This window comes from Stenotrophomonas sp. WZN-1 (genome assembly GCF_002192255.1).
Taxonomy (GTDB): domain Bacteria; phylum Pseudomonadota; class Gammaproteobacteria; order Xanthomonadales; family Xanthomonadaceae; genus Stenotrophomonas.
The window spans coordinates 390,001-1,287,818 of record NZ_CP021768.1; the positions used below are offsets into that span (position 1 = coordinate 390,001).

At 66.6% G+C, this 897,818-nt stretch carries 820 protein-coding genes, 20 tRNA genes, 3 rRNA genes, 2 other RNA genes, 6 pseudogenes and 3 riboswitches (2 of these 854 only partly in view); of the genes and pseudogenes, 482 read left to right on the forward strand and 369 right to left on the reverse strand.

The window, feature by feature from the left end; translation table 11 throughout:
- From CCR98_RS01755 to rrf (CCR98_RS01765), 3 genes are all read left to right on the forward strand, one after another.
- Positions 1-1,133 (forward strand): 23S ribosomal RNA (locus CCR98_RS01755) (it extends 1,747 nt beyond the left edge of the window).
- A 125-nt stretch (positions 1,134-1,258) separates the two neighbouring features.
- Positions 1,259-1,373, forward strand: a 5S ribosomal RNA gene (rrf, locus tag CCR98_RS01760).
- A 134-nt stretch (positions 1,374-1,507) separates the two neighbouring features.
- Positions 1,508-1,622: ribosomal RNA gene (rrf, locus tag CCR98_RS01765) — 5S ribosomal RNA — on the forward strand.
- Positions 1,623-1,840: 218 nt separating this feature from the next.
- Here the strand turns inward: rrf (CCR98_RS01765) and CCR98_RS01770 are convergent.
- Together CCR98_RS01770 and CCR98_RS01775 are read right to left on the reverse strand one after the other, a co-directional pair.
- Positions 1,841-3,550, reverse strand: a complete 1,710-nt coding sequence (locus CCR98_RS01770) for a M28 family metallopeptidase (RefSeq protein ID WP_087921275.1) — start codon at positions 3,548-3,550, stop codon at positions 1,841-1,843.
- An 86-nt stretch (positions 3,551-3,636) separates the two neighbouring features.
- The gene (locus CCR98_RS01775) at positions 3,637-4,299 is read right to left on the reverse strand and encodes a hypothetical protein (protein WP_087921276.1); all 663 of its coding nucleotides are present in this window, start codon (positions 4,297-4,299) and stop codon (positions 3,637-3,639) included.
- 95 nt (positions 4,300-4,394) lie between these two features.
- On the opposite strand from CCR98_RS01775, the gene CCR98_RS01780 reads away from it, so the two are divergent.
- Positions 4,395-5,693 (forward strand): peptidoglycan DD-metalloendopeptidase family protein, encoded by a 1,299-nt coding sequence (locus CCR98_RS01780; protein WP_087921277.1) that lies wholly within the window; start codon positions 4,395-4,397, stop codon positions 5,691-5,693.
- A gap of 108 nt (positions 5,694-5,801) precedes the next feature.
- On the forward strand, positions 5,802-7,250 hold the full coding sequence (locus tag CCR98_RS01785) for a S41 family peptidase (RefSeq protein ID WP_087921278.1): 1,449 nt from the start codon (positions 5,802-5,804) through the stop codon (positions 7,248-7,250).
- Positions 7,251-7,356: 106 nt separating this feature from the next.
- Here CCR98_RS01785 and CCR98_RS01790 read toward each other — a convergent pair whose 3' ends face one another.
- Positions 7,357-8,049, reverse strand: a complete 693-nt coding sequence (locus CCR98_RS01790) for a rhomboid family intramembrane serine protease (RefSeq protein ID WP_014035716.1) — start codon at positions 8,047-8,049, stop codon at positions 7,357-7,359.
- A gap of 226 nt (positions 8,050-8,275) precedes the next feature.
- Between CCR98_RS01790 and CCR98_RS01795 the strand changes: the two genes are divergently transcribed.
- The 3 genes from CCR98_RS01795 (at position 8,276) to CCR98_RS01805 (ending at position 11,497) form a co-directional block, all read left to right on the forward strand.
- Complete coding sequence (locus CCR98_RS01795) at positions 8,276-9,703, forward strand: outer membrane protein transport protein (RefSeq protein WP_087921279.1); 1,428 nt, start codon at positions 8,276-8,278, stop codon at positions 9,701-9,703.
- 140 nt (positions 9,704-9,843) lie between these two features.
- On the forward strand, positions 9,844-10,443 hold the full coding sequence (gene pnuC, locus CCR98_RS01800; RefSeq protein ID WP_087921280.1) for a nicotinamide riboside transporter PnuC: 600 nt from the start codon (positions 9,844-9,846) through the stop codon (positions 10,441-10,443).
- Positions 10,430-11,497 carry an AAA family ATPase gene (locus tag CCR98_RS01805; protein ID WP_087921281.1) on the forward strand — a complete coding sequence of 356 codons (1,068 nt, stop codon included), beginning with the start codon at positions 10,430-10,432 and terminating at the stop codon, positions 11,495-11,497. The genes pnuC and CCR98_RS01805 overlap by 14 nt, the downstream gene beginning before the upstream one ends.
- An 88-nt stretch (positions 11,498-11,585) precedes the next feature.
- On the opposite strand, the gene putA is transcribed toward CCR98_RS01805, so the two are convergent.
- Positions 11,586-14,804, reverse strand: a complete 3,219-nt coding sequence (putA, locus tag CCR98_RS01810; RefSeq protein ID WP_087921282.1) for a bifunctional proline dehydrogenase/L-glutamate gamma-semialdehyde dehydrogenase PutA — start codon at positions 14,802-14,804, stop codon at positions 11,586-11,588.
- 274 nt (positions 14,805-15,078) lie between these two features.
- Here putA and CCR98_RS01815 point away from each other — a divergent pair, with 274 nt between their 5' ends.
- The 6 genes from CCR98_RS01815 to CCR98_RS01840 are packed head-to-tail and all read left to right on the forward strand — an operon-like array spanning position 15,079 to position 19,872.
- Positions 15,079-15,555 (forward strand): DUF2244 domain-containing protein, encoded by a 477-nt coding sequence (locus CCR98_RS01815; protein ID WP_087921283.1) that lies wholly within the window; start codon positions 15,079-15,081, stop codon positions 15,553-15,555.
- 11 nt (positions 15,556-15,566) lie between these two features.
- Positions 15,567-16,520: a cytochrome c oxidase subunit II gene (gene coxB, locus CCR98_RS01820; protein WP_087921284.1), complete on the forward strand. Its 954-nt coding sequence runs from the start codon at positions 15,567-15,569 to the stop codon at positions 16,518-16,520.
- 59 nt (positions 16,521-16,579) lie between these two features.
- A complete protein-coding gene (gene ctaD / locus CCR98_RS01825) occupies positions 16,580-18,187 on the forward strand; it encodes a cytochrome c oxidase subunit I (RefSeq protein ID WP_087921285.1) in 1,608 nt (535 codons plus the stop codon).
- Between the two features lie 8 nt (positions 18,188-18,195).
- Positions 18,196-18,396: a hypothetical protein gene (locus CCR98_RS01830; protein WP_087921286.1), complete on the forward strand. Its 201-nt coding sequence runs from the start codon at positions 18,196-18,198 to the stop codon at positions 18,394-18,396.
- The gene (locus CCR98_RS01835) at positions 18,393-18,983 is read left to right on the forward strand and encodes a cytochrome c oxidase assembly protein (protein ID WP_087921287.1); all 591 of its coding nucleotides are present in this window, start codon (positions 18,393-18,395) and stop codon (positions 18,981-18,983) included. The genes CCR98_RS01830 and CCR98_RS01835 overlap by 4 nt, the downstream gene beginning before the upstream one ends.
- 13 nt (positions 18,984-18,996) lie before the next feature.
- Positions 18,997-19,872, forward strand: coding sequence for a cytochrome c oxidase subunit 3 (locus CCR98_RS01840; RefSeq protein ID WP_005407793.1), 876 nt, complete (start codon positions 18,997-18,999; stop codon positions 19,870-19,872).
- Positions 19,873-19,892: 20 nt separating this feature from the next.
- Here CCR98_RS01840 and CCR98_RS01845 read toward each other — a convergent pair whose 3' ends face one another.
- Positions 19,893-20,111, reverse strand: coding sequence for a twin transmembrane helix small protein (locus CCR98_RS01845; RefSeq protein ID WP_005412025.1), 219 nt, complete (start codon positions 20,109-20,111; stop codon positions 19,893-19,895).
- A gap of 57 nt (positions 20,112-20,168) precedes the next feature.
- Between CCR98_RS01845 and CCR98_RS01850 the strand changes: the two genes are divergently transcribed.
- The 5 genes from CCR98_RS01850 (at position 20,169) to CCR98_RS01870 (ending at position 24,585) form a co-directional block, all read left to right on the forward strand.
- The gene (locus CCR98_RS01850; protein ID WP_087921288.1) at positions 20,169-20,885 is read left to right on the forward strand and encodes an SURF1 family protein; all 717 of its coding nucleotides are present in this window, start codon (positions 20,169-20,171) and stop codon (positions 20,883-20,885) included.
- A gap of 108 nt (positions 20,886-20,993) precedes the next feature.
- Positions 20,994-21,563 carry a hypothetical protein gene (locus tag CCR98_RS01855; RefSeq protein ID WP_087921289.1) on the forward strand — a complete coding sequence of 190 codons (570 nt, stop codon included), beginning with the start codon at positions 20,994-20,996 and terminating at the stop codon, positions 21,561-21,563.
- 10 nt (positions 21,564-21,573) lie between these two features.
- Complete coding sequence (locus CCR98_RS01860) at positions 21,574-22,737, forward strand: COX15/CtaA family protein (RefSeq protein ID WP_087921290.1); 1,164 nt, start codon at positions 21,574-21,576, stop codon at positions 22,735-22,737.
- 4 nt (positions 22,738-22,741) lie between these two features.
- Complete coding sequence (gene cyoE / locus CCR98_RS01865; RefSeq protein ID WP_014035731.1) at positions 22,742-23,635, forward strand: heme o synthase; 894 nt, start codon at positions 22,742-22,744, stop codon at positions 23,633-23,635.
- Positions 23,636-23,778: 143 nt separating this feature from the next.
- Positions 23,779-24,585 (forward strand): calcium-binding protein, encoded by an 807-nt coding sequence (locus CCR98_RS01870; protein WP_087921291.1) that lies wholly within the window; start codon positions 23,779-23,781, stop codon positions 24,583-24,585.
- A 116-nt stretch (positions 24,586-24,701) separates the two neighbouring features.
- Here CCR98_RS01870 and CCR98_RS01875 read toward each other — a convergent pair whose 3' ends face one another.
- From CCR98_RS01875 to rpsU, 6 genes are all read right to left on the reverse strand, one after another.
- On the reverse strand, positions 24,702-25,673 hold the full coding sequence (locus CCR98_RS01875; RefSeq protein ID WP_087921292.1) for a bile acid:sodium symporter family protein: 972 nt from the start codon (positions 25,671-25,673) through the stop codon (positions 24,702-24,704).
- Between the two features lie 28 nt (positions 25,674-25,701).
- On the reverse strand, positions 25,702-26,202 hold the full coding sequence (locus CCR98_RS01880) for a sulfur transferase domain-containing protein (RefSeq protein WP_087921293.1): 501 nt from the start codon (positions 26,200-26,202) through the stop codon (positions 25,702-25,704).
- Positions 26,203-26,229: 27 nt separating this feature from the next.
- Entirely contained in the window at positions 26,230-27,969 is a 1,740-nt protein-coding gene (gene dnaG / locus CCR98_RS01885; RefSeq protein ID WP_087924122.1) for a DNA primase, read from the reverse strand.
- A 56-nt stretch (positions 27,970-28,025) separates the two neighbouring features.
- On the reverse strand, positions 28,026-28,949 hold the full coding sequence (locus CCR98_RS01890) for a YihY/virulence factor BrkB family protein (RefSeq protein ID WP_087921294.1): 924 nt from the start codon (positions 28,947-28,949) through the stop codon (positions 28,026-28,028).
- A 96-nt stretch (positions 28,950-29,045) separates the two neighbouring features.
- Positions 29,046-29,489 carry a GatB/YqeY domain-containing protein gene (locus CCR98_RS01895; protein WP_005412032.1) on the reverse strand — a complete coding sequence of 148 codons (444 nt, stop codon included), beginning with the start codon at positions 29,487-29,489 and terminating at the stop codon, positions 29,046-29,048.
- 132 nt (positions 29,490-29,621) lie between these two features.
- A complete protein-coding gene (gene rpsU, locus CCR98_RS01900) occupies positions 29,622-29,837 on the reverse strand; it encodes a 30S ribosomal protein S21 (RefSeq protein ID WP_002808376.1) in 216 nt (71 codons plus the stop codon).
- 166 nt (positions 29,838-30,003) lie between these two features.
- Between rpsU and tsaD the strand changes: the two genes are divergently transcribed.
- The gene (gene tsaD / locus CCR98_RS01905; protein ID WP_021202939.1) at positions 30,004-31,029 is read left to right on the forward strand and encodes a tRNA (adenosine(37)-N6)-threonylcarbamoyltransferase complex transferase subunit TsaD; all 1,026 of its coding nucleotides are present in this window, start codon (positions 30,004-30,006) and stop codon (positions 31,027-31,029) included.
- 33 nt (positions 31,030-31,062) lie between these two features.
- On the opposite strand, the gene CCR98_RS01910 is transcribed toward tsaD, so the two are convergent.
- Positions 31,063-31,728 carry a hypothetical protein gene (locus CCR98_RS01910; protein ID WP_087921295.1) on the reverse strand — a complete coding sequence of 222 codons (666 nt, stop codon included), beginning with the start codon at positions 31,726-31,728 and terminating at the stop codon, positions 31,063-31,065.
- A gap of 359 nt (positions 31,729-32,087) precedes the next feature.
- Between CCR98_RS01910 and folB the strand changes: the two genes are divergently transcribed.
- The 4 genes from folB to CCR98_RS01930 all read left to right on the forward strand — a co-directional run bounded on the left by folB (position 32,088) and on the right by CCR98_RS01930 (position 36,764).
- Positions 32,088-32,441, forward strand: a complete 354-nt coding sequence (gene folB, locus CCR98_RS01915; RefSeq protein ID WP_005407807.1) for a dihydroneopterin aldolase — start codon at positions 32,088-32,090, stop codon at positions 32,439-32,441.
- A gap of 62 nt (positions 32,442-32,503) precedes the next feature.
- On the forward strand, positions 32,504-33,775 hold the full coding sequence (locus CCR98_RS01920; RefSeq protein ID WP_087921296.1) for a mechanosensitive ion channel domain-containing protein: 1,272 nt from the start codon (positions 32,504-32,506) through the stop codon (positions 33,773-33,775).
- Between the two features lie 128 nt (positions 33,776-33,903).
- The gene (locus CCR98_RS01925; RefSeq protein ID WP_087921297.1) at positions 33,904-36,078 is read left to right on the forward strand and encodes a glycoside hydrolase family 3 N-terminal domain-containing protein; all 2,175 of its coding nucleotides are present in this window, start codon (positions 33,904-33,906) and stop codon (positions 36,076-36,078) included.
- Positions 36,079-36,209: 131 nt separating this feature from the next.
- Entirely contained in the window at positions 36,210-36,764 is a 555-nt protein-coding gene (locus CCR98_RS01930; protein WP_087921298.1) for a hypothetical protein, read from the forward strand.
- A gap of 70 nt (positions 36,765-36,834) precedes the next feature.
- Here the strand turns inward: CCR98_RS01930 and CCR98_RS01935 are convergent, their stop codons facing one another.
- Positions 36,835-38,001 (reverse strand): PQQ-dependent sugar dehydrogenase, encoded by a 1,167-nt coding sequence (locus tag CCR98_RS01935; protein WP_087921299.1) that lies wholly within the window; start codon positions 37,999-38,001, stop codon positions 36,835-36,837.
- A gap of 169 nt (positions 38,002-38,170) precedes the next feature.
- On the opposite strand from CCR98_RS01935, the gene yiaA reads away from it, so the two are divergent.
- A complete protein-coding gene (gene yiaA, locus CCR98_RS01940; RefSeq protein WP_087921300.1) occupies positions 38,171-38,623 on the forward strand; it encodes an inner membrane protein YiaA in 453 nt (150 codons plus the stop codon).
- 52 nt (positions 38,624-38,675) lie between these two features.
- Here yiaA and CCR98_RS01945 read toward each other — a convergent pair whose 3' ends face one another.
- The 6 genes from CCR98_RS01945 to CCR98_RS01970 form a co-directional block, all read right to left on the reverse strand.
- Positions 38,676-39,005 (reverse strand): hypothetical protein, encoded by a 330-nt coding sequence (locus CCR98_RS01945; protein WP_087921301.1) that lies wholly within the window; start codon positions 39,003-39,005, stop codon positions 38,676-38,678.
- Positions 39,006-39,115: 110 nt separating this feature from the next.
- Positions 39,116-40,417: an amino acid permease gene (locus CCR98_RS01950; protein ID WP_087921302.1), complete on the reverse strand. Its 1,302-nt coding sequence runs from the start codon at positions 40,415-40,417 to the stop codon at positions 39,116-39,118.
- Entirely contained in the window at positions 40,414-41,175 is a 762-nt protein-coding gene (locus tag CCR98_RS01955) for a L,D-transpeptidase family protein (protein WP_087921303.1), read from the reverse strand. Before CCR98_RS01955 ends, CCR98_RS01950 begins: the two co-directional genes overlap by 4 nt.
- A 15-nt stretch (positions 41,176-41,190) precedes the next feature.
- Entirely contained in the window at positions 41,191-42,039 is an 849-nt protein-coding gene (locus tag CCR98_RS01960) for a MurR/RpiR family transcriptional regulator (protein ID WP_087921304.1), read from the reverse strand.
- Between the two features lie 601 nt (positions 42,040-42,640).
- Positions 42,641-43,735 carry a dipeptide epimerase gene (locus tag CCR98_RS01965; protein ID WP_087921305.1) on the reverse strand — a complete coding sequence of 365 codons (1,095 nt, stop codon included), beginning with the start codon at positions 43,733-43,735 and terminating at the stop codon, positions 42,641-42,643.
- On the reverse strand, positions 43,732-45,171 hold the full coding sequence (locus CCR98_RS01970) for an SH3 domain-containing protein (protein WP_087924123.1): 1,440 nt from the start codon (positions 45,169-45,171) through the stop codon (positions 43,732-43,734). The genes CCR98_RS01965 and CCR98_RS01970 overlap by 4 nt, the downstream gene beginning before the upstream one ends.
- Before the next feature lie 133 nt (positions 45,172-45,304).
- Here CCR98_RS01970 and CCR98_RS01975 point away from each other — a divergent pair, with 133 nt between their 5' ends.
- The 9 genes from CCR98_RS01975 (at position 45,305) to CCR98_RS02015 (ending at position 56,281) form a co-directional block, all read left to right on the forward strand.
- Complete coding sequence (locus tag CCR98_RS01975) at positions 45,305-46,795, forward strand: transglutaminase domain-containing protein (RefSeq protein ID WP_087921306.1); 1,491 nt, start codon at positions 45,305-45,307, stop codon at positions 46,793-46,795.
- A gap of 51 nt (positions 46,796-46,846) precedes the next feature.
- Positions 46,847-49,870, forward strand: a complete 3,024-nt coding sequence (locus tag CCR98_RS01980) for a TonB-dependent receptor (RefSeq protein ID WP_087921307.1) — start codon at positions 46,847-46,849, stop codon at positions 49,868-49,870.
- A gap of 55 nt (positions 49,871-49,925) precedes the next feature.
- Positions 49,926-51,479: a serine hydrolase domain-containing protein gene (locus tag CCR98_RS01985; protein ID WP_087921308.1), complete on the forward strand. Its 1,554-nt coding sequence runs from the start codon at positions 49,926-49,928 to the stop codon at positions 51,477-51,479.
- Entirely contained in the window at positions 51,412-52,125 is a 714-nt protein-coding gene (locus CCR98_RS01990) for a M15 family metallopeptidase (RefSeq protein ID WP_087921309.1), read from the forward strand. Before CCR98_RS01985 ends, CCR98_RS01990 begins: the two co-directional genes overlap by 68 nt.
- Before the next feature lie 210 nt (positions 52,126-52,335).
- A complete protein-coding gene (locus CCR98_RS01995) occupies positions 52,336-52,707 on the forward strand; it encodes a hypothetical protein (RefSeq protein ID WP_087921310.1) in 372 nt (123 codons plus the stop codon).
- Positions 52,708-52,940: 233 nt separating this feature from the next.
- Positions 52,941-53,351: an EF-hand domain-containing protein gene (locus CCR98_RS02000; protein WP_087921311.1), complete on the forward strand. Its 411-nt coding sequence runs from the start codon at positions 52,941-52,943 to the stop codon at positions 53,349-53,351.
- A gap of 95 nt (positions 53,352-53,446) precedes the next feature.
- Entirely contained in the window at positions 53,447-54,199 is a 753-nt protein-coding gene (locus CCR98_RS02005) for an HAD family hydrolase (protein WP_087921312.1), read from the forward strand.
- Positions 54,200-54,230: 31 nt separating this feature from the next.
- Positions 54,231-54,719, forward strand: a complete 489-nt coding sequence (locus CCR98_RS02010) for a hypothetical protein (protein ID WP_087921313.1) — start codon at positions 54,231-54,233, stop codon at positions 54,717-54,719.
- A 200-nt stretch (positions 54,720-54,919) separates the two neighbouring features.
- Positions 54,920-56,281: a VOC family protein gene (locus CCR98_RS02015; protein WP_087921314.1), complete on the forward strand. Its 1,362-nt coding sequence runs from the start codon at positions 54,920-54,922 to the stop codon at positions 56,279-56,281.
- 90 nt (positions 56,282-56,371) lie between these two features.
- On the opposite strand, the gene CCR98_RS02020 is transcribed toward CCR98_RS02015, so the two are convergent.
- Positions 56,372-57,886, reverse strand: a complete 1,515-nt coding sequence (locus CCR98_RS02020; RefSeq protein ID WP_014035763.1) for an acetyl-CoA hydrolase/transferase family protein — start codon at positions 57,884-57,886, stop codon at positions 56,372-56,374.
- Positions 57,887-58,250: 364 nt separating this feature from the next.
- Here CCR98_RS02020 and glnE point away from each other — a divergent pair, with 364 nt between their 5' ends.
- Positions 58,251-61,046, forward strand: coding sequence for a bifunctional [glutamate--ammonia ligase]-adenylyl-L-tyrosine phosphorylase/[glutamate--ammonia-ligase] adenylyltransferase (gene glnE, locus CCR98_RS02025; RefSeq protein WP_087921315.1), 2,796 nt, complete (start codon positions 58,251-58,253; stop codon positions 61,044-61,046).
- Positions 61,047-61,193: 147 nt separating this feature from the next.
- Here glnE and CCR98_RS02030 read toward each other — a convergent pair whose 3' ends face one another.
- The 6 genes from CCR98_RS02030 to CCR98_RS02055 all read right to left on the reverse strand — a co-directional run bounded on the left by CCR98_RS02030 (position 61,194) and on the right by CCR98_RS02055 (position 65,074).
- On the reverse strand, positions 61,194-61,754 hold the full coding sequence (locus tag CCR98_RS02030) for a queuosine precursor transporter (RefSeq protein WP_087921316.1): 561 nt from the start codon (positions 61,752-61,754) through the stop codon (positions 61,194-61,196).
- Between the two features lie 75 nt (positions 61,755-61,829).
- Positions 61,830-62,345, reverse strand: coding sequence for a hypothetical protein (locus tag CCR98_RS02035; RefSeq protein WP_087921317.1), 516 nt, complete (start codon positions 62,343-62,345; stop codon positions 61,830-61,832).
- A 32-nt stretch (positions 62,346-62,377) separates the two neighbouring features.
- Positions 62,378-62,881: a hypothetical protein gene (locus CCR98_RS02040; RefSeq protein ID WP_087924124.1), complete on the reverse strand. Its 504-nt coding sequence runs from the start codon at positions 62,879-62,881 to the stop codon at positions 62,378-62,380.
- A gap of 19 nt (positions 62,882-62,900) precedes the next feature.
- Complete coding sequence (locus CCR98_RS02045; protein WP_087921318.1) at positions 62,901-63,752, reverse strand: DUF2145 domain-containing protein; 852 nt, start codon at positions 63,750-63,752, stop codon at positions 62,901-62,903.
- Positions 63,753-63,800: 48 nt separating this feature from the next.
- A complete protein-coding gene (locus tag CCR98_RS02050; RefSeq protein ID WP_087921319.1) occupies positions 63,801-64,031 on the reverse strand; it encodes a hypothetical protein in 231 nt (76 codons plus the stop codon).
- 83 nt (positions 64,032-64,114) lie between these two features.
- Entirely contained in the window at positions 64,115-65,074 is a 960-nt protein-coding gene (locus CCR98_RS02055; RefSeq protein ID WP_087921320.1) for a mitochondrial fission ELM1 family protein, read from the reverse strand.
- A gap of 126 nt (positions 65,075-65,200) precedes the next feature.
- Between CCR98_RS02055 and CCR98_RS02060 the strand changes: the two genes are divergently transcribed.
- Both CCR98_RS02060 and CCR98_RS02065 read left to right on the forward strand, forming a co-directional pair.
- On the forward strand, positions 65,201-65,791 hold the full coding sequence (locus tag CCR98_RS02060) for a malonic semialdehyde reductase (RefSeq protein WP_049443517.1): 591 nt from the start codon (positions 65,201-65,203) through the stop codon (positions 65,789-65,791).
- Positions 65,792-65,866: 75 nt separating this feature from the next.
- Positions 65,867-66,574, forward strand: a complete 708-nt coding sequence (locus tag CCR98_RS02065) for a YceI family protein (protein ID WP_005407837.1) — start codon at positions 65,867-65,869, stop codon at positions 66,572-66,574.
- Positions 66,575-66,911: 337 nt separating this feature from the next.
- Here the strand turns inward: CCR98_RS02065 and CCR98_RS02070 are convergent, their stop codons facing one another.
- The 3 genes from CCR98_RS02070 to CCR98_RS02080 all read right to left on the reverse strand — a co-directional run bounded on the left by CCR98_RS02070 (position 66,912) and on the right by CCR98_RS02080 (position 69,097).
- A complete protein-coding gene (locus tag CCR98_RS02070; protein WP_087921321.1) occupies positions 66,912-67,313 on the reverse strand; it encodes a hypothetical protein in 402 nt (133 codons plus the stop codon).
- 365 nt (positions 67,314-67,678) lie between these two features.
- Complete coding sequence (locus CCR98_RS02075; protein ID WP_087921322.1) at positions 67,679-68,476, reverse strand: siderophore-interacting protein; 798 nt, start codon at positions 68,474-68,476, stop codon at positions 67,679-67,681.
- A 60-nt stretch (positions 68,477-68,536) separates the two neighbouring features.
- Entirely contained in the window at positions 68,537-69,097 is a 561-nt protein-coding gene (locus CCR98_RS02080) for a PadR family transcriptional regulator (RefSeq protein WP_087921323.1), read from the reverse strand.
- A 545-nt stretch (positions 69,098-69,642) separates the two neighbouring features.
- Between CCR98_RS02080 and aceE the strand changes: the two genes are divergently transcribed.
- Together aceE and CCR98_RS02090 are read left to right on the forward strand one after the other, a co-directional pair.
- Positions 69,643-72,330, forward strand: a complete 2,688-nt coding sequence (aceE, locus tag CCR98_RS02085) for a pyruvate dehydrogenase (acetyl-transferring), homodimeric type (RefSeq protein ID WP_087921324.1) — start codon at positions 69,643-69,645, stop codon at positions 72,328-72,330.
- A gap of 109 nt (positions 72,331-72,439) precedes the next feature.
- Positions 72,440-72,891, forward strand: a pseudogene (locus tag CCR98_RS02090) (IS3 family transposase); the annotation flags it as partial.
- A 616-nt stretch (positions 72,892-73,507) separates the two neighbouring features.
- Here the strand turns inward: CCR98_RS02090 and CCR98_RS02100 are convergent.
- Complete coding sequence (locus tag CCR98_RS02100; RefSeq protein ID WP_087921326.1) at positions 73,508-73,915, reverse strand: hypothetical protein; 408 nt, start codon at positions 73,913-73,915, stop codon at positions 73,508-73,510.
- Between the two features lie 259 nt (positions 73,916-74,174).
- On the opposite strand from CCR98_RS02100, the gene CCR98_RS21005 reads away from it, so the two are divergent.
- The gene (locus tag CCR98_RS21005; RefSeq protein WP_157721488.1) at positions 74,175-74,348 is read left to right on the forward strand and encodes a hypothetical protein; all 174 of its coding nucleotides are present in this window, start codon (positions 74,175-74,177) and stop codon (positions 74,346-74,348) included.
- Between the two features lie 472 nt (positions 74,349-74,820).
- Positions 74,821-75,369 (forward strand): HEPN domain-containing protein, encoded by a 549-nt coding sequence (locus CCR98_RS02105; protein WP_087924125.1) that lies wholly within the window; start codon positions 74,821-74,823, stop codon positions 75,367-75,369.
- 262 nt (positions 75,370-75,631) lie between these two features.
- Here CCR98_RS02105 and CCR98_RS02110 read toward each other — a convergent pair whose 3' ends face one another.
- Positions 75,632-76,390: a DUF3944 domain-containing protein gene (locus tag CCR98_RS02110; RefSeq protein WP_087921327.1), complete on the reverse strand. Its 759-nt coding sequence runs from the start codon at positions 76,388-76,390 to the stop codon at positions 75,632-75,634.
- 844 nt (positions 76,391-77,234) lie between these two features.
- On the opposite strand from CCR98_RS02110, the gene CCR98_RS02115 reads away from it, so the two are divergent.
- The 11 genes from CCR98_RS02115 to CCR98_RS02180 all read left to right on the forward strand — a co-directional run bounded on the left by CCR98_RS02115 (position 77,235) and on the right by CCR98_RS02180 (position 90,637).
- Entirely contained in the window at positions 77,235-78,167 is a 933-nt protein-coding gene (locus CCR98_RS02115; RefSeq protein ID WP_087921328.1) for a DUF4007 family protein, read from the forward strand.
- Complete coding sequence (locus tag CCR98_RS02125) at positions 78,157-81,477, forward strand: ATP-binding protein (RefSeq protein WP_157721489.1); 3,321 nt, start codon at positions 78,157-78,159, stop codon at positions 81,475-81,477. The genes CCR98_RS02115 and CCR98_RS02125 overlap by 11 nt, the downstream gene beginning before the upstream one ends.
- A complete protein-coding gene (locus CCR98_RS02130) occupies positions 81,470-82,309 on the forward strand; it encodes a phosphoadenosine phosphosulfate reductase family protein (protein WP_087921331.1) in 840 nt (279 codons plus the stop codon). Before CCR98_RS02125 ends, CCR98_RS02130 begins: the two co-directional genes overlap by 8 nt.
- Positions 82,310-82,318: 9 nt before the next feature.
- Positions 82,319-82,687 carry an aminotransferase class V-fold PLP-dependent enzyme gene (locus tag CCR98_RS02135; protein WP_087921332.1) on the forward strand — a complete coding sequence of 123 codons (369 nt, stop codon included), beginning with the start codon at positions 82,319-82,321 and terminating at the stop codon, positions 82,685-82,687.
- 924 nt (positions 82,688-83,611) lie between these two features.
- The gene (locus CCR98_RS02145) at positions 83,612-83,788 is read left to right on the forward strand and encodes a hypothetical protein (RefSeq protein WP_198361050.1); all 177 of its coding nucleotides are present in this window, start codon (positions 83,612-83,614) and stop codon (positions 83,786-83,788) included.
- A gap of 1,024 nt (positions 83,789-84,812) precedes the next feature.
- Entirely contained in the window at positions 84,813-85,208 is a 396-nt protein-coding gene (locus tag CCR98_RS21010; protein ID WP_157721492.1) for a hypothetical protein, read from the forward strand.
- Positions 85,209-85,967: 759 nt separating this feature from the next.
- Positions 85,968-86,717: a hypothetical protein gene (locus tag CCR98_RS02165; protein WP_157721493.1), complete on the forward strand. Its 750-nt coding sequence runs from the start codon at positions 85,968-85,970 to the stop codon at positions 86,715-86,717.
- A complete protein-coding gene (locus tag CCR98_RS02170) occupies positions 86,714-87,007 on the forward strand; it encodes a hypothetical protein (protein ID WP_157721494.1) in 294 nt (97 codons plus the stop codon). The genes CCR98_RS02165 and CCR98_RS02170 overlap by 4 nt, the downstream gene beginning before the upstream one ends.
- Positions 87,007-87,861 carry a hypothetical protein gene (locus CCR98_RS02175; RefSeq protein WP_157721495.1) on the forward strand — a complete coding sequence of 285 codons (855 nt, stop codon included), beginning with the start codon at positions 87,007-87,009 and terminating at the stop codon, positions 87,859-87,861. The genes CCR98_RS02170 and CCR98_RS02175 overlap by 1 nt, the downstream gene beginning before the upstream one ends.
- Positions 87,862-88,804: 943 nt before the next feature.
- A complete protein-coding gene (locus tag CCR98_RS21015) occupies positions 88,805-89,275 on the forward strand; it encodes a hypothetical protein (protein ID WP_157721496.1) in 471 nt (156 codons plus the stop codon).
- 597 nt (positions 89,276-89,872) lie between these two features.
- A complete protein-coding gene (locus tag CCR98_RS02180; protein ID WP_087921341.1) occupies positions 89,873-90,637 on the forward strand; it encodes an abortive infection family protein in 765 nt (254 codons plus the stop codon).
- A gap of 521 nt (positions 90,638-91,158) precedes the next feature.
- Here CCR98_RS02180 and CCR98_RS02185 read toward each other — a convergent pair.
- Positions 91,159-91,410: pseudogene (locus CCR98_RS02185) on the reverse strand (ATP-binding protein); the annotation flags it as partial.
- 4 nt (positions 91,411-91,414) lie between these two features.
- Here CCR98_RS02185 and CCR98_RS21260 point away from each other — a divergent pair.
- Positions 91,415-92,091 (forward strand): annotated as a pseudogene (locus CCR98_RS21260) (IS3 family transposase); the annotation flags it as partial.
- Here CCR98_RS21260 and CCR98_RS02195 read toward each other — a convergent pair.
- The 3 genes from CCR98_RS02195 to CCR98_RS02205 form a co-directional block, all read right to left on the reverse strand.
- Complete coding sequence (locus CCR98_RS02195) at positions 92,081-92,989, reverse strand: HNH endonuclease signature motif containing protein (RefSeq protein WP_087921342.1); 909 nt, start codon at positions 92,987-92,989, stop codon at positions 92,081-92,083. The pseudogene CCR98_RS21260 and the gene CCR98_RS02195 overlap by 11 nt on opposite strands.
- 624 nt (positions 92,990-93,613) lie before the next feature.
- Entirely contained in the window at positions 93,614-93,982 is a 369-nt protein-coding gene (locus CCR98_RS02200) for a hypothetical protein (RefSeq protein ID WP_053494870.1), read from the reverse strand.
- A 486-nt stretch (positions 93,983-94,468) separates the two neighbouring features.
- Positions 94,469-94,684, reverse strand: coding sequence for a hypothetical protein (locus tag CCR98_RS02205; RefSeq protein WP_198361052.1), 216 nt, complete (start codon positions 94,682-94,684; stop codon positions 94,469-94,471).
- A 650-nt stretch (positions 94,685-95,334) separates the two neighbouring features.
- On the opposite strand from CCR98_RS02205, the gene CCR98_RS02215 reads away from it, so the two are divergent.
- The 8 genes from CCR98_RS02215 to CCR98_RS02250 all read left to right on the forward strand — a co-directional run bounded on the left by CCR98_RS02215 (position 95,335) and on the right by CCR98_RS02250 (position 102,645).
- The gene (locus CCR98_RS02215; protein ID WP_232463076.1) at positions 95,335-95,802 is read left to right on the forward strand and encodes a hypothetical protein; all 468 of its coding nucleotides are present in this window, start codon (positions 95,335-95,337) and stop codon (positions 95,800-95,802) included.
- 9 nt (positions 95,803-95,811) lie between these two features.
- Entirely contained in the window at positions 95,812-96,750 is a 939-nt protein-coding gene (locus CCR98_RS02220) for an XVIPCD domain-containing protein (RefSeq protein ID WP_087921346.1), read from the forward strand.
- Positions 96,751-96,883: 133 nt separating this feature from the next.
- Positions 96,884-97,810: an XVIPCD domain-containing protein gene (locus tag CCR98_RS02225; protein ID WP_087921347.1), complete on the forward strand. Its 927-nt coding sequence runs from the start codon at positions 96,884-96,886 to the stop codon at positions 97,808-97,810.
- Positions 97,807-98,442, forward strand: coding sequence for a hypothetical protein (locus CCR98_RS02230; protein WP_087921348.1), 636 nt, complete (start codon positions 97,807-97,809; stop codon positions 98,440-98,442). Before CCR98_RS02225 ends, CCR98_RS02230 begins: the two co-directional genes overlap by 4 nt.
- A 2-nt stretch (positions 98,443-98,444) precedes the next feature.
- A complete protein-coding gene (locus CCR98_RS02235) occupies positions 98,445-99,458 on the forward strand; it encodes an XVIPCD domain-containing protein (RefSeq protein ID WP_087921349.1) in 1,014 nt (337 codons plus the stop codon).
- 184 nt (positions 99,459-99,642) lie between these two features.
- Positions 99,643-100,788 carry a YncE family protein gene (locus CCR98_RS02240; RefSeq protein ID WP_087921350.1) on the forward strand — a complete coding sequence of 382 codons (1,146 nt, stop codon included), beginning with the start codon at positions 99,643-99,645 and terminating at the stop codon, positions 100,786-100,788.
- A gap of 143 nt (positions 100,789-100,931) precedes the next feature.
- On the forward strand, positions 100,932-101,507 hold the full coding sequence (locus CCR98_RS02245) for a hypothetical protein (protein ID WP_087921351.1): 576 nt from the start codon (positions 100,932-100,934) through the stop codon (positions 101,505-101,507).
- A 37-nt stretch (positions 101,508-101,544) separates the two neighbouring features.
- Positions 101,545-102,645, forward strand: a complete 1,101-nt coding sequence (locus CCR98_RS02250) for a hypothetical protein (protein WP_087921352.1) — start codon at positions 101,545-101,547, stop codon at positions 102,643-102,645.
- A 46-nt stretch (positions 102,646-102,691) separates the two neighbouring features.
- Here the strand turns inward: CCR98_RS02250 and CCR98_RS02255 are convergent, their stop codons facing one another.
- Complete coding sequence (locus CCR98_RS02255; protein WP_087921353.1) at positions 102,692-103,108, reverse strand: XVIPCD domain-containing protein; 417 nt, start codon at positions 103,106-103,108, stop codon at positions 102,692-102,694.
- Between the two features lie 75 nt (positions 103,109-103,183).
- The gene (locus CCR98_RS02260) at positions 103,184-103,663 is read right to left on the reverse strand and encodes a nuclear transport factor 2 family protein (RefSeq protein ID WP_087921354.1); all 480 of its coding nucleotides are present in this window, start codon (positions 103,661-103,663) and stop codon (positions 103,184-103,186) included.
- A 221-nt stretch (positions 103,664-103,884) separates the two neighbouring features.
- On the opposite strand from CCR98_RS02260, the gene CCR98_RS02265 reads away from it, so the two are divergent.
- Together CCR98_RS02265 and CCR98_RS21180 are read left to right on the forward strand one after the other, a co-directional pair.
- On the forward strand, positions 103,885-104,697 hold the full coding sequence (locus CCR98_RS02265; protein ID WP_087921355.1) for an alpha/beta hydrolase: 813 nt from the start codon (positions 103,885-103,887) through the stop codon (positions 104,695-104,697).
- Between the two features lie 9 nt (positions 104,698-104,706).
- A complete protein-coding gene (locus tag CCR98_RS21180) occupies positions 104,707-104,880 on the forward strand; it encodes a hypothetical protein (RefSeq protein ID WP_087921356.1) in 174 nt (57 codons plus the stop codon).
- A 28-nt stretch (positions 104,881-104,908) separates the two neighbouring features.
- Here the strand turns inward: CCR98_RS21180 and CCR98_RS02275 are convergent, their stop codons facing one another.
- Positions 104,909-105,589, reverse strand: coding sequence for a hypothetical protein (locus tag CCR98_RS02275; protein ID WP_087921357.1), 681 nt, complete (start codon positions 105,587-105,589; stop codon positions 104,909-104,911).
- 134 nt (positions 105,590-105,723) lie between these two features.
- On the opposite strand from CCR98_RS02275, the gene CCR98_RS02280 reads away from it, so the two are divergent.
- The 3 genes from CCR98_RS02280 (at position 105,724) to CCR98_RS02290 (ending at position 108,000) form a co-directional block, all read left to right on the forward strand.
- A complete protein-coding gene (locus CCR98_RS02280) occupies positions 105,724-106,383 on the forward strand; it encodes a hypothetical protein (RefSeq protein ID WP_087924126.1) in 660 nt (219 codons plus the stop codon).
- Between the two features lie 42 nt (positions 106,384-106,425).
- Entirely contained in the window at positions 106,426-106,965 is a 540-nt protein-coding gene (locus CCR98_RS02285; RefSeq protein ID WP_198361053.1) for an RNA 2'-phosphotransferase, read from the forward strand.
- A 66-nt stretch (positions 106,966-107,031) separates the two neighbouring features.
- Complete coding sequence (locus CCR98_RS02290; protein ID WP_087921359.1) at positions 107,032-108,000, forward strand: polysaccharide deacetylase family protein; 969 nt, start codon at positions 107,032-107,034, stop codon at positions 107,998-108,000.
- A gap of 3 nt (positions 108,001-108,003) precedes the next feature.
- Here CCR98_RS02290 and CCR98_RS02295 read toward each other — a convergent pair whose 3' ends face one another.
- The 3 genes from CCR98_RS02295 to CCR98_RS02305 form a co-directional block, all read right to left on the reverse strand.
- On the reverse strand, positions 108,004-108,846 hold the full coding sequence (locus CCR98_RS02295; RefSeq protein ID WP_087921360.1) for an MnmC family methyltransferase: 843 nt from the start codon (positions 108,844-108,846) through the stop codon (positions 108,004-108,006).
- 64 nt (positions 108,847-108,910) lie between these two features.
- Positions 108,911-109,291, reverse strand: a complete 381-nt coding sequence (locus tag CCR98_RS02300; protein ID WP_087921361.1) for a hypothetical protein — start codon at positions 109,289-109,291, stop codon at positions 108,911-108,913.
- A 69-nt stretch (positions 109,292-109,360) separates the two neighbouring features.
- Positions 109,361-109,780, reverse strand: coding sequence for a hypothetical protein (locus CCR98_RS02305; RefSeq protein WP_087921362.1), 420 nt, complete (start codon positions 109,778-109,780; stop codon positions 109,361-109,363).
- Positions 109,781-109,870: 90 nt separating this feature from the next.
- Here CCR98_RS02305 and CCR98_RS02310 point away from each other — a divergent pair, with 90 nt between their 5' ends.
- Positions 109,871-110,155, forward strand: coding sequence for a hypothetical protein (locus CCR98_RS02310; RefSeq protein WP_087921363.1), 285 nt, complete (start codon positions 109,871-109,873; stop codon positions 110,153-110,155).
- A gap of 119 nt (positions 110,156-110,274) precedes the next feature.
- On the opposite strand, the gene dmeF is transcribed toward CCR98_RS02310, so the two are convergent.
- Positions 110,275-111,249 carry a CDF family Co(II)/Ni(II) efflux transporter DmeF gene (dmeF, locus tag CCR98_RS02315; protein WP_087921364.1) on the reverse strand — a complete coding sequence of 325 codons (975 nt, stop codon included), beginning with the start codon at positions 111,247-111,249 and terminating at the stop codon, positions 110,275-110,277.
- A 49-nt stretch (positions 111,250-111,298) separates the two neighbouring features.
- Between dmeF and CCR98_RS02320 the strand changes: the two genes are divergently transcribed.
- Positions 111,299-111,583, forward strand: a complete 285-nt coding sequence (locus CCR98_RS02320; RefSeq protein ID WP_087921365.1) for a metal-sensing transcriptional repressor — start codon at positions 111,299-111,301, stop codon at positions 111,581-111,583.
- Positions 111,584-111,595: 12 nt separating this feature from the next.
- Here the strand turns inward: CCR98_RS02320 and CCR98_RS02325 are convergent, their stop codons facing one another.
- Positions 111,596-111,967: a MerC domain-containing protein gene (locus CCR98_RS02325; RefSeq protein ID WP_087921366.1), complete on the reverse strand. Its 372-nt coding sequence runs from the start codon at positions 111,965-111,967 to the stop codon at positions 111,596-111,598.
- A 69-nt stretch (positions 111,968-112,036) separates the two neighbouring features.
- Between CCR98_RS02325 and CCR98_RS02330 the strand changes: the two genes are divergently transcribed.
- Entirely contained in the window at positions 112,037-113,362 is a 1,326-nt protein-coding gene (locus CCR98_RS02330) for a GTP-binding protein (RefSeq protein ID WP_087921367.1), read from the forward strand.
- Between the two features lie 78 nt (positions 113,363-113,440).
- Here the strand turns inward: CCR98_RS02330 and CCR98_RS02335 are convergent, their stop codons facing one another.
- The gene (locus CCR98_RS02335; protein WP_087921368.1) at positions 113,441-115,048 is read right to left on the reverse strand and encodes an ATP-binding cassette domain-containing protein; all 1,608 of its coding nucleotides are present in this window, start codon (positions 115,046-115,048) and stop codon (positions 113,441-113,443) included.
- A 220-nt stretch (positions 115,049-115,268) separates the two neighbouring features.
- Complete coding sequence (locus CCR98_RS02340) at positions 115,269-116,168, reverse strand: LysR family transcriptional regulator (RefSeq protein WP_087921369.1); 900 nt, start codon at positions 116,166-116,168, stop codon at positions 115,269-115,271.
- 229 nt (positions 116,169-116,397) lie between these two features.
- On the opposite strand from CCR98_RS02340, the gene CCR98_RS02345 reads away from it, so the two are divergent.
- Both CCR98_RS02345 and CCR98_RS02350 read left to right on the forward strand, forming a co-directional pair.
- A complete protein-coding gene (locus CCR98_RS02345) occupies positions 116,398-117,576 on the forward strand; it encodes a serine hydrolase domain-containing protein (RefSeq protein WP_087921370.1) in 1,179 nt (392 codons plus the stop codon).
- Positions 117,573-118,757, forward strand: coding sequence for an MFS transporter (locus CCR98_RS02350; RefSeq protein ID WP_087921371.1), 1,185 nt, complete (start codon positions 117,573-117,575; stop codon positions 118,755-118,757). The genes CCR98_RS02345 and CCR98_RS02350 overlap by 4 nt, the downstream gene beginning before the upstream one ends.
- A 217-nt stretch (positions 118,758-118,974) precedes the next feature.
- Here the strand turns inward: CCR98_RS02350 and CCR98_RS02355 are convergent, their stop codons facing one another.
- On the reverse strand, positions 118,975-120,591 hold the full coding sequence (locus tag CCR98_RS02355) for an EAL domain-containing protein (RefSeq protein ID WP_087921372.1): 1,617 nt from the start codon (positions 120,589-120,591) through the stop codon (positions 118,975-118,977).
- Positions 120,592-120,820: 229 nt separating this feature from the next.
- Between CCR98_RS02355 and cycA the strand changes: the two genes are divergently transcribed.
- Together cycA and CCR98_RS02365 are read left to right on the forward strand one after the other, a co-directional pair.
- Complete coding sequence (gene cycA / locus CCR98_RS02360; RefSeq protein ID WP_087921373.1) at positions 120,821-122,194, forward strand: D-serine/D-alanine/glycine transporter; 1,374 nt, start codon at positions 120,821-120,823, stop codon at positions 122,192-122,194.
- A gap of 233 nt (positions 122,195-122,427) precedes the next feature.
- On the forward strand, positions 122,428-123,204 hold the full coding sequence (locus tag CCR98_RS02365; RefSeq protein ID WP_087921374.1) for a lytic transglycosylase domain-containing protein: 777 nt from the start codon (positions 122,428-122,430) through the stop codon (positions 123,202-123,204).
- A gap of 7 nt (positions 123,205-123,211) precedes the next feature.
- On the opposite strand, the gene CCR98_RS02370 is transcribed toward CCR98_RS02365, so the two are convergent.
- Positions 123,212-124,732, reverse strand: coding sequence for a hypothetical protein (locus CCR98_RS02370; protein WP_087921375.1), 1,521 nt, complete (start codon positions 124,730-124,732; stop codon positions 123,212-123,214).
- 160 nt (positions 124,733-124,892) lie between these two features.
- On the opposite strand from CCR98_RS02370, the gene CCR98_RS02375 reads away from it, so the two are divergent.
- The gene (locus tag CCR98_RS02375; RefSeq protein WP_087921376.1) at positions 124,893-126,974 is read left to right on the forward strand and encodes an NHL repeat-containing protein; all 2,082 of its coding nucleotides are present in this window, start codon (positions 124,893-124,895) and stop codon (positions 126,972-126,974) included.
- Here the strand turns inward: CCR98_RS02375 and CCR98_RS02380 are convergent.
- Positions 126,952-127,359 carry a YciI family protein gene (locus CCR98_RS02380; protein WP_087921377.1) on the reverse strand — a complete coding sequence of 136 codons (408 nt, stop codon included), beginning with the start codon at positions 127,357-127,359 and terminating at the stop codon, positions 126,952-126,954. The two genes, CCR98_RS02375 and CCR98_RS02380, sit on opposite strands and share 23 nt — an antisense overlap.
- A 707-nt stretch (positions 127,360-128,066) precedes the next feature.
- On the opposite strand from CCR98_RS02380, the gene CCR98_RS02385 reads away from it, so the two are divergent.
- The 13 genes from CCR98_RS02385 to CCR98_RS02445 all read left to right on the forward strand — a co-directional run bounded on the left by CCR98_RS02385 (position 128,067) and on the right by CCR98_RS02445 (position 140,656).
- Positions 128,067-128,480: a YciI family protein gene (locus CCR98_RS02385; RefSeq protein ID WP_087921378.1), complete on the forward strand. Its 414-nt coding sequence runs from the start codon at positions 128,067-128,069 to the stop codon at positions 128,478-128,480.
- A gap of 67 nt (positions 128,481-128,547) precedes the next feature.
- On the forward strand, positions 128,548-128,970 hold the full coding sequence (locus CCR98_RS02390; RefSeq protein WP_087921379.1) for a VOC family protein: 423 nt from the start codon (positions 128,548-128,550) through the stop codon (positions 128,968-128,970).
- Between the two features lie 36 nt (positions 128,971-129,006).
- On the forward strand, positions 129,007-129,417 hold the full coding sequence (locus CCR98_RS02395; protein ID WP_087921380.1) for a VOC family protein: 411 nt from the start codon (positions 129,007-129,009) through the stop codon (positions 129,415-129,417).
- Between the two features lie 23 nt (positions 129,418-129,440).
- Complete coding sequence (locus CCR98_RS02400) at positions 129,441-129,797, forward strand: DUF1428 domain-containing protein (RefSeq protein ID WP_087921381.1); 357 nt, start codon at positions 129,441-129,443, stop codon at positions 129,795-129,797.
- A 45-nt stretch (positions 129,798-129,842) separates the two neighbouring features.
- Complete coding sequence (locus tag CCR98_RS02405; RefSeq protein ID WP_087921382.1) at positions 129,843-131,105, forward strand: sigma-70 family RNA polymerase sigma factor; 1,263 nt, start codon at positions 129,843-129,845, stop codon at positions 131,103-131,105.
- A gap of 106 nt (positions 131,106-131,211) precedes the next feature.
- On the forward strand, positions 131,212-132,408 hold the full coding sequence (locus tag CCR98_RS02410; RefSeq protein WP_087921383.1) for a hypothetical protein: 1,197 nt from the start codon (positions 131,212-131,214) through the stop codon (positions 132,406-132,408).
- Positions 132,399-133,499 (forward strand): hypothetical protein, encoded by a 1,101-nt coding sequence (locus CCR98_RS02415; RefSeq protein WP_014035818.1) that lies wholly within the window; start codon positions 132,399-132,401, stop codon positions 133,497-133,499. Before CCR98_RS02410 ends, CCR98_RS02415 begins: the two co-directional genes overlap by 10 nt.
- A gap of 99 nt (positions 133,500-133,598) precedes the next feature.
- Complete coding sequence (locus tag CCR98_RS02420) at positions 133,599-134,285, forward strand: hypothetical protein (RefSeq protein ID WP_014035819.1); 687 nt, start codon at positions 133,599-133,601, stop codon at positions 134,283-134,285.
- A gap of 16 nt (positions 134,286-134,301) precedes the next feature.
- Positions 134,302-135,954 carry a CsgG/HfaB family protein gene (locus tag CCR98_RS02425; protein WP_087921384.1) on the forward strand — a complete coding sequence of 551 codons (1,653 nt, stop codon included), beginning with the start codon at positions 134,302-134,304 and terminating at the stop codon, positions 135,952-135,954.
- A gap of 366 nt (positions 135,955-136,320) precedes the next feature.
- Positions 136,321-137,970 (forward strand): M28 family metallopeptidase, encoded by a 1,650-nt coding sequence (locus CCR98_RS02430; protein ID WP_087921385.1) that lies wholly within the window; start codon positions 136,321-136,323, stop codon positions 137,968-137,970.
- Between the two features lie 286 nt (positions 137,971-138,256).
- On the forward strand, positions 138,257-139,516 hold the full coding sequence (locus CCR98_RS02435; RefSeq protein ID WP_087921386.1) for a histidine kinase: 1,260 nt from the start codon (positions 138,257-138,259) through the stop codon (positions 139,514-139,516).
- The gene (locus tag CCR98_RS02440) at positions 139,506-140,276 is read left to right on the forward strand and encodes a LytTR family DNA-binding domain-containing protein (RefSeq protein ID WP_087921387.1); all 771 of its coding nucleotides are present in this window, start codon (positions 139,506-139,508) and stop codon (positions 140,274-140,276) included. The genes CCR98_RS02435 and CCR98_RS02440 overlap by 11 nt, the downstream gene beginning before the upstream one ends.
- A 35-nt stretch (positions 140,277-140,311) precedes the next feature.
- Positions 140,312-140,656 carry a hypothetical protein gene (locus tag CCR98_RS02445; RefSeq protein ID WP_087921388.1) on the forward strand — a complete coding sequence of 115 codons (345 nt, stop codon included), beginning with the start codon at positions 140,312-140,314 and terminating at the stop codon, positions 140,654-140,656.
- Between the two features lie 39 nt (positions 140,657-140,695).
- Here the strand turns inward: CCR98_RS02445 and CCR98_RS02450 are convergent, their stop codons facing one another.
- Entirely contained in the window at positions 140,696-141,310 is a 615-nt protein-coding gene (locus CCR98_RS02450) for a hypothetical protein (RefSeq protein WP_014035825.1), read from the reverse strand.
- A gap of 310 nt (positions 141,311-141,620) precedes the next feature.
- On the opposite strand from CCR98_RS02450, the gene CCR98_RS02455 reads away from it, so the two are divergent.
- Entirely contained in the window at positions 141,621-142,550 is a 930-nt protein-coding gene (locus CCR98_RS02455) for an oxygenase MpaB family protein (protein ID WP_087921389.1), read from the forward strand.
- Positions 142,551-142,659: 109 nt separating this feature from the next.
- Here CCR98_RS02455 and CCR98_RS02460 read toward each other — a convergent pair whose 3' ends face one another.
- Complete coding sequence (locus CCR98_RS02460; protein ID WP_087921390.1) at positions 142,660-143,247, reverse strand: TetR family transcriptional regulator; 588 nt, start codon at positions 143,245-143,247, stop codon at positions 142,660-142,662.
- Positions 143,248-143,380: 133 nt separating this feature from the next.
- On the opposite strand from CCR98_RS02460, the gene CCR98_RS02465 reads away from it, so the two are divergent.
- Together CCR98_RS02465 and CCR98_RS02470 are read left to right on the forward strand one after the other, a co-directional pair.
- Positions 143,381-144,580: an MFS transporter gene (locus CCR98_RS02465; protein ID WP_087921391.1), complete on the forward strand. Its 1,200-nt coding sequence runs from the start codon at positions 143,381-143,383 to the stop codon at positions 144,578-144,580.
- An 11-nt stretch (positions 144,581-144,591) separates the two neighbouring features.
- The gene (locus CCR98_RS02470) at positions 144,592-145,764 is read left to right on the forward strand and encodes an MFS transporter (protein WP_087921392.1); all 1,173 of its coding nucleotides are present in this window, start codon (positions 144,592-144,594) and stop codon (positions 145,762-145,764) included.
- A gap of 298 nt (positions 145,765-146,062) precedes the next feature.
- On the opposite strand, the gene CCR98_RS02475 is transcribed toward CCR98_RS02470, so the two are convergent.
- Positions 146,063-148,174 (reverse strand): M13 family metallopeptidase, encoded by a 2,112-nt coding sequence (locus tag CCR98_RS02475; protein WP_087921393.1) that lies wholly within the window; start codon positions 148,172-148,174, stop codon positions 146,063-146,065.
- A 176-nt stretch (positions 148,175-148,350) separates the two neighbouring features.
- On the opposite strand from CCR98_RS02475, the gene CCR98_RS02480 reads away from it, so the two are divergent.
- Complete coding sequence (locus CCR98_RS02480; RefSeq protein WP_087921394.1) at positions 148,351-151,413, forward strand: EAL domain-containing protein; 3,063 nt, start codon at positions 148,351-148,353, stop codon at positions 151,411-151,413.
- A 90-nt stretch (positions 151,414-151,503) separates the two neighbouring features.
- Here CCR98_RS02480 and CCR98_RS02485 read toward each other — a convergent pair whose 3' ends face one another.
- On the reverse strand, positions 151,504-152,385 hold the full coding sequence (locus tag CCR98_RS02485; protein WP_087921395.1) for a LysR family transcriptional regulator: 882 nt from the start codon (positions 152,383-152,385) through the stop codon (positions 151,504-151,506).
- A 96-nt stretch (positions 152,386-152,481) separates the two neighbouring features.
- Here CCR98_RS02485 and CCR98_RS02490 point away from each other — a divergent pair, with 96 nt between their 5' ends.
- From CCR98_RS02490 to CCR98_RS02500, 3 genes are all read left to right on the forward strand, one after another.
- Positions 152,482-152,892, forward strand: a complete 411-nt coding sequence (locus CCR98_RS02490) for a DoxX family protein (protein ID WP_075675478.1) — start codon at positions 152,482-152,484, stop codon at positions 152,890-152,892.
- Between the two features lie 31 nt (positions 152,893-152,923).
- Entirely contained in the window at positions 152,924-153,712 is a 789-nt protein-coding gene (locus CCR98_RS02495; RefSeq protein ID WP_087921396.1) for a class III extradiol ring-cleavage dioxygenase, read from the forward strand.
- 117 nt (positions 153,713-153,829) lie between these two features.
- Positions 153,830-155,479, forward strand: coding sequence for a Na+/H+ antiporter (locus tag CCR98_RS02500; protein ID WP_014035832.1), 1,650 nt, complete (start codon positions 153,830-153,832; stop codon positions 155,477-155,479).
- A 48-nt stretch (positions 155,480-155,527) separates the two neighbouring features.
- Here CCR98_RS02500 and CCR98_RS02505 read toward each other — a convergent pair whose 3' ends face one another.
- On the reverse strand, positions 155,528-155,776 hold the full coding sequence (locus tag CCR98_RS02505) for a DUF3297 family protein (protein WP_049456360.1): 249 nt from the start codon (positions 155,774-155,776) through the stop codon (positions 155,528-155,530).
- Positions 155,777-155,866: 90 nt separating this feature from the next.
- Here CCR98_RS02505 and CCR98_RS02510 point away from each other — a divergent pair, with 90 nt between their 5' ends.
- A complete protein-coding gene (locus tag CCR98_RS02510; RefSeq protein ID WP_087921397.1) occupies positions 155,867-156,409 on the forward strand; it encodes a hypothetical protein in 543 nt (180 codons plus the stop codon).
- Between the two features lie 80 nt (positions 156,410-156,489).
- Here CCR98_RS02510 and CCR98_RS02515 read toward each other — a convergent pair whose 3' ends face one another.
- The 5 genes from CCR98_RS02515 to msrB (CCR98_RS02535) form a co-directional block, all read right to left on the reverse strand.
- Entirely contained in the window at positions 156,490-156,765 is a 276-nt protein-coding gene (locus tag CCR98_RS02515) for a DUF4031 domain-containing protein (RefSeq protein ID WP_087921398.1), read from the reverse strand.
- Between the two features lie 13 nt (positions 156,766-156,778).
- The gene (locus tag CCR98_RS02520) at positions 156,779-157,267 is read right to left on the reverse strand and encodes a hypothetical protein (protein ID WP_087921399.1); all 489 of its coding nucleotides are present in this window, start codon (positions 157,265-157,267) and stop codon (positions 156,779-156,781) included.
- Between the two features lie 142 nt (positions 157,268-157,409).
- On the reverse strand, positions 157,410-158,348 hold the full coding sequence (gene motB / locus CCR98_RS02525) for a flagellar motor protein MotB (protein ID WP_087921400.1): 939 nt from the start codon (positions 158,346-158,348) through the stop codon (positions 157,410-157,412).
- Positions 158,349-158,351: 3 nt separating this feature from the next.
- A complete protein-coding gene (gene motA, locus CCR98_RS02530) occupies positions 158,352-159,206 on the reverse strand; it encodes a flagellar motor stator protein MotA (RefSeq protein ID WP_008264562.1) in 855 nt (284 codons plus the stop codon).
- A 91-nt stretch (positions 159,207-159,297) separates the two neighbouring features.
- Entirely contained in the window at positions 159,298-159,765 is a 468-nt protein-coding gene (gene msrB, locus CCR98_RS02535; protein WP_005415117.1) for a peptide-methionine (R)-S-oxide reductase MsrB, read from the reverse strand.
- Between the two features lie 140 nt (positions 159,766-159,905).
- On the opposite strand from msrB (CCR98_RS02535), the gene CCR98_RS02540 reads away from it, so the two are divergent.
- Both CCR98_RS02540 and CCR98_RS02545 read left to right on the forward strand, forming a co-directional pair.
- Positions 159,906-160,280: a classical arabinogalactan protein 4 gene (locus CCR98_RS02540; RefSeq protein WP_087921401.1), complete on the forward strand. Its 375-nt coding sequence runs from the start codon at positions 159,906-159,908 to the stop codon at positions 160,278-160,280.
- 144 nt (positions 160,281-160,424) lie between these two features.
- Positions 160,425-160,610 (forward strand): lana protein, encoded by a 186-nt coding sequence (locus tag CCR98_RS02545; protein WP_087921402.1) that lies wholly within the window; start codon positions 160,425-160,427, stop codon positions 160,608-160,610.
- A 55-nt stretch (positions 160,611-160,665) separates the two neighbouring features.
- Here the strand turns inward: CCR98_RS02545 and CCR98_RS02550 are convergent, their stop codons facing one another.
- The gene (locus tag CCR98_RS02550) at positions 160,666-161,145 is read right to left on the reverse strand and encodes an Lrp/AsnC ligand binding domain-containing protein (RefSeq protein WP_004140558.1); all 480 of its coding nucleotides are present in this window, start codon (positions 161,143-161,145) and stop codon (positions 160,666-160,668) included.
- A gap of 149 nt (positions 161,146-161,294) precedes the next feature.
- Here CCR98_RS02550 and CCR98_RS02555 point away from each other — a divergent pair, with 149 nt between their 5' ends.
- The gene (locus CCR98_RS02555) at positions 161,295-162,599 is read left to right on the forward strand and encodes a D-amino acid dehydrogenase (protein WP_087921403.1); all 1,305 of its coding nucleotides are present in this window, start codon (positions 161,295-161,297) and stop codon (positions 162,597-162,599) included.
- A complete protein-coding gene (gene alr / locus CCR98_RS02560) occupies positions 162,578-163,648 on the forward strand; it encodes an alanine racemase (RefSeq protein ID WP_087921404.1) in 1,071 nt (356 codons plus the stop codon). The genes CCR98_RS02555 and alr overlap by 22 nt, the downstream gene beginning before the upstream one ends.
- Before the next feature lie 105 nt (positions 163,649-163,753).
- Here the strand turns inward: alr and CCR98_RS02565 are convergent, their stop codons facing one another.
- Positions 163,754-164,320, reverse strand: a complete 567-nt coding sequence (locus CCR98_RS02565; protein WP_087921405.1) for a DUF3016 domain-containing protein — start codon at positions 164,318-164,320, stop codon at positions 163,754-163,756.
- Positions 164,321-164,564: 244 nt separating this feature from the next.
- On the opposite strand from CCR98_RS02565, the gene CCR98_RS02570 reads away from it, so the two are divergent.
- Entirely contained in the window at positions 164,565-166,553 is a 1,989-nt protein-coding gene (locus tag CCR98_RS02570; RefSeq protein ID WP_087921406.1) for an ATP-binding protein, read from the forward strand.
- A gap of 43 nt (positions 166,554-166,596) precedes the next feature.
- Positions 166,597-166,890, forward strand: a complete 294-nt coding sequence (locus CCR98_RS02575; RefSeq protein ID WP_087921407.1) for a DUF3247 family protein — start codon at positions 166,597-166,599, stop codon at positions 166,888-166,890.
- A 49-nt stretch (positions 166,891-166,939) separates the two neighbouring features.
- On the opposite strand, the gene CCR98_RS02580 is transcribed toward CCR98_RS02575, so the two are convergent.
- Positions 166,940-167,203, reverse strand: a complete 264-nt coding sequence (locus CCR98_RS02580; protein ID WP_087921408.1) for a hypothetical protein — start codon at positions 167,201-167,203, stop codon at positions 166,940-166,942.
- 157 nt (positions 167,204-167,360) lie between these two features.
- On the opposite strand from CCR98_RS02580, the gene CCR98_RS02585 reads away from it, so the two are divergent.
- Genes CCR98_RS02585 through CCR98_RS02595 form a run of 3 tightly spaced genes read left to right on the forward strand, consistent with a single transcriptional unit; the run spans position 167,361 to position 169,803 of the window.
- On the forward strand, positions 167,361-168,425 hold the full coding sequence (locus CCR98_RS02585) for a class I SAM-dependent methyltransferase (RefSeq protein ID WP_087921409.1): 1,065 nt from the start codon (positions 167,361-167,363) through the stop codon (positions 168,423-168,425).
- Positions 168,422-169,123, forward strand: coding sequence for a pseudouridine synthase (locus CCR98_RS02590; RefSeq protein ID WP_087921410.1), 702 nt, complete (start codon positions 168,422-168,424; stop codon positions 169,121-169,123). Before CCR98_RS02585 ends, CCR98_RS02590 begins: the two co-directional genes overlap by 4 nt.
- On the forward strand, positions 169,120-169,803 hold the full coding sequence (locus CCR98_RS02595) for an HAD family phosphatase (protein ID WP_087921411.1): 684 nt from the start codon (positions 169,120-169,122) through the stop codon (positions 169,801-169,803). The genes CCR98_RS02590 and CCR98_RS02595 overlap by 4 nt, the downstream gene beginning before the upstream one ends.
- A gap of 114 nt (positions 169,804-169,917) precedes the next feature.
- Here CCR98_RS02595 and fabB read toward each other — a convergent pair whose 3' ends face one another.
- Entirely contained in the window at positions 169,918-171,126 is a 1,209-nt protein-coding gene (gene fabB / locus CCR98_RS02600; protein WP_087921412.1) for a beta-ketoacyl-ACP synthase I, read from the reverse strand.
- Positions 171,126-171,641: a 3-hydroxyacyl-[acyl-carrier-protein] dehydratase FabA gene (fabA, locus tag CCR98_RS02605; protein ID WP_005415130.1), complete on the reverse strand. Its 516-nt coding sequence runs from the start codon at positions 171,639-171,641 to the stop codon at positions 171,126-171,128. Before fabA ends, fabB begins: the two co-directional genes overlap by 1 nt.
- A gap of 191 nt (positions 171,642-171,832) precedes the next feature.
- Here fabA and dinB point away from each other — a divergent pair, with 191 nt between their 5' ends.
- Positions 171,833-172,927, forward strand: coding sequence for a DNA polymerase IV (gene dinB, locus CCR98_RS02610; RefSeq protein WP_087921413.1), 1,095 nt, complete (start codon positions 171,833-171,835; stop codon positions 172,925-172,927).
- 311 nt (positions 172,928-173,238) lie between these two features.
- Here dinB and CCR98_RS02615 read toward each other — a convergent pair whose 3' ends face one another.
- Together CCR98_RS02615 and CCR98_RS02620 are read right to left on the reverse strand one after the other, a co-directional pair.
- On the reverse strand, positions 173,239-174,150 hold the full coding sequence (locus tag CCR98_RS02615) for an MBL fold metallo-hydrolase (protein ID WP_087921414.1): 912 nt from the start codon (positions 174,148-174,150) through the stop codon (positions 173,239-173,241).
- Between the two features lie 91 nt (positions 174,151-174,241).
- Positions 174,242-174,880 carry an NAD(P)H-binding protein gene (locus CCR98_RS02620; RefSeq protein ID WP_087921415.1) on the reverse strand — a complete coding sequence of 213 codons (639 nt, stop codon included), beginning with the start codon at positions 174,878-174,880 and terminating at the stop codon, positions 174,242-174,244.
- 109 nt (positions 174,881-174,989) lie between these two features.
- Between CCR98_RS02620 and CCR98_RS02625 the strand changes: the two genes are divergently transcribed.
- The 3 genes from CCR98_RS02625 (at position 174,990) to gph (ending at position 177,452) form a co-directional block, all read left to right on the forward strand.
- Positions 174,990-175,919, forward strand: coding sequence for a LysR family transcriptional regulator (locus CCR98_RS02625; RefSeq protein ID WP_087921416.1), 930 nt, complete (start codon positions 174,990-174,992; stop codon positions 175,917-175,919).
- The gene (locus tag CCR98_RS02630) at positions 175,916-176,707 is read left to right on the forward strand and encodes a class I SAM-dependent methyltransferase (RefSeq protein WP_087921417.1); all 792 of its coding nucleotides are present in this window, start codon (positions 175,916-175,918) and stop codon (positions 176,705-176,707) included. Before CCR98_RS02625 ends, CCR98_RS02630 begins: the two co-directional genes overlap by 4 nt.
- A 76-nt stretch (positions 176,708-176,783) precedes the next feature.
- Positions 176,784-177,452 (forward strand): phosphoglycolate phosphatase, encoded by a 669-nt coding sequence (gene gph, locus CCR98_RS02635; RefSeq protein ID WP_087921418.1) that lies wholly within the window; start codon positions 176,784-176,786, stop codon positions 177,450-177,452.
- Positions 177,453-177,537: 85 nt separating this feature from the next.
- On the opposite strand, the gene btuB is transcribed toward gph, so the two are convergent.
- Positions 177,538-179,379 (reverse strand): TonB-dependent vitamin B12 receptor, encoded by a 1,842-nt coding sequence (gene btuB / locus CCR98_RS02640; RefSeq protein ID WP_087921419.1) that lies wholly within the window; start codon positions 179,377-179,379, stop codon positions 177,538-177,540.
- A gap of 114 nt (positions 179,380-179,493) precedes the next feature.
- Positions 179,494-179,717, reverse strand: a riboswitch (cobalamin riboswitch).
- A 142-nt stretch (positions 179,718-179,859) separates the two neighbouring features.
- Between btuB and CCR98_RS02645 the strand changes: the two genes are divergently transcribed.
- Positions 179,860-180,438: a histidine phosphatase family protein gene (locus CCR98_RS02645; protein WP_087921420.1), complete on the forward strand. Its 579-nt coding sequence runs from the start codon at positions 179,860-179,862 to the stop codon at positions 180,436-180,438.
- Positions 180,439-180,522: 84 nt separating this feature from the next.
- Here CCR98_RS02645 and CCR98_RS02650 read toward each other — a convergent pair whose 3' ends face one another.
- Complete coding sequence (locus tag CCR98_RS02650) at positions 180,523-180,885, reverse strand: TfoX/Sxy family protein (protein WP_014035860.1); 363 nt, start codon at positions 180,883-180,885, stop codon at positions 180,523-180,525.
- Positions 180,882-181,364: a GAF domain-containing protein gene (locus CCR98_RS02655; protein WP_004140850.1), complete on the reverse strand. Its 483-nt coding sequence runs from the start codon at positions 181,362-181,364 to the stop codon at positions 180,882-180,884. Before CCR98_RS02655 ends, CCR98_RS02650 begins: the two co-directional genes overlap by 4 nt.
- 68 nt (positions 181,365-181,432) lie before the next feature.
- Between CCR98_RS02655 and bioD the strand changes: the two genes are divergently transcribed.
- Positions 181,433-182,125, forward strand: coding sequence for a dethiobiotin synthase (bioD, locus tag CCR98_RS02660; RefSeq protein WP_087921421.1), 693 nt, complete (start codon positions 181,433-181,435; stop codon positions 182,123-182,125).
- A 65-nt stretch (positions 182,126-182,190) separates the two neighbouring features.
- Here the strand turns inward: bioD and CCR98_RS02665 are convergent, their stop codons facing one another.
- The 4 genes from CCR98_RS02665 to msrB (CCR98_RS02680) all read right to left on the reverse strand — a co-directional run bounded on the left by CCR98_RS02665 (position 182,191) and on the right by msrB (CCR98_RS02680) (position 186,941).
- Positions 182,191-183,639 (reverse strand): PLP-dependent aminotransferase family protein, encoded by a 1,449-nt coding sequence (locus tag CCR98_RS02665; protein WP_087921422.1) that lies wholly within the window; start codon positions 183,637-183,639, stop codon positions 182,191-182,193.
- Between the two features lie 205 nt (positions 183,640-183,844).
- Positions 183,845-184,582, reverse strand: a complete 738-nt coding sequence (gene msrA / locus CCR98_RS02670; protein ID WP_087921423.1) for a peptide-methionine (S)-S-oxide reductase MsrA — start codon at positions 184,580-184,582, stop codon at positions 183,845-183,847.
- 14 nt (positions 184,583-184,596) lie between these two features.
- Positions 184,597-186,366: a cytochrome c biogenesis protein CcdA gene (locus CCR98_RS02675; protein WP_087921424.1), complete on the reverse strand. Its 1,770-nt coding sequence runs from the start codon at positions 186,364-186,366 to the stop codon at positions 184,597-184,599.
- A gap of 2 nt (positions 186,367-186,368) precedes the next feature.
- Positions 186,369-186,941, reverse strand: a complete 573-nt coding sequence (gene msrB / locus CCR98_RS02680; protein ID WP_087921425.1) for a peptide-methionine (R)-S-oxide reductase MsrB — start codon at positions 186,939-186,941, stop codon at positions 186,369-186,371.
- Positions 186,942-187,085: 144 nt separating this feature from the next.
- Here msrB (CCR98_RS02680) and CCR98_RS02685 point away from each other — a divergent pair, with 144 nt between their 5' ends.
- Both CCR98_RS02685 and CCR98_RS02690 read left to right on the forward strand, forming a co-directional pair.
- Positions 187,086-187,805 (forward strand): response regulator transcription factor, encoded by a 720-nt coding sequence (locus tag CCR98_RS02685; RefSeq protein ID WP_087921426.1) that lies wholly within the window; start codon positions 187,086-187,088, stop codon positions 187,803-187,805.
- Entirely contained in the window at positions 187,802-189,271 is a 1,470-nt protein-coding gene (locus tag CCR98_RS02690; RefSeq protein ID WP_087921427.1) for a HAMP domain-containing sensor histidine kinase, read from the forward strand. Before CCR98_RS02685 ends, CCR98_RS02690 begins: the two co-directional genes overlap by 4 nt.
- On the opposite strand, the gene CCR98_RS02695 is transcribed toward CCR98_RS02690, so the two are convergent.
- Entirely contained in the window at positions 189,268-190,614 is a 1,347-nt protein-coding gene (locus CCR98_RS02695) for an ATP-binding protein (protein ID WP_087921428.1), read from the reverse strand. The genes CCR98_RS02690 and CCR98_RS02695 overlap by 4 nt on opposite strands.
- On the reverse strand, positions 190,611-191,300 hold the full coding sequence (locus tag CCR98_RS02700) for a winged helix-turn-helix domain-containing protein (RefSeq protein WP_010484092.1): 690 nt from the start codon (positions 191,298-191,300) through the stop codon (positions 190,611-190,613). Before CCR98_RS02700 ends, CCR98_RS02695 begins: the two co-directional genes overlap by 4 nt.
- Positions 191,301-191,649: 349 nt before the next feature.
- Between CCR98_RS02700 and asnB the strand changes: the two genes are divergently transcribed.
- On the forward strand, positions 191,650-193,551 hold the full coding sequence (gene asnB / locus CCR98_RS02705; RefSeq protein ID WP_087921429.1) for an asparagine synthase (glutamine-hydrolyzing): 1,902 nt from the start codon (positions 191,650-191,652) through the stop codon (positions 193,549-193,551).
- A gap of 339 nt (positions 193,552-193,890) precedes the next feature.
- Here asnB and CCR98_RS02710 read toward each other — a convergent pair whose 3' ends face one another.
- Both CCR98_RS02710 and queD read right to left on the reverse strand, forming a co-directional pair.
- Entirely contained in the window at positions 193,891-194,238 is a 348-nt protein-coding gene (locus CCR98_RS02710; protein ID WP_014035870.1) for a phasin family protein, read from the reverse strand.
- A 116-nt stretch (positions 194,239-194,354) separates the two neighbouring features.
- Positions 194,355-194,717, reverse strand: a complete 363-nt coding sequence (gene queD / locus CCR98_RS02715; protein ID WP_087921430.1) for a 6-carboxytetrahydropterin synthase QueD — start codon at positions 194,715-194,717, stop codon at positions 194,355-194,357.
- 192 nt (positions 194,718-194,909) lie between these two features.
- On the opposite strand from queD, the gene CCR98_RS02720 reads away from it, so the two are divergent.
- Complete coding sequence (locus CCR98_RS02720; protein ID WP_087921431.1) at positions 194,910-197,549, forward strand: TonB-dependent receptor; 2,640 nt, start codon at positions 194,910-194,912, stop codon at positions 197,547-197,549.
- Between the two features lie 74 nt (positions 197,550-197,623).
- Positions 197,624-200,218, forward strand: a complete 2,595-nt coding sequence (locus tag CCR98_RS02725) for a M14 family metallopeptidase (protein WP_087921432.1) — start codon at positions 197,624-197,626, stop codon at positions 200,216-200,218.
- 599 nt (positions 200,219-200,817) lie between these two features.
- On the opposite strand, the gene CCR98_RS02730 is transcribed toward CCR98_RS02725, so the two are convergent.
- Positions 200,818-202,233, reverse strand: a complete 1,416-nt coding sequence (locus CCR98_RS02730) for a DEAD/DEAH box helicase (protein WP_046428694.1) — start codon at positions 202,231-202,233, stop codon at positions 200,818-200,820.
- Positions 202,234-202,881: 648 nt separating this feature from the next.
- On the opposite strand from CCR98_RS02730, the gene CCR98_RS02735 reads away from it, so the two are divergent.
- Entirely contained in the window at positions 202,882-203,871 is a 990-nt protein-coding gene (locus CCR98_RS02735; RefSeq protein ID WP_087921433.1) for a fumarylacetoacetate hydrolase family protein, read from the forward strand.
- A 14-nt stretch (positions 203,872-203,885) separates the two neighbouring features.
- Positions 203,886-204,554, forward strand: a complete 669-nt coding sequence (maiA, locus tag CCR98_RS02740) for a maleylacetoacetate isomerase (protein ID WP_087921434.1) — start codon at positions 203,886-203,888, stop codon at positions 204,552-204,554.
- A 45-nt stretch (positions 204,555-204,599) separates the two neighbouring features.
- On the opposite strand, the gene CCR98_RS02745 is transcribed toward maiA, so the two are convergent.
- From CCR98_RS02745 to CCR98_RS02755, 3 genes are all read right to left on the reverse strand, one after another.
- Positions 204,600-206,060, reverse strand: coding sequence for a UdgX family uracil-DNA binding protein (locus CCR98_RS02745; protein ID WP_087921435.1), 1,461 nt, complete (start codon positions 206,058-206,060; stop codon positions 204,600-204,602).
- Positions 206,041-207,324, reverse strand: coding sequence for a putative DNA modification/repair radical SAM protein (locus CCR98_RS02750; protein WP_087921436.1), 1,284 nt, complete (start codon positions 207,322-207,324; stop codon positions 206,041-206,043). Before CCR98_RS02750 ends, CCR98_RS02745 begins: the two co-directional genes overlap by 20 nt.
- A 129-nt stretch (positions 207,325-207,453) precedes the next feature.
- Complete coding sequence (locus tag CCR98_RS02755; RefSeq protein ID WP_014645840.1) at positions 207,454-208,581, reverse strand: PilT/PilU family type 4a pilus ATPase; 1,128 nt, start codon at positions 208,579-208,581, stop codon at positions 207,454-207,456.
- Between the two features lie 121 nt (positions 208,582-208,702).
- Here CCR98_RS02755 and CCR98_RS02760 point away from each other — a divergent pair, with 121 nt between their 5' ends.
- From CCR98_RS02760 to CCR98_RS02805, 10 genes are all read left to right on the forward strand, one after another.
- Entirely contained in the window at positions 208,703-209,068 is a 366-nt protein-coding gene (locus CCR98_RS02760) for a DUF4398 domain-containing protein (RefSeq protein WP_005415160.1), read from the forward strand.
- Entirely contained in the window at positions 209,065-209,949 is an 885-nt protein-coding gene (locus CCR98_RS02765) for an OmpA family protein (protein ID WP_087921437.1), read from the forward strand. Before CCR98_RS02760 ends, CCR98_RS02765 begins: the two co-directional genes overlap by 4 nt.
- Before the next feature lie 324 nt (positions 209,950-210,273).
- Positions 210,274-210,510 (forward strand): YdcH family protein, encoded by a 237-nt coding sequence (locus CCR98_RS02770; protein ID WP_005407964.1) that lies wholly within the window; start codon positions 210,274-210,276, stop codon positions 210,508-210,510.
- 301 nt (positions 210,511-210,811) lie between these two features.
- Positions 210,812-212,182: a pyridoxal-phosphate dependent enzyme gene (locus CCR98_RS02775; RefSeq protein WP_087921438.1), complete on the forward strand. Its 1,371-nt coding sequence runs from the start codon at positions 210,812-210,814 to the stop codon at positions 212,180-212,182.
- Positions 212,183-212,305: 123 nt separating this feature from the next.
- Positions 212,306-213,481, forward strand: a complete 1,176-nt coding sequence (locus tag CCR98_RS02780; RefSeq protein ID WP_087921439.1) for a cystathionine gamma-synthase — start codon at positions 212,306-212,308, stop codon at positions 213,479-213,481.
- A gap of 76 nt (positions 213,482-213,557) precedes the next feature.
- Positions 213,558-214,388, forward strand: a complete 831-nt coding sequence (locus CCR98_RS02785) for an ABC transporter permease (protein WP_232463077.1) — start codon at positions 213,558-213,560, stop codon at positions 214,386-214,388.
- Positions 214,378-215,700, forward strand: coding sequence for an ABC transporter ATP-binding protein (locus tag CCR98_RS02790; protein WP_087921440.1), 1,323 nt, complete (start codon positions 214,378-214,380; stop codon positions 215,698-215,700). The genes CCR98_RS02785 and CCR98_RS02790 overlap by 11 nt, the downstream gene beginning before the upstream one ends.
- The gene (locus tag CCR98_RS02795) at positions 215,700-217,841 is read left to right on the forward strand and encodes a glycosyltransferase (RefSeq protein ID WP_087921441.1); all 2,142 of its coding nucleotides are present in this window, start codon (positions 215,700-215,702) and stop codon (positions 217,839-217,841) included. The genes CCR98_RS02790 and CCR98_RS02795 overlap by 1 nt, the downstream gene beginning before the upstream one ends.
- Complete coding sequence (locus CCR98_RS02800; RefSeq protein ID WP_087921442.1) at positions 217,841-219,541, forward strand: hypothetical protein; 1,701 nt, start codon at positions 217,841-217,843, stop codon at positions 219,539-219,541. The genes CCR98_RS02795 and CCR98_RS02800 overlap by 1 nt, the downstream gene beginning before the upstream one ends.
- 399 nt (positions 219,542-219,940) lie before the next feature.
- A complete protein-coding gene (locus CCR98_RS02805; protein ID WP_198361054.1) occupies positions 219,941-220,666 on the forward strand; it encodes a class I SAM-dependent methyltransferase in 726 nt (241 codons plus the stop codon).
- A 30-nt stretch (positions 220,667-220,696) separates the two neighbouring features.
- Here the strand turns inward: CCR98_RS02805 and CCR98_RS02810 are convergent, their stop codons facing one another.
- From CCR98_RS02810 to CCR98_RS02855, 10 genes are all read right to left on the reverse strand, one after another.
- Positions 220,697-221,950: a glycosyltransferase family 4 protein gene (locus CCR98_RS02810; RefSeq protein ID WP_157721498.1), complete on the reverse strand. Its 1,254-nt coding sequence runs from the start codon at positions 221,948-221,950 to the stop codon at positions 220,697-220,699.
- Between the two features lie 197 nt (positions 221,951-222,147).
- The gene (locus CCR98_RS02815) at positions 222,148-222,882 is read right to left on the reverse strand and encodes a glycosyltransferase family A protein (protein WP_087921445.1); all 735 of its coding nucleotides are present in this window, start codon (positions 222,880-222,882) and stop codon (positions 222,148-222,150) included.
- Between the two features lie 7 nt (positions 222,883-222,889).
- A complete protein-coding gene (gene galE / locus CCR98_RS02820; protein WP_087921446.1) occupies positions 222,890-223,900 on the reverse strand; it encodes a UDP-glucose 4-epimerase GalE in 1,011 nt (336 codons plus the stop codon).
- 73 nt (positions 223,901-223,973) lie between these two features.
- Positions 223,974-225,521 (reverse strand): glucosyltransferase domain-containing protein, encoded by a 1,548-nt coding sequence (locus tag CCR98_RS02825; protein WP_087921447.1) that lies wholly within the window; start codon positions 225,519-225,521, stop codon positions 223,974-223,976.
- 2 nt (positions 225,522-225,523) lie between these two features.
- The gene (gene rffA / locus CCR98_RS02830; protein WP_087921448.1) at positions 225,524-226,657 is read right to left on the reverse strand and encodes a dTDP-4-amino-4,6-dideoxygalactose transaminase; all 1,134 of its coding nucleotides are present in this window, start codon (positions 226,655-226,657) and stop codon (positions 225,524-225,526) included.
- Between the two features lie 28 nt (positions 226,658-226,685).
- Positions 226,686-227,069, reverse strand: coding sequence for a hypothetical protein (locus CCR98_RS02835; protein WP_232463078.1), 384 nt, complete (start codon positions 227,067-227,069; stop codon positions 226,686-226,688).
- Entirely contained in the window at positions 227,066-227,821 is a 756-nt protein-coding gene (locus tag CCR98_RS02840; protein ID WP_087921450.1) for a GNAT family N-acetyltransferase, read from the reverse strand. Before CCR98_RS02840 ends, CCR98_RS02835 begins: the two co-directional genes overlap by 4 nt.
- Positions 227,814-228,797: a glycosyltransferase family 2 protein gene (locus CCR98_RS02845; protein ID WP_087921451.1), complete on the reverse strand. Its 984-nt coding sequence runs from the start codon at positions 228,795-228,797 to the stop codon at positions 227,814-227,816. The genes CCR98_RS02840 and CCR98_RS02845 overlap by 8 nt, the downstream gene beginning before the upstream one ends.
- A gap of 114 nt (positions 228,798-228,911) precedes the next feature.
- The gene (locus CCR98_RS02850; protein ID WP_087921452.1) at positions 228,912-229,850 is read right to left on the reverse strand and encodes an electron transfer flavoprotein subunit alpha/FixB family protein; all 939 of its coding nucleotides are present in this window, start codon (positions 229,848-229,850) and stop codon (positions 228,912-228,914) included.
- On the reverse strand, positions 229,850-230,596 hold the full coding sequence (locus tag CCR98_RS02855; protein ID WP_087921453.1) for an electron transfer flavoprotein subunit beta/FixA family protein: 747 nt from the start codon (positions 230,594-230,596) through the stop codon (positions 229,850-229,852). Before CCR98_RS02855 ends, CCR98_RS02850 begins: the two co-directional genes overlap by 1 nt.
- A gap of 258 nt (positions 230,597-230,854) precedes the next feature.
- Here CCR98_RS02855 and rfbB point away from each other — a divergent pair, with 258 nt between their 5' ends.
- Genes rfbB through rfbD form a run of 4 tightly spaced genes read left to right on the forward strand, consistent with a single transcriptional unit; the run spans position 230,855 to position 234,256 of the window.
- Positions 230,855-231,910, forward strand: coding sequence for a dTDP-glucose 4,6-dehydratase (rfbB, locus tag CCR98_RS02860; RefSeq protein WP_087921454.1), 1,056 nt, complete (start codon positions 230,855-230,857; stop codon positions 231,908-231,910).
- Positions 231,911-231,924: 14 nt separating this feature from the next.
- Entirely contained in the window at positions 231,925-232,812 is an 888-nt protein-coding gene (gene rfbA, locus CCR98_RS02865; protein WP_087921455.1) for a glucose-1-phosphate thymidylyltransferase RfbA, read from the forward strand.
- Entirely contained in the window at positions 232,809-233,366 is a 558-nt protein-coding gene (rfbC, locus tag CCR98_RS02870; RefSeq protein WP_087921456.1) for a dTDP-4-dehydrorhamnose 3,5-epimerase, read from the forward strand. The genes rfbA and rfbC overlap by 4 nt, the downstream gene beginning before the upstream one ends.
- Positions 233,363-234,256 (forward strand): dTDP-4-dehydrorhamnose reductase, encoded by an 894-nt coding sequence (gene rfbD / locus CCR98_RS02875; RefSeq protein WP_087921457.1) that lies wholly within the window; start codon positions 233,363-233,365, stop codon positions 234,254-234,256. The genes rfbC and rfbD overlap by 4 nt, the downstream gene beginning before the upstream one ends.
- A gap of 75 nt (positions 234,257-234,331) precedes the next feature.
- Here rfbD and CCR98_RS02880 read toward each other — a convergent pair whose 3' ends face one another.
- Together CCR98_RS02880 and CCR98_RS02885 are read right to left on the reverse strand one after the other, a co-directional pair.
- Positions 234,332-235,735, reverse strand: a complete 1,404-nt coding sequence (locus CCR98_RS02880; protein WP_087921458.1) for a mannose-1-phosphate guanylyltransferase/mannose-6-phosphate isomerase — start codon at positions 235,733-235,735, stop codon at positions 234,332-234,334.
- Positions 235,736-235,746: 11 nt separating this feature from the next.
- Positions 235,747-237,093 carry a phosphomannomutase gene (locus tag CCR98_RS02885; protein WP_087921459.1) on the reverse strand — a complete coding sequence of 449 codons (1,347 nt, stop codon included), beginning with the start codon at positions 237,091-237,093 and terminating at the stop codon, positions 235,747-235,749.
- Between the two features lie 139 nt (positions 237,094-237,232).
- On the opposite strand from CCR98_RS02885, the gene CCR98_RS02890 reads away from it, so the two are divergent.
- The 3 genes from CCR98_RS02890 to CCR98_RS02900 are packed head-to-tail and all read left to right on the forward strand — an operon-like array spanning position 237,233 to position 239,235.
- Complete coding sequence (locus CCR98_RS02890; RefSeq protein ID WP_087921460.1) at positions 237,233-237,967, forward strand: CoA transferase subunit A; 735 nt, start codon at positions 237,233-237,235, stop codon at positions 237,965-237,967.
- A 1-nt stretch (position 237,968) separates the two neighbouring features.
- Positions 237,969-238,601 carry a CoA transferase subunit B gene (locus tag CCR98_RS02895; protein WP_087921461.1) on the forward strand — a complete coding sequence of 211 codons (633 nt, stop codon included), beginning with the start codon at positions 237,969-237,971 and terminating at the stop codon, positions 238,599-238,601.
- A gap of 46 nt (positions 238,602-238,647) precedes the next feature.
- The gene (locus CCR98_RS02900) at positions 238,648-239,235 is read left to right on the forward strand and encodes an alpha-ketoglutarate-dependent dioxygenase AlkB (protein WP_087921462.1); all 588 of its coding nucleotides are present in this window, start codon (positions 238,648-238,650) and stop codon (positions 239,233-239,235) included.
- A 36-nt stretch (positions 239,236-239,271) separates the two neighbouring features.
- Here the strand turns inward: CCR98_RS02900 and CCR98_RS02905 are convergent, their stop codons facing one another.
- Genes CCR98_RS02905 through CCR98_RS02920 form a run of 4 tightly spaced genes read right to left on the reverse strand, consistent with a single transcriptional unit; the run spans position 239,272 to position 242,790 of the window.
- The gene (locus CCR98_RS02905; protein ID WP_087921463.1) at positions 239,272-239,913 is read right to left on the reverse strand and encodes an ABC-type transport auxiliary lipoprotein family protein; all 642 of its coding nucleotides are present in this window, start codon (positions 239,911-239,913) and stop codon (positions 239,272-239,274) included.
- Positions 239,910-240,836, reverse strand: coding sequence for an MlaD family protein (locus CCR98_RS02910; RefSeq protein ID WP_014035909.1), 927 nt, complete (start codon positions 240,834-240,836; stop codon positions 239,910-239,912). Before CCR98_RS02910 ends, CCR98_RS02905 begins: the two co-directional genes overlap by 4 nt.
- A 3-nt stretch (positions 240,837-240,839) precedes the next feature.
- Positions 240,840-241,667: an ABC transporter ATP-binding protein gene (locus CCR98_RS02915; protein ID WP_087921464.1), complete on the reverse strand. Its 828-nt coding sequence runs from the start codon at positions 241,665-241,667 to the stop codon at positions 240,840-240,842.
- Position 241,668: 1 nt separating this feature from the next.
- On the reverse strand, positions 241,669-242,790 hold the full coding sequence (locus CCR98_RS02920; RefSeq protein ID WP_087921465.1) for an ABC transporter permease: 1,122 nt from the start codon (positions 242,788-242,790) through the stop codon (positions 241,669-241,671).
- Positions 242,791-242,882: 92 nt separating this feature from the next.
- Between CCR98_RS02920 and CCR98_RS02925 the strand changes: the two genes are divergently transcribed.
- The gene (locus tag CCR98_RS02925) at positions 242,883-244,142 is read left to right on the forward strand and encodes a threonine/serine exporter family protein (RefSeq protein ID WP_014645868.1); all 1,260 of its coding nucleotides are present in this window, start codon (positions 242,883-242,885) and stop codon (positions 244,140-244,142) included.
- A 91-nt stretch (positions 244,143-244,233) separates the two neighbouring features.
- Here the strand turns inward: CCR98_RS02925 and CCR98_RS02930 are convergent, their stop codons facing one another.
- The 3 genes from CCR98_RS02930 to CCR98_RS02940 all read right to left on the reverse strand — a co-directional run bounded on the left by CCR98_RS02930 (position 244,234) and on the right by CCR98_RS02940 (position 247,479).
- A complete protein-coding gene (locus tag CCR98_RS02930) occupies positions 244,234-244,617 on the reverse strand; it encodes an H-NS histone family protein (protein WP_005415203.1) in 384 nt (127 codons plus the stop codon).
- A gap of 222 nt (positions 244,618-244,839) precedes the next feature.
- Positions 244,840-246,543, reverse strand: a complete 1,704-nt coding sequence (locus CCR98_RS02935; protein ID WP_087921466.1) for a proline--tRNA ligase — start codon at positions 246,541-246,543, stop codon at positions 244,840-244,842.
- 561 nt (positions 246,544-247,104) lie between these two features.
- On the reverse strand, positions 247,105-247,479 hold the full coding sequence (locus tag CCR98_RS02940; protein WP_087924128.1) for a DUF4124 domain-containing protein: 375 nt from the start codon (positions 247,477-247,479) through the stop codon (positions 247,105-247,107).
- 80 nt (positions 247,480-247,559) lie between these two features.
- On the opposite strand from CCR98_RS02940, the gene pssA reads away from it, so the two are divergent.
- The 3 genes from pssA to rimI are packed head-to-tail and all read left to right on the forward strand — an operon-like array spanning position 247,560 to position 249,330.
- A complete protein-coding gene (gene pssA, locus CCR98_RS02945; RefSeq protein ID WP_069118017.1) occupies positions 247,560-248,336 on the forward strand; it encodes a CDP-diacylglycerol--serine O-phosphatidyltransferase in 777 nt (258 codons plus the stop codon).
- Positions 248,333-248,836: a hypothetical protein gene (locus tag CCR98_RS02950; RefSeq protein ID WP_087921467.1), complete on the forward strand. Its 504-nt coding sequence runs from the start codon at positions 248,333-248,335 to the stop codon at positions 248,834-248,836. Before pssA ends, CCR98_RS02950 begins: the two co-directional genes overlap by 4 nt.
- Positions 248,833-249,330, forward strand: coding sequence for a ribosomal protein S18-alanine N-acetyltransferase (rimI, locus tag CCR98_RS02955; protein ID WP_087921468.1), 498 nt, complete (start codon positions 248,833-248,835; stop codon positions 249,328-249,330). Before CCR98_RS02950 ends, rimI begins: the two co-directional genes overlap by 4 nt.
- Positions 249,331-249,434: 104 nt before the next feature.
- Here rimI and CCR98_RS02960 read toward each other — a convergent pair whose 3' ends face one another.
- The 5 genes from CCR98_RS02960 to CCR98_RS02980 form a co-directional block, all read right to left on the reverse strand.
- On the reverse strand, positions 249,435-250,256 hold the full coding sequence (locus CCR98_RS02960) for an EamA family transporter (RefSeq protein ID WP_087921469.1): 822 nt from the start codon (positions 250,254-250,256) through the stop codon (positions 249,435-249,437).
- A gap of 135 nt (positions 250,257-250,391) precedes the next feature.
- On the reverse strand, positions 250,392-253,220 hold the full coding sequence (locus CCR98_RS02965) for a valine--tRNA ligase (protein WP_087921470.1): 2,829 nt from the start codon (positions 253,218-253,220) through the stop codon (positions 250,392-250,394).
- A 33-nt stretch (positions 253,221-253,253) separates the two neighbouring features.
- Positions 253,254-253,445, reverse strand: a complete 192-nt coding sequence (locus tag CCR98_RS02970) for a YqaE/Pmp3 family membrane protein (RefSeq protein ID WP_014035920.1) — start codon at positions 253,443-253,445, stop codon at positions 253,254-253,256.
- Positions 253,446-253,464: 19 nt separating this feature from the next.
- Positions 253,465-253,890: a DNA polymerase III subunit chi gene (locus CCR98_RS02975; RefSeq protein WP_005415211.1), complete on the reverse strand. Its 426-nt coding sequence runs from the start codon at positions 253,888-253,890 to the stop codon at positions 253,465-253,467.
- Between the two features lie 82 nt (positions 253,891-253,972).
- The gene (locus CCR98_RS02980) at positions 253,973-255,451 is read right to left on the reverse strand and encodes a leucyl aminopeptidase (RefSeq protein WP_087921471.1); all 1,479 of its coding nucleotides are present in this window, start codon (positions 255,449-255,451) and stop codon (positions 253,973-253,975) included.
- A gap of 104 nt (positions 255,452-255,555) precedes the next feature.
- Here CCR98_RS02980 and lptF point away from each other — a divergent pair, with 104 nt between their 5' ends.
- Positions 255,556-256,638: an LPS export ABC transporter permease LptF gene (gene lptF, locus CCR98_RS02985; RefSeq protein ID WP_087921472.1), complete on the forward strand. Its 1,083-nt coding sequence runs from the start codon at positions 255,556-255,558 to the stop codon at positions 256,636-256,638.
- Positions 256,635-257,741 carry an LPS export ABC transporter permease LptG gene (gene lptG, locus CCR98_RS02990; RefSeq protein WP_087921473.1) on the forward strand — a complete coding sequence of 369 codons (1,107 nt, stop codon included), beginning with the start codon at positions 256,635-256,637 and terminating at the stop codon, positions 257,739-257,741. The genes lptF and lptG overlap by 4 nt, the downstream gene beginning before the upstream one ends.
- A gap of 82 nt (positions 257,742-257,823) precedes the next feature.
- On the opposite strand, the gene CCR98_RS02995 is transcribed toward lptG, so the two are convergent.
- Positions 257,824-258,315 (reverse strand): RDD family protein, encoded by a 492-nt coding sequence (locus tag CCR98_RS02995; RefSeq protein ID WP_087921474.1) that lies wholly within the window; start codon positions 258,313-258,315, stop codon positions 257,824-257,826.
- Between the two features lie 56 nt (positions 258,316-258,371).
- Between CCR98_RS02995 and xerD the strand changes: the two genes are divergently transcribed.
- Positions 258,372-259,349 (forward strand): site-specific tyrosine recombinase XerD, encoded by a 978-nt coding sequence (xerD, locus tag CCR98_RS03000; protein ID WP_087921475.1) that lies wholly within the window; start codon positions 258,372-258,374, stop codon positions 259,347-259,349.
- 100 nt (positions 259,350-259,449) lie between these two features.
- Positions 259,450-260,232: a thioredoxin fold domain-containing protein gene (locus CCR98_RS03005; protein ID WP_087921476.1), complete on the forward strand. Its 783-nt coding sequence runs from the start codon at positions 259,450-259,452 to the stop codon at positions 260,230-260,232.
- A 121-nt stretch (positions 260,233-260,353) separates the two neighbouring features.
- Here CCR98_RS03005 and CCR98_RS03010 read toward each other — a convergent pair whose 3' ends face one another.
- Positions 260,354-262,453 (reverse strand): glycosyl hydrolase family 18 protein, encoded by a 2,100-nt coding sequence (locus CCR98_RS03010; RefSeq protein ID WP_087921477.1) that lies wholly within the window; start codon positions 262,451-262,453, stop codon positions 260,354-260,356.
- Between the two features lie 508 nt (positions 262,454-262,961).
- Here CCR98_RS03010 and CCR98_RS03015 point away from each other — a divergent pair.
- The 19 genes from CCR98_RS03015 to pncB all read left to right on the forward strand — a co-directional run bounded on the left by CCR98_RS03015 (position 262,962) and on the right by pncB (position 292,487).
- Positions 262,962-263,255 carry a transposase gene (locus tag CCR98_RS03015; RefSeq protein ID WP_087921478.1) on the forward strand — a complete coding sequence of 98 codons (294 nt, stop codon included), beginning with the start codon at positions 262,962-262,964 and terminating at the stop codon, positions 263,253-263,255.
- Positions 263,252-264,112: an IS3 family transposase gene (locus CCR98_RS03020; protein WP_087921479.1), complete on the forward strand. Its 861-nt coding sequence runs from the start codon at positions 263,252-263,254 to the stop codon at positions 264,110-264,112. Before CCR98_RS03015 ends, CCR98_RS03020 begins: the two co-directional genes overlap by 4 nt.
- Before the next feature lie 492 nt (positions 264,113-264,604).
- Positions 264,605-268,489 (forward strand): phosphoribosylformylglycinamidine synthase, encoded by a 3,885-nt coding sequence (gene purL / locus CCR98_RS03025; RefSeq protein WP_087921480.1) that lies wholly within the window; start codon positions 264,605-264,607, stop codon positions 268,487-268,489.
- Between the two features lie 439 nt (positions 268,490-268,928).
- On the forward strand, positions 268,929-276,110 hold the full coding sequence (locus CCR98_RS03030; RefSeq protein WP_087921481.1) for an ESPR-type extended signal peptide-containing protein: 7,182 nt from the start codon (positions 268,929-268,931) through the stop codon (positions 276,108-276,110).
- Between the two features lie 157 nt (positions 276,111-276,267).
- Positions 276,268-278,121 (forward strand): S8 family peptidase, encoded by a 1,854-nt coding sequence (locus CCR98_RS03035; RefSeq protein ID WP_087921482.1) that lies wholly within the window; start codon positions 276,268-276,270, stop codon positions 278,119-278,121.
- Between the two features lie 136 nt (positions 278,122-278,257).
- Entirely contained in the window at positions 278,258-279,979 is a 1,722-nt protein-coding gene (gene gspE / locus CCR98_RS03040) for a type II secretion system ATPase GspE (RefSeq protein ID WP_087921483.1), read from the forward strand.
- 24 nt (positions 279,980-280,003) lie between these two features.
- Complete coding sequence (locus tag CCR98_RS03045; protein WP_014035932.1) at positions 280,004-281,224, forward strand: type II secretion system F family protein; 1,221 nt, start codon at positions 280,004-280,006, stop codon at positions 281,222-281,224.
- A gap of 49 nt (positions 281,225-281,273) precedes the next feature.
- Complete coding sequence (gene gspG / locus CCR98_RS03050) at positions 281,274-281,717, forward strand: type II secretion system major pseudopilin GspG (RefSeq protein ID WP_087921484.1); 444 nt, start codon at positions 281,274-281,276, stop codon at positions 281,715-281,717.
- Between the two features lie 6 nt (positions 281,718-281,723).
- Positions 281,724-282,218, forward strand: a complete 495-nt coding sequence (locus CCR98_RS03055; RefSeq protein ID WP_087921485.1) for a GspH/FimT family pseudopilin — start codon at positions 281,724-281,726, stop codon at positions 282,216-282,218.
- A complete protein-coding gene (locus tag CCR98_RS03060; RefSeq protein ID WP_087921486.1) occupies positions 282,215-282,634 on the forward strand; it encodes a prepilin-type N-terminal cleavage/methylation domain-containing protein in 420 nt (139 codons plus the stop codon). Before CCR98_RS03055 ends, CCR98_RS03060 begins: the two co-directional genes overlap by 4 nt.
- Entirely contained in the window at positions 282,631-283,263 is a 633-nt protein-coding gene (locus CCR98_RS03065; protein WP_087921487.1) for a type II secretion system protein J, read from the forward strand. The genes CCR98_RS03060 and CCR98_RS03065 overlap by 4 nt, the downstream gene beginning before the upstream one ends.
- Positions 283,260-284,123, forward strand: a complete 864-nt coding sequence (locus tag CCR98_RS03070) for a general secretion pathway protein GspK (RefSeq protein WP_087921488.1) — start codon at positions 283,260-283,262, stop codon at positions 284,121-284,123. The genes CCR98_RS03065 and CCR98_RS03070 overlap by 4 nt, the downstream gene beginning before the upstream one ends.
- Entirely contained in the window at positions 284,120-285,265 is a 1,146-nt protein-coding gene (locus CCR98_RS03075; protein WP_087921489.1) for a PilN domain-containing protein, read from the forward strand. The genes CCR98_RS03070 and CCR98_RS03075 overlap by 4 nt, the downstream gene beginning before the upstream one ends.
- Entirely contained in the window at positions 285,246-285,956 is a 711-nt protein-coding gene (gspM, locus tag CCR98_RS03080) for a type II secretion system protein GspM (RefSeq protein WP_232463112.1), read from the forward strand. Before CCR98_RS03075 ends, gspM begins: the two co-directional genes overlap by 20 nt.
- Positions 285,946-286,734, forward strand: a complete 789-nt coding sequence (locus tag CCR98_RS03085; protein ID WP_087921491.1) for a general secretion pathway protein GspN — start codon at positions 285,946-285,948, stop codon at positions 286,732-286,734. The genes gspM and CCR98_RS03085 overlap by 11 nt, the downstream gene beginning before the upstream one ends.
- Before the next feature lie 9 nt (positions 286,735-286,743).
- Complete coding sequence (gene gspD / locus CCR98_RS03090) at positions 286,744-288,951, forward strand: type II secretion system secretin GspD (protein WP_087921492.1); 2,208 nt, start codon at positions 286,744-286,746, stop codon at positions 288,949-288,951.
- A 558-nt stretch (positions 288,952-289,509) separates the two neighbouring features.
- Positions 289,510-290,361 (forward strand): glycosyltransferase, encoded by an 852-nt coding sequence (locus tag CCR98_RS03095; RefSeq protein WP_087921493.1) that lies wholly within the window; start codon positions 289,510-289,512, stop codon positions 290,359-290,361.
- Complete coding sequence (locus CCR98_RS03100) at positions 290,358-291,197, forward strand: glycosyltransferase family 2 protein (protein ID WP_087921494.1); 840 nt, start codon at positions 290,358-290,360, stop codon at positions 291,195-291,197. The genes CCR98_RS03095 and CCR98_RS03100 overlap by 4 nt, the downstream gene beginning before the upstream one ends.
- Positions 291,198-291,305: 108 nt before the next feature.
- On the forward strand, positions 291,306-292,487 hold the full coding sequence (gene pncB / locus CCR98_RS03105; protein ID WP_087921495.1) for a nicotinate phosphoribosyltransferase: 1,182 nt from the start codon (positions 291,306-291,308) through the stop codon (positions 292,485-292,487).
- A 16-nt stretch (positions 292,488-292,503) separates the two neighbouring features.
- Here the strand turns inward: pncB and CCR98_RS03110 are convergent, their stop codons facing one another.
- On the reverse strand, positions 292,504-292,869 hold the full coding sequence (locus CCR98_RS03110; RefSeq protein ID WP_087921496.1) for a hypothetical protein: 366 nt from the start codon (positions 292,867-292,869) through the stop codon (positions 292,504-292,506).
- A 459-nt stretch (positions 292,870-293,328) separates the two neighbouring features.
- Here CCR98_RS03110 and CCR98_RS03115 point away from each other — a divergent pair, with 459 nt between their 5' ends.
- From CCR98_RS03115 to CCR98_RS03150, 8 genes are all read left to right on the forward strand, one after another.
- Positions 293,329-293,868 (forward strand): fimbrial protein, encoded by a 540-nt coding sequence (locus CCR98_RS03115; protein WP_014035945.1) that lies wholly within the window; start codon positions 293,329-293,331, stop codon positions 293,866-293,868.
- Between the two features lie 85 nt (positions 293,869-293,953).
- Complete coding sequence (locus CCR98_RS03120) at positions 293,954-294,682, forward strand: molecular chaperone (protein WP_087921497.1); 729 nt, start codon at positions 293,954-293,956, stop codon at positions 294,680-294,682.
- Positions 294,683-294,774: 92 nt separating this feature from the next.
- Entirely contained in the window at positions 294,775-297,339 is a 2,565-nt protein-coding gene (locus tag CCR98_RS03125) for a fimbria/pilus outer membrane usher protein (protein WP_087921498.1), read from the forward strand.
- Positions 297,330-298,364 carry a fimbrial protein gene (locus tag CCR98_RS03130; RefSeq protein WP_087921499.1) on the forward strand — a complete coding sequence of 345 codons (1,035 nt, stop codon included), beginning with the start codon at positions 297,330-297,332 and terminating at the stop codon, positions 298,362-298,364. Before CCR98_RS03125 ends, CCR98_RS03130 begins: the two co-directional genes overlap by 10 nt.
- Before the next feature lie 266 nt (positions 298,365-298,630).
- Positions 298,631-299,815: a UDP-N-acetylglucosamine 2-epimerase (non-hydrolyzing) gene (wecB, locus tag CCR98_RS03135; protein ID WP_087921500.1), complete on the forward strand. Its 1,185-nt coding sequence runs from the start codon at positions 298,631-298,633 to the stop codon at positions 299,813-299,815.
- Positions 299,812-302,013, forward strand: a complete 2,202-nt coding sequence (locus tag CCR98_RS03140; RefSeq protein WP_087921501.1) for a hypothetical protein — start codon at positions 299,812-299,814, stop codon at positions 302,011-302,013. Before wecB ends, CCR98_RS03140 begins: the two co-directional genes overlap by 4 nt.
- A 6-nt stretch (positions 302,014-302,019) precedes the next feature.
- Entirely contained in the window at positions 302,020-304,167 is a 2,148-nt protein-coding gene (locus CCR98_RS03145) for a glycosyl transferase family protein (RefSeq protein ID WP_087921502.1), read from the forward strand.
- On the forward strand, positions 304,164-306,998 hold the full coding sequence (locus CCR98_RS03150) for a hypothetical protein (protein WP_087921503.1): 2,835 nt from the start codon (positions 304,164-304,166) through the stop codon (positions 306,996-306,998). Before CCR98_RS03145 ends, CCR98_RS03150 begins: the two co-directional genes overlap by 4 nt.
- Here the strand turns inward: CCR98_RS03150 and CCR98_RS03155 are convergent.
- The 3 genes from CCR98_RS03155 to ettA all read right to left on the reverse strand — a co-directional run bounded on the left by CCR98_RS03155 (position 306,992) and on the right by ettA (position 311,162).
- Positions 306,992-307,996, reverse strand: coding sequence for a DUF4434 domain-containing protein (locus tag CCR98_RS03155; protein WP_232463080.1), 1,005 nt, complete (start codon positions 307,994-307,996; stop codon positions 306,992-306,994). The genes CCR98_RS03150 and CCR98_RS03155 overlap by 7 nt on opposite strands.
- 84 nt (positions 307,997-308,080) lie before the next feature.
- Positions 308,081-309,397 carry an NCS2 family permease gene (locus CCR98_RS03160; protein WP_005408048.1) on the reverse strand — a complete coding sequence of 439 codons (1,317 nt, stop codon included), beginning with the start codon at positions 309,395-309,397 and terminating at the stop codon, positions 308,081-308,083.
- A gap of 100 nt (positions 309,398-309,497) precedes the next feature.
- On the reverse strand, positions 309,498-311,162 hold the full coding sequence (ettA, locus tag CCR98_RS03165; protein WP_014035954.1) for an energy-dependent translational throttle protein EttA: 1,665 nt from the start codon (positions 311,160-311,162) through the stop codon (positions 309,498-309,500).
- A 253-nt stretch (positions 311,163-311,415) separates the two neighbouring features.
- Here ettA and CCR98_RS03170 point away from each other — a divergent pair, with 253 nt between their 5' ends.
- The 7 genes from CCR98_RS03170 (at position 311,416) to ribD (ending at position 316,651) form a co-directional block, all read left to right on the forward strand.
- A complete protein-coding gene (locus tag CCR98_RS03170; protein WP_087921504.1) occupies positions 311,416-311,889 on the forward strand; it encodes an RcnB family protein in 474 nt (157 codons plus the stop codon).
- A 185-nt stretch (positions 311,890-312,074) separates the two neighbouring features.
- Entirely contained in the window at positions 312,075-313,328 is a 1,254-nt protein-coding gene (glyA, locus tag CCR98_RS03175; protein WP_010481990.1) for a serine hydroxymethyltransferase, read from the forward strand.
- A 66-nt stretch (positions 313,329-313,394) separates the two neighbouring features.
- Complete coding sequence (locus tag CCR98_RS03180) at positions 313,395-313,868, forward strand: hypothetical protein (RefSeq protein WP_087921505.1); 474 nt, start codon at positions 313,395-313,397, stop codon at positions 313,866-313,868.
- Positions 313,869-313,874: 6 nt separating this feature from the next.
- A complete protein-coding gene (locus CCR98_RS03185; protein ID WP_087921506.1) occupies positions 313,875-314,294 on the forward strand; it encodes a hypothetical protein in 420 nt (139 codons plus the stop codon).
- 27 nt (positions 314,295-314,321) lie between these two features.
- Entirely contained in the window at positions 314,322-314,771 is a 450-nt protein-coding gene (locus CCR98_RS03190; RefSeq protein ID WP_087921507.1) for a hypothetical protein, read from the forward strand.
- A gap of 149 nt (positions 314,772-314,920) precedes the next feature.
- On the forward strand, positions 314,921-315,442 hold the full coding sequence (gene nrdR / locus CCR98_RS03195; protein ID WP_087921508.1) for a transcriptional regulator NrdR: 522 nt from the start codon (positions 314,921-314,923) through the stop codon (positions 315,440-315,442).
- A 123-nt stretch (positions 315,443-315,565) separates the two neighbouring features.
- On the forward strand, positions 315,566-316,651 hold the full coding sequence (gene ribD / locus CCR98_RS03200) for a bifunctional diaminohydroxyphosphoribosylaminopyrimidine deaminase/5-amino-6-(5-phosphoribosylamino)uracil reductase RibD (RefSeq protein ID WP_087921509.1): 1,086 nt from the start codon (positions 315,566-315,568) through the stop codon (positions 316,649-316,651).
- A gap of 35 nt (positions 316,652-316,686) precedes the next feature.
- On the opposite strand, the gene CCR98_RS03205 is transcribed toward ribD, so the two are convergent.
- From CCR98_RS03205 to CCR98_RS03215, 3 genes are all read right to left on the reverse strand, one after another.
- Positions 316,687-317,121, reverse strand: a complete 435-nt coding sequence (locus CCR98_RS03205) for a hypothetical protein (RefSeq protein ID WP_232463081.1) — start codon at positions 317,119-317,121, stop codon at positions 316,687-316,689.
- 94 nt (positions 317,122-317,215) lie between these two features.
- Positions 317,216-318,100 carry a hypothetical protein gene (locus tag CCR98_RS03210; protein ID WP_087921510.1) on the reverse strand — a complete coding sequence of 295 codons (885 nt, stop codon included), beginning with the start codon at positions 318,098-318,100 and terminating at the stop codon, positions 317,216-317,218.
- Positions 318,101-318,248: 148 nt separating this feature from the next.
- Positions 318,249-318,869, reverse strand: coding sequence for a hypothetical protein (locus CCR98_RS03215; protein ID WP_087921511.1), 621 nt, complete (start codon positions 318,867-318,869; stop codon positions 318,249-318,251).
- Positions 318,870-319,055: 186 nt separating this feature from the next.
- Positions 319,056-319,201: riboswitch (FMN riboswitch) on the forward strand.
- Positions 319,202-319,275: 74 nt separating this feature from the next.
- On the opposite strand from CCR98_RS03215, the gene CCR98_RS03220 reads away from it, so the two are divergent.
- The 5 genes from CCR98_RS03220 (at position 319,276) to thiL (ending at position 323,301) form a co-directional block, all read left to right on the forward strand.
- Complete coding sequence (locus CCR98_RS03220; protein ID WP_087921512.1) at positions 319,276-319,878, forward strand: riboflavin synthase; 603 nt, start codon at positions 319,276-319,278, stop codon at positions 319,876-319,878.
- Positions 319,875-320,975: a 3,4-dihydroxy-2-butanone-4-phosphate synthase gene (gene ribB, locus CCR98_RS03225; protein WP_087921513.1), complete on the forward strand. Its 1,101-nt coding sequence runs from the start codon at positions 319,875-319,877 to the stop codon at positions 320,973-320,975. The genes CCR98_RS03220 and ribB overlap by 4 nt, the downstream gene beginning before the upstream one ends.
- Positions 320,976-321,135: 160 nt before the next feature.
- Positions 321,136-321,603: a 6,7-dimethyl-8-ribityllumazine synthase gene (gene ribH / locus CCR98_RS03230; protein ID WP_087921514.1), complete on the forward strand. Its 468-nt coding sequence runs from the start codon at positions 321,136-321,138 to the stop codon at positions 321,601-321,603.
- A complete protein-coding gene (gene nusB / locus CCR98_RS03235) occupies positions 321,600-322,079 on the forward strand; it encodes a transcription antitermination factor NusB (RefSeq protein ID WP_005408062.1) in 480 nt (159 codons plus the stop codon). Before ribH ends, nusB begins: the two co-directional genes overlap by 4 nt.
- 259 nt (positions 322,080-322,338) lie before the next feature.
- Positions 322,339-323,301 (forward strand): thiamine-phosphate kinase, encoded by a 963-nt coding sequence (gene thiL, locus CCR98_RS03240; RefSeq protein WP_087921515.1) that lies wholly within the window; start codon positions 322,339-322,341, stop codon positions 323,299-323,301.
- A 188-nt stretch (positions 323,302-323,489) separates the two neighbouring features.
- Here the strand turns inward: thiL and CCR98_RS03245 are convergent, their stop codons facing one another.
- Positions 323,490-323,900: a hypothetical protein gene (locus tag CCR98_RS03245; protein ID WP_087921516.1), complete on the reverse strand. Its 411-nt coding sequence runs from the start codon at positions 323,898-323,900 to the stop codon at positions 323,490-323,492.
- Between the two features lie 1,006 nt (positions 323,901-324,906).
- Positions 324,907-327,312 carry an autotransporter outer membrane beta-barrel domain-containing protein gene (locus CCR98_RS03255; RefSeq protein WP_087921518.1) on the reverse strand — a complete coding sequence of 802 codons (2,406 nt, stop codon included), beginning with the start codon at positions 327,310-327,312 and terminating at the stop codon, positions 324,907-324,909.
- 378 nt (positions 327,313-327,690) lie between these two features.
- Here CCR98_RS03255 and CCR98_RS03260 point away from each other — a divergent pair, with 378 nt between their 5' ends.
- Entirely contained in the window at positions 327,691-330,882 is a 3,192-nt protein-coding gene (locus tag CCR98_RS03260) for an autotransporter outer membrane beta-barrel domain-containing protein (protein WP_087921519.1), read from the forward strand.
- Between the two features lie 250 nt (positions 330,883-331,132).
- Positions 331,133-333,100 carry an acyltransferase family protein gene (locus CCR98_RS03270; RefSeq protein ID WP_087921521.1) on the forward strand — a complete coding sequence of 656 codons (1,968 nt, stop codon included), beginning with the start codon at positions 331,133-331,135 and terminating at the stop codon, positions 333,098-333,100.
- A 219-nt stretch (positions 333,101-333,319) separates the two neighbouring features.
- Here the strand turns inward: CCR98_RS03270 and CCR98_RS03275 are convergent, their stop codons facing one another.
- The 4 genes from CCR98_RS03275 to CCR98_RS03290 all read right to left on the reverse strand — a co-directional run bounded on the left by CCR98_RS03275 (position 333,320) and on the right by CCR98_RS03290 (position 337,500).
- Positions 333,320-334,705: an FAD-linked oxidase C-terminal domain-containing protein gene (locus tag CCR98_RS03275; protein ID WP_087921522.1), complete on the reverse strand. Its 1,386-nt coding sequence runs from the start codon at positions 334,703-334,705 to the stop codon at positions 333,320-333,322.
- Positions 334,702-335,310 carry a metal-dependent hydrolase gene (locus CCR98_RS03280; protein WP_087921523.1) on the reverse strand — a complete coding sequence of 203 codons (609 nt, stop codon included), beginning with the start codon at positions 335,308-335,310 and terminating at the stop codon, positions 334,702-334,704. Before CCR98_RS03280 ends, CCR98_RS03275 begins: the two co-directional genes overlap by 4 nt.
- A gap of 110 nt (positions 335,311-335,420) precedes the next feature.
- Entirely contained in the window at positions 335,421-335,816 is a 396-nt protein-coding gene (locus CCR98_RS03285) for a YraN family protein (RefSeq protein WP_087921524.1), read from the reverse strand.
- Positions 335,779-337,500, reverse strand: a complete 1,722-nt coding sequence (locus tag CCR98_RS03290) for a penicillin-binding protein activator (protein ID WP_087921525.1) — start codon at positions 337,498-337,500, stop codon at positions 335,779-335,781. Before CCR98_RS03290 ends, CCR98_RS03285 begins: the two co-directional genes overlap by 38 nt.
- A gap of 81 nt (positions 337,501-337,581) precedes the next feature.
- On the opposite strand from CCR98_RS03290, the gene rsmI reads away from it, so the two are divergent.
- Both rsmI and rnpB read left to right on the forward strand, forming a co-directional pair.
- On the forward strand, positions 337,582-338,400 hold the full coding sequence (gene rsmI, locus CCR98_RS03295) for a 16S rRNA (cytidine(1402)-2'-O)-methyltransferase (protein WP_087921526.1): 819 nt from the start codon (positions 337,582-337,584) through the stop codon (positions 338,398-338,400).
- 155 nt (positions 338,401-338,555) lie between these two features.
- Positions 338,556-338,907, forward strand: an RNA gene (gene rnpB, locus CCR98_RS03300) — RNase P RNA component class A.
- A 120-nt stretch (positions 338,908-339,027) separates the two neighbouring features.
- Here rnpB and CCR98_RS03305 read toward each other — a convergent pair.
- Entirely contained in the window at positions 339,028-339,507 is a 480-nt protein-coding gene (locus CCR98_RS03305) for a DM13 domain-containing protein (protein WP_005415283.1), read from the reverse strand.
- A 359-nt stretch (positions 339,508-339,866) separates the two neighbouring features.
- Positions 339,867-340,619 carry an NRDE family protein gene (locus CCR98_RS03310; protein ID WP_087921527.1) on the reverse strand — a complete coding sequence of 251 codons (753 nt, stop codon included), beginning with the start codon at positions 340,617-340,619 and terminating at the stop codon, positions 339,867-339,869.
- A 324-nt stretch (positions 340,620-340,943) separates the two neighbouring features.
- Between CCR98_RS03310 and mraZ the strand changes: the two genes are divergently transcribed.
- From mraZ to lpxC, 15 genes and pseudogenes are all read left to right on the forward strand, one after another.
- The gene (gene mraZ, locus CCR98_RS03315; protein ID WP_004143635.1) at positions 340,944-341,390 is read left to right on the forward strand and encodes a division/cell wall cluster transcriptional repressor MraZ; all 447 of its coding nucleotides are present in this window, start codon (positions 340,944-340,946) and stop codon (positions 341,388-341,390) included.
- 14 nt (positions 341,391-341,404) lie between these two features.
- Complete coding sequence (gene rsmH, locus CCR98_RS03320; RefSeq protein ID WP_049468237.1) at positions 341,405-342,373, forward strand: 16S rRNA (cytosine(1402)-N(4))-methyltransferase RsmH; 969 nt, start codon at positions 341,405-341,407, stop codon at positions 342,371-342,373.
- Positions 342,370-342,633, forward strand: coding sequence for a cell division protein FtsL (gene ftsL / locus CCR98_RS03325; protein WP_087921528.1), 264 nt, complete (start codon positions 342,370-342,372; stop codon positions 342,631-342,633). The genes rsmH and ftsL overlap by 4 nt, the downstream gene beginning before the upstream one ends.
- Complete coding sequence (locus CCR98_RS03330; protein ID WP_087921529.1) at positions 342,630-344,474, forward strand: penicillin-binding protein 2; 1,845 nt, start codon at positions 342,630-342,632, stop codon at positions 344,472-344,474. The genes ftsL and CCR98_RS03330 overlap by 4 nt, the downstream gene beginning before the upstream one ends.
- A complete protein-coding gene (locus CCR98_RS03335) occupies positions 344,471-345,979 on the forward strand; it encodes a UDP-N-acetylmuramoyl-L-alanyl-D-glutamate--2,6-diaminopimelate ligase (protein ID WP_087921530.1) in 1,509 nt (502 codons plus the stop codon). The genes CCR98_RS03330 and CCR98_RS03335 overlap by 4 nt, the downstream gene beginning before the upstream one ends.
- On the forward strand, positions 345,976-347,370 hold the full coding sequence (gene murF / locus CCR98_RS03340) for a UDP-N-acetylmuramoyl-tripeptide--D-alanyl-D-alanine ligase (RefSeq protein WP_087921531.1): 1,395 nt from the start codon (positions 345,976-345,978) through the stop codon (positions 347,368-347,370). Before CCR98_RS03335 ends, murF begins: the two co-directional genes overlap by 4 nt.
- Positions 347,360-348,445, forward strand: coding sequence for a phospho-N-acetylmuramoyl-pentapeptide-transferase (gene mraY, locus CCR98_RS03345; protein ID WP_010481929.1), 1,086 nt, complete (start codon positions 347,360-347,362; stop codon positions 348,443-348,445). Before murF ends, mraY begins: the two co-directional genes overlap by 11 nt.
- Before the next feature lies 1 nt (position 348,446).
- A complete protein-coding gene (ftsW, locus tag CCR98_RS03350) occupies positions 348,447-349,772 on the forward strand; it encodes a putative lipid II flippase FtsW (protein ID WP_087921532.1) in 1,326 nt (441 codons plus the stop codon).
- On the forward strand, positions 349,769-350,857 hold the full coding sequence (murG, locus tag CCR98_RS03355; RefSeq protein WP_087921533.1) for an undecaprenyldiphospho-muramoylpentapeptide beta-N-acetylglucosaminyltransferase: 1,089 nt from the start codon (positions 349,769-349,771) through the stop codon (positions 350,855-350,857). Before ftsW ends, murG begins: the two co-directional genes overlap by 4 nt.
- A 40-nt stretch (positions 350,858-350,897) precedes the next feature.
- Positions 350,898-352,334 carry a UDP-N-acetylmuramate--L-alanine ligase gene (gene murC / locus CCR98_RS03360; protein ID WP_087921534.1) on the forward strand — a complete coding sequence of 479 codons (1,437 nt, stop codon included), beginning with the start codon at positions 350,898-350,900 and terminating at the stop codon, positions 352,332-352,334.
- A complete protein-coding gene (locus CCR98_RS03365; RefSeq protein ID WP_087921535.1) occupies positions 352,331-353,293 on the forward strand; it encodes a D-alanine--D-alanine ligase in 963 nt (320 codons plus the stop codon). Before murC ends, CCR98_RS03365 begins: the two co-directional genes overlap by 4 nt.
- A pseudogene (locus CCR98_RS03370) lies at positions 353,290-353,964 on the forward strand (cell division protein FtsQ/DivIB); the annotation flags it as partial. The gene CCR98_RS03365 and the pseudogene CCR98_RS03370, both read left to right, overlap by 4 nt.
- A gap of 71 nt (positions 353,965-354,035) precedes the next feature.
- The gene (gene ftsA, locus CCR98_RS03375) at positions 354,036-355,271 is read left to right on the forward strand and encodes a cell division protein FtsA (protein ID WP_005408083.1); all 1,236 of its coding nucleotides are present in this window, start codon (positions 354,036-354,038) and stop codon (positions 355,269-355,271) included.
- Between the two features lie 170 nt (positions 355,272-355,441).
- A complete protein-coding gene (ftsZ, locus tag CCR98_RS03380; protein WP_005415297.1) occupies positions 355,442-356,677 on the forward strand; it encodes a cell division protein FtsZ in 1,236 nt (411 codons plus the stop codon).
- 205 nt (positions 356,678-356,882) lie between these two features.
- Complete coding sequence (gene lpxC, locus CCR98_RS03385; protein ID WP_087921536.1) at positions 356,883-357,794, forward strand: UDP-3-O-acyl-N-acetylglucosamine deacetylase; 912 nt, start codon at positions 356,883-356,885, stop codon at positions 357,792-357,794.
- A 281-nt stretch (positions 357,795-358,075) separates the two neighbouring features.
- Here lpxC and CCR98_RS03390 read toward each other — a convergent pair whose 3' ends face one another.
- Positions 358,076-358,525 (reverse strand): DUF721 domain-containing protein, encoded by a 450-nt coding sequence (locus CCR98_RS03390; RefSeq protein ID WP_014035989.1) that lies wholly within the window; start codon positions 358,523-358,525, stop codon positions 358,076-358,078.
- A 12-nt stretch (positions 358,526-358,537) separates the two neighbouring features.
- On the opposite strand from CCR98_RS03390, the gene CCR98_RS03395 reads away from it, so the two are divergent.
- The 3 genes from CCR98_RS03395 (at position 358,538) to CCR98_RS03405 (ending at position 363,517) form a co-directional block, all read left to right on the forward strand.
- Positions 358,538-359,494 (forward strand): M23 family metallopeptidase, encoded by a 957-nt coding sequence (locus tag CCR98_RS03395; RefSeq protein WP_087921537.1) that lies wholly within the window; start codon positions 358,538-358,540, stop codon positions 359,492-359,494.
- Positions 359,495-359,729: 235 nt separating this feature from the next.
- Complete coding sequence (gene secA / locus CCR98_RS03400) at positions 359,730-362,462, forward strand: preprotein translocase subunit SecA (protein ID WP_087921538.1); 2,733 nt, start codon at positions 359,730-359,732, stop codon at positions 362,460-362,462.
- A gap of 101 nt (positions 362,463-362,563) precedes the next feature.
- Positions 362,564-363,517 carry a Nudix family hydrolase gene (locus CCR98_RS03405; RefSeq protein ID WP_087921539.1) on the forward strand — a complete coding sequence of 318 codons (954 nt, stop codon included), beginning with the start codon at positions 362,564-362,566 and terminating at the stop codon, positions 363,515-363,517.
- Between the two features lie 138 nt (positions 363,518-363,655).
- Here CCR98_RS03405 and CCR98_RS03410 read toward each other — a convergent pair whose 3' ends face one another.
- Together CCR98_RS03410 and metF are read right to left on the reverse strand one after the other, a co-directional pair.
- Entirely contained in the window at positions 363,656-364,240 is a 585-nt protein-coding gene (locus CCR98_RS03410; protein WP_087921540.1) for a DUF4124 domain-containing protein, read from the reverse strand.
- Positions 364,241-364,280: 40 nt separating this feature from the next.
- Positions 364,281-365,108, reverse strand: coding sequence for a methylenetetrahydrofolate reductase [NAD(P)H] (metF, locus tag CCR98_RS03415; RefSeq protein ID WP_087921541.1), 828 nt, complete (start codon positions 365,106-365,108; stop codon positions 364,281-364,283).
- A 203-nt stretch (positions 365,109-365,311) separates the two neighbouring features.
- Here metF and CCR98_RS03420 point away from each other — a divergent pair, with 203 nt between their 5' ends.
- The 3 genes from CCR98_RS03420 to CCR98_RS03430 are packed head-to-tail and all read left to right on the forward strand — an operon-like array spanning position 365,312 to position 368,052.
- Entirely contained in the window at positions 365,312-366,238 is a 927-nt protein-coding gene (locus tag CCR98_RS03420; RefSeq protein ID WP_087921542.1) for an alpha/beta hydrolase, read from the forward strand.
- A gap of 36 nt (positions 366,239-366,274) precedes the next feature.
- A complete protein-coding gene (locus CCR98_RS03425) occupies positions 366,275-367,324 on the forward strand; it encodes a histidine kinase (RefSeq protein WP_087921543.1) in 1,050 nt (349 codons plus the stop codon).
- Positions 367,321-368,052 (forward strand): LytTR family DNA-binding domain-containing protein, encoded by a 732-nt coding sequence (locus CCR98_RS03430; protein WP_087921544.1) that lies wholly within the window; start codon positions 367,321-367,323, stop codon positions 368,050-368,052. The genes CCR98_RS03425 and CCR98_RS03430 overlap by 4 nt, the downstream gene beginning before the upstream one ends.
- Positions 368,053-368,058: 6 nt before the next feature.
- Here the strand turns inward: CCR98_RS03430 and CCR98_RS03435 are convergent, their stop codons facing one another.
- Entirely contained in the window at positions 368,059-369,576 is a 1,518-nt protein-coding gene (locus tag CCR98_RS03435; RefSeq protein WP_087921545.1) for an amidohydrolase family protein, read from the reverse strand.
- A gap of 136 nt (positions 369,577-369,712) precedes the next feature.
- Between CCR98_RS03435 and CCR98_RS03440 the strand changes: the two genes are divergently transcribed.
- Both CCR98_RS03440 and CCR98_RS03445 read left to right on the forward strand, forming a co-directional pair.
- On the forward strand, positions 369,713-370,270 hold the full coding sequence (locus tag CCR98_RS03440) for a DUF3228 family protein (RefSeq protein ID WP_087921546.1): 558 nt from the start codon (positions 369,713-369,715) through the stop codon (positions 370,268-370,270).
- A gap of 68 nt (positions 370,271-370,338) precedes the next feature.
- Positions 370,339-370,971, forward strand: a complete 633-nt coding sequence (locus CCR98_RS03445; protein ID WP_157721499.1) for an energy transducer TonB — start codon at positions 370,339-370,341, stop codon at positions 370,969-370,971.
- Here CCR98_RS03445 and CCR98_RS03450 read toward each other — a convergent pair.
- From CCR98_RS03450 to ahcY, 5 genes are all read right to left on the reverse strand, one after another.
- On the reverse strand, positions 370,968-371,471 hold the full coding sequence (locus tag CCR98_RS03450; protein WP_087921548.1) for a hypothetical protein: 504 nt from the start codon (positions 371,469-371,471) through the stop codon (positions 370,968-370,970). The two genes, CCR98_RS03445 and CCR98_RS03450, sit on opposite strands and share 4 nt — an antisense overlap.
- On the reverse strand, positions 371,471-371,944 hold the full coding sequence (gene ybaK / locus CCR98_RS03455) for a Cys-tRNA(Pro) deacylase (protein ID WP_087921549.1): 474 nt from the start codon (positions 371,942-371,944) through the stop codon (positions 371,471-371,473). The genes CCR98_RS03450 and ybaK overlap by 1 nt, the downstream gene beginning before the upstream one ends.
- 109 nt (positions 371,945-372,053) lie before the next feature.
- Positions 372,054-373,397: a peptidoglycan-binding domain-containing protein gene (locus tag CCR98_RS03460; RefSeq protein ID WP_087924131.1), complete on the reverse strand. Its 1,344-nt coding sequence runs from the start codon at positions 373,395-373,397 to the stop codon at positions 372,054-372,056.
- Positions 373,398-373,447: 50 nt separating this feature from the next.
- A complete protein-coding gene (locus CCR98_RS03465) occupies positions 373,448-374,233 on the reverse strand; it encodes a lysozyme inhibitor LprI family protein (protein WP_087921550.1) in 786 nt (261 codons plus the stop codon).
- A 211-nt stretch (positions 374,234-374,444) separates the two neighbouring features.
- A complete protein-coding gene (gene ahcY / locus CCR98_RS03470) occupies positions 374,445-375,890 on the reverse strand; it encodes an adenosylhomocysteinase (RefSeq protein ID WP_075675352.1) in 1,446 nt (481 codons plus the stop codon).
- A gap of 36 nt (positions 375,891-375,926) precedes the next feature.
- Positions 375,927-376,010: riboswitch (S-adenosyl-L-homocysteine riboswitch) on the reverse strand.
- 120 nt (positions 376,011-376,130) lie between these two features.
- On the opposite strand from ahcY, the gene CCR98_RS03475 reads away from it, so the two are divergent.
- Together CCR98_RS03475 and ppc are read left to right on the forward strand one after the other, a co-directional pair.
- The gene (locus tag CCR98_RS03475) at positions 376,131-378,647 is read left to right on the forward strand and encodes a prolyl oligopeptidase family serine peptidase (protein ID WP_087921551.1); all 2,517 of its coding nucleotides are present in this window, start codon (positions 376,131-376,133) and stop codon (positions 378,645-378,647) included.
- 126 nt (positions 378,648-378,773) lie between these two features.
- On the forward strand, positions 378,774-381,485 hold the full coding sequence (gene ppc / locus CCR98_RS03480; RefSeq protein ID WP_087921552.1) for a phosphoenolpyruvate carboxylase: 2,712 nt from the start codon (positions 378,774-378,776) through the stop codon (positions 381,483-381,485).
- A gap of 67 nt (positions 381,486-381,552) precedes the next feature.
- Here the strand turns inward: ppc and CCR98_RS03485 are convergent, their stop codons facing one another.
- Both CCR98_RS03485 and metK read right to left on the reverse strand, forming a co-directional pair.
- The gene (locus CCR98_RS03485; RefSeq protein WP_014036006.1) at positions 381,553-382,059 is read right to left on the reverse strand and encodes an acyl-CoA thioesterase; all 507 of its coding nucleotides are present in this window, start codon (positions 382,057-382,059) and stop codon (positions 381,553-381,555) included.
- A 138-nt stretch (positions 382,060-382,197) separates the two neighbouring features.
- Positions 382,198-383,409, reverse strand: coding sequence for a methionine adenosyltransferase (metK, locus tag CCR98_RS03490; RefSeq protein ID WP_010481882.1), 1,212 nt, complete (start codon positions 383,407-383,409; stop codon positions 382,198-382,200).
- Positions 383,410-383,744: 335 nt separating this feature from the next.
- Here metK and CCR98_RS03495 point away from each other — a divergent pair, with 335 nt between their 5' ends.
- From CCR98_RS03495 to CCR98_RS03505, 3 genes are all read left to right on the forward strand, one after another.
- The gene (locus tag CCR98_RS03495; RefSeq protein WP_087921553.1) at positions 383,745-385,460 is read left to right on the forward strand and encodes a lysophospholipid acyltransferase family protein; all 1,716 of its coding nucleotides are present in this window, start codon (positions 383,745-383,747) and stop codon (positions 385,458-385,460) included.
- On the forward strand, positions 385,457-386,257 hold the full coding sequence (locus tag CCR98_RS03500) for a UDP-2,3-diacylglucosamine diphosphatase (RefSeq protein ID WP_087921554.1): 801 nt from the start codon (positions 385,457-385,459) through the stop codon (positions 386,255-386,257). Before CCR98_RS03495 ends, CCR98_RS03500 begins: the two co-directional genes overlap by 4 nt.
- A 119-nt stretch (positions 386,258-386,376) precedes the next feature.
- Complete coding sequence (locus CCR98_RS03505) at positions 386,377-387,435, forward strand: metal-dependent hydrolase (protein ID WP_087921555.1); 1,059 nt, start codon at positions 386,377-386,379, stop codon at positions 387,433-387,435.
- Between the two features lie 260 nt (positions 387,436-387,695).
- Here CCR98_RS03505 and CCR98_RS03510 read toward each other — a convergent pair whose 3' ends face one another.
- From CCR98_RS03510 to CCR98_RS03530, 5 genes are all read right to left on the reverse strand, one after another.
- Positions 387,696-388,523 (reverse strand): class I SAM-dependent methyltransferase, encoded by an 828-nt coding sequence (locus CCR98_RS03510; RefSeq protein WP_087921556.1) that lies wholly within the window; start codon positions 388,521-388,523, stop codon positions 387,696-387,698.
- 116 nt (positions 388,524-388,639) lie between these two features.
- Complete coding sequence (gene dusB, locus CCR98_RS03515) at positions 388,640-389,635, reverse strand: tRNA dihydrouridine synthase DusB (protein ID WP_087924132.1); 996 nt, start codon at positions 389,633-389,635, stop codon at positions 388,640-388,642.
- Between the two features lie 147 nt (positions 389,636-389,782).
- Positions 389,783-390,214, reverse strand: coding sequence for a hypothetical protein (locus CCR98_RS03520; RefSeq protein ID WP_087921557.1), 432 nt, complete (start codon positions 390,212-390,214; stop codon positions 389,783-389,785).
- Between the two features lie 149 nt (positions 390,215-390,363).
- The gene (locus CCR98_RS03525; protein WP_087921558.1) at positions 390,364-391,329 is read right to left on the reverse strand and encodes a ribokinase; all 966 of its coding nucleotides are present in this window, start codon (positions 391,327-391,329) and stop codon (positions 390,364-390,366) included.
- 25 nt (positions 391,330-391,354) lie between these two features.
- Entirely contained in the window at positions 391,355-392,653 is a 1,299-nt protein-coding gene (locus CCR98_RS03530; protein ID WP_014036013.1) for a nucleoside transporter C-terminal domain-containing protein, read from the reverse strand.
- Positions 392,654-392,847: 194 nt separating this feature from the next.
- Here CCR98_RS03530 and CCR98_RS03535 point away from each other — a divergent pair, with 194 nt between their 5' ends.
- The 5 genes from CCR98_RS03535 (at position 392,848) to CCR98_RS03555 (ending at position 398,192) form a co-directional block, all read left to right on the forward strand.
- Positions 392,848-393,819 (forward strand): aldo/keto reductase, encoded by a 972-nt coding sequence (locus CCR98_RS03535; RefSeq protein ID WP_087921559.1) that lies wholly within the window; start codon positions 392,848-392,850, stop codon positions 393,817-393,819.
- 216 nt (positions 393,820-394,035) lie between these two features.
- The gene (locus CCR98_RS03540) at positions 394,036-394,230 is read left to right on the forward strand and encodes a hemin uptake protein HemP (RefSeq protein WP_087924133.1); all 195 of its coding nucleotides are present in this window, start codon (positions 394,036-394,038) and stop codon (positions 394,228-394,230) included.
- Positions 394,231-394,422: 192 nt separating this feature from the next.
- Positions 394,423-396,579, forward strand: coding sequence for a TonB-dependent hemoglobin/transferrin/lactoferrin family receptor (locus CCR98_RS03545; protein WP_087921560.1), 2,157 nt, complete (start codon positions 394,423-394,425; stop codon positions 396,577-396,579).
- A 4-nt stretch (positions 396,580-396,583) separates the two neighbouring features.
- Positions 396,584-397,183, forward strand: a complete 600-nt coding sequence (locus CCR98_RS03550; RefSeq protein WP_087921561.1) for a Hemin transport protein — start codon at positions 396,584-396,586, stop codon at positions 397,181-397,183.
- 73 nt (positions 397,184-397,256) lie between these two features.
- Positions 397,257-398,192: a DUF6607 family protein gene (locus tag CCR98_RS03555; RefSeq protein WP_087921562.1), complete on the forward strand. Its 936-nt coding sequence runs from the start codon at positions 397,257-397,259 to the stop codon at positions 398,190-398,192.
- A 108-nt stretch (positions 398,193-398,300) separates the two neighbouring features.
- Here the strand turns inward: CCR98_RS03555 and CCR98_RS03560 are convergent, their stop codons facing one another.
- The 4 genes from CCR98_RS03560 to CCR98_RS03575 all read right to left on the reverse strand — a co-directional run bounded on the left by CCR98_RS03560 (position 398,301) and on the right by CCR98_RS03575 (position 402,372).
- Positions 398,301-398,786, reverse strand: coding sequence for a hypothetical protein (locus CCR98_RS03560; protein ID WP_087921563.1), 486 nt, complete (start codon positions 398,784-398,786; stop codon positions 398,301-398,303).
- A gap of 2 nt (positions 398,787-398,788) precedes the next feature.
- Positions 398,789-399,142 (reverse strand): DMT family protein, encoded by a 354-nt coding sequence (locus CCR98_RS03565; RefSeq protein WP_042358506.1) that lies wholly within the window; start codon positions 399,140-399,142, stop codon positions 398,789-398,791.
- A gap of 69 nt (positions 399,143-399,211) precedes the next feature.
- A complete protein-coding gene (locus CCR98_RS03570) occupies positions 399,212-401,728 on the reverse strand; it encodes an FtsX-like permease family protein (protein WP_087921564.1) in 2,517 nt (838 codons plus the stop codon).
- On the reverse strand, positions 401,725-402,372 hold the full coding sequence (locus CCR98_RS03575; protein ID WP_014036021.1) for an ATP-binding cassette domain-containing protein: 648 nt from the start codon (positions 402,370-402,372) through the stop codon (positions 401,725-401,727). The genes CCR98_RS03570 and CCR98_RS03575 overlap by 4 nt, the downstream gene beginning before the upstream one ends.
- 75 nt (positions 402,373-402,447) lie before the next feature.
- On the opposite strand from CCR98_RS03575, the gene CCR98_RS03580 reads away from it, so the two are divergent.
- The 3 genes from CCR98_RS03580 to CCR98_RS03590 all read left to right on the forward strand — a co-directional run bounded on the left by CCR98_RS03580 (position 402,448) and on the right by CCR98_RS03590 (position 405,320).
- Complete coding sequence (locus CCR98_RS03580) at positions 402,448-403,092, forward strand: arylesterase (protein ID WP_087921565.1); 645 nt, start codon at positions 402,448-402,450, stop codon at positions 403,090-403,092.
- Between the two features lie 87 nt (positions 403,093-403,179).
- A complete protein-coding gene (locus tag CCR98_RS03585; RefSeq protein WP_002811889.1) occupies positions 403,180-403,893 on the forward strand; it encodes a response regulator transcription factor in 714 nt (237 codons plus the stop codon).
- Positions 403,894-404,048: 155 nt separating this feature from the next.
- On the forward strand, positions 404,049-405,320 hold the full coding sequence (locus CCR98_RS03590) for a HAMP domain-containing sensor histidine kinase (RefSeq protein ID WP_087921566.1): 1,272 nt from the start codon (positions 404,049-404,051) through the stop codon (positions 405,318-405,320).
- 158 nt (positions 405,321-405,478) lie between these two features.
- Here CCR98_RS03590 and CCR98_RS03595 read toward each other — a convergent pair whose 3' ends face one another.
- Positions 405,479-406,177, reverse strand: a complete 699-nt coding sequence (locus tag CCR98_RS03595) for an SGNH/GDSL hydrolase family protein (protein ID WP_087921567.1) — start codon at positions 406,175-406,177, stop codon at positions 405,479-405,481.
- A gap of 214 nt (positions 406,178-406,391) precedes the next feature.
- Here CCR98_RS03595 and CCR98_RS03600 point away from each other — a divergent pair, with 214 nt between their 5' ends.
- From CCR98_RS03600 to CCR98_RS03645, 10 genes are all read left to right on the forward strand, one after another.
- Complete coding sequence (locus CCR98_RS03600; protein ID WP_087924134.1) at positions 406,392-406,787, forward strand: diacylglycerol kinase; 396 nt, start codon at positions 406,392-406,394, stop codon at positions 406,785-406,787.
- A gap of 33 nt (positions 406,788-406,820) precedes the next feature.
- Positions 406,821-407,570 (forward strand): TerC family protein, encoded by a 750-nt coding sequence (locus CCR98_RS03605; RefSeq protein ID WP_053512148.1) that lies wholly within the window; start codon positions 406,821-406,823, stop codon positions 407,568-407,570.
- Positions 407,571-407,794: 224 nt separating this feature from the next.
- Entirely contained in the window at positions 407,795-408,955 is a 1,161-nt protein-coding gene (locus CCR98_RS03610; protein ID WP_087921568.1) for an MFS transporter, read from the forward strand.
- A gap of 537 nt (positions 408,956-409,492) precedes the next feature.
- Positions 409,493-410,113, forward strand: a complete 621-nt coding sequence (locus CCR98_RS03615; RefSeq protein ID WP_087921569.1) for a LemA family protein — start codon at positions 409,493-409,495, stop codon at positions 410,111-410,113.
- 3 nt (positions 410,114-410,116) lie between these two features.
- On the forward strand, positions 410,117-411,004 hold the full coding sequence (locus CCR98_RS03620; RefSeq protein WP_087921570.1) for a TPM domain-containing protein: 888 nt from the start codon (positions 410,117-410,119) through the stop codon (positions 411,002-411,004).
- Positions 411,004-411,498 (forward strand): TPM domain-containing protein, encoded by a 495-nt coding sequence (locus CCR98_RS03625; protein WP_087921571.1) that lies wholly within the window; start codon positions 411,004-411,006, stop codon positions 411,496-411,498. The genes CCR98_RS03620 and CCR98_RS03625 overlap by 1 nt, the downstream gene beginning before the upstream one ends.
- A gap of 51 nt (positions 411,499-411,549) precedes the next feature.
- On the forward strand, positions 411,550-412,437 hold the full coding sequence (lgt, locus tag CCR98_RS03630; RefSeq protein WP_087921572.1) for a prolipoprotein diacylglyceryl transferase: 888 nt from the start codon (positions 411,550-411,552) through the stop codon (positions 412,435-412,437).
- Positions 412,434-413,228, forward strand: coding sequence for a thymidylate synthase (locus CCR98_RS03635; protein ID WP_087921573.1), 795 nt, complete (start codon positions 412,434-412,436; stop codon positions 413,226-413,228). Before lgt ends, CCR98_RS03635 begins: the two co-directional genes overlap by 4 nt.
- Entirely contained in the window at positions 413,225-413,788 is a 564-nt protein-coding gene (locus tag CCR98_RS03640) for a hypothetical protein (RefSeq protein WP_232463082.1), read from the forward strand. Before CCR98_RS03635 ends, CCR98_RS03640 begins: the two co-directional genes overlap by 4 nt.
- A 13-nt stretch (positions 413,789-413,801) precedes the next feature.
- Positions 413,802-414,293 (forward strand): dihydrofolate reductase, encoded by a 492-nt coding sequence (locus CCR98_RS03645; protein WP_087921574.1) that lies wholly within the window; start codon positions 413,802-413,804, stop codon positions 414,291-414,293.
- Positions 414,294-414,382: 89 nt separating this feature from the next.
- On the opposite strand, the gene CCR98_RS03650 is transcribed toward CCR98_RS03645, so the two are convergent.
- From CCR98_RS03650 to CCR98_RS03695, 10 genes and pseudogenes are all read right to left on the reverse strand, one after another.
- Positions 414,383-415,030, reverse strand: a complete 648-nt coding sequence (locus CCR98_RS03650) for a DUF1287 domain-containing protein (RefSeq protein ID WP_087921575.1) — start codon at positions 415,028-415,030, stop codon at positions 414,383-414,385.
- On the reverse strand, positions 415,027-416,058 hold the full coding sequence (locus tag CCR98_RS03655) for a symmetrical bis(5'-nucleosyl)-tetraphosphatase (RefSeq protein WP_087921576.1): 1,032 nt from the start codon (positions 416,056-416,058) through the stop codon (positions 415,027-415,029). Before CCR98_RS03655 ends, CCR98_RS03650 begins: the two co-directional genes overlap by 4 nt.
- A gap of 15 nt (positions 416,059-416,073) precedes the next feature.
- Positions 416,074-416,457 carry a Co2+/Mg2+ efflux protein ApaG gene (gene apaG, locus CCR98_RS03660; protein ID WP_008268668.1) on the reverse strand — a complete coding sequence of 128 codons (384 nt, stop codon included), beginning with the start codon at positions 416,455-416,457 and terminating at the stop codon, positions 416,074-416,076.
- 13 nt (positions 416,458-416,470) lie between these two features.
- Positions 416,471-417,274, reverse strand: a complete 804-nt coding sequence (rsmA, locus tag CCR98_RS03665) for a 16S rRNA (adenine(1518)-N(6)/adenine(1519)-N(6))-dimethyltransferase RsmA (protein WP_087921577.1) — start codon at positions 417,272-417,274, stop codon at positions 416,471-416,473.
- Complete coding sequence (gene pdxA / locus CCR98_RS03670; protein ID WP_087921578.1) at positions 417,271-418,251, reverse strand: 4-hydroxythreonine-4-phosphate dehydrogenase PdxA; 981 nt, start codon at positions 418,249-418,251, stop codon at positions 417,271-417,273. The genes rsmA and pdxA overlap by 4 nt, the downstream gene beginning before the upstream one ends.
- A gap of 18 nt (positions 418,252-418,269) precedes the next feature.
- A pseudogene (locus CCR98_RS03675) lies at positions 418,270-419,601 on the reverse strand (peptidylprolyl isomerase); the annotation flags it as partial.
- Complete coding sequence (gene lptD / locus CCR98_RS03680) at positions 419,598-422,099, reverse strand: LPS-assembly protein LptD (RefSeq protein ID WP_198361057.1); 2,502 nt, start codon at positions 422,097-422,099, stop codon at positions 419,598-419,600. The gene lptD and the pseudogene CCR98_RS03675, both read right to left, overlap by 4 nt.
- Before the next feature lie 89 nt (positions 422,100-422,188).
- A complete protein-coding gene (locus CCR98_RS03685) occupies positions 422,189-423,127 on the reverse strand; it encodes a histone deacetylase family protein (protein WP_087921581.1) in 939 nt (312 codons plus the stop codon).
- 9 nt (positions 423,128-423,136) lie between these two features.
- Positions 423,137-423,691 (reverse strand): cob(I)yrinic acid a,c-diamide adenosyltransferase, encoded by a 555-nt coding sequence (locus CCR98_RS03690; protein ID WP_087921582.1) that lies wholly within the window; start codon positions 423,689-423,691, stop codon positions 423,137-423,139.
- 8 nt (positions 423,692-423,699) lie between these two features.
- Positions 423,700-424,284 (reverse strand): hypothetical protein, encoded by a 585-nt coding sequence (locus CCR98_RS03695; protein WP_087921583.1) that lies wholly within the window; start codon positions 424,282-424,284, stop codon positions 423,700-423,702.
- Between the two features lie 109 nt (positions 424,285-424,393).
- Here CCR98_RS03695 and ubiH point away from each other — a divergent pair, with 109 nt between their 5' ends.
- Positions 424,394-425,602: a 2-octaprenyl-6-methoxyphenyl hydroxylase gene (ubiH, locus tag CCR98_RS03700; protein WP_087921584.1), complete on the forward strand. Its 1,209-nt coding sequence runs from the start codon at positions 424,394-424,396 to the stop codon at positions 425,600-425,602.
- On the forward strand, positions 425,599-426,780 hold the full coding sequence (locus CCR98_RS03705) for a UbiH/UbiF family hydroxylase (RefSeq protein WP_087921585.1): 1,182 nt from the start codon (positions 425,599-425,601) through the stop codon (positions 426,778-426,780). Before ubiH ends, CCR98_RS03705 begins: the two co-directional genes overlap by 4 nt.
- Positions 426,781-426,896: 116 nt before the next feature.
- Here the strand turns inward: CCR98_RS03705 and CCR98_RS03710 are convergent, their stop codons facing one another.
- From CCR98_RS03710 to CCR98_RS03735, 6 genes are all read right to left on the reverse strand, one after another.
- Positions 426,897-427,295: a hypothetical protein gene (locus CCR98_RS03710; protein WP_087921586.1), complete on the reverse strand. Its 399-nt coding sequence runs from the start codon at positions 427,293-427,295 to the stop codon at positions 426,897-426,899.
- Positions 427,296-427,359: 64 nt separating this feature from the next.
- Complete coding sequence (rlmM, locus tag CCR98_RS03715; protein WP_087921587.1) at positions 427,360-428,427, reverse strand: 23S rRNA (cytidine(2498)-2'-O)-methyltransferase RlmM; 1,068 nt, start codon at positions 428,425-428,427, stop codon at positions 427,360-427,362.
- Positions 428,411-428,971 carry a nucleoside deaminase gene (locus CCR98_RS03720; RefSeq protein WP_004154307.1) on the reverse strand — a complete coding sequence of 187 codons (561 nt, stop codon included), beginning with the start codon at positions 428,969-428,971 and terminating at the stop codon, positions 428,411-428,413. The genes rlmM and CCR98_RS03720 overlap by 17 nt, the downstream gene beginning before the upstream one ends.
- A gap of 97 nt (positions 428,972-429,068) precedes the next feature.
- On the reverse strand, positions 429,069-429,791 hold the full coding sequence (locus CCR98_RS03725) for a DUF6348 family protein (RefSeq protein ID WP_087921588.1): 723 nt from the start codon (positions 429,789-429,791) through the stop codon (positions 429,069-429,071).
- A 48-nt stretch (positions 429,792-429,839) separates the two neighbouring features.
- Positions 429,840-430,493 carry a hypothetical protein gene (locus CCR98_RS03730; protein ID WP_087921589.1) on the reverse strand — a complete coding sequence of 218 codons (654 nt, stop codon included), beginning with the start codon at positions 430,491-430,493 and terminating at the stop codon, positions 429,840-429,842.
- Positions 430,494-430,536: 43 nt separating this feature from the next.
- Entirely contained in the window at positions 430,537-432,285 is a 1,749-nt protein-coding gene (locus CCR98_RS03735) for a glutamine--tRNA ligase/YqeY domain fusion protein (RefSeq protein ID WP_087921590.1), read from the reverse strand.
- A 196-nt stretch (positions 432,286-432,481) separates the two neighbouring features.
- Here CCR98_RS03735 and CCR98_RS03740 point away from each other — a divergent pair, with 196 nt between their 5' ends.
- Positions 432,482-432,745: a DUF2007 domain-containing protein gene (locus CCR98_RS03740; protein ID WP_087921591.1), complete on the forward strand. Its 264-nt coding sequence runs from the start codon at positions 432,482-432,484 to the stop codon at positions 432,743-432,745.
- A gap of 30 nt (positions 432,746-432,775) precedes the next feature.
- Positions 432,776-433,441: a peptide-methionine (S)-S-oxide reductase MsrA gene (msrA, locus tag CCR98_RS03745; RefSeq protein ID WP_087924136.1), complete on the forward strand. Its 666-nt coding sequence runs from the start codon at positions 432,776-432,778 to the stop codon at positions 433,439-433,441.
- A gap of 580 nt (positions 433,442-434,021) precedes the next feature.
- Here the strand turns inward: msrA (CCR98_RS03745) and CCR98_RS03750 are convergent.
- The 5 genes from CCR98_RS03750 to ahpC all read right to left on the reverse strand — a co-directional run bounded on the left by CCR98_RS03750 (position 434,022) and on the right by ahpC (position 438,986).
- Positions 434,022-434,978 (reverse strand): transaldolase, encoded by a 957-nt coding sequence (locus CCR98_RS03750; protein WP_087921592.1) that lies wholly within the window; start codon positions 434,976-434,978, stop codon positions 434,022-434,024.
- A 50-nt stretch (positions 434,979-435,028) separates the two neighbouring features.
- On the reverse strand, positions 435,029-435,433 hold the full coding sequence (gene rnk / locus CCR98_RS03755; protein WP_087921593.1) for a nucleoside diphosphate kinase regulator: 405 nt from the start codon (positions 435,431-435,433) through the stop codon (positions 435,029-435,031).
- A gap of 123 nt (positions 435,434-435,556) precedes the next feature.
- Positions 435,557-436,519 (reverse strand): LysR substrate-binding domain-containing protein, encoded by a 963-nt coding sequence (locus tag CCR98_RS03760; RefSeq protein ID WP_087921594.1) that lies wholly within the window; start codon positions 436,517-436,519, stop codon positions 435,557-435,559.
- An 85-nt stretch (positions 436,520-436,604) separates the two neighbouring features.
- Positions 436,605-438,197 (reverse strand): alkyl hydroperoxide reductase subunit F, encoded by a 1,593-nt coding sequence (ahpF, locus tag CCR98_RS03765; protein ID WP_087921595.1) that lies wholly within the window; start codon positions 438,195-438,197, stop codon positions 436,605-436,607.
- 225 nt (positions 438,198-438,422) lie between these two features.
- On the reverse strand, positions 438,423-438,986 hold the full coding sequence (gene ahpC, locus CCR98_RS03770) for an alkyl hydroperoxide reductase subunit C (protein ID WP_004144811.1): 564 nt from the start codon (positions 438,984-438,986) through the stop codon (positions 438,423-438,425).
- 322 nt (positions 438,987-439,308) lie between these two features.
- On the opposite strand from ahpC, the gene prmC reads away from it, so the two are divergent.
- Together prmC and pip are read left to right on the forward strand one after the other, a co-directional pair.
- On the forward strand, positions 439,309-440,166 hold the full coding sequence (gene prmC / locus CCR98_RS03775; protein WP_087921596.1) for a peptide chain release factor N(5)-glutamine methyltransferase: 858 nt from the start codon (positions 439,309-439,311) through the stop codon (positions 440,164-440,166).
- A 48-nt stretch (positions 440,167-440,214) separates the two neighbouring features.
- Entirely contained in the window at positions 440,215-441,156 is a 942-nt protein-coding gene (gene pip, locus CCR98_RS03780) for a prolyl aminopeptidase (RefSeq protein WP_087921597.1), read from the forward strand.
- A gap of 103 nt (positions 441,157-441,259) precedes the next feature.
- Here pip and CCR98_RS03785 read toward each other — a convergent pair whose 3' ends face one another.
- Positions 441,260-442,144 carry a LysR family transcriptional regulator gene (locus tag CCR98_RS03785; RefSeq protein ID WP_087924137.1) on the reverse strand — a complete coding sequence of 295 codons (885 nt, stop codon included), beginning with the start codon at positions 442,142-442,144 and terminating at the stop codon, positions 441,260-441,262.
- Between the two features lie 105 nt (positions 442,145-442,249).
- Between CCR98_RS03785 and CCR98_RS03790 the strand changes: the two genes are divergently transcribed.
- Positions 442,250-443,668 carry an MFS transporter gene (locus tag CCR98_RS03790; RefSeq protein ID WP_087921598.1) on the forward strand — a complete coding sequence of 473 codons (1,419 nt, stop codon included), beginning with the start codon at positions 442,250-442,252 and terminating at the stop codon, positions 443,666-443,668.
- On the forward strand, positions 443,665-444,336 hold the full coding sequence (locus tag CCR98_RS03795) for a hypothetical protein (protein ID WP_087921599.1): 672 nt from the start codon (positions 443,665-443,667) through the stop codon (positions 444,334-444,336). The genes CCR98_RS03790 and CCR98_RS03795 overlap by 4 nt, the downstream gene beginning before the upstream one ends.
- A 105-nt stretch (positions 444,337-444,441) precedes the next feature.
- Here CCR98_RS03795 and CCR98_RS03800 read toward each other — a convergent pair whose 3' ends face one another.
- From CCR98_RS03800 to CCR98_RS03815, 4 genes are read right to left on the reverse strand one after another with little or no spacing between them, the layout of a single operon-like run.
- Positions 444,442-445,239, reverse strand: coding sequence for an N-formylglutamate amidohydrolase (locus CCR98_RS03800; RefSeq protein WP_087921600.1), 798 nt, complete (start codon positions 445,237-445,239; stop codon positions 444,442-444,444).
- Positions 445,232-445,786 (reverse strand): NUDIX hydrolase, encoded by a 555-nt coding sequence (locus CCR98_RS03805; protein WP_087921601.1) that lies wholly within the window; start codon positions 445,784-445,786, stop codon positions 445,232-445,234. The genes CCR98_RS03800 and CCR98_RS03805 overlap by 8 nt, the downstream gene beginning before the upstream one ends.
- Positions 445,783-446,733, reverse strand: a complete 951-nt coding sequence (locus tag CCR98_RS03810) for a 5'-3' exonuclease H3TH domain-containing protein (RefSeq protein WP_087921602.1) — start codon at positions 446,731-446,733, stop codon at positions 445,783-445,785. Before CCR98_RS03810 ends, CCR98_RS03805 begins: the two co-directional genes overlap by 4 nt.
- Positions 446,730-447,311, reverse strand: a complete 582-nt coding sequence (locus tag CCR98_RS03815) for a nitroreductase (protein WP_087924138.1) — start codon at positions 447,309-447,311, stop codon at positions 446,730-446,732. The genes CCR98_RS03810 and CCR98_RS03815 overlap by 4 nt, the downstream gene beginning before the upstream one ends.
- 331 nt (positions 447,312-447,642) lie before the next feature.
- On the opposite strand from CCR98_RS03815, the gene CCR98_RS03820 reads away from it, so the two are divergent.
- Together CCR98_RS03820 and CCR98_RS03825 are read left to right on the forward strand one after the other, a co-directional pair.
- Positions 447,643-449,964 (forward strand): DUF1631 domain-containing protein, encoded by a 2,322-nt coding sequence (locus CCR98_RS03820; RefSeq protein ID WP_087921603.1) that lies wholly within the window; start codon positions 447,643-447,645, stop codon positions 449,962-449,964.
- 52 nt (positions 449,965-450,016) lie between these two features.
- On the forward strand, positions 450,017-451,096 hold the full coding sequence (locus tag CCR98_RS03825; protein WP_087921604.1) for an NAD(P) transhydrogenase subunit alpha: 1,080 nt from the start codon (positions 450,017-450,019) through the stop codon (positions 451,094-451,096).
- A 100-nt stretch (positions 451,097-451,196) separates the two neighbouring features.
- Here CCR98_RS03825 and CCR98_RS03830 read toward each other — a convergent pair whose 3' ends face one another.
- Genes CCR98_RS03830 through CCR98_RS03840 form a run of 3 tightly spaced genes read right to left on the reverse strand, consistent with a single transcriptional unit; the run spans position 451,197 to position 452,569 of the window.
- Positions 451,197-451,658 carry a DUF3106 domain-containing protein gene (locus CCR98_RS03830; RefSeq protein ID WP_087921605.1) on the reverse strand — a complete coding sequence of 154 codons (462 nt, stop codon included), beginning with the start codon at positions 451,656-451,658 and terminating at the stop codon, positions 451,197-451,199.
- Positions 451,659-451,661: 3 nt separating this feature from the next.
- Positions 451,662-451,988, reverse strand: coding sequence for a hypothetical protein (locus CCR98_RS03835; RefSeq protein WP_014036067.1), 327 nt, complete (start codon positions 451,986-451,988; stop codon positions 451,662-451,664).
- Positions 451,985-452,569: an RNA polymerase sigma factor gene (locus CCR98_RS03840; protein WP_087921606.1), complete on the reverse strand. Its 585-nt coding sequence runs from the start codon at positions 452,567-452,569 to the stop codon at positions 451,985-451,987. The genes CCR98_RS03835 and CCR98_RS03840 overlap by 4 nt, the downstream gene beginning before the upstream one ends.
- Before the next feature lie 98 nt (positions 452,570-452,667).
- On the opposite strand from CCR98_RS03840, the gene CCR98_RS03845 reads away from it, so the two are divergent.
- Both CCR98_RS03845 and CCR98_RS03850 read left to right on the forward strand, forming a co-directional pair.
- Positions 452,668-452,988 (forward strand): NAD(P) transhydrogenase subunit alpha, encoded by a 321-nt coding sequence (locus tag CCR98_RS03845; RefSeq protein WP_087921607.1) that lies wholly within the window; start codon positions 452,668-452,670, stop codon positions 452,986-452,988.
- Positions 452,985-454,445: an NAD(P)(+) transhydrogenase (Re/Si-specific) subunit beta gene (locus tag CCR98_RS03850; RefSeq protein WP_087921608.1), complete on the forward strand. Its 1,461-nt coding sequence runs from the start codon at positions 452,985-452,987 to the stop codon at positions 454,443-454,445. The genes CCR98_RS03845 and CCR98_RS03850 overlap by 4 nt, the downstream gene beginning before the upstream one ends.
- 91 nt (positions 454,446-454,536) lie before the next feature.
- Here the strand turns inward: CCR98_RS03850 and CCR98_RS03855 are convergent, their stop codons facing one another.
- Entirely contained in the window at positions 454,537-454,956 is a 420-nt protein-coding gene (locus CCR98_RS03855; RefSeq protein WP_087921609.1) for a hypothetical protein, read from the reverse strand.
- Positions 454,957-455,078: 122 nt separating this feature from the next.
- Between CCR98_RS03855 and sufT the strand changes: the two genes are divergently transcribed.
- From sufT to CCR98_RS03870, 3 genes are all read left to right on the forward strand, one after another.
- The gene (sufT, locus tag CCR98_RS03860; protein ID WP_005415385.1) at positions 455,079-455,630 is read left to right on the forward strand and encodes a putative Fe-S cluster assembly protein SufT; all 552 of its coding nucleotides are present in this window, start codon (positions 455,079-455,081) and stop codon (positions 455,628-455,630) included.
- A gap of 59 nt (positions 455,631-455,689) precedes the next feature.
- The gene (locus CCR98_RS03865; protein ID WP_087921610.1) at positions 455,690-456,784 is read left to right on the forward strand and encodes a branched-chain amino acid aminotransferase; all 1,095 of its coding nucleotides are present in this window, start codon (positions 455,690-455,692) and stop codon (positions 456,782-456,784) included.
- 446 nt (positions 456,785-457,230) lie between these two features.
- On the forward strand, positions 457,231-458,970 hold the full coding sequence (locus CCR98_RS03870; protein WP_087921611.1) for a S8 family peptidase: 1,740 nt from the start codon (positions 457,231-457,233) through the stop codon (positions 458,968-458,970).
- Positions 458,971-459,058: 88 nt separating this feature from the next.
- Here CCR98_RS03870 and CCR98_RS03875 read toward each other — a convergent pair whose 3' ends face one another.
- The 3 genes from CCR98_RS03875 to wrbA form a co-directional block, all read right to left on the reverse strand.
- Positions 459,059-459,544 (reverse strand): asparaginase domain-containing protein, encoded by a 486-nt coding sequence (locus CCR98_RS03875; RefSeq protein WP_010481766.1) that lies wholly within the window; start codon positions 459,542-459,544, stop codon positions 459,059-459,061.
- A 79-nt stretch (positions 459,545-459,623) separates the two neighbouring features.
- Entirely contained in the window at positions 459,624-459,959 is a 336-nt protein-coding gene (locus CCR98_RS03880; RefSeq protein ID WP_087921612.1) for a DUF2069 domain-containing protein, read from the reverse strand.
- Positions 459,956-460,549, reverse strand: a complete 594-nt coding sequence (wrbA, locus tag CCR98_RS03885) for an NAD(P)H:quinone oxidoreductase (protein WP_012510135.1) — start codon at positions 460,547-460,549, stop codon at positions 459,956-459,958. Before wrbA ends, CCR98_RS03880 begins: the two co-directional genes overlap by 4 nt.
- Before the next feature lie 77 nt (positions 460,550-460,626).
- Between wrbA and CCR98_RS03890 the strand changes: the two genes are divergently transcribed.
- Together CCR98_RS03890 and CCR98_RS03895 are read left to right on the forward strand one after the other, a co-directional pair.
- The gene (locus CCR98_RS03890; protein ID WP_087921613.1) at positions 460,627-461,901 is read left to right on the forward strand and encodes a YihY family inner membrane protein; all 1,275 of its coding nucleotides are present in this window, start codon (positions 460,627-460,629) and stop codon (positions 461,899-461,901) included.
- Entirely contained in the window at positions 461,898-462,473 is a 576-nt protein-coding gene (locus CCR98_RS03895; RefSeq protein ID WP_087921614.1) for a TlpA disulfide reductase family protein, read from the forward strand. The genes CCR98_RS03890 and CCR98_RS03895 overlap by 4 nt, the downstream gene beginning before the upstream one ends.
- Before the next feature lie 515 nt (positions 462,474-462,988).
- On the opposite strand, the gene ppk2 is transcribed toward CCR98_RS03895, so the two are convergent.
- From ppk2 to hemA, 4 genes are read right to left on the reverse strand one after another with little or no spacing between them, the layout of a single operon-like run.
- A complete protein-coding gene (gene ppk2 / locus CCR98_RS03905; RefSeq protein ID WP_087924139.1) occupies positions 462,989-463,771 on the reverse strand; it encodes a polyphosphate kinase 2 in 783 nt (260 codons plus the stop codon).
- Positions 463,772-463,817: 46 nt separating this feature from the next.
- Positions 463,818-465,524: a tetratricopeptide repeat protein gene (locus CCR98_RS03910; protein ID WP_087921616.1), complete on the reverse strand. Its 1,707-nt coding sequence runs from the start codon at positions 465,522-465,524 to the stop codon at positions 463,818-463,820.
- A 5-nt stretch (positions 465,525-465,529) separates the two neighbouring features.
- Positions 465,530-466,612 (reverse strand): peptide chain release factor 1, encoded by a 1,083-nt coding sequence (gene prfA / locus CCR98_RS03915; RefSeq protein ID WP_087921617.1) that lies wholly within the window; start codon positions 466,610-466,612, stop codon positions 465,530-465,532.
- Positions 466,590-467,873, reverse strand: coding sequence for a glutamyl-tRNA reductase (gene hemA / locus CCR98_RS03920; RefSeq protein ID WP_087921618.1), 1,284 nt, complete (start codon positions 467,871-467,873; stop codon positions 466,590-466,592). The genes prfA and hemA overlap by 23 nt, the downstream gene beginning before the upstream one ends.
- 63 nt (positions 467,874-467,936) lie before the next feature.
- On the opposite strand from hemA, the gene CCR98_RS03925 reads away from it, so the two are divergent.
- The 8 genes from CCR98_RS03925 to ychF all read left to right on the forward strand — a co-directional run bounded on the left by CCR98_RS03925 (position 467,937) and on the right by ychF (position 474,920).
- Positions 467,937-469,622, forward strand: coding sequence for a tetratricopeptide repeat protein (locus tag CCR98_RS03925; RefSeq protein ID WP_198361058.1), 1,686 nt, complete (start codon positions 467,937-467,939; stop codon positions 469,620-469,622).
- Positions 469,619-470,278, forward strand: coding sequence for a lipoprotein insertase outer membrane protein LolB (gene lolB, locus CCR98_RS03930; protein WP_087921620.1), 660 nt, complete (start codon positions 469,619-469,621; stop codon positions 470,276-470,278). Before CCR98_RS03925 ends, lolB begins: the two co-directional genes overlap by 4 nt.
- Positions 470,275-471,144, forward strand: coding sequence for a 4-(cytidine 5'-diphospho)-2-C-methyl-D-erythritol kinase (gene ispE / locus CCR98_RS03935; RefSeq protein ID WP_087921621.1), 870 nt, complete (start codon positions 470,275-470,277; stop codon positions 471,142-471,144). The genes lolB and ispE overlap by 4 nt, the downstream gene beginning before the upstream one ends.
- Before the next feature lie 11 nt (positions 471,145-471,155).
- A tRNA-Gln gene (locus CCR98_RS03940) sits at positions 471,156-471,232 on the forward strand.
- A gap of 140 nt (positions 471,233-471,372) precedes the next feature.
- Positions 471,373-472,332, forward strand: a complete 960-nt coding sequence (locus CCR98_RS03945) for a ribose-phosphate diphosphokinase (RefSeq protein ID WP_005415400.1) — start codon at positions 471,373-471,375, stop codon at positions 472,330-472,332.
- A 110-nt stretch (positions 472,333-472,442) separates the two neighbouring features.
- Positions 472,443-473,060, forward strand: coding sequence for a 50S ribosomal protein L25/general stress protein Ctc (locus CCR98_RS03950; RefSeq protein WP_014036085.1), 618 nt, complete (start codon positions 472,443-472,445; stop codon positions 473,058-473,060).
- Between the two features lie 48 nt (positions 473,061-473,108).
- A complete protein-coding gene (gene pth / locus CCR98_RS03955; RefSeq protein ID WP_087921622.1) occupies positions 473,109-473,687 on the forward strand; it encodes an aminoacyl-tRNA hydrolase in 579 nt (192 codons plus the stop codon).
- Between the two features lie 141 nt (positions 473,688-473,828).
- Positions 473,829-474,920 carry a redox-regulated ATPase YchF gene (gene ychF / locus CCR98_RS03960; protein ID WP_087921623.1) on the forward strand — a complete coding sequence of 364 codons (1,092 nt, stop codon included), beginning with the start codon at positions 473,829-473,831 and terminating at the stop codon, positions 474,918-474,920.
- Positions 474,921-475,392: 472 nt separating this feature from the next.
- Here the strand turns inward: ychF and CCR98_RS03965 are convergent, their stop codons facing one another.
- The 6 genes from CCR98_RS03965 to CCR98_RS03990 all read right to left on the reverse strand — a co-directional run bounded on the left by CCR98_RS03965 (position 475,393) and on the right by CCR98_RS03990 (position 489,786).
- Positions 475,393-478,641, reverse strand: coding sequence for an autotransporter outer membrane beta-barrel domain-containing protein (locus CCR98_RS03965; protein WP_087921624.1), 3,249 nt, complete (start codon positions 478,639-478,641; stop codon positions 475,393-475,395).
- A 264-nt stretch (positions 478,642-478,905) separates the two neighbouring features.
- Entirely contained in the window at positions 478,906-479,547 is a 642-nt protein-coding gene (locus CCR98_RS03970; RefSeq protein WP_014036089.1) for a response regulator, read from the reverse strand.
- Entirely contained in the window at positions 479,544-482,771 is a 3,228-nt protein-coding gene (locus CCR98_RS03975) for a hybrid sensor histidine kinase/response regulator (protein WP_087921625.1), read from the reverse strand. The genes CCR98_RS03970 and CCR98_RS03975 overlap by 4 nt, the downstream gene beginning before the upstream one ends.
- A 124-nt stretch (positions 482,772-482,895) precedes the next feature.
- Positions 482,896-484,116, reverse strand: coding sequence for an EAL domain-containing response regulator (locus tag CCR98_RS03980; RefSeq protein WP_087921626.1), 1,221 nt, complete (start codon positions 484,114-484,116; stop codon positions 482,896-482,898).
- Positions 484,113-486,884 (reverse strand): response regulator, encoded by a 2,772-nt coding sequence (locus CCR98_RS03985; protein ID WP_087921627.1) that lies wholly within the window; start codon positions 486,882-486,884, stop codon positions 484,113-484,115. The genes CCR98_RS03980 and CCR98_RS03985 overlap by 4 nt, the downstream gene beginning before the upstream one ends.
- A gap of 163 nt (positions 486,885-487,047) precedes the next feature.
- On the reverse strand, positions 487,048-489,786 hold the full coding sequence (locus CCR98_RS03990) for a TonB-dependent receptor (RefSeq protein ID WP_087921628.1): 2,739 nt from the start codon (positions 489,784-489,786) through the stop codon (positions 487,048-487,050).
- Between the two features lie 169 nt (positions 489,787-489,955).
- Between CCR98_RS03990 and CCR98_RS03995 the strand changes: the two genes are divergently transcribed.
- The 47 genes from CCR98_RS03995 to CCR98_RS04230 all read left to right on the forward strand — a co-directional run bounded on the left by CCR98_RS03995 (position 489,956) and on the right by CCR98_RS04230 (position 526,501).
- Positions 489,956-490,975: a cyanophycinase gene (locus CCR98_RS03995; RefSeq protein ID WP_087921629.1), complete on the forward strand. Its 1,020-nt coding sequence runs from the start codon at positions 489,956-489,958 to the stop codon at positions 490,973-490,975.
- A gap of 88 nt (positions 490,976-491,063) precedes the next feature.
- Complete coding sequence (locus CCR98_RS04000) at positions 491,064-492,080, forward strand: isoaspartyl peptidase/L-asparaginase (protein WP_087921630.1); 1,017 nt, start codon at positions 491,064-491,066, stop codon at positions 492,078-492,080.
- A gap of 137 nt (positions 492,081-492,217) precedes the next feature.
- Positions 492,218-492,303 (forward strand) — tRNA-Tyr (locus CCR98_RS04005).
- 24 nt (positions 492,304-492,327) lie between these two features.
- Positions 492,328-492,401, forward strand: a tRNA-Gly gene (locus CCR98_RS04010).
- Between the two features lie 49 nt (positions 492,402-492,450).
- Positions 492,451-492,526, forward strand: a tRNA-Thr gene (locus CCR98_RS04015).
- A gap of 41 nt (positions 492,527-492,567) precedes the next feature.
- A complete protein-coding gene (gene tuf, locus CCR98_RS04020; RefSeq protein WP_087921631.1) occupies positions 492,568-493,758 on the forward strand; it encodes an elongation factor Tu in 1,191 nt (396 codons plus the stop codon).
- 102 nt (positions 493,759-493,860) lie between these two features.
- Positions 493,861-493,936: transfer RNA gene (locus CCR98_RS04025), tRNA-Trp, on the forward strand.
- 49 nt (positions 493,937-493,985) lie between these two features.
- Positions 493,986-494,399, forward strand: a complete 414-nt coding sequence (gene secE, locus CCR98_RS04030; RefSeq protein ID WP_004154361.1) for a preprotein translocase subunit SecE — start codon at positions 493,986-493,988, stop codon at positions 494,397-494,399.
- Between the two features lie 10 nt (positions 494,400-494,409).
- Complete coding sequence (nusG, locus tag CCR98_RS04035) at positions 494,410-494,970, forward strand: transcription termination/antitermination protein NusG (RefSeq protein ID WP_004154362.1); 561 nt, start codon at positions 494,410-494,412, stop codon at positions 494,968-494,970.
- Between the two features lie 258 nt (positions 494,971-495,228).
- Positions 495,229-495,657 carry a 50S ribosomal protein L11 gene (gene rplK, locus CCR98_RS04040; protein WP_004145248.1) on the forward strand — a complete coding sequence of 143 codons (429 nt, stop codon included), beginning with the start codon at positions 495,229-495,231 and terminating at the stop codon, positions 495,655-495,657.
- 4 nt (positions 495,658-495,661) lie between these two features.
- Positions 495,662-496,360, forward strand: coding sequence for a 50S ribosomal protein L1 (rplA, locus tag CCR98_RS04045; protein WP_004154350.1), 699 nt, complete (start codon positions 495,662-495,664; stop codon positions 496,358-496,360).
- A 387-nt stretch (positions 496,361-496,747) separates the two neighbouring features.
- Positions 496,748-497,284, forward strand: coding sequence for a 50S ribosomal protein L10 (gene rplJ, locus CCR98_RS04050; protein ID WP_005408203.1), 537 nt, complete (start codon positions 496,748-496,750; stop codon positions 497,282-497,284).
- A 63-nt stretch (positions 497,285-497,347) separates the two neighbouring features.
- Positions 497,348-497,716: a 50S ribosomal protein L7/L12 gene (rplL, locus tag CCR98_RS04055; protein ID WP_014036098.1), complete on the forward strand. Its 369-nt coding sequence runs from the start codon at positions 497,348-497,350 to the stop codon at positions 497,714-497,716.
- A gap of 329 nt (positions 497,717-498,045) precedes the next feature.
- Positions 498,046-502,200 (forward strand): DNA-directed RNA polymerase subunit beta, encoded by a 4,155-nt coding sequence (gene rpoB, locus CCR98_RS04060; RefSeq protein WP_087921632.1) that lies wholly within the window; start codon positions 498,046-498,048, stop codon positions 502,198-502,200.
- A gap of 87 nt (positions 502,201-502,287) precedes the next feature.
- The gene (rpoC, locus tag CCR98_RS04065) at positions 502,288-506,511 is read left to right on the forward strand and encodes a DNA-directed RNA polymerase subunit beta' (protein ID WP_087921633.1); all 4,224 of its coding nucleotides are present in this window, start codon (positions 502,288-502,290) and stop codon (positions 506,509-506,511) included.
- Positions 506,512-506,795: 284 nt separating this feature from the next.
- A complete protein-coding gene (rpsL, locus tag CCR98_RS04070) occupies positions 506,796-507,170 on the forward strand; it encodes a 30S ribosomal protein S12 (RefSeq protein WP_004145320.1) in 375 nt (124 codons plus the stop codon).
- Positions 507,171-507,182: 12 nt separating this feature from the next.
- Positions 507,183-507,656: a 30S ribosomal protein S7 gene (rpsG, locus tag CCR98_RS04075; RefSeq protein ID WP_004145321.1), complete on the forward strand. Its 474-nt coding sequence runs from the start codon at positions 507,183-507,185 to the stop codon at positions 507,654-507,656.
- 141 nt (positions 507,657-507,797) lie between these two features.
- Positions 507,798-509,939, forward strand: a complete 2,142-nt coding sequence (gene fusA, locus CCR98_RS04080; protein WP_008267148.1) for an elongation factor G — start codon at positions 507,798-507,800, stop codon at positions 509,937-509,939.
- A gap of 52 nt (positions 509,940-509,991) precedes the next feature.
- The gene (gene tuf / locus CCR98_RS04085) at positions 509,992-511,182 is read left to right on the forward strand and encodes an elongation factor Tu (RefSeq protein WP_087921631.1); all 1,191 of its coding nucleotides are present in this window, start codon (positions 509,992-509,994) and stop codon (positions 511,180-511,182) included.
- Positions 511,183-511,514: 332 nt separating this feature from the next.
- Positions 511,515-511,826: a 30S ribosomal protein S10 gene (gene rpsJ, locus CCR98_RS04090; protein ID WP_005408208.1), complete on the forward strand. Its 312-nt coding sequence runs from the start codon at positions 511,515-511,517 to the stop codon at positions 511,824-511,826.
- Between the two features lie 11 nt (positions 511,827-511,837).
- Positions 511,838-512,488, forward strand: coding sequence for a 50S ribosomal protein L3 (gene rplC, locus CCR98_RS04095; protein ID WP_004145336.1), 651 nt, complete (start codon positions 511,838-511,840; stop codon positions 512,486-512,488).
- A 12-nt stretch (positions 512,489-512,500) separates the two neighbouring features.
- The gene (rplD, locus tag CCR98_RS04100; protein ID WP_004145337.1) at positions 512,501-513,106 is read left to right on the forward strand and encodes a 50S ribosomal protein L4; all 606 of its coding nucleotides are present in this window, start codon (positions 512,501-512,503) and stop codon (positions 513,104-513,106) included.
- Positions 513,103-513,402 carry a 50S ribosomal protein L23 gene (rplW, locus tag CCR98_RS04105; protein ID WP_004145338.1) on the forward strand — a complete coding sequence of 100 codons (300 nt, stop codon included), beginning with the start codon at positions 513,103-513,105 and terminating at the stop codon, positions 513,400-513,402. Before rplD ends, rplW begins: the two co-directional genes overlap by 4 nt.
- A gap of 10 nt (positions 513,403-513,412) precedes the next feature.
- Positions 513,413-514,240: a 50S ribosomal protein L2 gene (rplB, locus tag CCR98_RS04110; protein WP_004145339.1), complete on the forward strand. Its 828-nt coding sequence runs from the start codon at positions 513,413-513,415 to the stop codon at positions 514,238-514,240.
- A gap of 6 nt (positions 514,241-514,246) precedes the next feature.
- Positions 514,247-514,516: a 30S ribosomal protein S19 gene (gene rpsS, locus CCR98_RS04115; RefSeq protein ID WP_004154485.1), complete on the forward strand. Its 270-nt coding sequence runs from the start codon at positions 514,247-514,249 to the stop codon at positions 514,514-514,516.
- 12 nt (positions 514,517-514,528) lie between these two features.
- On the forward strand, positions 514,529-514,864 hold the full coding sequence (gene rplV / locus CCR98_RS04120; RefSeq protein ID WP_004145348.1) for a 50S ribosomal protein L22: 336 nt from the start codon (positions 514,529-514,531) through the stop codon (positions 514,862-514,864).
- A gap of 18 nt (positions 514,865-514,882) precedes the next feature.
- Entirely contained in the window at positions 514,883-515,617 is a 735-nt protein-coding gene (rpsC, locus tag CCR98_RS04125; protein WP_004145350.1) for a 30S ribosomal protein S3, read from the forward strand.
- 5 nt (positions 515,618-515,622) lie between these two features.
- Entirely contained in the window at positions 515,623-516,036 is a 414-nt protein-coding gene (gene rplP / locus CCR98_RS04130) for a 50S ribosomal protein L16 (protein ID WP_004154486.1), read from the forward strand.
- Entirely contained in the window at positions 516,036-516,221 is a 186-nt protein-coding gene (rpmC, locus tag CCR98_RS04135) for a 50S ribosomal protein L29 (RefSeq protein WP_004154487.1), read from the forward strand. The genes rplP and rpmC overlap by 1 nt, the downstream gene beginning before the upstream one ends.
- Positions 516,222-516,232: 11 nt before the next feature.
- Positions 516,233-516,502, forward strand: coding sequence for a 30S ribosomal protein S17 (gene rpsQ / locus CCR98_RS04140; protein WP_004154489.1), 270 nt, complete (start codon positions 516,233-516,235; stop codon positions 516,500-516,502).
- Positions 516,503-516,514: 12 nt separating this feature from the next.
- Positions 516,515-516,883, forward strand: coding sequence for a 50S ribosomal protein L14 (gene rplN, locus CCR98_RS04145; RefSeq protein WP_004145357.1), 369 nt, complete (start codon positions 516,515-516,517; stop codon positions 516,881-516,883).
- A gap of 16 nt (positions 516,884-516,899) precedes the next feature.
- Positions 516,900-517,217 carry a 50S ribosomal protein L24 gene (gene rplX, locus CCR98_RS04150; RefSeq protein WP_004154490.1) on the forward strand — a complete coding sequence of 106 codons (318 nt, stop codon included), beginning with the start codon at positions 516,900-516,902 and terminating at the stop codon, positions 517,215-517,217.
- An 11-nt stretch (positions 517,218-517,228) separates the two neighbouring features.
- Complete coding sequence (rplE, locus tag CCR98_RS04155) at positions 517,229-517,771, forward strand: 50S ribosomal protein L5 (RefSeq protein WP_004154491.1); 543 nt, start codon at positions 517,229-517,231, stop codon at positions 517,769-517,771.
- Positions 517,772-517,789: 18 nt separating this feature from the next.
- The gene (gene rpsN / locus CCR98_RS04160) at positions 517,790-518,095 is read left to right on the forward strand and encodes a 30S ribosomal protein S14 (RefSeq protein ID WP_005408209.1); all 306 of its coding nucleotides are present in this window, start codon (positions 517,790-517,792) and stop codon (positions 518,093-518,095) included.
- Between the two features lie 258 nt (positions 518,096-518,353).
- Positions 518,354-518,752: a 30S ribosomal protein S8 gene (gene rpsH, locus CCR98_RS04170; protein ID WP_005408210.1), complete on the forward strand. Its 399-nt coding sequence runs from the start codon at positions 518,354-518,356 to the stop codon at positions 518,750-518,752.
- An 18-nt stretch (positions 518,753-518,770) separates the two neighbouring features.
- Entirely contained in the window at positions 518,771-519,295 is a 525-nt protein-coding gene (gene rplF / locus CCR98_RS04175) for a 50S ribosomal protein L6 (protein ID WP_075675277.1), read from the forward strand.
- A gap of 80 nt (positions 519,296-519,375) precedes the next feature.
- Positions 519,376-519,735: a 50S ribosomal protein L18 gene (gene rplR / locus CCR98_RS04180; RefSeq protein ID WP_024957318.1), complete on the forward strand. Its 360-nt coding sequence runs from the start codon at positions 519,376-519,378 to the stop codon at positions 519,733-519,735.
- A gap of 161 nt (positions 519,736-519,896) precedes the next feature.
- Complete coding sequence (gene rpsE / locus CCR98_RS04185; RefSeq protein WP_005415419.1) at positions 519,897-520,439, forward strand: 30S ribosomal protein S5; 543 nt, start codon at positions 519,897-519,899, stop codon at positions 520,437-520,439.
- The gene (gene rpmD, locus CCR98_RS04190) at positions 520,432-520,623 is read left to right on the forward strand and encodes a 50S ribosomal protein L30 (protein WP_004154497.1); all 192 of its coding nucleotides are present in this window, start codon (positions 520,432-520,434) and stop codon (positions 520,621-520,623) included. The genes rpsE and rpmD overlap by 8 nt, the downstream gene beginning before the upstream one ends.
- 6 nt (positions 520,624-520,629) lie before the next feature.
- On the forward strand, positions 520,630-521,073 hold the full coding sequence (gene rplO / locus CCR98_RS04195; RefSeq protein ID WP_004154498.1) for a 50S ribosomal protein L15: 444 nt from the start codon (positions 520,630-520,632) through the stop codon (positions 521,071-521,073).
- A gap of 7 nt (positions 521,074-521,080) precedes the next feature.
- Complete coding sequence (secY, locus tag CCR98_RS04200) at positions 521,081-522,448, forward strand: preprotein translocase subunit SecY (RefSeq protein ID WP_087921635.1); 1,368 nt, start codon at positions 521,081-521,083, stop codon at positions 522,446-522,448.
- A 347-nt stretch (positions 522,449-522,795) separates the two neighbouring features.
- Positions 522,796-523,152 carry a 30S ribosomal protein S13 gene (gene rpsM / locus CCR98_RS04205; RefSeq protein ID WP_004154500.1) on the forward strand — a complete coding sequence of 119 codons (357 nt, stop codon included), beginning with the start codon at positions 522,796-522,798 and terminating at the stop codon, positions 523,150-523,152.
- Positions 523,153-523,163: 11 nt separating this feature from the next.
- The gene (gene rpsK / locus CCR98_RS04210) at positions 523,164-523,553 is read left to right on the forward strand and encodes a 30S ribosomal protein S11 (protein WP_004145443.1); all 390 of its coding nucleotides are present in this window, start codon (positions 523,164-523,166) and stop codon (positions 523,551-523,553) included.
- A 15-nt stretch (positions 523,554-523,568) separates the two neighbouring features.
- A complete protein-coding gene (gene rpsD, locus CCR98_RS04215; RefSeq protein WP_004145446.1) occupies positions 523,569-524,198 on the forward strand; it encodes a 30S ribosomal protein S4 in 630 nt (209 codons plus the stop codon).
- A gap of 56 nt (positions 524,199-524,254) precedes the next feature.
- Positions 524,255-525,253: a DNA-directed RNA polymerase subunit alpha gene (rpoA, locus tag CCR98_RS04220; RefSeq protein WP_087921636.1), complete on the forward strand. Its 999-nt coding sequence runs from the start codon at positions 524,255-524,257 to the stop codon at positions 525,251-525,253.
- Between the two features lie 191 nt (positions 525,254-525,444).
- Positions 525,445-525,828 (forward strand): 50S ribosomal protein L17, encoded by a 384-nt coding sequence (gene rplQ / locus CCR98_RS04225; RefSeq protein ID WP_005408217.1) that lies wholly within the window; start codon positions 525,445-525,447, stop codon positions 525,826-525,828.
- Between the two features lie 166 nt (positions 525,829-525,994).
- Positions 525,995-526,501 carry a disulfide bond formation protein B gene (locus tag CCR98_RS04230; RefSeq protein WP_005415421.1) on the forward strand — a complete coding sequence of 169 codons (507 nt, stop codon included), beginning with the start codon at positions 525,995-525,997 and terminating at the stop codon, positions 526,499-526,501.
- A gap of 95 nt (positions 526,502-526,596) precedes the next feature.
- On the opposite strand, the gene CCR98_RS04235 is transcribed toward CCR98_RS04230, so the two are convergent.
- A complete protein-coding gene (locus CCR98_RS04235; protein ID WP_087921637.1) occupies positions 526,597-528,717 on the reverse strand; it encodes a TonB-dependent receptor in 2,121 nt (706 codons plus the stop codon).
- Between the two features lie 217 nt (positions 528,718-528,934).
- On the opposite strand from CCR98_RS04235, the gene CCR98_RS04240 reads away from it, so the two are divergent.
- Positions 528,935-530,326 carry a 3-deoxy-7-phosphoheptulonate synthase class II gene (locus tag CCR98_RS04240; RefSeq protein ID WP_087921638.1) on the forward strand — a complete coding sequence of 464 codons (1,392 nt, stop codon included), beginning with the start codon at positions 528,935-528,937 and terminating at the stop codon, positions 530,324-530,326.
- Positions 530,327-530,964: 638 nt separating this feature from the next.
- Entirely contained in the window at positions 530,965-532,107 is a 1,143-nt protein-coding gene (locus tag CCR98_RS04245) for a mechanosensitive ion channel family protein (protein ID WP_087924140.1), read from the forward strand.
- Positions 532,108-532,162: 55 nt separating this feature from the next.
- On the opposite strand, the gene CCR98_RS04250 is transcribed toward CCR98_RS04245, so the two are convergent.
- The 3 genes from CCR98_RS04250 to typA are packed head-to-tail and all read right to left on the reverse strand — an operon-like array spanning position 532,163 to position 536,153.
- On the reverse strand, positions 532,163-533,785 hold the full coding sequence (locus CCR98_RS04250) for an amidase (RefSeq protein WP_087921639.1): 1,623 nt from the start codon (positions 533,783-533,785) through the stop codon (positions 532,163-532,165).
- A 41-nt stretch (positions 533,786-533,826) separates the two neighbouring features.
- Positions 533,827-534,294: a DUF2127 domain-containing protein gene (locus tag CCR98_RS04255; RefSeq protein WP_005415426.1), complete on the reverse strand. Its 468-nt coding sequence runs from the start codon at positions 534,292-534,294 to the stop codon at positions 533,827-533,829.
- A gap of 11 nt (positions 534,295-534,305) precedes the next feature.
- The gene (typA, locus tag CCR98_RS04260; protein ID WP_087921640.1) at positions 534,306-536,153 is read right to left on the reverse strand and encodes a translational GTPase TypA; all 1,848 of its coding nucleotides are present in this window, start codon (positions 536,151-536,153) and stop codon (positions 534,306-534,308) included.
- Between the two features lie 272 nt (positions 536,154-536,425).
- On the opposite strand from typA, the gene CCR98_RS04265 reads away from it, so the two are divergent.
- The 6 genes from CCR98_RS04265 to CCR98_RS04290 all read left to right on the forward strand — a co-directional run bounded on the left by CCR98_RS04265 (position 536,426) and on the right by CCR98_RS04290 (position 543,088).
- Positions 536,426-536,917 carry a peptidylprolyl isomerase gene (locus CCR98_RS04265; RefSeq protein WP_087921641.1) on the forward strand — a complete coding sequence of 164 codons (492 nt, stop codon included), beginning with the start codon at positions 536,426-536,428 and terminating at the stop codon, positions 536,915-536,917.
- Between the two features lie 117 nt (positions 536,918-537,034).
- Positions 537,035-538,021 (forward strand): malate dehydrogenase, encoded by a 987-nt coding sequence (locus tag CCR98_RS04270; RefSeq protein WP_004153634.1) that lies wholly within the window; start codon positions 537,035-537,037, stop codon positions 538,019-538,021.
- Between the two features lie 122 nt (positions 538,022-538,143).
- A complete protein-coding gene (locus tag CCR98_RS04275; protein WP_087921642.1) occupies positions 538,144-538,758 on the forward strand; it encodes an RluA family pseudouridine synthase in 615 nt (204 codons plus the stop codon).
- A 640-nt stretch (positions 538,759-539,398) separates the two neighbouring features.
- A complete protein-coding gene (gene prpE / locus CCR98_RS04280) occupies positions 539,399-541,279 on the forward strand; it encodes a propionate--CoA ligase (protein ID WP_087921643.1) in 1,881 nt (626 codons plus the stop codon).
- Between the two features lie 215 nt (positions 541,280-541,494).
- Positions 541,495-541,998 carry a hypothetical protein gene (locus CCR98_RS04285; protein WP_087921644.1) on the forward strand — a complete coding sequence of 168 codons (504 nt, stop codon included), beginning with the start codon at positions 541,495-541,497 and terminating at the stop codon, positions 541,996-541,998.
- Positions 541,999-542,044: 46 nt separating this feature from the next.
- Entirely contained in the window at positions 542,045-543,088 is a 1,044-nt protein-coding gene (locus CCR98_RS04290) for a suppressor of fused domain protein (protein WP_087921645.1), read from the forward strand.
- Positions 543,089-543,155: 67 nt separating this feature from the next.
- Here the strand turns inward: CCR98_RS04290 and CCR98_RS04295 are convergent, their stop codons facing one another.
- The 5 genes from CCR98_RS04295 to CCR98_RS04315 form a co-directional block, all read right to left on the reverse strand.
- Positions 543,156-543,767, reverse strand: a complete 612-nt coding sequence (locus CCR98_RS04295) for a glutathione S-transferase N-terminal domain-containing protein (protein WP_087921646.1) — start codon at positions 543,765-543,767, stop codon at positions 543,156-543,158.
- A gap of 84 nt (positions 543,768-543,851) precedes the next feature.
- Complete coding sequence (locus tag CCR98_RS04300) at positions 543,852-544,310, reverse strand: cell wall hydrolase (protein WP_004145661.1); 459 nt, start codon at positions 544,308-544,310, stop codon at positions 543,852-543,854.
- A gap of 296 nt (positions 544,311-544,606) precedes the next feature.
- On the reverse strand, positions 544,607-546,637 hold the full coding sequence (locus CCR98_RS04305; RefSeq protein WP_087921647.1) for an NADPH-dependent 2,4-dienoyl-CoA reductase: 2,031 nt from the start codon (positions 546,635-546,637) through the stop codon (positions 544,607-544,609).
- A gap of 101 nt (positions 546,638-546,738) precedes the next feature.
- Complete coding sequence (locus CCR98_RS04310) at positions 546,739-547,380, reverse strand: hypothetical protein (RefSeq protein WP_087924141.1); 642 nt, start codon at positions 547,378-547,380, stop codon at positions 546,739-546,741.
- Between the two features lie 129 nt (positions 547,381-547,509).
- On the reverse strand, positions 547,510-548,529 hold the full coding sequence (locus CCR98_RS04315) for a zinc-binding alcohol dehydrogenase family protein (protein ID WP_087921648.1): 1,020 nt from the start codon (positions 548,527-548,529) through the stop codon (positions 547,510-547,512).
- 357 nt (positions 548,530-548,886) lie between these two features.
- On the opposite strand from CCR98_RS04315, the gene CCR98_RS04320 reads away from it, so the two are divergent.
- The 4 genes from CCR98_RS04320 to CCR98_RS04335 all read left to right on the forward strand — a co-directional run bounded on the left by CCR98_RS04320 (position 548,887) and on the right by CCR98_RS04335 (position 551,950).
- Positions 548,887-549,978, forward strand: a complete 1,092-nt coding sequence (locus CCR98_RS04320) for an OmpA family protein (RefSeq protein ID WP_049416163.1) — start codon at positions 548,887-548,889, stop codon at positions 549,976-549,978.
- 218 nt (positions 549,979-550,196) lie between these two features.
- A complete protein-coding gene (locus CCR98_RS04325) occupies positions 550,197-550,703 on the forward strand; it encodes a hypothetical protein (protein WP_087921649.1) in 507 nt (168 codons plus the stop codon).
- 20 nt (positions 550,704-550,723) lie between these two features.
- Complete coding sequence (locus tag CCR98_RS04330; protein WP_313415271.1) at positions 550,724-551,530, forward strand: pseudouridine synthase; 807 nt, start codon at positions 550,724-550,726, stop codon at positions 551,528-551,530.
- A gap of 84 nt (positions 551,531-551,614) precedes the next feature.
- Positions 551,615-551,950, forward strand: a complete 336-nt coding sequence (locus tag CCR98_RS04335) for a hypothetical protein (RefSeq protein ID WP_087921651.1) — start codon at positions 551,615-551,617, stop codon at positions 551,948-551,950.
- A gap of 88 nt (positions 551,951-552,038) precedes the next feature.
- Here the strand turns inward: CCR98_RS04335 and kbl are convergent, their stop codons facing one another.
- A complete protein-coding gene (gene kbl / locus CCR98_RS04340) occupies positions 552,039-553,247 on the reverse strand; it encodes a glycine C-acetyltransferase (RefSeq protein WP_087921652.1) in 1,209 nt (402 codons plus the stop codon).
- Between the two features lie 200 nt (positions 553,248-553,447).
- Here kbl and CCR98_RS04345 point away from each other — a divergent pair, with 200 nt between their 5' ends.
- On the forward strand, positions 553,448-554,143 hold the full coding sequence (locus CCR98_RS04345) for a TorF family putative porin (protein WP_087921653.1): 696 nt from the start codon (positions 553,448-553,450) through the stop codon (positions 554,141-554,143).
- A 131-nt stretch (positions 554,144-554,274) separates the two neighbouring features.
- Here the strand turns inward: CCR98_RS04345 and tdh are convergent, their stop codons facing one another.
- Positions 554,275-555,297, reverse strand: a complete 1,023-nt coding sequence (tdh, locus tag CCR98_RS04350; protein WP_032955954.1) for an L-threonine 3-dehydrogenase — start codon at positions 555,295-555,297, stop codon at positions 554,275-554,277.
- Positions 555,298-555,604: 307 nt separating this feature from the next.
- Between tdh and CCR98_RS04355 the strand changes: the two genes are divergently transcribed.
- From CCR98_RS04355 to CCR98_RS04385, 7 genes are all read left to right on the forward strand, one after another.
- A complete protein-coding gene (locus tag CCR98_RS04355; protein ID WP_087921654.1) occupies positions 555,605-557,770 on the forward strand; it encodes a S46 family peptidase in 2,166 nt (721 codons plus the stop codon).
- Positions 557,771-558,019: 249 nt separating this feature from the next.
- Positions 558,020-558,664 (forward strand): histidine phosphatase family protein, encoded by a 645-nt coding sequence (locus CCR98_RS04360; RefSeq protein WP_087921655.1) that lies wholly within the window; start codon positions 558,020-558,022, stop codon positions 558,662-558,664.
- 41 nt (positions 558,665-558,705) lie between these two features.
- Positions 558,706-559,977, forward strand: a complete 1,272-nt coding sequence (gene folC / locus CCR98_RS04365) for a bifunctional tetrahydrofolate synthase/dihydrofolate synthase (protein WP_087921656.1) — start codon at positions 558,706-558,708, stop codon at positions 559,975-559,977.
- An 80-nt stretch (positions 559,978-560,057) separates the two neighbouring features.
- Positions 560,058-561,095: an SPOR domain-containing protein gene (locus tag CCR98_RS04370; RefSeq protein WP_087921657.1), complete on the forward strand. Its 1,038-nt coding sequence runs from the start codon at positions 560,058-560,060 to the stop codon at positions 561,093-561,095.
- Between the two features lie 46 nt (positions 561,096-561,141).
- Entirely contained in the window at positions 561,142-561,921 is a 780-nt protein-coding gene (locus tag CCR98_RS04375) for a CvpA family protein (protein WP_087921658.1), read from the forward strand.
- A gap of 30 nt (positions 561,922-561,951) precedes the next feature.
- Complete coding sequence (gene purF, locus CCR98_RS04380; protein ID WP_005408246.1) at positions 561,952-563,418, forward strand: amidophosphoribosyltransferase; 1,467 nt, start codon at positions 561,952-561,954, stop codon at positions 563,416-563,418.
- Positions 563,419-563,427: 9 nt separating this feature from the next.
- On the forward strand, positions 563,428-564,252 hold the full coding sequence (locus CCR98_RS04385) for a ferritin-like domain-containing protein (RefSeq protein WP_087921659.1): 825 nt from the start codon (positions 563,428-563,430) through the stop codon (positions 564,250-564,252).
- Between the two features lie 68 nt (positions 564,253-564,320).
- Here the strand turns inward: CCR98_RS04385 and CCR98_RS04390 are convergent, their stop codons facing one another.
- Positions 564,321-565,778, reverse strand: coding sequence for a DUF2235 domain-containing protein (locus CCR98_RS04390; protein WP_087921660.1), 1,458 nt, complete (start codon positions 565,776-565,778; stop codon positions 564,321-564,323).
- Positions 565,779-566,003: 225 nt separating this feature from the next.
- On the opposite strand from CCR98_RS04390, the gene CCR98_RS04395 reads away from it, so the two are divergent.
- Complete coding sequence (locus tag CCR98_RS04395; RefSeq protein ID WP_087921661.1) at positions 566,004-567,257, forward strand: zinc-dependent metalloprotease; 1,254 nt, start codon at positions 566,004-566,006, stop codon at positions 567,255-567,257.
- A gap of 87 nt (positions 567,258-567,344) precedes the next feature.
- Here the strand turns inward: CCR98_RS04395 and lpxH are convergent, their stop codons facing one another.
- The 9 genes from lpxH to CCR98_RS04440 all read right to left on the reverse strand — a co-directional run bounded on the left by lpxH (position 567,345) and on the right by CCR98_RS04440 (position 581,171).
- A complete protein-coding gene (gene lpxH / locus CCR98_RS04400; RefSeq protein WP_046429117.1) occupies positions 567,345-568,091 on the reverse strand; it encodes a UDP-2,3-diacylglucosamine diphosphatase in 747 nt (248 codons plus the stop codon).
- A gap of 59 nt (positions 568,092-568,150) precedes the next feature.
- Positions 568,151-568,690 (reverse strand): phosphatase PAP2 family protein, encoded by a 540-nt coding sequence (locus tag CCR98_RS04405; protein ID WP_087921662.1) that lies wholly within the window; start codon positions 568,688-568,690, stop codon positions 568,151-568,153.
- Entirely contained in the window at positions 568,671-569,816 is a 1,146-nt protein-coding gene (locus CCR98_RS04410) for a glycosyltransferase family 1 protein (protein WP_087921663.1), read from the reverse strand. The genes CCR98_RS04405 and CCR98_RS04410 overlap by 20 nt, the downstream gene beginning before the upstream one ends.
- Before the next feature lie 171 nt (positions 569,817-569,987).
- Positions 569,988-572,912 (reverse strand): TonB-dependent receptor, encoded by a 2,925-nt coding sequence (locus CCR98_RS04415; protein WP_087921664.1) that lies wholly within the window; start codon positions 572,910-572,912, stop codon positions 569,988-569,990.
- 317 nt (positions 572,913-573,229) lie between these two features.
- A complete protein-coding gene (gene ppx, locus CCR98_RS04420) occupies positions 573,230-574,756 on the reverse strand; it encodes an exopolyphosphatase (protein WP_049446703.1) in 1,527 nt (508 codons plus the stop codon).
- 378 nt (positions 574,757-575,134) lie between these two features.
- A complete protein-coding gene (ppk1, locus tag CCR98_RS04425; RefSeq protein ID WP_087921665.1) occupies positions 575,135-577,222 on the reverse strand; it encodes a polyphosphate kinase 1 in 2,088 nt (695 codons plus the stop codon).
- Between the two features lie 4 nt (positions 577,223-577,226).
- Entirely contained in the window at positions 577,227-578,558 is a 1,332-nt protein-coding gene (phoR, locus tag CCR98_RS04430) for a phosphate regulon sensor histidine kinase PhoR (RefSeq protein ID WP_087921666.1), read from the reverse strand.
- A 106-nt stretch (positions 578,559-578,664) separates the two neighbouring features.
- Positions 578,665-579,354: a phosphate regulon transcriptional regulator PhoB gene (phoB, locus tag CCR98_RS04435; protein WP_005408258.1), complete on the reverse strand. Its 690-nt coding sequence runs from the start codon at positions 579,352-579,354 to the stop codon at positions 578,665-578,667.
- Positions 579,355-579,470: 116 nt separating this feature from the next.
- A complete protein-coding gene (locus CCR98_RS04440; protein WP_198361059.1) occupies positions 579,471-581,171 on the reverse strand; it encodes a M48 family metalloprotease in 1,701 nt (566 codons plus the stop codon).
- Between the two features lie 88 nt (positions 581,172-581,259).
- On the opposite strand from CCR98_RS04440, the gene grxC reads away from it, so the two are divergent.
- The 6 genes from grxC (at position 581,260) to CCR98_RS04470 (ending at position 586,017) form a co-directional block, all read left to right on the forward strand.
- Positions 581,260-581,550: a glutaredoxin 3 gene (gene grxC / locus CCR98_RS04445; protein WP_004154541.1), complete on the forward strand. Its 291-nt coding sequence runs from the start codon at positions 581,260-581,262 to the stop codon at positions 581,548-581,550.
- Positions 581,547-581,939, forward strand: coding sequence for a carboxymuconolactone decarboxylase family protein (locus tag CCR98_RS04450; RefSeq protein ID WP_032129080.1), 393 nt, complete (start codon positions 581,547-581,549; stop codon positions 581,937-581,939). The genes grxC and CCR98_RS04450 overlap by 4 nt, the downstream gene beginning before the upstream one ends.
- Positions 581,940-582,258: 319 nt before the next feature.
- Positions 582,259-583,263 carry an isocitrate dehydrogenase gene (locus CCR98_RS04455; RefSeq protein WP_014036138.1) on the forward strand — a complete coding sequence of 335 codons (1,005 nt, stop codon included), beginning with the start codon at positions 582,259-582,261 and terminating at the stop codon, positions 583,261-583,263.
- A gap of 249 nt (positions 583,264-583,512) precedes the next feature.
- Positions 583,513-584,247: an isochorismatase family cysteine hydrolase gene (locus tag CCR98_RS04460; RefSeq protein WP_087921667.1), complete on the forward strand. Its 735-nt coding sequence runs from the start codon at positions 583,513-583,515 to the stop codon at positions 584,245-584,247.
- An 83-nt stretch (positions 584,248-584,330) separates the two neighbouring features.
- Entirely contained in the window at positions 584,331-585,239 is a 909-nt protein-coding gene (locus CCR98_RS04465) for a LysR family transcriptional regulator (protein ID WP_087921668.1), read from the forward strand.
- Positions 585,240-585,264: 25 nt separating this feature from the next.
- Positions 585,265-586,017, forward strand: a complete 753-nt coding sequence (locus CCR98_RS04470) for a sulfite exporter TauE/SafE family protein (RefSeq protein WP_087924142.1) — start codon at positions 585,265-585,267, stop codon at positions 586,015-586,017.
- An 11-nt stretch (positions 586,018-586,028) separates the two neighbouring features.
- On the opposite strand, the gene CCR98_RS04475 is transcribed toward CCR98_RS04470, so the two are convergent.
- Positions 586,029-586,649, reverse strand: coding sequence for a flavin reductase family protein (locus CCR98_RS04475; protein WP_087921669.1), 621 nt, complete (start codon positions 586,647-586,649; stop codon positions 586,029-586,031).
- 124 nt (positions 586,650-586,773) lie between these two features.
- Positions 586,774-587,532: a Bax inhibitor-1/YccA family protein gene (locus tag CCR98_RS04480; protein WP_087921670.1), complete on the reverse strand. Its 759-nt coding sequence runs from the start codon at positions 587,530-587,532 to the stop codon at positions 586,774-586,776.
- A gap of 180 nt (positions 587,533-587,712) precedes the next feature.
- Between CCR98_RS04480 and CCR98_RS04485 the strand changes: the two genes are divergently transcribed.
- The 19 genes from CCR98_RS04485 to CCR98_RS04575 all read left to right on the forward strand — a co-directional run bounded on the left by CCR98_RS04485 (position 587,713) and on the right by CCR98_RS04575 (position 600,292).
- Positions 587,713-587,789: transfer RNA gene (locus tag CCR98_RS04485), tRNA-Pro, on the forward strand.
- Between the two features lie 39 nt (positions 587,790-587,828).
- Positions 587,829-587,905: transfer RNA gene (locus CCR98_RS04490), tRNA-Arg, on the forward strand.
- 173 nt (positions 587,906-588,078) lie between these two features.
- Positions 588,079-588,155: transfer RNA gene (locus tag CCR98_RS04495), tRNA-His, on the forward strand.
- Positions 588,156-588,234: 79 nt separating this feature from the next.
- A tRNA-Lys gene (locus tag CCR98_RS04500) sits at positions 588,235-588,310 on the forward strand.
- 196 nt (positions 588,311-588,506) lie between these two features.
- Positions 588,507-588,582, forward strand: a tRNA-Lys gene (locus tag CCR98_RS04505).
- 246 nt (positions 588,583-588,828) lie between these two features.
- Entirely contained in the window at positions 588,829-589,197 is a 369-nt protein-coding gene (locus CCR98_RS04510) for a hypothetical protein (RefSeq protein ID WP_087921671.1), read from the forward strand.
- Positions 589,198-589,337: 140 nt separating this feature from the next.
- Positions 589,338-589,422: transfer RNA gene (locus tag CCR98_RS04515), tRNA-Leu, on the forward strand.
- 191 nt (positions 589,423-589,613) lie between these two features.
- Positions 589,614-590,909 carry a trigger factor gene (gene tig / locus CCR98_RS04520; RefSeq protein ID WP_014036145.1) on the forward strand — a complete coding sequence of 432 codons (1,296 nt, stop codon included), beginning with the start codon at positions 589,614-589,616 and terminating at the stop codon, positions 590,907-590,909.
- Positions 590,910-590,985: 76 nt separating this feature from the next.
- Positions 590,986-591,612, forward strand: a complete 627-nt coding sequence (gene clpP, locus CCR98_RS04525) for an ATP-dependent Clp endopeptidase proteolytic subunit ClpP (protein ID WP_004146318.1) — start codon at positions 590,986-590,988, stop codon at positions 591,610-591,612.
- A gap of 126 nt (positions 591,613-591,738) precedes the next feature.
- Complete coding sequence (gene clpX, locus CCR98_RS04530) at positions 591,739-593,028, forward strand: ATP-dependent Clp protease ATP-binding subunit ClpX (RefSeq protein ID WP_004154600.1); 1,290 nt, start codon at positions 591,739-591,741, stop codon at positions 593,026-593,028.
- 142 nt (positions 593,029-593,170) lie between these two features.
- Positions 593,171-595,621, forward strand: coding sequence for an endopeptidase La (gene lon / locus CCR98_RS04535; RefSeq protein WP_014036146.1), 2,451 nt, complete (start codon positions 593,171-593,173; stop codon positions 595,619-595,621).
- A 219-nt stretch (positions 595,622-595,840) separates the two neighbouring features.
- A complete protein-coding gene (locus CCR98_RS04540; RefSeq protein WP_004146343.1) occupies positions 595,841-596,113 on the forward strand; it encodes an HU family DNA-binding protein in 273 nt (90 codons plus the stop codon).
- 11 nt (positions 596,114-596,124) lie between these two features.
- Positions 596,125-596,199: transfer RNA gene (locus tag CCR98_RS04545), tRNA-Val, on the forward strand.
- A 26-nt stretch (positions 596,200-596,225) separates the two neighbouring features.
- Positions 596,226-596,302 (forward strand) — tRNA-Asp (locus CCR98_RS04550).
- A gap of 83 nt (positions 596,303-596,385) precedes the next feature.
- Positions 596,386-596,462: transfer RNA gene (locus tag CCR98_RS04555), tRNA-Asp, on the forward strand.
- Positions 596,463-596,549: 87 nt separating this feature from the next.
- Positions 596,550-596,626 (forward strand) — tRNA-Asp (locus tag CCR98_RS04560).
- Positions 596,627-596,732: 106 nt separating this feature from the next.
- Positions 596,733-596,809, forward strand: a tRNA-Asp gene (locus CCR98_RS04565).
- A gap of 182 nt (positions 596,810-596,991) precedes the next feature.
- Positions 596,992-598,947, forward strand: coding sequence for a peptidyl-prolyl cis-trans isomerase (locus CCR98_RS04570; protein ID WP_087921672.1), 1,956 nt, complete (start codon positions 596,992-596,994; stop codon positions 598,945-598,947).
- 110 nt (positions 598,948-599,057) lie between these two features.
- Positions 599,058-600,292, forward strand: a protein-coding gene (locus CCR98_RS04575) for an IS3 family transposase (RefSeq protein WP_232463083.1) whose coding sequence is annotated in 2 segments (ribosomal slippage) — positions 599,058-599,409 and positions 599,409-600,292 — 1,236 coding nt in all. Because the reading frame shifts where the segments join, the coding sequence is not laid out codon by codon here.
- 154 nt (positions 600,293-600,446) lie between these two features.
- Here CCR98_RS04575 and CCR98_RS04580 read toward each other — a convergent pair.
- A complete protein-coding gene (locus tag CCR98_RS04580; protein ID WP_087921673.1) occupies positions 600,447-601,649 on the reverse strand; it encodes a lytic transglycosylase domain-containing protein in 1,203 nt (400 codons plus the stop codon).
- Positions 601,646-602,410, reverse strand: coding sequence for a hydroxyacylglutathione hydrolase (gene gloB, locus CCR98_RS04585; RefSeq protein WP_087921674.1), 765 nt, complete (start codon positions 602,408-602,410; stop codon positions 601,646-601,648). Before gloB ends, CCR98_RS04580 begins: the two co-directional genes overlap by 4 nt.
- An 11-nt stretch (positions 602,411-602,421) precedes the next feature.
- Between gloB and CCR98_RS04590 the strand changes: the two genes are divergently transcribed.
- The 3 genes from CCR98_RS04590 to dnaQ are packed head-to-tail and all read left to right on the forward strand — an operon-like array spanning position 602,422 to position 604,267.
- Positions 602,422-603,066: a methyltransferase domain-containing protein gene (locus CCR98_RS04590; RefSeq protein ID WP_087921675.1), complete on the forward strand. Its 645-nt coding sequence runs from the start codon at positions 602,422-602,424 to the stop codon at positions 603,064-603,066.
- Between the two features lie 12 nt (positions 603,067-603,078).
- Positions 603,079-603,531, forward strand: coding sequence for a ribonuclease HI (gene rnhA, locus CCR98_RS04595; RefSeq protein ID WP_087921676.1), 453 nt, complete (start codon positions 603,079-603,081; stop codon positions 603,529-603,531).
- Positions 603,532-603,535: 4 nt separating this feature from the next.
- Entirely contained in the window at positions 603,536-604,267 is a 732-nt protein-coding gene (gene dnaQ, locus CCR98_RS04600; protein WP_087921677.1) for a DNA polymerase III subunit epsilon, read from the forward strand.
- A 111-nt stretch (positions 604,268-604,378) separates the two neighbouring features.
- Here dnaQ and CCR98_RS04605 read toward each other — a convergent pair whose 3' ends face one another.
- On the reverse strand, positions 604,379-605,083 hold the full coding sequence (locus tag CCR98_RS04605) for a PP2C family serine/threonine-protein phosphatase (RefSeq protein WP_014036153.1): 705 nt from the start codon (positions 605,081-605,083) through the stop codon (positions 604,379-604,381).
- 165 nt (positions 605,084-605,248) lie between these two features.
- Here CCR98_RS04605 and CCR98_RS04610 point away from each other — a divergent pair.
- Positions 605,249-605,339, forward strand: a tRNA-Ser gene (locus CCR98_RS04610).
- 276 nt (positions 605,340-605,615) lie between these two features.
- Positions 605,616-606,020, forward strand: a complete 405-nt coding sequence (locus tag CCR98_RS04615; protein ID WP_046982834.1) for a DUF6165 family protein — start codon at positions 605,616-605,618, stop codon at positions 606,018-606,020.
- An 18-nt stretch (positions 606,021-606,038) separates the two neighbouring features.
- Here CCR98_RS04615 and CCR98_RS04620 read toward each other — a convergent pair whose 3' ends face one another.
- Positions 606,039-607,085, reverse strand: coding sequence for a glycosyltransferase family 9 protein (locus CCR98_RS04620; RefSeq protein WP_087921678.1), 1,047 nt, complete (start codon positions 607,083-607,085; stop codon positions 606,039-606,041).
- A gap of 20 nt (positions 607,086-607,105) precedes the next feature.
- Between CCR98_RS04620 and CCR98_RS04625 the strand changes: the two genes are divergently transcribed.
- Positions 607,106-607,855, forward strand: a complete 750-nt coding sequence (locus CCR98_RS04625; protein WP_032958195.1) for a 3-deoxy-D-manno-octulosonic acid kinase — start codon at positions 607,106-607,108, stop codon at positions 607,853-607,855.
- On the forward strand, positions 607,855-608,622 hold the full coding sequence (locus CCR98_RS04630) for an MBL fold metallo-hydrolase (RefSeq protein WP_087921679.1): 768 nt from the start codon (positions 607,855-607,857) through the stop codon (positions 608,620-608,622). Before CCR98_RS04625 ends, CCR98_RS04630 begins: the two co-directional genes overlap by 1 nt.
- Positions 608,623-608,847: 225 nt before the next feature.
- Here the strand turns inward: CCR98_RS04630 and ffs are convergent.
- Positions 608,848-608,944, reverse strand: an RNA gene (gene ffs / locus CCR98_RS04640) — signal recognition particle sRNA small type.
- Between the two features lie 300 nt (positions 608,945-609,244).
- Between ffs and sugE the strand changes: the two genes are divergently transcribed.
- The gene (gene sugE / locus CCR98_RS04645) at positions 609,245-609,562 is read left to right on the forward strand and encodes a quaternary ammonium compound efflux SMR transporter SugE (protein ID WP_087921681.1); all 318 of its coding nucleotides are present in this window, start codon (positions 609,245-609,247) and stop codon (positions 609,560-609,562) included.
- A gap of 357 nt (positions 609,563-609,919) precedes the next feature.
- A complete protein-coding gene (locus CCR98_RS04650; RefSeq protein WP_087921682.1) occupies positions 609,920-620,800 on the forward strand; it encodes an autotransporter-associated beta strand repeat-containing protein in 10,881 nt (3,626 codons plus the stop codon).
- Positions 620,801-620,897: 97 nt separating this feature from the next.
- On the opposite strand, the gene CCR98_RS04655 is transcribed toward CCR98_RS04650, so the two are convergent.
- From CCR98_RS04655 to CCR98_RS04735, 17 genes are all read right to left on the reverse strand, one after another.
- Positions 620,898-621,551 carry a hypothetical protein gene (locus CCR98_RS04655; RefSeq protein ID WP_232463084.1) on the reverse strand — a complete coding sequence of 218 codons (654 nt, stop codon included), beginning with the start codon at positions 621,549-621,551 and terminating at the stop codon, positions 620,898-620,900.
- The gene (locus tag CCR98_RS04660) at positions 621,526-622,212 is read right to left on the reverse strand and encodes a TadE family protein (protein ID WP_198361060.1); all 687 of its coding nucleotides are present in this window, start codon (positions 622,210-622,212) and stop codon (positions 621,526-621,528) included. Before CCR98_RS04660 ends, CCR98_RS04655 begins: the two co-directional genes overlap by 26 nt.
- A complete protein-coding gene (locus CCR98_RS04665; protein WP_087921685.1) occupies positions 622,209-622,592 on the reverse strand; it encodes a DUF192 domain-containing protein in 384 nt (127 codons plus the stop codon). Before CCR98_RS04665 ends, CCR98_RS04660 begins: the two co-directional genes overlap by 4 nt.
- A gap of 10 nt (positions 622,593-622,602) precedes the next feature.
- Positions 622,603-623,493: a type II secretion system F family protein gene (locus tag CCR98_RS04670; RefSeq protein WP_075675208.1), complete on the reverse strand. Its 891-nt coding sequence runs from the start codon at positions 623,491-623,493 to the stop codon at positions 622,603-622,605.
- Positions 623,490-624,344 (reverse strand): type II secretion system F family protein, encoded by an 855-nt coding sequence (locus CCR98_RS04675; RefSeq protein ID WP_087921686.1) that lies wholly within the window; start codon positions 624,342-624,344, stop codon positions 623,490-623,492. The genes CCR98_RS04670 and CCR98_RS04675 overlap by 4 nt, the downstream gene beginning before the upstream one ends.
- Positions 624,337-626,061, reverse strand: coding sequence for an ATPase, T2SS/T4P/T4SS family (locus CCR98_RS04680; protein WP_087921687.1), 1,725 nt, complete (start codon positions 626,059-626,061; stop codon positions 624,337-624,339). Before CCR98_RS04680 ends, CCR98_RS04675 begins: the two co-directional genes overlap by 8 nt.
- A gap of 13 nt (positions 626,062-626,074) precedes the next feature.
- Positions 626,075-627,571: a pilus assembly protein N-terminal domain-containing protein gene (locus CCR98_RS04685; RefSeq protein WP_087921688.1), complete on the reverse strand. Its 1,497-nt coding sequence runs from the start codon at positions 627,569-627,571 to the stop codon at positions 626,075-626,077.
- A complete protein-coding gene (gene cpaB / locus CCR98_RS04690; protein ID WP_014036170.1) occupies positions 627,558-628,352 on the reverse strand; it encodes a Flp pilus assembly protein CpaB in 795 nt (264 codons plus the stop codon). The genes CCR98_RS04685 and cpaB overlap by 14 nt, the downstream gene beginning before the upstream one ends.
- The gene (locus CCR98_RS04695) at positions 628,349-628,534 is read right to left on the reverse strand and encodes a hypothetical protein (RefSeq protein WP_014646171.1); all 186 of its coding nucleotides are present in this window, start codon (positions 628,532-628,534) and stop codon (positions 628,349-628,351) included. The genes cpaB and CCR98_RS04695 overlap by 4 nt, the downstream gene beginning before the upstream one ends.
- A 10-nt stretch (positions 628,535-628,544) precedes the next feature.
- Complete coding sequence (locus tag CCR98_RS04700) at positions 628,545-629,213, reverse strand: hypothetical protein (protein ID WP_087921689.1); 669 nt, start codon at positions 629,211-629,213, stop codon at positions 628,545-628,547.
- Positions 629,197-630,012, reverse strand: a complete 816-nt coding sequence (locus tag CCR98_RS04705; protein ID WP_014036173.1) for a hypothetical protein — start codon at positions 630,010-630,012, stop codon at positions 629,197-629,199. The genes CCR98_RS04700 and CCR98_RS04705 overlap by 17 nt, the downstream gene beginning before the upstream one ends.
- A gap of 15 nt (positions 630,013-630,027) precedes the next feature.
- A complete protein-coding gene (locus tag CCR98_RS04710; RefSeq protein ID WP_087921690.1) occupies positions 630,028-630,813 on the reverse strand; it encodes a hypothetical protein in 786 nt (261 codons plus the stop codon).
- Positions 630,810-632,339 (reverse strand): pilus assembly protein TadG-related protein, encoded by a 1,530-nt coding sequence (locus CCR98_RS04715; protein ID WP_332454984.1) that lies wholly within the window; start codon positions 632,337-632,339, stop codon positions 630,810-630,812. Before CCR98_RS04715 ends, CCR98_RS04710 begins: the two co-directional genes overlap by 4 nt.
- 112 nt (positions 632,340-632,451) lie before the next feature.
- Positions 632,452-632,724 (reverse strand): hypothetical protein, encoded by a 273-nt coding sequence (locus tag CCR98_RS04720; protein WP_014036176.1) that lies wholly within the window; start codon positions 632,722-632,724, stop codon positions 632,452-632,454.
- 536 nt (positions 632,725-633,260) lie between these two features.
- Complete coding sequence (locus CCR98_RS04725; RefSeq protein WP_087921692.1) at positions 633,261-634,316, reverse strand: OmpA family protein; 1,056 nt, start codon at positions 634,314-634,316, stop codon at positions 633,261-633,263.
- Positions 634,313-634,669: a hypothetical protein gene (locus CCR98_RS04730; protein ID WP_157721500.1), complete on the reverse strand. Its 357-nt coding sequence runs from the start codon at positions 634,667-634,669 to the stop codon at positions 634,313-634,315. The genes CCR98_RS04725 and CCR98_RS04730 overlap by 4 nt, the downstream gene beginning before the upstream one ends.
- Before the next feature lie 477 nt (positions 634,670-635,146).
- A tRNA-Ser gene (locus tag CCR98_RS04735) sits at positions 635,147-635,239 on the reverse strand.
- Positions 635,240-635,382: 143 nt separating this feature from the next.
- Between CCR98_RS04735 and dnaX the strand changes: the two genes are divergently transcribed.
- From dnaX to CCR98_RS04755, 4 genes are all read left to right on the forward strand, one after another.
- On the forward strand, positions 635,383-637,437 hold the full coding sequence (dnaX, locus tag CCR98_RS04740) for a DNA polymerase III subunit gamma/tau (protein WP_087921694.1): 2,055 nt from the start codon (positions 635,383-635,385) through the stop codon (positions 637,435-637,437).
- 6 nt (positions 637,438-637,443) lie between these two features.
- Entirely contained in the window at positions 637,444-637,764 is a 321-nt protein-coding gene (locus CCR98_RS04745; RefSeq protein ID WP_004154630.1) for a YbaB/EbfC family nucleoid-associated protein, read from the forward strand.
- 111 nt (positions 637,765-637,875) lie between these two features.
- The gene (gene recR, locus CCR98_RS04750) at positions 637,876-638,475 is read left to right on the forward strand and encodes a recombination mediator RecR (RefSeq protein ID WP_087921695.1); all 600 of its coding nucleotides are present in this window, start codon (positions 637,876-637,878) and stop codon (positions 638,473-638,475) included.
- A gap of 66 nt (positions 638,476-638,541) precedes the next feature.
- A complete protein-coding gene (locus CCR98_RS04755; RefSeq protein ID WP_087921696.1) occupies positions 638,542-638,901 on the forward strand; it encodes a histidine triad nucleotide-binding protein in 360 nt (119 codons plus the stop codon).
- A gap of 104 nt (positions 638,902-639,005) precedes the next feature.
- On the opposite strand, the gene CCR98_RS04760 is transcribed toward CCR98_RS04755, so the two are convergent.
- The 4 genes from CCR98_RS04760 to CCR98_RS04775 are packed head-to-tail and all read right to left on the reverse strand — an operon-like array spanning position 639,006 to position 643,372.
- Positions 639,006-639,533 (reverse strand): Slp family lipoprotein, encoded by a 528-nt coding sequence (locus CCR98_RS04760; RefSeq protein WP_014036182.1) that lies wholly within the window; start codon positions 639,531-639,533, stop codon positions 639,006-639,008.
- Positions 639,530-641,479: a DUF3488 and transglutaminase-like domain-containing protein gene (locus CCR98_RS04765; protein WP_087921697.1), complete on the reverse strand. Its 1,950-nt coding sequence runs from the start codon at positions 641,477-641,479 to the stop codon at positions 639,530-639,532. Before CCR98_RS04765 ends, CCR98_RS04760 begins: the two co-directional genes overlap by 4 nt.
- The gene (locus tag CCR98_RS04770; RefSeq protein ID WP_198361077.1) at positions 641,472-642,395 is read right to left on the reverse strand and encodes a DUF58 domain-containing protein; all 924 of its coding nucleotides are present in this window, start codon (positions 642,393-642,395) and stop codon (positions 641,472-641,474) included. Before CCR98_RS04770 ends, CCR98_RS04765 begins: the two co-directional genes overlap by 8 nt.
- A gap of 23 nt (positions 642,396-642,418) precedes the next feature.
- A complete protein-coding gene (locus CCR98_RS04775) occupies positions 642,419-643,372 on the reverse strand; it encodes a MoxR family ATPase (RefSeq protein ID WP_014036185.1) in 954 nt (317 codons plus the stop codon).
- Between the two features lie 42 nt (positions 643,373-643,414).
- Here CCR98_RS04775 and CCR98_RS04780 point away from each other — a divergent pair, with 42 nt between their 5' ends.
- Positions 643,415-645,250 (forward strand): glycosyltransferase family 39 protein, encoded by a 1,836-nt coding sequence (locus CCR98_RS04780; RefSeq protein ID WP_087921699.1) that lies wholly within the window; start codon positions 643,415-643,417, stop codon positions 645,248-645,250.
- A 43-nt stretch (positions 645,251-645,293) separates the two neighbouring features.
- Here CCR98_RS04780 and CCR98_RS04785 read toward each other — a convergent pair whose 3' ends face one another.
- Positions 645,294-645,863: a Maf family nucleotide pyrophosphatase gene (locus tag CCR98_RS04785; RefSeq protein WP_087921700.1), complete on the reverse strand. Its 570-nt coding sequence runs from the start codon at positions 645,861-645,863 to the stop codon at positions 645,294-645,296.
- A gap of 113 nt (positions 645,864-645,976) precedes the next feature.
- On the opposite strand from CCR98_RS04785, the gene CCR98_RS04790 reads away from it, so the two are divergent.
- From CCR98_RS04790 to CCR98_RS04855, 14 genes are all read left to right on the forward strand, one after another.
- Positions 645,977-646,486: a YceD family protein gene (locus CCR98_RS04790; RefSeq protein ID WP_087921701.1), complete on the forward strand. Its 510-nt coding sequence runs from the start codon at positions 645,977-645,979 to the stop codon at positions 646,484-646,486.
- A gap of 107 nt (positions 646,487-646,593) precedes the next feature.
- A complete protein-coding gene (rpmF, locus tag CCR98_RS04795) occupies positions 646,594-646,788 on the forward strand; it encodes a 50S ribosomal protein L32 (protein WP_004154640.1) in 195 nt (64 codons plus the stop codon).
- Between the two features lie 91 nt (positions 646,789-646,879).
- A complete protein-coding gene (locus CCR98_RS04800) occupies positions 646,880-647,857 on the forward strand; it encodes a beta-ketoacyl-ACP synthase III (protein ID WP_049443384.1) in 978 nt (325 codons plus the stop codon).
- A 77-nt stretch (positions 647,858-647,934) separates the two neighbouring features.
- Entirely contained in the window at positions 647,935-648,717 is a 783-nt protein-coding gene (locus CCR98_RS04805) for a serine/threonine protein phosphatase (RefSeq protein WP_087921702.1), read from the forward strand.
- Between the two features lie 136 nt (positions 648,718-648,853).
- A complete protein-coding gene (fabD, locus tag CCR98_RS04810) occupies positions 648,854-649,798 on the forward strand; it encodes an ACP S-malonyltransferase (protein WP_014036190.1) in 945 nt (314 codons plus the stop codon).
- Between the two features lie 81 nt (positions 649,799-649,879).
- A complete protein-coding gene (gene fabG, locus CCR98_RS04815; protein ID WP_087921703.1) occupies positions 649,880-650,623 on the forward strand; it encodes a 3-oxoacyl-ACP reductase FabG in 744 nt (247 codons plus the stop codon).
- 152 nt (positions 650,624-650,775) lie between these two features.
- On the forward strand, positions 650,776-651,015 hold the full coding sequence (acpP, locus tag CCR98_RS04820; RefSeq protein WP_087921704.1) for an acyl carrier protein: 240 nt from the start codon (positions 650,776-650,778) through the stop codon (positions 651,013-651,015).
- A gap of 143 nt (positions 651,016-651,158) precedes the next feature.
- Complete coding sequence (fabF, locus tag CCR98_RS04825; RefSeq protein WP_087921705.1) at positions 651,159-652,421, forward strand: beta-ketoacyl-ACP synthase II; 1,263 nt, start codon at positions 651,159-651,161, stop codon at positions 652,419-652,421.
- Between the two features lie 92 nt (positions 652,422-652,513).
- Complete coding sequence (locus CCR98_RS04830) at positions 652,514-653,878, forward strand: aminodeoxychorismate synthase component I (protein WP_087921706.1); 1,365 nt, start codon at positions 652,514-652,516, stop codon at positions 653,876-653,878.
- A 245-nt stretch (positions 653,879-654,123) separates the two neighbouring features.
- The gene (gene mltG, locus CCR98_RS04835; protein WP_087921707.1) at positions 654,124-655,185 is read left to right on the forward strand and encodes an endolytic transglycosylase MltG; all 1,062 of its coding nucleotides are present in this window, start codon (positions 654,124-654,126) and stop codon (positions 655,183-655,185) included.
- A complete protein-coding gene (gene tmk, locus CCR98_RS04840; protein WP_087921708.1) occupies positions 655,182-655,847 on the forward strand; it encodes a dTMP kinase in 666 nt (221 codons plus the stop codon). The genes mltG and tmk overlap by 4 nt, the downstream gene beginning before the upstream one ends.
- Entirely contained in the window at positions 655,844-656,800 is a 957-nt protein-coding gene (locus CCR98_RS04845) for a DNA polymerase III subunit delta' (RefSeq protein WP_087921709.1), read from the forward strand. Before tmk ends, CCR98_RS04845 begins: the two co-directional genes overlap by 4 nt.
- The gene (locus tag CCR98_RS04850; RefSeq protein WP_005412452.1) at positions 656,797-657,150 is read left to right on the forward strand and encodes a PilZ domain-containing protein; all 354 of its coding nucleotides are present in this window, start codon (positions 656,797-656,799) and stop codon (positions 657,148-657,150) included. The genes CCR98_RS04845 and CCR98_RS04850 overlap by 4 nt, the downstream gene beginning before the upstream one ends.
- 115 nt (positions 657,151-657,265) lie before the next feature.
- Positions 657,266-657,340 (forward strand) — tRNA-Val (locus CCR98_RS04855).
- A gap of 201 nt (positions 657,341-657,541) precedes the next feature.
- Here the strand turns inward: CCR98_RS04855 and mauJ are convergent.
- Positions 657,542-658,876, reverse strand: coding sequence for a methylamine utilization protein MauJ (gene mauJ, locus CCR98_RS04860; RefSeq protein WP_157721501.1), 1,335 nt, complete (start codon positions 658,874-658,876; stop codon positions 657,542-657,544).
- Between the two features lie 10 nt (positions 658,877-658,886).
- Entirely contained in the window at positions 658,887-660,767 is a 1,881-nt protein-coding gene (locus CCR98_RS04865) for a DUF262 domain-containing protein (RefSeq protein WP_087921711.1), read from the reverse strand.
- Between the two features lie 169 nt (positions 660,768-660,936).
- Between CCR98_RS04865 and CCR98_RS04870 the strand changes: the two genes are divergently transcribed.
- The 4 genes from CCR98_RS04870 to CCR98_RS04885 are packed head-to-tail and all read left to right on the forward strand — an operon-like array spanning position 660,937 to position 663,388.
- Positions 660,937-661,446 (forward strand): hypothetical protein, encoded by a 510-nt coding sequence (locus CCR98_RS04870; RefSeq protein WP_198361061.1) that lies wholly within the window; start codon positions 660,937-660,939, stop codon positions 661,444-661,446.
- A gap of 56 nt (positions 661,447-661,502) precedes the next feature.
- Positions 661,503-661,910 carry a hypothetical protein gene (locus CCR98_RS04875; RefSeq protein WP_087921712.1) on the forward strand — a complete coding sequence of 136 codons (408 nt, stop codon included), beginning with the start codon at positions 661,503-661,505 and terminating at the stop codon, positions 661,908-661,910.
- A gap of 23 nt (positions 661,911-661,933) precedes the next feature.
- Positions 661,934-662,680, forward strand: a complete 747-nt coding sequence (locus CCR98_RS04880) for a hypothetical protein (RefSeq protein ID WP_087921713.1) — start codon at positions 661,934-661,936, stop codon at positions 662,678-662,680.
- 9 nt (positions 662,681-662,689) lie between these two features.
- Positions 662,690-663,388: a hypothetical protein gene (locus CCR98_RS04885; RefSeq protein WP_087921714.1), complete on the forward strand. Its 699-nt coding sequence runs from the start codon at positions 662,690-662,692 to the stop codon at positions 663,386-663,388.
- Positions 663,389-663,397: 9 nt separating this feature from the next.
- Here CCR98_RS04885 and CCR98_RS04890 read toward each other — a convergent pair.
- From CCR98_RS04890 to CCR98_RS04900, 3 genes and pseudogenes are all read right to left on the reverse strand, one after another.
- Positions 663,398-663,616 (reverse strand): annotated as a pseudogene (locus CCR98_RS04890) (GIY-YIG nuclease family protein); the annotation flags it as partial.
- Positions 663,617-663,692: 76 nt separating this feature from the next.
- On the reverse strand, positions 663,693-664,256 hold the full coding sequence (locus tag CCR98_RS04895) for a hypothetical protein (protein ID WP_087921715.1): 564 nt from the start codon (positions 664,254-664,256) through the stop codon (positions 663,693-663,695).
- Positions 664,257-664,308: 52 nt separating this feature from the next.
- Complete coding sequence (locus CCR98_RS04900) at positions 664,309-664,716, reverse strand: hypothetical protein (RefSeq protein ID WP_087921716.1); 408 nt, start codon at positions 664,714-664,716, stop codon at positions 664,309-664,311.
- Positions 664,717-665,280: 564 nt separating this feature from the next.
- On the opposite strand from CCR98_RS04900, the gene CCR98_RS04905 reads away from it, so the two are divergent.
- On the forward strand, positions 665,281-665,661 hold the full coding sequence (locus tag CCR98_RS04905) for a tautomerase family protein (RefSeq protein WP_032127756.1): 381 nt from the start codon (positions 665,281-665,283) through the stop codon (positions 665,659-665,661).
- A 34-nt stretch (positions 665,662-665,695) separates the two neighbouring features.
- On the opposite strand, the gene CCR98_RS04910 is transcribed toward CCR98_RS04905, so the two are convergent.
- Positions 665,696-666,790, reverse strand: a complete 1,095-nt coding sequence (locus CCR98_RS04910) for an XVIPCD domain-containing protein (protein ID WP_087921717.1) — start codon at positions 666,788-666,790, stop codon at positions 665,696-665,698.
- A 40-nt stretch (positions 666,791-666,830) separates the two neighbouring features.
- Positions 666,831-667,406, reverse strand: coding sequence for a hypothetical protein (locus CCR98_RS04915; protein WP_087921718.1), 576 nt, complete (start codon positions 667,404-667,406; stop codon positions 666,831-666,833).
- 241 nt (positions 667,407-667,647) lie between these two features.
- Between CCR98_RS04915 and CCR98_RS04920 the strand changes: the two genes are divergently transcribed.
- From CCR98_RS04920 to CCR98_RS04935, 4 genes are all read left to right on the forward strand, one after another.
- Positions 667,648-668,043, forward strand: coding sequence for a DUF2946 family protein (locus CCR98_RS04920; protein WP_087921719.1), 396 nt, complete (start codon positions 667,648-667,650; stop codon positions 668,041-668,043).
- 129 nt (positions 668,044-668,172) lie between these two features.
- Positions 668,173-670,311, forward strand: coding sequence for a TonB-dependent receptor (locus tag CCR98_RS04925; protein ID WP_198361062.1), 2,139 nt, complete (start codon positions 668,173-668,175; stop codon positions 670,309-670,311).
- Between the two features lie 11 nt (positions 670,312-670,322).
- Complete coding sequence (locus CCR98_RS04930) at positions 670,323-671,828, forward strand: PepSY-associated TM helix domain-containing protein (protein ID WP_087921720.1); 1,506 nt, start codon at positions 670,323-670,325, stop codon at positions 671,826-671,828.
- Positions 671,829-672,133: 305 nt separating this feature from the next.
- Entirely contained in the window at positions 672,134-673,270 is a 1,137-nt protein-coding gene (locus CCR98_RS04935) for a ricin-type beta-trefoil lectin domain protein (protein WP_232463086.1), read from the forward strand.
- A gap of 66 nt (positions 673,271-673,336) precedes the next feature.
- Here the strand turns inward: CCR98_RS04935 and CCR98_RS04940 are convergent, their stop codons facing one another.
- Both CCR98_RS04940 and CCR98_RS04945 read right to left on the reverse strand, forming a co-directional pair.
- Positions 673,337-674,470, reverse strand: coding sequence for an MFS transporter (locus CCR98_RS04940; protein WP_087921722.1), 1,134 nt, complete (start codon positions 674,468-674,470; stop codon positions 673,337-673,339).
- An 11-nt stretch (positions 674,471-674,481) separates the two neighbouring features.
- A complete protein-coding gene (locus CCR98_RS04945) occupies positions 674,482-675,258 on the reverse strand; it encodes a DeoR/GlpR family DNA-binding transcription regulator (RefSeq protein ID WP_087921723.1) in 777 nt (258 codons plus the stop codon).
- A gap of 159 nt (positions 675,259-675,417) precedes the next feature.
- Here CCR98_RS04945 and smqnr point away from each other — a divergent pair, with 159 nt between their 5' ends.
- Positions 675,418-676,065: a SmQnr family pentapeptide repeat protein gene (smqnr, locus tag CCR98_RS04950; RefSeq protein ID WP_087921724.1), complete on the forward strand. Its 648-nt coding sequence runs from the start codon at positions 675,418-675,420 to the stop codon at positions 676,063-676,065.
- A gap of 3 nt (positions 676,066-676,068) precedes the next feature.
- Here the strand turns inward: smqnr and CCR98_RS04955 are convergent, their stop codons facing one another.
- Both CCR98_RS04955 and CCR98_RS04960 read right to left on the reverse strand, forming a co-directional pair.
- The gene (locus tag CCR98_RS04955) at positions 676,069-676,743 is read right to left on the reverse strand and encodes a class I SAM-dependent methyltransferase (RefSeq protein ID WP_087921725.1); all 675 of its coding nucleotides are present in this window, start codon (positions 676,741-676,743) and stop codon (positions 676,069-676,071) included.
- Between the two features lie 98 nt (positions 676,744-676,841).
- On the reverse strand, positions 676,842-678,221 hold the full coding sequence (locus tag CCR98_RS04960; RefSeq protein WP_087921726.1) for a PLP-dependent aminotransferase family protein: 1,380 nt from the start codon (positions 678,219-678,221) through the stop codon (positions 676,842-676,844).
- Between the two features lie 132 nt (positions 678,222-678,353).
- On the opposite strand from CCR98_RS04960, the gene CCR98_RS04965 reads away from it, so the two are divergent.
- The 3 genes from CCR98_RS04965 (at position 678,354) to CCR98_RS04975 (ending at position 681,176) form a co-directional block, all read left to right on the forward strand.
- Positions 678,354-679,217, forward strand: coding sequence for a DMT family transporter (locus CCR98_RS04965; RefSeq protein WP_087921727.1), 864 nt, complete (start codon positions 678,354-678,356; stop codon positions 679,215-679,217).
- Positions 679,218-679,359: 142 nt separating this feature from the next.
- Positions 679,360-680,301: an SDR family oxidoreductase gene (locus tag CCR98_RS04970; RefSeq protein ID WP_232463087.1), complete on the forward strand. Its 942-nt coding sequence runs from the start codon at positions 679,360-679,362 to the stop codon at positions 680,299-680,301.
- A complete protein-coding gene (locus CCR98_RS04975; RefSeq protein WP_087921728.1) occupies positions 680,298-681,176 on the forward strand; it encodes a LysR family transcriptional regulator in 879 nt (292 codons plus the stop codon). The genes CCR98_RS04970 and CCR98_RS04975 overlap by 4 nt, the downstream gene beginning before the upstream one ends.
- Positions 681,177-681,561: 385 nt before the next feature.
- On the opposite strand, the gene CCR98_RS04980 is transcribed toward CCR98_RS04975, so the two are convergent.
- A complete protein-coding gene (locus tag CCR98_RS04980) occupies positions 681,562-681,966 on the reverse strand; it encodes a GFA family protein (RefSeq protein WP_087921729.1) in 405 nt (134 codons plus the stop codon).
- Positions 681,967-682,136: 170 nt separating this feature from the next.
- Here CCR98_RS04980 and CCR98_RS04985 point away from each other — a divergent pair, with 170 nt between their 5' ends.
- On the forward strand, positions 682,137-683,111 hold the full coding sequence (locus tag CCR98_RS04985) for a DUF4105 domain-containing protein (RefSeq protein WP_087921730.1): 975 nt from the start codon (positions 682,137-682,139) through the stop codon (positions 683,109-683,111).
- Complete coding sequence (locus CCR98_RS04990) at positions 683,111-685,135, forward strand: hypothetical protein (protein ID WP_087921731.1); 2,025 nt, start codon at positions 683,111-683,113, stop codon at positions 685,133-685,135. Before CCR98_RS04985 ends, CCR98_RS04990 begins: the two co-directional genes overlap by 1 nt.
- Positions 685,136-685,258: 123 nt before the next feature.
- Here CCR98_RS04990 and CCR98_RS04995 read toward each other — a convergent pair whose 3' ends face one another.
- Positions 685,259-686,680 carry an MFS transporter gene (locus tag CCR98_RS04995; protein ID WP_087921732.1) on the reverse strand — a complete coding sequence of 474 codons (1,422 nt, stop codon included), beginning with the start codon at positions 686,678-686,680 and terminating at the stop codon, positions 685,259-685,261.
- 29 nt (positions 686,681-686,709) lie between these two features.
- Between CCR98_RS04995 and soxR the strand changes: the two genes are divergently transcribed.
- Positions 686,710-687,144, forward strand: a complete 435-nt coding sequence (gene soxR, locus CCR98_RS05000) for a redox-sensitive transcriptional activator SoxR (RefSeq protein ID WP_005415534.1) — start codon at positions 686,710-686,712, stop codon at positions 687,142-687,144.
- A gap of 66 nt (positions 687,145-687,210) precedes the next feature.
- Here the strand turns inward: soxR and CCR98_RS05005 are convergent, their stop codons facing one another.
- A complete protein-coding gene (locus CCR98_RS05005; RefSeq protein WP_087921733.1) occupies positions 687,211-687,813 on the reverse strand; it encodes a short chain dehydrogenase in 603 nt (200 codons plus the stop codon).
- 100 nt (positions 687,814-687,913) lie between these two features.
- Between CCR98_RS05005 and CCR98_RS05010 the strand changes: the two genes are divergently transcribed.
- Positions 687,914-688,789, forward strand: coding sequence for a LysR family transcriptional regulator (locus tag CCR98_RS05010; RefSeq protein WP_087921734.1), 876 nt, complete (start codon positions 687,914-687,916; stop codon positions 688,787-688,789).
- Positions 688,790-688,890: 101 nt separating this feature from the next.
- Here the strand turns inward: CCR98_RS05010 and proC are convergent, their stop codons facing one another.
- Both proC and CCR98_RS05020 read right to left on the reverse strand, forming a co-directional pair.
- Positions 688,891-689,712 (reverse strand): pyrroline-5-carboxylate reductase, encoded by an 822-nt coding sequence (gene proC, locus CCR98_RS05015; RefSeq protein WP_087921735.1) that lies wholly within the window; start codon positions 689,710-689,712, stop codon positions 688,891-688,893.
- A gap of 18 nt (positions 689,713-689,730) precedes the next feature.
- On the reverse strand, positions 689,731-690,408 hold the full coding sequence (locus CCR98_RS05020; protein WP_087921736.1) for a YggS family pyridoxal phosphate-dependent enzyme: 678 nt from the start codon (positions 690,406-690,408) through the stop codon (positions 689,731-689,733).
- Positions 690,409-690,495: 87 nt separating this feature from the next.
- Between CCR98_RS05020 and CCR98_RS05025 the strand changes: the two genes are divergently transcribed.
- The 3 genes from CCR98_RS05025 (at position 690,496) to CCR98_RS05035 (ending at position 693,881) form a co-directional block, all read left to right on the forward strand.
- Positions 690,496-691,533 carry a type IV pilus twitching motility protein PilT gene (locus CCR98_RS05025; protein WP_004147099.1) on the forward strand — a complete coding sequence of 346 codons (1,038 nt, stop codon included), beginning with the start codon at positions 690,496-690,498 and terminating at the stop codon, positions 691,531-691,533.
- A gap of 79 nt (positions 691,534-691,612) precedes the next feature.
- Entirely contained in the window at positions 691,613-692,776 is a 1,164-nt protein-coding gene (locus CCR98_RS05030; protein WP_049400675.1) for a PilT/PilU family type 4a pilus ATPase, read from the forward strand.
- Between the two features lie 121 nt (positions 692,777-692,897).
- A complete protein-coding gene (locus tag CCR98_RS05035) occupies positions 692,898-693,881 on the forward strand; it encodes an aldo/keto reductase (RefSeq protein ID WP_087921737.1) in 984 nt (327 codons plus the stop codon).
- A 73-nt stretch (positions 693,882-693,954) separates the two neighbouring features.
- On the opposite strand, the gene CCR98_RS05040 is transcribed toward CCR98_RS05035, so the two are convergent.
- The gene (locus CCR98_RS05040; RefSeq protein WP_087921738.1) at positions 693,955-694,851 is read right to left on the reverse strand and encodes a LysR family transcriptional regulator; all 897 of its coding nucleotides are present in this window, start codon (positions 694,849-694,851) and stop codon (positions 693,955-693,957) included.
- Between the two features lie 93 nt (positions 694,852-694,944).
- Here CCR98_RS05040 and CCR98_RS05045 point away from each other — a divergent pair, with 93 nt between their 5' ends.
- The 3 genes from CCR98_RS05045 (at position 694,945) to CCR98_RS05055 (ending at position 696,498) form a co-directional block, all read left to right on the forward strand.
- Positions 694,945-695,154 (forward strand): DUF4287 domain-containing protein, encoded by a 210-nt coding sequence (locus CCR98_RS05045; RefSeq protein ID WP_087921739.1) that lies wholly within the window; start codon positions 694,945-694,947, stop codon positions 695,152-695,154.
- 93 nt (positions 695,155-695,247) lie between these two features.
- Complete coding sequence (locus CCR98_RS05050; protein WP_087921740.1) at positions 695,248-695,697, forward strand: GNAT family N-acetyltransferase; 450 nt, start codon at positions 695,248-695,250, stop codon at positions 695,695-695,697.
- Positions 695,698-695,790: 93 nt separating this feature from the next.
- Positions 695,791-696,498 (forward strand): YitT family protein, encoded by a 708-nt coding sequence (locus CCR98_RS05055; protein ID WP_014036228.1) that lies wholly within the window; start codon positions 695,791-695,793, stop codon positions 696,496-696,498.
- 85 nt (positions 696,499-696,583) lie between these two features.
- On the opposite strand, the gene CCR98_RS05060 is transcribed toward CCR98_RS05055, so the two are convergent.
- The gene (locus tag CCR98_RS05060) at positions 696,584-697,129 is read right to left on the reverse strand and encodes a DNA-3-methyladenine glycosylase I (protein WP_087921741.1); all 546 of its coding nucleotides are present in this window, start codon (positions 697,127-697,129) and stop codon (positions 696,584-696,586) included.
- The gene (locus CCR98_RS05065) at positions 697,126-698,913 is read right to left on the reverse strand and encodes a DUF4153 domain-containing protein (RefSeq protein ID WP_087921742.1); all 1,788 of its coding nucleotides are present in this window, start codon (positions 698,911-698,913) and stop codon (positions 697,126-697,128) included. Before CCR98_RS05065 ends, CCR98_RS05060 begins: the two co-directional genes overlap by 4 nt.
- 91 nt (positions 698,914-699,004) lie before the next feature.
- Between CCR98_RS05065 and CCR98_RS05070 the strand changes: the two genes are divergently transcribed.
- The 4 genes from CCR98_RS05070 (at position 699,005) to CCR98_RS05085 (ending at position 701,682) form a co-directional block, all read left to right on the forward strand.
- Complete coding sequence (locus tag CCR98_RS05070) at positions 699,005-699,571, forward strand: YqgE/AlgH family protein (RefSeq protein ID WP_087921743.1); 567 nt, start codon at positions 699,005-699,007, stop codon at positions 699,569-699,571.
- Positions 699,564-700,058, forward strand: coding sequence for a Holliday junction resolvase RuvX (gene ruvX / locus CCR98_RS05075; RefSeq protein WP_087921744.1), 495 nt, complete (start codon positions 699,564-699,566; stop codon positions 700,056-700,058). Before CCR98_RS05070 ends, ruvX begins: the two co-directional genes overlap by 8 nt.
- Positions 700,059-700,074: 16 nt before the next feature.
- On the forward strand, positions 700,075-701,025 hold the full coding sequence (locus CCR98_RS05080) for an aspartate carbamoyltransferase catalytic subunit (protein WP_087921745.1): 951 nt from the start codon (positions 700,075-700,077) through the stop codon (positions 701,023-701,025).
- Positions 701,026-701,190: 165 nt separating this feature from the next.
- Positions 701,191-701,682: a transposase gene (locus CCR98_RS05085; RefSeq protein ID WP_087924146.1), complete on the forward strand. Its 492-nt coding sequence runs from the start codon at positions 701,191-701,193 to the stop codon at positions 701,680-701,682.
- 101 nt (positions 701,683-701,783) lie between these two features.
- On the opposite strand, the gene CCR98_RS05090 is transcribed toward CCR98_RS05085, so the two are convergent.
- The 16 genes from CCR98_RS05090 to CCR98_RS05165 all read right to left on the reverse strand — a co-directional run bounded on the left by CCR98_RS05090 (position 701,784) and on the right by CCR98_RS05165 (position 714,990).
- A complete protein-coding gene (locus tag CCR98_RS05090; protein WP_087921746.1) occupies positions 701,784-702,602 on the reverse strand; it encodes a prolyl oligopeptidase family serine peptidase in 819 nt (272 codons plus the stop codon).
- Between the two features lie 70 nt (positions 702,603-702,672).
- Positions 702,673-702,939 (reverse strand): hypothetical protein, encoded by a 267-nt coding sequence (locus CCR98_RS05095; protein WP_087921747.1) that lies wholly within the window; start codon positions 702,937-702,939, stop codon positions 702,673-702,675.
- Between the two features lie 61 nt (positions 702,940-703,000).
- Positions 703,001-704,362, reverse strand: coding sequence for a magnesium transporter (gene mgtE / locus CCR98_RS05100; protein ID WP_008266103.1), 1,362 nt, complete (start codon positions 704,360-704,362; stop codon positions 703,001-703,003).
- Between the two features lie 147 nt (positions 704,363-704,509).
- Positions 704,510-706,279, reverse strand: a complete 1,770-nt coding sequence (ptsP, locus tag CCR98_RS05105; protein ID WP_087921748.1) for a phosphoenolpyruvate--protein phosphotransferase — start codon at positions 706,277-706,279, stop codon at positions 704,510-704,512.
- Positions 706,280-706,281: 2 nt separating this feature from the next.
- Complete coding sequence (locus tag CCR98_RS05110) at positions 706,282-706,551, reverse strand: HPr family phosphocarrier protein (protein WP_005408385.1); 270 nt, start codon at positions 706,549-706,551, stop codon at positions 706,282-706,284.
- Positions 706,544-706,936 (reverse strand): PTS fructose subfamily transporter subunit IIA, encoded by a 393-nt coding sequence (locus CCR98_RS05115; RefSeq protein WP_014036239.1) that lies wholly within the window; start codon positions 706,934-706,936, stop codon positions 706,544-706,546. The genes CCR98_RS05110 and CCR98_RS05115 overlap by 8 nt, the downstream gene beginning before the upstream one ends.
- A gap of 307 nt (positions 706,937-707,243) precedes the next feature.
- Positions 707,244-708,128, reverse strand: coding sequence for an RNase adapter RapZ (gene rapZ, locus CCR98_RS05120; RefSeq protein ID WP_087921749.1), 885 nt, complete (start codon positions 708,126-708,128; stop codon positions 707,244-707,246).
- A 27-nt stretch (positions 708,129-708,155) separates the two neighbouring features.
- Positions 708,156-709,106: an HPr(Ser) kinase/phosphatase gene (gene hprK, locus CCR98_RS05125; protein WP_005408388.1), complete on the reverse strand. Its 951-nt coding sequence runs from the start codon at positions 709,104-709,106 to the stop codon at positions 708,156-708,158.
- Entirely contained in the window at positions 709,103-709,555 is a 453-nt protein-coding gene (locus CCR98_RS05130) for a PTS sugar transporter subunit IIA (RefSeq protein WP_087921750.1), read from the reverse strand. The genes hprK and CCR98_RS05130 overlap by 4 nt, the downstream gene beginning before the upstream one ends.
- 21 nt (positions 709,556-709,576) lie before the next feature.
- Positions 709,577-709,894 carry a ribosome-associated translation inhibitor RaiA gene (gene raiA, locus CCR98_RS05135; RefSeq protein WP_005415556.1) on the reverse strand — a complete coding sequence of 106 codons (318 nt, stop codon included), beginning with the start codon at positions 709,892-709,894 and terminating at the stop codon, positions 709,577-709,579.
- 58 nt (positions 709,895-709,952) lie between these two features.
- Positions 709,953-711,374 carry an RNA polymerase factor sigma-54 gene (locus tag CCR98_RS05140; RefSeq protein WP_087921751.1) on the reverse strand — a complete coding sequence of 474 codons (1,422 nt, stop codon included), beginning with the start codon at positions 711,372-711,374 and terminating at the stop codon, positions 709,953-709,955.
- Between the two features lie 40 nt (positions 711,375-711,414).
- Positions 711,415-712,134, reverse strand: a complete 720-nt coding sequence (gene lptB / locus CCR98_RS05145) for an LPS export ABC transporter ATP-binding protein (protein WP_005415558.1) — start codon at positions 712,132-712,134, stop codon at positions 711,415-711,417.
- A complete protein-coding gene (gene lptA, locus CCR98_RS05150) occupies positions 712,134-712,700 on the reverse strand; it encodes a lipopolysaccharide transport periplasmic protein LptA (protein ID WP_087921752.1) in 567 nt (188 codons plus the stop codon). The genes lptB and lptA overlap by 1 nt, the downstream gene beginning before the upstream one ends.
- A 101-nt stretch (positions 712,701-712,801) precedes the next feature.
- The gene (gene lptC, locus CCR98_RS05155; protein ID WP_087921753.1) at positions 712,802-713,377 is read right to left on the reverse strand and encodes an LPS export ABC transporter periplasmic protein LptC; all 576 of its coding nucleotides are present in this window, start codon (positions 713,375-713,377) and stop codon (positions 712,802-712,804) included.
- On the reverse strand, positions 713,374-713,922 hold the full coding sequence (locus tag CCR98_RS05160) for an HAD hydrolase family protein (RefSeq protein WP_087921754.1): 549 nt from the start codon (positions 713,920-713,922) through the stop codon (positions 713,374-713,376). Before CCR98_RS05160 ends, lptC begins: the two co-directional genes overlap by 4 nt.
- 66 nt (positions 713,923-713,988) lie before the next feature.
- A complete protein-coding gene (locus CCR98_RS05165) occupies positions 713,989-714,990 on the reverse strand; it encodes a KpsF/GutQ family sugar-phosphate isomerase (RefSeq protein WP_087921755.1) in 1,002 nt (333 codons plus the stop codon).
- A 54-nt stretch (positions 714,991-715,044) separates the two neighbouring features.
- Here CCR98_RS05165 and CCR98_RS05170 point away from each other — a divergent pair, with 54 nt between their 5' ends.
- The 3 genes from CCR98_RS05170 to CCR98_RS05180 are packed head-to-tail and all read left to right on the forward strand — an operon-like array spanning position 715,045 to position 716,891.
- Complete coding sequence (locus CCR98_RS05170; protein ID WP_005408396.1) at positions 715,045-715,275, forward strand: BolA family protein; 231 nt, start codon at positions 715,045-715,047, stop codon at positions 715,273-715,275.
- Between the two features lie 21 nt (positions 715,276-715,296).
- Positions 715,297-716,568, forward strand: coding sequence for a UDP-N-acetylglucosamine 1-carboxyvinyltransferase (gene murA, locus CCR98_RS05175; protein WP_087921756.1), 1,272 nt, complete (start codon positions 715,297-715,299; stop codon positions 716,566-716,568).
- A complete protein-coding gene (locus tag CCR98_RS05180) occupies positions 716,565-716,891 on the forward strand; it encodes a hypothetical protein (RefSeq protein WP_087921757.1) in 327 nt (108 codons plus the stop codon). Before murA ends, CCR98_RS05180 begins: the two co-directional genes overlap by 4 nt.
- A gap of 115 nt (positions 716,892-717,006) precedes the next feature.
- Here the strand turns inward: CCR98_RS05180 and CCR98_RS05185 are convergent, their stop codons facing one another.
- The 7 genes from CCR98_RS05185 to purM form a co-directional block, all read right to left on the reverse strand.
- Entirely contained in the window at positions 717,007-717,690 is a 684-nt protein-coding gene (locus CCR98_RS05185; protein WP_087921758.1) for a DUF3108 domain-containing protein, read from the reverse strand.
- A gap of 2 nt (positions 717,691-717,692) precedes the next feature.
- Complete coding sequence (locus CCR98_RS05190) at positions 717,693-718,517, reverse strand: DUF3108 domain-containing protein (protein ID WP_087921759.1); 825 nt, start codon at positions 718,515-718,517, stop codon at positions 717,693-717,695.
- Positions 718,518-718,584: 67 nt separating this feature from the next.
- Positions 718,585-719,244 carry a phosphoribosylglycinamide formyltransferase gene (gene purN / locus CCR98_RS05195; protein ID WP_087921760.1) on the reverse strand — a complete coding sequence of 220 codons (660 nt, stop codon included), beginning with the start codon at positions 719,242-719,244 and terminating at the stop codon, positions 718,585-718,587.
- Entirely contained in the window at positions 719,241-719,903 is a 663-nt protein-coding gene (locus CCR98_RS05200) for a DUF2238 domain-containing protein (protein WP_087921761.1), read from the reverse strand. The genes purN and CCR98_RS05200 overlap by 4 nt, the downstream gene beginning before the upstream one ends.
- Positions 719,904-719,944: 41 nt before the next feature.
- Positions 719,945-720,367, reverse strand: a complete 423-nt coding sequence (locus CCR98_RS05205; RefSeq protein WP_087921762.1) for a hypothetical protein — start codon at positions 720,365-720,367, stop codon at positions 719,945-719,947.
- Positions 720,364-720,852, reverse strand: coding sequence for a hypothetical protein (locus CCR98_RS05210; RefSeq protein WP_087921763.1), 489 nt, complete (start codon positions 720,850-720,852; stop codon positions 720,364-720,366). The genes CCR98_RS05205 and CCR98_RS05210 overlap by 4 nt, the downstream gene beginning before the upstream one ends.
- A gap of 21 nt (positions 720,853-720,873) precedes the next feature.
- Positions 720,874-721,932 (reverse strand): phosphoribosylformylglycinamidine cyclo-ligase, encoded by a 1,059-nt coding sequence (gene purM / locus CCR98_RS05215; RefSeq protein WP_087921764.1) that lies wholly within the window; start codon positions 721,930-721,932, stop codon positions 720,874-720,876.
- A 99-nt stretch (positions 721,933-722,031) separates the two neighbouring features.
- Between purM and CCR98_RS05220 the strand changes: the two genes are divergently transcribed.
- The 3 genes from CCR98_RS05220 to hda are packed head-to-tail and all read left to right on the forward strand — an operon-like array spanning position 722,032 to position 725,044.
- Entirely contained in the window at positions 722,032-723,171 is a 1,140-nt protein-coding gene (locus CCR98_RS05220) for a DUF2066 domain-containing protein (protein ID WP_087921765.1), read from the forward strand.
- Positions 723,168-724,337, forward strand: a complete 1,170-nt coding sequence (locus CCR98_RS05225) for an AI-2E family transporter (RefSeq protein WP_087921766.1) — start codon at positions 723,168-723,170, stop codon at positions 724,335-724,337. Before CCR98_RS05220 ends, CCR98_RS05225 begins: the two co-directional genes overlap by 4 nt.
- Positions 724,337-725,044 (forward strand): DnaA regulatory inactivator Hda, encoded by a 708-nt coding sequence (hda, locus tag CCR98_RS05230; protein ID WP_087921767.1) that lies wholly within the window; start codon positions 724,337-724,339, stop codon positions 725,042-725,044. The genes CCR98_RS05225 and hda overlap by 1 nt, the downstream gene beginning before the upstream one ends.
- 537 nt (positions 725,045-725,581) lie before the next feature.
- Here hda and murU read toward each other — a convergent pair.
- From murU to CCR98_RS05250, 4 genes are all read right to left on the reverse strand, one after another.
- Positions 725,582-726,292 carry an N-acetylmuramate alpha-1-phosphate uridylyltransferase MurU gene (murU, locus tag CCR98_RS05235; RefSeq protein ID WP_087921768.1) on the reverse strand — a complete coding sequence of 237 codons (711 nt, stop codon included), beginning with the start codon at positions 726,290-726,292 and terminating at the stop codon, positions 725,582-725,584.
- On the reverse strand, positions 726,289-727,314 hold the full coding sequence (locus CCR98_RS05240; protein ID WP_087921769.1) for a phosphotransferase: 1,026 nt from the start codon (positions 727,312-727,314) through the stop codon (positions 726,289-726,291). Before CCR98_RS05240 ends, murU begins: the two co-directional genes overlap by 4 nt.
- Positions 727,315-727,377: 63 nt before the next feature.
- A complete protein-coding gene (locus tag CCR98_RS05245) occupies positions 727,378-727,647 on the reverse strand; it encodes a GlsB/YeaQ/YmgE family stress response membrane protein (RefSeq protein ID WP_005415577.1) in 270 nt (89 codons plus the stop codon).
- Between the two features lie 69 nt (positions 727,648-727,716).
- Positions 727,717-729,210 carry a M20 family metallopeptidase gene (locus CCR98_RS05250; RefSeq protein WP_010483606.1) on the reverse strand — a complete coding sequence of 498 codons (1,494 nt, stop codon included), beginning with the start codon at positions 729,208-729,210 and terminating at the stop codon, positions 727,717-727,719.
- Positions 729,211-729,409: 199 nt separating this feature from the next.
- Here CCR98_RS05250 and CCR98_RS05255 point away from each other — a divergent pair, with 199 nt between their 5' ends.
- From CCR98_RS05255 to CCR98_RS05270, 4 genes are all read left to right on the forward strand, one after another.
- Positions 729,410-729,736, forward strand: coding sequence for a helix-hairpin-helix domain-containing protein (locus tag CCR98_RS05255; RefSeq protein ID WP_014036262.1), 327 nt, complete (start codon positions 729,410-729,412; stop codon positions 729,734-729,736).
- Between the two features lie 351 nt (positions 729,737-730,087).
- On the forward strand, positions 730,088-731,173 hold the full coding sequence (locus tag CCR98_RS05260; RefSeq protein ID WP_087921770.1) for a L,D-transpeptidase: 1,086 nt from the start codon (positions 730,088-730,090) through the stop codon (positions 731,171-731,173).
- A 17-nt stretch (positions 731,174-731,190) separates the two neighbouring features.
- Entirely contained in the window at positions 731,191-731,916 is a 726-nt protein-coding gene (locus CCR98_RS05265) for a murein L,D-transpeptidase catalytic domain family protein (protein WP_087921771.1), read from the forward strand.
- A gap of 34 nt (positions 731,917-731,950) precedes the next feature.
- Positions 731,951-732,559 (forward strand): HutD family protein, encoded by a 609-nt coding sequence (locus CCR98_RS05270; RefSeq protein WP_087921772.1) that lies wholly within the window; start codon positions 731,951-731,953, stop codon positions 732,557-732,559.
- 248 nt (positions 732,560-732,807) lie between these two features.
- Here CCR98_RS05270 and CCR98_RS05275 read toward each other — a convergent pair whose 3' ends face one another.
- The 5 genes from CCR98_RS05275 to CCR98_RS05295 all read right to left on the reverse strand — a co-directional run bounded on the left by CCR98_RS05275 (position 732,808) and on the right by CCR98_RS05295 (position 737,495).
- A complete protein-coding gene (locus CCR98_RS05275) occupies positions 732,808-734,412 on the reverse strand; it encodes a sulfite reductase subunit alpha (protein WP_087921773.1) in 1,605 nt (534 codons plus the stop codon).
- Positions 734,409-735,380 (reverse strand): FAD:protein FMN transferase, encoded by a 972-nt coding sequence (locus CCR98_RS05280; protein WP_087924147.1) that lies wholly within the window; start codon positions 735,378-735,380, stop codon positions 734,409-734,411. The genes CCR98_RS05275 and CCR98_RS05280 overlap by 4 nt, the downstream gene beginning before the upstream one ends.
- 52 nt (positions 735,381-735,432) lie before the next feature.
- Complete coding sequence (locus CCR98_RS05285) at positions 735,433-736,236, reverse strand: DUF4198 domain-containing protein (RefSeq protein ID WP_087921774.1); 804 nt, start codon at positions 736,234-736,236, stop codon at positions 735,433-735,435.
- Positions 736,237-736,311: 75 nt separating this feature from the next.
- Positions 736,312-736,830 carry a DUF2271 domain-containing protein gene (locus CCR98_RS05290; protein WP_087921775.1) on the reverse strand — a complete coding sequence of 173 codons (519 nt, stop codon included), beginning with the start codon at positions 736,828-736,830 and terminating at the stop codon, positions 736,312-736,314.
- Between the two features lie 26 nt (positions 736,831-736,856).
- A complete protein-coding gene (locus tag CCR98_RS05295; protein WP_087921776.1) occupies positions 736,857-737,495 on the reverse strand; it encodes a PepSY-associated TM helix domain-containing protein in 639 nt (212 codons plus the stop codon).
- A gap of 155 nt (positions 737,496-737,650) precedes the next feature.
- Here CCR98_RS05295 and CCR98_RS05300 point away from each other — a divergent pair, with 155 nt between their 5' ends.
- Positions 737,651-737,878 carry a hypothetical protein gene (locus CCR98_RS05300; protein WP_087921777.1) on the forward strand — a complete coding sequence of 76 codons (228 nt, stop codon included), beginning with the start codon at positions 737,651-737,653 and terminating at the stop codon, positions 737,876-737,878.
- A gap of 35 nt (positions 737,879-737,913) precedes the next feature.
- On the opposite strand, the gene CCR98_RS05305 is transcribed toward CCR98_RS05300, so the two are convergent.
- The 9 genes from CCR98_RS05305 to CCR98_RS21265 all read right to left on the reverse strand — a co-directional run bounded on the left by CCR98_RS05305 (position 737,914) and on the right by CCR98_RS21265 (position 746,730).
- Positions 737,914-740,334 (reverse strand): TonB-dependent receptor, encoded by a 2,421-nt coding sequence (locus CCR98_RS05305; protein WP_087921778.1) that lies wholly within the window; start codon positions 740,332-740,334, stop codon positions 737,914-737,916.
- A 145-nt stretch (positions 740,335-740,479) separates the two neighbouring features.
- On the reverse strand, positions 740,480-740,881 hold the full coding sequence (locus tag CCR98_RS05310; protein ID WP_087921779.1) for a hypothetical protein: 402 nt from the start codon (positions 740,879-740,881) through the stop codon (positions 740,480-740,482).
- 163 nt (positions 740,882-741,044) lie between these two features.
- A complete protein-coding gene (locus tag CCR98_RS05315) occupies positions 741,045-741,722 on the reverse strand; it encodes a Fe2+-dependent dioxygenase (protein ID WP_087921780.1) in 678 nt (225 codons plus the stop codon).
- Positions 741,723-741,732: 10 nt separating this feature from the next.
- The gene (locus tag CCR98_RS05320) at positions 741,733-742,452 is read right to left on the reverse strand and encodes a tetratricopeptide repeat protein (protein ID WP_087921781.1); all 720 of its coding nucleotides are present in this window, start codon (positions 742,450-742,452) and stop codon (positions 741,733-741,735) included.
- 68 nt (positions 742,453-742,520) lie between these two features.
- Positions 742,521-744,809 (reverse strand): TonB-dependent siderophore receptor, encoded by a 2,289-nt coding sequence (locus CCR98_RS05325; RefSeq protein ID WP_087921782.1) that lies wholly within the window; start codon positions 744,807-744,809, stop codon positions 742,521-742,523.
- A gap of 148 nt (positions 744,810-744,957) precedes the next feature.
- Positions 744,958-745,371, reverse strand: a complete 414-nt coding sequence (locus tag CCR98_RS05330; RefSeq protein ID WP_087921783.1) for a hypothetical protein — start codon at positions 745,369-745,371, stop codon at positions 744,958-744,960.
- A gap of 191 nt (positions 745,372-745,562) precedes the next feature.
- A complete protein-coding gene (locus CCR98_RS05335) occupies positions 745,563-745,895 on the reverse strand; it encodes a non-heme iron oxygenase ferredoxin subunit (protein ID WP_061479221.1) in 333 nt (110 codons plus the stop codon).
- Positions 745,892-746,431: a GNAT family N-acetyltransferase gene (locus tag CCR98_RS05340; protein WP_087921784.1), complete on the reverse strand. Its 540-nt coding sequence runs from the start codon at positions 746,429-746,431 to the stop codon at positions 745,892-745,894. Before CCR98_RS05340 ends, CCR98_RS05335 begins: the two co-directional genes overlap by 4 nt.
- A gap of 59 nt (positions 746,432-746,490) precedes the next feature.
- Positions 746,491-746,730, reverse strand: coding sequence for a hypothetical protein (locus tag CCR98_RS21265; protein ID WP_232463133.1), 240 nt, complete (start codon positions 746,728-746,730; stop codon positions 746,491-746,493).
- Between CCR98_RS21265 and CCR98_RS05345 the strand changes: the two genes are divergently transcribed.
- Positions 746,620-747,195 (forward strand): transposase, encoded by a 576-nt coding sequence (locus tag CCR98_RS05345; protein WP_332455001.1) that lies wholly within the window; start codon positions 746,620-746,622, stop codon positions 747,193-747,195. The genes CCR98_RS21265 and CCR98_RS05345 overlap by 111 nt on opposite strands.
- Before the next feature lie 15 nt (positions 747,196-747,210).
- Here the strand turns inward: CCR98_RS05345 and CCR98_RS05350 are convergent, their stop codons facing one another.
- The 5 genes from CCR98_RS05350 to CCR98_RS05370 form a co-directional block, all read right to left on the reverse strand.
- Positions 747,211-748,467 (reverse strand): cysteine desulfurase, encoded by a 1,257-nt coding sequence (locus CCR98_RS05350; protein ID WP_087921786.1) that lies wholly within the window; start codon positions 748,465-748,467, stop codon positions 747,211-747,213.
- A complete protein-coding gene (gene sufD, locus CCR98_RS05355) occupies positions 748,464-749,726 on the reverse strand; it encodes a Fe-S cluster assembly protein SufD (RefSeq protein WP_087921787.1) in 1,263 nt (420 codons plus the stop codon). The genes CCR98_RS05350 and sufD overlap by 4 nt, the downstream gene beginning before the upstream one ends.
- Positions 749,726-750,490: a Fe-S cluster assembly ATPase SufC gene (gene sufC / locus CCR98_RS05360; RefSeq protein ID WP_087921788.1), complete on the reverse strand. Its 765-nt coding sequence runs from the start codon at positions 750,488-750,490 to the stop codon at positions 749,726-749,728. Before sufC ends, sufD begins: the two co-directional genes overlap by 1 nt.
- A gap of 72 nt (positions 750,491-750,562) precedes the next feature.
- A complete protein-coding gene (gene sufB, locus CCR98_RS05365; protein WP_014036280.1) occupies positions 750,563-752,038 on the reverse strand; it encodes a Fe-S cluster assembly protein SufB in 1,476 nt (491 codons plus the stop codon).
- A 17-nt stretch (positions 752,039-752,055) separates the two neighbouring features.
- Positions 752,056-752,511 carry an SUF system Fe-S cluster assembly regulator gene (locus CCR98_RS05370; protein ID WP_005408436.1) on the reverse strand — a complete coding sequence of 152 codons (456 nt, stop codon included), beginning with the start codon at positions 752,509-752,511 and terminating at the stop codon, positions 752,056-752,058.
- A 213-nt stretch (positions 752,512-752,724) separates the two neighbouring features.
- Here CCR98_RS05370 and CCR98_RS05375 point away from each other — a divergent pair, with 213 nt between their 5' ends.
- Complete coding sequence (locus tag CCR98_RS05375) at positions 752,725-753,192, forward strand: SET domain-containing protein-lysine N-methyltransferase (protein ID WP_012479369.1); 468 nt, start codon at positions 752,725-752,727, stop codon at positions 753,190-753,192.
- Positions 753,193-753,322: 130 nt separating this feature from the next.
- On the forward strand, positions 753,323-753,865 hold the full coding sequence (locus CCR98_RS05380; protein ID WP_087921789.1) for a type 1 glutamine amidotransferase domain-containing protein: 543 nt from the start codon (positions 753,323-753,325) through the stop codon (positions 753,863-753,865).
- 38 nt (positions 753,866-753,903) lie between these two features.
- Here CCR98_RS05380 and CCR98_RS05385 read toward each other — a convergent pair whose 3' ends face one another.
- The 4 genes from CCR98_RS05385 to CCR98_RS05400 all read right to left on the reverse strand — a co-directional run bounded on the left by CCR98_RS05385 (position 753,904) and on the right by CCR98_RS05400 (position 756,140).
- Complete coding sequence (locus CCR98_RS05385; protein WP_014036282.1) at positions 753,904-754,500, reverse strand: DUF1439 domain-containing protein; 597 nt, start codon at positions 754,498-754,500, stop codon at positions 753,904-753,906.
- Between the two features lie 82 nt (positions 754,501-754,582).
- Complete coding sequence (locus CCR98_RS05390; protein ID WP_087921790.1) at positions 754,583-755,122, reverse strand: hypothetical protein; 540 nt, start codon at positions 755,120-755,122, stop codon at positions 754,583-754,585.
- A gap of 56 nt (positions 755,123-755,178) precedes the next feature.
- Positions 755,179-755,487, reverse strand: coding sequence for a DUF3861 family protein (locus CCR98_RS05395; protein WP_005408441.1), 309 nt, complete (start codon positions 755,485-755,487; stop codon positions 755,179-755,181).
- Positions 755,488-755,741: 254 nt separating this feature from the next.
- Positions 755,742-756,140, reverse strand: coding sequence for an HU family DNA-binding protein (locus CCR98_RS05400; protein ID WP_010483539.1), 399 nt, complete (start codon positions 756,138-756,140; stop codon positions 755,742-755,744).
- 371 nt (positions 756,141-756,511) lie between these two features.
- Here CCR98_RS05400 and CCR98_RS05405 point away from each other — a divergent pair, with 371 nt between their 5' ends.
- Entirely contained in the window at positions 756,512-756,943 is a 432-nt protein-coding gene (locus tag CCR98_RS05405) for an OsmC family protein (RefSeq protein WP_005408443.1), read from the forward strand.
- Positions 756,944-757,047: 104 nt separating this feature from the next.
- Here the strand turns inward: CCR98_RS05405 and CCR98_RS05410 are convergent, their stop codons facing one another.
- A complete protein-coding gene (locus CCR98_RS05410) occupies positions 757,048-757,926 on the reverse strand; it encodes a PhzF family phenazine biosynthesis protein (protein WP_087921791.1) in 879 nt (292 codons plus the stop codon).
- Positions 757,927-758,057: 131 nt separating this feature from the next.
- On the reverse strand, positions 758,058-758,930 hold the full coding sequence (locus tag CCR98_RS05415) for a PhzF family phenazine biosynthesis protein (RefSeq protein ID WP_087921792.1): 873 nt from the start codon (positions 758,928-758,930) through the stop codon (positions 758,058-758,060).
- Positions 758,931-759,005: 75 nt separating this feature from the next.
- Between CCR98_RS05415 and CCR98_RS05420 the strand changes: the two genes are divergently transcribed.
- The 4 genes from CCR98_RS05420 (at position 759,006) to CCR98_RS05435 (ending at position 765,067) form a co-directional block, all read left to right on the forward strand.
- Positions 759,006-761,600, forward strand: coding sequence for a bifunctional aspartate kinase/diaminopimelate decarboxylase (locus tag CCR98_RS05420; RefSeq protein WP_087921793.1), 2,595 nt, complete (start codon positions 759,006-759,008; stop codon positions 761,598-761,600).
- Between the two features lie 76 nt (positions 761,601-761,676).
- A complete protein-coding gene (gene murL / locus CCR98_RS05425) occupies positions 761,677-763,029 on the forward strand; it encodes a UDP-N-acetyl-alpha-D-muramoyl-L-alanyl-L-glutamate epimerase (protein WP_087921794.1) in 1,353 nt (450 codons plus the stop codon).
- Positions 763,010-764,419: a UDP-N-acetylmuramoyl-L-alanine--D-glutamate ligase gene (gene murD / locus CCR98_RS05430; RefSeq protein ID WP_087921795.1), complete on the forward strand. Its 1,410-nt coding sequence runs from the start codon at positions 763,010-763,012 to the stop codon at positions 764,417-764,419. Before murL ends, murD begins: the two co-directional genes overlap by 20 nt.
- Before the next feature lie 114 nt (positions 764,420-764,533).
- Positions 764,534-765,067, forward strand: coding sequence for a hypothetical protein (locus CCR98_RS05435; RefSeq protein WP_087921796.1), 534 nt, complete (start codon positions 764,534-764,536; stop codon positions 765,065-765,067).
- 54 nt (positions 765,068-765,121) lie between these two features.
- Here the strand turns inward: CCR98_RS05435 and CCR98_RS05440 are convergent, their stop codons facing one another.
- A complete protein-coding gene (locus CCR98_RS05440; protein WP_087921797.1) occupies positions 765,122-765,706 on the reverse strand; it encodes an SMI1/KNR4 family protein in 585 nt (194 codons plus the stop codon).
- A 134-nt stretch (positions 765,707-765,840) separates the two neighbouring features.
- Here CCR98_RS05440 and CCR98_RS05445 point away from each other — a divergent pair, with 134 nt between their 5' ends.
- Positions 765,841-766,626, forward strand: coding sequence for a dienelactone hydrolase family protein (locus tag CCR98_RS05445; RefSeq protein WP_087921798.1), 786 nt, complete (start codon positions 765,841-765,843; stop codon positions 766,624-766,626).
- Between the two features lie 112 nt (positions 766,627-766,738).
- Here CCR98_RS05445 and CCR98_RS05450 read toward each other — a convergent pair whose 3' ends face one another.
- Positions 766,739-767,737: a polyprenyl synthetase family protein gene (locus tag CCR98_RS05450; RefSeq protein ID WP_087921799.1), complete on the reverse strand. Its 999-nt coding sequence runs from the start codon at positions 767,735-767,737 to the stop codon at positions 766,739-766,741.
- Positions 767,738-767,951: 214 nt separating this feature from the next.
- Here CCR98_RS05450 and CCR98_RS05455 point away from each other — a divergent pair, with 214 nt between their 5' ends.
- On the forward strand, positions 767,952-769,565 hold the full coding sequence (locus CCR98_RS05455) for an alpha-glucosidase family protein (RefSeq protein WP_087921800.1): 1,614 nt from the start codon (positions 767,952-767,954) through the stop codon (positions 769,563-769,565).
- A 256-nt stretch (positions 769,566-769,821) separates the two neighbouring features.
- On the opposite strand, the gene CCR98_RS05460 is transcribed toward CCR98_RS05455, so the two are convergent.
- Positions 769,822-772,578, reverse strand: coding sequence for a TonB-dependent receptor (locus CCR98_RS05460; RefSeq protein ID WP_087924148.1), 2,757 nt, complete (start codon positions 772,576-772,578; stop codon positions 769,822-769,824).
- 225 nt (positions 772,579-772,803) lie between these two features.
- On the reverse strand, positions 772,804-774,858 hold the full coding sequence (locus tag CCR98_RS05465) for a glycoside hydrolase family 97 protein (RefSeq protein ID WP_087921801.1): 2,055 nt from the start codon (positions 774,856-774,858) through the stop codon (positions 772,804-772,806).
- A 237-nt stretch (positions 774,859-775,095) separates the two neighbouring features.
- Here CCR98_RS05465 and CCR98_RS05470 point away from each other — a divergent pair, with 237 nt between their 5' ends.
- The 6 genes from CCR98_RS05470 to CCR98_RS05495 all read left to right on the forward strand — a co-directional run bounded on the left by CCR98_RS05470 (position 775,096) and on the right by CCR98_RS05495 (position 781,879).
- Positions 775,096-777,288, forward strand: coding sequence for a Six-hairpin glycosidase-like protein (locus CCR98_RS05470; protein ID WP_087921802.1), 2,193 nt, complete (start codon positions 775,096-775,098; stop codon positions 777,286-777,288).
- Positions 777,285-778,772, forward strand: coding sequence for an MFS transporter (locus CCR98_RS05475; protein ID WP_087921803.1), 1,488 nt, complete (start codon positions 777,285-777,287; stop codon positions 778,770-778,772). Before CCR98_RS05470 ends, CCR98_RS05475 begins: the two co-directional genes overlap by 4 nt.
- Positions 778,772-780,487: an alpha-amylase family glycosyl hydrolase gene (locus CCR98_RS05480; protein ID WP_087921804.1), complete on the forward strand. Its 1,716-nt coding sequence runs from the start codon at positions 778,772-778,774 to the stop codon at positions 780,485-780,487. The genes CCR98_RS05475 and CCR98_RS05480 overlap by 1 nt, the downstream gene beginning before the upstream one ends.
- A gap of 141 nt (positions 780,488-780,628) precedes the next feature.
- On the forward strand, positions 780,629-781,015 hold the full coding sequence (locus tag CCR98_RS05485; RefSeq protein ID WP_087921805.1) for an SseB family protein: 387 nt from the start codon (positions 780,629-780,631) through the stop codon (positions 781,013-781,015).
- A gap of 109 nt (positions 781,016-781,124) precedes the next feature.
- Complete coding sequence (locus CCR98_RS05490; protein WP_087921806.1) at positions 781,125-781,589, forward strand: GNAT family N-acetyltransferase; 465 nt, start codon at positions 781,125-781,127, stop codon at positions 781,587-781,589.
- The gene (locus tag CCR98_RS05495) at positions 781,586-781,879 is read left to right on the forward strand and encodes a hypothetical protein (RefSeq protein WP_087921807.1); all 294 of its coding nucleotides are present in this window, start codon (positions 781,586-781,588) and stop codon (positions 781,877-781,879) included. Before CCR98_RS05490 ends, CCR98_RS05495 begins: the two co-directional genes overlap by 4 nt.
- 76 nt (positions 781,880-781,955) lie before the next feature.
- On the opposite strand, the gene CCR98_RS05500 is transcribed toward CCR98_RS05495, so the two are convergent.
- Positions 781,956-785,540, reverse strand: coding sequence for an ABC transporter permease subunit (locus CCR98_RS05500; RefSeq protein ID WP_087921808.1), 3,585 nt, complete (start codon positions 785,538-785,540; stop codon positions 781,956-781,958).
- Positions 785,541-785,552: 12 nt separating this feature from the next.
- The gene (locus CCR98_RS05505) at positions 785,553-786,455 is read right to left on the reverse strand and encodes an ABC transporter ATP-binding protein (RefSeq protein WP_087921809.1); all 903 of its coding nucleotides are present in this window, start codon (positions 786,453-786,455) and stop codon (positions 785,553-785,555) included.
- A gap of 239 nt (positions 786,456-786,694) precedes the next feature.
- On the opposite strand from CCR98_RS05505, the gene CCR98_RS05510 reads away from it, so the two are divergent.
- Positions 786,695-788,191: an ATPase domain-containing protein gene (locus CCR98_RS05510; protein ID WP_087921810.1), complete on the forward strand. Its 1,497-nt coding sequence runs from the start codon at positions 786,695-786,697 to the stop codon at positions 788,189-788,191.
- Positions 788,181-790,250: a PAS domain-containing sensor histidine kinase gene (locus CCR98_RS05515; RefSeq protein ID WP_087921811.1), complete on the forward strand. Its 2,070-nt coding sequence runs from the start codon at positions 788,181-788,183 to the stop codon at positions 790,248-790,250. Before CCR98_RS05510 ends, CCR98_RS05515 begins: the two co-directional genes overlap by 11 nt.
- 96 nt (positions 790,251-790,346) lie before the next feature.
- Here CCR98_RS05515 and CCR98_RS05520 read toward each other — a convergent pair whose 3' ends face one another.
- Positions 790,347-791,378 carry a LacI family DNA-binding transcriptional regulator gene (locus CCR98_RS05520; RefSeq protein WP_087921812.1) on the reverse strand — a complete coding sequence of 344 codons (1,032 nt, stop codon included), beginning with the start codon at positions 791,376-791,378 and terminating at the stop codon, positions 790,347-790,349.
- Between the two features lie 294 nt (positions 791,379-791,672).
- Here CCR98_RS05520 and CCR98_RS05525 point away from each other — a divergent pair, with 294 nt between their 5' ends.
- From CCR98_RS05525 to CCR98_RS05545, 5 genes are all read left to right on the forward strand, one after another.
- Positions 791,673-792,251: a single-stranded DNA-binding protein gene (locus tag CCR98_RS05525; RefSeq protein WP_087921813.1), complete on the forward strand. Its 579-nt coding sequence runs from the start codon at positions 791,673-791,675 to the stop codon at positions 792,249-792,251.
- A 201-nt stretch (positions 792,252-792,452) separates the two neighbouring features.
- Positions 792,453-793,349: a TIM barrel protein gene (locus CCR98_RS05530; protein ID WP_198361063.1), complete on the forward strand. Its 897-nt coding sequence runs from the start codon at positions 792,453-792,455 to the stop codon at positions 793,347-793,349.
- 27 nt (positions 793,350-793,376) lie between these two features.
- Positions 793,377-795,062, forward strand: a complete 1,686-nt coding sequence (locus tag CCR98_RS05535; protein WP_087921815.1) for a GMC family oxidoreductase — start codon at positions 793,377-793,379, stop codon at positions 795,060-795,062.
- On the forward strand, positions 795,062-795,637 hold the full coding sequence (locus CCR98_RS05540; protein ID WP_087921816.1) for a gluconate 2-dehydrogenase subunit 3 family protein: 576 nt from the start codon (positions 795,062-795,064) through the stop codon (positions 795,635-795,637). The genes CCR98_RS05535 and CCR98_RS05540 overlap by 1 nt, the downstream gene beginning before the upstream one ends.
- Before the next feature lie 14 nt (positions 795,638-795,651).
- Complete coding sequence (locus tag CCR98_RS05545) at positions 795,652-796,398, forward strand: DUF1080 domain-containing protein (protein ID WP_232463088.1); 747 nt, start codon at positions 795,652-795,654, stop codon at positions 796,396-796,398.
- A 30-nt stretch (positions 796,399-796,428) separates the two neighbouring features.
- Here the strand turns inward: CCR98_RS05545 and CCR98_RS05550 are convergent, their stop codons facing one another.
- The 5 genes from CCR98_RS05550 to CCR98_RS05570 are packed head-to-tail and all read right to left on the reverse strand — an operon-like array spanning position 796,429 to position 801,061.
- Positions 796,429-796,725, reverse strand: a complete 297-nt coding sequence (locus tag CCR98_RS05550; RefSeq protein WP_087921818.1) for a cytochrome c — start codon at positions 796,723-796,725, stop codon at positions 796,429-796,431.
- Positions 796,726-796,743: 18 nt separating this feature from the next.
- Positions 796,744-797,607: a sugar phosphate isomerase/epimerase gene (locus CCR98_RS05555; protein ID WP_087921819.1), complete on the reverse strand. Its 864-nt coding sequence runs from the start codon at positions 797,605-797,607 to the stop codon at positions 796,744-796,746.
- Between the two features lie 19 nt (positions 797,608-797,626).
- Entirely contained in the window at positions 797,627-798,751 is a 1,125-nt protein-coding gene (locus CCR98_RS05560) for a Gfo/Idh/MocA family oxidoreductase (protein ID WP_087921820.1), read from the reverse strand.
- Positions 798,752-798,763: 12 nt separating this feature from the next.
- Positions 798,764-799,981, reverse strand: coding sequence for a nucleoside permease (locus tag CCR98_RS05565; RefSeq protein ID WP_087921821.1), 1,218 nt, complete (start codon positions 799,979-799,981; stop codon positions 798,764-798,766).
- A gap of 27 nt (positions 799,982-800,008) precedes the next feature.
- The gene (locus CCR98_RS05570; protein WP_087921822.1) at positions 800,009-801,061 is read right to left on the reverse strand and encodes a sugar phosphate isomerase/epimerase family protein; all 1,053 of its coding nucleotides are present in this window, start codon (positions 801,059-801,061) and stop codon (positions 800,009-800,011) included.
- 95 nt (positions 801,062-801,156) lie between these two features.
- On the opposite strand from CCR98_RS05570, the gene CCR98_RS05575 reads away from it, so the two are divergent.
- From CCR98_RS05575 to CCR98_RS05590, 4 genes are all read left to right on the forward strand, one after another.
- Positions 801,157-802,164 carry a LacI family DNA-binding transcriptional regulator gene (locus CCR98_RS05575; protein WP_087921823.1) on the forward strand — a complete coding sequence of 336 codons (1,008 nt, stop codon included), beginning with the start codon at positions 801,157-801,159 and terminating at the stop codon, positions 802,162-802,164.
- A 116-nt stretch (positions 802,165-802,280) separates the two neighbouring features.
- Positions 802,281-803,333, forward strand: a complete 1,053-nt coding sequence (locus CCR98_RS05580) for a sensor domain-containing diguanylate cyclase (protein ID WP_087921824.1) — start codon at positions 802,281-802,283, stop codon at positions 803,331-803,333.
- A 116-nt stretch (positions 803,334-803,449) separates the two neighbouring features.
- The gene (locus CCR98_RS05585; protein ID WP_087921825.1) at positions 803,450-804,475 is read left to right on the forward strand and encodes an AI-2E family transporter; all 1,026 of its coding nucleotides are present in this window, start codon (positions 803,450-803,452) and stop codon (positions 804,473-804,475) included.
- Positions 804,476-804,637: 162 nt separating this feature from the next.
- Positions 804,638-806,380 carry a GGDEF domain-containing protein gene (locus CCR98_RS05590; RefSeq protein ID WP_087924149.1) on the forward strand — a complete coding sequence of 581 codons (1,743 nt, stop codon included), beginning with the start codon at positions 804,638-804,640 and terminating at the stop codon, positions 806,378-806,380.
- Between the two features lie 6 nt (positions 806,381-806,386).
- Here the strand turns inward: CCR98_RS05590 and CCR98_RS05595 are convergent, their stop codons facing one another.
- Entirely contained in the window at positions 806,387-806,893 is a 507-nt protein-coding gene (locus tag CCR98_RS05595) for a PaaI family thioesterase (protein WP_087921826.1), read from the reverse strand.
- Between the two features lie 37 nt (positions 806,894-806,930).
- Positions 806,931-807,365: a hypothetical protein gene (locus CCR98_RS05600; protein WP_087921827.1), complete on the reverse strand. Its 435-nt coding sequence runs from the start codon at positions 807,363-807,365 to the stop codon at positions 806,931-806,933.
- Between the two features lie 265 nt (positions 807,366-807,630).
- Here CCR98_RS05600 and CCR98_RS05605 point away from each other — a divergent pair, with 265 nt between their 5' ends.
- From CCR98_RS05605 to CCR98_RS05640, 8 genes are all read left to right on the forward strand, one after another.
- Positions 807,631-808,068, forward strand: a complete 438-nt coding sequence (locus CCR98_RS05605) for a hypothetical protein (RefSeq protein WP_232463089.1) — start codon at positions 807,631-807,633, stop codon at positions 808,066-808,068.
- A gap of 134 nt (positions 808,069-808,202) precedes the next feature.
- Positions 808,203-808,634, forward strand: coding sequence for a pyridoxamine 5'-phosphate oxidase family protein (locus tag CCR98_RS05610; RefSeq protein ID WP_087921828.1), 432 nt, complete (start codon positions 808,203-808,205; stop codon positions 808,632-808,634).
- A 94-nt stretch (positions 808,635-808,728) separates the two neighbouring features.
- Positions 808,729-809,310: a hypothetical protein gene (locus CCR98_RS05615; protein ID WP_087921829.1), complete on the forward strand. Its 582-nt coding sequence runs from the start codon at positions 808,729-808,731 to the stop codon at positions 809,308-809,310.
- A 185-nt stretch (positions 809,311-809,495) separates the two neighbouring features.
- Positions 809,496-809,963 (forward strand): DUF2975 domain-containing protein, encoded by a 468-nt coding sequence (locus tag CCR98_RS05620; RefSeq protein ID WP_087921830.1) that lies wholly within the window; start codon positions 809,496-809,498, stop codon positions 809,961-809,963.
- On the forward strand, positions 809,963-810,187 hold the full coding sequence (locus CCR98_RS05625; RefSeq protein ID WP_087921831.1) for a helix-turn-helix transcriptional regulator: 225 nt from the start codon (positions 809,963-809,965) through the stop codon (positions 810,185-810,187). Before CCR98_RS05620 ends, CCR98_RS05625 begins: the two co-directional genes overlap by 1 nt.
- Positions 810,188-810,230: 43 nt before the next feature.
- The gene (locus tag CCR98_RS05630; protein ID WP_087921832.1) at positions 810,231-811,772 is read left to right on the forward strand and encodes a TerC family protein; all 1,542 of its coding nucleotides are present in this window, start codon (positions 810,231-810,233) and stop codon (positions 811,770-811,772) included.
- 121 nt (positions 811,773-811,893) lie between these two features.
- Complete coding sequence (locus tag CCR98_RS05635; protein ID WP_087921833.1) at positions 811,894-813,030, forward strand: metallophosphoesterase; 1,137 nt, start codon at positions 811,894-811,896, stop codon at positions 813,028-813,030.
- A gap of 90 nt (positions 813,031-813,120) precedes the next feature.
- Positions 813,121-813,504, forward strand: a complete 384-nt coding sequence (locus CCR98_RS05640) for a hypothetical protein (RefSeq protein ID WP_232463090.1) — start codon at positions 813,121-813,123, stop codon at positions 813,502-813,504.
- A gap of 61 nt (positions 813,505-813,565) precedes the next feature.
- On the opposite strand, the gene CCR98_RS05645 is transcribed toward CCR98_RS05640, so the two are convergent.
- The 5 genes from CCR98_RS05645 to CCR98_RS05665 form a co-directional block, all read right to left on the reverse strand.
- On the reverse strand, positions 813,566-814,204 hold the full coding sequence (locus tag CCR98_RS05645) for a ferric reductase-like transmembrane domain-containing protein (protein ID WP_087921835.1): 639 nt from the start codon (positions 814,202-814,204) through the stop codon (positions 813,566-813,568).
- An 83-nt stretch (positions 814,205-814,287) separates the two neighbouring features.
- The gene (locus CCR98_RS05650; protein WP_087921836.1) at positions 814,288-815,022 is read right to left on the reverse strand and encodes a putative DNA-binding domain-containing protein; all 735 of its coding nucleotides are present in this window, start codon (positions 815,020-815,022) and stop codon (positions 814,288-814,290) included.
- Positions 815,015-815,872, reverse strand: coding sequence for a DUF692 domain-containing protein (locus CCR98_RS05655; RefSeq protein ID WP_087921837.1), 858 nt, complete (start codon positions 815,870-815,872; stop codon positions 815,015-815,017). Before CCR98_RS05655 ends, CCR98_RS05650 begins: the two co-directional genes overlap by 8 nt.
- A 54-nt stretch (positions 815,873-815,926) precedes the next feature.
- Positions 815,927-816,403, reverse strand: coding sequence for an EF-hand domain-containing protein (locus tag CCR98_RS05660; protein WP_087921838.1), 477 nt, complete (start codon positions 816,401-816,403; stop codon positions 815,927-815,929).
- A 100-nt stretch (positions 816,404-816,503) separates the two neighbouring features.
- On the reverse strand, positions 816,504-817,148 hold the full coding sequence (locus CCR98_RS05665; RefSeq protein ID WP_087921839.1) for a DoxX family protein: 645 nt from the start codon (positions 817,146-817,148) through the stop codon (positions 816,504-816,506).
- A gap of 340 nt (positions 817,149-817,488) precedes the next feature.
- On the opposite strand from CCR98_RS05665, the gene CCR98_RS05670 reads away from it, so the two are divergent.
- The 6 genes from CCR98_RS05670 to CCR98_RS05695 all read left to right on the forward strand — a co-directional run bounded on the left by CCR98_RS05670 (position 817,489) and on the right by CCR98_RS05695 (position 823,401).
- Positions 817,489-818,283 carry an alpha/beta hydrolase gene (locus tag CCR98_RS05670; protein WP_087921840.1) on the forward strand — a complete coding sequence of 265 codons (795 nt, stop codon included), beginning with the start codon at positions 817,489-817,491 and terminating at the stop codon, positions 818,281-818,283.
- Between the two features lie 3 nt (positions 818,284-818,286).
- Positions 818,287-818,832 carry a redoxin family protein gene (locus CCR98_RS05675; protein ID WP_087921841.1) on the forward strand — a complete coding sequence of 182 codons (546 nt, stop codon included), beginning with the start codon at positions 818,287-818,289 and terminating at the stop codon, positions 818,830-818,832.
- Between the two features lie 58 nt (positions 818,833-818,890).
- Positions 818,891-819,631 (forward strand): response regulator transcription factor, encoded by a 741-nt coding sequence (locus CCR98_RS05680; protein ID WP_049443785.1) that lies wholly within the window; start codon positions 818,891-818,893, stop codon positions 819,629-819,631.
- The gene (locus CCR98_RS05685; protein WP_087921842.1) at positions 819,628-820,941 is read left to right on the forward strand and encodes a HAMP domain-containing sensor histidine kinase; all 1,314 of its coding nucleotides are present in this window, start codon (positions 819,628-819,630) and stop codon (positions 820,939-820,941) included. The genes CCR98_RS05680 and CCR98_RS05685 overlap by 4 nt, the downstream gene beginning before the upstream one ends.
- Positions 820,942-821,049: 108 nt before the next feature.
- Complete coding sequence (locus tag CCR98_RS05690; RefSeq protein WP_087921843.1) at positions 821,050-822,060, forward strand: hypothetical protein; 1,011 nt, start codon at positions 821,050-821,052, stop codon at positions 822,058-822,060.
- Between the two features lie 81 nt (positions 822,061-822,141).
- Positions 822,142-823,401, forward strand: a complete 1,260-nt coding sequence (locus tag CCR98_RS05695) for an MFS transporter (protein ID WP_087921844.1) — start codon at positions 822,142-822,144, stop codon at positions 823,399-823,401.
- Between the two features lie 4 nt (positions 823,402-823,405).
- Here the strand turns inward: CCR98_RS05695 and CCR98_RS05700 are convergent, their stop codons facing one another.
- Positions 823,406-824,353, reverse strand: a complete 948-nt coding sequence (locus CCR98_RS05700; protein ID WP_087921845.1) for a nucleoside hydrolase — start codon at positions 824,351-824,353, stop codon at positions 823,406-823,408.
- 151 nt (positions 824,354-824,504) lie between these two features.
- On the opposite strand from CCR98_RS05700, the gene CCR98_RS05705 reads away from it, so the two are divergent.
- Positions 824,505-824,825 carry a hypothetical protein gene (locus CCR98_RS05705; RefSeq protein ID WP_087921846.1) on the forward strand — a complete coding sequence of 107 codons (321 nt, stop codon included), beginning with the start codon at positions 824,505-824,507 and terminating at the stop codon, positions 824,823-824,825.
- A 110-nt stretch (positions 824,826-824,935) separates the two neighbouring features.
- Here the strand turns inward: CCR98_RS05705 and CCR98_RS05710 are convergent, their stop codons facing one another.
- From CCR98_RS05710 to CCR98_RS05775, 14 genes are all read right to left on the reverse strand, one after another.
- Complete coding sequence (locus CCR98_RS05710; protein ID WP_012510388.1) at positions 824,936-825,655, reverse strand: GntR family transcriptional regulator; 720 nt, start codon at positions 825,653-825,655, stop codon at positions 824,936-824,938.
- A 105-nt stretch (positions 825,656-825,760) separates the two neighbouring features.
- Positions 825,761-827,128: an SLC13 family permease gene (locus CCR98_RS05715; RefSeq protein WP_087921847.1), complete on the reverse strand. Its 1,368-nt coding sequence runs from the start codon at positions 827,126-827,128 to the stop codon at positions 825,761-825,763.
- A gap of 104 nt (positions 827,129-827,232) precedes the next feature.
- Positions 827,233-828,153, reverse strand: coding sequence for a malonate decarboxylase subunit epsilon (mdcH, locus tag CCR98_RS05720; protein WP_087921848.1), 921 nt, complete (start codon positions 828,151-828,153; stop codon positions 827,233-827,235).
- Entirely contained in the window at positions 828,150-829,007 is an 858-nt protein-coding gene (gene mdcB, locus CCR98_RS05725) for a triphosphoribosyl-dephospho-CoA synthase MdcB (protein ID WP_087921849.1), read from the reverse strand. The genes mdcH and mdcB overlap by 4 nt, the downstream gene beginning before the upstream one ends.
- Positions 829,004-829,645, reverse strand: a complete 642-nt coding sequence (gene mdcG / locus CCR98_RS05730) for a malonate decarboxylase holo-[acyl-carrier-protein] synthase (protein ID WP_087921850.1) — start codon at positions 829,643-829,645, stop codon at positions 829,004-829,006. The genes mdcB and mdcG overlap by 4 nt, the downstream gene beginning before the upstream one ends.
- Complete coding sequence (gene mdcE, locus CCR98_RS05735) at positions 829,638-830,348, reverse strand: biotin-independent malonate decarboxylase subunit gamma (protein WP_087921851.1); 711 nt, start codon at positions 830,346-830,348, stop codon at positions 829,638-829,640. Before mdcE ends, mdcG begins: the two co-directional genes overlap by 8 nt.
- Positions 830,345-831,253: a biotin-independent malonate decarboxylase subunit beta gene (locus tag CCR98_RS05740; RefSeq protein WP_087921852.1), complete on the reverse strand. Its 909-nt coding sequence runs from the start codon at positions 831,251-831,253 to the stop codon at positions 830,345-830,347. Before CCR98_RS05740 ends, mdcE begins: the two co-directional genes overlap by 4 nt.
- The gene (mdcC, locus tag CCR98_RS05745; RefSeq protein ID WP_087921853.1) at positions 831,250-831,570 is read right to left on the reverse strand and encodes a malonate decarboxylase acyl carrier protein; all 321 of its coding nucleotides are present in this window, start codon (positions 831,568-831,570) and stop codon (positions 831,250-831,252) included. Before mdcC ends, CCR98_RS05740 begins: the two co-directional genes overlap by 4 nt.
- A 10-nt stretch (positions 831,571-831,580) precedes the next feature.
- On the reverse strand, positions 831,581-833,224 hold the full coding sequence (gene mdcA / locus CCR98_RS05750) for a malonate decarboxylase subunit alpha (protein WP_087921854.1): 1,644 nt from the start codon (positions 833,222-833,224) through the stop codon (positions 831,581-831,583).
- Positions 833,225-833,413: 189 nt separating this feature from the next.
- Entirely contained in the window at positions 833,414-835,606 is a 2,193-nt protein-coding gene (locus CCR98_RS05755; protein ID WP_087921855.1) for a TonB-dependent siderophore receptor, read from the reverse strand.
- Between the two features lie 327 nt (positions 835,607-835,933).
- Positions 835,934-837,622, reverse strand: a complete 1,689-nt coding sequence (gene mqo, locus CCR98_RS05760) for a malate dehydrogenase (quinone) (RefSeq protein ID WP_087921856.1) — start codon at positions 837,620-837,622, stop codon at positions 835,934-835,936.
- Between the two features lie 182 nt (positions 837,623-837,804).
- Positions 837,805-838,251 carry a GNAT family N-acetyltransferase gene (locus tag CCR98_RS05765; RefSeq protein ID WP_087921857.1) on the reverse strand — a complete coding sequence of 149 codons (447 nt, stop codon included), beginning with the start codon at positions 838,249-838,251 and terminating at the stop codon, positions 837,805-837,807.
- 97 nt (positions 838,252-838,348) lie between these two features.
- Positions 838,349-838,933: a hypothetical protein gene (locus tag CCR98_RS05770; RefSeq protein ID WP_087921858.1), complete on the reverse strand. Its 585-nt coding sequence runs from the start codon at positions 838,931-838,933 to the stop codon at positions 838,349-838,351.
- 170 nt (positions 838,934-839,103) lie between these two features.
- Positions 839,104-840,009, reverse strand: coding sequence for a LysR family transcriptional regulator ArgP (locus CCR98_RS05775; RefSeq protein WP_087921859.1), 906 nt, complete (start codon positions 840,007-840,009; stop codon positions 839,104-839,106).
- 136 nt (positions 840,010-840,145) lie between these two features.
- On the opposite strand from CCR98_RS05775, the gene CCR98_RS05780 reads away from it, so the two are divergent.
- Complete coding sequence (locus CCR98_RS05780) at positions 840,146-840,781, forward strand: LysE family transporter (RefSeq protein WP_005415673.1); 636 nt, start codon at positions 840,146-840,148, stop codon at positions 840,779-840,781.
- A 163-nt stretch (positions 840,782-840,944) separates the two neighbouring features.
- Complete coding sequence (locus CCR98_RS05785) at positions 840,945-842,933, forward strand: prolyl oligopeptidase family serine peptidase (protein WP_087921860.1); 1,989 nt, start codon at positions 840,945-840,947, stop codon at positions 842,931-842,933.
- Positions 842,934-842,988: 55 nt separating this feature from the next.
- On the opposite strand, the gene CCR98_RS05790 is transcribed toward CCR98_RS05785, so the two are convergent.
- Positions 842,989-844,743, reverse strand: a complete 1,755-nt coding sequence (locus CCR98_RS05790) for an oligopeptide:H+ symporter (RefSeq protein ID WP_087921861.1) — start codon at positions 844,741-844,743, stop codon at positions 842,989-842,991.
- A gap of 123 nt (positions 844,744-844,866) precedes the next feature.
- Entirely contained in the window at positions 844,867-846,015 is a 1,149-nt protein-coding gene (locus CCR98_RS05795; RefSeq protein WP_087921862.1) for a heparan-alpha-glucosaminide N-acetyltransferase domain-containing protein, read from the reverse strand.
- 198 nt (positions 846,016-846,213) lie between these two features.
- Between CCR98_RS05795 and CCR98_RS05800 the strand changes: the two genes are divergently transcribed.
- The 3 genes from CCR98_RS05800 (at position 846,214) to CCR98_RS05810 (ending at position 851,869) form a co-directional block, all read left to right on the forward strand.
- Positions 846,214-848,178, forward strand: a complete 1,965-nt coding sequence (locus CCR98_RS05800; RefSeq protein ID WP_087921863.1) for an oligopeptide transporter, OPT family — start codon at positions 846,214-846,216, stop codon at positions 848,176-848,178.
- A gap of 213 nt (positions 848,179-848,391) precedes the next feature.
- The gene (locus CCR98_RS05805) at positions 848,392-850,470 is read left to right on the forward strand and encodes a S9 family peptidase (RefSeq protein WP_087921864.1); all 2,079 of its coding nucleotides are present in this window, start codon (positions 848,392-848,394) and stop codon (positions 850,468-850,470) included.
- A gap of 154 nt (positions 850,471-850,624) precedes the next feature.
- Complete coding sequence (locus CCR98_RS05810; RefSeq protein WP_087921865.1) at positions 850,625-851,869, forward strand: DUF819 family protein; 1,245 nt, start codon at positions 850,625-850,627, stop codon at positions 851,867-851,869.
- Between the two features lie 61 nt (positions 851,870-851,930).
- Here the strand turns inward: CCR98_RS05810 and CCR98_RS05815 are convergent, their stop codons facing one another.
- From CCR98_RS05815 to CCR98_RS05835, 5 genes are read right to left on the reverse strand one after another with little or no spacing between them, the layout of a single operon-like run.
- Complete coding sequence (locus CCR98_RS05815) at positions 851,931-852,410, reverse strand: hypothetical protein (protein WP_014036355.1); 480 nt, start codon at positions 852,408-852,410, stop codon at positions 851,931-851,933.
- Between the two features lie 46 nt (positions 852,411-852,456).
- Positions 852,457-852,717, reverse strand: a complete 261-nt coding sequence (minE, locus tag CCR98_RS05820; protein WP_005408532.1) for a cell division topological specificity factor MinE — start codon at positions 852,715-852,717, stop codon at positions 852,457-852,459.
- A 2-nt stretch (positions 852,718-852,719) separates the two neighbouring features.
- On the reverse strand, positions 852,720-853,529 hold the full coding sequence (gene minD / locus CCR98_RS05825) for a septum site-determining protein MinD (RefSeq protein WP_005415682.1): 810 nt from the start codon (positions 853,527-853,529) through the stop codon (positions 852,720-852,722).
- A 35-nt stretch (positions 853,530-853,564) separates the two neighbouring features.
- On the reverse strand, positions 853,565-854,410 hold the full coding sequence (gene minC / locus CCR98_RS05830) for a septum site-determining protein MinC (RefSeq protein WP_087921866.1): 846 nt from the start codon (positions 854,408-854,410) through the stop codon (positions 853,565-853,567).
- Positions 854,356-854,952 (reverse strand): GNAT family N-acetyltransferase, encoded by a 597-nt coding sequence (locus tag CCR98_RS05835; protein WP_087921867.1) that lies wholly within the window; start codon positions 854,950-854,952, stop codon positions 854,356-854,358. The genes minC and CCR98_RS05835 overlap by 55 nt, the downstream gene beginning before the upstream one ends.
- A gap of 150 nt (positions 854,953-855,102) precedes the next feature.
- On the opposite strand from CCR98_RS05835, the gene CCR98_RS05840 reads away from it, so the two are divergent.
- From CCR98_RS05840 to CCR98_RS05855, 4 genes are all read left to right on the forward strand, one after another.
- Positions 855,103-856,299, forward strand: a complete 1,197-nt coding sequence (locus CCR98_RS05840; RefSeq protein WP_075675059.1) for a sensor histidine kinase — start codon at positions 855,103-855,105, stop codon at positions 856,297-856,299.
- Positions 856,299-856,940: a response regulator transcription factor gene (locus CCR98_RS05845; protein ID WP_006424175.1), complete on the forward strand. Its 642-nt coding sequence runs from the start codon at positions 856,299-856,301 to the stop codon at positions 856,938-856,940. The genes CCR98_RS05840 and CCR98_RS05845 overlap by 1 nt, the downstream gene beginning before the upstream one ends.
- Before the next feature lie 234 nt (positions 856,941-857,174).
- Positions 857,175-858,248: an SRPBCC family protein gene (locus CCR98_RS05850; RefSeq protein ID WP_087921868.1), complete on the forward strand. Its 1,074-nt coding sequence runs from the start codon at positions 857,175-857,177 to the stop codon at positions 858,246-858,248.
- A 104-nt stretch (positions 858,249-858,352) separates the two neighbouring features.
- Positions 858,353-858,724 (forward strand): DUF423 domain-containing protein, encoded by a 372-nt coding sequence (locus tag CCR98_RS05855; protein WP_049443743.1) that lies wholly within the window; start codon positions 858,353-858,355, stop codon positions 858,722-858,724.
- Positions 858,725-859,025: 301 nt separating this feature from the next.
- On the opposite strand, the gene CCR98_RS05860 is transcribed toward CCR98_RS05855, so the two are convergent.
- From CCR98_RS05860 to CCR98_RS05880, 5 genes are read right to left on the reverse strand one after another with little or no spacing between them, the layout of a single operon-like run.
- Complete coding sequence (locus CCR98_RS05860; RefSeq protein ID WP_087921869.1) at positions 859,026-859,835, reverse strand: M15 family metallopeptidase; 810 nt, start codon at positions 859,833-859,835, stop codon at positions 859,026-859,028.
- A 9-nt stretch (positions 859,836-859,844) separates the two neighbouring features.
- A complete protein-coding gene (locus CCR98_RS05865; protein ID WP_087921870.1) occupies positions 859,845-860,438 on the reverse strand; it encodes a PH domain-containing protein in 594 nt (197 codons plus the stop codon).
- 3 nt (positions 860,439-860,441) lie between these two features.
- Positions 860,442-860,621 carry a DUF4177 domain-containing protein gene (locus CCR98_RS05870; protein WP_087921871.1) on the reverse strand — a complete coding sequence of 60 codons (180 nt, stop codon included), beginning with the start codon at positions 860,619-860,621 and terminating at the stop codon, positions 860,442-860,444.
- Entirely contained in the window at positions 860,618-860,797 is a 180-nt protein-coding gene (locus CCR98_RS05875) for a hypothetical protein (RefSeq protein WP_014036364.1), read from the reverse strand. Before CCR98_RS05875 ends, CCR98_RS05870 begins: the two co-directional genes overlap by 4 nt.
- Before the next feature lie 45 nt (positions 860,798-860,842).
- Positions 860,843-861,724, reverse strand: a complete 882-nt coding sequence (locus CCR98_RS05880) for an SPFH domain-containing protein (RefSeq protein ID WP_087921872.1) — start codon at positions 861,722-861,724, stop codon at positions 860,843-860,845.
- 137 nt (positions 861,725-861,861) lie between these two features.
- Here CCR98_RS05880 and purT point away from each other — a divergent pair, with 137 nt between their 5' ends.
- The gene (purT, locus tag CCR98_RS05885; RefSeq protein WP_087921873.1) at positions 861,862-863,049 is read left to right on the forward strand and encodes a formate-dependent phosphoribosylglycinamide formyltransferase; all 1,188 of its coding nucleotides are present in this window, start codon (positions 861,862-861,864) and stop codon (positions 863,047-863,049) included.
- A 143-nt stretch (positions 863,050-863,192) separates the two neighbouring features.
- Here the strand turns inward: purT and CCR98_RS05890 are convergent, their stop codons facing one another.
- Both CCR98_RS05890 and CCR98_RS05895 read right to left on the reverse strand, forming a co-directional pair.
- Positions 863,193-864,398 carry an endonuclease/exonuclease/phosphatase family protein gene (locus tag CCR98_RS05890; protein WP_087921874.1) on the reverse strand — a complete coding sequence of 402 codons (1,206 nt, stop codon included), beginning with the start codon at positions 864,396-864,398 and terminating at the stop codon, positions 863,193-863,195.
- A 38-nt stretch (positions 864,399-864,436) separates the two neighbouring features.
- Positions 864,437-865,192 (reverse strand): arginyltransferase, encoded by a 756-nt coding sequence (locus tag CCR98_RS05895; RefSeq protein ID WP_014036368.1) that lies wholly within the window; start codon positions 865,190-865,192, stop codon positions 864,437-864,439.
- A 156-nt stretch (positions 865,193-865,348) separates the two neighbouring features.
- On the opposite strand from CCR98_RS05895, the gene CCR98_RS05900 reads away from it, so the two are divergent.
- Positions 865,349-865,909 (forward strand): EF-hand domain-containing protein, encoded by a 561-nt coding sequence (locus CCR98_RS05900; RefSeq protein WP_087921875.1) that lies wholly within the window; start codon positions 865,349-865,351, stop codon positions 865,907-865,909.
- A gap of 51 nt (positions 865,910-865,960) precedes the next feature.
- Here CCR98_RS05900 and CCR98_RS05905 read toward each other — a convergent pair whose 3' ends face one another.
- From CCR98_RS05905 to CCR98_RS05920, 4 genes are all read right to left on the reverse strand, one after another.
- On the reverse strand, positions 865,961-867,178 hold the full coding sequence (locus CCR98_RS05905) for a sigma-70 family RNA polymerase sigma factor (RefSeq protein ID WP_087921876.1): 1,218 nt from the start codon (positions 867,176-867,178) through the stop codon (positions 865,961-865,963).
- Positions 867,179-867,351: 173 nt separating this feature from the next.
- Positions 867,352-867,861, reverse strand: coding sequence for a pathogenicity-like protein (locus CCR98_RS05910; RefSeq protein WP_087921877.1), 510 nt, complete (start codon positions 867,859-867,861; stop codon positions 867,352-867,354).
- A 4-nt stretch (positions 867,862-867,865) separates the two neighbouring features.
- Complete coding sequence (tesB, locus tag CCR98_RS05915) at positions 867,866-868,774, reverse strand: acyl-CoA thioesterase II (protein WP_008265305.1); 909 nt, start codon at positions 868,772-868,774, stop codon at positions 867,866-867,868.
- Positions 868,775-868,866: 92 nt separating this feature from the next.
- Complete coding sequence (locus CCR98_RS05920) at positions 868,867-869,643, reverse strand: enoyl-CoA hydratase/isomerase family protein (RefSeq protein ID WP_087921878.1); 777 nt, start codon at positions 869,641-869,643, stop codon at positions 868,867-868,869.
- Between the two features lie 34 nt (positions 869,644-869,677).
- Here CCR98_RS05920 and CCR98_RS05925 point away from each other — a divergent pair, with 34 nt between their 5' ends.
- Complete coding sequence (locus tag CCR98_RS05925) at positions 869,678-870,124, forward strand: copper chaperone PCu(A)C (protein ID WP_087921879.1); 447 nt, start codon at positions 869,678-869,680, stop codon at positions 870,122-870,124.
- A gap of 86 nt (positions 870,125-870,210) precedes the next feature.
- Here the strand turns inward: CCR98_RS05925 and CCR98_RS05930 are convergent, their stop codons facing one another.
- From CCR98_RS05930 to uvrA, 3 genes are all read right to left on the reverse strand, one after another.
- Positions 870,211-870,936, reverse strand: coding sequence for an enolase (locus CCR98_RS05930; RefSeq protein WP_087921880.1), 726 nt, complete (start codon positions 870,934-870,936; stop codon positions 870,211-870,213).
- 85 nt (positions 870,937-871,021) lie between these two features.
- The gene (locus CCR98_RS05935; protein ID WP_087921881.1) at positions 871,022-871,429 is read right to left on the reverse strand and encodes a thioesterase family protein; all 408 of its coding nucleotides are present in this window, start codon (positions 871,427-871,429) and stop codon (positions 871,022-871,024) included.
- The gene (uvrA, locus tag CCR98_RS05940; RefSeq protein WP_087921882.1) at positions 871,429-874,422 is read right to left on the reverse strand and encodes an excinuclease ABC subunit UvrA; all 2,994 of its coding nucleotides are present in this window, start codon (positions 874,420-874,422) and stop codon (positions 871,429-871,431) included. The genes CCR98_RS05935 and uvrA overlap by 1 nt, the downstream gene beginning before the upstream one ends.
- Before the next feature lie 318 nt (positions 874,423-874,740).
- Between uvrA and rplU the strand changes: the two genes are divergently transcribed.
- The 3 genes from rplU (at position 874,741) to cgtA (ending at position 876,561) form a co-directional block, all read left to right on the forward strand.
- Positions 874,741-875,049 (forward strand): 50S ribosomal protein L21, encoded by a 309-nt coding sequence (gene rplU / locus CCR98_RS05945; RefSeq protein WP_005408557.1) that lies wholly within the window; start codon positions 874,741-874,743, stop codon positions 875,047-875,049.
- An 18-nt stretch (positions 875,050-875,067) separates the two neighbouring features.
- Positions 875,068-875,331, forward strand: a complete 264-nt coding sequence (rpmA, locus tag CCR98_RS05950) for a 50S ribosomal protein L27 (protein WP_005415704.1) — start codon at positions 875,068-875,070, stop codon at positions 875,329-875,331.
- A 177-nt stretch (positions 875,332-875,508) separates the two neighbouring features.
- Entirely contained in the window at positions 875,509-876,561 is a 1,053-nt protein-coding gene (cgtA, locus tag CCR98_RS05955) for an Obg family GTPase CgtA (protein ID WP_014036376.1), read from the forward strand.
- Positions 876,562-876,784: 223 nt separating this feature from the next.
- On the opposite strand, the gene rpsT is transcribed toward cgtA, so the two are convergent.
- Positions 876,785-877,054 carry a 30S ribosomal protein S20 gene (gene rpsT, locus CCR98_RS05960; RefSeq protein ID WP_005408560.1) on the reverse strand — a complete coding sequence of 90 codons (270 nt, stop codon included), beginning with the start codon at positions 877,052-877,054 and terminating at the stop codon, positions 876,785-876,787.
- Between the two features lie 117 nt (positions 877,055-877,171).
- On the opposite strand from rpsT, the gene murJ reads away from it, so the two are divergent.
- The 7 genes from murJ to CCR98_RS05995 all read left to right on the forward strand — a co-directional run bounded on the left by murJ (position 877,172) and on the right by CCR98_RS05995 (position 886,876).
- Positions 877,172-878,776: a murein biosynthesis integral membrane protein MurJ gene (murJ, locus tag CCR98_RS05965; protein WP_087921883.1), complete on the forward strand. Its 1,605-nt coding sequence runs from the start codon at positions 877,172-877,174 to the stop codon at positions 878,774-878,776.
- 75 nt (positions 878,777-878,851) lie between these two features.
- Positions 878,852-879,799, forward strand: a complete 948-nt coding sequence (locus CCR98_RS05970) for a bifunctional riboflavin kinase/FAD synthetase (protein WP_087921884.1) — start codon at positions 878,852-878,854, stop codon at positions 879,797-879,799.
- Positions 879,796-882,627 carry an isoleucine--tRNA ligase gene (ileS, locus tag CCR98_RS05975; RefSeq protein WP_087921885.1) on the forward strand — a complete coding sequence of 944 codons (2,832 nt, stop codon included), beginning with the start codon at positions 879,796-879,798 and terminating at the stop codon, positions 882,625-882,627. The genes CCR98_RS05970 and ileS overlap by 4 nt, the downstream gene beginning before the upstream one ends.
- A complete protein-coding gene (gene lspA, locus CCR98_RS05980; RefSeq protein ID WP_075675042.1) occupies positions 882,627-883,151 on the forward strand; it encodes a signal peptidase II in 525 nt (174 codons plus the stop codon). Before ileS ends, lspA begins: the two co-directional genes overlap by 1 nt.
- Before the next feature lie 27 nt (positions 883,152-883,178).
- A complete protein-coding gene (ispH, locus tag CCR98_RS05985; RefSeq protein ID WP_087921886.1) occupies positions 883,179-884,129 on the forward strand; it encodes a 4-hydroxy-3-methylbut-2-enyl diphosphate reductase in 951 nt (316 codons plus the stop codon).
- A 201-nt stretch (positions 884,130-884,330) separates the two neighbouring features.
- Positions 884,331-886,214 carry a M61 family metallopeptidase gene (locus tag CCR98_RS05990; RefSeq protein WP_087921887.1) on the forward strand — a complete coding sequence of 628 codons (1,884 nt, stop codon included), beginning with the start codon at positions 884,331-884,333 and terminating at the stop codon, positions 886,212-886,214.
- Entirely contained in the window at positions 886,211-886,876 is a 666-nt protein-coding gene (locus CCR98_RS05995; RefSeq protein WP_087921888.1) for a lysoplasmalogenase, read from the forward strand. Before CCR98_RS05990 ends, CCR98_RS05995 begins: the two co-directional genes overlap by 4 nt.
- Positions 886,877-886,959: 83 nt before the next feature.
- Here the strand turns inward: CCR98_RS05995 and CCR98_RS06000 are convergent, their stop codons facing one another.
- The 5 genes from CCR98_RS06000 to CCR98_RS06020 are packed head-to-tail and all read right to left on the reverse strand — an operon-like array spanning position 886,960 to position 892,986.
- Entirely contained in the window at positions 886,960-887,679 is a 720-nt protein-coding gene (locus CCR98_RS06000; protein WP_087921889.1) for a hypothetical protein, read from the reverse strand.
- Positions 887,676-888,632, reverse strand: coding sequence for a hypothetical protein (locus CCR98_RS06005; protein WP_087921890.1), 957 nt, complete (start codon positions 888,630-888,632; stop codon positions 887,676-887,678). The genes CCR98_RS06000 and CCR98_RS06005 overlap by 4 nt, the downstream gene beginning before the upstream one ends.
- A 45-nt stretch (positions 888,633-888,677) precedes the next feature.
- The gene (locus tag CCR98_RS06010; RefSeq protein WP_087921891.1) at positions 888,678-891,473 is read right to left on the reverse strand and encodes a TonB-dependent receptor; all 2,796 of its coding nucleotides are present in this window, start codon (positions 891,471-891,473) and stop codon (positions 888,678-888,680) included.
- Between the two features lie 14 nt (positions 891,474-891,487).
- Positions 891,488-892,456, reverse strand: coding sequence for a FecR domain-containing protein (locus tag CCR98_RS06015; RefSeq protein ID WP_087921892.1), 969 nt, complete (start codon positions 892,454-892,456; stop codon positions 891,488-891,490).
- Positions 892,453-892,986 (reverse strand): sigma-70 family RNA polymerase sigma factor, encoded by a 534-nt coding sequence (locus CCR98_RS06020; RefSeq protein ID WP_014036388.1) that lies wholly within the window; start codon positions 892,984-892,986, stop codon positions 892,453-892,455. Before CCR98_RS06020 ends, CCR98_RS06015 begins: the two co-directional genes overlap by 4 nt.
- A 232-nt stretch (positions 892,987-893,218) precedes the next feature.
- Between CCR98_RS06020 and CCR98_RS06025 the strand changes: the two genes are divergently transcribed.
- From CCR98_RS06025 to CCR98_RS06035, 3 genes are all read left to right on the forward strand, one after another.
- Positions 893,219-896,092, forward strand: coding sequence for an autotransporter domain-containing protein (locus tag CCR98_RS06025; RefSeq protein ID WP_087921893.1), 2,874 nt, complete (start codon positions 893,219-893,221; stop codon positions 896,090-896,092).
- Positions 896,093-896,190: 98 nt separating this feature from the next.
- Complete coding sequence (locus CCR98_RS06030; protein WP_087921894.1) at positions 896,191-897,195, forward strand: 2-hydroxyacid dehydrogenase; 1,005 nt, start codon at positions 896,191-896,193, stop codon at positions 897,193-897,195.
- 50 nt (positions 897,196-897,245) lie between these two features.
- Positions 897,246-897,321 (forward strand) — tRNA-Thr (locus tag CCR98_RS06035).
- Positions 897,322-897,385: 64 nt separating this feature from the next.
- Here the strand turns inward: CCR98_RS06035 and CCR98_RS06040 are convergent.
- Positions 897,386-897,718 carry a hypothetical protein gene (locus tag CCR98_RS06040; RefSeq protein WP_087921895.1) on the reverse strand — a complete coding sequence of 111 codons (333 nt, stop codon included), beginning with the start codon at positions 897,716-897,718 and terminating at the stop codon, positions 897,386-897,388.
- Positions 897,719-897,731: 13 nt separating this feature from the next.
- On the reverse strand, positions 897,732-897,818 hold the 3' portion of the coding sequence (locus tag CCR98_RS06045; protein WP_087921896.1) for a GyrI-like domain-containing protein. The gene runs 549 nt beyond the window's last position; only the last 87 of its 636 coding nucleotides appear in the window; the start codon falls outside the window, past its right edge; it ends in the stop codon at positions 897,732-897,734.

Consider the following 897,818-nt stretch of genomic DNA (forward strand, 5'->3'; position numbering starts at 1 on the left):
GACTGTTTATCAAAAACACAGCACTCTGCAAACACGAAAGTGGACGTATAGGGTGTGACGCCTGCCCGGTGCTGGAAGGTTAATTGATGGGGTCAGCCGCAAGGCGAAGCTCTTGATCGAAGCCCCAGTAAACGGCGGCCGTAACTATAACGGTCCTAAGGTAGCGAAATTCCTTGTCGGGTAAGTTCCGACCTGCACGAATGGCGTAACGACAGCGGCGCTGTCTCCACCCGAGACTCAGTGAAATTGAAATCGCTGTGAAGATGCAGCGTTCCCGTGGCAAGACGGAAAGACCCCGTGAACCTTTACTATAGCTTTACACTGAACGTTGAGTTCGTCTGTGTAGGATAGGTGGGAGGCTATGAAACTGTGGCGCTAGCTGCAGCGGAGCCATCCTTGAAATACCACCCTGTCGTGCTTGACGTTCTAACCTGGGCCCATTATCTGGGTCGGGGACCGTGTATGGTGGGTAGTTTGACTGGGGCGGTCTCCTCCTAAAGAGTAACGGAGGAGCTCGAAGGTACGCTCAGCGCGGTCGGACATCGCGCACTGTGTGCAAAGGCATAAGCGTGCTTGACTGCAAGATCGACGGATCAAGCAGGTAGGAAACTAGGACTTAGTGATCCGGTGGTTCTGTATGGAAGGGCCATCGCTCAACGGATAAAAGGTACTCCGGGGATAACAGGCTGATACCGCCCAAGAGTTCATATCGACGGCGGTGTTTGGCACCTCGATGTCGGCTCATCACATCCTGGGGCTGTAGTCGGTCCCAAGGGTATGGCTGTTCGCCATTTAAAGTGGTACGCGAGCTGGGTTCAGAACGTCGTGAGACAGTTCGGTCCCTATCTGCCATGGGCGTTGGAGATTTGAGAGGGGCTGCTCCTAGTACGAGAGGACCGGAGTGGACGAACCTCTGGTGTTCCGGTTGTCACGCCAGTGGCATTGCCGGGTAGCTATGTTCGGAAGCGATAACCGCTGAAAGCATCTAAGCGGGAAGCGCGCCTCAAGATGAGATCTCCCGGGGCACAAGCCCCCTGAAGGAACCATGTAGACTACGTGGTTGATAGGTCAGGTGTGTAAGTACAGCAATGTATTGAGCTAACTGATACTAATGATCCGTGCGGCTTGACCATATAACCTCAAGTTGCCTTGGCTTTACGACAGCGTCGTAAGAGCATCCAAGTGCACGCTACGTCACAAGAACTATGCGAGGCTGGCGCCTTGTCCCCCGGGACGAGTGCGACTCTCCAAAAGCCTCCCTGGTGAAATTAGCGCTGTGGAACCACCCGATCCCATCCCGAACTCGGAAGTGAAACGCAGCTGCGCCGATGGTAGTGTGGCTCAAGCCATGCGAGAGTAGGTCATCGCCAGGGTTTATACCCAAAACCCCGCTGCTCACGCAGCGGGGTTTTTTCTTATTAAGTGAAGGCACTGCATTTTCCGGGTCCCTTCCGCCCCACGGGCAAGATCGCGAAGCTGGCGCTGCAAGCGCTGCTGCAACCGTCTCCCTGGTGAAATTAGCGCTGTGGAACCACCCGATCCCATCCCGAACTCGGAAGTGAAACGCAGCTGCGCCGATGGTAGTGTGGCTCAAGCCATGCGAGAGTAGGTCATCGCCAGGGTTTACACCCAAAACCCCGCTGCTCACGCAGCGGGGTTTTTCTTTGCGTGCAGAAAGTGCGGGTACGGCGTTACATCGCCCGGTAGATCCACGCCATGCGTGGATGCCCTCTGCGAGGAACCATGGCGCCCACCAAGTCAATGGCGGACCGCACAAAAAAAGCGGCGCCCCGTGGGGCGCCGCTCTGCTCTCAACGAAGTTCAGTCGAGCATGGCCGACTTACTTGGCCGGGTCCTTGTCCTTCATCATCGCGTCGCGGGCCGCCTTGAACGGATTACCTGCGTACCAGTTCGGCCAACGATCGCCACCGGCCAGTTCCTTGCCCACGCCGTACATCAGCTGCAGGTCTTCGACAGTGCCGTCCAACTTCCAGGTGGCCGCGTCGAATTCGTCCTTCGGGCCGTGGTAACGGTTGGCGCCGTAATCCGCCGCGGCCTTGCGGCCCGCTTCCACGCCCCCCTCGCGCAGGTCTTCGCCGCCATCGGCGTACAGGGCCGGCACACCGGCCTTGGCGAAGTTGAAGTGATCGGAGCGGAAGTAGAAGCCGCTCTGCACCGAGGTCTCACCGTGCAGGGTGCGGTCCTGGGCGGCGGCCAGCGGCTTGAGGATGTCCTCCAGCTCCGAGCTGCCGAAGCCGGTGACGGTCACGTCCTTGGCACGGCCGGCCACCGACATCGCATCGATGTTGATCACACCGGCGATCTTGTCCAGCGGGAAGGTCGGGTGGGCGACGTAGTACTTCGAACCCAGCAGGCCGGATTCTTCCAGGGTCACGGCCAGGAACACCACCGAGCGCTCCGGCTTCGGCTCCTGATGCGCCATGGCTTCAGCCACCTCAAGGATGCCGGCCACGCCGGTCGCGTTGTCGACCGCACCGTTGTAGATGTTGTCGCCGGTCTCACCCTCATGCTTGCCCAGGTGGTCCCAGTGCGCCATGTACAGCACGGCTTCGTCGGCACGCTTGCTGCCCGGCAGCACGCCGACCACGTTGCGCGACTGCTTCTGTGCGATCTGGCTCTTCAGGTCGACCGCAGCGGTGGCTTTCAGCGGTACCGGCCTGAAGCCGCGCTTGCTGGCGTCCTTGTAGGCCTGGGCAAGGTCCAGGCCGGCACCGGCGAACAGCGCCTTGGCCGCGTCGGCGCTCAGCCAGCCCTGTACCGGGATACGCGCTTCCGGATCATCCTTGGCGGGCAGGTCGTACTGTGGGCCGGCCCAGGAATTCTTCACCACGTCCCAACCGTAGGACGCGCCGGCGGTGTCGTGCACGATCAGTGCGGCAGCAGCGCCCTTGCGGGCGGCTTCTTCGAACTTGTAGGTCCAGCGGCCGTAATAGGTCATGCGCTTGCCGTCGAACAGCTTCGCGTCATCGACGTGGAAGCCCGGGTCGTTGACGAACATCACGACCGTCTTGCCCTTCCAGTCCTGCCCGGCGTAATCGTTCCACTTCTGCTCCGGCGCATCCACGCCGTAGCCGACGAACACCAGGTCGCTGGCATCGACCTTCACCTCGGCCTGGCCGGTACGGGTGCCTACCACCATGTCGGTGCCGAACTTCAGTTCGGTGGTCTTGCCGCCCTGGGTGATCTTCAGCACGGTCGATTCGTCGGCCGTGGTCTCGGTCATCGGCACGTCCTGGAACCAGCTGTCGCCATTGCCGGGCTGCAGGCCGATACGCTGCATCTGGTCGCGGATGTAGTTGACCGTCAGTTCTTCGCCCTTGCTGCCCGGGGCGCGGCCTTCGAACTCATCCGAAGCCAGGGTCTTGACCATCTCGGCGAAGTCCCCGGCGTTGATTTCCGGGGAGAACGGATGGGCGGCCGGCTTCGCGGCAGCGGTATCGGTGGCCGGCGTGGCTGCCGGGGTGTCTTCGCCTTTGCAGGCACTGAGCGCGGCCGCGGCGGCCAGGCACAGGAGGAGTTTGCGGGGCATCGTCGATTCCTGGAGAACAAAGGGCGGTCGCACCTCATGCGCGACCGGTAAACGGGAGTATCACCGAACCAGCAGGTTCGACGGATTCAGTCGGCCGGCGCGGTTTCGGTATCGAACGGGATCGGCTCGGCACCGGTGACCGGGCCGATGCGCGCGGTGCGATGCACGTACAGCACCACCTCGCGCTCGAACTGCAGCGGGCCACTGACCACCGCGTTGGGGCCGATGATCACGCGCGGCTTGCGGCTGGCGGTCAGCGAGACACTGAAGTTCGGCTTGCGCACATGCACGCCGCCGTTGACCTGCGAACCGATGCCTACGGTGATGTCACCGTTGACGGTCTCCACGTCCTTGCCGACGCGGCTTTCAACCAGGCCGATGCCGCCGTTCACGGTCTCGACGCCGCCTTCGATCTGGCTGCCGCGATCGGTGAAGATGCTGCCGTTGACGGTGCTCACGCTGCCGCTGGCGATCACTTCGCGCCCCAGGCGGACACCGCCGTTGACCGTTTCGATCTTGCCGGTGCGCGCACGGTCGGCGACCTTCACCCCGCCGTTGACGGTGTCGATGCTGCCGGTCTCGACGCCTTCGCCGACGCGGATGCCGCCGTTGACGGTGTCCAGCTTGCCGTAGCGCTGGCCCGGTTCGGCGCTGATGCTGCCGTTGACCTTGCTGATGTTCTCCTGGGCGCAGACCGGCCCGGTGACCAGCAGTACGCCCAACAGCAGCGGAATGGAAAGAGTTTTCATGGGGACCTCGATGGATGTGCGGCTGGCAGGCCGCGTGCGGAGATGTCACCATTCCCCGGTACCTCCCGCAACTGCCTGAAGTCACTGGAAAGCCCTTGCGCGACAACGCCTTCCCATCACGCCGACATCACATCGCCGCTGCGCGCGGCGGGCGCTGCCTGCTGCTGGGGCTGGTCCTGGCGCTGGCCCTGCCGCTGCCGGGCGCCGCGCAGACCACCCGCGAGACCGAGCGCAAGCTGCAGAAGCTGCGCACCGAGCTGAAGGGCGTGGCGCAGGAACGACGGCAGATCGAGGGCCAGCGTGGCCAGGCATCCCAACTGCTGCGCGAGGCCGACGAGAAGGTGGCCCGCAGTGGCCGCGCCCTTGCGCAGACCGAGACGGCCCTGCGCGAGCAGAACCAGGCGCTGGCCGAAGCCGAACAGCGCCGCGGCACACTGCAGGCCAATCTTGCCCAGCAGCACCGCGAACTGGCCGGCCTGCTGCGCGCGGCCTACCAGCTGGGCAACCATGCACCGTTGAAGCTGCTGCTGTCGCAGGACACGGTGGCTGACGCCAATCGTGCGCTGGCCTATCACCGCTACCTGCAGCGCGAACGTGCGCAGCGCATCACCACGCTCACCGCCGACCTGAAGGAACTGGAAGCGCTGCAGGCGCAGATCGCCGAGCGCAGGCAGAAGCTGCAGGGGGCGCAGCAGGACCAGAAGCAGCAGGCTGCGACGCTGGCGGCCGACCGCCGTGACCGCGCGCAGACCGTGGCCTCGCTGGAAGAACGCTTCAAGGACCAGCGCGAGAAGGAACAGGCACTGGGCCAGGATGCCAAGGCGCTGGAAACGCTGCTGGCCAATCTGCGCGCCGCTGCTGCCCGGGCCGAAGCCGAGCGTCGTGCGGCGGCACGTCGAGCTGCCGCCGAAAAGGCTGCTGCCGAGCGGGCCGCACGCCAGGCTGCCGCACAGGGCCGGCCGCCGCCGCCAACCAAGGTTCCGCCTGCGGTGGCGTCGGCACCGGCACCGAAAGTCGGTGGCCTGGGCTGGCCGTTGTCCGGCAACCTGCTGGCCCGCTATGGCGGCAAGCTGCCCGATGGCCGTACCAGCAGCGGCGTGCTGATCGGCGCGCCGGCCGGCAGCACGGTTACCGCCGTGGCCGACGGCACCGTGGTGTTCTCCGACTGGATGACCGGCTACGGCATGATCCTGATCGTCGACCACGGCAATGGCTATATGAGCCTGTATGCCCACAACGACACCCTGCTGAAGGATGCCGGCGCACGGGTCAGCCGCGGTGATGCGGTGGCCAAGGTCGGCAATTCCGGTGGCCAGGGCGTCACCGCGCTGTACTTCGAGCTGCGTCGTGGCGGGCAACCGGTCAACCCGGACAGCTGGCTGCAGCGGCGCTGAATCCCGGCTCGCCACGTGCGGGCTGGATTCAACGGGAATTTAGCTGTGCTTCGCGCATAATCGGTGCATGTGCCTTGGGCACCATGCCACCGTCGACAGGAGTGATCCATGCGCGCAGCCCGTACCGCCACCCTCTTGCTGGCCCTGTTGCCAGCGCTGTCCTGGGCGCAGCAGAGCGCGCCCGCCCCGAGCCAGGAAACCAGCGGGCAGGCAGCGAACAGCGAGGAGGCGGTGACTTCGAAGGTGCCGCTGGAAGACATCCGCCGTTTCGTGGCCGTGTACAACGCGGTGCGCGCGGCCTATGTCGACCCGGTCGATGACAAGAAGCTGATGCAGTCGGCCGTGCGTGGCCTGCTGCTCGACCTCGATCCACACAGCACCTACTTCAACAAGGAAGACGCGCAGGCCTTCGACGAGCAGGCCAATGGTGCCTACGAGGGCATCGGCGTGGAGCTGCAGCAGCAGCCGGACAACGCCAGCATGAAGGTGATCTCGCCGATCGACGACACGCCGGCGGCCAAGGCCGGCATCCTCGCCGGTGACCTGATCATCGCCATCGATGGCAAGCCGATCAGTGCGATCGATGCCAGCGAGCCGTTGCGCGGCCCGGCCGGCAGCAAGGTGGTGCTGACCATCGTGCGCGAAGGCAAGCCGAAGCCCTTCGATGTCAGCCTCACCCGGCAGACCATCCGCGTGACCAGCGTGCGCAGCCGCCTGCTGGAGCCCGGCTATGGCTATATCCGCCTGAGCACCTTCCAGGCCGATACCGGTTCGGACTTCCAGAAGCACGTGCAGCAGCTGCAGAAGCAGTCCGGTGGCCAGCTCAAGGGCCTGGTACTGGACCTGCGCAGCAACCCGGGTGGCCTGCTGACCGCCGCCGTACAGGTGGCCGATGATCTGCTCGACAAGGGCAACATCGTCAGCACCCGTGGCCGCATCAGCATCAGTGATGCACGATTCGACGCGACCCCGGGCGACCTGCTGAAGGGCGCACCGGTGGTCGTGCTTGCCGATGCCGGTTCGGCCAGCGCATCGGAAGTACTGGCCGGCGCGCTGCGCGACAACAAGCGCGCACGCGTGGTCGGCAGCCGCACCTTCGGCAAGGGCTCGGTGCAGACCGTGCTGCCGCTGGACAACGGTGATTCGGTGAAGCTGACCACCGCGCGCTATTACACGCCCAGCGGCAAGTCGATCCAGGCCACCGGCATCGTGCCGGACGTTGAACTGAAGCCCGCCGCCACGCCGGCCGAGGATGCACTGCCGGCCAGCCTGAGCGACTACAGCGAAGCGACCCTGCCGGGCCATCTGCGCGGCGACGACGAAGGAACCGAGGGCTACCACGCCGGTGCGGTGCTGCCGGGCGATGGCCCGATCAACGACGCGCTGGCCGAGCTGAAGAACCCGGGTTCGGTGGCTGCACGGTTGAAGGCCGAAGCGGCAAAGGCGGATGCGGCCAAGGCCGCGAAGGCCGGTGCGGCGAAGCCGGAAGCCAAGGTCGAACCGAAGGCGGGGAGCAAGCCGGAAGCAAAGCCCGTACCTGCACCCGCCAAACCCTGACGGTAGCGCCGGGCCGTGCCCGGCGATGAAGCCCCGGTCGATCACGCTCCATGCTACGAACGGGCGGGTGAGCGTGGTGCCGGCCAGCGGCCGGCACTACCCGGGGTCAGAAACCGTGGCGCTTGCGCAGCCGGCGCGCGATAGCCGCGCGCACGTACACGCCATACAGCAGGCCGAACAGGAAGCCGCCGATGTGCGCCCACCAGGCCACCATGCCGAAGCTGGGGCCGATGTGGGCGAACACCACCTGCAGCGCGGCCCAGACGCCGATGAGCAGGTAGGCCGGGGCCCGCACGAACTCCAGGAACAGGCCGAGCGGGATCACCACGCCCAGCCGCGCGCCCGGGAACAGGGCCAGATAGGCGCCGATCAGCGCCGACACCGCGCCACTGGCGCCGATGATGATCTGGTCCGGGCTGCCCATGGTGTAGATCGCTACCAGGTTGGACACCGCACCGCCGACCAGGAACAACAGCAGCAACCGCCATGGCCCGAGCACCCGCTCGGCGGGCAGGCCGAAGATCAGCAGGAACACCAGGTTGCCCAGCAGGTGCGACCAGTCGGCGTGCAGGAACAGCGCGGTGAACAGGCGCAGCACGCTGCCGTCCTGCAGGGTCGCCCACCAGTCCAGCGGGTGGGTCAGGCCGGTGGACAGGGCGCCCCAGTCCAGCCAGAGGCTGCCGCGGGCATCGTCCGGGCGCGAGATCGACCACAGGAATGCCAGCCACAATGACGCGAACAGCACGGGCGTGGCCCAGCGCAGGGCCGCCTTCTTGCGCGACGGGAGGGAGACGAACATGGGCATAAGCCTAGCGTGACGAGGCCTGCGGCGGGGATTGTCCTGTTCAGCTTTTGAGACGAAAAAAGCGCAGGTGCTGTTATTGTTTCATTAACAGCTCTGGGTAATACTCGCATACGGCGTCGTATGTCGGGAGGGGAATCCGGCGCGCTCCGAAGGGCCCCAGGGCCGTCCGGGCGCAGGCGCACTCAGAGCAACATCACCGCTTACCGGAGAGAGAACTACGATGCAAACCGCTTCCACCATCGCCCGTCTGACCCTGCTGGCCGTCGGCGTTGCCGGTGCGCTGGCCGCCGCCGATGCCAACGCCGCCGCCTTCCAGCTGAAGGAAAACAGCGCCAAGGGCCTCGGCCGTGCGTTCGCCGGCTCCACCTCGACCGAAGGCGACGCCTCGGTCATCGCCACCAACCCGGCCTCCATGCGCCTGCTCGACGGCACCATGCTGCAGGGCGACGTCAGCGCCATCAGCTTCGGCGCCAAGTTCCGTGGCCAGGGCAAGTACGCCAACGGCGCTCCGATTTCCGGCGGCAACGGCGGCGACGCCGGCATGATCGCCCCGGTTCCGGCGGCCTACTTCCACCTGCCGTTCGGCGAGAACGACAACATGCACTTCGGCGCATCGCTGACCGTGCCGTTCGGCTTCAAGACCGAATACGACCGTGACTGGGTCGGCCGCTACAACGGCGTCAAGACCGAGCTGCAGGCGATCGACCTGGGCGTCGCGTTCTCCTACGACATCAACCCGTACCTGTCGTTCGGTGCTTCGGTGTTCGCCGAGCGCCTGAACGTCGACCTGACCAGCGCCGTCGATACCGGCACCGCGATCAACGCCAGCGCCCAGCAGAAGGCCGCCGCTGCCGTTCTGGCCGCCGGTGGCACCGCCGCCCAGGCTGCCGCCGCCTCGCGTCAGGCCGCCGTGGCCATGGCCCAGCAGGGCTTTGCTCCGGGCACCGCCGATGGCTACCTGCGCATCAAGGGTGACGAAGTGTCGATGGGCTACACCCTGGGCATGACCGTCAGCCCGGTGGAAGGCACCAACATCGCCTTCAGCTACCGTTCGCAGGTCAAGCACAAGATCAACGACGGCAAGGCCGACTTCACCATTCCGGGCAATGCCGCGACCTTCCTGGCCGCCGCCGCACCGGGCACCTTCATCGACAGCAAGGGTCGTGCCTCGATCACCCTGCCGGCCAGCGCCACCATCGGCTTCACCCACCGCGTGGACGACCAGTGGAAGATCATGGCCGAAGTCACGCGTACCGCCTGGAGCAAGTTCGACCAGGTTACCGTCGACTATGACTCCAACCAGCCGGACAGCGTGCTGCCGTTCCACTACCGCGACACCACCTTCGCGTCGATCGGTACCGAGTACCGCATGAACGAGAAGCTGACCCTGCGCGGCGGTCTCGCCTACGACCAGACCCCGACCACCGATGCCCATCGCGACGTGCGCGTGCCGGACACCACCCGCAAGTGGCTGTCGCTGGGTCTGACCTACGCGGCTTCGGACAAGATGGAATACAGCGTGGGCTACACCCACCTGTTCACCAAGGATCCGAACGTCACCTCGACCTCGGCCACCGGCAACACCGTGACCGGCAAGTACAAGGTCAGCGGCGACGTGCTGGCGGCTTCGATGCAGTACAAGTTCTGATTCGGGCGATTGCCTGAAGCAGTACGAAGGAGGCCCCGCGCGAGCGGGGCCTTTTTTTGTGGGAAGGGTCCGGGCCATCCACGCATGGCGTGGGTCTGCCGGGTTGTCCACGCAGCGCACGGATCCACGACAATAGCGTCATGAACCTGTCCGACCCGAACTTCCAGCTGGAGCTGGCTGCCAACATCGCCGTCGCCGGCTCGATCCTGCTGGCCGGCCGCAACAACGTGCACACCTGGTGGCTGGGCATCGTCGGCTGTGCCTTGTTTGCCGCCGTGTTCGAACGATCGCACCTGTATGCGGACATGGTGCTGCAGTTCTTCTTCATCGCCATCAGTGTGCTGGGCTGGTGGCAGTGGCTGCGCGGCGACCATGGCGCGCCGCTGCCGATCACTTCGTTGCGGCTGCGGGCATGGGCCTGGCTGGCGCCGCTGGCGGTGGTGGTCACGTTCGGCTACGGCTGGATGCTGACCCGATTGACCAACGCCTATGCGCCGTATATCGATTCGGCGGTGCTGGTGCTGAGTGTGATCGCGCAGATCCTGATGATGCGCCGCAAGCTGGAATCGTGGTGGGTGTGGCTGCTGGTGAACACCGTTGCAGTGCCGCTGTACTACAGCCGTGGCCTGCACCTGACTTCGATCCTGTACGTGGGCTTCTGGATCAACGCGCTGGTGGCCCTGCGCCATTGGCGGCACCTGATGCGCAACGAGGCCAGGGCGGCCGATGCCGCTGCCTGAGCGCGCTGCGCGGGGGCTGGTGGTGGGCAAGTTCTGCCCGCTGCACCTCGGCCATGAACGATTGATCGACTTCGCAGCCACGCGCTGCCAGCAGTTGCTGGTGATCGGCTGGTCGCAGCCGGGTTTTACCGGCTACAGCGCGGCACGTCGCGAGCGCTGGCTGCGTGCGCGCTTCCCGCAGGCGACGGTGGTGGTGCTGGATGACGCGCGGCTGGCGGCATTGTGCACGCAGCACGGCTTGCCAGCGCGCGCGCTGCCGCAGGACAGTGATGACGAACAGGTGCAGCGGGATTTCACCGCGTGGCTGTGCCTGAACCTGTTCGGTGGGCCGGTGCAGGCGGTGTACACCGGCGAGGACTATGGAGACGGCTTCGCGCAGGCGTTGGCCACGCACTTCGGCACACCGGTGCGCCATGAGCGGCTGGAGCGCACGCGAGATGTCGGCCAGGCCAGTGGTACCCAGCTGCGAGCCGATCCACATGCGCATCGGCACAGCCTTTCTGCCGAGGTGTATGCGGCCTACGTGCAGCGCGTGGCGTTCATGGGAGGCGAGTCGACTGGGAAGACCACGCTGGCGCGCGTGCTGGCCGAGCGCCTGGGCACGTCGTGGGTGCCGGAGTACGGACGCACGCTGTGGGAAGCGCAGGGGGGCGAACTGCAGCCCGGCGATCTACTTCGCGTCGCAATGACGCAGCCGCGGCATGAAGATGAGGCTGCGCGGCGGGCGCATCGCTGGTTGTTCTGCGATACCACGCCGCTGGTGACGCTGGGTTACAGCGACTGGATGTTTGGTACGGCACCGGAGGCACTGCGGCAGGCTGCACTGCGGCCGTACGACCTGTTGTTCCTGTGTGCGCCGGATATCCCGTTCGACCAGGACGGCACGCGGGTGGGGGAGGCATTCCGGGCCCAGCAGCATGCGTGGTACGTGCACGAGTTGCAGGCGCGGGGAGTCGAGTACGTGCTGCTGGAGGGCGGCCTGGAAACGCGCATCGCGAGGGTGCGGCACGAGCTGGCCAAGCTTACGGACAGCCGGTTCAGTGTGGCGGCATGATCGTCGCCGGGCATGGCCCGGCGCTACCGGCAAAGCACAAAAAACCCCGCCTTCGCGGGGTTTTTCGTTCACTGCCTGACGCGGGCGATCAGTCGCCCAGGGTCAGCAGCGACGCGTTGCCGCCGGCGGCGGTGGTGTTCACCGTCACCGTCTTCTCGGTGGCAAAGCGCAGCAGGTAATGCGGGCCGCCGGCCTTCGGGCCGGTGCCGGACAGGCCCTGGCCGCCGAACGGCTGCACGCCGACCACCGCGCCGATCTGGTTGCGGTTGACGTAGACGTTGCCGACGTGGATGCCGTTGCTGATGCGGTCGACGGTCTCGTCGATGCGCGAATGCACGCCCAGGGTCAGGCCGTAGCCGGTGGCGTTGATCTGGTCGATCACCGCGTCGAGCTGGTCGCCCTTCCAGCGGATCACGTGCAGGACCGGCCCGAAGATCTCCTTGTGCAGCTGGCCCAGGTCCTTCAGTTCATACGCACGCGGTGCGAAGAAGGTGCCATTGGCGGCTTCGGCAGACAGTTCGGCCGCAGCGATCAGGCGCGCTTCGCGGTCCATGCGCTCGGCATGGTCCTGCAGGATTTTCAGCGCGTCGGCGTCGATCACCGGGCCGACGTCGGTGGACAGCAGGCCGGGGTTGCCGACCTTCAGTTCCTTCATCGCGCCGGCCAGCATGGTCATCACCTTGTCGGCGATGTCGTCCTGCACGAACAGCACGCGCGCGGCCGAGCAACGCTGGCCGGCGGAGGTGAAGGCCGAACCGATCGCGTCCTTGACCAACTGTTCCGGCAGCGCCGAGGAGTCTGCGATGAAGGCATTCTGGCCACCGGTCTCGGCGATCAGCACGCCGATGGCGGCGTCACGTGCGGCCATGGTGCGGTTGATCGCGCGGGCGGTGTCGGTGGAACCGGTGAAGGCCACACCGGCCACGCGCGGGTCGGCGGTCAGCGCGGCACCGACGGTGGCGCCGTCGCCCGGCAGGTACTGCACCACCTCGGCCGGCACGCCGGCGTCGTGCAGCAGCTTCACCGCGTAGTAGCCGATCAGGTTGGTCTGCTCGGCCGGCTTGGCGATGACGCTGTTGCCGGCGGCCAGTGCAGCAGCGACCTGGCCCAGGAAGATCGCCAGCGGGAAGTTCCACGGGCTGATGCAGACGAACACGCCGCGGCCATGCAGCTGCAGCTCGTTGGATTCACCGGTCGGGCTCGGCAGCTTCTCGGCGTGGCTGAACTGCTCGCGCGCCTGCTTGGCGTAGTAGCGCAGGAAGTCCACCGCTTCGCGCACTTCGGCGATGCCGTCGGGCAGGCTCTTGCCGGCTTCCTTCACGCACAGCGCCATGAACTCTGGCATGCGCGCTTCCAGCTGGTCGGCGGCGTGCTCGAGGATGGCGGCGCGGCTGGCGGCCGGGGTGCGGTTCCAGGCCGGCTGGGCGGCCACGGCATTGGCCAGCGCCTTCTGCACGGTGGCGGCATCGGCGGCCTGCCACTGGCCGACCACTTCGCCGGTGTCGGCCGGGTTGGTCACCGGCAGCGCGGCGCCGGCCGGGTTCGCACCCGGTACCAGCGGGGCGGCCTGCCACGGCTTCACGGCGGCGTTGAGCTGCTCGGCCAGGGCGCGCAGTTCGTTGTCGTTGGCGAGGTTGGCGCCCATGGAGTTCTTCCTGTCGTGGTTCTGGCTGCGCAGCAGGTCTACTGGCAGCGGGATCTTGGGATGCGGAATCGAAGCGAACGAGGCGACCATCTCGACCGGATCGCGGATCAGGTCGGCGATCGGCACGCGCTCGTCGGTGATGCGGTTGACGAAGCTGGAGTTGGCGCCGTTTTCCAGCAGGCGGCGCACCAGGTACGGCAGCAGGTCTTCATGCGAACCGACCGGGGCGTACACGCGGCAGGGTAGGCCCAGGCGATCGGCCGGCACCACTTCGGCGTACAGGTCGTCGCCCATGCCGTGCAGCTTCTGGTGCTCGTACACGCCACCGTTGGCGATGCTGCGCACGGCCGCGATGGTGTGCGCGTTGTGCGTGGCGAACATCGGGTAGATCGCGTCGGCATGGGTGAACAGGCGCTTCGCGCAGGCCAGATACGACACGTCGGTGTTCTGCTTGCGGGTGAACACCGGGTAGCCCGGATAGCCTTCGATCTGCGCGCGCTTGATCTCGGCATCCCAGTAGGCGCCCTTGACCAGGCGCACCTGCAGGCGGCGACCGGCGCGGCGCGCCATGTCGGCCAGGTGGTCGATCGTGTACGGTGTGCGCTTCTGGTAGGCCTGCACGACCACGCCGAAGCCATCCCAGCCGGCCAGCGAGGCGTCGGAGAACACCTGCTCGATGATGTCCAGCGACAGTTCCAGGCGGTCGGACTCTTCGGCGTCGACGGTGCAGCCGATGCCGTAGCTCTTGGCCAGCTGTGCCAGTTCCAGCACGCCCGGCACCAGGTCCTTCAGCACGCGCTCGCGCTTGGCGTGCTCGTAGCGCGGGTACAGGGCCGACAGCTTGATCGAGATGCCCGGCGCGTTGTTGACGTCGCCCTCCGGGCGGCCGCCGCGTGCCTTGTGATCGCCGCCGATGGCGTGGATCGCACGACGGTAGTCTTCCAGGTAGCGCAGCGCGTCCTTCATGGTCAGCGCGCCTTCGCCGAGCATGTCGAAGGAGTAGCGGTAGTCCGCGTTGTCGCCCTTGTGCGAGCGCGACAGCGCCTCGCTGATGGTGCGGCCCATGACGAACTGGTGGCCCATGATCTTCATCGCCTGGCGCACGGCCAGGCGCACCACCGGCTCACCGACGCGGCCGACCAGGCGCTTGAACGCGCTGGGCGCATCGGCGCGGGTGGCGTCGTTCATCTGCACCAGCTTGCCGGTCAGCATCAGGCCCCAGGTGGAGGCGTTGACCAGCACCGAGTCGCTGCCGCCCAGGTGCTTTTCCCAGTCGGCATCGGCCAGCTTGTCGCGGATCAGCTTGTCGGCGGTGTCCTGGTCCGGAATGCGCAGCAGCGCTTCGGCCACGCACATCAGCAGCACGCCTTCTTCGCTGCCCAGGTCGTACTGGCGCATGAAGGCTTCGATCGCGCCCTGGTCCTTGGCGCGCACGCGCACGCGGCCGACCAGGTCGGCGGCCAGCGCCTGCACCTTGGCCTGTTCCTCGGCGGGCAGGCGGGCCTGCGCGAGCAGCTCGCGGACGTGGCTGGCCTCGTCCTTCAACCAGGCATCGGTGATGGCCTGGCGGAACGGGTTGGGGGGCGCCGGCAGTTCCGGCGAAAGCAGCGCGCCGGGACGCGGGGCGTCATGGGCGGCAGGGGAGGGGGAAGGTGCGTTCATGCCGGTCCGGCCAGTGGAAAACTTGGCGATTTTAATCATTTTTGCCGGTTGCGGAAGTGCCCCGCAGCCACCTTCGTGAAGTGCTGATAGCCCCTAGCGGCAGCGGATTCAGCGTGTTCAGGCAGTGCGCCATTAATTGTGCTGAATTCGTCATCCGTGCCGCCGACCCCATGCTGTGTTGCAGCATGGGAAAAAGTGTGAATGCACCCTTGCTACCGGCGAGAGGGCGGGGCTACCATCGAGACGTTTCCCGCGGCAGGAACGCGGTTGCGACATGATCGAGGTGCTTCCAGCTCCGGATGGGTCAGGTACGCAGCTGCGGCTGCGTCCCCCACGGGCGCTCGATGCCCGGCAGTTCGTCCTGTTGTTCACCGTGTTGTCGGGTGCGATGTGGCTGGTGTCCGCCCTCGGGTGGTTGGCCGGCAATGCATTCGCCCCCCTGTTCGCGCTGCTGTACAGCCTGTTGCTTGCAGCGGCACTGCGTGCCTTGTGGCGCAGTGGTGAACGGCAGGAGGAGATCCGGGTAGTCCCGGCGTACGTGGAGGTCATCCCCGTACCCGGTGGATCGCCGGTGTTCCGGGCCCACCCTCACTGGGTGCGCCTGCTCACCGACGATGAGAGGGTCCGGCTGGCATCCAGCGGCCGGCAGGTGGAGGTGGGGAGTTTCCTCGCGCCGGCCGAACGCCAGACGCTTGCAGAGACACTTGAAAGCTTGCTCGCCGCCAGCGATGGCGGCAACCGACGACGCTAAGGGTCTAGGCAATGAAGCAAAGCAGCAGGTGGGGCACGAAGTGCGTTGCAGCGGTCGCCGCCATGGTGGCCGGGGGACTGGTTCCGGTGTTGGCCTGGGCCCAGGCGGCCGATCCCAAGCCGTGGCAGCTGAACATGGGCAAGGGGGTGACCCAGACCTCGCGCCTGGCCTGGGAATCGAACAACCTGTCGTTGATCATCTGCACGGTGATCGGCGTCATCGTGTTCGGCGCGATGGCCTACGCCATCTTCAAGTTCCGCAAATCCAAGGGCGCGGTCGCCGCCACCTTCAGCCACAACACCAAGGCCGAGATCATCTGGACGGTGATCCCGGTGATCATCCTGATCGTGATGGCGTGGCCGGCCACGGCCAACCTGATCAAGATGTACGACACCCGCGATGCCGAAATGACGGTGAAGGTCACCGGCTACCAGTGGATGTGGAAGTACGAATATCTCGGCGAGAACGTCACCTTCACCAGCCGCCTGGACCGCGAGTCCGACCGCGTGCGGCAGAGCGGCATCGTGCCGACCCGCGAAAGCCACCCACACTACCTGCTGGACGTCGACAACCGCCTGGTGCTGCCGGTCGATACCAAGGTGCGTTTCGTCATCACTTCCGATGACGTGATCCACGCCTGGTGGGTACCGGCGCTGGGCTGGAAGCAGGACGCCATCCCCGGCTTCATCAATGAAGCCTGGACCAGCATCGAGCAGCCCGGTGTCTACCGCGGCCAGTGCGCCGAGCTGTGCGGCAAGGACCACGGCTTCATGCCGATCGTGGTCGAGGCGGTGTCCAAGGAGGAATTCAAGCAGTGGCTGGCGCAGCGCAAGCCCGTGCCGCCTGTTGAGCCGGCGACGCCTGCGGTACCTGCCGAACCGACGGCACCGGCGGGCGAGGCACCGGCTGCGCCTGCTGCTGCAGAAGCGGGCAGCGTACCTGCCACCGCGGCCAGCGGAGCGTGATGTAAAGCCCGCGGCCGTTCGCGGCTGCGGTGACAACCGATTCTGAGAGGTGTTTTGCAATGGCGCACTCGGCAGTTGGGCACGACGATCACCATCACCAGCAGAGTTTCTTCGAGCGTTGGTTCTTCTCGACCAACCACAAGGACATCGGCACGCTGTACCTGGGTTTCAGCTTCATCATGTTCATCATCGGCGCGGCGATGAGCGTGGTGATCCGCGCCGAGCTGGCGCAGCCGGGCCTGCAGTTCGTCAAGCCCGAGTTCTTCAACCAGATGACCACCGTGCATGCGCTGGTGATGATCTTTGGCGGCGTGATGCCGGCCTTCGTCGGCCTCGCCAACTGGATGATCCCGCTGCAGATCGGCGCGCCGGACATGGCGCTGCCGCGCATGAACAACTGGTCGTTCTGGCTGCTGCCGGTGGCCTTCAGCCTGCTGCTGCTGACCCTGTTCCTGCCCGGTGGTGCACCGGCCGGCGGCTGGACGTTGTACCCGCCACTGTCGCTGCAGGGCGGCTACAACGTCGCCTTCAGCGTGTTCGCCATCCACGTGGCCGGCATCAGTTCGATCATGGGCGCGATCAACATCATCGCCACCGTGCTCAACATGCGTGCGCCCGGCATTGATCTGCTGAAGATGCCGATCTTCTGCTGGGCCTGGTTGATCACCGCCTTCCTGCTGATCGCGGTGATGCCGGTGCTGGCCGGCGCGGTGACCATGCTGCTGACCGACAAGTTCTTCGGTACCAGCTTCTTCAACGCCGCCGGTGGCGGTGACCCGGTGATGTACCAGCACATCTTCTGGTTCTTCGGGCACCCCGAGGTCTACATCATGATCCTGCCCGCCTTCGGCGTGGTCAGCGAAATCATCCCGACCTTCAGCCGCAAGCCGTTGTTCGGCTACCAGGCCATGGTGTACGCCACCGCCGCGATCGCGTTCCTGTCGTTCATCGTCTGGGCCCACCACATGTTCACCGTGGGCATGCCGCTGGGCGGCGAGATCTACTTCATGTTCGCCACCATGCTGATCTCGATCCCGACCGGCGTGAAGGTGTTCAACTGGGTCAGCACGATGTGGCGTGGCTCGCTGACGTTCGAGGCGCCGATGCTGTGGTCGGTGGCCTTCGTCATCCTGTTCACCATCGGTGGCTTCTCCGGCCTGATGCTGGCCATCGTGGCGGCGGACTTCCAGTACCACGACACCTACTTCGTGGTCGCGCACTTCCACTACGTGCTGGTGACCGGCGCGGTGTTCGCGCTGATCGCCGCGGTGTACTACTGGTGGCCGAAGTGGACCGGGCGCATGTACAGCGAGAAGTGGGCCAAGGTGCACTTCTGGTGGTCGATCGTGTTCGTCAACCTGCTGTTCTTCCCGCAGCATTTCCTCGGCCTGGCCGGCATGCCGCGCCGTATTCCCGATTACAGCGTGGCCTTCGCCGACTGGAACCTGATCAGCTCGATCGGTGCATTCGGCATGTTCGTGACCCCGTTCATGATGGCGGCGATCCTGCTGTCCTCGCTGCGCAACGGCGAGAAGGCCGACGCCCGTTCCTGGGAGGGTGCGCGCGGCCTGGAGTGGACGCTGCCGTCGCCGGCACCGGCGCACACCTTCACCACGCCGCCGACCATCCGCCCGGGAGATCTGGCGCATGACGACATCACGCATTGAGGTGGGGCATGCATAACGAGAGCCCGCTCCCGATCGGCAGCGTCGAGCCAGGCCCGACTGACGAAAAGCAGCCGACCAGCGTTCGGCTCTACCAGGGCGGAAGCATCGAACAGCAGCGCCAGCGTGCGAAGCGCACGGCGATGTGGGTCGGCGCCATCGCCGTGCTGGTCTACGTCGGCTTCATCCTCAGCGGCGTGATCGGCCGATGAGCGAGGCGCCGGCCAGCACACCGTCCCGCAGCGCCGGGCTGCCGCGCCTGATCGGTGTGGCGGTGGCGGTGTTCCTGCTGACGTTCTCGCTGGTTCCGCTGTACCGCATCGCCTGCGAAAAGGTGTTCGGCGTGCGCCTGGAGCGCGGCCCCGGTGGCGAAGCCAGTGCGGGTGCGGCGTCTGGCAAGCGCACTGTGCGCGTGGAGTTCGATGGCGGTGTCAATTCCCGCCTGCCGTGGTCATTCCACCCCGAGCAGTTGACCATGGACGTGGTGCCCGGCGAACTCAACGAGGCGCTGTACTTCGCCCGCAATGACAGCCAGCAGGCGGTGGTTGGCAGCGCGGTGCCTTCGGTAGCGCCGGCGCGCGCATCGGGCTTCTTCAGCAAGACCGAATGTTTCTGTTTCACCGCGCAGACGCTGCAGGCCGGCGAGAAGCGCGACATGCCGGTGCGCTTCATCGTCGATCCGGACCTGCCGCCGGAAATCAAGACGATCACCTTGTCCTACACCTTCTACCGCAACGACGCGCTGTCCGATCGGCTGGCCCCGGCCGCCACCTCGGAAGGCGCGCACGCTGCTCCCTGACCCGGATACCGACATGGCCCAGACACCGACCGATGCCAACGTGTACTTCGTCCCGGCCCAGAGCAAATGGCCGTTCGTGGGTTCCATCGCGATGATGGTGACCATGGTGGGCGTGGCCAGCTGGCTCAACGATGCCAGCTGGGGACGCTGGACGTTCTACATCGGTATCGCGATGCTGGTGCTCACCCTGTTCTGGTGGTTCAGCGACGTGGTGCGTGAATCGCAGGCGGGCAACTACAACCACCAGGTCGATGGCTCGTTCCGGATGGGGATGATCTGGTTCATCTTCTCCGAAGTGATGTTCTTCGGCGCGTTCTTCGGCGCACTGTTCTACACCCGCAACCTGGGCCTGTCGTGGCTCAGTGGCGAAGGCCGCGGCGTAATGACCAACGAGCTGCTCTGGCAGGGCTATTCCGCCGGATGGCCGACCAATGGCCCGGCCGCGATCGGTGGCGCGTTCCAGACCATCCCGGCCTGGGGCCTGCCGCTGATCAACACCCTGATCCTGCTCACCTCCGGCGTGACCCTGACCATCGCCCACCATGCGCTGAAGGCCGGCAACCGCCGCCAGCTGCTGATCTGGCTGGGCCTGACCGTGGTGCTCGGCCTCGGCTTCCTGACCCTGCAGGCGGAGGAATACATCCACGCCTACAAGGAACTGAACCTGACGCTCGGCTCCGGCATCTACGGCTCGACCTTCTTCATGCTGACCGGCTTCCACGGCGCGCACGTGCTGCTGGGCACGATCATGCTGATCGTGATGTGGCTGCGCTCGGCCAAGGGACACTTCACCCGCGACAACCATTTCGGTTTCGAAGCCGCCGCGTGGTACTGGCACTTCGTCGACGTGGTGTGGCTGATGCTGTTCCTGTTCGTCTACGTGCTCTGACCGCGCACGCATCGGTGGCTTCAGCCGCCGATGCCGTGCGGTTTGATCCAGCCCATGTAGATGCTCACGATCACCAGCAGGATCAATGCCACCGACACCGCGATGCGGCGGGTCAGTGCGTTGACCGTGCGCTTGGTCTGGCCGCGGTCGACCAGCAGGTAATACAGGCCCGCGCCCAGATTCCAGACGATGACGATCAGAAACGCGATTACCAGCAGGGTCTTCAGCGAATCACTCATGCGCGGCTCGAGGGCAGGGTGGATGCGCCTATATGACCGCGTTTGCGCGGACTTGTCATGATGCGCCAGCACACGCGCGTGATCGGATGGCTGCTGGCGATGCTGGCGATGGCCGGTTTCAGCGCATTGGGGCTGTGGCAGCTTCAGCGCATGCATGCCAAACAGGCAATGTTGGATGCGCAGGGGCCAGCTGTAGCGCAGGCGCTGCCGCTGGCGCAGGCCCTGGCGGCGCCCGGCGCGTTGCACGGCGTGGCCGACCACGGCCGCTTCCTGCCAGGCATGGTGCTGCTGGACAACCAGACCCGGCATGGCCGCGCCGGGGTGAAGATCTATCGTCCGTTCCGCAGTGACGATGGCAGCGTCCTGCTGGTCGATCTCGGTTGGCGTGCGTTGCCGCCGGATCGCACGCTGCCGGACATACCGGCGCCGCCTTCGCCGGTGGCCGTACGTGGTCTGCTGGCGCCGCCGCCGTCAGCGGGACTGGCACTGGGCCCGGCGTTCTCCGCCACTGGTGAGGCCGGGCGTTGGCTGGCCAGCCGTTTGCCGGCCGAAGGCCTGGCGCGCGCGCTGGGGCTGCAGACGCTACCCGACCGCGTGCTGCGGCTGGACCCGGCGCTGCCATTCGGCGACGAGCGCGATCTGGACCTGCTGCCGAACACGCTGCCGCCGCAGCGCCACCTGGGCTACGCCGTGCAGTGGTTCGGGCTGGCCCTGACCGTGCTGGTGGTGGCCGTGGTGCTGGAGCGGCGCAGGAGACGCCCCATCGCCCGGTAGTGCCGGCCGCTGGCCGGCATCCCCCGGAATCCTGGATGCCGGCCAGCGCCCGGCACTCCTGGGCCACCACACCCGCAACCCCTACCCAACCATGAGAAAATGCCCCGCATGAACACTGCTACGTCCCCGCAGGCGCGCGGTTCCGGCCGCCGGACCCTGGTGCTGCTGTTTGCCGTGTTCTTCGGGGCGATGGCGCTGGCCGCCGTGCTGCGCTTCTCCGGCTGGCAGCCGACCGGGCACCGCAATACCGGCCAGCTGCTGAAGCCGCCGGTGGACCTGCGCCAGCAGGCGCCAACCCTGGCCAGCGGCCAGCCGTATCCCTGGAACCCCGAGGCCCGTACTTGGCGACTGCTGGTGGCCCCGCCTGGCGCCTGCGACGCGCAGTGCGTCACTTTGTCGCAGGGACTGGGCAAGGTGTGGCAGCTGTTCGGCCATAACGCCGATAATGTCGAGATCCTGTGGCTGGGTACGCCACCGGCGTCGATCGCCTCGCTGCCCGCGCTGCGGCCGCTGGCTCCGTCGCCAGCCCTGCGCGCGGCGTTGCCGGGCGTCGATGATCCGGCGGGACTGCCGGTCTACGTGATCGATCCGAACGGCTTCGTGATCATGCGCCATGCCCCGGGTTCCGACCTCGGTGGCCTGCGCAAGGACATGGCCACGTTGCTGAAACTGAAGTGAGTCCCGTTTGATGAGCCTTTCCGCGCGTCCGGCGCTGCACCGCAATTTCCACCGCCTGGCGTGGTTCGCCATGATCATGACCGCAAGCACGATCATGTTCGGCGCCTTCGTGCGCTTGTCCGATGCCGGCCTGAGCTGCCCGGACTGGCCGACCTGCTATGGCCAGGCCACCTGGCCGCAGCACGTGGAAGAGACCATCGGCCACCCGGCGGCGGAGATCCGCCCGCTGGAGACCCACAAGGCCTGGCGTGAGCAGGTGCACCGCTTCCTGGCGGGCGCGCTGGGCATCGAGATCCTGACCCTGGCCCTGTTGGCCACGCGCAAGCGGCGATTCGGAAGCACGGCGGTGGTGACCGCCTGCGTACTGGTGGCCGCCGGCATACCGCTGTACATGATGGGCTGGCACGGCACCGCCAGTGCCCTGGCGTTGATCGGCGAGGCGATCCTGCTGATCGCCGCGCTGCGCTGGAGCAACATCGATCTCGCACGTGCGGCGCTGCTGACCCTGGCGGTGGTGATCTTCCAGGCCCTGCTGGGCATGTGGACGGTGACCCTGCTGCTCAAGCCCATCGTGGTGATGGGCCATCTGCTCGGCGGCATGCTGATGTTCGGCCTGCTGGTGTGGATGGCCTGGCGTGCGACGCACATGCCGATCACCCTGGCCGAAGCGCCGAAGCTGAAGTGGCTGCTGCGCATCGGCGTGGCGGTGCTGGTCACCCAGATCGCGCTGGGGGGCTGGGTCAGCGCCAACTACGCCGCACTCGCCTGCGGCGGTGGCAGCGCCTCGCTGGACAACTTCCCGCGCTGCGCCAACCAGTGGTGGCCGCAGCACAACTTCGTCGAAGGCTTCACCCTGTGGCGTGGCATCGGCGTGGATTACGAAGGCGGCGTGCTGGATGGCGCCTCGCGCATCGCCATCCAGATGGCACACCGCCTGTTCGCGGTAGTGGTGGCCGTCTACCTGCTGTGGCTGGGCGTGCGCCTGTTCCGGTTGCCGAGCATGCGTGGCTGGGCCAGCGCGCTGATCGCGCTGCTGGTGCTGCAGGTCACCCTCGGCATCCTCAACGTGAAGCTGGCGCTGCCACTGGAAGTGGCGGTGGCCCACAACGGCGTGGCCGTTGCCCTGTTGTTCGTGCTGGTCAGCCTGCTGGCCCGCCTGCGTGCCCCGGACTGATTCCATGTTTTCCAATTACCGCCAGTACTGGGACCTGACCAAGCCCAAGGTCGTTGCCCTCATTGTCTTCACCGCCCTGGTCGGCATGGTCCTGGCCATCCCCGGCGTGCCCAGCTGGGAGCAGGTGCGCGCAGGCGTGCTCGGCTTCCTCGGTATCTGGCTGGCCGCTTCGGCCGCCGCCGCGATCAACCAGCTGCTCGATGCGCACATCGATGCGCAGATGGCCCGCACCTCGTGGCGCCCGCTGGTGGTGGGCAAGGTCAAGCCGTGGCAGGTGCTGGTGTTCGCCGGCGTGCTGATCGTGCTGTCGATGACCATCCTGGTGCTGTGGGTGAACCTGATCACCGCGGTGCTGACCTTCGCCTCGCTGATCGGCTACGCGGTGATCTACACCGTGTACCTCAAGCGTGCGACCTCGCAGAACATCGTCATCGGTGGCCTGGCCGGCGCGATGCCGCCGATGCTGGGCTGGGCCGCGGTGACCGGCATGCAGGGTTCGTCGGACTGGGCGTACTCGTCGCTGCTGGTGCTGATCATCTTCATCTGGACCCCGCCGCACTTCTGGGCGCTGGCGATCTTCCGCCGCGAGGACTACGCCAAGGCGGAGATCCCGATGCTGCCGGTGACCCATGGCGTGGTGCACACCCGCAAGCAGATCATGGTGTATTCGGTGGTGCTGGCGCTGGTCTGCCTGCTGCCCTACCTGGTGGGCATGAGCGGTGCGTTCTACCTGGGCGGCGCGATCGTGCTCAACGCCGTGTTCCTCTGGTACGCCTGGCGCATGCTGGACCCGCCGGACGAGCTGTTCTCGATGAAGATGTTCTATTACTCCATCGTCTACCTGATGGCGCTGTTCGCCTTCCTGCTGGTGGACCACTGGATCCTGCCCTGGTTGTAAGGGGCTGCCCTTTGTGGAGCCGAGCCATGCTCGGCCGAGGGCTGATCGGAGAAGCAGCCGAGCATGGGCTCGGCTCTACACTTGATCTGCGCCAGCTGCGTCGCCATTGCTGTTCCTGACCCCAAGGAAAGGAAGGCGCAGGGATGCATTCGATCTTCCGCTGGACCGCCGTGCTGCTGCTGGCGCTGGGCATGGCCCTCAGTGCGCATGCCGACGACACCGCCGCGCAGATCCGCCAGCACGCCGGCGACCACCGCATGCTCGTGCTGGGCGAATTCCATGGAACTCGCGAGACGCCGCTGCTGGTGCGGCAGCTGGTGGACGACTACAGCCGCACCGGGCCGGTCCTGCTGGCGCTGGAACTGCCACGCGGGGAAACCCCCACGCTGCGCGATTACCTGGCTTCCGATGGCGGGGAGAAGGCACGCCAGCATCTGCGCGGGCGTGCGTTCTGGACCGTGCGCGATGATCAGCATGACGGTCGTCGCAGCCGCGACATGCTGGCGATGATCGAAAGCCTGCGCGTGCTGAAGTCGCAGGGACGTGTGATCGACGTCGTTGGCTATGACGTCAACGCCAGCAAGGGCGGCAACCAGGTACGCGATGACCTCATGGCAGCCGAGTTGCGGCGGCTCTATCGAGGCCTACCGGCCAATGCACGCATGCTGGTGCTGACCGGTAACGTGCACGCCATGCTGCAGAGGCCGCAAGGTATGCCGCCGGAAATGCAGATGCACCCGATGGCGTCGCAGCTGCGGGACCTGGATATCTACAGCGTACGGTTGGGCGCGCAGCGTGGTCAGGCGTGGGGATGCGCGGACCGTTGCATGGCGAGGCCACTGCCAGAGCAGGTGGCCCCGCAGCCGCGGGGCGATACCCATGCGGAACGGCCGTACGACCTGTGGGTGTGGATGCCGCAGCTGAGCGTCGGCACGCTGGTGGATCCGTAGCGTCAGGCAACCCATCCGCGCATGGCGTGGATCTACTGTTGGTTCACGCCATCGGTGGTTTGGAGTAGATCCACGCCATGCGTGGATGGTTTACCGGGAACAACCCGCGTGCCCTGTCAGGGCTTGCGCTTCGCATATCGCTGCGCGATCACGCCGCAGACGATCAGCTGGATCTGGTGGTAGATCATCACCGGCAGCACGATGGCACCGAGACTGCCGCCGGCGAACAGCACCTTGGCGATCGGCACGCCGGTGGCCAGGCTCTTCTTCGAGCCGCAGAACACGATGGCGATCTCGTCCTCGCGGTTGAAGCGCAGGCGACGCGCGATGAAGGTGATCAGCGGCATGGCAATGCCGAGCAGCACGGCGGCCACGACCGCCACGGCCAGCAGCGAGAGCAGCGGCGTCTTGCTCCACAGGCCCTCGGTGACGGCTTCGCCGAATGCCGAGTACACCACCAGCAGGATCGTGCCCTGGTCGGTGTAGCGCAGCAGCGCGCGCTGCTTCTCCACCCAGCCGGCGATCCATGGCCGCAGCAGGTGGCCGGCCACGAACGGAACCAGCAGCTGCAGCATGATGCCGCCGATCGCATGCAGCGGATCATGCACGCCGCCGGAGGTACCGGCCAGCGCGGTCAGCAGTAGCGGGGTCAGGAACACGCCGAGGATGCTCGACAGCGAGGCGCTGCACACCGCTGCGGGTACATTGCCGCGTGCCATCGAGGTGAACGCGATGGACGACTGCACGGTGGACGGCAGGGTGCACAGGAACAGCACGCCCAGGTACAGCTCCGGCGTCAGCAGCCAGCCCGACAGCGGCTTGAACATCAGCCCCAGCAGCGGGAACAGGATGAAGGTGCAGGCGAGGATGGTCAGGTGCAGCCGCCAGTGCAGCATGCCGCCGATGATCGACTCGCGCGGCAGGCGCGCGCCATGCAGGAAGAACAGCGCGGCGATGGCGACGGTGGTGACATCGTCGAGGACGATGGCGGCGGCGCCCTTCATCGGCAGCAGCGAGGCCAGGCCGACGGTGCACAGCAGGGCGAGGGTGAAGTTGTCCGGTCGCAGGCGCGACCACCAGCGGGTCATGGTGGGCAGAGTCCTTGGTGCGGAGGGTTCAGGGCGAACTGACTGGCGTGGCCAGGCGCTGGCGGGTGGCGGCTTCCAGCGACTTCAGGCCGGCACGCTGGCCCAGCTGAAGGGCCTGCTCGGGGCTGGCATGTTCGTAGCGTGCATTGACCAGGCCGAGCACGGCGCCGGCGCGGTTGCCGGACGCACAGTGCAGCAGCACCGGCCCCTGGCTCTGCTGCAGGGCCTGGTGTACAGCACGCACGTTGGCGGCATCGAGCCCCTCGGCACCGGCTACCGGAATGCGCACGTAGCGCAGGCCCAGTGATTCGGCGACGCGGGTTTCATCGAAATCCCGGTCCTCGCCGGGCTGGCGCAGGTCGATCACGGTGCGTACGCCCTGTGCGGCCAAGGCCTGCAGCTGTGCGGCGCTGGGTTGGCCACCGGCATACAGGCCGGGGCGGACTTCGTTGAGGGGCGCGTCTTCGGCCAGGGCCGTCAGCGGCAGGCAGAGCGACAACAACAGCAGGCAGGTCAGGCGCAGCAGCATGGTCTTCTCCGTGAAAACGTCCTGCCGCTACAGGCGCAGTCCGGCGCGGGCCTTCAGCAGCTCGCGCAGTTCGTATTTGTCAGTATCGTCCAGGCCCTGCTGGCGCTGCTTTGCCAACAACTCCTCCAGACGTTGCACCAGCAGCTGTTTCTCCAGCTGGGCCACCGCGTCGTGCAGTTCCTGGGTCCAGCTGGCTTCGGTGCCAGGCAGTGTCTGCGCAGCCAGTGTGTGCAGTGATGCCTGTTCCTCACGCCCGTCGAAGTGTTCCAGCAGGGCGCCGGTGCTGATGTCCGGGCGCTGTTCGACCAGCCCCAGCAGTTCCAGCAGCAGTTCCACGCCGGGCAGGCGCAGGCCCTGGAAGTGATGCCTGCCGCCCAGCGTCAGCGCCAGCGACGGTTGCTGCAGCAGCACGGCGATCGCGCCGCGCACCAGGCTGCGCTTGGCCACGGGCTGAATGTTGCGTGCCGGCTGGCGCTGAGGCATCGGTGCGCGCGCAGACGGGGCGTTGCCGCCGAGCCCGGTCAACTGCGCCAGCTGCTGTTTCATCAGGTCGCCGAAGGCACCGTCGGGAATCTGCGCCAGCATCGGCTTTGCGCGCTCGGCCAGGCGCGCCTTGCCATCGAGCGTGCCCAGGTTGATTTCGCGGGTCAGTTCGTCGAAGAAGAACTGCGACAACGGCGTAGCCTGCTTCAGACGCTCGTTGAACGCCTCGGCGCCTTCCTTGCGCACGATGGTGTCCGGGTCTTCGCCATCGGGCAGGAACAGGAAGAAGGCCTGGCGGCCATCCTTCATGCGCGGCAGCACCGACTCCAGCGCCTTCCAGCCGGCGCGGCGGCCGGCGGCGTCGCCGTCGAAGCAGAAGAACACGTCCGGCGCGTTGCGGAACAGCAGCTCGGCATGGTCCGGCGTGGTCGCGGTACCCAGCGTTGCCACCGCCTGGGTGACGCCGAACTGGAACAGCGAAACCACGTCCATGTAGCCCTCGACCACGATCAGCCGCTCGATCTTCTGGTTGGCCTGGCGCACCTGCCACAGGCCGTACAGTTCGCGGCCCTTGTGGAACAGCGCGGTCTCGGGTGAATTGAGGTACTTGGGGCCGTCATCCTTCTCGAACACACGGCCGCCGAAGGCGATCACCCGGCCACGGCGGTCGAAGATCGGGAACATTACCCGGTCGCGGAACTTGTCGTAGACGTGGCCGCGGTCGTTCTTGGAGAACAGGCCGGCGCGGTCGAGCAGCTTCATGCGCCGCTCGTCCTTGCCCAGCGCATCGCGCAGGCCGCTGTAGCCATCCGGCGCGTAGCCGATCTGGAAGCGCGCGCGGTTCTCTTCATCCACGCCACGGCCATCCAGGTAGCTGCGGGCCTTGTCGCTGCCCTGCAGGTTGTTCTGGAAGAACTTCGTGGCCGCCTCAAGCGCCGAGTACAGCTCGCGGCTGTCGTCCTGCTGCTGCGGGCTGCGCGGGTTCTCGCTGCGCGGCACTTCCATGCCGGCGCGCTTGGCCAGTTCATCCACCGCGTCGAGGAACTCGAGGCGGTCGTAGTTCATCAGGAAGCTGATCGCGGTGCCGTGCGCGCCACAGCCGAAGCAGTGATAGAACTGCTTGGTGGGCGAGACCGTGAACGACGCCGAGCGCTCGTCATGGAACGGGCAGCGGGCGGCGTACTCCTTGCCCTGGCGCTTCAACGGCACGCGGCTGCCCACCACCTCGACGATGTCGGTGCGGGCGAGCAGGTCGTCGATGAAAGCGTCGGGGATACGGGCCATGGGCAACAGGGCAGGGCGCAGCCAGCAGGCCACGCGAGGCGGAACGATCAGTCCGCCTAGTCTACTCCGCCGGGCAGCGGGCTGGCCTGCGCAGGATCGATGCCGGCGGCCGCCAGGTGGGTGCGTGCGCGCAGGCGCTCATCGATCACCGCGGTCATCAGCGCGCCGACAAAGAACACCACGGTGGCGTAGTAGATCCAGACCAGCGAAATGACCAGCGCGCCCATCGAACCATAGGCGCTGCCCGGGGCGACGGTGGCGATGTAGACGCCGATGCCATAGCGGCCCAGTGCGAACAATGCCGAGGTGATGACGCCGCCGATGAAGGCCTGGCGCCACGCCACGCGACGGTCGGGCAGGTAGTGGTACATGAAGGCGAACCCCACCGCGTACAGCAGCAGGCTGGTGACGTACCCCAGCGCGGGCAGGATCGAGGGCAGTTGCGCGAAGGCCACCTGCAGCACCGTGGTGGCGGTCATCGACAGGATCAGCAGGAAGCCCAGCGCCAGCACCACGCCGAAGGAAAACACGCGCTTGCGCAGCCACGCCTTGATCCCGTCCAGGCGCTCGCCGCTGGTACGGAAGATCAGGTTCAGTGCGTTCTGCAGCTGCGCGAACACGGCGGTGGCACCAATGAACAGCAGCAGGGTGCTCCACAGTCCGGCCAGCGAACCAACGTCGGGCTGATTGTCGGCGTTCTTCAGCACGGTCTCGGCCACGGTGGCCGCGCTGCTGCCGGCGGCGGCGCTGATCTGTTCGACCAGGGCCTGCTGCGCGGGCGGGTACAGGGAAGCGGTCAGCCACAGCAGCAGCACCAGCAAGGGGGCCATCGAGAGCAGGGCGTAGAACGAGACCGAGGCGGCCTGGGTAAGGACGTCGATCTCGACGAAGCGCTTGCCGACGGCCATGGGAAAGCTGTCCTGCAGGCGCTGGACGTATTTGCGCAGATTCACGGGAACAGGGGTCGCGGGTTCAACCATGCTGTCGTTGTAGCAGCCGGGAGTCGAAGGCGCGGTGAAGCAGGCAACGCATCGGTGGCGCCGGGCGTTGCCCGGCACCACCGCATCAGCGCCGGCTTACGCCAGCAGCTGCTTGACCAGCTTGGAGACCAGGCCCATGTCGGCCTGGCCAGCGAGCTTGGGCTTCAGTGCGCCCATCAGCTTGCCCATGTCGGCCGGGCCGGAGGCGCCGGTCTCGGCGATGGCGGCCTGGATGGCGGCCACGATCTCGGCTTCGCCCATCTTGGCCGGCAGGTAGGCTTCGATGACCACGATCTCGGCGCGCTCGATCTCGGCCAGGTCTTCGCGGTTGGCCGCTTCGTACTGGCTGACCGAGTCCTTGCGCTGCTTGACCATCTTGTCGAGCACGGCGATCACCGCGGTGTCATCCAGCTCGATGCGCTCGTCCACTTCACGCTGCTTGATGGCGGCGTTGATCAGGCGGATCACGCCCAGCTTGTGCTTCTCGCCCGCCTTCATGGCGGCCTTCATGTCTTCGGTGAGCTGCTGCTTCATGCTCATGAGGAACCTCGTGGTGGTAGGTGGGGCGGGGCGGATGCCCGAACCCGGAAACGCAAAAAGCCGGCAACGCTCGCGCGTGCCGGCTTCGGCTCCATCGCGACGGGCAGGCCGCCGCAATGAAGATGCGTCCGATCAGTACAGGCGCTGACGCTTGGTGACGTCGCGCGACGAGCGGCGCAGCTGACGCTTCACAGCAGCGGCGGCCTTGCGCTTGCGCTCCTGGGTCGGCTTTTCGTAGAACTCGCGCTTGCGGGTTTCGGCCAGCACACCGGCCTTTTCGCAAGTGCGCTTGAAGCGGCGAAGAGCAAACTCGAAGGGCTCGTTCTCGCGGACTTTGACGCTGGGCATGGAATCTCCGGGACACAGTAGAACCGGGTCACGCCCGGCGAGCCGCACATTATAGCGGCGAAACGACAAACTGCAAGCGGCTAACCCTGAATACGGGCCGGGGGTTCGAAAGCAGTGAGATCTGCACGTCCCCCGAGGGGGCGGCAGGGGCGTCATAATAGCAGGCATGCGAGTCCTTGGCATCGAATCCTCCTGTGATGAGACCGGCGTGGCGGTGTATGACACCGACCTGGCCGGCAGCGCGGCCCTGCGCGCCCATGCGGTCTACAGCCAGATCGCCCTGCACGCCGAATACGGTGGTGTGGTGCCCGAGCTGGCCAGCCGCGACCACGTCCGCAAGCTGCTGCCACTGGTACGCCAGACCCTGGCCGACGCCGGCCTGGGCGTGGGCGATATCGATGGCGTGGCCTACACCGCCGGGCCTGGCCTGGTCGGCGCGTTGCTGGTCGGCGCGGGCGTGGCCCGCTCGCTGGCCTGGGCGCTGGAGGTCCCGGCGGTGGGCGTACACCATATGGAAGGCCACCTGCTGGCCCCGCTGATGGAGGACGACCCGCCGGAAGCGCCGTTCGTGGCATTGCTGGTGTCCGGCGGGCATACCCAGCTTGTGGCGGTGGACGCCATCGGCCAGTACCGCCTGCTGGGCGAGACCCTGGACGACGCGGCCGGCGAGGCCTTCGACAAGACCGCCAAGCTGATGGGCCTGCCGTATCCGGGCGGCCCGCAGCTGGCCAGGCTGGCCGAGCAGGGCACGCCAGGGGCATACCGCTTCGCGCGGCCGATGACCGACCGCCCGGGGTTGGATTTCAGCTTCTCCGGCCTGAAGACCCAGGTCCTGATGGCCTGGCGCGACAGTGACCAGAGCGAACAGACCCGTGCCGACATCGCCCGTGGCTTTGAAGATGCCGTGGTCGAGACCCTGTCGATCAAATGCGAGCGCGCGCTGGAAGCGGCGGGCACCAACGTGATCGTGGTGGCCGGCGGCGTCGGTGCCAACAAGCGCCTGCGCGCCCGCCTGCAGCAGATGGCCGAGCGTCTCGGCGGCCGTGCCTGCTTCCCGCGGCCGGCACTGTGCACCGACAACGGCGCGATGATCGCCTTCGCCGGCGCGCTGCGCCTGCAGGCCGGCCAGCACAGCCCGCCGAAGGTGGATGTGACCCCGCGCTGGGACATGGCGACCCTGCCGGCGGTCTGAGCCCGTAGCGCCGGGCCACGCCCGGCGAACGCATTACGGACGCTCTGCCAACGGCGACGCCGCCAACACCGTCGTCGCTCGCTCATGGCGCTGCAGCCAGCCCAGCGTATGCGGGCAGCGGGCGTGGATCAGCCGCCCGATCGCGGCCAGGTCAGCGCCGATGTCGCGCTCGAGGATGGGCTCGTGGTGCGCGATGCGGTTGCGCAGGTGGCGAATGCGTCCGATGTCAGCGTGGATGGCTTTTCTGATGACGCTGGGATGGGCTGAGGGTGCATGCCGCAGAACTCCGTTGAGTGCGGGTATCCACAGCGTGGCGTCGAAGCGACAGGTGAAAAGCTGCTGCCAGAACACCATCGGCAGCTTGGCGACGATTTCGGGTGTATCGGTCGTGCGGCCAGCAACCTGTTCCAGTGCTGCACGTGCGGAAGTACAGGACGAGGTTGGCAGCCTGCGCCGGAAGGCATCATTCCACGGCCAACGCGGGCCATGCTGCCGGGCGAGCACGGTAGCAGCGGCGTTGCGGGTGACCACTTCGCACAGATGGACCGGCATCATCAGCGCACTGCACATCCGCATGTTCCAGAGGTACAGGGATTCGGCTGTGACGTCGGGGCTGCAGGTCGATGCGATTCTCTCGTAAGTAGACAGACGCTCCGCTGACAACGCGCGCCGCAGTACATCGTATGGAGCCATCGTCATGTGCGGTGGTGAAGGAGGAATCGATGTTCGCGAGAGTGGGCGGCGACTACCATCAGGGAACGTCGTTGTCCGCGCGGCTGATTTTCTGCGTTTGGCCTCGGACGACTACCTGACCTGCCCTGTCGGAATTGGCCTTGACCGGCGATCGGGTCCTTGCCTAATCTGCGTGCCTGCGCCACCGGGACTCGCGGCTGTTCAACAGCTCCCCCCGGGGACAAACGGTAGTACCAAAGGGCCCCGCTAGCAGGGCCCTTTGTCTTTTCTGGAGCCGCGCCCCTGCCGGTCACCCACTGCCCGTTCCGGGCAGGCTCACCGTCGTGCCGTTACCATGACCCCCTGTATTCGGGCTGGTAAGCGCAATGGACAAGGTTTTCATCGAGGGGCTGACGATCGACGCCCTGATCGGTATCTACGATTGGGAACGACGGATCCGCCAGGACCTGGTGTTCGACCTGGAAATGGGCTTCGACAACCGTCGCCCTGCGGCCACCGATGACATCGCCCATACCCTGAACTACAAGGCGGTCAGCAAGCGCCTGGAGCAGTTCGTGCGCGAGTCGGAATTCGGCCTGGTCGAGACCCTGGCCGAGCGCTGCGCGCAGATCGTGCTGGACGAATTCGACGTGAAGTGGCTGCGCCTGAAGCTGAGCAAGCCGGGTGCGGTGCGCGGCGCGCGCGCGGTGGGCGTGATCATCGAACGCACGCGGGACTGACCCGGTAGTGCCGGCCGCTGGCCGGCAACCTCAACATCAATGAAGGAAGAAGGAGACAGCTGATGGTGGACGCGGTGGTGGCGGTACAGTGGCTGGAAAAGCTGCAGAACACACTGGAACCCTATCCCGGCGCCTACCTGGCGTTGATGATCTCGGCGCTGCTGATCGCAGCCGGCCTGGCCAACTGGGTAACCAAGCGCATCCTGGTGCGTGGCCTGCGGCGCCTGCTGCAGCGCCTGCCGGGCGCCGAGTCCGGACGTGGCAGCCATCTGATGCGGGTGATTTCGCGCCTGTCCAACGTGGTGCCCAGCCAGGTGATCGCCTCGGGCATCACCCTCATTCCCGACCTGCCGCCTGGCCTGGTCAACGTGATCATCAAGCTGTGCATCGTGTGGGCCGTACTGACGGTGTCGATGGCGTTCTCGCATGCGCTGGACGCGGCCAACAGCCTGTACGAACGCAAGCCCGATGCGCGCAACAAGCCGATCAAGGGCTACCTGCAGGTGGTCAAGATCGTGGTGTTCGTGGCCGCCGGCCTGTCCATCGTCGCCACTCTGCTGGGGGTGAAGCTGGGCCCGCTGGTGACCGGCCTGGGCGCGGCCACGGCGGTGCTGATGCTGATCTTCCAGGACACCATCCTGTCGCTGGTGGCCAGTGTGCAGATCAGTGGCGATGGCCGCGTGCGCATCGGCGACTGGATCGAGATGCCCAGCCAGAACGCCGACGGCGATGTGATCGACATCGCGCTGCACACCATCACCGTGCAGAATTTCGACAAGACCATCACCACCATCCCGACCAAGAAGCTGGTGACCGAGTCGTTCAAGAACTGGCGCGGCATGCAGGAGGCCGGTGGCCGTCGCATCAAGCGCGCGCTGTACCTGGACCAGCACAGCGTGGGCTTCCTGGATGAGGGGGATCTGACCTTCCTCGGCGAGTTCGCGCTGCTGCGTGACTACCTGCAGGCCAAAGAGCAGGAACTGGGGCAGTGGAACGGGCGCCTGCGCGAGCAGGGCGTGGCCGAGGTGAACAGCCGCCGGGTGACCAACCTGGGTACCTTCCGTGCGTATGTGGAACGGTATCTGCGCAGCCACCCGGGCATCCATACCGACATGACCCTGCTGGTACGGCAGCTGCAGCCGACCACCGAGGGCCTGCCGCTGGAGCTGTACTGCTTCACCCGCAGCACCGCCTGGGGCGAGTACGAGGCAGTCCAGTCGGACATCTTCGACCACCTGCTGGCGATCCTGCCGGCCTTCGGCCTGCGGGTGTTCCAGGCCTCCAGCGACGCCATGTTGATGGCCGGGCAGCGCCAGTTGGCCGGCTCGGAGTAAGCTGCGATGCCTCCGGCAGGGCCATACGGACCCCGCTGGTGGCTGAAACTGAATGACGAAACCTCTCGCCAAACGGCTCGGGATCGCTAGAATGCCGGGCTTGTAAACGTTTTCATCAAGGACTGCTGGTGGCCTCCGATCGCATCGAATCCCTCATTGCCCAGATGACCGTCGAGGAAAAGGTCGGCCAGCTGGGTGTCTTCGCGGACATGGTCCGCCCGTTCGCCCCGGACGTGAACCCGGAAGCCAACGTGCGCAATGCCGACCAGGTGCTGCAGCAGGTGCGCGAAGGCAAGGTCGGCTCGCTGTTCAATGGCGTGGGCGCCGAGCTGGGCCGCCGCATCCAGCAGGTCGCCACCGAAGAGAGCCGCCTGGGCATTCCGGTGATCCTGGCCGCCGACGTCATCCACGGCATGCGTACCGTGTTCCCGATCCCGCTGGGCGAGGCCGCCAGCTTCGAGCCGGAGCTGGCCGAGCGCACCGCGCGCGCTACCGCCATCGAAGCGACGGCCGCTGGCCTGCACTGGACCTATGCGCCGGCCGTGGACATCGCCCGCGACCAGCGCTGGGGCCGTGGCGCCGAAGGTGCCGGTGAGGACGTGGTGCTGGGGTGTGCGTTCGCCGCCGCCCGCGTGCGTGGCTTCCAGGGCAGTGACCTGCGCGCCGCCGATTCGCTGCTGGCCACGCCGAAGCACTTCGCCGCCTACGGCGCGGTGATGGCGGGCATGGAATACAACATGGTGGACATCTCGCCGCAGACCCTGCGCGACGTCCACCTGCCGCCGTTCAAGGCGGCCTTCGATGCGGGCGCGATCACCGTGATGTCCTCGTTCAACGACATCAATGGTGTGCCGGCCAGCGCCAATGCCGAGCTGCTGACCGACATCCTGCGCGGTGAGTGGAAGTTCCCGGGCGTGGTGATCTCCGACTACACCGCCGACATGGAACTGGTCGCGCACGGCTATGCCGCCGATGACCGTGATGCCACTGCCAAGGCGTTCACCGCCGGCCTGGACCTGAGCATGCAGAGCGGCTTCTATGCCGAGCACCTGCCGGGCCTGGTCGAGAGCGGCGACGTGCCGATGGCGGTGCTGGATGAAGGCGTGCGCCGCATCCTGTGGCTGAAGGAAACCATCGGCCTGTTCGACGACCCGTACCGTTCGCTGGACCCGGCGCGCGAAGCGGATACTTCGCACAACGGCGCACATGACGCGCTGTCGCGCGATGCCGCGCGCCGTTCGATCGTGCTGCTGAACAACCGTGACAACGTGCTGCCGCTGCAGAAGACCGGGCAGAAGATCGCGCTGATCGGCCCGTTCGTGCAGGACCGCGAGAACATCGAAGGCTGCTGGACGCTGTTCGGTGACAAGCAGCGCTACGTGGACCTGGAAACCGGCGTGCGTGCCGCCATCGGCGATGAAGCGCTGCTGGAGATCGTGCCGGGTTGCGATCTGGAAGCCGCGATTCCGGGCGGCACCGAAGCGGCCGTGGCCGCCGCGCTGCGCGCCGACGTGGTGGTGCTGGCGCTGGGCGAACCGCAGCGCTACAGCGGTGAAGCGCAGTCGCGCGTGGAGATCACCCTGCCGCCGGCACAGCAGGCGCTGGCCGAGGCCGTGGCGATGACCGGCAAGCCGCTGGTGGTGCTGCTGCGCAATGGCCGTGCACTGGCCCTGCAGGGCGCGGTGCGCAATGCACAGGCCGTGGCGGTGACCTGGTACCTGGGCACGCAGACCGGCCATGCCGTGGCCGACGTGCTGTTTGGTGACTACAGTCCGTCCGGCCGCCTGCCGGTCAGCTTCCCGCAGGTGTCCGGCCAGCAGCCGTACTTCTACAACCACCCGCGCACCGGCCGCCCGGAACTGCCGACGATGTCGGAGTTCAAGGCCCGCTGGCGCGAGATTCCGAACGAGCCGCTGTATCCGTTCGGGCATGGCATCGGCTACACCACCTTCGCTTACGGCGTGCCGCAGCTGAGTGCAGCCCAGCTTGGCTGGGACGACACCCTGACCATCACCACCGCGCTGACCAACAGCGGCGACGTGGCCGGCGAGGAAGTGGTGCAGCTGTACATCCACGACCGCGTGGCCAGCCGCGTGCGTCCGGTGCGCGAGCTGAAGGACTTCCGCAAGGTGGCGCTGCAGCCGGGCGAGTCCACCGAGGTGGTGTTCACCCTGACCCGCGAGCAGCTGGCGTTCACCGGCCGCGACGGCGTGCTGCGTGCCGAGCCGGGCCAGTTCGACCTGTGGGTCTGCGCGTCCTCGGCCGCCGGTGAGGCGGTGCAGTTCGAGCTGCTGAAGGCCTGATCGAGAAAAAGGGGACGGAGGGGATTAAGTCGTTTGTGCCACTAACGACTTAATCCCCTCCGTCCCCTTTTTTGTTGTCCTCACTGGCACGGCGCTACCATCGGTGTTCTTGAACCGATGGATGCCCGCGCATGCGCACGATCGCTGTGTTGATTCCCGCCCTGTTGCTGGCGGCCTGTTCGCAGCCGGCACCGCCGGCCGAGCCTGCGGTGGATGCACCGCCACCGATGGAAGCCAGTGCTGCGGCGACGCCTGCGGCTGAACCCGCGATGCCTGCGGCTGAACCCGCTGCAGCTGCACCGGCTACCCCTGCAGCGGACGCGCCTGCTGAAGATGCACGTGCGCGCATCGAGAGCGTGCTCGGTGATGCTGCGCAGTATGAAAAGGTCTTCAACGCGTTCAAGACCGCCGTGGTCGGCGGTGATCGCGCTGCGGTGGTGGAAGAGGTGCGCTTCCCGCTGAATATCGCCGGCGGAAAGAAGATCACCGGCCCCGGTGAGTTCCAGCGCAACTACGAGAAGATCATCACCCCTGCGGTGGTCAAGGCGGTGTCCGGGCAGGACTTCGGCAAGGTGTTCGTCAACCAGCAGGGCGTGATGATCGGTGACGGGCAGGTGTGGTTGAACGGGCAGTGCCTGGACAAGACCTGTGCGCAGACCGAAGTGAAGGTCATCACCATCCAATGAACGCAGACGGCCCCGCGTGCGGGGCCGTTGCGGAGAAGTGTGCCGGCCAGCGGCCGGCACTACCGTGGCATCAAGTCTTCGGGGTGAGCTTCAACAGGCGTGCCTTGCTGCCATCTTCCAGCAGCCACAGCGCGCCATCGGGGCCCTGTTCCACTTCGCGGATACGCTCGCCCATGTTGAAGCGCTCGGCTTCGCGCGCGCTGTCACCATCGAAGGTCACGCGCACCAGCGAGGTGGACGACAGGCCACCGATGAAGCCACTGCCCTTCCACTGCGGGAACAGGGTGCCGCTGTAAATCACGAAGCCGGCCGGCGAGATCACTGGCGTCCAGGTCACCTTCGGGGCGGCGAACTCCGGGCGGGTATCGTGGTCGGGAATCGGGCGGCCGTCGTAGTGGTTGCCGTTGGAGACGATCGGGTAGCCGTAGTTGGCGCCGCGCACGATCAGGTTCAGTTCGTCGCCGCCGGCCGGGCCCATCTCGTGCGCCCACAGCTTGCCGTTGGCATCGAAGGCCATGCCGAGGATGTTGCGGTGGCCCAGCGACCACACCTGCGGGGCAACACCGCCCTGTGAGGCGAACGGGTTGTCGGCGGGCAGGCTGCCATCGTCGTTGAGGCGGATGATTTTGCCGAGATTGCCGCCCATGTCCTGTGCCGGATCGAACTTCTGCCGTTCACTGGAACTGATCCACAGCTTGCCGTCCGGGCCGAAGGCGAGGCGGTGGCCGTAGTGGCCCTCACCGCTGACCTTCGGGCTCTGCCGCCAGATCACCTTCAGGTCCTTCAGCTGGCCGGCGCCGTTGGCGTCCAGCGCCAGCGTGGCCCGGGCCACGGCGGCACCGCGGGTGTCCAGCGTGCCTTCCTCGGCATAGCTGACGTAAATGACGTGGTTGCGGGCGAACTGCGGATGCAGGATCACATCGCCGAAACCACCCTGGCCACCGTAGGCGACCTTGGGAACGCCGGTGATCTCGTGCTTCTGGCCGCTGGCCAGGTCCAGGTGCTGCAGCTTGCCGCGCTTTTCGGTGACCAGCAGGCTGCCGTCGGGCAGGAAGGTCATCGCCCAGGGCTGGTCGAAGCGGCTGACTTCGGTGGCGGTGAACGGGCGCTGGTCGGTGGCGGCAGCGGCCGGTGCGGCGGTCTGCGCGCCGCCGGCAGCCGGATCGGCGGCATCGCAGGCGGAGGTGGCGAGGATCGGCACGAGGCCGAGGGCGAGCAGCAGGGGCGTGCGGGTCATGGGTATCTCCAGGGCGGGGATGCGGATGGCCGGGCTGTCCCTTGTATACCACTGCAGCGGTGACCGTCGTGGCCCGAAGGTCCTGCGCCCCCCTGTGCGTCGGCAGCGGGATCGTCTAGGGTGGGCACGCCCGGGCAAAGCGTGCCCGTCTGCCTGCCAAGGATCTGCAATGAACACTGCCATGCCCCACAAGCCATCCACCGCTTTCATTGCCGCCTCCTGGGTGGCCCTGCTGCTGGGTGCGGCGGCCTACCTGATCGGCCTGTTCAACGCCACGATGGCGCTCAACGAGAAGGGCTACTACCTGACGCTGCTGCTGTTTGGCCTGTTCGCGGCGGTGTCGCTGCAGAAGAGCGTGCGCGACCGCGTCGAGGGCATTCCGGTGAGTGGTTTGTACTACGCACTGTGCTGGTTTGCGCTGCTGTCGGCGCTGATGTTGCTGCTGGTCGGCCTGTGGAATGCCACGCTGGCGCCAAGCGAGAAGGGCTTCTATGGCATGGCCTACGCGCTGTCGCTGTTCGGTGCGGTGGCGGTGCAGAAGAACACCCGAGACCTGATTGCTGCCGGTGGCGGCGAGAGCAAGCGCAGCGCGGTCGTGCCGCCGCTGCCGGAGCAGGACTGATGCAGCAACGGTAGCGCCGGGCCATGCCCGGCGTCGCCGCATATCGGGTCGGTCACGGGCCGCGTGCCAGGCGCGGTTCCACCTGCTGCGCTTCCTCCCAGCCACGGCGCACGGCACTGCGTGCCTGCGCCCACTCCAGGCGGCTGCGGCCGCGTTCGCTGGCCCAGCGCGATTCCAGTTCAGCTTCGACCTGTTCGTAGGCGCGGATCATGTCCTGCGCACGCGCGGCATGGCCGATGCGGTAGGCCGGTTCATAGTCCTCGAAGAACAGCTGGTCGTCGTAGTACGGTTCGGCGGTGTAGCGTTCGCGCCAGTAGTTGCTGACCGCATCGCGCGGCGTGCTGTCGTCCGGTACGCGGCCGGGGATCTGGTACTCGGTCATGGAAGGCTCCGTTGTGGACGAAGCCTGATCCTGCCTGCGTGGCGGTTAACGGCCTGGTCCGGCAGCGTGATCACCAGATCAATCCGCCGGGCATGGCCCGGCGCTACCGGTCATCCGGCGTCGGCATCCTTTCGCGGCAGCTTGTAGATCACCGCGCCGATGGCGAACGCGACCAGAGCAGCAGCGATGTTCTGCCAGCTGGCACTGGCGAACAGCGCCAGGCACAGCAACAGCGCCAGTACCGGAATAAGCGGGCCACCCGGCAACTTCAACGCACCGGGGCGGTCGGCGTAGCGCTTGGCCAGTACCAGTACTGCCGCGGCTGTTCCGATATAGGCGAACAGGCGCGTGGTCATCGACAGCAGGGCCAGCTGCACGAACGAGCCGGACAGGGCCAGGCCGAGTGCGATCAGGCCCTGGCACAGGATCGACGCCGCCGGGGTGTGGAAGCGCGGATGCACCTGCGCCAGGATCTTCGGCCCGTAGCCATCGCGTGCCAGTGCGAACAGGAAACGCGGGCCCATCATCATCGTGTTGCTGTTGGTGCCGAGGATGGAGATGGTGGCGCCGATGGTCAGGATCAGTGCCAGTGCCTCGCCACCGAACCCGGCCGCGGCGTCGGCCAACGGCGTCGCCGAGCTGGACAGGCCGGCCAGCGTGCCCTGCGCCACCACCTGTACCGCGCCGTAGATGACGGTGACGGTGATGATCATGGTGATCAGGGCGAACGGAATATCGCGGCGCGGATTGCGGTACTCGCCCGCAGCAGCCGGGATGTTCTCGAAGCCGGCGTAGGCGTACAGCAGCAGCAACGCGGCTTCGCCCATGCGCTGCAGGTCGTGCGGGTCCGGGCGCTGGCCGGAGAAGGCCAGCTGCGGATCGATGTAGAACGCACCGATGGCCACGAACATCAGCAGCGGCAGCATCTTGCCGATCACCAGCACCACACCGGTCCGCGCAGCCGAACGCACGCCGATGATGTTGACGCCGGTGAGGAAGCCGAGCGACACCACGATCACCGCGATGCGGCCCATGCCGGCGCCGGCCCACGGCCAGAAGCGCGCGACTGCATCGGCCAGCGCGTTGCTGAGTGCGGCCGCCGAGCTGATGCGGGTCAGCCAGATCATCCAGCCGATCTCGAACCCGGCGAATCGCCCGAACGCCTCGCGTGCATACAGGTAGCTGCCACCGGGCTCGTCGAAGTAGCTGGCGGCCTGCGCGTAGCAGAGCACCAGCAGCGCGACGACGATGCCGGCGGCGACCACGCCCCACAGGCTGAAGGGGCCGAGCAGGGCGACGGTGGCGGCCGGCAGCAGGTAGATGCCGCTGCCGATCACATCGTTGATCGACAGCCCGACGATCTGCCAGCGGCTGACCGCGCGCTGCAGCTGCGGTTCGTCCTGCGCGCTCAACGGGCGTCTCCGCTCAGTGCGGGCAGCTGCCACTGGGCCTGCAGGCGCGTGTACTCGGCGCGCGGCAGCAGCACGAAGCGCGGCGTATCCTGCGGCCGCAGCCAGTCCAGTAGTGCCTGCATGCGTGCTTGAGGCATGGCGGTACAGCCGGCGGTGGCCTCACCGGGCGCGCGCCAGAGATGGGCGAAGATGCAGCTGCCCCTGCCGGGCTGGTTGCCAGGGTTGTGGGCGATTACGAAACCTTCCTGGTAGCGCACATCGCCCTTGTTGTGCAGGTCCAGCCGCATCGGCTCGGTGGAGCCCTTGACCGCCGCACTGCCGACCTTCTTTTCATCCACGATGCGGTTGTAGAACGGCGAACCGGGCACGTCCATGCAGTAGCTGCTGTCCAGCATTGGCTGGTAGGGCATCGCGGTGCCGGGGCGGGTGACGGCATAGCCGAATGCACTGCCGAGCGCGAATATGCCGGCCGGGCTGCGGCCATCGCCTTCCTGTTTCTGCGGGCCATCGGCCTGTGCCGGATGCAGGCCCAGGCCCCAGGCGCTGCCGGTGCGGCCGAGCGCCACCGGGAACGCCTGTCCATGCGCATGCCAGCCCTTGCCGTCGCGCACATAGGCCTGCAGCTGCCCCTGCGTGCTGTCCCAGCCTTCGCTGGTGACCACGATCAGCTGGCGTGCGCCGTCCAATGGCGCGGCGTGGGCGGACACCGCCGCGGCAAGCAGCAGTGCGGTGGTGGCAAGGCGGACCAGCGATCTCATCAACGTGCGCTCCGGTCAGGAATCCAGCAGGTGGTCGATCCGCTCCAGGTTCACCGCGAGCTGCTGCTGGCGGTCCGGATTGGCGTGGCAGAGCAGCACGAACAGGAAATCGAGCAGGGCGTGCATGGCACTACGGTACAGCAGCTGCGCGACCTGCGGCGTGCGGTCATGCGCACACACCACCAGTGCGGCATCAGCATGCGCGCGCAGCGGGTTGGCGGTGTGGCGAGTGATGGAAATCACCTTGCCGCCCATGTCCTGGAATTGCCGCGACAACTGTGAAAGCTGGGGCAGGTTGCCGAACTCGGAGAACACCAGCAGTGCATCGCCGGGACGTGCGGCCGAGAGGTTGGCCAGCATCAGGATCGGGTCGGTGTGTGGCACCACCAACAGGCCGAGCAGCGACAGCCGCATGGCGAACTCGCGGGCATACAGGCCGTCGTCACCCAGGCCGTACACGAACAGTTTGGGCGCGCCGTCGAGAAGGTGCACGATGCGCTCGATCTCCTCGCGTGGATTGGCCTGGCGGGTTTCCTCCTCGGCCTGGGCCTTGCTGCGGCGCAGGGCCTCGCCCAGGCGCAGGTAGTCATCGCCGCTGTCGGGTTCGCTGGGGGCCTGTTGTGGATCGGCACCGGCACGGGCGACGTCCTGGCCGATCGAGTACTTCAGGTCCGGGTAGCCCTTGAAGCCGAGTTTCTGGCTGAACTTCACCACGCTGGACTGGCTGATGCCCAGTGCGCTGGCCAGCTGCTGGGACGAGTAGTCGCGCAGCAGGTGGGCATTGTCGAGGATGAAGTCGGCGATGCGGCGCTCGATGGCCGACATCTGCCCGCGCTCGGAGCGGATCTTCAGCAGGGACGGCATGCGGGGAGTCCGGGGGGCTGTAAAGGCGTTGCGGTTGGCCGCTGAGAGCGTGTCATGGGGTGGGTCGGGCAGGTGGGGCTTGCAGGGGACGCCGTGAATCCGTCCATGGAGGCTTGGCCGCGCTTGCTCGTTTGCGCTGTCCTGCGCAAACGGCAAGACCGGGGTTGGGCTTCCTGCCCAACCCGCCCGAGGCATGCCTCGGGCCCATGGCGCGGACACCCCTGCAAGCCCCACCCGCCCGACCCCGGACACATCGCGCGCGTGCCAGCCGCGAAGGGGCTACGGGGTAGGGCAGAAGCAAGAGCAGATGCATCCACGCGTGGCGTGGATTTACTGGGTGCAGCTGTTGCTTTGGACGTTGAGTCCGCCTTCAAGCGAGCCGAGCACCGCAGGTCCGGCGAGGGCGAAGAGGCGCGGGTGTCTGAGCGCAGCGAGTTCCGCGCCGTCCCTCGCCGGACCGAGGAGCACAGGGCACCGACGTGCGCAGCACGTCGGCTCGCGGATGGCGGAACGTTTCTTTTGGTTACTTTTCTTTGCGCGCAAAGAAAAGTAACGCGCGACCCAGGATCAGTTGAGGACCAAGCCAGCCGCAAGGCGCACATCAACCCAGCATCTCCAGCCCGCGCACTTCGGTGATGCCCAGCCCCGGCACGTCGCTGATGCTGATCTCCGATTCGTTGAAATGCACGCCGCCGCTGACCGGGTCGAACTGGCCCAGCGAGGGGCCGTCGAGGTCGACCTTGGTGATCACATCGCTCTTGGCCACCGCCAGGTGCACGGCCGCAGCCACGCTGATGCTGGACTCGATCATGCAGCCGATCATGCACGGCACACCGTAGATACCGGCGATGTCGGCGATGCGGATCGCGTTGGACAGGCCGCCGGTCTTCATCAGCTTGATGTTGATGATGTCGGCCGCCCGCTGCTGGATCAGGTCCATCACCTGGCTCGGGCTGAACACGCTTTCGTCGGCCATCACCGCCGTGTTGACGCGATCGGTGACGTACTTCAGGCCGCTGATGTCAGCCGCCTTCACCGGTTGCTCCAGCAGCTCCAGCACCACGCCGGCCTCTTCCAGCGTACGCATCGCATGCACCGCCTGCTTGGCGGTCCAGCCCTGGTTGGCATCCAGTCGCAGCAGGGCGCGGCCTTCCACCGCCGCGTGGATCGCCTTGACCCGTTCGATGTCCAGGCCGATGTCCTTGCCGACCTTGATCTTCAGCGACTCGAATCCGCGCTCGATCGCCGACAGCGAATCGGCCACCATCTTGTCGATGTAGTCCACGCTGATGGTGATGTCGGTGGTGATCACCGGGTCGCCACCACCGAGCATCTGGTACAGCGGCGCACCGTGCAGCTGCGCCCACAGGTCGTACAGCGCGATCTCCACCGCGGCCTTGGCGCTGGTGTTGCGCTCCATCGCGGTCTGCACCAGCGTGCACAGATGGTTGAGGTTGACCACGTCCTGGCCGATCAGGCGCGGGGCGATGAAGTGGCGGATCGCTTCGATGATCGAGCCGTGGGTATCGCCGGTGATCACTGCAGTGGCCGGGGCTTCACCGTAACCGGTGTTGCCGGTGTCGGTGCGGATCAGCACCACCACGTCTTCCACGGTCTCCACCGTGCGCAGGGCGGTCTTGAACGGCGTCTTCAGCGGCACGCGCAGCATGCCCAGTTCGATGGCGGTGATCTTCATTCAGGAGTCTTGGCGCGCAGGCGCTGGATGTTGGTGATGCGGTCGATGTAGCGGACGGTATCGCTGGCCATCATCGGCTCCAGCGGCGTGACCGAAACACCATTGAGATGGGCCTGCACGCGCGTGCCGTCGGCACCGAACCAGCTGCCGCCCGCGGTATCGTGGATGACCCAGGTACGGCCGTCGACGTGGCCGATGGCCATCATCACGTGGCCGGGGATGTAGACCAGGTCGCCCACCTGCAGGTCGGTGACGGCGCGGTCGCGCACCGCCTTGCCGTCCTTGCCGGTGAACGGCAGCCGATCCAGCGCGGGGCTGACCGCCTGCGCACTGGTATTGCGCGGCAGCAGTACGCCGAAGCTGCGGTAGATCTCGGACACAAAGCCGCTGCAGTCGCGGGTGTCGTAGTCGTGGCCCCAGCCGTAGCGCTCGCCGAGGAACTTGAAGGCCTGCTGCAGCAGCAGGCGTGGGGTCAGCGGCAGGTAGTCGGCGGCGGTGTCCTGCGAACGTGGCAACAGCGCCGGCAACAGCTTCAACCGACCATCGGCTTCGCGTACGGGCAACTGCACCACCCACGACGCATGCGCCTGCTGGCCGTTCACCGGCTCTGACGCAGGCCAGTCGACCAGCACCGGCATGCGCACGCCCATGTCCAGCTGCAGGCGCGAGACGCGCGGTTCTTCCGGGGTGTAGGCGGTCTGCGCGGTGGCACCGGTGACGATCCGGTACGGGCCTTTGGCGCCATAGCCGAGCACGGTGGCCTTGTCGCCGCTGGCGATGGCATCGGCCTCGATCCACGCGCTGTAGCGCTCGCTGTGCACGAACAGCCAGTGGCCGTCGGCGCTGCGATGGACCACGGCAACCTTGTCGCCGGGGAACAGCGCCGATTCCTGGAAGCGGTCGATGTCGGTGTCACCGACGCTGCTGAAGACGCGTTCGCGGGTGGGGAAGGTGCGCAGTGCCGCGCGCTTCACCACCAGCCCATACTGCGGTCCCGTCCGGGCGGGAATCGCATCGAGGCCGAGGTTGGCTTCGATAGTGCTGCGCAGTGACGGCGCGATGGCCTGGCCCTTGTCGTTGTACAGGGTGCGGCTGGGCCAGCTCGACAGCGCGGTGATGCTGGCACGCACCGTCGCCGCATCAAGCTGGGCTGGCAATGCGGCGATGTCCTGGATGTGGCTGTCCTGTGCCCGCATCCGCGCGTTCTGTGCCTCGATCTGGCTGCGGTCCAGGATCGGCACGTCGGCGTTGTCCAGGCGCGCGGCCCAGTACTGCGGGGTGAGGTAAGCCTCGTGCAGGCCGATCACATAGGGCAGCGGTGCGCCGGGATCGGGTGCCGGGGCGGCCTGCGCAAAGGCCGGTGCGGCCAGCAGGCACAGGGCCAGGGTCAAGCGGCGTGGCCAATGCCGATGCCGTTCGCGGGAAGCCAGGATCATGCGCTGCACACCCTCCTTGAATGCCTGTTGGAATATTTATTCCTTTTGGCGTCGAAAGCAAGAATAAATTATTGACCGGCATCCCGGCCCCGTGTTACACAGCCGTTACCACCCGCGCTGGGGAAGTGTCGCTGTGGAGTCTGCCGTTCGCAAACCGCGTCTGTCTGCCGCCGCCGGCCTGTGTGCCGCGCTGCTGCTGTGGGCATGGTCGGCGGGAGCGGAGCCGCCGCCCTCGGCCATCCAGTTTGCGCGGGTCGTGCAGATGATCGACGCGGGAAGGTTCCTTGAAGCTCGCAGCGAACTGAACACCTGGTCGGCCGCCGACGCGGCGGAGCCTGGCGTCAGTTTCGAGGACATCGCGTTCCAGGAAGAACGCATGCGTCGCATCCGCCTGGATTTTTCGCTCGACGAAACCGCCGCCAAGTCTGCCGTGCGCCGCTGGATTCCCGACCTGACCGACGAGGAATTCGCGCGCTGGGACCAGCTTGGCCTGATCGAGCATCTCGATATCGATGGCACGCGTTGGTATTTCAAGCGCGCACCGTCGAACCTGTTCCTGCTCAGCGACGAAGCACGCGCACGCCGCCGCGCGGATGCACCGATGCCGGCGCCGGGTCCAAACGAGGTGCTCAACGCGCACCACGTACGCGTGCTTGCCGCAGCCGAAGAACGTGGCCAGGCGTCGGTGCTGCCGCAACGTATCGAAATCACCCAATCACTTACGGTGAAGGCCGATGCCGTGCCGGCCGGCGAAACCGTGCGTGCCTGGATTCCGTACCCGCGCGAGATCCCGGGACAGCAGGAGCAGGTGCAGTGGCTGGGCAGCAGCCCGGGCAAGGCGCGTGTCGCACCGGCCAGCACCTTGCAGCGCACGGCCTATCTGGAAGCCAAAGCGGTGGCCGGGCAGCCGACACGCTTCGAGATCCGCTACGCGGTGACGATCTTCGCCCGGCATACCGCGATCAACCCGGCCCAGGTGCAGCCAACCCCGGCCGATCCGGCCTTGAAGCCCTATCTGGCCGAGCAGCTGCCCCATGTGCGCTTCACCCCTGCGCTCAAGCTGTTCTCCGACCAGGTACTGCAGGGCGAGACGCGCCCGTATGAAGTGGTGCGCAAGCTGTTTGCTGCGGTCGACCGCATTCCCTGGGCCGGCGCGCGCGAATATTCCACGATCAGCAACATCAGCGATTACGCGCTGCGTGCCGGCCATGCCGACTGCGGCCAACAGACCCTGTTGCTGATCACGTTGCTGCGCATGAACGGCATTCCCGCGCGCTGGCAGTCGGGCATGGTGTTCTCCGACGATGGCAGTGGTTACAACAACCTGCATGACTGGGGCCAGGTCTACCTGGCGCCGTACGGTTGGCTGCCAATGGACGTGACCACCGGGGCGCTGGCCAGCGACGTGCCTGCACTGCGTGATTTCTACCTGGGTGGCCTCGACGGCTATCGCATCGCCTTCAACGATGATTTCGGCCAGCCCTTCGTGCCGGCCAAACAGCATTACCGCTCGGAAACGGTCGACTCGCAGCGTGGCGAGGCCGAGTGGGCAGGCGGCAACCTGTACTTCGACCAATGGAGCTACGACTTCCAGTGGCGGGTACTGCCAGCCAGGCAACGCTAGCGCGACACATCGCACTCCACACCATTCAATTCTTGCAGGAGAGAGCAGGGGATGAAGGCTTACAGCATAAAGCGGGCGGCGTTGTGCGTCGCCCTCGGGGCGTGTCTGGGCGTGATGCTGCCCGGCACCGCAATGGCGCAGAACGTGAGCGGCGCGGTGGCGGGCCGCGCCACCGCTGGTGACCAGGTGACCGTGGTCAGCAACAGCACGGGCCTGACCCGCTCTGTCACGGTCGGTGCCGATGGCAGCTATCGCCTGGGCCAGCTACCGGTGGGCGACTACCAGTTGCAGCTCAGCCGTGATGGCCAGAAGCTGGGTGATCAGGTTGCTGTCAGCGTCGCAATCGGCGGCACCACCACGGTCAATCTGGCAAGCGGCGGCGGCGTCACCAATCTCGATGCACTGCAGGTGGTCGGCACACGCGTGGTCAATCGCGTGGATGTCTATTCCACCGAAACATCCTTCAACATCAATCGACAGGAAATCTCGCGCCTTCCTGTGGCGCAGGACCTGTCTGCGGTCGCACTGATGGCGCCTGGCGTGGTCGGCGGCAACTCGTCGTTTGGTGGCTTGTCCTTCGCCGGCTCGTCGGTGGCTGAAAATGCCGTCTTCATCAATGGCCTGAATGTCACCGACATGTACACCCGTCGCGGCTTCAGTACCGCGCCGTTCGCCTTCTTCAAGGAGTTTCAGGTCAAGACCGGCGGATACTCGGTCGAGTTCGGCCGCTCCACCGGTGGCGTGATCAATGCGGTGACCCGTTCGGGCAGCAACGAGTTCGAAGGCGGCGTGGAAGTCACCGCTGAACCCAGTGCATGGCGCTCCAGCGGCGGCGACCACTTCCATCGTGATGGAACCCCGCATTCGTATGGCAGCCGCGACAACAACTCCTTCCTGAAGACCAACGTGTGGGGATCCGGCCCGATCATCAAGGACAAGCTGTTCCTGTTCGCGATGTACGAAGACCGCAGTGACAAAGGGCACAACACCTCGTCCGATGGCAGTACCTGGTTCAAGAATGATTCCGGCAACGGCTTCTGGGGCACCAAGCTGGACTGGAACATCAACGACAACCACAGCCTGGCGCTGCTGGCGTTCTCCGACGAAGGTGACGTCACCAACGCCTCGTATGGCTACAACTGGAACGCAGACCAGCTCGGTGCATGGGGCGGTGATTCAGTCACCGAGACGGGTGGTCGCAACTGGTCGGCCACCTATACCGGCCACTTCGGCCAGAACTTCACCGCCCGCGCCATGGTCGGCCAGAACAACCAGCGTGCGTTCACCAATTCGTCGCTGGATCAGGCCTGCAGCCCGGTATTCACCGACAGTACCTACGGCCCGCGCCTGGGCAAGCTGCAGGGCCTGCGCGCAGGCTGCCACCCCACCGGCACGGCAGTGGCCGAGCGTGACGATACCCGTGACGTGGCGCGACTGGACTTCGAATGGCAGCTGGGTGATCACCTGCTGCGCTTCGGTGTCGACCGTGAGCTGATGACCACAAAGCAGTCCACCCGCTACCCCGGTCCGACCGAGTTGAGCTACACGGCCTACGTAGCGCGACCTGGCGATGAAGTCTGGGACGGTGCCAATGCCTACGTGCCAGCAGGCGTTACCGAAATGCTGCGTGCGCGCAACCGCAAGTCGGGAGGCACGTTCGAGACTGAAGCCAATGCCTTCTACGTGGAAGACATCTGGAACATCACTCCGAACCTGATGCTCAACCTCGGCGTGCGCTGGGACCGTTTCGAAAACCGCACCGCCGCCGGCAAGGCGTTCATCAAGATGGACGACCTGATCGCGCCGCGTGTGGGCTTCTCGTGGGACATGCGCGGTGATGGCAGCACCAAGCTCTTCGGCAACGCCGGCCGCTACTACCTGCCGGTTACCAACAACATCAACGTGAACTTCGCCGGTGGTCTCACCGACGAATACAGCTATTACGTGCTCAATGGCTGGGAACAGAAGACCTCGCCGACAGGCTCGCCGTACATGGCACCGATCGTCGGCCAGCAGATCGGGCCGACCGACACCCGCATGAACACCGGCGGTGCCGACCTGCGCCAGAGCGTGGACCGCGATCTCAAGGCGGTCTACCAGGACGAGTACATCCTGGGCTTCCAGAACATGATCAACCAGGCGTGGTCCTGGGGCGTCAACGCCACCTATCGACGGATGACCCGTGCGCTGGATGACATCCGCATCAACTACACCCCGTGCGGCCCGACCCCGAGCACGCTGTGGCCGATTGCCAATCCGGGCGAGAGCCTGACAATCTGGGGCGACAAGAGCATCGGCTGCGCCAACGAAGGCTGGATCACCATCGATACCGCCAACAGCGGCTATCGCAAGGGCGGCAGCGGCGAGGTGATCGGTTACTCCAAGCCCAAGCGCACCTACAAGGGGCTGGAGTTCCAGATCGACCGTGCATGGGACGAGAAGTGGATGTTCAACGCGTCCTACCTGTGGTCGAAGAGTGAAGGCAACTTCGAAGGACCAGTGAACTCCGATACCAACTACGGTGATACCGGCATGGTCCAGTTCTGGGACCACCCCGCCACCAACGAGCGCTACGGCGTACTGTTCAACGACTTCCGCCACCAGTTCAAGCTGCGAGCTGCGTACGCACTGAACAAGCAATGGTCCTTCGGCACGACGTTGCAGGTGCAGTCCGGCGGCCCGATCACTGCGTATGGCGTGATGTGGCCAAACGACTCCATCGCCGGTGGCAGTACCTCCAGTGAAGGTAGTGGCGGTGGCACCGGTTGGCTGTGCGTGGCCAACTGCTCCGGCCCATACAACCAGCGACAGTTCGAGTACAGTCCGCGCGGCGCGTTCGGTCGCCTGCCATGGACGTGGACCATGGGCGCCAATGTGACGTGGCGTTTGCCGGTGGAGGGCATCGATCTCAGCGCACGGCTGTCGGTCTACAACCTGTTCAATAATCAGAAGACCATCAACGTGCACCAGCGCTATGAAGCGCAGCCCGGCCAGTACCGCGAGGCGACGTTCGCCACCGGGACGCGCTGGCAGGCTCCGCGCTATACACAGTTGGTGGTGACCTGGAATTTCTGAGGCTGCATCCCGTGCCGTCTGTGTGGGCGGCGCGGGCATTGGAAGGGAAGCGTGCATGCATCATCTGCTGATCCTCGCAGCGGCACTGGCCGCACCCTCCGCATTGGCGATCGACACCGCTTCAATTGATGCCGATGTCGCCGCCGTGGTTCGCGCCGAACATCTCCCCGGGCTTGCGATGGCGGTGGTCGAGAACGGACAGGTGGTCTATCGCCATGCTGAAGGTAAGCGTGGCGATGGCGGCCGCATCGACGAGGACACGCTGTTCAAGATCGCCTCCAACAGCAAGGCGATGACCGCCGCACTGCTGGCGCGGCTGGTGCAGCAGGGCAGGCTGCGCTGGGACGATCCGGTGCAGCGCCATCTGCCGGGCTTCCGCATGCACGATGCATGGGTGGGGCAGCAGATGCAGGTGCGCGACCTGCTGATCCACAACAGCGGTCTCGGTCTGGGCGCCGGTGACCTGATGCTGTGGCCAGAACCGAACACGTTCTCCCGTGCCGACATCATCGCCGGGCTGGCACACCTGAAGCCGGTCAGCAGTTTCCGCAGCCGTTATGCCTACGACAACCTGATGTATGTGGTGGCCGGTGAGGTGGCCGCTGCGGCCGCTGGCAAGCCGTACGACCAGTTGATGCGCGAACAGGTGTTCGAACCACTCGGCATGACGCGCTGCCAGGTAGGGGCGTGGTCGGTGAAGCGCGTGGGCAACGTGGCGCAGCCGCACGCCTGGCGCGGTGATCGCCATGAGGTCGTGAACGCAGACGGTGCGATCAGCCCGGACCTGACCTCGATGGCGGCAGGCGGCATCCGCTGTTCACTGCGCGACATGACGCGCTGGATGCAGGTGCTGCTGGATCCTGCGCTGGTGCCGGACTGGCTGGGCAGCGAGCAGCGGCGCACGCTGTGGACCCTGCACATGCCGATGCCGTTGGATGAACGCCAGCGGCGCTGGGACAACGCGCATTTCTACGGCTATGGCTATGGCTGGCGTGTGTCGGACATGGACGGGCAGTGGAAGGTAGCGCATACCGGCACGCTGTCGGGCATGTACTCGTCGCTGGCGCTGCTGCCCGACCGGAAGGTGGGTGTGGTGATGCTGATCAACGGTGAAGGTGAGGATGCGCGTACCGCGTTGATGCAGGCCGCGCTGAAGCGCTTCACCGCCCCCGACGATGCGCGTCCGGCGATGGCGTACCTGGTCGAACTGCAGGCGGACCAGGCCGCTCGTGCGGCAACCGGGCATCAGCGACCTGTGACTTCGGATGCACAGCGACTCACGGCTTCCGATCTGCAGCGCTCGCGGGGCCGCTACATGGATCCGTGGCTGGGCCCGGCCTCGCTGTGCCCGGGCAAGGACGGCCTGCGTTTCAGCGTGGACAGGTCGCCCCGACTGCAGGGAGCAGTGCTGCAGCTGCAGGGGCGCTGGCTGCTGCGCTGGGATACGCTGGGCGAAGACGCACAGGCCTGGTTGCAGCCGGGTGACGGTGCGCCGCCCACACTGGACCTGCGCGCCATCGACCCGGACATCGACTTCAGCTATGACTTCCAGGACCTGCACTTCACTCGTACTGGCGACTGCCCTGGCAGCGAGCGCCAGCGCCGCTGAGCCGCCGCGCGTTTCGCCGGCGATCGATGCCGCCAGCGCCGGCCTAGTCGAGATCCGTTCGCTGTCGCCACGCATCGAGATGGACATCCGCTACGCCGGCACCAACAACTTCACCGGCGCGCGCGTACCGGGCTACGAGGCGCCCTCGTGCTACCTGCTGGCGCCGGTGGCGAAGGCGCTGGCGCAGGTGGAACAGGACCTGCGTGCGGATGGATTCGGCCTGCGGATCTACGACTGCTACCGGCCGGTGCGCTCGGTGCAGGCCTTCATGGCCTGGGTGAACGACCCGCGCGAGCGCTCGCGCAAGGCATTGCAGTACCCGGATCTGGACAAGCCGCGGCTGCTGGCCGACGGCTACATCGCCGAGCGCTCCGGCCATAGCCGCGGCGCCACGGTGGATCTTGGGCTGCTGGATTGCCGCAGCGGTGCATGTGCGCCGTTGGACATGGGCACAGATTTCGATTTCTTTGGCCCGCGCGCGCATACGCAGACGAGCGGGCTGAGCGATGCGCAGCAGGCGAACCGCCAGCAGCTGGTGCGCGCGATGGCGCGGCGGGGCTTCGCCAACTATCCGCAGGAGTGGTGGCACTACACCCTGCAGCCCGAGCCGGACCCGGGCACCGCATACGACGTCCCCGTGCGGTAGGGATATCGGCAGAGGGTCGCTGCTGTTGGTAGGTGTCGACCTTGGTCGACACGGTAGATCCACGCCATGCGTGGATGCTCTTCGTTCAATCGTCGAGATATTCGATTTCGATGGAGATCCATCCACGCATGGCGTGGATCTACCGTGGCTACCGGATCGGGTCCGGGGCAGATCCCTTACACTGGCCGTCTCTTCATCCCAGCCCGCCCGATGAACCTTCCCCTGCACTTCGGCCTGCTCGGCACCCTCGAAGCTGGCGCCATCGCGCTGCTGGTCGGCCTGCTGGTGTACTTCCTGTGGTCACAGCTGTGCCGGCTTCTGCACTGGACGGTCGGCCACGCCATCGGCTGGTCGTGTGTCATCGCCGTGATCATCTCCGCCGGTATCGATGCATGGAAGCTCTTTTACATGGGCATCGTGCGGCTGGAGTCGCCGCTGTACGCGCGCCTGTTCCTCGCCACCATCCACGATCCGAATGAACTCGGCAGCCGCGTAGTGCTGGAAATCGCCGGCGCGCTCGCCGGTGTCGCCCTGGGATGGGTATTGTTCAGTTCGCGGTCATTGGAAAAAACCGTCGACTGACGCAGGTTTTTCGTTGCCTGCCGGTTAAATCCAGAGGCGCTGAATGCGCATCTTATGAGCCGCTCACTCCCCGCTAACCAGTGCGCTAATGCATGTGCGTGAGCCAGTGGTTAATCGTGCGTGTTGACGCCGGTCGCGGCCCCAAATCGATTCAGAAAGGCGGTGGCAGGGTAGGTGCCGTGCGGAAACAACAGGCCGCGCAACACCACCCAATTAGGTAGGAGACACCCCTGATGACTATTCGCAACCGCAAGCCCCTGATCGCCCTGATCGTCGCCGCCGGCAGCGTGCTGGCCATCCCGGCGATGGCCCAGTCGGCCAAGCAGCAGGCCGCGCAGGCCCAGAATGAGGCCGCGCAGGCGCAGCAGTCGGCGGCACAGGCCGGGCAGGCGGCTGACCAGGCGACCAACGCGGCCGCAGCGGCTTCGGCACAGGCCAATGGCGGTGGCCAGACCTGGGCCAGCATCGATACCGATGGCAACGGCACCATCAGCAAGTCCGAGGCGCAGGTGAACGCTGGCCTCGCCCAGGTGTTCGACCAGGCCGATACCAACAAGGACGGCGAGCTGAGCGCCGATGAGTACAAGGCCTACGTGGCCGCGCAGCAGGCCGGCGCGGGTGCCGGCGCGGCGCAGGGCCGCTGATCCAGACCTGATTCGGGAAGACCGGTGCATGGGGACCCGGGCGGCTGCGGCCGCCCGGGTTTTTCTCGTCATCGCCGCCCCTGTATCCTTGGCCGATGAACACCCCCACGCCTGCGCCGTCGCGCGCCATCGGCCTGGTCGGTTTTGACGGTGACGATACGCTGTGGAAGAGCGAGGACTACTACCGCAAGGCCGAGCAGGATTATCTTGACCTGCTGTCGCGCTACGTCGACGTGCATGACACGCAGACCGCGCGCCACCTGCTGGAGGTGCAGCAGCGCCACCTGGGCACCTTCGGTTACGGCGTGAAGAGCATGACGCTGTCAATGATCGAAGCGGCCATCGACATCACCGGCCAGCGCATCGAGGCCAAGGACATCCAGCGCATCCTGGAGATCGGCCACGACACCCTGCGCCACCCGGTCGAGCTGATCGACGGCGTGCGCGAAGCCGTGGCGGCCATCGCCGAGCACTACCCGGTGGTGTTGATCACCAAGGGCGACCTGTTCCACCAGGAAGCCAAGATCAAGGTCGCCAACCTCGGCGAGCTGTTCCCGCGCATCGAGATCGTCTCGGAGAAAGACCCGGAAACCTACGCCCGCGTGCTGGCCGAATTCGATCTGCCGATGCAGCAGTTCGTGATGGTCGGCAACTCGCTGCGTTCGGATATCGAGCCGGTGGTCACCCTGGGTGGCTGGGGCGTGCATACGCCGTACGCAGTGACCTGGGCCCACGAGACCCAGCACGGCGTGGCCGACGACGAACCGCGCATGGTCACCGCCGATACGGCCCACGACTGGCCGGCGGCACTGGCGGCGATCGAGGCCAAGGCCGCAGCGGCGGCCTGACAGGGCCCGGCGGCTGCGGCAGAATCGGAGCATGAACGTCCGACTGCGCGCACTGTTGTTGTCCCTGATGCTGGTGCCGGCCACCGTGCTGGCCCAGCAGACCGCCGAGCGTTCGGCGGCCTACGCGGTGGAAACCGGTGACAGCTGGGTCGATGCCCAGCTGCAGGACATCAACCACTACGCCGAACGCTACCCCGACGCCTTCCTCGACGAGGTGTCGCGCTACGCCGACGTACCACGCGGGTATGTCAGCGCGCTGTTCACCACCCATGGCTGGCAGGCCGGGGATATCTATTTCGCCTGCTTCTGGGCCAAGGCCAGCGGCCAGACCTGCCGCGATAGCGTGCGCGCCTTCAGCCAGGACCCGGCCGGCGGCTGGGAGGCGGTGGTGAAGCGGATGCCGGCCAAGTCGGAGAACCTGCACTACCGCGCGCTGCGCCACGCCATCGTGGCCAGCTACCAGCACTGGGACCGGCCGATCACCCTGGATGCCACCCTGAAGCGCCAGCTCAAGCGGTAGTGCCGAGCTGCGCCTGGTGGGTGCGAACCTTGGTTCGCACTGATCTGTCAGGGGCCAGTGCAGAAGCAGCGCGAACCAAGGTTCGCACCCACCAGGCCTACCTGGGCCAGGCGTCATGTTGCTGTGCATATCGCCGCCGCGGCGCGCTCCGGCGACAATACGGGTTCGAGCTGTTCCCCGTTCCCGTAATCGAGTGACTGATGAGCGCCTCTTTCGTTTCGCCTGATGTGATCCGCCGCCTGTTCGCGCAGGCCATGTCCCGCATGTACCGCACCGAAGTGCCGCTGTACGGCACGCTGGTGGAACTGGTGGAGCGGATCAACGCGCAGGTGCTGGAGCAGGACCCGGCGCTGGCCGCGCAGCTGCTGCGCAACGACGAGCGTGCGCGCCTGGATGAAGAGCGCCATGGCGCGATCCGCGTCGGCACCGTGCAGGAACTGGCGACGCTGCGCCGCCTGTTCGCGGTGATGGGCATGTTCCCGGTCGGCTACTACGACCTGTCGGTGGCCGGCGTGCCGGTGCACTCCACCGCGTTCCGGCCGCTGACGGGCGCCGCGCTGGCGCAGAACCCGTTCCGCGTGTTCACCTCGCTGCTGCGCCTGGAGCTGATCGAAGACGAAGCGCTGCGTGCCGAATCGGCGCGCATCCTCGAACGCCGCCGCATCTTCACCGACGGCGCGCTGGCGCTGATCGACCAGGCCGAGCGTGATGGCGGGCTGTCGCAGGCCGATGCCGAGCGTTTCGTCGATGAAGCACTGGAAACCTTCCGCTGGCACGGCGATGCCACCGTCGACCTGCCGACCTACCACGCCCTGCACAACGCGCATCGGCTGGTGGCCGACGTGGTCAGCTTCCGTGGCCCGCACATCAACCACCTGACCCCGCGCACGCTGGATATCGACGCAGCGCAGGCGGCGATGATCGAGCATGGCATGGCCGCCAAGGCGGTGATCGAAGGCCCGCCGCGCCGTGCCTGCCCGATCCTGCTGCGGCAGACCAGCTTCAAGGCGCTGGAAGAAGCCGTGCATTTCCCGGACAGCGAGGGTGGCGATGCCGGCACCCATACCGCGCGCTTCGGCGAGATTGAACAACGTGGCCTTGCGCTGACCCCAAAGGGCCGCGCGCTGTACGACCAGCTGCTGGCGCAGGCACGCGATGCCGGTGGCGAAGGCAGCACCGGCGGCGACTACGGCCAGCGCCTGCAGGCGGTGTTCGCCAGCTTCCCGGATGACCATGACACGCTGCGCCAGGAAGGCCTGGGCTATTACCGCTACCAGCTGACCGACGCCGGCCGCGCCGCGCCGGAGCGCGTGGCTGATCTGCCGGCCGAAGTGCTGGTGGCTGCCGGCCTGGCCACCGCCGACCCGATCGTCTACGAGGATTTCCTGCCGGTCAGTGCCGCGGGCATCTTCCAGTCGAACCTGGGCGGTGAAGAGCAGCGCGCCTATGCCGCGCATGCGAACCGCGAGGCCTTCGAGCAGGCCTTGGGCGTGGCGGTGAATGACGAGTTCGAGATCTACGAGCGGCTGCAGGCCGAATCGCTGGCGGCGCTGCGCACCTGATCCAGGACATCCGCCGGGCATGGCCCGGCGCTACCAAGGTGCGCTGCGCGGTAGCGCCGGGCCCTGCCCGGCGAGCGCGTAGCGCGGGCTTCAGCCCTTCATCGTGCCGGTATCCAGCCAGCGCTGGTGCCACGACAGCGCTTCCGGCAGCAGGTGCGGGGTGTGCTTGCCGTAGCTCTCGCGGCTGGCACGGTCGAAGTAGTCCTGCAGCTGCGGACGGAAATCCGGGTGCGCGCAGTTGTCGATCAGCACCTGCGCGCGCTTGCGCGGGGTCAGGCCACGCAGATCAGCCAGGCCCTGCTCGGTCACGATCACCGACACGTCGTGTTCGGTGTGGTCGACATGGCTGGCCATCGGCACGATCGCCGAGATGGTGCCGTTCTTCGCGGTGGACGGGCTGAGGAACGCCGACAGGAAACCGTTGCGGGCGAAGTCACCGGAACCGCCAATACCGTTCATGATCCGCGTGCCCATCACGTGCGTCGAATTGACGTTGCCGTAGATGTCCACCTCGATCATGCCGTTCATGCCGATGCAGCCAAGGCGGCGCACCAGTTCCGGATGGTTGGAGATTTCCTGCGTGCGCATGATGATGCGTTCGCGGTAGAAATCGATGTGTTCCTTGAACGTCTCGTTGGCCTGCGGGCTCAGTGCGAAGCCGGTGCACGAGGCGTAGCTCAGCACGCCGTCGCGCAGCAGGTCGAGCATGCCGTCCTGGATCACCTCGGTGAACGCGGCCAGGTCGCGGAAACCGCTCTTGGCCAGGCCGGCCAGCACCGCGTTCGGGATGTTGCCCACGCCCGATTGCAGCGGCAGCAGGTTCGGCGGCAGGCGGCCCTTCTTCACCTCGTGCTTGAGGAACTCGATCAGGTGCGAGGCGATCTGCTCGCTGGTCGCATCGATCGGGCTGAACGGGCTGTTGCGGTCCGGGCCGTTGGTGCGCACCACGGCCACGATCTTGTCCGGGTCGCAGCGCAGCGCGGTGTCGCCGATGCGGTCGTTGGCGTTCACCAGCGGAATCGGCTTGCGGTGCGGCGGCAGCGCCGTGCCGTAGTAGATGTCATGCATGCCGTCGACGCCGGCCGGCTGCCATTCGTTGACCTCGACGATCACCTTCTTCGCCAGGTCCAGCCAGGTCTTGTTGTTGCCCACCGAGGTGGAGGGCACCAGCGAGCCATCCTCGCGGATGGCCGAGACTTCGATCACGGCGGTATCGATCTCGCCGTAGAAGCCAAACCACACGTGCTGGGCCACGTGGCTGAGGTGGATGTCGATGTAATCCAGCTTGCCCTCGTTGATGCGGTTGCGCGCATCCGGGTCGCTCTGGAACGGCATGCGCATGGCGATGCCATCGGCCTTGGCCAGCGCGCCATCAAGCTCCGGCGCGGTGGAGGCGCCGGTCATCAGCTTGATCTGGAAGGGCTGGCCCTGGGCGTGCACCGCTTCGATGCGGCGCGCCAGTTCCACGGGAACGGCCTTGGGATACCCGGAGCCGGTAAAGCCGCTCATGGCCACGGTTTCACCGGGCTGGATCAGCGCGGCTGCGGCCTCGGCGGAGACCACGCGGTCACGGAGACGCGCGTTGGCGATGCGATCAACAGACATGACGACAGTGTTTCTGGGGGGAAAGCCGATTATCGGCCATCCTCATCCGTACGGGGGGTTCTACCTTCGTGGAATGGCTTTTCCCTGCAGGGGTCACCCATACCCACCGGTTTTGTTTTGCAGTGCAGCGTGCAAAGTGCTTTCGCAGCCCGCACGATGGCCCTGCATCCCGACGTGGGGGAGGGAGCAGAGCCCGCTGGCAGTTCGCTGCAAGCGGGCTTTTTTATTGCCTGTCGCCCAGTATGAATGCGCGGTCCTCATTATCGGTAGTGCCGGCCGCTGGCCGGCAACTGCGGGAGGCTGCGGCGGAATCATCGGATCTGCCGGCCAGCGGCCGGCACGACCGGGTCGATACAATCAGCCCATGACCCTCGCCCCCGCTGACCTGCCCGCCTCCCTGCAGCCCCTTGTCGACCGCGCGCTGGCGCGTCTGGCCCAGGTGCTGCCCGAGCCCGTTCCTGCCGACCTGTTGCCGTTGCTGACCCGGCTGGCGGTGGCCAGCGACTTCGCGCTGGACACCCTCGTGCGGCAACCGGCCTTGCTGGCACAGCTGGCCGCGCCCGGCTGCCCGCCGATCCCGGCGCCGGTGCTCGATCCGCTGCAGCCCAGCGACTGGCCGGCGCAGATCCGGCGCTGGCGCACCGCGATGTCCACGCGGCTGATCTGGCGCGACCTGACCGGCCTGGACGACGTGGCGCAGACCCTGGCCGGCGCCACCGCTTTGGCCGAAGATTGCCTGCGGCTGGCACTGGACGCCCTGCAGCAGGAATTCGCCCAACGCCACGGCGTGGTCCGCGATGGCGAAGGCGCGCCGCAGCAGCTGGTGGTGTTCGGCCTCGGCAAGCTCGGCGGTGGCGAGCTCAACTTCAGTTCCGATGTGGATCTGGTCTACGCCTATCCGCAGGGCGGTGAATCCGATGGACCGCGTCCGTTGGCTGCCGAGGAGTACTTTGCTCGCCTCGGCCAGCGCCTGGCCAAGCTGCTGGACGAAACCACCGTCGATGGCTTCAGCCACCGCGTCGACCTGCGCCTGCGCCCGTTCGGCAGCGCCGGTCGCGTCGCGCTGTCGTTCGCGGCGATGGACCAGTACTTCCAGCGCGAGGGCCGCGACTGGGAACGCTACGCCTGGCTGAAGGCGCGCGCAGTGGCCGGCGACATTGATGCCGGTGAAACGTGGCTGCAGACCCTGCGCCCGTTCGTGTACCGCCGCTACCTGGACTTCACCGCACTCGACGGCCTGCGCGAGATGAAGGCGGCGATCACCGCCGAAGTCGCGCGCCGCGAACTGCACGACGACATCAAGCGCGGCGCCGGTGGCATCCGCGAAATCGAATTCCTGTGCCAGGCGCTGCAGCTGATCCGCGGTGGCCGTGAGCCGGCGCTGCGCGAGCGCCGCCTGCTGGTGGCGCTGGACGCGCTGGTGGCCGGCGGGCAGATCGCGCCCGAGGATGGCAGCGCACTACGCGAGGCCTACCTGTTCCTGCGCCGGTTGGAGAACCGCCTGCAGATGCTGCGCGATGCACAGACCCACGTGCTGCCCGGCGACATGCTGGACCGCGAGCGCATCGCCGTCGGCCTCGGCTACCCGGACTGGGAGGTGCTGCGCGCGGCACTGGCCGTGCAGCAGCAGCGGGTCAGTACCGAATTCGCCGCGCTGCTGGCGCCGCGCAAGGGCCAAGCCGCGCCCGATGCACTGGCCAACTACTGGCGCAGCCTGCCCGAAGGCAGCAATGCGCCGCTGCTGGCCGAAGCCGGTTTCCTCGATGCCAATGGCGCCGACCAGTCGCTGCGCGATTTCGCGCAGGGCACCGGCGTGAAGTCGTTGTCCGATGCCGCGCGTGCGCGGCTGGATCGCGTGCTGCCCGCGTTGCTGCATGCGGCCACGCGTTCGCCGCAGCCCGATGCTGCGCTCAAGCGCGTGCTTGGCCTGCTGCAGGCGGTGCTGCGCCGGACCAGTTATCTCGCGCTGCTGGACGAACAACCGAGCGCATTGGCGCGTCTGGTCGATGTGCTGGCGCGCAGCGCGCTGCTGGCCGAGCGACTGGCCGCGTACCCGCTGCTGCTGGACGAACTGCTGGACGTGCGCGTGTCCGGGCCGATGCCCGATGCCGCCGGCATGCTGGCCGAGTGCCAGCAGGTGCTGGCGGTGGAAGATCCCGAATCCGCACTGCGCTGGCTCAACGAGACGCGGCTGGCACTCAGCTTCCGCATGGCGATGGCCACGCTGGACGGCCGCCAGGGCGCGGTGGACAGCACGCGGCAACTGGCCGAACTGGCGCAGGCGGTGGTGGTCACCGTGCTGGCGATGGCCGAGGCGGACATGCGCGCCGCACACGGCGAGATTCCCGGTGGTCGTTTCGCGATCATCGGCTATGGCAGCCTCGGTGGGCTTGAACTGGGCTTCGGTTCCGACCTGGACCTGGTATTCCTGCACGACAATCCGGCCGGCGTGGATGCCAGCGATGGCGCGCGTCCGCTGGAGCCGGGGCGCTGGTATGCGCGCCTGGCGCAGAAGGTGATGGCGCTGCTTGGTGCGGTCACCGCTGCCGGGCGTCTGTACGACATCGACGTGCGCCTGCGCCCGGATGGCGGCAAGGGTTCGCTGGTGTCTTCGCTGGCCAGTTACACCGAATACCAGCGTGAACGCGCGTGGACCTGGGAACACCAGGCGCTGGTGCGCGCGCGTGGCGTGGCCGGCGATGCCAGCCTGCTGGCCGACTTCGAGCAGGTGCGTGCGCAGACGCTGGGCCGCGAACGCGATGCCGGTGTGCTGTATGCCGACGTGTTGAAGATGCGTGGGCGCATGCGCACCGAACTGGACCGCAGCGATGCCGCGCGGCTGGACCTGAAGCAGGGTGCTGGCGGCGTGGTGGACCTGGAGTTCCTGCTGCAGACCGGTGTGCTTGCGCGCAGTGCGCAGCACGTGGCGTTGCTGCAGCCGCGCGATACGCCATCGTTGATCGATGCGTTGGCGGTTGTTGGTTTCCTGCCGGAAGACACCGCGCAGGCGCTGCATGCAGCGCATGCCACATTGCTGGAGGTAGGCCTGGCCTGCACGCTGGACCGGCGCCCGCGACTGGCCCCGACCACGCCCGCGATTGAAGAGGCGTGTGCGGCGATTACGGCGGCGTGCAGAGTTGCGGAGCTGCCGTTCGCCTGACAGCCAGAACAAAGCATCATCGGAGCAATGATCTGGCCGTTGTCCTGCTGTTGGTAGGTGCCAACCTTTGTTGGCACAACCCATCCGCGTTCATGACCCCGGCACCAGCGTGCCAACCAAGGTTGGCACCCACCAGAGCAACGGCGGTCAGCTGGTGGCGCGCAGTGGCGCCATCTTCCACAGCAGCGCGCGGAACGGGGCCAGCAGGCAGACGCCGATCGCCAGCTTCACCGCCAGGTCGCCGGCGGCCCAGCTCACCCACGGCAGGGTGGAACCGGCAAACGCGATCGACCAGAAAATGGTGGTATCCACCGTCGCACTGCAGGTGGTGGCCACCATCGGTGCGCGCCACCAGCTGCCCCGGCGCAACCGGTCGAACACGGTGATGTCCAGCAGCTGGGCCACGATGAAGGCCGAGCATGAGGCGATGGCGATGCGCGGGGTGGCCACCCAGATCGACAGCAGCACCGCCACCGCGAAACCGATCCACGCCACGCGGCGCGCCGGGCCCGGGCCGAAGCGGCGGTTGATCAGATTGCTGACCAGGAACGCGACCGGATAACTGAAGGCACCCCAGGTCAGCCAATCGTTGATCGGGTACTGCACCAGCACGTTGGACAGCAGCACCACCGCGCCCATCGCCAGCACCGCCAGCACCAGGGCGCGGGCGGTCAGCGGGGCAAACACAGGGGCAGGACGCACGGACATGGCGAGCCAGGGGGACAAAGGGGAACGCCCATTATCCGCCCGGCCCGCGGCAAAGCCAAAACCGGTCGTTCAGCTTTACAGCGCTTCGCTCATCACATCGCCAGCGGCGTAGGCGGTCGGCACATAGGCCAACGCCTGGCCCTGTGCGCTCTTCACGGTCCAACCGGCACCCGCGTCGGTGGGGTCGAAGCGCACCTGCTGGCCGACCACGAAGCCAGCGATCGCGTCATCGCCTGCAGCCGCCGGCCATTGCAGCGTTGCGGTCTGGTCGGCCTTGCCGGGCACCTGCAGGTGCACCTGGCGATCACCGGCTGGCGTGGTGGCGACCTGCTTCACCTCCATCGGCGGCAGCGGAACCGCCGGCGTGCGTGCGGCAACCTTGCCGTTGCGCTCGCTGGCCTTGAACGGTGCCTTCGACAGTTCGGACAGGCCCGCCGATGCAGCGAGGGGGACCGAGACCACGATCAGCGAGGTGATCAGCACGCTCGCCTCACTGCTGTTCAACTGCGGCGCGGCGCCGGCATGGACGGTGGGCACCAGCAGCGCCGAGAGCAGCAGGGCAGAAGCGGGAACGCGCAGGCAACGGAGCATGGAGACCTCCTGGTCAACGTGGGGACGGCGGCTCAGCGCCGGTTATCGAAAATGTCGCGCGGGCCGGTGGCCTCGGGCAGGTATTCCAGTGGGCGGCCCTGGTTGTCCTTCAGCTGCCAGCCCTGGTCGGCGCCGGTCGGTTCGAAGTTCACGGTCTGGCCCACGGTGAACTGCACGGCGGGATCGCCAACGCCGCGCGGGTACTGCATCGAGGCGGTGTTCTGCGGGTTGTTGGCATCACGCAGCAGCACTTCGCGGCGGCCGTCGACGGTGGTGGCGATCCCGCTCACCTCCATCTGTGGCAGCTTGATCTGCTGCGGTCGGGCCAGCGGCTGGCCCGCCTCGGCGGCATCCTGGGCTTCCTCCGCCGCCGCTGCGCGGGCCGAGGCCACCATCTGCGTGGACATCTCCAGGCTCGGCCCCTGCGGGCCCGGGTCGTGGATGATCACGATGCGGCGCTCGGCGTGCGCGGCCGATGACCAGGCCAGCGCGCTGACGATCAGCATCGATACCAGGGAGTTGTGCAGCAGGCGCATGTCGTTCTCCTTGCGGGATTCAGGGCGAGGCTGCGGCGGCACCGGCCACCGGCACGTGGGGGATCACCAGTTCCTGCAGCAGCTGGCTGCGCTGGTGCAGGAAGTCGAACACCGATTCCACCGTCACCACCGAATAGTTGCCGGAGATGCGCTCGCCGGCCGGATGGTCGGTGGTGGTGGCGTTGGCCACGAACAGGCGCGCACCCACGCGCTTGCCGAGGCCGATATGCAGCACGCTGGGCTGGTACTTCTGTTGGCGCAGCCACTGCTGCGCCTGTTCGCGCTTGACGATGGCCGGCGCGCCTTCGGCCTGCGCCATCGCCGCGGCCAGCACCTCCAGCACCCACTGGTTGGAGTTCTGGTAGTCGGTGGCAAACGGGTAGGCGACCACGTTGTACTTGGTTTCGTGCAGCGCCTTGGGCTGGATCGAGGGCGACACCAGCATCGCTTTCAACGCCGCACGCAACGGCGCCGACGGTACACCGATGCGCAGGTCGGTGTGGCCGCCGCTCTCGCCGACGAAGTTGCCCAGGCCCTCGTGGTACAGCTGCGAGCTGTCGGTCTTGCAGCGGTTGAGCAGGTGCATCGCGCGCCAGCGGCCGTCGTCCTCGCGCAGCAGGAAGGCCAGGTGGCTGTGGCGCAGGCCATAGCGGCTCAGGTCCTGGCCACCGCGCGCGGCCACCACCACGTCCACGTCGGGCAGCGCGTCGAGACGCTCGGCGGTGGTCCAGGCCACGTCCAGCATTGCCGCCTGCGACGCCACGCTCGGGTAGCGCTCGCGGCACTCGGTGCTGTTGGCCCAAGCGGGTGCGGTCGCCAGCAGGCTGGCGATCAGCAGCGCGGCGCGGGGCAGGCGGGAAAAACAATCCATGTCGGTACCTTCAACGGCGGGCAGGCCCGCGCGCCGATCATACGCTGCTCAGCGCAGCGGGCGATCCACGCCCTTGCGCTGGAGTTCCCTGTCGCAGGCATCGCTGATCGGGGCGATCGGCAGCGGTGGGCGCTCGCCCGTCTTCGGATCTCGCAGCGCTGGCTGATCGCGGTATGCATCCAGCTGCTGCTGGCACTGGTAAGAAATCGGGTCCAGCTCGGTGGGCGTGGTGGAGCAGGCAGCGAGCAGGGCCAGGGGCAGCAGGAGCAGGGTGCGCATGAAGACGTTCAGCGTGATGGGGGAAGCTGGACTCTAACGGTGCGGGCAGATCGAAATGTTCAGAAATCGCTGCGCGGCCGGCACTACCCCAATGCCAGCCGCGCTTTCACTTCGGCCGCGATCCGCGCGGTCTCGCGCAGTGGCTCGATGCGGTCGTACTGCCAGTCCAGCCAGTGCGCCTGCAATCGCCCGCGCTCGCGCAGCTGTTGCTGGAAGCGCGCCAGCCGCCCCTGCACGGTATCGGCCAGCGCCACCATCACCGGCATGCGAGTGGCACAAGCTTCAGAGAGCAGGTTCACCGAATCGGGCGAGACCACCACGCGGTTGGCCCAGCCGAGCAGGCCGCCATAGGGATTGGTGCCGTCGCCCCCATCGCCCCAGATCACGTGTGGCAGGTCGGCGAACTTCGCGCGCAGGATCTCCGCCAAGGCCGGCGGCGTGCGCCGCGAGGTGGTCGCCAGCAGGCTGCCGCCTTCGCTGCGGATCTGGTCGGCCAGCGCCTGGAACACGCCGACCATCGCCGTCTCATCCCACGGCGCCAGCGGTGTCGGGCCGCCCACCAGCAACGCGGTGCGCGGACCGGGCAGGGTACTGAAGCCAGCGAACGCGGCGCGGCCCCAGGCCAGCCAGTCATCGTCCACCGGGTTGAGGCTGCCGAGCAGGGTCAGCACGTTGCTGCCGCGCAGGGCATCGTGTTCGGGCACCACCACCACATCCCAGTGACGCGCGCCGATGCGCGGGTCGAGGATCTGCACCACCTGGCTGCCACGTGCGCGCAGCACGCGCAGTGCGCCAGCGGCTTGTCGGCCACAACCGATCGCCAGCGCCGGAGCGTCGGCAGCCAGCGTCGCGAAGGCCTCGCCGTAGCCGTTCACATCACCGGGCAGGCGCCGCGGCGACAGCCAGCGCCAGGGCGCGCGTGGCTGCAGCAGCAGCGGCCGATGGGTGCCCTGGCGCAGCGCCGAGGCCAGCGCGACCGCTTGGCGGACATTGCCCGCACGGCCGTCCGTGACCGTCCAGGGCGCGCTCGATCGTTTCACCATTGGCATTAATTCGTTTCAGCCCTGCTGGGTGTTGCAACAGTCGCGACACTCTACACTGCGGCTCGTCGATTCGCCCCGCGCCGCCCGCGGGCACTGACTTCCCTTAGCCGCCCTGGAGATCCACCGATGTCCCACGCGCTCGACGCTGCTGCCCTCGATCAGCTGTTCCGCACTGCCCGTACCCAGAACGCCTTCCTCGACAAGCCGGTCCCGGCCAGCCTGCTGCAGGAACTGTACGACCTGGTGAAGTGGGGCCCGACCGCGGCCAACACCACGCCGGCCCGCTTCGTCTTCGTCACCTCGAAGGAAGCCAAGGACAAGCTGGCCCCGGCCCTGTCCGAAGGCAACCTGGCCAAGACCATGGCCGCCCCGGTCACCGCCATCATCGGCTTCGACCTGGACTTCCACGAGAAGCTGCCGTACCTGTTCCCGCACACCGATGCCAAGGCCTGGTTCGACGGCCCGCAGGAAGGCCGCCACGAAGCCGCCATCCGCAACGGCAGCCTGCAGGGTGCCTACCTGATCCTGGCCGCGCGCGCGCTGGGCCTGGATGCCGGCCCGATGTCCGGCTTCGATGCGGCCAAGGTGGATGAAGCCTTCTTCGCCGGCACCTCCATCAAGTCGAATTTCCTGGTCAACCTGGGTTACGGTGACCCGGCGGGCCTGTTCCCGCGTCTGCCGCGCCTGTCGTTCGACGAAGCGGCGCGCATCGCGTAAGTCGCTGTATCGATTCCGGGCCGCCCCCTTGGCGGTCCCTGCTGTACCCACCCTACGATCCGGAGAGTTCCTGAGATGAGCGCCACCCGTAAACTGCTGCTGCCGCTGGCCCTGACCCTGGCCATCGCCGCCTGCTCCAAGCCGGCCGACACCGCTGCCCCGGCCGCCGATGCTGCCGCCCCGGCCACCACCGAACAGGCTGCCACCCCGGCTGCCGATGCCGCCGCCGCTGCGCCGGCCGCTGAAGCGATCAAGATCGCCTCGGGCACCTACAAGTTGGACCCGACCCACACCGACGTGCTGGCGCAGTGGAGCCACTTCGGCTTCTCCAACCCGAGCGCGCACTTCGGCAACGTCGAAGGCACCCTGGTGTACAACGCCGAAGACGTGACCAAGTCCACCGTGGAAGTGAAGCTGCCGCTGAGCGGCCTGAACAGCTTCACCGCCAAGTTCGACGAGCACCTGAAGAGCGCCGACTTCTTCGACGCCGCCAAGTTCGCCGATGCCACCTTCAAGAGCACCAAGGTGGAAGCCGCTGGCACCAACAAGCTGACCGTTACCGGCGACCTGACCATCAAGGGCATCACCAAGCCGGTCACCCTGGACGTCACCGTCAACGGCGGCGGCGAGCACCCGATGGCCAAGGTTCCGGCCGCCGGCTTCGATGCCACCACCACCCTGAAGCGCAGCGATTTCGGCGTCGGCGCGTATGCTCCGAACGTCAGCGATGAAGTGAAGATCCGCATCACCACCGAAGCCACCGGCGAAAAGCCGGCTGCTTGATGCACCCAACTCACTCGTCGTGAGAAGGCAGAAGGCCCGCTGAAAAGCGGGCCTTCTTTTTGGGTTCGGGGGAACACGCGTTGGTAGATGCCAACCTTGGTTGGCGCACAAGCACTCCGCAGGCCAACCAAGGTTGGCCACTACCGGTTCGTGCAGGGCCGGAGAGTGCTTTGGTAGGTGCCAACCTTGGTTGGCACACGGGCACTCTGCAGGCCAACCAAGGTTGGCCACTACCGGTTCGTGCAGGGCCGGAGAGTGCTTTGGTAGGTGCCAACCTTGGTTGGCGCACGGGCGCTCTGCGGGCCAACCAAGGTTGGCCACTACCGGGTACGCGCGCTCAGCGCAGCGCGCCCAACCAAGCCCCACACGCTTCGCTCGGGCTCTGCTTGGCCTTCACCGCCAGCCCGCTCACGCGCACGAAGGTCTGCGCGGCCTGTGCCACCACCTGGCGTGCGATCAGCGCCGCCTGCTTGGTCGCGGCCTGCTGCTTGCGCAGCTGCACGATGTTGATCGACGGCCGACCGACCGGTGCGTACTTCTGGTCGCGGCGCAGCACGTCGGCCACCTGCGCCACTTCGAATTCGGCCTGCAGGTAACGGTGCTGTGCCTCCACCAGCTCACGCAGCGGTACGCGCAGGGCAGCGGTGTCGGCGAAGGCAGCCAGTGCGGTATCGCAGGCGGCGTCATCGGCAAAGCGGGTACGCAGCGCGTCCACGCTGGCCAGGGTCAGTTTGGCCATGTGGGCCTCGTTGCTGCAGGAAAGGAGCGCGATTGTCGCATTGCTTGCCGGCTGATGCGTTGAACCGGGCGGCGAAATCCCTGTAGAGCCGAGCCCATGCTCGGCTCATCGCGCGCAGCGCGAGGGTTCTCCGATGGCGGAACGAAAAGCAGCCGAGCGTGGGCTCGGCTCTACACGGGCGTGCGGACCAACGGTCCGCACCTACCCAAGATGTTGCATGACCGATGGTGGAACCCCTGTAGAGTCGAGCCATGCTCGACTCATCGCGCGCAGCGCGATGGCGGACCCAAAAGCAGCCGAGCGTGGGCTCGGCTCTACACGGTCAAGGGCGTGCGGACCAACGGTCCGCACCTACCGTCTTTTGCTCAATCGCCGTCGGTTTCGTCCGGGTGGGCCTTCCAGTAGCCGGTCGAGCGGATCCAGTCGCGCGGCACGCCCAGGTGCCCTTCGATGAACTTGCGCATCATCCGCGCGCGGCGCGATTCGGTGGCGATCCAGTAGAAGGCATCGCCGTCCGGTGCTTCGAAGTCGGTCAGCATGTCTTCCAGCAGCGTGCTGCTGGCCGCCGGGAAGCCGTTGCGCTCCAGCCAGTGGATGCGCACGTTCTCGTACTGCGGCAGGTCCTGGCGCTCGGCCTCATCACTCACTTCGATGAAGGCCTGCACCTCGGCGCCGTCCGGCAGCACGTCCAGCCAGCGGGCGATGGCCGGCAGCGCGGTTTCGTCGCCGATCAGCACGTAAGCGTCGTAACTGTCGGCCACCACGAACGAGCCACGCGGGCCGCCGATCACCAGCACGTCGCCGGCCTGCGCCTGCTCGGCCCACGGCCCGGCGATGCCCTGGTCGTGCAGCACGAAGTCGATGGCCAGCTCGCCGGTTTCGTGGTCCCACCAGCGCGGGGTGTAGTCGCGCGACGGCGAGGGCTCCTTGCCGGCCGGGTAGCTGCGGCCTTCAGCGGTCAGCACCGGCAGCACCATCTCGCCGCTGCTGTTGGGGAAGAACAGCTTGATGTGGTCGTCGGCGCCGGGCGAATCGAAACCGGCCAGATCGTCGCCGCCCAGCACCACGCGGCGCATGTGCGGGGTGACTTCTTCGGTGCGCAGCACGGTCAGTTCACGGAAGCGCACATCCAGGCGCAGGCGCGTGTTGTTGTGTTCGGTCATGGGGATACCTGCAAAGGTGTCGCGCGGGGGCGCGCGGCATGGGGGAGGACCTGGCTGGATTCAGTCTGGCTGGGTCGTTGAAAGTGGTGATGCCTCGCTACCGGCGGTACCGTTCAGCAGGGCCGAGGCCCGCGTCAGCAGCGCCGCCACCTCGTCCGCCTCACCCTCGGCCCAGCGGCCGTGGTGGTGCACCAACGCCCGCTTGAACTCGCGCAGGGCCGTGGCCAGCGGCGGCGGCAGCGAGGCCTTGGTGATCTCGCGGGCACGGTCGAAGGCGCGTCGCTGCGCCAAGCGCACCTGGGTGCGCTGCACCTTCAGCTCGAACTCGCCGGCGGTGGTGATGCGGAAGATCCGCTTGCCGTCCACTTCCTCGGCTTCGATCCAGCCAGCCTGCTCGAAGCTGGCCAGCAGCGGGTACATGGTGCCGGCGCTGGGCGTGTAGGCCTGCATGAACTGGTTGCTGATCAGCTGCATCAGCTCGTAGCCATGGCGCGGCTGCTCGCCGATCAGGGCCAGCACCAGCAGGCGCAGGTCGCCGCGGCTCAGCACGCGCGGCTGGCCATTGCGGCGCGGCACCGCCGGATCGGTGGAACGGGCTCTGGGAGAAGCGGTACGGCTCATTTCGATATATCGGTAAACGAGTGTGCAAACGATATATCGATACATCGAAGCCGGCAATCATCGATCCGGCCACAAGCAGTTCCGTTTTGGGCCACGGCGGGACGCGCGCACAGCAAAAGGGGCGCCCCCTGCGAGGCGCCCCGGCGATGCTGTGGAAGGGAGCAGGGCCGCCAGGCCCATCACTCGCGGCCCACGCTGGACCCAGGGTGGGCACCAATCCAGAGGCAGGTGCGACATGTTGTCGCCGGTTCAGTACGCCCGCCCGGGGCACACCTACGCCGGTGCCGGAGTTGCCCTACAACCGTCATCGGCAGCAGTAACACTGCGTCCTGCGCATGGGCGCAGCGGTCCGGAAGCGACACCCTGCGCGGCCGCCAAGCCCCGCCAATGCGCCCTCGCAGGGCCCGGCAAGCCCCTTGCGGACACTGGCCGGTTGCATCCATACGCCTGCGTAGCCAAGTGACGAAAGCCCTTGGTGCGCTACACTTTGCGGTCTAGAAATCTATACAACAGTCGCGCGCGTGCGTGCGGTTATGGGAGCGCTAATGAACTGGTTGAACGAGGTGCTGAACAACGACCCGAATCCTGTGGAAACCCAGGAGTGGATCGAGTCGTTGAAGGCCGTTATTGATGTCGAGGGCTCCGAGCGCGCGCATCAGCTGCTGGAAGGCATGGTGGAGCTTACCCGTCGTTCGGGCGCCTACCTGCCGTTCTCTCCCACCACCGAATACGTCAACACCATCGAACCGCAGTTCGAGGCCAAGAGCCCGGGCAACGCCGAGCTGGAATGGCGCATCCGTTCGATCATCCGCTGGAACGCGATGGCCACCGTGGTGCGCGCCAACCGCAAGCCGGGTGACCTGGGCGGCCACATCGCCTCGTTCGCCTCCGGCGCCACCCTGTACGACGTGGGCTTCAACCACTTCTGGCGCGCCCCGAGCGAAAACCACCCGGGCGACCTGCTGTTCATCCAGGGCCACAGCGCCCCGGGCATCTACGCGCGTTCCTTCCTGGAAGGCCGCATCAGCGAAGAGCAGCTGGACAAGTTCCGCATGGAAGTGGACGGCGGTGGCCTGTCCTCCTACCCGCACCCGTGGCTGATGCCGGACTACTGGCAGACCCCGACCGTGTCGATGGGCCTGGGCCCGCTGGCCGCCATCTACCAGGCGCAGTTCATGCGCTACCTGGAAAACCGTGGCCTGATCGAGAAGTCCGACCGCAAGGTGTGGTGCTTCATCGGCGACGGCGAGAGCGACGAGCCGGAAACCCTGGGTGCCATCGCCCTGGCCGGCCGTGAAGGCCTGGACAACCTGATCTTCGTGGTGAACTGCAACCTGCAGCGCCTGGACGGCCCGGTGCGCGGCAACGGCAAGATCATCCAGGAACTGGAAGGCGTGTTCCGTGGCGGCGGCTGGAACGTGATCAAGCTGCTGTGGGGCGGTTACTGGGATGCCCTGCTGGCCAAGGACAGCGACGGCGTGCTGAAGAAGCTGATGATGGAAACCGTCGACGGCGAATACCAGAACTGCAAGGCCTTCGGCGGCGCGTATACCCGCGAGCATTTCTTCGGCAAGTACCCGGAAACCGCTGCGATGGTGGCCGGCCTGAGCGACGACGACATCTGGCGCCTGAACCGTGGTGGCCACGACCCGCACAAGGTGTACGCCGCCTACCACCAGGCCGTGAACACCAAGGGCATGCCGACCGTCATCCTGGCCAAGACCGTGAAGGGTTACGGCATGGGCAGCGCCGGTGAGGCACTGAACCCGACCCACCAGACCAAGAAGCTGGACGACGAAGCGGTGCGCCACTTCCGCGACCGCTTCAACATTCCGGTGACCGACGCGCAGCTGGCCGACGGCCAGGTGCCGTTCTACCACCCGGGCCCGGATTCGCCGGAAGTGCAGTACCTGCAGGAACGCCGTGCCGCACTGGGCGGTTACCTGCCGCAGCGCCGCCGCAAGGCCGACAAGACCTTCGTGGCGCCGAAGCTGGAAGCCTACGAGCGCCTGCTGAAGAGCAGCGGCGAGCGCAGCTACTCCACCACCATGGCCTTCGTGCAGAGCCTGAACATCACCCTGCGTGACAAGGAACTGGGCCCGCACATCGTGCCGATCGTGGCCGACGAAGCCCGTACCTTCGGCATGGAAGGCCTGTTCCGCCAGATCGGCATCTACGCGCCGTTCGGCCAGAAGTACAAGCCGGTCGACGCCGACCAGCTGATGTTCTACCGCGAAGACCAGAGCGGCCAGGTGCTGCAGCAGGGCATCAGCGAGCCGGGTGCGATCAGCTCGTGGATGGCGGCCGGTACCAGCTACTCGGTCAGCAACGTGCCGATGCTGCCGTTCTACATCTACTACTCGATGTTCGGCTTCCAGCGCGTGGGCGACATCGCCTGGCAGGCCGCCGACATGCGTACCCGCGGCTTCCTGCTGGGCGGCACCGCCGGCCGCACCACGCTGAACGGTGAAGGCCTGCAGCACGAAGATGGCTTCAGCCATCTGGTGGCCGGTGGCATCCCGAACGTACGCAGCTACGACCCGACCTTCGGCTTCGAAGTGACGGTGGTTCTGCAGCACGGCACCAAGCGCATGATGGAAGACCAGGTGGACGAGTATTACTACGTCACCCTGATGAACGAGAACTACACCCACCCGGAAATGCCGGAAGGCGCGGCCGAAGGCATCGTCAAGGGCATGTACCTGCTGACCGACGCCGGCAAGCCGAAGAAGGGCGAGCTGCGCGTGCAGCTGCTGGGTTCGGGCACCATCCTGCGCGAAGCCATTGCCGCGGCCGAGCTGCTGGACAAGGACTTCGGCGTGACCGCCGATATCTGGAGCTGCCCGAGCTTCAACGAACTGCGTCGCGATGGTTTCGACGTGGAACGTGCCAACCGCCTGCATCCGGAAGGTGAGCAGCGCAAGGCCTACGTGACCGAGCTGCTGGAAGGCCGCCAGGGCCCGGCGATTGCCGCCACCGACTACGTGCGCGCGTATGCGGACCAGATCCGTGCGTTCGTGCCGATGAGCTACACGGTGCTGGGTACCGATGGGTTTGGACGTTCGGATACGCGTGCGAACCTGCGCCGGTTCTTTGAGGTGGATCGGTACTACATCGCGCATGCCGCGATTGCGGCGCTGGCGAAGGAAGGGAAGATGACCGCGAAGGATGTGGCCCGGGCGATCAAGCAGTACAAGATTGATCCGGAGAAGGCTAATCCTGTTGGGGTTTGATTGGTCAGTTAGTTGACGCGAAAAGGGCGGCCGTTGGCCGCCCTTTTTTCTAGAAATGACCCGTCCTGAATTGGGTTGACACCTTTTCCCTCTGGAAAAGGAATGCTCAATGAAATCAACAATCAGGCGCAGCCAGCGGGATTACTCGCTGGCCTTCAAGTTGTCGGTGGTAGATCAGGTCGAACGCGGGGAGCTGACCTACAAAAAGGCCCAGGAGCGCTATGGGATTCAAGGTCGTAGCACGGTGCTTACCTGGCTTCGCCGACATGGTCGGCAAGACTGGGCGGCTGGGGCATCATTTCCTCCCATGAGCACTGTCTCCAAAGCCGGAGCGGCCAAGCCGCTTGCCCCGGAGCAACAGATCAAGGCCCTGCAGGTTCAGTTGCGGGAGGCAAACGAGAAGGCGCAGCTCTTCGAGGCCATTGTGGACGTCCTCAAAGAGGATTACGGGGTAAAAATCGTAAAAAAGCCTTCCGGCAAGTTCTCGCGCAAGGGCGCCTCCAAGGCGTAAGCCGTCATTTTGGCATCAGTCGGCAGGAGTACTATCAGGCTGGTCGCAATTACACCTGCCCAGAAAGTCTTGATTGACGCTGCCGACAGCCGTGAGTCACTAGCTGCGCAATGGCTCACCGCCGAGCAGGTTAGTGTCGGACTGAATCTGTGTGCCTGCGGGAGCAGCCAACGAGTAGGTCAGCTGCGCCGCGAGGGGTAGCTCTTGGGTGTCTAGGTAACTAGGCCTGCTCCCAGCTACCGCTACCCGAATTGGCAGTTCGGGCCGGACGGCCAGCCCATAGATCATCTGGCCGACATCCTGAAGGTGTTGTGCGATTTCGGTCCCTCCCAGCGAGAGCTACACGGACTACACCGAACCACCAGATGGGGGGAGGTTGAGTGGTTCCTGTCTCCGCACGTGTTGCTTGATGGCATGACGCCTGCTTCGACATTGCTGGCCGCTCCAGCAAATGTTCTACGTGCTGCTTGCGTTGAGTTTCAGGGCGCTGATTGAGGGGCTACTACAGAGCCTGTCCGCGGGACATGCCTGCGTGAATTGCACCGTAGCTGAGTTTGACCGATACGGAAGCCCTGAATTGCACGGGCTTGCATTCGCGGCACCAGATGGCCTCCAACTCCAGCTCCAAGTCCTGGTGGCATGGGCAGGCGTCAAGAGCTTGAGCTCTCAAGCCAGGTCACCTTCCAAGCTCGCCAGATAGGTTCGGGCGACCCGCGACATGGAGGATCTTTCCAACAGGCTGATCCTCGGTGCCATGCTGTCAAAGAGATTAATGCATTTCCTGAAATCTGATGAACTCTTGCGAAGAAGCGCCAGGCTCAAAATTGCTTGTGTAAGGTCGCAATGCCCCTTAAGGACAAGGTTCTCCAAGTGACGGCAGACAGAGAAGAACGCGGCAAGCCTCTTTGAGCTCGACATGAAGCCAATGCTGGGCATGGAGTTGAGGGCAGCTCTCGCCACCGGCAGGCTTTCGTCGTACATGATGGCTACCTGCAGAAGATCATGAGCCGACGCCCCGGTGACCATCGAGTACTCAGCAAGAAACTCCTTCTTTCCAATCATGCTTTCGCTCACGTTCCACTTCCTTGTTGTGAATCCCGCAAGCGTTGCACATATGCAGTACAACCGCAAAGTGCTATGAAGTAAGTGATCACGCATGGCCTCAAGCTGGACTCCCGACGACGGCGCAAGGCAGTTGCACCGGAGATCGAGGCCATTGAGCGCATCAAGCCTGGCTGCGAGAAATCTGGCGTGCTGGGTGCGCCTCCGCTCACTAGATTTTTTCTAGATTAAATACTCATGTCGAAACTCACCAATTTAAGGAAACGACATGATGAAAAAACTATCCACTCAAGCCCCTCTTCTCTGCACCAACTGCTTCAACGGCAACACCATCACCTTCAGCAGCAGGCACGTCACTATTGCGCTTACTGTCACCATCGCTCTCACCTTCGCCTTCTCGCTGGCGCTGTGCGCAGGTGCCTACGCCCTCTACGTCTTTACCTAAGCGCAACTCGGAGCTCAACCAACGTCGGGAAGTCGGCGTGTTGAGTGGTCAAGGATTCTTGCCGACGCAAGCAATCGGACAGAGGTGCTAAGGTGGACTACTTCTTCCTTTGGTGGCGGATTATGGGATTGGCGTCATCTCACCATGCACTTGGTAACAGACGGAGCAACGGGCCAAGCGCAAATGCCGCCTCGGGGCGTATCAGCCTCGAGGTGGGAGGGGGCGGCCAGATGTCTCAGTCTCGATATTTGGCCACTCAGAGACATCCATCAGCAGCGCCAGGAGGCTATCCAGCCGCCGGCACATATCTCGTATCGGATCGGGCGAACAAAAAGTAGTTCATAGCCACCGTGCGGTACTAGGGCTGCCGGGCGGACAGCATCTGGCAAAGACTGTCTGTTCGCGACGCTCCCCACGTAGCTGGCAGTCGGAAGAGCACCTTCAGGGCGATTCATCCCAAATGGACCTAGCGATGACCTCTCAGGCATTTCAGACGTTCACCCATGTCATCCAGGATGCTGTGGACCTCCTTGCGCACTTCGATGCAATCAATTCCCAACCACCGCCTGAAAATGCTGAGGTGCTAAAGCGTGCGAGCTTGGTCATGGCTCTAGCAGCACTTGAAACCTACATTGAAGATCGTATTTGCGAGGCCGCTGAGCAGGTGGCGGGTAGGGACCGAACGGGCGGTCGAATGAGGGCGTTCTATCTGGCCTCGCTCGAGAATGACTTGAAGTACTTCCACACGCCAACGCCTGATCGAGTGGGAAAGATCTTTGAAAAGTATCTGCAGGTCAATGTAATCGATGGCTGGGTTTGGAACCACTATGATCCGGCTCGAGCCAAAGTCCACTTGAACGCGATTGCAAAGAAGCGGGGTGACATAGCCCATCGATCTCTTCGTCCTATACCCGGTCAGCCTGCGGCGCACGCGGTAACTCGTGAAGACCTCCGAAAGCATATTCGTTTCATTTCTGACCTGGTTGCCGCCACCGACAGGCACATCGCCGCCAACCTGTAGGGCGCTGCGCTCTGGCAGCTGCCTGCGTCAACTCGGAGACTTCCAGGCTCATCGTGTTGACTGTGCTACCAGGCTGGCTGGTGTCAATGTAAGTGCTCTGGCGTCGGAGTGCGCGTGAGACTGATGCGTCCCATGCCGTTGCCCGATGAGGCCATTGCGAGCAGGCGAAAACTGCTGTGTGGTCTCTGCGGGCTTAGCGTAGTGAACCGCGCCTCCTGCTGAGTTGGGGAGCGCAGGTGTCCAGCGTTCCACAGGTTGGAGATCAGTTGTCGAAGCTAACCTCTTGAGCCAGATGCTGGTATAGATGCTTCTGCCGAAGAGCAGCGACCTGAATGACCGCGGGGATGGTGACTCGGTACGCCGCGCCTGCGACATCGATTGCCGTCCACAGTCCGGTGATGACCCATCCAATGGGACCGGTCAGCAGTGCCATCGTCTTGGAAAGCAGGATGTTGCCACCGAAGGAAAGTCCGCGTCCAATGAGTGCTTTCAGGATGGCGTTGACGATGATTGTGGTCAGCTGGTACGACCTGAAGCCACCCATGCGGAACACCGTCTGGAACACGCCGACCATGGTTTCGGCCGTGACGCCATTGGTGTTCTTGACCCCGGTGGACTGTGCCAACTCTCTCAGTTCCTCCGGGGTCATCTTCTCCAGTGCATCCGTAAGGATCTTCATTAGAAGATTGCTTTCAATCTTCTCTACGCTCGCAGTCTTGCTGTAGTTGACCTTCATCTTGTCGCAGACGTCCATCAGCACTTCCTTGTACTGAACGCCCTTGCCGCCTCGGAACATGGTGGCAAAAGTGTTCGCTCCGAAACACTGGACTTCTGCGGCAATCTGTTCCCAGTACTGATGATGATCAGGACTGAAATTCTTGTATCGCTCATGCATGGTCAGCTCCTCCGTGAATCGCGGCGAGCCATCCTTGTCATGCGTAAGGCAATAGACGAGGTCGTTCAGATCTTCTGACTGCAGCTGGCCCAGAAATTCAAGGTCAGCGTCACTGCGGTAAGCCATGTAATTCCCTTATGTGTTGCGATTAAAATGTGCCTGCGGGCGCCGCCGGACAGACCTGTGGCCGCTTTTGGATGGACCCTGAGTGAGCCCGCACCGGTGGGCTGATCAGACGCCCCAGAAGCCCGCGCGCACCTTAGGTGCAGGTCACGGTGCTTTGGACGCATGCGCCGGGCGGGAGAATGGGGTGCTGGTTGGGGGTGATCTGCGCGGCGAGCAGGTAGTCCCGCAGCGATCCCGTTACTGACTGCTGAGAATTACGATGCTCTCAACCTGCATGGCGGATGCGTACTCTCGCTTGCGGATTGTTTCATTACCGCGCTCTCCGTCTTGGCCTGGGCAGAGATGCCGATTGGGCCTACGTTGCGGAGCGAGTAGCCCTTGATCTTGATCTGGTACTTGACCCTGACACTGACTGCCATTGATGTACTCCTTTGCCTCATCCTTGATGTGAAGCGCTTCTGACGCTGTGCGCGCGAAGCCATGTCTCCTATCGGCAGGTTGATGCGCTTCTTTAGTGGCTTTTTGATTTCTTCGAGCGCACGCTGCTCGGCACCTACAGGTCTTGTAGCCCTAAAGCCCTAAAGCCCTAAAGCCCTAAAGCCTCGAGCCCTGGTGTGCCCGCAGTGCTGGCTAGCAATCGCGCCGAAGCATCGATCAGACGTGTTTTCGCGCACCGAGACGAGACCAGAGGAAAGTAGCGTCTGAGGTCCAATCGTCGAAAGTTCCAGGTATATCCATTTGTTTCAATGGGTTAGGTGTATTTTTTGCTGCGGAGGCAGTTGTAGCTGGTGGATGCCACCAGATGTAACTTTGAGCTGGTGGACGCCACCAGTAGACTCTGCCCATGACCTCGATTCCGCTCCCTCCGCTCGTTCAGTTTTCTGGCCACGAAACGTTTCCTCTCCGGCAACTGTGGTTGCGAAAGGCTTACGACGCTGCCGTAGAGGGAGAGGGGCGGCCGGCCAAGGAGGTCTTTGCCCCTGAAGTTGGGATACGCCGCTTTGGTGTGGGCAAGAACATGGTGGCCGCCATTCGCCATTGGGCAATGGCCTGTGACGTCATGACAGAAGCGCGGGATGGACGCATTTCCATCGGCACGACCGGTCATGCCCTCTTTGGTAGTGGTGGCCTAGATCCATTCTTAGAGCGCCCGGCCACCGCGTGGTGGGTTCATTGGCTCCTCGCCGGACGAGCACAACGCTCAACCACGTGGTGGTGGGTCTTCAATCAGGGGGCGCAACACGCATTTGATGTGGAGCGACTGACCGATTCGCTGAAGTCGACGGTCGAGCAGGCCGGTCACAAGACATCCAGAGTGACCCTCAAGCGTGACGTTGAGGTCTGCCTGCGCTGCTATGCAGCCAAGCGCGATGGGCGCGGCGGTGACGAAGCGGTTGAACCTCTTTTGTCTGAGCTTGGGCTGATCAATGAAGGGGCGGGCGGAAGCTTCTCCTTCCTGCGCAGCTCGCAGCGCTCCTTGCCCGACGGAATATTTGCGATGGCGTTGCTCGAGTTCTGGGCAGAGCGTGACCTGCGGCTCGGTACCGGTCAAGCGACACTCTCCTTTGAGGTCATTTCGCACGAGTACGGTTCCCCAGGAAGAGTGTTCAAGCTTGATGAGAGGGGGATCGAAGACCGGTTGTCAGGGCTCGAGTCGCTGACGGATGGTCAGCTCAGATGGACTGATACCGCCGGGGTGAGGCAAGTCAGTCGTCAGATTCGCGGGGCTCACGAAGAGCTTACTGCAGACCTATTCAGGAAGGCTTATGGCAAGTAATGCGCGTCCGTTGGTACAGGTCGCATCGCGCTTTCAGCGCTCGGTGCAGCTCGAATCCGATCTTGCTCGAGAGGATGCGCTCGATGGCTATGTCCTGCATGGCAGTGGCGAGCTCGCTCTTGAGACGACGGCACGCTACGTAGCGTCTTCCCAGCAGCGAGCTTTTACCTGGACCGGACCATACGGTGGTGGCAAGTCAACCCTTGCCCTGGCACTGGCGCAGTTGGCAGGTGGTACGCCGCAGGTGCGCAAGCGCGCCAAGGCTGCGCTTGGTCTCGATGCAGCCAGTGAAGTCACTCGTGCCTTCGGCGGCCGCAAGGCGTGGGCTGTAATTCCCTTGGTCGGTCGACGGCAGTCGCTTGAGGCAGCCTTGAGCCAAGCCATTGATAAGTACGCACCTCTACGTGGCGCTAAGCGCATGCGAGAGGGTGTGCGTGATGTTGTCGGTGAGCTAATCAAGCGCGCCGAAAATCCTGATGTTGGTGGCGTGCTCGTCATCCTTGACGAAATGGGTAAGCTGCTTGAGGCTGCCGCTGCAGCGGGCGAGGACATCTATCTGCTGCAGGAGCTGGCCGAAGCAGCTAGTCGCTGTGAGGGGCGTCTTGTCATCGTCGGCGTACTGCACCAGGCATTTGAGCAGTACGTCGGCAGGTCGCACCGTGGCATTCAAGCCGAATGGGCCAAGGTCCAAGGCCGCTTTGTAGACATCCCTGTTGTTGCTGGCACGGACGAAGTTATTGGTCTCATTGGTGGCGCGATCGAGTCCGAGCAGGCGCATCCCAAATCGCTCAAGGTCAGCCGATCGATTGCGGACCAGATTAGGTTGCGACGCCCTTCTTCGCCCCCTACGCTTGCCGCTGCGCTGGACGCATGCTGGCCACTTCACCCTGTCACCGCAGCTCTGCTGGGGCCGTGTTCACGTCGGCGCTTTGGTCAGAACGAGCGAAGCGTGTTTGGGTTCCTTAGTTCGTCCGAGCCATTGGGGTTCCAGGAGTTCCTGCGAGGTCAGACGGGGGAGATTTCCAGTGTCTATAGCCCGGCACGTTTCTGGGACTACCTGCGCGTCAACTTTGAGCCGGCGATCCTGGCATCGGCCGACGGACACCGTTGGGCGGTCGCGAGTGATGCAATTGAGCGTGTTGAGGCTCGCTTCCATGAACCTCATGTAGCTCTGATAAAGACGATCGCTCTGATTGACATGTTCCGCAACGGCTCTGGCGTTGCGGCGACCAATGAGGTTCTCCAGCAGAGCATTCCTGGCCACAGTTCAAAAGACATCGCAGGCGCTCTCGCGGATCTTGTGACGTCCAGCGTTGCTGTGTATCGAAAGCACCTGTCTGCCTGGGCCGTGTACGCCGGCAGTGACTTTGATATTGAAGCTGCGGTTGAGCAGGCTAAAGGCAAGCGTACTATCTCTATTGACCAACAGTTCCGCCAGGTGGGTACGCTGCCGGCTTTGAGTGCCCGTAAACACTATTTCCTGACCGGGACGCTGCGTTGGTTCGAGCGGGTGGTCGCCACGCCGAAGGCCGCCAGTGACATGCTCGATTCCTCCAGAGAGTCCACTGCAGGACGTTTCATCTTGCTTGTCCCGGATGAAGAGACAACTCCCCAGGCGCTTCGTGATGCAGCTATGGCCTTGGTCAAGCGCTGCGAGGATTCACTCAATGCCATCGGTGTGCCCAAGCTCCACTTGGGCTTGGCTGAACAGGCAACCGAGCTGGCGGCCTTGGAGCAGGTGGCCAAGGCTACGCCTCAGCTTGACGGCGATGCTGTGGCCAGGCGGGAGATTTCCGCAAGGTTGGAACATGCCCGCCACGCGCTGGACGCCGATCTGCGCGAGGCGTTCTCCACGGCTACGTGGCATATTGGGTCAGAGATTCTGACCAGTACTGTCGACGATGGCCTCTCGCCCATCGCCAGTGTCGTATGCGAAAAGGCCTTTGCCAAGGCGCCTCTGGTCTTTAGTGAGCTCGTCAATCGAGACACGTTGTCCTCCAATGCCGCGAAGGCACAACGCCTTCTGATGCACCGCATGCTCTCCCATGCCGATCAGGAAGAGCTCGGCTTTGAGGGTTACCCAGCTGAAGCTGGCCTCTATCACACCATACTGGCGCCGCTCCAGCTCCACGGACTCAACGGGACATCAACGGGCTTCCGAACGCTCGCTCAACTGGAGGAGATGGGGGGATCAAGCATCGTCGCGCTCTGGCAGGACTGGAAGGCGCAGTTGGTCCAGTCGCGGTCAACGGTTCCCCTGTCCGCGCTGTTTGAAACGGCCAGGCAGGCTCCTTATGGCGTGCGTAATGGACTGCTTCCCATATTCGCATTGGCCTTCTTCTTGGCCCATCGAAGCGAGATCACCTTGTACATCGATGGCATGTTCACGCCGGAGATGAGCGACGCGGATTCCGATGCGTGGCTCCAGGATGCAACTCGCATTGGTTGGAAGTGGCTTCACATTGATGAGAGTGCGCGCAAGATGCTGCGGCAGCTTGCTCGCCGCCTTGAGCCTATTGCTGATCGACCTGTGCAGGCCGACCCGTTGGACTCGGCTAGAGCGCTTGTGGCTTGGGCATTCTCGCTTCCTACGTGGACTCGCAAGACTACATCGGTCAGTGAGCCGGCCCGGAATGTGCGATCTGTTCTGCTGCGCGCATCTGATCCGCTCAAGACGATTTTCGTTGACCTTCCTGACGCACTTGGCCTCAAGCCGGGCAAAGAGATCGTTGATGTCATCATCAACGTCGTCAATGAGCTCGACTCCGCCTACAACCAGGTACTAAGTAAGCTCGGGGATCAAATGCTGATTTCTCTGGCGCACACTGGGCCGCTGTCTCGACTTCGGTCGCGAGCGAAAGCCATTGCAGGCAGGACAGGCGACTTCCGAATCGATGCATTTGTCTCGAGACTGGCTGAATACGATGGGCTTTCTACTCAAAATGAGAGTCTGGCCTCACTCGCCACCAACCGTGCTGCCCGCGACTTCACCGATCAGGACGTAGAGCGCGCCGGCATTCAGCTAGCCGACTGGGCGTTTCAGTTCCGGCGACTGGAGCTCCTGGCTTCAGTCCAGGGGCGTCCGTCGGGCCGTCATGCGCTCGCTGTGGCCTTCGGTAGCCAGAGAACCGTCAGTGCCACCATCGATGTGGCAGACGAGGATCGAGAGGTCATCTCTCAGGTTCGCGACGTAATTCTAGCTGCAGCGAAAAGAGACGGCGTGACGAAGGAGCTGTACCTCGCTGCTTTGGCAGAGGCGGGCGCAGCAATGCTTGAGAACGCAATGGAGGCGGAGGTCGGTAATGGCTGAACATCATGTTCTGGGTATCTCTGGGGGCAAGGACAGCGCGGCACTAGCGGTCTACATGCGGCTCAACCATCCTGAGTTGGATCTCAAGTACTTCTTCACTGACACCGGCAAGGAGCTGCCGGAGGTCTACGACTTCCTCGGAAGTCTCGAAGGGTTCCTGGGTAAAGAAATTCTCAGGCTCAACCCTCAGCGCGATTTCGACTTCTGGCTGCGCGAGTACAACAACTTTCTTCCTTCGCCTCGGAGCCGTTGGTGCACCCGTCAGCTCAAGCTGACCCCGTTCCGGAATTGGATCAAGCCTTGGCTCGATGCGGGAGACACGGTCCATAGCTATGTAGCTATTCGTTCGGATGAGAACCATCGCGAAGGATACGACTCTGGCCATCGGAACTTGACCGTACACCTCCCATTCCGAGAAGCAGGCGTCGACCACTCGGGCGTGATGGAGCTACTGGACGGTGCCGGCGTCGGACTGCCCAAGTACTACGAATGGCGGTCTCGCAGTGGTTGCACGTTCTGCTTCTTCCAGCAAAAGATCGAGTGGGTACGGCTCAAGCAGCAGCATCCTGACAGATTTGAAGAGGCCAAGATGTATGAGAAGACTGCCTTGGAACATGGTTCACCATTCACCTGGAGCGACCGTGAATCCCTAACTGAACTGGAGCAGCCCGAGCGCATCGAGGCGATCGAGCGGGACTTTGAGCGACGGAAGGAGAAGTCCGCAAGCCGTGGTCGAATCAATCCACTTCGACAAGGGGTAGAGTTGCCGGCTGGCGTGGAAATGGAAGAGCTATTTGGCGAGACCACCGCCTGTGTTATTTGCCAGAAATAGAGATGCCCGATGAAGTCTCCCGCGCCCATTTATGCCGACTTTGCCTCTTCCGCCCCACCGTTGCCCGAAGTCGTAGATGCAATGATGGAATGGCTAGGCGGCTCGCATGCCAATCCTCACGCTGACCACCTGCCTGGTCATCGCGCGGCAAGAGCTGTTGAGGATGCGCGTCAACAGATCGCTGACCTCATTGAAGCTGACCCGGATGGCGTGGTTTTCACTTCCGGCGCGACCGAATCAAACAACCTGGCCCTGAAAGGACTGGCTGGCTCATGCGGTGAAGGGCTGCTCTTCAGCCCTTTGGACCACAGCTCTATCGTCGAGGTGGCCCGCTATCTTGGCCAGAGCGGCTCCTGCCGCGTCAGACAGCAAGCATGATGCACACGGTAGTGTCTCCGCCAGCGAGGTAGAGAATGCACTAGCGGCTAGTCAGGGGAGGGCGCTGGTCGCGCTGGCGCACGGAAACAATGAAATCGGCACTATTCAGGCGCTGACTGAGATCGGCACTGCTGTTTCAGACCGGGGCCACCTTCTCCATCTGGACGCTTCCAGACGGCGGCGCATATCGGCATATCCGCACGCATGCACGGCTCTGGCTCTCACAAGCTCTACGCCGGCGGGGATCGGGGTGCTCTGGGTAGATCCCAGTCACCAGGCGGACTTGCTTCCAATGTTTCACGGGGGGGGGCAGCAGAGGGGGATTCGATCAGGCACTGTTCCCATATACCTGGCCGTCGGATTGGGGGTGGCCGCTCGGCTTGCTCGGGATCATATGGAACAGGCACGTACTCACCTGCAGGCCATGGCTTCGCAGTTCATTGCGGCCCTCGCCGGCCGCGGTCTAGCGCCTGTTGTCATTGGTCACCCCTCCGATCGCCTGCCTGGGCACCTTAGTGTCCGGTTCCCGGGTGTGGCGGCACCAGACTTGCTGGCCAGGCTATTGCCACTATTGGCAGTGTCCACTGGGGCGGCGTGTTCAGCTGGCGAGCTAAGGGCATCTAGGGTGCTGAGGGAGCTTGTTGGATGAGGAGACGGCTGGTGAGGGGCTCAGGATCAGCTTTGGGCGGACGACTACCGCTAAAGAAGTTGGGCTGCCGAATACATGTCAGATGCCGTCCGTGAAGTCTTAGATTCATTCTAGGGGCGCCTGGAGTGAAATGAGCTCGGCGGGGATGGGAAGTCTTGGCGGAACTAGCAAAGGGATGTGGAAGCCGCAATAAGAAGGCAGTGTCAGTTCGACGGCAGAAGCTGAAGGTGGCTTCGAGTAAAGGCAAGAAGCCGACAGGCCCAAAGTCATTCCGCGTGGCCGCGCGCACCATTCTGCATCTTGGCCGCGAGCTGATCACGTCCGATGAGATCGCGATCAATGAGTTGGTCAAGAACGCCTTTGATGCAGGCTCTCCCAATGCCGACGTCGACGATCGTCTGCCCGGTTCCTCCTTCCGAAGTAGCAAGCCTGATCCAGATGGTCAGGGATAGCACAGAGTCGCTTGCGAACGTTAAGAGCGGTGTCATCGTAGAGTTGAACAATGCGGCAGAGGAGCGTGACCTTAAGAAGATCGCCGCGGATCACTTTGATCTGTGTATCGAAGAGATTGGTCGCGCTCGCAGCGAAGACACTGTTGTGGACATCCTGGAGAGGTTGAATTACCTCGAGGTCTCCGACACAGGTCATGGAATGGCTCCTAGTACGATTGTCCCAGTCTTCCTCACAGTGGGAACTGACAACAAAGTACTGAATCCAAGTAGCCCGACGGCACTGAGCGCTTGGTAATAAAGGGATTGGTCGCCTGGCCATGATGAGTTGGGTGATCGAGCGAAAGTGACGACTTGGACCGTTGGCTCCTCGCGAGCTACGGCTGTCGTTTGACTGGCGCCATTGATACTGCTGATCTACAAGTCATCCCTATCGCCACGAGTACCTCCAAGGTGCCGGAAGGGATCGCTAGCGGCACTTTGGTGCGTGTCTTCCGCTTAGGAATGACTGGACCGAGAACAATGAGCAGCTCGGGGGCTTGAAATCATTCATCAGGCGCCTGCGCAGTCCCCTTTTCGGCGTCAGAAAATTCAAGATTCGTGTGTCAGTGAACGGTTCCAGGCCGATTGCGACACCTCCGCTTCATGACTCGATGCGTGCTCACGCCGACCAGGTACTGAGCTTCGGTCCGATCCCGGGGGGTCTCATCGCTGATTGACCCTCTTCTGTGGATGAAGCTGAGTGGCGAGAGGTGACCAGGCCGAAGAGCAGCCGCGCTCACTAGTGCGGTCCTACGCATCCTGACTGATACCGATGGCGCAAGGAAGAAGGCCAAGAAGCGCGCCGTTGCGGCAAATGAGCAAGCAACACCTATCGATCTTGATACCTTGAAGGCCATTGGGCCATTCAAGCTCCACATCCTTCGTTTCAACCGCCGTCAGCTGCGCGAGAAGGTCAAGCAGGATTGGGACCTGATACGACGAGAGCTCGATATGTGTCTGGGGCCATCTATCTATCGCGGTTTCCGTGTCGGCTTCTGGATCCGAGAAGGATGGCGACTGGCTGGGCCTGGATGCCAAGGCTCTTCGCGGCAGTGGCTATGTGGTCAATCGGATCCAGGTCATGGGTGCTTTAGAGATCACCCATCGTGGCAATCCTAATCTCAGGGATCTGACTAATCGAGAAGGACTGATCTCGACGCCTGAGGTAGAGGCGCTCAAAGAGCTCCTTATTCGCGTTGCAATCAACCCGCTGCGTGCGTTGGTGCAGATGGAGGATCAGAAGACCCGGCAGCAAGATCTTGAGCGCCTGGTTAGCGATGGAACCTCGACCCTCGCAGACCGACTGATACTTGCCAGCAAGACATTGCTTCGCTTCGCATTGCAGCTCCTGAGCCACTCAAGGCGGCCATCGGCTCTCTAGACTCGCATCTGCACTTCATCTCCGCGCAGGTTACGAAATTTGAAAATGCTGTAGAGAAAGCGGGGAAGGACGGGAGGAAATTCTCGAGCTCGCCGGCGTCGGCAACGTGATGCATGGCGTGATGCACGAGCTGACTCGGACCACGGCTCAAACCAGGGAGCTTATAAGGAAGATCTCTGGGCGAACCGACCAAGAGACCCAGGAGCTGCTAGACAAGCTTGAGCAGGAGATCAGCGCAATCAATGTCCGTCTGCGGCAGATGGACCCCCTGATGCCGGCGCGCGCCACGTGAAGCGAGAGATCGACGTGGAGCGCCTGGTCAGGACGATTGTATCTGGCTATCAAACGCGCTTCGCCAGGCACGATATCTCCCTGGCCATCGAAAAGCCAAGCGACTCTGGGAACTTCCTTGTGAACATGGTTCCAGGGTTCCTCAGCCTTGCTCTTGAGAACCTCATCAGCAACTCGGTCTACTGGTTGGGCGAGCGGCATGACAAGTCCGTGCCGGCGAAGATCACAATTGACATCGACCCGCGCTCAAATACCGTATCGGTTACAGACAATGGACCGGGTGTCAGAGTCTCACAGAGAGCGTGTCTTCCATCCCGGGTTCAGCCTGCGAGCCAAGGGCAAGGGGTACGGTCTTTATCTGGCTAGGGAGGTCGCCGAGTATCACCAAGGGAAGCTGTTTCTTGAAGCTTCCGTCGGCGATGGGGGCGGGCTGAACACGTTCGTACTTGAGCTACCAAGGAAGCAATGATGGACATCAAGGAACTGATCCAGGACGCCAGCATTCGACGGGTTCTGTTCGTCGACGACGACCTGCGTGATAGGCCGACTCTCAGAGAAGTCGACCTGGCCTCACATCCTTCACATCTGGTGTCGGACATCTTGCGCGATGCTGACGATGATGACACGGAGGAACTCATTTCCATTGCTAGCGAGCATGGTGCGAAGAGCGGCAATGAGAATGAGCTGTTTGACAGTCTGCACAAGCCGCAAGTGCTGGCGGCAGCGCCGGATTCCATTCGAGTCCCCTATGAGACCGCCAGGGACAAGATCAAGGATGCGGGTGCCCCGGTGCGCAAGATCATTGAGTGGGTGAAGGAGTGGACCGGCCACGATCCCGTCCTGCGCACGGTGCCTAGCGCTACCGTGCAGGCGCCAGCGGATATCTTTGATCTTCTGGTGATTGATTACTATTTGGTAGGGGACAGCGAGGCCGAGACTGCGCCTTACATCAGGAGAATGTTGGACCTTCACGAGAAGGAGGATAAGCCCCTTCTCGTAGTGTTGATGACGTCCAATGGTGGCGGTGTGGTGGCCAACATGCAGACGATTAAGACGGATATTTCCCGATCAAGCGCTCGCTTCCGAATTCTAGAAAAGCCATCGCCCGCACCAGGCAATGGAGGCTTGATCGCCAAGGAGCGGTGGGCGCAGGCCCTGACGCAGCTCGCGACTCAGCGGCGCCTGATCATTCCCATGGAGAACTTCGTCCGCGCTTGAAAGCTAGCCTGGAGCAAGCCGCAAAGGCCATGGAGCTCCGGTTGCTGGATCTAGACGGCAGCGCCTTTGCAGTGCTGGAGGCGACTGCAAAGGAGGACTCCATGGAGATTGAGGAGTATCTGTCAGATCTACTCAGCCGTCGTGTCACCGCTGAGGCTGAAGAGCGCGGTGATGTTCTCAGGAGCGTCAAGGCGCTCCAGTCCGCGATGGACAACGACCGCGACAAGATAATGCCCATCCTTAACAGGGGGTTGAGCTCCGTGATGCTCAGTTTGGCATTCGTAGCCTGATGTCTGATGTGATCTGGCATCGACCTGCTTGGTGGCAGGTTCATGATGTTCCCGCTGTACCTGACACGGAAAGGGGCGAAGCAGAGCCGGTCGTTGAAGTGGCCGGAGACGCCGAAGCGGCTGCGGGAGACAGCGCTGATCTGGCTCATAGGGCTGGCAGGAAGGACGTGGTTAAGCGACTGGAAGAAGTGATTGCGGAGGCTCGTGAGGAGCAGCTCGATGAGCACGCCAAGCGCCTCCAGCGTTCCGCTACCGCTGAGCGCCTCCAGTGGCTGAAACGGCATGTGCGATTTGGCACCGTACTGCAGGAGCGGCGCGCAAACGGCCGCTTCATTCTGAATGTCACCCAAGCATGTGATGTCCAGCACGTGTTGCTCGACCAGGTGACGGACGCCGGATATCTCTTCATCCGTGGCGACTTGGCGCCGGTAGATGTCGGAGTGAAAGGTGGTGGGAAGATGGTCGAGTCCCAGTATTTCCATCGCGATCGCAATGTTGATAGCTTTCAGGCATTTCACTGGAATCTGCGCCAAGCGTACACGCCAAGGATCTCCGACCTGCTGGGTGAGCTGGAGGATTATCAAATTGTTGGGCAGCTTCGTTACGAGAGCGCCTATCGCGTCCTGGCCAAGTTCGCTTCGCAGGCAACGCGCGTTGCCGAAATCCGTATGCCCAAGTTCTACCGGTGGCCAGTGCACATCTTCCAGCTCAATCGAGAGAAGAAGTGGGTGCTTATCAATCGAGAGGTTCCACTCTCGTCCAGCGCTTGGAGCATGACCAAGATGTGCAGAGCTGGCAAATCCAGTTCTCTATTGAAGAGGCTGCTGCTGCGGTGGAGCTTGTTCGCGATTTGATCGCGCCTCACCGTGAGGGTGAGGCTGATGACCCGATGACTGAAGAGAACAAAGGGAGCCTCATGAACGCGCTGTCCAGGGGTGTCACACTTAAAGGCGCTCAGCCAATTGGTGGAAACCTGGCCACAGTTGTCCGAGTGGTTTCAGTCACTGATCAGAGTGAATCGGATCTCGCCGAAGCACTTGAGAAAAAAGTCAGCGCAAGGTCGAAGCCGGTCGGACATGTAGCTTTCGTATTGGTGTCGGGCCACAGGTAAGACGTGCCGCGTCAGTCTCGCAGGGGAGCCAGACCCTTTCCAACGAGCGATCTTCATTGCGGCCTGTGCTGCGAGCGGGATTCAGCAAAGCTGTTCTAGGTTGCTCGCCATGTAGCAAAGCGGTGGACCCGCACGGCGTCCCAAGCCTTTCGCCTGTTTGGTGCAGATCCGTTGCGCTCTCTCGGTCTATCCGCCGGGAGGAGCGCGCAGAGCATGCGTAAGACTAGGCATGCCCTCTACCGAGCGACTCTACGGTCATCTACTGGCCTCTTTCCTTGTGCGTAGAGCAATCTTGGTGTAGTCAACGATCGAACGGATCGACATCCTTCGTATGCGGTGGCCGCAGGTGGCGGCTCGTGCCAGACACAGCGCTGCTAGCGCTGTTATGGCAAGTATCCATTCTGCGCCGCGCGAAATAATAGTTCCTTCCAGCGCTGTAGGGACCAGGAAGCTTCTGCGACACGAAAGGAGGTTCTCAGCACGTGGGTTCCATGAAGAGCCCACCTCGGCATCTTGCTTTGTCCTGAGACAAATGCGTCCGGCTTGGATACACGGTCAACGAATGGCATTCTTTGGTTGCGTGCTTGGTGCTAGCGCCCATAGGTGTTGTCTAAGCCGTTGCGCAGCTGCCAAGGCCTAACCGCCTTTGAGCTGGCTCTAACTCTTTTCATAAGGATATGGTTTAGATGAGCGAAACAAGTCGATTCTTCCGCAAACATCCGCTCGGCAAGTTCACGGATCTGCACGCGACTGCCAAGAGCATCGTCAAGGACCTTCCCATCCTAAGAATGCCACGCAATGCGAATCCCCACGATGACGAAGATGCAACGGCCGAGGAGATTGGGGAGGATGAACGCATAAAGATACCTCCACACGAGATCATCGAGCTCGCTCACTTGTCAAAGGACACTGATATCCCTCGCTTCTATTGCAGCGGGATTTGCAACTGGGCCGACGCCATTGCTGCTGAGCTGCCTCTAGCACGAAATATTACCGCGGAGATCGCCCATGATCCGTTTTGGGCGCTCTACCTGATCCGGGTACATGCGCCTAATTGGCCGAAGCCTGATGAACGAGTGACGCCGATAGTGGCTCGTCCTTCCAATGCAGGCGCTGTGTGGGAGTGCAGCCTTGCGTTTAAGGTCGCAGAGGGATAGTTTGGCAAGTTGCGGATATCCCTAGATACGAAGTCGCAGATGCTGGTCTAACCGCAATGCCGCGGCGGCCTCTAGATCGCTGACCTTGCCAGCGCGATATTTGTCAGCTGTCCTTCCTAGTGACCGGCCGCCAGCGGCTGGGGGTTGGGCGCTCCTGACGTTAAGTGCCTGGTTTTCGACATATCTACACGACTCTGGCGCGATTAGTCGCGCCAGAGTCATCCGATTCATGGCTGCATTGACCGCCGATCGGCGGCGGCGTAGGCACATTCACACTGCCGAGTACTGGCGGGAGTGGTGGCACGGTGACGGTCGGTCAGCCCTCCTTGCCGCCGTGCAGGCCTGCCGCCATAAGGCCTAAAGAGCCCGAAGGCTCCTGCATCTAATTTCGATTGCAGCATGGATGCACTCATCCCATGCTGCTGCCGTAGAGGAGCACTAAATCCCCTCCGTCTGTTGCCGTCGCCCTGATGACCGGGTGGATCGACTAGACCATTCCACCGCCATTGCTGACGCCATCTCCTGGGACGGCCTGTAGTCCATTGGAAACCAGCGATAGGCTGTTTGACGCGGCGGGGAAGGGCTATCGTAGTGACCATGAATCCCCATAACTCTTCCAGTTCGATGCCGATGTCGTATAAGGCGCAGCTCGCCCTCATTGAGGCCTTGGAGGCATGCTTCGTTGCTTTAGATTGGTCCAAGCTAGGTTTGGAGATGGAGTTGCCATACCTGACTCACTCTGAAACTCGCTTGCAAAAGGCACTGCGGTTCAACGATAGCGACTACGGAACCGAGGTCGCCCAGCTTGTGACCTTCATGGCTATGCATAAGCCTGATCTGTTGCACTCTCTCCCCAGGCGACCAGCGCTGAAGGCATGGCTGGAGCAGAATGCTCCTGCTGTTGCACAGGAACTCGGCTTGAGCGTTGTTCACGTGCCGGCACCCTTTCGACGTCTAACTGCTAGCGAAGTTGTTGAGCGAGCGTTGAGGGATGCTGATCAACTGCTGCAGACAAATGGTGCAGTCAGCGCACTAGATCGAGTGCATACGGCGTTACACGGTTACCTGCTCGATGTCTGCGCTGCATCTGGCCTAACGGCAATCCCTACCGCACCGATTGGATCGCTGTTCAAGACAATCAGGAATGAACATCCGAGTCTTGTGGCAATGAATAAGCATGACCCACAGGTAGACGTCGTACTCGCTTCGTTGGCCGGGGCGGTCACCGCGCTTAACACTCTGCGCAACAACGCATCGGTCGCTCACCCCAATCAGGTACTGCTTAGGGAGGGAGAGGCTATGTTGATGGTGAATCTCGTACGCACCCTGTTTAACTATCTCGAAACCCGACTCGATCACTAGTGGGTCGCTCATTTGGACCCGCTATTTGCCAGAGAACCTTTCAGGCTAGGCTGAAGAGCCAACGGGGGGCGGTCAGCTTCGCGCTGCGGTGATGATCCCCAAGGTCAAGCGCGCTTGGGGCGGCTCCTGCCTCGCCGAGTGCGTCGTGCGGTAAGGCCAGGGGATGGTCGGCGTTTCGTTTCTTGACTGTTTTCTAGCCCCTGTTAAGTGACTTTTTCACTGTGCAGCCGCCCCTTGGCAGTGCCCGTGCCAACGCCTCCGTCTATAGAGCTCATATAGGGGTTCGCAACGACTTGAGCCGACAAAGATGGTTCGTCCTAGCCACGACACGCCATGCGGGAATCGCAAATATTGTTGGACGTTGCTCGGCGTCGTCGTGTGGGCGTCGTAGCAACCTCGCGTCTTGCGTTCCGGATGTGGCCCGTATGTGTTTGTTCTATAAGAAGCAATGAAGGCGCTCAAAATCCGCCATCAGTCACATTACTTTGATCGGGTCGCACCAACTCTGAAAATTGTCAGCCCACCAGCGCCTCCGCACTCGCACTGTGGTGCGGTGCTCGGAAGGGGGCGCTGCCGACGGCGGCGCGGGTCCAGCCCCTCACCGCTCACCGAGGCAATCGCGGCCAATTGCAAAGCCTCTGCCTCCTCGGTGTCGGGTAACAGACTGGGCAGGCGCGATGCCAACAGCGTCCTGCCGCATCCAGGGCTGCCGATCAGCAGAAGATGGTGACCACCGCGGCGGCGGCCTCCAACGCGCGCCGTGCATGCGCCTGTGAGCGCGTACTGGTGATGCTGCGCCGGGAGGGCTGGCGGGATAACCACAAGCGTGTGCATCGCACCTACAAGGAAGAGGGCCTGTCTTTACGGCATTGCCGGCTGCGCCGCAGCCGCAGCAACCGTCGCCGGCAAGCGATCAAGGTGGCCACAGCGCCCAACACCCTGTGGGGCATGGACTTTGTCAGTGACGCGCTGTTCGATGGACGTCGCTTACGGTTGCTACCGGTGCTGGATCACTTCACGCACGAGTTCCTGAAGATCGTTGTGGATCATTCGTTGCGTGCAGACGATGTGGCCGAGGTGGTGGCGCGGCTGGTCGCTGGACGGGGCAGGCCGGACGCGATCAAGGTGGACAACGGCAGTGAATTTGCCGGCAAGGTGATGGACCGCTGGACTTATGAGAACGGCGTGGAGCTGGATTTCGCCCGGCGTCGTACGCCGACGGACAATGCGATGGTGGGGAGCTCCAACGGCAAACTGCGGCAGGAGTGCCTGAACGACCATTGGTTCTTGTCGCTGGCCGATGCAAGGAGCAAAATCGAAGCGTGGGGCGCTTCTATATCGAGGAGCGCCCCCACAGTGCATTGGCAAGGAAAACCCCTTCGGAACTCGCCCGAGAACACAGGCCTCAAGCAAATTCTCTGGCGCCAAAAGTGGGCGAAATCTCTACCGGCTGATAGCCCTGCTATTGGGGGTGGCCCTATCAAAAACAACATCTCGGTGGAATTCCAAGAAGCCAAGTTGCTTCGGCGAGAAAATTCCATGTCGAAGCGATGCATCCAACTTGAGACCTAGCCGATCTTGGACGTCAAACGGTAGGCTTCTCGAAACTAGCAAGCGACCGCTCGACGAAAAACTAATCCAGCCGCGGTCAAAAAGAAGATCCGCATGCGGAGCCAGCAGAAGTCCGTTCTCGCCATCAACTCGCTCGCTATGAGTGCTATCCGCCCACGGTTTGATGTGGCTCGCGCGAAGGAACCTCAGGTCCTCAATGCCGGTCAACCGGCAACCCTTTTCAACGCCAATCAGGCGCTCGCGGAACAGGCGTTGCTTCGTCCGCACTTCGGTTTCGCGTCTTGCGCTCGTCGCACCAACGTCATCGAACGCAGCATCGATTTCTGCTTGATCCGACTCACCCGCCGTTAGGCCCAGCGAGGCTTCCAGTGATTTCAAGCGGAACACGATCGCAGATCTTGGCTGCCCTTCTCGATCTGGCGTGCCAGGTTGAACGTAAAAGGAATGGCACACGAATCTACCAAGGTACCGGTAGGGGCGCCCCTTGCCCATCATCTGAAACACTACGAGCATCTTGCCATCTTTGACGTGCTCGCCGATCGCTCGGTTGCCCGCCACATACTTCATGTCTCCGACTTGACCCTCGCCGAAGTAATGAAAGACTTCGTCGTCGTCCCAAAAGTCGTGGTAGCCGTGAGACACGCCGGCCTCGCCAGTGAACGCGATGACTAGCGGATGCTCCTTGGGTGTCGAAATGCCGCCTTGCTGTTGCCCGCCAAGTACACTGTGGATCTGCTTTTGACGGTTGTAAAGCGCGCCCACCTCGAATGGGAGTTCCATCCTAGATCCCTGTCCCAGTAGCTAAGTGCCCAGGATTCTAGCCAGAACCAGGTTCTTTGTGTCATTGGTTGACGGGTTTGGCACTAGGACGGGGTGCAGATGGGGTCTATTGGGACGCAGGTCTAGGGCAGCCGTTCTCAGGTGGGCTCAAGTACCTCCTACGTTCCTCGGGTGAGCCCCATCCATCTTTCCAGCGCTGTAGCTGTATTGCATCGCTTGCAACCGTGGATATGGTGACTATCAGAAGACTTGGCCCAGAGTTGTCCACGAACAGAATGGCATCGCCACGTACGCTCATATCAAAGAAGCGTCTACCGAAATCATGCTTTCCGATGGTGATGCCTTGGCAAGACAACGCTTCGGCAAAGCTCTCGGCGTCGGACCGAAACAGGGCAAATTCCGAGTCGGTGAGTCTTGGGTAGACCTCAAAATTCATCGTGTTGGCCGGCGCATGGGCCCTGCCGATGATCAATCCCAGTAGTGCAGCCGCCGTCAGGGCAAGTAAAGTCCGGCTCGGCATAGTGAGGCCAGTGTTGGAGGCTAAAGGGCTCAGACAGCGGCGAATGCTTAGGGCCGTGCATACGATCCGGCGCATTGCATTCGATGTGCGTAGCGAAGCACGCTCTATTCCCGAACCTGCAACCGCTCAATAGCCTGCGCAGTCAACGCAACACACGCCATCTTCAGCCCCTCCATCACCCGATCCCCCAGGTACTCCTCGGGCGCACCGTTCTGCCGAGTGCGCTCCGCAGCCAACATCAACTCCGCCACCACACGTAGCCCCGCCAGCGCGCAATCCGCATCCGCCAGCTGAAGGCACCGCCCAGGCAGTTGATGCCGCTCCGGCCAAGGCTGGCCATCCGCAGCTGCACCAGATCCGATGCGGCGCAGCGTGGCTACGAAGGCGTTGGGATCGACGGACGGTTCGCGCTCGGGTTCGGCGTTGTCCGGATCGTACTGCGCGTGCAGGGAACGGAAGTCCGATGTGTTCATGGCAATGCTCCGTACAGGACAGATAGCAACGCCACCGATAAAGGCGGCGGACGGTGCGTGGTTCGAAAGCCGGACAGTAACCAAGCCGGTGGGTCCGAAGACCCCCACGCACCGCCCGCCATGGAACGCGAACGGATTGCCAGCCGGCGCCACACAAAGGTGACGCCGGCTGACAAGCGCAAAACACAAGGTTACTGAGCGGGCTTTCGAACCCCGCGCCACCCTTTTCCGGTGGCCCGCCAAGGTGTACTCGCATGGTTGCGAGATGCCAAGAAACCGTAGGCCGCAAGGGCCGCAAATGCTGACGCTTACGGCATTGTTGCATGGGGCGCGCATGGCAGAACCGTTGCGGTGCAGTGGTTTCGGCCGGTGTTAAGTTACAGCCCGAATGCGCATTGAAAAGCACGGTTTGCAGATGATCGGGGTCTCAAAAGCGACAGTCCGCCCGCATGGCTGAGATCCGAAGTTGGCCGATTGCGACACGGCTTAACTTTGCAGCGCCACCCCCGGCCGCGGCCACAGCGCATCGTCGCGCTCCAGGTCGTAGTCGCTGCCGAAGGCGAGCGCCGCCTCGCGCGGCGTGAGGTCTGCATAGCAGCCGAGTAGGTACTCATCCATGCCGGCGTCGCTGTGGTCGATGGCGAACAGGTGGAGGAGCTCCTTGTCGAAGGCTTCCAGCCATGTGAGGTCGATACTGGTCATGGTCATCCTCCAGTGGGAGAACGATGGCGTGGGCAGTCTCAACGGCGGTAACGATGCGCCCCCGCCCAGGGGACACACCGGTGTCGCTTTCGGCTGTGGATCAGCTTGTATGGCAAGCCGCGGAGCAGGTGGCACAGCCATTCGACTGCCGGTACCACCTCTGGGCTTCAGCCACGGCCGTCCTGCAGCCGATGTGCAAGCCGAGGTCCTGCGTGGACTGGGCGCGAGCAAGCCAATAGCATCCCTGTTTATGCACCTCATGGTCTCCATTGGCCTGCGGCGTTCTATTCACAAAGTAGCGGTCCATTTACTACCCCCTATACGTAAGCGCACCATTGCGCGTGGTTGACTTTGATCACCCCCAGTCGCAGGAGCCGCGACGCAGGGAACTTCGTCGTAGAATCTTCTACGGCCGGGGTGTATGAATGCGGGCGAAGGCGCCTTCGACGGCTTCGATGAGCCTTGGAAGAGGAAAAGCGATGTTTCGACAAGGAAGATTGTTGGTCTGCCTGGCCCTGGTACTGTCAGGTTCTCTGCTGAGCGGCTGCCAAGCCAGCTCCGAGGCGATACCTGGGCCGAGCGCTCCGGTAGAGAACGGGACCCTGGTGCCCTTCGTCAGGCCACTGCCGCTGGTAGCGATGACCACACCCATGGTGGTCGAGTTCGCCCTACCGTCCCCAGAGGAAAGCGCCTCGCCAACCTTGTTCCTTGGAATCCGGGTGAGCGGAGAAGACGGGCTGAAATCACTGAATGCGGGCCGCGAGATCCGCAATCTGGGCTTGCCCACCGAGGTGACACTGGAGCGGCTGGAGGCACAGCAGCGCATTCCTGTTCCGTTGGTGAGGGTGGAGTCTGTGGCAGGAACGCCCGCGCGGATAGAGCCCATTGGACCTGCGGGCAGGGTGGCGGGTGGATGGTTGGATGACGTCGATCATCGATCTCTGCAGTCAGCAGGATTGGAAGCGCCCGGCAGTCACCACACACAACTGGCCCTCGCCTGGGCTCAGGAATTGCAATCTGGCCGCTACAGGCTGAGCATCCAGATACTGAAGCCTGATGATCGATTGGCGTCCACTCAAGCCGAGTTGCTGGTGGCCTACGTAAACAAGTCGAAATAGGAACACGTCATGGACGACAAATACACAGTCACCGTCTTCGTTGCCGCTCCCGGCACGCCGCTGCTGGCGGGAGGGACATCCAATGCTGGCCACGTCTACTACAAGGTGGCGCATGGCAAGGACGAGGTGAGCTTTGGCTTTGCACCCATCGAGCATGGCGTCATCACTGGGCCCGGAATGGTCTACAACAATGACGCCGAGCAATACAAAGATCCGTACTACGCACGGACGATGGAGATCAGCAAGCAGCAGTACGACAAGCTGATGGAATTTGGTGCAAAGCCCAGCGAACATGGTTTCAACACCGAGTATCACGGTGTGGAAAACAGCTGTATTGACTACACATGGGGCACCCTGAATCACGCCGGGCTTCATCGAACCAACGTTCTGCTCATGCAGGACAAGAGCTTCGAAGGTGGCCTCAAGCCGCTCAGCAATGTGGAATACATCCGCAGCATCCGCGCGCCCTTTCCGGATAGCGTCTTGAATACTGAGCACTACAACAGAATGCCGGAGAGAACGTTCAAGCAATGGATCATCAGCGATGAGCAACTGCCGCGGGGCGATCGGGATATGCTTGATTCCATCCGCAAGGGCGTGGCGGGCATCGACGAGAGGCATGGCCGCTCCTACGATGGGACCAGCGAGCGGATCTCAGCGGGGTTGTTGGCCACAGCCAAGGAGCGTGGGCTGGAGCATGTCGACCATGTGGTGTTGGGTAATACTCCAAGCGATGGTTCGCCGCAGCGACTCTTCGTCGTGCAGGGGGAGCTCAACGATCCTGCCCATATGCGAGCTTCGATGACGGCGGAGGAGGCTGCGCGAACACCGGTGGAGCAGTCATTCGCCAAGGTCGAGCAGATTTCGCTGGCCCAGCAGGAGCGCGCCTCGTTGGCGCCGCAGGAGCCGGCCCTGGAACAAACCCGGGCGCCGCTGCAGATGGGCTGACTTCCAGCGACTGCACGGAAGATCACAGTTTCGAGCGCCTCGGCCTCGAAACTGCCTCCATCTCCACCTGCCTCCCATCCCACCTATGCCATCATCCGCCCAGGACCGCAGCACCCATCAAGGCTGAACAGGCATGGAGCAGGCAACACGCTACACCGCAACGCTTTATCTGGCCGCCCCCGGCACCCCGCTGAAAAGTGGAGGCATCTCGCCGCGCGGCCATATGTACCTGCAAGTGGCGGCAGGCGACGAGGCCCACAGCTACGGCTTCGCACCACCGCGCCAGGCGCCTGGTGAAACCCGCACCGGCGTGCAATACGCGCAGGTGCGCCACGACGATGCCGACGAGCATCTGCAGCCGTATTACAGCCGCACCCTGGAAATCACCGAGGAGCATTACGGCTGCCTGCGTGACTTCGCCGAGGAACCGGCCGAGTTCGAATTCGATGTGGATCGCCCGGCCACCATCAACCGCTGCAGCGATTTCGTCTGGGCGGCGCTGCATTACGCCGGCCTGCATCCGCTACCGGCGCCGCTGGACGGCGGCAGCAACCTGGGCGAGTTCGCGGTGCTGTTCAACCTGCCGGAAATCCAGTGCATTGCCGCGCCGTTCCCGGGCAGCGATCTGAATGTCGAAACCCACCATGCGATGCCTGAGCGCGAGGCCGAGCACCATCGCCAGGGCGACCGTGCCAGCGATGAGCCGCCGCCGACGCCGATCGAAGTGGCCGGCACGCTGCTGGACCCTTCGCATCCCGACCATCGCCTGTTCTCGCAGCTGATCCAGAAAGTGGCCGAGCTGGACGCCGCGCACGGGCGCCCGTTCGATGCCGCCAGCCAGCGCATCAGCGCCAGCCTGCTGGTGCTGGCCAAGCAGAACAATCTCTCGCGCGTGGACCACGTGCTGCTCAGCCAGCCGACCAAAAACAGCCATGCGGCCGAGAGCATCTTCATCGTGCAGGGCGACCGCAATGACCCGGGGCACCGCCGCGCCAGCATTGCCACCGAGGTGGCGGCCAAGACCGATGTGGCTGATTCGCTGCGGTTGAAGGAGCAATGACGCGGTCAATGCGGCGGGGGCTGGTGGTACTGGCGGTGTTGGGAGCGCTGGCGGCGTGCCGTGCGTCACCAGCGCCTGACACCGCGCCGCCCTTGCTGACGCGCGCGCAGGCTGATGCCCGCACGATTGTGCCGTTCACGCGGGCCGTGCAGTTGCAGAAGGCCGGTCGGATTGCCGAGGTCCCGTTTGATTTGCCGGCACCCCAGAAGCCGGCCATTCCGATTCTGAACATCGGGTTGCGGCTGCAGGATACCGACGCGCGACGGCTGCTGGATGCTTCGGAGAAGATCACTCTCGGACGTTTGCCAACGCGGCTGCGCTTGGAGCGGATTGATGGCAGCGCGCCTCGTCATGTACAGCTTTGGCAGCGTACCCGCGATGGACGCGACTCGCAGAAGATCGCCGATGATGGCGTGGTCACAGACCTGACGACGGGGAGTGTGGACATCAACAGCTTGGCCGAGGCCGGGTTGTACTCTGAAGGCGTGCTCTATCGCACGTTGCAGTTGGCGCAGGTCGGAGGCATTACACCCGGGCGCTACCTTCTGCTGGTGGAGCTTGTAGAGGATCGGCCCCAGCTGGAAGGCCTGAAAGCAGAACTGATCGTTGGTTATCAATCACTAGGAAAGTAGACATGAACAAGGACGATGCCGAGCGCTACAGCGTAACCATCCATCTGGCGGCCCCCGGTACGCCGCGCTACGGCCGTGATGTTGAGGGAAACAGGTTTCTGCTGGAGCCTTCGTTCGCGGGGCACATGTTCCTGTCGCTGCGCCGTTCGGGTGAACCCTTGCCGGAGAGCATTGGTTTCACCCACGCAGGCACCAAGGACGATCCAAACAGGGGCAAAGTCGATGACATGGACGTGTCGGTCTACGACAAGCCCCGCTTCGAGCGCACGATCGAGATCAGCAAAGAGCAGTACGACCGCATCCTCGAATTCTCGGCGGACCCGAAGAAGCACGGTTTCGACATGAACTACGACTTCTTCTCCAACGCCTGCACCGATTTCGCATGGGGTGCCCTGAACCACGCAGGCCTGCGCCCAGTCGGGCTGGCCGGGGAGATCAGCAACTACGAGGGCGCTACCAAGGTTCTGGACAACATCCGCGCCGTCAATGCCATTCCGCAGCAGGTGAAGGGCAGCGAGCTGGACAGGGTGCAGTGGAACCCGATGCCGAAGCAGACCTTCCGCGAGTGGATGTTCACCGAGAACGGCGAGCAGTGGCGCGGCAACAGCACCCTCGCGGCACGCAGCACGCCCGCGGACCCGTCGCACGACGACCATGCCCGCCTCAACCAGATCCACCAGCAGGTGGCCAACCTCGGCGCCTTTGGTGCACGCAACGGTAATGTCAGTGCCAGCCTGCTTGCGCTGTCGAAGGAGCAGCAGTTCTCTCGCGTGGACGAAGTGATACTGGGTGAGCAGCGTGGCGATACTGCGCCGAAGCTGTTCATCGTGCAGGGTGACCGCAGTGACCCGGCACAACAGCGCGCCAGCATGCCGGCGGAGCTGGCGGCGCAAGCCCCGGTTGAGGCCTCGTTCGAGCGGGTCGCGCAGTTGCAGCAGGCCCCGTCGCAGCGCGATATGCAGCGCCTGCAGGAGGAGCAGCAGCTTCAGCAGAGCCACGGCCCACGGATGACATAGCCGGCGGGCAGCACCAAGTTCGAACGTCTGCCATACGCGCGCAGACGCACGCCACGCCCCCCACCTGCTACCATTCCCCCGCAACCCCAGCCAGCCCACCCCGCGCAGACAGATGCGGGGCGGGCCGTCGCAGTACGGCCCAGCGAGCCAGGACACCTTCCCGTGCCCATTCAAGGACGCTCGCATGTTCCGTAATCCTCTCTTCCGCTCGGCCGCCCTGGCCCTTGCTGTGTCGCTCAGCCTCGGCGTGCCTTCTGCATTTGCCGACAACGCGCCCACCGCCAGCGCCACCACCGCCGTGCAGCGCCAGGCCGTGGCCAAGGGCCTGTACGAGCTGGCCTACAGCCCGAAGCAGAACGCCGTGTTCGTGGCCTCGTCCGGTGGCTTCGGCGATGACGCCGGCCCGGCCCAGGTGCTGCGTCTGAACCCGACCACGCTGGCCGTGGAAACCCGTATTCCGCTGGAGCGCAAAGCCTTCGGTGTGGTGCTGGATGACGCCCATAACCGCCTGTACGTGGGCAACACCGTGGACCTGTCGGTGACCGTGGTCGACACCGCGCAGAACAAGGCCGTCGGCACCATCCAGCTGATGGAGAAGAAGACCGGCAAGGACGGCAAGGCCGCCTACACCCACGACCTGCGCGAGCTGGTGGTCGACAGCGCGGCCAACCGCCTGTACGTGACCGGCCACAGCAGCCAGCCGGACGTGAGCAGCGTGCTGTTTGTGATCGATACGAACACGCTGAAGGTGATCAACACCATCGACGGCCTGGGCAATGCCAAGGCGCCGGGCCTGGCGCTGGATGCGGCCAACAAGCGCGTCTACACCAGCAACCTGCTGGCCGACCTGGTGGTGGTCGGGACCGATTCGAACAAGGTGGTGGCGCAGCACAGGATCGCCGCCGAGCAGCCGATGAACATCGCGCTGGACCCGGCCGGCAAGCGCCTGTTCGTGACCGACCAGGGCTCGGAATTCCTGCGTGGCTACCAGGCCAAGAGCAGTGGCCTGGTCAGCAAGCACCCGGGCCAGCGCGTGCTGGTGCTCGACCGCAGCACCGGCAAGGAACTGGCCAGCATCCCGACCGATGCCGGCCCGCTGGGCATCCTGCTAGACGCACCGCGCAAGCGCCTGTACGTGACCAACCGCGAAGCCGGCACGGTGACCGCGTACAACAGTGACAGCTACCAGAAGGTGGCGACCTACACGGTGCCGACCCACCCGAACAGCCTGGCGCTGGATGCGAAGAACAACGTGCTGTTCGTGAGCATCAAGAACGGCGAGAAGGATGACAAGGGCGCTGACGAGAGCGTGGCGCGCATCCAGCTGTGATGCGCTGACGGCGGGCCGCGCCCGGCAGCGTGCCGCGTGAAGAGGGCAGGGTGCAGACCCTGCCTTTTTCTTTGCCCGGTTGCAGTGTCGGAGGCTGCTCGCTAGGGTTGAAGCCCACGGCAGGGAGCCAAAGGGTCTGAATCATGCTGGGTATCCATCGCTGGCTGCGTGCCGGCCTGATCTTCACGCTGGCGAGCGCACTCGGCGCCTGCAACAGCCGCATACCGGACGCGCCGGAGCCGCTGGATCTGGTCAAGCCGATCGATGTGGCCGAACCGGGCCAGGCGGTGCGGTTCGAGTTCGAGACGAATGCCCGCAACTTCCAGCCGGGTCGCACGTATGCGCTGGAGCTGGAGTTGCAGCGCCAAGCGACGCCAAGGCCGGACGAGCCTGACGTGGGCACGATGAGGGTCCCGTTCGATGTGACCCTGCAGCAATGGGGCGCTGATGCCTGGAAGGATGTGCCCACCTACGACAGCTATCAAGCCGGGGTGCTCAATGCAGGTGAGCAGCTTCCGGAATGGCATGCCTCCAGCGAATGGCGGTATACGTCGCCGCACATGGGCAGTGACGGCCAGTACACGCTGAGCCTGGTTGCTCTGCCACTGGAGCGTGATACGCGCTATCGCGTACAGGTTCGCACTGTGCAGGCCACGCCGGAACTGCAGCATTACGTGGCTCAGTTGCGGGTACACGCAGCCCGGCCGCCAGGCAAGTAATCCACCTCACCACCGGAAGGAACGAAGGAATCACCTTATGGACAAGCCACGCTATACCGTAGAGATCGTTATCGCTGCACCCGGCACGCCGCTGATCGACCCCAGGACGCACAAGCAGGCCGTCGACGCGGAGGGCATTCCGCAGACGTCCGCCCCCGGCCATATGTTCTACGTCCTGCATGCCCCCGGCGTGCCTGCGAAGAGCTATGGATTTGCTCCCAAGGAGCACGGAAGCATGAATGGTCCTGGCACCATCATGGAGGACGACGCAACGGTCTATAAGGACCCGCGATATACGCGCACCCTCGAGATCAGTGAAGATCAGTACAAGAAGCTCCAGCAGTTCGGCTCGGACCCGGAGAAATTCGGCTTCAGCAAGCACTATCAGGACGTACGCCACAACTGCGTGGACTTCACCTGGGAAGCGCTGAATCACGCCGGCATCGAGCGGAAAAGAAGTATCGACGTGAACGGGCTGGTCGGTCCTGCCGCGCAGCTTCTTCCGGATGTGCGCATTCCCCTGGGCATGAAAGGCGAAGGCAAGGATGCTTATCGTCCGCTGCGCAACATCCACGGCGTCGACAGCATCGATCCACCGTTCCCCGACAGCGAGCTCAATCGTACGAAAACCAACCCGATGCCCGATCGCACGTGGAAGCAGCACCTGCTGAGCGAGACCGACGACATGGGTGAGCGCAGCGGTGAGCGATTGGCCAACGACGCACGTGTGCCGGGTGACGCGTTGCATCCGCTGGACCAGCGCGTGCGTGCGGCGCTGGGTGAGGCCGCCGATCGGCAGGGGCTGCCGCCGGGACAGCAGCCCGAACTGCTGGCGGGCCACCTGACGCGCTTGGCGGTGCAGGGTGGCTACACCGAACGCGATGCCTTGCAGGTGGCCTTCAGCAGTAGCGGTGCGGCGGATTCGCCGGGCTATGTCTTTCTGCAGCGCACGGGCGAGACTGCATCACCGGATCCGGCGGCGAACCGCCAGCGCCTTTCGCTGGCCGATACCCAGCAGGGCACGGTTGAAGAGGTGTACCAGCTCGCCAGCGTGCAGCATCAGGGCCGCGAGGCCAGCCGCGTTGCGCAGGACGATCAGCTGCAGCAGACGCAGCACGCCCAGCCGCGAATGGGCTGATACAGGGTTTTCCAGAGGCGTCGATGGCATCGACGCCTGGTGGCATTCACCCCAGGCGATGCACGGGATTCTGCTGCGGGTCCTGCGCCTGGGCGTCCAGCGTCTGCTGCTCGGCCTGCGCCGGCGGCTGTACACCCAGCCCCAGCTTCTGCAGCGACTGCTCCACCGGCGTCTGTACCGCCACAGCGGTCGGCATCATCGCGCGCAGGTGCGCCGGATTGGCCGGGTCGCCCTGCACCACGAAGACGTTGTGCCCGGCCGGGTGCTGGGCCGTCGCATTGCTGACCAGCACATGGTCGACCTGCTGCAGGCCCTGCTCGCGGGCGAGCACGGTCAGGCTGGCGGTCAGGCGCTCGCTGGTCTGGTCGAACGGACGGCCATGCTGGGCGTCCAGTGCGGCCACGCCCTGGCGGATCTGCTGGTTGAGGCCGTACTCGGGATGGTTGGGGGTGATCTCTGCCATGGCGATCGAACGGTTGCGGTGGGTCGGGGTGGACCCCGCCAGTATAGATCCGGCCCGTGAAGCACGCCCGATGGGTCAGTCCGCCGGGTGATGGTCGTAGCTGATCACCCGTTCGGCCAGCCAGCGCCCGTCCACGCGGCGCCAGACCTGGATGAAGCGGGCCTGGCCCACCCAGCGCTCCACGCCGTCCTTGCCGCGCTCGTGGAAGCGATGGTCGCCGATTTCCAGCGCCCGTTCATCGTGCAGCGGGAACACCTGCAGCGAGGACTCCACCAGCTCGCGGCGCAGGTGCCAGCCGCCCTTGCGCGCGTTGTCGCACATGCTGGCCACGCTGCGGCGGAAGTCCTCGCGGTTGCTGGCTGACTTGCCGTCCTTGTCATGGAAGAACTCCATGTCTTCGGTGGTCATCGCGGCGGCCTTGTCGGCGTCGCAGGCCTCGAAGGCCACAGCAAAGAGCTGGGTATCGGCCTGGCGGATCTGTTCGCGCAGGTCATCGGCGGGCGACGCTGCGGCAGCGAGGCCGGCAGCCAGCAGGGGCAGGGTGAGCAGCAACATGGCGAAACTCCCGGGAGTGATGCGCGCAGGCTGGCATGCCGGTGACCACGGCGGTACGGCGCTGCGACGAAACCGGGAAGGCGCGGTGCGAAGGCCGGGAATGCCGGTGCGGCGCCGTGCGGAGGCATGTGCAGGCGACGTCACGGGCGGGCGCGATTCCCTCACGGCTGCCACAGGGTGCGGCCGCTAGCCTGCAATCCTCCCCTTCCACAGGAGCTCCCATGCCTGCTTCCCGCGTCCGCCTGCATGTTGAAGACAGTGGTGGCGACGGCCGCCCAGTGATCCTGATCCACGGCTGGCCGCTGTCCGCCGATGCCTGGAAGCCACAGGTGTCGATCCTGCGTGATGCACAGCACCGGGTGGTCAGCTACGACCGGCGCGGCTTCGGGCGCTCCGACAAGCCGGCCGAGGGCTATGACTACGACACGCTGGCGGCGGACCTGGCGGGGTTGATCGAGGAACGTGACCTGCGTGACGTCACCCTGGTCGGTTTCTCGATGGGCGGTGGCGAGGTGGCGCGTTACGTGGCCAACCACGGCCAGGAGCGCCTGCACAGTGTGGTGTTCGCTGCGGCGGTGCCGCCGTTCCTGCTGCGTAGTGACGACAACCCGGAGGGGCCGCTGACGCAGGACAAGGCCGATGAAATGCGCAGTGGGCTGGAGAAGGACCGCGAGGCATTCTTCGATGGCTTCACCCGCGACTTTTTCAGCGCCAACGGCCAGTTGATGGTGACCGAAGAGGCGCGCCAGGCGGCCATCGCGCTGTGCCATCAATCCGACCAGGTGGCGGCGCTGGGCTGCATGAAGGCGTTTGCCACTACCGATTTCCGCGATGACCTGAAGAAGATCACGGTGCCGACCTTGATCCTGCACGGCGACAGTGACGCCATCGTGCCGTTCGAGGGCTCCGGCCAGCGTACCCATGAGGCGATTGCGGGCAGCGAGGTGGTGATCCTGGAAGGCGCGCCGCATGGCTGCAACACCAGCCACGCGGATCACTTCAATCTGGCGCTGCTGAATTTCCTGAAGCGGTAAGCTGCGGCGATGCGCGAGCCGAAGATACCACCGTGGAAGAAGCCCAAGCCCAAGGGGCAGGTGCCGCAGCCGCTGTCGGATGCACAGAAGGCCGCGGCGCGACAGCGGGCGGAGGAGAACGGGCGGCGCTATCCGAACCTGGTGGACAACATGTGGGCGTCGAAGCTGCCGCGTGGAGCGTGATTGAGGGCAGCCGAGCATGGGCTCGGCTCTACAGGAGAGGCAGTGGCTGCCAGCCCGACTCCCGCCATGGCGCCACGTCGCGCTGCTGCACGTGGATCGTCTCGATCGGCAACCCTGCCAGCCGTGCCAGTTCCGCACGCAGCATTTCAGCGTCCACCGGTCGTGCGATGGCCACCTGCATGCGAACCCCCTGCAGCCGTACCTGGACGGGAACGACGGCATGGGCTTCATGCTCGCCACCGGTGCGACCGATCGGGTAGCGCATCGCCGTGGGCCGCCCCAGCTGTGCGAGTGCGGGTTGCCATGCCCGCATCACGACGGGCTGTGCGGCCACGGGAACCTGCGCCTCGATGACGGTTGCCGGATAACCGATGAGATTACCCACCATTACCTGGAAGCGTGCGCCATCGGGCAGGGCGATCACGGTGGCGCTCAGTACCATCAGCGAGAGGATAGCCGCAGCGAAGTGCCAGCTGCGGGGTGCGGTGGCCGCGCGGCTCGCCGTGCGCAGGCCGGGCTTGCGCCGCAGCTTGCGCGCGTAGATGCGTCGATCCTTCCTGCGGGGGCTGCTGCTGTGCTCGGGCAGGTTCAACGGGACGCGTGGCAGCCGGGCGACGCGGGCATTGATCAGGCGCGACAGCAGCCACCACGTGAGCAGGAACGCCAGCAGTGGCAGCAGCGTCCGCACGGCCAGATACAGCATCACCATCGGGATTACCAGGGAAAATTCGGATTCAAGCAACCGTGCCATCGTAACGGTGCTGCGTGATGTGTGTCGCATCCGCCAGCCGACAGGCACGGGGCGCTTGGGTAGGATGGCTCTTTGCTGTCATGGATGAACCGATGAGCCCTGCCACGTCCCGAATTCGTCGTATCTGTGGGCAGGGGCCGATCCTGTTGATGCTTCAGTGGGTCGCGCTGCTGTCTGTGGTGCTGGCCGCCGGCTTCTTCCATTACCGCGTGGAGCTGTTGCTGGAGCCGGTGACGGTGGCCTGTGGGGGCCCGGACGCGCAGGCGCGATTGCAGGTTGCCGAACAGGTGATGGCGCGTGCAGGCGCGTTGGATGACTGGCAACCCCTGGGCTGGATTCCATGGGTAGGCGTGGTGCTGGCGCTGCTGGGGGCCATGGCGGTATGCGCAAGCCGCGCGCTGTGGCTGCGCGATCGGCTGCGCATGGCGAACGTGGCGCTTATGGTGCTGCACGGTGGCGCGCTGGGTTTGGCCGGATGGGTGCTGCACCTGTACGAGAATGCGTGGAGCAACGTGGCGCGGCTGTCACCCACGGCGTGCCTGGTGGAGCTGGCTTCGGAGGGCGATGTACCGCTGGAGCAGGCGCAGCGCGTGGTGTTCCACGTCCTGACGCGGGTGAACGCGCCATTGCTGCGCAATCCGGATGATCTGGCGCTCGTGTTGACGGTGCTGTTGTTGGCCGCGATGGCCGGCGGTGTTGCCCTGTGGCGCGCGATCGCGCGGGCCCGGGCGGCACGATCGGCAGGGGCGTAACTGGCATCCGGCGGTGATCTGCGGCAGCCTATGCCGATGAGTATGGATACTTCACACAAGCACGCCAGCAAGTTCATGAGCCTGGTGTTGCGCCACGAACCAGAGAAGATCGGCCTGCAGCTGGATGCGCAGGGCTGGGCCGATGTCGATGATCTGCTGCAGCGGATGGCCGACCATGGCGTGGCGCTGGACCGGCCCACCCTGCAGGCGGTGGTCGAGACCAATGACAAGCAGCGCTTCGCGCTGAGCGACGACGGTCTGCGCATCCGCGCCAGCCAGGGGCATTCGATCCAGGTGGATCTGGGCCTGGAGGCGCTGCAGCCGCCGGCATGGCTGTACCACGGCACGGTGGCTCGCTTCGTCGGTGCCATCCGTGAGCAGGGCCTGCGGCCTGGCGAGCGCCAGCACGTGCACCTGTCGCTGGACCGCCAGACCGCGCAGCAGGTGGGCGCGCGCCGCGGTGCGCCGGTCATCCTCAGCGTGAATGCAGGGCGCATGCATGCCGATGGCCATGTGTTCCACCGTTCGGCCAATGGCGTGTGGCTGACCGCGCACGTGCCGCCGCAGTACATCGCGGGCTGAGCACACGCTCGGCGGCGCCCGGCAATCGCGCTACAGTCGACGCCTCGCCACTCCAGGGAAGACCCGATGCGATTCTTGCTGCGTGCGTTGCCGCTGTTGCTGTGTTCGCTGGCGGTACATGCCGCCGAGGTGGACCGCCGGATTGCGGTGACCATTGACGATCTGCCATGGGCACGGCTGGACCAGATCATGCCGCCGGACCTGCAGGCACGGCATGAGGCGTTGATGGCCCAGTTGCAGCAGGCGGGCGTGCCGGTGGTCGGCTTCGTCAACGAGAACAAGCTTGAGGTGGACGGGCAGGTGCAGCCGGCGCGGGTGCAGATGCTGCGCGACTGGCGCGATGCGGGCTATGTGCTGGGCAACCACACGTACTCGCATATGGATCTCAATGCCAAGGGTGTGGCGGCGTTCCAGCAGGATTTCCTGCGCGGCGAGACGGTGCTGCGGCCGCTGCTGGCCGAGAGGGGGCAGGCGCCGCAGTGGATGCGCCATCCCTATCTGCGCGCTGGGCGCACCCCGGAAGAGCGTGCGCAGATGGATACGTTCTTCAGGCAGCACGGCTACCGCGTGGCGCCGGTGACAGTGGACAACGGCGAGTGGGTGTGGGCGTTCGCCTATGCCAACGTGATGAACGAGCAGGCGGACTCGCCTGCGCGCGAAGCGACGCTGGCGCAGCTGCGCAAAGGCTATGTGCCGTATATGCTGAACAAGCTGGATTACTACGAGAAGCAGTCGCAGGCGCTGCTGGGGTACGCGCTGCCGCAGGTGTGGCTGATGCACGCCAATGAGCTCAACGCGGCCACGTTCGCCGAACTGGTGGCGGCTACCAAGCGCCGCGGCTATCGCTTCATTCCGCTGGACGAGGCGATGCATGACCCGGCCTACGCACGCGGTGCCGAGGGTTACAACGGCCGCTACGGCCCGAGCTGGCTGCACCGTTGGGCGATGGCGGAGAAGAAGCCGAACGACTTCTACGCCGGCGAACCCGAGGTGCCGGCGTGGGTGATGAAACTGGCCAAGGTCGATTCGGAGTAAGGCTCAGCGCTTGACGGCCAGCACGCCGTCAAGCGCCAGCTCGGCCTTGAAGCCGGCCTTCTCCAGCCGCTTGGCGACTTCACGCGGGACGTCGCGGCCACTGGTCAGCTTGTTCGGCGCACCGGTGTAATGGAACAGGCGGCCACCTTTGCGGATGACGCGGGCGAGGTGGTCGTAGAACACCTGCGAGTACAGCTCGCCGGCGATGCCGAAGCGCGGCGGGTCGTGCAGGATCGCATCGACACTGTTGCTGGCCACCTGTTCGATCTGCTGCGAGACGTCGCCGTGGCTGAACTGCAGGCGGCCACCGGCGGCAGCCGAGTCCGGATCCGGCGACCACGGGTTGAGCGTGCGCAGCCACATCACATCGGCGTTCTTCTCGAACGAGCGGATCTGGCCGACACCGGCCTCCAGCGCGCACGCGGCGAAATAACCCAGGCCGCCGCAGGTATCGAGGATGACCTTGCCGGCGGGAGCGACCAGCTCGACCTTGCGTCGCGCATCCTCGAACGGCGACAGCTTCGAGGTCGGCAGCATCTTGATGCCGTCGATCTCGAAGGTGGGTGCACCCCACTCGGTCGGCACCAGCTTGATCAGGGAACCGCTGTAGCGCGAGATCGGCGCGAACGCCTCGCCATCCCAGTAGTACAGCGTGCGGTCCTTCAGCTTGCCCGGCCACGGGTGGGGCTGGCCACGGAAGTGGAAGCCGTCAGCGTGCAGTACCACGGTGTCCTGGCTGCGGCCGAGGTCGAGCGAGCCCTGCCATTCGGCGGCGCCCTTGTCATGGGCACGGCGCAGGGTGTCGGCGCTGTCGCGGGTCAGCAGGGGGCCGGTGTAATGGGGCACGGCGGGTACCGGGGCGGTTCGGGGGAGGGCATGGTACCGCAGCTGTTGTAGCGCCAAGCCGATGTCACAGTAGATCCACGCCATGCGTGGATGCAGGCAGGGAGGAGTCGAGCGTGGGCCCGACGCTGCCGCTGGTACAGCTGTAGCCGTGCGTGGTGCCTTCTCCTGAGATCATGTTGACGCCACGCGATGGCCGCATGCCCTGCAGCGCGCACGACCGACGGTGGACCTCCTGGGTTTCTGGTGGCTGCTGATCAAAGTCGTAGCGCAGGCTGCCGTCTTCCTGCATCAGCCAATGCACGGTGACGCGCTCATGGCGACCATCACCGAGATCCCAGTCCAGGGTGCGCATGATCAGGGTCTGGCCATCGGGCAGCTGCCGGACTTCGTCATAGGCACCCTGGGTCTTCGGTGCGCTTACCGCAAGCAGCAGAAACAGCAGCATTGGCATCGCTCCTCAAAGAAGACAGGATGTGCCCATATTGCCCTGAGCCGCCATCAGAATCATTGCGTCTTACGGGCACTTGACCGCGTATACGGGCCCAGCCCCGATCAGCATCAACGCCATGTAATCGCTGTCGCTGGCCTTGCCTTTCAACGTGGCGCCTTTGTTGAAGTGGAAGATGCCGAAGCCGCCAGCGATGCGGATCAGGGCGCTGTCGATCTGGTCGGCATCATCACGGAAGTAGCGGCTGATCTCGCTGCGGTTGGCTTTGTGCAGGGCATTGGGCTCGCGCTGCCACTGCTCGCCACGGCTGAAGGAGACGAAGTACTGGCCACCTTCCTTGTCGATGCGGAAGTCGGCGGGTTTGCGCGCGCTGGTGGCGAAGCAGCCCTGCAGCGGGTCGGCGGAGAAGGGAAGCCCGGCGTCACCGCTGCAGGCGGTGGTCAGCAGCAGGAGGGCACCGGGCAGCAGCAGGCGGAGCGTGCGCATGGGATGTCCCTACAGGGCGGGTGCGGCTAGTGTAGGCAGCACGCGGGCGCGGCCCGTACAGAAATTCGGCAAGAACACAGGGGTTTTCGGATGGCGCAGGGCAAGGCACCGTGGTGCGGCGTGGCCAGTTGGCTGGGGATTGCAGTGGGGTGGGGCGCGGGCACCCTGGCGGCGCAGGCGGCCGTCGCTGCGGGTGGCAATGGCATGGCCGCAGGGCTGGGCGTGGGCGTGCTGGGTGCGGCGCTGGTGGGCGGCGGCCTGGCGGTGGCCTCGCGCGTGCGCGGTGAGCGCTGGCCGTGGATCGGCATTGCTGGCGCGGTGCTGAGCGCGCTGCCGCTGCTGATGTACCTGCTGCGGATGATGTTGAAGCTCTAGTTGTAGAGTCGAGCCATGCTCGACTTGTGGGCAACGCAGCCAGGCATGGCCTGGCTCTACTGGTCAGCGGCGGCCGGAACATGCCATGCCGGACAGCGGCCGGCACTACCCGATGTGATTCACGCGCTGCGATGGATCTCCACGGTTACATGCACCAGCTCTTCGTGGATGGCCAGCGCGGTGCGCACGGTATCGGCATCGAGGCTGGCGTCGCTGGTGACCACGCTGGCGCTGACCGCGTACTTGCCGCGGCCGACCTGCCAGACGTGCAGGTCGGCCAGGCGTGCCGGCCACGGGCCCTGTTCGATCACTTCGCGCACTTCGGCCACCACCGGCGCGTCCATCTGCGCGTCGAGCAGGATGCGGCCGCTGTCGCGCAGCAGGCCGATCGCCCAGACCGTCACCAGCACGGCGCCGACCAGGCCCATCACCGGGTCCAGCCAGGTCAGGCCCAGCAGCTTGCCGCCGAGCAGGGCGACGATGGCCAGCACCGAGGTGGCAGCGTCGGCCAGCACGTGCACATACGCCGAGCGCAGGTTGAGGTCGTGGCCGTGTGCGTGACTGTGATCGTGGTGATCGTGGTCATGCCCGTGGTGAGGGCCATGCTCATGCCCGTGGTGGTGATGCGCGTGGCCCGGGCTGTCGTGCAGCCACCAGGCACACAGCAGGTTCACGCCCAGCCCGACCGCAGCGATGGCGATGGCTTCGTTGTAGTGGATCGGTGCCGGTACCCACAGCCGCTCCAGCGATTGCACGGCCATCAGCGCGGCGACGCCGAGCAGGGCGATGGCGCTGGTATAGCCGGCCAGGATCTCGATCTTCCAGGTGCCGAAGGCGAAGCGCGGGTCGTGCGCGTAGCGGCGCGCGCAGCGATAGGCGAACACCGAAAGGCCCAGCGCCAGCGCATGCGAACTCATGTGCCAGCCATCGGCGAGCACGGCCATGGAGTTGAACCACCATCCGCCGACGATCTCCACCAGCATCATGCAGACGGTGAGCCACAGGGCGCGGCGGGTGTTGCGTTCGGCCAGCGGGTTGCCGTCGTCGAAACGGTGTTCGTGGCGACGGGCGGCGGCGAGGGCGTCCAGATGCATGGGGGTCAGAGGGTGGAGTGGATACCCCTATAGGGTATATGATCCGGCCATGGCTCATGTACACAAGCATCGAAAGCAGCTGCTGACCCGGGTGCGCCGCATCGGCGGCCAGGTGGCGGCATTGGAGCAGGCGCTGGACAGGCCGGAGGGTGAGGCCGGCGCCTGTGCGGACGTGCTGGTGCAGGTTGCCGCCGTGCGCGGTGCCGCCCACAGCCTGCTGATGGAGCTGCTGCACGAGCACCTGCAGGAACACGTGGTGGGCGCCGAAGACCCGCAGCAGCGGGCGGACGAGGCCGCGGTGCTGGTGGAGCTGCTGCGCCGCTACGGCAAATAGCAGCGGCCGGCACTACCCGTACCGGTGCCGCGCGTTCCAGATGTGCGTGGCGGCCAGCAGCAGGCTGCCGGTGACCGTCATCGGTGTCTCCCAGTCGTGCGAAGGCAGCGCCAGCGCGCCGGCCAGCAGCAGGCCGAGCCCGGCGCCGGCGGTGGCCCAGGCCAGCACGGGCAATGGGTGACGGCGCTCGGCCCGCCACAGCGCGTAGCCGGTCAATGGCAGGGCGATGGCCACGAACAACAGGTGCACCCATTCCGCTTCGGCCCAGGTGCCAAGCAGTGGCAGCGCGGCGGCAAGCAGGGGCAGGGCCAGGCAGTGCAGCAGGCACAGGCTGGACAGGGCGACCGCGCCGGCATCGAGCAGGGCGGCAGAAGGCGACTTCATCAGGGGAGGTTCCTTGCGCAACAATTGTTATACAGTAACATTTCCGTTCCGCAGCCAACCCGCTCCGACATGAACACTGTTTCCCGCGCCGACCGTCGCCTTCCGGTCACCGTGCTGTCCGGCTTCCTCGGGGCCGGCAAGACCACCCTGCTCAACCAGATCCTGCGCAACCGCGAGGGCCTGCGCGTGGCGGTCATCGTCAACGACATGAGCGAGGTCAACATCGATGCGCAGCTGGTGCGCGAGGGTGGCGCCGAACTGCGCCGCACCGAAGAGACGCTGGTGGAATTCAGCAATGGCTGCATCTGCTGCACGCTGCGCGACGACCTGCTGCAGGAAGTGCGGCGGCTGGCCGATGCAGGGCGCTACGACTACCTGCTGATCGAATCGACCGGAATCGGTGAACCGATGCCGGTGGCGGCCACCTTTGCGGTACGCGACGAGCACGGCTTCAGCCTGAGTGACATCGCGCGCCTGGACACGATGGTGACGGTGGTGGATGGCAGTGCGTTCCTGGCCGACTTCGGTTCGACGCTGCGCCTGGCCGAGCGCGGGCAGCAGGCCGGGCCGGATGATGATCGCGGCGTGGTCGACCTGCTGTGCGAGCAGGTGGAGTTCGCCGATGTGATCGTGGTCAGCAAGATCGACCAGGTGGATGACGAAGTGCTGCAGGACACGCTGGCCGTGCTGCGCGGCTTGAACCGCGACGCGAAGCTGCTGCTGTCCAGCTTCGGTGATGTGCCGCTGGCCGAGCTGCTGGACACCGGCCGCTTCGATTACGAGCGTGCGCAACGTGCGCCGGGTTGGGTGAAGGAACTGCGTGGCGAGCACACGCCGGAAACCGAGGAATACGGCATCGCCAGTTTCGTCTACCGCTCGCGGCGCCCGTTCCATCCTGCGCGCTTCGCGCGCGCGCTGCAGTCGGGCATGCCTGGCGTGATCCGCAGCAAGGGCTGGTTCTGGCTGGCCAACCGCATGGACTGGGTGGGCGAGCTGAACACCGTGGGTGCTGCGACGCGGACGCAGGCGGCGGGGTTCTGGTACGCCGCGCGCGACCGCGTGCGTGCCGGGCTGGAAGACACTGCGCCGCTGCTGCCACCGACGCCACTGCCATACAGCGACCTGGGGTGGGCGCGGCAGCAGGCCGACTGCTGGAGCGCGCCGTTGCCGGGGCTGGAAGAATTCCCGGATGCGGCTGCACATTCGGCGATGCAACGGCTGTGGCACCCGCTGTGGGGGGATCGCCGCCAGGAGCTGGTGGTGATCGGCGTACACATGGATGAGCGTGCGGTGCGCGCGGAACTGGATGCCTGCCTGCTCAACGAACAGGAGCTGCGTGCCGGCCCGCTGCTGTGGCATCAGCTGCCGCAGGCGTTCCCGGTGTGGAAGCGGTGATGGTGCACTGAGGATCCAAGGGTTGCCGGCCATCGGCCGGCACTACCTGTCATGCATCGATCCACGCATGGCGTGGATCTACAGGGCGTCGCGCCACTGCCAGCCATCGGCACCGACCTGCAACACCTGCGTCGGCTGCAACGCCTGCAGCAGGTGCCGGTCGTGGCTGACCATCACCAGTGCGCCCGGCCATGCCGCCAGCAGTTCTTCCAGTGCCTGCAGCGCGCTCAGGTCCAGTGCGTTGCCGGGCTCGTCCAGCAGCAACAGCTGCGGTGCGGGGTCGGCATACAGCACGCTGGCCAGGGCGCCTTTCACCCGTTCGCCATCGCTGAGGCTATGGGCTGCACGCTGGATGCGCTGCGCGTCCAGCCCGAGCAGGGCCAGCCGGGTGCGCAGTTCACCGGTATCAGCCGCCGGGTTGGCGGCCTGCACGGTGTCGAGAATGCTGCGTTCGCCGGACAACCCCAGCAGCTGCTGGTCGAGCAGCGCCAGCGGTGCATGGCGTTGCACGGTGCCACTGCGTGCAGGCAGCTGGCCGGCCAGCACGCGCAGCAGCGTGGACTTGCCACTGCCGTTGTCACCGACTACGGCAATGCGCTGCCCGCGACGAATCTCCAGCTGCAACGGCGCACTGCAGCCATGCGGCAGCACCAGCGAGTCCACCTGCAGCAGGCGCGCGCTGCCACGTTCGCCGTCGCCTGCAAACAGCGCCAGTTCCGGCGCGGTGTGAACCGCCGAGGCTGCAGCGCGCAGGTGATCGGCGCTGGCCTGCAGGCGCTCGGCCTGTACCTGCTGCGCGCGGCCGTGGCTGGCCTCGGCACGCTGTTTCTGCCGGCCGAGCAGGATCGGCGCCTGGTTGGCCTGCTTCGCATCGCGATTGCCGCGTGCCTGGCGTTGCTGCTGGCGCTCGTGCTGTTCGCGTGCGCTGCGTTGCTGCTGCCGGTGCTGGGCGCGCGCATGGTCGAGCTGTGCAGCAGCGGCTTCGCGTTCGGCGGCACGCGCGTCGGCGTAGTGCTGCCACGGCCCGCCATAGCGATGCAGCCCCCGTGCGTCGAGTTCGACGATCTGCTGCATGTGCGCCAGCAGCTCGCGATCGTGGCTGATTGCCAGCAGGCCCCCACGCCACTGCTGCAGGTGTTCGTACAACTGTTGGCGATGACGGGCATCGAGGTGGTTGCTGGGTTCGTCCAGGATCAGCCAATCGGCGCCGCTGGCCCAGGCGCCGGACAGTGCCACCTGCATGGCCTGGCCGCCACTGAGGCGCGCGGCGGGCTGGGCAGGATCGAGATCGCCGGGCAGCCGTAGCGCCTGCCATTGCTGCTGCAGGCGCTCGCGCAGGTCCCAACGTTCACCGACGCAGGCGAAGTCGGTCTCGTCCACGCTGCCGGCTTCGATGCGTTGCAGCGCGGCCAGTTCCGCGCCGACGCCGGCCAGTTCACCGACCGTACCGGTGGGGGGATAGCCGGGCGTCGGCAACAGGAACACGCGGCCGCTGCTGCGTACCTGCCCGCTGTCGGGCATCAGTTGGCCGGCCAGCAGGCGTGCGAGCACGCTCTTGCCGGTGCCGTTGGCACCGACCAGGCCGGTGGCGACCGGTTCGAAGGAAAACGACAGATCGGAAAACAGCGGGCGGCCGTCGGCCAGCCGATACGACACGCGATCGAGCGTGAGTGAATGTATGGTCATGCGACCTCCATGGATGCCGGGTTCTCCCCTGCGCGCAGGGGCGGGAAGAGTCAGGCCGTCTGGTGGAAAGACGGCGGCATCAATGGCGCATTGGTCGCGAGCCTCTGGGAGGAATGAGGGGGCAGTATAGCGGGGCTGGCTGAATGGTTTGATGGCTCGACGCTACAAAGGCATCCACGTATGGCGTGGACCTACTGTGGGCCGGGTGTGGTGGGCGCGCCTAGGGCACGGTTTCCAGACGGGCGCTGACGAAATCGATGAACACCCGCAGCTTCGGCAGTACGTGGCGGCCCGAGGGCCACAGCAGGTGAAAGATGCCGCAGGAATGCACGTGTTCGTCCAGCACGGTGACCAGGCGGCTGTCCGCCAGCGCATCGCGCACCGAGTGCACCGGCACGAAGGCCAGGCCGACGTGGCGCAGCGCCAGCGCCACCCGCGCCTCGATGGTGTTGGCCACCATGTGCACCGGCAGCTCCTGCGGTGTTTCATGGTCGGGCCAATGGATCGGCCAAAGCTCCAGCTTGCCGGTGCTGGGGAAGCGGTAGTGCAGCAGCGTGTGCTGCATCAGCTCCGCCGGCGTGCGCGGAATGCCGCGGCGCTGCAGGTAGGCCGGCGAGGCAACGATGCGCCGTGGAAACACCCCCAGGCGACGTGCGTTCATGCGTGAATCGCTGGGTTCACCAACACGCAGCACCGCATCGAAACCTTCCTCGATGACATCGACCAGCCGGTCGCTGAAATCGAGGTCAAGGCGGATGTCCGGATACGCGGCCATGAATTCGGCCATCAACGGCAGGGTGAGGTCGCCCACCAACGGCAGGCCGATGCGCAGCGTGCCGCTCGGCGCAGCGTGCGGTTGCGCCAGTTCGGTGCGCGCGGCATCGCGCTCGTCGAGGATGCGCCGGCAGCGTGCCAGGAACAGCTGGCCCTCGGCGGTGAGGGTGATGCTGCGCGTGCTGCGATGGAACAGGCGCACGCCCAGTGCATGCTCCAGCCGCGCAACGCACTTGCCGGCGGCCGAGGCGGAGATGCCCTGCAGGCGCCCGGTCTCGACGAAGCTGCGGGTGTCGGCGGCATGCACGAAGGTCTGCAGGTTGGCGAGGTTGTCCAGGACTGACATGGGCGTGCGGGCGATGAAAGCGGCAGGGTAGGGGGGGCGCGATCGCGGCGGGCGGCGCCGCCACCGCAACACTGTGGTGCGGGGCGGGTCGCCGGCCGTTGCGGCCTTGCCGTTCCGGGCATGATGCCGATTGCGGACTGCACGGTCCATGATGCCCGGAGCGGCAACCGGCTTTTTGCGCCGAGCCGTGCTGCCTAACGTGGCGGGCCTCTCCCCACGGATCACCGCGATGAATGCCGCTCTTTCCCTTGAACCCGCACCGACGCTGCCCTCGGTGCAGCGGCTGTTGCAACAGGTGCACCCGCAGCGCCTGGTCGGTGCGGTGGTGCTGGTGCGCGAGCACGGCGTACTGCGCCATGCCAGCGCGACCGGGCTGGCTGATCGCGAGTCGGCCCTGCCGATGCAGCGGGACCAACTGTTCCGGCTGGCATCGGTCAGCAAGCCGCTGTTGACCACGGTGATCCTGCGCCTGGTGGCCGAGGGCGTGCTCGACCTCGATGCGCCGGTGCAGCGTTGGTTGCCGGACTTCCGCCCGACGCTGGCCGATGGCCGCACGCCGCCGGTCAGCCTGCGCCAGCTGCTCAGCCACAGCAGCGGGCTGGGCTACCGCTTCCTGGAAGCCGATGCGGAGGGCCCCTATGCGCGCGCTGGGGTCAGCGATGGCCTGGACGCGAACCCGCTCTCGCTGGCCGAGAACGTACGCCGCATCGCGCAGGCACCGCTGCTGTTCGAGCCGGGCAGCCACTGGCTGTACTCGTTGGGCGTGGATGTGGCCGGTGCGGTGGCCGAAGCCGCGACCGGTGAAACGCTGCAGGCGCTGTTCACGCGGTTGCTGGCCGCCCCCTTGGGCCTGCGTGATACCGCGTTCGCCACGCGCGAGGGTACGCGGCTGGCCGCGCCCTATGTGAGCGACACGCTGCAGCCGCATCGCCTGCGCGAAGGCGAGGTGGTCGCGCCGTTCGAAGGTACGGTCGGCATCGAGTACAGCCTTGCGCGTGCCCTCGATGCCAGCCGTTTCGCTTCCGCCGGCGCCGGCCTGGTGGGTACCGCCGATGAAGTGATGTCGGTGCTGGAGGCGCTGCGTGATGTGCAGCGCTCCGGCCTGCTGCCGCCCGCGCTGGCGGCAGAGATGGCCCGCCCGCAGGTGGGCGAGCAGGGGCCGCCGGAACCGGCTGGCTGGGGCTTCGGGCTGGGCTTTGCGGTGTTGCGCGATGCTGCCGCCAGTGGCACGCCGCAGCGCGAAGGGACCTGGCGCTGGGGCGGCGCCTATAGTCACAGCTGGTTCGTTGACCCGTCGCGTGGGCTGAGCGTGGTGGCACTGACCAACACCCTGTACGAAGGCATGGACGGTGTCTTCGTCGATGAGCTGCGTGATGCGGTGTACGCGGATCTGGAGACCGTGCGATGAGCGGCCATGCCATCGATGCGGCCAGCCCGGCCGGTGAGGCCACGCGCCTGCCATGGGCGGGACTGCTGGCGCTGGCAGGAGGCGGCTTCATCACCCTGCTGACCGAGACCCTGCCGGCCGGTGTACTACGGCCGATGGGCGACAGCCTGGGCGTGAGTGATGCGGCGGTTGGCCAGCTGGTGAGCGTGTATGCGCTGGGCTCGGTGATGGCCGCGCTGCCGATGACCGCGCTGACCCAGCGCCTGCCGCGGCGTCCGCTGTTGTTGGCCGCCATTGCCGGTTTCGTGGTGGTCAACACGCTGACCGCGCTGAGCAGCAGTTACGCGCTGATCCTCGCTGCGCGCTTCCTGGCCGGCGTCAGCGGTGGCCTGCTGTGGTCGCTGGTGGCCGGCTACGCCGCGCGCATGGTGGTGCCGTCGTTGCAGGGGCGGGCCATCGCGGTGGCCATGGTGGGTTCGCCGTTGGCGCTGTCACTGGGGGTGCCGGCCGGCACGCTGCTCGGCCAGCAGATCGGCTGGCGCTGGGCGTTCGCATTGATGAGCGTGCTGGGCGTGGGCCTGCTGGCGTACGCGCGCTGGACACTGCCGGCGCTGCCAGCGGCCGGTGCCGGCCAGCGCACCTCGCTGGGTACGGTCTGGCGGATGCCCGGCGTGCGCAGCACGCTGCTGGTGATGGCGCTGTACGTGCTGGCGCACAACGTGCTGTACACCTACATCGAGCCACTGGCAGTCGATGCGGGTGCTGGTGCGTGGCTGGACCGGCTGCTGCTGGCGTTCGGCGTGGCGGCGATTGCCGGCATCGGGATTGCTGGCTGGGGCGTGGATCGCCACCTGCGTGCGCTGGTGTGGGCGGCGGTGATCGGCTTCATCGTGCCGGTGCTGATGTTGCTGGCATGGCCGGGTGCAGCGACCGCGCTGCTGCTGGCGACGATCCTGTGGGGCGTGGCGTTCGGCGCAGTACCGACGCTGTTCCAGACCGCACTGGCACGCCGTGCGGGTGCCGCCGCGGACCTGGCGCAGTCGATGCTGGTGACCGGCTGGAACCTGGCCATTGCTGCCGGCGGCGTGGCGGGCGGGGTGCTGCTGCAGGCCAGTGGCCCACGCCAGCTGGGATGGCTGCCGTTGCTGTTGCTGGCGGTGGCCGTGGCGTGGCTGCTGGCACGGCCGAAGGCGTGGGCGTAGGCGGCCGATCAGTGTCACGTGGTGCCGGCCAGCGGCCGGCACTACCGTGGTCCGCGCCATCCACGCATGGCGTGGAACTATCGAGCGCAGCGACCCGCGTTTGCTTTTGCTTTCTTCTGTTGATTCCGTGGTGGGACGCAGCCGGAACCCGACCGCCCCGGCCAACTCCGGGATAGCTGTACGCGAACCACCACGAGGGGCTCTGCCGTTGGCCGTCCTACTCGATCCCCTCACGCTCGATCGGCACGCTGCGCGGGTTCTGCATGTGTTCGCGAGCAGCGCCATACTGCTGCTGCCGCTTGTGGTGGAAGGCGACGAACTCATCGCGGGGCAGTGGCCGCGAGAACAGCCAGCCCTGGCCGAATTCCACGTGCCGGCTGTGCAGGTAGGCCAGCTGTGCTTCGGTTTCCACGCCCTCGGCCACCACCCACAGGCCCAGTTCCTTGGCCATGTCGATGATGTGCGGCGTGACCGGGCTGGTCGCGCTTTCGGTACCGATCGCATCGATGAACGACTTGTCGATCTTCAGCGCATCCAGTGGCAGCTGTTCCAGGTACTGCAGGCTGGAGAAGCCGACGCCGAAATCGTCGATGGCAACGCTGTGGCCGGCACGGCGTGCCTGCGCCAGCATCGTGCGTGCGCGGTCCAGGTCGAGGAAGCCGCGCTCGGTGGCCTCCATCCAGATCTGCTGCGGCAGGATGCCGCTGCCGGCCATGTGCCGGGAAATCATCTTCAGGGCACGGCCGCTGCTGATGTCTTCGGCGGCGAGGTTGATTGCGATGTGTGCGCTGCGGTCGGCCACCAGCAGCTCGCGCATGTCGCGCACCACGTTCTCGATCACCAGGTCGGTGACGTCGGCGATCATGCCGGCCTCTTCGGCCAGCGGAATGAACAGGTCGGGTCGCACCTGGGTGCCATCCGGGCGTTGCCAGCGCACCAGCGCTTCGGCGCCGACGCAGATGCCGGTGTCCAGCTCGATGATCGGCTGGTAATGCAGGTACAGCTCGCGGCGGCGGATGGCGGTGGCCAGTTCACCGCGCAGCGACAGGCGGCGCCGCGATAGCCAGATCACCAGGCCGGCACCGGCGGCGGCCAGCAGCAGGCCCACCGGCACGTACAGCCACGCCTGCTGGCGGAACGCTGCGGCCAGCGCGGTGCGTGGCGTCGTGGCGATGGCCAGCCATTCCTCGTTGCGCGAGGTGGCGTACAGCGTGCTGTGATCCAGGCCTTCGCCGGGGTCGCGCAGCAGCGCCTGCAACAGCTCCGGGTCCAGGCCGGGCTGTTGGGCCAGCAGGCGTCCATCCGGGCTGGCCAATGCCAGCCGCACGTTCGGGTCGGCAATGACATCGACGAAGCGGCGCGGGTCCACCAGTGCGTCGTAGGACCCATACAGGATCGCCAGCACCTGGCGCCGCCCGCTGTTTTCAGGTCGCACGTCCACTGTAATGCCGGCGCCATCGCTGGTGACGTGGTCCGGCGAGGGCTGATCCACGTCGGACAGGAACGGTCCCCATGAGGTGCAGCGCAGCTTGCCGCCTTCGAAGTAGCCCATCTGGTCGATCGACGGGGTGGTCATCACCAGGGTCTGCATGCGCCGGACGTGCTCGGCACTGCAGGGCACGTAGGCGCCGGCCTCGGCCGATTTCAGCGCCGCCAGTGCCTCCTGGTAGGACAGGTCGGAGCGGCGCAGGGTGCGGTCGGCGATGTCGCGCAGGCGCTGCTGCTCGACGCTGACCGCGCGGTCCCAGGTGGCGTAGGCCATGACCGCGATCGGCACGGCGGCGGCCAGCAGCGCCAGCGCGGTGCCTCCAATGATGACGCGCAGCCGGCTCATGGCCGGGGCTCCAGCAGGGCGGGCGGGGCAGGGCGCATGGTCGGGCCGGTCCTTGGGCAGATGCGGCTATCTGAGCATGGCATCGGGCCGGGCGGAATGGGATCAATACGGTATTCGGTCACATTGTGGTGAAAGCGGCCAACTTTGACGTAATAGGTTCGTCCGGTGCTGGCGCTCGGCGCCGTGGAGGACTACCGTCGAACGCTTCGCCCGCCCCTTTTGCCCGCCCATGACCGAGCCCGCAACGCCCCCCGAGCACCTGCGCCGCAGCCTGTCCAACCGCCACCTGCAGCTGATCGCCATCGGTGGTGCCATCGGCACCGGCCTGTTCATGGGCTCGGGCAAGACCATCAGCCTGGCAGGCCCGTCCATCGTCTTTGTCTACCTGATCATCGGCGCGATGCTGTTCTTCGTGATGCGCGCGATGGGCGAGCTGCTGCTGTCCAACCTGCAGTACAAGTCCTTCATCGATTTCTCCACCGACCTGCTCGGTCCGTGGGCCGGGTTCTTCTGTGGATGGACGTACTGGTTCTGCTGGATCGTCACCGCCATCGCCGATGTGATCGCCATCGCCGCCTACGCGCAGTTCTGGTTCCCCGGGCTGGATGCGTGGATACCGGCGCTGGCCTGCGTGCTGCTGTTGCTGGCGCTGAACCTGGTGACGGTGAAGCTGTTCGGCGAAATGGAGTTCTGGTTCGCGCTGATCAAGATCGTGGCGATCTGCGCACTGATCATCACCGGCGCTGGGCTGGTGGCATGGGGCTTCACCTCGCCCAGCGGCCACACCGCCTCGCTGTCGAACCTGTGGAATGACGGTGGCATGTTCCCGATGGGGCTGGTCGGCTTCTTCGCCGGTTTCCAGATTGCGGTGTTCGCCTTCGTCGGCATCGAGCTGGTCGGCACCACTGCCGCCGAAACCGCCGACCCCGAGCGCAACCTTCCGAAGGCGATCAATTCGATCCCGGTGCGCATCATCATCTTCTACGTGCTGGCGCTGATCGCGATCATGGCCGTCACCCCGTGGCGCCAGGTGGTGCCGGACAAGAGCCCGTTCGTGCAGCTGTTCGTACTGGCTGGCATTCCCGCCGCCGCCAGCCTGATCAACTTCGTGGTGCTGACCTCGGCGACGTCCTCGGCCAACAGCGGCATCTTCTCCACCAGCCGCATGCTGTACGGCCTGGCCGAAGAGGGCCACGCCCCGCGCGGGTTGTCGAAGCTGTCGCGCGCCGCGGTACCGGCGCGCGGCCTGCTGTTCTCGTGCCTGTGCCTGCTCGGCGGCACGCTGCTGATCTACCTGATTCCCAACCTGGTGACCGCCTTCACCCTGGTGACGACGCTGGCGACGGTGCTGTTCATCTTCGTCTGGTCGCTGATCCTGGTGGCCTACATGGCCTATCGCCGCCGCTACCCGGAGCGCCATGCTGCATCGATCTTCAAGATGCCCGGCGGCGTTACGATGTGCTGGGCCTGCCTGGTGTTCTTCGCCGGCGTGCTGGTGCTGCTGAGCCTGCAGGGCGATACCCGCCAGGCGCTGATCGCCAGCCCCGCGTGGTTCGTGCTGCTGGGTGTGGGGTATTGGGTGCGGCGGAGGGCTGCGAAGTAACCCGGCGTTTTCGTTCCATTGATTGATCCAGAGATCTTTCTGGAGTGGGGTCAGAGCCCGTTGCCCAGCAACGGGATCCGACCCCGGCAGGTCGCGGGCTCGCAGGAAATCGGCCGTTGCCGTTGCTGTTGAGGTTGCCGGCCAGCGGCCGGCACTACCGCAGGTGCAGGGCGCAGCCCTGCCGACCCCCATTCACTCAACATTAGCGGGCGCGGCCGGATCATCCGGCCGCCATGTCCCGTCGCCCCCTCCTGCTCGCGCTGTTGCTGCTGCCCAGCCTGTGGCCCGGGCTGGCCGCCGCGCGCACCGTCTATCGCTGCGTGCAGGGCAACACCGTCAGCCTGGCTACCGCGCCGGAACCCGGCTCGCGCTGCACCGCCAGGGAGATCGACGACAACGCCATCCAGACCCCGAACCTGTGGGGCAACATGGGCGTGTTCAGCGGCGTGCTGTACGAGCGCGAACAGGACGGGGCGCTGGTCTACTCCACGCGCAACCTGCCCGGGTCGCGGGTGTTCCTGAAGTTCACCGTGGCCACGCCACCGGGCGAGCCGGCGCATGAAGGGCTGGGCAAGGTCGGCAAGCCGCAGCTGGCACAGCACGCCAGGCAGTTCAAGGCTGCGGCCAAGGCCACCGGCGTCGATGATGCCTGGTTGCGTGCGATCGCCCACGCCGAAAGCAATTTCGATGCGCTGGCCGTATCCAGCAAGGGCGCGCAGGGCGTGATGCAACTGATGCCCGATACCGCACAGGAATACGGGGTAAGCGATCCGTTCTCGCCGCAGCAGTCGATCGAGGGTGGCGCGCGCTACATGCGCGCGTTGCTGCGCCGCTACAACGGCGACCGCCCGCTGGCGGCGGCCGCCTACAACGCCGGCATCGGGGCGGTCACCCGCTACAAGGGCGTGCCGCCCTACGCTGAAACCCTGGCCTACGTGGACAAGGTGATGGCGCTGTACGCGCGCTACCGTGAAGCGATGGGCATCCGCACCGAGGTACCGGCGCGCTAGCCGGCACTCAGCGCGAGGTGGAGGTGCTGACCAGGTCGTAGCGCTCGATGCGGCCGACGCGTGCCACCTCGGCCTGTACGTCGGCACGCTGCTTGAGTGCACGCCATGCGGCATCGATGCGCACATCGCCCGGCAAAGACGGATAGGTGCGCATGTCCTGCAGGCTGGCCAGGGTTTCACCGCGTTCAACCGGCGAGCGCAGCTGTTCGATCAGCACGGCGGCGGCACCGTCCAGGTTGCCTTCTTCCAGCAGCATTTCGCGATGGAACAGGCGCGCGTCATCGCGCTGGGCCAGGATCACAGCGCGTGCCGCATCGCGCGCCTTGGCATCGCCACGCTCGCGGGCGGCGGCGAACTGCAGCAGCGCCTGCGCGGCCTTGCCGTAGCCGGCGAGGCCCGGCATGTCATTCACTGCCTGCGCAGCGTCCTGCATGCGCCCCAGCGAACTGAACACGAAACCGACATTCATCTGGTGCTCGGCACCATCCGGGCCGAGCGCACCGATGCGTGCGGCCTGCTTCGCGGTGGCCAGTGCCTCATCGGTGCGGCCCAGCCGGCGCAGCGCGGTGAGCCGGCTGTTGAGCAGCCAGGCCACCCATTCCGCTTCCGCGGCGGCGGGCGATTCGCCGTTGCCCGCCGCACCGGCCATGCCCTCGGTCAACGACAGCACTTCCTCGTTGCGGTCCAGCATCAGCAGGGTGGTGCTGAACTCCGCCATGCGCGCATCCAGTGCGCGGTCGAGCAGGCCGGAGACGCGCAGTTGATCGAGGTGGCGCTGTGCCGCCTGCACCGGATCGAAGCGCGCATCGCCGCGATCGACATAGCGGTCGAAGCGTTTGTCGCTGCGCAGGCGGATGATCTCGGCCGGGCTGTCGATGCGCGCCAGCGTGGCTGGGATGTCGTCGCTACGCCCGTTGTCGGCCTGCAGCGTGGCCAGCGCCAGCCACAGCCCGCTGGGTTCCAGGCCGCCGCTCTTCCAGCCGTTGTCGAACAGCGCCTGCAGCAGCTCCATGCGCTTCTGCGGCTGGTCGCGCAGGCGGTACTGCAGGTAGTTGATGGCGTGGTGATCGACCGGCAGTGGCGCGTCAGCATGCTGCAGTGCCTTCACCAGGAATGTGGTGGCTGCGGCCGGCTGGTTGTCCGACAGTTCCACCGACACCTGGGTGAGCAGGACCTGGGCATCCTCCGGCAGGGCCTCCTGCGCCCGCTGCAGGTAGCGGCGGGCCTGGTCCGGCTTCTTCTGCATCAGCGCGGTCCAGCCTGCCACCTGCGCGGCGCGGCCACGATGCTCGGCATCGAAGTCGTCCAGCAGGGGATCCTCCATCAGCCGCTCCATGCTGATCAGTGCGCCCAGCGTATTGCCACTGCGTGCCTGCTGGATCGCGTCGTCCCAGCGTGTGGCGTACGCCGCATGCACCGCATCGGCGGTGGCGGAAGGCTTCTGCGGGGCCACCGTGATCGAGGCGGTGGCCGGTGTGCTGGCCAATGCCGCCAGCAGCAGGGCGGCGAGGGGGATGATGCGGGGCATGGAGGCTCTCCATCCGTGGGAACCGCATTGAACCTGCTGCAGCCAGCGAGAACAAGCGCGACGCATGGAACTCTGGTATCCGGCAGTACGATTGGCCGTGGCGGATTGCACCTTCACCGTCTATTGTCGGTGCCTCTTCAGGCAGGAGTAGCGCAGCACGATGGCACGGTGGCAATGGATGGCGGCAGGAGTGGCGTTGGCAACGGCGGTGGCATTGGCTGCAACCTGGTGGGAGACGCCGCTGCACACGCTGGCCGAACCTGCGGGCCCGGCGCCCACGCCCTTGGCCTGGACCGCACAGATCGAGCCGCTGGCCGGCGACGGCCATCCCGGTGACCGCGACGGTGGATCCGCGCAGGCGCGTTTCGCCGACCCCTACGCGCTGCTGCGCGGTGCCGATGGCAGCATCTACTTCACCGATGCCGGCGACAACAACCGCATCCGTCGCCGGCTGCCCGATGGGCGCATCGAAACGGTGGCCGGGCAGGGCGAGGGACGCGTCGATGGCCCTGCGCTGCAGGCCAGTTTCAATACCCCCTCCGGCATTGCCGCCGATGCGCAGGGCAATCTGTACGTAGCCGACACCGGCAATCACGCGATCCGTCGCATCGGCATCGATGGCCAGGTGACCACGCTGGCCGGTGGCGAACAGGGCCATGCCGATGGCCCCGCCGCGCAGGCGCGTTTCGATGCGCCGATGGGCATTGCGGTAGACGCGCAGGGCCGGGTCTACGTGGCCGACACGTTCAACGATCGCATCCGGGTGATCGATACCGATGGCAACGTGCGCACCCTGGCCGGTGGTGATCGGCCGGGCCTGGCCGATGGCACGGGCGCCGCTGCGCGCTTCGATACGCCGGTGGCATTGGCCTTCGACGCACACGGTGCCCTGCTGGTGGCCGACCTGTTCAACAACGCGGTCCGCCGTGTTGGCGCCGATGGCACGGTCAGCACCGTGGTCGCCGCCGGTGGCGTGATCAATGGGCCGCTGTCACTGGCCACCACCCACGACGGCGTGCTGTACGTGGGCGATCTGGATGGCCGCATCGTGCAGGTGACGCCGCAGGGCCACCAGATCGCGCTGGTCGGCAATGGTCGCCTGCCACGCCTGGCCCGCCCCAGTGGACTGGCGATGGATGCAGATGGCAGCGTGCTGGTGGCCGACGCCGCCAGCTACCGCCTGCATCGCCTGCGCCCGCTGCCGGTGGGCGATCTGCCGGCGCCGGCGCTGGTCGGCCCGGCCGCCGATGCCGCGTTGCCGAAGACCGGGGGCCGTTGGCCGCTGGCACCGCAGGAGGGCTGGCACGAAGTGGTCGGTACGCTGGGCGAAGTGCGTGGCAACTTCAGCGGCGAGAGCCGCCACCACCTGCACGGCGGCTTCGACGTGCGCGGTGACGTGGGCCAGACCGTGCTGGCGATCGCCGATGGCAAGATCAGCAGCCCGGTGGCGGCCTGGAGCCTGGGCGAGCAGGCCGAAGGGCTGTCGGTGGATCGCCTCAAGTACATCCACATGCGGGTCGGCCGCACTCCGCGCGACCAGCCGTTCGATGCGCGCTGGCAGGCGTTGTATGACGAGCAGGGCAAGCTGGAGCGGATGCGCGTGCGCCGCGGCATGCGCATCCACGTCGGCGACCGCCTGGGCAGCATCAACAACCAGGCGCACGTGCATCTGGCGGTGGGCACGGGTGGTTTCGAGACCAATGCGGTGGCGCTGGGCTTCCACAACTATGCCGACCACTTCGCGCCGCGCATCACCGATGTGGCCCTGCTGGACGACAACGATCAGCCGATGGCGGCGGGCAGGGACGGCGTAGTGATGGTGGCGCGCCAGGGCCGCGGCGTGCAGATCGTGATCGAGGCCTGGGACCAGGTCGACAACAACCTGCCGCGCCGTCGCCTGGGCATGTACCAGGTGGGCTACCAGATCCTCGATGCCACTGGGCAGCCGCTGCAGGGTTACGAGCAGCCGCGCTGGAACATCGTGTTCAACCGCATGCCGCCGCAGAAGGAAGCGGTGCGCGTGGCCTACGCACCGGACAGCGGCATCACCGTGCATGGCAGCGCGGTGACCCGTTTCCGTTACCTGGCCACCAACACCGTGCGTGACGGCCTGATGGAGACCGGGCGCTGGCAGCCGGCGGCGTTGCCGCCGGGCGAGTACATCGTGCGTGCCAGCGTGCGCGACTACAGCGGCAACGAAGGCGTCGGCCCGCGCGAGATCAGAGTGCGACTGCTGCCATAGCGGCAGCCGGGGCGCCGCAGCGTTCGCGCTCAGCGTCCATGTCTTCCAGCGGCCGCACCTCGATGCTGCCGAAGCGCGCCCACGGGAAATCGCGGGCGATACGCATGGCTTCGTCGCGGTCGCGCGCGACGATCAGGTTGAAACCGGCCAGCAGTTCGCGGGTTTCAGCGAACGGGCCATCCAGTACGCGGCTGTGGCCATCGCGCACGCGCAGGGTCTGTGCAGTGTCGACCGGCTGCAGCTTCTGCGCGGCCAGCAGCGTGCCTTCGGCCTGCAGTTTGTCGGCGTGGGCGAGGCAGTCGCGCATCAGCGCGTTGAATTCTTCGGTGGGCAGCGCCTGCAGCAGGGCAGGCTCGATGTAGATCAGAAGCAGGTACTGCTGCATGGCACGGTCCTGGCGGGGGCGGGGTGTCCATGATGGCGCAGGATGGCGCGTGGGCATGTTGCAGCGCGGGAGGCGCGCCTTCGGCGGGGATCGGCGAACGACGGAGCCCCTCCGTGGTGGAGCTACAGCGTGATCCTTTGGCTTGGCCGGGTGGGTAGGCGGGTCGGGGGACGCCGTAAACCCATCCATGGGGGCTTGGCCGCGGCATCCATGCCGCGGACACCCCCGCCCCGCCTACCCACCAGGCCCTGGACAGGTTCCTGCGGCGTCCACCACAGAAAATCACAAGCAAGAGCAAAAGCGGGTCGCTTCGCTCGCAAAGCCGAGCCCGCTAGCCAACCGCCGTTGTTGTTGCCTTTGCTTCTGCCTTTTCTCTTGATCTTCCCGTGGTGGGTCAGCCGCAGAGATCTGTCTGGGGCCGGGCGGGTGGGGTTGGCGGGGTATCCGCGGCATGGATGCCGCGGCTAAGCCCCCATGGACGGGTTCACGGCGTCCCCGCCAATCCCACCCGCCCGGCCCACCCACAGGAAACCAGCTTTCAGCGACCAACCCAACCCACCACGGAGGGGCTCCGCCGTTCGCTGACCTCCGCCGAAGGCGCGCTTTCCACGGAAGAAATAATTTTCAAAAGACGTGTCGATTCCCCGCCCCCTGGTTCGTTGTACCCAGTGAAGGGCACGCACCACGCGTCCCCACGGGAGACCGCAATGAAAGTGATGGTGATCGTGAAGGCCAACGCCGACTCCGAAGCCGGCCGCATGCCCAGCGAACAGGAATTGTCCGAAATGGGCGCCTTCAACGAACAACTCGTGGCCGCCGGCATCATGCTGGCCGGTGAAGGCCTGCACGCCACCCAGCGCGGCCGCCGCATTCACTTCGGCAGCGGCGCGCCCAAGGTCGAGGCCGGTCCGTTTGGTCCTGCCAGCGAACAGATCGCCGGCTTCTGGCTGTGGGAGGTGCGCTCGCTGGAGGAGGCCGTCGAGTGGGCCAGCCGTGCGCCGTTTGGCAGTGGCGGCACCCTGGAACTGCGTCCCTTGATCTCCGCTGAAGACTTCGGCGAAGCCTTCACCCCCGAATTACAGGAGCAGGAACAGCGTCTGCGTGCACAGCTGGAAGGTTGACCCGATTCATCTCCCTGCCGGGCACGACCCGGCGCTACCGCTCTGAACCACACCACGGAGTATTGCCATGAAACTGATTCCCTTCCTCGGCTTCAGCGGCCAGGCCCACGAGGCGATGGCGTTCTACGCCAAGGCTCTCGGCGGCCAGGTCACCTCGGAAATGAAGTACCGCGACATGCCGCCGTCCGATGGCTCGCCGGGCTGCAACGAGATGCCGCCGGAAACCCTGGACCACGTCGCGCACAGCCAGCTGGAAATCGGCAGCGCCATCGTGATGGCGGCCGACGGCCCCGGTGGTGGCGAGAGTGGTTCGACCACCATCAATGTCGACGTCGACAGCATCGAAGAAGCTGAACGCGTGTTCGCGGCGCTGGCCGAAGGTGGCCAGGTGCAGATGCCGATCGCCGAAACGTTCTGGGCGCACCGCTGGGGCATGCTGATCGATCGCTACGGCAAGCCATGGATGGTCAACTGCATGAAGCAGCCCTGATTCCTCTCTTTCTTTCATCCACAAGGAGCTTCACCGATGAGTGCACCGCAACCGCAGATGATCTTCGTCAACCTGCCCGTGCAGGATCTGGAAAAATCCAAATCCTTCTTCACCGCGCTGGGCTACACCTTCAATCCAACTTACACCAACGATGACGCGGCGGGCATGGTCATCAGCGAGAGTATCTACGTGATGCTGCTGACCCAACCTTTCTTCCAGCAGTTCACCAACAAGCCGATTGCCGATGCGCATACCCACACGGAAGTAATCAACGCGCTCTCGGCACCCAGTCGCAAGGCAGTTGACGAGCTGGTGGACAAGGCCCTGGCCGCCGGCGCCAGCGAACCGCAGCCGGCGCGCGACCTGGGCTTCATGTACCAGCGTGGCTTCCAGGACCTGGACGGCCATCTCTGGGAAATCGCACACATGGACGGCGAGCCGGGCTGACGGCCGCCGCAGGGGGAATCCTCATGGCTTACGTGGATGCTTACGTGCTGCCGTGCGCGCAGGACAAGGTGGCGGCCTACCGCCGCCTTGCCCGCAAGGCCGGCGCGGTGTGGAAGGACCATGGCGCGCTGCAGTACATGGAATGCGTGGCTGACGATGTGGAACCGGGCAAGAGCACCTCGTTCCCGCGCGCGGTCAAGGCGAAGCCGGGCGAGACGGTGATCGTCGCCTTCGTGGTGTTCCGTTCGCGCGCGGCGCGCGACCGTATCAACGCGAAAGTGATGGCTGACCCGCGGCTGGCATCGCTGGACCCGAGGGACATGCCGTTCGATACCCGGCGCATGTTCTGGGGCGGCTTCAAGCCGATTGTTGAAGCGTGAGCTGCGGCGCTTGTGCGGGCCGGGCGTGCGTGCTGTGATCGGCGCATGCTCGAGCCCGCACTGACGCAGCGTCTGGAAACCCTCTGGCGGATGGAGTCGCCAGTGCTGATCGCGCGCCTGGCGCGGCTGCTCGGTGGCGATGTCGGCCGTGCCGAGGAACTGGCCCAGGACACCTGGCTGGCCGCGCTGGAGCGTTGGCCGGAGCAGGGCATCCCGGACAACCCCGGAGCCTGGCTGATGACCACCGCGCGCAACCGTGCCATCGATGTGCTGCGCCAGCACCAGCGGGTCGCGCAGCAGCACGCGCAATGGGGCGAGGAACTGCATCCGGCGGCGCTGCCGGCACCCGATGACAGCCAGGCGCTGGAGGATGACCTGGGCGATGACCTGCTGCGGCTGATGTTCGTGGCCTGCCATCCCGTGCTGCCGGCCGATGCGCGCGTGGCACTCACCCTGCGCCTGCTCGGTGGCCTGACCACCATCGAGATCGCGCGTGCGTTCCTGCAGCCGGAGCCGACCATCGCCCAGCGCATTGTGCGCGCCAAGCGCACCCTGGCGCAGAAGCAGGTGCCCTATGAAGTGCCGCGCGCGGAGGCGATGCCGGAGCGCCTGGCCTCGGTGCTGGAGGCGATCTATCTGGTGTTCAACGAAGGCTACGCGGCCAGTGCCGGCGACGACTGGATGCGCCCGGCGCTGTGCGAGGAAGCGCTGCGGCTGGGCCGCATCCTGGCGCATCGGTTGCCGGTGCCGCCGGTGCTGGGCCTGCTGGCGTTGATGGAACTGCAGGCCTCGCGCGCAGCGGCGCGCGTGGATGCGCAGGGGGCACCGGTGCTGCTGGACCAGCAGAACCGCGCGCGTTGGGACTGGCTGCAGATCGACCGCGGCCAGCAGGTGCTGGCGCGCGCGTTGGCCCTCGGCGGCGACCAGGACCCCTACGTGCTGCAGGCGCGCATCGCGGCCTGCCATGCGGCTGCGCGTCGCGCTGACGCCACCGATTGGCCGCGCATTGCTGCGCTCTATACACAGCTGCTGCAGGTGCAACCTTCGCCGGTGGTGGCATTGAACCGGGTGGTGGCGATCCTGCGCAGCGACGGGGCCTTCGCCGCATGGGCGCAACTGCAGCCACTGCTGGTCGACCCGCGCCTGCGCGACTACGCGCCGCTGCAGGTGGTGCGCGGCGAGCTGCTGCAGGCACTGGGACGGGCGCAGGACGCGCGCGATGCATTTGCCGAAGCCGCCCGGCTCAGCCAGAACCAGGCCGAGCGCGGACTGCTGCGGCAACGGGCGGGCCTGCCCCCCACGGAATGAACCGACAAAGGCAGCACTTGTCGGCGGGCCCGTGAGCGGCTATGTTTCGCGCCCAGCGGACGCATGAGCGTCCGCGATCCGTGCGTATTGACCGAGGAGCGGTTGGATGTATTCAAGGACGAAGAGCGCATCGCGCGCTTTTGCGCGCCTGCTTGCCTGTGCCCTGTGCCTGGCCGTATGGCCGATGGCCGTGCAGGCCGCGGACAAATCGCAGCAGGCCTATTGGGCCGGTTTTGCCTATACCGCTGACGCCACCGCCGTGCAGGCGACCACCCCGCATGCGCATGCGGTGCTGGAACGGCGTGGCCTGGTCCCGCTGAACCAGACGCTGGCGCAGTCGCTCAAGCGCCGCGCACCGGCCCACCTGGAACTGATCGACCAGCCGGTGGCGATGCTCGACGGCACCACCAGCGCCACGGTGCTGGCCGCTGCGCTGGACCGCGAGCTGGTCTCGGTCGAACCGATCGGCGACCAGTACAAGGTGCTGGTGGAAGTGGCGCTGCAGGCGCTGTTCTTCGATTTCCGCGAGCGCCAGGTGATCGCCTCCTATCCGCTCACCCTGCAGCGCATCGACGTGCAGGACTACCGTCCGGACAACGACGATATCGACGCGATCGTCGCCGATCTGCTGTACGGCGGTGCCGATACCAGCCTGTCGCAGGTGCTGGCGGCCAGCCTGGCGCAGGCCCGGCTGCCCGACGCCGCGGTGCGTCGCCTGCAGGTGGGTGGGGTGACCCTGTCCGACGCGGTGCGCGCCAAGCTGCCCGACCCGAAGTGGGACGCGCCGCTGCGCGCCACCCTGGCCCATGAGCTGTCCAAGACGCTGTCGTCCAACACCGGCGTCGGCCTGCTGCCGCCGGCCTCGGGCCAGGCGATCGGCGGCGCGATGGCCGCCCGCTTTGCCGACGGCAAGGTCTACCAGCTGAAGATTCCCGAACCCGACTACGTCATCAACCTGCAGGTCGATGCACTGAAGAACGGCGTGATCGAGGAAACCCCGGCAATGAAGACGATGCTGTTCGGCGCCTTCTTCACCGCCAAGGTGACCGAGCCGTTCTCGGGCAAGGTCTATTTCGAACAGTCGCTGCGCAAGGGTGCCACCAAGGTGGTACCGGTCACGCAGTGGCAGGTCGACCAGTGGTCGGCCAGCTACGAAACCCTGCTGGCGGGCTTTGATGCCTTCGCCGGCGCCGCCGCCAAGCGCGCCGATTCGCGCGCCTGGCTGGACGAACAGAAGCCGGGCGGCCGCCCGTTGCAGCAGCAGACCCAAGCCCTCCAGGAGTTGATCAAGTCATGTCGTTGATGCGTACCATCCTGCTCATCCTCATCGCGCTGGTGGTGGCCTCGCCGGTCGCTGCGCAGACCGCGAGTTCGCGCGGCACCGGCTCGGCCAGCTACGGCCTGCGCCTGAGTGCCGACACCCGCGCCCAGGCCCTGAACAAGGCCAAGGTCAATGCCCTGGAGGCGTACATCGCCGAAACCGGTGCGGCCAAGCTGCGCCTGTTCGAAGCACGCCGCGCCGAGTTCATCGGCGAGATCGACCGCTACGTGCTCAGCGCCGTGCAGCTGTCGGACACCGAAGACAAGAAGGCCAAGACCTACAGTGTCACCGTCCGCGCCGAGATCAACACCACCCTGCTGCAGACCAAGCTGGACGCCGGTTCGGCCGTGGCCGGCGCCACCGCCGCGCAGCGCTCGCTGCTGACCTTCCTGTTCATGGCACGCTCGCAGGACACCGTGCAGTCGTTCCAGGACAAGGAATATCGCCGGGTCGACGCCAGCAGCAGCTACAGCGAGAACACCCGTGAGGGCGACAGCTTCCGCGGCAACTCGGTCAGCACCAACGGCAGCATCAACCAGAACGGTTCGGTGTCGGTCACCAGCGGCGGCAGCACCACTGCACGCGCCGACAACATCACCTGGAAGGTGGCCAACGCCGCCGAGGTCAACACCGCGATGACCGGTGCCTTCAGTGCCGCCGGCTACGAAGTGGTTGAAGCCGAGTACGTGGAAGGCGAGTCGCGCGGCCTGCTCAGCATCGAGCGCATCCGCAAGGACTTCAGCACCGGCAACGACCTGGCCCCGGCCACCCTGCGCGACACCGCCAACGGCATCCGTGCAGCCAACATTCCGTACATCGCCGTCGGCACCCTCGACGTCGGCATGCGTGACCGCGATCCGGCCAGCGGCAACACCCGCGTGTTCGTCACTGTCACCGGCAAGGTGCTGGACGTGACCGGTCGTTTCCCGCGCACCGTGTCATCGGTCGGCCCGGTGCAGTTCTCCGGTACCGGCCCGAATGAAACCGTGGCCCGTACCAATGCCCTGCAGCTGGCTGCCGAGAAGGCCGCCCAGCAGATGATCAACGAGCTGAACGTCAAGGCGGTCCGCTGATCCGCCATCCCGGTGGATGCCGAGCTCGCTCGGCATCGCCCCGGGGTTACCGATTTCCCACGTGCCGCACTGCGGCCGTCTCTCCCAAAGGACTCTCACATGATCCGCAATACCGCTCTTGTCCTGGCCATCGCGGCCGCCACCCTGTCGATGCCGGCCCACGCTGGCCTGGGCAAGCTGAAGGACCTGACGGGCGCCTCCACCGGCTCCTCCAGCAGCACTTCCAGCGCCGCCGCGCCGAATGAAGCTGCGCAGGAAGCACTGGTGCGTCGTTTCGTCAGCTCGCAGTCGCACTCGCTGCAGGCCCAGACCTCGTTCGCCCGTGCCTTCGGCCTGGCCGAGCAGGTGCAGCTGCTGGAAGCCGAGCGCCAGGCGCTGTCGTCGGGTTCGGTCAGCGTCGATGCGATGAAGAAGTCGGTGTCGGTCAGCGAAGCCGCCCAGGCCGCGATCGACGAGCGCCAGGCCGCGCAGCCGGAGCTGAACGCTGAATCCAAGCAGCACTACGCCGAAGGCCTGGTCTCGCTGCTGTCCTCGGCTGCCGAAGCGCAGAAGCTGGGTGGCGAAGCCAGCAACTTCACCGCCGGCATGAAGAACCTGGGCGCGACCCAGATGGCGACTGTCGGCCGCAAGCTGGCCGCTGGCGCATGGGTGGCCAAGGAATCGCCGGGCTTCATCCAGGGCCTGTACGGTTCGACCAAGTCGGCCGTGACCTTCGCCAAGAAGAGCAAGGTCAAGGTGCCGTCCAACGCCGACTCGATGCTGGGCCAGCTGGACAAGATGAACTGATCCGAGGCGAAACCCCATGCGTACGACCTCCCGTTTGATCGGCCTGGGCCTGGCTGCCGCGCTGCTTGCAGCCTGTGGCAAGCAGGACACCCCGGCCGAAGCGCCTGCACCCGCCAAGGACAAGGCAACCAGCGCACTGGCCAGCAATGCGCCAGTGGAAGCAGCGCCCCTGCGTGGCACGCCGGATTTCGGCGGCACCACCCAGGTCGCGCGCGAGGCCGACGGCATCGGCAGCACCCCGGAACTGGCGGTGCTGGCGGCGCTGCAGTCGGCGGTGGCGCAGGTCAACGGCGTACGCGTGGCCAGCCAGATGCAGAGCCTGCGTGCAGGCCTGCATGTGGATGTGGATGACGAACACGTCGGCGATATCCGCGCCGACGCGTTCACCCAGCAGATGATCGCCGGCTCGCAGGGCGCGGTGCTGGGCTATGAAATCCTGTCGCAGGACGAAGTGCGGCAGCTGGACGAGGAAACCATCGCACGCGTGCGCGCCAGCGATGAAGGCTGGAGCTTCAAGGGTTCGGCGTCTGCCAGCGCTTCCGGCGAAGCCACGGCCAAGGGCGCCGGCGGCTCGGCCAGCGTCAGGGAAAGCTACGACGAGAAGGTCAGCGTCGATGCCAAGCGTGGCGCCAGCTCGTTCGACTCCGACGTGACCCACCGCAGCATGCGCAGCTACTGGAAGGTACGCGTGCGTGCACAGATTGCCCAGTACCGCGCACCGGACGAGCAGGGCAAGCCGAAGATCGTGGTCGCGCTGCCGCGCACCAACTCCGGCAGCTATGCCGTGGGCGATGGCCGCGTGAGCGCCGATGAAGTGGCCGACGCGATCCGCGCGCGCCTGTCGGACACGCTGACCCAGACCCAGCGCTTCATCGTGCTGGACCGCGAGTTCGGCGACGAACTGCAGGCCGAGATCGACCACATCAACAGCGGCAACGTGCGCCTGCAGGACACCGCACGCGTCGGCCAGCAGCTGGCGACCGACCTGATCCTGATCCCGACCATCGAACGCTTCGAGTACCCGCGCAGCGTGCGCAACCTGCGCATGTCCGACCGCCAGGTGACCTCGTATTCCGGTGGCGGCCGCATCACCCTGCGCCTGATCAACGCCACCACCGGCCAGGTGGTGATGTCCGACAGCTTCGATCACCAGCTGGCCTCGACGGGTCCGAGCACCCTGCCGCGCGTGGTCAACGGCCGCAGCATGGCCGCAGCGATGATGGAATCGCTGTCCGGCCAGATCGGTACCACCATCGTCACCACGCTGTTCCCGGTGTCGGTGGTGTCGGTGGACGGTGACCAGGTGGTGCTGAGCCAGGGCGGCGAAACCCTGCAGGCCGGCCAGCGCTGGCAGGCCGTGCGCCTGGGCGAGGAACTGAAGGACCCGCAGACCGGCCGCTCGCTGGGCCGCAGTGAACACCCGTGCTGCACCATCCGCATCGACCGCGTTGCTGCACAGACCTCGTACGGCACCATTGAAGACGGCGTTGACGCGATGCGCGGCGGCTTCCGTCCGGGCCAGATCGAGCTGCGCCAGAAGCTGGGCAGCAAGCCGGCTGCCGCTGCTGCTGGCGCAACGGCCTCGGTTGCACCGGCCGCCGCCGCGCGCCCGGCGGCCAAGCCGAAGCCCAAGGCTGCGGCCGCCCCGGCCGAAGACCCGAACTGGTAACAGGCTCAAGCAACACACTGATGGGGTCAGAGACCTTTCCCGCCGGGAAAGGTCTCTGACCCCTTCTTGTTTTCGTTTCCATACCGTGTCGACCAAGGTCGACACCCACCAACAGCAGCGGGAACCTGTCGAAGGCGGGGTGGGTCCGGTTGCGGGAGTGTCCGCGGCATGGATGCCGCGGCCAAGCCCCCATGGATGGGTTTACGGCGTCTCCCGCAACCGGACCCACCCCGCCATCCCACCGAATGCCTGCTTCTGCTGTTGCTGTTGCTCTGGCTGTTGCTGTTGCCCTGGCTTCGGCAGGTGCAGGGCGCAGCCCTGCCGAACCCCTTACACTCCAGAAGGATTTCCCTGCTGGAGAGAGCAATGAAACGAGTGGTACTGGGCGTGCTGGCCCTGTCGGTGTCGAGCGCACTGATGGCGGCCACCCCGAAATTCGATGGCGCGCGGATCTCCGCCGACGTCAAGGAACTGGCCTCCGACGCCTACGAAGGCCGCTCGCCGGCCACCGCCGGCGAAGAGAAGACCATCGCCTACCTCAGCAAGCAGTTCGCCGACGCCGGCCTGCAGCCGGGCGGCGACCTCAAGGACGGCAAGCGCCTGTGGACCCAGGCCGTGCCGCTGCGCAAGGGCGACATCGTCGGCGCACCCCAGCTGGCACTGCACCAGGGTGGCAAGACCGTTGCGCTGGAGCAGGGCAAGCAGATCGCCGTGCGCGCCGCCATGAACGGCGCCAGCAACGTCGACATCAGCAAGGCCCCGCTGGTATTCCTCGGCTACGGCGTGAAGGCCCCGGAGCGAAACTGGGACGACTTCAAGGGCGTGGACCTGAAGGGCAAGATCGCCGTCGTGCTGATCAACGATCCGGACTTCGAAACCGGCCAGGGTGATTTCGACGGCAAGGGCATGACCTACTACGGCCGTTGGACCTACAAGTACGAAGAAGGCGCCCGCCAGGGTGCGCTGGGCGTGCTGATCGTGCACGAGACCGCGCCGGCGTCGTATGGCTGGGCCACCGTGGCCGGTTCCAATACCAACACCATGTTCGATGTGGTGCGCGACAACCCGGCCGAGAGCCATCCGCTGCTGGAAGGCTGGATCCAGCGCGACCTGGCGGTGGAGCTGTTCCGCTCCGCCGGGCAGGACTTCGAGGCGCTGAAGAAGAAGGCGCAGCAGCGCGACTTCACCCCGGTGCCGCTGACCGGTGCCAGCCTGGACGCGAAGTACGCGGTGAAGACCGAAGTGATCACCTCGCACAACGTGGCCGCGCGCCTGGAAGGCAGCCGCCACCCGGACGAGACGATCATCTACAGCGCGCACTGGGACCACATCGGCGTGGGCGAGCCGGACGCACGCGGCGACCGCATCTTCAACGGCGCACTGGACAATGCCAGTGGTACCGCCTCGCTGATCGAACTGGCCCGTGGCTTCGCCAAGGAAAAGCGCCCGCAGCGCTCGCTGCTGTTCCTGGCGGTCACCGCCGAGGAGAAGGGCCTGCTGGGTTCGGAGTACTACGCCACCCATCCGCTGTATCCGCTGGAAAAGACCGTGGCGGTGATCAACATGGATGGCATGGCGCCGTTCGGCCCGTCGCGTGACTTCGGCATCTACGGTGCCGCGCGCTTCGAGCTGCTGGACCAGCTGAAGGACGTGGCCAAGGGCTGGGATATCCGCTACACGCCGGACCCGAAGCCCGAAGCGGGCCTGTTCTTCCGCTCCGACCATTTCCCGTTCGCCAAGCGTGGCGTGCCGGCGCTGTCCTGGTCGGCCGGCCAGGACTGGGTGGACGGCGGCGTGGCCGCAGGCAAGAAGGCGTCCGAGGACTACACCGCCAAGCGCTACCACCAGCAGGGCGACGAGTGGCAGCCGGACTGGGTGTTCGCCGGTGCCGCCCGCGACCTGGAAGTGCTGTACACGCTGGGCAACCAGCTGGCCAACGCGCGCAGCTGGCCGAACTGGAGCAAGGACGAGTCGTTCCGCGCCGTGCGTGACGCCAGCGCCGACCAGCGCAGGTAAGGGCGTTCGGTAGTGCCGGCCGCTGGCCGGCAACGGCACTCGGTCCGGGCAACCGTCCCCTGAGTCAGGGGGCGGCGCCATAGGCGCGGGGGGTGTGGGTGCTGGTGAGATGGGGCCCACGGCTTGCGTAGGCGAGCCGTGGGAGCGCCAGCGCGAATGCGCAGGCGCGTTCCCGGCGTTTCCATAATGGCTTCCATCCCCACTTTCCCGGCCTTCGTCGCAGCCCGCTTGCTTGCCCGGCGGGCCGCCCTATGCTCGGCTCACCCCCTTCCTCCAAGGCGCCGCCGTGTTTGCCAGCCTCTCTCTCCTGATCCGCCACCTGCTGGCCTGGGCTGCCGCGCTGGTTGTCGCCGGCATGGTCTGGAGCGGCATCTTCAGCGGCATGAACGATGGCCCGGGCTGGGTCTTCGGCCTGCTGGCGATGTTCCTGATGATCTCCGCGCTGGGCAGCGCGATCACCCATGTACGACGGGTCTGGCTGATTGCAGGACGGCTGGATTCGACCACCTTGTCCGGGCGCCAGCGCCGCCAGGTGGAACTGCCGATGGATGCCGGCCAGGCTTACGCCGTGGTGGAAGCGGCAATCGCCGAGCTGCCGCGCGTCGAAGACGTGGAAAGCTCGGCCGGCAGCCTGCAGGTGCGCGCGTATGTTCGCCGGGTGGATCTCTGGAATGGCCGCCAGCCGTCGCGCTGGAACCTGCCGGCACGACTGGCGATCAAGCGCAACAGCGTGCTGGCCACGGTCATGCCGGGGCAGGGCACCAGCACCGTCACCCTGCTGTTCGAACCTGATGCCGGCTGGTGGGCCGACCTGCTGGCGCTGGACGAAGGCAGCAACTTCGAGAACGCCGAGGCAGTCACCCGCGCGATCAGCCGTCGTGTCGCCGACCAGCGCCGCGACGAGCAGGCCGCCGCCGAACAGACCCAGGTCGAAAAGGAGCTGTCGGTGGCGCGGCTGAACCTGCTGCACGCGCAGGTGGAACCGCACTTCCTCTACAACACGCTGGCCAATGCGCAGGTACTGACGCGCACCGACCCGGCGCGTGCCGAACAGATGCTCGGCCACCTCATCCAGTACCTGCGGAGTTCGTTGCCGCAGGTGGACGAATCGGTATCTACGCTGGGCGTGGAGCTGGAGCGCACCCGTGCCTACCTGGAGATCCTGCGCATCCGCATGGGTGCACGGCTGGCGGTGGAAGTGCAGGTGCCGAACGAACTGCACGGCGTGCACCTGCCGGCGATGGCACTGCAGACGCTGGTGGAAAACGCGATCAAGCACGGCCTGGAACCCAAGCCCGGCGGTGGCACGATCTGGATCCTGGCGCGCGGCTTCGATGACCACGTGACCGTGACCGTGGCCGACGATGGGCTCGGCTTCGGCCAGGGTACCAGCGGCACCGGCATCGGCCTGAAGAACCTGCGCGAGCGCCTGCGCCTGACCTGCGGCGAACAGGCCGGCGTGGCGATCGTCGCCAACTTCCCCAGCGGCGTGGCCGCGACCATGACCCTGCCGCAGTCGCACAAGGAGCGCAGCCATGCCGCTTGAAGCCCTGATCGCCGAAGACGAAGAACTGCTGCGGCAGTCACTGGTGGAGCAGCTGGGCCGGCTGTGGCCGGACCTCAAACTGGTGGCCGAGTGCGAGGATGGTGCCAGCGCGCTGGAGCAGCTGGCGGAGAAGCAGCCGGACATCGCCTTCCTCGACATCCGCATGCCTGGCATCAGCGGCATCGAGGTCGCGCGCGCGCTGTCCGAACTGAGCCCGCGCACCCAGGTAGTGTTCGTCACTGCCTACGACCAGTACGCCATCGATGCGTTCGAGCAGGGCGCGATGGATTACCTGTTGAAGCCGGTCAGCGACGAGCGCCTGCTGGCCACCCGCGAGCGCATCCTGTCGCGGCTGCCGTCAACGCGACAGGACGATGCCGTGCTGGAGCGCCTGCTGCAGCGGCTGGGCCCATCGCAGGGTGCAGCGGAGCGTCCACCGCTGGCCTGGATAACCGCCAGCAACGGCCGCGAGACGCAGCTGATCATGCTGGAAGACGTGGCCTACTTCCGCGCCGACAACAAGTACACCACCGTGGTCACCGCCGCCGGCGAAAGCCTGCTGCGCACGCCGTTGCGCGAGCTGCTGGAAGTGCTCGACCCGCAGCACTTCCGCCAGATCCATCGCTCCACCATCGTCAACATGAAGGCGGTGGCGGCAGTGAGCCGCGACGACACCGGCCGCGGCGTGCTGCGCCTGCGCGGGCGCACGGAAACACTGGTGGTCAGCCAGCCGTTCATGAGCCTGTTCCGCGGCATGTAGCCGCAGCAGCATCGCCCTTGCACCGAGGAACGAACATGCCCCGACTGTTGATTGCGTGCGTCGTCGTGCTGGCGCTGGCCAGCTGCGAAAAATCCCGCAACACCTCGATCACCCGCACCCAGGCCAACGGCGTGGATACGCTGTACAGCAAGGGCACCGTCGTTGATGGCGAGGCACGCTTCCAGTGCATTGCCAGCAGCAGTGGCGCCTGCCACTACCTGGTGCTTGATCCGGCCTGCAGCCCCGACGCCGCGTGTGCCACGCCGCCGTTGCGCCGGTTCGCGGTGGCGGTGGGAAAGACCGAGGCCATGCGTGGCCTGCCCAACGGCTTCCGCCAGTGCGTCAGCCAGGACCCGATAGAACAATGCCACCGTGAGTGATCACGATGGCATTGTGGGTCCTCCCGCTTCCCTGAAGGGTCAGTAGGCAGGTTGCAGCGTCAGGTCGTGATGGTGTTCGGTCTCGCCCACATGGTTGAGGCGACCGACCAGTTCGGAGTGCTGCTTCATCCGCCCGATCTCGGTCATGATGCGGATGTCTTCATGGCGCAGTTCGCGCTTGGCGGTAACCGCCTGCTTGTAGTCCAGCACTTCCGGGTAGTGCTCGGCCAGGTCCAGCGCCTCGGCCACGTGCTCGACGCTGTCAGCCTTGGAACTGATGCGGGCGCGGCTGTTGAAGGCCTTCATCCAGCGCTCGAAACCGGCGGTCCGGTCGAACATGTTGGCCATGAACCAGATCACGAACAGGATCGAGATCCACGAACCGAACACCACGACCACGCGGGTGAAGGTGATGTGGTAATCGTCGCGCCACAGGTAGTTGGTGATCAGGCCGAGGATCAGCAACGAGGCCGCCTGCCAGCCGACGATCGAGGCGATCAGCCACTGGCACTTGGCCTGGGCCAGCACAGCCACTTCATCGCGGATCTGCTGCTCGCTGAGGCTGCGCCAGTGCGCGACCTGTTTTTCGAACGGGCTGCTGTAGAGCTCGTTGTCGCGAAGCAGTAGTCCCAAACCCTTGAACAAAGCAATCATGGCTAGGCTCCTTGTGGAACGTGCGTCGATCAGCGTTGGACGGTGTGGCGGGTTCAGTTCTAGCACTTCCAGCGAGCCGTGCAATGGGCGCAATGCCAAGCGGCGCAAGGGTTTTGTCTGAATGGGTGAATCCTGTTGCGGCGCAGCATCGTGGCCGCAGCCTGCGACAGGATGTCGCAGGGTGAAACGTGCTGCGGCCGCACATGAAACCGAGGCTGAGTGCGGGGGCTCGCCGCCGCCGTCGGGATCGCCCAGAATCGGGGGCGACCGCGCAACCTGCGGCCGTTCTTCCGCCTTTCCTGGACCTGTGATGCCGGCTCTGCTGCAGCGACTCTCCCGCCCCGTCACCGCGCCGATCCGGCGCTGGGTACTGGAGGCCTTCCCGCGTGGCCAGAGCGGCATCGACTACGACCATCCGCAGGGTGACCCGGGCTGGTTCGGCCCGGAAAGTGTCACCTGGCGGCTGCATGCCGAATTCCCCTCGATGCTCGCCGGTGGCCTGTGCGCGCTGATGCTGCAGACGCTGCACCCACGCGCGCTGGCCGGGGTCTATGACCACTCAAATTTCCGCCAGGACCTGGTGGGGCGCCTGCGCCGCACCACGGCCTTCGTTGCCGGCACCAGCTATGCACCCACCGGCGAGGTGGAGGCGCTGGTGGCCAAGGTGCGCCGCATCCATGCGCAGATCCGCGGGCAGACCGCGCAGGGCGAGCCCTACGCCGCCGACGATCCGCAGCTGCTGACCTGGGTGCACGTGACCGAAGCGTTCGGGTTCCTGCAGGGCTTCCGCCGCTACGGGCGCGAGGTGCCGGCGCACATCGCCGATCGTTACTACGACGAATACCGCTGCGTGGCCGAGGCACTGGGCGCGGTGGATGTGCCGCGCAGCGAAGCGGAAGTGGCGGCGTACTTCTGTGCGCGGCAGCCGGAGCTGCGCGTCGACGAACGCTCGCGCGAGGTGCTGGAGGTGTTGTCCGGAGTGCGCCTGCCGGTACCGGTGCCGGGGCTGTCGCGCGAAGTGTTCCTGGGTGCGGGCGCGGCACTGCTGCCGGACTGGGCCGAAGGCATGCTTGAACGCAGTGGCCGCCAGCGCGCGCAGGCGGCGGCGTCGGCGAAGCTGATGCAGGGCATGGCGCCACTGTTCCGTCGCGCGCTGCCTGATGGCCTGGCCAGCCGCGCCTGTGCGCGCATGGGCGTGCCGGTGGCGGTGTTGCGCGAGTGGCCCGCGGTTGCCAGGTAGGTGCCAACCTTGGCTGGCACGCATTTCGCGATGCCACAGACGCCCCAACCAGGGGGGGCATCTACCAGAGCGGATTCCGCAGTAGATCCACGCCATGCGTGGATGGGCTTCACCCGGCCACCTTCAACCCACGCAACAGCATCTCCAGCGCCGCCGTCGCCTGCCGCAGGCGCGCGTCGCCATCGTCGCCCTCGGCGATCCAGAACGCGGCCTCGGCCAGGCTTCCGTAGATCAGCGACGCCAATGCCTGGGCATCCACCGGTGCCACCACACCCTGCGCGATCATCTGTTCGATCAGCTGCTGCATCGAGTGCACGCAGTGGCGCTGCGATTCCGGTGAGGCGCCACCGAGCACCGCGCGCGCGTCGCGCAGCACGATGCGCTGGATCTCCGGTTCCAGCGCCAATTCCAGATAGGTGCGGCAGCGTTGCACGAAGCCGTCCCAGGCATCGTCTGTGCCGTCGCTGATCGCCTGCAGGCGCAGGTCGGTCTCGGCGTCCAGCTGGGCGACCACGGCTGCCAACAGGCCCTTCTTGTCGCCAAAGTGGTGGTAGAGCGCACCCCGGGTCAGGCCGGCCTGGGCGGTCAGGTCATCCATCGAGGTGGCGGCATAGCCATGCTCGCTGAACACCCGGCGGGCGGTGGCCAGCAGGCTGGCGCGGGTTTCTTCCATCTCGGCGCGGGTGCGGCGGACCATCCGGAGCTCCTTACATACGCGGTGCATGATTATTTACATACGGTGCGTATGAATGCAGCCTCTTATTCATACGCTCTGTATGTATTGTCGTGGCGCCGCGTGCGCCAGGCAAGCCGCTGCCCTGGAGAATTCGATGGCTACCCCCTACCGCGACCTGTTCGCGGCCCCCGGCACCGCCGGCCTTGCTCTCGCGGGCCTGCTGGCACGCCTGCCGTTGCCGATGACCGGCATCGGCATCATCACCCTGCTGTCGCAGTTGCGCGGCAGCTACGCGTTGGCCGGTGCGGTGTCGGCCACCTTCGTGCTGGCCTACGCGCTGCTGTCGCCGCAGGTATCGCGCAGAGTGGATCGCCACGGGCAGAGCAGGGTGCTGCCGTGGGCTACGGCGGCCAGTGCCACCGGGTTGCTGGCGCTGCTCGCCTGCACAGTGCTGGCTGCGCCGGACTGGATGCTGTTCGCGGCAGCGATGCTGGCCGGTTGCATGCCCAGCGTGTCGGCGATGGTGCGCGCGCGCTGGACCGCGATCCACCGCGGTCGCCCGCAGTTGCAGACCGCGTATTCGCTGGAAACCGTGTTCGACGAGGTCACCTTCATTGCCGGGCCGCCGCTGTCGGTCGGGTTGTCGGTGGCGGTATGGCCGCAGGCCGGCGTGCTGGCGGCCGCCCTGTTGCTGGTGGTGGGCGTGGCTGCGCTGGTGCTGCAGCGTGGCACCGAACCGCCGCTGCAGCCCGGCGAAGGTGCAACGCCCTCGCGCTCACTGCTGCGGCAAGCGGAGATCCGGCTGCTCACGTTGCTGATGCTGGCGATGGGCGTGATCGTCGGCACTGTCGACATCACCAGCGTGGCTTTCGCCGAACAGCGGGGGCAGCCGCTTGCCGCCAGCGCGGTGCTGTCGGCCTACGCGCTGGGCAGCTGCGCAGCGGGCCTGCTGTTCGGTGCGTTGAAGCTGCAGGTGCCGTTGCAGCGCCTGTTGCTGACCGGAGCTGCAGCCACCGCGCTGACCACGTTGCCGCTGCTGTGGGTTGGCAGCCTGCCGGCGCTGGCGGTGGCGGTGCTGCTGGCCGGGTTGTTCTTCGCGCCGACGATGATCGTGGCGATGTCGCTGGTCGAACAACGCGTGCCCGAACCGCGCCTTACCGAAGGCATGACCTGGTTGCTGGCCGGACTGAACATCGGTGTGGCACTGGGTGCTGCGCTGTCCGGGCAGAGCGTCGATGCGGGGGGCGTGCGCAGCGGCTTTGTCGTTGCGCTGGTGGCAGGCGGTGGCGTGCTGCTGTTCGCCGTGCTCGCGCAACGTGCACTGCACCCGTCTGCTGCATCCACATCCTCCTAAGGAATCATCCCGTGAGCGCTTCATCGCCTGCGCATGCCACGCCTGTGCCCCGCCATCCATGGTGGGCGGTATCCGCCGTGGGCCTCGCTACGTTCTCGGTGGTCACCACCGAAATGCTGCCGGTGGGCCTGCTGACCCAAATCGCCAACGATCTCGGCGCCTCCATCGGCACCGCCGGCCTGATGATCTCGCTGCCGGCCCTGCTTGCGGCGCTGTTCGCACCGCTGGTGGTGATCGCGGCCGGTGGCATCGATCGCCGTCGCATCCTGTGCGTGCTGCTGGGCCTGCTGCTGGTCGCCAACATCGCCTCGGCGCTGGCACCGGGCATCGGCTGGCTGCTGGCTGCGCGCGTACTGGTGGGGTTCTGCATGGGCGGCATCTGGGCCATCGCCGGTGGGCTGGCAGCGCGCCTGGTACCTGCGCAGCGCATCGGCCTGGCCACCTCGATCATCTTCGGCGGTGTGGCCGCAGCTTCGGTGCTGGGCGTTCCGTTGGGCGCGCTGATCGGCGATGCATTGGGCTGGCGCAGCGCGTTTGCGGCGATGGCGCTGTTCAGCGCGGCGGTGATGCTGCTGCATCTGCGGGTGGTTCCGGCGTTGCCGGTCACCACGTCGGTGCGGCCAGCGCAGTTCGTGCAGCGGCTCGGACATCGCGGCCTGCAGCGCGGCCTGTGGCTGACCCTGCTGCTGGTGGCCGGGCACTTCATCGCCTTTACCTATGTGCGGCCGTTGCTGACATCCGTTTCTGGCGTGGATGCGTCGTGGATCGGTGCACTGCTGTTCGCCTATGGCCTGGCCGGCATCGCTGGCAACTTCATCGCCGGGCCGATGACTGCGCGGCACCCACGTGGCACGCTGCTGGCGATCGCATCGGGCCTGTTGCTGACGCCGCTGTTGTTCCTGTGGCTGGGCAGCACGCCGACCGGCGGCATTGCGGTGCTGTTGCTGTGGGGCCTGGCCTACGGCGGCGTGTCGGTCGGCCTGATGAGCTGGATGATGAAGGCGGTGCCGCAGGCCGTGGAGATCGCTACGGCGTTGTATGTCGCGGTGTTCAACATCGGCATCGCACTGGGTGCATGGGGCGGCGGCCGCCTGCTCGATGGCGTGGGCCTGCATGCGAATCTGTGGGCAGCGGCCGGGCTCGCCATGGTCGCCACGCTGGTGATTGCCATAACGCGTCGGTAGATCCACGCCGTGCCAACCAAGGTTGGCACCCACCAGAGCGGGGCATGTGCCGACCAAGGTTGGCACCCACCAGAGCGGGGCATGTGCCGACCAAGGTTGGCACCCACCAGAGCGGGGCATGTGCCGACCAAGGTTGGCACCCACCAGAGCGGGGCATGTGCCGACCAAGGTTGGCACCCGCCAGAGCGGGGCATGTGCCGACCAAGGTTGGCACCCACCAGAGCGGGGCATTCGCCAACCAAGGTTGGCAGCTACCAGGAAATGAAACGGGCGCCTTGCGGCGCCCGTTCCGGTTACATCACCACACCTTGACCCGCTTGTCCGGGGCCAGGTACAGCTTCTGGCCTTCCTTCACTTCGAACGCCGGGTACCAGGCGTCGATGTTGCGCACGGTCAGTGCGCGGAACTGGCCCGGTGCATGCACATCGGTCAGCAGCGAATTGCGCAGCGCCTGCTCGCGGCTCTTGCTGCGCCATGCCTGGGCGAAGCCGAGGAAGAAGCGCTGGTCCGGGGTGAAGCCTTCCAGGGTCTGGCCCGGCTTGCCCTGCAGCGACAGCTGGTAAGCGTCGTAGGCGGTACCCAGGCCGGCCACGTCGGCGATGTTCTCGCCCAGGGTCAGCTTGCCGTTCACATGCACGCCCGGGAACGGCTCGTAGCTGCTGAACTGCGCGGCCAGCGCATCACCGGCTGCATTGAACTGCTTCAGGTCTTCGGCGGTCCACCAGTTGTGCAGCTTGCCGGTCTCGTCGAACAGCGCGCCGGCGTTGTCGAAGCCGTGGCTGATCTCGTGGCCGATCACCGCGCCGATCGCACCGTAGTTCACCGCGTCGTCGGCCGCACCGTCGAAGAACGGCGGCTGCAGGATCGCAGCCGGGAACACCAGGCGGTTTTCCAGCGGCACGTTCATCGCATTGATGGTCTGCGGCAGCATCGCCCACTCGCTGTGGTCGACCGGCTTGCCCAGCTTGGCAATGTTGCGCTGGTACTCGAACAGCTCGGCGCGCTGCGCATTGCCCAGCGGGTCATCACGGCGGATCTCAAGGCCGGTATAGTCGCGCCACTTCTCCGGATAGCCCATGCCCACCGTCAGGCCGTTGACCTTGGCCTTGGCATGCGCCTTGGTCTGCGGCGACATCCACGACAGGGCATCGATGCGCTTGGCGAAGGCGGCGATGATGTTCTTCGCCATCTCGTCTGCACGCTCCTTGGTCTTCGCGTCGAAGTGCTTCTCGACATAGCGCTTGCCGATCGCTTCGCCGACCGCATGGTTGGCGTCGTCCACCGCGCGCTTCCAGCGGTCGCTCTGCTGCGGCGTGCCGCTCAGCGCGGTGCCGTGGAAGGCGAAGCGGGCATCGGCGAACTTCTTCGGCAGGTAGGCGGCGGCGCGATCCAGCGCGTGGAAGGCCAGGTAATCCTTCCAGGCGTCCAGCGGCTCGGTGGCGACCAGCCTGGACAGGCCGGCCACGGCCTTGGGCTGCCACACGATGAAGTCCTGCTGGTTGCCCAGCGCGGCCGCATCAAGGAAAGCGTTCCAGTCCATGCCCGGTGCCTTGGCGGCGAAATCGGCCTGGGTCCAGGGGTTGGCACCCTTGGTCACGTCGTTGGTTTCTTCCTGGGTGGCGTGCGCCTGCGCGATCTTGGTTTCCAGCGCGAGGATGCGCTGCGCCTTGCCGGCCGGGTCGGCGACGCCGGCCAGCTGCAGCATCTGCGCGATATAGGCCTGGTACTGCTTGCGCAGTTCGGCCATGCGGCCACCGCCCAGGTAGAAATCACGGTCGGGCATGCCCAGGCCGCCCTGCACCAGGTACGGCGCGGTGCGGTCGGGCTGCAGCATGTCCACCGACACCCACAGGCCGAACAGGCGGTCGGTGTAGAAGTTGGTGGCGTTGAGCAGGTCGACGTCGGCGCGCAGGTCGCCACCCAGGGCACGGGCCAGCCCGGCCTTGTCGGCGATCGCATCGATGGCCTTCAGCTGCGGCTGCACCGGCGCAAGGCCGTGCTGCTCGATGCCGGCCTCGTCCATGTAGGCGGCGTAGTAATCGCCGATCAGCTTGTCGTTACCGCTGGCCTGGGTGTTGCCGGCGGCGCCTTCGAGGATGGCGCGGGTATCGGCCAGGGTCTTCTCGGCGATGACGTTGAAGCTGCCGAAGCGCGAACGGTCGGCCGGAATCTCGGTGTTCTTCACCCAGGTGCCGTTGGCGAAGCCGAAGAAATCATCGCCGGCGGCGATGCTGCGGTCCATGCCGCTGGCATCGAAGCCGAAGCTGCCCAGCATCGGCTTGGCCGCTGCGGGTGCGGCGTCGGCCGGCGCGGCGGTACCGGCGGCCGGTTCGGCCGGGCGGTCGCAGGCGGCCAGGGACAGGCTGGCAACGATGGCCAGCGCCAGGGTGGGACGGCGCAGCTTGGACATGGACTTCTCTTGCAGCGGAAAACCCCAAGTCTAATCCGCCTCGGCGCCACTGGCCGCCCCCCAGCGGCGCGCGCCCTGTGCAGGATCTGGCTGAACGCGCAGACGCGATCTTCACGCCGTCACCGGGGTGGTGCATGCTGGACCCTGGAGCCCTGCGCGGACACGGGGAGGTGTCCATGCAGGACGGGGTCAGGCGTCAAGAATGGCGTCCGCCGGCCGTTGAGGTCGGGGACGTGGAGGATTCGTTCGCGCATGAAGCCAGCCGACTGCACAAGGAAGATCAACCGATGCCCGCGCTGAAACGGGCGTTGGCCCGGCCGCTGCGCGCCATCACCTGGGGCGGCGTGCTGCTGGGCGTGCTGCTGGTGGCCGGCCTGACCACCATGCTGGTCAATGACCACCACCGCCGCCTGGAAGCGGCGCAGCGGCAGAGCCGTGCGCTGGCGGTGGGCAGCGAGCGCCTGCTGGCGCTGGAGCTGCGCAACCTGGAGCGGGCCATGTCCGGCATCGCCGCCGACGCCGCCGAACTGTTCCGCAGCGTGCCGGCACAGGCACCGGCCTTGCTGGATGCCTCCATCGGCGGCGTGCTGCGGCGGCATGCCGAGCTGCACAGCATCGTCGTGCTCGACAGCCATGGCCGATCGCTGACGGCCGGCAAGGGCGACCTGCAGCTGCCGCTGTGGACCGACCTGCAGCGCCGAGGCCAGGGCAGCGCGCTGTATATCGGCCCGCCGCAGCGGGCCAGTGATGGCGGCTGGGTGGTCCCGCTGGCGCTGCCGATGGCTGGTGACCGCTGGCTGCTGGCGCGGCTGCACTGCGGCGAACTGCAGCGCATCGTCGGCGGCCTCGATGTCGGCCCCAACGGACTGGTCTCGATCAGCGATGCCGAGGGCTACATGCTGGCCCGCGTGCCTGATCCGCACGGCACGGTGGGCCGCCGCTACGATCTGCCGCGCCGTGACCTGCTCGGCAAGCAGGCGGTGGTCGAACTGGGCAGCCTGCCCGGTGCCGTCGACGGCGTGCCGCGCATCATCACCATCAGCACGCTGGAACGCAGCCCGCTGGCGGTGCAGGTCGGCTTGGCCGACGAAGACGTACTGGCACCGTGGTGGCCGTACCTGCAGGCATCGATGGCAATCGTACTGGCCTACATCGCGGTGTTGCTGGTGCTGCTGTACGCCGTGCGCCGCAGCACGCGCAGCCAGCAGGCGATGGCCGAGGAGCTGAAAACAGGCCACGCCGAGCTGCGCCTTGCACACCAGGTGGGGCGCGTCTGTACCTGGTACGTGGACGAGGATGCCGCACTGCTGCGCTGGTCGCCGCTGGCGCGCGAGATCTTCGGGGTGCAGACCGATGCCTTGCCGGTTGCCGATTTCTTCGCACGGGTACATCGCGATGATGCTGCGCGCCTGCAGCAGGCCTTCGACCAGGCCTTCGCCGGCAGCGCCGTGCTCGACCAGGTGTTCCGCTTGGTACTGCCCGGGGGCGAAGTGCGCTGGGTGGGGGCGCGCGGGCAGCGGGTGGAAGTGGCCGACAGCGAGCGGCGCATGATCGGTGCGCTGACCGACCTGAGCGAGCGCTACCAGGCGCGCGAGCAGATGAGCGAGGTGGAACGCCGCTTCCGCCTGTTGTTCGACCGCAACCCGGCGCCGTTCTGGGTATTCGACCCGGACACGCTGCGCTTCATTGAGGTCAACGATGCCGCGGTGCGCCAGTACGGCTACAGCCGCGACGAATTCCTGGCGATGAGCATCCTCGACATCCGCCCGCGCGAAGGCTGGGACGAAGTGAAGGGGGCGATCGCCAAGGCCCGCGTCGGCGAGCTGCAGGACGCCACCGTGCGGCTGCACCGGCGCAAGGACGGCAGCGTGTTCGAAGTGCGCGCCCACCTGTCCAGGCTCGATTTCGACGGACAGCCCGCGTGCCTGGTGCTGGCCGAGGATGTCAGCGAACGGTTGGCCTACGAGCGTGACCTGGCCTACCAGGCACGGCACAACCCGGCCACCGGCCTGCTCAATGTGCGCGCCCTGACCGAGCAGCTGGATGAGCAGCAGGAGGACTACACCATCGCCTTCGTGCAGCTGCGCGGCCTGCAGCTGGTGGCCGATACGCTGGGTCGCGAGATCGGCGATGCAGTGCTGCAGTCGATGGCGACCCGGCTCGGTGGCCTGGGCGCGCGCTGTGGCACGCTGGCATTCCAGCCGGCGGAGGACTTCGTGTTCGCCATTGGTGCCGAGCACGATACCCAGCGCGTGCTGGACGACCTGCTGCAGATCGTGTCCGCGCCAATGCGCGGCAAGGATTCGCTGCACCAGTTCGAACCGCGCATCGGCGTGGCTGTGCACATCGCCGGTGACGGCCACAGCGCCGAACAGGTGATCGGCATGGCTGCACAGGCCGCGCATGCCGCGCGCGCCGAAGGCAACGTGGTGGTCTGGTTTGACGCGGCGGTGACCACGCGGTTGGCCGACCGCCTGCGCCTGGCCGGACGCATCCACGCCGCCATCGACAATGAGTTCCAGCTGTATTTCCAGCCGATCCGGCACGCCAGTGATGGCACCCCGGCCGCGCTGGAGGCCCTGCTGCGCTGGCCGCAGGCCGATGGCAGCTTCATCCCGCCCAACGAGTTCATCCAGCTGTGCGAGGACACCGGGCTGATCCTGGCGCTGGGCCGTTGGGTGATCCGCGCCGCGGCGAAGGCGCAGCGCCGACTGGTCGAGGCCGGTTGGGGCGAGTTGCCGATCGCGGTCAATGTATCGGCGGTGCAGTTCTTCAACAGCGACCTGGTGGCCGAGTTCACCCGCGCCCAGCAGGAGTTCGGGCTGGCCCGCGGTGCGCTGCACGTGGAGCTGACCGAGAGCAGCCTGATGCGCAAGCCGGCGCAGGCGATGCAGACCATGCAGCGCCTGCACGAGCAGGGCATCAGTGTGTCGCTGGATGATTTCGGCACCGGCTATTCCAGCATGTCCTATCTGCAGCACCTGCCGCTGGACATCCTGAAGATCGACCGCAGCTTCGTCGCCGACGTGGAAACCAATCCGCGCAATGCCTCGATCTGCCGCGCGCTGCTGTCACTGGGGCACAGCATGGGCCTGACCATCATCGCCGAGGGCGTGGAAACGCCGGGGCAGCTGGACTGGCTGGCTGCGCACGGCTGCGACCAGGTGCAGGGCTATCTGTTGGGGCGGCCGGCGCCGCTGGAACGGATCATTGACGCGCTGGATGAAGTGGCCGCCTAGGCCGCGCTCCGTGTCCGCCGGGCATGGCCCGGCGCTACCGTGTGATGGGTGCGCCCGGGTAGCGCCGGGCCATGCCCGGCGGACGCACCTTTACACCCCGACGTCCACCAGATGGTCGATGAAACTGCGCACTTTCGGTGCCAGGTGGCTGCGGCTGGTATAGACCGCGAAGATGCCGATCGGCGAGGCCTCCCACTCGGGCAGCACGCGCACCAGGCGGCCATCGGCCAGCGCGTCTTCCAGCAGGAAGTCGGGCTGCAGGATCACGCCCATGCCGGCGATCGCCGCTTCGCGCAGCACGTCGCCGTTGTTGGCGTGCAGCAGGCTGCTCACCGACACCTTCACTTCGCCGCCCGGCCCCTGCAGCGGCCAATGGTCGCCGGCGGCCCAGTAGCTGTAGCTCAGGCACGCGTGTGCCTGCAGTTCCTGCGGTGTCTGTGGCGTACCGCGTGCGGCCAGGTAGGCCGGCGCGGCGCACAGGCTCACCCGCGATTCGCCCAGGCGGCGCGCAATCAGGGTGGGTCCAGGCTCGCGGGTGATGCGGATGGCCACGTCGTAGCCTTCCTCGACCATGTCCACCAGGCGGTCGGACAGGGCCAGGTCCAGTTCCACCTGCGGGAAGCGTTCGCGGTAGCTGGCCAGCAGCGGGCCGAGGCGGGCGATGCCCCAGCTGACCGGTGCGTTGATGCGCAGCGTGCCGGAAGGCTCCAGCGCCTGCGCACCGATGCTGGCCTCCAGCGCGTCGAACTCGGCCAGCAGGCGCACGCACTGGGCGTAGTAGGCGGCGCCGGCACTGGTCGGGCTGACCCGCCGCGTGGTGCGGTGGAGCAGGCGGGTGGACAGGCGCTTTTCCAGCGCGGCGACCTGGCGGGTGACGCCGGCAGTGGACAGATCCAGGGCCTGGGCGGCGGCGCTGAAGCCATTGCGCTCGACCACCGCCACGAACACGCGCATCGCCTCGAGGGTGTCCATTGTTGCGCCTTTTGAAATAAATACGGTCAATCCATCGTATTTATTGGTGCGTGAGGGCGCAATAACCTGTGCCTACTCCTTTCAAGGTGTTTCCCCATGCACACCACGACCGCTCCTGTTTCGCCGCTGGCCCCGTACGGCGCCACCCTGCTGCGCCTGGCCCTGGGCGTGCTGTTCCTGGTCCATGCGCTGACCAAGCTGCTGGTATTCACCCCGGCCGGTACGGCGGCGTTCTTCGAGTCGCTGGGCCTGCCCGGCGTGCTCGGCTACCTCACCATCGGCGTCGAGCTGGTGATCACCGTCGCGCTCCTGCTGGGCATCTACGCGCGCTGGGTGGGCCTGGTCGGCGTGCCGTTGCTGCTGGGCACCATCGTCACCGTGCATGGTGCCAACGGCTTCGGTTTCGCCAATGCCGGCGGCGGCTGGGAATACCCGGCGTTCTGGGCACTGGCGCTGGTGGTGCTGTTCCTGGTCGGCGACGGCAAGTGGACCCTGCGTTCGCGCTGATCGCCGCCTGACCCTGCAACTGGAGGATTCCATGTCCCGCCTGCCTTCGCTGTACATCTCCCATGGTTCGCCGATGACCGCCCTGCATCCGGGCCAGGTCGGCGTGCGCCTGGCCGAGCTGGCGCGCGACCTGCCGACGCCGCGCGCCATCGTGATGGCCTCGGCGCACTGGCTGGGCCGGCAGCCGCTGGTCGGCGCGCATCCGCAGCCGCCGACCATCCACGACTTCGGCGGCTTCCCGCGTACGCTGTTCGAACTGCAGTATCCGGCGCCGGGCGATCCGGCGCTGGCCGAAGAGGTGGCCGGCCGCCTCGCCGCCGCTGGCCTGCCGGTGGCACTCGACCCGCAGCGTGGCCTCGACCACGGTGCCTGGGTGCCGCTGCGGCTGCTGCGCCCGCAGGCCGACATCCCGGTGGTGCCGGTGTCGATCCAGCCGCTGCTCGGCCCCGAGCACCAGTTCGCGCTCGGCCGCGCGCTGGCACCGCTGCGCGAGCAGGGCGTGCTGCTGGTCGGCTCGGGCAGCATCACCCACAACCTGCACGACTGGGGCGACTACCAGGACGGCAAGGAAGCGCCGTACGTGCGGCCCTTCATCGAGTGGGTAGAGCAGCGCCTGGCCGCCGATGACCGCCAGGCCCTGCTTGATTACCGCCGGCAGGCGCCCTTCGCCGAACGCGCGCACCCGACCGACGAGCACCTGCTGCCGCTGTTCTTCGCGATGGGCGCGGCCGGTGAGGGCGGATTTGGTGCCCGCCGCATCGACGCCGGCATCGATGCCGGATTCCTTGCCATGGATCTGTACCGCTTCGACGGGGCATGAGCCGGGGCTGACGCGCGACGGCCCCGGCCGTCGCGGCCATGGCCGCATGTGGTAGTTTTTTCCGGGTTTCCGGCGCTGGCCCTCGAGCCTCCCCGCGCGCCGCTTCCTGGAAGAAGCATGCATACCATTGAAGTCGTCCTGGCGATGCTGGTGGCCGTTGTCGCCAGCGGCTACCTGGTTCGCGTCCTCCCGTTCTCGTTGCCGCTGCCGCTGGTGCAGATCGGCCTGGGCGCGGTGATCGCCGGCGTGTTCAACCGCGGCCATGCGCTGGAGCCGGAGGTGTTCTTCCTGTTGTTCCTGCCACCGCTGCTGTTCCTCGATGGCTGGCGCATCCCCAAGCAGGGCCTGTTCCGCGACAAGGGCGCGATCCTCGAACTGGCGTTCGGCCTTGTGGTGTTCACCGTGATTGGTGCCGGCCTGCTGATCCACTGGATGATTCCGGTGATGCCATTGGCGGTGTGCTTCGCGCTGGCGGCCATCGTGTCGCCGACCGACCCGGTGGCGGTCGGGGCGATCGCCTCCAAGGCACCGATCCCCAAGCGACTGATGCACATCCTGGAAGGCGAGTCGCTGCTCAACGATGCGTCCGGCCTGGTCTGCTTCCGTTTCGCGGTGGCGGCGGTGATGACCGGCTCCTTCTCGCTGGCCACGGCCTCGCTGACCTTCCTGTGGGTGGCAGTGGCCGGCCTTGCCGTGGGCGTGGCGGTCACCCTTGGCGTATCCACCTTCCAGCGCTGGTTGTGGCGCCGCTTCGGCGAAGAGCCGGGTGCCGCGATGCTGGTCAACCTGCTGATCCCGTTCGCGGCCTATCTGCTGGCCGAAGAAATCCATGCCTCGGGCATCCTCGCCGCAGTCGCTGCCGGTATCGCGATGAGCTACGTCGAGCTGACCGGCCGTGTCTCCGGCAGCATGCGCGTGCAGCGTGCGGGAGTCTGGAACATGCTGCAGTTCAGCTTCAACGGCATCATGTTCGTGCTGCTGGGCGAGCAGCTGCCGGGCATCGTCGAACGCGCCACCACCACCATGAACGAGTCCGGCCATCAGAGTGCGTGGTGGCTGGTGGTGTACGTGGTGGTGATCAACCTGGCGTTGATCACCTTGCGCCTGCTGTGGGTATGGCTGTCGCTGCGCTGGAACCTGCTGCGCGCGCGCCGCCGTGGCCTGGAGCGGGGCGAGGCGCCGAACTGGCGCATCGTGGTGGCGACCTCGGTGGCCGGCGTGCGCGGTGCGATCACCCTGGCCGGTGTGTTGACCCTGCCGCTGTTCCTGCCCGATGGCAGTGCGTTCCCGGCGCGCGACCTGGTGATCTTCCTGGCCGCGGCGGTGATCCTGTTCTCGCTGATCGGCGCCAGCGTGGCGTTGCCGCAGCTGCTGAAGGGCCTGCAGCTGCCGGCCGATTCGGGCGAGCGCAAGGAAGAGGACCTGGCACGCAAGTTGTCCTCCAAGGCGGCGCTGGCCGGGGTCGAACGCATGCGACAGCAGCTGGTGATGAACCAGAACACCGAGAACGTGCAGCTGTACAACGATGCTGCCTCGCGGGTGAGCCTGCTGTACCAGCGGCACCTGGAGAAGGACAACGACGGGCCCGACGTGGACCCGGAGAAAGTGCGGCGCATGGAGCTGGGTTACCGCCAGCTGCGCAGCGCGGGCCTGAATGCCGAGCGCGAGGAACTGTTCCGGCTGACCCGGCGTGGGGTGATCTCCGACGAGATCTCGCGGCGCCTGATCCGCAACCTGGACCTGCTGGAATCGCGCAAGCGCGAATGACCGTGTACCCCGGGTGGGTGCGGACCTTGGTCCGCACGCCTTTCAGCCTTATTCCGGCTTCGTTTCCAGGAAATACACCTCGACCTTGCCCTTGACCTTGATGGTCATCGGGTTGCCGCGGCGGTCGCGGGCCTTGCCGGCCTGCACCCGGATCCAGCCTTCGCTGACCGAGTATTCCTCGACGTTGTCGCGCTCGACGTCGTTGAAACGCACGCCGACGCCGCGCTCCAGCGCCTGCGCATCATGGAAGGGGCTGGCCGGGTTGATCGCCAGGTGGTCGGGAGGGGTATCGCTCATCGCTTCATTCACAGTGACGGCCACCAAGGCCGGCTTCAGCGGCACAGGATAAACCGTAGAATGCCGGCCTGCCCCAGAGGACGTTCCGCCATGCCCGACAACAGCGACTATTTCGACTTCGAGGAAGACATCCACGACTTCGACGAGGAGGGCTTCGAGGCGCGGGTCTGGAACCTGCTGGTGCTGATCAACCCGGGCGACGAAGAGCTGGCCCTGCAGCAGTTCAACCGCTGGCGCGAGCACCTGGCCGAGGAAGGGCAGCCGCTGGAAGCGGACAGCGACTGGCTGCCGGCGCTGTTCACGGCCATCGCCTGGCAGTCCGGTTTCGAGGTGGAACGTGATGACCTGGAGTCGCTGCAGTCGGCGGTGAACGAGCTGTCGGCGCGCTTCAACCTGCAGCTGGACTGGGGCGGCGACCTGGACGACGAGGACTTCACCGAAGGCCTGGACGGCGTGCAGCTGATGTCCACCGCCTTCGACCGCCTGCGCGAGCACAACTACACGCTGTGGAGCGTGGATGCCGGCAGCGACGGCTTCACCGGCGTGATGGCGCTGACCCGCGATGACGACGCGATGCTGGCACTGTGCTCGCTGCTGAACGTGGAAATCCGGCTGGGCAGCGACCCGTTCTGAGATTGATCGGTAGCGCCGGGCCATGCCCGGCGGCTTTGTACCGCGCTGCGCGCTCGCCGGGCATGGCCCGGCGCTCCCATCTACGGCCGGTACTGCGCCCTGGCGTTGGCGATCACGGCTTTGACCAGCCCGCGGTCGGTGTGACGGGAAATCGCCCGCGCACCGAGCGCGATCGCCTGTGCGCGCAGCTCGGCAGTGACATCGTAGTGGGCGCCGCTGGCCTTGTTCTGGAAGGCCCGCAGGGGAATGCCGAGCTGCGCCGCCATCGCGTGCAGCTCGGCCAGGGTGTCGGCCATCAGGTGCGCCCAGCGCTGTCCGCGCCAGGGATGCACCGCGTCATCGACGTAGACCGTCACCGCCGCGGCCGGTTCAGGCCTGCGGCTTGCTGTCGCTGTCAGCGGCCGGGGTGGCCTCGGCAGCGGCGTCTTCGGCCACGTCGCCCTCGGCGGCATCGCCTTCCTCGCCTTCGGCAGCGTCGACGCCTTCGAACTCGGCGACCAGCTTGTCCAGGTACTCGTCAGCGGTCTGCTCGGATTCGGCGGCCAGGGTGTCCAGCAGCTTCTGCAGCAGTTCGGAGTACTCCAGGTTGACCTTGCGGCCTTCCTTCTCCTGCACGTTGGCCAGGTGCTTGAGCATGGCCAGCATCGGCACCGGGTTCTCGGCGTTGCCCATGGTCTGGCCGCCGATGGCCAGCAGCCACTCACGGCCCTGCAGGCCGATGGCTGCGACAACCTGGCCGTCTTCGCTGGTCAGCACCGCATGGTTCTGCACCTGCTGCTGGGCGTTCAGGCGGAGGAACGGGCGCTTGGCCTGCTGCTTCTTGCGCTTGTCGCGCTTGGCCTTGGAGTTCTGGGACATGGGGTGGGATCACCTGGAAACGGAAAGACCGCCATTGTAGCGGGTGCTGCAGGGTGCGCTCGCCGGGCATGGCCTTGGTGGGTGCGGACCTTGGTCCGCACGCTCTGTGCCCGATGTGCGGACCAAGGTCCGCACCCATCGTTTACTTTGCCGGGCCCTGCGCGGCCTGCACGTCCGGGTCGGCAGTGGGGGCCGACAGCCCCACCTGCGGGCCAGCACCGGCCAGGGCGGCCGCTTCGGCGGCCTGGGTCATCACCACGATGCTGATGCGGCGGTTGATCGGGTTCTGCGGGTCGGCCTTGTCGAACAGCACCGACGAAGACAGGCCGACCACGCGAGTGATCTTGCTGTCCTCCAGGCCACCGTCCACCAGTGCGCGCCGTGCGGCGTTGGCACGATCGGCGCTCAGTTCCCAGTTGCCGTAGCCGCGCGCGGCGGAATAGGCGGTGATGTCGGTGTGGCCGGTCAGGCTGATCCGGTTCGGCACGTGGTTCAGGTAGTTGGCCAGCTCGTGCAGGATCTGCTGCGTATAGGGCTTCAGCGTGGCACTGCCGAGGTCGAACATCGGCCGGTTCTGCTTGTCCACGATCTGGATGCGCAGGCCTTCCGGGGTCAGGTCCAGCAGCAGCTGGTCCTTGAACGGCTCCAGTGCCTGGCTCCTGCTGATCGCTTCCTGCAGTTCCTTCATCAGCGCTTCCAGCTGCTGCTTGTCGCGCTGCTGCTGGTCCACCGGCTGCGGCACTGCTTCCTTCTGGTTCTGGAACGGATCGTTGCTGTTGCCCCGCGAGATGTCGGTGGCGCCACCCAGCTTGATCATCGAGGTGCTGGCGCCGCCCGGGCCGGCCATGCCGGGCGCCGGCGTGGCATTCTGCCCGCTCAGCGGGCTGGGGTTGCGGAAGTACTCGGAAATGGCCGCACGGTCGTTCTTGTTGGTGGTGGCCATCAGCCACAGCACCAGGAAGAACGCCATCATCGCGGTCACGAAGTCGGCATAGGCCACCTTCCACGAACCGCCATGATGGGCGGCGTGGCCGGCCTTCTTGACCCGGCGGACGATGACGGTGGGCTTGGTCTCGGCCATGGCTTACTTGACCGTCTTCAGGTGCTGCTCGAAATCGGAGAAGGCCGGACGCACGTTCGACGGCAGCGTCTTGCGGGCGAATTCCAGCGCGATCTTCGGGTTGTAGCCGCGCAGGCAGGCGAGCAGGGCGGTCTTGACCGATTCGTAGATGCGGCTGTCCTGCTCGGCGCGCGCTTCCATGGCGGCCGCCATCGGGCCGACGAAACCGTAGCCCAGCAGGATGCCCAGGAAGGTGCCGACCAGCGCGCCGGCCACGTGGCCACCGACCTCGACGATGTCGCCGCCGATCGAGCCCATGGTGATGACGATGCCGAGCACCGCCGCGACGATGCCGAAACCGGGCAGTCCGTCGGCGACCTTGGTCAGCACCTGCGACGGTGCCATCGCCTCGGCATGGTGCTTTTCCAGCTCCAGTTCCAGCAGCGGCTCCAGCTCGTGCGGCTCGATGTTGCTGCCGATCATCAGGCGCAGGCAGTCGGTGATGAAGTCGATCAGGTGGTGGTCGGCCTGCACCTTGGGGTAGTTGCCGAACAGCGCGCTCTCGGCCGGCCGCTCCACGTGGTCTTCCAGCGCCATGAAGCCTTCGCGGCGGGCCTTGTTGAGCAGTTCATAGAGCAGGCTGAGGACATCGATGTAGTCCTGCTGCTTGTAGCGCGGGCCCTTGAACACGCCGACCATGGCCTGCAGGGTCTGCTTGACCGTCTTGGCCGGGGTACCGACCAGGAACGCACCCAGTGCGGCACCGCCGATGATGACCAGTTCGTAGGGCTGCCAGAGGGCACCCAGGCGTCCGTGGGCCCCGAGGTAGCCCCCGAGCACGCTGATGATGACGACCAGGAATCCAACGATGATGAGCATGGGGCGACGCAAGGAGAGGGGATATCTCCTTGTCGGCCCGTCGCCCGGTTTTCTGAAGAGGGAATTCTGTGAAATCGGTCAGCGGGGTGTTTCAGCCCGCCACGCCGCTTTCTGCGCCGCCACGCTGCAACGGGTCGGGCCAGGGCTCGCCATTGCCGGTGAACGAAAGTGAGACGGAGTTCAGGCAGTGGCGCTCGTAGGTGGGCGGCGGACCGTCCGGGAACACGTGGCCCAGGTGGCTGCCGCAGCGCGCGCAGGTGATCTCGGTGCGCACCATGCCATGGCTGGTATCGCGGATCTCGCGCACGTGCGCCGGGTCGAACGGCGCGAAGAAGCTGGGCCAGCCGGTGCCGGAATCGAACTTGGTGCTGGAGCGGAACAGCGGCAGCGCGCACAGCCGGCAGCAGTAGACGCCCTCGCGCTTGTTGTCCAGGAACACCCCGCAGAACGGCGCTTCGGTACCGTGCTGCAGCAGCACGCGGCGCTCTTCGCTGCTGAGGCCGGCGATCAGCGCCTCGGTCTGGGTGGCGGTGGGGGGCGTCAGGTCGAAGGCAGTCATGCCGGCTCTCCGTGGGGTCGATGGCCTGGGGATGCCGGAAAACGTGGGGGTGCCGGCGCGCGCTTGCAAGTGTGATGGCCGTTCATGGGCGGCACACAGGTACAGGCGCAAGGTGAATGTCATCCACGCCGGAGCGTGCCATGAAACCGACCCTTCCCCTGCTGTTGATGGCCCTGTTGCCCACGTTGGCGCTGGCCCAGGTGCCTGCCGCCGACCCGACCGCCACGCGCAGTGCGACCACCGTGGCACCGGCGCCGGTGGTACCGCCGCCACAGCCTGCCCGCCCGCAGCCGCAGGTGCTGCCGTCGCCGCAGCCGGCGCAGCCGATCAGGTCCACCGGTCCTGCCCGGATTGCACCCGCCCCGGCGCCGAAGCCGGTCGACAAGGTCTATGACCGCAATGGCCGCATCGTGCCTGGTGTGCGCCCGGCTGGCCCGAACCGCGTGTTCGATTCGCGCACCGGCCGCTATTACGACAGCGTGCCGGCCGGCGATGGCCAGCAGATCAAGCGCTGACCTCGGATGCCAGGCAAGGTTGGCAGCTGCCACACGCTGCACGGCCTGAACGCACGAAAACAACGTCCTGCCGATCACTGCTTTTTCGCCTGCGATTAACCGTTCCGGGACCACCGTAGCCCTGCGCCGGCATTCCGCCGCCGCATGTCCTTCGTCCACTGGATTGCGATCATGAAAAACCAGCAGAACCGTCATCCCGGCAAGGAACCGCAGGGCCGCAACTCGCAACAGCAGCAACAGCAGCAACAGCAACAGATGGAGCCGCAGCAGCCGCACAAGGGTGGCAAGCAGCAGGAGCAGCGCTCGCAGAAGCACCCGCAGCAGCGCTGACGGACTCAGGGGTCGGATCCCGTACCGCGGGCTCCGGCCCCAACCCTTGCAGGCCTCAATCCGGAATCGGCAGGCTCAGCGTCTCCTTCACCTCTTCCATCACGATGTAGCTCTTCGATTCACGCACATGCGGCAGGGTCAGCAGGGTGCTGCCGAGCAGCTTGCGGTAGGAGGCCATCTCGCTGATCCGCGCCTTCAGCAGGTAATCGAAGTCGCCCGAGACCAGGTGGCACTCCAGCACGTTGGGCAGCTTCAGCGCGGCGCGCCGGAACTCCTCGAAGATGTCACCGGACTTGTAGGCCAGGCTGATCTCCACGAATACCAGCAGGCTGGCCTTCACCGCCGCCGGGTCCAGGTGGGCGTGGTAGCCGGTGATCACCGCTTCGCGCTCGAGCCGGCGCACGCGCTCGGTGCACGGGGTGGTCGACAGGCCGACCCGCTCGCCCAGTTCGGTGAAGGAAATACGGCCCTCGGCCTGCAGGATGCGCAGGATCTTGCGGTCGATCTTGTCCAGTTCGCGGGTACGGGTGGCCATGGCCGTCAACCTTGGGGAATGAATTGCAGGAGAACATCCTGCCCGTTGATTTCAAATCAGGCAAATCAACTGGTATTGGCTGTCTATACTTCCCCAATTATGGTCCCGGCACGCTCCAGTGCAGGGAATGATCGGGTTGGAGAAGTCCCATGCGAGTCCTAGTTCTCGGCAGCGGCGTGATCGGCACCACCAGTGCCTGGTACCTGCGACAGGCCGGGTTTGAAGTCACGGTCATCGACCGCCAACCCGGCCCGGCGCTGGAGACCAGCTTCGCCAATGCCGGCCAGCTGTCGTTCGGCTACACCTCGCCGTGGGCAGCCCCGGGCGTGCCGAAGAAGGCCATCGGCTGGCTGTTCGAGAAGCACGCGCCGCTGGCGATCAAGCCGGGCATGGACCTGGCCCAGTACCGCTGGCTGTGGCAGATGCTGCGCAACTGCACCCACGAGCGCTACGCGATCAACAAGGCGCGCATGGTGCGCATGTCCGAGTACAGCCGCGATTGCCTGAACGAGTTGCGTGCGCAGATCGGCATCGAGTTCGAAGGCCGCGACCTGGGTACCACCCAGCTGTTCCGTACCCAGCAGCAGCTGGATGCCTCGGCGCAGGACATCGAGATCCTGGCCCAGTACGGCGTGCCGTACGAAGTGCTGGACCGCGCCGGCATCATCCAGGCCGAACCGGCCCTGGCCCATGTCGATGGCCTGGTCGGCGCGCTGCGCCTGCCGCGTGACCAGACCGGCGACTGCCAGCTGTTCACCCGCCGCCTGGCGCAGATGTGCGTGGATGCCGGCGTCGAATTCCGCTTCGACCAGGACATCACCGGCCTGGTCTCCGATGGCGAGCGCATCACGGGCGTGCACGTCAACGGCGCCCTGGAAACCGCGGACCGCTTCGTGGTCGCGCTCGGCAGCTACTCGCCGGCGCTGGTCGCACCGCTGGGCATGCGCCTGCCGGTGTATCCGCTGAAGGGGTATTCGCTGACCCTGCCGATCACCGACCCGGCGATGGCGCCGACCTCGACCATCCTCGACGAGAGCTACAAGGTGGCGGTGACCCGCTTCGACGACCGCATCCGCGTCGGTGGCATGGCCGAAGTGGCCGGCTTCGACCTGTCGCTGTCGCAGCGCCGTCGCGAGACCCTGGAACTGGTGGTCAGCGACCTCTACCCGAAGGGCGGCGACCTGTCGCGCGCGCAGTTCTGGACCGGCCTGCGCCCGGCCACGCCGGACGGCACGCCGGTGATCGGCGCCACGCCGTTCCGCAACCTGTACCTCAACACCGGCCACGGCACCCTGGGCTGGACCATGGCCTGCGGCTCCGGTCGTTACCTGGCCGACCTGATGAGCGCGCGCCAGCCGCAGATCAGCACCGAAGGCCTGGATATTTTCCGCTACGGCCAGTACGGTCACGCCCCGCAACATGAGAACCGCACATGCGTCCTGCCCGCGCGCTGATCGATCTGGGCGCCCTGCGCAGCAACTACCGGCTCGCCCGTGAACTGGGCGGTGGCAAGGCGCTGGCGATCATCAAGGCCGATGCCTATGGCCATGGCGCGGTGCGTTGTGCACAGGCGCTGGAAGGCGAGGCCGATGGATTCGGCGTGGCCACCATCGAAGAGGCACTGGAGCTGCGCCAGGCCGGCATCCGTGCGCCTATCCTGCTGCTGGAAGGCATCTTCGAACCCAGTGACATGGCGCTGGTGGCCGAACACGATTTCTGGTTCGCGGTGGGCTCGCCGTGGCAGCTGGACGCGCTGGTCGCGTTCGACAGCCCCCGCCCGCTGACGGTGTGGCTGAAGCTGGACAGCGGCATGCATCGCCTCGGCCTGGACGTGGACAGCTTCCGCGCGGCGCATGCACGCCTGTCTGCGCTGCCGCAGGTCGAGCGCATCGTGCTGATGACCCACCTGGCGCGCGCCGACGAGCTGGACAGCGAACGCACGCACGAGCAGGCGGCGACCTTCGCGCGGGCCATCGACGGCCTGCACGGCGAGACCAGCGTGTGCAACTCGCCGGCACTGCTGGGCTGGCCGGATGTGCGCAGCGACTGGGTCCGCCCGGGCCTGATGCTGTACGGCGCCAACCCGCTGCCGGACAACACCGCGTTGACCGAGCGCCTGCGCCCGGTGATGACGATGCAGTCCAGGGTGATCGCCGAGCGCTGGATCGAGGCCGGTGAGCCGGTGGGCTATGGCGCCCGCTTCGTGGCCAAGGCGCGCACCCGCGTGGGCGTGGTCGCGCTCGGCTATGCAGACGGGTATCCGCAGTTCGCGCCGAATGGCACCCCGGTGCTGATCGACGGCCAGCCGGGTGGACTGATCGGGCGCGTGTCGATGGACATGTTGACCGTGGACCTGACCGCGCATGCGCAGGCCGGCATCGGCAGTGTGGTGGAACTGTGGGGTTCTGCGCCGACGCTGTCGGAACTGGCGCCGCGCTGTGGCGTGAGCGCCTACCAGTTGCCGTGCGCGGTCAAGCGCGTGGCACGCGTGTATCAGGATTGACGGAACGTTGGCCGCGCACGGCTCTGGCGGCGGCCGGCCCTGGTCGGTGCTGTGGATGCGTGTCGACCAAGGTCGACACCTACCGGTGGGTCGCGCCGCCCAGGATCAGCGTGCAGCGGTGGCCTGCGTTGTCAGCTGCCGCTTCACCCAGTCGTCGATCAGGCGCTTCTCGTAGCGCAGCGGGTCGCTGTCGCTCTTCAGCCCCAGGTTGTGCAGGTAGCCGGTGTCGCTGAGCTTGGCTTCGCCCTCGCTGAGGATGCGTCCGTCGGCGTCCTTCAACGTGTACTGCAGGCTGATTCGCGGTGGGTAGATGTCGCGCATGATCCGGATGTCGCGGCCGCGCGGACCGTGCCAGGGCTCATAGTCGCCGGCGCGCTTGATGTCGACCAGGGTCACGTCCAGGGTCTGCCCGGGCTGCAGCGGCTTGGCCGCCGTGGTCTGCACGTAGCTGGCCAGCTGCTGCACCCAGTTGCCGCGTTCGGCCTCGAAGCGGTTGGTGCTCTGGCGGATTTCGGTGAATTTGGCCGGATCGTCCCACTTCACGCTGACCGGGCCATTGGCCTGCAGCGCACGGGGCGCATCCGGATCGGTGACGGCGCGCGGCGCGGCGTTCGCGCTGCCCGCCAGGAGGGCGCCTGCCAGCAGCAGGGCAGTGGCCAACGAGCGGTTCATGACGATCTCCTGCGGCCCTTCGATGGGGACGATGCGGTCTACAGATCGAGTGTGATCCCGCTTTCCCGTCGCTGCAACGGCCGATTGCGACGTTGGCAAGCGCGGTTGCCGCCAATTCATTGTCGTCAACCATGACTGACGGCGCTTGACGCTGTGAATACGCCCTTTGGAAGATGCTGTGCCTCCAACCCGGCCTGCACAGACGCCCTTGTCCACACTGCCGCCCCTCGTGGAGCGCCCACCGATGATGGTGCCGGCGCCCGAACCCGACCTGCATCATGGCGTGCTTGAGCGCATCAACGCCGGTTTCTGCGTGATCCAGGTGCTGTTCGAAGGCGATCGTGCGGTCGACTATCGTTTCATCGAGGTCAACGACGCCTTCGAGCGCCACACCGGCCTGAAGGACGCGCGTGGCCAGCGCATGACGGCGCTGGAACCGGGCCACGAGGAAGACTGGTTCCGTATCTACGGCGAGGTTGCACGCAGCGGTCGCCCCGCCCAGTTCGAGATGGAAGCACGTGCGCTGGGCCGCTCGTTCGCGGTGGATGCGGTGCGCGTGGGCCGTCCGGGCGAAGACAAGGTCGGCATCCTGTTCTTCGACATCACCGCGCGCAAGCAGATGGAAGTGGAGCTGGGCGAGAGCGAAGCCCGCTTCAGCGCGCTGGCCGATGGCCTGCCGATGCCGGTGTGGGTGCTCGACGAGCGCGGCCATGCCCGCTTCGTCAACAGCGCCTTCAGCGAGTTCTTCGGCGGTGACGAGACGCGTGTGCCGGAAGACGTCTGGCGTGGCCTGGTGCATCCGGACGATGCGTCGGTATTCGAGTACGAACTGCAGGAAGCGCTGAAGGCGCAGCGCTCGATGCATGCGCTGGTGCGTGCGCGCCGTGCCGATGGCCAGTGGCGTTGGCTGGAGATGAACGCCCGCCCGCGCTTCTCGCGGATGGGGCGCTTCATCGGCCTGGCCGGCAGCAGCCCGGACGTGACCGAACGCCGTGAGATCGAACTGGCGCGCGAGGAGCTGCTGCAGTCCGAGCGTGCCGCGCGCAGTGCTGCGGAAAACATGGCGCGGCTGAAGGATGAGTTCCTGGCCACGCTGTCACACGAGCTGCGCACGCCGCTGACCACCATCCTCGGCTGGAGTGAGCTGCTGCTGCAGCGCGTGGACAACACCAGTCCGCTGTACAAGGGCCTGAACGTGATCGCCAACAGCGCCGGCGCGCAGAAGCGGCTGATCTCGGACATGCTCGACCTCAGCAGCATGCTGCTGGGCAAGGTGCAGCTGGAGGTGGAAGTGCTGGACCTGAGCACGCTGCTGGGCGAGGCCATCGGCGCGCAGGAGCTGGTGGCCGAAGGCAAGGCGCTGGACGTGCACCTGCAGCTGCCCGAACAACCCAGCCTGGTGCTGGGCGATGCCACGCGCCTGCAGCAGGTGTTCTGGAACCTGCTCTCGAACGCGATCAAGTTCACCCCGGCTGAAGGCCGCATCGACCTGCAGCTGCGGGCCGACGGCAACCACTGGGAGATCACCGTGCGCGATACCGGTGATGGCATCGCGCCCGAATTCCTCAATCATCTGTTCAGCCGCTTCCGCCAGGCCGATGGCACCACCACCCGCCGACATGGCGGACTGGGACTGGGCCTGGCGATCGTGCAGCAGCTGGTCGAACTGCATGGCGGTACAGTCGCCGCGGCCAGTGAGGGCCACGGCCATGGCGCTACGTTCACCGTGCGCCTGCCGCAGCACATTCCCGATGCCGAACGGCGGCCGCTGCGCGAAGTGATCAGCGGGCCGATCCTGGAGCCGGTGATCGTCGAGCCGTATCCGCTGCGCGGCATGCACGTGCTGGCGGTGGAAGACCAGCCGGAAGTGCTGGAGTACCTGCGGCGCATGCTGGAAGAGCAGGGCGCCAGCGTGTCCGCAGCCAGTTCGGCCGGCGAGGCACTGGCGTTGCTGGCCGACACCGGCCACCTGCAGTACCACGTGTTGCTGACCGACATCGGCATGCCGGGCATGGATGGTTATGGCCTGGTGCGCACGCTGCGCGAGGACATGGGTGTGGATGCCATGACCCTGCCTGCGGTCGCCGTGACCGCGCTGGCGCGTGCCGATGACCGCCGCCGTGCGCTGGCCTCGGGCTTCCAGGAGCACGTGGCCAAGCCGTACTCGGTGGCGCAGCTGGTGGCCGCCGTGCGCAAGGTGCAGGTGCCACGCGCCGACAGCGCGCTGCACTGAGCATTCACGGCCGATCGGCGACCCTGCATGAAGGAGGTCGCCAATGTCCCGCATAGCTCCCCGCATCCATACCGATCCGGCGCAGATCGCGCGCCTGGAAGCCCTGCTGCCGCAGCTGGAAGGCGAAACGCAGGTGGAACTGACCCTGCACGATGGTCGCCGACTGCTCGGCACCGTCGCGGTGAAACCGACGGTGCAGCAGTACCGCAACGAGGCTGGCGACGAAGGCAGCAACGGCCAGTTGCGCCTGGATGACTACGACACGCCGGTGCAGCAGCACCATGTCTGGCTGGACGAGATCGCCAGCATCCGGCAGTTGCCGCCGAGGACCGCGTAAACCGGTAGCGCCGAGCCATGCCCGGCGACCGGTTGCCGATCCCTCACGCTCAATGCTCGAACAACGTCGGCGTCGCCTCGAACCGGCGCGCGTAGGCGCGTTCTTCAGCGACACGGGCCACTTCGTCATCGGCCAGGTCCGGCGCGCCGTACACCGCATAGGCCACGCTGCCATCGGCGCCATGGCCGACCTGGTGCAGCCGGTAGCGCGAGTGGCCGCCGCCGGTGTCCTCGGGGTAATGCACGGGCGGATGGTTGCCTTCCAGGTCCATTTCACTGTTGTCGACCACGCCACCGACGAACAAGGCTCGCATGCAGGTTCTCCTGGGTTTCCGGGGGAGCCTCTACCCTGAACGTTTCAATGTTGCTGGCAGATCAAGGCCCCGTTCGGGTTTCGCAAAGCGGCCTGCCGGGGCCGGCCCGGCCAAGCCGGTACAATGGACGGCCCTCACGCTTGAAGTACCCGCGCCGATGGCCTCCAGCGACGACGCCCCCCTGCAGACCCTGTTCCTGCCGTTCTCCCAAGGTGCCCTGCGCTGGCCGGAGGGCCCGGTGGCCTTCCTGCGTGCCCGCGATGGCTGGCCGCTGCGCGAAGCGGCCGGCAACCGCGAGGTGCACTGCGAACAGAGCTTTGCCCCGTTCGCGCAGCCGCTGCAGCAGGCCGCCGGCTGGACCGTCAGCGGCCAGCTGGACGATGTGGCCGGCAAGGGCCGTTACCCGCTGGTGCTGGTGCTGCCACCGCGCCAGCGTGAAGAAGCCCGTGCGCTGTTCGCGCGCGCGCTGGCGCTGGTCGCCGAGGGCGGCCGTATCGTTGCCTGCCAGTCCAACAACGAAGGCGCGCGTTCGGGTGAAGGTGACCTCAAGCAGCTGACCGGCCTCGGTGGCTGCCTGACCAAGAACCACTGCCGCGTGTACTGGACCGCCCCGCTGCAGGGCCAGCACGACGCCGACCTGGCCAAGCGCTGGTCGGCGCTGGATGCGGTGCGCCCGATCATGGGCGGCCGCTTCCTCAGCCGCCCGGGCGTGTTCGCCTGGGACCGCATCGACCCGGCATCGGCGCTGCTGGCCGAGCACCTGCCGGCCGACCTGGCCGGACGCGCCGCCGATCTTGGCGCCGGCTACGGCTATCTGTCGCGCGAGCTGCTGGAACGCTGCCCGAAGATCACCGCACTGGACCTGTACGAAGCCGAGCAGCGCGCACTGGCACTGGCCGAGCTCAACTTGGCGCCGCCGCCGCGCGCGCTGCCGCTGCGCTTCCTGTGGCAGGACGTCACCGCCGGCATCGAGCCGGGCTACGACGTCATCATCAGCAACCCGCCGTTCCACACGCCGTCGCGTGCCGACCGCCCGGACATCGGCCAGCGCTTCATCGCCGTGGCCGCGCAGGCGCTGCGCCCGGGCGGGCGCCTGTACGTGGTGGCCAACCGCCACCTGCCGTACGAGCACACCCTCAACGACAGCTTCGGTGCGGTGCGCGTGGTTGCCGAGCGCGACGGTTTCAAGCTGGTTGAAGCAGTGAAGGGGAAGGGCAAGTGAAGCTGGTCAAGCTCATCGCCAACCTGGGCTATGGCAGCCGCAAGCAGGTGCAGTGGATGTTCCGCGAAGGCCGCGTCACCGATGCCGACGGCGAAGTGCTGTACGCCGATGACCAGGTGCCGCACGAGGCGATCCGCGTCGATGGCGAGCCGCTGGACCCGCCGGTGGGGCTGTCGATCGCGCTGCACAAGCCGGCCGGCTACACCTGTTCGACCAAGGACACCGGCCGCCTGATCTACGACCTGCTGCCGCCGCGCTTCCGCGACCGCGACCCGGTGCTGTCCACGGTGGGCCGCCTCGACCGCGAGACCAGTGGCCTGCTGCTGCTGACCGACGATGGCAGCCTGCTGCACCGGATCATCTCGCCGAAGTCGAAGCTGCCGAAGGTCTATGAGGTCGAGTTGAGCGACGACCTGCGCGGCGACGAGGTAGCGCTGTTCGCCAGCGGTACGCTGATGCTGGAGTCCGAGAAGACGCCCCTGCTGCCGGCTGAACTCGAAGTGCTGGAGGCGCGTCGTGCGCGCCTGGTGCTGCATGAAGGCCGCTACCATCAGGTACGCCGCATGTTCGCCGCCACCGGCAACCACGTGCAGGCCCTGCATCGCAGCCGCGTCGGCGGGCTGGACCTGCAGGGGCTGGACGAAGGGCAATGGCGGCAGCTCACTTCCACCGACCTGGATACGCTGTTCGCTCCATGACCACCATCGCCGCGCTGCCGTTCCTGCCCGACGCCGTCATCTTCGACATGGACGGCCTGATGATCGACAGCGAGCGCGTCTCGCTGGCCTGCTGGAGCGAGGCCGCCGACGAATTCGGGCTGGGCCTGGACGAGGCGGTGTTCCTGCGCATGGTCGGCCTCGGCGACCGTGATACGCACGCGCTGCTGCGAGCGCAGGGCATCGAGGACAGCGTGATCGACGCGGTGGCGGCACGTTGCCATGAGCTGTACGAAGCACGCACGCAGACCGGGCTGCCGTTGCGGCCGGGCATCCTGGAGCTGCTGGAGCTGCTGAAGGCGCACGCGGTACCGCGTGCGGTGGCGACCACCACGCGGCAGCCGCGCGCCAACCGCAAGCTGGCGGCCGCAGGCCTGCTGCCGTACTTCGATGCCGTGATCACCAGTGGTGACGTGGCGCGGCCGAAGCCGGCGCCGGACATCTACCTGTTGGCCGCACAGCGGCTGGGCCAGGCGCCCGAGCGCTGCCTGGCGCTGGAAGACTCACCGGCCGGCACGCGCGCCGCACTGGCGGCCGGCATGACCGTGATCCAGGTGCCTGACCTGGTGCATCCGGATGAGGATCTGCGCGCACTGGGCCACCGCATCGTCGGCTCGCTGGTGGACGCGCACGCGCTGCTGCTGCCGCTGCTGCCGAAATAAGGTCGGTGCCGACCGCTGGTCGGCACTCTTTACTGCTTTGGTGGGTGCCAACCTTGGTTGGCACACCCCAATGCCCCGGTGGGTGCCGACCGTTGGTCGGCACACCTGCCCCCATCACACCCGCCCGAACACCAGCGCGGCGTTGGTGCCACCGAAGCCGAAGCTGTTGGACATCACCGTGTCCAGCTTCTGCTCGCGGCTCTCGCGCAGGATCGGGAAATCCACCACCTTCGGGTCCAGCTCGCCGATGTTGGCCGAACCGGCGACGAAGCCATCGCGCATCATCAGCAGGCAGTAGATCGCCTCGTGCACGCTGGCCGCACCCAGTGAATGGCCGGAAAGCGCCTTGGTCGAGGACAGCGGCGGCACGGCATCGCCGAACACTTCGCGGATCGCGTTGAGCTCGGTGACGTCGCCCAGCGGGGTCGAGGTGCCGTGGGTGTTGAGATAGTCCAGCGGACGATCCACGCCCTGCAGCGCCATCTTCATGCAGCGCACCGCGCCTTCGCCGGACGGGGCGACCATGTCGGCGCCATCGGAGGTCACGCCATAGCCGATCAGCTCGGCATGGATGTGCGCGCCGCGTGCGACGGCGTGGTCGTAATCCTCCAGCACCAGCATGCCGCCGCCACCGGCGATGACGAAGCCGTCGCGGTCCTTGTCGTACGGGCGCGAGGCGCTGGCCGGGGTGTCGTTGAAGCTGGTCGACAGCGCGCCCATCGCGTCGAACATCACGCTCATCGACCAGTGCAGGTCTTCGCCACCCCCGGCGAACATGATGTCCTGCGCGCCATGGCGGATCATGTCCGCGGCGGCGCCGATGCAGTGTGCCGAGGTGGCGCAGGCGGCCGACAGCGAGTAGCTGACGCCCTTGATCTGGTAGGCGGTGGCCAGGCAGGCCGAGACCGTCGAGCACATCGTGCGCGGCACCATGTACGGGCCGACCTTGCGCACACCACGTTCGCGCAGCAGGTCGACCGCGCCGATCTGCCATTCGCTGGAGCCGCCGCCGGAACCGGCGATCAGCCCGGTGCGCAGGTTGCTGACCTGCTCGGGGCTGAGCCCGGCATCGGCGATGGCATCGCGCATGGACAGGTAGGCGAAGGCCGCCGCATCGCTCATGAAGCGCTTCTGCTTGCGGTCGATCAGCGCGTCCAGGTCGAGGTCGACGCGACCGCCGACCTGGCTGCGCAGGCCCGCCTCGGCGTGGTCGGCCAGGGCGGTGATGCCCGGGCGCCCTTCGCGCAGCGCAGCCGAAACGGTATCCAGATCATTGCCGAGGCAGGACGTGATGCCCATGCCGGTGATGACGACGCGACGCATCAGAAGCTCCCGGTTTCAGTGAACAGGCCGACGCGCAGATCGCGCGCGCTATAGATTTCGCGGTCATCCACGTACATGCGGGCGTCCGACTGGGCCATCACCAGCTTGCGGTTGATGACCCGGCTGATGTCGATCTCGTAACGCACGAGCTTCGCGTCCGGCAGCACCTGGCCGGTGAACTTCACCTCGCCGCAGCCCAGTGCGCGGCCCTTGCCGGGGGCGCCCAGCCAGGTCAGGAAGAAGCCGGTCAGCTGCCACATGGCATCCAGGCCCAGGCAGCCGGGCATCACCGGGTCACCGATGAAGTGGCAGCCGAAGAACCACAGGTCCGGGCGGATATCCAGCTCGGCGCGTACCATGCCCTTGCCATGCGGTCCGCCGTCCTCGCGGATGTCGGTGATGCGGTCGAACATCAGCATCGGATCGTTGGGCAAACGGCCGGCGGCGGTGCCGAACAGTTCACCGCGTGCGCTGGCCAGCAGCTGTTCGCGGTTGAACGCGTGGAGACGGGTCATGAAGCACAATCCTGGAAGCGGGGAAACGGGAAAACAAGTCCTCGAGGATGCCCGTGGAAACTGTGCCGATCAAACATTTCAACCGTACGCAACCGTAGTGTTTTCAAGGGAATACGCGCATCCTGTTGATGTGCAACGACCATACTTCGGCGTGTGGCCCGTTCGGCACGCCCCCGCCTTTTCCGCCTGACATGACCCGACTGCGCAAGATCATCCACGTTGACATGGACGCGTTCTACGCGTCGGTGGAGCAGCGCGACGATCCGTCACTGCGCGGCAAGCCGGTGGTTGTGGCATGGCGCGGCGCGCGCTCGGTGGTATGCGCGGCCTCGTACGAGGCGCGCGTGTTCGGCGTGCGTTCGGCGATGCCCGCCGTGCGTGCCGAGCGCCTGTGCCCGGATGCGATCTTCGTGCCGCCGGACTTCGCACGTTACAAGGCGGTGTCACAGCAGGTACGCGCGATCTTCCTGCGCCACACCGACCTGGTTGAGCCGTTGTCGCTGGACGAGGCCTACCTGGATGTGACCGAGCCGAAGAGCGGCATCGAACTGGCCACCGACATCGCCCGCACGATCCGCACCCAGATCCGTGAGGAAACCCACCTGACCGCTTCAGCCGGGATCGCGCCGAACAAGTTCCTGGCCAAGATCGCCTCGGACTGGCGCAAGCCCGACGGCCAGTTCGTGATTCCACCGCAGCGGGTGGATGCGTTCCTGCTGCCGCTGCCGGTGAACCGCGTGCCCGGCGTCGGCAAGGTGATGGAAGGCAAGCTGGCCGCGCGCGGCATCGTCACCTGCGGTGACCTGCGGCAGTGGGCGCTGATTGACCTGGAAGAGGCGTTTGGCAGCTTCGGCCGCAGCCTGTACAACCGCGCACGCGGCATCGACGAGCGCCCGGTGGAACCGGACCAGCAGGTGCAGTCGATTTCCTCGGAGGACACCTTCGCCGAGGACCTGCCACTGGAAGACCTGGGCGAGGCGATCGTGCAGCTGGCGGAGAAAACCTGGAACGCTACGCGCAAGACTGAACGTGTCGGCCACACCGTGGTACTGAAACTGAAGACCGCGCAGTTCCGCATCCTCACCCGCAGCTTCACCCCCGAGCGCCCGCCCGAGTCGATGGAAGAACTGCGCGACATCGCCCTGGCCCTGCGCGCCCGCGTCGACCTGCCGGCCGAGACCCGCTATCGGCTGGTGGGTGTCGGGCTTGGTGGGTTCCGCGAAAAGGAGCCGGTGGTGCAGGGCGAGTTGTTCGAGCACGACATGAACAATCCCACAGATACCTAATCATCAAACAGTGGGGTCAGAGCCCGTTGCGAAGCAACGGGCTGTGACCCGTGCCGACCAACGGTCGGCACCCACCATCAGCAGTAGGTTCCGACAGTTAGCGGGAAACTGTCGAAGGCGGGGTGGGTCCGGTTGCGGGGGCGTGAGCCGCATGGATGCGGCGACCGAGCTTACATGGACGTACTTGCAGCGCCCCCCGCAACCGGACCCACCCCGCCCACCCTCAGGAAACCAGCTTCTGCTGTTGCTTCGGCTGTTGCTGTTGCCTCTGCGGGTGCAGGGCGCAGCCCTGCAAAAGAAAACCGCCTACCTCATGGCCACTGCATCTCGCCCTTGGCCACCTTCGCACTCAGTTCCAGCGATGCCACGCCGTCCAGCTTCGGGTAGCGCGCCTGCATCGCCTTCACCAGCGCCGCACTGTCCTTGGCCTTTGCCGTCTCGGCGTCGAATGCACGGATGTAGTCCGCGGTGAAGCGCAGCGCACTGGCATCCAGCGCCGCACCCGGCGCGTAATGCCCCGGCACCACTACCTTCGGCTTCAGTGCCTGCAACCGCTGCAGGGTCTGCAGCCAGTCGGTGTGCGACTTCGGCGTCTGCGTGTCGGCCATCCACACGTGTTCACCGGCCACCACCGGAATGCCACCGACGATCGCGCGCAGCGACGGCACCCACAGCACCGTGCGGTCCGGCGTGGGTCCATCCAGGCCGATCAGCGGCAGGCGCTGGCCTTCCAGCTGCAGGGCATCGCCGTCCAGCACCTGCGGCACCACGATGCGCGCGGGCACGTCGGCACCCATCTTCGGTCCCCAGTAGGCCAGCTTGCCGGCCTGGGTCTGCTGGATGTGGGCGACGGTCTGCGCGGTGGCAACGATGCGTGCCTGCGGGAACGCGTCCTGCACGGTGGCCAGGCCGAAGTAGTAATCCGGATCACCGTGGCTGATGTAGATCGTGGTCAGCTGCTTGCCGCTGGCGCGGATCAGCTCGACCAGCTTGCGCGCGTCACTGGCACCAAACTGCGCATTGACCAGGATCGCGTCGCGGTGGCCTTCGATCAGCACCGAGGACACCGAGAACATCGCCTGCGGGCCGGGATGGAAGGTCTGCAGGTGCAGCTGGGATTTCGTCGCCGTGGTCGGCGCTGCGGTGGCCGGCGCGGCCAGCAGTGGCGCACTGGTGAAGGTGGCGGCCAGGGCGAGGGGAAGCAGCAGGGCAGCGGTACGCATCGGAATTCCTTGTGTAGCGCCGAGCCAATGCCCGGCTGCAGGTTCGCGTAGCGCCGAGCGCAGGCTCGGCGCTACAAGGGACGCACGTGGATCAATACGCCGCGGTGATGATCTGCTTCGGATACGCGTGCGCTTCCAGCTCGGCGACGAACGCCGCGCCGTAGTCGGCGTAGCTGATGCGGCTGTGGCCGCTGGCGTCGGCCAGGAACGCCTTGGGCTGCACGCGGTACTGGCCGCGCTCTTCGCCCGGGCCGATTTCGGCGGCTGGCGAGAAGAAGGTCCAGTCCAGGTCATCCACCGCCTGCAGGCGGTTGAACGCCTCACGGTGGGCCAGTGCATACGGCTTGTAGGCCTCCGGGAAGGTGGGGGTATCGACCAGCTGCACGCCGGGCGCGACTTCCAGGCTGCCGGCGCCACCGACCACCACCAGGCGCGGCACTCCGGCCTTGCGTGCGGCGGCGGCCAGCTGCGCGGCAACCTCGCCCACGCGGCCGATGTCATCGCCCGGGCGCGGGCCGTAGGCGCTGGCCAGTACGTCGTGGCCGGCGATGGCAGCGACCAGGGCGTCCGGGTCATCCAGCGAGGCGATCACCGGATGGGCACCGGCCAGTTCAGCCGGAAGGTCCTGTGCGTTGCGCACGATGGCGGTGAGTTCGTGGCCGCGGGCCAGCGCGTGGCGGGCGATCTGGCGGCCGATGTTGCCGGTGGAACCAACGAGGGCGATCTTCATGGCAGGACTCCGTGGGGCGGTGTGGGGGTGGGAATGGGGCCACTCTAGGCCGCTGCAGTCGCTCGAAAAACAGCGTATAACGCGATTGTTTGTTGCATGGATCGAGCATATGGACCGATTGACCGCCATGACCGTGTTCGTCGAGGTCGCCGAGCGCGGCAGCCTGACCGCGGCCGCCGAGGTGCTGGACATGTCACGGGCGATGGTCAGCCGCTACCTGGCCGAGGTCGAGGGCTGGCTGGGCGCGCGCCTGCTGCACCGGACCACGCGCCGGGTCAGCCTGACCGGCCCGGGCGAGGCGGCGCTGGCGCGCTTCCGGCAGATGCTGGCGATCGGTGAGGAACTGCAGGGCGAGCTGGCCAGCGATGATCCCGAGCCGCACGGCACGCTGCGGGTGACTGCCAGCGTCTCGTTCGGGCAGAGTCACCTGGCGCGGGCGGTGGCCGGCTTTGTTGCGCGCCATCCGGCGGCACGCATCGAGCTGCTGCTGGTCGACCGCACGGTGAACCTGGTGGAGGAGCGGGTGGACCTGGCGGTGCGTATCGCGCGCCAGATCGACCCCAGCCTGATCGCGCGGCGGCTGGCCACGTGCCGCTCGGTGCTGTGCGCGACGCCGTCCTACCTGCAGGCACGCGGCACGCCGACCGCTCCCGAGCACCTGGCCGCGCACAACTGCCTGACCCATCACTACGTCGGCAAGAGCCTGTGGCAGCTGCACCGCGATGGTCGTTCGCTGTCGGTGGCGGTAGGTGGCAACATCAGCGCCAACGAGGCCTCGCTGCTGCTGGAGGCGGTGCGCGCCGGTGCCGGCATCGCCATGCTGCCGATCTACCAGGTGGCGCCGCTGCTGCGCAGTGGCGAGCTGATCAAACTGCTGCCCGGATTCAGTCTGGACGAACTCGGCATTCATGCCGTGTACGCATCACGGCGCCAGCAGCCCGCTATCATGCGCCGATTCCTGGACTACCTGGCCGAGTGTTTCGCCAGCCCGGCCTTCCAGGATCTGGATTGGCGCCCACCGGGCAAGGAGAACACATGAACCATGGACAGGCCTTGATCGACCACAACCGTGCTGCCTGGGACCGCCAGGCCAGTGAAGTGCGCGAATGGTCGCGCCCGGTGGAAAGTTCAACGATTGCCGCCGCGCGCGAAGGCCGCTGGCAGGTACATCTGACCCCACGCGCGCTGCCGCTGGACTGGATGGGCGATGTACGCGGCCGCCGCATCCTGTGCCTGGCCTCTGGCGGTGGCCAGCAGGCGCCGGTGCTGGCGGCGGCCGGCGCAGACGTCACCGTGTTCGACCTGTCCGACGGGCAGCTGGAGCAGGACCGCCGGGTCGCTGCGCGCGATGGCCTGCAGCTGCGCACGGTGCAGGGCGACATGCGCGACCTGCACGTATTCGCCAACGACAGTTTCGACGTGGTGTTCCATCCGATCTCCAACCTGTACGTGCCCGACGTGCGCCCGGTATGGACCGAATGCCGCCGTGTACTGGCGCGCGACGGGATGCTGATGGCCAGCTTCTACAACCCGGTGCTGTTCGTCGGTGCGCGTGATCCGCAGCTCGATGCGCAGGGGTTGATCCGGCCGCAGTACGCCATTCCCTATTCGGACCTGGAAGACCTGGCGCCGGCCGAGCGCGAGGCAAAGCTGGCCCGCGGCGATGCGCTGACCTTCGGCCACAGCCTGACCGAACTGATCGGCGGGCAGCTGGATGCCGGCTTCGTCATTGATCGCTTCATGGAAGACTGGCAACCGCAGCCGCGCTTCCTGATCGACCGCTATCTGCCCACCTTCCTCGCCACCCGCGCACGCAGGATCGGCTGAGGCGCAGCGGCAGAAGGAGCTGCGGAAAAAGCGGCGGCGTACAATGGACGGCCCCATGTTCCATAGGTGCCGCCCCTTGTCGTATCCCTATCCGCTGGTCGTGTTCGACCTCGATGGCACGCTGGTCGACAGCGCGGCTGATATCGCTGAAGCGCTGAACCGCACGCTGGAGGACATCGGCGTGGCACGCGTGCCGGAAGCCACGGTGCTGGGCTGGATCGGCGATGGTGTGCGCCGCCTGGTGGAGCAGGCCGTGCATGCCGCCGGTCGCGAGGTGGACCTGGCCGAAGTGATGCCGGTGTTCATGGTGCACTACCGTGAGTGCCTGCTGCGCAGCCCGCGCCTGTTCGATGGCGTGGCCGACGCGCTGGCGCAGCTGCGTGAACGCAACGTGCCGCTGGCGATCTGCACCAACAAGCCCGAAGCGCTGGTGCCGCCGCTGCTGCAGCACCTGGGCATCGGTGATGCGTTCGCGCTGGTGCTGGGCGGCGACTCGCTGCCACAGCGCAAGCCCAGCGGTGAGCCGCTGCGGCACATCGCCGCGCACTTCGGGCTGCCGGTGGACGCCTGCCTGATGGTGGGCGATTCGTTGACCGACTACCGCGCCGCCGAAGATGCAGGGATGCCGATCGCGCTGGTGCGTTACGGCTACCCGCGCGGCCTGGATCTGGCCACCGCGCATGCGGTGGCGGTGATCGACGACCTGCGTGAACTGCCGGGGTTGGCCACGGGCATTCCGGTGTAGAGCCGAGCCCACGCTCGGCTCACAGTAGATCGACGCCATGCGTCGATGGCGTCAGGATGCGCCGGGCAATGCCCGGCGCATTTCCTCACTTCGGCTGGTAACGCACGCTCAGCTGGTACTCGCGGCCGGGCTGGTTGAACCACGCCACCGTCTCGTAGCGGCGGTCGAACACGTTGGCGGCGCGCGCCAGCAGCGACCACTCCGGCGTCAGTGCGTACTCGGCGCGCAGGTCCAGCGTGCCATAGCCGCCGACCTTCACTGCGTTGGCGGCATCGTCATAACGCTTGCCCGCACCCTGCACGGTCAGGCCGGCGCGGAAACCGCCGAAGCGGCGGTCGATGTCGAGGCGTGCGGTCTGCTGTGCACGGCGCGGCAGCCAGTTGTCGAACTGGGTGCTGCCGTGGGTGCGGTTGCGCGGGTCGGTGTAGCTCAGCTGCGCGTTGATGTCGAAGCCGGCCAACAGCACGCCACCGGTCAGCTCGGCACCACGGATGCGCGCCTTCTCCACCTGATGCATTTTCATTGTGGACGCATCGTAGGTGATCAGGTCATCGATGCGGGTCTCGTAGACGTCCAGGCCCCAATGCCAGCCCTGGCCCTGCTGCGAAACACCGAGGTTGGCGCTCTTCGACTTCTCCGGGTTCAACGTTGGCACGCCGCTCCACGGGTCGTACAGGTCGCTGAAGGTCGGTGCCTTGAAGGCAGTGCCGTAGCTGGCGTTGACGCGCAGGCCGTGGTCCAGCTGCATCGCCCAGCCAACGCTGCCGGTGGCGTGGTTGCCGAACTGCTGGTTGTCGTCGTTGCGTGCGCTGGCCTGCAGCTGGTGGCGGCCGAAGCGGCCCTGGTACTGCACGAACACACCGGTGTTGCGGCGGCTGTCGACGAGGTAGCCCGCGCTGCTGCCATCCAGGTTGTCTTCGCTCCAATCCACGCCGGTGCTCAGCAGCTGGCCTTCGGCCAAGGTGAAGTCACCCTGCAGCGAGGCGCTGTCGCGGTGGGTCTGTGCGCTGCCACGGGCACCGAAGTCGCCGAAGTTGTCCGACTCGTTGTCGCTGCGGCCGACGTTGGCGGTGAACGCCAGGCGCTCGGACGGGGTGTAGCGCACCTTGCCGGCCAGCACCTGCTGGCGGGTTTCCGAGTAGTTGTAATAGCCGTCGTAGTGGTTCTTGCCGTCGGCGCGCAGCGCGCTGCCTTCCACGTTCCACTGGTCGTTGAAGGTGTAGCCGCCACGCAGGCTCTTGGACAGGTTGCGGTAGCCGTCGCGGTCGGGTTCGTCGGCGAAGCAACCGGTGAACAGCGTCGCCGAGCCACGGCAGGCATCGATGCCATCGGAATGCTGGTAGGCGATGTCGGCGCCGAACCAGCCGCGTTCGGTGCCACCACCGATGCCGCCGCTGGCTTCGCGCAGGCCGTTGCTGCCACCGCCGAGCTGGAAGTGCGGGGCGAAATCGCCCTGGTTGCGGCGGGTGAATATCTGGATCACGCCACCGATGGCGTCGGCGCCGTACAGGCTGGACTGCGGGCCGCGCACGATTTCCACGCGCTCGATCTGCGCCAGCGGCAGGTCCTGGTACATCGCCAGGCCGAGGTCGGCACTGTTGATGCGCACGCCGTCGACCAGCACCACGGTGTGGCCCGAGTTGGTGCCGCGCAGGAACAGCGAGCTCTGCTTGCCGAGCCCGCCGGCATTGGTCAGGTTGATGCCGGCACGGCCGCGCAGCAGGTCCTGCAGCGAGGTGGCCTGGCTGGATTCGATCTGCGCACGGTCGATCACCTGGGCCGGCGCGATGCTGTCCTGCAGGGCGATCGGGGTGCGGGTGGCAGTGACCAGGATCTGGTCAAGCGCAGTGGTGTCATCGGCGGCCTGGGCCAGCGCGGGCAGGGCGGCCAGCACGGCCAGGGACAGCATTCGGGACTGCAGCTTCATGGGGGACTCCAGGTGCCACGCACGCCCGCGTGGCGAAGGGGAGGAGCCGCGAAGGCAGGCATGCGCCGACGCCGCAGCGCAGGCTGCGGTCATCCAGCGCCATGCCCACCGCATCGCGACCTGAGGCTTCCGGGCCGGTCTCCGGGCTTGCCGCCGGGTGGCGCGAGGCCACCGTCCAGGCACCTTCCCATGCCTGCGGCACAGTGGCGTTGTTGCCTGGAACTGACGTGCTTACCGTTGCGGGGGCAGCGCCGGCATGGCGTGGAATCACGCGTCACCGGCTTCCCGTTTCAACCTGCCGGCCATGGCCGCAGGTCACCTGGAAGTGCGCGCAGTCTACGGCATCGCAGGCGGCCCGTAGCGTCGAGCCTGCTCGACTGCCTTTGCTGTGCCCTTAGAATGGTCCCTCGATCCCGTGGTGCCGTTGCCGATGTCCGCCCGTTTTCCGCTGTTCCCGCGTTGCCTGCACAGGACGCGCGCATGATCCTCGACCTGGTCCGCCATGCTGGCAACGGTCGCGATGAGTTCCTCGATGGCCGCAGCGATCCACCGCAGCTGGCCCGCCTGCCGCAGGAACTGGTCGACGCCTACGCTGCGCAGCCCTGGGAGCGGGTGATCAGTTCGCCGCGGCTGCGCTCGCTACACACGGCGATGGCCCTGGCTACCCCGCGTGGGCTGGACGTGGACGCGGACGAGGAATGGGAAGAGCTGGATTTCGGCGATTGGGACGGGCAGTCGCTGTTCGACCTGCCGGAGGACGCACTGGCGGCCTTCCATGCCGATCCGCATGCATTCCCCCCGCCCAACGGTGAAAGCTGGGGCCACTTCGAGCGGCGCATCGCGCGCGCGCTGGATCGCCTGCTCGATGATGATGACCCGGTGCCGACGCTGGTGGTCAGCCATGGTGGCCCGCTGCGCATGGTGCTTTCGCAGGTCTGTGGCCTGCCAATGTCGCTGTGCTGGGCATTGCGCATCGACCACGGCACCCGTCTGCGGGTGTGGCTGGAGCGCGGCGAGGTCGGGCTGGTGGGCGAGCTGCTGGAGCTGCAGCAGCCCTGACGAATCCGGTAGCGCCGGGCCATGCCCGGCGAATTCCACATCACCCGCGCTACGCGCTCGCCGGGCATGGCCCGGCGCTACCGGTCAATCCTCGTCGGCGTGCTCGGCCACGCTGTCTTCCGCGTCATCGTCGGCATCGAAGCGCTGCTCATGCACCGGACCCGAAGCGGGGCCAGCCGCCTTCAGCGGGTGCGCGGCGATGCGCGCTTCGTAATCCTGCACCAGCGCCTCGCGCTGCGGCTCGCTCAGTTCCTGCCAGTGGCAGTCCAGCAGTGCGCCTTCCAGCGAGTACAACAGGTTCAGGCTGGGCTTGAAGCCCGCGCGCTTGACTTTGACGAAGGCGCCGACCGCACCGATCGCAACCAGGTCCTCGCGGCTGCGCAGCCCGACCTGGCGCAGCCAGGCTGCACTTTTTGGGCCGATGTTGCGCAGCTTCGGCGCGCTCATCCCAGCGCCTCGACGAACACGCGGGCGATGGCTTCCAGGCCGGCCTGGTCATCGGCATCGAAGCGGCCGACTTTCGGGCTGTCGATGTCGAATACGCCGATCAGTTCATCGCCGCGCAGCAGCGGCACCACCAGTTCCGAACGCGAGGCCGAATCGCAGGCGATGTGGCCGGGGAAGGCATCGACGTCGTCCACGCGCTGGGTCACGCGCTGGCTGGCGGCGGCGCCGCACACGCCCTTGTCCAGCGGGATGCGCACGCAGGCCGGCAGGCCCTGGAACGGGCCGACCACCAGCTCCTTGCCGTCGTACAGGTAGAAGCCCACCCAGTTCAGGTCGGGCAGGGCGTGGTAGACCAGTGCGGAGAGGTTGGCCGCGTTGGCGATGCGGTCGGACTCGGCATAGACCAGGCCACGGGCCTGTTCCAGCAGCTGGGCGTATTGTTCCGGCTTGCTGCCGGTGAGCGAGGCATTGGCGAACATGCCCGCAGTCTAGCAAGCGCGCCGGGCCGGCGATAATGCATGCTCTGTTGCCCCGTCGGAGCCGATCAATGTCGTTGCCCGCTACGCTGCCGCCTGCCCTGTTCGTTACCGGCACCGATACCGAGATCGGCAAGACCGCGGCTAGCACCGCGCTGCTGCATGCGCTGCGCAGGCGCGGCCTGCGCGCGGTGGGCATGAAGCCGGTGGCCAGCGGCAGCGAGGATCTGGGGCAGGGCCTGCGCAACGAGGACGCGCTGGCGCTGCAGGCAGCCAGCTGGCCGGTGCCGGACTATGCCGATCTGAATCCGTATGCGCTGCGGCAGCCGCTGGCACCGGAGCTGGCCGCTGCCGAGGATGGCGTGCGGGTGGAACTGGCGCCGATCGTGGCCGCGTTCGAACGCCTGCGCGCGCAGGCCGATGTCGTGGTGGTGGAGGGCGTTGGCGGTTGGTTGGCGCCGGTCTCGGCCACGCTGGATCAGCTGGACCTGGTGCATGCACTACGGCTGCCGGTGCTGCTGGTGGTGGGCATGCGGCTGGGCTGCGTCAACCATGCGCGGCTGACCGCGCAGTCGTTGCAGGCCAGCGGCGTGAAGTGCCTGGGCTGGATCGGCAACCACATCGACCCGGCGATGCAGCGCCAGGACGAGAACATCGCCACGTTGCAGCAGCGCCTGCCGATGCCGTGCTGGGGACGGCTGCCGCATCTGCCGGGAGCGAGTGGTGAGGCGCTGAGTGCCAATCTGTACGGGGACCTGGGGTAGCGCCGGGCCATGCCCGGCGAGCGCGCAGCGCGGCGACCAGAAAGTCCGCTGGGCATGGCCCGGCGCTACCGATCAATCAGCGCCAGCTCCTTCGCGATCGCACCCAGCCGCTCCACCGCGCCGATGAAGCGCGCGTCCAGCGTCTGGCAGCACGACAGCCGCAGGCAGTGGCGGTAGCGCGCGCCGCGCGAATACACCTGGCCGGGCATGAACACGATGTCCTCCTGCAATGCACGCTCGAACAGCTCGCGCGTATCCACGCCGGGCAGTTCCAGCCACAGCAGGAAGCCGCCCTGTGGTTCGGTGGCGCGGGTGCCGGCCGGGAAGTGTTCGGCCACCAGCTGGCGCAGCCGTCCCACCTGTTCGCGGTACAGCCGGCGCATGCGGTGCAGGTGGTGCTCGTAGCTGCCGGCTTCCAGATACGCCGCCACTGCATCGCCCAGCAGCTGCGGTTCGCCACCGGTGGACTGGAACTTGAGCAGCGCGATGCGCTCGGCGAAACGGCCGCCATCCAGCCAGCCGATGCGGTAGTCCGGTGCCAGTGTCTTGGAGAAACCTCCGACCACCATCACCCAGCCGTCGCGATCGAAGGCCTTCAGCAACGGCGCCGGCGGTTCGCAGAACTGCAGCTCGGCGTACACCGCATCCTCGATCAGCGGCAGTTGCCGTGCGTTGACCAGCTCGGCCAGGCGCTGCTTGGCGTCGGTCGGCATGGTGCAGCCCAGCGGGTTGTGCACGGTCGGCATCACCACCAGTGCGGCCAGCGGCGTGTGTTCCAGCAGTGCATCCAGCGCATCCACATCCAGGCCGTGCTGTGGATGGGTGGGCAGCTCGATGGCCTGCAGGCCGAGGTTGGCCAGCAAGGGGTACAGGTTGAAGTAGGACGGCGCCTCGATGCCCACCGCATCACCGGGCTGGGTGACCGCGCGCAGCGCCAGCTGCAGGGCCTCCATCGCACCATGGGTCAGCAGCAGGCGTTCGCTGTGGGTATGCAGGCCCATGCGTGGCCCACGCCGCACGATCTGCGCCAGCAGCCGTGGCGAGCCGTTGGGGCGCGCGTAGGTCTCCACCGTCTGCTGGCCGTGGCGCAGCACCTGCGCGGTATGCCGGGCCAGCTGCGCGCCCGGATAGAACTGGCGCCCGCGCGGACCGGCGAAGGCCAGGTCGATCACTCCGGGGCGGCGCTGTGCCTCCAGCACGCGAGCCATCAGCACCTGCTGCAGCGGCGCGGTGGGTGCGGAAGGGGTATCACGCAGCGAACGCTCCGGCACCGACAATCGCGGCGCCACCTCGAAGCCGGCTTTGGGCCGCGGAATGACCAGGCCGGCGTCCTCCAGCTGGCGATAGGCGGCAATCACCGTGTTCAGGCTGAGCCTGCGCTGCAAGGCCATCTGCCGCAGCGAAGGCAGGCGGCTGCCGACCGGAAGGCGCCCGCCGTGGATGGCCTCGGCCAGTTCGTCGGACAGCCGCTGGTAGCGGGGTGGGATCATCGCGCTCTGGTCATCTGTATCCATCGAAGTTCCCGCCATCTGGTGCTGTACCCATAATGATGGCGAGCCTAGCATGTCGTTGTCGGCCGGGCCGGATCGGGGCACGGCCGATACTTCCCAAGCGCACGGCTGGATGGCCGTGCGTCTTTTTTTGTGTGTAGGTAGCGCCGGGCCATGCGCGGCGGAATGCATGGGCCCGCCGGGCATGGCCCGGCGCTACCGTACTGGTTCAGCGCATCGGCACCAGCGCCGCGTCACGCCGGTACAGCGCCGGGAACTGCTTGCCCAGCGCGGCCAGCTTCGGTGCATCGTAGTAGCGGATGTAGGCCGCCTGCGGGTAGTTGCTCATGTAGTTCTGGTGGTAGCTCTCGGCCGGATAGAAGCGCTGGCCGCTGACCAGCTGGGTGACGATCGGCGCGCGGTAGCTGCCGGCCTGGCCAAGCTGGGCGATGTAGGCGCGGCTGGCCGCCTGCTGGCGTGCGTCGTCACTGAAGATCGCCGAGCGGTACTGGCTGCCATGGTCCGGGCCCTGTCGATCGAGCTGGGTCGGGTCGTGCACCCCCGAGAAGAACACCTGCATCAGCTGCCCATAGCTGACCTGGCGCGGGTCGTAGTCGATCTTCACGGCTTCGGCATGACCGGTCTGGCCACCGCTGACGTGCTCATAGTGCGCGTTGGCAGCGCTGCCACCGATGTAGCCGGACACCGCATTGCTCACGCCCTTGACGTGCTGGAACACGCCCTGCACGCCCCAGAAGCAACCACCAGCAAACACCACGCTGGCATGGGTGGCGTCATCGCGGAACGCGGCGTCGCCGCTGGGCGCAGGCAGCGCCTTGACCTGCGCGCTGGCCTCGACCGGTGCCGCAATCGCGCCGTGGTCAACCAGCAGCACACCGGCGATGAGTGCCGTGGCCACCAATCCGGCAACGCCAGCGGCGATGCCCTGTTCAAAGGAGAGTTTCATGGTGTCCTCCCGGTTCAACCGAAGGTGAAGGCGTAGGCCTGCACGCCCGCATCGAGGAATTCGATCTCGAAGCGATGCGGGCCGACCACGCCGCGCTGGCGCACCAGCTGGTACAGGCGGTGCTCGTCGACCGCGCCGGTGCCATCGGCACCGACATCGCTGCCGGCATCGGCGGCGGGCAGCGGCTTGCCGTCCAGCCAGACGCGGAAACGCACCGGCGTGCCGTCTCGGGCCGGCGCCAGCACCAGGTGCAGGTCGCGCGCGTGGAACTGGAAGGCGATGCGGCCACCGGCCCGCTGCAGCTGCGCGGCTTCGTCGGTGACGGTCCAGCGCCCGGACAGTCCCCATTGGTTCAACGCCAGGGGGGCCGGCAGCGTGTAGTCGAACGCGGTGTCGCTGCGCTGCCCGCCGGGCGAGGCGAACTGCTCGGCGCGGGCGTGGCCCAGGTAGGTTTCCGGCGAACGCAGGTTGCCCATGTCGGCCTGCACGGCCACGCCCTTCAGATCGGCGGCAGCGGGATCGGCTGGTGGCGGCAGATTCGTCTGCCCGGCTTCAGTCAGCAGGCGGCGGATCATCTGTTCCGAGCGCGCATAGTTGCCCTCGCCGAACTGGTGGCCGCGGATGTTGCCCTGCGCGTCGACGAAGTACTGCGCCGGCCAGTAGCGGTTGTTGAAGGCGCGCCAGATCGTGTACTGGTTATCGAGCGCCACCGGGTACTCGACCTTCAGCTGCTGCACCGCCTTCATCACGTTGCGTGGGTCGCGCTCGAAGGCGAACTCCGGCGTGTGCACGCCGACGACCACCAGGCCGTGGTCGCGGTAGCGTCGCTCCCATTCGTGCACGAATGGCATCGCGCGCAGGCAGTTGATGCAGGAATAGGTCCAGAAATCGACCAGCACCACCTTGCCGCGCAGCTGCTGTGCACTCAGCGGCGGGCTGTTGAGCCAGCCGGTGGCGCCGTCCAGCGCGGGCAGGGTGCCCTCCACCGGCAGCGGTGCATCGGCACCGGCATTGGCGCCGGCCATCATCATCATCGGCGGTGCCGCCGGCTGCGCGCCGGGTACTGCGTCCAGGAGGCTTTGCTCGATACGCGCGGTGCTGACCGTGGACAGGCGGGTCAACAGGCCGGTATCCCAGCCGAGGCCGACCGCCATCACGGCCAGCAGCGCGGCCACACCCAGCACCTTGCGCAGCACATCGCCGAGGCCGAGCCGCGCCTGCATCGCGCGGAACACCCGGCCGCCGATCCACACCGCCAGCGCCAGTGCGGTGATCGCACCCAGTGCATAGGCCAGCAGCAGCGCAGTGGTGCCGACGCTGGCGCCATGCAGGGCGGCGCCGGTCAGCACCAGGCCGAGGATCGGCCCGGCGCACGGTGCCCACAGCAGGCCAGTGGCGATGCCGATCAGCAGCGAGGTCCATGCGCCGCCATGCCCCGCAGCATCAGCGGCATCGGCACGCGCGCTCAGGCGGGCGCCCACGCGCTGGAATGGCGCCAGCAGGTGGTCGGCCAGTCGTGGCCAGAGCAGTGCCACCGCGAACAGTGCCATCAGTGCCAGGGCGACCCAGCGCCCAATCTGGTTGGCCTGCGCCACCCATTGGCTGCCCACCGCAGCCAGGCTGGCGACCACGGTGAAGGTGAGCGCCATGCCCAGCAGCAATGGCAGCGTGCTGCGCAGGAATGGACGGTCGGCACGCGCGAACACGAACGGCAGCACCGGCAGGATGCAGGGGCTGAGCAGGGTCAGCGCACCCCCCAGGTAGGCAAGCAGCAACAGCAGCATGGTCAGGCTCCGGACGCAGTGGAAGAACCGACCGGCACCCGCCAGCCGTCGGCAGTGCCTTCAGGGGCACCGGGAACGAACACCATCGCCGCACCGTTCATGCAGTAGCGCAGCCCGGTCGGGCGCGGGCCATCATTGAACACATGGCCGAGGTGGCCGCCACAGCGGCGGCAGTGCACCTCCACCCGCAGCATCCCGAAGGTGACGTCGCGGTCTTCGCCGATGGCGTTGTGCAGCGGCGCCCAGAAGCTGGGCCAGCCGGTGCCGCTCTCGAACTTGGTGGACGAGGAGAACAGCGGCAGCGCACAGCCGGCGCAGGCGAAGGTGCCCTGCCGGTGTTCCTTGTTGAGCGGGCTGCTCCACGGCCGTTCGGTGGCCTGCTGGCGCAGCACCGCGTACTGCGCCGGCGTCAGGCGCTGGCGCCAGTCGGCATCGCTGCGCATGACCTCGAACTGTCGCGACGGACGCGCTTCGGCGGCGGCCGGGGCGGCGCGGCTGCAGGCCCCCAGGCCGAGCAGTCCGGCAGCGGTGGCAACACCGCCCAGGCCCAGCAGATGGCGGCGGGAGAGGGACATGGCAGACTCCGGGAACGGGCGACGGGGCCATGCTGCGCCCGCCCGGGTCAACGAATCCTCACGCAGGATTCAATTTTTCGTGAGGTATCGGCGGCCATCCCGCGCCACAATGCAGCCAGCCTCCCCACTGGCCCCGAGCTGCCGATGTCCACCAAACGCGTGCTGATCGTTGAAGACGATGCCCACATCGCCGACCTGCTGCGCATGCATCTGGGCGACGAGGGTTACGACGTCGCCCATGCCGCCAGCGGCGATGCCGGCCTGCGCCTGCTCGAGCAGGACGGCCCGTGGGATGCGCTGGTGCTGGACGTGATGCTGCCCGGCGTGGATGGCCTGCAGGTGTGCCAGCGTGCACGCGCGATGGCACGGTACGTGCCGATCATCATCATCAGCGCGCGTGGCAGCGAAACCCAGCGCATCGTTGGCCTGGAACTGGGCGCGGACGACTACCTGGCAAAGCCCTTTTCGATGCCGGAACTGGTGGCACGGGTGCGTGCGCTGCTGCGCCGCGCCGAGGCGATGGCGCAGAGCGCACGCATCGATGCCGGCGCGATCGAGCTGGGTGGGCTGCAGCTCGATCCGGTCGCGCGCACCGCCTCGGTGGATGGCAGCGCGCTGGAGCTGACCCCGCGCGAGTTCGATCTGCTGTTGTTCTTCGCCCGTCATCCGGACCAGGTGTTCGCGCGCATGGAACTGCTCAACCAGGTCTGGGGCTACCAGCACGATGGCTACGAGCATACGGTCAACACCCACATCAACCGCCTGCGCAGCAAGATCGAACCTGACCCGGCCAACCCACGGCGGTTGCTGACGGTGTGGGGCCGCGGCTACAAGCTGGTCGACCCGGCCGGGGCGGCGGCATGATCAAGCCCAACCTGTGGCAGAAGCTGGCGGCGGTGATCGCCGCGCTGATGCTGATGTGCTGCATGGCGCTGCTGGCACTGCAGATGCGTGCCAACACCCGCCACGAGCAGGAGGTGGTGCAGCGGCTGTCGCTGGGCCTGGCCGAGCACATCGCCCAGCGCAGCGAACTGATGGACACCAGCGGCATGCGCGATGCCGCGGTGCGCGCGCTGTTCGGCCAGCTGATGGCGGTCAATCCCAGCGTCGAGGTCTACCTGCTGGACGACCAGGGCCGCATTCTCGGCCACGATGCGCCCAGTGGCCATCTGGTGCGCAACAAGGTGGACGTAGCACCGCTGCGCCGGCTGATGTCGGGTGCGCCACTGCCGATCCTCGGCGATGACCCGCGCAGCGCGGACGGCCGCAAGGTGTTCAGCGCTGCACCGTTGATCGTGCAGGGCCGCCAGGCCGGCTACGTGTACGTGGTGCTGGTCGGCGAACACCGGCAGATGCTCGCCGACGACCTCGCGGCCGGCAGCCAGTGGAACACCACGTGGTGGTCGGTGATGCTGGTCGGAAGCCTCGGCCTGCTGGCCGGGCTGGTGGCGTTCTACTGGGTGACGCGCCCGCTGCGGCGGCTGACCCGGCGCATCCAGGCGTTCGACATCGACGCGCCGACCCCACTGCCGCCGCCAGAGCCACTGCGGCCCGGTGAGCGCGATGAACTGGTGATCCTGGAACACGCGCACGCGCAGATGGCGCAGCGGCTGGGTGAGCAATGGCAGCAGTTGCGTCAGCAGGACCTGCAGCGGCGCGAACTGGTGGCCAACATCTCGCATGACCTGCGCACGCCGTTGTCGTCGCTGCACGGCTACCTGGAAACGCTGGCGCTGAAGGACGCCACGCTGTCGCCGGACGAGCGCCGCCGCTACCTCGGCATTGCGCTGGCGCAGAGCGCCAAGGTCGGTCGCCTGGCACGCGCGCTGTTCGAGCTGGCGCGGCTGGAACATGGCGAAGTGCGCCTGGAGTGGGAAGTGTTCGCGCTGCCGGAACTGCTGCAGGACGTACTGCAGAAGTTCGAGCTGGCCGCGCAGGCGCGTGGCCAACAGCTGCACGCGGCGTTTCCGCCCGGCCTGCCGCTGGTCCGCGCCGACCTGGGCCTGGTCGAGCGGGTGCTGACCAACCTGCTCGACAACGCGCTGCGGCATGCGCCCGACGGTGGCCAGATCGAGGTGCGCCTGCGTGCCACGCCCGACAGCGTGGAGGTCAGCGTGGCCGATGATGGCCCCGGGGTGGCGCCAGCGCTGCGAAACCAGTTGTTCCAGGCGCCGGCCGCGCTGGGCGCGCGGCGCGGCGAGAACGGCGGATTGGGCCTGTTGATCGTGCAGCGCATCGTGCAGTTGCATGGCCGCCGTATCGAACTGCGCGACAGCGAACGAGGTGCGCTGTTCGTGTTTGCCCTGCCGCGCGCGGAACCGGCGGTCTAGCAGGCCGACTCGCCCTCCACGACACCGCCGGTTTCCAGCGGCAGGTGCAGGCGGATGCAGGCGCCGCCCAACTCCGAATCGGTCACCTCGACGTGGCCGCCATGCTTGTCGGCGACCACCTGCACCAGCGCCAGGCCAAGGCCGAAACCGGGGCTGCCCGGGTCCAGCCGCACATAGGGCTGCAGCACCTGGCCGCGAAGTTCCGGTGCGATGCCGGGGCCGTCGTCCTCCACCTGCACGCACAGCCAGCCGTCATTGACCGTGCTGGCAATGCGGACCTGCCGACGCGCGTAACGCAGCGCATTGCCGAGCAGGTTGCGCAGCGCCAGTTCCAGCATGTGCCGGTTGACGTTGACCAGGCCCGCTGGTGACAGCGCCTGCTGTACTGGCATCGGCAACGGTGCGAACTGGGCCACCACGCCGCGCACCAGCGCCGCCAGCTGCAGGCGCTGGCGGGTCAGCTGGTGGCAGCGGCCCAGTGCGGCATATTCGACGCCGGCATCGGTCAGGTGCTGCAGCCGATCCACATCGGTGCGCAGCCCGCCCAGCGCATCGCGCTGCACATCGTCGAGTGCGGTGTCTTCCAGGTCGGCCAGGCCGAAACGCATCCGTGCCAACGGCGTGCGGACTTCGTGTGCCACCGCCTGGGCCAGCACGCGCTGGCTTTCCAGCAGCTGCTGCAGCTGCTCGGCCATGTGGTTGAAGGCGTTGGCCAACGGCCGCACCAGCGCGGTACCGGCGCGCGGCGCGCGGGTATCCAGCTGGCCGTCGCGCATCTGCCGCGCGGCCTGGGCCAATTGCGAGACGTCGCGCCACAGCCGGTAGACCATCACGTACATCGGCAGTGCCACCGCCACCATCAGGATCAGCAGCAGGATTGCCACACCGGATACTTCGCTGTCCTGCCAACCCTCATCCGGCAACGCTTCGTCCAGCGGACCCAGCATCACCGCATAGTCGCTGTCGCCGATCCGCTGCAGGCTGCGCATGTGCTCCAGGTCGATCTGCACACGGCCATTGTTGAACGGCGGGCGCTGGCTGGCCGGCAGCTCCTTCACCGCCTCGGCCAGCGGTACCATGCGCAGCGCGTAGGCGAAATCGGCGTCGAGTTCGCGTGCCAGCACGGGCCACTGCTCGCGCGGCGTTTCGGCGAAGCGATGCTGCAGCAGCGCATGTGTGCCGCGCATCTCGGCCTGCAGCCCGGCTTCGGTGCGGTCTTCCAGCAGCGCGTCCCAGGCCCACAGGCCCAGCACGATCAACAACAGGTGGGCGACCAGGAAACCGATGCCGTAGCGCAGGAAGTGGAAGGCATGGCCGCGCATCGCCGAAGGCGTGCGCTTCATCCCCATGCCGAGCGGCTGAACAGGTAGCCGCGGCCGCGGACGGTCTTGATCCGTTCCGGCTGCTCGGGGTTGTCGCCCAGCTTGCGGCGCAGGCGCGAGATGCGGGCATCGATCGAACGGTCCAGGCCGTCGAAGGCGATGCCACGCAGGCCGCGCAGCAGCGCGTCGCGGTCCAGGATCTGGCCGGCGTTGCTGGCCAGCAGGAACAGCAGGTCGAACTCGGCCGTGGTCAGCTCCAGCAGGCCGCCCTGCAGGTGCACGTTGCGGGTGGACGGGTCGATGTTCAGCTCGCCGAAGCGCAGGCTGCCGTCACGCGGCTCGACGCGGCGGTGGCGGCGCAGATGGGCCCGCAGCCGCGCCAGCAGCACCCGCGGTTCGATCGGTTTGCCGATGTAGTCATCGGCCCCCAGCTCCAGGCCCAGCACCTGGTCGATGTTGTCGGTACGGGCGGTCAGCACGCAGATGATGCCGTCATAATGGGGCCGGATCTGCCGACACACTTCGAAACCATCCTGGTCGGGCAGGCCGACATCGAGCAGCACCAGGGCCGGCTTTTCGGCCAGGATCCGGGCCACTGCGCGCTCGCCGCTGCGCTCGTGGGCCACCTGGTAGCCATGCCGTTGCAGGTAGTCGCTGACCATCGTTCCCAGGCGGGCATCGTCTTCGACCAGTACGATATCCAGCATTTCCAAGGCCTCCGTCGGCGCAAACGTACCGCCACGGTACGAGCGCGGCGATGCTATCCCAGCCTTCGGGCCGCCCGGGTTCCGGGAGCGGGCGCCATTCAGCCGGGGTTGCTGGCGCACGGGCCGGGTCTCAGTCCCGGCAACAACTTGGCGTCCAGCATAGCCTGTTGCTGTTACAAAACGTTACCTTCGTGATACGGCTGGTGACGATCGCTGACAGCAAAGCGACTGACGCCGCGCAGCCCGGGGCCGAGCATGGAGTCTCCTCCGCTCCGCGTGCCGTCCCCATGTCGCCCGCCGCCCCCTGCCTGCCGAACCCGTCCCGCCGCTGCCAGTGCGGAGGCTTGCGATGAGCGGCGTGGTCGGGGCCTGGCTGCCGCCCGCCGAAGACGAGCAGCTGTTGCAGCAGCTGGCCCCGATGCTGCGCGCCCTGCAGCAGCGTGGGCGTGGCCGCATCGGCTACTGGACCGACGCCGAGGCCGGCCTCGCGCTGGGCCATTGCCGGGCGCCGACCGATACGCCGTTGCAGCCGCTGAGCTCGGACTGCGGTCGCTACGTGCTGTGCCTGGACGGCCGCCTGTACAACCGCGCTGACCTGCAGGCGCAGTTGCGCGATCTGCCCCGCAGCTGCAGCGATGCGCGGCTGCTGCTGCAGGCGATCGTCGAATGGGGGGTGCAGCGGGCGTTGTCGCGCATCGAGGGTGCCTTCGGTTTCAGCGTCTGGGACCGGGAGTCGCGCGTGCTGTGGCTGGCCCGTGATCCGGTCGGCGAGCGACCGCTGTATTACGGCTGGTACCAGGGCCAGTTCCTGTTCGCCTCCGAGTTGAAGGCGCTGCAGGCCTTCGCCGGCTTCGCGCCGAGCATCGACCAGGATGCCCTGAGCCTGCTGCTGCGCCATGACTATGTGCCGGCGCCTCACACCATCTACCGCGGCATCCACAAGCTGGTGGCGGGCGCGATGCTGCGCATCGATCTCAGCGACCATGCCGCCGGTTACTCCAGCCAGGCAACGCAGGGAGGCGCGCGCTACTGGTGCGCACGCGATGCGATGCAGAGCGCACTGCAGGAACCGCTGCAGCCGGCGCCGAGCCTGGAGCAGGCCACCGACCAGCTCGAATCTGTGCTGCAGAAGGCGATCGCTTCACGCATGCACTCGCCGCTGGCGTGCGGCGCGTTCCTGTCCGGCGGCACCGACTCCTCGCTGGTGACGGCGATGATGCAGGCACAATCGACCCTGCCGATCGAAGCGTGGACGGTCGGCTTCGACGATCCGGGGCATGACGAGAGCGACTGGGCTTCGCAGGTCGCGCGCCACCTGGGTGTGCAGCACCACCTGCACCGGATGGACGCGCGCCAGGGCCTGGACCTGCTGCAGCGCCTGCCGCAGGTCTGGTGCGAGCCCTTCGCCGACGCTTCGCAGCTGCCGACGTTGCTGGCCAGTGAACTGCTGGGGGCGCGCAAGCCGGTGGCGCTGACCGGTGACGGTGGCGATGAACTGTTCTTCGGCCACCCCAGCTATGGCCGCGCGCTGCGCAATGCACGCCTGTGCGGTGGCCTGCCGGACTGGGTACGCGACCTGGCGCGGCGCAGCGGCAACCGCATGAACGTCGAGCGCGGCCGCCTCGGTGGCTGGCGCGCACTGGTGGCCGAGGTGGCTGCCAACGATGTGGAAGGCCACTACCTGCAGCGCGTGACCCGCTGGCGGCAGCCGGCGCAGGTGGTGCTGGGCGCGCGCGAACCGGTGACGATCTTCCAGCAGCAGGACACGGCGCTGCCGGCCGAGGCGCGCATCCAGCTGTTGGATTTCCGCATGGACCTGGCTGAGGGCATCCTGGCCAAGGTTGATCGCGCGGGCATGGCGGCGGGCGTTGAAACCCGTGCGCCGCTGCTGGACATGGAGGTGGTTCGCCTGGCCTGGCGGCTGCCGCAGCACCTGAAGTACCACGATGGCGAGCACAAGCTGATTCTGAAGCACCTGCTGGCGCGCTACCTGCCGGAACCGCTGGTGTATCGCCCCAAGCGCGGTTTCGGTCCGCCGATGGCGCGTTGGCTGGCGGGCCCGCTGCGCGACTGGGCGGAGGCATTGCTGGATCCGCAGCTGCTGCGCAACCAGGGCTGCTTCGATGTGGCGCGCGTGCGCGGCATCTGGGAGGCGTTCCTGCGAGGCGAGCGCAAGTGGCACACGCACCTGTGGAACGTGCTGATGTTCCAGGCGTGGCACCAGCATTGGCACGGTGGTCGCGGGCGCTGATGTTCCTTCGCGGTGTGTTCTGCAAGGCGCAGGGCGGAGGCCCTTGCGTACGAATGTCCTCCGGCGCCGGCCGTTGGCCGTCACCTCCCCCTTTACTTCGTACGCAAGGGCCTCCGCCCTGCGTACGGAGTTCGTCGGCGCCTCATTGAGAGGCTGCCGCGCGCTGCGCTCCACTCACCGCAAGCCCACCCCGGCGAGGCCCTTCAGCTCGCGGCGAATCTGGACGAAGACGCGCTTCGCAATCCGAACGACAGGCAAAAAAAGACCCGGCAGAGGGAGGGATCTGCCGGGTCCGGATTGCGTGGGGGGAGGGACCCACGCAATGAGCGTTGCGTCGCGTCAGTGGTTGTTCGCGTCCGCCGTCGATTCGTTGTAGCCCTGCACCAGTTCGGACCAGGCCTTGCTGGCCTGCAGGCCGAGACCGACCACGTCCTGTTGGGCCTGGCCCAGCCGCTGCAGGTTGTCCTGCCACAGCTGCGCGCCCTTGGAGAGTGTCCCGGCCGCATCCTCGCCGCGGGCCAGTTCACCGAGCCAGCCACCGGTCGCGGTCAGGTTGCGCTCCATCACCTTCAGCTGCACGCCGAACATGCTTTCCGCGTTCTCCAACGCCAACCGGTTCGCACGCGTTGCCGCGGCGGCGAGCTGGCGGGTGGCATCACTGAAGCGATCGCTGAAGGCGGCGGCCATGGGGCATCAGGGAGTGACTTGATGCAGTGCAGCATACGCCCTTGATGCGGCAATGCAACAAAAATAACAAAGGCGCCCAGGGCGCCTTTGAAACACCTTTCAGATCAATGGGTTGATCAGGCCACCGGGCCGCGGTAACGGCAACCCGACGTGCAGGTTTCGTGCACAGTGATCTCGCTCAGCGCCGGCAGGCTCGGCTTGAGCTCGTTCCAGATCCACACCGCCAGGTTCTCGCTGGTCGGGTTCTCCAGGCCGGGGATGTCATTGAGGTAGTGATGGTCCAGGCGGTCGTAGATCGGCTGGAAGGCCGCCTTCACGTCGCCGAAATCCATGACCCAGCCGGTCTGCGCACCCGGCTCGCCCTCGACCTTCAGTTCCACCCGGAACGAGTGGCCGTGCAGGCGCGCGCACTTGTGCCCCGGCGGCACGTTGGGGAGGCGGTGCGCCGCCTCGAGCATGAAGACTTTGAAGATTTCCATGCCGGGATTGTACGCCGCGGGCGGCCGGGCAGCCTGAGCGGAGGTTGGACTTTCGTGAAGAAAGTCTTTCCATCCGGATGAAGAGATGATAGTTTCTCTTATATCCGTATGAAGAGATGTTATTGGCCGGACCGCGGCCAGGCATGGACTACTGCGGAACTTCGTCGCCCTTATCACCTCCCCCACATCGTCATGCCCAAGCACACCCTGCTCGTGGCGGCCCTGGCCGTCGCTCTGGCCGCGCCTTTGTCCGCCGCCGCCGAAACTTCCGCCGACGCCAATGGCGAAGCCAGCACCCTGGCCGCCGTGCGCGTCACCGGTTCCAACATCAAGCGCACCGATACCGAAGCCTCCAACCCGGTGCAGGTGATCGGCCGCCAACAGCTGGAACAGACCGGCAAGGCCACCGTGGCCGATGTACTGCGTTCGATCTCGGCCAACACCGGCAACGCCAGCAACGAAACCACCAACAACGGTTGGGCCTCTGGCTCGGCCGGCATTGGCCTGCGCGGCCTGTCGCAGAAGAACACGCTGGTGCTGCTCAACGGACGCCGCCTGGCCAACTACGGCTTCCCGGCCGGCGGCCTGTCCGACACCTTCGTCGATCTCAACGCCCTGCCGCTGGTCGCGGTCGAGCGCATCGAAGTGCTCAAGGACGGCGCCTCGGCGGTGTACGGCTCCGACGCCGTGGCCGGCGTGGTCAACATCATCACCCGGCAGAACTTCGAAGGCGCCGAGATCGGCGGCAGCTTCGGCGGTGCCGACCAGGGCGGCCTGCACGAGCAGAACCTGAAGTTCGTCGGCGGCCTCGGTGATCTCGACACCGATGGCTACAACATCCTCTTCAGCCTGCAGGGTTACAACCGCGAGCGCCTCGACCAGGACGAGCGCAACCTGACCAAGAGCGGCATCTACACCGACAAGCCCGGTGGCCGCTGGAACGGCTGGTCGGCCAAGGGCGCGCGCTATCTGGTCAACGGCGTGTCGGTGCCGATGCTCGACGCCAACGGCAACTGCCCGGCCGGTACCACCCGCGTCGCCAGCGCGCCGATCGATGGCCTGGCCGGCGATACCTGCGGTTTCAACCAGGCACCGTTCACCACGCTGATCCCCTCGACCAAGCGCTACCAGGCCTATGCCAACGGTACCTTCCGCCTGAACGACAATGTCGAAGCCTTCGGCGAAGTGCTGTACAGCCAGATCAAGAGTGCCGCGTGGTTCGGCAGCAGCCCGTTCTTCACCCTGGAAAGTGGCCGTTTCGCCTTGAACGCGAACAGCGGCCTGGCCGAGCCGGTGTCATCGCTGCTGCCGGCCAACAATCCGTACAACCCCTACGGCCGCGCGATCCCGATCGAGTACACCTTCTTCGACCTCGGCGGCACGATCAAGACCAACCGCTCCACCGCCTATCGCGGCGTGTTCGGCCTGCGCGGCACCACTGCGAACTGGGACTGGGAAGTGGCCGCATTCGGTGCGCGCAGCAGCGAGCGCGAGAGTGTGTCCGGTGGCTTCGCCAACCGCTGGGCGCTGGCCAACGCACTGGCCACCGGCAGCTACAACCTGCTGGACCCGGCGGCCACGCCCCAGTCGGTGCGTGATTCGATCAACATCGCCACGCTGCGCCCGGCCGAGTCCAAGCTGCAGGGCGTCGACGCGAAGATTTCCGGCAGCCTGGGCCACACCTGGGCCGGCGAGATCGGCTTCGCCGCCGGTGCAGAATGGCGCCACGAGAAGCTCGACTCCAACAACCCGTGGCAGATCGATGCCGGCCTGCAGGTGCGCCCGGCCATTGCCGAAGTGCATGGCCAGCGCCAGGTCAGTGCGGCCTACGCCGAAGTGAACGTTCCGCTGGCCTCGACGCTGGAGCTGTCCGCCGCCGCGCGTGCCGATCACTACGATGATTTCGGCGATGCGTTCTCACCGAAGATCGGCCTGCGCTGGCAGCCGCTGGATTTCCTGCTGGTGCGTGCCTCGGCGTCGAAGGGCTTCCGTGCGCCGTCGCTGTCGGAGAACTCGAACAGCACCAGCATCGCCTACGGCAGTGTGGTCGACCCGCGTGATCCGGATGTGCCGGGCTCGCGCCAGAATCCGACCTTCTTCACCGTTGGCAACAACGAACTGAAGCCCGAGCGCACCAAGAGCGTGAACTTCGGCGTGGTGCTGTCGCCGTGGGCCAACACCAACCTGAGCGTGGATTACTACCGCATCCAGCTGGACAACCTGGTCGGCACCAACAACACCCAGACCCTGGTCAACGACAACGTGGCCGGCGCCGTGCAGCGCGACGAGCGCGGCAAGCTGCAGGCGGTCTACAACCGCTACCAGAACCTGAGTGAGCTGAAGACCTCGGGCATCGATGTCGAGCTGCGCCAGCGCATCCCGACCGCTGCGCTGGGTGACTTCACCGTGTCCTCGGCCTACACCCACGTGCGCGACTACCGTCGCCCGACCGTGGTCGGCGGCCCACTGGTGGACTACGCCGGCAGCAACCTGGGCGCAACCTTGCCCAAGGACAAGGCCACCACCACGCTGGACTGGAAGTACGGCGACTTCAACGCAGCGGTGACCTGGTACTACACCAGCGGCTACCGCCAGGAAGCCAGCACTGCAGCGAAGGCCGTGCAGCAGCGTGTCGGCAGCTACAGCCAGTACGACCTGTACCTGGCCTACACCGGTATCGACAAGCTGACGGTGTACGCCAAGGTGCAGAACCTGGCCGACAAGACGCCGCCGTACGACGCCTCGTACCCGGGCATCCGCGCGCCGTACGACTTCAGCCAGTACGACCTGCGTGGCCGCTACTTCACGCTGGGCTTCGATTACCGCTTCTGATCCATCCGCCGCGGCCGGTCACCTGTAGGGACCGGCCGCGCGACCGTCTGCCGTTGTGTTCCAGGGGAGTCACCGTGTCCTTGCATCGTCGTGCCGTTCTTCCATTGCTGATCGCCGCCGCCACCGCACTGTCCCTACCGCAGCCGGTGCAGGCACAGAGCGCCTACTTCTTTCCGCAGGTGGCCGACGCAGCGGCGTTCGATGCAGCGGTGCCCACGCCGGAGCAGTTTCTCGGCTACCCGATCGGCAGCCGTTACACGCGGCACGACCAGCTGGTGGCGTACTTCCAGGAACTGGCGAAACGCTCGGACAAGATCAGCGTGCGCGAGATCGGTCGCAGCTATGAGGGGCGCCCGCTGCTGATCGCCACCGTCACCGCTGCAGGCAACCACGCGCGGCTGGAGCAGATCCGCCAGCAGCACGCGACCCTGGCCGATCCGGCGCAGCCGCGCAGTGCGGCGGGCAACAGCCCGGTGGTGGTTTGGCTGGGCTACAGCGTGCACGGCAACGAGACCTCCAGTGCCGAAGCGGCGATGCTGACGGCGTACTATCTGGTGGCCAACCGCAGCGCCGAAACACAGCAGTGGCTGCAGCAGGCGGTGGTGCTGTTCGACCCGGCGCAGAACCCGGACGGCCGCGATCGTGCCGCCAACTGGCACAACGCCTGGGCCTCCGAACCGGCCTCGGCCGACCCGGCCGACAAGGAGCACGTCGAGCCGTTCCCGCAGGGCCGCACCAACCACTACTTCACCGATCTCAACCGCGACTGGCTGGCCCTGACCCAGCAGGACTCGCGGCCGAAGGTGGAGGTGTTCCACCAGTGGTACCCGAACGTGCAGATCGACTTCCACGAGATGGGCAAGGACAGCACCTACTACTTTGAACCGTCGCCGAAGAGCATGCACAGCCCGCTGATTCCAGCGGCGTCGTATGAATTCAACAAGACCCTGGCCAAGTACCACGCGCAGGCGTTGGATGCGCTGGGCTCGCTGTACTACACCGGCGAGAACTTCGACAACTTCTCGCCGGTCTACGGCTCCACTTACCCGGACTTCCATGGCGCTGTCGGCGTTACCGTCGAGCAGGCCAGCTCGCGCGGCCGCGTGCAGGAATCGGTGAATGGCCTGCTGACCTTCCCGTTCACCATCCGCAACCAGGTCGCCACCGGGCTGGGCACCGTGCGTGGTGCAGTGACCGAGCGCAGCGGCCTGTTCGACCTGCAGAAGCAGTTCTTCCAGAGCGCACTGAAGCAGGCCGCACAGCAGCCGGTGAAGAGTTTCGTGTTCGGTGATGTGCATGACCCGGCACTGACCCGTCGCCTGCTGGAATTGTTGCTGCTGCATCGCATCGAGGTGCGCGCGCTGGATCGTGCCGTCACTGTCGATGGACAGCGTTTCGATGCCGGCAGTGCTTACGTGGTGCCGGTGCAGCAGGCGCAGTTCCGCCTGGTGCATTCGATCTTTGCCGAGACACCGCCGATCAAGGGCGACGTTTTCTACGGCAGCACCAGTTACGCGATCGCGCCGGCGTATGGTGTGGCCTTCGCGGGCAGCCGCAGCCGAATCGAAGGCGGCGCACGCGTGACCGCGCTGCCGGTAGAGCCGGGCGCAGTGCTGGGCGGTCAGGCCGGATTCGCCTACGGGATCGACTGGCGCGACTACAACGCGGGGCGCGCGTTGGCTGCGCTGCAGGACAAGGGTGTGAATGCACGCGCGGCATTCCAGCCGTTCACCACCGCGACCGCGCAGGGCGAGGTCAGCTTCGCCGCCGGCAGCCTGGTCATTCCGGTCGCCGGGCAGTCGCTGCAGGGCGCGGCGCTGCTTGAAGCAGTGACGTCCGCCGCGCGCGCTGCCGGCGTGCAGGTGCACGCGTTGTCCAGCGGCCGCAGCCGCGAGGGCATCGATCTTGGAAGTGACGGCGTCAAAGCGCTGCGCAAACCCGCGGTTGCGCTGGTGATGGGCGAGGGCGTGGCCGCCACCGAGATCGGCTCGGCCTGGTTCCTGTTGGACCAGCAGCTGCGGTTGCCCGCCAGCAAGCTGGATCCCCAGCAGCTGGGCAAAGTGCCTCTGGATCGCTACACCACTATCGTGCTGTCCGGCGGAACCTACACCGGCATCGATGCCACGGCGGTGGCTGCACTGAAGCGCTGGATACAGGCCGGTGGTTCACTGGTGACCTACGGCAGTGCCTCGAAGTGGGCGATCGAACAGAAGCTGGCCGACGGCGAAAAGCTCGGCAAGGAAGAAGAGGCTGCTGACGAGAGCCGCCGTGCGTTCGGCGACCAGCGCGACATCGCCGCGATCGAGCGGGTCAGCGGCAACATTCTCAGTGCCGACGTGGATACCAGCCATCCGCTGTCGTTTGGCGTGCCACGCCGGCAGCTGGCGATCAACAAGGAAAACACGGTGACGCTGCAGCCGAGCGCGAACCCGTTCTCGACGGTGGTGCGCATCGACACGCCGCCGCGGGTGAATGGCTATCTCTCCGAGCGCAACCGCACGCGGGTGGCGGGCAGCGCATGGCTGCTGGTGTCAGCGCAGGGGCAGGGCAACGTAGTGCTGTTTGCCGATGACCCGGCGCATCGCAAGTATTGGCACGGGACGGATCGGTTGCTGATCAACGCGATCTTCTTCGGGAATCTGGTGAATCCGAGTAAAGCGCGGGGTTGAGGCGTTTGGCGCCGAGTTGTTGCTGGGTTTGGGAGGCAGGGGGCCTCAGCCAGGACACGCCGTAAACCCCGCTCCGCGGTCCGGCCCAGCCGCTGGCGGCTGTGCGTTCGGGCGCTTGCGAAGCGGTGCTTCGCAAGCAAAGCGCCCTCACCCATGGGGGCTCGATGGCGCCATCCATGGCGCCAACGGTCCTGGCTGAGGCCCCCTGCCTCCTATGACAGTTTCCTGCGGGCGCGGACGCATCAAACCCAAGGCGGGAGCAAGGGCAAAAGCAAAAGCAAAAGCAAAAGCATCAGCACTTGCTCTTGATCTTGATCTTGCTTCACCCGGCTACCCGGCGGGAGAAGAAGGCGCAGGCAATGCTTGAAGCGGATGGGCGTTGGGGCCAGCGCAAAACCGTGAGGCGCATGGATGCGCCGACCGAGCCCCCATGGATGGGTTTACGGCGTGTTTTGCGCTGGCCCCACGCCCATCCGCCCTCAGCGCAACGCACCGCCGGCTTCTACTCACGGTAGCCAGTAACAAAAAAGGACGGCGCGTCAGCGCCGTCCCCCGATAGCCTCCCGCGCAGCGGGAAGCACAACAGCTGTCAGCTGTGATCAGCCGGCGCGACCGCCGCCGTTGCCACCCTGGCCGCGGCCACGGCCGCCACCATTGCCGCCACCGCCACGACGCTGGCCCTGACCGGCACCCGCACGCTGCTGGCCATTGCCACCGCCCTCGCGGCGGCCACCGCCGGCCTTCTTCGGGCCGGCATGTGCATGGCGCGGCGCATCGCCGTGCGGACGGCGTGCGTGGCTCTTGCGCGGTGCGCGCTCGCCGGTATCGTGCTCGGCCTTGCCCGGCGCACTGTTGCCCCAGCGGATCGGCGTCTGCAGCTCGAAGCCCGGCACGTCGCGGATGTCCATGTCGCGGCCCAGCAGGCGCACGATCGCGCGCAGCAGCTTCACTTCATCCTGCGCCACCAGCGAAATCGCCTGGCCGGTTGCACCGTTACGGCCGGTACGGCCGATACGGTGCACGTAGTCCTCGGCCACCATCGGCAGGTCGAAGTTGATCACCTTCGGCAGCTCGTTGATGTCGATGCCGCGCGCGGCAATGTCGGTGGCCACCAGCACGGTCACGCGGCCGGCCTTGAAGTCACCCAGCGCACGCAGACGCTGGCCCTGGCTCTTGTTGCCATGGATCGCCGCGGTCTTGATGCCCGACTTTTCCAGGAACGTGGCCAGCTTGTCGCTGCCGTGCTTGGTGCGGGCGAACACCAGGGTCTGCTCGCGGCTGTCCTGCGCCAGCAGGTGCAGCAGCAGGTCGCGCTTGCGGCCGGCATCGACCGGGTGCACACGGTGAGTGATGGTCTCGGCCACGGTGTTCTTCGGCGTCACCTGGATCTGTTCCGGGTTGCGCATGAACTCCAGCGCCAGCTGGCGGATGTTGTCCTCGAAGGTGGCCGAGAACAACAGGGTCTGGCGGTTCTGCTTCGGCAGCTTGGCCAGGATGCGCTTGATCGACGGCAGGAAGCCCATGTCGAGCATGCGGTCGGCTTCGTCCAGGATCAGCACTTCGATGCCGGACAGGTCGACGCTGCGACGCTCAAGGTGGTCGATCAGGCGGCCCGGGCAGGCCACCAGCAGGTCCACACCACGGCGCAGGATGTCCAGCTGGTTGCCCATGCCGACGCCGCCGTAGATGCAGGCGCTGGGGATGCGCAGGTACTTGCTGTAGCCACGCAGGCTGTCATGCACCTGGGTGGCCAGCTCGCGGGTCGGGGCCAGGATCAGCGCACGCGGCTTGCGCGGGCCGGCACGCACTTCCTGCGAGGCGGTGCCCAGATGCTGCAGCAGCGGCAGGCCGAAGGCGGCGGTCTTGCCGGTGCCGGTCTGTGCGCCGGCCAGCAGGTCGCGACCGGCCAGCGCCAGCGGGATCGCCTGCTGCTGGATCGGGGTCGGGTTTTCGTAGCCCTGCTCGGCGAGCGCGCGCAGCAGGAAGGGCGCCAGGCCCAGCGATTCAAAAGACATTGAGTTTGCTCCAAGTACAAGAAACGCCTGTCCGAACGGACAGACGGGGGCAGATCAAACTGATCGGCTGACTCGGAGCGTTCCCGTGAACCGCGCTGCGAGAATTGGGTGCAGCCGGCACGAAGCGCAGGCTGGAATGCGTGACGAACGGCGTCGGAGTGGGGGCGGGCGAAGAGGGCGGACCCTGGTCGCCGGCGGTCCCGGAGGGAAACGGACGGCCGCTGCAGACCGCGCAAGTCTAAACGATATTTGAGACTTCACGCAAAAAGGCCTGTTCAGGTAGGGGGGCTCTCTGCAGGGCTGCGCCCTGCACCCGCAGAGGCTGAAGCAACGGCAAAGGCCGGGTTCCTGTGGGTAGGCGGGGTGGGGCCGGTGGCAGGGGACGCTGCAAGTACGTCCATGTAAGCTCGGTCGCCGCATCCATGCGGCTCACGCCCCTGCCACCGGACCCACACCGCCCCGCCAAACCCGCAGACAACCCAGAGCCGGCTGTTGCTGTTGCTTTGGCTTGCAAAGCAGGTGCAGGGCTGCAAGCCCTGCCGAACCCCCTCCTGCGGTAGGGTGGGCCAATGCCGCGCTGCAGCTTGGCGTCGCCGCAGATTTGATTACACTTGAAACTTGTTTGCCCACGACTCCGGACACCCACCCATGAAGCTTGGTTCTTTGAAGGAAGGCGGCCGCGACGGCACCCTGATCGTCGTCTCGCGTGACCTGCGCCACGGCGTGCGCGCCACCGGCATTGCCGCCACCCTGCAGCAGGCCCTGGAGGACTGGAGCCACATCGCACCGCGCCTGAACGCCCTGTACGAATCGCTCAACGCCGGCGACGCCGATGGCGTGTTCGACCTCGATCCGCAGGCGCTGGCCGCGCCGATGCCGCGTGCCTATGAGTTCGTCGATGGCAGCGCCTACCTGCCGCATGTCGAACGCGTGCGCCGCGCCCGTGGCGCTGAGGTGCCGGAGAGCTTCTACACCGACCCGCTGATGTACCAGGCCACCAGCGCCGGCTTCTACGGTCCGCGCGACGCGGTCAAGGTGGTCAGCGAGGACTACGGCATCGACCTGGAAGCGGAGATCGTGGTGATCACCGACGACGTGCCGATGGCCGCCACTCCGGAACAGGCCGCCGGCCATATCCAGCTGGTCGGCCTGGTCAACGATGTCTCGCTGCGCAACCTGATCCCGGGCGAGCTGGCCAAGGGCTTCGGCTTCCTGCAGTCCAAGCCGCGCTCGGCGCTGTCGCCGGTGTTCGTCACTCCCGATGAGCTGGGCGCCGCGTGGCAAGACAGCAAGGTGCACCTGCCGCTGTTGACCCACATCAACGGTCAGTGGTTCGGTGCGCCGGAAGCGGGCGTGGACATGCAGTTCAACTTCGCCCAGCTGGTCGCACATGCGGCCAAGACCCGTCCGCTGGGCGCCGGCACCATCGTCGGCTCGGGCACCATCGCCAACGAAGACACCAGCAAGGGTGCCTCGTGCTTCGCCGAGCAGCGCGTGGTCGAAACCCTGCGCGACGGCAAGCCGAGCACGCCGTTCATGTCGTTCGGCGATGTAGTCCGCATCGAGATGCTCGATGCCGCCGGCAACAGCATCTTCGGTGCGATCGAGCAGCGCATCGAACAGGCCACCAAGGCCTGAGCAGGGAGGCGGCGATGGAGATCCCGGTCGACGACGGCATCGTGCTGTACACCTACTGGCGATCCAGCGCCGCCTACCGCGTGCGCATCGGCCTGGAGCTGAAGGGCCTGGCCTGGGGCGCGCGGCCGGTGCACCTGGTGCGCGAGGGCGGCGAACAACACCTGGACGCCTATCGTGCGCTCAATCCGCAGCAGCTGGTGCCCACCCTGCTGCATGACGGGCATGCGCTTACCCAGTCGCTGGCGATCCTTGAGTACCTGGACGAGCGCTTCCCGCAGGTGCCGCTGCTGCCGGCCGACGCTGCTGGCCGCGCGCGGGTGCGGGCGCTGGCCCAGCTGGTGGCCTGCGACATCCACCCGATCAACAACCTGCGGGTGATGCAGTACCTGGAGCGCACCCTGCAACTGCCGGCCGACGCCCGCACGCAGTGGACGCTGCATTGGATCGCCGAGGGCTTTGCTGCGATGGAAGCCCTGCTGGCCAGCAGCACGGACACCGGCACCTTCTGCCACGGCGACCGTCCCGGGCTGGCGGACATCTGCCTGCTGCCGCAGCTGTACAACGCGCATCGTTTCGGCCTGGACCTGGCGCCGTACCCGACCCTGCGCCGCATCGAAGCGGCGTGCCAGGCAGTGGACGCCTTCGACCGCGCCCGCCCGGAAAACCAGCCCGACGCCACCTGAAAGTAGAGGGGGCGGAGGGGATTAAGTCGTATATGCACTTACGACTTAATCCCCTCCGTCCCCTTTCTGCCGCAATCGGGCCAGGTCATCGCGGAACAACCGGTAGGCATCCTCGCGGCGGGCATCGTTGGTCTGCCGCAACACCCATGCCGGGTGCACCGTGGCGTAGCCGCGCGTGCCGTCCTCGAGGGTGTGCCAGCGTCCGCGGTCGCGTGAGAGGTCGAAATCACGACCGAATACCGAAGCTGCCGCAGTGGCGCCGAGGCACACGATCACCTGGGGCCGCACACGTGCGATCTCACCCATCAGCCAAGGGCGGCATGCCTGGACGTGGCGGCTCTCCGGCCGCTTGTGCAGCCGCACCTTGCCGCGCCGTTCATGGTGGAAGTGCTTCACCGCGTTGGTGAGGTACAGCTGGGCGCGATCGATTCCCAGTTCCGCCAGTGCGCGGTCCAGCACCTGGCCGGCAGGTCCTGCGAACGGCTGTCCGCGCAGGTCCTCGGTATCGCCAGGCTGTTCTCCGACCAGCATCACCTCGGCGCCTGCCGGCCCTTGCCCGAACACGGTCTGCGTGGCCTGCTCCCAAAGCGGGCACTGGCGGCAGGCACTGGCCTGTCCGCGCAGATTCTCCAGGCTGCTGGAATCGGTCGCCGATGTCGCAGCGTTCGCTCGCAGGGGAATCCGGCGTTGCGGTGCCTGCGCGGGACGGTCATGCATTTCCTGCACGCGGTCGGACGCGTCCCTCACCAGGCGTGGCAGCAATTGTGCTTCAGGCAGGTGGCGCCAGTACTTTGCCGGCATCTCCTGCATCATCATCCGTGTGTTGAGCCGTGCCGGATTGAAGATGCTCGCGTAGTAGGTCTGCCACAGCGACTCGCGTGCGTCCTCGGGCGGGGCGTCCTCGCGCCGTGCGCCGGGGCCGAAGGCAAGCGCCTGCCCATCCCAGGCGACGCTGCGCGAAGGCGTTAGGATCGCCCAGCGCATGCCGGTGAAGCGGCGCGCGAAGAAGGGCGCGACCCGATCGACAATGTGGTGCTGTGGCTCGAACCAGGCGATGAACGCATCAGGCTGGCCAGGCACCTCGCGGAAGCGCACGAACGCCTTCATCTTGTGCGTGTCACGGCGGACCGCCTGGGTCATGGCCATCGCCCGCAGTAGGTCGGCATCGGCGGGGTTTGACAGCACCGAGCGTTCGCCATGGGTGATGCGCCACAGCAACCGGTACAGGAGGGCCATGCGCTGCCCGTCGCGATGACACAGGCAGGTGGCCGCCAGCTCCAGGAAGTCGCGCGGTACGTTCGGTGCGCCAGCATCGGCCTGCACGGGCGCCGAGGTGACCGCGGGCGCATCCAGCAGTGATGCGTCGCTGCTCTCCAGCCAGTCCAGCTGCTCCGGCGCGACGCCGCGCAGCAGGGCTTCACGCGCACCGTTGCGCCAGGCCTCCAGCGACCATGGCGGATCCACCCGCAGCGACCAGCGCTGCGCGTCAGGCCGCGGACGGTGCATCGAACAGCGAACCCTGTCGCGGGGGCGGGGCCAGCTGCGCGCGTAGCGCCGCCGGATCGTCCAGCGCCTTGCGCGGATGATGGTCGGCCAGTTGCACGAAGGGCAGCAACTTGCTCATGGGCGCCTTCAGGCGTGCCACATCGGCTACCCGCAGGCGACCGTGGCGGCGTGCCATCAGCACGCGCTTGACGTTGCGCACGCCGAGGCCGGGCACGCGCAGCAGCATTTCCTTCGGTGCCCGGTTCAGATCGACCGGAAAGCGCTCGGGATGGCGGATCGCCCAGGCCATCTTCGGGTCGATATCCAGATCGAGCATGCCGTCCTGGGTGGTATCGGTAATCTCATCCACGCCGTAGCCGTAGAAGCGCAGCAGCCAGTCAGCCTGGTAAAGGCGATGTTCGCGCTGCAGCGGTGGCGGCTGCAGTGGCAGCTGCCGGCTGGCGTCCGGAATCGGGCTGAACGCGGAGTAGTAGACCCGGCGCATGCGGTAGTTGCCGTACAGGCTGTCGGCGCTGGCCAGGATCTGCTGGTCGTTTGCCCCGTCCGCGCCGACGATCATCTGGGTGCTCTGCCCGGCCGGTGCAAAACGGGGAGGGCGCGGGCGAGCGCTGCGGCTGGCCGTCGGTGCCACCGCTGCAGGGGCATTGCGAGCTTCCTTGGCCTCCTCGATGCGCCAGCGCAGTTCGCCCATCGCGCCACGGATCGAATGCACCGTCTTTTCCGGCGCCAAGGCGCTCAGGCCGGCTTCGGTGGGCAGTTCCACGTTGATGGACAGGCGGTCGGCATAGCGCCCGGCACTGGCCAGCAGTTCCGGCGAGGACTCGGGAATGGTCTTGAGGTGGATGTAGCCGGCGTAGCGGTGTTCTTCGCGCAGCTGCCGGGCCACTTCCACCATCTGTTCCATGGTGTAGTCCGCATTGCGGATGATGCCGCTGGACAGGAACAGGCCCTCGATGTAGTTGCGCTTGTAGAAGTCCAGGGTGAGCGTGACCACCTCCTCCACGCTGAAACGTGCACGGGGCACGTTGCTGGAAACCCGGTTCACGCAATAGGCGCAGTCGTAGATGCAGAAGTTGGTCAGCAGGATCTTCAGCAATGAAACGCAGCGGCCATCGGGCGTGTAGCTGTGGCAGATGCCCATGCCCTCGGTGCTGCCGATACCGCCACTGGCGCGCGAATCGCGCTTGCCCGAGCCGCTGGAGGCGCAGGAGGCGTCGTATTTGGCGGCGTCGGCCAGGATGGCCAGCTTGCGGATGGTTTCCATTGAGGAAACCTACGGATGAGCGGTCTCATTGGATGAGACCGCCCCTGAACGCTTCAGAAGAGGGGGCGGAGGGAGCGACGTCGCAAGTGCATATACGACTTAATCCCCTCCGTCCCCTTTCTCGTGCGGTCAGAAGCCGTGGGTGATGCTGGGTGCGCCCGCCGAGAAATCGGCGTACGGGTCGTGCTCGCCGCTGCTGCCCTCGGACAGGCGGAACTTCAGGGCCAGGCCATCGCGAGAGTCGGCCGCGCGCAGCGCTTCCTCCTGCTCGATGATGCCCGCCTTGGCCAGCCGGAACAGGCACTGGTCGAAGCTCTCCATGCCTTCTTCCAGCGAGCCTTCCATCGCCGCCTTGATCTCGTGCACCTGGCCGCGACGCAGCAGGTCGCGGATCATCGGCGTGTTGATCAGCACCTCGGTGGCCGGCAGGCGACGGCCCTCCTTGTTCTTCACCAGGCGCTGGCTGATCACCGCACGCAGGTTCAGCGCCAGGTTCATCAGCACGTTCTTGTGCGCGCTTTCCGGGAAGAAGTTGAGGATGCGCTCGATGGTCTGGTCGGCGTTGTTGGAGTGCAGGGTGGCCAGGCACAGGTGGCCGGTCTCGGCGAAGGCGATCGCCGCCTCCATCGTTTCCGCATCCAGGATTTCGCCGATCAGGATCACGTCCGGCGCTTCGCGCATCGCGTTCTTCAGTGCGTTGTGGAAGGCATGGGTGTCCAGCCCGACCTCGCGCTGGTTGACGATCGACATCTTGTGCTTGTGCAGGTACTCGATCGGATCCTCGATGGTGAGGATGTGACCGGTGGTGGTGCTGTTGCGGTGGTCGATCATCGACGCCAGCGAGGTGGACTTGCCGGAACCGGTGGACCCCACCACCAGCACCAGCCCGCGCGGGGTCATGATGACGTCCTTCAGCACCTGCGGCAGGTTCAGCTCCTCGATGCTCGGAATCCGGCTGCGGATGGCGCGGATGACCATGCCGACCTCGCCCCGCTGCTTGAACACATTGACGCGGAAGCGCCCGGCATCGGGCAGGGCGATGGCCATGTTGAGCTCCAGCTCGCGCTCGAACTGTGGCACCTGGCCTTCGTCCATCAGCGAGTAGGCGATCTTCTTGACCATGCCCGGTGGCAGGCCGGTGTTGCCCAGCGGATAAAGCTTCCCCTCGATCTTGATGTAGACCGGTGCCCCGGTGGTCAGAAACATGTCCGAAGCGTTCTTTTCGGTCATCAGCTTCAGGAAGTAGCCGATATCCATTGCGAATTTTCCCCAACGAAACGGCCGACGCCCGTTGCCAGCACGGTGTCGGCTTGACGACAATGGCCGTGAACCGACAACCGGTACGGCCTCCCCAATGAAACGACTTAGCTTCGCACGAATGCGCCATGGCCTGTATGTGATGGCGTTTGCATTCGCACTGTCTGCCCCCGCCTGGGCGCAGGACGCTGCCCTGGAACTGGCGCAGGCCCGGCAGGCGGTCGACAAGGCCACCCAGGCCGATGCCGACCAGTACGCCCCGGACCTGATCGGACTGGCCCGGCAGGGGCTGGAGCAGGCCCAGCGTGCCGCCGGCGACCGCCGCGAGCGCAAGAACGCCCCGGCGATGGCCCTGCGCGCCGCCGCCGATGCCGACCTGGCTCGCGTCCGCAGCGAGGAAGCCACCGTCACCGCGCAGCTGCAGCTGCGCCGCAACGAGGTCAACCAGCTGCAACGCCAGCTGTCGACCGGGGAGGACCGCCGGTGAAGCCGATGACCGCCGCAACCCTGGCCGCGCTTCTGGCGCTGCCGCCCCTGGCCGTGGCCGCCGACAACCCGATGGTGGCGCAGTTGAGCCAGCGGCTGATGGCCATTCAGGCCAATCCCGACACCGCTGAGCTGGGTGCCTTCGAGCGCATGCAGGCGCAGCAGGCCATCGCCACCCTGGACAAGGCCAAGCGCCGCGACCAGGAGCTGGCCACCTACCTGGCCGAGCGCCGGGTGGAGATCGCCGAGACTGCCGTGCGTACCGCACTGGCCGCGCGCGAGGTCGACCGCCTGGAGCGCACCCGCAGCGACCTGCTGATCGAGGCCAGCCGCCGCGATGCCGCCCGCGCCCGCCAGGAAGCCGAGCAGCTGAGAATGCAGGCGCAGATGCAGGCCGAGGAGGCGGAGCGCCTGCGCCAGGCCGCCGAGGCCGAAACCCTGGCCCGCCAGGACGCCGAGAACGCCCTGACCAGCGTGGCCGGCAAGCAGCAGCAGCGCCTCAGCGCCGCCCAGCAGAACGCCGCCAAGCTGGCCCGCGAGGAAGCCGAGCTGGTGTCCGGGCAGAAGCTGCCGGGTTCGAAGTTCGATGGCCGAGGCGAAGTCTTCACCTTCAATGGCGACGCATTCGCCGCAGGCGCTTCCAGCCTGTCCGGTGGGGCCCGCAACCAGGCCAAGGCGCTGGCCGAGTACTTGAACATCGGCAAGAAGGGCCGCCTGCGCATCGAGGCCTACGACAGCGCCAACGGGGTCGGTCAGAAGCGCGCCGAAGCGCTGCGCGACGCCCTCGTTGCAGCCGGTGTCGCCAGCAACCGGATCCAGCTCAGTGGCAAGAAGGCTGCGTCTACCCGGGCACGCTCGGCCGAGGTCATCATCGCCCCGTAATTGCTTGATATTGTTTGTTTTTCGTTGCGATGAGCATTCAGCCTGAACCCCGCCCCGGCGGGGTTCGGTCTTTTTGACGCAGGGGTCTTGTACCCCGCCTTGAGCAGGCGTAGGGTCAATCGTCCGGGACGCAATGCTGCGGACCGGACGATGGGAGGGCCGGGCCGATGCAAGCAGGGCGCGAACCGCAGCAGATCGACGTGCGCAGGCCAGTGCCGCAGGTCGTTGCAGGCGTCCAGGTGGCCATCGACCGGCGCTCCTCCATGAACAACGCCCCGTGCCTTGCGGCCGGGGCGTTCGTGTATCTGTCGAAGGAGGTCCATCATGTTTGAAGATCAGCCCCAGAGCGAGATCGACGCCCGTCGCGCGCGTGATCCGGAGTTCAGGGCACTCCATGACCAGCACCGCAAGTTGAACAAGAAGTGCATGGACGCGGAGTTGGGTGTACTCCCGATCGATGATGTCACCCTGGGTCGCATGAAGCGTGAGAAGCTGCTGGCCAAGCAACGACTTCTGCGAATGTACGAAACACCGCTCCCAACGACGTCCCCCACGCTTTGACGCACCCCGTCGCGCCCGGAACGGCGTGACCCGGCCATCGATGGCCCCGCCGGGCGCTCCTGCCCCGGCATCGCGGCACCGCCGATGAGGCGGCCGCGCCAAGGCACCACAGGCGGTGGTGCCTTGGCCTGCAGGCACAACTCACCGATGCGGGCGGTACCGGTCTCCTCGTCGATCCGGGGCCGCCCGCATCCCTTTTGGCGGCAGGTGGGTGGCATGCCCGTACCGACCTGACATTCAGCGCCATCCGTCGGATAATCATCGGTCCGGCCCTGCGTGGCGCGAATCGAAAGTCCTCCGAATGCCCATCCATTCTTCCGTCCTCGAACTCATCGGCCAGACCCCGATCGTCAAGGCCCAGCGCCTGGACACCGGTGTCTGCGAGCTCTACCTGAAGCTGGAGAGTGCCAACCCGGGCGGATCGATCAAGGATCGCATCGGCCTGTCGATGATCGAGGCGGCGGAGCAGCGGGGCGACCTGAAGCCGGGCGCGACCCTGGTCGAGGGCACGGCCGGCAACACCGGCCTGGGCCTGGCGCTGGTGGCCCAGCAGAAGGGCTACCAGCTCATTCTGGTCGTTCCGGACAAGATGAGCCGGGAAAAGATCTTCAACCTGAAGGCGATGGGCGCCGAAGTGCGCCTGACCCGTTCGGACGTCGCCAAGGGCCACCCCGAGTACTACCAGGACCTGGCCAAGACCATCGCCGAGCAGACCCCGGGCGCCTACTTCATCAACCAGTTCGGCAACCCGGACAACCCGGCCGCGCATGAATTCGGCACCGGCCCGGAAATCCTCGAGCAGATGGGCGGCGACCTTGATGCCATCGTGTTCGGCTGCGGCAGCTCCGGCACCATGACCGGCCTGTCACGCGCCTTCGCCAAGCTGTCGCCGAAGACCGAACTGGTGCTGGCCGATCCGGTCGGCTCGATCCTGGCCGAGTACATCAACGACGGCAATCTCAACGACAAGTCGGGCAGCTGGCTGGTGGAAGGCATCGGCGAGGACTTCCTGCCGTCGATTTCCGATTTCAGCCGCGTCAAGAAGGCTTATGCCATCAGCGATGCCGAGAGCTTCCACACCGCGCGCGAGCTGCTGGGCAAGGAAGGCATCCTGGGCGGTTCGTCCACCGGCACACTGCTGGCCGCCGGCCTGAAGTACTGCCGCGAGCAGACCACGCCGAAGAAGGTGCTGGTGCTGGTGCCGGACACTGGCAACAAGTATCTGTCGAAGATGTACAACGACTACTGGATGCTGGACAACGGTTTCCTGCAGCGCCCGCAGCACGGCGACCTGCGCGACCTGATCCTGCGCCCGTATGGCCAGCGCGACACCGTGGTGATCGGCCCGAACGACCTGCTGACCACCGCCTACCAGCGCATGAAGCTGTACGACGTGTCGCAGCTGCCGGTGATGGAGGGTGACCAGCTGGTCGGCATCGTCGACGAAAGCGACGTGCTGCTGCACGTCTATGGCGACGAAGCGCGCTTCCGCGACCCGGTGGCCACCGCGATGGTCAGCAAGCTGGACCGGCTGGACGTGAAGTCGCCGATCGAGGCCCTGCTGCCGGTGTTCGACCGCGGCCAGGTGGCGATCGTGATGGACGGCGACACCTTCCTCGGCCTGATCACCCGCATCGACCTGCTGAATTACCTGCGTCGGCGCGTTCAGTAAGGCGTTTATCGCCGCAGATCGCTGCTGAATCCCGGTTTATCCGCGTCAAAGCTCGTTAAGGCCGCGCTGATAGACTCCCGCTCCTTCGACGGCGCCGGTCATCGGCGCCAATCAGGAAACGACATGTCCAACGCTTCTTCCCCGGACCGCGCGCTGGCCCTGGCCACGCTGGCCATCCATGGCGGCCAGTCGCCCGACCCCAGCACCGGCGCGGTGATGCCGCCGATCTACGCCACCTCGACCTATGCCCAGTCCAGCCCGGGCGAGCACCAGGGCTTCGAGTACTCGCGCACGCACAACCCGACCCGCTTTGCCTATGAGCGCTGCGTGGCGTCGCTGGAAGGCGGCACCCGCGGCTTCGCCTTCGCCTCGGGCATGGCGGCCAGCTCGACCGTGATCGAGCTGCTGGACGCCGGCAGCCACGTGGTGGCGATGGATGACATCTACGGCGGCAGCTTCCGGCTGTTCGAGCGCGTGCGTCGCCGCACCGCCGGGCTGGATTTCAGCTTTGTCGACCTGACCGATCTGGCGGCGTTTGAAGCCTCCATCACGCCGAAGACGAAGATGGTGTGGATCGAGACCCCGACCAACCCGATGCTGAAGATCGTCGACATCGCCGCGGTCGCCGCCATCGCCAAGCGCCATGGCCTGATCGTGGTGGTCGACAACACCTTCGCCTCGCCGATGCTGCAGCGTCCGCTGGAGCTGGGCGCGGACCTGGTCCTGCATTCGGCCACCAAGTACCTCAATGGCCACTCGGACATGGTCGGCGGCATGGTCGTGGTCGGCGACAACGCCGAACTGGCCGAACAGATGGCCTTCCTGCAGAACTCGGTGGGTGGCGTGCAGGGCCCGTTCGACAGCTTCCTGGCCCTGCGTGGCCTGAAGACCCTGCCGCTGCGCATGAAGGCGCACTGCGCCAACGCGCTGGCGCTGGCCCAGTGGCTGGAAAAGCACCCGGCGGTGGAGAAGGTGATCTACCCGGGCCTGGCCTCGCACCCGCAGCATGAGCTGGCCGGCAAGCAGATGGCCGGCTACGGCGGCATCGTCTCGATCGTGCTGAAGGGCGGTTTCGACGCGGCCAAGCGCTTCTGCGAGAAGACCGAGCTGTTTACCCTGGCCGAGTCGCTGGGCGGTGTGGAAAGCCTGGTCAACCACCCGGCGGTGATGACCCATGCTTCGATCCCGGTCGCGCGGCGGGAGCAGCTGGGGATCAGTGATGCACTGGTGCGGCTGAGCGTGGGTGTTGAGGAGCTGAGGGATCTGCAGGTGGATCTGGAAAGGGCACTGGGCGGCTGACCGAGGTCGCGCCCAGCGCTCTATCGACCTGTCCATCAAAAGGGGCAGGCAAAGCATGAACCCAGGAAGTCCAAGCATGTTCAACTCAAATCAAGCGATGAGCATGGCGCCGATCACGGCGCTGCGCTCCATCTTCCACTATCGAACGCTGATCCTGGAGATGGTGAAGCGGGAAGTGATCGGGCGCTATCGTGGATCGGTCATGGGGCTCTTGTGGTCGTTCTTTACCCCAGTGCTCATGCTGGTTGTGTACACCTTTGTCTTCAGCGTCGTGTTTCGTGCGCGTTGGGCTGGGGGGTCTGGCTCGAAAACTGAGTTCGCGGTGGTCCTGTTCGTGGGCATGATGATCTTCGGGCTGTTTTCTGAATGCATCAATCGGGCGCCGTCGCTCATCCTGTCCAATGCGAACTACGTGAAAAAGGTGATCTTTCCCCTGGAGATTCTCCCGGTGGTGTCGTTGGGTGCGGCGCTGTTCCACTTTGCCATCAGCATGGTGGTCTGGGTGTTGTTCTATCTGATCCTGTTTGGTATCCCCTCGGTGCAGGCGCTTTGGTTGCCGATCGTGATGGTGCCGTTGCTGATCCTGTGCGTTGGCGTGTCATGGTTCCTTGCGTCGCTGGGGGTCTACCTGCGTGACGTTGGCCAGGTGATCGTGGTCGTCACGACCGCGCTCATGTTCATGTCGCCCGTGTTCTTCCCGGCAGTTGCGATGCCGGAGGAATTTCGGCCCTATCTGTACATCAGTCCGATCACTTACTTCATTGAACAGTCCCGCGAGCTCCTCATCTGGCACGGCAGTATGCATTGGGGCATGTGGCTGAAGATGATGGGTGTTTCCATTGCGGTCGCGGTACTGGGCTTTGCATGGTTCCAGAAGACCAGAAAGGGTTTCGCCGATGTCATCTGAAAACGCCATTGAGGCGGAGAGCCTCAGCAAGTGCTACCAGATTTACGACAAGCCCCGCGACCGTTTGATGCAGATGCTGCTGGGCAATGACGAGCGGCGTTTCTACCGGGAGTTCTGGGCTCTTCGGGACGTGTCGTTCAAGATTCCCAAGGGGCAGGTGTACGGCATCCTTGGCAAGAACGGCGCGGGCAAATCGACGCTGCTGCAGATCATCTGCGGTACCTTGGCGGCGACGTCTGGCGAGGCTAGGGTCGCTGGTCGCGTCTCGGCTCTGCTGGAGCTCGGCTCGGGGTTCAATCCCGAGTTCACGGGTATCGAAAACATCTACATGAACGCCCAGCTGCTGGGCCTGACCCGCAAGGAAGTTGACGGCAAGCTGGACAAGATCATCAGCTTTGCCGACATCGGCGATCATGTCAGCCAGCCGGTCAAGACCTATTCGAGCGGCATGTTCGCGCGACTGGCATTTTCTGTAGCCATCCATGTCGATCCAGACATCCTCATTGTTGATGAGACGCTCAGCGTTGGTGACGCCTGGTTCCAGCACAAGAGCATGGCGCGAATGCGCAAGCTCATGGAAAGCGGTTGCACCGTGCTCTTCGTCAGTCACTCCATCGACGCAGTGCGGGCACTTTGTGATTACGCCATCTGGATCGATGGTGGTACCCTCAAGATGCAGGGAAATGTCACCGAGGTGACCAATGCCTACATGAATGATGTGTTCGTCGAGCACAACAAGATCATTCTGGAGGCCAACGATGTGACGGTGGATGGTCTGCCGGATCATGCGCCCGCTGCGGAAATTGAACGAATGGCGCAGACATCTCCGGTCGATGCGGATGGCGCGACTTCGTCGGACGAGGAGCTTGCGGATGGCGCTGTGCTGCGCATCGAGCAGGTCGGGCTGGTGGACGCGGACGGCCGTCCGTGCCGGAAGATCGAGCAGGGGGAGGACCTCGCACTGGCCGTGGATGTACGGTTCTACAAGGATTTGAAGAACATCAGTGTGGGTTTCCTGATCAAGGACCAGTTCGGTCAGGACCTTACCGGCGAGAGCATCTTCAATTCGCAGCGCAAAGGTATCGATGTTGTTGCTGGACAATTGTTGAGGGTGCGTTTCACCTCCTGCAATCAGTTGCGTGGTGGCCAGTCCTATTCCATCGCGCTTCGAGTTAATCAGGTCAGCCGCTGGGATCGCAGTGACAATGTGACCATCTATGCGGATGAGTTGGCTGCCGTGTTCGATGTAATGGCGGATGTGGATCAGCCCATGTGGTTCAAGTTCAAGATGCCCTTCAAGGTGAGTTACTGATGATTGATGTGAGCGTGGTGTTGAATATGCACAGGGAAGCGCTCTACCTCGTGCCCACTCTCAAGTCGCTGGTGCAATGTGCAGCCAAGGCCCGGGATGAAGGTGTCATCGTGGAGCTTGTCGCGGTGTTCGACCGCGCCGATGACGCAACCCGGGAGGTTTTCCGGGCGCACGATCTTTCCGTTTTCGTCGCCGTCAAGGAGGTCGACGTCGACGTTGGTTCGCTGGGTCTGGCCCGCAATGCAGGCATCGAGCGTGCTGACGGTGAGTATGTATGGACCTCCGACGCCGACGATCTCGTTTCGTCCAACGCCATTGTGGCGTTGCTCGCGGCGGCGCGCGGGCATGACCGCGCCGAGGTTGCCGTCTTCCTCGAGTACCTGTGCGCGTTCGGTGAGCAGTACCACAATGTGCGCTATGTTGATTCAAAGTTCCTGACTGCAGGCGACTTTGCATTCCAGCACCCCTATGTTTCGCGGATCTTCGTTCGCCGTTCTGCATTCGAGTCGCTGAAGTACGATGATCTGCGCGTCACTACGGGGTTTGCATACGAAGACTGGTACTTCAATTGCCAACTGCGGGCAGCTGGCTACGACATGATCGTAGCGCCAGATACGGTGATCTTCTATCGCCAGCGGCCAGGGAGCCTGCTACGCCAGGCCAATGCGGCGTCGGTCCGGCTGATTCCCCATAGTCGACTGTTCGATCCGGAGGTGTTTCTCGCAGACATGCGGGAGAGTCGTCGCCGGGCCGGTGACTGGAACGCGCTGTTGGCTGATCGGAAGGCGATCTTCGCCCAGGACAACACGCGCCTGTTCATGGAATCGGCGTCTCTGCAGGAATCGCTTTGGGAAGCCATCCAGCTGGAGCCGGAAATTGAACCGCATCGGGTCGAGGCTGCGGGCAGCTACAGCCCGATGCCGTGGAACCCCGAGCATTGGGGAATGCAGCTGGAGCACCTCTACGGGATGATCGGCAGAGGCCGCTTCACGGACATCGTGCTGTTGCCCTGGCTCATCGCTGGTGGTGCGGAGAAGTACATTCTGCAGGTGCTTCATGAGATCGCCGCTCAGCAGCCTGAAGCGCGGATTCTTGTGATTGCCGGTCAGGCCGCGAAGCGCCACGACTGGGTTGCCAAGCTTCCCAAGGGCTCGGTATTCATCGACATCTGCAATGCATTCCCCCACCTGGACAGCACCGATCAGGATGCATTGACCATCAGGATGCTGCTGGCCATTCGTGAGGGGGATGCAAGGCTGCACGTGAAGTCGTCTCCATTTGCCCACCGGCTGCTGGATGCGTATGCGCCGGTGTTGACGCGCCTGTTCCGCATTGTCTACTACCGCTTCAGCGACGCCACGTATCGTTGGCGAGACACGGTTCTGCGAGGCCCTTGGGGCATGGGTGTCCTTCGCAGGCATCTTCCCGGTTTCTGGCGGGTGCTGACCGACTGCGAGGCGATCGTCGCGGCCGATCGCAGTTTTCTCGGGCCGCTGCCTTCCTACAGCCCCATCTACGCACGCTGTGACGTGAGTTCGGCCGCAATTGACGGATCCTCGGGCCGTCTCGGGACGCGCAGAAAGCTGCTGTGGGCGTCGCGGGTGGCTCCGGAAAAGCGCCCCGAGCTGCTATCCGCTATATCGGAGCGGTTGGCAGCTCAAGGCCTGGATGTGAAAATTGACGCTTTTGGCACGGCTGATCCGGGAGTGAACGCCAAGCACGTATTTGGCCAGGGTCAGGGCCGGATCCGGTATCGTGGTGGATTCAGCTCGTTCAGTGAGCTGCCTTTGGGCGAATACGATGCCTTCCTCTACACAAGCTCCTTTGATGGGCTTCCCAATATCCTGCTTGAAATGGCGGGGGCGGGGCTGCCTATCATCGCGCCAGATGTCGGCGGAATCAGCGAAGTAGTAAAGGATGACGTGACTGGGCGCCTGATTCCGTCCATGCATGACGATGCCGCTTTGGCTGACGCCTATGTTCAGGCCGTCCTCTCGCTATACACGGAGGGTACGGATTGGCAGAGGATGTCTGAGGCATGCCGCAGTCTGATTGAGACACGCCATGGCGCCGGTGCTTTTGCCGGTCATGTTCGTGACGTGCTATGTCTGGCCCCTGAGAATAGTAGCAAGGTTGTCTAATGCAACACCTCCACTTCTATGCGGATCCGCACAGTATCGATGTCCTGGCCTCCGGGGAAAGCAAGGCGATCCTGATCGGCAGTGATTTCGGCTATGGCAATTTCGGTGATCTTCTCCAGCACATGGGAAGTATCAATCGGGTCAAGCGGTCTTCCGCACTTTCGGTTGTTTCGGTGCTTTCTCTGGATGCCATCTCACGCCACGTGGGCGTGGGTTCGCTTCGCCAGTCATATGGCGTCGATGCACAGATGTTCGTGTCCTCGGCGCCACTAAATGATGATAGGGCGGCGAAGCTGGGTCTTGCGCGCATCCGGTCGCTGCGCAATGTTGCATGTGTGCAGTTGTACGGCGGCGGGTTCCTCAATGAAATGTGGGGAGGCTTCGTACTGCAGGTGACGGAGTTCTTTCTGCGCAATCTGCCTGGTGTGTCCTACTTTATTTCGGGGCAGCAGATCTCCAAGGGTTTCGCGGAAGTTGTCCAGCAGCATTGCGTTGCATTCCAACCTCAACTTATCGGTGCTCGTGACCGCGACTCGCTGCAGACCATGCAGTCGTTAGGCGTGCAGGCGCGTTACTCGTTCGACGATGCGGTTGAGCCTTTGAATGAATTGTCGCGGGTGCTCACTCCCTCGCGGGCTGACACCGGTGCCTTCCTTCACCTCAATTCTTCCGGTTACACCGGAAACAGTGCCGAGATCGAAGAGATCTCCGCGCACATGGACGTGCTTTCCAGGCGATCCGGTACTCGTGACCTTGTGCTTTTCCAGGCATTCCAAGATGCACGGGAAGAAGTGGTTGACTCGATCGAGACCGTCAAGCGGTTGGAGGGTGGGCTCCCCTTCGTTGATCTGAATACGATCATGTTGGTGTCCTTCATCATGAAGGGGGGCGATGCGATGCCGCCCATGCTGTTGAAGGGTGAGTACGGATATGTCTGTTCCTATCATGTAACCATGTGGCTTCAGCTCAACGGCATTCCCTGCTGGTTACGAAGCAGCAACCCTTATTACGACCAGAAGCGCAAAGCGTTGGGAGTAGAAGGGACCTTCGAAGCCTTCCTTGAGCAGATGCCGACGGTGGACCACACCGGGAATCTGCAGGAACGGGTGGCGTGGGCTAACCTTCTGGAATCCCGTCTGGGTGAACTGCCTCCCGTAGACAACGCCATGCAATGGGATGCGTTGGGCAATGAGACCGAGCATCGTTCATTTTGCTTCAAGGGCGAACCGCGGCTTGAAACCCGCTTGAATGAAAGCTGGGCTGCCGTGCTTGGGCTACAGGAGGACGTTTCGCGTCTTAACGCTGAACTTGGAGATGCGCAGGGAGAGCGGGCTGCCGTGGATGGGGACAGGAAATCCCTCGAAGATCGACTGGCTGTTTACGGCCAGCGCCTTACACATGTCGGTGCGGAGGCTCGGCAGTACAGGCAACAGGCCGAGCATGAGCATGCAAACTGGTTGCGTGCAAACCAAGCGGAGCGGAACGCCACTGCTGTGCTACAGGAGGTCATGCAGAGCCGATCCTGGAAGTGGACGTTGCCTGTTCGCGTGGTCAATCGATTCATGAAGACGCGCCGCTTCGATGCACAGGGAGAAGTGGGGCTATTTGAAGCCGCGCGGCGTGTCGCTGGCAAGTTGCCCATCCCTGCCCCGGTCAGATTGCGGTTGGGCAAGTACCTCCGCGGCTTGCGGAGAGGCTGACACTTCGCCAACGTCCTGCAACCGTGCGTGCTGACGGCCCGGTCGAATGCCTTGCAGGACGGTTGCCTCGCCATGTTCCCGGCTGGCAGCGCGCCGGGAGGAACACGGCAGCTCCAGCCTCCCGGCTGCTCGGGGGGGGGGGGGCGGCAAGGCAGGGCGTTCGGGAACTTGATTCTGGCGGGAAAACTACATCAGTATTGAATACCTCGGCCGAGTGCCGACGCATTCTGTCCCTATGGCTCGGAGAGACATGGCATGAAGCGGTGTATAAGGTGTTCTTTCGCATATGACGCATCGGAGTGGGTTTGTCCTGAATGCAGCTTCGAGCCTCCAATCATCGATGGCTGGCCAGCGTTCGCCTCTGAATACGCCATTTCGACAAGTGGGTACAGGCCGGAAGTGTTTGCAGAGCTCGCCAGTCTGGAATCAGGCAGCTTCTGGTTCCGGGCGCGCAATCAGCTGCTTGTCTGGGCGTTGCGCCGCCATTTTCCGGATCTGCGTAGCTTCCTGGAGATAGGCTGCGGAACCGGCTTCGTTCTCGATGGGATTGCCCAAGCATTTCCCGGAGCGAGGATTGCCGGCAGCGAGATCCTCAGCGCTGGCCTGCCCTTCGCTGCGCGGCGGATGGCATCGGCGGATCTGTTCCAGATGGACGCGCGGCGTGTCCCGTTCGACACTGAATTCGATGTCATCGGTGCATTCGATGTCCTTGAACATATTGAAGAGGATGAGTCTGTCCTCTCTGAAATACATCGTGCGCTGGTGGCTGGGGGCGCCGCTATCTTTACCGTGCCGCAGCATCAGTGGCTGTGGAGCAGTATTGATGAGCACGCCTGTCATGTGCGGCGCTACCGTACCGGTGAGTTGCGGGAGAAGCTGATTCGTTCGGGCTTCCAGGTAGAACTGGAGACGTCTTTTGTCAGTCTGCTGCTGCCGATGATGCTCGCGTCGCGACTCTCCAGGAAGGATGTACCGGAGCAGGACGCCAATGCGGAGATGCGTCTGCCCCGGATCCTCAATCAACTGCTGCTGGGCGTGATGGCCGTGGAGCGGGGCCTGATCAAGTCCGGCATCCGGTTTCCCATTGGTGGAAGCAGGCTGGTGGTTGCACGCAAGATCAGCTGAGTTCGTGATCCGGGTTGGTGCGAAGCGGCGTCAGTGCGCGTAGCCCGGAATCTGCTGCAATGACGCGACGAACCTTTCCCAGGTGAAGCTGCTGACGGCGTTCGACTGTATCTGGATCCACTCCGCCCGGGTAGCGGGATCCATCAGGTTGCGTACTGCTACAGAATAGTCCACCGCGGAAGCGTTGGCCGGGACCAGCATGTCTGTCGGAATCAAGTCGCTGATGCCGCCAATCTGCGGCGCAATCACCGGAATGCCGGATGCCGTTGCTTCGAGCAACACGTTCGGAAGACCATCCCAGCAGCTGGTGTAGATGTACGCCAAGTGCTCCGGACCAACAATGTCCGAGAACCGCTCATAGCTGCCGCGAATGCTCACGTTGCTCAGCGCTTTCAGCCGACGCAGGTTTTCGTCATCCACGGACAGTGCTGCGCCATGGACATCCCAGTGAAACTCCGGCATCGAGGACGCGAGTTCCACAACGAGATCCGGACGTTTCTGGCGTTCAAGGCGGCTGGCCCAGAGCAGACGCTTCGGGTTGATGCTCCGGTTGGGGGGCAATGATGGTACTTCCGGTGCGGGGAAATGAACCACTTGAAACAGCGATGGATCGACGCCGATCGAGTCGCGCCATGCGGTCGGTGACGCAGCGTTGTCGGTGATGACCGCATCCAACCACGGGAGACACGTGGGCAGGAATTGCTGGGCAAGACCGGTACGGCGACCATCCGCTTCGAACTCATCGCAGTACAGGGAGGCGAACACTCGTGTTCTCTGCCGGATAGCCTTGCCAAATCGCTGCAGCATCCGCCACCCGGTATGTGAATTGATGATATGGATCCTGGTGGGGGCCAGCTGGACAAGAAGTCGTGCCAGCACGACCTCAGGCTCACCATGGGGAAGGCTCAGCGTTGCCAGTAAGTGGCCGCATTCCACAAAGGGCGTGGCGTCATCCAGACGGTTGGCCCAGGGAGAGTCGCCGGGCTCAGTCGCAAGTACCAGGACGCGTTGGCCGAATGCCTCGTGCAATGCTCGGGCGTGGTGTAGAGCGCCAAGATCGGCTCCCCCCCGCTTGAGCCATGGAATCAGCAGAACCGTATCAAACTGTCGGTTGCCGATGCTGCGCCGCAACTGTTCATAGGCATGACCCGCCTGCGTCCAGTGCACGGGGGTCAGGAATGCCTGTGGACGTTGATCGAGAACTATCTCCGGGGCGAGCAGGGGGTCGACTGTGACCGAGAGGTCGCGCAGATCCTGAACCGCCCAGCTGGGCAGCATCTGCATATGCTTCTGCGGTGCTCGCAATGTTCGACGAACCAGCAATGACGCCGCAGAGGTTGGCCAGTGTCCTGATGGATGAATCCACCGGGCACATACAAGAAGCCATGAAACCAGGGAGCTTCTCGCGCTTTCCGGCAACCTGGTCAACAACAGCCGGTCCGTGAGGGTGTAGGCGTCCCGGAGAAAATGGCGGATATTGCTCATTGCAGATCGAACAAGCGTGTTGGAGGAATGAGCGCATTCTGGCTGGCATGCGCATTGTTCAACGAGCCAGAGCGCTTTTTCCTGACGTAGTGGACTGTCCGCTCGGCAATGACGTGAGCATGCCCCCGGGCATAGGTCTCGCAGTTCCAGTGCCAGTCTTCGAACCCGAAACCCGACTCGCCTGGACGCGCTTTCGCATAGGGCAGCTCGAGGTAGATCTCGCGGCGCGCGAAACTGCAGGCGTTCCAAGGGTTGACGGTAAGCATGCAGGCTGGATCGAAGTCCACCGCGTCGCTGCCGGTCTGCCACCACAAGCCGGTCTCTGCCTCGAACGTCACGATCAGTTCGGGATGGAGGATGGCTGATCCGGGAAGCGCTTCTGCGCGCTGATGGCAGCGGATGAGGAAATCGGCGGATAGGTAGTCGTCCCCATCGCAGATCAGGATTCGCGCGCCGGACGAGGCGAGCACAGCTTGGTTGCGTGACAGCCCCAGATCTCCGCAATCCAGATGCAGGACGCGGTCCACGCACCCGTTGGCGAGGTGAGAATGGACGATGCGCGTGGTTTCCTCGTCTGCGCGATCCAGGGTCGCGACGACTTCCAGCGAGATGCCTGCGCTGCTTGCAGCCATCCGGCAGCGCTGCAGCGAAAGAAGACTCTTGTGAGCCAACAGCGCCTCGCGATGGAAGGTGATGATTGCTGTTACGTCATGGAGGGTAGTGGGCAGCATCGACCATTCACGCCTTCATGGAGTCGACCCGCATCTGCCATCGCCAAGCGTCGATGCACATCTGGTCAAGGCCCAGCGATGGCGTCCATCCAAGGAGCTCACGGGCAACGGATGGATCGGCAAAACACGAGGCAACATCACCCGTGCGGCGTTCGACGATCCTGAGCGGGATCTGGCGGCCGCTGGCGCGCTCGAAGGCCGCAACCACTTCCAGTACGCTATGACCTTGGCCGGTGCCCAGGTTGACGGTGATGCTGCGTTCGTTGCGCGCGAGGAACTCGAGCGCCTTGACATGCGCCTGCGCGAGGTCGACCACGTGGATGTAATCACGCACGCCCGTGCCATCAACGGTCGCATAGTCGCTGCCGAAGACCCGCAGATACTCGCGCTTCCCGCTTGCGACCTGCGAGATGTAGGGCATCAGGTTGTTGGGAATACCGTGGGGCGCCTCGCCAATCAATCCGGAGGGATGGGCGCCCACCGGGTTGAAGTAGCGCAGTGAGGCAACGCTGAAGCTTGGGGTGGACGTCGCGAGATCTTCGAGCATGTGCTCGCAGATCAGCTTGGATCGCCCGTAGGGGTTGGTGGTGCGGGTATTGGCCGACTCCGGGATGGGACACTGATCTGCCTCGCCGTAGACGGTGGCCGACGAACTGAATACGAACCTGTCTACACCGCAGGCCTGCATGGCCTGAAGAAGCGAGATCGTGCCGGTTACGTTGTTGTCGAAGTAGTCGAGCGGGCGTTCCCAGGATTCACCGACGGACTTCAATGCGGCGAAGTGGATGACCGAGTCGATGGAGTGCTCGCGGATCACACGCTCCAGCAACGCTCGGTCGCGGACGTCTCCCTGGACGAAAGCAGGCACCTTCCTCGAGATGGTTTCGATGCTGGCAAGTACCTCGACACCGCTGTTGACGAGGTTGTCCAGGATTGTCACTTCATGCCCGCATGCCAGCAGCTCCACACTAGTGTGGGAGCCGATGAAGCCGGTTCCTCCAGTAACCAACACGTTCATCTTGAAATACCTATCAGAGTGGATCAGCTTGCATTCAATCGGGGCTTGCACCTGAGTCTGCAGCAGGAGCAGCTCAGTGCATGCATATCACGACCTCGTCTCCCTGCTTGTGCAGGGAGCTGGGTGCAGGATACTTGGCCGAAGTTGAACACAGTCCAGAGAACTCGGGCGCCAGGCGGACGTTCTGGTCGCGGCCGGTCGCTTCGTCGAACAGTGGATCCAGCGCCCAATCAACGCCCAATGCCGAGATGTTCATGTCGCCCTGAGCGATACTTTGGGCGATTTCATGCGACCAGGTCGGACCCACGATTGCCAGCTTCGAAGCCGCCTCAGGATACTTCTCGGTCGCGAGGAGCGCCATTTCCCGTGCCTGCATCTGGTCCCAACGATTGAGTCGTTGCTGATTGAACAGAATCGACTGACTGTGCGCGGAAAAGATGCAGCCGCTGGTGATGAGAAGAATGCCGGCGAGAGTGACGCGGGGATCGCTGGTGGGGATCAGCACTGAAACAGCCGCTGCCAGAGCGAAGGGGACGGCGATCAGGGTACGGGGAACGGGCCACCAGGTCACCGTGACAGCGATCGGAATGAGCGCTGCGACGGTGGCGGCAATCAGAACAACGACTGCCAGCCAGGCTGAACCCTTGGCCATCCCCAGGCGGGCCACCAACAGGACAATGAAGCCGGCGGCTGCGAGTGCTTTTGCGGGCCATGCGGCAACAGTTTCGGATTGTGCCCAGAGAACGGTAAGCAAGTGCGTCAGCTCGGTCCAGCGCTGGGACAGCAGCTCCACGGGAATCAGCTCCGAACGCCCCGTTGCTGGAACACTAGCCGTGACGAGCACCAGCTTGGCCACGAGCATGTTGCAGAGGATCAGCACAATGCCCGCCACTGCGGCGTGGACAGGCGGCGCGAGCCAGCCTTGTCTCCGCAGGAATCCCAGGCCGAGGCCTGGCGGAAGCCCGTGCTGGAGGCGGCGGACGTGCACACACAGCACGGCAATCGACAGGAAGCAGACTGCAAGCTGGTTGAACCCCATGACCAGAGTGGCCACCAGGACACTGGCAATGAGATGGGAGACCCTCACCGTTCCTGCCCCGAGCGCGCCCCGGTACAGCCGGAGTGCCAGCCACATGCCGAGGAAAGTCAGCGACATCGGCAGCGCAGCCTGGCGATAGGAAACGTACTCCGTATAGTAGGGATGGGCGCCCAGTAGGGCGCCGAGGCCGATGGCGATGGTGGCCGTGCCCTTGGGCGGAAGATCAAGCGCATCCCTGAAGAACAAACCGCTGAACACTGCTGTCGCGGCCAGTCCGATGGTGGAGAAGCTCGACATTGTCAGGTTGCAGGCATGCAGGATCACATCCATCAGTGCGCTGCCGTAGCGTCCCTGGGAGATGAAGAATCCGGCAAGGCTATTGTCCCCGGCCGCCCGGACGATCGCATAGTCATCCAAAGAGTAGCCCGGCATGAAACCTACGAGTTTCGATGCCAGGAAAAACGCATAGTAGGCAAGCAGGAACAGCGTCCCTGCCCGCAGTTGGCCAACAACCGGTGGCAGGGTGTGTTGTCCTTCGTCCAGCATCGGGCTGGAGTGCGCAGTGGTGCTCTCGTGCGCCATCGTCAGGTGCCTTGCGCGATCGTGGCATCCGCTGCTGCCAGGACCTGATCCAGCTGCTGCTCCAGGCCAAGCCAGAGCGGCATGCGTACCAGGCGGTTGCTGATGTCGTCGGTTACTTCCATCGTTCCAGCCACGCGACCCAGGCGGTCTCCGGCGGGAGAGGAGTGCAGTGGGATGTAATGGAAGACCGTTTGCACTCCGCGCTCGCGCATTCCTGCGATGAAAGCAGTGCGCGCCTCCAGGCTTGGTAGCAGCAGGTAGTACATGTGTGCGTTGTGCGTGCACTCGGCCGGAATGATCGGGCGACGCAGTTGCCCCGCAGCTTCGTAGGGCTCGGCCCACGCGTCGTAGCGGTCCCAGATGGCAAGCCGGCGGGCAGTGATTTCTTCGGCATCATCCAGCTGGGCATTCAGGAATGCCGCGATGATTTCGCCGGGAAGATAGGATGAGCCCACGTCGACCCACGTGTACTTGTCGACCTGTCCGCGGAAGAAGCGGCTCCGATTGGTACCTTTCTCGCGGATGATCTCCGCACGCTCGCCGAAGGCGGCGTCACGGCACAGTAGAGCGCCGCCTTCGCCGGAAATGACATTCTTCGTTTCGTGGAAACTGAACGCGCCAAGTTGGCCAATCGTCCCCAACGCATGTCCCTTGTAGCTGGACATGATGCCCTGGGCGGCGTCCTCAACAACATTCAGTCCGTGTCGTTGCGCGATCTCAATGATCGTATCCATTTCACACGCCACGCCCGCATAGTGGACTACACAGATGGCGCGGGTACGCGGAGTAATCGCCGCTTCGATCAGGGCCTCGTCGATGTTGAGAGTGTCGCTCCGTATGTCGACGAATACCGGCACCGCACCACGCAGTGCGAAGGCGTTTGCCGTCGACACGAACGTGAAGGAGGGCATGATCACCTCATCACCGGGTTCCAGATCCAACAGAAGAGCGGCCATTTCCAGTGCTGCAGTGCACGAGTGGGTGAGCAGAGCACTCGCAGCGCCCGTGCGTTCCCGCATCCACTGGTGGCATTTCTTTGTAAATGGACCGTCTCCCGAAAGATGGCCATTGGCGTGCGCCTGGCCGATCATGGGAAGTTCCTTGCCGGTCATGAACGGGCGATTGAACGGAATCATGAGGTCTCTTTGGTGTGAGCAGTTGATATCAGCCTTGGCTGATGATGATCAGGCCGGCGACAACGGTCGCCAGGCCGACCGCCTTTGATAGGGTAAAAGCTTCGCCAAACAGCGGAATGGCCGCAACGCAGACGATCAGGAAGTTCAGTGCCATGAATGGATAGGCACGACTAAGTTCCAGTCGCGAAACCGCCAGCATCCAGCAAAGGGATGCAGCGAACGCCGCGACAAAGGCGGAAATCACCCAAGGCTGAAGGAGCAACTGGATGACAGGAGGGAGTTTGCCCAGCCACCCGGCCGTCGTTGCCTGGTACGAACTCGCCTGCCATTTGATGACGAGCTGACCATAGCTGGTCAGCACAATCGTTGCGGCGACCATGAACCAAGGAAAGAAAGGAGTTACGGGGTTCACGGCCTGCTCCGTTGTGCAGCCAGGCGGCGGTCGATATGGAACGTATCGTACGCTCTCGCCAGCAACAGCCCGGCACGCGCCCATTGTCGCTGCACGGTGTAATTCCAGATCTGGGTGGAGATACTCAGGCGCACCAGGCCAGCTTCTGCATAGTGGTGCAGCAGGTGGCGCAGCAGCGTGCCGTAGTGACCTCGTCGCTCGAAAGCGGGGTGGACTGCATTGAGTACGATCTCCACGCCACCGTCCTGGACATCGCAGGTAGCGAAACCAGCGGCATCGTCGCCGTCGAACACCAGCCAGGTATCGCTGGTTGTGTCGGACGGGTCGGCACGGCTTTGGGCCCACTCGATGTATCCGTCCAGAATCTGTGCAGCGGGCAATAGCGGATTGGCCGCATAGTGGGCCCGATAGTTCTGGAAGCCTGCGGAGGCGATGCCGCGAATTGCCTCAAGGTCGCTCAGTTGCGCGCGGCGAACATTGGGAGCCGCGTTTCCCGCAGAAGCTGGCAGCCGCACTTCATAGTAGACAAGGGTGTCAGCGTGGAGCAGTACTTCGCCCTGCTGGATCAGCGCATTGGGGACCTCGTTGCTGCCCGCCGGAAAGCGGGCAATGATGAGGTCGGCCGGGGAGGCGATAATGGCCTCGACCATGGGCGCCGCAGGCGTATCGATCCCGAGGTTCGCGCGCTCGACGTGGATCGCAAATCGATTCGAGTCCAAGGGCGAGTAGTTGAGCAAGGTCTGTTCAGGCATTGTCGTTGCTCCAAGAGTCACGCCAGATCAGGTACTGCGGGCGTCTCTTGGTCTCGTTGTGCATGCGACCGACATAAAGGCCGACCACCCCAATGCTGGCCATGAGGAAGCTTCCCACCAGCCAGACCGAAGCCAGGATACTGGTGAATCCGGCGACTCGAACATCGCCCATGAGGTAGCGGTACACGGCAAATGCTGCAACGCATAGGCCCACGCCAGCGAGTGCGAAAGAAGCGGACATGACCAGTCTCAGCGGCTTGTCCGAGAATGAAAGGGCGATCCGGGTCGCCATCTGCAGCAGCTTGCTCAGCGTGTAGCCGCTCTTGCCCACGGCGCGCTCCCCGTGTACCACGGGGGTACGAACCGTCCGAAAGCCCGTCCATCTGGCAAGCAGAGGAAGGAATCTGTCCGTTTCCGGCATCGCATTCATCGCGTCGATGACTTTGCGGCTGTAGGCGCCGAAGTTGGCGGTGCTTGGATCGTAATTGGTATCGGTCAACCAGCCCAAAGTACGGTAGAAGGTGCGCGAGCCTGCCTGCTTGAACCAGGTGTCCTGACGTTCGATGCGTTGTCCGAGGACGATCTCGACATCTTCCTTAAGCTCGGCCAGAAGCGTGGGAATCTCCTCAGGTATGTCCTGCAGGTCACAGTCCATCACAATCATGGCCCTGCCTCGGGCTCGTGCGATTCCAGCGCTTATCGCGGCGTGTTGCCCAAAGTTCCGTGAAAGCTTGAGCCCTCGTACCTCGGCATGGAGTTGAGACAACTCCAGGATGCGTTCCCATGCCTGGTCCGGGCTGTTGTCGTCGACGAAGATGATTTCGACTGTTCTGCTCTCATTCTTGACCGCAGCCAGGACCCTTTCGGTCAGCTCTTCCAGGCAGCTTGAGCATCCGTAGACCGGAATGACCACGGATACGTCCGGGACGAATGAGAAATCCCGAGACGGTGCCTGATTCAGGACGGTCTTTGACATGGGCTTTGACGGTTGCGGAGACACGCTGGTAAGGGGTCCAATGGCCGGAGCGGGAAGAGCATCGGCCGCACTAGGCGGCCGATGCAGCAAAGCCTACTATTTCACAGCGTAACCTTACAGCGCCTTTTCCAGCTCAGGCAGGATCGCGAACAGATCCCCGACCAGGCCGATATCGGCAATCTCGAAGATCGGCGCATCGCCGTCCTTGTTGATCGCGACGATCATGCCAGCATCCTTGATGCCGGTCAGATGCTGGATCGCACCGCTGATCCCCACCGCCACATACAGCTCCGGGGCGATGATCTTGCCGGTCTGGCCGACCTGCAGGTCGCTGGGCACGTAGCCGGCATCGACCGCGGCACGCGAGGCGCCGACGGCGGCGCCGAGCTTGTCGGCCAGCTGGAAGATGACCTTGAAGTTCTCTTCCGAACCGACGCCGCGGCCACCGGAGACCACGCGCTTGGCGCTCTGCAGGTCCGGGCGGTCGCTGGCACCGGCGGCGAGGCCGACGAAGCGGGTGTGGGTCGGCAGGGCAGCATCTACGCTGGCCGCTTCGATGGCGGCGTTGCCGCCCTGGGCCGCTTCCGGCCACGAGGCGGCACGCACGGTGGCGACCACGATCTGGTTGGCCGGGGCTTCCACGGTGATGATCGCGTTGCCGGCGTAGATCGGGCGCTTGAAGGTGTGGCTGCCTTCAACGCTCATCAGGTCGGAGACCTGGTTGACGCCGAGCAGGGCGGCCACGCACGGCATCAGGTCCTTGCCGAAGGTGGTCGACGGGCCGAATACGTGGGTGTAGCCCTTGGCCAGCTGCGCGATCTGCGGCGCCAGCACCTGGGCGATGGCCTGCGCGTTGGCGGCGTTGGCCACGGTCAGGACCTTGGCGACGCCGGCGATCTTCGCGGCCTCGGCGGCCACGGCGGCCGGGTCGGCGGCCAGTACCACCACGTCGATGCTGGCACCGCTGATGGCAGCGGCGGCGCTGACGGTCTTGGCGGTGGCGGCGTTGAGCTTGCCGTCGTGGTGCTCGGCGATGACGAGAATCCTGCTCATTACAGCAACCCCTTCTGCTTGAGTGCGGCAATCAGTTCGGCCGCGTCCTTGACCATCACACCCTTGCTGCGCTTGGACGGCGCAGCGTACTGGGTGGTCTTGAAGGTATCGGCGGCTTCGACGCCGAGGTCGGCCAGCTGCAGGGTCTCCAGCGGCTTGGCCTTGGCCTTCATGATGTCCGGCAGCTTGATGAAGCGCGGCTCGTTCAGGCGCAGGTCGGTGGTGACCACGGCCGGCAGATCGACTTCCAGCGTTTCCAGGCCGGCGTCGACTTCACGGGTCACCGTGGCCTTGCCGTGGGCAATGTCCAGCTTGCTGGCGAAGGTCGCCTGCGGACGGCCCCACAGCGTGGCCAGCATCTGGCCGGTCTGGTTGGCGTCGTCGTCGATGGCCTGCTTGCCGAGAATCACCAGGTCCGGCTGTTCCTTCTCGATCAGCTTGAGCAGGGTGCGTGCGGCGGTCAGCGGCTGGATGGCCTGGTCGGTGACCACATGGACGGCGCGGTTGGCGCCCATGGCCAGGCCATTGCGCAGGTGCGCCTGGGCATCGGCCGGAGCAATGGTGGCGACCACGACTTCGCTGGCGATGCCCTTGTCGCGCAGGCGCAGGGCTTCTTCCAGGGCGATTTCATCGAACGGATTGGGGGACAGCTTGACGCCGTCGGTGACCACGCCGGAACCGTCCGGCTTGACCTGAATGCGGACGTTGTAGTCCACCACGCGCTTGTACGCGACGAGGATTTTCATCTGGTACGGGGTCCTTCAATAACGGGGAGAACGTCCGGTCCTCGCACAGCAACCGGTTCGGGGGTGGGATCCCGATTCTAGCTGGCTTGAGGGGACCATGCGAATGCGTATGGTTATGCTGCGGTGCGGCAGAAAAATGCCCGCCCCATGCTTCGTTCATGGTGCGAAGGAAGTCGTGAAGGTGGCCCCGATGTATCCTGTTGAGCTGAATCAAGTTGCTGATGCGACCCACATGATTGATCAACAGGAGATCAGGTAGTGCCCACATGGCTTGTCACCGGCGGTGCCGGATTCATTGGCGGTAACTTCGTTCTCGAGGCCGTGGCGCGCGGCGTCAAGGTCGTCAATCTCGACGCCCTGACCTATGCCGGCAACCTGAAGACCCTGTCCAGCCTGGACGGCAACCCGAACCACGTGTTCGTGCAGGGTGACATCGGCGACAGCGCCTTGGTCACCCGCCTGCTGGCCAAACACCAGCCGGACGCGGTGCTCAATTTCGCCGCCGAGAGCCACGTCGACCGTTCCATCGATGGCCCGGGTGCGTTCATCCAGACCAATGTGGTGGGCACCCTGGGCCTGCTGGAAGCGGTGCGCGACTACTGGAAGGCGTTGCCGGCCGAGCAGGGCGCAGCATTCCGCTTCCTGCATGTGTCCACCGACGAGGTGTACGGCACCCTCGGTGAGACCGGGAAGTTCAGCGAAACGACCCAGTACGCCCCCAATTCCCCGTACTCGGCGTCGAAGGCCGCATCGGACCACCTGGTGCGTGCATTCCACCACACCTACGGGCTGCCGGTGCTCACCACCAACTGCTCCAACAACTATGGCCCGTACCATTTCCCCGAAAAGCTGATCCCGCTGGTGATCGCCAAGGCCCTGGCCGGCGAACCGCTGCCGGTCTACGGCGATGGCAAGCAGGTGCGCGACTGGCTGTTCGTGTCCGACCACTGCGAAGCGATCCGCACCGTGCTGGCCAAGGGCCAGGTCGGCGAGACCTACAACGTCGGCGGCAATTCGGAAAAGCAGAACATTGAAGTGGTGCAGGCGATCTGCGCACTGCTGGACCAGCGCCGCCCCCGCGCGGACGGCCAGCCGCGCAGCAGCCAGATCACCTACGTCACCGACCGACCCGGCCATGACCGCCGCTATGCGATCGATGCCTCGAAGCTGAAGAACGACCTGGGCTGGGAACCGGCTTACACGTTCGAGCAGGGCATCGCCTACACCGTCGACTGGTACCTGGACAACCAGGACTGGGTCAATGGCGTGCTCGACGGCAGCTACCGCCTGCAGCGCATCGGCACCACGGCCTGAATCCAGGAGACACCATGACCCAGCGCAAGGGCATCATCCTCGCCGGTGGTTCCGGCACCCGGCTGTATCCGATCACCAAGGGCGTCAGCAAGCAGCTTCTGCCGGTGTACGACAAGCCGATGATCTACTACCCGCTCAGCGTGCTGATGCTGGCGGGTATCCGTGAGGTCCTGATCATCAACACGCCGCATGAGCAGGCGTTGTTCCAGCAGTTGCTGGGCGACGGTTCGCAGTGGGGCATGGACATCCAATACGCAGTGCAGCCGAGTCCGGATGGCCTGGCCCAGGCTTACCTGATCGGCCGCGACTTCGTGGCGGGCAAGCCGAGCTGCCTGGTACTGGGCGACAACATCTTCCACGGCCATGGCCTGCGCGAAGTGCTCAAGCGCGCCGACGAACGCGTGCACGGCTCGACCGTGTTCGGCTACTGGGTCAATGATCCGGAACGTTACGGCGTGGCCGAGTTCGACCAGAGCGGCAAGGTGATCGACCTGGTCGAGAAACCGGAAAAGCCGCGCTCCAATTATGCGGTGACCGGTTTGTACTTCTATGACGGCAACGCCAGCGATTACGCAGCCGAACTGAAGCCGTCGCCGCGGGGCGAACTGGAGATCACTGATCTCAACAAGCGCTACCTGGCCGAAGGCAACCTGCACCTGGAGGCGCTCGGTCGTGGCTATGCGTGGCTGGACACCGGTACCCACCAGTCGCTGCTGGAGGCATCCAACTTCATCGAGACCATCCAGACCCGTCAGGGCCTGCAGGTCTGCTGTCCCGAGGAAATCGCATTCGGCAAGGGCTGGATCAGTGCCGAGCAGCTGGAAGCATTGGCTGCGCCGCTGATCAAGAACGGCTATGGCCAGTACCTGCATACGCTCGCCCAGCGCGGAGTCGTTCCGTGAAGGTGATCGAGACTTCACTGCCGGGGTGCCGGGTGATCGAACCGGCGGTATTCGGTGACGAGCGCGGGTTCTTCTTCGAGACCTGGAATGCCGAGCGCTTTACCGCACTGGGGTTGCCTGATCGCTTCGTGCAGAGCAATGTCTCATCGTCGGCCAAGGGCGTGCTGCGTGGCCTGCATTTCCAGTGGCCGCGGCCGCAGGGCAAGCTGGTCAGCGTGCTGGAAGGCGAGGTCTACGACGTCGCCGTCGACATCCGCCGCGGCTCGCCTACCTTCGGTCGTTGGGAGGCGGTGGTACTGAGTGCTGAAAACAGGAAGCAGTTCTGGATTCCTGAAGGCTTCGCCCATGGATTCGCGGTGCTGTCCGAGCGCGCACTGTTCAGCTACCTGTGCACGGATGTCTACGTCAAGGAAACCGACGCCGGCATCCGCTGGAACGATGCCGACATCGCAATTGACTGGCCGATCAGTGCACCGACCTTGTCGGCGAAAGACGAGAACGCACCGTTCCTGAAGGACATTGCCGAGGACCGCCTGCCGGTCTACACCCCATGACGGTGCTGGTGTTCGGCGGCAACGGCCAGGTCGGCCAGGAGCTGCTGCGCGCGCTGGCCCCGCTGGGGGCAGTGGTTGCCACCACGCGCAGCGGCACGCTGCCGGATGGCAGTGCCTGCGAAACCGCCGACTTCAGCCAGCCTGACAGCCTGCCAGCCCTGCTGGATCGTCTGCAGCCGTCGGTGGTGGTCAATGCGGCCGCTTACACCGCCGTGGACCGTGCCGAGCAGGACGTGGAGGCCGCGTTCGCGGCCAACGCGCAGGCACCGGGCGTGATCGCGCGCTGGTGTGCGGCGCACGGCGTGCCGTTCGTGCATTACTCCACCGATTACGTGTTCGATGGCCAGGGCAGCGCGCCCTACCGCGAAGACGAGCCGACCGCACCGCTGGGCGTGTATGGCACCAGCAAGCGCGACGGTGAAGACGCGGTGCGTGCGGCCGGCGGTCGCCATCTGATCTTCCGCACGGCGTGGGTCTACGCCTCGCACGGCGCCAACTTCCTGCGCACCATGCTGCGGGTGGGCGCGGAGCGCGAGCAGCTGCGCGTGGTGGCCGACCAGATCGGTACACCGACGCCGGCCGCGTTGATCGCCGATGTCACCGCGCAGGCGCTGCAGCATCCGGGCCAGTTGTCTGGTACCTGGCACCTGACGGCCAGTGGCCAGACCAGCTGGCATGGCTTTGCCGAGGCGATCTTCGCCGAGGCGTTGGCCACCGGCGCGTTGGCCAAGGTGCCGACGGTCGAGGCGATTCCCAGTTCCGAGTATCCGACCCCGGCCAAGCGCCCGGCCTGGTCGGTGCTGGACAATCGCAAGCTGCAGCAGGATTTCAGCATCGTGCTGCCGGCCTGGCAGGACGGCCTGAAGCGGGTGATGGCGGAGATTGCCTGACCCGGTAGGCGGCGTGCCGACCAGCGGTCGGCACCCACCCCGATCCGCCGTCGGCAGCCACCAGCGGGCGCTGGGTCAGCTGCGCCCGTAGGTATCCTCGAACCGCACGATGTCATCCTCACCCAGATAGCTGCCGGACTGCACTTCGATCAGTTCCAGCGGCAGTTTGCCGGGGTTGCGCAGGCGATGGGTCACGCCCAGCGGAATGTAGGTGCTCTGGTTCTCGCTGAGCAGGATCACCTCGTCACCACGGGTCACTTCGGCGGTGCCGCTGACCACGATCCAGTGCTCGGCGCGATGGTGATGCATCTGCAGGCTCAGCGTGCCGCCGGGCTTGACCGTGATCCGCTTGACCTGGAAGCGCTCGCCGTTGTCGATCGAATCGTAGGCGCCCCACGGGCGATAGACCTTGCGATGCCAGGTGGCCTCGCTGCGGCCCTCGGCCTTGAGCTGTGCGACCACCGTCTTGACCTCCTGCATGCGGTCGGCCTTGCCGACCAGCACCGCGTCGTCGGTTTCCACCACGATCACATCGTCCAGCCCGACCAGCGCCACCAGGCGCTGTGCGTAGGCATAGGTGTTGCGGCAGTCGATGGCGATCACGTCGCCCTGGTGGGCATTGCCATCGCCGTCCTGCTGCGAGACATCGCGCAGCGCGGTCCACGAGCCGACATCGTTCCAGCCTGCATCCAGTGGAATCACCACGGCATCGGCGGTCTTCTCCATCACCGCATAGTCGATGGAATCGGACGGAACGGCGGTGAAGGCGTCCTTGTCCAGGCGGGTGAAGTCGGCATCGCGACGCGCCTGCTGCCAAGCTTGGCGGCTGCCGACGAGCATGGCGGGCTGGAAGCGTTCCAGCTCCTGCAGGTAGCGCGAGGCCTTGAACAGGAACATGCCACTGTTCCAGTAGTACTGGCCGCTGCTGACGTAGTCGGTGGCGGTGTCCAGGTCGGGCTTCTCGACGAAGCGCTCGACCGCGCGCAGGCCCTGGCCATCGGCGGCCTTGATATAGCCGTAGCCGGTTTCCGGGCCGGTCGGCACGATGCCGAAGGTGACCAGCTTGCCGGCTTCGGCGGCACCGGCGGCGGCCTGAACCGCTGCGCGGAACGCCGCCTCGTCGGTGATCACGTGGTCGGAGGGCAGCACCAGCAGCAGGGCGTCGGCGCCGTCGCGGGTGGCTTCCAGCGCGGCCACCGCGATCGCCGGGGCCGTGTTGCGGCCGACCGGCTCAAGGATGATCGCGGCCGGCTCGGCGCCAACCTGCTGCAGCTGCTCGGCGGCGACGAAACGGTGCTCTTCGTTGGCGATCACCAGCGGCCCACGCGCGGCGATCGGCGCAACGCGCTTCCAGGTGGCCTGCAGCATCGTCAGTTCGCCCGCCAATGGCAGGAACTGCTTCGGATACGCCTCGCGCGAAAGCGGCCACAGGCGGGTACCGGATCCACCGGACAGGATGACGGGCTGGATGCTGCTCATGCGTTCCTCGGTTACTGCTGGATGAGGCGGGAAATGTCGTCGGTGCGCGCCTGCATCAGCGCGGCATCGCCCCGGGCTTCAACATTCAGGCGCAGCAGTGGCTCGGTGTTGGAGCTGCGCAGGTTGAAGCGCCAGTCGCCGAAGTCGGCGCTGATGCCGTCGGTGTGATCCAGCGCCGGCGACTGCGCGGCGAAGTGTTCCATCACGCGCGCGACCGCAGCCTTGGCATCGGCAACCTTGAAGTTGATCTCGCCACTGCACGGGTAGGCGGCCATGCGGTCTTCGACCCAGTCGGCCAGCGAACGCCCGCTTTCGGAAACCAGCTGGGCAATCAGCAGCCACGGGATCATGCCGGAGTCTGCATAGGCGAACTCGCGGAAGTAGTGGTGGGCGCTCATCTCGCCGCCGTACACCGCGTCTTCGGCGCGCATCTTTTCCTTGATGAAGGCGTGGCCGCTCTTGCACTGTACCGGCACACCGCCGGCCTGCTCGACCATGTCCACGGTGTTCCAGACCAGGCGCGGGTCATGCACGACCTTGCCGCCCGGGTTGCGCGCCAGGATCGCCTTGGCCAGCAGGCCGACCAGGTAGTAGCCCTCGATGAAGCGGCCGGTATGGTCGAAGAAGAAGCAACGGTCGAAGTCGCCATCCCAGGCGATGCCGAAATCGGCGCCGTGCTCGCGCACCGCGTCGGCGGTGGCGGCGCGGTTCTCCGGCAGCAGCGGGTTGGGAATGCCGTTGGGGAAGCTGCCGTCCGGTTCGTGGCAGATGCGGATGAACTCGAACGGCAGGTGCGGTGCCAGCAGGTCGACGATGGCACCGGCACCGCCGTTGCCGGCGTTGACCACCAGCTTCAGCGGGCGCAGCTTGGGGGCATCGACGTAGCTCAGCAGATGCTGGATGTACGCGCTCTTGTCATGCTGGGCGCTCTGCCCGGCGCGCGGCGGCTGCGCCTCGGACGTATCGGCGGCGACCGCATCGGAAATCGCGAACAGGCCGGTATCCGAACTGATCGGGCGCGCGTTCTCCTTGACCAGCTTCATGCCGTTGTAGTCCATCGGGTTGTGGCTGGCGGTGACCATCACGCCGCCGGCCGCGCCCAGATGGTCGGTCTGGAAATAGACCTCTTCCGTGCCGCACAGGCCGATGTCGATCACCTCGCGCCCGGTGCCGCGCAGGCCTGCGGCCAAGGCGTCCTGCAGCGCAGGGCTGGTCAGGCGCACGTCGTGGCCCAGTACCACCGGGCCTGGTGCAAGCTGCGCCGCCAGTGCCACGCCGATGCGGCGCGCCAGCTCTTCGTTCAGTTCTTCCGGCACGCGGCCGCGGATGTCATAGGCCTTGAAGGCGGGCAGGGGCATCGATCGGATCCTTGGGGAGCTCAGCCCAAGATTGTAGTCCCAGTCCTGTATGGGAATCGTTTCCATGCCGCAACGCCACGTGACCGGTGGGTGCGCTGGCCTAGAATGGGCGGATTACATCAACGAGGTGAGGGCGTAGATGAGCAACCCGGCAACGACCGGCGGAAAGCGCGGCAAGCGCTTCGCCAGTGCGGCGGAGGCCCTGCAGGGGGTGGTCGCCGATGGCCAGACCCTGGCCGTGGGCGGCTTTGGCCTGTGTGGCATTCCCGAGGCGCTGATCGCTGCGCTGCGCGACAGCGGCGTCAAGGGCCTGACCGTGATCTCCAACAATGCCGGCGTCGATGGCTTCGGCCTCGGCCAGCTGCTGGAAACGCGGCAGATCAAGAAGATGATTTCGTCCTACGTGGGCGAGAACAAGGAATTCGAGCGGCAGTTCCTGGCCGGCGAGCTGGAACTGGAGTTCAACCCGCAGGGCACCCTGGCCGAGCGCCTGCGCGCCGGCGGTGCCGGTATCCCGGCGTTCTTCACCGCCACCGGCTACGGCACGGTGGTGGCCGAGGGCAAGGAAACCCGCGAGTTCGACGGCAAGCACTACGTGATGGAAACCGCACTGCGCGCCGACGTGGCGCTGGTCAAGGCCTGGACGGCCGACGAGGCCGGCAACCTGGTGTTCCGCAAGACCGCACGCAACTTCAACCCGGCCTGTGCGATGGCCGGCAAGGTCTGCATCGTGGAAGTGGAAGAGGTGGTGCCGGTCGGCGCCATCGACCCGGACCAGGTGCACCTGCCGGGTATCTATGTGCACCGCATCGTGCACAACGCGCATCCTGAGAAGCGAATCGAACAGCGCACCATCCGCGCGGAGGGCAACTGACATGGCGTGGACCCGTGACGAGATGGCGGCACGCGCCGCCCAGGAACTGACCGATGGCGCCTACGTGAACCTGGGCATCGGCCTGCCGACGCTGGTGGCCAACCACATTCCCGACGGCGTGGATGTGTGGCTGCAGTCGGAGAACGGCCTGCTCGGCATTGGCCCGTTCCCGACCGACGCCGAGGTCGACGCCGACCTGATCAACGCCGGCAAGCAGACCGTCACCGCACGCGCCGGCGCCAGCTACTTTGGCAGCCACGACAGCTTCGCGATGATCCGCGGTGGTCACGTCAACCTGGCCATCCTCGGCGCCATGCAGGTCACCGACAAGGGCGACCTGGCCAACTGGATGGTGCCCGGCAAGATGGTCAAGGGCATGGGCGGCGCGATGGACCTGGTGGCTGGCGTGCAGCGTGTGGTGGTGCTGATGGAGCACACCGCCAAGAACGGCGAGCACAAGATCCTGCCCGAATGCACGCTGCCGTTGACCGGCGTGGGCGTGGTCGACCGCATCATCACCGATCTGGCGGTGTTCGACGTGACTGACAAGGGCTTGCTGCTGGTGGAGGCCGCGCCGGGTGTCAGCGATGAAGAGCTGAAGGAAAAGACCGGCGTCGCGTTCCAGCGCGGCTGACGGCACGAGGGCGGCCCAAGGCCGCCTCGTTTCCTGAGGGATTGCCATGCTGTTCCCCCACGACCTGCCCGATGCCGATGTCCTGCACCTGCCGGGCTGGCTGGCTGCGGCCGACGCCGACCAGCTCCTGTCCTCGCTGCAGGCCGAAGTGCCCTGGGAATCCCACCGCATCCGCATGTTCGGCAGCTGGGTGGACTCGCCGCGGCTGAGCTGCTGGATCGGCGACCCGCAGGCCCGCTATCGCTATTCCGGTGCCGAGTTCGTGCCGCACCCCTGGCCGCCTGTGTTGCTGGCCGTGCGCGAGCACCTGCGGGCCGAAGGACACGGCCACTTCAACAGCGTGCTGCTGAACCGCTACCGCGGTGGCGGTGACTACATGGGCTGGCACAGCGATGACGAGCCGGAGCTGGGGCCGGCCCCGGTGATCGCTTCGCTGAGCCTGGGCGCGGCGCGCCGATTCCTGCTGCGACGCCGCGACGACCCGGCGCGCAAGGCTGAATTCGTGCTGGGCCATGGCGACCTGCTGCTGATGGCCGGGCAGACCCAGCGCTTCTACCAGCACGCGCTGCCGAAGATGGCGCGGGTGCAGGGCGAACGGATCAACCTGACCTTCCGCTGGATCACGCCACGGTGAGAGTTGTTGCCGGGCACGACCCGGCGAATGCGGCGATCAGCGCGCGACGGTCGGCTGATCGGCCTGGCCGCTCACCAGCGTCCAGCCCACCACGTCCTGGGCCAGCTGCTGCAGGCCACGCTCGAACGCGGCAGTCACCGCCGGTACGTCGGTGCTGCCCACCGGCTGCGCCTGGCGGAAGGTGCGGTCCGCGACCACGCGCTGGTCGGCGACATGGATCAGCTTGGCGTTGACCTCGATCACCACCGTCGGCGTGGCCTGGCCCTGGTAATCCGATTCGAAGCGGCGCACGTCGGTGGACAGCTTGTAATCGGCGCGGATGCCGGCGGTGCTGCGGGCCACGCCGCGGATGCGGCCGGAATCCTCGAAGCCACGTAGCAGGGTGTCCTCGATCATGTCGGTGGCCGGCTGCGCCCAGCTGGCGCCCTTGTAGATCTCCAGCTGCGACGGCGTCGGCCGCACGTTGATGCGCGGGCTGTCGACCAGGCGCGCGGCACTGGGCTTGGCCAGCACCAGCTGCCAGCTGGCTTGCGGCCAGGCTGGGTCCGCCTTGACCTGCACGGCGGGCGAATACAGCGTCACTGCGGTTTTCTCGCTGCTGCCGAGAATGGAGCAGCCGCCCAGCAGGGTGACCATCGAAGCGGCCAGCAGCAGGCGCGGAAGGGTGGTCGGGCTCATTTGGGTTCGAACTCCTTCGGTGCGTCGCGGCCCAGCAGGTAGCGCGCGGGGTTGTTCTCGAGGCGGTCGCTGACCCGGCGCAGGTCGCGGATCAGGCCGCGCAGTTCGGTCAGCGTCGGGCCCAGCTGGCCGAGGCCATCGTTGGCAAAGCTGTTGATTGCGGCGCGGTTCTCGCCAAGGATCGAATCGGCGTTGCCGGCGGCCGAATCGAGCTTGGCCAGGGTGCCGTCGAGCTTGTCGATGATGCCAGGCAGCTGCTGCACCAGGTTCTTGTCCAGGCGCTCGATGGTGCCGTTGGTGGTCTTCAGCGTGGTGTCCAGGCTGCGGGCCGCATCGCGTGCGCTGAGCAGCAGCGCCTGGGTGCCCTGGTCGCGGTCGGCCAGGCCGCCGCTGATGGTTTCCAGATTGGCCAGCGTCGCATTGATCGAGGCCACGTTGCGGTCGCTGAGGATCTGGTCCATGCGCTCGACGATGCGGTTGGCGACGTCGGTGATGTTCTGCAGCGCCGAGGGCGTGGTCGGGATGATCGGTGCCGGGTCCTTGTTGACCGTGGTCAGCGCCGGCGACTGTGGCGTGCCGCCGCTGAGCTGGATGATCGATGGGCCGGTCAGGCTGGTGATCGCCAGCTTGGCGCGGGTATCGGTCTTGACCGGGGTGTTGGAGTTCAGGCGGATGCGCGCGACCACCTGGCGCGGGTCGTCCGGCACCAGGTTCAGTTCGGTGATCGAGCCCACCGCGATGCCGTTGTACTGCACCGGGCTGCCCACCGACAGGCCGGTCACCGCTTCGCGGAACACCACGCGGTACTCCTGCCAGGTACGGTCGGAGGAGTACTTGGCGGCCCACAGGCCGAAGGCCAGCAGGGCCAGACCGGTGATCAGGGTGAACGCGCCGATCAGCACGTAGTTGGCTTTGGTTTCCATGGCTCAGGCACTCTCGATCTGTTCGCCACGCGCGGCGCGCGCGCGGGGTCCGTGGAAGTATTCCTGGATCCACGGATGATCCAGTTTCTCGATGTCAGGCAAGGGTGCGTTGGCCACCACCCTGCGGTCGGCGATCACCGCGACCCGGTCGCAGATCGCGTAAAGCGTGTCCAGGTCGTGAGTGATCAGGAACACGGTCAGCCCCAGTGCTTCCTGCAGGGTCTTGATCAGGCGGTCGAACGCCGCCGCGCCGATCGGGTCGAGGCCGGCAGTGGGTTCGTCCAGGAACAGCAGCGGCGGATCCAGCGCCAGTGCCCGGGCCAGGCCGGCGCGCTTGCGCATGCCGCCTGACAGCTGCGAAGGCAGCTTGTTGATCGCGTCGGCAGGCAGGCCGGCCAGTTTCACCTTCAGCAGCGCCAGTTCGTAGTGCCAGCGTTCGGGCAGTTCGCGATGGTGCTCCTTCAGCGGCACCTGCACGTTCTCGCCCACGGTCAGCGAGGAGAACAGGGCGCCGTCCTGGAACAGCACGCCGGTGTTGCGCTCGATGTGCAGGCGGCTCTCGGCATCGTCGGCACGCGCGTCGCGGCCGAGTACTTCGATCTGCCCGGCATCGGGCACGCGCAGGCCGAGGATCGAGCGCATCAGCACCGATTTGCCGGTGCCGGAGCCGCCGACCACGCCCAGGATTTCGCCGCGGCGCACGTCCAGGTCCAGGTCTTCGTGCACGGTCTGGCTGCCGAAGCGGTTGACCAGTCCACGCACGCGGATGGCCAGTTCGTGGCCCTGGTCGTCGCGCATGTCGATGGGTTCGGGGAGGGCGGATGTGCTCATGTCACCAGTCCATGTGCATGAACCACAACGCCGCGAAGGCGTCGATGATGATCACCAGCGAGATCGTCTGCACCACGCTGGAGGTGGTGCGCTCGCCGACCGACTGCGCGGTGCCTTCGACCTTCAGTCCTTCCAGGCAGCCGATCAGGCCGATCACCAGCGCGAACACGGGTGCCTTCGACAGGCCGACCAGCATGTGCCGCACTTCCATCGTCTCGTGCATGCGCGCGATGTACATCTGCGGCGGGATGTCGAGGTCGAACGCGCCGACGGTGATGCCGCCGGCCAGGCCGGCGACCATCGCGATGAAGGTCAACAGGGGCAGGGTGACCAGCAACGCCAGCAAGCGTGGCAGCACCAGCAGGTCGACCGGGTCCAGGCCCAGGGTGCGCATCGCATCGATTTCCTCGCGTGCCTTCATCGCACCGATCTGCGCGGTGAACGCACTGGCGGTGCGGCCGGCCAGCACGATCGCCGTCAGCAGCACGGCGAATTCGCGCAGGAAGGCGATGTTGACCAGCTCGACCACGTAGATCTCGGCGCCGAAGTCGCGCAGGATGGTCGAGCCGAGGAACGCGATCACCGCGCCGACCAGGTAGGACAGCAGCGCCACCAGCGGTACCGCGTCCAGCCCGACCTGCTCCATCTGGTGCACGGTGGCGGTCAGCCGGAAGCGGCGGGGTTCCTTGACCAGCCGGGCCGCCTTGACCAGGTTCTCGCCGAGGAAGCTGCACAGCGCCTTGATGTTGTGGCCGGTGGTGTGGACGCTGATGCCCAGCCGTTCCAGCGCGGCCAGCACGCCGAAATCGCGCTTGGGCTTGGGCCGGTCGTCGGCCACTTCCTCGATGGTGCACACCAGCGCCTGGTGGTCCGCGCGGAACTGCAGTGCGTCTTCGTGCAGGTCTGCACGGTGGGCCACGCGCAGCACCTGCAGCACGCCGGCCGAATCCAGCTGTTCGATGCCGGTAGCATCGATGCCGGTCAGTTTGTCGGGCACGCCGTGCAGGACCTCGGCCGCGGCCAGCGCGGTCTTCAAGGTCCAGGTGCCGGACAGGCGGATCAGGCCCGGGTCGTGGGCATCCTGTTCGAGCTGGGGGGCGTGGTTCGGGGTCACTTGGGCCATTCGGATCGCAGCATAACCGTTCTGTATCGGGCTTCGCGTCGAACTCGGATGAATTTCTCCGGTGGGGCCCAGCGTAGGTAATACTACGGCGCATGTCCGCAGACGCTCACACGATCCCCACGCCCCAGGCCACCTACGCACAGCGCGTGGCCTTTGTTTCCGAGATCGCCGGACGCCTGCACAGCTATGGCACCACGGCCCAGCGCCTGGAAACGGCGGTGGTGGCGCTGGCCCGCCAGCTCGATCTGGATTGTGAACCGTGGTCGAATCCCACCGGTATCATCCTCAGTTTCAGCGATCCGGCGCAGGCGATCGGCTCCAGCGACATCACCCGCGTGATCCGCCTGGCGCCCGGTGAGAACGACCTGCACAAGCTCAGCGTCGCTGACCACATCGCCGAGGAAGTGTCCAACGGGCGGATGAGCATCGCCCAGGGCCACACCGCGCTGCGCCAGCTGGACAAGGATCCGGGCCGGCGCGGCAAGCTGCGCACCATCCTTTCGTTCACTCTCGGCGCGGCCGGCGTGGCCGGCATGTGGAAGCTGCCGTGGCTGGACATCGCCACCGCCGGTGTCATCGGCTTGATGATCGGCCTGCTCGGCATGGTCACCGACCGTCGCCCGGCCACCCGCGAAGCGGCCGAGGCGCTGGCCGCGCTGCTGGCCGGCATGGTTGCCACCCTGGTGGCGTCCTTCATCGGCGCGCTCAACCTCAATACGGTGATCATCGCGTCGCTGGTGGTGCTGCTGCCCGGCATGTCGCTGACCAATGCGGTCAACGAACTGGCCAGCCAGCACTGGGTATCGGGCACCGCGCGCTTTGCCGGTGCGCTGACCACCATCATGAAGCTCAGCGTCGGCGCGATGATCGCGGTGACCCTGGCCGACGTGCTCGGCCTGGATCCGGTGATCCGCGCCACGCGGCCGCAGGGGCCGTGGGTGGAGTGGGGCTCGCTGCTGACCGCAGCCTTCGCCTTCGCGATGCTGTTCAAGGCCAACCGCCGCGATTACCCGTGGGTGATCGCCGCCTCGGTGGCCGGTTATGCGATCTCCAAGTTCGGCGGCCACGCCTGGGGCGCGCCGGCTGGCATCTTCCTGTCGGCGATGCTGCTGACCGCCGGTGGCAATCTGTTCGGTCGCCTGGTCGGGCGTCCGGGTGCGATCATCCGCCTCCCCGGCATCATCATGATGGTGCCCGGCAGCACCAGCCTGCGTGGCGTGCTGACCCTGGTCCAGCAGCAGGACGTGGGCGCCGGCCAGAGCGTGTTCCTGACCGTGCTCAACGTGGTGATGGCGCTGGTCGCCGGCCTGCTGTTCGGCAACCTGCTGATGCCGGCCCGCAAAACCCTGTGATGATGTCGGTGGGTGTGGACCTCGGTCCACACGCCGGAGAATGAAAAACGCCGGCGTCCGCCGGCGTTTTTCATTCCAACCCGATCCGGCCTCAGGCCTTCTTGATCAGGAAATCTTCCGGCTTCTTGTTGCCCTTGGCGGTCAGCTCAGCCATCCAGCGCGGCTGCTTGCCACGGCCGGTCCAGGTTTCCTTGGGGTTGGCCGGGTTGCGGTACTTCGGGGCAACCTTGCCCAGCTTGCGGCCGGCGGTCTTCGACGGTGCCTTGGCGACCTTGGCCACCTTGCGCGCGCGCGGGGCCGGGGCGTCGCCGAACAGTTCCTCGATGGTGTAACCCTCGGTCTTGGCCAGCTTGGTCAGCTGGGCGCGAACCTTGGTGATCGGCCGGCGCTTGGCGACGATGGTCTGCTGCTTCTTCGCGGTGCGGATCAGGGCGCCCAGTTCGCGCGCCGACAGGCCGGTCAGGTCAATGCTCATTTACGGTTACTCCGGAAACTAATAAGTGGACGGGACGAGCCAGTCCATGGCGTCGGCGGACAGAATAGAGATGAATTAATCCAAGCACAAATGCAGGCAGGACATGCCGTGGCGGCGCGCCGGCGCTGTCGCGGTGATTTTGACCGGATTATGTCCGCTGCAATATCGGCGCGCGCTGGCGCAGGCAAAAAAAAGACCGGGGCAGGCCCCGGTCGTTTCATGTCAGCCCTGCAGTCGCTGCAGCAGGGTCGCCTTGTCCAGGCTCTCCGCGTCGCTGGCGCGGCGCGAGCGGTACTCGTAGGTGCCGGCGGCCAGGCCGCGTTCGCTGACCACCACGCGGTGCGGGATACCGATCAGTTCCATGTCGGCAAACATCGCGCCAGGGCGCAGGCCGCGGTCGTCGAGTGCAGCGTCCAGGCCCGCGTCGCGCAGCTCCTGCAGCAGGCTGGCAGCGGCGTCGGCCACGGCCGCATCGCCCTTCGGGTTGATCACGCATACCACCACCTGCCACGGTGCCATCGCGTCCGGCCAGATGATGCCGGCATCGTCATGGTTCTGTTCAATCGCGGCAGCCACCACGCGCGAGATGCCGATGCCATAGCAGCCCATCGCCATCACCGCCGCCTTGCCGTTTTCATCCAGCACGGTGGCATCCAGTGCTTCGGCGTACTTGCGGCCGAGCTGGAACACGTGGCCGACTTCGATGCCACGGGCGATCTTCAGTTCACCGCCGTCCACGGCACGGTCGCCGGCACGCACGTTGCGGATGTCGGCCACTTCCGGCTCCGGCAGGTCGCGGCCCCAGTTGACGCCGGCCAGGTGGAAGCCGGCCTCGTTGGCGCCGACGACGAAGTCGGCCATTGCCGCTACTTCGCGATCGGCGACCACGCGGATGGCCTTGCCCGCGGCGACCGGGCCGAGGAAGCCCGGCACGCTGCCCAGGTGCTCGGCGATTTCCGCCTCGCTGGCGAAGCGCTGCTCGTCCAGGCCGGCGACCTTGGCCAGCTTGATCTCGTTGACCTCATGGTCGCCGCGTACCAGAACCAGCACGAACTGCTGTGCCTTGCCTTCGCCGGCGATCAGCGCCACCGACTTCACCGTGCGCTGCAGGTCGATGCCGAGCAGGGCCGCGACGTCTTCGCAGGTCTTCTGGGTGGGGGTATCCACCTTGCGCATCGTTTCGGCGGCGGCCGCACGCGGCGCCGGATCGGCGGCAATCGCCGCTTCCATGTTGGCTGCGTAGTCCGAGCCGGTGGAGAACACCAGCGCGTCCTCGCCGGAATCGGCGATGACGTGGAACTCCTGCGACGCATCGCCGCCGATCGCACCGGAGTCCGCCTGCACCATGCGGAAATCCAGGCCGAGGCGGGTGAAGATGCGGCTGTAGGCCGACTTCATGTTCTCGTACTCGCGCACCAGGCACTCATCGTGCAGGTGGAACGAATAGGCGTCCTTCATCAGGAACTCGCGCGAACGCATCACGCCGAAGCGCGGGCGGATCTCGTCGCGGAACTTGGTCTGCACCTGGTAGAAGTTCACCGGCAGCTGCTTGTAGCTGGACAGCTCGCTGCGCGCGAAGTCGCAGGCGGCTTCCTCGGCGGTCGGGCTGTAGCAGAACACCTGGTCCTTGCGGTCCTTGATCTTCAGCAGTTGCGGGCCGAACTTCTGCCAGCGGCCGGTCTGCTCCCACAGTTCCTTCGGCTGGATGGTCGGAATCTGGAATTCCACGGCACCGGCCCGGTCCATTTCCTCGCGCACGATGCGCTCGACCTTGCGCAGCACGCGCAGGCCCAGCGGCGACCAGGTGTACAGGCCCGATGCCAGCTTGCGGATCATGCCCGCGCGCAGCATCAGCCGATGGCTGGTCAGCTCGGCGTCGCTGGGGGTTTCCTTGGTGGTGTGCAGGTGGAACTGGGAGAGGCGCATCGTCGGCTTCGGATAACGGCAGAGACGTCTATTCTGCCAGCCCGGCCGGGGGGAGGGGTATCGGCAGGGCTGCGCCCTGCACCCGCCTGAAGCAACGTCAACAGCAACAGCGGGCTTCCTGTGGGATGGCGGGGTGGGTCCGGTGGCAGGGGACGCCGTAAACCCGTCCATGGGGGCTTGGTCGCGGCATCCATGCCGCTCACACCCCTGCCACCGGACCCACCCCGCCTTCGAGAGTTTCCTGCAAGCTGCCTGCATTTCTGTAGAGCCGAGCCATGCTCGGCTGCTGTTCGATCAATTCTCGAAATATGCGATTTCCATGGAGATTCATTCACGCATGGCGTGGATCTACTGGCCCCCGACCAACTGTCGAAGGCAGGGCACTGTGGGTTTGCGGGGTGTCCGCGGCATGGATGCCGCGGCCAAGCCCCCATGGACGGGTTTACGGCGGCCCCGCAAACCCACAGTGCCCTGCCATCCCCCAGGAAGCCGCTCTGGCATTTGACGTTGCCCTTGCTGTTGCCTCTGCGGGTGCAGGGCTGCAAGCCCTGCCGATAACCCTCACTGTGCCGGGCAGTAGGCCTTGATGGCGGCTTCGGCCAATCCCTTCTGCGCGGTGTGCTGTTCCGGGGTCAACGGGGTATCGGGCTTGCCATCGCCATCGGTGTCCTGCATCACCTGGCCGCCACCGTCCAGCAGGGCCAGGTTGGCCCGGGCCGTGCTGCACTGCTCGGGGACCGGCGCGGCCGGGGTCTCGGTGCTGGCCGCAGCCTGCGGGCTGCGGGCCTGTTCGCGGGTCTCGTACTTCTTGCCCGCCGGTGGGGTCTCCGAGTACTGGGTCACGCCATTGGCGTCCTTCCATTTGTAGACGGGGCCGGCCACGGCGTTGGCACTGGCCAACAGCAGCAGGCATCCAAGGCAGGACAGGGCACGCATGGCAAACTCCACGGAATGGGCGCAGAACGCCGATTGCAGCATTGGCGCCGACCGCTGGCAAGTCGATTAAACTGGATTCCATGGACCCGATCACACCGCCGCCGCGCTCGCGCACGATTTACCTGCTACCCAACCTGTTCACCACCGCCGGCCTGTTCGCCGGTTTCTACGCGATCATCGCCGCGGCCAACGGGGATTTCGTCAATGCCAGCATCGCCGTGTTCGTGGCGGCGGTGATGGATGGCCTGGACGGGCGCGTGGCGCGCCTGACCGGCACCAGCAGTGAATTCGGCGTGCAGTACGACTCGCTGGCCGACCTGGTCAGCTTCGGCATGGCCCCGGCGCTGGTGATGTACCACTGGTCGCTGTCGTGGCTGAAGTTCGACGATCCGCTGCTCGGCCGCGTCGGCTGGGCCGTGGCCTTCCTGTATGCGGCCTGCGCGGCACTGCGCCTGGCCCGCTTCAATACCCAGGTGGCGGTGGTCGACAAGCGCTGGTTCGTCGGCCTGGCCAGCCCGGCCGCAGCGGGCCTGATGATGTCCTTCGTCTGGGCGTTCGCCGATGGCAACCTGGGCTGGGACGGCAACCAGCTGCGCTACGTGGCGCTGGCGGTGACGATCATCGCTGCGCTGCTGATGGTCAGCCGCATCCGCTTCTGGAGCTTCAAGGGCGGCGCTGCCAAGGGCACCCGTTCGGACCGCGTGCCGTTCCTGGTGCTGGCACTGGTGCCGGTGGCCATCGCCATTGCGGTCATCGACCTGCCGCGCGTGCTGTTCGCGGTTGGCATCCTGTACGCCTTGTCCGGCCCGGTGATGTGGGCCGTGCAGCGCCTGCGCAAGAAGTCCGAGGCCGCGTGAGCCAGGACCTGCCCGTGCTGTGGTCACCGGCCCAGCAGGCCTGGCTGCAGGCCATGGGCTACACCGTCTTTCACGATGGCCAGCTGGCTGCCGAGCTGGATGCCGCGCTGCAGTTGAGCGTGGCCGAAGCCGAGGCCAGCGTCGCCCCGCCGGAACCGATGCGGGCCCCCGTGCCATCGCGCGAACAGCATGCCGGGCCGGCGCCCGCAGTCCGCCAGGAACGCCCGGCACCGCCGCGCCGCGAAACCCCGGTCAGCGCCCCGGACACCGTGCCGGCGGCTCAGCGCCCGATGCCCAGCGGCAACGCACGCCAGCCGGTGGTCCGCCTGCCGGATCGCCTGCAGATCGCGTTGCTGCGTGCGTCCGGCTGCAACCCGAACGACCCGGCCACGCAGCGGTTGATGGACAGCTGGCCGCTGGACCAGCTGCGCCACGATCCGGCTGCCAAGCGTGCGCTGTGGCCGCAGCTGCGTGCCCTGCGCAAGCGGGGCACGCCATGAGTGCGGTGAGCCGGCCCGGCCCGGTCAGCCTGCGTGCGCTGCGCGAGAGCGACCTCAATGCCGTGATGGCGATCGAACTGCGGGGCTACCCTTTCCCCTGGACCCGCGGCATCTTCATCGACTGCCTGCGCGCCGGCTATCCCGGCCTGGCGATGGAGCGCGATGGGCTGCTGATCGGCTATGGCGTGCTCAGCATCGCCGCCGATGAAGCGCACGTGCTGAACATCTGCATCGATCCGCTGGCACAGTCGCGCGGGCTGGGTCGCCAGCTGCTGCGCGCGCTGGTGCAGCTGGCCGCCGACCGCGGCGCACAGCGCGTGTTCCTGGAAGTGCGCCCGTCCAACACGCCCGCGCTGGCGCTGTACCACAGCGAAGGATTCAACGAGATCGGTCGCCGCCCGCGCTACTACCCGGCTGCACAGGGCCGGGAGGATGCGGTGGTGATGGCGATCGAACTGGTCGACGGCGACCTGCAGGTGATGCCGCCGCTGTAACGCAGACTGATTGCCGGCCAGCGGCCGGCACTACCAACGGGTCTCCGCTGTGATCGACACATCGCCTGCCGTGGTAGGTGCCAACCTTGGTTGGCACGCTCTCTTCACGCCATCCGCAGCGCAAGCACGCCGCCCACGATGAGCGACGCTGCCAGCCAGCGTGCGCGCGGTATGCGTTCGCGCAGCAGGAACACCGAGATCAGCAGCGCGAACAGGATTGATGATTCGCGCAGCGCCGAGACCATCGCCACCGGCGCCTGGGTCATCGCCCACAGGGCCATCGCATAGGAGGCCGTGGTGCCGACGCCACCGGCCAGCCCCAGTGGCCAATGCTGCCGCGCATAGTCCAGCACCACGCCGCCGCGCGTGTACAACGCCCACAGCGGCAGCGGAATGCCCGACAGCAGGAACAACCACAGCGTGTAGCTGAGCGCGCTGCCTGACTGCCGCGCGCCCTGCGCATCGACCAGGGTGTAGGTGGCGATCATCGCCGCGGTCAGCAGCGGCAGGCGCAGCTGGCCGCCGCGCGCCCCCAGTGCCATGCACAGGATGCCGGTGCTTACCAGCACCACGCCCAGCCACGCTGCGGCGGGCAAGGGCTCACCGAGCAGGGTGCCCGCCATTGCGACCAGGATCGGCGCGCTGCCACGCATCAGCGGGTAGGCCAGGCTCATGTCGACCTGCTGGTAGCAGCGTGCGACCAGCCCGTAATAGGTCACCTGCAACAGCACGGATGCGCCCAGCCAGGGCCAGCTGTGCGCGGCAGGGAAGGGCAGGAAGCGCAAGGCGACGGCCGACAGAAGCGCGGCACTGCCGGTCACCAGTACGGTGCCGAGGAACTTGTCCGGCCCGCGTTTGACGATCGCGTTCCAGCTGGCATGCAGCGCCGCGGCAGCGAGGACGAGCAGGAAGATGGAAAGCGGCATCCGCCGATCATGCCATGCGGGGCAAATGGAAACGCCGGGCATCGCCCGGCGTTTCCGATTCCGCTTGGGTGGGTGCCGACCTTGGTTGGCACATTGCATTGGTGCGGACCAAGGTCCGCACCCACCAGCGCAGCGTTACAGCTTCGCGCGCTGCTCGCGCAGGCCGGCCAGCTGGGTGTTCCAGTCGACCAGGCGCACGCGCTCCTGCTCGACCACCGCCGCTGGCACCTTGTCGGTGAACTTGGCCAGCTTGGCTTCGCTCTTTTCCTTTTCGGCTTCGACGCGTGCGATTTCCTTGTCCAGGCGCACACGCTCGGCATCGAGATCAACCAGGCCTTCCAGTGGCACCAGCAGCTTCAGCTCGCCCACGATCGCGGCGGCGGCCGGCGGTGCGCTTTCGCCCTCGGCCAGCCACTGGACGCTGTCCAGCTTGAGCAGGAACGACAGCGAGGCGCTGAAACGTCCGATGCGCACGCGATCCTGCTCCAGCCCGGCCTGCAGGCGCAGCGGCACCTGCCTGGACGGAGCGACGTTCAGTTCGCTGCGCACGCGACGCACCGCACTGATCACCGCCTTCAGCCATTCCACGTCGGCCTCGGCCTGGGCGAAATCGCCTTCGAACTCGGCGGCGGTCGGGTACGGGCGCAGCGACAGCGTGGTCTCGGCCAGGCCCAGGCGCGGCGCCAGCTGCTGCCACAGCTGTTCGGTGATGAACGGGGTGAGCGGGTGCAGCAGGCGCAGCAGCGCTTCCAGCACGTACAGCAGGGTGTGGCGGGTGCTTTCGGCGTCGGCGGCGTCGGCACCGTTCAGTGCCGGCTTGCTCAGTTCCAGGAACCAGTCGCAGAACGCGTTCCAGGCGAACTCGTACAGGCACTGCGCCAACAGGTCGAAGCGGTAGGCGGCGAAATGGCCCTGTGCCTCGGCGGTGGTGGCGGCCAGGCGCGAGAGGATCCAGCGTTCGGCATCGGTGCGCGGGGTCGGCACGCCGGTGAACGCAGCACCCTCGGTGTTCATCAGGGCGAAGCGGCTGGCGTTCCACAGCTTGTTGCAGAAGTTCTTGTAACCCTCTGCGCGGTTCATGTCGAACTTGATGTCGCGGCCGTGGGTCGCCAGCGCGGCGATGGTGAAACGCAGCGCATCGGCACCGTGGGCAGCAATGCCGTCCGGGAATTCCTTGCGGGTGGCCTTCTCGATCTTCTCCACCATCTTCGGCTGCATCAGGCCGCCGGTGCGCTTGGCGACCAGGTCGTCGATGGTGATGCCGTCGATGATGTCCAGCGGGTCGAGCACGTTGCCCTTGCTCTTGGACATCTTCTGGCCCTGGCCGTCGCGGATCAGGCCGGTGAAGTAGACGTCCTTGAACGGGATCTTCCCGACCAGGTTGTCGGTGGCCATGATCATGCGCGCCACCCAGAAGAAGATGATGTCGAAGCCGGTGATCAGCACCGACGACGGCAGGTAGCGATCGAAGCCACGCTCGGCCATGGCCTGCTCGTTCGGCCAGCCCAGGGTGGAGAACGGCCACAGCTGCGAGGAGAACCAGGTCTCCAGCACATCGCTTTCCTGGTTCAGCACCACGTCGCTGCCCAGGTTGTTCTTTGCCCGCACTTCCTCTTCGCTGCGACCGACGTAGCAGCTGCCGGTGGCGGCATCGAACCATGCCGGAATGCGATGGCCCCACCACAGCTGGCGGCTGATGCACCAGTCCTGGATGTTGTTCATCCAGTGGCGGTAGGTGTTGATCCAGTTCGGCGGCACGAAGGAAATGCTTCCGTCCTCCACCAGTTCCAGGCCACGCTTGGCCAGGTCGTCCATTTTCACGAACCACTGGTCGGTCAGGTACGGCTCGATCACCTGGCCGGTACGGTCGCCGCGCGGCACCTGCAGCTTGTGCGCCTTGGTTTCGACCAGGATGCCCAGGTCTTCCAGCTCGGCCAGCACGGCCTTGCGCGCGGCATAGCGGTCCAGGCCCTGGAAGCGTTCCGGCGCGTTTTCATTCAGCGCCGCCACCGGGGTGAACAGGTTGATCATCGGCAGGCTGTGGCGCACGCCGACTTCGTAGTCGTTGAAATCGTGGGCCGGGGTGACCTTGACCACGCCGGTGCCGAACGCACGGTCCACGTAGTCGTCGGCAATCACCGGCACGCGGCGGCCGGTCAGCGGCAGCACCACGTTCTTGCCGATCAGGTGCGCATAACGCGCGTCTTCCGGGTGCACCATCACCGCGGTATCGCCCAGCAGGGTTTCCGGACGGGTGGTGGCGACAACCAGGTAGTCGCGGGTTTCGCGCAGGGTTTCCACGCCGTCGGCATCGCGCTCGACGTGCTCGTAGCTCAGGCCGTCATCAAGCGTGTAGGCGATCGACCACAGGAAACCGTCTTCCTCGGCGCTCTCCACTTCCAGGTCCGAGATCGCGGTCTTCAGCACCGGGTCCCAGTTGACCAGGCGCTGGCCACGGTAGATCAGGCCCTGCTCGTACCAGCGCACGAACGCTTCGTTGACCGCCGCCGACGGCTGCGGGTCCATGGTGAAGGTGCTGCGCGACCAGTCGGCGGAGGTGCCGAGGCGGCGCATCTGGCGCTCGATGGTGTCGCCGGACTGCTGCTTCCACTCCCAGACCTTGCCGATGAAGCCGTCGCGGCCCAGCGAATCGCGGGTCTCGCCCTTGCCTTCCAGCGCCAGGTTGCGGCTGACCACCATTTCGGTGGCGATGCCGGCGTGGTCGGTACCGACCTGCCACAGCGTGTCGTAGCCGCGCATGCGGTGGTAGCGCACCAGCGCGTCCATCAGGGTCTGCTGGAAGGCGTGGCCCATGTGCAGGGTGCCGGTCACGTTCGGCGGGGGCAGCAGGATGGTGTACGGCTCGCCCGTGCCGGACGGCTTGAAGTGGCCGGCCTTCTCCCAGGCCTCGTAGAGGTCGGTCTCGAAGGACTTCGGGTCGTAGCTGGAGGCGAGTTGGGTCATGCGGGGGAACCGGTAATCAAGGCGGAAGGGAGATCAGCGCGACCCGAGGGCGCGCCGGATCTTCTGGTCGGTGTGGTACTGGCTGACCGCGTAGGCGGCCCAGATGGCGGCGGGCAGCCAGCCGATCAGGGTGATCTGCAGGATCAGGCAGACGATGCCGGCCAGCGGTCGGCCGATGGTGAAGAAGGACAGCCAGGGAAGAATCAGGGCGATCAGCAGGCGCATCAAGGGGTCCTCGCCGGGCTCACATGTCGTGCTTGTTCAGGTCGTAACCGGCGGCCTTGTACTGGCGCCAGCGCTCGCGCAGCGGTTCGCGCGCTTCCGGATCGGCTGGAACCACTTCCAGCACGCGCTCGCACTGGCCCAGCCAGGGCTCGTCGCGCAGGTTGATCACCAGCGGACGCGCCGGTGCCTCGGTGCCGGGCACGGCGATCAGCACCAGGGCCTCTTCCTCGTCCATGTCTTCCCCGGCGATCTGGTGCGGGATGTAGGCATCGTTGTCGAACGCCCACAGCAGCTCGTCCAGTTCCTCGGCCTGAGCCTGGTCACGGGCCAGCACCAGGGTGAACAGCCCGGCGTCGTTGGCCTTGCGCGCCAGTTCGCAGACCAGGCGCAACGGCTCGGTCAGGAAACGGGGCTTGGCGATCAGGTAGAAGTCGGCGCGGGGCATGGCAGGGTCCGGGTCAGGCAGGGGCCCGGCAGTGCCGGGCGAGGCCCTGGCCGGCGGAGGCCGGCCAGGGTCGGGTACGGCATCAGGCGCGGGCGACCTGGTCCAGCAGCCACTGGCTCAGCAGGCCGACCGGGCGGCCGGTGGCCATGCCACGCTTGCCTTCATCGCTGGCGACGCCGGCGATGTCCAGGTGGGCCCAGCGCTGGCCTTCGGCGAAGCGCGACAGGAAGCAGCCGGCGGTGATCGCGCCGGCCCAGCGGCCGCCGATGTTGTAGACGTCGGCGAAGGTCGAATCCAGCATCGGCTGGTATTCGTCCCACAGCGGCAGGCGCCAGGCGCGGTCGAACACGTGCTCGCCGGCGGCCAGCAGCTCGTTGGCCAGGTCGTCGTGCTTGCTCATCAGGCCGGCGGTCTGGTGGCCGAGGGCGACCATGCAGGCACCGGTCAGGGTGGCGACGTCGACCAGCGCGGCCGGCTCGAAGCGCTGCGCGTAGGTCAGCGCGTCGCACAGGATCAGGCGGCCTTCGGCGTCGGTGTTGCCCACTTCGATGGTCTTGCCCGACATCGAGGTGATCACGTCGGACGGACGGTAGGCGTTGCCATCGATGGCGTTCTCCACCGCCGGCACCACTACCACCAGGTTCAGCGGCAGCTTGGCCTTGACCGCGGCGACGAAGGTGCCGATGACGTTGGCGCCACCGCACATGTCGTACTTCATCTCTTCGATGCCGCCCTGGGTCTTCAGGTTGACGCCACCGGTATCGAAGGTGATGCCCTTGCCGACCAGCACGTACGGCTTGGCGTCGCCAGCGCCGGTCCACTTCAGCACGACCAGGCGCGGGCGGTTGGCTGAACCGCGGGCCACGGCCAGCAGCGAGCCCATGCCCAGCGCTTCCATCTGGTGCTCGTCGAGGATCTCGGCTTCGGCACCGTCGTGCTCGCCGGCGAACTTCACGCCGACCTCGGCCAGATGGGCCGGGGTGCAGTAGTTCGGCGGCAGGTTGCCCAGTTCGCGGGCGAACTCGACACCGGCGGCGATGGCCTGGCCCTGGGCCAGCGCCTGGGCGTCGTCACCGGCAACGGCCAGCTGGGCCAGGCCGGCATCGTCGGCCTTCTTCTTGCCCAGGGTGGCGGTGTAGCGGTAAGCAGCGTGATCGGCGGCAATCACCGCCTGGCGGATCGCCCAGGCCGCGTCGCGGTCCTTGATGCCCACTTCGGAGAGGGTGAACAGCGCGCTGCGGGCAGCACCGGCCTTCAGCGCGCGCACGGCGTCGCCGACGGCCTTCAGGTACTGCGGCACGCCGAAACGGGCGACTTCGCCGAGGCCGACCACCAGCACGCGCGGGGCGGTCACGCCCGGCAGATCGTGCAACAGGGTGGTGGCGCCGGTCTTGCCGGACAGGTCGCCGCGCTGGGCCAGGGCGGCCAGGCGGCCACCACTGGCGGCGTCCAGGGCCTGCGCGGCCGGGGTCAGGGTATGGTCGGCATACGCGCCGACCACCAGGCAATCAACGGTGGCGGCGGCCGGAGCAACGTGGTTCAGGGTGAATTCGAGGGCCATTGAGCAGATTCCATTGGCGAGTCCGTACAATCGCAGGCCGTTTACGCCCAGACAGTAGACTGGGCGGCACCGCGAACGAACCCCAGAGTTTAAACCACCGCCCCATGCTGAAGCTCGACCGATACCTGCTGGGCGATTTCGTCCAGAGTTTCCTGGCTACCCTGATCGTCCTGCTGGTGGTCAGCGTGGGCGGCGTGCTGGTGGACATCCTCGGCAACATCGCCGACGGGCGCCTGCCGGCCAAGCTGCTGTTCTCCCAGCTGGGCCTGCAGTTCATCGCCTACCTGCCGCTGATCCTGCCGTTGGCGCTGATGCTGGGCCTGCTGCTGGCCATCGCCCGCCTGTACCGCGACTCGGAGATGGCGGTCATCACCGCCATTGGTGTGGGCCCCAAGCGGTTGCTGCGGCCACTGCTGATGCTGGTGGTGCCGGTGGTGCTGCTGGTCGGCGCATGCTCGTTGTGGCTGGGCCCTTGGGCCGGCCGGGTGGCCGAGCAGATGATCATCGAGGCCAACCGCAGCGTGCTGATGGCCGGCCTGGAGCCAGGCCGGTTCACACCGCTGCCCAATGGCGGCGTGGTGTACCTGTCCTCGATCTCGCCCGACGGCACCCAGCTGGGCAAGGTGTTCCTGCAGCGGCAGAAGGACGACCGCCTGGAAGTGGTGTCGGCCAACAGCGGCCGCATGTACTTCGAGGGCACCCGCCAGCGCTTCCTGGAGCTGGATGACGGCCACCAGGTGGAAGGGCCGGTGGCCGGCGCGCTGGATTACCGGCTGGCGACCTTCGCCCGCAACGACGTGGCCCTGCCCGATGGTGCACAGACCCGCACCGAGGACGACCCGGAACTGATGCCGACCCTGGAGCTGATCGGCGATGCGCGGCCACAGGCACAGGCCCAGCTGCACCGCCGCCTGGCACCGCCGCTGATCGCGCTGGCCTTCGCCCTGCTGACCGTGCCGCTGGGCCGCAGCTCGCCGCGCCAGCAGCGCTACGGGCGCATGATGCTGGCGCTGCTGGCCTACATGGTGGGGACCAACCTGACCTTCATCGGCGCCGGCTGGATCGCCGACGGCAAGATTCCCGGCGCGCTTGGCCTGTGGTGGCTGACCCTGCCGCTGCTGGCATTGGCCATCTGGATGTATGTGCGTGATGGCCGCCTGGCCCGCCCGAAGGGAGCCCGCGCATGAAGCTGCGCCCGATGCGTTTCGACTTCTACCTGGGTCGTGCGGTGTTCACCACCGTGCTGCTCACCTGGGCCGTGCTGACCGGCCTGGACGTGGTGATGGCCTTCTCCGGTGAGTTCAAGGACATCGGCAAGAACGGCTACACGCTGGGGCATGCGGCGGCGTGGGTGCTGTACACCGTGCCCCGCCGTGCCTACACCTTCTTCCCTACCGCGGCAGTGATCGGCGCGCTGATGGGGCTGGGCCAGCTGGCGGCCACCTCCGAGCTGACCGCGCTGCGCGCGCTGGGCCTGTCGCGCAAGCGCCTGAGCGTGTCGGTGGCGATCGCCCTGTCGCTGCTGACTGCGGTGATGGTGCTCAGCGCCGAGACGCTGGGGCCGTGGGGCCAGGACCGCGCCGATGCGCTCAAATCCAGCGCCAAGTGGGGGCGGGATATCTCCACCACCCGCTATTCCGGTCTGTGGGCACGCGAGGGCGATACGTTCCTCAACGCGCAGAGCGGCGAGGAACAGCTGGTCGGTGACAAGGGAACCCGGTTGATCCTGCGCGATGTGCGTCTGTATCGCATCGCCGAGGATGGCCGGATTGCCTCGTTGACCCACGCCGCCACGGTCGAGCACGACAAGGACGGCTGGGCGCTGACCGGGGTGCGTCGCGACACCTTCGGCGAGCGCTCGGCAACCCGCCAGGAAGTGGCGCGTGAACCCTGGAACTCGAAGCTGGATCCTGCCGCGCTGGCGACCGGCATTGCCAAGCCACGAAACCTCAGCGTGGCCGAGCTGAGCACCAGCATTGCCTACCGCGAGCGCAACGGGCTGGATGCGCGTGATTTCGAGGATGTGTACTGGAGTCGCTGGTTCTACCCGGTGAACGTGCTGGCGCTGTGCCTGGCGGCGGTGCCGTTCGCGTTTGGTTCGCTGCGCAGTGGCGGCATGGGCAAGCGCCTGTTCCTGGGCATCCTGTTCGCGCTGGGCTTCTGGCTGCTGCAGCTGTTCTTCGGCCGCATGGCCGGTGCGCTGAAGTTCGATTACCGCATTGCCTATGCGCTGCCGCCGATCGTGATGCTGACGGTGTCCGGCCTGCTGTTCCGGCGCAAGTCGGGCTGACTCTGGTAGCGCCGGGCCATGCCCGGCGGAGGTTTGCGGTAACCCACGTCCGCCGGGCATGGCCCGGCGCTACCAGGGCAATTCACCGCTTCGGCATGCGCACCACGCGGGTGCCACTGGCGCGGTCATGCCAGGTAAGGCGTTGGCGGTCGACCCAGGCCCACCAGAATCCCAGCCCGCCCAGCAGCAGTGACAGCGTGCCGACCGCGAAGCGCAGCCACAGCTGGCCGCGCCGCAGCGGCGTGCCATCGCTCGATTGCAGTTTCAGCCGCCACGGACGCATGCCGAGCGTCTGTCCGCCACGGCGCCAGCTGGCCGTGGCGTACCACCCCGTGATTCCCCAGCACACCGCCCACAGCAGCCACTGCCAGGCACTGAACGGTGCGATGTTCTCGCGCTGCGCGTGGCCGCTGAAGGTGTAGGCGAGGGTGAACAGCGTGCCGGCCAGCATCCACAGCGCCAGTACCGGCAGAGCGTCGTAGATCATCGCCAGCACGCGCCAGGCCAACAAGGCGCGTGGGCGGGGCATTTCGGTAGCGGCCGCAGAGGCCGTGTCGGTGGCAGGGCGGGACATGCGCCGAGCATACGCAAAGCTGGCCGTGCCCGCAGTGGCCCTCGTATCCTGCACGCATGGCCCTTGTATCCACTCCCGCCGAACGCCGCCAGCTGGTCCAGCAACTGCCCGAGCTGCGCGCCGACGACAGCGTGCGCATCCAGCGCTTCCTCGATGCGATCTGGGCCGAGAACGGCCTGGCCCGGGCCACCCTGGACAGCTACCGGCGCGACCTGGAAGGGCTGGCGCGCTGGGTGGATGGGCGCGACGGCGGCCTGGCCGGCATCGAACGTCCCGGGCTGTTCGACTACCTGGCCTGGCGCACCCGGCATGGCTGGTCGCCGCGCAGCAATGCGCGCCTGCTGTCGGCGCTGCGGGCGTTCTTCGCCGATGGCGTGCGCCGGGGTGAACGCAGCGAGGACCCCAGTGCGCTGCTCGACCCGCCGAAGCTGCCACGGCTGTTGCCCAAGGCGCTGGCCGAAAGCCAGATCGATGCGCTGCTGGCGGCGCCGGACATCGACAGCCCGCTGGGCCTGCGCGATCGCGCCATGCTGGAACTGATGTATGCCGCCGGCCTGCGCGTGAGCGAGCTCGTGCTGCTGCCGGCCACGGCGGTCAACCTGCGCCAGGGCGTGTTGCGGGTCACCGGCAAGGGCAGCAAGGAACGGCTGGTGCCGCTGGGCGAGGAATCGCAGCATTGGCTGGAGCGTTACCTGCAGCAGTCGCGCCCTTTGCTGGTCGGCAAGGGCAAGGTGCACGCGCTGGCCGATGGGCAGACGCCGTTGTTCATCGAGCCGACGCTGCATGCGCTGACCCGGCAGGCGTTCTGGCACCTGGTCAAGCGCCACGCGCAGGTGGCCGGCATCGACCCGGCCCGGATCAGCCCGCATGGCCTGCGCCACAGCTTCGCCACCCATCTGCTCAACCGCGGTGCCGACCTGCGCGCGCTGCAGATGCTGCTCGGACACAGTTCGTTGTCGACCACCCAGATCTACACCCTGGTGGCGCGCGAGCATCTGCAGAAGCTGCACGCCCGCCACCATCCGCGCGGCTGAGCGCCGGGCTGAATCGCTGCCCGGGGCCGTGCCGGGCGTCGCGGCCCGGTTCCGGTGGCTGTGTCAGAATCCGGGATCTTCTTCTGTTGCGGATCGCTCCATGCTCCGATTTGCCATCGCCGCCGTGTTCGGTGCGCTCAGCCTGACTGCCTGCGCCCAGCCGGCTCCGCCGGCCGCCAAGGCGCCTGCTGCTGCGGCCAAGGCCAGCCCGGCCGCCAACGCGCCGGCCGACCAGGCGGTACGTGCCGCTCTGACCGCGCTGAATCCCGGCTTCCAGGTGGACTACATCGGTGCTGCACCGTTCCCCGGCTTCCGCGAGGTCGTGGTTTCCGGCCAGTTGCTGTACGTGTCCGATGACGGCCGCTACCTGTTCCAGTCGCAGCCCTACGACACCCGCGCCAAGGGCCCGGCCAACAGTGAAGGCCTGCTCGGCTATCGTCGCGGCCTGCTGGCCAAGGCCAACCACGGCGACCGCATCGTGTTCGCTGCGCCGAACGCGAAGTACACCATCAGCGTGTTCACCGACATCGAATGTGGTTACTGCCGCAAGCTGCACCAGGACATCGCCGAGCTCAACCGCAACGGCATCACCGTGGAGTACCTGGCGTTTCCGCGCATGGGCCTGGGCAGCAAGGACTACACCGACATGATCTCGGTCTGGTGTGCAGCGGATCGTCGCCAGGCCCTGACCAACGCCAAGCGCGGTGGCAGCGTGCCGGCCAGGAACTGCACCAACCCGGTGGCGATGCAGTACGCGCTGGGCCAGCAGCTGGGCGTGAACGGCACGCCGGCGATCTTCGCGCCGGATGGCACCCAGCTGGGCGGTTACCTGCCGCCGGCGCAGCTGCGTGCGGCGCTGGAAAAGCTGTCGGCCAAGCGCTGATCAGAACACCGCCGGGCATGGCCCGGCGCTACCGTGGATTGGCGGGTAGCGCCGGGCCATGCCCGGCGGATGCATCATGCGAGCGAAGCCGGAGATGCCTGTCGCACCCCCGGCTTTTTGCTTATTTCAGGCCATCACTGACTGCCTTGGTCAGCGTGCCCTGCGCATCGTCACCGCTGAACTCCCAGACGAACGCGCCGCCCAGGCCCTGGGTCTTCACGTAACCCATCTTGCGGGTGATGTTGGCCGGGGTGTCGAAGCTCCACAGCGTGCTGCCGTTGTAGATCCAGGTGGCACCGGCGGTGTTGTCGGTGTAGCCCGGCCACGCCAGGTTCTTCAGCACCTTCCAGTCTTCGATACCGGCTTCATACGTGCCCGGGGCGGCGCCGGTCGCGGTCTGGTACAGGCCGTTGTTGGCGTTGGCCACACCGGTCCAGCCACGCCCGTAGTAGCCGATGCCCAGGTTGAGCTTGGCGGCGGGCACGCCACGGCTGATGAAGGCCTCGATGGCGTCGTTGCTGTTGTAGAGCTTCTGGTCGCCGGTGGACGGATCATTCGGCGAATCGAACAGCGCCGACTGGTGATTGGTCTTCGCATCCCACGCGCCGTGGAAGTCGTAGGTCATCACGTTGATGTAGTCCAGGTACGGGTGGTACGCGGCCGGATCGGTGACGCGGATCTTGTCGATGCCGGCACCCACCGCCACCGTCAGCAACAGGCCCGGACGCACCGCATCGAGCTGGCGGCGGAATTCGGCCATCAGCGCGGTGAAGTTGGCGTTGTCCTCCGGCTTGCCGCATTCGATGCCGCAGGCCACCGGGTATTCCCAGTCGATGTCGATGCCGTCGAACACGCCCAGTGCTGCACCGGCGCCACCGGCACCGTCGGTCACCGGCAGGTTGCCCTTGATGTAGGCGTCGATGCAGGAGGCGACGAAGGCCTGGCGGTTCTCCGGGCGCGCCGCGCTGGAGAAGCCACGCGACCAGGTCCAGCCGCCCAGCGAGATCAGTACCTTCATGCCCGGGTACTTGGCCTTGAGCTGCTTGAGCTGGTTCCAGTTGCCGCGCAGCGGCTGGTCCCAGGTATCGGCGCTGCCACTGACACTCTCGGCGGCACTGAAGGCCTTGGTGTAGTCGGCGAAGGCGTCGCCACCGGCACCGCTGTTCGGATCCGACGGCTGGGTGATGCCCACTTCGCAGCGGTTGTTGCGCACGTTGCCGAACGCGTAGTTGATGTGGGTCAGGCGCGCGGCCGAACCGCTGCTGTCGATGTTCTTGACCCGGTAGTTGCGCCCGTAGATGCCCCACTGGGTGAAGTAACCGATGACCCGCTTGCCGGTGGTGCCGCCGTCACCGGCAAGCGTGGTGGCGCTGATCTCGGTGCCCTGTGCCGACGCATTGCCGGCGTTGTCGCGGGCACGTACGCGGTAGCGATAGGTGGTCGACGCGGTCAGCCCGCCATCCACATAGCTGGCACTGGACGGCGAACCGACCAGGCTGCCGTTGCGGTACACGTCGTAGCCAGCCATGCCGCTGCCACCGGTGTTGTCGGTGGAGGGGCTCCAGCTCAGCGCGATGCTGTTGGCGGTGCGGGTGCCCACGGCCAGCCCGCCCGGCACGCTGGGCGCGGTGGTGTCGCCGCTGGCCGCGTTGACGGTGATGCTGATGGTCGCGGTGCTGGCGGTGGCGTTGTTGTTGTCGGTGGCCACCGCACGCAGGGTGTGGCTGCCGGCGCTGGCATTGGCCCAGCTGGCACTGTACGGCGCACTGGTGGCCACGCCGAGCGAGCTGCCGTCGCGGAAGAACTCGACCTTGGCGACGCTGCCGTCCGGGTCACTGGCGTTGGCGGTCACGTTGACCGTGCTGCCGGCGCTGAAGGTGGCGCCGTTGGCCGGCGAGGTCAGGCTGATCGCCGGCGGCTGGTTGCTGCCGCTGCCATCGCAGGCACCGAGGTTGGTGTAGTAGGGCGCACCGGCCGGATGGTCCGGCGGCGCGTTCCAGATGTCCTGGTTCGCCCGATAGAGGACGCCTCCTTTCTGCAGGGTATCGCCGGCCCGGTAGATCTTGGCCTGGTCCCACTGGGCCACGCCGGCACAGCTGGCCGCCTGCGCCAGGCCGGGCAGGGCGGCGGTACCGGCGGCCAGGGCGAGCAGCCAGGCCAGGCGGCGGGGACGACAGCTTCGAGTCGGACGTTCGGCACTGCGCACAATCGGGTCGTACATGGGTAAGTCTCCGATCAAAGGGCGCGCGGGCCCCGATGGCGCCGCGCGTGACGCAGGTCCGGGCGTCGCCCGGGAAGGCGACGGAGGGGGCGGACGGGGTACCTGGGGGGCCGGGGAGAGAGTCCGGCGCCAGGTGGGGACAACGTTGTCATCAATCGCGTGGTCAATCCGTGAGCAAGCGCATGGTTCGGGGATTCGGGGGGAAGGCGGCGCTGCGCGCGGTCGGCGGCCATCGGCGGAGCCCCCCCGTGGCTGGGGCTTTCCGCGAACAGCGGATTTCTGGGGGTTGGCCGGGTGGGTGGGGTCAGGCGGGGACGCCGTGAACCCCCCTCCGGGGTCCGGCCCAGCCGCTGGCGGCTGTGCGTTCGGGCGCTTGCGAAGCAGTGCTTCGCAAGCAAAGCGCCCTCACCCATGGGGGCTTGGCCGCGGCATCCATGCCGCGGACTGATCTGGCTCCCCGTCAGCGGACGCCAAGAAGCGATACTTTGATCGCACTTGGAGGTCCCTTATGTCCCGTATCACCCGTCGTAGCTACACCGATGAGTTCAAGCACCAGGCCGTGGAGCTGGCCGAGTCGCTCGGCCCAGCCGCAGCGGCCCGTCAACTGGAAATGTCCGTCAAGACGCTGGCAAATTGGATTGACGCGGTCCGTGCTGGCCGGTCGTTGACCTCTGAGGCTCGCAGGCCAGCCACCGACCTGGAAAGCGAGATCAGCCGCCTTCGGGCCGAGAACGCCAATCTGAAGATGGAGCGGGAAATCCTAAAAAAAGCGGCGGCGTTCTTTGCCAGAGAGTCCAAGTGAGGTACGCCTTCGTCGCCAGTCAAAGGACTCACTACCCGACCAGGTTGCTGTGTCGGGTTCTTGGGGTTTCTGTCTCCGGATTCCATGACTACCTGCGCCGCCAGTGTGCCCAAACGTGCGATGTCGATTCGGCCCTCCGCACCGAGCTTCGGGCCATCCATGTGGCCAGCAAGCGCAGTTATGGGCGGCGTCGGCTGGTCAGGGCCTTACAAGCCAGGAATCATCCAGTCGGCCACAAACGCGTGGCACGGTTAATGGCCGAGGAGCGAATTCAGGGCAAGACTAAAGGCCGATTCCGGCCCAAATCCTCCGGCGGCTCGTCTCAGCTCGCTCCCAACCTGCTGGATCGGCACTTTGCCCCCGGAACCGGACCGACGGCGTGGGTCGGGGATATCACGTATGTCCCCACCCGCCAGGGATGGCTGCATCTGGCCGTGGTCATCAGCGTCCAGACCCGGCAGGTGCTGGGTTACAGCGTTTCCAAGCGCCTGACTGAAGAACTGGTAGTGAAAGCATTTGCCAATGCCTGGGCTCTGCATCCACAACGACCTGGCCTGATCTTCCATTCCGATCGTGGCGGGCAGTACTGGGGGAACGAGTTTCGCCAGCTGCTGCAGTCCCATGACGTGGTCCAAAGCATGAGCCGGCCTGGCAATTGCTGGGACAACGCCGTGGTCGAGAGCTTCTTTGCGACGCTCAAAACAGAAGAGGCTGCCGAGCCTTACGCCAGTAAGGAACAAGCCAGCCAGTCCATCGCTGCTTACATCCACGGCTTCTACAATCCAGTCCGGCTACACTCGGCGCGGGGCTACCACTCGCCTAACAACTACGCCCGGCAGCTCCGGGCTGCCGCCTGAAACGGCTTCATGGCGTCCGTTTCCAGGGAGCCAGATCAGACACCCCGCCTGACCCCACCCACCCGGCCCCTGACAGGTTCCTGCGCGGCCAGCCACGGAAGACAGAACAGAAAATCAAAAGCAGAAGCCGGTCGCTGCGCTCTTCAATGCCTGATTTCTGAAATTTCCTGTTTGCCGGCCGGTGGCCGGCACTACCGGGGAGCATCCACGCATGGCGTGGATCTACCGCAGATCGCGGAAATCTGTCGGGGGCGGGGTGGTGGGGGCCAGCAGGACCGTTGGCGCCATGGATGGCGCCATCGAGCCCCCATGGATGGGTTTACGGCGTGTCCTGCTGGCCCCCATCACCCCGCCAGCCCAGGGAATGCCTGCTGTTGCCTTGGCTGTTGCCGTTGCCTTGGCCTCGGCGGGTGCCGGGCGCCGCCCGGCCAAAGCCCACCCCCCGCTTCCGGTACAATGTCGGGCCCGTTTCCCAACTACGGTTCCCCGGACATGATGGTCCTCGAGGGCGCGCCCGCCCTGTCGCCGTTCCGCCGCGAACGTCTTGAATCCCGCCTGCAGTCCATCGCTCCCTCCCTGCGCATCAGCGGTGCCTGGCACGTCTACTTCGTGCAGCCCGAAGGCAGCGCCGCCCCTGACCTGACCACCCTGTGCCGCATCCTCGAAGCGGCGCCGCAGGCCGAAGCCCTGGCCGACGGCGCGGTCAGCCGCATCGTGGTGCCGCGCCTGGGCACGCTGTCGCCGTGGTCGAGCAAGGCCACCGAGCTGGTCCGCGGTGCCGGCCAGCCGGTCAACCGGGTCGAGCGTGGCCTGCGCATCGATGTGCAGGGCTGGCCGACCGATGCCGCCGCCCAGCAGGCGCTGGTCAAGGCGCTGCACGACCCGATGACGCAGTCGGTGCTGGAAACCGTGGAACAGGGCCAGGCGCTGTTCTCGGCGCCGGCCCGCGGCGAACTGGAACGCGTGCCGGTGGAGCAGCTGGAGGCCGCCAACCAGCGCCTCGGCCTGGCCATGGCCCAGGACGAGATCGACTACCTGCGCGAACGCTTCACCGCGCTGGGCCGGTCGCCGTCCGACGTCGAACTGATGATGTTCGCGCAGGCCAACTCCGAGCACTGCCGCCACAAGATCTTCAACGCCAGCTGGACCATCGACGGCCAGGAACAGGACCGTTCGCTGTTCCGGATGATCAAGAACACCCACCAGCAGACCCCGCAGCACACGCTCAGCGCATACAGCGACAATGCCGCGGTGATCGAAGGCCATCCGGCCTCGCGCTACCGCCCCGATCCGGCCAGTGGCGAATACCGCCGCGAGCCGCAGGTGCCCAGCGCGTTCCAGATCAAGGTGGAGACGCATAACCATCCGACTGCGATCGCGCCGTTCCCGGGCGCATCGACCGGCAACGGCGGCGAGATCCGCGACGAAGGCGCGACCGGCCGCGGCGGCAAGCCGAAGGCGGGCCTGTCCGGGTTCTCGGTCTCGCACCTGCGCATTCCCGAGCTGCCGCAGCCGTGGGAAGCGCCGCGCGCGCTGAACCCGCGCATGGCACCGGCGCTGGAAATCATGACCGACGGCCCGCTCGGCGGCGCAGCGTTCAACAACGAGTTCGGCCGCCCGAACCTGCTCGGCTACTTCCGCAGCTTCGAGCTGCCGGAAGGCGCCGATCTGGTGCGCGCCTACGACAAGCCGATCATGCTGGCCGGTGGCCTCGGCGCGATCGACCGCGTGCAGGTCGACAAGATCCAGCTGCAGGCCGGTGACGCGGTCATTGTGCTGGGCGGCCCGGCGATGCTGATCGGCCTGGGCGGCGGCGCCGCCAGCTCGGTGGCCTCCGGCGAGAGCGCCGAGGACCTGGACTTCGCCAGCGTGCAGCGCGACAACCCGGAGATGGAGCGTCGCTGCCAGGAGGTCATCGACCGCTGCGTGGCGATGGGGGCCAACAACCCGATCAAGTTCTTCCACGATGTCGGTGCCGGTGGCTTGTCCAATGCCATCCCGGAACTGCTGCACGACTCCAGGGTCGGCGGTGTCATCGACCTGGGCAAGGTGCCCACCGACGATCCGTCGCTGTCGCCGATGCAGCTGTGGTGCAACGAGTCGCAGGAGCGCTACGTGCTGGGCGTGGCGCAGGAGCGCCTGGCCGAGTTCGCTGCGCTGTGTGCCCGCGAGCGCTGCCCGTTCGCTGCGGTTGGCGTGGCCACCGCCGAGGAACACCTGGTGGTGGCCTACGGTGCCGTGCCGGGCCACACCCCGGCCGATGCACCGATCGACCTGCCGATGGACGTGCTGTTCGGCAAGCCGCCGAAGATGCACCGCGACACCGCGCACCCGCCGGCCCCGCGCTGGCCGTCGCTGAAAACCGGTGGCCTGGACCTGCAGGAAGCGGGCCTGCGCGTGCTCGCGCACCCGACCGTCGCCTCGAAGAACTTCCTGGTCACCATCGGTGATCGCAGCGTCGGCGGCCTGACCGCGCGCGAACAGATGGTCGGCCCGTGGCAGCTGCCGGTGGCCGACGTGGCGATCACCCTGGCCGATTTCGATGGCGTGGCCGGCGAAGCGATGTCGATCGGCGAGCGCACCCCGCTGGCCCTGCTCGACGCTGCTGCGTCGGCACGCATGGCGGTGGGCGAAGCGCTGACCAACCTGTGCGCGGCCCCGGTCGATGCGCTGGACGAGATCAAGCTGTCGGCAAACTGGATGGCTGCGGCCGGCCACCCGGGCGAAGACGCGCTGCTGTACGACGCGGTGAAGGCGGTGGGCATGGAACTGTGCCCGCAGCTGGACATCAGCATCCCGGTGGGCAAGGACTCGCTGTCGATGCAGGCGCAGTGGCACGACCAGGGCGAAGCGCACAAGAGTGTGTCGCCGGTGTCGCTGGTGATCTCGGCCTTCGCGCCGGTGGCCGACGTGCGCCAGCAGCTGACCCCGCTGCTCGACCGCGACGTGGACAGCGAGCTGTGGCTGATCGGCCTCGGTGCCGGCAAGCAGCGCCTGGGTGGTTCGATCCTGGCCCAGGTGCACGCCGACCACGGCGACCTGCCTGCGTTCGCCGGTGCCGCTCCGGACCTGGACGACCCGCAGCGCCTGCGTGGCTTCTTCGAGCTGATCCGCGATGCGCGCCAGTCCGGCCTGCTGCTGGCCTACCACGACCGCAGCGACGGTGGCGCCTTCGCCGCCCTGTGCGAAATGGCGTTTACCTCGCGCCTGGGCCTGGACATCACCCTCGATGCCTGGGGCGACGATCCGTTCCGCAGCCTGTTCAACGAAGAACTGGGTGCGGTGGTGCAGATCGCGCGCGAAGACCGCGCTGCGTTCGCCGACCTGGTCGAACGCCACGCACTGACCGAATGCGCACAGCGCATCGCCAAGCCGACCACCGCGCCGGTGGTGCGCGTGTCGCTGGGCGGCGAGAACCTGGCCGAATGGCGTTGGGACGCGCTGTTCGACGCCTGGTGGTCGGTCACCCACGCGATGCAGAAGCGCCGCGACAACCCGGCCAACGCCGATGCCGAGCGCGAAGTTGCCCGTGCCTTCAACGCGCCGGGACTGAAGCCGAAGCTCAGCTTCGACCTCAACGAAGACGTGGCCGCACCCTTCATCAGTACCGGCGCACGTCCGCGCGTGGCCGTGCTGCGCGAGCAGGGCGTCAACGGCCAGATCGAAATGGCCAACGCCTTCGAACGTGCCGGCTTCCGCGCCTTCGACGTGCACATGAGCGACCTGATCGAAGGCCGCGTGGCACTGCAGGACTTCACCGGCCTGGTCGCCTGCGGCGGCTTCAGCTACGGCGACGTGCTCGGTGCCGGCCGTGGCTGGGCCACCTCGATCCTGGAGCGCAGCGCACTGCGTGATGCCTTCGCCGCGTTCTTCGCGCGCGAAGACAGCTTTGCGCTGGGCGTGTGCAACGGCTGCCAGATGATGAGCCAGCTGAAGAACATCATCCCGGGTGCCGAGCACTGGCCGCAGTTCCGTCGCAACGCCAGCGAGCAGTTCGAAGCCCGCACCGCACTGCTGGAAGTGGTGGAATCGCCGTCGATCCTGTTGCGTGGCATGGCCGGTTCGCGCCTGCAGGTGGCGGTGGCGCATGGTGAAGGCCAGGCCGTGTTCGACAGTGCCGTCGACCAGGCTGCCGCCCGTGTCTCGCTGCGCTACATCGATGGCCATGGCAACGTCGCCAGCCAGTACCCGCTGAATCCGAACGGTTCGCCGGACGGCATCACCGGCCTGACCAGCACCGACGGCCGCGTCACCATCATGATGCCGCACCCGGAACGCACCCCGCGCGCGCTCAACCTGAGCTGGGCACCGGCTGAATGGCAGGGTGATTCGCCGTGGATGCGCATGTTCCGCAACGCGCGGGTGTGGTGCGGCTGATCGCATCGTTCCGCGCAGGCCGCAATGCCATTGCGTATGGAGAAACCCGCCGCTGTGTCGGCGGGTTTTTCTTTGTGCGGGGTAAATTCCTGATCTTCCCGCTAGTTACATCCGTTTTCATGCGCCAGCACTTCGTCACGTACACCTAACAAAATGCTTTTATAAACGCGGGAAATAGTGAACTGCTTCACGGCAATAGGATTTGTCGTGTCAAAGTCTTGACGATCTGCAAAGTTACCGTTAACACTTGAACCCCGTTTCAGAATCATTCATTTCGCAGTAACCGGTTGGCGCACGCGCTCGGTTTTCTGTCGCTGCGCGCCGTTCGGCAATACCCCGCAGTAAATCACGCGAATAAACGCCCCCAGGGGACGTTGGGCCGGAAAGCTCAGCGGTGGCGTTGCTTTGCCCAAAACCAGTCCAATCAGGAGCCGTACCGATGAATCGGATTTATCGCAAGGTCTGGAACAAAGCATTGGGTCAGTTGGTGGTGGCCTCGGAACTGGCCTCCTCCGACAGCAGCAGTGGCGGGGTCGTCGACCAGCGCCGCGATGCGACACAGGCCTCGCCGGCGCTGCTGGCGGTGGCACTGGGCCTGGTATTGGGATTGGGCATGAGCGGCAGCGCGACGGCACAGTCGGTGCAGATCGGCGGCAGCGCCACCTGCGTTGCATTCAGCGGCAAGCTGCTGGAAAAGTGCCTGATCGAAGGCACGGCCACGGCCAAGGGCAGCAACGCGGTAGCGATCGGCAGCAACAGCAGCGCCAGCGCCGCCAACAGCGTGGCGCTGGGCGCTGGCTCCAAGGCCACGCGGGCCAACACCGTGTCCGTCGGCGATGCCGGCAGGGAACGGCAGATCACCAACGTGGCCGCTGGCAGCCAGGGCACCGATGCGGTGAACAAGGCGCAGCTGGACGCGCAGGCGCGCGCCACGCAGGCCGCGCTGGCGGATGTCGCCGCAGATGGAAACCGTTATTTCAAGGCCGACGGCGCAGGCGACGACAGCGACGCGGCGAAGATCGAGGGGCAGGGCGCAGTTGCGGCCGGCGCCGGTGCACAGTCGCTGGCCAACGCCACCACCGCCATCGGCACCCAGGCCATTGCCGCTGGCCTGGGCGCAAGCGCGTTCGGCCAGGGTGCCTTGGCAATCGGCGATGCCAGCGTGGTGGTCGGGCAGAGCGCGGCGGCATTCGGTCTCGGCGACACCGCGGTCGGCGCAAGCGCTACCGCAGCCAGCGAGAACGGCGCGGCCACCGCGCTCGGTGCGCTGTCCGAAGCCACCGCTGATGGCGCGACGGCTGTCGGCGGCGGTGCCGTGGCGATGGGCCCGGGCAGCACCGCACTGGGCCGCGGCGCTACCGCCGCCAACGAAGCATCGATCTCGGTGGGAGCGTTCAGCACCGCCGTCGGTGAATACAGCACCGCGCTGGGTTCGAACTCCGCTGCGGTTGCCACCGGCAGCGTGGCGCTGGGTGCCGGCTCGCTGGCCGACCGCGTCGATACCGTCTCTGTCGGCGCGGCCGAATATGGCCTGACGCGGCAGATCACCAGCGTCGCTGCGGGTACCGAAGAGACCGACGCGGTCAACGTCGGCCAGTTGAAGGACGTTGCCGCCGTGGCCGAGGCGACCGCCAAGCGTTTCCAGGCCAACGGCAGCAGCGACAGTGATGCCGGCGCGCTGGCCGAGGGCGACGAGGCGCTTGCGGCCGGTGAGGCCGCCAATGCGATCGGCAAGGGCGCGACGGCCGTGGGCGCCGGTGCTGCGGCCGTCGCGCAGAACGCCACCGCCGTGGGCAACAACGCACTGGCCTCGGGCCAGAACAGTGCAGCGTTCGGTAACAACGCGCAGGCCAATGGCCCGGGCAGCGTTGCCGTGGGTGGCGCTGCGGTGGATGCCGATGGCAACCCGCTGATCACCAGTGGTGGCGTGCCGGTGGAAACCGGCGCCACCAGTGCCGGCGTCGGTGGTACTGCCGTGGGTGCGAGTGCCGAGGCCGGTGGTTTCGCCGCGTCGGCCTATGGCGTTGGTGCATATGCCGCCGGCGCGCAGTCGTCCGCGTTCGGCGCGGTTGCCAATGCCATCGGTGACTACTCCACCGCGCTGGGTACGCAGAGCAACGCCACCGGCACCAGCAGCGTGGCCATCGGTGGCCCGGCCGATCTGATTCCGGGCCTGGGCTTCTTCGTGCAGACCCAGGCCAGCGGCGAAGCGGCCACCGCGGTCGGCGCCGGCGCCATCGCCAGCGGTGATCGCGCGGTGGCCAACGGCAGCCTGACCGAAGCGTCCGGCGCCGAAGCGACTGCGGTCGGCTACTTCGCCTATGCGCCGGGCGAGAACGCCAGCGCGCTCGGCGCGCAGACCTGGGCCAGCGGCGCGCAGAGCACCGCCGTGGGCTACTACGCCACCGCACGCGGTGCCAACAGCGTTGCACTGGGCGCGAATTCCGAAGCCGTCCGCGCCAACAGCGTGGCGGTGGGCAGCGCCGGCAACGAGCGGCAGATCACCAGCGTTGCCGCTGGCAGCGAAGCGACGGATGCAGTGAACAAGGCCCAGCTCGATGCCGTGGCCAGCACCGCCGACAGCACCGCGCGCTTCTTCCAGGCCCAGCCGGAAGCAGGCAGCGATGCCGGTGCATTGGCCGACGGCGAAGGTGCGGTTGCGGCGGGTTCGTCGAGCAATGCGATCGGCGCCGGCGCGGTTGCGTATGGTGCAGCGGCCTCGGCCATCGGTGATGACGCCGTGGCGGTGGGTCGCAACAGCAACGCCACCGGCAATGGCGGTGTTGCCATCGGTGGCCTCGGCCAGGCCTACGACGAATACAACCAGCCGATCATCGGTGACGACGGCACGGCGCAGCAGGTAGGTACCACCGCCGTCGCCGACGCCACGGCGGTCGGCAGCGGTGCGCAGGCGACCGGCGCTGCCAGCAGTGCGTTCGGCAATGCCGCCAGGGCCAGCGGAGACAACAGCTTCGCGGCCGGTGGCAAATCGCGTGCGACCGGCAGCTACGCGGTCGCGGTCGGCGACAGCGCTTTCGCCAGCAGTGACGACAGCACCGCCGTTGGTGGTTACAGCTGGGCCACCGCCAGCGGCGCGAGCGCCTTCGGTTCCGGCGCATGGGCGACGGCCACCAATGCCTCGGCATTCGGCAACGCGGCCTGGGCCAGTGGCAGTGGTGCGACGTCCATCGGTTACAACAGCTGGGCCAACGGCGCCAGTTCCACCGCCGTCGGTCGCGGCGCATTCGGTTATGGCGACAACAGCGTGGCGCTCGGCTTCCAGGCGCTGGGCAACAGTCTCAACAGCATCGCCATCGGCACCAACACGGTGGCCGGCGGTGAAAGCGCGATCGCGCTCGGTGCCGGCAGCAATGCCAGCGCCAGCAACGCCGTCGCACTGGGCGCCGGCTCGGTCGCCAACCGCGCACGCACGATATCGGTGGGCAGCACTGGCAACGAGCGCCAGGTGACCAACGTCGCTGCCGGCACCCAGGCCACCGACGCGGTGAACAAGGCGCAGCTGGATGCGGTGGCGAGCACCGCCACCACCACCAGCCGCTTCTTCCAGGCCAGCGGCAACGGCGACGATGTGGCCGGTGCAGTGGTGGACGGTGACAACGCGCTGGCCGCCGGTGATGCGGCCAACGCCATCGGCAACGGGGCCACCGCACTCGGCAGCGGCGCCAACGCGCTGGCCAACAATGCGCAGGCACTGGGCTTCAATGCCCTGGCCAGCGCCGCCAATGCCAGCGCGGTCGGTGCCAACGCGCAGGCGACCGGTGAATACGCGACCGCGCAGGGTGCGGAAAGCGAGGCCAGTGGCGAGCAGAGCGCGGCGTTCGGTGCGGCCAGCATCGCAAGCGGCGCAGGCAGCACCGCTACCGGCGTGCTGTCCGAAGCCTCCGGCGAGGAGGCCGTGGCGGTGGGTTACTTCAGCAACGCCAGTGGCAGCGGCGCCACGGCGGTCGGCGGCGAAAGCGTCGCCAGTGGCACTGCGTCGGCAGCGTTCGGTATCGGTGCCGAAGCGACGGGTGGCTACAGCACTGCCATCGGTGGCTATGCGCAGGCGTCGGCGTTCAACGCCACCGCCTTCGGCAACTTCGCCAATGCCTCCGGTTCCAACAGCGTGGCGCTGGGCGGTGATTCGCAAGCCTCCGGTGCCTACAGCACCGCCACTGGCCAGGGCAGCCTGGCCACCGGCACCAACAGCGTCGCCGTCGGTGGATCGCTGTTCGGTGTGCTGGCCACCGAAGCATCGGGCAACTACTCCACCGCCGTCGGTGGCGGCGCCTGGTCCGGTGGCATCAACAGCACCGCGCTGGGCAACGCCGCCGAATCGCGCGGTGCCAACAGCGTGGCGCTGGGTGCCGATTCGATCGCGGACCGCGACAACACCGTATCGGTGGGCGGCGGTGGCAACACCCGCCAGATCACCAACGTGGCCGATGGCACGCAGGGCAATGATGCGGTCAACAAGAACCAGCTCGATGCCGTAGCCGCAGCAGCGGAAAAGACCAGCAAGCAGTTCCAGGCCAGCGGCAACGCCGATGGCGAAACGGGGGCGCTGGTCGAGGGGGACAACGCGCTGGCGGCCGGTGATGCGGCCAACGCCATCGGCAACGGTGCCACCGCGCTTGGCAGCGGTGCCAACGCGCTGGCCGCCAATGCCACGGCCGTGGGTATCGATGCACTGGCCACCGGCAACAACGCGGCGGCGCTGGGCAGCACCGCACAGGCCACCGGTGAAGACAGCCTTGCGCTCGGCACTGGCGCCAGCGCCAGTGAACTGGGCGCAAGCGCAGTCGGTGCGCGTGCACAGGCCAGCGGTGCGTACAGCACGGCAGCCGGCACCGAATCCAACGCCAGCGGCACGCAGGCACTGGCCAGTGGCTTCCGCAGTGCCGCCTCCGCCGATGGCACCACCGCCGTCGGTGGCTATGCCGAGGCCAGTGGCCGCCTCGGTACCGCATTGGGCTACGGCTCGGCGGCCAGCGGTGCCAACACGACCGCCGTCGGCTTCGGTGCCGCCGCAGCCGGTACCGGTGCTGTCGCGGTGGGCCAGTCCAGCGAAGCCAGCGGCGAGGAGAGCGTCGCCATCGGTGGCAGCACGTTCTTCGGCCTGATCCCGTCGCGTGCCAGCGGCACCGGCGCCGCAGCCTTTGGTGCGGGTGCGTGGGCCACCGAAGACTACGCCACGGCCATCGGCTGGAATTCGTGGGCGGATGCGGCGGATGCCACCGCGTTGGGTGCCAGCGCCACCGCCAGTGGGTTGAACAGCGTGGCGCTCGGTGCCGGTTCCAAGGCTGAGCGCGACAATTCCGTGGCCGTGGGCACGACGGGCGGTGAGCGCCAGGTGACTCACGTGGCGGCGGGTACCGAAGCGACCGACGCGGTGAACAAGGGCCAGCTGGATGCGGTTGCCAGCGTTGCCGACAAGACCAGCCGCCAGTTCCAGGCCAGCGGCAACGCGGATGGCGAGGCCGGCGCCCTGGTGGACGGTGACAACGCACTGGCCGCCGGCAACGCGGCCAATGCCATCGGCAACGGCGCCACCGCGCTGGGCAGTGGTGCCAACGCGCTGGCTGCCAACGCCACGGCGGTAGGCGTCGATGCCCTGGCGACCGGCAACAACGCGGCGGCTCTGGGCACCAACGCGCAGGCCAGTGGTGTCGACAGTGTGGCCGTGGGCAGCGGTGCCAGCGCCAGCGAACTCGGTTCCAGTGCCAGTGGTGCTGGCGCCCAGGCCAAGGGCGCCTACAGCACCGCCAGCGGTGCGCAGGCCACGGCCAGCGGCACGCAGTCGCAGGCCAGTGGTTTCCGCGCCACTGCCTCGGCCGACGGTGCCTCGGCGCTGGGCAGCTACGCCGAAGCCAGTGGTCGCCTCGGTACTGCGGTGGGCTACGGCAGCAAGGCCACCGGCGCCAATGCCACCGCGGTGGGTGTCAGTGCCAATGCGTCGGCGGCCGGCAGCATCGCACTGGGCGCAGGTTCGGTGGCCGATCGTGCCAACACCGTGTCGGTGGGCAGCGCCAGCAGTGATCGTCAGATCACCCGCGTCGCCGCCGGTACCGAGCGCACCGATGCAGTCAACCGCGGCCAGCTTGATGCGGTTGCCGCAACGGCTGATGGCACGGCGCGCTACATCAAGGCCACCGGCAGTGGTACGGCCAGTGCCAGCGGCAGCGATGCCGCCGCGATCGGTTCGGCAGCCAGTGCCAGCGGCGCACGCAGCAATGCGCTGGGTGCCAACGCGATGGCGATCGGCAATGGTGCGCTTGCACTGGGCAACAGCGCCGGTGCATCCGGTGCGAACTCGGTAGCGCTGGGTGCGGGCTCGCGCGCGCTGGATGCCAACGTGGTGTCGGTGGGCGGTGGCAACGGCACCGATGGCCCGGCCACGCGGCGCATCGTCAATGTGGCCGACGGCCGCATCGCCGCCGGCAGCACCGATGCGATCACCGGCTCCCAGCTCAACGTCACCAACCAGCGCGTGGGCGCAGTGGAAACCCGCGTCGGTGATTTCGACTCGCGCATCGCCACGGTCGAGACCACGGCGGCCAGCGCTGTCGGCTATGACGACGCCAGCCGTGATCGCCTGACCCTGTCCGGTTTCCAGGGCACCACCATCGACAACGTCGGTGCGGGCAGCATCGCCGCCGGCAGCCGCCAGGCGATCAATGGCGGGCAGCTGTTCCAGTCGCTCAGTGATGCCGCCAGCTTCCTCGGCGGTGGTGCCAGCGTCGGCATGCAGGGTGTGTTCGTGGCGCCGAACTACGTGATCCAGGGCGCGACGTACAGCAACGTCGGCGATGCGCTGGGTGCGCTGGACCGCAAGGTCAGCGAGATCGACCGTCGTACCTCAGGTGGCACGCGCGCAGGTGCTTCCAGCCTGCGTGCAATGAGTGCTTCGCTGGATGAAAGCCCGCTGGCCAGCGTGGCCGACGCGCCGGCAACGGCCGATGCTGCACCGGCCAGTACCGCACGCGTGCAGGGCACGCCGACGGTGGCTGCGGCGGGGGCGGGCATTCCGGTCGGCACCCCGGCCACCGGCTTCAACGCCGTGGCCATGGGCGATGGCGCCGTGGCCAGTGGCGCTTCGTCCACGGCCATCGGCCAGGGCGCCAGCGCCACTGCAGCCAATGCCGTGGCACTGGGCCAGGGTTCGGTTGCCGATCGTGCCAACACGGTCTCGGTGGGCAGCGAAGGCAACGAGCGCCAGGTCACCAACGTCGCCGCTGGCACCACCGCTACCGACGCCGTCAACAAGGGCCAGCTTGATCGTGGCATGGCCACCGCCAACAGCTACACAGACAGCCGCGTGCAGGCCGTTGCCGATAGCTTCGATGTGTTCAAGGGCGAGATCGATGGACGCCTGCGCCACATGGACCGCCGCATCGACCGCCAAGGCGCGATGAGTGCCGCGATGCTCAACATGGCCACCAGTGCCGCCGGTATCCGTACCCAGAACCGTGTGGGTGTCGGCATCGGTTTCCAGGGCGGCGAATCGGCGCTGTCGCTGGGTTACCAGCGCGCGATCAGCGATCGCGCCACGGTCACCTTCGGCGGCGCCTTCAGCAGTGACGACAGTTCGGTCGGCGTCGGTGCCGGCTTCGGCTGGTAAACCACTCCATTGCGCCGGCGGCCACCCACGCCGGCGCCACACCTGCAATGAGGGCCTGGGGGGAGGTCACGGCAATCCCGGCTGGGCCGGCCGGGAGTCGTCAAGGAATGATGGCCGCAGTGTTGGTTCGATCCATGACCCAGAAGAGGAATTCGACGTGATCAAGAAGCAGAACCTTCGCATCAATGTGCTTGCCGCCGCCGTGCTGTCGATGACGGCTGTCGGGGCCGTCCACGCCGCCGGCCTGCCGACCCGTGAGCCGGTGCGCCAGGCCAGCACCGCCGAGCCGGGCACCCAGCGCATCATCGTCAAGTACCGTGCCGGCACCGCTGCGGCGGGTGACCGTTCGGCCAAGCTGTCCACCGTGCAGTCGGCGCTGACCCGCGCCAGCCTGTCCGGTGGCACTGCCCGGGCCAGCACGCTCGGCCCGCAGGTCGTGCGCAAGCTCGGCATCGGCGCCGATGTGATCCGCCTGCAGGGCCGCCTGGCCCCGGCTGAACTGCAGCGCGTACTGAAGGAGCTGAAGGCCGACCCTGCCGTGCAGTACGCCGAGGCCGACGTGAAGCTGCGCCGCAGTGAACTGCGCGCGGGCGACGTGCAGCCGGCACTGGCGCCGAACGACCCGTACTACCAGCAGTATCAGTGGCACCTGCACAACGCTACCGGCGGCATCAACGCACCGTCGGCGTGGGACGTGTCGCAGGGCGAAGGCGTAGTGGTGGCGGTGCTCGACACCGGCATCCTGCCCCAGCATCCGGACCTGGTCGGCAACCTGCTGGAAGGCTACGACTTCATCAGCGATGCCGAGACCTCGCGCCGTGCCACCGACGACCGCGTGCCAGGCGCGCAGGATTATGGCGACTGGGTCGAGAACGACAACGAGTGCTACAACGGCTCGCTGGCCGAAGACAGTTCGTGGCACGGTACCCATGTGGCCGGCACCGTTGCCGAGCAGACCAACAATGGCGTTGGCATGGCCGGCGTGGCGCACAAGGCCAAGGTGTTGCCGGTCCGCGTGCTCGGCAAGTGCGGTGGCTACCTGTCCGATATTGCCGATGCCATCACCTGGGCCTCCGGCGGTACGGTGACGGGCGTCCCCGCCAACGCCAATCCGGCCGAGATCATCAACATGAGCCTGGGCGGCAGCGGCAGCTGCGATGGCACCTACCAGGACGCGATCAACGGCGCGATCTCGCGTGGCACCACGGTGGTCGTGGCGGCGGGCAACGAAACCGACAACGCCTCCAAGTACCGCCCGGCGAGCTGCGAGGGCGTGGTGACCGTGGGTGCCACCCGTATCACCGGCGGCATCACCTACTACTCCAACTACGGCACCCGCGTTGACCTGTCCGGGCCAGGCGGTGGTGGCAGTGTCGATGGCAACCCGGGAGGCTATGTGTGGCAGTCCGGGTCCGATGCGGCCACCACCCCGGAGTCAGGCAGCTACAGCTACATGGGGATGGGCGGTACCTCGATGGCTTCGCCGCACGTGGCCGCCGTCGCTGCACTGGTGCAGAGCGCGCTGATCGCCAAGGGCAAGGATCCGCTGGCCCCGGCGGCGATGCGCACCCTGCTGAAGGAAACCGCACGTCCGTTCCCGGTCGCCATTCCGGCGGCCACCCCGATCGGTACCGGTATTCTCGACGCCAAGGCCGCGCTGGCCAAGGCACTGGAAGAACCGTGCACCGAGAACTGTGGGCCGGTGGCGACGCCGCTGACCAACAAGGCCGCGGTCGGTGGCCTCAGCGGCGCTGCCGCCAGCAGCCGCCTGTACAGCTTCGAAGCTGTCGCCGGCAAGCAGCTCAGCGTGATCACCTACGGTGGCACCGGCAACGTCTCGGTCTACATCGCCCAGGGACGCGAGCCGAGCGCCAGCGACAACGACGGCAAGTCGACCCGTCCCGGCACGTCCGAAACGGTACGGGTGAACAAGCCGGTGGCCGGCACGTACTACATCAAGGTGGTGGGCGAAGCCGCCTACAACGGTGTGAGCATTCTCGCCACGCAGTAAGCACCTCGTGTCGTAGTTGAATGGCCGAAGCCCGTCATCCTGTGTGACGGGCTTCGTCTTTTTACGAAAGGTGGCCGCAGGGCGGCGGAAATCACGGCTTAACTGCTAAAGTCGGGCCGATTGACAGGAGAGTCACGTGAACGCGCTCGCTGCAACCGTTACCGACGACGCCGAAGGCCGCATCCTGGATGCGTTGCTGGCGCGCGGCCGGCTCAAGGAAGGAGACCTGGCACGCGCGCGGCCGTTGCACGCCGAGGCCGGTGGCAGCCTGCTGGGCCTGCTGGTGCGCCTGGGCCTGGTGTCTGAACGCGACCAGGCACAGGCCAGCGCCGAGGTGCTGGGCCTGCCGCTGCTGGAAGGCAAGCAGGTGCCGGAGGCCCCGCCGCAGGCGCTGGCCGAGGGGCTGCCGCTGTCGCTGCGCTTCCTGAAGCAGTTCCACGTGTGCCCGCTGGAATTGGATGAACACGGGGTGCGGCTGTGGCTGGCCGATGCCCACGACGCCTATCCACAGCAGGCCGTGCAGCTGGCACTGGGCGTACCGGTGACGCCGGTGCTGGGCATGCGCGCGGAGATCGATGATCTGGTCGAGCGCTGGTTCGGCCAGGGCCGCAGCGCGATGGGCGCGATTGTCGAGACTGCCGACGGTGAAGGTGGTGCGGTGGACGACATCGAACACCTGCGCGACCTCGCCTCGGAAGCGCCGGTGATCCGCCTGGTCAACCTGGTGATCCAGCGAGCGGTCGAGCTGCGCGCTTCGGATATCCATGTCGAGCCGTTCGAGAGCCGGCTGAAGGTCCGTTACCGCGTCGATGGCGTGCTGGTGGAGGGCGAAAGCCCGCCGGCCAACCTCACTGCCGCAGTGATCAGCCGCATCAAGATCATGGCCCGGCTCAACATCGCCGAGCGCCGCTTGCCGCAGGACGGCCGCATCATGCTGCGCGTGCAGGGCAAGGAGCTGGACCTGCGCGTAAGCACCGTGCCTACCGCGCATGGCGAAAGCGTGGTGATGCGCCTGCTGGACCGCGAAACGGTGGTATTCGATTTCCACCGCCTTGGCTTCACCGACGCCTTCCTGCCGCAGTTCCGCAAAGTGCTGGAACAGCCGCACGGCATCCTGCTGGTGACCGGCCCCACCGGCTCGGGCAAGACCACCACGCTGTACACCGCGCTGAGCCAGCTCAACACCGCTGACGTCAAGATCATCACGGTCGAGGACCCGGTCGAATACCAGATCGAGGGCATCAACCAGATCCAGGCCAAGCCGCAGATCGGCCTCGATTTCGCCAACGCCCTGCGCAGCATCGTCCGCCAGGATCCGGACATCATCATGATCGGCGAAATGCGCGACCTGGAAACCGCGCGCATCGCCATCCAGTCGGCGCTGACCGGCCACCTGGTGCTGTCCACCCTGCACACGAACAATGCAGCCGGTGGCATCACCCGACTGCTCGACATGGGCGTGGAAGACTACCTGCTCACCTCCACCATCAACGGCATCCTGGCCCAGCGCCTGGTGCGCCGGCTGGAGCCGACCCACGCCGAGCGCTATGCCGCTTCGCCGGAGGAGATCGAGCGGTTCGAGCTGCGCCGCCTGCAGCCGGAAGGGCCGATCCACCTGTATCGCCCGAAGCCCTCAGCGCTGGCGCCGACCGGCTACCTGGGGCGCACCACCATCATGGAATTCCTGGTGATGAACGATGCGCTGCGCCGTGCGGTGATGCGTCGCGATGGCATGGGCGAGATCGAGCGCATCGCCCGCGAAGCTGGCATGCGCACCATGTACGAAGATGGCCTGTCCAAGGCGTTGAGCGGGCAGACCACCATCGAGGAAGTGCTGCGCGTGACCGAGGAAAGCTGATGCGCGCAGGACGCCGGGGCTGACATGCCGAACTATCGCTACAAGGCGCTCAATCCGCATGGCGAGGTCTTCGACGGGCAGATGGAAGCGGCCAGCGAGGCCGAGCTGATCGCGCGCCTGCAGGACCAGGGCCACCTGCCGATGGAGACGCAGCTGGCCGATGCTGGCGCGATCGGTGGCAGCAGCTGGCGCAACCTGCTGCAGCAGCGCCCGCTGCAGGGTGCCGCATTGCTGCAGTTCACCCAGCAGCTGGCGACCCTGCTCGGTGCCGGCCAGCCGCTGGATCGCGCGCTGTCGATCCTGCTTGGCCTGCCCGAGGACGAACGATCACGCCGCGCGATCACCGACATCCGCGACGTAGTGCGCGGAGGTGCACCGCTGTCCACCGCGCTGGAACGCCAGCATGGGCTGTTCTCGCGCCTGTACGTGAACATGGTGCGTGCCGGCGAGGCCGGTGGCAGCCTGCATGAAACCCTGCAGCGCCTGGCCGACTACCTCGAGCGCAGCCGCGCGCTGCAGGGCAAGGTCATCAACGCACTGGTCTACCCGGCGATCCTGCTGGTGGTGGTCGGTGGTGCACTGTTGTTCCTGCTTGGCTATGTGGTGCCGCAGTTCGCGCAGATGTACGAGAGCCTGGACGTGGCACTGCCGTGGTTCACCAACGCCGTGCTGCAGCTGGGCCTGTTCGTGCGCGACTGGTGGGTGCTGCTGCTGGTGGTGCCGGCGCTGGTGGTGTTGTTCTTCGAGCGCAAGGCGCGGCAACCCGCGTTCCGGCTGGCGCTGGACGGCTGGCTGCTGCAGCGGCGTGGCATCGGCCGCCTCGTCGGCGAGCTGGAAACCGCGCGGCTGGCGCGTACGCTGGGGACGCTGCTGCGCAATGGCGTGCCGCTGCTGGGTGCGCTGGGCATCGCCCGCAACGTGCTGGGCAACCGCGCGCTGGCCGCCGACGTGGAAACGGCTGCCGATGAAGTCAAGAACGGTGCCGGGCTGTCACTGGCACTGTCGCGCGGCAAGCGGTTCCCGCGCCTGGCCCTGCAGATGATCCAGGTCGGCGAGGAATCCGGCGCGCTCGATACCATGCTGCTGAAAGCCGCCGACACGTTCGAACAGGACAGCGCCCGGCGCATCGACCGCATGCTGGCGGCGATGGTGCCGGCGATCACCCTGGTGCTGGCCTCGGTGGTCGGCGCGGTGATCGTGGCCGTGCTGGTGCCGCTGTACGACCTGACCAATGCCATCGGTTGACGATGGCACTCCCTGCAACCCCGACACTCCGCAACTGAAAGGACCGACCATGATTGCCCGTCGCCGACCGATCCGCCTTTCCTTCACCGCCGCGCGCAACCAGTCGGGCATGAGCCTGCTGGAAATCATCATCGTCATCGTGCTGATCGGTGCGGTACTGACCCTGGTCGCCAGCCGCGTGCTGGGCGGCGCCGACCGCGGCAAGGCCAACATCGCCAAGGCGCAGGTGCAGACTGTCGCGTCCAAGATCGACAACTACCAGATCGACACCGGCAAGCTGCCGGGCACGCTCAACGACCTGGTGACGGCACCGGCCGGCGTCGGCGGGTGGCTGGGCCCGTACGCCAAGCCTGCCGACCTGAACGACCCGTGGGGCCATGCGCTCGAATACCGCGCGCCGGGCGAAAGCCAACCCTATGAGCTGGTCAGCCTGGGCAAGGATGGCAAGGCCGGCGGCAGCAGTGTCGACGCTGACATCCGCTACCAGCCGTAACCGCGCATGACGTATTTCCTGCCGCGCCGGTTGCCCCACCCGCGCCTGCACGGCAGGCGCGCGGCCGGACTGTCGCTGCTGGAAATGCTGCTGGTGATCGCACTGATCGCGGCGATCGGCCTGATCACGGCCGCTGGCCTGTCGCGCGGTTTCGCCGGCATGCAGCTGCGCAGCGCCGGCAAGGACATCGCCAACCAGCTGCGCATGGTGCGCGCGCAGGCAATCGCCCGCGGCGAACCGCAGCGCTTCGTGATCGAACCGGCACGGCGCCGCTGGGAAGGGGCCAACCAGCGCCACGGTGAGGTCCCGGCACAGCTGCAGGTGAAGTTCGAAGGTGCCGCCCAGCTGGCCACCGCGCCGGGGCAGGGGGTAATCGAATTCCATCCCGATGGTGGCTCCAGCGGTGGTCGCATCCGGTTGCAGCGCGACGGTGCCGAATGGCGCGTCGACGTCGGCTGGCTGACCGGCGAGGTCCGCTCCGGCCCCTGGCGGGCGCAATGAAGCGGCGCGCGCGTGGCTTCACCCTGCTGGAAGTGATCATCGCCTTCGCCCTGCTGGGCTTGGCGTTGACCCTGCTGCTGGGCAGCCTGTCCGGCGGCGCCAGGCAGGTACGTGATGCCGAGCTGCGCACGCGCGCGGTGCTGCATGCACAATCGTTGCTGGCCGAGGCCGGTGTCGACGCGCCGTTGCAGGTGGGCAGCCAGCAGGGTGACTGGGAACAGGGGCGCTATCACTGGGAACTGCAGGTTCAGCCGTGGGTGGAGCCACGCGCCGGCAACGTCGTGCAGGCAACGTCACCGGGCACCCCATGGCTGGCGGAGCTGCAGTTGCAGGTGCGCTGGGGCGACAGCGAGCGCGAGCAGCTGCGCTGGCGCAGCCTGCGCCTGTTGCCGCCCGACCTGGAGAATGCACGGTGAGGCGCCGCGCCACAGGTTTCACCCTGGTCGAAGTGATGCTGGCCACCGTGCTGCTGGCCGGCGGCCTGGCACTGGCCTTTGCCAGCGTGCGCTCGGCGATGGCGGTCAGCCAGCGCGGCGAGCAGATTGCCGCCGAAAGCGAACGCATGCGCGCGGTCGAGTCGCTGCTGCGCAGGCAGTTGGCGGGCGCACTGCGCATCCCGCTGGAGGTCCCGGACCCCACCCGCGAACCGGTCTTCTTCCAGGGCGAGGAGCAACGCATGTTGTTCGCTGCCGACCTGCCCGGCTACCTCGGCCGTGGCGGCCCCTACCTGCACGCGCTGCAGGTGGACGGACGCGATGGTCGGCAGCGCCTGCTGCTGGACCTGGTACTGCTGCAGGAAGGCGAGCGCATCGCCGAGAATCCGCCGCGCCCGCCCGAGGTGCTGGTGGAGAACCTGAAGTCGGTGCAGCTGCGCTATCGCGGCATCGATGCCAGCACCGGGCAGGTGACCGACTGGCTGCCGCGCTGGGACGACACCCGCCGCCTGCCGATGCTGGTGGAAATCCAGATCGTGCCCTCCCGGGGCGCACCGTGGCCGCCGCTGGTGGTGGCGCCGCGTGCCGGCGGCAGTGGAGGTGCACGATGAGCCGTCAGCGTGGGGCGGCATTGGTGCTGGTGCTGTGGCTGATCGCGTTGATGACGGCGCTGGTCGGCGCGTTCGCGCTGAGCGCACGGGTCGAGCACCTGCAGCAGCGCGTGCTGGATGACGATGCACGCGGGCAGGAACGTGCGCGCGCTGGCCTCGAATATGCCCTGCTGCGTCTGTCAGCCGATCCGCAACGGGCGCCCTGGCGTGCCGATGGCCGTACCTACCGTTGGCAGTTCGACGACGCCAGCATCGAGATCAAGGTGCTGGACGAGAACGGCAAGATCAACCTGAACCTGGCCGATGCGGCGCTGCTGACGGCCTTCCTCAAGGCGCTTGGCGAAGACGATGCCCAGGCCCGGCAGTTGGCCGGGGCCATCATCGACTGGCGCGACGAAGACAGCCTGCTGCAGCCGGGCGGTGGCGCCGAAGCGCAGGACTACGCCGCAGCCGGATTGCCCTACGGCCCGCGCAACAAGCGGTTCGAGACCCTGGGCGAGCTGCAGCGGGTACTGGGCATGCGCGGACCGCTGTACCGGGCGATGCTGCCGCACCTGACCCTGTACAGCCGCCAGGCACGGCCGGATCCGCAGTTCGCCAGCGCGCCGGTGCTGACCGCGCTGGGCCTGGATGCGGACATGGTGATGGCGCAGCGCGCACAGCAGGAGCGTGATGCAGATTCCGCTGGTGGCACGCCAACGCTTGCCAGCAGCAGCGGCACCTATAGTATCGAGTCCGTTGCCATCGACAGCAGTGGACGCAGGTCGGTGTTGCAGGCAGTGGTACGCAGTGGCTCGGGCGGGGTTCCCGGGCGGACCTACACAGTGCTTCGCTGGGAGCAGGGAATGACAGCAAGATGACGGCGTGGCAGGACACTCTGCGGCAGGTGCAGGGCCGGATCGGCCCGGGCGCTGGCCGTTTCCTGCGCTGGTGGCGGCAGTCGCTGCTGGCCTGGGTGCCGGTGCGCTGGCAATGGGCATTGGGCTGGGGCCAGGCACGCCTGCTGCTGCAGCACGAGGGCGACCAGCTGCAGGTCTGGCGTGAAGCCGGCGAACGCCGCGAAGCGGTGGCGCGCCTGCCGTGGCCGCTGTCGCCGGTGGACCTGGACCGCGTGCTGGAGCCTCGCCTGCGCACTCTGCCGCGGGTGTGGCTGTTGCCGGCAGCGGACGTCCTGCGCCGTAGCCTGCGCCTGCCCGCTGCAGCGGCCGACCGCCTGCGTGCCGTGGTCGGTTTCGAGATTGACCGGCAGACCCCGTTTGAATCGTCCCAGGTCAGTTATGACGTGCGTGAACTCGGCGCGGGCGGCGAAGGCCAGCTGCAGGTCGAACTGGTGGCGTGGCCATTGCGGCAGCTGGACGCATGGCGCACCGGTGTGGGCCCATGGGCCGATGCGCTGGCGGGCGTCGATGCCATCGATGCGCAGGGCAACGTGCTGCAGGTGAACCTGCTGCCGCCCGCGCAGCGCCAACTGCGGCCAGACCCGATGCGGCGCTGGAACCTGCTGCTGGCCGTGGCTGCCGTGGTGATGCTGGTACTGGCCGCGGTGCAGCTGCTCGACAACCGCCAGGCCGCCGCCGATGAGCTGCGTGAACAGGTCGAGCGCAGCGCGCGCAGTGCGCGTGGCGTGGCCAGCGAACGCGCGCAACTGCAGGCGCTGATCGATGGCGCCGCGTTCCTGGAGAAGCAGCGCAGCCAGCGCGCCGGTACCGTTGAGATCTGGAACGAACTGACCCGGCGCCTGCCGGAAGGTACCTACCTGGAAAAGCTGGCGATCGAGAACAACAACCTGCAGCTGATCGGCCTGAGCCGCGAGGCATCGCAGCTGGTGCAGCTGCTGCAGGACGCACCGCAGTGGCGAAAGGTCAACCTGACCGGGGTGCTGCAGGCCGATGGCGCGGCCAGTGGCCGCGACCGCTTCACCATGACCGCCGAACTGCAGCCGTTGCCGGCTGCCGCACCGACCCCGGAGGCGGCCGATGCCGATGCCAAGCGCACGCCGTGACCGCTGGCTGGCGCTGGCACTGCTGCTGGCAGTGCTGGGCCTGGCCTATCTGCTGCTGGTGCACCCCTGGTTCACCCAGCCGCTGCGGGCGATCGATGACGATGTCGCCGCCCTGCGCGAACGCGAGTCGCGCGTGCAGGCGCAGCTGCAGCAGCAGCCGCAGATCGAACAGCGCCTTCGCGCTACCCGCGAGGCACTGCAGCAGCGGCCGGGCTTCCTGCGCGAAGCCACTGCCGAAGCCGCCGCCGCTGCATTGGGCGCCCGCCTGCAGGATGCAGTGGCGATGGCCAGCCCGGGCAACCGCAGCTGCACCATCAGCAACCGCACGCCGCTGACCGACAACCGGCGCGATGCCGAGTTCGTGCGCGTCGCCATGCAGGTGCGCCTGCGCTGCGGCGTGGCCGAACTGGCCACCGTGCTGCACAGCCTGGAAACCGGCAGCCCACGCCTGTTCGTCGACAACCTCAACCTGATCGCGCAGCGCTTCCAGCAATCGCCGAACGAATCGGGGCTGGGCCTGGACGTGTCCTTCGAGCTGGCCGGCTATCTGCTGCCAGCTGCCGCCGACGGCACGGTTGCGGCACCCGCTGCGGCACCGGTACCGGCACCACCAGCTTCGCCGGACGAGGCCGCACCCGCGCCCAATCCGGCGGCCCCGTCCGACGGGCAGGAGGTGGCCGATGAAGCTTGAACAGATCAGCCTGCGCACCGGCTTCCTGCTGGCGTTGGCCGGTTGGGCGGCCGCCGTCTGGCTGGCGACCGGCTTCGGGCTGGGCAGCCAGCTGCCAGGTGCGGATGGCGACGCCGATGCAGTGCCTTCGCTGCCGGTGCTGCCGCCGTTGGCCGCCGAACGCATGGCCAGCGCCGACAGCTACAGCGCGATCAGTGAGCGCCCGCTGTTCGCCGAGGATCGCAGGCCGCGGCCGTATCTGCTGGGTGGCAGCGAACCGGCGGCCAGCGCCGCGTTGCGCCTGACCGGCGTGCTGCTGACCGGCGATTTCGGCATGGCCACGTTCACCACTGAACAGAACCGCTCGCTGCGCCTGCGCCTCAACGGCGAAGCCGTGGATGGCTGGCAGCTGGTGGCGCTGCAGCCGCGCCAGGCCACGGTGATCGGCCCTGGTGGCAACCAGGTCCTCGAACTGGCGGTGTTCAACGGCCAGGGCGGTGAGCCGCCGACGGTGCTGCGTGGTGCCAATGGTGCACCGCCTGCAGGTGCGATCGTTGTGCCGCCCCCGGCGGGCGCTCCGCCAGCGCCGCCACCGGCCGCGGCAACCCCGTCGCCGTCGCCCGCTGGCAATGCATCAGCGCCTGCGGCGACAGCTGCAAAAACACCACCGGCCAACAACAACGGTCCCAGCGAAGCGCAGATGCAGGCCATCCGCGAACGCATCCAGGCCCGTCGCCGCCAGCTGCAACAACAGCAGCAACAACCGTCGCCGCCCCCGGGCGATGGCACCAACCGATAGAGTGAATGCATGAGCCTGCGTTTTCTTCCCTGGTCCTTTGCCCTCGCGCTGCTGGTCGGCTGCAGTACGGTGTCCGCGCCGCACGTGCAGCGCAACGGCAACCTGTCGCCCAGCGCCGACGCCGGCCAGGCGGCCGACGTCGCTGCCGATGCCGCGCGTGAAAGCCAAGGGGCACCGCAGGCGGTGATCCGCCGCGGCACCGGCACGATGATCAACCGCGAGGCCGCGCGTGCGCCGGCACCGGCGCTGCATGGCGCCAGCACCGGCGAGGCGACCTTCAACTTCGAAGGCGAATCGCTGCATGCGGTGGTCAAGGCCATCCTTGGTGACATGCTCGGCCAGAACTACGTGATCGCACCAGGCGTGCAGGGCACGGTCACCCTGGCCACGCCCAAGCCGGTCTCGCCGGCGCAGGCACTGAACCTGCTGGAGATGGTGCTGGGCTGGAACAACGCGCGCATGGTCTACAGCGGTGGGCGCTACAACATCGTCGCCGCCGACCAGGCGCTGGCCGGCACCGTCGCGCCGAGCACTGCGCCGGCGGCCAGTGCGCGCGGCTTCGAAGTCCGCGTGGTGCCGCTGCAGTTCATCTCCGCCACCGAGATGAAGAAGGTGCTGGAGCCGTACGCGCGCCCCAACGCCATCGTCAACGTGGACAGCGGCCGCAACGTGATCACCCTTGGTGGTACCCGCGCCGAGCTGGAAAACTACCTGCGCACCGTCGAGATCTTCGACGTCGACTGGTTGTCGGGCATGTCGGTTGGCGTGTTCCCGATCCAGTCGGGCAAGGCCGAGCAGGTCGCGGCCGACCTGGAAAAGGTGTTCGGCGAAGAGAGCAAGACGCCCAGCGCCGGCATGTTCCGTTTCCTGCCGCTGGAGAATGCGAACGCCGTGCTGGTGATCACGCCGCAGGTCCGCTACCTGGACCAGATCCAGCAGTGGCTGGATCGCATCGACACCGCTGGTGGCAGTGCCCGCCTGTTCTCCTACGAGCTGCGCTACATCAAGGCGCGTGACCTGGCCGAGCGTCTCAGCGAGGCCTTCGCCAGCAGTGGCAACCGCAGCGGCTCCAGCCCGGCCTCGCTGGCACCGGGCGCCATTCCGTCGCAGCTGGGCGGCGACGGCGATCGTGGCATGGACAACAGCAGCGGCAACCTGGGTTCGACGCTGGGCGGAACCAGTGGTAGTGGCAGTGGCAGCAGCAATGGCAGCCTGAACCTGCCGCAGCGCCAGCCCGGCAACGTCAGTGTCAGCCTGGAAGTGGAGGGCGACCGCGTCGGCGTGTCGGCAGTGGAGGAAACCAACACGCTGCTGGTGCGCTCGACGCCGCAGGCCTGGCGCTCGATCCGCGAGGTGATCGAGAAGCTGGACGTGATGCCGCTGCAGGTGCACATCGAGGCACAGGTGGCCGAAGTGGCGCTGACCGGTGACCTGAAGTACGGCGTGAACTGGTTCTTCGACAACGCCGTGGCCGGTCGCACACTGACCGGCGCGCTCAGCGGCCTGACCCTGCCGCCGGCCGCTGCGGGTGCCTGGAATACCTTCGCGGGTGGCGTGACCGGCAATGATGGTGTGGGCTGGGCATTCACCGGGCACAATGCCGCCGCCGTGGTCAGCGCGCTGGACAAGGTGACCGACCTGCGCCTGCTGCAGACGCCATCGGTGTTCGTGCGCAACAACGCCGAGGCCACGCTCAACGTCGGCGACAAGGTGCCGATCAACACCACCACGGTGAACACCGGCGTGGGCACCAGCACCTACAGCTCGGTGCAGTACATCGACACCGGCGTGATCCTCAAGGTGCGCCCGCGCGTGACCCGCGACGGCACCGTGTTCCTGGACATCGTGCAGGAAGTCAGCAGCGCCTCGGACGTGCCCGAGGCCTGCAACCCGACCGAGCGCAACTGCAACCCGCGCATCTCGACCAAGAAGCTGTCCACCGAAGCGGCGGTGCAGAGCGGCGACACCATCATGCTGGCGGGCCTGATCACCGATTCGGCCACCGACGGCAGCAGCGGCATCCCGGGGCTGAGCAGGATCCCGGTGGTCGGTGCGTTGTTCGGTCAGAAGACCCGCACCAGCCGTCGTTCGGAAGTGATCGTGCTGCTGACCCCGACCATCGTCCGCAACAGCCAGGAATCGCGCAACCTGACCGACGAGTACAGCAAGCGCTTCCGCGCGATGGAGCCGCTGAACCAGCCGCGCGCGAAGAAGTAAGGGGTTACGGCCGGGCTGCGCCCGGCACCCGCCGAAGCAACGGCCGAAGCAATAGCAACAGCAACAGCAACGGCGGGCATTCCGTGGGATGGCGGGGCGGTGTGGGTTGGCAGGACACGCCGTAAACCCGTCCATGGGGGCTCGATGGCGCCATCCATGGCGCCAACGGTCCTGCCAACCCACACCGCCCCACCTCTGACAGATTCCCGCGGCTGTCGGTAGGTGTCGACCTTGGTCGACACGGTAGATCCACGCCATGCGTGGATGAATGTCTGTCAGATTTCGAAATCAGGAAATGGGGTCAGATCCGTTTTCCTCTGGAAAACGGATCTGACCCCAGCCTTTGCCGGCGGATCGCAGAAATCTGTCGAAGGCGCGACCGAGCCTACAGGGACGTATTTACGGCGTCCCCCGCAACCGGACCCACCCCGCCATCCCCAAGGAACCCGCCTTTGCTTCGGCTGTTGCTGTTGCCTTGGCCTGAAGCAGGCGCCGGGTGCAACCCGGCCGATACCCTCCCGGTGCTACGCTGTGGCCACCGACAACCACGGAGGCGGGATGGGGGCGATCGTGTTGTTGCCGCTGTGCGTGGACGATGCCGCGCTCGACCGCTGCCTGGCCGCACTGGATGCCGGCACGGCGCCAGGGACCGCGGTCTGGTTGGCCGATGACGCACAGACCGGGCCGCGCGCACAGGCGGTGGTGGAACACTGGTTGGCGCATACGCCGCTGCAGGCCGAGTACACCCGGCGCGCGCGGCCATTGGGCGAAGTCGCCCATCTGGACGAGATGCTGCGCGCCTGCGATGGCCTGGACGTAGCCGTGCTGGCGCCTGACAGCGTGCCATCACCCGGCTGGTTGCAGCAGCTGCAGGATGCCTTCGCCCGCGATGCCGCGATTGCCACCGCGACCCCCTGGTGCAATGCCGGCGAGACCGCAGCGTGGCCACGGCTGGGCGAGATCAATCCCGAACCGCAGGACCCGGCCCTGCTGGCGCACACCTGCGCGACGTTGCCGACGCTGCACCCGGAGCTGCCATCGGCGGTCACCCACGCGGTGCTGGTGCGCGGCAACGCGCGCCGTCGTGCCGGTGGCCTGGACGTGGATAGCTATGCGGGCTGGAACGCGGCACTGGTCGACCTCAGCCTGCGCATGGCCGGCCTTGGGTGGCGCAACGTGCTGTGCGAGACCGCCTTTGTCAGCCGGGCAGGGGAGGCGGTCAGCCGCGATGGCGATCTGGAGGCCCTGGCAGCGCGCTGGCCGGCCTGGGTACCGCGGCTGGCCGACTTCCTCATGCACGATCCACTGCACGGGCTGCGCGCCGACCTGCAGCAGCGCATGCGGCAGGCGATAATGCCGAAGGAACAGGGCGACCTGTTCGTCCCGTCCGTGCCGGAGCCACCCGTTTGAATGTTGCCATTGCCGCCATCGTCGTCACCTACCAGAGTGGCAGCACCATCGATGCCTGCCTCTCGCGCCTGCGCCAGGCGCAGGATGTGGCGGAGATCCGGGTGATCGACAATGGTTCGCTGGATGGCACCCTGGACATCGTGCAGCGGCATGCCAGCCACGATCCGCGCGTGCGCTTCGTCGGCAACCCGGACAATCCCGGCTTCGCCGCCGCCAACAACCAGGGCGTGGCCGACTCGCACAGCCCGTGGCTGGCCTTCATCAACCCGGATCTGATGGTCGAGCCGGACACGCTGGCCGAACTGCGCTCCCGCGCCGAAGCGCTGGGCGACTGCCTGCTGGGCGTTGAACAGGTGGACGAGCATGGCCATGCCGACGAGGCGGTGCGCCGCCGCGACCCGGATTTCCTGATGATGCTGCGTTCGCCCGGCAAGGGCTCGAAGCTGGCGGTTCCGCGTGCGCCGCACCAGGCGCTGCAGCGGGTCCCTGCGCTGTCCGGCGCACTGCTGATGATGCCGCGCGCGCTGTTCGACCGTATCGGTGGCTGGGACGCGGGCTATCGCCTGCACGCCGAGGACCTGGACCTGTGCCGGCGTGCACGCGAGGCCGGCGCGGTGGTGGCGATCGCCAACGACCTGCAGGTGACCCATGTGCGCGGTGTCTCCAGCCGCTCACGGCCGTTCTTCGTGGAATGGCACAAGCACAGGGGCCTGTGGCGTTACTTCCAGAAGTTCGAGGCCGGGCAGCGTTCGCTGCCGGTGCGCGCGGCGGTATGGGCTGCGATCTGGGCGCATGCGCTGATGCTGGTGCCACGCCTGCTGCGCAGGTCGCTGTAGCGCCGCAGGAGCATCCACGCATGGCGTGGATCTACCCATGTTGTTCCTCGTGAGCCGGGCGTGGCCGCAGGCACCCCGGTTCACCCTGCCGGGCGCATAATCCGCTCCATGCCTATCATCCAGTCCCTGCTCGACACCGACCTGTACAAGTTCACCATGATGCAGGCGGTGCTCCACCAGCACCCCGGCGCCCAGGTGCAGTACCGGTTCAAGTGCCGTACGCCCGGTATCGACCTGGCAAGCTACATCGACCAGATCGACGAAGAAATCGACCACCTGTGCAGCCTGCGCTTCAGCGACGCGGAGCTGGACTACATGCGTGGCCTGCGCTTCGTGAAGCCGGATTTCGCCGATTTCCTCGGCCTGTTCCATCTCGACCGCAAGTACATCCAGCTGCGCGCATCAAAGGCCGTGCCCGGTGAGATCGAACTGGACATCACCGGCCCGTGGCTGCACACCATCCTGTTCGAAGTGCCGTTGCTGGCGATCATCAACGAAGTCTGGTTCCGCAACACCACCACGGCCGATTTCGCCGAAGGCGAGCGCCGCCTGCAGGCCAAGGCCGCGCTGCTGCGCGATACCCCCGGTTTCGAACAGTGCCGCATCGCCGACTACGGCAGCCGCCGCCGCTACTCGCGGGATTGGCACGCCCGTCTGCTGCCGCTGCTGCGCGACGCGCTCGGTCCGCAGCTGGTCGGTACCAGCAACGTGCACTTCGCGCGCCTTTACGGCATGACGCCGCACGGCACCATGGCCCATGAGTACCTGCAGGCGTTCCAGGCCCTCGGCCCGCGCCTGCGTGATTCGCAGGTGGCGGCACTGGAATCGTGGGCGCGCGAGTATCGCGGCGACCTCGGCATCGCGCTGTCCGACGTGGTCGGCCTGGACGCGTTCCTGCGCGACTTCGACATGTACTTCTGCAAGCTGTTCGACGGCGTGCGCCATGACTCCGGCGATCCGTTCGACTGGGGCGACCGCATGCTGGCGCATTTCCAGCAGCGCCGGGTCGATCCGCGCAGCAAGGTGCTGGTGTTCAGCGATGGGCTCGACATCGCCAAGGTGATGCGCCTGTACGACTACTTCCGCGGTCGCTGCCAGGTCGCGTTCGGCGTCGGCACCCACCTGACCAATGATCTGGGTCCGACGCCGCTCAACATCGTCATCAAGATGGTCCGCTGCAACGGCCAGCCGGTGGCCAAGCTCAGCGATTCGCCGGGCAAGAGCATGTGCGACGACCCGGGTTACCTGGCCTACCTGCGCCAGGTCTTCGAGTTGCCGCAGCCGGAGTAAGACCGGCCTGCAGGGCTTACAGGTAGTCGACGACCACCAGGTAAGCGCCCTGCAGCGGCTGCTGCTTCGAAGCCTGCACGCTGTAGCGCTCGGAGAAGGCGATATCGCCGGCGCGCATCGCGCTGGCCGACACCGACAGCTTCTGGCCCTGGCGCTTGCCATCGCGCAGCGTCGCGGCCTGGCCATCGGCCAGTGCCGTCACGGCCACCGTCGAGCCCTTGGCTGACGGCGGGCAGGCCGCCAGGCTCAGCTCACCCTGGGACAGGTTCGTCGTGCAGCCCGGCTCGGCGATGCGGCCGCTGAAACGAATGTTGCCGCTGCTGGCCTGGGCCAGCGCGCTGACGGACATCAGGGCCACACACAGCAGAATGGAATTCCTCATGACACGTTCTCTGGTTCGGTGTGTCCTAGTTAGCGACAGGTTCGATCCGCCTTTAATAGGACAAATCCGAATCTGCTAGGGCCATCACCAAGAAAGAGTGATGCGCATCAAATAAGCTGATTTCCACCTGAAAAAGGCCGGTTTCCGCGCCTGCCGAACACGCCGCTCAACACGAGATTCACGGTCGTTTATGACCCGGCCGTCCCATCGTCAACACCTCCACGCTCCCCCGGTGCCAATTTCGCCTACCACGTCACATTTGGAGCGTCAATGAATTGGCGTTCAGAAAAATAATGAGACTTTCATCACAGTTGTGCCTATACTTGCGTCACGGATTCAGGGGAAGGTATGTCCGAGTCCGGCCACAGGTGAGACGCAAGGATGGGTCTTGTTAGCCCGGCAGTGCTCCTTGCTTCCTCCTCTACTTCTCATCTCTTCAGTAGGGTTAGGTAAAAGCGAATGCACAAGATCAATCTCATTGCCGCTGTGATGCTGGCCGCCGCTCCGCTGGCCGCCAACGCCGCCGACGGCACCATCACCTTCAATGGCAAGGTGACCGACAAGACCTGCACCATCTCGACCCCGGGCGGCAAGGACTTCGCCGTCAACCTGCCGACCGTGTCCAAGAACACCCTGGCCACCGCCGGTGCCGTTGCGGGCCGTACCCCGTTCGCCATCAACCTGACCAAGTGCAGCGCCGGCAACGTCGCCACCTACTTCGAGCCGGGTTCGACCGTCGACTTCAACAGCGGCCGCCTGGTCAACCAGGCCTCGGCCAACGCTGCCACCAACGTGCAGCTGCAGCTGCTGGGCTCGAACAACCAGTTCCTGCCGATCAAGGCTGCTGGCGCTGGCCTGGCCCAGACCAACTCGCAGTGGGTCACCGTCGGCACCGACGGCTCGGCCGACCTGAACTACTACGCTGAGTACTACGCCACTGCCGCCGCCACCCCGGGCGACGTCACCAGCAGCGTCAAGTACACGATCATCTACAACTGATCGTAGCCGTACCCGCACTGGCCGGCGTACGCGCCGGCCAGTGCTCCGCGGCCCCTGGCCACACCCCTCGAGCGTAGTACTTCCGATGAAAGCACTCTTTCCCCGGGCGCTGCTGCTGGCAGCGTTCACGCTGCCCTTCTGCCAGAACGCACTGGCCGGCGTGGTGGTCAATGGCACGCGAGTGATCTATCCGGCGCAGGCGCGCGAAGTCACCGTGCAGGTCGACAACGTGGGCGATTCGCCGGCGCTGGTGCAGGCCTGGATCGACAGCGGCGACGCCAACCAGACTGCCGATACCAGCGATGCACCGTTCGTGCTGACGCCGCCGATCGCGCGCGTCGAGCCGGGCCGCAGCCAGGCGCTGCGCCTGATCTTCTCCGGCGCACAGCTGCCGACCGATCGCGAGACGGTGTTCTGGCTCAACGTGCTGGACGTGCCGCCGTCGCCGGACAACGCCGACAGTGGCGAACAGAATTACCTGCAGGTCGCGTTCCGTTCGCGCCTGAAGCTTTTCTACCGGCCGCAGGGTCTGAAGGGCGTCGCCAACGACGCACCGGCAGCGCTGCGCTGGACCCGCACGGGCGACCGCCTGCGGGTGGAAAACCCGAGCCCCTTCCACGTCACTCTGGCCGAAGTGCATGCCGTGACCGGCAGCAGTGAAAAGGCCGTCGAGGACAAGGGCGCGATGGTCGCGCCGAAGCAGAGCCTGGAGTTCGCCGCACCGGTGGGCACCGACCAGGTCCGCTTCATCACCATCAACGACTACGGCGGCCGGGTCGAGCACACCATCCGCCTCGGCAGCACCGGGGGCTGAACGCGCCGCGCGGGCCATGGGCCTGCGCATCCCGCCACCGCCGCCGTGCGGCGAATTGAAGGAATGTCAGTGTGATCGGAAACAGATTGACATTGTCGATCCATCAGGCACTTTGCCTGCTGGTTGTTGGTGCAGCCTGCCCAGGATGGGCGCTGGCTGCTCCGGCCAATCTCGGCGAACAGGCGCTGATGGCGCAGAGTGGTGCGGCCAATGCGCGTGCACCGGAATCGGCCCAGTTCAATTCCAGCTTCCTGTCCGGCCAGGCCAAGCAGGTCGACCTGGCGGCCTTCAGCAACGGCAATCCGATGGTGGCCGGCAGCTACCGCGTCGATGTCTACGTCAACGGTGCCTGGCAGGGTCGTCGTGACCTGCAGTTCAAGGCCGATGCACAGGGCCGCGTGGAAGCCTGCCTGCCGCTGCCGATGCTGGAAGAAATGGGCGTGGACAGCGAGGCTGTGCTGCTGCAGCAGGACCCGACGCTGCCGACCGACAAGACCAGCTGCGTGCCGGTGCAACAGCGCATGGCCAATGCCTATGGTGTCTACGACAGCGGCAACCTGCGCTACGACCTCAGCATCCCGCAGGTGTTCCTGCGTCGCGAGGCGCGCGGCTACGTCAACCCGGCGCTGTGGGACCGCGGCATCAATGCCGGCTTCGTCGGCTACAGCTTCAATGCCATCGACAGCGACAGCCGCGTCGAAGGTGGCCAGCGCAACCGCAGTGCCTACCTCGGACTCAACGCCGGCCTGAACCTGGGTGGCTGGCAGTTCCGCCACGATTCCAACCTGACCTGGTCCGAAGGCGACGGCCGCCACTGGCAGAGCATCGCCACCTATGCGCAGCGCGGCATCCCGCAGGTGCGCGGCATGCTCACCATCGGTGAGGCCTACACGACGGGCGAGCTGTTCGACTCGATCGGTTACCGCGGTGCCAGCCTGGCCAGCGACGACCGAATGCTGCCCGATTCGCTGCGCGGTTACGCGCCGGTCGTGCGCGGCATCGCCGAGACCAACGCGCGCATCGAAGTGCGCCAGAACCAGCAGCTGATCTACTCCTCCACCGTGTCGCCGGGCAGCTTCGTCATCGACGATCTGTACCCGACCGGCTACGGCGGCGACCTGGAAGTGAGCGTGATCGAGGCCGATGGCCGCCGCCGCGAATTCAAGGTGCCGTTCGGTTCGGTGCCGCAGATGCTGCGCGAAGGCGTGTCGCGCTACGCGCTGACGGCCGGCCAGGTGCGCAACAAGCTGTTGGCCGACGAGCCGTGGCTGGTGCAGGGCACCTACCAGCGCGGTATCGGCAACCAGCTGACCCTGTACGGTGGCAGCGCGCTGAGCGACGGCTACCTGTCGCTGCTGTACGGCGTCGGCCTGTCCACGCCGGTCGGCGCGTTCGCTGCCGACGTCACCCATGCACGTACCTCGTTCGACCACTACGGCAGCCATACCGGCGCCAGTGTGCGGCTGAGCTACAGCAACATGATCGGCGAGACCGGGACCAACCTGACCCTGGCCGCCTACCGCTACTCGACTGAAGGCTTCTACAGCCTGCAGGACGCACTGTATGGCCGTGATTCGGACAAGCGCGGCATCGACCCGACCACCCGTGGCCGCCAGCGCAGCCAGTTCCAGGTAACGCTGAACCAGCCGCTGGGCCGTCGCGGCGGTGCGCTGTACGTGACCGGTTCGGTGCGTGACTTCTATGACCGTTCCGGCACCTCCAAGCAGTACCAGGTGGGCTACAACAATGCCTGGCGCTCGGTGAACTACGGCTTCTCGGCGCTGCGCACCGAAGAAGGCGTGCTGGGCCGTTCCGACACCCAGTACCTGCTGTCGATGAGCGTGCCGCTGGGCCGTGGCACCCACCCGGTGTCGTTCAGTGCCGATCTGGGCGTGCGCGACCGCGGTGGCTACGACAACAGCCGCGTCGGCATCACCGGTTCGGCCGGCGTCGACAACAACTTCAGCTACGGCGCAGCCCTGTCCGATTCCCGCGAGGGTGGCACCACCGCGATCGCCAATGCCGAATACCGCAGCCGCTACTCCGCATTGAACGCCACCTACAGCCACTCGCGTGATTTCCGCCAGGCCTCGGTCGGCGCCAACGGCAGCGTGGTCGTGCATCCGGGCGGCTTCACCTTCACCCCGCAGCGTGGCGACACCATGGTGCTGGTCGAAGCGCCGGGCGCGCGCGATGCGATCGTCAGCAACGCCCCGGGCCTGCGCGTCGATGGCCGCGGCTACGCGGTGGTGCCGTACGTGTCGCCGTATCGACTCAACACCGTCACCCTCGATCCGCAGGGCATGGCCCACGACGTCGAGCTGGAAAGCACCAGCCAGTCGATCGCACCGTTCGCCGGTGCCATCAGCTACCTGCGCTTCGATACCCGCAAGGGCAACGCGCTGCTGATCCAGGTCCGCAACACCGACGGCCGCAGCATGCCGTTCGGTGCGCAGGTCAAGGATGAGCAGGGCCAGCCGGTGGGCATGGTCAGCCAGGGTGGCCGCCTGTACGTGCGCAGTGAAAAGAACCAGGGCCGCCTGCTGGTGGAGTGGGGTGCCGGTGCCGACCAGCGCTGCACCATCGACTACCAGGTTCCGGCGGGCGCCGATGCGTCCAAGACCGGCTTCATCCCGCTGGAGGCAACATGCCGATGATCTCTTCCCGTGGCCGCAAGGCACTGACAGCCCTTGCACTGCTGGGCGGCGTGCTGCTGGCACAACAGGCCAGCGCGTCGTGCCGCATCCAGTCCAGCTGGTTCACCGCGCAGGACGTGACCATGGACATGGGCCAGATCGTGATCCTGCCCAGCACCCCGGTCGGTGGCGTGATCAAGGAAATCAGCGAATCGATCACCCAGCAGAACAGCGTTGCGCGCTGCGACTGGTCCGGTGGCCGTTCCATCGGTGAGTACGTCAACGCGGCGCAGCGGCGCCCGGTCGCCGGTTTCTCCAATGTGTATGAAACCGACGTCCCGGGCGTGGGCATTCGCCTGTTCCGCGATTCCGGCGCCATCCAGACCTACTATCCGCACTCCATCAACTTTGCCGGCAATGCCACCATCTCGCTGATCGGCGGCACCTTCCGCATCCAGCTGATCAAGACCGCCGCGCAGACCGGCTCGGGCGTGATCGCGCCGAACGGCCGCTTCACCACCTACTACTTCGACGGTGATGGTGCCAGTCGTCCGGTACTGACCTCGACCTTCAAGGGCTCGGGTACCACCGTGGTCAGCCCGACCTGCGAAGTGCAGGCCGGCAGCCGGAACATCGCCGTCGACTTCGGCAGCGTGCCGAACACCACCTTCACCGGTGTCGGTTCGCGCGCGGTCAATCGCGACTTCGAGATCCGGCTGAACTGCCAGGGCAGCAACGTCGCCGCCTACCAGAGCAAGATCGGCATCCGCCTCGATGCCGACCAGGACAGCTCGAACATGCCGGGCGTGCTGAAGCTCAGCGCAGCCAGCAACAGTGCCACCCGCATCGGCATCCAGATGGTCCAGCGCGATGGCACCACCGAGCGTGAAGTGCGCTTCGGCCAGACCATCAATGTCGGCACCACCGCGCCGGGCACCAGCGTCATGGCGCTGCCGCTGCGCGCGCGCTATGTGCAGACCCAGGCCGGTACGGTCGGCGCCGGTGTCGCGAACGGCCAGGCCACGTTCACCATCCAGTACGAGTAAGCCGGCTCCAGGCCGCGCCACTGCTGCGTTCCACCGCAACGTCGCCCGTTCCACGGGCGGCGTTGACTGCGTCTTGATCCTGCAACGATGAAGATCGATGCCACGACGCGCATACAGACGCCTTAGTGTGATGTATGTCGCGAATTTGGAGTTTCCTCATGAGGTGACCGTCTCCTGCCTTCGGGTATTGGACGGCAACGCCGAAAGGATCCAGACGTGGCTACTGCTGTTTGCCCCCTTCCGCGCCGGCCTTCGGGAGCGCTCCGGTGAAGGTCCTGTCGGTATTCGGCACGCGACCGGAAGCCATCAAGATGGGGCCCCTGGTGCGCGCCTTGGCACAGGCTGCGGATATCGAATCGGTGGTCTGCATCACCGGGCAGCACCGCGCGATGCTCGACCAGGTGATGTCGCTGTTCGAGATCACCGCCGACCATGACCTCGATGTGATGGTGCCCAACCAGACCCTCAATGGCCTGTGCTCCAGGCTGTTCGAGCGGCTTGACGCGCTCTACACGCAGGTCCGCCCTGACCGGGTGCTGGTGCACGGCGATACCACCACGGCCATGACCGCCGCGCTGGCCGCGTTCCACCACCGCATCCCGATCGGCCATGTCGAGGCCGGCCTGCGCACCGGCGACATCAACCGGCCGTGGCCGGAAGAGATGAACCGGCGGGTGATCGATGTGGTCGGCCACCAGCTGTACGCGCCCACGCCCGGCTCGCGCGCCAACCTGGCCCGCGAGCATCTGGGCGGGCAGATCCTGGTCACCGGCAACACCGTCATCGATGCCCTGCAGCAGACCGTGCAGCGGCTGGATGCCGATCCGGCACTGCGCGCGCAGGCCGACCAACCCTTCCATATGCTCGACCCCGCGCGCCGCCTGCTGCTGGTCACCGGCCACCGCCGCGAGAGCTTCGGCCAGGGCTTCGAGGACATCTGCCGTGCACTGGCCGAGCTGGCGCGGCGGCCGGACCTGCAGGTGCTGTACCCGGTGCACCTCAACCCGAACGTGCAGGGCCCGGTCAACGCCCACCTCGGCAACCTGGACAACGTGCACCTGGTGCCACCGCAGGATTACCTGCGCTTCGTGCGCCTGATGCAGCGCGCCGACGTCATCCTCACCGACTCCGGTGGCGTGCAGGAAGAAGCACCGGCGCTGGCCAAACCGGTGCTGGTGATGCGCGATGTCACCGAACGACCGGAGGCGGTCGAGGCCGGCGTGGTGACACTGGTCGGTACCACGCCTTCGCGCATCATCGATGCGGTCAACGCGGTACTGGCACACCCCCCGCAGCCGACCCGCTTCGACCCCGATGCCAGCCCCTACGGCGATGGCCGCGCCAGCGCCCGCATCGTCGCCGCCCTGCGCGGTGCGCCCCTTCCCGAATTCTCGCCCGGTCTCCGCAGTGGCGGTGCCGCCCACCTCCATCCGCATGAAGTGACGCCATGACCCAGACCGGCCGCTCTCCCCTGTTTGTTTCCGCCGCCGCGTTCGTCCTGTCGGGCGCGGTCGGCACAGCCCATGCCGCCGACAGCGTCACCGGCCAGTTCGCCGAATGGAGTGGCGACAGCACGGTGAACCGGCAGATGACCCTGCGCGAACTCGGCTTCCGCCAGCCGCTGGTGCTGAGCGGGCAGGAGAGCCAGCGCGAGGTCTACCTGCCGGTACCGGCAGGCGTCGCCACCCGCGATGCGCAACTGCAGCTGGACGGGCGCTATGTGCGCGGCCACGCCGGGCGCACCTCGGGCTTGTGGTCGGTCGATGGTGATCCGATCGTCGCGCGTTCGATTACCGACGCGCAGGGCGATGCCAGCCAGCTGCTGGCCATCGATGGCGAACCTCGCCAGAACGGTTTCGTGCGGGTCGGTGTCGGCTGGTGGTCGATCGTGTCCGACTACCAGTGTGCCGACCAGAGCGCGCCGGCCAACGTGCTGCGGCTGTCGCCGGACTCGCGCTTCAGCTACCGCTTCGATGGGCGTGCCGTGGATACCGTGGCCAAGGCCTGGGGCGCGCTGCCACCGCAGGTGCGTCTGCTGGTGGATGGAAAGGCGTTGCAGGCGCCCGCCTACGACGCGGCCTGGCGCATCGGTACCGCGTTGCAGGCCGGCGGCAAGCAGGTGCAGGTGGTGGCGCTGCCCAAGGTCGGTGACAGCGTCGACCTGGCCGGCATCAGCATCCCGGCCAGCCTGCAGAGCGTGCCGGCCTATGCCGCGCTGGCCGCGGGCGAGCGCGCGCACGCGATCAAGGATCTTGCCGAAGTGGGGGCGCTGCTGTCGTTGCGCGACAGCGGGCCGTTGGCGGCCGATGTGATGATCGGCAGTGACGCACTGCGTGCCGGCGTACGCGCGGCGCTGGATGCGCTGGCTGCCCAGGTCGGCGCCGCGGGTGCCGATGCGGGCACGGCCTTCAGTGCCTGGCGCAGTGCCGACATGGCTGGACTGGAAAAGCCCGCCGCCAACGCCTCGGTCAGCGTGGTCGCCGTTGCCGGGCGTCCGACGCTGGTGGTCGACCCGGCAGCGGCGGGCAAGGTCGCCGGGCTGTTCGCCGAACAGTGGCGCAGCTATGCGCTGGGCCGCAGCCTGCAGGTCAGCGCAGCAGGAACGCCCAGACTGGACGGTGACCAGGTACTGCTGAGCCGGCTCGGCAACATCGCCGGTACCATGGATGTGGTGACCCGCGCCGACCGCAGCGGCAGCTTCGACCTCGGCGCGCTGTCGGCCGATGGCCGCCTGCCCGAGGAGGTGGTGATCGACGTCTCGGCGGCCCCCAACGCGGCCGGGCAGGGCGCGGTGGCGACGATCTACTTCAACGACTATCTGCTGGGCGGCAAGGTGCTGTCGGCCAACGGCCAGCCGCAACGGCTGGTGGCCAAGGTGCCGGCCTACGCCCTGTCAGCGCGCAACGAGATCCGCGTCAGCTTCCTGCGCCAGCCGGCACGCCCCTACTGCCACGATCCGGCGACCGGCTATCCGGTATCGATCCTGCCCAGCAGCCACCTGACCCTGGCCAAGCGTTCGCTGGGCAGTGACTTCGTTGGTGCCAGCAGCCAGCTGTCACGCGGCAACCAGGTATTCGTGCCCGTCACTTGGCTGCAGGATGCGCCGGCCTCGCTGGGCAAGGTCATCGCGGTGGCCAGTGCAGTGGGTGCATCACCGGAGGCGTCGGAACTGAAGGTCGTCGATGCCGGTGCCGCGGTCAGCCCGGGCGCGCCGTGGCTGGCGTTCGGCGTGGCGCCCTCCGGTGTGGATGTGGCCGGCCTGAAGGATGGCCACCTGCTGATCGGCGGCACGCCACAGCCGCTGCTGGATGTCAGCGGCCTGGATCGCGCCGCGGTGGTGCAGGTGGGGTCGTCCGGCGGCCAGCTGGGCGTTCTCTACAGCGACCTCGGTGCGCAGGCACCGTCGTTCGGCGCCCCGTTCCGGCTGCTGCGGGGCGATCTCGCCGTGCTCGACGGCAGTGATGCCGTGCGTGAATTCGACCGCCAGGATCCCTATGGCACGCGTATCGCGCAGGACGGCAATCCGCAATCGAAGTGGGAACGGCACATGGTCTGGTTGCTGCTGCTGGTCGGCGTGATCGTGTTCGCGCTGCTGGCCGCCCGCGTTACCCAGGTGCGCCGCCGCAAGTCCGCCAACACAGGGCACTGATCCACCGTGGACGGTCTGTTCTGGAACATCCAGCTGGCCAACTACTACGCCGCCCTGGAAACCACGGCGGCGGCGGTGGCCGTGCTGATCCTGATCTCCAGCCTCGATGACCTGTTCATCGATGTCTGGTACTGGGTGCGCGAGAGCTGGCGTGCGCTCACCATCAAACGCCGTGATGCGTACCGGCCGCTGACCCAGGACGACCTGCTGCAGCGGCCGGAACAGCCGCTGGCGATCATGGTGCCGGCGTGGATGGAGTATGACGTCATCGCGCAGATGGTGGAGAACATGATCAACGTGCTCGACTACCGCGAGTACGTCGTGTTCGTCGGCACCTATCCCAACGACCAGCAGACCATCGACGAAGTCGAGCGCATGCGCCGCCGCTACAAGCGCCTGCGCCGCGTGGAGGTGCCGCACGACGGGCCGACCAGCAAGGCCGACTGCCTGAACTGGCTGATCCTGGCGATCTTCGAATATGAGAAGCGCCACGACATCGAGTTCGCTGGCGTGATCCTGCACGACAGCGAGGACGTGCTGCACCCGATGGAACTGCGCTTCTACAACTACCTGCTGCCGCGCAAGGACATGATCCAGTTGCCGGTTACCTCGCTGGACCGCGAGTGGTACGAGCTGGTGGCCGGTGTCTACATGGACGAGTTCGCCGAATGGCACGCCAAGGACCTGGTGGTGCGCGAGAGCGTATCCGGCATGGTGCCGTCGGCGGGCGTCGGCACCTGCTTCTCGCGGCGCGCGCTGCTGGCACTGAGCGCGCAGACCGACAACCAGCCCTTCAACACCGACAGCCTCACCGAGGACTACGACGTCGGGGCGCGGCTGGCGGCGATGGGCATGCAGTCCATCTTCGCGCGCTTCCCGGTGCAGTTCCGCGTGCGTCGGCCGTCATGGTTCGGCTGGGGGCCGGTACGCGAGCGCACCCAGCAGATGGCGCTGTGCGTGCGCGAATACTTCCCCGACAACTTCCGCGCCTCGTACCGGCAGAAGGCGCGCTGGGTGCTGGGCATCGGCCTGCAGAGCTGGGAGTCGCTGGGCTGGCGCGGCTCGCTCGCGACCAAATACCTGCTGGCGCGCGACCGCAAGGGCATCATCACCTCGTTCGTCAGCATCATTGCCTACCTCATCTTCCTGCAGCTGCTGCTGTTCTGGGTGCTGAAGATGACCGGGGTATGGACGATGCAGTTCCCCAGCGTGTTCCAGGCCGGTACCTGGCAGATGAATGTCGCGCTGCTGACCACCGCAGCGCTGGCGACCCGGGTCGTGCAGCGCTTCTACTTCGTCAACCGGCTGTACGGCTGGGAACATGCACTGATGTCGATCCCGCGCATGGTGGTCGGCAACATGATCAACTTCATGGCCACCGCGCGCGCGTGGAAGGTGTTCCTGGCCTACCTGCTGTTTGGCAAGCGCATGGTCTGGGACAAGACCATGCACGACTTCCCGGATGCCGCGCAGCTGGTGCAGACCCGCAAGCAGCTGGGCGAGCTGTTGAGCACCTGGCAGGCGGTGGAACCGGAGCGGCTGCAGCAGGCGCTGGACCAGCAGTCTGCCGGCCGTCAGCAGCCGCTGGGCCGCATCCTGCTCACCCAGGGCTGGCTGGATGATGAAACGCTGGCCGAGGCGATCGCCTTCCAGGGCGACCTGCCGCGTGCGGTCATCGACGTCGATTACCTGCGCGCGGGCTCATTCCCGGTCAGCGCCGATGCCTGCGTGCAGTGGCGCATGCTGCCGCTACCGCCGCGGCAGCAGGAGACACTGCGGCTGGCCGTGGCCAGCCCATTGCCCGAAGACGCGCTGGCGTTGCTGAAGCAGGAAACCCGCAGCGCGCACATCGAACAGAGCATCGCCCGCGAAAGCGAGATCAACGCCGGTCTGCGCCTGATCGGTGGCGACCGTCACTGGCAGCTGGACAACGTGCCCTTGCTGGGCGACCTGCTGGTGGAGATGCGCCTGATCGACCACGCGCGCTTCGAGATCGCGCTGGACGCGTACAAACCGCAGCGCGACGGCCGCATTGGCGATTACCTGGTCAAGCAGGGCATCACCACCGAAGGCGCGGTGGCCCAGGCCATGCAGGAGCAGCGCCGGCGTGCGGCCACGCTGCAGCCGCCGCCTCCCGGAGCCTTGCCGGCATGAAAACCACGTTGCTGTCCACCGTCATTGCCATGGCACTGGCCAGCGCTGCGGTGCCGGTGCTGGCACAGGCCGACGCGGCACTGCCGCTGTCCGGTGCGGCCTACCGCGTCGCCGAGCAGGCGTTTGCCGCCTATGAGCGCGGCGACTACCCGGCGGCCTACCAGCAATCCACTGAAGCGATCCGGCTGCGCCCGGACGTGGTGCGGTTGCGCCTGCTGCAGATCTATGCGCTGCAGAAACTGGGGCGGGGTGCCGAGGCGCAGCAGCAGGCGCGTCGTGCACTGGACGCGGGGTTGAAGGACCCGGCGTTGCCGCCGCTGGCGGCTGCCACCGCTGCACGCAGCGCGGCCACGGGCGGCAAGGGTGCGCGCACGGCGTCCCCATCGCGTGCGGTCGGCAGTGGCGTAGACCGCAGCAGGCAGCAGGCCTACGCGCTGGCCACCGAGGCCTACGCCGCCTATGACGCCGGGCGCATGGGAGAGGCGGCCAGCAAGGCCGAGCAGGCCTTCCGCCTGCAGCCGACGCAGGGTGCCTGGGCGATGCTGTGGGTGGCCGCGCTGGAGGCGCAGCAGCAGCCCGAACAGGCCGATGCTGCCATTGCCACCGCGCTGCAGCTGGGCGCGCCGAATGCCGAGGCGCTGCAGGCCCGGCGCGTGGCGCTGGATCGACAGCGCGCGCTGCTGCAGGCCCAGCAGGCGTATCGGTCGTTGTCCACGCAGGATGATGCCGCAGCCGTTGCGCAGGCGCGTGCCGCTGTCGAGCTGGCGCCGGAGGTGGCCACGTACGGGTTGCTGCTGATTACCGCGCAGCTGCAACAGGGGCAGCTGGCCGACGCCGAGCGCAGTGCCGACCAGGCGTTGCAGGCCGATGACCAGGATCTCAATGCACGGGTGATGCGCGGTTACCTGCGCCAGCGCCAGGGCAATACCGCGCTCGCCAATGAGGACTTCGACAGCGCACTCGCTGCGCCAGGGTCAACAACGCAGCAGCGCAACGTGCGCCTGCTGGCGGTGGATGCGGCGCTGGCCAGTGCCGACCGCACGCGCGCTGCGGCGCTGCTGGCACCGCTGCAGTCGGCATTGCCAACGGATGCGGGCGATGCACGCGCGCAGCAGCTGCTGCGGCAGGGCATCGAGCAGCGCGCCAAGGCGGTCCGTTCCAGTCGCGAGCTTCCGCGTATGAGCGCGCAGACTTATCCGGCGCCGCTCCAGCACTGCCAGTCGGGCGACACCGGCACTGTCTGCGAGCTGATGCCGGTCGACCTGCAGGGCGACGGGGGCGCCGCACAGCGCGCCTATGCGGCCTACTCGCGTCAGGACTACGCCGAGGCCATCGATGAGGCGCGGCAGGCCGTGCAGCTCGCACCGGACGACGCGAAGCTGCACGGCCTGCTGACTACCACGCTGGCGTCGGGCAACCGCGCCCAGCAGGACGAAGCACGGCAGCGCCTGGATGCGGCGCTGGCACAGCGCCCTGATGACGCGGGGGCGTTGATGCAACGTGGCTACCTCAACCAGAAGGCGCATGAACCGGCGCAGGCACTGGCGGACTTCCGCGCCGCCGAGGCCACCGGCAAGGCTCCGAAGAGCGTGGTGCTGGACCAGGCATACGCGAGTGCGGCCAACGGCGATCATCCGCAGGCGGTGTCACTGCTGCGCAGTGCCATTGACCGCGCCGACGCCGGTGAGCTGCCACTGGATGCCCATCAGCGCTACAACGTGCGCAATGCCATCGCCAACTATTCGCGCGAGTGGGGCGTGATCGCCTCGGCCGGCTTCCGGGGGGCGCGCCAGGCCGCGACCAATGTCGGTGGTGCGGCGATCAGCACGCCAGGCGATTCGGTGTTCAGTACGCTGGAGGCGTTCTGGCGGCCCCCGGCTTTCAACGACCAGCACGGCACGCTGGAACTCTACGCGCGGCTGCTCAACACCCTGTACGACCAGGGCGGCACCTACGAATCGATCCGCGCGGTGGATCCGTGCACTGGCGAATCGACACCGGATGCACGCGCACGCGCCGAACGTCTCAGCCATTCGCGCTCCACCACCGGCTGGCCGTCCACCATCGCCTCGTTCGGCATGCGCTACGCTTTCGGCCAGACCGGCCTGAGCGCCGGCATCGAGCGCCGCCAGTTCCTCGGCAGCGCCACCCGCACGGGCGATGTCTATCCCGCATCGGCGGCCGTGCAATGCAGCCTGCAGCTGGCCCTGAACCCACCACTGGAAGCCAGCACACTGGCCCGCTACCGCTTGGCCAGCGGTTCCGGCGGCTGGATGTCCTACCTGACCTACGGCTATTACCACGGCACCGACCTGCGCACCGACGTGAGCCAGTGGTGGATGGTCAGCGGCTACGCGCAGGGCGGCTACACCTGGGACGACAACAGCGCCCACTTCACCCTCGACGCGCTCGATGCCAACGGCACACCGGTGCGGCGGATCGGCGATGCCAACGGGCGGTTGCATCGCGAGCAGTGGTTCGCCGCCGGTGAACTGCGTGCTGGGCGCAGCTTCCGTTTCGGCGCCGGGCAGACCCACTGGGTGGTCACGCCGTACGTGGTGGTGGGGGCGGACTGGCTGGACCAGCGCTCGCGCGTGCGCGACCTCCGCTATCCGCTGTTCCCGGCGCAGTCGTTCGCGCTCAACGATACGCAGCGCAGCTGGTCCCTTGGCGCGGGGCCGGGCGTGGGCGTGCGCTACTGGTTCCGCGAGGACCACTACAACACGCCGCGCTCCTACCTGGACCTGACCGTGCAGTACCGCTTCGCGATCGGTGGCGGTGATACGCAGCGCGCCAAGGGCCTGTTCGCCACCGCCATCCTCTACTACTGAGGCAGGCCCCAGCGTCGCCGAAGCGCCGCGGCCTGCGGCGTGTCCTGGGTCAGCCACGGCTCCAGTGCATAGACCAGCACGTGCTGGGCACCGCTGTCGCGTGCCCACGCCAGCTGCCGCTGGATGCGCGCGGCATCGGCGGTTTCGCCCTTGAACGCGCTGCCGTCGGCGGCGCTGCCCGGCAGTTCGCGGAACAGTTCGACGATCGCATCGAAGCCGATGCCGTGCGCGTGGAAATGATCGAGCAGCGGTTGCAGATGCTGCACGTTGCCGGCGCCGGCCACCCCCACGCCATCCTGCACCATGGGCCGCAGCGCGGCCTGTGCCAGCACCGCCTGCCACAGCGTGACCAGGTTGCCATCGGTCTGCAGGCGGCTGAAGTAGCAGGAGACCGCGCAGTCGCCGCCGCGTGCGCTGGCGGCCTGAACCAGGCCGTGCAGCCACTGCGCCAGCCATTGCTGGCGTGCCGGATCGGCCCAGTGGTACTGCTCCAGTTCGTAGGGCAGGTACCAGCCGCCAAAGGCCGGCTGCTGTGCCCAGGGCGCCTGTGCCAACCACTGGCGTGCCTGCGCCAGGCTGTCGGCCAGGAAGGCCTGCAGCGTGGCATCGTCGGCACCAATGGCCTGCCACCAGCGTTGCTGGAAGGGCAGGCCGACGCGGATGCGGATGTCGTTCTCGCTGGCGGCGGCGAACAGTTGCTGCAGGCTGCTGTCCGGCAACGACCAGTCGCCGTCGCTACCACCGACGATGCCGGTCCACTGCAGCACCAGCTGCCGGCAGCCCAGCGTATGCGCGAGCTTCAACGAGCGCTGCCAGTCCGCCAGGCCCCATTGCAGGTGGCTGCGCCAGGGCTGCAGGAAGGTGCCATCCACCTGCACCGGCAGCGAACAGCCGGGCAAGGCGGCGAGCGTACCGGCGAACGTTGCCAGCACTGCCGCGCGCAGCAGCCGCCGGCGCAACGGCGAAGACGGATCCGTGGGAAGGTCGGGCCGAACCATGCCTGCATCATCCCAGAGCGCCGTGCGCGGCAGGTGAACCACCGCCCGGTAGTGCCGGCCGCTGGCCGGCATCACCGTGCGCCTTTATTCCAACGCGTAGCGGAGGGTGAACAGCACCGCCACCAGCCACACCGCCGGATGCACTTCGCGCCAGCGGCCGGTGCCGGCCTTCAGCGCCGCATACGCGATGAAGCCGAACGCCAGGCCGTTGGCAATCGAGTAGGTGAACGGCATCGCCAGCGCACATAGTGCGGCCGGCACCGATTCGGTCAGGTCGCTCCAGTCCACTTCCACCAGTTCGCGCAGCATCAAGCCGGCCACGAACAGCAAGGCGGGTGCGGTGGCATAGCTGGGCACCATCGCAGCCAATGGCGAGAACAGCAGCGCGGCCAGGAACAGCGCCGACACCACCAGCGCGGTCAGGCCGGTACGGCCACCCACCTGCACGCCCGAGGCGCTTTCAGCGAAGGCCGTGGTGCTGCTGGTGCCGAGCATCGAACCGGCCACGATCGCCGTGCTGTCGGCCAGCAACGCACGGCCGAAACGCTTCTGCGCGCCCGGCAGCTTCAGCAGGCCGGCACGGCCGACCACGCCGTACAGGGTGCCGGTGGCATCGAACACTTCCACCAGCACGAACACCAGCACCACCTGCAGCAGCACCGCGATCGGCGCACCGCCGTCATGGTGCAGAAGGCCTGGCAGGTCCAGCTGCAGGAAGGTGGGTGCCAGGCTCGGCGGCAGCGAGACCAGGCCCTGGTACTGCACGTCGCCCAATGCCCAGCCGGCGCCGGTCACCGCCAGGATGCCGATCAGGATCGCGCCACGGATGCGGCGCGCTTCCAGCACCGCGATCAGCAGGAAGCCGGCCAGCGCCAGCAGTGGTGGCGCCGTGTTCAACGGGCCCAGCGCCACCAGTGTGTCTTCATTGCCGACGATCACGCCGGATTTCTGCAGCGCGATGATCGCCAGGAACAGGCCGATGCCGGCCACGATCGCCGAGCGCAGCGACGAAGGAATGCCCGACACCAGCCATGCACGCACGCCAGTCAGTGACAGCACCAGGAACACCAGGCCGGAGATGAACACCGCCCCCAAGGCCTGTTGCCAGGGCAGGCCGGCGGCACCGACCACGGTGAACGCGAAGAATGCGTTCAGGCCCATGCCCGGTGCCATGCCGACCGGGAAGTTGGCGGCCAGCGCCATCACCGCCGAGCCCAGCGCAGCGGCCAGGCAGGTGGCCACGAACACCGCACCCGCATCCATGCCGGTGGTGCCGAGGATCTCGGGGTTCACGAAGACGATGTAGGACATCGTCAGGAAGGTGGTGACACCGGCCAGCAGCTCGGTGCGCACGGTGGTGCCGTGCTGCTGCAGCTGGAACAGGCGCTCGAACAGGGACATGGGATCGCTCATGGGTAGATGCCGGCCGCTGGCCGGCATGCATGGTCGGTACACATTGCAAAAGGAGAAAGGCCGCGCGAGCGCGGCCTTTCCTGTTGCCTTACTTCAGCGCCTTGAAGCGCAGGCGCTTCGGCGCAGCGTCGTCGCCCATGCGGCGGCGCTTGTCTTCTTCGTACTCGCGGTAGTTGCCCTGGAAGAACTCCACGTGCGAGTCGCCTTCGAACGCCAGGATGTGGGTCGCGATGCGATCCAGGAACCAGCGGTCATGCGAGATGACGAAGGTGTTGCCCGGGAACTCCAGCAGCGCATCTTCCAGCGCACGCAGGGTTTCGATGTCCAGGTCGTTGGACGGTTCGTCGAGCAGCAGCACGTTGCCACCCTGCAGCAGGGTCTTGGCCATGTGCAGGCGGCCACGCTCACCACCGGACAGCGAACCGACCATCTTCTGCTGGTCCTGGCCCTTGAAGTTGAAGCGGCCGATGTAGGCGCGCGACTGGATCTCGATGCCGTTGATGTTGAGGATGTCCAGGCCGCCAGCGATTTCCTGGAAGACGTTGTGGTTGCCTTCCAGCGCGTCGCGGCTCTGGTCCACGTAGGACAGCTTCACGGTCGGGCCGACCACGATCTCGCCGGTGTCCGGCTTTTCCTGGCCGGTGATCATCTTGAACAGGGTCGACTTACCGGCACCGTTCGGGCCGATGATGCCGACGATGGCGCCGGCCGGCACCAGGAAGTTCAGGTTGTCGAACAGCAGGCGGTCGCCGAACTTCTTGGAGACGTTCTTGAACTCCATCACCGCATTGCCCAGGCGCTCGCCCGGCGGGATGAAGATTTCATTGGTCTCGTTGCGCTTCTGGTAATCGACCGACTGCAGCTCTTCCAGGCGGGCCAGACGGGCCTTGCCCTTGGTGCGGCCGCCCTTGGCGTTCTGGCGCGACCACTCCAGTTCCTTCTGGATCGCCTTCTGGCGGGCCTTTTCCTGGTTGTCTTCCTGCTTCAGGCGCTCATCCTTCTGGGTCAGCCAGTCGGTGTAGTTGCCCTTCCACGGAATGCCGCGGCCGCGGTCCAGTTCCAGGATCCACTCGGCGGCGTTGTCCAGGAAGTAGCGATCGTGGGTGACCGCCACCACGGTGCCGGTGTAGCGCGCCAGGAACTGTTCCAGCCATTCCACCGACTCGGCATCGAGGTGGTTGGTCGGTTCGTCGAGCAGCAGCATGTCCGGCTTCTGCAGCAGCAGGCGGCACAGTGCCACGCGGCGCTTCTCACCACCGGACAGCTTGCCGACGATGGCATCCCACGGCGGCAGGCGCAGCGCATCGGCGGCCACGTCCAGCTGGTTTTCCAGGGTGTGCGCGTCGCCAGCGGCCAGGATCGCCTCCAGGCGCTCCTGTTCCTTGGCCAGCGCGTCGAAGTCGGCGCCTTCCTCGGCGTAGGCCAGGTACACAGCGTCCAGCGCGGCCTGGGCCTGCAGCACTTCGCCCACGCCTTCCTCGACCGCTTCACGCACGGTCTTGGTCGGGTCCAGTTCCGGTTCCTGTGCCAGGTAGCCGACCTTGATGCCCGGCTGCGGGCGGGCTTCGCCCTCGAAATCGGTGTCCACGCCGGCCATGATCTTCAGCACGGTGGACTTGCCGGCGCCGTTCAGGCCCAGCAGGCCGATCTTCGCGCCCGGGAAGAAGGACAGCGAGATGTCCTTGATGATCTGCCGCTTGGGCGGGACCACCTTGGACACGCGGTTCATGGTGTAGATGTATTGCGAGGACATGCGGTCTCCGTAGGCGCGGTCCTGCACCCGCCCCGTCACGGGAACCTCCCGTTGCGGCAGCGGGCACAGACTGAAATGGAATACCGCCAATTATAGCCGGAACCGGTTCCGGGCCGCGCTTGGAAGGGGCTGCCGGGCTGGCCGCGGCCTGAATACCGCGTCACAGTCCTGCAGCGGGAAGCGTTTCCAGCCGGAAACGGTTCAGATCGGGTGCGCAATATGGGCTCACCACCCACCCAAGCAGAGGTCTGACATGCGCATCAATCGAATAATGGCCGGCGCCGTGGCCTCTGTGCTGGCGCTCGGCGCCGTGGCCCCGGCCTTCGCCGACAACGACCATCGCCGCGGCCATGACCGCCGCGAATGGCGCGAGGATCGCCGCGAGTGGCGCCAGGATCGCCGTGACTGGGAGCGCGACCGCCGCGAGGCCCGGCGCGACTACCGCCATGACCGCCGTGACTGGCACCGCGACCATGACCGCTACTACCGCCCGGCACCGCCGCGCGTGGTCTATCGCCCGGCCTATGGCCCCGGCTACGGCTGGAAGGTCGGCCACCGCTACCGCGACTACTACCGCGGCCCGGTCTACGTGGTGAACGACTACCCGCGCTACCACCTGCGTCGCCCGCCGTATGGCCACCACTGGATCCGCGATGACCGCGGCAACATGCTGCTGGTCGCCATCGCCACCGGTGTGATCGCCCAGTACGTGCTCAGCAACCGCTGAGCCGGCGGCCGTATCCACGCATGGCGTGGATCTACCGGTACGCCGGGGGCAGCTCAATCGAAACCATACGGGGCCGGATTCCTTCGGGGATGCCGGCCCCGTCCATTTCGGCCCCGGCAGCCCGACGCGGGGCTACAATCGGGGGCTGAGCCGTACCCCCTTTTCCCTGCCTGCTGGAGTACCCGATGTTCCCGCGTGACGTCCGCATCGAATCCTACGATCCCGAACTGGCCAAGGCCATCGCCGCTGAGACCCAGCGCCAGGAAGACCACGTCGAGCTGATCGCCAGCGAGAACTACACCAGCCCAGCGGTGATGGAAGCCCAGGGCAGCCAGCTGACCAACAAGTACGCCGAAGGCTACCCGGGCAAGCGCTATTACGGCGGCTGCGAATACGTGGACATCGCCGAGCAGCTGGCGATCGACCGCCTCAAGCAGCTGTTCGGCGCGGACTATGCCAACGTGCAGCCGCACAGCGGCTCGCAGGCCAACCAGGCCGTCTACTTCGCCCTGCTGCAGCCGGGTGACACCATCCTTGGCATGAGCCTGGCGCACGGCGGCCACCTCACCCACGGTGCCAAGGTCAATGCTTCCGGCAAGCTGTTCAACGCCGTGCAGTACGGCGTGAACGACCAGGGCCTGATCGATTACGACGAAGTCGAGCGCCTGGCCCTGGAGCACAAGCCGAAGATGGTCGTGGCCGGCTTCTCGGCCTACTCGCAGGTGATCGACTGGGCGCGCTTCCGCGCCATCGCCGACAAGGTCGGTGCCTACCTGTTCGTGGACATGGCCCATGTTGCCGGCCTGGTCGCCGCTGGCGTCTACCCGAGCCCGCTGGAGCACGCCCACGTGGTCACCTCGACCACCCACAAGACCCTGCGCGGCCCGCGCGGCGGCATCATCGTCGCCAAGGGCGCCGACGAAGACCTGGTCAAGAAGCTGCAGTCGATCGTGTTCCCGGGCATCCAGGGCGGTCCGCTGATGCACGTCATCGCCGGCAAGGCCGTGGCCTTCAAGGAAGCGCTGGAACCGGGCTTCAAGGCCTACCAGCAGCAGGTGGTGAAGAACGCCCAGGCGATGGCCAATACGCTGATCGCGCGCGGCTACAAGATCGTCTCCGGTGGCACCCAGAACCACCTGATGCTGGTCGACATGATCGGCAAGGATGTGTCCGGCAAGGACGCGGAAGCCGCGCTGGGCAAGGCCCACATCACCGTCAACAAGAACTCTGTGCCGAATGACCCGCGTTCGCCGTTCGTCACCTCGGGCCTGCGCCTGGGTACGCCGGCGGTGACCACCCGTGGTTACGTCGAACAGGACTGCGTGGATCTGGCCAACTGGATCGCCGACGTGCTCGACGCACCGAACGATGACGCCGTCATCGCCCGCGTGCGCGATGCGGTCAGCGCGCAGTGCCGCAAGTACCCGGTCTACGGCTGATCGGAGCAGGGGTCGGAGCCCATCCCGCAGGGAAGGGCTCTGACCCCGTCACCAGGACTCCCGCGCATGGATGAGCGCCACCTCAAGTACCTGTACGCGGCGTTGGCGGTATTGTTCGGCCTGCCCAGCCTGTTCTTCGGCGGCGCGGGCGCCTGCATCGCCCTGGTCATGGGCGTGATCGGGCTGGTCTCCCTGGACGCGGACAAACTGTGGTTTGCCGCCGGCATGTTCGCGTGGGGCTCCTGCGCGATCACGGGTCTGGTGGCCTGGGTGGCACTCAGCATCTTCTGGTTGCGCGATGGGGCACGCGGCCTGCGCATGGCATCACGCCGATGGTGGTGGCTGCTGGGCATGGGCGTGCTGGCGGGCCTGCCCATGCTGGCGATGGCGCTGTACTACTTCACCGAGCTTGGCCCTTCCGTGCTGAGCGGACTGTTCGCCGGGCCGTCCCTGTTGGTGCCTGCCGGCATGCTGATGCTTCTGTGGTTGCGCGTTGAAGCCGTGGACCCGCCATCCGCGCCGGCACGGGCGTCGGAGTAACCCCGTATGGATGAGCGCCGCGCCCGTTATCTGTATGCCGCCTTGGCGCTGCTGTTCGGCCTGCCCAGTCTGGTGATGGGCGGTGCGGCGGCGACGATGCTGCTGCTGGTGGGGCTGGGCCAGTTCGGCCATGGCACGCTGACCTCGGTGACCGTGATGCCGCTATGGGGCCTGTCCGGCATTGCCGGCTGCCTGGCCTGGTTGTGGTTGAGCGCGGGTTTTCTGCTGCAGGGACGTGCCGGGCTGCAGGTGCGTCCAGTCTGGTGGTGGATGCTGCTGGCGGGTGGTCTGGCCGCCTTGCCGCCGCTGGGGCTGGCGCTGTGGTGGGGCATCGCCGTGAACGCCGAAGGCGTAGGCTTGTTGCTGTTGGGCCCGTCGATGCTGGTGCCGGCTGCGATGCTGGTGTGGATCAAACGCCGCGCATGACGTGGCCCATGGAAGGAAATCGAACGCATGGATGAGCGTCATCACAAACGCTGGATGGCCGTTGCCGGCCTGCTGGTGGGCCTGCCTACCGCGGCGGCAGGCGGCACAGGGGCCGTGCTGGGGCTGATGGTCGTATGGGATGGCAAGTATCTGGCGGGCGACGAGCACACGCTGTTGCTGCTGTGGTCGTCGGCCGGAATCATCGGCCTGCTGTCGTGCTTGTGGCTGACTGGCCTGTTCCTGTGGCGCGGTGTTGCCGGCCTGCGTCAATCGCCGGTTGTTGCCTGGGTCGGCCTGGCGCTGGGGGTGCTGGCCGCGTTGGGCGTGGTTGCCGCCACGCTGTACTTCACCTTCAAGCACGGCGAGATCTCGACATTGGGCTTCCTCGGGTTTGGCCCACCGCTGCTGGTGATGGCGGGGCATCTGGCGTGGTTGCGCTGGGCACGTGCGGCCACGCTGCCACCCGCACCGGGTTGAGCGGGTAGTCCAGATCCCCCGGGATGCTCTGATTGGCCGGAATGCAGGTGATTGCGCGCAGACGGCATTTGCTGCTGCGCCCCTTCTCAGGTACCTTTGCGACGCTGCCATGACCGTGGCAATAGGTACTTTCCTGAGCCAGGCGTTCCATGCACTGCCCCTTCTGCCAACATGCCGATACCCGGGTCATCGACTCGCGCGTCTCCGAAGACGGCGCGACGATCCGTCGTCGGCGTGAGTGCGAAGCCTGCGGTGAGCGCTTCAGTACCCTGGAAACGGTGGAGCTGAAGCTGCCGGCGATCATCAAGAGCGATGGCACCCGCGAAGCATTCGACCAGCGCAAGGTCCGCGCCGGCTTCGACCGCGCGCTGCAGAAACGTGCAGTGGCCGAAGACAAGATCGAAGCGGCGGTGCGTGCGGTGGTCCACCAGCTGCGCATCAGCGGCGAGCGCGAAGTGCCCTCGATCAAGGTCGGCGAGTTCGTGATGAACGAACTGCGCAAGCTCGATCATGTCGGCTACGTGCGCTTCGCGTCGGTCTACCGCAGCTTCGAGGACGTGGCCGATTTCCGCGAGGAGATCGAGAAGCTCGAGCGCGACCTGCCGTCCAGTACCGAACAGCTGCAGCTGCTGGGCGATGTGATCGCCCTGACCAAGAAGAAGAAGGGCTGACCGCCTCTGCCTTGGTGGCTGCCAACCTTGGTTGGCACAGATATCTGCTTCGGTGGGTGCCAACCTTGGTTGGCACAGAGACCGCATGGGGTGCATCCACACCAACGGCGCTACCATGGCCGCATGACCACCCCGTTCTCCGTCCTCGACCACCTGCACATGGCCAACGCACTGCGCCTGGCCGAGCGTGCCGCCTACACCACCCGCCCCAACCCGATGGTCGGCTGCGTCATTGCCCACGGCGAACGCGTGGTCGGGCAGGGCTGGCACCAGCGTGCCGGTGGTCCGCACGCTGAGGTGTTCGCGCTGCGCGAGGCCGGCAGCGAAGCACGCGGTGCCACCGCCTACGTCACCCTGGAACCCTGTGCGCACTACGGGCGTACGCCGCCGTGCGCGCTGGCCTTGATCGAAGCAGGCGTGTCGCGCGTGGTCGCGGCGATGCGCGATCCGTTCCCGAAGGTCGATGGCGGTGGCTTCGATCTGCTGCGCAATGCCGGCATCAAAGTCGCCGAAGGTCTGATGGCGGTGCAGGCGCGCGAGCTCAACAAGGGCTTCCTGTCGCGCGTGGAGCGCAACCGGCCGTGGTTGCGGGTGAAGCTGGCCGCCAGCCTCGATGGCCGCACCGCGATGGCCGATGGCAGCTCCAAGTGGATCACCGGCCCGGCTGCGCGCGAGGACGTGCAGCACTGGCGGGCACGCGCCGGTGCGATCCTGACCGGCGCCGACACCGTGCTGGCCGACGACCCGATGCTGACCGTGCGCCTGGCCGATACCGAAGTGATGCCACCGCTGCGCGTGGTGCTCGATTCGCGCCTGCGTTCGCTTGAATGCAGCCGCGTGCGCGAGGGCGGGGCACCGACGCTGTACCTGCACGATGCAGCGGTGAGCGCACCGGACGCGGCCGACGCAGAATTTGCCAGCGTACCCAGTGTTGAAGGCCGTCTCGATCTTGGCGCGGTGCTGGCACTGCTGGCCGAACGCGGTATCAACGAGGTGCATACCGAAGCCGGCGCGACGCTGGCCGGTGCCTTGCTGCGCGGTGGCTGGGTAGACGAACTGCTGCTGTATCAGGCGCCTACGCTGCTGGGCGACAACGGTCGCCCGCTGCTGGCTGGCCTTGGCATCGATGCCATGGACCAGCAGCGTCGCCTGCGCGTGGTTGACCAGCGTCAGGTCGGCGAGGACATCAGGCTGCTGCTGCGCCCGTGAGGGAATGACGCATGACAGGGGCGACGCCCGTGTCGTCAGGCATCTTCGTCGTCGTCTTCGCCGACCGGGCACTGGCCCTTCCATTGCTGCTTCCACAGCGCATGCAGGTTGCGGCAGTACGCGCCCAGTGCCTCGCCCGGCAGTTTCTTCGCCTTCAATCGCAACTGGTGACGGGTAAAACCGTCGTCGTACTCATGGGGCAATACCAGCACTGCGCACTGATCGTGATACATCAGGAACGCGTGGCAGTCGTCGTCTTCGCTCATCCACGCATCCAGCTGCCTGTCGCTCAGCAGGGTTGACTCGAAGGCAACCGATGGGATGACCGAGAAGGTCGTGATCCTGGACTTGGGTACTTTGGCTTGCCCGCACGCCGTCAGCGCCAGCAGCGCCAGCAGCATGACCGTGGTCGACGTCGTACGATGTTTCATGCGGCTGCCCCGGTGGAAGAGGGCAACAGCATTGACCATGCAGGCCGCGCAGGGCCATGCAACGGTTCTGAAAGTGCGGATGCAGTCGTCATCCGCGACACGAGCCGAGCGTGGACTCGGCTCTACACGTGCCTCACGCGCACGCGTCGGTCCACATCATCTCGGCGATCGGGCGCAGCGCCTTGCATTCCTGCGTCATCTCATCGGCAGACTGCACCTGGGCCTTGGCCTTCAGTTCCTCGGCCATCGCATCCACGCCGCTGATCTGGTCCGGCGCGATCTTCGCCACGCAGGCGCGGTGCTGCTGCAGCAGCAGGTCGCAGCCCGGTACGCCGGTCACCTTCGGCGCGCTGGCCGCCTGCGCGTCCTGCATCCAGTCCTCGAACGGAGCCAGCGCGCCGGTCACGGTGCCCACCAGGTCGTCGAAGTTGCCGCTGTACCAGTAGCCGTTGTCCTTGGCCGGGTACAGGGTGAAGGTGCCGCTGACCGGCACGCGCATACCGCTCTGCAGCGCCTGGGTGTAGGCGTCGGTGAACTGCTTGCGCGAGGCCGGGCTGGCGTCGGCTGCAAGGCTGGCGGCGAACAGCGGGCGCACCTTGCCCAGGTCGGGCACCTGGCAGCTGAAGGTGATGCGCGCCAGCTTCTGGTCTTCCACGTACTCGTTGTCTTCAATCACGCTCTTGCTGGCGCGGCACTTCGAATCACGCAGCGCCTTGGCATACAGCGCTTCGGTGGCGGCCGCATCGGCCTTTGCGCCGGTGCTGGCAAGCACGACCTGCCACGGTTCGGCCAGCGCCTTGGCCAGCGCACCCGGGTTCGGGGTCACGGCGTCCTGGCCGTCGAACGCCGGCTTCAATGCATCGTTGAGCGTGCGGGTCGCAGCCGCATCATCTTCCAGCAGCACGCGTGCGTACAGGTCGAACGCCTGTTCGGGCGTCAGCGTGGCCGGCGCGGCGCCGGCCAGCAGCGGGGCAGCCAGCAGCGCGCTGGCCAGCAGGGTACGCAAGGGGGTCTTCATGACGGTGTTTCCTGTTCCAGAGGCGCGCAAGCCTAGCGCATCTGCGTGGATTTTCGATGGCGCGATGGGGTCACGTGGCAGTGCGCGCGGGCCAAAAAAAACGGGCCCCTTGCAGGGCCCGTTCGATCGCACGACGAGGATCGGGCAATCAGAAGCTGGCGCGGACGCCGACCGAGTACTGGGTGACGTCGCGGTAGCCGGCGATTTCGCCCACCACACCCCAGGTCTTGGTGAAGTTGATCTGGCCGCCGACGGTGCCGACCCAGGTGCCCTTGTAGTTGTTGCCGCCATCCATGTAGCCGGCCTTGGCCCAGGCTTCGGTCATGCGCGACGGCTTGCCGCGGATACCCATGGTGACGCGGCCCAGGTTGGTGTGGTCCTTGCCGTGGTAACGCACGCCGTCATAGCGCAGGGTCGATTCGGCGTTCTGGCGCACCCAGGAGGCATCGGCGGTGAAGTCGACGCGGTCGGTCCACGGCATGTGGTAGCCGATACCCAGCTCCGGCTGGTTCAGTTCCAGCTTCAGCGAGTCTTCGCCGTAGTGGCGGGTCTTGCTGGTGCGCGACCAGCCACCGAACACGTAGACCTGCTCGGCCAGCGCGACCGAGCCACGCAGGTAGCCACCGTCGACCTTCGGGTCGTCCAGTGCGTTGTCGTCAACCTGGACCTGCGTCCAGCCGCCTTCCACGTAGGTGTAGCTCAGGGCGTCGGCCGAAGCCGAGAACGGGGCGGCGGCCAGCAGGGCAGCCACGATCAGGATCTTGCGCATGGGAATTCCTATGAATTTCAGTCCATTGGCGGGCCTGCCCTCGCGGCTGCCCGTGGCGACCTCATGTCGTCCGCTGCGGATTTTAATGAAAGTTTTACAAAATGCGAGCGACGGACGTCACAGCTGTGGCATCCGACCCCGTTCAGCACGGGCTGGTACACTAGTTGCGCCGGTTCGCCGGTACACAAACGTCTTCAGGGCGGGGTGCAATTCCCCACCGGCGGTAGGTGCGCAAGCACGAGCCCGCGAGCGCCCCGGCCCACGGCCGGGGGTCAGCAGATCCGGTCCAATGCCGGAGCCGACGGTCATAGTCCGGATGAAAGAAGACGGTGCCACAGGGCTCATGCCCTGCGTGCGCCTGTTTGCCTTGCGGCGTTTTTCGCTCACTTTTCGCGGAGAACGTTACTTGTTTACTGGAATCATCGAAGGCGTCGGCCGTCTGGCCGCACGCGAATCCATCGGCGGCGATGTCCGCTTCACCTTCAATGTCGGGAATCTGCCGTTCGACAACGTGCAGATGGGCGAGAGCATTGCCATCAACGGCGTCTGCCTCACCGTCATCGCATTCGACGCCAGCAGCTTCCAGGCCGATGCCTCCACCGAGACCCTGGGCCTGACCACGCTGGGCCAGCTGTCCGAAGGGGCAGTCATCAATCTTGAACGCGCGATGCGCCCGACCGACCGCCTCGGCGGCCATCTGGTCAGCGGCCACGTCGACGGCCTCGGCAAGGTGCTGTCCATCCACGAAGACGCACGAGCCCAGCGCTGGCGTTTCGCCGCGCCGGCCTCGCTGCGCCGCTACATCGCCAAGAAGGGCTCGATCTGCGTGGATGGCGTCAGCCTCACCGTCAACGAGGTGGACGACGAAGGCTTTGAAGTCGCCCTGATCCCGCACACGGTGGCCAACACCGCCTTCTCCGCCGCGGGCGTGGGCAGCGCGGTCAATCTTGAAATCGATCTGGTCGCCCGTTACGTCGAACGCCTGCTGGGCGAAGGAGCACGCGCATGAATTTCGCCCCGATTCCGGAGATCCTGGAAGACATCCGCCTGGGCCGCATGGTCGTCATCGTCGATGACGAAGACCGCGAGAACGAAGGCGACCTGATCATGGCCGCCGAACTGGTCAAGCCGTCGGACATCAACTTCATGGTCACCCACGGCCGCGGCCTGGTGTGCCTGCCGCTGACCCGCACCCGCGCTGCCGACCTCGGCCTGGCGCCGATGGTGCAGGCCAATACCGCGCAGTTCCAGACCAACTTCACGGTCAGCATCGAGGCCGCCGAGGGCGTTACCACCGGCATCTCGGCGCATGACCGCGCCCACACCATCCGCACTGCGGTGAAGCCCAACGCCAAGCCGTCGGACCTGCACCAGCCGGGCCACATCTTCCCGCTGATCGCCCAGCCGGGTGGCGTGCTGACCCGTGCCGGCCATACCGAAGCCGGCGTGGACCTGGCCATGCTGGCCGGGCTGGAACCGGCCGGCGTGCTGGTGGAGATCCTTAACCCGGATGGCAGCATGGCGCGCCGCCCGGAGCTGGAAGTGTTCGCCCGCGAGCACGGCCTGAAGATGGGTTCCATCGCCGACCTGATCGCTTACCGCCTGGCCACCGAAAAGACCGTCGAGCGCGTGGACGAGCGCGAGATCGATACCGAATTCGGCCCGTTCAAGCTGGTGACCTACCGCGACCGCATCGCCCACGACCTGCATTTCGCGCTGGTCCGTGGCAACCCGGATGCCGAAACGCCGACCCTGGTGCGCGTGCAGGTGGAAAACCCGCTGGCCGACCTGCTGCACTGGCGCCGTGACGACTTCGGCGTGGCCGCCACCGATGCCCTGCGTGCGATCGATGCCGAGGGCGCGGGCGTGATGGTGGTGCTGTCGGCCCCGCGCGATGGCGAAGCCCTGCTGGCCCGCCTGCGCCAGCAGCCGGCGCCGGTGGTGCCGGGCAAGGACAAGGACGTGGGCCAGTGGCGCCGCAACGGTGCCGGCGCGCAGATCCTGTCCGACCTGGGCCTGGGCAAGCTGCGCGTGCTGGGCACCCCGCGCCGCCAGATCGGCCTGGCCGGGTACGGCCTGGAAGTGGTGGAGACGGTCACCCTGTAATGGGTAGTGCCGGCCAGCGGCCGGCACTATCGGTGGGTGCCGACCCCGTGCCACCGGTGGGTGCCGACCGTTGGTCGGCACACCCTGCAGGTCCCCATCGGCCACGGCCGGGGCCCATCCACGCTAGAATTACCCCCTTATCGAGTCCCCCAAGCCGCATATGAGCCACTTCGAAGGCGATCTTCGCACTCCCGAATCGGCGCGCTTCGCCATCCTGGCCAGCCGCTGGAACGCCCGCATCACCGACGCGCTGGTCGCAGGCGCCCGCCTGAGCCTGGCCGGCAACGGCATCACCGAAGCCAGCATCGACGTGATCCGCGTGCCGGGAGCCTGGGAACTGCCGCTGGTGGCCGCGCGCCTGGCCGCCGCCCATGAACATGCCGCCATCCTCACCCTGGGCTGTGTGATCCGTGGCGATACCCGCCACTACGAACACGTGGCCGACCGCTGCGCCGAAGGCCTGATGCGCGTGCAGCTGGATTTCGGCGTGCCGGTGCTGAACGGCGTGCTGGCGGTCGAACGCGTTGAAGACGCCGAGGCCCGCGCAGGCGGCAGCCACGGCAACAAGGGCGAGGAAGTCGCACTCGCCGCATTGGAAATGGTCAATCTTCTGGAGCAGCTGCCATGAACAAGAACACCCAGGGCAAGCCCTCCGGTAAACCCGTCCGCCGCGATGGCGTCGATCCGGTGCTGCGCTCGCGCGCCCGCCGTCGTGCCGTGCAGGCCATCTACGCCTGGCAGATTTCCGGCGGCAACGCCCAGTCGCTGATCGCCCAGTTCGCCCACGAGCAGGCCCGTGAAATCGCCGACCTGGCGTACTTCGAAGCGCTGCTGCACGGCGTGCTCGACAACCGCCGCGACATCGACGAAGCGCTCGGCCCGTACCTGGACCGTGGCATCGAGGAAGTGGACGCGATCGAACGCGCGGTGCTGCGCCTGGCCGCCTACGAACTGCGCTACCGCTTGGACGTTCCGTACCGCGTGGTGATCAACGAAGCCATCGAATCGGCCAAGCGCTTCGGTTCTGAACACGGCCACACCTACGTCAACGGCGTGCTGGATCGTGCCGCCGTGGAATGGCGCAAGGTCGAATCGGGTCACTGACCCGGTTTCTGCTCCTGGTAGATGCCAACCTTGGTTGGCATGGCTGGGAACCTGTTCCGGACTCCGAACGGCGTGGAATCCTGCCTTGGTAGAGTCGACTGTTAGTCGACTGCTTTTTGATCGGCGGTCATGATGTTGGACGGGAGAGCAGTCGACTAACAGTCGACTCTACCCGGTCGGTTCCGCCCCGCCGGTTCCACCTCGTCGGCATCATCCGCCCGCGCCCGTCGCCCATCCATGCACCCCGCCGGAACGCCCCATGTCCCTGGCCGAATTCGCCCTCATCGACCGCATCCGCGCCCGCACCCTCGAGCGCGACGACATCCTGCTCGGCATCGGTGACGACGCCGCGCTGCTGCAGCCGCGTGCCAATGAGCAACTGGTGGTCACCGCCGACACGCTCAACAGCGGCGTCCACTTCCCGGTGGAAACACCGGCCTTCGACATCGGCTGGAAGACCCTGGCGGTCAACCTGTCGGACCTCGCCGCGATGGGTGCGCGCCCGGCGTGGTGCACGCTGGCGTTGTCGCTGCCGGAAGCCTCTGAAGACTGGATCGAGGCCTTTGCCGATGGCTTCTTCGCCCTGGCCGACCAACACGACATCGCGCTGATCGGCGGTGACACTACGCGCGGTCCGCTGTCGCTGTCGGTGACTGCGATGGGCCAGGTCGGGCGTGGCCAGGCGCTGCGTCGCGATCGCGCACAGGTGGGCGATGACATCTGGGTGAGCGGCACGCTGGGTGACGCCGCCGGTGCGCTACGCCTGTGGCAGCAGGGCGCGCTGAGCGTAACCACCGCCACGCTGCTGGCCGACTACGAAAGCCTGCGCCTGCGCCTGCTGCGGCCGATGCCGCGCGTGACCCTGGGCCTGCGCCTGCGTGCATTCGCGCATGCCGCGGTGGATGTATCCGACGGCCTGCTGGCCGATCTGGGCCACATTGCCACGCGCAGCAATGTGGCCGCGCACGTCGATGCCGATTCGCTGCCGATCTCGCACGCGCTGCGTGAGCTGCTCGGCCGCGAGGGCGCGCGCGACTGCGCACTGCGCGGTGGCGACGACTACGAACTGTGCTTCACCGCTGCCGCCGACCAGCGCGATGCGCTGCATTACCTGGCCGAATCGCTGGACGTGCCGCTCACCCGCATCGGTCGCATCGCCGAAGGGCAGGGCGTGCACGTGGATGGCGAAGCCGCCGACGGCGGCTACCAGCACTTCGCGTAGCCGCAGCGGTACTGCTCTGGTGGGTGCCAAACTTCGGGGTGGGGTCAGATCCCTTTGCGGCGCAAAGGGATCTGACCCCCAGTGAAGCACCTCGGCATTGCTCTGGTAGGTGCCAACCTTGGTTGGCACGAATGTGTCGACCAAGGTCGACACCTACCGAAGCGCACGCGCATCGGCATCGCCCGGCGTCACGCCGCCCGCAACTGCACATCCACATACTCGGCCAGCCCACGGCAGGCCAGCAGCAGGCCCTCGCGCGCACCATCGCCCATCTGCTGGTCGATATCACCGTCCACGCGTACGCGTTCGGTGGCGTGCAGCAGTTCCAGCAGGAAACTCAGCCCCGCGTTGGCACGATCAATGCGCGCCAATGCCAGGCGCTGCCCGGGCGTGTGGTTGTTGCCGGGCCACGGCTGGCCATCGGCCGCATCGCCCTGGCGGATGTACTGCAGGCAGGCCTGCAGGGTGATGGCCCCGGCGCTGTTGCCGGTCTGCAGCGATACGAACGTGTCTTCCAGTGTGCGCGCCAGGTCATCCGGCAGGCGCATGGCAGCGTCGCCCAGGGTGGCGAAAAGGTGCGGGTAGGGGGAAGCGGTCATGGCGGCGTCCTTGTGCAAGCGGCAAGAGGCCACCCCGCTTAACAGCGAGGGTGGCGGACGGTGCGTGGTTCCAATACCGGAGGTCGATGTAGAAGCGCCGGCGGGCACGAGGCCCCCACGCACCGCCCGCCATAGGTGCGCGGACAGAATGCCTGCCGACGCCACCCAACAAGGAAAGAGCGACGCCGGCAGGCAAGCGTAACCAACACATCAACCTAACGGGATTGGAAGCCCGTGCCACCCGTTGTCGGTGGCGCCACATGATTTGCATGAAGCGCCAATGCTGCCAATGAGAATTGTTGGAAACTTCGAAAGTGTTGGAATTTCGTGGCTGGCAGGCAGCGGAGAGCACCGTCTGCCGAATGCGACATTCTTCGCCGCTCGCATCGTAGAGTCGAGCGCGCTCCACCACTTCGTCGACGTGGCATCGGCTTCAGTGGCCGGCTGGCAGGCGGTCTGCTGGTCCATGTCCCACAAGAATGGCCGGGACGTTCTTCTGCAACTGCATCCCACAGACGACGGACGCCTTGTCCTGATTTACGTAAAGTGACGCTTTCGCCTTCGTCGGGGTGTTTGTCGATACCCAGGCATTCATTGGTCGGGATGCTGGAGCACTGCTGGTTTTCGGGGGCGAATTTTCCAGCGACGAGAACCGATGTTCGCGGTGCTGAGATGTGAAGCGATACCAGCGGGGTGCGGACATCGGGTGGCAGAGCCTGATTTGTTCACCTTGGCCGGATCAGCCCGAATCAGCCCGAATCAGCCCGGATCAGCCCGGATCAGCCCGGATCATCCCAAATCAGCCCAAATCAGCCCAAATCAGCCCAAATCAGCCCGAAAGAGTGGATCGCTGCCGGAAGAAAACACTGACCAGACAGGTCCATGGTTCCTTGCCATTGGCGCCGAGCTTGCTTGGCTGATGCAGAACGTAGCCGAGCGTTGGCCCGGCTCTACAAGAGCAAAGAAAAGCGGCGCCGGATTGCCCCGGCGCCGTTTCAGCTCTTTCTCACCACTTGTAAGCCATGCTCAGATTGGCCCTCGCTTCGCGGTAACCATGGTCACCCCGCATCACGCCGAAGCCACCCCACGCACTCAGCCCGGAACGGAAGTCCACACGCGCACCGGCATTCAATTCGTAGCGGTTGCGCGGCACGCTGGCCTTCAGTGCTTCATCATCAAATGCCATGCCGTTGCTGGCGCCATCGCGGTACCAGTTGGCCACCACATACGGGCTGACCGATGCGCCGGCGGCACTGCGGCCTTCGCCCTGCAGGCGCAGGCCCATGCGACCGGACAGGCCGCTGTCGCCCAGACTGCGCACCACGGTGCCGTTGGCTTCTTCGTGGCGGTCGGTGTTGGCATCGGTGTAGACCAGCTGCAGCTCCGGCTGCAGGCTCAGCGCGGTGTTGCCGATCTGGCCGAGGCCGATGCGGTAGCCGGCTTCCAGCGAGCTCTGCCAGATATCCGAGTCGTAGCGTTCCTCGGCCAGGCCTTCGCCCTGCACGCGGTTGCGGAACTGGCCGCGCTGCACGCTGGCATCCACATACAGTGCATCGCTGCTCCAGTTGCCGTACACGCCCAGCGCACCGCCGTTGACCTTGCCGCGTGCGCTGTAGCCGGTCAGCTGCGAACGCGAGGTGGCATCGGATTTGGCCAGCGTGCCCATCACGCCCACGCGGCCCTGGCCGTTGTCGAACACGCCGATGTCTGCACCCAGCTGCAGGCGCGAGCGGTCCACGCGCAGGTCCAGCTGGTCTTCCACCGCCGACAGCTTGCTCTGCGTGGCATCCACACGGGCCCAGCCACGCACGCCATCAACGGCGGAGGTGCTGCCACCCTGGCGGTCACGCCAGCCATGGCGAAGCAGCTGGTCCATCGCGAACTGGTTGGCCAGGTAGGCGCCGGCTTCCGGGCGCAGCACCGGCGTGGGGTCGATCGGATCGACCGGGTCCACCGGATCGATCGGGGTGCACTCCGGCAGCGTGGGATCCACCAGGCACGGGTCCGGCGCACCGGCCAGTTCCGAGCGCAGGTACCAGCCGCCGTTGGTCGCATCCTTGAACAGGAAGTACTCGTACTGCCCACCCACCGCGCGGCCCTGCAGATCGAACTGCGCGTTGGACACACCGCCCACGCGGATCAACTCGATGCCCTTGTCGGTCTTCGCACCGGCACCGCCAGCGTTAAGCACGCGCACGTTGGCCTGGCCGTTGGCATCGCCATTGATGATCAGCTTGTCGGTAGCCGAGCTGTCGTCGCCCAGCTGGGTGTTGAACAGCAGGGTGCCGCCCGCGCCGTCGAAGCTATCGACGTTGAGGGTATTGAAGGTGGTGCCGTTGCCGAGTGCAACGGTGCCGGTGTTGCCCAGGGCCAGGTGGCCGACGTTGCTGTCGCCGGTCATCAGCCAGGTGCTGTCGCTGTCGATGCTGGCCGAGGTGACGTTGAAGAAGCGGCCATCGATCTGTGCCTTGTTGCGCAGGAAGACGTTGACCTGGGCAGTGGGGGCGCTGGTGGGGTCGGAGGTAACGTTGCCGGCCAGCCGGGCGTTGTCCACATTGAAGTTGACGTCGGTGCGTGTAGTGGCCACGCCGTTGTCGCGGCCAACGAGCAGCAGGTTGCCGTCGCCGCCGAACAGCTGCGCACCATTGGCGACGGTGATGTCGTAGGTGTTGTCATTGGCCGCATTGACCCGGATCGCCGCCCCGCGTCCCGACTTCAGCGTGGAATCATCGATGTTCAGGCGGATGCGTTCGTCCGGGTTTGTCGTCCCCCACAGCGCTGCGCCGATGTTGGACGCTTGGATGTGCGAGCCGTTGACGATATCCATTTGACCGAACTGCATGCGCACGCCAATACCACTGGCGAGGTCGAGGCTGGGATCGGGGGCGTCTTCCACATAAACGGATGTCGCATCCAGGGTTGCGTGGGGACTTGCAGCGCCGTTCCCTGTGGCTGAAGACGAGAGGTCAACGCCGACCGCAAGACGCTCGCTGGGTGCAAGCCCCGCCGTCGTCACTGCGATCGAGCTCTGCCACAGGACTGCCCGAGTGGTTCCTCCCTTCAAGCCAATGCCGCCGAGGACCTGCGTCCTGGCCAGGCCGAGATAGGCCGAGTCGTTCAGTGTGATCGCGCGTTGACTGGCTCCGCTTCGGGTCACAACGGCGTCCCAGATGTCCAGCTCGGAATCGTCATCTGCCACGATCTGAAGCGTCTGGCCACCGCTGACGTGCAGGTAGGATCCATTGACCAGCGTCCAGGCCTCAACCGGGTCACCGGCTTGGACCTCGGCGCTCTGATTGTCCAGATCACCCGCCAGCGCGGGGCCGGCGGCAAGCGTGGTGAGGGCCAGCATCAGGCCGTGTACCAGCGGACGCAGGGGCAGGGGAGCGATTTTGGATAGGGGATGGCTCATGAAATGGTCCTTTGCTGGGGGAATCGGTGGTAACGACATCGATCCTGCCTTGCTGGCCCCTGTTCAGCCGGGTGACGTATACGCCAGGGAGCGGTGAACGCGGGGTGATCAAAGAGGCTTCTACGAAATGATGTGTCTCAATTGGCCTGCAGTCTCCCTCGCAGCCCTCATCCGTCCCATGCAAATAGTTGCAAAGCTCGCTTAGCCCGGCATGCGGTTCATGCGCTGGTTACAACTGCGACCCCAGGTCGCACCTCTCCTGCAAGAGATTCGATATCCGCCCGGAAAACGCGTGTGGAACATGTGTCTCGGATTTTAAGGAGACCTGTCGTGCACCCATTGTTCCCCCCTCGTCGCGCGCTGCCTGTCGCGCTGGCGATGCTTCTTTGCTCGCCCCTTCCTGTGCACGCCCAGCAGGTCGTTGCGGATGGTGACGACCAGACGCCGGCTGCAGGTGACTACCAGACCAGCGAACCGGTAGAGCCTGGCAATCCCGCCGGCTACGCCTTCCATGCACTCAACGGTGGCACGATCGTGCCTGCGGGCGAGGTGAATCTGCGCACCGAGGGCATGCGCGCCGCAGCTGTGCGCGTGGAGGGAGCCAGCAGCCTCGTTGCATTGACCGGTGGCAGCATCATCACCACCGGCTACGGTGCTGCCGGTGTTTCGATTGCCGGTGGCGGCGCCGCAACGTTGACCGGTACGCGTATTGAAACCGAGGGACAGGCCAGCGTCGGCATCGGCGTTGAAGGTGGAACGTTGGAGGCCAGCAATGTCCACATCATTACCCGCAGCGGGCTGGGGCACGGGGTGTCGGTGCGCGGCGGCGATGTGCAGCTTCGCGACAGCGTGGTCGAGACGCACAACAGTGCCAGTGGCCTGGTCGTCAGCGATGGCAGTGCGCTGGTCGAGCAGGTGCGGTTTGAACAGAACACCTCCGGCAGCGCGGTGACGCTGGAGTATGGCGGCAACGCGCGGGCGACCCTGCGCGATGTGCAGATCAATGGAACCGGTGCCGGTGCATCGGGCATTTCCAGTGGCCTGGGCAGCCAGCTGCTGCTGGAGAATGTGGACATCAACCTGGTCCACGAGCGCGCAGGTTCGGGTCTGTCTGTGGCCGGCGATGTGGAGTTCCGTGGTGGGCGTATCCATACGGCGGGTGCCAACGCAAGCGTCATCAGCTTCGCCACCAGCGGTGGTGGATCGCTGCTGCTGGACGACGTGGTAATGGATGGAACCTGGGGTATTGGTCTTCGCAAAGGATCGTATCTGGACATGCGCAACAGCCAGCTCGAGGCCGAGAAGAGCGGTATCGATCTTGGTCTTGCGGATGGTGAGGCCGGGGTCGAGAACTCAAGCATCACCGTGCGCAATGGCGTGGGCGTGTCGGTGCAGGGGAACAGCAAGGCGACTGTGCACGCGTCAGCGATCACTACCGGTGGCGACCACAATCCCGCCGTCGCCGTGTACCAGGGTGACGCCACACTGAGCGAGACCCGGCTGCATACCACGGGCATGAATGCCCATGCGCTGCATACTTTTGGAAACGACATCACCACGCCGGCCATCTCAGCTTGGAACGTCGATGTTCTGACCGAGGGTGAGAGTGCTTATGGTGCCACCGCGCGCAAAGGTGGCAGCGTCCACCTGGTAGGCAGCGTCCTGCGCACGCAAGGGCAGAAAGCCCACGGTGTGCTGGCAGATGGACGGGGCGAGTTGACCCTGGCAAATACTCACGTGATCACTGAGGGTGAAGGTGCCTGGGCAGCGGCGATCGTTGAAGGTGGCAGACTGCAGATCAACGGGGGAAGCCTGGTCAGCGAGAAGCATGGCGGGATCTGGCTGCGCAGCAGTCGTGATCCGGGCCTGACCTTGTCCAACGGCGCGCTGGTATCGGGTGGCAATGGCATCGCGCTGGCGCTGGATGCGGCGGTGGCCGGGCGTTTCGACGTGCTGCTGGAGGGGCACTCGCAGATGGTGGGTGACATCGTCATCACCCCGGAAGACGAGGACGCGGGATTGCTGCCGCAGTCGGACGTGCATGTGCGCCTGGCGGATGGGTCGCTGTGGCAGGGTTCGTCGGATCTGGTGCAGACGATGGCCATTGAAGGCGGCAGCCAATGGACGCTGACCGGCGACGCCCGCGTGGGTGAGCTGCAGGTGCTCAACAGCGGCGTGGCGCTGTCCGATGGCAGTGGCCGCTTCAACACGCTCACCGTGGATGGTGACCTGCACAGCGAGGGGGCGACGTTCCTGTTCGAGGGCGCGCTCGGGGGCGATGACAGCGCCATGGATCGCCTGCACGTGCGCGGTGATACCTCCGGTGATGCGCTGGTGGCGGTGAAGAACATCGGTGGCGTGGGCGCGCCGACGGTGGATGGCATCCAACTGATCGAAATCGAAGGTGCGTCGCTGGCCAGCTACGCGCTGGTGGGCCGCGCGGTGGGGGGGGCGTACGAGTACTTCCTGTTCCAGGGCGGGTTGGCCGATCCCACCGATGGCAACTGGTATCTGCGTTCGCAGTGGTTCGATCGCTGTGCGGAGGATCCGGCGGCCCCTGGCTGTGCGGTCAATCCGGGCCCGGGCCCAGACCCGGGTGAAGGTGGCGAAGGCGGCCCGCTTGATCCAGGGAATCCGGTCATGCCGCCGCCGGTGCTGCGCCCGGAGGTAGGTGCTTATCTCGCCAACCAGTCGGCCGCGGTCAACATGTTCTCCCATCGTTTGAATGATCGAGGCGGGCTGGCAATGCGGGGTGGCGAGCGCCAAGCCTGGGCGCGTGTGGGCCGCAGCAATGCCGACTTCAATGCCGTGGGTGGTCAGCTGTCGGTGGATGGCAATACGTCGCTGCTGCAGATCGGCAGCGATGTGCTTCGGTCGGGCAATGCTGCGTTCGGTGTGATGCTCGGCAGTGGCCGCACCGATAGCAGCGTGGTGTCCGGGCTGACCGGTTACAGCGCCAAGGGCCGCGTGCGTGGTAGCGCCGTGGGTGTATACGGCACCTGGTTGCAGGATGGCGATGGCACGCAGGGTGCGTACATTGATGCGAACCTGCAGCATGGCCGGTTCGACAGCCGCGTGCAGGGCATCGGCCTGGCGCCGGAGCACTACGATTCGCGGATGGCCAGTGCGTCGCTTGAGACCGGCTACACCTTCAACGCGTGGCAGGGCGCCGCCAGCGCGCTGTATGTGCAGCCGCAGCTGCAGCTGTCGTATGTCGATTTCCGCGCCGACCGCCACCTGGAGAGCAACGGCACGGTGATCGACCAGGCCGACGCGGGTGGCCTGAGCGGTCGTGTGGGCGTGCGTGTGTTCGGCCATGGCACTGCGGCCGGCAACACCGTGCAGCCATACCTGGGCGTGAACTGGCTGCGTGGTAGTGGCACCAATACGTTGCAGTTCAACAGTGACACGCTGGGTGCGGACGTGCCGCGCAACCGCTATGAAGTGCAGGCCGGTGCCGAGGTGAAGCTGGGCCAGCGCTGGGGCGCGTGGGGTGGCATGAGCGCGCAGCGCGGTGACCACGGCTACCGCAACGTGGGTGGCCAGCTGGGCCTGCGCATGGCCTGGTAACAAGCGATGGGGATGCGGAAGCGCCGGGTCATGCCCGGCGCTTCCTTGTAGAGTCGAGCCATGCTCGACTTACCGCGCGCAGCGCGGCTTTCTTGCGATCTGAACGAATCGCAGCCGAGCATGGCTCGGCTCTACAACTGCGGCGAGCAGGGACCGGACCTGAACGATGTCTATGTCTGTCGCGATTGTCCATTGAATGACTGCGCCAACGCTGGCGATGCTGCCGGATCGCTTGTAGCCGGTCGCCTGCATGTCTCCTCCCGAACGCTCCCACAACGCCGCCATCGATGGCCTGCGCGCACTGGCGGTATTGGCCGTCATCCTCTTCCACACCAATGCGACATGGCTGCCCGGTGGCTTCACCGGCGTCGACCTGTTCTTCGTGGTGTCCGGCTTCGTGATCAGCCAGTCGCTGGCCTCGCGCACCCATGCGTCGCTGGGCGCCCTGCTGCTCGACTTCTATCGTCGCCGCGTGCTGCGCCTGTTGCCGGCATTGCTGGTGATGTTGATGGCCACCTTCGTGCTGTCGGCGCTGTTCATTCCCCGCGCGTGGCGCAACGAGCAGTTCGACCAGACCGGCTGGGCCGCGCTGGTCGGCTTCAGCAACATCGTGCTGGCCGGCCAGCAGGACGACTACTTCTCGCCCGGCGCGGAACTCAACCCGTTCCTGCACACGTGGACGCTGGGCGTGGAGGAACAGTTCTATCTGGTCTTCCCGCTGCTGTTCTTCGTCTGGCTGCGTGGGCGTGAGCGCTGGCCGTGGTCGCGTTGGCTGTTGCCGGTGCTCACCGTGCTGTCACTGGCGTGGGCGGCCTGGCAGGCAAAGACGGCGCCGGCGGCGGCGTTCTATCTTTTGCCCGCTCGGTTCTGGGAGTTGGCTGCAGGCGCACTGCTGTACCAGTGGATGCGTACGCGCGTGCCCGCCCAGCGGGGGGACGCGGTTGCAGGTGCCGGCCTGGTGCTGCTGGTCGCAGGCGTAGTAATCGCCCCCCAGCTGGCGATGCCGGTGCCGGGCGTACTGGCCACCGTGGCCGGCACGCTGTTGCTGTTGGCAAGCGTGTCGTCGCCGGGCACATCGCCCATCGGCCGCGCGTTGGGGTGCACGCCGCTGGCGTATCTGGGCCGGCTATCCTATTCGTTGTACCTGTGGCACTGGCCGTTGCTGGTGCTGCTGCGCTGGACCTACGGCCTGCACGGCGCCGCGCTGTGGCTGTATCCGTTACTGCTGCTGGCGGTATCCGCCGCGTCCTACCACTTCATCGAACGCCCGCTGCGCAGCGCTGCGCCGCTGCTGCGCCTGGCACCGGCCAAGGTGCTGGCGATGGCGCTGCCGGTGGTGGCGCTGTGCGGTGCGGGTGCATGGGCCACGGTGGAGTACCACGAGCAGATCTCGCTCAGCGTTACCCGCGACGGCTATGCATGGCAGGCGCGTCGCTTCCCGGCGTGGCGCCCGCTGGAGCCGGTGAGTGCACCAGCATTGGAGGGGCGGCGCCTGTTTGTGGTGGGCGATTCGCATGCGGCGGCCTACCGCACGCTGACCAGCATGGTGGCGCGGCAGACCGGCATGGAGGTGCGCCAGCAGGATCGCGGCGGCTGCAGCTTCGTCAACCTGCTGCGGGCCAGCCCGGCTAATTGCCAGGGCTTCATCGAAGACGCGCTGTCGACCATCGAGAGCGAGGCACGCCCAGGTGACATTGTGCTGCTGGCGGCACTGCGCATGCCGGAGCTGCGTGGGTTCGATTGGCAGCAGCAGGATGCAGAGCAGATCTATCAACAACTACTGGCCGAGCGTACGCCGGCCCATGCGCAGGCGGCGGGCGATGAGGCCGATCGTGTTCTTGGGCGTTTGCAGAAGCTGGGTGTACACGTGGTGGTGGATGCACCGCTGCCGTTGTTCAAGGCCGGAGCCTATCGCTGCTCGGACTGGTTCAACCGCCGCAACCCGGCGTGTGCCGGCGGTCTTAGCATGCCGCGTGCGGAGCTGGAAATGCTGCGCGTGCCGCAGATGGCACTGCTGGCAGAGCTGGCTGCGCGCTATCCCGCGTTGACGGTGTGGGACCCGTTGCCGCTACTGTGCGGGCCGCAGACCTGTTCGGCGGTGGAAGAGGGTGAACCGCTGTTCTTCGACAACGATCACCTGAGCGGGCATGGCAACCGTGTGCTGTTGCCCAGCTTCCGGCAGACGCTGATAGATATCGCGAGCGACAAGCCGGTGTAGAGCCGAGCCCACGCTCGGCTTGGCGCGTGCAGCGCAGGCTTCATCGCGATCGGCTCGAAGCGCAGCCGAGCATGGCTCGGCTCTACAGGAGCGCGAAGGTGAACGAAATGTTGTTGTAGAGCCGAGCCCATGCTCGGCTTGGCGCGCGCAGCGCAGGCTTCATTGCGATCGGCTCGAAGCGCAGCCGAGCATGGCTCGGCTCTACAGGTAGTCGCGCGCCTATGCTGGTGGCAGCACCTTGCCCGGGTTGAGGATGCCGTCCGGGTCCAGTGCGGCCTTGATCGCGCGCATCGTCGCCAGCGTTTCCGCAGTGAACGCCTGCGCCATGAAATCGCGCTTGGCCAGGCCAATGCCGTGTTCGCCGGACAGCGTGCCACCCAACGCCAGCGTCAGTTCGAAGATCTTCGGCAGCGCGGCATGCGCGCGTGCGTTCTCGTCGGCATCGTCGGGGTGGTAGAGGATGTTGACGTGCAGGTTGCCGTTACCGGCATGGCCGAAGGTGACGATGGTCAGCGTGTAGTCGCGTGCCAGCGCCTGTACGCCGGCTACCAGTTCCGGAATGCGCGACACCGGCACCACCACGTCTTCGTTGATCTTGCCCGGCGCAACGCTGCGCAGCGCGGGCGAAAGCGCCTTGCGCGCCGCCCACAGCTGGTCACGCGCGCGCCCTTCCATCGCGACGTCCAGTTCGATCATGCCGTCACCCTCGGCGGCGCTGGCCAGTGCCTGCAGCAGGTACGGCAGGGTGTCGTGGTCACCATCGGCCTCGACCAGCAGCATCGCACCGGCCTCGGGTACGTCGGCACCGTTGAGGCGCAGCAGCTCCAGGCTGCGTGCGTCCATGAACTCCAGGCGGGTCGGCACTACCGGCTGCGACATCAATCGCGATACCGCCGCGGCGGCGGCATCGGCATCGAGGTACAGCACGCGCAGGCCGGCCTGGCTGACCGGCAACGGCGTCAGCTTCAAGGTAGCTTCCACGATCAGTGCCAGCGTGCCTTCGCTGCCCACCAGCAGATGCGTGAGATCGTAGCCGGTCGCGTCCTTGGTGTAGGCGCCACCGCAGCGGATCACGTCGCCGGTGCCGGTCACCGCCACCAGGCCCAGTACGTTGTCGCGGCTGGTGCCGTACTTCACCGCGCGCGGACCGCCCGCATTGCAGGCGAGGTTGCCACCGATGCTGCAGATCTCGGCGCTGGAAGGGTCCGGTGCCCAGAACAGGCCATGCGGGGCCAGTGCCTGCTGCAGGGTGCCGTTGAGCACGCCCGGCTGCACCACCGCGCAGCGGTCGCCAGCTCGGATTTCGACGATGCGGTCCATGCGGGTGAACGACAGCACGATACTGCCGGGCAGCGGCACCGCCGCGCCGGTGGTGCCTGTGCCGGCACCACGCGCGACCAACGCCACGCCATGCGCGCGGCAGGCGCGCACCAATGCCTGCACCTGTTCGATGTCGGCCGGCAGCGCCACCGCCGCCGGACGCTGGCGGCGCCATGAATTGTCCTGCGCGTTGGCCTCCAGCGCGCTGTCATCCATGAGCCAGCCCTCCGCGCCCAGCAGGGCGGACAGTTCGGCAACCAGTGCAGCAGGCAGGGCAGGACTCATGACGGATCTCGTGGGGTAACAGGAGCGGGTTGGATCAGTTTCCAGGCGACGACGGCGGTAGCCAGCGGCAGCCACACCCAGCGCAGTTCAGAGAGCAGGGTCGCCACGCCGCGTGCGCTGAAGAACTGCGGCGCGAACGGAGAAACGCGGATGGGTCGCCACGGTGCGAAGAAGCGCTGTTCGCTCCACGGCCAGGCCAGCGCGACGCCGAGGCCGCCGGAGGTCATCGCATCGAGCAGCGGGTGGCTGGCGGCACAGACGAAGACGAATACCGCCGCTTGTACGGTCGATGCCACCGTTGGCCCTGCCTTGGTAGGCGCCAACCTTGGTTGGCGCAGAACCGCCGACCAAGGTCGGCCACTACCAAGGAACGCCAACACCGCGGCCACCGCCGCCAGCACGCAGGCAAACAGCAACGAATGGCTGGCACCGCGGTGGCCGAACGCATCGGCATAGGGAATGTGCAGGGCAAAGGCCAGCACATCGGCATCGGGCAGCATCGCCGCGATCACGCCGGCCGCCAGCAGGCGCGGCGGGATGCGGCCACGATCTGCGGCGCACCACAGCGCCAGCGGCACGGCGGCATGGGTGATGATCGAAGGCATCAGTCATGGACCATGGTAGTGCCGGCCAGGCTGCGCTCTGGTAGGTGCCAACCTTGGTTGGCACAGAAGCGCCGACCAAGGTCGGCCTCTACCAGAGCGGACGGAAACCATCAGCAATCATCCAGCCGGAATGCATCGCGCAGCCAGTTCAACTTCGGCGGTTCACCCGTGGCTTCCACCACATCAAAGCGACAAGGCGCGTCTGCCAGCGCAGGATTGTCCTGCAGGTATAACAACGCGGCATACGCCAGGCGCCGGCATTTGCGCGCATCCACCGATGCGGCGCCGCCACCGAAATCGGAGCGTGCGCGATAGCGCACTTCCACGAACACCACGGTGCCGGCATCGTCCATCACCAGGTCCAGTTCACCGCCGCGATAACGCACGTTGCGCGCGCGCGGTTGCAGTCCGGCCTGTTGCAGATGCTGCTCGGCGGCGGCTTCCACCGCCGAGCCGCGTTGGCTGCGCTCAGCGACCACCGACGATCGGCATCGGCCGGCCGCCATTGAAGGTCGACCATGCCGGCTGGCGCAGGATGTTGCCGTTGCTGTCCAGGAACAGGGTGCCGGTGGCACCGTCCAGGCCGCCTTCGTTGGACAGCTTGTCCAGATAGGCGGTGATCTTCCAGGCGTCGGCACCGAAGGCGAACAGGCGGCCGGCCGCACCGCGTGCGCTCGGCAGGGTGCTGGCCACCTGGCTGGCCGAGGGCAGGCCGGACACGCTGCGCACGTTCCAGGCTTCGTTCGGGTAAACGATGCCGTCCAGGGCCACGTCTTCTTCCACCTTGCCGCTGCCGACGGTCAGCTGCGAGGTGCCGACGCGGGTGGCGCCGCCGGCACCGGCCAGCGCCAGCTGCGGCGCCAGCAGGCGGGCCTGCGGCGCACGCACGGCAAGGAACACCGCATCGACCTGGCCGGCATTGCGCACCTGCGCGCCGACATCGCCCACGGCATCGCTGACGTTGAAGGTAGCCACGACCTGGCCGCCACGCTGGGCAAAACGCTGTGCGAAGGCAGCGGCGGAACGGCGGCCGGTGTCGTCGTTGCTGCTGATCACCAGTGCGCGGTTGCGCTCGCGTCCACGCAGGTACTCGGCGGCGACGATGCCGTCGTCTTCCGGCGCCAGCGAGAAACCGGCGCTGCCGGCCGGCGGTGCGTCCTTGCCGCGGTTCAGGGCCAGCACCGGCACCTGCAGCTGCTGGCGGCCGTAAACGGCGTCCACTTCGTCGCGGCCCAGCGGCCCCACCACGAAGTCGGCGCCGGAGGCGACGGCCTTGTCGTAGGCGGCGAGGGCACCGGCCGCGGTGCCGGCGGTGTCGAAGAAATTGATGTCCGGGCGGCGACGGCTTTCACCGTAGTAGGCGCTCAACAGTCCATCGCGCACCGGCTGTGCGGCGGTGGCCAGGCGGCCGCTGAGCGGCAGCAGCACGGCCAGCTTGGCCGGCGGCCGGTAGCCGTCGCTCATCGCCGGCGGGCGCTTGCTGGTGTCGAACTGGGCCGCGCCATCGCGGTCGAACGGGCGCGGCAGCGGCAGGCCGCGCGCGATCAGCGCACGACCGGCGAAGTTGTACAGCGGGTCGTTGGCCGGCAGCGCGGCGGCACGGCTGCGCAGGGTGGCGTCGTCGAGGGTGCCGAGCAGGCCGGCAATGGCGGCCTGGTTCTCGCTGCGTGCGCTGCCGGTCAGGCTGGCATGGGCACGGGCGCGCTCGGTGGCGGCGCCGAAGGCATCGCCGGTGCCCTGCAGGGCCTGGGCGCGGGCCAGCAGCCAGCGGGTGCGCAGGCCGACCGCAACGCTATCGGCGTGATCCTTCAGCAGGGCCAGCGCCTGCGCCGGCTGCTTGTCGGCCAGGGCCAGCTCGGCACCGGTCAGCTGGTAGCGCTGCAGGCTGGCGCCGGACAGCTGGCGTGCGGTGAGCTGGCCCAGCAGGCTGCGCGCGCGGGCACTGTCGCCGGCCAGGTGCCAGGCCCAGGCCGCGTCGGCCAGTGCGTTGCTGCGCGCGCCGCCGCGCAGGGTGGCGGCCAGGCCTTCCAGCTGCAGGGCGGCGTCGCGCGGCTTGCCCTGTTCGATCAGCGCCAGCGCCTGGCTCTGGGCCGGCGAATCGGGCGTACTGGTCAGGCTGGTGGTGGCACAACCGGCCAGCAACATCAGCGACAACGACAGGGCGGAGATCCGTGCGGCGGGCTTGTTCATGATCGGGTCCATGCGATGAGGGCAGCGGCCTTGGCCGGGTACACGCTACGATTCTACCCTTGCCCCGTGAGTACCGCTGAAATGAGTGTCCCAACCCTGTACGTCGTCGCCACCCCGATCGGCAACCTGGCCGATCTGAGCCCGCGCGCGCAGGAGGTGCTGCGTTCGGTGGCGGCCATCTGTGCCGAGGACACCCGTCGCAGCGGCCAGCTGCTGTCCCATTTCGGTATCCAGCAGCCGCTGGTGGCCCTGCACGAACACAATGAAGAGGCCCTGGCGCAGCGCCTGGTTGCGCGCCTGCAGGCCGGCGAGTCGCTGGCACTGGTCAGCGATGCGGGCACCCCGCTGGTCAGCGATCCCGGTTTCCGCCTGGTGCGCGCCGCGCGTGCGGCGGGCATCAAGGTCAGCCCGGTTCCCGGTGCCTGCGCCGCCATCGCCGCGCTGAGCGTCGCCGGCCTGCCCAGCGACCGTTTCAGTTTCGAGGGTTTCCTGCCGGCCAAGGCCAGCGGCCGCCGCGACCGGCTGCAGGCGCTGGCTGGCGAAGTGCGCACGATGGTGTTCTACGAATCCTCGCATCGCATTGCCGAATCGCTGGCCGACATGGCGGCGATCTTCGGTGGCGAACGCCCGGCGGTGCTCGCCCGCGAGCTGACCAAGCTGTTCGAGACCGTGCTCGATGGCGACCTGGCCGGCTTGCTGACCAGGGTCGAGGCCGATGACAACCAGCGCAAGGGCGAGTTCGTGGTGATGGTGCAGGGCGCGGGTGATGACGAAGAAGCGCAGCTGGCGCATGGCCGGCGTGTGTACGCCAAACTGAGCGAGCACCTCCCGCCGTCGACCGCCGCCAAGCTGGCCGCCGAGTTGACCGGCGCGCCGCGCAAGGCGTTGTACGGCAGTTGATGGATCGTGCGGACCAAGGTCCGCACCCACCAGAGCGGAATCCGCACCCACCAGAGCAGTGGAACCGGTAGATCCACGCCATGCGTGGATGGATGGACCGGATGCCGCGATCAGCACGGCAGGAAAGGCGTGCGTACGCTAGAATACGCGCTGGCGGAGCCGGCCAGACAGTCGCGTCATCCCTTCGGGGGTGCCGAGGAAAGTCCGGGCTCCATAGGGCAAGGTGCCAGGTAACGCCTGGGCGGCGCAAGCCGACGGAAAGTGCAACAGAAAGATACCGCCTACGTCTTCTTCGGAAGGCCGGTAAGGGTGAAATGGTGCGGTAAGAGCGCACCGCGAGTCTGGCAACAGACCGGCACGGCAAACCCCACCTGGAGCAAGACCAAATAGGGATCCTTTGGCGCGGCCCGCGTTGGATCCGGGTAGGTTGCTTGAGCGTTGCGGTGACGTAACGCCTAGAGGAATGACTGTCCACGACAGAACCCGGCTTATCGGCCGGCTCCGCCTCTTTCTTCTATATGTATATGCGTGGTCCGCGCATCGGTGGCGCCGGCCGCTGGCCGGCAGCTTCGTGATTGCGGGGTCGGATCCCTTTCCTCCGGAAACGGATCCGACCCCATGTCCTGATCAGCCCGGCGTGCGGTACTGCCCGGCGGAGATGAACTGCGAGAAGCGCTCGCACCACACCACCACGGTGGTGTAGTCGTCCACGTCCACGTTCGCGGGGACCTCGACCAGGAAGCGGTTGAAGGTCTTCACCTCGCCGATGCGCTGGGCCTGCGCCTTGATCTTCAGGAAGTCGGCCTTGTTGTCGACGAAATCGCGGACCAGATAGACCTTGTAATCCGGGCCCGGTCCCATCTTTCCGTCGAAGGCGACCTGGGTGGCGCTGACGCTGACCTTGCCTTCGGCCCAGTGCACCGCGTCGCTGCCTTTGAGGTCGCGGCGGAAGGTGGTGCGGTAGGTGGCGTCTTTCATGGCGGCCTGCACCTGCGCGACCGGCGGGTCATCGGGGGCGATCAGGATCGGCAGCAGATAGACGCCCAGGCCGAAGCCCAGGCCGAGAGTGAGCAGGTGGGTGGCGAGCAGGATGAGGATGCGACGCATGGGGCCTCCTTGGGGGTTGCGGTCGATTGCGCGGCGCGGTGCCGGGCGCGACCACCCTGGGAGGTCAGGGGCGACAGTTATAGACACAGTGCCGATTGCGAAAAGGGCACAGTCGGCTGGCTGGAGGGCCGGAGCCCCTGTGGCGCGGGCGGATCGCGGTGGTGGTTGGAAGCTGAATGACGTTTCGCGCCCGTTGCGATGACGACTGCCGTCGTGTGGATCGCGACAACGCGATGCCCGGGGGGGGGCGGTTAATGGCCGGCAGCTTCATGGCGCATCCGAAGATCCAGAGGCTGCCGGCCAGCGGCCGGCACTACCCCGCTGACAAGAGAATCCGGCCAGCGGCAGGCACGACCCGGTCAGAAAATGACGTGGCTCTGCCCGCCGGGTGCACCCTGCGGGCCGAAGCGGCGTTCGTGGATCTGGCCGTGGCCGTCGGTGTCGATCAGCAGCACGGTGCTGGCGCGGGTGCCGTAGTCGTCGCCGCGGATGAAGGCCGGGCTCAGCCAGCGCTCGCGTTCCAGGCCAATGCCGGTGTCGGGCAGGTCGCTGTCGGCAGGGCGGTGTTCGTTGGCCAGGGCGGCCCAGAGCGGGGCCAGCCCGTCGTCGCCGGACTGCAGCCACGCCGACAGCGCGGCCATCAACCGCCGGGTCTTCGGCCAGGGCGCGTCCAGTGCGCCGTTGGACATGCCGTGCACGCCCGGGCCGAGGGTCTGCCGTTCGGCGGGGTGATTGCCCAGGTACTCCAGGCTGTCGCCATCGGCCAGCAACAGATTGAACGGGGCGTAGGCGCCAGCCACGGTCGCCAATCGGTCGATATGCACGGCGGCCGGGTCGCGGCCGCGCAGGAAGTCGGCCACCAGCGCGCCCCGCGACGGGCCGGTCTGGGCAGCCAGCGGGTCGCGGACATTGGTGACCACCGCCATCCGGCCCGAGGCGCCGACCCCGGCCCAGCCACCGCCGGAGCGCAGGTCGCGCCCACCGATGACGGACGTCTCATCCTGCCAGCGGGCCAGCGCGGCCGTTGGGCGGGCGTGGAACTCATCACGGTTGCCGGTCATCACCAGCCGCCAGCGCGGATGGTGCATCCAGCCAAGAGCGAGCAGGCACATGGGCTCATTGTGCACGGTTTGCGCAGTCTGGCGCCGCTTCCGGCTCGTTCCGGATGAATGCGCGGTCGATGTTTCACGCCCCGTCCACGCCCCTGAACTTCCGTTCAATCTCAAAAATTGAGACGGATCAGCAACTTGTGGATAAGCCTTGAACAATTCTCTAAAGGTTGTTGCAAGCCATTGATGCGGCTGGCGATTTCCCTGCTGAAAAGTTGTTGACAACCCTCGGCCCGCTGCTAAGGTGGGCATCAGAGGGAAATCCGGGTGTTTTGTGGGTTTTCGTGGTTCAATGTTTCACCGGGCGAAGGACAAGGTGCAGGCGTCGTGTTCCAGGGCGAGACGGCCATCACAGTTGACGACAAAGGGCGCATGGCGGTTCCCACCGCTTACCGCGACCTCGTCGCGCGCGCCAGCAACAACCGTCTCGTGCTGACCTACAACCCGTTCGAAGCTGGCTGCCTGTGGCTGTACGCAGAGTCGGAATGGGAGCGGGTCCGCGACGATGTGATGTCCAAGCCCAACACCCAGCGCGTCGTGCGCCTGTTGCAGCAGAAGCTGGTCGGCTCGGCCGCCCATCTGGAGCTGGACGGCAACGGTCGCATCAGCATCCCCGCCAGCCACCGCGGTGCGGTGGGCATTGAGAAGAAGGCGGTATTGCTCGGTATGGGCGACAAGTTCGAATTGTGGAGCGAGCAGGCGCATCGGGCCCTGATCCAGCAGACGTTGTCTGACGAGGATCTGGGTGATGGGTTGCTCGACCTGAAGTTGTGAGCCGGGGTGCCCGGATGCGCCCAGAAGCGCAGGCCGGTCACCTTCCGGTGTCGCAGTCGCCGGCGGTGCATCTGCCGGTCCTGTACACCCAGGTCCTTGAAGGCCTGAGGGTGATCGAAAACGGACGTTATCTGGATGGCACGTTCGGTCGTGGCGGTCATGCACGTGGCGTGCTTACCCAGCTCGGTCCCGAGGGGCGCCTGCTGGTCATGGACAAGGATCCGGAAGCCATCGCCGTTGCCGAGCGCGATTTCGCGCCGGACCCGCGCGTGTCCATCTTCCGTGGCAGCTTCGCCCAGCTGCTGCAGTGGGATGCGACGGCTGAAGGCCTGGACGGCGTGCTGTTCGACCTCGGCGTGTCCTCGCCGCAGCTGGATGTGGCCGAACGTGGCTTCAGCTTCGGCAAGGACGGCCCGCTGGACATGCGCATGGATCCGGACAGTGGTGAAAGTGCCGCGCAGTGGATCAACCGCGTTGAAGAGCGCGAGATCGCCGATGTGCTGTGGACCTACGGCGAAGAGCGGCAGAGCCGGCGCATCGCCCGCGCCATCGTGGCCCGCCGCGAGAAGCAGCCGTTCTCGCGTACCGCCGAGCTGGCCGAGCTGATCGCCTCGGTGATGCCGCGCGGCAAGGACAAGATCCACCCGGCCACGCGCAGCTTCCAGGCCATCCGCATCCACATCAACCGCGAGCTGGCCGATCTGGAAGCCGGTCTTGATGCGGCGGTGGAACGGCTCAAGCCCGGTGGCCGCCTGGCGGTGATCAGCTTCCATTCGCTGGAAGACCGCATCGTCAAGCAGTACATGAACCGCCTGGCCAAGGCGCCGCCGGCCAACCGCCGCCTGCCCGAAGCCGTTGCGTTCGTGCCGACCTTGGACCTGATCGGGGGCGCCATCAAGGCCACCGACGAGGAGCTGGCGGCCAACCCGCGTGCCCGCAGCGCCGTGCTGCGCGTGGCCCAGAAGCGGGAGGCCGATGCATGAGCCGGCTGCTGCTGATCATCCTGTTGGCCTCGACCGTGGCCTCGGCGATCGGCGTCGTGTTCGTGCGTCACCGTCATCGGCAGACGTTCATCGAGCTGTCGCGCGCTGAGCGCACGCGCGATGACATCAATCTGGAATTCGGCCGCCTGCAGCTGGAGCAGGCGACCCTGGCCGAAGCCAACCGCGTGGACCGCATCGCCCGCGAGAAGCTGGGCATGAAGTTCCCCGAGGCCGCCGACATCGTCGTGGTGCGCCCATGAGCAAGGCCGGTCGCAACCGCCCGCGCAACGCCTTCAACCTGCGCCAGCGCCTGCGCTGGGTGGCGTTGGCGCTCGGCCTGTGCTCGGTGTCGCTGGTGGGGCGTGCGGCATACGTGCAGATCATCAACAGCGATTTCTACCAGCGCCAGGGCGAGGCCCGCTACCTGCGCGAGCTGCCGATCAAGACCTCGCGCGGCATGATCACCGACCGCAACGGCGAGCCGCTGGCGGTGTCCACGCCGGTCGCCTCGATCTGGGTCAACCCGCAGGACCTGCTGCGTTCGCCCGAGCGCATCCCGGAGCTGGCCCAGGCGGTCGGCATGTCGGTGGATGAGCTGAGCAGCCGCCTGTCGCAGAAGTCGGACAAGGAATTCATGTACCTGCGCCGCCGGATCAATCCGGACGAGGCAGAGAAGGTGGTCGCGCTGAAGATCCCGGGCGTGGCCGCGCAGCGCGAGTTCCGCCGCTTCTACCCGCAGGGTGAGGCGATGGCGCACGTGCTGGGCTTCACCAACATCGACGACCGCGGACAGGAAGGCCTGGAGCTGGCGTTCGACGAGTGGCTGCGCGGCAAGGCCGGTGCCAAGCGGGTGATCCGCAACCGCAAGGGCGAGACGGTCGAGAGCGATCTGCTGCGCGCCGCCGAGCCGGGCAAGGACCTGACCCTCAGCATCGACCGCCGCATCCAGTACCTGGCGTTCAAGGAACTGCGCAACGCGCTGGTGGCCAACAAGGCAGCCGGCGGTTCGATGGTGATCATGGACGTGACCACCGGCGAGATCCTGGCCATGGTCAACCTGCCGACCTACAACCCGAATTCGCTGACCGGCGCGCTCCCCGATACGCGCCGCAACCGCGCGGTGACCGACCTGGTCGAGCCGGGTTCGACGATGAAGCCGCTGACCATCGCCACCGCGCTGCAGGCCGGTGCGGTGACCAAGGACACCATCATCGACACCAACCCGGGCTACATGACCCTGGGCCGCTTCACCATCCGCGACGTGCCACGCAACAACGGCGTGCTGAACGTGACCGGCGTGATCACCCGCAGCTCGAACGTGGGTGCAGCCAAGGTCGCGGCCAAGATGCCGGACCAGACCTTCTATGACGGCGTGCGCCGCTTCGGCTATGGCTCGGCGCCGCACAGCGGTTTCCCGGGTGAATCGGCGGGTGTGGTGATGCGCCCGGCACGCTGGTCGGGCACCACCAAGACCACGATGTCCTATGGCTACGGCCTGTCGGTCACGCCGCTGCAGATCGCCACGGCGTACTCGGCGCTGGCCAACGGCGGCAAGTTGATCGCGCCGACCTTCGTCAAGGGCCAGCGCAATGAAGGCCAGCAGATCATCGACGAGAACGTCGCCCGGCAGGTGGTGGCGATGATGGAAACGGTGGTCACCCAGGGCGGCGCCAAGCAGGCGGCGGTGCTGGGTTACCGCGTGGCCGGCAAGACCGGTACCGCGCGCAAGGCCGGCCCGGGCGGCTATGAGCGCGGCCATTACAACGCGCTGTTCGCTGGCGTGGTGCCGGCCACCAACCCGCGTTTCGCCACCGTCATCGTCATCAACGACCCGCAGGCCGGCAAGTTCTACGGTGGCCTGGTGTCGGCGCCGGTCTACCACAACGTGATGGAAGGCACCCTGCGCCTGATGGACGTGCCGCTGGACGACCTGCAGTCGTGGCTGGCCGCACAGCAGTCGGGCAAGGTCGGCCATTCGGCGTCGATCCTGCCGGCGCCGCCGGCCGAAACCGCGCTGCCGGTCGATGCCGCTGCCGAATTCGATGCTGCGCTGCCGAGCGCGCAAGCCCAGACGCCGCCCGCTACGGGAGGCACGCAATGAGTCCTTCGATGTTGCTTTCGCAGTTGCTCCCGGATGTGGCCCTGGCGGGCCACGATCCCGTTCTGACCGGCCTGGTGCTGGACAGCCGCGCCGTGCGCCCAGGCAATGCCTTCGTCGCCATCGCCGGTTTCGGCGCGCATGGCCTGGGCTTTGTCGAGCAGGCCCGTGCGGCCGGCGCCAGCGCCATCCTGTTCGAGCCGCCGGCACCGGCCGACCTGCCGGCACCGGGCGATGCGATCGCCGTGCCGGGCCTGCGCGCACGCATGGGTGCGATGGCCGACCAGTTCCATGGCGCGCCGTCGCGGGCGATGGCGATGGTGGGCGTCACCGGCACCAACGGCAAGACCTCCACCGTGCAGCTGCTGGCCCAGGCCTGGCACCTGCTCGGAACGCCCAGTGGCAGTATCGGCACCTTGGGCGCCGGACTTTATGGTTCGGTCGAGCCGACCGGCTTCACCACGCCGCTGGTGCTGCAGATGCATGCGCTGCTGGCGCAGCTGCGCGATGCCGGTGCGCGCGCGGTGGCGATGGAAGTCAGCTCGCACGCGCTGGACCAGGGCCGCGTGGATGCCGTGCACTACGACGTGGCGGTGTTCACCAACCTCACCCGCGACCATCTGGATTACCACGGCGACATGGCCAGCTATGGCGCGGCCAAGGCGCGGCTGTTCCATCGCCCGGGCCTGAAGGCGGCGGTGATCAATCTTGACGACGCGTTCGGTCGCCAGCTGTTCGCTGGCTTGCCGGCCGGCGTGCAGCCGATCGGCCTGAGCTCGCGCGATGCCAGCGACGCCAGCGTGCGCGCCGAGGCGCTGCAGCTGGACGGCCGTGGCATCGCCTTCGAACTGGTCATCGATGGCCAGCGCGCAGCGGTGCAGTCGCCGCTGCTGGGCCGCTTCAACGTGGACAACCTGCTGGCCGTGGCCGGCACCCTGCACGCGCAGGGCCAGCCGCTGCCGCGCATCGCCGAAGTGCTGTCGGCACTGCAGCCGATCCGTGGCCGCATGAACCGCCTGGGGGGTGAAGACGGCCTGCCGACCGTGGTGGTCGACTACGCGCACACCCCGGACGCGCTGGAACAGGCGCTGGACAGCCTGCATGGCCACCTGCACGGCGCGCTGTTCTGCGTGTTCGGCTGCGGTGGCGAGCGCGATACCGGCAAGCGCCCGCAGATGGCGGCGATCGCCGAGCGCCTTGCCAACCAGGTCATCGTCACCGACGACAACCCGCGTGGCGAGGATGGCGACGTGATCGTGGCCGACATCCTGGCCGGCTTCCAGAACGCCGATGCCGTGACCGTGCAGCGCAGCCGCGCGCGTGCAATCGGCCTGGCGGTGAAGCGTGCCGGCGCCGGCGACATCATCCTGATCGCCGGCAAGGGCCACGAACCGTACCAGGAAGTGAATGGCGTTCGCCATGACTTCGACGACACCGAAGTGGCCGCTGCCGCACTGGCTGCCAAGGCCGGTGTCCTGGCTGCGCAGGCCGGGGAGGGCATCGCATGAAGCGCACCCTGCTTTCGCTGATCGCGCACTGGGCCGGCGGCGAGATCCATGGCGATGATCTGGCCATCGATGCGGTCAGCAATGACACCCGTAACCTGGGCCCGGGCAGCCTGTATGTGGCGCTGCGCGGCGAGCGTTTCGACGGCCATGACTTCGCCGCCGACGCGCAGGCGCGCGGTGCCAGCGCGCTGCTGGTCGAGCGCCTGCTGCCGATCGAACTGCCGCAGGTGCTGGTGGCCGACAGCGAACTGGCGCTGGCGAAGATCGCCACCGGCATGCAGCGCGACCGCGATACCGAGGTGTTCGCGATCACCGGCAGCAATGGCAAGACCAGCGTGAAGAGCCTGCTGCTGTCGATCCTGCAGCAGGTGGCCCAGCACGCGCACAAGGTGGTCTACGCCAACCCAGGCAACCGCAACAACGAGATCGGCCTGCCGCTGGCGGTGATCGATGCCCCGGAAGATGCCGATTACGCCGTCTACGAGATGGGCGCCGGCAAGCCGGGCGACATCGCCTACCTGACCGACATCGCCCGCCCGCGCTATGCACTGGTCAACAATATCGCTCCGGCGCACCTGGAACGCATGGGCAGCCTGCTCGGCGTGGCAGTGACCAAGGGTGCGATCTATGCCGCGCTGCCGGCCGATGGCGTGGCGGTGATCAACGCCGACGACGCCTATGGCCGCTGGTTCGAACAGCATTTCATCAGCACCCCGGCGCGCTGCCGCGTGCTGCGTTATGGCCTGGAACACTCGGCGGACGTGAGCGCGCGCGACATCCGCGCCGGTGCGCAGGGCAGCCAGTTCACCCTGGTCACGCCTGCTGGCGAAGCCCGCGTGGTGCTGGGCCTGCCGGGGCGCCACAACGTCAGCAATGCGCTGGCCGCTGCCAGCCTGGCGCTTGCCGCCGGTATCGACCTGGCGCTGATCGCGGCCGGCCTGGCCGAAGCGCAGCCGGTGCCGGGTCGCCAGATTGCCCATCAGCTGCGCAACGGCGCGGTGCTGGTGGACGACAGCTACAACGCCAACCCGGGTTCGCTGGCGGCCGCCATCGATGCCCTGGCCGCCGCCCCGGAAGAGGGCTGGCTGGTGCTGGGCGACATGCGTGAGCTGGGCCCGGACGCCGAGGCGCTGCATGCGCAGGCCGGTCTCCGCGCACGCGCCGCTGGCCTCAAGCGCCTGTATGCGCTGGGCCCGCTCAGCGCCGCGGCCGCAACCGCCTTCGGTGACGGTGGTCGCCATTTCGCTACCCATGGTGCGCTGTCACAGGCGCTGCAGGACGAGTTGCACGCTGGTGTGCGCTGCCTGGTCAAGGGTTCCCGTGGCAGTGCCATGGACCTGATCGTCAAAGCGCTGCTGGCGCAAGGAGAGGAATCCCCGCATGTTGTATGAACTGGCTCGATGGTTGCAGCAGTTGGAGAGCCTGTTCGGGCTGTTCAACTACCAGACGTTCCGCGCCATCCTTGCCGCGCTGACGGCCCTGTTCCTGTCGCTGTGGCTCGGCCCGGCGATGATCCGCAAGCTTGCCCAGTTCAAGGGCGGCCAGCCGATCCGCAAGGACGGTCCGCAGACCCATTTCTCCAAGGCCGGCACGCCGACCATGGGCGGTTCGCTGATCCTGCTCACCATCACCCTGTCGGTGCTGATGTGGGCCGACCTGCGCAACCGCTACGTATGGCTGGTGCTGGCGGTGATGCTGTGCTTCGGCGCCATCGGCTGGTATGACGACTGGATCAAGATCGTCCGCCGCGACCCGAATGGCCTGAAGTCGCGCTGGAAGTACCTGCTGCAGTCGATCTTCGGCCTGGCCGCGGGCCTGTTCCTGTTCTACACGGCCGACGTGCCGGCAGCGCTGACCTTCTACATCCCGATGTTCAAGTCGATCGCGCTGCCGCTGGCCGGCATCGGCTTCGTTGCCATCGCCTACTTCTGGATCGTCGGTTTCTCCAACGCGGTGAACCTGACCGACGGCCTGGACGGCCTGGCGATCATGCCGACCGTGCTGGTGGCCTGCGCGCTGGGCGTGTTCGCCTATGCCTCGGGCAACGTGGTGTTCGCCAACTACCTGCAGATTCCGCAGATTCCGGGCGCCGGCGAACTGGTCATCATCTGCGCGGCCATCGCCGGTGCGGGCCTCGGTTTCCTGTGGTTCAACACCTATCCGGCCATGGTCTTCATGGGCGACATCGGCGCGCTGGCGCTGGGTGCGGTGCTGGGCACGATCGCGGTGATCACCCGCCAGGAGCTGGTGCTGGTGATCATGGGCGGCGTGTTCGTCATCGAAACGCTGTCGGTGATGATCCAGGTGGCTTCGTTCAAGCTGACCGGCAAGCGCGTGTTCCGCATGGCGCCGATCCACCACCATTTCGAACTTAAGGGCTGGCCGGAGCCGCGCGTCATCGTGCGCTTCTGGATCATCTCCGTCGTGCTCGTGCTGATCGGCCTGGCCACGTTGAAGGTGCGCTGAGATGAACGACCTGTCCCGCCAGGCAACACGCCTTGAAGCCATCGAAGGCAGCTACGACAAGTGGCTGCTGGGCGCGATCATCGCGCTCACTGGTGTCGGCGTGGTGATGGTGGCATCCAGCTCGATCGCACTGATGAGCAGCCCGTTCTACTACCTCAACCGCCACCTGATCTTCCTGGCGGTGGGTATCGTGCTGGCGGTCATCGCTGCCCGCACCGAGCTGAAGTCCATCGAGCAGTACAACCAGATGCTGCTGCTGGGCTGCTTCGTGCTGCTGCTGGCGGTGTTCGCGCCGGGCCTGGGCAGCACGGTCAACGGCGCACGCCGCTGGATCAACCTGGGCATTTCCAAGTTCCAGACGGTCGAGGCGGTGAAGGTGCTGTACATCGTCTGGCTGTCCAGCTACCTGGTGCGCTTCCGCGACGAGGTCAATGCGACCTGGCCGGCGATGCTCAAGCCGCTGGGCGTGGCCGGCGCGCTGGTGGTGCTGCTGCTGCTGCAGCCGGACTTCGGTTCTTCGACCCTGCTGCTGGCGATCACCGCCGGCATGCTGGTGCTGGGCGGGGTGAACATGCCGCGCATGTCGATGCCGGTGATCATCGGCCTGGTCGGCATGAGCGCGCTGGCGATCATCGAGCCCTACCGCATGCGCCGCATCACCTCCTTCCTGGACCCGTGGGCCGACCAGCAGGGTGACGGCTACCAGCTGTCCAACGCGCTGATGGCGGTCGGCCGTGGCGAATGGACCGGCGTCGGCCTGGGCAATTCCGTGCAGAAGCTCTACTACCTGCCGGAAGCGCACACCGACTTCATCTTCTCGGTCACCGCCGAGGAATTCGGCTTCCTGGGTACCTGCGTGATCGTGGCGCTGTACGCGCTGCTGGTCGGCCGCACCTTCTGGCTGGGCATGCGCTGCGTGGAAATGAAGCGCCACTTCTCCGGCTACATCGCCTTTGGCATCGGCCTGTGGATCAGCATGCAGACCTTCGTCTCGATCGGCGTGAACCTGGGCATCCTGCCGACCAAGGGCCTGACCCTCCCGCTGATCTCCTCCGGCGGTTCGTCGGTGCTGATGACCTGCGTGGCGATGGGCCTGCTGCTGCGCGTGTCGTATGAACTCAAGCGCGCCGAGCGCCGCCAGGCCGTGCGCATCGGTGGCGCCGAAGACGCCGCTGCCGAGCCGATGGACGAGCCCGCCGCGCCGGTGGCTGCCAGCGTGCCGATGAGCGCCGAGCCGGTCGCATCCGCGTCCGCCGCAGCGAACACCGCACGTGGCACCAGCCGCCTGCAGTCGCGCATCGAACCGACCTTCGGGAGGCTGTCATGAGTGCAGCCATCGAGAGTGGGCGTCCGGTGATGATCCTGGCCGGTGGTACCGGCGGTCACATCTTCCCCGGCCTGGCGGTGGCCCGCGTGCTGCGCGAACGCGGCGTGCCGGTGGCCTGGATGGGCGCCGACGGCGCGATGGAAACCCGCCTGGTGCCGCAGCACGACATCACCATCGACACGCTGGCCATCACCGGCCTGCGTGGCAAGGGCAAGCTGGCCCTGCTGGCTGCACCGTGGCGGCTGATGCGCGCGCTGCGCGCGGCCGGCATGATCATCCGCAAGCGCCAGCCGCGTGCGGTGGTCGCCTTCGGTGGCTTCGCCTCCGGCCCCGGTGGCATGGCCACGCGCCTGCATGGCCTGCCGCTGATCGTGCATGAGCAGAACCGTGCACCGGGCCTGACCAACCGCATCCTGTCGCGCTATGCGCGCCGCCTGCTGACCGGTTTCCCGGGCACCTTCGCCAAGCGCGAGGAATTCGTCGGCAACCCGGTGCGCGCGGAAATCGCTGCCATCGTGCCGCCGGAACAGCGCTTCGCCGGCCGCCAAGGCCCGCTGCGCGTGCTGGTGGTGGGCGGCAGCCAGGGCGCGCGTGCCCTCAATACCGGCGTGCCGCAGGCGATTGCCGCGCTGGGCGCCGACGTGCCGGTGCAGGTGCGCCACCAGAGCGGCGAGAAGATGCATGCCGAAGCGGTCGAGGCTTACGCCAAGGCCGGTGTGCAGGCTGAAATCACCCCGTTCATCGCCGACATGGCCGAGGCCTTTGCCTGGGCCGACCTGGTCGTATGCCGCTCCGGCGCGTCCACGCTGGCCGAGCTGTGCGCGGTCGGTGTCGGCAGCGTGCTGGTGCCATTCCCTGCCGCCGTCGACGATCACCAGACCCGCAATGCGGAGTACCTGGTCGAGCGCGGCGCGGCGGTTTTGCTGAAGCAGGACGGAACGCTGGCCGACGGCATTGCCGCACTGCTGCGCGATCTGTCCGAAAATCCCGCCCGCCGCATGCAGATGGCGCAAGCCGCGCGTGCCCTGGTCAAGGTCGATGCCGCCGAGCGCATCGCCGATATCATTCTCGAGGAAGCTGTATGAAGAAGGCATGCCACCGCGCCTGCCCTGCGCGAGGCCGCGCATGATCCGTCGCCTGCACGACACCAACGACCTGGTGCGCGCGTTCCCGCGCGTGCATTTCGTCGGCATCGGCGGCACCGGCATGAGCGGTATCGCCGAAGTGATGCTGACGCTGGGCTATGAAGTGTCCGGCTCGGACAATGCCGACAACGTGGCGACCCGCCGCCTGGCCAGCCTGGGTGCGCGCATCATGCGCGGCCACTCCGCGGCCAACGTGCTGGGCACCGACTGCGTGGTGGTCTCCAGTGCCATCCGCGAAGACAACCCGGAACTGATGGAAGCGCGCAGCCAGCGCATTCCGATCATGCCGCGTGCGGCGATGCTGGCCGAGCTGATGCGCTTCCGCCGCGGCATCGCGGTGGCCGGTACCCATGGCAAGACCACCACCACCAGCCTGACCGCTGCGGTGCTGAGCGAAGGTGGCCTGGACCCGACGTTCGTGATCGGTGGCCAGCTGCTGGCTGCTGGTGCCAACGCCAAGCTGGGCGGTGGGCAGTGGCTGGTGGCCGAGGCCGATGAAAGCGATGGCAGCTTCCTGCGCCTGAACCCGTTGATGTCGATCATCACCAACATCGATGCGGATCATCTGGAGAACTACGGCAACGATTTCGCCCGTGTGCAGGCGGCGTTCGCCGAGTTCCTGCAGCGCCTGCCGTTCTACGGCCTGGCGGTGCTGTGCATCGACGATCCGGAAGTGGCGGCACTGGCCGCCAAGACCCCGCGCCACGTGATGAGCTACGGCATGAGCCCGCAGGCCGACGTGCGCGCCGAGAACGTGGTGCAGGAAGGCTCGCGCATGCGCTTCACCCTGCGCCTGCCGCAGGGCACCAGCCAGGAAGTGGTGCTGGCGCTGCCGGGCAAGCACAACGTACTCAACGCGCTGGCCGCCGCTGCGGTGGGCTGGCAGCTGGGCGTGGCACCGGACGCGATCGCACGCGCGCTGGAAGGCTTCGCCGGTGTCGGCCGTCGCTTCAACGATCTGGGCGAGGTGACCACCGCCAGCGGTGCCAAGGTCCGCATCATCGATGACTACGGTCATCACCCGAGCGAGCTGGAGGCCGTATTCGCTGCCGCCCGTGGTGGCTGGGCCGACAAGCGCCTGGTGGTGGCCTTCCAGCCGCATCGCTACAGCCGTACCCGCGACCAGTTCGACAAGTTCGCTGCGGTGCTGTCCAGCGTCGATGCACTGGTGCTGAGCGAGGTTTACCCGGCCGGTGAGGAACCGATTGCCGGCGCCGACTCGCATGCGCTGGCCCGTGCCATCCGTGCACGCGGCCGCAGCGAGCCGGTGGTGGTGGGCAAGGCCGCCGAGCTGGCCAGCGTGCTGCCGGACGTGCTGCAGGACGGTGACCTGCTGCTGATGATGGGTGCCGGCGACATCGGCGCGGTGGCCAGCCACATTGCGGTTGAAGGCTTCAAGGCGGAGGGCGAGGCGTGAGCGCGCTGACCTTCCCGCCGCCGCGCGTGACCGACCCGGCCGAGTTCGGCCGCGTCGCCGTGCTGCTGGGCGGCAGTTCCAGCGAACGCGAGGTGTCGCTGGATTCCGGCCGCAACGTGCTCGAGGCCCTGCAGTCGCGCGGCGTCGATGCGTTCGCGGTGGATGGCATTCCGGCGCTGGCCAGCGCGCTCGCCGCCGGTGGCATCGATCGCGTGTTCAACATCCTGCACGGCCACAACGGTGGCGGTGAGGACGGCATCGTGCAGGGCCTGATGGACGCCTTCGGCGTGCCGTACACCGGCTCGAACGTGCTGGGTTCGGCGCTGAGCATGGACAAGATCCGCACCAAGCAGGTGTGGTTGTCGCTGGGCCTGCCGACCCCGCAGTACCGCAAGGTCACCGCCGAGGACGTGCACGCCAATGCCGCCGAACTCGGCCTGCCGGTGGTGGTGAAGCCGGCCAACGAAGGCTCCAGCGTGGGCATCAGCCGGGTCACCGATGACGCCGGCCTGGATGAAGCGGTGGCCCTGGCCGCGCGCTACGACGGCCAACTGCTGATGGAGCAGATGGTGGTCGGCGACGAACTGACCGTGGCCATCCTCGGCGACGTCGCACTGCCGTCGATCCGGATCGTGCCCAAGGGCCAGTGGTACGACTACAACGCCAAGTACATCGCCGAGGACACCCAGTACCTGTGCCCGGGCCTGGACGGTGACGACGAAGAAGAGATCCGCCGCATCGCGCTGGCCGCGTTCCGCGCCGCCGGCTGCCGCGGCTGGGGCCGCGTGGACGTGATGCGCGATCGCGCCAGCGGCCGTTTCTTCCTGCTGGAAGTGAACACCGCGCCGGGCATGACCAGTCATTCGCTGGTGCCCAAGGCGGCCCGCCAGGCCGGTATCGGTTTCGAGGAACTGGTGTGGCGCGTGCTGGAACAGACCCTGGAGGCCTCGCACGCATGAACGCGGTGCTGCGCATCTTCGTCTGGCTGTTGGCGCTGTCGGTGGTTGCACTGCCGGTGGTGGCCGTGGTCAATGGCTGGGTCGGCGCCGAGCGCTGGCCGCTGGCGAAGCTGCGCGTGCATGGTGAGTTCAAGCGGGTGCCGGCCGAACAGCTGCAGCAGGTGCTGCTGCCGTATGCGCGCGCCGGTTTCTTCGCGGTCAAGCTGCAGGACGCGCAGGACGCCCTGGAAAAGCTGCCGTGGGTGGAAAGCGCGCAGGTCCGCAAGCAGTGGCCCGACGTGCTGGAAGTGACCCTGGTCGAGCACAAGCCATTCGCACGCTGGGGCACCGACCGCCTGGTGTCCGAGCAGGGCAAGCTGTTCCCCACGCCGAAGAAACTGTCCGACCTGGCATTGCCCGAACTGGATGGCCCGGACAGCCAGACCGCAGAAGTGATGAAGCTGTACAGCGACTCGCGTGCATTGTTCGCACCGGCCGGCGTCGATGTGCGCCGGGTGACGATGGATGCACGCGGCAGCTGGTCGCTGGTGCTGAGCAACGGCACCGAAGTGGTGGTCGGCCGCGACGACGCGCGCTCGCGCATGCAGCGCTTCGTCAAGGTACTGCCGCAGCTCAATCGCCAGGACGCGCCGATCGAGCGCGCCGACCTCCGTTACACCAATGGTTTCACGCTGAGCTGGGGTACCCCGGCCACGCCGGCGAAAACGCCGGCGACCCCGGCCAGAAGCACGCAGGAAAGGACATGAATCGCAAGGGTGACAAATCGCTGATCGTTGGCCTGGACATCGGCACCTCCAAGGTGGTGGCGCTGGTGGGCGAGTATTCGCCGGGCAACCCGATCGAAGTGATCGGCATCGGCTCGCACGAATCGCGCGGGCTGAAGCGTGGCGTGGTGGTGGACATCGAATCGACCGTGCAGTCGATCCAGCGCGCGGTGGAAGAAGCCGAGCTGATGGCCGGCTGCGAGATCCGCTCGGTGTACGCCTCGATCTCCGGTAACCACGTGCAGTGCAAGAACTCGCCGGGCATCGTGCCGATCCGCGACGGTGAAGTGACCTGGGGCGACCTGGATCGCGTGCTCGACGCGGCCAAGGCGGTGGCGATCCCGGCCGACCAGAAGATCCTGCACGCGATCCCGCGCGAGTACGTGCTGGACGATTCGCAGGAAGGCATCCGCAATCCGGTTGGCATGACCGGCGTGCGCCTGGAAGTGCATGCGCACCTGGTGGTGTGCGCGCAGTCGGCCGCGGCCAACATCAGCAAGTGCGTGCAGCGCTGCGGCCTGCAGGTGGACGACCTGGTGCTGTCCTCGCTGGCCTCCAGCGTGGCGGTGCTGACCGCCGACGAGCGCGAGCTGGGCGTGGTGCTGGTCGACATGGGCGCCGGCACCACCGACATCGCCGTGTTCGTGCAGGGCGCGATCTGCCACACCGCCTCGCTGCCGATCGCCGGCGACCACGTGACCAACGACATCGCGCACATGCTGCGCACGCCGACCCCGGAAGCCGAGCAGATCAAGGTGCGCTATGCCTGCGCCCTGGCCCAGCTGGCCACGGCCGAGGAAAGCATCCAGGTGCCGTCGGTGGGCGACCGCCCGCCGCGCCGCATGCCGCGCCATTCGCTGGCGCAGGCCGTGCAGGGCCGCTACGAGGAAATCTTCGAGATGGTGCAGGCCGAACTGCGCCGTTCCGGCTTCGAGGAACTGGTGCGCGCCGGCATGGTGCTGACCGGTGGCGCTTCGAAGATGGAAGGCGTGGTCGAACTGGCCGAGGAGATGCTGCAGATGCCGGTGCGCGTGGGTATCCCGCAGCACGTCACCGGCCTGGGCGAAGTGGTCGGCAACCCGGTGCACGCCACCGGCGTGGGCCTGCTGCTGATGGGCAGCCAGATCGAGCACCCGCGGCGGCCGTCGCTGCCGACCGGGCGCGCTGGGAGCATGTTCAAGAAACTCAAGACCTGGTTCCGCGGCGAGTTCTGACGCGGAACCCGTAAACCCGGGCCTCGCCCGGGCGCAATACCCGCAGTACCCGCATCACAACGCAATACCGGCAACACACAACCCACACAGCCGCAACGTCGGCATGCAGCAGGACGGCAGGACGCCTGAATGCCCATGCCAGCCAAAGCGGATACAACGAGGACACGGACATGGCGCATTTTGAACTGATCGAAAAGATGGCACCCAATGCGGTGATCAAGGTGGTTGGCGTGGGCGGCGGCGGCGGCAATGCCGTGGCGCACATGGTCAACTCGGCGGTGGATGGCGTGGAGTTCATCACCGCCAACACCGACTCGCAGGCCATCAAGAATTGTGGTGCCAAGCTGCAGCTGCAGCTGGGTACCAACGTGACCAAGGGCCTGGGCGCAGGCGCGAACCCGGAAGTCGGCCGCCAGGCCGCGCTGGAAGACCGTGAGCGCATCATGGACGCGCTGCAGGGCGCGGACATGGTGTTCATCACCGCCGGCATGGGCGGCGGCACCGGCACCGGCGCTGCGCCGGTGGTGGCGCAGCTGGCCAAGGAAATGGGCATCCTGACCGTGGCCGTGGTCACCAAGCCGTTCCCGTTCGAAGGTCGTCGCCGCATGCAGGTGGCGCTGAAGGGCATCGAGGAACTGAGCCAGCATTGCGACTCGCTGATCACCATCCCGAACGAGAAGCTGATCACCGTGCTGGGTCGCAATGCGACCATGATCCAGGCCTTCCGCGCTGCCAACGACGTGCTGCAGGGCGCCGTGCAGGGCATCGCCGACCTGATCGTGCGTCCGGGCCTGATCAACGTCGACTTCGCCGACGTGCGCACCGTCATGTCCGAGATGGGCCTGGCGATGATGGGTACCGGCACCGCCCGTGGCGATGACCGCGCCCAGGCCGCTGCCGAATCGGCGATCCAGAACCCGCTGCTGGACGATGTGAACCTGGCCGGCGCCAACGGCATCCTGGTCAACATCACCGCCGGTGCCGACTTCACCATGGCCGAGTTCGACGAGATCGGCCGCACCATCGATGGCTTCGCTTCCGAAGACGCCACCGTGGTGGTGGGCACCGTGCTGGATCCGGACATGCAGGACGAAGTGCGCGTGACCGTGGTGGCCACGGGCCTGAACCGCGTCTCGGCCAGCAAGACCCAGCGTCCGGGCGAGCGTGCACCGATCAAGCTGGTCCGCAACGCCACCACCGGCCAGCCGGAGTTCGGCGAGTTCGACAACGGCGGCGATGCGGTGTCCAAGGCGGTGGGCGGCATGGGCCTGGGCCTGCGTCGCGCCAGCAGCGATACCGCGGCGGCCTCCGCACCGTCGGCCCCGGCGGCTTCGGCCCCGGCAGCGGCGGAACTGCCGAACGATTACCTGGACATCCCGGCGTTCCTGCGCCGCCAGGCGGACTAAGCGGGGCGGCCCGGGGTTGTCCTCCCCGGGTTGCGCCACCATGTCCTGAAAACGCGGGCGCCGGGCCAGGATGGGCCCGGCCGCCCTGCTTCACGCGCTTCCCAGCGGCGTGCCGGTGCGTCCTGCCGGTGGCGGCAACTGGCGTTTCAGCCAGGGTAGGGGAGTGCGCGTGTTAATCTAATGTGTCACTTCCGGTCCATCCCCCATGATCCAGCAACGCACCCTCAAGAACACGATCCGCGCCACCGGCGTTGGCCTGCACAGCGGTGACAAGGTCTACATGACCCTGCGCCCGGCACCGGTCAACCATGGCATCGTGTTCCGCCGCGTGGACCTGGACCCGGTCGTGGAAGTGCCGGCCAAGGCGGAACTGGTCACCGAAGTGACGCTGTGCACCGGCCTGACCTGCAACGACGCCAAGATCCAGACCGTCGAACACCTGATGTCGGCGCTGGCCGGCCTGGGTGTGGACAACATCATCGTTGAGCTGTCCTCGGCCGAGCTGCCGATCATGGACGGTTCGGCCGGCCCGTTCGTGTTCCTGCTGCAGTCGGCAGGCATCGTGGAACAGGATGCGCCCAAGCGCTTCATCCGCGTGCTGAAGACCGTGGAAGTGACCGAGGGCGACAAGGTGGCCCGCTTCAGCCCGTACGAGGGCTACAAGCTGGGCTTCACCATCCAGTTCGATCACCCGATGATCCCGGCCAAGCAGTCGCGCCAGGAAATCGAGTTCTCGACGCTGGCCTATACCAAGGAAATCTCCCGCGCGCGTACCTTCGGTTTCATGCGCGACCTGGAATACATGCGCGAGCGCAACCTGGGCCTGGGCGGTTCGATGGACAACGCCATCGTGCTGGACGAGTTCCGCGTGCTCAACGAAGACGGCCTGCGCTACGCCGACGAATTCGTGCGCCACAAGATCCTTGACGCCATCGGCGACCTCTATCTGGCCGGTGGCCAGGTGCTGGGCGCCTACGAAGGGTTCAAGTCCGGCCACGCGCTCAACAACAAGCTGGTGCGGGCCCTGATGGCCGATGCCAGCGCCTGGGAATGGGTCAGCTTCGACTCGCCGGCCACCCCGGATCCGGTCGAATACGCCACCCCGGCCTACGCCTGATCCTGTAGGTTGTTGAATTTAAATATGAAAACGCCGCCTTCCCGGGCGGCGTTGTTGTTTCCGGTGCCGGCGACGCATTCAGCGTGCTTGAAACGCGTCAAGGCCGGTTCAAGGTCACGGTTTTGTGAACCTGTTGGATCGGAAGCCTGAATTTAACGAAGTTTTAACTCCAATCTAACGACAGGCCCCCGGATGGCAGCTAGGATGCGACCCGGCCCCCGAAATGTTTCACGCCGTGGTGACACGTGCGACGGGGAGCGGAGCCGGATGCTCCGTTGTCGTCAGGACCGTTTCTTCGGCTTCGATGGAATGTCCTGCAGGCAAGCCAAGGCGTCGCGTAGCCCTTTGTGCGTGGCGGCTGAAACTGCGTGGGGGCCATTCCGGTTGTCGATCGCTGGGGAGCGTGAGGGAGTGGTGGACGCAGTCTTGATGGTCACCCTGGTGGCCTTCAGCCCGATGGAACGGGCCGCGTCGAGCAACTGGGCTTCGGCAAGCCGCAACTTGGCATGCCAGACCGGGGACTCGACGAGAAAAACGAGGTGTTCCCCGTCCACATTGGCCAGCCGGCAACGGCTGCGCAGAGGTGGCGGCAACTGGGGGCGCAACTGACGGTCCAGCGCGTCGAGCCACAAGGCACGCCGCAGCGGGTTCCCGCTTTTGTCCGCCATCACCGCATCCAGCGCCGGTTTCGGCACTGACGCGGGGCGAACGCTGGATTTCGGCTCAGACATGAAAACTCACTGATGGCATTCAAAAAGATCGTAATCAAAACGCGTGAAGGAAAGGCCAAGGCGTCGCCGATCGCGCGTTTGCGGTTCTATTTCGAGGACCGCCCCCGCGCCCTGCTGGGCAGCGTGCTCGGGGTAGGCTGCATTATCGGCCTTGCCGGCGGCATTGGCGCCAGTGCGCTGAATGATTCGCGCCTGCAGGCCAAGGTCGACCGCCAGGATGCGGAGCTGGCCAAGGTCAAGCGCGATGCGCAGACCCAGGTCAACGCGCTGGCCGCCCGCCTCGGCGAGCTGCAGGCCCAGGCCACCCGCCTGAACGCCCTCGGCGAACGGCTGACCCAGATGGGCAAGCTGGAAGACGGCGAGTTCGACTTCAACGAGACCCCCGGTCTCGGTGACGGCGACGCCGGCGGCCCGACCAGCGACATCCCGGTCAAGGATGTCAACGCCGACTTACAGGTGCTGGAGCAGCGCTTTGCTGCTTCAGGCCGCCAGTTGTCGGTGATGGAATCGCTGATGTTCGACCACCAGCTGCAGCAGAACGCCGTGCCGTCGCGCATGCCGATCCGCAACAGCTACGTGACCTCCGGTTTCGGTACCCGTGCCGACCCGTTCGGCCGCGGTGCCGCCACCCACAAGGGCATGGACTTCCACGCCAGGGTCGGTGACCCGGTGATGGCCGTGGCCGAAGGCGTGGTCAGCTTCGCCGGTGTGAAGGGCGGCTATGGCAACGTCGTCGATGTCGACCACGGCAATGGCTATGTCACCCGCTACGCGCACAATTCGCGCCTGGTGGTGAAGGCCGGTGACCTGGTCCGTGCCGGCCAGGAAGTGGCCAAGGCCGGCTCCACCGGCCGCTCGACCGGTGCCCACGTGCACTTCGAGGTGTGGGAAAACGGCAACGTGGTCAACCCGCGCAAGTTCCTCGGCGACGGCGGCAACACGCCGGTCGGCCGCGTCACCCGCGGCTGATGGCAACGCCGGGCATGGCCCGGCGCTACCGGGACGCCGTCGGACCCCGGCAGTAGCGCGGGGCCATGCCCCGCGAGCGCGAAGCGCGTCCGCCAAAGGGTTGAAACCCCTTGCGGCCGTCCCAAGCTACAATGGGTGTTGCCATCGACAGGGCGCCAGGCGCCCTGTTTCGTTTGCGGCGGACGGATCCCAAGGGGGAGGCCGGGCGTCGTGTTCATCCAACCCGGTTCCTTCAATGATCAACAGCCTGCTTACCCGCGTATTTGGCAGTCGTAACGAACGACAGCTGCGCCAGCTCAACCGCATCGTCGCCAAGATCAATGCGCTGGAGCCGGAGATCGAGAAGCTTTCCGACGAGCAGCTTCAGGCCAAGACGCCGGAGTTCAAGCAGCGCATCGCTGGCGGTGAAGCCCTGGACAAGGTGCTGCCGGAAGCGTTCGCGGTCTGCCGCGAAGCCGGTCGCCGCGTGCTGGGCATGCGCCACTACGACGTGCAGCTGATCGGCGGCATGGTGCTTCACCTGGGCAAGATCGCAGAAATGCGCACCGGTGAAGGCAAGACCCTGGTGGCGACCCTGCCGGTGTACCTCAACGCGCTGGAAGGCAAGGGCGTGCACGTGGTCACCGTGAACGACTACCTGGCCCGCCGCGATGCCGCGCAGATGGGCAAGCTGTACAACTGGCTGGGCCTGAGCGTGGGCGTGGTGTACCCGGGCATGCCGCACAGCGACAAGCGCGAAGCCTACGCGGCCGACATCACCTACGGCACCAACAACGAATTCGGTTTCGACTACCTGCGCGACAACATGGCGCTGTCCAAGGCCGACCGCTACCAGCGCGGCCTGCACTACGCTATCGTCGACGAAGTCGACTCCATCCTGATCGACGAAGCGCGTACCCCGCTGATCATCTCCGGCCCGGCCGATGATTCCCCGGAGCTGTACATCCGCGTCAACCGCGTCGTGCCGCACCTGGTCAAGCAGGAAGCGGAAGACGGCGAAGGCGATTTCTGGGTGGACGAGAAGGGCAAGCAGGTGCACCTGTCCGAAGCGGGCATGGAGCACGCCGAGCAGCTGCTGGTCGACGCCGGCATCCTCGACGGCGAGACCGAAGGCCTGTACGCGGCGCAGAACCTGACCGTGGTCCACCACCTCAACGCCGCCCTGCGCGCACACGCGATCTACCAGCGTGACGTGGACTACATCGTGCGCGACGGCGAAGTGGTCATCGTCGACGAATTCACCGGCCGTACCCTGGCCGGCCGCCGCTGGTCCGACGGCCTGCACCAGGCGGTGGAAGCGAAGGAAGGCGTGCCGGTCCAGCGCGAGAACCAGACGCTGGCGAGCATCACCTTCCAGAACCTGTTCCGCATGTACAAGAAGCTGTCCGGCATGACCGGTACGGCCGATACCGAAGCGTTCGAGTTCCAGAGCATCTACGGCCTGGAAGTGGTGGTGATCCCGACCAACCGCCCGACCATCCGCAAGGACAGCCCGGACCAGGTGTTCCTCAACCGCAAGGGCAAGTTCAATGCGGTGCTGGCCGATATCGAAGAGTGCGCCAAGCGCGGCCAGCCGGTGCTGGTGGGTACCACCTCGATCGAAACCTCGGAAATGCTGTCCGAGCACCTGAGCAAGGCCGGTGTGAAGCACGAAGTGCTCAACGCCAAGCAGCATGACCGCGAAGCGACCATCGTCGCCAATGCCGGCCGTCCGGCCGCCGTGACCATCGCCACCAACATGGCCGGCCGTGGTACCGACATCGTGCTGGGCGGTTCGCTGGAAGCCGAGATCCACGCCTTGGGCGAGGACGCGACCGACGAGCAGAAGGCGGCGGTCAAGGCCGAATGGCAGAAGCGCCACGATGCAGTGAAGGCTGCGGGCGGCCTGCACATCGTCGGCACCGAGCGCCATGAATCGCGCCGTATCGACAACCAGCTGCGTGGCCGTTCGGGCCGCCAGGGTGACCCGGGTTCGTCCCGCTTCTACCTGTCGCTGGAAGACAACCTGATGCGCATCTTCGCCTCCGACTGGGTGCAGAAGGCCATGCGCATGATGGGCATGAAGGAAGACGACGTCATCGAGGACCGCCTGGTCAGCCGCCAGATCGAGAAGGCGCAGCGCAAGGTCGAGGCCCACAACTTCGACATCCGCAAGAACCTGCTGGACTTCGACGACGTCAACAACGACCAGCGCAAGGTGATCTACGCCCAGCGCGACGAGCTGCTGGATGCCGAGTCGGTGAAGGCCAACGTCGATGGCATCCGCGACGACGTGATCTTCGACATCGTTGCGCGCTTCGTGCCGCCGAACTCGATCGACGAGCAGTGGGACCTGCGTGGCCTGGAAGCGACCCTGGAGTCGGACTTCGGCCTGCAGATGTCGCTGACCGACCTGGTCAAGGAACACGAAGAGCTGGACGCCGAGGCCATCGCCACCAAGGTCCAGGAGCGCGTCAACCAGCACTTCGCCGAGAAGGAAGCCGGCCTGGGCGAAGAGACCATGCGCGCGCTGGAGAAGCACGTGATGCTGACCGTGCTGGACCAGAGCTGGAAGGAGCACCTGGCGCGCATGGATTACCTGCGCCAGGGCATCTACCTGCGTGGTTACGCGCAGAAGCAGCCGAAGCAGGAATACAAGAAGGAAGCCTTCGAGCTGTTCTCGGACATGCTGGAGAACGTCAAGCGCGAAGTGGTGACTCTGCTGGCCCGCGTGCGTATCCGCAGCGACGAGGAAGTGCAGGCCCTGGAGGCCGCCGAGCGCCAGCAGGCGCAGGCGCGCCTGAGCCAGTCGCAGTTCCAGCACCAGGATGCGGGCGGCTACAGCGCCGACGAGGAAGCCGCCCAGGTGGAGGCCGCCCAGCAGGGTGTGGCCACGCTGCAGCGCGACGAGCCGAAGATCGGCCGCAATGATCCGTGCCCGTGCGGCAGTGGCAAGAAGTACAAGCACTGCCACGGCCAGCTGAGCTGACCCCGAAGAGCCCCGCGAAAGCGGGGCTTTTCGTTTGTGGCAGGAGAGTTGCACCGGATCCGTGATTGCGCCGGCCGTCCTGTTCTGGGCATGCTTCCCCCATGCCTTCCCCCACCCGATCGATCCATGTCGTGGCCGCCGTCATCACCGACGCCCGTGGCCGCGTGCTGCTCAACCGCCGTACCGAGAACCGCGACATGGCCGGCCTGTGGGAGTTCCCCGGCGGCAAGCGCGAATCCGGCGAGACCTCCGAACAGGCGCTGGTGCGTGAACTGCGCGAAGAGCTGGGCATCGAGGCCGATGTCGGGCCCTGGCTGATGGATGTGCCGCAGCGCTATCCGGACAAGCACCTGACCCTGGAAGTGCGCCACGTGCGCAGCTGGAAGGGCACACCGCGCGGGCGCGAAGGCCAGGCGATCACCTGGGTGGCGCAGGACAAGCTGGGCCGCTATTCGATGCCACCGGCCGACCTGCCGGTGGTGGCCGCACTGCGCCAACCGGACCGCTACCTGATCACGCCGGCACCGGCTGACGACACCGGTGGCGTGCAGCTGTGGCATGAGCAGCTGCAGCAGGCGGTGGCGGCGGGGCAGCAGCGCATCCAGCTGCGCCTGCCGCCGGAACATCCGCAGCGGCAGGCCATGATCGAACAGGCCGTGCGCGCGCATCACCGCGGCGTGCAGTGGCTGCTCAACCGCGATGTCGCGTTGGCACGCGCACTGGGCGTGGGCGTGCACCTGGGCAGCGAGCAATTGCTGGCGCTGCAGGAACGGCCCTTGCCGGAAGGGCAGCTGGTCGCCGCGTCCTGCCACGATCTGGAGCAGCTGCAGGCGGCGCAGCGGCTGGGCTGCGACTTCGCGGTGCTCGGCCCGGTGCAGGCCACGGCCAGCCATCCCGACGCGGCGCCGCTGGGCTGGGAGGCCTTCGCCGCACTGCGCGCGCAGGTGTCGCTGCCGATCTACGCATTGGGCGGGATGGCCGCCGGCCATATCGCCGAAGCCCGTCGCCATGGCGGGCAGGGCATCGCTGCGATCCGCGGGTTGTGGCCGGCGTGATGCCAGGGGCGGGTCCCCGCAACGCGGGGCGCTGACGCGGCCATTCGATTGCGGGACCAGCGCCCTTTCCGTTGGAAAGGGATCCGACCCCTCACCGGATGCAGTAGATCCACGCCATGCGTGGATGAACCCCTGCGATCACAACGTGATCCAGAAGCACCCGTATTGGCGGCGCAGGCCCAGCACGGTCGAGGCGCGCGACGCGCTGCCGGGCAGCGTCTGCTCCAGGCGCAGGCCGACCGGATGCCGTGCCGCTGGCGGCTCAGGGTCGGATCCCTGCGACGCAGGGCTCTGACCCTCCTCCTGCGAGGACGCCAGCCCCTGTGACGGATACACCGGCACCACGTCGACCAGCGGCCGTCGTGCCAGCGATTCCAGCTGGCCGAGGATGCGCTGCGCGCCGGCATCGGAGACCGCACCCCACAGGTACAGCGAGGACAGCCGGTTCACATCGTTGCTGACGATGCCGGTGCGCAGTGCTTCCACCAGCTCGCTCAGGCGCCTTGGGCAGCGCGCACCCAGGGTGTCGCGCGGCAGGGTGCTGCCGGTGGGCGTGGGTGGTGGCAATCGCGACCGGGCGCCGACGCTGTCGCAGGGGCGGTCGGTATACACGCTCTGCCCCTGCGCATCGGTGCAGCGGTTCAAGCGTGTGGACTGCGCATGGACAATGCTCGATGCCGAACACAACGACAGCAGCAACAGCAGGAAGGAAAAACGGTTCATCGGCGCAGGGTAGCGCCGATCGCGGTGGCATGGCGTGCTTTCAGCCGTGCAGCAGCTTCAACACCGACGTGGTCGGCTTGGCCAGGTTCAACGTGTAGAAGTGCAGGCCCGGCGCGCCGCCCTCGATCAGGCGCTGGCACAGTCTGGCCACCACTTCGGTACCGAACGCCCGCACCGATTCGGCATCATCGCCATAGGCCTGCATCCTGCGGCTGATCCAGCGCGGGATTTCAGCACCGCACTGTTCGGAGAAGCGGCGCAGCTGGCTGAAGTTGGCGATCGGCATGATGCCGGGCGTGATCGGTACCTGCACGCCGAGCCGGCGCACGGCATCGACGAAGTGAAAGTACGCATCCGGGTTGTAGAAATACTGGGTGATCGCCGCGTCGGCGCCGGCATCGATCTTGGCCTTGAAGTGCTTGAGGTCGGCCAGTGCATCGGAGGCCTGTGGATGGGTCTCCGGGTAGGCACCGACTTCGATGCGGAAGGCGTCGCCGTGTTCGGCGCGGATGAAGTCGATCAGCTCGGCGGCGTAGCGCATGTCGCCGGGGAACCCCATGCCGGAGGGCAGGTCGCCGCGCAGCGCGACCAGGCGATGGCAACCGATGGCGCGGTACAGCTTGAGCAGTTCGCGGATTTCCTGGCGGGTGCCGCCGACGCAGGACAGGTGCGGTGCAGCCTCGAAGCCATGGTGCTGGTTGAGGTGGCGCACGGTCTCGGAGGTATAGCTCAGGGTCGAGCCACCGGCGCCGAAGGTACAGGAGACGTACTCGGGGCCGTAGCCCTTCAGCCTGGCCGCGGCGCGGTCCAGCTGGCTGCGCTGTTCGTCGGTCTTGGGCGGGTAGAACTCGAAGCTGATGGCAGTCATGGCACGGGCGGCGGCGGCGGGTGCGGATCAGTATATCGCTTCATCAAGATGGATGTTGTCAATTTATGCGGGTGTGCACCGTCCGTCGCCTGCGACCGTTCGCCCGGGCCTCCGGCCGCTGCTCCGGAATCGCAACCTGGCCGTCGTAGCCGGGCGCACGCTGATCCCATCCCGGCACCACCCACCCGATGAAGGAGCACACGATGAAGATCTTCCTGGCACTCTGGTACGCGATGAAGGCCCTGGCCCGGCTGGCGATGATCGGCATGGCGATGGCCGTGCTCGGCTCCGGTTCCGCGCATGCCGCCACCGGCTCGACCGCTGGCAGGGTGCAGGTCGAGGTGGTCGGCAAGGGCCGACCGCTGCTGATGATCCCCGGCCTCAACAGCAGCGCCGAGGTCTGGCGCGAGACCTGCCAGGCCCTGAAGGATGTGCAGTGCCACCTGGTGCAGCTGCCGGGCTTTGCCGGCGCGGCAGCGGCCGAACCGCGCCCGGTCGAATTCCTGCCGGCGATGCGCGGGCAGCTGCTGGCCTACCTGCATGACCAGCACCTGGGGCCGGTGGTGGTGATCGGCCACAGCCTGGGCGGTCTGCTGGGCCTGCAGATGGCGCAGGCCGAGCCGAAGACGGTCAGCGCGCTGGTGGTGGTCGACGCCCTGCCATTCCTGCCGGCTGCGCGTGACCCGAAGGCCACCGCTGACAGCGCGCGGCCGATGGCCGACCAGCTGCGCAAGGGCATGCTGGCCGCCGACGCCGCGCAGTGGCAGGCGCAGTTGAAGGCGGGCCTGCCGGGCATGACCCGCGATCCGCAGCGCCAGGCTGAACTGGGCCGCTGGGGCGAAGGCAGTGACCGCCAGACCACGGCCGATGCCATGCATGCGGTGATGACCACCGACCTGCGCGATAGCATCGCTTCGATCACCGCGCCGACGCTGGTGCTCGGCAGCTGGGCCGGCTACCAGCCGATGGGCGGCACCGAAGACGGCACCCGGGCGGTATTCCAGGCCCAGTACGCGAAACTGCAGAGCGTGCAGATCGCGATGAGCGCGCAGGGTTTCCACTTCCTGATGTGGGATGATCCGCGCTGGTTGCTGGAACAGGTGCAGCGTTTCCTCGCCGCGCATCCCTGACCCTTGTCCGCCCTCCTGCCACCACCGAGAGCCCGCATGGATGCCACCACGCCTTCCCGCCGTTTCTGGACGCTCAACGCGCTGGCATGGGCCGGTTATGCGATGTACGGGCTGTGGGTGGGAATGCGGATCGGTGGCGGCGTGGTGTTCAGCGGCATCGTGCTGATCACCGTCAGCGTGGCGGTCTCACTCTGGTTGTGCAGCGGCGCATTGCGTTCGGTTGCACTGCGCCAGCGCTGGTGGGAGGGGAGCCTGGGCCGCCTGGTGCTGAAACTGGCCGCCGGCGTGGTGGTCGGGGCCAGCGTCGCACAGGCGGTAACGGCTGCGCTACTGCTGCCGGCACTGGCGCTGGGCTGGGTGCAGCTGCCTGGCGGCCATGCCGATTACCAGTGGTCTTCGGTGTTGGTGTATTGGATGAACACCGCGCTGTTCCTGCTGATGTGGACCGGTTTGTGGGCGGGCCTGCACGGCCTGCGGCGGGCGCGCCACAGTGAGCTGGCCCGGCTGCGCGCCGAGGCCGAACGCAGCGCCCTGGAGCGCGATGCGCTGCGTGCGCGGCTCAACCCGCACTTCATGTTCAATGCGCTGAACAACCTGCGTGCGCTGATCCTGGAAGACCCGGAACGGGCCCGCGACATGGTCACCCGCTTGTCGCGCACGCTGCGCCAGGCGCTGGCGCACAGCCGCAGCGAGCAGGTCACGCTGGCCGAGGAACTGGTGGTGGTCGACGATTACCTGGCCATCGAGGCGGTCCATTTCGAACAGCGCCTGCAGGTGCGCCGGCAGATCGATGCCGATGCCACGCAGGCGCAGCTGCCGGCGATGGCGTTGCAGTTGCTGGTGGAGAACGCGATCAAGCACGGTATCGCCAGTCGCCCCGGCGGCGGCGAGGTACAGATCCGCGCCAGGCTGGACAATGATGTGCTGCGCCTGCAGGTGGACAATCCACTTGCAACCGGCAGCGAACCCGCCCATGGCCATGGCGTCGGCCTGGCCTACCTGCGTGCGCAGCTGGGCACGCGTGGCCGATTGGTGCTGCAGCCGGTCGGTGACCGCATGCAGGCCCTGCTGGAGATTCCGCAATGAGTGGCATGCTGCGCGTGTTGATCGTCGATGACGCACGGCTGGCGCGGCAGGAGCTGCGCACGCTGTTGTCGGTGCTGCCGTGGGTGCAGTGCGTGGGCGAGGCCGATGATGTACCGGCCGCACGCGAGGCGATCGCCACGCTGGCACCGGACCTGGTGCTGCTGGATGTGCAGATGCCCTCCGGCAGCGGTTTTGACGTGCTGGACGGCCTGGAGACGGTGCCGGCCGTGGTCTTCGTCACCGCCTACGACACCTACGCGGTGCGCGCGTTCCAGGCCAACGCGCTGGACTACCTGGTGAAGCCGGTGGAGGCGCCGCGGCTGCTGGAAGCGCTCGAGCGGGCGCGCCAGCGCGAGGCGGTGGCGGCCGACGTGCCGGAGTCGCGCGGCACGCTGGGCGCGCAGGACCAGGTGTTCGTGCGCGAGGGCGAACGCTGCTGGTTCGTGGCGGTCGCCGAGATCCGCCGGCTGGTGGTGGATGGCAACTACACGCGGCTGTGGTTCCGCGACCAGAACGCGCTGCTGACCCGCAGCCTGAGCGCGCTGGAAGCACGCCTGCCCCCCGAGCTGTTCTTCCGTGCCAACCGCAACACCCTGGTCAACCTGCACCGCATCCGTGGCGTGACGCCCAGCATTGGTGATGGCTATGACCTGGCGCTGGATGACGGCAGCGAGGTGGAAGTGTCGCGGCGGCAGGCGCGTGAACTGCGCGAGCGGATGGCGTTGTAGCTGCCGCTATAGCTCGGCACTGACCGGGCTGATGAGGAAGCCCCACAGCAGGCGCGCCATCACTGCCGGTGAGCGTGCCTGTGCGCGGGCGTAGGCGAGCAGTGCATCCAGCCGCGAGCGGTCGTAGAGATGGCCGGCCAGCAGCACCGCATGCACGCGGCGGGTATTGGCGGTGTCGTGCAGCGGGTTGCCATCGAGCAGCACCAGATCGGCCACCTTGCCGACCTCGACGCTGCCATGCGATGCCTGCAGCTGCAGATGGCGCGCGGCCTGCAACGTGGCTGCGCGCAGCACGTCGGCCTGGCTCAGGCCGGCTTGCCGCAGCCACTGCAGTTCATCGTGGTAGCGGAAGCCGCCCAGGCCCGTATCGGTGCCGACCAGCACGGTGACGCCGGCGCGATGCGCGGCACCGGTCAGCGCCAGCCCGTGCTCGAAGTAGGCTTTCAGTGCGTCTTCGCCGCGCAGGCCGGGGTAGCGTGCCACGGTGGCCTGCAGGTCATCACGCCACGCCCAGCGTGAGAGTGGATCCAGATAGGCCAGGCGCGGATCGTCGATGAAGGCGGGGTCGCGTGCGCGCGCGTCTTCCTCGCGGGTGACGTGCGTCGGCACGAACGCGGCACCGCTGGCCTGCATTCCGCCGAACGCCTCGTTGCAGAGCGCGGGCTGGTAGCCGCCGACCATGCGTTCGGCCAGCGTGGTTGGATCCTCGCTGTCGAGCGTGCCACCGCGCCACGCCGCCGCGTTGTCGAAGCAGTGGCGCACAAACAGATGGGCATGCTCGAAGCTGCGCTGGCCCGCCTGCACGGCGGCTTCCAGAGGCACGACCCTGGGCAGGTGGCCGACCAACGGACGGCGCAGCTGCTGCGCCTCGGTGGCCAGCCGCTGGTAGGTATCCGCACGCAGCCGGTTGTAGACCTTCAACGCATCAACACCGCGCGCGCTGTACGTGCGTGCACGCGCAGCGGCTGCCTCCGGCGCGAGTGACGGATCTTCGAAGTAGAAACTGGCGATCTGCACGAAGCGCGGTGCAACCTGCTGCCCTGCAATGGCCTGTGCGGTCCAGCGGCGCTTGTCGGCCACGCAGGCGATCAGCGGGTCGGTGGCCTTCGGGCAGTCCATCATGTCGCGGATGCCGGTGATGCCGTTGGCCAGCATCAGCGGGAACTGCAGCTGCGGCGACACCTGCAGTGCATGGGTGTGCATGTCCCAGAAGCCGGGCAGCAGCCAGCGGCCACCGGCATCAAGAACCGGCATTGTTGTGTCCCGTGGCACATCGCCAATGGCGGTGATCGTGCCATTGCGCACTGTCACCGTGGTCGGTTCACTGACGTGGCCGCGCACGACATCCACCACGCGGGCATTGACGATCACGCGGCTGGTGCCCGGCTCGGGCAACGGCGGTGCCGACAGCGGCCAGAGCAGAGCGGCGGCGAACAGCAATGGCGGCGCCAGCAGCAGGATGGCCAGGGCGATCGGCCATCGCCGACGGTGGGCGGAACGGGGCAACGCGCGTGCTGCATCCATGAGCCGGCGATCCTTGCGTTGGGTCGCCCGCAGAATGCTGCAAGCCGGACGGGGGCGCCAGTGACCATCGGCATCGGACCCTGCCTGCCTCCGGGGCGGTTACCCTGTGCGGTGGAACTCCTGACCACGCCATGCCATGTCCATCGTCCTCACCGATTTCGCCCGTCCCCGCCTGTTCCCGCGCGTGCCGCGCGGCAACACCATCCAGGACTGCACTGCCGAGCAGTTCGAGGCACACCTCAATGCGCACGCGCCGCTGAAGGTGCTCGACGGCTATGCGCCGTTCTGCAAATTGTTCGTCTACGAGAACTGGACCAGCACGCGCTGCCTGACGGTGCCGGTCACCGAGGCCAACCGCCACCTGTTGCGCAGCGCTTACGAGGCGCGCAACCGCGAAGAGCTGCCGGTGCTGGTGCGCTGGTTCGAGGGCGTGGAATCGCCGCGTGCGAACTACCTGGTGGTGATCCTGTACAGCGCCGGGCAGCTGGCGAAGGAAGGCTCACCGATCGAGGCCGACTGGGGCATCGTCGGCTGCATCTATACCGCAGAACCGGAAGAAGTGCCGATGGCGCCGATTACCATGATGCGCAATGCGCTGGGCGTGGAGGAGGGCGGTTCCGGCGTGCCACTGGACCGGGAGGCCTACCAGCGCGCGGTGGCGTTCTGGGAGAACAACGCCAACTGGCGGCCGTGATCCAACAGTGTGAACGTGCCGGTTGCGCACCGCGCTACCATGGCAGCACAACGATGCACGGAGCGCGGATGATGCTGGGACGGGTGATGCGATGGAGTGCACTGCTGGTGGTGCTGCTTGCCGGCGGTGGGTGCTCGCCGGGGTACGATGCCGGCGCCGCCTGTGGGAGCCTGGCCGAGCTGGCGCCGGTCCGCGATGCCGGTGTCGAGCAGTTGCGGGCCTCGCAGGACGGTGGACGCTGCACCTTCCGCGCGCAGGGGCGCGATGCGGCAGCGTTGCAGCGCCAGCAGCGCATGCTGGATGCCCTCTCCGTCATCGCGTGTGGCCAGCCTGCGCAGGTACGGCAGGTCGCGGGCGCGGCGGGGTTCGAACTGCAGATGCCGCCGCGTTGCCCGCTCTCGGCCCGCAGCTCGCTGTTCATCCAGGACGACCCACGCTGGACGCTTGATCGTCCGTCGATGCCGGATTACCCGGCGGCCGCGCATGCCGACAAGCAGGAAGGTACTGTTCACCTGCGCCTTCTGTTGGACGACGAGGGGCGCGTCAAGGCGGCCATCGTGGCCACGTCCAGCGGCCACCCGTTGCTTGATGAAGCGGCGGGCAAGGGCGCGTTGAGATGGCGATCGAAGCGGGAGTGGTGGGCGTTCAGCACCACGCGCATGAGCCTGGTGCGGACGACGGTGGCGTTCGCCGCCAACTAGCTGCCAGGCGACGCCGTCAGCGCTGTCCATTCCCACCACGGGTAGTGGTACTCGCGGTCGATGGCCCGCCAATGCTGGCCGCACTGTTCGCAGGTAACGATGTGGCAATCACCCCAGCCGCCCTCGGCCTCCTCCACGGAGAGTAACCGTACCTGCCCCTGTTCGAGCAGGCGACGGGGATCAAAGAACGGGTAGCCGGGATTGAGCGCGCACAGGCAACCCTCGCGCGCGCGCCAGTAATACAGCCGCTGCAGCGCCGCCGTGAGGTGTGCCTGGTTGCTGATCAGCATGCCGCCGAGCGCGACGCCTTGGCAGCGCTGTTCAATCATTTCCGAGTATGCGGCCAATGCATCCAGCAAAGGCGCGCTGAACAGCCGTGCGACCGTGCGTGCGGCATCGGTGATGCGCGTGCCGTCGCGCGAGAGCAGATCCTGCAGCAGCACGTCGGCCTGTGCATCGTCGAGCCGGGATATCGGCGCTGCAGACCACGGCCAGCGCATCAGCGCGCCTTGCCGATGGCAGCGTAGTGGCCGGCAGTCAGCCGCAGCAGGTCGGCCGGTGCCAGTTCCACCTCCAGGCCACGGCGCCCGGCGCTGACATGCAGCGCCGGCAGCGCTTCTGCGCTGGCGTCCAGGAAGGTACGCAGGCGCTTCTTCTGCCCGAGCGGGCTGATGCCACCGACCAGGTAGCCGGTCGCGCGCTGTGCGGCATCGGCGGCGGCCATCTCGCACTTCTTGCAGCCGGCGGCTTCGGCCAGCGCCTTCAGGTCGAGCTGACCGGCGACCGGCACGATCGCCACCAGCAGTTCGTGTGCTTCAGTGCTGGCCAGCAGGGTCTTGAACACCTGGGCCGGGTCGAGGCCGAGCTTGTCGACGGCTTCGCCGCCGTACGATTCGGCGTGGGCGTCGTGCACGTAGCTGCGCACGGTGTGGACGATCTTCTCGCGCTTGAGCAGGTTGATGGCCGGGGTCATGGGCGCATCCTAGCGCGGGGCAACGGTATTGCCTTGACCGAAACTCGCGCATCAACGCAGAACGGGCGCCCGAAGGCACCCGTCCCGGCTGCGATATCGGCATCCAGGATCAGCGCGACATCGACTGCTGCGCCTGTATCTGTTCCTGGGTCTGCCGCTGCGACAGTTCGTTGTCCAGCGCCTGGCTCTGCCGCGTGCTGTCGTGCAGCGTGTGGTTCACCGCCTGCGACAGATCGACGTAAGTGCGGTGCATGGCGGGATCGCCGAGCTGGCCCTGCACTGCGAACACACCCTGGTTGTCCGGCCGCGCCAGCACGGTATCGACCTGGCTCATGCCGGCCAGCTTGGACTCGTAAGCCACTTGGCCTGCGGCGTTCTCGAGCTGGCTGCGGTCTTTGAACAGCGGCGACAGGCCGCCCTGGCGGCGCTGTTCTTCCAGCGTTTCCAGCTTCTCCACGACCTGCTGGTAGCGTGGGTTGTCGGCGTGGCCCGGGGTGGCCATGGTCGGTTCGGTAGCCGGCTGTTGCTGTTGCGCGATGGCCTTGTCGAGCGCACCCAGCGTGGTGGCGCCGACCTTGCCATCGACGGTGAGCTGGTGCTCACGCTGGAACTGCTTGACCGCTTCCAGGGTGCCGGGCCCGAAATCGCTGTCGGCCACCAGCGGTTTGCCGTCCTTGCCCAGATAGCCCAGGTCGGCCAGCTTCTGCTGCATCGCCTGTACCTCATCGCCCCTGGCGCCGCTGACCAGTACGCCGTTGCCGCCGGGCGCACTGGGCGACCCGTGCGAGGGAGCATGAGTGGGGGTGATGCCCAGCTGGGTCATGGCCCGGTCGAAGCGCTCATCGCGGCTGGTCACCGCGGCCGGCGACTGGATGCCGTACTTGGTGGCATCGACGAAGTTCTGCACGTCGCCACGGGTCGGCGGATTGCCGGCCTGGACGGTACCGCCCTGCAGCTTTTCCGCGTTGCCGGCCAGATAGTTGATGAACTGCGGGCCCATGCTGCCGAACTGGTTGTCATAGTCGGCCATGGCCAGCTGCAGTTCGGGGTTGGCCGCGATGGCATCGGCAGCGGCCGGGTTGGTGGCACGCACCTTGGCGATGGCTTCATCGACGCGCCCGATGGCGCTGTCCAGCTTGTCGTTGGTGAGCTGGTCCATCTTCGCCTGCGGAATGGCCTGCAACTTGGCGTCAAGCGCGGCCAGCTGCTGGGTGCTCAATCCGCCCTGCTGGGACAGCAGTTCGATGTCAGCGGCAGTGAAACCGTTGTCGCGCAGGAAGCGCCTGGCCTGCGGATTGCCGCCGACATCGAACTGCACCAGCCCGAACGAGTAGGTGCTGGCGCCTTTCTGCGCGTAGGAGAAGTGGTCCAGGTGGCGGGTGTTGCCGCCCAGCTCCGTGTTGAGGAACAGCGTGGACAGCTGTTCGCGGGTAAGGGTGGAATCCGTTGCCATGGTCATCGTCCTTCAATGAGGGAAAAAGCGCCGGGCGCGCCCAGCGGATGTCAGCCTGCGCAGTGCTGCTGGGTGAAGCCGAGCAGCTGGCGGACGGCCTGGGTGCCGTATGCGGCCGGTGCCGGTTCGAGGGCGAACTGGCCGACCATCTGGTTGCTGCACAGCTGCACGTTGCGCTTGCCGGCGGTGGTTTCCTGGATGCAGTTGGCCGCCAGCACGGCGTTGGGGCCGCCGCCCATGTTGGTGGCGGCCGTGCAGCCCAGCAGGCGGCCCTCCTGGCCGTTTTCTCCCAGCAGCGTGTTGAAGTTCGCCAGCTGGCTGTTGGGGTCGCGCAGCACCAGCAGGTCCACGCACTGCTGCTGGCCATCGGGCACTTCGCAGGCGTCCTGGTCGACCAGGCCGTCGCGCGTGGCCGACAGCACCTTCAGGCGATCGGCGAATACCTGTTGCAGGCAGTGCGCGTCACCGCACAGGTCGCGCGTGTGCTGGATCCAGCGCTGCTGCTCGGCCTGCAGCTTGTCCTTGCCGGCGGCATCGAGGGTGTCGCGTGCGGAGGCTTCGGCCGTGGCCAGCTCGCCTTCCTGCTGCGACAGGGCAGGGTCGTTGCAGATCAGGGTCTGTACCTCCGATGCCCCCTCGGCGCAGGCAGTGCTGCTGCCCGCGGCCGCTGCCGGGGTGCTGGCTGCCTTGCCGTCGGTGCTGGCCTGCCCGCTGGCTGCCGTAGTGGTGGCGCCGGCATCGCTGCCAGGTGGGCTGCAGGCGGCCAGCAGGGCCACCCAGCACAGGGTCATCAGGGGCTTCATCGCCCGGGTCATTCGGTCACGGTTGCGCGGCATGTCCTGTCCTTTGGTGTCTGCGTCCCGGCGCATGGCCTGCAGTTGGCAGTCCATGGGGGCATAGAGACTAGCAAGCGGCGTCTTAGGGCTCTGTGACAGGGCGCGCGGATCTGCTGCCGGGTGCTGCAACGCAGAACGGGCGCCCGAAGGCGCCCGTCCGTGCATTGCATGCCCCGGTAGTGCCGGCCACTGGCCGGCACCCCCGCAGCCATCAGTAGCGGTAGTGGTCCGGCTTGAACGGGCCTTCCACCGGCACGCCGATGTAGTCGGCCTGTTCCTGGCTCAGGGTGGTCAGCTTCACGCCGATCTTCTCCAGGTGCAGGCGTGCCACTTCCTCGTCCAGCTTCTTCGGCAGCAGGTAGACCTTCTTCTCGTAGCTGTCCTTGTTCGCCCACAGGTCGATCTGTGCCAGGGTCTGGTTGGCGAAGCTGTTGGACATCACGAAGCTCGGGTGGCCGGTGGCGCAGCCCAGGTTCACCAGGCGGCCTTCGGCCAGCAGGAAGATCGCGTTGCCGTTCGGGAAGATGTACTTGTCCACCTGCGGCTTGATGTTGACGTGCTTGACGCCGGCGAACGACACCAGTGCATCGACCTGGATCTCGTTGTCGAAGTGGCCGATGTTGCAGACGATGGCCTGGTCCTTCATCGCGCTCAGGTGCTCGATGCGGATGATGTCCTTGTTGCCGGTGGTGGTGACGTACAGGTCGGCACGGCCCAGGGTCGATTCGATGGTGTTGACTTCATAGCCTTCCATCGCCGCCTGCAGGGCACAGATCGGGTCGATCTCGGTGACGATGACGCGCGCGCCGTAGGCACGCAGCGATGCAGCGCAGCCCTTGCCGACGTCGCCGTAGCCGCAGACCACGGCCACCTTGCCGGCCAGCATCACGTCCATCGCGCGCTTCAGGCCGTCGGCCAGCGACTCGCGGCAGCCGTACAGGTTGTCGAACTTGCTCTTGGTGACCGAGTCGTTGACGTTGATCGCCGGGATCAGCAGAGTGCCGGCCTGGGCCAGCTGGTACAGGCGGTGCACGCCGGTGGTGGTCTCTTCGGAGACGCCCTTCCAGTCCTTGACCACGCGGCCCCAGTAACCCGGGCGCTCCTTGGCGACGCGCTTGAGCAGGTTCTTGATGACCTGTTCTTCGTGCGAGGAGGAGGCGGTGTTGACCCAGTCGCTGCCGTTTTCCAGCTCGTAGCCCTTGTGGATCAGCAGGGTCACGTCACCGCCGTCGTCGACCACCAGCTCCGGGCCGGTCAGGGTGCCGTCGGCCAGGGTGAAGGTCAGCGCGTCCAGGGTGCAGTCCCAGTACTCCTCCAGGGTTTCGCCCTTCCAGGCGAACACCGGGGTGCCGGTGGCGGCGATGGCGGCAGCCGCGTGGTCCTGGGTCGAGAAGATGTTGCACGAGGCCCAGCGCACGTCGGCGCCGATGTCCTTCAGGGTCTCGATCAGCACCGCGGTCTGGATGGTCATGTGCAGCGAGCCGGTCACGCGCACGCCCTTCAGCGGCAGCTCGGCCTGGTACTTGCGGCGGATCGACATCAGGCCCGGCATTTCGTGCTCGGCGATGTCCAGTTCCTTGCGGCCCCAGTCGGCCAGCGTGATGTCGCGGATCTTGTAATCACCTTCGGTGGAGAAGGTCTTGGCAACAGCGTTCATTCGTGTGCTCCGGTTGTGGGCGAGCGGGTGCTCGCATCTAGCCGGGCGCCGTTGTTACAAAGCCACCTTACCGAGCCTGGCCGGGCCTCATGGGATCCGGTCGCAGCGCCCCTCGGCAGGGGAGAACCCCCATTATATCGCGGCCCCGGCATGACATCCCGATGACCCAACCATCGGCAGATGGGGGCGCGTGCACGGCCTGTTAAGGTCGGTGTTTTCACGCATCACACAGGTGGAACGATGAGCATGCACGCGCGCCGTACGCGGCGCTGGACCGGCCTGGTCCTGTCGATGGGACTGCTGGCGGTGGCCCCGCTGGCCTGGGCCGCGGCCCCGCAGCCTGCTGCGGCGCAGGCCCCGGGCGTCAACGGCTACGAACTTCCCTCGGCGGCGCTGCAGGCGGTGGTGGACGCACCGCGCGCGCCCTCGCTGTACCTGTCGCCACGCCGCGACGTGGCCGCGTTGATGCAGATGCCCTCGCTGCCGTCGATCCAGGTGGTGGCGCAGCCGGAACTGAAGCTGGCCGGCCTGCGCATCAACCCACGCACGTTCTCCGACAGCCGCTTCAGCTTCGGCGAGAAGCTGTGGCTGATGAACGTGGCCGATGGCAAGGAACGGCAGATCAGCGGCCTGCCGGCCAAGCTGTCGATCGCCAGCGTGATGTGGTCGCCGGACCAGAAGTGGTTGGCGTTCAATCAGGTCGATGCCGCTAGCGGCGCCAATGAACTGTGGCTGGTGGATGTGGCGGGCGGCAGCGCCCGTCGTCTGGTCGCTGGCATGAACACGGTGATCGGCAGCGGCTACCAGTGGCTGCCGGACAGCCGCGGGCTGGTGGTGTTCACCCGCCCGGCCAACCTCGGTGCGGCCCCCGCCGCCGACGGCATCCCGACCGGCCCGGCCGTGCAGCAGACCCGCCAGGGCGAGGGCGTGGTGTCGATCCGGACCTACCAGGACCTGCTGAAGAACGAGGCGGACGCGCGTCAGTTTGATTACTACGCCACCACCCAGCCGGTGGAAGTCAGCCTGGACGGCAATACCCGCGCGATCGGCGCGGCCGGCATTTTCATGGGCTTCGCGGTGTCGCCCGATGGCCGCTTCGTGCTGCGCCAGCCGGTGCAGCGCCCGTACTCGTACGTGGTGCCGGTAAGCAGCTTCCCGCGCCGCATCGAAGTGATCGACCGTGCCAGCGGCAAGCTGGTGCACACCGTGGCGGTGCGACCGCTGGTGGAAGGCCTGCCGACCGGCAACGATGCCGAAGTGACCGGCGTACGCGATATCAGCTGGCGCGGTGACGCCGAGGCCACCCTGGTCTGGGCCGAGGCGCAGGACGGCGGCGACCCGAACAGGGACGCCAAGGTGCGTGACGCGGTGCTGATGCAGGCCGCGCCGTTCGACACGCCGCCGGTCACGTTGGCCCAGCTCGGCAGCCGCCTGGCCGGCATCAGCTGGGGCCGCGGCGACCTGGCCCTGCTGACCGAATCCTGGTGGAAGACCCGCAAGACCAAGACCTGGCTGATCGCCCCGGACAATGCCAGTGCCGAGCCGCGCCTGCTGTGGGATCGCGATGCACAGGACCGCTATGCCGATCCGGGCCGGCCGCTGCTGGCCAGTGACGAGCGGGGCCGTTCGCTGCTGCAGACCAGCCCCGATGGCAGCAGCCTGTACCTGGCCGGTGCCGGTGCATCGCCGGAGGGCGATCGTCCGTTCGTGGACCGCTTCGACATCGCCACGGGTAAAGCCACCCGCCTGTTCCACTCGCAGGCGCCGAGCTATGCACTGCCGGTGGCGTTGCTGGACGACCAGGCCAGCTCGCTGCTGCTGAGCCGCGAGAGCCCGGACGAGCCGGCCAACTTCTACGTGCAATCGCTGGCCGATGCAGGCGCTGCGCCACGTGCGCTGACCCACTTCGCCCATCCGTTGCCGCAGCTGAAGGGCGTGCAGAAGGAGCAGATCCGCTACAAGCGCAAGGATGGCGTCGACCTGACCGCAACCCTGCTGCTGCCGCCGGGCTACGACCCGAAGCGCGATGGCCCGCGCCCGCTGCTGATGTGGGCCTACCCGGGTGAGTTCAAGAGCGCGGCCGCGGCCAGCCAGGTCACCGATTCGCCGTACCGCTTCAACGCGGTCAGCTACTGGGGCCCGCAGGCGTTCCTGGCCAAGGGCTACGTGGTGCTGGCCAGCCCGTCGATGCCGATCATCGGTGAGGGCGACAAGGAGCCGAACGACACCTATATCGAACAGCTGGTGGCCAACGCGCAGGCGGCCGTCGATGAAGTGGTGCGCCGTGGTGTGACCGATCGCGATCACATCGCCATCGGTGGCCATTCCTACGGTGCGTTCATGACCGCCAACCTGCTGGCACACACCCGCCTGTTCAAGGCCGGCATCGCACGCAGCGGCGCCTACAACCGCACGCTCACCCCGTTCGGCTTCCAGGCCGAGGAGCGCAACTACTGGCAGGCGCAGGACGTCTACCAGAAGATGGCGCCGTTCAATTACGCCGACCGGATCAAGGATCCGATCCTGTTCATCCACGGCGTGGACGACAACAACTCCGGCACGTTCCCGATCCAGAGCGAGCGCATGTTCGCTGCGGTAAAGGGCCTGGGTGGCACCGCGCGGCTGGTGATGCTGCCGAACGAGTCGCACGCGTACCGCGCTCGCGAATCGATCATGACCATGCTGGCCGAGAGCGAGCGCTGGCTGGAGCAGACCATCGGCCCGGCCGAGCAGGGCAAGGCGAAGAAGAAGCGCTGACCGGACCCGGTAGTGCCGGCCAACGGCCGGCACTACCAGATGAAACCATTTTTGCATCGCAGCACGACGCCCGTTCTGGTTTAGGCTTGGGGCCTGGATCCGTTGACCGAGGCCTGTGCGTCGCCGATGAACGAGTACCGCAGCAGCATCGAGTTTGCTTCTCCCGATCTTCCGCTTCGCGATGACGTGCGCCGGCTCGGTGCACTGGTCGGCGACCTGCTGGTTGAACAGGTATCGGCGGCCTTCCTCGACGATGTCGAGGATGTGCGCACCCGCGCCATCGCCCGCCGCGAGAACCAGGCGCCGCTGTCGGAGCTGGCCGATGGCCTGGCCGGGCGCACGCCGCAGCAGGCAGAAACCATGGTGCGGGCCTTCAGCACCTACTTCCAGGTGGTCAACATCGCCGAACGCGTGCATCGCATCCGCCGTCGCCGTGACTACCAGCGTGCCGGTACCGCCGGTGCGCAGCCCGATGGCCTGCAGGATGCGCTGCAGCACCTGAAGGCGCAGGGCGTGGGCATGGACGAGCTGGCGCTGTGGCTGCCCCGCATCGACATTGAACCGGTGTTCACCGCGCACCCGACCGAAGCGGTGCGCCGTGCGCTGCTGGAGAAAGAGCAGCTGATGGTGGCCAGCCTGGTCGACAACCTCGACGGCCAGCGCACGCCGGGAGAAGCCGCCGCCGATGCTGCGCGGTTCCGCATGGCGCTCACCGCCTCATGGCAGACCACCGATTCCTCGCCGGTGCGGCCTACCGTGGATGACGAGCGCGAGCACGTCGGCTTCTATCTGGTGCAGGTGCTGTACCGGGTGATCCCGGTGCTGTACGAATCGCTGCAGCAGGCGCTGCGCGATACCTACGGCGAAGAACTGCCACTGCCGCGCCTGCTGCGTTTCGGCACCTGGGTGGGCGGTGACATGGATGGCAACCCGAACGTGGATGCCCATACCATCCGCAATACGCTGGATGCGCAGCGGCAGGCGGTGCTCGGGCGCTACCAGAAGGAGTTGCTGCAGCTGGCCAGCCTGCTCAGCCAGTCCACCGAGCGGGTGGGCGTGAGCGATGCGCTGCAGGCGCGCGTGGTGCAGTACCAACAGTTGCTGCCGCAGGTGCAGTCGCGCCCGCGCCATGCTGACATGCCGTACCGCCTGCTCAACGACCGCATGCGCGCACGCCTGCAGGCGACGCTGGACGATGGCGAGGGTGCTTACGCCGGCCCGGATGAACTGATCGACGACCTGCAGCTGATCCTGGACAGCCTGCGCGCGAACCGCGGCGAGCATGCTGGTGGCTTCGCCGTGCAGCGCCTGCTGTGGCGGGTGAAGACCTTTGGCTTCCACCTGGCGCGGTTGGACGTGCGCCAGGAATCGAGCGTGCACGCGCGCGCGCTGGCCATCGTGCTGGGCGGCGATACAGCGTGGGACGGTCTGGATGCATTGGGTCGCGCGCACCTGCTGGCGCCGCATGCCAGTGGTGACACGCCATTGCCGAAGGGCGACGACGAAGGCAACCGGCGACTGGACGCGGTGTTCGCGGCGCTGGCCGATGCGCGTGCGCGCCATGGTGGCGATGCGCTGGGCAGCTACATCATCTCGATGGCACACGACCGCAGCGACGTGCTGGCCGTGCTGGCGCTGGCGCGCCGCGGCGGCCTGGTGGGAGAGGGCGACACGGTGCCGCTGGATATCGCGCCGCTGTTCGAGACGGTGGATGACCTCAAGCGTGGCACCGCGACCCTGCGCGATCTGTTGGCAGACCCGGTGTACCGCGCGCACCTGCATGCACGCGATGACGTGCAGATGGTGATGCTGGGCTATTCGGACAGCAGCAAGGACGGCGGCATCGCCGCTTCGCGCTGGGGCCTGCAGCGTGCGCAGGTGGAACTGCTGGAGGTGGCGGCCGAGGCCGGCATCCGCCTGACCTTCTTCCATGGCCGTGGTGGTTCGATCAGCCGCGGTGGCGGCAAGACCACGCACGCGGTGGATGCGTCGCCGCGCGGCAGCATCGATGGCCGCCTGCGGGTGACCGAGCAGGGCGAGGTGATCCACCGCAAGTACGGCATCCGTGCGCTGGCCCTGCGCTCGCTGGAACAGGCCACCGGTGCGGTGCTGCGCGCCAGCCTGCGCCCGCGCGCCGCCGAGCCCCGCGAGGATGACTGGCGGCCGGTGATGGATGCGGTCGCCTCTGCCAGCAGCGAGGTGTATCGCGCGTTCGTTGGCCAGGCCGGCTTCATGGACTACTTCCGCACCGCCACGCCGATCGACGTGATCGAACGGATGACGCTGGGCTCGCGGCCGTCGCGCCGGCTCGGCCAGGACGCCGCGCTGGGCAACCTGCGTGCGATTCCGTGGGTGTTCGCCTGGAGCCAGGCGCGTGCGGTGATTCCCGGTTGGTACGGCGTGGGCAGTGGCCTGCAGGCGGCGGTTGATGCTGGTCACGAACAGACCCTGCGCGATATGGCGCGGGACTGGCCGTTCTTCCGTACGTTCCTGGACGACATCGCGATGGTGCTGTCCAAGGGCGATATCACCATTGCCGAGCAGTTCTCGCTGTTGTCGGGTGATCTGCACGAGCGTTTCTTCCCGCAGGTGCAGCGCGAACTGGAACTCACCCGGCACTGGCTGCTGGCGCTGATGGACCAGCAGACGCTGCTCGACCACGATGCGCGGCTGGCGCTGTCGATCCGCCTGCGCAATCCCTACGTCGATCCGATCAGCGTGCTGCAGGTGGACCTGTTGCAGCGCTGGCGAGCCAGCGGACGCGAGGATGACGACCTGCTGCGTGCGCTGGTGGCGTGCGTGAACGGTGTTTCGCAGGGTGTGCAGAACACCGGTTGATCCGCATCCGCCGGGCATGGCCCGGCGCTACCCGCCTCGGTGGGTGCGGGGCTTGCCCCGCACGCCCTCACTCTTCGGGTGACGGCGGGTTCGATGCCAGCAGTTCCAGATGGCGCTGCTCCATTTCCTGGCGCAGCTGGCGGCGGATCAGTGCGGCTGCCTGGCGGCGCTTCTCGTCCGACGTGACCGGCTGCAGGGGCGGCACCGGTGTCGGGCGGCCTTCCTCATCCACGGCCACCATGGTGAAGAAGCAGCTGTTGGCGTGGCGAACGCTGCGCTTGAGGATGTCCTCGGCCACCACCTTGATGCCGATTTCCATCGACGAGGTGCCGGTATGGTTCACCGAGGCCAGGAAGGTGACCAGCTCGCCCACCGCGATCGGCTGGCGGAACATCACCTGGTCCACTGACAGGGTGACCACGTAGCTGCCGGCGTAACGGCTGGCGCAGGCGTAGGCGACCTGGTCGAGCAGGCGCAGGATGGCGCCGCCGTGGACCTTGCCGGAGAAATTGGCCATCTCCGGCGACATCAGCACGGTCATGGACAGCTGGTGGGTTTTCAGTTCGGTCGACATGGGGCGATTGTATCGGCAACGGGTAGTGCCGGCCGCTGGCCGGCAACCACGCGATTGTTTCCGGAGGCCATGAAAAAGCCGGCCAGCGGCCGGCTCTACCAGAAGCAGAAGGGCCGCGTGAGCGGCCCTTCGTGTTTCTTACTTCAGCTTCGCATCGGCGCGCAGGGCGGCGGCGCGGTCGGTCTTCTCCCAGGAGAAGGCCGTGGCGTTGACGGTCTCGCCTTCGCCGTTGAGGTAGCTGAACTCCTTCGGCTTGCGGCCGAAGTGGCCGTAGGCGGCGGTCTGCTGGTACATCGGGTGCACCAGGTCCAGCATCTTGATGATGCCGTACGGGCGCAGGTCGAAGTGCTTGCGGATCAGCTTCTCGATCTTGTCGTCGCTGATCTTGCCGGTGCCGAAGGTGGTGACCGAGATCGAGGTCGGCTCAGCCACGCCGATGGCGTAGGAGACCTGCACTTCGCAACGGTCGGCCAGGCCGGCGGCAACCACGTTCTTGGCGACGTAGCGGGCCGCGTAGGCTGCCGAACGGTCGACCTTGGACGGGTCCTTGCCGGAGAAGGCGCCACCACCGTGACGGGCCCAGCCGCCGTAGGTGTCGACGATGATCTTGCGGCCGGTCAGGCCGCAGTCGCCCACCGGGCCGCCGATCTCGAACTTGCCGGTCGGGTTGATGTGGAACTTGGTGCCCTTGTGCAGCCACTTGGCCGGCAGCACCGGCTTGATGATCTCTTCGCGCACGGCCTCGATGAGGTCCTTCTGTTTGATGCCCGGGGCGTGCTGGGTCGACAGGACCACGGCGTCGATGGCCGAGACCACGCCGTTCTCATAGCGCAGGGTGACCTGGCTCTTGGCGTCCGGACGCAGCCACGACAGCGGCGAATTCTTCTTCTTGCGGATCTTGGCCTGCTGCTCGACCAGGCGGTGCGACAGGTGGATCGCGGCCGGCATGTAGCTGTCGGTCTCGTTGGTGGCATAGCCGAACATCAGGCCCTGGTCGCCAGCGCCCATTTCTTCCGGCTTCTTGCGATCCACGCCCTGGGCGATGTGCGGCGACTGCTTGCCGATCAGGTTCAGCACGCCGCAGGTAGCGCCGTCGAAGCCGACGTCGGAGCTGTCGTAGCCGATGTCCGTGATGACCTTGCGGGTCAGCGCTTCCAGGTCGATCCAGGCGCTGGTGGTGATCTCACCGGCCACGATGGCAACACCGGTCTTGACCATGGTCTCGCAGGCCACGCGGGCGCGCTGGTCCTGGGTCAGGATCGCGTCCAGCACCGCATCGGAGATCTGGTCGGCAACCTTGTCCGGATGGCCTTCGGAGACCGACTCGGAGGTGAAGAGATAGCTGGACATCAGGCGTAATATCCCTTGATTCGGATGGAAAGATGGGCGCGCATGATACACGGGGTGCGCCGCCTGTGCATTGTGAACCTGTACCGGTTGCCGGTGGTTAAGCCCGCGTAGGCCCGGCAGGGGCCGTCCGGCCGGGATTGGGGCCCAGCCTCGAGGCCCAGTGTTCCACCAGCGTGACAACGCAGCGGGCTGCTACCGGCCCCGACTGCGCGGGCCACAACGCCCGCCAGGGAGCGTCCGGCCGTCATCGTTCTGCCCCGGAACCGCCATCTGGCTGCCGCTTGCCGGGCGCAGGCTGTCGGCCAATCCGGCCGCCGGGCATGAGTGGATCCGCCATGCAGGAACTTGAACAGCGTCTCCAGCAACGCTTCCCCGATTGGTTCCATGGCCGCCGCGGCCAACTGGCGCGGCCATTGCTGCGCAGCGTCGGTCGCTGGTCGCGGCTGGACCAGATCGAAGCCTTCCTGCAGCGCAGCTCGGGGCTGCGTGGTTTCGGCTTCGTCGCCGCCGGCCTGGAGTTCATCGACGGCCAGTACCAGGTCGACCCGGCCGCGCTGGCCAGGATCCCGGCCACCGGCCGCCTGTTGATCGTTGCCAACCATCCCTCCGGGGCGCGGGACGCGCTGGCCCTGCTGGACGCGGTCGGCCGTATCCGGCGCGACGTGCGGATCGTGGCCAACGACCTGTTGGGGGCGATCGCGCCACTGCAGGACCTGCTGCTGCCGGTGCGCATCCTCGGTGGCAAGGCCCAGCGCGGCAGCCTGCATGCCGTCGAAGAAGCGCTGGCCGCCGAGCAGTGCGTGATCGTGTTCCCGGCCGGCGAGGTCTCGCGGCTGTCGCTGCGCGGCATCCGTGATGGTCGCTGGCAGCGCGGGTTCGTCCGCTTTGCCCGCGGGGCCGGCGCACCAGTGCTGCCGGTGCGTGTGGAGGCACGCAATTCGGCGCTGTTCTACGGCGCCTCGACCCTGTTCAAGCCGGCCGGCACCGCGCTGCTGGCGCGCGAGATGTTCACCCGTCGTGGCCGCCCGTTGCGGCTGAGCATCGGTGAGCCGATGCAGCTGGGCAAGGGCGGTGACCCGGGCGCACAGCTGCTGGCGGTACGCCGCGCGCTGTATGCGCTGGGCCGCACTGGCGCGGCCGGCAATGCCGCAGCCTGCGCAGGCCCCGAGCCGCTGGCCGCACCGGTGCCGCCCTCGCAGGTCGCCGCGGGGATTGCCGCGGCCACCCAGCTGGGCCAGACCGCCGACGGCAAGCAGATCCTGCTGGCCACCTGTACTGCCGATTCGCCGCTGCTGCTGGAGCTCGGCCGCCTGCGCGAGCTGACCTTCCGCCAGGTGGGCGAGGGCACCGGGCGCAGCCGCGACCTGGACGATTACGATCCGCAGTACGAGCACATCGTGATCTGGGACGCCGCCGCGCAGCGCATCGCCGGTGCCTACCGCATCATGCGCGGTGCGCAGGCACTGGCCCGGCACGGCCTGTCCGGGCTCTACAGCGCGTCGCTGTTCCGCTATTCCGACGATGCGATCACCCACATTGCCGAAGGCCTCGAACTCGGCCGCAGCTTCGTGGTGCCTGATTACTGGGGCAGCCGCAGCCTGGATTACCTGTGGCAGGGCATCGGTGCCTACCTGCAGTGCCGGCCGGGCATCCGCTACCTGTTCGGCGCAGTGTCGATCAGCGCGGCGCTGCCACGCGATGCACGCGAGCAGCTGGTGGCGTACTACCAGCGCTACTACAGCGGTACCGCCGGCCTGGCCGAATCGAACCGCCCCTTCCAGTACTTCGCCGCGCCGCCGAGTTTCGGCGAGCTGGATGCAGGTGCCGCCTTCGATGTGCTCAAGGCCAACCTGGCCGCACTCGGAACCGGGGTGCCGACGCTGTACCGCCAGTACACCGATCTGTGCGAGCCGGGCGGTGCGCGTTTCCTCGCCTTCGGCGTCGACCCTGACTTCAGTGATTCGATCGACGGCCTGATCGAAGTGGACCTGTGCGCGATCCGGCCGAACAAGCGCAAACGCTACCTGCGTGACGCGGGGACGCCGGCATGAGCACGCTGGCGAACCTGTCGCCGCACCGGCGCGCAGTGTTCGTCTCCGACGTGCACCTGGGCTCACGTCATTGCCATGCCACCGAGCTGGCGCGGTTCCTCTCGCAGCTGCGCTGCGAACGGTTGTACCTGGTGGGCGACATCATCGACCTGTGGTGGATGGCGCATCGCCGCGCCAACTGGCGGCAGTCGCACAGCGAAGTCATCCAGGCCCTGCACGCGTTGCGCCGTGCAGGGACCGAGATCATCTACATCCCCGGCAACCATGACGCGTCGCTGCGCCACGTGTGCGGGCTGATGCTCCCAGCGATGCAGGTGCGCCGTCGCGCCATCCATGTGACCGCCGATGGCCGGCGCCTGCTGGTCGCGCATGGGGACGAGTACGACGGCGTGACCCATTTCGGTGGCCTGCAGGAAAAGTTCGGCGACTGGCTGTACTACCGCATCCTGACCGGCAACCAGGCGCTGAACGTGGTGCGGCGGCGGCTGGGCATGCGCTACTGGTCGCTTTCGGAATTCCTGAAGAAGCGCAGCGGGGCCGCCGAACGCTACATCGAGCGTTTCGTGCAGGCTGGACTGGACGACGTGCGCCGTCGCGGACTGGATGGCATCGTCTGTGGTCACATCCATCGCGCTGCGTTGATCGAACGCGATGGCCTGGTCTATGCCAACGACGGCGACTGGGTGGAGAGCCTGACCGCACTGGCCGAAGACCATGATGGTGCACTGCGCCTGCTCGACCACAACGGCCAGACCCTGGTGGAGCTGCCGGGGGCGCGGTTGTCGCAGGTGGCGTAACGCGCGTCCGTCCTCCTGCAGGGCCGAGCCCATGCTTGGCTGACGTGGCGCCGAACGAAGAACAGCCGAGCATGGCTCGGCTGCTACATACACCGCCTGCAAGCCGCTAGCATCGGCCAATGGACTCCCTGACCCAGATCGTGCTCGGTGGCGCCGTCGCCGCTGCCATCGCCCCGCCCGGACATCGCCGTGCGGCCCTGCTGGCCGGTGCCGCGCTTGGCACCTTGCCGGACCTCGACGCCCTGTGGCTCGGTTTCACCGCAGCCGATCCGGTGGCGAACATGATCGAGCACCGCAGCTTCAGCCATTCGCTGCTGGTGCTGCCCTGGGTGGCGGCATTGATCTGGTGGTTGTTCAAGCGCTTCGGCAATGGCCGCGTCGCGCAGTCGCCGGTGCGCTGGTTCTGGGCGATCCAGCTGGCGCTGGTCACCCATCCCGTGCTGGATGCGTTCACTGTGTATGGCACCCAGTTGTGGTGGCCGCTGCGCCCGCATCCAACCATGGGTTCCAGTGTCTTCATCATCGACCCGGGGTATACGGTGTGGCTGCTGCTGGGCTGCGTGCTGGCCTGGTTCGGTCGCGCCCGGCCCTGGGCGGGCAAGGTGCTGGGCGTGGCCCTGCTGTTCAGCAGTGGCTACCTGGGCTGGGGTCTGATCGCAAAGGCACAGGTCGACCGTGCCGCACAGCAGAGCCTGGCCGCGATGGGCCTGGGCGATGCGCCGCGCTTCTCGGTACCGATGCCGTTCAACACCCTGCTGTGGCGGGTGGTGGCGATGACGCCCAATGGCTACGTGGTGGGTGACCGCTCGCTGCTGGCCGACGACGGGCCGATGCGGTTTGAAGGCCATGCGTCCAACGTGCAGGCATTGCGCGAAGCGCAGGCCATCCCGGCGGTGCAGCAACTGCAGTGGTTCAACCGTGGCTTCATGCGTGCGCAGGTGGTGGACGGCCGGTTGCTGCTGAGTGACCTGCGCATGGGCCTGGAACCGGACTACACCTTCAACTTCGTCGTGGCCGAGCAGGCCGGTGGGCAGTGGCGGCCAATCACGCCCGGGCAGGTGCGGGTGGATTACAGCAGTCCCGCCGCGCGCGCTGACGCCGGGCGACGGTTGGCCGCCATGTGGCAGCGGATCTGGCAGCAGCCGGCAGTCTCCGCGACCGGTGCCGCGCATCCGTAGATCCACGCCATGCGTGGATGGCGGGGACGTTGGGGAAGGCAGCCACGCATGGCGTGGCTCTACTGCCTCCATCGGCAGTGCAGTGTCGCATCCCTAGATCCACGCCATGCGTGGATGGCGGGGACGTTGGGGAAGGCAGTCACGCATGGCGTGGCTCTACTGCCTCCATCGGCGGTGCAGTGTCGCATCCGTAGATCCACGCCATGCGTGGATGGCGGGGGCATCGGTGGTGGCAGCCACGCACGGCGTGGCCCACCAAATCAATACACCGTGGCGCGGCCCTGCACGAACGAGTAGAAGAACACCGCATTCGGGTCGTTCTGCACCAGGCGGAATTCGCGACGCATGCCTTCCACGGTGTCCTCGTCCACCGAGCCGGCCTGCAGCAGCTGGTCGGCCGCCGACAGCAGCAGCTGTTCCCAGAACGCGATCATCGTCTTGCGACGGGCCGGTTCGCGGTTGTCCAGGTGGATGGTCTTGATCTCGGTATGCACGTCGCGGAAGCCCCCGGCCAGCAGCAGGTTGCCCAGCTTGGCGCCGACGAACGGATCTCCCCCGTGGTCGTACTGGAAATCGTTGAACGCCATCCAGTAGCGCCAGATATGCGGCGAATACGGGTCGAGCAGGAACGAGGCATTCATCACCTCGGTGATGTACACCGGCGAGCCCGGCGCCAGCACGCGGCGCACTTCGCTCAGTACACGTGCTGGTGAAGGCACGTGCTCCAGCACCCAGCACAGGAACGCCGAGTCGAAGCTGCGTGCCTCGAACGGCAGTTCGCTGGCGTCGGCCTGCTGCAGGGTGTAGCGGTCGCTGCACCACGGTGTGCGCGCCAGGTTCTCGCGCGCGGTGGCCAGCTGCGTTTCGCTCAGGTCCACGCCGGTCACGTGCAGTTCCGGGAAGCGGCGCAGCAGGATCTCGGTCTGTGCGCCGACGCCGCTGCCGACTTCCAGCAGGCGCCGCGCGCCGCTGTAGTCGATCTGGCCGAAGATGCTCGATTCCAGCAGCCGGGCCTGGGTCATCAGGCGCTGCTGCTCGGTGCCGGAAAATCCGTGCAGGTAGGTCGGGGAGGAAATCGGCGGGGTCATGGGGCGGGCTCTTGTAGCGTCGAGCGTGCTCGACGGCTCTGGATATTCAGTCGAGCAAGCTCGACGCTACGGTTTGAGGAATCGAGCAGGCTCGATCCGACGGCGTGGCAGTACGCTCAGGCAGCAGATGACAACACCGGTTCCCCGGCGATCAGGCGGTCGAAGTACTCGGTGGTCAGTGCGATCTGGCTCTGCGGATCTTCGGCGCGGTTGACCACCGCGCGGAAGGCGGCATTCTCCGGCCGGTCCTTCGCGTACCAGCCCAGGTGCTTGCGCGCGATGCGCACGCCCTGCGGTTCGCCGTAGAACGCATGCAGTGCATGCAGGTGGCCGAGCAGGATGTCGCGCACTTCCGCCAGCGACGGCGGCGGCAGCTCCTCGCCGGTGGCCAGGTAGTGCGCCACCTCGCGGAAGATCCACGGCCGGCCCTGCGCAGAGCGACCGATCATCACTGCATCCACGCCGGTTTCCTTCAGGACGTACGCGGCCTTCTGCGGCGAATCGATGTCACCGTTGGCGATCACAGGGATGCGAAGCGCAGCCTTGATCTCGCCGATGGTGCCGTACTCGGCCTGGCCGGTGTAATGCTGGTCGCGGGTGCGCCCATGCACGGCCAGCGCGGCGATGCCGCTGGCCTCGGCGATGCGGGCGATCACCGGGCCATTGCGGTGGTCGCAATCCCAACCGGTGCGGATCTTCAGCGTGACCGGTACGTCCACCGCGTTGACCACGGCTTCGAGGATGCGCGCCACCAGCTGTTCGTCGCGCATCAGTGCCGAGCCGGCCCAGGCGTTGCACACCTTCTTGGCCGGGCAGCCCATGTTGATGTCGATGATCTGCGCGCCGTGGTCGACGTTGTAGCGCGCGGCCTCGGCCAGCTGCTGCGGCTCGGTGCCGGCGATCTGCACGCTGATCGGTGCCGGTTCGCCCTCATGGTCCATGCGATGGATGGACTTGCGCGTGTTCCAGAAGCGCGGGTCGCTGATGGTCATTTCCGAGGCGGCCAGTCCCGCACCCAGCCGTTTGCACAGCAGGCGGAAGGGCTTGTCGGTGACGCCGGCCATGGGCGCCAGCACGACGTTGGGGGCAATGGTGTACGGGCCGATCTGCATGCGCCCATTGTAGGGCGCGGGCGGTGCTACGGCCGTGTCGGGCGCGGTCCGGTTCAGGCCGATCGGCACCGACCTCATGCCGTACCGGCATCAGCAGATGCTTGACGGTTGCTTCCACCGCCCCCAGGGGCGGGCGAAGGTGGGCGGCTAACCCAGGCCCTGCCAGGCCTGGCGGGTCCCGGCGGCGAAGGCCAGCCCCAGGGCCAGGCAGACCAGCGAGCTGACCGCCCAGAAGCGCACGCCGTTGTACCCCGGCCGGAACAACGCCAGCCCGAAACCCATCGCCGCGCGCAGCAGCAGCAAGGCAGCAATGCCGGGCAGGACCAGGCGGCTGCCCGGCAGCGGCGAATGCCAGCCGGCGGCCGCCAGTGCATACAGGGTCCAGGTCACCAGTACGGCGGTGATGCCGGCGGTCATCAGCGGCGGCCACCAGTGCCCGGCCTGTGCCAGCCGCACCATGCGCGGGCCAGCACCGAAGTACCTGTACCACGGTGCGCCGAAGGCGATGCAGCCGATATGCAGCAGGGCCGCGACGGCACTGCCGGCGGCCGCGACCAGCAACCAGGGGAATCCGTCCATGTCCTGCCCGTGAAAGGAAGCTGCGCGGATGGTGGGCGAGGGGCAGGGTGTGGGCAATGCGACAGGCGGCCGCAGGGGCTGGGAAATGGACAAAAGAAAGGCCCGGATGCCTGCGCACCCGGGCCTTCCCATCCACGCAGGGCGTGGATCTACTTGGCTTCAGCGTCGGCCGGGGTGAAGCGCGGCATTGCCGCAGCGGCGCCTTCCTTCTCGGTCGAGCGACCGGCGAACTGGTTGGCGAAGCGCACGTGGCGGGCGAACGGGGCATCGGCCACCTGTGCGAGCGACGCGGCCAGCGCACCGTTGAAGGCATCACCGGCACCGGTGGTGTCGATCGCCTGCACCTGTTCGGCACCCACGCGGTAGTACGGCTGGGTATCGCCGCGCAGGTTCTCATCGGCATGCGACACGAACACACCCACCGAACCCAGGGTCACCACCACGGTACCGTTGCCGACCAGCTTGCGGCACAGCGCATGCAGGCTGGCGCCATCCAGTGCGGCCACGTCGTTGGCTTCCACGCGCTCGCCGACATGGCGGCCGAGCAGGGCGGCGAACTCGGTCTCGTTCGGGGTGATCACATCGGCCAGCTTGAGCAGACCAATGGTCGAGGGGGCGTCGGCCGGTGCGGTGTTGAGCACCGTGGTGACACCGGCTTCGCGGGCTGTGGCCAGCGCCGCTTCGATGGTCGGTACCGGCGATTCCAGCTGCACCAGCACCACCTTGGCGGCCGTCAGCAGGGCCTGCTGCTGTTGCAGGAAGTCGGTGCTCAGCGCGGCATTGGCGCCCGGGCCGATCACGATGGTGTTGCGGCCACGGGCATCGACGTAGATGCCTGCGGTGCCGGTCGGTTCGCTGCTGGCCTCGGCGATCAGCGCGAAGCCATCCTGTGCGGCCAGTTCGCGCGCGGTGGCGCCACCGGCGTCATCGCCCAACGCGCACACGAAGTGCGTGTCGGCGCCCGCGCGGCAGGCCGCCACGGCCTGGTTGAAGCCCTTGCCACCGGGGCCGGTGCTGTAGCGGCCGGCAATGGTCGCACCCGGTGCCGGCAGCGACTCGCACCGCCACACGTGATCGACATTGAAGGAACCGACGACAACGACACTGCTGCTCATAGGGAATCTTTTCTCAACCAAGGGTTCAACTGAAGTGCGTCAGCACGCCGGCGATGGTCGCCGTCATGAAGGTGGCAATGGTACCGCCCAGCACCGCGCGCAGGCCGAACTTGGCCAGATCGTGGCGACGTTCCGGAGCCAGGCCGCCGATACCGCCGATCTGGATCGCGATCGAGCTGAAGTTGGCAAAGCCGCACAGCGCGTAGGTGGCGATCAGGCGGCCTTCCTCGGACAGGCTCACGCCGGCCACCTGGCCGTTCACGATCTGCGACAGCTCGGTGTAGGCCACGAACTCGTTGATCACGACCTTCTGGCCGATCAGCGAACCGACGGTGGTGGCATCAGCCCACGGGGTGCCGATCACCCAGGCGATCGGGGCCAGCACATAACCGAAGATGGTCGACAGGTTGGTCGGCTTGCCGATGGCAGCGGCCAGGCCGGTCACATCGCCGATCCAGGTCAGCGGTGCGTTCAGCAGCGCGATCAGGGCGATGAAGGCCAGCAGCATCGCGCCGATGTTCAGCGCCAGCTTCAGGCCGTCACCGGCACCGGCGGCGGCGGCGTCGATGATGTTGCTGGAGGTCTTTTCGACTTCCATCTTCACCGTGCCGCGGGTCAGCGGGGTGCCGGTTTCCGGGATCAGCAGCTTGGCCACGACCAGGGTGGCCGGTGCGGCCATGATGCTCGCCGCCAGCAGGTGCTTGGCGTAGAACGCCTGCTGCGCCGGGTCGCCACCGCCGAGCATGCCCACGTAGGCGGCCAGCACGCCACCGGCGATGTGGGCCATGCCGCCGATCATCATGGTCAGCAGCTCGGACTGGGTCATCCTGGCGATGTACGGGCGCACGGTCAGCGGCGCCTCGGTCTGGCCGATGAAGACGCTGGCGCAGACGCTGGTGGTTTCCGCACCGGACACGCGCATCACCTTGGTGATCGACCACGCCATCACGCGCACGATCGCCTGCATGACGTTGAGGTGGTACATCACTCCCATCAGCGCCGAGAAGAAGATGATGGTCGGCAGCACCTGGAAGGCGAAGATGAAGCCGTAGTTCTTGGTGTCCATCAACGAGCCGAAGATGAAGCCCGAGCCTTCGTTGACGAAGCTGAGAACCTTGACGAAGCCCTTGCCCAGCGCATCGAATACGTCGCGCCCGCCCGGCACCAGGATCACCAGCGCGGCGAACGCGATCTGCAGGGTGATACCGGTGGCAACCAGCTTCCAGTCAACCGCACGCTTGTTGTTGGAGAACAACCAGGTGATGCCGATCAGCACCGCCAACCCGAACAGGCCGAAGCCGATCCTGCCCAAACCTTCGACCATGTGAGTGACTCCCCTGGGGCGTCGCGAAAAACGGGAAGCCTAGTGCAGGGCAGGGGCCGGGGCAAGAAAAAGCAGCGTGCGCGCACCCATCGGTACCGATCAGGCCAGCAACGGCAAGGGCTTGCGGCCGGCGGCGGCAGGTAGAATGGGGGTTTGATCCCGGCCCGGATGCGGGCCCGCAGCAGGAGATTCGCATGCAATACCGTCGCCTGGGCTCCACCGGCCTGCCGATTTCCGCCCTGTCCTTCGGCGCCTGGGTGACCTTCGGTGACCAGATCCCGCGCGACGAGGCCCGCAACCTGGTGGCTGCCGCCTGGGACCATGGCGTCAACTTCTTCGACAACGCCGAGGGCTATGCCAACGGCCGCGCCGAACAGGTGATGGGTGATGTGATCGCCGACCTGCGCCTGCCGCGCGATGGCATCTGCGTGTCCAGCAAGGTGTTCTTCGGCAGCGCCAAGGACCCGCGGCCGACCCAGCGCGGCCTGTCGCGCAAGCATGTAACCGACGCCTGCCACGCTGCGCTCAAGCGCCTGCGGGTGGACTACCTGGACCTTTATTACTGCCATCGCCCGGATCCGGACGCGCCGGTCGCCGAGACCGTGCATGCCATGGATACCCTGGTGCGGCAGGGCAAGATCCTCTACTGGGGGACCTCGGAGTGGTCGGCGCTGCAGATCCAGCAGGCGCTGGACATCGCCGCGGCGCGCAACCTGCAGGGCCCGTCGATGGAGCAGCCGCAGTACAACCTGCTGCACCGCGAACGGGTCGAGGTCGAGTACGCGCCGCTGTATGCCGGTGCCGGGCTGGGCACCACCATCTTCTCGCCGCTGGCCTCGGGCCTGCTGAGCGGCAAGTACGACCAGGGCATTCCGGCCGACGCGCGGCTGGGCCGCGAGGGCATGGAATGGCTGCAGGCGCTGGTGCTGGGTGACGACGCCGGGGCCCGCCTGGCCCAGGTGCGCCGTTTCAGCGAGGTGGCGCGCGCCCTGGGGCACGCCCCGGCCACGCTGGCCATCGCCTGGTGCCTGCGCAACCCGAACGTCTCCAGCGTGATCCTCGGTGCCAGCCGGGTCAGCCAGCTGCTGCAGAACCTGCAGGCGCTGGACGTGCTGGAGCGGGTCGACGCTGCTGGCTGGGCGCAGGTCGAAGCCGTCTTCGCCTGACAACCCTCTGCAGGGTCGAGCCCTGCTCGACTCGAGAAGTAGAAAAGCAGTCGAGCAGGGCTCGACTCTTCAAAGACGTCACGTCATTTGATTGATGGGATCTATCGGTTTTTCGAATTTGATCATTAATCTCATCAATGAAATTGAGAATGGTTGTTGATTGTCAACTGAGAATCATTATCATTTAACTCGTCCCTCGCACGAGTCCAGATGCTCATGAATGCTCAACCTGTACTGCTGCGCCCCGAAACGCTGACCCTCCGCGATCGTCCGGTCCGTGTCGTTGCGCCGGAAGAGGTCATCGACAGCGAAGCCCTGCTCAAGGGCCGTCGTGAAATCCTGATCCAGCACGGCGACCGCTTCTACCGCCTGCGGCACACCAGCAACGACAAGCTGATCCTGACCAAGTAATCGCGGCCTGGCCGCCCGCCGCCCCCCTCCCTCCTGCCGGCCGCGCCGACAGGGTGGGCGACCCGTCCGCTCCCGCTCTCTCCCCCTCGGTCTACCGCGTGCACCCTCCGGGTGTGCCGGTAACCGGGGGTTCCCCTGCCTGACCGAACGAACCCGATGACCCGCCAAACCGCCCTTTGCCTTGCCGTCTGGATGGCCCTGCCGCTATCCGCCCACGCTGCTGCCGCGGCCACCGCTGCGCCCGACGCGCGTGAATTCGACCGCGTGCAGGTCACCGCCACCCGTACCGATCGGGCGGTCAGCGATGTGGCGGCCACCGTGGACGTCATCGACCGCGAGCAGATGGACCGGTACCTGGTGCAGGACATCAAGGATCTGCTGCGCTACGAGCCGGGCCTGTCGGTCAGCCGCAGCGCCGCGCGCTTCGGCCTCGGCAGCATCCGCATCCGTGGCCTGGACGGCAACCGCGTGCGTGTGCAGACCGATGGCATCGCCATGCCGACCAGCTTCAACATCGGTTCGTTCTCCAACGCCAACCGCAACTTCACCGACCTGGACACGCTCAAGCGCGTAGAGATCGTGCGCGGCCCGGCGAGCTCGCTGTACGGGTCCGATGCGCTCGGTGGCGTGGTCGCCTTCGTCACCAAGGATCCGGCCGATTACCTGAAGGATGGCAAGGACAGCTACGTCGGCCTGAAGTTCGGCTATGACGGCGAGTGGAAGGGCCTGCTCGGCGGCGTCACCAGTGCGTTCGGCGGCGAACACTGGAGCGGCATGGTCAACATCAACCATCGCCAGGGCCAGGAAACCGGCAACAAGGGCGACGTGCGCAGCCTCGACAACACCCGCACCGCGCCCAACCCGCAGGACCGCGATGGCCGCAGTGGCCTGGCCAAGCTGGTCTATGCACCCAGCGAGGACCAGCGCTTCCGGCTGACCGTGGAAGGCAACGAAGACAACACCGATACCAACGTGCTGTCCTCGATCGACCGCACCACCACCACCGGCATGAAGGCGCGCGACACGCAGAACCGCACCCGCGTGTCGTTCGCCCATGAAATGGATGCGCTGGACAAGGGCTTCGCCGACAGCCTGCATTGGCAGCTGTATACCCAACACAGTGAAACCACCCAGATCACCGATGAGGACCGCGCCAACCGCAGCCGCCGCCACCGCGAGTTCAACTTCGACCAGCGCGTGTACGGCCTGCAGGCGCAGTTCAACAAGGCGTTCAGCACCGGCAGCGTCGAGCACGCGTTGACCTATGGCTTTGAAGGTGCGCGCACCGAGATCCGCCAGAAGCGCGATGGCTACCAGGTGCTGGCCAACGGCCAGACCAGCACCACCATCCTGCCCGACGCCTTCCCGGTCCGCGATTTCCCGATCAGCAAGACCACCGAGCTGGGCCTGTACGCACAGGATGAAATGCGCATGGCCAACGGCAAGCTGTCGCTGGTGCCGGGCGTGCGCGTGGACCGCTACGAACTGAAGCCGGAGGTGGACAGCATCTTCGCCGAAGACAATCCCGGCGTTGCGGTGGCCAAGCTGACCAAGACCAGCGTCTCGCCCAAGCTGGGCATGGTCTATCGCTTCACCGACGAATGGTCGCTGTTCGCGGGTTATTCGCATGGTTTCCGCTCGCCGCCGTACAACGACGTCAACCTGGGCTTCACCAACTTCGCCTTCGGTTACACCGCCATTCCCAATCCGGACCTGAAACCGGAAACCAGTGACGGCATGGAGCTGGGCCTGCGCTTCCTGTCGCCGGCGGCCTACGTCAGCCTCAGCGGCTACTACAACGAGTACAAGGACTTCATCGAGTCGCAGTCGCTGGTCGGTACCAACGCACAGGGCCTGATGGTGTTCCAGTCGCGCAACATCGCCGATGCGCGCATCTACGGTGCAGAGATGAAGGCCGGCGTCGATTTCGGCCAGATCAGCCCGGCGCTGCAGGGCTGGGCGCTGCGCAGTTCGGCGGCCTGGTCGCGCGGTGACAACAAGACCGAAGACACCCCGCTGGATTCGGTCGACCCGCTGCGTGGCACCGTCGGCCTGATGTACGACACCGACACCTGGGGCGTCGAACTGGCCGGTACCTTCGTCAAGCGCAAGGACCGCGTCACCGCGGCCACGGTGTACCGCCCGGCCGGCTACGGCGTGGCCGACCTGATGGCGCACTGGAACTTCGCCCCGGGCGCGACCTTCAACGTCGGCGTGTTCAACCTGGGCGACAAGCGCTACATCGACTGGTCCAACGTGGGTTCGACGCTGTCGCCGGCCAGCCGCGTGCTGGACCGCTATACCAGCCCGGGCCGCACCCTCTCCGCAAGCCTTGCCGTTTCCTGGTGACCTCATGAGCCGAGCCTTGTCCGCACGCAGGAACGACGCCATTGCCGCGCAGGGCAGCGCGGCCTGGCCGACGCCGGCACAGCTGGCCACGCTCGGCACCGTGTTGTGCCTGTACCGCGCTGACGGCAACGAGCTCGGCGGCTGGCGCCAGGCGGTACGCGTGCATGCCTGCCAGGGCGTGGACAGCGAGGGCGTGCGCGAAAGCCTGTGCTTCCTCGATGTCCGCGGCCGTTGTGTGTGGCGCCTGTACCTGCTGCCCGACAGCGATTTCCTGGCCTGGGACCGGCTGGTCGCGGCGTTGCCGCCGGGCCCGGAACATGACAGCGACGGCAGTGTCGGCGAACGCCTGTGGCGGCGCCTGGCCGGGCACCTCGGCGGCCAGCGCTGGCGCCTGTGCACGTTGCGCCTGCATGCCGCCGACGATGGCCGCACCCTCGCTGCAAGCCTGTCGACGTTGTCCTCGCTGGGCGCAGCCACTGCGCATCGCATCGCACGGCTGGAAGGCGCCGAGGGCGAGCTGGCCATCGACGACTGCTGCTGTGCCGACGCCGCACGTCGTCCGGCACCACGCATTCGCGGCGACCTGCCGCTGATCCGGCTGTGATCCTTTCCTGATGGAACGCCTGTCGGCCACGGACGGCCTCTCACTACATCTGCAACCCCGAAGGAAGACCCCGATGAAGTTCCAGACAGCCAGCGTCATGCTGCTGCTCGCCGCCAGCGGCGTGGCCAGCGCGCAGCCCTCCGACATCGCCCGCGACCACGACAGCATCCTTGCCATGCAGGGCGAGTACACCGTCGATTTCGCCTTCGATGAGACCGTGCTGCTCAAGCCCGGCTACGAGCGCGCGCCGGCGATGCGCAGCGGCGGCAACGAGCTGGTCATCGTGGTGGAAGACACGCCGAAGCGCATCGTGCTGCAGCACCTGCTGCTGGACGAGAAGAGCGGCCACATCACCAAGCACTGGCGCCAGGACTGGGTCTACGAAGCGCCGAGCCGCTTCGAGTTCAGTGCCGACCAGACCTGGCAGGTACGCAGCATTCCGGCAACCGTGAACAAGGGCGCCTGGACCCAGTGCGTGTACGAAGTGAGCGATGCACCGCGCTACTGCGGCACCGGCACCTGGACCTACACCAACAACGTGCCAACCTGGACCAGCGACCTCAGCTGGCGCCCGTTGCCGCGTCGTGAATACACCAAGCGCAGCGACTACAACGCGCTGGCCGTGGTCAACCGCCACACGCTCACGCCCAATGGCTGGACCCACGAACAGTTCAACACCAAGGTGCAGCGCAACGCCGACGGCAGCCAGGTGGAGATCGCCCGTGAGTTCGGCTTCAACGACTACGTGAAGACCACCGAGATCGACTTCACCCCGGCACGCGACTACTGGAAGGCCACCGCTGGTTACTGGGCCAAGGTGCGCCAGCGCTGGGACGGCTTCCTCGGCCAGGCCCCGGGCGTGCACCTGAAGACCAAGCTCGACGGCATGGCGATGATCATCCCGCTGTTCACCCAGGCTGAAGAGATCCAGTCCGGCAAGAAGGTCAAGGACAAGCAGATCGACGACGTGTTCGCCAAGTACGTTGAGAAGGCGCCGAAGGAAGGCTGATCGCCACGGCGCCGGCGGGTGCCGGGTTTGCCCGGCACCGCATCCATGCATGGCGTGGATCTACCGATCTTTGCCTGTGGTCACGCGCCATGCGCGGATGCGCTGCACTCAGGACGCCGGTCCACCCAGCGTGGTCAGGTCCAGCCCGGCGTCCCGGAACGTACGCAGGGTGGCCTGCAGGCTCGACTCGTCATCGCGCGTGCGGACGCGCATGATGGCGTCGCTGCAGCGCGCGCGGTCCGTGCTGCACGCCTGCGGGTCGGGCAGCAGCAGCGCGGTCTGCCCGACCAGGATCGCCATGTGCGCGACTTCCTTTCTCGGCGTTGGTTGGCCCCGGTAGAACCGGTCGAACTCCGTGCGCAGGTCGGCCAGCACCTCGGCATTGCCACGCGCGTGCGCTGCATCGGTAGGAACCAGATAGGTCTGGCGGCCCTCATGGAAGGCGCGCATCTCATCGGCCAGTACCGTTTCCAGCACGAAGGCCTGCACCGGGTCCGGGACATGGCCCACCGCAGTGCGGGCACATGCGGGCAGCATCGCCAACAGCAGCGGCACGCCGACGAGAAGCGCGCGCAGGCAGAAGCCGTGTCTCATTGCTATTCCTTGAACATCAGGAACGCCGCCACCACGATCAACCCGAACGCGGCGTAGTGGTTCCACTTCAGCGGCTGGCCCAGGTAGAACGCGGAGAACACCGCGAACACCAGCAGCGTGATCACCTCCTGCATGCCCTTCAGCTGCGGCGCCGAGTACACCGCGCTGCCCAGCCGGTTGCCGGGCACCTGCAGGCAGTATTCGAAGAAGGCGATGCCCCAGCTGACCATGATCACCATCATCAACGGCGCGCTCTTGTACTTCAGGTGGCCGTACCAGGCGAAGGTCATGAAGATGTTGCTGCCGAGCAGCAGCAACACCGGGTACAGGTAAGCAGCGAACGACGTGCCGGGCATCCGGGCGATCTCGTGGGGGTGGGGCGCGCAGCATAGCGCTGGCGCCCCCCGATGCGTGTCACGACCGCGTCAGGCCTCGCGCAGCGCCAATGCCGGCGGCGTATGCAGGATCGCCCGCGTACCCCACCAGCCCGCCAGCAGGCTCAACCCGATGCCGGCCACGCCGCCGATCAGCAGGCCCGGCCACGGCGGCAGCAACGGCAGCTCGAACACTTTCTGCGAGACCGCCACGCCGATGGCTGCGGCGGCGCCCACCGCCAGCAACGCCGCCAGCGTGCCCAGCGCGCCGAACTCGACCAGCACCGCGCTGCGCAGCTGGCGCCGGGTCGCGCCCAGCGTGCGCAGCACCGCGCTGTCGTAGCGGCGTTCGCCGGCGGTGGCCTGCAGCGCGGCCAGCAGCACCAGCACGCCCGCCAGCAGGCTGAATACCATCACCAGCTGCACCGCCTGCGCCACCCGTTCCATCACATCGCGCACCTGCGAGATCACCGCGTCCACGTCCAGCAGCGACAGGTTCGGCTGCGCGCGTACCAGCTCGCCCAGTCCCGCCGCCTTGCCGGCCGGCAGATGGAACGCCGACAGCAGGTTGTGCGGGGTGTCACCCACCGCATTCGGGTTCAGCAGGACGAAGAAGTTCGGCCTGAAGGTGTTCCAGTCGGCCTTGCGCACGCTGGTCACGGTGAATTCGCGCTCCTGCTCGCCCACTGCAATGCTGATGCGGTCGCCCGGGTACACGCCGTAGCGCTTGGCCCAGCCGATTTCCACCGACGCCTCTGCCTCCGTGCTGCCGGCCTTCCAGAAGGTGCCGTTGACCAGCGTGTTGGCCGGCGGGAAGGTGCTGCGCCAGCTGAAGTTCAACGGCCGGTTCTCGTCATCGTCGTCGCGCTGGCTTTCGCCCTGTGCCGCTTGTCCGTCCTGCGCGGACGTGCGGTCCACGCGCAGCGGCGGCTTGCCGTTGATCGCGATCAGGCGGCCGGTGGCCATCGGTTCGATGCTGGCATCGCTGGCGCCCAGTCCACGCAGCGTGGCCAACACGCTGTCGCGTTGCTCGGGCTGGATGTTGATCAGGAAGTAGTTGGGCGTATCCGCGGGCAGGCGCTCGCGCCACTGCTGCAGCAGGCCGGGGCCGGTCACCGCCAGCAGCAACAGCGCGCACAGCGACAGCGACAGCCCGACCAGCTGCATTACCGCCAGCATCCGGCGGCGGGTCAGCGCAGCCAGGCCCAGCCGCCAGTTGCCATGCAGGCGGTGCTGCAGGCCGCGCAGCAGCTGCAGCAGCACGAAGCCGGCCCCACCGGCTGCCACCGCCAGCGCGGCCAGGCCGCCGAGCACCCACAGCGCCAGTTTCAGGTCGCCGGTGACCTGCACCGCCAGCAGCAGGCTGGCGGCCAACGCCGCCACATAGGCCAGCAACGAGGCCGGCGGCAGTGCGGCGAAGGAACGGTTGAGCACGCGCATCGGCGGCACCCCGCGCAGGCGCAGCAGCGGCGGCAGGCCGAAGCCGAACAGCAGCAACAGGCCGATGCCAGCGCCGGTCAGGGCCGGCATCGCCTCGGGCAGTGGCAGCCGCTGCGGCACCAGGCTGCCCAGCACCTGTACCAGGCCTTCCTGCGCCGCCATGCCCAGGCCGATACCGAGTGCACAGGCAGGTACCGCCAGCATCAGCAGCTGCAGCGCCAGGCCCAGCAGGATGTCGCGCTGGCGCGCGCCGAGGCAGCGCAGGATCGCCACCTGGTCGATGCGGCGCAGTGCGAAGCGGTTGGCCGCCAGCGCCGTGGCCACCCCCGCCAGCAGCACCGCCAGCAGTGCGCTCAGGCCGAGGAAGCGCCCGGCCAGGTCGAAGGCCTGGCGCACGCCACGCTGGGTGTCGTCCACGCTCAGCAGGCGCAGGCCTTTCACCTGCGGCAGCAGCCACTGGCGCAGCGCCGCGATCGGCTCCGCCGCGCCGGCGAACATCAGCCGGTAGTTGATGCGGCTGCCGGGGCCGAGCAGCCCCGTGCCTTCCACATCGGCGCGATTGACCAGCAGGGTCGGCGAGAGCGTCAGCAGGTCGCCGCCGCTGTCCGGCTCGGCCTCGATGATGCCGGCGATGCGCAGTGTGCCGGCGCCGAATTCGAGGTCATCGCCGGCCTTCAGCCCCAGCCCCTGCAGCAGGCGTGGGTCGGCATAGGCCTGGCCCTTGGGCGGCATGCCGGCATCGGGGATCAGTGCACCGCCGGGCGTGGCCCGTATACGCAGCGTGCCGCGCAGCGGATAGCCCGCCTGCACGGCCTTGATGCTGGCCATCTGGCTGGCATCGCCGTTGAACAGCACGCTGCCGAAGCTGGCGATACGGGTGTAGGCCAGTCCACGCCGCTGTGCTTCTTCGGCGAATGCCTGCGGCGGGTCGTCGCGGCCGGCGATGCCGAGGTCGCCGCCGAGCATTTCAGCTGCGCTGCCGGTCAGCGCCAGGTTGACCCGGTTCACCAGCGTGCCCACCGCGGTCATCACCGCCACGCCCAGCACCAGCGCGGCGAACACGGTCAACAGGTCGCCGGCCAGGGCCTCGCGGCGCAGCGCGCGCCACGCGTGCCGCAGCAGGTTCATGCCTGTGCCCCGCGCTCGACCGGCAGCAGGCGACCGTCGTCGATGCGGTGGATGTACTGGCAGCGCTGGGCCAGGCGCAGGTCGTGGGTGACCAGCACCAGGGTGGTGCCGCTGCCGGCATTGAGCTCGAACAGCAGGTCGCTGATGTGCTGGCCGGTGGCGTGGTCCAGCGAGCCGGTCGGTTCGTCGGCGAAGAGGATGCGCGGGCGGGTGACGAAGGCACGTGCCAACGCCACGCGCTGCTGCTCGCCACCGGACAGCTGGCGCGGGTAGTGGCGGGCGCGGTGGGCCAGGCCGACCTGCGCCAGCACTTCATCGACCCGCGCCCGGTCTTCGCGCCCGGCCAGCTCCAGCGGCAAGGCGACGTTCTCGGCGGCGGTCAGCGCCGGCAGCAGGTGGAAGCTCTGGAACACGAAGCCGACTTCGCGCGCGCGCAGCTGGGCACGCGCCTCTTCATCGAGATCGCCCAGATCCTGGCCGGACAGCGCGATGCGGCCGCGGCTGGGCAGGTCCAGGCCGGCCAGCAGGCCGAGCAGGGTGGTCTTGCCGGAACCGGAGGCGCCGACGATGGCCGCGCTGGTCCCTTCATGGACGGTCAGGGTGATGTTGTCCAGTATGTGGACTTCACCCTCCGGGCCCTGCACGGATTTGCCGACCTGGTCGACGGCGATGGCAACGGACGCGCTGCGGGGGGACAGGCTGTCGATGAGGAGACTCCAATGCACAAGACGGGATGGAGCCGGCGAGCCGGCGCGATGATGGTGCTGCTGCTAGGGTTCCTGCTGCTGCCCGGGCTGGCCTGTGCCAAAGGTCCGGCCGGCACCGTGCTGGTGCTCGGCGACAGCCTCAGTGCCGCCCACAATATCCCTGCCGACGCCGGCTGGGTCAGCCTGCTGCAGCAGCGGGTCAGGCAGCAGTCGAAAACACCGGCGCGCATCGTCAATGCCAGCATGAGCGGGGAAACCACCGCCGGCGCGCTGACCCGCCTGCCGGGCCTGCTGGCGAAGGAGAAGCCGACCGTCGTGGTGATCGCGCTGGGCGGCAATGACGCGCTGCGCGGGCTGACCCCGGCGCAGGTGCAGGGCAACCTGGAAAAGATGGTGCAGGCCAGTCAGAAGGCCGGTGCCAAGGTGCTGCTGCTGGGCATCGACGTACCGCCCAACTATGGGCCGGCCTACCGCCAGCGCCTGGCAGCGGCCTACAAGGCGCTGGCCGCGCAGTACAAGGTGCCGCTGCTGCCGTTCCTGCTGGAAGGCGTGGCCCTGCAGCCGGGCATGATGCAGGCCGATGGCCTGCACCCCACGGCACAGGCGCAGCCCAGGGTGCTGGACAACGTCTGGCCGCTGCTGCGGCCCCTGCTCTGAACGATTTACAACCCTCTTGACGGAACTTCACATCGCGTCCACCGTCGATCCGGCATGTTTCACAAAGCTGAAGTTAGAGGGAATCACATGCGTCAGACGAAGGAGACCTCCGGCTTGGTGCTGGTGGTCGAAGACAACCGCAACATCTCCGAGATGATCGGGGAATACCTGGAAGGTCGCGGCTTCGAAGTCGACTATGCACAGGACGGCCTGGATGGCTACCGCCTCGCGGCGGAGAACAGCTATGACGTCGTGGTGCTCGACCTGATGTTGCCGCGCCTGGATGGCATCGAAGTATGCCGTCGCCTGCGCAACGATGCGCGCAAGTCCACACCGGTGCTGATGCTCACGGCACGCGACACGCTGGACGACAAGCTCACCGGCCTGGGGTTCGGCGCCGATGACTACCTGACCAAGCCGTTCGCGATCCAGGAGCTGGAAGCCCGGCTGCGCGCGTTGATCCGTCGCGAACGCCGCCAGGTCGGTTCGGAGGTGCTGAAGGTGGCCGACCTGGTGCTCGACCCGGTCAGCATGCGCGCCACCCGTGCCGGCACCGAGCTGCAGCTGTCGCCGATCGGCCTGCGCCTGCTGACCATCCTGATGCGCGAATCGCCGCGCGTGGTCACCCGCCAGGAGATCGAACGCGAGATCTGGGGCAATGGCCTGCCGGATTCGGACACCCTGCGCAGCCATCTGTACAACCTGCGCAAGATCATCGACAAGCCGTTCGACCGTCCGCTGTTGCACACCGTGCAGAGCGCCGGCTACCGCATTGCCGATATCGCCCAGCCGATGGCCTGATCAGGGCCCACGCCGGTGCAGTTGCAGGCCCGGCCGGGCAATGACCATGCACGGAGCCGGGGATGACCGGCCGGCGTTGCCGCCGGTCATCACCCGTGCACGACTACGGCGCGGTGCGCTGCCTATAATCGCAGCGCTCTGACCGGGACCCCGCAATGCCGCACGGCCTGCCGCGCAAGATCCGTATCGCCTTCATCCTGCAGGCAGTTCTGGCCAGCCTGGGCATCCTGCTCGGTGCCTGGCTGGTCTCGCTGGTGATCAAGCACAGCCTGGTCGGCGCTGCCCTGCGCGAGGAAGCGGCGTACTACTGGACGCTGCACGAGGCCTCGCCCGTGCAGCCGCCACCCAACACGCAGAACATCCGCGGCTACCTGCTGGAAAGCGGGCAGTCGGCACTGTCGTTGCCGGCCAACCTGCGCAACCTGGAGCCCGGTTTCCACGAACTGCCCAAGGATGACCAGCTGGTGCTGGTCGATGTGCGCCCGGCCGGCCGCCTGTACCTGGTGTTCCTGCGTTCGCGCGCGGAAATGCTGGCCTTCTGGTTCGGCATCGTGCCGGTGCTGCTGACCCTGTTGGCGGTGTATGGCGCCAGCTGGGTCACCTACCGTGCCTCCAAGCGGCTGGTGTCGCCGGTGAACTGGCTGGCGCGGCGCGTCTCGCGCTGGGACCCGGGCCACCCGGAGGCGGCCGACCTGGAGCCGAACAAGCTGCCTGCGGACATGCAGGGCGAGACCCGGCAGCTGGCGGCGGCGCTGCATTCGCTGGCCAACCGGGTCAGCGCGCATGTGGCCCGCGAGCGCAATTTCACCCGTGACGCCAGCCATGAACTGCGCACACCGCTGACCGTCATCCGCGTTGCCAGCGACATGGCGCTGGGCGATGACAGCCTGGAGCCGCGCCTGCGCCGCAGCCTGCAGCGCATCCAGCGTGCAGGCCGTGACATGGAGGCGGTGATCGATGCCTTCCTGATCCTGGCCCGCGAGGCCGATGTCGAGCCGCAGGTCGAGCTGTTCGACGTCAACGACATCGTCCGCTATGAAGTGGACAACGCCAACGAGCTGCTGGGTACGCGCCCGGTGTCGGTGCACCTGCACAGCGAAGGCCCGGTGCAGCTGCACGCACCGCCGCGGGTGCTGCAGGTGGTGGTCAGCAACCTGGTGCGCAACGCCTGCAGCTACACCGACGAAGGGCGCATCGACGTGCACGTGCTCAACGACCGGGTGGTGGTACGCGACACCGGCATCGGCATGTCCGCCGAAGCGCTGTCGCGCGCGTTCGAGCCGTTCTACCGCGCCGAGCCGAGCCGCCCGCAGGGCACCGGCCTGGGCCTGTCGATCGTGCGCCGCCTGTGCGACCGTTTCGGCTGGAAGGTCAGCCTGGGCAGCGAGCCGGGCAAGGGCACGGAAGCCACGGTGATTTTCCGCTGACGCCACGCCGGGCATGGCCCGGCGCTACCCCGGTGCTTGGCGGGGGCGGATCCCGTTGCCACGTAACGGGCTCTGACCCCACGCCAGATCCCGGTAGATCCACGCCATGCGTGGATGGGCGACGGTAGCGCCGGGCCATGCCCGGCGTCGGCAATGGCTCAGTTGCAGTTGACCTTCGGCGCCAGCGCCCTGGTCCAGATCGCATACCCGGCCGGGGTCATGTGCAGCATGTCCTCGCGGAACAGCGTCGCGTCGGGCTGTCCATCGGCACCGAGCATCGGCGTGTAGATGTCGGTGAAGCCGGTATGGGGCAGCTTGGCCAGCGCGGCCTTGATCAGCGTATTGGCTTCGTTGATCGCCGGCAGCAGGTGCGCGCGTGACGGGCTTGGTTTGATCGACAGGTACTCGACCTTGGTCTTCGGCAGGTCGCGATGCACGCGCTGCACGAAGGCAACTACATCGTCGCGCACCTGCATGGCGCTGCGGCCGCTGTTGAGATCGTTGTCGCCGGCGTAGAAGAACACCTTGCACGGCGCATAGGGCACCACGATGCGGTCGGCATACCAGGTGCTGTCGCGCACTTCCGAACCGCCGAAGCCGCGGTTGAACACCGGCTGGCCGGGGAAGTCGGTGGCCAGGCTCTCCCAGAAGCGGATCGAGGAGCTGCCGATGAACTCGATGCCACCGCGCGGCGGCGGGTTGGACTGGTCGGCGCTGGCGAAGCGGGCCATGTCGCCGGCCCAGGCGACGTTGGAGACCTGTTCGGGCACCTGCGGCGGCTTGGCCGGGCTCAGGGCCAGGGCAAGCGGTGCGACAGTCAGCAGGCCCAGCATCAGGCAGGTACGGCGACGGGACATCAGGCGCTCCAGCAGGCAAGGGGGGTCTCCATCATAGGAGCACGGCCCAGCCCGGTGCTTGCCCCTGGCAGGCCGTTCAGCGGGCCGGCGTGGGGTGCGGTTGGCGGCCTTGTGGCAAAATGGCGGCCATCTGCCTATTCCTGTGCACCCATGATTCCCTGCCGTGCGTCTGAGCGGTCGCTGCGCCGCGCCCCTGTTGCTGGATGTTCCATCCGTGGCTGATCAGTTCGGCCACATGCCCCGCGGCCCGCGCCGCATCTTCCAGGCCGCCCGCTGGTCCTGGCAGGGCCTGCGCGCCGCCTGGCTGCACGAGTCCTCGTTCCGGCTGGAGGTGTACCTGCTGGTGATGCTGACTCCGGTCGCGATCTGGCTGGGCCAGACCCCGGTCGAACGCGCGCTGCTGATCGGCTCGATGCTGCTGGTGCTGGCGATGGAGCTGGCCAACTCGGCCATCGAAGCGGTGATCGAACGCTATGGCAGCGAGATCCACGAACTGGCCGGCCGCGCCAAGGACATGGGCTCGGCGGCGGTGTTCGTGCTGATGATGAACGTGCTGCTGTGCTGGGCGCTGGTCGTGGTTCCGCACGCGCTGGCCGGCATTTACGGCTGAAACCCCATTCCCTCACTGCCTTGAAGAGTTTCCATGTCCTTTGAGTTCCTCGCCGACCCCAATGCCTGGGTGACCCTGTTCACCCTCAGCGCGCTGGAAATCGTGCTCGGCATCGACAACCTGGTGTTCATTTCCATCGCCGTCAGCAAGCTGCCGGAAGAGCGTCGCCCGTTCGCGCGCAAGCTCGGCATCGCGGTGGCGTGCATCACGCGTATCGCGTTGCTGGTGTCGCTGGCCTACCTGGCGCACATGGCGGCCAACCTGTTCACCGTGGCCGGCATGGGCATCTCCATCCGCGACCTGGTGCTGATCGTCGGCGGTCTGTTCCTGATCATCAAGGGCTTCATGGAAATCAAGGAACTGATCAGCGGCGGCGAGGATGAAGATCCCAGCACGACCAAGGCGTCGGCCGTGTTCGGCTACGTGATCGCGCAGATCGCGGTGATCGACATCGTGTTCTCGCTGGACTCGGTGATCACCGCCGTTGGCATCGCCGACCACATCCCGGTCATGGTTGCCGCCATCCTGCTGTCGGTGATGGTGATGCTGCTGGCCGCCAACCCGCTGGGCCGCTTCATCGACGCCAACCCGACCGTGAAGATGCTGGCGCTGGCCTTCATCCTGCTGATCGGTGCGGTGCTGATCCTGGATGGCCTGGACGTGCACGTGCCCAAGCCCTACATCTATGCCGCGATGGGCTTCTCGGTGCTGGTGGAGTGGCTGAACCTGCTGATGCGCCGCCGCGCCCGCGAACACAACGTGCCGGGTGCCGGCAACTGGTGAGCGCGCCGCTGGCGTGTGTGTCCCTCAGAACCCCTGGCCTGGCCGGGGGTTCTGCGTTGTGGGGCCCGGCTCTGCAACGGCGCTGCGCTTTTTGCACTTGCAGTGGAGTTCCGGCCTCCACTTGTGAATCAGGATCAACAGTGTTTTCCCGGGGCGAGGCTTAATCCGGTGTGGCAAAGCGCGCAGGCTACGCACTCCCGATTCCCGCCCCCCAGGAAACCCCCATGAATTCCAGAGCCGCCTTGCTGGCGCTTGCCGTCGGCGCCTTCGCCATCGGTACCACCGAGTTTGCCCCGATGGGCCTGCTGCCGGTCATCGCCGACGGCGTGGGGGTCGGCATTCCCACCGCCGGCATGCTGATCACCGCCTACGCCGTGGGCGTGATGCTGGGCGCGCCGGTGATGACCCTGCTGATGGGCCGTTTCGGCAAGCGCACCGCGCTGATGCTGCTGATGTCGATCTTCGTGGTTGGCAATCTGCTGTCGGCGCTGGCCCCGAACTATGGGCTGCTGTTGTTGTCGAGGCTGGTCACCAGCCTCAACCACGGTGCCTTCTTCGGCATCGGCGCGGTGGTCGCCGCCAGCCTGGTGCCAAAGGAAAAGCAGGCCGCGGCCGTGGCCACCATGTTCATGGGCCTGACCATCGCCAACATCGGTGGCGTGCCGCTGGCCACCTGGGTGGGCCAGCAGCTGGGTTGGCGCCTGTCCTTCGCCGGTACGGCGGCGCTGGGCCTGGTCGCGATCACCGCGCTGGGCTTCGCGCTGCCGGCCTCCGCACCGGGGCCGCGCCCGGACGTGCGCCGCGAACTGAAGGCGATCCTGCAGCCGCCGGTGCTGCTGGCGATGGCCACCACGGTGCTCGGCGCCGGTGCCATGTTCACCCTCTACACCTACGTGGCGCCGGTGCTGACCGAACTGACCGGTGCCTCCAACGGCTTCATCGCGATGTCGCTGGCGCTGATCGGTATCGGCTTCACCGTCGGCAACGGCATCGGTGGGCGCATGGCCGACTGGTCGCTGGATGGCGCCACACGGATCCTGCTGGCCGTCCTGGCGGTGCTGATGTTCGTGCTGCCGCTGGCCTTCATGAGCCACGCCACCGCTGCCCTTGGTGTGCTGCTGTTCGGTGCGGCGACCTTCGCCCTCGTGCCGCCGCTGCAGATCCGGGTGATGCAGGCGGCCAGCGAGGCGCCGGGCCTGGCGTCGTCGATCAACGTCGGTGCGTTCAACTTGGGCAATGCCGTGGGTGCGGCGCTGGGTGGCGCGGTGATCAGTTCGGGCCTGGGCTACGCCGCGATTCCGGTGGCCGGTGGCCTGCTGGCGGCATCGGGCCTGCTGCTGGCGTGGCTGGGGCGGACGCGCGCTGCGGTGGCCGAGGCCTGCTGAGGAGTGTTGGATTCCGGCAGGGCTTGCAGCCCTGCACCCGCCGAGGCCACTGCAACAGCAACAGCGTGCATTCCGTGGGATGGCGGGGTGGGTCCGGTGGCGGGGGACGCCGTAAACCCGTCCATGGGGGCTTGGCCGCGGCATCCATGCCGCGGACACCCCCGCCACCGGACCCACCCCGCCTTCGACAGTTTTCCGCGATCTGTCGCAACGGCGTTCTGCTCTGGTAGGTGTCGACCTTGGTCGACACGAATGCCTGAAGAATCGATTTTTGCTTTTGATTTTTCTTTTGATCTTCCCGCGGTGCGCAGGAAACCGTATGAGGCCGGGCGGGTGGGCGTGGCGGGGGTATCCGCGCCATGGATGGCGCGGCTAAGCCTCCAGGGACGGATTCACGGCGTCCCCCGCCATGCCCACCCGCCCGGACTACTCAGGCGATCCGTGGGCATGGCCACCGCGGAGGGGGCGGCGCCCGATGGCCGGTCTTTCACCCGAACCATGGCATGCTCGGCGCCAAGCCCACCCGGAACCTCCGCCATGCGCCTGTTCACCCGTGTCCTGCCCCTGATGCTGCTGGCCTCCCTGCTGTCCGGCTGCGGCTACAACGCCATCCAGCAGAAGGATGAAGCGGTCAAGGCCAGCTGGTCGGAGGTCATCAACCAGTACAAGCGCCGCGCCGACCTGGTGCCCAACTTGGTGCAGACCGTGAAGGGCTTCGCCAGCCAGGAAGAGCGCGTGCTGACCGAAGTGACCAACGCCCGTTCGCGTGTCGGCCAGATCAACGTCAACGCTGACGACGAAGCCTCCCTCAAGCAGTTCCAGCAGGCCCAGGGCGAACTCGGCAGTGCGCTGTCGCGGCTGCTGGTGGTCACCGAGAACTATCCGCAGCTGAAGTCCGACCAGAACTTCCGCGACCTGCAGGCGCAGCTGGAAGGCACCGAGAACCGGGTCACCGTTGCCCGCGGCCGCTACATCCAGCAGGTGCAGGACTACAACACCTACATCCGCTCGTTCCCGCAGGTGATCACCGCCAAGATCTTCGGCTACAAGACCAAGCCGAACTTCACCGTGGACAACGAAGCGCAGATCTCCAACGCGCCGGCGGTCGATTTCGGCAACGCGCCGCAGCAGCAGCCGGCACCGCAGCCGGGCCACTGACCGATGCGCCTGGCCACTGCGCTGCTGGCCCTGCTGCTGTGGCTGCCGCTGGCGTCGCAGGCGCAGCAGCTGGCGCCGATTCCGGCGTTGGATTCGCCGGTGGTCGATACCACCGGCACGCTGGACGCCACGCAGAAGCAGGCGCTGGTGCAGCAGGCGACTGACCTGCAGCAGCGCAAGGGCAGCCAGCTGCAGGTGCTGGTGGTGCCCACCACCCAGCCGGAGGACATCGCGCAGTACACCACGCGGGTCTTCGACCAGTGGCAGATCGGCCGCAAGGGCGTGGATGACGGCGTGCTGCTGGTGGTGGCCAAGGCTGACCGGCGCGTGCGCATCGAGCCGGGTTACGGCCTGGAAGGGGCGATTCCCGATGCCATCGCCAACCGGGTCATCCAGGAATACCTGGTGCCGCGCTTCCGCGGCGGCGACTACGCCGGTGGCATCACCGACGCCACGGCGGTGCTGGTCAGGCTGATCGACGGCGAAACGCTGCCGGCGCCGGTCAGCGGCCATCGCGGGCGTGAGCCCAGTGGTGGCGGTGATACCTGGTTCCTGGCGCTGTTCATCGGTGTGTTCGCCGGCAGCATCCTGCGCGGCGTGTTCTCGCGCGTGCCGCGACCGCTGCGTGGCCTGCTGGGTGGTGCCGGTGCAGCGGTGGCGGCGTTCCTGTTCACCTCCACGCTGCTGGCCAGTGGCCTGGCCGGCATCGTCGGCCTGATCGTGGCCATGCTCTCTGGTCACCCGGGTCGTTTTGCCGGTGGCGGCGGCTGGGGCGGCGGCAGCTGGGGAGGGGGCGGCGGTTTCGGCGGCGGCGGTGGATTCGGCGGAGGTGGTGGCTGGGGCGGCGGTGGTGGCCGTTCCGGCGGCGGCGGTGCTTCGGGAGGCTGGTGATGATCCAACGTCTGTGTCGCCACGTGTTTTCGCCATCGGTGCGGCGCGCGTTTCCACCCGCCACGCTGCAGGCGATCACCGAGGCCATCGCGGCCGGTGAGCAGCGCCATGGCGGGCAGGTGATGTTCGCAGTGGAAGCGGACCTGCCGCTGGGTGCACTGTGGCACAGGGTGACCCCGCGCCAGGCCGCCGAGCATGCCTTTGCGCGCCTGCGCACCTGGGATACCACCCACAACAACGGTGTACTGATCTACCTCCTGCTGGCCGACCACGCCATCGAGATCGTCGCCGACCGTGGCCTGCATGGCCGGGTCAGCCCGGCGCAGTGGCAGCGGGTCTGCACCCACCTGCGCGAGGGCCTGCGTGGTTCCAATCCGGTGGAAGCGCTGCAGGATGCCATCGACGAGGTCTCCAGCCTGATCGAAGGGCACTTTCCGGCCTCGACACGGTCGAACGATGACGGCCTGCCCAACACGCCCCAGCTCCTTGGTTGAGCCGGGGCGGCACTGGCCCGAGAATAGGCGTTCAACCGCAAGGCACCTTCCATGATCTATTTCCACGACATCGACCCCATCGCCCTCTCGCTGGGGCCGATCAAGGTGCACTGGTACGGCATCATGTACCTGCTCGGCTTCACTGCGGCCTGGCTGCTGGGCCGCAAGCGCATCGCCGACGGGCGCCTGCCGGGGGTCGATGCCAACGGCTTCTCCGACCTGCTGTTCTACGCCATGCTCGGCGTGGTGCTGGGTGGGCGCATCGGCTACATGCTGTTCTACGCGCTGGGCGAATTCCTGCACAACCCGCTGCTGCTGTTCAAGGTGTGGGATGGCGGCATGAGCTTCCACGGCGGCCTGCTGGGCGTGCTCGGTGCCTGCTGGTGGTGGTCGCGCAAGCACAGGCTGCACTTCTTCGACACCATGGATTTCATGGCGCCGCTGGTGCCGCTGGGCCTGGGCTTCGGCCGCATCGGCAACTTCATCGGTGCCGAGCTGTGGGGCAAGTACACCGACGGTACGTGGGGTGTGGTGTTCCCGTCCGGCCTGCCGGCCCCGTTGAACCAGCTTGACCACGCGACGCTGCAGGCGCAGTTCGCCACTGGCGCACTGAACCAGTTCGCGCGCCATCCGTCGCAGCTGTATGAAGCGTTCCTGGAAGGCCTGGTGATGTTCGTGGTGCTGTGGACGGTGTCGGCCAAGCCGCGTCATCGCTATCTGGTCGGCGGCCTGTTTGCGCTGATGTACGGCCTGTTCCGCTTCGCCGTCGAGTTCGTGCGCATGCCCGACAACGGCGTCTACGTGGCCTTCGACTGGCTGACCCGTGGCCAGATCCTCAGCCTGCCGCTGATCGCCTTCGGCCTGGTGCTGCTGGTGATGTCACGCCGCGCGCCGGTGCTGCAGCCGCAGCTGCCGGTGGCTGCCGAGGGCAAGGCATGAAGGCCTACCTGGACCTGCTCTCGCACGTGCTGGAACACGGTGCGGAGAAGAGCGATCGCACCGGTACCGGCACCCGCAGCGTGTTCGGCTGGCAGATGCGCTTCGACCTCAACGAAGGCTTCCCGCTGGTCACCACCAAGAAGCTGCACCTGCGCTCGATCATCCACGAGCTGCTGTGGTTCCTGAAGGGCGACACCAACATCGGCTACCTGAAGGACAACCAGGTGCGGATCTGGGACGAGTGGGCCGACGAGAACGGCGACCTCGGCCCGGTCTACGGCAAGCAGTGGCGCAGCTGGGCCACCGCCGACGGCCGGGAAATCGACCAGATGCAGTGGCTGGTGGACGAGATCAAGCGCAATCCTGATTCGCGCCGGCTGGTGGTCAGCGCCTGGAACGTGGGCGAGCTTCCGCAGATGGCGCTGATGCCGTGCCACAACCTGTTCCAGTTCTACGTGGTGGACGGCAAGCTCAGCTGCCAGCTGTACCAGCGCAGCGGCGACATCTTCCTCGGCGTGCCGTTCAACATCGCCAGCTACGCGCTGCTGACCCACATGGTGGCGCAGGCCACCGGCCTGGGCGTGGGCGATTTCGTGCATACGCTGGGTGACGCGCACCTGTACTCGAACCACTTCGAGCAGGCCCGCGAGCAGCTGTCGCGTGAGCCGCGCGCGCTGCCGAAGCTGTGGTTGAACCCGGAGGTGACCGACCTGTTCGGGTTCCAGTTCGACGATATCCGCATCGACGGCTACGACCCGCACCCGGCGATCAAGGCGCCGGTGGCGGTATGAGTACCCGCGTGATTTCCTGGGGCCTGCTGGTGTTGTGCGGCCTGCTGCCGCTGGCCGTCGTGCAGGCCACACCGGCCGATGCGCTGTCGTTGGCCCGGCAGGTCAATGAGCAGATCGTGCACAAGCACATGCGCGAGGAAGTGCAGGCGTTCGCCGGGGCATTCAACGGCAGCACGATGATGCCCCAGGATGTGCCGGCAGGCTGCCGGGCGCAGATGCGAGAGGCGGTAACCGGCATGTACACGGCGATGACCGAGCACCTGAAGGCCGGTATCGAGGATCCGGCCTATCAGCGCACGCTCGAGCAGCAGCTTGCCAACGTCTATTCCAGCGACCAGTTGCGGGCGTTCCTGGCACGTCGTGCCAGCACCGACATCGCTGCGTTGTCCGCAGACATCCTGTCAGGACCGGGCCTGAAGGATATCGAAGAGGCGCAGAAGGAGAAGATCATCAGCGGCCTGGATGAGCAGTCCACGACCAGCCCGGCGCTGGCTGCAGCATTGCGGGCCGCCAGTGCCGCGAACGCGGCCTGCGAACGCCTGCAGATCGACGCCAGCTGAGGAGAGCGCACTGATGAAGCTGTCGATGATCGTGGCGCTGGATCGCAACCGTGGCATCGGCCAGGGCAATGCCATGCCCTGGCACCTGCCGGATGATTTCAAGCACTTCAAGGCGCTCACCCTGGGCAAGCCGATCCTGATGGGGCGCAAGACGGCCGAGTCGATCGGCCGCGTGCTGCCGGGGCGGACCAACCTGGTGCTGACCCGCAGCGGCCAGGTGCCGTTCGAGGGCATGCGCGCGGTGGCGTCGCTGGACGAGGCGAAGGCGATTGCCGAAGGCGAGGGCGCCGGCGAACTGTGCATCATCGGTGGCGGCGAGATCTTCCGCCAGCTGCTGGACCAGGCCAGTGACCTGTACCTGACCTGGGTCGACGCCGAAATGCCCGCCGACACGCATTTCCCCGAAGTGGATGCGCAGGACTGGCAGGAAGTGAGCAGCGAGCCGCACCCGGCCGATGAACGCCACGCGTACGCGTTCCGCTTCGTGCACTACGTGCGCCGCTGATCGCAACGCACCTGTAGAGCCGAGCCATGCTCGGCTGCTTTCCGCGGACACATCCGATAGCCGAGCATGGCCCGGCTCTACAGGATTGCCTACGGCATCCGGTAATGCCCGATGATCGCGTGCTGGAACAGCAGGTTCTCTTCGCGGGTGCCGCGCGCGATGTTGTGCAGCACCAGCGGCGTGCCATCGGCCAGCTGCTGGTCGGAGACGATGCCCACGTGCAGCAGGCCGTTGCCGTTGAGCTTCCAGGCAACGATGTCGCCCGCCGCGTAGTCGGCAGCGGAGGCGGTGATGGGGTGTTGCCAGCCCTGCCGCTCGAACCAGCGCATCAGGTTCGGTACACGACGATGATCGATGTTGCGGTCCGGCCGTGACAGGCCCCAGATCGCCGGATAGGCACCGAAATTCCCGCGCATGTCCTCATGCACGCGTGCCTGCAGGTCCACGCCCAGATCGCGCAGGGCGCGCACCACCACGTCGGTGCACACGCCGCGATCGAGCGGGACGTCGCCGCCGGGGTAGGCCAAGACCTGGTAGGCGGGATCGTAACGGGTGGTGACGCCGATCTGCGCGCGCGCTGCGGCTACCAGTGGCGGCGAAGGGGCCTGCGGCTGCGTCGGCGCAGGTGCAGCACTGTCCCCAGCCGTGGGAGCAGGCGGCGAGCCGGGCTGGCAACCGCTGGCCAGGGCCAGCGTCAGCAGCAGCACCGTCCATGGTGCCCAGGCGCGCCGCGTCATGCCTGCGGCGGGGTGCTGTTGTTGTTGCCGCCACCCGTGCCACCTGTGCCGCCACCACCGCCACCACGACGGCGACGACGGCGCGGGCCACGGTTGCCCGGGGTGGCAGCGGCGGCGTTGCCGGCGCCCTGTTCCTTGCCCTGCGCCGCAGCGGCGGGGCGCTCGTGCGCCGGTCGCGTCGGCGGGCGGGCGTTGGGTACCGGTGCCGGTACATCGCGGCCCGGCACCTGCACCACGCGCAGCTCGTCGGTATCGAGCTGGATCGCGGTCAGCTTGCCGCCCCACACCGCACCGGTGTCGATGGCGTGCACGCCCTGGGTGATGGTCAGGCCCAGTGCCGACCAATGGCCGCAGACGACCTTGAGGTCGCGCTCGACCCGGCCCGGCACTTCGAACCAGGGATACAGCCCCTGTTCCTGCGTGCCCGGCGTGCCCTTGTCCTCGATGCCGATGCGCCCCCGCGGGGTGCAGTAGCGCATGCGGGTGAGCACGTTGATGATCGCGCGCGAGCGGTCGTAGCCGGACAGGTTCGGCGCCCAGCTCGGCTTGTCGCCGTACATGTTGCGGAACAGCTTGCGGTAGCCGGCGCCGTGCAGCTGCACTTCGACCTCGGCGGCATGCTTCTCGGCCATCTGCGTGGTCCACTTCGGCGCCAGGCCGGCGTGCACCATCATCCAGCCCAGCTCGCGGTCCACGTGCACCAGCTTCTGCAGGCGCAGCCAGTCCAGCAGTTCGTCGCGGTCCTCGGCCTGCACGATGCGCAGCAGGTCCGGGTTGACCTTGCGCTGTTCCTCTTCGGTACGTGCACCGACGGCCAGCAGCGAAAGATCATGGTTGCCCAGCACCACCACGCTGTGCTCGCGCAGCGAGTGCACCAGCCGCAGCGTTTCCAGCGACTGGCCGCCGCGATTGACCAGATCGCCACAGAACCACAGGGTGTCCTGTGCCGGGTCGAAGCGGATCTTCTCCAGCAATCGCTGGGTGACGTCATAGCAGCCCTGCAGGTCGCCGATCGCCCACACACTCATCGTTCGGCCTCCGTGTCAGTGCAGGGTACGCGGGACGGCCAGCACGAATGGTGCGACCGGCGCGGCAAATTCGGTGCCATCGTCGGCGACCATGTCGTAGTGCCCCTGCATGGTCCCGTGATCGGTCCCCAGCATGACACCGGACGTGTAACGGAAGTCTTCACCGGGGCGCAGCCGCGGCTGCTCGCCGATCACCCCGTCGCCATCGACATGCTCGACACGGCCATTGGCATCGGTGATGCGCCAGTGGCGTGCGACCAGGCGTGCCGCGACCCGCCCCTGGTTGTGGATGCGGATCGTGTAGGCGAACGCAAAGCGACCGTCTTCCGGGGCGGATTGATCGTCGAGGAAGCGCGGTGCGACTTCGACGGAGATGGCATAAACGTCAGCGTCTTCCATACCGGCAGTGTAATCAGGAGGCATTGGCCAAAGCGATGAATTCGGCCACGTCCAGCTGTTCGGCGCGGGCATCGGGACGCACGCCGGCGGCGATGAACTGCTCGGCGGACACCACGTTGTTCAGGGCATTGCGCAGGGTCTTGCGGCGCTGCCCGAAGGCGGCCTTGACCACTTCGGCGAAGCGCTTGTGGTCGTCGATGTTGATCGAGGCCGGGTCACGCGGCACCAGCCGCACCACGGCCGAATCGACCTTCGGCGGCGGCCGGAACGCGCCCGGCGGCACCACGAACAGCGAGGTCACCTGGCAGTAGGCCTGCAACATCACGCTGAGGCGGCCATACACCTTGCTGCCGGGGCCGGCCGCCATGCGGTCGACCACTTCCTTCTGCAGCATGAAGTGCATGTCGCGGATCACCGCGGCATGCTCCAGCGCATGGAACAGGATCGGCGAGGAGATGTTGTAGGGCAGGTTGCCGACCAGGCGGATCGGCTGGCCGGCGGCCAGTTCGGTGAAGTCCACGCGCAGCACGTCGCGGTGGACGATGGTCAGCTCGCCCAGCGGCTCGGCGGCGGCGGTCAGCGGCGCGATCAGGTCACGGTCGAACTCGATCACCGTCAGCTTCGGGTGCACGCGCAGCAGCGGCAGCGTGATCGCGCCCTGGCCGGGGCCGATCTCGACCAGACGGTCGCCGTCTTTCGGATTGACCGCCATCACGATCTTGTCGATGTAGTGGCGGTCAGCCAGGAAATGCTGGCCAAGCTGCTTCTTGGCCGGTGCGGTGAACACCGGGCCGGAGGGGGAATGCGGGGAATTCATGCGCCCAGTGTACGTTGCCGCGCAAGCTGCGCACACAGCGTCGTTGCCGCCTGCAGGCTGGAGGGATCGGCGATGCCGCGGCCAGCCAGGTCCAGCGCGGTGCCATGGTCCACCGCCACGCGCGGGTAGGGCAGGCCCAAGGTCAGGTTCACCGCCTGTTCGAAGCCGGAATACTTCAGTACCGGCAGGCCCTGGTCGTGGTACATCGCCAGCACGGTGTCGAAGCCGGCCAGCTTGGCCGGTAGGAATGCAGTGTCGGCCGGCAGCGGCCCGACCAGGTCCATGCCCTCCGCGCGCAGGCGCTGCAGCAGCGGGATGACCAGATCCAGTTCTTCGCGGCCCAGGTGGCCGTCTTCGCCGGCGTGCGGGTTCAGGCCGAGCACGGCGATGCGCGGCGCAGCCAGGCCGAACTCACGGCGCAGTGCGGCATGCACGGTGCGCAGCGTGAGCTCCAGGCCGGGTGCGGTGATCGCATCGGCCACCTCGCGCAGCGGCAGGTGGGTGGTGGCCAGGGCCACACGCACGACGTGGTTGGCCAGCATCATCACCACCTTCACTCCGGCCTGGTCGGCAAGCAGTTCAGTGGTGCCGCTGTAGGCGATGCCGCCGTCGTTGATGACCGCCTTGTGCACCGGGCCGGTCACCACGCCGTGCAGTTCGCCGGACAGGCAGGCCTGGCCGGCACCGAGCAGGGCACCGATGACCGCGCCGGCATTGGCCGGATCGGCCTGGCCGAAGTGGCTGGGCGCAGCGTTGCGGACGGCCCGCAGGCGCAGATCGCCAGGGACGCGGGCTTCGGCGTCCTCGGGCAGCAGTTGCAGGGGCAGGTTCAGCGCGGCCGCGGCCGCGTGCAGGGTGTCCGGGTCGGCGAAGGCCAGCAGCCGGCAATCTTCACGCGGCTGCTGGACGAGGCGGACACACAGTTCCGGGCCGATCCCGGCGGGCTCGCCCGGTACCAGAGCGAGCTCGGGACGCATCGGTCAGGACTGCGGCGGGGTGGCGGTGTTTTCCGCGCGGTCGCCACTGCGGAAGCTGACGTAGGCTTCGCCACGCAGTTCCTGCAGGAAGCGGTTGTACTCGTCTTCCAGCTTGCGGCGGCCGATGGTCTCGCGGACCTGGGCACGCTGGTTGTCGGTGGTCACGTCGGTCTGGCGGGTCGCCACGCGCTGCACGATGTGCCAACCGGCGTCGGTGCGGAACGGCTGGCTGACGCCACCGTCCTGGAGACCTTGCACCTGCTGGCCGAAGGCCGGGCCAAACGCGTCGGCCGGGAACCAGCCCAGATCACCGCCCTGGCCCTTGCTGTTGTTGTCCTCGGAGGACTCCTTGGCAACGGTCTGGAACTCGGCACCACCGGCGATGCGGGCACGCAGGGTGTCGATCTTGGCCTTGGCGGCGGCGTCGGTCTGGTGGTCGTCCACGCGCACCAGGATGTGGCGGCCGTGGAACTCGGTGACCGTGTGCTCGCCGGCGGCGGCGGAGCTGCTGTCACGCACTTCCACCAGCTTCAGCAGCTGGAAGCCGCTCGGGCCACGGATCGGGCCGACCACTTCGCCCGGCTTCATCTTTTCCATCAACTGGGCAAAGGCCTGCGGGATTTCATCCAGGCTGCGCCAGCCCAGGTCGCCGCCTTCCAGTGCATTCGGGCTGTCCGAATAGCGCACGGCCGCCGCGTTGAAGTCCAGCTCGCCCTTGTCCAGCAGGGCCTTCACGCCATCGGCCTTCTTCTGGCCGGTGGCGATCTGGTCGGCGTTGGCACCGTCGGGCAGGGCGATCAGGATGTGCGCCAGGTGGTACTGGTTGCCCACCGTGGCCTGCTGCTTCAGCGCGGCGTCGACTTCACCCTCGCTGACGCTGATGCGGCTCTGCGCGAAGCTCTGGCGCAGGCGCTGCACGGTGATCTCATCACGCACCGAAGCGCGGAAATCGTTGAAGTCGATGCCGTCATGGGCCAGGCGCTGGCGCAGGGCGTCCAGGTTCGAACCATTCTGCTGGGCGATGGCGTTCATCGCCTGGTTCAGCTCCTGGTCGCTGACACGGATGCCGCTGCCCTGGGCGCGGGCGACCTGCAGCTTGACCAGCACCAGGCGTTCGAGCACCTGGCGGCTGAGCACGTCTTCCGGCGGCAGCTGGTTTTCACGGCCGGCGTACTGCGCCTTGATGTTGGCGATCGCACGCTGGAGCTCGCTCTGCAGGATCACGTCCTCATCGACGACGGCGGCGATGCGGTCAAGCGGCTGCGCCTCCTGGGCAAGCACCTGCAGGGGGGCGGACACGCTGGACACCGCCAGCAGCGAGGCGAGAAGAACGGGGAAGCGCTTGGTCATGGGATCAGGTTCGGATCGTAGTCATCCCGGGTCGCCCCGGTGTTGCTCGGCGGCACGAGATAGAGGTCGTCGCGGTTGTAGCCGAGGATAGCACGGCGCAGGGTGCGGTCCGTGTCCTGCCCCAGGGAGCTCAGGCCCTTGAGCACGAACTCCAGCTGGATGGCGTTGTTCATCTCGCCTTCGCGGTTGCGGACGTAGCGGCGCCCGACCACACGCACGGCCAGGCAGCAGCTGTCCCACTGGACGCCGGCGATGATTTCCAGCGGTTCCTTGTCCTGCAGCGAGTAGTAGTAGCGGCCGACCAGGCTCCAGCGCGCATTCAGCGGGTACAGGAACGACAGGTCGGCCTGCTCCAGCAGGGTCCGGTCATGCTTGTTGGCGGTGGCCGGGGCGCCCGAGTTGATGCGGTAGCGGTAGCTGAGGTTGATCACGCCATCGTTGGGCATCAGATAACGGGCGCGGACGCTGGCCAGATCCTCGCGCTTGTACTTCGGGTCCCACTGGTAGGTGGCGCCCAGGGTCCAGCGGTCGTTGATCATGTAGTTGCCGTCGGCGATCCAGGCCGACTTGCCCTTTTCCACCGGCGCGCCGCCCGGGGTGACGGTCACCCGCGACTCGTCGAAGTACTGGATCTGGCCGATGGAGGCCGAGAAGCGTTCCTTGCCGGTGGTCTGGTCGATGAAGCGGGTACTCAGCGCCATGGTCAGCTGGTTGGCGTCGTTCTGGCGATCGGCGCCGGTATAGCGCGAGTCGCGGAACAGCTGGCCCCAGCTGAAGGTGAAGTCACGGGTGTCGAAGATCGGCAGTTCATCCTGGTTGCGGTAGGGCGTGCGCAGGTAGAACAGGCGCGGCTCCAGGGTCTGCAGGAAGGACTTGCCGCCGATCCTGGTCTCGCGATCGAAGAACAGGCCGGCGTCGATGCTGCCGATCGGCAGGCTGCGGCTGGGCGAGGTGTTGCCGCGCAGCTGCTCCGGCGTCGCGGTGGTCGGGTCGATGCCCTGCGAGCGCAGGATCTGGCCGCGGATGCCGTCTACCCCATCAACCAGGCCGCGGTCCAGCTGGTAACCGGTATAGCGGTAGGCCAGCGTCGGGGTGACATACCAGGCCGCGCCGCTGATCGGGAACGACACATAGGGCTTCACGTCCAGGCGCGAGCCGCCGCTGACACCGATGCCGTCGGTCTGACGGCGGCCATTGCGGGTGTACTGCAGGTCGGGTCCCGCATCAGCGCCGTACTTGAAGTTGATGTCGTCGTGGGTGAAACGCACGGCTTCGGCGTAGATGCCGGTTTCCAGCCACGGCAGGACCGGCTTGTCCCAGTTGAGGTACAGGCGTGGCTGGCGGTTGTAGGCCAGCGCACTCTCGTTGAGGGTGTAGTCGGTCAGCTGCCAGCGGTCGGCCATGATGCCGGCCGTCCAGTTCTTGCCGGTGCCGTACAGGCCGATGGTGCTCTGCAGGTTCGACGCGGTGACCCCCACCAGGCGGTTGGCGAAGTCCTCGACATAGCGCTCGTCGCTGACCCAGGCCAGGTTGGCGCGGGCCTGCCAGTGGCTGTCCACGTTGTGGTAACCACTGAACATCACCCGGCCGCGGTCACGGTCGCGCAGCTTGTCGTTGGGCATGAACGCAGTCAGCAGCTCGCCGCGGCCACCGTTGTAGAGGTAGCGGAACTCGTTGTCGAGCATCAGGCCGCGCCGGCTCATGTAGCGCGGGGTCAGCGTGTCGTCGTAGTTCGGCGCCAGGTTGAAGTAGATCGGCTGCGCGTAATCGAAACCGTTGCGGCCGGACATGCCCAGCTGCGGGAACAGCAGGCCGGTCTTGCGGCGGTCATCGATCGGGAACTTGAAGTACGGCGCCCACAGGACCGGCACCTTGCCGATGCGCAGCACGGCATTGCGGGCGGTGCCGAAGCCTTCGTCGTTGTCCACTTCGATCTGCGGCGCCGACAGCTTCCACACCGGCTGCGACGGGTCGCAGGTAGTGTAGGTGGAGCGGTGCATCTGGCCGACCGCGCCCTGCAGGTCGACCGATTCGGCATCGCCGTTGCCGCGGCGCGACACCAGCTGGTACTGGATGTCGGTGATCTTGTGGGTGTCGCTTTCCTGGTTGCCCTCGGCACGCTTGGCGACCATGCGGATCGAGGAGTCCTGGTAGCGGACATTGCCGTCGGCGATGTAGTTGCCGCTCTCGGTATCGAAGCTGAGCTTGTCGGTGCCGACGAACTGGTCGCCGCGGCGCAGGGCCACGTTGCCTTCGTACTGCGGCACGGTGGTGGTGCCCAGCAGCTGGTCGCCTTCGATGTCGGTCGGCTGCTGCTCGCGCGCGGCGCTGGCGGCGGCCTTGTCCTGCCCCGGGACGGGGACAGGGGCATCGGTGAACGCGGGAATCACGTCGGTCGCCGGGCACAGGCCCCAGTTGAGCGGCTTTTCATCGGCCATTGCCGGCAGGCAGATGGCGATGCTCAGAGGCAGGGGAAGCAGGCGGAGGGCTCGGCGCACGCGGTTCGGATTCGGGCGAAAACGGACGGTAGCTTGCCCCATCCCTTGCATAGGGGCAATGAAGGGCGGCGGATCCTGCCGGTTCGGGTTCATCCGGAGACGCTGCCTGGAGGGGGCGGCAGCAGGGCCCGGACATGGGCCACGCTGCACTCGGCAAGGGCCTGCAGGTCATAGCCGCCTTCCAGCATCGAGACCACCCGGCCGGCCGCATGGCGGCGCGCCAGCGCATGCAGTTCGCGGGTGATCCAGGCGAAATCGTCGGTTTCCAGCATCAGGTCGGCCTGCGGGTCGCGCAGGTGGGCATCGAAGCCGGCCGAGATCAGCAGCAGCTGCGGCCGGAAGTCGTCGATGGCCGGCAGCATCTCGTCGGCCCACACATTGCGGAAGCGGAAGCCGCCACTGCCGGGTGGCAGCAGGATGTTCATCAGGTTGCCGGCACCGCGGTCGCGGCGCAGGCCCGAGTTGGGGAACAGCCCGGCCTGGTGGGTGCTGTAGTACGAGACCCGGGCGTCGTGCTGGAAGATGTCCTGGGTGCCGTTGCCATGGTGGACGTCGAAATCGACCACCGCGATGCGCTCCAGGCCATGACGGTCACGTGCGTGGGCGGCGGCGATGGCGATGTTGTTGAGCAGGCAGAAGCCCATCGCGGTGCTGCTGGTGGCGTGGTGGCCCGGCGGCCGCACCGCGCAGAACGCCAGCGGGTCTTCGCCCAGCATCACCGCATCTACCGCCGCCACGCCGGCGCCGGCGGCATGCACGGCGGCACTGGCCGAGCCGGGCGAGGTCCAGGTGTCCATGTCCAGCTGGCGCAGCGGCACGGTCTGCGGCTGCAGCACGAAGTCGAGCAGGGCGCTGTCGTGAACCCGGGTCAGTTCACCGAACTTGGCCGGCGGCGCCTCGCGCCAGTCCAGCTGGCCGGGAAATGCGGCGTGCAGGGCATCGAGCACATGCTGCAGGCGTTGCGGGCATTCCGGATGGCCGGGGCCGGGGTCATGCAGCAGGCAGGACGGATGGGTGAAGACCAGCATCGTGCCGACTCAGCGCTGGCGCTGCTGTGGCTGCCACAGCGCTTCGCCGTGGCCATCGGCACGGGCCAGCACACGGGCCAGCACGAACAACAGGTCCGACAGCCGGTTGAGGTACTGCAGCGCCTCGCTGCGCACGGCCTCGTGGCGGGCCAGGGTGACCGTCTCGCGCTCGGCGCGGCGGACGATGGTGCGCGCCAGGTGGCAGCGTGCGGCGGCCTCGCCACCGGCCGGCAGGATGAATTCCTTCAACATCGGCAGGCTGGCGTTGTAGTGGTCCAGCTGCTGTTCCAGTGCCGAGACATCGGCGGCTTGGATCGCGGCGTGGCCGGGGATGCACAGTTCGGCGCCCAGGTCGAACATCTGGTGCTGCAGATGCACCACCAGCGCGCGGACATCCTCGGGCAGCGCCGTGGCCAGCAGCAGGCCGAGCGCGGCATTGGCTTCGTCGACGGTGCCGTAGGACGCTACGCGGGCGTCATCCTTGGCCACGCGCTGGCCATCGCCAAGGCCGGTACTGCCGTCGTCGCCGGTGCGGGTGTAGATGCGCGAGAGGCGATGACCCATGGCGCGGCTCAGTGGCGGATGTCGCGGCGGGCCTGCTGGAGCTTCACTACCTGCTCCACGGCCAGCTGCAGGGCGGCGCCGAGCGCCACGTAGATCGCGGTGGTACGCAGGTACGGCCCGAACCACTGTGCGTAGTTCTGTGCCCAGCCGGCCAGCGTCGGTTCGGCCACGTTGCGGCTGGTCCAGTAGAAGCCGCCCTGCGCCAGCAGGTGGCAGACCGCCACCGAGGCCACCAGCAGCAACGCGCCCTTGGCCAGCACCGGCCAGCGTGCCCCCTGGTAGTTGCGGCCCAGCAGCATGCCGCCGGCCCACAGCGAGAAATACGCCGGCAGCAGCAGCCAGTAGCCCGGCGACACGCAGTAGTGCTGCCAGAAATCCAGGCCGCTGCTGCGGATCACGATCCAGTCCACCAGCACTGCGAACACCATCAGCAGCGGGAACGCCCAGCGGGTCCAGCCGGCCAGATAGAAGCCACCGATGAAGAACACCGCCCAGGAAGCATCGGGGATCGCCGCAAAGTGGTTGACCCGGGTCGCCGCCAGCAACAGCACGAGTACGGACAGGACGAAAGCACGGTTGGCGGTGGCGGACATGGGAGCGGGCCCGGAGCGGATTCAGGTTTCATTCTAGCCCGCCGCGCCGGTTGGCGCAGGTCGGGGGGCGTTGGGTGTTCGGGTGGGGCGAGCGCGTATCATGAACACCATGAGTGAACGACATGACGTGCTGATCGTCGGTGGCGGCCTGGTCGGTGCCAGCCTGGCCATTGCCCTGGACCGCCTGGGACGTGACGTGGGCCTGCTCGAGGCCAGCCCGGCCGGCGAGCTGCCGGCGGTGTTCGACCAGCGCAACCTCAGTTTCGCCGCGGCCACCGTCAACGCGCTGAGCGCGCTGGGGGTGATGCAGAAGCTGGCGATGGCGCCGGGCCCGATCCGTCGCATCCACGTCAGCCGCGCCGGCGATTTCGGCCGCGTGCAGCTGGAGGCGGCCGACTACGACCGGCCGTGGTTCGGCCAGGTGGTGGTGGCGCGTGACTTCGGCCAGGCGCTGGAAGCGCGCCTGCAGGAGCTGCCGCAGCTGCGCCGCTACCGGCCGATGCGGTTCCTCGGCCTGGGCGAGGTGGTCGATGGTTACCGCCAGGTGCGGGTGGCCGACGAGACCGGCGAACGCGTGCTGCTGGCACGTCTGGTGGTGGGGGCCGATGGCACGACCAGCGGCGTGCGTGGCGCGCTGGGCATCGAGGTCGATCGCCATGATTTCCAGCAGACCCTGTTCGTGGCCCGCGTGCGCAGCCAGCGCGCGCCGGACGGCACGGCCTGGGAGCGCTTCACCGACACTGGTCCGACCGCCTTGCTGCCGCGCGGCGACCGCCACTTCGGTACCGTGCATGGCGTGGCGCGCGACCAGGCCGATGCAGTGATGGCGCTGGACGACGCGGCCTGGCTGCAGCGGCTGCAGGATGCGATCGGCTGGCGTGCCGGCCGCCTGCTCGAATCCGGCCCGCGCAGCGCGTACCCGCTCATCCAGGTGCTGGCGCGCGCGCTGGCCGGTGAACGCACGGTGCTGCTCGGCAATGCCGCGCAGACCATCCATCCGTTGGGCGCACAGGGCTTCAACCTGGGCCTGCGCGATGCGCTGACCCTGGCCGAACTGCTGGAGGATGCGCATGAGGATGCCGGCGGTGATGCGCTGCTGCAGGCCTATGTCGCGCGCCGCGAGGAAGACCGCCGGCAGACGGTGGCGTTCTCCGGTGGCCTGGCACGCCTGACCAGCAATCCGGCACCGCTGATGCGGCCGTTGCGCAGCCTCGGCCTGGTGGCCGCACAACGCGCCTCGGTGCAGTCGATGCTGGTCGGGGGTGCGATGGGCTTCCGTGGCGAAGTGCCGCGGCTGTGCCGTGGAGAAGCGGCATGAGCCGGCGTGCGCGTCTTGATGTGGCCGTCGTTGGCGGTGGCGTGGTCGGTGCCGCCTGTGCGCTGGCGTTGGCCGATGCCGGTCTGTCGGTGGCGCTGGTGGAGGGCCGTGAACCGGCACCGTGGCAGGCCGCGCAGCCGGACCTGCGCGTGTTCGCCTTCGCCGCCGACAATGTGCAGCTGTTGAACCGCCTCGGCGTGTGGCCGGCCATCGCGCAGGCCCGCGCGTGGCCCTACCGGCGCATGCAGGTGTGGGATGCCGCGGGTGGCGAGGATCTGCTGTTCGACGCCGATCGCTTCGGTCGGCGCGAGCTCGGCTACATCGTCGAGAACGGCCTGCTGCAGGATCGACTGTGGTCGGCACTGCCGGCGGCAGGCGTGCAGCTGCATTGCCCGGCGCGGGTGGAAGCGCTGGAACAGGATGAAGACGGGGTGCGCCTGCGGCTGGATGACGGGCGCCGCCTGGAAGCGGCGCTGGCCGTGGCCGCCGACGGCGCCGAATCAACCCTGCGCCAGCTGGCCGGGATCGAGGTCGAGCGCCATGACTACCACCAGCGTGGCGTGGTGGCCTATGTGGACAGCGAGTTGCCGAACCAGGCCACGGCCTGGCAGCGCTTCCTGCCGAGCGGGCCACTGGCGCTGCTGCCGGTGGCCGAGCGCCGCAGTTCGATCGTCTGGACCCTGCCCGAGGACGAGGCGGCACGTGTGCTCGCGCTGGACGAGAACGGTTTCAACCGTGAACTGACCCGCGCCTTCGCTGCACGCCTGGGTGAACTGCGGCTGGCATCACCGCGTGCGGCCTTCCCGCTGCGTCGCCAACTGGCCCGTCACTACGTGGCTGGCCGCGTGCTGGCGCTGGGTGATGCCGCGCACGTGGTGCACCCGCTGGCCGGGCAGGGCGTGAACCTGGGGCTGCGCGATGTCGCCGCCCTGCAGCAGTGGCTGGCGCCGTCGGCCGAACGCCGCAGCCAGCCGCGGCTTTCACCGCAGCGCCTGCAACGCTGGGCACGCGAACGACGCAGCGACAACCAGATCGCGGCCTACAGCTTCGATGCGATCAACCGCCTGTTCTCCAACGACGAAATGCACCTGACCCTGGCCCGCGGCCGCGCGCTGGGCTGCGTCGGCAGATGGCCGCCGCTGGTGCAGGCGTTCTGGAAGCGCGCCGCCGGCGTCTGACCGGAATACAGGTCGCTCTGGTAGGTGCCAACCTTGGTTGGCACCCACCGAGCGCGGGTCGTGTGCCCGGCGTCAGTAGATCCACGCCATGCGTGGATGAGGATCGCGACGGCGGATCAATCAACCAGCCAACCGGCCAGGTCGGCACGATCCAGCTTGCCGCGACGCTTCACGTCCAACGCATTGAACTCATCGGCCAGAGCCGGGTTGGCCTGCGCTTCCTGGCGGCTGATGAAACCATCGCCGTTCACGTCGAGGTCGCTGAAGCGGATGCGGTACTGGCCGACCACGCTGCTCGGCTCCAGCGAGCGAACGGTGACGTGTGCTTCGCCGGCGGGCTGCGGAATCTCGACGCTGCCGGTGACCCGGCCGGCGCCCAGCGGCTGCTGGCGGATGGCACCGCCGGTCGGGCCCAGCGGCTGGCTCTGCGCCGGCGTGGGCGGCAACTGCTGTGCAATGGCCGGCGCCGTTGCAAGCAGCGCGGCCAACAGCAGGGCGGAACGCGGAATGTTCATGACAGGCTCCTTGCCAGAGGATACCGGGAGCGTACTCCCGGCAACCTGTGCCGACGATGACGGATCAGCGCAGCGGCGAGGCCAGCACCGTGATCTCCTCACGGTCGTGATACAGCTGCTTGGCACGCACCACCAGCGGCTTGCCGGCCTGGTCCTGGAACAGGTCCAGGCACAACCGGGTCTCGTCCCAGCGCTTCTTCATCGGCAGCTTCAGATTGAATATCGCATGCCGGCACCAGCCTTCGCGGAACCAGGTGGCCATGCGTTCGGCCACGCGGCGCGGCTGCTCGACCATGTCGCAGACCATCCAGTCCAGCGGCTGTTCCGGGTGCCAGTGGAAGCCATCGGCGCGCAGGTGCTCGACCAGGCCGGTGTCCAGCACGTGCTGGCGCAGCGGGCCATTGTCGATGCTCAGTACGTGCATGTGCTGGCGGGTCAGTACCCAGGTCCAGCCGCCCGGTGCGGCGCCGAGGTCGGCCGCGCGCATGCCGGGTTTGGCCAGTGCTTCGCGTTCTTCCGGGGTCAGCAAAGTCAGCAGTGCTTCGTCCAGCTTCAGCGCCGAACGCGAAGGTGCTTCGGGCAGCAGCTTCAGGCGCGGGATGCCCAGTGCCCATGGCGCGCTGTCGGCCGGGTCGGCCACGCAGACGAAGGCATGGGTACCGTCGACGAACACCACGTGCAGGCGCGGCAGGCGGTTGTTCGGCTTGTCACTGAGCTTGCCGGCCTTGCGCAGCGCCGGGCGCAGCGCATTGCCGAAGGCGCGGGCCAGTCCGGACAGCGGCTTGCCGGCGTCCGAATCGGGGTGCTCCACCCACAGGTCACCGAAGCGCGGCGCATCGGCAAGCACCTCCAGCATCGGGGTGATGCGGTCGGCCGGGTCCAGCTGCGGCAGCTCGGCCAGCACCACCAGCTTCTGCCGCGCAAAGATCAATTCGCGCCAGCGCAGCCGTGGTGCCAGGGCAGCGGCTTCGTCGCACATGAAAAGCACATAGCCGTCATTGCGCTGGGTGCGCGCGTAGCCGGCGAAACCGGCTTCACCGGCGCGGAACTGCAGCTCGCCGGCCAGCTCGGGCTCGAAGCCCTGCCGGCACAGGCACAGCAGGCCGATACCGGTTTCAGTAACGGGCGCCATCGCTTTCCCCATAGGCACGCAGCACGCTGCGTGCGGCATCGCGGTTCAGGCCCTGCACCACTTCGATGCCGCGCTTGTTGAGTTCGCCCACCCAATCGGCCGGCAGCGGGCCTTCGTCGAACGGGGTCAGCTCTTCGACGTCGGCCGAATTGGCACCGATCAGCAGGCGGTCGATGCCGGCCCACACGGTGGCGCCGTAGCACTGGCAGCACGGCTGCGAACTGGTGGCCAGGGTGACCGGCGACAGCACCGCGTTCAGGCGCGGGGTCTGCAGGCGCTGCTGGGCCAGCATGTAGGCCATGTTCTCGGCGTGCGCCAGCGAGGTTGCGTGCGGCATCACCCGGTTCACGCCGGCGGCGATGACCTTGTCATCCGGGCCGAACACCACGGCACCGAACGGACCGCCACTGGCGTGCTCGACGTTCAGCCGCGACAGCTCGATCGCCAGCGCGACCTTGGCCTCGTCGCCCGGATATCGACGATCCAGGTCGATCTGGTCGTGGATCCAGGCGGGAAGGGTCAGGTGGACTTGCGCGTACAGCATCGCGGGGGTGCCTCGTAGGGAATGAATGAAGGTGCGGTTGCTTGGGAAACCGGCGCGCAGTGTAGCTGCACCGGCCTGTATCGGGTGTGGCGGCGGGTCACCCCGGCGAGCCGGTGCGGATCACCACGTATTGCTTGCGGAATTCCAGCCCGGCCTGCGGCCAGCTGGCCGCGTAGGCGCGCAGCAGGGGCAGGGCGGCGGCAAAGTCGTGGCCGTTCACCCGGCAATCGGCCTCGCACAGGCCGTCGGCATCGCGCGAGGCGAACAGGCGGATGGCGAGGAATTGGCGGGCTTTCAGCAGCTCATCGAAGGCGTCCATGCTGCGGGTGAACAGGCAGCATGGGCAGGAGCCATGATCGTCTTCGCTGCAGGTGGAGGCATCCACTTCCTGTGCACGGTAGTGCGCCAACGGCCCCAGCACCACGGTGCGCTCGTGTTCCTCGCCATCGTCACCGGCCGGATAGGTCAGGCCCATCATCGGCAGGCCCTGCGCGTCTTCGGCACCGATCGCGGTCTGCAGGGTCGCCAGGTCCACACGCACCCAGGTCTGGAAGCCGGACAGCAGCGAGGCGTGTTCGTCGGCACCGTTGGCGTGCTGGTACTCGAACAGGCCATCGGCGAACAACACCGGATGCTGGACCTCGATGACGGTGGACGTCTGCCAGCCGCCGTTGTCGCGCGCGTGCGCGGCCATCGCATGCGGGGTCAGGCGCAGGCCGCTGTCCAGCAGCAGCGCACCACCATCGGCGCGGCTTGCGAAGCCGGCGCCCTGCAGGACCTGCTGCAGCAGCGGGAGGAGGGCGGTGGAGGTCGTGGTCATGTCAGGCCTGTGGATGGATGGGGTGGAACATCCAGGCAGGGCCTGGAACTATCGCTCGAGCGCGTCGAGTTCGGCGCGATATCGCTGCGCGTCGGATTGCTGCTGCGGGTCGCTGCCATGATCGCGCAGCCAGGTTTCCAGTTCGCGGCGATAGTCCGCGCGGAAATTGGCATTGCCCGGGCTGAAGTGCAGCTTGCGCGCCGCCACTTCCACCCGCTCGCGCGCGCTGGCCCGGGCCTGGGCGACGCCGTGCGGGGATTCATTGGTGAGGATGACGAAGTTGCGTGGGAAGCCCGGCGTGTACTTCACCACGAATGGCTGGTCGCGCGCCGGGATGCGGATGGCGTTCTCCAGCGGCCACAGCGAGGCGGTGTTGGTGTGGAACACCACTTCCACATCGCGGCCCTCGGCCGTGCGCAGCACCGCTTCGTAGCGCCAGATGTACTGCTCGTTGAGCGTCGAGCTGGTCCGCTCCGACTTCACGATCACCGCTTCACCGCGCTCGCCCACCACGTTGAGGAAGGTAGCGTTGAGGAAGTGGCCGAGGAACATGTTGAGCATCGCCAGCGGGAACACCACGATGGCGTAGCCCGGAAAGCGCCGCCACCACGAGACCAGCCCAGCCAGCACCATCGCTGCAAAGAACGTCAGCAGCGGATGCTGCGAGATGAACCAGAGCAGGGCGGCGAGGGCGGTGATCATCGTCGGGGGCGTGCGGGCGCCGTGCTGGCGCCCGCGCAGGTCCTCAGGCCGACCAGGTGTCGCGCAGGGTCACGCTGCGGTTGAACACCGGCTTGGCCTCGGTGTGGTCGCGGCGGTCGGCAACGAAGTAGCCGGTGCGCTCGAACTGGAACGACTGCTCCGGCGCGGCGCTGGCTGCGGCCGGCTCGACATAGCCGGTGACGGTACGGCGCGATTCCGGGTTGAGGTAATCGCGGTAGGTCTTGCCTTCCGACTCATCGTCCGGGTTCGGCACCGAGAACAGGCGGTCATACAGGCGGATCTCGGCCGGCACGCCGTGCACGGCGCTGACCCAGTGGATGGTGCCCTTGACCTTGCGGTTGGCGCCTTCCATGCCGGGACGCGATTCCGGATCCAGCCAGCCGCGCAGCTCGGTGATGGTGCCGTCGGCATCCTTGATCACTTCGTCGCAGCGGATGATGCCGGCGCCGCGCAGGCGCACTTCGCCACCCGGCACCAGGCGCTTCCAGCCCTTCGGCGGCACTTCGGCGAAGTCCTCGCGGTCGATCCACACCTCGCGTGCGAACGGCACTTCGCGGCTGCCGAAGCTCTCGTCCTTCGGGTGGTTGCTGAAGGTCAGTTGTTCTTCATGGCCTACCGGCAGGTTGGTCAGCACCAGCTTGACCGGGTCGACCACCGCCATGCGGCGCGGTGCGGCGCTGTCCAGGTCTTCGCGCAGCGCGCCTTCCAGCACGCTGAAGTCGATCAGCGAATTCTGCTTGCTGATGCCCACGCGCTCGGCGAACAGGCGCATCGCGGCCGGGGTGTAGCCACGGCGACGCAGGCCCTGCAGGGTCGGCATGCGCGGGTCTTCCCAGCCGTCCACCAGCTGTTCGGTGACCAGCGCCATCAGCTTGCGCTTGCTCATCACCGTGTAGTTGATGTTCAGACGCGAGAACTCGATCTGGCGCGGCTTGGCCGCTTCGCGCGGCAGGCCGGCGTCGACCAGCGGCTGGGTCAGCGCGTCGTCGTGGGCGAAATCGACGTTGTCCACGCACCAGTCGTACAGGGGGCGGTGGTCTTCGAACTCCAGCGTGCACAGCGAGTGGGTGATGCCTTCGATGGAATCGCCCAGCGCGTGCGCGAAGTCGTACATCGGATAGATCGGCCACGCATTGCCAGTGTTCTGGTGCTCGACGTGCTTGATGCGGTACAGGGCCGGATCGCGCAGGTTGATGTTGCCGCTGGCCATGTCGATCTTCGCGCGCAGGGTGCGCGCGCCATCCGGGAATTCACCGGCGCGCATGCGGCGGAACAGGTCGAGGTTCTCCTCGACGCTGCGGTCGCGCCACGGCGACGGGCGGCCCGGCTCGGTCAAGGTGCCGCGGTAGGCGCGCACTTCCTCGGCCGACAGGTCGCAGACATAGGCCTTGCCCTGTTCGATCAGCTTCTCGGCGGCCAGGTAGTAGGTCTGGAAATAGTCCGAGGCGTGGCGCAGTTCGTTCCAGCTGAAGCCCAGCCAGCGCACGTCGTCCTGGATCGCGGCGACGTACTCCGGATCTTCCTTGGCCGGGTTGGTGTCATCGAAGCGCAGGTTGCAGACGCCGCTGAACTCGCCGGCGATGCCGAAGTTCAGGCAGATCGACTTGGCATGGCCGATGTGCAGGTAGCCGTTCGGCTCCGGCGGGAAGCGGGTCTTGATCGCCTGGTGCTTTCCGCTGGCCAGGTCCTCGCGCACGATCTGGCGGATGAAATCGCGCTTTTCGTGGCTGTCGGCGGGGGTCTCGGGGCTGGCGGGGGTGTGCTCGGACATGAGTCGGCGAAGAGAAAGGCAGAAAGACCAACAGTTTAGCGCGTAAGGGGCAGGGCTGCCCGGCGGGTGTGGGAATGCCGGCCAGCGACCGGCACTACCGCGTGCAGGCCGCTGGCCGGCGGAACGGTCATGCGCCGTCACCACCACCATTCAGCCCCCGGGCGTATGCTGGAACCTTGTCCCACGGAGCCGCCGCATGCACATCGTGTACAAGGCCGACAACCTGTTCGACGCCCATCTGGTCAAGCACGCGCTGGAGGATGCGGGTATCCCGGCCTTCGTGTTCGGCGAGTCGTTACTGGGCGGCATGGGCGAGCTGCCGCTGTTCGGCGTGCTGCGGGTCGGCATCCCCGACGCAGCGCGGCCGCAGGCCGAGGACATCGTGGCGGCGCTGGACTTGGGCCAGGCCGCCGACGACCCCATTTCCGATGCAGACGACATAGCCGGCCTTCCGGCGTAGGAGCGCATCATGTTGGGAATTGGCCAGGGCATCCTCGGCATCGGGGCCTTCAAGCAGCGCCTGCCACGTCCGGAAGAAGCACTGCCGGGGCGTGACCAACCGCTGCCGCTGCACAGCAACCAGCACTTCGTGAACAGCCATCCGCTGAGGGACCGTTTCGCCGGCCTGCAGCAGATCCGCTTCGCGCTGGGCTGCTTCTGGGGCGCCGAGCGCAAGTTCTGGGCCGAACCAGGCGTGTACAGCACCTCGGTCGGCTATGCCGGCGGCATCACCCCGAACCCGACCTATGAAGAGGTCTGCTCGGGGCTGACCGGCCATACCGAAGTGGTGCAGGTGGTGTTCGACCCGGCGGTGGTGAGCCTGGAGCGGCTGCTGCAGCTGTTCTGGGAAAGCCACGACCCAACCCAGGGCATGCGCCAGGGCAACGACACCGGCACCCAGTACCGTTCGGCGATCCACGCCACCGACGAGGCACAGTACGCCGCTGCGCTGGCCAGCCGCGAGGCCTACCAGGCCCAGCTGGATGCGGCCGGCTACGGCCCGATCACCACCGAGATCGTGTACCCGGCACCGGCGTACTACTACGCCGAGGACTATCACCAGCAGTACCTGGCGAAGAACCCGAACGGCTACTGCGGCATCGGTGGCACCGGCGTGAGCTGCCCGATCGGGTTGGATGTGGAGGCGCCGCGCTGACGCGCGGTGGTCCGCCTGCGGCGGGCAGAAGCTGAAAGCAACTGCCAAAGCCAAAGCCAAAGCGGCTCTGGGTTGTTGATGGTTTGGCGGGACGGGGGCGGCTGGCAGGACACGCCGTAAACCCGTCCTTGGGGGCTCGATGGCGCCATCCATGGCGCCAACGGTCCTGCCAGCCGCCCCCGTCCCACCTTCGACAGTTTCCCGGTGACGGTGGGCAAGAGCATGGGTTACTGACGAACTGAAGGAAAACAAAAAGGACGCGGCCTTCGCCGCGTCCTTTTTGTCTGGTCCTGCAGTGCTCCGTAGAGTTGAGCTTGCTCGACTGTGAGCAAGCGCAGCGCGCGACCCGCTGTTGCTCTTCTTTCTTTCTTCCGTGGCGGGCGGCCACAGGAAACTGTCAGAGGGCGGGCGGGTTGGGTTCGCGGGGGTGTCCGCGGCATGGATGCCGCGGCCAAGCCCCCATGGACGGGTTCACGGCGTCCCCCGCGAACCCAACCCGCCCGACCCAGCGCGGCTGTTGCTTCATGCACTTCGCGACCAAGCCCCCCGCCACGAGCGGCTCAGCCGTTGGCCGGAATCCTCACAGTTCCGAACGAATGCGCTCGCGCAGTGCCTGCAGATCCTTGGCAAACGCATCGATGCCGGTCGCCAGCTTCTCGGTCGCCATCGGATCGGCCGCCAGGTCGGCTGCGAACTTCGCCGCATCGATCGGCGTCACCGCCACGCCGTCGGCGGCACCAGCCACCAGCTTGCGCGGCAGCTCGCCGTGGTCGGCGTCCAGCTTTTCCAGCAGGTCCGGCGAGATCGTCAGGCGGTCGCAGCCGGCCAGTGCTTCGATCTGCGCGGTCGAACGGAACGAGGCGCCCATCACCACCGTCGGCGAACCACGGCGCTTGAACTCGGCATACACGCCGCGCACGAACTTCACGCCCGGGTCTTCGTCGATGCTGGCCGGGGCCTGGCCGTTGGCCACGTACCAGTCCAGGATGCGGCCGACGAACGGCGAGATCAGGAACGCGCCGGCTTCGCTGCAGGCCAGCGCCTGGGTCGGGTTGAAGATCAGCGTCAGGTTGCAGTCGATGCCTTCGGCCTGCAGGATGCGCGCCGCTTCCACGCCTTCCCAGGTCGCGGCGATCTTGATCAGGATCTTCTCGCGCGGCACGCCGGCGTCGGCGTACATCTGGATGAACTGGCGGGCCTTGGCCACGGTGGCAGCAGTGTCGTGGGCCTGGTCGGCGTCCACTTCGGTGGACACGCGGCCCGGCACCAGCGTGCTCAGCAGCGCGCCGACGCCGATGGTCAGGCGGTCGGCCACGGCGTGCACCACGGCTTCGCGGTCGCCCGTCTGCTGGCGGCCCCAGGCCAGTTCGCGTTCGATCAGTTCGGCGTAGACCGGCAGGTCCAGCGCCTTCTTCACCAGGGTCGGGTTGGTGGTGCAGTCCACCGGCTGCAGGCGCTTGATGGCGTCGTAGTCACCGGTATCGGCAACGACCACGGACAGTTCGCGCAGCTGGGACAGTTTGGACGGGGTACTCATTACGGCTCCTGGTGCAGGGGGATCGAATCGCGCGCGGTGCGCAGCGGTAATCAGGGGCGGTCGTTGTGGACCGCGGTCACGCGCAGGCGCAGCTTGCGGCCGCCGGGCGCGTTCCAGTCGATGCTCTGGCCGATGGCCAGGCCGAGCAGGGCACTGCCGACCGGGGCCAGCACGGACACCTTGCCCTCATCGACGTTGGCTTCACGGGGGAAGACCAGGGTCAGGACGTGCTTCTCGCCCGACACTTCATCTTCGCACTCCACGCGCGAATGCATCATGACGATGCCTTCGGGAATCTGGTCTACCGGCACCACGTTGGCCCGGTTGAGTTCTTCAGCAAGCGCGAGCGCGGCAGGCGTCTGGCTCAGCGCAGGGGATTCGAGCATGGCGTCCAGGCGGTCCATGTCGAAGGTAGAAACGGTGATCGACGGCGGCAGGCCGCTGGCGGTGTTCATGGTGAAGCTCCTTGGTTGAAAGCCATGCAAAAGGCGGCACCTGCTGGCGCCGCCTGTCTGTATTGTGGGGACAAATGCGGCTGGAATCGACTCCTGACGATTCCAGCCCGGTGTTGCGGGGGTTCAGCCGTTCAGCGCGGGGCCGGGCAGGGCGGCAGTGTCGCCGGCGGCGTTGACCGCCTCCAGGGTGAACAGCGCCTGTGGCAGGCGCTTGAACTGGTCGGCCAGCTCCATCAGGAAGTCGTTCATGGCCGAGCTGCGCCGCCAGATCATGGCGATGCGGCGGCTGGGACGGCCCTCGCCGGTGAAATCGAGCAGGCGGATGTTGTTCGAGCGCGGCACCGGGGGCTGCACCGACAGGCTTGGCAGCAGGGTGATGCCGACGTCGGCGGCGACCATCTGCCGCAGCGTTTCCAGGCTGGTGGCGCGGAACTCGGACTTCTCGTTGGCACCGAACAGGCGGCAGACTTCCAGCGCCTGGTCGCGCAGGCAATGGCCGTCCTCCAGCAGCAGCAGCTTCTGCGTGGCCAGTTCCTGCACGTCCAGGTGTTCGCGGCGGGCCAGCGGGTGGCGACCGGACACGGCCAGCAGGAACGGTTCCTCGAACAGGAATTCGGCATGCAGCTGGTCGTCGATCACCGGCAGCGCCAGCAACGCGGCGTCGAGCTTGCCTTCGCGCAGGCGGTCCAGCAGCACGTCGCTCTTTTCCTCGACCAGCAGCAGTTCCAGCTCGGGGAAGCGCTCGCGGATGCGGGGAATCACATGCGGCAGCAGGTACGGGCCGAGGGTCGGAAAGATCCCCAGGCGCACCGTACCGGCCTCCGGATCGCGGCTGCGACGCGCCGCTTCCTTCAGCTGTTCCACTTCGGACACGATCACCCGTGCCCGTGCCGCCGCTTCCTGCCCGGCCGGGGTCAGCATCACCTTGCGCGGTGCGCGTTCCACCAGCGGCAGGCCCAGCTCTTCTTCCAGCTTGCGGATCTGCGTTGACAGCGTGGGCTGGCTGACGAAGCAGGAGGCGGCAGCCCGGCCGAAATGCTTGTGGTCGGCCAGGGCTACCAGGTACTTCAGATCACGTAGGTTCATCCTTACACCCCAGGGGTAACGGACCGGCTGACGGCATGGTTACCCGGCAGGCAGACAATGTTCCCGGTGATCTGGGAACGGTGGATCAGGCCGCTTCAGCAACGGCACCGCTGCTGTTGCTTACCGACGAGCGGATCAGGTGGTCGAACGCGCTCAGTGCGGCGGTCGAGCCGGCGCCCATGGCGATGATGATCTGCTTGTAGGGCACCGTCGTGCAATCGCCAGCAGCGAATACACCCGGCAGGTTGGTCTGGCCGCGGTCATCGATGACCACCTCGCCACGCGGCGAAAGCGCCACCACATCCTTCAGCCACTCGGTGTTGGGCAGCAGGCCGATCTGCACGAAGATGCCTTCCAGCTCGACGCGGTGGGCATCGCCGCCGACGCGGTCCTTGTAGACCAGGCCGGTGACGCGGCTGCCGTCGCCCAGCACCTCGGTGGTCTGTGCGCTGGTCAGCACGGTGACGTTGGCCAGGCTGCGCAGCTTTTTCTGCAGCACTTCATCGGCGCGCAGGCTGGAATCGAATTCCAGCAGGGTTACATGCGACACGATGCCAGCCAGATCGATGGCCGCCTCCACGCCGGAGTTGCCGCCGCCGATCACCGCCACACGCTTGCCCTTGAACAACGGGCCATCGCAGTGCGGGCAATAGGCCACGCCCTTGTTGCGGTACTGGTCTTCGCCGGGCACGTTCATCTGCCGCCAGCGCGCGCCGGTGGACAGGATCACCGAGCGCGACTTCAGCACCGCGCCGTTTTCCAGCTGCACCTGCACCAGGCCGTCTTCACCGGCCGGCACCAGCGCGCTGGCGCGCTGCAGGTTCATGATGTCCACCTCGTACTCGCGCACGTGCTGTTCCAGCGCGGTGGCCAGCTTCGGGCCTTCGGTCTCCTTCACTGAAATGAAGTTCTCGATCGCCATCGTGTCCAGCACCTGGCCACCGAAACGCTCGGCGGCGATGCCGGTGCGGATGCCCTTGCGCGCGGCATAGATCGCCGCTGCCGCGCCAGCCGGGCCACCGCCGACCACCAGCACGTCGAAGGCGTCCTTGGCGGCGATCTTCTCGGCATCGCGCTTGCTGGCATTGGTGTCCAGCTTGGCCACGATCTGCTCCAGGGTCATGCGGCCTTGGTCGAACACTTCACCGTTGAGGTACACGGTCGGCACCGACATGATCTCGCGCTGCTCGACTTCCTCCTGGAACAGGGCGCCGTCGATGGCCACGTGCTGGATGCGCGGGTTGAGCACCGCGGCGAGGTTCAGCGCCTGCACCACGTCCGGGCAGTTCTGGCAGGACAGCGAGAAGTAGGTTTCGAACTTGTAGTCACCCTCCAGGTTCTGCACCTGCTCGATCAGCTCGGCGGTGGCCTTGGACGGGTGGCCGCCGACCTGCAGCAGCGCGAGCACCAGCGAAGTGAACTCGTGGCCCATCGGCAGGCCGGCGAAGGTCAGGTGGATGTCCTGGCCCGGCGTGCCCAGGTCGAAGGACGGCACGCGGCCCTGGCCATCGCGCAGGACCTGCAGCGTGATCTTGTCCGACAGGCTGTCCAGGGTCTGCAGCAGTTCCAGCATTTCCTGCGACTTGGCGCCGTCATCGGCGTGCGCGGTGATCTGGATCGGGCGGGTCACGCGCTCCAGATAGGTCTTCAGCTGCGACTGCAGGTTGGCGTCCAACATCGGGTGATCTCCTGGCTTCAGGCAAACAGGGGGCGTGGCACCGCTGTAGAAGGTAGCGGACCAGCAGGGGGTAGGGGTGAACCCAAGACAGCGACCGTGGAAGGGGCTGGCTGGCCAAGGCGGGCGAGCGTTGGCTGTCTTGGGTTCACCCCCACGCCGGCGGGGGGACCGGCACGGGGGTGAAGGGCGCGCCGTGGCGTGGGGCCACGGCAGGCCGGTACTGCCTTAGATCTTGCCGACCAGGTCCAGCGACGGGGTCAGGGTCTTCTCGCCTTCCTTCCACTTGGCCGGGCAAACCTGGTTCGGGTTGGCGGCGGTGAACTGGGCAGCCTTCAGCTTGCGCAGGGTCTCGGAGACGTCACGGGCGATCTCGTTGGAGTGGATCTCCAGGGTCTTGATCACGCCTTCCGGGTTGATGATGAAGGTGCCGCGCAGGGCCAGGCCTTCTTCCGGAATGTGCACGCCGAAGGCGTTGGTCAGCTGGTGGGTCGGGTCGCCGACCAGCGGGAACTGGGCCTTGCCGACAGCCGGCGAGGTTTCGTGCCACACCTTGTGCGAGAAGTGGGTGTCGGTGGTGACGATGTAGACCTCGGCGCCGGCCTTCTTGAACTCGGCGTAATGGTCAGCGGCGTCTTCGATCTCGGTCGGGCAGTTGAAGGTGAAGGCGGCCGGCATGAAGATCAGGACCGACCACTGGCCCTTCAGGGTGCTGTCGGAAACCTTGATGAACTCGCCATTCAGGTAAGCATTGGCTTCGAACGGCTGGATCTGGGTGTTGATCAGGGACATCGTTTTTCCTCTGGGTGAAGGGGTGTGGGTGAATCGACAGGAGCTAGGTTACCGGCTCGCTACCGATAAGAACAATCCATTGATTGCATCTATTCGATAGATGCAGGCTATCAAAAGCCAATGAGCATGCACTGAACCTTGCCGCTCCCATCCTGCAACTGCCTGTGTGACAAGGAAAATCTTCCGGGACGGTTGAATAGGGTCGATAGTCCCTCCTTATCCCCTTAGGCGGAACCTGAACGGTTTCCAGCTTTTGTGGAGTCGAGCCACGCTCCAGTACTCCGGAAGCAGCCGGGCGCGGGCACGGCTCTACAATTGCGGAATGTCTCTGCAACCCGAATCCTCCCTGCGCCAGGTCGTGGCCGAGGCCAGTGCCCGCCTCGGCGGCGTCGACGCCCGCCACGAGGCCGAACTGCTGTTGCTGCACGTGCTGGACCGCCCTCGCAGCTGGCTGTTCGCACATGCCACCGATCCGCTCGACGTCGCCGACCACGCCGCCTTCGAAGCGCTGTTGGCCCGCCGCGTGGCCGGCGAGCCGGTGGCCTACCTGACTGGCCGCCGCGGTTTCTGGACGCTGGACCTGGAGGTCGACCCGGCCACGCTGATCCCGCGCCCGGAAACCGAACTGCTGGTGGAGCTCGCGCTGGATCGCCTGCCGCAGGGCCACGCACTGCAGCTGGCCGACCTGGGCACCGGCAGTGGCGCGATTGCGCTGGCCCTGGCCAGCGAACGGCCGCAGGCGCAGGTGCTGGCCACCGATGCCAGCCCCGGCGCGCTGGCCGTGGCCGCGCGCAATGCTGCGCGCCATGAACTGGGCAACGTCCGCTTCGCAGAGGGCGGGCACGACTGGTATGCGCCGCTGCAGGGTGCGCGCTTCGACCTGATCGCCAGCAACCCGCCGTACATCGCCAGCGACGACCCGCACCTGGCACGGGGCGACCTGCGCTTCGAACCGGCCACCGCGCTGGCCTCCGGCGTGGATGGCCTGGATGACATCCGCCGCATCGTCGACGGTGGCAAGGCCCATCTGCTGCCCGGCGGTTGGCTGCTGATCGAGCACGGTTGGGACCAGGGCGCGGCGATCCGCGTGCTGTTCGACACCGCGGGTTTTGCGGAGGTGCAGACCGTGCAGGACCTGGAGCAGCGCGACCGGATCACCCTGGGTCGGCGTCCGGCCTAGAATGGAGGTTCTCCTGCCCCGGCAGGGCATCACCCTGGAGCTGCAAGCATGCGTACGCTGTACCCCGCCATCACCCCCTATGACGTCGGCGCCCTGAAGGTCGACGACCGCCACACGCTGTACTTCGAACAGTGCGGCAACCCGGACGGCAAGCCGGTGGTGATGCTGCACGGTGGCCCGGGCGGCGGCTGCAGCGACAAGATGCGCCAGTTCCACGACCCGTCCAAGTACCGCATCATCCTGTTCGACCAGCGCGGTGCCGGTCGTTCCACGCCGCATGCCGACCTGGTGGACAACACCACCTGGGACCTCGTCGCCGACATCGAGAAGCTGCGTGAGCATCTGAAGGTTGATCGCTGGCAGGTGTTCGGCGGCAGCTGGGGTTCGACCCTGGCCCTGGCCTATGCCGAAACCCACCCGCAGCGCGTGACCGAGCTGGTCCTGCGCGGCATCTTCATGCTGCGCCGCTGGGAGCTGGAATGGTTCTACCAGGAGGGCGCCAACCGCCTGTTCCCGGATGCGTGGGAGCACTACCTGAAGCCGATTCCGTCGGTGGAACGTCATGACCTGATCTCGGCGTTCCACCGCCGCCTGACCAGCGACGACGAAACCACCCGCCTGGAAGCGGCCAAGGCGTGGGCGGTGTGGGAAGGCGCGACCAGCTTCCTGCACGTCGATGACGACTTCATCAACAGCCACGAAGACCCGCACTTCGCCCTGGCCTTTGCCCGCATCGAGAACCACTACTTCGTCAACGGTGGTTTCTTCGAGGTGGAAGACCAGCTGCTGCGCGACGCGCACCGCATCGCCGGCATCCCGGGCGTGATCGTGCATGGCCGCTACGACGTGGTCTGCCCGCTGGCCAACGCGTGGGACCTGACCAAGGTGTGGCCGAAGGCGAAGCTGGAGATCACGCCGGCCTCGGGCCATTCGGCGTTTGAAGCCGAGAACGTGGACGCGCTGGTGCGCGCCACCGATAGCTTCGCCTGATCGGTAGTGCCGGGCCATGCCCGGCGCTGCCAACCCTCATCCACGCATGGCGTGGATCTACCGCAGCCTGGTAGTGCCGGCCGCTGGCCGGCATCGCCCGGCGCTACCACTGCCCTGCCAGCAACGCGTCGGCCAGCACCTGCAGCTTCGGCGAGTGCTGGCGCGAGGGCGGGTAGATCAACGACAGCGCGCGGCTGCGGCCTTCAAACGGCTGCAGCACGCGTTGCAGGCGGCCGTCGGCCAACGCATCGGCCACCGCGAAATCCATTACCTGCACGATGCCGATGCCGGCGATGGCCGCTTCCACCAGCGGATCGCCGCTGTCGAACACCATCCGCGTCGGTGGCGTGAACTCGCGCAGTTGCCCGTCCTGCAGGAACTGCCAGTCCACCAGCCGGCCACTGCGCAGGTTGCGCACCGCGAGGCACGCGTGATCCTGCAGCGCGGCCACATCGTCCGGTGCGCCACAGCGGGCCAGATAGGCGGGGCTGGCCACCGTCACCCAGCGCAGTGGCTTCAATGGACGCGCCACCATGCGCTGATCAGCGATGGTGCCGGTGCGCAGGGCGGCGTCGAAGCCTTCCTCCACCAGATCCACCAGGCGGTCGCTGAGCACGGCCTCCACCTGCAGCTGCGGGTGCTGCTGCAGCAACGGCGCCAGCAGCGGTACCAGCACCTTGCGCCCGAACATCGATGGCGCGCTGATCTTCAGCGTGCCTGAGGGCGTGCACGGACGGTCGGCCAACTGCCGCTCGGCATCGCCGAGGCCGGCCAGCAGCGGCGACACCTGTTCGACAAATTGGCGGCCGTCCGGGGTGAGCGCCACGTTGCGGGTGTTCCGCTGCAGCAACTTCACTCCCAGGCTGGCCTCCAGCCGACCAATCGCGCGCGACAGGCCGGATTGGCTCAGGCCCAGCTGCCCGGCAGCCACGGTGAAGCTGCGGGCTTCGGCCACCTGCACCAGCATGCGTACTGCATTGAGGTCCATCGAGGCTGCATTCATGCTGAAAATCATGACAGATATGGCTGTTTAGGGGTTTATTGATTGGACTGCATCAATGAGACTGCGTTCCCCCACCGCGCCAGACCACCGATGCCTTCCCTCAAATACCCGCGCTGGGCGCTGACCCTGCTGGCCACCGCACAGCTGATCATCGCCCTGGATGCCACCATCATTTTCGTCGCCCTGCATGACATGGGGCGCGCGCTGCAGATCAACGCGCAGCAGTTGCAGTGGGTGGTCAGTGCCTACACCGTGGCGTTCGGCGGCAGCCTGTTGCTGGGCGGCCGTGCCGCCGACCTGATCGGCCGCCGCCGCTTCTACCGGCTGGGCATGCTGCTGTTCGCGCTGGCGTCGCTGCTCGGCGCGCTGGCACCGAATGCCACCCTGCTGATCATCGCGCGCGCGGCGCAGGGTATCGGCGCCGCGTTGCTGTTCCCGGCCACGCTGGCGCTGATCAACACGTTGTATGCGGAAGGCCCGGTGCGTAACCGCGCGCTGGCGATCTGGAGCATGGCCAGCGCGGTCGGCCTGGCGCTGGGCACGCTGCTCGGTGGCGTGCTGACCCAGGCGTTCGGCTGGCCGGCGGTGCTGGCGGTGATCGTGCCCTTGGCCACGGCGTGTGCGGTCGCAGCCGGTGCATGGTTGCCGGCCGATGGCCCGCGCGTGCAGGGCCGTTCCTTCGATCTGGCCGGTTGCCTTACCGTCACCGCCGGCGGCAGCCTGCTGGTTACCACCCTGGTGCAGGGCCCGGAGTGGGGTTGGACTGCGCGGGCCACGCTCATCTGCCTGCTGCTTTCAGCCGTACTGTTGACGGTGTTCGTACAGATCGAAAAGCGCAGCCGTGACCCGCTGATGCAGTTCGCGCTGCTGCGCCTGCCCGGCCTGCGCGCGGCACTCGGCCTGACCTTCGCCTTCATGAGCAGCTATGGCGTGCAGTACTACTTCCTGGCGCTCTACTTCCAGGATGGTTATGGCTGGAGCCCGCTGCAGGCCGGCATGGCCTTCCTGCTGCCGACAGTGGTGTGCACCTCCGGCATCCGCATTGCCGAACGCATGCTGCGGCGCCGTTCGCCACGGCAGGTGCTGGCCTGGGGCTTCGCGGCCGGTGCCATCGGCATCACCGCGGTGGCGCTGGCGATGCCGCATGGCGCCAGCTACTGGCCGCTGCTGCCGGGCATCGTGGTGCTCAGCGTGGGCCAGGGCATGAGCTGGACGGCGATGTGGATCGTGGCCGGGCAGGGCGTGCCGGGGCCGCAACAGGGAGTGGCGTCCGGCATGGCCGCCACCGCACAACAGATCGGTGGCGCGTTGGGACTGGCGGTACTGGTGATGGTGGCCAACGCCTCGCGCGGCACGCAGGTGGCAACCAGCCCTGATGCGCTGCAGGGCATGGTCAATGCGCAGTACGGCGCCGCGCTGTTCGCCACGTTCGGCGTGGTCATCGCGCTGGGCCTGCACCCGGCGCCGGTAGACTCGGCAGCGACTGCCTGCCTGGGCAACGACGCATGATCGAGCTGCTGGACCTGCAACAGACCCTGCGTGCCTTCGCGGCCTGCAACGATGACGATGCGGTGTGTGCCTCCTTCGGTTGGGTGCACGCCACCGGGGGCGATCTGCTGCAGGCGCGTTTCTGGTTGCCGTCATCCAGTGATGAAGCGCTGGATGACGACGGCGAGCGGTCGGCCGCTTCGGCAGCGATGGGGCTGTTCCCGTATCTGGAACCGGCCACGTTTGCCGACGTGCTGGATGTGCAGAAGCGGCAACGCCCGCTGTCGTCGCTGCAGGACTACGCGCAGGCGCTGGCGTACTACGCCGAGTACGACGCGTTCCAGCAGGTCGAGGGTATCGACGAGGCCCTGGGCGAAGCGGGTGCTGAGGAACAAGCGGAGGCGGGCGAGGCAGGGGTGGGCGCAGGCATCTTCGCTTCCTTCGATCTGACGCTGAAGGCGTGCCCGGAGGGGCAGATCAAAGCCGCAGCGCAGCGCGTGGCGCGCCTGCTGGAGATTCCGGTGGGCGAGGCGCTGGCACGCTGCCGTGCGTTGCCGCTGGTGCTGGGTGAAGCCCTGGATCTTCGCCGTGCGCAGGCGATCAAGGATCAGTTCGAAGCGATCGGTGCGACCGTGCAGGTGCACGGGTTCAAGCCGTTCCCGTGGATGGATGCGCCCGTATTGCGGTAGTGCCGGCCGCTGGCCGGCAACCCCAGGTCCGTTGGATCATTGCGGTTGCCGGCCAGCGGCCGGCACTACCGATCCTGGGTAAATCCACGCCATGCGTGGATGGGATCATGCCAAGGCCAGCAACTGCGGCTGCAATGCGCTGAAGATCCGCGCCAGCCGCTCAGCCCATGCCTGCTGCCCGGCGGCATCGGCGATCAGGTCCTGGCGGATTTCCAGTTCCACATGCACCAGGCCGCGCCCTTCGCCATGCACCGGCACCGCGTAGTCGCTGGTACTGCTGACCGAATACGGTTCGTTGTCACCCACCACCAGGTCGCCTTCGTCGCGCAGTGCCTGCAGCAGTGCGTGCGCAAAGCGTGTGTCCTGGTGGTACAGCACGCCGGCATGCCACGGCCGCTGCATGCCGCTCATGACCGGGGTGAAGCTGTGCATCATCACCAGCAGGGTGGGGCGGCCGGCTTCACGGCGTGCATCCAGTTCCGCGTCGATGCGTGCGTGGTACGGCGCGTGGATCGCATTGATGCGCTGCTGCCGCTGCGCCGCCGACAACCCGGCATTGCCCGGCACCACGGTGTGGTCGCTCACTCCCGGGATCAGTGTGGGCGAGGCCAGCGGGCGGTTGCAGTCGATCAGCAGCCGCGAGTAGGTCTGTTCGATCGCCCAGGCATCGAGCCGTTCGGCCAGTGCGCGGGTGGTGCCGGCAATGCCGATGTCCCAGCCGATGTGGCGGTCGAGTTCGGCCTGTGCCAGGCCAAGCCCGCCCAGTGCACGCGGCACCTGCTGGCCGGCGTGATCGGCCAGCAGCAGGTACGGCGAGGCGCCCTGCGGCCGGTGGAGGGTGTAGATCGCCGGGTCGTCGGCGCCCAGCAGCGCCGGCAGTGCGTGCAGGTCGGCGTCAGCCACGCGGGCGCCCGTCCAGGTGGTGCTCGATCATCCACAGCCCGGCCCACAGCTTGGCATCCAGCTCGTAGCCTTCGCCCATCTTCTGCACCAGCCACGCCGCGGCCTCGCTGCGTGGAATCTCGTGCACGGTGATGTCCTCGCTGTCATCACCGCCACCTTCGCCGATCCGGCGCAGGCCGGTGGCGCGTACGAAGGCGATCTTCTCGCTGCTGGCGCCGGAAGACGTCGGGCCGATCATCAGCACTTCGGCATGGTCGGCGGTCCAGCCGGTTTCTTCTTCCAGCTCGCGCACGGCCGAGACTTCAATCGATTCGCCCGCATCGATGTCGCCGACCAGACCGGCCGGCATTTCGATGGTGGGGGCCTGCAGCGGTACACGGAACTGCTCGACGAACAGCACCTTGTCCTGCGGGGTGACGGCGATGATGATCGCGGCCAGGCCACCGGCATGGGTACGTTCGCTGTATTCCCAGGTGCCGCGCACCAGCATGCGCTGGTACTTGCCTTCATAGACGACGCGCGGGGCTTCGGTGTTGCGCTGGCTCATGCGGGCTCGCCGGAATTGGAAAAGGATGGAGTGGGAAGAGGGTCGGCCACACCGGCGGCATCGAACAGCCGGCGGCGGGTCATCGGGCCGAAGCGCAGGGTCTGGCACAGGCCACCGAGCAGCTCCGGGTCGGCCGCCTGGCGCAGCAGCCCGGGCTGGCTGCCCTCCAGCGGCGCGTCCAGCGCGATGGTGGTCAGCTGGCGCCAGAGCTGGGCGTGCTCGCGCTGTTCGCGCAGGCGCACTGCCATCTGCGCAGCGCCACGCAGGCGCAGGAACGGCACTTCGTCCAGCCGTTCGTACAGCGCATCCATGCTGCCGAAGTGGGCCAGCAGCACGGCGGCGGACTTGCTGCCAACACCACTGACACCGGGAATGTTGTCCACCGCATCGCCGCACAGCGCCAGGTAGTCGGCAATCTGGTGCGCGTGCACGCCGTGCCGTGCCTTCACGCCGGCCACGTCCCAGCGCTGGTTGCGGGCGTAGTCCCACTGCTCGTCGTGGTCGAGCAGCAGCTGCGACAGGTCCTTGTCGGCGGAGATGATCACTCCGCGATGGCTGCCGCGGTGCACGTGCAGGGCGCTGCCGATCAGGTCGTCGGCCTCGTATTCGTGGTGGGCCAGGACGGCAAGGCCCAACGCCGCGCACAGGGCCTTGCAGTGCACGAACTGGCGCTTGAGCGCTTCCGGAGCCGGATCACGATTGGCCTTGTAGGCCGGATACAGCCGATGGCGGAAGCCGCTGTCGAGCGCTTCGTCAAAGGCGATGGCGATATGCAGCGGGCGCTCGCGCTCCAGCAGGTCCAGCAGGAAGCGGGCGAAGCCGTGCACCGCATTGGTCGGCCAGCCCTGGGCGTCCTGGAACTGGTCCGGCAGCGAGTGCCAGGCGCGGAACACGTAGATGCTGGCGTCGACCAGGTACAGCGACGGCGGCGGAGCCGGCAGGGTCATGCCGGCGGCGTCCAGTCCCGCAGCAGGGCCGCCGGGTCGGGGCGCTCGCGCTCGGGCACGTCGGCCCTGGGCGTACCGATGTGGATGAAGCCGGCAATGCGTTCGCCGTCGACCAGGCCCAGATGGGCCTGCACGACCGGATCGAAGGCCATCCAGGCAGTCAGCCACTGCGCGCCGAAGCCCAGCGCCTGCGCGGCCTGCAGCAGGGCGAAGCAGACGCAGCCGGCGGTCATCAGCTGTTCCTGTTCGGGCACCTTCGGGTCCGGACGCGGGCTGGCGACCACCACGATCACCAGCGGGGCGTGGCTGAAACGCTGGCGGTCCTTTTCGAACACGGCCTCGCCGGCATGGGGGTCGCGCTGGCGGCTGCGTTCAGCCAGGAAGTCGCCCAGAGTGTGACGTGCATCGCCGGCGATTTTCAGGAAGCGGAACGGCACGCGCTTGCCATGGTCGGGCACGCGCACCGCCGAGGCCAGCATCCGCTGCAGGGTGGCCGGGTCCGGTCCGGGCTCGCCCAGTTGCCGCGAGGGCACCGAGCGGCGGGCATCCAGTGCAAGCAGGGCAGCGGGGTCGGGCATGGAGTCTGAACCGGTCATCACGGGTGTTTGATTATAGTCGGGGTGGTCAATGACGCCGTCTGTGTCGCGTCCGGCCCCTGAATACCAAACTGTGATGAACATCATGCCACTGGCGGGAAACGGACAGCCGCTTCCCCTCGCCTCGTGGGCCTTGCACGGCTTACGATATCTGTCTTGCCGGGCCGCCGGTCATGAGGTTTGAAGTGAGGACTGTTTCACTGTCCGCGACGGGCTGGCCGGCCTACCATGGACGTTCCGGTACATGGGGTGTGCCGGTCGTCGCGATGTCCATGCTGTCTGTCGTACCAGAGAAGGTGGGGAGCCTTCCCGAATGATGAGCGTGCCCACACCGATGGGATCGCCGGGTCGTGACCCGGCCCAGCTCCAGCTTGCCCGGGACATGGTCCTGCCGGCGCTGTGCCAGGCCTTCGGGGCCGCACTGGCGCGTTTCGACGATGCCCTGTTCGACCGCGCCGGCAATGCCGGCTCGTCGCAGCTGCTGTTCCTGGACGCGATGCGCGAACTGCGCCGCCGCCGTGAGGACATCGCTGCGGCTTTTGCCGGCCACCTGCAGCAGGCCTGGGCCGCGTTGGCGGCCGGTGAGCCGCTGTCGGCCGAGGCAACGCTGTCCGGGCCGGCCGAGGATGGCCTGAGCCTGCTGGCCGAACACGTACTGGAATCGCGGTTGGCGGTGCGCAATTTCGCCACCGTGCTGCTGCGCGACTTCAAGCCGGTGCTGGCGCGGCTGGACCGTCGCCTGGGCCGGCTGATCGGCGGCGCGGAACTGGACGCCGACCACAATCCGATCAGCCCCGAACATCTGGGCGTGGCCATTCACGAGGCCTTTGCCGGCTGCGAACTGGCCCCGGAAGTACATCTGGTGCTGATCAAGCTGTGCGAGCGCGACCTGCGCGCACCGGTCGGCCGCATCTACGAGAAGCTGGACGAGCAGTTGGCCGCGGCCGGGGTGATGTCGCAGATGGGGGCGCCGCAGCGCCCGCTGTCGGCGGCGCCGGACCCGCGCATGGCCGGGGTGCTGGATGATCTGGTCGAACAGCGCCAGGGCGCAGGCCTTGATTCCGGATTCAGCGATGACGAGCAGGCCGCACCGGCCTGGGCGCAGCGCTTTGCCGCGCGCTGGTCCGAGCGCCGCGGCCACATGCAGCAGCACCTGGGTGGCGAGGAAGGTGGCGCCGGCGAGGCCTACGCGGGCCAGCAGGGCATGCTGCTGGAAGCGTTGCACGAACTGCTGCAGCAGACCCGTCACGTGCGTGAGGACGCAACGTCGGCCGCGCAGGTGGCGATCGGCCAGCAGCGTCCGCTCAGCCAGCGCGAAATGATGTCGGTGCTGTCGCTGCTGCAGGCCACGCCCAGTGCGACGCTGCGTGCCGCCATCGGCGAGGACGGCGAATCGCTGGCGCAGCGGCTGAAGAGCGAAGTGCTGTCCAGCGCCACCCAGCTTGGCGTGGATCCTGGCCAGACCCGCCTGGATCCGCAGGACGAGGATGCGATCGACCTGGTCGGCATGCTGTTCGACGTGATGCTGGATGAACGTGAACTGGAAGGCCGCTCGCGCGAACTGATCGGCCGCCTGGTGGTGCCTTTCGTCAAGGTGGCCATGCTCGACCGCCGCATGTTCGTGCAGAAGACCCATCCGGCGCGCAAGCTGCTCAACTCGCTGGCCGAGGCCTGCGAGGGCAACACCGGCGAGAGCCAGGCCGAGCGCATGCTGATGGCCAAGGTCGAGGAGATCATCGAGCGCCTGGTGGCCGAGTTCAATGAGAACCTGGCGATCTTCCTGACCCTGGAAGAAGAATTCCGCGAGTTCCTGGTGCAGCATCGCCGCCGGGTGGAAATCGCCGAGCGACGTGCCGCGGAAACGCAGCGCGGGCAGGAAAAGCTGGAAATGGCCCGCAGCCGGGCCAGTACGGAACTGGACCGCCGCATCGGCGATGCCACCCTGCCGCCTGCCATTGCCGAGTTCCTGCGCCAGCCCTGGCAGCACCACCTGACCCTGGCGCTGCTGCGCGAGGGCGAAGAGGGCGCGTCGGTGGCCGAGGCATTGAGCCTTGGCGATGGCCTGCTGGAGGAAGTGGCCGAGGCCCGTCGCCAGATCGTCGGCAAGCCGTGGCTGCAGGCCTGGCAGCCGGTGCTGGCCAAGGTGTTTGCCAGCGTCGGCGTGCACGGCGATGCGGCTACCGGGGCGATCGACGCCCTGCATGACACGTTGCAGGGCATCGCCGAGTCGCGGCCGGAACTGCAGCGCGCGCTGCCCGAGTTGCCGCAGGTCGCGCTGCCGGCGCCGCCGGTGGCTGAATCGCCAGCGGTGGAACTGGGTGGCCAGATCGACGCCGACGATTTCGACAACGCCGATGCCGACCGCTTCCGACGCATGGAAATCGGCAACTGGCTGGACTTCGTCGACAAGGACGGCAAGGTACAGGCGGGCAAGCTGTCCTGGGTCAGCCCGATTTCCTCGCGCCTGCTGTTCGTCAACCGTCGCGGCGTGCGCTTCTGCGTGGCCTCGCCGGAAGAGCTGGCGGTGATGGTGCGGCTGGGTCGCCTGCGTGCCCACGTTGACGATGGCGCCTTCGACAGCGCCATGCAGGGCGTGATCGATCGCCTCGACCCGGGCAGCGCCACCCTGCACTGAGTGCTGGCCGCCTGCTAGGATCGGGAAAACTCACCGATCAGCGGGGACCTGCATGGCCGTGGCGTTGCTGGGGATCAAGGAGACCGCGCCGGGTGAACGGCGCGTGGCGTTGACGCCGGAAACCGCGCGCAAGCTCGGTGCCCTCGGCATTACGGTCTGGTACGAGGCCGGCGCCGGCCTTGCCGCCGGCTTCACCGATGCCGCCTATGACGATGCCGGCGCACGTGCCTTCGACGCGGGCCGCTGGGCCGAGATCGATATCCTGCTGTGCGTGCAGGCGCCCGCTGCGACGGTGCTGGAGCAGCTCAAGCCCGGTGCCAGCGTGGTCGGCCTGCTGGCACCGGCCACCGATCCGGCGCTGGCCGCGCTGGCGACGGATGATCGCCTGCAGCTGTTCCCGCTGCAGCAGCTGCCGCGCACCACCCGTGCGCAGGCGATGGATGTACTCAGTTCGCAGGCCGGCATGGCCGGCTACAAGGCCGCGCTGATCGCCGCCGAACGCGCGCCGCGCTTCTTCCCGATGCTGACCACCGCCGCTGGCACCGTGCGGCCGGCCAAGGTGCTGGTGATCGGCGCCGGCGTAGCGGGCCTGCAGGCCATCGCCACCGCGCGTCGTCTCGGTGCACAGGTGGAAGGTTTCGACGTGCGCCCGGAAACCCGCGAGCAGATCCAGTCACTGGGCGCGCGCTTCCTCGACCTCGGGGTGAGCGCGGCGGGCGAGGGCGGCTATGCGCGGGCGCTGACCGACGAAGAGCGCGCCGAGCAGCAGCGTCGGCTGGCCGACCACCTGCGCGGCGTGGACGTGGTGATCTGCACGGCTGCGGTGCCGGGCCGCCCGGCGCCGACCATCGTGACCGCGGCAATGGTGGAGGGCATGGCCACCGGCAGCGTGATCGTCGATCTGGCGGCCGAAAGTGGCGGCAACTGCGCACTGACCCAGCCGGGGCAGTGCATCGAACACCAGGGCGTGACCATCGATGGCCCGCTGGGCCTGGCCAGTCGCGGCGCGACCCAGGCCAGTGAGATGTATGCGCGCAACCTGCTCAACTTCGTTGCGCTGTTCGTGCGCGAGGGGCAGCTCGGTTTCGACTGGGACGACGAACTGCTGGCGAAGACGCGCTGGCAGGCGTGAGCCGGCAGCGCCGGTTGCCTTCCCGGTAGATCCACGCCATGCGTGGATGAACGGCCCAGTGTGCGGACCAAGGTCCGCACCCACCATGCGGATGCCGGCGCTACCGCGGCTTTGCCGGCGGCGGGTTGTCGCGCACCCAGTCCTTGCGTTGTTCCGGCGTCATCTGCGACCAGCGCTCGCGCAGCGCGTCGCGCTGTGCCGGCGGCATGTTGCGCATCTGCCCGAACAGGGCGCGCGCCTGCTCGCGCTGTTCGGGGCTCATGTGCTCGAAGCGGCGCAGGCCGCGGCGGGCCTTGTCCCGCTCCTCCGGGCTCATCGATTGCCAGCGCTGGCCGTGCGACAGCATGCGCTGACGCTGGCCGGCGTCGGCGCTGTTCCAGCGGTCGCGCAGCGGCGCCAGCAGGGATTCGCGCTGGGATTCGCTCAGTTGCTCCCACGCAGGCAGCGGCGCGGCCGGTGCGATGCGTGCGGCAGGGGCAGGCGTGGTGTTCTGCGCCAGCGCCGGAACGGCCGGCAGCAGTGCCAGGGTCAACAGCAGTGGCAGGGTTGGCAGTCGGGACATGATTTACTCCATCGCCAGGTCGGTATCGCCCAGCCACAGGTACAGATCGGGATTCTCGTCGTAGAGCGCGCCGTTGTCTTCCACTGAAGCAAGCACAGGTGCCGGCGCCGGTCCGGCAAGCGTGCCATGGCCGGTGAACTGCAGGCCGATGCCCAGTGCCACGACCAGTGAACAGGCGCTGGCCAGCCACCAGCGCCAGCGTCCGCGATGGGCGGCCGTGGCGCCGTGGCGTGCCAGGCGCAGCCGTGCCAGCGTGGCCGGCGACAGCGCCTGCAGCGACTGCGCGTGCAGGCTGCGCAGGGTGTCATCGGAAGGCAGGGAGCGGTTCACGGGTGGGTCTCCAGATAGTCGTGCAGCGCCTGCCGGGCGCGTGCCAGATGGGTTTTTACCGCGCCTTCGCTGCAGCCCATGGCGCGGGCAGTGGTGGCCCCGTCCAGGTCCTGCAGCACGCGCAGGGTGAAGGCCTCGCGCTGGCGGGCGGGCAGGCGGCGCAACGCGTCCACCAGCTGCTGGTACTGCTGGCGCTGTTCATGCGCCTGTACCGGATCCGGGCCGGGATCGGCCCAATCGATCTCGCCGCCTTCCGCGTCCTGGTTGTCGCGCCAGAACGGCAGGCGGAAGCGGCGCCGGCGCTGCACGTCGATCACGCGCCGGCGCAGGATGCTCCAGAACAGCGGCGCCCATTCGGCTGCCGGCTTGTCGGCGTAGTCCAGCATGCGCAGCAGCGCGTCCTGCACCGCGTCCATGGCGTCTTCGCGCTGGCGCAGGCCGGCCTCGGCGAAGCGGAACGCACGCGGGCCAACACTGGCCAGGAACGCTTCCAGCGATGCCGGCAGGGCATCGGTCTCGGCGCTCGGGGGGACGGGGCTGCTCACCAGCACAGGGTACGGTTCCTCGCTCGGGGTCACCATCGACAACGCGTGAGCGCCGCTTCGGTTGACGCCGGGTGCACGCCAGGTTCAGCCCATGGTTATGATGGGCCGACGAAGACAGAGCGGGAGCGTTGCCAGTGAGTGACGGGTTCGTAGCGCTGTACATCTTCATGCTGGCCGCCATCGCCGGCCACGTGATCATTTCGCGGGTGCCGGTGATCCTGCATACCCCGCTGATGTCGGGCTCCAATTTCATCCACGGCATCGTGCTGATCGGCGCGATGGTGGTGCTGGGGCACGCGCAGACACCGTTGGAGAAGGCCCTGGGCTTCCTCGCCGTGGTGCTGGGTGCCGGCAATGCCGCCGGTGGCTACGTGGTCACCGCGCGCATGCTGGAAATGTTCAAGCCGAGCGCGCGCAAGGCCGGCAAGGACGAGCCGAAGGAGCCGCAGGCTTGAACATCAGCACCGTCGAACTGCTCGACTGGCTGGTCAAGGCCAGCTACCTCGTCGCCGCCACGCTGTTCCTGCTGGGCCTGCAGCGCATGGCCTCGCCACTGACCGCGCGCAGCGGCATCCGCTGGGCCGGGCTGGGCATGCTGCTGGCCACCGCGGCGACCTTCTTCCTGCCCGAACTGCACAACGTGCCGCTGATCCTGGTGGCACTGCTGCTGGGCGCGGGCCTGGCCTGGTGGTCGGCTGGCAAGGTTGCCATCACCGACATGCCGCAGATGGTGGCGCTGTACAACGGCATGGGCGGTGGCTCGGCGGCGGCGATCGGCGCGGTGGAACTGCTGCGCTACGCCTTCCTGGCCAACCGTGATACCAGCCACTGGAGCGCGCAGGCGCTGGCCGACCTGGCCGCGCGCCAGCCGTCGGGCACGGTGCTGCTGCTGGCGGTGGTCGGCGCAGCGATCGGCGCGGTGTCGCTGTCCGGTTCGGTGATCGCCTGGGCCAAGCTGGATGGACGCCTGGACAAGCGTGTGACCTGGCCCGGCCAGCAGGTGATGAACCTGGTGGTGGCACTGGCGGTGGTGGTGCTGGCGATCATCGCGGCCAGCACGCTCGATACCTGGGCGATCGTGGCCTTCTTCGTGCTGGCGCTGGCACTGGGCGTGCTGATGACGTTGCCGATCGGTGGCGCCGACATGCCGGTGGTGATCTCGCTGTACAACGCGTTCACCGGCCTGGCGGTGTCGTTCGAGGGCTACGTGCTGGGCAATGAGGCGCTGATCATCGCCGGCATGATGGTCGGCGCGGCCGGCATCCTGCTGACCCGGCTGATGGCCAAGGCGATGAACCGGCCGATCCGCAACGTGCTGTTCTCCAACTTCGGCGGTGGTGCTGGTGGCGAAGCGCAGGCGATCAGCGGCTCGCAGAAGCCGATCGAAGCGGCTGACGTCGCCGCGATGATGGCCTTCGCCGAGCGCGTGGTGATCGTGCCCGGCTACGGCATGGCCGTGGCGCAGGCGCAGCACAAGATATGGGAACTGGCGCAGCGGCTGGGCCAGCGCGGAGTGAAGGTGAAGTTCGCGATCCACCCGGTGGCGGGGCGCATGCCGGGGCACATGAACGTGCTGCTGGCCGAAGCGGGCGTGCCCTACGACCTGATCGCGGACATGGACGACATCAACCCGGAGTTCGCCAACACCGACGTGGTGCTGGTGATCGGTGCCAACGACGTGGTCAATCCGGTCGCGCGTACCGACCCGGCCAGCCCGATCTACGGGATGCCGGTGCTGGATGTGGTCAATGCGCGCAACGTGGTGGTGATCAAGCGCGGCAAGGGCACCGGCTTCGCGGGCATCGAGAATGCGCTGTTCTACGCCGACAACACCCGCATGCTGTATGGCGACGGCGCCGAAGCGGCCGCATCGCTGGTGAGCGAGCTGAAGGCGCTCGACGGCGGGCATTGAGCGGCGGCTGCGCCCGGTAGGTGCGGACCTTGGTCCGCACGCTTCTGCCGGCCAGCGGCCGGCACTACCGAATCCACGAATATCTGCGCGCTCAGCGCGCCAGCCAGGCGCCTACGGCCACGGCCACGGCCAGCCACAGCCATTCCACCGCGCCGTTGGCCAGGGTGATCAGGGTCCAGGCCAGGTGCGGGCCCATCCGCGTGGTGGCGTCCCACAGGTCCAGGCCGATCGAGCCGCCCATCCAGGCGCTGGCGATGGCCCAGTTGGCCACGGCGGCCACCAGCAGGGTGCCCAGCACGACCAGGACGATGCGCAACCGGCCCGGGCCCAGTGTGCCCAGGCGCAGCATGAACACCAGTTCCAGGGCGGACACTACCGCCATCCAGCCGACCTGTCGGCCGGTCATCAGCGCCAGGACCATCCAGGCGAGGGGAGCAACAAGCAGACCCAGCAACAGCATGAGGGGCCAGAGCCAGGTGACGGTCCTGGCACGCGTGGCAATGGAGGACATCGAAGCTCCCTGAAGATCACCCACAGGATACTGTGGTTTGCCGCAGTGCACCGGCGGTGCCGGGGCGGCTGGGCTAGAATGCCGTCTTGCGTGGCCCCGGCCACGGCCCCATATCGGTCCCCATGTATTCCCGTAGCAGCGAACCTGTCCACTTCGAACGCGATTGCGAGGCCGTGATGGTCCCGCAGGGCGATACCGTGACCCTGCCTGCCGGCAGCTATGGGTACATCACCCAGGCGCTGGGCGGCAGTTATTCGGTGTTCGTCGAGGGCAACCTGTTCCGCATCGCCGGCAAGGACGGCGACGCCATCGGCAAGGAGGCACCGGCACCGCTGGAGCTGCCGGCCGACGCCACCGATGAGCAGGTGGAACAGTTGGTGTGGCAGCAGCTGCGCACCTGCTTCGATCCGGAAATTCCGGTGAACATCGTCGAACTGGGCCTGGTCTACGAGGTCGAGATCAAGCACCTGGACGAAGGCAAGCGCGAGATCGACGTGAAGATGACCCTGACCGCTCCGGGCTGCGGCATGGGCGAGATCCTGGTCGACGACGTGCGCAGCAAGCTCGAAATGATCCCGACGGTGGCCGAGGCCGACGTCGACCTGGTGTTCGACCCGCCGTGGAACCAGCACATGATGTCCGAAGCGGCGCGGCTCGAGACCGGCATGCTTTGACCCAGGGCCCGCAGTGACGCGGGCCCGGCACTACCCGCAACCAGAACAGGAATCCTCCGGTGTCCCAGTCCATTCCCAGCTTCGCCGTCACCCGTTCGGACCACCCGCGCAGCGCTGAAGAGCGCGCCAAGATCCTGGAGAAGCCGGGCTTCGGCCTGCACTTCACCGATCACATGGTGGAAGTGCGCTGGGACAAGGATGCCGGCTGGCACAACGCCAACGTGCGTGCCTACGGCCCGCTGCAGCTGGACCCGGCTGCGGCAGTCCTGCACTACGGCCAGGAAATCTTCGAAGGCATCAAGGCCTACCGCCATGCCGACGGTTCGATCTGGACCTTCCGCCCCGACGCCAACGGCCGTCGCCTGCAGCGTTCGGCGCAGCGCCTGGCGCTGCCGGAACTGCCGGTGGAGATCTTCGTCGAATCGCTGAAGCAGCTGATCGCGGTCGACAGTCAGTGGGTGCCGTCGGCCGATGAGTCGAGCCTGTACTTCCGTCCGTTCATGATCGGCGACGAAGCCTTCCTCGGCGTGCGCGGCGCGCACAAGGCCGGCTATTACGTCATCGCCAGCCCGGCCGGTCCGTACTTCGCCAAGGGCGTCGCTCCGGTGTCGATCTGGCTGTCGACGGAGTACGCGCGTGCGGCCAAGGGCGGCACCGGCGCCGCCAAGTGCGGCGGCAACTACGCTGCCTCGCTGCTGCCGCAGCAGAAGGCGCAGGCACAGGGCTGCTCGCAGGTGCTGTTCCTCGACCCGGTCGAAGGCAAGTACCTGGAAGAACTGGGTGGCATGAACGTGTTCCTGGTCTACAAGGATGGCACGCTGGTCACCCCGGAACTGTCCGGCAGCATCCTCGAGGGCATCACCCGCGAGAGCATCCTGCAGCTGGCGCGCGACCGTGGCATGAAGGTCGAAGAGCGCAAGGTCAGCATCGACGAGTGGAAGGATGGCGTGGCCTCCGGTGCGATCAGCGAAGTGTTTGCCTGTGGCACCGCGGCAGTGGTCACCCCGATCGGCCAGCTGAAGGGCGAGGGCTTCTCGGTGGGCGACATCAACGCGCCGGCCGGCGAAGTGACCATGTCGCTGCGCAAGGAACTGACCGACATCCAGTACGGCCGCCTGCCGGACCGCCACAACTGGCTGGTCAAGCTGGGCTGATCGCACACGCCGCACTGTAGGGCCGAGCCCACGCTCGGCTGCTTTCTGGAAAGCCCGTCCCCGTGACGGGCTTTCTGCGTTTCAGGCCCGGGTCAGATCCTTCTGGAGGAAAAGGGATCCGACCCCGCCGCGACGGACGCCGATGTCGGCAAAGTCATTGCAGGACACGTGATGACCCAGTCAGGTGCGTGCAGGCCGCGAGAAAGTTCCTTCACCTTCACAAACCCTCGACCCGAGAAGTCTCAGAACGAACATTTCATCTTGCTGAAAAGACGCTGAAAATCTTGTGGTGTCCGGTTTTGGTCATTAGCGTCATCTGCACGGCGGATCGATAGGGGGATCCGCTGACTCACCGGTCTTCGAACCTCGCCAACGCAAGCCAGCCCATGGTTCGGGCCGGTGCTTCTGCCGATTCCGGCATTCACACCACTAGAAAGGGAAATACGATGTCCCAGGTAACGCAACCGCGTGTGCGTCGAGTGTGGGTGGTCCTTGGTGCGTCCGTTCTGTCATCGCTGCTGCTGGCCACGCCTGCGCTGGCCGGTGACGTCCAGCTCAGCGGCCTGCAGTCCGCGCCGACGCACCAGCGCTTCATCGTGAAGTACCGCGACGGCAGCGCGCCGGTGGCCAACACCACCGCATTGGCCTCTTCGCTGAAGAGTGCCGCCGCCGGCCTGGCCAGCAGCCAGGGCCGTGCACTGGGCCTGCAGGAGGTCCGCAAGCTGGCCATCGGCCCGACCGTGGTCAGGACCGACCGCCCGCTCGACCAGGCCGAATCCGAGCTGCTGATGCGCAAGCTCGCTGCCGACCCGAACGTGGAATACGTTGAGGTCGATCAGATCATGCGTGCGACGCTGACCCCGAACGACACCCGCTTCAGCGAACAGTGGGGCTTCGGTACCTCCAACGCCTCGATCAACGTGCGGCCGGCCTGGGACAAGGCCACCGGCACTGGCGTGGTGGTGGCCGTGATCGATACCGGCATCACCAACCACCCCGATCTCAACGCCAACATCCTTCCCGGCTATGACTTCATCAGCGACGCTGCGATGGCGCGCGATGGCGGTGGCCGCGACAGCAACCCGAACGACGAAGGCGACTGGTACGGCGCCAACGAGTGCGGCTCGGGCATCCCGGCCTCCAACTCCAGCTGGCACGGCACCCACGTCGCCGGCACGGTGGCGGCAGTGACCAACAACAGCACCGGCGTGGCAGGCACGGCGTTCAACGCCAAGGTCGTCCCGGTGCGTGTGCTGGGCAAGTGTGGCGGTTACACCTCCGACATCGCCGACGCGATCGTGTGGGCCTCCGGCGGCACCGTCAGTGGCGTGCCGGCCAATGCCAACCCGGCCGAAGTCATCAACATGTCGCTGGGCGGCGGCGGCTCCTGCTCGACCACCTACCAGAACGCGATCAACGGCGCGGTCGGCCGTGGTACCACCGTGGTGGTCGCCGCCGGCAACAGCAACACCAACGTGTCCTCGTCGGTGCCGGCCAACTGCCCGAACGTGATCGCGGTGGCAGCCACGACCTCGGCCGGTGCGCGTGCCAGCTTCTCCAACTATGGTTCCGGCATCGACATTTCCGGTCCGGGCCAGAGCATCCTGTCCACCCTCAACACCGGCACCACCACGCCGGGCAGCGCCACCTATGCGTCCTACAACGGCACCTCGATGGCGGCACCGCATGTGGCCGGCGTGGTTGCACTGATGCAATCGGTGGCGCCGAGCCCGCTGAGTCCGGCGCAGGTCGAAAGCATCATCAAGAGCACCGCACGGCCGCTGCCGGGCGCCTGCTCGGGTGGCTGCGGCGCCGGCATCGTCGACGCCAACGCGGCCGTGGCTGCAGCGATCAATGGCGGTGGCCCGAACCCGGGCGGCAACGTGCTGCAGAACAACGTGCCGGTGACCGGCCTGGGCGCCGCGACCGGTGCCGAGCTGAACTACACCGTCGCGGTTCCGGCCGGCAGCACCCAGCTGCGCGTGGCGATCAGTGGCGGCAGCGGAGATGCCGACCTGTACGTGCGCCAGGGCAGTGCCCCGACCGATACCACCTACACCTGCCGTCCGTACCTGAGCGGCAACAGCGAGACCTGCACCATCAACAGCCCTGCCGCCGGCACCTGGTATGTGCGGGTGAAGGCGTACAGCACTTTCTCGGGCCTGACCCTCAACGCCCAGTACTGAGCCCAAGACCCTCTCCAAGGGCACGCCCTGGCTTCGGCCGGGGCGTTTTTGTCTGGGTGGGTGCCGACCTTGGTCGGCACGCTGTTCCTCAGACGGACTCGAAGCGGTTCGCCGCCACGTTCTTGCGCACGTGCTGCGGGTCGAAGATCCGCCCGTTCATCGCGATGTACACGCCGCTCGGCAGCGACTGCACCGCACCGATCGCACAGCCGATGTTGAACTCGGCATCCGAGCCGCGGAAGCGTGCCGGGCTCAGTGCGCCGGTCATCACGATGGTCTTGTCCGGGATCGTCGCCAGCACCTTGCCGGTCTGCACCATCGAATCGGTGCCGTGGGTCACCAGCACGTGCCGGGTCGGCTGCGCGGCGATGGTGGCGCGGATCAGTTCGCGGTCCTCATCGTTGATGTGCAGCGAATCCTTGCGCAGGATCGGAATCACGTTGAAGCGGAACGTCACGCCCAGCTCGCGCAGGATCATGCCGATCTGCGGATCGCCGATCTGGTAGTCCGACTTGTCGTCGAAATAGATCTTGTCGATCGTGCCACCGGTGGTGACGACCAGGAGCTCTTCCATCATGTGCATGCGCGAAACCAGGACAGGTACTGCGGCGCGGGGCCAGGAATGCAGATGATACGGCCCTGCGGCCGCAGCGTCAGCGTCGCTTGCCGAAGCGGGCGCGCAGGCCGGGCAGGCTGGCGCTGAAGATCACCAGCAGCGCCAGCGCGATCTCGATCAGCGCCAGCCAGCGCGTTTCCGGGTGGCTCCAGGCGCTCATCACGCCGTGGCTGAACCAGCCCAGCGCCAGCACCGAGGCCCAGAATCCGGCCTTGCGCCAGCCCAGGCGCACGGCGATGGCCAGTGCAAGCGGTGGTGCGGTGAACACCAGCTGGGTCGCCAGCCAATGCTTGTCATTGATGAACCAGCCTGCGAACAGCGCGGCCAGCCCCATCAGGGCCAGCAGCAGGACCGTGCGAGGCACGCGGTTCATCGGGCCAACCGCTGCGCGATGTCGGCCACCCGGCGCCCCAGTGCGCGCGCCAGCACCGCTTCGTCGTCGGTCGGCTGCGGGTCGTCGGCGGCGCCGGCCACGTGGCTGGCGCCATACGGCGTGCCGCCACTGGTGGTGTGGCTCAGCGCCGGTTCGGTGAACGGGATGCCGACGATCACGCAGCCGTGGTGCAGCAGCGGCACCTGCATCGACAGCAGGGTCGACTCCTGGCCGCCATGCATCGAGGCGGTGGAAGTGAATACGCCGGCCGGCTTGCCGGACAGGGTGCCATTGACCCATTCGGCGCCCAACCCGTCCAGGAAGTGCTTGACCGGCGCGGCCATGTTGCCGAAGCGGGTGGGGCTGCCGAGCAGCAGGCCCTGGCATTCGACCAGGTCCTGCACGCTCACATAGGGGGCGCCATCGTCGGGTACCGGCGGCTGCGCGGTCTGGGTCACGGCAGCCACCGGCGGCACCGTGCGCAGGCGCGCGGTCATGCCCGGCACTTCGCCGATGCCCCGCGCGATCTGGCGCGCCAGCCGTGCCACCGAACCGCCCCGGCTGTAGTACAGCACCAGAATCTCGCCCATCGTGCCCGCTTCTCCTCGTCGTGTGGCTACCAGTATGGCTATCCTGCGAGCATTCCGCATCGGGTACCCTTTCGCCGATGGAACCTTTGGATACGCTCAACCTGTGGATGGAGCGCGCGCGGGATCGCGCACGGGCCATCAGTTTCGGCCGCTTCCTGTGGCATCGCTTCCTCGACGACCGCCTGTTCCAGGCAGCGGCGGCGCTGGCGTACACCACGGTGTTCGCGCTGGTGCCGCTGGCCATCGTGGTATTCGGTGTGCTGTCGGCCTTCCCTGTCTTCGACCGCTGGAGCGATCAGCTCAGCGATTACGTGTTTTCCAACTTCGTGCCCTCTGCGGCGCGTGCGGCCGAGGGCTACCTGCGGCAGTTCTCGGCCAGTGCTGGCCAGCTGACGGCGGCTGGCTTCATCGCACTGGTGGCCTCACTGCTGATCACGCTCAACAGCGTGGAAGAGACCTTCAACCAGATCTGGCGGGTCGGCTCGACCCGGCCCAAGCTGACCCGCTTCCTGGTCTACTGGACCGTACTGACCCTGGGCGCCATGCTCGCCGCCGCATCGCTGGCGGTATCGGCGAGGGTGTTCGCGATGCCGTTGTTCGGTACCCAGGAGGGCCGTTGGCTGGCCGAGTTTGCACTGCGCCTGGCGCCGATCCTGATCGAGTTCGTCTGCATCACGCTGATGTTCCGGGTGGTGCCGCACCACACGGTGAAATGGCGGCACGCCGTGCCTGGTGCGATCCTGGCGGCGGTCATCCTGGAACTGGTGAAGTGGGGCATCGGCGCCTATCTTGGCAGCTTCCAGTCCTACCAGAAGCTGTATGGCACGGTGGCCTTCGTGCCGATCCTGCTGCTGTGGATCTACCTGTGCTGGGTGGCGGTGCTGCTGGGCGCGTCGCTGGCCTCGTCGATGGCCGCCTTCCGCTACCAGCCGGTTGAACTGCGCCTGCCGCAGGGATATGAGTTCTACGGCCTGCTGCGCCTGCTCGGTCGTTTCCACCATGCCCGTGCCAAGGGCAAGGGCCTGGCCGACGATGAAATCCTGCGCCTGGAACCGCTGTTGACCGACTCGCTGCTGCAGGATCTGGCCTGCAACCTGCAGGAGATCGGCCTGCTGCGCCGCGATGAACGCGGCGAGTGGCTGCTCGCGCGCGACCTGGACCAGGTCAGCCTGGCCGATCTGTACGAATGCACCCAGCTGCGCATCCCGGTGGCCGAGCAGCACCTGCCGTACCGCGACGACAGCCTGGGCCGTGCCGCATTGGCGGCGCTGGACGATCTGCGACTGCCCCTGCGCGAACGCCTGAAGCGCAAGGTCAGTGATATCTACACCGATTCCGGAGACATGCCATGACCCGCAAGACCCCGTTGCCGCTGCTGCTCCCGTTGACCCTGCTGCTGGCCCTGGCGGCCTGCAAGCCGACCCAGGAGCCTGCCCCGGCGAGCAGCCAGCCGCCGGCACAGGCGCCGACGCCGACCACTCCGGCGCCGGTCGAGGAAACCCCGGCCGAGCGCACCACCGCCGAGTTCCCGACGTTGAAGATGAAGGCGGTGGATGGCAGCGACTACGATCTGGCCGCGCATCGTGGCAAGTGGGTGATCGTGAATTTCTGGGCGACCTGGTGTGCCCCGTGCCGCAAGGAAATGCCGGAGCTGTCGGCGCTGCATGCGATGCGCAGCAACATCGAGGTGGTCGGCCTGGCCTACGAGGACATCGAAGTGCCGGAAATGCAGTCGTTCCTGACCAAGCATCCGGTGACCTATCCGATCGTGATCGTGGACCCGTTCGATCCGCCCGCGGACTTCGCCACGCCGCGAGGCCTGCCGTTGACGCACCTGCTGGATCCGCAGGGCAAGCTGGCCCACACCTTCCTTGGCCCGGTGACCGCCGCCGACATCGAAAAGCAGATCGCGGCTGCCAAGTAGTAGGTTGGTCGGCAGGGCCTGCGGCCCTGCACCTGCCGGATCAACGTCAACGTCAAAAGCGTGCATTCTGTGGGATGGAGGGGTGGGTCCGGTTGCGGGGGACGCCGTAAACCCGTCCCTGGGGGCTTGGCCGCGGCATCCATGCCGCGGACACCCCCGCAACCGGACCCACCCCGCCTTCGACAGATCTCCGCGATCTGCAGTAGATCCACGCCATGCGTGGATGAATCTCCATCGGAATCGAATATTTCGAACTGGAATCGAAAAGCATCCACGCATGGCGTGGATCTACTGTGTCGACCAAGGTCGACACCCTCCATCAGCCGCAGAAATCTGTCAGAGGTGGGGCGGTGCCGGAGTGCGGGGTGTCATCCGCATGGATGCGGCTGCCAAGCCTACAAGGACGTACTTGCGGCGTCCCCGCACTCCGGCACCGCCCCACCACCCCACGGAATACCCGCTGTTGCTGTTGCTCTGGCTTCGGCAGGTGCAGGGTGCAACCCTGCCGAACAACCCTACTCCTCGACCGGGAACGCCTCGATCGGCTTCAGTACATCGTAGTGCTCGCGATGCAGCTTGCCCTTCAGCTTCGGCAGCTCCGGCAACGGCGCATCCACCCGCGTGTCCGGCAACCGGTCCAGCAGGTTGCGCACCAGGGTCAGTCGCCCCAGCCGCTGATCGTTGAAATCCACCAGCGTCCACGGCGCCGCCTCGCGATGCGTCGCGCGCAGCATCGCCTCGCGGGCTTCGGTATAAGCGCTGTACTTGCTGCGGGATTTCAGGTCGACCGGGGACAGCTTCCAGCCCTTCAGCGGATCGAGATGACGCTCGGCGAAGCGCTTCTCCTGCTGCTCCTGGTCCACGCACAGCCAGTACTTGAACAGCAGGATGCCGTCATCCACCAGCAGCTGTTCGAACACCGGCGCCTGGCGCAGGAACTGCTGGTACTCGGTCTCGCTGCAGTAGCCCATCACCCGCTCGACGCCGGCGCGGTTGTACCAGCTGCGGTCCATCAGCACGATTTCGCCGGCGGCGGGAAGATGCGAGGCGTAACGCTGGAAATACCACTGCGTGGCTTCGCGGTCGGTCGGCTTGGGCAGTGCGACCACCCTGCATTGGCGTGGGTTGAGATGCTGGCTGATGGCCTGGATCGCGCCGCCTTTGCCTGCCGTATCCCGTCCTTCGAACAGTACCAGCAGGCGTTGCCCGCTGTGCTGCACCCAGCGCGCCATCGCGGTCAGTTCCAGCTGCAGCGGCAGCAGTAGTTCGTCGTAGTCCTTGCGCTTGAGCTTGGCCATCATCACACCACGCGGGGAGGAAGCCGGAGCGTAACGCAGGGATCGCTCAGGGGGTGTCGACACCCTGCCAGCCGTGTTCACCTGCCAGCCGCTGCAGCAGCGCCGACAGATCGCGGGCGAAGCCAGCCATGTCGAACAGTCCGCTGTGGTCGCGCGCCTGCGCCAGCTCGGCGCGCAGCGCGGTCAGTGCCGCAGGGTCGTTGCCCAGCGCGCTGGCGGTGGCGATGAACGCCGCGTCGTCGGCGACATTCATCCATGCCAGCCCCAGATGGTGATTGAGGCTGCCGGCCACGCGCGCGGCGAAGGTGTCGCCCGGGCAGGTCAGTACCGGGCAGCCGGCCCACAGCGCATCGGAGGCGGTGGTGTGCGCGTTGTAGGGATGGGTGTCGAGGAACAGGTCGGCCAGCCGATACCGGGCCAGGTACTGCGGATGCGGCAGCTTGGCCATGAACACCAGGCGTGCCGGGTCCAGGCCGGCAGTCTGCGCGGCGGTGCGCAGGCGGGCGTCGGCCTGGCCGGGGCCGGACAGCAGCCACAGCACGCTGCCGGGCACGGCCTGCAGCACGGCGAAGGCGCGGCCCATGCTGCGCGGGTTGAGCTTGTAGCTGTTGTTGAAGCAGCAGAACACCACGCCGTGTTCGGGCAGCCCGCACTCGGCGCGGGAGGGTGCCGGCTCCAGTACGCGGGTGTTGTCCGAGGGCTGGAAGGCACGTGGGACGCGCAGGACGCGTTCGCTGAAGTGCGATTCCAGCGATGCCGGCAGCACGAATTCGTCGGCGACCACGGCATCCATCCAACGCGCGCCTGATGTGCCGGGGTAGGCCAGCCAGTTCAGCTGCAGCGGGGCTGGGCGCATTGCCAGCACTTCGGGCGTGCCGCCGCCGCCCCAGCCGCGCAGGTCGAACAGCAGGTCGATGCCCTGCGCGCGGATACGGGCCGCGATGTCGGCATGCCGCAGTGCGGCCACGTCATGCAGGCGGGTCGCGGCCTGCAGGCGTTCGCGGATGCGGCTGCCATCGGCGCGGTTCAGTGCAAACAGGTGCAGCTGCAGCGCAGGGTCATGACGCAGGTGTTCGAACAGGGCCACGGTCAGCAACCCGGTCGGATGGGCACCGAAGCCATTGGAGAGGAAGCCGACGCGCAACGGGCCGCGTGCGCGTATCTTCATTGCCGGCAAGGGCCGTACCGAGGCGGTGATCAGCGCGGCGCGCGCACGTGCGCAGGCCAGCTGCTCGGCAGCGCTGGCGTCTTCGCTGAGGAAGGCGAACGGCTCCACCGCGCCCTGGCCGGAAGCGAGCGCGGCACGTACCTGCGTGGCCAGTGCGTCCACGTCCTGCCAGTCGCACAGGCGACGCTGCCAGGCCAGGCGCTGCGCGGCGATGTAGGGTTCGTCCGGCATCAGCGCATGCGCGCGGCGATAGGCCGCCGCAGCGCCTTCGGCATCGTCGGCATCTTCCAGCGCATGGCCCAGCCACAGCGCGATGCCCGGGTGCTGCGGGGCCAGCGCCGAGGCCTGGCCGAGCAGCCTGGCCGCGTCGGCATGCGCGCCGGCCATCCAGGCCACGCGACCCAGCCGTGCCAGTGCTTCCGGGTGGTTCGGGCGCAGCTGCAGCGCACGTCGTGCGGCCTGCTCGCCGGCAGCGATGTCGCCGGCTTCCAGTTCCAGGTCGGCCAGCATCACCCAGGCGACGAAATCGCCGGGCTGGCGTGCGATCGCCTGCTGCAGGTGCTGCCGCTGCTGCCAGGCCGACATCGTGCTCAGCCCGCCGAAAGCTGGGCCAGGGCGTCGACCTGGTGTTCGTGGCTGAGCCGCTGCAGCAGCGGGTCGAGGTCGCCGGCCAGGATGTTGGGCAGGTCGTACAGGGTCAGGCCTTCCACGCGGTGGTCGGTGATCCGGCCCTGCGGGAAGTTGTAGGTGCGGATGCGCTGGCTGCGGTCGCCGCTGCCGACCTGCAGGCGCCGCGATTCGGCCTGCGCCGCGTCCTGGCGCTGGCGCTCGGCATCGAGCAACTGCGCCTTCAGGCGCTTCATCGCCTTGTCACGGTTGGCGTGCTGGCTGCGCTCGGTCTGGCACTCCACCACCACGCCGGTCGGCACGTGGGTGATGCGGATCGCCGACTCGGTCTTGTTGACGTGCTGGCCACCGGCGCCGGACGAGCGGAACGTATCCACCTTCAGGTCGGCCGGGTTGATGACGATGTCATCGACTTCGTCGGCCTCGGGAATGATCGCCACGGTGGCCGCCGAGGTGTGGATGCGGCCCTGCGATTCGGTGGCCGGCACGCGCTGCACGCGGTGCGTGCCCGATTCGAACTTCAGGCGCGAGAACGCACCGCGGCCGACCACGCGCGCCACCACTTCCTTGTAGCCGCCATGCTCACCTGGGTTGTCCGATTCGATCTCGACCTTCCAGCCCTGGCGCTCGGCATAGCGGGCGTACATGCGGAACAGGTCGCCGGCAAAGATCGCGGCCTCGTCGCCGCCGGTACCCGCGCGCACTTCCAGGAACAGGTTGCCTTCGTCGCGCGGATCGCGCGGTACCAGCAGCAGGGCCAGTTCTTCTTCCAGTTCCTGCAGGCGTGCCTGCGCAGCAGCGATTTCCTCGTCGGCCAGTTCGCGCAGGTCGGGGTCGGCGCGCATGCCTTCGGCGGCGGCCAGGTCGGCCTTGGCACGGGCTTCATCAGCGAGTGCGGCAGCGACCGGTTCAAGTTGGGCGAATTCGCGCGAAAGGTCGCGGAAACGGGTGTTGTCGGCGACCACATCGGGTTCGGCGAGCAGGCGTTCCAGTTCTTCGCGGCGCTCGGCCAGCGCTTCCAGCTTACGGCGCAGGGTCGGCGTCATCGGGTCTCACGGGTGGGTGGCGGTAACCCGGCGCAGCCGGGAACAGGCGCTCGGCGGCGCGGGTCAGATCGGCATCGCCACTCAGCGCGGCGGCGCGCAGTGCGGCGGTCGGCGGATGCAGCAATCGATTGGTCAGGCCATGGGCCAGCAGTTCCAGCACTTCGTCAGCCGGCTTGCCATTGGCCAGCTGCTGGCGCGCGCGCTCCAGCAACTCGGCGCGGGTGGCCTCGCCGAACGCGCGCAGCTGCCGCAGCGGTGCCTGGTGGGCGCTGGCCTGCTGGGTCTCGACGAAGCGCGATACCTGCAGGTCGATGATCGCCTCGGCCTCGGCGGCAGCCTCGCGGCGGCCACGGCGGTTGTCTTCCACCGCGCGTTCCAGGTCATCGACGGTGTAGAGGAAGGCGTCGTTGAGCGTGCCGACCTCGGCCTCGATGTCGCGCGGCACGGCCAGGTCGAACAGCAGCATCGGCTTGTGCCGGCGCGCACGCAGGGCCTTGGCCACCATCTCGCGGTGGATCACTGGCTCGCGCGCGGCGGTGGCCGAGAACACCACGTCGGCCTCGCCCAGGTGGCGGTCCAGTTCGGTCAGTGGCAGGGCCACGCCGCCATGACGGCTGGCCAGCTCCTGGGCGTGGGCGAGGGTGCGGTTGGCGATCAGCAGTCGCCGCACCTTGCCCTCACTCAGGTGACGTGCAGCCAGTTCGATGGTCTCGCCGGCACCGACCAGCAGCACGGTGGAGTCGTCCAGTCGCGCGAACGCGTTCTGCGCCAGGCGCACCGCCGCCGAGGCCACCGACACCGGGTTGGCGCCGACCTGGGTATCGGTGCGCGCACGCTTGGCCACCGAGAAGGTCTGCTGGAACAGGCGGTCCAGGCGCTGGCCGAGCAGGCCATGGTCACGCGCGGTCGACCAGGCATCCTTCACCTGGCCGAGGATCTGCGGTTCGCCCAGCACCATCGAGTCCAGCCCGGTGGCGACCCGGAACAGGTGGCGCACGGCCTCGGCATCGGCGTGCTGGTACAGGTAGCCCTGCAGGTCGCCTGCCTGGCTGTGCAGCCACTGGTCCAGCGCCTGTGCCGACTCGGCCACGGCGTACAGCTCGGTGCGGTTGCAGGTGGACAGCAGCACCGCCTCGGCGATCTGCGGGGTATCGCGCAGCGAGCCCAGCGCACGCGGCAACGCCTCACCGGCGAAGGCCGCGCGCTCGCGCAGCTCCACCGGTGCGGTCTGGTGATTCAGTCCGAGCACCCACAGGGTCATTGTTCAGTTGCTTGCGATAAGCTGCTGGCCATTGGACGACATTTTAAGGCCCCGATGCCGACGATGCCCGCATTGATTCGCATCCCCAGTGTTCTGCTGCTGTCCCTGGCCTGTGCCCAGGCCCTGGCAGCGGTGCCGGCCAAGGCCCTCGTGCGGGCCGCGGCCACTGAGGAACTGGCGCTGGAACCGGTGATGGCCGGTGAATTCGCCCTGCAGGCCGGCAAGCTGGCTGAGGCCGCGCGCTGGTACCTGCAGGCCGCGCAGCAGACCGATGGCGATGCCGGCCTGGCCGAGCGCGCGACCCGTATTTCCATGCTGGCCAACGATGATGCCAGCGCCGCCAAGGGCCTGGCCCTGTGGCAGCAGCGCGCCCCGCGCTCGTTGACCATGCGCAGCGCGGCCGGTGCGCTGGCCATGCGCCAGGGCGATGTGAAGGCCGCCCGCACCGAACTGCAGGCCCTGCTGGCCGACCCCGATGAGCGTGGCTGGAAGTTCGCCCTGGCCGCACTGATCGGCGGTGGCCGCGACCCGGCGGTGCCGGCGCAGGTGCTGGGCGAGCTGGTCGATGCCAATGCCATTCCACCCAAGATCGAGGCCTGGCAGGAGTTCGGTCGCCTGGCCCTGCGCATGGACAAGCCCGAGCTGGCGCGGCGCATGATCGATGAAGTGGTCAAGCGCTTCCCGGAAGAGCCGCGGGTAGCGCTGCTGCGTGCCAGCCAGCTGCAACAGGCGGGCGAGACCGACAAGGCATTGTCGCTGCTGCACGATGTCGAGCCGAAGACCCGGCAGGACCCCGAACTGCGCAATGCCGTGGCCATCGCCTACGACAACCTGGGGCAGCCAGCAGCGGCCGAGCGCGTACTGGCGTTCGGCCCGCAGGACGTACAGACCTGGGGCATGCGTGCTTCGCTGCTGGCCAAGCAGGGCGACAAGGCGGCGCTGTCCAACCTCTACAACGAACTGTCGCGGCAGGCGGCCAAGCCGGACCCGGCGCAGCGCCTGTTGCTGGGCAAGATCGCCGAGTACCTGAAGCGCTATCCCGAGGCGGTGCAGTGGTACCACAGCGTGCCCGGTGGCGATGAACTGAGCGAAGCGCGCCTGCGCGCGGCCAACGCCCAGGCCCTGGCCGGGCGCCTGCCGCTGGCGCTGGACGAAGTGCATGCGATCCAGTCCGATGCGGTGGTCGATGACGATGTACGCCGCGACGCCTATCTGCTGGAAGCCGAGCTGCGCCAGCGCGGCGACGACAGTGCCGGCGAACTGGATGCATTGGCCCGCGGCCTGGCCGCCTACCCGGACGACAACGGCCTGCTGTACGCCCGTGCGCTTACCTGGGAGCGCCGCGACGACATCCCGCGCGCCGAGGCCGACCTGCGCAAGATCCTGGTGACCGACCCGGAAAACGTGCCGGCGCTGAACGCGCTGGGCTACACCCTGGCCGATCGCACCGGCCGCCTGCAGGAAGCGCTGGAGCTGATCGACCGTGCCCGCGTGGCCGAGCCGGACAACGCCGCCATCGTCGACAGCTATGGCTGGGTGCTGTATCGCCTGGGCCGCAAGGAAGAAGCGCTGGTGCAGCTGCGCCGGGCCTGGACCCTGGCCAAGGACCCGGAGATCGCCGCCCACGTCGGCGAGGTGCTGTGGGTGCTGGGCAAGCATGACGAGGCCCGCCACTTCTTCGACGAAGCGGCCAAGCTCGACCCTGAAAACCGCGCGCTGCTGCGCGCCCGCGAGAAATTCAATCCATGAGTGGTTCCCTGATCCGGCCGCTGCTGTTGGCGGCCGCGACCCTGGCGGTGAGCGCCTGTACCAGCGTCGGCACGCAGAAGACCCCGGCGCCGACGGTGGTCGAGATTGTTTCAGCTGAAGCGGCGCAGGCCGAAGCGGCGCGCGTGGCGGCCCTGCAGGCACAGCCGGACTGGGCCTTCCAGGGCCGGGTCGCGGTCAGCAAGGGCAAGGACGGTGGCAGCGGTCGCATCGACTGGAAGCAGGACGGGCGCCGTTATGTGGTCGAGCTGAGCGCGCCGGTGACCCGGCAGAGCTGGAAGCTGACCGGCGATACCCATTCCGAAGCCGGTCGCCTGGAAGGGCTGGCCGGTGGCACCCGTGACGGTGAGGACGCCCAGCAGCTGCTGCTCGAGGCGACCGGCTGGGACATTCCGGTCAACCAGCTGCCGGAGTGGATCCGTGGCCTGGTGGCCGGCGATGCTGCCGGTCCGGAGAAGGTCGAGCGCGACGGTGAAGGCCGGCCGCGCCGCATGCAGCAGATGGGCTGGCAGGTGCAGTACCTGGACTGGTACCCGGCCGACGCCGGACGGCCGGCGCTGCCGCGCCGGATCGAGGCCAGCAACGGTGACGCCAAGGTGCGCCTGCTGGTGGACCAGTGGGGGCAGGGCACGCCATGAGCGGGGCAGTCGACGACGCGGGCTGGTCCTGGTGGCCGGCCCCGGCCAAGCTGAACCTGTTCCTGCACATCACCGGCCGCCGGGCCGACGGCTACCACGAGCTGCAGACCGTGTTCCGCCTGCTGGACTGGGGGGACCGCATCGGCCTGCGCCTGCGTGAAGACGGCCAGGTGCGTCGGCAGGGCGAGGGCCTGGTCGGCGTGGCCGAGGCTGAAGACCTGGCGGTGCGTGCCGCGCGCCTGCTCAAGGAAGTGGCGAATGTCGCCCAAGGCGCGGACATCATCGTGGAAAAGCATGTATCTGCCGGTGGTGGCTTCGGCGGTGGTTCGTCCGATGCGGCCACCGTGCTGGTGGTGCTGAACCGACTCTGGCAGGCGGGCCTGGACGAAGACGCGCTGGCCGCGCTGGGCCTGCGCCTGGGCGCCGACGTGCCGGTGTTCGTGCGTGGCCGCAATGCCTGGGCCGAAGGGGTGGGCGAGCGGCTGCAGCCGATCACGCTGGCGCCAGCCTGGTATGTGGTGGTTGAACCGGGCGTTCATGTTCCTACGCCGGTCCTGTTTGCAGACCCGGATTTGACGCGCGACAGCCCAGTGGCGAAAATAGAGGACTTCGCTTCCGGGACCCTGGTCGGGAACGCGTTCGAACCGGTGCTGCGCCGCCGTGAGCCTGCCGTCGAGGCAGCGCTTGCCGCGTTGAGCGACATCGGCGCGGCGCGGCTGACCGGTTCGGGAAGTGGTTGTTTCGTCGAGTTCGCATCGCAGGCTGCTGCAGAGCAGGGACGGTCGAAGTTGCCGAAGGAGTTGCGGGCAAGGGTGGCAGCGGGCGTTGCGCGTTCGCCACTGCTGGATGCACTCGAGCAACACTGATTTATCAATGCAGGGGCGTCGCCAAGAGGCCCAAGGCACCAGGTTTTGATCCTGGCATTCGTAGGTTCGAATCCTACCGCCCCTGCCAATAGCGGCTGTGTCCGCGCCTTCCAGCGCATCACCTGCGCGGGACGTGGAAACAACCGCGGTGTTGTCAGCAGCAAGGGTCCATCAGGGTCCTTGCCGACTCCGGATCCCCGCCACTCGTCCCCGCCCGAGACAATCATGATGCAAGAGTCCCCGAACCTGCTGGTCTTTTCCGGCAACGCCAACAAACGTCTGGCGCAGAACATCTGCAAGGAACTGGGGGTTCGCCCGGGCAAGGCGCTGGTCTCGCACTTCTCCGATGGTGAAGTGCAGGTGGAAATCGAAGAGAACGTCCGCAAGCAGGACGTGTTCGTGATCCAGCCGACCTGCGCGCCGAGCGCGGAAAACCTGATGGAACTGCTGGTGCTGATCGACGCGCTCAAGCGCGCATCGGTGGCCAGCGTGACCGCCGTGGTGCCGTACTTCGGCTACTCGCGCCAGGACCGCCGCATGCGTTCCTCGCGCGTGCCGATCACCGCCAAGCTGGCGGCGAAGATGTTCAGCACCGCTGGCGCTGATCGCGTGCTGACCGTCGACCTGCACGCTGACCAGATCCAGGGCTTCTTCGATATTCCGGTGGACAACGTGTATGCGTCCCCGCTGCTGCTGGCCGACATCTGGCGCGCCTACGGCACCGAGAACCTGATCGTCGTGTCGCCGGACGTGGGCGGCGTGGTCCGCGCCCGTGCGGTGGCCAAGCGCCTGGATGACGCCGACCTGGCGATCATCGACAAGCGCCGCCCGCGCGCCAACGTCTCCACCGTGATGAACATCATCGGTGACGTCGAAGGCAAGACCTGCGTGATGGTCGATGACATCGTCGATACCGCCGGCACCCTGTGCGCCGCTGCCGCTGCCCTGAAGGCGCGCGGTGCGCTCAAGGTCGCCGCCTACTGCACCCACGCGGTGCTGTCGGGCCCGGCGGTGGACAACATCACCAATTCCCAGCTCGACGAGCTGGTGGTGACCGACACCATCCCGCTGAAGGACGCAGCGCGGGTGTGCAGCAAGATCCGCCAGCTGAGCGTGGCGGAAATGCTGGCCGAAACGATGCGCCGCATCGCCTTCGGCGAGTCAGTCAGCTCGCTGTACGTCGACTGAGTTTTTCGTCCCTGCCGGCAACGGCGGGGACATACCCCGGGTGCTTCTGGTCGCGGAAGCATCTTCAACCGCCACGCCGCAAGGCAAGGCAACAACCTGAGTAGTCGAAAATGTCGAAGACCCATGAAATCAAGGTCACCAAGCGTGAACTGCAGCGTAAGGGTGCGAGCCGCCGCCTGCGTCACGCTGGTGTGATCCCGGCCATCGTGTACGGCGGCAACGCCGAGCCGGTCGCCATCAGCCTGGACCACAACGAAATCTGGCTGGCCCAGCAGAACGAGTGGTTCTATGCCTCGATCCTGGACCTGAACCTGGACGGCCAGGTGCAGAAGGTCCTGCTGCGTGACATGCAGCGCCACCCGTACAAGCAGCTGATCATGCACCTGGACTTCCAGCGCGTGAACGAGAACGAAGCCCTGACCGCTTCGGTCCCGCTGCACTTCATCAACGAAGACACCTCGCCGGCCGGCAAGGCTGCCGACGTCGTGGTCACCCACGAACTGAAGGAAGTGACCATCACCTGCCTGCCGAAGGACCTGCCGGAGTCGATCGAAGTCGACCTGGGCGAGCTGAAGGCCGGTGACGTGGTGTACCTGTCCAACATCAAGCTGCCGAAGGGCGTGGAAATCCCGGCCCTGGCGCTGGGCAAGGACCACGACGACGCCATCGTCACCGCCAAGGCCGGCAAGGCCGACGCGGCTGACGAAGAAGCGGCTGCCGCCGAGTAATACCGCTGCGGTGCCTGCCTCCGGGCAGGCACCGCATTGGAAGGAACCATGGCAGGACTGCGACTGATCGTCGGTCTGGGCAACCCCGGATCGGAACACGCCCGGACCCGGCACAATGCCGGGTTTCATTTCGTTGAGGCCCTGGCGGAAAAAGCCGGTGCGCGATGGAACGTGGACAGCAAGCTGTTCGGTGAGACCGCCAAGGTCGAGATCGCCGGGCAGGCGGTGTGGCTGCTCAAGCCCGCCACCTTCATGAACCTCAGCGGCAAGTCGGTCACCGCCGCACAGCGGTTCTGGAAGATCGAGCCGGAAGAAACCCTGCTGGCCCACGACGAACTGGACCTGGCGCCCGGCGTGGCGCGGTTGAAGTTCGACGGTGGCCACGGCGGCCAGAACGGCCTGCGCGACACCATCCGCCTGCTCGGCCACGGCAAGTTCCATCGCCTGCGTGTGGGCATCGGCCATCCCGGCCACAAGGACCGCGTGGTGGGGTGGGTGCTTGGTCGCCCGTCGAAGGACGACGACGTGCTGATCGCGCGCGCCATCGACGATGCGATCGATGTGATGCCGCTGGCAGTGCAGGGCGATTTCAGCGAAGCGATGAAGCGGCTGCATACCCCGAAATAGCCGGTAGGTACCGACCGTTGGTCGGTACGGAAGCAACCAGACCGGTAGGTACCGACCGTTGGTCGGTACGGAGAATGATTGGAAAAGCAGCGCCCATGTCGCTGTTTCCCCAATCACTTTCACCCCAGAGAGCTGTCACCCATGGGTATCAAATGCGGCATCGTCGGCCTGCCCAACGTCGGCAAGTCGACCCTGTTCAATGCGCTGACCAAGGCGGGTATCGCCGCGGCGAATTTCCCGTTCTGCACCATCGAGCCGAACGTCGGCATCGTGCCGGTGCCGGATCCGCGCCTGAACGAGCTGGCAGCGATCATCAACCCGCAGAAGGTCATCCCGACCGCGGTCGAATTCGTCGACATCGCCGGCCTGGTCGCTGGTGCCGCCAGCGGTGAAGGCCTGGGCAACAAGTTCCTGGCGCACATCCGCGAAGTCGATGCGATCACCCACGTGGTGCGCTGCTTCGAGAACGCCGACGTCATCCACGTCAACAACAAGGTCGACCCGATCTCGGACATCGAAACCATCGATACCGAGCTGGCGCTGGCCGACCTGGACAGCGTCGAGAAGGCGCTGAACCGCGCCGAGCGTGCGGCCAAGGGTGGTGACAAGGACGCCGCGGCGCGCAAGCCGGTGCTGGCCAAGCTGCAGGCCGCGCTGGCCGACGGCAAGTCCGGCCGTTCGGTGGGCCTGGACGAGGAAGAGAAGGCGCTGGTGCGCGACCTGTTCCTGCTGACCCTGAAGCCGGTGATGTACATCGCCAACGTGCTGGAAGACGGTTTCGAGAACAACCCGCACCTGGAAGCCGTGCGTGCGCACGCTGCCGCCGAAGGCGCACAGGTGGTGCCGGTGTCGGCCGCGATCGAAGAAGAGCTGTCCCAGCTCGACGACGAAGACCGCGATACCTTCCTGGCCGACCTGGGTCTGAGCGAGCCGGGCCTGAACCGCGTGATCAACGCGGCCTACAGCCTGCTCGGCCTGCAGACCTACTTCACCGCCGGCGTGAAGGAAGTCCGTGCGTGGACCGTCCGCAAGGGCGCCACCGCCCCGCAGGCCGCGGCGGTCATCCACACCGACTTCGAGAAGGGCTTCATCCGCGCTGAAACCATCGCGTATGACGACTTCATCAAGTACAAGGGCGAAGCCGGTGCCAAGGAAGCCGGCCGCCTGCGCCTGGAAGGCAAGGAATACCGCGTGCAGGAAGGCGACATCCTGCACTTCCGCTTCAACGTCTGATCCTTCGGCATCGGATCGACTTCGGACGCCCCGCCCTGTGCGGGGCGTTCGCGTTTCCGGTGATGGACAAAAAAACACCACGCTGGGAAACGCTTGCGGTGTGATGTTCGCCGGTACTTGTCCACAGCAAACTCCCATCGCTTTCCACGGCAGATGTGGAAAACCGCGCCCGCCTCTGTAGAACCGAGCCCATGCTCGGCCTTACACGGCTTTCCCGTGCGGCGTGGACAATTTTTCACCACGCTTCGAAACGCCTGCGTGGCAACACTCCCACCCACTTGTCCACATCAAATCCCAACCACTCTCCACGAGGGGTGTGGAAAACTGCGAAGGAGCATGGACAAAAAACAGCCACATCCCGAAACGCCTGCTACGTGCGGTTCGCAGGCACTTGTCCACACCAAACCCCCATCGCTTTCCACGCCGCATGTGGAAAAAGTGCCCGGCACTCCCTTGCCGGGCACATCCCGCATCACCAGTTGTACGACACGCCCAGCTGGGCGCCGACATCGCGGAAGCCCATGCCGCCGCTCTGCCGGCTCAGTTCACCCCAGCCGCGCCAGCCGCCGGACAGATCCACCTGCACGCCGGCCTTGGCTTCGTAGATGTCGCGCGGCAGCTGCCGCTGCAGCCGCTCGCCGTCCATCGCCAGGCCCGCGCCATTGCCGCCGGACCACCAGTTCACCGCCACGTACGGGTGCACCTGGCCCTGCGCTGCGCTCAACCCACGGCTGTACAGGCGCAGGCCGAGGCGGGTGCTGGTCTCGCCGCCACCGCGGTCTTCGACCACCGTGCCGTTGGCCTCGACCACGCGGTCGCTGTCATAACGGCTGTGCACCACCTGCAGCTGCGGTTCCAGGTAGATGCCGCGCTGCGCGGTGCGCCGCAGTGGCAGCACATAGCCGGCCTCGGCCGACGCACTCCAGTTGCGTGCGTCATAGCGCTCCTTCTGCAGGCCTTCGCCCTGCACGCTGTTGCGGAAGCGGCCGTACTGCAGCCAACCATCGACATAGGCACCGCGTTCCATCCGCGCATCCTGCAGCCAGGTGGCATAGGCACCCACGCTGGTGCCGGTGACCACGCCACGCGCGGTGTAGCCGGTCACCTGCGAGCGGCTGTCATTGCGCGCGCGGCCATGGCCGAGCATCGCACCGGCCTGTAGTTCGCCGGCGCCACCCACCTCGAAGCGGCGTCCGGCGCCGACCAGCACGCCGCTGATCTGGCCATCGACCTGTACTTGGCGGTTGCGGTCATGGCTGTCGGGCTGCGCGCTGCGAAGGTGCATCCAGGCCACGGCGTCACTGCCGGCGCCGGCCTGGGCGGCGGGATCACCGGCGCGGTCGTGCAGGCTGTGCCGGAACATGCCCAGCGCGGCGCTGCGGTTGGCCTGGTAGGCCGCCGGTTCCGGGCGTTCCACCTGCGGGCGCGGCGGATCGATCGGCGGCTCCGGCGGCAACGGCGGATCGATCGGCGGTTGCGGCGGCGACGGCGGGTCGACCGGCGGCTCAGGCGGCTGCGGCGGGTCGATCGGGGGATCCGGCGGCTGCGGCGGATCGACCGGCGGCACGTATTCCGAGCGCAGGTACCAGTTGCCATCATCCGGGGTCGACACGCCGCCCTTGAACAGGAAGTAGTCGTAGGCACCGGCGACCGCGCGCCCCTGCAGGCTGAACTGTGCATCCGACTGGCCGTCCACGGTGATCAGGCGGATGCCCTCCTGGGTCAGCGCACCGGCGCCGCCGGCATTGCGCACGCTCACGCTGGCGGTGCCGCTGCTGTTGCCGTTGATCACCAGCTGGTCGCCCAACGAAGTGTCGTCGCCCAGCGCGCGGTTGAAGATCCACTGGCCACCATTGCCCACGTAGTCGCCGCTGACGGTGACCGTCTTGAAGCCGTCCGCCGCCGGCGCATCGAAGGCGATGGTGCCGGCGTGTTCGAGCGTGCCGACGCTGGAACTGGCACGTACGTTCCACTGGCTGCTGCCATCCAGCGCCAGCTGTGCGACCTGGTAGCCGGAGTCGTTGCGCAGGGCACCGCTGAACGTGGTGCCGTTGCCCAGCAGCATGTGCACGTCGGCCGTCGCGCTGTCGACCACCACATCACCGCGCAGCGTGCTGGCGTCGGCGCTGAAGTCGATGCGGCTGGTCGCCACGCTGCTGCCATCGGTGAATACCGTGTCGCTGACCCGCAGCAGACGGCCGTTGCCGTCGCCCGCAGTCACATCGCTGCCATTGACGGTCAACGCATGGTTGCTGCCCTGCAGCCAGAACGCGGCGCCGCTGGTGGTCTCGATGTGGCTGTCATTGAAAGTGGCACGGTTCCAGTACGGGCCGAACGCGGTCAGGTAGGAGCGGTAGCCACCGCTGTTGCTGCCGGTCATGCGGATGTCCAGGCGATCGGCCTGGGTCAGCCGCGCGGTGTTCATGTGCACGATGCCAAATACATTCTCGCCGTCGCTGCGGATCGCAACGTTGTCGAGCAGCGCGGTGGCGGTGGAGCCGCCGATGAACACGCCACCGCCGCCGTTGCCGCGCACGTCGATCACGCCGCCGTTGGCTTCGATGCGGCTGGCGGTGCTGCCGGTGGAGCCGGTCACGCGCACGCCGTAGGTCGCATCGCCGTGCGTGGTGATCCGGCCACCCTGCACGCTGGCGACGCCGCCGGCGATCTCCACGCCGTAGCCATAGGTGTCGGTCCAGGTATCAACGGTGCTGTTGGTCAGCTGCAGGCGCGACTCATCACTGGCCAGCCAGAATCCGGAGTAGCCATCGCGCACATCGAACGCCGCATCGCGGGCGGTCAGCTGGCCCCAGTTGTTGATGTTCACGCCATAGCCGCCAACGGTGTAGAAGCTGCCGCCGTTGATCACCGCGCTGGAATAGGTCTTGCTGATGCTGCTGCCGAGCAGGCGCATGCTGCCGCCCACCGAGTGCGCTTCCACGTTCTCCAGCAGCACGCTGCCGCCGCTGTCGATATCGAACCAGCCGCCGTCCAGATAGGTGTCGTACAACTCGGCGCGGCTGCCCACGCCATCGACGGCGACGCCGGCGAGGATGCCGCCGGGAGCCAGGGTGATCCGGCTGTTGCGGATCGTCAGCAGGCCGGCGCTTTCGGCGCGCAGGCGTGCGCCACTGTCGGCGCTCATCTGCAGGGCATCCAGATGCACCTCACTGCCCTTGCCGGAGGCGCCGGCCAGGCTGCCGACGCCGCCGGTCATCGCAATGCGGCCGCCGGTGTAGCGGATCACGCCACCAGCGGATGCCTGCACGCTGGCATAGCCGCTGCCGTTGCGGGTGGTATCGATGTCGACATCGCGTGCGTCGATCACGCTGCCGGCACCATTGGCATACAGCGCATAGAAGCCCGTGCCGGTCGCCGGTGCGATCGACAGCGTTGCACCGCGCAGCTGCACCTGGCCACCATTGGCGGCTGACACGCCGCTGCCATTGGCGGTCACGTTGATGCGGCTACCCTCGATCAGCGCATTGCTGCCGGTACCGGTGACCGTAAGTGCGAAGCTGCCCGCGCTGTGGTTGAGGACATCGTCGGCACCCAGCTGCAGGCTGTCACCGTCACTGACCTGCAGTGGGCCGGTGAGGTCTGCGGCGTGCGCCGGCAGCGCTGCCCACAGGGCAGTGGCCAGCAGGCTGGGAATGAGGGGAACACGCGTGGCGCGCGCGCGCCCGTATGCACGGCGGTGCCGTGTGGGGGAGGCGTTCATGCTGATGGACTTCCTGTGGCAGGACGCAGCGAGGCTGCGCGGACTGACGCGGCAGGGCCGCGTCGCTGCGGAAGCCCCACGCGATGGCGCCTGCAGGCACCATCGGACTTCCGTCCCCGGGGGCGGTGCGGCAACTGCTTGCGCATGCACCATGGCGGGATGCGTCCAGCCTAGAAATCGTCCTTGTCCGATGGAATCAGGCGTTTCCTAAAGCCATTGCCGGCCCCGTTGCGGGGGCCGGCGGAGTTCAGCCGGGAATGGGCCTCAGCCGAACAGCGAGGCCTGCAGGCAGTACTCGATCAGCGCCTGGTCGCTGTCCACGCCGAGTTTGCGCATCGCGCTGATCTTCTGCGTGCTGACCGTCTTGGCGCTGCGCTGCAGCTGGCGTGCGATGTCGCCCACGCTCATGCCGCTGGTGAACAGGCGGATCACCTCCAGCTCGCGCGGCGACAGGCGCGCACGGACCGCATCGGCATCGGCCGGTTCGCTCGCGGCTACCGGCAGCAGTCCCGGGGGGCGGTAGACGCGGTCGGCCAGCACCACGCGCAGGGCCTGTACCAGGCTGCCCAAACCATGGCTTTTGAGCACCACGCCGCCCGCGCCGGCGGCATACATCGCCGCAACCAACGATGGATTGGACACCATCGTCAGCACCAGCAGGCGCGTCTCCGGGAAGCTGCGGCGCAGGAACGAGATCAGCTTGATGCCGTCCCCGAAGCGATCGCCCCCCGGCATGCTGTAGTCGGTGATGACCGCCTGTGGCCGAGTCCGGGTCATCAGCTCGATCAGCGTAGCCGGATCGGCCGCTTCGCCCACGATGTCCAGGTCCAGTTCCCCGGCCAGTACGTCGCGGATGCCGGCAAGCACGATCGGGTGGTCGTCGGCGATGAGGATCCGTGTGGTCATGGCAGGGTCGGGTCGTCAGGAGGGGAAGGAGGCGCAGCGTCGCGCAGCGGATGCAGCAGCTGTTCGAGGCGTTGCTGGAAGCCGGCAAGAGCGGCCGCCTGGGTAGCCAGGTCATCGCCGCCGGCAAGGCACTGTTCGATCTGCAGGCCGCTGTCCACCAGCGCAGGTGCACCGACGATCACCAGCGCGCCGCGGATGCGGTGCAGAACCTGCACCACGCAGGCCGGATCGGCGGCGGCGATCGCCTGGCGCAGGCTGTTCAGGTCGGCCTGCATGGTCTGTACGAACAGCGACTGCATCTTCGCCGGAACCTGCAGCGGGGGATCCTTGTCGTGCGACGCGGTGGACGCAGGGCGCTGCTGCATCGCAGGGGCCGGCGCTTCGCTGTCGGTGATCCGGGTCAGCAGGCGCTGCAGGGCTTCCAGCGTGATCGGCTTGACCAGCACGCCCTGCATGCCGGATTCCTGGCAGCGTTGGCGTTCGGCCGGGTCGGCATTGGCGGTCGCGCCGTGGATCGGCACGCTGACACCACGTGCCCGCAATGCGCGGGCCAGGCCGTAGCCATCCAGCCCGGGCATGTTCAGGTCGGTCAGCACCAGCGCAAACGCGCCCTGCTGCCAGTAGCCCAGCGCTTCATTGCCATCGCTGGCGACCACGGCGCGGCAGCCGAGCTGTTCCAGCTGGTCGCGCAGGATCGCCTGGTTGATCGGGTTGTCCTCGGCGACCAGCACCTGCAGGCCGAAATGACGCGTCGCTGGCAGGCGCCCTTCTGCGCTGGCGGCCAGCGGCTGGCCACTGGCTGCGGCCAGGGCAACCACGATCGCGTCGAACCGATGCAGGCCAACCTGCCAGAAGCCGTTGATCTGCTGCGGCCGCACGCCGCCTTCGCGGCAGGCGACCACGCGCGGTCCATCCGCCCAAGCGGGCAGCGGGTCGTCCAGGACCAGCTCGAGCAGCACGGCGGACGATGGCAGGCCTGCTGCGCTGTCTTCCCGGTACACGCTGGCCTGTGCACCGCGCTGCTGCAGGCGCTCGCATAGCGATTGCACCAGTTCGCGCACGCCGCCCCGCACCTGTATCTGCAGGCCGGCGGGCAGCTGTGGCGCGGGTGACTGCTGTGGATCCGGTGGTGCCGATGGCAGCGGCAGTTCAACACTGAAACTGCTGCCCAGGCCGCTCTCGCTGACCACGCGCAGCTGCCCCTCCATCAACGCCACAAGGTGCGCGCAGATGGCCAGGCCCAGGCCGGTGCCCCGCATCGCATCGGTGCCCGGGTTGGCCTGGAAGAATGGCTCGAACAGATGCGCCTGGTGTTCGCTGGCAATGCCGATACCGGTATCGGCCACCTGCCATTGCAGCCAGCAGCGTTGCTCCTGCCAGCGTGCCGAAACGCGGACCACCACGCGCCCGCTGTCGGTGAACTTCAGTGCGTTGCTGATCAGGTTGTTGAGCACCTGGCGGATCCGTGCGGCATCTCCACACACCATGGGCGGCACGTCGGCATCGATGCAGGCGTAGAACTGCAGCCCCTTGTTGGCGGCCGCGGCAGCATACGAGTCGAGCGCGTCTTCGGTCAGCCGCACCGGATCGAACGGGCTGGGCTCCAGGCCCAGTTGCCCGGCCTCGGCCTTGCTGACATCCAGGATGTCGCTGATCAGCTGCATCAGGGTCGAGGATGAACGCTGGATCGTTGCAAGGTAGTCCTGCTGACGCGCATCCAGTGGCGTCAGCCCCAGCAGTTCAAGCGTGCCGAGCACGCCGTACAGCGGCGTGCGGATCTCATGGCTCATGGTGGCCAGGAACTGGCTCTTCGCGCGGTTGGCCTGGTCGGCGGCGCGGCGCGCCTGCTGCAGCACCTGTTCGGCTTCATGCTGGCTGCTCAGATCAATGAACAGGCACAGCACCGCCGGCTCGCCGCGATAGCGCGCCGGTGTCGCGGTTACCAGCAGGTGGCGGCCTTCGGGCGTGGCGTAGGCCAGGCCATCGCCCAGCGTGGTGCCGCCGGCAGCCAGTACGCTGCGCCGCCACGGGCCATGCCAGCCACCGGCATGGTGGTCCTCGCCCAGCCAGCGGCGGGCGAGGGCGTTGTCCAGCAGCACATTGCCATCGGTACGGCGCAGCAGGCACAGCCCGATCGGCGCGTTGTCCAGGATCGTGCGACTGAAGGCCTCGCTTTCCAGCAGGCGCGCGTGGTTGCTGCGCAGCGGCTCGATGACCGAACGCCGGTACGCGCGCAGCACCAGCGTGCCACCCAGTGCCAGCAGCAGGGCGACCACGGTCGCGCCCAGCAAGGGCCCCTTAGGGTGCTGGAACACCTGCCGCCAGCCGACGTGGTAGACCGCCAGCCAGCCGCGCTCGCTGCGCATGCGGAACTGCAGGCCATCGAGGCCGGCCTGCCAGGAGGTGCCGGCGTCGCTGGCATCGGCCGCATCGCCCAGCAGGCGCTGGCCATTGGCATCGAACAGCGACAGCCGCTGGAACACCGGGACACCCAGCACCTGCCGGTAGTCATCGACACGGCCGGGATCGAGCAGGCAGGCCAACGCCGCCTGCGAGTCATTGCCGTCCTCACCCCACAGGCGCGCATCCTGCGGGGCGTGGGCGATGGCCAGCAGCCAGGTCTGCCGGTCGCGCCACGGCACGCCCACCCAGACAATGCCACCGCGCTGCAGCGTCGGCCGCGTACCCATGACCTGATGGATGCCGGCGATCGCCGGGCGCAGGTGATGCGGGCTGTTCTGGCTCGCATCGCTACCGGCGATCTGTACCGGTGCCAGCAGCCCGCGCGTGCCTTGGCCATCCACCAGCAGGCATTGTGGCGGTGGATAGCGCGAGGCCGACCAGAACGTGCCGTAGAAGCGCAGGAAGCGGTCGCCCAGTTCGGTCGGTGGCGAAAGGCTGGCCCCGTCGCTCCCGATCACCGCGAAGTTGGCGAACAACGGCCCGCGCTGCAGCTCCACGCTGGCATCGGCCACCGGCTGCCCCCGCGTGCCGACGTCATGCAGCCGCCACTGGCGCAGGAAGCGCTCCTGCTCGCGCAGCGTGCCGTCCAGGCGGCGGAAGTGGTATTCGATCTTGCTGCGCTCTTCGTTCACCAGCTGCGAGCCGGCCGACAGCAGCAGTCCGGCCTGCAGGGTCGCCAGCACCACCACGCCGATCAGCAGGGCGTGGACGCGCAGCGAGCGGCGAGCGAGTCGGCGTACAGGAGCGGCCTCGGCCGGCATGGCAGGTCTCGGAGCAGGGGGCGGTCAGCGGCACCGGTGGCGGCAGCGCAAAGTCCGCCGCCACTGCACAGACAGGATCGTCAATGCCACTTGATGATTTCGTGAAGCTGGCGTGGAATCCGTGTCAGCGCAGGGCGGCTCGCGGCGACTCGTCCACCTGGGGCGCTTCCTCGTCCAGCAGGCGGGTGAACTCGTCCGACGGCAGCGCCTGCGAGATCAGGAAACCCTGCACCTGGCTGCACCCCAGCTGGCGCAGGGCGGCCAGGTCGGCATCGCTTTCCACGCCCTCTGCCACGATGGTCAGGCCCAGCTGGTTGGCCAGCGCGATCACCGTCGACAGGGTCAGGTGCAGGGCCGGGTCGCGCGCGCATCCGCTGACCAGGGCGCGGTCGATCTTGACCTCGGTGAAGGGGGTGTTTACCAGGTTGTGGACCGAGCTCAGGCCCTGCCCGAAATCATCCTGGGCCAGGCCGAAGCCCTTCATGCGCAGGCGGCAGGCGCCGGCATAGAAATCGCTGACGTGCCGCGTGGTGCTGTTTTCCATCAGTTCGAAGCACAATTCACCGGGCGTACCGCCGTGGGCCAGGGTCAGCGCCAGCAGCTCGTCGGGCAGGTCCGACTGCTCCAGCAGGTGAGGGGGCAGGTTGATCGATACCGGCACCCGGAAGCCTTGTTTGCGCCAGCGTGCCTGTGCGCTGATGCTGGCCTTGAGCATCATCCGCAGCAGATCGCCCTCCAGCCCGTAGCGGCAGATCGCCGGCAGGAAGCTGCCAGCGGCCAGCGTGCCCAGCTGCGGGTGGCGCCAGCGCACCAGTGCCTCGGCCGCCACGACCCGTCCTGACTGCAGTGACTTCTTCGGTTGGAACCAGGCTGTCAGGCTGCCATCGGCCATGGCCTGGCGCAGCTGCGATGCATCCGGTTCGGGCGCAGCCGCCGCGCGCGTGGGGGCCTCGCCGGCGGCCGGACGGGCCTGCGCCAGGGCCTCGAACAGGGCGTCCACATCGGCGGCGGCCACCGGCTTGGGCAGCAGGCCGATCACATCCAGCCCCAGCGATTCGGCCATCAGCCGCGCCGAGGTCATCATCCGGCGCGGCGCGGCGCTGACCACCGCAAGGCGGGGCGGGCGCGGCTGTGCCGCCAGCGCCTGGATGAACTGGATGCCGTCCTGCCCGGGCATCAGCAGGTCACTGACCACCAGGTCGTAGGGCTGGCACGCACACAGTGCGATGGCCGCATCCACGTCCTCGCAGGCATCGACCTGCACGCCTGCGCGGCTGCCGAACAGGTTGGCCAGGAAGCCGCGCTGGAAGGGCTGGTCTTCCAGGATCAGGACACGCTGGGTCATGCGGGGTCTCCTTGGCGCAGGGCGTTGAGCGCCTTGCGCAGGCGGGCGATGTCGATGGGTTTGCTCAGGTAGCCCTGCATGCCACTGGCCAGGCAGCGCTCGCGCTCCTCGGCGGTGGCATTGGCGGTGGCGCCGATCACCGGCACCGGGTTGCCGTCATCGCGCAGCTGGCGGGCCAGCGCGTGGCCGTCCATGCGCGGCATGTTGATGTCGGTCACCACCAGGTCGAAAGGCTGCTCGCGGCATCGCTGCAGGGCTTCCACGCCGTCCTGTGCCAGCTCCACGTCGCAGCCGAGGGTGCGCAGCTGCTCGGCCAGGATCACCCGGTTGATCGGGTTGTCTTCGACGGCCAGCACGTGCAGGCCCAGCGGCATCGGCGTTGCCGCGCGCGATGTTTCCGGCAGCGCCGCACGTTGCTGCTGCACGTTGGCCAATGCATTGCCGATCGCGGTCATCCCGTGCAGGGTCACCACCAGGCTGCCATCGGCCGCAACGGTGGGCTGGTCACCGCCGTCGATCGATGCCACCACGCGGGGGCCTGCCCAGGCCAGCGGCATCCCGGCCTCGCCGTCCATCAGGATCGCGCCGTCATGGTCCAGCAGTGCAGGGTCGCCCTGCAGGGGCTGCGCGTTGGCGCCCCAGCGGCGCAGCCAGCCGCAGGCACTGTCGACCAGTTCGCGATCACGGCCGCGCACCAGGATCGGCGGCTCCGGCTGCAGGGTCGGGCCATCCTCGGCGGCGGCCAGCACCGGCAAGGGCAGGCGCACGCTGAAGCTGCTGCCCAGGCCGGGTTCGCTCACCACCTGCAGCTCGCCGCTCATCAGGCGTACCAGGCGGTCGCTGATGGACAGGCCCAGCCCGGTGCCCTGCGCACTGGCCGCGCCACGGACCTGGCGGAACGGTTCGAACAATCGCGCCTGTTCCTCCGCAGCGATGCCCACGCCGGTGTCGGTGACCTGCCAGGCCAGCACGCTCGATTCGCCTTCGCGCTGCACCTGGCGCACGCGCAGTACCACCCGGCCATGCTCGGTGAACTTGATCGCGTTGCTGAGCAGGTTGCCCAGCACCTGGCGGATGCGGTCGGCATCACCGAGCACGCGCGTCGGCAGGCGCGGATCGGTACAGACCAGGATCTGCAGGCCCTTGCAGGTGGCCGACGCGGCGAAGCTGCGCAGCACGCTCTCGGTCAGCTCGCGCGGCGAGAACGCCGCCGGCTCCAGGCTGAGCTGCCCGGACTCGATCTTGGAAACATCCAGCACATCGCTGATCAACTGCAGGAGGACCGACGAGGAACTCTCGATCGTGCGCAGGTACTGCGACTGCCGGGCGTCCAGCGAGGTGTGCCCGAGCAGCTCCAGGGTGCCCAGCACGCCGTAGAGCGGAGTGCGGATTTCATGGCTCATGGTGGCCAGGAACGCGCTCTTGGCCTGGTTGGCCGCATCCGCGGCCTGGCGTGCCGACGACAGCGCGGCCTGTGCCTGGCGGTGCCGGGAAATGTCATGGAACACGCACAGCAGCACGTCATCGCCCTGGTAGCGGCAGGCCGCGTGCAGCACCTGCAGCTGACGACCATCGCGGGTGGTGAATTCCAGCCCGCGTCCGCGCTCGCCGGCATGTCCGCGCCATGGCGCCTGCCAGTCGCTGTGTTCGCCTTCTTCGCCAAGCCAGTCGCGCAGCAGTTGATTGGAGAGCAGCAGCGCGCGGTCGCTGCGGCGCAGGACGCAGATGCCGACCGGCGCCATGTCGATCACCGTGGAACTGAAATCCAGGTTCTCCAGCAGTCGGCGGTGTTGCTGCAGGGCCGGCTGGATCAGCTGGAGGTCCACGCGATGCCGCAGCAGGCGCAGCGCGAAGCCGGCCAGCAGCAGCAACAGCACGCAGATCAGCAGGGGCACCGCCAGGTCGCCCAGCAGCAGCCGTGGCGGCAGGTGGTAGACCAGCCGCCAGCCATCATTGCCAACCCCCTTCACCAGCGCTACGCCGCGCGGAAGCCCGCCGCTCCACAGCGTGCCGAAGCTGTCGTCCTGGCGCTCCCGCAGGGTCTTCCAGCCCGCACCATCCAGTCGCGGCGCCTGGCTCGACAAGGCGGGCTGCCCGCCACGGTCGAGCAGCGCATAGCCGCCGATGCCCTGGCCGTCGATCATGCTCGCCGCCGCCGCGCCATCGAGCAGCAGCACCAGCCACTGCGCCGGATGGGGTCCCGCCTGTACCGGCTGGGCCAATGCAACGCCACTGTCACCCGGGCGCAGCCAGTACACTGGGTCGGCCCCTTCCACGCCGCCGTTGCGCGCCTGCAGCACGCGCAGCGATGGCAGGCGCGCCAGGTCGACATCAACCTCACCACCGGCCAGCCAATGCGCGCCCCGTGCGTCGACCAGCAGCAGGTGCGTCTGCAGCGCCTGCAGCGTGTGCTCGGCGCGCGCTGACAACAGCAGCCGCTGGCCCGGTTGGCCGCCAGCACCCTCCAGCGACACCTGGCGCATGCCTTCGCTGTCCGTCGCAGGTGCATCCGGGTTGCCCGTCACCACCGAATCGCCCAGGTAGCGCAGCAGGGCTTCGCGCTGGTCGAAATAGATCTGTGCCCTGTAGGCCGCTGCATTCATTTCGCGGCGATGGGTCGAGATGTCCTCGGTGAATGCCGTGAGCAGGTAGAAGCCGGCCGCGGCGGCCAGGCAGATGAAGACGCATACAGTCAGGCAGCGCAGCAGCACCGACGCGGTGGTCGGTGGCACGGCCTGCTGCAGCGAAGGGCGGGAGAAGCGGAACATGCAACATGCTAGGGAGCGGCGCGGATGGCGCGGAATCAGCCGTTTCCTAAAAACCCACCGCGGACCGGGCAGGCGGCAGCCCCTGCCTGGAGGCCGTTCAGGCGGCGAAAAAAAAGAACCCCCGCCGAAGCGGGGGTCTCCTGTATCGGCGCTGGCCCGGCGCTTACAGCGCGCTGCCACCGAACTTGTGGGTGTACTGCAGGTTGATCGTGCGGCCGACGCTGTCGAACCAGGACACGTCGTAGTACGGGTAGGCAGTGTAGGTGCGGTCCTTCGGCGGCATCTTGTTGAACACGTTTACCACCGACAGCGACAGGCGCGAGTGGTCGTCGAAGCGGTACTGCAGCGAAGCGTTGTAGCGATACGTTGCCCTCACATACGGGCTGTCGCCGCTGTCCCAGTCGAACACCTGGTCGTAGCTGTCCGAGGTCGGCAGCTTGCCCAGGCGCGAGCCGTAAACCGTTGCCGACCACGCATCCTTCTCCCAGGTCACGCTCAGGCTGGTCTTGGTGCGCGGGATGTCGAAGCCGCTGTTCACTGCGAACTGGTCTTCGGTGCGGTCGCCCGGGTAGCGCTGGAAATCATGCTTCTTCACCCAGGTGTGGGTGCCGTTGAAGATGAAGTCGCCGATGCCCGTCTGCAGGCGGTAGCGCAGGCCGACGTCGATGCCCGAAGTGGACTCGCGGGCGACGTTGATCGGCTCCACGCGCACGCCATACAGGCGGCCGTCGTTGCTGCGGGTGATGCGGGCGAGCGCATCCACGCAGGTCGGCGAGGTGATGTCGGCGCTGCCCAGGCGGCAGTTCGCTTCGTTGGCCAGGATCGTGCGCACGTCCATGTCCTGCACCTGGTTGCGCATGTTGATGTCGAACCAGTCCACCGACAGGTCCAGGCCGATCGCCGGCGACCAGACGAAGCCGGCGCTCCACGACGTGCTGGTTTCCGGGTCGAGCTGGCGATTGCCGGTGCGGCTGCGGACCAGGTTGCGTTCGTAGTCGGCGCAGTCGGTGGCGCCGTCGGCGCGGCAGCTGTACAGGTCTTCGGCGGTGGTCTCATCGTTGCCGGGGCCGGCGAACACATAGTGCAGGTCCGGCGCACGGAATGCGGTGCCATACGAACCGCGGACCAGCAGCGTGTCGATCGGGCGCCATTCCAGGCCACCGCTCCAGGTCGCCTTGCCGATGGTGTGGCCGGAATAGCGGTACTGGTCGTAGCGGCCGGCCACGCTCAGGTTGACCGTCTCGTGCAGCGGCATGCGCAGCTCCGCAGCGGTCGCCCAGCGGTTGCGCGAACCCTTTCCGTCCGAATCCTTCCAGCTGTAGTAGTAGTACTCGGTCGCCAGCGGATCGGGGTTCAGCGAGTAGGCCTGCTGGCCCACTTCCACGGTCGCGGCAAACCCGGCGTCGCCCCCCGGCAGGGCGAACAGGGCCGAGTTGGTCAGGGTGAAGGCGGCGGTCTCCGTGCGCGACTTCGGGGTGTAGGTGGTACGCGCGGCGATCGAATCGTACTCGGCGCGGGTCAGCGGCCGGTACAGGCGTGACGGGTCGGCGTTGTAGATCGGGAAACCGTCGTCATCCACGCCCAGCTGCGGGCCGAGGAACAGGTCATTGGCCTTGGCGGCGATGATCTGCGCCCAGCTGATCCGCGACTGGTACTGCGAATGGCTCAGCGCCGCTTCGTAGTCCCAGTTGCCGGCCAGGTTGCCCTTGAAGCCGGTGGTCACGCTGAAGGTCTTCTGCGTGCTGCGCACCATGGCGTTGCGCAGGCCACCCATTTCCTCGGGCGAGAACTGGCGCTGCCAGAACTCGATCTCGCCGGTGGCTTCGTTGTTGAAATAGCCCGACTCATCGCCGTTGGCATCCATGCGGCCCCACTGGGTGACGTCGCGCATCAGCGACATCGTGTGGTAGCCCAGCTGCACGTCGGCGAACCACTGCTGGCCATTGTCGAAGTCGTAGCTCAGCGACGCGTAGCCGTTGGCACCGCGGCGCTTGCTGAGGATGGTGCCGTAGCCGATCGAGCTGTCGCTGCCGCAGTAGTAGCCGTACTTCGGGCGATAGGCGCGGTAGGTGCTGCCCTGGTTCTGCCCGGCCAGCGCTTCGCAGGTGGCGGCGCCCGGGTCCAGGTAGTCATCATTGTAGTCGGTGCGCAGGTAGGCACGGCGCGCGATGCGCGAACCCTCGCTGGGGCCGTCCTGGGTCGAGTCCTGGATGTCGCGCTCATAGGCCCACAGCGGGGTCTGCGACTGCAGTTCGACGCTGTACACCGCGTTGAAGTTGCCACGGCTGAAACCGCTGGCGATGCTCATGTCGAACGACTCGCCACCGCCTTCGGTGGTGGTGCCCATGCGCATGTCGATGGTGGTGCCGTCGGCCTTCTTCTTCAGGATGAAGTTGACCACGCCGGCGATGGCGTCCGAACCATAGATGGCCGAGGCGCTGCCGGTCAGCACTTCAATGCGCTCGATCATCCCCAGCGGAATGTTGGAGACATCGGTGAAGTTGCTGCGGCCCTTGAACGGCATCGGGAAGTCGGCGATACGGCGGCCATTGACCAGCACCAGCGTGTGGTTCGGGCCGAGGCCGCGCAGGTCCACCTGCTGGGCGCCCGGCGAGAAGTCGGCGCCGCTGGAAGACTGCTGGCTCTGCGTCTCACCGCCGTTCTGGGTCATTGCACGCAGCACGTCCGGCACGCTGGTGAAGCCGCTGGAGCGGATCTGTTCGGCGTTGATCACCGTGATCGGGGCGGGGCCTTCCACCTGGGCGCGCGGAATGCGCGAGCCGGTGACCTGCACCGCGTCCAGTTGTTGAACCGAAGAGGAAGCCGGTGCCTGGGCGGCCGCAGAAGCAGCCACGCCCATCAACGCCAGCTGGATCGACCACGCCATCGCCTGTCTACGCATGAGGAATTCTCAAAAATGATGCCGGCCCGCAGAGGAGGGGCCTGTCCCCCATTCAGATTTCCGGAATGGGCGCGCGCATTTAACGCCTTTTTTATGTCCTTGACTACTGGGTCCCTATCTGGCAAAGAGTGAAAACGCTTGCAAGTCGATTTCGTTCAGGGAGATCAAGATGCAACGCCTCCACCGCACTCTGCGTATCCCTGTTGCCTGGCTGGTGCTGCTGGTGCTGGCCTGGCCACTGGCTGCGCTCGCACAGGATCTGCAGGGCCCCGGCTTTGCCTATTACGAAGTCGGCGACCTTGAGGCCCCGCGCCCCGGCCCGCGCGCGCCCGCGATGATGCTGATGGGCGGTGGCGAGTGGGTGCCGGACGCCTTCCAATGGTGGCTGAAGCAGGCCGGCAATGGCCGTGTGCTGATCCTGCGCGCCTCCGGCGGCGATGAGCTGCAGGACCGCCTGTACCGCGAGATCGGCGGCACCACCGCGGTACAGACCCTGGTCTTCGACAGCCGCCGCGGTGCCGACGATCCGGCCGTGCTGCGCGTGGTTGCTGCGGCCGACGCCATCTTCATCGCCGGCGGCGACCAGTCACGCTACATCCGCTTCTGGAAGGGCACCGCACTCAACCGCGCACTCAATGCACATGTACGCGCCGGCAAGCCGATTGCCGGTACCAGCGCCGGACTGGCGATCCTCGGTGGCTATGCCTACGGCGCGATGGATGGTGGCAGCATCACCTCGGCCGGAGCCCTGGCCGATCCGATGGGCAGCGCAGTCACCATGGACAGCGGATTCCTGCAGATGCCCTACCTGCAGCGCGTGGTCACCGACACCCATTTCGACAAGCGTGACCGGCTCGGTCGCCTGATCGTGTTCGTGGCACGCGCCGCGCAGGACAGTGGTGACCCGGACATCGTCGGCATTGGCGTTGATGAGGACACCGCCCTGTGCGTGGAGCCCGATGGGCAGGCCCAGGTCTACAGCGCCGACGGCGAAGGCAAGGTCTGGGTGGTCAGCCCCGGCCGTGATGCCGACCGCCTGGTCGAGGGCGAACCATTGCGCTTCCATGCCGTTCCGGTGACCGTGGTCGCCAGCGGCAGCCGCATGCGGCTGGATGACTTCCAGGCCGAGGCCGACTACCAGGCCGTGGCCGACGTCAGTGACGGCGAGATCGAAGTCGTGCGACGGTAGCGCCGGGCCATGCCCGGCGGCCTTGCCGCATCGCTCTTTCCGCCGGGCATGGCCCGGCGCTACCGAACACTCCCTGGAGACGTACCTGATGAAACTGCGCCTGGCGCTGTCCGCGCTGCTGTCCCTGCCATTGCTTGCCCAGGCCGCACCGGCCACGTCGCCGCTGCTGGTCATCCATGGCGGCGCCGGCGTCGAGCGCAAGGACCTGTCGCCGGCAGAAGAAAAGGCCGCGCGCGAAGCGTTGCGCGCCGCACTGCTGAAGGGCCATGCCGAACTGGCGGCCGGTCGCCCGGCGCTTGCAGTGGTCACGGCGGCGATCACCGTGCTGGAGGACGATCCGACCTTCAACGCCGGCAAGGGCGCGGTGTTCACCCATGACGGCCACAACGAGCTGGATGCCGCGGTGATGGACGGCGCCACCCAGGCTGCTGGTGCGGTGGCCGGCGTGCAGCGGGTGCGCAACCCGATCCTGCTGGCGCAGACCGTGATGCAGAAGTCCAGGCACGTGATGATGGTCGGGCAGGGCGCCGAAGCCTTCGCGGCGGAGCAGGGCACTGCCCTGGTGGACCCGTCGTATTTCCGCACGGAGAAGCGCTGGCAGCAGCTGCAGCGCGCGCTGAAGGAAGAGGCCAATGGCCAGGCACATGCCGACCTGGAGACCGCAAAGCACTTCGGTACGGTCGGTGCGGTCGCACTGGATGCACAGGGGCACCTGGCCGCCGGCACCTCCACGGGCGGCATGACCAACAAGCGCTATGGCCGGGTGGGTGATTCGCCGATCATCGGCGCCGGTACCTGGGCCGACGCGCGATGCGCGGTGTCGGGCACCGGCTGGGGCGAGTACTACATCCGCACCGCGGCCGCGCACGAGATCTGCGCGCGCATGCGCTACCAGGCGCAGACGCCGGAGCAGGCCGGCAAGGGCGTGATCAACGAGACGATTCCGCAGATGGGCGGCGACGGCGGTGCGATCGTGCTCGCCGCAGACGGTAAAATGGCCACGCCGTTCAACACCCAGGGCATGTATCGGGGCTGGATCGGCGCCGACGGCGTCCCCCATGTCGCAATTTTCGCCAGCGAGACCCTGCCGGTCCCCAGGCAATAACCTTGCGTATCAATGGGTTTGCGACAGCGTGTGAAAAAGATGGAAAAAAGCGTTGACAGCCCCCCGTCCCATCAGCAGAATAAGCGGCTCACCACCACACACCGCAACGCTTCGGCGGCAACGGAATGGGGTGGTAAGGAGGGATACCCAAGCGGCCAACGGGGGCAGACTGTAAATCTGCTGGCTTACGCCTTCGGTGGTTCGAATCCACCTCCCTCCACCAGTTTCACGTTGTGACATTCCCGGCGCGGGAGTAGTTCAATGGTAGAACCTCAGCCTTCCAAGCTGATGGTGCGGGTTCGATTCCCGTCTCCCGCTCCATTGAATGAACTTTGAATCTTATCGAGTTCATGTCATAATGCAAAACTCGGCTCACGTAGCTCAGTCGGTAGAGCACTTCCTTGGTAAGGAAGAGGTCGAAGGTTCGATTCCTTTCGTGAGCACCATCTTAAGCATCACCTCTCAGACGAATTCGAGATAAGCAGCCATGGCCAAGGGTAAGTTCGAGCGCACCAAGCCGCACGTCAACGTCGGCACCATCGGTCACGTCGACCACGGCAAGACCACGCTGACCGCCGCACTGACCAAGATCGGTGCCGAGCGCTTCGGTGGCGAGTTCAAGGACTACTCCTCGATCGACGCCGCGCCGGAAGAAAAGGCGCGTGGCATCACGATCTCGACCGCGCACGTCGAATACGAATCCCCGACCCGTCACTACGCCCACGTCGATTGCCCGGGCCATGCTGACTACGTCAAGAACATGATCACCGGTGCCGCCCAGATGGACGGTGCGATCCTGGTGTGCTCGGCCGCTGACGGCCCGATGCCGCAGACCCGCGAGCACATCCTGCTGTCGCGCCAGGTCGGCGTGCCGTACATCGTCGTGTTCCTGAACAAGGCCGACATGGTCGACGACGCCGAGCTGCTCGAGCTGGTCGAGATGGAAGTGCGTGAGCTGCTGAGCAAGTACGACTTCCCGGGCGACGACACCCCGATCATCGCTGGTTCGGCCCGTCTGGCGCTGGACGGCGACCAGAGCGACATCGGCGTGCCGGCCATCCTGAAGCTGGTCGATGCCCTGGACAGCTGGATCCCGGAGCCGGAGCGTGCGATCGACAAGCCGTTCCTGATGCCGGTGGAAGACGTGTTCTCGATCTCGGGCCGCGGCACCGTGGTGACCGGTCGTATCGAGCGCGGCGTGATCAAGGTTGGCGACGAAATCGAAATCGTCGGCATCCGTCCGGTGCAGAAGACCACCGTGACCGGCGTTGAAATGTTCCGCAAGCTGCTGGACCAGGGTCAGGCAGGCGACAACGCTGGCCTGCTGCTGCGCGGCACCAAGCGTGACGACGTCGAGCGTGGCCAGGTTCTGGCCAAGCCGGGTTCGATCAAGCCGCACACCAAGTTCGAAGGCGAAGTGTACGTCCTGTCGAAGGACGAAGGCGGCCGCCACACCCCGTTCTTCAACGGCTACCGTCCGCAGTTCTACTTCCGTACCACCGACATCACCGGCGCAGCTGCTCTGCCGGAAGGCGTCGAAATGGTGATGCCGGGTGACAACGTCAAGATGGTCGTCACCCTGATCAACCCGGTGGCAATGGACGAAGGCCTGCGCTTCGCCATCCGCGAAGGCGGCCGTACCGTCGGCGCCGGCGTGGTCTCGAAGATCATCGAGTAAGCCTGCAGTGCCGGTGGTTGCATAGCGCCGCCGGTTACGCGAATGGCGGGCCGGGAACCTCGGTCCGCCTTCGCCGTCTAAGGGAAGGCAAGTTTTCAACGTACGCCAGTAGCTCAATTGGCAGAGCAGCGGTCTCCAAAACCGCAGGTTGGGGGTTCGAGTCCCTCCTGGCGTGCCATCTGCCCACCTTATCCAGCGGCCTGGGCCGCTAAAGCAGACACAGCCGGATGAATAGCAAGATCGAACACTCCAAGGACAACTCCGCCCACGGCGGGGATATCGTCAAGTATGTCGCCGCATCGCTGCTGGTGCTGGCCGGTCTGTTCGTCTGGTTCTGGTTCTCCGCCGACTCTGGTCGCGCCGCCCAGCTGGGTGCGTGGGCAGGTCAGCTGCGTGCGTTGGCGGTCGTGGTCGGTCTGGTTGGCGGTATCGGCGTGTTCATGCTGACCGGCAAGGGGCGCGACACCCGCGAATTCCTCTCCGAGTCGCGCTTCGAACTGCGCAAGGTGGTCTGGCCGACGCGCCAGGAAGCCATCCGCATGACGTGGGTCGTGATCGTCGTGGTGCTCATCCTCAGCCTGCTGCTGGGTGGCTTCGACTTCCTGATCCAGAAACTGACTCAGTGGTTCCTGAGCCGCTAAGGAGAATTGCATGAAGCGTTGGTACGTCGTTCACGCCTATTCGGGCTTCGAGAAGTCGGTGGCGCAGGCCCTGCGCGATCGCATCGTCCGTGACGGCATGGAAGAGCGCTTCGGCGACGTCCTGGTCCCGACCGAAGAAGTGGTCGAGATGCGCGCTGGCCAGAAGCGCCGCTCCGAGCGCAAGTTCTTCCCGGGTTACGTGCTGGTCCAGATCGAGACCCACGAAGAAGCCGGTATCCCGCGCATCGACAACGAAAGCTGGCACCTGGTCAAGGAAACCCCGCGCGTGATGGGCTTCATCGGCGGCACGGCCGACCGTCCGTTGCCGATCGCCGATTCCGAGGCCGAGGCCATCCTGAATCGTGTTCAGGAAGGTGTCGAGAAGCCGCGTCCGAAGGTGCTGTTCGAGCCGGGCCAGATGGTTCGCGTTACCGACGGTCCGTTCAACGATTTCAATGGCGTCGTCGAAGAAGTCAACTACGAGAAGAGCCGTCTGCGCGTCTCGGTGCTGATCTTTGGTCGTGCCACCCCGGTCGAGCTCGAGTTCGGCCAGGTCGAAAAGGCCGTCTGACCCGTCTGTCGAGTCGAGCCTTGCTCGACTCCGGACCAGAAACCGGGCTTGGCCCGGTTTCGTTCGTTTACCTGCCGCTTCAGGCAAGTGAAGAAAAAACCTGTTATAGTGCGCGGCTCCCCGCTGGGAAAGCCAGCAGGACGAGGCCGCCGCAAGGTGGCCTTCAGCATGATTTCAAAACGCGATGCCGGGACGCGTGATTCCCGGTCCGATGGGGAGCCTGTTGTCGAAAGGCGCTAGCACCCGGAGAGCACTCACATGGCAAAGAAAGTTGTCGGTTACATCAAGCTGCAGGTGAAGGCCGGTCAGGCCAACCCCTCGCCGCCGGTCGGTCCTGCGCTGGGTCAGCGTGGTCTGAACATCATGGAATTCTGCAAGGCGTTCAACGCTGCCACGCAGAAGCTCGAGCCGGGTCTGCCGGTTCCGGTGATCATCACGGCCTACTCGGACCGTACGTTCACCTTCATCACCAAGAGCACCCCGGCTACCACCCTGCTGAAGAAGGCCGCTGGCATCTCGTCGGGCTCCAAGCGCCCGAACACCGAGAAGGTCGGCAAGGTCACCCGTAAGCAGCTGGAAGAGATCGCCAAGGCGAAGGAGCCGGATCTGACTGCCGCCGACCTGGACGCCGCCGTGCGTACCATCGCTGGCTCTGCCCGTTCCATGGGCCTCGTGGTGGAGGGTTAATAAGATGGCACAGACCAAGCGTGAGAAGGCCATCAAGGCCGCCGTCGTTCCGGGCAAGGCGTACGCCTTCGAGGACGCGATCAACATCCTGAAGAGCGCCACCAAGGCCAAGTTCGTCGAGTCGATCGACGTTGCCGTGCGCCTGGGCGTCGATGCGAAGAAGTCCGACCAGCAGGTCCGTGGCTCCACCGTGCTGCCGGCCGGTACCGGCAAGTCGGTCCGCGTCGCCGTGTTCGCTCCGGCCGGTGCCAAGGCTGACGAAGCCCTGGCCGCTGGCGCCGAAGCCGTCGGTATGGACGATCTGGCCGAGAAGATGCAGGCCGGCGATCTGAACTACGACGTCGTCATTGCTACCCCGGACGCCATGCGCGTCGTCGGTAAGCTGGGCACCGTGCTGGGCCCGCGCGGCCTGATGCCGAACCCGAAGGTCGGCACCGTTTCCCCGAACCCGGGTGAAGCCGTGAAGAACGCCAAGTCGGGTCAGGTCCGTTACCGCACCGACAAGGCCGGCATCATCCACTGCACCATCGGCAAGGCCGACTTCGCCGAAGACGCGCTGAAGTCGAACCTGACCGCGCTGCTGCTGGACCTGATCAAGGCCAAGCCGGCCACCTCGAAGGGCACCTACCTGCAGAAGGTTTCGGTCAGCTCGACGATGGGCCCGGGTGTCACCGTCGACCAGTCGTCGCTGACCCTGAAGTAATTGTTTCAAGCGGTCACGGTGCCTCGGGTGCCGTGACCGTGACATTTGAAGGCATCGCTGGCAGTGCATCGCCCGCGGTAGCCGTCAAAGACCGCAGGCGCGGTCGTGGCAATACCGGCGACGGGCATGGAAGCTCGATCTGGCAAGGAGTCGCCGCCGGAGTAGTCAGGAGCGCTTAATCGATTCCCCGGAATCACCCTGCGTAGATGGTGCCCTTCTGGAGTTTTTCTGGTTCACGCACGTCTGGGTTTCCCCAGGTTGGCCCACTCCAGGTCTAGAACGGCCCACCCCCGGAACATCATCCCGATGTTCCCGGCGTCCAGGACGGATGCCGCACAGGACCGCACACGGCAGGAGCCGTAAGCGGAGTTCAATAGGAGGAGTGCAATGGCTCTCAATCTGTCCCAGAAGCAAGAAGTAGTCGCCGAGCTGGCAGACGTCGCCGCCAAGGCCCACTCCTTGATCGCAGCCGAATACGCTGGCACCACGGTCGCCCAGATGACCGCGATGCGCAAGCAGGCTCGTGAAACCGGTGTTTTCTTGAAGGTTGTCAAGAACACCCTGGCTTCGCGCGCCGTTGAAGGCACCGAGTTCGCAGTCGCACAGGACCAGATGGTTGGTCCGCTGCTGTACGCGTTCTCGCTCGAGGAGCCCGGCGCTGCCGGTCGCCTGATCAAGGAAGCCGCCAAGGGCAACGACAAGCTGAAGGCTAAGGTCGTCGCCATCGGTGGTGAAGTGTTCCCGGCGAGCCACGTCGACGTGCTGGCATCGCTGCCGACCCGCGACCAGGCCCTGGCTATGCTGGCCCGCGTCCTGACCGAGCCGGTCACGATGTTTGCCCGCGCCATCAAGGCCGTTGGCGAGAAGCAGGGTGGTGGCGATGTCGCCGCTGACGCTGCCGAGCCGGCCGCCGAGACCGCCTGAGTTTCGACTTACCGTGGTTCCTGACGGAACCTCAACCCAGAAAATCATCCAAAGGTATTAATCATGTCCCTTACCAACGAACAGATCGTCGACGCCATCGCCGAGAAGTCCCTGATGGAAGTGATGGAGCTGGTCAAGGCCATCGAAGAGAAGTTCGGCGTCTCCGCCGCTGCTCCGGTTGCCGTGGCTGCTGCCGCTGGCCCGGCTGCTGCTGTTGAAGAGCAGACCGAATTCGTCGTCACCCTGAAGACTGCCGGCGAGAAGAAGGTCGAAGTCATCAAGGCCGTCCGCGCCATCACCGGCCTGGGCCTGAAGGAAGCGAAGGACCTGGCCGAAGCCGGCGGCGTCCTGAAGGACAACGCTTCGAAGGACGAAGCCGAGAAGATGAAGAAGGACCTGGAAGCTGCTGGCGCGACTGTCGAAGTCAAGTAAGCAGTTACCTTGCATCGTCACCGATTCACGGCGATGCAGCCAAGGCTGGGGGCGTAAGCCCCCGGCCTTTGGTCGTTGTTGCGGTGTTGTAGATCCACGGCATGCGTGGATGTGAAAAACAGCAGGAAAAAGCCCAACACGGGCTGCAGTCAAACCCCGGCAGGCCAGCGCACGGCGCGGCAGCGGGGGAGTGGTAGCAGACGAGTTGGCAGTTGGAAGTAGCGGGAGAAGGCGTGCTGGTGCCGGCAATACCAGCGACTTCCAACTGACAATTTCAAGTTCCCTTCGGATCGTGGGCGCACGATCCGCACAACAAGGTGGAAGACCTCATGACGTCCTATTCGTTCACCGAAAAAAAGCGTATCCGCAAGGATTTCGGCAAGCAGCGCTCGATTCTCGAAGTGCCGTTCCTGCTCGCCATCCAGGTGGATTCCTATCGTGAATTCCTGCAGGAAAACGTCGATCCGGCCAAGCGCACGGACCACGGCCTGCACGCTGCGCTGAAGTCGGTCTTCCCGATCGCCAGCTACAGCGGCAACGCTGCCCTGGAATACGTCGGCTACAAGCTGGGCGAACCGGTCTTCGACGAGCGTGAGTGCCGCCAGCGTGGCATGAGCTACGGCGCGCCGCTGCGCGTGACCGTGCGCCTGGTGATCTACGACCGTGAGTCGTCGACCAAGGCCATCAAGTATGTGAAGGAGCAGGAGGTCTATCTGGGCGAAATCCCGCTGATGACCGAAAACGGCACCTTCATCGTCAACGGCACCGAGCGCGTCATCGTCTCGCAGCTGCACCGCTCGCCGGGCGTGTTCTTCGACCACGATCGTGGCAAGACCCACAGCTCGGGCAAGCTGCTGTACAGCGCCCGCATTATTCCTTACCGCGGTTCCTGGCTGGACTTCGAGTTCGACCCGAAGGACGCGCTGTTCACCCGTATCGACCGTCGCCGCAAGTTGCCGGTGTCGATCCTGCTGCGCGCGCTTGGCTACAGCAACGAAGAGATGCTGGCCGAGTTCTTCGAGATCAACACCTTCCACATCAACCCGGATGAAGGCGTCCAGCTGGAGCTGGTGCCGGAGCGCCTGCGTGGCGAAACCCTGGGCTTCGACCTCGCCGACGGCGACAAGGTCATCGTGGAAGCCGGCAAGCGCATCACCGCGCGCCACATCAAGCAGCTGGAAGCCTCGGGCATCGCCGCTCTGGCCGTGCCGGACGACTACATCGTCGGCCGCATCCTGTCGCACGACGTGGTCGACGCCTCGACCGGCGAACTGCTGGCGCAGGCCAACGACGAGATCAGCGACGAGCAGCTGCAGGCCTTCCGCAAGGCCGGTGTGGATGCCGTGGGCACCCTGTGGGTGAACGACCTGGATCGTGGCCCGTACCTGTCCAACACTCTGCGCATCGATCCGACCAAGACCCAGCTGGAAGCCCTGGTCGAGATCTATCGCATGATGCGTCCGGGTGAGCCGCCGACCAAGGATGCCGCGCAGAACCTGTTCCACAACCTGTTCTTCACCTTCGAGCGTTACGACCTGTCCGCGGTCGGCCGCATGAAGTTCAACCGTCGCGTGGGCCGCAAGGAAACCACCGGCGAAGCCGTGCTGTACGACAGCAAGTACTTCGGTGAGCGCAACGACGAAGAGTCCAAGCGCCTGGTCGCTGCCCACGGCGACAGCTCCGACATCCTGGACGTGATCAAGGTCCTGACCGAGATCCGCAACGGTCGCGGCGTGGTCGATGACATCGATCACCTGGGCAACCGTCGCGTGCGTTCGGTCGGCGAAATGGCCGAGAACGTGTTCCGCGTCGGCCTGGTCCGCGTCGAGCGCGCGGTCAAGGAGCGCCTGTCGATGGCCGAGTCGGAAGGCCTGACCCCGCAGGAACTGATCAACGCCAAGCCGGTCGCCGCTGCCATCAAGGAGTTCTTCGGCTCCTCGCAGCTGTCGCAGTTCATGGACCAGAACAACCCGCTGTCGGAAGTGACGCACAAGCGTCGCGTCTCGGCCCTGGGCCCGGGCGGTCTGACCCGTGAGCGTGCCGGCTTCGAAGTGCGCGACGTGCACCCGACCCATTACGGCCGCGTCTGCACCATCGAAACTCCGGAAGGCCCTAACATCGGCCTGATCAACTCGCTGGCCGTGTACGCCCGCACCAACCAGTACGGTTTCCTCGAGACCCCGTACCGCAAGGTCGTGGACGGCAAGGTCTATGACGAAGTCGAGTTCCTGTCGGCGATCGAAGAAAACGAGTACGTCATTGCACAGGCCAACGCCCTGACCAATGCCGACAGCGTGCTGACCGAGCAGTTCGTTCCTTGCCGCTTCCAGGGCGAATCGCTGCTGAAGCCGCCGGCGGAAGTCCACTTCATGGACGTCTCGCCGATGCAGACCGTGTCGATCGCGGCCGCGCTGGTTCCGTTCCTGGAGCACGATGACGCCAACCGCGCGCTGATGGGCGCCAACATGCAGCGTCAGGCCGTGCCGACCCTGCGCTCGCAGAAGCCGCTGGTCGGTACCGGCATCGAGCGCGCCGTGGCGCGTGACTCCGGTGTGACCGTGAACGCCCGTCGTGGTGGCGAGATCGTGCAGATCGACGCGGCCCGCATCGTGGTCAAGGTCAACGAGGAAGAGATCGTTGGCGCCACCGACGCAGGCGTGGACATCTACAACCTGGTCAAGTACACCCGTTCGAACCAGAACACCTGCATCAACCAGCGTCCGCTGGTCCAGGTGGGTGACGTCATCGCCCGCGGCGACGTGCTGGCCGACGGTCCGTCCACCGACATCGGCGAACTGGCGCTGGGCCAGAACATGCTGATCGCGTTCATGCCGTGGAACGGCTACAACTTCGAAGACTCCATCCTGCTCTCCGAGCGCGTGGTGGAAGAGGATCGTTACACCACGATCCACATCGAAGAGCTGACCTGCGTCGCGCGTGACACCAAGCTGGGGCCGGAGGAAATCTCCGCCGACATCCCGAACGTCTCCGAGCAGGCGCTGAACCGCCTGGACGAGAGCGGCGTGGTGTACATCGGTGCGGAAGTCCGCGCCGGCGACATCATGGTCGGCAAGGTCACCCCGAAGGGCGAAAGCCAGCTGACCCCGGAAGAGAAGCTGCTGCGCGCGATCTTCGGCGAGAAGGCTTCGGACGTTAAGGACAGCTCGCTGCGCGTTCCGCCGGGCATGGACGGCACCGTCATCGACGTGCAGGTCTTCACCCGCGACGGCATCGAGAAGGACAAGCGCGCCCGCCAGATCGAAGAGTCTGAAATCAAGCGCGTCAAGAAGGACTTCGACGACCAGTTCCGCATCCTGGAAGCCGCCATCTACATGCGTCTGCGTTCGCAGATCGTGGGCAAGGTGGTCAACGGTGGCGCTGGCCTGAAGAAGGGTGACGTGATCACCGACGCCTTCCTCGACGGCCTGAAGAAGGCTGACTGGTTCGCCCTGCGCATGAAGGACGAGGACGCCTCGGAAGCCATCGAGCGTGCCCAGAAGCAGATCCAGGCGCACGAGAAGGAATTCGAGCGTCGCTTCGCCGACAAGCGCGGCAAGATCACCGCGGGCGACGACCTCGCCCCGGGCGTGCTGAAGATGGTCAAGGTGTTCCTGGCCGTGAAGCGCCGCATCCAGCCGGGCGACAAGATGGCAGGCCGCCACGGCAACAAGGGTGTGGTGTCCAACGTGGTGCCGGTCGAGGACATGCCGTACATGGCCTCGGGCGAAACCGTTGACATCGTGCTGAACCCGCTGGGCGTGCCGTCGCGTATGAACATCGGCCAGATCCTGGAAGTGCACCTGGGCTGGGCCGCCAAGGGTCTGGGTCGCAAGATCCAGGCGATGATGGAAGCCCAGGCGGCGGTCGCCGACCTGCGCAAGTTCCTGGACGACATCTACAACCACGACGACACCAACGTGGCCAACCGTGTCGACCTGTCGCAGTTCAGCGACGAGGAACTGCTGCGCCTGGCCCGCAACCTGACCGACGGCGTGCCGATGGCCACCCCGGTGTTCGACGGCGCCACCGAAGCGGAAATCAAGCGCATGCTGGAACTGGCCGACCTGCCGAGCAGTGGCCAGACCCAGCTGTACGACGGCCGCACCGGTGAAGCCTTCGATCGCCACACCACCGTTGGCTACATGCACTACCTGAAGCTGAACCACCTGGTCGACGACAAGATGCACGCCCGTTCGACCGGTCCGTACTCGCTCGTCACCCAGCAGCCGCTGGGCGGCAAGGCGCAGTTCGGCGGCCAGCGCTTCGGTGAAATGGAAGTCTGGGCGCTGGAAGCCTACGGCGCGGCCTACACCCTGCAGGAAATGCTGACGGTGAAGTCCGATGACGTGCAGGGCCGCAACCAGATGTACAAGAACATCGTCGACGGTGAGCACGAGATGGTCGCGGGCATGCCGGAATCCTTCAACGTGCTCGTGAAGGAAATCCGCTCGCTGGCCATCAACATGGAACTGGAAGACAACTGATCCATGCCGGCGCGGCGGTCCGCCGCCGCGCCGCTGGCAGTCAACTGAAAGCCCATCGACACAGCATTCCTCCTTCTGGAGAACACCATGAAAGACCTGCTCAACCTCTTCAACCAGCAGCGCCAGACGCTGGACTTCGACGCGATCAAGATCGCGCTGGCCTCGCCGGACCTGATCCGTTCGTGGTCCTTCGGCGAAGTGAAGAAGCCGGAAACCATCAACTACCGTACCTTCAAGCCGGAACGCGACGGCCTGTTCTGCGCCGCCATCTTCGGCCCGGTGAAGGACTACGAGTGCCTGTGCGGCAAGTACAAGCGCATGAAGCACCGCGGCGTGGTCTGCGAAAAGTGCGGCACCGAAGTGACCCTGGCCAAGGTGCGTCGCGAGCGCATGGGCCACATCGACCTGGCTTCGCCGGTCGCGCACATCTGGTTCCTGAAGTCGCTGCCGTCGCGCATCGGCCTGATGCTGGACATGACCCTGCGTGACATCGAGCGCGTGCTGTACTTCGAAGCGTACGTGGTGACCGAGCCGGGCCTGACCGCCCTGGAGCGCCGCCAGCTGCTGACCGAAGAACAGTACCTGCAGGCTCGCCAGGAGCACGGTGACGACTTCGACGCCGCCATGGGCGCCGAGGCCGTGTACGAACTGCTGCGCACGATCGACCTGCAGTCGGAAATGACCCGCCTGCGCGAGGAAATCGCCGCTACCGGTTCGGAAACCAAGCTCAAGCGCCTCACCAAGCGCATCAAGCTGATCGAAGCCTTCCTGGAGTCGGGCAACCGTCCGGAATGGATGGTCATGACCGTGCTGCCGGTGCTGCCGCCGGACCTGCGTCCGCTGGTTCCGCTGGATGGCGGCCGCTTCGCGACCTCCGACCTGAACGATCTGTACCGCCGCGTCATCAACCGCAACAACCGCCTGCGCCGCCTGCTCGAACTGAGCGCGCCGGACATCATCGTGCGCAACGAAAAGCGCATGCTGCAGGAATCGGTCGATGCGCTGCTGGACAACGGCCGTCGTGGCCGTGCCATCACCGGCACCAACAAGCGCCCGCTGAAGTCGCTGGCCGACATGATCAAGGGCAAGCAGGGTCGCTTCCGCCAGAACCTGCTCGGCAAGCGCGTCGACTACTCGGGCCGTTCGGTCATCGTGGTCGGTCCGTACCTGCGCCTGCACCAGTGCGGCCTGCCGAAGAAGATGGCGCTTGAGCTGTTCAAGCCGTTCGTCTTCGCCAAGCTGCAGCGTCGTGGCCTGGCCACCACCATCAAGGCCGCCAAGAAGCTGGTCGAGCGCGAAGAAGCCGAAGTCTGGGACATCCTGGAAGAGGTCATCCGCGAGCATCCGGTGATGCTGAACCGTGCGCCGACCCTGCACCGCCTGGGCATCCAGGCGTTCGAGCCGGTGCTGATCGAAGGCAAGGCCATCCAGCTGCACCCGCTGGTCTGCACCGCGTTCAACGCCGACTTCGACGGTGACCAGATGGCCGTCCACGTGCCGCTCTCGCTGGAAGCCCAGCTGGAAGCGCGTGCGCTGATGATGTCGACCAACAACATCCTGTCGCCGGCCAACGGCGAGCCGATCATCGTGCCGTCGCAGGACGTTGTGCTGGGTCTGTACTACATGACCCGCTCGCTGGAAAACAAGAAGGGCGAGGGCATGGCCTTCGCCAACATCGCCGAAGTCAAGCGCGCCTACGACAACCGCGTGGTGGAACTGCACGCGCGCGTCAAGGTCCGCATCACCGAAGTGGTGACCGACGAAGACGGCAACAAGCAGAACAAGACCTCGATCGTGGACACCACGATCGGTCGTGCCCTGCTGGCTGAAATCCTGCCGGAAGGCCTGCCGTTCGCGCTGGCCAACACCGAGCTGACCAAGAAGAACATCAGCCGCCTGATCAACTCCAGCTACCGCCAGCTGGGTCTGAAGGACACGGTCGTGTTCGCCGACAAGCTGATGTACACCGGCTTCGCCTACGCGACCCGCGCCGGCGTCTCGATCGGCATCGACGACATGCTGATCCCGGACGAGAAGAAGGGCATCCTCACCGAGGCCGAAGCCGAAGTGCTGGAAATCCAGGAGCAGTACCAGTCGGGCCTGGTCACCGCCGGCGAGCGCTACAACAAGGTGGTCGACATCTGGTCGCGCACCAACGAGCGCATCGCCAAGGCGATGATGGACACCATCGGTACCGAGAAGGTGGTCAATGCCAAGGGTGAGACCATCGACCAGAAGTCGATGAACTCGCTGTACATCATGGCCGACTCCGGCGCGCGTGGTTCGCAGGCGCAGATCCGTCAGCTGGCCGGCATGCGTGGCCTGATGGCCCGCCCGGACGGCTCGATCATCGAGACGCCCATCAAGGCGAACTTCCGCGAAGGCCTGAACGTGCAGGAGTACTTCAACTCCACCCACGGTGCCCGTAAGGGTCTGGCCGATACCGCGCTGAAGACCGCGAACTCGGGTTACCTGACCCGTCGCCTGGTCGACGTCGCGCAGGACGTGGTGATCACCGAGGTGGATTGCGGTACCACCGAAGGCCTGATCATGACCCCGATCGTGGAAGGCGGCGACGTGGTCGAGCCGCTGAAGGACCGCGTGCTGGGTCGCGTGGTTGCCGAGGACGTGTTCCTGCCGGGCAACGACGAAGATCCGATCGTCACCCGCAACACCCTGCTGGACGAAGCCTGGGTCGCCAAGCTGGAAGATGCCGGCGTGCAGACCATCAAGGTCCGCTCGACCATCTCCTGCGAATCGGCCTTCGGTGTCTGCTCGCGCTGCTACGGCCGCGATCTGGCCCGTGGCCACCTGGTCAACATCGGTGAAGCGGTCGGCGTCATCGCCGCCCAGTCCATCGGTGAGCCGGGTACCCAGCTGACCATGCGTACGTTCCACATCGGTGGTGCGGCGTCGCGAGCTGCTGCGGTCGACAACATCACCGTCAAGACCACCGGCTCGGTCAAGTTCAGCAACCTCAAGTCCGTCGAGCACGCCAACGGCTCGCTGGTGGCGGTGTCGCGCTCGGGCGAAATCTCGGTGCTCGATGCGCACGGCCGTGAGCGTGAGCGTTACAAGCTGCCGTACGGTGCGACCATCACGTCCAAGGACGGTGATGCGATCAAGGCTGGCCAGACCGTGGCCAACTGGGATCCGCATAACCACCCGATCGTGTCGGAAGTGGCCGGCTTCATCCGCTTCATCGACTTCGTCGACGGCATCACCGTCATCGAGAAGACCGATGAGCTGACCGGCCTGGCGTCGCGCGAAATCACCGATCCGAAGCGTCGTGGTACCCAGGCCAAGGACCTGCGCCCGATCGTGCGCATCGTCGACGCCAAGGGCAACGACCTGTCGATCCCGGGCACCGACCTGCCGGCGCAGTACCTGCTGCCGCCGCGTTCGATCGTCAACCTGCAGGACGGTGCCCCGGTGGGCGTGGGCGACGTCGTCGCCAAGATCCCGCAGGAAGCGTCGAAGACCCGCGACATCACCGGTGGTCTGCCGCGCGTGGCCGACCTGTTCGAAGCGCGCAAGCCGAAGGATCCGGCGGTGCTGGCCGAGCGTTCGGGCATCATCAGCTTCGGCAAGGACACCAAGGGCAAGCAGCGCCTGATCATCAAGGACACCGATGGTTCGGAGCACGAAGAGCTGATCCCGAAGTACCGTCAGGTCATCGTGTTCGAAGGCGAGCATGTCACCAAGGGTGAAACCATCGTGGACGGCGAGCCGAGCCCGCAGGACATCCTGCGCCTGCTGGGTGTCGAGCCGCTGGCTGCCTACCTGGTCAAGGAAATCCAGGACGTGTACCGCCTGCAGGGCGTGAAGATCAACGACAAGCACATCGAGGTGATCACCCGCCAGATGCTGCGCAAGGTCGAGATCACCGACCAGGGCAGCAGCAAGTTCCTGAACGGCGAACAGGTGGAGCGTCAGCGCGTTATCGAGGAGAATGCGCGCCTGTCGACCCGCAACGAACTGCCGGCGCGCTTCGATCCGGTCCTGCTGGGTATCACCAAGGCCTCGCTGGCGACCGAATCGTTCATCTCGGCGGCCTCCTTCCAGGAGACCACCCGCGTGCTGACCGAGGCTGCCGTCCGCGGTACCAAGGACAACCTGCGTGGCCTGAAGGAAAACGTCATCGTCGGCCGCCTGATTCCGGCCGGTACCGGCCTGTCCTACCACAGCAACCGCCGTCGCGGCGCTTCCGGTCTCACCGACTCGGAAATGCAGACCCTGGCCGGCACCCCGGTTGCGGTCGAGGCACCGGTGGTTGAAGCCGAAGCTGAACAGGCCTCGGGCGAAGAATGAGGTATCCGGTCCGGCCGCAAGGCCGGGCCACCCCATCGGTCCATTGATGGGATTGGGAAAGGGCAGGGGAGATCGTCCGCGATCGACCCAGCCAACCTGAACGGGGTACATGGAGGCCCCCCAGTAACGTCCCGGGATCAGGGACGGGCTTGACAGGAGGCGTTTGACTGCTTTCCTTGCAGGTTGCTACAATCGTCTGTCTCAGCAGGCCAAAATTTCGGCCTGCTTTAACATTTCCGCATCTCTGGCCGGATTTTCCGGCCACCAATCAGAAGAACCTACTGATGGCGACGATCAACCAGCTGGTCCGCAAGCCGCGGCAAGCGACCACCTACAAGAGTGCCTCGCCGGCGCTCGACAAGTGCCCGCAGCGCCGTGGCGTCTGCACCCGTGTCTACACCACCACTCCGAAGAAGCCGAACTCGGCTCTGCGCAAGGTTGCCAAGGTCCGCCTGACCAACCAGGAAGAAGTGATTTCCTACATCGGTGGTGAAGGCCACAACCTGCAGGAGCACTCCGTGGTCCTGATCCGCGGCGGTCGCGTCAAGGACCTGCCGGGTGTGCGTTACCACACCGTTCGTGGCTCGCTCGACGCCGCCGGCGTTGCCAAGCGTCGCCAGGCCCGTTCCAAGTACGGCGCCAAGCGTCCGAAGGCATAAGGAGAGAGCACTATGTCGCGTAAGGGTAATACTCCGCAGCGTTCCGTCCTGCCCGATCCGAAGCACGGAAGCGAAACCATCGCCCGCTTCATCAACATGGTCATGCAGAGCGGCAAGAAGTCCGTCGCCGAAAAGATCGTGTACGGCGCCATGGACGTGATCACCGAGAAGAACAGCAGCGCCAACGCCATTGAACTGGTGCAGAAGGCTCTGGACAACGTCGCTCCGGCGGTCGAAGTCAAGTCGCGCCGCGTCGGTGGTGCCACCTACCAGGTGCCGGTCGAAGTGCGTTCGTCGCGCAAGATGGCCCTGGCCATGCGCTGGCTGATCGACTCCGCGCGCAAGCGTGGTGAGAACACCATGCCGAAGAAGCTGGCTGCTGAACTGATCGACGCCTCGGAAAACCGCGGCGGCGCCATCAAGAAGCGCGAAGAAACCCACCGCATGGCCGAAGCCAACAAGGCATTCGCCCACTACCGCTGGTGAGTTTGACGGCCTTGTAAAACAGGCAGGGCAGCACCACTTCGGTGCGTGCTGCCTCGCGGTCCCAGAAGGACTGCGCCAATCCGAAGGCCGCCGAAAGGCGGCGTTCGGCCATCCGAAATCCAAGAAATCTGAGAGGCTCCCGTGGCCCGTTCCACTCCCATCGAGCGTTACCGTAACTTCGGCATCATGGCTCACATCGATGCCGGCAAGACCACCACGTCCGAGCGCATCCTGTTCTACACCGGCAAGAGCCACAAGATCGGTGAAGTGCACGACGGCGCCGCCACCATGGACTGGATGGAGCAGGAGCAGGAGCGTGGCATCACGATCCAGTCCGCTGCCACCACTGCGTTCTGGAAGGGCATGGACAAGTCCCTGCCGGAGCACCGCTTCAACATCATCGATACCCCCGGGCACGTCGACTTCACCATCGAAGTGGAGCGCTCGCTGCGCGTGCTCGACGGTGCCGTCTTCGTCCTGTGTGCCGTCGGTGGCGTGCAGCCGCAGTCGGAAACCGTGTGGCGCCAGGCCAACCGGTACAAGGTGCCGCGCATCGCGTTCGTCAACAAGATGGACCGCACCGGCGCCAACTTCTACAAGGTCCGTGACCAGCTGAAGGCCAAGCTCGGCGCTGTCGCGGTGCCGATGCAGCTGCCGATCGGCGCTGAAGAAGGCTTCAAGGGCGTCGTCGACCTGCTGAAGATGAAGGCCATCCATTGGGATGAAGCCTCGCAGGGCATGAAGTTCGAGTACGGCGAAATCCCGGCCGACCTGCAGGAAAAGGCTGAAGAGGCCCGTACCTACATGATCGAAACCGCGGCTGAAGCCAGCGAAGAGCTGATGGAAAAGTACCTGGGCGGCGAAGAGCTGGCCGAGGCTGAAATCATCAACGCGCTGCGTACCCGCACCCTGGCCACCGAAATCGTTCCGATGTACTGCGGTTCGGCGTTCAAGAACAAGGGCGTGCAGGCCATGCTGGACGGCGTGATCCAGCTGCTGCCGTCGCCGGTCGATGTGCCGGACGTGACCGGTACCGACGTGGACGACGAAAACGTCGCCATGACCCGCAAGTCCGACGACAAGGCTCCGTTCTCGTCGCTGGCCTTCAAGATCATCACCGATCCGTTCGTCGGCGCGCTGACCTTCTTCCGTGTCTACTCGGGCACCCTGAACGGTGGCGACACCGTGCTGAACTCGGTGAAGGGCAAGAAGGAGCGCATCGGTCGCATCCTGCAGATGCATTCGAACAACCGCGAGGAAATCAAGGAAGTTCTGGCCGGTGACATCGCCGCTGCCGTGGGCCTGAAGGACACCACCACCGGTGACACCCTGTGCTCGATCGACCAGCCGATCATCCTGGAGCGCATGACGTTCCCGGAGCCGGTGATCTCGATGGCCGTCGAACCGAAGACCAAGTCGGACCAGGAAAAGATGGGCCTGGCCCTGGGTCGCCTGGCGCAGGAAGATCCGTCGTTCCGCGTCAAGACCGACGAAGAATCCGGCCAGACCATCATCTCGGGCATGGGCGAGCTGCACCTGGACATCATCGTCGACCGCCTGAAGCGCGAGTTCAACGTTGAAGCCAACGTCGGCGCGCCGCAGGTTGCGTACCGCGAAACCATCACCCTGGCCGACGTCAAGTCGGACTACAAGCACGCCAAGCAGTCCGGTGGTAAGGGTCAGTACGGTCACGTCGTGATCGAGCTGTCGCCGATCACAGCTGAAGACCGTGCCGATGCCAAGATCGCTCCGCTGATCAAGGACGACTTCCTGTTCATCAATGACATCACCGGTGGCGTCATTCCGAAGGAATTCATCCCGTCGGTCGAAAAGGGCCTGCGTGAAACCATCACCAGCGGTCCGCTGGCCGGCTTCCCGGTCGTGGATGTGAAGGTCAAGCTGGTGTTCGGCTCGTACCACGACGTCGACTCCTCGGAAATGGCGTTCAAGCTGGCTTCGTCGATGGCCTTCAAGCAGGGCTTCGCCAAGGCCAAGCCGGTGCTGCTGGAGCCGATCATGAAGGTCGAGATCGTGACCCCGGAGGATTACCAGGGTGACGTGATGGGCGACGTCAGCCGTCGTCGCGGCGTGCTGCAGGGTTCCGACACCACCGGTGACGGTTCGGCCAGCATCATCAACGCGATGATCCCGCTGGGTGAAATGTTCGGCTACGCCACTGCGCTGCGTTCGCAGACTCAGGGTCGCGCCACTTTCACCATGGAATTCGACCACTACGAGCCGGCGCCGAACAACATCGCCGAAGCCGTCATGAAGAAGGGCTGAGCCTCGCTCAGCCTCTCTTGAAACCACTTACGAACAATCAAGGTATAGAACAATGGCAAAGGGTAAGTTCGAACGCACCAAGCCGCACGTCAACGTCGGCACCATCGGTCACGTCGACCACGGCAAGACCACGCTGACCGCCGCACTGACCAAGATCGGTGCCGAGCGCTTCGGTGGCGAGTTCAAGGACTACTCCTCGATCGACGCCGCGCCGGAAGAAAAGGCGCGTGGCATCACGATCTCGACCGCGCACGTCGAATACGAATCCCCGACCCGTCACTACGCCCACGTCGATTGCCCGGGCCATGCTGACTACGTCAAGAACATGATCACCGGTGCCGCCCAGATGGACGGTGCGATCCTGGTGTGCTCGGCCGCTGACGGCCCGATGCCGCAGACCCGCGAGCACATCCTGCTGTCGCGCCAGGTCGGCGTGCCGTACATCGTCGTGTTCCTGAACAAGGCCGACATGGTCGACGACGCCGAGCTGCTCGAGCTGGTCGAGATGGAAGTGCGTGAGCTGCTGAGCAAGTACGACTTCCCGGGCGACGACACCCCGATCATCGCTGGTTCGGCCCGTCTGGCGCTGGACGGCGACCAGAGCGACATCGGCGTGCCGGCCATCCTGAAGCTGGTCGATGCCCTGGACAGCTGGATCCCGGAGCCGGAGCGTGCGATCGACAAGCCGTTCCTGATGCCGGTGGAAGACGTGTTCTCGATCTCGGGCCGCGGCACCGTGGTGACCGGTCGTATCGAGCGCGGCGTGATCAAGGTTGGCGACGAAATCGAAATCGTCGGCATCCGTCCGGTGCAGAAGACCACCGTGACCGGCGTTGAAATGTTCCGCAAGCTGCTGGACCAGGGTCAGGCAGGCGACAACGCTGGCCTGCTGCTGCGCGGCACCAAGCGTGACGACGTCGAGCGTGGCCAGGTTCTGGCCAAGCCGGGTTCGATCAAGCCGCACACCAAGTTCGAAGGCGAAGTGTACGTCCTGTCGAAGGACGAAGGCGGCCGCCACACCCCGTTCTTCAACGGCTACCGTCCGCAGTTCTACTTCCGTACCACCGACATCACCGGCGCAGCTGCTCTGCCGGAAGGCGTCGAAATGGTGATGCCGGGTGACAACGTCAAGATGGTCGTCACCCTGATCAACCCGGTGGCAATGGACGAAGGCCTGCGCTTCGCCATCCGCGAAGGCGGCCGTACCGTCGGCGCCGGCGTGGTCTCGAAGATCATCGAGTAATCTGGTAGTATCTGCGCCCCGATGTTGCCTGGGTAGGGCATCGGGGCGTATCAAATGGGAAAGCAGGCACAGGATGTGCCTTGTGTTCCCCGGACCAGGAAGGGTCAATGCCATTCAGGCGGCGTCAACAGGCGACTGTTGACAGCTGCCTTGCGTGCCATTATGCTTCTACGTCTGGGCAGGCCGGGTAACTGGTCTGCCTACGTTTTTGAGGTCCATGGATTGACCTTGGCGGCCTGCGGGAGTGCGGGCCGTCTGTATTCAGGAATTTCATGGGGCAAAGCAACCCAGAGGCTTTGTCTGTCGCTCTTTTAACGAAGGAACCTACCGCCATGGCGGACCAAAAGATCCGGATCCGGCTGAAAGCGTTCGATCATCGTCTGATCGACCGTTCGGCCAGCGAGATCGTTGAAACGGCAAAGCGGACCGGCGCGCAAGTGCGTGGCCCGATCCCGCTGCCGACCAAGATCGAGCGTTACACCGTTCTCGTTTCCCCGCACGTCGACAAGGACGCGCGTGACCAGTACGAGACCCGCACGCACAAGCGCGTGCTCGATATCGTTGACCCGAATGACAAGACCGTGGACGCGCTGATGAAGCTCGAACTGGCTGCCGGCGTCGACGTTCAGATCAAGCTGACCTGAGGACTACGACCATGACGAAGAAGTATTCGTTGGGCTTCGTGGGCCGCAAGGCTGGCATGAGCCGCGTGTTCACTGAAGATGGCCGCTCCATCCCGGTGACCCTGATCGAAGCAACCCCGAACCGCATCGCGCAGATCAAGACCGTCGAAACCGACGGCTACAGCGCCGTGCAGGTGACCGTCGGCGCGCGTCGCGCTGCCCTGGTCAACAAGCCGGAAGCCGGCCACTTCGCCAAGGCGAAGGTGGAAGCGGGTCGTGGCCTGTGGGAATTCCGCGTTGAAGACGCGCAGCTCGGCGATTTCGCCGTTGGCGGCGAAGTCAAGGCGGACATCTTCGAAGTCGGCCAGATCGTCGACGTCCAGGGTGTCACCAAGGGTAAGGGCTTCCAGGGCACCATCAAGCGCCACAACTTCCGTATGGGCGATGCAACCCACGGTAACTCGCTGTCGCATCGCGCGCCGGGTTCGCTGGGTCAGCGCCAGACCCCGGGTCGCGTTTTCCCGGGCAAGAAGATGTCGGGCCACATGGGCGCGGTGCAGCAGAGCACCCAGAACCTGGAAGTGGTCAAGGTCGACGTCGAGCGCGGTCTGATCGCCGTTCGCGGCGCCGTTCCGGGCGCGGCGGGTGGCGACGTGATCGTCCGTCCGGCGAGCAAGGCATAAGGAGAGATGACGATGGAACTCGTTATCACGGGTAGCAACAACAAGGTCTCGGTCTCCGACGCCGTGTTCGGTCGCGATTTCAGCGAAGATCTGGTCCACCAGGTCGTCGTTGCCTACCGCAACGCCGGTCGCGCCGGCACCAAGGCACAGAAGACTCGCTCCGAAGTGGCTGGTACCACCAAGAAGTCGAAGAAGCAGAAGGGCGGCGGCGCGCGTCATGGCGCACTGACGGCTCCGATCTTCGTCGGCGGCGGTGTCACCTTCGCGGCCAAGCCGCGCAGCTTCGAGCAGAAGGTCAATCGTAAGCAGTACCGTGCCGCCATGTGCGCGATCCTGTCCGAGCTGAACCGTCAGGGCCGTCTGACCATCGTGGAGTCCTTCGATGTCGAAGTGACCAACACGAAGGGTCTGATCGCCAAGCTGGCCGGCCTGGAAGTGGGCAAGCGCCCGCTGATCGTCACCGAAGAAGCGTCCGAGCACCTGTACCTGTCCGCCCGCAATCTGCCGTACGTGCAGGTGCGTGACGTCCAGGGTCTGGATCCGGTCTCGCTGGTTGGTGCCGACACGGTCGTCATCACCGCTGACGCGGTCAAGAAGGTCGAGGAGTGGCTGGCATGAACAGCAACGAAAAAATCTTCAGCGTGCTGCGTGCCCCGCGTGTCTCCGAAAAGACCGCGCGCCTGCAGGAACTCTCCAATCAGTATGTCTTCGAAGTTTCGAACGAAGCCACCAAGGCCGATGTAAAGGCCGCGGTTGAGCAGCTGTTCGACGTCAAGGTCGAAGCCGTCAACGTGGTCAACGTCAAGGGCAAGAACAAGTCCTTCCGTAACCGTGCTGGCCGCCGCGGCGATTGGCGCAAGGCGTACGTTCGCCTGGCCGACGGCCAGTCGATCGATGTAACGGCCAAGGCCTGAGGTACATCCCATGCCATTGATGAAATTCAAGCCCACCTCCCCCGGCCGCCGTTCGGCCGTGCGCGTGGTCACCCCCGACCTGCACAAGGGTGCTCCGCACGCCGCACTGGTCGAGTCGCAGAGCCGCTCGGGTGGTCGTAACCACCATGGCCGCATCACCGTGCGTCACGTCGGTGGTGGTGCCAAGCAGCACTACCGCATCATCGACTTCAAGCGCAACAAGCTGGGCATCCCGGCGCGCGTGGAACGCATCGAATACGATCCGAACCGCACCGCCCACATCGCTCTGCTGTGCTACGTCGACGGTGAGCGTCGCTACATCATCGCCCCGAAGGGCCTGAAGGCTGGTGATCAGGTGATCGCTGGTTCGGACGCCCCGATCAAGGCCGGCAACACCCTGCCGCTGCGCAACATCCCGGTCGGCACCACCATCCACTGCATCGAACTGAAGCCGGGCAAGGGCGCTCAGATCGCTCGCGCCGCTGGTGCGGCCGTGCAGCTGGTGGCTCGCGAAGGCATCTACGCCACCCTGCGCCTGCGCTCGGGTGAAATGCGTAAGGTTCCGGTCGAGTGCTGCGCCACCATCGGCGAAGTCGGCAACGACGAGCACAGCCTGGAAAAGCTGGGCAAGGCCGGTGCCAAGCGTTGGCGCGGCGTCCGCCCGACCGTTCGTGGTGCTGCCATGAACCCGGTTGACCACCCGCACGGTGGTGGTGAGGCCAAGGCCGGCCAGGGTAACCCGCATCCGGTCACCCCGTGGGGTGTCCCGACCAAGGGTTACAAGACGCGCCATAACAAGCGCACTCAGCAGTTCATCGTCCGCGATCGTAGGGGCTAATCGACCATGGCACGTTCACTCAAGAAGGGCCCGTTCGTCGATCACCACCTCGTCAAGAAGGTGGAGGCCGCTGCGGGCAGCAAGAAGCCGATCAAGACCTGGTCGCGCCGTTCGATGATCCTGCCTGACATGGTAGGCGTCACCATTGCCGTGCATAACGGCAAGAACCACATCCCGGTTCTCGTCAACGAGAACATGGTCGGCCACAAGCTCGGCGAATTTGCCATCACCCGGACCTTCAAGGGTCACGGTGGTGACAAGAAGTCGGGCAAGTAAGGAGAGATGACAATGGAAGCGAAAGCCATCCTGCGCACTGCGCGCATCTCCCCGCAGAAGGCTCGTCTGGTCGCTGACCAGGTGCGCGGTCTGCCGGCCGAACGTGCGGTCAACCTGCTGAAGTTCTCGGACAAGAAGGCTGCCCACCTGATCAAGAAGGTGGTGGAGTCGGCAATTGCCAACGCCGAGAACAACCAGGGCGCCGACGTCGACGAGCTGAAGGTTCAGACCATCATGGTTGATGAAGGTCCGACCCTGAAGCGTTTCATGGCGCGGGCGAAAGGCCGCGGTACCCGCATCCTCAAGCGCACCAGCCACATCACTGTGGTTGTGGGCGCCGCCAAGTAAGCGGATAAGGAAAAGACCATGGGTCATAAAGTTCATCCGATTGGTATCCGCCTCGGCATTTCCAAGGACTGGAACTCCAAGTGGTACGCCAACAAGGCCGAGTTCGCTGGTTACCTGGCAGCCGACCTGAAAGTGCGCGAAATGCTGCGCAAGAAGCTGGCTCAGGCCGGCATCAGCAAGATCTTGATCGAGCGTCCGGCCAAGACCGCTCGCGTGACGATCCACACCGCCCGTCCGGGCGTGGTGATCGGCAAGCGCGGTGAGGACATCGAGAAGCTGCGCAAGGAAGTGAGCGAGATGATGGGCGTCCCGGCGCACATCAACGTCACCGAAGTGCGCAAGCCGGAACTGGACGCGCAGCTCGTTGCCGAGTCGATCGCCCAGCAGCTGGAGCGTCGCATCATGTTCCGCCGCGCAATGAAGCGCTCGGTCGGCAACGCGATGCGCCTGGGTGCCCTGGGCATCAAGGTCAACGTTGGTGGCCGCCTCAACGGTGCAGAAATCGCCCGTTCGGAGTGGTACCGCGAAGGCCGCGTGCCGCTGCACACCCTGCGTGCCGACATCGACTATGGCTTCGCTGAAGCCAAGACGACCTACGGCATCATCGGCATCAAGGTCTGGATCTACAAGGGCGAGGTCTTTGATTTCTCCCAGGTTGGCCAGGAAAAGCAGGACGACACCCCGTCGCGCAACGATCGTCACGATCGCGGCGACCGTGGTGACCGTCAGCGCCCGGCCCGTGAAGCGAGGTAACGACAATGTTGCAACCCAAGCGAACCAAGTACCGCAAGGTACACAAGGGCCGTAACGATGGCCTGAGCTGGAGCGCCAACGCTGTCAGCTTCGGCGAATACGGCCTGAAGGCAACCGCACACGGTCAGCTGACCGCGCGTCAGATCGAAGCGGCCCGCCGCTCGATCAGCCGCTACGTCAAGCGCGGCGGCAAGATGTGGATCCGCGTGTTCCCCGACAAGCCCATCACCAAGAAGCCCATCGAAGTCCGAATGGGTTCTGGTAAGGGTAACGTGGAATACTGGGTGGCCCAGATCCAGCCCGGCCGCATGATCTATGAAATCGAGGGTGTTTCCGAGGAAGTGGCTCGCGAGGCGTTCCGCCTGGCCGCCGCCAAGCTCTCGGTCACCACCACTTTCGTGACCCGTACGGTGCGCTGATGGATATCAAAACTCTCCGTGAAAAGTCGGCTGACGAACTCAAGGCCCACCTGATCGACCTGCGTAAGGAACAGTTCTCTGTCCGTATGCAGCAGGTCACCGGCCAGCTGCCGAAGACCCACGACATTCGCCGGGTCCGTCGCGAGATTGCTCGCGTCAAGACCCTGCTCGGCAGCACGAAGTAAGGATGGCCGCTATGAGCGACAATACTGAAAAGAAGACGCTGCGCACGGTCGAAGGCCGTGTCGTCAGCAACAAGATGGACAAGACGGTTACCGTCCTGGTTGAGCGTCAGGTCAAGCACGCGCTGTACGGCAAGTACATCAAGCGCTCGACGAAGCTGCACGCCCACGATGCCGACAACGCCTGCAAGGAAGGCGATGTCGTCCGCGTGACCGAGATTGCTCCGATGTCCAAGACCAAGAACTGGCGCGTGGTGGAAGTCATCACGCGTGCGGCTGAATAAGGAGTCTGAATCATGATCCAGATGCAGAGCTACCTTGACGTCGCGGACAATTCGGGTGCCAAGCAGGTGATGTGCTTCAAGGTGCTGGGTGGTTCCAAGCGCCGTTACGCCGGCATCGGCGACATCATCAAGGTCACCGTGAAGGATGCGATTCCGCGCGGCAAGGTCAAGAAGGGTGAAGTGTATGACGCCGTCGTGGTGCGTACCCGCAAGGGTGTGCGTCGCGCCGACGGCTCGCTGATCCGCTTCGACGGCAACGCTGCCGTTCTGCTGAACAGCAAGCAGGAGCCGATCGGTACCCGTATCTTCGGGCCGGTGACCCGTGAACTTCGTTCGGAGAAGTTCATGAAGATCGTCTCGCTCGCTCCCGAAGTGCTGTGAGCGACAGGAGATAATCATGGCTAACCGTATCAAGAAGGGCGACCAGGTTGTCGTCAACGCTGGCAAGGACAAGGGCAAGCAGGGCGAAGTCGTCCGCGTCGACGGCGACCGTGTGGTCGTCGCCAACGTGAACATCGTCAAGCGCCACACCAAGCCGAACCCGCAGGCAGGTGTTGCCGGCGGCGTGGTCGAGCGCGAAGCTTCGATCCATATCTCCAACGTGAATGTTCTGAACCCGGCTTCGGGCAAGGGCGAACGCGTTGGCTTCAAGGTGCTGGAGGATGGACGCAAACTGCGTGTGTTCCGCTCCAGCGGTGAGGCGCTCGACGCCTGAGGAATGAGAAGATGAGTTCCCGTCTCGAAAAGTTCTACAAGGACGAAGTGGTGCCGGCGCTGATGAAGCAGTTCGGCTACACCAATCCGATGGAAGTGCCGAAGCTGGTCAAGGTCACCCTGAACATGGGTGTCGGCGAAGCGGCCACCAACAAGAAGATCCTGGAAAACGCCGTCGGCGACATGACCAAGATTTCCGGCCAGAAGCCGGTTGTCACCAAGTCGCGTGTGTCGGTTGCGTCGTTCAAGATCCGCGATGGTTGGCCGATCGGCTGCAAGACCACGCTGCGTCGCCACAAGATGTACGAGTTCCTGGATCGCCTGATCAACATCTCGCTGCCGCGCGTGCGCGACTTCCGTGGTGTTTCCGGTCGTTCCTTCGACGGCCGCGGCAACTTCAACATGGGTGTGAAGGAGCAGATCATCTTCCCGGAAATCGACTTCGACGCTGTCGACGCGATCCGCGGTATGGATATCGCCATCACCACCACTGCGAAGACCGACGCGGAAGCGAAGGCGCTGCTGGCAGCGTTCAAGTTCCCGTTCCGTAACTGATCTGTCGAGGAAACCGAAATGGCAAAGACCTCCATGGTCAACCGCGACATCAAGCGGGAAAAGCTGGCCAAGAAGTACGCTGAAAAGCGTGCGGCTCTGAAGAAGATCGTGTCCTCCGTGGACGCGACCTACGAAGAGAAGATCGACGCCGCAACCAAGCTGGCCAAGCTGCCGCGCGATTCGTCGCCGAGCCGTCAGCGCAACCGTTGCGAGCTGTCGGGTCGTCCGCGTGGCGTGTACAGCAAGTTCGGCCTCGGCCGTAACAAGCTGCGCGAAGCCACCATGCGTGGCGACGTCCCGGGTCTGCGCAAGGCCAGCTGGTAATCCCAGCCGGCCCTGCGATCAGCAGCCCCTGCGGGGCCGCTGAACCGGGGAGGGGAGGCGTTCAGCTTCCTTTCTGCGAAAAAACCCGAAGAGCCCGACGCAAGTCGGGCTCTTTTGGCGTATACTCCCGCGTCTTGCCCTGTGCAGACGGGGTCGTAGGAGTGGGCTTCTGGCCCGCTGCAGCAAGGGACCTGGCCCGTTTCCAGGAGACAACAGATTTTCGCGAAAGCGGATATCGGTGCACTCAAAGGTACTCATATGAGCATGACTGATCCCATCGCCGACCTGCTGGTCCGCATCAAGAATGCGGCCGCGGTTGGCAAGCAGACGGTGAAAGCCCCGTCGTCCAAGATCAAGGTTGCGATCGCCCAGGTCCTGAAGGACGAGGGTTACATCACCGACCTGCGCGTGACCCAGCTGGAAAACAACAAGTCCGAGCTGGAAATCGTGCTGAAGTATTTCGAAGGCAAGCCGGTCATCGCGACCCTGAAGCGCTTCTCGCGTTCGGGCCTGCGCCAGTACCGCGGCAAGAGCGAGCTGCCGAAGGTCATGAACGGCCTGGGTATCTCCATCATTTCCACCTCCAAGGGCATCATGACTGATGCGCAGGCGCGCCAGCTGGGCGTCGGCGGCGAAGTCCTGTGCTTCGTGGCCTAAGGCGAAAGGAGTAGAACTATGTCCCGCGTAGCCAAGAAGCCCGTCACCCTGGGTAAGGTCGAACTGAACGTCCAGTCGGAAAGCATCACCGTCAAGGGCCCGAAGGGCACCCTGTCGCTGGTCAAGCCGGCCGGTATTGCCATCAACGTCGACAGCGGCGTTGCCACCCTGAGCACCGAGAGCGCCGACCTGGTCGCGCTGACCGGTACCGTGCGTGCGATCCTGGCCAACATGGTCAAGGGCGTGTCCGAAGGCTTCGAGCGCAAGCTGGAGCTGGTCGGCGTGGGTTACCGTGCTGCCATGCAGGGCAAGGACCTGAGCCTGTCGCTCGGTTTCTCGCACCCGGTCGTGTTCGTGGCGCCGGAAGGCATCACCATCACCACCCCGACCCAGACCGAGATCCTGGTCCAGGGCGCTGACAAGCAGGTCGTCGGTGAAGTCGCCGCCAAGATCCGTGCGTTCCGCAAGCCGGAGCCGTACAAGGGCAAGGGCGTGAAGTACTCCGACGAAGTCATCATCCGTAAGGAAGCCAAGAAGGCGTAAGTGCGAGTCCCTCGCAAGAGCCCGCACATCCCTGTGCGGACTCCTCAGGGAAAAGCCCATCCTTCAGCTTTCAAGGAATAATCAAAATGAACAAGAACATCGCCCGCCTGCGTCGCGCCAAGTCGACCCGCGCCCACATCCGTGAGCTCGGCGTCGCCCGCCTGTCGGTGCTGCGCACCGGCCAGCACCTGTACGCCCAGGTCTTCACCGCCGACGGTTCCAAGGTGCTGGCTGCCGCCAACACCACCCAGACCGACGTCATGGAAGGCCTGAAGAACGGCAAGAACGCCGATGCCGCTGCCAAGGTTGGCCGCATCGTCGCTGAGCGCGCCAAGGCCGCCGGCGTCGAGAAGGTTGCCTTCGATCGTTCGGGCTACCGCTACCACGGCCGCATCAAGGCCCTGGCAGAAGCCGCCCGCGAAGCCGGCCTGCAGTTCTAAGGGATCAGGGCAGAGGGCCGATGGCCTCCTGCCCGCCTGCTCGCCAGCCTGAGTGAGGCTGGACGGCGCCGCTCTTCTGCAGCGGCCTACCGGAACGACGCATCACTTCACAACCATAAGCGGCCTCGAGCCGTACATACTCAAACAACCAAGGAATCAACATGGCAGAAGAGCGTCAGCAGCGGGGTCGCGATCGCGACCGTAACCGCGAAGAGAAGATCGACGACGGCATGATCGAAAAGCTGGTCGCGGTCAACCGCGTCAGCAAGACCGTCAAGGGTGGCCGCCAGTTCACCTTCACCGCCCTGACCGTTGTCGGCGACGGCGAAGGCAAGGTCGGTTTCGGTTATGGCAAGGCCCGCGAAGTGCCGGTCGCCATCCAGAAGTCGATGGAACAGGCCCGCAAGAACCTGGTCAGCGTTGACCTGAACAACGGCACCCTGTGGCACACCATCAAGGATGGTCACGGCGCAGCCCGCGTGTTCATGCAGCCGGCTTCGGAAGGTACTGGCGTCATCGCCGGCGGTGCCATGCGCGCCGTGCTGGAAGCCGTTGGCGTGAAGAACGTGCTGGCCAAGGCCACCGGTTCGCGCAACCCGATCAATCTGGTGCGTGCCACCGTGAAGGGCCTGACTGCTGCGCAGTCGCCGGCCCGCATCGCGGCCAAGCGTGGCAAGAAGGTGGAGGAACTCAACCATGGCTAATGAGTCCAACAAGACTGTGAAGGTCCGCCTGGTGCGTGGCCTGCGTGGTACTCAGTCGCGTCACCGCCTGTCGGTGCGTGCCCTGGGCCTGAACAAGCTCAACGATGTGCGTGAACTGAAGGACAGCCCGCAGGTTCGCGGTCTGATCAACACCGTTCACTACCTCGTCAAGGTTGAGGAGTAATCGATCATGACTCTGCGTCTCAATGAACTGAGCCCGGCACCGGGCGCCCGCACCGAGCGCACCCGCGTCGGTCGCGGTATCGGCTCGGGCCTGGGCAAGACTGCCGGCCGCGGCCACAAGGGTTCGTTCGCCCGTAAGGGTGGCGGCAAGATCAAGGCTGGCTTCGAAGGCGGCCAGACCCCCATGCAGCGTCGTCTGCCGAAGATCGGCTTCCGTTCGCCGATCGCCAAGGACACCGCTGAAGTGCTGCTGTACGCGCTGGACAAGCTGCCGGCCGGTGAGATCGACTTCGCCGCCCTGCGTGCTGCCAAGCTGGTCCCGAGCACTGCCAAGAAGGCCAAGGTCGTCGTCAAGGGCGAAGTGACCAAGGCGTTCACCCTGAAGGGTATTGCTGCCACGGCTGGTGCCAAGGCCGCGATCGAAGCTGCCGGCGGCAGCGTAACGGAGTAAGAAAATCATGGCGCAAGCTGGCATCGGTAACCTCGCGGGCGGAATGGGCAAGTTCACTGAACTTCGCCAACGTTTGCTGTTCGTCGTCGGGGCTTTGATCGTCTATCGCATCGGCTGCTACGTGCCGGTGCCGGGCGTCAATCCCGATGCCATGCTTGCCATGATGCAAACGCAGGGCGGCGGCATCGTGGACATGTTCAACATGTTCTCGGGCGGCGCCCTGCACCGTTTCAGCATCTTCGCGCTGAACGTGATGCCGTACATCTCGGCATCGATCGTGATGCAGCTGGCCGTGCACATTTTCCCCGCCCTGAAGGCGATGCAGAAGGAAGGTGAGTCCGGTCGCCGCAAGATCACCCAGTATTCGCGCATCGGCGCCGTGCTGCTGGCAGTGGTGCAGGGCGGCTCGATCGCGCTGGCCCTGCAGGGCCAGGTTTCGCCGTCGGGCGCTCCGGTCGTGTATGCGCCGGGCATGGGCTTCGTGCTCACTGCCGTGGTCGCACTGACCGCCGGCACCATGTTCCTGATGTGGGTAGGTGAGCAGGTCACCGAACGCGGCATCGGCAACGGCGTGTCGCTGATCATCTTCGCCGGTATCGTGGCGGGCCTGCCGGGTGCGGTGATCCACACCTTTGACGCCTACCGCGACGGCAACATCCAGTTCATCCAGCTGCTGCTGATCGCCGTCGTCGTGCTCGCCTTCACCTTCTTCGTGGTGTTCGTCGAGCGTGGCCAGCGCCGGATCACGGTCAATTACGCGCGCCGCCAGGGCGGTCGCAACGCGTACATGAACCAGACCTCGTTCCTGCCGCTGAAGCTCAACATGGCTGGCGTCATCCCGGCGATCTTCGCCTCGAGCCTGCTGGCCTTCCCGGCCACCCTGGCCATGTGGTCCGGCCAGGCCGCCAACCAGAGCAGCTTCGGTCAGGTCCTGCAGAAGGTCGCCAATGCCCTGGGCCCGGGCGAGCCGCTGCACATGATCGTGTTCGCTGCGCTGATCACCGGTTTCGCGTTCTTCTATACCGCGCTGGTGTTCAACTCGCAGGAAACCGCTGACAACCTGAAGAAGTCGGGCGCGCTGATTCCGGGCATCCGTCCGGGCAAGGCCACCGCCGACTACATCGACGGCGTGCTGACCCGCCTGACCGCGGCCGGCTCGGCGTACCTGGTGATCGTCTGCCTGCTGCCGGAACTGATGCGCACGCAGCTGAATGCCTCGTTCTACTTCGGTGGTACTTCGCTGCTGATCGTGGTGGTGGTGGTGATGGACTTCATCGCCCAGGTGCAGGCACACCTGATGTCCCACCAGTACGAGAGCCTGCTGAAGAAGGCCAACCTGAAGGGTGGCAACCGCGGCGGTTTTGCCCGCGGCTGATAGGCCTGTTATACTTTCGTCTTCCTGACGTGATGGTCCCTCCGCTTCGCGGACTCCGGCCACACAAACGAAGGGCGGCCCCCGCAGCGGTTCCGGGTGGGGGTGTGGTGAGGTGGTCCCGCGCTGGAGTAGCGCGGGCGGCTCCGGGGGAAACCCCAGGTCCAACCCCATCCGGCGCCGGAGCCTGGGCACACTCCCCAGGCCGGGTTCATGAAACCAATGGTTTCACGGGCTTCCATGTAAACCGGAACCTTGTTAGTATCGCTAGTTCACTTTTTTGATCCATCCTGCCGGATTGGCGTGCCCGAGGCGCGCTGTCGGCCATCACTCAGCTGGAGAACCGCGTCATGGCGCGTATTGCAGGCGTCAACCTGCCAGCCCAGAAGCACGTCTGGGTCGGGTTGCAAAGCATTTACGGCATCGGCCGTACCCGTTCGAAGAAGGTCTGCGAAGTCGCAGGCGTTGCTTCGACCACCAAGATCCGCGATCTGTCGGAGCCGGAAATCGAGCGCCTGCGCGCCGAAGTCGGCAAGTACATCGTGGAAGGCGATCTGCGCCGTGAAATCGGTATCGCGATCAAGCGCCTGATGGACCTGGGCTGCTACCGCGGCCTGCGTCACCGTCGTGGCCTCCCGCTGCGTGGCCAGCGCACCCGTACCAACGCCCGCACCCGCAAGGGTCCGCGCAAGGCGATCAAGAAGTAAGGGACTGAGAAATGGCTAAGCCCGCTGCTAAGACCAAGAAGAAGATCAAGCGCGTCGTCACCGACGGCGTTGCCCACGTCCACGCTTCGTTCAACAACACCATCGTCACCATCACCGACCGCCAGGGCAACGCTCTGTCGTGGGCGACCTCCGGTGGCGCTGGCTTCCGCGGTTCGCGCAAGTCGACCCCGTTCGCTGCCCAGGTGGCTGCTGAAAAGGCCGGTCGTGCTGCGCTGGACTACGGCGTGAAGTCGCTGGAAGTCCGCATCAAGGGCCCGGGTCCGGGCCGTGAGTCGGCCGTGCGTTCGTTGAACAACGTCGGCTACAAGATCACCAACATCATCGACGTGACGCCTATCCCGCACAACGGGTGCCGTCCGCCGAAGAAGCGTCGCGTCTAAAGGGAGCGATAAGAAATGGCTCGTTATATCGGTCCTACCTGTAAGCTCGCCCGTCGCGAAGGCGCCGACCTGTCCCTGAAGAGCCCGGCGCGTGCGCTGGACTCGAAGTGCAAGCTGGAGCAGAAGCCCGGCCAGCACGGCGCCACTGCCCGCAAGGGCAAGCTGTCCGACTACGCCACCCAGCTGCGTGAGAAGCAGAAGGTCAAGCGTATCTACGGCCTGCTGGAGCGTCAGTTCCGCAACTACTACAAGAAGGCCTCGACCAAGAAGGGCAACACCGGCGAGAACCTGCTGCAGTTGCTGGAAACCCGCCTGGACAACGTCGTCTACCGCATGGGCTTCGCCGTGACCCGTCCGGCTGCCCGTCAGCTGGTGTCGCACCGCGGCGTCACCGTGAATGGCAAGTCGGTCAACCTGGCTTCGTACCAGGTCAAGGCTGGCGACGCCATCGCCCTGTCCGAAAAGGCTGCCAAGCAGCTGCGCGTCCAGGAAGCCCTGACCGTCGCCGCCCAGCATGACCTGAGCCCGTCGTGGGTTGAAGTGGATTCCGGCAAGTTCACCGGCATCTTCAAGGCTGTTCCGGATCGTTCGGATCTGCCTGCGGACATCAACGAAGCGCTGATCGTCGAGCTGTATTCGAAGTAATTCATCATTGGAGAGCCCCCGGCGACGGCCGGGGGTTCACTAGGAGAACCCGCAACATGACGGTTACCGCCAACCAGGTTCTGCGTCCTCGCGGTCCGCAGATCGAACGCCTTACCGACACCCGTGCAAAGGTCGTTATCGAACCTTTGGAGCGGGGTTACGGGCATACGCTGGGTAATGCCCTGCGTCGCGTGCTGCTGTCGTCCATCCCGGGCTTCGCCATCACGGAAGTCGAAATCGACGGCGTGTTGCATGAGTACACCACGGTCGAAGGTCTGCAGGAGGACGTGCTCGAAGTCCTGCTGAACCTGAAGGACGTGGCAATCCGTATGCACTCCGGCGACAGCGCCACCCTGTCCCTGTCCAAGCAGGGCCCGGGCGTTGTCACCGCTGCCGACATCAAGGTCGACCACAATGTGGAGATCGTGAACGGCGACCATGTGATCTGCCACCTGACCAAGGATACGGCGATCAACATGCGTCTGAAGATCGAACGTGGTTTCGGCTACCAGCCGGCTGCCGCGCGTCGTCGTCCGGACGAAGAAACCCGTGCCATCGGCCGCCTGGTCCTGGATGCCTCGTTCTCGCCGGTCCGCCGCGTCGCCTACGCCGTGGAAGCGGCCCGCGTCGAACAGCGTACCGACCTGGACAAGCTGGTCATCGATATCGAGACCAACGGCACCATCGACGCCGAGGAAGCCGTGCGCACCGCCGCCGACATCCTCAGCGACCAGCTGTCGGTGTTCGGTGACTTCACCCACCGCGACCGCGGTGCGGCCAAGCCGGCCAACAACGGCGTGGATCCGGTGCTGCTGCGCCCGATCGACGATCTGGAGCTGACCGTGCGTTCGGCCAACTGCCTGAAGGCTGAAAGCATCTACTACATCGGCGATCTGATCCAGAAGACCGAAGTGGAGCTGCTGAAGACCCCGAACCTGGGCAAGAAGTCGCTCACCGAGATCAAGGAAGTGCTGGCTCAGCGCGGCCTGTCGCTCGGCATGAAGCTGGAGAACTGGCCGCCGGCCGGCGTCGCCAGCCACGGCATGCTGGGCTGATATCGGTAATGCCTGAAGGCTCCACCGTTCGCGGTGGGGCCTTCAACGCAGCACACCACGCCACGACGAACCGCAGGTTCGCGGGGCAGGTCGTCCAGGACGGGCGGCCAGGACCATCCGCAGTCCGCGCAGCAACGCCAGGATGGCGACAACGATCCGCACAGCCTCATCATTAACCAAGGAATATCACCATGCGTCACCAGAAGTCTGGCCGTAAGTTCAGCCGTACCAGTGCCCACCGCGAAGCGATGTTCAAGAACATGGCCGCCTCGCTGTTCAAGCACGAGCTGATCAAGACCACCCTGCCGAAGGCCAAGGAACTGCGCCGCGTTGCCGAGCCGCTGATCACCCTGGCCAAGGTCGACTCCGTCGCCAACCGCCGTCTGGCCTTCGCCCGCCTGCGCGACAACGAAGCCGTGGGCAACCTGTTCACCATCCTGGGCCCGCGCTACGCGAACCGTCCGGGCGGCTACCTGCGCCTGCTGAAGTGCGGCTTCCGCGCCGGCGACAACGCGCCGATGGCCTACGTCGAGCTGGTTGACCGTCCGGTCGTGGCCGAGGAAGTGGCCGAGTAATCGGACCGCTCCAACGCGACATAGCGAAAGCCCGGCCTCTGCCGGGCTTTTGCGTTTCCGTGGGCCGGATCCGGCTCGCACCGTTCCGACGGGCGTCACCTGTGGCGGTTCGAATGGCGCGCACTCTCGGTTACGCTTGGCGCCTTGATCCATTCGAGCGTTGACGATGAATCCACTGCGCTGGCCCTTCCGCGCCCAGTTTTTCCTGGGCTTCCTGATCTGCGCGGGCCTGCTCGGCTACGCGATCTTCCTGCAGCTGAAGATGGGCCTGGAGCCGTGCCCGCTGTGCATCTTCCAGCGCCTGGCATTCGCCGCGTTGGGCCTGCTGTTCCTGATCGGTGCATTGCACGGGCCGTCCAACCGCCCCGGCCGCGCGACCTACGGCGTGCTGGCCTTCATTGCCGCCGCAGTGGGCGTTGGCATTGCGGCGCGCCACGTCTACGTACAGATGCTGCCGCCGGAGATGGGCGCGACCTGCGGCCCGCCGCTGAGCTTCCTGCGCGAGACCATGGGGCCGCTGGAAGTGTTCCGCACGGTGCTGACCGGTACCGGCAACTGCGGCAACATCGACTGGACGTTCCTGGGCCTGACCATGCCGATGTGGTCGGGCGTGTGGTTCGTGCTGCTGGCGCTGTGGGCGCTGGTGGTGTCGCTGCGCAAGGTCAAGCGTTGAGGCAGGGTAGTGCCGGCCGCTGGCCGGCAACTTCGTGAACGACGGCAGCTTTCCCATAGATGCCGGCCAGTGGCCGGCACTACCACGGTCCGTTCTCAGAAATCCTGCTGCAGGCTCAGGTAGGCGCCGCGGCGCGGTCCCCATTGCGGCGCGAACACGCCGACGCCACCGCCATCGCGCAGCTGGTAGCTGCGATCCAAAGCGTTGATCACCGCCAGCTGCACGTGCAGCGGATGGCCGCTGTCGGCGTTGAAGTCATGCCCGGCGCTGAGGTTCACCTGCAGGTAGGACGGCAGCTCGCCACCGTTGGGCACGCCCTCGATGTCCGAACGCAGGCCGCTGCCGAACACGTAGTTGGCCCCGATCCGGTTGTGCCCGGCGAAGGCGTAGCTAAGGCCGCCTGACGAGGTGAGCTTCTGGTCGTGGTCGAGATGGATCCAATGGTTGGCCACATAGGCCAGCGCGTCCGGATCGAGGTTGTACTGGCTGGTGATGACCTGGGTGCCGATGGCCTTGTTGTACGCCGCATTGAAGTAGGCGCTGAACGGCCCGTTGCTGTAGTCGGCACTGAACTCCAGGCCACGGATATGGCCACGGCGGTAGTTGAACGTCGAGTAGATGTAGGCGGCGCCGAACTGGCCTTCGTCCTGCAGGCGCGCAACGCGGCGGTCATACGCGTCCAGTCCAAGGGTCAGGTGTTCACCCAGCTGCTGCGAGACGCCGATGTCGTAGTAGTCGCTGCGTTCGGCCAGCGGTATGTTGTTGCCGCCGCCGGGCTGCTGGTTGGTGGTGCCGTCATACAGGGCGATATCGCTGCTGGCGATCAGCTCACTGGCCGGTGGCGTGAAGTATCGCGAATAGCCGGCATGCACGGTGGTGCTGTCGCTCGCATTCCAGACCACGCCGACGCGTGGGCTGAGCTGGCCCTCGGCGTGGCCGAAGGCCTTGTAGCGATCACCACGCAGGCCGTAGTTCACGGTCCAGTCGTCGCCGATCTTCCATTCATCCTGCACGTACAACGCCAGCGTACTGGCATGGAAGGCGCTGCGGTCAGGAATCAGCATCGGCGTGGTGCTGGATTGCTGGCCGGCGTCATCGACCGGGAACACCCAGCTGTGGTTGCTGGCCCGCGCGTTCTCGTAGTTGCCGTACAGGCCGTAGCGCAATGTGTGGTCGTTGCCCAGTGGGGTGGAGAAGTCGGCCTGCAGGGTGTTGGCGCGGTTGCTGCGCTGGACCTGCGAGGCGACGCCACTGAACACCAGATCGCCGATGACATCCGGGTTGAACGCTACATCGCTGTAGCGCTGCCCGGCGGACAGCTGGTAGGCGGTGCTGCCCAGCGTGCCCTGCAGCACCAGCATGCCGAAACGGGTGGTCTCGCGCTGGGTTTCATCCAGCTGGCTGGAGTCGAAGGTGGTGGTGTCCAGGTAACCGAACTGCGGGGTCTGGCCAGGATTGACCGGGATCTGGAAGCGGTTGTTGGCGAAGCCGGCGAACACGCTCAGGCGGGTGTTCTCGTTGACCAGATAGGTCAGGTCGGCGAAGGCCTTGCCCTGATGGGTGTCGTCGTGCAGCGGCTTGCGCGAACTGGTCGGATTCTCCAGGCCGACCTCGTTCTGGTCGTAGTTGCCGGTCAGGAACCAGCTCCAGCGCCCCTGGTTGCCCCACCACGAGGCATTCGGATTGATCTTGCCGAACGAGCCTGCGGTCAGCCCGGCGCTGCCACCATTGCCGAGCTCGGCACCACTACGGGTGGTGATGTCGACCACCGCCGCGGTGCGCTCGCCGAACTGCGCCGGCAGCGCGCCATCCATCAGGCGGACGCTCTTGATGGTGCGGGCATCCAGGGTCTGGCCGAAGCCGGAGATCGATTCGGGCAGCAGCACGCCGTTGATGCGGTACTGCAGATTGGCGTGATCGCCGCGCACGTGCACGCCGCCAAAGGAATCCTGGACCACGCCGGGCGCCTGCAGCAGGACCTGGCTGAGCGGCGCAGAGGCTCCCAGCGGCTGCTTCTGGATGTCCTCGGCGGTGATCTGGTACTGGCTGCTGCCGATGTCCGGCGACAGCGCGTTGCGGGCCTGGTCGAGCTGGGCGCTGACGGTGACCGTGTCGAGGTCCTTCACCGGGGTGGCATCGGCAGCCGCGGCGAGGGAGGGCAGGCTGGCCAGGGTCAGGGCGAAGGTGATGCCGGTAGCGAGCAGGGAAGGCTTCATGGCGGATGGGCTGTGGAAGAGGCCGGTAGGGATGGAGTGTTACTTCGTAACAGTGCGTGGCGAATCATGCGCCTGTCCGGGCGGCTGTGGCCATGCGGTTTGTGGCCGATCGTGATGCGCTTTCCCCGGCGTTCAGCCATGTGCAGACGGTGCTCGGCCCTTTGCGGCAGCGGTCGGCTCTGCGACCATGATCGTCCCCCACCTCCGGAAGCCTGCAATGAGCCTGTCCGCCGTTTCGCCTGTCCCCGAACCTGCCGCGACCGCCGCTGGCGCTGCCTGGTCGCCGGAGAGCTGGCGTGGCAAGACCGCGCTGCAGATGCCGACCTACCCGGACCCGGTGGCGCTGGACGCTGCCCTGCACGAGCTGAAGCGGCTGCCGCCGCTGGTCACGTCGTGGGAAATCCTGGCGCTGAAGCAGCAGCTGGCCGAGGCCCAGGAAGGCAAGCGTTTCCTGCTGCAGGGCGGCGATTGTGCCGAGAATTTCAGCGACTGCGAATCAGGCACCATTTCCAACCGGTTGAAAGTGCTGCTGCAGATGAGCCTGGTGCTGGTGCACGGCCTGCGCCAGCCGGTGATCCGCGTTGGGCGTTTTGCCGGCCAGTACGCCAAGCCGCGTTCGGCCGATACCGAGACCCGCGATGGCGTGACGCTGCCCAGCTACCGCGGTGATGTGATCAATGCGCCGGCGTTCACCGAAGCGGCGCGCCTGCCGGATCCGAAGCGGATGCTGCAGGCCCACGCACATTCGGCGATGACCATGAACTTCGTGCGTGCGCTGATCGATGGCGGCTTCGCCGACCTGCATCATCCGGAGTACTGGAACCTGGAGTGGGTGCGGCATTCGCCGCTGGCCGCCGAGTACCAGAAGATGGTGGCGTCGATCGGTGATGCGGTGCACTTCATGGAAACCCTGGCCGGGGCCCGCGTGCACAACCTCAACCGCATCGACTTCTACACCTCGCATGAAGCGCTGCTGTTGCCCTACGAGCAGGCGCTGACCCGGCAGGTGCCGCGCCAGCAGGGCTGGTTGAACCTGAGCACGCATTACCCGTGGATCGGCATGCGCACGGCCGCGCTCGATGGCGCGCACGTGGAATACCTGCGTGGCGTGCGCAACCCGATTGCGATCAAGGTGGGCCCGTCGGTGACTCCGGACCAGCTGCTGCGCCTGATTGATGTGCTCAACCCGCATGACGAGCCGGGTCGACTGAGCTTCATCCACCGCATGGGTGCAGCGCAGATTGCCGACAAGCTGCCGCCGCTGCTTGACGCGGTCAAGCGCGATGGCCGCCGCGTGCTGTGGGTGTGCGACGCGATGCATGGCAATACCGAAAGCACCGCCAATGGCTTCAAGACGCGCCGCTTCGACAACGTGCGCGGCGAAGTGGAGATGTCGTTCGATCTGCATGCGGCCGCAGGCACGCGCCTGGGCGGTGTGCACCTGGAACTGACCGGCGAAGACGTGACCGAGTGCACCGGTGGCGCGCGCGAACTGACCGAACGTGACCTCGAGCGTGCGTATCGTTCGACGGTTGACCCGCGGTTGAACTACGAGCAGTCGCTGGAGATCGCGATGGCGATCGTGCGCAAGCAGGAACAAGTGCGGTAAGGGTTTTTCGGCAGGGCTTGCAGCCCTGCACCTGCCGAGGCCAGAGCAACAGCAACGGCAGAAGCGGGTATTGCGTGGGATGGCGGGGCGGTGGGGGTAGGCAGGACACGCCGTAAACCCATCCATGGGGGCTCGATGGCGCCATCCATGGCGCCAACGGTCCTGCCTACCCACACCGCCCCGCCTCTGACAGATTCCGGCGGCTGTTGGTAGGTGTCGACCGTGGTCGACACGGTAATCCACGCTATGCGTGGATGAATCTCTATGAAAATCGAATATTTCGATATCTGTGAGATTTGAGCCGAGCATGGCTCGGCTCTACAAAAAATGCCGACAGATCGCAGAAGACTGTCGAAGGCGGGGTGGGTCCGGTTGCGGGGGCGTGAGCCGCATGGATGCGGCGACCGAGCTTACATGGACGTACTTGCAGCGCCCCCCGCAACCGGACCCACCCCGCCATCCCGCAGGAAACCCGCTTCTGCTTCGGCTGTTGCTGTTGCTGTTGCTGTTGCTCCAGCACGCAGCAGGTGCAGGGCTGCAAGCCCTGCCGACCAACACCCTCCTTACGAACGACTGACGTGACGCTCATGCGCCATGCGCGAGGCTGTCCCCTTGCTGTTCGAGTGGAGGTGGCAACGGTGCACTGGCAAAGCGCACAGGCATACGCATGGCCGTTGGGATTGGCCGTAGTGGTGGGTGGCATCGGCGCATGGCTGATCCTGTGGATCTACCATCGGCTGAAAGGGCGTGACCGCCGGCGCGCGCGTATCGGCCGTGTGCTTGGGTTGCCGATGGCGACCGCATGGCCGCTGCTGCTGTTGATCCCCGCATTGCAGGCCACGCCGCTGCAGGATCCGCTGCTGGCCAACCTGCAGCATGTGCTGCACATCGCGCTGACCGCCTGTTTCATCTGGCTGCTGGTGCGGGCGGTGGCGGCGGGTGAGCGGGCAATCCTGCGCAGTCATCCCATCGATGTCTCCGACAACCTGGAAGCACGCCGCATCCAGACCCAGACCCGGGTGCTCAGCCGCGTGCTGATGGGCGGCATCATCGTGCTGGGCGCTTCACTGGTGCTGCTGACGTTTCCGATGGTGCAGAAGATCGGTACCGCGCTGCTGGCCTCGGCCGGCCTGATCGGCCTGGTGGCCGGTATCGCCGCCAAGCCGGTGTTCGGCAACCTGATCGCCGGCCTGCAGATCGCGGTGACGCAGCCGATCCGGCTGGATGACGTGGTGATCGTCGAAGGTGAGTGGGGGCGTATCGAGGAGATCGGCAGCAGCTATGTGGTGGTGCGCATCTGGGACGAGCGGCGGATGGTGGTGCCGCTGACCTGGTTCATCGAGAACCCCTTCCAGAACTGGACACGGCGCAGCGCCGACCTGCTCGGCACGGCGTTCCTGTGGCTGGACTATCGTGCGCCGATCCCGGCGATCCGCGCTGAGCTGGAGCGCATCTGCCGCGGTGAAGCGCTGTGGGATGGCCGGGTCTGCGTGACCCAGGTGACCGAGACCAGCGAGCGTGCGATCCAGGTGCGCCTGCTGGTCAGTGCGCGCAACTCCGGCGATGCCTTCGATCTGCGCTGCCTGGTGCGCGAACGCATGCTCGATTTCCTCGCGCGCGAGCATCCACAGTCGCTGCCGCAGGTGCGTGCGCGGCTGCAGCACGCAGACGAACTGGACATGCCGCGCGGTCCTCGCGCACGCACTGCAGACGTGCGTTCGCCGGGGGCTGAAGATGGTGAGGCGGCAATCCTACCGGTGGAGCCGGAACCCGAACGGTAGCGCCGGCCACTGGCCGGCGACCCCGGATCTGCCGGCCAGCGCCGGCACTACCGGATCACGGCTCGCCCGCCTCGATCAGGGTGTCGGTATCGAAGTGCGGTGGTCGCCGCGCGCGGGTGCGTTGTTCATAGGCGTAGGCCATTTCGATCAGCTTCGGTTCGCTCCAGGCGGTGCCCATGAACAGCAGGCCGACCGGCAGGCCATCGATCTGGCCCATCGGCACGCTGAGGCTGGGATAGCCGGCGACGGCGGCGGCGCTGTAGCTCTCGCCGGGGAAGTCGTCGCCTTCGCTGCGGATCGGCCACGCCACACCGGTGGTCGGCGCGACCAGGGCATCCAGCTGGTGGGCGGCGAGGGCGGCATCGATGCCTTCCGGGCCGGCCAGCCGGCGCGCGTCGCTGCGTGCGCGGATATAGGCGGGATCGGCCAGGCCAGCGGTCGCGTCGGCCTCCACCAGTAGCTCCTGGCCAAACAGGCCCAGTTCCTGCTTGCTGTGCGCCTGGTTGAAGGCGATCAGCTCGGCCAGGCTGCGCAGTGGCGCGCGATGGGTGCTGAAGTAGCGCTCCAGCCCTGCCTTGAATTCGTACAGCAGCACCATGCGTTCGGCCTCGGCCCAGGCGCCCTGGTTGGGCAGCTCCACTGGCACCACGATGGCGCCCGCCCGACGCAGCTCGGTGGCCGCCTGTTCGATCAGCGGCGGCATGCCGCGGTACTTCAGCAGCGGTGTCTGCAGCAGGCCGATACGCTTGCCACGCAGGCCCTGCGGGTCCAGGCGTGCGGTGTAGTCGTACACCGCGCGTCCGGGCATGGTCGCCGTGGCCGGGTCGGCATCATCGCGCCCGGCGATCGCGGTCAGTACGGCCGCTGCGTCGGCGACGCTGCGTGTCATCGGCCCTGCGGTGTCCTGGCTGAAGGAAATCGGGATGATGCCGTCGCGGCTGACCAGGCCGACGGTCGGCTTGAGGCCGACGATGCCATTGATCGCCGCAGGGCAGACGATGCTGCCGTCGGTTTCAGTGCCGATCGCTACGCTGGCCAGGTTGGCGGCCACGGCCACCGCGCTGCCGCTGCTGGAGCCGCAGGGCGAGTGGCTGAGGCGATAGGGATTGCGGGTCTGGCCACCGCGCGCGCTCCAGCCGGACACCGAATCGTTGCCGCGGAAATTGGCCCACTCGCTGAGATTGGTCTTGCCCAGCACCACCGCACCGGCGTCGCGCAGCCGGCGCACCAGGTAGGCGTCGTCCGGGCGGAACCCCTGCAGGGCCAGCGAGCCGGCGCTGGTGGCCATCGGGGCGGCGTTGATGTTGTCCTTCAGCAGTACCGGAATGCCGTGCAGCGGGCCGCGCAGGCGTCCATCACGGCGCTCGCGGTCGCGCGCAGCGGCTTCCTTCAGTGCATCCGGGTTGAGCTCGATCACCGCGCGCAGGCGCGGCCCGGTGCGGTCCAGGGTGGCGATGCGCTGCAGGTAGGCCTGGGTCAGGGTGATGCTGTCCAGCTCGCCGGCGGTCATCCGCGCCTGCAGGTCGGCAACATCGGTTTCGGCATATGGGAACGGCACGTTGCGGCTCGCGGGTTCGGCCGCATGCGCGCTGGACGTGGCCGGGCTGCAGCCAGCCGAAAGCAGCGCAGGCAGCGCGGCAAGCAGGCAGGTCAGCAGAGGCGGCAAGGACGGGCGCATGGGGCGGCTTGGTCGGCTCCAATCCCCAGTGTAGCCGGTGCTCAGCGGTGGCGCTTGCGCAGGTCGCGGGCGAGGACGTAGACCACGATCAGGTTGATTGCCAGGATCGTCCACGACGGCCAGCCGGGGTGGCGGATGATCGCGAAGATGTCGAAGGGCAGGTACAGCGAGGCAGTCAGGCAGCCCAGCCAGGAGGCCCAGGCCTTGGCCCGCCACAGGCCCCAGGCTTCGACCAGGTGCAGCAGGCCGTAGCCGATCATGCCCGCCGCGGCCAGGTGCACCGCGTCGGGGCTGATCATGTGCAGCAGCGAGGGCAGGGTGCCATGGTCCGGATCCAGGCTGAAACGCCGGATCAGGACCATGATGCCGTGCCGCAGCGGCTGCGGTCCGAGCACTTCCAGCCCGGTGGCGGCCAGCAGCGCCAACATCGCCTTGCTCGCTTCGAGCAGGGCGATGACGTGGAGACCCGGATGCCGGTGCGGATCCGGGTTGTAGCCGCTCTGGTTCACCGGGTGCTGGCTCAGCCGCCGCGCGAAGCCTTCTTGCGGTCGCTTTCGGTCAGGAACTTCTTGCGCAGACGGATCTCCTTGGGGGTGATCTCGACCAGCTCGTCGTCTTCGATGAAGTCCAAGGCCTGTTCCAGCGAGTACTTGATCGCCGGGGTCAGCTGGATCGCATCGTCCTTGCCCGAAGCGCGCATGTTGGTCAGCGGCTTGGTCTTGATCGCGTTGACGGTCAGGTCGTTGTCCTTGGAGTGGATGCCGACCAGCTGACCTTCATACACGTTGTCGCCTTCAGCAGCGAAGAGCTTGCCGCGCTCCTGCAGCGGGCCCAGCGAGTAAGCCGGCGTGGTGCCCGGCGCATTGGCGATCATCACGCCGTTGATGCGCTTGGCGATGGCGCCCTGTTCCTTCGGACCGTAATGGTCGAACACGTGGAACAGCAGGCCCGAGCCCTGGGTCAGGGTCTTGAACTCGTTCTGGAAACCGATCAGGCCACGGGCCGGGATCTGGTACTCCAGGCGCACACGGCCCTTGCCGTCCGGTTCCATGTTCTTCAGCTGGCCCTTGCGGGTGCCCAGCTTTTCCATCACGCCGCCCTGGTGCACTTCTTCAATGTCCACCACCAGCTGCTCGATCGGCTCCATCATCTGGCCGTCGATTTCCTTGATGATCACTTCCGGGCGCGACACGGCCAGCTCGTAGCCCTCGCGACGCATGTTCTCGATCAGTACCGACAGGTGCAGTTCGCCACGGCCGGAGACCAGGAACTTGTCGGCGTCTTCCAGCTGTTCGACCTTCAGGGCCACGTTGTGGACCTGTTCGCGGTCCAGACGGTCCTTGATCTGGCGGCTGGTCAGGAACTTGCCACCGGACAGGTCCTTGTTGCCGGCGAACGGCGAGTTGTTGACCTGGAAGGTCATCGAGATGGTCGGCTCGTCGACGGTCAGCGCCGGCAGGGCTTCCGGGTTTTCCGGGTGGCACAGGGTGTCGGAGATGGTCAGCTCCGGAATACCGGAGATGGCCACGATGTCACCGGCCTCGGCCGTGTCCTGCTCGATGCGCTCCAGGCCCAGGAAGCCCAGCACCTGGGCGACCTTGCCGTTGCGCTTCTTGCCTTCACGGTCGATGACGGCGACCGGCATGTTCTTCTTCAGGGTGCCGCGCTGGATGCGGCCGATGCCGATCACGCCCACGAAGTTGTTGTAGTCCAGCTGGCTGATGCGCATCTGGAACGGGCCTTCCGGGTCCACTTCCGGACGCGGGGCGTGCTGCATGATGGCTTCGTACAGCGGGGTCATGTCGCCGTCGCGCACGGTGTCTTCCAGGCCGGCGTAGCCGTTCAGGGCCGAGGCGTAGACGATCGGGAAGTCCAGCTGCTCATTGGTGGCGCCGAGCTTGTCGAACAGGTCGAAGACCTGGTCGATCACCCACTCCGGGCGCGCGCCCGGACGGTCGATCTTGTTGACCACGACGATCGGCTTGAAGCCCATCGCGAAGGCCTTCTGGGTCACGAAGCGGGTCTGCGGCATCGGGCCGTCCATCGCATCGACCAGGATCAGCACGGTGTCGACCATCGACAGCACGCGCTCGACCTCACCGCCGAAGTCGGCGTGGCCGGGGGTGTCGACGATGTTGATCCGGTTCTTGATGCCGGTCTTCTTGTCTTCCCAGGTGATGGCGGTGTTCTTGGCCAAGATGGTGATGCCGCGTTCCTTTTCCTGGTCGTTGCTGTCCATCACGCGCTCGGCGAGGACGGTGCGCTCGGACAGGGTGCCGGACTGCTTCAGCAGCTGGTCGACCAGGGTGGTCTTGCCATGGTCGACGTGGGCGACGATGGCGATGTTGCGAAGATTTTCGATGGACATACGAAAGGGGGCCAGTCGGCGCCGGATTTGGAAAAAGAAGTCCAACATTATACGTCGAACTTGACGATTCGCGAAAAGGTCGATTTCACACCGGTCACGGGGCCCATTCAGCTGGCTGTCCGCCGCGCCGGCCGAGGTCGCCAGCCCCGGTCGGCGGGGCTCCCTTCCGGCGGCTGAAGCCGGGCTCTGCGCCGATGGTCGAAGCCGCCGCTGCCACGAGGCAGGTGTAAACTAGGTGGCTAGACGCATTCCCCTTTGCATCAAGGATCTTCATGTCCCTCATCGCCACTTTCGACACCACCCAGGGCCCGATCAAGGTCGAGCTGTTCGCCGACAAGGCGCCGCTGACCGTGGCCAACTTCGTGAACCTGGTCAAGCACGGCTTCTATGACGGCCTGATCTTCCACCGCGTGATCGCCGACTTCATGATCCAGGGCGGCTGCCCGCAGGGTCGTGGCACCGGCGGCCCGGGCTACAAGTTCGAAGACGAGAAGAATGGCGTGAAGCACGAGGTCGGCTCGCTGTCGATGGCCAATGCCGGCCCGAACACCAACGGCAGCCAGTTCTTCATCACCCACATCAAGACCGACTGGCTGGACGGCCGCCACACCGTCTTCGGCAAGGTCCTGGAAGGCCAGGCCATCGTCGATTCGGTCAAGCAGGGCGACGTGATCCATTCGATCACCCTGGAAGGCGACGTCGACGCCGCTCTGGCCGCCCAGGCCGAGCGCGTCGCGGAGTGGAACAAGCACCTCGCCGCCTGATCTCCTTCGAAACGGCCACCCTCGGGTGGCCGTTTCCCTGTTCCCCGCCGCCCGCCCGGCCTGCGTGGCCATGCCCGCGGCGTCCCATCAAACGCTTGCAAGCAAGAGGAAACCCCCATGAAAGCACCCGTTCGTGTTGCCGTGACCGGCGCCGCCGGCCAGATCGGTTATGCCCTGCTGTTCCGCATCGCCTCCGGCGAAATGCTGGGCAAGGACCAGCCGGTCATCCTGCAGCTGCTGGAACTGCCGGTCGACAAGGCCCAGGCCGCCCTGAAGGGCGTGATGATGGAGCTGGAAGACTGCGCCTTCCCGCTGCTGGCCGGCATGGTCGGCACCGATGATGCCGAAGTCGCGTTCAAGGATGCCGACATCGCCCTGCTGGTTGGCGCGCGTCCGCGTGGCCCGGGCATGGAGCGCAAGGACCTGCTGCTGGAAAACGCCAAGATCTTCACCGCCCAGGGCGCGGCGCTGAACAAGGTCGCCAGCCGTGACGTGAAGGTGCTGGTGGTCGGCAACCCGGCCAACACCAACGCCTACATCGCCATGAAGTCGGCCCCGGACCTGAAGCCGGAAAACTTCACCGCCATGCTGCGCCTGGACCACAACCGCGCGCTGAGCCAGCTGTCGACCAAGCTCGGCAAGCCGGTCGGTGGCATGGAGAAGCTGGTCGTGTGGGGCAACCACAGCCCGACCATGTACCCGGACTACCGTTTCGCCACCGCCGATGGTGCGTCGATCGCCGATGCGATCAACGACCAGGAGTGGAACGCCAACACCTTCATTCCGACCGTCGGCAAGCGCGGCGCGGCGATCATCGAAGCCCGTGGCTCGTCCTCGGCTGCTTCGGCCGCCAACGCAGCGATCGACCACGTGCGTGACTGGGTGCTGGGCAGCAACGGCAAGTGGGTCACCATGGGCGTGCCGTCCGACGGTTCCTACGGCATTCCGGAAGGCGTGATCTTCGGTTTCGCGGTGACCACCGAGAACGGCAAGTACACCCTGGTCAAGGATCTGCCGATCGACGACTTCAGCCAGAAGTACATCGACAAGACCCTGGCCGAGCTGGAAGAAGAGCGCGCCGGCGTCGCCCACCTGCTGGGCTGATGCAGGCGGTACCGGCCCTGGCCGGTACGTCTTCCATCGAGGTAGGTACCGGCCATTGGCCGGTACGCAGAAACGGGGAAGCTTCGGCTTCCCCGTTTCTGTTTGAACGGATACGGAGCCGCATGATCCACCTGCATTACATCGACGACGCGCTGCTGGTGGCCGAGAAGCCGGCCGGCCTGCTGTCCGTGCCCGGCCGCAGCGCCGAGAATCAGGACTGCGTGGTCGCGCGCCTGCAGGCGCTGTACCCGGATGCACTGACCGTGCACCGCCTGGACCAGGTGACCTCCGGCCTACTGCTGCATGCGCGCGGCAAGGAGATGCAGGTCGCGTTGTCCATGCAGTTTGAGCAGCGCCAGGTTGGGAAGCGTTATGAAGCGATCGTGGAGGGGCTGCTTGAAGGCGATGCAGGCGAAGTGGACCTGCCGTTGATCGTGGACTGGCCGAACCGGCCGAAGCAGATGGTCGATCATGAACGCGGCAAGCCGGCGCTGACACGCTGGCGCGTAATGGCGCGCGATGTTGAAGCGCAGCGCACCCGCGTGGCGTTGGAACCGATCACTGGCCGCAGCCATCAGCTGCGCCTGCACATGGCCAGTCTCGGTCATCCCATCGTCGGTGATGTGCTGTATGACGCCGCGCCGGCGCAGCGTGTGCATCTGCATGCGCGCAGCCTGCGGTTCACCCATCCGGTGACGGGCGAAGCGCTCACGTTCGAGTCCCCGGTTCCGTTCTAGGGGTTCGGCAGGGCTTGCAGCCCTGCACCTGCAGAATCAACGTCAACGTCAAAAGCGGGCTATCCGTGGGATGGCGGGGCACTGTGGGTGTGCGGGGACGCCGTAAACCCGTCCATGGGGGCTTGGTCGCGGCATCCATGCCGCTCACACCCCGCAAACCCACAGTGCCCCGCCTCTGACAGATTCCCGCGGCTGTTGGCAACTGCGGCCGTTGTTTCGCGCGGCTGTTGGTAGGTGTCGACCTTGGTCGACACGATTTTTCTGTCAGAAATCGAATGAAACATTCACGCATGGCGTGGATCTACCGTGTCGACCAAGGTCGACACCCACCAGAGCAATTTGCCGTTCCGACAGATCGCGGAGAACTGTCGAAGGCGGGGTGGGTCCGGTTGAGGGGGCGTGAGCCGCATGGATGCGGCGACCGAGCTTACATGGACGTACTTGCAGCGTCCCCCTCAACCGGACCCACCCCGCCATCCCCCAGGAAACCAGCTTCTGCTGTTGCTTGGGCTTCGGCCTCTGCAGGTGCAGGGCTGCACGCCCTGCAGAACAAAACCCCACCCCCTACCAAGGTAGGGCGGCCCGCGCGCCAGCGCCGGACTATCCTCGAACCCATGACTTTGTCTGGGAGGGCTGCGTCATGAACTACGAGGAAACCTACCGTCGCTCGATCGACGAGCCGGAGGCCTTCTGGGGCGAGGAAGCCAAGCGCATCCATTGGCACAAGCCGCCGCAGCAGGTGCTCGACTACAGCAATCCGCCGTTCCGGCGATGGTTCGTCGGCGGCGAAACCAATCTCTGCTACAACGCCGTCGACCGCCACCTGGCCGAGCGCGCCGAGCAGCTCGCGCTGGTTGCCATTTCCACCGAGACCAACAGCACCCGCGAGATCACCTACCGCCAGCTGTATCGCGAGGTGAATGACTTCGCTGCCGTGCTCAAGCACCTGGGTGTCGGCCACGGCGACCGCGTGGTGATCTACATGCCGAACATGGCCGAAGCCGTGTTCGCGATGCTGGCCTGCGCGCGCATCGGTGCGGTGCACTCGGTGGTGTTCGGTGGCTTCGCCGCGCACAACCTGGCGCTGCGCATCGACGATGCCAAGCCCAAGCTGCTGATCGCCGCCGATGCCGGCATGCGCGGTGGCAAGCTGATTCCGTACAAGCCGATGGTCGACGCTGCCTGCGCCGAAGCCACGTCGCCACCGCCGCACGTGCTGATCGTGTCGCGCGGACTGGATGCCGCCGAACCACGTGTGGCAGGCCGCGATGTGGAGTACGCCGTACTGCGTGCGCAGGTCGGTGAAGTCGATGTGCCGGTGCAGTGGCTGGAAGCGAGCGAGCCGAGCTATCTGTTGTATACCTCCGGCACCACCGGCAAGCCAAAGGGCGTGCAGCGCGATGTCGGTGGCTACGCGGTGGCGATGGCACAGTCGATGGAGACCGTGTTCGACTGCAGGCCGGGACAGGTGATGTTCTCCACCTCCGATGTCGGCTGGGCGGTAGGCCATTCCTACAATGTGTACGGCCCGCTGATCGGCGGCTGCACCTCGCTGCTGTACGAGGGGCTGCCGACCAACCCGGACCCGGGCATCTGGTGGGCGCTGTGCGAGCAGTACAACGTGCGCACCATGTTCTCGTCGCCCACCGCGATCCGGGTCCTGAAAAAGCACGACGCGGACTTCATCCATCGTCACGATCTGCGCGCGCTGAAGTACCTGTTCCTGGCCGGTGAGCCGTTGGACGAACCCACCGCGCACTGGATCAGCGAAGCGCTTGGCAAGCCGATCATTGACAACTACTGGCAGACCGAAACCGGCTGGCCGGCACTGACCCTGCTGCCGGGCCTGGAGATGAAACCGGTGCGCTTCGGTTCGCCGGGCTTCCCCAACCTTGGCTACCGGATGAAGGTGATCGACGAGAACACCGGCGAGGAAGTCGCCCCGGGGCAGAAGGGCGTGCTGGTGGTGTCGCCGCCGTTGCCGCCGGGTTGCATGAGCACGGTGTGGAACGACGACAACCGTTTCCTGCAGAGCTACTTCAGCCACTTCAAGGAACTGCTGTACAGCTCGCTGGACTGGGCGATCCGCGATGACGATGGTTACACCTTCATCCTCGGCCGCACCGACGATGTGATCAATGTGGCCGGGCATCGACTGGGCACGCGCGAGATCGAGGAGGCCATCTCCAGCCATCCGCGCGTGGCCGAGGCGGCGGTGATCGGGGTCAAGGATGAGCTGAAGGGGCAGGTGCCGCTGGTATTCGTCACCCTCAAGCAGGGTCTGGATGGCGAGGATCCGGCGCCGGTGGTGGCCGAGATGATGGCCACGGTGACGACCTCGCTCGGCGCGGTCGCACGCCCGGCGCACGTGCACGTGGTCAATGCACTGCCTAAGACCCGTTCGGGCAAGCTGCTGCGGCGCTCGTTGCAGGCGTTGGCCGAGCAGCGTGACCCGGGTGACCTGTCGACGCTGGACGACCCCAGCGCGCTGGAGGAGATCCGCCGGGCGCTGGGCCGCTGACCCGGTAATGCCGGCCGCTGGCCGGCCCCCCCATCAGTCCCCAGATTGCCGGCCAGCGGCCGGCACTACCCTGCGCACTTGCGCTAAGCTCGGCCTGTCATCGACCTGCAATACGCGGCGCGCGCCGGGGAAGGCGCGTGCCGTTCGGGGATGGCACACAGGGGGGCGTGCCCGCGAGGGCGCGTCGGCATGGCGCATCAAGGGAGGGGGATGCAATGGCATTGCTGCACGCCAAGACGGCTGCTGGCCGTCAGGAAATCGAAGACCGTAGCCGGCGCCTGCCGGCGGCACTGCGTTCAATCCTGCTGATGGTCGACGGCCATCGCGATGACACTGAATTGCGCGGCCTGTTCGAAGGCCTGCGGGCACCGCCGGATGCACTGGAGCAGTTGGCCGCGCAGGGCCTGATTGAAGTAATCGGCGGAAGTGTCGAAACCGCACCGGCGCGCAGCATCAGCACCGGCCGTGAACAGGACCCGGCGCTGTACCAGCAGCTGTACGACGCGATGAGTGAGGCAGTGCGTCGGCATCTGGGCCTGAAGGGCTACTTCATGCAGTTGAAGATCGAGCGCTGCACCGATGCGCTGGCACTGGAACGGCTGTGCCCGGAACTGCTGGCGGCGGTGGGCAAGGCGCGCAGCCCGGCATTGGCGCAGCGCTGGTGGCAGGAAACCCAGGCGGCCGTGGTGAACGCTGGCAGTGAGGTCGTGCAGGCCTGAGCCACCGCGTAAAGTGATCGGTTCACTTCCCCACAAGGAGTCCCGCGTGCAGGACGACCACGACGACACCGACACCCCAGGCTGGGACGCGATCAATGCGGCGCTGGCGCCGCTGTATGCCGGCCAGGAGCCGCGCCATTTCGGCACCGCGCTTCCCCACACGCTTGGGGGCCAGGATCCGCTGGATGGCATCAGCGTGTACTGGGCGGATACGCCGGCCCCGCACTGGCACTACATCACCTACGGCTTCTCCGAGCTGTACGCCAAGGAGAGCAGTGATGCAGATGCCAGCGGCTATGGTTTCGAGCTGACCTTCCGCCTCGCTGCCGAAGCCGGTAGTACGCCGCCCGTATGGCCGATGAACCTGCTGCAGAACCTGGCGCGCTACGTGTTCGGCAGTGGCAATGTGTTCGAGGATGGCCATCACCTCAACGCCAACGGTCCGATCGCGCTGGAGACCGGCACGCGGCTGTGCCATCTGGCCTTCGTCGCTGATCCGCAGTTGCCCGCACGCGACACCGCCAATGGCAACCTGCAGTTCCTGCAGCTGGTCGGGTTGACCGATGAGGAGATGGAAGCGGTCAAGCGCTGGTCGACGCGCGGCGTGCTGCAGGCGCTGCAACCGGCGATGCCGCTGTGGATCAGCGACCTGCATCGCGGCAACCTGCTGGAGGATCCGGCACTGGCTGCACAGGTGCAGGCCGGCAGCGAGCGCGAGGGCTCCAGCACCGGCATGCTGTTCATCGAGACGCTGGACTGGCGCCAGGAGGCGGGCGTCACCACCCTGGTGCTCGGTGCGGGCCAGGTGGCCAGCGTGTGCGAGCTGCTGCCATTGCGCCTGCGCCACGGCAAATCGCTGGAACTGGTCAGCCGCGAGCGGCAGTGGGAATTCTTTCCGGCCGGGCGCGGTGAAGTGGGTGACGTGTGCGCCGACAGCGCGCGCTGGGTACTGGACGAGTCGGGACTGCAGGCGCTGGCAGGCGTGCGGGCCGAGCGCGGCCTCTACCCGGTGGCGGCGGCGCTGCGCATCGAAGTGGTGCCGACCTACCTGCGCGATGCCAAGGGCGAAGTGATCCGCCAGATCGGCTGAGTGTGGCGATTGCACCGATGGGGGCAGAGCCGTCTGCTGCGCAGACGGCTCCGACCCATGGTCTGGATCAGGCCAGGCCTTCGGCCTTCAGCGCGGCCTGCACGCCGGCATCGGCATCCATGCGCGCCTTGTAGGCGGCCAGGTTGTCCAGGCCGGACAGGTCAACCTTGGTGCCAGCAGCCCAGCGCAGCGTGATGTAGAAGTACGGGTCGGCGAAGCTGCGGAAACCGGCCAGCCACGGCTTGTCGGCCAGCTGCCTGTCGGCGGTCTCGAACAGGCCACGCAGGCGCTTGTGTGCGGCGGCGCGGATCGCATCGAACTGGCTCTCGTCGGCGATGAACTTGCCCGGCGCGAACAGCGGCGAGAAGGCCGGATGCACGTCCGAATTGACGAAGGCCAACCAGCGGGTGGCTTCGGCGCGCTGGCGCGGGCTGCCGTCGCCGCCGAGGCCGGCCTGCGGGAAGCTGTCGGCGATGTAGCCCATGATCGCGGCGTTCTGCAGCAGCACGAAGTCGCCGTCGACCAGTGCGGGAACGGCGCCGGCCGGATTGATCTTGAGGAATTCCGGACCCTTCAGGGTGTCCTTGTTCAGCAGTTCAACTTCGAACGGCTGGCCGGTCCACTGCAGGGCGATGTGGTCGGCGGTGGAACAGGCACCGGGCTTGCTGTACAGCTTCATGGGAACTCCAGGTGATGCGTGCGGGAAGCACCCACTATCCCAGAGCCTGGCGGCGGGCGGCAACGCTGCCGCCAGCACGGATCGTTACGACTGCCGCGGCTTGAGGTTCTGCACCTTGTAGAAGGTGTGATCGCCGATGGTGGCCACCTGGTAGGCGTTGCGCCAGTTCGGGCTGGCGATGGCCAGCGCGGCGAAGTGACTGGCACCGGGCACGATCTCGCGGCGTTCGCCGGCCGGCAGCGCCCAGTTGCGCTCGGCGTCGAAGGCGACGTTCATCGCCTCGCTCCAGGCCGCGTCGTTGCCCAGCTGGGTGCCGGGGGAGACGATGGTCGGCGCGAACTGCTTGCGTGCGGTGACCACCTGGCACATCGAGTCGCCCCACAGGCCACTGTCGAGACGGCGCAGTGCGACCTCGGCGACGGCCTGCTGGCCGCGCAGGGTCTGGTCGCGGGCTTCCAGGTAAACGGTGGTGCTCAAACACAATGAATCAGCGGCCGGCTGCGGCAACAACTGCGACAGCCAGAGAATCCAGGCCAGTTTCATATAACTCCTTGCTCCGTATGGGCCGCACCTCTGGATTCCCGCAGCGGGGGCTGCGGGCCGGGGTACGACTTGGCGTCATGGGGAGGCGGCCATCGGGGCCGCCCCGTGGGCAGCCCCAAAAGAAACGATCAGTACCGATCGAGGGGGCTGCGCCGGCTCACCGGAAACTGGCTGGTGAGCGGAAAGATGGCGCAAGGTAGGGGGGCATAGCCGAACGCATCGTGAACCGCTCGGCTTGACATTCAGGTTCAACGGGGGTGACGGAAATCACATTCCGCCCCCCATTCAGGCACTCATCAGAGCGCGGCAGCGACTCGGCTGCCCTGGTCGATGGCGCGTTTTGCATCGAGTTCTGCGGCCACATCGGCGCCGCCGATCAGCTGCGCGTTGATGCCGGCCGCCTGCAATTCGGTCTGCAGCATGCGGTTCGGTTCCTGCCCGGCGCAGATCACCACATGGTCGACCGGCAGCAGCTGTTCGCTGCCGTCCACGCGGATGCGCAGGCCTTCGTCATCCACGCCGAGGTACTCGACGCCGCCGAGCATGCGCACGCCCTTGGCCTTCAGCGTGGCGCGATGGATCCAGCCAGTGGTCTTGCCCAGGCGCGCGCCAGGCTTGCCCGGGCTGCGCTGCAGCAGCCACAGTCGGCGCGGCGAGGCCTCAACCTCGGGCCTGGCCAGCGAGCCGCGGGCCTCGAAGGTGCTGTCCACGCCCCATTCGGCCATCCAGCGCTGCGGGTCGAGGGAGGGGGACTCACCGGCGTGGCTGAGGAACTCGCCGACATCGAAGCCGATGCCACCGGCGCCGATGATCGCCGCATTGCTACCCACTTCGACCCGGCCCAGCAGCACGTCCAGGTAGCTGACCACCTTGGCGTGGTCGGCACCGGGGAAGTCGACCTTGCGCGGCGTGATGCCGGTGGCCAGCACCACCTCGTCGAAGCCGGCCAGGGTGGCGGCGTCGGCGCGGGTGCCGAGGCGCAGCTGCACGCCGGTTTCGGCCAGCGTGTGGCGGAAGTAGCGCAGGGTCTCGTGGAACTCTTCCTTGCCCGGGATGCGCTTGGCCACGTTGAACTGGCCGCCGATCTCCTCGTTGGCATCGAACAGGGTGACCTGGTGGCCACGCTGGGCAGCGACGGTGGCACAGGCCAGGCCGGCGGGGCCGGCACCGACCACGGCAACCTTCTTTGGCGTGGCGGTGGGGCGATAGACCAGCTCGGTCTCGTGCGCGGCGCGCGGGTTGACCAGGCAGCTTGCCAGCTTGTTCTCGAACACGTGGTCCAGGCAGGCCTGGTTGCAGGCGATGCAGGTGTTGATTGCCTCGGCGCGGCCGGCACGGGCCTTGTTCGGCCACTGCGGGTCGGCCAGCAGTGGGCGCGCCAGCGACACCATGTCGGCGCCGCCATCGGCAAGGATGCGTTCGGCCACCTCGGGCATGTTGATGCGGTTGGTCGCCACCAGCGGCACCTTCACATGCGGCTTGAGCTTGGCGGTGACCCCGGCGAATGCAGCACGCGGCACCGAGGTAGCGATTGTCGGGATGCGCGCTTCATGCCAGCCGATACCGGAATTGATGATCGTCGCACCGGCCGCCTCGATTGCCTGCGCCTGCTGCACGATCTCTTCCCAGTTGCTGCCGTCGTCGACCAGATCCACCAGCGACAGGCGATAGATGATGATGAAGTCCGGGCCGCAGGCCTCGCGGATGCGGCGTACGATCTCGACCGCGAAGCGCATGCGTTGGCGCGCATCGCCGCCCCAGGCATCGGTGCGCTTGTTGGTGCGCGGGGCGATGAATTCGTTGATGAGGTAGCCCTCCGAACCCATCACTTCGACGCCGTCGTAGCCGGCCTCGCGGGCCAGCCTCGCGCTGCGTGCGTAGTCGGCGATATGGCGCTCGACGCCGCCGGCCGACAACGCGCGCGGGGTGAAAGGATTGATCGGTGCCTTCAGCTTCGACGGTGCCACCGACAACGGGTGGTAGGCGTAACGGCCGGCGTGCAGCAGCTGCAGGCAGATCTTCGCGCCGTGCTGGTGCGCGGCGGCGGTGAGCTGGCGGTGCGGCCGCACTTCCCAGGGCCAGGACAGCTTGCCGCCGAACGGCTTCAGCCAGCCGACCACGTTCGGCGCGAAGCCGCCGGTGACGATCAGGCCGACGCCGCCCTCGGCGCGCTCGGCGAAGTAGGCCGCCAGCCGCGGGAAGTCGCGGGCGCGATCTTCCAGGCCGGTGTGCATCGAGCCCATCAATACGCGGTTGCGCAGCTGGGTGAAGCCCAGGTCCAGCGGGGCGAACAGGTGGGGATAGGCGCTTTCGTTGGCTGGCGACATGGTCGATACGCTTGCGTACGGAAGCGCGCAGCGTGCCGCGAAACGGCGGCCGGGGCAAGGGTTGCTTGGCGGGCGGTGCCGGCCGTTGGCCGGGTACATGACTACCCGTGGCCGCGCTGCGCGCTCGCCGGGCGCGGCCCGGCGCTACCTACCGGTGGGCGGCCAATCCCGAACCAGCCCAGCGTGACCCCGCACAACGGGCCGATCAGCAGGGCGAAGGCGAGGGTGCCGAGGCCGACATTGCCGCCCAGCCACCAGCCCAGCAGCAATACGCTGCCTTCGATCAGGCTGCGCACCTTCCAGATCGGCCAGCCGGTGCGGGCATGCAGGCCGGTCATCAGGCCATCGCGTGGGCCCGGGCCGAGGCGGGCGCCGATGTACAGGCCGGTGGCCAGCGCGACCAGCAGCATGCCGGCGCAGAACATCGCCAGCTGCCAGCCAAGGCCGACCGCCGGGGGGAGCAGCCACAGACCGAACTGTGCGGAGGGACCGATCAGCATCACGTTGAGCACGGTGCCGACGCCCGGCTTCTGGCGCAGTGGCCACCACAGCAACAGCACCAGCGCACCGATGACATTGGTCGCCAGGCCGAAGGACAGCGGCGTCTGTGCGGCGATGCCCTGTGACAACACGTCCCAGGGCGCCACGCCGATGGCGGCACGGATCATCAGCGAGGCACCGAAGCCATACAGGAACAGGCCGGTGATCAGTTGCAGCAGGCGCAGGGGCAGGGCGGTAGGCATGGCGGGCACGGGGGGGAGGAAATCTGTTCCCACCGTATCCCCGTTCCTGCTGCTTCCATAGATACAGATGCCGGTGAATCCGCCGGTACAGGCAGCACCGATCCTGCACGTGGGGCGCTACAGGGCGCGTCAGTCGTCCCAGCCCACCAGCGCCAGCTTGCCTACCGTGCGCCCACTGGCCAGACGTTCATGCGCGATGTCCAGGTTGGCCGCATTGATCGTGCCCAGCGTCTCACTGAGAGTGCCACGCAGCTGGCCAGCATCGATCATGCTGGCCGCGCGGCTGAGGATGCGGTGCTGCTCGATGCGGTCGGCAGTGGCGAAGCGAGAGCGCGCGAACATGAATTCCCAGTGGATGCCGATGCATTTGGCCTTGTACGGATCGCCGATGCGCAGCGGGCCACGCGGCTCCACGATCAGGCCGACATGGCCCTGCGGTGCCAGCAGCTGGCCCAGTTCGTCCCAGTAGTGATCGGTGTCGGCCAGATTGAGCGCCACCTGCACCGCATCGATGCCCAGCGCCTGCAACTGGGGTTGCAGCGGCTGCCGATGGTCGATCACATGCGTGGCCCCCATCTGCCGGCACCAGTCGATCGAAGCCTCGCGCGAGGCGGTGGCGATCACCTCGAAGCCGGCATGGCGGGCCAGCTGGATCGCCATCGAGCCCACGCCGCCCGCGCCGCCGATCACCAGCAGGTGCTGGCCGCCATGGCGGTGATCATCCAGGTGCAGCGGCATGCGCTGGAACAGCAGCTCCCAGGCCGTCAGCGTGGTCAGGGGCAGCGCGGCGGCTTCCGCGAAATCGAGCGTGGTCGGTTTGCGGGCGACCAGGCGCTCGTCCACCCACTGGTACTGGGCGTTGCAGCCCGGCCGGGTAACGTCGCCGGCGAAGTAGACCTCGTCACCGGAGGCGAACAGGCTGGCCTCGTCACCGATGGCTTCGACCACGCCGGCGGCGTCCCAGCCGAGCACCCGGGGAACCTCAAGGGTGGCCGGATCAGTAGCGGCCCGCTGCTTGCCATCGACGGGGTTGACCGATACCGCTTCGATCCGCACCAGCAGATCGCGGCCGCGAGGAGGCAGAGGCGGCGGCAGCAGGACATCACGCAGGGCAGGTGCGTATTCACGACTCAGGGCGACGGCTTTCATCACGGCTCCGGCTGGGTTCGTGATCCCATCATAAGGTTCCTCACGTTTCCGCAAACCTGCTGAACCGTGTGATGCAGTGTGTTGCGCAATATGTCGTTTTTGCCGCTTAAACCCCGTCAAACCCTTGCAGCGTGTGGGTCTTGCGGATTTTCATCATCCTGTATAGGGTTTCAACGTCGGACCGGTGGACGGTCGGGCGCAACACTTCACATGTTACGGGACTGTTAACATGGCCTTCACCCGCCTGAGCATAATGTTCGCGGCGGTGGCGTGCTGAATCGGCTGTCGTACATCGACGCACTAGTGCTGGCCCATGCCTCTACCGGTTTCATACCCCCGAAATAGGAGCTGTACTCAATGAACAAGAAGATCCTTACTGCCGCGCTGCTGGGCGGCCTGGCTTTCGCCCAGGCAGCTTCGGCGCAGGAGTTCGATGACCGCTGGTACCTGACCGGTTCGGCCGGCTTCAACTTCCAGGACAGCGACCGTCTGACCAATGACGCTCCGTTCGTGACCCTGGGCCTGGGTAAGTTCATCAGCCCGAACTGGTCGCTGGACGGTGAGCTGAACTACCAGAACCCGAACTTCGACAGCAACCAGGACCTGAACTGGTCGCAGTACGGCGTCTCGCTGGACCTGCGTCGCCACTTCATCAAGGAAGGCCGCGGCTGGAACCCGTACATCGTCGGTGGCCTGGGCTACCAGAAGTCGGAAGAAGAGTACGCTGCCCTGGACAACAACGGTCCGCGCCAGCGCAAGGACGGCAACGTCGCCGCCAAGCTGGGCGTCGGCCTGCAGACCACCTTCGAGAAGCGTGTTGCTGTCCGCGCCGAAGTGGCCTACCGCGCTGACTTCGACGACCAGAGCATCGCCGCACGTGACGAGAGCTGGTTCGGCGACGTGCTGGCTTCGGTCGGCGTCGTGATCCCGCTGGGCCCGGCTCCGGTCGCGGCTGCTCCGGCTCCGGCTCCGGTTGCCCCGAGCTGCGCCGACCTGGACGACGACGGTGACGGCGTCAACAACTGCGACGACAAGTGCCCGAACTCGCAGCCGGGTCAGACCATCGGTCCGGACGGTTGCCCGGTTCCGGTCTCCATCGACCTGAAGGGCGTCAACTTCGACTTCGACAAGTCGAACCTGCGTCCGGACGCCGTGGCGATCCTGAGCGAAGCCACCGAGATCCTGAAGCGTTACCCGGATCTGCGCGTTGAAGTTGCCGGTCACACCGACTCGAAGGGTACCGACGCTTACAACCAGAAGCTGTCGGAGCGTCGCGCCACCGCCGTGTACAACTACCTGACCAAGAACGGCGTTGACGCCGGTCGCCTGGTCGGCCCGATCGGCTACGGCGAGAGCCGTCCGATTGCTCCGAACACCAACCCGGATGGTTCGGACAACCCGGAAGGTCGCGCCAAGAACCGTCGTACCGAGCTGAACGTCCAGAACTAAGTTCTGACGCTCTGCCAGTAGGACACAGCAGGACCCGGCTTCGGCCGGGTCTTGTTGTTTCTGCGACCCGGAACCTGGCGTTTCATGCACGAGAGCAACCGTTCGTCGGGATTTTTCTCGTAAAACCAAAGAGTTGTCGTATTCATTGAAAGTGGCGCTTGAAAGCTGACGCGGCATTGCTAAACTCGCCGCGTCACTTCCTTCCGTGGATGTCCCTCATGCTGCGCTCTGCATCGGCCGCCGTCCTGGCGCTGGCCCTGGTTCCCGCCGCCCACGCTGCGGTCGATTGCTCGGTCAACACCAGCGCGTCGCCGCTGCCGTTGCCCGCCACGACCATCGCACCGGTGGCCGACGAGCTGTACATCCGTGGCAACCAGCTGGGCATGCCAGCCGGCGTGCTGAGCAGCAATTACGATCCGTCGCAGTCGCTGGACCAGGTGCTGCAGCGCCTGCGCATTGATGGCTGCCAGAACATCGCCAAGGCCATCCCGAGCGCGCCGGCAGTGAAGCCGAACGATCCGGCCGCCTACAAGCCGCAGACCGAGTTCGACAACACGCCGTGGCGCTTCGACATGAGCCAGAACGGCAAGCGCATGACGGCTGAAGAATTCGACGCGTGGATGAAGGCGCGCGGTGTGCGCGTGGTCAAGGCGCGTCCGGCTCCGGCCGCTGCTCCGGCTGCGGCCGAATCACCGGCTGAGACCAAGCCGGTCGACAAGAAGTAAGCGTCGCGGGGAGCAGAGGCTTGCGCACGCGCCGCCCACCTGCCGCCCCCGCCGCCCGCTCCCACGCACCGCGTGGGCGTGCGGTTCCGAATGTCTCCAGTGGCGTGCGCCATGGCTTGGCGCGCGTGCTTTCCAAGGCCGGCGTGTGCTCGCGCAGCGAGGCCGCGCGCTGGATCGCCGAGGGCCGCGTGCGCGTGTCCGGCCGCATCGTCCGTGATCCTGAATTCCCGATTGGACAGCCTGCGCCACCGATCGAAGTCGATGGCCAGCCGATGGATGCGCCGCAGCGTCTGTACCTGATGCTCAACAAGCCGCGCGGCGTGGTGACCACGGCGCAGGACGAGCGTGGCCGCGACACCGTGTATCGCTGCTTTGATGGTGCCGGCCTGCCGTGGATCGCGCCGGTTGGACGCCTGGACAAGGCCAGCGAAGGGCTGTTGTTGTTCAGCAACGATCCGCAGTGGGCGGCACGCCTGACCGATCCAGAGACCGGCCCGCAGAAGACCTATCACGTGCAGGTGGATCGTCTTCCCGATGAGGACACCCTGGCCGCGCTGCGCGCCGGTATCGAAGACGAGGGCGAGTTCCTCGTCGCCCAGGCCGTGCGCGTGCTGCGCAGTGGCGACAAGACCGCATGGCTGGAGGTGGTCCTCGACGAGGGCCGCAACCGCCATATCCGCCGCCTGTTGGCGGCCTTCGACCTGCAGGTGCTGCGCCTGGTCCGGGTCGCGATCGGTGGGCTGCTGCTCGGCGATCTCGGCAAGGGGCAATGGCGGGTGCTGGAGGTCAGCGACCAGCAGCGGCTGGGGGCCGCTGCACCGGGCTGATCATCGCCCGCGGCCGGCAGTTGCCGGCCACCGTTCCAGGCGTAGGGGGCGCCTGGTTGTTGAATTTCCCGAACGGAGCCTGCCATGTACCACCCGACCCTCAACCAAACCCTGCGCTGTGCAGGCCTGCTGCTGCCGATGGTGCTGCTGACCGCCTGTGGCGGCCACAAGAAGGTGGCCAAGGCGGAAACGCCTGCCGAGACCCCGGTGGTGGAAGTGAAGACCCCGGAGCTGGATGGTCGCGGCAGCTACCGCTTCCTGATGAGCAACGGCGACAAGAAGATGACCGCCGATGAGTTCGATGCCTGGATGAAGGCAAACGGCATCCGCGTTGCCAAGGGCAACGGCCAGGACGCTGCCGCCAAGCCGGTGGTGGTGGCCAGCAAGGAAGAGCCGAAGGGCAAGAAGAAAAAGAAATGACGCCTGTGGGTGTCGACCTTGGTCGACACGCCTTGACCGTTGGGGTCAGAGCCCTTTCCGGAGGAAAGGGATCCGACCCCGGCCATGATCAACCCTTGATCACGCCCAGCTCGACGCCGATGCGGGTGAAGGCATCGATCGCGCGGTCCAGGTGCTCGCGGCTGTGCGCGGCGCTGATCTGGGTACGGATGCGGGCCTGGCCCTTGGGCACCACCGGGAAGAAGAAGCCGATCGCGTAGATGCCTTCTTCCAGCAGGCGCTCGGCGAACTTCTGCGCCAGCGGTGCGTCATACAGCATTACCGGGCTGATCGGATGCACGCCCGGCTTCACGTCGAAACCGGCGGCGGTCATCTTCTCGCGGAAGTAGGCGGTGTTCTCGGCCAGGGTGCTGCGCAGGTCGTCGGCGGCAGCCAGCATTTCGAACGCCTTGATGCCGGCGGCCACCACATGCGGCGGCAGCGAGTTGGAGAACAGGTACGGGCGCGAGCGCTGGCGCAGCAGTTCGATCACCTCGGCGCTGGCGCAGGTGAAGCCGCCCAGGGCGCCGCCCATGGCCTTGCCCAAGGTGCCGGTGATGATGTCGATCTTCTCCAGCACGCCCTTGACCTCGGCCGAACCACGGCCGGTGGCGCCAAGGAAGCCGGTGGCGTGACATTCGTCGATGTGCACCAGTGCGTTGTACTTCTTCGCCAGCGCAGTGATTTCGTCCAGCGGCGCGATGAAGCCGTCCATCGAGAACACGCCGTCGGTGGTGATCAGCTTGGTCTTGCAGCCGGCGGCATCAGCGGCCTGCAGCTGCGCTTCCAGGTCGGCCATGTCGCAGTTGGCGTAGCGGAAGCGCTTGGCCTTGCACAGGCGCACGCCGTCGATGATCGATGCGTGGTTCAGCGCATCGGAAATGATCGCGTCGTTCTCGCCGAGCAGCGGCTCGAACAGGCCGCCGTTGGCGTCGAAGCAGGCCGCGTACAGGATGGTGTCCTGCTTGCCGAAGAAGTCGGCGATCTGCTTCTCCAGCTGCTTGTGCAGGTCCTGGGTGCCGCAGATGAAGCGCACCGACGCCATGCCGAAGCCGTGGGTATCCAGTGCGTCCTTGGCGGCCTGGATCAGGTCCGGATGGTCGGCCAGGCCCAGGTAGTTGTTGGCACAGAAGTTCAGCACCTTGCGGCCGTCGTCGAGGGTGATCTCGGCCGACTGCGGGCTGGTGATGATCCGCTCGGACTTGAACAGGCCCTGGGCGCGGATGGCGTCCAGTTCCTCGGCGTAGTGGCGGGTCAGGGCGGAGGAGGCGTCGGTCATGGCGTGGGCACGGCTCTGAACGGGAAACCGCTGATTCTACCGGGCATCGCCGGTCGCCGACCGGCCCGGATGGGCCATCGCCATGGTCGGCGCATGTTGCATCGCAATAGCAAACTGGTTAAGAATTCGTGAACCGGAGCTGTCGCGCTCCGGCTGCTTCCGCCTTCCACGCCACGCCACCGCCCCCACCGGAGACGCTCATGAAGCACGCCCGTGCCTGCCTCGCCATTGCCGCTGCCCTGACCCTGGCCGCCCCGTTCGCCGCCAGCGCGCAGGAGAACGAATCGCCGTACAGCTGGAATGTCACCGCCGTTTCCGACTACCTGTTCCGTGGCGTGTCGCAGAGCGACGAGAAGCCGACCCTGCAGGCGGGCTTCACCTACACCTCGCCGGTGGGCCTGTATGCCGGTGTCTGGGGTTCGGGCGTGGACTTTGGTCCGGGTGACCCGAACACCGAGATCGACTACCAGATCGGCTACGGCGTGGACGTCACTTCGCGCGTCAACGTCGACGTGCTGCTGAACCGCTACACCTACATCGGTGCCAGCAGCCAGAACTACAACGAGCTGGTCACCACCACCACGCTGGATGAGACCTACAAGCTGACCGTGGCCTACACCAACGACCAGTGGAACAGCGGCACCGATGGCTGGTACTACGGTGTCGGCGGCGAGTGGGGCCTGCCGCAGGACTTCACGCTGAACGCGAACGTTGGGCGCAGCAGCTTCGAGAAGGGCCTGGCCAAGGACTACACCGACTGGAACGTCGGCGTCAGCCGCCAGTTCGGCCTGTTCAACGTCGGCCTGGGCTACTACGGTACCGACAGCAACGGCCGCGAGAACTCGGGCAAGCTGGCGCACAGCCGCGTGCTGCTGACCGTGGCCATCGGCAAGTAACGCCGCAGGCGTTACGGTAGGTGCCAGGCTTGCCTGGCAGGCTTTACGAAAAAGGCGCCCATCGGGCGCCTTTTTCAGTTTCAAGGTGTGCCGAGCAAGCTCGGCACCCACCCATCGCGCGCGGCGAAGGGTCAATTCCAGCTCAATACCACCTTGCCGGCCTTGCCTTCTTCCATCAGGTCGAAGCCCTTCTGGAACTCGTCGATCGGCAGCTGGTGGGTCATCACCTTGCCGAGCGGGAAGCCGGACAGCACCAGCTGGGTCATCTTGTACCAGGTCTCGTACATCTTGCGGCCGTAGATGCCCTGCACGGTCAGGCCCTTGAAGATGATCTTGTCCCAGTCGCAGCCAGCGCCCTTGGGCATGATGCCGAGCATGGCAATCTTGCCGCCGTGGTACATGCAGTCGAGCATGTCGTTGAACGCGCGCGGATTGCCGCTCATTTCCAGGCCCACGTCGAAGCCCTCCATGTGCAGTTCCTTCATCACGTCCTTCAGCGACTGGTTGGCGACGTTGACCACGCGCGTCGCGCCCATGTCGGCCGCCAGCTTCAGGCGGAAGTCGTTGACGTCGGTCACCACCACGTTGCGCGCACCGATGTGCTTGCAGATGCCGGCGGCGATGATGCCGATCGGGCCCGCGCCGGTGATCAGCACGTCTTCGCCGATCACGTCGAATTCCAGTGCGCAGTGCGCAGCGTTGCCGTACGGGTCGAAGAACGCGGCCAGTTCCGACGGGATCTGGTCCGGGATCGGCCACAGGTTGCTGGCCGGCATCACCATGTATTCGGCGAAGGCGCCGTTGACGTTGACGCCGATGCCGACAGTGTTCGGGCACAGGTGGGGGCGGCCGCCACGGCAGTTGCGGCAGTGGCCGCAGACGATGTGGCCTTCGGCCGAGACGCGCTGGCCGATCTCATAGCCGGTCACCGCCGAGCCGAGTGCGGCGATGCGGCCGACGAACTCATGGCCGATGGTCAGGCCCGGCTTGATGGTGCGCTGGCTCCACTCGTCCCACAGGTAGATGTGCAGGTCGGTGCCGCAGATCGCGGTCTTTTCCAGCTTGATCAGGACCTCGTTCGGGCCCGGGGTCGGAACCGGAACTTCTTCCAGCCAGATGCCCTTGGCCGCTTCGCGCTTGACCAGGGCCTTCATCGTTTGCTGCGCCATCGGGGTGGAACTCGTCAGGGGGAAAGCGCGGATTATAGGGTGCCGCGCGGATTTCCCATGTTGCGCTGCGGGTGCAGTGGCGGAACGAAAGGCGTGCGCCGGCGGGCATTTCGAACGTGGCCGCTGTGCTCGCCGGGCATGGCCCGGCGCTACCGGGGTGGGCGTGCGCAAGCGGTAGCGCCGGGCCATGCCCGGCGGAGGGCGTCGGTGCGCCCGGCCCATGACTTCCGGGGTTCGGGCCGGGGCAGGGCGGCGGGCTACAATCGAGGGTTCCACTACCAGGGGCCGCTCCATGCGCTCGAACCTGCTTGCATTCTCCATCGTCGCCAGCCTCGGGCTGGCCCAGATCGCCCATGCCGCAGAAGGCATGTGGGTGCCGCAGCAGCTGCCGGAAATCGCCGGTCCGCTGCAGAAGGCTGGCCTGAAGCTGTCCCCGGAGCAGCTGTCCAATCTCACCGGCGACCCGATGGGTGCGGTCGTCGCCCTCGGCGGCTGCACCGCCAGCTTCGTGTCGCCGCAGGGCCTGGTGGTCACCAACCACCACTGCGCCTACGGCGCCATCCAGCTGAATTCGACCGCCGAGAAGAACCTGATCAAGGACGGCTTCAACGCGCCGAAGCACAGCGATGAACTGAGCGCCGGCCCGAACGCCCGCGTCTACGTGCTCGACCAGATCACCGACGTCACCGCCCAGGCCAAGGCCGCCATTGCCGCCGCCGGCAACGATCCGCTGGCCCGCAGCCGTGCGCTGGACGCCTTCGACAAGGCCCAGGTCGCCGCGTGTGAAGCCGAGGAAGGCTTCCGCTGCCGCCTGTACACCTTCTCCGGCGGCAACACCTACCGCCTGTTCCGCAACATGGAAATCAAGGACGTGCGCCTGGTCTATGCGCCCCCGGGCAGCGTCGGCAAGTACGGCGGCGACGTCGACAACTGGATGTGGCCGCGCCACACCGGCGACTTCTCGTTCTACCGCGCCTATGTCGGCAAGGACGGCAAGCCGGCCGCGTTCTCGGCCGACAACGTGCCGTACCAGCCCAAGCACTTCCTGAAGTTCACCGACCAGCCGCTGGGCGCCGGTGACTTCGTGATGGTGGCCGGCTATCCGGGCCGCACCAACCGTTACGCGCTGGCCGGTGAGTTCAACGAAACCGCCAGCTGGACCTACCCGACCATCGCCAAGCACTACAACGCAGTGCTGAAGATGATCGATGAGGCGGGCAAGGCCGATGCCGACGTCAAGGTGAAGTACGCCGCCACCGCGGCCAGCATGAACAACGTGGCCAAGAACTACGCCGGCCAGCTGGAAGGCTTCAAGCGCATCGACGCTGCTGGCCAGAAGCAGGCTGAAGAAGCCGCCGTGCTGGCCTGGCTGAAGAAGCAGGGCGCTGCCGGCAAGCCGGCCCTGGCGGCGCACGCGCAGCTGGTCAAGCACCTGGATACCAGCAAGGCAACCCGTGAGCGCGACCTGTTCGTCGGCCAGTTCAACAACACCTCGGCGGTGAACGCCGCCATCGGCCTGTACCGCCTGTCGATCGAGCGTGCCAAGCCGGACGCCGAGCGTGAGGTCGGCTACCAGCAGCGCGACCTGCCGACCCTGGAAGGCGGCCTGAAGCAGATGGATCGCCGCTATGTGGCGAAGATGGACCAGCAGCTGCAGACCTACTGGCTGGAGCAGTACGTCGCGCTGCCGGCCGCGCAGCGCAACAACGAGGTGCTGAACAAATGGCTGGGCGGTAGTGATGCCAACGCCGTCAAGGCGCTGGTGAGCAAGCTGTCGGGCACCGAGCTGGGCAGCCTGGATGCACGCCTGAAGTGGTTCAAGGCCGACCGCGCCGCGTTCGAAGCCAGCACCGACCCGGCCATCCAGTACGCGGTGGCGATCATGCCGTCGCTGCTGAAGCAGGAAGAGCAGAAGAAGATCCGCGAAGGCGAGTCGCTGACCGCACGTCCGCTGTACCTGCAGGCACTGGCTGACTACAAGAAGAGCCAGGGCGAGTTCGTGTACCCGGATGCGAACCTGTCGCTGCGCATCACCTTCGGCAACGTGATGGGCTATGAGCCCAAGGACGGCGTGGCCTACACCCCGTTCACCACGCTGGAAGGCATCGTCGCCAAGGACACCGGCGCCGATCCGTTCGATGCGCCCAAGGCCCTGCTGGACGCGGTCAAGGCCAAGCGTTACGGCGGCCTGGAAGACAAGCGCGTCGGCTCGGTGCCGGTGAACTTCCTGTCCAACCTGGACATCACCGGCGGCAACTCGGGTTCGCCGGTGCTCGATGCCAACGGCAAGCTGGTCGGCCTGGCCTTCGACGGCAACTGGGAATCGGTCAGCTCCAACTGGGTGTTCGACCCGGTGATGACCCGCATGATCGCCGTCGACAGCCGCTACATGCAGTGGATCATGCAGGAAGTGGCGCCGGCACCGCAGCTGCTGAAGGAACTGAACCTGGCCAAATAAGGTTCGCGGTTCCGGGCGGTCCATCCACGCATGGCGTGGATCTACTGCCTGTACCGATGGTAGTGCCGGCCGCTGGCCGGCAACCTCGACCCGATGGCCGGAAACTCCGGAACCCCGCGACGCAGGTCGCGGGGTTTTTTCATGCCCGTCCCGGCCTGGTGCGCCGAACAGGTATCATCGCTGTTCCGCGTACTTCACAGGATGTGAACGAAACGCGGAAACCTCCTCCCCCCAGGACCCCTTGCACGCATGCGCATCCTGCTTGCCCGCCACGGCGAAACGCCGTGGAACGCCGAAGGCCGCTACCAGGGCCAGATCGACATCCCGCTTTCGCCGATCGGTGAAGCCCAGGCCCAGGCCCTTGGCGCCCGCCTGGCCTCGGTCGACATCACCCGTGCCGTCGCCTCGCCGCTGTCGCGCGCGCAGCGCACCGCGCAGCTGGCGCTCGGCGCCGCCCGTGCCGACATGCTGCTGACCGAGCCGGAGCTGCAGGAAATCGCGCACGGTGAGTGGGAGGGCCTGCTCGCCAGCGAGATCCACGAGAAAGATCCGTCGCGCCTGCAGGCCTGGCGCGAGGAGCCGGATACCGTGCTGATGCCCGGCGGCGAATCGCTGCGCCTGGTGCTGGAGCGCAGCTGGCGTGGCCTGGCCCGTGCCACTGAAGGCCTTGGCGAGCACGACACCCTGCTGGTGGTGGCCCATGACGCGGTGAACCGCGTGATCCTGTGCAGGGTGCTGGGCCTGCCGATCTCCCGCCTGTGGACCTTCCGCCAGGCACCGACCACGCTCAACCTGCTCGAAGGCGCCGACCTGGACAGCCTGGAAGTGGTGCGCCTGAACGACTGCGCCCACCACACGCCGTTCTTCGGCGAAGCCAAGCACCGCGCTCTCTGATCCATCCCTTCGCATCAACTGCTTCTGCTGGAACTGCTGCCGTGACGAACACCCCGACCACCCTGGCCGACTGGCTGGACTACATTGAACGCCAGCACCCGGCGAGCATCGACATGGGCCTGGAACGCGTGCGCGCCGTGGCCATGGCGATGGGCCTGGGGACGCCGGCCCAGCGCACCATCGTGGTCGGTGGCACCAACGGCAAGGGCTCGACCGTGGCCTTCATCGAGGCCATCGCGCGTGCTGCCGGCTGGAAGGTCGGCGCGTACACGTCGCCGCATCTGCTGCGCTACAACGAGCGCGTGCGCATCGACGGCCAGGACGTGGACGATGCCGCGCTGGTCGCTGCGTTCACTGCGGTCGAGGCCGCGCGTGGCGGGATCACGCTGACCTATTTCGAGTACGGCACGCTGGCCGCGCTGCAGCTGTTCGCCGACGCCGGGCTGGACCTGGCGGTACTGGAAGTGGGCCTGGGCGGTCGACTGGATGCGGTCAACATCATCGATGCCGACGTGGCGGTGATCACTACCGTGGACATCGACCATGCCGAATGGCTGGGCGAGGACCGCGAAGCGATCGGCACCGAGAAGGCCGGCATCATCCGTGGCTGGAAGCCGGTGATCCTGGGCGAGACCGATCCGCCGTCCAGCGTGCTGGCGCGTGCCTACCTGGTTGGTGCCAATGCGATCCGTGGCGGCAGCGACTATTTCTACGAGCCGATCGATGCCCAGCGCTGGCGCTGGCGCGACGTCGGCCTGCGCATGGAGCTGCCGACCCCGGCGCTGGCCGGCCCGATCCAGCTGGCCAATGCCGGTGCTGCCATCGCCGCCCTGCGCGCGCTGGACAAGCCGGTGCCGCGTGCGGCGTGGGCTGCCGGTATCGCGGCGGCGCGCATCCCTGGCCGCCTGCAGGCGTTCGAGCGTGACGGTGTGCAGATCCGCGTCGACGTCGGGCACAACCCGCAGGCGGCGGGCCAGCTGGCGCGCGCGCTGAAGTCCGAAGCGTCGTCCGGGCGCACCCTGGCGGTGTACGCGGCACTGCAGGACAAGGACGCAGTGGGCGTGGTGCAGGCGCTGCAGGACGTGGTCGGCGAGTGGACCCTGGCTGGCCTGGACGGCCCGCGCGGGCAGAGCGCTGCCCAGTTGCAGGCACGCCTGGACGGCACGGCGGCGGCCAAGGCCCAGCAGGCTGATACCGTCGAACAGGCGCTGGCACAGGTACTGGCCCAGGCCGGGCGCGGTGACCGCGTACTGGTGTTCGGCTCCTTCCATACCGCTGCTGCCGCGCTGCAATGGTTGCAGGGCGCCGCCTGATCCGCGTTCAGCCAATGCCGACGCCGTCCGGTCCGGCACCCGTATAATCGACCGCAACCTCCGGACAGTTGCCGCCTCACGTGGATACGCCTCTGAAACAGCGTCTGATTGGTGCCATCGTGCTGGTGGCGCTGGCCGTGATTTTCCTGCCGATGCTGGTCAAGGGACCTGCGCCGGACAGCGGTGTGGCCTCGGTGCCGATCGCCGCGCCGGATGCCCCGGCCGATGGCCAGTTCGAAACCCGTGAGCTGCCGCTGGTTGCTCCGGCCGGTGGCGCCACCGGCCTGCAGACCGGGCAGGCCAAGCCGCTGCAGGAGGCCGCCGCCCCGGCCACGCCGCCGACCGTGGACACGTCCCCGGCGGTTGCCGCCGGCAATTACGCCGTCACTTTTGGTGCGTACGGCAGCAAGGCCGACGCCGACGCGGTCATCGCCTACCTGCAGCGCTCGCAGCTGCCGGGCTTTGCCGAAACGACCACCATCAACGGGCGCCAGGCGTGGCGTGTGCGCGTCGGGCCGTATGCCGACCGTGCGCAGGCCGAGGCTGCCCGCCTGCAGGCGGTGAAGATCCGCGCCGATGTAAAGGCCGAAGTCATCGCCCTGGACGCGGCGGCAGGCAGCAGTGCGGCGGTCGCTGCCACGCCGGCGCCGACCGCCAGCGCCCCGGCCGCGGCCACCACGCCGTCGGCCACCAGCAACCCGGTGCGCAGCGAAAGCCTGCCGCCGAGCACGCCGACGGCGACGACCACCAGACCGGAGCCGCCCAAGCCGGCGCCGAAGCCCGAGGCTCCGAAGCCAGAAGCCAAGCCCGAGCCGAAGCCGGAGGCCACCGCCAGCAAGCCGGCGACGGCACCGGCCACGCCGGCCGCACCGGCGGCCAGTGGCGTCGGCTTCGCCGTGCAGCTGGGCGCGTTCGGCCAGGCCAACGATGCCAATGCGCTGCGCGACAAGGTCCGTGCCGCCGGCTTCAGTGCTTTCGTCGAGCAGGTGCGCACCGAAAAGGGCACCCTGCATCGCGTCCGCGTCGGGCCGGTGGCCAACCGGGCTGACGCCGAGCAGTTGAAGGCGCAGGTCGCCGCCAAGGTCGGCGTGGCCGGCATGGTCCGACCGCACCCATGACCCACGCGCAGGCCCGTTGCCAGCGCCGCCGAGGGAGCGGGGCGCCATGATCGACGTGGTGCTGCTGATCGTGATCGCCGCCTCGACCCTGCTCGGGATGCTGCGTGGCTTCGTTGGAATCGTCATCGGCACGCTGTCGTGGCTGCTGGCTGCGTGGGCGGCCTTCGCCTTCGGCAACGATGCGGCACGCTGGTGGGCGGCCCCGGCCGCGCCCGGCGGCGAGCACTTCGTCGGCGGCTACCTGGGCGTCGGCATTGGCGTGATGATCGTGGTCGCGGTGATCGGCATGGTCATCAAGGCGATGATCCACCGCAGCATGCTGACCAGCCTGGACCGGTTGCTGGGCGGCGTGCTGGGAGCCGTGCGTGGCGGCCTGATCGCGGCGATCCTGGTGCTGCTGGCCGGCTTCACACCGCTGACCGCCGAACCCTCCTGGAAGCGCTCGGCGGTCCGCCCGGTGCTGAACCCGGCCGTGGCCTGGATGAACGGGAAGCTGCCGCACTGGCAGGTGCCCGGCGCCGATCTGCTGCCCAAGACCTTGCCGACCGACATGCTGTCCCCATCTGCATTGATGGAGCTGGGAAAGAACGCAGGCGCCGATTTGGGAAAGCCGGGCATGGCAGGCGATAATGGCATCCTCAACCAGGTAGTGGCGGGCGGCGGATGGCTGCGGCCCGCGAAAGCGGAACAGGGCGACGCATACGATCCGGCCGAAGTGCGCCCGGACGCCCCAGCACTGCCGGACAGTATCGAGCCGGGCGATCCGGCCAATGTCGACCGCAGGCGCGGCGACCACCGCGGCCAGGTACGGCCACCTTTCTTGTAACTGGGCACAGCCCAGCGGAGACCTCGCACCATGTGTGGCATCGTCGGAATCGTCGGCAACCAGAACGTCGCCGGGCAGTTGTATGACGGCTTGACCGTTCTCCAGCATCGCGGCCAGGATGCGGCGGGCATCGCCACGGCCAATGGCAGCCGCCTGCGGGTGCAGAAGGCCACCGGCCTGGTCCGCGATGTGTTCGATGCACGCACCATGTCCACCCTGGAAGGCAGTGTCGGCATCGCCCATGTGCGCTACCCGACCGCCGGCTCGGAAGGCATGGACGAGGCGCAGCCGTTCTACGTGAACTCGCCGTACGGCATCGCGCTGGCCCACAACGGCAACCTGATCAACACCGAGGCGCTGCGCCAGCAGGTGTTCGAACAGGACCGCCGCAACGTCAACACCGATTCGGACAGCGAAGTGCTGCTGAACGTGTTCGCCTACGAACTGGAGCAGCAGCGCCAGCTCAGTCCGGAAGCCGCGATCCGCGCGGTGGCCGGCGTTCACCGCCGTTGCAAGGGCGGCTATGCAGTGGTCAGCGTGGTACTGGGCCTGGGCCTGGTAGCCTTCCGCGACCCGCATGGCATTCGTCCGCTGGTACTGGGCAAGCGCAGCCATGCCGAGGGCGACGAGTACATCGTGGCCTCCGAGTCGGCCGCGCTGGACGTACTGGGCTTCCAGCGCGTGCGCGATGTGCAGCCGGGTGAAGCACTGGTGATCACCGCGCGCGGCGAGCTGTTCTCGGAAATCTGCGCCGAGCCGGCCGAGCACACCCCGTGCATCTTCGAGTACGTGTACTTCGCGCGTCCGGATTCGATGATCGACAACGTCTCGGTGCACAAGGCGCGCATGCGCATGGGCATCAAGCTGGGCGAGAAGATCCTGCGCCTGCGCCCGGACCACGATATCGACACCATCATCCCGATCCCGGATACCTCGCGCGATGCCGCGCTGGAGATCTCCAACGTGCTCGGGGTGAAGTACCGCGAAGGCTTCATCAAGAACCGCTACATCGGCCGCACCTTCATCATGCCGGGCCAGGGCGAACGCGTGAAGTCGGTGCGCCGCAAGCTCAACCCGATCCACCTGGAATTCCGCAACCGCGTGGTGCTGCTGGTGGACGATTCGATCGTGCGTGGCACCACCAGCCAGCAGATCGTGCAGATGGCCCGTGATGCGGGTGCGCGCAAGGTCTACCTGGCCAGCGCGGCGCCGCCGGTGCGTTACCCGAACATCTACGGCATCGACATGCCGGCGGCCGAAGAACTGGTCGCGCACAACCGCACCGTGGAAGAGATCGAGGCCCACCTGGGCTGCGACTGGCTGATCTACCAGGACCTGGAAGACATGGAAGCGGCGGTGAGCGAGGGCAACCCGGCGCTGCGCAACTTCGATTCGTCCTGCTTCAACGGCCACTACCCGACGGGTATCGAGCCGGGCTACTTCGAGCGCATCCAGCAGCTGCGTTCGGACGACGCCAAGCACAAGCGCCGCGCCTGAGGTCCAGGCGTGGTCGATGTACCCGACGTTGGTGGCGACCTGCTGCGCGCAGCGCAGCAGTGCCTGGCCGAAGCCGACCCGCTGCGCAAGGTCACGCTGACCCAGGCGTATGCGGCCGCGTTCCGTGCCGGTCGCCTGAAGGTGGCCGCCGATGCGCCGCCGCCGGAACCGATCCGCATGCCCGGCCGGCCGGCGCGGCTGGTGCTGGTGCATCCGCGCGAAGTGCCGCGGCGCGGACTGGGCGGCGTGGAAGGACGTGCCGCCTTCATCCACGCCATCGCCCACATCGAACTCAACGCGATCGACCTGGCCTGGGATGCGGTGTACCGCTTCCGCGGCCTGCCGCCGGCGTTCCATGCCGACTGGGTCAGTTGTGCCGACGACGAATCGCGGCACTTCATGCTGCTGCGCGAGCGCCTGCTGGTGCACGGCCACGACTACGCTGATTTCCCCGCGCACAATGGCCTGTGGGAAATGTGCGAAAAGACCGCGCATGATGGCCTGGCACGCATGGCGCTGGTGCCGCGCGTACTGGAGGCGCGCGGCCTGGACGTGACACCGGGCATGATCGAGAAGCTGCGCAATGTCGGCGATGGCGAAACCGCTGACGTACTGGAAGTGATCCTGCGCGAGGAAGTGGCGCACGTCGCCGCCGGTTCGCGCTGGTACCGCTGGTACTGCGATCGCGCCGGCGTCGAGCCGCGCGCGCGCTTCAAGGCGCTGCTGGTGGAGTACGCCGGCGGCTACCTGCATGGGCCATTCAACATCGAAGCGCGCCTGCTGGCCGGCTTCGATGCCGACGAGCTCGCCAACCTGGTCGAACAGGCCGGCTGACAGAAGAGGGGACGGAGGGGATCAAGTCGTTTATGCATAAACGACTTGATCCCCTCCGTCCCCTTTTTTCATGCGTTCGGCAACACCACGCGCTTGCCATCCACGGTGGGCCGGTTGATGTAGAACAGGCCGGGACCGGGCCGGTAGGGCAGCTCGCTGACGCCGGCGTCGGCGGCGTAGGTCAGCGCAGTGTCGCCCAGTGCATCGAAATTCCAGTGCGCCGACTGCATCAGGTAGCGTCGGCGCAGCAATGCCTCCTGGGTCTGGGTCAGCGCCTGCCCGGCCACCAGCCGCCGTGCGATCGGCTGCAGGGTGGCGGGCAGCTCCCAGCCGGGAACTCCGGCGGCGTTGGCGCGCCATTGCACGCCGGCATCGAGTGCGTGCTGCTGCATCACCTGCAGCGCGATCAACTGGTAGCGCCAATCGATGCGCCGGCGCAGCACCACGGCGGCGGTGACGTACAGCACCGGCGACAGCAGCACGCTGCGGCTTCCGGCACGGCGCTGCTGCTGCCACTGGTGCCAGACATCCACCCAGACTTCCTTTTCGTCCACGCCCAGCTGCTGCCGCCAGCGTTCGGCATCGGCCTGCGTTTCAGCGTAGGCGGTGGTGGCCTGCAGCATCGCCAGCGGGGGAATCTGGTAGTCGGCAACGGCGGGGCGGCGCAGCTGCTGCCGGCGTGGGCGGCTGAGCAGCTTGGGGCCTTCCTCCAGCTGGTTGTAGCCGCCGCCGATGTTGGCATGCACGCCGGGCAGGGCGATCTCGGTGAACGGCGGTGCCACCGTGGTCAGCGGATAGTGCTGGCGATGTTCGTCGCGCGCGGTCAACTGCACCACGCGCGCAGCGATGCCGCTGCGCAGGGCAAGCTGCGGTTGTTCGTCGGCGCGGCCACCGCTGACCGCAACCACGGTATCGAACAGGCCGATGAAACGCAGCACCGGCAGGGCAGGGGCGAAGTCCGCCGCGCAGGCCAGGCCGGCGCCCTTCAGCAGCTGGCGCCAGCGCGCGCTGTCCCAGGCCTGCAGCTGGTTTGCGATATCACGTGCCGCAGCAGCACCGCGCGAATAGCCGAACAGATCCACCTGCACGCTATGCAGCGGTCGTTGCCAGCGCGCGGACAGCCCGGCCAGTGCCGCCGGCAGCAGCACCTGCAGCGCTCGCTGCACTTTCGCGCGAACGCCACTGGCACCGATGCCGAAGGCCAGTCCGATCAGATCGTCATCGGCATCATCGCGGGTGCCCACGCCTTCAACATAGATCGACAGCGAAGGCGTGGCCATCGCATCGCGGCGGCTGTCCGGGTACAGCTGCTGAAGGCGGGAGATATTGGTCGGGCCGTTGTCGTAGCTGCTGGTCAGCCGGCTCTGGTAAGTCGAATCGTCATCCGCTCGCAGCTGCGCCGGACGCGGCTGTGGCAGCTGTGGTCGACCACGCGCCAGGTTGTGTGCGTTGTTGCGGGTGCCATCGAAGAACAGGCCGATCCGCAGCAAGCCGACATCTTCGTCCGTGTCCTGCGATGGTGCCATGTGCATTCCCCGTCGTGGCTGCGTCACGGTAGCGCGAAAGCGGTGTATTGGCGAAGTGTAGTGACGCTTTTGACCTGACTGATCGCAGATGCGGTCGATCACAAATCCCGTCTTTCATTTCACTCGCCTATTGAATTCACACGACCCGCGCAGGCCATATGGCCAAACCCGGCAAACCGGGTCGTGCTGCATCAACGCTGTTCACATCATTCAAGGAGCGACGCAATGTTGTCCAGATCGATTGGCAAAGCGGCAGGTGGCCTGGTGTTGGGTTTGTCGGTGGCAGCGGCCGCGCATGCGGCACCGTTGTTCGAGCCGGTGACGGTCATCAGCCGCGCATCGGCAAGCAGTGAGCCCGCACTCGGCAAGCTGCTGGCCACCCCGTCCACGGCGACGGTACAGGAAGTGCGTGTCGATGCAGCCGCCACTGCACAGCCGCAGCTGGAATTCGAACTGCTCGGCCAGCGCGTGCAGGCGGTACGCAGCAAGGTCGAGGCGCTGCCCGATGGCGGCAGCATCTGGTACGGCCAGTTCCGTTCGCCCTCGGACAAGCTGACTGCGGCCACCTCCAACGGCCAGGACGACCCGGGCAATTCGCTGATCCTGGTGCGCTCGGGCAACACCATCACCGGCTCGATCCGCAAGGATGGAAAGCTGTACCGCCTGCGCCCGCTGGGCAACCGCCACGTGCTGGTGGAAGTGGATGAATCGCGGATGCCGGCCGATCATCCGGCCGACTACAACCAGCTGCCGAAGATCCCGATGGGCGACAACGATCGCCTCGGTATCGCGCAGGCTTCGTCCGGCACGCCGGCCATCATCCGCGTGCTGGTGGTGGCGACCAATGCCGCCGTCACCGCCTATGGTGGCAACATGCAGTCGCTGGTGCAGCTGGCGGTGGCCGAGTCCAACCAGGGCTATGTCAACAGCAACGTCGGCATCACCATGGAACTGGCCCGCTACGAGACCACCAGCTACACCGAATCGGGCAGCTTCGATACTGACCTGGCGCGCTTCCGTGGTACCAGCGACGGCTACATGGACAGCATCCACACCAGCCGGAACACCTACGCGGCCGACGTGGGCGTGCTGCTGATCAACAACACCGCCTACTGTGGCTTGGCCTCGGGGATCGGCTCGACCGCGTCGACGGCGTTCGCGGCGGTGTACTGGGATTGCGCGACCGGCTACTACTCGTTCGCGCACGAGATCGGCCATCTGCAGAGTGCGCGGCATGACATCGCCACCGACTCGAGCACCTCGCCGTATGCCTATGGCCACGGCTACCGCTACGAGCCGGCCACCGGCACCGGCTGGCGCACGATCATGGCCTACAACTGCACCCGCAGCTGCCCGCGCTTGAACTACTGGTCCAATCCGAACATCAGCTACAACGGCATCCCGATGGGCAATGCCAGCACCGCCGACAACCAGCGCGTGCTGGTCAACACCAAGGCCACCATCGCGGCCTTCCGCTGAGTCCAAGCGCCGACCAAGGTCGGCGTCTACCCGGGCGGATGCACCTGCTCTGGTAGATGCCAACCTTGGTTGGCACCTTGCGATCCGTTATTCGCGCGCCAGGGTATCCAGCGTCCAGCCGCTGGCATCCACGCGCAGCACTGAACCCTGTTCGTACCAGTCACCCAGCACGATGCGGGTGCGCTCGCGACCACCGGCCTGCAGCGTGTGGATCGCCGGTCGGTGCGTATGACCATGGATCATGGTGTCCACGCCATGGCGCACGAAGGTGGCATCGACTTCGGCAGGGGCCACGTCGGTCACCGACTCGAACTGCGCACGATCGTCCTGCTTCATCTCGGACTGGCGCGCCTGGCTGGCTTCGCGCGCCTTCTGCGCGAAGGCGATGCGTGCAGCCAGCGGCTGCGACAGGAACTGCGCCTGGAACACCGGGTCACGCGTCTGTGCACGGAACTGCTGGTAGGGAATGTCATCGGTGCACAGCAGGTCACCGTGCTGCAGCAGCACCGGGCGGCCGTACAGTTCGATCATGCACGGGTCGGGCAGGATGCGCAGGCCGGCACGGCGCGCGTAGTCCTCACCGAGCAGGAAGTCGCGGTTGCCGCGGATGAAGTACACCGGCACGCCGCTGTCGGACAGCACCTTCAACGCATCGGCCACCGCATCGGCGGCAGGCGAGGGCGTGTCGTCGCCGATCCAGGCCTCGAACAGGTCGCCGAGGATGTACAGCGCATCGGCGCCGGGCGCCTGCTCGCGCAGGAAGCGCAGGAACAGGTCGGTGATCTCCGGACGGCTGGGGTCCAGATGCAGGTCGGAAATGAACAGCGTGGTCATGCCCGCATTCTAGGCCATCAACGATGACGGTAGCGCCGGGCCATGCCTGGCGGCGGTCATCACACCGGCAACGGCAGCCAGGCCAGGCTGGCCGACGCCAGCAGCACCGCGATGCCCGTCGCGGCCAATACGTCGCTGGGGTAGTGCAGGCCCAGGACCACCCGCGACAGCGCGACGCCGGCGGTGAACGGCACCAGCAGCGGCGCCAGCCAAGGGTAGTAGGCCAGTGCGACGATGGTGAACGACACCGCATGCAGGGTGTGCCCGGAGGGGAAGCTGAATTCGTCCAGAGGTGCCACCCAGGCGCGGATGCGCAGGTCGGCCGCATAGGGCCGCGGGCGCCGGGTCCAGCGCTTGAGGCCCTTGTAGAGCAGCAGCGCGGCCAGGCCGGTGGCGGCCATGTGCACCGAGGCGCGCAGGCCATCGAAGCCGTCCAGCACCACCAGCGCGCCCATCAGCACATACCAGAACACGCCATCGCCGAGCCGGCTGATGGCCGAGAACAGGCGGCGCACGCGACGGCGCCGGCAGTAGTGGTTGGCCCGTCGGCACAGGCGTGCTTCGCGATCGGCCAGCAGCTCAAGCCGCGTGGTGCGCATGGCTGCTCCTCCGCGACTGCGCCAGCTCGGCCAGCAGGGCATCGAACTCGGCCACCACCTGTTGTGGATGCAGGCGCTTCATCGCGCGCGCGGCGTTGCCGCCCAGTTCGCGGCGTTTCGCGTCATCGGCAGCCAGCTGCACGGCGGCCTCGATGAACTGCTCGTCGCTGTCCACTGCCGCGCCGTTCTCGCCATTGCGCAGGTACTCGCGCGCGGCGCCGTAATCGAAGGCCACGGTGGCGACACCGCTGGCCATGCTTTCCAGAGTCACGTTGCCGAAGGTCTCGCTGCGGCTGGGGAACAGGAACAGATCGCCGCTGGCGAAGTGCCGGGCCAGGGCATCGCCGCGCTGGATGCCGCAGAAGATGAAGTCGGGATTTTCATGTGCCAGCTTCTCGCGGGCCGGGCCATCGCCCACCCACACGAAGCGTGCCTTGGGCCGGTTCTGCTGCAGCCGGCGGAATGCCTTCACTGCCAGGCCGAGATTCTTTTCGGCGGCAATGCGGCCGACATAGATCGCCACCAGGCCATTGCCATCCACGCCCCATTCCTCGCGCAGCGCGGGATCGCGCCGGCCCGGATCGAACTGCTGGCTGTCCACGGCGCGGGCCAGCAGGCTCACGCGCTCGAAGCCCTGGTCGCCGAGGAACTGCTGCAGTTCACGGGTCGGCACCAGGGTGGCGTCCGCCTGGTTGTGGAAACGGCGCATCCAGCGCATGGCGGCGGCCTGCAGCCAGGCCACGCCATAGTCGGGCAGGTATTCGTCGAAGCGGGTGTGGAAGCCGCTGGCGACCGGGATGCCGAGGCGGCGCGCGGTGCGCAGAGCAGACCAGCCGAGCGGACCTTCGGTGGCGATGTAGACCGCATCCGGGCGCTGCTTCTGCCAGTGGCGGCCCAGCCGGATCGGCGCCGGCAGGCCGAAGCGCAGGCCGGGGTATCGGGGCAGGGCGGCGCCGGGAACCAGCAAGGTGTCGGGCGCCGAATCCAGCGCTTCGCTGGACTGGCGGGGACGGACCAGGTCGATCTCGTGCCCGGCTGCACGCAGACCTTGTTCCAGCCCCTGCACGGTGAGGGCGACGCCGTTCACTTCCGGCGGATAGGTCTCGGTGACGATGGCATAGCGCATGGCGGGCCTCCGGGTTTCCGGCATGCTCGGGCCTGGCGATGTAGCCGACATGACCGCTTTGCGACCGTCAGATGACGGCGGCACCAGCCACCGTATGGAGGCTGGCACCCACAAAAAAACCACGGCCCCGAAGGGCCGTGGTCATCGTGCTTCACGTCACAGCGCGATGGATCAGAAGCGCTGCTGGTACTTCATGTAGACGAAGCGGCCGATGTCGTAGCCACCGTAGTACGAGAAGGCCGAGTTCGGCTTGCTGTACATGATCGGGCCGGTCTTTTCGAACACGTTGTTGGCACCGACCGACACGGTGGCATCCCACGGCAGCGAGTAACGCACCTGCACGTCGTGGAAGGTGACCGAACCGCGCTCGTTGTAGTTGCGGGCGCCCTTGTACCACGGGGCATACACGCCCGGATCCGAGCATTCGTCCGGGTACAGTGCGATGTTCGAGCAGGTTTCCTTCACGCCCGAATAGTAACGCGCGGTCCAGCTCGCGCCGAAGTTGCCCCGTTCGTAGCCCAGCACCAGATTGGAACGGACGCGGAAGGCGCTGCCGATGCCGTTGGTGACGATCGGGACGATCGAGTTGTCGTTGGAGGTGCGGTAGGTTGCACTGGACACGTAGGTGGTGGCTGAGTTCACGTTGAACTTGCCGAACCGGGTGTCCAGACGGTAGCTCACATCCAGGTCGTAGCCCTCGGTTTCCATGAAGCCCGCATTGCGGTTGCCGAACTTCAGGTTGGTCACGATGCCGGTCACCGGATCGCGCTGGAAGCGCGAGCAGCGGGCATCGATGCCCGACTCGTAGCAGTCCTGCAGGATCTGGGTCGGCGTGTCGGCGATGATCGTGTTGTCGATGCGGATCTTCCACCAGTCCAGCGAGGCGTTGAAGCCCTGGATGAAGCTCGGGCTCCAGACCAGGCCCAGGGTTTTGCTGGTCGAGGTTTCCGGCGTCAGCAGCGGGTTGGACCCGGAGGTGAACGGCACCGGGGTCGCGTCCGTCGACGTGTTCACCGGGGTGCCGCCCTGGCGCAGCTGGCGGAAGGTATTCGCATTGGCGATGTCGCGTGCGCAACGTGCACGGACCTCCGCGCTGGAGGCCGAGGAACCGAAACGGGTGTCGCACGGATCGCTGAACTGCGCGAAGGTTTCCGAACCACCACCGAACAGGTCGCTGATGGTCGGTGCACGGAAGCCCTCGGCCCAGGTGCCACGCACCATCAGAGAGTCGATCGGCTTCCACTTGAAGCCGAACTTGCTGTTGAGCGTGTTGCCGAAGGTGTTGTAGTCCGAGAAGCGGGTTGCGCCATTGAAGGTCAGTTCCTTCGCGCCTGGCAGGTCGGCCAGCACGGGAACGTTCACTTCCAGGTAGGCTTCGTTGACGGTGTAGTCACCGCCGGTCGGGCCTGCGGCCAGGTTGGTGGTCGCGCCGGTCTGGGCCAGGGCATCCGGGGTGTACTTGCCTTCTTCCTTGCGGCTTTCCACGCCGAACGCGAAGCCGAGGTCGCCGGCCGGCAGGGTCACGATGCTGCCGGCGATATTGGCAAAGAAGTTCTTGGAGGTGGTGCGGCCCTTGGTGATCTCTTCCGGGAACAGCCACGCCTGCAGTTCTTCGTTGCCGTACAGGCCATCGGCAGCCGTCGTGCCGTACGGCACCAGCGGGTTCCACGGCTTGCACACGTCATAGGAGATCGGTGCAGCGGCGGTGCCGCACTGCACCTTGCCGGTGGCGGCGTTGTAGAACGACGGGCCGACGCCGCCGGCGACGCGGCTCTTGTGCAGGTTGCCGGTCGCCACCGATTCCAGTTCATTGCGGTTGTACTGGTAGCCCACTTCCCAGTCGAAGTAGCGGCTGCCGACCTCGAACGAGCCGTCGAACGACGCCACCGCGCGGTAGGTCTTCAGCTCGCTGGTGGTCACGCGCGGCACCTCCCAGGTGCGGCGGTTCCATGCCACGGCGGTCGGGGTGGCGTACCCGTGCTGGCGGCCGAACGGATTGAAGTAGCTGTTGATCGACATCGAGCCGACACCGGCGGTGCTCGACTGCAGCGGATAGCCCGCGATCTGGCGGGTGGACTCACGCTGGTTGTAGCCCAGTTCGGTGCGGAAGTTGACGTTGTCGGTGATCTTGAAGCGGCCGTCGAAATAGACCGAGTCACGCTTGACCGGATACATCACGTGCATCTGGTCGTTGGCGTTGCTCACGTCACCGGTGAAAGGCGTGCTATCGGTGAGGTGGTAATTGGCCGGATTGGTCGGATCCGCGCCGCGGTTGAGGGAATAGCCGCAACCCGCAGTGGCGGTACAGCCCGGGCCGCGCAGACCCGTGAACTGGCCGTACTGGCTGATCGTGGTCCAGTTGCTGCTGTCGTACGGATGACGATCGGTCATGCCGTACTTGCTGAAGCCACGATCACGCGCCCACACGCCCTTCTCTTCGGCGTGTTCAGCCGACAGGGTCAGCGACAGGCGATCGTTGCTCCAACCGGCGACCACGTCGAAGCGGTCACGCGCGCCGTCGCCCTGGCTGTACTGGCCGTGGTAGACGTTGGCGGTCACACCGGTGACATTGGAGCGGGTGATGATGTTCACCACGCCGGCCATGGCGTCGGAGCCATAGATCGCAGAGGCACCGTCCTTCAGCACCTCGATGCGTTCCACGGCGGACACCGGCAGGGTGGAGATGTCCTGGTAGCCGGACGTGCTGATGCCCAGGCGCTTGCCGTTGACCAGCACCAGCGTGCGCTGGGTGCCCAGGTTGCGCATGTCGATGTAGGTGCCACCCGCGTTTTCACCCGCGGTCAGCGCATTTGCGCGGCTGATGGTCGGGCTGCCCATCGCGGTGACGTTCTGCAGGATGTCGGCAACCGAGCTGAAGCCCTGCTTTTCGATGTCGTTGCGGCTGATCGCGAACACCGGCTGGGCGGTTTCCACGTCCACCTGGCGGATGCGCGAGCCGGTGATCTCGATGCGGTCGAGGTTGGTGGGAGTGGCGCTGCTGCCGTCCTGGGCAAACGCGGGCAGGGCGGCCAGCGCTGCGGTGGTAGCCAGGGCGTAGCGGATGGCCTGCCCCAGTGCGGTGGTGCGTGAAGTCATGGCGAGCTCTCTCTCTCAGGTCGTGCACAAGACGCCAAAGTGGGCGTCGAAGGAGCCAGCAGGGTCGATGACCGAGCCGGTGACCCGATAGTAGTCTCGTTAGTTAATGCTCTGTAAAGGGTTCGTATCCATTTATGTCACAGCGCACCGCTCCCCTTCACGAAACGTGAACAAAAGCAGGCGCTTACGTGATGGTCGCGGCTCCCCATACCTCGCCGTTGTGTTGCGAAGCAGCACAAAAAACCGCCAGACTGCGCAAAGTTGGGGTGCGAAGTGCGTCACCCCTGCTGCCCTGTGGACAACAGGGGACAGCGTATTCAGGCCACGAACGGACGGAACTGGATGCCCAGCCCGGCGATCCCGTCGGTCTCGCCGATCAGGTCGGCGCGCAGCAGCGGACGGGCATCGATGAAGGCCTGCGGGACGATCAGCGACAGCCGGTTGTCGTCGGCGGTCAGTTCCAGCGCGGGCAGAGGGTCGTCCTCATGCGCGCGGTTGAGCAGCACCGCCAGGCGCAGCAGGGCCGCCAGCCGGCGTGCTGTCAGCAGCAGGCGTTCGGGCAGGGCGTCGAAAGCGGTCTTGGTCACGCTGCGGCGGTGGCTGCGTACCAGTGCCGCCAGCATCTGCTGCTCCTGCCGCGAGAAGCCGGCGATATCCGAGTGTTCCAGCACATAGCTGCCATGCACGTGGTAGCCGCTGTGCGCGATCATCAGGCCCAGCTCATGCAGGCGCGCGGCCCAGCCGAGCATGCGCGCATCGTCGGCATCGAGCCTCCAGCGTTCCTGCACCTGCTCCAGCAGTGACAGGGCGGTGTCCTGCACGCGGTCGGCCTGCACCGTATCGATGCCATAGCGCTGGCTGAGCGCAGCCACGGATTCATCACGCAGGTCGTTCTCGCCGGCGCGGCCGACGATGTCATACAGGATGCCTTCGCGCATCGCTGCCTTGCTGACCAGCAGCTTCTGCAGGCCCAGCGCCTGGAACGCCGCCTCCAGCACCAGGATGCCGCCGGCGATGATCGGGCGGCGGTCGCTGGACAGGCCCGGCAACTGGATGTCGTCGATCTTCTTGGCCTTCAGCAGTTCATCGCGCAGCTGCGGCAGGGCCTCGGCGGTGATCGCGCCCTTGCTCAGCTTCATCGTCGCGCAGATTTCGCTGATCGCCTTGTGCGTGCCCGAGGAGCCCAGCGCTTCCTGCCAGCCCAGCGCGCGGTACTTGCTGGCGAAGGGCTGGAACTCGCGGCCGATCTCGGCCAGTGCGTCCTTCCAGCGCTTCTTGCTCAGCTTGCCGCCGGGGAAAAAGCGCCGGGTGCTGGCGATGCAACCGGCCTGCAGGCTTTCGCGCTCCAGGGTCTGCATGCCCATGCCGATGATGAATTCAGTGGAGCCACCACCGATGTCGATCACCAGCCGGCGCTGGCCGGGCTTGGGAGGTTGCGCGTGGGCCACGCCCAGGTAGATCAGGCGGGCTTCTTCACGGCCGCTGACCACTTCGATGGCATGCCCCAGTGCGGTTTCAGCCGGGACCAGGAACGACTGCGGCGAGCGCAGCTGGCGCACGGTGTTGGTGGCCAGTGCGCGCACCCGGTGCGGCGGCACATTGCGGATGCGCTGGCCGAAGCGCGCCAGGCATTCCAGTGCGCGCTGGCGGGCTGCGGCGGAGAGTCCACCCTTGCCATCCAGCCCGTCGGCCATGCGCACGGTCTCGCGCAGGCGGTCGATCACCCGCAGCTGGCCGAGCGTATAGCGCGCGATGACCATGTGGAAACTGTTGGAGCCAAGGTCGATGGCGGCCAGCAGGTCGCCATCCTGCAATGCGGGCGGAGTCGTGGTGGTATGCGGCATGGACGAATGTTAGCCGAAGGGGCGGTGCGCTCGTCACCGCGCGGCCTTCACATTTTGGAAGAGGGGAGTGCGGCAGGGCTGCGCTCTGCACCTGCCGAATCAATGGCAACGGCAAAAGCAAAAGCGGGCTATCCGTGGGATGGCGGGGTGGGTCCGGTTGCGGGGGACGCCGTGAACCCATCCTTGGGGGCTTGGCCGCGGCATCCATGCCCCGGACACCCCCGCAACCGGACCCACCCCGCCTTCGACAGTTCCCTGCGATCTGCCGGGACGGCGTGCTGTGCGGCTGTTGGTGGGTGTCGACCTTGGTCGACACGGTAGATCCACGCCATGCGTGGATGAGTCCAAACGCGCCGACCTTGCTCGACACGTACCGGATCAGAGGCCCTGCATCAATGCCATCTGTGCCGAATGCGGTGCCTCGTCGTGCGCCGGCGCACGCTTGTGGTAAACGCCGTCGGCGTCCAGTTCCCAGGCGTTGAGGTTGTCGTCCAGGTAGTTCTGCAGGACCTCGCGGTACACCCGCTTGGCCAGTTCCGGGTCGAGGATCGGGAAGCAGGTCTCGACCCGGCGCAGCAGGTTGCGTTCCAGCCAGTCTGCACTGGCGCAGTACATTTCCGGTGCGCCGTCGTTGCCGAACCAGTAGACGCGGCTGTGTTCCAGGAAGCGGCCGACGATCGAGCGCACGCGGATGTTGTCCGACACGCCCGGAACGCCCGGACGCAGGGTGCAGGCGCCACGGATGATCAGGTCGATCTGCACGCCGGCCTGCGAGGCGGCGTACAGCGCGCGCACCACCTGCGGTTCGTTCAGTGCGTTCATCTTGGCGATGATCCGCGCCGGGCGGCCGGCGGCGGCGATGCGCGTCTCGCGCTCGATGCGGCCGAGGATGCCGGTGTGCAGGGTGAAGGGCGACTGCAGCAGGCGCTTGAGCTTCATCTTCGAGGCCAGCCCGGACAGCTGCTGGAACAGCAGGTGCACGTCGTTGCCGATGTCCGCATCGGCGGTGATCAGGCTGATGTCGGTGTACGCGCGGGCGGTGCCGCTGTGATAGTTGCCGGTGCCCAGGTGCACGTAGCGGCGCAGCTTGCGTCCCTCGCGGCGCACGATCAGCAGCATCTTGGCGTGGGTCTTGTAGCCGACCACGCCGTACACCACCTGCACGCCAGCCTCCTGCAGGCGATCGGCCAGGCCGAGGTTGGCCTCTTCGTCGAAGCGCGCGCGCAGTTCGACCACCACAGTCACGTCCTTGCCGTTGCGCGCGGCCTGGATCAGCGCGTCGACGATCAGCGAATCCTTGCCGGTGCGGTACAGGGTCTGCTTGATCGCCAGAACGTTGGGGTCGATCGCCGCCTGCCGGATCAGCTCCAGCACCGCGGTGAAGGCATCGAACGGATGGTGCAGCAGCAGGTCCTGGCGCGCCGTGGTCTCGAAGATGCCGTCGCTGTCGCGCAGCGTGCGCGGGGTCATCGGCGGGTACTTCAGGTCCGGCTGCGCGATCAGGTCGTACAGCTGGATGATGCGGTTGAGGTTGACCGGGCCGTCGATGCGATACACCGCGTTCTCGGTCAGGCCGAAATTCTGCAGCAGGGTGCGCACGATCTCGCGCGGCATGTCGTGGGCGATCTCCAGACGCACCGCCGGCCGGTAGCCGCGGTCGACCAGCTCGTCGCGCAGTGCCAGCGCCAGGTTCTCCACTTCCTCCTCGTCCACCACCAGCTCGGAGTTGCGGGTGACGCGGAACTGGTAGGCGCCCTGGACTTCCATGCCCGGGAACAGCTCATCGACGAAGGTCGACAGCACCGAGGACAGGAACACGAAGTTCTGCGGCCCGCCGAGCTTCTCCGGCAGCTGGATGATGCGCGGCAGCGAGCGCGGCGCGCGCACGATGGCCAGGTGGCCGGCGCGGCCGAACGCGTCGGTGCCCTTCAGCACCACCACGATGTTCAGCGACTTGTTGAGGATCTTCGGGAACGGATGTACCGGGTCCAGGCCCAGCGGCGACAGCACCGGCATGATCTCGTTGCGGAAGTACGCGCGCAGCCAGCGCTTCTGGCGGTCGGTCCAGGAATGGCGGCCGAGCACGCCGATGCCGGCGTCCATCAGCGCCGGGCGCAGCGTCTCGTTCCAGCAGCGGTACTGCTGGTCCACCAGTTCGGCGGCGCGGTCATGGATGGCATTGAGGATTGCCTGCGGGCTCATGCCGTCTGGTGCCGGCGGCAGGCCGAATTCCTGTGCGTGGCGCACGGCCGCAGCACGGATCTCGAAGAACTCGTCGAGGTTGGTGCAGGAGATGCACATGAAGCGCAGGCGCTCCAGCAGCGGCACCTGCGGGTCCATCGCCTGCGCCAGCACGCGGAAGTTGAAATCCAGCTGCGACAGCTCGCGGTTGATGTACAGCGCCGGGTCGCGCAACGGATCGTTGTCCGGGCTCACGGGGAGGGGGAGGGATCCGAGGCTGCTCATGGCGTCATTCTTCGATGGAGGTCAGGGGGGCGGACTCGCGCGGGCGCACGTGGTCGGCATCGAAATGGCAGGAGAACACCGAGCCCTTGCCGACTTCGCTTTCAATCTCCAGCCGTGCGTGGTGCAGGCCGAGGATGTGCTTGACGATGGACAGGCCCAGCCCGGTGCCGCCGCTCTCGCGTGAGCGGCTGCTGGACACACGGTAGAAACGTTCGGTCAGGCGCGGCAGGTGCGTGGCCGGGATGCCATAGCCGGAATCGCGCACCGCCAGCACCGCGCCGTCGCCTTCGCGGCGGAACTCCACCGCGATGCGGCCGCCGGCCGGGGTATAGCGCACCGCGTTGGTGACCAGGTTGGAGAAGGCGCTGTGCAGTTCCTTGGTCGAACCCTGCAGGTCGACACCGGCGAGGTCGTCGATGCTGATCTGGTGGCGGCCCTGGCTGTGCGCCTCGGCCTCGCGGCGCAGCGTCGCCAGCATCGGCTGCATGGCCACGGTCTCTTCCTCGCTGTGTTCCTGCGATTCGAGGCGCGACAGCGTCAGCAGGTCTTCCACCAGCTGGGCCATGCGCTGGCTCTGCTTGCGCATTTCTTCCAGCATCGGTCCGGTTCCCGGGAAATCCTCCGGGTCCATCATGTCCAGGTAGCCGTGGACCACGGTGAGCGGTGTGCGCAGTTCGTGTGAAACGTTGGCCACGAAGTCGCGGCGCACCTGTTCCAGGCGCAGCAGTTTGCTGACGTCGCGGGCGATCAGCAGCCAGTAATCCGACGAATAGGGAATCAGGCGCAGGTTCAGGCGGATCGCCGGATCGACCGGCGAGGGCACGTCCAGGATCGGTTCGGCGTTGCGGCCCCCGGCCAGCCAGTGGGCCAGCGGCATCGGCTGCAGGCGTTCGACCAGGGCTTCGCCGAGATCGCCGGGATGGTGCAGGCCGAGCAGGGCGGTGGCCGCTTCGTTGAACCACTGCACGCGCTGGCTGTTGCGGTCCAGCACCACCACCGCATCGGGCAGCGCGGCTGCCGCGGCGCGGTAGCTGCGCAGCATGTCCAGCAGGCGGCGCTTGCGCACGCGCATTTCCACCTGGTTGCGGTACAGCAGGCGGTCCAGTTCGTTCCAGACGCCGGTGCCTTCCTCGGCGGTGTCCCAGCGCTGGCGTGCGGTCAGGCGGCGCAGCACGCTGCGCAGGCGCCAGTAATGCCAGGCCAGAGTGGCCAGCGCGCCCAGCGCGATGCACAACCACAGATGGCCCGTGAACCACCCCACCAGTCCGGAGAACAGCAGTACCGCGGCAACGGTGGCCAGGGTCTTCAACCAGGCAGAGCGGATGTGGCGGGGCATTGCGGTCTCGTCGTTGAGGTGCGGCGGTTCACTGGGGTGAACCGAGGGTTATAGCAGAGTTGCCGGCACCGGCACCCGCAGGTGCGCGGTGCCGGCACGACGAGACTCAGGTGGCAGTGGAGAAGCGGTAGCCGGCGCCGCGCACGGTCTGCACCATGTTCTCGGCGTTGAACGGTTCCAGCGTCTTGCGCAGGCGGCGGATATGCACGTCGATGGTGCGCTCCTCCACGTACACGCTGCCGCCCCACACATGGTCCAGCAGCTGCGCGCGGGTATACACGCGCTCCGGGTGGGTCATGAAGAAGTGCAGCAGGCGGTATTCGGTCGGGCCGATCGGCACCGGCTGGTCGTTGGCGAACACGCGGTGGGCGGCGCCGTCGATGCGGATCGGGCCGACCGCCACGCTGCCGTCCTCGTCATCCTCGCGGGCACGGCGCATGACCGCACGGATGCGGGCCAGCAGTTCGCGCGCCGAGAACGGCTTGACCACGTAGTCGTCGACGCCGGCTTCAAGGCCACCGACGCGGTCGTTCTCTTCGCCACGGGCGGTCAGCATGATGATCGGCACTTCGCGGGTCAGCGTTTCCTTGCGCCAGCGGCGGGCAAGGTCCAGGCCGCTGGTGCCGGGAAGCATCCAGTCCAGCAGGATCAGGTCCGGAACGCGGTCGGCGATCGCGGTCTGGGCCTCCCGGGCATCGCCGGCGTGGACCGGTTCGTAATCGCCCTTGCGAAGGGCGAAGGCGACCATTTCACGGATCGCGGGCTCGTCATCGACGATCAGGATGCGTTTCTGCACGAGGACACCGTAGGGCTCGGTTACTGGAGTGGTGCCAGTAGACTACGGTTTGATGACATGTTTGTGACTACCTGGCCGGAACCGGCCTGGATTGCCATCGGCCGGTCATGCAGTGCTCAGCGGCGGTCCAGGTCCGGGTCCTGCACGCCCTGGCGGCGCAGTTCCAGCACGGTCGGGGTGATCGATTCGATGCGGGCGTCGACCCGCGCGCGGCCGATGTAATCCAGCGCCGGGTTGCGCTTGAGCGCCTGCAGCTGCATCAGCGCCTGTTCCGGCCGCCCGCTGAGGAAGGCCGCCTCGGCATAGGCCTCGCTGGCACGCACGCTGTCGCCGGCAAGCTCGCTGGCGCGGGCAAAGCGCTGCTGGAAGACCGGATCGTTACCGCTTTGCGACAACAGGGGGCGCAGCATCGCCTGCGCACGCTGGCCGGCCTCGCGGTTGCCCTGTTCGTTCAGGATCTCGGCATAGGTCAGTGCCACCGGGCGGCTGTTGGGGTGTTCGCGCAGCAACTGCTCGAAGCGGCTGTTGGCCTGGGCGGTCTGGCCTGCCCGTGACTCCGCTTCGCCCAGGCCCAGCGCCAGCCACAGGTTGCCGGGATGGGTCTGAAGCAGGCCGGCCAGGGTCTGCCGGGCCTGGCCCGCGCCGGCGCGGCCACCGCGCATGACGGCCAGCGCCTGGCCATAGCGCTGCGCGTCGTTGAGACCGTCCTTCTGCCGCTTGGCCAGATCGGCATACTCGCGTTCCAATTCGGGGGTGGAATCCGCGCTGAGCACACGCAGGCGCTCACGCGCCCAGTCGAAGTCGCCGCTGGCACCACGGTTGAGCTGGCCGATCGGCAGGCGCAGCACACTGCTGGGCAGCAGCGGGTTGTTGCCGCGCAGCAGCGGCTCGCCCAGGCTGGGATCGGCCGGGTCCACCCGCTCCTTGCGCTCTCCGGTGGGGGTGCTGGTGGTCAGCAGCACCGTATCCTTCTTCATCTGCTCGGCGCGGGCCTTGGCCTCGCTGATGCGGGTGATGTTGACCGGGTGGGTGCGCAGGAATTCGGGCACGCTGTAGCCCCCTTCGTTGCCGCGCATGGCCGCCGACATCCGTTCGAAGAAGCCGGCCATGGCATCCACGTCGTAGCCGCTACGCGACAGGGTGCGGATGCCGAGGCGGTCGGCCTCGGACTCGTTGGACCGGGTGTAGTTGATCTGCCGTTGCTGCATCAGGCCCATGCCCGAGCTGATCGCGGCCATCGTCGCGTTGCCGGACGACGTGCTGTTGCTGGCCTGGGCGGCCACCACTGCCGCCAGCATGCCCAGCAGGATCGGGATCTGGTCGCGCTGGGCGCGTTCGACACCGCGCAGCACATGCTGCTGGGTGACGTGGGCGATTTCGTGGGACAGCACCGCAGCGACCTCGTCCTCGCGCTCGGCGGTCAGCACCAGGCCGGCATTGACCCCGATGTAGCCGCCCAGCGTGGCGAAGGCGTTGATCTGGCGGTCGTTCATCACGAAGAAGGTGTATGGCTGCCGCGGCTGGTCACTGTTGGAGCCGAGCCGGGTGCCCATGGTCTGCAGCCAGTCGTTGACCAGCGGATCCTCCAGCAGGTAGCCGTAGTTGCGCAGCTCGCGCAGCATCATCGCGCCGTACTCGGCCTGGCGGGCCGGGGTCAGCAGCTCGCCGGCCGAGGAGCCGATGTCGGGCAGCTTCTCCTGGGCCTGGGCCAGCGGCATGGCCAGGGCCAGGGTGACGGCGGTAGTCAGCAGCAGGGCTCGCAAGCAGAAGGTCCTCGGGCGGGGCGCGCCAAGCGTGGCAGGGCAGGGGGCAACCATTCGTTAATCCACAGTGTTGCGGCCGTGGCGTGGAAATTCCAGCGCACCGGTACCATATGTAGACCGTCGATCCATCGTGGAGTTTCCCGTGACAGCCCAGACCGCCGGCGGTGCCCCCGCCATTACCATCTATTCCACCGCCGTCTGCCCGTACTGCGTGGCCGCCAAGAACTTCCTGAAGAGCAAGGGCCAGCAGTGGACCGAGGTCCGCATCGACCTGGACCCGGCCGAGCGCGAGAAGATGATGGCGCTGACCCGCCGCACCAGCGTGCCGCAGATCTTTGTCGGCGACGTCCACGTCGGCGGCTACGACGACATGATGGCCCTGCACCGTGAAGGCAAGCTCGAGCCGCTGCTGGCCGGGCAGGGCCAGGCATGAGCGCGGCCGACGACGGCAGCAAGGACCGCATCGCCGAGTTCACCGAGTTCCGCAAGCGCATGAACGAGCGCATCCTGGGTGAGCCGAACCAGGTGGTGCGCCGCTTCTTCGCGCTGGACACGCAGACCTACCAGGCCGGCGCGCTGGACGTGAAGACCAAGGAACTGCTGGGCCTGGTGGCCTCGATGGTGCTGCGCTGCGACGACTGCATCAGCTACCACGTCGCCCAGTGCAAGGACGCCGGCGTGACCCGCGAGGAGTTCTTCGAGACCTTCTCGGTCGGCCTGGTGGTGGGCGGTTCCATCGTGATCCCGCACCTGCGCCGCGCGGTCGACTTCCTCGACCAGCTCGAAGGCGGGGCCGCCGCCCCGGAAGCGCACGCGCACTGAAGGGCAGTGCCGGCCGCTGGCCGACATCTCCTGAACCCGACGTGGCCGAGGTTGCCGGCCAGCGGCCGGCACTACCGAACGTGCGAGAGGCTTTCCCCTCAATCCAACAGCCCAGGAGCCCCTTCTTGTTGAAGGGGCGCGCCGACAGGCGGGGGTAGAGGAAGAATGCGCGGGCAATTCTGCCTTACCCGGCTCGGACTAATTGCCTATTTGGGGTCTCCGAGCCGGGTAAGGCATAATTGCCGATGAAACTTCCTTTGCGCCGGCGTTTCCGGGCACGTCCGGACGGCGTTTTTCCCCCTGTTCGGAACATCGATCAATGACGCAGAAAATTACGGTCATCCGCGGCGACGGCATTGGCCCGGAAATCATGGACGCCACCCTGTTCGTGCTCGACCAGCTCAAGACTGGCCTGGAGTACGAAGACGCCGACGCCGGCCTGGTGGCCCTGGAAAAGCACGGCGACCTGATGCCGGCGGTGACCCTGGAATCGATCGCGCGCAACAAGGTCGCGCTGAAGAGCCCGCTGACCACCCCGGTCGGTGGTGGCTTCACCTCGATCAACGTCAGCCTGCGCCGCCACTTCGACCTGTACGCCAACGTGCGTCCGGCCCACACCTTCCCGAACACCAAGTCGCGTTTCGACAATGTCGACCTGATCACCGTTCGTGAGAACACCGAGGGTGCCTACCTGGCCGAAGGCCAGGAAGTGTCGGCCGACGGCGAGACCGCCTTCTCCGGCACCCGCATCACCCGCAAGGGCTCCGAGCGCATCGTGCGCTACGCCTTCGAGCTGGCCAAGAGCACCGGCCGCAAGAAGGTCACCGCCGTGCACAAGGCCAACATCATCAAGTCGACCTCGGGCCTGTTCCTGAATGTCGCCCGTGAAGTCGCCGCGCAGTACCCGGAAATCGAGTTCCAGGAAATGATCGTCGACAACTGCTGCATGCAGCTGGTGATGCGTCCGGAACAGTTCGACGTGATCGTCACCACCAACCTGTTCGGCGACATCATCTCCGACCTGTGCGCCGGTCTGGTCGGCGGCCTGGGCCTGGCCCCGGGTGCCAACATCGGCAAGGACGCGGCGATCTTCGAAGCCGTGCACGGCACCGCGCCGGACATCGCCGGCCAGGGCAAGGCCAATCCGTGCGCGCTGCTGCTGGCAGCCGCGCAGATGCTGGACCATGTCGGCCAGCCGGAAAACGCCGAGCGCCTGCGCAAGGCCATCGTGGCGACCATGGAAGCCAAGGATTCGCTGACCGGGGACCTGGGCGGCACCGGTACCACCATGAGCTTTGCCCAGGCCATCGCCAGCCGCCTGTAAGCGGCCGGCCGACCTCGGTTGGATCCACAGCGGGGCGCCTTCGGGCGCCTCGTTGCGTTACGGGCTGGCTCGGCAGATCCACGCCATGCGTGGATGACGGGGCCCCTATGGTCCGCAGCCACCCATGGGGTGGCTCTACTGGGGATTGTCTGTGCGTATATCGCACAGATCATGTGCCGCTGGGCGGCTGGTTCGTGCGCCACGCGCTCCGCATCCTGTACCGACTTTCCAACGCACAGGAGCCTGAACATGAACCTCACCGCCTTCGGCCTGGCCAGCCTGATCGGCATGGCCGTCGCTACCTCCGTCGCCGCCGCTGAGCCGGCCCATCCCACAATTCGCCAGATGGCTGGCGCTCCCGTGGTCGCCTCGCTGGATGCGGCGAAAACGGCGGTTCTGGTGATCGACTTCCAGAATGAATATTTCGACAGCAGCGCCGCGTTGGGGTTCAGTGGCGGTCGCATGGTTATCCCTGATGGTGTCTCGGCTCTGCGCCAGACCCGAAGGGTGCGTGATTTCGCCGATGCCCATGGCATTCGCATCATCCACGTACAGCATGTGCTGCCGTCCGGCGCGCCGCTGTTCGCGAAAGGCAGTTTCAATGCGGACTTCCACCACAGCATGTACCCGCGCCGCGGCGAGACCGTGGTCCAGAAGGACAACGTAAGCGTGTTCGCCGGGGACTCGGCCGCGGTAATCGACAAGGTGCTGAAGGATGCCGGCATCGATACCCTGATCGTCACTGGCCTGCAGACCCATGCCTGCGTGGCCGGTGCAGCCCGCGATGCCGCAGCCGCACCGCGTGGTTACCGGGTGATCGTGGCATCCGACGCAACTGCCAGTCGCGATCTGGACCTGGCCGGTGGCCAGCGCATCGGTCATCGCGCGCTGCATGAGGCCTCGCTTGCGCAGATCGAAGACACCTTCGGTGATGTCCTGAGCACTGATGCGATCCTGGCATTGCCGGTGGTAGCCGGTAAGTAAGCCGCACGCGATTGTGACGAAGCCGCTTGATAAGCTGGCGGGGCCCGCATGCCGCGGGCCCCGCTACGTGGAGCTGCCCGCCGATGGATCACTTCGCCGCCCTGCGTGCGCTGCGCGCCATCGTCGACGCAGGCAGCTTCACCGCAGCCGCCGAGCGCCTGGGGACCACCCACTCGGCGATGTCGCGGCAACTGCGGCAGCTGGAAGAACACCTGCAGGTGCGCCTGCTCGATCGCAACAGCCGTCGCCTTTCGTTGACCGAGGCCGGGCGCGATTACTACCGCGAGGCGGCAACGCTGCTGGACCGCCTGCAGGAAGCCGACGACCGTGCCCGTGCCGGGCAGGCGCAGCCCAGTGGCAGGGTGCGGATCAGCGTGCCGCAGGTGGTGGCCAGCCAGGAGCTTCCGCACTGGCTGCCGTCGTTCCTGCAGCGTCACCCGCAGGTCACGCTGGACCTGTCGGCGGATGATCAGCTGGTCGATGTGGTGGGTGGTGGTTTCGACCTGGCGCTGCGCATCGCGGCTTCATTGCCGGACAGCCAGCTGGTCGCGCGCGAACTGGCCAGCTGCCCGCGCATCCTGGTCGCCGCACCGGCCTACCTGGCACGCCACGACCTGCCGCGGCAGGCAGCGGACCTGGCACAGCACACGCTGCTGGGTTTCAGTCCCACGCCGTCAATGCCGCCCTGGCAGTTGCAGGGGCCGCGCGGCGCAACCGCGAGCATCGAAGCCGGGCAGCGCCTGCGCGTGGATGCCACGCCCGCACTGTACGCCGCCGCGCTGGCCGGCATGGGCATCAGCCTGTTCACCGCGCTGACCGTGCAGGAGGACCTGCGCGCCGGTCGTTTGATCCGCGTGCTGCCGGCCTGGCATGCCGGCCAGCGGCGCTACTTCGCGCTGTATCCGCATGCACGTGCGCTGGCGCCCAAGGTGCGCGCGCTGGTCGAGCATCTCGCGGCGCACTACGCTGCACAGATGAGCGCGGCAGGGTAGTCGCGCAGTTGCAACCGAGGTGGTGATGGAGTCGGTGTATCTGCTGGTCGCGCTCGGGGCGATCGTCGCCGGATTCGTGCAGGGCCTGTCCGGTTTCGCCTTCGGCATGGTAGCGATGTCGTTCTGGGCGTGGGGGCTGGAGCCCCGACTGGCCGCTACGCTGTCGGTGTTCGGCGCGCTGGTTGGTCAGCTGGTGGCAGTGTTCACCGTGCGGCGTGGATTCAATCTGCGCCTGCTGCTGCCGTTCGTGCTGGGTGGGCTGGCGGGCATCCCGCTGGGCGTGATGGTGTTGCCGCAACTGGACATGGACTGGTTCAAGGCGCTGCTGGGCGGCTTCCTTGCGCTGTGGTGCCCGGTGATGCTGATGGCGCGATCATTGCCGCCGATCCGCGTGGGCGGTCGTATCGGTGACGCGATCGCCGGCATGGCCGGTGGCGTGCTCAGCGGCATCGGCGGTTTCGCCGGACCAGTGCCGACGCTGTGGAGCACGCTGCGTGGCTTCGGCAAGGACGAGCAGCGCGCGGTCATCCAGAACTTCAATCTGGCGATGCTGGCAGTGACCATGGCCACCTATGTCGGCAGCGGCATGGTGAGCCGGCAGATGCTGCCGTACTTCGCCATCGTGGCACCGGCGATGCTGGTGCCGACCCTGCTGGGTGCGCGCGTCTACATCGGCATCAGCGAGGCGCGCTTCCGGCAGATCGTGCTGAGCCTGTTGACCGCTTCGGGCATCGCATTGCTGGCGTCGTCGCTGCCGGTGCTGCTGGCGCGACCGTAACCGGTTGAGCGTCAGGTTGGCCGGAACATGCGGAAGCGCTGTTCGGTGCCGATGCGGAAGTAATCGGCGGGCCCGCCGCCGCGCAGGATCGGGGCCGCCGCCGCAGTGTCGTAGACGCCATCGACCAGCAATCGTGCATCGATATGCACTGCGACCACCTCGCCCAGTACCAGCCAGCCATTGGTGTCCTGGCCGGTGGCATCGCGCAGGCGCACGATCTGGGTGCAGCGGCATTCCATGCTCACCGGGCTCTGTGCAACACGTGGGGGTGCAACCTGCGTGGATGCCAGGGGCGTCAGGCCGGCGAGGGCGAACTCATCGACATCCGGTGCGACCGCGCGGCAGCTTTCGTTCATGGCCTCTGCCAGGTCGAAGGTGGCCAGGTTCCAGACGAACTCGCCGGTGGCTTCGATGTTGCGCAGCGAATCTTTGCGGCCCTGGCTGGAGAAACCGATGATCGGCGGGGTGTAGTTGAAGGCGTTGAAAAAGCTGTAGGGCGCCAGGTTCAACCTGCCCTGCGCGTCGCAGCTGGAAATCCAGCCGATAGGGCGCGGGCCGATGATGGCGTTGAACGGATCATGCGGCAGGCGGTGGCCTTCAGCCGGGCGGTAGCTGTGGAAGGTGTCGGTCATGGGGGCGTGGTCCGTAGCGTCGAGCGTGCTCGACTCTACCGCCTGAAACAGTGGAGCAGGTGCGGCCCATAAAAAAACCGCGACCCTTGCGGATCGCGGCTTGTCGTTTTCGGCGTGGCTGGACTCAGCGCTGCTGGATCTTCGACAGCAGGCGCAGGAATTCCACGTACAGCCAGACCAGGGTCACCATCAGGCCGAACGCGCCATACCACTCCATGTACTTCGGTGCGCGCTGGGCCACGCCGGTTTCGATGAAGTCGAAGTCCAGCACCAGGTTCAGCGCGGCCACGACCACCACGAACAGGCTGAAGGCGATGCCCAGCCAGCTGGAGTCGTGGATCACCGGCACGTTGATGTTGAAGAAGCCCAGCACGAACGAGGCCAGGTAGAGCAGGGCGATGCCGCCGGTGGCGGCGACCACGCCCATCTTGAAGTTCTCGGTGGCCTTGATCACGCCGCTGCGGTATGCGAACAGAAGCGCGGCCAGGGTGCCGAAGGTCAGCAGCACGGCCTGGAACACGATGCCCGGGTACTTCATGTTGAACAGTGCCGAGACGGCGCCCAGGAACAGGCCTTCGACCAGCGCGTACATCGGTGCGGTGACCGGCGACCATTCCTTCTTGAAGATGGTGATCAGCGCCAGCACCAGGCCGCCGATCGCGCCACCGATCGCGTACAGGCTCGCGCTGCCGGAAACCTGGCCGTACTCGTCGACCGACTGGCTCCAGGCGAACGCCGCGGTCAGCACGGTCAACAGCAGCAGGATGCCGGTCTTGTTGGCGGTGCCGTTGAGGGTCATCACCTGGTCGGGGCTGGTCACCACCGAGCCGCTGGCGAGGTCGAGGAAGGTCGACTCGGAAAGAGCCGGGTTGCCGCTGCGCATGCGTGTTCTCCGTGCGAATGAAGGTCGGGACGGCCATCCGGCCGATGACCGCGAGCATAGCCGATGACCACGCACGGCGCTGTGGCAGACTTCAGGCTGGAGCCGCCCGCGTTGACAGTTCGCGATGTGCTTGGCGACAATGAACGACTCCCCGGGCCTGGCCCGAGGGGATTGCAAGACCGGGGTATAGCGCAGTCTGGTAGCGCGCCTGCTTTGGGAGCAGGATGTCGGGGGTTCGAATCCCTCTACCCCGACCAATCCCACGTCACGTCGGATTGGACACCGTTCCGGTTCGGGCGCCCGTAGCTCAACTGGATAGAGCACCGGCCTTCTAAGCCGGCGGTTACAGGTTCGATTCCTGTCGGGCGCGCCATTGGCGAGACAGCGGGGTCGCATCGGCGGATGTGAAGAAGTGCTTGCAAAAGCGTAAAGACTTCACCAGAATATCGGACTCGCTTCGGCGGACCGGAACTTCGGTGACAGTCTCCAGGCAAAGGTTTGAGGTTCCACCGCGAGCGGCATCGGCGGGGAACGAAAGTTTCAGTGGTGGCTGTAGCTCAGTTGGTTAGAGTACCGGATTGTGATTCCGGTGGTCGGGGGTTCGAATCCCCTCAGCCACCCCACTGATTCAACCGCATCGGCGCAGCCGAAACGGTATTGCAATAAACAGAAAGCACGCTACAATGTGCGTCTGAGTTTCACGGGCCGTTAGCTCAGTTGGTAGAGCAGTTGACTCTTAATCAATAGGTCCAAGGTTCGAATCCTTGACGGCCCACCAAGACGGAAGCCACCTGGTACGCCAGGTGGCTTTTTTCTTATAAGTGTGACCCTTTTGTTTCGATGGGTCACACGTTGCAGAGCCCCGCCTGGCGTGGATCTGCAACGCAGCGGGATTGCAGTGCTGGTTTCAACGATGTTGAAGAAAGTGCTTGCACCCACCGAGCGGATCGGGTCATAATTCGCGCCCCGATTTCGGGCTGTTAGCTCAGTTGGTAGAGCAGTTGACTCTTAATCAATAGGTCCAAGGTTCGAATCCTTGACAGCCCACCAGACGAAAGCCACTTGGTCATCCAGGTGGCTTTTTTCTTGCCTGTACGCCGGGTTGTGCTTCATCCACGCATGGCGTGGATCTACTGAAGTGGTGCTGGGCGTGGATCTACTGAAGCGGTGCTGAAATCAGGGGCATACGCGTCATCAGTGTTTTCAATGCTGTGCACTGCTTCTCACCGCATCGTGTCCTGCATCGCACCCAATGGATCTTCCGCGCCGATGGCGCATGCACGAAGGAAGATGTTGATGGCTGAGATCACTCGATTGCACCGCACGCTGTGGATTCCCTTCGCGTTGATGGCGCTGGCGGCCTGCACGCCGGGCAATGATCCCGCGCAGACCGTCGAGCGCGATGCGGGCGCGGAGAGCATTCCGGCGCGCCCGGTCGGTGACGCCCTGCAGATGCAGCCGGCCCAGCCGGCGGAGGGGGAGGTCCTGCCCGACGCGGTGGACGTGCAGCGCAATGCGGACGGTTCGGTGGATGTGCGCGAGGCTGCGCCTGAGTCGGTGGCTCTGCGTCGTACCGACGAAGGGGGCGTGGAGATCCGGAAGGTGGATGCGGCCGTCGACTCTGGCGCCGGCGTGGCGCCGGCCCGCGCCGTACCGCAGCAATAAGCTGCAGCCATCCCGGCCGGTCGCGCGCCCGCCGGGGATGGCTGCGATGCAGCGATCGCGCGGAGCGTGGTGGATTCAGCTTTGTGCAGGCCTTCCGATTCCAGTCGCCGCCTGCGACAATGAACGCCTGTGCCGGCCACGCGAAAGTGGCGGAATTGGTAGACGCCCTGGATTTAGGTTCCAGTGCCGCAAGGCGTGGGGGTTCGAGTCCCCCCTTTCGCACCAGTGCCGGCCTGTCCCCTGCCCCGATCGGGCCATTGGCGCCCCCCTTGACCGGCACGCGCTGGCAGTGCAGGCCGAATTGGGCGAAACTAAAGGGCTGCGGCAAGCAGGCGCGTCCCAGACGTCGTGTCCTTACAACCGTTTCATCCCAATCATCGAGCCGGGGGCCTGGGCCACCGGTGGCAGGAGTCAACATGCAAGCTTCGATCGAATCCACCGGCAACCTGGAACGCCGCCTGAGCTTCTCGCTGCCGGAAGAGCGTCTGCAGAGCCACATCGTCGGCCGCCTGGGCGAAATCGCCCGTACCACCCGCATCAAGGGTTTCCGTCCGGGCAAGGTGCCGGCCAAGGTGATCGAGCAGCGCTTCGGCGCGCAGGTCCGTGGCGAGGCGCTGGACGGCCTGCTGCGCGAGACCTTCGATGCCGCCGTGCGCGAGCACGACCTGCGCATCGTCGGCAGCCCGCGCATCGACAAGGGCGACGAGGGTGAGTTCTCCTTCGTGGCCACCGTGGAAGTGGTGCCGGACTTCGGCGACATCGACGTCAGCAAGCTGACCGTCGTGCGCCACAGCGCCGAGATCACCGACGCCGACATCGACCAGATGATCGAGAACCTGCAGAACCAGCGTCGTACCTGGGCCCCGGTCAGCCGTGGCGCGCAGGACGGTGACCTGGTCGCGGTGGAAACCTGGTCGCAGGCCGGCGAAGAGCGCCTGCCGGCCGAAGGCACCGAGAAGGGTTCGATCGTGCTCGGCCAGGGCATGATGTTCGACACCATCGAAAAGGGCCTGGTCGGCCTGGCCAAGGGCGAAGAAAAGACCCTGGACGTCGAGTTCCCGGCTGACTGGCGCGTGCCGGTGCTGGCCGGCAAGACCGTGCAGGTCACCGTCAAGGTTGCCGAAGTGTCCGAGCCGGTCGTGCCGGCGGTCGACGAGGCCTTCATCAAGAGCTTCGGCGTGAAGGGTGGCGACGTCGAGCAGTTCCGCAGCGACATCCGCGCCAACCTGGAGCGCGAGCTGAAGGGCGCGCTGATGAACCGCCTGCGCCGTGAAGTGGGCGAGCAGCTGATCGCCGCCTACGCCTCGGTGGAAATGCCGCCGCGCCTGGTCGAGAACGAAGCCCGCGCCATGCTGGCCCAGCAGGTCGAGCAGATCCGCCGCAACGGCCAGAACGTCGGCGAAATCCCGGCTGATGCCCATGAAGGCTTCAAGGACGCCGCCGCCAAGCGCGTGCTGGTCGGCCTGCTGGTCGGTGAAGTGGCCCGCATCAACGACCTGCGCCTGGAAGCCAAGCGCCTGAACGAAACGATGCGTCTGATCGCTTCGACCTACGAAGAGCCGGAACAGGTCATTGAGATGTACCGCAACGACCCCCAGCTGATGTCTGGCCTGCAGAACCGTGTGATGGAAGAGCAGGTGATCGACTGGATCGCCGAGCGTGCCCAGCACACCGAAGAGAAGCTGTCGTTCCAGGACGCGATCCGCCAGTAAGCCCGGGCGGATCACCGGATGCCCCGCGCCTTTGCCGGCGCGGGGTTGTTGCCCCCCAAGATAGGTACCTCACGTAATGGACAACCGAACCAAAGCCCTGAACCTGGTTCCGATGGTGGTCGAGCAGACCAGCCGCGGCGAGCGTGCCTACGACATCTATTCGCGCCTGTTGAAGGAGCGCCTGATCTTCCTCGTGGGCCCGATCGACGATCACATGGCCAACGTGGTGGTGGCGCAGTTGCTGTTCCTGGAATCGGAAAACCCGGAAAAGGACATCAACATCTACATCAACTCGCCGGGTGGCGTGGTCACCGCCGGCATGGCGATCTACGACACCATGCAGTACATCAAGCCGAATGTGAGCACCACCTGCATCGGCCAGGCCGCCTCGATGGGCGCCCTGCTGCTGGCCGCGGGCGAAGCCGGCAAGCGCTATGCGCTGCCGAATTCGCGCGTGATGATCCACCAGCCGCTGGGCGGCTACCAGGGCCAGGCCACTGACATCGACATCCACGCGCGCGAGATCCTGACCCTGCGTTCGCGCCTGAACGAGGTGCTGGCCAAGCACACCGGCCAGTCGCTGGAGACGATCGCCCGCGACACCGAGCGCGACAACTTCAAGAGTGCCTTCGAGGCGCAGGCCTACGGCCTGGTCGACCAGGTCCTGGAGCGTCGTCCGGATGAGTCGATCCAGGCCGGTTGACCGGCCTTCACGGGGCCATGGAGGCCCCGTTCCTGCAGGGTCGGGCGGGACTGGCGTCCCCTCGGCCCTGTGCTATTCTCGAATCGAACCCCCGTTCAGCGGGTGGGGTAACTGGGTAAGCGAAGCATGAGCGAAGACCGCCAAGGTCGTTCCACGGACACCGGCAAGATCCTCTACTGCTCTTTCTGCGGCAAGAGCCAGCATGAAGTGCGCAAGCTGATTGCGGGTCCGAGCGTATTCATCTGCGATGAATGCGTGGAGCTGTGCAACGACATCATCCGTGAGGAGCTGGAGGAAAAGGCGCAGTCGGCGCGCAGTTCGCTGCCCAAGCCGCGCGAGATCCTCGAGGTCCTGGACCAGTACGTGATCGGCCAGAACCGTGCCAAGCGCACCCTGGCCGTGGCCGTGTACAACCACTACAAGCGCATCGAGAGCCGGCAGAAGAACGATGACGTCGAACTGGCGAAGTCGAACATCCTGCTGGTCGGCCCGACCGGTTCGGGCAAGACGCTGCTGGCCGAGACCCTGGCCCGCCTGCTCAACGTGCCGTTCACCATGGCTGACGCCACCACGCTGACCGAAGCCGGTTACGTGGGCGAGGACGTGGAGAACATCATCCAGAAGCTGCTGCAGAAGTGCGACTACGACGTCGAGAAGGCGCAGCAGGGCATCGTCTACATCGATGAAATCGACAAGATCTCGCGCAAGAGCGAGAACCCGTCGATCACCCGCGATGTGTCCGGCGAAGGCGTGCAGCAGGCCCTGCTGAAGCTGATCGAAGGCACCGTGGCCAGCGTTCCGCCGCAGGGCGGCCGCAAGCATCCGCAGCAGGAATTCCTGCAGGTGGACACCAAAAACATCCTGTTCATCTGCGGCGGCGCGTTCGCCGGGCTGGACAAGGTGATCCAGGCCCGTTCCACCGACGTCGGCAGCATCGGCTTCGGCGCCAAGGTGAAGAGCAGCGAGCGCAAGCAGGAAGTGGGCAAGGTGCTGGCCGAAGTCGAGCCGGAAGACCTGATCAAGTTCGGCCTGATTCCCGAGTTCGTCGGCCGCCTGCCGGTGGTGGCGACCCTGGAGGAGCTGGACGAGCCGGCCCTGATCAAGATCCTGACCGAGCCGAAGAACGCCATCACCAAGCAGTTCAAGAAGCTGTTCGAGATGGAGAACGTCGAGCTGGAGTTCCGCCCGGACGCGTTGTCGGCCATCGCCCGCAAGGCGCTCAAGCGCAAGACCGGTGCCCGTGGCCTGCGCACCATCGTCGAATCGGTCCTGTTGGACACCATGTACGACCTGCCGTCGCAGGAAAACGTCAGCAAGGTGGTGGTGGACGAATCGGTGATCGAGCACAAGTCCGAGCCGTACCTGATCTACCAGACCCCGGCGGCCCCTGAACAGAAGGCCGCAGGCGCCGAGTGATCCTTCCAGGTTGTTGATTGGAAAGGATTTTCAAGGAATGCCTTGCATCTGAAAGCCGATGGCCCCATAACGGGGCCATCGGCTTTTTTTGTCTCCGGAAGATGCCCTCCCGGAGGCGGTTTTCCCCTTCCCTGGAGCCCCCATGGCCCGTTCCCCAAGTGAAACCCTCGACCTGCCGGTCCTGCCGCTGCGCGACGTAGTGGTGTTCCCGCACATGGTCATCCCGCTGTTCGTCGGCCGTGACAAGTCCATGCACGCGCTCGAACAGGCAATGGAAGCGGACAAGCGCATCCTGCTGCTGGCGCAGAAGTCGGCCGAGACCGACGACCCGCATGCGGCCGACCTTTACCAGGTCGGTACGCTGGCGCAGGTGCTGCAGCTGCTGAAGCTGCCCGACGGCACCATCAAGGTGCTGGTCGAAGGCCTGTCGCGCGTGCAGGTCACCCACGTCGACGAGCGCAACGGCTCGCTGCACGGCCAGGCCGTGGAGATCGACGCCAGCGACGAGCGCGAAGCGCGCGAGGTCGAGGCGATCGCCCGCTCGCTGATGTCGCTGTTCGAGCAGTACGTGAAGACCAACCGCAAGCTGCCGCCGGAACTGCTGCAGACGCTGTCGGGCATTGATGAGCCGGCGCGCCTGGCTGACACCATCGCCGCGCACATCAGCGTGCGCCTGGCCGACAAGCAGCGCCTGCTGGAAACGCTGGCCGTCGGTGACCGCCTGGAGATGCTGGTCGGCCTGGTCGACGGCGAGATCGACGTGCAGCAGATGGAGAAGCGCATCCGCGGCCGCGTGAAGTCGCAGATGGAGAAGAGCCAGCGCGAGTACTACCTCAACGAACAGATGAAGGCCATCCAGAAGGAACTGGGTGACCTGGACGACGCGCCGGGCGAGCTGGAAGAACTGGCCCGCAAGATCGCCGAAGCCGGCATGCCGAAGGCCGTTGAAGCCAAGGCGCGCAACGAACTGAATAAGCTCAAGCAGATGTCGCCGATGTCGGCCGAGGCCGCTGTCGTGCGCAACTATCTGGAGTGGTTGCTGGGCGTGCCGTGGAAGAAGCGCAGCAAGGTGCGCAAGGACCTGAAGGCCGCGCAGGACACCCTCGATGCCGACCACTACGGCCTGGAGAAGGTCAAGGAGCGCATCCTTGAATACCTGGCGGTGCAGTCGCGCGTGAAGCAGATGAAGGGCCCGATCCTGTGCCTGGTCGGTCCTCCGGGCGTGGGCAAGACCTCGCTCGGCCAGTCCATCGCCAAGGCCACCAACCGCAAGTTCGTGCGCATGTCGCTGGGCGGCGTGCGCGACGAGGCCGAGATCCGTGGCCACCGTCGTACCTACGTCGGTTCGATGCCGGGCCGTATCGTGCAGAACCTCAACAAGGTCGGCAGCAAGAACCCGCTGTTCGTGCTCGATGAGATCGACAAGATGTCGATGGACTTCCGTGGCGATCCGTCGTCGGCGCTGCTGGAAGTGCTCGATCCGGAGCAGAACAACGCGTTCAACGACCACTACCTGGAAGTGGACCTGGACCTGTCCGAAGTGATGTTCGTGGCCACCTCGAACTCGCTCAACATTCCGGGCCCGCTGCTGGACCGCATGGAAGTGATCCGCATCCCGGGCTACACCGAGGACGAGAAGCTCAACATCGCCACCCGCTACCTGGTGCCGAAGCAGATCAAGGCCAACGGCCTGCAGCCGGAAGAGCTGGAGATCGGCAGTGATGCGATCCAGGACATCGTGCGCTACTACACGCGTGAATCGGGCGTGCGCAACCTGGAGCGCGAGATCGCCAAGATCTGCCGCAAGGTGGTGAAGGAGATCGCGCTGGCCGGCCCGCAGCCGGTGAAGGCGAAGAAGGGCGCGAAGAAGTCCAAGGCGCTGGTGAGCGTGTCCAGCAAGAACCTGGACAAGTACCTGGGTGTGCGTCGCTTCGACTTCGGCCGTGCCGAGGAAGAGAACGAGATCGGCCTGGTCACTGGCCTGGCCTGGACCGAAGTCGGTGGCGATCTGCTGCAGATCGAATCGACGCTGGTGCCGGGCAAGGGCCAGCTGATCCTGACCGGCCAGCTCGGCAACGTGATGAAGGAATCGGCCTCGGCGGCGCTGTCGGTGGTGCGTTCGCGCGCGGTCGGCTTCGGCATCGACAGCGACTTCCTGCAGAAGCACGACGTGCACCTGCACGTGCCCGATGGCGCCACGCCGAAGGACGGCCCGAGTGCCGGTGCGGCGATGGTCACCTCGCTGGTGTCGATGCTGACCAAGGTGCCGGTGCGCGCCGATGTGGCGATGACCGGCGAGATCACCCTGCGTGGTCGGGTCACCGCCATCGGTGGCCTGAAGGAGAAACTGCTGGCTGCACTGCGTGGCGGCATCCGCACGGTCATCATCCCGGAAGAGAACCGCAAGGACCTTGCCGACATCCCGGCCAACGTTACCCGCGATCTGGAGATCGTGCCGGTGAAGTACATCGAAGAAGTCCTGGACCTGGCGCTGGAGCGTCCGTTGGCACCGAAGAAGGCGCGCAAGAGTGCGCAGCGTGTCACGGTGCGCAGCAAGGCCAAACCGAGTGGAAACGCGCGCGTCAAGCATTGACGCGCGCTGTCCAATGGCCCGAAACCCGCGTCGTTGCTGGCTTTCCAGCTTGCGTGGGGGTAGGGCCACTGGTATAAAAGCAGCACTCGCGAATGAGTGATCGCAGTCTGGCGATCGCTGAATTCGGCGAACCGTTTCCACATGGCGGCCGCATGCAGAGCGCGTGCGGTTGCTTCCCTGTCGAATAAGCGGAACCCACCGCCAAAGGAGTTGTAGAGAATGAACAAGACCGAATTGATCGATGCCGTTGCTGAAGCTGCAGACCTGACCAAGGCCGAGTCCAGCCGCGCTGTCGATGCCGTCGTTGCTGCCGTCACCAAGGCGCTGAAGGACGGCGATGCGGTCACCCTGGTTGGCTTCGGTACCTTCCAGGTCCGCGACCGTGCTGCCCGCACCGGCCGCAACCCGAAGACCGGCGACACCATCAAGATCGCTGCTTCGAAGAATCCGTCGTTCAAGGCTGGTAAGGCCCTGAAGGATGCTGTAAACTAAGCGGCTCGCTGGGGTGCTTAGCTCAGCGGTAGAGCGTCTCCTTTACACGGAGAGGGTCGGGGGTTCGAAACCCTCAGCACCCACCACAGCACCGCGGTAAAAGTTTGAGTGTGGAGCGGTAGTTCAGCTGGTTAGAATGCTGGCCTGTCACGCCGGAGGTCGCGGGTTCGAGTCCCGTCCGCTCCGCCATTCAACGAGGCCTCCGGCCAAAAGCTGGAGGCTTTGTTTTCTCCCCGGTCCAGGCCGGCTGAAAGCAAAAAAGGTAACAACGCGGAGCGGTAGTTCAGCTGGTTAGAATGCTGGCCTGTCACGCCGGAGGTCGCGGGTTCGAGTCCCGTCCGCTCCGCCATTACATCGAGGCCCCCGGCCCAAAGCTGGGGGCCTTGTCTTCTCACCGACAGGTTCGGGAGGAAGACGAAAAGGTTTTTGCAAGAACGGAGCGGTAGTTCAGCTGGTTAGAATGCTGGCCTGTCACGCCGGAGGTCGCGGGTTCGAGTCCCGTCCGCTCCGCCATTGCAGAATTCTTAAGTCCCTGTGAAAAAACTTTGAAAAAAGTGTTCATCGGGCTGGGTTTCCAGGAAGTCTTCGGATATACTGGGCGCCTGCAAAGTTTCAGCGCGGAGCGGTAGTTCAGCTGGTTAGAATGCTGGCCTGTCACGCCGGAGGTCGCGGGTTCGAGTCCCGTCCGCTCCGCCAACTTCAAAAGCCCTCGGCGCAAGCCGGGGGCTTTTTCTTTGTGGCGCGCCGAACGTTGCCGATGCCGTGGGTGGTGCATCGCCGGCGGAGTGGGCGCAGGCCACGCCGGTGCTGCTTTTGGTCCCTGCGGCGAAGCGGGTTACACTGCCGGGCTCGCCAATCAGGCCTTGTGATTCCTCACCATGCTGCAGAAACTCCGCGACAAGACCTCAGGCTGGATCGTCACCGTGATCCTGGGGCTGCTGATGATTCCGTTCCTGTTCGTGATCGACAACAGCTACCTCGGTGGCGTTGGCGCACAGAACGTGGCCAAGGTTTCCGCGCCGCCGACCTGGTGGCGTTCGGCACCGTCGTGGTGGCCGGTGCGCATGCTGTGGCAGCACCATGAGATCAGTTCGCAGGATTTCCGCACGCGTTTCGAGCAGGAGCGCATGCGTGAGCGCCAGCAGCAGGGCGACAATTTCGACCCGCGCGCGTTCGAGAGCACCGAGAACAAGATGGCTGTGCTCGACCAGCTGATCGACGAGCAGGTCGTGCGCCTGGTCGGTGAGCAGGCGGGCGTGGTGATCGGCGACGGTGCGGTGCGCGAGTACATCGCGACCATGCCGGCGTTCCTCGATTCGAACGGCAAGTTCAACGAGAACAACTATCGCCTGGCGCTGGCCGGCAGCAACCCGCCGCGTACGCCGACCCAGTTCCAGGAACTGGTGCGTGAGAGCCTGCAGCAGTCGGTGATCCCGTCGGGCCTGCAGAGCTCGGGCTTCGTCACCCAGGCCGAGACCGAGCGCCTGTTGAAGCTGCTGGGCGAAACCCGCGACGTCGAGCTGGCCGCGTTGCCGCCCGTGCCGGCTGATACCGCGCCGGTTACCGATGAGCAGATCAAGAAGTGGTACGACAGCCATGGCAAGGATTTCCGCCAGGCCGAGAGCGTGTCGCTGGAATACGTCGAGATCAATGGCGCGAACCTGCCGGCACCGACCGCGGCCGATGAAGCCACCCTGCGCAAGCGCTATGAAGACGAGAAGGCGAAGTTCACCTCGCCGGAGCAGCGCCAGGCCTCGCACATCCTGATCACCGGTGACGGCGCCGAAGCCAAGGCGAACAAGATCGCTGCCGAAGCCAAGGCTGCCGGTGCCGATTTCGGCGCGCTGGCCAAGGCCAATTCGGAAGATCCGGGCTCCAAGGACCAGGGCGGTGACCTGGGCTGGGTCGAGCGCGGTGCGATGGTGAAGCCGTTCGAGGACGCGCTGTTTGCGGCCAAGGCCGGTGACGTGATCGGCCCGGTGAAGACCGAGTTCGGTTACCACATCATCAAGGTGGCCGCTGTGCGCGGTGGCCAGGGCAAGTCGTTCGAGGAAGTGCGTGACACGCTGGCCGCCGAGCAGCTGAAGGCCGACGGCGAGCGCGGCTTCAACGAGCTGGCCGGTCACCTGGTCGATGCCATCAACAAGAGCCCGAGCGACCTGGCAGCTGCGGCCAAGGAAGTGAACCTGCCGCTGCAGACGCTGGGCCCGATCACCCGCGCGACCGCCAGCGGCATCGCCGCTGACCCGGCCGTGCTGCGTGCTGCCTTCTCCGACGTGCTGGTGCAGGACGGTACCGCCAGCGACCCGATCGCCCTGGGTGGCGCGACCAACCACAGCGTGGTCATCCGCGTGGCTGCGCACACCCCGGAACAGGCGCTGCCGCTGGACAAGGCACGTGAGCAGGTGATCGCCGCGATCCGCGCCGACCGCCAGCGCCAGGCCAGCGACAAGGCCGCCGATGCCATCCTGGCCAAGCTGAAGGCGGGCGCTACTCTGCAGTCGCTGGCTGCCAGCGAGAAGCTGCAGCTGAGCCCGATGCCGGGCCTGCCGCGCAGCCAGCCAGTGCCGACCCCGGAAATCAACCGCGCGATCTTCAGTGCGCCGGTGCCGGGCGAAGGCAAGCCGAGCTATGGCAAGGTGGACGTCAATGGCCACGCGCTGCTGTTCGCGGTGAACAAGGTCAATCCGGGCGACATCAAGGAAGTGACCGCCGAGCAGCAGAAGCAGCTGAAGGAACAGCTGAGCCAGATCGACGGCATGGCCGCGGCCAAGGCCTACATCGAGGCGATGCGCAAGAAGTTCGTGGTCCAGACCACCGAAGCGAACCTGTAAGGCCCACCGGCAGCAGGTACGAAAAGGCCCGGCAATGCCGGGCCTTTTTTATGCCTGTGACCCGTCCTGAATTGAGTTGACACCTTTTCCCACAGGAAGAGGAATGTTCAATGAATTCAACACTCAGGCGCAGCCAGCGGGATTACTCACTGGCCTTCAAATTGGCGGTGGTCGACCAGATCGAGCGTGGGGAGCTGACCTATCGTCAGGCCCAGGATCGGTACGGCATCCAAGGCAGCAGTACCGTGCTGAAGTGGCTTCGCCGACATGGTCGGCAGGACTGGTCGGGTGGTGCATCATCTGCCCCCATGACCACGTCACCCAAAAGCGGGGCGGCCAAGCCGCTGACGCCGGAACAACAGATCAAGGCCTTGCAGGTGCAACTGCGGGAAGCCAACGAGAAAGCGCAGCTTTTCGAAGCCATCGTCGATGTTCTCAAAGAGGACTACGGGGTACGCATCGTAAAAAAGCCTTCCGGCAAGTCCTCACGCAAGGGCGCCTCCAAGGCCTAAGCGTTGCGAGGGCTTGCCGACATTTCGGCATTAGTCGACAGGCGTACTACCAAGCCGGCCATCGCCAGCAACGGCAGCTGGTCCAGGGCGCACGGGCGATCGCTTTGGTGCGTGGCTATCGGGCGCGACAGCCCCGCATCGGCACTCGCAAGCTCCATGGTCTGATCAGGCCGGCACTGCAGGCATCGGGGATAGCGATGGGACGGGACCGCCTGTTTGGAGTCCTTCGTGATGCCCGGCTCCTGGTTCCGATGCGGCGGGCGTATCACAAGACAACCGACAGCCATCACCGCTTCCGGCGTCACCCCAACCTGCTCAAGGCTGGCGAGGGGCGCGTGGTGCCCACTGGCAGCGAACAAGTCTGGGTAGCCGACATCACCTACCTGCCGACGCAAGGGAAATTCGTGTATCTGAGCCTGATTACAGATGCGTGCTCACGCAAGATCGTAGGCTGGAGCGTGCATGACACGTTGCAGACAGAGCAGGTCGCCCAAGCCCTGCAAATGGCGTTGAAGGGGCGAAAAACGCGCCAACGGCTGGTCCACCACTCCGACCGAGGCATCCAATATTGCTCGGACTACTACCAGAAGATCCACGCCAAGCACGGCGTGACCTGCTCGATGACCGATGGCTACGACTGCTACCAGAACGCTCTCGCAGAGCGGGTAAATGGGATCTTGAAAGGCGAATTCCTGCTGTATCGGCCTCGAGACCTCGCGCAGGCACGCCAGATGGTGGCCGAGTCGGTAGAGATCTATAACGCCGAGCGGCCACATCTGTCCCTTAAAATGCAGACGCCCAATGCGGTGCATCGAGCGTCTTTGGCCGCCTGACGGCGGTCAGTCCATCCGCCACAGGTGTCAACCTATGGCAGGACGGGTCACTGCCGATGCGTAGCGTCGAGTCATGCTCGACGGCGTCTGCTGGGCGCAGGCATGAAAAAGCCGAGCATGGGCTCGGCTCTACAGGGAGGGCCTGGCTGGCGCGTCAGTCCTCGACGCGCAGTACCGCGCCCGGCTTCAGCACGCTGCTGCCGCTCAGGCCGTTCAGCGACAGCAGGGCCTTGACCGGCATGCCGTAGCGGCGGGCAATGGTCCAGGCCGACTCGCCGTCACGCACGGTGTGGCGGCGGCTGCGCGGACGATCGGCAATCGCGGCGACGGTCTTGGCGACCTGCGGCGTTGGCGTGGCGGTGGCAGCCGGTGCGGCGCTGGCCACCAGCGCGGTGGCCGCTTCCGCGACTGTCGCATTGGCGGCCGACACCGGCGCGAGCACGCGGGTGGTGCCCGACGAGGCGCGGCCGCCGCCCGCCAGGGCGGGGTTCAGGCGGGCGATCCTGGCCGGGTCCAGGGCGCGCTGTGCGGCCCACTGCTGGACGCTGGTGCCAGCCGGCAGGGTGTGGTCCTTCAGCACCGGCACGGTGCGGTCCAGCGAGGCCATCACGCCGGGCTGGTCTTCCACGTCTTCCAGCACGCAGGCCAGGGCATGCAGCTTCTCGACGTAGGCATAGGTGACCGGCGACAGGCCGGGCAGGGCCGACGGCTTGGCGTTCTGCGCGTTCATGCCGGCCTTGCGCAGCGACTGCAGCACGCGGTACTCGCCGGCGTTGTAGGCCATGGTGGCCAGGCGCCAGTCGCCGCCGAACATGCCGTGCAGGGTCTTCAGGTAGCGCACTGCGGCCTGGGTCGAATCGACCGCCGACAGGCGGCCGTCGTAGCCGTTGGCCATGGGCACACGGTGGTTGCGCGCGGTGGTGGCGATGAACTGCCACAGGCCGGTCGGGCCGCTGCCGTTGCGGGCATTGGGCCGATAGCCGCTTTCCACGAACGGAATCAGTGCGAATTCGGTAGGCAGGTTGGCCTTGCGCAGCTCTTCGACCACGTAGCCGAACAGCACCAGCGCATCGTCATCCTGGTTGGCCAGACGCGACGGGGCATGGGCGAACTGCTTCTGCCAGCGCGGGCTGGTGGCGTCGGCGTTGCAGGCGGGCTCGGCCAGGCCGTCGCGGAAGCTGGAGAAGATCTCCTGGCCATTGCGGACCGACGCGGCCGGCAACGCGGCCGGATCCAGCGGCAGGGCTGCGGCGGCGGTCAGGTTCTGGCTGATGCCGGCGCCCAGCGACTGGGCACCGGCGGTTCCGGCCAGCCCCAGGACCAGGCCCAGGGCCAGCGGCAGACTTCGGCGCATCATGCGCGGAAGCCGTCTTTCCAGTGCCGGAGGCCGGCCATGACGTCGACGTCGTCAACGACGTCGCGGCCCAGGTGCGCCGACACTGCCGCGCGGATCGGCGCAGTGTGTACACGCAGGAACGGATTGCAGTCGAATTCGTTGGCCAGGGTTACCGGCAGGGTGGAACGGTCATCGCGGCGCATGGCCAAAGCCTCCTCTTGGCGCTGCCACAGGGCAGCGTTGGCGGGGTCGACATGCCGCGCGAAGACGGCATTTGACACGGTGTACTCGTGGGCGCAACAAAGCAGCAGTTGCGCGGGCAAGGTACCCAGCTTGCGCATCGATGCCAGAAGCTGGGACGGCGTACCTTCGAACAGGCGTCCACAGCCCAGGCTGAACAACGAATCTCCGCTGAAAAGGTGTTCAGCAGTGTGAAACGCGATGTGGCTGCGGGTATGCCCGGGCACGGATAGTACGTGGAACGTCCGGCCCAGTGCCTGAACGCGTTCACCTTCGACGACCCGCTCGGTTGCCGTGGGGATGCGCTCCTCGACGGGCGCGATCACCCGTACGCCGGGAAAACGTGCCTGCAGCGCAGGCACGCCACCGACGTGGTCATCGTGGTGATGGGTGAGCAGGATCGTGTCCACGCGCAGGCCCTGATCGGCCAGCGCAAGCACCGGCGCGGCATCGCCGGGATCGACGACCACGGCGGCGCCAGCGTCGTCGATCAACGTCCAGATGTAGTTGTCCGCAAATGCGGGCAGGGCAGTCAGTCGCATAGAATTGGACCATGCCCGCGCTGCAGAGCACCCGTCAAGCGAGCCAGACCCCGTGGTTCGACAGTGAACCGGCGGACTCCTTGCGCGTGCTGGAGCGGCAGTTGCTGCTGCCGCAGCTGTCGGTGCTGCCGACGCAGCCCTGGCTGTGGATCGCACCAAGTGCGGCCTGGCTGGACGATGCGCAGCTGGGCGGGCGCGGCCTGCGCCTGTTCCGCCAGGGACAGGGCTATGCCGGCGATACCCGCTGCGCGCTGCCGCTGCCGCTGGCCAACGAGAGCGTCAACGCGGTCGTGCTGCAGCACGTCACCACGGGCGATGCCGACCAGCTGCTGGACGAGTGCGAGCGCGTGCTGATGCCCGGCGGCCACCTGTGGCTGAGCAGCCTCAACCCGTTCAGCCCCTACCGCACGCACTGGCGCCAGCATGGCCTGGTGGTGCGCACGCCGCAGCGGATCCGCCTGCTGCTCGGCCGCCACGGGCTGGAGTGCGACGACATGCGTTACCTCGGCCCGCTCTGGCGCGGCACCGGCAGCCGTCGCCCGGGCGGTTGGGCGCCGCTGCGCGCGGCCTGCCTGTTCCATGCTGAAAAGCGCACGCTGGCCCTGCCGGGGCCGAAACCGTTGCCGGTGCGTTGGCACGGCACCGTTGCTACCTGATCTGGAGTTGTATTGAAAACCATCGAAATCCACACCGACGGTTCCTGCCTTGGCAATCCCGGCCCAGGCGGCTGGGCTGCACTGCTGCGCTACAAGGGCCACGAGCGTGAACTGAGCGGCGGCGAAGCGCACACCACCAACAACCGGATGGAGCTGATGGCGGCCATCTCCGGCCTGGAGACGCTGACTGAGCCGTGCAACATCGTGCTCTACACCGATTCGCAGTATGTGCGGCAGGGCCTGACCCAGTGGCTGCCCGGCTGGATCCGCAAGAACTGGAAGACCGCCGGCGGCGACCCGGTGAAGAACCGCGAGCTGTGGGAGCGCCTGCATGCCGCGACGCTGCGGCACCAGATCGACTGGCGCTGGGTAAAGGGCCACTCCGGTGACCCGGACAACGAACGGGTGGATACGCTGGCGCGCAACGCGGCCATCCAGATCCGCGACTCTAGCCCGGTAAACTGAGCCCATGCGTCAGATCATCCTCGATACCGAAACCACCGGCCTGGAATGGAAGAAGGGCAACCGCATCGTTGAAATCGGCTGCGTGGAGCTGTTCAAGCGCCGCCCGACCGGCAACAACTACCACCAGTACATCAAGCCGGACTGCGAGTTCGAACAGGGCGCGCAGGAAGTCACCGGCCTGACCCTGGAGTTCCTGGCTGACAAGCCGGACTTCGCGCAGATTGCCGATGAGTTCCTGGCCTTCATCGATGGCGCCGAGCTGATCATCCACAACGCGGCGTTCGACCTCGGCTTCCTCGACAACGAGCTGTCGTTGCTGGGCCCGCAGTACGGGAAGATCACTGACCGCTGCACGGTGATCGATACCCTGGTGATGGCGCGCGAGCGCTTCCCGGGCCAGCGTAATTCGCTGGATGCACTGTGCAAGCGCCTGGGCGTGGACAACTCGCACCGTGCGCTGCATGGCGGCCTGCTCGATGCGCAGATCCTGGGCGACGTCTATATCGCGCTGACCTCGGGGCAGGAAGAGATCGGATTCGGCCTGGGTGATGACGATGGCGGTGGCGCCGGTGCGGCGCTGCAGGCCTTCGATACCAGCAAGCTGCTGCCGCGCCCGCGCGTGGTGGCGACGCCGTCGGAGCTGGAAGCGCATACCGCGCGGCTGGAGCGTCTGCGCAAGAAGGCCGGCCACGCACTGTGGGATGGCCCAAAGGTGGAAGAACCCGCCAGCGCGTAATGCCTCGGGGGCAGTGCCGGTGGCTGGCCGGCATCTGCGTGATACGCGGTTTCCCGATGAGCCGGCCAGCGGCCGGCACGACCGCATCCACGCATGGCGTGGATCTACGGGTTAATGGCAGCGCACCAGGATCACGCTGATGTTGTCGCGGCCACCACCGTCGAGCGCCGCGGCGACCAGCGTGTCGACGCATTCCTGCGCGCTGGCGTCTTCGAAAGCCAGCGTGCGGGCGATGCCGCGGTCGTCCACTTCCTCGGTCAGGCCGTCACTGCACAGCAGCAGCTGCATGCCCGGGCGCAGCTCACCGCTGGTGGTGGCCACGTTCAGATGTGCTGGATCGGTTACGCCCAGCGCCTGGGTGACCACGTTGCGATGCGGATGCGCGCGTGCCTGTTCGGCGGTCAGGTTGCCCTGCGCGACCAGCTCCTGCACCACGCTGTGGTCCTGGCTGAGCTGCGCCAGCTGGCCGTCACGCCACAGATAGGCGCGGCTGTCGCCGACCCATGCGACTTCATAGCGATTGCCCTGCACGCGTGCGGCGACCACGGTGGTGCCCATCGGCAGGGTGTCGTTGCGCCGCCGCGAGGCGCGGATGATCTCTTCGTCGGCGGTGCGGATGGCCTGGGCCAGCGGCGCGCCACGGCGGATCTCGCGCACGATGGTCTCGCGCGCCAGCGCGCTGGCCACCTCGCCGCAGGCGTGGCCGCCCATGCCATCGGCCACCAGCCACAGGGCCAGCTCGCTGTCACCGTAATAGGTGTCTTCGTTGAGCTCGCGGCGCAGGCCGGGGTGGGTGAGGTGTCCGAATTCGATCATGGTGTGCGGGGGCGGGGTATTGCTGGGGAGACAGGCATCATCGGGGGGCTGCAGGCATCCGGCAAGGCATGCACCCAGGAAATTTTCATTTCGTTGACCGGAATGACTTGTCGTCGGCCTCACTTCCTCGTATGATGCGCGTCCCCGGTCCGCCGGGGACCACCCGGAGAGGTGGCAGAGTGGTTGAATGTACCTGACTCGAAATCAGGCAGGCGTTTATAGCGCCTCGGGGGTTCGAATCCCCCCCTCTCCGCCAGATAAAGAAAAAAGCCGCCCAATGGGCGGCTTTTTTCTTTATCTGGCTGGGCGCGCGCCGCGCTCTGCGCGTCGCCCCACACGTTGCTGCGCAACCTGTGGGCCCCTCCCTTTGCCGGCCTCTCCTCGCTGCTGTCGGGGCAGGTGCATCAGTAGATCCACGCCATGCGTGGATGCTGTTCCTGCCAAGCTGAACCATCCACGCATGGCGTGGATCTACCCATTCCATCGCAAGCTGCGGGTTAAACTGCCTGCATCACCTGCTGGAGCTTTCCCCATGACCGCTGAAATCCTCGTCCCCGTTTCTTTCGGCGAGCTGCTGGACAAGATCTCGATCCTGCAGATCAAGTCCGAGCGCATCAGCGACGAGGGCAAGCTGGCCAATGTGCGCAAGGAGCTGTCCGCGCTGGAGCAGACCTGGATGGCACACCCGGCGGCGGTGAAGGACATCGCCAAGCTGCGTGCCGAGCTGAAGGCGGTCAACGAACAGCTGTGGGACATCGAGGACGACATCCGGCTGAAGGAAAAGGCGCAGGCGTTCGACCAGGGCTTCATCGACCTGGCGCGCAGCGTCTACCTGCGCAACGACGAACGCGCGCGCATCAAGAAGGCGATCAACCTGGCGCTGGGTTCGGCGTACGTGGAAGAGAAGTCCTATCAGGATTACGCGCAGCGCGCGTAATCCCGAGCAGCCTGCCGCTCACCCAAGGTGGTCGGCGACGTAGCGTTCGAAGGCAGCGATACCGTCTTCGACGGTGATCAGTTCCATCACATCGTCGAACTCGATCTTGGTACCCCACTTCAGATCGGCGGCCTGCTTGGCCAGGTACTTGCGTGCAGCGTCATCGTAGCGGTCCACGCAGTAGCGGCGGTCCGAGTACGGGCCGCTGCGGTTCGGATTGCTGGCCGCATGCAGGCCCAGCACCTTGGTGCCCATCGCGTTGGCGATGTGCATCGGGCCCGAGTCCGGTGTCATCACCAGGTTGGCGCGGGCCAGCAGGGCAGGCAGCTGCTTGAGCGTGTCCTTGCCGACCAGGTCCAGCGCCGGTGTGTGCAGCTGTGCCTGGATGGCGTCGGCCATGCTGCGCTCCAGTTCGCTGCGGCCACCGCACAGCACCACCTGCCAGCCGCGCGTGACCGCGTGGTTGGCCACGGCGGCGTAGCGGTCGGCATACCAGTTGCGGCGCACGTGGCTGGAACAGGGCGAGATCATCAGCACCGGGCGACCGTCGTCCTGCCACTGTGCAGCGGCCCACTCATACGCGGACTGCGGCACGGCCAGATCCCAGCTGACCTCGGTCTGGCGCAGGCCCAGCGGTTCGCAGAAGCTGCCGATGGCATCGAGCACGTGGATGCCAGGGCGGTCGGGGATGCGCTCGTTGATGAAAAGCCCGTGCAGGTCCTTCGAGCGGCTGCGGTCGTAGCCGATGCGGCGCTCGGCCGGAATGAAGGCCGACAGCAGGTTGGCGCGGAACGCGACCTGCATCTGCAGCAGCGCTTCGAAGCGCCCCGGCGGCAGCTGCCTGCGCAGTTCCTTGACCCCGGCCATGCCGCTCTTCTTGTCGTAGGCGTGGAAGGTGACGCCGGGGAGGCCGTCGAGCAGCTTGTGACCGGCCTTGTCGATGATCCAGTGGATCGGCGTGTCCGGGCGCGCAGCCTGCAGGGTGCGCACCAGGGGCACCACGTGGGTGACATCGCCAAGTGCGGACAGGCGCAGGAGGCACAAGGAGGAGGACGCTGATGCCATGTGTTGTTAGACTCAATGAAATGGTCGCATTCGACGCCAATGAAGCGCTGACGCCATGCCGCGAGGGTCGCGGCATCGGGGCCATTCTGTTCGACCGCGAGCGGCTGCGGCAAGCCGAGATCGGCCTGTTCTCGCCCCAGCACTGGGGCAGCAGGGCCCGACCGGTGGGCGAGGGTGGCCGCGGCAGTGCCTGGTTCGTCGATGCGCCGTTCGGTGCCAGCGTGCTGCGCCACTACCTGCGCGGCGGCATGGCGGCCCGTATCAGCCACGACCAGTACCTCTGGCGCGGCTCGGACCGGACCCGCAGCTTCGCCGAATTCCGCCTCATGCGCGCCCTGCGCGAGAAAAAGCTGCCGGTGCCACGGCCGATCGCCGCGTTCTACATGCGTGAGGGCCTGCGCTACCGGGCGGCGATCCTGATGGAGCGGATCGAGGGCGTGCGCTCGCTGGCCGACCGCGCACTGGTGGCGGGCCGGGGGGCTCCCTGGGAGGAGACCGGGCGCCTGATCGCCCGTTTCCATCGTGCCGGCCTGGACCATGCCGACCTCAACGCACACAACATCCTGTTCGATGGCAGTGGCCATGGCTGGCTGATCGACTTCGACCGCGGCGTGATCCGCATCCCGGCGACCGCCTGGCGCGAGCGCAACCTCAAGCGCCTGCTGCGCTCACTGATCAAGCTGCGCGGCGAGCGCAGCGTGGAAGATGTGCAGAAGGACTACGCGCGGCTGCGCCGCGCCTATGACATGGCCTGGAACCGGGGCACCTGATGGACTGGTCGTTGCGTTTCCTCGGCGTCGGCAATGCGTCGGCGGTCGAGCTGGGGTCGCCGATGTCGGTGATCGAGCGGGAGGGACGCCCGTGGCTGACCATCGATTGTGGTGGTGAAGGCCTGACCGCGTTCAAGGCGCACTACGGGCACATGCCGCCGGCGCTGTTCGTCACCCATGTGCACCTGGACCACGTGGCCGGCTTCGAGCGCCTGTTCGTGGATACCTTCTTCAATGCGCACCGGCGCGGCAAGGTGCGCCTGTACGTGCCCGCCACGGTGGTGCCGCTGCTGCACAAGCGCATCGGGGATTACCCGAACGTGCTGGCCGAGGGCGGTGCGAACTTCTGGGATGCCTTCCAGTTGATCGCGGTCGGTGAGGCGTTCTGGCACGAGGGCGTGCGCCTGGAAGTATTCCCGGTGCGCCACCACTGGCCGGAGACGGCCTATGGCCTGCGCCTGCAGGGCGCGCTGACTTGGAGCGGCGATACCCGGCCGATTCCGGAGATGCTGGCCCGCTTTGCCAACGACAACGAACTGATCGCTCACGACTGCGGCCTGCACGGCAATCCGTCGCATACCGGCGTGGACGATCTGGAGCGTGAGTACAGCGCCGAACTGCAGGCGCGAATGATGCTGTACCACTACGCCAGCGCGGCCGATGGCCTGGCATTGGCCGCGCGTGGGCACCGCGTGGCGCAGCCGGGGCAGTGCGTGCCGCTGGCGAGCCCGACCGCGCCGCACGTGCTGGCCCAGGATCCGCCGTAAGTGGTACCGGCCAGCCCGCAGATGCGGCGCTGGCTGCCGAACTGGAGGCGCTGGAGCGTGCACTGCATGCACCGCAGGTGCGCTATCGCAGCCGCCATCCCGTCGATGGCCAAAATGGTGTTCCACCAAGGCACGCCCGAAGCACGGTAGCGCGGGGCATGCCCGGCGAAGAGCGCCAACCAGGGGTGGCATCCACCAGCGTGGGCATCGCCCGAAAAGGCGGTGGCCCCGCCGGCTGACCTCGGCGCCCGCGTCGATCGATACCGTTGCTGCCTTCCGGCCCTGGCGGGGTTTTCGACCTAGCGTCGCGAGGGGCCGACGGGGCCACCATAGAGACGTTGGCCGCCCAGTGGGCGGCCAGTTCACGGACCAGGGGAAGCAGCGCGCGTCGCGCCGGAGACCACAGCCGGACTGCACATCGGCTGGCCGATGACAGACGCGCATTCTAGCCCAGGCAGGTCCATCGACGCCAGCTTCATGCACTGAATCGGCTGTAACCCGTTCCCGGCGGCGGCGGCCGGGGGCTGCCTCCGTTGCTAGAATGCCGGCCAGGAGGAACGGCCTCCCCCACATCGGGAATCAAAGACCAGGACGGCCTGGCCCTACCAAGAGGAGGGCCGTCATGGCCTGGATCTATCTGTTGTTCGCCGGCCTGCTGGAAATCGTCTGGGCCGTGTCCATGAAGCAGTCCGAAGGCTTCACCCGGCTCACCCCCACCGTGGTCACCATCATCGGCATGATCGCCAGCTTCTGGTTGCTGGCGGTGGCCATGCGCAGCCTGCCGCTGGGCACCGCCTACACGATCTGGACCGGCATCGGCGCGGTCGGTGCGTTCATGGTCGGCATCGTGTTCCTCGGCGAGCAGGTCAGTCCGATGCGGATCGGTGCGGCGGTGTTGATCGTTTCCGGCCTGGTGCTGATGAAACTCTCGAGCAGCTGAATCCATTTACTTATAGCGGGGAAGGGAATCCCCGCTTGCTGCAGCTATATGCATTTCCGGCAAAACCATTTTGTCTGCCGGTTTTATTTGACGCACGTCATGAAAATAACGAGCGTGATTCACATGCCGCTGTCGCCATCGGTCGCACAGTGCCGCCATTCGTCAGGCGAAACCGGGGAGTTTTCGCCGTGATGGACACGCTGGCGTACCTGTCCAGGGTGCGATCACGTGAAGATGTGAAGATTTTCAGGAGTTAACGCCACCAGGCCTTGTTCCCGTATCGGGAACCGGGACGGGTCGCATCGTCTTCAAAAAACTTCCCGCAGTGCCATCCGGTCTTTTCAGGGAGATTTACCGATGAACCGCATTTACCGTCTGGTTTTCAATCGCGCCCTTGGCGTAATGCAGGTTGCTTCGGAGGTCGCCCAGAATCCCGGCGGAAGCGCGGCCTGCACGGCCCGGCTGCCGCGATCGAGGGCGCATCAGCTGGCGGTCGCGCTGGCGGCCACACTGGCCAGTGGCTCGGCATTCGCGGCGTGCTCGACACCGGGCCCGACCATCACCTGTACCGGAACCACCAACAATTTCGTTGACGCCACCAATGGTGTCCAGGTGACCGTGGCAGCTGGCGCGAACGTAGGAAGTACCGCTGGCCTGGGTAATTCGATGACGTTGAGCGGCAACGGCATCCAGCTCACCAACAACGGCACGATCGGCACCAATGTCGGCCTCTTTGCTGCCTCCGGCGCGGTGCTGGGCAATGCCAGTGGCCAGGCGATCAGCGTTACCAACAGCGCGACCGGCACGCTTCAGGGCTTCATTGATATTGGCTCCCTGCTGGGCGCGAATGGCCGCGCGCTGTCCGTGCAGAATGGCGCAGGCGGTGTCACCACGATCAACAATGCCGGCACCGTCAACATGAATTTCCTGCTGGGCGGACTCGGCACGGCCGACGCGCCGGCCATCGTCAGCTACGGTGGCGCACAGACGGTCCTGAGCAACAGCGGCGGGATTACCGGGCGGGTCGGATTGGCCGGCTCGACGCTGGGCAACTCGGTAAACAACAGTGGCACGATCACCGGCAGTGTCTACCTCGGTGATTCAGCGCAGGGGAATACCTTTACCGCCGTGTCCGGGTCCAGTGTGGCGAACGGGGCCGGGGCCTCGGCGGGAATTGATGTACTGGGTGGTATTTCGGTTTCGCTTGCCGCCGCAGGCACGGTCAATGCCGGCGTGGGCGCCGGCGCCGCCAGCAACACGCTGGTGCTGCAGAACGTCGTCAGCGGTCCGGGGTCCGGTACCGGCGGTGCAGTGACCACGCTGGGCTGGAACCAGTACCTCAACTTCCAGAGGCTCACGGTCAACAGCGGTACGTGGAACCTGCAGGGCGCGTGGAGCGGAACCGGGCCGACGACGCTCAACGATGGTCTGATCAACTTCAACAATGCCGCCTCCTTCGGCACAGGGCTTTTCACCGCCAACGGCGGTGCCATTGCCTCCTCCACGGCGGGTCTGAACCTGGCCAACGCTTTCAGCCTCGGTGGCAATCTGTCCCTGGCAGGGACCAATGCGTTCGGCCTGGGTGGCGTGCTGTCCGGTACCGGCGGGCTGACGGTCAACAACACCGGCATCGTTACTCTCGGCGGCGCAAACCTGTTCTCCGGCGGCGTCAACCTCAATGCCGGCGGGCTGGTACTGGGCAATGCCGGTGCACTGGGCAGCGGCAATCTGACCGTCGGTGGCAGCGCTTCGCTGGATACGACGGCCGGCTTCACCCTGGGCAACAATCTGGTGATCAATGGCGGGGGCTCGCTGAACCTGCTGGGCAGCAACGCGTTGTCTTTGAACGGTTCGATCTCGGGTGCCGGCAACCTGACCAAGAACGGCGCCGGCACGCTGACCTTGAACGGCGCCAATTCGCTGACCGGCAACTTCAACCTGGCCGGAGGCGCGTTGGCGCTGGGCGCGGGCGGCAGCCTGTCGCCCACCGGTGCGATCACGGTCGGCGTCGGCACCACCCTGGACCTGTCGGCGGCCGCCAACCAGACCATCGGTTCGCTGGCGGGCCTCGGCGGTTCGGTCAACCTCGGCAGCCACACGCTCACCCTCGCTGGGCTGGGCAATACCAGCTACAGCGGCACGTTCGCCGCAGGCACGGGGGGCCTGGTCAAGCTGGGCACCGGCGTGCAGACCTTGTCGGGCGTGAACAACCTCAGCGGCGGCGTGGCACTCAACGCCGGTGGCCTGCTGCTGGGCAATGCTGCTGCGCTTGGCAGCGGCGCGCTCTCGGTTGGGGGCAGCACGACACTCGACGGCACCACGGCGCTGGCGCTGACCAATGCAGTCAACCTCGGTTCGGGTGCCAGCCTGAATCTGCTCGGCAACCAGGCGCTGACGTTCAACGGCGTGATCGGTGGCACCGGCGGCCTGGTGAAGAGTGGGGCGAGCACGCTGACACTCAACGGTGCAAACACTTTTGGTGGTGGGCTGGCGCTCAATGCCGGTGGCCTGGTCCTGGGCAATGCCGGCGCGCTCGGAACCGGCGCGCTGAATGTCGGCGGTGCGACAACGCTCGATGCCAGCGCGGCGCTGAGCGTGGGCAACGGCATCAACCTCGGTGCAGGTGGCCTGCTGAATGTACTGGGCAGCAATGCGCTGACGCTGGGCGGCGCCATCGGTGGCACCGGCAGCCTGGTCAAGAACGGTGCCGCCACGTTGACGCTGGGCGGCGCGAATACCTTCAGCGGCGGCCTGGCGATCAATGCCGGCAAGGTCGCGGTGGGCAGCGGCGGAAGCCTGGCGGCCGGCGGTGCGGTCAGCCTGGCCGGCGTTGGCGCGGACCTGGACATCTCGCTCGGCGGCAACCAGACCATCGGCGCGCTGTCCGGTATCGCCGGCAGTACGGTGACGCTGGGCAGCAGCACGCTCACCTTCGGTGATGCCACCAACCAGACGTTCGCGGGCGTGATCGGTGGTACCGGCGGCCTGGTCAAGCAGGGGACGGGCACCCAGACCCTGAGCGGCGCCAACACCTTCAGTGGCGGAGTGAATCTGGCGGCGGGGGGCCTGTTGCTGGGCAACAACAGTGCGATCGGCAGCGGGGCGTTGACGGTCAGCGGCAACAGTTCGCTCGATGGCAGCGCTGCACTGAACCTGGCCAATGCCATCAATCTGGGGGCGGCGTTGACCTTGCCGGGCAGCCAGAACTTCACCCTGGGCGGCAACATCACCGGCACCGGCAGCCTGACCAAGAACGGTGCCTCGCTGCTGACCTTGAATGGCACCAACACCTTCAGCGGGGGAGTGAATCTCAACGCGGGCGGATTGCTGCTTGGCAATGGCGGCGCGCTTGGCAGTGGTGCCCTGAACGTGAGCGGCAGTGCGTCGCTCGATGGCAGCGCGGCGCTGAGCCTGGCCAACAATGTGACCCTGGGCAGTGGGGCCGTGTTGTCGCTGCCGGGGTCGCAGGCGATCACGCTCGGCGGCGTGGTTTCCGGTGCGGGCGGCCTGGTCAAGAACGGTGCCAGCACGCTCACGCTCAACGGTGCCAATGCCTTCACCGGCGGCCTGGTGCTCAATGGTGGCGGCCTGATGCTGGGCAATACCGGCGCGCTGGGAACCGGACTGCTCGCAGTCGGTGCAAACTCCACGCTCGACAGTTCGGTGGCATTGAACCTGGGCAACGCCATCGATCTCGACACCGGTGCGCAGCTGAGCCTGGTCAGCAACCAGAACGTTGCGCTGGGCGGACTGATCACCGGCACCGGTGGCCTGGTCAAGACCGGTAGCGGCGTTCTGTCATTGAACAACAGCAATACCTTCAGTGGTGGCCTTGCGTTGAACGCGGGCAGCGTTTCGGTCGGCGCCAACGGTGCGCTCGGCACGGGGGCGTTGAACATCGGTGGCAATGTTTCGCTGGATGCGGGAGCCGCGGTTTCGCTGGCCAATGCGGTGAACCTGGGCGCCAACACGCTGACCCTGCCGGGCAGCAACAACCTCACCCTGACCGGTGTGGTGGGAGGAACTGGTGGCCTGATCAAGAACGGTGCCTCGACGCTGACGCTGTCCGGTGCCAACACCTTCCTGGGCGGTGCAACGGTCAATGCCGGCACGCTCGCGCTTGGCGCCGGTGGCAGCCTTGCCGCAACCGGTGCGCTGGACCTCGCCGGTGCCGGAGCGACGCTGGACATCTCCGCGGCCGGGGCGGGGCAGACGATCGGCGCGTTGAACGGCATCGCCGGCAGCCATGTGGCACTGGGCACGCAGACCCTCACTTTCGGTGGCGCCAGCAATGGCAGCTTTGCCGGTGTCATCGATGGCAGCGGTGGGCTGATCAAGGTCGGTGCCGGCGTGCAGACGCTGTCCGGTGCCAATACCTTCAGTGGTGGCCTTGCGCTCAATGCGGGTGGCCTGATTCTCGGCAACACCAGCGCGCTGGGTACGGGTGCGCTGGGCATCGGCGGCACTACCACGCTCGACAGCACCGTGGCGCTGAACCTGACCAACGCCGTGAACTTCGGTGCCGGTACGCAGCTGACGCTGGGTGGCAGCAATGATGTCACCCTCGGTGGCGTGGTGGCCGGCAATGGCAGCCTGATCAAGAATGGTGCGGGCCTGCTGACCCTCAACAACACCAATACTTTTGGCGGCGGCCTGACCTTGAACGGTGGTGGCCTGGTGGTCGGCGCCGACGGAGCGCTGGGTTCCGGCACGCTGGCGGTGACGGCCAGCACCACGCTGGATGCGGGTGCTGCAGCGACGCTCGGCAATGCGGTCACGCTGGGCTCGGGCGTTGCGCTGACGTTGCCGGGCAGCAATGCGTTGACGCTGTCGGGCGTGGTCGGTGGCAACGGCAGCCTGATCAAGAACGGCGCTACCACGCTGACGCTGTCCGGTGCCAACACCTACACCGGCGGTACCACCATCAATGCCGGCACGCTGGCACTGGGCACGGGCGGCAGCCTGGCCGCGGCGGGTGATGTCACGCTGGGCGCAGGCGCTGGCTTCGATATCTCCGGTGCCGGCAGCAGCCAGACCATCGGTGCACTCAATGGCGTGGGCGGAAGCACGCTGGCGCTGGGCGGAAATTCATTGACGTTCGGAACCGCCAGCAATGCCGCGTTCGATGGCGTGATCAGTGGTGGCGGCGGCCTGGTGAAAGTGGGCGCCGGCGTGCAGACGTTGTCCGGTGCCAACACGTTTGGCGGCGGCGTGACGCTCAACGCAGGCGGGCTGGTGCTCGGCAATGACGCGGCGCTGGGTACGGGGGCATTGACCGTCGGCGGTGCCGCCACGCTGGATACCACCGGCCTGGCAACGCTGGCCAACAACATCGCGCTCAATGCCGGGCTGACCGTGCTCGGCAGCAACGCACTGACACTCAACGGCGTCCTTTCCGGGGCTGGCAGCCTGACCAAGAATGGCGGCGCAACGCTGACCTTGAACGGGATCAACACCTACACCGGTGGCACCAACATCAACGGCGGCACGCTGGCGCTGGGTGCCGGTGCCAGCCTGGCGGCGAGCGGCACCGTGAACCTCGCTACCGGCGCCACGCTGGATCTGTCTGCCGGCAGCGGCACGCAGGTGTTCGGCACCCTGGTCGGCAACGGTACGGTGAACCTTGGTGCCAACTCGATCGAAGTCGGCGGTGCCACCAATGGCACGTTCAGTGGCTCGATCGCAGGCACCGGTGGCCTGACCAAGGTCGGTTCGGGCATTGAAACGCTGACCGGCACCAATACCTACACCGGTGGTACCTTCATCAATGCCGGTACGCTGGCGATTGGCCCGGGTGGCAGCCTGGCAGCCTCCGGAGCGGTGACGCTGAACGCTGCGGGCACCGGCTTCGATATCTCCACCGCAGGGGCCAACCAGACCATCGGGTCGTTGAACGGCGTGGTCGGCTCGACGGTCAGCCTGGGCGCGCAGTCGCTGATCCTCGGCGGCATCGGCAACAGCGTGTTCGATGGTGCGATTTCCGGCACCGGTGGCCTGGTCAAGAATGGCGCCGGCATCCTCACGCTGGGCGGCGCCAATCTGTTCAGTGGTGGCGTGGCGCTCAACGGCGGCGGCCTGGTGGTCGGCAACAACGCTGCGCTCGGCAGCGGTGCGCTGACGGTGGGCGGCAACGCGACGCTGGATGCATCGACAGGCGTCAACCTGGCCAACAACATCGGGCTTGCAGCGGGCGCCAACCTCGACCTGCTCGGCAGCCAGGCGCTGACACTGGGCGGTGTGATTTCCGGTACCGGTGGCCTGATCAAGAACGGTGCGGCCACCGTGACCCTGAGCGGTGCCAACACATACACCGGTGGTACCACCATCAACAACGGCACGCTGGCGATCGGCGCTGGCGGCAGCCTGGCGTCGACCGGCGCGGTGAACCTGGCAGGTACCGCTACCCTCGATATCTCCGCTGGCAACCAGACCATCGGGTCGCTGGCCGGCGTGGCCGGCAGCACGGTGGCACTCGGTGGCAGCGCGCTGACTCTGGGCGGCACGGTGGACAGCACCTTCAACGGCGAGATCAGCGGCAACGGTGGCCTGATCAAGAACGGTGCCGGCGTGCAGACATTCAATGGCGCCAGTACCTTCAGCGGTGGCGTAACGCTCAATGCCGGTGGCCTGGTGGTCGGCAACAATGCTGCGCTGGGCACCGGCGCGGTAACGGTGGGTGGCAATGCCACGCTCGATTCGAACACCGCGGTGACGCTGGCCAACAACTTCGTCCTCAACGCCGGGCTGACCGTGCTCGGCAGCAACAACCTCACTCTCAACGGCAGCCTGAGTGGCACCGGCTCGCTGACCAAGGAGGGTGCCGCAACGCTGACCTTGAACGGCATCAACACCTACACCGGTGGCACCAACATCAACGCCGGTACGCTGGCATTGGGCGCGGGCGCGAGCCTGCACGCCAGCGGCATCGTCAACCTGGCTTCGGGGGCGACCTTCGACCTGTCGGCGGGCAGCGGCACGCAGCAGTTCGGTACCCTGATCGGCAACGGTACGGTGAACCTGGGTGCCAACACGCTGACGATCGGTGATGCCAGCAACGGCACGTTCAGTGGTTCGGTGGCCGGCTCCGGCGGTCTGATCAAGGAAGGTTCGGGGACCCAGACGCTGACCGGTACCAACACCTTCACCGGGGGGACCACGATCAACGCCGGCACGCTGGCGATCGGTGCAGGCGGCAGCCTGGCCGCAACCGGCGCGGTGAACCTGGCCAATGCCGGTACCGCCTTCGACATCAGCGCGGGCGGCGCGCAGACGATCGGTTCACTGGCCGGCGTGGCTGGCTCGGCCGTGGCGCTGGGCACCAGCACGCTGACTCTCGGCGGCGTCGGCAATACGACGTTCGCCGGCACCATTGGTGGCACGGGTGGCCTGGTGAAGAACGGCGCGGGTGTGCAGACCCTGAGTGGCAGCAATACCTTCAGCGGCGGCGTGGCACTCAACGCCGGCGGCCTTGCCCTGGGCGACAACGCTGCACTGGGCACCGGCACGCTGACCGTGGGCGGCGACGCCAGCCTGGACGGCACCAGCGCGCTGACGCTGGCCAACACCGTGCAGCTGGCCAGCGGCACGTTGACCCTGGCGGGCAGCAATCCGCTGACGTTGAATGGTGCAATCAGCGGTGCCGGTGGCCTGCTCAAGGATGGCGCAGCAACGGTCACCCTGGCCGGTGCCAGCTCCTATACCGGCAGCACCACCATCAACAGCGGCACATTGGCGGTGGCGGCCGGTGGCAGCCTGTCCGGTGCCAGCACGGTCAACCTGACCGGTGCCGGCACGCTGGATATCAGCGCAGGTGGCAGCCAGAGCATCGGCGGCCTGGCCGGTGTGACCGGATCCAGCGTGGTGCTGGGCGGCGCAACCCTGACCACCGGCGGCAACAATGGCAACACCGTCTTCGGCGGCGTGCTCAGTGGCACCGGCGGCCTGGTGCAGAGCGGTACCGGCACGCTGACCCTGAGCGGGGCCAACACCTATACCGGCGGCACCACCATCAACGGCGGCAGCACGCTGCAGATCGGCAACGGCGGCAGCACCGGTTCGGTGCTGGGCGACATCACCAACAATGGCAGCCTGGTCTACAACCTGGGCACGACGGCAACCGTGGGCGCGGTAGTCAGTGGCAGCGGTGGCCTGACCCAGGCCGGCAGCGGCACGCTGGTGCTGACCGGCAACAATACCTACACCGGCGGCACCACCATCAATGCCGGCGGCACGTTGCAGGTCGGCAACGGTGGTGCGACCGGTGCGATCGTTGGCGACATCACCAACAACGGCGCGCTGGTGTCCAACGTGGCCGGCAACACCACGCTGGGTGGCACCATCAGCGGCAGCGGTGGCCTGACCCAGGCCGGCAGCGGCACGTTGACCCTGACTGGCAACAACACCTATACCGGCGGCACCACCATCAATGCCGGTGGCACGCTGCAGGTCGGCAATGGCGGTGCGACCGGTGCGATCACCGGCAATGTCGCCAACAACGGCAGCCTGGTCTTCGACGTCGCCGGCAACACCACCGTCGGTGGCGCGATCAGTGGCAGTGGTGGCCTGACCCAGGCCGGCGGCGGTGTGTTGACCCTCGTCGGCAACAACAGCTACAGCGGTGGTACCACCATCAATGCCGGCGGCACGCTGCAGGTGGGCAATGGCGGTACAACCGGCGCCATCGCCGGCGACATCACCAACAATGGTGCGTTGATTTCCAACGTGACTGGCAACACTGCGCTGGGCGGCACCATCAGCGGCAGTGGCGGCCTGACCCAGGCCGGCAGCGGTACGCTGCTGCTGACCGGCACCAACACCTACACCGGCGGTACCACCATCAATGCCGGCGGCACGCTGCAGCTGGGCAATGGCGGTGCGACCGGCTCGATCGTCGGCGACGTCACCAACAACGGCACGCTGCTGTCGAACGTGGCGGGCAACACCACGCTGGGCGGCACCATCAGCGGCAGCGGCGGCCTGACCCAGGCCGGCAGCGGCACGCTGACCGTGACTGGCAACAACACCTATACCGGCCCGACCACCATCAATACCGGTGGCACCCTGCAGGTGGGCAATGGTGGCGCCACCGGTGCGATCGGCGGCAGTGTCACCAACAACGGCAGCCTGGTGTTCAACGTGGGTGGCGACACCACCGTCGGCGGCGCCATCAGCGGCAGCGGCGGCCTGACCCAGGCCGGCACCGGCACCGTGACCCTGATCGGCAACAACACCTATACCGGCGGTACCACCATCAACGCCGGTGGCACGCTGCAGGTCGGCAATGGTGGCGCGAGTGGTGCGATCACCGGCAACGTCAGCAACAACGGCAGCCTGGTGTTCAACGTGGGTGGCAACACCACGGTGGGCGGCACCATCAGCGGCAGCGGTGGCCTGACCCAGGCCGGCACCGGCACGGTGATCCTGACCGGCAACAATACCTACACCGGCGGCACCACCATCAATGCCGGCGGCACCGTGCAGGTCGGCAACGGCGGGGCCAGCGGCTCGATCACCGGCAACATCACCAACAACGGTGGCCTGGTGATCAACACCGGTGGCACCACCACACTGGGCGGCAGCATCAGCGGTGGCGGCAGCATCGTGCAGGCCGGCCCGGGTGGCCTGAATCTCGGCGGCGACAGTGGTGGATTCAGCGGCACCGGCCAGGTCACCGGCGGTGGCCTGAATGTCACCGGCACCATTGGCGGCCAGTGGACCATCGGCAGCGGTACCACGCTGTCCGGCACCGGTACCATCGGCGGCACCGGCGGCGGCGTGACGGTGTCCAGTGGTGGCGTGCTGTCGCCGGGCAATGGCCCGGGCAACGGCAGCGGCGCAGGCAATGGCACCGGTACGATCACGGTGGGTGGCAACCTGACCCTGTCGCCGGGCAGCACGCTGGGTATCGATCTGGGGGCCAGCGGCAGCGACACGGTGCAGGTGGGCGGCAGCGCCAACGTGGGCGGAAGCACGGTGCAGGTGAACACCATTTCGCCGAGCACCAGCTACCAGCAGGGCCAGCAGTACACGGTGGTCAACGCGGGCGGCGGCGTAAGCGGGCAGTTCGGCTCGGCAACCTCGCCGTCGGCCTTCCTGACCATCACTCCGGTCTACACCGCCAACACCGCCAACCTGCAGATCGACGTGGCGCAGACGGCGGCGTTCACCACCGTGGCCAACACGCGCAACCAGTACAACACCGCTGCGGCGCTGGACAGCCTGCCGCAGAGTGGCGCGGCGCTGGGCCTGTACAACACGGTGCTGATGTATGACGCCGGCACTGCGCGCAACGCATTCGACCAGCTCTCCGGTGAAGTGCACGCGGCCAGTCGCGCGGTGCTGCTGTACGACAACTACCTGGAAGAGGGCATCCGCCAGCGCCTGGGCAGTGAGCTGCCGACCGTGCGTGGTGAGCGCGCCTCGGCCTGGTTGGCCGGCAGTGGCAAGGTGTTCAAGCAGGATGGCGATGGCAACGGTGATGAGATCCGTTCCAACCGCAATGCGGTGATGGCGGGCGTGGACTGGCAGCTGGGTGAACATGTGGTGCTGGGTGCGGCGGCCGGCAACGAGCGGCTGGATACGCGCCTGTACGATCGCAGTTCGCGCGCCCGCCTGCGTGGCAACACGTTCGGCCTGTATGCACAGGGACAGTGGAACAACGGCTTTGCGGTCGGTGGCAGCGTGTCGCGCGGTGACTACCGCACGCGCACCACGCGTGAAGTGCCGCTGCTGGGCCAGACCCTGTACAGCCGCCAGGATTCGGACGTGACCATCGCCCAGGTCGAAGGCAGCTGGACCTGGACCCATGGCAGGACCCAGCTGCAGCCGTACGTGCAGTTCACCAAGCACTGGGTCGACAGTGATCGTGCGGTGGAGCAGGGCGGCAGTGCCGCACTAGTGCTGGAAGGCGGCAAGGACACGCTCAACGTCAGCACGGTGGGCGTGCGCGGCCGCTGGGACGTGGGCAGCGGCGAGCGCTTCCCGGCGCAGCTGACCGTCGGCCTGGGTTGGCAGCATGCGTCTGGTGACACCGATGTGGCCAGCCGCAACCGCTTCGCGGTCGGTGGCGATGCCTTCGATGTCTACAGCGCGGTGATGGCACGCAACGCACTGGTCAGCCAGGTGGGTGTGGCGGTCGGCCTGGGTCGCAGCAGCCAGCTGTCGATGTTCGTGCAGGGCCAGCATGGTGATGGCCGCCGCGATGTGGGTGGGCAGATCAACCTGCGGGTAGGCTTCTAAGGGGAGCGGGCCAACGGTAGATCCACGCGCTGCGTGGATCTACCGGTGCGGCGGGAGTGAGTGCTGATCCATGGCGCCGCTGTGCCGCGCAGACCGCTCAGTTCGCCGCGTCCTGCGTGCGTCGACGCAACCCGGCGGGCGGGTCGAACAGGCTCGCAGGTACTTCATCGAAAGCGACCTCGGTAACACGCAGGCCGCGCTCGGTACGCTGGTTGCCGGTGCGTCCGCGGTAACCCAGCAGCAGGCCGGTGTGGGTATCGATCCACAACGTGCCGGAGGTGGTGCCATCAGGGCCATGCGCATTGTCATAACGCCAACCGGCAGCGAGGCGGCCCAGGATGAACTCGCCGGGTGCGGGTGAGCAGCGCCCGCCGATCGTATGGCATGGGGCGGCGGGATCGTACCAGTAGGGACCACTGGAGTCGGCGACCGGTAACGTGTAGTTGCCGCGCTCGCTCACCAACCATGCCCGGCCGCGCTGACCCTGGGTGGTCAGCCATGCATCCGGCGCATTGTCGCCGCGGAAATCAATACGGATGGCAGGCCCGCGCAAACGGATCTCGACCTCGACCTCACCGCCAGGCGCGTTGGGGCCGAGTGGGCCCAGGCCATAGGCGCGTGCCAGCAATCGCGCCTGTGGAGGTTCGCTTTCGGCAGCGTCCGTGGATTGGGCGGCGACGGCCCAGGTTGCTGTCATCAACAGGCTGGCCAGCAGCATCCGCACGTCAGCGCGCCAGGTTGCTGCTGTCATGCACGGGGCTCTGCATGCGGACGATCGCATAGGACTCGATCGGCATGCGGCGATGGCCGGTGATCGGGTCCTCGATCAGCATCGAAGCTGGGCGGAAACTGTCGCCTTCGCTGACCAGATCTGAAAGACCGGCGATCACCCGGTCGGCAAAGGGGACGATCAGCGGCATCGGATAGGTGACCTTGATCTTGAGGATGTTGGCGTCCTGTACGCTGACACGGCTGCTGCCGACGCGTGCATCGCGGAACGCAAGATTGTCGTTCGGCAATGCATAGCGCCCATCGAACTGGCGCTCGCGGAACTCGTTGTACGCCGCGCGGCTGGGCGAGATGACTTCGATCTTCGGCGACAGCAACGGGTTCTTCCACAGCAGGGCGACCTTGGCGCGGGCGGCGACGGCACCCGCCGCATCCGGCGAGGTTGCGTACAAGGGAGCCATCGCCATTTCCAGTGCGCTGCGCATCTCCGAATGATTGACACCACTGACCGCGCCGGCCCGTGCGGCCTGCAGTGTGGCGAAATCCAGCAGCGACTTGGCTCGATAGATCAGGACGAACTGGAAGATGACCAGGACGAGGAAGATGAAGGCCGGAACCACGACGCAGAATTCAATCAGCGACTGGCCGCGCTGACGGCGGATGGATGAGCGGATGCGCTTCATTGCGAAGCCCTCATGGATGGCGGTGCTGCAGGTGGAGAAGGGCACCATTGGAACGTTTCGCCCAGCACCGGAGCGATATGCCTGAGGCTGTTCACCGGCATTTCCAGCGTGGAGTACGCACCGCGGCACCAGGCGCCGCGCCATGGGCGCACGGCCTCGCGCCAGCCCACGGCTCGGTGATCGCGGTCCAGGAACAACAGGTCGAGCGGGTACCCCATGGCCAGCGTATGTACGCTCGAGCAGGGGGTTATCAGCAGGCCCTGCCCGGGCTGGAGTGGCGCGCGCAGCAGCAGGCCGCGCAGCCGCTGGTGCCAGCGATCGGCATGCCAGACGCAGCTGAGCAGTTGCTGGTGGTCGCGGATCAGGGCGCCGGTTCTCATGCGTGGGGCCTCACAGGATTCCCTGCTGCTTCATCTGCAGGAAGATGAAGTAGGCCAGGACGACGAAGATCAGCGGGAAGAAGAACAGCACGAGCGGCAGCATCATCTTCACCGGTGCTTCCAGCGCTAGCTTCTCGGCGCGAAGGAAGCGCTCTTCGCGCCGTTGCATGGCCTGCGAGCGCAGTGTGTCGCTGAGGCTGGCACCCACCCGGTCGGCCTGGATCAAGGCGCTGGTGAAGCTGGTCAACTGGGAAATGTCGGCGCGATCGGACATGCGCCGCAGCGCTTCGGCGCGCGGAAGGCCCGCGCGCAGGTCACGCAGCATGCGCGAGAACTCCTGCGACAGCGGTCCGGGCGGTCCCTTGTCGACGGACTGCTCGATCGCACCGGTGATGTTCAGGCCCGCCTCGACGGCCATGGTGATGAAGTCGAGGAAGATGGGCAGGTCGCGGACCACGTGCTTGGAGCGTGCCTTGCGCCGTTCGCCCAGCCACAACGTGGGATACATCCAACCGAAGGGCGCGCCGAACGCCAGGGCCATCAGCACGGAGCCGAAACCGAATTTGCCCAGCAGGATGATGGTGAACAAGAGGAATGAGCTGGCCACGGCGGCGGAAACGATGCGCGCGCCATACAGTTCTTCCGGCGACAGCACGAAGTCCTGGCCGGCCGATTGCAGGCTGCGGTGCGCGCGCTCCAGCTGCGCCGAGGACAGGCGCGGCCCGGCCAGGCGCGTTGCGACCGTGATCAAGGGCCACAGGATGCGCAGCAGCAGCGGCAGCGGATCCTGGTAGTTGCGCTGGTCCACCTCGACCGACTGCACCAGTCCGCGCAGCGCGAATGCAAGCAGCCCTACAGCGGCAGCGGCAAGCAGTGCGACCAGGATGAGCAGGGCGTTCATATGTCGATCGTCATGATTTTTCGGCACATGCGGTAGCCGAGGTATTCCAGTACCCCGATCAGGCCCATGACGCACCAGCCGATGAAGGTGTGGAACATGGGGTTCATCGTTTCCGGATAGAACAGCACGAGGAAGCCGACAAGGCCGGCTGGCAGCATCGCCATGACGATGCCCTGCAGGCGCCCCTGCGCGGTGAGTGCCTTGACCTTGCCTTCCATGATGAGCTTGCGCCGCAGCGTTTCGGCGAGCGTGGAGAGGCTCTCGGCGAGATTGCCACCGACCTCGCGCGAAATGCTGACGGCGGCCACGAACAGCTTCACGTCGGCGATGGGTACGCGGGCGGCGAAGTTGTCCAGCGCCTCCTCCGTGCGCACGCCCATGTGCTGCTCGCGCAGCACCAGTGCCAGCTCCTGGGCCAGCGGAGGCAGGCCGTCATGGGCCAGTGCTTCCAGCGCGGGATTGAAGCCGACGCCGGCCTTGAGGCTGCCGGCCAGCATCAGCAGGCCGTCGGGCAACTGCTGCTGGATCTGGTCGAGGCGGCGTTGCTTCAGCCACAGGTAGATCTTGCGGGGCGCTACGGCCAGCAGGACCAGGGCCAGGATCGGCAGCAGCAGGTTGCCGCCGGTGACGATCCACAGCAGCACGGGAATCGCCAGCAGCATCAGGACATTGGTCCTGAACAGCACGCGCGGATCGACGAACAGGAACATGTCGGCCAGATTGACCCGCGCCTGGTCCATGAAGTTGGCGCGGTAGCGGTCCATGAAGCCGGAGCTGGCACGCGCCAGCAGCAGTACCGAGCCTGTCACGCAGGCAAAACACAGCAGGGCGATCAGCAGGATGTCACTCATTCCGCCGTCCCCCGGTGCGGAAGATGTCCAGGTCGACCGCGACGCCACGCTCGGCAAGCTCTTCATAGAACTCCGGCACTGCACCGGTCGCGACGAACTCGCCCACCACCTTGCCATCGCGTCCGGCACTGGAACGTGCCTTGAACAGGAAGACATCCTGCAGCTGGATGGTGCCGCTTTCCATGCCGGTCAGTTCGGTGATGTGGCTGACCTTGCGCGAACCGCAGGGGAAGCGCTTCTGGTGCACGATCAGGTCCACCGCCGACGAGATCTGCTCGCGCACCACCGTCATCGGCAGTTCCATGCCGGACATCATGACCATCACTTCCAGGCGCGACAGCGCCTCGCGTGGATTGTTGGCATGGGCGGTGGTCAGCGATCCTTCGTGGCCGGTGTTCATGGCCTGCAGCATGTCCAGTGCTTCGCCGCCGCGGCACTCGCCGACCACGATGCGGTCCGGGCGCATGCGCAGCGCGTTGCGCACCAGGTCGCGGATGGAAATGTGGCCCTTGCCTTCCATGTTGGGAGGGCGCGCTTCCAGGGCGACCAGGTTGGGCTGGACGAGCTTCAGTTCGGCCGCGTCCTCGATGGTGACGATGCGATCGGTATCGGGAATGAAGTTGGAAAGGATGTTGAGCAGGGTGGTCTTGCCGGAGCCGGTGCCACCGGTAACGACGATGTTGCGCCGTTCGCGCACCGCAACGATCAGGAATTCCAGCATCGGCTGGCTGAGCGAACCGAACGTGAGCAGGTCCTTGCCTTCCAGCTTGCGCTTGGCGAACTTTCGGATGCTGATGCTCGGGCCGCGCAGCGCCACCGGCGGAATGATGGCGTTGACGCGGGAGCCATCCTTCAACCGCGCGTCGACCATCGGCGAGCTTTCGTCGATGCGACGACCGAGGGGCGTCACGATGCGCTCGATGGCCGACAGCACCGCACGGTCGCTGGTGAAGACAATGGGGGACCGTTCGATCCGGCCCGCACGTTCAATGAAGATCTGGTCGTGCGCGTTGACCATGATTTCCGTCACCGTCGCATCGTCGATCAGGTCTTCCAGCGGGCCCAGGCCGATGGCCTCATCGAGCACTTCCTTGGCCAGCCTGCGTGGGTTGATCGTCTTGGGCAGCTCGGAGAACTCCCGCTGCATCACTTCATCGATCAGCTTGATCGTGGCATTGCGCAGTGACTCATCGTCCATGCTCCGCACATCGAGCCGGCGCAGGTCCATCTGCTTGACCAGCGAGGCATGCAGCTTTGCACGATAGACGGCCATGTCCGGCGGCAGCTGCTCCGGTCGCGCCAGCTGGCGTTCGCTGGATGGCTGCGCCGGTGCGGGCGCCGGTGCGGGCGTGGAGTCCACCGGCGCATCGTTGGCCGCGCCGGCATTGAAACTGCCGGCGTCGGCGCTGGGTTCGGCCGGCGGGTCGTCGTCCACCACCTGCAGCAGGTAGTCACCGATCTGCACGCGGTCACGGCTGGTGAGCGGGCCGCGGCTGCCTTTGACCTGTTCACCATTCACCAGTACCGGCGAGCGGCCTCCCAGGCTCTCGATGAAGATGCCCTGGTCCTCGCGCTTCAGCGCCGCATGGCGTTGGGCGATGCTCCAGCCCTGCAGCACCACCAGGTTGCCGTCGCCACGGCCGATCCCGCATTCACGGTGCAGGCAGCGGACACGGCGCTGATCGCGGTTGGGTGTGTCGATGAGGATGTTGAACATGCAACGGCTCCGGTTACTGCACGAAATCTTTGTTCCGGCGCGGCATGGCCTGCTGGCCGCGTTCCTGGATCTGTCGTGCACGCTCCAGGCCATCGAGGTTTTCCTGCGAGCCCGGCGTCACCACGCGCGGAGTAACGAACATCACCAGCTCGGTACGGTTGCCGCGGAAGCCATCGGAGCGGAACAGCTTTCCGAGGATCGGGATGTCGCCCAGCAGCGGCAGGCGCTTGGCATCCTGCTGCGCGCTGGAGTCGATCAGCCCGGAGATGACGATGGTTTCCCCCGCGTGTACGTTGATTTCCGACTCGGTACGGCGGGTGGTGAAGCCCGGCACGCCCTGCACGGTCACCGTCGGATCGACACGGCTGACCTCGGCCAGGATGCGGGTGGAGATGTCCTCGTTGGAGTTGACCAGCGGCTCGATGTCGAGCTTGATGCCATATTCCTTGTAGTCGACGGTGACCTGGCCGAAGCCCTGAGGTACCGGGATCGGCACCTCGCCGCCAGCCAGGAACTTCGCCTGCCCGCCGCTGCGCGCACTGAGTTGAGGCGAGGCCAGCAGGAACGCCTTGCCCTTGTTCATCATCAGGTTGATCGCCGAGCCGATCTGCGTGGCGATGCCAAAGAAGGCCTGGGTACCCTGCAGCTTGTTCGGCAACAGCACGCCGTTGGCCGGGCTCTGCTCGGGGTTGATGCGGTAGTAGTTGTTGTTGGTGAAATCCTTGACGATGCCGGCCACCGGGCCGCGGATCACGTTGTCCCACTGGATGCCGAGTTCTTCCAGCGCATTGGTGTCGAACTCCATGATCTTCACGTCCATCTGCACCATCGGGCGCATGCCCACCGGGTCGGCGGTAGTGAAGTTCAGCACCGTCGGGTAGATCTTCTGGATCGCATCGATGCGGCTGCCGATCCCCGGATTGATGTCCTGGCCGGTAATGACAACACGGTCGGCGACGGCATGCACATTGATCTTTTCCACATCGGCCAGCAGCGTGCGGATGGTTTCGGCCAGGCTGACCGCATCGTTCTCGGAGATGTCCACCTGCACCTGCAGCTGCTTGCCGTTCTGCAGCCACAGGTGAACCGTGGTGGAGCCGGGCTTCATGCCCATCATGATCAGGTCACGTGGGCCGACGTTGGTGACTTCGAGCATCTCGCCGCTACCGACGGCCACGCGCTTGAGCCCGCTGGGCAGCGTGTAGACCGCGGCCTGGCCGGCGTAGATCCGGGCGCGGGTGGGCAGCGGCACCGCAGGCATGGCCGATGCGCTGGTGCGATAGGCGGGATCGGGAACCGGCGCCGGGAAGGCGCTTTGCCCGCCGGGTACCGGTGCATGGTTGGTGTTGGCCTGCGGCGGTGCCTGGACGGCAGGGCGCGGTGCGGCCATGACCGGTACCGGGGTCAGCTGGGTACCGGTGGTCTGTGCCACGGCCAGCAGTGGTGCGGTGGCAACAGCGATGGCCGCAGTAGCGGCGATGAGGCTGCGGATTCCATTATTGCTGCGCATTCGTCGACCCTTTGCCCCCAATGATGAATTGCACGCCAGCACGACCCTGCGTGCCGTTGCCGAGCAGTTCCCTCTGCGTCATGCCACTGAGGCCGAACGCACCACGATCCTCCACCTGGCGAAGCATCACCCGCATCGAACCCGCCTTGGCGGCGACCGTGAGTCGCTGCGCCTGCGCCGGTGTCAGTTCCAGGGTGATGTTCGAATAGCCCTGCTGGTCTTCCGAGGCAGGCGTTTCGCCGACGCGGTTGCCGGTTGCCAGTACGTTGATGTCCTCAAGCAGCGGCAGCACCCGGGCACCAGTCTGTTCCTGCTCGACGGTCAGCAGGATGTCAACATGGTCCCCGGGAGCGATCATGCCGGAGATCGAGTTCGTCTCGTCCACCTGGAGGGTGTAGCCCACGTTGCCCTTGGCGATCACGCGTGAGAACTGGTCGTACAGCGGTACCAGTGCACTGGCACCCAGCGGTGCGCCTTCGCGGATCGGTGCACGCAGCATGCGTCCGCTGTACTCGGACACGTTGTCGGGCGTGATCGCATCGGCAGGCGGCAGGTCGGCGGGGACTTCGCGCACTGCAAGGTCGGCAACGGTGACGATGCTGCCCGGTTCCATGTCGGTCTTGGGCACGGCCACCGGCACCATTTCCACCGGCGGTGCGGCACGTTCGTTCACTGCCTTCTGCACGTAGCGCACGGCGACCAGGGCCGCGAACAGGCCAAGGGCGAGGGCGATGATGATGAAGACGACGTTGCGGTTGGCTTTCAGCGGGAGCGCCTTCATACGACTCCCATCGACAGCATGTAGGTGAACCCCTGGTACGCCTTGCGCAGTGAATCGATCAGCTCGAGCACGATGTTCGGCTCGGCGACCAGGACCAGGACACCGACGGAAGCGACCACGGCGTACTCGATCAATGCGGCCCCGCGCTGGCGGCGTAGGGACGGTGGAATGCGTTTTCTCATGGCGGTGGTCTCAGTGCTGCGACTGGTTGACGACAATCGAGGTTCCCTGCTCGTGCCGGTTGAAGGTCATGGTCATTTCCTGGTTGCCCTTGCTGTAGCGGACAACGCACTGCAGCGCGATCATCGAACACCCCGCAGGGCCGGAACTTCGGCTCCAGCCGTCCGCGGGGAGGCGGCTGGCATAGAAGGCATCGGTCTGGAACGGAGACAGCGTGCTTTCCATGGACAGGCTGCGCCCGGGCGTATCCAGGTAGGAGATGTCATTGATCACCTGGGTGCCGGACGGTTTCGGGAAATCGGCGCCGGCCGCGGCATCGGGCTTGCGCTTGAGCAGGCGCGTAATGCCGATCTGCGACTGGCTGCCACGGCTCTTGGCCGATACCTCGATGGTCACGTAGTACTCGCCGTGCGCATGGCCGATCACGGTCTTGCCGCCGACCTCGTTGATCACGGTCTGCCCGGGCCATTCGCGGTTGTAGTAGCTGACGATGGATGACACCGGCAATGAGGACGTGAAGCGCGAGATGCGCATGGGCAGGCCGTTGTAGAGCATGTCCTTGGCTACCCACTCGCTCTGCGCGCCCTCGGGCTCGGGAATGTCGGGCCAGGACGCGGCGAAGGCCGGCCAGGCGAACAGCAGCGCGGCCAGTGCCGCCAGCAGGTCAACGCGACGGCGCATAGGCAGGCAACTTGTCGACGGGCACCACGTCGGGTGCGATGTAACCGGGATCAAGCCTGCTCAGCGTCCCGATCATCGGGATGCCGGAGAGGCCGTCAAAGGCCTTGGCGATGCCCGCCATGTGCTGGGACGGCACCAACGGCTTGACCTGCGCGATCACCGAGCGTGACGAGTTGACCTTGAGCCCGGAACCGGCGGCATTCCAGGGGTCGGCCAGCACCACATGGGTGGCCTGCAGCTTCAGGCCCAGCGAATCGAAGGGCTCCAGGTAGGCGGCAGCGCTGCCGTTGGCACTTTTCAGGTCCTGCACATCCAGCCGCAGCTGGGCCTGGGTCAGGCCGTTGCGGTTGGGCGGGAACGAACCGAACATCGAGGTCACGTCGCCGATCTTCTTCATCATGCCGCCTGCCGACGTGCTGGTGTAGGAGACCAGGGCGAGGTCACCGCGCCGCACCAGCGGCTGGTTGGAGAAGGTGTTCATCAGTACGTCGCCGACGGCGGCATCGCGAGCGCCGGTCTGCGCCTGGCTGACGATGGGGTCGTTGGCACGCCCGAAGTAGCGGTCGACGGCAAGATCGCGCTGGCGTCCGCTGGCCGGCAGCTTGTAGTCCGGCGATACGGTGGCTTCCCAGGCGATCGCGCGCGCGGCCTGCTGGGTGGCCTGGCGGGCGTGGATGTACTTGGCGAGGATCGGGATCAGCAGGAAGATCGGCACCAGCACGGCGCAGAGCACGGCGACTTCGGTGAGACTCTGGCCGCGCTGGCGACGCGCGCCGCGGAATGGGCGTTCCCTGTCCATGGCTACCTCAGCAGGTCATCGTTGGGAGGACGGTTCGCGCGGTACCTCGAGGTCGCCGCGTTCAAAGGGTTGGCCCACCGTCATGCGCTGCGTGGTCAGGCGGGTGCCATTGCCGTCCAGGGGTTCCTGCTCCAGGACAATGGCGTAGCGGCTCGGCCGGTAGTCGTTCAGCGCACCGGGGGTGAAGCCCCAGCTGGCACCGGCCGACCACACGCACTGGCTGAACCGCCCGTTCTCGTCTTTCCACGCGTTGCACGGTTGGCCGGCGACCCTGCGGTTGCCCGCGCGCTGGAAGCCCGGCGAGGCGGTGCCTTCGTCGGCTTCTGCGGCAAAGCGGGCGAGGCCGTCGCTGTCGGCAGGGGACTGGCTGCGCTCTCCCGTTGCCAGATCGACCTGCTCCACGCCGGAGGCGCTCTGGGTCTCCTGCAGGCCGGTGGTCTCCAGGCGGAACTGGCAGCTGGTCGACGGGCCATCGTTGAGCAGGCGCCACTCGCGGGTACGGAACACTTCCTCTTTGCTGGAAAGCCAGGCTTCGTAACGGACGGTCCCCAGGCGGGCGACGTCGGCGTCATCCAGCGCGCGGGTCGGCAGCCCGGCCGCCTGGCAGTCGCTCAGTGCCTGCTGGTAGCTGGTGCGTGCCGCATTGCGGCCATCCACCAGGGTCTCGGCAATCTGGTCAAGATGGATGCCGGGCATGTTTTTGGCAGCGGCCGGCTCACCGTTGTCCGCCGCGCTGCCACAGCCGCTGATCAGCAGTGTGGCGATCGACAGGTGCAGGCGATTGAATACAGCAAACGTCATGGCATCAGGGCTCCGGCTGCCGCCAGGGCAGCCTTGGTGGTGGCATCGGTCTTGACCAGTCGCGCCTGCCAGTAAGGACTGAACAGGTTTCCGGTTTCACGCTTGCGGTCATCGCGGCTGAACATGCGCAGCTGCACCGGACGGTCGAAGAACACCTGCGCGGAGGAAAGTGCGGCGATCTTGTTGTTGGCCATCTTGTCCGGCAGTTCCATCTGCGAGCCGGCCGGAGCGCCGATGCCGGCGCCGGAGGTGGTGCGCGCACTGGCGCCGGCGGTCTCGGCATAGATGGTGAAGACCGGGCCGACCTTGTCGCGGTCACGATCATTCTCGGCGTAGGGCTGCAGTGCCTGCCCGGCCTTGACGTCGTGATAGTCGCGCAGGCCGTTGTAGCCGGTGAAGAAGGCCTTGCGATGCTGGCCGTTGGCGAAGCGCACGTTGGCATCCTGGCTGCGGTCGACAATCCACGCCGCGCCACGATTGCGGCGTACCGCTTCGCCATACGGACGGTAGCGGCGGCGGTCCCAGTCCGAGTACCAGCCGTTGCCGTTGCCGAAGCCATTGAGGAAGCGCTGGTTGCGGTAGCTTTCCACCGCCTGCGCGCCGCCCCAGCCGACCGGAATGTCGATATCGGAAAGCGGCCAGGGCAGCGGAAGCTCGACGGCCATGGTGTCCAGCGCTGCCCATCGGTTGTAGTCGACCATGTCGGTGCCGCCGGACTGCACCAGGAAGCCGAGGAAATCATCGCTGCGGCTCTTGCTGAAGCCATCGCGCGACTGCATCACCACATTGCGGAAGCGGTCGGCGCCCTGGCGTTGCGTGGCCGAGCCACCGTTGGCGGTGCGGGGAATGCTGTAGCGCTGCAGCAGCCGGTTCTCGGCCGTGGCCAGCTGCGTGCCGAGCACCGCGGTTCCGATGGTGCCCAGTTGTGCCTGCGGTGAATTCCGCTGCAGTACATCCTTGGCGATGGTGTAGCTGTCCAGCCGCGATACGCCTTCGATGACGAGCTGCACCGAGGCAGCGAACATCATGTTGAGCTTGTCGATGGCGATGATGGCCGCCTGCGCGACAGGCTGGAACGCCTGTCGGGTGACCTTGAGAATGCGTTCGGCGACCTTGAAGGCGGTTGCCAGTGCCTTGAACACCACGCCGATGTAGGGAATGGCGGAGAGCACATCCAGCGTGGTGCGGATGACGATCGACGTGGTGTGCATCTGGTTCAGCCACGAATAGAGGCTGATCGTCTGTGCCACGGCCACTTCGTTGGCAACCCGGGCACGGTTCATGTAGGCCGCATAGTTCAGTGCGCGCGCCTGCTGGATCGCAACGCTATAGGCGGCTGCATCAGCCGCATTGACCAGCTCCACCTTCTTGTTCACCACCTGCCCCGTGTTGAACAGCAGGACAATCCCGATGCACAGAACCAGAATGAGTGCCAGCCCGAGAACCATTGCTTGGCCGGCGACCGTTCGGTGGCTGGAAACGCCCCGGGCCGCACGGCTTCGTGCCAAAGCCAATGCGCTGCGCATAACGAATTCCTGGGCCGGAGGCCATGGCTGCCCGTCGCGCGCCGCGTTCGGTGCACGCAGGGAGATTATGCTGGGAGGGCCCTGGCGGCCTCATGCCGCCAGGGCTGGGGTATTACTTGTTCTTGTACGCGTCCATGCCCTTGGTCTTGTCAGCTTCCTGCTGGGCGCTGTTGGCCTGGTTCTTCGCGCGATTGATCGACTGCGTTGCGCTCTGGCCGGACAATTCTTTCGACATGCCTGCCACCTGGCTGCGAACCGTGCCTCCGAAGAAGGTGACGGCTCCGATCGCGGCGATGGCGATCAGCGCGGTGATGATGATGTACTCGGTCATGCCCTGACCGGCCTGCTTACGGGAAAAACGGATGTGACGACGGCTGCGTTCCATGTATTTCCTCCTTGATGGCAGGAATCCTCCCGGGGGTGCGGGATATTCGGCGTGTCCGCTGGGGGATCCTGATTAATGGCAGGGCGAGGTAAAGACAGGAAGCTCACACCCTGGTTCGTCGAAAATTTGTCGCTCGTTCGAGAACGGGGCCAAGCCTATCGACAGAAAATTGACGATACAAGTCAGGTTTTTCCGATATGCAATGAAATATTTGAAAGTGTGATGCATACTGCAAATTAACAATTGTCTGCACATAAACGCGTCAATTTTGAGCTAGATGCGCCCATTTTCGTCAATGAAATTAACATTCAACTGACACATTTATGTCACGCAGGGGCTGGGTGTGTCGGAATTCTGGCGCGCCAGATGCTGCGTGGAGAGCCTTGTTCGTATTCAAATCGAATGATGGATTCGAATGCATTTACTTCGCCGGATCCGCGATGAAACGGATGGCCGTGCGGCGCGGAAAAGAAAAAAGCACATGCAGGGCATGTGCTTTTTTCGTATCGCTTCAGCGCAGTAACGTCGTGGTGATATCAGCGCTTGACCAGTTCCACGCGACGATTGGCGCGGCGCCCTTCATCGGTTGAATTGTCGGCGACCGGCTGGCTTTGCCCATAGCCTTTCGCGCTCAGGCGATCGGTTGCGATTCCACTGCTGACAAGACGCGTGCGTACCGACTCCGCACGCGCCTGCGAGAGCGTCTGGTTGTGCGATGGGCTGCCGCTGTTGTCGGTGTGTCCTTCCACGGAAAGACGAAGCTGCGGGTCGGCCTTCAGCAGCTGGATGACCTGCGCGATCTGCGGTTCCGAATCGGGCAGGATCTCGGCGGCGTCGGTTGCGAAGTTCACCTGGATGGATACCTTTCCACTGCTGTCCAGTGCCTGCTTCAGGCTGTCGGCTTCAATGACCTTGGCCGTGATCTGCACCGGCTTTGTCTCTGCGACGAGCAGGCCGCCGGCGTTTCCACCCGAGCCCAGGTGAATCCAGATATCGCGATCTTCGCGATGGATGACATAGGTTTCCGCGGGTTCGTTGTAGATATCGCCGATGCCGCCGACATAGGTTGTCGCAGCCTTGCTGTTGCCGATGTCGCGTGATGCATCGGCGGGAATGGTGCCGGAGAAAATGCGCTTGCCACCCAGGGCCTCGACCAGGCTCTGCACATTGCGGCTGAGTTCCAGTTGCGAGTATGGGTGATCGCCGCTGCTCTGCAGTACCGAAGAGTGAATCCTGCCTTCAATCCATTCCACGCGATCACCGGTCCAGAACGGTACGCGATCGAATTCGCTGTCCACGACGTCCTGGCTGGCGTAGCCCTGCGGCAGCCCGAGATAGGGGAAGCTGCCAATGGTCGCCTGGGATACCGGAAGGTCGGCAACGTTGAAAGCAGTGGCTTTCTCGTTTCCATTCGTGGCCGGCGGAGCCTCGGGCGATGATCCTGCGGCGGCACTGGATGGTGCGGCCGATGAAGCACCACCCTCTGCGGGCGCTTCACCAGCGCGCTTGCAGGCACCCAGTGCCAGCACCAGGCTGGCGGCCAACAGGCTCGCACGCACTGCGGACATCGTCGATCCGTGCTTCTGCATCATGAACGCACCTGCTTCATCAGTTCGTTGCAGACTTCGCTGGTGGGCTTGTACTGGCCCTTCTTCCAGGCATCGGTGATCTTCTTCTGCGTCTGCGCTTCGGCCGTGTCATAGGCCTGGTCGAAGCCCGCTTCTGAGCCGAACACAGTTTTTGCCTGTGCCTTGTGGCTCGCGCGCAGCTTGGCGGCCTGTTCCGGGGTTGCACCACACGCCAGGGCGTTGCCTGCATGCGTGCCTCCCAGTGCGCCGAACTGCGCCGCGCCGCCGCCTTGTGCGACTGCGGTGCCGCTGCCGATCAGCAAGGCGGAGGTGATCACTAGCTTCGTCATGAAATACCGCATGTTGATGTTCCTCATCCGGCCCGTTGGCGGGCATCAATCCCCTGTGGCCCGAGCATAGCAACAGGCAGTGAGTGCCAGCGTGTCGTTGCATCGCGACGGCACGGCCAGTGCTCAGCGCGTGGACAGGAGGGGCGGGGTGCCGTGAGGTGGAGCAGAACCTGTCGTTGGACGGCCGTCGAACCTGGAAGCGGGGTGGCCGGCCCGGCATCCACGCACGGCGTGGATCTACTGATGGATCAGGAGCGGGGAGAGGCCGGCAAGGAGGGCCCCGAACGTTGCGCAGCAGCGTTCTTCGCGTTCCCGGCCAGAGAAAGGGGGATTGTCGGGTGCATCCATGCACCCGATCCCGGTGCGCGCTGCGCCCCGGGACCCGCCTTCGGCGGTTCGGTTCTGCTCCTGCGGAACCGTCGAACCCCGGCAGGGCTTCTTTCGCCCGATGCTCTCCGCCAGCCAAATAAAAAAGCCGCCCAGAGGGCGGCTTCTTCATTTGTCTGGCGGAGAGAGGGGGATTCGAACCCCCGAAGCGCGGTTTAGACGCTTACACACTTTCCAGGCGTGCTCCTTCAACCACTCGGACACCTCTCCGGATCCCTGCCATCGGCAAACGCCTCAGCAGGGGCGCAGATTCTAGCGGGCGGCGCGGCCGGACACAAGCACCCCGATCAAGGGCGTATCCATGGCAATGGGTGGCGAGGGGGCTGGACAGGCATGGCACAATGGAACATCCGATGGAAAACGGTGGCCTGATGTCCTATCTCGTCCTTGCCCGCAAGTGGCGTCCGAAGCGTTTTGCCGAGCTGGTGGGCCAGGAACACGTGGTCCGTGCGCTCAGCAACGCGCTGGACAGCGGCCGGGTCCACCACGCGTTCCTGTTCACCGGCACCCGCGGCGTGGGCAAGACCACCATCGCGCGCATCTTCGCCAAGTCGCTGAACTGCGAGCAGGGCACCAGCGCCGATCCGTGCGGCCAGTGCGCCGCCTGCCTGGACATCGACGCCGGCCGCTACATCGACCTGCTGGAAATCGACGCCGCGTCCAACACCGGTGTGGACGACGTGCGCGAGGTGATCGAGAACGCGCAGTACATGCCCTCGCGCGGCAAGTACAAGGTCTACCTGATCGACGAAGTGCACATGCTGTCCAAGGCGGCGTTCAATGCGCTGCTGAAGACGCTGGAAGAACCGCCGGAGCATGTGAAGTTCCTGCTGGCCACAACCGATCCGCAGAAGCTGCCGGTCACCGTGCTCAGCCGCTGCCTGCAGTTCAACCTCAAGCGCCTGGACGAAGACCAGATCCAGGGCCAGATGACCCGCATCCTGGCGGCCGAAGAGATCGAGGCCGACGGCAGCGCCATCGTGCAGCTGGCCAAGGCCGCCGATGGCAGCCTGCGTGACGGCCTGTCACTGCTGGACCAGGCGATCGCCTATGCCGGCGGCGCGCTGCGCGAGGACGTGGTGCGCACCATGCTGGGTACCGTGGACCGCACCCAGGTGGCGGCGATGCTCGATGCGCTGGCCGAGGGCGATGGCCCGCGCCTGCTGCAGGTGGTGGCCGCGCTGGCCGAGTTTTCGCCGGACTGGAGTGGCGTGCTGGAAGCGCTGGCCGAAGGGCTGCACCGCATCCAGGTGCAGCAGCTGGTGCCGGGCGCCGCCGCCGCGGAAGGCCTGGATGCGGCGGCATTCGCCGAGCGCCTGCGCCCGGAAGTGGTGCAGCTCTGGTACCAGATGGCCTTGAATGGCCGCCGCGACCTGCCGTTGGCACCGAGCCCCCGCGCGGGCTTTGAAATGGCGGTGCTGCGCATGCTGGCGTTCCGTCCGGCCGCAGCGGTACCGCCGGTGCCGAAGGCCGTCGACGGCGCGGTGGGCGGCGCGCCGGGTGGCAGCGCTGCCGGCAGTGGCGCCGGTACCGGTAGCCACGATGCGACGCCGGCTGCTGCCGCCGCTTCGGCCAGCCCGGCGGTGGCCGCGCCGGTGCAGGTTGCGCCGCGCGAACCTGAACCCGAACCCGAGCCGGCCCCGCAACCGGAACCGGATCCGACGCCTGAGCCCGAGCCGGTTCCGGTGGAAGAGCCCGTGTCACCGCCGCCGGTGAAGGCCGAGGCAGAAGCGCTGGCGCCTGCCGTCACTGCAGAGTCAAGCGACGACCTGCCGCCCTGGGCCACCGGCGAAGCCGAGGCGCGTGACGAGGCGTTGGCGGCCGAGATGTCCGGCCCGGACGCCGCCATGGCTGCGCCCTGGCACGAACCGCCGGCTCCCGTCGCGGCTCCCAGCGAGCCTGCGCCGCCCGAGCGCCCGTTCCGCGCCGAAGGCATTGCCATTGCCCCGGCCGAACATGCCAAGCCGGCCCCGGCGCATGCCACCGCGCCGCAGGAAGGTGTCAGCGAGCTGGCCACTGCCGAAGACTGGCTGGATCTGGTCGCCAACAGCGGCCTGAGCGGCCCCTCGCGGCAGCTGGCCGCCAACGCCGCGTTCATCAGCTGCCAGCATGGAACCTTGAAACTGGGCCTTTCGCCCGGATTTGAATACCTGCGCTCGGAGCGCGCGCTGGCTGCCCTGGGCGAGATGCTGCAGAAGGCCCTCGGCCAGGCGCCGAAGATCGTGGTCGAGACCGTGGAAACCGAACACGTTCCGGCCGAGACCCTGCATCAGCGTGCCGACCGCCAGCGTGGCGAGCGGCAGCAGGTGGCAGAGGCTGTTTTCATGGACGACCCGGAAGTACAGGTGCTGATCCAACAGCACGGTGCCCGGGTTGTTTCCGATTCCATCCGTTCTTTTGACGAGTAAGACACTATGCGCGGCAATATCGCCCAACTGATGCAGCAGGCCCAGAAGATGCAGGAAAACCTGCAGAAGGCCCAGGAAGAAATCGCCAAGATCGAGGTGACCGGCAGTGCCGGTGGCGGCATGGTCAGCGTGACCCTGACCGGCGCCAAGGAATGCCGCAAGGTGCGCATCGACCCGTCGCTGGCCAGTGACCCGGAGATGCTGGAAGACCTGATCGCCGCCGCCTTCAACGATGCTTCGAACAAGATCGATGCCGAGTCGAAGTCGAAGATGGGTTCGGCCACCGCCGGCATGCAGCTGCCGCCGGGCATGAAGCTGCCGTTCTGATTCCTGGCGGCGCGCCTGTCGCTGCAGGCGCCCGCTGCAACCCTCAGTCGAGCATGGCTCGGCTCTACACGTAGTTGTCGAGCTTGCTCGACGCCATGAAAGCATGCCGCCGTGTCCGCACCCCTGCTTGAACAATTGATCGACGCACTGCGGGTGCTGCCTGGCGTCGGCCAGAAGACCGCACAGCGCATGGCCTACCACCTGCTCGAGCGCGAGCGCGAAGGTGGCCAGCGACTGGCCGAAGCCCTGGCGCTGGCGGTGGAACGCATCGGCCACTGTGCGCAATGCCGCGACTTCAGCGAAACCGAGCTGTGCCCGACCTGTGCCAACAACAGCCGCGAGCGCAGCCAGCTGTGCGTGGTCGAATCGCCGGCCGACCGCCTGGCGATCGAGAACGCGACCGGCTTCCGCGGTGTCTACTTCGTGCTGCAGGGCCGGCTGTCGCCGCTCGATGGCATCGGCCCGCGCGAGCTGGGCCTGGAGCAGCTGGAGCAGCGGCTGGCCGAAGGCGAGGTGCAGGAGCTGATCATCGCCACCAGTGCCACCGTCGAAGGCGAAGCCACCGCGCACTACCTGGCGCAGCTGGCGCGCGCGCGCAAAGTGCAGCCCAGCAGGCTGGCGCAGGGCCTGCCGCTCGGTGGCGAGCTCGAATACGTTGACCGCGGCACGCTGTCGCACGCGTTCGGCACGCGCAGCGAATTCCGCGACTGAGCGTTGTCCGGGCAGCGCCCGGCGTGTCCGGCCTACAATGCGGAAGACATCCCGCCGAGGCCGACCATGAGCAACGAAACCCTCTTCAGCAAGATCATCCGTCGCGAGATCCCGGCCACCATCGTCTACGAGGACGACGAGGTGCTGGGCTTCAAGGACATCGCACCGCAGGCGCCGGTGCACGTACTGTTCATTCCGAAGAACGAGATCATCCCGACCCTGGACGACCTGCAGCCGTCGCAGGCGCACCTGATCGGCAAGCTGGCCCTGGCCGCCGCCGAGTACGCGCGCCGCGAAGGTTTCGCGCAGGACGGCTACCGCATCGTGATGAACTGCCGCGAGCATGCCGGGCAGACCGTGTTCCACATCCACATGCACCTGCTGGCCGGTGCGCCGCTGGGGCATTTCGGTTCGCCGGGGCGCTGAGCGCCCGGCATCCACCCTTGCCCCGCAGTGGATCCATGCGATGCGTGGATGAAAAAAAGGCCGCCCGAAGGCGGCCTTTTTCGATCACGCATGCCGGCTGGCGATCACCACCAGCCCCAGCGGCCGTAACCGCCCCAGTACGGGCCATACGGGCCCGGGCCCCACGGGCCATAGGGGTAGGGCACCACATCGACCTGGCGCTGTTCCGGCCACAGGTAGATCACGTCGGCCGACAGCTTCGGCAGGCGATAGTCGTACTCGCCGATGCGGGTGTTCTGGTAGCCGTCGATCTTGCCGATGAAGGTCACGTCGCGGCCGGCTTCAAACACGGCCGGGTCGTAGAACCCGGCGCGGCAGGCGATGAAGCGGCCGTCGCTGGCGTCGGACGAGGTGGTGTTCGGGCGGCCGCTGGCGTTGAGCGGGCGCGAGATCATCTGGAAACAGGTCTCGCCCTGGCCGGGCTTGGTCTCGATGATGCGACCGCCCCAACGGACCGGCGTGCCGACCTGCTGGGTGGCGACCGAGTCGCGCGGGGAGACCAGGCTGAACTGTCCCTGCAGCGGCTTGGGGGCCGTGGCGCAGGCCGACAGGGCCAGCGTGGCCACAGCGGTGAGAAGGAACTTGGTGTTCATGGGGAGGCTCCGGAAGTCGGGCGATGCCTGCGCAGGTCCCGCAATAATGAAGCGAGGTCGGTGCAAGTTCCAGCGTAACGCGCGTCGGCGAAACGCTGGCTGAGTGCCAGCAGAGCGGGGTCGGGGCGCTGGGCGTGTACCCGCCGTGACCAGTCGCATGCCGTCTCGTTGGGTTCGCGGGCCAGGCCCAGGCGTGCATAGCGGCGCCCCAGCCGGTGCCAGGCGCGCAGCAGCGGGTCGCGCTCGCGCTCGCCGCGGGCCAGCAGCCAGGCCATCCACGCCAATGCCAGCAGCGCGGCGACCACGAAGCCGGCCACCAGCTGCGCCGGCCCGAGATCATCCAGTCCGAACGGCTTGAGCAGCTGCTGCTGGCGGCGTGCGTCGAAGGAAAGCACCAGATCGTTCCAGCCGCGCCGCAGCCAGTCGCCCATCTGCCCCAGCTGCAGCCAGCGCTGCTGCAGCGGAGTCTCCGTGCCGGCCTGCAGGCGGTCGTCCAATGTGTCCAGGATGCGTTCCGGTGCCACGGCCGCAGTCGGGTCGACCCGGACCCAGCCGCGCTGGGGCAGCCAGACTTCGGCCCAGGCGTGGGCATCCATGCGCCGCACCACCCAATAGTCGCCGATGCGGTTGCGGGTGCCACCCGCGAAGCCGGTCACCACCCGGGCCGGAATGCCGGCGTTGCGCATCAGCACCACGAAGGCCGAGCTGAAGTGCTGGCAGAAGCCGGCCTTATAGTTGAACAGGAAATCGTCGACTGGGTCGCGCCCGGCCACCGGGGTTTCCAGCGTGTAGGAGAAATCGCGGGTGATCCACTGCAGCGCGCGGCGGACGATGGCCTCGTCATCGCTGCCGGCCTCCTGACGCCATTGCTGTGCCAGCTGGGCAGTGCGCGGATTGAAGCCGGGCGGAAGCTGCAACGCGGCGCGGCGCAGGTAGGGCGACAGATCGGTGTCGAACCGTTGCGGAGGCGCCGAATGCAACCGCCAGCGGCTGAGCGCGGACAACGTGCGGTCGCTGCGCAGGCTCATGTCCGCATCGAAGCTGCTGCCTTCCGGTGCGCGGCTGGGCAGGTCCAGGGCCACCAGCAGGCGACGGTCGGTGGGCTCGTAGTCGATCTGGTAGTCCCATCCCTGTGCGGCGGCTTCGACCATGGGGGCGGGGCGCCGGGCCGTCGCGCGATCGCGGCTCCAGCGGTGGCCGTCGAAGGAGGTCAGCACCGGGCCGCGCCAATAGCGCTGCGCGGGCTCGGGCACCGCGCCGAAGAACTGCACGCGCAGCGCCGGAGTGTCGTCGGCCATCAGGTCCAACCATTGGTCCGGCGCCATGCTGTCAGCCAGGCCCGGTGTACCCACCGCTCGTTCGGGGACGCCCCACAGCGGCGTGGACAAGCGCGGGAACAGCCAGAAGCAGGCCAGTGCCAGCGGCAGGCCGATGCCAAGCAGGCGGCCGACGCCGCGCAGTTGGCCGCGCAGTGGCAGGCGTGGGCTGTGGCCTTCGTCCTGGGCCAGGCGTTGCAGGGCCAGCAGTGCGGCAACCGCGGCCAGCGCCGCCAGTCCAGTGGTCAGCGGTCCTTGGTCGAGCAGGAAGGCCGCGAAGGGTGAGAACAGCGCGAAGCCCAGCAGGCTGCGCGCATCGCGCAGGCTGCGCAGCTCGCTGGACTTGATCGCCAGCATCGCCGCCAGCAGGGCACAGCCGGTATCACGGCCCGGCCGCACCATGCCCATCTGCCAGACAATGGTGGCGAGCATGGCCAGCACCAGCAGCAGGCGCACCGGCACCGGCAGCACGCGCCGCCAGGAAAGCGCAGCGGTCAGCACGGCGGCGATCGCGATCACGATGGCCAGTATCGGCGGCAGCTGCAGCAGCAGCGGCAGCAGCGCCAGCGCTGCGCTGGCCAGGGTCCAGCTGCGGGCGTTGCGATCGAGCAGGATGGCAGGCTCAGTCATGGGGCATCAGCGCAAGTGCGCGCAGGCACAGGTGGTGGTGGCTGGCGCCCTGGCCGGGACCGAACGGTGGATGAGCCGGAAGCAGCAGCGTGTAGCGACGGCCTTCGCGCTCGGCCATGTCGACCCAACGTGCCAGCCGCGCGATGCGCGCTTCATGGCCCAGCGGTGCCAGCGTGCGCCAGTCCAGCACCACGTCGATGCCGATCGGTTTTTCGTACTCGCGTACCAGCAGGCTGTCGCGGCGTGCCGAGTGTTTCCAGGCAATGCTGCGCGGGGCGTCGCCGGCACGATAGGGACGCAGCTGATGCAGCTCATCGCCACTGGCGTGGGCGCGGGTGAGCAGTGGATCGCTGCCACTTTCCGGAAGGCGCGGTGCCAGTGCCTCGGCCAGTGGATAGACCAGCAGTGGCTGCTCCGGCCACACCCATGACCACGCCCGCACCAGCCCCAGCGGCTGCGTGCTCGACAGGCGGATGCGGGGCAGTTCCAGCCAGCCACGGCGCTCGCTGGGGACATCCAGCTCCACTTCGCCGCGACCGTGTGCAGGCAGTGCAACCCAGGCCTCGCTTCCGCCCAGCTGCAGGTGCAGCCCATGGCGCGCGCGCGGGTCGCGCAGCGACAGGTCCACGCGCAGGCGCAGGGGGTGCCCGGCCGGAACCGGTTCGGCGGAGATTGCATCGATCTGTATGCCGGACAGCTGCAGGTGCGCAGCGATGGCGCTGGCGATCGCCGCTGCGGCCAGCAACAGGGCCAGCAGCAGGGCCGGGTTGTTGTTGTAGTTCAATGCGCCCAGCAGCATCGCTGACAGCAGGGTGGCGACGAACAGGCCGAAGCGGGTCGGCAGTACATAGATGCGATGGCGATCCAGTCGCTGCGGCAAGGCTTCGGGCCTGCGTGGGCGTGCCAGCAGCTGCATGCGTGCCCAGCGTGTGGCCACCTTCAGTCCACCGCGACGGTCTGCAGGATCGCCCGCGCCAGTGCCGGCCCGGAGCTGGATTCGGCCTCGGCCACCAGGCGATGGCCGGCCACGGCCACGAACAGGGTCTGCACGTCTTCGGGCACCACATGCCCGCGGCCGAGCAGCAGTGCATGCGCCTTGGCGGCACGCAGCAGGGCCAGTCCGGCGCGCGGTGACAGGCCCACGCGTACACCGGCGTGCTGGCGGCTGCGGGTCAGCAGGGCCTGCACGTAGTCGATCAGCGCGTCGCTGGCATGCACCTGGCCAACCGCTTCACGCAGCGCACGCACCTGGGTGTCGTCCAGCTTCGGCACGGCGCGTGCGATCAGGTCGCGGCGATCGCTGCCACGCAGCAGCTCGCGCTCGGCCTGCGCGCTCGGATAGCCCATCGCTAGGCGCAGCAGGAAACGATCCAGCTGCGAATCCGGCAACGGGAAGGTGCCGGACAGGTCGACCGGGTTCTGCGTGGCGATCACGAAGAACGGGTCGGGCAGCGGATGCGTCTGTCCGTCCAGGGTGACCTGCTGCTCGGCCATCGCTTCCAGCAACGCACTCTGCGTGCGCGGCGGTGCGCGGTTGATCTCATCGGCCAGCAGCACGTGGGTGAACACCGGTCCCGGGTGGAACTGGAACTGGCGGCTGCCGGCCTCGTACACGGAAACGCCCAGTACATCGGCCGGCAACAGGTCGGACGTGAACTGCACGCGCTGGAAGCTGAGGCCGAGGCTGCTGGCCAGTGCATGTGCCAGCGTGGTCTTTCCCAGCCCAGGCAGATCTTCGATGAGCAGGTGGCCGCCGGAAAGCAGGGCGACAAAGGCCAGCCTGACTTCCGGCACCTTGCCCAGCACCAGTGCGTTCACCTGATCCTGTGCCTCCCGCAGGGCCTGGCGCAGTTGATCGGTTAGCATGCTGGGATTGGGGGACGAGGCTGGCATGATCGTCTCAGGTCTGGAATCCATTCGATTATCCATAGAGCAATGCAAGGCGAACAGCGCGCGCGGACAATATTTCTCTGGTTATGGACGCTGATCACAGCGGCCAAGCTGGTGGTGGCTGCGCGCCTGCCGCTGTTCGTCGATGAAGCGTTCTATTGGCAGGAAGGCCAGCACCTGGCCGCTGCCTATTCCGACCTGCCGGGGCTGACGGCGTGGCTTGCACGCCTGGGCGTGGAGATCGGTGGCCATCATGTGCTGGCATTGCGCCTGCCGTTCCTGGCCATCGGTGCGCTGCTGCCGTTGCTGGTGGTGCGCATCGCCACACGCTGGTTTGGCAACGTCGCGGGGTGGCAGGCGGGCAGCCTGACCCTGCTGATGCCACTGTCGGCCACGCTGGGCCTGCTGGCCGTGCCGGATGTGCCGATGGCGCTGGCGGCGGTGATCTGCCTGCACGCCGGGGCGCGCCTGCTGCACAACGTGGATGCGTCGTCGGCGATGAAGCTGGCACTGGGCCTGCTGATCGGTGCGCTCAGCCACTACCGTTTCATTGGCGTCATCGGTGTCGGCTTCATTGCGCTGCTGGCGCTGCCGCAGGGCCGCCGCATGCTGGCCGACCCGCGCGTATGGGTGGCGCTGGCAGTGGGTGTACTGGCCTGGCTGCCGTTGCTGGCCTGGAATGCAGACAACCATGATGCCGGCCTGAAGTTCCAGGTGGTGGAGCGCCACCCGTGGACGTTCGAGTGGGAGGGGCTGTGGTTCCTGGTGATCCAGCCGATGCTGGTGACGCCGATCCTGTGCATCGCGATGTGGAAGGTCGCCCTGGCGGGTACCCGCATCGGTGGTGGTACGCGGGTGCAGTGGCGCTATTTCGGCCTGGTGGGTGGGGTGTCGACGCTGGGCATCTTCCTGCTGGGTTTCTTCACCGATGTCGAGCGGATCAGTTTCCACTGGCCGTTGCCGGGCTACCTGGCGCTGCTGGTGGCCGTGCCGGTGGTCCTCAACGGCTGGCCGCGCTGGCTGCGCCGTACCGGCTGGTGGCTGGCGGCTGCAGGCACCGTACTGGCCTTCGGCTACTATCTGATGGCGTCCACGCCGGCGCTGCGCGAGCAGATGGCCGGCAGCAAGTACTACCCGCGCAACTTTGCCGGCTGGCAGCCGCTGGCCGTAGCGGTGCGCGATGAACTGCGGCAGATGCCGCCGGGCACGCGCGTGCTGGCGGGCAACTTCAAGGTCGGTGCCGAACTGGGCTTCCAGCTGGGCAATGGTGATATCGAGGTGTTGCCGCATCCGCTCAATGACAAGCATGGGCGGACCGCGCAGCTGGCACAGTGGGGCCTGCTGCACGAAGGCCCGCGCAGTACGCCGATGCTGCTGGTGCTGTCACCCAGCGACCAGCGCTACCGCGATCTGCTGGCGCGCTATCACGCCATCTGCGAGCAGGTGGGGCCGATGCCGGCGCCACGCGTTGTCAGCAGTGATCATGGTTTCCAGCGGTTCCTGCTGTTCCGGCTGCCGGTGCAGCGCGCGCAGGGGCCCTGCGTGACGCCGGCAATGGCCTGGCTGGATGCGCCGTCCAACGGTGAGAAGGTCTCCGGAACGCTCGCCATCAAGGGTTGGGCATTCAAGGATGGCGTCGGGTTGGCGCGCGTCGAAGTGCTGGTCGATGGCCGTTCGATCGGTGATGCGCGCTACGGGCGCATGTTCGACATCCGCCACACCTGGCCGGACAGCACCGATCCGCAGCATCCGGCGGTGGGCTTCGACGCATCGCTGGATACCACCACGCTGGCGCCGGGCCGGCACTGGCTTGGCCTGCGCCTGCACGGGCGCGACGGCAGTGTGGAGGCGTGGCAGGAGCAGCCGTTCGAGGTCCGTTGAGGTCCCTGCTTTTCTAGCGTCGTGCCATGCTCGACGCAGCAGATCAGGGCACGGCGTACCCGGCCTGGCGCAGCAGGCCGCACAGCGCGATCAGTGGCAGGCCGACCAGCGCGGTCGGGTCGCGGTTGTCGATCGCCTCGAACAGGCTGATGCCAAGGCCCTCGCACTTGAAGCTGCCGGCGCAGTCCAGTGGCTGCTCGGCGGCGACATAGCGCGTGATCTCCTGCGGGTCCAGCACGCGGAAGCGTACTTCGGTCAGATCCAGGGCGGCCAGGGATTCTCCATCCCGCCTGAGACTGATCGCCGTGTGAAAGCGCACCGTCTGCCCGGACATCGCCGCCAGCTGCGCACAGGCCGCCTCGGCCGTGCCCGGCTTGCCCAGCGGCTGGCCGTTCAGGTCGGCCACCTGGTCCGAGCCGATCACCCAGGCGTCGGGGTGGCGGGCGGCCACCTCGGCGGCCTTGGCGGCGGCCAGGCGCGTGGCCAGGGCCAGCGGAGCCTCCCCATTCAGGGGGGTCTCATCCACGTCCGGGCGTGCGCAGTCGAAGGGCAGGCCCAACCGTTCCAGCAGTTCGCGACGGTAGCGGGAGGTGGAGGCCAGGACCAGTGACATGTGACAATACCGGGGCAGGGCGCGGCAGTCTGGCCCCTTCACGGCGCCAGCGGCAAGTCCTGTAGGGCGGGCATTTGACAGCGGGCGGCGCGATCCTTAGTATTCAGCGGCTTATGTCCGCGAACGTGCCCGAAACGCTGGATGCCTGGCGGATGGTTGTAGCGCGAAGGCGCTTCGACGGCCAGGTCTCCTTGGCTGAATTGACCCGCCTGCAGGGGTTGGTCGCAGATACCGACGGCGAGTGTGTCTACTCGCTTGAATTCGGTCGCGACGACGTCTTGCGGGTATCCTATGTGGAACTGACCATCGACACCGCGTTGCCGCTGACCTGTCAGCGCAGCATGCAGCGATTCCTGTTGCCGGTGAAGATGACCCAGAGGCTTGGCCTGATCCGCGACGAGGGCGAGGAATCGTCCCTGCCGGAGGAATACGAGGCGTTGCTGGTGCCGGAAGACGGCCAGCTCCGCCCGCTGGACCTGGTCGAGGACGAGTTGGTGCTGGCGGTGCCTGTGGTGCCGCTGTCGCCCGACGGTGAGGCAGTCGACAAGGACTGGGCACCGAGCGAAGAAGAAACGAAGAAGGCCAACCCGTTTGCGGCGTTGGCAGCACTGAAGAAACAATAGCAGCCGGATTGTCGTCGGCGGCTGCGGCGAAAGCGAAAGTGTGCTGGGCGCTGGCGTCCTGCGCGACGATACGACGAAGCAAATCGAACCGAGTTTGGAGCAATCCCATGGCTGTGCAGAAATCCCGTGTCACCCCGTCCCGCCGCGGCATGCGTCGTGCCCATGACGCCCTGAGCGCCAAGCAGCTGTCGACCGACCCGACCACCGGCGAAGTGCACCTGCGTCACCACATCACTGCCGATGGTTTCTACCGCGGCAAGAAGGTCATCCAGACCAAGACCTCGGCCGTCGAAGAAGATTGATGTGCCGGGAAGGCCGCTGCCTCCGGGCAGCGGCCTTTGCCTTCTTTCCCGGGCGTGCCGGTGATCGGCGGCCCGCGCAACAGGAAACATGATGAGCAAGCGGATCTATTCGAGGATCGCGGGCACCGGTAGCTATTTGCCGGAAAAAGTCCTGACCAACGCCGACCTGGAAAAAATGGTCGAAACCTCGGATGAGTGGATCCAGTCGCGCACCGGAATTCGTGAACGGCACATCGCGGCCGAAGGCGAAACCACCAGCGACCTTGGCTACAACGCCGCCCTGCGCGCGCTTGAAGCCGCAGGCATCGATGCCTCGCAGCTCGACATGATCGTGGTCGGCACGACCACGCCTGATCTCATTTTCCCGTCCACCGCGTGCCTGATCCAGGCCAAGCTCGGTGTGGCCGGGTGCCCTGCCTTCGATGTCAACGCGGCCTGTTCGGGCTTCGTGTTCGCGCTGGGCGTGGCTGACAAGTTCATCCGTTCCGGCGATTGCAAACACGTGCTGGTGATCGGCACCGAAACGTTGACCCGCATGGTCGACTGGAACGATCGCACCACCTGCGTGCTGTTCGGCGACGGCGCCGGCGCCGTCGTGCTCAAGGCCGACGAAGACACCGGCATCCTCAGCACCCACCTGCATGCCGATGGCAGCAAGAAGGAGCTGCTGTGGAACCCGGTTGGCGTTTCGACCGGCTTCAAGGACGGCGCCAACGGTGGCGGCACCATCAACATGAAGGGCAACGACGTGTTCAAGTACGCCGTCAAGGCGCTGGACTCGGTCGTGGACGAGACCCTGGCCGCCAACGGCCTGGACAAGTCCGACCTGGATTGGCTGATCCCGCACCAGGCCAACCTGCGCATCATCGAAGCGACCGCCAAGCGCCTGGACATGTCGATGGACCAGGTCGTGGTGACCGTCGACAAGCACGGCAATACCTCGTCAGGCTCGGTGCCGCTGGCGCTGGACGCCGCCGTGCGTTCGGGCAAGGTCGAGCGCGGCCAGCTGCTGCTGCTGGAAGCCTTTGGTGGCGGCTTCACCTGGGGTTCGGCCCTGCTGCGCTATTGATAGTGCCAGTTACGACAATGTGAAGCTTTGTCGTTGCGGCCCCTCTGGGGCCGTAACGCGTTTAAGGAGGACCTGTCATGGTTGAGCCCATCGTCATCGAAGGGCAGCGTGCCTGGCTGAAGCAGTACGGCAAGGGAAGCCGAGCAATGGCCCTGGGCCTGCTCAATTTTGTTGCCCGCCGTTTCCATCTCGATGCCCTGCGCCCACCGCCGCACCGGGGTGGCGACGCCGCGCGCGAGACCGAAGCCCGCCGTCTTGCAGAGCTGCAGGCACAGGGTGTGAACGTACCTGACGTACTTGGCACTGGCCATGCCGCGCTGGTAATTGGCGACAACGGCAGTTCGTTCAATACCTGTCTGCGCGAAGCCGACGAGGCCGGTCGCGATCGGCTGGTGATGGCGGCGATGCAGGCCATCGCCGAAGCGCATGCCCGCGGCGCCTATTTCGGCCAGCCGTTGCCGCGCAATCTCACCTGGGATGGGCAGCAGGTCGGCTTCATTGATTTCGAGGAAGATCCGCTGGAAGTGATGGATCTGTCCGAAGCGCAGGCCCGCGACTGGCTGATGTTCGGTTACGGCGTGGCCAAGTACTACGCCGACCGCCCCGAGCACCTGCAGGCGATGATGGCTGAAGCGATGGGCGAGGCCCAGGCGCCGGTGCGCGAGCACGTGCATGCGGTCAGTGGCCGCCTGCGCAGCCTGGCCAGGGTCTGCATGAAGCTGGGCCATTCGGCGCGCGCGCTGGCCCATTCGATCTTCATCACCCATGGCGCCAGCACCGCTGGCGTGCTGATGCTGCTGGGCCTGTGCGTGGATTTCCTCGCCGACGGCGATCTGGACGTCCTGCAGCTGTTCTGCTGACTGTTGCGTCCGCCGGGCCATGCCCGGCGGCGTTCCGCGGCTGGCCCACCATACGCGTGCATACGCGCACGTACAGACGACACGGCATGTTCCCCCTTATCATGGCCCGCTTCGATTGCAACAAGCGGATGACCGCGTGACCGTATCCACCCTCGCTTTTGTCTTCCCCGGCCAGGGCTCGCAGTCTGTGGGCATGGTGGCCGAGCTGGCCGAACTGCACCCGCAGGTGCGTGAAGCCTTCACCGAGGCATCCGATGGTGCCGGCGTCGACCTGTGGGCGCTGTCCCAGGGTGGCCCGGAGGAAATGCTCAACCGTACCGAATACACCCAGCCGGCCCTGCTGGCCGCAAGCATCGGCGTGTGGCGCGCCTGGAACGCCGTAGGCGGTCCGCGCCCGTCGGTGCTGGCCGGCCACAGCCTGGGCGAGTACACCGCCCTGGTCGCCGCGGGCGCACTGAGCCTGCATGACGGCGCGCACCTGGTGCGCCTGCGTGGCCAGCTGATGCAGGAAGCCGCACCGGCCGGTGTCGGCGCCATGGCCGCCGTGCTCGGTGCCGAAGACCAGCTGGTGCTGGACGTCTGCGCCGAAGCCGCAGGCAGCCAGGTGGTGGTGCCGGCCAACTTCAACTCGCCGGGCCAGATCGTGATCGGTGGCGACGCCGATGCGGTTGATCGTGCGCTGGCGCTGCTGGCCGAGAAGGGCGTGCGCAAGGCGGTCAAGCTGGCCGTCAGCGTGCCCTCGCACACACCGCTCATGCGCGAAGCCGCCAACCGCCTGGCCGAAGTGATGGCCGGCCTGTCCTGGCAGGCGCCGCAGCTGCCGGTGGTGCAGAACGTCGACGCCCAGATCCACAGCGGCATCGACGCGATCCGTACCGCGCTGGTCCAGCAGCTGTACCAGCCGGTGCAGTGGACCGGTTGCGTGCAGGCGCTGGCCGCCCGTGGCATCACCCAGATCGCCGAGTGCGGCCCGGGCAAGGTGCTGACCGGCCTGGTCAAGCGCATCGACAAGGCCATCGACGGCCGTTCGCTGGCCACGCCGGGCGACTTCGAAGCCGCCCGTGAGGCATGGTCGGCCTGATTTCCCTGTTCCTGCCGACCGTACCGGTGGCCGCGGCAAGCGGCACGGGTGCGGCGGCCGTCCCAGCCTGAGGAAAACATCATGAGCAAGCCCCTGCAGGGTGAAATCGCACTGGTCACCGGCGCCAGCCGTGGCATTGGTGCCGCCATTGCCGATCTGCTGGCCGCCCAGGGCGCCACCGTCATCGGTACCGCCACCACCGAATCCGGCGCTGCCGCGATTGGTGAGCGCCTGGCCACCCACGGCGGTCACGGCCGCGCGCTGAACGTTACCGACGCCGACGCGCTGGACAGCGTGCTCGACGGCATCGCCAAGGAATTCGGCCCGATCTCGATCCTGGTCAACAACGCCGGCATCACCCGCGACAACCTGCTGATGCGCATGAAGGACGAGGACTGGGCGTCGATCATCGACACCAACCTGACCAGCGTGTTCCGCACCAGCAAGGCGGTGATGCGCGGCATGATGAAGGCGCGCAAGGGCCGCATCATCAACATCGCATCGGTGGTGGGTGTGACCGGCAATGCCGGCCAGGCCAACTACGCCGCGGCCAAGGCCGGCATCATCGGCTTCAGCAAGTCGCTGGCCAAGGAAATCGGTTCGCGCGGTGTCACCGTCAATGTTGTCGCACCTGGCTTCATCGACACCGACATGACCAAGGCGTTGCCGGAAGAAGCGCGTACTGCGCTGATCAACGACATCGCCCTCGAACGCCTGGGTTCGCCGGAGGACATCGCTCATGCGGTGGCCTTCCTGGCCGGCCCGGCTGCCGGTTACATCACCGGCGAAACCCTCCATGTGAACGGTGGCATGTACATGCCGTAAGCAAGGGGCGCAGGGATTGCGCCGCAAGTGGTTGATCTTCGAAGGTTTTTGCTGCAATGCAAGGCCGCGTCGGTTTCCACTACACTATCCCACGGCCATCGCCTTTGATGGCGACCACTTTTGAACCACAACTCCATCTGGAGCGAGATCCCATGAGCACCATCGAAGAACGCGTCAAGAAAATCGTCGTCGAACAGCTTGGCGTCAAGGAAGAAGAAGTCACCAACAGCGCATCGTTCGTCGATGACCTGGGCGCTGACTCGCTGGACACCGTTGAGCTGGTGATGGCCCTGGAAGAAGAATTCGAGTGCGAGATCCCGGACGAAGAAGCCGAGAAGATCGGCACCGTGCAGTCCGCCATCGACTACATCAAGGCCCACGTCAAGGCCTGATGTCAGACGGCAGTGCGCGCGCGGGCCCACGCTCGCCGCGCACCGCACCCCATGGGGCCGCTGTTGCGGCCCCGTGTGTTTGGGCATCACATCGAAGCAAACCGAGTTACCCGTAGAATCCATCCGGGTCAGGAGAAACAGCAATGAAGCGTCGCGTCGTCGTAACCGGCCTGGGCATCGTCTCGCCGTTGGGCAATGATCTGGCCAGCAGCTGGGAAGGCATCACCCAGGGTCGTTCGGGCATCGGTCCGCTGACCAACGTTTCTGATGCCTACCTGGATCGGTTCACCACCAAGATTGCAGGTGAAGTCAAAGGATTCGACATCACCGCCGACAACGAACTGTTCGGCAAATTCCGGGTCAGCGGCAAGGATGCCAAGAAGATGGACCCGTTCATCCATTACGGCCTCGGTGCCTCGTTCATGGCCCTGCATGACTCGGGCCTGGAAATCACCGAAGCCAATGCCGATCGCATGGGCGCCATCGTCGGCGCCGGCATCGGCGGCCTGCTCGGCATTGAAGAGCAGACCATCGAGTTCCACGAGGGCAAGAAGATTTCGCCCTTCTACGTGCCCAAGACCATCATCAACATGCTGCCGGGCCAGCTGAGCATCATCACCGGCCTGAAGGGCCCGTCGTTCTCGGCGGTGTCGGCGTGCGCGACCTCGAACCATTCGATCGGTACTGCGATGCGCATGATCCAGTACGGCGATGCCGACGTAATGGTGGTCGGTGGCGCCGAGCGCGGCTCCTCGCCGACCGCGGTGGGCGGCTTCTGCGCGATGAAGGCCATGAGCACCCGCAACGACGCCCCGGAACAGGCTTCGCGCCCGTGGGACAAGGACCGCGACGGCTTCGTGCTGGGCGACGGCGCCGGCATCCTGATCCTGGAAGAGTACGAGCACGCCAAGGCGCGTGGCGCGAAGATCTACTGTGAACTGGCCGGCTTCGGCGCCAGCTCCGACGCGTACCACATGACCGCACCGAGCGAGAACGGCGAAGGCGCCGCCCGCTGCATGGTCATGGCCATGAAGGACGCTGGCGTGACCCCGGAACAGGTCGGTTACCTCAACGCGCACGGCACCTCCACGCCGCTGGGCGACCTGGGCGAGACCATGGCGATGAAGACTGCCTTCGGCGACCACGCCTACAAGATGATGGTCAGCTCCACCAAGTCGATGACCGGCCACCTGCTGGGCGCTGCCGGCGGCGTGGAAGCGATCTTCTCGGTGATGGCGCTGCAGGACAACGTCATTCCGCCGACCATTAACCTGCAGCAGCCGGGCGAAGGCTGCGACCTGGACTACGTGCCCAACGAAGCACGCCAGGCCAAGGTCGACGTGGTGATGTCCAATGGCTTCGGCTTCGGTGGCACCAACGGCACGCTGATCTTCAAGCGCGTCTGACCGAGTGGCAGCGTCGGGCCATGCTCGACTCCGCGTTCTACGGAGCCGCCGCAAGGCGGCTTCCGTGCATCTGAATCCCCGAACTGGCTGCCATGAACCACGCACCGCTGATCCACCCGCTGCCGCACCCGATCGATCTGCTGGCCCTGCAGCAGCACGACCCGTCGCGCTTCCCGCTGCTGATGGAATCCACCGCCTCGGGCACCGCCCAGGGCCGCTGGAGCCTGCTGCTGGCCGCGCAGGGCGATAGCCTGCGGCTGGATGCCGATGGCCAGGTGCGCGACCAGCACGACGTGGTACGCGCCGGCAGCTTCCTGCAGGTGCTGGACCGCGCCTGGCAGCATGAACGCCTCCCGCATGACGGCGGCCACAGCCTGCCGTTCCGCGGCGGCTGGGCGTTGATGCTGGATTACGAAGTGGCCAGCCAGATCGAACCGGTGCTGCCGGCGCGTGCGCGCGAGGACGGCCGCCCGACCGCGCTGGCACTGCGCTGCCCGGCCGCCGTGCTGCACGATCATCACAACGAGGCCAGCTTCGTCATCGCTGAAGCGGGCGAGCAGGCGCTGCTGGATGCGCTGGTGGCACTGGCCTCGACCACGCTGCCCGAAGCCGGGCAGGGCTGGCAGCCGCCGCAGTCGGTGGGCGAGGATGCGCCGCAGCGCTTCACCGACGGCGTGCGCCGGGTGATCGAGTACCTGCGTGCTGGCGACGTGTTCCAGGTGAACCTGTCGCGGCGCTGGAGCGCGCAGTTCGCCGCGCCGGTCAGTCCGCAGGCGCTGTACGCGCAGCTGCGCCGTGCCAACCCGGCACCGTTCGCCGGCCTGTTCAGCGCGCACGGCCGCCATGTGGTCAGTTCCTCGCCGGAGCGGCTGGTGTCGGTGCATGCCGGCCACGCGCAGACCCGTCCGATTGCCGGCACGCGTCCGCGCTTCGAGGGGGACGATGATGCCGCGCGCATCCAGGAGCTGGTCGGCCACCCGAAGGAGCGTGCCGAGCACGTGATGCTGATCGACCTGGAACGCAACGACCTGGGCCGCATCTGCCTGCCCGGCACCGTGGTGGTCGATGAACTGATGACGGTGGAGAGCTACGCCCATGTTCACCACATCGTCAGCAACGTCAGCGGCCATCTGCGCCCGGAAATCACCCCCGGCGAGGTGATCGCCGCCACGTTCCCGGGTGGCACCATCACCGGCTGCCCCAAGGTGCGCTGCATGCAGATCATCAGCGAGCTGGAGCAGGTGCCGCGCGGTGCCTACACCGGCGCGTTCGGTTGGTTGAACCGCGATGGCGACCTGGACCTGAACATCCTGATCCGCACCGCCGAAGTGGATGGCCACGAGGTGAGCTTCCGCACCGGCGCCGGCATCGTGGTGGACTCGGACCCGGACAAGGAACTGGACGAGACCCGCGCCAAGGCCCGCGGCCTGCTGCGCGCGCTGGACCAGCAGGGCTGAGGGTAGGGCCTCCCGCCGGGCATGGCCCGGCGCTACCGATTCCGGTTTTGGTGGGTGCCGGCCTTGGTCGGCACGGATGCCTCCATGTCCGTTCATCCACGCATGGCGTGGATCTACTGATCGCCGCGCCAGGCATGGATTGTGGTGGGTGCCGACCTTGGTCGGCACGGGGGTGTGTCCCCGGTCATGACCCCAATCCACCGGCACGGTATCCTGCACGACGGAATCGAGTTCAGAGGTAGTCCATGGCGGGAGCCAAGCGCGGGTGTCTGTTCGTGGTAACGCTGGTGGTGGTGCTGGCCGCCGTCGTGGCCGGCGCGGGCGCGTGGTTCTTCTACCAGCAGACCCGGTTCGCCGACGCCCCGATCACCCCGACCGCCGAGAGCATGGTCATCGCCAGTGGCGATGGCATGAACAGTGTGCTGCGCAAGCTGCGCGATGCCGGTGTGGATGAAGGCCAGGACGCGCAGTGGCAGCTGCTGGCGCGCCAGCTCGATGCCGCCGGCAAGCTGAAGGTGGGCGAGTACGCGCTCAGCGGCGACCTGACCCCGCGCGAGCTGCTGCTGCGCATGCGCGCCGGCAAGGTGCTGCAGCACCGCGTCACGATCATCGAGGGCTGGAACATCCGCCAGCTGCGTGCTGCGCTCAAGCGCGCCGAGCCGCTGCTGCACACCACCGACAATCTTGATGACGCCGCGTTGATGCAGCGTCTCGGTTTCGGTGGCCAGCATCCGGAAGGCCGCTTCCTGCCGGAGACCTACGTCTACCAGCGCGGCGACAGCGACCTCGATGTGCTCAAGCGTGCCCACGCCGCAATGGAAAAGGCGCTGGATGAAGCGTGGGAAAGCCGCGCGCCGGACCTGCCGATCAACACGCCGTACGAACTGCTGACGATGGCCTCGATCATCGAGAAGGAAACCGCGCTGGCCAGCGAGCGCCCGCAGATTGCCGGCGTGTTCATGCGCCGCCTGAAGATCGGCATGCGCCTGCAGACCGACCCGACCGTGATCTACGGCATTGGTGCCGCGTATGACGGCAACATCCGCCGCCGCGACCTGACCACCGATACGCCCTACAACACCTATACCCGTGCCGGCCTGACCCCGACCCCGATCGCCATGCCCAGCCGCGATGCGCTGATGGCGGCTGCACAGCCGGCACCGGGCGACGCGCTGTACTTCGTCGCCGTCGGCGATGGCAGCGGCGCGCACGTGTTCTCGCCCAGCCTGGACCAGCACAACGCCGCAGTGGCCCGCTACCTGCAGCAGCTGCGCCAGCAACGTACCAAGGAGACCCCAGCGCAATGAGTCCCGCGCTGCTTCGCCACCCGCGTTTCGTCAGCCTGGAAGGCGGCGAGGGCGCAGGCAAGACCACCGCCATCAATGCCATCCGTGACTGCCTGCGCAGCCACGGCCACGAGGTGGTGCTGACCCGGGAGCCGGGCGGTACGCCGCTGGCCGAGCGCATCCGCGGCCTGGTGCTGAAGCCCGATGCCGAGATTGCTGCCGAACCGCTCAGCGCCGAAGCCGAGCTGCTGCTGGTGTTCGCCGCACGCGCGCAGCATGTGCGCCAGGTGATCCAGCCGGCACTGCAGCGCGGTGCCTATGTGCTGAGCGATCGCTTCACCGATTCCAGCTACGCCTACCAGGGCGGTGGCCGCGGCCTCGATCCGCAGTGGATTGCCGACCTGGAGCGCCGCGCGGTCGGCCTGCTACCGGGCCTGACCCTGCTGCTGGATGTGGACGTGGCCGTCGGCCGCGCGCGCGCCAACGGTCGCGACCTGTGGCCGGACCGCATCGAGAGCGAACAGGATGATTTCTTCCAGCGTGTGCGCGCCGTGTTCCGCAGCCGCGCACAGCAGGACCCGCAGCGCTTCGCGCTGATCGACGCCGGCCAGGTACAGGAACGCGTGGCGGCCGATGTGGTCGCGTGCGTCGAGCGTTGGCTGAAGGACGGGGAGGGCGCATGAGCACGTTTTCGCCGTGGCAGCAGCGCGCGTTCGACCAGACGGTTGCCGCGCTGGATGCAGACCGGCTCGGCCATGGCTTGTTGATCTGCGGTCCGGCCGGGCTGGGCAAGCACGAGGTGGCGCTGGCCCTGGCCGACCACGTGCTGGCGCGCGGCGATGCCGCCCATGCCACGCGCACGCGCCAGCTGATCGCCGCCGGCACTCATCCGGACCTGCAGCTGGTCAGCTTCATTTCGAACAAGAGCGGCGACAAGCTGCGCACCGAGATCGTCATCGAGCAGGTGCGCGAGATCACCAACAAGCTGGCGCTGACCCCGCAGTACGGCGTGGCGCAGGTGGTGATCGTCGACCCGGCCGATGCGATCAACCGCTCGGCGGCCAACGCGCTGCTGAAGACGCTGGAAGAGCCGCAGCCCGGCCGCTACCTGTGGTTGATCAGCAGCGACCCGGCACGCCTGCCGCAGACCATCCGCAGCCGTTGCCAGCGCCTGGAGTTCAAGCTGCCGCCGCAGCACGAAGCACTGGCCTGGCTGCAGCAGCAGGGCCACAGCGAAGCATCGGCGCGCGAAGCGCTGGACGCGGCGCGCGGCCATCCCGGCCAAGCCGACAACTGGCTGCGCGAAGATGGCCTGAGCCTGCGCCGCGACGTGGGCCGCGAGCTGGAACAGCTGGCTGCCGGCAAGACCGGCGCGGTGGAGCTGGCGCAGAAGTGGTGCGCCGATGACAACGCGGCGCTGCGCCTGCGCTTCGCTGCCGACCTGGCGCTGGCCCAGGCCAGCACCGATGCCTTGACCACGCCGGAGCGATTGCACAAGCTTGCAGCCTGGTTCGATGCGGCCAACCGCACCCGCGACCTGCTGCGCACCACGGTGCGTGCAGACCTTGCGGTGGTCGAGTTGCTGCTGGCCTGGAACAAGGTGAACGAGCGGCCTGCCGCAAGGGGAAATCGATGAGTGCCAGCAACGCCCGCCAGGGCATCCTGTCCCTGGCTGTGAAGGACAAAGCCGCGCTGTACAGCGCGTACATGCCGTTCGTGAAGAATGGCGGCATCTTCGTGCCCACACCCAAGCGCTACTTCCTGGGTGACGAAGTGTTCCTGCTGCTGACCCTGCCCGATTCCAGCGAGCGTCTGCCGGTGGCCGGCAAGGTGATCTGGGTGACCCCGGCCGGCGCGCAGGGCAACCGCACCGCCGGCATCGGCGTGCAGCTGGCCGACGGTGCCGAAGGCGAGGGCGTGCGCCACAAGATCGAAACCCTGCTGGCCGGCCTGACCGGCTCGGACAAGCCGACCCATACGATGTGATTGCGGTAGCGCCGGGCCATGCCCGGCGGCGTGTGGGAACGCGCATGAACACGAATGTGAAAAACTGTTGACGGCCTCTGAAAAGCCCCTATAATGAGCGGCTCAGCAACACACCGGGCGGTTAGCTCAGCGGTAGAGCATTGCCTTCACACGGCAAGGGTCACAGGTTCGATCCCTGTACCGCCCACCATCTAAAGTACCCTAGTATACAAGGGCTTATGATCAAAAAAGCCATCTCGAAAGAGGTGGCTTTTTTGTTCTGTAACAGCCTCATAACAGCAAAAGGGGTATGGCGTGCCAGCCATCGCCTGCAGGCCATGCATGGGGCCGCAATGGAACGGAAAGTGCAGCTAAGCCCGCCTTCTCCAGTCTTCGCAACCGCTCGCCGTGATCATTCCGGCTCTTGTGCGTTCGCCCGACGGAACGCCTCGACGGCTTCCGCCACCGCTTCCTCAGGATTTCTGGGGAGGATGTTCACAGGGATGACCACCTCGCAGTCCACGGGCTCACGTCCTTCAATGCGAAGTTCCACCACAGCATTTCCGATCACGCGGTGGAACACCGTGTAGAACTCGCGAACGTCTTCCTCGATTGGCCTGTGCTCGTCGTTCTGCAGCAATCCGCTATTGTCCAGCTGCGTGTGGATTTGCCCTTTCAGGAAGTCAATCACGAACGCAAACACCATCGTCATGCGGTCGTTGAACAAGAGCACTCTGGCGGCCCCTTCATGCACCGCGTCCACCTTCATGATGAGCCGGCTAAGACCTGGCATGGGGCTATCCGGCCATAAGTTGAGCGCCACAGCCAACCCATCCAAACCAAACTCCCCTTCGGGGGTTCCGCCTGCCTTCAACGCAGCGAGCGCCCCTTCGTCAATCAGCGGCTCCCAGGGCTCAATGCGATTGCGGGTTCGATAAAGCTCCCACGCTGTCGGCACCTTCAACTCGCTGGCGATGTAGTGCCTGGCAAGTTCTCGCATTAGGACCAGGTCGGCCGCAATCCGCCGGCGATCGGCCGGAATGTCCGGATCGACGATGGCGCCACCGAAGGATGCATGCGCCACGGCGTTCCGACCGCTGTCATACAGGTGCCGCCCCACATCCACTCCATCTGCACGCAGTTGGGCCACTCGGGCTCCAGCCTCGCCCGTCATGAGATCCACGTGGCGAGCAAACCAATCGGCGCGGTCGGCGCCCTGTTGGTATTGCGATTCAATCACCTTGAAGTAGCTCAGGAATGCGTAACTGTCGTGGACCCGTGTCAGGCGTTGCCCTTCCCGCCAGAACGCCAAAGCAATGCGCACGTTCTCCGACTCGATGATCGGCATATGATTGCAATCAAAACCTCTATCTCCGAATTGGCCCACTTCGGAATAGGCCTGCCGCATTTGCGTGCCAAACCCCATGGGGTGGCTGCCCTGGATGGTTTCGACCACATCCACGTATCCGTTCAAGAACCACCCCAGAACGGAGGTCAGGCGATAGACCTTGGCCAGTCCCTCTTCAATCTGCTGTGAGGTCCCAGGCACAGTGACGGCTGGCGCGGTGGGTTGCTGTCCGTTCTCGGTGCCGCGCAGGATGAAATCGTCTTCGGCGTACCGGATCCACACGTCCTTCTTCGGCCACGGTATGGAACTCGCCACCGCAGCGGACAGCCATCCCATTCGGCTGCGAAGCTTGCGCTCTACCTCTTCGCCAAAAACATGGGGCACATACGGGGTCCGCACTGTTCCTCTCCTATGCGGCGACTTTGCTGGCGTCCGGCCACACCTTGAGCAACAACCCAAACAAGTGCTCGGTGCGCTTGCGAATGGCGTCCTCGTGCCAGTCGTCCGCTTCGGGGCCGTGGAAATACTGCGTCAGGTTGATCTTCGAATACTTCAACAGCTCGGGCCGCTTGGCCGACCATGCCGCGTTCTGCAGTGACGAATTGAACGCCCCCGTGATGAGCGTGAGGTTGCCCAAGGTGTTGAGCATCACCTCGCGCCGGGCGATGGCCTTTTGCTCGACCACCGGGTCCGCCTTCGCCTCGGCCGGCAATGGCCAGTGCGTTTGCCACGTCTGCGGCAACACGTGTTCGATGGTCATGTTGGTTGGGATGGCCAGCACGGGGCTCTTGGTGGACTGCGCCGCGGCGTCAAGCGCTTCCAGGACCGCGCGGACCTTGTACTGGGCGATGCGGCCGTAGAGCGGCCACTCGAACACTGCGGTCAAAAGCTCCGAGTCGATGGGGAACTTGGTGCTCTCTCCCGCGCCTTTGCCCAAGTGTTCGGCCACGGCCTTGGCCGTCAGGCTGCCTCCCTTCTCCACCGCCTTGATGAGACCCACGAACAGGCGGTTGTAGTTCTTGCTCGTGTAATTGGTGATGAGCCGACGCATGAGGAAGGATTCAAGCACCGCCAGCACCTTGTCGAACTCGGTCTGGTCGTCGGGCATGAGCTCCGCATAGGCGTGCAGCAAGAAGGGGTAAACGGTAGTGGTGTCTACCGCTTCCAGGTTGCGCAGGAACCGGGCCAAGGCCAAGTGGTCGTCGGGACGGTGGAAGGCTTCGAACACATCGGCGTAGCGGGAGAGCTGGCGAATGTGACCATCCGCGTCCGCCGGCACCGGGATGAGCGACCCCGGCATCGGCTCGGCGTACTCCACAAAGGCCTTGAAGGCGTTGAACAGGTGTGAGGTCTTCACCTCATCCCGGGTCATCAGGGCTAGGTAGTGGTTGATGAAGAGATCGATGCGGTGGCGAGTGATGCGGCCTTGCTTAACCTCTTCCCGCCAGAACCCACCTTCAAAGCGCGTCCAATGCTGATCGTTGAGCGCTTCCACGTCCGCCTTTTGGTTCAGCGCCTTGCGGAACAGGTAGTTCTTGATGAGGTCGGCCGGCAACAGCTCGGTGCCGCGGGCATTCAAGGTTTCGAAGATGACCTGGGCCTCGTCTTCCTTGTCGAGATTGATCACCACCAGCTGCAGGCCGCGGTTCACCACCTGCCACAGCGTTTCCAGGCGATCGGCGACCGTCTTGCTGACCAGCTCGGGCGTGTCGTCGACGTCGTCCAGCTTCCCGTTCAACCAGTCGGACAACCGGGCGTGAAAATAGCGGTAAGCGCCGACGAGGTTGCTGCGGGCGAGCTCGGGCTTGCCCTTCATTGCCTTGTCCAGGTCTTGCAGGTTCAAACTCGCGTGGATGGTCTTGAACGCCGCCCGGTCGCTGTTGGTCGGCCACAGCTTGAACTTCTCGCTGGGGTCTTCCACCAGGTCGTCGTCGTTCTCCACCAAGCCCGTGAAGCGCCCCACGTAACGCTCGGCGCCGTGCTCAGCTGCCAAGTTGCGCCCCGCCATCAAGAACAGTTGCAGCGTGGTGAAACGCTGCTGCCCGTCGATGACCTGGCGCGCTTCCACGGACCCGGCCGGGTTGGGCAGTTGCTCCAACACGATTGCGCCCAGAAAGTGGGCGCGGGCAGCCCCGGTGCGCAGATGCCTATCGAGCAGCGCCAGAATGTCTTCCCACAACGGCTTCCAGTTCTCGTCCTCCGCCCACACGTAGGGCCGCTGAAAAAGCGGCACCTGGAAGTTCACGCTGGGATCGAAGATGGCCTTGAGCTGACGGGTGTTCGCGTCCAAGTGGTCCCCTGTTGGTTGTGGCTGTCCCCAGCGGCTAGCTTACCGCGACCTAGGTTGCCCCGGTCCCGTCTCAAGGACTGAGTCAGAGTGCGAGGCGCGCGCTGGCCCCAAGGCAGGCATGACCAGCCAGCTAGGCCACCGAGGTGCAGCCCTCGGCTATGATGCGGCTATGCCCGTTTCCGATGCCAGCGCCTTTGCTCTGCTCCGTGCCTTCGGCATGCTGGAGTTCACCCTGAAACGCACGCCGGGTTTTCTGGCGGCTGATGGCAATCCACTAGGAAATCAGCGGGCAAAAGCGAAGGCGGATTGGCCGGCCGTTGATCGCGCGGTGGCCGCGCTGGAGCCGGCGGACTTCCTCGACCAGCTGTCCGGGTCAACGTGGGCCAAGCTGCTGGGTGGAGCGCGCAACCGGCCGCAGGTGCAGTTCGTGCAAGTGGCTGCCGACGGCACCTGGAGCGCGAACTACGAGGACAGCCCCTTGCCACGCAACGACGCCGAAGCGCTGGTGATCGCCATGCGGCGTGTGCGCAACAACCTCTTCCACGGCGGCAAGCAAGACCCATTGCAGGAGCCCTACCAGGGCGACGACGAGGAATGGACGGTGGCCGCCCGGGAAGTCGCCGGACTGCTGCTGGATCTGCTGGACCGTCGGGTGCTCAGGCCATATCCGCCAGACTGACGCCGCCTCTCGAATGCGATCTTGCCGCCCAGTCCGACCACCTACTAAATGAAGTCATGAAAATTGACCGCGCCACCGCCTGGAAAGCCAAGTTGCCCGCCTTGACCCGGGCCCGTTGGCTCATCCGCTGCGGCCACATGTTTTCGGCCGACGAGCTGGCGCGGCTGCGAGAAGGTCTGTGGCCGCGCGACATGGACGATCGCTGGACCGTTTGGCTCGACGGCCACGCAATGCGCTGCTGGCGCTCGTGGACCGGCACGTGCATCTACGAAACCCACATCGCGGTGGGCGAGGACGGCACGGGAGGGGCTGGGGTGCTGGACGTGCTCGACGACCCGGCCACGTATCGCCGCGCCGGCACCGGCGCTGTCGAGCTGGAACGCTTTGAAGGGATACTGTCGCTGATGTGGCGCCGCGAGGACGACCGCGACGCGCTGGCCGGTGTGACGGTCATCGGTGGCTGACCGTGGCCCGAGTCCCGGCCAACATGCTGTTGCTGCACCAGGGCGAAGAGGAGTTGTGCCAGCGCGCCGTGCGCCTGGTCGAAACCAACCCAGACTTGGCCGACCACCTGGGCATCACCGAGCGCGCCATGGACGTGATGGACATGCTGCGCCAGCACTACCAGGCCGACGACGACGAACGCACCATCAGCCACCTTGGTATCCGCACGTTTAACGGCTTTGCCACCGCGTGGAAGCTCATGGCATCGGGCTATTACCAAGCGGCCACGCTCATCCTGCGCGACATCGTGGAGACCACCAATTTGGTCAATGCCTTCCATGTGGACCGCGCGCTCATCGAAAAGTGGCGCAAGGCGGACCGACGTACGCTCAAGCGGGATTTCGGTCCCGCGGCCGTGCGCAAGATCCTCGACGACGCCGCGGGTTTGGGCAAGAGCCGGCGCGAGGCTATCTACATCAAGTTCTCCACGCTGGCTGGGCACCCCACGCTAGACGGGTTCGCCATGCTGCGCCCCAAAGGCATGGACGCGCACATCGGCCCGTTCTCAGACCTCACGGCGCTGCGCGCCGTGCTGGAGGAAATGGGTATGCTTGCCCCGCAAGCCGGCTTTGCATTTTGCATCTACCTGGACACGTCCATTAACGCGTGCAGCCAAGTCGCGCACTACTTCTTGACCGGCGCGATGGACTACTCGGGCAAATACCTGGGCAAGCCCTACTCGGATGAGGAGCGCGCGGAAGTCGATCGGTTGTTTGCACGCTCGCCTTGAGGTGCGCTGATGAAATGGGACTTGAAAGAGCTTCGGGGACACGTGGAGCGGCTGTTCGGCGAAGAGCAGCTGCGCACAGTCAAGCAGTGCTTGCGAACCATCGGCGACCGGCGCGAGTTCAGCCGCTACCACTTCAACGAAGCTAAAGGCCGAATGGAGGGTGTCCTCCAGGGCCACGAAGCTTTCGAGTTGACTGCCGCGCTCCTGGGGGCGTTCGACACCGACGATCGGCAGTTCAGCACCGCGCGATTTCAGGCGTATGCGCACACGGTTGCCTGCGTCCAGAACATGCACGCGGTCGTCGATAACATGGTCCATTTCGCCTACTACGTTCTCGGCACCAACTTGGACCCGGCCACCCGCATTGAGAAGGAGCGCGACATCACCTGGTCCAAGGTGAGCAAGAAGCTCGTCGCGGGGCCCATCAAGGATGGGTTGAGCGCCTTACTGGACGATCCGGGCTTCACCTACCTGGCGGCTCTGAGCAACCACTCCAAACACCGTTCCATCGTCGAGGTGTCCTACTCGGTGAACTTCGAGTCGGACGCGGTCGAACACGGCCTGCGATTCAACCCCTTCACCTACGACGGGGTGACCTATCCCATCAAGTGGGTTCGTCCCACGCTGATCGACGAATACCAGCGGCAAGAGGGCTTGATACTGACCATCGGCAACGCGGTGAACGACGAGCTCAGGGATCGATCCTGAGCCCGACGGTCAGCGACGCACCAAAGCCGCCTGCGATGGGTCGTAAACGTAATCGGTGATCGTCCCGTCCTGGATGCGTTTTACCGCTTCGTCGATGACGTGGAGCGGCGCCAGGAACCACTCGCGCGGCTTCACCGGGTTGCCGAACCGGTCCTCGATCGTCAGATCCAACCGGGCTTCCTGGAAAATGCGGTGGAACAGGTTCTCCAAGCGGGTGCGGTTGAGGTTGAGGTTGAGGTTGAGGTTGAGGTTGAGGTTGGACAGCTTAATGGGGGCTTTTTTGTTGCCTGGGGTTTTTCGGCCTTCAGCCAGGGCTGTCCAGCAGCTCGCGCGCGATCATCGCCGTGCCCTCCAGCAGGTCGTAGCCGCTTCCCGCCTGCACCACCACCGCCAGCAGGTTGCGGCCCACATCGGCGTTGCCACCGCTCAGTTCCATCTCGCCTTCAAAGCACAGATCGGCCAACCATTCATGGGCCTGCTGCAGCCCGCGCTTGCGGACACGGCGGAACTCCGCGAGCAACTTCGCCTGGCCGGCCTCCTGCGCCCCATCGGCCAGCAGGCCGATGGCACCGCCGTGCGCCGCGCGCCAGATGGCCGGCAGCGGGCGACCGTTCGCGTCCACCACGTCCGCCGAGAACTGCGCGCAGTACATTTCGTAGCGCTTGCCCGCCGTGCTGCTGGGCGCGATGCCGGCTTCGGCGAGCAGGCGTTCGGCTTCATCCAGTGTGCTGAACTTCAAGCGCAGCAGTGCCGGGCGGCTCAGTTGTTGTGCCAGCGCGTGCTGGTTGGCGGCGAACCAGACGTTCCAGCCAACGGTTGCGCGGCCTTCCAGTGCGGCCTTGAAGTACTCCAGGTGTTCGGCGTCCATTGCGGTCTCCTGCGCTCCCTGCGCGATTGTAGCGGGAGCATATGCGGGCCGGTCAGGCGTCGCCGCCGGAGAGGCAATGATGTGCCTCGCGCACCAGCTGGCGTGCGGCCACGATCAGTCCGTCGATATGGAAGGCGCCCAACTGCTCGTTCGGACCGCCTTCGTTGCGCGCCCGGTCGGCGGCCTGCAGCAGATCGAGCAACGCGCCGAGCCCAGACAGCGAGCGGCGCAATGAAGCGTGATTGCTCGCACCGAGGTTGAGGTTGTTGCACGGCTGTCCGTCATCGCCGTCGGCATGGTTGATGGCATTGAGGCAGGTGAAGAACGTGGCCGACTGCGCCGGCAGGCTCTGTTCGTTCAGGGCGCACTCGATCTCGCGTGCGAGGTCCCCGGGTACGTCGGCTGCGACGTCGCCGATAAGCGCGTGCAGGCGGGGATGGATGGCGGTGCGGTTGGTCATGGCGAAACCCTCACTGGCGTAGGGCCACCTTCCGGAGTGAAGGTGGCGGACGGTGCGGGTTGGCGTGCCGGGGCAAACACAACGGAGTGAGAAATCACCCGGCGGATCGAGTGATCCCCACGCACCGCCCGCCATTGAGGGCAGTTGGTGCATTCTTGCGGCTACGCACTGCTGCGCAACCTGTCCGTTCGGTTTGCTTTTTCGAGACGCCAATCCCGGCCAAGGCGTCTTGCCTCGACGCAGCGATCATCTGGCCGGGCAATCACATCGGTCTGTAAGGAAAATTCTCAACTGTCCCTAGGCAGGCCAGACATTTCCCGTTGTGTGCCGTCCGACACCCGCGAGTAGTGCGGCCCATCACTGATGGCGCACATCGCCGCCCCTGCCGACCGTGCACGAGACGACTCCAGAGCGGCGCCGCCACGGCAATCGCGTCATCCCGCGCGGCGGAGACGGGACCATGCCACGCATGGAGCCAGAGGGTTCCATCCCTGCGCTGTCCCGCCGCCCCGGGCAGGCGTAGTCTCAGCCCGTTGCCGTGCCCATCCACTCTGGAGTGCCACCATGCCGCTCGCTCGCATCGATCTTCGCAAAGGCAAATCCGCCGACTACCTGCAGCGCGTCGGCGAAACCATCTACCAGGCCATGCGCGCGGTGGGCGTGCCGGAAAACGACCGCTTCCAGATCTTCCAGGAACACGCGCCGGACACGCTGATCTACGACCCTGGCTACCTGGGCGTGGATCGCACCGACGATTTCATCTGCATCCAGATCACCTGGAACGAAGGGCGCACGCTGGAGCAGAAAAAAGCGTTGTACCTGGGCATTGCCGATGGCCTGCATGCGGCGGTGGGTATCCGCCGCGAAGACGTGTTCATCAATCTGGTGGAAGTGAAGAAGGAGAACTGGTCGTTCGGGAACGGTCAGGCGCAGTACGTGAGTTGATGCGGGAACGGTGCCTGCGCCTGATGCGGTTTGGTCAGGCCATGCGCGGCGACGCCTGCTGTTGTGCCTGTTGCTCGTCCTGCGCCAGCCGGCTTGCGTCGCGGGATTGCTGCTGCACGTTGGCCTGCTGATATAGCGTATCCGCGTCGCCCTGCTGCGTATCGAGCAGGGACAGGCGCTGGCGATTGGCGGCAGGGTCCGGCGAGGTGGTATTACCGCTGCGGTGCAGGAACACGTATCCGGGTGCCTCGGCGCTGTTTGAACTGAAGGCCACGTGCAGCGTGTCCTTTTCGCTGAAGCCGGCCTGCACCGCCGCGTGGGTCAGATGGCCGGCCAGGCGTTCATGCTCCTGTCCGGGGGGCAGTCCCTGCTGTTCGCTGGCCTGGGCGAGTGCGGTGCGCACCTTCTGGTCCAAGGCATGAAGGCTGTGCCCCGGTGCGCGCGCGTCCGCAGCCAGACGCTCGCCCAAGGGGCCATCAATGCCGTCGGTTTCGCTGAGCAGACGCTGCTTCAAGCTGCGCTCGGGCAGGGGATGAGTGGTGGTGCGGTTGAGTTCGCTGTTGGGGAAAGGGGGCTCAATGCTGTCCACGCCGTGGATGTTGCGCAGCGGACGATAACCGTCCTTGCCCTGTGACTGGACGCCCAGGGGAATGCGGACATCGGGCAGCAATTGGCCAACAGGGCCGCCGATGCTGTTCACGTCCAGGCTCTGCTTGCGCTGGATGCCGGCATGATTCAATGCGCCCCAGGTGAAGTCCACGCAGTTGTGGCGCACGTCGGCATAGTGCTTGCTGAAGCCGTGCGCCACTGGATCGTCGCCGAACGCCTTGAGCTTGTTGTACTGGGCTTCGGTGATTTCCACAGAGCGCGTGTAATGCGGGTTCTTGTAGGTCTTTGCATCGCTGTCCACGATGTCGCCCGGTCCGTTCATGCTGCCGTGCTCGATCGGTGCAAAGCCGTAGCTCGCCGGATCTTTTCCCGGTGCTCGCAGGACGTAGAACATGTGCCCCGGCCCGGATGTCTGCGGGGAACCATCCGGATTGCGCAGCGGCTGCTGCGTTACCGGGTCGAGAAGCGGTGTTCCCGGCGCCGCAATGACGATATCGACGATGTAGCGTGGCTTGTCCATGTGCGTGTGATCCTCCTGGAAGGTGTACGAAGGCGCTGCGTTACTTGGCGAGCGGACGCGATTCGTGAATCAGTATCCTGGCGCTTGCGCCACGAAGTGGTGCGATGTCTTCAACCGTGCTGATCTGTACGCGGTAGCGGCTTTGCGCCTGCAACGGCAGCAGCGCGACATGGAGTCGATAGGCCCCATCGCTGCCTCGTTGGGTCTGGGCGTAGTTCAGACCCTTACCGCGGTGCCAGTCTGGCAGTGGCTGGCCAGATTGCGACTGTGCGATCTGGTAGGCGTCGGGGCTTGCCAGCGACTGCCAAGTGCCGCCGGACCATTGCTGAAGTCCAACGCGTAAAGGAATGTGCAGGTCGCGTGGAGAAGCAGCGTCTGGCGATGAGGAAACGTGCTGCAGATCCAGCTCCACCGCATATGTACGGTAGCTGGCAAAATTGCGCGCCGTGGTCTCGAACTCGAACTGCAGCTGCTGGCCGGGCGCGTCCACGGCGATGGGCTGTGAGAGTTCCAGCGGCTCTGGCGGTGGGGGCGGACCCTTGTCGGCGCAGGCGGCAAGCAGCGTGGTCAGGCCGAGCAGGCTGATGCGCAGCCGGTGTGTGATGCGGGTGGTCATGCGGATCCCTCTGGCTCCTTGCCGTGGCCATCTGAACCCTAACGTTGGCGAGGCGGCGCCTGCAAGCGTCGGGACCGTGGTGCGGTGCATTCACATGTCGCCGCTGGAGGCGAGCCCCTGCGTCACCGTGTCGCAGGGCGTAAACCCTGAACGGGGTCCAAGGTTGGCCATGGCCCCGTAGAATGGCGGCGTGCGCCGTTCTGCTCTCTACCGCCGGTTCCAGGCCCTGGCTTGGCTTGCCATGCTGCTGGTGCTGCTCGCCCCGCTGGTGAGCCGCTGGCTGGCGCATGGCCACGTTGCGGCTGCCGCACCGGTGGCAGCCATGGATCACGCGATGCACGCAGAGCATGCGCAGCACGCGATGGACGGGCACCACGACCATCACGCGATGGCGAGGCCGCACGGCGAGGCCGCAAAGAAGCCGGTCGTCGATCCACATGCCGATCATGAGATGGGCGTGGATTGCGATTACTGCCTGATCGCAGCGCGGTTGATCACCCTGCTGGTGGCGGCAGTGCTGCTGTTGGCGCCGATGGCACCGGTGTGCCGCGCGCTGCGCGGTGCGGTGCGGGCGTTGCCGCAACGGATCAGCGGCACATTGGGAGCGCGTGGGCCGCCGGCCATGATGGCCGCCTGAGCCGCACGCGCGTTGCATTGAACATTTTTCCATGAGGTTGCCGGCCACGGCCGGTGCCCGCACGCGCGTGTTTGTCCCTTTCTGATTGCTGCCCTGCCATTGCAGGGTGGCCTTGCATGCCGTGAAAAAATGAAAACGAACCCCAGCTCCGCGCGCCTGCGCCGGGCGACGCTGCCTGTCCTCTGCGCGTTGCTCCTGCACACCGCGCCCCTGCTTGCCGCCGATGCGGCACCCCCGACCACGCTGGATACCGTGCGCGTGGTCGATACCCGCAGCGGTGAGCTGTCGTCCACCGCCAACGCCGGTTCCGCGCTGGGCCTGAGCGTGCTGCAGGCACCGGCCAGCCTGACGGTGATTTCGCGCGAGCAACTGGAGCAGCGCGGCGACAGCAACCTCAACGATGCGATCAGCCGGGCGGGTGCGATCAGTGCGATGCCGCACCCCGGCAATGGCCTGAGTGCGCTGTCCAGCCGCGGCTTCACCGACGGTGCTTCGGTGATGCGGCTGTACGACGGGCTGCGCCAGTACGGTGGCGTGGGCATCACGTTCCCGTTCGATACCTGGTCGATCGAGCGCGTCGAAGTGCTGCGCGGGCCGGCGTCGGTCATCCATGGCGACGGTGCGATCGGCGGCGTGATCAACATCGTGCCGAAGAAGCCCTCGCGCGGTGCCATCGAAAACGAGATCAGCGTAACCGTGGGCAGCGAGGACACCGCGCGGCTGGGCTTCGGCAGTGGTGGCGCGCTGACGCCCGAGCTGGCCTACCGGCTGGATGTGAGTGGCAACTACAGCGGTGGCTGGGTCGACCGCGGGCGCAACAGTGACGCGACATTCTCCGGTGCGTTGCTGTGGCAGCCGCGCGCGGACCTGCAGCTGACGCTCACCCATGCGCAGGGCTACCAGCAGCCGATGCGCTACTTCGGTACGCCGCTGGTCGAGGGCCGCCAGCTGGAGGCGCTGCGCCACCGCAACTACAACGTGGATGACAGCGAGATCCGCTATCGCGACCGCTGGACCCAGCTCGATGCGCTGTGGACGCCGACCGCGAATGTCGAATGGCGCACGCGCCTCTACCAGATCGATAGCCAGCGCGATTGGCGCAATGCCGAGGCCTATGTCTACAACCGTGCCACCGGTTTGATCGATCGTTCAGGCAATACCGAGATCACCCACAACCAGGACCAGACCGGACTGACTTCGACGCTGCGCGTGCAGGGAACCGCAGGTGGCCTGCAGAACAGCTTCGCGGTGGGCCTGGACGCCAACCGCGCGCACTTCAAGCACACCAACAACACCTATGCCGGCAGCTCGGGCCCGGTCGATCCGTTCGATCCGGTGCCGGGGCAGTTCGCCAGCGACGCGCCGAACCTGCCGCGCTACCGCAACCGCGCCGAACAGCACGCGTTGTTCGTGGAAGACCGGCTGGCGCTGAGCGAGCGCTGGTCGGTGCTGGGTGGCCTGCGCCACGACCGCGCGCGCATTGATCGCACCGATCTGATCAGCGGCCAGAATGCGTTCTCGAAGACCTACAGCAGCACCGGCTGGCGTGCAGGCACGGTATTCGCGCTGCAGCCGACGCTGAGCCTGTATGCGCAGTACTCGCAGGCGGCGGACCCGGTCAGTGGCCTGTTGATGATCAGCCCGGCCAACGGTGCCTTCGACCTGGCCAAGGGCCGGCAGATAGAAGTGGGTATGAAGCAGGCCTTCGATGGTGGCGAGTGGACGCTGGCGGCGTATCGCATCCGCAAGACCGGGCTGCTCAGCCGCGACCCGCTGGTGCCGGATCGCCGCGTGCAGGTGGGCGCGCAGACCTCGCGCGGTATCGAGGCGTCGCTGAACTGGAACGTCGCGCCACACTGGACGCTGGATGCCAACGCCACGGTGCTGAAGGCCGAGTTCGAGGACTTCCTGGAGACGGCTGGTTCGCCGCCGATGCTGGTCTCGCGTGATGGCAACGTGCCGCCGAACGTGGCCGAACGCCTGGCCAATGTGTGGTTGAGCTGGCAGTTCGCGCCCGACTGGAGTGCGGCGGGTGGCGTGCGCTACGTCGGCAAGCGCTACGCCGACAATGCCAACACGCTGGAGTTGCCCAGCTACAGCACCACTGATCTGGCGCTGACCTGGCAGGCGGCACCGCGCACGCGATTGTCCGCGCGCCTGTTCAACGTGTTCGACAAGGCGTACTACGCCACCGCGTACTACACCAGCACGCAGTGGCTGCTGGGCGCGGATCGTCGTGTCGAGTTCACTGTCGACCATCGCTTCTGAGGACGCGCACCATGTCGCTGCGATCCACTGCCAAGCGCTGGACCTACCTGGTGCACCGCTGGCTCGGCATCGGCGGATGCCTGTTGATGCTGCTGTGGTTTGTCAGCGGCATGGTGATGTTGTTCATCGGCTACCCGAAGCTGACGCCGGGCGAGCGGCTGGCGGCGTTGCCGGTACTGGGGGATGCCCGCGGCTGGCAGGGGCTGTCGGTGCTGCCGGCGGCGGTGCAGGCCGAGCCGGAAAGCGTGGCGCTGACCACGCTGCGTGGCGAGCCTGCGTATGTGGTGCGCAATGGCAGCAACGTGGGCGCCTGGTCTTCCGTGACCGGCAAGGCGCTGCTGCCGGTGTCGGCACAGCGTGCCGAAGCATCCGCTGCACAGTTCGCCGGCGGCCAGGCGTTCGTGGGTGCGACGCGCGTGGACGAGGACCGCTGGACGCACTCGCGCGCACTGGATGCGCATCGGCCGCTGTATCGCGTCGAGGTGGGCGGTGCACAGCCGGGCGACCTGTATGTGTCCTCGCGTACCGGTGAAGTAGTGCTGGACGCCCCGCATGTGCAGCAGCGCTGGAACTATGTGGGCGCCTGGCTGCACTGGCTGTATTTCCTGCGCATGCAGTCGGTGGATCCGGTGTGGACGTGGGTGGTGATCGTGCTTTCCGCGTTATGCACGGTGGCCGCGGTCAGCGGCATCGTGGTTGGCGTGTGGCGCTGGCGCTTCCGTGGGCGCTACCGCTCCGGCGCGAAGACGCCCTATGTCGAACCATGGATGCGCTGGCATCATCTGATCGGGCTGGTGGCTGCGGCTTTCGTGTTCACTTGGATCTTCAGCGGGCTGATGTCGATGAATCCGCTGGGGGTCTTCAGCAGCACGCGCGAGGCGATCGATGTTGAACGCTATCGTGGCAGCGCGGTGACGGTGGATGGCGCGCTGGGTGAGCCGGCGAATCTTCTGGCGGTGGCCGATGCCGAGCGCTTCCAACCGGTCGAGATCCAGTGGCGCCGCATCGGCGGCGAACTGTTTGCCGTGCTGCTGGACGGGCAGGGCGATACCCGCATCGTGTCCGAGGCTAACGGGCGGCTGCAGGTCGCGCGGCGTCTGCCGGCAGCATGGCTGCAGCAGAAGGCCAAGGCGATGTCCGCTGCGCCCATGCAGCAGTTCACGATCCTTCAGGCAGCGGATGCGTACTTCTATCCGCGCGCGCCGGAGGCGATGAACGGTGCGGCGGTACGGCGCTTCCCGGTGGCGGTGGCCCGGTTCGGCGATGCCGAGGCCACGCGCGTTTACATCGACCTGGCGACGGGCGATCCATTGCTGACGATGGGGCAGTGTGAGCGGGTCGGACGCTGGCTGTTCTACTTCCTGCACAGCTGGGACCTGCCCGCCATGCTGCGCCAGCAGAACACGCGGCTGGGCGTGCTGCTGGTGCTGAGCGTGGCGGGCACGGCGCTGTGCGCCACCGCTACGGTGATCGGCTATCGGCGTCTGCGGATGAAAGTGCGGCGTCGGCGGCCTTAGCACGCTGACGCTGGCCTGGCGCGTATGAGACCATCGGGCGTTCCTGGCCATGAAGGCTGCGGCCCGATGTCGACGGCCAGGGAAGTGCAGGGGCTCAACGCTTGCAAGAGGTGCAACGGAGTCCCTGGATAGGATTTCCACACAGCGTAAATGGAGCAAGGATGAATTACGTTTCGATGGGTGTTCTTGCAATTGGAATTGCAGCGGCGTCTTCAAGCGTTCAGGCCAAATCATTGCCGCGTCTGTACAGCTTTCCAACCACAACGACCGCGTCTGTTTCCAATGCGCTGCCGGCACCGGGGCAGGTGATCCAGCTGTCTGCGCAGGTCGATGGCCAAGCGCTCGGGCTGTATCACATTCCGGGTAATGAGCAGATCGGCGGCTTCGTCGAATTCAAGGTCAACGGCCAGCCGGTGGGCAAGGTGCAGGTCAGTACCGGCAACACGCCGATGCTCGGTCTGGTGTCCGACCTGGACAAGGACTGCTGGGGCGCGGTCCGCGATGTGCAGTTCTGTACGCACAAATACGCCTACGGTCGGCCGGCGCGGGTCGCAGTCAATTACGCCGTTCCTGCGGGCTTCACCACGGCCTCGATCACCGCCACCTTCAGCGGCGATGGCCAGTTCTCGCAGGGCTCGGTGTCGGCGCCGGTCAACCTGCGCAATATTCCCACCTTTGGTGAGATTCGCGGCGCAGGCAACAAGTGCCTCGATGCCGAGGGCGCCAACACGGGTCCGGGTACTGCCATCCAGGTGTGGGACTGCACGCCGGGTACCCCGCAGCAGCTGTGGACGGTGAAGCCCAACACGTCGACCATCACCGGCGTGCCCAGCAACCGCGTGCTCGACATCGTGGGTTACGGCACCGGCAATGGAAGCCGGATCCAGCTGTATGACGCGCACGGTGATTGGAATCAGTCGTGGAAGTTCTCCAACACGTCCATCGTGGGTGTGGCCAACAAGGTGCTCGATGCAACGGGCGCCTCAAGTGCCAACGGCACCAAGATCCAGCTGTACAGCAATGCGCAGACCAGCAACCAGAAGTGGGAATTCAACCCGGCCAATGGTTCGATTGTCGGCGTCGGCGGCAAGTGCCTGGATGTGGAAGGCGCGAATACGGTTGATGGTACGCGCGTACAGCTGTGGGATTGCACGGGCGTGCCGCAGCAGCGCTTCGAGCTGGGTGCCGATGGTTCGATCCGCGGACTGGGCGGGAAGTGCCTGGAAGCGGCTGATGGTGCCAGCCACGACGGCAATCCGATCCGCATGTGGTCGTGCAATGGTGGTGCACACCAGTCCTGGCGCCTGGTGGGTGAGATCCGCAACCCGCAGACCAACATGTGCCTGGATGATCCGGGCCTGGGCAACACCAACGGTTCCAAGGTGCACATGTGGATGTGCCATGGCGGCGACAACCAGCGTTGGGAGTTCTCCTCCTACTGAGGAGGGTTGGACCCGATGCAATGTCGTGGAACCGCGCGCCTTCGGGCTCGCGGTTTCCTGTGGGTGTCAGACCCGCAGCCAGCGCGTGGACACTGCCACCAGCAACAAGGCCGTGGACACCCCGATGAACGCAGCGATCAGGCCGAAGTGGTTGGCAGCGAAACCGATCAGCGCCGGTCCGGCAAGGATGCCGGCGAAGCCCAGCGTGGAAACGGCAGTGATGGCCAGTGCGCCGGGCATGCGCGTCTGGTGGCCGGCCAGCGAGAACAGCGCGGGCGCGATGTTGGCGCAGCCGAGGCCAACCAGCACATAGCCGAGCAGTGACGCCTGCCACGGCGTGACCAGGGTCAGTACCAGTACGCCCGCGGCGGCGAGCAGCGCGCCGAACACGATCGCGCGCTCACGGCCTACGCGTGCCACCAGTGCGTCGCCGAACAGGCGCGCGACGGTCATGGTCAGGGTGAAGGTCACATAGCCGATACCGGCGAGGCTGGCATCGACGCGACGCACATCGCTGAGGAAGACCGCACTCCAGTCCAGCATCGCGCCTTCACCGAGGAAGGCGACGAAGGCGAGTACGCCGATGAACAGCACGATGCCGTGCGGCAGGGCCAGCATCGGTGTGTCGTGTGGCATGCGTTCGCTGTGCCAGTGCGCTGCCGACAACAGCATCACCAGCAGCATGGCGCCAACGCCGATCATCACCGATGCCAAGGGGGGCAGCTGTGCGGACAGCAGCACGGTCATGGTGGCCGCGCCGAGGAAACCACCGATGCTGAAGAAGGCATGGAAGCCGGACATCATCACCCGCCGTGCTTCGCGCTCGACGATGACGGCCTGCACGTTCATCGTGCAGTCCATTGCGCCTACGGCGGCGCCGAACACGAACAGCACCAGGCCCAGTGACCAGGCCGAACCAGCCAGCGCCAGGCCGGGCACGGTCAGGCAGATCAGCAGGCTGCTGGCGACCATCACCCGGCGGCAACCGAGGCGCGCGGCCAGCACGCCGGACAAGGGCATCGCCAGCAGCGAGCCGGCACCAAGGCAGAGCAGCACCAGGCCCAGCGTGGCGTCGTTGATGCCGGTGCGCGCCTTGGCGAACGGCACCAGGGTGGCCCACAGCGCGGTGGCGAAGCCGGGAATGAAGAACGCAGCGCGGGTCGCGTGCTGTTCGGCACGCGCGCGGTTGGCAGGGGGCATGAGCGGTACGGTCAGGGCGGAGTGGGGTGTACCGCGATGCCGGCGGCGCGGAAGCGTGCCGCCAATGCGGGTGGTGCGGTGGTGGTCAGCACCAGGTCGTCGATCTCGTCGAGGCTGGCGATCTGCCAGTTGCCGCGCGCACCGAGCTTTTCAGTGGTGGCGGCGACGATGACGCGGCTGCTGCAGGCCACCATCGCGCGCTTCAGCGTGGCTTCTTCCGCATCCATCGCCCACACGCCGGTGTCGCCGTCCACCGCGCAGGGACCGGGCAGGTACACGTCGGCGCGCAGGCGCTGCACCTGGGCCAACGCTTCGGCACCGACCGCACCGCCACCGTTGGCGAGGCGACCGCCGATCAGCTGCACCGAGGTGCCTTCAAGCATGCTGGCGGCGGTGGCGATCTGCGGGGCATTGGTGATCACCGTCAGCCCGAGAGCGGCCGGCAACTGCTGGGCGATCGCCAGATTGGTCGAGCCGGCATCGAGCAGTACCACCTGGCCCGGTTGCAGCAGCGCGCAGACGCGGGCGGCCAGCTCGGCCTTGTCGCCGCGGTCGCGGGTCAGGCGCTCGCGCAGCGGCCGTTCCTTGGGCGGCGGCAGCACGGCGCCGCCGTAGACGCGCTGGCACAGGCCTTGGGCGGCCAGCTCGCGCAGATCGCGGCGGATCGAATCTTCGGAGACGGCATAGCGGCGCGCCAGCTCGGCGGCGACCACGCGGCCCTGCTGGCGCAGTTCGTCGAGGATCTGCTGGGGGCGCTGGGCGGGGAGGGGGATGGGATCGGAGCTCATGTCGCAAGTCTGCACGTTCGTGCATTAACGTGCAACAACGTGCAATGGGCGGGTGTGGGCACAGAACGGCTGGATTGCGGGTGAACCGGCCCGCGCGCGCGTCTATGGATCACCTTCGCGGCCCGGCATCATGGCGGGGCACCTGGCATGGAATCCACGATGTCCCCCACCGTTCACCGCAAGCTGCGCATCGGCGCGGACCAGTACACCGGCCAGAAAGTGGTCGACCAGCAGTTCCATGAGTGCGATTTTTCCGGCGCCGACCTGACTGCCACCGAGTTCATCAACTGCAGCTTCTACGACGCCGACAGCCGGGCCGGTTGCCGCTTCAACGGCGCCACGCTGAAGGAAGCCAGCTTCCGCAGTTGCGACATCAGCATGTGCCACTTCAACTTCATCAAGGCACTGGGCCTGGAGATCAGCGAATGCCGCGCGCAGGGCGCGGATTTCAGCAATGCCAGCTTCATGAACCAGATCACCACGCGCAGCTGGTTCTGCAGCGCCTTCATCAAGAAGTCGAACCTGCGCTATGCCAATTTCTCGCGGGTGACATTGGAGAAGTGCGAACTGTGGGAGAACCGCTGGGATGGCGCGAATGTGAGCGGCGCCAGCTTCGCCGGCTCAGACCTGTCCGGTGGCCAGTTCGAGGGCATCGACTGGAACAGCGCCAACTTCACCGACTGCGACCTGACCCACTCGGAGCTGGGTGAGCTGGACCTGCGCAGCACCAACCTGCGTGGCGCCACGCTGGATGTGCAGCAGGTGGCGCTGCTGATGCAGCGCATCGGTATCACGGTGGTTCCGTAGGCATCACCCGGCGTACGCCACCCAACCCTTGAAGCTGAAGCCTGCGTAGAACAGCTCCACGCCGTCGAAGCCGGCCTCCCGCAGCAGCGCGACTTCCTGTTCGGGGGCAAGCAGCGGCAGCCGTTCGGCAATGGCCTCGATCGCGCGCTGTGCATCCGCGCGCGCAACGCCAGAGGCTTCGGCGAACGCGGCGTAGCGCTGCAACCAGCGCAGCTTGCCGGCCGGATCCTGCGGCACGCTGTGGTGCGCCACCACCAGCGGCGCGCCGGGCTGCAGGCGCCGGTGCAGTTCGCGCAGCGTATGCAGGCGTTGCGTGGCGTCGAGGAAGTGCAGGGTCAGCAGGCAGCTGGCACCATCGAAGCGCATGTCCGGGGCATCGTCGATGTAGCCTTCCAGCAGCTCAACGCGTGCGTTCAACGGGCCCAGCGTCTGCTCGGCCAGGGCCAGCATCGGTGCGGCCGGATCCACACCCAGCAACTGCCAACCCGGCTGCGCCTCGGCGAAGGCTTTCAGCTCCAGCCCACCCCCGGCACCGAGTACCAGCACGCGGCCCTGTGCGGGAACGCGTTCGGCCAGCAGCAGGCGGCTCATCTGCTGCAGGGCGAGGAAGCCCGGCACCTGGCGCAACGGGCCCTCGGCATAGTGGGCAACGGCCTGCGGATCGGAAAACGAAGACATGCGTGCATTCCTGCAACAGGGACATACCACTGTACCGTGGCATGCAAGTGCCTTTGCCGCGGGACACTCCCGCCTGCGCTGACCGGCTTGCATCCCGCTCAGCGCAACTCCCGCGCCAGCACCTGCCAGATCCTTGCGTCCTGGCACTGCGAAACATTGAAGCGCACATAGTCGGCCGCGCGCTGCGACTGGCTGAACGCGTTGCCCGGCGCCAGCACGATGCCTTCGCGCAGGCACTGCCGGGCCAGCGCGGCGGCGTCGCGGCCATCCGGCAGCTGGCACCACAGGAACAGGCCAGCCTCCGGCTGCAGCCATGGCGTGACGCCCAGCGCCTGCAGTTTCCGCAGCGCGTGCCGGCGCGCGTCGGCCAGGCGCGAACGCACCGATTGCATGTGGCGGCGATAGCCACTGTCGGTCAGCGCGATGTGCATCAGCTGCGCGGCCAGATGGCCACCGCCGAAGCTGGTCGCCAGCTTCAGGTCGGTCAATGCGTCGATCCAGTCGTGGCGCGCGGCGATGTAGCCGCAGCGCGATGCAGCCGACAGTGTTTTGGAGAAGCTGCCGACGTGGATCACCCGCGACAGCCCATCCAGTGCGGCCAGCCGGGGTGCAGGCTGCAGTTCGAAGTCGGCGAAGATGTCGTCCTCGACGATGATCAGTTCGCTGCGTTCGGCCAGGCCCAGCAGGCGATGTGCGGTGCTGGCCGAAAGCACCGCGCCGGTCGGGTTGTGCAGGCCGGAGTTGGTGATGTACAGCCGCGGCGAATGCTCCTGCAATGCGCGTTCGAACGCTTCAAGGTCCGGGCCGGTGGGCGTGTACGGCACACCCACTGCCTGTACCTGGTGTGCCTTCAGCAGCGCGTGGTAATTGAAGTAGCTGGGGTCATCGACCAGCACGCAATCACCGGGCTTGAGCAGGAAGCGGCAGATCAGGTCGACCGCGTGCGTCCCGGATTCGGTCAGCAGGATCTGCTCCATCGGTGCATCGATGCCCAGCGTGGCGCTTCGCCGTTGCAGCAGCTGGCGCAACGCGGGCAGCCCGAGTGGGCCGGCGTAGTCGGCCAGATGCATGGCATCGGCACGGGCCAACCGACGCAGGCCGCGGCGCACGCCATCGTGATACAGCCAGTCGCTGGGCATCCAGCCGCACCCTGGCTTGAGGTGGCCCGGCGGGGTTTCCAGCGACTGCCGCGACACCCACAACGGGTCCACGGCGCGGTCCAGCCGGGGCTCCATCTCGGCCAGTGCCAGCGGTGCGGCGGGCCCACTGACGTAGAAGCCGGATCCTGCGCGCGCCGTGATCAGGCCTTCGGCCGCGAGGCGCTCGTAGGCTTCGACCACGGTGGAGACCGACACCCCCATCGCAGCCGCCTGCGCGCGCACCGAAGGCAGGCGGGAGCCGGGGCCATCCACGCGTGCGGTGATGCGGTTGCGGACGGTCTGGATGACCGATTCGATGCGGGTAAGCGGACGTGGCATGGCAGCACTGTAGTGGAAGTGTGGGCAGTACAGTTCTTTGCGACTGTACTGGATTGTAGCTGGGGCGGTTCCGCGCTGGATGCTTCCATACAGGCTCCGCCAGGCATCGCCCGGCACTTCAGGATCACAGGCGTGGAACGGTCGGCGAGTGGTTGGATCAATGGCTTCATCGGTGTAGTGATTTTCGCGGGCTCGTTGCCGGCTACCCGCCTGGCGGTGCTGCAGCTGGATGCGGGGTTCGTTACTGCCGCACGCGCCACCATCGCCGCTGTGCTCGGCCTGGGTCTGTTGTTGCTGCTGCGCCAGCCGTGGCCGCGCCGCAGTGACCTGCCAGGCCTGGTGGTGGTCAGCCTCGGCGTAGTGGTCGGCTTTCCGCTGCTGACCGCGCTCGCCCTGCGCCATGCGTCATCGGCGCACACCATCGTGTTTGTCGGCCTGCTGCCGTTGAGCACCGCGGTATTCGGCGTGCTGCGCGGTGGCGAGCGGCCGCGCCCGGCGTTCTGGTTGTTCTCGTTGCTGGGCAGCGCCTGCGTGGTCGGCTATGCAGTGCGCAACGGCATTGAGGCGTCATTGCAGGCCGACCTGCTGATGCTGGCGGCAATCGTGGTGTGCGGGCTGGGCTATGCCGAAGGCGGCCGGCTCGCCCGTCATCTGGGCGGCTGGCAGGTGATCAGCTGGGCGTTGCTGCTGGCGCTGCCGGTGATGCTGCCGCTGACGGTGCTGATGCGCCCGGCCTCGTTCACTGCGGTCGGTGCCTCGGCGTGGTGGGCGCTGGGCTACGTGGCGGTGTTCAGCATGCTGATCGGCTTCCTGTTCTGGTACCGCGGGCTTGCGCAGGGCGGTATCGCCGCTGTTGGCCAGTTGCAGTTGCTGCAGCCGTTCTTCGGCCTGGCCCTGGCCGCGCTGCTGCTGCACGAATCGGTCAGCCTCAGCATGGTGCTGGTGACCGTGGTCGCCGTGATCTGCGTGGCAGGCGCCCGCCGCTTCAGTCGCTGAGCGAAAAAAGGGGACGGAGGGGATTAAGTCGTAATCGGTCCTACTGTGCCTGAAACGACTTAATCCCCTCCGTCCCCTTTTCCAGTGATAGCGCGGGCGTATCGTGCGCTGTGGTCAATGGTATTGGCCGCAACCTGGATGCATGGCCGAAGCTGTGCAGATGCAGCCGATTTCCCGAATTTCCTTTGAAGGCCAGGTGGGCCTTGTGACGGGTGCCGCCGGTGGACTGGGCCTGGCCTACAGCCGCCTGCTGGCCGAGCGCGGTGCGCAGGTGCTGATGCATGACGTCGGTGCCGGTACGGATGGCCGGGGCGTTGACCCGCAGCGCATCCTGCGCAGCGTCGAAGTGTTGCGGGCGCGGGGTCTGCTGGTGCAGGCCGCAAGTGGTCCCATCGATCATCGCAGCGGTTGCCATGCGCTGGTGCAGGAACTGCTGCAGGCGCACGGCCGCATCGACTTCCTGATCCACAACGCGGGCTGGGTCGAGTACCAGCCACTGGAAGCGATCGAGGACGATGTGCTGGAACAGATGCTGTGCTTGGCGGCGAAGACGCCGCTGTGGCTGGCGCAGGCGGCGTGGCCGGCGATGCGCGCGGCAGGCGGTGGGCGCATCGTCATCACCACGTCCGATCGCGCGCTGTATCCGCAGTACGCACAGCGCGGGCTGTCCGCTTACGCGATGGGCAAGCTGGCGGCGCTGGGCCTGGTCAATGTGCTGGCGCTGGAGGGCGCCGAGCATGGCATCGTGGTCAATGCGGTTTCGCCGGTGGCAAAGACGCGCATGTGGGGCATCGAGGGTGAGCCCGACGAACTGCATCCGGAAGCTGTTGCGCAAGGTGTGGTCTATCTGGCATCCAGGCACTGCCAGGACGGCGGCTGGGTGCTGCGCGCAAGCAATGGCCAGTTCCACGCACTGCGCCTGCAGGAGGCCGAGCATGTGGCGTACCCAAGGGATCTGTGCGCGGTCAGTGCCGACAGCATCGAATCGGTGGCGCTGCAGTGGCCGGCCATCGCCCGCGCCAGCGTCGACGTGCGCGGCGGAGGGCGTACCCTAGGCAGGTTCCCACTGCCGGCACCGAGATGATCGACCTGCGCCTGCTTCGCCAGTTCGTGGCCGTGGCCGAAGAACTGCATTTCCACCGCGCTGCAGCGCGCCTGCACATGTCGCAGCCACCGCTGACGGCGGCAATACGACGGCTGGAAGACGAAGTCGGCAGCGAACTGATCGTGCGCGGCAATCGCACCCTGGGCCTGACCGTGGCCGGGCAGACGTTGCTGATGGGGGCGCGGGCAACGCTGCAGCAGGCCGAGCAGGCGCTGCAGCGCACCCGCGAAGCTGCTGCCGGGCAGTCCGGTAGCCTGCGGGTGGGCTATGTGGGCAGTGCGCTGTATGGGCGCCTGCCTGGCCTGATCCGTCGCTTCCGCCAGCAGTACCCGCAGGTACGGCTGCACCTGCAGGAAGCCACGTCGCGCCAGCAGCAGCTGTGGCTGCGTGAGCAGCGCATCGACATCGGCGTGCTGATTCCACCGATTCCCACCGCCGAGCTGGTGCTGCACGACTTCGACCACGACCGCCTGGCGATTGCGCTGCCGCGTGCACATGCGTTGGCCGATGCGGCAGAGGTCAGTGTGGTGATGCTGGCCGACGAACCGTTCGTTTCATGGCCGGCGGGCGAGGGCATCGGCTTCCACGCGCAGGTGCTGGGCCTGTGCACCGCGGCGGGCTTCACCCCGCGCGTGGTGCAGGAAGCGCAGGGCATGCATGCGGTGTTGTCACTGGTGGCGGTGGACGCTGGCGTGGCAATCGTTCCAGCCAGCATGGCCAGCTTCCGCCCTCATGAGATCGTCTATCGCGTGCTGGAGGATGAAGCAGCGCGCTTTGACCTGCCTTTCTGCATGCGGCCGGAACAGCCGTCACCGGTGCTGAGGAATTTTCTGGAGGCGGCCGGCGGGGCCTGACGTCGTCGACGAATCCGGCGGCGGCGGGCGCTCTCGTAGAACCAACCTTCGGCGACACCTGCCTCGAGCAGAAGCGTGCACTGCACCAGCGCACCGAGGTCCAAAGGGGTTCCCACCCCCACCTCCTCCGTCATCCCGCTGTCGTTTCCCGCTCACGCTCCCTATGCCGGCCCGCGCCTAGCATTGATCGTCCCCGTCCCCCACGGAGACCTGCCATGTGGCTGCTCGATCATCTCTGGCCCGGCCGTAGACCACTTCCTCCCCCGGTCGCGGACGCGCCGCAGGCACCGCCACGCCGCCCCTGGCTGAAACGCCCTGTGCGGGCCGGGCGCAGCGGCATGGCGCCTTGGCAGAAGGTCGCCACGCCGCCGCGCCGTACCCGCCACTAGCCGGTGCGGTCGGCGGGGTGGTTGACCCCGTCGTTGACCGGGATGATGCCCAGCGCAAACGGGTCGATGCCTTCCAGGCACGCCACGTTGTAGCCGTACTGGTCGGGGTTGGAGCGGCGCCGGTGGTGGGTGTAGATGCCGCACACGCCGCAGAAGTAGTGTTCGGCCACATGGGTGTTGAACTGGTACTTCTGCAGGTGATGATGCCCGCGTACGACCTGCAGGCCCTGGCGGGTGACGCTGGCGGCGATGGCGCCACGGCGCCGGCACATCGAGCAATCGCAGCGGCGGGGATCAACGATCCCGTCCGGCAGGTCCAGCAGCAGCTCGACCGAGCCACAGTGGCAGGTCGCGCGATGCTGGGGTTGGACCGGAACGCCGGCCACGGAAGTGATGCCCATCGTTGCTCCTGTGTGATCCATCTGGCCGCGGGGCCGCCGCAGACGGTGCACCGGCGTGCCTGAACGGGCCGTAGATGCCACGGTGAACCCGCTTGTGGCTAACTATGCGGCTTCAAGACCCCGACAGGATGCCAGTGAAAGCCGCAGGACGATGGATGACAGGAAGTGCCATGGCGCTGCTGGCGCTGTGGGTGAGCGGGCTGCTGGCCTATCAGATGCCGGGGCCGGGCTGGCTGACCACCGGTGTCGCCGGGCTGTGGCTGCTGGTCGCGCTGTGGGCGTCGTGGCGGGTGGCGCGTGGCCGTGGCAATCGTCGACTGGGCATGGCGTTCGGCGCCTCGCTCGCGCTGGCTGGCCTCTGGTGGCTGCTGCTGACCCCGCGCCAGGACCGCGTGTGGGCCGATGACGTGGCGCAGCGCCTCCATGTGGTGTCCTTCGACGGGCGCCACGTGGTGTTCGACAACGTGCGTGATTTCACCTGGCGCAGCGAAACCGACTACGACGCGCGCTGGGTGCGCCGCGAATACGACCTGGACCAGCTGCGCTCGGCCGACCTGGTGCTGTCGTACTGGATGGGCCCGGCGATCGCCCACACCCTCATCTCATTTGGTTTCGAGGATGGGCGGCACGTGGTGTTTTCGTTGGAGATCCGCAAGGAACGCGGCGAATCGTTCTCGGCGCTGGGTGGTTTCTTCCGCAAGTTCGAGATGACCCTGGTGGCCTCGGAAGAGACCGACATCATCCGCACCCGTACCAACGCGCGCGGCGAGGATGTCTACCTGTACCGCCTGCATGGCATGGACCGCGAGCAGCTGAAGGAATTGTTCACCGCCTACATCGCGCAGGCGCGTGAGCTGGATGCGAAGCCGGGCTTCTACAACACGCTCACCAGCAACTGCACCACCATCGTCTTCGACCTGGCCCGGCACATCGCGCCGCGCCTGCCGCTGGACTATCGCCTGCTGCTGTCCGGGTATCTGGCCGAGTACGCGCAGGAGGTGGGTGCGCTCACGCCGGGTGTGCCGTACGCCGAGCTGCATGACAAGGGCCGCATCACCCAGCGTGCGCTGGACCTGGGCAGCGGCGACCACTTCTCCACCGTAATCCGCCAGGGCGTACCCGGCACCGAGCAGGACCCGCAGTAATGACCCGACTCTTCCTGATCCGCTGGCAGCGCGCGCTGCCGGTGTTGTTCGCCGCCTTCCTGCTGCTGGGCAGCAGCGGCTGCGCGATGGTGACCGTCAAGCAGGTCAAGTCCAGCGATTCGCTGGTCAACAAGCGCGCCGACGTGCTCAACACCGGCAAGCTCAGCCCGGCCGCGCGCGAGACGCTCAGCGCGGCGGGCCTGGACGAGTCGCAGTGCGAGAAGGACTTCCTGGTCTGCCGCAGCACGTTGCTGATGACCGACGATCTCAATGTCGAGCAGCGGCTGTCGGCGTTGTCCGAATTGTGGGTCAAGGCTGCGCTGGCGTTGACGCCGAAGAAGACCGCCGCTGGCGATCCGCCGATGAGCGATGCGGCGCTGGACGCCTGGCTGGAAGCCGCGCGCTATGCCTATGCCTACCTGTTCTACAGCGGCCGCTCACCGTCCGACCGTGCCTTCGAAGACCGGCAGACGCAGGTGCGCGACTACTACAACTACGCGGCCGAGAAGGCGGCAGTGGTGCTGTTCGTGCGCGCACGCGCCGCTGCGCTGGCCGGCGAGGACTATACGAAGCCGCTCACGGTCGGCAGCTGGTCGCTGGCGTCCAACTACCAGCAGCTGGGCCTGAAGAGCGTTCCTGCGCAGCTGGTGCCGGCCGGTACGGTCAGCTTCGTCGGCCTGCGCAGCACCTATCGGCGCGATGGCTTCGGCGCCGAACTGGTGATGGTGATGGACCCGCCGAAGCTGGTCGCGCCGGTGATCGCGCCGGATGGTCCGAAGGCCGAAACGGCATCGGACGATGGGGACGACGCGCGTCGTGGCCGCCGTCATCGCCATGACGATTCGGTGCCCGAGTTCAGTGAGATGTCCTCGATCAACGTCACCGCACTGCTGCGTTTCGAGGGCAGCAGCCTGGAAGACGTGATGCGCACGCGCCGGGTCGAACTGGATGCCTATTCGCCCGAAGCCACCGAGCGCATCACCCTGCACGGTGAACAGGTGCCGCTGGCCGGCAATTTCACCGCCGCCTACGGCCTGTGGCTGGCACAGAGTGGCTTCGCCCGGCAGTCACTGCGCACCTTGTTCGGCATGAGCGAAGGCATCGGCGAACCGCACATCTACCTGATGCAGCCGTGGGACCCGAATCGCCGCATCATCTTCATGCTGCACGGCCTGGCCAGCAGCCCGGAAGCCTGGGTGAACCTGGCCAACGAGATCATGGGCGATCCCGAGCTGCGCCAGCAGTTCCAGGTGTGGCAGGTCTACTACCCGACCAACGCACCGATCGCGCTGAACCGCTACGAGATCGCCAATGCGTTCAACGACACGCTGAAGCATTTCGACCCCAACGGCAGCACGCGTGCATCGAAGGACATGGTCTACATCGGCCACAGCATGGGTGGCGTACTGGCGCGGCTGCTGGTAAGCGATTCGGGCGACGTGCTGTGGGATGACCTGCTGGCCAACTACGACCTGAAGGGTGAACGGCTGAAGCGGGTGCAGACCAAGCTGGGGCCGCTGCTGCACTTCAAGGCACAGCCGAACGTGGAGCGCGCGATCTTCATCGCCGCGCCGCACCAGGGCACGGATATCGCCGGCAACAAGGTCGGGCGCCTGATCGGGCGCCTGGTGCGCCTGCCACTGACCATTCTCGGCAAGTTCGAGGATGTGTTCATGGCGCTGGCACAGGCCGAACAGCAGGTTGATGGCACCGCCAAGCCGAAGATCCCCAACAGCATCGACAACCTCAAGGCCAGCGATCCGTTCGTGAAGGCCGCCGCGCAGCTGCCGATCGAAGCGGGCCTGAAGTACCACTCGATCATCGCCCAGCGCAAGCCGGAGCTGCCGGTGGAGAAGTCCGATGACGGGCTGGTGCCGTACTGGAGCGCGCACTTGCCGGGCGCGCTGTCGGAGAAAGTGATCATTTCCGGCCACAGTGTGCAGGAAACTCCGCAGGCCGTACTGGAAGTGCGGCGCATCCTGCATCGGGATATCGATGATGTGGGGACCGGCGCGAAACCCTGACCGCTGCGCTCGCCGGGCATGGCCCGGCGCTACCGCGGCGCGCCTTTCCGGCCGACGCTGCGTCGACGTGATCCGCCTCTTCGGTAGCGCCGGGCCATGCCCGGCGGAATCCGTCCGGCGGCGCTACACCCGCCGTGCGATCACCGTGGCCAGCACCGCCAGGCCGAAAGTGATCGCCAGGCACAGCAGGTAGCCCGTGTGCGGCGCGCTTTCCACGAACATTGCGAACAGCGCGCCGGAGACTGCCAGCGCGGTGGTCACCGACAGCGCCTCGCTCAGCTGCAGCGCCGAGGTATTGGCACCCTGCTCATGCGGCGCTGACAGCGACAGGGTCAGCACCGACAGGCTGGCGTAGATCATGCCCATGCCGAAACCGGTCACGGCCCAACCGACCAGCGCGACCGGCAGTGGCATCTGCTTGAACAGCACGGCCAGCGTTGCGGCGATGCCGACCGTCATCATCACGGTACCAACGCGCAGCAGCTGCTGGCGTGACCAGCCGCGTTGCTGGTGACCCTGCAGCCAGGAGCCGGCGAACCAGCCCAGTGCGCCAAGGCTGAGCACCGCGCCAGCCCAGCTGGGCGAGAGCCCGCGTTCGCGCTGCAGCAGCAGGGGCAGATAGGCCTCGCAGGCGAAGAACGCCGCCGCAGCGATACCGCGCAGCGCGATCACGCTGGGCAGGCCGCGGCGCAGGATCAGTGTTCCGGCTGGCAGCAGCCGATGCACGCAGAACAGCAGCACCAGCATCGCTACGCCGATGCAGAGCAGGGCGGCCATGCCCTGTTGCTGACCGCCGACGTAGAGCAGCAGTGCGGCCAGTGCGGCACCAGTGGCCCAGCGCACCACGTTGCCGCGTTCGCCATCGTTGCCGAGCGCAACGGTGGACTGCATGCGTGCCAGTGCCGGGCGCAGCAGCAGTGCCGCCGGTATCGCCAGCAGCGGCACCGCCAGGAACACCCAGCGCCAGCCCAGATGCTGCACGATCAACCCACTCAATGCCGGGCCGACCATCGAGGGCACCACCCAACCTGCAGAGAACGCCGCGAACACCTTCGGTCGCAGGTGCTCGGGGTAGCTGCGACCGACCATCACGTACAGTGAGACCGAGATCGCGCCCGCGCCCAGGCCTTGCATCAGGCGCCCGGCCACCAGCATGCCCATGCGCATCGCAAAGCCGGCCAGCAACAGGCCCAGCACGAAGCAGCCCATGCCGTACCAGAGTGGCCGCGCAGGGCCGTGACGATCGGCCCAGCGCCCTGCCAGGGTCATGCCGATGACGCTGGTGGCCAGGGTGCCGCCAAAGGCCAGCGCGTACAGGCGCAGGCCATCCAGAGCTTCGGCCACGGTAGGCATCGCGGCCGCGACGGCCAATGCCTCGAAGGCGTGCAGCGCGACCAGCGCGACCATGCCGATGGTGGTGGCGCGGTAGCGCTCGGACAGGATCGAGGTGTCAGCCGGCAGGCGGGCGTCGGCGGGAGAGAGGGGCGGGGTCATACGGGTCAGATGCGGGCCGCGCTTGTCAACGGGCGGTGAAGATAGCAGCATGACACCTCAACTGTAGTTGAGGTCAAGCAATGGCATCCCAGGAACTCAGCGTTGGCGAGGTCTCCCAGCGCAGTGGCGTGGCCGTTTCCGCACTGCATTTCTACGAGCGCAAGGGGCTGATCAGCAGCCTGCGCACTTCGGGCAACCAACGCCGGTACAGCCGGGATGTACTGCGCCGGCTGGCGGTGATCCGCGTGGCGCAGCGGGTGGGCATGCCACTGGAAGCGGTCGGTCGTGCCTTCGAGAGCCTGCCTGAAGGCCGCGCGCCGACCAAGGCCGACTGGGCCAAGCTGTCCGCGCGCTGGCGTACCGAGCTGGAAGAGCGCATCCACATGCTGCAGTTGCTGCGCGATGAACTGACCGGTTGCATCGGCTGTGGTTGCCTGTCGCTGCAGCATTGCCGCCTGGCCAACCCGGGCGACGTGCTCGGCGAACGCGGCGACGGCCCGATGCGCTGGGAATGAAAAAGGGGACGGAGGGGATTAAGTCGCAAGTGCACAAACGACTTGATCCCCTCCGTCCCCTTTTTCTTACCAGACCGTGATCGTCTCGCCGCTCTGGATGCCTTCCACCGCGCGCTGGAAGGCCAATGCCGCGCGCTGCGCGCTCACCGCCTCGAAGCCCGGGAAGTAGGGGCCGTAGGCGGCCATCGATTCGACCAGCACGTTCGGGCTGACCACGTTGATGCGCAGGCCGCGCGGCAGCAGCTCGAGTGCGGCGGCACGCACGAAGCCTTCCAGTGCGGCATTCACCGAGGTGGCGTTGACGCCATCGCGGATGGGCTGTGCGCTGACGATGCCGCTGGTCAGGGTGATCGAGCCGCCGGCGTTGAGGTGGTGCTGCGCGGCCAGGGCCAGCCGCACTTGGCCCAGCAGTTTGTCCTGCAGGCCGAGGTTGAACTGCTCGGGCGTCATCTCCTGCAGCGGGCCGAAGTGCAGCTTGCCGGCGGTGGAGATCACCGCATCGACCGGGCCGGTACGCGCGAACAGTTCGGCAACGCTGGCGTCATCGGTCAGGTCCACACGCAACTCGCCGCTGTGGAGGCCGGCGGCGAGGATCTGATGCTGCTGGCCGAGCTGGCGGGCGACTGCCTGGCCCAGGGTGCCGCTGGCACCAACGAGGAGGATCTTCATGGCGGTTCCTTGCGGGAGAGGGAATGGGCGCAGTCTGCGCCCTCACAGCAGGGTTAGGTAAGCGGCGTATGATTCGCAGATTCCTAACTCTGGATTAGCAATGGACACCCTTCGCTGCATGCAGGCTTTCGTGGCGGCGGCCGAGCGTGGCAGCTTCGCCGGCGCCGCCGAACAGCTGCAGGTCTCTGCGGTGATGGTGGGCAAGTACATCCAGCAGCTGGAGGCGCACCTGGGGACCGCGCTGCTGCAACGGAACACCCGCCGCCAGCGCCTGACCGAAGCCGGCAGCGCCTACCTGGCCGGCTGCCGGCAGGTGCTGGAGCAGGTGCAGCAGGCCGAGGCCGATGTGGCCGGCCTGCAGGTACAGCCACGTGGCCTGCTGCGGGTCAGTGCGCCGACTACCTGGGGCAGCTGCGTGCTGGCGCCGCAGCTGGCCGGCCTGCTGCGCGCGCAGCCGCAGTTGAACATCGAGCTGGACCTGAGCAACCGCCGCGTGGATCTGATCGAGGACGGCTTCGACGTGGCGATCCGGGTCGGACCGCTGCCATCGCAGGAGGTGGTGGCGCGGCCGCTGCCGCCGTATGCAATGAGCCTGTGCGCGGCGCCGTCGTACCTGCGCCGGCGCGGCACGCCGCGCACGCCGGCGGATCTGGCAGGGCATGACTGCCTGAGCCATCTCGCCTGGCGTGGTGGCCATGGCTGGCAGCTGGCCAACGGTGAACAGGTGGACTGGGAGGCGCGGCTGACCTGCAACGACGGTGTCGCGCTGCGTGAGGCCGCCGTGGCAGGAGCCGGGCTGGTGCTGCAGCCGACCGCCCTGCTGGCCGGCGAGATCGCGGCCGGGCGGTTGAAGCCGCTGCTGCGCGACTACCTGCCCGAACCGCGGCCGATGCATCTGATCTACCTGCCGGATCGACGGCCGCGCCCGCGCCTGCAGTGCTTCGTCGATTTCGTCATGGCCACATTGGGGCAATGAGCATCCACGCATGGCGTGGATCTACTGAAGAGACAGGCATCAGTAGATCCACGCCACGCGTGGATGACGGTGGGTGCCGACCGTTGGTCGGCACGCCTGTTTCAATCATTCGCCGCAGACAGTTCTTGCCCACGCACCTGCGCGGCGCGCAGTGCCGTATCCACCAGTGCTTCGAAACCACCAGCCTGGAAGCGCTCGATCGCAGCCTGGGTGGTGCCGTTCGGCGAGGTCACGCGACGGCGCAGTTCGGCCGGGCTTTCGCCGGCCTCATCCAGCATGCGCGAGGCGCCCAGCAAGGTCTGCACCACCAGCGTGCGCGCGGCCTCGGCCGGTAGGCCCTGGGCAATGCCCGCCGCTTCCATCGCTTCGGCCAGCAGGAATACGTAGGCCGGCCCGCTGCCTGACACGGCAGTGACCGAATCCATCAGCGCCTCGCGTTCGATCCACACCGTGCGGCCGGCACTGGCCAATACCTGTTCGGCCTGCGCGTGCTGCTGTGCATCCACCGACGGCGTGGCATACAGGCCGGTCACGCCGGCGCCGAGCAGGGCCGGCGTGTTGGGCATTGCACGCACCACCGGCAGGTCGCCGCCCAGCCAGCGCTCCAGCTGCGCGCTGGTGATGCCGGCGGCAATGGACACCACCAGCGGCCGGTTTGCCTGGGCCAGTGCCTGCAGCGACTGGCAGACCTCGCGCAGCACCTGCGGCTTTACTGCAAGCAGCCAGGTGCGGCCCTGTGCGGCGGCATCGGCGGCGTTGTCGTGTACCTGTACGCCGAAATCGGTGGCCAGCGACTCGCGCAGTGTGGCAACCGGTTCGGCCACGTGGATGTCCGCGGCGGGCACGCCCTGGCGGATCAGGCCGGCGATCAGGCTGCGCGCCATGTTGCCGCCGCCGATGAAGGTGATGGAATCAGCTGCCATGGAAGTCTCCTTGGAAAATCAGGCCGGGCGCGGACGCGCGCCGAACAGGGCGGTGCCGATGCGCACCAGGGTGGCGCCCTCGGCGATGGCTTCGGCGTAGTCGCTGCTCATGCCCATCGACAGCGTGTCGACCTGCGCATACTGGGCGGCCAGTGACTGGAAAAGGGTGCGCATGCGCACGAATGCATCCCGACGGCGCTCGGCCTCGGGCCACGGCGCCGGAATCGCCATCAGGCCACGCAGGCGCAGGGTGGGCTCGGCGGCAATCGCCGCGGCCAGTGCGTCCACTTCTTCCGGAGCACAGCCGTGCTTGCTGGACTCATCGTCGATGTTGACCTGGATCAGCACGTTCAGCGGGCCGCGCGTGGCCGGGCGATGGCGCGCCAGCGCCGTCACCAGCTTGGGCCGGTCCACGCTCTGCACCCAGTCGAAATGGGTGGCCACGGCATCGGCCTTGTTCGACTGCAGGTGGCCGATCAGGTGCCACTCCAGCGCCAGGTGCTGCAGCGCCTGCATCTTGGCCAGCGCTTCCTGCACATAGTTCTCGCCGAAGGCATGCTGGCCCTGTGCGGCCAGCGCGGCCACAGCCTCGGCCGGTTGGGTCTTGGAAACGGCCAGCAGGCGCGGATCGGGCCGGCCGGCCGCCTCGGCGGCAGCATGCAGGTTGCTCAGGATCTGGGGCAGGGGAGTGGCCACGTAACGCGTTCCGTTGAATCAGGAGGCTATACTGCCGCCCGGGGAAAGATCCTTCCAGTCGAAGCCGTTATTGGGGAGTAGCCGCTCATGGATATCGCCGAACTGCTGGCGTTTTCCGTAAAGAACAAAGCGTCCGACCTGCACCTGTCCGCAGGCCTGCCGCCGATGATCCGCGTGGACGGCGATGTTCGCCGGATCAACATCCCAGCCCTGGACCACAAGCAGGTCCACGCGCTGGTGTACGACATCATGTCCGACAAGCAGCGCCGCGATTACGAGGAATTCCTCGAAGTGGACTTCTCCTTCGAGATCCCGTCGCTGGCGCGCTTCCGTGTGAACGCGTTCAACCAGAACCGCGGCGCCGGTGCGGTGTTCCGTACCATTCCGTCCGAGGTGCTCACCCTCGAGGACCTGGCCTGCCCGCCGCTGTTCCGCGAAGTGATCCAGCAGCCGCAGGGCCTGATCCTGGTGACCGGTCCGACCGGTTCGGGCAAGTCGACCACGCTGGCGGCGATGATCGACTACATCAACAAGAACGAGTACGGCCACATCCTCACCGTCGAGGATCCGATCGAATTCGTGCATACCTCGCAGAAGTGCCTGATCAACCAGCGCGAAGTGCACCGCGACACGCATGGCTTCAATGAAGCCCTGCGCTCGGCACTGCGTGAGGACCCGGACATCATCCTGGTCGGCGAACTTCGTGACCTGGAAACCATCCGCCTGGCACTGACCGCCGCGGAAACCGGCCACCTGGTGTTCGGCACCCTGCACACCAGTTCGGCGGCCAAGACCATCGACCGTATCATCGACGTGTTCCCGGCCGGCGAAAAGCCGATGGTGCGTTCGATGCTGTCCGAGTCGCTGCGTGCGGTGATCTCGCAGGCCCTGCTGAAGAAGGTCGGCGGCGGTCGTACCGCTGCGTGGGAAATCATGGTCGGCACCCCGGCCATCCGCAACCTGATCCGCGAGGACAAGGTGGCGCAGATGTACTCGGCCATCCAGACCGGCCAGCAGTACGGCATGATGACCCTGGACCAGCACTTGCAGGACCTGGTCAAGCGCAGCCTGATCACCCGCAACCAGGCCCGCGAGTACGCCAAGGACAAGCGCCTGTTCGAGTAAGGCGGGGCAGCAGCGGGGCGGCGTGCGCCAGTGCGCCGCCGTACCCGCGCCGTTTCCTCCACCGACCGTTTCCTGGTACATGCCCCATTGGGAGCCCGCCGTGAACACCACCGCGACCACCATCGATTTCACTTCGTTCCTCAAGCTGATGGCGCACCAGCGCGCCTCGGACCTGTTCATCACCGCTGGCATGCCGCCGGCGATGAAGGTCAACGGCAAGATCTCGCCGATCACGCAGACCCCGCTCACGCCGCAGCAGAGCCGCGACCTGGTGCTGAACGTGATGACCCCGGCGCAGCGCGAGGAATTCGAGAAGACCCACGAATGCAACTTCGCCATCGGCCTGTCCGGTGTCGGCCGCTTCCGTGTCAGCTGCTTCTACCAGCGCAACCAGGTCGGCATGGTGCTGCGTCGCATCGAGACGCGCATTCCGACCGTGGAAGAACTGAGCCTGCCGCCGATCATCAAGACACTGGCGATGACCAAGCGCGGCATCATCCTGTTCGTCGGCGCCACCGGTACCGGTAAATCGACCTCGCTGGCGGCGATGATCGGCTACCGCAACCAGAACTCGACCGGCCACATCATCACCATCGAAGACCCGATCGAATTCGTGCACAAGCACGAGGGCTGCATCATCACCCAGCGCGAGGTCGGCATCGATACCGACAGCTGGGAAGCGGCGCTGAAGAACACCCTGCGCCAGGCGCCGGACGTGATCATGATCGGCGAGGTGCGTACCCGCGAAGGCATGGACCACGCCATCGCGTTCGCCGAAACCGGCCACCTGGTGCTGTGCACCCTGCATGCCAACAACGCCAACCAGGCGATGGACCGCATCGTCAACTTCTTCCCGGAAGACCGCCGCAACCAGCTGCTGATGGACCTGTCGCTGAACCTCAAGGGCGTGGTCGCGCAGCAGCTGGTGCCGTCGCCCGATGGCCGCTCGCGCAAGGTGGCGATGGAGATCCTGCTGGGCACGCCGCTGGTGCAGGACTACATCCGCGACGGCGAGATCCACAAGCTGAAGGAAGTGATGAAGGACTCGGTCCAGCTGGGCATGAAGACCTTCGACCAGAGCCTGTTCGAGCTGTACCAGGCCGGTGAGATCAGCTACGAGGACGCGCTGCGCTACGCCGATTCGCAGAACGAAGTACGCCTGCGCATCAAGCTCAGCCAGGGCGGCGACGCGCGCACCCTGTCGCAGGGGCTGGACGGCGTGGAGATTTCCGAGATCCGGTGACCCGGCCGGCAACGGTCGTGACTGGATTGATGAATTCCAGTCATGACCGACTGCCATCCAGTCGGTTCAATCCACCGCCCATGCAGGCGTATCGTCAGCGCTCCCCCTCTGGAGCACGACGATGCAGACACGTGAACTCGGCCGCAGCGGCCTGAAGGTTTCCACCCTCGGCCTGGGCTGCATGGGCCTGAGCCATGGCTACGGCCAGCCGGTGGAGCGCAGCCAGGGCATCGCCCTGCTGCAGGCCGCCGTCGAGCGCGGCGTGACCTTCTTCGACACCGCCGAAGTGTACGGCCCGTACACCAACGAAGACCTGCTTGGCGAAGCGTTGGCGCCGTATCGCGACAAGCTGGTGATTGCCACCAAGTTCGGCTTCAAGGACGCGCGCGTCGATACCGGCCTGGACAGCCGTCCCGAGAACATCCGTGCGGTGGCCGAAGCCAGCCTCAAGCGCCTGCGCACCGACCATATCGACCTGTTCTACCAGCACCGCGTGGACCCGAACGTGCCGATCGAAGATGTGGCCGGCACCGTGCGCGACCTGATCGCCGAAGGCAAGGTCGGCCACTTCGGCCTGTCCGAGGCCAGCGCCGCCACCGTGCGCCGCGCACACGCGGTGCAGCCGGTCGCCGCCGTGCAGAGCGAGTACTCGCTGTGGTGGCGCGAACCTGAGCGCGAGCTGCTGCCGACCCTGCAGGAACTGGGCATCGGCTTCGTGCCGTTCAGCCCGCTCGGCCGTGGCTTCCTGACCGGCGCGATCAACGCCGATACCACCTTCGACGCCAACGACTTCCGCAACACCGTGCCGCGTTTCGAAGTGGAGGCGCGTCGTGCCAACCAGGCACTGGTTGATCGCATCAGCACGATTGCCGCCGCACGTGGCGCGACCCCGGCGCAGGTGGCGTTGGCCTGGCTGCTGGCACAGGCGCCCTGGATCGTGCCGATCCCGGGCACCACCAAGGTCCATCGCCTGGAAGAAAACCTGGGCGCGGCCGACCTGCAGCTGGCGCCGGAGGAACTGCAGCGCATCGCGCAGGCGCTGGACGAAGTGTCGATCGTCGGCGAGCGCTACAACGCGCAGCGTGCGGCCCAGGCCAAGGGCTGATCACCATGTGGGTGCGGGCTCCCATCATGGTGGGTGCGGTGGGTGCGGACCGTTGGTCCGCACTCCGTGACCCTCACCCCATCGGCCCGCGCAGCGCATCAAGCACCGTGCGCATCGCCACGGTGACGTGGCGGCGCGACGGGTAATACGCGTAGTAGCCATCAAAGTGCGGGCACCAGTCGTCCAGCACTGACTGCAGGCGACCATCGTCCAGCATCGGCTGCACCTGGTCCTCCGGCAGCCAGGCCAGCCCGCTGCCGGCCAGTGCAGCCGCGCGGGTCATGCCCATGGTGTTGAAGGTCCACTGGCCGGTCACGCGCACACTGAGCTCGTTTCCGTCCTGGCCGAAATCCCACGGCATCAGACCACCATGCGTGGGCAGGCGCAGGGTCACGCAGTTGTGCCCGGCCAGGTCGTCCGGATGCTGCGGCATCACGTGCTGGCGGAAGTAGCCGGGCGCGCCGACCACGCGCATGCGCAGCGGCGGGCTGATCGGCACCGCGACCATGTCGCGCGCCAGCCGCTCGCCGAGGCGGATGCCGATGTCGTAGCGCTCGGCGACGATGTCGGCCAGGCCGTAGTCGGTGGTCAGTTCCACCTTCAGGTCCGGATAGCGCTGCAGCAGCGGCGCCAGCCGCGGCCAGGCCAAGTACTCGGCGGCATGGCCGGTGGCGTTGATGCGGATGGTGCCGGCGGGGCGCTCGCGGTACTCGGCCAGCGCGGCCAGTTCGTCCTCGATCTCGGCCAGGCGTGGAGCGAGGGTCTCGAGCAGGCGGGCGCCAGCTTCGGTGGTGGACACGCTGCGGGTGGTACGGGTCAGCAGGCGCACGCCGAGGCGCTGTTCCAGGCCACGCATGGCATGGCTGAGCGCTGACTGGGACACGCCCAGCTGGGCGGCGGCCCTGGTGAAGCTGCCCTCGCGGGCAACGTGCACGAAGGCCTGCAGGTCGTTGAGGTTTTCACGGGGCATGCAGGGATGATACGGCTCCCGGATCGAGCGGAGCTGTCGATTTCCGGCTCGCCGGTTCGTCGTAACGGTACATCCAACGCAAGGAGCTTCCGCATGAGCACTGAAAAGCCCAAGGGCCCGGCCTCGTACTTCCCCTCCATCCAGAAGACCTACGGGCAGCCCGTAGCGCACTGGTTCGGGCTGCTGGCGGGCAAGAAGGGCCTGAAACACATGGAGCTGGTCAGCTTCCTGAAAAGCGAGCATGGGCTGGGCCATGGCCATGCCAACGCGCTGGTAGCGCATCACCTGGGCGGCAAGGGCTGAGCAGGCAACGCTGCGCTGAACAGCCGTGTGGGGCCGCGCCACACGGCATCAGGGTCGGGCAGACTGGGCGTCCATCCCGAGGCAGGACGCCCCATGCAGGTCACGCTGGACGCGATCACCGTCGACAACTACGAAGCCGTGTGCGACCTCGAGGTCAGCCAGGCGCAGCAGGACTTCGTGGCCGGCAATACCTGGTCGCTGGTGCAGGCAGCGTTCCATCCCGGCTACCAGACCCGCGCCATCCAGGCCGATGGCGAGCTGGTCGGGTTCTTCATGTGGGTGCCGGAGACGCCGCAGCGGACGTCGATCTGGCGCTTCATGGTCGATCAGCGCTGGCAGGGGCGTGGCATCGGGCGCCGCGCGCTGGAACTGGCGCTGGCGCAGATCCGGGCAACGCCCGGCGTGGCCGAGATCGAGATCTGCTACAGCCCGCGCAATCCGGTCGCCGGCGCCTTCTATGGCAGCTTCGGTTTCGTCGAGACCGGGATGGATGACGATGGCGAGGACATGCTGGCCGTGCTGTCCGTTGCGGGCCTGGAATAACCTGAATGGGCGAGGGCGGCTGAACGATTTCATCTGCAACTGTCATGCGGATCGTGTCTAATAGCGCTCCCCACCTGCTGTTCCCCCACCCGCATGTCCCTTCCCTCCCATGGCCCCGCGCCGTGCGACGACGCTGACGGCCACCTGGTCACCGCCGGTCCGCTGACCCCGCCGCCCGACAGTGCTGGCACCACCGCCGACGAAAAAGCGCTGCGTCACTCGATCGCCGAGGACGTGCAGGGCATGGTGCTGGCCACGATGGTGGCCTCGCTGGGCCTGGCCATCTTCGCCAAGGGCGGGCTGATGATCGGCGGCATGGCCGGCATGGCGTTCCTGCTGCATTACGCGATGGGCTGGAACTTCGGCCTGGTGTTCGTGCTGGTCAACCTGCCGTTCTACTGGGTGGCGCTGCGGCGCATGGGCTGGGAATTCACCCTGAAGACCTTCGCCGCGGTCACCGCCTGTGGCGTGCTGACCGACCTGCTGCCGCGCTGGATCGACTTCTCGCACATCAACCCGCTGTACTCGGCGATCGTGGGCGGCGCGCTGTCCGGCCTGGGCATCCTGTTCTTCATCCGCCACCGCGCCAGCCTCGGCGGCATCGGCATCCTGGCGGTGTACCTGCAGCGCACCCGTGGCTGGAGCGCCGGCAAGGTGCAGATGTCCTACGACGCCTGCCTGATGGTGGCCGCGTTCTTCGTGCTGTCGCCGTCGAAGGTGCTGTACTCGGCCATCGGCGCGGTGGTGCTCAGCCTGGTGCTGATGTTCAACCACCGCCCCGGCCGTTACATGGGCGTGTGACCGCGCTCTGCGCGTTCGCCGGGAACGCGTAGATCACCCGCAGCATGCCAGTAGAGCCACGCCATGCGTGGCTGGCGGACGCCGATCAACCACCGGCGGCCTTCAACCACGGCGGCGACAGCGTCAGCAACCGCGCATGCACCGGGCAGTCCTCGGCGTGCGCACCGGGCAGGTAGCCCAGGCTCATCAGGAACTCACCGGTGATCTCGCCGCCGGTGAAGCGGAAGGTCTTCTTGAACAGCTTCACCCAGTCGGCCTTGCTGCGCGGGTGATGCGCATCCAGCCAGCCCGCGAAGCTGCCATGGCTGGCCCGCAGCTGCTGGATCACCTGCGCGTTGTGGATCGCCGCCAGCACCTTCAGCCGGTTGCGGATGATGCCCGCGTCCGACAGCAGGCGCTCGATGTCCTGCCCGGCATACGCTGCCACGCGGTCCACATCGAAGCCGTCATAGGCCGCGCGGAAACCCTCGCGTTTCTTCAGGATCGTTTCCCAGCTCAGCCCGGCCTGGTTGATTTCCAGCACCAGCCGCTCGAACAGCTCGCGCTCGTCACGCTGCGGGAAGCCGTACTCGTTGGCGTGGTAATAGTCGTGCACCGGATGGCCCGGGGCGATGAGGCAGTAGCCGCTCATGGGGAAGACTCGTTGGATTCGGGTTCGGGATCGATGGCCACCGCAGGGCGCCCACCGATGGACAGCATCGGCCAGCGCGGCGGTTCGAGCGAGAGTTCGCCATCACGCAGGGCCTGGTTGATCGCCTCGGCCTGGCCGCTGACGGTGCCGAACAGCGAACCGGCCCGGCGCCACTGGGAATTCCTGCCACGTGCGTACAGCACGCAGTCCGGCCCACGGTGGGTGTACAGCTCGCACAGCAGCACCTCGGTGCTGCCGTCGCCATCCAGGTCGCGATGCACGATCAGGCAGTCACGCTCGCTCTGGGCGCAGGATTCGCCATTGATCGAGCGCGTGGCCAGTGCCTGCCACCAATCGTCCGGTGGCGAGCTCGATCCCTTGGCAAGCTTCAGCGCGCGCTGCAGGGCGGCGACATCCTGCGGGCCCTTGTCGAGGCGTTGTCCGTCGTCCCAGCGTGAAGTACGTGCCAGTGCGGCAGCGATCACCTGTGGCGCGTTGGCATCGGCGGTGATCGCCGGATCACGCTCCAGCTCGCGCAGCGCCTGCATGCCACGGCGGCCGAGGTCGAAGCGCAGCACGTTGACGTCGCTGCTGGTGATCGCCGGCGGGTCCGCGCGCAGGCGCGCCAGCTGGCTGGACAGGGCCAGCCGTACCGGGTCCAGCAGCGGCGAGTTGCCCAGCAATGCCAGTGCCAGCACCGCCCAGCACATCCAGCGGTTGACCGGTTCCAGCGCCTGCAGCCAGCGGCCCTGCCGGCGCACTACCGCCAGCGCGTAGCCCAGCGCATAGCCGGCCACGGCCAGTGCGATCAGCACCGCCCAGAACCGGTCCACCGTCCAGCCGTACTGCATCACGCGCAGGCCCAGCGCATACAGCGCCAACGCCGCGTAGACCGGTAGCGCCAGCAGGCTGGCCTCGACCAGCCGGCGCAGCACGACGGGGTAGGGGGCGGTGTCATCGCCCTGCTGGTAGACCGCATTGGTGAAGGTCACCAGCAACAGCGACAGCACCAGCAGCAGGCTGGCGGCCGAGCGGGTCTTCCACAAAGGCTCCAGCCCGGTGAGCGGCAGGCTCAGCACGAACAGCACGGCGATGAACGACAGCAGCGGCAGCAGCCCGCGGCAGATCGCGAACAGCACCTGGCGGGTGATCTGGATCGCGCGGTGCTGGGTGCGCCCGATCAGCACGCCGAATCCGGCCAGGCTGCCGGTGGCCAGCGCGATGAACGCGTCCTGCCGGAACAGGTCGCGGAAAAAGGTCACGTCCAGCAGCTGGAACAGTGCCGCCCACAGCCATAGCAGCAGCCAGGTCAGCCCGGTGAACAGTGCCGCCAGCGCCAAGGTCAGGCCGTTCTGCCAGGCGCGCTCGAACAGCTCCGGATAGCTGGCGCGCCAATGCCCGTGCTGCAGTTGGAACTGCCACCATGGCAGTGCCACGAACACCGCCACGGCCATGCCCAGGGTCAGCGGGAACTGCAGCGGTCCCGATTCCAGCGCGGTCTCGCCGTTGAGGTTCCAGCCTATCCAGGCGGCCAGCGCCAGCACCACCACCGAGCCGAGCACCGCCTGCAGCCACAGGCGGCGCTGCCCCAGCTCGACCAGGCTCAACGCCACCGCGCTGGGAATGGCCAGCACCCAGGCGTACCAGCAGTAGCGCCAGCCGATATCGCGGAACGGCCACGCATCGGACAGCTCCTGCGCGGCATACAGCATCAGGCCCTGCAGCAGCGCGATCAGGACGATGGCGCTGCGTGCAGGCAGGGTCAGGGGCGATGAAGACTGCATCGATGACCTTCCATGGCAAAGCACCATCCTAGCCCATCGCTGTTCGGCGCCATCGCGCGACCATCCCGCCCCCAGCAGGTAGAATGGGGGCATGCCTGTAACGCCGACTTCCCTCGCCGATCACCTGCTCGTCGCGCTGCCGTCGCTGCTCGACGCGACCTTTGCCCGCAGCGTCGCGCTGATCTGCCAGCACGACGAGAACGGTGCGATGGGCGTGCTGGTCAACCAGCCGTCCGAGTACACGCTGGGTGAAGTGCTCGCGCAGATGGACATCACCACCGGCGATGGCGACCTGCAGGCGCGCATGGTGCTCAATGGCGGTCCGGTGCATCCCGAACGCGGCTTCGTCATCCACGACGACGGGCGGGCGTGGGATTCCAGCCTGACCGTGGGCGAAGGCCTGTACCTGACCACCTCGCGCGACATCCTTGAAGCGATGGCGCGCGGCGAAGGGCCGGCCAATGCCGTGGTTACCCTGGGCTGTGCCGGTTGGGGGGCAGGGCAGCTGGAAAGCGAGCTGTCCGAGAACAGCTGGCTGACCGTGCCGGCCGACGCCGAGCTGGTGTTCCAGCTGCCGCTGGAGCAGCGCTGGCAGGGTGCGGCCTCGCGCATCGGCGTGGACCTGTTCCGGCTGACCGACTACAGCGGCCATGTCTGAGCCGGCCGCGCCCGCACCGGTTTCTCCTGCCCCGGCCATCCGCCGTGACGGCACCGTTCTGGGGTTCGACGTCGGCTCGCGGCGGATCGGCGTAGCCATCGGCAGTGCCTTCGCTGCGCATGCGCGCGCGGTGGCGGTGGTCGATGTGCACGGCAACGGCCCGGACTGGGCCGCGATCGAGCGCCTGCTCAAGGAATGGAAGCCCGACGGCCTGGTGGTCGGCGACCCGCTGACCCTGGATGGCCAGGACCAGCCCAACCGCAAGCGTGCGCAGGGCTTCGCCCGCCAGCTGCGGGAACGCTTCAAGCTGCCGGTGGTGATGATCGACGAGCGTTCCAGCTCGGTCGAGGCCGCCCGCCGCTTCGCTGTCGAGCGCGCCGAAGGGCGCAAGCGCCGCCGCGATGCGGCCGCCCTCGATGCCGTGGCCGCGGCGGTGATCATCGACCGCTGGCTGTCGTCGCCGGACGACGGCACCCCCATTCCCTGACTGCACGACTCCCGCCATGACCGCCCAGCAAATCGATGCCTCCGGACGCCTGCGCCACCTGCTGACCCTGGAGGGCCTGCCGCGCGAAACCCTGCTGCAGCTGCTCGACCGGGCGGGGCAGATCCGCGACGCCGCGGTCGGCCGCGTCGGCAACAAGCGCCACGTGCTGGCCGGTTCGGCGGTGTGCACGCTGTTCTTCGAACCGTCCACGCGCACCCGCAGCTCGTTCCAGCTGGCCGCGCAGCGCCTGGGCGCCGACGTGCTCAACTTCGATGCCTCGACCTCGTCCACGCGCAAGGGCGAAACCGCCTGCGACACGCTGCGCAACCTGGAAGCGATGGGCGTGCGCGGCTTCGTGGTGCGCCACCCCGATGATGGCGCGGTGGCCGCGCTGGCCGAAGCGGCGGGCGAGGGCACCGCGCTGATCAACGCCGGTGACGGTCGCAGCGCGCACCCGACCCAGGGCCTGCTGGACATGCTGACCCTGCGCCAGGCCAAGGGCCCGGATTTCTCGAAGATGAAAGTGGTGATCGTCGGCGACGTGAAGCACTCGCGCGTGGCCCGCACCGACCTGCATGCGCTGCGCACGCTGGGCGTGGGTGAGATCCGCGTGTGCGGCCCGCAGTCGCTGCTGCCGGACGATGAGACCCTGAAGGGCTGCGTGGTCGGCGATGATTTCGACGCGATGCTGGAAGGCGTCGACGCGCTGATGATGCTGCGCCTGCAGCGCGAGCGCATGGAAGAAGGCCTGGTGCCGTCGCTGGAGCAGTACCACGCCCAGTACGGCCTGACCCGCGAGCGCCTGGCGCGCGCCGGCAAGGATGCCGCGGTGCTGCACCCGGGCCCGATCAACCGCGGCGTGGAAGTGACCGACGAGGTGGCCGACGGCCCGCAGTCGTGGGTACTGCGCCAGGTCGCCAACGGCGTCGCCGTGCGCATGGCCGTGCTGGAAACGCTGCTGGGCTGATCGCTCTGGTGGGTGCCAACCTTGGTTGGCACTGCTGGTGTGTGGGTGCCAATCTTGGTTGGCACTGCTGGTGTGGTGGGTGCCAACCTTGGTTGGCACTGGCCTACCCGGGCGAAGGTGATTTCCCGATGTTCAGGGAACATGCGCCCGCCCATGCTCTTCTACATGAACAGCACCCGTCTCCTGCTGGGCCGTCATTCCAGTATCGGCCAGAGCTACATCCTCACGACGAACGTGCATGGCCGGGCGGCTCTGTTCGCCAATGACGCCGTTGTGGTTACCGCCATGCAGGAGTTCCAGCGTCTTGATCTGGAAGCTCTGACCCATTCGATCGCCTACGTGGTCATGCCGGATCACGTCCACTGGTTGATGCAGCTGCGCGCGGCATCGCTCGACGTTGTCATGAAGCGCTTCAAGTCGCGTACGGCGGTGTACGCAAACAGGGTGCTGGGCAGGGTGGGGCGCTTCTGGCAGTCCTGCTATCACGATCACGCGATCCGCTCTGATGAATCGCTGTTCCGGCACGCAATGTATGTGATGGCGAATCCGATCAGGGCGGGGCTGGCAACGCAGCTTGGCGAGTACCCGCATGCGTGGTGTGAGTGGGAACTCGACGATTCCTGTGTCAAGGACGAGTTCATTGGGGCTGACAGATAGTGCCAACCAAGGTTGGCACCCACCGAAAGCAGGTTCCGACCTTTGTGGGCACCTACCCAAACCAGGCTCCAACCTTGGTGGGCAACCAGCGGACGCTATGGTCAGCGCTTCTGCGCGAACAGCCACGCCCACATTGCAGGGTCCGCATAGGTGGCGTCCCAGGCGTTGTGGTTGCCTTCCGGGTACTCGGTGTAGCGCACGTCGCGCGCGTGGGTGCTCTGGAATGCGGCGTGCAGCCTGCGGTCATCGTCCGGTGGCACCACCTCGTCCAGCGCACCGTGGAAGATCCAGATCGGCGTGTGCTGCAAGCGTTGCGCGATCACGGCATACGGATCGGCTTCCTGCGCGACCTGCTCGACGAACAGAGTCGGGCGCTTCGCGCGTGGCGCAAGTACCGCGCCGCACACGGGCACGATCGCGGCAAAGCGGTGCGGGTCGTCCAGCGCAATGTTCCAGCTGCCGTAGCCGCCCATCGACATGCCGGTCAGGTACTGCCGCGCCGGGTCGGCGCCGAACTCAGCAATGGTCGCGTCCAGCGCGGCCACTGCCGCACGATTGTTGCGGCCACTCCATTCCTCGTGGCCTGGTACCTGCGGGAACACCACCAGGGCAGGGAAGTCGGGATGCTCGCGCAGGTAGGGTCCAAGCCCGGCCCGAGTCTGCTTGACACCGTCTCCGCCGCGTTCGCCCGAACCGTGCAGGAACAGGACCACCGGGACCTTGGAGGCTGCGGGCGTTCCTCCGCGAGGGCTGCGGGCCTGCAGGCCCGCAGGAATGAATACCTGGTAGTAAGCCGTGTGTCCGTCCACCTTCACCGCGCGTGCTTCGAAGCGACCACGCGCGTTGTCCGGCAGCGAAGTGCAACCGCTCATCATCAGAAGGGCCAGCAATGGCAGCCAGCGGAACAGCAGACGGACCATGGGGTTTCCCGAAGCAGCGAGATCGCCTGCATCGTAGTCCGCCCCCTTCGATCCGGCATCATGCGCCGCGTCACTCCGGGCGCGGGAAGCTGGCGATGATGTCCAGCTGCTCCTGCGCTTCGGCATTGCCGGCAGCAGCAGCGGCCTGCACCTGCGCGATGTCCGGGTGCAGCACCACAAGCAGCGGGTTCTCGCAGACCGGGCAGTCGTACTCGGTGGCGTCCTCGTCCAGTTCCATCTCCATGGCGCGCGAGCTGCCCTTCCATTCGCAGGCCGGGCAAGTGTGCTGCTGGTCGCGCCAGCCGGGCTCGAAGTAGTTTTCGATCGTTGTTGCCATGGGATGTTCCAGTTGGGATCGGGTCAGCGCCCCGCGTGGCGGGGATCCGACCCTGCAGGGTTCAGTGCAGCAGCACCAGCGTGGCCAGGCCGAGGAAGGTGAAGAAGCCCATCGAGTCGGTCACGGCGGTCAGGAAGATGCCGCTGGCCAGCGCCGGGTCGAAGCCGAAGCGTTTCAGGGTCAGTGGCACCAGCACGCCGGCCAGTGCGGCGAACAACAGGTTGCAGGTCAGCGCGATGGCGATCACCGCCGACAGCCCGGGCGAGTGGAACCAGGCCAGCACGATCAGCCCCAGCACGGAACCCAGCATCACGCCGTTCAACAAGGCGACCCGCACTTCCTTCCACAGCAGCGTGCGCGCGTTGGACGCGCCCACCTGGCCCAGTGCCAGGCCGCGCACCATCAGCGCCAGCACCTGGGTGCCGGCATTGCCGCCCAGGCCCGCCACGATCGGCATCAGCACGGCCAGCGCCACCAGCTTGTCGATGGTGCCTTCGAAGTGGCCGACCACGCTGGAGGCCAGGAAGGCGGTGCACAGGTTCACCGACAGCCACATCAGGCGCCGGCGCATGGCGCGCCAGACCGGGCTGAACAGGTCCTCGTCCTCGTCCAGGCCGGCGGCGCCCAGCGCCTGGTGCTCGGCCTGGCCACGGATGATGTCGACCACGTCATCGATGGTGATGCGGCCGATCAGGATGTTGTTGTCGTCCACCACCGGCGCGGAGATCCAGTCATGGTCGGAGAACTGGCGGGCGACCTCCTGGTCGCTCTCGCCGACGTCGATGGCCGGCTGCTCGTCGTCGATCAGGCGGTTGATCGGGGTGGTGTCCTCGTGGGTCACCAGTGCCGCCAGCGACACCCGGCCGAGGTACTGGTGGCGCCGGCTGACCACGAACAGGTGGTCGGTGTGGTCCGGCAGTTCGCCGCGCAGGCGCAGGTAGCGCAGCACCACGTCGACGTTGACGTCGGCGCGCACGGTCACCACGTCCGGGTTCATCAGGCGGCCGGCGCTGTCCTCGGGATAGGACAGCACCTGTTCCAGGCGCTCGCGGTTCTCGCGGTCCATCGACTTGAGGACCTCGTCGATGACCGTATCCGGCAGGTCTTCGACCAGGTCGGCCAGATCGTCGATGTCCAGGTCTTCGACCGCGGCGATGATCTCGTCCGGGTCCATGTCCGCGAGCAGGCTCTCGCGCACGTCTTCACCGACGTGGACCAGCACCTCGCCGTCATCTTCCGGATCGACCAGTCCCCACACCACCTCGCGCTTGCCTGGCGGCAGCGATTCAAGCAGGTTGCCGATCTCGGCCGGGGCCAGGGTGTTGACCAGCCGACGTACCGGGCCCAGCCGGCCGCTGTCCAGTGCATCGGACAACATCCGCAGTTGGCGCGCAGTCTTGTCGTGGCGTACAGCTTCAGCCATCGCAGCTCCCGCGGGATAAGAAAAGCCGCGATCCCGGCAAGGATGCGGCAACAGGGGTGTTCAGCGCGTCATTATCGCAAGGGGATGTTTCAGCGCATAGCCGCCGGGCGGTGGTAGTGCCGGCCAGCGGCCGGCACTACCTGGTGGTCAGGGCGTATCCGCCACCAGCGCCAGCCAGCGCTCAATGGCGCGGCGGTCGCGCGCGGCCAGCAGCTTCGGCGCACGGGCGCGCAGCGCACCCAGATCGGCTTCGCGGATCGCGCGGCGCACCTCCAGCAACGTACCGGGATGCAGGCTGAACTCGCTCAGGCCCAGCGCCAGCAGCAGCGGGGTCATCCGCGCATCACCGGCCATCTCGCCGCAGACCGCCACCGGGACGCGGTGGCGTGCGCCGGTCTCGATCACCATCTGCAACAGCCGCAGCACTGCCGGGTGCAACGGTGAATACAACTCACCCAGCGCCTCGTTGTTGCGGTCGGCGGCCAGCAGGTACTGCACCAGGTCATTGGTGCCGATCGACAGGAAATCGACCAGATCGATGAAACTCTCCAGCGCCAGCGCCGCGGCCGGTACTTCGATCATCGCGCCCAGCGGCACGTGCTCGGACACCATGTGGCCTTCGCTGCGCAGCTGTTCGCCCAGCTTGAGCATGCGCCGGCGTACCGCCAGCAGTTCCTCGCGGGTGCTGACCATCGGCACCAGCACGCGCAGCTTGCCGTAGGCCGAGGCGCGCAGGATCGCGCGCAGCTGGGTATCGGCCACCTTGGGCCGCGCCAGCGACAGGCGCACGCCGCGCAGGCCCAGTGCCGGGTTCTCTTCGTTGCTCAGGGTCAGGCCGGTGCGATCGGCCTTGTCCGCACCCAGGTCGAGCGTGCGGATGGTCACCGGCCGGCCGCTCATGCCCAGTGCGGCATCACGGTAGGTCTGGAACTGTTCTTCTTCATCCGGCAGTTCGTTGCGCTGCAGGAACAGGAATTCGGTGCGGTACAGGCCCAGCCCCTGGGCACCCAGCGCATGCGCCTGGGTGACGTCCTCCAGCGACTCGGCGTTGGCCAGCAGGGCGATGTCGACCTGGTCGCGGGTACGGCTGGGCTTGCTGCGCAGGCGGCCAAGTTCACGCTGCTCGCGCGCGTGTTCCTTCAGGCGCGCACGGTAATCCCGCAGGTTGTCGGCCAGCGGATTGGCGGTGATGCTGCCGTCGGCACCGTCGATGATCAGCACGTCGCCGTCGGCGATGCGGCTGAGCAGCTGCGGCACGTTGACGATCAGGGGCAGGTGCAGGCTGCGCGCCAGGATGGCGCTGTGCGACAGCGCGCTGCCGGCGGCTGTGACGATGCCGACCACGCCCTGCGCCTGCAGCTGCGCCAGTTCGGACGGAGCTATGTTGTCGCAGACCAGGATCTCGCCGGCCAGGCCCTTCATGATTGGAGGCCGTTCGGGTTGCAGGAAGGCGTGGATGCGGCCGATCACATGGTCGAGGTCGTCCATGCGGCTCTTCAGATAGGCATCGTCCATGCCATCGAAGACCTTGGCCAGGCGGTCACGCTGCAGGCGCAGCGCATAGCCGGCGCTGTACGGACCGCTGCGGATCAGTTCGTCCAGCCCGAACAGCAGTTCGGGGTCATCCAGCAGCAGTGCGTGCAGGTCGAGGAACTCGCCCACTTCCTGGTTCAGTGCACCCTGCAGGCGCTGCCGCAGCTCGTGCATTTCCGTGCGTGCGGCATCCACTGCACGGTGCAGCCGGGCCAGCTCGGCCTCGACCTGGTGGGCGGCCACGCGTTGCTCAGCCACTTCCAGTGCATGCGGCAGTCGCACGCGGGCCCGACCCATCGCCGTTCCGCGCGCGGCGCCGTGGCCGGCCAACAGCTGTACCGGCCGTTGGCCGGAAGGGACCTGGCCGGCGCGTGCGCGTGGCACGCTCAGCTGTCCTCGTCGAAGCGGCGTTCGAACAGGCCGACCACCGCTTCCATCGCGGCGGCTTCATCTTCGCCGTTGATGCGCACCGTCACGGGGGTACCCTGGCCGGCGGCCAGCAGCATCACGCCCATGATGCTCTTGGCGTTGATCTCACGGCCCTTGGCGGCCATGGTCACGTTGCAGCGGAACGGCGCCAGGGTCTGCACCAGCTTGGCGGTGGCCCGGGCATGCAGGCCCAGGCGGTTGCTGACGGTGAGTTCTCGTTCAAGCATCGTCGACTATCGCTCCATTACGGGTACCCGCCGCGGCTGTGGCGGGCAGTTGATCCAGTCCCTGTTCCGGATAATTCATCACCCGCAGCAACATCGGCAGGCTCAGCGCCGACACCCGGCGAACCGGGGTCCCCAGCCGGGCCAGCTGCCCGGCAAGGTTGGCGGGGCTGGCGCCGTACAGGTCGGTCAGGATCAGCACGCCTTCACCACTGTCGACCCGCCGCAGGGCGGCCGAGGCGAGTGGGAGCAGGGCGTCCAGGTCTGCGTCGAACGGTACTTCGAAAGCTTCGGTTTTCAGCGGCAACTGCCGCAGGAGCCGGGTCGCCACGTCAAGCAGGGCGGTCCCGACCCCGGGATGTGTTACGAGGAGAATGCCACAGGTCATTACTGCACGTTAACAGGTCAAGGTGAATCGGCGATAGCAGCAGATGAGGGGCACTGTGTCCCGTATTCAGCGTTGCTGGGGTCGGAGCCCTTTTCCGTTGGAAAAGGATCCGACCCCATCCGTTTTTCGATGCCTGGCAGAGATTCATCCACGCATGGCGTGGATCCATCGTGTCGACCAAGGTCGACACCCACCAACAGCACACCGCACCGCCATCCCACGGAAGCCGCTTTTGCTGTTGCTTTTGCTGTTGCCGGCCAGCAGCCGGCACTACCAGCGGGTGCCGGGCGCAGCCCGGCCGAGCCCCTCAATCCTGTTCACGGTGGTAGGTGGCCACGTCTTCCCAGCCCATCTCGCGGGCATGCCGGGCCATGCGCTCGGCCAGGAACACCGAACGATGCTTGCCGCCGGTGCAGCCGAACGCCACGGTCACATAGCTGCGAGTGCCATCGCCCAGTTTCGGCAACCAGGTATCGAGGAAATCCATCAGCTGGGCCAGGTAGCGCTGCACGTCCGGCTGCGCCTCCAGGTAGTCGCGCACGCCGGGCTCGCGGCCGCTGAGCGCGCGCAGGTCCGGGTCCCAGTGCGGATTGGGCAGCACGCGGGCGTCGAACACGAAGTCCGCCTCGGCCGGGACGCCGCGTTTGTAAGCGAACGATTCGAACAGCAACGACAGGCTGGTGGCATGGTCCAGCGTGAACTCGGTGATGATCCGCCGCCGCAGCTGATGAACGTTGAGGTTGCTGGTATCGATCACCGCATCGGCCTCACGGCGCAGCGGCGCGGTCAGCTCGCGCTCGCGCGCGATCGCTTCGGGCAACGACAGGCCCAGCTGGCTCAGTGGATGGCGGCGACGGGTGTCGGCGTAGCGCTTGAGCACCGTTTCGTCGCTGGCCTCGAAGAACAGCACCTTCACTTCCACGCCGGCATCGGCGGCCAGCTGCCGCCAGTCGCCCAGCTGGCTCAGGTCGGCCTGGCCGCGCACGTCGATACCTACTGCCAGCCGGCGCGGCGCGCTGCCGTCGTGATTGGACAGCAGGCTGCGCACGAAGTCCGGCAGCAGGTGGATCGGCAGGTTGTCCGAGCAGTAGTAGTCCTGGTCCTCGAAGGTCTTCAGGGCGACGGATTTACCCGAGCCGGACAGGCCGCTGACGATGATCAGGGTCGGGGCGGTGGGGGTTGCGGTGCTCATGGACAGGCTCTTCGAGGGGCAGGGGAATCAGGGTGTTCGCCGTTCCAGCAGATTGCTGTGGCGGGCGATGAACATGGCCGCAGGGTCGATGCCCTTGGTGCGCAGGATGTGCAGGCGGGTTGCGGCCTCGGTCAGCACGGCCAGGTTGCGGCCGGGCATCACCGGCAGGGTGATCAGCGGAACATCCAGGTCCAGCACATGGCGGGTGCCCGAGTCGCCGGTCAGGCGCTCGTAGCCATGCGGGGTGGGTTCGGTCATCGGCTTGGTCAGGTGGACGATCAGCCGAAGGTACTTGTTCTTCTTTACAGCCGTATCGCCGAACATCTCGCGCACGTTCAGCACGCCCAGGCCGCGCACTTCCAGCAGGTCCTGCAGCAGTTCGGGGCAGGTGCCGTCGAGTACGTCAGGCGCGATCTGGGTGAATTCGGGCGCATCGTCGGCCACCAGTCGATGGCCGCGGCTGAGCAGTTCCAGGGCCAGCTCGCTCTTGCCCGACCCGGCCTCGCCGGTGATCAGCACGCCGATGGAATAGATCTCCATGAACACGCCGTGCAGGATCACCCGCGGCGCCAGCGTGCGCGCCAGATGGTAGGACAGGTGGTTGAGCAGTTCATGACCGCGCTTGGGCGACAGCCACAACGGTGTGCCGGATTCATCCGCTGCGGCGCGCAGGTCTTCCGGGCACGCCTGGTTGCGGGTCAGCACCAGCGCCAGCGGATGCGACTGCATGATCTTTTCGATGGTCTCCCAACGCTGGCGCGGTTCCAGCGCATCCAGCCAGGACAGTTCCTCGGTGCCCAGGATCTGCACCTTGTTGGGATAGATCGCATTGAGGTAGCCGGCCAGCGACGGACGCCGCGAGACCGTGTTGCCGGCCTCCAGCTCGCGTTTCTCACCGGATTTGCCGGCGGCCCAGCGCAGCCCCAGCCGCTCGCGCTGCTGTTCGAACAGTTCACGGGCGGTGATGCTGGTATTCATGCGGCGCTCGCAGGTGGGGTCATGTCCAGCGCCTCGCGCAGGGCCCGGGCATCGCCCGCGTCGCGCAGGGCCTGGCGGATGTCCGGTGCGGAAAACAGCTCGGCCAGCTCGGACAGCAGCATCAGGTGCTGGTGGGTGTAGTGGGCGGGGACGGCCATCGCGAACACCAGGTCCACCGGCTCGTCGCCGCCGAAGTCGACCGGGGTCGTTAGCCGCAGCAGGGCGCCACGGGGGCGGTCCAGGGTCGGCGCGCGGCCGTGGGGGATGGCGATGCCATGGCCGATCGCGGTGCTGCCCAGGGCTTCGCGCTGGCACAGGTTCAGATAGATCTGTTCGGCGTTTGCCTGGCGGCAGGCCAGCAACCCGGCGGCGGCCTGCAGGACGCTGTCACGGTCGGTGGCCGTGCAGAGCTGGGTCTGCACGGCCGCCAGGAGGTCAGTCAGGGGCATGTCTGCGGGGAACGGTGGCGATCAGCCACCATTGTCGCCCACCGGCAGCGGTGCGTGCTGCTGTTTTTTCTCCTTGTGCTTGATGACCAGGCGGTCAAGCTTGTCCGCAAGCAGGTCGATCGCGGCATACATGGTCTGGCCGCCGGCCTCGGCGTGCAGGGTCTGCCCCGGAATGTTGAGGCTGGCGTCGACGTGGTGTTCGGTCTTCTGCAGCTTGAGGGTCACCCGCGCTTCGCAGTGCTGGTCGAAGTGTTTCCCGATCCGGGCCAGCTTCTCCTCTACATAGGACTGCAGGGCCGGGGTGACTTCGACGTCTTTGCCAAACGTTTCGATGCGCATCGGGTTTCTCCTGTGTTCGGATGTGCCAATGAACCTCTCCGCCGGGCGCGGCGGCGCGTCAAGCGATTCTGACCCTTTCGTGCGAGGCGGAGATGTTCATGGCTTCACGATACTTCGCCACGGTGCGTCGCGCCACTGGAATTCCCGACGATTTGAGCAGGTCAGCCAGCTTGGCGTCAGAAAGCGGCTTGCGCGGGTTCTCATCGTCGATCAGGCGCCGGATCATCGCCTGGATGGCCGTGCTGGACGCCTCGCCACCGCCTTCGGTATCGATGCCCGAGGCGAAGAAGGCGCGCAGCGGCAGGGTGCCGCGCGGCGTATGCACGTGCTTGCGGGCGATTGCACGCGACACCGTGGATTCGTGCAGGCCCAGCTCGGCGGCGATCTCGCGCAGGGTCAGCGGGCGCAGCGCCTGCTCGCCGAATTCGAGGAAGCCGGCCTGTTGCAGGATCAGGCTGCGCACCACCCGCAGCAGGGTTTCGCCGCGCTGCTGCAGGCCCTTCAACAGCCAGCGCGCCTCCTGCAGCTGGCCGCGCAGGTAGCCGGCGTCGGCCTCGCCACAGCGGCGGATCAGCTGTTCGTAGCCACGGTGGATCACCACCTTCGGCCCGGCGTGGGCCGCAAGCGCCGCGCGCCAGATGCCGTTCTGCCGCCACACCACCACGTCGGGCACCACGTAGGTGTCCTGCGAAAGCGGCGCGATCTGCGTACCTGGGCGCGGGTCCAGCGAGCGCAGCAGGGCGACCGCCGTGTCGACCTCGTCCAGTGGCTGTTTCAGTTCATGGGCCAGCCCGGCGACGCCACTGCGCGGCAGCCGTTCCAGCGGGCCTGCGGCAATCTGTCGCGCCAGCGCCAGACCCGGCGTGTCGGCAGGCAACACGTCCAGCTGCAGCTGCAGGCACTCGCCGAGCGTGCGCGCGGCAATGCCGACCGGGTCGAAGCGCTGGATGCGATGCAGCACCGCAAGGATTTCATCCTCATCGGCATGGACCGACGGCAGCAGGGTTTCGGCGATGGTGGCCAGCGGTTCGCGCAGGTAACCGTCGTCGTCCAACGCATCGATCAGCGCAGCGCCGATGCTGCGGTCATGCATGGAAAGATGCGACAGGTGCAGCTGCCACAGCAGGTGGTCGGCCAGCGTCTCGGTTTCGGCCACGCGCTCGGCGGCGCTGCCGGTGTCATCGTCATCGTCGAAGCTGCCGCCACTGCCGGCGGCACTCCAGTCGAGTTCGGCCGGTGCCCAGTCGTCACCGTTGTCGGTGCGTTCGGCGGGCGCGTCGGCATCCGCGCTGTCGCTGCCTTCATTGGCAGCACTGCCGTCGTTGCTGTCGGCCCAGTCCAGCAGCGGATTGCTTTCCACGGCCTGGGCGATTTCAAGCTCCAGCTCGGTCGTGGACATCTGCAGCAGCTTGATCGCCTGCTGCAGCTGGGGCGTGAGCACCAGGTGCTGTCCCAACGATGTCTGCAGCCGAGTCTTCATGCCTGTGCCGAACGGAAGGAAAGGGACCCGGCGCCTGCCGTCACAGCTTGAAGGAATCCCCAAGGTAGACGCGACGTACGTCGGCGTTGTCCAGGATCGCCTCTGGCGAGCCCTGGGCCAGCACGGTGCCCTCGGCGAGGATATACGCGCGGTCGCAGATTCCCAAGGTCTCGCGCACGTTGTGGTCGGTGATCAGCACGCCGATGCCACGCTGCTTGAGGTGGGTGACGATGCGCTGGATTTCCCCCACCGAGATCGGGTCGACACCGGCAAACGGTTCGTCGAGCAGGATCAGGCGCGGCTGTGCGGCCAGTGCGCGGGCGATCTCGCAGCGACGACGTTCGCCGCCGGACAGGCTGGCGCCGAGCTGGTCGGCGACATGGCCCAGCTGCAGTTCGTCGAGCAGGCTGTTCAACTCGCGTTCGCGGCCGGCCGAATCCAGGTCTTCGCGCAGCTCCAGTACCAGGCGGAGGTTGTCGGCCACGGTCAGCTTGCGGAACACCGACGGTTCCTGCGGCAGGTAGCCCACGCCCTGCTTGGCGCGGGTATACATCGGGTCGCTGGTGATGTCCTTGCCGTCGAGCACGATGCTGCCGGCATCGGCGGCGACCAGGCCGACGATCATGTAGAAGCAGGTGGTCTTGCCGGCGCCGTTGGGGCCGAGCAGGCCCACCACTTCGCCGGCGTCGAGGGTCAGCCCGAAGTCCTTGACGACTTCGCGCTGCTTGTAGCGCTTGCGCAGGCCCTTGGCGACGAGCATTACTTCTTGCTCCCGGCCGGCTTGGCCGGCGTGCTGGCCGGCGCCGCCGCCTTGGGCGTGGCCGTCGGCTGTGCCGCCGGATTCTTGTTCTTCGGCGGGATGACGGTGCGCACCCGGCTGCCATCGCCACCGGAGTTCATCTCACCGCTGCGGGTGTTGTAGACCATGCGCTGGCCGGCGTTGGTGCCGCGCGCGCTGGTGACCTTGTAGTTGCCGGTCAGGGTGATGATCTCGGTCTTGATGTCGTAGTCGATGCGATCAGCCACTGCGTCCATCCAGGTGCCATCGTCGAGCTGCTGCTTCATCGTGGCCTGCTTGCCGGTGAACACCGCACGCACGGCCTCGCCGTCCTTCAGGTAGATCTCGGCTTCGGACGAGCGGATGTCCAGCGAGCCCTGGGTGACGGTCACGCCCTGCGAGAGCACGGTCTTGCCATCGCCGGTGAGCACGCCCGACTGGGCGCCGGAATCGATGTTCATGTTCTCGTTGCGGTCGGTGGACTTGGCAAAGGCAGCGCTGGGAACAAGCAGGCCGAGCGCGAGTACGGCTGCAAAGGGAATCTTCATCGGGGTCCGTTCTACCGGTGGGGCCGCCCGGAAAACCGGGGGCGGGTGGGTGGGCTGCCTGCCTTGCGCCTGTCCGGGGACGTCGCAGGAGGGCGGCGGAATCAGCGACGGGGCGTGTAGCGGCCCTTGGACTGGCTGAGGAAATGATACGTGTTGTTCTTCGAATCCACCTCGAAGCCAACGCCGGACTGTTCCATGCCGGGGCGGGTCATGGTGACCAGCGCATCAGTGCGGGCACGGTTCTCCTTCGGGAACACATCCAGGTGGTCGGTGCGGAAGGTGGTCGGCACCACGCCGGGATCGGCCGGGCTGTCGCCGGCGACATTGCCGCGCAGCTTCATCTCGTCGCCCTTGGCGCTGAGCCAGCCGGTCTCGGCACGCAGGGTCCAGTGCCTGCCATCCTTGTCCGGCATCTCGAACAGCGGCGTGGCGATGTTGATGGTCTGGTCGCCACGCTGGCGCTCCAGCAACGGTGCGCGCAGGGTGGTCGATTCCTTGCCGTGCTCATCCAGGGCGACGATCTGGAAGTCATGCAGGATGTAGTCCACGCCGACTTCCTGGCCGCCACTGGCCGGACCCTTGTCGCGGTTGCGCAGGGCCGCCCAGCTGCTGAGCAGGGCCGCCAGCAGCAGGCCGATGCCGAGCACGGTGCGCCAGTTCAGGGTCGGCAGGTTCATGCGCCGAACCTCGCCAGGACCGTGTCCACGTGGCCCTGGGCGGCCAGCAGGATGTCGCACAGCTCACGGGCAGCGCCACGTCCGCCATCGGCGCGGGTCTGCCAGTGCACGCGCTCGGCGATCCACGGGTGGGCGTTGGCCGGCGCCACTGCCAGGCCGACCGCGCCCAGCGGCGCCAGGTCCGGCAGGTCGTCGCCCATGAAGGCCACCTGCTCCAGGCCGATGCCGTGCTGCGCACACAGCGCCTGCACGCTGGCCAGCTTGTCGCCCACGGCGATCTGGGTGTCGATGCCGAGGTCGGCGCCGCGCTTGAGCGCGGACTGGCTGTTGCGCGCGGTAATCAGCACGGGGTGGATGCCGTGCTGCTGCAGCAGTTTCAGGCCCAGGCCGTCCTGCACGAAGTATGCCTTGCTCTCGTTGCCGTCCTTGTCGTAGTACAGCCGACCGTCGGTGAGGGTGCCGTCCACGTCGAAGCAGGCCAGGCGGACGCGGGCCGCGGCGGCATGCAGGTGGGCGGGGAAGGCGGGCAGGGGGGACCAGGGCATCAGGGCGGCAGGCTCGGTAGGTTCGGGTGGGGCAGTACAGACTGAATGGGGTCTACGGACTGTTGGTTAAACCACCCGGGCCCGCAACAGGTCATGAATGTTCAGGGCGCCGACCGCGCGGCCCTGGCCGTCGACCACGATCAGGCCGGTGATCTTGTGGGTCTCCATCAGCCGGGCAGCCTCCACCGCCAGCTGGTCGGCGCCGATGGTGCGTGGGTTGCGGGTCATCACATCGGCGATCTTCGCGGTGCGCACGTCCAGCGCACTGTCCAGCGCCCGGCGCAGGTCGCCGTCGGTGAACAGGCCGATCAGCACGCCATCGGCATCCACCACGGCGGTCATGCCCAGCCGCTTGCGGCTCATCTCCATCAGCGCTTCGCTGAGGCTGGCGTCGGCACCCACGCTGGGCAGGTCCTCGCCGGTGTGCATGACGTCGGTGATGTGCAGCAGCAGGCGACGGCCAAGGCTGCCGGCCGGGTGCGAGCGGGCGAAGTCGTCGGCGGTGAAGCCGCGCGCGTCAAGCAGGGCCACGGCCAGCGCGTCGCCCATCGCCAGCGAGGCGGTGGTGCTGGAGGTCGGCGCCAGCGCCAGCGGGCAGGCCTCGGCCGGCACACTGACGTCCAGGTGGATGTCGGCGGCGGTGGCCAGGCTCGACTGCGGGCGGCCGGTCATGGAAATCAGCACGTTGCCCTGGCGCTTGAGCACCGGCAGCAGCATCAGCACTTCGTCCGACTCGCCCGAATAGGACAGGGCCAGCACCACGTCGTCCTCGGTGATCATGCCCAGGTCACCATGGCCGGCTTCGCCCGGGTGCACGTAGAACGCGGGAGTGCCGGTCGAGGCCAGCGTAGCGGCGATCTTGCGGGCGATATGCCCGGACTTGCCCATGCCGGTGGCGACCACCCGGCCGCGGCTGGCCAGGATCGCCTGGCAGGCCTGCTGGAAGGCCTCGCCGAGGCGGTCGGCCACGGCATCCAGCGCCTGCTGCTCGATCTCGAAGACGCGGCGGCCACTGGCGACCAGGCTGGCAGGGTCGACGGAACGGGGGGGCAACAGGGATTCGGCCATGCGGACGCCACGCAGCGGAAGTAGAATGGAGGCACATTTTATTAGGAAAGCCCGTTGGACGCCGACACCATCCGCAATCTGATCGAAACCGGCCTGCCCGGCGCCCGCGCCGACGTGCAGGGCGACGATGGCGTGCATTTCGAAGCGACCGTGGTCTGCGAGGCCTTTGCCGGCAAGATGCCGCTGGCTCGCCACCGGATGGTGTATGCCACCCTGGGCGACCTGATGGGCGGCGCGATCCACGCGCTGGCGCTGAAAACCGTGACCCCGGCCGAAGCCGGCTGAACCGCAGAAGATCCCGAATACATGGCCAAGATCGTTGTGACCGGCGGCGCTGCGCTGCACGGTGAAGTGAGCATCTCCGGCGCCAAGAACGCCGTCCTCCCCATTCTCTGCGCGACCCTGCTGGCCGATGCGCCGGTGGAGATCACCAACGTGCCGCACCTGCACGACGTGGTCACCACGGTGAAGCTGCTCGGCGAGCTGGGTGCCAAGGTCACCATCGACCAGGGCACGCTGTCGCGCGGCAGCGCGATCGTGGTCGACCCGCGCTCGGTGAACCAGCACGTGGCGCCGTACGAGCTGGTCAAGACCATGCGCGCCTCGATCCTGGTGCTGGGCCCGCTGCTGGCCCGCTTCGGCGCGGCGGAAGTGTCGCTGCCCGGCGGCTGCGCGATCGGTTCGCGTCCGGTCGACCAGCACATCAAGGGCCTGCAGGCGCTGGGTGCCGAGATCGTGGTCGAGAACGGCTTCATCAAGGCCACCGCCAAGCGCCTGAAGGGCGGCCATTTCACCTTCGACATGGTCAGCGTCACTGGCACCGAGAACGTGCTGATGGGCGCGGTGCTGGCTGAAGGCACCACCATCCTCGACAACTGTGCGATGGAACCGGAAGTGACCGATCTGGCGCATTGCCTGATCGCGCTGGGCGCGAAGATCGAAGGCCTCGGCACCGCGCGCCTGGTCATCGAAGGCGTTGAGCGCCTGTCCGGTGGCCGCCACGAAGTGCTGCCCGATCGCATCGAAACCGGTACCTTCCTGGTGGCCGCGGCGATGACTGGCGGCAAGGTCACGGTCAACCGTGCGCGCCCGAACACCATGGACGCGGTGCTGTCCAAGCTGGTCGAAGCCGGTGCGACGATCGAGACCACCGACGACACCATCACCCTGGACATGCAGGGCAAGCGACCGAAGGCGGTCAACCTGACCACCGCGCCGTACCCGGCATTCCCGACCGACATGCAGGCGCAGTTCATGGCGCTCAACTGCGTGGCCGACGGCGTCGGCGTGATCAACGAAACGATCTTCGAGAACCGTTTCATGCACGTCAACGAACTGCTGCGCCTGGGCGCGGACATCCAGGTTGAAGGCCACACCGCCATCGTGCGTGGCAGCGAGCACCTGAGCGGTGCACCGGTGATGGCCACCGACCTGCGCGCCTCGGCCTCGCTGATCCTGGCAGGCCTGATGGCCAGCGGCGATACCACCATCGACCGCATCTACCACCTTGATCGTGGCTACGAGAACATCGAAGAGAAGCTGTCTTCGCTCGGCGCCACCATCCGGCGCGTGCCATGATCCTGCGCGGCAAGTTCAGCCCGCGTCGCAAGGCGCTGCTGGCGCTGGTGTTGATCGTGCTGGCGTGGCTGGGCTATGCCTGGTACGCCAACATCGCCATCACCCAGGGCATCGAGCAGAAGGACATGGACTGGAACGGCGATGGCACGGTCTCGCGTGACGAGATCATCGAGTCGTTCTATGCGGTTGCGGTGAATGACAGCCAGGACGGCAACCGCCATTGCCGCACCTTCGTCTGGCGCAGCACCGGTGAACAGATCCGCGTGGACTGCCGCACCGAATTCAAGGCGGCCGAAGACAAACCGGCCGAAGCGAAGAAATAGGAAAACGCCCGCGGAAGCGGGCGTTTTCTTTGGGGTACACCCATCCACGCATGGCGTGGATCTACTTCAGGTTTCCAGTAGATCCACGCCATGCGTGGATGATGTGGATCTCCCGTCAGTTCATCGCCTTGATGGTCAGGTCGAGCGCATCGCGGCCGCTCTCACGCTGCAGCATGCGCGCCGGCACCGGGAACTCCGGCACGATCCATGCGATCAGTTCCTTGTTGCCGTCGGCGCGCGAAACCTTGGTGGCTTCATAGCTCTTGCCGCCCACGGTGATCGATTCCTTGCCGATCACTCGGTAGGTCATGTTCTTGATGCGGCCTTCGTCGACCATGCGATAGGTCAGCGGCTTGCCGGCGGCCAGGTCGCGGGCGATCGCCAGGTTGATCAGCAGTGCATCCATGTCACCAGACTTCAGTGCGATCGGGCCGGCGCGGTCCGGCTTGATGTCGCCGGTCCAGGTGGCCTGGTTGCTGGTCCAGTTGTAGTTGGCCTGCACGTTACGCTTCTTCACCAGCAGCGCCGAACGGTCCTGGCTGCTGAGCGGGCGGAGCTGGCCGCGCACCTCTTCGAACACCGTGCTCTGGCTCAGGTCGGCCAGCTGGTTCTTCACCTGCAGCGTGTAGCGCCACTTGCTGGCTCCCTCGCTGCTCAGCGTCATGCTGCCGTTGGCCTGCATGCCCATGTAGCTGGCCAGGTAATCGGCCTTGAACGGCTGCAGCGCCATGGCCGGCAGGCTGGCCATCGACAGCGCGGCCGCGGCGATCCAGGTGAGGGGGCGGGTCAGGGTGCTCATGCTCAGACTCCTTGGTATTCGATCAGGCGCAGATCGACGCGGTCTTCGCCGTCTTCGCGTTGCAGGATGCGCACCGGGGTGGGGACACCGTTGGCGATCCAGAGGATGGTTTCGTTGTTGCCGCCGTTGGTCCGGTAGACCCGCAGCGCGTTGTAGGACAGGTCGCCGACCTCGACGTTCTCGGTCTGCGGCGCGGCCTGGTAGTCATGCTGGCGGACCTTGCCCATGTCCACGTAGCGGTAGTGCATGGTGGCACCTGGACGGGCATCGCGCATGATCGCCAGATTGATCAGCAGCGCGCTCTGGTCGCCCGGCTGCAGCGGGATCGGCTGCGCACGTTCCTTCTTGACGTCGCCGGTCCACTGCGCGGTGCCGGCCTGCCAGTTGTACGTGCCGACCGCCTTCTTGCCAAGGAACAGGCCCTTGCGCACCGTACTCTGACTGAGCGGTGCATAGGCGCCGTTGCGCTCCTCGAACACCGTGCTCTGCTCGATGTTCAGGCCGAGCACGCTGGCAAAGCCGCGGCGGCCGACCACCTGCATGTCCACACGCCACTGGCTGCCGCCGGTGTGGGTGACCTGCATGCTGGCGTCGCCGGCCTCCTTGCCCTTGTAGAAGGCCTGGTAGGTGGCGCTGAACGGCTGCAGCGGCGGTGGCTCCCAGGCCAGTGCAGGTGGCATCGGTACGGCCGGCGCATCGGCAGGAGGCTGCGCTGCGGGCACGGGTTCCGGCGGGGTGGCGGGCGCCTGTGCCTGGCCCCAGCCCACGCCGGGGAACACGGCAAGCGACAACAGCAATGGAGTGGACAGCAGGGTCGTGGTCTTCATGGAGGACAGGGACCGCAGGAGGGGGCAGGATGCCAGCCCCGCAGTCAGCGGGGCGTGTGCATGGGGACTACCGGTTCAGGTTCCCGGCGGAATCTAGGGCCAACGGGCTAAACAGGGGGTGACCGTCCAGTTGCGGCTGGCCCTCCCGTTCAGCCAGGCGGCCGCTGCACAACAGCTGCAGGGTGGCGATCAGCAAGGGGTGCTCCACCGCCAGCACGCGTGCAGCAAGGCAGTTCGCGTCATCACCTGGCTGTACCGGTACGCGCGCCTGCGCCAGCACGGCGCCCGCATCCAGCTCGGGCACGACCAGATGCACGCTGGCACCGTGCTCGGCGTCGCCCGCCTTCAGCGCCCGTGCGTGGGTGTCCAGGCCCTTGTGCAACGGCAGCAGCGATGGATGGATGTTGACCAGCCGGCCATTGAAGCGCTGTACGAAGGCCGCGCCGAGGATGCGCATGTAGCCGGCGCAGACGATCCAGTCCGGCTGTACTGCGGCCAGCGCATCGCCGAGCGCCTGCTCGTAGCTGGCGCGGTCGCTGAAGGACTTCGGTGCATGCGCCCAGCGCAGGTTCGGTGCGACGCGCTGCAGGGCCTCTGCGGCGGGGCGGTCGGAAAACACGCCGACCACCTCGGCGGGCAGGCGCCCGTCGGCAATGGCGTCGAGGATGGCCTGCAGGTTGCTGCCGCGGCCGGAGGCAAGCACGGCAATGCGGGTTGGCGCGGTCATTGCTGGGTACTCCGGCGGACCAGCGGCCAGGTCAGCAGGCTGCCCACGGTGGCCATCAGCATGTCGGCGTGTGCGTCCCACATGTCGCCCTGCTGCCCGTTGTAGGCCTCGGCAGCATCCGGCGACAGCGCCAGCGCGATGGCCCACTCGAACCACTCGTAGACCAGGCTGGCGCACATCACCGTCATCACCGCCAGGGTGAAGGCCTGGCCGCGTCGCAGCGCCGGCCAGGCATGGCGTGCCAGCTGCAGCAGCGCCGGAGTAAAGCAGACGCCGAACAGGAAGTGGATGAGACGGTCGAAATGATTGCGCTGCCAGCCGAACGCCGCATTTGGCGACCAGCCGGTCAGCGCCTGCGCCCATGCGTCGTAGGGCACGTTCGAGTAGAGCCAGCGCGCAGCCACGCAGTGCAGGGCGATGAAGCCGCAGATCGCGATGAAGGCACCGTTGCCCAGCCAGCCACCCCGGCGGTCGACCCACAGCAGGGCAGCCAGCCCGACCACGGTCAGGGTGCTGTGCAGGGCCTGCTCGGTGGGCCACAGCGGGTGGACCCAGCTGATCGCGAACACCGCCAGCACGGCGGCGAAGGCCAGCTTCTTGGGGCCCGAGAAACGGGAGGCGGTGGGCGAGGCGGTCGTCGGGAGGGCAGGCGCGGACATGGGGAGTCGATCAGGGAAGGGCGGGGCGTCTGCCGGCAAGCTCAGACGCTGAGATGGTCGCCGCGGTCGAACAGTGCGGCCATGTCAGGCTTGGACAGGAACACCCAGGCATAGGCGGTCAGGGCCATGCCCAGCGGGCCGGCCAGCACCGCCAGCCAGGCCGCGCGCTGGCACCAGGCCAGCCCGGTGCGACGCGACAGCAGGCGCGCGGTGTGCAGCTGCACGAAGCCAAGCGCGGCAGCCAGCAGCGAAATGACGCCGTACACCGTGGCCAGCACCGCGCCATCGTCCAGCCCGCGCGAGCTGGCGACCAGACCGATGAAACCGAGGAAGGCCAACGCGGCCACCCAGTGGAAAACCGCCAGCGCGTAGAACAGCACCTTCAGTGTCTGCAGGTGGCTGGCCAGCTGCAGGTGCGCAAGGGTCTGCTGCGGCAGTGGTGGAGGTGCGCCCGGGCTCGTCATGCCGCCGTGCCCGCAGTGTCGAACGCGGCCTTGACCTGCGGGCGCAGCAGCGTGATCAGGCTGAACACGCCCAGCACGGTGCCGATTGGCGTGAACAGGCAGGCCAGGCCAGCCATGATCAGGCACAGCAGGTAGCGGCGGCGGCGCGCCAGGCAGCGGCCGGCATAGGCGACGAACGCGCCCAGGGTGACGCCACCGAATACGGCGACGCAACCGATGAGGGTGAACATCCAGCCGAACAGGCGCTGTTCGGCCGGCGACGAGGGCTGGTCGCCGGAGTTCAGCGGCAGATTGCCGGTGAGGGCGGTGATGCCCAGCACGATGTGGATGATGAAGATCATCGAGAAGAGCGCGATCAGGCCACCGACCACGTAGTGCGCGATGGACAGCATGCGCAGATGGTCAGCATCCTGGCTGCTGAACGCCGGTACCGCCGTCGTTGGCGGTGGCACGGGGGCGGGGGGCAGGGGGGGCATTGCGTCCATGCGGGCTCCTCGGGGCCGGGCTCAGCCGATGTGGACGCGCTCGGCGCCTTCAGCGGTGACCACCTGGCCGATGGTCCAGTGATCCAGGCCCTGCGCCTTGACTGCCTCGGACACGGCGGTGACCTGGTCCGCTGCGACGATCAGCACGAAGCCGATGCCGCAGTTGAAGGTGCGCCACATCTCGCTGTCGGCCACGGCGCCTTCCTTCTGCAGCCACTGGAACACCGGCGGCAGGGTCCAGGCCGAGGCCTGGATGTCCAGGCCGAGGCCGTCGGGCACCACGCGGATGATGTTCTCGGTCAGGCCGCCACCGGTGATGTGGGCCATGCCGTGGATGGCTTCGCCGTGCGACTTCAGCAGCGACAGGATCGGCTTCACGTACAGGCGGGTCGGCGCCATCAGCGCGTCGACCAGCTTCACGCCGCCTTCCAGCTCCAGGTCGGCCGGGCGGCCGGCACGGTCGTAGATGCGGCGCACCAGCGAGTAGCCATTGGAATGCGGGCCGGACGAGGCGATGCCGATCAGCACGTCGCCGGCGGCCACGCTGGCGCCGTCCTTCAGCTCGCTCTTCTCGACCGCAGCGACCGTGAAGCCGGCCAGGTCGTACTCGCCCGGGGCGTACATGTCGGGCATTTCAGCGGTTTCGCCGCCGATCAGGGCGCAGCCGGCCTCGGTGCAGCCGTTGGCGATGCCGCCCACGACCGCGGCGGCGGTGTCGATGTCCAGCTTGCCGGTAGCGAAGTAGTCCAGGAAGAACAGCGGCTCGGCGCCCTGCACCAGCACGTCGTTCACGCACATCGCGACCAGGTCGATGCCGATCGTATCGTGGCGGTTCAGCTGGTGGGCCAGCTTCAGCTTGGTGCCCACGCCATCGGTACCCGACACCAGCACCGGCTCGCGGTACTTGTTGGACAGGTCGAACAGGGCGCCGAAGCCACCCAGGCCGCCCATCACTTCCGGGCGGAAGCTGCGCTTGACCAAGGGCTTGATCCGCTCGACCAGCGCGTTGCCGGCGTCGATGTCGACACCCGCGTCACGGTAGGTGAGGGGGGAGGGGGCGGAAGACGGGGTGTTGGTCACGGGCGTCGGCGCTGGCAGGGGTTGAATGAGCGATTTTAACAGGCCGCATTGGCGCAAAGGCCGTATTCGGGCAACAATTCCCCCGGATTCGTCGAGCCAATGGATGTCCTGATGCGCCGCAGCCTGATTCTGACCCTGCTCCTTGCACTGAGCCTGCCGGTGGCCACGATGGCCCAGAGCGGCCTGCGCACCGAGGGAGATGTCGCCACCGCCTCCGGTGCCTATGAGGCCGAAGTGCCCGTCAACAGCCAGGCCGAAGCCGATCGCAACGGTGCCCTGGCCCGTGCCCTGAGCGTGGTGCTGGGCAAGCTGTCCGGCGACCGCAACGTGATGTCACGCCCCGGCGTGGTGCAGGCACTGCGCAATGCCAAGGATTACGTGGCCAGCTACGACTACAAGCAGGACCAGAGCGTGGGCGCCAGCGGCGCACCGAGCTTCCGCACCCTGCTGGTGGCCCGCTTCCGCGAGGATGACGTCGATTCGCTGGTCTCGGCACTGGGCCTGCCGCTGTGGCCGCAGCCGCGGCCGAAGCCGGTGCTGTGGCTGGCCGTCGACGACGGCAGTGGCCCGCGCCTGGTCAGCGTGCAGCAGGCCAACGCCGCCCGCCCGCTGCTGAACCGCGCCATCGAGCGGGGCTACAAGCTGGGCCTGCCCAGTGGCGGTGCTGCCGAACAGGCCCTGGCCGGCGCTATCTGGCGCCAGGACAGTGCCGCCGTGGCCCGTGCCTCCTCCCGCTACGCGCCGCCGATGCAGCTGATCGGCAAGCTGTACCGCGCCAACGGTGGCTGGCAGGCGGATTGGGTGTTCGTCGACAACGGCCGCGAACTGAACAAGTGGACCAGCAAGGACGCCAACGCCATGCGCGCGATGGCCGCCGGTGCCGACGGCGCCGCCGATGCGCTGGTCAAGCGCTATGCCAAGGCCGGCGTGGCCGTCGGCCAGGCGGGCACCTACCGCCTGGTGGTGACCGGCATCAACAGCGCCGATGACTACCTGCGCCTGGCCGCTGGCCTGCGCGAGGTGCCGGTGGTGCGCAATGTCACCCCGCTGCACGCCTCGGCTGGCCAGCTGGAGCTGAGCGTGGAGATGACCACCGGCCTGGCCGGCTTCAACCGCATGCTCGGCGACAACGGCGTGCTGGTGCCAAGCGCGCCGCTGCCGGCCCTGCCCACGCCCATCGACGACGCCACGGGTACCCCGGTGGCCGCCCCGGTCAGCAACGAGTACCGCCTGCGATGACTCTCACTCCGGAAGCGGAAATCGCGCAGTTCCTGCGCCGCCTGAAGTACATCCTGTTCGCCGGCCTGATCGGCTGGGTGGTGTGGCTGCTGGCGCCGATCCTGACCCCGTTCGTGCTGGCGCTGGCGCTGGCGTGGCTGGGTGACCCGCTGGTGGACCGCATCGAGGCCACCGGCCGCTCGCGCATGACCGGCGTGGTGCTGGTATTCGCAGCGATGGTGCTGGTGATCGTGGCACTGCTGCTGGTGCTGGTGCCGATGATCGAGCGCCAGATCACCACGCTGATCGCGGTCGCGCCGCAGGCGCAGGCGTGGCTGATGCAGACCGGCATTCCCTGGTTCGAGCAGAAGACCGGCCTGGAAGTGATGCAGTGGCTGGACCCGGACCGCCTGATCGAATGGGTGCGCAGCCATTGGCAGCAGGCCGGCGGCTTCGCCACCACGTTCATGGGCTACGTCTCGCGCTCGGGCTTTGCGATGGTGACCTGGGTGGTCAACATCCTGCTGCTGCCGATCCTGGCGTTCTACTTCCTGCGCGACTGGGACAAGCTGGTCGAGCGGGTGGCCTCGGTGATCCCGCGCAACCAGATCGGCACCATCAGTGCGCTGGCACGCGAGTCCAACGAAGTGCTGGGGGCGTTCATCCGCGGCCAGTTCCTGGTGATGCTGGCGCTGGGCGTGATCTATGCCGGCGGCCTGTCGCTGGTCGGCCTCAAGCTGGGCCTGCTGATCGGCCTGATTGCCGGCCTGATCAGCTTCATCCCTTACCTGGGCGCGACCACCGGCATCCTGATGGCCATCGTGGCCGCGCTGGTGCAGGCGCAGGGCTTCGACCTGAAGTTGCTGCTGCTGGTCGGCGTGGTGTTCACCGTGGGCCAGCTGCTGGAAAGCTACGTGCTGACCCCGCGCATCGTCGGCGACAAGATCGGCCTGCACCCGGTGGCGGTGATCTTCGCGGTGATGGCCGGCGGCCAGCTGTTCGGCTTCCTCGGCATGCTGCTGGCGCTGCCGGTGGCGGCGGTGACCAACGTGCTGCTGCGCTATGCCCACCAGCGCTACCGTCAGAGCGAGCTGTACGTGGGCGAGAAGCCGGCGATCGTGCTTGATGGCGTGGTCGACGCCCCCCATATCATCGTTCCGGACGACAAGGGCCCCGACCTGAAGTGATGGGTGTGCCGCAATTGCCGCTGGCCCTGCATTACCCGCGGGACCAGCGCCTGGAGACCTTCATCGGCGCGCCGGATGGCGCGCTGGCGCAGCTGCGCGCGATCGCGGTCGGCGCCAGCCACGATTGGGTCTACCTGGAAGGTGCGGCGGGCACGGGCAAGACCCACCAGGCGCTGGCGATGTGCTCCAGTGCCGAGCAGGCCGGGCGGCTGCCGACCTACGTGCCGCTGGCCAGCGCCGCCGGCCGTGTCCGAGCGGCGCTTGATGGGCTGGAGGCGCGCGAACTGGTGGCGCTTGACGGCCTGGACGAGGTTGCCGGCAACCGCGAGGACGAGGTCGCGCTGTTCGATTTCCACAACCGTGCGCGCGCTGCGGGCGTGACCGTGCTGTACACGGCGCAGAAGGCGCCGGGTGAACTGGGCCTGGTGCTGCCGGACCTGTGCTCGCGGCTGGGCCAGTGCGTCCGCGTGCTGCTGCAGCCGCTGGATGAGGAAGGGCGCGCAGCGGTGCTGCGCGAACGCGCGCTGCGTCGCGGCCTGGCCATCGACGAGGCGGCCATCGAGTGGCTGCTGTCGCACACCGGTCGTGAACTGGGTGGGTTGATCACCCTGCTTGACTGGCTGGACCGCGAATCGCTGGCGGCGAAGCGGCGGATCACCGTGCCGTTCCTGCGCCAGGTACTGGAAGAAGGCCGGCCTCGTTACTGAGTGTGGGGTTTGTTTGCAGGGCTGCGCCCTGCACCCGCCGAGGCCGAAGCAACGTCAACGTCAAAAGCGGGCTATCCGTGGGATGGCGGGGTGGGTCCGGTTGCGGGGGCCGCTGCAAGTACGTCCATGTAAGCTCGGTCGCCGCATCCATGCGGCTCATGCCCCCGCAACCGGACCCACCCCGCCTTCGACAGGTTCCCGCGGCTGTTGGTGGGTGTCGACCTTGGTCGACACCAGAGCAAGCGAAGCGAAGCGACCCGCTTTTGCTTCTCTTTTTTCTTTTTCGTGGCTGGACGCCCACTGAAACTGTCAGAGGTCGGGCGGGTGGGCCATGCAGGGGCGTTGGCGCCATGGATGGCGCCATCGAGCTTACAGGGGTGAAGGCGCTTTGCTTGCGAAGCACTGCTTCGCAAGCGCCTGAACGCACAGCCGCCAGCGGCTGGGCCGGGCCCCGGAGGGGGACTTGCAGCGTCCCCTGCATGGCCCACCCGTCCGACCAAGCACGCGATGTGCTCTGCGCGACCAGCCACGAGGGGCTCAGCCGTTCGCTGCCAACTCCGCATCCAGCGCGCGCAGGCGATCCACCGTCCCGACGTCGGTCCAGCGCCCGTGATGGTGCTGCCCGGTCATCAATCCCTGCGCCATGAAGTGCTTCTGCAGCGGCACCACCGAGAACTTCGGCGGCAGCCGCTCGCTGCCCGGCGCATCGCCGATCACCGTGCGCCAGTCGGCCACGATCGAAGGACGGTACACGCCGATGCCGGCATAGGTCAGGCACGGCCCCGTGCGGTCGTGATGCAGCAGGCCCTGTGCGTCCAGCCGGTAGTCACCGTCCGGGTGTTGAGCCGGATTGTCGACCAGCACCAGGTGTGCCTGGCCCTGCGGCTCGCGCGGCAGCGTGGCGAAATCGAAATCGGTCCAGATGTCGCCGTTCACCACCAGGAACGGAGCGTCGCCCAGCACCGGCAATGCGTTGAGGATGCCGCCGCCGGTTTCCAGCGGGGTCTGCCCTTCGTACAGGAAATGCAGATGCAGGCCCCATTGGCTGCCATCGCCCAGCATCGCCGGGAACTGTTCGGCCAGCCACGCGGTGTTGACCACTACCTCGCGCACGCCCAGCGCCGCGAGGCGTTCCAGGTGCCAGACGATCAGGGGCTTGCCGGCCACTTCCAGCAGTGGTTTGGGCGTGTGCAGGGTCAGCGGGCGCATGCGCTCGCCCAGGCCGGCGGCAAAGACCAGTGCTTTCATCGGGCCACGCGCATCGGTGCGGCCAGCTCGGCCAGCGCTGGCTTGATGCGCTCTTCCAGCAACTGCTGCAGCGGCGCCAGTTCGCGGTAGCGCGGCAGCACTTCATCCAGGTAGGTGATGAAGCGTGGCGCGTCGTCCAGGTAGTGGCCCTTGTTGTCGCGGTACCGCAGGCGGCAGAACAGGCCGAGGATCTTCACGTGGCGCTGGATGCCCATCCAGTCGGCATCGCGCAGGAAGGTGCCGCGGTCGGGTACCGGCAGGCCGGCGCTGCGTGCGCGCTCGTGGTACTGCGCCAGCCACTCATCCACGCGCTGCAGCGGCCAGCTCAGGAACGCGTCCTTGAACAGGCTCACTGCGTCGTAGGCGATCGGGCCGCGCACCAGGTCCTGGAAATCCAGCACTGCAGGGCCGTCGTCAACCGGCATCAGGTTGCGCGGCATGTAGTCGCGATGGGTCATCAGCTGGGCCTGGCCCAGCGCGTTGTCCATCAGCCGGCGGTGCACAAGCTGCAGGCCTTCAATCTCGCCACAGTCCAACTCCAGGTTCAGGTGGCGCTGCAGGAACCATTCGTCGAACAGGCCGGCATCGCGCTGCAGCAGCGCTTCGCCGAACTGGCCGAAGTCGGCCGGCACCGGGATCGCCTGCAGGCGCAGCAGCTGTTCGATCGAGCGGCCGAACCATTCATCGGCGTTGCGCTCGTCGAGGATCTTCGCCAGGGTCGGGCCGCCGAGATCCTCCAGCAGCAGGAAGCCGGCTTCCAGGTCCTGGGCGAGCAGCGCGGGCACGCGCAGGCCGTGGTCGTGCAGCAGGCCGCGCATGCGCAGCCACGGCCGCGGATCTTCCAGCCCCGGCGGAGCGTCCATCACGATGTGGCTGCCGCGCGTGCTGGTGGTGCGCCAATAGCTGCGCATGCCGGCATCGACCGAGGCGCGTTCGACCACCGCGTCGGCATCGTCGAGCTGGGTACGGGCCCACTGCAGGCGCTGCGCGCTGCGCTGGGGATCAGAGGCGGGTTCGGTCATGCAGGCATATCCGGGCGCGCTGGGCGCACCAACGTCGGCAACAGGAAGGAAGGGGGAGCGGCGTCAGCGGCGACCGCTGAACAGGCGCAGGACGGCAAGAACGGCCACCGCGCCCACCACCGCACCGAGGAAACCGGCCGGTTCGCCGGGGGCGTACCAGCCCATGTACTGGCCGAACCAGCCGGCCAGCAGGGCACCAAGAATGCCCAGCACGATGGTCAGCAGGCAGCCCATGCGGTTGTTGCCGGGCATGAAGAAACGCCCGAGCAGGCCGACAAAGAAGCCGACCAGCAGGATGTACAGCCAGCTGCTGCTGCCGAACAGACCATTCATGCGCGCGGATTCCGCTTGAGTGTGGACGCAGCCTAGCAAGGCCAGGCTGCGTCCGTCACGGGTGCCGGATCAGCAGCAGCCGTGGTCGCCGTGGCGGGTGCCGCTGTCGGCAGCCACCGGCGAACCGCTGGTCTCGCCGCGCAGGCTGGCGGCGTAGTGCTCGCTGATCACCTTGGACACGCAGGCGGTGACCTTCTTGCCCATCGGGATGTGCAGGAACTCGTTCGGGCCATGCGCATTGGAGTGCGGGCCGAGCACGCCGGTGATCATGAACTGCGCACCCGGGAACTTCTCACCCAGCATGCCCATGAACGGGATCGAGCCACCTTCGCCCATGTACATCGCCGGCTTGCCGAAGAAGGCTTGGCTGGCGTCGTCGATGGCCTGGGTCAGCCACGGCGCCATCGCCGGGGCGTTCCAGCCGGTGGAGGCCTTTTCCAGGTCCAGGGTGACCTGCGCGCCGTTCGGCGGATCGCGCAGCAGCGCTTCCTTCAGCAGTTCACCGCAGGTCTTGCCGTCGGCGGTCGGCGGCAGGCGCAGCGACAGCTTCACCGAGGTCTGCGGGCGCAGCACATTGCCGGCAGATTCCAGCGCCGGCATGCCACCCACGCCGGTGACCGACAGTGCCGGACGCCAGGTGCGGTTGAGCACCAGCTCGGTCAGGTCCTCGTTCATCGGACGCAGGCCGTCGACCATCGGGAACTTCTCGAAGATCTCGGTATCGACCACTTCGGCGGCACGCTTGGCCTGTTCCTGGCGCTCGGCCGGGATCTCAACGTTCATGCCGTCGATCAGGATGCGGCCGGTGTCCTGGTCCTCGATGCGCGACAGCAGCTGGCGCAGCAGGCGGAAGCTGGACGGCACCACGCCGGACGCATCGCCGGAGTGCACGCCTTCGTTGAGCACCTTCACGGTGAAGTTGCCGCCGGTCAGGCCGCGCAGCGAGGTGGTGCACCACAGTTGGTCGTAGTTGGCGCAGCCCGAATCCAGGCAGACCACCAGCGACGGCTTGCCGATGCGGTCGGCCAGGTGGTCGACGTAGGCCGGCAGGTCATAGCTGCCGGACTCTTCACAGGCTTCGATCAGCACCACGCAGCGGGCGTGCGGCAGGCCCTGGGCCTGCAGTGCCAGCACCGCGGCCAGCGAGCCGAAGATGGCGTAGCCGTCGTCCGCACCGCCGCGGCCATACAGCTTGTCGCCGCGCAGGACCGGCGTCCACGGGCCGAGGTCGTCGTCCCAGCCGGTCATTTCCGGCTGCTTGTCCAAGTGGCCGTAGAGCAGGATGGTGTCGTCGCCGGTTTCGGCGCCGGTGGCCGGAATTTCCAGGAAGATCAGCGGGGTACGGCCTTCCAGGCGCACCACTTCAACCTTCAGGCCGGGCAGCTGCTGGGCCTTGGCCCAGTTCTCCATCAGGGTGACCGCCTGTTCCATGTAGCCGTTCTGCACCCAATTGGCGTCGAACATCGGCGACTTGTTGGGAATGCGGATGTAGTCGACCAACTGCGGGACGATTTCGCTGTCCCACTTGTCATTGACGAATTGGCCGAGCTTGGCGCTGTCCATCTGAAACTCCGGTTGCATGGGCTGATCCGCGCATTCTACGCCTGTGCTGAGGGTAGGGTTTTTCCTACATCACGTCGGGTATTTGGCTGGCTTACGGAAATCCGGGAAACCGATAGGCTGTGCACATGTGGTGACGGACACTGTTCCTACCGACGGGATTGCCGGTCGGGACGGCCAGAATCACAGGGAGATACACGTCGTGCCTTGGTTTGTCGTGTTGAGGGCACTGGTGCTGGTAGTGGGGATCGCTGGGGCGCATGCCGCTGAACCGATCGACATCAACCGCGCCGATGCCCAGGCGCTGCAGCAGGGATTGACGATGGTCGGAGCCGCCAAGGCCGAGGCGATCGTCGAGCACCGGCGCAGACACGGCCCGTTTCATCGCGTCGAGGACCTGACGCAGGTGAAGGGGATAGGGAAAGCGATCGTCGAACGGAATCGACAGCGGATCACCGTAGGCAACAGGTTGTTGCCGGCGGATCCGGTACCCGGATCGGTACCGGTGAGGACCGTACCCAGGCGCTGACAGCAGGAATCGTCGGAACCGGCAGGAGGCTGGTTCACCGGGCACGGACAGGAAGGCCGTGACCACCGACCGCCGCAGGACGCGGCACCAATCACCAGGATGGTGGCATCACAGACCTGTGGAAGGGGCTGAGATACAGACAGGACAGACGCGGCCGCGTGCAGGATGCAACGCTACCCCCACAGCGCAGGATGCGAGGGGGCGGCAGCAGGCCGACAAGGATGTAACGATTGCCCGGTACGACACATGGCTGTGTCGCCGGGCAGTTTCATTTCCGGCGCCCGGTTTTGCCGCGGCCACCACGGGCCAATGGTGTACGGTGGCCGCTCCGCATGGAAAGGACACCGCTGGATGCTTCCGCACCGCCCCACGACCCTGATGCTCGCGCTGGCACTGGCCCTGCCGCTGCTGGCCCACGCCGCTGCACCGGCTGCGGCTGCCAAGCCGACGGCCGCTGCCGCCAGTACCGCCGAGGTACGCGGGCCGACCGACCTGAAGCCGGGCGAGTACCTGTGGCATCCGGAAATCTCGCCGAGCGGACCGATCGTGCTGGTGGTCAGCCTCGATGAGCAGCGCGCCTACGTCTACCGCAATGGCATTGCCATCGGCCTGACCACGATCAGCTCGGGCAAGGCAGGACACGAGACACCGACCGGTGTGTTCACCATCCTGCAGAAGGACAAGGACCACAAGTCCAACCTCTACAACAGCGCGCCGATGCCCTACATGCAGCGGCTGACCTGGGACGGCATCGCCCTGCATGGCGGCAGCCTGCCCGGGCACCCGGCCTCGCATGGCTGCGTGCGCCTGCCGCAGGCCTTCGCGCAGAAGCTGTTCAGTGAAACCCAGCGCGGCGACACGGTGGTGGTGGCCGACGCCAAGAGCTCGCCGATGACCCTGGCCTATCCGTCGGTGCTGGCACCAGTCAACGCACGCGGCCAGGCCCTGCCGGAGACCGAGGGCGGGGCGCCGGCGCAGGCCTGGTGGAACGACAGCCTGGCCCCGGCCGGGCAGGTCGGCATCCTGGTCAGCCTGCATGACCAGCGCCTGTATGTGTTGCGCGATGGCGTGATGATCGGCGAGTCGCCGCTGAAGGCCGACGCCCTGCCGGCATTCCAGGGCACCACGCTGTTCGTGATGGGGCAGGGCTACAGCGATACGCCCAGCCCGCTGGATGTGAGCCAGCGCCTGCACCAGTGGACGGCCTATCCGCTGCTGGGCCAGGACCGTGCCCAGGCCACTCCGGACCTGCTGGCCACGCCCTCGTTGCCGATGGCGCTGCCGGCCGATTTTGCCCGCCAGCTGTACCAGGTGCTGGTGCCGGGCACGACCCTGCTGGTCACCTCGCTGCCGGCGGTCCGCCCAAGCCCGGCTGAATCCGGAATGCAGCCGGTCTTGGAATCCGAGCCGCCAGGGTCCACCCTCAAGGACAACTGAGTCCCCTCGTTGTGCCCATGACTGCATCCCGCCTGTGCCGGCTGGCCGCGTTCGGCCTGTTGGCGACCTCGGCCAGCGCCCCGGCGCTGGCACAGACGCCAGCCCTCGCCACCAGTGCCGATGATCTGGCTGCCTTGCTGTCGCGCAGTGCGCCCAAGGCCGACCGCCACGTGTTGCAGCTGGCGGCGCACGCCATGCGCTGTGCGCTGCAGCGGCCGGAGCTGGGCATCAACGGTGATCGCCTGAGCGTGATCGACTATTCGCGGCCGTCCACCGAGCCGCGCCTGTGGGTATTCGACCTGGCCCACCAGCGCCTGCTGTTCGAGGAATGGGTGGCGCATGGCCGCAACAGTGGCGAGAACCGCACCGAGCACTTCTCCAACCGCGATGGCAGCTTCATGTCCAGCCTCGGCGCGTTCACCGCGCAGGAGACCTACATGGGCGGCAACGGATATTCGCTGCGCCTGGCCGGCCTGGAGCCGGGCTTCAACGATCGCGCGCGCGAACGCGCGATCGTCATCCATGGTGCGCCCTACGTGAACCCGGCCACCGCACAGCTGCAGGGGCGGCTGGGTCGCAGCCTGGGCTGCCCGGCGGTGCGGCTGTCGGTAGCCAAGCCGCTGATCGACGCCTTGCGCGGCGGCACGATGGTGTTTGCCTACTACCCCGACCAGGATTGGCTGAAGCACTCGCAGCTGCTGGGTGGCGAGTGCGGTGGCCGGGGCACGCTTGCCACGCGGTGATGCACGACGGCGCGCGGCGTGGTGCAATGCGCCGATGAACATCGACTCCCTGCTGCACACTCCGAGCCAGGTCATTTCCAGCCTGGACTATCGCCGCGAACGCTGGCGGAATGGACTTGGCTGGACCCGCGAGATCCTGCGCCTGCCCGCGCAGGGTGACGACTGGGCGCTGCGCCTGTCGGTGGCCGAGATCGAGCAGGACGCCGCGTTCTCTGCTTTCCCCGGCGTGGAGCGTGAGCTGGTGTTGCTGCAGGGCAATGGTGTGCGCCTGCGTTTCGAGGACGGCCGTGTGGCCGAGGTGCTGCCGCCGCACGGACGCGTGCGCTTTGCCGGTGAGGAAGCGCTGCACGGCGAACTGGTCGATGGCACCACCCACGACTTCAACCTGATGTGGAAGCGCGAGCTGCTGCAGGCCGAGCTGCTGCATCGGCCGCTGGTGGGGTCGATGTTCTTCTTCTGCGAACCGGGCGTGGCCTGGGCGCTGCATCTGCTGGCCGGTCAGGCGGAGTTTGCTGCCGACAGTGGCCTGCCGGCGCTGCAGGCGGGAGACACCGCGTGGTTGGCGGCGGGTGAGAGGCAACGGCATGCCCTCAGCGGTGGTGGCGAGTTGTTGGCGATGCGGGTCAGCGCGGCGGAGGAATGATGTGTTGGTGCCGGTGGGCACCTTCCACGCATGGCGTGGATCTACGTGCGGTTGCCACCATGCCTGGACACGCCGTTCAGTAGATCCACGCCATGCGTGGATGCGGCCACCGACACCGCGTCATGGTGCGAACCAAGGTTCGCACCCACCAGAATGCAGTTCGCACCCACCAGAACGCGGTTCGCACCCACCAGAAGGCGGTTCGCGCCCGCCAGAAAGCGGTTCGCACCTACCAGGATGCGGCGGCCTCAATACACATCGCGCCGGTAACGACCGGCCAGCAGCAACGCTTCCTTGCCTGCGGTACCCAGCACCTGCTCGAACACTGCATCCACGGCCGGGGCCATGCCCTGCAGGCTGCCGCAGATCAGGATCGTCGCGCCTTCATCGATCCACTGCCGTAGTGTTGCGGCTTCGGCCAGCAGCCGGTCCTGCACGTAGCGATGCGCACCGCCATCGCGGCTGAACACTGCATCCAGCCGCGTCAGCGTGCCGTTGGCCAGCATCGCCTGCAACTCTTCGCCGAAATGGAAGTCGTGCGCGGCCGTGCGCTCGCCGAACAGCAGCCAGGTACGGCGAGCGCCACGCTGGGCACGTTCGTGCAGGTGCGCGCGCAGGCCGGCGATGCCGGTGCCGTTGCCGATCAGCAGCAGCGGTACATCGGCGGGCACGCCATGGAAGTTTTCGTTGCGGCGCAGACGCAGCTGCAGCGGTTCGCCGAGTGCGGCGTGGTCGCACAGCCAACCGCTGCCGATGCCGGGTGTGCCATCGGTGCGCAGCTGGCGACGCAGCAGCAGCTCCACCGCGCCGTCGGCCATCACCGAGGCGATGGAGTATTCGCGATGGGGCAGCGGTTGCAGGGTTGCCAACAACGCGGGCAGATCACCCGGAGGAACCAGCGAGGGCAGATGCGAGCGCTCGATACGGGCCAGCAACGCCTGCCCGTCATCCAGCACGGTGTCCGCATTGAAGCCCTGTGCATCGAGCCAGGCGCGCGCGCTGTGGCGTGGGTGCTGCGGGCCGATCTCGGCGATGTCGCCGGCCTGCCACTGCACATCGACGCCAGGCGGGGGCTGCAGGCGCAACCAGTACACCGGACCACCTGGGCTGCCCGGATTCAGATGCTCGCGTTGCAGCAGCGTCCACGGCTGGTACTCGGCCGGGCTCCAGTCGGGCAGTTCAGTGGCGCCTCCGCCAAGTTGTCCCAGCAACTGCTGCCAATGGCGCAGCGCTGCCGGATCGGCGTTGTCGACCTCGATCGCATCGAACAGCGGATGCGCACCGTGCTGGCGCAGCCAGGTGTCCAGCTGGTGGCCGAATCCGCAGAAGTGGCCATAGCTGCGGTCGCCCAGCGCGAGCACGCCGTACTGCAGATGCTGCAGCGGGGGCGGCGTGGCCATCACCCCGCGCAGGAACGGCAGGGCGTGGTCGGGTGGATCACCCTCACCGGTGGTGCTGGCGATGAACAGCGCGCGCTGGCTGTCGGCCAGCAACGCTGCGTCGACCTCATGCAGGCCGCGCACACGCACCGGCACGCCGGCACCGCGCAGGGCCTCGGCACTGCGTTCGGCCAGTTCGCGGGCAAAGCCGGTCTGGCTCGACCAGACCAGCAGGATCGGAGCGGTATCGCCGGGCGCCGCATCATCGCGCGGACGACTGCGCCACCACAGTGCTGCGCAGGCCAGCGCGTACAGCGCGGTGGCGATGATGGCGATCTGCGATTGCCGTGCCGGCGGTGCGCCCTGCCACCAGGCTTCGCCGAGATGAAGTCGCAGCAGCGCCCAGGCGATCAGCGCCAGTACGACCAGTACAAGTGCGTTGCCGAGCAGCGCGCGCGATGGCCGAGTGCTCATGCGTCCTGCCCGTCGAGCAGGCGCTGGAAGGCGCTGCTGAGGAATTCCTGCGGGCCTTCTGCGGCGCGTTGCAGGTAGCGCGCGGCCAGTCCTTCGCGTTCGGCCAGTGCCATGCCCTGTTCGCGACCCAGCACGGTCAGTGCGGTGGCCCAGGCATCGGCGTGCATGGCGTCGTCGGCCACCACGGTTACTGCCGCGGCGACCTGCCGCACCGGCCTGCCCGTACGCGGGTCTAGGCTGTGGCTGTAGGCCTCGCCATCGGCCTGGTACTGGTGCCAGCGATCGCCGGAGGTGGCCACCGCCTTGCCGTCCAGCGCCAGCACCCGTGGCGGGATATCGGTGTGCGCATCCTCTTCCGGTGCGGATTCCACCAGCACGCGCCACGGCTGGCCGTCCGGTTTGCGGCCGTAGCCGGCCAGTTCGCCGCCGACTTCGATCAGTGCCGCGGCGATGCCCTGTGCGCGCAGCCAAGCGGCGACATGATCGACGCCGAAGCCCTTGGCGATCGCAGAGAGATCCAGTTCCAGCCCGCCCGGTTGCAGCAGCGCATCGTCCTGCCACTGCAGGCGCTGCCAACCGCATCGGTCGCGGGTGGCCTGCAGGGTAGCGTCGTCGGGCTGGCGGCGTTCACCGGCATGTGCACCGAAGCCCCACAGTGCAACCAGCGGGCCGACGGTGGGATCGAAGGCGCCATCACTGGCGGCAGCGATGGCCTGTGCGCAGGCCAGGACGTGGCGCGTTTCGGCGGGCAGCACGCACCATTGGCCGCCGTCGGCGCGGTTGTAGCGGCTCAGGTCCGAACCGCGCTCCCAGGTGCTCATCTGCGCGACCACCTCATCCAGCCGCGCCTGGATGCCGGCATGCAGCGGGTGCAGGTCGCGCTGGCGCGACGCGACCAGCAACACGCTCCAGGTGGTGCCCATGGTGGTGCCACCGAGGCGGGCGATGTCGAGCAGGGAATCGGTCATGGTGATGCGTTGTGGCGGCGATGCCGGGGAATGCCCGGCATCGCGATCCACATTACTGCGGCAGCACTTCCAGGGTGGCGACGTAGCTCAGGCGGCGCTTGGCGGCCTGCTTCACCGACGTCTTGTTGTCCTCGGTGCCGGTCTCCAGCCAGTACATGCCAGCTTCCGGCCAGGTCACCTTGATTTCGCCCTTGGCGTCGCTGGTCAGCTTCAGTTCGTCCTGCGCGTTGCGGTAGCGGGTGGCGCCACGCACGATCTCGAATTCGAGGCCGGCGGTCGGCTTGCCATCGACCAGTACGCGGAAGGTGGATTCCTCGCCAGCGAACAGATCATTCGGGTGGCCGACGGCGACCAGCTCGATGCCACGGTTGGTCGGCTTCAGCGCGGTGTCGTTCGGCGCGCCGTTGGTGACGAAGGTCTCCACGCGGCCGACCGACTGGCTCACTTCCAGCTTCTTCGCGTCCTTGGGCAGTTCACCGAAGGTAGCCACGCTGCCGCGCCAGCGCTTGCGCTCGCCGTTCTGCTCGTAGGTGGCGAACAGGCCGTCATTGACCGACGCGATGCGGTAGGTGCCGGGCTGCTTCAGCTCAACGTCGAATACGCTGCGGTACTTGCCGGTGGCGGCGTTCTGCGGCTGTACGGTGCTGCCATCCGGGGCAGTGATCACCACCGACTCCAGGCGCAGCGGCACGTGGTTGAAGTAGAACAGGTCGTTGGAGACCGCACCGTCGACGGTGATCCACGGCGCGTTGCCGGCGATCACGGTCTGCGAGGGCAGCAGCCAGGCCTTGTGGGCCAGGGCGGAGAAGGGAAGGGCAGCGGCCAGGGCGGCGGCGAGGACGAGCGTGCGCTTCATGCGGAAGACTCCAGTGGATGCGGGGTGATGCGACAAGGGGAAGGGGATTACGACTTCATCCCCTCCGTCCCCTTTTCAGGGTTTGACGGCGAGGGTGACCTGGCCCAGTTCGGTGGCGCCCTGCGCCTTGCCGTTCTGCGCGGTGGTGGCCGGCCAGGTGAAGGGGATCTTCAGCAGTTCACGGCCGCCGACTTCGCGCACCGCTTCCACCACCAGCGTGTAGTTGCCCGGGGCCAGCTGCTTCAGGGCCGGCTGCTTGTCGTTGAACGACAGCGCGTGCTTGCCGGCCGGGCGGGTCGGGCCGGTCACGCCGTCCACCGGCACCTGCAGGGTGCGGCCACTCTTGCGCCACCACTGGCGCAGGTCCGGCAGCCACTTGGTGCCATGGCCTTCGCTGTTGCTGGTCTGCTGGTACCAGACCGACAGGTTGGCCGCGACCTTCTGGTCGGCGCCTTCCAGCCACACCGCTACGTACGGGCGGTGGTACTCGGCCACGTTGAGCTTGGGCACTTCGACGTTGATGTCGAGGGTGGTGGCATAGGCCGGCGAGGTGGCCAGCAGGCCGCTGAGGGCGATGGTCAGGGTGACGCGCATGGGGCGGCTCCGGAAACGAAGGAAAGTCAGTGGATCAGCAGCAGGGCGATCAGCAGCGGGACCATCAGGCCGAGGCCGACCAGCGGCCAGGTCATGCGCCGCTGCCGCGCATGCAGGTGCAGCAGGAACAGGCCGGTGATGCAGAACACCAGGCAGGCCACGGCGAACAGGTCCAGGAACCAGCCCCACGCCGGGCCGGCATTGCGGCCCTTGTGCAGGTCGTTGAGGTAGGACACCGCGCCGCGCGAGGTCGATTCGTACTCCACCGCGCCGGTCTCGCGATCGATGCTCAACCAGGCGTCGCCACCCGGTCGTGGCAGCGACAGGTAGATCTCTTCGGGCGACCACTCGGCCGGGCGTCCACCGATGGCGATGCCCAGCTGCGTGTCCAGCCATTGCCGGGCCGGGCGCGGGATCGGTGCGTTGCCATCTTCGCGCGTGCCCAGCTGGCCGAGCAGATCGGCCGGCAGTTCCAGGTGCTGGTTCTGCACCTCGGGCTTGGCTTCGATCTTCGCGGCATGGTTGAGGGTCAGGCCGGTCACCGCGAACAGCAGCATGCCGATCAGGCACACCGCCGAGCTGATCCAGTGCCACTGGTGCAGCGTACGCAGCCAGAAGCCACGGTTCTGTTGCTGCTGCACGGTGGAAGAGGCAGGACGGCTCACGGCACGGTTCGAGGCGGACGGGGACTGCCCATTACATCATTGATGAGAATAGCTCGCAATTGCGTGTCGTTCTGTATCCCAGAGGAGTTGTCGGCTGCCGGCCAGCGGCCGGCCTACCGCAGGTCGGTAGATCCACGCCATGCGTGGATGAAGCGGTGCCGACCAAGGTTGGCACCCACCAGGGCAGGGCGGTGCCGACCAAGGTTGGCGCCCACCAGGGCAGGGCGGTGCCGACCAAGGTTGGCACCCACCAGGGCAGGGCGGTGCCGACCAAGGTTGGCACCCACCAGGGCAGGGCGGTGCCGACCAAGGTTGGCACCCACCAGGGCAGGGCGGTGCCGACCAAGGTTGGCACCCACCAGAGCAGGGCGGTGCCAACCTAGGTTGGCACCTACCGAAGCAGGGCGGTGCGCGGCGGTCAGAACTTCGCGTTGAGCGAAATCCAGTAGCTGCGGCGCTGGTCCTTGGTCGCGTAGTCGTCCACGCAGTTGAACTCGCTCTGGCTGATCAGCAGGCATGACTGCGAGACGAAGTCCTTGTCGAACAGGTTGTTGACCCGTGCGTTCACGGTCAGCCAGGGCGTGGCCTTCCAGCTGCCACCGAGATGGAAAATGGTGTAGTCCTCGTAGTAGCGGGTGTGGCTGGCACCGTTGGCGTCCAGCAGCGTGTCGCGGTAACGGTCGTAGCGGCCTTCGCCGATCAGAGACAGGCTGATCGCTTCGTTGACCTGCCAGTTGAGGCTGGCGTTGGCCATGTGCCTGGCCGGCATCGTGCCGCTGATCGGAAGGCCCTTCTGCGCGCCGCTGGTCTGTTCGCTCTTGGTCCAGGTGTAGTTGCCACGCAGCTGCAGGCTGTCGAGCAGGTCGACGTGGGCGGCCAGTTCGGCGCCACGGGTCTCGGCCTTGTCGATGTTCACGCTCTGGGTGAAGGTGCTGTAGCCCAGTGCCGCCCAGCCAGGGCCGATGTCCACGCAGTAGCCACTGCCGGCGCGGGCCACTTCGCAGTTCGGGAAAGTGCCGCCGCTGGCGATCTTGTCCTCGAATTTGTTGAAGAAGCCGGTGACATTGAAGCCCCAGCGCTGGCCTTCGTAGTACGCGGCCAGCTCGTAGTTGGTGCTGGTTTCCGGCTTCAGGTTGGGCGAGCCCACCAGCGGCAGCACGCCCTGTCCACCGAAGCCGGTGATGCCCGGGAACAGCTGGTCCGGACGCGGGGTCTTGTAGCCGGTGCTGACGCCACCCTTGAAGGTCCATGCGTCGCTGGCGTTCCACACCAGGTAGCCGCGCGGGCTGACATGGCTGCCGAATACGTTGTGGTCGTCGTAGCGCAGGCCGAAGGTGGCGGTGAGGGTGTCGGTCAGCGCCCAGTTGTCCTCGGCGAACAGTGCCCACATGCGGTGCTTCTGCTTGACGTTGCTGCGATAGCCGGCGCCGTCCATGCCGAACACACCGTCGACCATGTCAGTGTTGTTGTACTGGCCACCCACGGTCAGCTTGTGGGCGCCGAAGTCCAGGTCGAGCATGGTGTCGAGCACGTAGCCTTCCAGCTCCATGGTGCGCAGCGGGCGCGGCAGGAACGCCTGCAGGCGCGCCATCTCGCTCGGGTTCAGGGCAGCCAGGGCGTTGCCGCGGCCGGCCGCACAGTTGTTGGCAGCACCGGTGCGGCGGCAGACGTCATTCCACAGCGTCTGCAGGTTGGCGCGCTCGTCCAGGGTCAGCGGCAGTGAGCGGCCGAGGTTGCTGCTTTTGCTGTGGGTCAGCGAAGTCTGCCAGGTGCCGAAGCTGTAGCGGCCCTGGTGGGTCAGCGACAGCTGGTCGCGCTCGTAGCGCTGGTAGGCGGTGTAACCCACGCGCGGCTGCACCACGCGACGAGTGACGGTGCCGCTGCCGTTCGGGTTGGGAATGACGGCGTTGCCGACGCGCCACAGGCTGGCCAGGCTGTCGAGGGTGCCGGTCTGGCCTTCGCTGTTGTCGAACTTCTGCCGCGACACGTCGTAGTCCAGCCACAGTTCGTGGTCGTCATTGATGCGGAAGTCCAGCCGCACGCCGCTGTTCCAGTTGGTGTTGGCGACCGACTTGCCGCCGCCGCCGAAGCCGATGCTGCGCTCCCACAGGGTGCCATCCGGCAACGGCAGCGCATCCCATTCGGGGTTGGAGGCCTTGGCGTCGTAGTAGCTGCCACGTACCGCCAGGCTGAGGCGATCCTTCAGCAGCGGACCGCTGAGGTACAGGTCGGTGGTGCGTGCATCGCCGAACTGGTCATCCTGCTGCACCGTGAAGCCCTGGGTCAGCGCGCCGTGCCAGCTGTCCTGGTTGCGGCGGGTGATGATGTTGATGACGCCGCCCATCGCGTCCGAGCCGTACAGCGTGGACATCGGCCCACGCACCACTTCGATGCGCTCGATCGCATCCAGCGGCGGCAGGTAGGCGAACTGGCCGCCGCCGAAGTTGTTCGGATAGATCTGGCCGACATTGCTCTGGCGGCGGCCGTCGATCAGCACCAGGGTGTACTCGGACGGCAGGCCGCGCATCGAGACGGTGGCGCGGCCGTTCTTGTCGGTCGCTTCCAGGCCGACATCGATGCCTTCGACGTCGCGCAGCGCGTCGACCAGGCTGGTATACGGGCGCTTGCTCAGTTCCTCGCGGCTGACCACGCTGATGCTGGCCGGGGCATCGATCACCTTCTGTTCGAAGCCGGAAGCGGTGACCACCACCTTGTCCAGCGTCTGCGGCGCGCCGGCGGCGTCACCGTGGGCGAAGGCAGGGCTGGCGAAAGCCGCCAGCACGGCGCTGGTCAGCAGAGTACGGGACAGGGACGAACGGACACGATGGCGCTGGGCCATGGCAGTTACCTCGAAGGATGCAGGGTGGTGCGACGCCGTGCGCGAAGGGCGCGGCAGGTACGGAAGGCCCGGTCAGGGGCGGCAGGGATGAAGCAGGCAGCGGCGTGCAGGCGCGACCACGCGGGCGGTCACGTCGGGCCGTGGATCAGGCGAGCGGCGGCGCCTGGCCGCGTTGCTGGCGACGCCCGGGCGCATCGGCCCAGGGCGTGTCCGGAGCGGCCAGCGGCCAGTCCGGGCGCACGCCGGGCATGGCCGGCGTGGCGGGTACGAGTTCGAGTTCAGTACGCAGCCAGTGGCTGGCCAGCAGCAGGGGTGGGCGTACCTTCTCGGCCGATTTCACCGGAGCAGAGGCGCAGCGGCGCAGCTTGGCCGGGGCCTCTTCCTGCAGGGGCGCTTCGCCTCCGCGCTCTTCCAGCGGCATCTGCACGGCCATTCCGGCGTGGGCCTGTGGCAGCAGTGGCACAGTGCCCAGCAGCAAGGCCAGCATCGCCACCCACGCCAGCAGGCTGGCCAGCGCGGGACGCTGGCCGCGCATGGCGGTACCCATCTTGCGATGGATGAGTGGGCGAGGGCGAAGCGGGCGCAGCAAGCGGGGTCCCCAAGGGTCTGCCGGCAGCGGCCGGCATCAACGGGGCGTGATTGTAATGAGAGCTGTTAGCCGTTGCAAATGAGAATGATTGCCAAAATATCGCTGGCCGGCCAGGTGGGGCTCAGACTTCGCTCCAGCGCCGCAGCAGGTTGTGGTACACGCCGGTCAGCTGCAGCACCGCCTCGGCGTCGCCGCCGGTCTGCCGCAGGCGCTCGATCGAGCCATCCATTTCCCACAGCAGGCGCCGCTGCACGTCGTCGCGGATCATGCTCTGCACCCAGAAGAACGAGGCCACGCGCGCACCGCGGGTGACCGGCCGCACCTGGTGCAGGCTGCTGGACGGATACACGATCAGGTCGCCGGCCGGCAGCTTCACCTCGTGCTCGCCGTAGGTATCGCTGATGACCAGCTCGCCGCCTTCGTACTCGTCCGGATCGGACAGGAACAGTGTGCAGGAGATGTCCGAACGCAGCTGCTCGCCATTGCCCAGGTTCATCACCGCGCCATCGACATGGAAGCCATAGGTGCCGCCACCGCTGTAGCGGTTGAAGCGCGGCGGCAGGTACTTCAGCGGCAGCGCTGCGCTGAAGAACAGCGGGTGCCGGGCCAGCGCGACGAGGATGATCTCGCCGAGTTCGCGGCGCAGCGGCGAGGCCTCGGGCAGCTGCTGGTTGTGCTTTGCCTGTGCGCCCAGATGCCCCACGGTTTCGCGGCCATCGGTCCAGTCGGCGGCGTCGAGGCGGCGACGGAAGTCGGCGACCTGGTCGACGCTGAGAATGTCGGGGATGTGCAGCAGCATGCGGGACTCCTCAGAGGGACGGCGGTGCGACCAGGGCGCGCACCTGTGGATGCGGCGACGCCGCCAGTTCCGGCACGATGTGCGCCATGAACGCTGGGCTGCCGTGCGCCAGTGCGAGCCGCAGCCAGTGCATGGCCTCCTCGAGGTGGCCGGCCTGCAGCAGGATCGAGGCGTAGTTGGCCTGGCCGCGGAAATCACCGGCTTCGGCCGCGCGCTGGTACCAGGCGAGCGCAGCCTGCGGATCGGGTGCGGTATCCAGCCCGTCTTCGAGGTGGCGGGCCAGCAGGTTCATCGATTTGGCGTGGCCCAGGTGCGCGGCACGGGTGTACAGGGCCAGTGCCTGCGCGCGGTCCTGCGGAACGCCGCGGCCGGTGGCCAGCAGGTTGGCCAGGTTGTATAGGCCCCAGTCCAGCCCGGTGTCGGCGGCGCGCCGGTACCACACTGCCGCCAGCGTCGGGTTGGCCGTGGTGCCGTGGCCCAGCTCATGGCAGCGGCCGAGCATGTTCATCGCCATCGGCGCGCCGTTGTTGGCGGCGGTTTCGTACCAGAGCAGCGCGGCCGAGGTGTCCTGCGCGGTGCCTTTGCCTTCCATGTGCATCTGCGCGAGCAGCAGTTGTGCATCGACCTGTCCAGCCTGCGCGGCGTCGCGCACGCGTGCGAACGCGGCCTGCGGATCGTGCTGCAGCAGCTCGGCCAGGGCGTCGGTGTCGATGGGAGTGCGGGTAACCATGGGGTGAGTATCGCCGGAAACAAAAACGGCGGCAGGAGAGCCTGCCGCCGTGGTGGAGCGAAGTTACATCAGAACTTCACGTTCAGTGCCAGGGTGGCCGAACGACCCGGGGCGATGCTCGCGTAGTGCGAGGCATAGGCCTTGGTGAAGTAGGTCTTGTCGGTCAGGTTCTGCACGTTGAGCTGCAGGCTGATGTTGTCCTGGATCGCGTAGCTGGCCATCGCGTCGAAGCGGGTGTAGCTCGGGATCCACTTGGTGTTGGCGACATCACCGTACTGCTTGTCCGCGTAGAACGCACCGGCGCCGATGGTCAGGCCGATCGGGAAGCTGTAGGTGGTCCACAGGTTGGCGCTGTGCTTGGCGGTGTTCGGGAACACGTTGCCGTTGTACGGCGACGGCACGTAGACGTTGGACGGGCAGGTGCGGCCGGACACGGCGCAGACAAAGCCGTTGTCCTTCAGTTCCGAGTCCAGGTAGGTGTAGCCGCCATACAGGCTCCAGGCGTCGGTCAGCTGGCCGGTGAAGCCCAGCTCGAAGCCGTTGATTTCCTTCTTGCCGGCGTTCTGGCTGGTGCCGTTGTCGACGGTCACGCGTGCGTTGTTCATCACGGTGTGGAAGATCGCGGCGGTCAGGTTCAGGCGATTGTCGAACAGGTCCCACTTGGTACCCAGTTCGAGGTTCCTGGTGTCCTGCGGCTTGAGGTCGGCCACGGCGGCGCTCAGGCCGTCCGAACCATCACCACCGTCCATGCCCGGCGGGGTCGAGGAGGTGCCCCACGACAGGTAGATGCTGCCGTTCTCCAGCGGCTTGAAGACGACGCCAGCCTGGTAGTTCAGGAAGTCGTTGTCATTGCGCACGCGGGTCGGTGCCTTGCCGGCCACCGGAGTGGTCAGGGTGGTGCTGTAGTCGTCGTAACGCAGGCCGACGTTGAAGCTCCACTGGGCGTTGAGCTCGATGGTGTCGAACAGATAAGCGGACTTGGTCTTGGTGCGCTGCTCGACGTCCAGTGCCTTGTCGCTGCGGTACACCGAATGGGTGGCCGCCCACGGATCACGCGGGTTCGGATTGGCGAAGTCGGTGCAATTGTAGCCGGTGGCCGCGCCCGTGGTCGGGCACTTGCTGTTGCCGGTGAGCGGGTTGCTGGTGCCCGGGGTCATCAGATAGCTGCCGCGGGTCATCTTCTCGTCGCTGTATTCCACGCCAGCGCTGTAGCTGTGCTTGAGCACGCCGGTCTGGAAGGCACCAGTCAGGCCCAGCTGGTCGGCGAAGCTCTTGACGTCGACGGCGCGGGCGTTGGTACGGCGCCACAGGGTGCCGTAGTTGTTCGGGTTGCCCTGGCTGTCGTCCGGCTGGGTCCACAGGTAGTCGTTGCTGGTGTTGCCCAGGCGCGCGATGTTGCGCAGCTTGTGGCCGCCGAAGTCGTAGCTGGCATCCAGGGTGCTGATGTCGGCGCGGGTACGCTGGAAGTCACGGTCGACCAGGCCGTAGTAGTTGTTGCGGTCCGGCACCATCGGGCGGCCGTCGATCCACTTCGAGGCCGGTGCACCGTTCGGGTTGCCATAGGGGAAGCCACCCGCGTCGGGCAGGTCATCGCTCTGCATGTGGTAGTGGCTGGCGATCAGCTGCGCCGGGCCGTTCAGGCCGAATGCGATCGACGGCGCGATGCCCCAGCGGCTGACATTGGCAGCGTCACGGCCGGGGATGTCCGACTCGTGCTTCATCAGGTTCAGGCGGGCGGCGATGCCATCGCCCAGCACGTAGTTGGCATCCACGGTGCCGCGCGCGTAGCTGTCGGTGCCGATGCCCATGCTGGCGCTGGTCTCGTTCTTCAGCTTCGGCGTCTTGCTCACCAGGTTCAGGCTGCCACCACCGGAATCACGGCCACCGTAGGCCGAGCTCGGGCCCTTGACCACTTCCACCTGCTCCAGGTCGAAGATTTCGCGGGTCTGTGAGCCGACGTCACGCAGGCCGTCGACGAAGATGTTGCTCTGCGAATCGAAGCCACGGATGAAGGGGCGGTCGCCGGTCGGGTTGCCACCTTCGCCGGCACCGAAGGTGATGCCCGGCACCATGCGCAGCGCATCCTGCAGGTTGGTCGCACCGGTTTCGGCGATCAGCTTCTCCGAGACGATCGACACCGACTTCGGGGTGTCCAGCAGTTCTGCGGTGAACTTCGGCGAGGACGGATTGAACCAGCTGCCACGCACCTGCACCCTGTCCAGGTCGGTGGCCTTGCGGGAGGCAGCGTCAGCGCTGTCGGCAGCCTGTGCGGCCAGCGGCGCGAAGCCGGCGGCCAGGGTGGCGGTGGCGAGCAGGGAAACGCGCGGGGCGTGCTTGCGGGACGTGATGTGGGTCATGGCTTGGGGGTAGTGGCTGGGATCGGGAAAGGGCGAGGGCCGAAGCGCAGACAGCGCGACGACACGTAGGGGGGCTTTTGTAGCGCCGAGCCGATGCTCGGCTACGCGGCGGACGACATCAGGCGCACGGCAACGGCCGCAGGGCGCCTCAGCTGGCGTGCGGTGCGGGCGGTGCGGGCGGTGCGTGGCCGGGATTCAACCGCAGTGCGGGATCGCGCAGCTGCCAGCGCAGGGCGTCGGAACGCCACAGCGGGATATGCGCGACCAGGGTGGCGCGCGCGGGGGGCATGCCGGTGCAGGGCGAGGTGCCCTCGCCATCAAGCGGGGGTTCCGGTGCCGGTGCGGCGTACTGCGGGCATTCGTCCGCCGGCGGGGCCGGCAACGGCATGACCTGGCGCAACCCTTCGGCATGTGCCTGCCATCCATGGGCAGTCGGGTCATTGCTGCGTCCTTCGTGCAGCGCCGACCAGCCCAGCAGCAGCGTCAGCAGCACGGCCACAGCCAGTGGCCACCCCTGGCGGGCGAGCTGGCACAACGTGGCAGTGGGCGCGGGCGAAGCCATGGCGCGGGGGGCGGATCGTTACGAAGGTGTTACGCAGGATAACATCAACGATAATGATTCGCATATGCGCAATCAGGCCAGCCAACCGGATGGCCGAAAAGCGCCCTGAAGGGGCGCTCAGTGCGTTCACGTGGACCCACCCTGGGAATGGATGCTTTCCGGAAGGGCGCGCCCCTGCCGGGCGCGCCGCCTCAATCCCGGTCGTCGCGGGTCCAGACGGCGTCGTGCTCGCGCTTCACCGGGAACTTGGGCACCGGGGTATAGGCCGGTGCGCACAGGGCGCGGCCATCGCGCACGTCGAAGCGCGCGCCGTGCAACACGCACTCCACGCTGCCTTCGGCGGTGTTGAACTCGCCCGAGGACAGCTCGAACTCCTCATGCGTGCACTGGTCTTCCAGCGCATACAGCTCGCCGTCGAGGTTGAACACCACGATCGGCGTGCCGGTCACTTCGTCGAACACGCTCTTCATTTCACCCGGCAGCAGCTCATTGCCGGCACAGACAAAGGTCCAGGTATCGCTCACGCGGCTGCTCCGGCCAGCGATTTCTCCAGGATCTCGAAGCGCAGGTCGTCGCGCTTGGGGATGCCGAAGCGTTCGTCGCCATACGGGAACGGCTTCTTGATGCCGGTGCGCTGGTAGCCACGGCGCTCGTAGAAGGCGATCAGTTCGTCGCGCACGTCGATCACCGTCATCTGCATCACCGGCACCTTCCATTCGCGTGCGGCGTGTGCTTCGGCGGCGTCCATCATCTGCTTGCCGACGCCGCCGCCCTGCTGGGCCGGGTCGACCGAGAACATGCCGAAGTAGCCCTTGCCGCCGACATCGGCGACGTGGGCGCAGGCCACCAGCTGGCCCTCGCGCTCGGCCAGCAGGATGGTGGAGCGCGGGCGGTCGAGGTCGGCCTGGATGCCTTCGGCGTCGATGCGGGCGCCATCCAGCAGGTCGGCTTCGGTGGTCCAGCCGACGCGGCTGGCGTCGCCGCGGTAGGCCGAGGTGACGAGGGCGATCAGGGCGGGGATGTCAGCCGGCGTGGCGGCGCGCAAGGTCAGGGTGGTCATGGCCCCATTCTAGGTGGGGCGGGGGCGGGCGCAAATGGGGGAGGGGTCTGGGGGAGGGGTCAGATCCCTTTGTGCAGCAAAGGGCTCTGACTCTTCAGCCCTAGGAAACGCTCATGCCACGCCCCCGAAGGATCGATGCGCCCGGATACCCGCAACATGCCGTTCAACGTGGCAACAATCGCCAGCCCGTGTTCTTCACGAATGACGACCGCGTGGCCTACCTGCGTCTGCTGTGTCATCACGCAGACCAGCAGCACTGCCGGGTTCACGCTTATGTGCTTATGGACGATCACGTCCATCTTCTGGCAACGCCTGATGTCTGCGGCGGGCTGTCACGGATGATGCAGGCGGTGAGCCGGACCTACGTACGTCGGGTGAATGATCGGCAGGGCCGCACCGGCACGTTATGGGAAGGCCGCTTCCACTCCACGCTGGTGGATACGGACCGCTATCTGCTGGCCTGCCAGCGCTACATCGAGCTCAACCCGGTCCGGGCGGAGAAGGTGGCGCATCCTGGTGACTATCGCTGGTCGAGCTATCGCGCGAATGCGCAGGGCAGGGTGAACGCATTGCTCGTGCCGCATCCGGCCTTTGAGTTGATTGCCACCGATGTCGATGAGCGGCGCAGGTGCTACGCCGAGTTCATCGAGCAGGGTATCCCTGCGCAGGATCTCTCTTCGATACGGAAGGCGGTGCAATCGCAGCGACGGATGGCGGCAACGTTGATGGGGTCAGAGCCCTTTCGCGGGGTGAAAGGGATCTGACCCCGGTCTGCGGGCTCACCCCAGCAGCTTGCGGACCTTGGTCAGCGCAGTCATGAACCGCTCGATCTCGGCGTGCGTGTTGTAGAACGCCAGCGAGGCACGGCAGGTGGCGGCGACGCCGAAGTACTGCAGCAGCGGGTGCGCGCAGTGCTGGCCCGAGCGCACCGCCACGCCTTCCAGGTCGAGCAGGGTCGCCAGGTCGTGGGCATGCGCGCCATCGATCAGGAACGAGACCACGGCCGCCTTCTCCGGCGCTTCGCCGATGATGCGCAGGCCGTCGACGCGGCGCAGCTCCTCGGTGAAATGCGCCAGCAGTTCGGCTTCGCGCGCTTCCACGTTCTCCTGGCCAAGCTGCTGCAGATAGTCGGCAGCCACGCCCAGGCCGATGAAACCGGCGATGTTCGGGGTGCCGGCTTCGAACTTGTGCGGGGCATCGTTGAACACGGTGCCGTCGAAGCTGACTTCCTTGATCATCTCGCCGCCACCGAGGAACGGCGGCATCGCGTCCAGGTGCTCGCGGCGTGCCCACAGTGCGCCGGTACCGGTCGGCCCGCACATCTTGTGGCCGGTGATGGCGTAGAAGTCGCAGCCGATCGCGGCGACGTCGACCTTGCGGTGCGGCACGGCTTGCGAGCCATCGACCACGGTGATGATGTCGCGCTTGCGCGCTTCACGGCAGATCTCGCGCACCGGATTGACCGTGCCCAGCACGTTGGAGACATGGGTGACCGCCAGCAGCTTGACCTCCGGGGTCATGGCCGCGCGCAGCGCATCCAGGTCCAGCGCACCATCGGGGGTGATCTCGGCCACGCGGATGGTGGCGCCGGTACGCTGCGCGACCAGCTGCCACGGCACGATGTTGGCGTGGTGCTCCATGCGCGTGATCAGGATCACGTCACCGGCCTTCAGCCGTGGCAGTGCCCACGAGTAGGCCACCAGGTTGATGGCGAAGGTGGTGCCGCTGCACAGCACCAGGTCGCTGGGGCGCACGTTGAGGAAGCGCGCCAGCTTGTTGCGCGCACCTTCGTAGGCATCGGTCGCTTCGCTGCCCAGTGCATGCACCGCGCGGCTGACGTTGGCGTTGTAGCGGCGGTAGAACTCGTCCACCGCGCCGATCACCTGCACCGGCTTCTGGCCGGTGTTGGCGTTGTCGAAATAGACCAGCGGCTTGCCATGCACTTCACGCATCAGCAGCGGGAAGTCGAGGCGGACGCGGTCCCAGTCGGGGGCGCCGGTGCGTTCTTCGATCGGGCGCGGCGTGGACAGGTTCATGCCACACCCGCCTCGGCCAGGGCCTTGTCCAGGCGGCGTGCCAGCTGCGCACGCAGCGCATCGGGCAGGATCTTCAGCGGTTCATGGCAGAACGCAGCGCTCAGCAGTGCCTGCGCCTGGACCTGCGGCAGGCCGCGCGAGCGCAGGTAGAACAGCGCGTTGGCATCGAGCTGGCCGACGGTGGCACCGTGCGCGGCCTTCACTTCATCAGCGTCGATCACCAGCGTCGGCTGGGTGTCGATCTCGGCATCGGCCGACAGCAGCAGGTTCTTGTTGGACAGGTTCGCGTCGGTGCCGTCGGCGCCTTCGCGGATCTGGATGCCACCATGGAACACCACGCGGCTGCGGTTGGCGGCGACGCCGCGCCACAGCAGTTCGCAGCTGGTATCGCGTGCGATGTGGTCGATGCCCAGGCGGGTTTCGACGTGGCGACGGCCATTGCCGAGCAGCACGCCGTTGGCGGTCAGCTGGGCGTTGTCGCCTTCCAGGCGCACGTTCAGTTCATGGCGGCTGAGCGCGGCGCCCAGCTCCAGGTCCACGCGGTGGTACTGCGCATCCCGGGCGAGCACTGCGTCGGTACGCAGGAAGCTGGTCTGGCGCGTGCTGCCGGCCTGCACGCGGGCGTGCTTGAGCACCGCATCACGAGCGACGTGGGCGTGCAGCACTGTGTTGTCCAGGTGGGCCGAATCGCCCACGCTGAAGCGGTGCTCGACCACGCCGAGGCTGGCGCCGGCACGCAGTTCGATCAGGTGGCGGTGATGCCAGGCCAGGTCGGTCTCGCCGGCCACGCTGGCGAACACCAGCTGCAGCGGTGCTTCGACCTGCACGCCTTCGTCCACGCGCAGCACCACGCCTTCGTCGGCCAGTGCGGCGTTGAGGCGGGCGAAGACTTCTTCACTGCGCTCATAGCGGCGGCCGAGGAAACGCACGGCGTCTTCACCGGCGGCCAGCGCTGCCGACAACGGCTGCAGCTGCACGCCGGCCGGCAGCGCCTGCACATCGCTCAGCGCGGCGTCCAGGCGGCCGTTGACGAACACCAGGCGCGGTGCCGGGACGTCTTCCAGCAGCGCGGGGTCCAGCGCCGGGCCCTGCAACGGTGCTGCAGCGAACGAACGGCGTTCCAGCTGGCGCAGCGAGGTGTACTTCCAGGCTTCGTTGCGGGCGGCCGGCAGGCCGTCGCGCAGGGCCGCATCCAGCACTTCGCGGCGCGCATCGCTGCCGCAGAAGGCCTGGGCCATCGAATCAAGCAGGGCGCTCATCAGACCGCCGCCTCGGGCACGACCCGGTCCTTCAGGAAATCGTAGCCGTGTGCTTCCAGCTCCAGCGCCAGTTCCGGGCCGCCGCTCTTGACGATGCGGCCATCGGCCAGCACGTGCACCACGTCCGGCTTGATGTAGTCCAGCAGGCGCTGGTAGTGGGTGATGACCAGGAACGAGCGGTCGGCACCGCGCAGCGCATTGACGCCGTCGGCCACGCTCTTCAGCGCGTCGATGTCCAGGCCCGAGTCGGTCTCGTCCAGGATCGCCAGCTTCGGTTCCAGCACGGCCAGCTGGAAGATCTCGTTGCGCTTCTTCTCGCCACCGGAGAAGCCTTCGTTGACGCCACGGTGCAGCAGTTCGTCCTTCAGGTGCAGCACGGCCAGTTTCTGGCGCACCAGCTTGAGGAACTGCATGGAATCGAGTTCGTCCTCGCCACGCGCCTTGCGCTGGGCGTTCAGCGCGGCGCGCAGGAAGTAGGTGTTGTTCACGCCCGGGATCTCCACCGGGTACTGGAACGCCAGGAACAGGCCGGCGGCGGCACGCGCTTCCGGGCCCTGCTCCAGCAGGTCGACGCCGTCGAACTGCACGCTGCCTTCGGTCACTTCGTAGCCGTCGCGGCCGGCCAGGACATTGCCCAGGGTGGACTTGCCGGCGCCGTTCGGGCCCATGATGGCGTGCACCTGGCCGGGCTTCACATCCAGCGACAGGCCCTTGAGGATTTCCTTGTCGCCGATGCGGGCGTGGAGGTTTTCGATCTTCAGCATGGTGGGGTTTCCGTGGGGCGGGCCAGGCCCGCCGGTAAAGAGAATGCGTTTGCGAGGGGCAGGGGCGGGCGGTCAGCCCACCGAACCTTCCAGCGAGACTTCCAGCAGCTTCTTGGCTTCCACCGCGAACTCCATCGGCAGTTCGCGGAACACCTGCTTGCAGAAGCCGTCGACGATCAGCGATACCGCGTCTTCCTGGCTGATGCCACGGGCGCGGCAGTAGAACAGCTGGTCATCGGAGATCTTGGAGGTGGTCGCTTCGTGCTCGACGGTGGCGCCCGGGTTCTTCACCTCGATGTAGGGGAAGGTGTGCGCGCCGCACTGCTTGCCGATCAGCAGCGAATCGCACTGGGTGTAGTTGCGCGCGCCGTCGGCGTTGCGGTCGACCTTGACCAGGCCGCGGTAGGTGTTCTGGCCGCGGCCGGCGCTGATGCCCTTGCTGACGATCTTGCTCTTGGTGCGCTTGCCGACGTGGATCATCTTGGTGCCGGTGTCGGCCTGCTGGCGGTGATGGGTCAGCGCGACGGAGTGGAATTCACCCACCGAGTCGTCGCCCAGCAGCACGCAGGACGGATACTTCCAGGTGATCGCCGATCCGGTCTCGACCTGGGTCCATGTGACCTTGCTGCGCGCGCCACGGCATTCGGCACGCTTGGTGACGAAGTTGTAGATGCCGCCGACGCCGTTCTCGTCGCCCGGGTACCAGTTCTGCACCGTGGAGTACTTGATCTCGGCATCTTCCAGCGCGACCAGCTCGACCACCGCGGCGTGCAGCTGGTTCTCATCGCGCATCGGCGCGGTGCAGCCTTCCAGGTAGGAGACGTAGGCCTTGTCCTCGCACACGATCAGGGTGCGCTCGAACTGGCCGGTGTGGCCGGCATTGATGCGGAAGTAGGTGCTCAGTTCCATCGGGCAGCGCACGCCCTTGGGAATGAACACGAAGCTGCCATCGGAGAACACCGCCGAGTTGAGCGCGGCGAAGTAGTTGTCACCGACCGGCACCACGGTGCCCAGGTACTGGCGCACCAGCTCCGGGTGTTCCTTGATGGCCTCGGACATCGAGCAGAAGATCACGCCCTTCTCGGCCAGTTCCTTGCGGAAGGTGGTGCCCACGGACACCGAGTCGAACACCGCATCCACCGCCACGCCGGCCAGCTTGGCGCGCTCGTGCAGCGGCACGCCCAGCTTGTCGTAGGTGTCGAGCAGTTCCTTTGGCACGTCATCCAGCGAGGCGTACTTCGGGCCCTTCGGCGCGGAGTAGTAGCTGAGCGCCTGCAGGTCGATCGGGGCGATCTCCAGCTTGGCCCAGTCGGGCATCGGCATGGTCAGGAAGTGGCGGTAGGCATCCAGGCGCCACTGCGTCATCCACTCCGGCTCGTCCTTCTTGGCCGACAGGGCACGGATGGTGTCCTCGTCCAGGCCCGGCGGCAGGGAGTCCGATTCGATCTCGGTGATGAAGCCGGCCGAATACTTGCGGCCGAGCTGCTCGTGGATCTCGCGGTTGGGGGTGTCGTCGTGGGCGACGTTTTCGATGGTTTCGGTGGCCATGGGGGGCTGCCTACGGATCAGGAGACGACGTCGACAGCGATGGTGCGGCGCTGTTCGTCATCGGCAAGGGGGAGAGGGGGCAGGATCTGGGCGAGGGTGACATCGCGCAGGGCCTCGGAGACCACGTCGTTGATCAGCCGCCAGCTGCTGCGCGCACCGCACTTGGGCGCCATGCCGCACTGGTGGTGGTCGTGGCTGCATTCGGTCAGGGCCAGTGGCCCTTCCATTGCTTCGACCACTTCGAACAGCGAGATCTCGATGGCCGGGCGGGTCAGCCGGTAGCCGCCACGGACGCCGCGCAGGCCTTCGACCAGGCCGGCCTGGGCCAGTGGTTTGAGCACCTTGCTGACGGTGGGCGGCTCCAGACCGGTGAATTCAGCCAGCTCGGTGGCACTGAGCACCTCGCCCGGACGGGCGGCGAGCACGGTCAGTACGACGGTGGCGTAATCGGTGAGTTTGGTGACGCGCAACATGGGGATGCGAGCGGTTCTTAAAGCGGACTGAAATTGTACGCTTTTATTCGCCGCCATCCAACCCGGGCATTCAGCCGGCGCTGGGGTCGGGCCGGGAGGACACACCGGGGCAGGCCGTTGCCTGGGCGCAATGCTGCGCCAACGGGGTGATTTTCGCAATCACCCGGAATGGGCGAGAATCCCCGTTCCATCCGCTGCAAACAGCCCGTGCCGATGCCGAAGAAGATCCAAGCCCGCAAGTCCGCCATCCATGGCAACGGCGTGTTCGCCGTGGCCCCGATCAAGCAGGGCGAGCGCGTGATCCAGTACAAGGGCCTGCTGCGCAGCCACGGCGATGTCGATGCCGATGACAGCGGCGACGTCGAAAGCGGCCACACCTTCCTGTTCACCCTCAACGATGACTGGGTGATCGATGCCAACTACAAGGGCAACGACGCGCGCTGGATCAACCACAGCTGCGACCCGAACTGCGAGGCGGTGATCGAGGAAGACGAGGACGGCGACAGCCGGGGCGACAAGGTGTTCATCGAGGCACTGCGCGATATCAAGGCCGGCGAGGAGCTGACCTACAACTACGGCATCACCCTGGCCGAGCGCCACACGGCCAAGCTGAAGAAGATCTGGGAGTGCCGTTGCGGCTCGCCCAAGTGCACCGGCACGATGCTGCAGCCCAAGCGCTGATCCGCATCGGGTAGTGCCGGCCGCTGGCCGGCACTATGTGGAGGCTCTCCACCTGCCGTGCACGACGGGGTCACCGCCGCGCAAGGGCCGTTCTTCCATGCTGTGGGCTCCCCCCAACCGGAGTGCATCCATGGCAGATCGATTGAAGGGCAAGCAGATTGCCATCCTTGCCACCCACGGCTTCGAACAGTCCGAACTGACCGAACCCAAGCGTTTGCTGGAAGCGGAAGGGGCGCGCGTCAGCGTGGTCTCGCCCGCAAAGGAAGCGACGATCAAGGGTTGGAAGGAGAAGAACTGGGGCGACGCCGTCGCGGTGGATATTCCGTTGGATGAGGCGGATCCTGCACGCTTCGATGCCGTGGTTCTACCCGGAGGGGTCATCAATCCGGACACGCTGCGTACCGATGATGCCGTACTGGCCTTCATCCGTTCAGTGGATGAAGCCGGCAAGCCTGTGGCGGCGATCTGTCATGGCCCGTGGCTGCTGATCAACAGCGGCCTGGCTGAGGGACGCGAGGTCACGTCCTGGCCGTCCCTGCAGCAGGATCTGTCCAACGCAGGTGGCAAATGGCGCGACACCGAGGTCGTGGTCGATGGCAACCTGATCACCAGCCGCAAGCCGGACGACATCCCAGCCTTCAGTGAGGCGGTGGTCAAAGCACTGGCCGCGTGATGTTCTGCCGATAGTGCCGGCCAGCGGCCGGCACTATCTTATTTACCCAGCACGCCCGCCGGCACCAAGTTGCCCAGGTTCTGGTTGAAGGTGACCACCAGCTTGCCGTTCTTCACCTGTGCCGACTGCACCTGCAGGGCGCCGAGCACCCCGGCCACGGCCGGGTCCAGCTTGTAGATCGGTTCGCGCTGGGCGTAGTCGCTCAGCCATGCATTGAGCAGGCCACGGGTGCGCGAGTCGAGGCGGCCGCCCTGGTTGGCCGGGGTGAAGTCATCCACGCTCGGCTGCTGCAGGTGGAAGCCTTGGGTCTGCGCGTCGTAGCGCAGGCCGCTGCTGAGCTTCACCGTACCCAGCCTGGCCGGGTTGCCGCCGGCGGTGGCCAGTGCGACGTCCATGCCCAGGTTCAAGCGTTCGCCGGCCGGAAGGCTCAGCTGCGGATGGCTCATGGTCAGGGCGATCAGGCCGCCGAGGGCGTCCTGGGTGCGCGGGAAGCTGCCATCGAGGTACTGCTGCACGTCGCTGGCCCCCACCGACAGTTCGCGGCCGGAGATGGAGGGAGCCGCCTGTGCACCGATCGCAGCAGCGATCAGCACGGTGGAGGCCGCGAGGCGGGTCATCAGGGAACGCAGGCGCATGGCGGTGACCGGTGGGAAGCAAATGGATGGAACAAAGAGTAGCCGCGCAGGCTGAATCGCGCGTGCATGCCGCTGCAACGGTTCAGTCCAGCGTTGGACGCAGTTGTGCCGACTGGATCTGCCACGCGCTGCCATCGCTGCTGGGCTGCACGCGGTACCAGCCGCCGAAGCGGAACGTGCCGTTGGTGGTGACCGCGCGGATCTGCACCGGCACCTCAAGCAGCTGCGGTGGCTGCCGCTCGTCGCGGGCGATCGGGGTATCGCTGTGCAGGCGCAGGGTGCGCAGGTCCTGCAGCTGCCGCAGCGCGGCGTCGTCGGCATGCCGCGGGTCGCCGGGCGGGATCGTCCAGGCGGCATCGCTGGCGGCGCGGTCGCGGTTGAGCAGCGCGGCCACGTAGCGGTTGAGCATCGTCGAGGGTGGCTCGGCACCATCCACGACGGCGGACAGCAGCGGCACATCGCTCGCCTGCAGTGCTGCGGAATCGGGGCCGGTAACGGTGTCCGCTGCTGCGGTGGCGGCGACGGGAGCGGACGCTGCCGCGATGTCATCCGGCGCCTGTGCCGCCGGGCGTGAACAACCCAGCAGCACCAGTGGTGCGATCAGGAACAGGATCCTGCGCATGCCTGCCTCCTCCCCGAGGCAATCTGAAGGGCGGCAGTGTAGCGGTTGCGCCGGTATCAGCGGGAGGAGGGCAGCTGCTCCAGCGCGTCCAGCGCCGGCAGGACCTGGCCGGCGATGGCGGCCAGTGCGTGGCCGTCGGTCTCGGCGTGGCGCTGCACGATGTCGCGCAGCAGCTGGGTGGCGATCACCAGGGTCGCGCGCTCATCGCCGCTGATGCCGGCGGTACGCGGGGCCGCCTCCAGCAGGCGCATCAGGTCGCGGCTGGCGCGGTGTTCCAGTTCGATGGTGCAGCGCCCGGTGCACTGCAGCCCGTCCTTTTCGATCGGGGTCACCGAGATCCGGTAGCGGGTGGAGGGGCTGGCCATGAGGGTGTGCTCGCCGTAGCTGTGGAGGATGTGCCCACCATAGGCAAGGCCAGGGCCGGCGGCGACGGCCGGCGCCGCACGCAGTGTTCCACCCGGTACGTTCCGCGCCCTTTGCGGAGCGCCGGCAGCCAGTGGTGGCGGGCCTGCACGGGGATTGCCGGGGCCGCGGCAACGCTGTGTTGCGGGGTGTGGTCCGGACAAAAAAAACGGGACGGCCAGAGCCGTCCCGTCGGAATCCGCGTTGGGGCGCGCGCTTACAGCGCGGCGTCCTTCAGCTTCTTCAGCGGACGCACCTTCAGCTTGGTGGTGGCCGGCTTGGCAGCGAACCACTGCTCTTCCTTGGTGAACGGGTTGATGCCCTTGCGCTTCGGCTTGGCCGGCACATTGACGGTGGTGATCTTCAGCAGGCCCGGCAGGGTGAACGAGCCAGCGCCCTTCTTGTGCACCGAGGAGGCGACGGCGCTTTCCAGCGAGGCCAGCACAGCGCGGACGTCCTTGGCGATGACGCCGGAGGCTTCAGCGATGTGTGCAACCAGGCCGGACTTGGTCAGCACTTCCTTGATCGGCTTCGGAGCGGCCGGCTTGGCGGCTGCCTTCGTCGCGACTTTCTTCACTGCCTTCTTCGGGGCAGCCTTCTTAGCGGTCTTTGCCATGGTTTCCTGTTCCGTGAACGGTTGGTTGTTTGGTCGGCGCCGAACCCCGTCGGCAAGCGCAATGTAGGGCAACTCTCGGGCGCCGCCAATAGCCCGAAGCGCGGAAAGTGCATGTTTTTTCATATCCAGGCCGATTCAGTCCATGGCCGGCGGTGGGGGATGGGGGCATGGCAGCGTGCACGATGGCGGGTGCCGGCCCATCGGTGGAATGCGCGAAACCACTGAAAACAAGGGAAAAATGCGTGCTGGCCTGGCGAAGAAGTGACCAGTTGTCCGGTTTCCGGCGGACGCGCGGCATGCGGCGGAGCGACGCAGGGCTAACGCGTCCCATGCGAGGGTGACCGTTCATCACCGCCACGCAGGAGCAGCACATGGGAATCTCGCGACACGCCACCGCGCACTGGGAAGGCGATCTGAAGTCGGGCAAGGGACAGTTGAGCACGCCGCAGAGCGGGCTGCTGGACAAGACCCGCTACGGTTTCAACAGCCGCTTCGGCGACGAGAAGGGCACCAATCCGGAGGAGCTGATCGCTGCCGCGCACGCCGGCTGTTTCACCATGGCGCTGTCGGCCAAGCTTGGCGAGGCGGGCTTCACCCCGACCTCGCTGGATACCGAGGCCAAGGTCGATCTGTCGCTGGAAGGCGGCCCGCAGCTGTCGCAGATCCGGCTGAAGGTGAAGGCGGTGGTGCCCGGCATTGATGCGACGCAGTTCCGTGCCATTGCCGATGACGCCAAGCAGAACTGCCCAGTGTCCAAGGCGCTGAGCGCGGTGCCGATCAGCCTGGAGGCCGAACTGGGCTGAGCGGCCGCTACCTGTAGAGCCGAGCCCACGCTCGGCTCACGCAACTGCAATGATCTGACCGTAAAGCAGCCGAGCGTGGGCTCGGCTCTACAGCAGCTTGCGGATCACCAATCGATGGTGCCGCTGATCACCGTCTGCACCTGGCCGCCGGACCAGACCTCACCTTCTTCATCGACCCGCAGGGTCAGGCGCGCGTCGTGGCCGACTTCGCGGCCCTGGCTGACTTCGAATGGTGCACGGCCATGGGGCAGGGCATCGCGCAGGTCCAGCCATGCGGCCAGCACCGCATTGGCAGCACCCGAGGCGGCGTCCTCGAAGCGACGGCCATTGCCGACGAAGGCACGTACCGCCAGATCGAAGCCCTCGCGGCCATCGCTGAAGGCATAGGCGAACACGCCCATGCTGTCGGTGGATTCGGCCAGAGCCGCGACCGCGTCCCAGTCCGGGCGCAGGGCACGCAGTGTCGCTTCATCGGCCACCTGCACCACCCACCAGCTGCGCCCGCCCTGCATGCGTGCCGGTGGCAGCGTACCCAGCGTCCATCCCTTCAGTGCCGCCTGCAGGCGAGGATCGGTGGCCTCAACGGTCTCGGCCAGCTGCGCGCGCGGGGTGCGGATGGCGATGCGCTGCTGCGCGCCCTCACCGCTGACGCGCAGCGGCAGCGCACCTGCAATGCCATCCTGCACCAGCACGCCATCGACCGGCGCTGCCAGGCCCGCCTGCAGCACCGCATGTGCAGTGCCGACGCTGGGATGGCCGGCGAACGGAACCTCCTTCTGCGGGCTGAACATGCGCAGCCGGTAGCTGGCGCCTGCGACCTGCGGCGGAAACACGAAGGTGGTCTCGGGCAGGCGCGTCCAGCGCGCAATGGCCTGCATGCTGGCATCGTCCAGGCCTTCGGCATCAAGCACCACGGCCAGCGGATTGCCAGCGCCGGCGCGCGGGGAGAACACATCCAGCTGCAGGAAACGGCGGGTGGACATCAGGCAGGACTCCAGTAAACAGGCGGCATAGCGTAGCGCGGGGCACAAAAAAGGGGACGGAGGGAATTAAGTCGCTTATGGCACATGGGGCACAAGCGACTTAATTCCCTCCGTCCCCTTTTTTCCGTGCGCTACCAGCGGATGTGGCCGTCGATGACCGGCTGCACCTGGCCGCCGATCCAGACCGTGCCCTGCGCGTCGACCTGCACCTGCACGCGGCCATCGCGGCCGACTTCGCGACCCTGGCTGGCCACGTAGCGGCCCTCGCGGCCAGGCAGGGCGTTGCGCTGCCGCAGCCAGGCACCGATCAGGGCATTGGCGCTGCCGGTGACCGGATCTTCCGGCACGCTGGCCGCATCGGCGGGGCAGAAGGCGCGCACCACACGCGTGTGGTCGCTGCCGGCCTCGTCGGCGAATACGGCCACGCCGGTGGCATCGGTGGCAAGGCTCCAGTCGCGCAGGGCGGCCATGTCCGGCGCCAGGTTGCGTACGGCGGAGGCATCGCGCAGCGGCAGCAGCCACCAGCGTGCGCCGTTGTCCCAGAGTTCGGGCACGTGCCCGCTGTCGGCCAGCGCCAGCAGTGCTTCGGGTGCCGCATCTGCGTCGGTCGCCAGCTGCCGGGCCGATGGGCTGGCCAGCTGGATCTCCAGCGCCTCGGCCGGGCCGCTCACCCGCACCGGCAGCAACCCCGCCGCGCACTGTTGCAGCAGGGCGCCGTCGCGAGGCTGGGCCAGGCCGCAGCTCACCGCCGCCCAGGCCGCGCCGACGCTGGGGTGGCCGGCGAAGGCCAGCTCACGGGTCGGGGTGAAGATGCGGATGTGGTAGTCGGCGCCGGGCGCGGTGGGGCGCAGGAAGAACACCGTCTCGGACAGATTCAGCCAGGCGGCCAGGGCCTGCATCTGCTCGCCGGAGAGGTTGTTGGCGTCCAGGATGACGCCCAGTGGGTTGCCGGTGCCGGGGCGGGGGGCGAAGACATCGAGCTGCAGGTAACGAAGGACGGCCATCTACGGGGATATTGCGCTTAGAATCAAAGGTTCCGCCCCCAGGGGCGGCTTCCCCACATTCTACATAGCCAATCCATGTCAGCTTCCCCCCTTGTCGATCGTTGGATCGTACTGAAGTTCGGCGGCACTTCGGTGTCGCGTCGTCACCGCTGGGACACGATCGGGAAGCTGGCGAAAAAACGCGCGGAAGAGACCGGCTCGCGTGTGCTGGTGGTGGTGTCGGCGCTGTCCGGGGTCACCAACGAACTGACCGCGATCGCCGATGGCGCGCCGGACAGCCGTGATCGCGTGGCCGCGCTGGTCGAACGCCATGAAGGCTTCCTGGCCGAACTGGGCCTGGGTCGCGAGGTACTGGCCGAGCGCCTGGCAGTGCTGCAGGGCCTGCTCGACGACCCGCGTGCGGCCACCCGTCCGCTGCACTGGCAGGCCGAAGTGCTGGGCCAGGGCGAACTGCTGTCGTCCACGCTGGGCGCGGCCTATCTGCACGCTTCGGGCCTGGACATGGGCTGGATGGATGCCCGCCAGTGGCTGGACGCGATGCCGCCGCAGCCGAACCAGAGCGACTGGTCGCAGCGCCTGTCGGTGAACTGCCAGTGGCGTGCCGATGCCGAGTGGATGCAGCGCTTCCGCGCGCAGCCGACCCGCCTGCTGATCACCCAGGGTTTCATCTCGCGGCATGCCGATGGCGGTACCGCCATCCTCGGCCGTGGTGGCTCGGATACCTCGGCGGCGTACTTCGGCGCGCTGCTCGGCGCCAGCCGCGTGGAGATCTGGACCGATGTGCCAGGCATGTTCAGCGCCAACCCGAAGGATGTGCCGGACGCGCGCCTGCTGACCCGCCTGGACTATTACGAGGCGCAGGAAATCGCCACCACCGGCGCCAAGGTGCTGCACCCGCGCTCGATCAAGCCGTGCCGCGATGCCGGCGTGCCGATGGCCATCCTCGATACCGAGCGCCCGGAACTGCCGGGCACCAGCATCGACGGCAGTGCTGCGCCGGTGCCGGGCGTAAAGGCGATCAGCCGCCGCAACGGCATCGTGCTGGTGTCGATGGAAGGCATCGGCATGTGGCAGCAGGTCGGCTTCCTGGCCGATGTGTTCAACCTGTTCAAGAAGCATGGCCTGTCGGTGGACCTGATCGGTTCGGCCGAGACCAACGTCACCGTGTCGCTTGACCCGTCCGAGAACCTGGTCAACACCGATGTGCTGGCCGCGCTGTCGGCCGACCTGTCGCAGATCTGCAAGGTGAAGGTGATCGTGCCGTGCGCGGCCATCACCCTGGTTGGCCGTGGCATGCGTTCGCTGCTGCACAAGCTGTCGGACGTGTGGGCCACCTTCGGCCGCGAGCGCGTGCACATGATCTCGCAGTCGTCCAACGACCTGAACCTCACCTTCGTCATCGACGAGGCCGATGCCGATGGCCTGCTGCCGATCCTGCACGCCGAGCTGATCGACAGCGGTGCGATGCCGGTGGAGGAGACCGAAGTGTTCGGCCCGCGCTGGCGCGAGATCGCCGGCACCGTGCGCCCGCGTGGCACGCCGTGGTGGCGGGGCCAGCGTGCGCACCTGCTGCAGCTGGCCGATGCCGGCACGCCGCGTTATGTCTACCACCTGCCGACGGTGCGCGCCCGTGCCCGCGCGCTGGCCGCGATCAAGCCGATCGACCAGCGCTACTACGCGATCAAGGCCAACAGCCACCCGGCCATCCTGCAGTTGCTGGAAGCCGAGGGCTTCGGTCTGGAGTGCGTGTCGCACGGCGAACTGAAGCACGTGTTCCAGCACCTGCCGGAACTGTCGCCCAAGCGCGTGCTGTTCACCCCCAGCTTCTGCCCGCGCAGCGAGTACGAAGCTGCGTTCGCGCTGGGGGTGACCGTCACCGTCGACAACGTCGAAGCGCTGCAGCGCTGGCCGGACCTGTTCCGCAACCGTGAGCTGTGGCTGCGCGTCGATCTGGGCCGTGGCGAAGGCCACCATGCCAAGGTTCGCACTGGCGGCAAGGAGTCCAAGTTCGGCCTGCCGATCGCTCGTGTCGATGAGTTCGTGCGCGCGGCCACCGATCTGGGCAGCCGCGTGGTCGGCCTGCACGCGCACCTCGGCAGTGGCGTGGAAACCGCGCAGCACTGGCGCCTGATGTGCGATGAGCTGGCTGGTTTTGCCCGCCGCATCGGCAGCGTGCACACCATCGATATCGGCGGTGGCCTGCCGATTCCGTACAGTGACGAAGACGAGCCGTTCGATCTGGATGCGTGGGCAGAGGGCCTGGCCGAGGTCAAGACGCTGCACCCGGCGTTCCGTCTGGCGATCGAACCGGGTCGCTATCTGGTGGCCGAGTCCGGTGTGCTGCTGACCCATGTCACCCAGGTGGTGGAGAAGGACGGCGTGCGGCGTGTTGGCCTGGACGCCGGCATGAACGCACTGATGCGCCCGGCGCTGTACGACGCCTGGCATGACATCGAGAACCTCAGCCGCCAGGGCGGTTATGCCGAAGCGGCGTTCGATGTGGTCGGCCCGATCTGCGAATCCAGCGATGTGTTCGGCAAGCGCCGCAAGCTGCCGGTGTCGACTGCGCCGGACGACGTGATGCTGATCGCCGATGCCGGTGCCTACGGCTATGTGATGGCCAACACCTACAACCAGCGGATGCTGCCGCGCGAAGATGTGATCGAATGACCACCGCGCGCGCCCTGCACCCGCCCACCGACACGCCCCGCGCCCTCGCGCGGGCCCGTGCCTGACCGGATACACCATGACTGCTTTCGACAAACACCAGGTTTCCCGCTTCCGCTTCGTCCGCTGCGACTTCGCAGCGGATACCGGCGTGGCCCGGCTGGTCTACGCCTTCGACGACGGCCCGGAGATGGTGGAAACCATCACCGTGCCCGGTGCCCCGTTCGTGCTGGACGAGGCGCGCGCCGCCGCCGTGCAGCGTGCGCTGCAGCTGCTGCACCTGATCGCCGGCGTCAGCTACTACAAGGCGGGCGTACCGGAGACGGCCAGCATCGACAGTTACAGCATCGATGCCGATACCGCCGCACTGGTGGAGACCATTTACCTCAATGGCCTGGGCGAATTCGCCTACCGCAACGGCCTGAACCTGCGCGGCCGCTTCCGGTTGCCGGTTCAGGGCGAGAGCGTGCAGGCGCCGGCGCTGGGCCTGCAGCCGCACGCGCTGGTGGCCATCGGCGGCGGCAAGGATTCGCTGGTCAGCATCGAAGCGCTGCGCCGTGCCGGCGTGGACGAAACCGTGACCTGGATCGGCGGCTCGCAGCTGATCCGTGCGTGCGCCGAGCGCACCGGCCTGCCGACATTGAACCTGGGCCGCACGCTGGCACCGGAACTGTTCGAGTTGAACCGCCAGGGCGCCTGGAACGGCCATATCCCGGTGACGGTGGTGAACTCGGCAATCATGGTGCTGGCCGCGTTGCTGCACGGCGTGGACCAGGTCGTGTTCTCCAACGAGCGTTCGGCCAGCTACGGCAGCCAGATTCCGGGCACCGGCGAAGTGAATCACCAGTGGTCCAAGGGCTGGGCCTGCGAGCAGGCGTTCGGCAGCCATGTGCGGAAGTACGTGGCGGCGGACCTGCAGTACTACTCGCTGCTGCGCCCGATGTCCGAGCTGGCGGTGGCCCGCCAGTTCGCCAAGACCGATTTCTACGACGCGCACTTTTCCAGCTGCAACCGCAACTTCCACATCCTCGGCGAGCGCCCGGTGAACCGCTGGTGCGGCGTCTGCCCGAAGTGCCATTTCGTGTTCCTTGCGCTGGCTCCGTTCATGCCCAAGACGCGCCTGGTGCGCATCTTCGGCCGCAATCTGCTGGACGATGCTGAGCAGGCCGGTGGCTTCGACGCGCTGCTGGAGTTCCAGGACCACAAACCGTTCGAGTGCGTGGGCGAAGGCCGCGAATCGCGTGCGGCGATGGCGACCCTGGCGCAGCGCCCGGAATGGAAGGAAGACGTGTTGGTGAAGCGCTTCTGCAACGAGATCCAGCCGCAGCTGGATGCCGCCGAACTGGAACTGGCACCGCTGCTGCAGCTGCAGGGCGAGCACCGCGTTCCGGCTGCGCTGTGGGAACGGGTGCGTGAAGATTTCGAAGCTTGAAGGAAAGCGCGTCGCGCTGTGGGGCTGGGGCCGGGAGGGCCGTGCGGCATTCTCGGTGCTGCGCGCGCGCCTGCCCACTTTGCCGCTGAGCCTGTTCTGCCCGGCAGCTGAAGCCGAGGCCGCGCGTGCAGAAACGCAGGGCGCGCTGGATGTTCGTGGTGAACCCTCGGCCGAGGCGCTGGCCGCCTTCGAGGTGGTGATCAAGTCGCCCGGCATCAGCCCGTACCAGCCGATCGCGCTGGCGGCCGCGGAGCGCGGCACTACCTTCATCGGTGGCACCGCGCTGTGGTTTGCCGAGCATGCGGGTGCCGACGGCATCGTGCACGACACCGTGTGCGTGACCGGTACCAAGGGCAAGAGCACCACCACCGCACTGGTCGCGCATCTGCTGCGCGCGGCCGGCCACCGTACCGGCCTGGTCGGGAACATCGGCCTGCCGCTGCTGGAAGTGCTGGATCCGCAGCCCGCCCCCGAGTACTGGGCGGTGGAACTGTCCAGCTACCAGACTGGCGAAGTGGTGCGCAGTGGCGCCCATCCGCAGGTGGCGGTGGTGCTGAACCTGTTCCCGGAACATCTGGACTGGCACGGCAGCGAGCAGCGTTATATCGAGGACAAGCTGCGGCTGGTGACTGAAGCCGCGCCACGCATCGCCGTACTCAACGCCGCCGATCCGCACCTGGCCGCGCTGTCGCTGCCCGATAGCGAGGTGGTCTGGTTCAACCAGCCGCAGGGTTGGCATATGCGCGGTGACATCGTGCATCGCGGTGAGCAGGCCGTGTTCGATACCCGCAACACGCCGCTGCCGGGTCGCCACAACCGCGGCAACCTGTGCGCGGTGCTGGCCGCTCTGGAAGCGCTGGGGCTGGATGCGGTGGCGCTGGTGCCGGCGGTGCAGGACTTCCGTCCATTGCCGAACCGCCTGCAGCGCATCGGCGTGGCCGATGGCCTGAGTTACGTGAACGATTCGATCAGCACCACGCCGCATGCCAGTCTGGCTGCGCTGGAGTGTTTCGCCGGCCAGCGCATCGCACTGCTGGTGGGCGGGCACGACCGTGGCCTGGACTGGACCGATTTCATGCAGCACATGGCGCACGACGTGCCGCCGGTGGAGATCGTGACCATGGGCAGCAACGGCCCGCGCATCCACGCCATGCTGCAACCGCTGGCCGATGCCGGTCGTTTCGGCCTGCACGCGGCGGGCGACCTGCCCGAGGCGATGGCCTTGGCGCGTACCGCATTGGGTACGCAGGGCGGGGTGGTGCTGCTGTCGCCGGGTGCGCCGAGCTTTGGTGCCTACCGCGACTACGTGGCGCGTGGCCGCCATTTCGCCGAACTGGCTGGGTTTGATCCGGACAGCATCAGCGCGATTCCGGGGTTGGGCATCGCCTGAGTGCCGGCCCCTGTCTCCGGTGGTGCCGGCCACCGGCCGGCAACCCGGGGTACCGCATCCACGCGTGGCGTGGATTTACCATGGGCGCATTCCCGGACGGACCCGGACACCCGCATGTGCACCTTCATCACTCTGTTCCTGCCCACCTCGTTTGCGCACGTGGAAGCCGCCGCGATCATGCGGCGCGGCGGCCGGCGCCTGTTCGCCCAGGCGTCGCCCAGCCTGCAGGCAGCGGTCGGCCCGGATTGGCAACCGTGGCTGAGTGCTGCGCACTGCGATTGCGGCACGGCCCTGGCATCGGCGCAGGCTGCGCCGGAGTGGAAAGGCGATGCCGAGCGCTGGCGGAGAAAGGGCTGGAGCGAGGCGAAGATCGCCCGCGCCGTGGCCGAACAGTTGGCGCATTTCGAGCAGGAGCGGCAGGCGCGCCAGAGCGAAGGCCTGGCGGATGCCGGCCAGTGGCTGCAGCGAATGGATGCCCTGCTGGGCGCGGGTGCCGCGCGCATCGGACTTCTTGTGCGTGTTTACGATGGCTCGGTGGGGGCCCGGCAGCCGAAGCCGCCGGAACGTCACTGGTCACGAGCGCAATTGGCGGCGGAGGATCTGTTGGTGCTCGAGCCGGGTACCTTGCATTGGATAGAACGCGGGTAGTGCCGGCCGCTGGCCGGCAACCCACGCGTAAATTCATCCACGCATGGCGGGGGTCTACTCGATGAACGCGTAGTCGCTGTCGATCAGCTGCTGCAGATATGCATCGAAGCTCGGCGCGATCACCGCGTAACTGTCCGGATCGTGCAGGTAGCGCACCACCTGGCCGACGGTGCCGCCCGGTGTCGGATCAAAATCCAGATACAGCATCGAGGTGCCGCCGTTGTTCATGCAGTGCGAGAAGCACAGCCGGCGGTTCATCGGCAGATCGGCGTCGATGCCTTCACCCAGAATCTCCGGCTCGTCATCCAGCCACTCTTCGTAGATGGAACGGATGCTGTCGTCCCACTGCTGCTGGTCCTCGAAGATCTGCGCGACCGAGCGCAGGTAGTACGGATAGCCGCCGTCCTCCACGTCCGAGCCGAGCACCAGGACGCAGACCTCGCCGCCGGGGTACTCGCGGAAGTGGGTGCCATCAACGCGCGACAACAGGTCCACCAGGCTGTCCGGCACCTGCGGCCACTGCGCACGCAGGCGCTGCAGGTCTTCGGCGCTGGCGCCCTGCACATGGGCCCATTGCGGGGCATTGTCGGCAGGCAGACGCGGAACAAGGCCAGACAGAAAGCGATCAACAAGGTTCATGCGGCAACAAGGGGACGGAGAGGATTAAGTCGTATCCAACCACACCTGCGTCACGTCGCCAATGCAGAATGCGACGCGGGAGGGGTGAATACGGCTTAATCCCCTCCGTCCCCTTTTTCTTGCGGAGCAGGCGCATGAATCGTTGGCGATGCGGTGTGGCGGTGATGCTGGGGCTGGCGGCAATGCCGGCGTGGGCGGCGATGAAGACGCAGCCGGTGGAGTGGAAGCACCAGGGCACGACCTTCAGTGGCGTGCTGGTCTATGACGACGGCGGGCATGACAAGCGCCCGGGCCTGGTGATGGTGCCGAACTGGAAGGGTGTGAACGAGTCGGCCGTGGAGAAGGCCAAGCAGCTGGCCGGCGATGATTATGTGGTGCTGGTGGCCGATGTGTATGGCAAGGGCGTGCGGCCGAAGACCGATGCCGAGGCCGGGCCGGTGGCCAGCAAGCTGCGCAACGATCGGCCGCTGCTGCGTGCCCGCGCGCTGGAAGCGGTGAACGTGCTCAAGGCGCAGGCCGGCAAGGCGCCGCTCGATGCCAGCCGGATCGGTGCGGTGGGCTTCTGCTTCGGCGGCACCACGGTGCTGGAACTGGCCCGTGCCGGTGCGCCGCTGGCCGGCGTGGTCAGCCTGCACGGCGGGCTGGGTTCGCCGCTGCCAGCACAGGCCGGTGGCACGCACCCGTCGGTGCTGGTGCTCAACGGCGCCGACGACAAGAGCGTGACCGCCGAGGACATCGCCGGTTTCCAGAAGGAAATGAACGCCGCCAAGGTCGACTGGGAATTCACCAACTACAGCGGCGCGGTGCACTGCTTCGCCGAGCGCGATGCCAACAGCCCGCCGGGCTGCCAGTACAACGAGCGGGCGGCCAAGCGCGCGTGGAAGACGCTGGATGAGTTCTTCGAGGAACGCTTCATGTAGTGCCGATAGTGCCGACCAACGGTCGGCACCCACCGATGTTTCCGTGCCGACCAACGGCCGGCACTTGCCGATCATTGTGGGTGCCGACCGTTGGTCGGCACACCTTGGCCGGTCAATGCGAACGCTGCACCGCGTAGCGGGCCAGGCCGCGCAGGGCAGCCACGGCATCGTTGTCGGCCAGGCCGTCCAGGGCGCGCTCGGCGGCTTCGGCATATTCCTCGGCACGCGCGCGGCTGTACTCCAGGCCGCCGGTGGCGCGGATCGCAGCCAGCACTTCCGGCATCGCCGAGGCATCGCCGTCCTGCACGATGGTGCGCAGGCGCTCGCGGGTGGCGTCGTCGGAGTGGGCCATCGCGTGGATCAGCGGCAGCGTCGCCTTGCCTTCGGCCAGATCATCACCGAGGTTCTTGCCCAGTTCCTCGGCGTTGGCCGAGTAGTCCAGCACGTCGTCGGCGATCTGGAACGCGTAGCCCAGGTGCATGCCGTAGTCGAACAGGGCCTGCTGGGTGGCTTCATCCACGCCGCTGGCCAGCGCACCCAGGCGGGTACCGGCAGCGAACAGCACCGCAGTCTTGCGCTCGATCACGCGCAGGTAGGCGGCTTCGTCGGTATCCGGGTTGTGCACGTGCAGCAGCTGCAGCACTTCACCCTCGGCGATGCGGTTGGTGGCATCGGCCAGAATCTGCATCACCGACATGCGCTCCAGCTCGACCATCAGCTGGAAGCTGCGCGAGTACAGGAAGTCGCCGACCAGCACGCTGGGCGCGTTGCCCCACAGCGCGTTGGCGGTGCTGCGGCCACGGCGCAGGCTGGATTCGTCCACCACGTCGTCGTGCAGCAGGGTGGAGGTGTGGATGAACTCGATGATCGCCGCCAGCTGGTGGTGGTCCGGGCCGGCGTGGCCGACCGCGTGGCCGGCAAGCATCACCAGCATCGGGCGCAGGCGTTTGCCGCCGGCGGAAATGATGTGGTCGGCGATCTGGTTGATCAGCACGACGTCCGAGGACAGCCGGCGCCGGATCAGGGCATCGACGGCGGCCATGTCGGCCGCAGCAAGCGACTGGATCTGGGGCAGGCCCAGGGCGGGACGGGTGTCTTCGGTGATGGTCATGCGATCAGGCTTTCAGGCTCACCGCCGATTATAGGCGCTGGCCGTGAATTCGGGCGCAAACCGGCCCGAGCGGCATTTCCAGCCTGGCCGGCGCGGCCGCCCGCGTGAATACGTATGCAGGTTGCGCCATGCCCGGGAGGCCACCGCTAAGCTTGCCGGATCAGGATTTCGGCCCGCTGCCGGCGGGTCCCGCATGCCCGGAGGGGGGCTGTCGATGTCGCACTATCCATGGTGGCGCGGAGCCGTCATCTACCAGATCTACCCGCGCAGCTACCTCGACGCCAACGGCGACGGGGTGGGTGACCTGCCCGGCATCATCGAGCGGCTGGACCACATCGCCGCGCTGGGCGTGGATGCGATCTGGATCTCGCCGTTCTTCAAGTCGCCGATGGCCGACTTCGGTTATGACATTGCCGACTACCGCGATGTCGACCCGCTGTTCGGCAGCCTGGACGACTTCGACCGCCTGCTGGCCAAGGCCCACGGCCTGGGCCTGAAGGTGATGATCGACCAGGTGCTGAGCCACACCTCGATCGAGCATGCCTGGTTCCGCGAGAGCCGCCAGGACCGCAGCAATCCGAAGGCGGACTGGTATGTCTGGGCCGACCCGCGCGAGGACGGCACCCCGCCCAACAACTGGCTGTCGCTGTTCGGCGGCTGCGCCTGGCAGTGGGAGCCGCGCCGCGAGCAGTACTACCTGCACAACTTCCTGGTCGACCAGCCCGACCTGAACTTCCATCACCCGGACGTGCAGCAGGCGACCCTGGACAACGTGCGCTTCTGGCTGGACCGCGGTGTGGATGGCTTCCGCCTGGATGCGATCAACTTCTGCTTCCACGACGCACAGCTGCGTGACAACCCGGCCAAGCCCGCCGACAAGCGGGTCGGGCGCGGCTTCAGCCCGGACAACCCGTACGCCTACCAGTACCACTACTACAACAACACCCAGCTGGAGAACCTGCCGTTCCTGGAGCGCCTGCGCGCGCTGCTGGACGAGTACCCGGGGGCGGTGAGCCTGGGTGAGATCTCTTCGGAGGACTCGCTGGCCACCACCGCCGAGTACACCCGCGATGGCCGCCTGCACATGGGCTACAGCTTCGAGCTGCTGGTGGACGACTACAGCGCGGCCTACATCCGCGATACGGTCTCGCGCCTGGAAGCGGCAATGACCGAAGGCTGGCCGTGCTGGGCGGTTTCGAATCACGATGTGGAGCGGGCGGTCAGCCGCTGGGGCGGCCACCCGGCCGATTCCCGCCTGGCGCGGATGCTGGTGGCGATGCTGTGCTCGCTGCGCGGCTCGGTCTGCCTGTACCAGGGCGAGGAACTGGGCCTGGCCGAGGCCGAGGTGCCGTTCGAGGCCCTGCAGGATCCGTATGGCATCACCTTCTGGCCGAACTTCAAGGGCCGTGACGGTTGCCGTACCCCGTTGCCGTGGACCGATGCGCCGCTGGCTGGCTTCACCACCGGCCAGCCGTGGCTGCCGATCCCGGCCGAGCACCGCGCCGCGGCGGTAGCCGTACAGGAACGCGACCCGCACTCGGTCCTGGCCGCGTTCCGCGCGTACCTGGCCTGGCGGCATACCCAGCCGGTGCTCCTGCATGGCAGCATCCGATTCATTGAAAGTGCCGAGCCAGTGCTGCTGTTCGAGCGTATGCTTGCAGATGAAACCCTCCTGCTGGCCTTCAACCTGTCGGCTGAGGCGGTGAGCCATCCGCTGCCGCCGGGCAACTGGCAGCAGGTGGCGGTGCCGGGCCCGGAAGCGGGCACGGTGCAGGGCAATGAACTCCAGCTGCCGCCGCGTGCGGTGTATTGCGCCCGACGCAGCTGACCGTTTTCTCCGGTGGCGGTACTTGCGGGGACGGGGCCGAAGCGCCCCGTCCCTTTTTTGTGGATGGGATTGCGGTGAAGGGCATCCACGCATGGCGTGGATCTACCCAGCGACACCCCAACCAGTAGATCCACGCCATGCGTGGATGGGCCTTGCCGACCGACGGCCAGCATCCGCGCAAAAGAAAACCCGCTGCCTGCGCAGCGGGTTTCCGATGAGTCGTTGCCGGCCAGCGGCCGGCACTACCCGGTCATGGTCAGAACTTGTAGTTCACGCCCAGCATGTAGGTGCGGCCCCACTCGATGTACTCCAGCGGGCGGTCCTTGCTGCCGGCGTAGGTGCGGTACGGCTCGTTGGTCAGGTTGCTGCCCTGCAGCAGCAGGGTCAGGCCGCGCAGGGCGCTGCTGTCGCTGAAGGTGTAGCTGACCTGCGCATCGGTCACGTTCTCGCCCACCACGTAGCGCAGGCTGCGGTTGCCGTTGAAGTTGCCGATTTCACCGATGAAATCCGAACGGCGGCGCTGGCTGACGCGTGCTTCAAAGCCGCTGCGCTCGTAGTAGGCGGTGAAGTTGTACACGCGCTTGGACAGGCCCGGCAGGCTGATCGGGTCGCTGCCCACGCTGGAGGCGCTTTCCGGATCCAGGATGGTGATGTCGCTCTTGTTGAAGGTCGCGCTGGCCTGCACGCCGAAGCCACGCAGGCTGTCGGTCAGCATCTCCAACGGGAACGATGCGGTCAGTTCCAGGCCCTTCAACGTGCCGCCCTTGCCGTTCTGCGGGGCGGAGAAGGTGCCGGTGGTCAGCACCGGAGCGGTCATGCCCGGCGGCGGTACGTAGCTGCCCAGCAGCGAGGTGAAGTCGTAGTTGTCGACCGACTGGGTGTAGACGTAGCTCTTCAGGTCCTTGTAGAAGATCGCGGCGGCCACGTAGGCCTTCTCGCCGAAGTACTTCTCATAGGACAGGTCCAGCGCGGTGGCACGCCACGGATCCAGCAGCGGATTGCCGCCACTGCCGCCCGGCCGGCCGGTACCGGTGTCCACGCCGAACTCCAGGCCGGCGCGCATCTGGTCCACGCGCGGGCGCGCGACCTGCTTGGCGGCGGCGAAGCGCAGCGTCTGCTGGTGCGGGAACATGAAGGCCAGGTTCAAGCTCGGCAGCCAGTCGTTGTAGGTGCGGCCGTTCGAGTACGGCTGCACGTTGTTGCCGGCCGACTGCGAGCTGTCCCAGTAGCGCGAATCCGAGCTCTGGTCGGTGTGCTGCATCTGCACGCCGATGTTGCCGCGCACGCCCACTTCACCGATGTCGGTGTTGATGTTCAGGCGCGCCCAGGCGGTGGTGATCTTCTCCTCGACCGTCCACGACTTGGGAATCAGGTAGTCCAGGTTGTCGACCGGGTTGAAGGTCATGTAGCGAGCGACCGCAGCCGGCACGTTCCAGGCCGGGATGGTGCCGAGGCCGGCGAAGCCCAGGTTGACCGGGCGGTACTGCAGGTCCGAGGCGATGTTGGCGTCGCCCTGCGCGCCGAGCAGGATGTTGCCTTCGGACTGGGTCTTCACCTTGCGGCGGTCGGCGTAGTTCACGCCGATATCGATGTCCGGCGCCCACGAGGCGATCGCATCGGGCAGGGCGATGGTGGCGGCCAGCTTGCCGCCCTTCAGCCGGTCTTCCACCTTCGGCACCTTGCCGTAGCCGGAGCCGTAGATGGTGTTGGTCAGGAACAGCGCATCGGGGTTGGAATAGTTCAACCCGGGGCTGATCTGCGAGAAGCCATCCTGGCGGATCGTCACGCCGATCGTATCCAGCTGCGGCATCGGGGTCAGCTGCAGGTTGTTTTCCAGGTTCAGCTCGTCGCGTGTGGCCTTGGAGTAGTTCAGGTCGGCGACCAGCTTGACGCCGCCGAAGTTGAACTCGTTGTTCCAGCCGAACGCATCGATCTTGTCCTTGCGCTTGTTGTACATGCCGCGCACCAGCGGATACACGCCGCTGGCGGTGCCGCCGGTGAACGAGCCATTGGCGTTGATCTGCGGGTTGCTGACCAGCAGGCCCGGGGTGTAGTTGCCGTTGTAGTTGCTGAGGTTCAGCTCGAACTGGTTGGCGGTGTCGATCTGCTCGGCTTCGGTGTGGAACGCATCGAAGGTGCTGGTCCAGCTGTTGTTCGGGCGGAACTGGATGGTGGCCATCACGCCGTCGCGCTTGTTGTTGCCGGTGCGGCGCAGCGCCTTGATGCCGTCGGAGAAGTAAGTGCCGGCAGCAACGCCCGGGCGGTCGCCCTTGTCGGTGTGCTCGGTGGTCCACGGCTCGTACAGGCCGACCTGGTTTTCCTGGATCGGCATGTCGCTGTGCGCGTAGCCGATGGCGATGCCCAGGGTCTTGTCCAGGAACTGGTCGATGTAACTGGCGCTGAAACGGTTGCCGTATGGATCAGTGTTGGCGGCGCGGCCCAGCGAACTCTTCTGGTAGCGGCCACTGACCGCGATCACGCGCTCGCCGAAGCTGAGCGGGCGTGCGGTCTGCATGTCGATGGTGCCCGACAGGCCCTGGCCGACCAGCGCCGCGTCCGGGGTCTTGTACACGGTCACGCCGTTGACCAGCTCGGACGGGTACTGGTCGAACTCGACGCCGCGGTTGTCGCCGGTGCTGACCACTTCCCGGCCATTGAGCAGGGTGGTGGCGAAGTCCGGCGACAGGCCGCGCACGCTGATCACCTGCGCACGTCCCGCTACGCGCTGGGCGGCCAGGCCGGGCAGGCGCGAGATGGATTCAGCGATGCTGACGTCGGGCAGCTTGCCGATGTCTTCGGCGGAGATCGCTTCGACCACCGAGGTGGCGTCCTGCTTGACCGCGATCGCGCTCTCGATGCCGCGGCGGATGCCGGTGACCTGCACCGTATCCAGGTTGGTGGCGGCGGTGCCGGCCGGCGTGGTGGTGTTCTGCGTGGACTGTGCCGACGCCAGCGTCGGCGCCAGGACAACGGCCAGCGCGATGCTCAGCGCGCTGCGCTTGTGGTTCAACATTTTCCCCTCCCAGGCAATGTTGCAGGTCGATTCGTGAGCGTTCCGGCGGGGCCGTGAACGTGCGACGCGGTGGCCGCTGTCGTCGCCGCTATGGTAGGCAGCGCATTCTTCGCGGGAATCACCCTGCATACGTATTCAATGGCGTCTGCAGGGATGTAATCGCTTTCAGATCCTCCGTTCCGGTAGCGCCGGGCCATGCCCGGCGAACGTCACGAGAGATATTCATCAGTTCAACGGCGTGAAACGAATGGCCTGCCCACCGCCCGGTGCCAGCACCAGCGTCAGCACGTCGGCGCTGGTCACCTCACGGGTTTCGCGCGCGAACGCGAACGGATTGCTGCGGAAATCAGCACCCTCGCCATCGCGGTAGATTTCGGCGCGGTAGCGCACGCCCGGCTCCAGGAAGCCCAGCGATACCGGCAGCACGCGGCCGTGCTCGTCGGTGATGCTGCCGAGGAACCAGTCGCGGCTGTTGCGGTCGCGGCGCACGATCGTCACGTAGTCGCCCACTTCGCCATCGAGCACGCGGCTCTGCTCCCAGTCCACCGCCACGTCCTCGATGAAGCGGAACGCCTCGCGATGCTGCAGGTAGTGCTCGGGCAGGTCGGCGGCCATCTGGATCGGGCTGTACAACACCACGTACAGCGCCAGCTGCCGTGCCAGCGTGCTGGGGATGGCCTGGCCGTGGCGGCCCTTCAGGCTGAGGATGCCGGGGGTGTAGTCCATCGGCCCGGCCAGCATGCGGGTGAACACCAGGTTGACCTCATGTTCCGGTGGGTTCGGTGGCTGGCCCCAGGCGTTGTACTCCATGCCGCGCGCGCCTTCGCGCGAGAGCCAGTTGGGGTAGGTGCGGCGCAGGCCGGTGTCCTTGATCGGCTCGTGCGGGTTCACCGACAGGTGCCGGCGCGCAGCCTCCTGCACCACCTTCAGGTGGTGGCGGGCCATGAACTGCCCGTCGTGCCACTCGCGCCACAGCGGGCCACCGGCCGGATTGCGGCGGTCGACCTGGCCGTCGTCGCAGACATAGCCGGTCTTGAACTGGTCCACGCCCAGCCGTGCGTACAGGTCCAGCGCGGCACCCAGCTGGTCCTCGTAATGTTCGATGGCACAGCCGGTTTCGTGGTGGCCGATCAGGTGCACGCCCTTGTTCAGGCCATACGCTGACAGCGCTTCGATATCGAAGTCCGGCGTGGCGCGGGTGAAATCGAAGTCGTAGCCGTTGCCCACCCACATGCCGTCCCAGCCCGGATTCCAGCCTTCCACCAGCACGCCGCGGAAGCCGTGTGCGGCGGCGAAATCGATGACTTTCTTCGTTTTGGCCGTGGTGGCCGCGTGCTTCGGTCCGGTCGCCCAGCTCTCGTTGTCCAGGTGCATCGACCACCACACGCCCAGGTACTTGGCCGGCTTCACCCAGCTCACGTCGCCCAGTGCATTGGGCTCGTTGAGGTTGAGGATCAGGTCCGATTCGACCAGGCCTCCAGCGCGGTCGGCGATCTGCAGCGTGCGCCACGGGGTGGCGAAGGGCAGGGCACGGCGCGCTTTCCAGCCTTCCGCCGAGGGCGACAGCTGCGCGCGCAGGCGCTGGCCCCCGGTTCGCCGCAGCCACATGCCGGCATAGTCCACCAGCGCCGCCTCGTGGATCGCCACATGCAGGCCATCGCGGCTGCGCAGGGTCATCGGCGTATGCACCAGCGGCACTTCACGCAGTGGCGTGCGCTGGTACAGGTATTCGTAGTGGATCGGTTCGCCGGCAGGTATCCACCAGGCGGTGGAATCCTGCGCGATGGCGAACTCGGTCAGTTCGTCATCGATGATCGCCTCGTGCAGGTTCGGCTGTTCGGGGAACACGTAGCGGAAGCCCACGCCGTCGTCGTAGACGCGGAACACCACATCCAGCCGCCGCTTGCTGCCGGTGGTTTCGGCCAACTGCACGGTCAGCTCGTTGAAGTGGTTGCGGGTGAGCCGGCGCTCGCCCCACGGCTGCTCCCAGCGGTCATCGACGCTGCGCCGCTGCTGGCCGAACAGGGCGAAATCGCGGTCCAGGCGGCCGTCGCGCAAGGCGAAGCCGAGCTTCGAATCCTCCACTACGACCTCGCCGAAACGTTCGACGCGGTAGCGGGCGGTGCCGCCGTCCAGCACCAGGCTGACCGTGAGCACCTTGCCCGGTGATTCGACGCTGGCCACCTGAGGCGTGGCCTGTGCCAGCGTGGCCAGGCCGAGCAGGGCCAGTCCGAGCACATGCGCGACCACCGCGCGTACAGCAGTGGGTGACATCGGCATTTCCCCTCCCAAGGCGCCGTTGGCAGACCCGGACCATAAGCCAGCGCGGCAGGCGCGCTACCGCGCAACGCCATGAATACGTATGCAGCTGGACGCAGCCGACAGCCCCGCGTCTACCATGGGGCCAAGGCACCTTGAGGGAGGCGCCGCGCCCGCCCGCCGGCAACGACGGTGCGGACCTACAACGCGTGCAGAGAGGGAGGGAGGCCGACGGGCGCAAGCCGGTCCGCCGCTTCGATGCTGAAGATCATTTGCCTGACCGCTGCCCTGGGGGCAGCGCTGGGATCGACCGCGCAGGCGGCCGACCTGCAATTCGACGGCCGTCATGCGCGCGCCGAAGCCGCTGCCAAGGGCAGCTTCGTGCTGCATGCGCCGAAGGGTGTGGTGCACATCGCGCCCATGCCGATGCGCAGCCAGACCGGCAGCGTGATGTTCGATGCGCTGTTCGCGCTGGCCCAGCAGGAGATGGACCAGGACCGCGTGGATGCGATCCGTGATCCTGCGTTCGACGAAGGCCGGCCGGTGCCGTGCGAGTGTTTCCAGACCGGCGCGCGCTGGCCCTACGTGTGGACTCGCGATGTCAGCTTCGCCGCCGACCTGGCGCTGGCACGGCTGGATCCGCAGCGCACCCGGCAGTCGCTGCAGTTCAAGCTGTCTGCGGCGCGCGACGGGCACACGCCCGGCCTGTTCGTCGCGCAGGACACCGGTTCCGGCGGCAGCTGGCCGATCAGCAGCGACCGCGTGGTGTGGTTCCTCGCCGCACGCCACCTGCTGGACGATCGCGCGTTCGCCGACCAGGTCTGGCAGGCGCTGCAGGGTACATTGGCGCAGGACCGCGCGATGGTGTTCGACGCGCAGATGGGCCTGTACCGTGGCGAGACCTCGTTCCTGGACTGGCGCGAGCAGACCTATCCGGACTGGACCCGTGAGGACGTTCGCTTCATCGGTGACTCCTACGCACTGTCCACCAACGTACTGCACTACCAGGCGCTGCGCCTGGCCGAGCGGCTGGCCGGCCAGCACGGCGACGCCCGCGCGGCCGACTACAAGGCCTGGGCCGATGCGTTGGCGCAGCAGATCGATGCACGCTTCTGGGGCGAGGATACCGGCCAGTACATGAGCTACATCGGCGAAGCCGCGCACCCGGTGCCGTATGCCAAGGTCGATCTGCTCGGCCTGTCGCTGGGCATCCTGGCCGACGTGCTGCCACCCGAGCGCGCGCGCCGCGCACTGGCTGCCTATCCGATGGGGCCGGCCGGCAGCCCGGTGGTCTGGCCGCAGGAGGCAGAGCAGCCGATCTACCACAACCGCGCCATCTGGCCGTTTGTCAGCGCCTATTCGCTTCGTGCCGCGCGCCAGCTGGACGACGCGCCGCGCATTGCCGCCGAGATCCGCTCGCTGATGCAGGGCGCCGCGCTGGCCGGTTCCAACATGGAAAACTACGAACTGGTCAGCCAGGCCGTGCACGTGGAGGAAGGCGCGCTGAGCGGCCCTGTGGTCAACTCCGAACGCCAGCTGTGGTCGGTGGCCGGCTATCTGTCGATGGTGATCGAGGGTGTGTTCGGCGTGCAGGACGATGGCCGGGTGGTGCCCAAGTTGCCGGCGGTGCTGGTGCCCGAACTGTTCGGCAGCCAGCGCCGCATCCGTCTGGACGCTGCGGGCAGACGCTATGTGCTGGAGCGCCCGAAGCAGCTGGGTGATGGATTGCTGGTGGCAGGCAAGGTGACGACGCGCGGTGCCACTACGACCGTGCAGCTGGTCCCCGCGGCAGTGGCGCCACGCAGCGAGATGATGACGGCCGACGCCAATGCGCGCGCACCGGCCACGCCGGCTGCGCCGGAGGCGCGACGCAAGGGCAGGGGCTGGAGCGTCGCGGTCGCTGCCGGCCAGGTGCTGTGGCAGGACGGACGGACGCTCACCGCCAGCAATGGCGAGGCACGCATCAGCGACGACGGCCTGCAGCATTGCCTCAGCCTGACCCGGCGCGAAGGCGCATTGGAATCGCTGCACAGCCCGACGGTCTGCATCGGTCCGCAGCAGGTGCTGAAGGGTGCGCAGCGCTGGCAGTTCGCCTCGGCCAGGGCCGGGCAGGTGCGCCTGCGCCTGCAGTACCGCAATCCGAACGGGCCGATCAACACGGGCGTCACCGCTGCGGTGAAGCAGCTGGTGCTGCACTGCCCGGGCATTCCCCAGCAGCGGCGGACGCTCACCCTGCCGCACAGCGTGGCCGTGCAGGACTCGACCTCGGCAACGTTCACAGTGGCCAAGGGCCGGTGTTCGGTCGCGCTTGAGGAAGGCTTCAACATGAGCGCGCTGCAGCATTTCGCGCACTACACCGGGGGCAAGGGCGGGCGCGACGGCGTGCTCAACCAGGCCCAGGTGCAGGCATTGATGGTGGCGCCGGTGGCCGCGGCAGAGGGCGCACGATGAATCGTCCCGTCAAGCCGCAGCTGTCGTTCTGGCAGATCTGGAACATGTGTTTCGGCTTCCTCGGCATCCAGTTCGGCTTCGCCCTGCAGAACGCCAATGCCAGCCGCATCTTCGAGACACTGGGCGCGGACATCGACGCGGTGCCTGGGCTGTGGATCGCCGCGCCGCTGACTGGCCTGCTGGTGCAGCCGGTGATCGGTTATCTGTCCGATCGCACCTGGACGCGCTGGGGGCGCCGCCGTCCGTACTTCATGATCGGTGCGGTGCTGACCACGCTGGCACTGCTGGTGATGCCGAATTCGCCGACGCTGTGGATCGCCGCCGGCACGCTGTGGGTGCTGGATGCCTCGATCAACGTATCGATGGAACCGTTCCGCGCCTTCGTCGGCGACCAGCTGGCGCCGCGCCAGCGTCCAGCCGGCTACGCCATGCAGAGCTTCTTCATCGGTGTGGGTGCCATCGTCGCCAGCTTCCTGCCGTTCATCCTGGCCCACTTCGGGGTCGCCAATACGGCCGCCGCAGGTGAAGTGCCGGACACCGTGCGCTATGCGTTCTACTTCGGCGCGGTGGTGCTGCTGGCGGCGATCACCTGGACGGTGGTCAGCACCCGCGAGTACTCACCGGCGGAGCTGGCTGGCTTTGATGATGCCGAGCCGCCGGCGCACCACGCAGGGATCGCCATCAGTGGCCCTGCGCCGTGGACGCAGGTGGCTCTGTGGCTGGGGCTGGGCGTGCTGCTGGCGCTGCTGATCGCCTGGCGGCAGGGCGACAGGATGCTGTACGTGCTGGCGGGCTTGTGTGCGGGGTACGGCTTGCTGCTAGCGCTCGCCCGTGCGCTGCCGGGCACCCACATGCTGGCCGCCATCGTCGGCGACCTGCGCGCGATGCCGGTCACCATGCGTCGCCTGGCGTGGGTGCAGTTCTTCTCGTGGTTCGCGCTGTTTGCGATGTGGATCTACACCACCGCCGCCGTGGCCGGCGCCCACTTCGGTTCGACCGAACCCGAGTCGGCGGCCTACAACGAAGGTGCCAACTGGGTGGGCGTGCTGTTCGGCGCCTACAACGGTTTCGCCGCGTTGGCGGCGGTGCTGATTCCACTGATGGTACGTGCGATCGGCCTGCGCTGGAGCCACCTGGTCAACCTGTGGCTGGGCGGTGCCGGGCTGGTCTCGCTGATGTTCATCCGCGACCCGCACTGGCTGCTGCTGTCGATGGTCGGCGTCGGCTTCGCCTGGGCGTCCATTCTCTCGCTGCCCTATGCACTGCTGTCCGACAGCGTGCCGGCATCGAAGATGGGCGTGTACATGGGCATCTTCAATTTTTTCATTGTGATCCCGCAGCTGGTCGCCGCCAGTGCGCTCGGCTTCGCCCTGCGTACGTTGCTGGGTGGCCAGCCGATGCATGTACTGGTGCTGGGCGGCTGCAGCCTGTTCATCGCCGGCCTGTGCGTGCTGTGGGTTCCGTCCCGTCCGGAGGTGGTGTGATGCGTGGTGCGCTGTCTGTTGCTGTTTCCCTGGTACTGCTGGCCGGCCATGCAGCGGCCGCGCCGCGCCCGGACTATGTGGGCACCACCGAGCCATTCGCCAGCGATGCGGTGTACTTCGTGGTCACCGACCGCTTCGTCAACGGCGATCCGTCCAACGACCATCGCGACCAGGGCGGCACGCACCGTACCTTCGATATCCCGGTGCCGTGCCCGGACAAGGTGGACGGCAACATCGGTTATCTCGGCGGCGACTTCCGCGGCGTGCTCGACAATGCGCAGTACATCCGCAACCTCGGCTTCGGTGCGGTGTGGATTACCCCCATCGTCGACAACCCGGACGAGGCGTTCACCGGCAGCAAGCCGATCAGCTGCACCAGCACGCTGACCGACCGCGGCAAGACCGGCTACCACGGCTACTGGGGCATCAACTTCTACAAACTCGACGAACACCTGCCCAGCAAGGACCTGGACTTCGCCGGGCTGACCAAGGGCCTGCACGGTGCTGGCCTGAAGGTGGTGCTGGACATCGTCGGCAACCACGGTTCGCCGGCCTGGACCATGCCGATACGGCAGCCGCAGTTCGGCCAGATCTTCGACAAGGACGGAACGCTGATTGCCGACCACCAGAACCTGCCACCGCAGAAGCTGGATCCGAAGCACAACCCGCTGCACGCGTTCTACAACAACATCGGTCCGGTCGACAGCAAGGACGGCTCGATCTTCGACGGCAACCTCGCCGAGCTGTCCGACTTCAACCAGGACAATCCGGCGGTGATGGATTATCTGGTGGGAGCCTACCTGCAGTGGACCGCGCAGGGCGTGGATGCCTTGCGCATCGACACCATCGGCTGGTTGCCGCACCCGTGGTGGCATGCCTTCGTCAAACGCATCCGCGCCGAGCACCCGGGCATGTTCATGTTCGGCGAAGCGTTCGATTACGATGCCGCGCGCATCGCCGAGCACACCTGGCCGGCCAACGCCAACGTCAGCGTGCTCGATTTTCCGTTGCGCGGCGCGCTGGAGCAGACCTTCGGCACCGCCGGCAAGGGCTTTGAAACCCTGGCCGAGCCGCTGCACCTGAGCGGTGGCCCGTACGCCAATCCGTACGAGCTGATGAGCTTCTACGACAACCACGACATGCCGCGCCTGCAGGCCAGCGACAGCGGCTTCATCGATGCGCACAACTGGCTGTTCACCGCGCGTGGCATTCCAGTGGTCTATTACGGTTCGGAAACCGGCTTCATGCGTGGTCGCGCCGAGCATGCCGGCAATCGTGCCTACTTCGGCCAGCCGCGTGTGGACGCTGCGCCGCAGAGCCCGATCTTCGCGCCGTTGCAGCGCATCGCCAGGCTGCGCGCAGCCACCCCGGCGCTGCAGCGCGGCCTGCAGGTCAACGAGCGCCTGCAGGGTGATGAGGCAGTGTTCTTCCGCGTGCTGCAGCAGGGTGACGTCGCGCAGACCGCGCTGGTGCTGCTGAACAAGGGCGACCAGGCGAGGACCTTCACCGTGGCGCGTTACGTCCAGAACGGCCGCTGGCGCGACGCGCTGGAGGGAGGTTCGTTGCGGGTGGACGGCGCGCTGAAGGCGGAAGTGCCCGCGCACGGAGTGAAGGTCTACGTGCTGGATGCCGCCGTGCAGCAGCCGGCGCTGCAGGCCGAGCTGGACAAGGCGATGGCCGACCAGAAGGCGCGGGACCAGCGGCTGGGACGGTAGTGCCGGCCGCTGGCCGGCAGCCCCGGATTCCTGGCACCTGCCTACCGCTCTGGTGGGTGCCAACCTTGGTTGGCACGCTTTTCGAGCAGTCGAGCAAGCTCGACTCTACAATAGACACCCCTCACGCCCCGCCGTACCGCCATGACCGACCTCGCCCCGCAGACCCCGATCGAAACCCTGCTGAAGGCGGCGATGGACGGGGCGGTGCCGATCCGCGCCTTCATGGAGGCCTTCGTCGCCTCCGAAGTGGTGCTGCTGACCGGCAGCCTGGTCACCCCCGATGGCAGTGGCTTCGACCCGCTGCTGTTCGACAAGCACGGCACCCTGCATGTGGCCGTGTTCACCGATCCATCGCGGGTGGGCGTCTACAGCCAGCAGGCCGAACACCAGATCCGCTGGCTGATGCTGGACGTGCTGCGCCGGGTGCCCAGCGGCTACGGCGTCGTGATCAACCCGGGTACGCCGATGGGCTTCGAGATCTCGCCCAGTGGCATCGGCGAGATCCTGAAGGACTTCGCCCAGGGCTGAGCCGTCGCCGCGTTGTTTGTAGCTTCGAGCATCGCTCGGCCCTACAGAAGGCTTCCCTTCGAGCGCCGTCCGTGATCCCCTTGGATGACATCGGGATCGAGGCATCGCCATGGAATTCAGGGTATTAACCGCCGACGCACCGGAGCGGCAGCAGTTGGCCCGGTGGTACCACGCGGAATGGGGCCAGGACGCCGGCCTGTCGCTTGAACAGGAACGGCAGCGGCTGGATCCGCCACAGGATGCTGAAGGCTTTCCGCACCTGATCGCCGCCTTTGATGACGGCCAGGTGGTCGGCGCGGTGCAGCTCAAGCGCCGGGAGATGCACGCATTCCCGCAGTACGAGCACTGGCTGGGCAGCGTGTTCGTGGCCGACAGCCATCGCGGGCGTGGGCTAGCTGGCGGCTTGGTCGAACAGGCCGCGGCACAGGCGGTGCGGATGGGTGTGACCGACCTGTACCTGCAGACCGAGGCCCTTGACGGTGGGCTGTACGCGCGGCTGGGCTGGAAGCCGCTGCAGGAAGCTGACAACCGCAGCCATCGCGTTCTGGTGATGGTGCGCAGGCTGGGCGCATGAGCGCCCCAACGGCCCGGCATTCCCGCTCCGCGCTGATCTTCCTGATCGCGGCCATTGTCGTCGCACTGGTGTCCATGCCCGCGCTGCGCGCAGTGGGCATGGTGCTGTGGCCGATGTTCGTCATGGCCTGGCTGATCAACCTGGGCGCGGCCTGGCATCTGGCGCAGTGGGCACGCCAGCAGGGCCGTTCGGCGTGGGCCTGCGGATTGCCGGCCGCGCTCGGTACCGTCGCCTCGATCGTGGTCTATGTGCTGCTGGCGTTGCTGGGGCCGAAGGCCGCGGTGCGCTGAAAGCGCCGTGCCGAGCATGGCTCGGCACTACATGCAGCATGCGGAGCGCCGACGCAACCGCCGGCGCTCCGTTGCCTCACATCGTCACCTTGCGCCGGTTGTCATCGCTCACGCGGTCGATCAGCTTGTTGTACGGATCGAAGCCTGCTTCATCCGGCTTTTCATCCACGGTCACGGTGATCTCCGGCGTGGCGCTGGTGATGTGATGGCGTTGCAGGTACAGCACCTTCTGGTCGCGCTCCCTGCCCGACGGCCCATAGGCGAACACGCCGACCTCGACCCAGTCATCCATCTTCCCGTCGCTTTCCTTGCCCTTGCCGTCGGCGTACTGCTTGGCCGCGTGCAGGTCCAGGGTCACGTCGTAGCGGCCGTCGTCGCGCTTGCGGGCGCTGGCGGCCATCACCCGGTTGTCGTAGAAACTGATCTTCTCGAACAGGTCGGTGACCAGCTGCTGGCGGTCAGCCGGGGTCTCGGCACGGATGTACCCCAGCAGCTCGCGTGAGGTGGTGTACGGTGGCTGCTGGTAACCCTTGTCCTGCAGGAAGCGCTTCAGGGCACGGTTCAGCGCCTGCTCGCCGATTTCCTCACGCAGCCGGTAGAACGCCAGCGACCCCTTCTGGTAGTGGATGTACTGCTGGTTCTCCACGCGCTCCAGCGGCTGTTCTTCGATGGCTTCGCCACCGCGCCCGGACAGGTAGCCGTCCAGCTCGCGCTTGAGGAACTGGCGCATGTGCTGGCGGCCGTACTCCTGCTCCATCACCATCAGTGCCGAGTACTGCGACAGCGATTCGGACAGGACCGTTGCGCCCTGCACGTTGGCACCGATCACCTGATGCGCCCACCACTGGTGTGCGATCTCGTGCGCGGTCACGTAGAACACGTAGTCCACCTTGTCCGGGTCACGCAGGTCGGCGATGAAGCCGATGGCCTCGGAATAGGGAATGGTGTTGGCGAACGACTGCGCGAAGCGGGCATAGCCCGGGAACTCGATGATGCGTACCTGGCGGTGCTGGTAGGGGGTGAAGTTCGCTTCGTAATAGGCCAGCGATTTCTGCACCGCTTCGATCATCCGGTCCACGTTGTAGCCGTGCGCCGGGTCGAAGTAGACCTCGATCGGGATGTCCTTGTATTTGGCCCTGCGCACCTCCCAGCGTGCCGAAAGATAGGCGTAGAAGTTCAGCATCGGCCGGTCCATGGCATAGCTGAAGCAGCGTCGGCCATTCACCGTGGTCTCCTGCTGCAGGTAGCCCGGCGCCAGCGCCACCTGGTCCGGTGCGGTGCAGACCGTGGTGCGGAAGTCGAGCCAGTCGGCGTCGTTGGAGATGTAGGTGTTGGCGCGTGCGGCTTCGTCTTCCAGCCTGGGCATGCGCCGCGGCTCACCCAGGTCGCGCTTGCGGCGCTCGTTGCGGTCACTGATCTCCGCACCTTCGTTGTAGCCGAAGGAAGGCAGTACGCGGCTGTTGAAGAAGGTACCGTTGTCGACGATGTTGCTCGGTGCCTGGCCGGCGGTGATGCCGTTGGGCTTCTGCACCACCCGGAAGTGGAGGCTGCGGCTTTCACCCGGTTGCAGTGGTTTCTGCAGGCGGTAGACGCGGTAGCCGAGATCGGCGTCATGCATCGAAAGTGTCTGCCCACCCAGGTCAACCGCGACCAGCTGCTTGTCGTCGGCCATAGACACATGCACGTCCTGGATCGGCACGGCATGCGTGTTGCGCACCGTCCAGTTCGCATCGATCACCATCGACTGCGATTCGGGGAACAGGTCCACGCGATTGTCCACCGCCACGATGCGAGGCTGCGGCAGAGTGCGGTACTTCGATAGTTCACGCTCGTAGCGCGCCTGCAGGTCCAGCTGCTGGTCGGGCGAGGTGAACTCGTTGCGGACGTTGGTGCTCCAGTACAGCCAGCCGCCCACGCCGACGAAGGCCAATGCGGCGACTCCGGCAAAGACCCCGGTCGGGCCGCGCAGGCGGCGGCCGGCCAGGGCCAGGCGCTGGCGCAGGCCCTGGCTGACGCCGCGTACCCAGAAGGCCGATGCCAGGCACATCAAGGTCAGCAGGAACAGCGCCCAGTAGCCCTGGAACGCCAGTTGCCCGGTCAGGAAGTGGCCGTAGCCGTTCATGTCCGAATAGGGCGCGTTGGGCCAACTGCCGAAGTTGTACAGGTTCTGCGTGTAGTCGAGCAGGCCGAGCACACCCTGGCCGATCATCACAACGATCAGCAGTGCGTAACCGACGAACTTGTTGTTGGTGAGTACCTGCAGCACCAGCGCCAGGCCGCCCATCAGGATGTAGACCACCGAATCCAGCGCCAGGCTGCGCAGGTACAGCAGCGGCTCCAGGTGCGTGTAGCCCTTGGCCAGCTGCACGCCCATCGCCGCCAGCGCACCGGCGGCCTGGAAGCAGACGATCACCGCCAGCAGTGCGGTGAACTTGGCCAGCAGCGGTACCCAGTTCGGCACCGGCATCGCGTCGGTCACTTCGTTGATGCGCGCGCTGCGTTCCTTCCAGACCAGCTCACCGGCGAAGAACAGCACGATGATCACCAGCAGCCAACTGAAGGCGCCCTGCAGCGCCATGATCATCTGCGAGGTGACCGGCCAGATCGAGGTGCCATACAGTGTCTGCCGGAACAGCGCGCTGGGCAGGAAGTTGGCCAGGCCCAGCACCAGCAGCACGATGAACGGCACGCTGCGCAGAACGCCGCGTGTATCGAAGCGGACCTGGCGCAGGAACTGCTGCCACGCGGTGGTCGCTCTGAATGCCGGTACCACGCGTGGCAGTGTAGTGCGGGTGGGACGGAGAGCGGCGGCATCGGCCACGGGCTGCGCCTGCCTGCGGCCCCAGCGACGGCGGCCGCTGCCGCTGCGCTCGGTCCGGAACAGCGCGAAGGTGGCGGCGAACAGCGCTGCGGCCACGCTCAGCCAGAGGATGCGGTTGGCCAGCAGATAGCCGGTCAGCTCGGGAATCCCGTTGTTGCGCTCGGCGGTGGACCAGTAGCGGATGGTGCGGCTGAGTGCGCGCATGCCCAGCGGCTCGCTCAGCACGGCAATCCACGTATTGTCGATGTCGCGCAGCAGGGCTGCACTGACGCCATACAGTACGAGGTAGGCCACCAGGCCGATGTAGACCCACAGGATCGAACGGGTCAGCGCCGCCAGCAGTGACAGCAATGCCGTGGTGAACAACAGGTTGGGAATGACGATGACCGCGAACGTCCAGGCATAGCCCCGCCAGCTGACCGGCCCCATGCGTTCGGGATCGACCCACGGCATGAACGGCGCCAGCAACAGGCCGAACGCAATCACAACGTAGACCAGCAGGCCGGCGGCCAGGGCGGCGGCGATGCGCCCGGCCAGGTAGTCGCGGCGTTTCACCGGGCTGGCGAAGATCAGCTCGGCGGTGCCCAGTTCGAAGTCACGCAGCAGCGCGTTGCTGACGAACAGAGCGGTGACCAGCATGCCGAGCAGGGTGAAGATACCCAGCATCTGCGCGATCACGGTGGGCGCGTTGCTGTGCACGTTGCCGCTGCCGCCACCGATCTGCACGGCGTCGCTGGAGGCCGCGGCGAAGGCGAGCAGGGCGAACAGCCCGGCCAGCAGCCACAGCAGCGGGGAACGCAGCTGCTCGCGCAGCTCGAAGCGGAAGAAGTCGAGGGTCATGGCGTGCTCCGCTCAGGCTGCCGCGCGGGCACGGGCCTGCAGGCGCAGGCGCTGGAAGTACACGTCCTCAAGGTCGGGTGCCACGGCCACGAAGCCGTCGCCGGGGTCGTTGGCGCTGTGCACGTGGATCACCGGGCGGCCACCGACCAGGCGGGTGGACAGCACCACGTAGCGCGCTTCATGGTCGGCCAGCTCCGAAGGATCGACCTGCTTGCGCCAGACCTGGTGCTGCAGGGCGTCGATGGCCTCGGCAGGACGGCCGGTGAGCAGCACCTGGCCCTTGTTCATGATCGCCATCGTCGGGCACAGGTCGGTCACGTCCTCGACGATGTGGGTGGACAGGATCACAGCCACGTTTTCGCCGATCGCCGCCAGCAGGTTGAGGAAGCGGTTGCGTTCCTCCGGGTCGAGGCCGGCGGTGGGTTCATCGACGATCACCAGCCGCGGGTCACCCAGCAGCGCCTGGGCGATGCCGAAGCGCTGGCGCATGCCGCCGGAGTAGGTACCGAGCTTGCGCTTGCGCGCGTCCCACAGGTTTACCTGCTGCAGCAGCTCATCGACCACCTCGCGGCGCTGGGCGCGCTGGGTCAGGCCCTTGAGCACCGCGAAATGCTCCAGCAGGTCCAGCGCGCTGACCTTCGGGTAGACGCCGAAGTCCTGCGGCAGGTAGCCCAGCCGGCGGCGCACCGCGTCCTTGTCGCGCAGCACGTCGATCGACGCCTCACCCGGAATGCTGAGCGTCGCCGTGCCACTGTCGGCCTCCTGCAGGGTCGACAGCGTGCGCATCAGCGAGGACTTGCCGGCGCCGTTCGGGCCGAGCAGGCCGAACATGCCGCGCGGGATATCCAGGGTGACGTTGTTGAGGGCATGCACGCCGTTGGCGTACGTCTTGGACAGCGAATCGATCTTCAGCATGCGACGTACACCTTTCCGTGTGTGATCGGGCTGTTTATCACTCGCAACTGGGCTGGCGTCATGCGCCGTTGGTCATGGGGCCGTGCGGGTAGCAGGTGGTGGCCCCCACCGTTGAAGGGTGCGGCAGGGGGGGGGGGCAGGCTGTGAAGTCTTCCTGAATGCGTTGGGAAAGGTCGGCCGGATCACACAGGACGTCGACAGGGGCACCGATAGTCTTTGCGCCTCTCAGGGCCATTGCCATGCAGGCGTACATGCGGACTGTTACCGGAGTAGAGGGACTGGACAGCATTCTTGGTGGCGGACTTCCGCAGGCACGGCTGTATCTGCTGGAAGGGCCACCAGGCTCCGGCAAGACCACGTTGTCGCTTCAGTTCCTGCTGGAAGGCCTGCGGCGGGGCGAATGTTGCCTGTACATCACGTTGTCCGAGACCGCCGAGGAACTGCGCGAGGTCGCCGTTGCCCATGGCTGGTCGCTGGATGGCCTGCACCTGTTCGAACTGGGGTCGGCTGAAGGCGCAATGGGCAACGGTCGCCTGCAGTCGGTGCTGCATTCGTGGGAAATGGAGCTGGACGAGACGGTCAATCTGATCATGTCCAAGGTGGACAGCATCGGGCCCACCCGCGTGGTGTTCGATTCGTTGTCCGAACTGCGCCTGCTGGCCCAGGACTCTCTGCGCTACCGGCGCCAGATCCTGGCGTTGAAGCAGTTCTTCGCGCCCAAGAGCGCTACGGTGATCCTGGTCGATGACCTGACCTCTACCGGCGAAGAGCGCGACGGGCAGTTGCACAGCCTGTGCCACGGCGTGCTGTCGCTGGAACGCCTTACCCTGGATTTCGGCCCGGCCCGGCGCCGCATGCAGGTGCAGAAGCTGCGCGGTGTGGATTTCATTGCGGGCTACCACGATATGGTGATCCGTCGTGGTGGGCTCGAGATTTTTCCCCGCTTGATCGCCTCCGAGCACCACGACCGGTTCGTGGGTTCGCCGGTGAGCAGTGGCGTCGACGAGATCGATCGCCTGCTGGGCGGGGGGCCCCTGCGCGGCACCTCGACCCTGTTGACTGGGCCCGCTGGCAGCGGCAAGACCAACGTCGCCCTGCAATACGTGTGGGCAGCCTGCGAACGTGGCGAACGCTGCTGCATCTTCGAGTTCGACGAGCGCATCGGCACGTTGTTGGCGCGTGCATCTGCGCTGGACATCGACCTGGACAAGCATCTGCACTCGGGCCTGCTGGAGATCCTGCAGATGGATCCGGCCGAGATGTCGCCGGGTGAGTTCTCCTGGAACCTGCGCAAGGCGGTCGAGCAGCGCAACTGCAGCGTGCTGGTGATCGACAGCCTTAACGGCTATGTCACGGCAATGCCACAGGAAAAGCAGCTGATGCTGCAGCTGCACGAGATGTTGTCCTACCTCAACCAGAAGGGCGTAGCGACGTTCCTGATCAATCCGCAGCATGGCCTGGTGGGCACTATGTCCACTGGCAGTCTCAATGTGTCCTATATCGCCGATGCGGTGGTGCTGTTCCGGTTCTTCGAGGCCAAGGGGCGCATCCGCAAAGCCATTTCGGTGATCAAGAACCGCGGCGGTGCGCATGAGGACACCATCCGTGAGTTGAAGATCGACGGGCGGGGCATCACCGTCAGTGCGCCGTTGGCAGACTTCCAGGGCATCCTGACCGGAACACCCGAATTCGTGGGTGACAGCGCGGTGCTGCTGGGCCAGTCCGATGCCCGATAGCGGTGAGAGCCGCACGGTTGTCCGCATCGTGGCGCCGTTTGGACGCGATGCCGACAGCATTGCTGCGGTACTGGAGGGTGCAGGGTTGGCAACGCGCATCGCGGGCAACCTGGAGGAACTGGCCGAGCAGCTGGATGATCGCACCGGCCTGGTGGTGGTGACCCAGGAAGCCTTGGTGCGAGGCGCCGATGGCGTGCTGCCTGCCTTGCAGCAGCAACCGGCTTGGTCGGATATCCCGTTCATCCTGCTGCGCTCGGCGCGGTCGTATCGCCGCTCCACCCGTGAGGAACTGTTGCCAGTTGCGATCAACGTGGTGGAGCTGGACAGGCCGCTTGGCAGCATGTCCCTGATCAGTGCCGTCCAGGGCGCACTTCGGGCCCGTGACAAGCAGTTCCTCGTGCGGGATCAGATGGCGGCGTTGGCGGACGGGCGGGCCGCGCTGGCTCGCAGTGAAACCGAGTTGCGCCTGATCGCCGATGCGATGCCGGTGCTGATCGCCTTCGTTGATCGTTCGATGTGCTTCCGTTTCGCCAACCGGGCCTATGAGACCTGGTTCGATCTCGCTACCGGCGAGGTGATCGGAAGGCACGTTCGCGAGGTGATCGGCGAAACCGTATGGCAGCAGCGCAGAGCGGCGATGGAGCGCGCGCTGGATGGCCAGGCGGCGCTCTTCGAGATCACCTGGCCACATCCACTACGTGGCCGGCGCGACTGCGAAGTGCGTTACTCGCCACGCACCGATACCGAGGGCCGGGTCGACGGATTCCACGTCTTCGTTACCGATATCACCGCCGCCAAACTGGCCCTCAGCAACAGCCAGCAGCACGCGCATGCACTGGAGGCCATGGTGGCCGAGCGCACGCGGGAGCTGGAAGCGCAGATGGCCGCACGCGAGGCCAGCGAGGCCGCGCTGCGGCAGTCGCAGAAGATGGAAGCGATCGGGCAGTTGACCGGTGGCATCGCGCACGATTTCAACAACATGCTGACTGGCATCCTGTCTGCACTGGACATCGTGCGCCTGCGCCTGGAGATGGGCCGGGTGGATGATCTGGAACGTTTCCTGGATACGGCCACCACCTCGGCGCAGCGTGCCGCCGCATTGACCCAGCGCCTGCTCGCGTTCTCGCGCAGGCAGTCGCTGGACGCGCGGCCGGTGGAGATCAACACGCTGTTGGTATCGGTGCAGCACCTGTTGCACAGCACGATCGGGGAGACGGTGCGGCTGCGTACCGAGACCTGTCCGGTGCCGCTGCATGCCACGCTGGATGCCAACCAGTTCGAAAGTGCGGTGCTGAACCTGGCCATCAATGCGCGCGACGCGATGCCTGATGGCGGCGAGCTGATCCTGCGCACTGCGGAAGCGGATGTGCATGCCGGCCAGTATCCGGCAGTGCCGGCAGGGCACTATGCGGTGGTGGCAGTTGCCGACACGGGCGCCGGCATGGCGCCGGAAGTAGTCGAGCGCGCATTCGAGCCGTTCTTCACCACCAAGCCCATCGGCAAGGGAACCGGGCTGGGCATGTCGATGGTGTATGGCTTCATGCAGCAGTCCGGTGGTCACATCGCGATCGAATCGCGCTTGGGTGAGGGCACCACCATCTCCCTGTTCATTCCGCTGGTGGAGGTCGCGGCCAGCGAAGCAGTGGCCGCTCCGGCCAAGGACATTCCGCTCGGCGCTGGCCAGTCGATCCTGGTGGTTGAGGATGATGAGCAGGTGCGCATGCTGGTCACGGTGGTGCTTGAGGAGCTGGGGTACCAGGCCCAGGTGGTGGGCGATGCGGACGCCGCGCTTCCGATCCTGACTTCGGACCAATGCATCGATCTGTTGATCACCGACGTCGGCCTGCCTGGGCTCAATGGCCGCCAGCTCGCTGAAATAGCCCGTCACTCGCGGCCCACTTTGCCAGTGCTGTTCATGACCGGCTACGCGGAGAAGGCGCAGGAGCGCTCGTCCTTCCTCGATGCGGGCATGGCGATGATCGCCAAGCCGTTCCTGCTTGACGAGTTCAGTGCAGCGGTTCGCGCCGCGATGCCTGAAACGGCAGGTGGCAATTCGTAGAGTCTGGCCTGCTCGACGGGTTGTGTGCAGAGCCGAGCCATGCTCGGCTGTTCTTTCCCGACTGGAGTCGCATCCGCTGGTCGAGCAAGCTCGACACTATCCGCACAGCGACGATTCCCGCACTACCAGCTTCACCGGGATGCTCTGGCTGTCCACCGGCTGCCGGCCGATCAGGGCCAGCAGGCGCTCCACCAGCAGCTGCCCGGCCTGCTTGGTGTCCTGCTGCACGGTGGTCAGCGCCGGGGACACCGAAGCCGCCAGCGGGATGTCGTCGAAGCCGGTTACTGCCACGTCCTGCGGCACCCGCCGGCCAGCCTCGCGCAGGGCGCGCATCGCGCCGATGGCGATCAGGTCGCTGGCCGCGCAGATCGCATCGATCGGCTCGCCGCGCGCCAGCAGTGCCTGGCAGGCCTCCTGGCCGGAGGCTTCAGTGGTGATCGCATCGTGCTGCAGCGCCGGTTCGGCGGCCAGGCCGTGTTCCTGCAGGGCCGCGACATGGCCGCGGTAGCGCTCCTGGAATTCGGGGTAGTGGCTGGAGGCATGGCCGAGGAAGGCGATGCGGCGGCAGCCCTGCTGCAGCAGGTGGGTGGTGATGTCGTGCCCGCCCTGGAAGTTGTCGCTGCCGATCGACACGCCGGGCTGGCCGGGCAGGGCGGCGCCCCAGCGCACGAAGTGCGTGCCCTGTTCGACCAGCCGCTGCAGGCGGTCGCGCGATTCGTGGTAGTCACCGTAGCCAAGCAGGATGATGCCGTCGGCCTTGTTGCTGTCCTCGTAATCGGCCTGCCAATCGGTGGACAGCTGCTGGAACGAGACCAGCAGGTCCTGCCCATGCAGGGCGCAGGCACGGGTGATCGAGCCGAGCATCGAGTGGAAGAAGGGGTTGATCAGCGAGTCGTCGTTGGTCGGGTCCTCGAAGAACAGCAGGGCCAGCGTGCCGGCATTGCGCAGTCGCAGGCTGGAGGCGTTCTTGTCGACCTTGTAATTCAGCTCGCGGGCGATGCGCAGGATGCGCTCGCGGGTCTCGGCGTTGACCATCGGGCTGCCTCGCAGGGCGCGCGACACGGTCGGCTGGGAGACCCCGGCCAGGTGGGCGATGTCCAGGGAGGTGGCTTTGCCTTTGATGGTCATGGGCACGCGGAAGGGGGCAGGGTGGATGGTGCCCGGGCATGATGCCATGGGCCGACGCGGATGCCCTTCCCGATGTCCGCCGAGGCGGGGGTAAGTCATTGCCGGACAAGGAAATCAGCCCAAACCTCCGGTGCCACCGGGGTCTTCTGGCCGGGCGGATGGCGGCGGCAATGCTAAGATGCATCGTTCTCGCACTCCCCAAAATTTCAACAGGGGCTGCCCCGCGTACTGCACCCCCGGCCGGGGCTGTGCTATCACTGGTGGTCTGCCCCTGGACAACGGACGAAGGTACCTATGGCGCGCGGCATCAACAAAGTCATCCTGGTCGGCAATCTCGGCAACGACCCGGACGTGAAGTACACCCAGGGCGGCATGGCGATCACCCGCATCAGCCTGGCCACCACCAGCGTCCGCAAGGACAAGGATGGCAACCAGCAGGAGCGCACCGAATGGCACCGCGTGGTGTTCTTCGGCAAGCTCGGCGAGATCGCCGGCGAGTACCTGCGCAAGGGCAGCTCGGTCTACGTCGAAGGCAGCCTGCGCTACGACAAGTACACCGGCCAGGACGGCGTGGAGAAGTACTCCACCGACATCATCGCCGATGAAATGCAGATGCTGGGCGGCCGCGGTGAAGGCGGCGGTGGTGGTGGTGGCAACTACGGCGGCGATCGTCCGCAGCGCCAGCAGGCGCCGCGCCAGGAGTACGGTGGCGGTGGCCAGCGTGGTGGCCAGCGTGGTGGCCAGGGCGGTGGCTATGGCAACCAGGGCGGCAACCAGGGTGGCGGTTACGGCAACCAGGGTGGCAACCAGCGCCCGCAGCCGCAGCAGGCGCCGCCGATGGACGACTTCGCTGACGACGATATTCCGTTCTGATCGGACGCTCGCCTGCAGCAGAAAAGAAAGCCCCGCTCATGCGGGGCTTTTCTTTGTCCGCGATCCCTGCGGAGTTGTGCCCCGCAGCATTGATTTTCGTGCACCGCGACTTGCAAACAGGCAATTTCCTCCCCTATGGTGCAATCGATTGCATTGCTGTGAATCGTTGCGTTTGATACCGGTTGGGAGGCCGGCAGGTGGATGTCCATCCATTCGATCAGACCGGCCCCGGCGATAGGGCTCACGCGGCGCGATGCGTTGCGCCTTGCGGTTGCTGGCGGTATTGGCCTGGGGGCCGCAGGCGTGCTCCCCGTATTCGCCGCCGATGCGCCGCTCAAGGGCAACCTGAAGCACTCCGTGGCCCGTTGGACCTTCCCGCAGCTGTCGGTCACCCAGCTCTGCGCGACGGTGAAGGACATCGGTTTTGCCGCCATCGACCTGGTCGGCCCGGAAGACTGGCCGATGCTGAAGGCCCATGGCGTGTACAGCTCGATGTGCAACGGCGCAGAGCTTGGCCTGACCAAGGGCTTTGCCGGCCGCGAATTCCACGACCCGCTGGTGGAGCGCTACACGCGGCACATCGACCTGGTGGCTGACGCCGGCTACCGCAACCTGATCTGCTTCTCTGGCAACCGCAACGGCATGGACCCGCAGGAAGGCATGGCCAATGCCGAGGCCGGCCTCAAGCGCATCCTCGGGCACGCAGAGAAGCGCGGCGTCGTGCTGGTGATGGAGCTGCTGAACTCCAAGGTCGACCATCGCGACTACCTGTGCGACCACTCGGCCTGGGGCGTCGAGCTGTGCCAGCGGCTCGGCTCGGACAACTTCGGCCTGCTCTACGACATCTACCACATGCAGATCATGGAGGGCGACATCATCGCCACCATCAGCAAGCATCACGCCTGCTTCAAGCATTACCACACCGCAGGCGTGCCGGGCCGGAACGAGATCGGAGACCAGCAGGAGCTCCACTATCCGGCCATCTGTCGCGCGATCCGCGACACCGGTTTCAAGGGGTATCTGGCGCAGGAGTTCACGCCTGCAGCGCCCGATCCCGTTGCCTCATTGCGCGAGGCGATCCGCCTCTGCGACGTCTGAAACGATATCCACCCAGGTGAGAAACCCATGGCAGATAATCACTACGACGCCATCGTTGTTGGCTCGGGAATCAGTGGCGGTTGGGCGGCGAAGGAGCTGACCGAAAAGGGCCTGAAGGTCCTGATGCTGGAACGTGGCCGCAACATCGAGCACGTCAAGGACTACGTCAATGCGATGAAGGAAGCGTGGGATTTCCCGCACCGCAACCGGCCAACGCAGGCGATGAAGGCCGACTTCCCGGTGCTGATGCGCGACTACGGCCTGGCCGAAAACCTGGAAGGAATGTGGGCCAACGAACAGGACTCGCCCTACATCGAGATCAAGCGCTTCGACTGGTTCCGTGGCTACCACGTCGGTGGTCGCTCATTGTTGTGGGGGCGGCAGAGCTATCGCTTCTCCGACCTGGACTTCGAGGCCAACCTCAAGGACGGCATCGCCACCGACTGGCCGATCCGCTACGCCGACATCGCGCCTTGGTACGACCATGTGGAGAAGTTCGCCGGCATCGCCGGCACGCGCGAAGGGCTGGACGTGTTGCCGGATGGCGAGTTCCTGCCGCCAATCCCGTTGAACATCGTCGAGAAGGACGTGGCCGCGCGTATCAAGAAGGCCTTCGGCGGAACGCGGCACATGATCCACTCGCGCACCGCCAACATCACCAAGCCGATGCCCGAGCAGGGCCGCGTCAACTGCCAGTACCGCAACAAGTGCATCCTGGGCTGTCCTTTTGGGGCCTACTTCTCGACCCAGGCGGCGACGCTGCCAGCGGCGATGAAGACCGGTAACCTGACCTTGCGGCCGTTCTCGATCGTCAAGGAAGTGCTCTACGACAAGGACCGCAAGCGGGCGCGCGGCGTGGAGGTCATCGACGCGGAGACCGGGCAGACCTACCAGTACACCGCCAAGGTCATCTTCCTCAACGCGTCGTCGTTCAACTCGACCTGGCTGCTGATGAACTCGGCCACCGATGTGTGGGAGGGCGGGCTGGGGTCATCGTCGGGCGAGCTCGGGCACAACGTGATGGACCATCATTTCGGAGCGGGCGCCTCCGGCCGGGTCGAGGGCTACGAAGACAAGTACTACTTCGGCCGCCGTCCCTGCGGTTTCTATATTCCACGTTTCCGCAACGTCGCGGCCGACAAGCGCGGCTACCTGCGCGGCTTCGGCTACCAGGGCGGTGCCAGCCGCACCGGCTGGTCGCGCGAGATCGCCGAGCTGAACATCGGTGCCGATCTGAAGGAGGCGCTGACCGTGCCCGGTGACTGGCGCATTGGCATGACCGGGTTCGGTGAAATGCTGCCGCACCACGACAACACGATCCGCCTGGACCGCGACCGCAAGGACAAGTGGGGGCTGCCGGTGCTGGCGATGGACGTTGCCATGCGCGCCAACGAACTGGCGATGCGCAAGGACATGGCCGCCGATGCCGCCGAGATGCTGGAGGCGGCCGGCGTCAAGGACGTGAAGATGCACGACAACGATTACGCCCCGGGCAAGGGCATCCACGAGATGGGGACCGCGCGCATGGGACGTGATCGGAAGAGCTCGGTGCTGAACCAGCACAATCAGGTCTGGGATGCCCCTAATGTCTACGTGACCGACGGGGCCTGCATGACCTCCAGCGCCTGCGTGAATCCTTCGCTGACCTACATGGCGCTGACCGCGCGCGCCGCCGACCACGCCGTGCGTGAACTGAAAGCGGGGAACCTCTGATGGATCGCCGCGAGCTGCTGAAGATGATCGTCGCCGCCACCGGCGCAGCCATGGTCGGCTTGCCTGCGCTCGCGCAGGGAAAGGCCGCTGCCGTACCGGTGAAGACCCTGTTCTCCGATGCCGATGTCGGCACGCTGGACGAAATCGCCGAGACCATCCTGCCGCGGACCCGGACACCAGGCGCGAAAGATGCCGGTGCCGGACTGTTCATGGCGACGTTCGTCAGCGACTGCTACACCGCCCGGCAGCAGGCGACGTTCCGCGCAGGGCTAGCCGATATCGATAGACGTGCCGGCGGCCGCTTCGTGTCGCTCACGCCGGAAGCCCGCACCGAACTGCTGCGCACGCTCGATGCAGAGGCCAAGGCACGCCGTGCCGATGTGACCGAGACCGGTACGCCTGAAGAGGGCGAGGCGATGCCGCACTACTTCACGATGTTCAAGCAGTTGGCCATCTTCGGCTTCTTCACCTCGAAGGTCGGCGCGACCGGGGTGCTGCAGTACGTTGCGGTGCCGGGGCGCTACGACGGCGATCTCGCCTATGTTCCCGGCACGCCCGCCTGGGGGACCAGCTGATGGAGCGCAACAGGATGATCAAGCCGCTGCTGATCGCGGCCACCGTGCTGGCCACCACCTCACCCGTGTTCGCGCAGAGCGGTGCCGACGCCGCGCGCGATCCGAAGAAGACCGAGGTATGGACGCCGGTACCTGCGACCGTGGCTACGCCGCCAGGCAAGGCCCCGTCCGACGCCATCGTGCTGTTCGATGGCAAGGATGTCTCCGCGTGGGAGTCCGAGCAGGGCGGACGCGTGCCCTGGAAAGTTGCCGATGGCGCCATGACCGTCGTGCCCGGCAGCAAGGGCATTCGCACCAAGCAACGCTTCTGCGACGTCCAGCTGCATGTGGAGTGGCGCACGCCCACCGGCACGAAGGGCTTTGACGGCCAGAACCGGGGCAACAGCGGGATCTTCCTGCAGGAGCTGTACGAGCTGCAGGTGCTCGACAGTTACAACAACCCGACCTATGCCAACGGCCAGGCAGGCTCGATCTACAAACAGGCGATGCCGTTGGTGAATGCCTCGCGCGCACCGGGCCAGTGGCAGGCCTACGACATCCTCTGGAAGGCACCGCGCTTCTCGGCGGGCGGTGGGCTTGTGTCGCCCGCGCGCATCACAGTGCTGCACAACGGCGTGCTGGTGCAGGACGACACAGTGCTGGCGGGCAAGACCGAGTACATCGGCGCACCGTCGTACGCGCCGCATGGGTGCGCGCCGCTCTATCTGCAGGAACATGACTCCAGGGTCAGCTACCGCAACATCTGGGTGCGCGAACTGTAGTGGCACGCGGCCGACGTGATCGCCGGCCGCTTACTTTGCCAGGTAGCTGGCGATGTCATTGATTTCCTGTTGCGACAGCTGGGAGAAGGGCGGCATCAGCCCACCGCCCTTGCTGATCTTTTCCTTGATCTGCGCGGGTGCCATGCGCTTGCCGATGTCGGTGAGCGCCGGGAACGCGCCCGGCATGCCCGCACGATCAGCGCCGTGGCAGGCCACGCAGTTCGCGGTGTAGAGCTTTGCACCGGCCGCAGGGTCGTCCTTGCACCAGGCGGCTGCCGCCACGCTCATGCCGCCCAGGGCCACCACCATTGCCAGGATCATTTTCATGTGGGGCTCCTTGATGCGTCAGCGCCGCGCACGGGCGGGCACGTTGGTGGTCAGGTGTTCACGCAGATAGTCCGCGCCGGTCTGGATGACCTTGGCCGGGTCGCGCGGCTGGTCATGCTCGATGATGTACCAGTGCACGCCGGCGGTTGCCGCGGCAGGCAGGATCGCGTTCCAGTCCAGCACGCCCTGGCCCACCGCAGCGAATCCGCCTTCGTCTTCGGCCTGGCCCTTGGGCGCATTGTCCTTGGCGTGCACCGCGAATACGTGGCCGCGGAATTTTCCCAGCATCACCGCCGGATCCAGGCCTGCGCGCGCGACCCAGGCCAGGTCCAGCTCGGTCAGCAGGTCGGGGCCGGCGGCGGCGAACAGCAGCTCCAGTCCGGTCCTGCCGTCGAAGTCAGCCAGTTCGAAGTCGTGGTTGTGGTAGGCCAGGCGCATGCCCTTGCCGCGCACCTGTTTCGCGATCCGGCCCAGTTCCTGGCCCAGGGCAGTCCAGCCGGCGGCATCGCTCGGGCGATCCTTCTTGTCCAGGTACGGCACCACCAGCGTCGTGTTGCCGATCGACCGGTTGAAGGTCACCACCCCATCCAGGTTGCTGCGCAGCTCGGCCAGCGGCACATGCGATGAAATCGCCTTGATCGAATAGCGGTCCAGCAACTGCTTGAGTTCGGCCGCGCTGGTGTTCTGCGTGCCGACCGTTTCCACCGCATGGACGCCTGCGTCGTGGACGATCTTCAACTGCTGCTCGAGCGAGCCGGCATCGCGCAGGCTGTACATCTGCACCGCGATTGGTTTCTGCGTGCTGGCGGCTTCGACGGCGAAGGCGGGCAGGGCAGCGAGCAGCAGGACGAGGCCTGCACTTCGACGGACAAGGGTTTTCATCGACAGTTCCTCCCAGGTTTCAACCGATGGTGGTCCAGGCACGCGACCTGGCTGATGCAATGACACGATCGACGATCTGCGCCGAACGCAGGCCGTCCTCGAAGGTGGGCAGGCCCTGCGGCTGCTCGCCCTCGATGGCGCGATACGTGTCGGCGACGAACGCTTCGAAGCACTGGGCATAGCCCTGTGCGTGCCCGGCCGGCAGCACCGACAGCCGGCGCTGTTCGGCACTGCCGGCGCCCGGCCCGCGCGCGAAGATCTCTTCGCGCTGGTCGGGCAGGCCGATCCACAGGCGCTCGGCGTTCTCCTGGTTGAAGGCCACGCTGGCCTTGGCACCATCGATCTCGAACCAGAGGCGGTTGTGGCGTCCCGCCGAAACCTGGCTGACCGTCAACGACGCCAGCGTGCCGGCGCCGGTCCTGAACATTGCCGCCGCCACGTCCTCGCTCGTGACCGCCTGCATCGCGCTGGCTGCGGTTGGCCTACTGAAGCTCTGGCCGCTGACGGCACTGCGCTCGGCGATGACCGTAGAGAACGTCGCACTGACCTCGGTGAAGCGCTCACCGCTGACCCATTCCACCAGGTCGCACCAGTGCGAGCCGATGTCGGCGAACACACGCGATGCGCCGCCCAATGCCGGGTCCACGCGCCAGTTGTTGCTGGCCGGGTCCAGCAGCCAGTCCTGCAGGTAGCTGCCGTGGATCAGGTGCAGCGGCCCCAGATCACCGTGGGCGATACGTGCGCGCGCCTCGCGCACCACCGGGTGGTAGCGGTAGACGAAAGGTACCGTGGCGACGAGTCCGCTCGACGTGGCCAAGGCGGCCAGTGCCTGCGCATCGTCCAGCGTGGTCGCCAGCGGCTTCTCGCAGATCACGTGCTTGCCGGCTTCCAGCGCCGCCCGCGCCATCGCGCGGTGCAGATGGTTGGGCGTGCACACGTGCACCACCTGCACCTGCGGATCGGCGACCACCTCCTCGATATCCCGATAGGCGCGCGGGACATGCCAGGACTGCGCGGCCTCATGCGCGCGCTGCGCTGACGAGGCGGCTACGCCGCGTACCTCGGCACCCGCCAGCAGTGCCGCACGACGATGCACTGCACCGATCATGCCGGTGCCGACGATGGCGATTCCAAGCTTGGGCATCGACTGGGATCCTCAGGGTGTGGAGGGCGCGGCCTTGGCCGCCGGCCGGTCGCGGAACAGCAGCAGGAAGGCGATCAGCACCACCAGTGCAACGCCGGCCGGGAACAGCCAGATCTGCTGCCAGCCGGGGCCGGCCTCGGTGGTGAAGTGCTCCACCACCGCGCCGGACAGGAAGGTGCCGATCAGCATGCCCACGCCGTACGTGGCCAGGGTGATGAACCCCTGCGCGCTGCTGCGCGCGGCGGGGCCGGCGTGCGCATCGGTGTAGATCTGGCCGGTGACGAAGAAGAAGTCGTAGCAGATGCCGTGCAGCACGATGCCGATCACCAACAAGGAGAAACCGCTGCCCGCATCGCCGAAGGCGAACAGGACGTAGCGCACCACCCAGGCCGCCATGCCCACCGCCAGCATGGTCTTCACTCCCAGCCGCACGAACAGGAACGGCATGGCCAGCATCAGCAGCACTTCGGAGACCTGGCCCAGCGACTGCAGGCCCGCGGCGCCGCGCACGCCCAGGTCGTTGAGATACGGATTGGTGAAGTTGTAGTAGAACGACAGCGGGATGCAGATGGCGATGGACGCCAGGAAGAACACCAGGTAGGCACGCGACTTCAGCAGCCGTAACGAATCCAGCCCGAGGATCTGCCCCAGCCCGGCGTCGCGCTGCTGTGCCAGCGGTGGCGTGTGCGGCAGGGTGAACGCATACAGGCCCAGCACCAGCGATGCCAGCGCCGCCATGCGGAAGGTCAGTTCAAGCCGATGCGCCTGCTCCCAGCCCAGCCAGCCGATCAGCACGCCTGCAACGATCCAGCCAATGCTGCCGGCCACGCGTACCAGCGGGAACTGCTTCTCCGGCGACTGCATGTGGCGCATGGCTACGCTGTTGGCCAGCGCCAGCGTCGGCATGAACAGCAGCATGTAGCCCATCACGCAAGCCGAGAACACGCTGAAGCTGGTGGCGGTGGACGCCAGCCACATCAACACGGCGCCGGCCAGGTGCAGTACCGCCAGGATGCGCTGCGCCGCGAAGTAGCGATCCGCGATCAGGCCGACCAGGAACGGCGCCACGATGGCGCCGATGGACTGGCTGAGGAACGCCGTCGCTACCTGGCTGGCGCTGGCCTGCAGCGGGCCCTGCACCAGATAGGTGCCCAGGGTGACGAACCACGCCCCCCAGATGAAGAACTGCAGAAACATCATCGCGCCCAGGCGCGACATGGCGTGCGTCATGGCTTGCCCTCCCGGGGCGGTCGTGGCTCAGATTCCCAGCATGCGGTGCAGTGATGCGGCGTCCGTGCCGCTGTCGGCGAAGTCATCGAAGGCGCGTTCGGTCACGCGGATGAGGTGGTCGCGGATGAAGGCGGCACCCTCGCGCGCGCCGTCCTCGGGGTGCTTCAGGCAGCACTCCCATTCCAGCACCGCCCATCCGGGGAAGTCGTACTGCGCGAACTTGGAGAAGATCGCCTTGAAGTCGATCTGGCCGTCGCCGAGTGAACGGAACCGGCCCGGGCGATCGATCCAGTCCTGGTAGCCGCCATACACGCCGCTGCTCGCGCTGGGGCGATATTCCGCATCTTTGACGTGGAAGATGCCGATGCGGGCGTGGTAGCGGTCGATGAAACCCAGGTAGTCCATCTGCTGCAGCAGCAGGTGGCTGGGGTCGTACAGGATCTTGGCGCGGGGGTGATGGTCCACTACATCGAGGAAGCGCTCGAAGGTCGCGCCGTCGTGCAGGTCCTCGCCGGGGTGGATCTCGAAGCACAGGTCCACGCCGCAGGCGTCGAATGCATCCAGGATCGGACGCCAGCGACGGCCGAGTTCGGCGAAGGCTTTCTCCACCAGTCCCGGTGGGCGCTGCGGCCAGGGATAGAAGTAGGGCCAGGCCAATGCGCCGGAGAACGTGGCATGCGCGGTCAGTCCCAGGCGCTGGCTGGCTTTGGCGGCCAACCGCAGCTCGTCCACCGCCCAGGCCTGTCGGGCGGCCGGATCACCGCGTTTGTCCGGCGGCGCGAATCCGTCGAACAGGCTGTCGTAGGCGGGATGGACGGCAACCAGCTGCCCCTGCAGGTGGGTGGACAGTTCGGTGATCTGCAGGCCGTGCCCGGCCAGCATGCCGGCAATATCGTCGCAGTACGCCTGGCTGCGCGCCGCCTCGGCCAGGTCGAACAGGTGGGGCGCGCTGGTGGGGACTTGTACGCCAGAATAGCCCAGACCCGCGGCCCATCCGGCCAGCGTGTCCAGCCGATCAAAAGGAGCTGTGTCGCCGATGAACTGCGCCAGGAACAGCGCTGGACCCTTGAGCGTCTTCAACGTGATTCGCCCTCGATGCAATCGATTGCATTATCCTAGCAGGGGCTCACGCAGGACCTGTTGTGCACTGCACAGCGGACAGGAGGACTAACGCCATGGCCACCATCTACGACATCGCAAAGCACGTCGGCGTCTCCGCGGGCACGGTGTCGCGTGCGCTTTCCCGGCCGGACAAGGTCCTGCCCGCCACCCGCGCACGCATCGAGCAGGCCGCCGCCGCCCTCGGCTACGTGCCCAACACGGTGGCCCGCACGCTCAAGACCCAGCGCAGCGGCAAGATCCTGGTGACCGTCCCGGACATCGCCAATCCATTTTTCGCGCAGATCCTGCAGGGCGCGGAGGAGGCCGCGCAGGCGGTCGGCTATGCGGTCCTGCTGGGCGATACCCAGCATCAACCCGACCGCGAAGAACGCTACGCGCAGATGCTCCGGCGCAACGAGGCCGACGGCATGATCGTGCTGGGCCATCGCCTGCCACCGACGGCGCGCGAGATCGTCGGGCAGCGCGGCGCCGCCGCACCGGTGGTCAATGGCTGCGAGTTCGACCCCGCACTGGGCATTCCCAGCGTCCACATCGACAACGCGGCCGCGGCACGCGCGGTGATGGAGCATCTGTACGGGCTGGGACACGAACGGATTGCCGTGGTCGGCGGGCCGCCTGACAACCCCCTGCACCAGCAACGGCTGGAAGGTGTGCGCGCAGCCGGCAAGGCGCGCGGCCGCCTGCGCCAGCTGAGCATCGTGCCGGGGGATTTTTCCGTGGAATCCGGGCATGCGGCTGCCATGGCGTTGTTGGATGGCACGCCGGCACCGACCGCGGTGTTCTGCTTCAGTGACCAGATGGCGTTGGGTACCCTGGCCGCCTGCCGGGAGCTGGGCATCCGCGTGCCGGACGAACTTTCCGTCGTCGGCTTTGATGACCTGGCGTCTTCCCGCTACCTCACGCCGCCATTGACGACCATCCGGCAGCCCATGCGGGAGATTGGCGAGCGTGCGGTCAACCTGCTGCTCGCCATCATCGAACACGCCGACGTGCCGCTGCAGCAGACGCTGGAGTTCAGCTTCATGCTGCGGGATTCGACGGCTGCGCCCCGGCGTGGGTGAGGGCAGGGCTGCCGCCGTGAGTCCTTGATCCCGAATTGACGCAGAGCTGTCAGACTCGGCATGGGCAGCCCGGCAAGGGCCGGGGGGATACGTGTGATCGCGCAAGGGGGTCGGCAATGCCGTTCTTGACTGACTCGACGGAAGTCGCGGTCGAAGGCATCGGCGCGGCACGTCGCATCGGCTGGATGCGCTTCGTCGGCAATGGCCTGGGCGCGATTCCCATCGCCTCGGTCATGCTTGAACGCCAGGACGGCCTGTTGGCCTGGGTGTTGCTGCTGCTCAATGCGTTGGCGTGGCCGGCGCTCGCGCTGGTGCTGACCCAGCGCGCCCGCCAGCCTGCACAGGCCCAGTTCCGCTGCATGGTGGCCGACTCCTTCTTCGGCGGTGGCTGGATCGCCTTCATGGCGTTGAGCGCGGTGCCCAGCGCACTGTTCGCCGCACTGCTGGTGGCCGACAAGATCGCTGCCGGTGGCGTGCGCCTGGCGATGCGGGCCACGCTGGCGCTGGTGCTGGGTTTCGCGATCACCTGGTGGGCACTCGGCTTCCCTTACCAACCCGTTTCCTCGCAGCGCACGATCGTGCTCAGCGTGCCGTTCCTGTTCGTCTACGGCATCGGGCTGAGCATCCTCAGCTGGCAGCTGGCGCGCCGGGTCAAATCGCAGAACCGGCAACTGCAGCGGCTGAGCCGGATGGATCCGCTGGTGGAACTGGCCAACCGTGGCTTCCTGATCCTTCGCGCACAGCAGGTGCTGGACAGGGCGCAGGGGCAGGGCGGGCTGGCCTGCCTGCTGATGCTCGATGTGGATGACTTCAAGCGCATCAATGATTCGCTTGGCCACCGCGCGGGCGATGAGGTACTGCGGCATATCGCTGCAACACTGCGCACGTTCTCGCGGCCCGGTGATACCCCGGCGCGGCTGGGTGGCGATGAGTTCGTGGTGCTGCTGCACGACTGCGCGCCCGTCGACGCGATGCACGTGGCCGAGCGGGTGCGCCTGCATCTGCTCGAGGCCGCGCGCCAGATCACGCCGGGCGTGGAGTTCAGCGTAAGCATCGGCATTGCCGCTACGCCGCGGGGTGGCAGTGTCGAGGACTGGCTGGCACTGGCTGACCGCGCGCTCTACCACGCCAAGCGGCAGGGCAAGAATACGGCCAGTTACGGCGAGTGAGTCGATGGGGCGGCGGCAGGGCCGCCACCGGATGAGCGCGTAACGCCCGTTCAGCCTGCACGCCGAATCGGCGGGTCAATCCTCTACCATGGGCCACTCCGCCCGGACGCGCTCCCATGCAAGACGCCCTTGTTGCCCAGCCCAAGCCCCCCGTTCCAAGGATCGCGGCGTGGCTGATGATGTTGCTGGGCATGTGGCTGGCGCTGAAGCTGGGCCTGGTGGTGACCCTGCTGTCCGGTCTGCTGGTGTTCCAGCTGACCCATGTGCTGGCCTCCACCGTGGAAGGCAGGCTGCCGCCGGGACGGGCACGGGCGATCGCGGTGATCGTGCTGTCGGCGATCATCATCAGCGCACTGGTAATGGCCGGCATCGGCGTGGCCTCGTTCTTCCGCAACGAGACCGGCGGACCGGATGCACTCCTGGCGCGCCTGATGGAGATCCTCAATACCTCGCGCCACCAGGTGCCGGCGCTGCTGCAACCCTACATTCCCGAAGACATGCCGGCGCTGCGCGCGGCGCTTAACGAGTGGGCCGCCGAACATCAGCGCCAGCTGGGCGTGGCCGGTACCTCGGTGGTGCAGGTCGGTGTGCGCGTACTGATCGGGATGGTGCTGGGCGCGATGATCGCGCTGTATGACGAACTGCCGCTGCCGAAGATGGGGCCGCTGGCGCAGGAGCTGATCGGGCGCACCAGCCGCCTGGCCACCGCGTTCCGGCAGGTGGTGTTCGCGCAGGTGAAGATCTCGCTGCTCAACACGGTGTTCACCGCCATCTTCCTGCTGGGCGTGCTGCCGCTGTTCGGCGTGCACCTGCCACTGTCCAAGACCCTGGTGCTGATCACCTTCCTTGCCGGCCTGCTGCCGGTGGTGGGCAACATCATCTCCAACACGATCATCACCATCGTTGCGCTGTCGGTGTCGTTCTACGTGGCGGTCGCGGCGCTGCTGTACCTGATCGTGATCCACAAGCTGGAGTACTTCCTCAACGCGCGCATCGTCGGTGGCGAAATCCAGGCGCGTGCCTGGGAGCTGCTGCTGGCCATGCTGGTGATGGAGGCGGCGTTCGGCCTGCCGGGCCTGGTCGCCGCGCCGGTGTTCTACGCCTACGTGAAGCGCGAACTGGTCGACCAGCGCTGGATCTGACGCGGCAGGTCATGACGTATTTGCCTCGATTGGACGGTCCGCGCGGCCTTGCCGGTGCGTTCGCGGCGGGTGAGGTATACCCACGGCAGCGGTTGGCCCGGTAGCGGCTTGGCGCCTGTGCAGGCGGCCGCTACAGTGTTCTGCACTACAGGGGAAATGTGCATGGCCGGCAAGGCGTCGCCCATCGGATTGCGGACCTGGGTCTGGATCCTGGCCGGGTTGTTCGTAGTCTGTACGCTGCCGTTGATGGCCATCGCGCTGGTGCAGGGCACGCTGCGCTTCACTGCCGCCGAGGACAACCTGATCAGCCTGCGCCAGCTGCGGCAGACCTTCGACCTGGCCAATCTGGTGTCGGCCGAGCGCGGCCCCGCCAACAGCCTGCTCGGTGCCAACACGGCCGATCCGGCCGAACAGGCCCGGCTGGCGGCGCGGCTGGCGGTCGCGCGCCAGCGGGTCGATACCGCCCTGCAGCATCTGGACACCGTGTTCAACGCCGACCCTGGCGTGGTCGACGAACATGGGATGCTGGCCGACGCGCAACGTCGCCTGCAATCGGCGCGGGCGGCGGTGGACCGCGTGGCGGCACAGCCACATGATGCGCGCCGGGTGGAGGACGTGGAGCGCGCGATCAGCAGCATGTTCGCGGTGGTCGATCGCCTGCACGTGCTGACCGCGGCGCAGATCAACGTGCTGGTCAGCGCCGACCGCGAAGCAGCGATTCCGGCGATGCAGGGCCAGGTGCTGATCGACCTGCGCGAGCATGGCGGCCGCCTGGCCTCGAACGTGATGGCGCCGGTGGCGGTACCGGGGGCATGGCGTGACGAACAGGTGCGGGCGGCATTGCAGACCGAAGGCCGCCTGCTGGAGCTGTGGCGGCTGGCGGGCAGCCATGAAGCGGTGTTCCGCAGTGATCCGGCGCTGTCCTGGCATTGGGACATGGCACGCCGGCAGTTCTTCGGCGAATCGCTGCCGATGATCGAACAGTTGATCGAAGACGGCCGGCGCGGCGTGCCGCCGCCGTGGACCGCCGCCGAGTTCACCACCCGCTACGTGCCGACCCTGCAGTCGCTGGAAGCGCTGCGCGACGGCTACCTGAGCGTGTCCATCGCCCGCTTCGAGCGCACCCGCAACCGCGAAGCGACGCGCCTGGTGGTGCTGGTGGCGACAGTGCTCGGCACGCTGCTGGTGCTGGGCGTGGCGCTGCGCATTGCCCACCTGCAGATCCTGCGGCCACTGCTGCAGGCGCAGAAGCAGGTCATCCAGATCGCCTCGGAAGCGCCCGGGCCGGAGCAGCATGTGACCCACCCGCTGGCCGAGATGCAGCGCCTGTTCGATGCCATCGAAGTGCTGCGCGAGAAGTCGCGCGAGCGCTCGGCCTTGACCAGCGAGCTGCGCCAGCTGGCCGGCACCGATGAACTGACCGGGCTGTTGAACCGGCGCGCGCTGGACGAGATGGTGCAGCAACGCCACGACGGCGGTGGCAACAGCGCGGTGGTGATCCTGCTGGACGTGGACCGCTTCAAGGCGATCAATGATGGCCATGGCCACGATGCAGGCGATGCAGTGCTGGTGCAGGTGGCGCAGTTGCTGCAGCGCCATCTTCGCCGCAGCGACAGCATTGCCCGCTATGGCGGCGAGGAGTTTCTCGTATTGCTGGCCGACGGCGATCTGGCCGGCGGCCGCCAGGTGGCCGAGTCGCTGCGGGCGGCACTGCAGCAGCTGGAGATCGTACTGGTTGGCGGCAAGGTGCTGCGGGTCACCGCCAGCTTCGGTGTGGCCGAGGGCGGCACCGACGCGCTGGGCTGGCGCACGTTGCTGCGCGCTGCGGATGCGGCCATGTACCAGGCCAAGGCGCAGGGCCGCGATCGCGTGCGCGTGGCCGGCGGTGGCCGCATCGCGCGCTGAACAGCCTCAACCGATACGGGCATGCACCCGGCGCAGCGTGCGTGCGATCATCCGGCGCGCGATCGGACGCGGAACCGCCATCCCCCGCCAGCGCAGCGCGCCCACCCGGAACGTGGCGCTGGCGGTCGCCAGCACCTTGCCGGCCGGGTCGGTCAACCAACCACGGGTGAAGGCGATGCTGCCCTTGCTGTGTTCGACTTCACCCCAGCCGATGATCCGCCCGGGGCGCGCGGGGCTGACGAAACTTGTCTTGGATTCCACCGTGACTGCGATGCGGTTGGCTGGCAGCGTGGCGTAGATCGCAGGCCCCATGCAGTCGTCCAGCATCGCCGAGAGGAAGCCGCCCTGCACGTTGCCCATCGGGTTGGTCAGTACCGGGCCGGCATCGAATTCGACCTGGATGCGGCGCCGTGCATCGTCGTAGTCGACGAAGCGCCAGCCGAGCAGGGTGCCTGCCTGGGACGGTGGCAGTTCACCGTTGACCACGCTGTAGAAGATCGATTCGGGATCCATGGGGAGCCTCGATGAAAGGGGAGGGAGGAAGAACGCGTCAGGGCAGCGCCAACAGCGCCAGCACGAATCCGATGACGGACAGCACCACCACGGTGGCACCAGCGGGTACGGGCGTACGCGCACCGGTACGCCGCCTCACGCCGGAGGCGACCAGTACCGGCGGCACGGTGGCGACCAGGCAGAACATCTGGAACGCCAGCAGCTGCGGCAGTGCGAAGTGACCACCGAAGAAGATCAGCCAGGCCAGCATCACGCCGGCGCCGGCCAGTGCGATCCAACCGGCGCCGACCACGCGGATGAGGGCCATCACCAACACCTGCATGCGTGGTTCGACCTCAGCCCACGGCATGCCCACGGCCTGCCCGTGGTAGGGCATGAAGTCGGAGCGTTTCAGGTAGGCCGCAGCAAACAGCGAGACAATGGAGAACACCAACAGGTAGCAGCCGAACGCGAGCCAGGCGAACAGGTCCATGTCGAGGCCTTGGGGTTGCGGAGAGGAGCCCGATCGGATGCGCCTCGGGATTGCGCGATTCTCGGGGAGTCCCCTGTTAGCTGCGTGTCGCGCCCAGCTGTGGCCGTTCTCCATCCACTTTTAACGTCGCAGCGGTGACGCGGCAGCCATCACAATCGATGCGTGACGCCCATCGCAATGGCAAGCTGAGTGCAGGCGGTTTCTTTCATTCCCGTGGTAGACGCGCCCCCCTGGACTGGCCGCTCGCAGCTTCGAGGACATTGCCATGCCCCTCCGCCCCGTTGTCGCCACTGCATCACAGAACCCGGGCGGTGCGCGGCGTCATCCTTCCGTTGCGGCCGGCATGAGCCCGGTGCCTGCCTTCACTGGTGGTGGGGCAGGTTGGAGCATCGAGATTGCTTCCACCGGCCAGGGTAACCACGACGCCAGCCTCAGCGCCGATGGCCGTATTCCCAAGGGCACGCTGCGCGATCCTGGCCAACCGGCCGACGCTCCCGGTCCGCTGATCGTGCTCAACGGGGAGCTTGGCAGGCAATCGGCCATCGTCGAGATCAAGCGCAAGTCGTGCCGCAATGCTGAAGGTGTGGACACCCTGGCCAGCGTGCAGGTGACGATGGCAAATGAACGCAGCTTTTCGTGTGGATCGAGGCTGGTGCCAAAGGCAGACGAATCGACAGTCCTCGGGCCTCCTCTGGGGGGCTGATCGCGGGGGCACGCTGCGGATGGTCGCTGTGAGAGTGCCGGGTGCCGAGGCGTGAAGAAGCCAGCAAGGACTGTCCACTTCCTGCTCACCGCCTTGGGCAGACGCTCGACATCCACCGGTTGAAGGAACTACCCATGACCCGCCTCACCCTGCCCGAACTGGCCAAGAAAATGGCTGGCATTGATTTCAGCATGCTGCAGACCCACGCCGGTGGAGAGATTGCCGGTCGCCCGATGAGCAACAACGGTGACGTGGACTATGACGGTGACAGTTGGTTCTTCACCACGGAAGGCACCGACATGGTGCGCGAGATTGAAGCTGACCCCGCGGTTGCGCTGGATTTTTCCGGCAGCAAGTCACTGCTGGGCAAGCCACCGCTGTTCGTGCACGTCCAAGGCAGGGCCGCATTGATCCGGGACAGGGGGGTGATGGCACAGCACTGGGTGAAGGATCTCGAGCGATGGTTTGAACAGGGGGTGGATACCCCGGGGCTGGTACTGATCCACGTACGAGCCATCCGCGTGCATTACTGGGATGGCGAGGACCAGGGCGAAATCGCAGTCTGACCCGGGGGAGGGGGGCCGGCGGCTACCGCAGTCGTTGCGCGCCGCACCCGGGCTTTGCCATCCTCCCTGCTGGTTTCCGTACCGTGGAGTTCCAATGCGCCCTGCCTCCTGGCTGATCCTGGCCCTGCTGCCCGCTCTGGCGGTGGCGCAACCCGCGCGTGCTCCCAAGGCCAAGGCCCCGGCGCAGGATCCCTTCAGCGAGTTGTTCGATACCGCCTGCATGCAGCACATCGGTGCGCCGGTGCGTCTGCAGTCGTTGATGGAATCCAACGGGCTGGCACCGCTGCAGCCGGCCGAGGCGGCAACTTTGCTGCAGGGGCAATCGGGCGTGGCCTGGATGGTGCCGTTGGCCAGCGGCCGCTATGCGGTCAGCTGGGCCGACGATGGAACCTGCACGGTGTACGCGGAGAAGGCCGATGCCGCGGTGGTGCAGAAGGGCTTCGCACGGCTGGTGCAGGCGGCGCCGAAGCCGTTGCAGGCGCGTTCGCTGCCGGGCCGTGGGCCGTTGTCGGCCGACCAGGTGGCGATCCAGTATGGCTGGGCCACGCCCGGCCAGGCCAAGCTGCAGGCGCGCTTCCGGCTGGTCACGCGGCAGTCGGCCGAGGCCGGCGTACAGGCGATGGCTTCGGTGACGCCGGGTGAAGCGATGCTCGAGCAGAGCACGCCTGGGCCCTGATCGGGATCACTCAGCGCGATTCAGCCTTTCATGCGGGATGTGGTATATCGTTTATCGATAAATCCACCCCGGGGCGGCGAGGCCACCCCAATCCCGGAGGCCGCTTGACCGCTCGTCCCGCCCGCGCCAGACCCGCGCGAGGCCTGTTCACCCTGGCCCAGGCCGCTGTACAGGCCGTCCGGGCGATGTGCTGGCTGGGCATCCTGGCCGCACTGCTGGCCGTGCCACTGGTCGCCCACGACCGCCGCTGGCTGCTCGACAGCGTCCATGACACCGATGCCGCCGCCGCGCACGGCAACGACCTGTTCCTGCACTTCTGCCTGGGCCTGGGCGCGATCGTCGCGCTGCTGGTGCTGTGCCTGCTGTTCCTGCGCCATCTGCTGCGGCTGCTGAGGTCGGCGGCGCGCGAGCGGCCGTTCACCCACGCCAATGCACAACGCCTGAAACGCATGGCGTGGCTGATGCTGGCGATGGAGCTGCTGTCGATCCTGATCGGTGCCTACGCGGCCTGGATGGGCCCGGACTTCACCTGGATGGAGGTGGGCGGCGGCATGTCGATCACCGGTCTGGTGGCGGTGCTGATGCTGTTCGTGCTGGCACGCGTGTTCGCCGTGGGCGCAGCGATGCGCGATGACCTTGATGGTGTCATTTGATGGCGATCATCATCACCCTGGACCGCATGCTGCAGGAACGGGGCATGACCCTGTCCGAGCTGGCCGGGCGCATCGACATCACCCTGGCCAACCTGTCGATCCTGAAAACCGGCAAGGCGCGCGCCATCCGCTTTTCCACGCTGGATGCGATCTGCCGCGAGCTGCAGTGCACGCCCGGCGACCTGCTCGGGCATGATCCGGCGCAGTTGCAGGACGCCGACTGAATGATTGCTCTTTTCCCTTACCTACTGACGAAACGGACCTGAAATGGAATGGTTGGCTGACCCCTCGATATGGATGGGCCTTGCAACCCTGGTCGTGCTGGAGATCGTTCTCGGCATCGACAACCTGGTGTTCATCGCGATCCTTGCCGACAAGCTGCCGCCGCACCAGCGCGACCGCGCGCGGGTGATCGGCCTGGCGCTGGCGCTGCTGATGCGGCTGGTGCTGCTGGCGGCGCTGGCCTGGATCATGAAGTTGACCGAGCCGCTGGTCACCTTGTTCGACCACAGCTTCTCCGGGCGTGACCTGATCCTGCTGGGCGGTGGCCTGTTCCTGCTGTTCAAGGGCACCATGGAGCTGCACGAACGGCTGGAAGGCCGCGGGCATCACGAGGATGGCAAGAAGGTCTATGCCAGCTTCACGATGGTGGTGGCACAGATCGTGGTGCTCGACGCGGTGTTCTCGCTGGACTCGGTGATCACCGCGGTGGGCATGGTCGACAACCTGGGCGTGATGTACGCCGCGGTGACCATCGCGATGGCGCTGATGCTGGTGGCCAGCAAGCCGCTGACCCGCTTCGTCAACAAGCATCCTACGGTGGTGGTGCTGTGCCTGGGCTTCCTGCTGATGATCGGTTTCAGCCTGGTGGCCGAAGGCCTGGGCTACAAGATTCCGAAGGGCTATCTGTACGCGGCGATTGCCTTCTCGATCCTGGTCGAAGCGTTCAACCAGTGGGTGCGCTTCAATCGCGAGCGCAACGAGCGCCGCCAGCCGTTCCGCCAGCGTACCGCCGATGCCGTGCTGCGCATGCTGGGCGCGCGCCCGGCCAACGGCCACGCCGACGAAGGCGTGGACGAGCAGGTGGACGCCGACGAGCGCCTGCAGCCGGCCGAACACGAGATGATCCGCAGCGTGCTGGGCCTGGCCGATCGACCGGTGTCGAGCGTGATGACCGTGCGCGCCGACGTGCAGTGGATCGACCTGGCACGTCGGCAGGAAGATGTGGTGGCGCGCCTGGTGGCGTCACCGCATACCCGCCTGCTGGTCGGCGATGGTGACCTGGACAGCCTGCGTGGCGTGGTGCAGAGCCGGGATGTGCTGGCCGACCTGTTGCAGGGCAAGCCGCTGCAGCTGGAAGGCAACCTGCGCGAACCGCAGTACGTCCTGTCCAGTGCCAGTGCGCTGCAGGCGCTGGAACTGATCCGCCAGCATCCGGTGCCGCTGGCGGTGGCGGTGGACGAGTACGGCAGCGTGGAGGGCCTGGTGACCGCCAACGACCTGCTGGCGGCGATTGCCGGTGACCTGGTCGATACCCAGGACGAGCGCTATGGCGTGGTCGCACAGGGCGAGGATCAGTGGGAGGCCGACGGTGCGCTGACCCTGGACGACCTGCAGCGATTGGCGGGCGTGTCGCTGCCGCGCAGTGCCGACTACATGACCATCTCCGGCCTGGTGCTGGAGCAGCTGGGCCGTCTGCCGGACATCGGAGATGCGGTGGAGGCGGCCGGCGTGCGCATCACCGTATTGGCGATGGAGAAGCGCCGCATCGCCCGCCTGCGGGTGGAGCGCCTCGACGGAATGGCTTGACCCACCTGTTGTTGCAGCGCCGGGCCCATGCCCGGCTGCATGTTGAGAAGACGGGCATGGGCTCGGCTCTACACAACACTGCCGGCAACCGTCACCATGGCCGGCCCGCTTTCTTTCCAGGATGGTTGCAGTGCTGAGTACGATCGGTTTGTTGATGGGCCTGTATGTGGCCTGGCGCCTGTTCTGGCCGCTGCGCATGCCCGCTGCATTGAAGGTCGTGCTGTCGCTGCTGCTGGTGGGCGTTGCCGTGCAGCTGCGCATCGTCGCCACCTTCTGGGGTACGACGGCGTCGCCCGAGATCCCCAAGCTGGCCATCGCGACGTTGGCCACGGGTTCGACTGCCGTACTGCTGCTGGCGCTGGTGATGCTGGTGCTGGACGCCGGCCTGCTGCTGTCGCGCCTGTTGCGCTGGCCACGTGCGGTAGCCGCCATGCGCACGCGGCGTCTGCGACCGGTGGCCGGCGTGCTGGCACTGCTGGTCAGTGGTTATGGTGTCAGCCAGGGCATGGCGGTGCCCAAGCCCCGGCAGATCGAGGTGAGCATCGCCGGATTGCCGGCCGCGTTCGACGGCTATCGCGTGCTGCAGCTGACCGACATCCATGCCAGCCGCCTGCTGACCGGTGACTGGGTGCGCAGGGTAGTGGATGACAGCAACGCACTGACGCCGGACCTGATCGTGATCACCGGCGATCTGATCGACGGCAGTGTCGAGGCCCGCCGTGACGACGCGCGCCCGCTCGCGGACCTGCGGGCGCCGGACGGTGTCATCGCCATCACCGGCAACCACGAGTATTACGCGCAGTACCAGGCGTGGATGCAGGCGTTCCGCGCGCTGCACATGCAGGTGCTGGAGAACAGCCACCTGCAGGTACGACGCGGTGATGCAGCGCTGACCATCGCCGGGGTCACCGACCCGGTGGCGGCGCGCTATGGCCTGCCACTGCCGGATCTGGAGACCGCACTGGCTGGCGCCGATCCCATCGCGCCGGTGATCCTGCTCGACCATCGCCCGCGCAATGCACGCGAGGCGGCCGCGCGTGGCGTGAAGCTGCAATTGTCCGGGCATACCCACGGCGGGCAGATCATCGGCATGGACCAGCTGGTGAAGCGTGCCAACGGTGGCTATGTTTCCGGACGCTACGACGTGGATGGCATGACCCTGTACGTGAGCAATGGTGCAGGCCTGTGGGCGGGTTTTCCGGCGCGCATCGGCGTACCGTCTGAGATCACCCTGGTGACGCTGCGCCGCGCGCCGTAACCGGAAGTGGGGTCAGATCCCTTTGCCCTGGGGAAAGGGATCTGACCCCCGACAACTCTGGAAAGACCCATGGCCCATCCCTGCGCACCGATGGAACGCCTGATCCGCGCCAATGCCGATGAGATCAACCGGCTCAGCCAGGTGATCCGCGATACCGCGGGTACACGCTGGCGTGGGCCGGAGGAGCGGGAGCGGCACGCTGCGGCCTGTGCAGAATTCCGCCAGAACTACGAGCGTCTGGCGTTTCCGGGCGGCTATGCCAACGCGTTGAATCGGCTGGCCGAACACGATCCGAATACGCTGGATGTCGCGCTGACCTTCCTTGAAGTGCGGCCGTATTTCTTCCGGTCCGGATACATGTGGAAGACGTTGCTGAAGCGCGTGCAACGGGTAGCCATGGGGACGAAGCAACACGCGCGGCTGCAGAAGATCCTCGATGCGTATGCTGCCTATCGCGCCACACGCAACGGCTGATGGGGCGGCATGACGGGGTCAGGTCCCTGCGCCTTTGGCAAAGGGATCTGACCCCGGCCCGTCAGGCCGCCCGCAGCGGCGGCCGCGCATGCGCACTTCGACGCAGCACTTGCGCCCGCTTGGCGATCCAGCGCACCACGAAGGCGGTGAACAGCAGCGCCGACGGCACCGCATACCAGAAGTTGCCTGGCACGCGCTTGAAGTACGAGTAGGTGAACACCGCCGCGATGATCCACATGCCGGTCAGGTGCAGGCGACGCCAGGCCGTGGGTCCCATGCGGCGGGCGATTCCCCGGTGCGAGGTGATGGCCAGCGCCAGGATGGCGAGGTAGCCCACCGTGCCCGGGAGGTTGGCCAGCGCTGAGCGTGCTGGCCAGAACGCCGGGTTGAGGATGCCGAAACTGGTGATGGCGATTGCGTGCAGCAGGTGCGAGAACGCGAAGGACAGGCCGATGATGCGCCGCTCGCGCAGCAGGAATCGAGTGAACGGGCCGGGCAGCAGGGTGGCGAAGGAGGATGCCGTGAATGCCGCCAGGAACAGCAGGAACGATGTGCGGGCGGTGAGCCGGATCGCCGCGCGGCTGCCTTCGGCTGCATCGGGATACAGGGCGAAGGCGGTCAGTGCGAACGCGATCAGGACCACGCCGATGGCTACGAACAGGCGCCAGCCGTGCAGCAGGGGGGGATTGGAAAGGGCCATGATCAAACCTCGAAGTAGGGGATGGGTAGTGCCGGCCGCTGGCCGGCCAATGAAGGGGTAGTGCCGGCCGCTGGCCGGCACCTTCAACAGTCGTTCGGCACAACCAGCACGCCCGCCGCGCACAGCTCGCCCAGAACGGGCAGGCAGACCACGCGCAATGCGTCCGTTGCCACGCCATGTGTTTCGGACAGCACCTGAAGTGCCTCATCCACCGGCGCGCCGTCGTCACCGAAGACCGATAGCAGCGCGTAGGCCAGCGGTGACAGTTCCTCGGCCTGCAGGCTGAAATCGGCGAGGCGCTGGATCACCAGCAGCGTGGGCGCTGCGCTCGATACCGGTTCCAGCGCCTCGTCCACATGTACCGGCCATTGGTAGCCAAGCACCCGCACCAGCGGCGAGACCGCCAGCACATCACTGTCCACCGGAACGCGGTGCGGCGAACGCCCGGCGGCGCGCGCTTCAATGTGCAGCGACTGCTGCGTGCTCTCGTAGTGCGCCAGTTCCGCTGCCCAGGCCGGTAGTGCCAGCGCGTCCTGCATCGCCAGCCAGGCCGCGAATTCGCCAGCGATCTGTGGGAACAACGGGGTGCGGCAGGTGTGGCTGGCGTAGTACTGCTCCACGGTGTCGCGCCAGCGCGGCATGCCCAACTGGTGCTGCAGGCGTGGCAGGGTGCCAGCCAGCAGGGTGTCCAGGCTGTCGATGCACAGGCGACGGTACACCGCCAGCCGGCGCGCCTCGACGCCATCGGGTGCGGGCATTGATGGGTCGCGCACATGGTCGGCCCAACGCCGTTGCAGGGTGGCCAGCGACTCAGCCATGGGCCACCTCGGGCCAATGTGCCTCGGCCTGTGCCTCGGCCTGTGCCTGGCGGATCTGCGCGACCTCAGCCAGCAACTCGGCCAGTGGCGGGAAGTTGAAGTCGCGTTCGAGCAGGGTGGGGCGCACGCCAACCCGCGCATAGGCCTCGCGCAACAGCGCCCAGACCACGCCTTTCACCGGCGCACCGTGGGTATCGATCTTGAAGCCATCGTCTTCATCGAAGTGGCCCGCCACATGCAGCGAGGCGACCCGCCGGGCCGGCACGCGGGCCAGGAATTCGAACGCGTCGTAGCCGTTGTTGCAGGCATTGACGAAGACGTTGTTGACGTCCAGCAGCAGGTCGCAGTCCGCCTCGGCGAGCACGGCATTGATGAAGTCGATCTCGCTCATCTCCGCACCGGCAACGGCGTAGTAGGAAATGTTCTCCACGGCGATGCGTCGGCCCAGCATGTCCTGCACCTGGGCGATGCGGCCGGCGACATGGTGAATGGCCTCGGCGGTGAACGGCAGAGGCAGCAGGTCGTAGACATGGCCGCCGGCGGCGCAGTAGCTCAGGTGTTCGCTGTAGAGCTGCACCTGATGCAGGTCGAGGAAGGCACGCGTCTGGGCCAGCAGGGTGCGGTCCAGCGGATCAGGACCGCCCAACGACAGCGACAGGCCATGGCAGGTCAGGGGGTGGCGTTCGCTCAACCTGCGCAGCGCTGCACCGTGTGCACCGCCGACGCCGATCCAGTTGTCGGGCGAAACTTCGAGGAAGTCGATGGCACCGGCCGGCATGGCCAGCAGTTCGTCGATCAGGCCACGGCGCAGGCCAAGACCGGCGGCATTGGAAGGCAGGGGCAGGGTCATGACGGATACTCCGGAGAGGGCGCCGCCTCGGAGGCGGCGCCGGTTGAACGTCGATCAATCGGCAACGCGGGAGAACAGGCCCTTCGGCATCGGCTTGCCGTTGGCGGTGTAGACGCTGCGCAGGTAGTCGTGTGCTTCCTGCTCGCTGATGTAGCCGTCGTGGTCGGTGTCGATGCGGTCGAACTCGGCGGCACGCTTGGCGGCCACGGCGTTGAACTCGGCACGCGAGACCCGGCCATCGTGGTCGCGGTCGGTGCGGGCAAACGAGGCGTCGCCGCACTTGCCTTCGCCACACTGGCCCTCGGCCACCTTGGCCTTGCCGGCGGGCTTGCCGGTGGCGGTCTTGTTGGCCCCGCACTTGCCTTCGCCGCACTTGCCTTCGGCGGCAGCGCTCATGGCCACGGCACTGATCGCCAGCGGCTGGGTCGCCGCGGCCTGGCCGGCCAGCAGCAGGCCACCGGCCAGGGCGATGCCGATGGCACCGATGCGCGGCAGGCGGGAAGAGGGGGTGTTCTTGGTCGAGACGGACATGGTGGTGACTCCTTGCGAAAGCACGCGGGGCGTGCGGGATGGACGCCGCTTGAAGGCGACGGAAACGAAGGGAAGAAGCGCGGTGAAGGGGCGGAGCGGATCAGGCGTTGCGGCGACGGCGCAGTACGTGACCCACCAGCAGCACGCCGCCGAGCAGGGCGCCACCGAAGCCGATACCGGGCAACAGCGCGGCAACCGGCAGCAGCAGGGCGATCAGGCTGACACCCCAACCCAAGCCGTCATTGCCAACGGGGGCGTGCTGCGAGCCGGCCAGCAGCCGGTCGACGCTGAGTGCGCCACCGCCGTTGAGGATCAGTGGCAGCAGCATGGCCAGGAACAGCAGCGGCAGCTTGAAGTTGCCGTAGCCCTGGTCGGTGATTGCATAGCCCTGCCAGAGTTCGCCCAGGCCGTTCCATTGGTCGGGCCAGTGCACGGCGGCGATGGCGACCACGGTCAGCACCCAGAAGATGTAGGCCACCGAGCGCGTGGCCAGGCCGAGCAGCAGCATCACTGCACCCACCAGTTCCAGCCAGGTGGCCAGCTGCCAGTTCAGTGATGCGGGCAGGGTGGAGAACGGGAAGGGGAAGCGACCTTCCAGGTCGGCGAACCAGTTCTGGCCGCCCAGCTTCTCGCGGCCGGATTCAAAGAACTCCCAGGCCAGCAGGGTGCGCAGCGCCAATGGCGAGAGCCAGCGGCCGACAGCGTCCAGGCGGGGGGTGTACACGGAAGAGGCGGTGCTGATCATGGTGGTGTCCTGCGGGCCAGTGGTCGATGGAGTCCATTCCAGGCGGCGCAGGTATCGGCAACGTGTGCCGTTGCCCGGGGTTTTGTCAGCGACTGTGGCTGCGGCCGGGGTTCGTACAGTCAGATACAAAGACGATGCGTTGATGCAATCGGGGCGATGCGCGCCCGCATGCGGGGAGCGATATCCACCCGGCAGCGCCCGGCCCGGCGCGGCGGCCGAATGTATCCCACTGTAGAAACCCGCCTGGGCCCTACAGTCCGGTACAACTCCGCGCCGCGGAGAAACAGCGCCGATACACCGGCAGGCGGAAATGGCCACTCCCAACACCGGACTGCCACCCATGATCCGTACCTCGTTGCTCGCCGCCGCTCTCGCCCTTGCCGGCGCCGCCGCCCCGGCCTTCGCTGCCCAGGCCGATACCACTGCACCGCCCACCGTCATCCTGGTGCACGGCGCGTTCGCCGATGGCTCCAGCTGGAGCAAGGTCATCAGCACGCTGCATGACTGGAAGCTGCCCGCGGTGGCCGTGCAGAATCCGCTCACCTCGTTGGCCGACGACGTCGCCGCCACCCGCCGCGCAATTGCCGCTGCGCCCGGCAAGGTGGTGCTGGTCGGCCACAGCTGGGGTGGCACGGTCATCACCGAAGCCGGCAATGACCCGAAGGTGCAGGCGCTGGTGTACGTGGCGGCCTTCGCACCGGATGCAGGCCAATCTTCGGCGCAGCAGGGCGAAGGTTTCCCGGTCGGTCCGGGCCTGGCCCGACTGCAGGAGAAGGATGGCTACCTGACCTTGCCGGCCGATGCCATTGCCCAGGACTTCGCGCCGGACGTGATGAAGAAGTCGGCTGCACTGCTGTACAGCACGCAGGTCCCGTTGAAGGCCAGCGCGCTGGGCGAGGTGGTGAACGTTGCGGCGTGGCGCAGCAAGCCGAGCTGGTACGTGCTCAGCCGCGATGACCGCATGCTGTCGCCGCAGCTGCAGGCCGCGACCGCACGTCGCATCGGTGCACAGCTGCAATCGATCGGCAGCAGCCATGTGTCGCTGCTTTCGCATCCGGCGCAGGTGGCCGACAGCATCCTGGAAGCGGCAGGGGTGAAGCCGGCGGAACTGCCGCTGGCCGAGCAGGGGGGCTGAGCGATGGCCGCACTGCGAGGGTATGCACTGCCGCTGTTGCTGGGGCTGCTGGGCGGAGCGGCGTTGTTGCTGGCATGGCCCGGCGCCGATGCCGGCGCGCAGCCGCTCGATGCCGCACCGATGGCGGGGTTCGACGGTGGCGGGCCCTGGCACAACAGCTCCCCGCTCACACTGAAGCAGTTGCGGGGGCAGGTGGTGCTGGTCGAGTTCTGGACCTACACCTGCAGCAACTGCCTCAACGTGGCGCCGTATGTCCACCAGTGGCACGCACGGTACGCGTCGCAGGGCCTGAAGGTGATCGGCGTGCATACGCCGGAGTTCGCCTATGAAGGGCTGCCCCGCAACGTGCGCAGGGCCATCGCACGGTTGGACATCACCTGGCCGGTGGTGCAGGACAACCAGTACCGGATCTGGAACGCCTGGGACAACCGTTTCTGGCCCGCGCTGTACCTGCTCGACCGGCAGGGGCGGGTGGTCTACCGCCATTACGGCGAGGGCGACTACGCACGTACCGAAAGCGAGATCCAGCGCCTGCTGGCCACCCCCTGAGCCGCGCTACCATGGCTACGCCGCGCGGCGCTGTCCCCCTGCCTTCATCGAGAACGCAATGAACCCTGTACCGCACATCCTGGTCGTCGACGATGACAGCGAGATCCGCCAGATGCTGGCCGACTACCTGCAACGCAACGGCCTGCGCGTGAGCCAGGCCGACGGTGGCCGGGCCATGCGCGCACTGATGGATACCCATGCAGTGGACCTGGTGGTGCTGGACGTGATGATGCCGGGCGAGGACGGCCTGAGCCTGTGCCGCAACCTGCGTGCCGGCAAGCATCGGGCGGTGCCGGTGGTGCTGCTGACCGCACGCGACGACGAGACCGACCGCATCATCGGCCTGGAAATGGGCGCCGACGACTACGTGACCAAGCCCTTTTCCTCGCGCGAACTGCTGGCACGCATCAACGCGGTGATTCGTCGCACCCGGATGCTGCCGCCGAACCTGCAGGTGAGCGAAGCCGGTCGCCAGCTGGCCTTCGGTGCCTGGCGCCTGGATACCACCGCGCGCCATCTGCTGGATGCGCAGGACACTGCGTATCCGCTCAGTGGCGCCGAGTTCCGCCTGCTTCGCGTGTTCCTCGATCACGCCAATCGGGTGCTCAGCCGCGACCAGCTGCTCAGCCTCACGCAGGGCCGCGATGCCGAACTGTTCGACCGCTCGATCGACCTGCTGGTCAGTCGCGTGCGCCAACGGCTGGGGGACGACGCACGCGAGCCGACCTACATCAAGACCGTGCGCAGCGAAGGCTATGTGTTCAGCGTGCCGGTGCAGTTGCTGGGGCCGGACGAATGAACACCGGCGCACGCCGTCCACGCTGGCCGCGCACGCTGTCGGCGCGGCTGCTGCTGGTGCTGCTGGGCGGGCTGGCGCTGGCCCACGCGCTGTCTTTCGGCCTGCTGTTCTTCGAACGCTACCAGTCCACCCGCAGCATGATGCTGCGCAACCTCGATGAAGACGTGGCCGTGAGTGTCGCGCTGCTGGAGCACCTGCCCGCGGACCAGCGCGATGCGTGGGTGCCGCGGCTGGAGCGGCGCACCTACCGTTACCTGCTGCGCCCGGCTGCGGCCGGGCCGGGGCTGCAGACTGATCGTGCACGCCAGGTCACCGCGATCATCGACGACAGCCTGCAGCATCGCTATCCGTTGCAGGCGCGCCAGGTAGCTCGCCTGCCGGAGCGGTTCGAGGTGGAACTGCACCTGCATGACGGCACACCGTTGACCATTGAAGTCACTCCGTCGGGCCTGCCGCTGGCGCGCTGGCTGCCCGCCGTGCTGCTGGTGCAGCTGGCGTTGCTGCTGGTGTGCGCGTGGCTGGCGGTGCGCCTGGCCATGCGCCCGCTGCAGCAGCTGTCGCAGGCGGTGGAACAGCTGCAGCCGGGCAAGGACGGGCCGGCACTGCCTGAAGATGGTCCTGCGGAAGTAGGCGGTGCGGCGGCCGCACTCAATGCACTGCAGGCACGCATTCGTGGCCATGTCAGTGAGCGCCTGCAGATCCTCGCAGCGATCTCGCACGATCTGCAGACCCCCATCACGCGCATGAAGCTTCGGGTGGAGAGCCTGCCTGAAGACAGCACCCAGCAGCGACTGCTGGCCGACCTCGACCACCTTGGGCAACTGGTGCGCGAAGGCGTGGCCTATGCGCGCAGCAGCCACGTCGCCAGTGGCGCGCCGGTGTCGATGGACTTGGGTGCGTTCCTGGCCAGCGTGGTCGGCGACTACGAGGACATGGGCAAGCCGGTCAGTGGTGGTGCGCCCGCTGGACTGGTCGTGCAGACCTGGCCGCAGCCGCTGCGCCGGGTGGTCGGCAATCTGGTCGACAACGCGTTGCGCTACGCCGGTGCCGCCGAGATCGAGGCGGGCCGCGATGAGGCCGGAAGGGTGTGGATCGGAATTTCCGACCGTGGCCCCGGCATTCCCGAGGGCCAGCTGCAGGCAGTGCTGGCGCCGTTCCATCGGCTGGAGAGCTCGCGCAACCGCGATACCGGCGGCACCGGCCTGGGCCTGGCCATCGCGGTGCAGCTGGTGCAGTCGCTGGGCGGCTCACTGCGGCTGCACAACCGCGAGGGCGGCGGTTTGCGGGCGGAGCTGCAGCTGCCGGGGTAACGGGCGCGGTCAGAGCATCCACGCATGGCGTGGATCTACAGCATTCCTGCACCGCCCGGGAATCGGCGATCATCTGCAGCGAGTGTTGAAACCAGGGAGCACCACGCAATGCAGGGAACGCATCATTCAATCCGGCGCCTACGCTACGCCGCGTTGCTGATCGCCGCGCTGCTGCTGGCGGCCTGCCAGCGCACGCCTGACCTGCCGGCCGAGGCGCCCACTGCAGACACGCCGGTTGTCGCGCCAACGGCCGCCACCGATCTCTCCCCGCTGCTGGATGCCCTGCCGATCTGCGCGCTGGACGGCTGGTACATCGATCAGCAAACCGACCGCCCGGCCCACCCCTGGTTGGCTGCGAACGCACCGAAGTCCTGCAAGGAGGACGAGGAGAACGAGATCGCCACGTTCTGCGTGCAGGGGCAGTGGAAGGGGTTGCCGGTGGAAGAGGTGATCCTGCCGACGATGACGTTCGTCTCGTTCCGTGGGGCCAGGATCGGCCTGCCGTTGGAGAAGGCGCGTTCAATCGCCCGCCAGCACCTGGGGCAGGACTTCCCGGGTGGTGTGGCTTACGAAGCGGGCCGTGAGCCGAAGCTGCTGGCCGACCCGGAGGATGCGCAGTATTCGTGGCTGCTGTGCAGCACCCCGGAACTGGGCCACGACGCGGACAGCGCGGGAAGCATCAGCTATTCCGGCATGAACCTGCCCTACGACCACGACGGTTGCAGCTACCGCTACAGCCCGGTCGACTTCTGCGATGCGCAGCACCGCGCCGCCATCGAAGATGCCCTCCAGACCCGGAAACCCGATTTCAACCAGCACTATCTGCTGGTGCAGGTCGATGATCGTCCCGAGTACTTCCAGCGCACGCTGGTGCTGGTCGATACCCGCACGGGCAGGGCGACGCCATTGCCGTTCGATGCCTTCACCGGGCCAGCAGGGAAAGGCGGAGATGCCACCGGCTACGGGACACTGGAAACGGGCGTGGACCAGCCGCAGTTCTGCCTCGAGGGCGCGTTGCTGGTCTACCGCGTGTTCGAGGAGGGGCGCTTCTGCTTCGGCTTCGACGGCGAGCATTTCACCGGGCATGAAACCCAGTACATGCAGGCGACGGACAGCTGATGACCGGTATTTCACCCCGGCCATGCCACCCTGCTTCAAACCTGCGCAACCGGGATCGAGGCTGTTGAAGGCGAATACGCAATGACCGCGGCGCGGCAGCGCTCGATGTGGGTGGCCGGCCTGTCCACGGTGGTGGAGTGGTACGACTTCACCCTGTACCTGTACTTCGCCACGGTCTTGTCGCGCGTGTTCTTCGGCGGTGGCGAGCAGGCGCTGCTGGTCACCCTGGCCGGCTTCGCGGTGTCCTACCTGATGCGCCCGCTGGGCGCGCTGTGCTTCGGCCACCTGGGCGACCGCTTGGGCCGGCGCTGGATGCTGCTGGCGTCGATGGCCTTGATGGCGGCGGCGATGCTGGCCACTGCGCTACTGCCGACTGCGGCCACGGCAGGTACCACGGCGGGCGTGCTGCTGCTGGTGTTGCGCTGCGTGATGGCCTTTTCGGTGGGCGGCGAGTACACCGGGGTGGTGGCGTACCTGCTGGAAAGCGCACCGGCGCGGCGACGTGGCCTGGTGACCTCGCTGGCCTCGGCGGCTAGTGAAGTAGGCGCACTGCTGGCGGTGGCGATCTCGGCGCTTACGGTTGCGCTGCTGCCCACCGCGCAGCTGGACAGCTGGGGCTGGCGTATTCCGTTCTTCGTCGGTGCGGCACTGGCACTGGTGATCCTGGTCGCGCGCTCGGGCATGCACGAATCGCCGGAGTTCGAGCGACAGCGCCGCGAAGGCAGCATTCCGGCTACACCGCTGCGCCACGTACTGCGTAACCACCCGCTGGCGGTGGCACGCACCTTCGCGATCTCGGCGCTGGGATCGATCACCTACTACGTGGGCATCACCTATGTGCCGGCGTTCCTGCATGCACAGGGCCACGACGAGGGCGATGCATTGTGGCTGTCTACGATTGCGGCAGTCGCGGTCATCGCGATCACGCCATTGTGTGGTGCCTTGTCCGATCGCGTAGGGCGTCGGCCGATGCTGCTGGGCCTGACCCTGCTGGCAGCGCTGCTGCCGCTGTCCCTGTTCGCGTGGATGGCGCAGGCAACGGCGCTGGGCATCGCGCTGGCGGCGGTGCTGCTGGCCTGTGTAGCCGGTGGTGTGAGCGCGGTGGCGGCCCCGGCCACGGCCGAGCAGTTCCCGGGCGAGGGCCGGGTCAGCGGGCTGGCACTGGGGGTGACCATGGCCACCGCCTTCTTCGGCGGGGCAACGCCATGGCTGGCGCAGTGGTGGGTGGAGCGCAGCGGGTGGGCAGCGGCACCGGGTGCGATGATCGCGCTGGTGGCGGTGCTGGTGCTGCCGGTGCTGTGGACCCTGCCCGAGACGGTCCCGGGCAGGGCCAAACGCTAGCGGGTCAGACCTTCAGGGTCTGCTCGATGTCGGCCAGTACCGCGGCCGCATCCACGCCAATGGCAATCGACTGCACCACGTGGCCGTCCCACACGCTGGGGCCGAACGCCAGGCCTTCCGGCTTGGGAATCGTCATGCCGCGGGCAACGCCGTCGGTGGCCACGCGCACGCTGGCGCGCTCGAACTGGAACAGTTCCGGGCGGGTCAGCGCGATGCAGGCGCAGCAGTCGTGCACGACCATGCCCTTGTGGCCGGCCTGCAGGTAGAAGTCGACGTAATCCTGCGACAGCGCACGCACCAGCTCGGCATCGGCGCCGCCGATCGCAGCCAGCGTGTCCAGGCCGTCACGGTCCATTTCCACGCGGGTGGTCACGTCCAGGCCGATCGCGGTGACCGGCCAGGTGGCGGTGAATACCACGTCGGCGGCTTCTGCATCGCCCCAGATATTGGCCTCGGCGGCCGGGGTGATGTTGCCGTTGACGTGGAAGGCGCCGCCCATGATCACCACGCCGCGCACCAGGCCGGCGATGTCCGGGGCCTGCTGCAGGGCCAGGGCCAGGTTGGTCATTCGACCGACTGCGACCAGGGTCACTTCGCCCGGATGGGCGCGGACCAGGTCGATGATCAGCTGGTGGGCCGGGCGCGCGTCGGCGGCCACGTCCAGTTCGGCCGGCACCGGGTGATTGCCCAGCCCGTTGTGGCCGTGGATGTGCACCGGCCAGGCTTCCGGAGTGGCTTCCGGTTGCAGCGGGCCTTCGGCACCGCGCGCGACCGGGGCGGCAAAGCCCCAGGCCTGCTTCAGGTACAGCGCGTTGTGCGTGGTCGATTCCACCGAGGCATTGCCGAAGGTGGTGGTGACGCCGACCAGGTCGATCTGGGCGTGCTTGTGCAGGTACAGCAGGGCCAGGGCGTCGTCGACGCCCGGGTCGGTATCGAAAATGACTTTCAGCATGTTGTTGTTCTTCTTCTTCCGTGTGGTGCGGGGGGCGCCGACGGCCGCGGGGCAGGCCAGCGCGCCCTACATTGTCCCATCTTCATGACAGGCAGGGCCATTGCCGGGGTGGCAGGCCATAATGCCCCCAGTCCAGGCACGGAGCCGCCGAATGCTGATCGTTGCCCTTCTGCTGGTCCTGCTGGTGCTGGGCCTGAACGTGGTGGCTACCGTGGTGATCGTCAGGCGTGATGGCCTGTCGGCGGGCGGCCGGACGGTGCAGTTGCTGCTGGTCTGGCTGCTGCCGCTGGTCGGTGCGATCCTGTGCATGGCGGTGGCCACGGCCGATGGCTCGGGAAGCCGGGGGGATGGCGGCGGAAGCCATGACACCTCCGTTGGCTGTTCCAGTGACAACCACAGCCATCACAGCTACAGCAGCGCCGACTGCAGCAGTGATGGTGGTGGGGGTGACGGCGGCAGCTGCGGCGATTGAGGCCTCTGTAGAGTCGAGCCATGCTCGACTGCCCTTCGTTCCAACGCCGCGATGCCTGATCGAAAAGCAGTCGAGCATGGCTCGTCTCTACAAAGGCGACGACAGCCCGCTCAGCCGCCGCCTTCGGTCGGCAACGGCGCTGGTACGTTCAGCAGCCCGCCCGCCGCCACATAGGCGGCCAGTGCCTGGCCCTGGCTGAGCAGATGGCGTTCCATGGTGCGTTCGGCAGCCTGCGCGTCGCGGCGGCGGAAGCACTCCATCAACTCGCGGTGTTCGGCCAGTGACTGCGCGGTGCGGCCGGGGGTCAGCAGCTGGCGGCCGCGATGCATCTTCAGGATGCGGTGCAGGTCGTGGGTGATGCGGATCAGCCACGGGTTGCCCGCGTAGTGCTGCACGGTTTCGTGGATCAGGTAGTTGTTGCGGTAGTACTCGGCGATGTTGCCTTCGGCCGCCGCCGCCTCCATCGCTGCATGCAGGTCTTCCAGCTGCTGCACGCCGGCGTCGTCGATGTGCTTGACCGCCTCATGCGCGCAGCGGCCTTCAAGCATCGCCATCACCGGGAACAGCTGGTTGAGGTCTTCCAGCGTCAACCGGGTGACCCGGCTGCCACGACCGGCATCGATCTGCACCAGGCCTTCGGCGGCCAGCAGCTTCAGCGCCTCACGCAGGGGCGTGCGGCTGATGCCCAGTTCTTCGCACAGCGCGGGCTCGTCGATCCACTCGCCCGGCGGCAGCCGGTAATCGTAGATGCGCTCGCGCACATGTTCGGCCACCTCTTCATACAGGGGCGCGCGCTTCTTTGGTGACCGCGGGGCAGGGGCAATGGCCATGGAGGAAGTGTACCGCCAGGTAGTGCCGGCCGCTGGCCGGCAACCCATGATCGCTGGATGGCTTCATGAGATTGCCGGCCAGCGGCCGTCACTACCGTTGGGTGGTTACATCCAGCCCGGCACCACGAACACCAGCCAGGCCAGCAGCGGCCCCAGCGCCACCACCAGGCCGCTGTAGACCAGGAAGCGGCGGAACAGGGTCTCGCGTTCTTCCTTGGCGGCCGAGGCCACCACCAGTGCGCCATTGGTCGAGAACGGGCTGACATCGACGATGGTGGATGACACCGCCAGCGCGCAGATCACGCCGGCGGCGCTGAGGTGGCCCTGCATCAGGAACGGCACCGCCAGTGGAATCGTCGCGCCCAGCACCGCTGCCGATGAGGCGAATGCGGAGACGATGCCACCGACGTAGCAGACCAGCAGCGCTCCGAGCAGCGGGATGCCGATGTCGGAGACACCGTTGCCGATGAAGTCCACCGCGCCGGCATGTTCCAGCACGCCGATGTAGGTCACCACGCCGCAGATCAGCAGCACGGTGGACCAGCTGATGCCATCGACCGCACCCTTCTGGCTCTGCGGGGACAACAACGCCAGTGCCACCGCCACGGTGATCGAGACCAGGCCAACGTTGAGGTTGTAGATCAACGCCGCCACGCCCAGGCCCAGCAGGCCGATCAGGGTGAACAGCCGCTCGCGGGTCAGGCTCACTGCATCCAGTGCGACCGGATCATTGGACAGGGTGCCGCCACCGGCAGCAACCAGCGCACCATGGCCTTCGATCGCGAACTGGCGCGACGATGCCTGCGGGCTACCGGCCATCGCCAGCTCGGCAGTGCCGAGCGTTCCTGCTGCGGTGATCGAGCCACGGCGCAGCAGCGCGATGCCACCGAAGGCGAAGAAGCAGATCGTCGCCATCATGAAGTTGAAGCCCAGGCTGGTCAGGAACACCGCCATCTCGGTCACTTCCAGCCCGGCCTTCTGCACCACGCCGTTGGTGATGCTGCCGTACACGCTGATCGGCGAGAAGCCACCCGCCTGCGCGCCATGGATGACCAGCAATCCCATCATCAGCGGATTGATGTTGTACTGCTTGGCAAAGCGCAGGGCGACCGGGCCGATGATCGCAACCGCCGCCGGGCCCAGCGCACCGAACGCGGTGAGGACCGCGGTGATCACGAACATCACCCACGGAATGGCCACGATATGGCCGCGCACGGCTTTTACTGCCCAGTGCACCAGCAGGTCGATGGTGCCGTTCTTCTGCGCGATGGCGAACAGGTAGGTGATGCCGACCAGGGTCAGGAACAGATCGCCGGGAAAGCCGGCCAGGACTTCCTTGCCCCCCATGTCGACCCACAGCCCGCCGATGATGAAGGCCAGCGCGAAGGCGACGGCTCCCATGTTGATCGGCATCGCGGTGGCGACGATGAACATGATCACCAGACCGATGATCGTTGCGATTTGTGGACTCATGCGCCCTCCCAGACACGTGACTCACGTACAGCGCGGATGGAGACCCGCCATCCCGGGGTAAGGCGACGTACGGCGTGTTGCGTGATGCGTACTGCTCGAACCCGTTATTGCAGCCGCTCCAGCGCACTGCGGACCCATGCCGCGGCGCCTTCGAGGCTCTGGAACTCTTCCACCGCGCGCACCTCGCAGCACGGATAGGCCGGCGCGACCATGCGCGCCAATGCATTGCCCGGGCCCAGCTGCAGGAAAACCCGCGCGCCACGCTCGAAAGCCTGGCGCATCACCTGCGCCCATTCGATGGTCTGTGCCAGCTGTGCCGACAGCGTCTGCACCACTGCGGCGCGCTCCCGCACAGGGCGGGCATCGACGCCGGCCAGCAGGGGCAGCTGCGGCGACTGCACCTGCGCTGCTGCCAGGACGGCGGCAAACGGTGCCACTGCGCCGGCCAGCAGCGGCGTGTGCGCGGGCACATGGACCGGCAACGGGCGGATTTCCGCGCCGCACGCCTGCGCGTCTACCGCCAACGCATACAGCGACGGCCGTGCACCACCTACGATGAAGTGGTCATGGCCATTGGCGATCGCGATGAAGGCGCCATGCGCATCGCACAAGCGCTGGGCCGCAGTGCGGTCCAGTCCCAGTACTGCCTGGAGCCCGGCGTCATCGGGGCTGGCGGCATCCATCAGCCGCGCGCGCCGCGCGGATAGTGCCAGGCAGGTGGTGGTGTCGAAGCTGCCGGCGATGGCATGCGCGGCGAGCTCGCCGATGCTGTAGCCCGCGATCACCGCCGGCGTTGGCAAGCCATCGCGCAGGCCCTGCCAGTGCGCCAGGCTGGCTGCGCACAGCAGGGGCTGCGCCTGCACATTGTCGAAGCGGTCGCCGGCGGCCGCGGCGGCGAATACATCGCGGCCCAGCAGTTCGCACGTGGCGTCAAGCACCGGCCGCGCGGCAGCAAGGTCGCGCACGTGATCGAACATCGCCGCATGCTGCGCGCCCTGTCCGGGGCAGAGCAGGGCAAGGCTCATGTGCCCTCCTGCTGCAACAGGAACAGGTTGCAGGCAAGCAGGTCGGCGCTGCCACCGGGGCTCAGGTGACGCGCGACGAAGGCATCAGCGACGAGCTTCAGGCGTGCGCGCCAGTCCGGTGCAAATGCACCGTCCGTGGCAAGGAAATCCTGCGCCTGCTGCTGCGCCCAGCGCAGGCCTTCCGCACCACCGCGATGCAGCAGGTTGAGGTCGTCGGTGTGGGCGACCAGCTGCATCAGCGTGTGGCACATCGCGGCCTCGCGCGTCAGCCCATTGGCCAGCGCATGGCGCAGGCTGGGCAGCGCCACCTCGCGCAACAGCGGGTAACCGGCGGCGGCCTGTTCGCGCACGCCAGGCACCTTGTGCAGGGCGCGCGCACGTTGGCCCGGGCTGCCTGCATCCAGCGGCGCACGTGCGAAATCCGCAGCCCAACGACGTACCTCCAGGCAGACCTGCTCCCCGGTGGCGGCATGGCCCAGGCGGGAGCGACAGGCAGCGGCGGCCGCCACCAGCAGGCCGAGACTGAAGATCGCACCGCGATGGGTGTTGACGCCCGCGGTTGCGCGCAGCATCGCCGCTTCGGCCGCGATACCTTGCTGGCGCAGCGCATCGAACGGAGATTCCGTAGCGCCGGCGCGGGCCACGGCGGTGAAATAATGGCGCAGCGCAAACAGGCTGCGCAGGAACGTGCCCGCATCCATGTCGTGATGGCTGCCGCGATCGAACGGTGTAACCAGTCCCGGTTTGGGTGCCAGGGCCAGTTCTGCATGCAGGCTGGCAACGGCCAAGCGGCCCAGGCGTGCGCAGTCCACGGCCGAATGGGGTTGGGCCGCGCTGTGCACGACAGCGTTCATGCGGCTACCCCGGCGGCGTTGAACAATGCTTCGCGCAGTTCCAGTGCAGCGCCGTCGGCGCGCTTGACCAGCACCTCGCGGCTGCGCCCGGCAAACTCGCGCCAGTTCACGGCGCCGCCGTCGGCCAGCCACAGTTCGCCATCGACGCGACGGCCGTACTCGGTTTCCCATGCCTGCAGGCTCGCGACCAGCCTGTCGGCCTGCGCTGCGCTGCCAGCCTGCCACAGCAGGTCGATGTCCGAGCGCGCATGCACGTAAGGCAGATGGCTGAGCAGCTGCCAGGCAAATGCACCGAATACACGTGCTGGGGCGATGGTCTGCAGTGCCTGCAGTGGGTGTTGCCATTCCACTGGCAGGTTGCCTTCAAGCACCGCCCGCAGCGTTGGCGGAGCCTCGGTCCGCAATACGTCCTGCAGCGGCACGCGCAAGGCGAGGCGCAGCTTGCCCTCCATCGGAGGCAGCGGTACGCCGAGGCGCAGGCGGGGATCGGCATCGTCGGCGGCGCGCCGGGCGACGATGGCCGGCAGACCCTGCGCAAACCAGTCGACCAGGCGCGGCTCATGCGCAGAGATGTCCGCCTGCCAGCCGGCGTGCGCTGACAGCCAGACCAGCGTATGGCGGGGCAGCCGCTCAGGCATCGCCCTGGCTCACGGCTGCAGCCACGCTTGCGGATAGTGTGCGCCCACCACGTTCGGCACCCCGCGCGGCGCGGCGGTCGTCTTCGGCGGGCGTGCGCAGCGCCTGAAGCAGGTGCGTGGCCAGATCGCCATCCCATAGCGATTCCACCGCACCCATCGCCACGTAGTTCTCCACACCCGGCGCGAATACCGGCGAGGCCTGGCTCAGTGCCTGCAGCTTCTCCAGCGGCTGCTTGGTCACCCTTGCCATCGCGCGCAGGTCCATTACCCGCACCTGCGCATCGGGCAGGGCGTGGATATGGTCGGCCATCAAGCCGAACGACAGGAAGCCGCCGCTGACCGACTCGCCGTAGACCAGGGTCACCAGCCGTGCACCCCGTCGGCGTGCCAGATCCAGCGTCTGCGCCAGGTGCGCGAAGTAACCGTTGATGCCAAGCAGTTCGTCACGGCGTGCCAGGCGTTGGCCGGCGGTGTCGACCAGCATCACGATCGGACGCTGTGGATGCGCGGCGGTGCTGGCCAGCACGGTTTCAGCCAGTGTCAGCGCGTGGTCCACGCCCACCTCAAGCTTGTCGGCGGTGCCGATTACGGTCACGTCGCCGTCGTCGGTGGTGGCGGTTCCGGTCAGTACCGAGCCCTCCACGGCAACGGCGTGGCCACGTGGGAACAGGGCATCGAGCAGCGCGTGCAGCGAAAGGCTCATGGCAGGCTCCGATCGGCGGTGGCGGCGAGGAAATCGTCGGTGTCCAGCAGCGGCAGCCGCTCCGGCGCGGCGATGCCCTGCAGCGACCAGATCTCAAAACCATCGCGGCACCCGCCCCAGGCCTGCACGCGTGCCTTCAGTGCAGCATGGCGTTCATGCAGCGCATTCAATGCCGCATCGGCATCGGTGCTGGCGGTATCCGGCTGCAGCGCATTGAATGCCGCTTGCGCAAAGGCCTCGATGGCATCGGGTACCAGTGTCTGTGCCTGGTCGATCAGGTAGCGGTGCTTGCCACCGGTCACCCGCCAGACCAGCGCGCGGTCGCGGGAGTCGAATTCCTCCACGCCGCGAACGGTTTCGATCACTTCCGGTCCGGACAGTGACAGCCGGCCTTCCTCGGACATGATCACCGTGCTGCAGCAGCGGGCCACGATGCCCATGCCACCGAACGCGCCGTTGCCGCTGCCGATCAGTGCCACCACCGGCACGCCTGCAGCGCGCGCATCCAGCGTGGCGCGCATGATCTCGGAAATGGCGATCAGCCCCGCATTGGCCTCGTGCAGGCGTACGCCGCCGGTATCGAGCAGCAGCAACACGCCGTCGGGCCGGGTCGCCGCTGCACGGCGCAGCAGGCCGGTCAGCTTGGCACCGTGCACTTCGCCGACGCCGCCGCCCATGAATTCACCCTGCTGCGCGGCCAGCAGCACTCGCTTGCCGCGCAGCGTGGCTTCACCGACGACGATGCCGTCGTCGAACGCTGCCGGCTGGTCCAGCTGCGCCAGGTGCGGGCTCATCATCCGTCGCGCAGGGCCCAGCAATTCCCGGAACGATCCGGCATCGACCAGCCCGGCGATACGCGCGCGGGCGTCGGCTTCGTAGTAGCTGTGGCGCTGTACGCGGTTCATGGCGTACCTCCAGCGAGCAGCGTTTCCACCGCCTGGTCCAGGCGCAGGCTGACCACCGCCGGCGTGGCGCCGGCATCGTTGATCGAGATGCGTACATCGCGCAGCGGATGGCGCCGTGCGAAATCGCCGATCACCGCCTCCCATACGCGGCCAAAGCCCTGCGCGGCGGTGATGATGCGCACCGTCATCGCGCCGTCCAATGCGGCTGGTTCCAGCAGGATTTCCAGGTTGCCCGAGGCCAGTACGCCGACCAGTACCGCATCGCGCGGGAATTGCACCGGGGTGCGTCCTTCGAATCGATAGTCGAGGGTTTCCATGCTCAGCCCCTTACCAGTTGCGGAAGCGCTTGGGCGGGTCGTACAGGCCGCCGGACCAGCGCACCAGATCCTTCACCGAACGTGCCGCCAGCAGGTCGCGGCTGGCATCGCGCACGGAGATGCCCAGGTCATCCGGGCGGCGGATGACGCCGCGGTCGCGCAGGTTCTCCACCATCGCGCGGTCGCGTCCCAGGCCCACGGCGGTATAGCCGGACACGCCGCGGATCGCCTGTTCGCGTTCTTCCGGGCTGCGGCACAGCAGCAGGTTGGCGATGCCTTCCTCGGTCAGCACATGGCTGACGTCATCGCCGTAGATCATCACCGGTGGCAGCGGCATCTCCGCGCGTTCGGCCAGTTCCCAGGCATCCAGGCGTTCGACGAAGGCCGGTGCCATGTGCTCGCGGAAGGTTTCCACCATCTGCACCACCAGCTTGCGGCCACGCGGCATCTCACCGGGGCGCGCGGCCTGCTGGCCGGCCTTGATCCAGGCGTCGCTGGCATGGCGGCGGCCGCGTGCATCCGAGCCCATGTTCGGTGCGCCGCCGAAGCCGGCGATGCGGTCGCGGGTGGCAGTGGAACTGTTGCCCTGCAGGTCGATCTGCAGGGTGGAGCCGATGAACATGTCACACGCATACAGGCCGGCGGTCTGCGAGAACGCGCGGTTGGAGCGCATCGAGCCATCGGCACCGGTGAAGAACACATCGCTGCGCGCGGCGATGTACTTCTCCATGCCCAGTTCGGAACCGAACGAATGCACCGACTTGACGAAGCCCGATTCGATCGCCGGAATCAGTGCCGGGTGTGGATTGAGCGCCCAGTGCTGGCAGATCCTTCCCTTCAGCCCGAGCGATTCGGCGTAGGTCGGCAGCAGCAGTTCGATGGCGGCGGTGTCGAAGCCGATGCCATGGTTGAGGCGGTTCACGCCGTACTCGGCGTAGATGCCCTTGATCGCCATCATCGCCATCAGCACCTGGATCTCGGAGATCTGCGCCGGGTCGCGGGTGAACAGCGGTTCGATATGGTTCGGCTTCGGCGCCTGCACCACGAAGTTGACCCAGTCGGCGGGGATATCGACGCGGGGGAGGGTGTCGACGATCTCGTTGACCTGAGCGATGACGATGCCGCCGCCAAACGCCGTGGCCTCGACGATCACGGGGGTGTCTTCGGTATTCGGCCCGGTGTACAGGTTGCCGTGCCGATCCGCGGCCTGTGCTGCGACCAGGGCCACGCGCGGGGTCAGGTCGATGAAGTAGCGGCCGAACAGCTCCAGGTAGGTGTGGATGGCACCGATCTGGATGCGGCCCTCGGCCACCAGGTTGGCCAGCCGCACCGACTGCGGGCCGGAAAACGAGAAGTCCAGTTTCGAGGCGATGCCGCGCTCGAACACGTCCAGGTGCGAGGGCAGCGACAGCACCGACTGCACCATGTGCAGGTCATGCACCCGCGCCGGATCCAGGTCGGCCAGGGCCTGGGCGAGGAAATCGGCCTGCTTCTGGTTGTTGCCCTCCAGGCAGACCTTGTCGCCGGGCTCCAGCAGCGCATGCAGCAGCTCGCCGACATCGGCGGCGCCGACCTCATGGCCGCGTGCCCAGGGCGAAGCACGCTCCAAGCGCGCCTGACGGCTGCGTTCCAACGTATCCCAGCTCGGGTTCATCGACCGGCTTCCGATTGGCGTTGAAATAATTACGGCATAATTATGAAGGGCGTGCAACCCGCGGTGCAGCAAATGAAAGGGCCCGCACGGAGGCGGGCCCATTCAGGTAGTCCACGACTGTGGGTCGTGGCGGAGGGCGTGCCGACCAACGGTCGGCACCCACCTGGCACCCAGCGGTTCGCGGGACGCTCAGAACTTCCAGCGCAGGCTGGCCGAGACGAAACGCGGTTCGCCGAAGTTGTTGTAGTCCAGGTTGGCCCAGTAGGTCTTGTCCAGCGCGTTGCGCACGCTCAGGGTCGCGGTCCAGTTATCGCTGATGCGGTAGTTGGCGTTGAACTGCACCAGTGAGTAGGCCGGCTGGTTCACCGTCACCGTGCCTCCCAGCGGGTAGGCAATGTTGTAGCCCTGCACCTTGCTCTGCCACTGCACGCCACCGCCGATGCTCAGGCGCTTGAATGCGCCGCGCAGTTGCAGCTGGGTGTTGAGCTGCAGCAGGTCCTCGGGCGGATTGGCGTACAGCAGGTCGGTGGCGGCGCGGGTCACTTTGACGTGGGTGTAGCCGGCATTGACCGTCCAGCCCGGCAGGATCTCGCCGTTGACATCCATCTCCCAGCCGCGCGCCTTGGTGCCGTTGATGCCGATGTAGGCCGAGCTGCCGTCGCTCAGCGTGCCTTCCGGCACACTCATGTCGCGCACCGCATAGTTGTCCTGCTTGGCCTCGAACACTGCAGCGTTCGCGGTCAGGCGGCCATCGAACCACTGCGTCTTGATGCCCGCTTCCAGATTCGAGCCCTGCACCGGTGCCAGCAGGTTCTCGTTGCGGTCCTTGTAGTTCTGCGGATTGAAGATCTCGGTGTAGCTGGCGTAGGCCGACACATTCGGCGTGATCTCATAGACGAGGCCCACGTACGGGGTGATCTCATCGCTCACCTTGTAGGCACCGCTGGTGCCGGTGTAGACGCCGGCGGCGTTGTACGAGCGGCTGAGGGTTTCCCAGCGGCTCAGGCGTGCACCGGCAATCAGCGAAAGCGGATCGGCCAGGCGCAGGCGGGTGGCCAGGTAGACGCCGCTCTGCGTGGTCTTGGCCACGCGACGTGCACCGGTGCGGGTGTAGGTCACCTCGGAAATGTCGCCGTTCCAGTTGAACACGTTGGGGATGTAGTAGCAGCGCTCACGCCCGCAGGTTGCCCAGTCGCCCGGGAAGTTCAGTGCCAGGGTGTTGGTGGTGCCTTCCAGGTCCGACCATTGCGCGCCGACGGTGAGGTCGTGGTCGCGGCCGAACAGCGGGAAGCTGCCGGTCAGGTAGGCATCGACATTGCGGCGGGTGTCCTTCGAATCACCGGCGGCGGCACGCAGATAGATGCCCGAGCCGGTCACCGGGTCCGGGTTGCCGGTGCCGTACAGGCGCACGTTCTGCACGTTGCCGCGGGTGTAGGCGGTGTTGATCTTCAGCAGCCAGTTGTCGCCGAAACGCTGTTCCAGGTTGGCGAACGCGGTGCTGCTCTCGCGCTTCCAGTAGCTCCACTTCGGCGACAGGTTGGTCGAGCGCGCCAGATGGGCGAAATAGCCCTGGTTGTCGAAGAACGCCACGGTGCCCCAGGTCGAACCGGTCGGGTTGTTGTCCTGGGTCTGGTAACCGACGGTGACCGTGGTGCTGTCGGTGACATCGCCCTCCAGCACCGCCATGCCGGCCATCTTGTTTTCCTTGTAGCGGTCGTAGTACAGCCCACGATCGGTGTAGGCGGCGACCACGCGGCTGCGGAAGCGGCCGTCATCGGTCAGTGGCGCGGTCACATCAGCCTCCATGCGGCGGTAGTCCCAGCTGCCGGCGCTGACCGCGAACGACGCATCGAATTCCTTGCCCGGGCGCTTGCGCAGCAGGTTGACCGTGGCCGACGGCACACCGGCGCCGCTGAGCAGGCCGTTGGCACCACGGATCACTTCGATGCGATCGTAGAAGGCGGTGTCGTACTCCTGGTTGGTGGAGCCGCTGTAGGTGGGAATGCCGTCGACCTGGAAGTCGGTGATCGCGAATCCGCGCGCGTAGTACAGCGGGCGCTGCGTGTCATAGAAGGACACGCTGACGCCGGTCACGTTGCGCATCACATCGTTGATGCTGAACAGCGATTCGTCCTGCAGGCGTTGCAGGCTGATCGCGGTGGCCGACTGCGGCGTTTCCTGCAGGGTGATCGGCAGGCGCGTGGTACTGGCCGGCGGCGCCGACTGCTCGGCACGCACGCTGACCCGGTCCAGGGTCTTGGCGTCGGCTGCGCCACCAGTGGCGGCGAACGCGCTGGGCGTGGCCAGCAGGGTCAACGACGAAAGCAGGGCGGCCGGCAGCAGCGCGCGGCGGGGCAGGCGGTTATCGAAGGTCAGGCACATGGTGGGCTCGAAGCGTGGAGGCGGGGAGGGGCGGCAACAGTCGTCCAGCACCCGGGGCGGCGGCTTCGGGCACGGTCAGGTCCGTCTGGGGGCGAGGCGCGGTCACTGCGCAGGACGCAAATGTAAATAATTCTTAACAACATTACAATTCTCGTCATTGTGCGCAGGGTTCCCGGCACGGGGCATCGCTTTCCGTAGAGCCGAGCCATGCTCGGCTGCTTTTTGCCGGAGCCGAGCATGGGCTCGGCTCTACAGGCGGTAGCCTGCCCAAACGCGAACGGCCACCCGAAGGTGGCCGTCCGTCTGCATCGAAAGGAACCTGCGGGCTTACAGCGCCTGCAGTTCCTCGTTGGCATTGCGCTTTTCCTTGGCCGGCGCCGGAACCGCCGCCGGAGCGGGCGATGCCGCGTTCGCGTCCACCGGCACCTCCAGGTACGGCAGCTGCAGGGTCTGGCTGGTCAGCGTACGGATCTCATTGACCAGCGCGGCGCTGTCGTTGAGCTTGCGCCCGTACGACGGCACGATCTCGCGCAGGCGGGTTTCCCAACCGGCCTTCATCTGCTCGGGGAAGGCCTTGGCCATCAGGTCCAGCATGATCGGCGGTGAGGTCGACGCACCCGGCGACGCGCCGAGCAGGGCGGCGAGGGTGTGGTCCTTGTCGGTCACGATCTCGGTGCCGAACTGCAGCACCGGGCCCTTCAGCGGATCACGCTTGATGATCTGCACGCGTTGGCCGGCGGTGACCAGCTTCCAGTCGCCCGGCTTGGCATTGGGGAAGTACTTGACCAGTTCGGCCTGGCGATCGGCATCATTCAGGCGTGCCTGGCCCATCAGGTACTGCACCAGGTCCAGGTTGTCCTTGCCCACTTCCAGCATCGGGCCGACGTTGTTGTGGGTGACCGACGAGTACAGGTCCCACCACGAGCCGTGCTTGAGGAACTTGGTGCTGTACAGCGCGAACGGCCCGAACAGGACCACCGGCTTGCCGTCCAGCTTGCGCGCATCCAGGTGCGGCACCGACATCGGCGGCGAACCGGTCTCGGCCATGCCGTAAGCCTTCACGCCATGGCGCGAGGTCACGTCCTGGCCCTGGAAGGCAAGAAACTGGCCGCCGACCGGGAAGCCGGCGTAGTCCTTCGATTCCGGGATGCCCGACATCTGCAGCAGCTTCAGCGCGGCACCACCGGCACCGATGAACACGAAGCGGGCGTGGGTGGTGGTCTCGGTGCCGGCCTTGAGGTCCTTCACCGTCACGTTCCAGCTCTTGTCGGCGTTCTGCCGCAGCGCGCTCACTTCGTGGTTCAGGTGCAGGCTGAAGTTCGGGCTGCGCTGCAGGCCGGTGGTCAGCTGGCGGGTGATCACACCGAAGTTGACGTCGGTACCGAGCGGCATCCAGGTCGCGGCGACCTTCTGCTTCGGGTCACGGCCTTCCATCAGCAGCGGGGCCCACTGCTTGATCTGTGCCGGATCCTCGGAGTACTGCATGCCGTAGAACAGCGGGTTCTTCACCAGGGCCTGCTGGCGCTTGTGCAGGTAGGCGATGTTGTCATCGCCCCAGACGAAGCTCATGTGCGGGGTCGGGTTGATGAAGTCGCTGGGCTGGCTCAACCGGCCTTCCTTCACCTGGTGCGACCAGAACTGGCGCGAGACCTCGAACGATTCGGCGATGCCGACCGCGCGCTTGGTCTCGATGCTGCCGTCGGGCAGTTCCGGGGTGTAGTTCAGTTCGGCGAACGCCGAATGGCCGGTGCCGGCGTTGTTCCAGCCGTCGGAGCTTTCGCCGGCGACGCCGTCGAGGCGTTCGTAGACCTGGATGTTCCAGTCCGGCTGCAGTTCCTGCAGGTAGGTGGCCAGGGTGATGCTCATGATGCCGGCGCCGACCAGCACAACATCGACGGGCTTGTCGTTGCTGGCAGCGGGCACCGAGCGCTGGGTCAGCGGCCAGTACAGGAACAGCGCGGCGGCCAGCAACAGCAGCACGAGCAGGGCGAGCAGGGCCTTGCCAAATTTCTTCATGGGGGCGGGATCGTTGGCGGAGGGGAGGAGTTCAGGATGCGCATGGGGCAGGGAAAGGGCGTGAAGAAACAACGCCTTGCAGCATCCATCCGCGATTCTAACCGGATCCGGTCCGTTTTTGATGCAACGCAGCATCCGACGTTTCGCGGCACCGTCACGCGAAGCGCCGGGCCACGCCCGGCTCAGACCAGCTCGAGGATCTCGTCACCGGCCTCATCGATCTCGCCGGTCGGGCGCCAGCCCAGGCGGCGGTAGAAGCCATGCGAGCGCGAACGCGGGTCGGCCGAGCAGGCCAGGAACAGCCGGGTGTGGCCAGCATCGCGGGTCAGGCTCACCACCTCCTGCAGCAGCTGGCGGCCGATGCCGCGGCCCTCGTACTCCGGCAGCAGCGCCAGCACCAGCACCTCGCCGCTGTCGCGGTCGGCGAAGCAGTAGCCGGCCATGCGCTCGCCTTCCCAGGCAACGCGGCCGATCGAATCGCCGTGGGCAATGCCGGCCGCCCAGTTGTCCTCGGTGATGCCCAGTTCCGCCAGCTGGGTGGCATTGAAGGCATTCTCGCGGGTGCGCCCGCGCAGGTCGATGCAGGCAGCGGCATCCTCGGGGCGTGCATCGCGGACGAATACAGGCATGCAGGGCATCCTTGCAGTGATCGGCCCGCCAGTATCCGCATTGCGCATGGACCCGGTGTGTAGGCCTGATGGAGAGTATGGAGCGCCTGCAACCGGGTCAGTCACTGCCAACGGTGAAGTACTCCACGACGAAGTAGCCGATCTGGTAGGCCAGCGTTGCCAGCACAAGGCGCAGCTGTGCGCGGCGGCTGCGCAGCCACCCGCCGAGTACCGCCACCGCCAGCATCAGCACGGCATGCAACGGGTACGCGGTTCCCAGCAGCTTCCAGCGGCTGCTGCCCTTGATGCCGGTATCGATCAGGTCGAGCAGGGTCAGCGCAGCAATCACGCTGAAGATCCAGCGCCGGCGCTGCATCAGGTAGTTTCCGTAGCTGCCGTATTCGCGCAGATCGTCGGGAAACAGCAGCGCGCACAGCAGGAACCAGGTCGCGCAGTAGACGATCACGAACAGGTAGGTTTCGAACGTCCAGCGGTGCACCTCGATGAGGCGGAATTCCCACCACCAGAAGGTCACCAGCGATATCAGCGTCCATGCCACCCAGCCAAGGTGCAGTGCAGAGCAGCCGCGGCGCTGGGGATGCTCGATGATCTGTGCCAGGCCCTTGAGCACGGTGGTGATCGACAGGCCGAGGATGATGCCCATCACCACCCGGATGTGCAGGAACAGCGGATCGGTCTGCATCGCGGCGCTCCGTGTCGGATGCCTCGATGCTGGCACAACAGGGCAGTCAGGAACGGACCCCGGTCACGCGGAGAAAAAAGGGGACGGAGGGGATTAAGTCGTATAAGGCCAATACGACTTGTAGGGCAGAAGCGACTTAATCCCCTCCGTCCCTTTTTTGCTGATCACCGTCAGCGCTTGCGCCGAATCAGCGCCGAGGACGCGTCCAGTACCGCGCGGGTCAGCAGCGCCATGGTCTGCACGTCGCCCTTCCAGTGCTGCCAGTACAGCGGCACGTCTTCCCACGCGCGCTGCCGTACGTACACCAAGCGACCGGCATCCAGGTGCCGTTTGACCAGCGGCAATGGGTTCATGGTCCAGCCCATGCCGCCCAGGTTGGCCTGCACGAACGCGCGGGTGGAGGGAATCCACCAGGTCGGTGCGGTGCTGGCCAGGTCGTCGCCGGCCATGCGCCGGGCAAAGCGCGACTGCATTTCGTCCTTGCGGTTGAACACCAGCACCGGTGCCTGCGCCAGCGCCTGTGCGGTCACGCCCTTGGCGAAATGCCGCTCGCGGAATTCGGGGGTACAGGTCGCCGCGTAACGGATGCTGCCCAGCGCGTGGATCTGGCAGCCCTGCACCGGCTCGTCCAGTGTGGTCACCGCGCCCAGCACCGTGCCCTGGCGCAGCAGTTCGACGGTGTGGTCCTGGTCCTCCACGCGCAGGTCCAGGGTGGTGCCGGTGCTCTGTGCGAACTGCGCGGCGGCCTGCGGGAACCAGGTTTCCAGGCTGTCATGGTTCACCGCCACCGGGATGCTGGCCTGGGGCAGGTCTTCGTCGGCCAGGCCCATCCGGTGCAGCGCATCGTGTTCGAGCAGGGCGGTCTGTTCGGCCAGCTGCACCAGCACCTGGCCCTCGGCGGTGGCGGTGGCCGGGGTGCCGCGCTTGACCAGCAGGCGCCCGACCCGGTCCTCCAGCGCCTTGACCCGCTGCGAGATGGCCGAGGGCGTGACATTCAGCGACTGCGCGGCGCGGTCGAAGCTGCCTTCGCGGATCACCGCGGCCAGGGCGCGCAGCTGGGCATGGTCGATACGCATCGAATTAAGCTCCGCTAATGTTGGTTTAGAAAGTTTAGCTCGTCTTTTTCATGTTGCGGCGCGACAATGGCGCTCGTTCCGGTGCTGTCCGCCTTCGCGAGGCACCGTCCCCCAGCAATACAAGGCAGTGAATCCCATGTTCTCGGTCATCTCCGCCAGCACCGGCCTCGGTGCCTGGTTCTCTGGTGCAGCCACCGGCATCGGCCTGTTCGCCGTGGTCGGGGCCCAGAGCGCCTTCATTCTGCGCCAGGGCATCCTGCGCAAGCACATCGTGCCGGTGGTCGCTACCTGCGCGGCCATCGATGCCATCTTCATCTTTGCCAGCGTGGCCGGCCTGCGCACGCTCACTTCGGCGCTGCCGTGGCTGACCACCGCCGTGCTGTGGACCGGTGTCGCGTTCCTGGCCTGGTATGCGATGAAGTCGGCACGCCGTGCGATCGCCGGCGGCGGTGGCATGGGCGAGGCTGACAGCGACGACGGCAGCCGCCGCGCGGTGCTGATGGCCGCAGTCGGCTTCTCGCTGATCAATCCGCACTTCTGGCTGGACATGATGGTGATCGGCTCCATTGCTGAGAACTTCGGCAACGCCCGCATGGCCTTCGCCGCCGGCGTGGTCACCGCCAGTTGCCTGTGGCTGACCGCGCAGGGCCTCGGTGCCCGCCTGCTGGCGCCGCTGTTCACCAAGCCCAGCACCTGGCGCGTGCTCGACGGCACCATCGCCGTGATCCTCAGCATCCTGGCCCTCATGTTGGCGGTGCGCGGGGTCCACTGACCCGGCGCACGCCCCCCGAACCCACGTCCTGACTCTCTCTCCAAGGTAGTGGCAACGACGGCACCGGCAACGGTGCCGTCGTCTTTTCCGGCTCTGGCGGGAAACGCACGGCCCTGCCTAGAATCGGCCACCAGGACAAGGTGTCCACAGGAGCAGGGGAAGGATGCACAAGACGATTCTGGCGGCCGCACTGGCCGTCATCGGGGGCGTTGCCGCAGGCAGCGTGGGGGCGGTGGACCTGACGCAGTACCTGCGTCGCGAGACCTTCACCGACATCAAGATTTCGCCGGGGGGCGAATACGTGGCGGCAACGGTGCCGATGGAGGACGCCACCGCGATCGCCGTGCTGCGGTTGAAGGACAAGCAGATGGTCGGCAGTTTCCGGCCACCCAGCCGCAACCACGCGCAGGAATTCGACTGGGTCAGCAACGAGCGCCTGCTGATCGGCCTGGCCCAGAAGTGGGGCTCGCTCGACCAGCCCAATCCCACCGGCGAACTCTATGCCATCGATGCCAACGGCAATCGCGGCGAACTGCTGGTGGGCTATCGCGTGGAGAGCAACGGCCCGGGAACCCGCATCCAGCCGAAGAAGGTCGAAGCAGTGGCCGCCTTCCTGGCCGACGACCTGCCGGGCGACGAGCGCAACGTGCTGGTCACTGTGTGGCCGCTGGCCGAGGATCCGTTCACCCGCGTCGATCGCATGGATGTGACCAGTGGTCGTCGCTCGCGCGTGGCGTCCTCGCCGGTACGGCGCGGCGAGTTCACCACCGACGGCGCGGGCGAGGTCCGCTTCGTACACGGCTCGGGCAGCGACAACATCAACAAGCTGTACTTCCGCGAACGCAGCGGCGACAGCTGGAAGCTGATCAACGATGAGGCAGTCAGCAAGCGCATCGAAACCGCCCTCGGCTTCTCGGCCGATGACAGCCTGGCCTATCTCAACGTCGAGCAGACCCAGGGCCCGGATGCGATCGTCAGCTGGAACCCGCAGACCGGCGAACGCGCCACGCTGCTGCGCGACGAGGTGGTCAACCCGTACCGCATCATCCACCGGCCTGGCACCCATGTGCCGGTTGGCGCGCTGTACCTGGGCGATACGCCACGCACCCGCTTCTTCGATGAAGGTTCGGCCGATGCGCGGCTATACCGCAGCCTGGAGGCGGCCTTCGGCGGCGCGGTCTACATCACCTCCAGCACCCGCGATGGCCGTGTCGTGCTGGTGGAAACCTGGTCGGGCACCAATCCCGGCGACTTCTACGTGTACGACACGGTGGCGCGCAAGGCTGACCACCTGATCAGCCGCAGCGACTGGATCGACGTGAACCGCAGCGCCAGCGTGAAGCCGATTGCACTGAAGGCGCGCGACGGGCTGCCGCTGCATGGCTTCCTGACCCTGCCGGCCGGCAGCGACGGGCGCAACCTGCCGATGGTGGTGATGCCGCATGGCGGCCCGTTCGACATCTTCGATTCGGGCCAGTACGACCGCGAAACACAGATGCTGGCCGCCGCCGGCTATGCCGTGCTGCAGGTCAACTTCCGCGGTTCGGGCAACTACGGCCGGGCCCACACCCAGGCCGGTGCGCAGCAGTGGGGCGCGGCGATGCAGGACGACGTCACCGATGCCACCCGTTGGGCGATCAGCGAAGGCATCGCCGACGGCCGTCGCATCTGCATCTATGGCGCCAGCTACGGGGCCTACTCGGCGATGATGGGGGCCGCCCGCGAACCTGGCTTGTACCAGTGCGCGGCCGGCTATGTCGGTGTCTACGACCTGCCGATGATGTACACCCGCGGCGATATCCAGGACCGCGGTTCAGGCGTGACCTACCTGCGCGAATGGCTGGGGGATCCGGCCAAGCTGGGCGCGGTGTCGCCGGTGAACCTGGCCGAGCGGATCAAGGTGCCGGTGTTCCTCGCGGCCGGTGGCGAAGACAAGCGCGCGCCGATCCAGCACACCGAGCGCATGGAAGCGGCGCTCAAGCGCGCCGGCACGCCGGTGGAGAGCCTGTACTACAAGACCGAAGGCCACGGCTTCTACACCGAGGCCCATCGCAGCGAGTACTACGACAAGCTGCTGGCGTTCCTGGCGCGCAGCCTGGGTGGCAAGACCGCCACGATTGCGCCCGCGGCCGGCAAGGACAAGGCGCCCTGAGCCGAAGGGCGGCGGATGATCGTTCCGCCGCCCTGGTTTTCCGCAGGCGCGGGGCTTACTTCACCCCGTGCATCATCTTCTTCAGCAGCGGCGCGGCGATGAACGCTGCCAGCGCGCAGCCCAGCCCGATCCACATCAGCAGCCAGAACAGGTGCGCATAGGCGCCGGCGGCGGCCACCATGTCCAGCGATTCGCCTTCCGGCACCTCGATCGCGGCCAGCTTGCCGAACAGCGCGGCCAGCGTTTCCGAGAATGCGGTGGCCAGGAACCAGGTGCCCATCATCAGGCTCATCACCCGCGGCACGGCCAGCTGGGTCACCGCCGACAGGCCGACCGGCGACAGGCACATCTCACCGCTGGCCAGCAGGAAGTAGGCCAACACCAGCCACCACACGCTGGCCATCTCGCCCGTGGCGCCGACCTGCTGCGCCGCCAGCGCCAGCGGCACGAACGACAGCGCACCAATCGCCAGTCCCCAGGCTGACTTCACCGGCTTGCCCGGTTCCCAGCCGCGGCGGTCCATCCACGTCCATAGCGCGGCAAAGGCCGGCGCCAGCAGCACCAGGAACAGGCCGCCGAGGTAGGTCAGCGAGCCTGCGGTCTGCGGAATCACCAGGCAGTCGCGCACCAGCAGCACCAGCATCAGTACGACGATGGCGGCGAAGAACGTGCGCGGCGCGGCCGAACCCGGGCGCCGTTCGGACAGGCGCGCGCTGACCACGAAGCCCAGCGGTGCCAGCAGCAGCGAGATGATCGACCACGGCAGCGGGGTACCGCCGGTGATCACCAGCGCAGGCACGATGTCCTTGGTCAGCAGCCGATCGGTGAAGGTCACCCAGGAGCCGTAGGACTGCTCGTACATGGTGAAGAACACCAGCGCCATGAAGATCAGCACCATCAGCGCGATCATCTGCTGGCGCTGCACCGGCGTGCACTTGCTGCCGGTGAACCAGGCGAACCAGACCAGCACGCCGCCCAGCACCACCAGCATCAGCATCAGCGCCAGGCTGATTTCACCGCCCAGCGCGAACGCACCATTGCCGGCGGCCCACATCAGCCACGCCACCGGCAGTACGCCGAGCACCGCGCACAGATAGATGAGCCATTCGCGCGGCAGGCCGAGCACCTTCTGCTTCAGCGCGGCCGGCTGCGGCGGCTCGGCGTGGCCCTGCAGGTACTTCTGGCCCCACAGGAACATTGCCAGGCCGGCCAGCATGCCGATGCCGGCCGCGCCGAAACCGTACTTCCAGCCATAGGCCTCGCCGAGGAAGCCACACACCAGCGACGAGAACAACGCGCCGAGGTTGATGCCGGCGTAGAACAGCGAGAAGCCCGAATCACGGCGCGGGTCGTCCTTGGCGTACAGCTTGCCGACGATGGTGGAGATGTTCGGCTTCAGGAAGCCCACGCCCATGATGATCAGCGCCAGCGACAGGTAGGTCACGGCCAGCGCCGAGGTGTCGCGCACCACTTCGCCGTTCACCCGGTACGCCGCGTGGCCTTCGAAGGCCATGCCAAGGTGGCCGAGCACCAGCAGGATGCCGCCGAACAGCACCGCCCGCCGCATGCCCAGCCAGCGGTCGGCCAGCATGCCGCCGAACACCGGGATGCAGTACACCAGGCCGCCGTAGGCGCCAAGCAGGTCCAGGCCTGCCTTGTCACCGAACAGGTGGTACTTGGTCAGGTACAGCAGCAGCAGCGCCTTCATGCCATAGAAGGAGAAGCGCTCCCACATTTCGGTGAAGAAGCAGACGTAGACACCCTTGGGGTGGCCCAGGAAGTCGTCGGAAGCAGAGGCGGCAACGGTCATCGACGGCGGGGACAGCGGAAAGGGCGCGATTATAGGCCTGCAGCCGCGGGTACGCCCGGTAGCGCCGTGCCAGCTTCCAGTAGTAGATCCACACCATGCGTGGATGGCCGCCCGATTGATGGCCTACAGGTACCGCAACCACGCCAGATCGCGCCTTCGTGCCTTGAACCGCGCGAACGCCCGCGTCGGTGGATACATCGCCACCGCCAGTGCACAGGCCACCAGCATCAGGCCGCTGACCGAATCCAGCGCATACAGCTCGCCGTCGGTCGGGCCCCACACCGCCAGCGCCGCCAGGTACAGCCCCTTCAGCACATACAAGTGCAGCAGGTAGAAGAACATCGGTGCTGCACCAATGTCGGCCAACGGCCGCAGCGCACGCGCCACTGGCGGCCACTCGTACAGGCGCAGCAGCAACAGTCCCACGCCCAGGGTCAACAGCAGGAACTGCAATGACGGCGGGTACTTGGTAACGTTGAAAATGCTCAACCACGTGCGCAGCGTGGTGGTCTGGTACGACCAGGGAGCATCCCCGTACTGGTTTGCGAACCGCAGCAGCGCGAACAGGACCAGCGCGCCGATGCCTGCGCACAGCAGCCAGTGCCGACGCTGCTCTGGCACCCGCTCACGAGCGAACCAAGGGCCCATCAGGTATCCCAGCGCGATCACCCCGAGCCACGGCAGTACCGGATAGGAGGTGCGTAGCCGCAGCGTACCAGCCTCGATCCAGTCGCGCTGGTGCAGCACTTTCCACAGCGTCGCGAACACGCCATCGCCCTCCACGCGCACCGCATCGAGCAGGTTGTGCCCTGCCACCAGCAGCACCGCCAGCACCAGCAAGGCCCGCCGCGGCAGCCACAACAGGCCGGCCAGCGCCATCATGCTGAGGCCGATGGCCCAGATCACCTGCAGATAGATCGTGTCCGGCGGGAACTGGAAGGTCCAGGCGAAGTTCACCAGGGTCAGTTCCAGCACCACCAGGAACAGGCCGCGCTTGAGCAGGAAGGCGGCGGTGGCCCGGCGCGGGTCCGCCTGGCGCTGGCCGTACAGCCAGGCCGACAGCCCGGTGAGCAGCACGAATACCGGCGCACACAGGTGGGCCAGCAGACGGCAGGCGAACAGCGCAGGGGAGACCGTCGACGCGTCCATCGAATCGCCCACCTGATGCTGCAGGAAAAAGGTCTCGCGCACATGGTCAAGCAGCATCAGCAGCATTACGGTGCCGCGCAGCTGGTCGATGGAGGCCAGGCGAAGTGAGGGGGAAGGGGGCATTCGATGCGGCAGGATCAGGAAATATTAAGATATAACATATCGTTTGCGGCGAGCCCAGCCGCACTTTGCCGGGTCGGTCGGTTGCCGGTTCACGCGCGGGCCCATTGCGCTGCAGCACATGCCCCATCCTTTGGCAGGCTGGACTTGATCTGCCCTGAACGCTAGCGTGGCAGGGATTTTTTGCCAGCAGGGGCTTCCATGAACCACGACGCTGCGCCCAAGCAGCTCACCTTCCGCGCAGTGGCCCTGGCCATCGTGCTGGCGGTGGTGCTGTCGGCCGCAAACGCCTACCTCGGTCTGTTCGCAGGCCTGACCATCGCCACCGCCATTCCCGCCGCGGTGATTTCCATGGGCGTGCTGCGCCTGCTGGGCGGTGGCTCCATCCTTGAAAACAACATCGTGCAGACCGGTGCCTCGGCCGGTTCGTCGATCGCCGCCGGTGTGATCTTCACCATCCCCGCGCTGGTGATCATGGGCTACTGGCCGGACTTCAAGTACTGGTGGGTGCTGGGCATCGCCGGCCTTGGCGGCCTGCTGGGCGTGCTGTTCTCGGTGCCGCTGCGCCGTTCGATGATCGTCGAAGACCCGCTGCCGTTCCCGGAAGGCAAGGCTGCGGCCGAAGTGCTCAAGGCTGGTGAGAATCCGGGCCCGGGCCTGAAGATCCTCGGCCTGTCGGCGGTGATAGGTGCCTTCGTCAAGCTGGCCGCGGAAAGCGGCATGCGCCTGATTCCCGATGCCTGGGCCACCTCGGCCTATGTCGGCAGTTCCAAGGTCACCGCCTTCATCGGCACCAACCTGTCGCCGGCATTGCTGGGCGTGGGCTACATCGTCGGCCTCAACGTCGGCATCGTGGTGGTGTCCGGCTCGATCCTGACCTGGCACATCGCCATCCCGATCTACCAGGCGTTCTTCATGAACACCGATCCGGCACTGGCCGCGTCGGTGGCCGCTGCTTCCTCCACCGAGGCCGCGTTCGCCATCTGGGGCGCGAAGATGCGCTACCTGGGCGTAGGTGCGATGCTGATCGGTGGCATCTGGACCCTGATCTCGCTGCGCAAGTCGCTGCTCAACGGCGTCAAGAGCGGCTTCGCCGCGGCCCGCAAAAGCGGTGGCCCGGTGCTGGCGCACACCGAGCGCGACCTGCCGATGAAGTGGATGCTGGTCGCCCTGGTGGTGTTCGTGCTGCCGCTGCTGGCCCTGTACCAGGCCATCGTCGGCCAGTGGCACGTGTCGATCCCGATGACCCTCATCATGATCGTCGCCGGCTTCCTGTTCGTCTCGGTCTCGGCCTACCTGGCCGGCCTGATCGGTTCGTCCAACAACCCGGTCTCGGGCATCACCATCTCCACCATCCTGTTCGCCTCGGCCGTGCTGGTCGTGCTGCTGGGCAAGGATGGCCTGCAGCCGGTCGGCGCCTTCGGCGCGCCGCTGGGCGCGGTGGCCGCGATCATGATCGGCGCGGTGGTGTGCTGTGCTGCAGCGGTCGGCGGTGACAACCTGCAGGACCTCAAGGCCGGCTACATCGTCGGTGCCACTCCGTGGAAGCAGCAGCTGATGCTGGGCATCGGTGCGTTCTCGTGCGCGCTGATCATGGCCCCGGTGCTGAACCTGCTGGCCACCGCCTACGGCATCGGCGTGAAGTCCGAACTGCACCCCAACGCGCTGGCTGCGCCGCAGGCCAACCTGATGGCCTCGGTGGCCAAGGGCCTGTTCGGTGGTGAACTGCCGTGGACCTTCATCGGCATCGGTGCCGTGGTCGGCGCCGCCATCATCGCCTTCGACAGCTGGCTGAAGTCGCGCAACGCCCGCTTCCGCGTGCCGGTGCTGGCCGCCGCCATCGGCATCTACCTGCCGCTGGAACTGATGGTGCCGATCTTCCTCGGCGGCCTGATCGCCTACCTGGTCGAGCGCTTCCACAAGGTGCGCGCCGATGACGAAGAAGGCCGCGACCGCGTGCACAAGCCGGGCGTGCTGTTTGCTGCCGGCCTGATCACCGGCGAGGCACTGATGGGCATCGCCATCGCGATTCCGATCGTGGTCAGCAGCCGCGCCGACGTGCTGGCCGTCCCGTTCCACCTGCCGGGTGCACAGTGGATCGGCCTGGCCGTGCTGTTCGTGGTCGGCTGGCTGATCTACCGCACCGGCAAGCGCGCCGTGGCGTAAGGGAAGAGTAGTGCCGGCCGCTGGCCGGCAATCCCGGAATCCCGTGATACCCCTGGTTGCCGGCCAGCGGCCGGCACTACCGCAAACCGCGCTACGGCGCGGTTTGCCTTTTCTGGCGAAGGCATCGCCCCGTCCCCGGCCATGACCGATGGCCTTGGCAGCCCCGGCCGCCCGGGCCTACCATCGGTTTTTTGCCGTCCTGCGGAGACCCCGATGAAACTGCGTCATGCCCTGCTGCCACTGAGCCTGCTGGCCGCCCTGCCCAGCGTCGCCGCTGCCCGTGGCCTGGAAGTCCGCGACATGGTGGCCATGGACCGCGTCTCCGCGCCGGTACTGACCGCTGACGGCGGCACCGTGGTGTTCGCCAAGCGCAGCGTGGATGCCAACCTGAAGGCCTCCACCGCGCTGTACGCGCGCAACCTGCGCACCCGCGACGCAGCGCCGCCGAAGCAGATCACCCCGGCCGGCTGGAGCGTCAATTCCGCTTCGCTGTCGGCCGATGGCCAGACCGTGTACTTCCTCAGCGCCAAGAACGGCAGCCAGCAGCTGTACGCGCAGCCGATCAACGGCGGTACCCCGCGCCAGCTGACCGACTTCCCGGTCGACGTGGACAGCTACCACGTGTCGCCGCAGGACGACCGCGTGCTGTTCAGCGCCGGCGTGTTCCAGGCCTGCGCCTCGGACCTGGCCTGCACCGGGAAGAAGCTCAAGGACGTGGCCGGTGCCAAGGCCAGTGGCAAGGTCTTCGATTCGCTGTTCGTGCGCCACTGGGACACCTGGAACGATGGCCGCCGCAACACCCTGTTCGTCGCTCCGCTGCCGACGGCCAAGGCCGGCGCGGTCAAGGGCGCGTCGGCGCTGAGCGCGACCATCGATGGTGATGCGCCGTCCAAGCCGTTCGGCGGCAATGATGATTTCGCGTGGTCGCCGGATGGCGCCAGCGTGGTGGCCAGCATCCGCGTGGCCGGCAAGCAGGAGCCGTGGTCGACCAACTTCGACCTGTACCGTTTCGACGCCGACGGCAAGCAGGCGCCGGTCAACCTGACCGCCGCCAACCCGGCCTGGGATGCCGGCCCGGTGTTCAGCGCCGACGGCAAGACGCTGTTTTACCGCGCGATGAAGCGCCCGGGCTTCGAGGCCGACCGCTTCGGCCTGATGGCGATGGACGTTGCCAGCGGCAAGACCCGCGAGATTGCCCCGCAGTGGGATCGTTCGGCCGGTGGCATCACCCTGTCCGCCGACGGCGCCAGCATCTACACCACTGCCGATGACCTCGGCGAGCACCCGCTGTTCCAGATCGACGTGGCCAGTGGCAAGGCCACCAAGCTGATCGGCGATGGCAGCGTGACTGCGGTCGACGTGGCCGGCAACAGCGTGGCGATCACCCGCAACAGCCTGAAGAGCAACGACCAGGTGCTGGTCGGCCTGCTGCCGGCTGCAGGCGAAGCCATCGGCGAACTGCGCGCGCTGACCCCGGCCGCTGGTGAGGTGCTCAAGGATGTCAGCTTCGGCGACTACGAACAGTTCGAGTTCAAGGGCTGGAACAACGACACCGTGCACGGCTATGTGGTCAAGCCGCACAACTACCAGGAAGGCAAGTCGTACCCGGTCGCGTTCCTGATCCACGGCGGCCCGCAGGGCAGCTTCGGCAATGGCTGGAGCTACCGCTGGAACCCGCAGACCTATGCGGGCCAGGGCTACGCGGTGGTGATGATCGACTTCCACGGTTCCACCGGCTATGGGCAGGCCTTCACCGATGCGATCAGCCAGCACTGGGGCGACCGCCCGCTGGAAGACCTGCAGAAGGGCTGGGACGCGGCGTTGAAGAAGTATTCCTTCCTCAACGGTGACAAGGCCTGTGCGCTGGGTGCCAGCTACGGCGGCTTCATGGTCAACTGGATTGCCGGCAACTGGAACGGCCCGTTCAAGTGCCTGGTCAACCATGACGGCGTGTTCGACCAGCGCATGATGGGCTACGCCACCGAAGAGCTGTGGTTCACCGAGTGGGAGCAGGGCGGCACGCCGTACCAGAAGGCCGCGAACTACGAGAAGTTCAACCCGGTCAACCATGTGGCGGACTGGAAGAAGCCGATCCTGGTCATCCATGGCCAGCAGGACTTCCGCATTCCGGTCGAGCAGGGCCTGGCTGCGTTCACCGCCGCCCAGCGGCAGGGCATCGAATCGAAGTTCCTGTACTTCCCGGATGAAAACCACTGGGTGCTGAAGCCGAACAACAGCATCCTGTGGCATGACACCGTCAATGCCTGGCTGAAGCAGCACATCGGCAACTGATGACTGCAGCGCCGCCCTTCGGGGCGGCGTTTTTGTTTCACCATCTGCTTTACCGGTGGGGGCGGATGTTCCCGCCGGTGGGTGCCGACCGTTGGTCGGCGCACCTCCAGCCAACAGCAGCCGGCCAGCGGCCGGCTCTACCCAGAGCGCCTGCATGCCCTCGACCGCCCTGATCCAGAACGACATCGTCGTCTTCGGTTTGATCGCCGCCACCCTTGGCGCCGTGTTCTGGACCGCTTCGCGCGAGCAGGGGCTGTGGAAACGCTTCTACACTTTCGTGCCGGCGCTGCTGCTGTGCTACCTGATTCCCGGCATCTACAACACCGTCGGCCTGATCGACGGCCAGAACACCAGGCTCTACAACCCGATCGCGCGCGACATCCTGTTGCCGGCCGCGCTGATCCTGCTGACTCTGGCAGTGGACATCAAGGGCATCCTGCGGCTCGGCCCGAAGCTGGTGCTGATGTACCTGGGCGCCTCGGCCAGCATCATGCTCGGTGCGGTGGTGGCGTTCCTGGTGATGCGCGCGCTGCATCCGGAAACGGTGGCCGGTGATACCTGGGCCGGCATGGCCGCGCTGGCGGGTAGCTGGATCGGCGGCGGTGCCAACATGCTGGCGATGCGCGAAGTGTTCGACGTCAACGCCACCACGTTCGGCCAGTTCGCGGTGGTCGATGTCGGTGTCGGTTACGTGTGGATGGCCGCGCTGATCTTCCTGGCCGGACGCGCAGCGAAGATCGACGCGCGCAGTGGTGCCGATACCTCGGCCATCGATGAACTGAAGGAGCGCATCGCGCGCTTCCAGGCCGAACATGAGCGCATTCCCAGCCTCACCGACCTGATGCTGATCGTCGCGGTGGCTTTCGGTGGCGTCGGCCTGTCGCACGCGATCGGCGCGCCGCTGGCGGCCTGGTTCAAGGCCAACGTCAGCTGGGCCCCGCAGTTCAGCCTGGACGCGCCGTTCGTGTGGGTGGTGGTGCTGTCGACCACGCTGGGCCTCAGCCTGAGCTTCACCCGTGCCCGCAATCTGGAAGGGGCGGGTGCGTCGAGGCTGGGCTCGCTGCTGCTGTACTTCCTGATCGCCTGCATCGGCATGCAGATGGATCTGCTGGCGTTGCTGGACCGCCCGTGGCTGTTCCTGCTCGGCCTGATCTGGATCGCCGTGCACATCGTGCTGCTGTGGTGCCTGGGCAAGCTGCTGAAGGTGCCGTTCTTCTATTTCGCCATCGGTTCGCAGTCGAACATCGGTGGCCCGGCCTCGGCGCCGGTGGTGGCGGCCGCGTTCCATCCGGCGCTGGCGCCGGTGGGCGTGCTGCTGGGCACGATGGGCTATGCCACCGGCACCTACCTGGCCTACATCGTCGGCATCACCCTGCGCGCGCTGGCCGGGCAAGGCTGATGGGTGTTGGGTCAGATCCCTTTTGCGCCGCAAAAGGGATCTGACCCCGGTCCACGATGCGTTACGCCACCGGCAACCCTCGTTCGACCAGCCACGCCTTCGCGTCTTCGGCGTCCTGCTCGAACCACGCCTTCGTAGACCCCAACCGATACGTATACCCCCAGGCATCCATGTCGGCCATCAGCCGCTGGCTGCCGACACCGGGCAGCTGCCCGGCCAGCACGATCTGCAGGTAGCAGGTCGCGTCTTCCTCGGCCACCGAGTCGGTGGCATCGGTATGCACCTGCGCACGCCGCTCCGGCGGCAGCACGATCAGGTGGCAGGCTTCGTGCAGCATCGAGTGCACCGGCGTGTCATCGCGCACGTACACGTTGCTGGCGATGATGCCCGCCTCGGGCTCGCCCCAGTAGCTGCCGGGAATCGGTTCGCCGGCTGCCACGTGGTGCAGCCGAAGGCCGTGCGCGGCGAGCAGGCACTGCGCATCGGCGAAGGCGATGTCGCCCACGCAGGTGATGTCCACGGCGGTCGTCGTATCGGTCATGCGGGTCAGGCAGCCCCGCCCATGCAGGCACGGGCGGGGCAGGGGATCAGGGTTTGTCCGGGCCTTCAGGCAGGGCCACGGATATGTCCAGCACGTCGTGCTGGCCATCCTTCACCAGGTCGACCTTCACCGCATCGACGTCGATGTTCACGTACTTCTTGATCACTTCCAGCAGCTCGCGCTGCAGCAGCGGCAGGTAGTCCGGGCCACCACGGTGGCTGCGTTCCTGCGCGATGATGATCTGCAGGCGGTTCTTGGCGGTTTCGGCGGTGGTCTTCTTCGCTTTGAGGAAATCAAACAGGCCCATGCTTACCCTCCGAACAGCTTGCTGAAGAAGCCCTTCTTCTCGACGTTGGTGAAGCGCATCGGGCGTTCTTCGCCGAGGATGCGCGCGACGGCGTCTTCATAGGCCTGGCCGGCAGCGGATTCGACATCCAGGATGACCGGCTCGCCCTTGTTGGAGGCGTTGAGCACGTCGCCCGATTCCGGAATCACGCCGATCGCCTTCAGGCCGAGGACTTCCTCGACGTCGGCGATGCTCAGCATTTCGCCGCTTTCCACGCGCAGCGGGGTGTAGCGGGTCAGCAGCAGGAAGGCCGGCACGTCCTGGCCGGACTCGGCCTTGTGGGTCTTCGAGTCGAGCAGGCCGATGATGCGGTCGGAGTCGCGCACCGACGACACTTCCGGGTTCACCACCACCACCGCGCGGTCGGCGAAGTACATCGCCAGGAAGGCGCCCTTCTCGATGCCGGCCGGGGAGTCGCAGATGATGTAGTCGAAGCCGTCGGCGGCCAGATCCTTCAGCACCTTGCCCACGCCTTCCTGGGTCAGTGCGTCCTTGTCGCGGGTCTGCGAGGCGGCCAGCACGTACAGGTTGTCGAAGCGCTTGTCCTTGATCAGGGCCTGCTTGAGGGTGGCTTCGCCGTGCACGACGTTGACGAAGTCGTACACCACGCGGCGTTCGCAGCCCATGATCAGGTCGAGGTTGCGCAGGCCGACGTCGAAGTCGATCACCGCCACCTTCTTGCCGCGCCGCGCCAGGCCGCAGGCCAGGCTCGCACTGGAAGTGGTCTTGCCGACGCCGCCCTTGCCGGAGGTGACTACGATGATTTCAGCCAAAGGACTTCTCCTGATGATTCTGTTTGGGTGCTGCGTCAGTCCAGCGCAGCGATCTTGATCTGGTCCTGTTCCAGCCACACCTGGACGGCCTTGCCGCGCAGGTTGTCCGGGACATCGTCCAGCACCTTGTAATGGCCTGCAATGGCGACCAGTTCCGCATGGAAATCACGGCAGAAAATACGCGCCGCGGTGTTGCCCTGGGCCCCTGCCAGCGCGCGGCCGCGCAGGGTGCCGTAGATATGGATGCTGCCATCGGCGATGACCTCGGCGCCGGCGCCGACGGTGGCCATCACGGTCAGGTCGCAGTTTTCCGCGTACAGCTGCTGGCCCGAACGCACGTTGCCCAGCTGCATGCGGCCCGGCTGCGGTGCAGCAGCGTCGGCCACCTTGGCTACCGGCGTTGCCGGGGCCGGCTTCGGTTCGGCACGGGCCGCGCGGCGCGGTTCCGGTGCGGGCGGCGGCGGGGCCGGCTCGGCCTCGGCACGCTCGTACTGGGCGCGGAACTTCGCCAACAGCGGCAGGCCGAGCTGCTGCGAGAGCAGGTCGACCGCACTGGTGCCGTAAGCCAGTGCCACCGGCAGCACACCCGCACTGCGCAGGCCGTCGACCAGCGCCTGTGCGGTCGCCACATCCGGCACCTGGCTCAGGCCGCCGAAGTCGAGGATCACCGCAGCGCGGCCGAACAGCTTCGGTGCACGGGTCACGCGCTCGCGCATTTCCTGCACAAGGCGTTCGACATCAAGGGTACGGATGCGCAGGTTGGCAACGCCCACCTGGCCGATCTTCAGTTCACCCGCCTGTTCGTAATCGAAATTCACCGCCACGCTCAGGTCCCCGTCGGCCGCTGTGCCTGCGCCGGCAACTGCCGCGCGCGTGTCCATGCCATATCCGGCAGCTTGTCGCCGTAGGTCTCCTGGACCCACGGGTAGCTGCACAGTTCCTTGGCCAGCATGCTGGCACGCACATCGACCTGCGGCATGGTGTTCTGGCCCAGCTCGCGGAAGCCGAAGCTGCCGTGGAAGAGCAGGGCGGCATCGGCGCCATGGTCGAGGAAGACTTCGCAGGTCATCTGCGGGTAGCGCAGCTCGGCGAAGCTCTGCGCGTCGGCATAGAACGCACGGCCGACACCACCGCCACGACGGCGGCTGGCGACCACGATGCGGTCGATATAGAAGAACGGGGTGTCCAGCTGCTGCTTGAACCAGGCGAAATTGCTGCTGTCGTGCTGGCTGTCGCTGCCGAAGCCGATCAGGAAGCCGGCCAGGTTGCCGTCGCGCTCGGCGACGCGGAAATACTCAGCGGTTTCATAGAACAGGCGCAGGCGGGCCGCATCCAGGGGAAGGATGGCCAGGCCAGCGTTGTTGTTCAAAGCCAGGACGGAATCGAGCTCGTGCTCGCGCACGTCGCGGATGACAATCGACATTGTGACTCCGTGGGGTAACGCGGTTGGTCCATCAAGGGACCCTGCGCACGATTATTGCATGCCCGGGGTGGGCTGCGGCATGAACAGGCGACCGGGCAGGCATGACTTCCGTGGGGTGCGGTGCGCAGGCGTGGCCCGTAGAGTGCTGGCATGTTGGGAGTCCTCAGCCATACCCGCGTCCTCCGCCTGGCCGGCCTGTTCACCTGGGTCATGGTCGGCCTGCCGCTGGCGTACTCGCAGTTCGAGAACCTGCACAGCCGTGGTGACATGGGCGGTTGGGCGATCCTGCTGTTCGTCGCCTACCTGTCCTTCGGCACCGCCTACTACTGGCTGACCCGCATCCTGCGCAGCGACAGCCACACCAGCTGGCTGGACCGCGGCCTGCTGCTGTTGCTGACGGTCTCGGCGCTGGGGGTCAGCTTCCTCAGCGGTTCGGGCCTGGGCAGCATCCTGATGATGGTGGCCGCCGGGGTCATCCCGTGGATGCTGTCGGTACGGCTGGGGGTGCTGTGGCTGCTGGTCAGCCAGCTGGCGGTGGCGCCGGTCTATTACATGCTGCTGCGCTTCCCGCTGTTCGAAGCGGTGATGCAGTCACTGCTGTACGGCGGCTTCTCCATGTTCATCTTCGTGACCAGCCTGGTCGCGCGGCAGCAGACCGAGGCCCGCGACGAGCAGCGCCGGCTCAATTCGGAACTGCGCGCCACCCGTGCCCTGCTGGCCGAGAGCGCGCGGGTCAATGAGCGCACCCGCATTTCGCGCGAGCTGCATGATCTGCTGGGCCACCAGCTGACCGCGCTGACCCTGAACCTGGAAGTCGCTGGGCACCTGGCCGAGGGCCAGGCGCTGGATCACGTGAAGCGCTCGCACGCGCTGGCCAAGCTGCTGCTGGGCAATGTGCGTGAGGTGGTCAGCCAGCTGCGCGAGACCGGCGCCATCGATCTGGCCGCGGCGTTGCGCCCGCTGACCGAGAACGTGCCCTCGCTGGACATCCAGCTGGAAATCGAGGATCCGCTGAATGTGGAGGACCCGCAGCGGGCCCACGTACTGCTGCGCTGCACCCAGGAGATCATCACCAACGCGGTGCGCCACGCCGGCGCCCGCCATCTGTGGATCAAGGTGTACCGTGAAGCCCCCGACCGGGTGGTGGTGGAGGCCCGCGACGACGGCGTCGGCGCGGATATGGTCAACGTGGGCAATGGCTTGCGCGGCATGCGCGAGCGCCTGCAACAATGTGGTGGCCAGCTGCAGATCGAAACCCGTCCCGGTGAAGGCTTCCGGCTGCGGGCGACGGTGCCGGCAACGGTGCTGGTGGCGGCCCTTACCAAGGTTCCTGAAGGAGTGCGTTGATGATTCGCGTCTGCCTGGTCGACGACCAAACCCTGGTGCGGCAGGGAATCCGCTCCCTGCTGGCGCTCGACGACGGCATCGAGGTGGTGGCCGAGGCCGGCGACGGCCGGCAGGCGGTCGAGCTGATACCGCAGGTGCGCCCCGACGTGGTGCTGATGGACATGCGCATGCCGGTGATGTCCGGGCTGGAGGCGCTGCAGGTGCTGTCGCGGCAGGAACAGTTGCCGCCGACCATCATCCTCACCACCTTCGACGACGATCAGCTGGTGCTGGCCGGGCTCAAGGCCGGTGCCAAGGGCTATCTGCTCAAGGATGTCACCCTGGCGCAGCTGGTGGGTGCCATCCGCACCGTGGCCGACGGCGGTTCGCTGGTGCAGCCGGCGGTGACCCAGCGCCTGCTGTCCGGCCTGGAGCACATGCGCAACGAGTTCGTCAGCCTGGACCGCCCGGACCCGTTGACCGACCGCGAGACCGAGATCCTGCGGCTGATGGCCAGCGGCTTCTCCAACAAGGAGATCGCCAACTCGCTGGGCGTGGCCGAAGGCACCATCAAGAACCACGTGTCCAACATCCTTTCCAAGCTGGGCGTGCGCGACCGTACGCGTGCCGTACTGAAGGCGTTCGAACTCCAGCTTGTCTGAGGAAAACCGTTCAAGTACAACGACTTGGATGGTGGTCGGGGGTTTCCGCCAAGGTTGCCCCCTACTTGCCGGGCAGCGGTATGCGTTACCCTTCGAATTCTTTGTCCATACAAATACGCAGCCGGCAGGGAAACCGGTGCGCCAATCCCGATAAACAATGCCCGCGAAGCCTGCTAGGATTGGCGCTTCGCTTCAATCAACCCGGCCGTGGGATCGGCCCCGGAGACTCTCTGAATGACCCGTATTATCGAGTTCCTGATCGCCTTGGGGATCGTGGCTGGCCTGTTCGTCATCATTGGCGTATGTCTGCCGGGCGAGCGTCACATCACCGAAAGCATCGAGACCAACCGCAAGATGACGATCGTGTACGACACGGTCAGCAGCCTGCGCCGCTTCAAGGACTGGAACCCGCTGGTACTGCGCGATCCCGCCGTTGAACTGAAGCTGTCCGGCCCGGCCTCCGGTACCGGTGCCACCCTCGACTTCACCTCCAAGGACCTGGGCACCGGTTCCTGGAAGATCACCGAAGCCGAAGAGAACAAGCGTGTTGTGATCGCCATCGAAGACGCCACCAAGGGTCACGACAAGGTCACCACCTTCAACCTGGAGCCGACCGGCAAGGGCGGTCGCAACGTCAAGATCACCCAGGACTACTCGGTGAAGTACGGCTTCGACCTGTTCGGCCGTTACGCCGGCCTGTATGTCAGCCGCCAGATCGGCGACGACATCAAGATGGGCCTGTCGCGCATGGCCAACATGCTCGCCACCGTGCCGAACGTGGACTACCGCACGCCGGAAGCCCCGCTGACCGATCTGGCCATCGTTGAAGTGCCGGCCGAGAACCTGCTGGTCGTCAATGCCGGCAACGTGGACCGCGGCCAGGACACCATCACCAAGTCCATCAAGGACAACCAGGAGTGGATCAAGCGCGTGATGGAGGCCAATGGCCTTGAAGCCGCCGGTCCGTTCCGCATCATCACCACCGACTTCGGCCAGGAGAAGTACGCCTTCGACATCGCCCAGCCGGTGAAGAAGAAGGGTGCTGAAGGTACTGCTGCCGACGAGCTGACCGTCAAGATCGACGGCGGCGCTCCGGTCAAGTACGTGCACGTTGCTCCGCACCGTTCGGCGCATGCGGCCTACACCGGCCACATGGCGGGTCTGGACGTGGCCCGCAACGGCCTGCGCGCCTGGGCCGTGACCTCGGGCAACGAAGTCATCGACCGCCCGTACGAAACCTGGAAGGATGGCATCGACAAGTCGTTCACTCCGGAAGCGACCTACGACATCTACTGGGCCGTCAAGTAAGCCTCGGCTGACCCATGTAGTGTTGGACACGAAAACGCGCCGCTCATTGCGGCGCGTTTTTTTTCATCTGGCGCCCGGCAAGGGGCGCTGCGCAAGGAGCCTTCATGTTCAACCTGGAACGTCGCGCACGTAAGCCTTCCCTGCTCGCCTGCCTGGGGGCGCTGTTGGCCGCTGCCTCGATCGGCTTGTCCGCCTACGCTTCGCATGGCGTGGCCGATCCGTTGGCGCAGCAGCATCTGAACATGGCGGCGCTATATGCGTTCGCGCATGGTGCAGTACTGGTGGCACTCGGGCCGCGCGCGCACGGGGCGATCGCGCATCTGGCGCTGTACGTGCTGCTGCTGGGCGTGTTGCTGTTTTCCGGCAGCCTGGTGGGCGGGGCGCTGTGGCAGTGGCCGACGCGGATGGCACCGATCGGTGGCACCAGCATGATGGCCGGATGGGTGTTGCTGGCGATCAATGCGTTGAGGCGGTGACAGCAATCCGGGGAGGAGCCGAGCATGGCTCGGCTCTACATGGGATTTGCGTCGGCAGCTTTGTAGAGCCGAGCCATGCTCGGCTTCGAGCGAAGCGACCCGCTTTTGTCTTTGCTCTCTTGTTCCATTCCGTGGCGGACGCACACGGAAACTGTCAGAGGCCGGGCGGGTGGGCTGGGCAGGGGTATCCGCGCCATGGATGGCGCGGCTAAGCCTCCAGGGACGGATTCACGGCGTCCCCTGCCCAGCCTACCCGCCCGGACAGCTCCATGAATTTCGCCGTGCAGCCGCCACGAGGGGCTCAGCCGTTGGCCGGTCTCCAGCACCAGTGCCAGGGTTCATAGACGATGCCGTGCGGGTTGCCGCGCGGGTAGCTCAGCTGAAACCCGTGCCCGCCCGCGTGTGCCTGCAGCCACGCGAACGCGTCGGTGGCTTCGAAGGTCTCTTCGGCGGCAGCATCGCCGGGCGTACCAATGTCCAGCGCGTGGCCGCTGTGGTGTTCACTGAAACCTGGCGCGGCATTGACCTTCAGGATCTCGGCCACGCTCAGTCCGCGCGCCCGCTTCCGTTCGAAGATGCCCAGCTGGTAGGCATGGCTGCGGAAGCCGGAGATTGCATCCAGTGCGATGCCATCCCGCGCGGCGTGCAGGCGCATCCGTCGCCAGCCCTGGGCGGCGCCACGGCGCAGCCAGAGTGGGCGGCTGAACCGGTCGCGGCCAGCGAAGTGCAGAAGGCACGGTTCGGCTTCCAGCGGCAGGCCGCTGTCATCGGCATAGCGCTGCACATCCAGGCCAAGCTGTTGCAGCCGTTGCTGCAGCCCGGCCAGCGGCAGCCAGTGTTCTTCCAGCGCAGCGCCGAACGGACGTGCCGCCACTGCATCCAGTAGTGCCAGTGCGTCCTCGACCCCGGGCTCGCGCGGCAGGCGCGGTACCATCGAATGCACGCCGTGCGGCAGTGTGGCCGCCAGGTAGCGGCCATCACGCTTGCGCCGCAGCACCCATCGCGCCTGTGACAGCAGGCGCGCGTCCAGGTTGCTGCGCGCGCGCAGCAGGTCCGCAGGCCACAGTTCGATGGCCTCGGTATTGATCAGCAGGGGCGGGCGTCGTTGCATCGGCGCAGCTTACTGCCGCAGCACCGGCGCGGCCACCTTGCGCAGTGCGTCCAGCAGCACCTGCGGCCGGTCCAGGCTGAGCAGCAGCGTGCTGCCATCGCTGACCGGCAGGGCGAGAACGCGCGCGCGGTCGGTGACCAGGGCGAACCCCTTGCCGCCGCCCTGCAGGCGGAAGTGGCCGGAGTAGAAGCCCGGCATCGCATAGCCGTTGGTCTTGAAGCGGATGCCATAGCGGCGGTCGCGGCTGAGATCGACCACCTCGGCCTGGTCCAGCCGCAGCTGTGCGACCGGCACGCGCCGGTGGTACATCGTCGAACGCACGTCCAGCACGTCGCCGGCCAGTTCCACCCGGCGGCGAAAGAAGGCCGCGCCCAGCCCGATGCCGAGGGCCGCAATCACCAGCAGGCTCCAGGCGGCGCTGCCGCCCATCCGGAACCAGGGCGGCGATAGCGTTACTTCGATCCAGGGCGCCGTCGCCGGTGCCTTGTACAGCTGCGCATACAGGCAGGCCCCGAAGGCGGCGAGCAGGGGCAGCACGATCCACAGCACGCGCAACGGCGAACTCTCGGCGACCTCGTACTGTTTCGGGTCGCTGGCGCCCATGGCTCAGGCTTCCTTCTTGAACACCAGCATCGCCGGGCGCATCGGCGCCGGGATGATGACATTGACCAGCTCCCAGCCCAGTTGGCCCTGGCGGGTCAGTTCGCTCTGGATGTCCTCGGCCTTGAGCAGGCCCATCATGGACGTCTTGACCTCGATGGTCTGGTAGCTCCAGCGCTTGCTCATTCCTTGTCCTCCGGCGGTGGGGTGGGTTTTGGCAGGCGTCCTGCCCTGCGCAGGGCGTCGCGCAGCACGTACTCGATCTGCGCATTGAGGCTGCGCAGCTCGTCGTCAGCCCAGCGCTGCGCGGCGGCCAGGACGTCGGCGTTGATGCGCAGCGGATAGGCTTTCTTCTCACTCATGCAAGCTCCTGGCGGGGCGGTGGGGCGCCCCGTTGCGAGGGTGGTTCAGTACAGTGAACCGGCGTTGACGATCGGCTGGGTGCCGCGGTCCGAGCACAGCACGGTCAGCAGGTTGCTGACCATGTGCGCCTTGCGTTCCTCGTCCAGCTGCACCACGCCGTTCTTCTGCAGTTCGGCCAGGGCCATCTCGACCATGCCGACCGCACCGGCCACGATGCGCGTGCGTGCGGCGATCACCGCGTTGGCCTGCTGCCGCTGCAGCATCGCCTGGGCGATTTCGGCGGCGTAGGCGAGGTGGCTGATGCGCGCGTCGATCACCTGCACGCCGGCATCGGCCAGGCGCTCGGCCAGCTCGTTCTTCAGGTGCTGGGAGATCTCGCTGGCATGGCTGCGCAGGGCCAGCTGGCCGTCCTCATGCTGGTCGTACGGATAGCTGGTGGCCATCGCGCGCAACGCAGATTCGGACTGGATGTGCACGAAGCTCTCGTAATCATCCACGTTGTAGACCGCCTCGGAGGCATCGACCACCTGCCAGACGATCACCGCGGCGATTTCGATCGGGCTGCCATCGAGCTCGTTGACCTTCAGCTTGCCGCTCTCGAAGTTGCGCACGCGCTGGCTGACCCGGCGCTTGGCATAGAAGGGGTTGTTCCAGCGCAGGCCGTTGTCCTTCACCGTGCCCACGTACTTGCCGAACAGGCTCAGCACCGCCGCCTGGTTGGGCTGGATGGTGTACAGGCCGGCCAGGATGAACACGCCCAACGCCACCAGCAGGGCGCCCAGCAGCATCAGCAGCAGGTTGGGCGAGCCGGTGCTGGCATTGGCCGCAACGCCGACCACGAACAGGGCGGCGCCGGCGAGGCCGACGAGCAGGGCGCCGGCCAGCGTGCCGAGGCCGTTGAGCGAAGACAGCGACTTCTCTTTCATGGCGGTACGTCCTTGAGGGTTGGAAATTAAGATATCAAAGTGATATCAGATCGGGGCGACCGTTCGTCGGATGCCATGGCCGGGGTGCCCGGCCAGCTAGAATGCCCACCCGCCTTCACATTGCTGCTGGAACCGCCATGGCCAAGCTTGGAACTCCGTTGTCCCCCTCTGCCACCCGCGTGCTGCTGCTGGGCTCGGGCGAACTCGGCAAGGAGGTGGCCATCGAGCTGCAGCGGCTGGGCGTGGAAGTGATCGCCGCCGACCGCTATGCCGATGCCCCGGCCATGCAGGTCGCGCACCGCTCACACGTGATCGACATGCTCGATGCGATGGCCCTGCGTGCCCTGATCGCCCAGGAGCAGCCGCACCTGGTGGTGCCGGAGATCGAGGCCATCCATACCGAGACCCTGGTCCAGCTGGAGCAGGAGCAGGGCCTGCGGGTGATCCCGACCGCGCGCGCTGCCCGCCTGACCATGGACCGGGAGGGCATCCGCCGCCTGGCCGCCGAGACCCTGGGCCTGCCGACCTCGCCGTACCGCTTCGTCGATACCGAAGCCGAATACCGCGCCGCCGTGGCTGCCATCGGCCTGCCGTGCGTGGTCAAGCCGGTGATGTCGTCCTCGGGCAAGGGCCAGAGCACCCTGCGCAGCGAGGCGGACATCGCCCCGGCCTGGGAGTACGCGCAGACCGGTGGCCGCGCCGGTGCCGGTCGCTGCATCGTCGAAGGCTTCATCGACTTCGATTACGAGATCACCCTGCTGACCGTGCGCCATGCCGGCGACACCTCGTTCTGTGCGCCGATCGGCCATCTGCAGAAGGACGGCGATTACCGCGAAAGCTGGCAGCCGCAGCCGATGTCGAGCAAGGCGCTGGCGCGTGCCGAAGAGATCTCGCGTGCGATCACCGATGACCTCGGTGGCTGGGGCCTGTTCGGCGTCGAGCTGTTCGTGAAGGGCGACGAAGTGTGGTTCAGCGAAGTGTCGCCACGCCCGCACGACACCGGCCTGGTGACGCTTGTTTCGCAGGAACTGAGCGAGTTCGCGCTGCACGCGCGCGCCATCCTCGGCCTGCCGATCCCGGTGATCCGCCAGAGTGGCCCGTCGGCATCGTGTGCACTGCTGGCACACGGCGAAGGCGTGCCGTACTTCAACAACGTCGCCGCCGCGCTGCAGGTGCCGGACACCGCCGTGCGCCTGTTCGGCAAGCCCAGCGTGCATGGCCATCGCCGCGTCGGCGTGACCCTGGCGCGCGCGGAAACCATCGACGAAGCGCGTTCGATCGCACGTGATGCCGCCGACGCGATCGGCGTCGAACTGCGCCCGTAAAACGGTAGCGCCGGGCCATGCCCGGCGACCCCATTTCGGTGGGTACCGACCGTTGGTCGGTACTCGTTATCCCGGTAGGTACCGACCGTTGGTCGGTACTCTCTCCGTGTAGTCGACTAACAGTCGACTCTACCCAGTCGACTCTACCGCACGTCCACCCACACCAGGTGGTGGTCGCTACCGTCGGCGATCTTCGCTTCCGGGCTTTCATTGGCCGGCCAGAAGATGCCGCTGCCGACGTACTCGAAACCGGTCGAAGGCAGCACGTAGTCCAGGCGCATGGTGCCGGACTTCGGGCCGAAATCGCCGGTGGCGTGGAACGGTGCGCCCTTGCGCTCGATGCCCTTGGCCGCGTAGGCCAGGCTGGTCTGCTCGCCACCGATGCTGCGCGGGGTGGGGTAGCGCAGCACACGGGCGTTCTCGATCAGTTCGACGATCGCCTCATGGCGGCCATCGCCGTCGACCGGGTCGTTGTTGAGGTCGCCGAGGATCACGAAGCGTGCGTCCTGCGCCAGGCCGCCGCACTGGCCCTTGTCGTCGCACAGCCACGGCTTGTCACCCTTGGACAGGTATTCCTGCCACAGGCGCAGTTCGTCGTGGTTGCGCGCGGCGTTGCGCTTTTCCGGGCCGTCGAACACCGGCGGAGTCGGGTGCGAGACCAGCGCGTGGACCACGCCGGCCGGGGTCTTCACCGGCACGTCCCAATGCGACTTCGACGACAGGCGCAGCTGCGACCACACGTGGTCGTTGTAGAAGCTCTTGCCGGTGCGCGGATCGATCGGACGGATCGCACCCGGCATCGCGCTCCACTTCAGCAGCTGGAAGCTGCGCACCTTGGCTTCATCGATCGGGTAGCGCGACAGCACCAGCATGCCGTACTGGCCCGGGTGCAGGCCGTAGCCCCAGGCATCGTTGCCGCGGCTGCGGCCTTCGCCGCCGACCACGCCGTTGTTGTCCAGGTCCAGGCCGCTGGGCACGCCGGTATTGACCGGCGCCAGGTAGCGGTAGGCGAAGTGCAGCGGCTTGCCGCCACCGGGCTGGGCGACGTCCAGGTAGCGCTTCTGGAACAGGTCGGCGGCGCGATGCGCATCGTCGAAGTCGAATTCGTTCAGCAGCACCAGGTCCGGGCGCACCTGCTGCAGTACCGCAGCGATCTTGCGCGCGTGCTCGCTGTCACCTTCCAGCTCCTTGATCAGGCCACCGGTCTCATCGGAGTACAGCGAGGTGTTGTATGTGGCCAGGCGCAGTGCGCCGGACGGCTTTTCGGTCATCGCGGGGGACGTGGCGAAGGCGGGGGCGGTGGCGCCGCAGAGCAGGGCCAGGGCGAGGATCAGGGGTTTGGCGTTCATGGGCCGTATTGTGCACCCGGCCCGGTGTCAGCGGTTTGTCAGCGCCCGTCCAGATCCTTGTCGAAATCGTGCCAGCGGCGACCGTCGTAGGCCTCCAGCGGATGGAAGCGGCGCTTGTAGTCCATCTTCTGGTGGCCGCGGATCCAGTAGCCCAGATACACGTGTGGCAGGCCCTCGCGACGCGCCCATTCAATCTGCTGCAGGATCGCGAAGGTACCCAGCCCGCGCGCGGCGTGGTCCGGGTCGAAGAAGGTGTAGACCGCCGACAGGCCGTGCTCGGTGACGTCGGTCACCGCCACCCCCAGCAGTTGGCTGGGCTGGCCGTCGTGGCCGGGCAGGCGCATCTCCATGAAGCGGGTGTGTGACCAGCTGCCGATCAGGAACTGCTCGAACTCGTGCGGGCCGTGGTCGTCCATGCCGCCGTTGGCGTGGCGGTGGGTGAGGTAGCGGTGGTACAGCGCGAACAGGTCGTCGCGGGCGGTGGCGGCGGTGATCCGCACCTCCAGGTCGTCATTGCGGGCGGCACAACGGCGCTGGCTGCGGTCCGGGGCGAAGCGCGCCACCGGGATGCGCACCGCCACGCAGGCCTGGCAGTGCGCGCAATGCGGCCGGTAGACCAGGTCGCCGCTGCGGCGGAAGCCCCAGCTCAGTGCCAGCGGGTACAGGCCGCCAAGGCGGCGATCGTGCGGATCCAGCACCAGGTCGCGCGCCACCCGGTCCGACCAGTACCCGCAGGGGTGCTCGCCGGTCTGGAAAAGTCGCAGTTCGTCGTCTCTGTCGCCATGTATCGCCATGGGCACAGCATAGCCCCAGCCTGTCGCAGTGGCGGCGACTGTCCGCCGGATGAATGGAACCGGCAGCGGCGTCAACCGATGTCGCGCCCGGGCGTTGTTGTCTCCCGAGGGTGAAGTGATCGCCCCGACGCAATTCCCATCCCCAGGAGTGACCCCATGATCCGTACCCCCCTGCTGCTGGCCCTGCTGCTCGGCACCTCCGCTTCCGGTATCGCGCTGGCGGCCGACACCCCGACCACGCCGGCGCAGCGCCCGGCCAAGCTGGACACCAACGGCGACGGCGTGATCGACCGCAGCGAGGCCGCTGCCAACCCGCGCCTGGCCGCGAAGTTCGACGAGCTGGACAAGAACAAGGACGGCAAGCTCTCGCGCGATGAGCTGCCGCGCTGGCAGCATGGCCGCCGTGGCCACGGCGGTGAGCGCTGGGCCAGGCTGGACGTCAACAAGGATGGCCGCATCAGCCGCGAGGAAGCCAAGGCCGACCCGCGCCTGGCCGCGCGCTTCGACCAGCTCGATCTCAACAAGGACGGTTACCTGGACAAGGCCGACCGCGAACTGCGCATGAAGCAGCGCCGTGACGCCTGGTTCGCTGCCGCTGACACCAACAAGGACGGCCAGCTGAGCAAGGCCGAGTTCGATGCGGCCAAGGGCCCGATGCACGGTGGCCCGCGCCACGGCGGTCCGCGCGATGGCGCCGCGCCGAAGCCGCAGCGCTGAGGTTCAACGCAGTGAATGAGGACAACGCCGGCGCACTGCCGGCGTTGTCCGTTACAGGCGGCCGCTGCGCATCAGCGTATACACCACCAGACCGATAACGAATACGTTCGCCCCGATGATGCCTGTGCGCCCATACATGGATTCGTATTTCCAGTTGGTTCCACTGCGACCGCGCCGCGCCGAATCGCGCGCGATCATTGGTGCCATCACGCGCTGCAGCGACACCAGACACTGGTAGTTGACCACCCCCAGGCCCAGTGCCAACAGCAGCAACTGGCTCCACATCGGGACCTGAAGCAGCGCCGCCAGCAGCATCACCAGGCACCAGGCCAGGCCCGTACCGGTGTTGAGGCGCACAAAGCCTCGCACCTGCGTGCGTTCTTGTTCGGTTTCGGCATATGACATCAGGAAGCGGGCACCGAGATAGCTGCCGACCGCGCCGCCCACCACGCCGCCGGCGATGGCTCCCCAGCTTTCGACGGGCAGCACGTGCAGCTGGCCCAGCGTGGCAGTCAGCGAGCCCATCGCAGTGCCGCCCGCAACGCTGGCACCGCCGAGGCCAAGCTTGCTGCCGCCGATGCCCACACCGGTGCCGAGCAGCACCGCAGCACTGGCCGTGCCGGGTGCGGCCACCAGTACCATCGACACCACGGCGGTGGCGAACGCGGCGCTCGGCGCGCTGCTGCGCGCGAATTCACCGAAGCGCTGCAGCAGGCCGTCGCGCACCAGGGCGCGTGCGCGCGACAGACGCTTGCGCACGGCGGCGTCACTGAGCCCAAGCAGGTCGGCCACCTGCTGCGAGCGTTGGCCTTCGCGGTAGTACAGCAGCAGGACTTCGCGGCTGTCCGCCGGCAACGCGGAAATGATGTCCTCGGCGGCGATTTCCTCTTCCACCCGTTGCAGGCGGTCGGCCGCGCCCGGGCCCGGGTCGGCGGCCATGCCCATCGCCACTTCGGCAGCCTCGCCGGTCAGTGGCCGGCCGCGCTGCGCGCGCAGCCAGTCGCGGGCCAGGTTGCGGGTGATCTGCCGCAGCCACGGCAGGAAGCTGGTCGAGCTGCGCAGCTGGTGCAGCTGCTGCCAGCCCTTCACGAACGCTTCCTGGGCGATGTCCTCGCTGGCCTGGCGGTCGCGGGTAATGGCCAGCGCGATGGCGGTGACCGTGTTCTGGCAGGCCAGCACGATGCGGCCATAGGCATGCTGGCAGCCGCCGGCGGCGGCCGGCAGTTCGCGTTCCAGGGTCTGGTCGATCGATGCGGCGAACGTCGTCATGGCGGCGGCTCTCCTGCTGGGATTGTGTCCCATGACGGAGCCGCGTGCCGGATGTGACCGGTCATTTGTCACGGTAGCGCCGGGCCATGCCCGGCGGCTTTTCTACAGGGCGACACGGCCGCTGATGCAGGCCGCTGCGCTCGCCGGGCATGGCCCGGCGCTACCGCATCCGGTTACTTCGCGGGCTGGATGCGGACCCGGGCTTCTTCCTCTTCCGGTGCGGCTTGCGGGGCCGGTTGCCCCTGCTGCGGCTGCGCCTGCGGGGCAGGCGCCGGAGCCGTCGGAGCCGGGACACCGCGATGGCGCAGGCCGATCACCAGCGCCACGCCGGCGATCACCACCAGCAGGGCGATGCGGATGCGCCAGGCCCAGCTGCGGCCACGGCTGCTCTGTTCCGGCGCGTCGCGGAAGGCGAATTCGGCGGTCGGATGGTCGCGGCGGGTGGTGTCGAGCAGACGCGCCTCGCGCAGGATTTCACGCGCGCGCGGCTGGTCGTCGGCGCGCACGATCCACACCGCTGGATAGGCGTTGGCGTTGCCCAGGTCGGTATAGCTGAACTGGCCGCGGCGGCGGGTCTTGTACGAGCGCCCGTTGGTCACCTTGACGTCGATGCCATGCTCGCGCAGGAGCTCGGCGACGCCTTCGACGGTTTCCACGCGCTGGCTGCTGAAGATCTGGCGCATCGGATCAATCCTTGGCCGGCACGGCGGCGGCCGCTGCCTGGTCGGGAACCACGCGGATCAGGCCTTCCTGCGCGGTGCTGGCCACCAGCACGCCATTGCGGGTGAAGAACTGGCCGCGGGCCAGGCCGCGCGAATCCTGCGCGCTGGGGCTGTCCAGCGAGTACAGCAGCCAGTCGTCGGCGCGGAACGGGCGGTGGAACCAGATCGCGTGGTCGAGCGAGGCCATCTGCACGTGCGGGTGGTAGTAGCTGATGCCGTGCGGGAAGGTTGCAGTGCCCAGCAGGTGGAAGTCGGAGGCGTAGGCCAGCAGCGCCTGGTGCAGCTCCGGCGCATCTCCGACCGGCTCGCTCAGGCGCAGCCACACCTGGTGGTACGGCGGGCGCTTGGGTGGGTTCAGTTCGTCACGCGGGTAGACGTGGCGGAACTCGAACGGGCCGCCGCGCGACAGCCAGCGTTGCACCTTGATCGGCAGGCGTTCCAGTACTTCGGCCGGCAGCGGCCGGTTCGGTTCGATGTCTTCCGGCTGCGGCACTTCGGGCATCTTGTGCTGGTGCTCGGCGCCGGTCTCGGCCTGCTGGAACGAGGCCGCGCAGAAGAAGATCACCTTGCCGTGCTGGATCGCGGTGACCCGGCGCACCGAGAAGCTGCCGCCGTCGCGGGTACGGTCCACGTCGTAGACGATCGGGTGGTCGATGTTGCCGGCGCGCAGGAAGTAAGCGTGCAGCGAGTGCACGTGGCGGCCGTTGTCGACCGTGGCCTGGGCTGCGGCCAGCGCCTGGCCCAGCACCTGCCCGCCGAACACGTACTTGGTGCCGATGTCGCGGCTCTGCCCGCGGAACAGGTTGTCCTCCAGCCGCTCCAGCGTGAGCAGGTCGATCAGCTCGGAGACGACGGGTTCGGGCGTGTCGTTCAAGGGGGCGGCCACAGCAGTGAAAGTGGGCCTGATTATACCGGTGCAGCCCGGCCCATCATCGGTAGTGCCGGCCAGCGGCCGGCACTACCGGTTTACTTGCCGAGGCGGGCCACCAGTGCCTGCAGCGCGTTCTGCGCATCCGGGGCGAACCAGGCCTCGACGAAACGGTCGAGCTGGATCAGGTCCGGCTGCAGCGCCACGTGCAGGTCCGCACGGGCAATCGCACGGGTCAGCAGCATCGGCTGGCGCGGCTGCTTGAGCAGGTTCTGCAGCCAGGCCACGGCACGCGCCACCACCAGGTCGCCTTCGGCCAGCTCGTCCACAAGGCCGATCTGCACCGCCTGTTCGGCCGGTACCAGCGAACCGGTGGTCAGCAGGACGCCGGCGCGGTGCACGCCCACCGCACGGCGCAGCAGGCGCTGGATGCCCTCCGGTGCGATCAGGCCCACCTGCACCTCGTTCAGGCCGATGGCATACGGCCGCGACGGGTCAGCGCTGCGCGCCATTACCCGGTAGTCGCAGCACAGGGCCAGTACGCAGCCACCCGCCGGGGCGTGGCCGGTGATCGCCGCGACCACCGGGATGCGGCTCTCGGCCAGTGTGCGCACGGCGCCAAAGAAGGCGTTCCAGGTGTCCAACAGCTTGTGCTTGTCATCGCCGTGCGAGAGCAGGTGTGGCACGTCCATGCCGCCGGTGAAGATGCGCTCGCTGCCCGACAGTACGATGCCATGCGCGTCTTCGGCCATGGCCAGCTCGATGGCATGGATCAACTGCCGGCACAGTTCGGTGTCCAGTGCGTTGACCGGCGGCCGCGCCAGGCGCAGTTCGCGGATGGGGCCATGGTTGATCACCTCGATGAGCGTCGTCATGCTGCGGTCTCGTTGCGAAGAAGGAACCCGGGCGATGATAACCAAACCATTCGTTGGCGTACTGTTGGTTCTGTGTGCGGCCGCAGCATGGGCCTCCGCCGCGGAATCTGGCTGCGTCACGGTGGAGCAGGGTTGGGCGCGGCTGCCACCGAATCCGGCGATGCCGATGACCGCCGGCTATGGCGTGATCCACAACGGCTGCAGCAAGGCGGTGGCGATTACCGGCGCGACCAGCAGCAGCTTCGATGATGTGTCGCTGCACGAGACCACGATCGCGGATGGGGTCAGCCGGATGCGCGCAATCGAGCGACTGCCGCTGGCGCCGGGTGCACGTGCCGAGCTCAAGCCCGGCGGCCTGCACCTGATGTTGATGCAGGGCAAAGGTGCGCTGAAGGAGGGGCAGGTGGTGCCGCTACGGCTGCAGCTGGACGGCGGTGGCGAAGCGAGCGCGACGCTGACGGTGCGCAAGGCCGCCCCGTGATGCACTGCCCGTTCCGCCAGGCATGGCCACCGGATCATCATCGGTAGCGCCGGGCCATGCCCGGCGAGCGCGCAGTGCGGCGGGTCTTACGTCCAGTCGTACGAGAACAGCACCGTGCGGCTTTCCGGCTCGTACAGCATCACGATCGCGTCGGCGCCGGTCGCGCACCAGTTGTAGCCGGCCACCTCGGCCACCGCGAAGAACGCGTTGCCATCGCGGCGGATGATTGCCAGCTCCGCATCATCCGGTGCATGCCGGTCGTTGGCGGCATCGGTGAATTCCAGGGTGAAGGCGTTCGGGATGTCAGCCGTCTCGATCCAGTTGCCGCAGGAAATCTGTCCGCCCAGCGTGTCCAGGTAATCGCGCTCGCTTGCCTCACCCTTGCCGTAGCGCGAGTAGCAGGCGAGGCGGCCATGGGTGGCATGGTAATCGCGGGCCTTGGCGTAGCTGTCGCGCATCTGCGCGATGTGCTCCTGCGCGTCCTTGTCCTGCGCCGCATCGCCAATGAAATAGCCCTCGTTGCCGAGGAAGCGCATCTCGTTGCCGGCGGTCAGTTCGAAGGCGATCCAGTTGGTGCCGGTGAAATCGTTGTGGTGCTCTTCGGTGGTCTCGCCGATGCAGCCGTCGTAGGGTTCGATCGGGCACAGCATCGTCGCCACCTGGCCGGCCAGTTCCGGGCGCAGCACGCCCAGGTCGATCTTCAGCAGCGGCAGCAGGTGCTGGCCGAGCCAGGCCTGATCGGCGGGAAAGACGTCAGTGGGGAAGGGGACCATGCCGGGCAGCAGGTCGCTCAGTTCAGTCTGGTGGATCATGTCAGTCCTTTGAACGAGAACGGTAGCGCCGGGCCATGCCCGGCGGGGCCAATGCCGACCAAGGTCGGCATCTACCGAGGACGCGTCAGGTCGACGCGCTGCGGATTGCGTCCGGCAGCGGCGCGCTCCTGCCGGTCTGCGTATCCATCCACACCACCACCACGTTGCCGTCCGAGTACAGCTTCGACTCATCCTGCTGGTCGACGATGCGGTGGCCGATGGTCACGCTGCTGTTGCCCAGGCGCTCGACGAACAGTTCCACCAGGATGTCGTTGGGCCACACGATCGGCAGCCGGTAGTTGACGTTGGTCGCGGCCACCACCGGTGCGATGCGGTCGGTCATCGATACGCCGTCCACGCCCAGCATCCAGCGCACGCGCGCTTCCTCCAGGTAGGAAATGTACTTGGCGTTGTTGACGTGGCCCATGCTGTCCATGTCACGCCAGCGCACGCTGATCGGGATGCGGGCCAGGATCTTGTGTTCGCTGCTCATCAGGCGTCCTTCTTCTTCGTCGTGCTCTTGCTGGCCTTGCCGGTGCTCTTGGCGGCCACGGCCTTCTTCGCCACCTTGGTAGGCTTTTCAGGCTTCACCTTGCGCGGCGGACGCGCATCGGGCTTGTTGGCCACGGCGGCCGGCTGATCGGGGCGCGCGCTGGTGGACGGCAGCATGCGCGCAAGGAACTGGCCGGTGTACGACTGTGGGCAGGCCGCCACGTCTTCCGGCGTGCCGGTGACCAGGATGGTGCCACCGCGGTGGCCGCCTTCCGGACCCAGGTCGACGATCCAGTCGGCGGTCTTGATCACATCCAGGTTGTGTTCGATCACCACCACCGTGTTGCCTTCGTCGCGCAGCTTGTGCAGCACGCCCAGCAGCGCTTCGATGTCGTGGAAGTGCAGGCCGGTGGTCGGTTCGTCGAGGATGTACAGGGTGCGGCCGGTATCGCGGCGCGACAGTTCCTTGGACAGCTTCACACGCTGTGCTTCACCACCGGACAGCGTGGTCGCGCTCTGGCCCAGCTTGATGTAGCTCAGGCCGACGTCGACCAGCGTTTCCAGCTTGCGTGCGATCGACGGCACCGGCTCGAACAGCTTCAGTGCATCCTCGACGGTCATTTCCAGCACGTCGTTGATGTTGAAGCCCTTGTACAGGATCTCCAGCGTTTCGCGGTTGTAGCGCTTGCCATGGCAGACATCGCACGGCACGTACACGTCCGGCAGGAAGTGCATCTCGACCTTGATCAGGCCGTCGCCCTGGCAGGCTTCGCAGCGGCCACCGCGCACGTTGAAGCTGAAACGGCCCGGCGAGTAGCCGCGCGCACGCGCTTCGGGCACCTGCGCGAACAGTTCGCGCAGGGGGGTGAACAGGCCGGTGTAGGTGGCCGGGTTCGAACGCGGGGTGCGGCCGATCGGCGACTGGTCGATGTCCACCACCTTGTCGAACAGGTCCAGGCCATCGATCTCCTTGTACGGGGCGATCGGGTGCGAGGAACCGTTGATCTCGTTGGCGGCCAGCGAGAACAGGGTGTCGTTGATCAGGGTCGACTTGCCGGAGCCGGACACACCGGTCACGCAGGTCAGCAGGCCCGACGGAATCGCCAGGTCCACGCCCTTGAGGTTGTTGCCGCTGGCCCCGCGCAGGTGCAGGGTCATCTTCGGGTTCGGCTTGTGCCGGCGCGCGGGGATCTCGATCGCGCGCTTGCCCGACAGGTACTGGCCGGTCAGCGAGCGCGGTGCCTCCAGGATGTCCTGCAGGGTGCCCTGGCCGACGATCTCGCCGCCGTGCACGCCCGCGCCCGGGCCGATGTCCAGCACGTGGTCGGCCAGGCGGATCGCATCCTCGTCATGCTCGACCACGATCACCGTGTTGCCGAGGTCGCGCAGGCGGGTAAGGGTGCCGAGCAGGCGCTCGTTGTCGCGCTGGTGCAGGCCGATCGACGGCTCGTCGAGCACGTACATCACGCCGACCAGGCCGGCACCGATCTGGCTGGCCAGGCGGATGCGCTGTGCCTCGCCACCGGACAGGGTGTCGGCCTTGCGCTCCAGGGTCAGGTAATCCAGGCCCACATCGACCAGGAAGCCGAGGCGCTCACCGATTTCCTTGACGATCTTCGCGGCGATCTCGCCACGCCAGCCTGGCAGGCTCAGTTCGCTGAAGAACTTCAGCGCCTCGTCGATCGGCAGCACCACCAGCTCCGGCAGCGGGCGGTCGGCCACGAACACGTTGCGGGCCGCCTTGTTCAGGCGCGCGCCATGGCATTCCGGGCACGGCTGTTCGCTGATGTACTTGGACAGCTCCTCGCGCACCGCCGGCGATTCGGTTTCCTTGTAGCGGCGCTCGAGGTTGGGAATGATGCCTTCGAAGCGGTGCTTGCGCTGGGTGCGGCCACCGGCTTCGGTGAAGTAGGTGAAGGTGATCGCTTCATCGCCACTGCCGTACAGCACGGCCTGCTGCACGTTCTGCGGCAGCGAGTTCCACGTCGCGTCGACATCGAACCTGTAGTGCTTGGCCAGCGAGGCGATCAGCTGGAAGTAGTAGGCGTTGCGGCGATCCCAGCCGCGCACCGCACCGGCGGCCAGCGACAGCTCGGGGTGCACCACCACGCGCGAAGGATCGAAGAATTCGGCCATGCCCAGGCCATCGCAGCCCGGGCAGGCGCCCATCGGCGCGTTGAACGAGAACAGGCGCGGTTCCAGCTCCGGCAGCGAGTAATCGCAGACCGGGCAGGAGTACTTGGAGGAGAACAGGGTCGGCGCGGTCTCGGCCGTGTCCAGGCTCTGCACCGAGGCCATGCCGTCGCCGAGTTTCAGCGCGGTCTCGAAACTCTCGGCCAGGCGCTGCTTGATGTCCTCGCGCGGGCGGAAGCGGTCGATCACCGCCTCGATGGTGTGCTTCTGGCGCAGTGCAAGCGGCGGCACCGCATCGATTTCATGCAGCTCGCCATCCACGCGCACGCGCACGAAGCCCTGCGCGCGCAGCTGGTCGAACACCTGCGCGTGCTCGCCCTTGCGGTCGCGGATGACCGGGGCCAGCAGCATGTAGCGCTGTTCCGGGTCCAGGGTCAGTACCTGGTCGACCATCTGGCTGACCGTCTGCGCTTCCAGCGGATAGCCGTGGTCCGGGCAGCGCGGGGTGCCGACGCGGGCGTACAGCAGGCGCAGGTAATCGTAGATCTCGGTGATCGTGCCGACGGTCGAACGCGGGTTGTGCGAGGTCGACTTCTGCTCGATCGAGATTGCCGGGGACAGGCCCTCGATGTGGTCCAGGTCCGGCTTTTCCATCACGCTCAGGAACTGGCGTGCGTAGGCCGACAGCGACTCGACGTAGCGGCGCTGGCCTTCTGCATAGATGGTGTCGAACGCCAGCGAGGACTTGCCCGAGCCGGACAGGCCGGTGATCACGATCAGCTTGTCGCGGGGCAGGTCGAGGTCGAGGTTCTTCAGGTTGTGCGTCCGCGCGCCGCGGATGCGGATGAAATCCATCGCCATGGGGGATCCGGTTGTGGGGGCGTTGGCTGGGTGCCGGGCCAGCAGGGAACGGCAATCGGTCAGCCTACCGAGGTGACCAGATGGGGGCAATGGGCGACAATGCCAGCCCGGTGTCTCACCTTGTGAGACGGGCCGTCAGGCAGGGGTCAGCTCCCTTTTCACGGGGTGAAAAGGCATCTGGCCCCGTTCCGGTGCCGTCCCCCCGCGGCGTTCAGGGGTTGACTTGACCCGCGCCCGCTGATCTGCGTACAATCCCGCTCCTGTCCGCCCTCGATGGCGGCAGCTCAGACCACAATAACTACAGAGGAAGGCCTGGTCATGTACGCAGTACTGGTCACCGGCGGTAAGCAATACCGCGTGGCGCAGGGCGAAAAGCTCCGCATTGAAAAGCTCGAAGTCGAAGTCGGCAGCGAGATCAAGTTTGACAACATCCTGATGCTGGGTGACAGCGACGGCGTGAAGCTGGGCGATGCGCTGAAGGGCGCTGCCGTCACCGCCAAGGTCCTGTCCCAGGGTCGTGCTGACAAGGTCCGGATCATCAAGTTCCGTCGCCGCAAGCACCACATGAAGCGTCAGGGTCACCGTCAGTACTACACCGAAATCGAGATCACCGGCATCGCCGGCTAAGCATCAGGAGAAGCAGTCATGGCACATAAAAAGGGCGTAGGCTCCTCGCGCAACGGTCGCGACTCCAACCCGAAGTACCTGGGCGTCAAGATCTTCGGCGGCCAGGCCATCGAGGCCGGCAACATCATCGTGCGTCAGCGCGGCACCCAGTTCCACCCGGGTTCGGGCGTTGGCCTGGGCCGTGACCACACCCTGTTCGCCCTCGTGGACGGCAAGGTGGAGTTCTCGGTCAAGGGCGCCAAGAAGCGTCGCACCGTCAGCATCGTCTCGGCCGACGCCTGATCCAGGCATCGCCGGCACCCGTGCCCCGGCATGGGAGTGCTGCATGAAGAGCCCCGCTTCGGCGGGGCTTTTCGTTAGAGTGGACGCAAGACCGGCCAGGCCGGGCTGCCGGCCATCGGCAGGCATAACATTCAAGGCGGCGGCCGGCAGGCCACGCCCATCGCAGGCATCGAAACAATGAAACTGGTAGACGAAGCAGAAATCGAAGTGTTCGCCGGCAACGGCGGCAACGGCTGCATTGGCTTCCGTCGCGAGAAGTTCATTCCGCTCGGCGGCCCGGACGGCGGCGACGGCGGTGCGGGCGGCAGCGTGTACATCCGCGCCGACGAAAACCTGAATACCCTGGTCGACTTCCGCCATGACCGCATCTTCAAGGCGCAGCGTGGCGAGAACGGCATGGGCCGCCAGGCCTATGGCAAGGGCGGCGAAGATCTGACCATCACCGTGCCGGTCGGTACCGTGGTCATCAACGTCGCCACCGATGAAGTCATCGGCGACCTGACCCAGCACAACGACCGTCTGCTGGTGGCCAAGGGTGGCCGCGGCGGCCTGGGCAACATGCACTTCAAGAGCTCGACCAACCGCTCGCCGCGCCAGGCGCTGCCGGGCGAGCCGGGCGAAGAGCGCACGCTGAAGCTGGAGCTGAAGCTGCTGGCCGATGTCGGCCTGCTGGGCTTCCCCAACGCCGGCAAGAGCACCCTGATCCGTGCCGTTTCGGCGGCAACGCCGAAGGTGGCCGATTACCCGTTCACCACGCTGTACCCGAACCTGGGTGTGGTGAAGGTGGAGAACTACCGCAGCTTCGTGATCGCCGACATTCCGGGCCTGATCGAAGGCGCGGCGGACGGCGCCGGCCTTGGTGCGCAGTTCCTGCGCCACCTGCAGCGCACCCGCCTGCTGCTGCATCTTGTGGACATCTCGCCGATGGAAGGTGGCGTGGAAGGCATTTCGCCGGTCGAGCAGGTGCGTGCGATCGAGCGCGAGCTGGAGAAGCACGATCCGGAGCTGCTGAACAAGCCGCGCTGGCTGGTGCTGAACAAGGCTGACCTGATGTTCGAGGACGAAGCGCAGGCGGCGGCCGAGCAGATCGTCGCCGAGCTGGGCTGGAAGGAGCCGTGGTTCCTGGTTTCCGCGCTGGGCCGCGAAGGTACCTTCCCGATCATGAGCCGGATCATGGCCTTCTTCGATCGCCAGAAGGAAGATGAGCTGGAGGCCCGCAACGCGCAGTAATGCTGTTGTGGTTCCGTGCGAAAAACCCGGCTTCGGCCGGGTTTTTCGTTTCCTGGTAGTGCCCGCCGCTGGCCGGCAGTTCGCTGGGGTTGCCGGCCAGCGGCCGGCACTACCGGGTCGCGCGGACCCGGTGGATCGCCAGGATCGCAGGCAACAAAAAACCCGGCCGGGGCCGGGTTTTTGTCTGCAGCCCAACCCCGAGGGGCAGGGCGGCAACGCCGGATCAGGCGGCCTTGAGGGCCTTGATGCGGTCGTTCAGGCGGCTCTTGTGGCGAGCAGCCTTGTTCTTGTGGATCAGGCCACGCGCGCTGAAGCGATCCAGGATCGGCTGGGCAACGGCGAAGGCGGCTTCGGCGCCGGCGGCATCGTTGGCGTCCAGCGCCTTGATCACTTTCTTGACAGCGGTGCGCAGCATCGAGCGCTGAGCCACGTTGCGCGCGTTGCGCACGACGGTCTGCTTGGCGCGCTTCTTGGCGGACTTGATATTGGCCACGGTGGTGGTTTCCTGAAAAAATCGGTGTTATGGGAACAGCAAGCTAGCTAGTATGATGGCGTAAGAAATGCACGTCAAGTCGATTGTCAAGAGGGACGCTGAGTGAGTTCACCCAAGTTGTTGCGGGGCCTGCTGTCGTTCAGCAGCATGACCATGGTCTCGCGCGTTCTCGGACTTGTCCGGGACTTCGTGGTGACCACCACGTTCGGCACCAACGCCATCACTGATGCTTTCTGGGTCGCCTTCAGGGTACCCAATTTCCTGCGCCGGTTGTTCGCTGAAGGGTCTTTCGCCACCGCTTTCGTGCCGGTGTTCACAGAAGTGAAGGAAACCCGCAGCCATGCCGAGCTGCGCGAACTGATGGCCCGGACCGCCGGCACCCTGGGCGGGGTGCTGATGCTGGTCACCGCACTGGCGCTGATCTTCGCGCCGCAGCTGGCCTCGGTCTTCTCAAGCGGTGTTGATACGGATCCGGTGAAGCAGGGCCTGCTGGTCGACCTGTTCCGCCTGACCTTTCCGTTCCTGCTGTTCGTCTCGCTGACCGCACTGGCCGGCGGCGCGCTCAACAGCTTCCAGCGCTTCGCGATGCCGGCGCTGACCCCGGTCATCCTCAACCTGTGCATGATCGCCGGCGCGCTGTGGCTGGCGCCGCAGCTGGGCGGCACCCCGGAAAAGCAGATCCTGGCGCTGGGCTGGGCGGTACTCGCCGCTGGCATCCTGCAGCTGCTGTTCCAGCTGCCGTCGCTGAAGGGCATCAACCTGCTGACCCTGCCGCGCTGGGGCTGGAGCCATCCGGGCGTGCGCAAGGTAATGACGCTGATGGTGCCGACCCTGTTCGGTTCGTCGGTGGCGCAGATCAACCTGCTGCTGGATACGGTGATCGCGGCCAAGCTGACCGACGGCTCGCAGTCGTGGCTGTCGCTGGCCGATCGCTTCCTGGAGCTGCCGCTCGGTGTGTTCGGCGTGGCGCTGGGCACGGTGATCCTGCCGGCGCTGGCCCGCCACCACGTCAGCACCGACCGCGAGGGTTTCTCGCGCTCGCTGGACTGGGGCCTGCGCATGACCCTGCTGATCTCGGTGCCGGCCATGCTGGGCCTGCTGCTGCTGGCCGAACCGCTGATTGCGACCATCTTCCAGCATGGCCAGTTCAGTGCCTTCGATACCCGCATGACCGCGCTGTCGGTGTACGGCCTCAGCTTCGGCCTGCCGGCGTTCGCCCTGCTGAAGGTGGTACTGCCGGCCTTCTACGCCCGCCAGGACACCAAGACCCCGGTGCGCGCCGGTGTGGCCGCGCTGGTGGCCAACATGGTGTTCAACTTCATCCTGCTGGCGGTGCTGTACCAGGTGATGGTGCCGGATGCGCTGAAGGCGCAGGGCGTGATGACGGCCATCGGCAAGCAGCCGGGCCTGCATCTGGCACTGGGCATCGCCAGTGCGCTGTCCAGTTACCTGAACCTGGGCCTGCTCTGGTACTGGCTGGGCAAGACCGATGTCTACCAGCGCCGGCCGGGCTGGGGCGGCTATCTGGTGCGCCTGCTGCTGGCCTGCGCGGCCATGGTTGGCGTGCTGCTGGCCCTGCTGCACTGGCTGCCGGGCTTCTCGGCGATGAGCGTGTGGGAGCGGATCGGTGCCCTGGCGCTGCTGGTCGGCGGCGGTGGCGCGACCTATGCGGTGGCCATGCTGGCGATGGGCTTCCGCCCGCGCGACCTGCGCGGGCATTGATCGCGGCCCGTGGCGGCTATACTTCAGGGTTACACCATTGAAGCGGCGGCCCCGGTCGGGCCGGAACGAGAGTTGATGAGCAGGCTGTTCAGAAGCGTCGAGGGCGGGGAGCTGTTCCCCAACGGAAGCGTGGTCTGTATCGGTGCATTCGACGGCCTCCACCTGGGCCATCGTGCGCTGGTCCGCCACGCGGTTGCCCGCGCGCGCGCCTTGGGCGTGGCCGCAGTGGCCGTGGCATTCGAGCCGCTGCCGCGTGAATTCTTCGCCCAGGGCACGCCGCCGCCGCGGCTGACCCTGGCGCGCAGCAAGGTCGAGATCCTGCGCGAGCTGGGCGTCGATGCGATCGGCCTGCTGCGTTTCGACGCGGCGATGGCGGCAATGCCGGCCGAGACCTTCGTGCGCCAGTTGCTGGTGCACCGGCTGGGCGCCCGCGAAGTGTGGATCGGGCCGGAGTTCTGCTTCGGCAACCGCCGCCGCGGTGATCTGGCCTTGCTGCAGAAGATGGGCGCCGAACTCGGCTTCAGCGCGGGCGAGATCGAAGCGGTGGACCTGCATGGCGAGCGCATTTCCAGCACCCGCATCCGCCAGCTGCTGCAGGAGGGCGATTTCGCCCGCGCCAACGATTTGCTCGGCCGCCCCTACGCGATCAGCGGGCGGGTGGTGCGCGGGCGCCAGCTCGGCCGTACGCTGGGCTTCCCCACCGCCAACCTGCGCTTCCCGAAGACCCCGGCACTGTCGGGCATCTACGCGACCTGGGTGCACGGCGTGTTCGACCAGCCCTGGCCTTCGGTGTCCAGCTTCGGTACACGGCCGACCGTGGAGGGCGTGGAGCCGCTGCTGGAAGCCCACCTGTTTGATTTCCAGGGCGACCTGTACGGGCGCCACATCGACGTGGAGTTCGTCGCCAAGCTGCGCGACGAAGAGAAATTCAATGATCTGGCGGCCCTGACCGACCAGATGCACCGCGACGCCGAACAGGCGCGCGCCATCCTTTCCGAACATAGATTGCGAGCCACTGCGTGAGCCAGGACTACAAGACCACCCTGAACCTGCCAGCCACCGAATTCCCGATGCGCGGCGACCTGCCCAAGCGCGAGCCGGGCATTCTGGCGCGGTGGGAAGAGCAGGGGCTCTACCAGCAGCTGCGCGACAACGCCGCCGGCCGCCCGCTGTTCGTGCTGCACGACGGCCCGCCGTACGCCAACGGCCGCATCCACCTGGGCCACGCGGTCAACAAGATCCTGAAGGACATCATCGTCAAGTCGCGCTACCTGGCCGGCTTCGATGCGCCCTACGTGCCGGGCTGGGACTGCCATGGCCTGCCGATCGAGATCGCGGTCGAGAAGAAGTGGGGCAAGGTCGGCACCAAGCTCGACGCCGTCGAATTCCGCCAGAAGTGCCGCGAGTTCGCCGAAGAGCAGATCAACATCCAGCGCGTGGACTTCAAGCGCCTGGGCGTGACCGGTGACTGGGACAACCCGTACAAGACCCTGAGCTTCGATTTCGAAGCCAACGAGATCCGCGCGCTGGCCAAGGTCGTGGCCAACGGCCATCTGGTACGTGGCGCCAAGCCAGTGTACTGGTGCTTCGACTGTGGCTCGGCGCTGGCCGAAGCCGAGATCGAATACCAGGAAAAGGAATCGCCGGCGATCGACGTGGCCTACGCCGCGCGCGACGCGCAGGCCATCGGCCAGGCGTTCGGCGTGAGCGTGCCGGCCGACGTCGAAGTGGCCGTGCCGATCTGGACCACCACCCCGTGGACGCTGCCGGCCTCGCTGGCGGTGTCGCTGGGCGCAGAGATCAATTACGTACTGGCCGAGGGCCCGGCGCACAACGGCAAGCGCCGTTGGCTGGTGCTGGCCGCGGCCCTGGCCGAGCGCGCACTGCAGCGCTACGGCGTGGACGAAGTGGTGCTGCACGGTGAAACCACCGGCGCGGCGCTGGAGAACCAGCTGCTGGCGCACCCGTTCTACCCGGAGCGCGAGATCCTGGTGCTCAATGGCGACCATGTGTCCGACGAGGACGGTACCGGTGCGGTGCACACCGCCCCCGGCCACGGCCAGGAAGACTTCGTGGTCAGCCAGAAGTACGGCTTGCTGGACAAGTACAACGCCGGCCAGGTGACCCCGATCGACGGCCGTGGCGTGTACCTGGAATCGACCCCGCCGGCCGGTGACGTGGTGCTGGCTGGCCAGCACCTGTGGAAGGCGCAGGAGGCCATCGTCGGCGTGCTGCGCGACAACGGTTCGCTGCTGGCCTTCCACCCGATCCGCCACAGCTACCCGCACTGCTGGCGCCACAAGACGCCGGTGGTGTTCCGCGCCACCCCGCAGTGGTTCATCTCGATGGACAAGGCCAACCTGCGCAACGATGCGCTGGCCGCCATCGACACCGTCGGCTGGTTCCCGACCTGGGGCAAGGCGCGCATCCAGAGCATGGTCGACGGTCGCCCGGACTGGACCATCTCGCGCCAGCGCACCTGGGGCGTGCCGATCGCACTGTTCACCCACCGCCAGACCGGCGAGATCCATCCGCGCTCGGTGGAGCTGATGCAGCAGGTTGCCGACCGCGTCGAAGCCGAAGGCATCGACGTGTGGTACTCGCTGGATGCCGCCGAACTGCTGGGCGCCGAAGCGGCCGACTACGAGAAGGTCACCGACATCCTCGACGTCTGGTTCGATTCGGGCGTGACCCATGAAGGCGTGCTCGCCGCGCGTGGCTTCGGCAAGCCGGCCGACCTGTACCTGGAAGGTTCGGACCAGCACCGCGGCTGGTTCCAGTCCTCGCTGCTGACCGGCGTGGCGATCGACGAGCGCGCGCCGTACAAGCAGTGCCTGACCCACGGCTTCACCGTGGACGAGCACGGCCGCAAGATGTCCAAGTCGCTGGGCAACGGCATCGAGCCGCAGGACATCATGAACAAGCTGGGCGCGGACATCCTGCGCCTGTGGATCGCCTCGGCCGACTACAGCAACGAGATGTCGCTGTCGCAGGAGATCCTCAAGCGCAACGCCGACGCCTACCGTCGCCTGCGCAACACCGCGCGCTTCCTGCTCGGCAACCTGGACGGCTTCGATCCGGCCCAGCACCTGCAACCGCTCGACCAGATGGTCGCGCTGGACCGCTGGATCGTGCATCGCGCGTGGGAGCTGCAGGAGAAGATCAAAGCGGCCTACGACGGCTACAACATGGCCGAGATCGTGCAGCTGCTGCTGAACTTCTGCAGCGTGGACCTGGGCTCGCTGTACCTGGACGTGACCAAGGACCGCCTGTACACGATGCCGACTGATTCCAGCGGTCGCCGTTCGGCACAGAGTGCGATGTACCACATCGCCGAAGCATTCACCCGCTGGGTTGCGCCGATCCTGACCTTCACCGCCGACGAGCTGTGGGGCTACCTGCCGGGCGAGCATGCCGGGCACGTGCTGTTCACCACCTGGTATGACGGCCTTGCGCCGCTGCCGGCCGATGCCCAGCTCAACGCCGCTGACTTCGACCAGCTGCTGGCCGTGCGCGAGCAGGTGGCCAAGGTGCTCGAGCCGATGCGTGCCAACGGCGCCATCGGTGCCGCGCTGGAAGCGGAAATCACCATCGCCGCCAGTGAAGAGCAGGCCGCGCGTTGGCAGCCGCTGGCCGATGAACTGCGTTTCCTGTTCATCAGTGGCGACGTGCAGGTGCGCCCGGCGACCACCGACGAGGTGTTCGTCAGCGCCCAGCCGACCACCAAGGCCAAGTGCGTGCGCTGCTGGCACCACCGCGCCGACGTCGGCGGCAACGCCGACCATCCGGAACTGTGCGGCCGCTGCGTGAGCAACATCACCGGCGCCGGCGAACTGCGGAGCTGGTTCTGATGAGCGCCGCACGTCCGCATCCGAACGCCCTGGTCTGGCTGCTGCTGTCGGCCGCCATCATCGGTCTGGACCAGTGGTCCAAGGCCTGGGTGCTGTCGAGCCTGCCGGAGTTCCAGCCGGTGGTGGTCATCGACGGCTTCTGGAACTGGTACCGCACCTACAACACCGGTGCGGCGTTCAGTTTCCTGAGCGACGCCGGTGGCTGGCAGAAGTACTTCTTCACGGCGTTGGCGATCGCCATCAGCGGCCTGATGGCCTGGTGGCTGCGCGGCACGGCTCGCGGCAACTGGAAGGCCGCGGTGCCGTATGCGCTGATCATCGGCGGCGCCATCGGCAACGTGATCGACCGCCAGGTGCACGGCCACGTGGTCGATTTCATCCAGTGGTACGTGGGCAGCTATACCTGGCCCTCGTTCAACATCGCCGATTCGGCCATCGTGGTGGGTGCCATCGGCATCGCCCTGTTTGGCCTGTTCGACGGCAAGTCCGCCAAAAAGGCGGATAATGCCAACCCGAAACCGTAAGCCGGCCGCTGCCGGGAGATTGAACTGATGGATGTGCTGCTCGCCAACCCGCGTGGTTTCTGTGCCGGTGTCGATCGTGCGATCGAGATCGTCAAGCGCGCGATCGAAACGCTGGGCGCGCCCATCTACGTCCGCCATGAAGTGGTGCACAACCGCTTCGTGGTCGATGACCTGAAGCAGCGCGGCGCGATCTTCGTCGAGGAACTCGACGAAGTGCCGGACAACAACACGGTCATCTTCAGCGCGCATGGCGTGTCCCAGGCCGTGCGCCAGGAAGCCGAACGCCGTGGCCTGAAGGTGTTCGACGCCACCTGCCCGCTGGTGACCAAGGTCCACTTCGAAGTCGCGCGCCACTGCCGTGCCGGCCGTGACGTGGTGCTGATCGGCCACGCCGGTCACCCGGAAGTGGAAGGCACGATGGGCCAGTGGAACCGCGAAGCCGGTACCGGCCAGATCTACCTGGTGGAGGACGTGGAGCAGGTCGCCACGCTGGTGATCAATCAGCCCGAAAACTTCGCCTACACCACCCAGACCACGCTGTCGGTGGACGACACGCGCGGCATCATCGATGCACTGCGCGAGCGCTTCCCGGCGATGCAGGGCCCGAAGAACGACGACATCTGCTACGCCACGCAGAACCGCCAGGACGCCGTGCGCGACCTGGCAAAGCGCTGCGACCTGGTGCTGGTGGTTGGCTCGCCGAACAGCTCCAACTCCAACCGCTTGAGCGAGCTGGCCCGTCGTGAAGGCGTCGAGTCGTACCTGATCGACGGCGCGCATGAGATCGACCCGCAGTGGGTGGAAGGCAAGCAGCACATCGGCGTCACCGCCGGCGCCTCGGCACCGCAGGTGCTGGTCGATGGCGTGCTGGCGCGCCTGGCCGAGCTGGGCGCGACCGGCGTGGGCGAGCTGGACGGCGAACCGGAATCGATGGTGTTCGCGCTGCCGAAGGAACTGCGTCTGCGCCTGGTCGACTGACCGGGGAAGGCCTCATCCACGCATGGCGTGGATCTTCTGGAACCGCTCTGGTGGATGCAAACCAGCACAAGGTGGGTGCGAACCTTGGTTCGCATGCCTTTGGCATGCACGGATCGGCGCAACGCCCATGACCTTTGGCCATGGGGCCGGCCACCACACAGGCCTAGCATCGGAAGATTCTCCGTTGTTGGAAGTTGCCCGATGAAGACCCGAGCCTTGGCGATGTCATTGCTGTTTGCGCTGGCGGCCACGCCTGCACTGGCGCAGACCTCGCCACCGGCGAACGCGGCGGCTCCCGGCCTGCTGCGCATCGATGTGGACGCGCGTGACCTGGCCCGGCGCATCTTCAAGGTGACTGCCACCGTACCGGCCAAACCCGGCCCGATGACCCTGCTGTACCCGCAGTGGATTCCCGGCAACCATTCGCCCACCGGCCCGATCGACAAGCTGGCCGGCCTGCGCGTGACCGCCAACGGCAAGCCGCTGGCCTGGCAGCGTGACCAGTACAACGTCTATGCGTTCAAGGTGGACGTGCCCGAGGGCGTGAGCGAGATCGTCGCCCACTTCGATTTCCTGTCCTCGCAGGGCGGCAGCCAGGGCCGGGTGGTGATGACCCCGGAGATGCTCAACCTGCAGTGGAACGCCAACTCGCTGTACCCGGCCGGGGTGGATGCACGCAAACTGCAGGCGCAGGCCAGCGTGACCCTGCCCAAGGGCTGGTCGTTCGCCACTGCGCTGGAGACCGCGCGCCGCGATGGCGACACGGTGGTGTTCAAGCCGATCTCGTATGACCATCTGGTTGATTCACCGTTGTTCGCCGGCGAGCATTACCAGCGCATCGATCTCGATCCGGGTGCGAAGGTGCCGGTGCACCTCAATGTGTTCGCCGACGACGCCAAGTCACTGAAGCCGAGCGAGGCGCAGATCACCATGCACCGCGCGCTGGTGCAGCAGGCCGACAAGCTCTACGGTGCGCGTCACTACAACCACTATGAATTCCTGCTGGCGTTGACCGACCGCCTCGGCGGCATCGGCCTGGAGCATCATCGTTCCAGCGAGAACAGCGCCGATCCGGGCTACTTCACCGAGTGGGACAGCAATGCGTGGATGCGCGATCTGCTGCCGCATGAGTACACCCATTCCTGGAACGGCAAGTACCGTCGCGGCGCGGATCTCGCCACCGCCAACTTCAACACGCCGATGGGCGACAGCCTGCTGTGGGTCTACGAAGGCCAGACCCAGTTCTGGGGACAGGTGCTGGCGGCGCGCTCGGGCCTGTGGTCGACCGCGCAGGCGCGCGACATGCTGGCCAACGTGGCCGCGACCTATGATCGTGGCCGCCCGGGCCTGGCCTGGCGCCCGCTGCAGGACACCACCAACGACCCGACCATCGCGCAGCGCCGCACGCTGCCTTACCGCAACTACCAGATGAGCGAGGACTACTACTCCGGCGGCCAGATGCTGTGGCTGGAAGTGGAGGGCAAGCTGCGCGAACTGAGCAGCAACCGGCGCAGCCTGGATGATTTCGCACGCACCTTCTTCGGGGGCGGCAACGGCGACTGGGACGTCAATCCCTACACCTTCGACGACGTGGTCGCGACCTTGAACGGCATCGCGCCGTACGACTGGGCGACGTTCCTGCGCGGTCGCCTGGATGGCCATGGTTCGTTGACCGGAGGCCTGGAACTGGCCGGCTGGAAGCTGGTCTACCGCGATACTCCGAACGACGCCTACAAGGCGCAGGAAAAGCGCGCGAAGGCGGCGCTGCTGGCGTACTCGCTGGGCGCGACCGTGCTCGACAGCGGCGTGGTCGGCGACGTGATCTGGGACAGCCCGGCGTTCAATGCCGGACTGGCGCCGGGCATGAAGGTGATTGCCGTTGGTGGACGCGAGTACAGCAGCCAGCGCCTGAAGGATGCAGTGGCGGACGCAGCAAAGGACAAGGCACCGATCGTGCTGCTGGTGAAGCAGTTCGACCGCATCGAAACGATGAGCATCGCCTACCACGGTGGCCTGCAGTACCCGGTGCTGGAGCGTATCGCCGGCAAGCCTGACCGCCTTGCGGACCTGTGGAAGGCACGATGACGCCGCGCGCCCGCGATGGCGTGATCCTGCTGATGGCGACGCTCGCCATCATCGGCGCGTTCCTGCACGGTGATGGGCGCTGGCTGCATTGGCTGGCCAAGCCGACGACCACGCTGCTGATCGCTGCCATCGCCTGGCGCGTGCATGGTCCGGCGCAGCCGTTCTACCGCCGTGCGGTGCTGGCCGGCATGTTGCTGTCGTGCGTGGGCGACATCGCGCTGATGCTGCCGATGGATGCGTTCGTACCGGGGCTGGTCGCGTTCCTGCTGGCGCACCTCTGCTACATCGTGGCCTTCCGCGATGGCCTGCGTGCCGGGCGCGGCCTGCTCGCCGCCAGCGTCCTGCTCGGCGCGTTCGCCGTACTCAATGTACTTGGCCTGTGGCCGCACCTGCCCGCACCGATGCGTATTCCGGTGCTGGCGTACGTGGTGGTGCTGGCCTCGATGGCGGTGCTGGCGCTCGCACGCCAGTGGCGCCGGCCACAGCCCTCTGCCGTGGAAGGCAGCAGCGCGCGATGGGCGGCCGCCGGTGCGCTGCTGTTCGTCGCCAGCGATTCACTGCTCGCCTGGGACCGCTTCGCTGGTGGCCTGCCGCTGGCCAGCCTGCTGGTGCTGTCCACCTACTACGGCGCGCAGTACGCCATCGCCCGTTCGGTGAAATAGCAAAAGGGGACGGAGGGGATTAAGTCGCAGGCGGTCCAGTGGCATAAACGACTTAATCCCCTCCGTCCCCTTTTTTGTGTTGACTATCGGTGGCTCGTGCTGCGCAGGGCGCCCTGTGCGTCGAACGAGAGACGTGCGGACTGGCGGTCACCGGCGACCTCGTCTGGCAGCCAGACCAGAGTGCCACCCTTGCGCACGATCACATAGACGTGACCGACTTCACCCGGTGTGCCCATCAACGCGTTGCGCTGTGCCTGCAGCGCCTGGGCCACGCGTGGCACCGCCTCGAAATCGATGTTGGCCAGCGCCGTGCTGCTGCGGCGCAGGGTGATGGTGGGGGCGAAGCGCTGCGGATTGACCGGGTCGCCCTTGCGCCACTGGCCGCGTTCGAAGTGGTAGCTGTCCACGCGTGACCGTTGCTGCGGATCCACCAGGTCCAGATTGATCCGGCCGTCTTCGTAGAAGTGGATGCTGTGGAACACCGTCAACCGATGCCCAGCCAGCGCCGGCAGTTCCTCGAGCGCCTGGCGTGCGGCCAGCAGATGGTCGGCATCGAACAGGCGGTTGCTCCGCGCGGGAATCGGCGCAGGCTGCGGTCCGGAAGCCACAGTGACGCCGGGTGCAAGCGATGCGGGCTGTTCGCGCGGCGGCTGCGACGAAACGAAGGGCGGCAACCGATCGGCCTGCACGGAATGGCCCAGCGTTTCACCCAGCGTCTGCAGCGCACCACCGGCAACGGCGACGCCGGCCAGCACCAGCAGCACCACGGAGAACACCAGGCGGGTCGAGGGCGGCTGCTTCATACGCCCTCCAGGCGAACGTTGCCGCGATCTTCCGGGTCGTACAACAGCGTGACCTGCTCGCGGGGAAGGTTGGCCAGCTCGATCAGCGGGATGAAGCGGCGCACGCTCACCTGCTGCACGCTGCCTTCGCGGTCGGTGTACTCCAGCTGGAACTCCACCTGCGGCTGTTCGTTGAGGTAGGTGCCGGTCTGGCGCAGCTTCAGCACCTTCGCGTCCACGCCGATGCCGCGATACTTCAGCGCGTCACCGCGGGCGTCGGCCTGCAGCAGGCGACCGAGCAGGCGCAGGCCCAGCGCATAGCCGCACAACACCAGCGGACACACCAGCAGTGGATGGCCGAACGACAGGAAGGTCCAGCCCAGGCCTTCGCTCTGCAGGCGGTAGGCGAACACGTAGGCACTGGCAACCGCGACGATGCAGATGACCGCGCCGACACCACGACGCCAGAGGCTGGTGACATCCAGTTCTGGTTGCGCCCCCTCCAGCACCACATTGGGAAACGCGCCCGGTTCGCGGCTCAGGCGTACCTCGATGCGCTTACCGGCAACGAAGCGTTGCAGTTGCGGCTTGCTGTCGACCACCAGCATCTGTTCGCTGATCGGTGTACCGGACAGGTTCTGGAAGCGCAACTGCAGCTTCCACTGCGCGAAGCCACGCACATGCACGCCGGTCTGCCCGGCCTGTTCGATCAGGGCATCACGCGGCTCACCGTCGGCCAGGATCGAGCGCACCCGATGCAGGGCGCGCGGTGGGCCCAGCAGCAGGAAGTGCAGGAAGGCGAGCAGCAACGCCAGCCACAGGGCCAGCGACAGGGCAAGCAACAGCAGTGCCAGCCAGGGTGCGCTGCGGTCGGCCAGCTGCACCGGCCACGACGTGCCGAAGTAGAGAATGCAGGGGAAGGGCAACGCGAAGAACAGCAGGAACGCGCCCCAGAACCAGAGATAGGCCTTCATGGGGTGGTGGGGGACCGATGGAACAGGGCGCGTAGGGTACTACGCTCAGCGGATCTGCAGGGTCAGCAGGAAGTAGCGGCCGAGTGGGTCGTCCAGCCCCGGCATCTGCCCGCCATTGCCGATCAGATAGTTCACCGGTTGCGTGTCGAGCACGTTGTGCACGTCCAGCGCAGCGACCACGCGCGGCCCCAGGCGTCGTGCGAGATGCAGGTTCCAGCGCAGCTGCCGGGGGTTCATGCAATGGTTCTGCCCGCGCTGCTCCTCCGGGCATTCCGCACCGGGCAGCCAGGCACGCGTGCGCCCCACCTGGTTGCCGCGCAGGGCGATGTCCCAGTTGCTGTTCTGCCACTGCACGTTGAGCACGGCAGCCATCGTCGGCGTGACATGGCCGCGCAGGTCCACCGTCGCATCATGGCCACGTTCGCGACGCAGCTCCTGCTGCTTCAGCGCATCGAGCGAGAACAGCCACTGGCCGGTGCTGCCGATGTCGATGTGGTACTCCCCGCGCAGTACAAAGTTGCGCGACGTAGTGCGGCCGATGTTGTCGAAGGACAGGCGCAGGCTGCTCAGGTGACCGTGCTCGTCAAGCTCCCAGGTGCCGCGGTTCCACACTGCGTCGGTCGGTTGCAGGGCCAGGATCTCGTTGCGCAGCTCGACGATGTTGTGGGTGAGTGACAGCGAGAACGTGTCGGTCGGCGTCCAGGTCGCGGCCAGGGAATGACTGAGCGACCGCTCGGCCTTCAACGCATCGTTCTCCACCACGTCCACGGTGACGCTGCAGCGTCCGTTGCCGGTGCTCTGCGCGCAGTCGGGCAGTGCGCTGGAGGCGGGCAGTTCGATCGCGCCGAAGTAGCCCGGCGGTCGCCGCTGCTCGAACAGGCTGGGCGCACGGTAGCCGCGCCCGCTGGCAAGCAGGAATGACCACTGCGGCGTGGGACTCCAGCGCAGGCCCACGCGGGGCGAGAAGGCCTGGTAGTCGCCATCGCGGTCCCAGCGTGCTGCCAGGTCCATGCGCAGCGTGTGCGCCAGGGGCAGGCCGAGTTCGGCGTAGGCGCCGCCACTGCGGCGCGCCAGGTGGCGCTGCTCCTGCGGCAGGCCCAGCGCGAGGTCACCCTGGCTCAGCAGTGCGTCGGGATGCGAGGTCCAGCGTTCCTGGCGCAGGTCGATGCCGGTGGCCAGCTGTGCGTGGCCACCGGCCAGCGGCATCAACTCGCGCTGCATGCCCCACCAGCCCTGCCATTGTTCAGTGCGGCCGCGGTTGCGGATCGACGGGAACAACTGCTCGGCCGCGCCTGCCGGGAGCGACGTGAAGCCGGGCAGGAAGTCCAGCGTCTCCGCCGCACGCAGCAGCGGCTCGGCGCGCACGGTGCCCGACGTGGACAGGGTGACATCGCTGCGCTGTGCGCTGATGCCGGCATCCCAGCTGCGCCGGCCCTGGTCGCGGCCGATGCCGAAGGTGACGTCGGCATCGGTGGCACGTACATGCGGACGCACGTTGCCGGCTTCGCGCAGCACGCTGTTGAAGGTGAACCCATACAGGCCGATGGCAACGGCGGTCGGGCCGAGGTCGAAGCGCTGCCGGTTGTGGCTGGCCCGCGCCTCGGCGTAGGCATAGCGACCTTCGCCACGTTCATGCCGGTAGCGCAGGTAGGCCGAAGCCGTATCCGAGGCAGGTTGCAGCGAACGCGGGCGCGCGCTGTCGAACCAGCAGGCACCATCGCGCCGTTTCAATGGCCCTTCGCAGCGTTTTGCCGGCCAGTAGCGCCCATCGCGGAACGCGCCGATCAGGTACTGCGAGGTTTCCGCATGCCATCGGCGGCGATCACCGGCCACGTGGTCAATGCGATGCAGGTCGATGCCGGCGAACCAGCGGTCCCCTCCCTCGCGCACGCCACCGGCGGCCGCCTGCACGCGATACTGACCAGCGTCGCCGTGCCCGCTCAGGCCGGTCTGCAGCATGGCTTCCGGGCCGTCGGCCTGGTCGCGCAGGATGATGTTGACCACGCCGGACATCGCGTCGGCACCATAGATGGCCGAGGCGCCGCCACGCACCAGTTCGATGCGTTCGACGAAGCTGAGCGGAATGCCCCCAAGATCGGTGAGCCCACCCTGTTCCAGAGACACCATGGGATAGCGTGGCAGGCGCCGGCCATTGACCAGGAACAAGGTCGCACGCGGGCCCATGCCGTCCAGGCTGGTGGTGGTGGCCGCACCCACCGGCAGGTACTGCGAATCGCCGCTGCGCGAGGTGCTCATCGCCGGGTGGCCGTTCATGCCCGGCAGGTGCCGCAGCAGGTCGAACAGGCTGCCGTAGCCGCTGCGCAGGATGTCATCGCGGTCGATGATGGTGACCGGCAGCGTGGTCTGCACGGAGGTGCGTGGCAGCCGGCTGCCGGTGACATGGATCGGCGCCAGTTCCACCTGTGGTGGAGCGTCGGCGGCCTTGTGTGGCGAAGGTGCCGCGGGCGTGGCGCGGGCCGTGACCGACGGTGGCGATGGCGGCGCGGGACGGGTGCGGCGGACGACGAATCCGCCAGCAGGCGTACGCAGGATGTTCACCGGCATGCCGGCGACCAGTTCCTTCAGGGCCGTGGCCGCATCGCGGTGGCCATGGGTGCCGGCCGTGCGCAGGCCATCCAGCTCACGCGCATCGAACAGCAGGGCGATGCCGCTCTGTCGCGCCCATTGCTGCAGGGCGGCTGCCAGCGGGCCTGAACCCACATCGACCTCCAGGGTGCCCGCCTGCTCGGCCGCACCGGCAGACGGCAGCGCGGGGATGCTCAGCGCGAGGCAGAACAGGGTGCGGAGCAGCCCCCCCTGCAGCGCGCCCGGTACTGCCATCACCGCAGGCCTCCTCAGTACGTGCGGCGCAGTTCCAGCGCGCCATCCGGTCGCGTCTGGCCAGCCACCGACCAACCCAGTTCCAGCGCCGACAGCAGTTCCTGCGCGTCGCCGGCACGGAAGGTGCCACTCACCGCCAGGTTGGCGATCTCCGGATCGGCGATCACCAGTGGCGTGCGGCCGTAGCGGTTCATGCGTTCGACCACGATCGACAGCGGCGTGGCATCGAACACGAGCTGTCCCTGCAGCCAGCCTTCAGCGGCGGCATTGGACGACAGTGCCGGGCCGGGCTGGATGCGGCCCGACGGCAGTACCTGCAGTTGCTGGCCAGGCGCCAGGGTGTGCTGGGTCCCGCCATTGCTGACCTCGACCGCGCCTTCCAGCAGCGCGACTTCGACCAGGCCGTCGTGCAGGCGTTCCACCTGGAAGGTGGTGCCGATGTCGCGGACGGTGCTGTCGCCGGCACGCAGCTGCAGCGCCTTGCCCGACGGCGCAACCTGCAGCTGCACGCGTCCACGTTCCAGTATCAGGTTGCGCTGTCGCCAACCGAAACGGGCGTGCAGGGTGGTGCCGGCATCCAGCGTGGCCACGCTGCCATCGGCCAGCGTCTGTTGCCGGGGCTGGTGCGAATCGTTGGCATAGCGCAGCGGCGTGGGGTTGCCGTCGATCGCCACCATCCAGCCGATCCCGACGGCCAGGCAGACGCCTGCGGCAGCGCCCAGCGCCGGCAGCCAGCGGCGCCGCACCGGCCGCGCCACGCGTGCCGCGGCAGTGCGCAGCCACGGGTCGGCGGCCAGTTCTTCGCCCTGCTGGAACAGCGTCTCGGCCTGGATCCAGGCGGTGACATGCGCCGGGTCTTCGGCCAGCCAGTCCTCGAACGTCTCGCGCTCGGCCGGCGTACAGTCCGCAGCTTCCAGCCGCGCCACCCAGGCGCTGGCGCGTTCGAACAGCTGGGTGTCTTCCCGGGGCCTGGCGTGACTCATCCGTTGTCCCTGTCGTTGTGCAGCGGATCCGATCCGAGTTCCTGGCGCAGGCCCTGCAGGGCGCGGGCGATATGTTTTTCCACGGTCTTGGCGGTGATTCCACAGTGCCGCGCGATCTGCGTATAGCTCATGCCGGTGATCCGGTTGAGCAGGTACACCTCGCGCGCGCGCTCGGGCAGCTTGAACAGGGCCTGCCGCAGCAGGGACAGCATCTGCCCGGACTCGGCCTGGCGCAATGGATCGGGCGACGTGCTGGAAGGTTCGTTGCCGCCATCGTGCTCAGCCAGGGACAGATGCGGCCGCGACTGCGACGAACGGCCGCGGTCTGCCAGGCGGTTGCGGGCGATACGATACAGCAGCAGCCGCAGCTCGTCGGCACTGTGCGCGCGATAGCGGATCAGCCGCTCCATGCAGTCCTGCGCGATGTCCTCGGCATCCTCCGGCCCAACACCGCGCGTACGCAGGAACGCACACAACGGCGCGCGTTCCTCCCGCACGAACGCAATGAACGCGTCCGCCGGCGCGGACAGGTCCGGCGCGCGATGGATCAGAGGAGAAGGGGCGGACAGGGCTGGCCTCGGGCGTCGGTGGCGGGTACGTCTTCGAGTTTTACGCGACGATGACCGGATGGGGAAGAGTGGGTGTGGCCCATGATTTCATTGTGAATGCATTCATGTTTCGAGGGCCGCTGCGCTGGGGGAGTTCGCGCCACCCGGACGTTGAACTCCTGACCCGCGCGTTGTGGGTGGAGAGAGAGAACACATGAAGCATTCGAAGTTGAGCCTGGCCCTGACAGGGCTGCTGGGCATCACCGCCATGGCGGCGGTTGATGACGTCATGGCAATGAATTATCACGTGCAGGATGATCGCGTCTTCCTCAGCGGCGGCGTCACCGTTGCCGATGTGGTGGCGCTGCCCGCACTGCTGGCCAAGGCGCAGGCCGAAGGCCGTCCGATCCGCGAAGTCGTGCTGCGTACGTCCAATGGTGGCGCGCTGATCGCCGGCGAGTGGCTGCAGGCGATGATCCGCACCCAGGGCCTGGATACCATCGTGTCCGGCCACTGCATTTCGTCCTGCTCGATCATGCAGTCCGGCGGCGTCAACCGTTATCTCGGCGGCGACCTGCCGCTGGTCGATTCGGTGCAGATCCATGCTGCCAGCAGTGGTGGCAGGATCACCTATGCACCGTCGCCGCGCATGACCCAGATCTACACCGGCAACTACGGCGGCGGCATGGATGCCGGCCTGTTGCACAAGGCCATGTACGAAGTGGTGGCGCCCAACGGCCTGCTGGTGTTCCGCGACCCGGCGCGTACCACGGGTACGTCGGTCACGTTCGATCCGGATGGCAGCGGTAGCAAGCTGGAGTCCTTCCCTGGCCAGGACATCCGCAGCAACAACATCATCAATACGGCAGGCTACCGCGATCCGGGCGACACCCTGGCCGTCACCAGCAACGTCAGCGGCGACATCAACCCGGGCTACCTGCGCACCGCGCGCCAGCTGCAGGCCTTCGTCGACGACGATTTCGCGCGCTGGAACACCGACTGGGCCAGCACCTACATCAACTACGCGGTGAGCCTGTACAACTTCTCCACGCGCGGGGCGAACGGCATCGGCGCGCAGTCGTTGCAGCAACTGCTTGCCGACCCCGACCTGCAGGATGAACTGCGCGGCCAGCTGCGGCTGGCCGATCTGGATGTCTCGACCCTGGCCAACTCCGCCGGCGTGATCCGTGTCAGCGATGGCGCCACCTGGCGCACCGCCGAAACCACCGGCGCCGATTTCATGCTGGTCGACAACGGCACCATCGCATTGGAGGGCGGTGCGCTGCGTACCCCTGAGCTGCGGGTGATGCCGGGCAGCGTCGTGGTCGGTCACGGCGATATCGCATCGGTGGGCATCGACACCGATGCACTGCTGGATGGCAGCGGCCCGTCCTACCGCGAAGACGGCTTCAACCGCCTGCGCGTGTTCGGCACGCTGATGCCACGAGGCGGCGATCTGGTCACCCACGGCTACGTCAACATCATGCCCGGCGGGCAGGTGCTGTTCGATGTTACCGAGGCCGGTGGCACCGGCAGTGGCCGCCTGCGTGTCGGCAGCTTCTATGATGGCGGTGCCGAAGAGGGCGCGCTGGTGATCGCGCAGGGCGCACACCTGGCGTTGAACGTGGCCCAGGGCTTCTATGCCGGTGGCTACCGCCGCGACCTGGTGGAAGGGCCGATCTACCAGGGCGGCTTCCAGGATGTCGTGCGGCTGGGGGATACCGGCTACAGCGCCAGCATCACCGGCGGTGAAGTGTTCCGCCCGCGCCACAATTCGCTGCTCAGCTTCAACGTCAACCAGACGGCCGACGGCCTGTGGCTGACCGCCAACCCGGGCTTCGACCAGCTGGGGCTGTTTGCCAACGGCACCTCCGGCGACGGGCTGGGGCGCGCGCTGGCAGCCGCTTCGGACCGCCAGGACAGCGGCCTGAAGTCGCTGCTTGGCGCGCTGCAGTTCACCGACCGCGATGTGATCGCACAGCAGGCCGGCGCCCTGCGCGGTGATGCCCATGCCAGCCTGCGCCTGGCCGACAACGCACTGCTGGGCAGCATCGGCAACGTGGTGCAGCAGCACCAGGCGGCGATGCGCAGTGGCGGCGATGCCGATGGCCTGGCTTCGCAGGCGGCGCAGTCGGTGTCGGCGCAGCCGGGCATGCGCCATGGCAGCCTGTTCAACCAGCTGGCCATGCATCTGGTCGAACCGGCCGGCGAGGGGACTGGCGGTGGCGATGCGACGGAACGCAGCCATGGCCTGTGGGCGCGCGGTTTCGCCAGCCATGGCCGTATCGACGCCGACGGTGGCGTGGCCGGCCTGAGCCACAACATCGGTGGCATCGTGGTCGGTGCCGACACCCGCCTGGCCGATGACCGCATTACCCTGGGTGTCAGCGTGGCCGCGGCAGATATGTCGACCAAGGCCAGCGACGGCTCCGGCTTCAGTGGTGACGTGCGCGCGCTGGACGTGGGCGGCTACCTGGATGCGACCTACTCGCGTGGCTACCTGTCGGCGGCCGTGCGCTATACCGATCTGCGCCATGACACCCGCCGCAACCTCTCCGCCATCGAGGGCCTGCAGCAGCCGCTGCGTGCCCGATACAGCAACGATGCGATCTCGGCGCGGGTCGAGCATGCGTTCTCCTTCACCACCGGCAAGGGGCTGGTGATCCAGCCGCTGCTGCCGGTGGTGGACTACGCACGGACGTCGGCAACCCGCTTCAACGAAGGGCAGGGTGCCGGTGCGCTGGTCGGTCGGAGCGGCAGCCTGGAAAGCATCCGTGTTGGTGCCGGCCTGCAGTTGTTCAAGACCTTCGAGGGCAACAACGGCGAGCGCATCACCCCGCGTGCCCGCGTGGTCTGGCAGAAGGAGCTGGGCGATTCGCAGGCGCGCTACAGCACTGGTTTCGCTGCGGCCCCGGATCTGGTGTTTGGTGCCAGCAGCCAGGCCGTGGGCGAGCAGGTGCTGGCCTGGAACGTGGGCGTGACCAGTCGCGCCAGCGAGCGCCTGTCGATCATGGCCGACTACGTAGGCGAGCGCCGGGACGGGCAGATCCAGAATGGAGTGATGCTGGGCCTGGGCTATCGGTTCTAAGGGGTACTCGGCCCCGGCGATATCCGTATCGCCGGGGCCATCCCATCAGGGCAGGTGCTGCGGTATGGTCGGCAGGGAACTCCAGCCAGGCCCCGTCCATGCAGATCGCCGTTTTCAGTGCACGCCCCTACGATCGTCGCTTCCTGGACGAGGCCAACCAGCGCGATGCGGTCGGGCAGGGCTTCGCGTTCGTGTACTTCGATGCTGCGCTGGACGTGCATACCGCCGCGCTTGCGCAGGACTGCGCCGCGGTCTGCGTGTTCGTCAACGACCGTCTCGATGCGCCGGTACTGCACGCGCTGCATGCGCTGGGTGTCCGTGTCGTACTGCTACGCTGCGCCGGCTTCAACAATGTGGACCTGGCAGCCGCGAAAGCACTGGATCTGTTCGTCGCGCGGGTGCCGGCGTATTCCCCTGAAGCCGTGGCCGAGCATGCGCTGGCGCTGGTGATGACGCTCAACCGGCAGACCCATCGCGCCTACAACCGCGTGCGCGAGGGCAACTTCATGCTCGATGGCCTGCTCGGGCGCACCCTGCACGGGCGCACGGTCGGCATCGTCGGCACCGGCAAGATAGGCCTGGCCACCGCGCGCATCTTCAACGGCATGGGCTGCACCGTGCTGGGGCACGACCCGTACCCGTCGCCGGCCTTCGCCGGCGTGGGCGACATGGTTGGACTGGATGAACTGCTGGCGCGCGCCGACATCGTGTCGCTGCATTGCCCACTGACGCCCGATACCCAGCATCTGATCAACGACGCCTCGCTGGCGCGGATGAAGACCGGCGCGATGCTGGTCAACACCTCGCGCGGCGCGCTGGTCGATACCCATGCGGTGATCCGCGCGCTGAAATCACGGCGGCTGGGCCACCTTGCCATTGATGTCTACGAGCAGGAAAGCGCGTTGTTCTTCCAGGACCTCTCCGGCGAGATCATCGACGACGAGGCCTTCCAGCGCCTGATGACCTTCCCCAACGTGCTGGTGACCGGCCACCAGGGCTTCTTCACCGTGGAGGCGCTGCAGGAGATCTCGGCGATCACGCTGGGGAACCTGCAGGATTTCGCCGAGGGGCGGGTGTGTGCGAACCGAGTGGAGGCGGGCTGAGCCGGGTGGATTGACCGCCGGGGCGCCCAGCCCGTAAAATCGCGGGCTCCGCCGGAATAGCTCAGTTGGTAGAGCGGCGCATTCGTAATGCGTAGGTCGCAGGTTCGACTCCTGTTTCCGGCACCAGTTGTAGAAAAGCCCCGGCCTTTGGTCGGGGCTTTTTGTTTGGCCGATTAGCGGCGAGACGCCATCAACGCCGCGCCATCCCCGCATCCTTCGCCATCCACCACGCGAGCTGCCGGAGATATCCCCCTGCCGCTCCCGCCAATGCGCCCATCATCAGGCGTGCAAGCACCCTGGTCCCGCGCGCGGCATGCTCCCGCGCCCAAGGCAGTACCGCCACCACCTGTGCACCCAGCAACAGCATCAGTACATCCAGCCCCAGCGCGTCCACCACCGGCAGCAACGGCAGCAGATCCGGATTGCAGGCCAGCACGATCACCAGCGCAGCACCCAGCACGGCCATCAGGCGGCGCCCAGTGGGCAGGGTAGTCCAGTGCAGCAGTCGGCTGATCAGGCGCATGGCATTCCTTGTGTCACGTGTGGGAGTCCTCATCAGGCTCAATTGGCCGCACCGGCTGCCGCAGTACGGTTTTCAACCGCGCGGCGTTGGTCCTGCGCGG

What these genes read in the sequence shown, in the direction of transcription:
- raiA (WP_005415556.1), bottom strand. Translation starts at nt 709,894, where the DNA reads ATGCGCATCGAAACGTTTGGCAAAGACGTCGAAGTCACCCCGGCCCTG.
- CCR98_RS04325 (WP_087921649.1), top strand. Translation starts at nt 550,197, where the DNA reads ATGCTGCGCTCTGCATCGGCCGCCGTCCTGGCGCTGGCCCTGGTTCCC.
- CCR98_RS02040 (WP_087924124.1), bottom strand. Translation starts at nt 62,881, where the DNA reads ATGCGCCTGCTGCACAACTCCCTGGTATCGATGCTGATCGTCAGCGCG.
- CCR98_RS02395 (WP_087921380.1), top strand. Translation starts at nt 129,007, where the DNA reads ATGAGTGCACCGCAACCGCAGATGATCTTCGTCAACCTGCCCGTGCAG.
- lptG (WP_087921473.1), top strand. Translation starts at nt 256,635, where the DNA reads ATGAAGCTGCGCCCGATGCGTTTCGACTTCTACCTGGGTCGTGCGGTG.
- CCR98_RS04270 (WP_004153634.1), top strand. Translation starts at nt 537,035, where the DNA reads ATGAAAGCACCCGTTCGTGTTGCCGTGACCGGCGCCGCCGGCCAGATC.
- CCR98_RS05050 (WP_087921740.1), top strand. Translation starts at nt 695,248, where the DNA reads ATGCAGGTCACGCTGGACGCGATCACCGTCGACAACTACGAAGCCGTG.
- CCR98_RS02855 (WP_087921453.1), bottom strand. Translation starts at nt 230,596, where the DNA reads ATGAAAATCCTCGTCGCGTACAAGCGCGTGGTGGACTACAACGTCCGC.
- CCR98_RS02800 (WP_087921442.1), top strand. Translation starts at nt 217,841, where the DNA reads ATGCAACACCTCCACTTCTATGCGGATCCGCACAGTATCGATGTCCTG.
- CCR98_RS03500 (WP_087921554.1), top strand. Translation starts at nt 385,457, where the DNA reads ATGAGCACGCTGGCGAACCTGTCGCCGCACCGGCGCGCAGTGTTCGTC.
- tig (WP_014036145.1), top strand. Translation starts at nt 589,614, where the DNA reads ATGCAAGCTTCGATCGAATCCACCGGCAACCTGGAACGCCGCCTGAGC.
- kbl (WP_087921652.1), bottom strand. Translation starts at nt 553,247, where the DNA reads ATGACCGACGCCTCCTCCGCCCTGACCCGCCACTACGCCGAGGAACTG.
- CCR98_RS01880 (WP_087921293.1), bottom strand. Translation starts at nt 26,202, where the DNA reads ATGCTGCTGCGCCTGACCTGCCTGCTGTTGTTGTCGCTCTGCCTGCCG.
- CCR98_RS05610 (WP_087921828.1), top strand. Translation starts at nt 808,203, where the DNA reads ATGACCCGCCTCACCCTGCCCGAACTGGCCAAGAAAATGGCTGGCATT.
- CCR98_RS01845 (WP_005412025.1), bottom strand. Translation starts at nt 20,111, where the DNA reads ATGAGTGATTCGCTGAAGACCCTGCTGGTAATCGCGTTTCTGATCGTC.
- CCR98_RS02650 (WP_014035860.1), bottom strand. Translation starts at nt 180,885, where the DNA reads ATGAGCGCGCCGAAGCTGCGCAACATCGGCCCAAAAAGTGCAGCCTGG.
- CCR98_RS03970 (WP_014036089.1), bottom strand. Translation starts at nt 479,547, where the DNA reads ATGACCACACGGATCCTCATCGCCGACGACCACCCGATCGTGCTTGCC.
- CCR98_RS02335 (WP_087921368.1), bottom strand. Translation starts at nt 115,048, where the DNA reads ATGACCATACATTCACTCACGCTCGATCGCGTGTCGTATCGGCTGGCC.
- CCR98_RS05515 (WP_087921811.1), top strand. Translation starts at nt 788,181, where the DNA reads ATGCCCGATAGCGGTGAGAGCCGCACGGTTGTCCGCATCGTGGCGCCG.
- CCR98_RS02980 (WP_087921471.1), bottom strand. Translation starts at nt 255,451, where the DNA reads ATGGCCCTCGAATTCACCCTGAACCACGTTGCTCCGGCCGCCGCCACC.
- CCR98_RS02565 (WP_087921405.1), bottom strand. Translation starts at nt 164,320, where the DNA reads ATGAACCGCTCGTTGGCCACTGCCCTGCTGCTGGCAGGCGCCCTCCTG.
- CCR98_RS02240 (WP_087921350.1), top strand. Translation starts at nt 99,643, where the DNA reads ATGTTCCGTAATCCTCTCTTCCGCTCGGCCGCCCTGGCCCTTGCTGTG.
- CCR98_RS04570 (WP_087921672.1), top strand. Translation starts at nt 596,992, where the DNA reads ATGCTGCAGAAACTCCGCGACAAGACCTCAGGCTGGATCGTCACCGTG.
- CCR98_RS03925 (WP_198361058.1), top strand. Translation starts at nt 467,937, where the DNA reads ATGCCCGCATTGATTCGCATCCCCAGTGTTCTGCTGCTGTCCCTGGCC.
- acpP (WP_087921704.1), top strand. Translation starts at nt 650,776, where the DNA reads ATGAGCACCATCGAAGAACGCGTCAAGAAAATCGTCGTCGAACAGCTT.
- CCR98_RS01935 (WP_087921299.1), bottom strand. Translation starts at nt 38,001, where the DNA reads ATGACCCGCACGCCCCTGCTGCTCGCCCTCGGCCTCGTGCCGATCCTC.
- CCR98_RS04615 (WP_046982834.1), top strand. Translation starts at nt 605,616, where the DNA reads ATGACCGCTGAAATCCTCGTCCCCGTTTCTTTCGGCGAGCTGCTGGAC.
- CCR98_RS02135 (WP_087921332.1), top strand. Translation starts at nt 82,319, where the DNA reads ATGAAGTCTCCCGCGCCCATTTATGCCGACTTTGCCTCTTCCGCCCCA.
- CCR98_RS02020 (WP_014035763.1), bottom strand. Translation starts at nt 57,886, where the DNA reads ATGTCTGTTGATCGCATCGCCAACGCGCGTCTCCGTGACCGCGTGGTC.
- mraY (WP_010481929.1), top strand. Translation starts at nt 347,360, where the DNA reads ATGTTGTATGAACTGGCTCGATGGTTGCAGCAGTTGGAGAGCCTGTTC.
- CCR98_RS02910 (WP_014035909.1), bottom strand. Translation starts at nt 240,836, where the DNA reads ATGGAAACCAAAGCCAACTACGTGCTGATCGGCGCGTTCACCCTGATC.
- CCR98_RS05330 (WP_087921783.1), bottom strand. Translation starts at nt 745,371, where the DNA reads ATGGCTTCGCCCGCGCCCACTGCCACGTTGTGCCAGCTCGCCCGCCAG.
- fabG (WP_087921703.1), top strand. Translation starts at nt 649,880, where the DNA reads ATGAGCAAGCCCCTGCAGGGTGAAATCGCACTGGTCACCGGCGCCAGC.
- CCR98_RS02340 (WP_087921369.1), bottom strand. Translation starts at nt 116,168, where the DNA reads ATGTCAGTCCTGGACAACCTCGCCAACCTGCAGACCTTCGTGCATGCC.
- CCR98_RS03395 (WP_087921537.1), top strand. Translation starts at nt 358,538, where the DNA reads ATGGCATTCAAAAAGATCGTAATCAAAACGCGTGAAGGAAAGGCCAAG.
- prmC (WP_087921596.1), top strand. Translation starts at nt 439,309, where the DNA reads ATGTCTCTGCAACCCGAATCCTCCCTGCGCCAGGTCGTGGCCGAGGCC.
- CCR98_RS02015 (WP_087921314.1), top strand. Translation starts at nt 54,920, where the DNA reads ATGAGCGCCTCTTTCGTTTCGCCTGATGTGATCCGCCGCCTGTTCGCG.
- CCR98_RS02975 (WP_005415211.1), bottom strand. Translation starts at nt 253,890, where the DNA reads ATGCCCCGCGCCGACTTCTACCTGATCGCCAAGCCCCGTTTCCTGACC.
- CCR98_RS02785 (WP_232463077.1), top strand. Translation starts at nt 213,558, where the DNA reads ATGTTCAACTCAAATCAAGCGATGAGCATGGCGCCGATCACGGCGCTG.
- CCR98_RS03430 (WP_087921544.1), top strand. Translation starts at nt 367,321, where the DNA reads ATGAGTGGCATGCTGCGCGTGTTGATCGTCGATGACGCACGGCTGGCG.
- CCR98_RS03150 (WP_087921503.1), top strand. Translation starts at nt 304,164, where the DNA reads ATGAAAACCACGTTGCTGTCCACCGTCATTGCCATGGCACTGGCCAGC.
- mqo (WP_087921856.1), bottom strand. Translation starts at nt 837,622, where the DNA reads ATGAAGAAATTTGGCAAGGCCCTGCTCGCCCTGCTCGTGCTGCTGTTG.
- nusB (WP_005408062.1), top strand. Translation starts at nt 321,600, where the DNA reads ATGAACAAGAACACCCAGGGCAAGCCCTCCGGTAAACCCGTCCGCCGC.
- ribH (WP_087921514.1), top strand. Translation starts at nt 321,136, where the DNA reads ATGAGCCACTTCGAAGGCGATCTTCGCACTCCCGAATCGGCGCGCTTC.
- CCR98_RS03645 (WP_087921574.1), top strand. Translation starts at nt 413,802, where the DNA reads ATGAAGCTGTCGATGATCGTGGCGCTGGATCGCAACCGTGGCATCGGC.
- CCR98_RS03880 (WP_087921612.1), bottom strand. Translation starts at nt 459,959, where the DNA reads ATGAACCGCGTGCCTCGCACGGTCCTGCTGCTGGCCCTGATGGGGCTG.
- CCR98_RS05465 (WP_087921801.1), bottom strand. Translation starts at nt 774,858, where the DNA reads ATGCCGATGTCACCCACTGCTGTACGCGCGGTGGTCGCGCATGTGCTC.
- CCR98_RS02675 (WP_087921424.1), bottom strand. Translation starts at nt 186,366, where the DNA reads ATGCTGCTGTTGCTGCTTGCCTACCTGGGGGGTGCGCTGACCCTGCTC.
- CCR98_RS03635 (WP_087921573.1), top strand. Translation starts at nt 412,434, where the DNA reads ATGAAGGCCTACCTGGACCTGCTCTCGCACGTGCTGGAACACGGTGCG.
- CCR98_RS02275 (WP_087921357.1), bottom strand. Translation starts at nt 105,589, where the DNA reads ATGGTGATGCTGTATCTGGCCGTGCGGACGCTGCTGCCACTGCTGGCG.
- CCR98_RS01775 (WP_087921276.1), bottom strand. Translation starts at nt 4,299, where the DNA reads ATGAAAACTCTTTCCATTCCGCTGCTGTTGGGCGTACTGCTGGTCACC.
- CCR98_RS04745 (WP_004154630.1), top strand. Translation starts at nt 637,444, where the DNA reads ATGCGCGGCAATATCGCCCAACTGATGCAGCAGGCCCAGAAGATGCAG.
- CCR98_RS02350 (WP_087921371.1), top strand. Translation starts at nt 117,573, where the DNA reads ATGAGCGGCCATGCCATCGATGCGGCCAGCCCGGCCGGTGAGGCCACG.
- CCR98_RS02495 (WP_087921396.1), top strand. Translation starts at nt 152,924, where the DNA reads ATGTCCCGCCTGCCTTCGCTGTACATCTCCCATGGTTCGCCGATGACC.
- tuf (WP_087921631.1), top strand. Translation starts at nt 509,992, where the DNA reads ATGGCAAAGGGTAAGTTCGAACGCACCAAGCCGCACGTCAACGTCGGC.
- motA (WP_008264562.1), bottom strand. Translation starts at nt 159,206, where the DNA reads ATGCTCATCATCGTTGGATTCCTGGTCGTCATCATCAGCGTGCTCGGG.
- rimI (WP_087921468.1), top strand. Translation starts at nt 248,833, where the DNA reads ATGAGTGCGGTGAGCCGGCCCGGCCCGGTCAGCCTGCGTGCGCTGCGC.
- CCR98_RS05245 (WP_005415577.1), bottom strand. Translation starts at nt 727,647, where the DNA reads ATGAATGGTCTGTTCGGCAGCAGCAGCTGGCTGTACATCCTGCTGGTC.
- gspM (WP_232463112.1), top strand. Translation starts at nt 285,246, where the DNA reads ATGCCAAGCGCACGCCGTGACCGCTGGCTGGCGCTGGCACTGCTGCTG.
- CCR98_RS03245 (WP_087921516.1), bottom strand. Translation starts at nt 323,900, where the DNA reads ATGACCGCTTCCCCCTACCCGCACCTTTTCGCCACCCTGGGCGACGCT.
- CCR98_RS02465 (WP_087921391.1), top strand. Translation starts at nt 143,381, where the DNA reads ATGGCTACCCCCTACCGCGACCTGTTCGCGGCCCCCGGCACCGCCGGC.
- ahpC (WP_004144811.1), bottom strand. Translation starts at nt 438,986, where the DNA reads ATGTCCCTGATCAACACCCAGATCCAGCCGTTCGAAGCCAATGCTTAC.
- CCR98_RS05865 (WP_087921870.1), bottom strand. Translation starts at nt 860,438, where the DNA reads ATGGGCGCCAGCGACCCGAAACAGTACGAGGTCGCCGAGAGTTCGCCG.
- CCR98_RS03110 (WP_087921496.1), bottom strand. Translation starts at nt 292,869, where the DNA reads ATGAGGAATTCCATTCTGCTGTGTGTGGCCCTGATGTCCGTCAGCGCG.
- CCR98_RS04655 (WP_232463084.1), bottom strand. Translation starts at nt 621,551, where the DNA reads ATGACAGCAGCAACCTGGCGCGCTGACGTGCGGATGCTGCTGGCCAGC.
- wrbA (WP_012510135.1), bottom strand. Translation starts at nt 460,549, where the DNA reads ATGGGCGAGATTCTGGTGCTGTACTACAGCCGGGGCGGTTCGGTGGCA.
- CCR98_RS03980 (WP_087921626.1), bottom strand. Translation starts at nt 484,116, where the DNA reads ATGACCCAGCGTGTCCTGATCCTGGAAGACCAGCCCTTCCAGCGCGGC.
- CCR98_RS03010 (WP_087921477.1), bottom strand. Translation starts at nt 262,453, where the DNA reads ATGTACGACCCGATTGTGCGCAGTGCCGAACGTCCGACTCGAAGCTGT.
- minE (WP_005408532.1), bottom strand. Translation starts at nt 852,717, where the DNA reads ATGGGCCTGTTTGATTTCCTCAAAGCGAAGAAGACCACCGCCGAAACC.
- CCR98_RS02885 (WP_087921459.1), bottom strand. Translation starts at nt 237,093, where the DNA reads ATGCCCCTGCCCGCCTTCAAGGCCTATGACATCCGCGGCCGCGTGCCG.
- CCR98_RS05780 (WP_005415673.1), top strand. Translation starts at nt 840,146, where the DNA reads ATGTTCTCGGTCATCTCCGCCAGCACCGGCCTCGGTGCCTGGTTCTCT.
- CCR98_RS02620 (WP_087921415.1), bottom strand. Translation starts at nt 174,880, where the DNA reads ATGAAGATCGCCCTCGTTGGTTCCACCGGCAACATCGGCCGCCAGATC.
- tmk (WP_087921708.1), top strand. Translation starts at nt 655,182, where the DNA reads ATGAGTCCCGCGCTGCTTCGCCACCCGCGTTTCGTCAGCCTGGAAGGC.
- CCR98_RS01770 (WP_087921275.1), bottom strand. Translation starts at nt 3,550, where the DNA reads ATGCCCCGCAAACTCCTCCTGTGCCTGGCCGCCGCGGCCGCGCTCAGT.
- CCR98_RS06010 (WP_087921891.1), bottom strand. Translation starts at nt 891,473, where the DNA reads ATGGCAGTACCGGGCGCGCTGCAGGGGGGGCTGCTCCGCACCCTGTTC.
- CCR98_RS05240 (WP_087921769.1), bottom strand. Translation starts at nt 727,314, where the DNA reads ATGACCGAACCCGCCTCTGATCCCCAGCGCAGCGCGCAGCGCCTGCAG.
- proC (WP_087921735.1), bottom strand. Translation starts at nt 689,712, where the DNA reads ATGGCAGCTGATTCCATCACCTTCATCGGCGGCGGCAACATGGCGCGC.
- CCR98_RS04665 (WP_087921685.1), bottom strand. Translation starts at nt 622,592, where the DNA reads ATGAGAACCGGCGCCCTGATCCGCGACCACCAGCAACTGCTCAGCTGC.
- CCR98_RS21265 (WP_232463133.1), bottom strand. Translation starts at nt 746,730, where the DNA reads ATGGACGTGATCGTCCATAAGCACATAAGCGTGAACCCGGCAGTGCTG.
- CCR98_RS04470 (WP_087924142.1), top strand. Translation starts at nt 585,265, where the DNA reads ATGGAGTCGGTGTATCTGCTGGTCGCGCTCGGGGCGATCGTCGCCGGA.
- CCR98_RS02490 (WP_075675478.1), top strand. Translation starts at nt 152,482, where the DNA reads ATGCACACCACGACCGCTCCTGTTTCGCCGCTGGCCCCGTACGGCGCC.
- CCR98_RS04625 (WP_032958195.1), top strand. Translation starts at nt 607,106, where the DNA reads ATGGTCGCATTCGACGCCAATGAAGCGCTGACGCCATGCCGCGAGGGT.
- CCR98_RS05110 (WP_005408385.1), bottom strand. Translation starts at nt 706,551, where the DNA reads ATGCTTGAACGAGAACTCACCGTCAGCAACCGCCTGGGCCTGCATGCC.
- sugE (WP_087921681.1), top strand. Translation starts at nt 609,245, where the DNA reads ATGGCCTGGATCTATCTGTTGTTCGCCGGCCTGCTGGAAATCGTCTGG.
- CCR98_RS02655 (WP_004140850.1), bottom strand. Translation starts at nt 181,364, where the DNA reads ATGTTCGCCAATGCCTCGCTCACCGGCAGCAAGCCGGAACAATACGCC.
- CCR98_RS05600 (WP_087921827.1), bottom strand. Translation starts at nt 807,365, where the DNA reads ATGGACCTGTTCGCCTGGCTCGCGTTCGGCTGCTACCTGTTGGTGTTC.
- CCR98_RS03060 (WP_087921486.1), top strand. Translation starts at nt 282,215, where the DNA reads ATGAAGCGGCGCGCGCGTGGCTTCACCCTGCTGGAAGTGATCATCGCC.
- CCR98_RS05220 (WP_087921765.1), top strand. Translation starts at nt 722,032, where the DNA reads ATGGATGTCCTGATGCGCCGCAGCCTGATTCTGACCCTGCTCCTTGCA.
- CCR98_RS02580 (WP_087921408.1), bottom strand. Translation starts at nt 167,203, where the DNA reads ATGCGAGCCTTGTTCGTCGGTGGCGTGGTCGACAACAGTGAAATGGAC.
- CCR98_RS02400 (WP_087921381.1), top strand. Translation starts at nt 129,441, where the DNA reads ATGGCTTACGTGGATGCTTACGTGCTGCCGTGCGCGCAGGACAAGGTG.
- CCR98_RS03975 (WP_087921625.1), bottom strand. Translation starts at nt 482,771, where the DNA reads ATGCCGGCCGAGGCCGCTCCTGTACGCCGACTCGCTCGCCGCTCGCTG.
- CCR98_RS02940 (WP_087924128.1), bottom strand. Translation starts at nt 247,479, where the DNA reads ATGCGTGCCCTGTCCTGCCTTGGATGCCTGCTGCTGTTGGCCAGTGCC.
- ppk1 (WP_087921665.1), bottom strand. Translation starts at nt 577,222, where the DNA reads ATGAGCAGCCTCGGATCCCTCCCCCTCCCCGTGAGCCCGGACAACGAT.
- CCR98_RS02755 (WP_014645840.1), bottom strand. Translation starts at nt 208,581, where the DNA reads ATGGATATCGGCTACTTCCTGAAGCTGATGACCGAAAAGAACGCTTCG.
- CCR98_RS05130 (WP_087921750.1), bottom strand. Translation starts at nt 709,555, where the DNA reads ATGCCCCTGACTGACCTCCTGGCGGCCGTGCAGACCCAGCTCTGCACG.
- CCR98_RS05375 (WP_012479369.1), top strand. Translation starts at nt 752,725, where the DNA reads ATGCCGAAGAAGATCCAAGCCCGCAAGTCCGCCATCCATGGCAACGGC.
- CCR98_RS02425 (WP_087921384.1), top strand. Translation starts at nt 134,302, where the DNA reads ATGCGTACGACCTCCCGTTTGATCGGCCTGGGCCTGGCTGCCGCGCTG.
- CCR98_RS05775 (WP_087921859.1), bottom strand. Translation starts at nt 840,009, where the DNA reads ATGCGTATCGACCATGCCCAGCTGCGCGCCCTGGCCGCGGTGATCCGC.
- fabB (WP_087921412.1), bottom strand. Translation starts at nt 171,126, where the DNA reads ATGCGTCGCGTCGTCATCACCGGCATGGGCATCACGTCCTGCCTCGGC.
- CCR98_RS05210 (WP_087921763.1), bottom strand. Translation starts at nt 720,852, where the DNA reads ATGGACGCAATGCCCCCCCTGCCCCCCGCCCCCGTGCCACCGCCAACG.
- pnuC (WP_087921280.1), top strand. Translation starts at nt 9,844, where the DNA reads ATGAACCTGTCCGACCCGAACTTCCAGCTGGAGCTGGCTGCCAACATC.
- CCR98_RS03440 (WP_087921546.1), top strand. Translation starts at nt 369,713, where the DNA reads ATGTCCATCGTCCTCACCGATTTCGCCCGTCCCCGCCTGTTCCCGCGC.
- CCR98_RS05060 (WP_087921741.1), bottom strand. Translation starts at nt 697,129, where the DNA reads ATGAGCGGCTACTGCCTCATCGCCCCGGGCCATCCGGTGCACGACTAT.
- alr (WP_087921404.1), top strand. Translation starts at nt 162,578, where the DNA reads ATGCGTCCTGCCCGCGCGCTGATCGATCTGGGCGCCCTGCGCAGCAAC.
- CCR98_RS02780 (WP_087921439.1), top strand. Translation starts at nt 212,306, where the DNA reads ATGTCCAACGCTTCTTCCCCGGACCGCGCGCTGGCCCTGGCCACGCTG.
- CCR98_RS04925 (WP_198361062.1), top strand. Translation starts at nt 668,173, where the DNA reads ATGAAAACGAACCCCAGCTCCGCGCGCCTGCGCCGGGCGACGCTGCCT.
- CCR98_RS06000 (WP_087921889.1), bottom strand. Translation starts at nt 887,679, where the DNA reads ATGAAGCAGCCGCCCTCGACCCGCCTGGTGTTCTCCGTGGTGCTGCTG.
- mltG (WP_087921707.1), top strand. Translation starts at nt 654,124, where the DNA reads ATGGCGGGAGCCAAGCGCGGGTGTCTGTTCGTGGTAACGCTGGTGGTG.
- CCR98_RS02225 (WP_087921347.1), top strand. Translation starts at nt 96,884, where the DNA reads ATGGAGCAGGCAACACGCTACACCGCAACGCTTTATCTGGCCGCCCCC.
- CCR98_RS05655 (WP_087921837.1), bottom strand. Translation starts at nt 815,872, where the DNA reads ATGACCCTGCCCCTGCCTTCCAATGCCGCCGGTCTTGGCCTGCGCCGT.
- ubiH (WP_087921584.1), top strand. Translation starts at nt 424,394, where the DNA reads ATGAGTGAACGACATGACGTGCTGATCGTCGGTGGCGGCCTGGTCGGT.
- CCR98_RS04230 (WP_005415421.1), top strand. Translation starts at nt 525,995, where the DNA reads ATGAATCCACTGCGCTGGCCCTTCCGCGCCCAGTTTTTCCTGGGCTTC.
- CCR98_RS03445 (WP_157721499.1), top strand. Translation starts at nt 370,339, where the DNA reads ATGATGCTGGGACGGGTGATGCGATGGAGTGCACTGCTGGTGGTGCTG.
- CCR98_RS02385 (WP_087921378.1), top strand. Translation starts at nt 128,067, where the DNA reads ATGAAAGTGATGGTGATCGTGAAGGCCAACGCCGACTCCGAAGCCGGC.
- CCR98_RS04790 (WP_087921701.1), top strand. Translation starts at nt 645,977, where the DNA reads ATGTCCGCGAACGTGCCCGAAACGCTGGATGCCTGGCGGATGGTTGTA.
- CCR98_RS05550 (WP_087921818.1), bottom strand. Translation starts at nt 796,725, where the DNA reads ATGAAAATGATCCTGGCAATGGTGGTGGCCCTGGGCGGCATGAGCGTG.
- CCR98_RS05440 (WP_087921797.1), bottom strand. Translation starts at nt 765,706, where the DNA reads ATGAACCTTGTTGATCGCTTTCTGTCTGGCCTTGTTCCGCGTCTGCCT.
- CCR98_RS05860 (WP_087921869.1), bottom strand. Translation starts at nt 859,835, where the DNA reads ATGCAACGACGCCCGCCCCTGCTGATCAATACCGAGGCCATCGAACTG.
- CCR98_RS05450 (WP_087921799.1), bottom strand. Translation starts at nt 767,737, where the DNA reads ATGACCATCACCGAAGACACCCGTCCCGCCCTGGGCCTGCCCCAGATC.
- CCR98_RS03720 (WP_004154307.1), bottom strand. Translation starts at nt 428,971, where the DNA reads ATGCTGTACGCGCAAGTCCACCTGACCCTTCCCGCCTGGATCCACGAC.
- CCR98_RS02925 (WP_014645868.1), top strand. Translation starts at nt 242,883, where the DNA reads ATGTCCGCAGACGCTCACACGATCCCCACGCCCCAGGCCACCTACGCA.
- CCR98_RS04440 (WP_198361059.1), bottom strand. Translation starts at nt 581,171, where the DNA reads ATGGTTGCCCCCTGCCCTGCCACGCTTGGCGCGCCCCGCCCGAGGACC.
- CCR98_RS04770 (WP_198361077.1), bottom strand. Translation starts at nt 642,395, where the DNA reads ATGCAGCTGCTGGCACGCCCACGCAGGCCCGAAGCCTTGCCGCAGCGA.
- clpP (WP_004146318.1), top strand. Translation starts at nt 590,986, where the DNA reads ATGGACAACCGAACCAAAGCCCTGAACCTGGTTCCGATGGTGGTCGAG.
- CCR98_RS04000 (WP_087921630.1), top strand. Translation starts at nt 491,064, where the DNA reads ATGAAACTGCGCCTGGCGCTGTCCGCGCTGCTGTCCCTGCCATTGCTT.
- CCR98_RS05380 (WP_087921789.1), top strand. Translation starts at nt 753,323, where the DNA reads ATGGCAGATCGATTGAAGGGCAAGCAGATTGCCATCCTTGCCACCCAC.
- secA (WP_087921538.1), top strand. Translation starts at nt 359,730, where the DNA reads ATGATCAACAGCCTGCTTACCCGCGTATTTGGCAGTCGTAACGAACGA.
- CCR98_RS04320 (WP_049416163.1), top strand. Translation starts at nt 548,887, where the DNA reads ATGAACAAGAAGATCCTTACTGCCGCGCTGCTGGGCGGCCTGGCTTTC.
- prpE (WP_087921643.1), top strand. Translation starts at nt 539,399, where the DNA reads ATGAACTACGAGGAAACCTACCGTCGCTCGATCGACGAGCCGGAGGCC.
- CCR98_RS04605 (WP_014036153.1), bottom strand. Translation starts at nt 605,083, where the DNA reads ATGATCGAATTCGGACACCTCACCCACCCCGGCCTGCGCCGCGAGCTC.
- CCR98_RS03185 (WP_087921506.1), top strand. Translation starts at nt 313,875, where the DNA reads ATGGATGAGCGCCGCGCCCGTTATCTGTATGCCGCCTTGGCGCTGCTG.
- CCR98_RS01870 (WP_087921291.1), top strand. Translation starts at nt 23,779, where the DNA reads ATGCATTCGATCTTCCGCTGGACCGCCGTGCTGCTGCTGGCGCTGGGC.
- CCR98_RS02965 (WP_087921470.1), bottom strand. Translation starts at nt 253,220, where the DNA reads ATGACCCAACTCGCCTCCAGCTACGACCCGAAGTCCTTCGAGACCGAC.
- CCR98_RS03015 (WP_087921478.1), top strand. Translation starts at nt 262,962, where the DNA reads ATGTCCCGTATCACCCGTCGTAGCTACACCGATGAGTTCAAGCACCAG.
- clpX (WP_004154600.1), top strand. Translation starts at nt 591,739, where the DNA reads ATGAGCGAAGACCGCCAAGGTCGTTCCACGGACACCGGCAAGATCCTC.
- CCR98_RS03760 (WP_087921594.1), bottom strand. Translation starts at nt 436,519, where the DNA reads ATGAACCTACGTGATCTGAAGTACCTGGTAGCCCTGGCCGACCACAAG.
- CCR98_RS03465 (WP_087921550.1), bottom strand. Translation starts at nt 374,233, where the DNA reads ATGCCGCGCAACCGTGACCGAATGACCCGGGCGATGAAGCCCCTGATG.
- lon (WP_014036146.1), top strand. Translation starts at nt 593,171, where the DNA reads ATGGCCCGTTCCCCAAGTGAAACCCTCGACCTGCCGGTCCTGCCGCTG.
- rplN (WP_004145357.1), top strand. Translation starts at nt 516,515, where the DNA reads ATGATCCAGATGCAGAGCTACCTTGACGTCGCGGACAATTCGGGTGCC.
- CCR98_RS02390 (WP_087921379.1), top strand. Translation starts at nt 128,548, where the DNA reads ATGAAACTGATTCCCTTCCTCGGCTTCAGCGGCCAGGCCCACGAGGCG.
- CCR98_RS02420 (WP_014035819.1), top strand. Translation starts at nt 133,599, where the DNA reads ATGATCCGCAATACCGCTCTTGTCCTGGCCATCGCGGCCGCCACCCTG.
- CCR98_RS01790 (WP_014035716.1), bottom strand. Translation starts at nt 8,049, where the DNA reads ATGTTCGTCTCCCTCCCGTCGCGCAAGAAGGCGGCCCTGCGCTGGGCC.
- CCR98_RS03950 (WP_014036085.1), top strand. Translation starts at nt 472,443, where the DNA reads ATGTCGAAGACCCATGAAATCAAGGTCACCAAGCGTGAACTGCAGCGT.
- CCR98_RS04620 (WP_087921678.1), bottom strand. Translation starts at nt 607,085, where the DNA reads ATGGCATCAGCGTCCTCCTCCTTGTGCCTCCTGCGCCTGTCCGCACTT.
- CCR98_RS05180 (WP_087921757.1), top strand. Translation starts at nt 716,565, where the DNA reads ATGATCCTGCGCGGCAAGTTCAGCCCGCGTCGCAAGGCGCTGCTGGCG.
- lptC (WP_087921753.1), bottom strand. Translation starts at nt 713,377, where the DNA reads ATGAACCTGCCGACCCTGAACTGGCGCACCGTGCTCGGCATCGGCCTG.
- ispH (WP_087921886.1), top strand. Translation starts at nt 883,179, where the DNA reads ATGGATGTGCTGCTCGCCAACCCGCGTGGTTTCTGTGCCGGTGTCGAT.
- CCR98_RS03420 (WP_087921542.1), top strand. Translation starts at nt 365,312, where the DNA reads ATGAAGATCTTCCTGGCACTCTGGTACGCGATGAAGGCCCTGGCCCGG.
- CCR98_RS05890 (WP_087921874.1), bottom strand. Translation starts at nt 864,398, where the DNA reads ATGAACGCCAAACCCCTGATCCTCGCCCTGGCCCTGCTCTGCGGCGCC.
- CCR98_RS06025 (WP_087921893.1), top strand. Translation starts at nt 893,219, where the DNA reads ATGAAGCATTCGAAGTTGAGCCTGGCCCTGACAGGGCTGCTGGGCATC.
- CCR98_RS04700 (WP_087921689.1), bottom strand. Translation starts at nt 629,213, where the DNA reads ATGCGCCGTCGCGTTGACCTGCTGGCGGCACTGGCCGCGCTGCTGTTC.
- CCR98_RS05485 (WP_087921805.1), top strand. Translation starts at nt 780,629, where the DNA reads ATGACCGACCTCGCCCCGCAGACCCCGATCGAAACCCTGCTGAAGGCG.
- CCR98_RS03810 (WP_087921602.1), bottom strand. Translation starts at nt 446,733, where the DNA reads ATGACCCTGCCGGCTCCGCCGCCGTCGCTGTACCTGGTCGACGCCAGC.
- CCR98_RS04295 (WP_087921646.1), bottom strand. Translation starts at nt 543,767, where the DNA reads ATGAAGCTGTACAGCAAGCCCGGTGCCTGTTCCACCGCCGACCACATC.
- rplO (WP_004154498.1), top strand. Translation starts at nt 520,630, where the DNA reads ATGACTCTGCGTCTCAATGAACTGAGCCCGGCACCGGGCGCCCGCACC.
- CCR98_RS05575 (WP_087921823.1), top strand. Translation starts at nt 801,157, where the DNA reads ATGGCCACCATCTACGACATCGCAAAGCACGTCGGCGTCTCCGCGGGC.
- lspA (WP_075675042.1), top strand. Translation starts at nt 882,627, where the DNA reads ATGAGCGCCGCACGTCCGCATCCGAACGCCCTGGTCTGGCTGCTGCTG.
- CCR98_RS05795 (WP_087921862.1), bottom strand. Translation starts at nt 846,015, where the DNA reads ATGCCCCCTTCCCCCTCACTTCGCCTGGCCTCCATCGACCAGCTGCGC.
- CCR98_RS05710 (WP_012510388.1), bottom strand. Translation starts at nt 825,655, where the DNA reads ATGGCCATTGCCCCTGCCCCGCGGTCACCAAAGAAGCGCGCGCCCCTG.
- CCR98_RS05090 (WP_087921746.1), bottom strand. Translation starts at nt 702,602, where the DNA reads ATGGTCCGTCTGCTGTTCCGCTGGCTGCCATTGCTGGCCCTTCTGATG.
- gspG (WP_087921484.1), top strand. Translation starts at nt 281,274, where the DNA reads ATGATTGCCCGTCGCCGACCGATCCGCCTTTCCTTCACCGCCGCGCGC.
- fabA (WP_005415130.1), bottom strand. Translation starts at nt 171,641, where the DNA reads ATGACCCGTCTCCACGCGTTCAACCGCGAACAGCTGCTGGCCAGCGCA.
- hda (WP_087921767.1), top strand. Translation starts at nt 724,337, where the DNA reads ATGGGTGTGCCGCAATTGCCGCTGGCCCTGCATTACCCGCGGGACCAG.
- CCR98_RS05645 (WP_087921835.1), bottom strand. Translation starts at nt 814,204, where the DNA reads ATGGCCCTTTCCAATCCCCCCCTGCTGCACGGCTGGCGCCTGTTCGTA.
- murG (WP_087921533.1), top strand. Translation starts at nt 349,769, where the DNA reads ATGAGTGCAGCCATCGAGAGTGGGCGTCCGGTGATGATCCTGGCCGGT.
- CCR98_RS02010 (WP_087921313.1), top strand. Translation starts at nt 54,231, where the DNA reads ATGAACGTCCGACTGCGCGCACTGTTGTTGTCCCTGATGCTGGTGCCG.
- CCR98_RS03875 (WP_010481766.1), bottom strand. Translation starts at nt 459,544, where the DNA reads ATGGAAGAGCTCCTGGTCGTCACCACCGGTGGCACGATCGACAAGATC.
- CCR98_RS02410 (WP_087921383.1), top strand. Translation starts at nt 131,212, where the DNA reads ATGTATTCAAGGACGAAGAGCGCATCGCGCGCTTTTGCGCGCCTGCTT.
- CCR98_RS04880 (WP_087921713.1), top strand. Translation starts at nt 661,934, where the DNA reads ATGCTGTTGCTGCACCAGGGCGAAGAGGAGTTGTGCCAGCGCGCCGTG.
- CCR98_RS05580 (WP_087921824.1), top strand. Translation starts at nt 802,281, where the DNA reads ATGCCGTTCTTGACTGACTCGACGGAAGTCGCGGTCGAAGGCATCGGC.
- CCR98_RS02625 (WP_087921416.1), top strand. Translation starts at nt 174,990, where the DNA reads ATGGACCGATTGACCGCCATGACCGTGTTCGTCGAGGTCGCCGAGCGC.
- CCR98_RS02320 (WP_087921365.1), top strand. Translation starts at nt 111,299, where the DNA reads ATGGCTCATGTACACAAGCATCGAAAGCAGCTGCTGACCCGGGTGCGC.
- CCR98_RS03605 (WP_053512148.1), top strand. Translation starts at nt 406,821, where the DNA reads ATGTCCTTTGAGTTCCTCGCCGACCCCAATGCCTGGGTGACCCTGTTC.
- CCR98_RS01855 (WP_087921289.1), top strand. Translation starts at nt 20,994, where the DNA reads ATGAACACTGCTACGTCCCCGCAGGCGCGCGGTTCCGGCCGCCGGACC.
- CCR98_RS05895 (WP_014036368.1), bottom strand. Translation starts at nt 865,192, where the DNA reads ATGGCGATACATGGCGACAGAGACGACGAACTGCGACTTTTCCAGACC.
- CCR98_RS05630 (WP_087921832.1), top strand. Translation starts at nt 810,231, where the DNA reads ATGGAATGGTTGGCTGACCCCTCGATATGGATGGGCCTTGCAACCCTG.
- CCR98_RS05315 (WP_087921780.1), bottom strand. Translation starts at nt 741,722, where the DNA reads ATGCTGCTGCACATCCCCGACATTCTCAGCGTCGACCAGGTCGCCGAC.
- CCR98_RS04395 (WP_087921661.1), top strand. Translation starts at nt 566,004, where the DNA reads ATGTTGTCCAGATCGATTGGCAAAGCGGCAGGTGGCCTGGTGTTGGGT.
- CCR98_RS02880 (WP_087921458.1), bottom strand. Translation starts at nt 235,735, where the DNA reads ATGAGCAGCATCCAGCCCGTCATCCTGTCCGGTGGATCCGGTACCCGC.
- CCR98_RS02520 (WP_087921399.1), bottom strand. Translation starts at nt 157,267, where the DNA reads ATGTCCCAGAACTCCAAGGCCAAGCGCGACAAGCGCAAGAAGCAGCAG.
- CCR98_RS02920 (WP_087921465.1), bottom strand. Translation starts at nt 242,790, where the DNA reads ATGGCCCAAGTGACCCCGAACCACGCCCCCCAGCTCGAACAGGATGCC.
- ppk2 (WP_087924139.1), bottom strand. Translation starts at nt 463,771, where the DNA reads ATGGCCAAGCTCAAGCGCAAGGACTACGACGAACTACTGCTGCCGCTG.
- folB (WP_005407807.1), top strand. Translation starts at nt 32,088, where the DNA reads ATGGACAAGGTTTTCATCGAGGGGCTGACGATCGACGCCCTGATCGGT.
- CCR98_RS04480 (WP_087921670.1), bottom strand. Translation starts at nt 587,532, where the DNA reads ATGCGCAGCGGCAACCCGGCTCTTTCCGAGTCGACCTTCCTCGACCTC.
- maiA (WP_087921434.1), top strand. Translation starts at nt 203,886, where the DNA reads ATGGAGATCCCGGTCGACGACGGCATCGTGCTGTACACCTACTGGCGA.
- CCR98_RS04980 (WP_087921729.1), bottom strand. Translation starts at nt 681,966, where the DNA reads ATGGGCATCACTTCCGTGGCCGGCGTTCCGGTCCAACCCCAGCATCGC.
- CCR98_RS05420 (WP_087921793.1), top strand. Translation starts at nt 759,006, where the DNA reads ATGTCAGCTTCCCCCCTTGTCGATCGTTGGATCGTACTGAAGTTCGGC.
- CCR98_RS04415 (WP_087921664.1), bottom strand. Translation starts at nt 572,912, where the DNA reads ATGACTTCACGCACCACCGCACTGGGGCAGGCCATCCGCTACGCCCTG.
- CCR98_RS04460 (WP_087921667.1), top strand. Translation starts at nt 583,513, where the DNA reads ATGAACCTCACCGCCTTCGGCCTGGCCAGCCTGATCGGCATGGCCGTC.
- CCR98_RS02075 (WP_087921322.1), bottom strand. Translation starts at nt 68,476, where the DNA reads ATGACCGAACACAACAACACGCGCCTGCGCCTGGATGTGCGCTTCCGT.
- CCR98_RS02695 (WP_087921428.1), bottom strand. Translation starts at nt 190,614, where the DNA reads ATGAAGCGCACGCCTTCGGCGATGCGCGGCCATGCCTTCCACTTCCTG.
- CCR98_RS05685 (WP_087921842.1), top strand. Translation starts at nt 819,628, where the DNA reads ATGAACACCGGCGCACGCCGTCCACGCTGGCCGCGCACGCTGTCGGCG.
- CCR98_RS05285 (WP_087921774.1), bottom strand. Translation starts at nt 736,236, where the DNA reads ATGAAGCGCACGCTCGTCCTCGCCGCCGCCCTGGCCGCTGCCCTTCCC.
- rplK (WP_004145248.1), top strand. Translation starts at nt 495,229, where the DNA reads ATGGCAAAGAAAGTTGTCGGTTACATCAAGCTGCAGGTGAAGGCCGGT.
- CCR98_RS01875 (WP_087921292.1), bottom strand. Translation starts at nt 25,673, where the DNA reads ATGACCCGCTGGTGGTCGCGCCTGCGACCGGACAACTTCACCCTCGCC.
- rplL (WP_014036098.1), top strand. Translation starts at nt 497,348, where the DNA reads ATGTCCCTTACCAACGAACAGATCGTCGACGCCATCGCCGAGAAGTCC.
- CCR98_RS05460 (WP_087924148.1), bottom strand. Translation starts at nt 772,578, where the DNA reads ATGTTGAACCACAAGCGCAGCGCGCTGAGCATCGCGCTGGCCGTTGTC.
- CCR98_RS05790 (WP_087921861.1), bottom strand. Translation starts at nt 844,743, where the DNA reads ATGACCGTTGCCGCCTCTGCTTCCGACGACTTCCTGGGCCACCCCAAG.
- CCR98_RS03595 (WP_087921567.1), bottom strand. Translation starts at nt 406,177, where the DNA reads ATGTCCCGTCGCCGTACCTGCCTGATGCTGGGCCTGCTGACTGTCGCA.
- rpsJ (WP_005408208.1), top strand. Translation starts at nt 511,515, where the DNA reads ATGGCGGACCAAAAGATCCGGATCCGGCTGAAAGCGTTCGATCATCGT.
- CCR98_RS04345 (WP_087921653.1), top strand. Translation starts at nt 553,448, where the DNA reads ATGAAGCACGCCCGTGCCTGCCTCGCCATTGCCGCTGCCCTGACCCTG.
- pdxA (WP_087921578.1), bottom strand. Translation starts at nt 418,251, where the DNA reads ATGCGTCCCGAGCTCGCTCTGGTACCGGGCGAGCCCGCCGGGATCGGC.
- ahpF (WP_087921595.1), bottom strand. Translation starts at nt 438,197, where the DNA reads ATGTTGGACGCCAACCTGCAGTCGCAGCTGAAGACCTATCTGGAGCGC.
- metK (WP_010481882.1), bottom strand. Translation starts at nt 383,409, where the DNA reads ATGTCCAGCTATCTCTTCACCTCCGAGTCGGTCTCCGAAGGCCATCCG.
- ychF (WP_087921623.1), top strand. Translation starts at nt 473,829, where the DNA reads ATGGGTATCAAATGCGGCATCGTCGGCCTGCCCAACGTCGGCAAGTCG.
- CCR98_RS05185 (WP_087921758.1), bottom strand. Translation starts at nt 717,690, where the DNA reads ATGAGCACCCTGACCCGCCCCCTCACCTGGATCGCCGCGGCCGCGCTG.
- CCR98_RS04830 (WP_087921706.1), top strand. Translation starts at nt 652,514, where the DNA reads ATGAACCACGCACCGCTGATCCACCCGCTGCCGCACCCGATCGATCTG.
- CCR98_RS03460 (WP_087924131.1), bottom strand. Translation starts at nt 373,397, where the DNA reads ATGGCAACGGATTCCACCCTTACCCGCGAACAGCTGTCCACGCTGTTC.
- CCR98_RS03615 (WP_087921569.1), top strand. Translation starts at nt 409,493, where the DNA reads ATGCGCCTGTTCACCCGTGTCCTGCCCCTGATGCTGCTGGCCTCCCTG.
- CCR98_RS05030 (WP_049400675.1), top strand. Translation starts at nt 691,613, where the DNA reads ATGCCCCATTGGGAGCCCGCCGTGAACACCACCGCGACCACCATCGAT.
- CCR98_RS03275 (WP_087921522.1), bottom strand. Translation starts at nt 334,705, where the DNA reads ATGAGTCCTGCCCTGCCTGCTGCACTGGTTGCCGAACTGTCCGCCCTG.
- ctaD (WP_087921285.1), top strand. Translation starts at nt 16,580, where the DNA reads ATGGCGCACTCGGCAGTTGGGCACGACGATCACCATCACCAGCAGAGT.
- CCR98_RS04335 (WP_087921651.1), top strand. Translation starts at nt 551,615, where the DNA reads ATGTACCACCCGACCCTCAACCAAACCCTGCGCTGTGCAGGCCTGCTG.
- CCR98_RS02510 (WP_087921397.1), top strand. Translation starts at nt 155,867, where the DNA reads ATGCCCGACAACAGCGACTATTTCGACTTCGAGGAAGACATCCACGAC.
- lpxC (WP_087921536.1), top strand. Translation starts at nt 356,883, where the DNA reads ATGATCCAGCAACGCACCCTCAAGAACACGATCCGCGCCACCGGCGTT.
- CCR98_RS03130 (WP_087921499.1), top strand. Translation starts at nt 297,330, where the DNA reads ATGCCGATGATCTCTTCCCGTGGCCGCAAGGCACTGACAGCCCTTGCA.
- rapZ (WP_087921749.1), bottom strand. Translation starts at nt 708,128, where the DNA reads ATGAGCACCGCAACCCCCACCGCCCCGACCCTGATCATCGTCAGCGGC.
- CCR98_RS03740 (WP_087921591.1), top strand. Translation starts at nt 432,482, where the DNA reads ATGCACATCGTGTACAAGGCCGACAACCTGTTCGACGCCCATCTGGTC.
- CCR98_RS05500 (WP_087921808.1), bottom strand. Translation starts at nt 785,540, where the DNA reads ATGACCCTCGACTTCTTCCGCTTCGAGCTGCGCGAGCAGCTGCGTTCC.
- CCR98_RS05785 (WP_087921860.1), top strand. Translation starts at nt 840,945, where the DNA reads ATGCACAAGACGATTCTGGCGGCCGCACTGGCCGTCATCGGGGGCGTT.
- CCR98_RS02550 (WP_004140558.1), bottom strand. Translation starts at nt 161,145, where the DNA reads ATGGCCACCCGTACCCGCGAACTGGACAAGATCGACCGCAAGATCCTG.
- CCR98_RS05305 (WP_087921778.1), bottom strand. Translation starts at nt 740,334, where the DNA reads ATGGCCCAGCGCCATCGTGTCCGTTCGTCCCTGTCCCGTACTCTGCTG.
- CCR98_RS05525 (WP_087921813.1), top strand. Translation starts at nt 791,673, where the DNA reads ATGGCGCGCGGCATCAACAAAGTCATCCTGGTCGGCAATCTCGGCAAC.
- CCR98_RS03655 (WP_087921576.1), bottom strand. Translation starts at nt 416,058, where the DNA reads ATGAGTGTGTGGGCGATCGGCGACCTGCAGGGCTGCTATGACGTCACC.
- CCR98_RS04275 (WP_087921642.1), top strand. Translation starts at nt 538,144, where the DNA reads ATGATCCACCTGCATTACATCGACGACGCGCTGCTGGTGGCCGAGAAG.
- CCR98_RS05225 (WP_087921766.1), top strand. Translation starts at nt 723,168, where the DNA reads ATGACTCTCACTCCGGAAGCGGAAATCGCGCAGTTCCTGCGCCGCCTG.
- ispE (WP_087921621.1), top strand. Translation starts at nt 470,275, where the DNA reads ATGAGCGGGGCAGTCGACGACGCGGGCTGGTCCTGGTGGCCGGCCCCG.
- CCR98_RS02825 (WP_087921447.1), bottom strand. Translation starts at nt 225,521, where the DNA reads ATGGCGCACGAGAGCACCACTGCGCACTCCAGCCCGATGCTGGACGAA.
- CCR98_RS02125 (WP_157721489.1), top strand. Translation starts at nt 78,157, where the DNA reads ATGGCAAGTAATGCGCGTCCGTTGGTACAGGTCGCATCGCGCTTTCAG.
- CCR98_RS02585 (WP_087921409.1), top strand. Translation starts at nt 167,361, where the DNA reads ATGGCCTCCAGCGACGACGCCCCCCTGCAGACCCTGTTCCTGCCGTTC.
- CCR98_RS05920 (WP_087921878.1), bottom strand. Translation starts at nt 869,643, where the DNA reads ATGACGACGCTCATCGAGGTGATCAACCATGGCCCCATCCGCGAACTG.
- CCR98_RS02735 (WP_087921433.1), top strand. Translation starts at nt 202,882, where the DNA reads ATGAAGCTTGGTTCTTTGAAGGAAGGCGGCCGCGACGGCACCCTGATC.
- CCR98_RS02080 (WP_087921323.1), bottom strand. Translation starts at nt 69,097, where the DNA reads ATGAGCCGTACCGCTTCTCCCAGAGCCCGTTCCACCGATCCGGCGGTG.
- CCR98_RS21005 (WP_157721488.1), top strand. Translation starts at nt 74,175, where the DNA reads ATGAAAAAACTATCCACTCAAGCCCCTCTTCTCTGCACCAACTGCTTC.
- CCR98_RS05770 (WP_087921858.1), bottom strand. Translation starts at nt 838,933, where the DNA reads ATGCAGACCGATCCGCTGTTCCTGCACATCCGGGTGGTGATGGGCATC.
- CCR98_RS05690 (WP_087921843.1), top strand. Translation starts at nt 821,050, where the DNA reads ATGCAGGGAACGCATCATTCAATCCGGCGCCTACGCTACGCCGCGTTG.
- CCR98_RS02195 (WP_087921342.1), bottom strand. Translation starts at nt 92,989, where the DNA reads ATGGAACTCCCATTCGAGGTGGGCGCGCTTTACAACCGTCAAAAGCAG.
- rpsS (WP_004154485.1), top strand. Translation starts at nt 514,247, where the DNA reads ATGGCACGTTCACTCAAGAAGGGCCCGTTCGTCGATCACCACCTCGTC.
- CCR98_RS04720 (WP_014036176.1), bottom strand. Translation starts at nt 632,724, where the DNA reads ATGGAACGCAGCCGTCGTCACATCCGTTTTTCCCGTAAGCAGGCCGGT.
- CCR98_RS04885 (WP_087921714.1), top strand. Translation starts at nt 662,690, where the DNA reads ATGAAATGGGACTTGAAAGAGCTTCGGGGACACGTGGAGCGGCTGTTC.
- CCR98_RS05850 (WP_087921868.1), top strand. Translation starts at nt 857,175, where the DNA reads ATGACCCGTATTATCGAGTTCCTGATCGCCTTGGGGATCGTGGCTGGC.
- CCR98_RS03710 (WP_087921586.1), bottom strand. Translation starts at nt 427,295, where the DNA reads ATGAACATTCCGCGTTCCGCCCTGCTGTTGGCCGCGCTGCTTGCAACG.
- CCR98_RS04960 (WP_087921726.1), bottom strand. Translation starts at nt 678,221, where the DNA reads ATGCCACGTCCGCTTACCCGCATCGAATCGGTCATCCAGACCGTCCGC.
- CCR98_RS02455 (WP_087921389.1), top strand. Translation starts at nt 141,621, where the DNA reads ATGCCGGCTCTGCTGCAGCGACTCTCCCGCCCCGTCACCGCGCCGATC.
- CCR98_RS04945 (WP_087921723.1), bottom strand. Translation starts at nt 675,258, where the DNA reads ATGAGCTCCGATCCCATCCCCCTCCCCGCCCAGCGCCCCCAGCAGATC.
- CCR98_RS05910 (WP_087921877.1), bottom strand. Translation starts at nt 867,861, where the DNA reads ATGCGCCAGATCTTCAGCAGCCAGCGCGTGGAAACCGTCGAAGGCGTC.
- CCR98_RS03115 (WP_014035945.1), top strand. Translation starts at nt 293,329, where the DNA reads ATGCACAAGATCAATCTCATTGCCGCTGTGATGCTGGCCGCCGCTCCG.
- CCR98_RS21015 (WP_157721496.1), top strand. Translation starts at nt 88,805, where the DNA reads ATGAGCGAAACAAGTCGATTCTTCCGCAAACATCCGCTCGGCAAGTTC.
- thiL (WP_087921515.1), top strand. Translation starts at nt 322,339, where the DNA reads ATGTCCCTGGCCGAATTCGCCCTCATCGACCGCATCCGCGCCCGCACC.
- msrA (WP_087921423.1), bottom strand. Translation starts at nt 184,582, where the DNA reads ATGAAACTCTCCTTTGAACAGGGCATCGCCGCTGGCGTTGCCGGATTG.
- CCR98_RS05925 (WP_087921879.1), top strand. Translation starts at nt 869,678, where the DNA reads ATGATAACCAAACCATTCGTTGGCGTACTGTTGGTTCTGTGTGCGGCC.
- CCR98_RS02505 (WP_049456360.1), bottom strand. Translation starts at nt 155,776, where the DNA reads ATGAGCGATACCCCTCCCGACCACCTGGCGATCAACCCGGCCAGCCCC.
- CCR98_RS04930 (WP_087921720.1), top strand. Translation starts at nt 670,323, where the DNA reads ATGTCGCTGCGATCCACTGCCAAGCGCTGGACCTACCTGGTGCACCGC.
- CCR98_RS01785 (WP_087921278.1), top strand. Translation starts at nt 5,802, where the DNA reads ATGCGCGCAGCCCGTACCGCCACCCTCTTGCTGGCCCTGTTGCCAGCG.
- CCR98_RS04355 (WP_087921654.1), top strand. Translation starts at nt 555,605, where the DNA reads ATGCGCTCGAACCTGCTTGCATTCTCCATCGTCGCCAGCCTCGGGCTG.
- CCR98_RS06005 (WP_087921890.1), bottom strand. Translation starts at nt 888,632, where the DNA reads ATGAAGGCCTATCTCTGGTTCTGGGGCGCGTTCCTGCTGTTCTTCGCG.
- CCR98_RS05520 (WP_087921812.1), bottom strand. Translation starts at nt 791,378, where the DNA reads ATGACCATCAAAGGCAAAGCCACCTCCCTGGACATCGCCCACCTGGCC.
- CCR98_RS05270 (WP_087921772.1), top strand. Translation starts at nt 731,951, where the DNA reads ATGAACATCGACTCCCTGCTGCACACTCCGAGCCAGGTCATTTCCAGC.
- CCR98_RS05595 (WP_087921826.1), bottom strand. Translation starts at nt 806,893, where the DNA reads ATGGATCCCGAATCGATCTTCTACAGCGTGGTCAACGGTGAACTGCCA.
- CCR98_RS05650 (WP_087921836.1), bottom strand. Translation starts at nt 815,022, where the DNA reads ATGGCTGAGTCGCTGGCCACCCTGCAACGGCGTTGGGCCGACCATGTG.
- CCR98_RS03160 (WP_005408048.1), bottom strand. Translation starts at nt 309,397, where the DNA reads ATGTCCCTGTTCGAGCGCCTGTTCCAGCTGCAGCAGCACGGCACCACC.
- CCR98_RS05415 (WP_087921792.1), bottom strand. Translation starts at nt 758,930, where the DNA reads ATGGCCGTCCTTCGTTACCTGCAGCTCGATGTCTTCGCCCCCCGCCCC.
- CCR98_RS06015 (WP_087921892.1), bottom strand. Translation starts at nt 892,456, where the DNA reads ATGAGTCACGCCAGGCCCCGGGAAGACACCCAGCTGTTCGAACGCGCC.
- CCR98_RS02775 (WP_087921438.1), top strand. Translation starts at nt 210,812, where the DNA reads ATGCCCATCCATTCTTCCGTCCTCGAACTCATCGGCCAGACCCCGATC.
- CCR98_RS05395 (WP_005408441.1), bottom strand. Translation starts at nt 755,487, where the DNA reads ATGGCCAGCCCCTCCACCCGCTACCGGATCTCGGTGACCCCGATCGAA.
- CCR98_RS05005 (WP_087921733.1), bottom strand. Translation starts at nt 687,813, where the DNA reads ATGAAGATCCTCCTCGTTGGTGCCAGCGGCACCCTGGGCCAGGCAGTC.
- CCR98_RS04910 (WP_087921717.1), bottom strand. Translation starts at nt 666,790, where the DNA reads ATGGACAAGCCACGCTACATCGTCGATATCGTCATTGCGGCGCCGGGA.
- CCR98_RS02440 (WP_087921387.1), top strand. Translation starts at nt 139,506, where the DNA reads ATGCCGCTTGAAGCCCTGATCGCCGAAGACGAAGAACTGCTGCGGCAG.
- CCR98_RS05070 (WP_087921743.1), top strand. Translation starts at nt 699,005, where the DNA reads ATGCCTGTAACGCCGACTTCCCTCGCCGATCACCTGCTCGTCGCGCTG.
- rffA (WP_087921448.1), bottom strand. Translation starts at nt 226,657, where the DNA reads ATGATTCCGTTCAATCGCCCGTTCATGACCGGCAAGGAACTTCCCATG.
- CCR98_RS02935 (WP_087921466.1), bottom strand. Translation starts at nt 246,543, where the DNA reads ATGCGCCTCTCCCAGTTCCACCTGCACACCACCAAGGAAACCCCCAGC.
- CCR98_RS04375 (WP_087921658.1), top strand. Translation starts at nt 561,142, where the DNA reads ATGATCGACGTGGTGCTGCTGATCGTGATCGCCGCCTCGACCCTGCTC.
- CCR98_RS01830 (WP_087921286.1), top strand. Translation starts at nt 18,196, where the DNA reads ATGCATAACGAGAGCCCGCTCCCGATCGGCAGCGTCGAGCCAGGCCCG.
- CCR98_RS03210 (WP_087921510.1), bottom strand. Translation starts at nt 318,100, where the DNA reads ATGAAGACCCCCTTGCGTACCCTGCTGGCCAGCGCGCTGCTGGCTGCC.
- CCR98_RS05400 (WP_010483539.1), bottom strand. Translation starts at nt 756,140, where the DNA reads ATGGCAAAGACCGCTAAGAAGGCTGCCCCGAAGAAGGCAGTGAAGAAA.
- CCR98_RS02545 (WP_087921402.1), top strand. Translation starts at nt 160,425, where the DNA reads ATGTCCTTCGTCCACTGGATTGCGATCATGAAAAACCAGCAGAACCGT.
- CCR98_RS05935 (WP_087921881.1), bottom strand. Translation starts at nt 871,429, where the DNA reads ATGAGCAGCGAACACAAGATCCTGGCCCGCATCCCGATCAGCGTGCGC.
- murC (WP_087921534.1), top strand. Translation starts at nt 350,898, where the DNA reads ATGATCCGTCGCCTGCACGACACCAACGACCTGGTGCGCGCGTTCCCG.
- rsmA (WP_087921577.1), bottom strand. Translation starts at nt 417,274, where the DNA reads ATGAATTCCCCGCATTCCCCCTCCGGCCCGGTGTTCACCGCACCGGCC.
- CCR98_RS01850 (WP_087921288.1), top strand. Translation starts at nt 20,169, where the DNA reads ATGATGCGCCAGCACACGCGCGTGATCGGATGGCTGCTGGCGATGCTG.
- CCR98_RS02220 (WP_087921346.1), top strand. Translation starts at nt 95,812, where the DNA reads ATGGACGACAAATACACAGTCACCGTCTTCGTTGCCGCTCCCGGCACG.
- CCR98_RS03095 (WP_087921493.1), top strand. Translation starts at nt 289,510, where the DNA reads ATGGGGGCGATCGTGTTGTTGCCGCTGTGCGTGGACGATGCCGCGCTC.
- dmeF (WP_087921364.1), bottom strand. Translation starts at nt 111,249, where the DNA reads ATGCATCTGGACGCCCTCGCCGCCGCCCGTCGCCACGAACACCGTTTC.
- CCR98_RS04920 (WP_087921719.1), top strand. Translation starts at nt 667,648, where the DNA reads ATGCTGCTGGTGCTGCTCGCCCCGCTGGTGAGCCGCTGGCTGGCGCAT.
- ruvX (WP_087921744.1), top strand. Translation starts at nt 699,564, where the DNA reads ATGTCTGAGCCGGCCGCGCCCGCACCGGTTTCTCCTGCCCCGGCCATC.
- nrdR (WP_087921508.1), top strand. Translation starts at nt 314,921, where the DNA reads ATGCACTGCCCCTTCTGCCAACATGCCGATACCCGGGTCATCGACTCG.
- CCR98_RS05565 (WP_087921821.1), bottom strand. Translation starts at nt 799,981, where the DNA reads ATGACGCACGCCATGTCGCGCCTGGGCGCGATGATGTTTCTGCAGTTC.
- CCR98_RS05385 (WP_014036282.1), bottom strand. Translation starts at nt 754,500, where the DNA reads ATGCGCCTGCGTTCCCTGATGACCCGCCTCGCGGCCTCCACCGTGCTG.
- CCR98_RS05810 (WP_087921865.1), top strand. Translation starts at nt 850,625, where the DNA reads ATGCCCTCGACCGCCCTGATCCAGAACGACATCGTCGTCTTCGGTTTG.
- CCR98_RS03840 (WP_087921606.1), bottom strand. Translation starts at nt 452,569, where the DNA reads ATGGTGACCCCGAGCGAGGAACCGTACCCTGTGCTGGTGAGCAGCCCC.
- ftsA (WP_005408083.1), top strand. Translation starts at nt 354,036, where the DNA reads ATGAATCGCAAGGGTGACAAATCGCTGATCGTTGGCCTGGACATCGGC.
- purF (WP_005408246.1), top strand. Translation starts at nt 561,952, where the DNA reads ATGTGTGGCATCGTCGGAATCGTCGGCAACCAGAACGTCGCCGGGCAG.
- CCR98_RS01955 (WP_087921303.1), bottom strand. Translation starts at nt 41,175, where the DNA reads ATGAGATCGCTGGTCCGCCTTGCCACCACCGCACTGCTGCTTGCCGCG.
- CCR98_RS02045 (WP_087921318.1), bottom strand. Translation starts at nt 63,752, where the DNA reads ATGGATTGTTTTTCCCGCCTGCCCCGCGCCGCGCTGCTGATCGCCAGC.
- CCR98_RS03550 (WP_087921561.1), top strand. Translation starts at nt 396,584, where the DNA reads ATGAGCCGAGCCTTGTCCGCACGCAGGAACGACGCCATTGCCGCGCAG.
- CCR98_RS02570 (WP_087921406.1), top strand. Translation starts at nt 164,565, where the DNA reads ATGATGGTGCCGGCGCCCGAACCCGACCTGCATCATGGCGTGCTTGAG.
- secY (WP_087921635.1), top strand. Translation starts at nt 521,081, where the DNA reads ATGGCGCAAGCTGGCATCGGTAACCTCGCGGGCGGAATGGGCAAGTTC.
- CCR98_RS02845 (WP_087921451.1), bottom strand. Translation starts at nt 228,797, where the DNA reads ATGTCAAAGACCGTCCTGAATCAGGCACCGTCTCGGGATTTCTCATTC.
- dinB (WP_087921413.1), top strand. Translation starts at nt 171,833, where the DNA reads ATGACCCGACTGCGCAAGATCATCCACGTTGACATGGACGCGTTCTAC.
- CCR98_RS03190 (WP_087921507.1), top strand. Translation starts at nt 314,322, where the DNA reads ATGGATGAGCGTCATCACAAACGCTGGATGGCCGTTGCCGGCCTGCTG.
- CCR98_RS05670 (WP_087921840.1), top strand. Translation starts at nt 817,489, where the DNA reads ATGATCCGTACCTCGTTGCTCGCCGCCGCTCTCGCCCTTGCCGGCGCC.
- pncB (WP_087921495.1), top strand. Translation starts at nt 291,306, where the DNA reads ATGCCTATCATCCAGTCCCTGCTCGACACCGACCTGTACAAGTTCACC.
- CCR98_RS05640 (WP_232463090.1), top strand. Translation starts at nt 813,121, where the DNA reads ATGGAACGCCTGATCCGCGCCAATGCCGATGAGATCAACCGGCTCAGC.
- CCR98_RS05320 (WP_087921781.1), bottom strand. Translation starts at nt 742,452, where the DNA reads ATGGTTACCCGCACTCCCATCGACACCGACGCCCTGGCCGAGCTGCTG.
- CCR98_RS04710 (WP_087921690.1), bottom strand. Translation starts at nt 630,813, where the DNA reads ATGACGTTTGCTGTATTCAATCGCCTGCACCTGTCGATCGCCACACTG.
- CCR98_RS04235 (WP_087921637.1), bottom strand. Translation starts at nt 528,717, where the DNA reads ATGAAGCCTTCCCTGCTCGCTACCGGCATCACCTTCGCCCTGACCCTG.
- CCR98_RS05880 (WP_087921872.1), bottom strand. Translation starts at nt 861,724, where the DNA reads ATGAAAGAGAAGTCGCTGTCTTCGCTCAACGGCCTCGGCACGCTGGCC.
- CCR98_RS05115 (WP_014036239.1), bottom strand. Translation starts at nt 706,936, where the DNA reads ATGACCTGTGGCATTCTCCTCGTAACACATCCCGGGGTCGGGACCGCC.
- rpmF (WP_004154640.1), top strand. Translation starts at nt 646,594, where the DNA reads ATGGCTGTGCAGAAATCCCGTGTCACCCCGTCCCGCCGCGGCATGCGT.
- purT (WP_087921873.1), top strand. Translation starts at nt 861,862, where the DNA reads ATGGCCAAGCTTGGAACTCCGTTGTCCCCCTCTGCCACCCGCGTGCTG.
- cycA (WP_087921373.1), top strand. Translation starts at nt 120,821, where the DNA reads ATGACCGAGCCCGCAACGCCCCCCGAGCACCTGCGCCGCAGCCTGTCC.
- CCR98_RS02000 (WP_087921311.1), top strand. Translation starts at nt 52,941, where the DNA reads ATGACTATTCGCAACCGCAAGCCCCTGATCGCCCTGATCGTCGCCGCC.
- CCR98_RS04250 (WP_087921639.1), bottom strand. Translation starts at nt 533,785, where the DNA reads ATGCGCCCGTCCTTGCCGCCTCTGCTGACCTGCCTGCTTGCCGCGCTG.
- CCR98_RS03205 (WP_232463081.1), bottom strand. Translation starts at nt 317,121, where the DNA reads ATGGTCAATGCTGTTGCCCTCTTCCACCGGGGCAGCCGCATGAAACAT.
- CCR98_RS05675 (WP_087921841.1), top strand. Translation starts at nt 818,287, where the DNA reads ATGGCCGCACTGCGAGGGTATGCACTGCCGCTGTTGCTGGGGCTGCTG.
- queD (WP_087921430.1), bottom strand. Translation starts at nt 194,717, where the DNA reads ATGGAAATCTTCAAAGTCTTCATGCTCGAGGCGGCGCACCGCCTCCCC.
- CCR98_RS03520 (WP_087921557.1), bottom strand. Translation starts at nt 390,214, where the DNA reads ATGGACGGATTCCCCTGGTTGCTGGTCGCGGCCGCCGGCAGTGCCGTC.
- CCR98_RS03335 (WP_087921530.1), top strand. Translation starts at nt 344,471, where the DNA reads ATGAGTCCTTCGATGTTGCTTTCGCAGTTGCTCCCGGATGTGGCCCTG.
- metF (WP_087921541.1), bottom strand. Translation starts at nt 365,108, where the DNA reads ATGACTGCCATCAGCTTCGAGTTCTACCCGCCCAAGACCGACGAACAG.
- CCR98_RS05665 (WP_087921839.1), bottom strand. Translation starts at nt 817,148, where the DNA reads ATGATCAGCACCGCCTCTTCCGTGTACACCCCCCGCCTGGACGCTGTC.
- rpoA (WP_087921636.1), top strand. Translation starts at nt 524,255, where the DNA reads ATGACGGTTACCGCCAACCAGGTTCTGCGTCCTCGCGGTCCGCAGATC.
- CCR98_RS05290 (WP_087921775.1), bottom strand. Translation starts at nt 736,830, where the DNA reads ATGCGCGTCACCCTGACCATCGCCCTCAGCGGCCTGCTGGCCACCTCG.
- CCR98_RS03535 (WP_087921559.1), top strand. Translation starts at nt 392,848, where the DNA reads ATGCAATACCGTCGCCTGGGCTCCACCGGCCTGCCGATTTCCGCCCTG.
- CCR98_RS05280 (WP_087924147.1), bottom strand. Translation starts at nt 735,380, where the DNA reads ATGACCGATTCCCTGCTCGACATCGCCCGCCTCGGTGGCACCACCATG.
- CCR98_RS05445 (WP_087921798.1), top strand. Translation starts at nt 765,841, where the DNA reads ATGAATCGTTGGCGATGCGGTGTGGCGGTGATGCTGGGGCTGGCGGCA.
- rplP (WP_004154486.1), top strand. Translation starts at nt 515,623, where the DNA reads ATGTTGCAACCCAAGCGAACCAAGTACCGCAAGGTACACAAGGGCCGT.
- CCR98_RS02710 (WP_014035870.1), bottom strand. Translation starts at nt 194,238, where the DNA reads ATGGCCGCCGCCTTCAGCGATCGCTTCAGTGATGCCACCCGCCAGCTC.
- CCR98_RS02960 (WP_087921469.1), bottom strand. Translation starts at nt 250,256, where the DNA reads ATGCCGCTTTCCATCTTCCTGCTCGTCCTCGCTGCCGCGGCGCTGCAT.
- aceE (WP_087921324.1), top strand. Translation starts at nt 69,643, where the DNA reads ATGAACTGGTTGAACGAGGTGCTGAACAACGACCCGAATCCTGTGGAA.
- CCR98_RS04240 (WP_087921638.1), top strand. Translation starts at nt 528,935, where the DNA reads ATGAGCCTGTCCGCCGTTTCGCCTGTCCCCGAACCTGCCGCGACCGCC.
- CCR98_RS02310 (WP_087921363.1), top strand. Translation starts at nt 109,871, where the DNA reads ATGGCGCAGGGCAAGGCACCGTGGTGCGGCGTGGCCAGTTGGCTGGGG.
- CCR98_RS05705 (WP_087921846.1), top strand. Translation starts at nt 824,505, where the DNA reads ATGCTGATCGTTGCCCTTCTGCTGGTCCTGCTGGTGCTGGGCCTGAAC.
- CCR98_RS05435 (WP_087921796.1), top strand. Translation starts at nt 764,534, where the DNA reads ATGTGCACCTTCATCACTCTGTTCCTGCCCACCTCGTTTGCGCACGTG.
- CCR98_RS05490 (WP_087921806.1), top strand. Translation starts at nt 781,125, where the DNA reads ATGGAATTCAGGGTATTAACCGCCGACGCACCGGAGCGGCAGCAGTTG.
- CCR98_RS02850 (WP_087921452.1), bottom strand. Translation starts at nt 229,850, where the DNA reads ATGAGCAGGATTCTCGTCATCGCCGAGCACCACGACGGCAAGCTCAAC.
- CCR98_RS03585 (WP_002811889.1), top strand. Translation starts at nt 403,180, where the DNA reads ATGCGTCAGACGAAGGAGACCTCCGGCTTGGTGCTGGTGGTCGAAGAC.
- mdcE (WP_087921851.1), bottom strand. Translation starts at nt 830,348, where the DNA reads ATGAGCCTTTCGCTGCACGCGCTGCTCGATGCCCTGTTCCCACGTGGC.
- CCR98_RS04775 (WP_014036185.1), bottom strand. Translation starts at nt 643,372, where the DNA reads ATGCCAGCCTCGTCCCCCAATCCCAGCATGCTAACCGATCAACTGCGC.
- CCR98_RS05845 (WP_006424175.1), top strand. Translation starts at nt 856,299, where the DNA reads ATGATTCGCGTCTGCCTGGTCGACGACCAAACCCTGGTGCGGCAGGGA.
- CCR98_RS02750 (WP_087921436.1), bottom strand. Translation starts at nt 207,324, where the DNA reads ATGGAAACCATCCGCAAGCTGGCCATCCTGGCCGACGCCGCCAAATAC.
- CCR98_RS05260 (WP_087921770.1), top strand. Translation starts at nt 730,088, where the DNA reads ATGCTTCCGCACCGCCCCACGACCCTGATGCTCGCGCTGGCACTGGCC.
- glyA (WP_010481990.1), top strand. Translation starts at nt 312,075, where the DNA reads ATGTTCCCGCGTGACGTCCGCATCGAATCCTACGATCCCGAACTGGCC.
- prfA (WP_087921617.1), bottom strand. Translation starts at nt 466,612, where the DNA reads ATGACGCCGACCCTGCGCCGTAAGCTGGAAGCGCTGGCCGAGCGCCGC.
- rpsQ (WP_004154489.1), top strand. Translation starts at nt 516,233, where the DNA reads ATGAGCGACAATACTGAAAAGAAGACGCTGCGCACGGTCGAAGGCCGT.
- CCR98_RS03505 (WP_087921555.1), top strand. Translation starts at nt 386,377, where the DNA reads ATGGACTCCCTGACCCAGATCGTGCTCGGTGGCGCCGTCGCCGCTGCC.
- CCR98_RS03570 (WP_087921564.1), bottom strand. Translation starts at nt 401,728, where the DNA reads ATGAACCTGCTGCGGCACGCGTGGCGCGCGCTGCGCCGCGAGGCCCTG.
- CCR98_RS05250 (WP_010483606.1), bottom strand. Translation starts at nt 729,210, where the DNA reads ATGGACAGCGCCAAGCTCGGCCAATTCGTCAATGACAAGTGGGACAGC.
- CCR98_RS05755 (WP_087921855.1), bottom strand. Translation starts at nt 835,606, where the DNA reads ATGTGCCTGACCTTCGATAACCGCCTGCCCCGCCGCGCGCTGCTGCCG.
- CCR98_RS03285 (WP_087921524.1), bottom strand. Translation starts at nt 335,816, where the DNA reads ATGGCGGCCGGCCGATGCCGATCGTCGGTGGTCGCTGAGCGCAGCCAA.
- CCR98_RS04995 (WP_087921732.1), bottom strand. Translation starts at nt 686,680, where the DNA reads ATGCTGCTATCTTCACCGCCCGTTGACAAGCGCGGCCCGCATCTGACC.
- CCR98_RS04680 (WP_087921687.1), bottom strand. Translation starts at nt 626,061, where the DNA reads ATGTTCAACATCCTCATCGACACACCCAACCGCGATCAGCGCCGTGTC.
- rpsU (WP_002808376.1), bottom strand. Translation starts at nt 29,837, where the DNA reads ATGCCCAGCGTCAAAGTCCGCGAGAACGAGCCCTTCGAGTTTGCTCTT.
- CCR98_RS05660 (WP_087921838.1), bottom strand. Translation starts at nt 816,403, where the DNA reads ATGTCCGTCTCGACCAAGAACACCCCCTCTTCCCGCCTGCCGCGCATC.
- CCR98_RS02700 (WP_010484092.1), bottom strand. Translation starts at nt 191,300, where the DNA reads ATGCTGGATATCGTACTGGTCGAAGACGATGCCCGCCTGGGAACGATG.
- CCR98_RS04360 (WP_087921655.1), top strand. Translation starts at nt 558,020, where the DNA reads ATGCGCATCCTGCTTGCCCGCCACGGCGAAACGCCGTGGAACGCCGAA.
- CCR98_RS04715 (WP_332454984.1), bottom strand. Translation starts at nt 632,339, where the DNA reads ATGCGCAGCGCATTGGCTTTGGCACGAAGCCGTGCGGCCCGGGGCGTT.
- pth (WP_087921622.1), top strand. Translation starts at nt 473,109, where the DNA reads ATGGCAGGACTGCGACTGATCGTCGGTCTGGGCAACCCCGGATCGGAA.
- CCR98_RS05205 (WP_087921762.1), bottom strand. Translation starts at nt 720,367, where the DNA reads ATGACGAGCCCGGGCGCACCTCCACCACTGCCGCAGCAGACCCTTGCG.
- CCR98_RS03530 (WP_014036013.1), bottom strand. Translation starts at nt 392,653, where the DNA reads ATGGTCGAAGGTTTGGGCAGGATCGGCTTCGGCCTGTTCGGGTTGGCG.
- CCR98_RS01795 (WP_087921279.1), top strand. Translation starts at nt 8,276, where the DNA reads ATGCAAACCGCTTCCACCATCGCCCGTCTGACCCTGCTGGCCGTCGGC.
- CCR98_RS05535 (WP_087921815.1), top strand. Translation starts at nt 793,377, where the DNA reads ATGGCAGATAATCACTACGACGCCATCGTTGTTGGCTCGGGAATCAGT.
- CCR98_RS03170 (WP_087921504.1), top strand. Translation starts at nt 311,416, where the DNA reads ATGCGCATCAATCGAATAATGGCCGGCGCCGTGGCCTCTGTGCTGGCG.
- ftsL (WP_087921528.1), top strand. Translation starts at nt 342,370, where the DNA reads ATGAGCCGGCTGCTGCTGATCATCCTGTTGGCCTCGACCGTGGCCTCG.
- rsmH (WP_049468237.1), top strand. Translation starts at nt 341,405, where the DNA reads ATGCGCCCAGAAGCGCAGGCCGGTCACCTTCCGGTGTCGCAGTCGCCG.
- CCR98_RS05840 (WP_075675059.1), top strand. Translation starts at nt 855,103, where the DNA reads ATGTTGGGAGTCCTCAGCCATACCCGCGTCCTCCGCCTGGCCGGCCTG.
- CCR98_RS04895 (WP_087921715.1), bottom strand. Translation starts at nt 664,256, where the DNA reads ATGGACGCCGAACACCTGGAGTACTTCAAGGCCGCACTGGAAGGCCGC.
- asnB (WP_087921429.1), top strand. Translation starts at nt 191,650, where the DNA reads ATGAGCGGCGTGGTCGGGGCCTGGCTGCCGCCCGCCGAAGACGAGCAG.
- glnE (WP_087921315.1), top strand. Translation starts at nt 58,251, where the DNA reads ATGACCCTCGCCCCCGCTGACCTGCCCGCCTCCCTGCAGCCCCTTGTC.
- CCR98_RS04800 (WP_049443384.1), top strand. Translation starts at nt 646,880, where the DNA reads ATGAGCAAGCGGATCTATTCGAGGATCGCGGGCACCGGTAGCTATTTG.
- lptB (WP_005415558.1), bottom strand. Translation starts at nt 712,134, where the DNA reads ATGCTCGTCGCCAAGGGCCTGCGCAAGCGCTACAAGCAGCGCGAAGTC.
- CCR98_RS03590 (WP_087921566.1), top strand. Translation starts at nt 404,049, where the DNA reads ATGCCGCACGGCCTGCCGCGCAAGATCCGTATCGCCTTCATCCTGCAG.
- CCR98_RS01965 (WP_087921305.1), bottom strand. Translation starts at nt 43,735, where the DNA reads ATGAAGATCACCGCCATCGAACTGGGCATGCTGCGCGTGCCGCTGAAG.
- CCR98_RS03725 (WP_087921588.1), bottom strand. Translation starts at nt 429,791, where the DNA reads ATGACCACGACCTCCACCGCCCTCCTCCCGCTGCTGCAGCAGGTCCTG.
- CCR98_RS05585 (WP_087921825.1), top strand. Translation starts at nt 803,450, where the DNA reads ATGCAAGACGCCCTTGTTGCCCAGCCCAAGCCCCCCGTTCCAAGGATC.
- tsaD (WP_021202939.1), top strand. Translation starts at nt 30,004, where the DNA reads ATGCGAGTCCTTGGCATCGAATCCTCCTGTGATGAGACCGGCGTGGCG.
- CCR98_RS03790 (WP_087921598.1), top strand. Translation starts at nt 442,250, where the DNA reads ATGCCTTCCCTCAAATACCCGCGCTGGGCGCTGACCCTGCTGGCCACC.
- CCR98_RS01970 (WP_087924123.1), bottom strand. Translation starts at nt 45,171, where the DNA reads ATGATCCTGGCTTCCCGCGAACGGCATCGGCATTGGCCACGCCGCTTG.
- CCR98_RS03260 (WP_087921519.1), top strand. Translation starts at nt 327,691, where the DNA reads ATGCTTCTTTGCTCGCCCCTTCCTGTGCACGCCCAGCAGGTCGTTGCG.
- rplX (WP_004154490.1), top strand. Translation starts at nt 516,900, where the DNA reads ATGGCTAACCGTATCAAGAAGGGCGACCAGGTTGTCGTCAACGCTGGC.
- CCR98_RS05340 (WP_087921784.1), bottom strand. Translation starts at nt 746,431, where the DNA reads ATGACCACCCTGACCTTGCGCGCCGCCACGCCGGCTGACATCCCCGCC.
- CCR98_RS02795 (WP_087921441.1), top strand. Translation starts at nt 215,700, where the DNA reads ATGATTGATGTGAGCGTGGTGTTGAATATGCACAGGGAAGCGCTCTAC.
- CCR98_RS03215 (WP_087921511.1), bottom strand. Translation starts at nt 318,869, where the DNA reads ATGCGCAAGATCCTGATCGTGGCTGCCCTGCTGGCCGCCGCCCCGTTC.
- CCR98_RS03485 (WP_014036006.1), bottom strand. Translation starts at nt 382,059, where the DNA reads ATGTCGACCGAACTGAAAACCCACCAGCTGTCCATGACCGTGCTGATG.
- CCR98_RS02685 (WP_087921426.1), top strand. Translation starts at nt 187,086, where the DNA reads ATGTCCACCAAACGCGTGCTGATCGTTGAAGACGATGCCCACATCGCC.
- dnaX (WP_087921694.1), top strand. Translation starts at nt 635,383, where the DNA reads ATGGAAAACGGTGGCCTGATGTCCTATCTCGTCCTTGCCCGCAAGTGG.
- rplU (WP_005408557.1), top strand. Translation starts at nt 874,741, where the DNA reads ATGTACGCAGTACTGGTCACCGGCGGTAAGCAATACCGCGTGGCGCAG.
- mdcC (WP_087921853.1), bottom strand. Translation starts at nt 831,570, where the DNA reads ATGGAAACCCTCGACTATCGATTCGAAGGACGCACCCCGGTGCAATTC.
- sufD (WP_087921787.1), bottom strand. Translation starts at nt 749,726, where the DNA reads ATGAGCGCCCTGCTTGATTCGATGGCCCAGGCCTTCTGCGGCAGCGAT.
- CCR98_RS03895 (WP_087921614.1), top strand. Translation starts at nt 461,898, where the DNA reads ATGACCCGCAAGACCCCGTTGCCGCTGCTGCTCCCGTTGACCCTGCTG.
- CCR98_RS03155 (WP_232463080.1), bottom strand. Translation starts at nt 307,996, where the DNA reads ATGGTTCGGCCCGACCTTCCCACGGATCCGTCTTCGCCGTTGCGCCGG.
- CCR98_RS02810 (WP_157721498.1), bottom strand. Translation starts at nt 221,950, where the DNA reads ATGCAGATGCTGCCCAGCTGGGCGGTTCAGGATCTGCGCGACCTCTCG.
- CCR98_RS03995 (WP_087921629.1), top strand. Translation starts at nt 489,956, where the DNA reads ATGCAACGCCTCCACCGCACTCTGCGTATCCCTGTTGCCTGGCTGGTG.
- ybaK (WP_087921549.1), bottom strand. Translation starts at nt 371,944, where the DNA reads ATGACCCCGGCCATCAACCTGCTCAAGCGCGAGAAGATCGTCCACACC.
- CCR98_RS02770 (WP_005407964.1), top strand. Translation starts at nt 210,274, where the DNA reads ATGTTTGAAGATCAGCCCCAGAGCGAGATCGACGCCCGTCGCGCGCGT.
- rpsC (WP_004145350.1), top strand. Translation starts at nt 514,883, where the DNA reads ATGGGTCATAAAGTTCATCCGATTGGTATCCGCCTCGGCATTTCCAAG.
- CCR98_RS02060 (WP_049443517.1), top strand. Translation starts at nt 65,201, where the DNA reads ATGTCCCACGCGCTCGACGCTGCTGCCCTCGATCAGCTGTTCCGCACT.
- CCR98_RS05405 (WP_005408443.1), top strand. Translation starts at nt 756,512, where the DNA reads ATGGGAATCTCGCGACACGCCACCGCGCACTGGGAAGGCGATCTGAAG.
- CCR98_RS04405 (WP_087921662.1), bottom strand. Translation starts at nt 568,690, where the DNA reads ATGCGCACCACGCGGCTTGAGCTGCTGGCCGATCGCGAAGCACGCCTG.
- CCR98_RS03425 (WP_087921543.1), top strand. Translation starts at nt 366,275, where the DNA reads ATGGATGCCACCACGCCTTCCCGCCGTTTCTGGACGCTCAACGCGCTG.
- CCR98_RS02285 (WP_198361053.1), top strand. Translation starts at nt 106,426, where the DNA reads ATGGATACTTCACACAAGCACGCCAGCAAGTTCATGAGCCTGGTGTTG.
- fabF (WP_087921705.1), top strand. Translation starts at nt 651,159, where the DNA reads ATGAAGCGTCGCGTCGTCGTAACCGGCCTGGGCATCGTCTCGCCGTTG.
- CCR98_RS02575 (WP_087921407.1), top strand. Translation starts at nt 166,597, where the DNA reads ATGTCCCGCATAGCTCCCCGCATCCATACCGATCCGGCGCAGATCGCG.
- lptF (WP_087921472.1), top strand. Translation starts at nt 255,556, where the DNA reads ATGCTGAAGCTCGACCGATACCTGCTGGGCGATTTCGTCCAGAGTTTC.
- minC (WP_087921866.1), bottom strand. Translation starts at nt 854,410, where the DNA reads ATGGACACGCGCGCGGCAGTTGCCGGCGCAGGCACAGCGGCCGACGGG.
- soxR (WP_005415534.1), top strand. Translation starts at nt 686,710, where the DNA reads ATGGCATCCCAGGAACTCAGCGTTGGCGAGGTCTCCCAGCGCAGTGGC.
- CCR98_RS05990 (WP_087921887.1), top strand. Translation starts at nt 884,331, where the DNA reads ATGAAGACCCGAGCCTTGGCGATGTCATTGCTGTTTGCGCTGGCGGCC.
- CCR98_RS02265 (WP_087921355.1), top strand. Translation starts at nt 103,885, where the DNA reads ATGCCTGCTTCCCGCGTCCGCCTGCATGTTGAAGACAGTGGTGGCGAC.
- CCR98_RS02730 (WP_046428694.1), bottom strand. Translation starts at nt 202,233, where the DNA reads ATGTCTTTTGAATCGCTGGGCCTGGCGCCCTTCCTGCTGCGCGCGCTC.
- CCR98_RS03910 (WP_087921616.1), bottom strand. Translation starts at nt 465,524, where the DNA reads ATGTCGGCCTGGCAGCAGCGGCAGCACCTGCAGCAGGCGATCGCACGC.
- CCR98_RS02215 (WP_232463076.1), top strand. Translation starts at nt 95,335, where the DNA reads ATGGTGGTCGAGTTCGCCCTACCGTCCCCAGAGGAAAGCGCCTCGCCA.
- CCR98_RS04875 (WP_087921712.1), top strand. Translation starts at nt 661,503, where the DNA reads ATGAAAATTGACCGCGCCACCGCCTGGAAAGCCAAGTTGCCCGCCTTG.
- bioD (WP_087921421.1), top strand. Translation starts at nt 181,433, where the DNA reads ATGTCGTTGCCCGCTACGCTGCCGCCTGCCCTGTTCGTTACCGGCACC.
- CCR98_RS02930 (WP_005415203.1), bottom strand. Translation starts at nt 244,617, where the DNA reads ATGAGCATTGACCTGACCGGCCTGTCGGCGCGCGAACTGGGCGCCCTG.
- CCR98_RS04990 (WP_087921731.1), top strand. Translation starts at nt 683,111, where the DNA reads ATGACCCGACTCTTCCTGATCCGCTGGCAGCGCGCGCTGCCGGTGTTG.
- CCR98_RS03945 (WP_005415400.1), top strand. Translation starts at nt 471,373, where the DNA reads ATGCAAGAGTCCCCGAACCTGCTGGTCTTTTCCGGCAACGCCAACAAA.
- CCR98_RS03180 (WP_087921505.1), top strand. Translation starts at nt 313,395, where the DNA reads ATGGATGAGCGCCACCTCAAGTACCTGTACGCGGCGTTGGCGGTATTG.
- CCR98_RS04785 (WP_087921700.1), bottom strand. Translation starts at nt 645,863, where the DNA reads ATGTCACTGGTCCTGGCCTCCACCTCCCGCTACCGTCGCGAACTGCTG.
- rpsN (WP_005408209.1), top strand. Translation starts at nt 517,790, where the DNA reads ATGGCAAAGACCTCCATGGTCAACCGCGACATCAAGCGGGAAAAGCTG.
- CCR98_RS02235 (WP_087921349.1), top strand. Translation starts at nt 98,445, where the DNA reads ATGAACAAGGACGATGCCGAGCGCTACAGCGTAACCATCCATCTGGCG.
- CCR98_RS05510 (WP_087921810.1), top strand. Translation starts at nt 786,695, where the DNA reads ATGCAGGCGTACATGCGGACTGTTACCGGAGTAGAGGGACTGGACAGC.
- CCR98_RS04580 (WP_087921673.1), bottom strand. Translation starts at nt 601,649, where the DNA reads ATGATGCGCCGAAGTCTGCCGCTGGCCCTGGGCCTGGTCCTGGGGCTG.
- CCR98_RS02050 (WP_087921319.1), bottom strand. Translation starts at nt 64,031, where the DNA reads ATGCGCACCCTGCTCCTGCTGCCCCTGGCCCTGCTCGCTGCCTGCTCC.
- sufC (WP_087921788.1), bottom strand. Translation starts at nt 750,490, where the DNA reads ATGCTGAAGATCGAAAACCTCCACGCCCGCATCGGCGACAAGGAAATC.
- CCR98_RS04300 (WP_004145661.1), bottom strand. Translation starts at nt 544,310, where the DNA reads ATGAAACTGGCCTGGATTCTCTGGCTGTCGCAGTTGTTGCCGCAGCCG.
- CCR98_RS03625 (WP_087921571.1), top strand. Translation starts at nt 411,004, where the DNA reads ATGATCCAACGTCTGTGTCGCCACGTGTTTTCGCCATCGGTGCGGCGC.
- typA (WP_087921640.1), bottom strand. Translation starts at nt 536,153, where the DNA reads ATGTCCATCGAAAATCTTCGCAACATCGCCATCGTCGCCCACGTCGAC.
- CCR98_RS02280 (WP_087924126.1), top strand. Translation starts at nt 105,724, where the DNA reads ATGAGCCCTGCCACGTCCCGAATTCGTCGTATCTGTGGGCAGGGGCCG.
- coxB (WP_087921284.1), top strand. Translation starts at nt 15,567, where the DNA reads ATGAAGCAAAGCAGCAGGTGGGGCACGAAGTGCGTTGCAGCGGTCGCC.
- rlmM (WP_087921587.1), bottom strand. Translation starts at nt 428,427, where the DNA reads ATGGCGCCCGTTACTGAAACCGGTATCGGCCTGCTGTGCCTGTGCCGG.
- CCR98_RS05505 (WP_087921809.1), bottom strand. Translation starts at nt 786,455, where the DNA reads ATGCTGAAGATCGATTCGCTGTCCAAGACGTACGCCAACGGCGTGCAT.
- xerD (WP_087921475.1), top strand. Translation starts at nt 258,372, where the DNA reads ATGGCCCTTGTATCCACTCCCGCCGAACGCCGCCAGCTGGTCCAGCAA.
- CCR98_RS03475 (WP_087921551.1), top strand. Translation starts at nt 376,131, where the DNA reads ATGAGCATGCACGCGCGCCGTACGCGGCGCTGGACCGGCCTGGTCCTG.
- CCR98_RS03030 (WP_087921481.1), top strand. Translation starts at nt 268,929, where the DNA reads ATGAATCGGATTTATCGCAAGGTCTGGAACAAAGCATTGGGTCAGTTG.
- rpsE (WP_005415419.1), top strand. Translation starts at nt 519,897, where the DNA reads ATGGCAGAAGAGCGTCAGCAGCGGGGTCGCGATCGCGACCGTAACCGC.
- CCR98_RS01860 (WP_087921290.1), top strand. Translation starts at nt 21,574, where the DNA reads ATGAGCCTTTCCGCGCGTCCGGCGCTGCACCGCAATTTCCACCGCCTG.
- CCR98_RS03685 (WP_087921581.1), bottom strand. Translation starts at nt 423,127, where the DNA reads ATGCTGGTCTTCACCCATCCGTCCTGCCTGCTGCATGACCCCGGCCCC.
- CCR98_RS02380 (WP_087921377.1), bottom strand. Translation starts at nt 127,359, where the DNA reads ATGCAGCAGTACCTGCTTCTGATCTACATCGAGCCTGCCCTGCTGCAG.
- lptA (WP_087921752.1), bottom strand. Translation starts at nt 712,700, where the DNA reads ATGAAGATTCCCTTTGCAGCCGTACTCGCGCTCGGCCTGCTTGTTCCC.
- dusB (WP_087924132.1), bottom strand. Translation starts at nt 389,635, where the DNA reads ATGCAGATCGGCCCGTACACCATTGCCCCCAACGTCGTGCTGGCGCCC.
- CCR98_RS05560 (WP_087921820.1), bottom strand. Translation starts at nt 798,751, where the DNA reads ATGCCCAAGCTTGGAATCGCCATCGTCGGCACCGGCATGATCGGTGCA.
- CCR98_RS03290 (WP_087921525.1), bottom strand. Translation starts at nt 337,500, where the DNA reads ATGAACAAGCCCGCCGCACGGATCTCCGCCCTGTCGTTGTCGCTGATG.
- CCR98_RS03890 (WP_087921613.1), top strand. Translation starts at nt 460,627, where the DNA reads ATGGAACCTTTGGATACGCTCAACCTGTGGATGGAGCGCGCGCGGGAT.
- nusG (WP_004154362.1), top strand. Translation starts at nt 494,410, where the DNA reads ATGAAGCGTTGGTACGTCGTTCACGCCTATTCGGGCTTCGAGAAGTCG.
- ahcY (WP_075675352.1), bottom strand. Translation starts at nt 375,890, where the DNA reads ATGAACGCTGTTGCCAAGACCTTCTCCACCGAAGGTGATTACAAGATC.
- rpoC (WP_087921633.1), top strand. Translation starts at nt 502,288, where the DNA reads ATGAAAGACCTGCTCAACCTCTTCAACCAGCAGCGCCAGACGCTGGAC.
- CCR98_RS02445 (WP_087921388.1), top strand. Translation starts at nt 140,312, where the DNA reads ATGCCCCGACTGTTGATTGCGTGCGTCGTCGTGCTGGCGCTGGCCAGC.
- CCR98_RS03785 (WP_087924137.1), bottom strand. Translation starts at nt 442,144, where the DNA reads ATGGACCTCAATGCAGTACGCATGCTGGTGCAGGTGGCCGAAGCCCGC.
- ribB (WP_087921513.1), top strand. Translation starts at nt 319,875, where the DNA reads ATGAATTTCGCCCCGATTCCGGAGATCCTGGAAGACATCCGCCTGGGC.
- CCR98_RS02540 (WP_087921401.1), top strand. Translation starts at nt 159,906, where the DNA reads ATGAAACCGACCCTTCCCCTGCTGTTGATGGCCCTGTTGCCCACGTTG.
- CCR98_RS01990 (WP_087921309.1), top strand. Translation starts at nt 51,412, where the DNA reads ATGACTTCCAGGACCTGCACTTCACTCGTACTGGCGACTGCCCTGGCA.
- rplD (WP_004145337.1), top strand. Translation starts at nt 512,501, where the DNA reads ATGGAACTCGTTATCACGGGTAGCAACAACAAGGTCTCGGTCTCCGAC.
- CCR98_RS05855 (WP_049443743.1), top strand. Translation starts at nt 858,353, where the DNA reads ATGTTCAACCTGGAACGTCGCGCACGTAAGCCTTCCCTGCTCGCCTGC.
- CCR98_RS02245 (WP_087921351.1), top strand. Translation starts at nt 100,932, where the DNA reads ATGCTGGGTATCCATCGCTGGCTGCGTGCCGGCCTGATCTTCACGCTG.
- CCR98_RS03695 (WP_087921583.1), bottom strand. Translation starts at nt 424,284, where the DNA reads ATGTCCGCCACCGCCAACCGTGCTTTCGTCCTGTCCGTACTCGTGCTG.
- CCR98_RS05190 (WP_087921759.1), bottom strand. Translation starts at nt 718,517, where the DNA reads ATGAAGACCACGACCCTGCTGTCCACTCCATTGCTGTTGTCGCTTGCC.
- CCR98_RS04285 (WP_087921644.1), top strand. Translation starts at nt 541,495, where the DNA reads ATGGCATTGCTGCACGCCAAGACGGCTGCTGGCCGTCAGGAAATCGAA.
- CCR98_RS05970 (WP_087921884.1), top strand. Translation starts at nt 878,852, where the DNA reads ATGAGCAGGCTGTTCAGAAGCGTCGAGGGCGGGGAGCTGTTCCCCAAC.
- CCR98_RS03620 (WP_087921570.1), top strand. Translation starts at nt 410,117, where the DNA reads ATGCGCCTGGCCACTGCGCTGCTGGCCCTGCTGCTGTGGCTGCCGCTG.
- CCR98_RS02345 (WP_087921370.1), top strand. Translation starts at nt 116,398, where the DNA reads ATGAATGCCGCTCTTTCCCTTGAACCCGCACCGACGCTGCCCTCGGTG.
- CCR98_RS02250 (WP_087921352.1), top strand. Translation starts at nt 101,545, where the DNA reads ATGGACAAGCCACGCTATACCGTAGAGATCGTTATCGCTGCACCCGGC.
- CCR98_RS03825 (WP_087921604.1), top strand. Translation starts at nt 450,017, where the DNA reads ATGGCCGTGGCGTTGCTGGGGATCAAGGAGACCGCGCCGGGTGAACGG.
- CCR98_RS02760 (WP_005415160.1), top strand. Translation starts at nt 208,703, where the DNA reads ATGCGCCATGGCCTGTATGTGATGGCGTTTGCATTCGCACTGTCTGCC.
- CCR98_RS05065 (WP_087921742.1), bottom strand. Translation starts at nt 698,913, where the DNA reads ATGCAGTCTTCATCGCCCCTGACCCTGCCTGCACGCAGCGCCATCGTC.
- rplE (WP_004154491.1), top strand. Translation starts at nt 517,229, where the DNA reads ATGAGTTCCCGTCTCGAAAAGTTCTACAAGGACGAAGTGGTGCCGGCG.
- rpmA (WP_005415704.1), top strand. Translation starts at nt 875,068, where the DNA reads ATGGCACATAAAAAGGGCGTAGGCTCCTCGCGCAACGGTCGCGACTCC.
- CCR98_RS02475 (WP_087921393.1), bottom strand. Translation starts at nt 148,174, where the DNA reads ATGTCCAAGCTGCGCCGTCCCACCCTGGCGCTGGCCATCGTTGCCAGC.
- CCR98_RS02450 (WP_014035825.1), bottom strand. Translation starts at nt 141,310, where the DNA reads ATGATTGCTTTGTTCAAGGGTTTGGGACTACTGCTTCGCGACAACGAG.
- CCR98_RS03580 (WP_087921565.1), top strand. Translation starts at nt 402,448, where the DNA reads ATGCACAAGACGGGATGGAGCCGGCGAGCCGGCGCGATGATGGTGCTG.
- cyoE (WP_014035731.1), top strand. Translation starts at nt 22,742, where the DNA reads ATGTTTTCCAATTACCGCCAGTACTGGGACCTGACCAAGCCCAAGGTC.
- CCR98_RS02260 (WP_087921354.1), bottom strand. Translation starts at nt 103,663, where the DNA reads ATGTTGCTGCTCACCCTGCCCCTGCTGGCTGCCGGCCTCGCTGCCGCA.
- mdcH (WP_087921848.1), bottom strand. Translation starts at nt 828,153, where the DNA reads ATGAGCCTTGCCCTGCTCTGCCCCGGACAGGGCGCGCAGCATGCGGCG.
- CCR98_RS01995 (WP_087921310.1), top strand. Translation starts at nt 52,336, where the DNA reads ATGAACCTTCCCCTGCACTTCGGCCTGCTCGGCACCCTCGAAGCTGGC.
- CCR98_RS03045 (WP_014035932.1), top strand. Translation starts at nt 280,004, where the DNA reads ATGCCGAACTATCGCTACAAGGCGCTCAATCCGCATGGCGAGGTCTTC.
- CCR98_RS02115 (WP_087921328.1), top strand. Translation starts at nt 77,235, where the DNA reads ATGACCTCGATTCCGCTCCCTCCGCTCGTTCAGTTTTCTGGCCACGAA.
- CCR98_RS05055 (WP_014036228.1), top strand. Translation starts at nt 695,791, where the DNA reads ATGTCCCTTCCCTCCCATGGCCCCGCGCCGTGCGACGACGCTGACGGC.
- hprK (WP_005408388.1), bottom strand. Translation starts at nt 709,106, where the DNA reads ATGAATACCAGCATCACCGCCCGTGAACTGTTCGAACAGCAGCGCGAG.
- CCR98_RS03075 (WP_087921489.1), top strand. Translation starts at nt 284,120, where the DNA reads ATGACGGCGTGGCAGGACACTCTGCGGCAGGTGCAGGGCCGGATCGGC.
- CCR98_RS03545 (WP_087921560.1), top strand. Translation starts at nt 394,423, where the DNA reads ATGGCCCTGCCGCTATCCGCCCACGCTGCTGCCGCGGCCACCGCTGCG.
- CCR98_RS02745 (WP_087921435.1), bottom strand. Translation starts at nt 206,060, where the DNA reads ATGCACCGTCCGCGGCCTGACGCGCAGCGCTGGTCGCTGCGGGTGGAT.
- CCR98_RS04465 (WP_087921668.1), top strand. Translation starts at nt 584,331, where the DNA reads ATGGATCACTTCGCCGCCCTGCGTGCGCTGCGCGCCATCGTCGACGCA.
- CCR98_RS05095 (WP_087921747.1), bottom strand. Translation starts at nt 702,939, where the DNA reads ATGGCAACAACGATCGAAAACTACTTCGAGCCCGGCTGGCGCGACCAG.
- CCR98_RS02255 (WP_087921353.1), bottom strand. Translation starts at nt 103,108, where the DNA reads ATGGCAGAGATCACCCCCAACCATCCCGAGTACGGCCTCAACCAGCAG.
- purL (WP_087921480.1), top strand. Translation starts at nt 264,605, where the DNA reads ATGATGGTCCTCGAGGGCGCGCCCGCCCTGTCGCCGTTCCGCCGCGAA.
- CCR98_RS02175 (WP_157721495.1), top strand. Translation starts at nt 87,007, where the DNA reads ATGTCTGATGTGATCTGGCATCGACCTGCTTGGTGGCAGGTTCATGAT.
- CCR98_RS02355 (WP_087921372.1), bottom strand. Translation starts at nt 120,591, where the DNA reads ATGAGCCGGCTGCGCGTCATCATTGGAGGCACCGCGCTGGCGCTGCTG.
- CCR98_RS04410 (WP_087921663.1), bottom strand. Translation starts at nt 569,816, where the DNA reads ATGCGCTATGCCATCGTCACCGAGACCTATCCGCCGGAAGTGAACGGC.
- sufB (WP_014036280.1), bottom strand. Translation starts at nt 752,038, where the DNA reads ATGGCCACCGAAACCATCGAAAACGTCGCCCACGACGACACCCCCAAC.
- CCR98_RS05590 (WP_087924149.1), top strand. Translation starts at nt 804,638, where the DNA reads ATGGCCGGCAAGGCGTCGCCCATCGGATTGCGGACCTGGGTCTGGATC.
- CCR98_RS04305 (WP_087921647.1), bottom strand. Translation starts at nt 546,637, where the DNA reads ATGTCGCCAGCCAACGAAAGCGCCTATCCCCACCTGTTCGCCCCGCTG.
- CCR98_RS02645 (WP_087921420.1), top strand. Translation starts at nt 179,860, where the DNA reads ATGATCCTCGACCTGGTCCGCCATGCTGGCAACGGTCGCGATGAGTTC.
- CCR98_RS01985 (WP_087921308.1), top strand. Translation starts at nt 49,926, where the DNA reads ATGCATCATCTGCTGATCCTCGCAGCGGCACTGGCCGCACCCTCCGCA.
- CCR98_RS04905 (WP_032127756.1), top strand. Translation starts at nt 665,281, where the DNA reads ATGCCGCTCGCTCGCATCGATCTTCGCAAAGGCAAATCCGCCGACTAC.
- CCR98_RS04730 (WP_157721500.1), bottom strand. Translation starts at nt 634,669, where the DNA reads ATGAGGAACATCAACATGCGGTATTTCATGACGAAGCTAGTGATCACC.
- CCR98_RS01895 (WP_005412032.1), bottom strand. Translation starts at nt 29,489, where the DNA reads ATGAGCATGAAGCAGCAGCTCACCGAAGACATGAAGGCCGCCATGAAG.
- CCR98_RS02065 (WP_005407837.1), top strand. Translation starts at nt 65,867, where the DNA reads ATGAGCGCCACCCGTAAACTGCTGCTGCCGCTGGCCCTGACCCTGGCC.
- CCR98_RS04705 (WP_014036173.1), bottom strand. Translation starts at nt 630,012, where the DNA reads ATGGACAGGGAACGCCCATTCCGCGGCGCGCGTCGCCAGCGCGGCCAG.
- CCR98_RS04475 (WP_087921669.1), bottom strand. Translation starts at nt 586,649, where the DNA reads ATGACCGACACCTTCCACAGCTACCGCCCGGCTGAAGGCCACCGCCTG.
- CCR98_RS05370 (WP_005408436.1), bottom strand. Translation starts at nt 752,511, where the DNA reads ATGTTGCGCGTCACCAAACTCACCGATTACGCCACCGTCGTACTGACC.
- CCR98_RS05470 (WP_087921802.1), top strand. Translation starts at nt 775,096, where the DNA reads ATGCTGAAGATCATTTGCCTGACCGCTGCCCTGGGGGCAGCGCTGGGA.
- CCR98_RS21180 (WP_087921356.1), top strand. Translation starts at nt 104,707, where the DNA reads ATGCGCGAGCCGAAGATACCACCGTGGAAGAAGCCCAAGCCCAAGGGG.
- sufT (WP_005415385.1), top strand. Translation starts at nt 455,079, where the DNA reads ATGTATTCCCGTAGCAGCGAACCTGTCCACTTCGAACGCGATTGCGAG.
- CCR98_RS04510 (WP_087921671.1), top strand. Translation starts at nt 588,829, where the DNA reads ATGGCTGAGATCACTCGATTGCACCGCACGCTGTGGATTCCCTTCGCG.
- CCR98_RS03555 (WP_087921562.1), top strand. Translation starts at nt 397,257, where the DNA reads ATGAAGTTCCAGACAGCCAGCGTCATGCTGCTGCTCGCCGCCAGCGGC.
- CCR98_RS04915 (WP_087921718.1), bottom strand. Translation starts at nt 667,406, where the DNA reads ATGACCACCCGCATCACACACCGGCTGCGCATCAGCCTGCTCGGCCTG.
- CCR98_RS05275 (WP_087921773.1), bottom strand. Translation starts at nt 734,412, where the DNA reads ATGAGCACTCGGCCATCGCGCGCGCTGCTCGGCAACGCACTTGTACTG.
- CCR98_RS03650 (WP_087921575.1), bottom strand. Translation starts at nt 415,030, where the DNA reads ATGACGCGGCGCGCCTGGGCACCATGGACGGTGCTGCTGCTGACGCTG.
- ppx (WP_049446703.1), bottom strand. Translation starts at nt 574,756, where the DNA reads ATGCCGCATACCACCACGACTCCGCCCGCATTGCAGGATGGCGACCTG.
- CCR98_RS05740 (WP_087921852.1), bottom strand. Translation starts at nt 831,253, where the DNA reads ATGAACCGCGTACAGCGCCACAGCTACTACGAAGCCGACGCCCGCGCG.
- rplC (WP_004145336.1), top strand. Translation starts at nt 511,838, where the DNA reads ATGACGAAGAAGTATTCGTTGGGCTTCGTGGGCCGCAAGGCTGGCATG.
- rnk (WP_087921593.1), bottom strand. Translation starts at nt 435,433, where the DNA reads ATGAACACCGCCAGCGGCCTGCCGCCGTCGATCACCGTTTCTACCTTC.
- CCR98_RS04940 (WP_087921722.1), bottom strand. Translation starts at nt 674,470, where the DNA reads ATGCCCCCTGCCAACCGCGCGCGTGCCGAACAGCACGCGACCCGCGCT.
- rpsL (WP_004145320.1), top strand. Translation starts at nt 506,796, where the DNA reads ATGGCGACGATCAACCAGCTGGTCCGCAAGCCGCGGCAAGCGACCACC.
- CCR98_RS04450 (WP_032129080.1), top strand. Translation starts at nt 581,547, where the DNA reads ATGAGCGCGGCCGACGACGGCAGCAAGGACCGCATCGCCGAGTTCACC.
- CCR98_RS05310 (WP_087921779.1), bottom strand. Translation starts at nt 740,881, where the DNA reads ATGGGTACCGCCATGCGCGGCCAGCGTCCCGCGCTGGCCAGCCTGCTG.
- CCR98_RS05390 (WP_087921790.1), bottom strand. Translation starts at nt 755,122, where the DNA reads ATGCGCAGGATCCTGTTCCTGATCGCACCACTGGTGCTGCTGGGTTGT.
- rpmC (WP_004154487.1), top strand. Translation starts at nt 516,036, where the DNA reads ATGGATATCAAAACTCTCCGTGAAAAGTCGGCTGACGAACTCAAGGCC.
- putA (WP_087921282.1), bottom strand. Translation starts at nt 14,804, where the DNA reads ATGAACGCACCTTCCCCCTCCCCTGCCGCCCATGACGCCCCGCGTCCC.
- CCR98_RS05475 (WP_087921803.1), top strand. Translation starts at nt 777,285, where the DNA reads ATGAATCGTCCCGTCAAGCCGCAGCTGTCGTTCTGGCAGATCTGGAAC.
- murF (WP_087921531.1), top strand. Translation starts at nt 345,976, where the DNA reads ATGAAGCGCACCCTGCTTTCGCTGATCGCGCACTGGGCCGGCGGCGAG.
- uvrA (WP_087921882.1), bottom strand. Translation starts at nt 874,422, where the DNA reads ATGGCGATGGATTTCATCCGCATCCGCGGCGCGCGGACGCACAACCTG.
- CCR98_RS01945 (WP_087921301.1), bottom strand. Translation starts at nt 39,005, where the DNA reads ATGACCGAGTACCAGATCCCCGGCCGCGTACCGGACGACAGCACGCCG.
- CCR98_RS02205 (WP_198361052.1), bottom strand. Translation starts at nt 94,684, where the DNA reads ATGACCAGTATCGACCTCACATGGCTGGAAGCCTTCGACAAGGAGCTC.
- CCR98_RS03640 (WP_232463082.1), top strand. Translation starts at nt 413,225, where the DNA reads ATGAGTACCCGCGTGATTTCCTGGGGCCTGCTGGTGTTGTGCGGCCTG.
- CCR98_RS04670 (WP_075675208.1), bottom strand. Translation starts at nt 623,493, where the DNA reads ATGAACGCCCTGCTCATCCTGGTCGCACTGCTTGCCGCTGCCGCTGTA.
- murU (WP_087921768.1), bottom strand. Translation starts at nt 726,292, where the DNA reads ATGAAAGCACTGGTCTTTGCCGCCGGCCTGGGCGAGCGCATGCGCCCG.
- CCR98_RS04675 (WP_087921686.1), bottom strand. Translation starts at nt 624,344, where the DNA reads ATGAGTGACATCCTGCTGATCGCCCTGCTGTGTTTTGCCTGCGTGACA.
- CCR98_RS04765 (WP_087921697.1), bottom strand. Translation starts at nt 641,479, where the DNA reads ATGACTGAGCCTGCCATCCTGCTCGATCGCAACGCCCGCAGCTGGACC.
- CCR98_RS02460 (WP_087921390.1), bottom strand. Translation starts at nt 143,247, where the DNA reads ATGGTCCGCCGCACCCGCGCCGAGATGGAAGAAACCCGCGCCAGCCTG.
- CCR98_RS02890 (WP_087921460.1), top strand. Translation starts at nt 237,233, where the DNA reads ATGAGCAACCCGGCAACGACCGGCGGAAAGCGCGGCAAGCGCTTCGCC.
- CCR98_RS02290 (WP_087921359.1), top strand. Translation starts at nt 107,032, where the DNA reads ATGCGATTCTTGCTGCGTGCGTTGCCGCTGTTGCTGTGTTCGCTGGCG.
- CCR98_RS05695 (WP_087921844.1), top strand. Translation starts at nt 822,142, where the DNA reads ATGACCGCGGCGCGGCAGCGCTCGATGTGGGTGGCCGGCCTGTCCACG.
- CCR98_RS03750 (WP_087921592.1), bottom strand. Translation starts at nt 434,978, where the DNA reads ATGAGTACCCCGTCCAAACTGTCCCAGCTGCGCGAACTGTCCGTGGTC.
- murA (WP_087921756.1), top strand. Translation starts at nt 715,297, where the DNA reads ATGGCCAAGATCGTTGTGACCGGCGGCGCTGCGCTGCACGGTGAAGTG.
- CCR98_RS03510 (WP_087921556.1), bottom strand. Translation starts at nt 388,523, where the DNA reads ATGACCCCGCCGATTTCCTCCCCGACCTACCTGCACGGATTTTCCGGC.
- CCR98_RS01815 (WP_087921283.1), top strand. Translation starts at nt 15,079, where the DNA reads ATGATCGAGGTGCTTCCAGCTCCGGATGGGTCAGGTACGCAGCTGCGG.
- CCR98_RS05555 (WP_087921819.1), bottom strand. Translation starts at nt 797,607, where the DNA reads ATGAAAACCCTTGTCCGTCGAAGTGCAGGCCTCGTCCTGCTGCTCGCT.
- CCR98_RS06030 (WP_087921894.1), top strand. Translation starts at nt 896,191, where the DNA reads ATGCAGATCGCCGTTTTCAGTGCACGCCCCTACGATCGTCGCTTCCTG.
- msrB (WP_005415117.1), bottom strand. Translation starts at nt 159,765, where the DNA reads ATGACTGCCTTCGACCTGACGCCCCCCACCGCCACCCAGACCGAGGCG.
- smqnr (WP_087921724.1), top strand. Translation starts at nt 675,418, where the DNA reads ATGTCCCCCACCGTTCACCGCAAGCTGCGCATCGGCGCGGACCAGTAC.
- CCR98_RS02555 (WP_087921403.1), top strand. Translation starts at nt 161,295, where the DNA reads ATGCGAGTCCTAGTTCTCGGCAGCGGCGTGATCGGCACCACCAGTGCC.
- CCR98_RS03450 (WP_087921548.1), bottom strand. Translation starts at nt 371,471, where the DNA reads ATGCGCTGGCCGTGGTCTGCAGCGCCGATATCCCGGCTCGACGATGCA.
- CCR98_RS02720 (WP_087921431.1), top strand. Translation starts at nt 194,910, where the DNA reads ATGCCCAAGCACACCCTGCTCGTGGCGGCCCTGGCCGTCGCTCTGGCC.
- rpsG (WP_004145321.1), top strand. Translation starts at nt 507,183, where the DNA reads ATGTCGCGTAAGGGTAATACTCCGCAGCGTTCCGTCCTGCCCGATCCG.
- CCR98_RS01840 (WP_005407793.1), top strand. Translation starts at nt 18,997, where the DNA reads ATGGCCCAGACACCGACCGATGCCAACGTGTACTTCGTCCCGGCCCAG.
- CCR98_RS06040 (WP_087921895.1), bottom strand. Translation starts at nt 897,718, where the DNA reads ATGCGCCTGATCAGCCGACTGCTGCACTGGACTACCCTGCCCACTGGG.
- CCR98_RS05625 (WP_087921831.1), top strand. Translation starts at nt 809,963, where the DNA reads ATGGCGATCATCATCACCCTGGACCGCATGCTGCAGGAACGGGGCATG.
- CCR98_RS05040 (WP_087921738.1), bottom strand. Translation starts at nt 694,851, where the DNA reads ATGCCCCGTGAAAACCTCAACGACCTGCAGGCCTTCGTGCACGTTGCC.
- CCR98_RS05160 (WP_087921754.1), bottom strand. Translation starts at nt 713,922, where the DNA reads ATGCCCTGGTCCCCCCTGCCCGCCTTCCCCGCCCACCTGCATGCCGCC.
- rplW (WP_004145338.1), top strand. Translation starts at nt 513,103, where the DNA reads ATGAACAGCAACGAAAAAATCTTCAGCGTGCTGCGTGCCCCGCGTGTC.
- yiaA (WP_087921300.1), top strand. Translation starts at nt 38,171, where the DNA reads ATGAACACTGCCATGCCCCACAAGCCATCCACCGCTTTCATTGCCGCC.
- CCR98_RS03610 (WP_087921568.1), top strand. Translation starts at nt 407,795, where the DNA reads ATGAATTCCAGAGCCGCCTTGCTGGCGCTTGCCGTCGGCGCCTTCGCC.
- CCR98_RS05680 (WP_049443785.1), top strand. Translation starts at nt 818,891, where the DNA reads ATGAACCCTGTACCGCACATCCTGGTCGTCGACGATGACAGCGAGATC.
- CCR98_RS03690 (WP_087921582.1), bottom strand. Translation starts at nt 423,691, where the DNA reads ATGGGTCATCGCCTCTCGCGCATCTACACCCGCACCGGCGACGACGGC.
- CCR98_RS01960 (WP_087921304.1), bottom strand. Translation starts at nt 42,039, where the DNA reads ATGCCGTCCCTGCTGAAGATCCGCTCCGAGCGCGGGCAGATGTCGGCC.
- CCR98_RS02030 (WP_087921316.1), bottom strand. Translation starts at nt 61,754, where the DNA reads ATGTCCGTGCGTCCTGCCCCTGTGTTTGCCCCGCTGACCGCCCGCGCC.
- CCR98_RS05700 (WP_087921845.1), bottom strand. Translation starts at nt 824,353, where the DNA reads ATGCTGAAAGTCATTTTCGATACCGACCCGGGCGTCGACGACGCCCTG.
- mgtE (WP_008266103.1), bottom strand. Translation starts at nt 704,362, where the DNA reads ATGGCTGAAGCTGTACGCCACGACAAGACTGCGCGCCAACTGCGGATG.
- CCR98_RS04650 (WP_087921682.1), top strand. Translation starts at nt 609,920, where the DNA reads ATGAACCGCATTTACCGTCTGGTTTTCAATCGCGCCCTTGGCGTAATG.
- CCR98_RS05455 (WP_087921800.1), top strand. Translation starts at nt 767,952, where the DNA reads ATGTCGCACTATCCATGGTGGCGCGGAGCCGTCATCTACCAGATCTAC.
- CCR98_RS05530 (WP_198361063.1), top strand. Translation starts at nt 792,453, where the DNA reads ATGTCCATCCATTCGATCAGACCGGCCCCGGCGATAGGGCTCACGCGG.
- CCR98_RS05835 (WP_087921867.1), bottom strand. Translation starts at nt 854,952, where the DNA reads ATGTCGATTGTCATCCGCGACGTGCGCGAGCACGAGCTCGATTCCGTC.
- rplB (WP_004145339.1), top strand. Translation starts at nt 513,413, where the DNA reads ATGCCATTGATGAAATTCAAGCCCACCTCCCCCGGCCGCCGTTCGGCC.
- rplQ (WP_005408217.1), top strand. Translation starts at nt 525,445, where the DNA reads ATGCGTCACCAGAAGTCTGGCCGTAAGTTCAGCCGTACCAGTGCCCAC.
- CCR98_RS02200 (WP_053494870.1), bottom strand. Translation starts at nt 93,982, where the DNA reads ATGAACACATCGGACTTCCGTTCCCTGCACGCGCAGTACGATCCGGAC.
- btuB (WP_087921419.1), bottom strand. Translation starts at nt 179,379, where the DNA reads ATGAAGCTGCAGTCCCGAATGCTGTCCCTGGCCGTGCTGGCCGCCCTG.
- lgt (WP_087921572.1), top strand. Translation starts at nt 411,550, where the DNA reads ATGATCTATTTCCACGACATCGACCCCATCGCCCTCTCGCTGGGGCCG.
- CCR98_RS02300 (WP_087921361.1), bottom strand. Translation starts at nt 109,291, where the DNA reads ATGCTGCTGTTTCTGCTGCTTGCGGTAAGCGCACCGAAGACCCAGGGT.
- CCR98_RS02995 (WP_087921474.1), bottom strand. Translation starts at nt 258,315, where the DNA reads ATGTCCCGCCCTGCCACCGACACGGCCTCTGCGGCCGCTACCGAAATG.
- CCR98_RS02900 (WP_087921462.1), top strand. Translation starts at nt 238,648, where the DNA reads ATGCTGTTCCCCCACGACCTGCCCGATGCCGATGTCCTGCACCTGCCG.
- CCR98_RS03255 (WP_087921518.1), bottom strand. Translation starts at nt 327,312, where the DNA reads ATGAGCCATCCCCTATCCAAAATCGCTCCCCTGCCCCTGCGTCCGCTG.
- CCR98_RS04850 (WP_005412452.1), top strand. Translation starts at nt 656,797, where the DNA reads ATGAGTGCCAGCAACGCCCGCCAGGGCATCCTGTCCCTGGCTGTGAAG.
- CCR98_RS04390 (WP_087921660.1), bottom strand. Translation starts at nt 565,778, where the DNA reads ATGGCACCATCGCAGGACACGGACGAAGATGTCGGCTTGCTGCGGATC.
- CCR98_RS02815 (WP_087921445.1), bottom strand. Translation starts at nt 222,882, where the DNA reads ATGCTGCCCACTACCCTCCATGACGTAACAGCAATCATCACCTTCCAT.
- CCR98_RS04695 (WP_014646171.1), bottom strand. Translation starts at nt 628,534, where the DNA reads ATGAGAAAACGCATTCCACCGTCCCTACGCCGCCAGCGCGGGGCCGCA.
- murL (WP_087921794.1), top strand. Translation starts at nt 761,677, where the DNA reads ATGACTGCTTTCGACAAACACCAGGTTTCCCGCTTCCGCTTCGTCCGC.
- CCR98_RS03120 (WP_087921497.1), top strand. Translation starts at nt 293,954, where the DNA reads ATGAAAGCACTCTTTCCCCGGGCGCTGCTGCTGGCAGCGTTCACGCTG.
- CCR98_RS05805 (WP_087921864.1), top strand. Translation starts at nt 848,392, where the DNA reads ATGAAACTGCGTCATGCCCTGCTGCCACTGAGCCTGCTGGCCGCCCTG.
- CCR98_RS03870 (WP_087921611.1), top strand. Translation starts at nt 457,231, where the DNA reads ATGTCCCAGGTAACGCAACCGCGTGTGCGTCGAGTGTGGGTGGTCCTT.
- CCR98_RS03055 (WP_087921485.1), top strand. Translation starts at nt 281,724, where the DNA reads ATGACGTATTTCCTGCCGCGCCGGTTGCCCCACCCGCGCCTGCACGGC.
- CCR98_RS05540 (WP_087921816.1), top strand. Translation starts at nt 795,062, where the DNA reads ATGGATCGCCGCGAGCTGCTGAAGATGATCGTCGCCGCCACCGGCGCA.
- CCR98_RS03735 (WP_087921590.1), bottom strand. Translation starts at nt 432,285, where the DNA reads ATGTCCGAGCACACCCCCGCCAGCCCCGAGACCCCCGCCGACAGCCAC.
- CCR98_RS05715 (WP_087921847.1), bottom strand. Translation starts at nt 827,128, where the DNA reads ATGAGTCCACAAATCGCAACGATCATCGGTCTGGTGATCATGTTCATC.
- CCR98_RS03795 (WP_087921599.1), top strand. Translation starts at nt 443,665, where the DNA reads ATGATCGAGCTGCTGGACCTGCAACAGACCCTGCGTGCCTTCGCGGCC.
- CCR98_RS03085 (WP_087921491.1), top strand. Translation starts at nt 285,946, where the DNA reads ATGAAGCTTGAACAGATCAGCCTGCGCACCGGCTTCCTGCTGGCGTTG.
- rpmD (WP_004154497.1), top strand. Translation starts at nt 520,432, where the DNA reads ATGGCTAATGAGTCCAACAAGACTGTGAAGGTCCGCCTGGTGCGTGGC.
- rsmI (WP_087921526.1), top strand. Translation starts at nt 337,582, where the DNA reads ATGAGTGTCCCAACCCTGTACGTCGTCGCCACCCCGATCGGCAACCTG.
- CCR98_RS03270 (WP_087921521.1), top strand. Translation starts at nt 331,133, where the DNA reads ATGTCTCCTCCCGAACGCTCCCACAACGCCGCCATCGATGGCCTGCGC.
- CCR98_RS05265 (WP_087921771.1), top strand. Translation starts at nt 731,191, where the DNA reads ATGACTGCATCCCGCCTGTGCCGGCTGGCCGCGTTCGGCCTGTTGGCG.
- CCR98_RS04725 (WP_087921692.1), bottom strand. Translation starts at nt 634,316, where the DNA reads ATGATGCAGAAGCACGGATCGACGATGTCCGCAGTGCGTGCGAGCCTG.
- CCR98_RS05080 (WP_087921745.1), top strand. Translation starts at nt 700,075, where the DNA reads ATGACCGCCCAGCAAATCGATGCCTCCGGACGCCTGCGCCACCTGCTG.
- CCR98_RS03305 (WP_005415283.1), bottom strand. Translation starts at nt 339,507, where the DNA reads ATGCGTCGCATCCTCATCCTGCTCGCCACCCACCTGCTCACTCTCGGC.
- motB (WP_087921400.1), bottom strand. Translation starts at nt 158,348, where the DNA reads ATGGCCGAGACCAAGCCCACCGTCATCGTCCGCCGGGTCAAGAAGGCC.
- msrB (WP_087921425.1), bottom strand. Translation starts at nt 186,941, where the DNA reads ATGTCCCTCTCCCGCCGCCATCTGCTGGGCCTGGGCGGTGTTGCCACC.
- ribD (WP_087921509.1), top strand. Translation starts at nt 315,566, where the DNA reads ATGACCACCCCGTTCTCCGTCCTCGACCACCTGCACATGGCCAACGCA.
- CCR98_RS05605 (WP_232463089.1), top strand. Translation starts at nt 807,631, where the DNA reads ATGCCCCTCCGCCCCGTTGTCGCCACTGCATCACAGAACCCGGGCGGT.
- cpaB (WP_014036170.1), bottom strand. Translation starts at nt 628,352, where the DNA reads ATGAAGGCGCTCCCGCTGAAAGCCAACCGCAACGTCGTCTTCATCATC.
- CCR98_RS04845 (WP_087921709.1), top strand. Translation starts at nt 655,844, where the DNA reads ATGAGCACGTTTTCGCCGTGGCAGCAGCGCGCGTTCGACCAGACGGTT.
- CCR98_RS02130 (WP_087921331.1), top strand. Translation starts at nt 81,470, where the DNA reads ATGGCTGAACATCATGTTCTGGGTATCTCTGGGGGCAAGGACAGCGCG.
- CCR98_RS02035 (WP_087921317.1), bottom strand. Translation starts at nt 62,345, where the DNA reads ATGCTCCGTTGCCTGCGCGTTCCCGCTTCTGCCCTGCTGCTCTCGGCG.
- CCR98_RS02110 (WP_087921327.1), bottom strand. Translation starts at nt 76,390, where the DNA reads ATGGCTTACCGCAGTGACGCTGACCTTGAATTTCTGGGCCAGCTGCAG.
- CCR98_RS05635 (WP_087921833.1), top strand. Translation starts at nt 811,894, where the DNA reads ATGGTTGCAGTGCTGAGTACGATCGGTTTGTTGATGGGCCTGTATGTG.
- dnaG (WP_087924122.1), bottom strand. Translation starts at nt 27,969, where the DNA reads ATGGCCCGTATCCCCGACGCTTTCATCGACGACCTGCTCGCCCGCACC.
- CCR98_RS03830 (WP_087921605.1), bottom strand. Translation starts at nt 451,658, where the DNA reads ATGTCCCGACTGCCAACCCTGCCACTGCTGTTGACCCTGGCACTGCTG.
- rpsD (WP_004145446.1), top strand. Translation starts at nt 523,569, where the DNA reads ATGGCTCGTTATATCGGTCCTACCTGTAAGCTCGCCCGTCGCGAAGGC.
- rpoB (WP_087921632.1), top strand. Translation starts at nt 498,046, where the DNA reads ATGACGTCCTATTCGTTCACCGAAAAAAAGCGTATCCGCAAGGATTTC.
- lolB (WP_087921620.1), top strand. Translation starts at nt 469,619, where the DNA reads ATGAGTGGTTCCCTGATCCGGCCGCTGCTGTTGGCGGCCGCGACCCTG.
- CCR98_RS02500 (WP_014035832.1), top strand. Translation starts at nt 153,830, where the DNA reads ATGCATACCATTGAAGTCGTCCTGGCGATGCTGGTGGCCGTTGTCGCC.
- rplV (WP_004145348.1), top strand. Translation starts at nt 514,529, where the DNA reads ATGGAAGCGAAAGCCATCCTGCGCACTGCGCGCATCTCCCCGCAGAAG.
- CCR98_RS02430 (WP_087921385.1), top strand. Translation starts at nt 136,321, where the DNA reads ATGAAACGAGTGGTACTGGGCGTGCTGGCCCTGTCGGTGTCGAGCGCA.
- CCR98_RS03070 (WP_087921488.1), top strand. Translation starts at nt 283,260, where the DNA reads ATGAGCCGTCAGCGTGGGGCGGCATTGGTGCTGGTGCTGTGGCTGATC.
- CCR98_RS05800 (WP_087921863.1), top strand. Translation starts at nt 846,214, where the DNA reads ATGAACCACGACGCTGCGCCCAAGCAGCTCACCTTCCGCGCAGTGGCC.
- ftsW (WP_087921532.1), top strand. Translation starts at nt 348,447, where the DNA reads ATGAACGACCTGTCCCGCCAGGCAACACGCCTTGAAGCCATCGAAGGC.
- CCR98_RS02665 (WP_087921422.1), bottom strand. Translation starts at nt 183,639, where the DNA reads ATGGATACAGATGACCAGAGCGCGATGATCCCACCCCGCTACCAGCGG.
- mdcB (WP_087921849.1), bottom strand. Translation starts at nt 829,007, where the DNA reads ATGAACGCTGTCGTGCACAGCGCGGCCCAACCCCATTCGGCCGTGGAC.
- CCR98_RS05765 (WP_087921857.1), bottom strand. Translation starts at nt 838,251, where the DNA reads ATGCCTGTATTCGTCCGCGATGCACGCCCCGAGGATGCCGCTGCCTGC.
- CCR98_RS01890 (WP_087921294.1), bottom strand. Translation starts at nt 28,949, where the DNA reads ATGGTTGAACCCGCGACCCCTGTTCCCGTGAATCTGCGCAAATACGTC.
- galE (WP_087921446.1), bottom strand. Translation starts at nt 223,900, where the DNA reads ATGAACGTGTTGGTTACTGGAGGAACCGGCTTCATCGGCTCCCACACT.
- cgtA (WP_014036376.1), top strand. Translation starts at nt 875,509, where the DNA reads ATGAAACTGGTAGACGAAGCAGAAATCGAAGTGTTCGCCGGCAACGGC.
- CCR98_RS05325 (WP_087921782.1), bottom strand. Translation starts at nt 744,809, where the DNA reads ATGACCCACATCACGTCCCGCAAGCACGCCCCGCGCGTTTCCCTGCTC.
- mdcA (WP_087921854.1), bottom strand. Translation starts at nt 833,224, where the DNA reads ATGAACCCGAGCTGGGATACGTTGGAACGCAGCCGTCAGGCGCGCTTG.
- CCR98_RS03310 (WP_087921527.1), bottom strand. Translation starts at nt 340,619, where the DNA reads ATGTGCCTGCTCGCTCTTGGCTGGATGCACCATCCGCGCTGGCGGCTG.
- tdh (WP_032955954.1), bottom strand. Translation starts at nt 555,297, where the DNA reads ATGAAGGCCCTGGTCAAGCGCGAAGCGGCCAAGGGCATCTGGCTGGAA.
- CCR98_RS03565 (WP_042358506.1), bottom strand. Translation starts at nt 399,142, where the DNA reads ATGCCCGGCACGTCGTTCGCTGCTTACCTGTACCCGGTGTTGCTGCTG.
- CCR98_RS02615 (WP_087921414.1), bottom strand. Translation starts at nt 174,150, where the DNA reads ATGCGTACCGCTGCCCTGCTGCTTCCCCTCGCCCTGGCCGCCACCTTC.
- CCR98_RS03410 (WP_087921540.1), bottom strand. Translation starts at nt 364,240, where the DNA reads ATGAACCGTTTTTCCTTCCTGCTGTTGCTGCTGTCGTTGTGTTCGGCA.
- CCR98_RS02485 (WP_087921395.1), bottom strand. Translation starts at nt 152,385, where the DNA reads ATGGACACCCTCGAGGCGATGCGCGTGTTCGTGGCGGTGGTCGAGCGC.
- CCR98_RS02370 (WP_087921375.1), bottom strand. Translation starts at nt 124,732, where the DNA reads ATGCCCCGCATCATCCCCCTCGCCGCCCTGCTGCTGGCGGCATTGGCC.
- lpxH (WP_046429117.1), bottom strand. Translation starts at nt 568,091, where the DNA reads ATGACCACGCTGTTCATTTCCGACCTGCATCTGGACCCCAGCCGTCCG.
- CCR98_RS03990 (WP_087921628.1), bottom strand. Translation starts at nt 489,786, where the DNA reads ATGCGTAGACAGGCGATGGCGTGGTCGATCCAGCTGGCGTTGATGGGC.
- CCR98_RS04870 (WP_198361061.1), top strand. Translation starts at nt 660,937, where the DNA reads ATGCCCGTTTCCGATGCCAGCGCCTTTGCTCTGCTCCGTGCCTTCGGC.
- phoR (WP_087921666.1), bottom strand. Translation starts at nt 578,558, where the DNA reads ATGCCCCGCCACATCCGCTCTGCCTGGTTGAAGACCCTGGCCACCGTT.
- CCR98_RS03965 (WP_087921624.1), bottom strand. Translation starts at nt 478,641, where the DNA reads ATGAACGCCTCCCCCACACGGCACCGCCGTGCATACGGGCGCGCGCGC.
- pip (WP_087921597.1), top strand. Translation starts at nt 440,215, where the DNA reads ATGCGTACGCTGTACCCCGCCATCACCCCCTATGACGTCGGCGCCCTG.
- CCR98_RS05410 (WP_087921791.1), bottom strand. Translation starts at nt 757,926, where the DNA reads ATGTCCACCCGCCGTTTCCTGCAGCTGGATGTGTTCTCCCCGCGCGCC.
- CCR98_RS03855 (WP_087921609.1), bottom strand. Translation starts at nt 454,956, where the DNA reads ATGTCCTCCATTGCCACGCGTGCCAGGACCGTCACCTGGCTCTGGCCC.
- CCR98_RS02790 (WP_087921440.1), top strand. Translation starts at nt 214,378, where the DNA reads ATGTCATCTGAAAACGCCATTGAGGCGGAGAGCCTCAGCAAGTGCTAC.
- CCR98_RS01930 (WP_087921298.1), top strand. Translation starts at nt 36,210, where the DNA reads ATGCGCACGATCGCTGTGTTGATTCCCGCCCTGTTGCTGGCGGCCTGT.
- ftsZ (WP_005415297.1), top strand. Translation starts at nt 355,442, where the DNA reads ATGGCGCATTTTGAACTGATCGAAAAGATGGCACCCAATGCGGTGATC.
- purN (WP_087921760.1), bottom strand. Translation starts at nt 719,244, where the DNA reads ATGACCGCGCCAACCCGCATTGCCGTGCTTGCCTCCGGCCGCGGCAGC.
- CCR98_RS02005 (WP_087921312.1), top strand. Translation starts at nt 53,447, where the DNA reads ATGAACACCCCCACGCCTGCGCCGTCGCGCGCCATCGGCCTGGTCGGT.
- CCR98_RS05905 (WP_087921876.1), bottom strand. Translation starts at nt 867,178, where the DNA reads ATGACGACGTTCGCCGCATCGATCGACCAGACCCTGGAACGCGAACTG.
- CCR98_RS02915 (WP_087921464.1), bottom strand. Translation starts at nt 241,667, where the DNA reads ATGAGCACATCCGCCCTCCCCGAACCCATCGACATGCGCGACGACCAG.
- CCR98_RS03815 (WP_087924138.1), bottom strand. Translation starts at nt 447,311, where the DNA reads ATGCCCGACCCCGCTGCCCTGCTTGCACTGGATGCCCGCCGCTCGGTG.
- CCR98_RS03495 (WP_087921553.1), top strand. Translation starts at nt 383,745, where the DNA reads ATGCAGGAACTTGAACAGCGTCTCCAGCAACGCTTCCCCGATTGGTTC.
- CCR98_RS05010 (WP_087921734.1), top strand. Translation starts at nt 687,914, where the DNA reads ATGGACACCCTTCGCTGCATGCAGGCTTTCGTGGCGGCGGCCGAGCGT.
- CCR98_RS04540 (WP_004146343.1), top strand. Translation starts at nt 595,841, where the DNA reads ATGAACAAGACCGAATTGATCGATGCCGTTGCTGAAGCTGCAGACCTG.
- CCR98_RS02840 (WP_087921450.1), bottom strand. Translation starts at nt 227,821, where the DNA reads ATGCCTGAACAGACCTTGCTCAACTACTCGCCCTTGGACTCGAATCGA.
- CCR98_RS05495 (WP_087921807.1), top strand. Translation starts at nt 781,586, where the DNA reads ATGAGCGCCCCAACGGCCCGGCATTCCCGCTCCGCGCTGATCTTCCTG.
- CCR98_RS05085 (WP_087924146.1), top strand. Translation starts at nt 701,191, where the DNA reads ATGAACAGCACCCGTCTCCTGCTGGGCCGTCATTCCAGTATCGGCCAG.
- CCR98_RS01920 (WP_087921296.1), top strand. Translation starts at nt 32,504, where the DNA reads ATGGTGGACGCGGTGGTGGCGGTACAGTGGCTGGAAAAGCTGCAGAAC.
- CCR98_RS05995 (WP_087921888.1), top strand. Translation starts at nt 886,211, where the DNA reads ATGACGCCGCGCGCCCGCGATGGCGTGATCCTGCTGATGGCGACGCTC.
- CCR98_RS03805 (WP_087921601.1), bottom strand. Translation starts at nt 445,786, where the DNA reads ATGAGCCAGCGCAACACCGAAGCCCCGCGCGTCGTCTATGAAGGCAAG.
- CCR98_RS04805 (WP_087921702.1), top strand. Translation starts at nt 647,935, where the DNA reads ATGGTTGAGCCCATCGTCATCGAAGGGCAGCGTGCCTGGCTGAAGCAG.
- CCR98_RS05140 (WP_087921751.1), bottom strand. Translation starts at nt 711,374, where the DNA reads ATGAAGACTCGGCTGCAGACATCGTTGGGACAGCACCTGGTGCTCACG.
- CCR98_RS03560 (WP_087921563.1), bottom strand. Translation starts at nt 398,786, where the DNA reads ATGAGACACGGCTTCTGCCTGCGCGCGCTTCTCGTCGGCGTGCCGCTG.
- CCR98_RS02375 (WP_087921376.1), top strand. Translation starts at nt 124,893, where the DNA reads ATGGCACGGTGGCAATGGATGGCGGCAGGAGTGGCGTTGGCAACGGCG.
- CCR98_RS02405 (WP_087921382.1), top strand. Translation starts at nt 129,843, where the DNA reads ATGCTCGAGCCCGCACTGACGCAGCGTCTGGAAACCCTCTGGCGGATG.
- rpsM (WP_004154500.1), top strand. Translation starts at nt 522,796, where the DNA reads ATGGCGCGTATTGCAGGCGTCAACCTGCCAGCCCAGAAGCACGTCTGG.
- CCR98_RS05870 (WP_087921871.1), bottom strand. Translation starts at nt 860,621, where the DNA reads ATGAGCAAGCGCTGGAGCTACCAGACCATCGAGGTCAAGACGTCCATG.
- CCR98_RS05035 (WP_087921737.1), top strand. Translation starts at nt 692,898, where the DNA reads ATGCAGACACGTGAACTCGGCCGCAGCGGCCTGAAGGTTTCCACCCTC.
- apaG (WP_008268668.1), bottom strand. Translation starts at nt 416,457, where the DNA reads ATGGAAGACGCTGACGTTTATGCCATCTCCGTCGAAGTCGCACCGCGC.
- CCR98_RS05200 (WP_087921761.1), bottom strand. Translation starts at nt 719,903, where the DNA reads ATGTCCGCGCCTGCCCTCCCGACGACCGCCTCGCCCACCGCCTCCCGT.
- CCR98_RS05615 (WP_087921829.1), top strand. Translation starts at nt 808,729, where the DNA reads ATGCGCCCTGCCTCCTGGCTGATCCTGGCCCTGCTGCCCGCTCTGGCG.
- rpsH (WP_005408210.1), top strand. Translation starts at nt 518,354, where the DNA reads ATGAGCATGACTGATCCCATCGCCGACCTGCTGGTCCGCATCAAGAAT.
- tuf (WP_087921631.1), top strand. Translation starts at nt 492,568, where the DNA reads ATGGCCAAGGGTAAGTTCGAGCGCACCAAGCCGCACGTCAACGTCGGC.
- CCR98_RS03705 (WP_087921585.1), top strand. Translation starts at nt 425,599, where the DNA reads ATGAGCCGGCGTGCGCGTCTTGATGTGGCCGTCGTTGGCGGTGGCGTG.
- CCR98_RS04900 (WP_087921716.1), bottom strand. Translation starts at nt 664,716, where the DNA reads ATGACCAACCGCACCGCCATCCATCCCCGCCTGCACGCGCTTATCGGC.
- CCR98_RS05930 (WP_087921880.1), bottom strand. Translation starts at nt 870,936, where the DNA reads ATGATCCACCAGACTGAACTGAGCGACCTGCTGCCCGGCATGGTCCCC.
- gloB (WP_087921674.1), bottom strand. Translation starts at nt 602,410, where the DNA reads ATGCGACTGACTGCCCTGCCCGCATTTGCGGACAACTACATCTGGACG.
- gspD (WP_087921492.1), top strand. Translation starts at nt 286,744, where the DNA reads ATGAGCCTGCGTTTTCTTCCCTGGTCCTTTGCCCTCGCGCTGCTGGTC.
- CCR98_RS02480 (WP_087921394.1), top strand. Translation starts at nt 148,351, where the DNA reads ATGCAGGACGGGGTCAGGCGTCAAGAATGGCGTCCGCCGGCCGTTGAG.
- CCR98_RS02305 (WP_087921362.1), bottom strand. Translation starts at nt 109,780, where the DNA reads ATGCGCACGCTCCGCCTGCTGCTGCCCGGTGCCCTCCTGCTGCTGACC.
- rfbA (WP_087921455.1), top strand. Translation starts at nt 231,925, where the DNA reads ATGACCCAGCGCAAGGGCATCATCCTCGCCGGTGGTTCCGGCACCCGG.
- CCR98_RS03330 (WP_087921529.1), top strand. Translation starts at nt 342,630, where the DNA reads ATGAGCAAGGCCGGTCGCAACCGCCCGCGCAACGCCTTCAACCTGCGC.
- CCR98_RS05165 (WP_087921755.1), bottom strand. Translation starts at nt 714,990, where the DNA reads ATGGCCGAATCCCTGTTGCCCCCCCGTTCCGTCGACCCTGCCAGCCTG.
- CCR98_RS04660 (WP_198361060.1), bottom strand. Translation starts at nt 622,212, where the DNA reads ATGAAGCGCATCCGCTCATCCATCCGCCGTCAGCGCGGCCAGTCGCTG.
- CCR98_RS04760 (WP_014036182.1), bottom strand. Translation starts at nt 639,533, where the DNA reads ATGAACACCAAGTTCCTTCTCACCGCTGTGGCCACGCTGGCCCTGTCG.
- CCR98_RS04985 (WP_087921730.1), top strand. Translation starts at nt 682,137, where the DNA reads ATGGCGCTGCTGGCGCTGTGGGTGAGCGGGCTGCTGGCCTATCAGATG.
- CCR98_RS01980 (WP_087921307.1), top strand. Translation starts at nt 46,847, where the DNA reads ATGAAGGCTTACAGCATAAAGCGGGCGGCGTTGTGCGTCGCCCTCGGG.
- rfbD (WP_087921457.1), top strand. Translation starts at nt 233,363, where the DNA reads ATGACGGTGCTGGTGTTCGGCGGCAACGGCCAGGTCGGCCAGGAGCTG.
- CCR98_RS02165 (WP_157721493.1), top strand. Translation starts at nt 85,968, where the DNA reads ATGGACATCAAGGAACTGATCCAGGACGCCAGCATTCGACGGGTTCTG.
- CCR98_RS04455 (WP_014036138.1), top strand. Translation starts at nt 582,259, where the DNA reads ATGACGCAGAAAATTACGGTCATCCGCGGCGACGGCATTGGCCCGGAA.
- CCR98_RS02365 (WP_087921374.1), top strand. Translation starts at nt 122,428, where the DNA reads ATGTCCCGTCGCCCCCTCCTGCTCGCGCTGTTGCTGCTGCCCAGCCTG.
- pssA (WP_069118017.1), top strand. Translation starts at nt 247,560, where the DNA reads ATGGACCCGATCACACCGCCGCCGCGCTCGCGCACGATTTACCTGCTA.
- ettA (WP_014035954.1), bottom strand. Translation starts at nt 311,162, where the DNA reads ATGTCCTCGCAATACATCTACACCATGAACCGCGTGTCCAAGGTGGTC.
- dnaQ (WP_087921677.1), top strand. Translation starts at nt 603,536, where the DNA reads ATGCGTCAGATCATCCTCGATACCGAAACCACCGGCCTGGAATGGAAG.
- ppc (WP_087921552.1), top strand. Translation starts at nt 378,774, where the DNA reads ATGAACGAGTACCGCAGCAGCATCGAGTTTGCTTCTCCCGATCTTCCG.
- CCR98_RS02690 (WP_087921427.1), top strand. Translation starts at nt 187,802, where the DNA reads ATGATCAAGCCCAACCTGTGGCAGAAGCTGGCGGCGGTGATCGCCGCG.
- CCR98_RS03280 (WP_087921523.1), bottom strand. Translation starts at nt 335,310, where the DNA reads ATGCCTTCGATCATCACCCATGCCGCCGTGCCGCTGGCGCTGTGGTGC.
- CCR98_RS02905 (WP_087921463.1), bottom strand. Translation starts at nt 239,913, where the DNA reads ATGAGCCCGACCACCCTTCCGCGCCTGCTGCTGGCCGCTTCGATGGTC.
- CCR98_RS02330 (WP_087921367.1), top strand. Translation starts at nt 112,037, where the DNA reads ATGAACACTGTTTCCCGCGCCGACCGTCGCCTTCCGGTCACCGTGCTG.
- CCR98_RS02055 (WP_087921320.1), bottom strand. Translation starts at nt 65,074, where the DNA reads ATGGTGAAACGATCGAGCGCGCCCTGGACGGTCACGGACGGCCGTGCG.
- CCR98_RS04780 (WP_087921699.1), top strand. Translation starts at nt 643,415, where the DNA reads ATGCAAGGCGAACAGCGCGCGCGGACAATATTTCTCTGGTTATGGACG.
- CCR98_RS04630 (WP_087921679.1), top strand. Translation starts at nt 607,855, where the DNA reads ATGGACTGGTCGTTGCGTTTCCTCGGCGTCGGCAATGCGTCGGCGGTC.
- CCR98_RS02325 (WP_087921366.1), bottom strand. Translation starts at nt 111,967, where the DNA reads ATGAAGTCGCCTTCTGCCGCCCTGCTCGATGCCGGCGCGGTCGCCCTG.
- CCR98_RS03540 (WP_087924133.1), top strand. Translation starts at nt 394,036, where the DNA reads ATGAATGCTCAACCTGTACTGCTGCGCCCCGAAACGCTGACCCTCCGC.
- CCR98_RS03525 (WP_087921558.1), bottom strand. Translation starts at nt 391,329, where the DNA reads ATGAGCAGCAGTGTCGTTGTCGTCGGTTCCTTCAATGTCGATCACGTG.
- mdcG (WP_087921850.1), bottom strand. Translation starts at nt 829,645, where the DNA reads ATGCCTGAGCGGCTGCCCCGCCATACGCTGGTCTGGCTGTCAGCGCAC.
- CCR98_RS02230 (WP_087921348.1), top strand. Translation starts at nt 97,807, where the DNA reads ATGACGCGGTCAATGCGGCGGGGGCTGGTGGTACTGGCGGTGTTGGGA.
- CCR98_RS02415 (WP_014035818.1), top strand. Translation starts at nt 132,399, where the DNA reads ATGTCGTTGATGCGTACCATCCTGCTCATCCTCATCGCGCTGGTGGTG.
- CCR98_RS04685 (WP_087921688.1), bottom strand. Translation starts at nt 627,571, where the DNA reads ATGCGCAGCAATAATGGAATCCGCAGCCTCATCGCCGCTACTGCGGCC.
- CCR98_RS05025 (WP_004147099.1), top strand. Translation starts at nt 690,496, where the DNA reads ATGGATATCGCCGAACTGCTGGCGTTTTCCGTAAAGAACAAAGCGTCC.
- CCR98_RS03405 (WP_087921539.1), top strand. Translation starts at nt 362,564, where the DNA reads ATGCCTTCCCCCACCCGATCGATCCATGTCGTGGCCGCCGTCATCACC.
- CCR98_RS04315 (WP_087921648.1), bottom strand. Translation starts at nt 548,529, where the DNA reads ATGAAAGCCGTCGCCCTGAGTCGTGAATACGCACCTGCCCTGCGTGAT.
- secE (WP_004154361.1), top strand. Translation starts at nt 493,986, where the DNA reads ATGAATAGCAAGATCGAACACTCCAAGGACAACTCCGCCCACGGCGGG.
- rplF (WP_075675277.1), top strand. Translation starts at nt 518,771, where the DNA reads ATGTCCCGCGTAGCCAAGAAGCCCGTCACCCTGGGTAAGGTCGAACTG.
- CCR98_RS04590 (WP_087921675.1), top strand. Translation starts at nt 602,422, where the DNA reads ATGCCCGCGCTGCAGAGCACCCGTCAAGCGAGCCAGACCCCGTGGTTC.
- CCR98_RS05875 (WP_014036364.1), bottom strand. Translation starts at nt 860,797, where the DNA reads ATGAGTGAGAAGAAAGCCTATCCGCTGCGCATCAACGCCGACGTCCTG.
- CCR98_RS04975 (WP_087921728.1), top strand. Translation starts at nt 680,298, where the DNA reads ATGATCGACCTGCGCCTGCTTCGCCAGTTCGTGGCCGTGGCCGAAGAA.
- rplA (WP_004154350.1), top strand. Translation starts at nt 495,662, where the DNA reads ATGGCACAGACCAAGCGTGAGAAGGCCATCAAGGCCGCCGTCGTTCCG.
- CCR98_RS04755 (WP_087921696.1), top strand. Translation starts at nt 638,542, where the DNA reads ATGAGCAACGAAACCCTCTTCAGCAAGATCATCCGTCGCGAGATCCCG.
- CCR98_RS02630 (WP_087921417.1), top strand. Translation starts at nt 175,916, where the DNA reads ATGAACCATGGACAGGCCTTGATCGACCACAACCGTGCTGCCTGGGAC.
- CCR98_RS02595 (WP_087921411.1), top strand. Translation starts at nt 169,120, where the DNA reads ATGACCACCATCGCCGCGCTGCCGTTCCTGCCCGACGCCGTCATCTTC.
- CCR98_RS03985 (WP_087921627.1), bottom strand. Translation starts at nt 486,884, where the DNA reads ATGTTCCGCTTCTCCCGCCCTTCGCTGCAGCAGGCCGTGCCACCGACC.
- CCR98_RS03005 (WP_087921476.1), top strand. Translation starts at nt 259,450, where the DNA reads ATGCTCCGATTTGCCATCGCCGCCGTGTTCGGTGCGCTCAGCCTGACT.
- CCR98_RS02105 (WP_087924125.1), top strand. Translation starts at nt 74,821, where the DNA reads ATGACCTCTCAGGCATTTCAGACGTTCACCCATGTCATCCAGGATGCT.
- CCR98_RS04265 (WP_087921641.1), top strand. Translation starts at nt 536,426, where the DNA reads ATGTCCCTCATCGCCACTTTCGACACCACCCAGGGCCCGATCAAGGTC.
- CCR98_RS01835 (WP_087921287.1), top strand. Translation starts at nt 18,393, where the DNA reads ATGAGCGAGGCGCCGGCCAGCACACCGTCCCGCAGCGCCGGGCTGCCG.
- CCR98_RS01805 (WP_087921281.1), top strand. Translation starts at nt 10,430, where the DNA reads ATGCCGCTGCCTGAGCGCGCTGCGCGGGGGCTGGTGGTGGGCAAGTTC.
- CCR98_RS03140 (WP_087921501.1), top strand. Translation starts at nt 299,812, where the DNA reads ATGACCCAGACCGGCCGCTCTCCCCTGTTTGTTTCCGCCGCCGCGTTC.
- CCR98_RS04955 (WP_087921725.1), bottom strand. Translation starts at nt 676,743, where the DNA reads ATGTCTTCGTTTTCCGATCCGCAGGCCGTTGCCCACTATGCCGAGGGC.
- CCR98_RS05900 (WP_087921875.1), top strand. Translation starts at nt 865,349, where the DNA reads ATGATCCGTACCCCCCTGCTGCTGGCCCTGCTGCTCGGCACCTCCGCT.
- CCR98_RS02895 (WP_087921461.1), top strand. Translation starts at nt 237,969, where the DNA reads ATGGCGTGGACCCGTGACGAGATGGCGGCACGCGCCGCCCAGGAACTG.
- CCR98_RS05480 (WP_087921804.1), top strand. Translation starts at nt 778,772, where the DNA reads ATGCGTGGTGCGCTGTCTGTTGCTGTTTCCCTGGTACTGCTGGCCGGC.
- CCR98_RS05045 (WP_087921739.1), top strand. Translation starts at nt 694,945, where the DNA reads ATGAGCACTGAAAAGCCCAAGGGCCCGGCCTCGTACTTCCCCTCCATC.
- rpsK (WP_004145443.1), top strand. Translation starts at nt 523,164, where the DNA reads ATGGCTAAGCCCGCTGCTAAGACCAAGAAGAAGATCAAGCGCGTCGTC.
- CCR98_RS03435 (WP_087921545.1), bottom strand. Translation starts at nt 369,576, where the DNA reads ATGGATGCAGCACGCGCGTTGCCCCGTTCCGCCCACCGTCGGCGATGG.
- CCR98_RS02180 (WP_087921341.1), top strand. Translation starts at nt 89,873, where the DNA reads ATGAATCCCCATAACTCTTCCAGTTCGATGCCGATGTCGTATAAGGCG.
- CCR98_RS05815 (WP_014036355.1), bottom strand. Translation starts at nt 852,410, where the DNA reads ATGACCGATACGACGACCGCCGTGGACATCACCTGCGTGGGCGACATC.
- CCR98_RS04310 (WP_087924141.1), bottom strand. Translation starts at nt 547,380, where the DNA reads ATGCCTACCGCCCTGCCCCTGCGCCTGCTGCAACTGATCACCGGCCTG.
- CCR98_RS01910 (WP_087921295.1), bottom strand. Translation starts at nt 31,728, where the DNA reads ATGACGATGGCTCCATACGATGTACTGCGGCGCGCGTTGTCAGCGGAG.
- CCR98_RS05350 (WP_087921786.1), bottom strand. Translation starts at nt 748,467, where the DNA reads ATGAACCTGTCCACGCCGCGCCCGATCGAAGAACGCACCGGCGCCCCC.
- CCR98_RS05545 (WP_232463088.1), top strand. Translation starts at nt 795,652, where the DNA reads ATGATCAAGCCGCTGCTGATCGCGGCCACCGTGCTGGCCACCACCTCA.
- CCR98_RS03820 (WP_087921603.1), top strand. Translation starts at nt 447,643, where the DNA reads ATGATGAGCGTGCCCACACCGATGGGATCGCCGGGTCGTGACCCGGCC.
- CCR98_RS03390 (WP_014035989.1), bottom strand. Translation starts at nt 358,525, where the DNA reads ATGTCTGAGCCGAAATCCAGCGTTCGCCCCGCGTCAGTGCCGAAACCG.
- CCR98_RS04970 (WP_232463087.1), top strand. Translation starts at nt 679,360, where the DNA reads ATGGCCGAAGCTGTGCAGATGCAGCCGATTTCCCGAATTTCCTTTGAA.
- CCR98_RS02970 (WP_014035920.1), bottom strand. Translation starts at nt 253,445, where the DNA reads ATGCGCCTGCTGATCGCCCTGATTCTTCCCTGGCTGTCCTTCTTCACC.
- CCR98_RS03730 (WP_087921589.1), bottom strand. Translation starts at nt 430,493, where the DNA reads ATGATCACCGCCCTCGCCGCCCTGCTCTGGTTCATCTCGCAGCATCCG.
- rplJ (WP_005408203.1), top strand. Translation starts at nt 496,748, where the DNA reads ATGGCTCTCAATCTGTCCCAGAAGCAAGAAGTAGTCGCCGAGCTGGCA.
- CCR98_RS02070 (WP_087921321.1), bottom strand. Translation starts at nt 67,313, where the DNA reads ATGGCCAAACTGACCCTGGCCAGCGTGGACGCGCTGCGTACCCGCTTT.
- CCR98_RS05620 (WP_087921830.1), top strand. Translation starts at nt 809,496, where the DNA reads ATGTGCTGGCTGGGCATCCTGGCCGCACTGCTGGCCGTGCCACTGGTC.
- hemA (WP_087921618.1), bottom strand. Translation starts at nt 467,873, where the DNA reads ATGACCCTGTGGGTGCTCGGACTGAATCACCAGACCGCACCGGTGGAG.